The sequence below is a fragment of the Streptomyces lavendulae subsp. lavendulae genome (genome assembly GCF_002803845.1).
Lineage (GTDB): Bacteria > Actinomycetota > Actinomycetes > Streptomycetales > Streptomycetaceae > Streptomyces > Streptomyces lavendulae.
Genome location: NZ_CP024985.1, coordinates 1 through 922,746 on the forward strand (window position 1 = coordinate 1; position 922,746 = coordinate 922,746).

The 922,746-nt window shown below is 72.0% G+C and carries 755 protein-coding genes, 2 tRNA genes, 59 pseudogenes and 1 riboswitch; of the genes and pseudogenes, 369 read left to right on the forward strand and 447 right to left on the reverse strand.

What is annotated here, in order from left to right; all coding sequences use genetic code 11:
- Positions 1–349: 349 nt before the first annotated feature.
- The 6 genes from SLAV_RS00005 to SLAV_RS00030 form a co-directional block, all read right to left on the reverse strand.
- Entirely contained in the window at positions 350–1,048 is a 699-nt protein-coding gene (locus SLAV_RS00005; protein WP_030242270.1) for a PP2C family protein-serine/threonine phosphatase, read from the reverse strand.
- 71 nt (positions 1,049–1,119) lie between these two features.
- Positions 1,120–2,124, reverse strand: coding sequence for a DUF932 domain-containing protein (locus SLAV_RS00010; RefSeq protein ID WP_030242267.1), 1,005 nt, complete (start codon positions 2,122–2,124; stop codon positions 1,120–1,122).
- 71 nt (positions 2,125–2,195) lie between these two features.
- The gene (locus SLAV_RS00015) at positions 2,196–2,762 is read right to left on the reverse strand and encodes a hypothetical protein (protein WP_051841596.1); all 567 of its coding nucleotides are present in this window, start codon (positions 2,760–2,762) and stop codon (positions 2,196–2,198) included.
- Between the two features lie 121 nt (positions 2,763–2,883).
- On the reverse strand, positions 2,884–3,330 hold the full coding sequence (locus SLAV_RS00020) for a hypothetical protein (RefSeq protein ID WP_100660722.1): 447 nt from the start codon (positions 3,328–3,330) through the stop codon (positions 2,884–2,886).
- 123 nt (positions 3,331–3,453) lie between these two features.
- Positions 3,454–3,849, reverse strand: coding sequence for a DUF3846 domain-containing protein (locus tag SLAV_RS00025; protein WP_030242260.1), 396 nt, complete (start codon positions 3,847–3,849; stop codon positions 3,454–3,456).
- Between the two features lie 680 nt (positions 3,850–4,529).
- On the reverse strand, positions 4,530–5,165 hold the full coding sequence (locus SLAV_RS00030) for a hypothetical protein (RefSeq protein ID WP_051841418.1): 636 nt from the start codon (positions 5,163–5,165) through the stop codon (positions 4,530–4,532).
- A gap of 867 nt (positions 5,166–6,032) precedes the next feature.
- Between SLAV_RS00030 and SLAV_RS00035 the strand changes: the two genes are divergently transcribed.
- Entirely contained in the window at positions 6,033–6,680 is a 648-nt protein-coding gene (locus SLAV_RS00035) for a hypothetical protein (RefSeq protein ID WP_030239769.1), read from the forward strand.
- Between the two features lie 225 nt (positions 6,681–6,905).
- Here SLAV_RS00035 and SLAV_RS00040 read toward each other — a convergent pair whose 3' ends face one another.
- Positions 6,906–7,151: a hypothetical protein gene (locus tag SLAV_RS00040; RefSeq protein ID WP_030239770.1), complete on the reverse strand. Its 246-nt coding sequence runs from the start codon at positions 7,149–7,151 to the stop codon at positions 6,906–6,908.
- A gap of 1,133 nt (positions 7,152–8,284) precedes the next feature.
- Between SLAV_RS00040 and SLAV_RS00045 the strand changes: the two genes are divergently transcribed.
- Positions 8,285–8,713, forward strand: a complete 429-nt coding sequence (locus SLAV_RS00045) for a DUF4265 domain-containing protein (RefSeq protein WP_158740915.1) — start codon at positions 8,285–8,287, stop codon at positions 8,711–8,713.
- Positions 8,714–8,729: 16 nt separating this feature from the next.
- On the opposite strand, the gene SLAV_RS00050 is transcribed toward SLAV_RS00045, so the two are convergent.
- The 4 genes from SLAV_RS00050 to SLAV_RS00065 form a co-directional block, all read right to left on the reverse strand.
- The gene (locus tag SLAV_RS00050) at positions 8,730–9,692 is read right to left on the reverse strand and encodes a transposase (RefSeq protein WP_159038043.1); all 963 of its coding nucleotides are present in this window, start codon (positions 9,690–9,692) and stop codon (positions 8,730–8,732) included.
- 454 nt (positions 9,693–10,146) lie between these two features.
- Complete coding sequence (locus SLAV_RS00055) at positions 10,147–11,256, reverse strand: glycosyltransferase family 4 protein (protein WP_030239776.1); 1,110 nt, start codon at positions 11,254–11,256, stop codon at positions 10,147–10,149.
- 84 nt (positions 11,257–11,340) lie between these two features.
- Positions 11,341–12,702: a hypothetical protein gene (locus tag SLAV_RS00060; protein WP_159038044.1), complete on the reverse strand. Its 1,362-nt coding sequence runs from the start codon at positions 12,700–12,702 to the stop codon at positions 11,341–11,343.
- On the reverse strand, positions 12,686–13,939 hold the full coding sequence (locus SLAV_RS00065; RefSeq protein ID WP_030239781.1) for a nucleotide sugar dehydrogenase: 1,254 nt from the start codon (positions 13,937–13,939) through the stop codon (positions 12,686–12,688). The genes SLAV_RS00060 and SLAV_RS00065 overlap by 17 nt, the downstream gene beginning before the upstream one ends.
- 64 nt (positions 13,940–14,003) lie before the next feature.
- Between SLAV_RS00065 and SLAV_RS00070 the strand changes: the two genes are divergently transcribed.
- Positions 14,004–14,777, forward strand: a complete 774-nt coding sequence (locus SLAV_RS00070; RefSeq protein WP_030239783.1) for a glycosyltransferase family 2 protein — start codon at positions 14,004–14,006, stop codon at positions 14,775–14,777.
- Between the two features lie 97 nt (positions 14,778–14,874).
- Here SLAV_RS00070 and SLAV_RS00075 read toward each other — a convergent pair whose 3' ends face one another.
- The 8 genes and pseudogenes from SLAV_RS00075 to SLAV_RS00105 all read right to left on the reverse strand — a co-directional run bounded on the left by SLAV_RS00075 (position 14,875) and on the right by SLAV_RS00105 (position 19,819).
- Positions 14,875–15,774: a TauD/TfdA family dioxygenase gene (locus SLAV_RS00075; RefSeq protein ID WP_030239786.1), complete on the reverse strand. Its 900-nt coding sequence runs from the start codon at positions 15,772–15,774 to the stop codon at positions 14,875–14,877.
- A 110-nt stretch (positions 15,775–15,884) separates the two neighbouring features.
- A complete protein-coding gene (locus SLAV_RS00080) occupies positions 15,885–16,361 on the reverse strand; it encodes an NUDIX domain-containing protein (protein ID WP_051841421.1) in 477 nt (158 codons plus the stop codon).
- 116 nt (positions 16,362–16,477) lie between these two features.
- Entirely contained in the window at positions 16,478–17,047 is a 570-nt protein-coding gene (locus tag SLAV_RS00085; RefSeq protein ID WP_030239790.1) for a hypothetical protein, read from the reverse strand.
- Positions 17,048–17,138: 91 nt separating this feature from the next.
- The gene (locus SLAV_RS00090; protein ID WP_030239791.1) at positions 17,139–17,777 is read right to left on the reverse strand and encodes a hypothetical protein; all 639 of its coding nucleotides are present in this window, start codon (positions 17,775–17,777) and stop codon (positions 17,139–17,141) included.
- A gap of 125 nt (positions 17,778–17,902) precedes the next feature.
- Entirely contained in the window at positions 17,903–18,385 is a 483-nt protein-coding gene (locus SLAV_RS00095) for a hypothetical protein (RefSeq protein WP_158740918.1), read from the reverse strand.
- 194 nt (positions 18,386–18,579) lie between these two features.
- A complete protein-coding gene (locus tag SLAV_RS00100) occupies positions 18,580–18,789 on the reverse strand; it encodes a DUF5999 family protein (RefSeq protein ID WP_030239796.1) in 210 nt (69 codons plus the stop codon).
- A 143-nt stretch (positions 18,790–18,932) separates the two neighbouring features.
- Positions 18,933–19,268 (reverse strand): annotated as a pseudogene (locus SLAV_RS43480) (hypothetical protein); the annotation flags it as partial.
- A gap of 56 nt (positions 19,269–19,324) precedes the next feature.
- Positions 19,325–19,819, reverse strand: a complete 495-nt coding sequence (locus SLAV_RS00105; RefSeq protein WP_051841423.1) for an ATP-binding protein — start codon at positions 19,817–19,819, stop codon at positions 19,325–19,327.
- 155 nt (positions 19,820–19,974) lie between these two features.
- Between SLAV_RS00105 and SLAV_RS00110 the strand changes: the two genes are divergently transcribed.
- Positions 19,975–21,216 carry a helix-turn-helix domain-containing protein gene (locus tag SLAV_RS00110; protein WP_030239801.1) on the forward strand — a complete coding sequence of 414 codons (1,242 nt, stop codon included), beginning with the start codon at positions 19,975–19,977 and terminating at the stop codon, positions 21,214–21,216.
- Between the two features lie 32 nt (positions 21,217–21,248).
- Here the strand turns inward: SLAV_RS00110 and cutA are convergent, their stop codons facing one another.
- On the reverse strand, positions 21,249–21,575 hold the full coding sequence (cutA, locus tag SLAV_RS00115; protein WP_030239803.1) for a divalent-cation tolerance protein CutA: 327 nt from the start codon (positions 21,573–21,575) through the stop codon (positions 21,249–21,251).
- A gap of 669 nt (positions 21,576–22,244) precedes the next feature.
- The gene (locus tag SLAV_RS00120) at positions 22,245–22,790 is read right to left on the reverse strand and encodes a hypothetical protein (RefSeq protein WP_030239806.1); all 546 of its coding nucleotides are present in this window, start codon (positions 22,788–22,790) and stop codon (positions 22,245–22,247) included.
- A gap of 502 nt (positions 22,791–23,292) precedes the next feature.
- On the opposite strand from SLAV_RS00120, the gene SLAV_RS00125 reads away from it, so the two are divergent.
- From SLAV_RS00125 to SLAV_RS00235, 23 genes are all read left to right on the forward strand, one after another.
- Positions 23,293–24,372 (forward strand): conjugal transfer protein, encoded by a 1,080-nt coding sequence (locus SLAV_RS00125; RefSeq protein ID WP_100660723.1) that lies wholly within the window; start codon positions 23,293–23,295, stop codon positions 24,370–24,372.
- Positions 24,369–24,677 (forward strand): hypothetical protein, encoded by a 309-nt coding sequence (locus SLAV_RS00130; RefSeq protein WP_051841425.1) that lies wholly within the window; start codon positions 24,369–24,371, stop codon positions 24,675–24,677. Before SLAV_RS00125 ends, SLAV_RS00130 begins: the two co-directional genes overlap by 4 nt.
- Positions 24,674–25,219: a hypothetical protein gene (locus SLAV_RS00135; RefSeq protein WP_051841426.1), complete on the forward strand. Its 546-nt coding sequence runs from the start codon at positions 24,674–24,676 to the stop codon at positions 25,217–25,219. The genes SLAV_RS00130 and SLAV_RS00135 overlap by 4 nt, the downstream gene beginning before the upstream one ends.
- Entirely contained in the window at positions 25,219–27,795 is a 2,577-nt protein-coding gene (locus SLAV_RS00140; RefSeq protein WP_030239814.1) for an ATP-binding protein, read from the forward strand. Before SLAV_RS00135 ends, SLAV_RS00140 begins: the two co-directional genes overlap by 1 nt.
- Positions 27,792–28,025, forward strand: a complete 234-nt coding sequence (locus tag SLAV_RS00145) for a hypothetical protein (protein ID WP_030239817.1) — start codon at positions 27,792–27,794, stop codon at positions 28,023–28,025. The genes SLAV_RS00140 and SLAV_RS00145 overlap by 4 nt, the downstream gene beginning before the upstream one ends.
- Positions 28,022–30,724, forward strand: a complete 2,703-nt coding sequence (locus SLAV_RS00150; RefSeq protein WP_051841427.1) for a hypothetical protein — start codon at positions 28,022–28,024, stop codon at positions 30,722–30,724. Before SLAV_RS00145 ends, SLAV_RS00150 begins: the two co-directional genes overlap by 4 nt.
- A complete protein-coding gene (locus tag SLAV_RS00155) occupies positions 30,721–31,839 on the forward strand; it encodes a C40 family peptidase (protein ID WP_030239821.1) in 1,119 nt (372 codons plus the stop codon). Before SLAV_RS00150 ends, SLAV_RS00155 begins: the two co-directional genes overlap by 4 nt.
- Before the next feature lie 260 nt (positions 31,840–32,099).
- Positions 32,100–32,465: a hypothetical protein gene (locus tag SLAV_RS00160; protein WP_051841428.1), complete on the forward strand. Its 366-nt coding sequence runs from the start codon at positions 32,100–32,102 to the stop codon at positions 32,463–32,465.
- Positions 32,447–35,032 (forward strand): type IV secretory system conjugative DNA transfer family protein, encoded by a 2,586-nt coding sequence (locus tag SLAV_RS00165; protein WP_063760375.1) that lies wholly within the window; start codon positions 32,447–32,449, stop codon positions 35,030–35,032. The genes SLAV_RS00160 and SLAV_RS00165 overlap by 19 nt, the downstream gene beginning before the upstream one ends.
- Positions 35,029–35,937, forward strand: coding sequence for a replication-relaxation family protein (locus tag SLAV_RS00170; RefSeq protein WP_030239829.1), 909 nt, complete (start codon positions 35,029–35,031; stop codon positions 35,935–35,937). Before SLAV_RS00165 ends, SLAV_RS00170 begins: the two co-directional genes overlap by 4 nt.
- A 472-nt stretch (positions 35,938–36,409) precedes the next feature.
- A complete protein-coding gene (locus SLAV_RS00175; protein ID WP_158740920.1) occupies positions 36,410–37,015 on the forward strand; it encodes a hypothetical protein in 606 nt (201 codons plus the stop codon).
- A gap of 695 nt (positions 37,016–37,710) precedes the next feature.
- On the forward strand, positions 37,711–37,911 hold the full coding sequence (locus SLAV_RS41935; protein WP_234333888.1) for a hypothetical protein: 201 nt from the start codon (positions 37,711–37,713) through the stop codon (positions 37,909–37,911).
- A gap of 50 nt (positions 37,912–37,961) precedes the next feature.
- Positions 37,962–38,690, forward strand: a complete 729-nt coding sequence (locus SLAV_RS00185) for an SAF domain-containing protein (RefSeq protein WP_234333889.1) — start codon at positions 37,962–37,964, stop codon at positions 38,688–38,690.
- On the forward strand, positions 38,690–39,505 hold the full coding sequence (locus SLAV_RS00190) for a CpaE/TadZ family protein (protein ID WP_030239839.1): 816 nt from the start codon (positions 38,690–38,692) through the stop codon (positions 39,503–39,505). The genes SLAV_RS00185 and SLAV_RS00190 overlap by 1 nt, the downstream gene beginning before the upstream one ends.
- A complete protein-coding gene (locus SLAV_RS00195; protein WP_030239842.1) occupies positions 39,495–41,054 on the forward strand; it encodes a TadA family conjugal transfer-associated ATPase in 1,560 nt (519 codons plus the stop codon). The genes SLAV_RS00190 and SLAV_RS00195 overlap by 11 nt, the downstream gene beginning before the upstream one ends.
- Positions 41,054–42,004: a type II secretion system F family protein gene (locus SLAV_RS00200; RefSeq protein WP_030239844.1), complete on the forward strand. Its 951-nt coding sequence runs from the start codon at positions 41,054–41,056 to the stop codon at positions 42,002–42,004. Before SLAV_RS00195 ends, SLAV_RS00200 begins: the two co-directional genes overlap by 1 nt.
- Entirely contained in the window at positions 42,004–42,885 is an 882-nt protein-coding gene (locus SLAV_RS00205; RefSeq protein ID WP_030239847.1) for a type II secretion system F family protein, read from the forward strand. Before SLAV_RS00200 ends, SLAV_RS00205 begins: the two co-directional genes overlap by 1 nt.
- Positions 42,886–42,907: 22 nt before the next feature.
- Positions 42,908–43,114 carry a hypothetical protein gene (locus tag SLAV_RS00210; RefSeq protein ID WP_030239849.1) on the forward strand — a complete coding sequence of 69 codons (207 nt, stop codon included), beginning with the start codon at positions 42,908–42,910 and terminating at the stop codon, positions 43,112–43,114.
- Between the two features lie 146 nt (positions 43,115–43,260).
- Entirely contained in the window at positions 43,261–43,611 is a 351-nt protein-coding gene (locus SLAV_RS00215) for a TadE family protein (protein WP_267884277.1), read from the forward strand.
- Entirely contained in the window at positions 43,608–44,072 is a 465-nt protein-coding gene (locus SLAV_RS00220) for a TadE/TadG family type IV pilus assembly protein (protein ID WP_030239853.1), read from the forward strand. Before SLAV_RS00215 ends, SLAV_RS00220 begins: the two co-directional genes overlap by 4 nt.
- Positions 44,073–44,076: 4 nt before the next feature.
- Positions 44,077–44,574 (forward strand): pilus assembly protein TadG-related protein, encoded by a 498-nt coding sequence (locus tag SLAV_RS00225; RefSeq protein ID WP_234333891.1) that lies wholly within the window; start codon positions 44,077–44,079, stop codon positions 44,572–44,574.
- A 32-nt stretch (positions 44,575–44,606) separates the two neighbouring features.
- Positions 44,607–48,008 (forward strand): LysM peptidoglycan-binding domain-containing protein, encoded by a 3,402-nt coding sequence (locus SLAV_RS43020; RefSeq protein WP_100660726.1) that lies wholly within the window; start codon positions 44,607–44,609, stop codon positions 48,006–48,008.
- A 349-nt stretch (positions 48,009–48,357) separates the two neighbouring features.
- Entirely contained in the window at positions 48,358–48,774 is a 417-nt protein-coding gene (locus tag SLAV_RS00235) for a hypothetical protein (protein WP_158740922.1), read from the forward strand.
- 118 nt (positions 48,775–48,892) lie between these two features.
- On the opposite strand, the gene SLAV_RS00240 is transcribed toward SLAV_RS00235, so the two are convergent.
- Positions 48,893–49,327, reverse strand: coding sequence for a hypothetical protein (locus SLAV_RS00240; protein ID WP_030239864.1), 435 nt, complete (start codon positions 49,325–49,327; stop codon positions 48,893–48,895).
- Positions 49,328–49,686: 359 nt separating this feature from the next.
- On the opposite strand from SLAV_RS00240, the gene SLAV_RS00245 reads away from it, so the two are divergent.
- The 5 genes and pseudogenes from SLAV_RS00245 (at position 49,687) to SLAV_RS00255 (ending at position 53,674) form a co-directional block, all read left to right on the forward strand.
- On the forward strand, positions 49,687–50,448 hold the full coding sequence (locus tag SLAV_RS00245; protein WP_158740924.1) for a GntR family transcriptional regulator: 762 nt from the start codon (positions 49,687–49,689) through the stop codon (positions 50,446–50,448).
- Between the two features lie 321 nt (positions 50,449–50,769).
- Positions 50,770–50,958, forward strand: a pseudogene (locus SLAV_RS43485) (helix-turn-helix domain-containing protein); the annotation flags it as partial.
- A 774-nt stretch (positions 50,959–51,732) separates the two neighbouring features.
- Positions 51,733–52,248 carry a hypothetical protein gene (locus SLAV_RS40695; RefSeq protein WP_158740926.1) on the forward strand — a complete coding sequence of 172 codons (516 nt, stop codon included), beginning with the start codon at positions 51,733–51,735 and terminating at the stop codon, positions 52,246–52,248.
- A 411-nt stretch (positions 52,249–52,659) separates the two neighbouring features.
- On the forward strand, positions 52,660–52,878 hold the full coding sequence (locus SLAV_RS00250; RefSeq protein ID WP_030239868.1) for a hypothetical protein: 219 nt from the start codon (positions 52,660–52,662) through the stop codon (positions 52,876–52,878).
- A gap of 76 nt (positions 52,879–52,954) precedes the next feature.
- The gene (locus SLAV_RS00255; protein WP_030239871.1) at positions 52,955–53,674 is read left to right on the forward strand and encodes an HNH endonuclease family protein; all 720 of its coding nucleotides are present in this window, start codon (positions 52,955–52,957) and stop codon (positions 53,672–53,674) included.
- 168 nt (positions 53,675–53,842) lie between these two features.
- On the opposite strand, the pseudogene SLAV_RS00260 reads toward SLAV_RS00255, so the two are convergent.
- Positions 53,843–54,082 (reverse strand): annotated as a pseudogene (locus tag SLAV_RS00260) (transposase family protein); the annotation flags it as partial.
- Positions 54,083–54,217: 135 nt separating this feature from the next.
- Between SLAV_RS00260 and SLAV_RS00265 the strand changes: the two are divergent.
- From SLAV_RS00265 to SLAV_RS00280, 5 genes are all read left to right on the forward strand, one after another.
- Positions 54,218–54,571: a D-alanine--D-alanine ligase family protein gene (locus SLAV_RS00265; RefSeq protein ID WP_158740928.1), complete on the forward strand. Its 354-nt coding sequence runs from the start codon at positions 54,218–54,220 to the stop codon at positions 54,569–54,571.
- An 18-nt stretch (positions 54,572–54,589) separates the two neighbouring features.
- A complete protein-coding gene (locus tag SLAV_RS00270) occupies positions 54,590–55,213 on the forward strand; it encodes a cysteine peptidase family C39 domain-containing protein (protein WP_030239872.1) in 624 nt (207 codons plus the stop codon).
- A 7-nt stretch (positions 55,214–55,220) separates the two neighbouring features.
- A complete protein-coding gene (locus tag SLAV_RS00275) occupies positions 55,221–56,225 on the forward strand; it encodes a UDP-N-acetylmuramoyl-tripeptide--D-alanyl-D-alanine ligase (RefSeq protein ID WP_051841430.1) in 1,005 nt (334 codons plus the stop codon).
- A 47-nt stretch (positions 56,226–56,272) separates the two neighbouring features.
- Positions 56,273–56,602: a glutamate ligase domain-containing protein gene (locus SLAV_RS41950; RefSeq protein ID WP_234333902.1), complete on the forward strand. Its 330-nt coding sequence runs from the start codon at positions 56,273–56,275 to the stop codon at positions 56,600–56,602.
- A gap of 324 nt (positions 56,603–56,926) precedes the next feature.
- Positions 56,927–57,280, forward strand: coding sequence for a VOC family protein (locus SLAV_RS00280; protein ID WP_244225225.1), 354 nt, complete (start codon positions 56,927–56,929; stop codon positions 57,278–57,280).
- 9 nt (positions 57,281–57,289) lie between these two features.
- On the opposite strand, the gene SLAV_RS00285 is transcribed toward SLAV_RS00280, so the two are convergent.
- The 4 genes and pseudogenes from SLAV_RS00285 to SLAV_RS00295 all read right to left on the reverse strand — a co-directional run bounded on the left by SLAV_RS00285 (position 57,290) and on the right by SLAV_RS00295 (position 61,459).
- A complete protein-coding gene (locus SLAV_RS00285; protein WP_030239877.1) occupies positions 57,290–58,003 on the reverse strand; it encodes a hypothetical protein in 714 nt (237 codons plus the stop codon).
- Between the two features lie 1,385 nt (positions 58,004–59,388).
- Positions 59,389–60,600 (reverse strand): IS110 family transposase, encoded by a 1,212-nt coding sequence (locus SLAV_RS43490; RefSeq protein WP_425276230.1) that lies wholly within the window; start codon positions 60,598–60,600, stop codon positions 59,389–59,391.
- Positions 60,601–60,610: 10 nt separating this feature from the next.
- Positions 60,611–60,751, reverse strand: a pseudogene (locus SLAV_RS41960) (IS110 family transposase); the annotation flags it as partial.
- A gap of 555 nt (positions 60,752–61,306) precedes the next feature.
- Positions 61,307–61,459, reverse strand: a complete 153-nt coding sequence (locus SLAV_RS00295; RefSeq protein WP_159038045.1) for a hypothetical protein — start codon at positions 61,457–61,459, stop codon at positions 61,307–61,309.
- Between the two features lie 1,180 nt (positions 61,460–62,639).
- On the opposite strand from SLAV_RS00295, the gene SLAV_RS00300 reads away from it, so the two are divergent.
- On the forward strand, positions 62,640–63,038 hold the full coding sequence (locus SLAV_RS00300) for an Imm32 family immunity protein (protein WP_030239879.1): 399 nt from the start codon (positions 62,640–62,642) through the stop codon (positions 63,036–63,038).
- Here SLAV_RS00300 and SLAV_RS00305 read toward each other — a convergent pair.
- On the reverse strand, positions 62,988–64,244 hold the full coding sequence (locus tag SLAV_RS00305; RefSeq protein ID WP_100660728.1) for an IS110 family RNA-guided transposase: 1,257 nt from the start codon (positions 64,242–64,244) through the stop codon (positions 62,988–62,990). The genes SLAV_RS00300 and SLAV_RS00305 overlap by 51 nt on opposite strands.
- Before the next feature lie 1,384 nt (positions 64,245–65,628).
- Positions 65,629–65,943: a hypothetical protein gene (locus SLAV_RS40700; RefSeq protein ID WP_158740930.1), complete on the reverse strand. Its 315-nt coding sequence runs from the start codon at positions 65,941–65,943 to the stop codon at positions 65,629–65,631.
- Positions 65,944–67,812: 1,869 nt separating this feature from the next.
- Between SLAV_RS40700 and SLAV_RS00310 the strand changes: the two genes are divergently transcribed.
- From SLAV_RS00310 to SLAV_RS41680, 12 genes and pseudogenes are all read left to right on the forward strand, one after another.
- Positions 67,813–70,086 (forward strand): CRISPR-associated endonuclease Cas3'', encoded by a 2,274-nt coding sequence (locus SLAV_RS00310; protein ID WP_078950658.1) that lies wholly within the window; start codon positions 67,813–67,815, stop codon positions 70,084–70,086.
- 440 nt (positions 70,087–70,526) lie between these two features.
- Complete coding sequence (cas5c, locus tag SLAV_RS00315) at positions 70,527–71,219, forward strand: type I-C CRISPR-associated protein Cas5c (RefSeq protein ID WP_037688829.1); 693 nt, start codon at positions 70,527–70,529, stop codon at positions 71,217–71,219.
- A gap of 4 nt (positions 71,220–71,223) precedes the next feature.
- Complete coding sequence (gene cas8c / locus SLAV_RS00320) at positions 71,224–72,993, forward strand: type I-C CRISPR-associated protein Cas8c/Csd1 (protein ID WP_078950659.1); 1,770 nt, start codon at positions 71,224–71,226, stop codon at positions 72,991–72,993.
- 65 nt (positions 72,994–73,058) lie between these two features.
- On the forward strand, positions 73,059–73,955 hold the full coding sequence (gene cas7c, locus SLAV_RS00325) for a type I-C CRISPR-associated protein Cas7/Csd2 (RefSeq protein ID WP_030239890.1): 897 nt from the start codon (positions 73,059–73,061) through the stop codon (positions 73,953–73,955).
- Between the two features lie 97 nt (positions 73,956–74,052).
- A complete protein-coding gene (locus tag SLAV_RS00330) occupies positions 74,053–74,469 on the forward strand; it encodes a hypothetical protein (protein ID WP_030239892.1) in 417 nt (138 codons plus the stop codon).
- A complete protein-coding gene (locus SLAV_RS43025; protein ID WP_267884276.1) occupies positions 74,466–74,591 on the forward strand; it encodes a hypothetical protein in 126 nt (41 codons plus the stop codon). The genes SLAV_RS00330 and SLAV_RS43025 overlap by 4 nt, the downstream gene beginning before the upstream one ends.
- A 192-nt stretch (positions 74,592–74,783) precedes the next feature.
- On the forward strand, positions 74,784–75,332 hold the full coding sequence (locus tag SLAV_RS00335) for an AAA family ATPase (protein ID WP_030239895.1): 549 nt from the start codon (positions 74,784–74,786) through the stop codon (positions 75,330–75,332).
- Positions 75,333–75,352: 20 nt separating this feature from the next.
- Entirely contained in the window at positions 75,353–76,312 is a 960-nt protein-coding gene (gene hemC / locus SLAV_RS00340) for a hydroxymethylbilane synthase (RefSeq protein ID WP_030239897.1), read from the forward strand.
- A gap of 100 nt (positions 76,313–76,412) precedes the next feature.
- Positions 76,413–76,475 (forward strand): annotated as a pseudogene (locus tag SLAV_RS41965) (hypothetical protein); the annotation flags it as partial.
- Between the two features lie 344 nt (positions 76,476–76,819).
- Positions 76,820–76,963: a hypothetical protein gene (locus SLAV_RS41970; protein WP_234333907.1), complete on the forward strand. Its 144-nt coding sequence runs from the start codon at positions 76,820–76,822 to the stop codon at positions 76,961–76,963.
- A 93-nt stretch (positions 76,964–77,056) separates the two neighbouring features.
- Positions 77,057–77,602, forward strand: a complete 546-nt coding sequence (locus tag SLAV_RS00350; protein WP_335341817.1) for a PIG-L deacetylase family protein — start codon at positions 77,057–77,059, stop codon at positions 77,600–77,602.
- A 555-nt stretch (positions 77,603–78,157) separates the two neighbouring features.
- A complete protein-coding gene (locus SLAV_RS41680) occupies positions 78,158–78,448 on the forward strand; it encodes a hypothetical protein (RefSeq protein WP_051841432.1) in 291 nt (96 codons plus the stop codon).
- Between the two features lie 24 nt (positions 78,449–78,472).
- On the opposite strand, the pseudogene SLAV_RS43495 reads toward SLAV_RS41680, so the two are convergent.
- A pseudogene (locus tag SLAV_RS43495) lies at positions 78,473–78,559 on the reverse strand (glycosyltransferase family 2 protein); the annotation flags it as partial.
- 99 nt (positions 78,560–78,658) lie between these two features.
- On the opposite strand from SLAV_RS43495, the pseudogene SLAV_RS41685 reads away from it, so the two are divergent.
- From SLAV_RS41685 to SLAV_RS40595, 3 genes and pseudogenes are all read left to right on the forward strand, one after another.
- Positions 78,659–78,742, forward strand: a pseudogene (locus SLAV_RS41685) (IS5/IS1182 family transposase); the annotation flags it as partial.
- 369 nt (positions 78,743–79,111) lie between these two features.
- A complete protein-coding gene (locus SLAV_RS00370; RefSeq protein ID WP_030239899.1) occupies positions 79,112–79,327 on the forward strand; it encodes a DUF397 domain-containing protein in 216 nt (71 codons plus the stop codon).
- Between the two features lie 123 nt (positions 79,328–79,450).
- A pseudogene (locus SLAV_RS40595) lies at positions 79,451–80,365 on the forward strand (helix-turn-helix domain-containing protein); the annotation flags it as partial.
- Positions 80,366–80,449: 84 nt separating this feature from the next.
- Here SLAV_RS40595 and SLAV_RS41975 read toward each other — a convergent pair.
- The 3 genes from SLAV_RS41975 to SLAV_RS40705 form a co-directional block, all read right to left on the reverse strand.
- Entirely contained in the window at positions 80,450–81,247 is a 798-nt protein-coding gene (locus SLAV_RS41975; RefSeq protein WP_158740932.1) for an SAM-dependent methyltransferase, read from the reverse strand.
- A 211-nt stretch (positions 81,248–81,458) separates the two neighbouring features.
- Positions 81,459–81,965 (reverse strand): hypothetical protein, encoded by a 507-nt coding sequence (locus tag SLAV_RS00380; RefSeq protein ID WP_030239906.1) that lies wholly within the window; start codon positions 81,963–81,965, stop codon positions 81,459–81,461.
- Positions 81,966–82,186: 221 nt separating this feature from the next.
- The gene (locus tag SLAV_RS40705; RefSeq protein ID WP_158740934.1) at positions 82,187–82,333 is read right to left on the reverse strand and encodes a hypothetical protein; all 147 of its coding nucleotides are present in this window, start codon (positions 82,331–82,333) and stop codon (positions 82,187–82,189) included.
- A gap of 650 nt (positions 82,334–82,983) precedes the next feature.
- On the opposite strand from SLAV_RS40705, the gene SLAV_RS41980 reads away from it, so the two are divergent.
- Positions 82,984–83,223 (forward strand): tetratricopeptide repeat protein, encoded by a 240-nt coding sequence (locus SLAV_RS41980; RefSeq protein ID WP_234333903.1) that lies wholly within the window; start codon positions 82,984–82,986, stop codon positions 83,221–83,223.
- A 674-nt stretch (positions 83,224–83,897) separates the two neighbouring features.
- On the opposite strand, the gene SLAV_RS00395 is transcribed toward SLAV_RS41980, so the two are convergent.
- Positions 83,898–84,113 carry a hypothetical protein gene (locus SLAV_RS00395; RefSeq protein WP_030239913.1) on the reverse strand — a complete coding sequence of 72 codons (216 nt, stop codon included), beginning with the start codon at positions 84,111–84,113 and terminating at the stop codon, positions 83,898–83,900.
- 247 nt (positions 84,114–84,360) lie between these two features.
- Positions 84,361–85,230 (reverse strand): IS5 family transposase, encoded by an 870-nt coding sequence (locus SLAV_RS00400; protein ID WP_078950674.1) that lies wholly within the window; start codon positions 85,228–85,230, stop codon positions 84,361–84,363.
- 510 nt (positions 85,231–85,740) lie between these two features.
- Between SLAV_RS00400 and SLAV_RS00405 the strand changes: the two genes are divergently transcribed.
- Positions 85,741–86,229: a DUF6882 domain-containing protein gene (locus SLAV_RS00405; RefSeq protein ID WP_030239923.1), complete on the forward strand. Its 489-nt coding sequence runs from the start codon at positions 85,741–85,743 to the stop codon at positions 86,227–86,229.
- Between the two features lie 130 nt (positions 86,230–86,359).
- Here SLAV_RS00405 and SLAV_RS00410 read toward each other — a convergent pair whose 3' ends face one another.
- Positions 86,360–86,560: a hypothetical protein gene (locus SLAV_RS00410; protein ID WP_030239925.1), complete on the reverse strand. Its 201-nt coding sequence runs from the start codon at positions 86,558–86,560 to the stop codon at positions 86,360–86,362.
- A gap of 90 nt (positions 86,561–86,650) precedes the next feature.
- Here SLAV_RS00410 and SLAV_RS00415 point away from each other — a divergent pair, with 90 nt between their 5' ends.
- Positions 86,651–89,578, forward strand: a complete 2,928-nt coding sequence (locus SLAV_RS00415) for a tetratricopeptide repeat protein (RefSeq protein WP_100661225.1) — start codon at positions 86,651–86,653, stop codon at positions 89,576–89,578.
- A gap of 356 nt (positions 89,579–89,934) precedes the next feature.
- Here the strand turns inward: SLAV_RS00415 and SLAV_RS00420 are convergent, their stop codons facing one another.
- The gene (locus SLAV_RS00420) at positions 89,935–91,014 is read right to left on the reverse strand and encodes a hypothetical protein (protein WP_030239928.1); all 1,080 of its coding nucleotides are present in this window, start codon (positions 91,012–91,014) and stop codon (positions 89,935–89,937) included.
- 1,142 nt (positions 91,015–92,156) lie between these two features.
- Here SLAV_RS00420 and SLAV_RS00430 point away from each other — a divergent pair.
- From SLAV_RS00430 to SLAV_RS00440, 3 genes are all read left to right on the forward strand, one after another.
- On the forward strand, positions 92,157–92,594 hold the full coding sequence (locus tag SLAV_RS00430) for a hypothetical protein (RefSeq protein ID WP_100661224.1): 438 nt from the start codon (positions 92,157–92,159) through the stop codon (positions 92,592–92,594).
- 140 nt (positions 92,595–92,734) lie between these two features.
- Positions 92,735–94,789, forward strand: a complete 2,055-nt coding sequence (locus tag SLAV_RS00435; protein ID WP_030239937.1) for a hypothetical protein — start codon at positions 92,735–92,737, stop codon at positions 94,787–94,789.
- 1 nt (position 94,790) lies between these two features.
- Positions 94,791–95,555 (forward strand): hypothetical protein, encoded by a 765-nt coding sequence (locus SLAV_RS00440; RefSeq protein WP_030239940.1) that lies wholly within the window; start codon positions 94,791–94,793, stop codon positions 95,553–95,555.
- An 800-nt stretch (positions 95,556–96,355) separates the two neighbouring features.
- On the opposite strand, the gene SLAV_RS00450 is transcribed toward SLAV_RS00440, so the two are convergent.
- Both SLAV_RS00450 and SLAV_RS41985 read right to left on the reverse strand, forming a co-directional pair.
- Complete coding sequence (locus SLAV_RS00450; RefSeq protein WP_051841434.1) at positions 96,356–97,504, reverse strand: hypothetical protein; 1,149 nt, start codon at positions 97,502–97,504, stop codon at positions 96,356–96,358.
- A gap of 68 nt (positions 97,505–97,572) precedes the next feature.
- Positions 97,573–98,214, reverse strand: coding sequence for a hypothetical protein (locus SLAV_RS41985; protein WP_234333894.1), 642 nt, complete (start codon positions 98,212–98,214; stop codon positions 97,573–97,575).
- Positions 98,215–98,771: 557 nt separating this feature from the next.
- On the opposite strand from SLAV_RS41985, the gene SLAV_RS41690 reads away from it, so the two are divergent.
- Positions 98,772–99,560 (forward strand): hypothetical protein, encoded by a 789-nt coding sequence (locus tag SLAV_RS41690; RefSeq protein WP_208754730.1) that lies wholly within the window; start codon positions 98,772–98,774, stop codon positions 99,558–99,560.
- A gap of 121 nt (positions 99,561–99,681) precedes the next feature.
- On the opposite strand, the gene SLAV_RS00465 is transcribed toward SLAV_RS41690, so the two are convergent.
- From SLAV_RS00465 to SLAV_RS00480, 4 genes are all read right to left on the reverse strand, one after another.
- Positions 99,682–101,079: a replication-relaxation family protein gene (locus SLAV_RS00465; protein ID WP_037688880.1), complete on the reverse strand. Its 1,398-nt coding sequence runs from the start codon at positions 101,077–101,079 to the stop codon at positions 99,682–99,684.
- A 377-nt stretch (positions 101,080–101,456) separates the two neighbouring features.
- Complete coding sequence (locus SLAV_RS00470; RefSeq protein ID WP_051841435.1) at positions 101,457–102,290, reverse strand: transposase family protein; 834 nt, start codon at positions 102,288–102,290, stop codon at positions 101,457–101,459.
- A 73-nt stretch (positions 102,291–102,363) separates the two neighbouring features.
- Positions 102,364–102,846 carry a hypothetical protein gene (locus tag SLAV_RS00475; protein ID WP_051841436.1) on the reverse strand — a complete coding sequence of 161 codons (483 nt, stop codon included), beginning with the start codon at positions 102,844–102,846 and terminating at the stop codon, positions 102,364–102,366.
- Between the two features lie 478 nt (positions 102,847–103,324).
- Complete coding sequence (locus tag SLAV_RS00480; RefSeq protein WP_159038046.1) at positions 103,325–104,185, reverse strand: hypothetical protein; 861 nt, start codon at positions 104,183–104,185, stop codon at positions 103,325–103,327.
- Positions 104,186–104,617: 432 nt separating this feature from the next.
- On the opposite strand from SLAV_RS00480, the gene SLAV_RS00485 reads away from it, so the two are divergent.
- Positions 104,618–105,028 carry a site-specific integrase gene (locus SLAV_RS00485; RefSeq protein WP_051841437.1) on the forward strand — a complete coding sequence of 137 codons (411 nt, stop codon included), beginning with the start codon at positions 104,618–104,620 and terminating at the stop codon, positions 105,026–105,028.
- 74 nt (positions 105,029–105,102) lie between these two features.
- On the opposite strand, the gene SLAV_RS00490 is transcribed toward SLAV_RS00485, so the two are convergent.
- From SLAV_RS00490 to SLAV_RS00500, 3 genes are all read right to left on the reverse strand, one after another.
- Positions 105,103–105,681: a suppressor of fused domain protein gene (locus tag SLAV_RS00490; RefSeq protein WP_030239961.1), complete on the reverse strand. Its 579-nt coding sequence runs from the start codon at positions 105,679–105,681 to the stop codon at positions 105,103–105,105.
- Positions 105,682–105,867: 186 nt separating this feature from the next.
- The gene (locus SLAV_RS00495) at positions 105,868–106,383 is read right to left on the reverse strand and encodes a hypothetical protein (protein ID WP_078950666.1); all 516 of its coding nucleotides are present in this window, start codon (positions 106,381–106,383) and stop codon (positions 105,868–105,870) included.
- Between the two features lie 43 nt (positions 106,384–106,426).
- A complete protein-coding gene (locus SLAV_RS00500) occupies positions 106,427–107,464 on the reverse strand; it encodes a site-specific integrase (RefSeq protein ID WP_051841438.1) in 1,038 nt (345 codons plus the stop codon).
- A gap of 437 nt (positions 107,465–107,901) precedes the next feature.
- Here SLAV_RS00500 and SLAV_RS00505 point away from each other — a divergent pair, with 437 nt between their 5' ends.
- The 5 genes and pseudogenes from SLAV_RS00505 to SLAV_RS43500 all read left to right on the forward strand — a co-directional run.
- Positions 107,902–108,147, forward strand: a complete 246-nt coding sequence (locus SLAV_RS00505; protein WP_030239966.1) for a hypothetical protein — start codon at positions 107,902–107,904, stop codon at positions 108,145–108,147.
- A gap of 508 nt (positions 108,148–108,655) precedes the next feature.
- The gene (locus SLAV_RS00510) at positions 108,656–108,886 is read left to right on the forward strand and encodes a hypothetical protein (RefSeq protein ID WP_051841439.1); all 231 of its coding nucleotides are present in this window, start codon (positions 108,656–108,658) and stop codon (positions 108,884–108,886) included.
- Between the two features lie 33 nt (positions 108,887–108,919).
- Positions 108,920–109,816, forward strand: a pseudogene (locus SLAV_RS00515) (S8 family serine peptidase); the annotation flags it as partial.
- Between the two features lie 1,266 nt (positions 109,817–111,082).
- The gene (locus SLAV_RS41990) at positions 111,083–111,259 is read left to right on the forward strand and encodes a DUF6233 domain-containing protein (RefSeq protein WP_267884278.1); all 177 of its coding nucleotides are present in this window, start codon (positions 111,083–111,085) and stop codon (positions 111,257–111,259) included.
- Between the two features lie 409 nt (positions 111,260–111,668).
- A pseudogene (locus SLAV_RS43500) lies at positions 111,669–111,803 on the forward strand (IS630 family transposase); the annotation flags it as partial.
- Positions 111,804–111,884: 81 nt separating this feature from the next.
- On the opposite strand, the gene SLAV_RS00525 reads toward SLAV_RS43500, so the two are convergent.
- From SLAV_RS00525 to SLAV_RS00545, 4 genes and pseudogenes are all read right to left on the reverse strand, one after another.
- On the reverse strand, positions 111,885–113,273 hold the full coding sequence (locus tag SLAV_RS00525) for a hypothetical protein (RefSeq protein WP_030239970.1): 1,389 nt from the start codon (positions 113,271–113,273) through the stop codon (positions 111,885–111,887).
- Positions 113,270–113,959, reverse strand: a complete 690-nt coding sequence (locus tag SLAV_RS00530; protein ID WP_158740940.1) for a hypothetical protein — start codon at positions 113,957–113,959, stop codon at positions 113,270–113,272. Before SLAV_RS00530 ends, SLAV_RS00525 begins: the two co-directional genes overlap by 4 nt.
- A gap of 227 nt (positions 113,960–114,186) precedes the next feature.
- Positions 114,187–115,271 (reverse strand): IS630 family transposase gene (locus SLAV_RS43505; RefSeq protein ID WP_425276215.1). Its coding sequence is split into 2 segments (ribosomal slippage): positions 114,187–114,822 and positions 114,825–115,271, totalling 1,083 coding nucleotides; the frame shifts between segments, so codons are not numbered across the junction.
- An 859-nt stretch (positions 115,272–116,130) separates the two neighbouring features.
- Positions 116,131–116,394, reverse strand: a pseudogene (locus SLAV_RS00545) (transposase); the annotation flags it as partial.
- Between the two features lie 76 nt (positions 116,395–116,470).
- Here SLAV_RS00545 and SLAV_RS00550 point away from each other — a divergent pair.
- Both SLAV_RS00550 and SLAV_RS43330 read left to right on the forward strand, forming a co-directional pair.
- Entirely contained in the window at positions 116,471–116,791 is a 321-nt protein-coding gene (locus SLAV_RS00550; protein ID WP_030239978.1) for a hypothetical protein, read from the forward strand.
- A 274-nt stretch (positions 116,792–117,065) separates the two neighbouring features.
- Positions 117,066–117,245, forward strand: coding sequence for a hypothetical protein (locus SLAV_RS43330; RefSeq protein ID WP_335341818.1), 180 nt, complete (start codon positions 117,066–117,068; stop codon positions 117,243–117,245).
- A gap of 288 nt (positions 117,246–117,533) precedes the next feature.
- On the opposite strand, the gene SLAV_RS00560 is transcribed toward SLAV_RS43330, so the two are convergent.
- The 11 genes from SLAV_RS00560 to SLAV_RS00610 all read right to left on the reverse strand — a co-directional run bounded on the left by SLAV_RS00560 (position 117,534) and on the right by SLAV_RS00610 (position 136,946).
- Entirely contained in the window at positions 117,534–118,364 is an 831-nt protein-coding gene (locus tag SLAV_RS00560) for an SDR family oxidoreductase (RefSeq protein ID WP_030239980.1), read from the reverse strand.
- Positions 118,361–119,089 carry a thioesterase II family protein gene (locus tag SLAV_RS00565; protein WP_030239982.1) on the reverse strand — a complete coding sequence of 243 codons (729 nt, stop codon included), beginning with the start codon at positions 119,087–119,089 and terminating at the stop codon, positions 118,361–118,363. Before SLAV_RS00565 ends, SLAV_RS00560 begins: the two co-directional genes overlap by 4 nt.
- 41 nt (positions 119,090–119,130) lie before the next feature.
- Positions 119,131–120,261, reverse strand: coding sequence for a cytochrome P450 family protein (locus SLAV_RS00570; protein ID WP_030239984.1), 1,131 nt, complete (start codon positions 120,259–120,261; stop codon positions 119,131–119,133).
- Positions 120,258–121,535 carry an MFS transporter gene (locus SLAV_RS00575; RefSeq protein ID WP_030239987.1) on the reverse strand — a complete coding sequence of 426 codons (1,278 nt, stop codon included), beginning with the start codon at positions 121,533–121,535 and terminating at the stop codon, positions 120,258–120,260. The genes SLAV_RS00570 and SLAV_RS00575 overlap by 4 nt, the downstream gene beginning before the upstream one ends.
- A gap of 17 nt (positions 121,536–121,552) precedes the next feature.
- Complete coding sequence (locus SLAV_RS00580; protein ID WP_063760376.1) at positions 121,553–122,590, reverse strand: amino acid--tRNA ligase-related protein; 1,038 nt, start codon at positions 122,588–122,590, stop codon at positions 121,553–121,555.
- Positions 122,591–122,592: 2 nt separating this feature from the next.
- Positions 122,593–123,993: an FAD-binding oxidoreductase gene (locus SLAV_RS00585; protein WP_037688838.1), complete on the reverse strand. Its 1,401-nt coding sequence runs from the start codon at positions 123,991–123,993 to the stop codon at positions 122,593–122,595.
- Positions 123,994–123,998: 5 nt separating this feature from the next.
- The gene (locus SLAV_RS00590; RefSeq protein WP_051841441.1) at positions 123,999–131,570 is read right to left on the reverse strand and encodes a non-ribosomal peptide synthetase; all 7,572 of its coding nucleotides are present in this window, start codon (positions 131,568–131,570) and stop codon (positions 123,999–124,001) included.
- 55 nt (positions 131,571–131,625) lie between these two features.
- Positions 131,626–132,894: a condensation domain-containing protein gene (locus tag SLAV_RS00595; protein WP_030239996.1), complete on the reverse strand. Its 1,269-nt coding sequence runs from the start codon at positions 132,892–132,894 to the stop codon at positions 131,626–131,628.
- A gap of 6 nt (positions 132,895–132,900) precedes the next feature.
- Entirely contained in the window at positions 132,901–135,552 is a 2,652-nt protein-coding gene (locus tag SLAV_RS00600; RefSeq protein WP_051841442.1) for an amino acid adenylation domain-containing protein, read from the reverse strand.
- A gap of 1 nt (position 135,553) precedes the next feature.
- Positions 135,554–136,567 (reverse strand): class I SAM-dependent methyltransferase, encoded by a 1,014-nt coding sequence (locus SLAV_RS00605; protein ID WP_030240002.1) that lies wholly within the window; start codon positions 136,565–136,567, stop codon positions 135,554–135,556.
- Positions 136,568–136,640: 73 nt separating this feature from the next.
- Positions 136,641–136,946: an MbtH family protein gene (locus SLAV_RS00610; RefSeq protein WP_394298635.1), complete on the reverse strand. Its 306-nt coding sequence runs from the start codon at positions 136,944–136,946 to the stop codon at positions 136,641–136,643.
- Positions 136,947–137,319: 373 nt separating this feature from the next.
- Here SLAV_RS00610 and SLAV_RS00615 point away from each other — a divergent pair, with 373 nt between their 5' ends.
- The 3 genes from SLAV_RS00615 to SLAV_RS00625 all read left to right on the forward strand — a co-directional run bounded on the left by SLAV_RS00615 (position 137,320) and on the right by SLAV_RS00625 (position 142,657).
- Positions 137,320–140,190 carry a non-ribosomal peptide synthetase gene (locus SLAV_RS00615; RefSeq protein WP_051841443.1) on the forward strand — a complete coding sequence of 957 codons (2,871 nt, stop codon included), beginning with the start codon at positions 137,320–137,322 and terminating at the stop codon, positions 140,188–140,190.
- A gap of 16 nt (positions 140,191–140,206) precedes the next feature.
- The gene (locus SLAV_RS00620) at positions 140,207–141,199 is read left to right on the forward strand and encodes an aspartyl/asparaginyl beta-hydroxylase domain-containing protein (RefSeq protein WP_051841444.1); all 993 of its coding nucleotides are present in this window, start codon (positions 140,207–140,209) and stop codon (positions 141,197–141,199) included.
- Positions 141,200–141,313: 114 nt separating this feature from the next.
- Positions 141,314–142,657 (forward strand): ATP-grasp domain-containing protein, encoded by a 1,344-nt coding sequence (locus SLAV_RS00625; protein ID WP_030240010.1) that lies wholly within the window; start codon positions 141,314–141,316, stop codon positions 142,655–142,657.
- A 52-nt stretch (positions 142,658–142,709) separates the two neighbouring features.
- Here the strand turns inward: SLAV_RS00625 and SLAV_RS40715 are convergent, their stop codons facing one another.
- Complete coding sequence (locus SLAV_RS40715; protein ID WP_159038047.1) at positions 142,710–143,051, reverse strand: hypothetical protein; 342 nt, start codon at positions 143,049–143,051, stop codon at positions 142,710–142,712.
- Between the two features lie 183 nt (positions 143,052–143,234).
- On the opposite strand from SLAV_RS40715, the gene SLAV_RS00635 reads away from it, so the two are divergent.
- Entirely contained in the window at positions 143,235–143,867 is a 633-nt protein-coding gene (locus tag SLAV_RS00635; protein ID WP_158740944.1) for a DUF4241 domain-containing protein, read from the forward strand.
- A 123-nt stretch (positions 143,868–143,990) separates the two neighbouring features.
- Here the strand turns inward: SLAV_RS00635 and SLAV_RS00640 are convergent, their stop codons facing one another.
- A complete protein-coding gene (locus SLAV_RS00640) occupies positions 143,991–145,583 on the reverse strand; it encodes an ISL3 family transposase (protein WP_234333896.1) in 1,593 nt (530 codons plus the stop codon).
- Positions 145,584–146,405: 822 nt separating this feature from the next.
- Between SLAV_RS00640 and SLAV_RS00645 the strand changes: the two genes are divergently transcribed.
- On the forward strand, positions 146,406–146,684 hold the full coding sequence (locus SLAV_RS00645) for a hypothetical protein (protein WP_158740946.1): 279 nt from the start codon (positions 146,406–146,408) through the stop codon (positions 146,682–146,684).
- A gap of 530 nt (positions 146,685–147,214) precedes the next feature.
- Here SLAV_RS00645 and SLAV_RS00655 read toward each other — a convergent pair.
- Complete coding sequence (locus SLAV_RS00655; RefSeq protein ID WP_234333898.1) at positions 147,215–148,102, reverse strand: IS5 family transposase; 888 nt, start codon at positions 148,100–148,102, stop codon at positions 147,215–147,217.
- Positions 148,103–148,580: 478 nt separating this feature from the next.
- Between SLAV_RS00655 and SLAV_RS00660 the strand changes: the two genes are divergently transcribed.
- Together SLAV_RS00660 and SLAV_RS41995 are read left to right on the forward strand one after the other, a co-directional pair.
- Positions 148,581–150,068, forward strand: coding sequence for an ATP-binding protein (locus SLAV_RS00660; RefSeq protein ID WP_051841446.1), 1,488 nt, complete (start codon positions 148,581–148,583; stop codon positions 150,066–150,068).
- Entirely contained in the window at positions 150,065–150,748 is a 684-nt protein-coding gene (locus tag SLAV_RS41995) for a response regulator transcription factor (protein WP_030240022.1), read from the forward strand. Before SLAV_RS00660 ends, SLAV_RS41995 begins: the two co-directional genes overlap by 4 nt.
- A gap of 96 nt (positions 150,749–150,844) precedes the next feature.
- Here SLAV_RS41995 and SLAV_RS42000 read toward each other — a convergent pair.
- Positions 150,845–151,438, reverse strand: a pseudogene (locus tag SLAV_RS42000) (phosphatase PAP2 family protein); the annotation flags it as partial.
- Between the two features lie 910 nt (positions 151,439–152,348).
- Here SLAV_RS42000 and SLAV_RS00680 point away from each other — a divergent pair.
- On the forward strand, positions 152,349–152,561 hold the full coding sequence (locus tag SLAV_RS00680) for a DUF6207 family protein (RefSeq protein ID WP_030240024.1): 213 nt from the start codon (positions 152,349–152,351) through the stop codon (positions 152,559–152,561).
- Between the two features lie 66 nt (positions 152,562–152,627).
- Here SLAV_RS00680 and SLAV_RS00685 read toward each other — a convergent pair whose 3' ends face one another.
- Positions 152,628–153,110 carry a hypothetical protein gene (locus SLAV_RS00685; RefSeq protein ID WP_037688841.1) on the reverse strand — a complete coding sequence of 161 codons (483 nt, stop codon included), beginning with the start codon at positions 153,108–153,110 and terminating at the stop codon, positions 152,628–152,630.
- A 342-nt stretch (positions 153,111–153,452) separates the two neighbouring features.
- Positions 153,453–153,722 (reverse strand): hypothetical protein, encoded by a 270-nt coding sequence (locus SLAV_RS00690; RefSeq protein ID WP_234333899.1) that lies wholly within the window; start codon positions 153,720–153,722, stop codon positions 153,453–153,455.
- A gap of 33 nt (positions 153,723–153,755) precedes the next feature.
- Here SLAV_RS00690 and SLAV_RS42005 point away from each other — a divergent pair, with 33 nt between their 5' ends.
- Positions 153,756–154,013 carry a hypothetical protein gene (locus SLAV_RS42005; RefSeq protein WP_234333900.1) on the forward strand — a complete coding sequence of 86 codons (258 nt, stop codon included), beginning with the start codon at positions 153,756–153,758 and terminating at the stop codon, positions 154,011–154,013.
- A gap of 611 nt (positions 154,014–154,624) precedes the next feature.
- Positions 154,625–156,022: an outer membrane protein assembly factor BamB family protein gene (locus SLAV_RS00700; RefSeq protein ID WP_158740948.1), complete on the forward strand. Its 1,398-nt coding sequence runs from the start codon at positions 154,625–154,627 to the stop codon at positions 156,020–156,022.
- A 194-nt stretch (positions 156,023–156,216) separates the two neighbouring features.
- Here SLAV_RS00700 and SLAV_RS00705 read toward each other — a convergent pair whose 3' ends face one another.
- From SLAV_RS00705 to SLAV_RS40600, 6 genes and pseudogenes are all read right to left on the reverse strand, one after another.
- The gene (locus SLAV_RS00705; RefSeq protein ID WP_030240035.1) at positions 156,217–156,543 is read right to left on the reverse strand and encodes a hypothetical protein; all 327 of its coding nucleotides are present in this window, start codon (positions 156,541–156,543) and stop codon (positions 156,217–156,219) included.
- Positions 156,540–157,651, reverse strand: a pseudogene (locus tag SLAV_RS00710) (relaxase domain-containing protein); the annotation flags it as partial. The pseudogene SLAV_RS00710 and the gene SLAV_RS00705, both read right to left, overlap by 4 nt.
- Positions 157,652–159,090: 1,439 nt before the next feature.
- Positions 159,091–159,402: a hypothetical protein gene (locus tag SLAV_RS00720; protein ID WP_030240039.1), complete on the reverse strand. Its 312-nt coding sequence runs from the start codon at positions 159,400–159,402 to the stop codon at positions 159,091–159,093.
- A gap of 198 nt (positions 159,403–159,600) precedes the next feature.
- Positions 159,601–160,329, reverse strand: a complete 729-nt coding sequence (locus SLAV_RS40720) for a hypothetical protein (RefSeq protein WP_158740950.1) — start codon at positions 160,327–160,329, stop codon at positions 159,601–159,603.
- Positions 160,326–160,979: a hypothetical protein gene (locus tag SLAV_RS00725; protein ID WP_030240041.1), complete on the reverse strand. Its 654-nt coding sequence runs from the start codon at positions 160,977–160,979 to the stop codon at positions 160,326–160,328. The genes SLAV_RS40720 and SLAV_RS00725 overlap by 4 nt, the downstream gene beginning before the upstream one ends.
- Before the next feature lie 18 nt (positions 160,980–160,997).
- A complete protein-coding gene (locus SLAV_RS40600; RefSeq protein WP_106979792.1) occupies positions 160,998–161,444 on the reverse strand; it encodes a PadR family transcriptional regulator in 447 nt (148 codons plus the stop codon).
- 169 nt (positions 161,445–161,613) lie between these two features.
- On the opposite strand from SLAV_RS40600, the pseudogene SLAV_RS00735 reads away from it, so the two are divergent.
- A pseudogene (locus tag SLAV_RS00735) lies at positions 161,614–162,051 on the forward strand (IS5/IS1182 family transposase); the annotation flags it as partial.
- A gap of 305 nt (positions 162,052–162,356) precedes the next feature.
- On the opposite strand, the gene SLAV_RS00740 reads toward SLAV_RS00735, so the two are convergent.
- Positions 162,357–163,091, reverse strand: coding sequence for a helix-turn-helix domain-containing protein (locus SLAV_RS00740; protein WP_158740952.1), 735 nt, complete (start codon positions 163,089–163,091; stop codon positions 162,357–162,359).
- A gap of 342 nt (positions 163,092–163,433) precedes the next feature.
- Here SLAV_RS00740 and SLAV_RS00745 point away from each other — a divergent pair, with 342 nt between their 5' ends.
- Positions 163,434–163,634, forward strand: coding sequence for a hypothetical protein (locus tag SLAV_RS00745; protein ID WP_159038048.1), 201 nt, complete (start codon positions 163,434–163,436; stop codon positions 163,632–163,634).
- Between the two features lie 624 nt (positions 163,635–164,258).
- On the forward strand, positions 164,259–164,621 hold the full coding sequence (locus tag SLAV_RS00750) for a hypothetical protein (RefSeq protein ID WP_030240054.1): 363 nt from the start codon (positions 164,259–164,261) through the stop codon (positions 164,619–164,621).
- A gap of 733 nt (positions 164,622–165,354) precedes the next feature.
- Here SLAV_RS00750 and SLAV_RS00755 read toward each other — a convergent pair.
- A complete protein-coding gene (locus SLAV_RS00755; protein ID WP_158740956.1) occupies positions 165,355–166,023 on the reverse strand; it encodes a hypothetical protein in 669 nt (222 codons plus the stop codon).
- Between the two features lie 183 nt (positions 166,024–166,206).
- On the opposite strand from SLAV_RS00755, the pseudogene SLAV_RS00760 reads away from it, so the two are divergent.
- Positions 166,207–167,456: pseudogene (locus SLAV_RS00760) on the forward strand (IS256 family transposase).
- Between the two features lie 91 nt (positions 167,457–167,547).
- Here SLAV_RS00760 and SLAV_RS00765 read toward each other — a convergent pair.
- Genes SLAV_RS00765 through SLAV_RS00775 form a run of 3 tightly spaced genes read right to left on the reverse strand, consistent with a single transcriptional unit; the run spans position 167,548 to position 170,111 of the window.
- On the reverse strand, positions 167,548–168,198 hold the full coding sequence (locus SLAV_RS00765) for a hypothetical protein (RefSeq protein WP_234333906.1): 651 nt from the start codon (positions 168,196–168,198) through the stop codon (positions 167,548–167,550).
- Positions 168,199–168,240: 42 nt separating this feature from the next.
- Positions 168,241–168,918 (reverse strand): response regulator, encoded by a 678-nt coding sequence (locus tag SLAV_RS00770; protein WP_030240062.1) that lies wholly within the window; start codon positions 168,916–168,918, stop codon positions 168,241–168,243.
- Positions 168,915–170,111 (reverse strand): sensor histidine kinase, encoded by a 1,197-nt coding sequence (locus SLAV_RS00775; RefSeq protein WP_199922235.1) that lies wholly within the window; start codon positions 170,109–170,111, stop codon positions 168,915–168,917. Before SLAV_RS00775 ends, SLAV_RS00770 begins: the two co-directional genes overlap by 4 nt.
- 142 nt (positions 170,112–170,253) lie before the next feature.
- On the opposite strand from SLAV_RS00775, the gene SLAV_RS00780 reads away from it, so the two are divergent.
- Complete coding sequence (locus tag SLAV_RS00780) at positions 170,254–171,459, forward strand: alpha/beta hydrolase family protein (RefSeq protein ID WP_030240065.1); 1,206 nt, start codon at positions 170,254–170,256, stop codon at positions 171,457–171,459.
- Here the strand turns inward: SLAV_RS00780 and SLAV_RS00785 are convergent.
- Positions 171,456–172,378, reverse strand: a protein-coding gene (locus tag SLAV_RS00785; protein WP_425276216.1) for an IS5 family transposase whose coding sequence is annotated in 2 segments (ribosomal slippage) — positions 171,456–172,003 and positions 172,003–172,378 — 924 coding nt in all. Because the reading frame shifts where the segments join, the coding sequence is not laid out codon by codon here. The two genes, SLAV_RS00780 and SLAV_RS00785, sit on opposite strands and share 4 nt — an antisense overlap.
- Before the next feature lie 81 nt (positions 172,379–172,459).
- Between SLAV_RS00785 and SLAV_RS00790 the strand changes: the two genes are divergently transcribed.
- A complete protein-coding gene (locus SLAV_RS00790; RefSeq protein WP_234333991.1) occupies positions 172,460–173,299 on the forward strand; it encodes a pentapeptide repeat-containing protein in 840 nt (279 codons plus the stop codon).
- Between the two features lie 67 nt (positions 173,300–173,366).
- Here the strand turns inward: SLAV_RS00790 and SLAV_RS00795 are convergent.
- A pseudogene (locus SLAV_RS00795) lies at positions 173,367–173,702 on the reverse strand (transposase); the annotation flags it as partial.
- A gap of 1,440 nt (positions 173,703–175,142) precedes the next feature.
- On the opposite strand from SLAV_RS00795, the gene SLAV_RS00800 reads away from it, so the two are divergent.
- A complete protein-coding gene (locus tag SLAV_RS00800; RefSeq protein ID WP_063760394.1) occupies positions 175,143–176,687 on the forward strand; it encodes an ISL3 family transposase in 1,545 nt (514 codons plus the stop codon).
- 116 nt (positions 176,688–176,803) lie between these two features.
- Here the strand turns inward: SLAV_RS00800 and SLAV_RS00805 are convergent, their stop codons facing one another.
- The gene (locus SLAV_RS00805) at positions 176,804–177,898 is read right to left on the reverse strand and encodes a hypothetical protein (protein ID WP_030242091.1); all 1,095 of its coding nucleotides are present in this window, start codon (positions 177,896–177,898) and stop codon (positions 176,804–176,806) included.
- A 158-nt stretch (positions 177,899–178,056) separates the two neighbouring features.
- On the opposite strand from SLAV_RS00805, the pseudogene SLAV_RS00810 reads away from it, so the two are divergent.
- Positions 178,057–178,938 (forward strand): annotated as a pseudogene (locus tag SLAV_RS00810) (IS5 family transposase).
- 193 nt (positions 178,939–179,131) lie between these two features.
- Here the strand turns inward: SLAV_RS00810 and SLAV_RS43335 are convergent.
- The gene (locus tag SLAV_RS43335; protein ID WP_335341824.1) at positions 179,132–179,377 is read right to left on the reverse strand and encodes a DUF6461 domain-containing protein; all 246 of its coding nucleotides are present in this window, start codon (positions 179,375–179,377) and stop codon (positions 179,132–179,134) included.
- Between the two features lie 200 nt (positions 179,378–179,577).
- On the opposite strand from SLAV_RS43335, the gene SLAV_RS00815 reads away from it, so the two are divergent.
- Complete coding sequence (locus tag SLAV_RS00815) at positions 179,578–180,273, forward strand: helix-turn-helix domain-containing protein (RefSeq protein WP_158741079.1); 696 nt, start codon at positions 179,578–179,580, stop codon at positions 180,271–180,273.
- 173 nt (positions 180,274–180,446) lie between these two features.
- A complete protein-coding gene (locus SLAV_RS43510) occupies positions 180,447–180,707 on the forward strand; it encodes a hypothetical protein (RefSeq protein WP_030242204.1) in 261 nt (86 codons plus the stop codon).
- Positions 180,708–180,725: 18 nt separating this feature from the next.
- Here the strand turns inward: SLAV_RS43510 and SLAV_RS00825 are convergent, their stop codons facing one another.
- The 3 genes and pseudogenes from SLAV_RS00825 to SLAV_RS00835 all read right to left on the reverse strand — a co-directional run bounded on the left by SLAV_RS00825 (position 180,726) and on the right by SLAV_RS00835 (position 182,218).
- Entirely contained in the window at positions 180,726–181,046 is a 321-nt protein-coding gene (locus tag SLAV_RS00825) for a GYD domain-containing protein (RefSeq protein ID WP_030242206.1), read from the reverse strand.
- A gap of 344 nt (positions 181,047–181,390) precedes the next feature.
- Positions 181,391–181,762, reverse strand: a pseudogene (locus SLAV_RS00830) (helix-turn-helix domain-containing protein); the annotation flags it as partial.
- Between the two features lie 78 nt (positions 181,763–181,840).
- Entirely contained in the window at positions 181,841–182,218 is a 378-nt protein-coding gene (locus SLAV_RS00835; protein WP_158741081.1) for a hypothetical protein, read from the reverse strand.
- A 736-nt stretch (positions 182,219–182,954) separates the two neighbouring features.
- Between SLAV_RS00835 and SLAV_RS00840 the strand changes: the two genes are divergently transcribed.
- A complete protein-coding gene (locus SLAV_RS00840) occupies positions 182,955–185,528 on the forward strand; it encodes a ricin-type beta-trefoil lectin domain protein (RefSeq protein WP_051841591.1) in 2,574 nt (857 codons plus the stop codon).
- Positions 185,529–185,547: 19 nt separating this feature from the next.
- Here the strand turns inward: SLAV_RS00840 and SLAV_RS43515 are convergent.
- Positions 185,548–186,611, reverse strand: a protein-coding gene (locus tag SLAV_RS43515) for an IS630 family transposase (RefSeq protein WP_425276217.1) whose coding sequence is annotated in 2 segments (ribosomal slippage) — positions 185,548–186,165 and positions 186,168–186,611 — 1,062 coding nt in all. Because the reading frame shifts where the segments join, the coding sequence is not laid out codon by codon here.
- Between the two features lie 185 nt (positions 186,612–186,796).
- Here SLAV_RS43515 and SLAV_RS00855 point away from each other — a divergent pair.
- Positions 186,797–188,449 carry a nucleic acid/nucleotide deaminase domain-containing protein gene (locus SLAV_RS00855; RefSeq protein ID WP_167456779.1) on the forward strand — a complete coding sequence of 551 codons (1,653 nt, stop codon included), beginning with the start codon at positions 186,797–186,799 and terminating at the stop codon, positions 188,447–188,449.
- Positions 188,450–189,506: 1,057 nt separating this feature from the next.
- A pseudogene (locus tag SLAV_RS43520) lies at positions 189,507–189,842 on the forward strand (IS5 family transposase); the annotation flags it as partial.
- 19 nt (positions 189,843–189,861) lie between these two features.
- Here the strand turns inward: SLAV_RS43520 and SLAV_RS00865 are convergent.
- Positions 189,862–191,065 (reverse strand): annotated as a pseudogene (locus SLAV_RS00865) (IS110 family RNA-guided transposase).
- Positions 191,066–191,195: 130 nt separating this feature from the next.
- Here SLAV_RS00865 and SLAV_RS00870 point away from each other — a divergent pair.
- Both SLAV_RS00870 and SLAV_RS00875 read left to right on the forward strand, forming a co-directional pair.
- Positions 191,196–191,798: an IS5 family transposase gene (locus tag SLAV_RS00870; RefSeq protein WP_159038049.1), complete on the forward strand. Its 603-nt coding sequence runs from the start codon at positions 191,196–191,198 to the stop codon at positions 191,796–191,798.
- 264 nt (positions 191,799–192,062) lie between these two features.
- Positions 192,063–192,902, forward strand: a complete 840-nt coding sequence (locus SLAV_RS00875) for an IS5 family transposase (protein WP_100660736.1) — start codon at positions 192,063–192,065, stop codon at positions 192,900–192,902.
- 51 nt (positions 192,903–192,953) lie between these two features.
- Here the strand turns inward: SLAV_RS00875 and SLAV_RS00880 are convergent, their stop codons facing one another.
- Together SLAV_RS00880 and SLAV_RS00885 are read right to left on the reverse strand one after the other, a co-directional pair.
- Positions 192,954–193,454, reverse strand: coding sequence for a hypothetical protein (locus SLAV_RS00880; protein WP_100660737.1), 501 nt, complete (start codon positions 193,452–193,454; stop codon positions 192,954–192,956).
- Positions 193,455–193,618: 164 nt separating this feature from the next.
- A complete protein-coding gene (locus tag SLAV_RS00885; RefSeq protein WP_199922250.1) occupies positions 193,619–194,608 on the reverse strand; it encodes a LacI family DNA-binding transcriptional regulator in 990 nt (329 codons plus the stop codon).
- Between the two features lie 274 nt (positions 194,609–194,882).
- Between SLAV_RS00885 and SLAV_RS00890 the strand changes: the two genes are divergently transcribed.
- From SLAV_RS00890 to SLAV_RS00930, 9 genes are all read left to right on the forward strand, one after another.
- Complete coding sequence (locus tag SLAV_RS00890; protein ID WP_037689285.1) at positions 194,883–196,178, forward strand: ABC transporter substrate-binding protein; 1,296 nt, start codon at positions 194,883–194,885, stop codon at positions 196,176–196,178.
- A 277-nt stretch (positions 196,179–196,455) separates the two neighbouring features.
- Positions 196,456–197,274 carry a carbohydrate ABC transporter permease gene (locus SLAV_RS00895; RefSeq protein ID WP_100661228.1) on the forward strand — a complete coding sequence of 273 codons (819 nt, stop codon included), beginning with the start codon at positions 196,456–196,458 and terminating at the stop codon, positions 197,272–197,274.
- A complete protein-coding gene (locus SLAV_RS00900) occupies positions 197,271–198,170 on the forward strand; it encodes a carbohydrate ABC transporter permease (RefSeq protein WP_051841549.1) in 900 nt (299 codons plus the stop codon). The genes SLAV_RS00895 and SLAV_RS00900 overlap by 4 nt, the downstream gene beginning before the upstream one ends.
- On the forward strand, positions 198,167–200,020 hold the full coding sequence (locus SLAV_RS00905) for a glycoside hydrolase family 35 protein (protein WP_078950761.1): 1,854 nt from the start codon (positions 198,167–198,169) through the stop codon (positions 200,018–200,020). Before SLAV_RS00900 ends, SLAV_RS00905 begins: the two co-directional genes overlap by 4 nt.
- A gap of 77 nt (positions 200,021–200,097) precedes the next feature.
- On the forward strand, positions 200,098–201,060 hold the full coding sequence (locus tag SLAV_RS00910) for an SIS domain-containing protein (protein WP_030241673.1): 963 nt from the start codon (positions 200,098–200,100) through the stop codon (positions 201,058–201,060).
- Positions 201,053–202,042 carry an ROK family protein gene (locus tag SLAV_RS00915; RefSeq protein WP_051841548.1) on the forward strand — a complete coding sequence of 330 codons (990 nt, stop codon included), beginning with the start codon at positions 201,053–201,055 and terminating at the stop codon, positions 202,040–202,042. Before SLAV_RS00910 ends, SLAV_RS00915 begins: the two co-directional genes overlap by 8 nt.
- Positions 202,039–202,977, forward strand: a complete 939-nt coding sequence (locus SLAV_RS00920) for a 1-phosphofructokinase family hexose kinase (protein ID WP_030241670.1) — start codon at positions 202,039–202,041, stop codon at positions 202,975–202,977. The genes SLAV_RS00915 and SLAV_RS00920 overlap by 4 nt, the downstream gene beginning before the upstream one ends.
- Positions 202,958–203,794, forward strand: a complete 837-nt coding sequence (locus SLAV_RS00925; RefSeq protein WP_030241667.1) for a class II fructose-bisphosphate aldolase — start codon at positions 202,958–202,960, stop codon at positions 203,792–203,794. Before SLAV_RS00920 ends, SLAV_RS00925 begins: the two co-directional genes overlap by 20 nt.
- 165 nt (positions 203,795–203,959) lie before the next feature.
- On the forward strand, positions 203,960–206,458 hold the full coding sequence (locus tag SLAV_RS00930; RefSeq protein WP_030241660.1) for an RICIN domain-containing protein: 2,499 nt from the start codon (positions 203,960–203,962) through the stop codon (positions 206,456–206,458).
- Between the two features lie 340 nt (positions 206,459–206,798).
- Here the strand turns inward: SLAV_RS00930 and SLAV_RS00935 are convergent, their stop codons facing one another.
- Both SLAV_RS00935 and SLAV_RS00940 read right to left on the reverse strand, forming a co-directional pair.
- Positions 206,799–207,059 (reverse strand): hypothetical protein, encoded by a 261-nt coding sequence (locus SLAV_RS00935; RefSeq protein WP_030241655.1) that lies wholly within the window; start codon positions 207,057–207,059, stop codon positions 206,799–206,801.
- A complete protein-coding gene (locus tag SLAV_RS00940) occupies positions 207,056–207,361 on the reverse strand; it encodes a DUF6247 family protein (RefSeq protein ID WP_030241652.1) in 306 nt (101 codons plus the stop codon). The genes SLAV_RS00935 and SLAV_RS00940 overlap by 4 nt, the downstream gene beginning before the upstream one ends.
- A gap of 249 nt (positions 207,362–207,610) precedes the next feature.
- Here SLAV_RS00940 and SLAV_RS00945 point away from each other — a divergent pair.
- Positions 207,611–208,730 (forward strand): annotated as a pseudogene (locus tag SLAV_RS00945) (IS256 family transposase).
- A gap of 89 nt (positions 208,731–208,819) precedes the next feature.
- Here SLAV_RS00945 and SLAV_RS00950 read toward each other — a convergent pair.
- Positions 208,820–209,326, reverse strand: a pseudogene (locus SLAV_RS00950) (NF041680 family putative transposase); the annotation flags it as partial.
- A gap of 109 nt (positions 209,327–209,435) precedes the next feature.
- On the opposite strand from SLAV_RS00950, the gene SLAV_RS43525 reads away from it, so the two are divergent.
- A protein-coding gene (locus SLAV_RS43525) for an IS630 family transposase (RefSeq protein ID WP_425276218.1) occupies positions 209,436–210,547 on the forward strand; the annotation gives its coding sequence in 2 pieces (ribosomal slippage) (positions 209,436–209,879 and positions 209,882–210,547; 1,110 coding nt in all).
- A 53-nt stretch (positions 210,548–210,600) separates the two neighbouring features.
- On the opposite strand, the gene SLAV_RS00965 is transcribed toward SLAV_RS43525, so the two are convergent.
- From SLAV_RS00965 to SLAV_RS00980, 4 genes are all read right to left on the reverse strand, one after another.
- On the reverse strand, positions 210,601–211,149 hold the full coding sequence (locus SLAV_RS00965; protein ID WP_030241640.1) for a GNAT family N-acetyltransferase: 549 nt from the start codon (positions 211,147–211,149) through the stop codon (positions 210,601–210,603).
- Positions 211,150–211,369: 220 nt separating this feature from the next.
- Positions 211,370–213,529 carry a protein kinase domain-containing protein gene (locus tag SLAV_RS00970; protein WP_158741022.1) on the reverse strand — a complete coding sequence of 720 codons (2,160 nt, stop codon included), beginning with the start codon at positions 213,527–213,529 and terminating at the stop codon, positions 211,370–211,372.
- Between the two features lie 34 nt (positions 213,530–213,563).
- The gene (locus SLAV_RS00975) at positions 213,564–215,255 is read right to left on the reverse strand and encodes a PQQ-binding-like beta-propeller repeat protein (RefSeq protein WP_159038050.1); all 1,692 of its coding nucleotides are present in this window, start codon (positions 215,253–215,255) and stop codon (positions 213,564–213,566) included.
- Between the two features lie 644 nt (positions 215,256–215,899).
- Positions 215,900–218,158, reverse strand: coding sequence for a protein kinase domain-containing protein (locus SLAV_RS00980; protein ID WP_159038051.1), 2,259 nt, complete (start codon positions 218,156–218,158; stop codon positions 215,900–215,902).
- A 384-nt stretch (positions 218,159–218,542) separates the two neighbouring features.
- On the opposite strand from SLAV_RS00980, the gene SLAV_RS00985 reads away from it, so the two are divergent.
- From SLAV_RS00985 to SLAV_RS01000, 4 genes are all read left to right on the forward strand, one after another.
- The gene (locus SLAV_RS00985) at positions 218,543–219,502 is read left to right on the forward strand and encodes a hypothetical protein (RefSeq protein WP_030241633.1); all 960 of its coding nucleotides are present in this window, start codon (positions 218,543–218,545) and stop codon (positions 219,500–219,502) included.
- A gap of 776 nt (positions 219,503–220,278) precedes the next feature.
- Positions 220,279–220,752, forward strand: a complete 474-nt coding sequence (locus SLAV_RS00990; protein WP_158741016.1) for a hypothetical protein — start codon at positions 220,279–220,281, stop codon at positions 220,750–220,752.
- 832 nt (positions 220,753–221,584) lie between these two features.
- The gene (locus SLAV_RS43530; RefSeq protein WP_078950757.1) at positions 221,585–221,851 is read left to right on the forward strand and encodes a cold-shock protein; all 267 of its coding nucleotides are present in this window, start codon (positions 221,585–221,587) and stop codon (positions 221,849–221,851) included.
- Between the two features lie 63 nt (positions 221,852–221,914).
- Positions 221,915–222,837 (forward strand): IS5 family transposase gene (locus SLAV_RS01000; RefSeq protein ID WP_425276219.1). Its coding sequence is split into 2 segments (ribosomal slippage): positions 221,915–222,290 and positions 222,290–222,837, totalling 924 coding nucleotides; the frame shifts between segments, so codons are not numbered across the junction.
- Between the two features lie 103 nt (positions 222,838–222,940).
- Here SLAV_RS01000 and SLAV_RS40725 read toward each other — a convergent pair.
- Positions 222,941–223,495, reverse strand: a complete 555-nt coding sequence (locus SLAV_RS40725) for a hypothetical protein (RefSeq protein ID WP_158741061.1) — start codon at positions 223,493–223,495, stop codon at positions 222,941–222,943.
- Positions 223,496–224,770: 1,275 nt separating this feature from the next.
- Here SLAV_RS40725 and SLAV_RS01015 point away from each other — a divergent pair.
- Positions 224,771–225,178, forward strand: a complete 408-nt coding sequence (locus SLAV_RS01015; RefSeq protein WP_158741063.1) for an expansin C-terminal domain-related protein — start codon at positions 224,771–224,773, stop codon at positions 225,176–225,178.
- Positions 225,179–225,684: 506 nt separating this feature from the next.
- The gene (locus tag SLAV_RS01020; RefSeq protein WP_159038052.1) at positions 225,685–226,029 is read left to right on the forward strand and encodes a transposase; all 345 of its coding nucleotides are present in this window, start codon (positions 225,685–225,687) and stop codon (positions 226,027–226,029) included.
- Positions 226,030–226,094: 65 nt separating this feature from the next.
- Here the strand turns inward: SLAV_RS01020 and SLAV_RS01025 are convergent, their stop codons facing one another.
- Positions 226,095–226,304 (reverse strand): hypothetical protein, encoded by a 210-nt coding sequence (locus SLAV_RS01025; protein ID WP_100661219.1) that lies wholly within the window; start codon positions 226,302–226,304, stop codon positions 226,095–226,097.
- A 690-nt stretch (positions 226,305–226,994) separates the two neighbouring features.
- On the opposite strand from SLAV_RS01025, the pseudogene SLAV_RS42020 reads away from it, so the two are divergent.
- Positions 226,995–227,158, forward strand: a pseudogene (locus SLAV_RS42020) (polyphosphate kinase 2); the annotation flags it as partial.
- A 57-nt stretch (positions 227,159–227,215) separates the two neighbouring features.
- Positions 227,216–227,289, forward strand: a tRNA-Met gene (locus tag SLAV_RS01035).
- A 66-nt stretch (positions 227,290–227,355) separates the two neighbouring features.
- On the opposite strand, the gene SLAV_RS40730 is transcribed toward SLAV_RS01035, so the two are convergent.
- Positions 227,356–229,182 (reverse strand): hypothetical protein, encoded by a 1,827-nt coding sequence (locus SLAV_RS40730; protein WP_158741067.1) that lies wholly within the window; start codon positions 229,180–229,182, stop codon positions 227,356–227,358.
- A gap of 150 nt (positions 229,183–229,332) precedes the next feature.
- Here SLAV_RS40730 and SLAV_RS01055 point away from each other — a divergent pair, with 150 nt between their 5' ends.
- Entirely contained in the window at positions 229,333–232,239 is a 2,907-nt protein-coding gene (locus SLAV_RS01055; RefSeq protein ID WP_100660740.1) for a DNA/RNA non-specific endonuclease, read from the forward strand.
- A gap of 823 nt (positions 232,240–233,062) precedes the next feature.
- Entirely contained in the window at positions 233,063–233,947 is an 885-nt protein-coding gene (locus SLAV_RS01070) for a PQQ-like beta-propeller repeat protein (RefSeq protein WP_158741069.1), read from the forward strand.
- A 112-nt stretch (positions 233,948–234,059) separates the two neighbouring features.
- Here the strand turns inward: SLAV_RS01070 and SLAV_RS01075 are convergent, their stop codons facing one another.
- The gene (locus SLAV_RS01075; protein WP_158741071.1) at positions 234,060–234,371 is read right to left on the reverse strand and encodes a hypothetical protein; all 312 of its coding nucleotides are present in this window, start codon (positions 234,369–234,371) and stop codon (positions 234,060–234,062) included.
- 171 nt (positions 234,372–234,542) lie between these two features.
- Between SLAV_RS01075 and SLAV_RS41695 the strand changes: the two genes are divergently transcribed.
- Positions 234,543–234,842 carry an SDR family NAD(P)-dependent oxidoreductase gene (locus tag SLAV_RS41695; protein ID WP_391471547.1) on the forward strand — a complete coding sequence of 100 codons (300 nt, stop codon included), beginning with the start codon at positions 234,543–234,545 and terminating at the stop codon, positions 234,840–234,842.
- 638 nt (positions 234,843–235,480) lie between these two features.
- Complete coding sequence (locus tag SLAV_RS01085) at positions 235,481–235,870, forward strand: hypothetical protein (RefSeq protein WP_030242126.1); 390 nt, start codon at positions 235,481–235,483, stop codon at positions 235,868–235,870.
- Between the two features lie 181 nt (positions 235,871–236,051).
- On the opposite strand, the gene SLAV_RS01090 is transcribed toward SLAV_RS01085, so the two are convergent.
- Both SLAV_RS01090 and SLAV_RS01095 read right to left on the reverse strand, forming a co-directional pair.
- The gene (locus tag SLAV_RS01090; protein WP_030242128.1) at positions 236,052–236,255 is read right to left on the reverse strand and encodes a cold-shock protein; all 204 of its coding nucleotides are present in this window, start codon (positions 236,253–236,255) and stop codon (positions 236,052–236,054) included.
- A 238-nt stretch (positions 236,256–236,493) separates the two neighbouring features.
- Positions 236,494–236,775 carry a MerR family transcriptional regulator gene (locus SLAV_RS01095; protein WP_100660743.1) on the reverse strand — a complete coding sequence of 94 codons (282 nt, stop codon included), beginning with the start codon at positions 236,773–236,775 and terminating at the stop codon, positions 236,494–236,496.
- Between the two features lie 975 nt (positions 236,776–237,750).
- On the opposite strand from SLAV_RS01095, the gene SLAV_RS42025 reads away from it, so the two are divergent.
- From SLAV_RS42025 to SLAV_RS01115, 4 genes and pseudogenes are all read left to right on the forward strand, one after another.
- Positions 237,751–237,882: an ATP-binding protein gene (locus tag SLAV_RS42025; RefSeq protein ID WP_394298644.1), complete on the forward strand. Its 132-nt coding sequence runs from the start codon at positions 237,751–237,753 to the stop codon at positions 237,880–237,882.
- Positions 237,883–238,102: 220 nt separating this feature from the next.
- Positions 238,103–238,821 (forward strand): annotated as a pseudogene (locus SLAV_RS01105) (IS5 family transposase).
- Between the two features lie 116 nt (positions 238,822–238,937).
- Positions 238,938–239,744, forward strand: coding sequence for a class I SAM-dependent methyltransferase (locus SLAV_RS01110; protein ID WP_244225227.1), 807 nt, complete (start codon positions 238,938–238,940; stop codon positions 239,742–239,744).
- Between the two features lie 440 nt (positions 239,745–240,184).
- Complete coding sequence (locus SLAV_RS01115; protein ID WP_234333952.1) at positions 240,185–241,399, forward strand: hypothetical protein; 1,215 nt, start codon at positions 240,185–240,187, stop codon at positions 241,397–241,399.
- Here SLAV_RS01115 and SLAV_RS01120 read toward each other — a convergent pair.
- The 3 genes from SLAV_RS01120 to SLAV_RS01130 form a co-directional block, all read right to left on the reverse strand.
- Positions 241,377–243,197, reverse strand: coding sequence for an asparagine synthase-related protein (locus tag SLAV_RS01120; RefSeq protein WP_030241094.1), 1,821 nt, complete (start codon positions 243,195–243,197; stop codon positions 241,377–241,379). The genes SLAV_RS01115 and SLAV_RS01120 overlap by 23 nt on opposite strands.
- Position 243,198: 1 nt before the next feature.
- Complete coding sequence (locus SLAV_RS40605) at positions 243,199–243,825, reverse strand: lasso peptide biosynthesis B2 protein (protein ID WP_030241091.1); 627 nt, start codon at positions 243,823–243,825, stop codon at positions 243,199–243,201.
- Positions 243,826–244,377: 552 nt separating this feature from the next.
- Positions 244,378–245,460 carry an MBL fold metallo-hydrolase gene (locus tag SLAV_RS01130; protein ID WP_030241089.1) on the reverse strand — a complete coding sequence of 361 codons (1,083 nt, stop codon included), beginning with the start codon at positions 245,458–245,460 and terminating at the stop codon, positions 244,378–244,380.
- Between the two features lie 253 nt (positions 245,461–245,713).
- Between SLAV_RS01130 and SLAV_RS01135 the strand changes: the two genes are divergently transcribed.
- From SLAV_RS01135 to SLAV_RS01145, 3 genes are all read left to right on the forward strand, one after another.
- Positions 245,714–246,715: a DUF2278 family protein gene (locus SLAV_RS01135; RefSeq protein ID WP_030241086.1), complete on the forward strand. Its 1,002-nt coding sequence runs from the start codon at positions 245,714–245,716 to the stop codon at positions 246,713–246,715.
- A 189-nt stretch (positions 246,716–246,904) separates the two neighbouring features.
- Positions 246,905–248,566 (forward strand): hypothetical protein, encoded by a 1,662-nt coding sequence (locus SLAV_RS01140; RefSeq protein ID WP_051841515.1) that lies wholly within the window; start codon positions 246,905–246,907, stop codon positions 248,564–248,566.
- A 102-nt stretch (positions 248,567–248,668) separates the two neighbouring features.
- Positions 248,669–249,817: a DUF8225 domain-containing protein gene (locus SLAV_RS01145; RefSeq protein WP_030241080.1), complete on the forward strand. Its 1,149-nt coding sequence runs from the start codon at positions 248,669–248,671 to the stop codon at positions 249,815–249,817.
- Between the two features lie 55 nt (positions 249,818–249,872).
- Here SLAV_RS01145 and SLAV_RS01150 read toward each other — a convergent pair whose 3' ends face one another.
- The 8 genes from SLAV_RS01150 to SLAV_RS01185 all read right to left on the reverse strand — a co-directional run bounded on the left by SLAV_RS01150 (position 249,873) and on the right by SLAV_RS01185 (position 261,006).
- Complete coding sequence (locus SLAV_RS01150) at positions 249,873–252,959, reverse strand: patatin-like phospholipase family protein (protein ID WP_078950731.1); 3,087 nt, start codon at positions 252,957–252,959, stop codon at positions 249,873–249,875.
- 132 nt (positions 252,960–253,091) lie between these two features.
- The gene (locus SLAV_RS01155; protein ID WP_078950730.1) at positions 253,092–254,954 is read right to left on the reverse strand and encodes a peroxidase family protein; all 1,863 of its coding nucleotides are present in this window, start codon (positions 254,952–254,954) and stop codon (positions 253,092–253,094) included.
- Between the two features lie 36 nt (positions 254,955–254,990).
- Positions 254,991–255,371 (reverse strand): hypothetical protein, encoded by a 381-nt coding sequence (locus SLAV_RS01160; RefSeq protein ID WP_030241072.1) that lies wholly within the window; start codon positions 255,369–255,371, stop codon positions 254,991–254,993.
- A 141-nt stretch (positions 255,372–255,512) separates the two neighbouring features.
- Complete coding sequence (locus SLAV_RS01165; RefSeq protein ID WP_030241070.1) at positions 255,513–256,910, reverse strand: Dyp-type peroxidase; 1,398 nt, start codon at positions 256,908–256,910, stop codon at positions 255,513–255,515.
- Positions 256,911–256,928: 18 nt separating this feature from the next.
- Positions 256,929–258,557: a hypothetical protein gene (locus tag SLAV_RS01170; RefSeq protein WP_234333949.1), complete on the reverse strand. Its 1,629-nt coding sequence runs from the start codon at positions 258,555–258,557 to the stop codon at positions 256,929–256,931.
- A 164-nt stretch (positions 258,558–258,721) separates the two neighbouring features.
- Positions 258,722–259,024 (reverse strand): protealysin inhibitor emfourin, encoded by a 303-nt coding sequence (locus tag SLAV_RS01175; protein ID WP_030241064.1) that lies wholly within the window; start codon positions 259,022–259,024, stop codon positions 258,722–258,724.
- A 35-nt stretch (positions 259,025–259,059) separates the two neighbouring features.
- Entirely contained in the window at positions 259,060–260,277 is a 1,218-nt protein-coding gene (locus SLAV_RS01180; RefSeq protein WP_030241062.1) for a M4 family metallopeptidase, read from the reverse strand.
- A gap of 381 nt (positions 260,278–260,658) precedes the next feature.
- Positions 260,659–261,006 (reverse strand): hypothetical protein, encoded by a 348-nt coding sequence (locus SLAV_RS01185; RefSeq protein ID WP_051841513.1) that lies wholly within the window; start codon positions 261,004–261,006, stop codon positions 260,659–260,661.
- A 93-nt stretch (positions 261,007–261,099) separates the two neighbouring features.
- On the opposite strand from SLAV_RS01185, the gene SLAV_RS40735 reads away from it, so the two are divergent.
- Positions 261,100–261,411 carry a transposase gene (locus SLAV_RS40735; protein WP_030241047.1) on the forward strand — a complete coding sequence of 104 codons (312 nt, stop codon included), beginning with the start codon at positions 261,100–261,102 and terminating at the stop codon, positions 261,409–261,411.
- On the forward strand, positions 261,408–262,133 hold the full coding sequence (locus tag SLAV_RS01195) for an IS3 family transposase (protein WP_078950729.1): 726 nt from the start codon (positions 261,408–261,410) through the stop codon (positions 262,131–262,133). The genes SLAV_RS40735 and SLAV_RS01195 overlap by 4 nt, the downstream gene beginning before the upstream one ends.
- On the opposite strand, the gene SLAV_RS01200 is transcribed toward SLAV_RS01195, so the two are convergent.
- The gene (locus tag SLAV_RS01200; RefSeq protein ID WP_100660745.1) at positions 262,130–263,086 is read right to left on the reverse strand and encodes an IS481 family transposase; all 957 of its coding nucleotides are present in this window, start codon (positions 263,084–263,086) and stop codon (positions 262,130–262,132) included. The genes SLAV_RS01195 and SLAV_RS01200 overlap by 4 nt on opposite strands.
- A gap of 155 nt (positions 263,087–263,241) precedes the next feature.
- Here SLAV_RS01200 and SLAV_RS01205 point away from each other — a divergent pair.
- Positions 263,242–263,607 (forward strand): annotated as a pseudogene (locus SLAV_RS01205) (IS5 family transposase); the annotation flags it as partial.
- Positions 263,608–263,930: 323 nt separating this feature from the next.
- Here the strand turns inward: SLAV_RS01205 and SLAV_RS01215 are convergent.
- Both SLAV_RS01215 and SLAV_RS43535 read right to left on the reverse strand, forming a co-directional pair.
- Positions 263,931–267,605: a WD40 repeat domain-containing serine/threonine protein kinase gene (locus tag SLAV_RS01215; RefSeq protein WP_051840443.1), complete on the reverse strand. Its 3,675-nt coding sequence runs from the start codon at positions 267,603–267,605 to the stop codon at positions 263,931–263,933.
- On the reverse strand, positions 267,488–268,195 hold the full coding sequence (locus SLAV_RS43535) for an ATP-binding protein (RefSeq protein ID WP_078950167.1): 708 nt from the start codon (positions 268,193–268,195) through the stop codon (positions 267,488–267,490). The genes SLAV_RS01215 and SLAV_RS43535 overlap by 118 nt, the downstream gene beginning before the upstream one ends.
- A 1,230-nt stretch (positions 268,196–269,425) precedes the next feature.
- On the opposite strand from SLAV_RS43535, the gene SLAV_RS01235 reads away from it, so the two are divergent.
- A complete protein-coding gene (locus SLAV_RS01235) occupies positions 269,426–269,914 on the forward strand; it encodes a hypothetical protein (protein ID WP_051840441.1) in 489 nt (162 codons plus the stop codon).
- Positions 269,915–270,027: 113 nt separating this feature from the next.
- Here the strand turns inward: SLAV_RS01235 and SLAV_RS01240 are convergent, their stop codons facing one another.
- Positions 270,028–270,921 (reverse strand): Vgb family protein, encoded by an 894-nt coding sequence (locus SLAV_RS01240; protein WP_030226887.1) that lies wholly within the window; start codon positions 270,919–270,921, stop codon positions 270,028–270,030.
- A 798-nt stretch (positions 270,922–271,719) separates the two neighbouring features.
- On the opposite strand from SLAV_RS01240, the gene SLAV_RS40740 reads away from it, so the two are divergent.
- The gene (locus SLAV_RS40740) at positions 271,720–271,920 is read left to right on the forward strand and encodes a hypothetical protein (RefSeq protein ID WP_030226882.1); all 201 of its coding nucleotides are present in this window, start codon (positions 271,720–271,722) and stop codon (positions 271,918–271,920) included.
- 93 nt (positions 271,921–272,013) lie between these two features.
- On the opposite strand, the gene SLAV_RS40745 is transcribed toward SLAV_RS40740, so the two are convergent.
- The gene (locus SLAV_RS40745) at positions 272,014–272,709 is read right to left on the reverse strand and encodes an nSTAND1 domain-containing NTPase (protein ID WP_158740529.1); all 696 of its coding nucleotides are present in this window, start codon (positions 272,707–272,709) and stop codon (positions 272,014–272,016) included.
- A gap of 183 nt (positions 272,710–272,892) precedes the next feature.
- A complete protein-coding gene (locus tag SLAV_RS01255; protein WP_234333459.1) occupies positions 272,893–273,162 on the reverse strand; it encodes a CU044_2847 family protein in 270 nt (89 codons plus the stop codon).
- A gap of 587 nt (positions 273,163–273,749) precedes the next feature.
- Between SLAV_RS01255 and SLAV_RS01260 the strand changes: the two genes are divergently transcribed.
- Positions 273,750–274,640, forward strand: coding sequence for a hypothetical protein (locus SLAV_RS01260; protein ID WP_051840437.1), 891 nt, complete (start codon positions 273,750–273,752; stop codon positions 274,638–274,640).
- Between the two features lie 52 nt (positions 274,641–274,692).
- Positions 274,693–274,911 carry a hypothetical protein gene (locus SLAV_RS01265; RefSeq protein ID WP_030226872.1) on the forward strand — a complete coding sequence of 73 codons (219 nt, stop codon included), beginning with the start codon at positions 274,693–274,695 and terminating at the stop codon, positions 274,909–274,911.
- 753 nt (positions 274,912–275,664) lie between these two features.
- Here SLAV_RS01265 and SLAV_RS01270 read toward each other — a convergent pair.
- The 4 genes from SLAV_RS01270 to SLAV_RS43035 all read right to left on the reverse strand — a co-directional run bounded on the left by SLAV_RS01270 (position 275,665) and on the right by SLAV_RS43035 (position 280,214).
- Positions 275,665–276,090, reverse strand: a complete 426-nt coding sequence (locus tag SLAV_RS01270; RefSeq protein ID WP_030226870.1) for a hypothetical protein — start codon at positions 276,088–276,090, stop codon at positions 275,665–275,667.
- A 52-nt stretch (positions 276,091–276,142) separates the two neighbouring features.
- On the reverse strand, positions 276,143–276,370 hold the full coding sequence (locus tag SLAV_RS43835; protein WP_078950158.1) for a hypothetical protein: 228 nt from the start codon (positions 276,368–276,370) through the stop codon (positions 276,143–276,145).
- Between the two features lie 179 nt (positions 276,371–276,549).
- A complete protein-coding gene (locus tag SLAV_RS40750) occupies positions 276,550–277,029 on the reverse strand; it encodes a ricin-type beta-trefoil lectin domain protein (RefSeq protein ID WP_037686436.1) in 480 nt (159 codons plus the stop codon).
- Between the two features lie 545 nt (positions 277,030–277,574).
- Complete coding sequence (locus tag SLAV_RS43035) at positions 277,575–280,214, reverse strand: NPCBM/NEW2 domain-containing protein (RefSeq protein ID WP_158740527.1); 2,640 nt, start codon at positions 280,212–280,214, stop codon at positions 277,575–277,577.
- Between the two features lie 996 nt (positions 280,215–281,210).
- Here SLAV_RS43035 and SLAV_RS01290 point away from each other — a divergent pair.
- Positions 281,211–281,535, forward strand: a pseudogene (locus tag SLAV_RS01290) (transposase); the annotation flags it as partial.
- Positions 281,536–281,589: 54 nt separating this feature from the next.
- Here the strand turns inward: SLAV_RS01290 and SLAV_RS01295 are convergent.
- A pseudogene (locus tag SLAV_RS01295) lies at positions 281,590–281,817 on the reverse strand (NUDIX hydrolase); the annotation flags it as partial.
- Positions 281,810–282,184: pseudogene (locus SLAV_RS01300) on the reverse strand (transposase); the annotation flags it as partial. The pseudogenes SLAV_RS01295 and SLAV_RS01300, both read right to left, overlap by 8 nt.
- Positions 282,185–282,378: 194 nt before the next feature.
- On the opposite strand from SLAV_RS01300, the gene SLAV_RS01305 reads away from it, so the two are divergent.
- Positions 282,379–282,897, forward strand: a complete 519-nt coding sequence (locus SLAV_RS01305; RefSeq protein WP_030226862.1) for a hypothetical protein — start codon at positions 282,379–282,381, stop codon at positions 282,895–282,897.
- Between the two features lie 581 nt (positions 282,898–283,478).
- Here SLAV_RS01305 and SLAV_RS40755 read toward each other — a convergent pair.
- Both SLAV_RS40755 and SLAV_RS01320 read right to left on the reverse strand, forming a co-directional pair.
- A complete protein-coding gene (locus tag SLAV_RS40755; protein ID WP_030226859.1) occupies positions 283,479–284,084 on the reverse strand; it encodes a hypothetical protein in 606 nt (201 codons plus the stop codon).
- Between the two features lie 82 nt (positions 284,085–284,166).
- Complete coding sequence (locus tag SLAV_RS01320; protein WP_158740525.1) at positions 284,167–284,487, reverse strand: hypothetical protein; 321 nt, start codon at positions 284,485–284,487, stop codon at positions 284,167–284,169.
- An 856-nt stretch (positions 284,488–285,343) separates the two neighbouring features.
- Between SLAV_RS01320 and SLAV_RS01330 the strand changes: the two genes are divergently transcribed.
- Positions 285,344–285,706, forward strand: a complete 363-nt coding sequence (locus SLAV_RS01330; RefSeq protein ID WP_030226853.1) for a hypothetical protein — start codon at positions 285,344–285,346, stop codon at positions 285,704–285,706.
- Between the two features lie 230 nt (positions 285,707–285,936).
- Here the strand turns inward: SLAV_RS01330 and SLAV_RS40760 are convergent, their stop codons facing one another.
- The gene (locus SLAV_RS40760) at positions 285,937–286,086 is read right to left on the reverse strand and encodes a hypothetical protein (RefSeq protein WP_158740523.1); all 150 of its coding nucleotides are present in this window, start codon (positions 286,084–286,086) and stop codon (positions 285,937–285,939) included.
- 801 nt (positions 286,087–286,887) lie between these two features.
- On the opposite strand from SLAV_RS40760, the gene SLAV_RS01340 reads away from it, so the two are divergent.
- Complete coding sequence (locus SLAV_RS01340) at positions 286,888–287,301, forward strand: hypothetical protein (protein WP_234333458.1); 414 nt, start codon at positions 286,888–286,890, stop codon at positions 287,299–287,301.
- Between the two features lie 660 nt (positions 287,302–287,961).
- On the opposite strand, the gene SLAV_RS01345 is transcribed toward SLAV_RS01340, so the two are convergent.
- Positions 287,962–288,558 carry a hypothetical protein gene (locus SLAV_RS01345; protein ID WP_030226845.1) on the reverse strand — a complete coding sequence of 199 codons (597 nt, stop codon included), beginning with the start codon at positions 288,556–288,558 and terminating at the stop codon, positions 287,962–287,964.
- Positions 288,559–288,871: 313 nt separating this feature from the next.
- Positions 288,872–289,531 (reverse strand): hypothetical protein, encoded by a 660-nt coding sequence (locus tag SLAV_RS01350; RefSeq protein WP_030226843.1) that lies wholly within the window; start codon positions 289,529–289,531, stop codon positions 288,872–288,874.
- Between the two features lie 129 nt (positions 289,532–289,660).
- Here SLAV_RS01350 and SLAV_RS01355 point away from each other — a divergent pair, with 129 nt between their 5' ends.
- The 3 genes from SLAV_RS01355 (at position 289,661) to SLAV_RS01365 (ending at position 291,118) form a co-directional block, all read left to right on the forward strand.
- Positions 289,661–290,095: an Hsp20/alpha crystallin family protein gene (locus SLAV_RS01355; RefSeq protein WP_030226840.1), complete on the forward strand. Its 435-nt coding sequence runs from the start codon at positions 289,661–289,663 to the stop codon at positions 290,093–290,095.
- Between the two features lie 112 nt (positions 290,096–290,207).
- Complete coding sequence (locus SLAV_RS01360) at positions 290,208–290,603, forward strand: DUF2267 domain-containing protein (protein ID WP_030226839.1); 396 nt, start codon at positions 290,208–290,210, stop codon at positions 290,601–290,603.
- A 68-nt stretch (positions 290,604–290,671) separates the two neighbouring features.
- Positions 290,672–291,118, forward strand: coding sequence for a DUF2267 domain-containing protein (locus SLAV_RS01365; RefSeq protein ID WP_030226836.1), 447 nt, complete (start codon positions 290,672–290,674; stop codon positions 291,116–291,118).
- 73 nt (positions 291,119–291,191) lie between these two features.
- On the opposite strand, the gene SLAV_RS01370 is transcribed toward SLAV_RS01365, so the two are convergent.
- Together SLAV_RS01370 and SLAV_RS01375 are read right to left on the reverse strand one after the other, a co-directional pair.
- On the reverse strand, positions 291,192–291,365 hold the full coding sequence (locus tag SLAV_RS01370; RefSeq protein ID WP_078950155.1) for a CsbD family protein: 174 nt from the start codon (positions 291,363–291,365) through the stop codon (positions 291,192–291,194).
- A 6-nt stretch (positions 291,366–291,371) separates the two neighbouring features.
- Positions 291,372–291,866 (reverse strand): ATP-binding protein, encoded by a 495-nt coding sequence (locus tag SLAV_RS01375; RefSeq protein WP_063760252.1) that lies wholly within the window; start codon positions 291,864–291,866, stop codon positions 291,372–291,374.
- Positions 291,867–292,726: 860 nt separating this feature from the next.
- On the opposite strand from SLAV_RS01375, the gene SLAV_RS01385 reads away from it, so the two are divergent.
- Entirely contained in the window at positions 292,727–293,065 is a 339-nt protein-coding gene (locus SLAV_RS01385) for a MerR family transcriptional regulator (RefSeq protein WP_100660751.1), read from the forward strand.
- 117 nt (positions 293,066–293,182) lie between these two features.
- Here SLAV_RS01385 and SLAV_RS01390 read toward each other — a convergent pair whose 3' ends face one another.
- On the reverse strand, positions 293,183–294,169 hold the full coding sequence (locus SLAV_RS01390; protein ID WP_030226832.1) for an aldo/keto reductase: 987 nt from the start codon (positions 294,167–294,169) through the stop codon (positions 293,183–293,185).
- Positions 294,170–294,929: 760 nt separating this feature from the next.
- Between SLAV_RS01390 and SLAV_RS01400 the strand changes: the two are divergent.
- A pseudogene (locus tag SLAV_RS01400) lies at positions 294,930–295,052 on the forward strand (IS21-like element helper ATPase IstB); the annotation flags it as partial.
- Positions 295,053–295,344: 292 nt separating this feature from the next.
- Here SLAV_RS01400 and SLAV_RS01405 read toward each other — a convergent pair.
- Positions 295,345–295,896, reverse strand: coding sequence for a CBS domain-containing protein (locus SLAV_RS01405; RefSeq protein ID WP_078950152.1), 552 nt, complete (start codon positions 295,894–295,896; stop codon positions 295,345–295,347).
- A gap of 404 nt (positions 295,897–296,300) precedes the next feature.
- Here SLAV_RS01405 and SLAV_RS01410 point away from each other — a divergent pair, with 404 nt between their 5' ends.
- On the forward strand, positions 296,301–297,668 hold the full coding sequence (locus tag SLAV_RS01410; RefSeq protein ID WP_051840433.1) for a phosphoribosyltransferase family protein: 1,368 nt from the start codon (positions 296,301–296,303) through the stop codon (positions 297,666–297,668).
- A gap of 84 nt (positions 297,669–297,752) precedes the next feature.
- Here the strand turns inward: SLAV_RS01410 and SLAV_RS01415 are convergent, their stop codons facing one another.
- Entirely contained in the window at positions 297,753–298,301 is a 549-nt protein-coding gene (locus SLAV_RS01415) for a potassium channel family protein (protein WP_051840427.1), read from the reverse strand.
- Positions 298,302–298,636: 335 nt separating this feature from the next.
- Positions 298,637–298,915: an isoamylase early set domain-containing protein gene (locus SLAV_RS01420; protein WP_030226821.1), complete on the reverse strand. Its 279-nt coding sequence runs from the start codon at positions 298,913–298,915 to the stop codon at positions 298,637–298,639.
- Between the two features lie 575 nt (positions 298,916–299,490).
- Here SLAV_RS01420 and SLAV_RS42045 point away from each other — a divergent pair.
- A pseudogene (locus SLAV_RS42045) lies at positions 299,491–300,348 on the forward strand (CapA family protein); the annotation flags it as partial.
- Positions 300,349–300,611: 263 nt separating this feature from the next.
- Here SLAV_RS42045 and SLAV_RS01430 read toward each other — a convergent pair.
- Entirely contained in the window at positions 300,612–301,844 is a 1,233-nt protein-coding gene (locus SLAV_RS01430; protein WP_051840426.1) for an MFS transporter, read from the reverse strand.
- Positions 301,729–302,832 carry a RimK family alpha-L-glutamate ligase gene (locus tag SLAV_RS01435; protein WP_234333457.1) on the reverse strand — a complete coding sequence of 368 codons (1,104 nt, stop codon included), beginning with the start codon at positions 302,830–302,832 and terminating at the stop codon, positions 301,729–301,731. Before SLAV_RS01435 ends, SLAV_RS01430 begins: the two co-directional genes overlap by 116 nt.
- Positions 302,833–303,419: 587 nt before the next feature.
- Here SLAV_RS01435 and SLAV_RS01440 point away from each other — a divergent pair.
- A complete protein-coding gene (locus tag SLAV_RS01440) occupies positions 303,420–304,205 on the forward strand; it encodes a hypothetical protein (protein ID WP_159038053.1) in 786 nt (261 codons plus the stop codon).
- Between the two features lie 19 nt (positions 304,206–304,224).
- Here SLAV_RS01440 and SLAV_RS01445 read toward each other — a convergent pair.
- Positions 304,225–305,226, reverse strand: a pseudogene (locus SLAV_RS01445) (IS5 family transposase).
- A 210-nt stretch (positions 305,227–305,436) separates the two neighbouring features.
- Between SLAV_RS01445 and SLAV_RS01450 the strand changes: the two are divergent.
- Positions 305,437–307,770, forward strand: a complete 2,334-nt coding sequence (locus tag SLAV_RS01450) for an Orn/Lys/Arg family decarboxylase (protein ID WP_030226812.1) — start codon at positions 305,437–305,439, stop codon at positions 307,768–307,770.
- A 388-nt stretch (positions 307,771–308,158) separates the two neighbouring features.
- Here the strand turns inward: SLAV_RS01450 and SLAV_RS40765 are convergent, their stop codons facing one another.
- The 3 genes from SLAV_RS40765 to SLAV_RS01470 form a co-directional block, all read right to left on the reverse strand.
- Positions 308,159–308,515: a hypothetical protein gene (locus SLAV_RS40765; RefSeq protein WP_158740519.1), complete on the reverse strand. Its 357-nt coding sequence runs from the start codon at positions 308,513–308,515 to the stop codon at positions 308,159–308,161.
- A 467-nt stretch (positions 308,516–308,982) separates the two neighbouring features.
- Positions 308,983–309,348, reverse strand: a complete 366-nt coding sequence (locus SLAV_RS01465) for a hypothetical protein (protein WP_030226805.1) — start codon at positions 309,346–309,348, stop codon at positions 308,983–308,985.
- A gap of 197 nt (positions 309,349–309,545) precedes the next feature.
- Complete coding sequence (locus SLAV_RS01470) at positions 309,546–310,253, reverse strand: restriction endonuclease (RefSeq protein WP_078950164.1); 708 nt, start codon at positions 310,251–310,253, stop codon at positions 309,546–309,548.
- A gap of 468 nt (positions 310,254–310,721) precedes the next feature.
- Here SLAV_RS01470 and SLAV_RS01480 point away from each other — a divergent pair, with 468 nt between their 5' ends.
- The 6 genes from SLAV_RS01480 (at position 310,722) to SLAV_RS01510 (ending at position 317,079) form a co-directional block, all read left to right on the forward strand.
- Positions 310,722–312,374 (forward strand): FMN-binding glutamate synthase family protein, encoded by a 1,653-nt coding sequence (locus SLAV_RS01480; protein WP_051840461.1) that lies wholly within the window; start codon positions 310,722–310,724, stop codon positions 312,372–312,374.
- 34 nt (positions 312,375–312,408) lie between these two features.
- Positions 312,409–314,136: a thiamine pyrophosphate-dependent enzyme gene (locus SLAV_RS01485; protein ID WP_030226797.1), complete on the forward strand. Its 1,728-nt coding sequence runs from the start codon at positions 312,409–312,411 to the stop codon at positions 314,134–314,136.
- A 168-nt stretch (positions 314,137–314,304) separates the two neighbouring features.
- On the forward strand, positions 314,305–314,673 hold the full coding sequence (locus tag SLAV_RS01490; RefSeq protein ID WP_030226795.1) for a PRC-barrel domain-containing protein: 369 nt from the start codon (positions 314,305–314,307) through the stop codon (positions 314,671–314,673).
- Between the two features lie 407 nt (positions 314,674–315,080).
- Positions 315,081–316,127, forward strand: a complete 1,047-nt coding sequence (locus SLAV_RS01500; RefSeq protein ID WP_030226792.1) for a YihY/virulence factor BrkB family protein — start codon at positions 315,081–315,083, stop codon at positions 316,125–316,127.
- Between the two features lie 314 nt (positions 316,128–316,441).
- Positions 316,442–316,816, forward strand: coding sequence for a DUF3618 domain-containing protein (locus SLAV_RS01505; protein WP_030226789.1), 375 nt, complete (start codon positions 316,442–316,444; stop codon positions 316,814–316,816).
- Positions 316,813–317,079, forward strand: a complete 267-nt coding sequence (locus SLAV_RS01510) for a DUF4235 domain-containing protein (protein ID WP_030226787.1) — start codon at positions 316,813–316,815, stop codon at positions 317,077–317,079. Before SLAV_RS01505 ends, SLAV_RS01510 begins: the two co-directional genes overlap by 4 nt.
- Before the next feature lie 266 nt (positions 317,080–317,345).
- Here the strand turns inward: SLAV_RS01510 and SLAV_RS01515 are convergent, their stop codons facing one another.
- From SLAV_RS01515 to SLAV_RS01540, 6 genes and pseudogenes are all read right to left on the reverse strand, one after another.
- The gene (locus SLAV_RS01515; protein ID WP_234333456.1) at positions 317,346–317,513 is read right to left on the reverse strand and encodes a hypothetical protein; all 168 of its coding nucleotides are present in this window, start codon (positions 317,511–317,513) and stop codon (positions 317,346–317,348) included.
- Between the two features lie 234 nt (positions 317,514–317,747).
- Positions 317,748–318,140 (reverse strand): VOC family protein, encoded by a 393-nt coding sequence (locus SLAV_RS01520; RefSeq protein WP_030226785.1) that lies wholly within the window; start codon positions 318,138–318,140, stop codon positions 317,748–317,750.
- Between the two features lie 62 nt (positions 318,141–318,202).
- Positions 318,203–318,574, reverse strand: a complete 372-nt coding sequence (locus tag SLAV_RS01525; protein WP_030226783.1) for a hypothetical protein — start codon at positions 318,572–318,574, stop codon at positions 318,203–318,205.
- Positions 318,575–318,741: 167 nt separating this feature from the next.
- Positions 318,742–319,833 (reverse strand): mechanosensitive ion channel family protein, encoded by a 1,092-nt coding sequence (locus SLAV_RS01530; RefSeq protein ID WP_078950150.1) that lies wholly within the window; start codon positions 319,831–319,833, stop codon positions 318,742–318,744.
- Between the two features lie 674 nt (positions 319,834–320,507).
- Positions 320,508–320,774: a protealysin inhibitor emfourin gene (locus tag SLAV_RS01535; RefSeq protein WP_030226776.1), complete on the reverse strand. Its 267-nt coding sequence runs from the start codon at positions 320,772–320,774 to the stop codon at positions 320,508–320,510.
- A 575-nt stretch (positions 320,775–321,349) separates the two neighbouring features.
- Positions 321,350–322,193, reverse strand: a pseudogene (locus tag SLAV_RS01540) (Orn/Lys/Arg family decarboxylase); the annotation flags it as partial.
- A gap of 506 nt (positions 322,194–322,699) precedes the next feature.
- On the opposite strand from SLAV_RS01540, the gene SLAV_RS01545 reads away from it, so the two are divergent.
- Positions 322,700–323,050, forward strand: a complete 351-nt coding sequence (locus tag SLAV_RS01545; protein ID WP_030226775.1) for a PRC-barrel domain-containing protein — start codon at positions 322,700–322,702, stop codon at positions 323,048–323,050.
- A gap of 302 nt (positions 323,051–323,352) precedes the next feature.
- On the forward strand, positions 323,353–323,628 hold the full coding sequence (locus SLAV_RS01550; protein ID WP_030226773.1) for an isoamylase early set domain-containing protein: 276 nt from the start codon (positions 323,353–323,355) through the stop codon (positions 323,626–323,628).
- On the opposite strand, the gene SLAV_RS01555 is transcribed toward SLAV_RS01550, so the two are convergent.
- On the reverse strand, positions 323,595–323,933 hold the full coding sequence (locus SLAV_RS01555) for a DUF5133 domain-containing protein (RefSeq protein ID WP_341869038.1): 339 nt from the start codon (positions 323,931–323,933) through the stop codon (positions 323,595–323,597). The two genes, SLAV_RS01550 and SLAV_RS01555, sit on opposite strands and share 34 nt — an antisense overlap.
- Positions 323,934–324,459: 526 nt before the next feature.
- On the opposite strand from SLAV_RS01555, the gene SLAV_RS01560 reads away from it, so the two are divergent.
- Complete coding sequence (locus SLAV_RS01560) at positions 324,460–325,368, forward strand: alpha/beta fold hydrolase (RefSeq protein WP_244225228.1); 909 nt, start codon at positions 324,460–324,462, stop codon at positions 325,366–325,368.
- 237 nt (positions 325,369–325,605) lie between these two features.
- Here the strand turns inward: SLAV_RS01560 and SLAV_RS01565 are convergent, their stop codons facing one another.
- Positions 325,606–326,115 carry a hypothetical protein gene (locus SLAV_RS01565; RefSeq protein WP_030226769.1) on the reverse strand — a complete coding sequence of 170 codons (510 nt, stop codon included), beginning with the start codon at positions 326,113–326,115 and terminating at the stop codon, positions 325,606–325,608.
- 260 nt (positions 326,116–326,375) lie between these two features.
- Positions 326,376–327,359 (reverse strand): aldo/keto reductase, encoded by a 984-nt coding sequence (locus SLAV_RS01570; RefSeq protein WP_030226766.1) that lies wholly within the window; start codon positions 327,357–327,359, stop codon positions 326,376–326,378.
- Between the two features lie 122 nt (positions 327,360–327,481).
- Here SLAV_RS01570 and SLAV_RS01575 point away from each other — a divergent pair, with 122 nt between their 5' ends.
- A complete protein-coding gene (locus tag SLAV_RS01575) occupies positions 327,482–328,063 on the forward strand; it encodes a TetR family transcriptional regulator (RefSeq protein ID WP_030226765.1) in 582 nt (193 codons plus the stop codon).
- Between the two features lie 79 nt (positions 328,064–328,142).
- Positions 328,143–329,360: an FUSC family protein gene (locus tag SLAV_RS01580; protein WP_051840417.1), complete on the forward strand. Its 1,218-nt coding sequence runs from the start codon at positions 328,143–328,145 to the stop codon at positions 329,358–329,360.
- A 471-nt stretch (positions 329,361–329,831) separates the two neighbouring features.
- On the opposite strand, the gene SLAV_RS01585 is transcribed toward SLAV_RS01580, so the two are convergent.
- The 6 genes and pseudogenes from SLAV_RS01585 to SLAV_RS01615 all read right to left on the reverse strand — a co-directional run.
- Positions 329,832–330,284 (reverse strand): hypothetical protein, encoded by a 453-nt coding sequence (locus SLAV_RS01585; RefSeq protein ID WP_030226762.1) that lies wholly within the window; start codon positions 330,282–330,284, stop codon positions 329,832–329,834.
- Positions 330,285–330,442: 158 nt separating this feature from the next.
- Positions 330,443–330,874, reverse strand: a complete 432-nt coding sequence (locus SLAV_RS01590; RefSeq protein WP_037686428.1) for an ATP-binding protein — start codon at positions 330,872–330,874, stop codon at positions 330,443–330,445.
- A gap of 462 nt (positions 330,875–331,336) precedes the next feature.
- A complete protein-coding gene (locus tag SLAV_RS42055; protein ID WP_234333453.1) occupies positions 331,337–331,561 on the reverse strand; it encodes a GNAT family N-acetyltransferase in 225 nt (74 codons plus the stop codon).
- Positions 331,536–333,307 (reverse strand): annotated as a pseudogene (locus tag SLAV_RS43540) (nSTAND1 domain-containing NTPase). The gene SLAV_RS42055 and the pseudogene SLAV_RS43540 overlap by 26 nt, the downstream one beginning before the upstream one ends.
- 555 nt (positions 333,308–333,862) lie before the next feature.
- On the reverse strand, positions 333,863–334,132 hold the full coding sequence (locus SLAV_RS43545; protein WP_425276231.1) for a DUF7489 domain-containing protein: 270 nt from the start codon (positions 334,130–334,132) through the stop codon (positions 333,863–333,865).
- Positions 334,133–334,246: 114 nt separating this feature from the next.
- Positions 334,247–334,552: pseudogene (locus SLAV_RS01615) on the reverse strand (IS110 family transposase); the annotation flags it as partial.
- A 669-nt stretch (positions 334,553–335,221) separates the two neighbouring features.
- Here SLAV_RS01615 and SLAV_RS01625 point away from each other — a divergent pair.
- The 3 genes and pseudogenes from SLAV_RS01625 (at position 335,222) to SLAV_RS01635 (ending at position 338,746) form a co-directional block, all read left to right on the forward strand.
- Entirely contained in the window at positions 335,222–336,823 is a 1,602-nt protein-coding gene (locus tag SLAV_RS01625; RefSeq protein WP_030226749.1) for an alpha/beta hydrolase, read from the forward strand.
- A 507-nt stretch (positions 336,824–337,330) separates the two neighbouring features.
- Positions 337,331–337,693, forward strand: a complete 363-nt coding sequence (locus tag SLAV_RS01630) for a DUF1330 domain-containing protein (protein WP_030226747.1) — start codon at positions 337,331–337,333, stop codon at positions 337,691–337,693.
- A 74-nt stretch (positions 337,694–337,767) separates the two neighbouring features.
- Positions 337,768–338,746, forward strand: a pseudogene (locus tag SLAV_RS01635) (IS5 family transposase).
- Between the two features lie 519 nt (positions 338,747–339,265).
- On the opposite strand, the pseudogene SLAV_RS42060 reads toward SLAV_RS01635, so the two are convergent.
- Positions 339,266–339,388, reverse strand: a pseudogene (locus tag SLAV_RS42060) (IS5/IS1182 family transposase); the annotation flags it as partial.
- A gap of 72 nt (positions 339,389–339,460) precedes the next feature.
- Between SLAV_RS42060 and SLAV_RS01650 the strand changes: the two are divergent.
- The gene (locus SLAV_RS01650) at positions 339,461–339,955 is read left to right on the forward strand and encodes a hypothetical protein (protein ID WP_158740513.1); all 495 of its coding nucleotides are present in this window, start codon (positions 339,461–339,463) and stop codon (positions 339,953–339,955) included.
- Between the two features lie 1,991 nt (positions 339,956–341,946).
- On the opposite strand, the gene SLAV_RS01655 is transcribed toward SLAV_RS01650, so the two are convergent.
- The 4 genes and pseudogenes from SLAV_RS01655 to SLAV_RS43550 all read right to left on the reverse strand — a co-directional run.
- On the reverse strand, positions 341,947–342,237 hold the full coding sequence (locus tag SLAV_RS01655; RefSeq protein ID WP_030226739.1) for a YciI family protein: 291 nt from the start codon (positions 342,235–342,237) through the stop codon (positions 341,947–341,949).
- Between the two features lie 315 nt (positions 342,238–342,552).
- A complete protein-coding gene (locus SLAV_RS01660) occupies positions 342,553–343,149 on the reverse strand; it encodes a LysE family translocator (RefSeq protein WP_234333452.1) in 597 nt (198 codons plus the stop codon).
- 489 nt (positions 343,150–343,638) lie between these two features.
- A complete protein-coding gene (locus SLAV_RS40770) occupies positions 343,639–343,848 on the reverse strand; it encodes a bestrophin-like domain (protein ID WP_158740511.1) in 210 nt (69 codons plus the stop codon).
- A 1,268-nt stretch (positions 343,849–345,116) separates the two neighbouring features.
- Positions 345,117–345,224 (reverse strand): annotated as a pseudogene (locus SLAV_RS43550) (transposase); the annotation flags it as partial.
- A 645-nt stretch (positions 345,225–345,869) separates the two neighbouring features.
- Here SLAV_RS43550 and SLAV_RS42065 point away from each other — a divergent pair.
- Positions 345,870–346,105, forward strand: a pseudogene (locus SLAV_RS42065) (IS5 family transposase); the annotation flags it as partial.
- Between the two features lie 502 nt (positions 346,106–346,607).
- On the opposite strand, the gene SLAV_RS01685 reads toward SLAV_RS42065, so the two are convergent.
- Entirely contained in the window at positions 346,608–346,907 is a 300-nt protein-coding gene (locus tag SLAV_RS01685; RefSeq protein ID WP_030226736.1) for an HPF/RaiA family ribosome-associated protein, read from the reverse strand.
- Between the two features lie 341 nt (positions 346,908–347,248).
- Between SLAV_RS01685 and SLAV_RS43555 the strand changes: the two genes are divergently transcribed.
- Positions 347,249–347,665 carry a helicase associated domain-containing protein gene (locus SLAV_RS43555; protein WP_106979756.1) on the forward strand — a complete coding sequence of 139 codons (417 nt, stop codon included), beginning with the start codon at positions 347,249–347,251 and terminating at the stop codon, positions 347,663–347,665.
- Between the two features lie 611 nt (positions 347,666–348,276).
- On the opposite strand, the gene SLAV_RS01695 is transcribed toward SLAV_RS43555, so the two are convergent.
- The 12 genes from SLAV_RS01695 to SLAV_RS01745 form a co-directional block, all read right to left on the reverse strand.
- Positions 348,277–349,665: a HAMP domain-containing sensor histidine kinase gene (locus tag SLAV_RS01695; protein WP_030226730.1), complete on the reverse strand. Its 1,389-nt coding sequence runs from the start codon at positions 349,663–349,665 to the stop codon at positions 348,277–348,279.
- Positions 349,662–350,390 carry a response regulator transcription factor gene (locus tag SLAV_RS01700; RefSeq protein ID WP_030226727.1) on the reverse strand — a complete coding sequence of 243 codons (729 nt, stop codon included), beginning with the start codon at positions 350,388–350,390 and terminating at the stop codon, positions 349,662–349,664. Before SLAV_RS01700 ends, SLAV_RS01695 begins: the two co-directional genes overlap by 4 nt.
- A 38-nt stretch (positions 350,391–350,428) precedes the next feature.
- Positions 350,429–351,013, reverse strand: a complete 585-nt coding sequence (locus SLAV_RS01705; RefSeq protein ID WP_030226726.1) for a hypothetical protein — start codon at positions 351,011–351,013, stop codon at positions 350,429–350,431.
- A 159-nt stretch (positions 351,014–351,172) separates the two neighbouring features.
- Entirely contained in the window at positions 351,173–352,012 is an 840-nt protein-coding gene (locus tag SLAV_RS01710; RefSeq protein WP_078950146.1) for a cytochrome c biogenesis CcdA family protein, read from the reverse strand.
- On the reverse strand, positions 352,009–352,650 hold the full coding sequence (locus tag SLAV_RS01715) for a TlpA family protein disulfide reductase (protein ID WP_234333449.1): 642 nt from the start codon (positions 352,648–352,650) through the stop codon (positions 352,009–352,011). The genes SLAV_RS01710 and SLAV_RS01715 overlap by 4 nt, the downstream gene beginning before the upstream one ends.
- A complete protein-coding gene (locus SLAV_RS01720; RefSeq protein ID WP_051840409.1) occupies positions 352,647–353,498 on the reverse strand; it encodes a thioredoxin family protein in 852 nt (283 codons plus the stop codon). Before SLAV_RS01720 ends, SLAV_RS01715 begins: the two co-directional genes overlap by 4 nt.
- A gap of 378 nt (positions 353,499–353,876) precedes the next feature.
- The gene (locus SLAV_RS42070) at positions 353,877–354,449 is read right to left on the reverse strand and encodes a hypothetical protein (protein WP_234333448.1); all 573 of its coding nucleotides are present in this window, start codon (positions 354,447–354,449) and stop codon (positions 353,877–353,879) included.
- A 251-nt stretch (positions 354,450–354,700) separates the two neighbouring features.
- Entirely contained in the window at positions 354,701–355,618 is a 918-nt protein-coding gene (locus tag SLAV_RS01730; RefSeq protein ID WP_030226715.1) for a CAP domain-containing protein, read from the reverse strand.
- A gap of 88 nt (positions 355,619–355,706) precedes the next feature.
- Positions 355,707–356,291: an ATP-binding protein gene (locus SLAV_RS43040; RefSeq protein WP_199922131.1), complete on the reverse strand. Its 585-nt coding sequence runs from the start codon at positions 356,289–356,291 to the stop codon at positions 355,707–355,709.
- The gene (locus tag SLAV_RS42080; protein WP_030226714.1) at positions 356,230–356,463 is read right to left on the reverse strand and encodes a hypothetical protein; all 234 of its coding nucleotides are present in this window, start codon (positions 356,461–356,463) and stop codon (positions 356,230–356,232) included. Before SLAV_RS42080 ends, SLAV_RS43040 begins: the two co-directional genes overlap by 62 nt.
- 21 nt (positions 356,464–356,484) lie before the next feature.
- Positions 356,485–356,904, reverse strand: a complete 420-nt coding sequence (locus SLAV_RS42085; RefSeq protein ID WP_030226713.1) for a Mu transposase domain-containing protein — start codon at positions 356,902–356,904, stop codon at positions 356,485–356,487.
- 96 nt (positions 356,905–357,000) lie between these two features.
- A complete protein-coding gene (locus SLAV_RS01745; RefSeq protein ID WP_078950145.1) occupies positions 357,001–358,227 on the reverse strand; it encodes a D-alanyl-D-alanine carboxypeptidase family protein in 1,227 nt (408 codons plus the stop codon).
- Between the two features lie 945 nt (positions 358,228–359,172).
- Between SLAV_RS01745 and SLAV_RS01755 the strand changes: the two genes are divergently transcribed.
- Positions 359,173–359,586, forward strand: a complete 414-nt coding sequence (locus SLAV_RS01755; RefSeq protein ID WP_158740509.1) for a hypothetical protein — start codon at positions 359,173–359,175, stop codon at positions 359,584–359,586.
- A 175-nt stretch (positions 359,587–359,761) separates the two neighbouring features.
- On the opposite strand, the gene SLAV_RS01760 is transcribed toward SLAV_RS01755, so the two are convergent.
- A complete protein-coding gene (locus SLAV_RS01760; protein WP_051840407.1) occupies positions 359,762–360,733 on the reverse strand; it encodes a helix-turn-helix transcriptional regulator in 972 nt (323 codons plus the stop codon).
- A gap of 98 nt (positions 360,734–360,831) precedes the next feature.
- Between SLAV_RS01760 and SLAV_RS01765 the strand changes: the two genes are divergently transcribed.
- Positions 360,832–361,506 (forward strand): TIGR03086 family metal-binding protein, encoded by a 675-nt coding sequence (locus SLAV_RS01765; RefSeq protein WP_078950144.1) that lies wholly within the window; start codon positions 360,832–360,834, stop codon positions 361,504–361,506.
- A 79-nt stretch (positions 361,507–361,585) separates the two neighbouring features.
- Here the strand turns inward: SLAV_RS01765 and SLAV_RS01770 are convergent, their stop codons facing one another.
- Positions 361,586–362,290 carry a CDP-diacylglycerol diphosphatase gene (locus SLAV_RS01770; protein WP_030226707.1) on the reverse strand — a complete coding sequence of 235 codons (705 nt, stop codon included), beginning with the start codon at positions 362,288–362,290 and terminating at the stop codon, positions 361,586–361,588.
- 608 nt (positions 362,291–362,898) lie between these two features.
- Here SLAV_RS01770 and SLAV_RS01775 point away from each other — a divergent pair.
- From SLAV_RS01775 to SLAV_RS01795, 5 genes are all read left to right on the forward strand, one after another.
- Positions 362,899–363,723 carry an SDR family oxidoreductase gene (locus SLAV_RS01775; RefSeq protein WP_030226706.1) on the forward strand — a complete coding sequence of 275 codons (825 nt, stop codon included), beginning with the start codon at positions 362,899–362,901 and terminating at the stop codon, positions 363,721–363,723.
- A 390-nt stretch (positions 363,724–364,113) separates the two neighbouring features.
- Positions 364,114–365,358, forward strand: coding sequence for a cytochrome P450 (locus SLAV_RS01780; RefSeq protein WP_051840405.1), 1,245 nt, complete (start codon positions 364,114–364,116; stop codon positions 365,356–365,358).
- A gap of 78 nt (positions 365,359–365,436) precedes the next feature.
- Complete coding sequence (locus tag SLAV_RS01785) at positions 365,437–367,407, forward strand: acyl-CoA dehydrogenase family protein (RefSeq protein WP_030226700.1); 1,971 nt, start codon at positions 365,437–365,439, stop codon at positions 367,405–367,407.
- 359 nt (positions 367,408–367,766) lie between these two features.
- Positions 367,767–368,456 carry a DUF4232 domain-containing protein gene (locus tag SLAV_RS01790; RefSeq protein ID WP_030226699.1) on the forward strand — a complete coding sequence of 230 codons (690 nt, stop codon included), beginning with the start codon at positions 367,767–367,769 and terminating at the stop codon, positions 368,454–368,456.
- A 247-nt stretch (positions 368,457–368,703) separates the two neighbouring features.
- Positions 368,704–369,495 carry an SDR family NAD(P)-dependent oxidoreductase gene (locus SLAV_RS01795; protein WP_030226697.1) on the forward strand — a complete coding sequence of 264 codons (792 nt, stop codon included), beginning with the start codon at positions 368,704–368,706 and terminating at the stop codon, positions 369,493–369,495.
- 23 nt (positions 369,496–369,518) lie between these two features.
- Here SLAV_RS01795 and SLAV_RS01800 read toward each other — a convergent pair whose 3' ends face one another.
- From SLAV_RS01800 to SLAV_RS01815, 4 genes are all read right to left on the reverse strand, one after another.
- Complete coding sequence (locus tag SLAV_RS01800) at positions 369,519–370,046, reverse strand: P-loop NTPase family protein (RefSeq protein WP_030226696.1); 528 nt, start codon at positions 370,044–370,046, stop codon at positions 369,519–369,521.
- A gap of 34 nt (positions 370,047–370,080) precedes the next feature.
- Positions 370,081–370,329 (reverse strand): hypothetical protein, encoded by a 249-nt coding sequence (locus tag SLAV_RS01805; protein WP_158740507.1) that lies wholly within the window; start codon positions 370,327–370,329, stop codon positions 370,081–370,083.
- Positions 370,330–370,499: 170 nt separating this feature from the next.
- A complete protein-coding gene (locus SLAV_RS43345) occupies positions 370,500–371,252 on the reverse strand; it encodes an ASCH domain-containing protein (RefSeq protein ID WP_037686422.1) in 753 nt (250 codons plus the stop codon).
- A gap of 388 nt (positions 371,253–371,640) precedes the next feature.
- Positions 371,641–371,880 carry a hypothetical protein gene (locus SLAV_RS01815; protein WP_030226689.1) on the reverse strand — a complete coding sequence of 80 codons (240 nt, stop codon included), beginning with the start codon at positions 371,878–371,880 and terminating at the stop codon, positions 371,641–371,643.
- 365 nt (positions 371,881–372,245) lie between these two features.
- Between SLAV_RS01815 and SLAV_RS01820 the strand changes: the two genes are divergently transcribed.
- Positions 372,246–372,734: a hypothetical protein gene (locus tag SLAV_RS01820; RefSeq protein WP_234333446.1), complete on the forward strand. Its 489-nt coding sequence runs from the start codon at positions 372,246–372,248 to the stop codon at positions 372,732–372,734.
- 394 nt (positions 372,735–373,128) lie between these two features.
- On the opposite strand, the pseudogene SLAV_RS01825 reads toward SLAV_RS01820, so the two are convergent.
- From SLAV_RS01825 to SLAV_RS41440, 5 genes and pseudogenes are all read right to left on the reverse strand, one after another.
- Positions 373,129–373,278: pseudogene (locus tag SLAV_RS01825) on the reverse strand (HNH endonuclease); the annotation flags it as partial.
- A 98-nt stretch (positions 373,279–373,376) separates the two neighbouring features.
- Entirely contained in the window at positions 373,377–374,330 is a 954-nt protein-coding gene (locus SLAV_RS01830; RefSeq protein ID WP_030226687.1) for a sigma-70 family RNA polymerase sigma factor, read from the reverse strand.
- 19 nt (positions 374,331–374,349) lie between these two features.
- Positions 374,350–375,555: pseudogene (locus SLAV_RS01835) on the reverse strand (NAD(P)/FAD-dependent oxidoreductase).
- A gap of 239 nt (positions 375,556–375,794) precedes the next feature.
- Positions 375,795–376,463: a hypothetical protein gene (locus SLAV_RS01840; RefSeq protein ID WP_234333444.1), complete on the reverse strand. Its 669-nt coding sequence runs from the start codon at positions 376,461–376,463 to the stop codon at positions 375,795–375,797.
- Positions 376,454–377,164: an APC family permease gene (locus SLAV_RS41440; protein WP_030226683.1), complete on the reverse strand. Its 711-nt coding sequence runs from the start codon at positions 377,162–377,164 to the stop codon at positions 376,454–376,456. Before SLAV_RS41440 ends, SLAV_RS01840 begins: the two co-directional genes overlap by 10 nt.
- A gap of 6 nt (positions 377,165–377,170) precedes the next feature.
- On the opposite strand from SLAV_RS41440, the pseudogene SLAV_RS42100 reads away from it, so the two are divergent.
- Positions 377,171–377,332 (forward strand): annotated as a pseudogene (locus SLAV_RS42100) (HoxN/HupN/NixA family nickel/cobalt transporter); the annotation flags it as partial.
- A gap of 80 nt (positions 377,333–377,412) precedes the next feature.
- Here the strand turns inward: SLAV_RS42100 and SLAV_RS01850 are convergent.
- Together SLAV_RS01850 and SLAV_RS01855 are read right to left on the reverse strand one after the other, a co-directional pair.
- Entirely contained in the window at positions 377,413–377,793 is a 381-nt protein-coding gene (locus SLAV_RS01850) for an acyl-CoA thioesterase (RefSeq protein WP_234333460.1), read from the reverse strand.
- Between the two features lie 147 nt (positions 377,794–377,940).
- A riboswitch (cobalamin riboswitch) is annotated at positions 377,941–378,163 on the reverse strand.
- A 251-nt stretch (positions 378,164–378,414) separates the two neighbouring features.
- A complete protein-coding gene (locus SLAV_RS01855) occupies positions 378,415–380,151 on the reverse strand; it encodes an amidase (RefSeq protein WP_030226680.1) in 1,737 nt (578 codons plus the stop codon).
- Between the two features lie 169 nt (positions 380,152–380,320).
- On the opposite strand from SLAV_RS01855, the gene SLAV_RS01860 reads away from it, so the two are divergent.
- Both SLAV_RS01860 and SLAV_RS42105 read left to right on the forward strand, forming a co-directional pair.
- A complete protein-coding gene (locus tag SLAV_RS01860) occupies positions 380,321–381,106 on the forward strand; it encodes a TetR/AcrR family transcriptional regulator (protein WP_078950141.1) in 786 nt (261 codons plus the stop codon).
- 681 nt (positions 381,107–381,787) lie between these two features.
- Positions 381,788–381,952: a hypothetical protein gene (locus SLAV_RS42105; protein WP_159038054.1), complete on the forward strand. Its 165-nt coding sequence runs from the start codon at positions 381,788–381,790 to the stop codon at positions 381,950–381,952.
- Here the strand turns inward: SLAV_RS42105 and SLAV_RS01865 are convergent.
- From SLAV_RS01865 to SLAV_RS01880, 4 genes and pseudogenes are all read right to left on the reverse strand, one after another.
- A pseudogene (locus SLAV_RS01865) lies at positions 381,915–382,184 on the reverse strand (aldo/keto reductase); the annotation flags it as partial. The gene SLAV_RS42105 and the pseudogene SLAV_RS01865 sit on opposite strands and share 38 nt — an antisense overlap.
- A gap of 87 nt (positions 382,185–382,271) precedes the next feature.
- Positions 382,272–382,604, reverse strand: a complete 333-nt coding sequence (locus tag SLAV_RS01870; RefSeq protein WP_030226673.1) for a hypothetical protein — start codon at positions 382,602–382,604, stop codon at positions 382,272–382,274.
- On the reverse strand, positions 382,601–383,530 hold the full coding sequence (locus SLAV_RS01875) for a MerR family transcriptional regulator (RefSeq protein WP_030226671.1): 930 nt from the start codon (positions 383,528–383,530) through the stop codon (positions 382,601–382,603). The genes SLAV_RS01870 and SLAV_RS01875 overlap by 4 nt, the downstream gene beginning before the upstream one ends.
- 466 nt (positions 383,531–383,996) lie before the next feature.
- The gene (locus SLAV_RS01880) at positions 383,997–384,695 is read right to left on the reverse strand and encodes an HNH endonuclease family protein (protein WP_063760249.1); all 699 of its coding nucleotides are present in this window, start codon (positions 384,693–384,695) and stop codon (positions 383,997–383,999) included.
- A gap of 412 nt (positions 384,696–385,107) precedes the next feature.
- Here SLAV_RS01880 and SLAV_RS01885 point away from each other — a divergent pair, with 412 nt between their 5' ends.
- Complete coding sequence (locus SLAV_RS01885) at positions 385,108–385,743, forward strand: VOC family protein (RefSeq protein ID WP_030226668.1); 636 nt, start codon at positions 385,108–385,110, stop codon at positions 385,741–385,743.
- A gap of 174 nt (positions 385,744–385,917) precedes the next feature.
- Here the strand turns inward: SLAV_RS01885 and SLAV_RS40780 are convergent, their stop codons facing one another.
- The 5 genes from SLAV_RS40780 to SLAV_RS01915 form a co-directional block, all read right to left on the reverse strand.
- Positions 385,918–386,397 carry a hypothetical protein gene (locus SLAV_RS40780; protein ID WP_158740503.1) on the reverse strand — a complete coding sequence of 160 codons (480 nt, stop codon included), beginning with the start codon at positions 386,395–386,397 and terminating at the stop codon, positions 385,918–385,920.
- A 719-nt stretch (positions 386,398–387,116) separates the two neighbouring features.
- Positions 387,117–387,845, reverse strand: a complete 729-nt coding sequence (locus SLAV_RS01895; RefSeq protein WP_030226665.1) for an SDR family oxidoreductase — start codon at positions 387,843–387,845, stop codon at positions 387,117–387,119.
- A 143-nt stretch (positions 387,846–387,988) separates the two neighbouring features.
- Positions 387,989–389,611, reverse strand: a complete 1,623-nt coding sequence (locus tag SLAV_RS01900) for an MFS transporter (RefSeq protein WP_030226663.1) — start codon at positions 389,609–389,611, stop codon at positions 387,989–387,991.
- A 733-nt stretch (positions 389,612–390,344) separates the two neighbouring features.
- Positions 390,345–391,118: a tetratricopeptide repeat-containing protein gene (locus SLAV_RS01910; RefSeq protein WP_335341785.1), complete on the reverse strand. Its 774-nt coding sequence runs from the start codon at positions 391,116–391,118 to the stop codon at positions 390,345–390,347.
- 275 nt (positions 391,119–391,393) lie between these two features.
- Positions 391,394–391,834, reverse strand: a complete 441-nt coding sequence (locus SLAV_RS01915) for a hypothetical protein (RefSeq protein ID WP_051840397.1) — start codon at positions 391,832–391,834, stop codon at positions 391,394–391,396.
- A gap of 617 nt (positions 391,835–392,451) precedes the next feature.
- Here SLAV_RS01915 and SLAV_RS01920 point away from each other — a divergent pair.
- Entirely contained in the window at positions 392,452–392,715 is a 264-nt protein-coding gene (locus SLAV_RS01920; RefSeq protein WP_030226657.1) for a hypothetical protein, read from the forward strand.
- A 692-nt stretch (positions 392,716–393,407) separates the two neighbouring features.
- Here SLAV_RS01920 and SLAV_RS01925 read toward each other — a convergent pair.
- Positions 393,408–393,484, reverse strand: a tRNA-Met gene (locus tag SLAV_RS01925).
- 637 nt (positions 393,485–394,121) lie between these two features.
- Here SLAV_RS01925 and SLAV_RS40785 point away from each other — a divergent pair.
- The 7 genes and pseudogenes from SLAV_RS40785 to SLAV_RS01965 all read left to right on the forward strand — a co-directional run bounded on the left by SLAV_RS40785 (position 394,122) and on the right by SLAV_RS01965 (position 397,951).
- The gene (locus SLAV_RS40785) at positions 394,122–394,283 is read left to right on the forward strand and encodes a hypothetical protein (RefSeq protein ID WP_158740501.1); all 162 of its coding nucleotides are present in this window, start codon (positions 394,122–394,124) and stop codon (positions 394,281–394,283) included.
- Between the two features lie 66 nt (positions 394,284–394,349).
- A pseudogene (locus SLAV_RS43350) lies at positions 394,350–394,488 on the forward strand (IS630 family transposase); the annotation flags it as partial.
- Between the two features lie 442 nt (positions 394,489–394,930).
- A complete protein-coding gene (locus SLAV_RS01940; RefSeq protein WP_030226654.1) occupies positions 394,931–395,299 on the forward strand; it encodes a PRC-barrel domain-containing protein in 369 nt (122 codons plus the stop codon).
- A 643-nt stretch (positions 395,300–395,942) separates the two neighbouring features.
- A complete protein-coding gene (locus tag SLAV_RS01950; protein ID WP_158740499.1) occupies positions 395,943–396,527 on the forward strand; it encodes a hypothetical protein in 585 nt (194 codons plus the stop codon).
- 129 nt (positions 396,528–396,656) lie between these two features.
- The gene (locus SLAV_RS01955) at positions 396,657–396,995 is read left to right on the forward strand and encodes a PRC-barrel domain-containing protein (RefSeq protein ID WP_100661235.1); all 339 of its coding nucleotides are present in this window, start codon (positions 396,657–396,659) and stop codon (positions 396,993–396,995) included.
- Positions 396,996–397,240: 245 nt separating this feature from the next.
- Positions 397,241–397,537, forward strand: a complete 297-nt coding sequence (locus SLAV_RS01960; RefSeq protein WP_030226647.1) for a hypothetical protein — start codon at positions 397,241–397,243, stop codon at positions 397,535–397,537.
- Between the two features lie 237 nt (positions 397,538–397,774).
- Positions 397,775–397,951 carry a hypothetical protein gene (locus SLAV_RS01965; RefSeq protein WP_234333442.1) on the forward strand — a complete coding sequence of 59 codons (177 nt, stop codon included), beginning with the start codon at positions 397,775–397,777 and terminating at the stop codon, positions 397,949–397,951.
- Between the two features lie 51 nt (positions 397,952–398,002).
- On the opposite strand, the gene SLAV_RS01970 is transcribed toward SLAV_RS01965, so the two are convergent.
- Positions 398,003–398,191 (reverse strand): DUF6381 family protein, encoded by a 189-nt coding sequence (locus SLAV_RS01970; RefSeq protein ID WP_030226645.1) that lies wholly within the window; start codon positions 398,189–398,191, stop codon positions 398,003–398,005.
- An 88-nt stretch (positions 398,192–398,279) separates the two neighbouring features.
- Positions 398,280–399,116 (reverse strand): YihY/virulence factor BrkB family protein, encoded by an 837-nt coding sequence (locus tag SLAV_RS01975; RefSeq protein ID WP_030226642.1) that lies wholly within the window; start codon positions 399,114–399,116, stop codon positions 398,280–398,282.
- Positions 399,117–399,363: 247 nt separating this feature from the next.
- On the opposite strand from SLAV_RS01975, the gene SLAV_RS43560 reads away from it, so the two are divergent.
- Positions 399,364–399,795 (forward strand): VOC family protein, encoded by a 432-nt coding sequence (locus SLAV_RS43560; RefSeq protein ID WP_394298612.1) that lies wholly within the window; start codon positions 399,364–399,366, stop codon positions 399,793–399,795.
- Here the strand turns inward: SLAV_RS43560 and SLAV_RS01985 are convergent.
- Together SLAV_RS01985 and SLAV_RS01990 are read right to left on the reverse strand one after the other, a co-directional pair.
- Positions 399,741–400,100 carry a nuclear transport factor 2 family protein gene (locus tag SLAV_RS01985; RefSeq protein WP_030226639.1) on the reverse strand — a complete coding sequence of 120 codons (360 nt, stop codon included), beginning with the start codon at positions 400,098–400,100 and terminating at the stop codon, positions 399,741–399,743. The genes SLAV_RS43560 and SLAV_RS01985 overlap by 55 nt on opposite strands.
- 24 nt (positions 400,101–400,124) lie before the next feature.
- Positions 400,125–400,910, reverse strand: a complete 786-nt coding sequence (locus tag SLAV_RS01990; protein WP_030226632.1) for an SDR family oxidoreductase — start codon at positions 400,908–400,910, stop codon at positions 400,125–400,127.
- A gap of 96 nt (positions 400,911–401,006) precedes the next feature.
- Here SLAV_RS01990 and SLAV_RS01995 point away from each other — a divergent pair, with 96 nt between their 5' ends.
- Positions 401,007–401,534 (forward strand): winged helix-turn-helix transcriptional regulator, encoded by a 528-nt coding sequence (locus SLAV_RS01995; protein WP_199922130.1) that lies wholly within the window; start codon positions 401,007–401,009, stop codon positions 401,532–401,534.
- Positions 401,535–401,585: 51 nt separating this feature from the next.
- Here SLAV_RS01995 and SLAV_RS42110 read toward each other — a convergent pair whose 3' ends face one another.
- The 3 genes and pseudogenes from SLAV_RS42110 to SLAV_RS02010 form a co-directional block, all read right to left on the reverse strand.
- On the reverse strand, positions 401,586–401,741 hold the full coding sequence (locus SLAV_RS42110) for a hypothetical protein (RefSeq protein ID WP_234333465.1): 156 nt from the start codon (positions 401,739–401,741) through the stop codon (positions 401,586–401,588).
- Between the two features lie 77 nt (positions 401,742–401,818).
- A pseudogene (locus SLAV_RS42115) lies at positions 401,819–401,911 on the reverse strand (NADP-dependent oxidoreductase); the annotation flags it as partial.
- A gap of 51 nt (positions 401,912–401,962) precedes the next feature.
- Complete coding sequence (locus SLAV_RS02010) at positions 401,963–402,892, reverse strand: GlxA family transcriptional regulator (RefSeq protein WP_335341784.1); 930 nt, start codon at positions 402,890–402,892, stop codon at positions 401,963–401,965.
- Positions 402,893–403,076: 184 nt separating this feature from the next.
- Between SLAV_RS02010 and SLAV_RS02015 the strand changes: the two genes are divergently transcribed.
- Positions 403,077–404,174 carry an HD domain-containing protein gene (locus SLAV_RS02015; protein ID WP_051840396.1) on the forward strand — a complete coding sequence of 366 codons (1,098 nt, stop codon included), beginning with the start codon at positions 403,077–403,079 and terminating at the stop codon, positions 404,172–404,174.
- A gap of 268 nt (positions 404,175–404,442) precedes the next feature.
- Here SLAV_RS02015 and SLAV_RS02020 read toward each other — a convergent pair whose 3' ends face one another.
- From SLAV_RS02020 to SLAV_RS02030, 3 genes are all read right to left on the reverse strand, one after another.
- On the reverse strand, positions 404,443–405,099 hold the full coding sequence (locus tag SLAV_RS02020) for an NADPH-dependent F420 reductase (RefSeq protein ID WP_030226625.1): 657 nt from the start codon (positions 405,097–405,099) through the stop codon (positions 404,443–404,445).
- Positions 405,100–405,326: 227 nt separating this feature from the next.
- A complete protein-coding gene (locus tag SLAV_RS02025) occupies positions 405,327–405,989 on the reverse strand; it encodes an SDR family NAD(P)-dependent oxidoreductase (RefSeq protein ID WP_234333439.1) in 663 nt (220 codons plus the stop codon).
- Between the two features lie 136 nt (positions 405,990–406,125).
- Positions 406,126–406,698: a YceI family protein gene (locus SLAV_RS02030; protein ID WP_030226621.1), complete on the reverse strand. Its 573-nt coding sequence runs from the start codon at positions 406,696–406,698 to the stop codon at positions 406,126–406,128.
- Positions 406,699–407,069: 371 nt separating this feature from the next.
- On the opposite strand from SLAV_RS02030, the gene SLAV_RS42120 reads away from it, so the two are divergent.
- Entirely contained in the window at positions 407,070–407,177 is a 108-nt protein-coding gene (locus SLAV_RS42120; RefSeq protein ID WP_244225229.1) for a streptamidine-related RiPP repeat protein, read from the forward strand.
- A 376-nt stretch (positions 407,178–407,553) separates the two neighbouring features.
- The gene (locus SLAV_RS02035) at positions 407,554–408,300 is read left to right on the forward strand and encodes an ABC transporter substrate-binding protein (protein ID WP_158740497.1); all 747 of its coding nucleotides are present in this window, start codon (positions 407,554–407,556) and stop codon (positions 408,298–408,300) included.
- A gap of 91 nt (positions 408,301–408,391) precedes the next feature.
- On the opposite strand, the gene SLAV_RS02040 is transcribed toward SLAV_RS02035, so the two are convergent.
- Together SLAV_RS02040 and SLAV_RS02045 are read right to left on the reverse strand one after the other, a co-directional pair.
- On the reverse strand, positions 408,392–409,036 hold the full coding sequence (locus tag SLAV_RS02040) for an NADPH-dependent F420 reductase (protein WP_030226617.1): 645 nt from the start codon (positions 409,034–409,036) through the stop codon (positions 408,392–408,394).
- Positions 409,037–409,084: 48 nt separating this feature from the next.
- Positions 409,085–409,897 carry an inositol monophosphatase family protein gene (locus tag SLAV_RS02045; RefSeq protein WP_030226615.1) on the reverse strand — a complete coding sequence of 271 codons (813 nt, stop codon included), beginning with the start codon at positions 409,895–409,897 and terminating at the stop codon, positions 409,085–409,087.
- Between the two features lie 115 nt (positions 409,898–410,012).
- On the opposite strand from SLAV_RS02045, the gene SLAV_RS02050 reads away from it, so the two are divergent.
- Complete coding sequence (locus tag SLAV_RS02050; protein WP_030226613.1) at positions 410,013–410,957, forward strand: LysR family transcriptional regulator; 945 nt, start codon at positions 410,013–410,015, stop codon at positions 410,955–410,957.
- Between the two features lie 61 nt (positions 410,958–411,018).
- Here SLAV_RS02050 and SLAV_RS02055 read toward each other — a convergent pair whose 3' ends face one another.
- Positions 411,019–411,486, reverse strand: coding sequence for an SDR family NAD(P)-dependent oxidoreductase (locus tag SLAV_RS02055; RefSeq protein ID WP_234333438.1), 468 nt, complete (start codon positions 411,484–411,486; stop codon positions 411,019–411,021).
- Between SLAV_RS02055 and SLAV_RS42125 the strand changes: the two are divergent.
- Positions 411,452–411,589 (forward strand): annotated as a pseudogene (locus SLAV_RS42125) (MerR family transcriptional regulator); the annotation flags it as partial. The gene SLAV_RS02055 and the pseudogene SLAV_RS42125 overlap by 35 nt on opposite strands.
- A 111-nt stretch (positions 411,590–411,700) precedes the next feature.
- Here SLAV_RS42125 and SLAV_RS02060 read toward each other — a convergent pair.
- Positions 411,701–413,245: an FAD-dependent monooxygenase gene (locus SLAV_RS02060; RefSeq protein ID WP_037686415.1), complete on the reverse strand. Its 1,545-nt coding sequence runs from the start codon at positions 413,243–413,245 to the stop codon at positions 411,701–411,703.
- 311 nt (positions 413,246–413,556) lie between these two features.
- Between SLAV_RS02060 and SLAV_RS02065 the strand changes: the two genes are divergently transcribed.
- The 3 genes from SLAV_RS02065 (at position 413,557) to SLAV_RS02075 (ending at position 415,585) form a co-directional block, all read left to right on the forward strand.
- Complete coding sequence (locus SLAV_RS02065; RefSeq protein WP_030226608.1) at positions 413,557–414,675, forward strand: C40 family peptidase; 1,119 nt, start codon at positions 413,557–413,559, stop codon at positions 414,673–414,675.
- A 189-nt stretch (positions 414,676–414,864) separates the two neighbouring features.
- Positions 414,865–415,050, forward strand: coding sequence for a hydrophobic protein (locus tag SLAV_RS02070; RefSeq protein WP_199922134.1), 186 nt, complete (start codon positions 414,865–414,867; stop codon positions 415,048–415,050).
- Positions 415,051–415,216: 166 nt separating this feature from the next.
- The gene (locus SLAV_RS02075) at positions 415,217–415,585 is read left to right on the forward strand and encodes a PRC-barrel domain-containing protein (protein WP_030226604.1); all 369 of its coding nucleotides are present in this window, start codon (positions 415,217–415,219) and stop codon (positions 415,583–415,585) included.
- Between the two features lie 177 nt (positions 415,586–415,762).
- Here SLAV_RS02075 and SLAV_RS02080 read toward each other — a convergent pair whose 3' ends face one another.
- From SLAV_RS02080 to SLAV_RS02105, 8 genes are all read right to left on the reverse strand, one after another.
- Positions 415,763–416,884: a glutamate--cysteine ligase gene (locus SLAV_RS02080; RefSeq protein ID WP_030226598.1), complete on the reverse strand. Its 1,122-nt coding sequence runs from the start codon at positions 416,882–416,884 to the stop codon at positions 415,763–415,765.
- Positions 416,872–417,156: a hypothetical protein gene (locus SLAV_RS42130; RefSeq protein ID WP_234333437.1), complete on the reverse strand. Its 285-nt coding sequence runs from the start codon at positions 417,154–417,156 to the stop codon at positions 416,872–416,874. Before SLAV_RS42130 ends, SLAV_RS02080 begins: the two co-directional genes overlap by 13 nt.
- Positions 417,051–417,401 (reverse strand): hypothetical protein, encoded by a 351-nt coding sequence (locus SLAV_RS41450; protein WP_030226596.1) that lies wholly within the window; start codon positions 417,399–417,401, stop codon positions 417,051–417,053. The genes SLAV_RS42130 and SLAV_RS41450 overlap by 106 nt, the downstream gene beginning before the upstream one ends.
- A 111-nt stretch (positions 417,402–417,512) precedes the next feature.
- Positions 417,513–418,730 (reverse strand): HTTM domain-containing protein, encoded by a 1,218-nt coding sequence (locus tag SLAV_RS02085; protein WP_030226595.1) that lies wholly within the window; start codon positions 418,728–418,730, stop codon positions 417,513–417,515.
- Positions 418,720–419,466 (reverse strand): DUF5819 family protein, encoded by a 747-nt coding sequence (locus tag SLAV_RS02090; protein WP_078950138.1) that lies wholly within the window; start codon positions 419,464–419,466, stop codon positions 418,720–418,722. The genes SLAV_RS02085 and SLAV_RS02090 overlap by 11 nt, the downstream gene beginning before the upstream one ends.
- A 112-nt stretch (positions 419,467–419,578) precedes the next feature.
- Positions 419,579–420,907: an ice-binding family protein gene (locus tag SLAV_RS02095; protein WP_030226584.1), complete on the reverse strand. Its 1,329-nt coding sequence runs from the start codon at positions 420,905–420,907 to the stop codon at positions 419,579–419,581.
- Between the two features lie 695 nt (positions 420,908–421,602).
- Complete coding sequence (locus SLAV_RS02100) at positions 421,603–421,926, reverse strand: hypothetical protein (RefSeq protein ID WP_030226582.1); 324 nt, start codon at positions 421,924–421,926, stop codon at positions 421,603–421,605.
- Positions 421,927–422,510: 584 nt separating this feature from the next.
- Positions 422,511–422,900, reverse strand: coding sequence for an STAS domain-containing protein (locus tag SLAV_RS02105; RefSeq protein ID WP_051840394.1), 390 nt, complete (start codon positions 422,898–422,900; stop codon positions 422,511–422,513).
- A 125-nt stretch (positions 422,901–423,025) separates the two neighbouring features.
- On the opposite strand from SLAV_RS02105, the gene SLAV_RS02110 reads away from it, so the two are divergent.
- The 3 genes from SLAV_RS02110 to SLAV_RS02120 all read left to right on the forward strand — a co-directional run bounded on the left by SLAV_RS02110 (position 423,026) and on the right by SLAV_RS02120 (position 424,849).
- The gene (locus SLAV_RS02110) at positions 423,026–423,367 is read left to right on the forward strand and encodes a helix-turn-helix transcriptional regulator (protein ID WP_051840393.1); all 342 of its coding nucleotides are present in this window, start codon (positions 423,026–423,028) and stop codon (positions 423,365–423,367) included.
- A gap of 226 nt (positions 423,368–423,593) precedes the next feature.
- Positions 423,594–423,977, forward strand: a complete 384-nt coding sequence (locus tag SLAV_RS02115) for a VOC family protein (protein ID WP_030226578.1) — start codon at positions 423,594–423,596, stop codon at positions 423,975–423,977.
- Positions 423,974–424,849 (forward strand): sigma-70 family RNA polymerase sigma factor, encoded by an 876-nt coding sequence (locus SLAV_RS02120; protein ID WP_030226576.1) that lies wholly within the window; start codon positions 423,974–423,976, stop codon positions 424,847–424,849. Before SLAV_RS02115 ends, SLAV_RS02120 begins: the two co-directional genes overlap by 4 nt.
- A 738-nt stretch (positions 424,850–425,587) precedes the next feature.
- On the opposite strand, the gene SLAV_RS02125 is transcribed toward SLAV_RS02120, so the two are convergent.
- The gene (locus SLAV_RS02125; protein ID WP_030226574.1) at positions 425,588–426,052 is read right to left on the reverse strand and encodes a lamin tail domain-containing protein; all 465 of its coding nucleotides are present in this window, start codon (positions 426,050–426,052) and stop codon (positions 425,588–425,590) included.
- 1,763 nt (positions 426,053–427,815) lie between these two features.
- On the opposite strand from SLAV_RS02125, the gene SLAV_RS02130 reads away from it, so the two are divergent.
- The 4 genes from SLAV_RS02130 to SLAV_RS02145 all read left to right on the forward strand — a co-directional run bounded on the left by SLAV_RS02130 (position 427,816) and on the right by SLAV_RS02145 (position 430,611).
- Entirely contained in the window at positions 427,816–428,112 is a 297-nt protein-coding gene (locus tag SLAV_RS02130; protein WP_030226572.1) for a DUF2188 domain-containing protein, read from the forward strand.
- A 710-nt stretch (positions 428,113–428,822) separates the two neighbouring features.
- On the forward strand, positions 428,823–429,446 hold the full coding sequence (locus tag SLAV_RS02135) for a TetR/AcrR family transcriptional regulator (protein ID WP_030226570.1): 624 nt from the start codon (positions 428,823–428,825) through the stop codon (positions 429,444–429,446).
- Between the two features lie 185 nt (positions 429,447–429,631).
- The gene (locus SLAV_RS02140; RefSeq protein ID WP_030226568.1) at positions 429,632–430,207 is read left to right on the forward strand and encodes an NADPH-dependent FMN reductase; all 576 of its coding nucleotides are present in this window, start codon (positions 429,632–429,634) and stop codon (positions 430,205–430,207) included.
- A gap of 29 nt (positions 430,208–430,236) precedes the next feature.
- Positions 430,237–430,611, forward strand: a complete 375-nt coding sequence (locus SLAV_RS02145) for a nuclear transport factor 2 family protein (RefSeq protein WP_030226566.1) — start codon at positions 430,237–430,239, stop codon at positions 430,609–430,611.
- A 72-nt stretch (positions 430,612–430,683) separates the two neighbouring features.
- Here SLAV_RS02145 and SLAV_RS02150 read toward each other — a convergent pair whose 3' ends face one another.
- The gene (locus tag SLAV_RS02150) at positions 430,684–430,935 is read right to left on the reverse strand and encodes a hypothetical protein (protein ID WP_030226564.1); all 252 of its coding nucleotides are present in this window, start codon (positions 430,933–430,935) and stop codon (positions 430,684–430,686) included.
- 486 nt (positions 430,936–431,421) lie between these two features.
- Between SLAV_RS02150 and SLAV_RS41705 the strand changes: the two genes are divergently transcribed.
- Positions 431,422–431,595 (forward strand): hypothetical protein, encoded by a 174-nt coding sequence (locus tag SLAV_RS41705; protein WP_199922129.1) that lies wholly within the window; start codon positions 431,422–431,424, stop codon positions 431,593–431,595.
- Here SLAV_RS41705 and SLAV_RS02160 read toward each other — a convergent pair.
- Complete coding sequence (locus tag SLAV_RS02160; RefSeq protein ID WP_051840392.1) at positions 431,590–432,225, reverse strand: TetR/AcrR family transcriptional regulator; 636 nt, start codon at positions 432,223–432,225, stop codon at positions 431,590–431,592. The two genes, SLAV_RS41705 and SLAV_RS02160, sit on opposite strands and share 6 nt — an antisense overlap.
- 127 nt (positions 432,226–432,352) lie before the next feature.
- Here SLAV_RS02160 and SLAV_RS41710 point away from each other — a divergent pair, with 127 nt between their 5' ends.
- The 3 genes from SLAV_RS41710 to SLAV_RS02170 are packed head-to-tail and all read left to right on the forward strand — an operon-like array spanning position 432,353 to position 433,347.
- Positions 432,353–432,661, forward strand: a complete 309-nt coding sequence (locus SLAV_RS41710; RefSeq protein WP_030226561.1) for an alpha/beta hydrolase — start codon at positions 432,353–432,355, stop codon at positions 432,659–432,661.
- 10 nt (positions 432,662–432,671) lie between these two features.
- Entirely contained in the window at positions 432,672–432,896 is a 225-nt protein-coding gene (locus SLAV_RS41715; RefSeq protein WP_030226560.1) for an alpha/beta fold hydrolase, read from the forward strand.
- Entirely contained in the window at positions 432,883–433,347 is a 465-nt protein-coding gene (locus SLAV_RS02170) for a DUF1569 domain-containing protein (RefSeq protein ID WP_030226554.1), read from the forward strand. Before SLAV_RS41715 ends, SLAV_RS02170 begins: the two co-directional genes overlap by 14 nt.
- Positions 433,348–433,369: 22 nt before the next feature.
- Here SLAV_RS02170 and SLAV_RS02175 read toward each other — a convergent pair whose 3' ends face one another.
- Positions 433,370–434,533 (reverse strand): ROK family transcriptional regulator, encoded by a 1,164-nt coding sequence (locus tag SLAV_RS02175; RefSeq protein WP_030226553.1) that lies wholly within the window; start codon positions 434,531–434,533, stop codon positions 433,370–433,372.
- A gap of 276 nt (positions 434,534–434,809) precedes the next feature.
- Between SLAV_RS02175 and SLAV_RS02180 the strand changes: the two genes are divergently transcribed.
- Positions 434,810–436,276, forward strand: coding sequence for an APC family permease (locus tag SLAV_RS02180; RefSeq protein ID WP_030226551.1), 1,467 nt, complete (start codon positions 434,810–434,812; stop codon positions 436,274–436,276).
- Between the two features lie 693 nt (positions 436,277–436,969).
- On the opposite strand, the pseudogene SLAV_RS43565 reads toward SLAV_RS02180, so the two are convergent.
- Positions 436,970–437,272: pseudogene (locus SLAV_RS43565) on the reverse strand (phosphopantetheine-binding protein); the annotation flags it as partial.
- Positions 437,273–437,292: 20 nt separating this feature from the next.
- On the opposite strand from SLAV_RS43565, the gene SLAV_RS02195 reads away from it, so the two are divergent.
- Together SLAV_RS02195 and SLAV_RS02200 are read left to right on the forward strand one after the other, a co-directional pair.
- Entirely contained in the window at positions 437,293–437,655 is a 363-nt protein-coding gene (locus tag SLAV_RS02195; RefSeq protein WP_030226544.1) for a DUF1304 domain-containing protein, read from the forward strand.
- 5 nt (positions 437,656–437,660) lie between these two features.
- Positions 437,661–438,227, forward strand: coding sequence for a TetR/AcrR family transcriptional regulator (locus SLAV_RS02200; RefSeq protein WP_199922128.1), 567 nt, complete (start codon positions 437,661–437,663; stop codon positions 438,225–438,227).
- Here the strand turns inward: SLAV_RS02200 and SLAV_RS02205 are convergent.
- Entirely contained in the window at positions 438,190–439,125 is a 936-nt protein-coding gene (locus SLAV_RS02205) for an aldo/keto reductase (protein ID WP_078950137.1), read from the reverse strand. The two genes, SLAV_RS02200 and SLAV_RS02205, sit on opposite strands and share 38 nt — an antisense overlap.
- Positions 439,126–439,280: 155 nt before the next feature.
- Between SLAV_RS02205 and SLAV_RS02210 the strand changes: the two genes are divergently transcribed.
- Together SLAV_RS02210 and SLAV_RS02215 are read left to right on the forward strand one after the other, a co-directional pair.
- Positions 439,281–440,171, forward strand: coding sequence for an SDR family NAD(P)-dependent oxidoreductase (locus SLAV_RS02210; protein ID WP_030226538.1), 891 nt, complete (start codon positions 439,281–439,283; stop codon positions 440,169–440,171).
- A 70-nt stretch (positions 440,172–440,241) separates the two neighbouring features.
- Complete coding sequence (locus SLAV_RS02215; RefSeq protein WP_030226536.1) at positions 440,242–440,826, forward strand: TetR/AcrR family transcriptional regulator; 585 nt, start codon at positions 440,242–440,244, stop codon at positions 440,824–440,826.
- Between the two features lie 240 nt (positions 440,827–441,066).
- Here the strand turns inward: SLAV_RS02215 and SLAV_RS02220 are convergent.
- Positions 441,067–441,237 (reverse strand): annotated as a pseudogene (locus SLAV_RS02220) (winged helix-turn-helix transcriptional regulator); the annotation flags it as partial.
- 3 nt (positions 441,238–441,240) lie between these two features.
- On the opposite strand from SLAV_RS02220, the gene SLAV_RS43570 reads away from it, so the two are divergent.
- Positions 441,241–441,615 (forward strand): three-helix bundle dimerization domain-containing protein, encoded by a 375-nt coding sequence (locus SLAV_RS43570; protein ID WP_425276232.1) that lies wholly within the window; start codon positions 441,241–441,243, stop codon positions 441,613–441,615.
- 79 nt (positions 441,616–441,694) lie between these two features.
- Positions 441,695–441,973, forward strand: a complete 279-nt coding sequence (locus tag SLAV_RS02225) for a hypothetical protein (RefSeq protein ID WP_030226533.1) — start codon at positions 441,695–441,697, stop codon at positions 441,971–441,973.
- Between the two features lie 23 nt (positions 441,974–441,996).
- Here SLAV_RS02225 and SLAV_RS02230 read toward each other — a convergent pair whose 3' ends face one another.
- Complete coding sequence (locus tag SLAV_RS02230) at positions 441,997–444,756, reverse strand: ATP-binding protein (protein WP_030226532.1); 2,760 nt, start codon at positions 444,754–444,756, stop codon at positions 441,997–441,999.
- A 183-nt stretch (positions 444,757–444,939) separates the two neighbouring features.
- Here SLAV_RS02230 and SLAV_RS02235 point away from each other — a divergent pair, with 183 nt between their 5' ends.
- The 5 genes from SLAV_RS02235 to SLAV_RS02255 all read left to right on the forward strand — a co-directional run bounded on the left by SLAV_RS02235 (position 444,940) and on the right by SLAV_RS02255 (position 451,111).
- Positions 444,940–446,604, forward strand: a complete 1,665-nt coding sequence (locus SLAV_RS02235; RefSeq protein WP_267884251.1) for an XRE family transcriptional regulator — start codon at positions 444,940–444,942, stop codon at positions 446,602–446,604.
- Positions 446,523–447,221 carry an alpha/beta fold hydrolase gene (locus tag SLAV_RS02240; protein ID WP_030226528.1) on the forward strand — a complete coding sequence of 233 codons (699 nt, stop codon included), beginning with the start codon at positions 446,523–446,525 and terminating at the stop codon, positions 447,219–447,221. The genes SLAV_RS02235 and SLAV_RS02240 overlap by 82 nt, the downstream gene beginning before the upstream one ends.
- A gap of 251 nt (positions 447,222–447,472) precedes the next feature.
- Positions 447,473–448,768: an FAD-dependent monooxygenase gene (locus tag SLAV_RS02245; protein ID WP_030226527.1), complete on the forward strand. Its 1,296-nt coding sequence runs from the start codon at positions 447,473–447,475 to the stop codon at positions 448,766–448,768.
- 33 nt (positions 448,769–448,801) lie between these two features.
- The gene (locus SLAV_RS02250; RefSeq protein WP_051840388.1) at positions 448,802–449,785 is read left to right on the forward strand and encodes a MerR family transcriptional regulator; all 984 of its coding nucleotides are present in this window, start codon (positions 448,802–448,804) and stop codon (positions 449,783–449,785) included.
- A 105-nt stretch (positions 449,786–449,890) separates the two neighbouring features.
- The gene (locus tag SLAV_RS02255; RefSeq protein ID WP_030226523.1) at positions 449,891–451,111 is read left to right on the forward strand and encodes an alpha/beta hydrolase family protein; all 1,221 of its coding nucleotides are present in this window, start codon (positions 449,891–449,893) and stop codon (positions 451,109–451,111) included.
- Positions 451,112–451,186: 75 nt separating this feature from the next.
- On the opposite strand, the gene SLAV_RS43355 is transcribed toward SLAV_RS02255, so the two are convergent.
- Positions 451,187–451,885, reverse strand: a complete 699-nt coding sequence (locus SLAV_RS43355) for a DUF6247 family protein (protein WP_341869040.1) — start codon at positions 451,883–451,885, stop codon at positions 451,187–451,189.
- A 139-nt stretch (positions 451,886–452,024) separates the two neighbouring features.
- Here SLAV_RS43355 and SLAV_RS02265 point away from each other — a divergent pair, with 139 nt between their 5' ends.
- The 3 genes from SLAV_RS02265 (at position 452,025) to SLAV_RS42135 (ending at position 457,359) form a co-directional block, all read left to right on the forward strand.
- A complete protein-coding gene (locus tag SLAV_RS02265; protein WP_234333435.1) occupies positions 452,025–454,502 on the forward strand; it encodes a SpoIIE family protein phosphatase in 2,478 nt (825 codons plus the stop codon).
- 148 nt (positions 454,503–454,650) lie between these two features.
- Positions 454,651–456,252, forward strand: coding sequence for an alpha/beta hydrolase (locus SLAV_RS02270; RefSeq protein ID WP_030226515.1), 1,602 nt, complete (start codon positions 454,651–454,653; stop codon positions 456,250–456,252).
- Between the two features lie 132 nt (positions 456,253–456,384).
- Complete coding sequence (locus SLAV_RS42135) at positions 456,385–457,359, forward strand: hypothetical protein (protein ID WP_234333434.1); 975 nt, start codon at positions 456,385–456,387, stop codon at positions 457,357–457,359.
- 58 nt (positions 457,360–457,417) lie between these two features.
- Here the strand turns inward: SLAV_RS42135 and SLAV_RS02280 are convergent, their stop codons facing one another.
- A complete protein-coding gene (locus SLAV_RS02280; RefSeq protein ID WP_030226514.1) occupies positions 457,418–458,263 on the reverse strand; it encodes a MurR/RpiR family transcriptional regulator in 846 nt (281 codons plus the stop codon).
- Positions 458,264–458,315: 52 nt separating this feature from the next.
- Between SLAV_RS02280 and SLAV_RS02285 the strand changes: the two genes are divergently transcribed.
- Positions 458,316–459,194 (forward strand): EamA family transporter, encoded by an 879-nt coding sequence (locus SLAV_RS02285; protein WP_234333432.1) that lies wholly within the window; start codon positions 458,316–458,318, stop codon positions 459,192–459,194.
- Between the two features lie 57 nt (positions 459,195–459,251).
- On the opposite strand, the gene SLAV_RS02290 is transcribed toward SLAV_RS02285, so the two are convergent.
- Positions 459,252–459,431 (reverse strand): DUF6480 family protein, encoded by a 180-nt coding sequence (locus SLAV_RS02290; RefSeq protein ID WP_030226512.1) that lies wholly within the window; start codon positions 459,429–459,431, stop codon positions 459,252–459,254.
- Between the two features lie 604 nt (positions 459,432–460,035).
- Here SLAV_RS02290 and SLAV_RS42140 point away from each other — a divergent pair.
- Entirely contained in the window at positions 460,036–460,272 is a 237-nt protein-coding gene (locus SLAV_RS42140) for a hypothetical protein (RefSeq protein ID WP_234333430.1), read from the forward strand.
- Positions 460,273–460,793: 521 nt separating this feature from the next.
- Here SLAV_RS42140 and SLAV_RS41455 read toward each other — a convergent pair.
- Together SLAV_RS41455 and SLAV_RS02305 are read right to left on the reverse strand one after the other, a co-directional pair.
- A complete protein-coding gene (locus SLAV_RS41455; protein WP_167456772.1) occupies positions 460,794–461,138 on the reverse strand; it encodes a hypothetical protein in 345 nt (114 codons plus the stop codon).
- Entirely contained in the window at positions 461,135–461,638 is a 504-nt protein-coding gene (locus SLAV_RS02305) for a GNAT family N-acetyltransferase (protein WP_030226510.1), read from the reverse strand. The genes SLAV_RS41455 and SLAV_RS02305 overlap by 4 nt, the downstream gene beginning before the upstream one ends.
- A 445-nt stretch (positions 461,639–462,083) precedes the next feature.
- Between SLAV_RS02305 and SLAV_RS02310 the strand changes: the two are divergent.
- Positions 462,084–463,274 (forward strand): annotated as a pseudogene (locus SLAV_RS02310) (SMI1/KNR4 family protein); the annotation flags it as partial.
- Between the two features lie 295 nt (positions 463,275–463,569).
- Positions 463,570–464,118, forward strand: a complete 549-nt coding sequence (locus SLAV_RS02315; protein WP_030226506.1) for a DUF4262 domain-containing protein — start codon at positions 463,570–463,572, stop codon at positions 464,116–464,118.
- Positions 464,119–464,173: 55 nt separating this feature from the next.
- Here SLAV_RS02315 and SLAV_RS02320 read toward each other — a convergent pair whose 3' ends face one another.
- Positions 464,174–464,938 (reverse strand): DUF4232 domain-containing protein, encoded by a 765-nt coding sequence (locus SLAV_RS02320; RefSeq protein WP_335341782.1) that lies wholly within the window; start codon positions 464,936–464,938, stop codon positions 464,174–464,176.
- Positions 464,939–465,469: 531 nt separating this feature from the next.
- Here SLAV_RS02320 and SLAV_RS43575 point away from each other — a divergent pair.
- Positions 465,470–465,973: pseudogene (locus SLAV_RS43575) on the forward strand (DUF998 domain-containing protein); the annotation flags it as partial.
- Between the two features lie 67 nt (positions 465,974–466,040).
- Here SLAV_RS43575 and SLAV_RS41725 read toward each other — a convergent pair.
- Entirely contained in the window at positions 466,041–466,664 is a 624-nt protein-coding gene (locus tag SLAV_RS41725; protein ID WP_234333428.1) for an SMI1/KNR4 family protein, read from the reverse strand.
- A 161-nt stretch (positions 466,665–466,825) separates the two neighbouring features.
- Here SLAV_RS41725 and SLAV_RS02330 point away from each other — a divergent pair, with 161 nt between their 5' ends.
- Together SLAV_RS02330 and SLAV_RS02335 are read left to right on the forward strand one after the other, a co-directional pair.
- Positions 466,826–467,299 (forward strand): hypothetical protein, encoded by a 474-nt coding sequence (locus SLAV_RS02330; RefSeq protein WP_030226497.1) that lies wholly within the window; start codon positions 466,826–466,828, stop codon positions 467,297–467,299.
- Positions 467,300–467,606: 307 nt separating this feature from the next.
- The gene (locus SLAV_RS02335) at positions 467,607–467,822 is read left to right on the forward strand and encodes a three-helix bundle dimerization domain-containing protein (protein WP_037686408.1); all 216 of its coding nucleotides are present in this window, start codon (positions 467,607–467,609) and stop codon (positions 467,820–467,822) included.
- 168 nt (positions 467,823–467,990) lie between these two features.
- Here SLAV_RS02335 and SLAV_RS02340 read toward each other — a convergent pair whose 3' ends face one another.
- Positions 467,991–468,788 carry an MFS transporter gene (locus tag SLAV_RS02340; protein WP_435846442.1) on the reverse strand — a complete coding sequence of 266 codons (798 nt, stop codon included), beginning with the start codon at positions 468,786–468,788 and terminating at the stop codon, positions 467,991–467,993.
- Positions 468,789–468,921: 133 nt separating this feature from the next.
- The gene (locus tag SLAV_RS02345) at positions 468,922–473,400 is read right to left on the reverse strand and encodes a CHAT domain-containing protein (RefSeq protein WP_051840381.1); all 4,479 of its coding nucleotides are present in this window, start codon (positions 473,398–473,400) and stop codon (positions 468,922–468,924) included.
- A 90-nt stretch (positions 473,401–473,490) separates the two neighbouring features.
- Here SLAV_RS02345 and SLAV_RS02350 point away from each other — a divergent pair, with 90 nt between their 5' ends.
- The 3 genes from SLAV_RS02350 (at position 473,491) to SLAV_RS02360 (ending at position 475,294) form a co-directional block, all read left to right on the forward strand.
- Positions 473,491–473,910, forward strand: a complete 420-nt coding sequence (locus SLAV_RS02350; protein WP_158740490.1) for a hypothetical protein — start codon at positions 473,491–473,493, stop codon at positions 473,908–473,910.
- 5 nt (positions 473,911–473,915) lie between these two features.
- Entirely contained in the window at positions 473,916–474,728 is an 813-nt protein-coding gene (locus SLAV_RS02355) for a hypothetical protein (protein ID WP_051840379.1), read from the forward strand.
- Between the two features lie 119 nt (positions 474,729–474,847).
- Positions 474,848–475,294 (forward strand): hypothetical protein, encoded by a 447-nt coding sequence (locus SLAV_RS02360; protein WP_158740488.1) that lies wholly within the window; start codon positions 474,848–474,850, stop codon positions 475,292–475,294.
- Positions 475,295–475,307: 13 nt separating this feature from the next.
- On the opposite strand, the gene SLAV_RS02365 is transcribed toward SLAV_RS02360, so the two are convergent.
- The 3 genes from SLAV_RS02365 to SLAV_RS02380 form a co-directional block, all read right to left on the reverse strand.
- Positions 475,308–475,814: an allene oxide cyclase barrel-like domain-containing protein gene (locus SLAV_RS02365; protein WP_100660758.1), complete on the reverse strand. Its 507-nt coding sequence runs from the start codon at positions 475,812–475,814 to the stop codon at positions 475,308–475,310.
- A 403-nt stretch (positions 475,815–476,217) separates the two neighbouring features.
- Entirely contained in the window at positions 476,218–477,864 is a 1,647-nt protein-coding gene (locus SLAV_RS02375; protein WP_158740486.1) for a hypothetical protein, read from the reverse strand.
- Positions 477,865–478,089: 225 nt separating this feature from the next.
- Positions 478,090–478,536: an Lrp/AsnC family transcriptional regulator gene (locus SLAV_RS02380; RefSeq protein WP_030226483.1), complete on the reverse strand. Its 447-nt coding sequence runs from the start codon at positions 478,534–478,536 to the stop codon at positions 478,090–478,092.
- Positions 478,537–478,629: 93 nt separating this feature from the next.
- On the opposite strand from SLAV_RS02380, the gene SLAV_RS02385 reads away from it, so the two are divergent.
- The 3 genes and pseudogenes from SLAV_RS02385 (at position 478,630) to SLAV_RS02395 (ending at position 480,843) form a co-directional block, all read left to right on the forward strand.
- Positions 478,630–479,448 carry an LLM class flavin-dependent oxidoreductase gene (locus SLAV_RS02385; RefSeq protein WP_030226481.1) on the forward strand — a complete coding sequence of 273 codons (819 nt, stop codon included), beginning with the start codon at positions 478,630–478,632 and terminating at the stop codon, positions 479,446–479,448.
- Positions 479,445–479,882, forward strand: a complete 438-nt coding sequence (locus SLAV_RS02390; protein WP_030226479.1) for a nucleoside deaminase — start codon at positions 479,445–479,447, stop codon at positions 479,880–479,882. Before SLAV_RS02385 ends, SLAV_RS02390 begins: the two co-directional genes overlap by 4 nt.
- Positions 479,883–480,132: 250 nt before the next feature.
- Positions 480,133–480,843 (forward strand): annotated as a pseudogene (locus tag SLAV_RS02395) (transposase).
- Between the two features lie 35 nt (positions 480,844–480,878).
- Here SLAV_RS02395 and SLAV_RS02400 read toward each other — a convergent pair.
- From SLAV_RS02400 to SLAV_RS02410, 3 genes and pseudogenes are all read right to left on the reverse strand, one after another.
- The gene (locus SLAV_RS02400) at positions 480,879–483,731 is read right to left on the reverse strand and encodes a M48 family metalloprotease (protein ID WP_051840377.1); all 2,853 of its coding nucleotides are present in this window, start codon (positions 483,729–483,731) and stop codon (positions 480,879–480,881) included.
- 3 nt (positions 483,732–483,734) lie between these two features.
- The gene (locus SLAV_RS41730; RefSeq protein ID WP_063760247.1) at positions 483,735–484,247 is read right to left on the reverse strand and encodes a hypothetical protein; all 513 of its coding nucleotides are present in this window, start codon (positions 484,245–484,247) and stop codon (positions 483,735–483,737) included.
- A gap of 296 nt (positions 484,248–484,543) precedes the next feature.
- A pseudogene (locus tag SLAV_RS02410) lies at positions 484,544–484,915 on the reverse strand (transposase family protein); the annotation flags it as partial.
- A gap of 315 nt (positions 484,916–485,230) precedes the next feature.
- On the opposite strand from SLAV_RS02410, the gene SLAV_RS02415 reads away from it, so the two are divergent.
- Positions 485,231–485,770 carry an SMI1/KNR4 family protein gene (locus SLAV_RS02415; RefSeq protein WP_279638203.1) on the forward strand — a complete coding sequence of 180 codons (540 nt, stop codon included), beginning with the start codon at positions 485,231–485,233 and terminating at the stop codon, positions 485,768–485,770.
- 354 nt (positions 485,771–486,124) lie between these two features.
- Here SLAV_RS02415 and SLAV_RS42150 read toward each other — a convergent pair whose 3' ends face one another.
- Entirely contained in the window at positions 486,125–486,775 is a 651-nt protein-coding gene (locus tag SLAV_RS42150) for a helix-turn-helix domain-containing protein (RefSeq protein ID WP_234333426.1), read from the reverse strand.
- Positions 486,776–486,950: 175 nt separating this feature from the next.
- Here SLAV_RS42150 and SLAV_RS02425 point away from each other — a divergent pair, with 175 nt between their 5' ends.
- The 5 genes and pseudogenes from SLAV_RS02425 to SLAV_RS43045 form a co-directional block, all read left to right on the forward strand.
- Entirely contained in the window at positions 486,951–487,424 is a 474-nt protein-coding gene (locus tag SLAV_RS02425; protein ID WP_158740484.1) for a CAP domain-containing protein, read from the forward strand.
- 191 nt (positions 487,425–487,615) lie between these two features.
- Positions 487,616–488,011: pseudogene (locus SLAV_RS43580) on the forward strand (ATP-binding protein); the annotation flags it as partial.
- 1,636 nt (positions 488,012–489,647) lie between these two features.
- Complete coding sequence (locus SLAV_RS02435) at positions 489,648–489,911, forward strand: helix-turn-helix domain-containing protein (RefSeq protein ID WP_030226466.1); 264 nt, start codon at positions 489,648–489,650, stop codon at positions 489,909–489,911.
- A gap of 113 nt (positions 489,912–490,024) precedes the next feature.
- Positions 490,025–490,315 (forward strand): hypothetical protein, encoded by a 291-nt coding sequence (locus tag SLAV_RS41465; RefSeq protein ID WP_030226465.1) that lies wholly within the window; start codon positions 490,025–490,027, stop codon positions 490,313–490,315.
- Positions 490,316–490,444: 129 nt separating this feature from the next.
- A pseudogene (locus SLAV_RS43045) lies at positions 490,445–490,843 on the forward strand (Fic family protein); the annotation flags it as partial.
- A gap of 520 nt (positions 490,844–491,363) precedes the next feature.
- Here the strand turns inward: SLAV_RS43045 and SLAV_RS02450 are convergent.
- On the reverse strand, positions 491,364–492,236 hold the full coding sequence (locus SLAV_RS02450; protein WP_030226460.1) for a LysR family transcriptional regulator: 873 nt from the start codon (positions 492,234–492,236) through the stop codon (positions 491,364–491,366).
- Positions 492,237–492,316: 80 nt separating this feature from the next.
- On the opposite strand from SLAV_RS02450, the gene SLAV_RS02455 reads away from it, so the two are divergent.
- Positions 492,317–492,835, forward strand: a complete 519-nt coding sequence (locus SLAV_RS02455; RefSeq protein ID WP_037686406.1) for a cupin domain-containing protein — start codon at positions 492,317–492,319, stop codon at positions 492,833–492,835.
- Entirely contained in the window at positions 492,832–493,194 is a 363-nt protein-coding gene (locus tag SLAV_RS02460; RefSeq protein WP_030226454.1) for a DoxX family protein, read from the forward strand. The genes SLAV_RS02455 and SLAV_RS02460 overlap by 4 nt, the downstream gene beginning before the upstream one ends.
- Before the next feature lie 42 nt (positions 493,195–493,236).
- Here SLAV_RS02460 and SLAV_RS02465 read toward each other — a convergent pair whose 3' ends face one another.
- The gene (locus SLAV_RS02465; RefSeq protein ID WP_030226452.1) at positions 493,237–494,442 is read right to left on the reverse strand and encodes a cytochrome P450; all 1,206 of its coding nucleotides are present in this window, start codon (positions 494,440–494,442) and stop codon (positions 493,237–493,239) included.
- A gap of 353 nt (positions 494,443–494,795) precedes the next feature.
- Between SLAV_RS02465 and SLAV_RS02470 the strand changes: the two genes are divergently transcribed.
- From SLAV_RS02470 to SLAV_RS02480, 3 genes are all read left to right on the forward strand, one after another.
- Positions 494,796–495,068, forward strand: a complete 273-nt coding sequence (locus SLAV_RS02470; protein ID WP_051840374.1) for a DUF8686 domain-containing protein — start codon at positions 494,796–494,798, stop codon at positions 495,066–495,068.
- A 142-nt stretch (positions 495,069–495,210) separates the two neighbouring features.
- Entirely contained in the window at positions 495,211–497,910 is a 2,700-nt protein-coding gene (locus SLAV_RS02475; protein ID WP_037686442.1) for an AAA family ATPase, read from the forward strand.
- 95 nt (positions 497,911–498,005) lie between these two features.
- Positions 498,006–499,007 carry an AraC-like ligand-binding domain-containing protein gene (locus tag SLAV_RS02480; RefSeq protein WP_030226447.1) on the forward strand — a complete coding sequence of 334 codons (1,002 nt, stop codon included), beginning with the start codon at positions 498,006–498,008 and terminating at the stop codon, positions 499,005–499,007.
- Positions 499,008–499,037: 30 nt separating this feature from the next.
- Here SLAV_RS02480 and SLAV_RS02485 read toward each other — a convergent pair whose 3' ends face one another.
- The 7 genes from SLAV_RS02485 to SLAV_RS02515 all read right to left on the reverse strand — a co-directional run bounded on the left by SLAV_RS02485 (position 499,038) and on the right by SLAV_RS02515 (position 505,823).
- The gene (locus SLAV_RS02485) at positions 499,038–499,757 is read right to left on the reverse strand and encodes a GPR1/FUN34/YaaH family transporter (protein ID WP_030226445.1); all 720 of its coding nucleotides are present in this window, start codon (positions 499,755–499,757) and stop codon (positions 499,038–499,040) included.
- Positions 499,758–499,774: 17 nt separating this feature from the next.
- The gene (locus SLAV_RS02490; protein ID WP_037686405.1) at positions 499,775–501,670 is read right to left on the reverse strand and encodes an amidohydrolase; all 1,896 of its coding nucleotides are present in this window, start codon (positions 501,668–501,670) and stop codon (positions 499,775–499,777) included.
- Positions 501,667–502,620: an alpha/beta hydrolase gene (locus SLAV_RS02495; protein ID WP_030226441.1), complete on the reverse strand. Its 954-nt coding sequence runs from the start codon at positions 502,618–502,620 to the stop codon at positions 501,667–501,669. The genes SLAV_RS02490 and SLAV_RS02495 overlap by 4 nt, the downstream gene beginning before the upstream one ends.
- 121 nt (positions 502,621–502,741) lie before the next feature.
- On the reverse strand, positions 502,742–503,572 hold the full coding sequence (locus SLAV_RS02500; RefSeq protein ID WP_030226439.1) for an alpha/beta fold hydrolase: 831 nt from the start codon (positions 503,570–503,572) through the stop codon (positions 502,742–502,744).
- A 48-nt stretch (positions 503,573–503,620) separates the two neighbouring features.
- Positions 503,621–504,112, reverse strand: a complete 492-nt coding sequence (locus SLAV_RS02505) for a DoxX family protein (RefSeq protein WP_030226438.1) — start codon at positions 504,110–504,112, stop codon at positions 503,621–503,623.
- A gap of 5 nt (positions 504,113–504,117) precedes the next feature.
- Complete coding sequence (locus SLAV_RS02510) at positions 504,118–504,780, reverse strand: hydrolase (protein WP_030226436.1); 663 nt, start codon at positions 504,778–504,780, stop codon at positions 504,118–504,120.
- Positions 504,781–504,965: 185 nt separating this feature from the next.
- Positions 504,966–505,823, reverse strand: a complete 858-nt coding sequence (locus SLAV_RS02515; RefSeq protein ID WP_030226434.1) for a helix-turn-helix transcriptional regulator — start codon at positions 505,821–505,823, stop codon at positions 504,966–504,968.
- Between the two features lie 174 nt (positions 505,824–505,997).
- On the opposite strand from SLAV_RS02515, the gene SLAV_RS02520 reads away from it, so the two are divergent.
- Positions 505,998–506,741 (forward strand): SDR family oxidoreductase, encoded by a 744-nt coding sequence (locus SLAV_RS02520; RefSeq protein WP_030226432.1) that lies wholly within the window; start codon positions 505,998–506,000, stop codon positions 506,739–506,741.
- Positions 506,738–506,875: a hypothetical protein gene (locus SLAV_RS40795; protein ID WP_158740480.1), complete on the forward strand. Its 138-nt coding sequence runs from the start codon at positions 506,738–506,740 to the stop codon at positions 506,873–506,875. The genes SLAV_RS02520 and SLAV_RS40795 overlap by 4 nt, the downstream gene beginning before the upstream one ends.
- A gap of 44 nt (positions 506,876–506,919) precedes the next feature.
- Here SLAV_RS40795 and SLAV_RS02525 read toward each other — a convergent pair whose 3' ends face one another.
- The 7 genes and pseudogenes from SLAV_RS02525 to SLAV_RS02555 all read right to left on the reverse strand — a co-directional run.
- The gene (locus tag SLAV_RS02525) at positions 506,920–507,732 is read right to left on the reverse strand and encodes a hypothetical protein (protein ID WP_051840370.1); all 813 of its coding nucleotides are present in this window, start codon (positions 507,730–507,732) and stop codon (positions 506,920–506,922) included.
- A 137-nt stretch (positions 507,733–507,869) separates the two neighbouring features.
- Positions 507,870–508,379, reverse strand: a complete 510-nt coding sequence (locus SLAV_RS02530; protein WP_234333425.1) for a RidA family protein — start codon at positions 508,377–508,379, stop codon at positions 507,870–507,872.
- Positions 508,380–508,578: 199 nt separating this feature from the next.
- Positions 508,579–509,364: a dienelactone hydrolase family protein gene (locus SLAV_RS02535; protein WP_051840368.1), complete on the reverse strand. Its 786-nt coding sequence runs from the start codon at positions 509,362–509,364 to the stop codon at positions 508,579–508,581.
- Positions 509,365–509,588: 224 nt separating this feature from the next.
- Positions 509,589–510,332, reverse strand: coding sequence for a helix-turn-helix transcriptional regulator (locus SLAV_RS02540; protein WP_037686402.1), 744 nt, complete (start codon positions 510,330–510,332; stop codon positions 509,589–509,591).
- A 10-nt stretch (positions 510,333–510,342) separates the two neighbouring features.
- On the reverse strand, positions 510,343–511,281 hold the full coding sequence (locus SLAV_RS02545) for an alpha/beta hydrolase (protein WP_030226422.1): 939 nt from the start codon (positions 511,279–511,281) through the stop codon (positions 510,343–510,345).
- Positions 511,282–511,373: 92 nt separating this feature from the next.
- A complete protein-coding gene (locus SLAV_RS02550; RefSeq protein ID WP_037686400.1) occupies positions 511,374–512,846 on the reverse strand; it encodes a sialidase family protein in 1,473 nt (490 codons plus the stop codon).
- Positions 512,847–513,399: 553 nt separating this feature from the next.
- Positions 513,400–513,673 (reverse strand): annotated as a pseudogene (locus SLAV_RS02555) (cytosine permease); the annotation flags it as partial.
- Positions 513,674–513,874: 201 nt separating this feature from the next.
- On the opposite strand from SLAV_RS02555, the gene SLAV_RS02560 reads away from it, so the two are divergent.
- From SLAV_RS02560 to SLAV_RS02580, 5 genes and pseudogenes are all read left to right on the forward strand, one after another.
- Entirely contained in the window at positions 513,875–514,708 is an 834-nt protein-coding gene (locus SLAV_RS02560; protein WP_030226416.1) for a hypothetical protein, read from the forward strand.
- 106 nt (positions 514,709–514,814) lie between these two features.
- Positions 514,815–515,771: an IS481 family transposase gene (locus SLAV_RS02565; protein WP_100660760.1), complete on the forward strand. Its 957-nt coding sequence runs from the start codon at positions 514,815–514,817 to the stop codon at positions 515,769–515,771.
- A gap of 405 nt (positions 515,772–516,176) precedes the next feature.
- The gene (locus SLAV_RS02570) at positions 516,177–516,713 is read left to right on the forward strand and encodes a hypothetical protein (protein WP_030236934.1); all 537 of its coding nucleotides are present in this window, start codon (positions 516,177–516,179) and stop codon (positions 516,711–516,713) included.
- Between the two features lie 335 nt (positions 516,714–517,048).
- Positions 517,049–517,243 (forward strand): annotated as a pseudogene (locus SLAV_RS02575) (integrase core domain-containing protein); the annotation flags it as partial.
- Positions 517,244–517,440: 197 nt separating this feature from the next.
- Positions 517,441–518,865, forward strand: coding sequence for an FAD-binding oxidoreductase (locus SLAV_RS02580; RefSeq protein WP_199922214.1), 1,425 nt, complete (start codon positions 517,441–517,443; stop codon positions 518,863–518,865).
- 65 nt (positions 518,866–518,930) lie between these two features.
- Here the strand turns inward: SLAV_RS02580 and SLAV_RS02585 are convergent, their stop codons facing one another.
- From SLAV_RS02585 to SLAV_RS02615, 7 genes are all read right to left on the reverse strand, one after another.
- Positions 518,931–519,359: a nuclear transport factor 2 family protein gene (locus SLAV_RS02585; protein ID WP_037688101.1), complete on the reverse strand. Its 429-nt coding sequence runs from the start codon at positions 519,357–519,359 to the stop codon at positions 518,931–518,933.
- 91 nt (positions 519,360–519,450) lie between these two features.
- Positions 519,451–521,205 (reverse strand): glycoside hydrolase family 35 protein, encoded by a 1,755-nt coding sequence (locus SLAV_RS02590; RefSeq protein WP_030236946.1) that lies wholly within the window; start codon positions 521,203–521,205, stop codon positions 519,451–519,453.
- Positions 521,206–521,265: 60 nt separating this feature from the next.
- Positions 521,266–523,266 (reverse strand): glycoside hydrolase family 5 protein, encoded by a 2,001-nt coding sequence (locus SLAV_RS02595; RefSeq protein WP_234333802.1) that lies wholly within the window; start codon positions 523,264–523,266, stop codon positions 521,266–521,268.
- Between the two features lie 78 nt (positions 523,267–523,344).
- Entirely contained in the window at positions 523,345–524,190 is an 846-nt protein-coding gene (locus SLAV_RS02600; RefSeq protein WP_030236951.1) for a carbohydrate ABC transporter permease, read from the reverse strand.
- A gap of 7 nt (positions 524,191–524,197) precedes the next feature.
- Positions 524,198–525,196, reverse strand: a complete 999-nt coding sequence (locus tag SLAV_RS02605; protein ID WP_030236954.1) for a carbohydrate ABC transporter permease — start codon at positions 525,194–525,196, stop codon at positions 524,198–524,200.
- Positions 525,196–526,473 carry an ABC transporter substrate-binding protein gene (locus SLAV_RS02610; RefSeq protein ID WP_030236974.1) on the reverse strand — a complete coding sequence of 426 codons (1,278 nt, stop codon included), beginning with the start codon at positions 526,471–526,473 and terminating at the stop codon, positions 525,196–525,198. The genes SLAV_RS02605 and SLAV_RS02610 overlap by 1 nt, the downstream gene beginning before the upstream one ends.
- A gap of 113 nt (positions 526,474–526,586) precedes the next feature.
- A complete protein-coding gene (locus SLAV_RS02615) occupies positions 526,587–527,747 on the reverse strand; it encodes an ROK family transcriptional regulator (protein WP_199922215.1) in 1,161 nt (386 codons plus the stop codon).
- 174 nt (positions 527,748–527,921) lie between these two features.
- Between SLAV_RS02615 and SLAV_RS02620 the strand changes: the two genes are divergently transcribed.
- Together SLAV_RS02620 and SLAV_RS02625 are read left to right on the forward strand one after the other, a co-directional pair.
- Entirely contained in the window at positions 527,922–530,051 is a 2,130-nt protein-coding gene (locus SLAV_RS02620) for an alpha-galactosidase (RefSeq protein WP_030236980.1), read from the forward strand.
- A 46-nt stretch (positions 530,052–530,097) separates the two neighbouring features.
- On the forward strand, positions 530,098–530,949 hold the full coding sequence (locus SLAV_RS02625; RefSeq protein WP_030236982.1) for an alkaline phosphatase family protein: 852 nt from the start codon (positions 530,098–530,100) through the stop codon (positions 530,947–530,949).
- 46 nt (positions 530,950–530,995) lie between these two features.
- Here SLAV_RS02625 and galK read toward each other — a convergent pair whose 3' ends face one another.
- The 7 genes from galK to SLAV_RS02660 all read right to left on the reverse strand — a co-directional run bounded on the left by galK (position 530,996) and on the right by SLAV_RS02660 (position 539,242).
- Positions 530,996–532,195, reverse strand: a complete 1,200-nt coding sequence (galK, locus tag SLAV_RS02630; RefSeq protein ID WP_037688104.1) for a galactokinase — start codon at positions 532,193–532,195, stop codon at positions 530,996–530,998.
- Positions 532,192–533,241, reverse strand: coding sequence for a galactose-1-phosphate uridylyltransferase (gene galT, locus SLAV_RS02635; protein WP_030236988.1), 1,050 nt, complete (start codon positions 533,239–533,241; stop codon positions 532,192–532,194). Before galT ends, galK begins: the two co-directional genes overlap by 4 nt.
- Before the next feature lie 110 nt (positions 533,242–533,351).
- Positions 533,352–534,365, reverse strand: a complete 1,014-nt coding sequence (locus SLAV_RS02640; protein ID WP_030236992.1) for a LacI family DNA-binding transcriptional regulator — start codon at positions 534,363–534,365, stop codon at positions 533,352–533,354.
- Positions 534,362–536,146: a glycoside hydrolase family 36 protein gene (locus SLAV_RS02645; protein ID WP_078950554.1), complete on the reverse strand. Its 1,785-nt coding sequence runs from the start codon at positions 536,144–536,146 to the stop codon at positions 534,362–534,364. Before SLAV_RS02645 ends, SLAV_RS02640 begins: the two co-directional genes overlap by 4 nt.
- Positions 536,147–536,148: 2 nt before the next feature.
- Positions 536,149–536,979: a carbohydrate ABC transporter permease gene (locus SLAV_RS02650; protein ID WP_030236997.1), complete on the reverse strand. Its 831-nt coding sequence runs from the start codon at positions 536,977–536,979 to the stop codon at positions 536,149–536,151.
- Positions 536,976–537,899, reverse strand: a complete 924-nt coding sequence (locus SLAV_RS02655; RefSeq protein ID WP_037688107.1) for a carbohydrate ABC transporter permease — start codon at positions 537,897–537,899, stop codon at positions 536,976–536,978. Before SLAV_RS02655 ends, SLAV_RS02650 begins: the two co-directional genes overlap by 4 nt.
- The gene (locus SLAV_RS02660) at positions 537,896–539,242 is read right to left on the reverse strand and encodes an ABC transporter substrate-binding protein (protein WP_030237002.1); all 1,347 of its coding nucleotides are present in this window, start codon (positions 539,240–539,242) and stop codon (positions 537,896–537,898) included. Before SLAV_RS02660 ends, SLAV_RS02655 begins: the two co-directional genes overlap by 4 nt.
- A 216-nt stretch (positions 539,243–539,458) precedes the next feature.
- Here SLAV_RS02660 and SLAV_RS02665 point away from each other — a divergent pair, with 216 nt between their 5' ends.
- The 4 genes from SLAV_RS02665 (at position 539,459) to SLAV_RS02680 (ending at position 545,179) form a co-directional block, all read left to right on the forward strand.
- Entirely contained in the window at positions 539,459–541,453 is a 1,995-nt protein-coding gene (locus SLAV_RS02665) for a carbohydrate-binding protein (protein WP_030237005.1), read from the forward strand.
- 131 nt (positions 541,454–541,584) lie between these two features.
- Positions 541,585–543,111 carry an alpha/beta fold hydrolase gene (locus SLAV_RS02670; protein ID WP_030237008.1) on the forward strand — a complete coding sequence of 509 codons (1,527 nt, stop codon included), beginning with the start codon at positions 541,585–541,587 and terminating at the stop codon, positions 543,109–543,111.
- Positions 543,112–543,155: 44 nt separating this feature from the next.
- Complete coding sequence (locus SLAV_RS02675; RefSeq protein ID WP_030237010.1) at positions 543,156–543,863, forward strand: response regulator transcription factor; 708 nt, start codon at positions 543,156–543,158, stop codon at positions 543,861–543,863.
- Entirely contained in the window at positions 543,863–545,179 is a 1,317-nt protein-coding gene (locus SLAV_RS02680) for a HAMP domain-containing sensor histidine kinase (RefSeq protein ID WP_051841280.1), read from the forward strand. Before SLAV_RS02675 ends, SLAV_RS02680 begins: the two co-directional genes overlap by 1 nt.
- A 26-nt stretch (positions 545,180–545,205) precedes the next feature.
- Here SLAV_RS02680 and SLAV_RS02685 read toward each other — a convergent pair whose 3' ends face one another.
- A complete protein-coding gene (locus tag SLAV_RS02685) occupies positions 545,206–546,093 on the reverse strand; it encodes a hypothetical protein (RefSeq protein WP_030237015.1) in 888 nt (295 codons plus the stop codon).
- A gap of 69 nt (positions 546,094–546,162) precedes the next feature.
- A complete protein-coding gene (locus SLAV_RS02690; RefSeq protein WP_030237018.1) occupies positions 546,163–547,734 on the reverse strand; it encodes an AMP-binding protein in 1,572 nt (523 codons plus the stop codon).
- Between the two features lie 527 nt (positions 547,735–548,261).
- On the opposite strand from SLAV_RS02690, the gene SLAV_RS02695 reads away from it, so the two are divergent.
- The 3 genes from SLAV_RS02695 to SLAV_RS02705 all read left to right on the forward strand — a co-directional run bounded on the left by SLAV_RS02695 (position 548,262) and on the right by SLAV_RS02705 (position 550,958).
- Positions 548,262–548,915 carry a helix-turn-helix domain-containing protein gene (locus SLAV_RS02695; RefSeq protein WP_158740807.1) on the forward strand — a complete coding sequence of 218 codons (654 nt, stop codon included), beginning with the start codon at positions 548,262–548,264 and terminating at the stop codon, positions 548,913–548,915.
- 260 nt (positions 548,916–549,175) lie between these two features.
- Positions 549,176–549,751 carry an ImmA/IrrE family metallo-endopeptidase gene (locus SLAV_RS02700; protein WP_158740809.1) on the forward strand — a complete coding sequence of 192 codons (576 nt, stop codon included), beginning with the start codon at positions 549,176–549,178 and terminating at the stop codon, positions 549,749–549,751.
- Positions 549,744–550,958: a DUF6545 domain-containing protein gene (locus SLAV_RS02705; RefSeq protein WP_030237025.1), complete on the forward strand. Its 1,215-nt coding sequence runs from the start codon at positions 549,744–549,746 to the stop codon at positions 550,956–550,958. Before SLAV_RS02700 ends, SLAV_RS02705 begins: the two co-directional genes overlap by 8 nt.
- A gap of 161 nt (positions 550,959–551,119) precedes the next feature.
- Here SLAV_RS02705 and SLAV_RS02710 read toward each other — a convergent pair whose 3' ends face one another.
- Entirely contained in the window at positions 551,120–552,433 is a 1,314-nt protein-coding gene (locus tag SLAV_RS02710) for an FAD-dependent oxidoreductase (RefSeq protein ID WP_030237027.1), read from the reverse strand.
- Between the two features lie 259 nt (positions 552,434–552,692).
- Between SLAV_RS02710 and SLAV_RS02715 the strand changes: the two genes are divergently transcribed.
- Positions 552,693–552,938, forward strand: coding sequence for a hypothetical protein (locus SLAV_RS02715; RefSeq protein WP_030237030.1), 246 nt, complete (start codon positions 552,693–552,695; stop codon positions 552,936–552,938).
- Between the two features lie 32 nt (positions 552,939–552,970).
- On the forward strand, positions 552,971–553,423 hold the full coding sequence (locus tag SLAV_RS02720; protein WP_030237033.1) for a hypothetical protein: 453 nt from the start codon (positions 552,971–552,973) through the stop codon (positions 553,421–553,423).
- Between the two features lie 51 nt (positions 553,424–553,474).
- On the opposite strand, the gene SLAV_RS02725 is transcribed toward SLAV_RS02720, so the two are convergent.
- The 3 genes from SLAV_RS02725 to SLAV_RS02735 all read right to left on the reverse strand — a co-directional run bounded on the left by SLAV_RS02725 (position 553,475) and on the right by SLAV_RS02735 (position 554,903).
- Positions 553,475–553,759 (reverse strand): hypothetical protein, encoded by a 285-nt coding sequence (locus SLAV_RS02725; protein ID WP_030237035.1) that lies wholly within the window; start codon positions 553,757–553,759, stop codon positions 553,475–553,477.
- On the reverse strand, positions 553,756–554,310 hold the full coding sequence (locus tag SLAV_RS02730; RefSeq protein ID WP_030237038.1) for an RNA polymerase sigma factor: 555 nt from the start codon (positions 554,308–554,310) through the stop codon (positions 553,756–553,758). Before SLAV_RS02730 ends, SLAV_RS02725 begins: the two co-directional genes overlap by 4 nt.
- A 218-nt stretch (positions 554,311–554,528) precedes the next feature.
- A complete protein-coding gene (locus SLAV_RS02735) occupies positions 554,529–554,903 on the reverse strand; it encodes a hypothetical protein (protein ID WP_051841281.1) in 375 nt (124 codons plus the stop codon).
- Between the two features lie 180 nt (positions 554,904–555,083).
- Between SLAV_RS02735 and SLAV_RS02740 the strand changes: the two genes are divergently transcribed.
- Complete coding sequence (locus tag SLAV_RS02740; protein WP_037688111.1) at positions 555,084–556,598, forward strand: immunity 49 family protein; 1,515 nt, start codon at positions 555,084–555,086, stop codon at positions 556,596–556,598.
- Positions 556,599–556,640: 42 nt separating this feature from the next.
- Here the strand turns inward: SLAV_RS02740 and SLAV_RS02745 are convergent, their stop codons facing one another.
- The 4 genes from SLAV_RS02745 to lanL form a co-directional block, all read right to left on the reverse strand.
- Positions 556,641–557,522, reverse strand: coding sequence for an ABC transporter permease (locus SLAV_RS02745; RefSeq protein WP_394298629.1), 882 nt, complete (start codon positions 557,520–557,522; stop codon positions 556,641–556,643).
- On the reverse strand, positions 557,519–558,631 hold the full coding sequence (locus SLAV_RS02750) for a daunorubicin resistance protein DrrA family ABC transporter ATP-binding protein (protein ID WP_030237049.1): 1,113 nt from the start codon (positions 558,629–558,631) through the stop codon (positions 557,519–557,521). Before SLAV_RS02750 ends, SLAV_RS02745 begins: the two co-directional genes overlap by 4 nt.
- Before the next feature lie 317 nt (positions 558,632–558,948).
- Positions 558,949–559,104 carry a VenA family class IV lanthipeptide gene (locus tag SLAV_RS41470; protein WP_167456780.1) on the reverse strand — a complete coding sequence of 52 codons (156 nt, stop codon included), beginning with the start codon at positions 559,102–559,104 and terminating at the stop codon, positions 558,949–558,951.
- Between the two features lie 44 nt (positions 559,105–559,148).
- Entirely contained in the window at positions 559,149–561,818 is a 2,670-nt protein-coding gene (lanL, locus tag SLAV_RS02755) for a class IV lanthionine synthetase LanL (RefSeq protein WP_030237052.1), read from the reverse strand.
- Between the two features lie 856 nt (positions 561,819–562,674).
- On the opposite strand from lanL, the gene SLAV_RS02760 reads away from it, so the two are divergent.
- Positions 562,675–563,514, forward strand: coding sequence for a patatin-like phospholipase family protein (locus tag SLAV_RS02760; RefSeq protein WP_030237053.1), 840 nt, complete (start codon positions 562,675–562,677; stop codon positions 563,512–563,514).
- A gap of 254 nt (positions 563,515–563,768) precedes the next feature.
- Here SLAV_RS02760 and SLAV_RS02765 read toward each other — a convergent pair whose 3' ends face one another.
- The 3 genes from SLAV_RS02765 to SLAV_RS02775 form a co-directional block, all read right to left on the reverse strand.
- Positions 563,769–564,635 (reverse strand): SDR family oxidoreductase, encoded by an 867-nt coding sequence (locus tag SLAV_RS02765; protein ID WP_030237056.1) that lies wholly within the window; start codon positions 564,633–564,635, stop codon positions 563,769–563,771.
- Positions 564,636–564,686: 51 nt separating this feature from the next.
- Positions 564,687–565,163, reverse strand: a complete 477-nt coding sequence (locus SLAV_RS02770; RefSeq protein WP_030237058.1) for a hypothetical protein — start codon at positions 565,161–565,163, stop codon at positions 564,687–564,689.
- Between the two features lie 101 nt (positions 565,164–565,264).
- Positions 565,265–565,783, reverse strand: a complete 519-nt coding sequence (locus SLAV_RS02775; RefSeq protein WP_030237061.1) for a MarR family winged helix-turn-helix transcriptional regulator — start codon at positions 565,781–565,783, stop codon at positions 565,265–565,267.
- Between the two features lie 116 nt (positions 565,784–565,899).
- Here SLAV_RS02775 and SLAV_RS02780 point away from each other — a divergent pair, with 116 nt between their 5' ends.
- Positions 565,900–566,442 carry an NUDIX domain-containing protein gene (locus tag SLAV_RS02780; protein ID WP_030237064.1) on the forward strand — a complete coding sequence of 181 codons (543 nt, stop codon included), beginning with the start codon at positions 565,900–565,902 and terminating at the stop codon, positions 566,440–566,442.
- 356 nt (positions 566,443–566,798) lie between these two features.
- Positions 566,799–567,971, forward strand: a complete 1,173-nt coding sequence (locus tag SLAV_RS02785; RefSeq protein ID WP_030237066.1) for a UDP-N-acetylglucosamine--N-acetylmuramyl-(pentapeptide) pyrophosphoryl-undecaprenol N-acetylglucosamine transferase — start codon at positions 566,799–566,801, stop codon at positions 567,969–567,971.
- 69 nt (positions 567,972–568,040) lie between these two features.
- Here the strand turns inward: SLAV_RS02785 and SLAV_RS02790 are convergent, their stop codons facing one another.
- Positions 568,041–568,661: an RICIN domain-containing protein gene (locus SLAV_RS02790; protein ID WP_030237067.1), complete on the reverse strand. Its 621-nt coding sequence runs from the start codon at positions 568,659–568,661 to the stop codon at positions 568,041–568,043.
- A 267-nt stretch (positions 568,662–568,928) separates the two neighbouring features.
- On the opposite strand from SLAV_RS02790, the gene SLAV_RS02795 reads away from it, so the two are divergent.
- The gene (locus tag SLAV_RS02795; RefSeq protein ID WP_037688130.1) at positions 568,929–569,807 is read left to right on the forward strand and encodes a MurR/RpiR family transcriptional regulator; all 879 of its coding nucleotides are present in this window, start codon (positions 568,929–568,931) and stop codon (positions 569,805–569,807) included.
- 47 nt (positions 569,808–569,854) lie between these two features.
- Complete coding sequence (locus SLAV_RS02800; protein ID WP_030237070.1) at positions 569,855–570,799, forward strand: N-acetylglucosamine kinase; 945 nt, start codon at positions 569,855–569,857, stop codon at positions 570,797–570,799.
- Positions 570,800–570,855: 56 nt separating this feature from the next.
- On the opposite strand, the gene SLAV_RS02805 is transcribed toward SLAV_RS02800, so the two are convergent.
- Positions 570,856–571,968, reverse strand: coding sequence for an ABC transporter substrate-binding protein (locus tag SLAV_RS02805; RefSeq protein ID WP_030237072.1), 1,113 nt, complete (start codon positions 571,966–571,968; stop codon positions 570,856–570,858).
- Positions 571,969–572,148: 180 nt separating this feature from the next.
- Here SLAV_RS02805 and SLAV_RS02810 point away from each other — a divergent pair, with 180 nt between their 5' ends.
- Together SLAV_RS02810 and SLAV_RS40800 are read left to right on the forward strand one after the other, a co-directional pair.
- Complete coding sequence (locus SLAV_RS02810; RefSeq protein WP_030237073.1) at positions 572,149–572,688, forward strand: GNAT family N-acetyltransferase; 540 nt, start codon at positions 572,149–572,151, stop codon at positions 572,686–572,688.
- A gap of 358 nt (positions 572,689–573,046) precedes the next feature.
- A complete protein-coding gene (locus SLAV_RS40800) occupies positions 573,047–573,709 on the forward strand; it encodes a hypothetical protein (RefSeq protein WP_158740811.1) in 663 nt (220 codons plus the stop codon).
- A 142-nt stretch (positions 573,710–573,851) separates the two neighbouring features.
- Here SLAV_RS40800 and SLAV_RS02820 read toward each other — a convergent pair whose 3' ends face one another.
- The 13 genes from SLAV_RS02820 to SLAV_RS02880 all read right to left on the reverse strand — a co-directional run bounded on the left by SLAV_RS02820 (position 573,852) and on the right by SLAV_RS02880 (position 658,837).
- Positions 573,852–574,349, reverse strand: a complete 498-nt coding sequence (locus SLAV_RS02820) for a hypothetical protein (protein WP_051841282.1) — start codon at positions 574,347–574,349, stop codon at positions 573,852–573,854.
- Between the two features lie 52 nt (positions 574,350–574,401).
- The gene (locus SLAV_RS02825; RefSeq protein WP_030237077.1) at positions 574,402–575,181 is read right to left on the reverse strand and encodes a thioesterase II family protein; all 780 of its coding nucleotides are present in this window, start codon (positions 575,179–575,181) and stop codon (positions 574,402–574,404) included.
- Positions 575,182–575,246: 65 nt separating this feature from the next.
- Entirely contained in the window at positions 575,247–585,404 is a 10,158-nt protein-coding gene (locus tag SLAV_RS02830) for a type I polyketide synthase (protein ID WP_100660762.1), read from the reverse strand.
- Positions 585,405–585,485: 81 nt separating this feature from the next.
- Positions 585,486–596,720 carry a type I polyketide synthase gene (locus SLAV_RS02835; protein ID WP_100660763.1) on the reverse strand — a complete coding sequence of 3,745 codons (11,235 nt, stop codon included), beginning with the start codon at positions 596,718–596,720 and terminating at the stop codon, positions 585,486–585,488.
- 26 nt (positions 596,721–596,746) lie between these two features.
- A complete protein-coding gene (locus SLAV_RS02840) occupies positions 596,747–612,004 on the reverse strand; it encodes a type I polyketide synthase (protein WP_100660764.1) in 15,258 nt (5,085 codons plus the stop codon).
- Positions 612,005–612,047: 43 nt separating this feature from the next.
- On the reverse strand, positions 612,048–622,934 hold the full coding sequence (locus SLAV_RS02845; protein WP_425276234.1) for a type I polyketide synthase: 10,887 nt from the start codon (positions 622,932–622,934) through the stop codon (positions 612,048–612,050).
- 129 nt (positions 622,935–623,063) lie between these two features.
- Complete coding sequence (locus SLAV_RS02850; protein ID WP_167456781.1) at positions 623,064–646,472, reverse strand: type I polyketide synthase; 23,409 nt, start codon at positions 646,470–646,472, stop codon at positions 623,064–623,066.
- Between the two features lie 136 nt (positions 646,473–646,608).
- On the reverse strand, positions 646,609–648,210 hold the full coding sequence (locus SLAV_RS02855) for a GMC oxidoreductase (protein WP_030241021.1): 1,602 nt from the start codon (positions 648,208–648,210) through the stop codon (positions 646,609–646,611).
- Between the two features lie 133 nt (positions 648,211–648,343).
- Positions 648,344–648,586, reverse strand: a complete 243-nt coding sequence (locus SLAV_RS02860) for a ferredoxin (RefSeq protein WP_051841512.1) — start codon at positions 648,584–648,586, stop codon at positions 648,344–648,346.
- 11 nt (positions 648,587–648,597) lie between these two features.
- A complete protein-coding gene (locus SLAV_RS02865) occupies positions 648,598–649,731 on the reverse strand; it encodes a cytochrome P450 (protein WP_234333948.1) in 1,134 nt (377 codons plus the stop codon).
- Between the two features lie 371 nt (positions 649,732–650,102).
- Positions 650,103–652,889: an AAA family ATPase gene (locus SLAV_RS02870; protein WP_030241028.1), complete on the reverse strand. Its 2,787-nt coding sequence runs from the start codon at positions 652,887–652,889 to the stop codon at positions 650,103–650,105.
- Between the two features lie 47 nt (positions 652,890–652,936).
- Positions 652,937–655,903, reverse strand: coding sequence for a helix-turn-helix transcriptional regulator (locus SLAV_RS02875; RefSeq protein WP_078950727.1), 2,967 nt, complete (start codon positions 655,901–655,903; stop codon positions 652,937–652,939).
- A gap of 90 nt (positions 655,904–655,993) precedes the next feature.
- Complete coding sequence (locus SLAV_RS02880; protein ID WP_051841509.1) at positions 655,994–658,837, reverse strand: helix-turn-helix transcriptional regulator; 2,844 nt, start codon at positions 658,835–658,837, stop codon at positions 655,994–655,996.
- Positions 658,838–659,296: 459 nt separating this feature from the next.
- Here SLAV_RS02880 and SLAV_RS02890 point away from each other — a divergent pair, with 459 nt between their 5' ends.
- From SLAV_RS02890 to SLAV_RS02910, 5 genes are all read left to right on the forward strand, one after another.
- Positions 659,297–659,722 carry a 4'-phosphopantetheinyl transferase family protein gene (locus tag SLAV_RS02890; protein ID WP_158740996.1) on the forward strand — a complete coding sequence of 142 codons (426 nt, stop codon included), beginning with the start codon at positions 659,297–659,299 and terminating at the stop codon, positions 659,720–659,722.
- 557 nt (positions 659,723–660,279) lie between these two features.
- A complete protein-coding gene (locus SLAV_RS02895) occupies positions 660,280–660,798 on the forward strand; it encodes a histidine kinase (protein ID WP_030241034.1) in 519 nt (172 codons plus the stop codon).
- Positions 660,799–660,922: 124 nt separating this feature from the next.
- Entirely contained in the window at positions 660,923–661,765 is an 843-nt protein-coding gene (locus SLAV_RS02900; protein ID WP_030241036.1) for a DUF4097 family beta strand repeat-containing protein, read from the forward strand.
- Between the two features lie 117 nt (positions 661,766–661,882).
- Positions 661,883–662,869 carry an ATP-binding cassette domain-containing protein gene (locus SLAV_RS02905; protein ID WP_244225231.1) on the forward strand — a complete coding sequence of 329 codons (987 nt, stop codon included), beginning with the start codon at positions 661,883–661,885 and terminating at the stop codon, positions 662,867–662,869.
- The gene (locus SLAV_RS02910) at positions 662,866–663,657 is read left to right on the forward strand and encodes an ABC transporter permease (protein ID WP_030242446.1); all 792 of its coding nucleotides are present in this window, start codon (positions 662,866–662,868) and stop codon (positions 663,655–663,657) included. Before SLAV_RS02905 ends, SLAV_RS02910 begins: the two co-directional genes overlap by 4 nt.
- Here the strand turns inward: SLAV_RS02910 and SLAV_RS02915 are convergent.
- A complete protein-coding gene (locus tag SLAV_RS02915; protein ID WP_078950267.1) occupies positions 663,638–664,366 on the reverse strand; it encodes a MerR family transcriptional regulator in 729 nt (242 codons plus the stop codon). The two genes, SLAV_RS02910 and SLAV_RS02915, sit on opposite strands and share 20 nt — an antisense overlap.
- A gap of 144 nt (positions 664,367–664,510) precedes the next feature.
- On the opposite strand from SLAV_RS02915, the gene SLAV_RS02920 reads away from it, so the two are divergent.
- Both SLAV_RS02920 and SLAV_RS02925 read left to right on the forward strand, forming a co-directional pair.
- On the forward strand, positions 664,511–665,839 hold the full coding sequence (locus tag SLAV_RS02920) for a YhgE/Pip domain-containing protein (RefSeq protein WP_030229343.1): 1,329 nt from the start codon (positions 664,511–664,513) through the stop codon (positions 665,837–665,839).
- Positions 665,840–666,012: 173 nt separating this feature from the next.
- Positions 666,013–666,714: a 2-phosphosulfolactate phosphatase gene (locus SLAV_RS02925; RefSeq protein WP_078950279.1), complete on the forward strand. Its 702-nt coding sequence runs from the start codon at positions 666,013–666,015 to the stop codon at positions 666,712–666,714.
- A gap of 17 nt (positions 666,715–666,731) precedes the next feature.
- Here the strand turns inward: SLAV_RS02925 and SLAV_RS02930 are convergent, their stop codons facing one another.
- Both SLAV_RS02930 and SLAV_RS02935 read right to left on the reverse strand, forming a co-directional pair.
- Positions 666,732–667,550: a hypothetical protein gene (locus SLAV_RS02930; RefSeq protein WP_030229339.1), complete on the reverse strand. Its 819-nt coding sequence runs from the start codon at positions 667,548–667,550 to the stop codon at positions 666,732–666,734.
- An 18-nt stretch (positions 667,551–667,568) separates the two neighbouring features.
- Positions 667,569–668,168 (reverse strand): hypothetical protein, encoded by a 600-nt coding sequence (locus SLAV_RS02935; protein WP_037686969.1) that lies wholly within the window; start codon positions 668,166–668,168, stop codon positions 667,569–667,571.
- A 172-nt stretch (positions 668,169–668,340) separates the two neighbouring features.
- Between SLAV_RS02935 and SLAV_RS02940 the strand changes: the two genes are divergently transcribed.
- On the forward strand, positions 668,341–668,919 hold the full coding sequence (locus tag SLAV_RS02940) for a TetR/AcrR family transcriptional regulator (protein ID WP_030229335.1): 579 nt from the start codon (positions 668,341–668,343) through the stop codon (positions 668,917–668,919).
- Between the two features lie 88 nt (positions 668,920–669,007).
- The gene (locus SLAV_RS02945; protein ID WP_030229332.1) at positions 669,008–669,790 is read left to right on the forward strand and encodes an oxidoreductase; all 783 of its coding nucleotides are present in this window, start codon (positions 669,008–669,010) and stop codon (positions 669,788–669,790) included.
- Positions 669,791–669,830: 40 nt separating this feature from the next.
- Here SLAV_RS02945 and SLAV_RS02950 read toward each other — a convergent pair whose 3' ends face one another.
- Positions 669,831–670,799, reverse strand: coding sequence for a GlxA family transcriptional regulator (locus SLAV_RS02950; RefSeq protein WP_030229330.1), 969 nt, complete (start codon positions 670,797–670,799; stop codon positions 669,831–669,833).
- Positions 670,800–670,851: 52 nt separating this feature from the next.
- Between SLAV_RS02950 and SLAV_RS02955 the strand changes: the two genes are divergently transcribed.
- Both SLAV_RS02955 and SLAV_RS02960 read left to right on the forward strand, forming a co-directional pair.
- On the forward strand, positions 670,852–671,247 hold the full coding sequence (locus SLAV_RS02955) for a cupin domain-containing protein (protein ID WP_030229327.1): 396 nt from the start codon (positions 670,852–670,854) through the stop codon (positions 671,245–671,247).
- A gap of 147 nt (positions 671,248–671,394) precedes the next feature.
- On the forward strand, positions 671,395–671,631 hold the full coding sequence (locus tag SLAV_RS02960; RefSeq protein ID WP_158740627.1) for a hypothetical protein: 237 nt from the start codon (positions 671,395–671,397) through the stop codon (positions 671,629–671,631).
- A 53-nt stretch (positions 671,632–671,684) separates the two neighbouring features.
- Here the strand turns inward: SLAV_RS02960 and SLAV_RS02965 are convergent, their stop codons facing one another.
- From SLAV_RS02965 to SLAV_RS02990, 6 genes are all read right to left on the reverse strand, one after another.
- Positions 671,685–672,668: an ABC transporter substrate-binding protein gene (locus SLAV_RS02965; protein WP_051840752.1), complete on the reverse strand. Its 984-nt coding sequence runs from the start codon at positions 672,666–672,668 to the stop codon at positions 671,685–671,687.
- 1 nt (position 672,669) lies between these two features.
- The gene (locus SLAV_RS02970) at positions 672,670–674,556 is read right to left on the reverse strand and encodes an ABC transporter permease subunit (protein ID WP_078950278.1); all 1,887 of its coding nucleotides are present in this window, start codon (positions 674,554–674,556) and stop codon (positions 672,670–672,672) included.
- 226 nt (positions 674,557–674,782) lie between these two features.
- Positions 674,783–675,859, reverse strand: coding sequence for a quaternary amine ABC transporter ATP-binding protein (locus tag SLAV_RS02975; protein WP_030229318.1), 1,077 nt, complete (start codon positions 675,857–675,859; stop codon positions 674,783–674,785).
- On the reverse strand, positions 675,856–677,469 hold the full coding sequence (locus SLAV_RS02980; protein ID WP_100660768.1) for a GMC family oxidoreductase: 1,614 nt from the start codon (positions 677,467–677,469) through the stop codon (positions 675,856–675,858). The genes SLAV_RS02975 and SLAV_RS02980 overlap by 4 nt, the downstream gene beginning before the upstream one ends.
- A 15-nt stretch (positions 677,470–677,484) precedes the next feature.
- Positions 677,485–678,969, reverse strand: coding sequence for an aldehyde dehydrogenase family protein (locus tag SLAV_RS02985; protein WP_030229314.1), 1,485 nt, complete (start codon positions 678,967–678,969; stop codon positions 677,485–677,487).
- A gap of 258 nt (positions 678,970–679,227) precedes the next feature.
- Positions 679,228–679,800: a TetR/AcrR family transcriptional regulator gene (locus SLAV_RS02990; protein ID WP_030229312.1), complete on the reverse strand. Its 573-nt coding sequence runs from the start codon at positions 679,798–679,800 to the stop codon at positions 679,228–679,230.
- Between the two features lie 139 nt (positions 679,801–679,939).
- On the opposite strand from SLAV_RS02990, the gene SLAV_RS02995 reads away from it, so the two are divergent.
- Positions 679,940–680,731 (forward strand): SDR family NAD(P)-dependent oxidoreductase, encoded by a 792-nt coding sequence (locus SLAV_RS02995; protein ID WP_030229310.1) that lies wholly within the window; start codon positions 679,940–679,942, stop codon positions 680,729–680,731.
- 77 nt (positions 680,732–680,808) lie between these two features.
- On the opposite strand, the gene SLAV_RS03000 is transcribed toward SLAV_RS02995, so the two are convergent.
- Positions 680,809–681,588 (reverse strand): ArsR/SmtB family transcription factor, encoded by a 780-nt coding sequence (locus tag SLAV_RS03000; protein WP_051840748.1) that lies wholly within the window; start codon positions 681,586–681,588, stop codon positions 680,809–680,811.
- Positions 681,589–681,652: 64 nt separating this feature from the next.
- On the opposite strand from SLAV_RS03000, the gene SLAV_RS03005 reads away from it, so the two are divergent.
- Entirely contained in the window at positions 681,653–683,134 is a 1,482-nt protein-coding gene (locus SLAV_RS03005; RefSeq protein WP_078950266.1) for an MFS transporter, read from the forward strand.
- Positions 683,135–683,187: 53 nt separating this feature from the next.
- On the opposite strand, the gene SLAV_RS03010 is transcribed toward SLAV_RS03005, so the two are convergent.
- Positions 683,188–684,243: an MBL fold metallo-hydrolase gene (locus SLAV_RS03010; RefSeq protein ID WP_030229303.1), complete on the reverse strand. Its 1,056-nt coding sequence runs from the start codon at positions 684,241–684,243 to the stop codon at positions 683,188–683,190.
- Between the two features lie 139 nt (positions 684,244–684,382).
- The gene (locus SLAV_RS03015; protein ID WP_030229301.1) at positions 684,383–684,823 is read right to left on the reverse strand and encodes a nuclear transport factor 2 family protein; all 441 of its coding nucleotides are present in this window, start codon (positions 684,821–684,823) and stop codon (positions 684,383–684,385) included.
- Positions 684,824–684,950: 127 nt separating this feature from the next.
- On the opposite strand from SLAV_RS03015, the gene SLAV_RS03020 reads away from it, so the two are divergent.
- Both SLAV_RS03020 and SLAV_RS03025 read left to right on the forward strand, forming a co-directional pair.
- A complete protein-coding gene (locus tag SLAV_RS03020) occupies positions 684,951–685,523 on the forward strand; it encodes a TetR/AcrR family transcriptional regulator (protein WP_030229298.1) in 573 nt (190 codons plus the stop codon).
- A gap of 105 nt (positions 685,524–685,628) precedes the next feature.
- Positions 685,629–685,904 (forward strand): hypothetical protein, encoded by a 276-nt coding sequence (locus SLAV_RS03025; RefSeq protein ID WP_158740626.1) that lies wholly within the window; start codon positions 685,629–685,631, stop codon positions 685,902–685,904.
- A gap of 24 nt (positions 685,905–685,928) precedes the next feature.
- Here the strand turns inward: SLAV_RS03025 and SLAV_RS03030 are convergent, their stop codons facing one another.
- A complete protein-coding gene (locus SLAV_RS03030) occupies positions 685,929–686,144 on the reverse strand; it encodes a hypothetical protein (protein ID WP_030229295.1) in 216 nt (71 codons plus the stop codon).
- Positions 686,145–686,217: 73 nt separating this feature from the next.
- Positions 686,218–686,400 carry a hypothetical protein gene (locus tag SLAV_RS41745; protein WP_199922148.1) on the reverse strand — a complete coding sequence of 61 codons (183 nt, stop codon included), beginning with the start codon at positions 686,398–686,400 and terminating at the stop codon, positions 686,218–686,220.
- A 127-nt stretch (positions 686,401–686,527) separates the two neighbouring features.
- Between SLAV_RS41745 and SLAV_RS03040 the strand changes: the two genes are divergently transcribed.
- Positions 686,528–687,022 carry a nuclear transport factor 2 family protein gene (locus SLAV_RS03040; RefSeq protein ID WP_030229290.1) on the forward strand — a complete coding sequence of 165 codons (495 nt, stop codon included), beginning with the start codon at positions 686,528–686,530 and terminating at the stop codon, positions 687,020–687,022.
- Here SLAV_RS03040 and SLAV_RS03045 read toward each other — a convergent pair.
- A complete protein-coding gene (locus tag SLAV_RS03045) occupies positions 687,019–687,561 on the reverse strand; it encodes a MarR family winged helix-turn-helix transcriptional regulator (protein ID WP_051840746.1) in 543 nt (180 codons plus the stop codon). The two genes, SLAV_RS03040 and SLAV_RS03045, sit on opposite strands and share 4 nt — an antisense overlap.
- A gap of 150 nt (positions 687,562–687,711) precedes the next feature.
- Here SLAV_RS03045 and SLAV_RS03050 point away from each other — a divergent pair, with 150 nt between their 5' ends.
- The gene (locus SLAV_RS03050) at positions 687,712–688,776 is read left to right on the forward strand and encodes an alkene reductase (RefSeq protein WP_030229286.1); all 1,065 of its coding nucleotides are present in this window, start codon (positions 687,712–687,714) and stop codon (positions 688,774–688,776) included.
- A 63-nt stretch (positions 688,777–688,839) separates the two neighbouring features.
- On the opposite strand, the gene SLAV_RS03055 is transcribed toward SLAV_RS03050, so the two are convergent.
- Positions 688,840–690,300 carry an MFS transporter gene (locus SLAV_RS03055; protein ID WP_030229283.1) on the reverse strand — a complete coding sequence of 487 codons (1,461 nt, stop codon included), beginning with the start codon at positions 690,298–690,300 and terminating at the stop codon, positions 688,840–688,842.
- 134 nt (positions 690,301–690,434) lie between these two features.
- On the opposite strand from SLAV_RS03055, the gene SLAV_RS03060 reads away from it, so the two are divergent.
- Positions 690,435–691,052, forward strand: a complete 618-nt coding sequence (locus SLAV_RS03060) for a TetR/AcrR family transcriptional regulator (protein WP_030229281.1) — start codon at positions 690,435–690,437, stop codon at positions 691,050–691,052.
- Between the two features lie 161 nt (positions 691,053–691,213).
- On the opposite strand, the gene SLAV_RS03065 is transcribed toward SLAV_RS03060, so the two are convergent.
- The 4 genes from SLAV_RS03065 to SLAV_RS03080 all read right to left on the reverse strand — a co-directional run bounded on the left by SLAV_RS03065 (position 691,214) and on the right by SLAV_RS03080 (position 693,832).
- Positions 691,214–692,359: an RNA polymerase sigma factor gene (locus tag SLAV_RS03065; protein WP_030229279.1), complete on the reverse strand. Its 1,146-nt coding sequence runs from the start codon at positions 692,357–692,359 to the stop codon at positions 691,214–691,216.
- 8 nt (positions 692,360–692,367) lie between these two features.
- Positions 692,368–692,775, reverse strand: a complete 408-nt coding sequence (locus SLAV_RS03070; RefSeq protein ID WP_030229277.1) for a YciI family protein — start codon at positions 692,773–692,775, stop codon at positions 692,368–692,370.
- 183 nt (positions 692,776–692,958) lie between these two features.
- A complete protein-coding gene (locus SLAV_RS03075) occupies positions 692,959–693,366 on the reverse strand; it encodes a MerR family transcriptional regulator (RefSeq protein ID WP_051840744.1) in 408 nt (135 codons plus the stop codon).
- 76 nt (positions 693,367–693,442) lie between these two features.
- Positions 693,443–693,832 carry a cupin domain-containing protein gene (locus tag SLAV_RS03080; protein ID WP_234333542.1) on the reverse strand — a complete coding sequence of 130 codons (390 nt, stop codon included), beginning with the start codon at positions 693,830–693,832 and terminating at the stop codon, positions 693,443–693,445.
- Positions 693,833–693,891: 59 nt separating this feature from the next.
- On the opposite strand from SLAV_RS03080, the gene SLAV_RS03085 reads away from it, so the two are divergent.
- The 5 genes from SLAV_RS03085 (at position 693,892) to SLAV_RS03105 (ending at position 699,511) form a co-directional block, all read left to right on the forward strand.
- A complete protein-coding gene (locus tag SLAV_RS03085) occupies positions 693,892–694,416 on the forward strand; it encodes a YbaK/EbsC family protein (protein WP_037687065.1) in 525 nt (174 codons plus the stop codon).
- 55 nt (positions 694,417–694,471) lie between these two features.
- Positions 694,472–695,686 carry a serine hydrolase domain-containing protein gene (locus SLAV_RS03090; RefSeq protein ID WP_100660769.1) on the forward strand — a complete coding sequence of 405 codons (1,215 nt, stop codon included), beginning with the start codon at positions 694,472–694,474 and terminating at the stop codon, positions 695,684–695,686.
- Positions 695,687–695,842: 156 nt separating this feature from the next.
- Positions 695,843–697,435, forward strand: coding sequence for an alpha/beta fold hydrolase (locus SLAV_RS03095; RefSeq protein ID WP_063760281.1), 1,593 nt, complete (start codon positions 695,843–695,845; stop codon positions 697,433–697,435).
- Between the two features lie 12 nt (positions 697,436–697,447).
- Positions 697,448–699,061 (forward strand): alpha/beta fold hydrolase, encoded by a 1,614-nt coding sequence (locus tag SLAV_RS03100; protein ID WP_030229266.1) that lies wholly within the window; start codon positions 697,448–697,450, stop codon positions 699,059–699,061.
- 114 nt (positions 699,062–699,175) lie between these two features.
- A complete protein-coding gene (locus SLAV_RS03105) occupies positions 699,176–699,511 on the forward strand; it encodes a hypothetical protein (RefSeq protein ID WP_030229264.1) in 336 nt (111 codons plus the stop codon).
- A 124-nt stretch (positions 699,512–699,635) separates the two neighbouring features.
- Here SLAV_RS03105 and SLAV_RS03110 read toward each other — a convergent pair whose 3' ends face one another.
- Positions 699,636–699,908, reverse strand: a complete 273-nt coding sequence (locus tag SLAV_RS03110; RefSeq protein ID WP_030229262.1) for a hypothetical protein — start codon at positions 699,906–699,908, stop codon at positions 699,636–699,638.
- Positions 699,909–700,230: 322 nt separating this feature from the next.
- Here SLAV_RS03110 and SLAV_RS03115 point away from each other — a divergent pair, with 322 nt between their 5' ends.
- Positions 700,231–700,443 (forward strand): hypothetical protein, encoded by a 213-nt coding sequence (locus tag SLAV_RS03115; protein WP_030229251.1) that lies wholly within the window; start codon positions 700,231–700,233, stop codon positions 700,441–700,443.
- Positions 700,444–700,477: 34 nt separating this feature from the next.
- Here SLAV_RS03115 and SLAV_RS03120 read toward each other — a convergent pair whose 3' ends face one another.
- Complete coding sequence (locus tag SLAV_RS03120) at positions 700,478–700,969, reverse strand: hypothetical protein (protein ID WP_030229249.1); 492 nt, start codon at positions 700,967–700,969, stop codon at positions 700,478–700,480.
- A 102-nt stretch (positions 700,970–701,071) separates the two neighbouring features.
- Between SLAV_RS03120 and SLAV_RS03125 the strand changes: the two genes are divergently transcribed.
- Positions 701,072–701,545, forward strand: coding sequence for a ribosomal maturation YjgA family protein (locus SLAV_RS03125; protein WP_078950265.1), 474 nt, complete (start codon positions 701,072–701,074; stop codon positions 701,543–701,545).
- Here the strand turns inward: SLAV_RS03125 and SLAV_RS03130 are convergent.
- Both SLAV_RS03130 and SLAV_RS03135 read right to left on the reverse strand, forming a co-directional pair.
- On the reverse strand, positions 701,529–702,749 hold the full coding sequence (locus SLAV_RS03130; protein WP_030229246.1) for a cytochrome P450 family protein: 1,221 nt from the start codon (positions 702,747–702,749) through the stop codon (positions 701,529–701,531). The two genes, SLAV_RS03125 and SLAV_RS03130, sit on opposite strands and share 17 nt — an antisense overlap.
- A 108-nt stretch (positions 702,750–702,857) precedes the next feature.
- The gene (locus SLAV_RS03135; protein WP_051840739.1) at positions 702,858–703,391 is read right to left on the reverse strand and encodes a DoxX family protein; all 534 of its coding nucleotides are present in this window, start codon (positions 703,389–703,391) and stop codon (positions 702,858–702,860) included.
- Between the two features lie 341 nt (positions 703,392–703,732).
- On the opposite strand from SLAV_RS03135, the gene SLAV_RS03140 reads away from it, so the two are divergent.
- On the forward strand, positions 703,733–704,161 hold the full coding sequence (locus SLAV_RS03140) for a VOC family protein (protein WP_030229241.1): 429 nt from the start codon (positions 703,733–703,735) through the stop codon (positions 704,159–704,161).
- A gap of 29 nt (positions 704,162–704,190) precedes the next feature.
- On the opposite strand, the gene SLAV_RS03145 is transcribed toward SLAV_RS03140, so the two are convergent.
- From SLAV_RS03145 to SLAV_RS03170, 6 genes and pseudogenes are all read right to left on the reverse strand, one after another.
- The gene (locus SLAV_RS03145) at positions 704,191–705,447 is read right to left on the reverse strand and encodes an SUKH-4 family immunity protein (protein ID WP_030229240.1); all 1,257 of its coding nucleotides are present in this window, start codon (positions 705,445–705,447) and stop codon (positions 704,191–704,193) included.
- A gap of 43 nt (positions 705,448–705,490) precedes the next feature.
- Positions 705,491–708,145 (reverse strand): DUF7824 domain-containing protein, encoded by a 2,655-nt coding sequence (locus SLAV_RS03150; RefSeq protein WP_051840737.1) that lies wholly within the window; start codon positions 708,143–708,145, stop codon positions 705,491–705,493.
- A 47-nt stretch (positions 708,146–708,192) separates the two neighbouring features.
- A complete protein-coding gene (locus tag SLAV_RS03155) occupies positions 708,193–709,605 on the reverse strand; it encodes an SWIM zinc finger family protein (RefSeq protein ID WP_051840735.1) in 1,413 nt (470 codons plus the stop codon).
- Between the two features lie 94 nt (positions 709,606–709,699).
- A pseudogene (locus tag SLAV_RS03160) lies at positions 709,700–710,256 on the reverse strand (alpha/beta fold hydrolase).
- Between the two features lie 33 nt (positions 710,257–710,289).
- Positions 710,290–710,694 (reverse strand): pyridoxamine 5'-phosphate oxidase family protein, encoded by a 405-nt coding sequence (locus tag SLAV_RS03165; protein WP_051840731.1) that lies wholly within the window; start codon positions 710,692–710,694, stop codon positions 710,290–710,292.
- A complete protein-coding gene (locus SLAV_RS03170; protein ID WP_030229231.1) occupies positions 710,691–711,383 on the reverse strand; it encodes an NAD(P)-dependent oxidoreductase in 693 nt (230 codons plus the stop codon). The genes SLAV_RS03165 and SLAV_RS03170 overlap by 4 nt, the downstream gene beginning before the upstream one ends.
- A 76-nt stretch (positions 711,384–711,459) precedes the next feature.
- Between SLAV_RS03170 and SLAV_RS03175 the strand changes: the two genes are divergently transcribed.
- Positions 711,460–712,095, forward strand: coding sequence for a TetR/AcrR family transcriptional regulator (locus tag SLAV_RS03175; RefSeq protein WP_030229229.1), 636 nt, complete (start codon positions 711,460–711,462; stop codon positions 712,093–712,095).
- Between the two features lie 25 nt (positions 712,096–712,120).
- On the opposite strand, the gene SLAV_RS03180 is transcribed toward SLAV_RS03175, so the two are convergent.
- Positions 712,121–712,561: an ATP-binding protein gene (locus tag SLAV_RS03180; protein WP_051840729.1), complete on the reverse strand. Its 441-nt coding sequence runs from the start codon at positions 712,559–712,561 to the stop codon at positions 712,121–712,123.
- 67 nt (positions 712,562–712,628) lie between these two features.
- On the opposite strand from SLAV_RS03180, the gene SLAV_RS43050 reads away from it, so the two are divergent.
- A complete protein-coding gene (locus tag SLAV_RS43050; RefSeq protein WP_267884258.1) occupies positions 712,629–713,459 on the forward strand; it encodes a prolyl oligopeptidase family serine peptidase in 831 nt (276 codons plus the stop codon).
- 147 nt (positions 713,460–713,606) lie between these two features.
- Here the strand turns inward: SLAV_RS43050 and SLAV_RS03190 are convergent, their stop codons facing one another.
- Together SLAV_RS03190 and SLAV_RS03195 are read right to left on the reverse strand one after the other, a co-directional pair.
- Entirely contained in the window at positions 713,607–714,134 is a 528-nt protein-coding gene (locus SLAV_RS03190; protein WP_051840725.1) for a CAP domain-containing protein, read from the reverse strand.
- A 242-nt stretch (positions 714,135–714,376) separates the two neighbouring features.
- Positions 714,377–715,387, reverse strand: coding sequence for a LacI family DNA-binding transcriptional regulator (locus SLAV_RS03195; protein WP_030229220.1), 1,011 nt, complete (start codon positions 715,385–715,387; stop codon positions 714,377–714,379).
- 505 nt (positions 715,388–715,892) lie between these two features.
- Between SLAV_RS03195 and SLAV_RS03200 the strand changes: the two genes are divergently transcribed.
- A complete protein-coding gene (locus tag SLAV_RS03200) occupies positions 715,893–716,507 on the forward strand; it encodes a 5'/3'-nucleotidase SurE (RefSeq protein WP_051840724.1) in 615 nt (204 codons plus the stop codon).
- A 77-nt stretch (positions 716,508–716,584) separates the two neighbouring features.
- Here SLAV_RS03200 and SLAV_RS03205 read toward each other — a convergent pair whose 3' ends face one another.
- Positions 716,585–717,850, reverse strand: coding sequence for an SLC13 family permease (locus SLAV_RS03205; RefSeq protein ID WP_391283257.1), 1,266 nt, complete (start codon positions 717,848–717,850; stop codon positions 716,585–716,587).
- Positions 717,851–718,162: 312 nt separating this feature from the next.
- On the opposite strand from SLAV_RS03205, the gene SLAV_RS03210 reads away from it, so the two are divergent.
- The gene (locus SLAV_RS03210) at positions 718,163–720,859 is read left to right on the forward strand and encodes a glycoside hydrolase family 2 protein (protein WP_030229213.1); all 2,697 of its coding nucleotides are present in this window, start codon (positions 718,163–718,165) and stop codon (positions 720,857–720,859) included.
- A gap of 69 nt (positions 720,860–720,928) precedes the next feature.
- On the opposite strand, the gene SLAV_RS03215 is transcribed toward SLAV_RS03210, so the two are convergent.
- Both SLAV_RS03215 and SLAV_RS03220 read right to left on the reverse strand, forming a co-directional pair.
- Positions 720,929–722,965 carry a DUF11 domain-containing protein gene (locus SLAV_RS03215; RefSeq protein ID WP_030229211.1) on the reverse strand — a complete coding sequence of 679 codons (2,037 nt, stop codon included), beginning with the start codon at positions 722,963–722,965 and terminating at the stop codon, positions 720,929–720,931.
- Between the two features lie 157 nt (positions 722,966–723,122).
- Complete coding sequence (locus SLAV_RS03220) at positions 723,123–724,727, reverse strand: FAD-dependent monooxygenase (RefSeq protein WP_030229210.1); 1,605 nt, start codon at positions 724,725–724,727, stop codon at positions 723,123–723,125.
- Between the two features lie 192 nt (positions 724,728–724,919).
- Between SLAV_RS03220 and SLAV_RS03225 the strand changes: the two genes are divergently transcribed.
- From SLAV_RS03225 to SLAV_RS03235, 3 genes are all read left to right on the forward strand, one after another.
- Positions 724,920–725,495 carry a PadR family transcriptional regulator gene (locus SLAV_RS03225; protein WP_030229209.1) on the forward strand — a complete coding sequence of 192 codons (576 nt, stop codon included), beginning with the start codon at positions 724,920–724,922 and terminating at the stop codon, positions 725,493–725,495.
- 36 nt (positions 725,496–725,531) lie between these two features.
- Positions 725,532–726,521 (forward strand): hypothetical protein, encoded by a 990-nt coding sequence (locus SLAV_RS03230; protein ID WP_030229202.1) that lies wholly within the window; start codon positions 725,532–725,534, stop codon positions 726,519–726,521.
- Between the two features lie 423 nt (positions 726,522–726,944).
- Positions 726,945–727,745 carry a CAP domain-containing protein gene (locus tag SLAV_RS03235; RefSeq protein WP_100660770.1) on the forward strand — a complete coding sequence of 267 codons (801 nt, stop codon included), beginning with the start codon at positions 726,945–726,947 and terminating at the stop codon, positions 727,743–727,745.
- A gap of 232 nt (positions 727,746–727,977) precedes the next feature.
- Here SLAV_RS03235 and SLAV_RS03240 read toward each other — a convergent pair whose 3' ends face one another.
- The 13 genes from SLAV_RS03240 to SLAV_RS03300 form a co-directional block, all read right to left on the reverse strand.
- Positions 727,978–729,198, reverse strand: coding sequence for a serine hydrolase domain-containing protein (locus SLAV_RS03240; protein ID WP_051840722.1), 1,221 nt, complete (start codon positions 729,196–729,198; stop codon positions 727,978–727,980).
- A gap of 289 nt (positions 729,199–729,487) precedes the next feature.
- A complete protein-coding gene (locus tag SLAV_RS03245; protein ID WP_030229195.1) occupies positions 729,488–730,354 on the reverse strand; it encodes a DMT family transporter in 867 nt (288 codons plus the stop codon).
- A gap of 118 nt (positions 730,355–730,472) precedes the next feature.
- On the reverse strand, positions 730,473–732,533 hold the full coding sequence (gene ligA, locus SLAV_RS03250) for an NAD-dependent DNA ligase LigA (protein ID WP_030229193.1): 2,061 nt from the start codon (positions 732,531–732,533) through the stop codon (positions 730,473–730,475).
- 65 nt (positions 732,534–732,598) lie between these two features.
- Positions 732,599–733,120, reverse strand: a complete 522-nt coding sequence (locus SLAV_RS03255) for a hypothetical protein (RefSeq protein WP_030229190.1) — start codon at positions 733,118–733,120, stop codon at positions 732,599–732,601.
- Between the two features lie 65 nt (positions 733,121–733,185).
- On the reverse strand, positions 733,186–733,965 hold the full coding sequence (locus SLAV_RS03260) for a PIG-L deacetylase family protein (protein WP_030229188.1): 780 nt from the start codon (positions 733,963–733,965) through the stop codon (positions 733,186–733,188).
- On the reverse strand, positions 733,962–734,366 hold the full coding sequence (locus SLAV_RS03265) for a MazG-like family protein (RefSeq protein ID WP_234333541.1): 405 nt from the start codon (positions 734,364–734,366) through the stop codon (positions 733,962–733,964). The genes SLAV_RS03260 and SLAV_RS03265 overlap by 4 nt, the downstream gene beginning before the upstream one ends.
- 58 nt (positions 734,367–734,424) lie before the next feature.
- Positions 734,425–735,411 (reverse strand): aldo/keto reductase, encoded by a 987-nt coding sequence (locus tag SLAV_RS03270; RefSeq protein ID WP_030229185.1) that lies wholly within the window; start codon positions 735,409–735,411, stop codon positions 734,425–734,427.
- A 63-nt stretch (positions 735,412–735,474) separates the two neighbouring features.
- Positions 735,475–736,374 (reverse strand): hypothetical protein, encoded by a 900-nt coding sequence (locus SLAV_RS03275; protein WP_051840720.1) that lies wholly within the window; start codon positions 736,372–736,374, stop codon positions 735,475–735,477.
- A gap of 43 nt (positions 736,375–736,417) precedes the next feature.
- Positions 736,418–736,927 (reverse strand): hypothetical protein, encoded by a 510-nt coding sequence (locus tag SLAV_RS03280; RefSeq protein ID WP_030229182.1) that lies wholly within the window; start codon positions 736,925–736,927, stop codon positions 736,418–736,420.
- Positions 736,928–736,929: 2 nt separating this feature from the next.
- Positions 736,930–737,430, reverse strand: coding sequence for a hypothetical protein (locus tag SLAV_RS03285; protein ID WP_030229180.1), 501 nt, complete (start codon positions 737,428–737,430; stop codon positions 736,930–736,932).
- A gap of 29 nt (positions 737,431–737,459) precedes the next feature.
- On the reverse strand, positions 737,460–738,788 hold the full coding sequence (locus tag SLAV_RS03290; protein WP_051840718.1) for a hypothetical protein: 1,329 nt from the start codon (positions 738,786–738,788) through the stop codon (positions 737,460–737,462).
- An 11-nt stretch (positions 738,789–738,799) separates the two neighbouring features.
- Positions 738,800–739,243, reverse strand: a complete 444-nt coding sequence (locus SLAV_RS03295) for a hypothetical protein (protein WP_037686964.1) — start codon at positions 739,241–739,243, stop codon at positions 738,800–738,802.
- A 96-nt stretch (positions 739,244–739,339) separates the two neighbouring features.
- Positions 739,340–740,302, reverse strand: coding sequence for an alpha/beta fold hydrolase (locus SLAV_RS03300; protein WP_078950263.1), 963 nt, complete (start codon positions 740,300–740,302; stop codon positions 739,340–739,342).
- A gap of 90 nt (positions 740,303–740,392) precedes the next feature.
- On the opposite strand from SLAV_RS03300, the gene SLAV_RS03305 reads away from it, so the two are divergent.
- Positions 740,393–741,004: a hypothetical protein gene (locus SLAV_RS03305; RefSeq protein WP_030229173.1), complete on the forward strand. Its 612-nt coding sequence runs from the start codon at positions 740,393–740,395 to the stop codon at positions 741,002–741,004.
- A 9-nt stretch (positions 741,005–741,013) separates the two neighbouring features.
- On the opposite strand, the pseudogene SLAV_RS03310 reads toward SLAV_RS03305, so the two are convergent.
- The 3 genes and pseudogenes from SLAV_RS03310 to SLAV_RS03320 form a co-directional block, all read right to left on the reverse strand.
- Positions 741,014–741,388: pseudogene (locus SLAV_RS03310) on the reverse strand (SDR family NAD(P)-dependent oxidoreductase); the annotation flags it as partial.
- Positions 741,389–741,527: 139 nt separating this feature from the next.
- Entirely contained in the window at positions 741,528–743,246 is a 1,719-nt protein-coding gene (locus tag SLAV_RS03315) for an acyl-CoA dehydrogenase family protein (RefSeq protein ID WP_030229169.1), read from the reverse strand.
- A gap of 81 nt (positions 743,247–743,327) precedes the next feature.
- Positions 743,328–743,891, reverse strand: coding sequence for a PadR family transcriptional regulator (locus SLAV_RS03320; protein WP_030229166.1), 564 nt, complete (start codon positions 743,889–743,891; stop codon positions 743,328–743,330).
- A gap of 311 nt (positions 743,892–744,202) precedes the next feature.
- On the opposite strand from SLAV_RS03320, the gene SLAV_RS03325 reads away from it, so the two are divergent.
- Positions 744,203–745,354 carry an aminotransferase class V-fold PLP-dependent enzyme gene (locus tag SLAV_RS03325; protein ID WP_199922147.1) on the forward strand — a complete coding sequence of 384 codons (1,152 nt, stop codon included), beginning with the start codon at positions 744,203–744,205 and terminating at the stop codon, positions 745,352–745,354.
- Positions 745,355–745,554: 200 nt separating this feature from the next.
- Here SLAV_RS03325 and SLAV_RS03330 read toward each other — a convergent pair whose 3' ends face one another.
- Positions 745,555–745,815 (reverse strand): DUF6225 family protein, encoded by a 261-nt coding sequence (locus SLAV_RS03330; protein WP_030229162.1) that lies wholly within the window; start codon positions 745,813–745,815, stop codon positions 745,555–745,557.
- 221 nt (positions 745,816–746,036) lie between these two features.
- Here SLAV_RS03330 and SLAV_RS40825 point away from each other — a divergent pair, with 221 nt between their 5' ends.
- Positions 746,037–746,927 carry a hypothetical protein gene (locus tag SLAV_RS40825; protein WP_030229160.1) on the forward strand — a complete coding sequence of 297 codons (891 nt, stop codon included), beginning with the start codon at positions 746,037–746,039 and terminating at the stop codon, positions 746,925–746,927.
- Positions 746,928–747,158: 231 nt separating this feature from the next.
- The gene (locus tag SLAV_RS03340; RefSeq protein ID WP_030229157.1) at positions 747,159–747,482 is read left to right on the forward strand and encodes a putative quinol monooxygenase; all 324 of its coding nucleotides are present in this window, start codon (positions 747,159–747,161) and stop codon (positions 747,480–747,482) included.
- Positions 747,483–747,485: 3 nt separating this feature from the next.
- Here the strand turns inward: SLAV_RS03340 and SLAV_RS03345 are convergent, their stop codons facing one another.
- From SLAV_RS03345 to SLAV_RS03355, 3 genes are all read right to left on the reverse strand, one after another.
- Entirely contained in the window at positions 747,486–748,751 is a 1,266-nt protein-coding gene (locus SLAV_RS03345) for an MFS transporter (protein WP_051840716.1), read from the reverse strand.
- Between the two features lie 142 nt (positions 748,752–748,893).
- Positions 748,894–749,226, reverse strand: coding sequence for a hypothetical protein (locus SLAV_RS03350; RefSeq protein ID WP_030229153.1), 333 nt, complete (start codon positions 749,224–749,226; stop codon positions 748,894–748,896).
- 71 nt (positions 749,227–749,297) lie between these two features.
- Positions 749,298–749,918: a GOLPH3/VPS74 family protein gene (locus SLAV_RS03355; protein ID WP_030229151.1), complete on the reverse strand. Its 621-nt coding sequence runs from the start codon at positions 749,916–749,918 to the stop codon at positions 749,298–749,300.
- 217 nt (positions 749,919–750,135) lie between these two features.
- Here SLAV_RS03355 and SLAV_RS03360 point away from each other — a divergent pair, with 217 nt between their 5' ends.
- Complete coding sequence (locus tag SLAV_RS03360; protein ID WP_030229149.1) at positions 750,136–751,203, forward strand: DUF8094 domain-containing protein; 1,068 nt, start codon at positions 750,136–750,138, stop codon at positions 751,201–751,203.
- 8 nt (positions 751,204–751,211) lie between these two features.
- On the opposite strand, the gene SLAV_RS03365 is transcribed toward SLAV_RS03360, so the two are convergent.
- The gene (locus tag SLAV_RS03365) at positions 751,212–752,141 is read right to left on the reverse strand and encodes a LysR family transcriptional regulator (RefSeq protein ID WP_030229147.1); all 930 of its coding nucleotides are present in this window, start codon (positions 752,139–752,141) and stop codon (positions 751,212–751,214) included.
- A 188-nt stretch (positions 752,142–752,329) separates the two neighbouring features.
- Here SLAV_RS03365 and SLAV_RS03370 point away from each other — a divergent pair, with 188 nt between their 5' ends.
- The 3 genes from SLAV_RS03370 to SLAV_RS03380 all read left to right on the forward strand — a co-directional run bounded on the left by SLAV_RS03370 (position 752,330) and on the right by SLAV_RS03380 (position 753,839).
- Entirely contained in the window at positions 752,330–752,884 is a 555-nt protein-coding gene (locus tag SLAV_RS03370; RefSeq protein ID WP_030229145.1) for a DUF6817 domain-containing protein, read from the forward strand.
- Positions 752,885–752,974: 90 nt separating this feature from the next.
- The gene (locus SLAV_RS03375; RefSeq protein WP_030229142.1) at positions 752,975–753,421 is read left to right on the forward strand and encodes a helix-turn-helix domain-containing protein; all 447 of its coding nucleotides are present in this window, start codon (positions 752,975–752,977) and stop codon (positions 753,419–753,421) included.
- A 43-nt stretch (positions 753,422–753,464) separates the two neighbouring features.
- Complete coding sequence (locus SLAV_RS03380) at positions 753,465–753,839, forward strand: DUF4180 domain-containing protein (RefSeq protein WP_030229139.1); 375 nt, start codon at positions 753,465–753,467, stop codon at positions 753,837–753,839.
- A 141-nt stretch (positions 753,840–753,980) separates the two neighbouring features.
- Here the strand turns inward: SLAV_RS03380 and bla are convergent, their stop codons facing one another.
- The 4 genes from bla to SLAV_RS40830 form a co-directional block, all read right to left on the reverse strand.
- A complete protein-coding gene (bla, locus tag SLAV_RS03385; RefSeq protein WP_030229137.1) occupies positions 753,981–754,898 on the reverse strand; it encodes a class A beta-lactamase in 918 nt (305 codons plus the stop codon).
- A gap of 95 nt (positions 754,899–754,993) precedes the next feature.
- On the reverse strand, positions 754,994–755,857 hold the full coding sequence (locus tag SLAV_RS03390; RefSeq protein ID WP_078950262.1) for a S1 family peptidase: 864 nt from the start codon (positions 755,855–755,857) through the stop codon (positions 754,994–754,996).
- A gap of 237 nt (positions 755,858–756,094) precedes the next feature.
- The gene (locus tag SLAV_RS03395) at positions 756,095–756,571 is read right to left on the reverse strand and encodes a hypothetical protein (protein WP_030229132.1); all 477 of its coding nucleotides are present in this window, start codon (positions 756,569–756,571) and stop codon (positions 756,095–756,097) included.
- Positions 756,572–756,696: 125 nt separating this feature from the next.
- Positions 756,697–756,870 (reverse strand): hypothetical protein, encoded by a 174-nt coding sequence (locus SLAV_RS40830; protein ID WP_158740624.1) that lies wholly within the window; start codon positions 756,868–756,870, stop codon positions 756,697–756,699.
- Positions 756,871–757,025: 155 nt separating this feature from the next.
- Here SLAV_RS40830 and SLAV_RS40835 point away from each other — a divergent pair, with 155 nt between their 5' ends.
- On the forward strand, positions 757,026–757,442 hold the full coding sequence (locus tag SLAV_RS40835) for a hypothetical protein (RefSeq protein WP_158740622.1): 417 nt from the start codon (positions 757,026–757,028) through the stop codon (positions 757,440–757,442).
- A 108-nt stretch (positions 757,443–757,550) separates the two neighbouring features.
- Positions 757,551–757,892 (forward strand): avidin-fold protein, encoded by a 342-nt coding sequence (locus SLAV_RS03410; protein WP_030229126.1) that lies wholly within the window; start codon positions 757,551–757,553, stop codon positions 757,890–757,892.
- 48 nt (positions 757,893–757,940) lie between these two features.
- On the opposite strand, the gene SLAV_RS03415 is transcribed toward SLAV_RS03410, so the two are convergent.
- The gene (locus tag SLAV_RS03415; RefSeq protein WP_030229125.1) at positions 757,941–759,173 is read right to left on the reverse strand and encodes a PP2C family protein-serine/threonine phosphatase; all 1,233 of its coding nucleotides are present in this window, start codon (positions 759,171–759,173) and stop codon (positions 757,941–757,943) included.
- A 462-nt stretch (positions 759,174–759,635) separates the two neighbouring features.
- Here SLAV_RS03415 and SLAV_RS03420 point away from each other — a divergent pair, with 462 nt between their 5' ends.
- Entirely contained in the window at positions 759,636–761,495 is a 1,860-nt protein-coding gene (locus tag SLAV_RS03420; protein WP_030229123.1) for a M1 family aminopeptidase, read from the forward strand.
- A gap of 160 nt (positions 761,496–761,655) precedes the next feature.
- The gene (locus SLAV_RS03425) at positions 761,656–762,375 is read left to right on the forward strand and encodes a hypothetical protein (protein ID WP_030229120.1); all 720 of its coding nucleotides are present in this window, start codon (positions 761,656–761,658) and stop codon (positions 762,373–762,375) included.
- Between the two features lies 1 nt (position 762,376).
- On the opposite strand, the gene SLAV_RS03430 is transcribed toward SLAV_RS03425, so the two are convergent.
- The 7 genes from SLAV_RS03430 to SLAV_RS03460 form a co-directional block, all read right to left on the reverse strand.
- A complete protein-coding gene (locus SLAV_RS03430) occupies positions 762,377–762,913 on the reverse strand; it encodes a GNAT family N-acetyltransferase (protein WP_051840714.1) in 537 nt (178 codons plus the stop codon).
- Between the two features lie 131 nt (positions 762,914–763,044).
- Positions 763,045–764,448, reverse strand: coding sequence for a glycoside hydrolase family 16 protein (locus SLAV_RS03435; RefSeq protein WP_244225232.1), 1,404 nt, complete (start codon positions 764,446–764,448; stop codon positions 763,045–763,047).
- A gap of 148 nt (positions 764,449–764,596) precedes the next feature.
- Positions 764,597–765,997, reverse strand: a complete 1,401-nt coding sequence (locus tag SLAV_RS03440) for a GH1 family beta-glucosidase (RefSeq protein WP_030229113.1) — start codon at positions 765,995–765,997, stop codon at positions 764,597–764,599.
- Positions 765,998–766,087: 90 nt separating this feature from the next.
- Entirely contained in the window at positions 766,088–766,990 is a 903-nt protein-coding gene (locus SLAV_RS03445; RefSeq protein WP_030229110.1) for a carbohydrate ABC transporter permease, read from the reverse strand.
- A complete protein-coding gene (locus tag SLAV_RS03450; RefSeq protein ID WP_030229107.1) occupies positions 766,987–767,943 on the reverse strand; it encodes a carbohydrate ABC transporter permease in 957 nt (318 codons plus the stop codon). The genes SLAV_RS03445 and SLAV_RS03450 overlap by 4 nt, the downstream gene beginning before the upstream one ends.
- A gap of 120 nt (positions 767,944–768,063) precedes the next feature.
- Positions 768,064–769,413, reverse strand: coding sequence for an ABC transporter substrate-binding protein (locus SLAV_RS03455; protein WP_051840713.1), 1,350 nt, complete (start codon positions 769,411–769,413; stop codon positions 768,064–768,066).
- Between the two features lie 199 nt (positions 769,414–769,612).
- A complete protein-coding gene (locus tag SLAV_RS03460; protein ID WP_030229103.1) occupies positions 769,613–770,656 on the reverse strand; it encodes a LacI family DNA-binding transcriptional regulator in 1,044 nt (347 codons plus the stop codon).
- Between the two features lie 228 nt (positions 770,657–770,884).
- On the opposite strand from SLAV_RS03460, the gene SLAV_RS03465 reads away from it, so the two are divergent.
- Complete coding sequence (locus tag SLAV_RS03465; protein ID WP_030229099.1) at positions 770,885–771,256, forward strand: VOC family protein; 372 nt, start codon at positions 770,885–770,887, stop codon at positions 771,254–771,256.
- A gap of 83 nt (positions 771,257–771,339) precedes the next feature.
- Here the strand turns inward: SLAV_RS03465 and SLAV_RS03470 are convergent, their stop codons facing one another.
- Positions 771,340–771,765, reverse strand: a complete 426-nt coding sequence (locus SLAV_RS03470; RefSeq protein WP_030229097.1) for a guanyl-specific ribonuclease Sa3 — start codon at positions 771,763–771,765, stop codon at positions 771,340–771,342.
- A gap of 196 nt (positions 771,766–771,961) precedes the next feature.
- Between SLAV_RS03470 and SLAV_RS03475 the strand changes: the two genes are divergently transcribed.
- Complete coding sequence (locus SLAV_RS03475) at positions 771,962–772,216, forward strand: hypothetical protein (RefSeq protein ID WP_030229091.1); 255 nt, start codon at positions 771,962–771,964, stop codon at positions 772,214–772,216.
- Positions 772,217–772,286: 70 nt separating this feature from the next.
- On the opposite strand, the gene SLAV_RS03480 is transcribed toward SLAV_RS03475, so the two are convergent.
- Both SLAV_RS03480 and SLAV_RS40840 read right to left on the reverse strand, forming a co-directional pair.
- Complete coding sequence (locus tag SLAV_RS03480; protein ID WP_030229088.1) at positions 772,287–773,003, reverse strand: hypothetical protein; 717 nt, start codon at positions 773,001–773,003, stop codon at positions 772,287–772,289.
- 114 nt (positions 773,004–773,117) lie between these two features.
- Positions 773,118–773,285: a hypothetical protein gene (locus SLAV_RS40840; RefSeq protein ID WP_158740620.1), complete on the reverse strand. Its 168-nt coding sequence runs from the start codon at positions 773,283–773,285 to the stop codon at positions 773,118–773,120.
- A gap of 150 nt (positions 773,286–773,435) precedes the next feature.
- Here SLAV_RS40840 and SLAV_RS03485 point away from each other — a divergent pair, with 150 nt between their 5' ends.
- Together SLAV_RS03485 and SLAV_RS03490 are read left to right on the forward strand one after the other, a co-directional pair.
- Positions 773,436–774,173, forward strand: a complete 738-nt coding sequence (locus tag SLAV_RS03485) for a ribonuclease H family protein (protein ID WP_030229087.1) — start codon at positions 773,436–773,438, stop codon at positions 774,171–774,173.
- A 117-nt stretch (positions 774,174–774,290) separates the two neighbouring features.
- Positions 774,291–774,839: a DUF4232 domain-containing protein gene (locus SLAV_RS03490; RefSeq protein WP_078950261.1), complete on the forward strand. Its 549-nt coding sequence runs from the start codon at positions 774,291–774,293 to the stop codon at positions 774,837–774,839.
- A 92-nt stretch (positions 774,840–774,931) separates the two neighbouring features.
- On the opposite strand, the gene SLAV_RS03495 is transcribed toward SLAV_RS03490, so the two are convergent.
- From SLAV_RS03495 to SLAV_RS03510, 4 genes are all read right to left on the reverse strand, one after another.
- On the reverse strand, positions 774,932–775,543 hold the full coding sequence (locus SLAV_RS03495; RefSeq protein ID WP_030229081.1) for a nucleoside/nucleotide kinase family protein: 612 nt from the start codon (positions 775,541–775,543) through the stop codon (positions 774,932–774,934).
- A gap of 74 nt (positions 775,544–775,617) precedes the next feature.
- Positions 775,618–776,682, reverse strand: coding sequence for an NAD(P)-dependent oxidoreductase (locus SLAV_RS03500; RefSeq protein ID WP_030229079.1), 1,065 nt, complete (start codon positions 776,680–776,682; stop codon positions 775,618–775,620).
- Between the two features lie 81 nt (positions 776,683–776,763).
- Positions 776,764–780,375 (reverse strand): hypothetical protein, encoded by a 3,612-nt coding sequence (locus SLAV_RS03505; protein ID WP_158740618.1) that lies wholly within the window; start codon positions 780,373–780,375, stop codon positions 776,764–776,766.
- Between the two features lie 51 nt (positions 780,376–780,426).
- Positions 780,427–781,263 carry an aminoglycoside phosphotransferase family protein gene (locus SLAV_RS03510; RefSeq protein WP_234333538.1) on the reverse strand — a complete coding sequence of 279 codons (837 nt, stop codon included), beginning with the start codon at positions 781,261–781,263 and terminating at the stop codon, positions 780,427–780,429.
- A gap of 372 nt (positions 781,264–781,635) precedes the next feature.
- Between SLAV_RS03510 and SLAV_RS03515 the strand changes: the two genes are divergently transcribed.
- Complete coding sequence (locus tag SLAV_RS03515) at positions 781,636–782,745, forward strand: mechanosensitive ion channel family protein (RefSeq protein WP_030229075.1); 1,110 nt, start codon at positions 781,636–781,638, stop codon at positions 782,743–782,745.
- Positions 782,746–782,865: 120 nt separating this feature from the next.
- On the opposite strand, the gene SLAV_RS03520 is transcribed toward SLAV_RS03515, so the two are convergent.
- Positions 782,866–783,297: a VOC family protein gene (locus SLAV_RS03520; RefSeq protein WP_030229072.1), complete on the reverse strand. Its 432-nt coding sequence runs from the start codon at positions 783,295–783,297 to the stop codon at positions 782,866–782,868.
- Positions 783,298–783,532: 235 nt separating this feature from the next.
- Between SLAV_RS03520 and SLAV_RS03525 the strand changes: the two genes are divergently transcribed.
- The 3 genes and pseudogenes from SLAV_RS03525 to SLAV_RS03535 all read left to right on the forward strand — a co-directional run bounded on the left by SLAV_RS03525 (position 783,533) and on the right by SLAV_RS03535 (position 786,195).
- Positions 783,533–784,060, forward strand: coding sequence for a hypothetical protein (locus SLAV_RS03525; RefSeq protein WP_051840709.1), 528 nt, complete (start codon positions 783,533–783,535; stop codon positions 784,058–784,060).
- A gap of 130 nt (positions 784,061–784,190) precedes the next feature.
- A pseudogene (locus SLAV_RS03530) lies at positions 784,191–784,493 on the forward strand (M15 family metallopeptidase); the annotation flags it as partial.
- Positions 784,494–784,686: 193 nt separating this feature from the next.
- Positions 784,687–786,195: a glutamate synthase subunit beta gene (locus tag SLAV_RS03535; protein ID WP_030229065.1), complete on the forward strand. Its 1,509-nt coding sequence runs from the start codon at positions 784,687–784,689 to the stop codon at positions 786,193–786,195.
- 21 nt (positions 786,196–786,216) lie between these two features.
- Here SLAV_RS03535 and SLAV_RS03540 read toward each other — a convergent pair whose 3' ends face one another.
- The gene (locus tag SLAV_RS03540; RefSeq protein ID WP_234333536.1) at positions 786,217–786,729 is read right to left on the reverse strand and encodes a cupin domain-containing protein; all 513 of its coding nucleotides are present in this window, start codon (positions 786,727–786,729) and stop codon (positions 786,217–786,219) included.
- 88 nt (positions 786,730–786,817) lie between these two features.
- Here SLAV_RS03540 and SLAV_RS03545 point away from each other — a divergent pair, with 88 nt between their 5' ends.
- On the forward strand, positions 786,818–787,426 hold the full coding sequence (locus tag SLAV_RS03545) for a TetR/AcrR family transcriptional regulator (RefSeq protein WP_030229061.1): 609 nt from the start codon (positions 786,818–786,820) through the stop codon (positions 787,424–787,426).
- Between the two features lie 33 nt (positions 787,427–787,459).
- Here the strand turns inward: SLAV_RS03545 and SLAV_RS03550 are convergent, their stop codons facing one another.
- The 4 genes from SLAV_RS03550 to SLAV_RS03565 all read right to left on the reverse strand — a co-directional run bounded on the left by SLAV_RS03550 (position 787,460) and on the right by SLAV_RS03565 (position 791,615).
- Positions 787,460–787,960: a hypothetical protein gene (locus SLAV_RS03550; RefSeq protein WP_030229058.1), complete on the reverse strand. Its 501-nt coding sequence runs from the start codon at positions 787,958–787,960 to the stop codon at positions 787,460–787,462.
- Between the two features lie 91 nt (positions 787,961–788,051).
- Complete coding sequence (locus SLAV_RS03555) at positions 788,052–789,299, reverse strand: phosphodiester glycosidase family protein (RefSeq protein ID WP_030229056.1); 1,248 nt, start codon at positions 789,297–789,299, stop codon at positions 788,052–788,054.
- Positions 789,300–789,387: 88 nt separating this feature from the next.
- Positions 789,388–790,278 (reverse strand): PhzF family phenazine biosynthesis protein, encoded by an 891-nt coding sequence (locus SLAV_RS03560; RefSeq protein ID WP_030229054.1) that lies wholly within the window; start codon positions 790,276–790,278, stop codon positions 789,388–789,390.
- Positions 790,279–790,307: 29 nt separating this feature from the next.
- A complete protein-coding gene (locus SLAV_RS03565) occupies positions 790,308–791,615 on the reverse strand; it encodes an MFS transporter (protein WP_078950276.1) in 1,308 nt (435 codons plus the stop codon).
- Between the two features lie 99 nt (positions 791,616–791,714).
- Here SLAV_RS03565 and SLAV_RS03570 point away from each other — a divergent pair, with 99 nt between their 5' ends.
- Together SLAV_RS03570 and SLAV_RS03575 are read left to right on the forward strand one after the other, a co-directional pair.
- A complete protein-coding gene (locus tag SLAV_RS03570; RefSeq protein ID WP_030229050.1) occupies positions 791,715–792,641 on the forward strand; it encodes an ArsR/SmtB family transcription factor in 927 nt (308 codons plus the stop codon).
- Between the two features lie 433 nt (positions 792,642–793,074).
- Positions 793,075–793,464 (forward strand): response regulator, encoded by a 390-nt coding sequence (locus SLAV_RS03575; RefSeq protein ID WP_051840703.1) that lies wholly within the window; start codon positions 793,075–793,077, stop codon positions 793,462–793,464.
- A gap of 13 nt (positions 793,465–793,477) precedes the next feature.
- Here SLAV_RS03575 and SLAV_RS03580 read toward each other — a convergent pair whose 3' ends face one another.
- A complete protein-coding gene (locus tag SLAV_RS03580) occupies positions 793,478–795,817 on the reverse strand; it encodes a family 20 glycosylhydrolase (RefSeq protein ID WP_051840700.1) in 2,340 nt (779 codons plus the stop codon).
- A 223-nt stretch (positions 795,818–796,040) separates the two neighbouring features.
- Between SLAV_RS03580 and SLAV_RS03585 the strand changes: the two genes are divergently transcribed.
- Complete coding sequence (locus SLAV_RS03585; RefSeq protein ID WP_030229043.1) at positions 796,041–796,946, forward strand: alpha/beta hydrolase; 906 nt, start codon at positions 796,041–796,043, stop codon at positions 796,944–796,946.
- A 19-nt stretch (positions 796,947–796,965) separates the two neighbouring features.
- Here SLAV_RS03585 and SLAV_RS03590 read toward each other — a convergent pair whose 3' ends face one another.
- The 3 genes from SLAV_RS03590 to SLAV_RS03600 all read right to left on the reverse strand — a co-directional run bounded on the left by SLAV_RS03590 (position 796,966) and on the right by SLAV_RS03600 (position 800,208).
- Positions 796,966–797,364 carry a Cif family virulence factor gene (locus SLAV_RS03590; RefSeq protein ID WP_030229041.1) on the reverse strand — a complete coding sequence of 133 codons (399 nt, stop codon included), beginning with the start codon at positions 797,362–797,364 and terminating at the stop codon, positions 796,966–796,968.
- A 26-nt stretch (positions 797,365–797,390) separates the two neighbouring features.
- Entirely contained in the window at positions 797,391–798,632 is a 1,242-nt protein-coding gene (locus SLAV_RS03595; protein ID WP_030229038.1) for a cation diffusion facilitator family transporter, read from the reverse strand.
- 109 nt (positions 798,633–798,741) lie between these two features.
- The gene (locus tag SLAV_RS03600; protein WP_078950258.1) at positions 798,742–800,208 is read right to left on the reverse strand and encodes an MFS transporter; all 1,467 of its coding nucleotides are present in this window, start codon (positions 800,206–800,208) and stop codon (positions 798,742–798,744) included.
- A 101-nt stretch (positions 800,209–800,309) separates the two neighbouring features.
- Here SLAV_RS03600 and SLAV_RS03605 point away from each other — a divergent pair, with 101 nt between their 5' ends.
- From SLAV_RS03605 to SLAV_RS03635, 7 genes are all read left to right on the forward strand, one after another.
- Positions 800,310–801,197, forward strand: a complete 888-nt coding sequence (locus SLAV_RS03605) for an MmyB family transcriptional regulator (RefSeq protein WP_030229034.1) — start codon at positions 800,310–800,312, stop codon at positions 801,195–801,197.
- Positions 801,198–801,335: 138 nt separating this feature from the next.
- Entirely contained in the window at positions 801,336–802,358 is a 1,023-nt protein-coding gene (locus tag SLAV_RS03610) for a methyltransferase (protein WP_030229032.1), read from the forward strand.
- Between the two features lie 53 nt (positions 802,359–802,411).
- Complete coding sequence (locus SLAV_RS03615; protein ID WP_030229031.1) at positions 802,412–802,966, forward strand: YbaK/EbsC family protein; 555 nt, start codon at positions 802,412–802,414, stop codon at positions 802,964–802,966.
- Positions 802,967–803,107: 141 nt separating this feature from the next.
- Entirely contained in the window at positions 803,108–803,770 is a 663-nt protein-coding gene (locus SLAV_RS03620) for a hypothetical protein (protein ID WP_030229028.1), read from the forward strand.
- A gap of 125 nt (positions 803,771–803,895) precedes the next feature.
- The gene (locus SLAV_RS03625; protein WP_051840698.1) at positions 803,896–804,333 is read left to right on the forward strand and encodes a DUF6463 family protein; all 438 of its coding nucleotides are present in this window, start codon (positions 803,896–803,898) and stop codon (positions 804,331–804,333) included.
- A gap of 41 nt (positions 804,334–804,374) precedes the next feature.
- Complete coding sequence (locus SLAV_RS03630) at positions 804,375–804,920, forward strand: heme-binding beta-barrel domain-containing protein (RefSeq protein ID WP_030229023.1); 546 nt, start codon at positions 804,375–804,377, stop codon at positions 804,918–804,920.
- A gap of 122 nt (positions 804,921–805,042) precedes the next feature.
- Complete coding sequence (locus SLAV_RS03635) at positions 805,043–806,587, forward strand: alpha/beta hydrolase (RefSeq protein WP_234333534.1); 1,545 nt, start codon at positions 805,043–805,045, stop codon at positions 806,585–806,587.
- 68 nt (positions 806,588–806,655) lie between these two features.
- On the opposite strand, the gene SLAV_RS03640 is transcribed toward SLAV_RS03635, so the two are convergent.
- On the reverse strand, positions 806,656–807,417 hold the full coding sequence (locus SLAV_RS03640) for an SDR family NAD(P)-dependent oxidoreductase (protein WP_030229019.1): 762 nt from the start codon (positions 807,415–807,417) through the stop codon (positions 806,656–806,658).
- A gap of 123 nt (positions 807,418–807,540) precedes the next feature.
- A complete protein-coding gene (locus tag SLAV_RS03645) occupies positions 807,541–808,125 on the reverse strand; it encodes a TetR/AcrR family transcriptional regulator (protein ID WP_030229017.1) in 585 nt (194 codons plus the stop codon).
- A 159-nt stretch (positions 808,126–808,284) separates the two neighbouring features.
- On the opposite strand from SLAV_RS03645, the gene SLAV_RS03650 reads away from it, so the two are divergent.
- The gene (locus SLAV_RS03650; protein ID WP_030229014.1) at positions 808,285–808,719 is read left to right on the forward strand and encodes a CBS domain-containing protein; all 435 of its coding nucleotides are present in this window, start codon (positions 808,285–808,287) and stop codon (positions 808,717–808,719) included.
- Between the two features lie 364 nt (positions 808,720–809,083).
- On the opposite strand, the gene SLAV_RS03655 is transcribed toward SLAV_RS03650, so the two are convergent.
- From SLAV_RS03655 to SLAV_RS03675, 5 genes are all read right to left on the reverse strand, one after another.
- Positions 809,084–809,326 (reverse strand): hypothetical protein, encoded by a 243-nt coding sequence (locus SLAV_RS03655; RefSeq protein ID WP_030229012.1) that lies wholly within the window; start codon positions 809,324–809,326, stop codon positions 809,084–809,086.
- A gap of 352 nt (positions 809,327–809,678) precedes the next feature.
- Positions 809,679–810,359: a DUF2278 family protein gene (locus SLAV_RS03660; RefSeq protein WP_030229010.1), complete on the reverse strand. Its 681-nt coding sequence runs from the start codon at positions 810,357–810,359 to the stop codon at positions 809,679–809,681.
- Positions 810,360–810,578: 219 nt separating this feature from the next.
- Entirely contained in the window at positions 810,579–812,093 is a 1,515-nt protein-coding gene (locus SLAV_RS03665; protein ID WP_030229008.1) for an alpha/beta hydrolase, read from the reverse strand.
- 81 nt (positions 812,094–812,174) lie between these two features.
- Positions 812,175–815,450: an amidohydrolase family protein gene (locus SLAV_RS03670; protein ID WP_425276220.1), complete on the reverse strand. Its 3,276-nt coding sequence runs from the start codon at positions 815,448–815,450 to the stop codon at positions 812,175–812,177.
- A gap of 92 nt (positions 815,451–815,542) precedes the next feature.
- Positions 815,543–817,015, reverse strand: a complete 1,473-nt coding sequence (locus tag SLAV_RS03675) for a multicopper oxidase family protein (protein WP_030229004.1) — start codon at positions 817,013–817,015, stop codon at positions 815,543–815,545.
- A gap of 353 nt (positions 817,016–817,368) precedes the next feature.
- Here SLAV_RS03675 and SLAV_RS03680 point away from each other — a divergent pair, with 353 nt between their 5' ends.
- Positions 817,369–819,252 (forward strand): glycoside hydrolase family 15 protein, encoded by a 1,884-nt coding sequence (locus SLAV_RS03680; protein ID WP_051840696.1) that lies wholly within the window; start codon positions 817,369–817,371, stop codon positions 819,250–819,252.
- Here the strand turns inward: SLAV_RS03680 and SLAV_RS03685 are convergent.
- Genes SLAV_RS03685 through SLAV_RS40850 form a run of 3 tightly spaced genes read right to left on the reverse strand, consistent with a single transcriptional unit; the run spans position 819,200 to position 823,229 of the window.
- Entirely contained in the window at positions 819,200–820,450 is a 1,251-nt protein-coding gene (locus SLAV_RS03685) for an anhydro-N-acetylmuramic acid kinase (RefSeq protein ID WP_078950256.1), read from the reverse strand. The two genes, SLAV_RS03680 and SLAV_RS03685, sit on opposite strands and share 53 nt — an antisense overlap.
- The gene (locus SLAV_RS40845) at positions 820,447–821,787 is read right to left on the reverse strand and encodes an MFS transporter (RefSeq protein ID WP_051840693.1); all 1,341 of its coding nucleotides are present in this window, start codon (positions 821,785–821,787) and stop codon (positions 820,447–820,449) included. Before SLAV_RS40845 ends, SLAV_RS03685 begins: the two co-directional genes overlap by 4 nt.
- The gene (locus SLAV_RS40850; RefSeq protein WP_234333531.1) at positions 821,784–823,229 is read right to left on the reverse strand and encodes a L,D-transpeptidase; all 1,446 of its coding nucleotides are present in this window, start codon (positions 823,227–823,229) and stop codon (positions 821,784–821,786) included. Before SLAV_RS40850 ends, SLAV_RS40845 begins: the two co-directional genes overlap by 4 nt.
- Positions 823,230–823,493: 264 nt before the next feature.
- Between SLAV_RS40850 and SLAV_RS03695 the strand changes: the two genes are divergently transcribed.
- From SLAV_RS03695 to SLAV_RS03750, 11 genes are all read left to right on the forward strand, one after another.
- On the forward strand, positions 823,494–824,114 hold the full coding sequence (locus tag SLAV_RS03695) for an L-threonylcarbamoyladenylate synthase (protein WP_030228994.1): 621 nt from the start codon (positions 823,494–823,496) through the stop codon (positions 824,112–824,114).
- Between the two features lie 568 nt (positions 824,115–824,682).
- On the forward strand, positions 824,683–826,398 hold the full coding sequence (locus SLAV_RS03700) for an AfsR/SARP family transcriptional regulator (protein WP_349775287.1): 1,716 nt from the start codon (positions 824,683–824,685) through the stop codon (positions 826,396–826,398).
- Between the two features lie 303 nt (positions 826,399–826,701).
- Positions 826,702–828,897, forward strand: a complete 2,196-nt coding sequence (locus SLAV_RS03710; protein ID WP_030228988.1) for a TOMM precursor leader peptide-binding protein — start codon at positions 826,702–826,704, stop codon at positions 828,895–828,897.
- On the forward strand, positions 828,887–830,815 hold the full coding sequence (locus SLAV_RS03715; protein ID WP_158740616.1) for a TOMM precursor leader peptide-binding protein: 1,929 nt from the start codon (positions 828,887–828,889) through the stop codon (positions 830,813–830,815). The genes SLAV_RS03710 and SLAV_RS03715 overlap by 11 nt, the downstream gene beginning before the upstream one ends.
- Positions 830,816–830,863: 48 nt before the next feature.
- Entirely contained in the window at positions 830,864–832,432 is a 1,569-nt protein-coding gene (locus SLAV_RS03720) for a SagB family peptide dehydrogenase (protein ID WP_030228984.1), read from the forward strand.
- 41 nt (positions 832,433–832,473) lie between these two features.
- Positions 832,474–835,350, forward strand: coding sequence for a lantibiotic dehydratase (locus tag SLAV_RS03725; protein ID WP_078950255.1), 2,877 nt, complete (start codon positions 832,474–832,476; stop codon positions 835,348–835,350).
- Positions 835,338–836,417: a lantibiotic dehydratase C-terminal domain-containing protein gene (locus tag SLAV_RS03730; RefSeq protein WP_051840688.1), complete on the forward strand. Its 1,080-nt coding sequence runs from the start codon at positions 835,338–835,340 to the stop codon at positions 836,415–836,417. The genes SLAV_RS03725 and SLAV_RS03730 overlap by 13 nt, the downstream gene beginning before the upstream one ends.
- Positions 836,418–836,431: 14 nt before the next feature.
- Entirely contained in the window at positions 836,432–837,520 is a 1,089-nt protein-coding gene (locus SLAV_RS03735) for a M50 family metallopeptidase (protein ID WP_030228977.1), read from the forward strand.
- Between the two features lie 54 nt (positions 837,521–837,574).
- Complete coding sequence (locus SLAV_RS03740; RefSeq protein WP_030228975.1) at positions 837,575–838,561, forward strand: ABC transporter ATP-binding protein; 987 nt, start codon at positions 837,575–837,577, stop codon at positions 838,559–838,561.
- Entirely contained in the window at positions 838,558–839,313 is a 756-nt protein-coding gene (locus SLAV_RS03745; protein ID WP_030228974.1) for an ABC transporter permease, read from the forward strand. Before SLAV_RS03740 ends, SLAV_RS03745 begins: the two co-directional genes overlap by 4 nt.
- A complete protein-coding gene (locus SLAV_RS03750) occupies positions 839,310–841,259 on the forward strand; it encodes a TOMM precursor leader peptide-binding protein (RefSeq protein WP_030228973.1) in 1,950 nt (649 codons plus the stop codon). The genes SLAV_RS03745 and SLAV_RS03750 overlap by 4 nt, the downstream gene beginning before the upstream one ends.
- 85 nt (positions 841,260–841,344) lie before the next feature.
- On the opposite strand, the gene SLAV_RS03755 is transcribed toward SLAV_RS03750, so the two are convergent.
- Positions 841,345–841,518: a thiazolylpeptide-type bacteriocin gene (locus SLAV_RS03755; RefSeq protein ID WP_007268044.1), complete on the reverse strand. Its 174-nt coding sequence runs from the start codon at positions 841,516–841,518 to the stop codon at positions 841,345–841,347.
- A gap of 175 nt (positions 841,519–841,693) precedes the next feature.
- Between SLAV_RS03755 and SLAV_RS03760 the strand changes: the two genes are divergently transcribed.
- Complete coding sequence (locus SLAV_RS03760; protein WP_078950254.1) at positions 841,694–843,022, forward strand: amidohydrolase; 1,329 nt, start codon at positions 841,694–841,696, stop codon at positions 843,020–843,022.
- A gap of 30 nt (positions 843,023–843,052) precedes the next feature.
- Here SLAV_RS03760 and cynS read toward each other — a convergent pair whose 3' ends face one another.
- Both cynS and SLAV_RS03770 read right to left on the reverse strand, forming a co-directional pair.
- Positions 843,053–843,523, reverse strand: a complete 471-nt coding sequence (gene cynS, locus SLAV_RS03765) for a cyanase (protein ID WP_030228968.1) — start codon at positions 843,521–843,523, stop codon at positions 843,053–843,055.
- Positions 843,524–843,584: 61 nt separating this feature from the next.
- Positions 843,585–844,190: a carbonic anhydrase gene (locus SLAV_RS03770; RefSeq protein ID WP_030228965.1), complete on the reverse strand. Its 606-nt coding sequence runs from the start codon at positions 844,188–844,190 to the stop codon at positions 843,585–843,587.
- A gap of 121 nt (positions 844,191–844,311) precedes the next feature.
- Here SLAV_RS03770 and cynR point away from each other — a divergent pair, with 121 nt between their 5' ends.
- Positions 844,312–845,259 (forward strand): transcriptional regulator CynR, encoded by a 948-nt coding sequence (cynR, locus tag SLAV_RS03775; RefSeq protein WP_051840685.1) that lies wholly within the window; start codon positions 844,312–844,314, stop codon positions 845,257–845,259.
- On the opposite strand, the gene SLAV_RS03780 is transcribed toward cynR, so the two are convergent.
- Positions 845,244–845,888 carry a MerR family transcriptional regulator gene (locus tag SLAV_RS03780; protein WP_030228962.1) on the reverse strand — a complete coding sequence of 215 codons (645 nt, stop codon included), beginning with the start codon at positions 845,886–845,888 and terminating at the stop codon, positions 845,244–845,246. The genes cynR and SLAV_RS03780 overlap by 16 nt on opposite strands.
- A gap of 123 nt (positions 845,889–846,011) precedes the next feature.
- On the opposite strand from SLAV_RS03780, the gene SLAV_RS03785 reads away from it, so the two are divergent.
- Positions 846,012–846,245: a DUF6296 family protein gene (locus SLAV_RS03785; protein WP_030228958.1), complete on the forward strand. Its 234-nt coding sequence runs from the start codon at positions 846,012–846,014 to the stop codon at positions 846,243–846,245.
- 40 nt (positions 846,246–846,285) lie between these two features.
- Here the strand turns inward: SLAV_RS03785 and SLAV_RS03790 are convergent, their stop codons facing one another.
- The 7 genes from SLAV_RS03790 to SLAV_RS03820 form a co-directional block, all read right to left on the reverse strand.
- Positions 846,286–846,645 (reverse strand): DUF6204 family protein, encoded by a 360-nt coding sequence (locus SLAV_RS03790; protein ID WP_030228957.1) that lies wholly within the window; start codon positions 846,643–846,645, stop codon positions 846,286–846,288.
- 90 nt (positions 846,646–846,735) lie between these two features.
- Entirely contained in the window at positions 846,736–847,587 is an 852-nt protein-coding gene (locus tag SLAV_RS03795; RefSeq protein ID WP_037686960.1) for an ATP-binding cassette domain-containing protein, read from the reverse strand.
- On the reverse strand, positions 847,584–848,606 hold the full coding sequence (locus tag SLAV_RS03800) for an ABC transporter ATP-binding protein (protein WP_051840683.1): 1,023 nt from the start codon (positions 848,604–848,606) through the stop codon (positions 847,584–847,586). The genes SLAV_RS03795 and SLAV_RS03800 overlap by 4 nt, the downstream gene beginning before the upstream one ends.
- Positions 848,603–849,484 (reverse strand): ABC transporter permease, encoded by an 882-nt coding sequence (locus SLAV_RS03805; RefSeq protein ID WP_030228950.1) that lies wholly within the window; start codon positions 849,482–849,484, stop codon positions 848,603–848,605. Before SLAV_RS03805 ends, SLAV_RS03800 begins: the two co-directional genes overlap by 4 nt.
- Positions 849,481–850,533 carry an ABC transporter permease gene (locus SLAV_RS03810; RefSeq protein WP_167456782.1) on the reverse strand — a complete coding sequence of 351 codons (1,053 nt, stop codon included), beginning with the start codon at positions 850,531–850,533 and terminating at the stop codon, positions 849,481–849,483. Before SLAV_RS03810 ends, SLAV_RS03805 begins: the two co-directional genes overlap by 4 nt.
- A complete protein-coding gene (locus SLAV_RS03815) occupies positions 850,530–852,170 on the reverse strand; it encodes an ABC transporter substrate-binding protein (RefSeq protein ID WP_037686957.1) in 1,641 nt (546 codons plus the stop codon). The genes SLAV_RS03810 and SLAV_RS03815 overlap by 4 nt, the downstream gene beginning before the upstream one ends.
- Before the next feature lie 188 nt (positions 852,171–852,358).
- Positions 852,359–854,074, reverse strand: coding sequence for an amidohydrolase (locus SLAV_RS03820; RefSeq protein WP_030228937.1), 1,716 nt, complete (start codon positions 854,072–854,074; stop codon positions 852,359–852,361).
- Between the two features lie 129 nt (positions 854,075–854,203).
- Between SLAV_RS03820 and SLAV_RS03825 the strand changes: the two genes are divergently transcribed.
- Positions 854,204–854,899: a TetR/AcrR family transcriptional regulator gene (locus SLAV_RS03825; RefSeq protein WP_030228935.1), complete on the forward strand. Its 696-nt coding sequence runs from the start codon at positions 854,204–854,206 to the stop codon at positions 854,897–854,899.
- A 60-nt stretch (positions 854,900–854,959) separates the two neighbouring features.
- On the opposite strand, the gene SLAV_RS03830 is transcribed toward SLAV_RS03825, so the two are convergent.
- From SLAV_RS03830 to SLAV_RS03860, 7 genes and pseudogenes are all read right to left on the reverse strand, one after another.
- Positions 854,960–856,183: an FAD-dependent monooxygenase gene (locus tag SLAV_RS03830; protein WP_030228933.1), complete on the reverse strand. Its 1,224-nt coding sequence runs from the start codon at positions 856,181–856,183 to the stop codon at positions 854,960–854,962.
- Between the two features lie 4 nt (positions 856,184–856,187).
- Complete coding sequence (locus SLAV_RS03835; RefSeq protein WP_037686994.1) at positions 856,188–863,393, reverse strand: non-ribosomal peptide synthetase; 7,206 nt, start codon at positions 863,391–863,393, stop codon at positions 856,188–856,190.
- Between the two features lie 213 nt (positions 863,394–863,606).
- Entirely contained in the window at positions 863,607–864,050 is a 444-nt protein-coding gene (locus SLAV_RS42180; RefSeq protein ID WP_234333530.1) for a hypothetical protein, read from the reverse strand.
- A 432-nt stretch (positions 864,051–864,482) separates the two neighbouring features.
- Positions 864,483–864,602, reverse strand: a complete 120-nt coding sequence (locus tag SLAV_RS43585; protein WP_391383514.1) for a sigma factor — start codon at positions 864,600–864,602, stop codon at positions 864,483–864,485.
- An 88-nt stretch (positions 864,603–864,690) separates the two neighbouring features.
- Positions 864,691–865,448, reverse strand: a pseudogene (locus SLAV_RS03850) (carbonic anhydrase).
- Positions 865,449–865,552: 104 nt separating this feature from the next.
- Positions 865,553–866,152 carry a HutD/Ves family protein gene (locus SLAV_RS03855; protein WP_030228929.1) on the reverse strand — a complete coding sequence of 200 codons (600 nt, stop codon included), beginning with the start codon at positions 866,150–866,152 and terminating at the stop codon, positions 865,553–865,555.
- 105 nt (positions 866,153–866,257) lie between these two features.
- Positions 866,258–866,677 (reverse strand): hypothetical protein, encoded by a 420-nt coding sequence (locus SLAV_RS03860; protein WP_030228928.1) that lies wholly within the window; start codon positions 866,675–866,677, stop codon positions 866,258–866,260.
- Between the two features lie 190 nt (positions 866,678–866,867).
- Here SLAV_RS03860 and SLAV_RS03865 point away from each other — a divergent pair, with 190 nt between their 5' ends.
- Complete coding sequence (locus SLAV_RS03865) at positions 866,868–867,599, forward strand: SDR family NAD(P)-dependent oxidoreductase (protein ID WP_030228926.1); 732 nt, start codon at positions 866,868–866,870, stop codon at positions 867,597–867,599.
- Between the two features lie 48 nt (positions 867,600–867,647).
- Here SLAV_RS03865 and SLAV_RS03870 read toward each other — a convergent pair whose 3' ends face one another.
- The 4 genes from SLAV_RS03870 to SLAV_RS03885 form a co-directional block, all read right to left on the reverse strand.
- Positions 867,648–869,375, reverse strand: a complete 1,728-nt coding sequence (locus SLAV_RS03870) for a carbohydrate binding domain-containing protein (RefSeq protein WP_030228924.1) — start codon at positions 869,373–869,375, stop codon at positions 867,648–867,650.
- Between the two features lie 151 nt (positions 869,376–869,526).
- Entirely contained in the window at positions 869,527–870,966 is a 1,440-nt protein-coding gene (locus SLAV_RS03875) for a VWA domain-containing protein (RefSeq protein ID WP_063760278.1), read from the reverse strand.
- 230 nt (positions 870,967–871,196) lie between these two features.
- The gene (locus tag SLAV_RS03880) at positions 871,197–871,400 is read right to left on the reverse strand and encodes a cold-shock protein (protein ID WP_030228921.1); all 204 of its coding nucleotides are present in this window, start codon (positions 871,398–871,400) and stop codon (positions 871,197–871,199) included.
- Positions 871,401–871,621: 221 nt separating this feature from the next.
- The gene (locus tag SLAV_RS03885) at positions 871,622–872,284 is read right to left on the reverse strand and encodes an NADPH-dependent F420 reductase (RefSeq protein WP_030228920.1); all 663 of its coding nucleotides are present in this window, start codon (positions 872,282–872,284) and stop codon (positions 871,622–871,624) included.
- A gap of 222 nt (positions 872,285–872,506) precedes the next feature.
- On the opposite strand from SLAV_RS03885, the gene SLAV_RS03890 reads away from it, so the two are divergent.
- Entirely contained in the window at positions 872,507–872,968 is a 462-nt protein-coding gene (locus SLAV_RS03890; protein WP_030228918.1) for a hypothetical protein, read from the forward strand.
- 74 nt (positions 872,969–873,042) lie between these two features.
- Here the strand turns inward: SLAV_RS03890 and SLAV_RS03895 are convergent, their stop codons facing one another.
- Positions 873,043–874,404, reverse strand: coding sequence for an FAD-dependent oxidoreductase (locus SLAV_RS03895; protein ID WP_030228914.1), 1,362 nt, complete (start codon positions 874,402–874,404; stop codon positions 873,043–873,045).
- A 139-nt stretch (positions 874,405–874,543) separates the two neighbouring features.
- Positions 874,544–875,242, reverse strand: a complete 699-nt coding sequence (locus tag SLAV_RS03900; protein WP_030228912.1) for a MerR family transcriptional regulator — start codon at positions 875,240–875,242, stop codon at positions 874,544–874,546.
- A gap of 89 nt (positions 875,243–875,331) precedes the next feature.
- On the opposite strand from SLAV_RS03900, the gene SLAV_RS03905 reads away from it, so the two are divergent.
- Entirely contained in the window at positions 875,332–876,519 is a 1,188-nt protein-coding gene (locus SLAV_RS03905; RefSeq protein ID WP_030228910.1) for an erythromycin esterase family protein, read from the forward strand.
- 237 nt (positions 876,520–876,756) lie between these two features.
- Here SLAV_RS03905 and SLAV_RS03910 read toward each other — a convergent pair whose 3' ends face one another.
- From SLAV_RS03910 to SLAV_RS03920, 3 genes are all read right to left on the reverse strand, one after another.
- Complete coding sequence (locus SLAV_RS03910; RefSeq protein WP_030228907.1) at positions 876,757–877,290, reverse strand: GNAT family N-acetyltransferase; 534 nt, start codon at positions 877,288–877,290, stop codon at positions 876,757–876,759.
- A gap of 69 nt (positions 877,291–877,359) precedes the next feature.
- Positions 877,360–878,325, reverse strand: coding sequence for an isopenicillin N synthase family dioxygenase (locus SLAV_RS03915; protein WP_030228905.1), 966 nt, complete (start codon positions 878,323–878,325; stop codon positions 877,360–877,362).
- A gap of 64 nt (positions 878,326–878,389) precedes the next feature.
- On the reverse strand, positions 878,390–881,263 hold the full coding sequence (locus SLAV_RS03920; RefSeq protein ID WP_051840678.1) for an nSTAND1 domain-containing NTPase: 2,874 nt from the start codon (positions 881,261–881,263) through the stop codon (positions 878,390–878,392).
- A 340-nt stretch (positions 881,264–881,603) separates the two neighbouring features.
- On the opposite strand from SLAV_RS03920, the gene SLAV_RS03925 reads away from it, so the two are divergent.
- Positions 881,604–882,578, forward strand: a complete 975-nt coding sequence (locus SLAV_RS03925; protein WP_063760277.1) for a hypothetical protein — start codon at positions 881,604–881,606, stop codon at positions 882,576–882,578.
- Positions 882,571–882,984, forward strand: a complete 414-nt coding sequence (locus SLAV_RS03930) for a peptidase inhibitor family I36 protein (protein WP_078950251.1) — start codon at positions 882,571–882,573, stop codon at positions 882,982–882,984. The genes SLAV_RS03925 and SLAV_RS03930 overlap by 8 nt, the downstream gene beginning before the upstream one ends.
- A gap of 96 nt (positions 882,985–883,080) precedes the next feature.
- On the opposite strand, the gene SLAV_RS03935 is transcribed toward SLAV_RS03930, so the two are convergent.
- The 4 genes from SLAV_RS03935 to SLAV_RS03950 all read right to left on the reverse strand — a co-directional run bounded on the left by SLAV_RS03935 (position 883,081) and on the right by SLAV_RS03950 (position 885,632).
- Positions 883,081–884,145 (reverse strand): GNAT family N-acetyltransferase, encoded by a 1,065-nt coding sequence (locus SLAV_RS03935; protein WP_051840673.1) that lies wholly within the window; start codon positions 884,143–884,145, stop codon positions 883,081–883,083.
- Between the two features lie 2 nt (positions 884,146–884,147).
- Positions 884,148–884,591 carry a hypothetical protein gene (locus SLAV_RS03940; protein WP_030228887.1) on the reverse strand — a complete coding sequence of 148 codons (444 nt, stop codon included), beginning with the start codon at positions 884,589–884,591 and terminating at the stop codon, positions 884,148–884,150.
- On the reverse strand, positions 884,588–885,022 hold the full coding sequence (locus tag SLAV_RS03945; protein ID WP_030228885.1) for a MarR family winged helix-turn-helix transcriptional regulator: 435 nt from the start codon (positions 885,020–885,022) through the stop codon (positions 884,588–884,590). The genes SLAV_RS03940 and SLAV_RS03945 overlap by 4 nt, the downstream gene beginning before the upstream one ends.
- Before the next feature lie 91 nt (positions 885,023–885,113).
- A complete protein-coding gene (locus tag SLAV_RS03950; RefSeq protein ID WP_030228884.1) occupies positions 885,114–885,632 on the reverse strand; it encodes a hypothetical protein in 519 nt (172 codons plus the stop codon).
- A 266-nt stretch (positions 885,633–885,898) separates the two neighbouring features.
- Here SLAV_RS03950 and SLAV_RS03955 point away from each other — a divergent pair, with 266 nt between their 5' ends.
- The 3 genes from SLAV_RS03955 (at position 885,899) to SLAV_RS03965 (ending at position 888,421) form a co-directional block, all read left to right on the forward strand.
- The gene (locus SLAV_RS03955; protein WP_030228881.1) at positions 885,899–886,441 is read left to right on the forward strand and encodes an HPP family protein; all 543 of its coding nucleotides are present in this window, start codon (positions 885,899–885,901) and stop codon (positions 886,439–886,441) included.
- Positions 886,442–886,549: 108 nt separating this feature from the next.
- Entirely contained in the window at positions 886,550–887,281 is a 732-nt protein-coding gene (locus SLAV_RS03960) for a VOC family protein (RefSeq protein WP_037686987.1), read from the forward strand.
- Between the two features lie 111 nt (positions 887,282–887,392).
- Positions 887,393–888,421, forward strand: coding sequence for a PHP domain-containing protein (locus tag SLAV_RS03965; protein WP_030228875.1), 1,029 nt, complete (start codon positions 887,393–887,395; stop codon positions 888,419–888,421).
- A gap of 6 nt (positions 888,422–888,427) precedes the next feature.
- Here SLAV_RS03965 and SLAV_RS03970 read toward each other — a convergent pair whose 3' ends face one another.
- A complete protein-coding gene (locus SLAV_RS03970; RefSeq protein ID WP_234333529.1) occupies positions 888,428–889,360 on the reverse strand; it encodes a UbiA family prenyltransferase in 933 nt (310 codons plus the stop codon).
- Between the two features lie 88 nt (positions 889,361–889,448).
- Here SLAV_RS03970 and SLAV_RS03975 point away from each other — a divergent pair, with 88 nt between their 5' ends.
- Genes SLAV_RS03975 through SLAV_RS03985 form a run of 3 tightly spaced genes read left to right on the forward strand, consistent with a single transcriptional unit; the run spans position 889,449 to position 892,130 of the window.
- Positions 889,449–890,510 carry a type III polyketide synthase gene (locus SLAV_RS03975; RefSeq protein ID WP_030228871.1) on the forward strand — a complete coding sequence of 354 codons (1,062 nt, stop codon included), beginning with the start codon at positions 889,449–889,451 and terminating at the stop codon, positions 890,508–890,510.
- Between the two features lie 7 nt (positions 890,511–890,517).
- Positions 890,518–891,099: an isoprenylcysteine carboxyl methyltransferase family protein gene (locus SLAV_RS03980; RefSeq protein ID WP_078950250.1), complete on the forward strand. Its 582-nt coding sequence runs from the start codon at positions 890,518–890,520 to the stop codon at positions 891,097–891,099.
- Positions 891,096–892,130 (forward strand): NAD(P)/FAD-dependent oxidoreductase, encoded by a 1,035-nt coding sequence (locus tag SLAV_RS03985; RefSeq protein ID WP_030228857.1) that lies wholly within the window; start codon positions 891,096–891,098, stop codon positions 892,128–892,130. The genes SLAV_RS03980 and SLAV_RS03985 overlap by 4 nt, the downstream gene beginning before the upstream one ends.
- Before the next feature lie 51 nt (positions 892,131–892,181).
- On the opposite strand, the gene SLAV_RS40855 is transcribed toward SLAV_RS03985, so the two are convergent.
- Positions 892,182–893,279, reverse strand: a complete 1,098-nt coding sequence (locus tag SLAV_RS40855) for a hypothetical protein (RefSeq protein WP_051840671.1) — start codon at positions 893,277–893,279, stop codon at positions 892,182–892,184.
- 241 nt (positions 893,280–893,520) lie between these two features.
- Here SLAV_RS40855 and SLAV_RS03995 point away from each other — a divergent pair, with 241 nt between their 5' ends.
- Positions 893,521–895,182: a carboxylesterase/lipase family protein gene (locus SLAV_RS03995; protein ID WP_234333528.1), complete on the forward strand. Its 1,662-nt coding sequence runs from the start codon at positions 893,521–893,523 to the stop codon at positions 895,180–895,182.
- Between the two features lie 4 nt (positions 895,183–895,186).
- Positions 895,187–896,350 carry a serine hydrolase domain-containing protein gene (locus SLAV_RS04000; RefSeq protein ID WP_030228850.1) on the forward strand — a complete coding sequence of 388 codons (1,164 nt, stop codon included), beginning with the start codon at positions 895,187–895,189 and terminating at the stop codon, positions 896,348–896,350.
- A gap of 10 nt (positions 896,351–896,360) precedes the next feature.
- Here the strand turns inward: SLAV_RS04000 and SLAV_RS04005 are convergent, their stop codons facing one another.
- On the reverse strand, positions 896,361–897,803 hold the full coding sequence (locus SLAV_RS04005; RefSeq protein ID WP_158740614.1) for a hypothetical protein: 1,443 nt from the start codon (positions 897,801–897,803) through the stop codon (positions 896,361–896,363).
- 82 nt (positions 897,804–897,885) lie between these two features.
- A complete protein-coding gene (locus SLAV_RS04010; RefSeq protein ID WP_030228846.1) occupies positions 897,886–899,229 on the reverse strand; it encodes a M64 family metallopeptidase in 1,344 nt (447 codons plus the stop codon).
- Between the two features lie 177 nt (positions 899,230–899,406).
- Here SLAV_RS04010 and SLAV_RS04015 point away from each other — a divergent pair, with 177 nt between their 5' ends.
- A complete protein-coding gene (locus tag SLAV_RS04015; RefSeq protein WP_051840668.1) occupies positions 899,407–900,807 on the forward strand; it encodes a helix-turn-helix transcriptional regulator in 1,401 nt (466 codons plus the stop codon).
- A 66-nt stretch (positions 900,808–900,873) separates the two neighbouring features.
- On the opposite strand, the gene SLAV_RS04020 is transcribed toward SLAV_RS04015, so the two are convergent.
- Together SLAV_RS04020 and SLAV_RS04025 are read right to left on the reverse strand one after the other, a co-directional pair.
- Positions 900,874–902,397 carry an MFS transporter gene (locus SLAV_RS04020; protein WP_030228842.1) on the reverse strand — a complete coding sequence of 508 codons (1,524 nt, stop codon included), beginning with the start codon at positions 902,395–902,397 and terminating at the stop codon, positions 900,874–900,876.
- A 66-nt stretch (positions 902,398–902,463) separates the two neighbouring features.
- Positions 902,464–903,021 (reverse strand): TetR/AcrR family transcriptional regulator, encoded by a 558-nt coding sequence (locus SLAV_RS04025; RefSeq protein ID WP_030228840.1) that lies wholly within the window; start codon positions 903,019–903,021, stop codon positions 902,464–902,466.
- A 144-nt stretch (positions 903,022–903,165) separates the two neighbouring features.
- On the opposite strand from SLAV_RS04025, the gene rpmG reads away from it, so the two are divergent.
- Positions 903,166–903,330 (forward strand): 50S ribosomal protein L33, encoded by a 165-nt coding sequence (gene rpmG, locus SLAV_RS04030; RefSeq protein WP_030228839.1) that lies wholly within the window; start codon positions 903,166–903,168, stop codon positions 903,328–903,330.
- 131 nt (positions 903,331–903,461) lie between these two features.
- Here rpmG and SLAV_RS04035 read toward each other — a convergent pair whose 3' ends face one another.
- Both SLAV_RS04035 and SLAV_RS04040 read right to left on the reverse strand, forming a co-directional pair.
- Positions 903,462–903,710, reverse strand: a complete 249-nt coding sequence (locus tag SLAV_RS04035) for a DUF6158 family protein (protein WP_030228837.1) — start codon at positions 903,708–903,710, stop codon at positions 903,462–903,464.
- Between the two features lie 52 nt (positions 903,711–903,762).
- Positions 903,763–904,809 (reverse strand): AI-2E family transporter, encoded by a 1,047-nt coding sequence (locus tag SLAV_RS04040; RefSeq protein ID WP_037686952.1) that lies wholly within the window; start codon positions 904,807–904,809, stop codon positions 903,763–903,765.
- Positions 904,810–904,922: 113 nt separating this feature from the next.
- On the opposite strand from SLAV_RS04040, the gene SLAV_RS04045 reads away from it, so the two are divergent.
- Positions 904,923–906,236 (forward strand): MFS transporter, encoded by a 1,314-nt coding sequence (locus SLAV_RS04045; protein ID WP_030228834.1) that lies wholly within the window; start codon positions 904,923–904,925, stop codon positions 906,234–906,236.
- 67 nt (positions 906,237–906,303) lie between these two features.
- Complete coding sequence (locus SLAV_RS04050) at positions 906,304–907,041, forward strand: hypothetical protein (protein WP_030228832.1); 738 nt, start codon at positions 906,304–906,306, stop codon at positions 907,039–907,041.
- 49 nt (positions 907,042–907,090) lie between these two features.
- Here SLAV_RS04050 and SLAV_RS04055 read toward each other — a convergent pair whose 3' ends face one another.
- Positions 907,091–907,441, reverse strand: a complete 351-nt coding sequence (locus SLAV_RS04055) for a hypothetical protein (RefSeq protein ID WP_030228829.1) — start codon at positions 907,439–907,441, stop codon at positions 907,091–907,093.
- A gap of 149 nt (positions 907,442–907,590) precedes the next feature.
- Between SLAV_RS04055 and SLAV_RS04060 the strand changes: the two genes are divergently transcribed.
- Positions 907,591–908,670: an alpha/beta hydrolase gene (locus tag SLAV_RS04060; RefSeq protein WP_234333527.1), complete on the forward strand. Its 1,080-nt coding sequence runs from the start codon at positions 907,591–907,593 to the stop codon at positions 908,668–908,670.
- A gap of 56 nt (positions 908,671–908,726) precedes the next feature.
- Positions 908,727–908,939, forward strand: a complete 213-nt coding sequence (locus SLAV_RS04065; RefSeq protein ID WP_030228825.1) for a hypothetical protein — start codon at positions 908,727–908,729, stop codon at positions 908,937–908,939.
- Here SLAV_RS04065 and SLAV_RS04070 read toward each other — a convergent pair.
- From SLAV_RS04070 to SLAV_RS04080, 3 genes are all read right to left on the reverse strand, one after another.
- Positions 908,908–909,147, reverse strand: coding sequence for a hypothetical protein (locus SLAV_RS04070; protein WP_030228823.1), 240 nt, complete (start codon positions 909,145–909,147; stop codon positions 908,908–908,910). The genes SLAV_RS04065 and SLAV_RS04070 overlap by 32 nt on opposite strands.
- Positions 909,148–909,289: 142 nt before the next feature.
- Positions 909,290–909,961 carry a response regulator gene (locus SLAV_RS04075; RefSeq protein ID WP_030228821.1) on the reverse strand — a complete coding sequence of 224 codons (672 nt, stop codon included), beginning with the start codon at positions 909,959–909,961 and terminating at the stop codon, positions 909,290–909,292.
- Positions 909,958–911,142 (reverse strand): sensor histidine kinase, encoded by a 1,185-nt coding sequence (locus tag SLAV_RS04080; protein WP_051840665.1) that lies wholly within the window; start codon positions 911,140–911,142, stop codon positions 909,958–909,960. Before SLAV_RS04080 ends, SLAV_RS04075 begins: the two co-directional genes overlap by 4 nt.
- 301 nt (positions 911,143–911,443) lie before the next feature.
- Here SLAV_RS04080 and SLAV_RS04085 point away from each other — a divergent pair, with 301 nt between their 5' ends.
- Positions 911,444–913,600: an MMPL family transporter gene (locus SLAV_RS04085; protein ID WP_234333525.1), complete on the forward strand. Its 2,157-nt coding sequence runs from the start codon at positions 911,444–911,446 to the stop codon at positions 913,598–913,600.
- 88 nt (positions 913,601–913,688) lie between these two features.
- Here the strand turns inward: SLAV_RS04085 and SLAV_RS04090 are convergent, their stop codons facing one another.
- From SLAV_RS04090 to SLAV_RS04100, 3 genes are all read right to left on the reverse strand, one after another.
- Positions 913,689–915,479 (reverse strand): ABC transporter permease/substrate binding protein, encoded by a 1,791-nt coding sequence (locus SLAV_RS04090; RefSeq protein ID WP_030228813.1) that lies wholly within the window; start codon positions 915,477–915,479, stop codon positions 913,689–913,691.
- On the reverse strand, positions 915,479–916,558 hold the full coding sequence (locus SLAV_RS04095; protein WP_037686948.1) for a quaternary amine ABC transporter ATP-binding protein: 1,080 nt from the start codon (positions 916,556–916,558) through the stop codon (positions 915,479–915,481). The genes SLAV_RS04090 and SLAV_RS04095 overlap by 1 nt, the downstream gene beginning before the upstream one ends.
- A 201-nt stretch (positions 916,559–916,759) precedes the next feature.
- Positions 916,760–917,719 carry an RNA polymerase sigma factor SigF gene (locus tag SLAV_RS04100; RefSeq protein ID WP_078950248.1) on the reverse strand — a complete coding sequence of 320 codons (960 nt, stop codon included), beginning with the start codon at positions 917,717–917,719 and terminating at the stop codon, positions 916,760–916,762.
- A gap of 144 nt (positions 917,720–917,863) precedes the next feature.
- On the opposite strand from SLAV_RS04100, the gene SLAV_RS43590 reads away from it, so the two are divergent.
- Positions 917,864–918,487, forward strand: coding sequence for a helix-turn-helix transcriptional regulator (locus tag SLAV_RS43590; protein WP_394298614.1), 624 nt, complete (start codon positions 917,864–917,866; stop codon positions 918,485–918,487).
- On the opposite strand, the gene SLAV_RS04110 is transcribed toward SLAV_RS43590, so the two are convergent.
- Together SLAV_RS04110 and SLAV_RS04115 are read right to left on the reverse strand one after the other, a co-directional pair.
- Entirely contained in the window at positions 918,480–919,289 is an 810-nt protein-coding gene (locus SLAV_RS04110) for a GntR family transcriptional regulator (RefSeq protein ID WP_030228804.1), read from the reverse strand. The two genes, SLAV_RS43590 and SLAV_RS04110, sit on opposite strands and share 8 nt — an antisense overlap.
- A gap of 134 nt (positions 919,290–919,423) precedes the next feature.
- Entirely contained in the window at positions 919,424–920,968 is a 1,545-nt protein-coding gene (locus tag SLAV_RS04115) for an IucA/IucC family protein (RefSeq protein WP_030228803.1), read from the reverse strand.
- A gap of 232 nt (positions 920,969–921,200) precedes the next feature.
- On the opposite strand from SLAV_RS04115, the gene SLAV_RS04120 reads away from it, so the two are divergent.
- Positions 921,201–922,667: an IucA/IucC family protein gene (locus SLAV_RS04120; RefSeq protein WP_051840664.1), complete on the forward strand. Its 1,467-nt coding sequence runs from the start codon at positions 921,201–921,203 to the stop codon at positions 922,665–922,667.
- The last annotated feature ends 79 nt before the right edge of the window (positions 922,668–922,746 follow it).

Here is a 922,746-nt window from a genome sequence, read left to right on the forward strand (position 1 = left end):
CCCGCGGAGCGGGACCCCCAGCGCTGCGCGCTGGGGAAGGGAGCCGCCTCGCTGCGCTCGGCGGGCTCCGCTGCGCGGAGCCCCGGCCGGCCCTTCGGGCCGGTGTCCTGCGCTTCGCTCCGGACTGGTTCAGGGCTTCGCCCTGAACGGCCCGCTTCGCGGGCCTTGGTGACCCCGTTTCACGGGGTCCGGGGCTTCGCCCTGTTGGGCGGGGTCGCTCCGCTTCCCCGCCCGGGGTCCTTCCGGCTTCGCCTCCAGGACCAGCCCGCTTCGCGGGCGGCCAGCAGCAAGGGCCCCGCTGGTGGGGCGGGATGCACGCTCCCTGCATCCCGCCCCACTCGGGCTGTGCTCAACCGAGGTCGGCTACAAGGGCGGTGGCGTTGTCGGCTCGCTGTCCGCCGTGAGTGACGGCTGCTTCGACCAAGGTTCGGGCGGCCTTCTGGGGTCGTCCGGTCAGGTAGTCGCTGATCTCGATGTCCGCGTCTTCAAGCGGTTCGTAGGCTCCGTCACTGGCCAGAATCAGCCTGCCGGTGGCGGTCGCGGTGGCCGATCCCAGGGGGGCGGTTACGGCCGTGTCCCCGAGGTACGACGTGACCCGGTTGCGGGAGTAAGGGCCCGGCTTCAGGTCCATGTCGATGAGCACCTGGCGCATGTTGTGATCGGTGGTCAGGCGCCGGGCGGGGCTGGTGGGTGCTGGCAGGAGGTAGGCGCGGGCGTCGCCACACCAGGCGATCTGGAGCGGCTGGCCGGGCTCGGTGACGGCGACGACGGCAACCGCCATGGGCAGGTCCGGCCCGTACGGGCCCTGTTCGGCGACCTCTTCCGCGCGGGCGGCGTGGATCTGCTGCAAGCCCTTCAGGGCCCCGTTGCGGGCGGCGGCGCGGGCCAGTCGCCGCGCGGTGGTTCGCGTCCAGCTCTGAACGTCTTCGTCGCTGCCGATCCCGTCGAGGAGGACGTAGGCGCGGCGGCCCTCGTGGGTGTAGGTGGCGGTGGCGTCGCACTGGTGGGAGCGTCCGCCGATGAGCTGGGCCGTGCTGTGGGTCGTCATGGTGCCTCCGGTCTGGGTAGAGGGGGCGGAAGGGTTCCCTCCCGCCCCCCTTTGTTCGTGCTGGCGGGCGGTCAGACGGTCATGAGGCTGAAGGCGCGTTCCATTACGTCATCGGCGGCGCCGGAGATGACGCGCTCGGCGCGGGCGGCGCTCTTCAGGTCGGGGATGGTTCCGCGTACCGGAGCCAGGTGGTTGGCGTACTCGGTGATCGCGTTGTAACCCGCCCACGCCGTGCCCCTGACGGCGGCCTGGGTGTCGGCCTGCTCGAACAGGTTGCGGATCGTGTTCCAGCGGGTGCGCTGGTTGGTCTTCTTCCGGTCGGTGTCGGCGTTGCTGACCGGCCACAGCTGCTCGACCACCGTTCGGAGCATCGGGGTCGTCATCTTCGCTTCGATCATGCGCTGGGCGGCCTTCTCGAAGTCCTCGGCGTACTTGAACGTCAGTCCCAGGGCCTGGCGGGCCTGCGCGATGCGGCTACGGGCTCCGGAGGTGTGACGGACGGTGTACTTGCTCTTCGCTGCGCTGAGGCCCGCTCGCAAGGTGTTCGCGCAGACGACCCGCACGGGCGTGACCACGATCCGGAACGCACTGGATCCGTCGTGGCTGTTGAAGGCTGCGATGTACAGCTCGACGGTGTCGCTCTGGCCGATGGTCATCGTCTGGGGGAGCTTCATCGTCAGGAAGACGGTGCGGCCGTTGCGGAGGGATCCGGCGGTCTCGAAGTGCGCTCCGGACTCGTCCACGAGGTAGTTGAGGAACTCGGCGTGTTCCTCGTTCTGGACCGGAACGTAGTCGGTGCCGACGACGCCGAGGGCTTCGGGGTGCCCGGTCTTGGGGTGGGTGCGTACGGTCGCCCGGTGGTTGGGAATGTCCAGCAGGGCCGGACCGTCGGGCGTCGGCTCGGTCGCGTTCAGGCCAACGAGACGGACGTTCCAGTTGTCGAGGGCGGCAAGCTGCATGGCTTCCTGGGCGGTCATGGCGCTGGTGGTGACGGTCCCCAGGCGGTGCCACGCGTCCTGGTGGGCGCTGACGAACGCGGCGGTGCCGTCGCTGAACTGCTCGATTTCGTGTGCCACGGAGGGTTCTCCTTGTCAGTGTTCTGCGGACGCGGCGGGGGTGCCACTCCCCCGCCGCCGGAGTGCTGCGGTCAGTTCTGCGGGCTACGGGTGTAGGCGGGGATCACGGCACGGACCTTGTCCGCGTCGATGCACCCGGGGTGCCGGTACGGGGAGGGCGGGTTGCCGTTGCGGCCGCGCAGGTGCGACCAGTAGCGGTTGCCCTCCCAGCCGCACAGCTGGCAGCGGACCGGCCAGGGATTGTCAGAGCCGGGGTATCCGGCGAGCGGCGCCCACCTGTAGGCGTCGAGGCCCGCCACCGCCGTACGGGCTGCGCTGCGGGTGCGGTCGTTGTCGCGCATGCCGGGGTGCAGGAGGGGTACGGCGTCGTCCCTGGCCTGAGGCTGGCTGGGGGTTTCCGGCTGGGGGGTGATGCGCCCGGCCTGGTACTCGGCGAACAGGTACCGGGCGGCGGACTCGCTGCCGTCTCCCCCGTCTCCCTGGCGGGTTGCGTCGGTCGCTCCGGCGGGCAGGGCGAACCATGCTCCGTGCCAACGGAAGATCCGGCCGATCTGCTCACCGTCGCTGGTGAGCACCGCCCACCGGCAGTCTCGGTCGGCCTCGCCGATCCGGTAGCCGCTGCTGTCGTTCTGAATCACGGTGGTACTCCTGTGGGCAGGCCGATATGGCCGCCCGGCTGGTAGGGGTGTGCGGTGGCTTGGCGGGCTGTGGGCCCAAACGGCCGGCCGCCGGGTCTGACCGGCGGCCGACCGCCGCCAGCTAGGCCAGGGAGGGGGCATCCACGAACGTCACGCCCGAGACCGGGTCCGTGAGGTCTCGGTCCGCGCTGATGCAGTACGCGATCACGCTCTGGTCCGCCGTGGCGGGGTAGGCGATCAGGTCGTGCACCATCCAGGACATGAACCGCACCTCTCCCTGTTCGTTCAGGGTCTGCGCGATCAACATGGCGGAGCCCCCGAAGGCGGTTGTGCCCAGCAGGTAGGCCACCTTCGCCACCGGGTCGTCCGGCCCGTCGCTCTCTTCCGGGACGGCGGGACCCACGATGAGGCAGTCGGCTTCGGCAATGCGGCCGTCCGGGATCGGCTGGGTAACGCTGAGGTGGTGGACGCCGTCCCCGGCGGCCAGTGCCAGGGCCCGCACCATGTTCATGCTGCGGCGGGCGAGCAGACGCGCGAAGTCGCGGGCGGGCATGGAAGAGTCGGTCACGAACGTGCCCTTTCATGGGTGTCTTGCGGGTTCTTCGGTCCGCCGTACGGGGCCGGGTGCCACTCCCGGCCCCGTACGGCGGGGCGGTCGGCCAAAGACGGCCGGGCGCCCCTCTCAGAGGCTCTAGCGGGTGCGCTGGCGCTGCTGGGGGATCGTGATGGCGGTCCGGGTCAGGTACTGCTCGATGAGCGCGAGGGCCTGGTTCTGGGTCAGGCCGTCGGCTCCGCACGCCGCGAGGTGGTCGGTACGGCCGGTGAACAGGACCGGGCCGAAGTAGGGGGCGCGCGCGGCACCCAGCGTCCGCAGGATCCGCGTGGCCGGAACGTTGACCGGCAGGCTGTGAACCAGGGCTTCCTGGTCGACCCACAGCGTGATGTTCCGGGTGATGGTGACGGGGTGGGCCAGGTCGCAGCTGAGGGCGGCGGCCGCCGTCGTGGGCGGGCTCCAGTCCGCGAGTTCGAACCATCCGTCGGTCTGGATCACCAGAGCGAAGGGCTCAACGGCTTTGGTGGAGGGCATAGTTCTCCCTTTGATCGGGATGGGGATTCTTGCGCTGGTGGGCTTGCCGCTTCTCCCACCGACAAGAGAACTCTACCGCAATCAAGGTTCACCGGGGGGTGGAAACCGCCTCTCCAGCCGACCCGAAAGAGTGATGTATCCCCAGGTCAGATGGGGTTACGGCCCGGTGGGGGGCGGGCATTGCGGGTCCGGTGCCGGCCAGCCCCGGAGCGCGCAGCGCGGAGGGCAAGGGGTGGGGAGGGGGGCGGGGAATGCGGGGGCATACTGCGCGCGCAGCGCGTGCCCCCGCATTCCCCGCCCCCCTCCCCACCCCGCAGCGCGTGCCGCCAGAGAGTGCACGGCCGGTGGAGCAACGCGGAACCGGCCGGGCGCTCTGCGCAGCGAAGCGGAGCGACGGAGCGCAGCGGAGTGCGGCACGCGGCCCCCGTGGGGCTGGCGGGGCGGGTCCCGCGGGAGGCGTGAGAGCGCGCAGCGCTCGGTCCGGACGCAGCGCAGCGGAGTCCGGCACGCCTTCCGCGGGACCCGCCCCGCCAGCCCCACGGGGTGGGGTGGACGGCGCAGCGCAGCGGAGCCGTCCACCCCACCGGCACCGGACCCGCAACGCCCGCCCCCCACCGGGCCGAGAAACGCCTTGAGGGGGCCTTGGCCTGGCGGCCCGGCCCCCTCGGGTGGGATAGGTGTCAGTGGCTTTCGTGGAGCTGCTGGGCGGCCTTCACGGCGATCCGGCGGAGTGCCGGAGGGTAGCCCAGCCGGTCCGCGGCCTCTTCGGCACCGATCGCGTCGGTGCGCATCCGTGCGGCGATGCGGGCCGCCCGCTCTCGCTGGAGGTGTTTCTGCGCGGTGGCCGTGGCGATGCCGAGGACGTCGACGGCGTGAGCAGCCGTCACCGCGGGGTCGGCGTCAAGGAGGCCGGCGATGCGCCCGGGAAGCAGGTCCCGGGGGACCATGTCGCCCGATCCCGTCGGCCGGCCGTTGGGCGCCGACATGGTGCCCCGGGCGGCGCCGAAGGCGCGCACCACGTTGCGGGGCCAGTGCTCGACGCCGGCCACCACGACGACGTGGTCGGCGAGGCCGGGATCGGTCTTGTAGCTGTCGATGCTCCGCGGCTTCACGTTCAGCACCAGGGCCGCTTCGCGGCGGTCGAGCAGGTCCCCGTCGTCCTCGGCCTCCGGGAGGAACGGCTGCGGCTTGCCGCTGCGGTAGGCCTCGACCTGCTCCAGGTCCCACAGCAACGTATGAGCCCCCTCGGAGCTGACCGGTGCGGGGAACTCCGGTGCGTCGTGCGGCTTGAGCCGGCGGAAGGTCGGCCACGTCATGCCGAGGGCATCGGCAAGCTCTCGGCGGCCCACGGCGGTTCGTCCAGCGCGGATCATAGAACCTGCTCCTCCAGAGGACGGGGCGCGCCGGCGCGCACCACGGTGTGCGGGACCGACAGGCGGCTCCACAGGCAGAAAATGCTACCGCATTCAAGGAGCGCCGTAAGGCGCACCCAGCACCTTTGACGCTATGCTCGCCCCGATGATGCATCGGGTTCTCTCGCGTGTGTTCTTCGGTAGGCCGGCGCCCTTGCCACCCGCCAACGGCGGAAGTGGGCGTCGGCCGCTTTCATCTCACCTCCCACCTCTCCCTCGGACCCCGCCTGTTCTGGGCACCTCCACCCCGCCCTCAGCTTGAACCGCCACTCCAGCCGGCCCAGCTCTCCCTTGCGTCAGCGGCACCAACTGCATCCACCTGGCCATCCCTTTGACGCCCCTCTGCTCCCGACTGTCGCCTGATCCAGGAACAAGCCCACACGCCAACTCCCCTTCTCCGCCCTCCCCACCATCTCTCCACCCCACCACCAGCGGTCCCAGGGGAAAGTCCGGCTGCTCACCACTCACCAAAGGGCACCTGACCAGCGCACATCGCAGCCTCGCTCCGATACCGCTTCCCCCCTTGTCTCCCCCTCCAACGTCCCCCGATATTTCCCCCGCCACTGTCCCCCCATGATTCCCCCCATGTGCGACATGGCCGCCTGCCCGGGCGGTCCAAGCGGTCAACGGACGGGCCGACCGCCGATCTGAGGAGCCGTGGTGGTGGAAGAGGCTAGGCGCAGCTAGTCGCGGAGGAGCACTGTAGGGCGGAGGCTCTGAAGTTGCTCAACTGGCGGACCTCTCGGCCGAGGCGGAGGCACGCTGCAGGGCATGAACATCAGCGGGATGGACTGGGGAACTCTCCCTGCGTGGGTCAGCGCGGCTGGATCGAGCGCTGCCCTTCTGGCCACCACGTACATCATCGGGCGGGACCGGGGTGACAAGCATCGGGCCGACGCCAATCGCGTCTCATGCTGGATGTTCCCTCCCACCCCGCAGGAGACGCGCATTGCCGGTCGGAATGGGGAAGATCTCGTCATCATTGTGCAGGTCAAGAACGTCTCTGACCGGCCCGTGTTCGACGTGGAGTGTCTGACGTGGGCGCCCTATCCCGAGCGCATGGGCGACCGGCCGCTGCTCGTAGCGGATGTCCTGAAGACCAGCGACGGGCACAACGAGGCCAACGTCGAAGTGCCCTACTCCAGCGACGCTGCGGTGCCTGCGCCGGCCGCTGTCATCTTCCGAGATGCCGACGGACGCCGGTGGCTCCGTGATCTGACCACCCGGGAGTTGCACCGCATTCGCGAGCACCGCACCCGACGCGGGCTTGTCCGACGACTGAGAATTCGACGGCAAATGATGCGCACCATCGGGCTCAAGACGCTTCGCCCCGGCTACGTTCGCAGGTCTGCCTTCGACAAACGGCCGTGGCAATCCCGGCGCAACCGTCGTGACCCGCGCCGTATGGGCCTCTGGTAGACAGCAGGTCGAGCGCGGCCCGGCAGCCACCGAGGCGTTCACCTCTCTCGGTGGGGGCCATCCTGCCGCGCAACGCCCGCAGGGCACTGCGAGGCACACCGGTCATCCCGGTATCCGGCATCCGGGCGGTCCGCGGGGTGGGCCGGCCGCCTCTCCGGCGGCCGGCCCACCACACAACGCGCTGACCAGGGCTGGGGAGTGAAGCGGTGACTACAGAACCGGCACTCACCGGCGCCGGAGCAGCATCACCGCGGCCGGCGCGTACAGGCCGCCCGTCCCGAGGGCGACCTGCAGGGGATCGGCCCAGCCCGGCGCCCACCGCACCAGCGCGGCCGCGCCGAGCATGAGGACGGCGCCGAGCGCCAGGACGAACAGGTTCCGCTGGCGCCGGAGCCGGCCCAGTTCCTGCTGGAGCTGCGCGGCGGAGTCGGGGGTCGTGGTGATCGCGGGCGTCGTGGTCGTCGTGGTCATGATTCGTCCTTTCGGTGTTCCGAGGCCGGTCCTCGGTGAGTTGTGGAGCGTGGGGAATTCCCACTCCTTGCGTCTCGGGGTGGCGGCGGGACAGCACGATGTGGGGAGACGGGGTCGGGCGTGCAACGGCGGCCGGACGGAGCGTCTCTCCGACGGCGGCCGGGGGCGGCAGTTGTGCCCCAACCGGCCCGTGTCGCCCCCTTCACGAGAGTGCGTCAGTAAAGCGGCAGCTCAACGGGCTGAATGAATGCCGCGCCAGGCGGGAGGCCGGGCACGCAAAGAGGGGCGCCAACCGGCGCCCCTCACCCTTAGATATACCCGTCCCCAAGGTTCTTTCAGGACACCAGGCAGGTCGTGACATCAGTCACAGTCGGCCGGGCCAGGTCCCCAACCCGCCATCGCCTACCAGGGGTCTGTCGGTCAATCAGGCTCCGAAGCCCCGAGCGGAGCCAGGAACGAGCCTGTGCGCCCGGTCCGCGCTCCCAGCCCTGCCTGGTCCGGTGCACCGGCGATGCCGTCGGGCTCCGGCTGCCGGTTCTCGCCCAGGGCCAGGCGGCCAGCCCGCCGCCGGGCAGACCCCGGTCAGCGAACAGCCGGCGGTGGGGCGACACTGGGACGATGACCGAGCGCCGCCCGCCGGGTCCGGCTCGCCGCCGAGGGACCCGAAGCGCCCGGTCCTTCTTCCGCCGCGGGCAGCGACTGCGAGCACATCGGCCGGGGGCGGCGAGCCCTCGGCCGCGGCATCACCACGGACGGCGAGTAACCTCCCGCCGGTGGGCAACCTTCCTGCTCACCCACCAGTCTTCTCGCCGGTGACTCCCCCACCCCGAGCCCGGGCGCCAGCCCGGCTACCCAGCATCCGACCCGTCGGTCAGACAGCGGCGGGCAGCACCGGATGGTCGACATGGTGATGCTCGACCTCGACGCCGTACTCAACTGATGGCGATATCTGAATCTGGCTCTGACCGGAGTTCCGTGAAAAGTCGGCTGCCGCTGCTCATGAGGACCCCTCTGACAGTGGTGTGAGACGGCCACGGCATCATGGGGCCGAAGGGCCGTTGGGAGGTACCACATGACAGTTTTCATCGTCCATGACGATCCGGTCGGTCGGGGGCAGCGCAACTACATCGCCCATGCCGACCTGGCCCCATTCGGGTTGGACGGGCAGATGGAACAGCTGTGGCTGGAGCCTCTCCGACGGGACCTACTCCATCGCCTGCATCCCCTTCCGCACGTACGGACTTGCCCTTGGCGACCAGGTACGTCTGTCGGAAGATGACGAGGTCAGCGAGGTTGTTGGACTCTCCTCGCATCGTGTTCTGCGCATGCTCCTGATGCCCGACTCGGTCCCCGAGTGGCTTGGGGCAACGACGGATCGGATCAAGGCCGAGATTGATGCCGCGGGTTTGCTGAGCGAGTGGAGCGGTGACCGTCACGTCGCCGTTGATATCCCGGCCCCTGCGAATCCTTCGAAGCTGTTTGAAGTCATGGAGCGCGAGGTGTCCGCGGGCCGCGCCTTCTGGGAATGGGCAGACGCCATGCCGTTTTCTGCGAAACCCTGATCTTGGCGCTTCGCCCTCATGCCTTCGTAAGGACTCGGGTTCTGAGGAGGGTGAAGGATGCCCGCCCGTACATGACCCTCTTGAGCGTTTTGACCCGGTTGACATGGCCTTCGATGACGCCTGAGCTCCAGTGCAAGGTGAGTCCGGCGGTTACAGCGTCGAGGTCGCCGCGCAGAAAGCCGGCGAATCCGCTGATCGGCTTTGGCGCGTCCTGCTCGGCCTGGCGGATCCACTCGGTCAACAGGAAGCCGCGCCGGTTCCGGAGAAGTTCAGCGAAGGCCCGGGCCAGGTCACAGGCCCGGGCGATGTCCGGGCAGGCGATCCGCACGTCCAGCAAACGGCGGGCGAGGTCAGGCGGAAGTGTGTCCTGAGGTCGCATGATCCAGCCGGTGATCTTGCGAGGACTCGGGATGTCGGCCCGGACGGGTTCGGCGTTGCCGGCGCGGAGGCCCGCGAGGTGTTTGCGGACGACCTGGCGGCTGCCGCGGTAGCCGCGTTCGCGGATCTCCAGGAACAGCCGACTGCCGCTGACCTGGCCAAGGCTCTCGGTGAAGGGCGTGTTCAAGTACGGCTTGAACGGCTCCAGCACTCCTGCCGGACGGCGTTCGTGGGCGGAGACCAGCAGCTGGTCGAGGTCGGTGTCGCGGAACCGTCGGACCGTCTTGCGGTCGAGGTTGAGGCGGCGTGCGATGGCGCTGACCGTCCAGTCTGCCGCGAGGAGTTTGTGCACGTCAGAGTGACGTTGGCGGGTCCGCTCGATGATTTGTGTCCGTGGCAGTTCGTGCAGCGGGAGCTGTATCAGCGGGGGCACCCCCACCATGAGGACGGCGCCGAGCGCCAGGACGAACAGGTTCCGTTGCCGGCGCAGCCGGCCCAGTTCGCGCTGGAGCTGCGCGTCGGAGTCGGCGGGCGCGGGCGTCGAGATGCAGTTGGCGCTGCAGCGCATCGTCCAGCAGGCCGCGCCCGACCTGACCCACATCGAAGCCACGATGGCCGACCACGCACGCAGAATATCGGCACGATCCCGCTCCAGGCGCCGGACCAGGAGTAGCAGCCGCCCTACCTCAGCCCTTCCCCGCCGGCAGTACCAGCGCCGAAGGGACGGCCGTACCGGGTTGCCGCGACCGTCGGGCGGGCGGGGCGGGAGGCCGGCGACAGGATGGTCGAGCGGGGCAGGTTCTCCGCCAGGCACGCCATGACCACGACGTCGCCCGGGTCCGGGGACCGGCCGGGGCGGGCGGCCTCTCTCCTCCCGAGCCGTGGACGAGGGGAACGCCGTCCAGTCGTGGCGGCCGCGGCCATGCCCGGCCCGGTCGGCGAACCAGCCAACGGCACCGCGACACTGGGCCAATGAACGAACGTCGCGTGCTGGGCACCGGCCCCCGCCCCGCTTCTCCCCCGGCCCCACCCTCAGGCGGCTTGCGTCACGGCGTTCAGAAGGCGACGCGGAGCGTCAGCTCGCGCAGCCGGCGGCCGGTGGTGGAGATGTCATATCGGCGAGCGTTCTTGAGTGCCGCGCTGGTCAGTGCCTCACGTAGGTGCGCGTCCCGGCCCATCTCGTCCAGGGCCACGGCCAGCGAACGCGGGTCGCCCGGGGTATAGGGAACGCCGGTGGTGCCGAGGACTTCCCTCACCTCGGGAACGTCGGAGTAGGCCACTGGCAGTCCGTGGGCTTGGGCTTCGATCAGGACAAGTCCGAATGCCTCAAGGCCCGCGGTCGTTCCCACGAAGGCGTCGAAGTGTGGCAGGCGGCGCCACAGCTCGGCGCGTGGCAGGAATGGCTCGAACCGGACACGATCTCGTACCCCGAGTTCGAGGGCCTGCTGTTCGAGGTGCTCCCGCAGGACTCCGTGGCCGATTACGGTCAGGTGGTGCGGCTGCTCGGTCAGGGCGAGGGCTTCGACGGCCGTGGCCGTGGACTTGTTCTCGTCGAGGCGGCCAGCGTGCACCAGGGCCAAGGGCCCTTCTTCGGTCGGCGGGTGAGCGCGCACCCGAGCCTCGCTCAGACGGATACCCCACGGGATGACGCTGAGCCTGTTGGTGAACTCGCGTCCGGTGAGGCGGTCGATGCGGTCCGCGAGGGCGGCCGTCGGGGCGACGATCGCGGCACTGGCTGCAGCGACTTCGTACATGCCTTCGCGCTCCCACGCGCTGCGCTCGGCCACCATCACATCGGGGCCGTGGGCAATGGCGATGATCGGGATGTTGCCGGCGGTGCGGGAGAAGGCCTGGCTCAGGGCGAACCCGACGTACTGGGCGTGGATGGCGTGCGGCTGGATCTTCTCGATGAGCGCACCGACCTCACGCGTCAGCTCGTCCACGTACGAGTCGAAGTGAGGGCCATGGGGGCGTTTGACCGTGGAGAGGGCAGTCAGCTCGCCGAACGCAGCCTGCCAGGCCGGATCGACCGGTTCTCTGCCGAGGAAGGTCGTGCGGGTCTCAGGCATCGCGCTGTAAAGGTCGCGGACGAGGATCATGCTTCCCGAAGACGGTGCGGAGGGGCGGTTGATCCCAGTCAGGATTTTCAGGAATTTCTCGGTCATGCGGAACCCCGATCTGCGGTATCCGTTGGTTGGAATTGAAGATCGCGCCTCATGGTTAAATCGAGGCAAAAGCTATTCGTGTGCCTAAATCGCGTCCTGGCGGGGAGGTGCCCACCAGGACGCCAGGTGTGGCGTGACGACTGCCTTGATCTCCTCGACCGGATGTAAGCAGCCCCGCCCGTCTTGCTCTGCGACCCAGACTCTGACCGTTGATCGGGGGTAGACGGGGTGGATTCCAATCTCTCCCTTGGGAAGGAGTCCATTGAATGGTGTGGGGATTCCTTCGCCGTTCCAGTATTCCCATGCCTCAAGAGCTTTTGATTTCTCGAAACAGTGGTACAGCTGGCTGTAGCGGGTCATATATCGGATTCTGCGGAATACCATCTGGCCGATCAGCCCAGGTGCGGCTTTCCTGAGCCGATCGAGCTCAGCGTCCTGGAACGTGACGGCTGCCGCGTCCTGGGACGGGTCGAGTGCAGTCCTGGCGAGCAGGTGGGACAGCCGTCGCCGGACGTACTCGGCAACTCCCGGAGCGAGATCGGCTTCCAGGCCTTCGAAGAGCTGGACGAGCCGGTGGTGGCGCGGATTGAAGCGGGCCAGGTCGAACAGCTGGTCCATGCCGTCCACGGCAGCGAAGGCGAGTCGCTTGTAGAGCCAGTTGTTCAGCTCCCCCTCCGCGGCGTAGGCCTTGCTCTCCGGCGTGACCGAGTGGAGCATCAGGTATTCGGACAGGACCTCGAAGTACAGGTAGCCGAGGACCGGCACGTGGGGGACGGCGTCGGCGAGAGCGTCGACGAACTCGGCTGCCGGTGTGGTGGCGTGGCCGGTGGCGTTGCGCAGGGCGACGTCGAGGAAGGGGGCCGCGGCGCGCAGGCCGGCGAGGACGGCACGGTCGAGCTGGTCGGTCTCAGCAGGGGTGAGGAGGTTCTGGTAGCGCAGGTAGGTGCGCAGGTGGATGGCGCCGAGATGCAGGTAGTCGATGCCCTTGGGGCGGACCGGGGCATCCGCGGTGACTTCGAAGACCAGGGGGGTGGTGGACGGCTTCGTCTGCATCAGGTAGGCGCCGAGGTTGTGGGGGCGCAGGCGCTCACCCTGAGGGGTGAGGGGCGAGCAGTACAGCGCCCCGACGAGACATCCGGCGGAGACGTGCACCTGCCCGCTGGTGCGGATGGCTTCGATTCCCCGGGTGACGTGCAGCAGGTGCAGCGGTTGGCCGCTGATGAGCGCTTCGGTCATGGCGCTGTTCCTGATCAGCCAGCCGTTGGGGGTCGAGTGTTCCAGGTAGTCGCGCCAGTCGGCCTCGCTGTCGGTCAGCGAGGCCGGGCTGCGGCGCTGCGCGGGCAGGGTGTAGTCCGTGTGGGCGTGTTCCCATTCGTCGCGCACGGGGAACTCCTCGGTGGGGTCGGGGCGGGTCAGGGGGAGGGCAGCGCTAGAGGACTTCGACATTCGCCCCGGCCATGCGGTTGCGGCAGTCGAGAACCCAGGCCGCGTGCTGCTGGATCATCGGGAGGTCGAAGCGTGCGTGGTCCATGAGCAGCACTACGGTGTCGGCGGCCGCAACCTCCTCCGGTGTCGCGTCCACCCGGCGCACCGCCCCGGTGTCGGCGCCATCTGGGATGTTGGGCTCCGCGCCGCGGACGTCGGCGCCGAGGCTGGTCAGGAGTTCGGCGACACGTGCCGACGGCGAGTTGCGGAGGTCTGTTGCGTTGATCTTGTAGGTCAGGCCGAGCAGCAGAACCCGAGCCCCTCCAACGGCCACGCCGCGTGCTTCGAGTGCCTCAACGATGCGCTGGACGACGTAGTCGGGCATGCGTCGGTTCACGTCGGCTGCAAGTTCCACGAACCGGAAGGGCACGCCGAGCTCTTCGCGGATCTTCCAGGCGAGGAACAGCGGGTCGACGGGCAGGCAGTGCCCGCCGACTCCGGGCCCCGGGGTGAACCGGGTGAAGCCGAAGGGCTTGGTGCCGGCGGCGTCGATCGCTTCCCAGATGTTGACGCCGAGGCGTTCGGTCAGCGTTGCCAGTTCGTTGATCATGGAGATGTTGACGAGCCGGAAGGTGTTCTCGATCAGCTTGGCCAGCTCGGCGATCCTGGGCGCGGACACCGGCACCGTGGTGTCGAAGGTGGTGTCGTAGAACGCCTTGATCACTTCGAGTGAGGTGGCGTCGATACCCGACACTACTTTCGGCGTCCCCTCGAAGGACCATCTCTTGCTGCCGGGGGCGATCCGCTCGGGACTGAATCCGACGCTGAAGTCCGATCCGCCTTTGAGGCCCGAGGCCTTCTCCAGGGTCGGCACCAGCAGTTCCTCGGTGGTGCCGGGATAGGTCGTGGACTCCAGGACCACGGTCGCGCCGGGGCGCAGGTGCTCGCCCAGGGTCTGGGCGCAGGCCTCGATGTGGCTCAGATCGGGCACGCCGTCGCGCAGCGGGGTCGGCACGGTGATCACCGCGAGGTCGAAGCCGGCCAGGGCGGCCGCGTCGGCAGTCGCCGCGTAGGCACCCGTGTCCAGCACGGCGCGCAGCAGCGAGGAGGGCACGTCCTCCACGTAGGAGTCGCCGGCGGTCAGACGCCGGATGCGGTCTGGGTCGACGTCGTAGCCGACGACGTGGTGGCCGGCCTGGGCGGCGCGTACGGCCAGGGGGAGGCCTACGTAGCCCTGACCAGCGACAACGATCTGCATGGCGGCTCCTGCTCGGTTGTGGTGCTTGAATGGGGGTCGGTCTGGTCTGGCGAGGAGAAGTGCTGTGCCCCTGGTGTCTGTCGTGATGCCCGTCTACAACTCGGCGGCGACCCTGGGGTCGGCCGTCCGATCGGTGCTCACCCAGACCCACAGCGATCTGGAGCTGCTGGTCACCGACGACCAGTCCTGCGACGGCTCGATGGATCTGCTCCGCGAGTTCGCCCGGCAGGACGAGCGCGTCCTGCCGGAGCGGGCACCCGAACAGGGCGGTGCCGGCCGGGCCCGCAACCTCGCGATCGAGCGGGCCCGTGGGGACTACGTAGCCTTCCTCGACAGCGACGACATGTGGCTGCCAGAGAAGACCGAGAAGCAGCTCGTCTTTGCCGCGCAGGCCACCGCGCCGCTGACGTTCACCTCGTACTTCAAGATGGACGCCGACTATGCCGGCGAGAGCACTGACTGGGTCCCCAACGGGCGCGTGGTCCGTGCGCGCGAGCACGTGGACTACCACGCGATGCTCGTCCGTGACCACATCGGTGCTCTCACGGCCATGTACGACCGTGGTGTCCTGGGCACGAGGCTCATGCCTGAGATGCGCAAGCGCCAGGACTACGCTCTGTGGCTGTCAATCATGCGGGACGGCGCCGACGCCCGGGGCCTGGCCGAGCCGCTCGCGGTGTACCGGGCCCACCAGGCGGGGTCCCTGTCTTCCAACAAGCTCTCGCTCGTGCAGTACAACTGGTCGCTGTACCGCGAGCACGAGCACCTGTCGGTCCCGCGGGCGACACGGGCGCTGGCCGGCGCCGTGTGGCAGTCGCTGCGCAACTCCCGCATCTAGCCCGGCCGGGCCCCGCCCCGTGGCAGCGCCGCGTGATCGGAGGCGGGCCCCTGCTGGGGGCGGGAATCCGGCGGGTCTCCGGGGCGCGAGCTGCGGGCTATGCGGCAGAACCGGTGCCGGATGCCGCGCGCAGGAACAGCTGGAGCAGCAGTCGGCGGTCTTCGGCCGGGATGTCCGCCTGGCCGCTCTGAAGAGCCTCACGGCCGTGCAAGAAGCGGCGCTGGTTCACGATGAGGTAGTCCCCGGCCTGGAGCATGAAGGACACCTGCCCCCGTACGAGCTCCTCGGCCAGCGCACGAGCGGCGTCGGCGTGCTCCTGGCCGAGTTCGGACCTCTCCAGCATCTTGGCGGTGAAGCGGACGAAGCCCTCGCCCCGGTCGCCGTCCAGGATCGGGAAGGGCTTGTACTCCTCGCCGACCGAGTGCAGGTCGTAGAAGGTCCCGTAGTGGTAGCCCGACTCGGCCAGCAGCGCGCGGTGGTCCTCCGAAAGCCGGGCCACGGCCGCGTGGGCGTCGGACAGGATGCTGGGGCCGCCGCCGAGCGGGTCGGGGCGGACACACAGCAGCGTGGTGTAGTCCGGGGGCAGGGTCCCGTTGACCAGGTCCATGTGGAAGGCGTTGTAGCCGATGCCGCTGGACTTCCCGGGGTCCTTGTCCACCTTGACCCCGATGTCCTTCCAGAGGGGCCACCGCGGGAACGGCGAGAAGGGGACGGCCACCTCGGCCGCGAATCCCGTCGCCAGCCGCAGGAAACTGTCGTCGTCGGCCCCCAGCGCCTTGGCCAGGCGTCCCAGACGCAGCACAGCGTATCCGCCGTCCTTCGCCGTCAGTGCCCGGCGCAGAGTCGTGGCGGTCTCCGCGAACTGCGGGCAGGAGGCCAGCTCGGTCCGGTACTCCTCCATGGTGGACGCCGCCAAGGCCGGCCCGTCCAGCTTCCACGTCGGCAGGGTGAGGTCGATCAGAGCAGATTCGAGTTCGCTCGTGATGTCGATGAACACGGGGAGCTTCCTGTCTCTCGGGGTTTTCGGAGTGTTGTTCGTTCGCTGCTGCTCGTCCGGGCAACAGCGGTCGGGACAGCGGCATCTGGAGTACGGCGCCGCGCTCAGAGTCAGCGGGCCACGAGGCGCACGGACTCGCCCCGCTGGGCGGCCAGGGCGGCCTCAAGCCAGGCACCACGCTTGGCGTCGAGGAGCGTCATGGCCTCGGCCATGCGAACCCATCGGGCTTCAGACAGCTCGCTGGTCTGGAGGCGAACCGAGGTGCTGGCCGGGACCCGGCCTCCGTCAAAGAGGAACTGAACGACTGCCCGGCCGCCGGTCGACTCCTTCGGGATGTGCCACATGACTGCGAGCAGGCCGGCGGCCTGACAGGTCAGACCCGTCTCTTCCGCAAGCTCGCGCTCGGCACACACCGTCGGGTACTCCCCGAGGTCGAGCATGCCCCCCGGGAACTGCCACGTGGCCGATCCGTAGTTCGCCTTCACGAGGAGCATGAGGCCGTCTTCGTCGGTGACGAGCATCGCGCCGACGGCAACCACCTGAGGCAGACTGGCCAGCCATTCAGCCGTCGGCAGCAGGTCTGTCATCCGCCACTCGCATTCTGTAGTGGTGAAGGTGATCCAGGGAGCGTGTGGAGCGTGCAGTGCGCGGCCCCGGCCGTTGCGGCACCTGTTCGGCGGCGCCCGCCGCCGGGCCGGCGCCCTCACTGCGCCCCCTCGGGAACGGTCACCGCGGCGAGCTCACCCTCACTGCGGATGAGGGCCCCGATCTCGATGCACTCGGGCACGGCCTCCAACAGATAGCGCGGCCGCTCCCAGCCGCGTGCCACCGAACCCACGCAGCGCCAGCCGCACTGCTGCTCCAGGTACTCGGCGAGCTTGAGATCCCGGACGGTGCAGCGGGGCCAGGCCCGCCCGTCGGCGGCCCGAGCGGCGTAGTCCCGGAGCCACGGAGTGATGATCTTGAAGCGCGCCCTCTCCCCCGGGTGGGTGTAGGCGTGCGAGACCAGGAGGCTCGGCCCGCCGCGGCCCCACTCGCTCCATCCGGTCCCCTGTTCCGCGCGCTGGAGCACGAACGCTGCGACGAGGTTGTTGTCGTCCCACATCCCGACGGGCCGCAGCTCGGGGTCGGGCTCCAGGCGGACAAGGTCGATGAGGGCTGAGCCCTCGCTGCCGATGGCCTGCCTGCGCTTGAGCTGGTTCTCCTGCCGGACCTGGATCAGCTGGTTGAGGTCCGGCAGGTACTTGGGGGTGATGGGCCTCATCACGAGCACGACGCCACCTCCCCAGCCGCAGAGGGGGCGTCCAGGACCAGCCGGACGGACGGGCAGACCACGATCGCGCCCGCGGAAGGAACCTGCGCGCTCACGTCAGCCTCCGGGTCAGGGCCTCGGCCTGCTTCACGGTGAGGCTGAGAACCAGTTCGCTCTCCGCGTGCCGGCAGTCGGGGACCGTCTCCACCTTCACCTGGGAGCCCACGGTCACGGACAACACCGCCTGCAACCCCTTTCCGAACTGGTGCTGCCCGGTGTGCTGGGCCAGGGCCGCGCCGTCGCCTACCAGCCGGTGGGCATCCAGTGCGGCCGCCAGAGCAGCCGCCGACGCCCCTTCGATGGAGACGACCGTCGCTCTGACGGTGTCCAGGCCGATGCTGTCCACCGTCGCGGTCACGTCCCGCGTCACGAGAGCCTCCTCCAGCCGGGTAGCGGCTTCCCGGCCCGGAGCACTCAGGGCGCGCAGCAGGTCGGCCATCTTCCGTGCGGACGCGGGGTCGGCGTACTCGACCACGGTGTGCAGGCCCTTGGTCGAGGCGACGGCTGCGATTCCCTGGTCGGTCAGCCACGTCTGGACAGCCGTCGGCCCCATCCGGGAGAAGAGCCCGCCGATGGAGTACCAGAGCGTGGAGGGCAGGCCACTCTCAGGGCAAGTGACCTGCGCGCCCCCGGCCTGATACACCCCTTGAGCGAGGTCGAAGTACAGGTCCTTATGCTCACCGGTGATCATGGTGGTCCTTCCTGAGCGGGCGCAGTGCGGTGTCGGCCGCGGCGCCGCGGAGTTCGAGCAGGAGATAGCGGGCCAGGACGAACGACAGCCGGGCGGTGTCGGTGAAGAGGACGAGCTCATCGGGCTCACCCCGGCAAGCCGTCCGGGGAGTAGACGCTGCCGAGGACGCCGATCCGCTCGGCCTCCGGGGCACGGACCGCGAGGTGCCCGCGGCGCAGGGTCGCGCAGCGCTCCAGCGCGAGCTCGGCGTGAGGGAGGCAGATCGGTGGTGTGATCGTCCGTATGCTGGCCGGCCACGTGTGGGTGGCGGTGTCCGTCTGGAGCAGCCACAGCATGCCCTCCGGCGTACGGCCCGCGGGCCTGTGGCAGTACGCGCAGAGCAGCCGGTCGGCGGCCTCCCGCTGTACCTCCGGGTCGAGCACACCGTAGAAAGGGGTGCCGGTCGCGGGCCCGGACCACTGCTCCCACAGCACGCCGAGGTCGAGGTCGGCCTGATCGCTTCGGCGGCCGCCCTCGAACCGGATACCGACGGCGTCGGTGATGACCACCGGGTGATCGGGGGCGCGGTCGGCCCGCAGTGTGACGGCGGGCGCTTCGAGGAGTTTCACGAACACGGGCTCCAGCTCAGGACAGGCGGGTAAGGAAGTCGGTCGGGCAACCGGCGGGATGCCGCTGCGGTTCGAAACGTCGGCGGGATCACGTACGGCAGGCGCGAAGCCGCGCCCGCGAACGGGCGGCTACCGGCAGCTGCTGAGGACGACGAGGAGAGCCATGGCCACGATCAGCCCCAGGCCGATCCCCATCACCGCTCGTCGGCCTGACGGGTGTCCGGGCCGGCCTTCGCCAAGGGGGCAATGCCCGCTTGGTCCGGCAGGAGCTCGCCACCGTCCTCGAAGGGGATGACGCTGTTGCAGAGCAAGTTGCACCCCTGGTCGGAGTGGCTGGCGACGGGACGGGCTTCGCCGCGGTTGCCGTCGGCGGCCGCCGGGCACGGCGGTACGTGGGTACACATGGTCGTCCTTGCAAAAGTCGTCTACAGAAGGTCAGGGGCGGCGGGAGCGGGGGCACGTTGCAACCCCTGCTAGACCGCGTTGCGGGCGACGGGCCGGCACGGACGTCGGGGGGAGGCAACGCGGCGCAGCTGTCAAGCAGGCTGAGGCAGGCAAGGGCCATGCGGCGCAGGTGAATCCGGATGCCCACGTCGTCGCCCGGCACTTCCCGGTCGAGCAGGGCCCGAGCCACGATCACGTCTCTGGGCTCGTAGGTCCGGTCGGCGCCAAGTACCAGCAGGAGATGGCCCCGCATCCGGAGGGTGAGGTCCGGGACCTCTTCGTCCGTCGCTACGTAGTCGGGGCCGAAAACGTCGTTGAGGTCGTCAAAAATCGACTCCAGCGACGCCTCAAAGACGCGCTCGGCCGCCGGAACGCTGAGCGCCGTAAGAACGCGGAAGGCTGCGCTTTCGCTGGCGTCGAAAACACGGACCGGGAGCATGTGCACGGCTTCCTCCGAGGGAACACGGGCAGCGGGTGGTCAAAGGGGCCGGGCTCCTACGACAAGGGCGGGGTGATGGGGAGGTCGACCCACAGGGTGCGTTTGTCCGGGTCGAATCCCCAGGTCCCGCCCAACTCGTCGGTCAGGGCGTTCACGAGGGTCAGTCCGCGGCCGCGCTCATCGTCCGGGCCAGGGTTGCGCGGCTGCGGTCGCCCACGGCCGCTGTCGGTCACCTCGAACCGAAGGCTGCTGCTGAGCTGCTGCACGAACGTCACCGAGCCGCCGCCGAGGCCGCCGACGTGTTCGACGGCGTTGGTCACGATCTCGCTGACAATCACCAGCACCGTGTCCTTCAAGGCCGAAAGGCCGAACATCCCGAGCCGGAAGGCCAGGATCGAGCGAATCCCGCCGACCTGCTGCGCATCGACGGACGTCACCTCGCCCAGACCACGGCCCTCGACCACAAAGGAAACCTCCCAGACGTCCCAGCTGCGCGCGGGACGCGGAAGCCCCGCGGGCAAGGGCCATCGCGAAGGAGTCATCTGCGCCATGTCACACCCCCTTTCGGCTGTTCATGAACACATCCCACACGCGCGGAGATCGGCATCCCAGGGGAATTGCGAGGGGGAAAAATCTGTCAAGGGGGAACCTGGAGGGGGAAACAGGGGCCACCATGGGGGAACACCGACCGACAGGGGCCACACTCGTGTCAAGCAACGCATTCGGTCAGCTGCTGCTCCGGCTTCGCCTGGAGGCGGGCCGCACCCAGGAGCAACAGGCAGAAGCCATCAACACCGTCTCTGGTCGGGAGACCATGACCCGCCGGGAGATCAGCCGCTACGAGAACGGGGAGAACATCCCGACCAGCCACACGGTCGCCCATATCGCAGTGGCCTGTGGCCTGTCCCCGGACCAGCTCAAGAGGGAAGCCGCGTCAGCACGTGCACAACGCAGGAAGTCGCCGGTGAAACAGGAGCTTGACGACATGAAACGTCGAACTATGTTGGGGGCGGGCCCGCTCATTGGCGCGGCACTCGCCAGCGAGCCGTGGGGCCGGCTGACCCATGCCCTCAACAGGGGCAGCCAGCTCGACTCCCGTTCTGCCGAGACTCTTGCCGAACGCGCTGGTGCCCTGCACATCAGCGAGAATCACCTCACGGCTCAGCAGCTACAGCGCAATGTCGTCGTGCACCTTGATGCGATCACCACCGCGCTCGCGCAGTCCAGGGCGCACGAGAAGGAACTGAGCATCGCCGCAGGGGAGACGGCAGCTCTTGCAGGCTGGCTTGCCTGGGACCTCGGCGATCAACCGAGCGCCCGTTGCTACTACCAGGTGGCCGCCGACTGCGCCCGGGTCGCAGGGCACCCTCCGCTCCGAGCGCTCACCCTGGCCTACGCAAGCTACGGGGCCTCCACTCCCGCACGGAGAATCGAACTGCTCGCCGACGCCGCCAAGCACGTGCGCGGTCCCGGCAATGCCACAGCGGCTGCCTGGGTCCACGGGCGCCATGCCGAGGAGCTGGCCGCGGCGGGGGAGACAACCCCTGCCCTGCGAGCGCTCGACCGTGCCCGCACGGCGTATGACTACGCTGACCCAACCGCCGAACAGACCTGGGTCCGCTTCATGTCACCAGCCCGGATGGATTCCCTCGCGTTGTCCGTTCTGGGGGAACTGGCGCACCCCGAGCTCAATGAAGCGGCCACGGCAGCAACCCAGCGCCTGGGCAGTGACTTGCCCGACGCCGGCGTCGTCATCCTCGGCGATCTGGCCGCTGCCCTTTTGAAGGGCAGCGACACCGAGCACGGCGTGCACGTCGTCCGAAAGTTCGTCGCAGCGGCCACAGCTCGCCCCAACACCATGGGTCGCGCCCGTGCACTGGCGATCGCTGGCCAGCTGCCCGACCGAGAACGTGATCTCGCCGCACAGCTACGTGTCCTTGCCGCGTAGTTAGCTTCGTTTCGCTGGGCGACCAGGGAGATCTACGCAGGGGTCGTCTCGTTGACGACCCACGCGAGATAGGCGTCAGAGACATCGGCCACGGTGAGCACGATCCACTCGGGCACGTCGTAGCTGTGCTCCTGTCCCACCCACTCCGCGAGTTCCGCCAGCCGACTCTTCGTGGTTTTGAACGACACCCGCCACTCCGCAGCCGTCTCGATGTTCTCATTCCACCGGTAGACCGCGGTGAGAGGAGCATCGATGTGCGCGCACGCGGCGAGCCGCGCCGCTACCGCGCCGTGAGCCAGCTTCTTCGCACTCTCCTCATCGCCAAGCGTGGTCTGCGCGATCACAATCTCGGTCGTCACTACGTTCCTCCCACATCATTTGCCAAGGCGCTAGGCACCCAGAGTCGGCATGTTTCCCTCGTGCCGGCGGCCTGAGGGCCGCCCCTTCGCGGTCGTATGGCAACGACACCACACTTCCTCGGGACTGCGTTCCCCCTTTGCGGATCACGCACGCTCCTTACAGATCCTGCATACTCGCTGTGCGCGTCCGGTCACCGCTCATAGGGTGGGGTGACAGCCCCGCGTGCACTCCGGACGTAGAGCGGCTGATGAGCACGGCCAGCACTGGACCACCCACCACGTCCCAGCTGGGACTCGTCACGGCCCGGCATCCCGGCGGCCTGATCCCGTCCATCCGTGAGGCCCTCGGCTGACGCCAGACCGATCTCGGCGCGGCCCTTCGGCGCTCTGCCTCGACAGTCTCCCGCCGCGAACAACGCAGCCTCGCCCGCACCGGTTGATGTCCGGTCCGCGGCAGACTCAGAAACCTGCGGAACAACGGTCAGGCCCGGTCCGCCTCCCGGGCCCTGGCGACGGCGCCGTGCGCGGCGCCGCCGTACAACGGGACCTCGGAGAGCGGGTCGCGGGTTCCGCGGCCGTGCCGCCGGTCGTAATGGGTGTCGGCGGTATGCGACGCCTCGTCCCACCGCCCCGCGCGACACCCGGCTCCTCATGCGGCCGCCCGGATCGTCAGACCGTCGGTGAGCCCTTGTAATCGTGGCCCCGGTAGCCGCGGCCGTCCTTGTGCCAGTCGAGGTACAGGACCGCGTTCCCGTACGCGCCGCTCCCAGCCAGGTGGCTAATCGCTGGCGTGCGGTAGTGCCCGTCACGGTCCCCGCCGGACGTCGCTTTCTCCAGCCGGTCTTTGATCTCGAACTCGCGCTCGACGACCACGGGGTCGGTGCCCTGGCGGGACTTCATGATCTGGAGCCGGACCTTGGCTCCGTCGAAGATCGTCGCGTCCTTGGCGGCGTAGAAGGCGGGCCCGTCCCAGGTGATGTCGGCGTAGGTGTGGACGGTGGATCCGGAGCGCGCCACACACACCTGGATTTTGATGTCCCAGTTATCTGGGGCGGGGCCGCTGTATCCGGCGTCGTCGATCGTCTGCGTGCTCGTAGAGCAACGGTAGCTGAGCGTGGCGGCTGCCGGGGCAGCGGCAGCGGCAGCGGCAGTAGGGGCGGTAGCAACAGCGAGCGCGGCCGCGGCGGCCAGCAAGGTCTCGGTGGTGGTGTTCATTCCCGTTCAAGGCCGGTCAGAGCTCGCACGACACGGGCCCGGCCGGAAGTCACTACGCACGAGGGACGCCGACCGGCATCTCCCCCATCGCCTGCACAAGCCCGTCAGGGTGGCGACTGTGCCCAGCTCTCCGGACCAGCACCCCGCCACTCGAAGAGGCCCGTCTCTTCCTCGCCGAGCACTCCGCAGGCGGCACTGGACCTGCGAGCGCTGCAGCGCCGACAACTTCGCCACGTTGGGCGCCTCCACCTGCAGATACCTCCGCGAGTGGACGAACTAGAGGTGGTGAGTTCGCTGGTGGTGAGGTCTCCGCGCATCCAGTGAGTTGGGGGTCTCTGGGGCTGTGACCTGCGGTGGGGAGGCGGTGGGGAGTCACCGGTGACTCCCCACCAAAAGCGTGGCCCAGCCGTGACGGCGCGGGGCTTGCCGTGGTGAGCGGAGCGGTGAGGGCGTAGCCGTTCTCTGGGGCAAGCAACTCCACTTCCCCTCGAAAGGCGTCCTCATGACACGTCGTCGCACTGTCCCTCCCGGCCGGGAGCGGCCCGCCAGCTGGGCCGCGGTCTCGAAGCCGCTGCGGGCTCCGCGGCCGGAGACCGTCCCCGTCGGCCGTCCCGTATCTCACGGTCCCCGGCTGGCCCGGATCGGTGTCTGGACCGCCCTCGCGGCTGGCCCCCTCGCCCTGGCCGTCGCCTTGGCGGCCCCGGCCGGGAGTGCCGCGCAGGCCGCCCCGGCTCCGACGCCGAGCAGCAGTCGGGTTCAGGCTGATCCGGCGGGGACGGCCGCTTACTTCGTGGAGCTGTGGCTGCGCGCCGACGCGTCCGCCGCCGACAGCCTGGTGGGGGCGGCGGTGCGGAGGATGGCGCCGCAGGCCGAACTCCCCTCCCGTTCCGGCGAGGCCGGCAGCCCTGCCTCGGTGCTGGTGACCCCGCTACGCACGGTCTTTCTCCCGGGTGGCGGGTGGACGGTGACAGTCGCCGCCGTCACCGACGAGCGGCGCGCACCGTCGCCCGGCGGCTCGGACCAGGCGGTCGTGCAGCCCGTGGCCCGGTACTTCGCCGTCAACGGCACCGGAGGCCAGGACGACGGGCCGTTGGTCGTCACCGGTTCGCCCGCTGAGGTTGCCGCTCCTGAGGCGGCCCAGACCAGCCCGTCCGTCTTCGGCCGCGCCGTCCCTTCCACCGGTTCCCTGGCTGTCTCGCTGACCGAGTTCCTGCGGACCTACCTCGCGGGCCCCGACGGGCAGGGGGCGGGCGTGGAGCGGTACCTGTCGCCCGGGGTGCGCCTGTCTGCGCCGACGGCAGCCGTCTACACGCGGGTTGAGGTCAAGGACGTCGCCGCCGATGCGGAGGCGGCCGCCGGGACGGCTGTTCCGGCCGACGGGAGCCGGGCGCGTGTCCGCGTGCGCGTCGAGGGATCGGACGCGGCCGGTACGCGCTGGCCGCTGGAGTACCGCCTGACCGTCACGGCCCGCGCCGGCCGCTGGGAGATCAGTGCCCTGGAGACCGGTTCGCCCGCCCCGGCGTCGGTAGGCGCCGCATCCCCCACCGCCCCGTCCACCGTCACCTCAGGAGGTACCCGATGAGCAGCATGTTCCTCGCGAGTCAGCTTGACGACCTGGGCAACGGAGTCTTCGACATGCTGGGCAAGTGGGCCGACCGCGGTCTCAAGGTCGCTCTCGTGGTGATCGTCCTGGTGGTCATCTGCCGCCAGTTCTCCCTCAAGGCCGGTATCGGGGCGCTGCTCGCCATGGCGCTGGCGCTGGGCATCTACAACGCCCGCGACACCCTGGCCGGGCTCTTCTCCGAGAAGATCAAGAGTCCCTCGACCGGGTCCGCCCCGTTCAAGCCGCAGGCTCCGAAGGCCCGCACGGACGGGAAGGTCCTGTGAGCGCGGGGGCGCGTGCTCGGGTCGCGCGTGTCTACACCGGTGCGCGCCGCCACCCGTGGGTGCTGGGCAAGCTCGGTGACTGGATCATCTGGTTCGGCCCGTACACGCCCGCGCAGCTGGTCGTTCTCGGTGGTGGGGCGTTCGCGCTGGTCAAGGGCTACGACTGGTGGTCGTGGGCGGGGCCGGTGCCGGTCGTGCTGTGGCTGGTGGCGGTGTGGGCGGTGCGCGGTGCGCAGATCGCCGGTCAGAACCCGTTCACCGCCGTGGCTGGCGTGCTGTCGCTGCTGCTGCGGCATCCGGCGGGGCGGATCGGTGGGCGGATCGCCCGTGAGCGCCGGTCCTGCTGCCTGCGCGGCAGGTTCGTCATCCAGCCTGCCCCCAGCTCCGTGCTGCCCGGTGCCCCTTCGGACGCCGTGAGCCGGGCAAGCGGGGCGGCCGGAGCGGGCGGCGCCGTCGTACGGCTGCCCGCTGTGTCGGGGCGTGCGGCGGCGGGGTCGGGCTTGGACTCGCTCCTGACGGGCTCCGCAAGGAGGGCGGCGTGATGCGTACTCCTCCGTTCCGGCATGTTGCCGGTCATCTGCTGTGGTCGGCTTCTGCCCGTGTCTGGGCGGTGTGGCGGGTGACGCCGCTGGCGGGCGGCTATCTTCCCGCCCGCGTGCGTCAGGACCTGCTGGACCGGGTCACTTCCCTGGTGCGGTCGATGCCTGCGATGGAGCCGAGGCTGTTCGTTCTGGCGGCGCGGACCGACCCGGGCGAGATCGCCGAGCGGATGGTGGCCGGCCTGGACTGGCAGCGCCTGCCCGCCTGGGCGGAAACCTGCGCGGCGGCTGTCGACCTGCTGGCCGGGCAGGAGATGCACGAGCGGACCCTGTGGCTGGCTGTGGCGCTCCCGCGCCGGTCGGGGACTGCGGCCTCTTCCTTCAACACCCTGTACGGGGAGGTGTCCGCCGTACTGGACCTGCCGCCCGTACCGGTGCCGGAGGCGGAGGTGACCGCCGCGTTCGCGGAGGCCGAGCGGATCCAGACGTCCCTGGGTGGCGGACTCGGGCTGCGGCCGGCGTCCCCGGCGGAGATCGTGTGGATGGTGCAGCACGCCGTGCACCGCGGTCTCGACCAGGAGCCGTTGCTGTCGGACGCTGAGCACAGCTCGCTCTACGGCAGCCGCGTCCGTGAGGGCCGGCTCTCCTCTCCCTCGTACGCGGATCTGGGGCAGATCCGTCTCGCCGAAGGCGGGCAGGACACCCGGATCCCGGGCAGGGCGAAGGCCGCCGACCGGCCGTGGTGGCGTAAGGCCGGCACCGCGTCCCCTCTGGGCCGCCGGTGGCTGCAGGTCGAATCCGAGGCCGGTACCGGCTATCAGTCCCACCTCGTGCTCGCCGAGCTTCCGCCCGCCGTGGCAGTCGACAGCGCGGACGTCCTGGCGCAGCTGGAGCAGCTGCATTTCCCGGTCGATGTGTGTGTGGATCTGCGGATCGTCCCGGCGAAGAAGGCCCGAGCCCAGGTCCAGCGCAAGAAGCGCGAGCTCCTGGACCAGGCGGGCCAGTACGGGGCGCAGCCGACCGGGATGCCGCATTCGCTGCCGGAGGCGGCGGGGGATCTTGCCGAGCAGGACGCGCGGATGGCGCGGACGTCGGTGGAGGTCGAGGTCCAGTCGGTGACGGTGCTGTCCGTGTGGGGGCCGGACGCGGCTACGTGTGATGCGCGGGCTCGGGAGCTGTCGGCGGCTCTGTCGGGGGGTGACTACCGGGTGGAGCGCCCCTATGGGATGCAGGAAGACCTGTTCGCTCTGTCCCTGCCTGGCACTGCCCGTCCGGCGAAGCTGGGCCAGTTCACCCAGCACCAGTTGTCGGAGGACTGGGCCGCCGCGGGGGCGTTCACGTTGTCGGGGGTGGGGGACCCGGGCGGGATGCTGGTCGGTCACGATCTGGACAGCGGCACTATTCGCCCTGTGCTGCTGAACCCGGCCGATGCGCCGCAGGTGAACGCGTCCGCTTCGCTGGCGGTGGTCGGGGATCTCGGCGCCGGTAAGAGCGTCCTGGAGAAGCTGGTCACCGCGGCGGTCGTGGACCAGGGCGGGCGGGCCATCGTTATCGACCGGACTCCGATCCGGGAGTGGGCGAGCTTCGGGCGGGCCGCGTTGGGCGAGCGGTGTGAGGTCATTGACGCTGCTCGCGCGGAGGTGTCCATCGACCCGCTGCGCGTGTTCGGCGGGGCCGTCGGCGCCCACTACGCGCTGTCGTACCTGACGTTGCAGCTGGGTGTCGGCGCGATGACCGCCGCTGGGGCGGTGCTGCATCACGCGGTCCAGGAGGTATGCGCGGGTGCGGATCCGTCCATGGGCCAGGTTCTGGACGTCCTCGACGGCCTGGGCAAGACGGGCAGCGCGACCACGCGTGCCGACGCCGCGGCCACCTTGGCGGACCTGCTGCGGATTGTGCGCGACAACCCGCTCGCGGCCATGGTCTTCGACGCGGACCTGCCACCGGTCACGCTGGACGGGGACCTGGGCGCCGATCTGGTGGTGGTCACCACCACCGGCCTGACCTTGCCGCCTCGGGAGGCCTTCGCCGACGCCGAGGTCCTGCGCCAGCAGCCGCTGGAAGCCCTCATTGGGCGGGCCGTCCTCTACCTGATCGCCGCGATCGCCCGGCAGGCGGCTTTCACCGACCCGGAGCGGTTCTGTCTGGTGTCGATGGACGAGGTGTACTGGCTGACCTCCTCGGCGGAGGGCTCCGCGCTGGTCCACGAGATCCTCCACGACGGCCGCAAGCACGGCGCCGGCTGCTTCCTCGGCGCCCACGACAAGGCCGAACTCGGAGCCGACGCGGCCCTGATCGCCTACCGGTTCCTCGCCCGCACCAGCGACCGTGTCCGCGCCGCCGAGGGGCTGCGCTTCCTCGGCCTGGACGGCGACGACGAGGACCTGGTGCGGATGGTCACCACGGGCTTGTCACCCGTGGGACAGAGCGGCCGTGAGGGCGAGATGTTCCTGCGTGATCCGCGGATGCAGGTCGGCCGGATCAAGGTCGTCGTCCCGCCCGTGCCCCGCCTCAAAGAGTCGATCTTCACCACACCTGGCCGGACGGCGAAAGCCCCGGCCTCCAGGGGGAACTCATGACCCGCACCACCCCGGCCGGCGTGCGCCCGCTGCTTCTGGCTGCCGTTGCCCTGCTGCTGCTCACCTGCACCGCGGCCGCCTGGGCCATCCCGTGCAGGATGCCGGGCCCGGCGGCGCAGGCCGTGGTCTGGCCCGGCGGGCTCAACAGCCGTACCGCCCTCCTGCTGTTCTCCACCGCCGCCGTGGCAGCCGCCATCGGGCTTGTGAGCAGCGCTGGGCGTCGGCTGTGAGGGCCCGTTTCCCTTTCGACCGGGGGACGGTGCGGGCGGCCGGGTTCGTCGCGCTGCTCACCGTGGTGTTCCTGGTGACGAACACCGCGGTCGCGGTCGCAGCCGACGGGGGCGACGCCTCCGGGGGCGGGCTGCTGAGCCCGCTGGACATTTACACCCGTGAGGGTGCGCTGCTCAGCGGCTACCAGCTGGAGGCCGTGGCCGGCGCGCCGGACGGGGTTCCGGCGGTCAAGCTGATCGAGAACGGCGGGGTGCCGGACCTTGATGTGGCGGGCGAGCTCCAGCGCCTGGTGCTGTCCGGCCTGTTCACGCTGGTGCGGCTGCTCGTGGGGCTGTGCTGCTGGCTGCTCGACTTCGTGTTCAAGTTCCCCTTGCTGAGCTTGCTGACGAATCCGGCGCAGCGTCTCGCCGACGCGTACCAGCGGCATGTCGTGGGCGCGCTCGGGCTCTCGGGGCTGCTGCTGGCATGGGCTTTCGTTTTCGGGCTGATCCTGTTTGTGCGCGGCAAGGTCGGCACGGGGCTGGGAGAGATCGTGATGACCCTGGTGATTGCAGCCCTGGCCACCAGTGCGTTCATCCGGCCCGACTACCTGCTGGGAAGGGACGGGCCCCTCGCCCAGACGCACCAGGCCGCCATCGAGGTCGCGGCCATCACCACCGGCTCCTACTTCGACACCCCTGCCCGGGGGGCGCGCCCGTGTGACAGTGCGGTCGGCCCGGCCCACGAGGCGTGTGTGACGGAGCGGGCTGAGGCAAAGACCGTGACCGGACCAATCCAGAACGCGCTCACGGACGCCCTGGTCGTCAAGCCCTACATGCTGCTCCAGTACGGCCGGATCCTCGACCCGAAGGTCCCTGGTGACGCCGCCGCTTACAAGGCTCACGTGAAGTGGGTCAAGAGCGGTCAGGACGAGCAGAAGCGGAGCGGCGCCGACCTCTCGAAGTGCGCGGGGGTGGTCGGGCCGGTCAAACAGGAGTGCGAGCGAAGCGTCGCCGAGTCCGGCGGCCAGGCGGCCAATGCGGACTGCAAGCTGCTGTTCGGGTCGGCCAAGGAGACGTGTGAGCGCCAGGGGGCCGAGAGTCAGGCCAACCCTTGCGGGAAGCTGGACAAGCCGGCCCGTGACTATTGCGAAAACGGCACCGGAACCGGCAGAGCCGACAAGGACTCTGCGTTCTCGACGCTCGTGAAGGAGCTGGACAAGGCGGGTCCGGTCGGATCGGCCTGCGCCGACTATGCGGTGAAGCCCTCCTGGGACCGGGTGTGGGCGGTCATTGCCCTCCTCGTCGCCGTCATCGTCGTCACCTTGATGATCGTCTCGATGGCGGTGGTGATGCTCGGTGCGCAGGCATCCGATGCCGCGACTGCTGCGGCAGGCCCCGTGGCCTGGGTGTGGGCGATGCTTCCCGGGCCCTCCCGGATGGTGCTGTGGCGGTGGCTTGGCGTGTTCATCGTCTCTGCCCTGGTCTCCTTCATGGCTGCGATGGCTCTGCCGCTCTTCGGGATCGGCGTGGATGCCCTGCTGTCCGACAGCGGTCCCGACCTGATTGTGGAACGGCTGCTGCTCGTCGACGCCCTCGCCGTGGCGTTTCTGATCATGCACCGCCGGATCCTGGCCGCGACCGCCAGTTTTGGGCAGCGCATGGCGACCCGGATGCGGTACTCAAAGATCGGCGGCACCCACCTGCGCGGCGACAGCTCCGAACTTGGCGCCGCCCTCGCCATGAACGGCCCCGCAGGCGGCGGCGGTGGGGGTCTGGGACGCTACGGGGGGCCGTCGGCCGCGCACAGCGCGTTCGGGGCGCGGCTGCGGTCCCTGGGCAGCCTCGCGTCGCTGGCCGACGGCAGCGGGATGCCGATGGCGTCGGGCCGGCTGCTCGGTGACGCTCTGGCCGAAGGACGGCGCGGGATCGCCCCGCTGGCGATGGCGCTGCGCGGCACGCACATGGCGTGGCGCGGCGCGCACACCGCTCTGATCGGCCCCAGGCCCGCCAGGCACCCTGCGGCCGCACGGCTGCACCACGCCGCAAACGGCTGGCACGGAGGCAACCGGCCGGGGGCCGGGGGCGCCATGGTGGTGGACCAGTGGACCGGTGAGGTTCTCCACGCTCCCGATACCGACCCTCCTCTGCTCGGATCACGCGTCCACGCCCGTGCCTCCCGGTTGCGCGGTTACCGCATTGCCTCCCGCAGCGCCCGCCTCGCCTACGGCGCGACCCTGGGCCTGCCCCGCAACATCGGCCGTGCCAACGGCGCGGCATCGCGGTTCACCGAGGACGCCCGGACACAGCTGCGGGTGGCTGCTCTCCAGGTCCGTGAGGACGGCGGGCGGTGGGCGGACGGCGTCGACCACACGGGGCAGGCCCTTGCCACCGCGTGGCAGGTCCACGACCCCATGGGCTCCGTCCGTGACGCCGCCATCGCAGCGGCCATCCACGCCGCCCCGCTCCACAGCGGCCGCGCAGGCGGGCCGCGGACCACGATCAGCCGTCTGGACACAGCCGCAGCGGCCGGCGCGGCACCTGCCCGCGCGTCTGCACCGCCCTCAGGCCGCCGTCAGCAGTCACCGGGCCAGCCCCGCCTGGCCGGCGCACGGGGCGAAAGCCACGGCCCGGCCTCGACGGACCGCGACCGGCTGCTGGCCCTCCTTCAGGCTCCGCGTGCTGCCGGACGCCACCCGCGTGAGGACGGCGGCCAGTGAAGAGGTGGAAGAAGCTGGGATGTCTGGGCGTGCTGCTGGCCGTGGCGGCCGTGTGCTGCACCGGGCCCGTCCTCCTCGCCGCCGCAACGGCTAAAAACCGGACCGGTCGCGGGGGCACGGTCAGCGCGGCGGCGGCCGGGATCCCTGAGCGGATGCTCGCGGGCTACCTCACCGGCGCCCCCCAGGTCACCCGGTACGTCAGCGGGTGCAAGGGCATGCGCTGGCAGATCCTCGCCGGGATCGCCCGCGTCGAATCCGACCACGCCTCCGGCCACCTGGTCGGCGCGGGCGGGGACATCCAGCCGGTCATCGTGGGCCCGCGCCTGGACGGCTCCGGGGCCGGCGGAAACACCACCCCCATCCGCGACACCGACGGCGGCGCCTGGGACAACGACAGCGAATACGAGCGGGCCGTCGGCCCGTTCCAGTTCCTGCCCGAAACCTTCCGCGCCTACGGCAAAGACGGGAACGGGGACGGGGTCATCAGCCCGCACAACGTGGACGACGCCGCCCTGGCGGCGGCCGTCTACCTGTGCGGCAACGGCCGCGACCTCGGCAACCGAGACCAGCTCCGCGCAGCGATCCACACCTACAACCTGTCCTGGGCGTACGTGGACGACGTCATGTCGGGCATCGACCGCTACGACGCCCTCGGCCGCGTCCCTACCCTCCCGTCTGGAAACGTCGGCGCGGTCATCCAGGCCGCCCTCGCCCAGCAGGGACAGCCCTACTCCTGGGGCGGCGGCGGCCCCTCCGGCCCGACCACCGGGATCTGCTGCTCCCCCGACGGGCAGGACGGCAGCATCGTCAGCGGCTTCGACTGCTCCGGTCTGACCCAGTACGCCTACGCCAAGGCCGGTATCAACCTCCCCCGCACCGCAGCCGAACAGGCGCGTGCCGGCCGCCGGATCCCCGCCTCAGCCGGATACAACGCCCTGGTCCCCGGCGACCTCATCTTCTACGGCTACAGCCCCACCTCCGACTCCACCATCCACCACGTCGGGATCTACCTCGGCGACGGAAAAATGATCAACGCACCCCGGCCGGGCAAGCAGGTGCAGATCGACCCGGTAACCGCGATGCCCGACTACGCGGGAGGGGCACGCCTCCTGTGACCACCGCCCCCTGGACAGGCGGGCGCCTGATCACCGCCGCCACTGTCCTCACCGCCGCCGGAATCTGTCTGCTCTACGCGGGAGTGCACAGCGGGGGAAATCCTCCGTCCGCCATGCAGCCCCCGCCCGCGACGATTCCGGTCCGGAGCGCGCACCCGGCCAACTCCCCACTGCTGCCGCCCGTACGTTCGTCTGCCTCACCGTCCGCCTCGCCGGTACCGCAGGCCGGAACAGCCACCGCGGCATCGCCGTCTGCCCACGTGCCGACATCTTCCGGCAGCGGCGGCACAACCGCTCACTTTCAGCAGCTTCCGCCGCCCGGATCCGGGCCCGCGGCCGACCCGCTCATCCAGCAGGCCCTCAACCAGGCCAGCACCCCGGACCTCCCGGCCGCAGACGAACGGCTGCTGCTCGAACTGGGCCGTACGGCCTGGCTGGCCGAGACCTCCAGCTACAGCCAGGTCCGCATCCAGGCCGCCACCGCCCGCCAGGACGGCGCCCCCTCCCGCGCGGTGGTCCGGCTGGTCTGGGCGGGCGCCGACCGGGCCGGGACCCTCCTCGACGGCCGCCCCGCCGCCGTCCACTTCACCCAGAACGGAGACGGATCATGGAACCGCACTATCTGACGGCCTCCGGGGCCCTCAGCCGAGGCACTGACCTCTTTGACCCCCTCGCGGCCGTCACCGACTGGACGCTGGTCAACCTCTGGTGGCTTGCCCTGATCGCGGCCGCGGCGCTGGCCGGCTGGGAAGCCCTGCAACAGCGCCTGGCCGCCGAGGCCCTCAGCCGCCGGACATACATGGAACTCGTCCCCACAACCCAGTTCGATCCGAGCGCGGAGCAGATCTGGCGTCAGGGCATGCAGCTGGTCCGCGCCGCCGGCTCCGGCCCGTGGTGGACGCCGCGGCGGGCCCGGACGCTGCGGCTGCGGCTGCGCGCCGACGGCCACAGGTCCCTCGCCTACCGCATCGAAGCCCCCGCCTCCGCCCGCGCGCTGCTCGCCCAGACCCCCTACGGGGCCCGCGTCCAGGTCAAGGCCGCATATCCGGTCGCCGACAAACGACGCGAGCACACAGTGCGGGCGGTACTGACCCTGCACGGAGAACCCGGATCCCGTCTGCGCGAGGTCCCTCTGGATCCCGATCCTCTCCAGCCGCTGCTCGATGCGGTCGCCGACCTGAACGCCGATCTGGGCGACCTCGCCGAGGTATGCCTCGACCTGGCCCCCGCCTCACGCTGGCGCCTGGCCGTATACCGCTTCCACACCGTGCAGCGGGCCCGGGAGAAGTCCCGCCGTGCAGCGCAGCGCGAAGCACGCTGGCTCGTCCGTCAGCCCGCCGAGAGTCTGCCCGCCTCCGTGGGCCAGCTGCTGGACCCTGCCGAATGGCGCGGTACGCCCCGCGGCCAGATGGTGATGTCGCCCCAGCCCCGGCGCGTCGACCGCGACGCAGTCCTGGGCAAGCTCGCCCACTCCCCCGGGCTGGTGCGTGTGCAGGTCCTGGTGCGGTGCGCGTCCGACGCGGCCGGGCGAGCGGAGCAGCGTCTGGCCCGGATCGAGGCGGCCATGGACGTGTACGCGGGAGCGTCCCGGCTGGCCGGGCAGGGCTGGGCACTGGGCCCGCTGCGGATCGGTCCGGACCGGTGGCCGTGGCGCGACCGCTTCGATGCCCGGTGGGCGAGCGGTCTGCTGCGGCCGACGCGAGGGGGGTGGGCTCATATCGAGGAGCTGGCGGGGCTCCTGAAGCCGCCCACCGTCACCTCGCGGGTGAGTCTGCTGGAAAGCGACATGCCGACCTATGAACCCGGTGCGGACCTGCTGCCCCAGGGCTGGTACCGGGGGCCGGACGGCCGCGAGCGGCTGCTGGCCACCCACGAGGACGACACCCTCTTCGAGATCCAGTCCGGCAAGGCCGGATGGGGCAAGACGATGCGCGCCCAGGTCCACGCCGTCGCCAGCGCCCACAACGGGCGGGGGCTCGCGTTCGTGGACCCGCACGGCGACTCCTTCGCCGACGTCGCCCGCTACCTCGCCCACGGCAACCTCATCGACCGGGTGGCACTGTTCGACCTGACCATCCGCGCCGACACGGACCTCCTGTCCTGCTGGAACCTCCTGGACATGAGCAACGGGCAGCCGCCGCACGAGGTGACCGCCGCCGTCGTCGGGGCCTTCGCCGGCGCACTGGGCTGGGGGGACATCACCGCGCCCCGCGCGCTCACCATCATGACGAAGGCAATCGAGGCACTCGTCGCCGTCAACACCGGGGCCGTCGCCGCCCGGCAGTCCAAGCGGCAGGCAACGGTCTTCCAGGTCCGGGCACTGCTTACCGACCCGGCATTCCGCCAACTCGTGGTGGGCGTACTGGATGCCGAAGCGAGGAAGTGGTGGACCGGAAGCTTCCCCGACCTCCCTCGCGATGCCCTCGCCACCGTGCTCAACCCGCTGGAGCGGCTGGGCGCGAACCCGGTGGTACGGGCCTTCCTCGGATGCCCGGTCAGCGCCTACGACATCCGCCGGGCCATGGACGAGGGCCAGGTCGTCTGGATCTGCCCGCCCGGCACCGGGCCCACCAACTCGCTGCTCATTTCTTTGATCGTTCACGACTTCCTGCGCGCCGGGCTCTCCCGCCGCGACCTGCCCGAGAAGCGGCGGCGGCCTTTCCGGTTCTACCTGGACGAGATGATCTCCCTCGACCACGGCGAATCGGACGTCCTCGCGCAGATCACCGAGCAGCTGCGCAAGTTCGGCTGCCGACTGCACGGCATGACACAGCTCATGCACCGCCTCAGCCCCTCCACCCGCGCCGCCCTGATGCAGAACGCCTCCTGCCTGTCCACGACGGCAGGGTCCGTGGAGGCCATCACACAGATCACCGCCCAGTGGCCGGACACCATCACCCCCCGCGACATCGCGTCGCTGCCCAGGTGGCGGCACTACGCCAGCTTCACCGTCGCCGGCAGGCGGATCGGACCCGTCCCGGTCCGGGGCCCCGAACTGCGGGAAGTTTTCGGCGACCGCGCCCGGCCTGCCCACATCGGGGCGCTGCGCACAGCCGCGCACACCGTTACATCAGCACTGCCTCTCGGGGAACGGACCGCGCTCGCCCTCGCCCAGGAAGACGCCGTCCGCGCCTACCTCACCGGCACCACACCGACCGACCGCAAGACCATCACCGGAGCGCCGTACGCATGACCACCGCGAACAGAATCCAGCCCTCCACTGAAGACACCCACACGCACCGGGCCCTCGCCCTGCTCGCCCAGCACCGGCTGCTGACCACCACCCAGATCCACCAGATGCTCACCCCCCGCTCACCGTCACGCAAGATCCACCGCGTCCTCGTACCGCTCCGTGAGCAGGGCCTGATCACCCACACCACCCTGGGATCCAGCAGCCGCCTCCAGGCCCACTTCCTCACCCCCGAAGGCTTCTCAACGGTCGCGGACTGGCCTGAGCTGCGCGGACGCACCGCCACGCCCATCGGCTCGGCGGCCGCCGCCTCACTGCGCGCCGCACACACTCTCACCGGCGTCCGCGCCCACCTCGCCTTCCTCACCGACGCCCGCGCCCGCGGTGACGAATACGAACCCCTGGACTGGATGCCCGAAGTCACCCACCGCCTCCCCGACACCGGGGGTGAGGACCGGCTCATCGCCGACGCCGTTTTCCACTACACCGCCACCAGTCCCCGCCGCCTGCAGTACCGGGCCTTCGTGGAAATCGACCGCACCACCATGAGCAGCGAACGCCTGGCCCGCAAACTCATCAGCTACGCCCGCTTCCACGACTACACCCCCCAGACGGTTGGACGCTGGCGCACCGTCGCCGACCAGGGATCCCTGCTCGCCTGGCAGCGCCTCTACCCCCGCTTCCCCCGGATCCTGTTCATCCTCACCGGCGCCTCCCGCACCACCCTCACCGCCCGAATCCAGGACCTGCGCAACATGACCGCCGACCACGAACTCGTCACCCGCCTCGCCGCCCACGTCCCCCTCGGCGCCGCCGTCCTCGAAGACATTGAGGAGCACGGACCGCAGGCCAACGTCTGGACCCCACTGGCCGGTGACGCCGCCCCCCGCAGCTGGACCCAGCTGTGAGCGCCGATGCCACCTTCCCCGGCCGAAGGCGGCAGGTAGCTTCACGGAGCCCCACCCCGCACTCGGTGAGTGGTGGCTGAGTGACAGAAAGGTAGTTGTTGTCGGCTGCAGCAGGTCGTGGTGACCGAACCAGTGAACAGCGCCACAAAGAATCACTACAGCAAAGAACCAGCCAGAGTCACACAATCCGGCCACGACCTCGGCACGCTCTGCCGAAGCGGCCTCCATCCGGCAGCGAAGACGAAGGGTGCACTTCAGAGGGCTTTCTGCATATGACATTTCGACAATTGCAAGCAAGCGCGACAGTCGTTCACCTGAACCACAAGAACCCCATAGGAGCTTTGCCGTTGTCATCGTAGGGTGCCGACTGCAACGCACCGCGAGGACGCAAACACGTTGCACCAGCGACGAGGCAGCTCGGGTGGGCCGCTCTGCACGCCCGCCCACCGAGGTGACAACCGGGGAGATCTCCGTGACAACGGCACGACAACACCAGACCCGCACCGCCCAACGCCGACTGCTCGCGGCCGCCGCCGTCACCGCGACACTCGCAGGCCTCACAGCCGGCTGCGGCGGCGACGGCGGTGACAACAAGGCGGCCCCGGCAAGTCCGAGTTCCGCACCCGTCACTTCGTCTTCGCCGAGTCCTTCGGGCAGCCCGGTGGACAACGACAAAGCAGAAGTGCAGACGGCCTACGACCGGTACTGGCGCGTCCTCACTGAGGCCTACGCGAAGTCGGACTCGGCAGGCACGGGCTTGAAGGATGTTGCGAGCGGTTCCGCGTACGCCCAGACGGAGGCCGGTCTTGCGGGGCTCCGCAGCGCAGGGCAGGTCGTCACCGGTAAGGCAAAGCACTCTGGAACCTCTGTCATTTTCAAGGACGGCCGGAAGCTGAAGACTGCTGTGATCACCGACTGTGTCGATGTCGCACAGTGGAAGCCTGTCGATAAGCAGACCGGCAATGAGGCCCCGCTCCCCCAGACGCGTCTCGTGCGGTATGTCACTGAGCTCACCGCCGAAAAATGGCCCACTGGCTGGGTCGTCATCGAGGAGAAGATCCCGGGACAGGCATGCTGAGAGGTGGTGTCGGTACCGTGCTTGGCGCTCTCATCCTTGCTGTCGGCGTGGTGCCCGCAGGCCTCGCGGACACCGGCGTGGACAGGTGCGCCGACAACAGGTTCTGCGTGGAAGCCGGAGTGCCGGCTTTACCCGGAGGCGGCGTTGGAAGGGGCCCTTCGGACGGTGGGAACAGCGAGGCCGGGGGGAGCAGGCCATCAGCTGGGCACATCAGCGACTGGACGGACGATCCGAGCTGCGCAGTTCGTCGGTTAGTACCGCAGCCCCCCGCAGGCAGCGCTCTATGGCAAGAGCACAGTCCAGGAGACGGTGCGATCTACGTCAACCCATGCCTGGGCGCCGGTCCTGACGGCATCAAGAGCATGGACATCGCGGGATCAGCATTCTGGTCGCAGAACGCCCCGGCCCCGGCTGCCGATCCGGCTGTCCTGGCGCAACGGGCGGTCGACAGCATGCTCTTGGAAGGTCCGGCGGTCGTCAGCCCGACGGCCGCGGGCACCTACATGGTAGGCGTGCCGGTGTGGATGTGGGTAAGGCAGGGCCAGACGACGTGGGGGCCGAACTCTGCGTCTGCTTCGGCGGGTGGAATCACCGTGAGGGCGACGGCGACGGTGTCGCGGGTGGTGTGGAGCATGGGGGACGGGTCGAGCGTGACCTGCACGGGCCCTGGCACGCCGTATACGGCCTCGCGCGGTATGGCGGATTCGCCCGACTGCGGCCACCGCTTCAAGGCGACGTCGGCCGGCGGTCCCGGCGGCCGGTATCAGGGGACGGCGACGTCCAAGTGGGACATCGACTGGGCCGTGACCGGCAGCGGGCAGACCGGGCAGCTGACCGAGGTCCGTCAGTCGGCGTTCACCGTGGCCGTGGGCGAGATCCAGGTCGTCGGCCAATAGCAGACCCAGCATCCGCACTCTTCTTCCTTCTCTCTCTGGAGGCACTGCACGTGAGCACCACCACCACGCCCGCGCCCGGCCGGGCTGCCGATCTGGGGACCGGAGGGGCCTGCGGGCCGGGGAAACCGGCGGCCGCGCCGCGCGTCGTGCGTCAGCGGCGCCGCCGGCCGGGCCTGATCGCCTTATCCGTCGCGCTGATCGCGGCCGGGGGACTGTCGGGCGCCCTGCTGTTCACCGCGTCCGGGCAGCGGTCCGGCGTTCTGGTGGTGGCCCGGGATGTGCCGGTGGGCACCGCTATCACCGACGCCGACCTGGCTCCCGCGTCCCTGGCGCTGGATCCGGCGGTCAAAGCCGTGTCCGCCGCGCGGAAGGGTGAGATGGTCGGTCAGCACGCGGCCGTCGCTCTAACGGCTGGCTCCCTTCTCTCCCCCGCGCAGGTCAGCTCGTCTTCGCTGGTCAAGGCGGGTGAGCAGTTGGTGGGTGTGGCGTTGAAGCCGTCGCAGTTTCCCGCGAGCCGGCTGAGTCCAGGGCAGAAGGTGCTGATCGTGTCGACGCCGGATCCGGTGCAGGCGGCCGCTGCGGCCGGGGGCAAGCCGGGTGAGCCGGCCGGGGCGCCGAAGACGCTGGCGGCGACGGTGGTTGCCGTTGGTGAGGCGGCTCCGGCGACGGGGGTGGTGACGGTGGACGTGGCGGTGCCCGCCGCGGACGGGCCGACGCTGGCCGCGCGCGTGGCGACCGGCGCGGTCGCGTTGATCGTCGCGGCGCAGGGGGGCAGCTGATGACGGTGATCGCGCTTGCGGGCGGGCTTGGTGCGCCGGGGGTGACCACGGCTGCGATGGCGCTGCTGATGACGTGGCCGCTGCCGGAAGGGCAGCGGATGATCCTGGCGGAGGCGGACCCGGACGGCGGTGCGATCCTGCCTGGCGCGTTGCAGGGCACCCTCGACAACAGCCACGGCTTGCGGAACTTGGCGGTGGCGGGGCGTCGGGGGCGGCTCGGGGAGGCGTTCTGGCGGCAGCTGGTGGATATCACTGACGCGGGGACCCGCGACCGGCTGGTGCTGCCCGGTCTCTACGATCCCGCGCACGCTTCCGCAATGGAAACAGTCTGGAAGCCCCTGGCGGGCCTGTTCGCGGGGATCGAGGAGCACAGGCACGACGTGCTGATCGACCTCGGCCGGCGGGGTGCGTTCGGACCGTCGGCCGTCCTCGCGCAGCGTGCCGACACCGTCGTCCTGGTCGCCCGGAACACGCTGCGCGGGTTGCAGAGCGCCCAAGTCCGCCTGGACGCGCTGCGCGAGCAGCGCGTCCAGGCGGAGATCGGCATGCTTCTCGTGGACAACGGGCCGTTCTCGAAGGAGGAGGTCCGCAAGAGCCTCGGCATCACGGTCACCGCCGTGCTGCCGTGGCGGCCGAAAGAGGCCGCGGTGCTATCCGACGGGGCGGAGCAGCCACGCCGGTTCGAGTCGGGCGAGCTGATGCGCGCGGCGCGGTCGGCCGCTGTGCGGGTGCAGGAACTGGTGGCGGTCCGTCGTTCCCGCCTGGCCCCGTCGCCCGCATCCGCTCTGGGACGGATGGTGAGCGGTGCGCGCTAACCCCCTTCACAGCAACCCCGAGGTATCACTGGAGTCGCGGCTCACGGCTCCGCGCGGTCTCGCCCCGCACCGTGGTGCGCAGCCTCCCGGACGCCCTCCGGTGCCCGGTGGAAGCGGTCCGGCGGATCCCCGCGCAAGTCTTCTGTCGCAGGCCGTGGCCGTCACCGCTGCGCCGGCCGCGGTGGACTATGCGGCGGTACGGCTGATCAAAAAGGCGGTTGGGGAGCGGCTGACCGAGATGCTGCGCGCCCGGCCGGGCATGAGCCCGGCCGCGCAGGAGCAGCAGGGACGTCATCTGATCAATGAGCAGGTCGCGGTGTGGTCGGACGCGGAGGCCATCAAGCGGGGCTTCGCGACATCGGCCGGTGAAGACGCGGCGACCGCCCAGGCTGTTTTCGATCTCCAGTTCCGTGCTGGCCGTCTCCAGCAGCATCTCGACAACCCGCGGGTGGAGAACATCTTCATCAACGGGTACGCGCGGACGTCGCTGGACTTCACCGACGGGCGGCGGGTGGACGTCGCGCCGGTGGCGGACTCCGACGAGGAGCTGCGGGAACTCCTGCGGGATCTCGCTCGGCGGACGACCGGTCAGAACGAGCGCTCTCTGTCGACCGCTGATCCGTTCCTGGCGCTGCGTCTGGCGGACGGATCCCGTCTCCAGGCGGTCACAGACGTCACCCCGGGCACGTTCGTGACGATCCGCCGGCACACGATGCGGCACGCGGACCTGCCCGAGCTGGTGGGCCGCGGGATGCTGGACAGCACTCTGGAGTCGTTCCTGCGGGCGTGCGTCCGCGCGGAGAAGAACGTCATGATCGTCGGCGGTCAGGCCGCGGGGAAGACGACACTGTTGCGGGCGCTCCTGCGGGAGATCGACCCCGACGAGCGGTTCGCGACGCTGGAGACCGAGTTCGAGCTGTTCGCCCACGAGAACGGCTATCACCGCCAGGTCGTGCCGATGGAGGCCCGCGAGTCCAACGGCGAGATGGTCGCCGGTCAGGCCGCCGGCGCGATCTCCCTCATGGACCTGATGTACCGGGCGCTGCGCATGACGCTGACCCGGATCGTGGTCGGTGAAGTCCGAGGCCCGGAGATTGTCGCGATGCTTCAGGCGATGACGAACGGTGCGGGCGGCAACCTGTGCACCCTGCATGCCATCCGCCCGTCTGTGGTGTTCGACCGGATCGCCGAGCTGTATCTGCTCGCGCAGGCCAACATGTCGGAGGCGCTGGCCTACCGGCAGGCCGCGAACGGACTGCACTTCATCGTGTTCGTGTCCTCAATCGACGAGACGAAGATCGGGGGGCACCGTCACCGGTTCGTCTCCCACGTCCTGGAGGTCACCGGGATCGGTGAAGGCGGCCGCCCGGACACCAACACGATTTTCGGGCCGCGCCCGGAGTGGGGCGAGCACCGTGCGGTGCCGCTCATGCTCCCCCGCTGCGTCGATGACCTGCGGCGCGTCGGCTTTGACGCCTCCCTGCTTTCCGAGGCCGGCGGGGCCTGGACCGCCGCTCTGCCTTTGATGATCACGGAGGGCGCCACGTGATGACGCTGCTGCTGTGGGTGGTGGCCGGTCTCGCTGCCACCGGCGGTCTGGTCGGGCTGGTCGCCGGATGCGTCGGCACCACCGCCCCCAAGGGCCTTGGCCTGGCCGCCCGGATAAGGGCCGGCAGGCAACTGGCGAGCCGCGACGAGCAGATGGCCCGCCGTACCCGGCTGGTCGTCGGCGCGGTTGCCGGGATCGTGCTGTGGCTGGTCACAGGCGTGTTCGTGGCGGGAGCGATGCTGTTCCTGGCCGTTATTGGCGTGCCGTGGCTGCTGTCGCCTACGAAGTCCGCGACCGCGCGGATCGCGAAGCTGGAGTCGCTTGGAGACTGGACGCAGCGCCTGGCCAACGTGCTCCGCCTCGGGCGGGGCCTGGACGAGGCCCTGCACATCTCCCGCAAGGGCTGCCCGGGAGCCATCGCCGAGGAGGTCGGCGACCTGGTCGACCGTCTCCAGGTGGGATGGCGGCCGACGGACGCCCTGCGCGAGTTCGGTGACGCCCTGAACGATGTGACCGCGGACAAGGTGGTGGCCGCGCTGATCCTGTCGGCCGCCGACCGCGGCCCCGGCCTCGCCCAGGCCTTGGACGACCTCGCCGAGTCCGTCCACGAGGAAGTCGCCCGCAGGCGTGCGATTGAGGCCGACCGGGCCAAGCCGCGCACGACGATGCGGTGGATGACGATCATCACCCTCGGCGTCATCGGTGCCGGATTCCTCATCCCCTCCTACACCGCCCCCTACGGCACCCTGCTGGGCCAGCTGGTCCTGGCGGTCCTGCTGGCCGGGTTCGTGGGCGTCCTGGCGATGATGCGGCAGATCGCCGACACCAAGCCCGTTCCCCGGTTCCTGATCACCGACCCCCGCAGCGCCGTCGCCCCCGCCCCCCTGCCCGACGACGAACCCTCACCCGGCGCCCAGGCCGGGGCTACGAGTGCGGAGGTGACCGCGTGATGCCGGTAGCCGCGATCCTGTCCGGCGCGGCCATCGGAGCCGGCTGCGCACTCCTGGTCCGCGAAGTCCTGCGCCCCGCGCCCGCGCTCGGGCCCGCGCTGCGCCGCCTCAACCAGCCTGCACCGCCCCCGCGCTCCGACGGCGAGAACGCCGACCGTGACGAGCGGTGGGGGCAGTGGCTGGTCGAGCGGATGGCGGACGTACCCGGCGTACGGATCCCCCATAAGGACCTCGCCCTGACCGGCACCACCCCAGCCCGGTTCATGCTGACCAAGGTCGCCCTGGCCGGCGGAGGGCTGCTGCTGCCGCCGCTGTCCACGCTCCCACTGCTGCTCCTCGGCGTGCCGCTCTACCTGCCCGCGATTGTCGGGATCCTGGCCGCGATCGTGCTCTGGTTCGCCCCCGACCTCGCCACCCGGGACAAGGCCAAACGCGCCCGCAGCGAGTTCGCGCACGCCATGGCCGCCTACCTCGACCTCGTCGCGCTGCGCCGGGCCGGGAATGTCTCCGCCGAGCAGGCCATGGAGCAGGCCGCCCAGGTCGGCGAGGGCTGGGCGTTCCAGCGGATCCGGGGAGCGCTGGCGCAGTCACGGGTCGACAAGGCCGCGCACTGGGAGTCCCTGGCCCGCCTGACTGCCGAACTGGACCTGCCTGTCCTGGACGACCTCGCCGCGATCATGCGGCAGTCCGCCGACGACGGCGCTTCCGTCTACGCCACCCTCCGCTCCCGTGCGAAGAACCTGCGCACCGAGCTCCTGGCGGATCAGGCAGCCGAAGCGAACGCCAACAGCGAGAAGATGACCGCCCCCGGCGCGCTCCTCGCCGTCCTGGTGATGCTCCTGATCGCCTTCCCCGCCGTCATCCGCATGCTCACCACCTGACCCACCCAAGGGAGACCCCCGTATGAACAAGCTGGTCATCCGCCTGTCTCTGGCCGCGAAGGCGCACTGGGAGAAGATCCAGGCGTACAGCCGCGGCGATATGGACCGGGGCGACATCTCCATCACGACGATCATCATCTGGACTGCCGCCGTCGCCGGTGCTCTCGCCATCGCCGGGACGATCGCGGTCGTCGTCGTCAAGTACCAGGTCAAGCTCAGCGGAATCTGAGGGTCCGACACAAGGAAGCAGGCGGCATTGGGGGTGCGGTGAAGAGCACGGCGAGCGACGACTCGCGGCGGTCAGAAGCAGGGCAGGCAGAATCAGGGCGGTCCGAAGACCAGCTCTGTCGCCCCTGGGACAGGGGGGAGGCATCGATCCAGATGGCGATCGTGTTCCCGTTCGTCATCCTGGTCACTGTCGCGGTAGTCCAGGCGGCCATGTGGTTCTTTGCCCGGAACATCGCGCTCACCGCCGCCCGTGAAGGGGTCGCCGCGGCCCGCACCTACCAGGCTCCGGAAGGAGCAGGCGCGGCTCGGGCCCGGGAAACCCTGGGCCGGATCGCTGGCGACAGCCTTGGGCAGGCCTCCGTCAGCACCTCGGGCAGCAGCGCCACCGAGGTCCGCGTCACCGTCACCGGACAAGCCCCCTCCCTGATCCCGGGCTTGTCAGGGCTGAGCGTGTCCCAGTCGGCCGGTGCCCCACGCGAACGGTGGACCACCCCATGACCCCCACCCCCACCAGGTGGAGTCGCCTGGGAGTACGGCTGCGCGAGGACCGGGGCAGCGAGTCCATCGCGGCCGCGATCGTCACCCCGCTGCTGCTGATGATGCTGTGCCTGGCCATCGCGGGCGGCCGCATCGTCACCTCCGGCGCGAAGATCGACGCTGCCGCCGAGGACGCCGCCCGCGCCGCCTCCATCTCTCGCACCTACTCCGGCGCCCAAGCCGAAGCATCCGGAGCCGCCGCGCGCTCCCTCGCCGACCAGGGCATCCACTGCGCCTCGACCCACACCAGCGTCGACGCCTCCGGCTTGGCCGTCCCGCTCGGCAATGTCGGGACCGTGACGGTCACCATCTCCTGCACCGTGCCCCTGTCCGACCTGCTGATCCCCGGCATCCCCGGGTCCAAGACACTGACCAGCACTTTCACCTCGGTAGTGGACGCCTACCGCTCCCGGGAGGGATAACCACATGCCCGCACCGGACCCCGCCACCGCCCCGCCCGCCCCCGGCCTGTCCCCTGCGCCCGCCGCACCGCGGCGGGTACGGCGGAGCCTGCGCGACGACGAAGGCGGCGTTGCGATTTATACCGCGATCGTCACCGTGGCTCTGCTGGGCATCATCGGACTGGCCATCGACGGCAGCGGGAAACTCCGCGCCACCGAACGCGCCGACGCCATCGCCATGGAGGCCGCCCGCGCCGCAGGGCAGGCCATCGACCCCGCCACCGCCATCACCGGCGGGCAGGTCCGCGCCGACCCCGCGGCCGCCCAGGCCGCAGCCCAGGCCTACCTCGCACGCGCCGGCACCCACGGCAGCACCGCCCTGTCCGGAGACGGAACCAAGCTCACCGTGACCGTCCACGACACCTACGCCACGAAATTCCTCGCGGTCGCCGGGATCGGGTCCATGAACGTGACCGGCCACGGCACCGGCCGCCTCCTGCACGGCATCACCCAACCCCAGTAGCCCGCTACCACACGCGCACGAAGGACCCGCTCATGAGCCAGCCCACCCCCGGCCGCCCCTCCCGGCCCCGCCTTGGGCGCGGGGGCGCCCAGACGGCGGCCGCCCTCGTACGCGGCCTGCTCTCACTGGCCGTCCTTGCGGCTCTGCTGGCCGGCCTCCCGATCCTGCTGTGGTGGGCAACCGCCCAGGTCGGGCCGCCCGGCATCACTGCCCTGGCGAACCTGCTGACCACCGACGACTCCGGGCAGGTGTTCCTGCTGCTCCTGGCCGTCACAGGATGGATCAGCTGGGCCCAGTTCGCCCTCGCGGTCCTGCTGGAGATCCCCGCGCAGCTGCGCGGGCGCAGCGCCCCGCAGATCCGGGGCCTGGTGGGACAGCGGGCTGCCGCGGCACTGGTCGGCGCTGTCCTGCTGGCCCTGCCCGCCGGAACCGCCCTCGCCGCCCCCACCTCCCCGGCCGCAGCCGCGCCGGTGAGTGTGAGCGCTACCGCCGTACCCGGCCCGGATACGGCCGCCAGCGCCCGTGCGAATACGGGAGCAGTCCAGGAGGCCGGGACCGGGTTGGTGACGCACACGGTGCGGGATGTACGGCCGGCCGAGAGCCTGTGGTCGATCGCCGAAACCACCCTCGGTGATGCCCACCGGTGGGAGGAAATCGCCGCCCTCAACGAGGGCCACTCCATGACGGACGGCGCGGTCTTCCGTGCCGACCAGCCCATCCAGCCCGGATGGGTGCTCACCCTCCCCAGCGACGCGCACCCTGCCCCGAGCGCGGGACTCAAAACCCAGGCCGGGCGCGGCAACGCCGCCGAAGCGCTGAGCGGGCAGGCGCAGTACAGCGTCCGCGAGGGAGACAGCCTCTCCTTCATCTCGCGCGTGCAGCTGGGCGACGCCGACCGGTACCCGGAAATTTTCGAGCAGAACAAGGGCACTCCCCTGCCGGACGGCGCCAGGACGTTCACCGACCCGAACCTGATTTACCCCGGGCAGCAGCTCACCCTCCCCGCCGCCTCCACCCCCAGCCCCAGCCCCAGGACGATGCCCCCGTCGCAGGCCCGGCCCGGCAACGACACCACCACACCCGCGGCGAAGCCTTCGCCCGCCGCCCCAGCCCCAGCCGCCCCCACGGCGAAGCCCACCCCCGCCCCGACCGCACCCCCTGTGCCGTCGAGCCCGACGGCCCCGGCCGCCGTATCGCCCTCGCCGTCCGCGTCCACCGCCCAGTCGGCGCCAGCCGCGACCACGCCCGCAGCCCAGGTCCCCCAGCAGAGCACCCCGCCAGCCGCAAACAGCCCAGCCGCCTCCCCGCTCCAGGCCTCGCCGGCAGTAAGCACCCCACAGGTCCTGGCCGCCGCGAACGGCGTCAACTGGGCACTGATCGCCGGGATCGGCACCCTGCTGGCCGCCTCACTCGCCGGAGCTCTCGGCGTGCGGCGGATCCTGCAACAGCGGGCCCGACGCGCGGGCGAGACCATCGCCCAGGACAACGACCCCACCACCGTCGAACAGGTCCTGCACGCGGTCGCCGAACCCGCGGGCGTCGAACTCCTCGACCACGTGTTGCGCGCCCTCGCCCACTATGCCGCCACCGACAACGAGAGCAGCAACAGCAACAAGGCACTGCCAGCGCTGCGCGGGGCGCGCCTCGCCGCCAACGGGATCACGCTGCTGTTGGACGAACCCGCCGATCCGATCGCTCCGTTCACCGCCGGCTCTGACACCCGCACCTGGGTACTTGACGAGCAGGCCGTGCTCCCGGGCGCCGACGATCTCGCCGACGTCCACGCCCCCTACCCGGGGCTGGTCACGCTCGGCGCCGACGGCGACGGTCTTGTCCTGGCCGACCTCACCACATGCCGCGTCCTGCTGCTGAACGGCGACGCCGACGAGGTCCTCGAAGTGGCCCGTGCCCTCGCCCTGGAACTGGGCACGAGCGGGTGGACCGACTACGCCGAGATCCTGACCGCCGGCCTCGGCAGCCGACTGTCCGGACTCCTCCCGCAGGGCCGCATCCGCACCATGGCCCACCTTCCGGCCGTCGCCGCCGACCTCGGCGAACTCCTGCTCGAAGCCCACCAGTCAGGCGAGCAGGTTCTGCCCTGGCTGATGATCGGCGCCGGAGACCACAGCGAGAACGACGTCGACCTCCTCGCCGACGCCCTCGCCTCAGCCCGCCCCCTGACGACCGCCGTGGTGTTGCCCGCGAGCCCAGAGGCCCGCCGTGCGTTCCCGCACGCGGAGATCCTCGACGTCGCCCGCGACCAGGACACCGTCCTGGCCCCGCTGGAGACCCCGGTGCGACTCCAGCGCGTCAGCGACGAGCAATACCGGCAGTACGTCCACGCCCTCCAAGTCTCCGTCCAGGAGGCCAAGCCAGCAGCCGGGGCGTGGGAATTCACCGAGAGCCACCAGCAGCCGGCCGCCTCCGGCATGCCCCTGGCCGTGCGAATCACCAGCGAGGCAGCCCAAGACCCGGGCAACCCCTTCCCCGCGCTCCTCGCCGGATTCAACCCCACCCCCACCAGCCCCGCCACCCAGGCCCCCGAAGCAGGCGCCGACACCACGCAGGAACACGACATCGACCAGGCTCCGGCCACACGAGCCGCCGGGCAGGCCCCGCTCCCCCACCAGGCCAACGGCAGCCAACCCGCCCCGGCCCCGAAGGCCAGCCCCACCAGCACCAGCCCCGTGGAGCGCACGGTCCGCATCGACATGCTCGGCGCGCTGCGCATCACCGGCGGAACCGGATCAGCCCACGCGCCCCGCACCACCGCCGTCGCAGCACTCATCCACCTCCGCCCCGGACGCAGCGCCGAGTACCTGTGCAGGGCAGTAGACCCCGTGAAACCGTGGTCGACCCGCACCCTGCACTCCCGGCTCTCCGAGCTGCGCGCCGAGATCGGCGTTGCCACGGACGGGGCTCCGCTCCTTCCCCGGCCCAAGGACGGCGGATACTCCTTCCACCGGGCGGTCACATCCGACTGGGAAGAGTTCCGCGCCTTGGCGTCGAGCGGTCTCGCGGCCGGCCCGAAGGCCGGGATCACCGACCTCGAAGCCGCAATGGCTCTCGTACGCGGAAAGCCTTTCGACGGCCGCACCCTGCCGTGGGCCGATGCCGTCATTCAGGAAATGCTGTCCCGGATCACCGACACCGCACACACCCTCGCGTGCTGGCACACCGACAGCGACACCCCCGACCTCGACGCCGCCCGCCGCACCGTCCTCCAGGCCCTCGACGTCGAAGAAACCTCCGAGGTCCTCTACCGCGACCTCCTGACCATCGACCGGGCCGCCGGCAACACCAGCGCAGTCCGCAAAACGGTCGCCCGAATCCAGCAGATGGCCCGCACCTACGACATCACCCTCGACGACATCACCGAGGACACGATCAACCACGCCCTGTCGACAGCCCCTCCTCACCTCACCAACAACTGACGTCACGGCGGGGGTACGCACAAGCCGGTCCGACCCCCGCCCCGTCGGCACCACACCGCGCCGCCAGTCTGTGCTCTCCGGATGCGGCCAGAGGCCGGCCCCGGCCTCGCTCATCTCCCGATCAGACGAAATGGACTGCACATGAAGAAGGCAACCGCCGCCCTCGCGACGCTCCTGATCCTCACCACCGCGGGCTGCACCAGCAGCGCGCAAAACGGCAAGACCCAGGCCCCGCTGTGGGCACAGGGCACAGGGCCGGCAAAAGCCACAGAACGAAGCAGGCGTCGTCGGCCAGGAAGGACGAAAAGTCGGTGAGACCGTCACCCTCCGGGACGAGGACGGCCACAGGATGCGGGTGACTTTGACCGGCGTCGCCTACCGCGACGCCCTCGCCAAGGACAAGACCCTTCCCCTGACCGGCAAATACGCCCTGGCCGTCGCACTCACCCTGGAGTCCGAGAACGGCGGGACCTTCAAGGGGTACGGGAAAGACAACCTCATCAAGTGGAGTTACGGGCCCGAGATGAACAAGGCCAGCCGCTACTACGACGCTCCATGGGACGGGTGCATCGACTCCTACACCCCGTGGGGAAAGGTAGCGGCAGGCCAGCCCTACCTGGCGATCAGCTCCATGAACATCTCCAGGCGCGGCGGAAACCTGCTGATGGAGGACTCATACGGAAGCATCGCCCGATGGGACCTTCCTCAAGAAGACACGGGCACCGGCACCGAGCCGGCAACGAAGTACGCCACCACCGACTGCTGACCCTCCGCCTCGGACCCGCACCCCACAGCAGCGCCGATCTCTTCGGAGCGGTCCGGCCCTCACAACAAGCCCGGACCGCACCGAACCCGAGTTCAGTCAACACCCGCTTCAAGCCGCGTCAGGCGAGCGCCGCTACCGAATGTCTGGCTGCGGCCAGCATCTCCGCGCGGGCCGGACCCTCCCCCGCCGGCGGCCGGGTCACCCACTCCTGGCGCACCTCGGCAACCGCCGCGCACACCGCGCGCACCTCACCGGCAACACCATCACCCAAGGCGGACCACTCAGGTCCCGTCACCAGCACCGGCCCATAAAAGCCATAAGGGATCTCCACCCCACGCCACTGCGAAGCCAGCACCCAGGCCGCGAGGTTCACAGGGAGGCCCTCGGCCGCCCCATTGCCGTGCACATGAAGGTGCGCCTGCCGGTGGTAGACCGCCCGGTCAGCAGGGCCACCCACCGCGCCCCTCACCTGAGCCCCGCGCGCCACTTCGTCATCAGGCCACGGCAGCACAACGAGCGCACCATCCACATCGATCCGCAGGACGAACTCCACGCTGCCCCTCCAAGTCACCCAGCACAAGAGGCCTGCCACCGGCAACGGGTGACGGCTCGCCGCCCATGCTGGCCCAGGGCTGGATCACCGCCCTTCTAAGTCACCAGGATTGACACCAACGGGTGACGTTTCGTGTGGCGGCGAGGCGCGCTGGAAGCCCGGAGCAGGGCCGGTGGGCAGTGCGAGGGTGGTCTGAACTTGCCCGTGCGCACAGGGAAGGTCCTGACTGGCCCTGCTGGCGCAGATGCCCACGGGGGCCCTTCTTGAGTGTTTGCCTGGCTCGGGCATTGTTTGCCCCTCCCTGAACAACCATGGTTGTTGTGGTGTACTGGCTGCATCAGGTGACAGGAGGTATGCACATGCCGTTGCAGCAATGGCGCGAGTTGGCCGACCGCTTGGCGGAGCGCATCGAGTCGGGTGAGTTTCCGCCCGGTTCGAAGATGCCGACCACCGTGGAGCTGATGGCCGAGGGGGAATCGAAGCCATCCATTGAGCGGGCTTACCGGGAACTTGTCGACCGGGGTCTCGTTGTCCGCAAGCCGCGCGTCGGGACGGTTGTCCGCAGCCGCTCGCGCGTGCGAATCCCGTTGAGTCGCTATGGTCTCGTTCTACAGCCGGGCGGAGACAAGGGGCCCTGGGAGACGGCAACGGCCGCAGTGGGGCTGGGCGGGAGCATCGCTGCCGTGTCAGTAGAGCGCCTTCCCGCTCCGGACACGATCGCCGTGCTGCTCGGGCTGGAGCCCGGAGCTCCTGTGGTCCGCCGCAGCCGGCACGCCCTGATCGACGGGGATGTCGTACAGGTCCAGGAGGCCTTCTATCCGGCCGAACTGGCTGACGCCACCGGGCTGGGTGAACCGGGCCGAATCGCCGGTGGCGTGCTCAGGGCCATGACCGCATCGGGGCTGGCGCCTGAAACCGCCAGCGAGACCGTTACAGCACGACTTCCCACGAAGGCCGAGGCATCAGAGCTCGGCATCGGCGCACGCGTGCCGGTCCTGTGCATTGAGCGAGTGGTGCACGACCGTGACGGCCGCGCCCTTGAAGCACTTCGGACAGTAGGAGCCGCCGACCGTCTGGAGCTGCACTACGGGAACCTGCCCATGACCGGCGGAATCCCTTAGCCGCCACGGCTGCTCACCGGTGACTCACCAACTGCGCCGAAGCCCAGCTGTGATCCCGCACAGGGTACGCCGGCGATCAGAGCGGTGATCTTGGCATCGTTCTGTAGGGCATGCCGAATCACCCAAACCACACGGGCCCCGCCACAAGTGGCGAGGCCCGCAGGTCCCCGCACAGGCCTGGACCGCCTGCGAGGGGAAGAGCACCCAGCTGCATGAACCGAGAGGTGCGCTCAGCCATGAGCTTATGCGGATCCATCCCCAGGCCGCCACACGCCCCCTCCCACAAGACCGGCACCCCCACCCCGAAGGTGGTGGAGCACCATGGCACTTGAGCCAATCCTGTGGGCCCTGCACGACAGCCCGGTCAACAGCACAACCGACCGGATGCTGCTCGCCGGCCTGGCGGAGAAAGCAGACCCAGACGGCACCAACGCCTTCCCCTCACGGCGGACGCTGGCCCGGATCGCGCTCTGCGACGTCAAGACGGTACAGCGGCGCCTGGCCGCCCTCACCGAACGCGGCGTCATCACCCTGGGAAACCAGGAAGCCGCCCGCTATATCCCGGCACACGCCCGCCCCAAGGTCTACGACCTGCAGATCCCCGCATCCTGGTACGGCCCGCAACGGCTGGCACGGGTGAACGAGGACCGGGCACACCGAGGCCTGCCCCCACTGACAACCGGCTCCCGCCCCCTGCTTGCTCCCGCCCCGCCCCGCACAGAGCGCAGCGACAAAGGCAGGCCACGACACCCGGCAGGGGACTCTCAGTCCCCTCCCCCACAACATGCCGAACCGGACGGCAGGGGGGACTCTCAGTCCCGGGGCAGGGGGGACTGCCAGTACCCGGAGGGGGGACTGCCAGTCCCCCAACCCTCTCCATTAACCCTCCCCTCTCAAGAAACCCCTGCAGCGCCTGCGGCGCGAAGCGCCGATGACGCCCGCAGGGCTACTACAGGTAGTAGCGCGCATGCCACCGGCGGCTGCGCCGCGCCCACAGGCGCCAAGGCGCCCGCACCCCCAGCCGAGCCGAGCCGGAGGAACCGCGAGCGGGTCCCGGCAGGACAGGCCGAGGCGGTCAAAGCGGTGGAAGCAGGATGGCCACGAGAGCTGAGCCTTCTGCTGCCGCCCCACCGGCCAGCCGTACTGCGTGAGGCGATCCTGCAAGCCCTGGACCAAGGACGGACCCCCCAGCAGCTGACCGAACGGATCGGGCAGCGATGGTGGGCCCACGGCTACGCCCGCGCCCTCGCCGAAGGGCAGCTGGCCTCCCCCGTAGGAGTCGCAGTGGCACTCGTGCGCCCGTCCACAGACTGCCCCGACCCCATGTGCGAGGACGGCATCACCCTGCACCTGGGGCACCCATGCCCCAAGTGCACCGAACGCCGGGCCGACCGGCGCCGCGGCCGGGTACCCGCGCAACGCAACAACGGCCCCACGCTCCAGTGGTGGGAATGCCAGGGCAACGACTGCTCAGCAGCCGGCAGAGGACGACCGCCCGAAGGCAGCCTGTGCCAGCACTGCCAAGCCCGGGAAGAACACAAGAAGATCCAGAACGCAACGGCACACCTGCTGGCCGAAACCCAGACAGCCCAGGAAGCAGAACGGCTACGCCACTCAATCCGATGGGAACGCATGCTCAACGACGCCTACACCCAGCACGCCGAATACACCCGAACAGAACAAAACCAGGAAGAAACCAAACAACGCGCCGCCGCCACAGCCGCAGAAACACACCGCCTACGCCAGCAAATCCTGCGCCAACACCCCGAACTCGCCCCCTACACCCAGCACCAGCCATGACCAGCCCCACCCACAACACATCCATGACCAGCATGCCGGGCATGCCCGGCACGGGCAGGTGCTCCGAGCTCCGGACACCGTCCCGTCCCGCAAGGGACCAAGAGATTACGGCCGAGCTGGAGACCGGCAGCCCACGCACCCATGAGGAGGCCACCGCACATCCCCTGGCCAAGGTCCCCGAGACCACGAAGAGACCCTCGCCACGAACACCCGCCGGGGCCTCACCGCGGCCAAGATCGCAGAGACCACCCACACCCATGAGGTCGTGGCGGCCGCATCGGCAGCACGGGGCACCGCAGTACCACCTCCTCCGGCACGTGGCGCTCGTGAACGCTCAAAGGTGTGGTCCCTGGCGCTGGCCGAAACTTGAGGCTCGCTTGCGCGGTTCGTCCGGTCAAGAGCGACGAGAACGTGATCACGATCGAGATCCGGGGCCACGAGAAGGCCGTGCTCGAAGCAGCGCACCGGATCTCGGCCTTGTTTCTGTCCAGCGGACCGTGCCAGCTCCGGCGCACGCCCGGAGAGAACGAAGTGCAGGTCCTCGTCCACGCGGACATCAGCCGGGGTACCGGAGACAGCGGCTACCTCGACCCTGACGAGGCGGAGAGCGCAGGCTCGTTTCTGCGGTGAATCCGGTCACCCGCACGGGTGAGTTGTCCTCCACGTCCCTGGTTGGGCAGGGGAACGGCCCGATAGACCCGCCGGTATGATCAAGAACCTGATGTTTCGCGGTCTGCCCGCACTCGCCCTCTGCGCCCTCCCTATCCTCGCAGCTCCGACTGCCCACTCGGCTACCGCCGAGACAGCACCACTGGCCGCGACCGGAGTGACCGGCCCAGCCGGGGTGCGGGCGCCACTGCCGCTGTTCGAGGCGATCGACCGGCTCCCTGTGGCCGCCGAGCACCGCGACGGCTACAAGCGGGACCTGTACAAGCACTGGAACCGTGGCCTGAACGCGACGGACGGCTGCGACACCCGCAAGGAAGTCATCCTCGCCGAAGCCGTAACGGCGCCACAGGTCGCGGCCGGCTGCAAGCTGACCAGCGGATCCTGGCTCAGCGCTTACGACAATGTCGTTGTCTCCGACGCAGCCCGCCTAGACGTAGACCACTTCGTCCCGCTCGCCGAGGTCTACGACTCCGAACGAGCTCCGTGGTCGGCGGCGCGGCGGGAGGCGTACGCCAACGACCAGGCTTCCCCGGACACGCTGATCGCGGTCTCCGCCGCCTCCAACCGCAGCAAGGCCGACAAGGATCCGGCGGAGTGGCTGCCGTCGGACGACTCCTACCACTGCACGTACGCTGCTTCCTGGGTCGGCACGAAGCTGCGCTGGGACCTGGCCGTCGATGAAAGCGAACGCCATGCCCTCCTCGGACTCGCCGAGGACTGCCCCGCCACCACCGTCGTTTACGAATCAGCTCCCTAACCCGTTTGGCCTCCGGGGCACCGTGTCCACGCAGCTCGCGCGCCTGGCGTTTCCGGCACATCGGTACGAAACCCATGCTGCAGTGGGGTGGGTGAAGCCCTACGGGCTGTCCCGGGAATGATCTTTGGTGCGGTGTGCACGTGACTGTTCACTGTGCGGCCCGCTCGCCTATCCGGCGAGGGCCAGGTTGTGCAGGCGGGCGATGCCGCGCGTGGCGTGGTGGACACGGTCGCCCTTGAGTCGGCAGTCGCGGAGGATCTTCCAGGTCATGCGGGCGAAGACACGCTCGACGCGGGCGCGGACCTGCCTGTGGAACGTGTTGCGCTCCCACTTCCAGCCGGGCAGGTCTTCACCTTTGCGCCGGCGGTAGGGCATGACGAGTCCGGTGCCGGGATAGCCGCCGTCGGCATCAGCCGCAGCGCGGAGGAACTCGCTGAGCTGCTGCGGGCGCGGCGTAATCAGCCGTACGCCGAGTACATGGTCGAGCAGTAAATTAACGGCGTCCCGTGCACGGTCGGCATCCTCCACCAAGGCGGGCCCGTCGTGCTGCCGCTGCTGGCCTGTGAGACAGATCGCGCGTTCTATGACTACGAGGCGAAGCACGACCAGGGGCTTCGCCGCGAAACATGTCCGGCCGCCCTGCCCGAGGACGTGGAGCAGCGTGTGATGGAGACCGCGCTGCGGGTGCACCGGCTGATCGGCGCGCACGGGGTGAGTCGGGTGGACTTCCTCGTCTGCTCGGACGGCCGGAGCCTGGTCCTGGAAGTGAACACGGTGCCTGGCCTCTCGGAGCACGGGAATCTCGCGACGATGGCGGCTGCGGCGGGCGTGTCGTACGTCGAGCTGATCAAGCGGGTGCTCGACACCGCGTTCACCAAGGTCTCGTACGTGCCGTGACGGCGGCAGAGTAGGGGCATGACTACTGCTACCACCCACCATGTCCCGTATTTCTCGCAGTGGGAGTCCGCCTCCCTGGTGCCCGAGTTCGTCTCGGGCACCACGGCCGCAGCTGCTGATCCGCTTTGGGCGTCCTCCGGTGCCGACACGGCCGAGGAGTACGCATTCTGGGCGCCGCGGATGTGCGGCATGGCGTGCCTGCGGATGGCGCTGGGGTACTTCGGGCACCCCGTGCCCGCGTCAGTGCCACTGGTCCGTGAGGCGTTGGCCGCCGGAGCGTACGTGCGCGACGGCGATCAGGTCCAAGGACTGATCTACGCCCCGTTCGCCGCGTGGGTCGCCACGCGGTGGGGCCTGTTCGCCGAGTCCCGGCCTCAGCTGTCGGTGGAGCAGGTAGACGCCGAGGTTGCCCGCGGGCGGCTGGTGCTTCTGTCAGTGCACAGGAGCATCCGCACCCTCGACCTTGAGCCGGCCCAGCGGGGCGGGCACCTCGTCCTCGCCGTGGGGTCCAACGCCAACCACATTGCAATCCACAACCCCTCCGGGTTTCCGGAGATCTCACAGCAGTTCCACCAGGTGCCACGGGCGGATCTCGGGCGGTTCTTCGCCGGCCGGGGGGTCGTTCTGGGCCACGCACAGTAGGAGCATCATGATCCCTCTCTCCCTGCAGGATGCCGCGCTTGCCGCCGGCGGACAGCTCACCGGCGTTGACGATCCCGCACGGCTGATCACCGGTCCGTTGGTGTTCGACTCCCGCGATATCACCCCCGGCAGCCTGTTCTGCTGCCTTAGCGGCAAGTCTGTAGACGGACACGACTTTGCCAGGGAGGCGGTGAAGGCTGGCTCGGTCGCCGTGCTGGCGGACCGGAGCGTGGACGCGGCTGCCATCGTGGTGCCCGACGTTCTGGGAGCGATGGCGCAGATCGCTGCGCGTGTCGCCTCCCTCTTCACCGGCACGGTGATCGGACTGACCGGATCGGCTGGCAAGACCAGCACGAAGGACCTGTTGAAGTCCATCCTGGAGCTGGACGGCCCTACCGTGGCGACACCCCGGTCGTTCAACAACGAGATCGGCTTCCCAGTCACCGTCTCCGGGGTCAAGAACAGCAGCCGGTACCTCCTGCTGGAGATGGGCGCCCGCGGCCTCGGACACATCGATACTCTGTGCGGCATCGCCCGCCCTACGATCGCCACAGTCCTCGGGGTGGGATCCGCACACATCGGCGAATTCGGATCCCGGGAAGTGATCGCCCGGGCGAAGGCAGAGATCGTCCGGGCGCTGCCCGCACACGGCACCGCTGTCCTCAACGGTGATGACCCACTGGTGGCGGCCATGGCTGGTGATACCAACGCAACGGTGATCACCTTCGGCTTCGGTGAAGGCTGCGACATTCGAGCGGAGCAGGTCGTCGTGCAGCATGACGGACGACCGCACTTCGTTCTCGTCCACAGCGCCGGCCGACGACACATCGACCTGCGCGTCCACGGCCGCCACAATGTGCTGAACGCCCTGGCCGCTGCCGCCACAGCCATCGCTGCCGGCGTCCCCACGGACCGCATCGCCCAGGGACTACGCGAAGCCGAAATCTCCAGCGGCGGCCGTATGGAGGTCACCACCCGCGCAGACGGGGTCACCGTCATCAACGACGCCTAAACGCCAGCCCCGAATCCGTACTCGCTGCTCTGGCTGCGCTCAGCGACATCGCCGATCCGACCCGCCGGAAGATCGCGGTGCTCGGCGAGATGGCGGAGCTGGGTGATGAAGCAGCTGCCTGGCACGACCGGGTGGCCGAGCAGGTCATCCGCCTCGGACCGGCCAAGGTGATCGGGATCGGAAGCGGGCACATGGACCGCATGCTCACAACCATCACCGCCGCCGGCCTCACCGCCGCCAAGGCATCGGAGGGCGTCCCCCTCATCGAGGAGATCACGCGCGTGCTGAAACCCGGCGACGTGGTCCTGGTCAAGGGCGCCAACGCCCTCGGGCTCGAAGCAGTCGCCCGCGAGCTGGCCGGCATGCCTACCCCATAGGGTCGGAAAAATATTTGGCAAGCAAGCCCCGTTCGCCCCACCGGCAGCGGGGCTAAGCCATGTCTGGCTGCGTAGGTCACAAGCAGGAACGATTGTCGCTGCATTCCGAGAACGACCAGGAGCTGACAGCCCTGAAGATGTTGGCGAGAAGTAGGAACAGGGGGAGCCCCTGTCTCGCGGTCTGGGCTTCGGGTTCCCGAAGCGCCGGAGGCTGTCCCTGAGCTTGTCGTTTGACGTCCAGCGTCGAGGCGTCTCAAACGCGCCTGGCGGCTTCGTGGCTTGCCGGACGCCGAGACGACCTTCGCAGGTACGTAGGAAGGTGTGATGATGTCGACCATGGCTATTGATTCAGTGGTCGTGCGACAGCGTGTCGAGGATCTGGATGCGGCTGTGCCCTTCTACGAGAAGTTGACCGGAAGCACCGCATCGCGGTTCGCCTTTGCTGGGGTCACCCTGGCAAGCGTCGGTCCCTTCCTCCTGTTCGCCGGACCTGACGAGGCGGTGCAGCGAGTCGCGGGGGTGGCGGCGACTCTCACCGTCGCCGACTTGGACGCCGCGGTCGATGAGGCAGGGGCGGGGGGAGCCGAAATCGTGATGCCTATTCAGACCACCCCGAACGGCCGCCGCGCGGTGCTGCGGCACCCGCACGGCGGGGTCTTCGAGTACGTCGGCCCCTGACCCTGTTGTTCAGGCAAGTTCAGTGACTGCTGGTCCGCCTCGGCTCACCTGGCCGCCTGTTCGGCGCGGGCACGGGTGGTGGCGAGGCGGTAGGAGTCGGTGCCGGTCTCGATGATGGACCTTCCCGGTCGGCACCCCGCCCAGCACGTTGAGAGCGTGGACGTGGCCCTCGAAGAACGCCTCCTGCCCGGCCGAGGCGAAGATGCGGTGGACGGCCTTGCCCGAGTACGACAACCGGAACCCGAACAAGTAGCAGGTCACCAGCTCGCCGGCCAGCTTGACCGTGACGTCCCCGAAGTCGACCTCGGCCTCGGCACCGGGCTTGTGGGTCTGCGGGACGAACGCGTCCACGACTCCTCGGCCGGTCTGCAGGCGGATCTCCTCACGGCGGGCGGCCACGTATCCGCGGACCATCTGATAGGAGATGCCGGCGGCGTCGTGCTCGTCCAGCAGCCGGTCGTAGATCCGCTTGACGGTGTGGCGCTGCTTCCGCGGCGCGGTCAGATCCGCGGTGAGGATGGCGTCGATCACCGGCTTGAAAGAGTCCAGCCGCGTCTCCCGCGGGCTCATCTTCTTCCGCGGCTCCGGCAACGCCGACACCAGAGCCCGCTGCACGGTCTCGTAGCCGACGCCGTACTTCCGCATGAGCGCCCGCAGCGACATGCCCGTCCTGGCGTCACGGCGGATCGCCGCGTACAGATCGACCTTGGACTTCGGCAGCACCCCGGGCCCCCTCGTCGTGCAGAGCACAACCAGGGTCCCGAATCAAGCACCGACGTGTTCTCAAAACTCGGCGACATCACTCTCACGTGGAACCAGGCGATCCCAGCGCTGAGCAACAGACGTTCTCGGAACTCGCCTACAAAGCCACCATGTCCGACATTGGCTGGAATATGCGCTGGAGTCGGATGAAAGTCCGGGGATGCCGTCCAGAGAGTGATGGGCGTGTACGGCAAAAAACTCGTGCAATGGCACCTCCCACTCCTGGGGCGACTCACTGGATGGGGCTACGAACGCCGCACTTGTCGTGCTGGCCCTGAGTACGCCTCAACGACACCGATTCCTTCGTAAGCGTGCTGGCCGACAAACCGAGCCGTTTTCTCGTCCCGGTGCGGCCTGCCCTGGTCGACGCCGAAGTGGTGGCTCTGCTCTACGCCCGCGGGCAGAAACGGGCAGAAGAGGAAACGTGCAGTGGACTGTCTGCTTCGGGACCTACAACATGGTTCGCGGGCACAGTGAACCCCAAGAAGGCCGGGCCATCCCCAAGAAAGGATCACCACTCGAAGTCGTACTACCGGCCATCGACACTCCTGGCATTGGGGGATCGTCGGTCGTCCCGAAAGACGGCCACCACGTGGAGAGGCTACGAGCGCCATACGCCGTGCGGTAGCTCGCCGTCAGGGCCTGCCGGTTGCGATCCTGGGTCACCCCGGGGCCGACCGCCACCAGGCGGACAGCGCCGTCTTGTCCTCGATGCAGTCGATTTGCGGTCCTCGGCCGTCCCGAAGGGCGACCGCCACGTCAGCTCCACAGGCTCGGGTGTCCCTAGGTCCACGTCGTTGCGATCCTCGGTCGTCCCGAAGGGCGACGGCCACCCGTCCAGCATGCTCCGTCCGATCGGGAAACCGGCGTTCGCCCTGAAAGGCAACGGTCACCTCACCGTCGACATCTACGCCATCGTCGCCTTCAAGTTGCGATCCTCGCTCGTCCCAAGGGCAGCCGCCACCACCGACCACCCGCGGATTGCCACAGCCGCTCGCGGTTGCGATCCTCGGTCGCCCCGAAGAGCGACCGCCACCTTCAGCCCGTCGCGCGGCGTGGTCGGGGCTCTTGGTGTTGCGATCCTCGGTCGTCCCGAAGGACGACCGCCACGGTCGTCCTGGTTCTGCTCGTCGCCGGTCTCCTCTGGTTGCGATCCTCGGTCGTCCCGAAGGACGACCGCCACCCGACGTCCGCCGGGCCCTCGAAAAGCACGTCATCGAGGTTGCGATCCTCGGTCGTTCCCAAGGGCGACCGCCACTCGGCAAGGGAGTCGACGTCACCGCCGCCACCAGGGAGTTGCGATCCTCGGTCGTCCCGAAGGGCGACCGCCACGAAGGCGGGGACGATCAGCTTCTTCCACTTGAAGAGGTTGCAATCCTCGGTCCCCCCGAGGGGCGACCGCCACTCGCGCCGTCGCCAGGCACAGCAGGCCCTGAGCCTGGTGTTGCGATCCTCGGTCCCCCCGAGGGGCGACCGCCACGCTGCGCTCCCAGCACCGTCACCAGAAGCGGAGGCAGTTGCGATCCTCGGTCCCCCCGAGGGGCGACCGCCACCCGCGGCGAGGGCCGCGAACACCACGAACGACGAGGCCGTTGCGATCCTCGGTCCCCCCGAGGGGCGACCGCCACGGTAGCTGAGGTGCATGATTCAGCGTACCTAGGCCGTGCAAAGGGCCGACAGCGAGGCCCAAATAGTGCCGAACTGGCTGTTCTTGCTTCGGAGTGGGTAGCGTGTTTCGTGTGCACTTGGGGTTCCGAAGCACCACTCTCATGCACGTGAACCGGATTGTCAGTGCTGCCTCCGGGTGGGGGGTGGCCGCTACCCGGCGTAGGCTGCATGGTTGCGACCCTCGGCCGCCCCGAAGGACGACCGCCACGTGCGAGGTCTACCCCGTCGTCTGTGGAGAACCGCAGTTGCGATCCTCGGCCGTCCCGAACAGCGACCGCCACGTCGCCTTCGCGGTGCACACCGCGCTGCAGCTGGCCGGCTGTCTCGGTCCCGACTCCGGGCAGGGCGACGAGGCTGGGAGCGGCTCGTCTCACGAGGGGAGCGAGGTCCGCGTCGGCCTCTTTGATCTCCTGCTGCAGGACCTGGTAGCGCCGGGCGAGGCAGCGAAGTGCCGTCTTGGTCGCGCAGGCCGGGTCCGTGAGATCACCGGTGGGCCGGGTGCGGGCGAGGGTGTCGATCAGCAGGCCGGTGGGCAGTCCCCGAAGCTTGTCCCGCAGGGCGGAGGGAGCGGTGACCATCAGAGAGCGGATCTGGTTGATGGTCTGCGTCCGTGCCTTGACGGCGCTCTTGCGGACCACACGCAGAGCGCGGATCGCTTCCACGATCCCGTTCCGGCTCTTGGGTGTTCCGCTCGCGCGACCGGACAGGACGGCGGTGGCCGCCGCGTAGGCGTCGATCGGATCGGACTTGCCGCGGGCCCGCCTGGCCTTTCGGTCCGGGCGGTCGACCTCGACGACCGTGATGCCGCTGGCGGTGAGGAACCGGGCGAGTTCGGCGCCGTAGGCCCCCTGTGCCCTCCATCCCGACCGCGATGACGTCGCCCTGGGCACGCAGCCAGGCCAGCAGCTGCTCGTAGCCGGCCGAGTTCGTCTCGAACGGCTGCGTGTCCAGGTGGCGGCCAATCGAGTCGATCACTGCGGCCTGGTGGACGTCCGTATGGGTGTCGATTCCGCCGATCACCGCTATCTCGGGCGCTGTCATGCTCGGCTCTGCCGTCCTTCCGTATGGGTACCGGAGCAGCGTGTGCTGCCCAGGCTGACGGACAAGACAGTGATGAGGCTGGTGGCCAAGCTCCTACGAGGTCACGGACACCCGCGAGCACACGCGGTGGCGTCGTTCGGCGGCCGACAATTCAACAGACGGACAGCCGAAACGTCAGTCAGACCCAGAGTCAGACCCCCGAACGACGCCAAGGACATCCTCACTGTCAGACCCCGGGTGAACTGGTGGTTGCGATCCTCGGTCGTCCCGAAGGGCGACCGCCACGACCTCGGCACCGTCGTGACCGCCCTTTCCGAGGCGGAGTTGCGATCCTCGGTCACCCTGAATGGCGACCGCCACAATCGGCCCAGATGATGGCCGACTCGTGGGGCCGGCCGTTGCGATCCTCAGTCACCTTGAAGGGTAACCGCCATCCGCCACGGGGCCGCCCGCTGTACGTTCGGCCAGTCGTTGCGATCCACGGACGCCCCGCGGGGCGACCGCCACGCCGACGAGTCCGCCCACAAGCGCGCGACGGCCAAGTCGTTACGATCCTCAATCGCCCTGAAGGGCGGCCGCCACCAGCGGAACGCCACGCTTGCTGAACGTGTCCGCCTCGTTGCGATCCTCGGTCGCCCCGGAGGGCCACCGCCGCACCCCTGGCAGGGTCCGCGTGTCGTACTGCACATAGTTGCGATCCTCGGTCATCCCGAAGGGCAACCGCCACGACGCACGCACTCGTCGGCCGCGCGTGGGTGGAGGAGTTGCGATCCTCGGTCGCCCCGAAGGGCGACCGCCGCCACGGGTTCCGGTGAGACGATCGAGTACCCGGTGAAGTTGCGAACCTCGGTCGTCCCAAAGGACGACCGCCACGCCCGCGCGCGGGTCCCGATCGAAGAGGACACCCTCGTTGCGATCCTCGGTCGTCCCAAAGGGCGACCGCCACGAGCTGGCCGGAGTCATTCTCAAGCCGGTCCGTGCGGTTGCGATCCTCGGTCACCTCGAAAGGCAACCGCAACCCGGTGCGCTCGATCGGGCGGGTACAGCACCCGACGTTGCGATCCTCGGTCGCCCCGAAGGGCGACCGCCACTCGTGTTGGTAGTCTCCTCGTCCTCCCACTTGGTGTTGCGATCCTCGGTCATCCCGAAGGGCGACCACCACCAGCTTCCCCGGCGCCTGTCGCTTCCCACTGTGGGGTTGCGATCCTCGGTCATCCCGAAGGGCAACCGCCACCCGGACGGCCCCGGCAAGGTTGGCGCCGTTGTCAGGTTGCGATCCTCGGTCGTCCCGAAGGGCGACCGCCACGTCAGCTCCACAGGCTCGGGTGTCCCTAGGTCCGTCGTTGCGATCCTCGGTCGTCCCGAAGGACGACCACCACGACCCGACAAGGGGGACCGTCAGCCGCGGGTGACGGTTGTTGCGATCCTCGTCGTCCCGAAGGGCGGCCGCCACCCCTTGCTGACGACGTACCGGGGCAACCCCATCGACTCGTTGCGATCCTCGGTCGTCCCGACGGACGACCGCCACGTCGTGCGTCCAGTACAGGCGCTTGTCCGTGCCGAGGTTGCGATCCTCGGTCACTCGAATGGCAACCGCCATTCCGGCTCCGCGGAGCGATCTCCGCCCACCCCGAGGTTGCGAACCTCGGTCACCCCGAAGGGCAACCGCCACCCGGTCCGGGCCGCCCGCTGTGCGTTCGGCCAGTCGTTGCGATCCTCGGTCGTCCCGAAGGGCGACCGCCACGCGGGGGGGGGTGCCCCTATGGGTTTCGTCAAGCGGTGGGTAATGTCCGTGACGGCTGGCCTTGAGCCGGGGAAGCCCGGTTGACCAGGGGCAACGGCTCTGGTCGTTGAGTCTGGCGTTGTGGAACCGAAGGGGTTGTGGCGGATGAGGGTTCTGTTCTTTCCCGATGAGGATGGGGTGGACGTCTCGGGCGGTGCGGCGGAACTCGCCGTCCTGGCCTTCGCCCTCGCCGCGGGGAAGGGTGGCACGGAAACCACCGCCTCGGCTGAACCGAGCTTCGGGGGCACTGAACTGGCTTCAGTCGAGGTGGTGAGCACCAGCGGCCCGGGTGTCCGTATCCGAGTTGACTCGGAGCGCAGCGCTCTACTCATCGAGGGTGACCGGCTGGGCTTGACGGCTCTTGCTGACGAAGTTCAGTCGATTGCGGAGATGGACGACGGCGGGCACCAGCACATCGAGTACTTCCCGGATCACTACTACCTTGTCGCTGGGTCACTGGCCATGGTCGTAAACAGTCCTCATGGCGGCATGCCGACTCGATGAACGACTGATGGCAGTGGCTGGCCGGGGTTCGTAGAAGGTTCCGTCGCGGAGCATGGCGAAGAGGACGTCGGCTCGTCGTCGGGCGAGGCAGAGCAGGGCCTGGGTGTGGTGCTTTCCCTGGCTGATCTTCTTGTCGTAGTAGGCCCGCGATGCAGGGTCCCCGAGGGCGGCAAACGCGGAGAGGAAGAAGGCCCGTTTGAGCTGCTTGTTCCCCCTTCGGGAGGGCTGTTCGCCGCGGATCGACGACCCTGAACTGCGGGTCGCGGGAGCAAGGCCCGCGTAGGCGGCGAGGTGGCCGGCGGTCGGGAAGGTACTGCCATCGCCGACCTCGATCAGGATCCGTGCTCCGGTCCTGACGCCGACTCCGGGCATTGAGGTCAGGACCTTCGAAAGAGGGTGGGCCTCCAGCAGTTCCTCGATCCGCCCGGCCAGCAGCTTGCGCTGGCCAAGCACAGCGGTCAGCGATCCGGCCAGGCTCGGGACGATCAGCGCGGCCGCCTCGGTCCCCGGAACGGTGACGGTCTGCTCGTCCAGGGCGGCGAAGATCTCCTCGACCAGCCGCTCGGCCATCCTCGGAGCCTTCGGGCGTAACAGGGTGACCAGCCGTCGCCGTCCGGCCTTGCGGATCTGGGCCGGGGACCCGAACCGTTCCAGCAGCATCAGGACGGCCGGATGCTGCAACCGGGGCCCCAGTACTCGCTCCAGCGACGGATGGATCTGGGTCAGCAGGCCGTGAAGCCGGTTGGCGACCCGGGTTGCCTCGCCGGCCAGGTCGTCATCGGAGCCGACGATCATCTCCAGCTCGGCGATCGTCTCGTCCTCGCCGTCGACCGCCCGCAGCGTGTGAGGCATCGCGCGAGCGGCGTCCGCGATGATGAACGCGTCCTTCGCGTCGGTCTTCGCCTCGCCCGGGTAGAGGTCGGCGATCCGCCGCATCGTCAGCCCCGGCAGGTAGGCGATCGGGCAGCCCATGTTGCGGGCGACCGCCAGCGGCAGAGCACCGATCGAGGCGGGCTGATCGACCACGACCAGCACCGTCCCGTGCTTGGCCTGCAGCTTGGCGAAGAGCTCGCGGAGCTTGGGTTCGGTGTTGGGCAGGCGCTTGTCGAAGGCCTTCTTGCCTGCCGGGGTGACGGCGGTGGCGTGGTGTTCGCCCTTGCCGACATCCAGGCCGAGGAAGACGTCGATGTCGCTGGTGTCGATCACGTGCGAGCCCCTCCGCTCACGCTTTCGTCCGGCCTTGCCTCGGCACCGAGCTGCCACACCCACGTTACGGAGAGTTCCTCCGGCTCGGGTAAGCCGGTGCTCAAGCCCCTCATCAGCGGTCCGTCGATGCCTCCGGGCCCGGTGACACCACCCCCCGGATCATCAACCGCAACAAGGGGGGGGAAGTCATGCCGGACCCGAAGGCCGGTAGCCCCATTGCGGAGCCAGGAAGAAGGTAACGGGGGGGCTGAGGCATCTGGCCCCCTCTCGGTCAGTTGCGATCCTCGGTCGCCCGAAGCGCGACCGCCACTCAGGACGGACTTGCTGACGGAAACTTCGTCCAGGTGTTGCGATCCTCGGTCCCTCCGCAGGACGACCGCCACCAGGCGGACAGCGCCGTCTTGTCCTCGATGCAGTCGATGTTGCGATCCTCGGTCGCCCCGCAGGACGACCGCCACCTGCGGTGGCGCCCTTGCTGGACCCGCCGACCCCGGCGTTGCGATTCTCGGTCGCCCCAAAAAGGCGACCGCCACGGCCCGGCCTGCGGCCGCCGTCCCGGCGCAGGCGAAGTTGCCATCCGCGGTCGTCCCGAAGGGCGACCGACACCTGCAGCCGGTGCCAGGACCACACACAACCTTACGTTCCGATCCTCTGTCGCCCGGAAGGGCGACCGCCACATCGGACCCGCTGCCGGTGTTCGTGAAGTACTCGGTGTTGCGATCCCCAGTCGCCCCGAAAGGCAACCGCCCCGGCAGCTGGCCGTCGCCCCCACCGTGCCGGAAGCATTGCAATCCTCGGTCGTCCCGAAGGGCGACCGTCACGTACCGCCTCAACGAGCAGATGGCCTCGAACGCGAAGTTGCGATCCTCGGTCATCCCAAAGGACGACCGCCACCACCGCCCCTGCCAGGGCGGATCACCTTGGTTCCCGAAGTTGCGATCCCCGGTCGTCCCGAGGGCGACCGCCACGCCGGCCCGCATCCGGCTGAGTGCGACGTGGAAGAGGTTGCGATCCTCGGCCGTTCCGAAGGGCGACCGCCACCATCGTCGTACAGGTCCACCGCGCGCGCTCGACGTTTCGTTCCTCAGTCGTGCGGGAGGACGACTACGACCCCAGCAGCCGACGCGGCTCGCGTACCGGGCCAGCCTGGCTGCGATCCACCGTCGCCCCGAAGGGCTACCACCACCTGCTCGTCCAGGCCGAGAGCATCGGCAATCTGGTTGTTGCGATCCTCGGTCGTCCCGAACGGCGACCGCCACCCGCACTCCCCCACACGACAGGCCCCGCCGACACCCTGTTGCGATCCTCAGTCACCCCTGAGGGCAACCGCCACAGTAGTCCGTATCGATCGGGTTGTCCGTGTGCTGGTGGTTGCGATCCTCAGTCACCCCGAAGGACAACTTCCACCCGCCGCGCGCTGTTGCTCTGCGGCCTGGTCGTGGTCGTTGCGATCCTCGGTCGCCCCGAAGGGCGACCGCCGCGCGGCGGACGGCCGGGGCTCCACCGGTCTGGTCTGGTTGCGATCCTTGGTCGTCCCGAAGGGCGACCGCCACTCAACGGCATGGGCGCCGGAATCAGCACCGCCGTGCAGTTGCGATCCTCGGTCGTCCCGAAAGGCGACCGCCCCTACGGCCGTGTCTGCGCCCAGCTTGGACGCGTCGATGTTGCGATCCTCGGTCACCCGAATGGCAACCGCCATGCCGGCTCCGCAGAGCGATCTCCGCCCACCCCGAGGTTGCGAACCTCGGTCACCCCGAGGGGCAACCGCCACCCGCACCGGGTCGCCCGCTGTACGTTCGGCCAGTCGTTGCGATCCTCGATCGTCCCGAAGGACGACCGCCACCACAGCCATGGCGTCACCTCCGAATCTGTAACTCCGGTTGCGATCCTCGGTCGTCCCGAAGCAGACGACCGCCACCATCGTCGTACAGGTCCACCACGCGCGCTCGACATTTCGTTCCCTCAGTCGCGTGGGAGGACGACCGCCACCGTCGGCGAACTCGCCTTCCGGATCGCGGAGTACGCGTTGCGATCCTCGGTCGCCCCGAAGGACGACCGCCACGAGGGCTCGGCGCACTCGGCTGTCGAGCGTTCCGGCGTTGCGATCCTCGGTCGTCCCGAAGGACGACCGCCACCCCGACTCCGCCCACTTCCGCCAGACGGAGGAGCGTGTTGCGATTCTCGGTCGCCCCGAAGGGAGACCGCCACCCCGGCGTGCCGGCCGACGTGCCTGTCGTGCCGCTGGTGTTGCGATCCTCGGTCGTCCTGAAGGGCAACCGCCAAGCCCGCGCCGCCGAGCTGTACGACGAGCAGGAAGCGGGTTGCGATCCTCGATCGTCCCGAAGGACGACCGCCACCGGACCAGTCGAGACCGAGGAGCGAGGCGATTCCGACGTACGATCCTCGGTCGTCCCGAAGGACAACCGCCACCAGCCCGCGCTTCTTCATCTCCTTCACGAGCGCGCCGTTGCGATCCTCGGTCGTAGCGAGGGACCGCCACTCCGAATCTGATCATCACGGGGGGTCCCCGGTTCGGGGTTGCGATCCTCGGTCGTCCCAAAGGACGACCGCCACACCGATGCCGTAGAGCTCCCCGACCAGCCGGTGGTGCAGGTTGCGATCCTCGGTCAGCTCGAAGGGCGACCGCCACCTCCAGGCCAGGCGTCGCGAGGCTGATGCCGCGCTGGTTGCGATCCTCGGTCGTCCCGAAGCGCGACCGCCACCCGCCCGGCGCTGCCCGCCCCTGCCCACGCGGAAGGTGTTGCGATCCTCGGTCGCCCCGAAGGACGACCGCCACAGCACTTCGTCGGTGATCCGGGCCAGGGCCGCGGCGTTGCGATCCTCGGTCGTCCCGAAGGACGACCGCCACTCCCGTCCCTGATGGCGGCCGTGACCTGCTGGGTTGTTGCGATCCTCGGTCGTCCCGAAAGACGACCGCCACCGTGGCGGATGCTCCGGCGGACGTCTCGCAGTCAGGTTGCGATCCTCGGTCGTCCCGAAGGACGACCGCCACTTCGCGACCGGTGTCCTCGCCCACTTCGGCCTGTGGTTGCGATCCTCGGTCGTCCCGAAGGACGACCGCCACCGCCACCCTTCCCGTTCTGGCCCCGGGCGGGCTTGGGGTTGCGATCCTCGGTCGTCCCGAAGGACGACCGCCACACCAGCACCCAGGACAGCTGCTCGATGCGGGTGCGCTGTTGCGATCCTCGGTCGTCCCGAAGGACGACCGCCACCACGTACGGCACGCACCAGGCCACGGCGCCGATGGCGTTGCGATCCTCGGCCGTCCCGAAGGACGACCGCCACCCGCCTCCGCCGACTCCTTCGCTGCCCAGAACGTCAGGTTGCGATCCTCGGTCGTCCCGAAGGACGACCGCCACGGCGGCTGAACTGCATGATTCAGAGTACCTAGGTCGATCAAAGGTCCGACGCCGAGGACCAAATGGGGCCGAACCGGTTGGTCTTACCTCGGAGCAAGTCGCGTGTCTCGTGTGCACTTGGGGTTCCGAAGCACCCTTCTCATGCACGTGAACCGGATTGTCAGTGCTGCCTCATAGGCTGCCTGACCATGTCGAGCCTATCGGTGGAACCCGGAGACAGCGAAGACCCTGGCGAGCCGCTGTGGGCCCACAGTCGTAGCGACGTCAGCGGCTTACGGCACACGGTGCAGGATCACTTACGGGGATCTGCTTCGCTGGCGTGTGTCTTCGGAGGTGCCTTCGGGATGGGGCCTTCCGCGGAGTACCTCGCCCTCGTGCATGACGTGGGGAAGGGGAGTTGTGCGTGGCAGGTTGCTCTGGAGCGGGCTGAGCGTCTTGGGGGCAGGGTAGGGGTTCCGCACAAGGGTGCGGGTGCGCTTCTGGCGGCGGAGGTGTTGGGTCGGCCCTTTGCTGCGCCGGTGCTTGGTCATCATGGTGGTATGCCTTCCTTGCAGGAGTTGGGGGCTGTGCTGGCTGAGCTTGCGGGCACGGGCGTGGAGGGGCAGGCGGCCAGGGAGGCGACCGTGAGGGTCGCTGGGGTCGTTCCCGAGATTCTGCGGAGTGGACGGATTCCGCCGCCGCCCTGGCTGACCGACTTGCAGATCCCGGCGCGTGAACTACGGCTGCGGATGGATCTGCTGGTGCGGATGCTGTTCAGTTGCCTGGTTGATGCTGACTTCCTTGATACAGAGGCGCACTTCGCCGGGAGGCCTGTGCGGCTGAGTCGGCTGGCTGATCTGGCTGTGTTGGCAGCGCGGTTTGAGGCGCGCCGGCACGAGATGCTTGCCAGGCGTGAGAAGTCACCTGTGGATGAGGTGCGGGGCGCCGTGTATGAGCAGGCATTGGCTGCTGCTGCTGGGCCGCCTGGGATGTATGTGCTGCATGTGCCGACGGGTGGAGGGAAGACTCTGTCGGCTGGTGGGTTCGCTCTGCATCATGCTGCCGCTTATGGCATGCGTCGGGTTGTGGTGGTGGTGCCTTTCATCAGCATCACGCAGCAGAATGCCCAGGTCTACCGGGACATGCTGGATCCGCGGTCGGAGGCGGAAGGCGAGCCTGTGGTGCTGGAGCACCACAGTTCCGTGGAGCTGGATGATGAGGGGAACGGCGTCTGGTCACGCCTGGCAGCGGAGAACTGGGATGCCCCCTTCGTCGTGACGACGACCGTGCAGTTGTTCCAGTCGCTGTTCGACCGCAAGCCGTCGGCGATGCGCAAGCTGCACCGGCTGGCTGGGAGTGTGATCGTCCTGGATGAGGTCCAGGCGCTGCCTGACAGGCTTCTGCTCCCGATCCTGAGCGTTCTGCGGGGGCTGGTGGAGCATTTCGGGGTGTCGGTCGTACTGGTTTCGGCGACTCAGCCCGAGTTCTGGTCTATGCCTCGGCTTGAGGGGCTTGAGCGCCGCGGGGTGGTGAGCGATGTCGCCCGGCTGTTCCGGGAGCTGCACAGGGTGCGCTACGAGTGGCGGATGGATGTGGGCGTTACGTGGGAAAGCATCGCGGAGGAGATCGCGGATGCGGGTGAGCAGGTGTTGGCCATCGTGAACACCACGCGGGATGCGGCTCTCTTGCATCGCATGCTCACGGAGAGGTGCGAGGGGCGTGTCCGGCACTTGTCGACGCGTATGACGGCCGGACACCGGCAGGAGGGCATCACATCGATTCGGAAGGATTTGAAGGAGGGGCTGCCGGTTCGTGTGGTGTCGACTTCCTTGATCGAAGCTGGTGTGGATGTGGACTTCCCCTGGGTCTACCGGGCATGGGCGCCGGCCGAGTCCTTGCAGCAGGCAGCCGGCCGCTGCAACCGTGACGGGCGTCTCCCGGAAGGCGTCACGGTGGTTTTCCGGGCCCAGGACGGGGGCCAGCCCAAGGATCCCTCCTACACCGCCGCGCTGGAGGCGACATCCGAGTTTTTCGGCCCTGGACTGGCCTTTCCCGACGATCTTGATGCTCTGGCCTCCTACTACAGGCAGCGGTACGCCTACCAGGTGGTGGGAGGGGAGGGCATGGGCAGTCACATCGAGGCGTCTCGGCAGGCACTGGATTTCCCGCAGGTCGCCAAGGACTTCCAGATGATTGCCGACCAGTACTCGCAGCCCGTGGTGGTGGTCCGGTGTGAGGAGGACAGGGCAGCGATGGAGGCGGATGTCGCGGCCCTGCGCCGCCCGTATCCGTGCGGTCCGGAGGTTCTTCGTCGGCTGCAGCCGCACATGGCCGCTCTGCCTCGTCATGAGGTCCACGCGGCTCTGTCGTGCGGGCTGGCGGAACCGGTAGTCGGTGATCTCGTCCTGTGGTGTGGCAGCTACGACGAGGAGAGGGGCCTGGACCCCTTCGAGCCGGAGGATCGTGCGGGATATCTCTTCTGAGGCGCGAGCGGGTGGCTACCCTGTCGCGAGGTGCCCTGCAGGTACCGAGCGGCAGTTCGCCTGGGCGGGCTGAGGGTAGAAACAGTGTGATCGAGGCGAGTTCGCTCGGTCCATTCACCAATCGGGCGTGGCCACAGACGAGCGGCATGTGGTCACGCCTGAAGCATTTTCAGTCATGACGGCACGGCCACGGGCTGGCGCTGCCATAGTGGATCCGCACCTAACGAGACGCTTCGATATCACTGAACAAGCCTTCATTTCAAGGCAGTTGGCTTCAGCGCGCGTTGTCAGTGGGGGCTCGTAGGGTGCGGGAAACCGACGCGGTGGGAACGCCGCGGGGCGGGTTCGGTCCGCATGCCTGGCATGAAGGTGAGGTAACACAGTTGCGTACGTTGGCTTCGGAGGAGCGCAGGGCCGCGGGGCGTGGTAACGGGGGCTGGGTGTTCCCCGATCTGGTGGTCGAGACCTGGGGGGAGCTGGCCTGCTTCACGCGGCCGGAACTGAAGGCCGAGCGGGTGAGCTACCCGGTGATGACCCCCTCGGCGGCCCGGGGCCTCCTGGAGGCGATCTTCTGGAAACCGGAGTTCAGCTATGTGATCACCAAGATCGAGGTGCTGTCGCCTATTCAGTGGGTGCAGGTGCGACGCAACGAGGTCAAGTCCACGATCAATGCGGCCACGGTGCGGGATCTGCGTGCGGACTCCAGCCGGCGCTACGACGTTGAGGCAGACCGGGACCAGCGCAGCACGATGGCATTGCAGGACGTCCGGTATCGCATCGGGGCCCAGGTGGTCACCGCTGCGCACGCGGGTGCTCCGCAGGAGAAGTTCCGTGAGCAGTTGCGGCGCCGGGTGGAGCGCGGGGCTAGCTTCTCTCAGCCGTTTTTCGGTTGCCGGGAGTTCACCGCGTTCTTCGGTCCCGCGGACTCCTCGAAGGCGGTCGGCCCCATCGCTCGTACCGAGGAGCTGGGCGTGATGCTGCACTCCATCGCGTACACGCCGCAGGGCGAGCGGTATCGCTGGTTCAGGGCCAGCCTCGTCGACGGAGTGCTGAACGTCCCCCTGCAGCCGCTGCCCGACGACGCGGTCGCGATGCCGCAGGCTCCGTGGCGTGCGACCGGAGCGGGGGCATGAGCGCATGCTGCTGGCACGTCTGACCGAATACTCCGAGCAGCTGGGCGGTTCGCTGCCGCCTGAGTTTTACCGGCCTAAGCAGATCCACTGGATTCTGCACGTCAAAGAGGACGGGAGTGGAGCGGGCCTAGTATCCCGGCGGCCGCCGCCCAAGGCTCGGGACCAGGCACTGATCACGCCCGTCCCGTACGTGCAGCGTTCCGGGACCAAGGTGCCTCCCTACCTGCTGGTGGATACCGCCGAGTTCGTGCTCGGTCGGGCCAAGAACGCTACTCACCCCGACGGCCCCTCACCGAAGGACGAGGAAGAGGCCCAGCGCCGGCATGCCGCCTACCGGGACCTCGCCCTGCGCTGGGCACAGGGCGAGCCGGACAATCCCTCCGCCATCGCCCTGCGCGCCTTCCTCGCCGCCGGCGGCCTCCCGAAGCAGCAGCACCCCGAAGATCTTGACGCCAAGGACACCGTGGCCATCATGGTCGGGACACACTGGCTCCACGAAGACCCCTCAGTCCAACGGGTGTGGTCCCAGGTGGCGCGCGAACGCAAGGGAGGAGCGGGCCAGCGGGGACTGTGCTTGATCTGCGGCACCCTGGGTGACCTGCTGGCCACCATCCCCGAACCCGTGAAGAAGGGCGCGATCCCCACCACTGGCGGGAGCAACGAAGGCCAGCTCATCAGCATCAACACCTCCGCCCAGGGCCGCGACGGCGCCACACAGTTGGCCAACACCCCCGTCTGCGACCGATGCGGCCAGCAGGCGATGTCCACCCTCAACCACCTCCTGGCCAGCGACACCAACCGCCGGCGCTTCCCGGACAGCGTGATGGTCTGGTGGACCCGCACCTCAGCCGACGACTCGCCGATGGCACTGCTGTACCAGGACCAGCCCGACCCCGCAGCGGTCAGCCACCTCATCGAAGCATTTCGCCAGCGCCCCAGCTCCGCGGCAGCCGACCGTGTGGACCCCAACGACTTCTACGCCCTGACCCTGGGCCTGAACAACGCCCGCATCGTCGTCCGCGAGTGGCTTGAGGTCCCCCTTGAGGATCTGAAGGTGAACGTGGGCGCGTGGTACCTGGACCACGGCGTCCATGACGGATGGACCGGCCAGTCCCGGTACGTGCCGCTGTGGCTCCTCGCCCTGTCGGCCGGCCGTCACGACGGGGACCGCTACGTCAAGGACAGTGCGCCTCACGGCCTCGAAGCTGACCTCGCTCGCTGCGCGCTGCGCCGCACACCACCACCGGCCAGGCTGTTGCCCTCGCTCCTGCAGCGCATCCGAGCCGACCATCACATCGACGCGCCCCGCGTCGCTCTGCTCCGGCTCATCCTCAATCGATCCGCCGACCCCAAGGACCACCTGATGCCCACCTTGGACCTCTCCAGCGGTGACCCCGCCTACCTGTGCGGGCGCGCCTTCGCCGTCCTCGAAGCCGTCCAGCGCACCGCAATGCGCGATGTGAACACCACCATCAGGGACAAGCACTTCAGCGCCGCGGTCACCGCCCCCGGAGTCGTCCTGACCCAACTGCGCATCGGAGCAAACGCCCACCTCAAACGCCTGCGCAGGGACCGCCCAGCCGCAGGATCAGCACTGGAGAGCCGGCTCAGCGAGGTCTTCAGCGCCTTCCGCGACGACATCCCCCTGCACCTGACGCCCCGCGAGCAGGGCCGGTTCGTCATCGGCTACGAACAGCAGCGCGCCGCGGACCGGGCCGCCGCCAAATCCCACAGCACCCCCGGGAAGAGCACCGACCCCGACCCCGAGCCGTAACTCTTCCCCCCAGCTGCTGCATCCGCAGCCCACACCGGCTGACGGCCTCTCAAGAACGGACCATCATGACGCAGGCACACCTCGACCCGACCCGCAAGCACGACTTCGTCTTCCTCATCGACGCCACCGACAGCAACCCCAACGGGGACCCGGACAACGGCGGCATCCCCCGCACCGACCCGGTCACGGGCCAAGGCCTGATCACCGACGTCGCCATCAAGCGCAAGATCCGCAACACCATCGCACTGATCAACCGAACGGAGAACAAGCCCGGCTACGAGATCTACGTCGAAGCCGGCGTCGCCCTCAACGCCCAGCACGAGCGGGCATACACCCCCGAGAGCGGGGCGACCAACCAGAGCGAAGCCCGAGCCTGGATGTGCCGCAACTTCTTCGACGTCCGCATGTTCGGCGCCGTCATGTCCACCGGCAAAAAGGACAAGCAGGCCGGCCGCGTCCAGGGACCCATGCAAATCTCCTTCTCCCGCTCCATCGACCCCATCACCCCCTTCGACATCGGCGTCACCCGGGTCACTCCGACCAAGCAGGAAGACATCGACGCCTGGCACAACCCTGAGGAGGGCAAGAAGGGCAAGGAGACCGAGATGGGCTCCAAGCACATCGTCCCCTACGGCCTCTACCGCGGCGCCGGACACTTCAGCGCCCCACTCGCCGCCAAGACCGGCGTCACCAGCGACGACCTCGCAGCCTTCTGGCGAGCCTTCACCCTCATGCTCGACCACGACCGGGCAGCAGCCCGAGGCGCCCTCGCCCTGCGCGGCCTGTACGTCTTCACACACGACGATGCCTTCGGTCGGGCCCCCGCCCACACCCTCCTCGACCGAATCCACATCAAGCCCCTCGGCGACGTAAGCGCCCGCAGCTTCACCGACTACGGAACCGTCGAGATCCGGGACACCGACCTGCCCGCCGGCATCACATTGACCCGAGTCATCGGGTGAACAACCAGAGCTACGACTCGCCACCCGACACGCCACGTCGGCGGTCGTGGGCCGCTCCCCTACCGGATACCCGGCGAATCGCAACCCCCGCCCGACCGTGCCCCGGGCTCTGCGGGCGGCGGTCGCGCAGGCGGAGGTTGTCGCCGGGCTGGAGGTAGCCAGCCATCTCCAGGCGGGCCCGGTCTGGGACGCGTTCCTCGCGGTGCGGCGGGAGGAACTGATGCCGCAGGCGTACGTGCGGCGCAGCGGGCCGGAGGAGACCCCGCCGCGCTGGGACCTGCTCGGCTGGTCCGCGCCCGCGCACCAGGAGAAGTTGCTCGGGCTGCTGTACAGCAGGGAGGGGAGCGTGCCGGTCCAGCACCGCGGCGAGCTGGTCCCGGCCGTCCACCGAGGCCGCGATCGGGCGGGTCGATGCCTGCCATATCCAGCACGGCTGGCATGCCCGTCGCGTTCCAGCAACGCCTGGGCCTGCTGCCAGGCCTTCCAGTGGCCGGGAACTCCCCCGCATGCATGATCACCGAACGCCTCGAACAGGACGGGCCGGGTGGGGCGCCCACGTGGGAGTTCCGCGTCCAGGGATTCGGGCCCGACGGCAAGTCCGCCGCCGACACCCTGGCCGACGCCGTCCGTACCTAGGACCCGGAACTGAGCGACCGCGCCAGCCCCGTGCTGACGTTCCTGCCCGCGGACACATCAGGCCCCGTTGTGCCCGTCGGGGGACGTCGTCGACAAGCCGCTGGGGCGCATCGCGGTCACCTGGACGGGACGTGACCGGCACGTCGGCCCGCGCGTTGAACGGAACGCGGGAGGGGACGGAGGGACAGAGCGGTGATCATCTGGATCAACGGGGCGTTCGGGGCCGGTAAATCGACCCTGGACGCCGGGCTCCGCGAAGCGCTGCCCGGCTCGGTGGTCGCGGACCCGGAGGACGTCGGCAGCCTCCTGCGCAGCAGCATGCGCGGCCACCCCCATGCGGTGCGGAACTACCAGGAGTATCCGGCCTGGCGCCGTCTGACCGTCCGGCTTGTCACCGAGCTCCACCACCTGGCCGGTGGCACCGTCATCGTGCCCATGACCGTCCTGCACCAGCCTTACGCACGGGACATGCTGGAGCCCCTCGCCGCTCTCGGTGTTCCCGTCCACCACCTGGGGCTCCATACGGATCCCTCACCTCTGCGGGCCCGCATCGACGCCTCCCTTGAGTACCCGCACGACGAGGCGCGCAGCGAGGCCGTTCGGGCGCACCGGCGGCGCGGCATCAACGACTACGAGCAGGCGTTCAAGGCGTGGCTGAACACCGCGCGGGTGATCGACACCGGCAGCCTCACCCCCGGCCAGGTCCTCGAAGCCGCGCTCGCCCAGCTCGCCCGCACCTGAGAACCCGGAGGATCCATCCCGTGACCACTCTCGCTCCCCAGGCCGTCGTCCGGCTCGGGACCCGGCCCAGCCCCATGGCCATGGAGCAGACCGGACGCTTCGCCCAGGCGTTCCACGCCTGCCACCCGCAGCTCACACTCGACATCCGCAAGATCACCTCGGAGGGCGATGCGCACCGCGGTCCCTTGTCCCAGATCGGTGGCAAGGGCGCATTCACCCGCCGCGCGGACACCCATCTCCTCGACGGCCGCGTCGACGCCACCATCGCCTGTGCCAAGGACCTTCCCGGCTCCCACGACCGGGCCCCCGGGACGGCCGTCGCCGCGGTCCTGCCCCGCGAGGACGTCCGTGACGTCCTCGTCCTGCCCGTCGGCCACCAGCCCGTCACCCTCGCCGAGCTGCCCCCCGGCACACGGGTCGGCACCAGCGCTCCCCGCAGGGCAGCTCTCCTGGCCTCTCTCTTCCCCCAGCTCGTCCCCGTTCCGATCCGCGGAAACGCCGACAGCCGCCTGGACCGCCTCGATCACGGCCGGCTCGGCGCCGACGTGATGATCGCGGCGCTCGCAGGCCTGCGGCGCCTTGGCTTCGCGGACCGGGCCGGGGAAGTTCTCGACCCCACCCTGTGGCTGCCCGCCACCGGCGCCGGGATCATCGTCGTCGAGCACCGCGCCGACGACACCGTCACCGGCGGACTGCTCGCGCCGCTCACGCACCCCGCCACCCGGATCCTCCTCGACGCGGAGCGGGCCGTCCTCGCCGAACTGGCAGGGGGCTGCCTCACCGCGGCTTCCGCACACGCCACCCTCGACGACACCGGCCGCGTCATCGTCCGAGCAGCCGTCCTTGACCCGGCCGGCGGCCCGAGCGTGCGCGCCGAAGCCTCCGGCTCCACTGAACACGCCGCCGAGATCGGCAGGAGGACGGCCCGAGCTCTCCTGAACGCCGGTGCGCTCCGGCTCCTCGCCGTCACACACGAGTAGGCGGACCACATCCCTCGGGCCCCGTCGCCCGCCTCCTGCCTTCAGCCAGGCGCCTCCTCGGCATCCTGCCGGGAAAGTCCCCGACCGCGGAGCTCACCCCATGCGAAAACCCCGCCTCATCGCCATCAGCGGCCCTCCCGGGTCCGGGAAGTCCACCCTAGCCCGGGCCCTTGCGGCCGAACTGGGCTGTCCCTCCATCCTCCGGGACGAAATCAAGCAGGGCATGGCGGACACAGCCTCCGGCCTGTTCCGAAGGACATCGAAGACCTCAACGTCCCCGTCACGGACACGTTCTTCGCCACCCTCGACGTCCTGCTCCGCGCCCAGGTCACCGTCGTCGCCAAGGCCGCCTACCAGGACCGGCTCTGGCGGCCCGGCCTGCAACCCCTGGCGGACATCGCCGACCTGTGGGTCATCCGCTGCCACGCCCCCGCCCCTACCCTCACGGACCGGATCAGGGAACGGGCCGCCCTGGATCCGCACCGTGCGGCGCACGCCGACGAGCAGTTGCTCAGCGACATCGCCGCCGGCGCCTACGACCCGGAGGCCTTCGCCGAGATCTCTCTTGGCGCACGTGTCCTGCGTGTGGACACGTCCGACGGATACCGGCCTACCCTGGCCGAGATCACCGCACGCGTCCAGGCCGCATGATCACCATGCTGCTCAAGCAGCCCCGCGCAGTCACAGCCGGGCCAGGCGCGGCCCCGGCGGCTCCCGCCTGCAACGCTCCCGAAGGGCTCACCCGTGACACGCTCCTCGTTGCCGTCCTTGCTGGCCGTATTCGCACACCCAGACAATGAAGCGCTCGCCGCCGGCGGAGTCCTCACCCAGCACGCAGCCGCCGGAGCGCGCACAGCAGTCGTCACCACCACCTGGGCTCCAGACACCCGGCGTGCCGCCGAACTCGCAGACGCCCTTCACCTTCTCGGCGCGGGCAAGCCCCGCATGCTCGGGTACGCCGACCTGCGCGTATCCAAGTCCTCTCCCGGCCGGGCCCGTCTCTGCGACGCCATCCAGGAAGAAGCAGTGAATCGTCTCATCGCCCACATCCGTGCAGTGCAGCCTCAGGTGATCGTGACCCACGACGCATTCGGGTCCGGTCACCCCGACCATGTCCGAACCCACGAGGTCGTCCGCCAAGCCGCACTGGCCGCGGGCATCGAGGGCGTCCGCCCGGCAGCGGGCCGTCCGTGGAGGGCCGGCGCTGTCTACGGCGCCGCGTACCCCCGCTCGGAGAGCGCGGTGCTGGACGCGCTGTTGGCTCGGCCGGAAGGCGCCTGCGCACAGTGACGGACGACATGGCGCACGTAGCCGTCGACGTCCGGCCCTGGCTGGACCGGAAGAACGCGGCAATCATGGCTCACCGCAGCGAGACGAAGCGGGCGAGGTCCCTCCCAAGGCTCCTGGCCCGACTTCCGGCGTCGGAACGGAACGCGGTCATGGCTACCGAGTACTTCACACGGCTCGATCCCAGGTACCTACCGGGCCCCGAACGGCTCGAAGGCCTGACCGTCTGAACCCCGGCTCTCCTACGCGCGGAACCATGGGAGTCCGTCAAGCCCTCGTGACTGCCTGAACGGCCACTCCGAGAGCCCGCCGGAGCGCCTCCCGGCCCGTCGAAGCCGAGTCCATCGTGACCGCAGCCGTGGGTGCGGTGCGCCGCAAGCCACCACCCAGGGTCGAGGCCCTCGTCCACGCCCGGCGGGCCCGCGCTTGCTCGCACCTCGACGAAGCACGCTACTGGGCCGACCTCGCCGAACAGAGCCGGGACGCAAATGAGCCGGAGGGGGCGTACGGACGACCCTCGCCGAGTCCCAGGGCTCACACGCCTCCACCCAGCTCGACATGAACCGTCCCGGCGACGCGGAACCCACCTTCGCGGCCGCCGCCCGCGCCTTCGACGGCGGCGCGGTCCGCACCCACGCCCTCTACCGCGCCCGTCAGGCCGATGCGCAAGGGCGTGATGGCCATCACGAGCAGGCATGCGGCACCGCGCACCAGGCCCTGGACCTCACCGACCAGATCAGCTCCCAGCGCATGGCCAGGCCTCTTCAGGACCTCGTCGCCACCATGACCTCCCACCAGACCCTGTCGGCCGTAAGCGAGTTTCGCGACCGGATCGCCACCACCGGCTGACCCCACCCGGCTGGCCCGGGAAGGTCAGATGATCGGCGGGCGCCCGGCACGTGTCAGGCGCCACGCGGTACGCCACGACATCGCACGGCGCTCTCCCGCGTCCCCGCGCACGAAGGCCGAAGCGGTCACCGGCAGGATCCGGGTCCCGGGGCCAGGCCCGGTGCTGGCCCATCAACACGCCGCCACCAAAGGGGACTCGAATAACGCGGCCTTGGACGCTCCCGCGGCGGACTGACCAGCAAAATCCACCTGGCGTGCGACGGCCGGAGCAGCCCGCTTGCCTTCCTCGTCACTGAGCAGCGTCCGTGGACGGTCTGGAGTGAGGCTCGCCGCTCCCGACCCTCGCCGCCGTTCGGGGCGTCGTCGGGAACCTCGGCGGGTGTGGGTCATGCCAGAGGCTTATCTGCGGCGAATTTTCCAGTTGTCCGGAACTCGCTTTCCAGTTTTCCCTTGAGCTGATGATCCGATGGGAAAATTGCCCCTTTAGAGGGACAGGCCACAGCGGGCATGCGGCGCTAACCTCGTCGCCACACCCCCGAACCATCAGGGTCTTTCCGCGTTTTCCACGTTTTCCTGCGCCTGGGATGGCTCCGGTTTTCGGTGTGCGCGGGATCGGGGGCGTAAAGAAGATCACTACGGTGTGAAGGAGCTGGTGTGGACGGGATGGGTGATGCGGTGCCGGTGGGGGTGGCGTGGCAGAAGTCGGCCGCGTGCAACGGGTATGAGGACTGTGTCGAGGTGGCCCGGCTGGCGAACGGGAACGTGGGGGTTCGGAACTCGCGTTTACCGGACGGGCCGATGGTGCAGTTCACCAGCGCTGAGCTGGCCGCGTTCCTGGACGGGGTCGGCAAGGGCGAGTTCGACTGGATGACCAGCTGATACGAGGATCCGGTTGCGGAGGGCCACGCGAGGAACTCAGACTGCGACGGTGGTGAGAGTTCACCACCGTCTGCAAGGGAGATTCGCGTGGCCGATCGGCCGTCCCACCCGCTCGCCCGGCTGGTGGACCCGGAGGGGCTCGACAGGCACCAGTCCGGGACGACTCTGGCTCGCCGCCTGTGGGGCCTTGAGCTGCGGGAAGCGCGCGACAACCTCGGGTGGACAGGCGCCGAGGCCGTCCAGCGGGGTGCGGTGAGCTCAACCACTGTCCTGAGCCGACTGGAACAGGGGAAGCTCAGGGCCAAGGTCACTACCTCGGTGGCGGAGGCGCTGGTGAGGGCCTACGGGGTCGATGAGGTGACCGCGGTGTCGTGGCGGAGCCAGGCTGCTGCGATCGAGAACGAGCGGTCCCGGCCCGGCGGGGAGGTTGCCGTTGTGGACGGTGATTTCTCGGCGTCGCCGGCGTTCGAGGACATTCTGCGCCTGGAACGGCGTGCCTCGGAGATCATCTCGTTCGCGGGAGTGTTCGTGCCGGGGCGGGTGCAGACCCGGCAGTACAGCAGGGTGGTGATGGAGCGCGCGTGCGATGGGCGGCCCGAGCTGCTGGTGCGGGTTCCCGAGCGTCTGCGGCAGCGTCATCAACGGCAGGAGCTGCTGGAGTGGGGCACCGCGCTGCACTATTCGATGATCATCGACGAGCACGTGCTCACGACGCCGATCCCGGGTGAGGCTCCAATGCTGGAGCAGTTGCTGGAGCTGCAGAAGCTGGCCAGGAGCCGGGAGTGGATCCATCTGCGGGTGCTGCCCCGCAGCCAGTGGGCGCACGAGCTGCCGAAGGCGATGACGATGTCTCTCTTCCGGTTTCCCGCGGAGCAGGCGGAGTCCGGTGAGGCTGCGGCGCCTCCGGCGATTCTCTACCTGGAGGGCAGCAGTCCAGAGGTGAGCCGTCTGTACACGGATCAGGCCAGGGTCGACCAGCATGACGCGAACCTGAACATGCTGTCCAACCTGTCGCTGGACGCGGAGGACAGTCTCGGGTTCATCCAGGAACAGGTCAGCCGGTTCGAGGCGAAGCTGCGGGGCGGTGCCGCGGTCCGTCATGGCTGCACGGGAGCGGGGCTGTCACGGTACGCGGGCCACTCCCCCGTACTGGACCCAGCCGGCGGGGGCGCCGGACTCGGGCTGGGGGGGATGACCCGGGTTCCAGCGGGCCACGTCGCCGGGGGCGTTCTGTCCCAGCATGGTGAGGCCGGCGAAGAAGCGGGCGACGTCGTCGCGGGGACGGATGTTGCCCCAGTGCCGACCCAGCGTGTGCCTTAGGAAGTCGCCGATCTCGGCCCGGATGTCGGGGTCGTCGTGGGTGAGATGCGAGATGACGAGGTAGCTGCCGCTGGGCAGCCGCCCTGTCAGGCCGCGGATCAGGGACCAGGGGTCCTCGCGGTCGGGGATGCATTCCAGGACCCAGCCGAAGAGGACGGCGACGGGCAGGCCGGCTTCGAGGAGGCGGGCGACACGGGGATGGCGCAGGATCCGGGCGGTGTCGCGGATATCGGCGCACAGGACGGTCGCGGCGGTGGCGTCCTCGGCCAGGATCAAGCGGCTCTGGCCCAGGGCGACGGGGTCGTTGTCGACGTAGACGACGTGGGTGTCGGGGCGGGCTTCGCGGGCGATCTCGTGGACGTGGGGGCGGCGGGGGATGCCCGAGCCGAGGTCGAGGTAGCGCCGGACCTCGTGCTGGGCGGCAAGGTGGCGCACCGCGCGGCCGAGGAAGGCCCGGTTGATGGTTGCGAGTTCGCGAAGGCGCGGTGCCAGGCCCAGCAGGTCCGCGCAGGCACGACGGTCGGACGCGTAGCCGCCCTGTCCCCCGAGGAGGTGGTCGTACATGCGGGCCAGACTAGGTTTGGTGACGTCGATGGGCACAGGCTCCCCCTGGGGCACGGCGGCCTGCCCCGCTGGCGGGTAGCGGGGTTGGCGGGTTCGTGGGCGGAAAAGCGTTCATCATAGGGGGCGAGCCCCTTGTGAAAATACCTGCCCACGCCGCGGGGTGGATTCGTTCTTCGGAAAACCGGCGAGATCTCTTCGGGTGTGTATTCGTGCTGGTAGGGCGCACGCGAGTGCGCCGGTCCCGTGATCAGCGGTCAAATATGCCGGAGGGATTTCCGCTGCCGGGGCGGGGCACGACACTGCGGTAGAGCGATTCGAACGCGGCCGGTTCCATACCCATCGCCTCGGCCGCCCGGTCCGCTTCCAGGCCCACGCAGTGCCGCAGTAGGAAGGCGTCGGCTGCCGGCCGCGGGAGTTTGTCGAGCGGGGAGGGGGGCCTGGCCGGGCTGGCGTGGACAGCACGGGAGAGCAGTGTCCAGGCGCCGCCCGCCGGCGAGGGACACCGCAGCAGGCCTGCCCAGCCCAGCTCGATCTGCTTCCACACCGCCTCGACGACGTCCCCCGCGTCATCGTCTCCGAGGCGCACGGCCGCGTACTGGCGGTAGGCGGAATCGAATCGGGCCTTGAACGCCGTGCGGGCTGTCTGCTCGGCGGCCCGGACATCCTTGCGCCCCGTTCGAGCGGCCGCCCCGGTCCCGCATGCCTCCAGGACCGGGGAAGCATGGGGAACGCGGCCGGAAAATGCCGTGATCATGGAAAGTCCTTGCTCGGGTGCCAAGGGATGGTCCGGTTGGCGGACCGTGGACTTGGCCGGATCTGATGCCGCTGGATGGGTGCAGGTACAGGCCGGCACTCGGGCCGGAACGAGTCGGGGCCGAAGGGGCTACGGAAGAAAAGGGCCGGGGCCGCTGGCAGCGGCCCCGGCCCCGCACTTCAGCGCGACACGCCCCACAAGACGAGGCGGCGGCCGGGACATCAGCGGCGCAGCGCCACCCTGAACAGCAGGGCCGTCCGGTCGCTGAGGACCAGCGGGGTGGCTGCCAGTACCGCGGACTCGTCCAGCTGCCCGGTCACCACCCCGACGACAAGCAGCGTCGTCAGCAGCGACGACCAACGCACCACACCGGAAAAGAAGGCGCGGAAATGTGTTTCGAGCGGGGGCGGGACCGGAATGCTAAATCGGGGGATCACCGGCCGCAAGGGCCTACTTGCACGTTCGATCATGTCGTTCCTTTTGACGGGGTACGCGATGGTCGAACCCCCGCGGGACTTCGGGGCATGCCCGCCCCGGAGTCCCGCACACCGGGGGATCAGGCTCAGCGAAACACGCCTCCCCCGGCCGTCCTAGCTCTTTCATCAGACGGCATCGCCGCACCGTATATCGCGCCCGGACGCGCCCGGAGCCGTCGGCGACGACAAGACAGAACAGATTTCTAGCAATTCCGCTCACACTGGAACATCAACCAGACCGAGCTGGGCGGAAAACGACTGTCATGGCCGGGAATCCATGCGGATCACCCGAACAGACGTCACACTCACGGGTGAACCAATTTCCCTAAAATCACGTCGCGCCCCAGATTTCCGCCCCCCAACCCGCGCCCCACGGCACGGCACTGTTCCCTCGCCGGAACTCCATCCGCCAAGGGCATTGGCTGGGCACTCGCTCGGGAAGGAGTCTCGGTCACGGCAGAAACCGACACCCCTTCGGGTACCCCGGATGCCAGCCCCGGTCCCTGAGGCCCTTGAGCTGGCCGGCGGCCTTCTTGATCTGCTTGCGGATCGGGGCGAGGGCCTCCAGCCGCAGCGACCTCGCCTACGCCCTGAACGCCCTCGGGCGACACCAGGAAGCGGCGGACCTCAACGCCACCACGCTCGCCGCCCGCGAAAGTATGCTCGGCCCCGACCACCCCGACACCCTCACCAGCCGCAACAACCTGGCCGCCGCGCAGCAGCACCAGCAGGCCGGGACACGGCGTGGTCGCAGGTGGCGGGGACGTCGTGATCGTCCGTGAACTGTCGTGGGGCAGCCGGTCGGAGGCTCCGGGATGGCGCATGCGGTAGACCTCCCGACGACGGTCGGCAACAGCGGTTCGAGCTGACCGACGCTGTCCCTTTTGACGGCACGGATGCGGCGGACCTCTCGACGAGTACTGGTGACGCGGGCCGTTTTCGAGGGTGCCGTAACTGCACCAGGGCCGACGTCCAGAGGGTCGCGATGTGGCCGCCTCCTGGCCGGAGCCCGGACAGCCATTCGGGCGAGATGTGGTCGACGGAGAACGTGGCCAGGACGACGTCGTAGGGGGCGCCCGGCCGCCATCCGTCGGCGCCCGGCCGACCCTCTTCAGGTTCTCCTGCGCGCCGGCGGCGAGGTCGGGACGAAATCGACCGTGGTGGCCTGCTCCTCCCCCGCCAGGATGCACAGCAGTCCCGCGTTGAAGCTGGTCCCCGCTCCCAGAGGCCCCCTGGCCGTCCACCCACGTCACCCGCCTGGAGGTGGCGCCGCCGCCCGCGTACCGGCCCCCGCCGTGGTCTCCGACCTGACCGCTGGCGAACCCCGCAAACTGTCGTCCACGCCCGGCCGACGAACCCCAGAATCCTGCTGGGGTACCGCCGGACGTGGCGCCGCCCCGGTACAGCGGCGGCGCGCTGCACCGGGGCGGAGGCCAGTCCGTGAGCTACACGGAGCTCACGCCCCATTGATGAGGAGCTTGGCGAGGTTCGCGGGGTCTTTGCTGAGTGCGTAAGTCGGAATGGTCCGCCCGCTGGGACGGACGGCCGGCGCGGTCACGGCGCCCGTGTACGACGCGACGACCCGGCCGGACTGGTCCACGACCATGAGCTGTGCCGGGATGGCGTCCCCGCCGCTGACGACGAGCACGGGTGCGCCGTCGGTGTAACGCACGCTCAGCAGACCGTCTTCAGGCGTGACCTGGGTCTGCGGGATCGCGCCGAGGTCGGTGATGTCCGACGTAGGGATTGCCCCCCAGGTCGGTTACCTCGGGCGTGACCTGCTCTTCGGACATGGCTGTATCCCTTCCCGGCCAACTCCCTGTTGACCGCTGTGGATCGTCCCTACGCCGCCTGCCGCCACACCCCCACCGATCGGAGTTGACTTATTCCCGATTAAGAGGTCGTTTTCGTCCGATGTTTCATCCCGGGACGGGCCGTTTGGTGGACCTTTTCGGGTCGCGCCAGGAGACGGTGTTCTCGCCGGTGAGGCGGCGGGCCATGAGGTCAGCCATGGCGAGGTTGATCAGGGCTTCGGAGCGAGTGGGCAGGGTTTCGTAGTCACGGGCCAGGCGGCGGTGGAGCATGAGCCAGCCATAGGTCCTCTCGACCGCCCACCGCTTCGGGATCGGAGTGAAACCCCTTGTCCCGGGCTTGCGGGCGGTGATCTCCATGTCGATGCCCAGGGTCGCGGCGTGCTCGACGAGGTGCTGGCGGTAGCCGCCGTCGACCCAGACTTTGCGGACGGTGGGGTGCTCGGCAGCGACCTGGTCCAGGAGCCGGGTGCCAGCGACCGAGTCCTGCACGCGGGCCGCGGTGACCAGCACGGCCAGCAGGAGACCGAGCGTGTCGGTGACGATGCTCCGCTTACGTCCGACGATCTTCTTACCCGCGTCGATACCCTGGTCGGCGGCGTGAACGCTGGTGGAGGTCTTGACGCTCTGGGCGTCGATCACACAGGCCGACGGTTCGCCGCCCCGCCCTTCCTTCTCCCGCAGCAGCTGCCTGAGTAGGCCGTTGAGCTGGGCGAACACGCCCTCGTCGGCCCATTTGGCGAAGTACCCGTAGACCGTGTTCCAGGGCGGGAAGTCGTGCGGGAGGTAACGCCACTGCACGCCGGTGCGGTCCACGTACAAGATCGCGTCCATGATGTCCCGCAGGTCATGCTCGGGCGGCCGGCCGAAGTCCAGTGCCCGGCCACGGCGTTCGAACCGCCAGGCTGAGAGCACCGGCTCTATCAACTCCCAGCGGGCATCGGACAGATCACTCGGGTAAGGGCGCCGTTTCGCCATGCTTCCGGCGTACCGCGACAGACCGAGTGCGCCCAGGCGCACACCCACGACGGTGGAAGCACACGACCGCCAAGGCCAGACATCCTGGGATGAGACAGGAACAGGTCGTCTTCCATCCCATCGGCCACCTCACACGCCCCAAAGACATCGACCGCCTCCACGACGTCACCGGCATCACGATCCGGCACCCCGGGAATCTGCACATATAAGGCCAGTGCAGGTGAAAATGACCTCTAAGGACCCACCGCTCGGTACGCGGCTGCCCTGAGGCGACCCGAGCCACCGCCCGGGTCGAAGAACCGCCATACAGCACCCCGCCACGACGTTGGCAGAGTCCTAGCCACAGGGGAGGCATACGCCCGGCCCGCGCATCACCAGAAGGGAACCAAGCCCGACGGACCGGATGAACGACGCGTGGTCCGTCCGGACACTGGCAAGTCCAGGCCCGGGGGCCCTGGCCCCAGGCCGGGGTGGCATGATCGTGCCAACAGTTATGCACGAGGAGGCAACGTGGACGACCGCTCGAAGCATGACCACTCCAGCTGGGAGGCGGTCGTGCTCGCGGCTCGGGAGCGTGCCCGCTCGCGACAGGCGCTCATGGCCGAGCGCTTCGGCCTGTCAGGAGACGTGCAATACGACTGGTCGATGGACGACGCGCAGATCACGTGGTCGCGCGACGGCAAGGTGTTCCTCACCGGCCGGCTCACAGTGATCGGCAGCGTCAGCGTTTCCCAGCAGACCTGGCTGTGGTCCTGGGCGAACGAGTCACTCCCGCACGCCGCCCTGGGCGACATGGAGAGGGTGCGGCAGTTCGGCGAGGAGAACGACTACCCCGTCCTTCCATGGCCAGACTTCACGTACGACCCCGAACTCGTTGCTGAGGCTCGGATGGTCGCGGCCTCCGTGCTCGACGCCGAGGGACTGTGGGCGGAGTCGATGGACGACGTGCAACTCCACTTCATGATCCATGACCTGGCGCTCGCTGCCGAGCGACAGTGACGGTTGCACGGATTCCCAGGCTGCTGATGCTGGCCGGACGTTAAACGGCAAACTCGGCCCACCTGCAAGCGTACGAAGAAGCGGCAGGGGCATGTGCCCCTGCCGCTTCTTCGGCTACCGAGGGGGCTGGTCAGACCATCACCGCGGCCAGCGCAGCGGTGATAGCGGCGGCGAGGGTGAGAACTGCGGCGAACGCGGCAGCCGCGCGTAGGCACGCTGCGGGATAGGTGGCTCCGTCAAGCCGAGCAAGCTTGCCTGCGGCTGCCGCGACGATGACCGCAAAGACCATGACGAGGCAGATGGTGAGCAGCAGCGTGGTAAGACCGGACATGTTGGACTCCCAAGAAGTAGGTCGCTTGATGCCGTTGACCGTCTCGGATCTGCTGTTCGCCGGGGTTCGGGTGGGTGAAGATGAACATCCTTGAACAGGGACGTGTGCAGGGGGCCGGGCGCGATGGGCACAACAGAGAAGAAGCAGGACACGTCAAGCGGGTGCCAGCAGGCGCTGCGCGAGTTGCAGGCGCGGTTCACGGATGCTCTGGCGGCTTCGGGGCTGACGGTGACGTTGCTGGCCCGCAACGCGGGACTGGGGCGCACGACGGTGAGTAACGCTCTGAATCGGCCGGTGGCGCCGAAGGCCCGGACCATTGCAGAGATCGCCAGGGTTTTGAAGCTCAATCCAGTCGAGTTGCAGCAACTGCGTCGGCAGGCCGAAGGCACGGATACCCCGCAGGCCACATCACATGCCGCACGGAAAAGCCTGGCCGGCGAATCGGCCTCTGCGCAGGCCGGGCGGCAGGGACTGCTCGTGGGAGCGCTACCCTTGCGAGCGTCAGCGTTCCAGTCTCGCCCGGAGCTGCGGGAGCGAATCGACGCTGTACGTATGGGTGGCGGGGTCGTACTGACGCAGGCCCGGCCAGCGTCCGCGCAGGTGTTGTCGGGAATGGGCGGGGTCGGCAAATCCCAGCTCGCGACGCAGTATGCGCACCAGGCTGTCGCCGAGGGGACCGGGCTGGTGCTGTGGGTTCCGGCCAGCGAAGCACAGCAGATCGTCACCATCTACAGCCAGGCCGCCTTACGTGTCGGGGCGGCGGGCGCTACCGGGGAGGATCCTGAGTACGACGCCCGGGCGTTGCTGGAGTGGCTTGCGACGACTTCGTCCTCGTGGCTCGTGGTCCTGGACGACATCAGTGACCCCGTCGCTGTCGGCCCATGGTGGCCACCGGTACGGCCGGGGGTGGGGTGGACACTGGCAACAACCCGACTGCACGATCCGCGGCTGACCGGCGGCGGCCGAACCCGCATCGACGTCGGCGTCTACACTCACAACGAGGCAGTCGCCTTCCTGGAGGAGCGGCTGGCCAGCGACGGCGGCGGTCACCTGCTCGACGGGCGCCAGGCTGAACTCGCCGCCATGCTGGGACACCTCCCCCTGGCCCTCGGGCATGCGGCCGCCTATTTGCTGGCCGAGGAGTTAGCCTGCGGGGCGTACCTAGCCCGCCTTGATGATCAGGCGCTGGTCCTGGATGACGTCCTACCCGACTGGGCGGACACCGAGCTCTACGGCCAGCACATCACAGCCGCGCTCCTCCTGTCCCTGGCCGCCGCCCAACAAGCCGGCCCGGTCGGACTCGTCGAGCCCCTCCTGCGTCTGCTGGCGCTTCTCGACCCCGACGGTCACCCCGAAGCCATCTGGACTACCCAGGCCGTTACCGACTTCCTCAACACGACACGAGGGGATGGCAGCACGGCAACCGCTACCGAAGAGATCATCCGAGCACTGCGGGTCCTCCGCCGGTACGCACTCATCACCTCCGACCCGCACACCCCGCTTCGCCAGATCCGCATGCACGCCCTCACCGCCCGCGCCGTCCGCGAAACCACCCCATGCCACCATCGGCCGCAGCTTGCCGTGACCGTCGCCCACGCATTGACTGAGATCTGGAAGCCCGGCCGTCACATCCATCGCGATCTCGCGCAAGTTCTACGTGCCAACACCGCAGTCCTGCGGCGCAACGCAGAGGAGCACCTCTGGCAGAACGAAATCCACGTGGTGATCTTCATGGGTGGCCTGAGTCTCCTGGCGAGCGGATTGCACCGTGATGCTCTGGACTACTGGGCCCCCTTCACCCAACAGGCATTCAAGGTCCTCGGCCCAGACCATCCGGACACCATACGCGCCCGCGCCGCCCTCGCCGGCTGCTACCGAGAGCTCGGCCGATACCAAGACGCCCTCACACTCGCCGAACAGGTCCTCACCGACTGCGAAAGACTCCTCGAACCTGACCACCCTGGCACCATCCGCGCCCGCGCCAACCTCGCCAGCGCCTACAACGATCTCGGCCGATACCAAGACGCCCTCACACTCGCCGAACAGGTCCTCACCGACCGCGAACGAGTCCTCAGGGACGACCACCCAGACACCATCCGCGCCCGCGCCAACCTCGCCATCATTTACAACGGCCTTGGCCGATATCAAGACGCCCTCACACTCGCTGAACAGGTCCTCACCGACCGCGAACGACACCTCGAACCCGACCACCCCCACACCATCCTCGCCCGCGCCAACCTCGCCACCACTTATCGATACCTAGGCCGGCACCAAGACGCCCTCACACTCGCCGAACAGGTCCTCACCGATCGCGAACGAGTCCTCGGAGACGACCACCCAGACACCCTCCTCGCCCGCTCCAGCCTCGCCACCACCTACAGCGACCTCGGCCGACACCAAGACGCCCTCACACTCGCCGAACAGGTCCTCACCGACCACGAACGAGTCCTCGGGGAGGACCATTTCGACACCATCCGCGCCCGCGCCAACCTAGCCAGCGCCTACAACGACGTTGGCCGACACCAAGACGCCCTCACACTCGCCGAACAGGTCCTCACCGACCGCGAACGACACCTCGAACCCGACCACCCCCACACCTTCGGCGCCCGCGCCAATCTCGCCACCACTTATCGATACCTACGCCGACACCAAGACGCCCTCACACTCACAGAACGGATGGTCGCCGACTGCGCACGAGTCCTCGGAGACGACCACCCAGACACCCTCCTCGCCCGCTCCTGCGTCATCGCCACCTACAGCGACCTCGGCCGACACCAAGACGCCCTCACACTCGCAGAACGGGTGGTCGCCGACTACGAACGAGTCCTCGGAGACGACCACCCAGACACCCTCCTCGCCCGCTCCTGCGTCATCGCCACCTACAGCGACCTCGGCCGACACCAAGACGCCCTCACACTCGCAGAACGGGTGGTCGCCGACTACGAACGAGTCCTCGGAGACGACCACCCCGACACCCTCCTCGCCCGCTCCAACCTCGCCACCGCCCATCGAGGGTGAGCCAGAGCCCCTGAGTGGACTGCGCTGCGACGGGCAATAGGCCCCGGCCTAACCGCCGCCCCGGCAGCCAGGTTCGAAGCACCGGCAGGCCGGAATTACTCGATGTCGCGTACCGCGTGTCGTTTGCGGGTGGGCAGGCCTTCAGGGTGGAATGCGGATCGGTCTCAAGGAGACCGTGCCCTGACGTCCGCCCGACCTTGAGGACGCCCCAGCAAGGGCAGAAGTGGGCTCCGCCCACGCCGGATGACTGCAATTCTTTCCAGCCCGTGACCCGCCGCGAGCCGAAGCCGGGACGGTTCCACGGCCGAGCTACGCTCGTCCCCGGACCGGTGCTCGCCAGGGCCTGGTGTGCGGTCTCAGCGAGGGGCACTGACAGCCGTTCCGGTTGCGCCCGCAGTTGGCGGCCGGACGGACTCAAGCCAGCGGTTCACGGTGGCGGGCAAGGAGTGGGTGAGTTTCTTCTGGACGGCATAGAGGGCTGGCCGGTCCTGCTGAATGCGCCTCAGGCGGTCACCGCGGCGGTGGATCGTGCGCACTTCCAGCGCCCCCGGCCGCTCCGGCCGTACGGAGGCGATGGTGGTGGTGCACTGGTCGGTGTATCCGGGCGGCAGGTCGCAGTTGCAGTGCTCGTCCACAATGGTGACGGGCAGGCCCCGGTCCGGTGCTGACAGCAGCGCGGCCAGCCGACGGTGGCCGGCGGGGCCGTGGCCTTCAGCGAAGGTGGGATCGATGATCCAGCGCTCACCCCCGCCGCGTTCACGGCAGTTGAGCCAGCCGGTCACCACCAGCGGGACACCCAGGGAACGGATCAGGCCGGCCCGACGCAGCAGACCGCTGAGCAACCAGTCGGACGCTGCGGTGCCCCTGCGGCCCGGCCGCCGGTAGGGGCGCTCGACCGGGTGCAGGCTGTCAGGCCGCCCCTGGTGGCACGGTGTCATCCCCCAGGTCCTCATCTCCAGGTCCTGGGTCTCGACCGCCCGCCGCCATTCCTCGGGGTCCAGGCCCAGCAGTACGACGGAGGCAGTCGTGCCTGGCAGGCGCAGCACCACTCTCCCGTCCTTGATGTGGGTGCGAGCCCCGGGCACCCCCATGATCTGGTCGTATTCGTCGGCGCGCGGCAGCAGGGCCTTGGCCAGATCTAGTTCCTGGGTCGCCTCGGCGTTGCGCCGCCCGGCCACGTCGGGCTCGAAACAGATCAGCAGGCGGTCGGAGCGCGGGTCGACGTACTCAATGCCCCACGGGTGGAGCGTGGTGATCTGCCGCCAGGCCAGAGCGGCCATCACACGCGCTTCCAGCACCAGCTGGCCGGCATCCGGCTCCGGGATGAGCAGGGAGCCGGGCGCAGCAGCCTCGACCCGCGCCAGGGCGGTTTTCCAGGGCAGCCCGGCGTATAGGCGCAGCAGTTCGGCACGGCGTTCGACGACGGTGGCCTTCATGACTCGGAGCCCCTCACAGCGCTCAGCTGTCCCGACACAGCGCGCGCGGCACGAGGTCCACGAGATCGTACGGAGCATGTGGCGGTGCCAGCCGAGTTGGCTCTCCCACGGTGTGCTCGATGTCGGGTCGCGCACAGGGACTGGGGCCCCGCCGGGCCCGCCGCTGCGGATTCAACCACACCGATGGGGAGACGGAACCTGGCCACCGTGATGCTGAACCGCAGTCTCACCCGAACGCCGCACTGACTACTGGCGTACTCACCGAGCACTCAAAGGAGTGCACCTGACGCGCCCGCGGAACTCGTGGTGCGGCCGCCGGGTTGCCGAGGCCACGAGCGACGGAGCGTCATCACGATCGAGATCCGAGGTCATGAGGCGGCCGCGCGCGAAGCAGCCCACCGGATCTCGAACCTCTTCCTGTCCAGCGGAGCATGCCGGCTCCGGCGTACGCCGGGTGAGGACAGACCGTCCTCCATGGCCCAGCCGTACGCGATGCCGCTGTAATCCCGCGTTGCCGTCACGTACGGGCGGCCGGGTGCCTTCGCCTGCTCCGTGATGCCGACCGAAGCGATTCTGGGTGAGGTGAACACCGCGTGCGGTCCTCACGGGGGTGCAGATCGGTCACCGTGCGCTCCGGTCGCTCCACATCTGCCGCTCATGTGACAGCCGCACGTACCTCAACGGCGTTCTCCTGCCGAGTTGGGGTGGCGCGGCTTCGTGCCCGAATCGGCTTGACGTAGGGCCCGCTGGGGCTGCCGCCCGACAGGTACGAAAGACAGAAAGGCGCCCCCCCCGTAATTCGATCTGATGTGATGACACGCGGAGAATAGTCAACTGTTTCGATTATGTAGGCGGATCTGCTACATGCTGGCGTTGGCCAGAGGTTGGCGGTCGGGAAGTCGTTCAGGCCATTCATTTCTACCGCCGCCTATGGCCGATAATGCCCCGTTTAACGGCCCACCGACCCCCGCCTACTGCCTTTTCCATGATCGTCTCTGGGTGATCACCCTCACATCTCGGCTTAAATCTCTCGGCAGCTTCATCATTGATTTTCGGACGACGGTGCATTTCTGATTGCAGGCAAAGGGAAGTGATCGCACTCTGGGCCATCAAATCCACGATTGGGTTATCAGGGGGAGAGTGTGTCCGAGCTCATGAGTGCGGGGGATCTAGCGGCCATGGGGGCTGCGGCGCTGGTTTCGGAGATGGCGAGGTCCACCTGGCAGGGCGTGCGTGATGTCCTGGCCCGGTTTTTCGGAAGCAGGGACGAGGAGGGGGCTCCGGGGCAGGTGCTACAGCTCGATGCGGGCTACGAGCTGCTGAGCCGGACCGATGATGCGAATCAGCCGGCTGTGGAGAGCGCCCTGCGCACCACGCTGGGGATCCAGCTGGAGTCGTTCTTGCGGAACCACCCGGACGCTGCCGCCGAGTTCCAAGCCCTGATCGAAAAGACTACCGGGGCGTCCGGTCCGGCAGACGGCACGCTGACCGTTCGGGGCAACACCAACAGTCAGATCGTCGTCTCACGCGGGTCCATCATCGGCAACACCCTCCACTACCGTCCGGAGGCCCAGCAGTGACCGAGGAGAACCACCGCGGCGGCTTTCCGGAAGAGCCGGATAGGTTCGGGGTGCCGTCCACGCCGGGGAACTCGCCGTCCTCAACGCCTCCCTTCGGCCCGCCGACGGCTGCCGCACCCGAGCATCCGCCGACCGCCGATTTGCCGGATCCGGTCGGCGAGCCGGATCCGGCGCCCGACGCCGAGCCGAAGCCGCCTGGCGTCGAGATCAGCGACAACAGGAACTCCCAGATCGTCGTCGCCGGACGCGACGTGACCATGCACAGCAAGCCGCCGCTGACGGTGACGCCCATCCCGTCCGCGGAGGTCGAAGCTGTCGGTCTGGCCTGGGTGGATGCGGGACCCGAGCACGAGCGGGTGACCACTGCCGAGGACGCCAGAGTGCTGCTGGCGGGGCCGGGGCCGGCTCTCGCTGTGGTCGCGGGCGCTCCGGGCATGGGCAAGCGGACCGCCGGCATCCGCGCCCTGTGGCAGATGTCCGACGCACGCCGGCGCTCGGGTGCCAACCCGCTGGACCTGCAGGAGGTGCACCCCGACTGGGAGCGCCCCGAGAGCCCGGACATCGAACTCATGCCAACGCAGGAGGCGACCGGGTATCTCCTCGATGTGGCATCCGAGATCGATGCCTGGAAAGCCCCCGGTGACGTGGCTAAGCAGCTCTTGGCCCATGCCGAGAAGCTGCGTGAGGTCGGCTCGTACCTGGTGGTCATCGCCAACGAGGACGGGTGGCCCGGCGAGCAGTCCGGTGCGTTCGACCGTGTGCAGGTCACTGCCAGGGTCAGGCCGTCCGCCCACGAGATCGCCATTGCGCACCTGAAGGCGCTGTACGGGAAGCCGGTGTGCGCCGACTGGCTGCAGCGGCCCACCGTGGGCAGCCCCGGCCCGGCCGCGATGCTCCTGAACGCGGGCTCGACTCCTGCGGACGCGGTGCGGCTGGCCGCGACACTGGCCGGTGTCGAGGAGTCCCTCAAGGGGCTGGAGACGGCGAAGTCGGCGTTCCAGGAATGGCGCACGGACGTCAAGAACGTGTTCACGGCCACGGAGGACAAGCCCGAGGACCGGGCCCTGCTGATCGCCGCCCTGTTCCTCGATGGCGAGGACGCCCTGACGGTCCAGGACGCGGCCCGCGCACTCCTGAAGGACAACAGCGTCGGAACCGTCAGGGAGATCCTCACCGGCCCCGACCTGACGAGCCGCCTGAACAAGGTCGGGGTCGAAGTTGTAACCCGCAAGGTCAGCCTCGACCACAAGGCGGGCTACGCCCGCGCAGTGCTGGTCCACCTGTGGCACCAGCGAGCCGATATCCACAAGCCCCTGCTGGACTGGCTCGATGAGCTCATCACCGCCGAGGCCGGCCCCAGCAGGCTGCAGACGATCAGTGACCTGCTGGTGGAACTCGCGATCGCCGAGAACGACTTCAGGGCGATCACCACCATCAAGGAGTGGATCGGGAAGGACAGCCGGGCCGAGCACCTGGACCTGATCGCCCGGGTCCTCACGCGGGCCGCCGAGGCCCCCGCTCTTGGACCCCAGGTCCGCTCCAAACTCCTGGACTGGGCCCAGGAACCCTCCGAGCCGGTGGCCCGCGTGGTGGCTCTGGTCTGCCAGGGAGAGTTCGCCGAGCACTACCCGAGCCAGGCCCTGGTCCGCCTCAAGCACGTCCTGGGCCGCTCCGACCGCGACAAGGCCGTCCAGACCGCCGAAGCCGCCCTGTGTGCGACTGCCCGGGCCCAAGGCCAGCTGCCCCGGTTCTGGGCGGCACTCGGGAAATGGTCGGCGGAGGGCCGGAGCCTGGCTGCCCACCGCGCTTTCCTCGCGCTCGTGGACCCGCGCAAGGACCCTTGGATCCTCCAGGTCATGCTGTCATCCGCCGAGCAGCACCCCGACGTCAAGGAAGCGCTCATCGACAAGTGGAGTGCCGCCCTCGGAAACTCCAAGGTCGACGCTGAGTCCCGTCAGGTCCTCCACAACTGGGCACACGCCTTCGCCGACGGACATGTCGAATTGCCCATGATCAAGGACATCCTCGACGAGGTCATCCAGCGCCACCTGGGCAGCTCACCCATTTCCGACCTCATGTTCGGGGCACCCGGAGTCGCCTACGACGAGGCAGTCGTCTCGCTGCGCAAGGCCCTTCGCATGCCCTCCCAGCTCCAGCCCTGGCACAGGCGCGGCTCCGGCCACGCGGGGTCGTGACATGGCGTTGTTCAAAAGCAGGCGCTCGGGGATCTCCCGCAAGGACCTGAACAGCGAACTCGCCCACATCGAAGCGCGCCTGGCCAGCAAGCACGAAGGCATCGCCTTCCACGTGGTGATCACCGCGACCGTGAACAGTGACCCGCCGGACGGTATGGACGCCGCCCATGCCATCGCCGCTATCCGGGACGTACTGCGCCATGCCGCGGCGGACGCGCTTCGGGTCCGTGATGCGTTCGACCTCGCCACGGTCCAGGACGTGTGCGCGGCCGAACTGGGACGGGAACGGTCCCTGGCGGCCGTCCCTCGCCTGCTGTTCACCGCGAAGGCCAACGTGGGCCTGCTCGCCGAGGACCGCGCCGCCGTATCGGCCCTTTTGGAGGCACAGCGCAAGCAGACCATCGCCGATGAACTGCGCCGCCAGAGGACCGAGGCGCTTGCCGTTCATCTCTCACAACCTGCGACGCTCCTCGCGCACTGGCTCGAAGAAAGAAACAGCGACTGGACCAAAGCACCTACTGTCACGGTCACCGAGGAACTCGCCCAGCGCCTGGCCGAGCACCGCCCCGTCGAGCACCTCGGTGTGGAGTACGCGCTGGTAGACGTCGTGCGCCAGTTCCTCAGTACCTTTCCCGAGCCCGCCCAGAAGATGATGATCCACACCATTCTGGCCGGTGGCATGCGCGCCTTGGACCGGCACGACCACGCAGACCGCGTGGAGGCGCTCGCCGGCAGTCTCGAACCGGCTCCGGCAGGTGGCTCGTGAACAGACGGCTAGCCTCACCTCCAGACGGCCGGTGGTGCCCGTGAGTACGACGTTGTGGCGGTGGTTGCTGTCGCCGCGGACCAGCTGGCACGCCTGGCGCGCGGTACGGGCCTCTGGCGGGGACGTTTCCTTCGACGTGGCCTGGCGCCAGACCCGGGTACAGCTTCATCCCGACGAAGCCGACTACCGGGCAGCAGGCCACCGGCCCGACAGGGCCATGCGGGCGAATATCACCCCGGAGCAGCCCTCTCCGATCAAGCCGGACGGGCCATAGCCCCCCGAGAAGGAACAGCCCCAGTAGTCCCTCCAGGACGGCCTCCGAGACCCTTTCCGGCCCCGGAGGCCCCCGACACGACAGGTACATGTCTTGGTCCTGCTGTGCCGACGGAGCTCTGCCTGAACGCCGGGAAGAAGATCCGTTTCCCCGGTGAATCAACCCGCCCGGCCGGGCGAGTTGCCCCGACACCCCCTTCCAGACCCACAGCAGATCCGGCTACAAGCCGAAGCATGATCAACAAACTGCTCCGCAACGGCCTGCCCGCGCTCGCCCTCGCAGTCCTGCCCATCCTCCCCACCGCGCCCCCGGCCGTCGCCAACACCCCGGCCGTGTTGTAGCAATCGACCGCCCCGGGCAGGAGGGACGAGCCCCATCGCGAAGCGGCCGTCCCGCTGTCACTGACACTGCGTCCGCCTGACGCAGGACACAGAACCGCGGGCGCTCCGCTCTGGGGTCGCTGGACCCGTACGACAGCGGGGGCTGCGGCAGATCGTGGGGCCGGTTTCCGGGGGGGGTGCCGGTGTCAGAGTCCCCCACCGCCAGCGGCGTACCAGATGGTCTCGTGGGTGACGCGACCGGTGAAGGTGAATTTGATGGTGTCGCCGCTGCTGACATAGATGGTGGCACTCTGATCGGGTCCGAGTTCGGTGCGCCTCATCTTGTCGGATTTGCCGACTTCGATGTTCAGCATGCCGTCGCTGCCGTCGCCGCCGATGTTGTGGCCGACCAGGAGTCCGGCGGAGGGCGCCACCCTCTCGTAGGGAACGTTGGTCGTGATGACACTCGCCCGGCTAAACAGGGAACTGTCCGCATCGGGACGCAGACTGCCGGAGACGGATTTGGCGTAGACGGACCCGACGCGTAGGGGGCCGAGGACCTCGCCGTGCACGGTGAGGTTGCCGATTTCCAGGTCGGGTTTGTTGACGGTGACCTGGGCGGAGACGATCCGGACGACGGGGTTGGTGGCGTCGCCTGCGGTGGCGCGGAGGTAGAAGGTGGTGTCCGATTTGATGCCCTCGACATTGTGGGTGCTTCGGTCGGTGACACAGATGTTGACGTCGCCGTAGAGGAGTTCGTAGGTGGCGTTGGCGGAGCGTTCCCAAGTGAGGCGCACGTCGCCGCCGTTTTGGATGACGGAGGGTTCGCACAGGAAGTTGCGCAGGTAGAAGTCGGCGGGGAATTTGCCGAGGTTGAAGACGGTGGGCCGGTTCTGGGGCGCGGCGTTTCCGGTGTGGGAGCGTTCGGTGATGGTGATGGGCGCGGTGCCGACGGTGCGGTTCATGGGGATGCCGGAGAGCTGGATGGTGAATCCGTCATCCGGACCGATGGGTGCGGTGCTGCGGGGTGTGAAGACGAATTCCTTGGCTGCGGCGTCCAGGCGCGAGGTCCAGCCGTCGAGGCTGATCCGGTAGGTGATCTTGTTGAGGTCGGTGGCGAGGTCGGGTGCCCTGTCCCCGGCCGGTACCTTCACCTTGATCCACTCGACGTTGGCCGGGGTGCCGCTCTGCCGGGCCACCGCGATGATCACCTCCCCCGTCTCCTCGGGGTAGTCCTCGTTCTCCGGTGATGCCTTCAGCGGGCTCGGCGTGGTGGTGATGCTGTAGGACAGCAACGGATCATCGACCGCGGCGGCGGTGGTCTCCACGCTCTGGGTCTGCACGACCACACTCATGTAGGGCTCCTTCGGGTGCGGGCCCGCCCCGCCCCGGGGCGGGGTTGGACGGGGCCGGACGGGGGGGGTCAGTGGTGGCTGCGGGTGTGGGCGACGGCGTTGTCGAGACTGAGGAAGCCGGAGCGGACCTCCGGTTCGGCCGGCGGCAGGTCGTACTGGTCGGGGCTGAGGATGGGCAGGTTCTGCCACGTGTCGCCGTGGGGCTCGGTCCAGGTCCAGGTGCCGAGTCCACTGGCCGGGGTCGGCATGAGGATGGTCTCTTCGCTCTCTCCCTGGTCGCCGCGCAGGTGGGTGGTGGCGGCCAGGAGCGGGCCGGTACGGAAATTGACCGTCATCCGGGTGATCGCCTGGTCGGTGAACTGCTGGGGCACGAAGACCTTCTTCGTGGCGAGGATGTCGGTGGTGGCGTGGACGGCGGCGCGCGCGTCCAGGAGCACCGTGGCGACGGCGGTGTTGTGCATGCCGAAGTCCAGTTCGAGGCCCGGGTTGTTGCCGATGGGCCGCAGGTAGTCGCCTGCGCCCGGTGCGGGGGCGACGATGGTCTCGAAATGGTCGTAGTCGTCGTCCAGGACGTAGCCGACGAGGCCGTCATCGCTCTGCTGGGCTTCGCCGAGGCGGATCGCCCACGGATAGGTGGGCAGCTCGGAGGCCGGCGGCTCGAACAGGTTCTGCCAGCTCACATCGGTGCGCAGGGGTCCGCGCAGGTCCATGGTGAGGCGGGTGCGGACCAGGGCGAGGGGGCGGCCGAGGAGGAAGCCGAGGCCAGCGCCTTCGGAGGCGACCTTCCCCGCGCCCAGGCCGCCCTCGCCAGGCGATCGGCAAGGCGGCTGTCGAGGCCGGCGTGGAAGCAGCGCCTGAACACGCAATAGCCACCGCGGGACCGGACAAGGTAATCCTGTCCGGCCCCGCCGTCGTCAGCCGAAGTCGAGCGTCTCCTGTACGAAGTCGGCCAGGGCCGGGCTGGGTGGGGCGGCCCCCGGCGCCGAGCCGCACGAGCTCGGCCATCGACGCGGGCGCCGTCGAGGATCGGGTCCCAAGATCCTCGGGCAGCTGATGGCGTCGGAGGGTGACTTGTCTCGCGCCGCTTCTCATCCGCTTTTTCCCTCCCGCTTGCAAACCGGCGGTCTTTAGCCTGAGGACATGCCGCAGCCTGAGTTCCGCGACGACGACTTCATCAACCCCGAGGCCCCTGAGGACGAGCGCCACCTCAGGCCCCCCCCCCCGCGTCCGAGACCTCTCCTACGAGCGCTCGCGAGGCAGGCAGGCAATGGATCTGTGGAAGGGGTCCCTCATCGCCACTGTGACGGAGCCGTGGGACGCCTACCCTGACCTCTCAGAGATCCCCGAGGGCGCCGTGCCCGGCCCTTCCATGACCCTGTTCGTCAAGGAGCGGCCGCGCGGGGCGGGGTACGTAGCCGACTTCCTCTACAAGGCAACCGACCTGCCCGTCACCGTGCACGGCGTCCTGGTGAACCAGGGGGCCGGCCTCGGTGTGATCGAGCTCGAGCTGTGGCGCCCGGACTGGGGGTACTGGGACGACTTCGGAGACTTCGTCGGACCTGCCGGCGAAGAAGCTTCGACAGCCGTTGCCGTGCCGATCACGGGCGACGTCCTGCGGCGCATCCCACTGGGTCAGATCGTCGCCCGGGCCCAAGCCGAACTGGCCAGCCATTCCTGGAAGGACGAGGGCGTAACCACTATCGGGATCGCGCCTGCTGCAGACCGTCAGCCAGGCGACCTCGCCCCGGCGTCCGTGCGGGCCCTGGAAAACGCAGGAGCCCTCGCGCAGCCGGCAAAGCGCGGCCGGCCCCCGTTGGAGGGAGCCCTCCTTCACGAGCTGGCCCACGCCTACCTCCGCGAGGCCGGTAACGGGCCTGGACTCCACCGGCGCCTGGCGGATCTCTTCGAACGCCCGGAGCCCACCATCGCGGACTGGATCAAAGCAGCCCGCGAACGGGGGTACCTCTCCCCCGCGGTCCCGGGCCGCAGGGCAGCCGGCCCAGGGCCCCTTCTCAGGTATCGGACGGAGGGAAGCCCGCCGCCTCCCTCGGCTTGAGCTCGACCGGAGGGACCCGGCGCTGCAACACTGCCAAACCGGCTTGCCCAGGGTCACCTAAGGCTTGCCCACGCTGTCAGCGGGAGGCTTGCCCAGGGCGCCAAGGGGCTTGCCCGGGGCGTCAGGGGGCTTGCCCAGGGCGGAAGCGGGCGCGCCAGCCGCGGGCCTTCTCGGCCGTCTCGGCGATGGCGGCCTCCTGCTCCGGGCGGTCGCGTTCGGCCTGGTCCTCTGCCGCGACCGTTTTGGCCTCGCACGGCTCGCACAGCGTCGGGTGCCACCGGTGGCCCGGCTCCGGGGAGAGGCGGGTGTTCTCCCATCGGTCGTTGTCGAACTTCGTCCCGCAGCCGGCGCAGACGGGGCGGCCGGCCTCATGCTCGGCCCTCTTCTGCTCGGCCGCGCGGCGCAGCTGCTCCTGGTACTCGGCGTGCTGCACCAGGGCCCGCTCCGCCCGGAGCGCGAGGACCGCATCGCGGCGCGGGTTGCCGATCGCGTCGCGCAGCGGCTGCATGTGGGTGCGGCCGAATCGAAGGAAGAGCGGGCCGTTGGGGCCGTGCTCGCACAGGTTGCGCAGGCCGGTCGCGATGATCGGGATCTTGCGGTCGTAGCTGCTGAACCCGTCGGCCGGCTCGCCCGCCCACAGCGGCCGGGTCAGCTCCTGCAGCCGCGGGACAGTGCGGTTGGGGTCGCGGGCGCCGATGTGGTTGAAGACGATCAGTACGGGTGGGTGCGGGGCCTCGCCTCGCTCGGCGACGCGGGCCATCCAGCGGGTGCGCCACATCGGTTTGTCCTTGCCGTCGGTGTCCTTCATCTGCCGCTTGAAGAACCTGGCGTACTTCAGCAGCTTGGCCGCGATCTCCTCGGCGGTCTCGTGGCAGTTGTCGACCTCGATGAACAACAGCGGGATCCCGTCCTGGGGGGCGGTGAGCACGATGTCGGCCTGGGCGCCGCCCTTGCCCGGCGCACCCCACGTCCCGGTGGCGGGCAGCGGGACCTCCGTCGCGTACGAGGCGATCGTGCCGACACCGGCCGGGGCGTCGACGGCGGCCTGCGCGGCCGCCTTGGCTTCGGCCGGCTCGGCGGTGAGCAGCCGGAGGTCGGGCTTGGGGCGGAGCAGCGCGATGACGGTCTCGTTGACGGCCATGGGGTGTGTGGCCCCGCTGGAGCCCGCACCGCGAGCGGTAGAGCCCATCTCCGTCAGCGGGCGCCCGAGCTCGTAGGAGGCGGCTTCCAGGCCCTTGGTGGTCAGGTTGCGCAGCGACTCCCCCGCCCGGGTGGTGCCGCCGTTCTCGGCGAGACCGTGCTTGCGCAGATCGGAGAGCGCGCCCGCGTGCGAGGCGGTACGGGCGGTCTTCCGCTCGGAGGCGGTCGGCTTCGTGGTGTGCCGGTAGGTCAGGTGCGGTGAGGCGATCCGCTGGATCTGGTCGGCCGTGGCCACCTTCAGCACACCGAGCACCCGCAGCACATCCCCGCGCAGATCGTTCGAAGAACCCGCCGGATTCGTCAGCCGCCTGCCCGCCATCAGCTCCACCCCTTCGCCACTCGCGACCAGCTACACGGGTCGGCTGCGAGCCGGACCAGTCCAGTCGTGGAGGGCGCCGGGCCCCCTGGAACCCGATGATCTCCTCCCATACGGACAACAAGAGGGGGAGAAGAGGGGTGTGACGGCGCGGATTTCACGCCGATTCGCACGCTGACCTGCATGTTTCCCACCCTGGCAGGTGCCGGGCACCCAAGTGGGTACCGAAGGAGACTCCGAAGTGCCCCCTCAAGGAGCCCACTTCGGCTTGCCCAACTGAGATCGTTTCATCCTGAATTCGCAGGTCACGGGGCTGGCGTGGGCCGGGAGTGACGTGCTCGTGCCGGTCAGGAGGGTGATCGTTGCGGGGAGATCGTCGGTCACCTCTGGACTTCGGTGTTGGTGAGGACCAGGAGGGCCCGCAGGAGGGTGGTCGCGTGGCGGGCGTTCATGCGGACCTTGGTGAGGATGCGCCAGGACTTGAGGTTGGCGAAGCCGTGCTCGACGGCGGCGCGTTCGCGGTTGAGCAGGCGGTTCGCTTCCTTCTCCGCGTCGGTGAGCTTGTGGTTCTTCGTGGCCTTGCGGCCGGTGATGATTACCGGGTCGGTCTCGGGCTGGTCGTCCAGGCCAACGAAGCCGAGGTCGGCCAGGGCGCCGAGTCCGGCCTCGCGGAGGCGGGCGGTGATCTTGTCGTGGCGGGCAGCGGTGATCTCGCTGGAGCGTCCGGGCCGGGCCGGGGAGATCCAGATCAGGTTGCCCTTGACGTCGGTCAGCGCGAGGAACAGCAGGCCGTGGGCCTTGTGTTTCCCGCTGTAGTTCATCCTGTTGTCTCTCCCGGTGCGGCGGCGGGTGCGGACCAGGGTTCCGTCCAGGAGGACGACCACCCCGCCCTTCTTGGCGATCTTCTTCAGGGTGCGGTCCAGGCGCGGAGCCCGCGCGGAGAGCAGGTTGACCGCTTCCTCGACCCAGCGGCGCACGGTGGGGGCCGAGACGGCGTTGCCGCCGGCCATGTCCACGAGCCGCTGGTCGTGACGCAGGACGGCCAGGACGACGATCGCCTGGCTGCCGGGATCGAGCTTGCGCCATCGGGTGCCGAGCCGGTTGCGGCGCTGCCGTATGAGACCGGCGACAAGATCGATGGTCGACTTCGACAACGGGAGCCGGACCTGGTAGACAGCATCGCGAGAGCCCTCGGCGGGCTGGTTTGTCTTCACACACGACCCAACTCCCGCCGGGGGCGCTCGCGTTACGGAAAAAGAATCGGTCCTTCCGCTCTGCTCCGGCAGGTCAGCGTGGCAAGTACCGGCCCGCTCCGGTCCGTGACAGCCACCCCCGGTCGGCGAGTTTGCGCAGCTGGCCCCGGACCGGCTCGACCTTCGCCGGGGTGAGTTCGCGGCCCAGCGCACGCGCGACGTCCTTGGCCATCACTGGACCGTCTGCGTCGGCGACGATCTCCATGATCCGTCGATAGTCCGAGGTCAGAACCTCCATCCCCATCCCGTCCACACGCTCGGGGACCAGCCGCATCCCGGCCGCACCCGGCGTCACCGCCACAGGCTCCGGGTCCGGGTCCGGGTCCGGGTCCGGGTCCACGATGCCCGAAGACCTCCGTCCGCCGTCCGTCGCCTCGGCCCACTCCCCGAAAACCGCCTCGGCGGCCTCAAGCCGAACCAGTCTCCCCTCGACCTCGGCCAGCTCCTTGCGCAACACCTCTGCACGTTCCTCCAGCTCAAGCCGCTGCTGAACCGTCCACGTCAGCACATCTGCCATGCCGCGGAACCTACGCGGCCGGCCGCCGAGCCCGCCCCGGAACGCCAGACCTCACCCGTGACGGACGATCACGTGCTAACGATCTCGCCCCCCGGCCAGCCCGAGCTCGCCAGCCACAGCCCACGCCAGGCCCGTGACCTGCGACTTCAGAATGAAACTTGATCATTGAGGCCGCCGCCATCTGAGGAGAGCAAGGTCGGGCAGCGCGAGCCCAACGGGCCCGGGCGTTTCGTTTCGAGCAGACAGCCCGGTGGGACACCGACGGAAGTCGCTGATGAGCGGTGACAGAGCTGGTACAGCTAGGGCCATCCCACGTTGGTGGAGATCGTTTCCCACGTTCCTGGCGTACTGCGTGGTGCTTACGGCGTAGCTTCGGGGCAGTCGGCTGGGACCCATGTGGCGGTGGAGGCCACGGATCGAGGGCGGCATGACCGCACACCGACACCCGGCCAGGCCCGAGACCTCAGCACCGGATGGCTTACCGCTGCCGCGTAAGGATGTACCGCTCACCCGAATCCGGCTCGCCGATCCAGGTGAAGACCGTCGGGTGTTCCTCCGTACCGCCGATGTCCCAGCCGAAGGACAGGCTCTCGCAGTCCGCGATGCTGAGCTCGAACGGCCGGCCGACACCCTCGTTCTCGGTCAGCTGCCATTTCCCGGTGCAGTTGGAGGCACCGGACTGCTCACCTGTGGCCTCGTACTCCTTGACGCCCTTTGCCGTCACCGTGCCACCCGCCTCGAAGCGGAGGCTTCCGCCGCCGCCGTCCGTCCAGGTGCCGACCATGTCGGCTTCAGTGAGCCGGGGCGGTTCGTAGATCTTGAGGATCCCCGAGCTGTACGCCGCGACCCCGACCGCAAGCGTCACCGCGAGCAGCCCCAGACCGCCCAGCGCCACGCCCCCGAGCACCCGCCATCGGGCCCCGGGCTTTCCGGGATTCCCCGCCGCCCGGGCGCACAGGGTCGCGGGTACCAGCCCGACGATGAGGCTGAGGGCAAGGACGGGATAAACGAGCAGGCCGCCGAAGCCGACCAGAAGCGTGCAGGAGCCGATGAGTAGCGCCAGAGTGACGGCAACGACCGCCACAGTGGCCAGGGTGAGCTGCCAGCTGTCGCGCCGACCCGTACGGCGGGCCACCGCACGCCCGAGGAGGACGAGAGGCAGCACCGCCATCGCCGAACCGGCCAGCCCTGCGATCACCGACATGACTGCCAACAGCACGAGCGCGAATACGGTGCCGAACAGCCATCCGAGGCCGCCTTCGCCTCCGTGGGACTCGAACTGCAAGATGATCAGGACGGCGACCAGCGCGGCGATCACGGCCTCGGCCCCGATTGCCACAGCCCCGACGGTGAACACCGCACCGTTCCCGCCGTCCGGGGGCCGCACGGGCATGAACCCCTGCGGCGGCACACCCGGATTCCCAGGAGCCCCCGGCGATGTCAGCCCCCATCTCGGCGGCGTGGTCTGCGTCATGCGTCCCCCCATGTCCAGGCACATCATGCACCTAGCCACACCGGAGTGATCAGGGGGGGGGAGGCAAAGCGCTCACGCCACCGCCAGCTCCGACTCCGCTCCCAGGCCGCATGCTCCTGGAACTGCACTCAAATCCCCCAGCGAGCCCTCCTCGTCCTCGCCAACACCGAAGTCCAGAGGTGACCGATGATCTCCCCGCAACGATCACGCTCCTGACCGGTGCGAGCCCGTCACTCCCGGCCCACACCAGCCCTGTGACCTGCGGAATCAGGATGGAACGATCTCAATGACGACTCCTTGCCCCTGCGTGCCAGGGTCGCCGCCGCGCTCGTTCTCCTCTATGCGCAACCCGTCAGCCGCATCGGCCGCCTCACAATCAACGACGTCACCGACGACCAGACCACCGTCACCGTCCAGTTAGGAGACCCACCGTCCCCGCTGCCGGAGCCCGTCGCCGAGCTGATGCGGGCGTACATCCTGTCCCGCCAGCATCTGCCCTACGCCAGCAGCAGAAGCTCCCACTGGCTCTTCCCCGGCCGCCAACCCGGACAGCCGATGAACCCGGTCAGCCTCCAAACCCATCTGCGTGAGATCGGCGTCCCGCCACAGCGCGGCAGAGCCTCCGCGATCCGTCAGCTCGTCCTGCAGGCCCCGGCCCCGTCATCGCGAAGGCACTCGGCTATCACGACAAGACCGCCACCCGGCTGATCACCGAAGCTGGCGGAACCTGGAGCCGATACGCCCCTGGCGACCACAATCGGTGACCGCCGGCGGATGGAAACTCAGGCAACCGACGCCCTGAAAGGATCGGTGGGGATGATCTCTGCCTCGTCGAAGAGCTGCTCCAACGCCTCGTGCCCGTGACGCCTGCGGAACTCGATCTCGGCTGTCGTCAGGGGCAGGGTCCACAGGATGCGGGCGTGGCCCCCGGGAACGGGGCAGTGTTCAAGGTCTGGTCCGTGGAGATAGGGCAGGCTGATCAGCAGGTGATCGCAGGCTGACCCCGGCACCCACGGTTCCCCGATCGGCATGCTGTGCTCCAGGTCGAGCTGATGTCCTCCGCAGTGGCAGTAGGCGATCATCGCCATGAGTTCGATGAACCGCTGGTCGCGGACGTGGGCGGTCATGACGAACTCAAGGCCGTGACCGTCCTTCTCCATCGCGACCCAGCACCCGGCGGTCACATAGGCCCAGCTGTCGCTGCGGGGACCGGGCCCCACAACGAGAACTCGCAGCTCGGGCACCACCTCTCGCCGTTCCGGCCCGAGGTCGTAGTCGACGACCTCCACGGAGTGCCCTTCGAAGAACGCCCGGACATGTGACTCAACGGCCTCCGCGGCCAACACCCTCGCATCACTCACCACGCGATCATCCCACCGCGATCGGCAGCCCCTGACGGCTCACTCAGCGTCATGGGGCTGACGACGTCAGCTACGAATACGCGACACCTCAACATGCGAGCCCACCAGTCCCAAGGCCGGAGAGCCCCGTGGGTTCAGGGAAACTGAAGCCTGTTCAGTGGGAACTCGCGGGTCGGTCCGTGTGCATCAGGTGGGGATGTCCGTGGGTTCGGCGGGAACGCAGGGGTGGACTGTGGCGAGGCGGCGGGCTTCGGCTGTGACCTCAGCATCGATCTGCGCTACTGCTTTGTCGTCGCCGTATTCGAGGAAGGCGTACTCGTCATCGAGTGCGGCGAGCCGTGCTGTCAGGGGCAGCTCATGCCCGTAACGCTGGTTGATCCGGAAAGTGAGCTCCCAAGGTTTCAGCTCGCCGGCCAGCATGCGTCGTGCGAGCGCTCGCGCGGCGGCTTCTTGGCCGGCCTCGCTGGCGGCTGGATAGAAGATGAGGCCGAGCTCATCGAGCGCTTCGGGGAGCAAGTCGTGCACGTCGTAGTCCGCCTCGGCGCGTGTGCAGGCTGCCAGCACCCGAAGTCCGGGGCTGTCTAGGCCAGCGACGAGCGCGTCACAGGCCGCGCTGACGACATCGCTTGCGGGGATCTCGCCCACGCTCCAGAGAGTGGCGCGGTCCTGTAGTTCGCTGGCTGCTGCTTCGGTCGACGGCATCCGCCCATGTTCGCTTCAATCTCGGGTCCCGGTCGAACAGGTTTCACTGGTGCTTCTGCTCGGCAGCTTGCTCCAGCAGCGCCCGCGCGGAGTCTGCATAACGCATTGCGGTCTTCTCATCCAGCCCGAACACCTGGGCGAGGTGGAGCGGATCGGGCCCGTGGGTGAGGGCCTCTTCGAGTTGCCGGTCGACGCGGAGACGCTCCAGCGTCGCGCCCTGCCCGCGCATCGCGGTGCTGATCCAGTGGTTACTGGCACGGCCAGTCTTCGTGGCGGTCTGGTTGTTGATCAGTAAATGGAGGTTCGCCGTGTTGGGCCACCGGCTGCGCCTGTGCTCCAGCCAGTCCAGCAGCAGTTTCAGGGTGAGGTCGTCGAGCGGGCGTGCTCGTCCTGCGATTGTCATTCGGCAGTTGCCGATGTCGAGGTCGTCGAGCATGAGGGTGCCGATCTGAGCCACCCTGGCGGCGTGAACCGCGGAGAGAGCGAGGATGAGCCGTGCCGCTGGGGTGGTGGCTGCCGCGACGGACCGGCCAATCTGGGCGGGGAGGAGCGGTTGAAGCACGCCGTACTCGTACTGACCGACCTTGATCCGGCTCGTGGGGTTGCGGAAGATGAGACCTGCCCGTTTGGCCCAGGCGAACAGTGAGCGAAGGGCGACGAGCTGGTCGCTGCGATGGTGGCCATGCAGCGTTCTGGTGTGAGCGAGGACATCGTCGCGAGTGACTTCTCGCAGGTGGTCGTAGCGGTTCGACCACTCCAGAAGTGCTGGGCGGACATGGTTGAGGTAGAGCCAAACCGTGCCTTGCCGCCGGGGCAGGCTGCGGGGGCCACCGTCGCGGAGGGTCCGGGTCCAGCGCTCGGCCTCCGCGCTGATGCCTGGCGAAAGTCCTTCCAGGCGCTCGGTGAGCCAGTTCTCGAAGGAGGGCTCTTTGTCGTCCAGGAAGATCCCCATCTCCTCCAGGACCGTGACGGTATGCCCGACTGGCAGGTCGCGGGCCCGGAGCGGGGTGAAGATCTCGCTGTGACGGATGACATCGCCCTCGACGTGCTCGGTGAGGACCAGGGCCAGGCCGCGGTTCACGGCAAAGCGGATGTTGCGCCCCCATCCCCGCGCCTCGGCGATCTGGTGGGCGAGGTACTTCGCCCAGGCCAGCCACGGGCTGGCCAGGTCGACGGCTGTCGGGTCGAGGCGGCTGTAATCACGCGGGATTTGCTCGAACAGCGGCAGCTGACTCCAGTCGGCACTGGGCCGCCAGGCCGGCGCGGGCGGCGGCTTGCGTGGCGGTCCCCGTCGTCCTCCGCGCTGTGCAGGGGGCGGGTGCCGGGCCGTTGCGATGGTGCAGGCCGACGAAGAACTTTCATTCTGGTGTTCGTGCAGCCGGCCTCATCGCCTGCACCGGTATCGGTCTGGTCGTCCGGCACGGACCAAAGCTGATCACCGCACCCGGCCCTCAGGCTGTAGTGCCCGGGCTCCTCTCTGGCTTGATGGCGTTCGCAGTGTGGCATGGGCAAGCACCTGTGGCCGACTACTACTTCGCCGGCCCATATGACCGCCATGACCGGGAGTACGCGAACGGATGCCTCGCCGCCAGCCCCTACCGGCACGACACCGTTCAGGCCACGGCCGACGACGGTGTCCTGACCGTCACCCCGGTGGCCGGCGGGGCGACGCTGCGCCTGGGCCCAGCCGAGGACGGCAGCACCCATCCGCTGCGCCCGCTTGACAAGGCGACCCAGGCAGTGCTCGCCGAGTACGGGTGCTGAACCGCCCGTACCGCCGCTGGATGTCGCCAAGGGCAACATGGTCCGGGGGATCACCTTCCGCAGCACCAGGAGCTGTGGGGCGGTGGCTCCGGTGCTTGCGGCGGTGCGCGGCAAGGCACACGGCCTTGCTCAGGGCTCATGCCGCGCCCGACCACTGCGGCGCCCACGCGTCCACCGCCATCTGCCCTGCTTCGACGGCCAGTTCCACGGCCGCCTGGACCGCCCAGCGCCGGACGGTACGAAAACGCGGCCACCTCCTCCAGACGGAGGGGATGGCCGCACTTTCGAACGCCGAGGGGTAAGCCCCGCAGGCCGTCCGGAAGAATGTCTGAGGCTCGGCCCGGTAGCCCCTTCTGCTTCTGTCTGTGCCGGAGTTCACGGAAGGTCAGGTGCTGTCCTGGACGGACAGTGTGATGGGGTGGGTCCGTGCGAGATTGCAGCGCATGGACACAAAAGGGGGCAGAAATTGCAGGGCACCATACGTCGGCATGGGTCGTGGCGGTGGGCGGTGGGCGTGATCGTCGCGGCGTGGGCGGTCAGCGCGGGCACGGTGCTGCCAGCGGCCGCCGATACTGACCCGCGGGGCTATCTCACGAAGATGAAGGCCCGCGAGATGTGGAAGGTCGCGGACGGCAGCGGCGTCACGGTGGCCGTCATCGACAGCGGCGTCAAAGACGTTCCAGGGCTGGAAGGGAGAGTCCTTCCAGGCATTTCGTTCATGGAACCGCCTTTCGAGTAACCGGATCATTCCTACCCGCCGCACGAGGATTTCGTCGGGCACGGAACCACGATGACCGCAGCGATCGTCGGCGACGGCTCGGCAGGCGGCCCGCAGGGCCTGGCTCCCGGCGCCAAGGTCCTGCCGATCCGCACCAGCATCGGCACACCCATGGCCTTTGCCGTAGGCGGGGAAATGGCCAAGGGGCTTCGGTACGCGGCCGACCACGGAGCCAAGATCATCAACCTGTCCCTCGGTGTTTGGGAAGGGCCGGACATGAAGCTGGTCAGGCCGGCTGTCGAGTACGCCCAGAGCAAGGGTGTACTTATCTTCACGGCCATGGGAAATGAAGCGGAGGAGGCTCACAACTTGAACAACCCCATCGCTGCCTTGCCTGGAGTCATCGGTGTGGGGGCCGTCGACGACGACGCTGCCCCCATGGGGTTCTCCTCCTACGGGCCTGACACGGACGTTTCCTCCGTCGGCAACACAGTCGTGAAGCGCTGCACCAACAACACCGGCTGGTGTGAGGGAGACGGAGGAACCTCGTACGCCACCGCTCTGGCCTCCGCCTCAGCCGCGCTCATCTGGTCTGCTCACCCTGACTGGACCGCAAACCAGGTGGCCCGAGTTCTCATCCAGACCGCCGGCGCCCCCCTCGACGGCTCCAAGCGCACCGACAAGATCGGCTACGGAGTCGTCCGCCCCCGCAAGGTGCTACTCGATCACGAGGGAAACCCAGGCGCCCCTGACATTGACCCCCTGGCCAGCCCAGCTCCCGTGAAGGCCCCCGCCCCCAGCGCTGCACAAACAGCTACGGCACCACGCCGGGCCGAATCCGCGGCTGCGGAATCCGGGACAATCCCCTGGAAGTGGCCGGCACTCGGAGCCGTCGCCGCCGTGAGCATGGGCCTCGGCATCACGGTGCTCGTCAAGCGCCGTCGCCGTTGACCCGGCCAGGCCACCCCAGCCGAGCGACGAGCCCTGTAGTCCGGCCGCGCACCCGCTCCAGAAGGCGGGCGCAGGCGCCCAGAGACGACAGCCCCGCCCTCCCTCAGGAGGTCGGCAGTCCGTCGCGACTGGCCATTCGCTGATCGTCCGGGGCCAGAAGACGGCAGCGCGGCCAGCTCTGGTGGCCTCGTTGGTTGCGGCGGGTCCGGCGGCGAGGGCCAGCACAAGGGCCCGTTGGCCGACGCGGTAAGCGCGGGCGGCAAGGTAGGTCTCGGCGAAGGTTTAGGTCACTGTGGCCTCGCGGGCGGGTGCCGCGGCGCGGTAGTCCTCGGCAGCGCGGGCGAGGAGTTCGGCGGCGGTAGCGTCGGCGTCCTCGATCATGACGCCTCCCGGATGGCGGCGCGGAGCCGGAGCGCGTACTCGCCGCGGGTGATCGGTTCGGTCACCGGCGGGGCCAGGGAGCGCACCAAGTTCAATCAGCCCGGCGGCGAGCCGGCGTATGCGTAGAGACAGTTGCCGTCGGCGTCCTGGCCTACGAATACGTATACGCCGAACCCGCCGCCTCCAGGCGCCAAAGCGACAGCAATTAGGGCACACCCACCAAACAGGACGGGAGGGGAATTGTCTTCGCTGTCCCGGGTGAGTGACGTGCAGTCTTTCTGGAGATGCTCGGCGAGGCCGCTCAGGCCGCCTCGTTCCGGGTAGCGCTTGCAGAATGGACACGCGTCTTTATTTTCTGTCACATCGGGCATGGCGACACGCTTTCCATCATCCGAGATAGTCACAGTCATGCCCCCCGAGTAAGACCCCCGATAAACATGATTCCGCGCGCATCCTGGTGCGGCAACCGCAGGTCGACAGCCGATTGAGCTGGCGAAACACCACCAAAGCGCGCCCAGGCGGTCCTCGGGCCCGACGATGCCATCGAGTTCGTGCGCCGGGCGGGCCGGCCCGATCCGGACTCGTGGCCGCCCTGGATGGAGTGGAAGGGCCGCGGTCCCACCGTGTGGAGCCCGGAGCCGCCCGCCTGACCTGCGTGGCTGGCGCGGCCGCCGTCTGGTTGGCTCGGTTGGTTGTAGAGAGGGCTGGAGAGATAGACTCGAACATGTGTCCGATCTATCCGCTGCGCGTCTTGAGCTGCTCCAGTTCCTAGAGAAAGTGCAGCTACGCGACCTGGAGCGGACCCGCGGGTGAACCGCCGAAGAAGAGCAGCGCCTCGCCCTGGAGGAAGCCCGGCGCCCCCCGCCGCCTGCCCCGGACTGGCTCATCGAAGGCGGCATCGGTACCGGCAGGCCCCAGGTCCGCGTGCACGTCGGCGGCTGCTGGGACACCCGGACCCGCTGCAGGCCTGCCTCTGCGGATCAGGCCCGGCGGGCACTCGCCGAGGGCATCGAGGCCTGCACCCACTGTCGGCCCGATACCGCGCTCGGGGTGCTGGACTGACCGCAGCGCCGCAATCGCCACGTCGCCGATGATCGAATGGCGGGGCGGTGGGCCCGACACCTGGCCGGCGCCGTGGGGCATGGAGACGCCGTAACGCTGCCCGGCCCGGGGCGGTTACCTCCGGCGCGCTGCTCGGCGACGCGCAGTTCGGCCTCGCTCACGCTGAGGACGCTGCGGCCGGCTCGGTCGAGGAGGTGGGTGATGCTCGCTCGGCGGGCGGTGCAGCCGCTTGTGTCGACGGCGCGCGGGGCGGGCCGCTGGGTCATGGCTGGCTCCCGAGGATCTGGCGGGCTACGGAGAGGGCGCTCTCGATGAACTGATTCGGCCAGGTGAGGACATCCGCGTTACTGAGGTTTTCAGGTTGTCGTCGGGTAGTGACGGTTGATGATCCCTGCGGTATGCCGGTGAGGTGAGGTATCCAGAGGGTGGGGGCCTGACTGCTGAGCGTCGGACGTTTCGTGAGGGGATCCGGCTTCAGGCCGGCGAGCGGTTCGCGGCGGGTGAGAAGACCGCGGTGATCGCGAGGGACCTGCGGGTGAGTGTCACGGCTCATGGCCGAGGACCCACTGGATGACGAGTAGCACCAGGATCGGACAGCCGGGGAGACAGCCGCACAGGCTGCTTCCTATGAGCGTGGCTCCCAGCCCTGTTCGACGGTGCGCTGGGACATTCGCTTGGACACAAGAAGGGCGGCCTTGGCGGCGCGCGGGCGGCCGACCGAACGCAGTTCCTGCGCGAGTGCTTTCCAATACGGGGGATGCTCCGGATGGAGGGTGAGCGCCTGCCGTAGGGCATCGCCCTTCAGTGGCCGGGCCCAGCTGCCCCGCGGAAGGGGGCCTGCTGGGTCCGGCCCAGCAAGTAGTTCGTCGACGAAGCTGTGGCATGACTTCCAGGGGAGTGCGATCCGCCAGCTGGGTTCGCCCCAGTCTGGTGGAAGTTTGTCGGAGGATCCGTAGATGGGTAGGGGAAGTAGGAGCCGCTCCCGCCGGAATCTCCGTCCGGACGTATCTCCTCGGTTCAGGAAACGCTTCTCGAGGTCGCGTTGGTAGCTGAGGAACTGTGGGAGGCCAGCGTTGCCCTCAAGGCCGACCTCCATGTCGACCGTGGCAGCAGAGATGTCCGCTGACATCTCCTCGAACTGGGACACAACCGCACGCAAAGCAGTGGACGGGTTCGCCACAGCCATCGCCACGCTGTGCATGACCAGCGTAAGCAATCCCTGCAACGCGGCCACAGAGGACAGCCACTCGTCGAGACTGCTCGCTGCGCGTGTCTTCTCGACCTGGCTCCAGCCACGTACGACGAGCGACTCAACAGCCGCGCGTCCGTCCGCCGTGAGGCGGACAGGCTCGGCATTCTCCAGAGTGGGATAGAAGACCAGCCATTCGCCCGGCTTCCTCGGCAGCCTTCCCTCCATGAGAGAGGCCACTAGTTCCTGAGGGGAGTTGGTGCGCGCGCTGACGATGATCAGTTGGGCGACCACCATGATCGCGGAGAACACGCTCGCCACCTGCCCGGTCTCCACCAGGTCGGCCACATAGTCCACAGCGGCGCGCAGCCCGGATTCGTGGCAGATCCAAAGGGTGGACCGGAGCACGCGAAAGTACTCGCCCTCCCGGGCGGAGTCGTCGTCCGGAACCAGATTCCAGTGAACGAGGAATGTACTCAGCCAGGTGAAGGGTGACAGCTTGGAGGGTACGGTGACGTGACCGGCCAACGGGCATCCAGGCGGCCAGGTCGCGCCGACATGGCGGTAAGGAATCTGTGCTGCGGCGTCCGTGAACTGCAGACCGATAGTGTCTTCCAAGACCGCTGTGACCTTGAGGAAGGGAATCTCACGGGCCTCGCAGTAATACCGCACACGGGAATGCTGCTTACCGCCGTCGAAGTCCCACTCGTCGGTCCGGCACATCCGCCCGAAGAGCATTGCCTCCTGGAAGTAGGCGTTCACCAGATCCAGCAGCGGTTCGGCCTCGCCTGCTAGGTCGGCCGTCAGGAGCCTGGTGACGTTCACAGAGCCAACCCCACGACACTGACGATGTCCCCACTGTGCTCTGCAACCAGTCGGAAGCTGGTGATCAGCCACTCCTGCATCGATGTTCCCCGCGTCTTGTCGTACTCGATGCGCTCTTTGAGCAACGCAACGCAGAGCCGGTCCAGCGCTCCCTTGGCGTCCGTCGGGTTGGCCTCGTGTGCGGCCAGGGCGAAGACCTTGCGCAGGAGGACGCGTACCTCGTGTTGTTCCGTGGCCGTGTTCAACGGCACGTATACGGCGCCGGCGTGGCTCGCCCAGTCGTGGTGGAAGAACAGCACACCGGGCAGGGGAGGAACGTACGTGCCTTCGAAGAGCGTGCGCACCATCTGGTAAGCCGGGTGGACACCCTTTCCCAGGTGAAGCCATGAGGAGAAGGACCGGTCGTCGACGGCCACGGGGGTCGGCGCGGGCTCATCGAGGGTGAACAAGGCGAGGACGTCCGGTCCGCTGTCGTCGGCGAGCGTGCCAGACCGCACGTAGTCGGCGACCGCGGTATCGGCCACCGGGTGGAAAGCCAGGAATGCGAAGACCTTGGCGACCTCCTGCAACGCGGCAAGGTTCTCCGGCTTCAGGAGCTCCTGGATGTCTTTGACGTTGCCCTCAAGATGCTTGTTCTTGTCCGAGGCGGCCTCTTCGAGGATGGTCGCGAGTGACAGCGTCAGCATGCACGTCCCTTTCGAAGCCGTCAGGGCCAAAACGATGACATGCGAGGCCCACTCCGGCGTCACGGCACACCCGGCGCGCTCCGCAGTCGCCGACACTTTCGCCAGTCCAGCCGTACGCGCTTGTCGACGCTTCAGGTCTGCGACCGCCTCAATCCCGGCTGTCCCAGAGGGCAGCCTCGCACTCGCCCCGGGTTCATACGGCGAAGCAGTCGGTGCCCTTCCCTGAGTTACGGAGGTGTGCAGGGTGGGGTTGGCGATGTGAGGGTCAGGCCGGTGGCGGTGAGGCAGCCGTCGATCAGGTGGGGCCGGAGTTGGATCCTGCGAAACTCACGGCGGAGCTTGTGGTCGAGATCATCGGGTGCGTCGAAGGCAGTGTTGGCCATGGCCCTGCGCACGAGTGACCAGATGGCCTCGACGGGGTTCAGGTCGGGTGCATAGGGCGACAACCGGACAGTGGTGAGCCAGTCGTGGTCGGCCTCGTACTGCTTCAGCCCGGCGGTCAGATGGGTGTTGAGATTGTCACAGACCACCACGATTGGGCCGCCGAGCTGGATGTGGGCACGAACGAGCAGGTCGCGGTAGTCCTTCCAGGAGAAGCTCCTGCGGGCGCCCTTGAGCAGGAGATGGGTGCGGGGCCGGTGGATGAGACGGCTCCTTTCGCCGGGTTTGTAGCAGCACAGGGCCGCAATCGAGGTGCGACGGCGGGGCCTGCCTCTCACCCTGATTTCGGGGGTGTTTCCGCGCCGGCCCCAAGTGCGGGCGCGGGGCGGCGTCATGGAAAATCCGGCTTCGTCCTCGAAGACGATCCAGCTGCCATACGCCGCCGCGAGCCTTTTACCTGGGGCCACACCTCCTGCTTCCACCGCTCTACCGCGTGCTCGTCGCGTTCGAGGGCTCTGCGGGCAGGTGCCTGCCACGACCAGCCGTGCCGTTCCAGCAGCCGCCACACCGTCGCCACCGACAGGGTCAGCCTCAGTCGGCGGCGGATCACCGTCTGGACCCGAACCAGAGTCCAGCGTTCATCGTCGATGCCATGCGCTGACGGACCCTTGCCGAGTTCCTCCTCGAGCACGGCGAACTGGGCATCGGTGACGGTTGGGGAGTTCGCCGGACCCGTCGAGCGCAGGGCCGCCATGCCACCGTCGCGCCAGGCGCGGCGCCATCGTTCCACCGACCGCGCACTCACCCGCAGGTCCCTCGCGATCACCGCGGTCTCTTCACCCGCCGCGAACCGCTCGCCGGCCTGAAGCCGGATCCCCTCACGAAACGCCCGACGCTCAGCAGTCAGGCCCCCACCCTCTGGATACCTCACCTCACCGGCATACCGCAGGGATCATCAACCGTCACTACCCGACGACAACCTGAAAACCTCAGTACAAAGCCAAACGTCTGATGCGAGGCGGGTTGTGGTGCCGTGGGTGCCGTCGAGGAGCTGGCAGCGGGTGGTTGGCGACCTTGCCCGGCGTGTCGGGGGTGACCGGCGGCTCCGGAATGGGGTGTCTTCGTGGCCGGCCTCGGTGTGCTCGGGTATGAGATCGGCGACGGCCGCGCGGACAGCGGCGGCCTTCTCCGGCTTGATGGCCGGACGGCGAAGGGGCAGCTCACCGTGCGGGAAGCCTGGAGGAAGCAGCAGGCGGCGATCAGGTTGCTGGCGGCGAAGGCGGGGAGAACGCCGGGGTGACGGCGCCCGCCCGGCGCAGGGCGGGGGAAGCGAGGCCAGCGTCCAGGGGCTCGGCCCGAGGGGTCAGGAACAGGGCAACCGCGGCGGCCAGGAAGGCGATCAGGGCCCACGTGTAGAGGTGCAGGCCAAACAGGGCCCCGGCGTAGCCGGGATCGGGGGCACGATGTGCATCAGGACCTGGGTGGCGGAGACGGTGCTGTCGATCAGCGCGGCCGACATGGCCCAGCCCAGCCGGCCGCCCACGCCCAAGCGGCGACCTCACCCTTGGGGGACCGGGCGGTGATCCAGGCGGTGTCCAGCGTGACGGGTAGCAAGAACATCCGCTGAAGCAGGCACACGGGGCCAACGAGAACACGAACAGACTCCTGCGCGCGTGCTTCCCCGAAGTACACCGGCCTCGCCCGCTACACCCCTCGTGCAAGGCGAACGCGAGCTCAACGAACGCCCCGCCTCACCCTCGGAGACCGGACACGATCACTCGAAACCGCCAGGTGTCGGCGTCCGGCCGCAGCCACGGGGAGACGTCTGCCGCCAGCGCAAGCCGACCGCCGCCGGCTCGGGGAAGCGGGACACTGGTCAGCGCCCGCCGTAGCCGGGCGAAGTCGATCCGGCCGCGGTTGATCCCAGAGTACAACGCTCCGTGCCCGCGCCTATGCTCAGGAGCCAGCGCCAGGTCCACGAGGGTCCGCACCGGACCGTCGGTGCACAACGGCGCGTCGTGCAACTCGAACAGGACATCGCTCCGCGCAGGCAGGCAGGCCTATAACTCCGACGGGAACTCCGCCACCACCGTGAACGCGTCTCCTTGAACCTCATGCTCGACCATTCCCATGATCCGGGGCAGGATCGAGATGGCCCTGTTGCGCCGGGCCCTGGCCCTTCTGGTGGACGCCGGACAGTGGCGAGTGGACGACCCGCCCATCCTGGTCGTGCTGGACGCGGGCCATGGCGCGCCCCGCATTTCCCACCCCTTGGCCGACCTGCCCGTGGAGGTTCTGGGGGCGGCGGCGACCGCGCAGGCGTGGGACCGGCTCCACCCCTGGCTGAATCGGCGAGCCGCACGGGGTGACCACGAGGGCCCGTTGCCGGTCACTGAGGGCACCGTGATCCGGTTGACGGTCGAGAGGCTGCCCAGCAGCGGAGCAGAGTGAACGACCGCTCGAAGCACGACCACTCCGTATGGGAGGGAGTCGTGCTCGCGGCCCGCGAGCGTGGCAGCACTCTCCGGCCCCTGATGGTCGAACGCCTCGGACTGTCGGGCGACGTGCAGTACGACTGGTCACTGGACGACGCGCGGATCAGCTGGTCACGTGAGGGAAAGGTGTTCCTCACCGGTCAGCTCGCCATGATCGGCAGCGCCTCGCCCAGCAGTCCCGGCTGTGATCCTGGACGAACGAGTCACTGCCGCACGCAGCCCTGGGCGACATCGACCAGGTCCGGCAGTTCGGCGAGAAGAACGACCACCCCGTCCTTCCGTGGCCAGGCTTCGACCACCACCCCGAACTCGTCGCCGAAGCCCACCGAGCCCCTGTGGACAGACTCCATAGACGACGTGCAACTCCACTTCCTGGTCCACGACCTGGATCTCATCACTGCATGGCGTGACGGGACCCTCGCGCCCGAGCTGCTGAATGCTGCCCGTCGGACGTCAAACGTCAGCTTCAACTGCGCGGCGCGCACCAGGGACGCACCGCTGACGCCGCCCGCCTGCTCCTACAGCGAATCAGCCACTCCATAGACCTGCTCGACCAGCCCCTGTGGGAAGGAGCAAACTCGGCAAACCAGAGAAAACACCAGCCCACCGCCCCAGCCCCAAGCCCGCCAGGCCCCCGCGCCACCGCTTGACCCACCACACCGGCACCTGGCCCCGTGCCTACCTCACCCATCTCGGACTCAGTAGGCGGTGAAGCCCCCGTCCACTGTCACCACACTGCCGGTGACGCGGCGAGATTCGTCCGCGGCCAGCCACAGAGCGGCCGAGGCGACGTCCTCCGGTTCCATCAGGGCGTTCATCGGCTGGGAACCGACGAAGATCTCCTCGTGTTCCGCGACCGGTACGTCGAGGGAGCGTGCGATCTCGGCCAGCATGCGCCCTTCGGCGTGATCGTCGTCCCGGACCGAGCCCGGGCAGACGGCGTTGACCCGCACCTTGTGCGGGGCATAGTCCAGGGCTGCCGCCTTCGTCAGACCCACCAGGCCGTGCTTGGCGGCAACATACCCCGCGAAGTGGCGGTATCCGACCAGGCCGGCGGTGGAGGCTATGTTGATGATGCTGCCCGATTTCTGGCGGACCATGTGGCCGCCGACGGCGCGGATCAACCGCCACGCGCCCGTCAGGTCCACATCCAGCATCAGCTGCCATTCCGGCTCGTCGATCTCGTGGACGGGGCGTCCCGACGGTGCGGCGATTCCCGCGTTGTTGACCAGCACGTCGATCTGTCCGAACCGGTCGAGCGCGGTACGGACCGCGGCCTCGACCTCGGTACTGTGCCGGACATCGGCCTCAGCCACCAGCACGGCCGCTCCGGCTTCCCTGCACAGCGCTGCCGTGTGGTCCAGCTGACTGGCCGAGCCGAGTGGATACGGGACGCCGGCCAGGTCGGACGCCACGTCGAGAAGGATCAGGTCGGCTCCCTCCCTCGCGAAGGCAACGGCCGTGGCGCGGCCGAGGCCGCGTGCCGCGCCGGTGATCAAGGCGGTCCTGCCTGCCAGGCGGCCGGTCATCGTGCCGTCACCGGACCTTCCAGGAGGGCCTCGGTGACGATCCGGAGCACGTCCCCCGCGCTCTCGGTGAGATACATGTGGCCGCCCGGGAGCTCGGTGCTGACGAAGCCGCCGGTCGTGGCCTCCACCCACTGGGCACATTCCATTGCACTGACCAGATCGTCGTCGGCGCCGCGCAGCGCCGTGATGGGCGCGTTCAGGGGGTCCTGGTACGAGGGGCGGTAGTTCTCATGCATCTCCACGTCGGCTCGGAGCAACGGGACCAGCAGTTCGAGCATCTCTTCGTCCTGCATGGCTTGGTGCGTGTATCCGGCGAAGCCCTGCACGCGGGTCAGGAACTGCTCGTCGCTCAGCCCGGTGGCACGGCGGGCCCGGGGCTTCCACGGGCCCGCCGATCCGCTGACCACGAGCCGCTCCACCGGCAGCCCGCCCAGGTCGCCGATCCGGTGCGCCAGTTCGTACGCGAGGACTGCGCCGAGGCTGTGGCCGAAGACCACGATGCGCTCCGCGCCGTCCAGCTGGGGCTCCAGCCACGCCCAGGCCTCGTCCATCGCCGAGGAGGCGTCGGTGTGGGTCTCGTCGAGGAACCGTTCCTCGCGGCCGGGCAGCTGGACGGCGGCTATGCGCAGACCATCAGCGGCGAGAGGCTGCCACTTGCGGAAGAAGGAAGCTCCGGCTCCGGCGAACGGGAGACAGACCAGGACGGTGGGCTCGATGGATTGCATGGGTACCTCTGCTTGGGGTCCGGGTGGGGAGGGGGCGGCTGCTACCGGGAGGCGCCGTCGAGGTCGAGCACCAGACGGTCGAATCCGCGGAAGGTCCGGTTCTTGCGCCAGGCGACCTCCTTCACCGTCGCGTCGGGGAACCGCCTGGCAAACCCGGTGAGGAGCTGGGCGACCGTGATCCGGGCGAGGGGAGCTCCGACGCAGTAGTGCATGCCGAAACCGAAGGCGACGTGGTCGGAACGGTCCGCTCCCTGGTGATGCGTGGTGGGGGCGGTCGGCAGCTGCGGTGTGTCGAAGAGGTCACGGCCGGTGAGGGACACCAGTACGAGGTCTCCCTCCATGACGGTCCTGCCGCCCAGTTCAGTGGTGGACGTGGCGATGCGGGCGACGTGGCCGAGCGGTGCATAGACCTCCAGGGCCCGCTCGACCACTTCCTTCGCCGCTTCGTCAGTGTCCGCTGCGGCGATCCGGGGGGCCAGGCCGTTGCCCAGCATGTGCCAGAGGGAGAAGCCGATCAGGCCGACCGTGGTCTCGAGCCCCCCGAACATCACCATGGAGGAGGTAGCCAGACGGTCCCATTCGCTGCCGCTGGCCCGGCTCCAGATGCTGTCCTCGTCGGGGGCGTTCTTGATGAACTCCCCCATCTCCCGGAGCGCGTCCTGGGCGCCGACGGCGCAGTCCCGGCGGTAGGAAGTGCCGAGGAAGTCCGTGAGCGCCTTGGCCCAGCGGTGCAGGCTCAGGTGGTCGCTCCCGGGCAGGCCGAGCAGCAGGCCGATGGTCCGGGCCGAGATCCGGTCGGCGAGTTCGGCAACGGCGTCGTGACTCTCCGAGGCTGCGTACGCGTCGAGTTCCTCGTCGACGATGACCTCGATGGTCTCCTCCAGCCTGCGGATGCGGCGCGGGGAGAAGAGCGGCTGGACCGCACGGCGGGCGGTGGTGTGCCGGCTGCCGTCGAGCAGGACGAACCACCGGCGCATCGTCTCGATGAGATGCGAGCACTCCTCGTGCATGTCGGTTGGCAGGTAGCTGAGATTGGCAGCCTCAAGGGTCTCCGAGGAGAGGTGGGGGTCCTCCAGAGCGGCCTGGGCCGCCTGCCGGCCCCACACCACCCAGCATCCGAGTTCGTCGTAGTACTGGACCGTGGAAGCGGTGGAGGTGTCGTCTGTCGTCACGTTCTGTCCTTCTCTGGGATACCGGCGGACCGATGGCTGGTGGGGAGGTCGCGCTGCCGCCTCATCGGACCGAAGGCCAGGATGACCCAGCAGGGTGCCAGGAGTCCCGTCATGATCCACATGGCGGCGCGCGGCCCGAGTGCGTCGCCGATGAATCCGCCGAGCAGCGAGCCGAGGGGGATGGTGCTGTGATTGAGCACCATGGTGGTGGCCACGACACGTCCCAGCAGCCCGGGCGGGCAGTACGTCTGGCGGAAGCTGCCGAGGACGACGTTGCACGACGTAATCCCGACGCCGATCACGAACGCTCCGCCCGCGTAGAGGACCAGGCCGGCCCCTTCGGTGGCCAGGGGCATCAGCAGCGCGAAGGGGCAGGTGAGGAGTTGCATCAGCAGCATGCCGCGACCGGTGCCGAAGCGGCGTCCGACGGCTTCGGCGACGACGGCCCCCACGATGCCGCCGATGCTCCCGGAGGTCAGCAGCATTCCGACGGTGGCGGAGTTGACCCCCACCGTGCGTACCAGGAAGACCACTTGGACCGCCTGGTAGCCCATCAGGGCCAGGTTGACCAGGGCGCCGTATATGACCATGGGACGCAGATAGCGGTCACGGAGGACGAACCGCAGCCCCTCACCGATCCTGCTCCGCAGGCTCTCCGCCGGGGCATCAGGCGCCGGCGGCGGCTCCGTGGCCCGGATCGAGGTGAGACACAGCGTGGAGACCAGAAAGGTGAACGCGTCGAGGAGCAGTCCGGCGACCGCACCGATGAACTGGGTGATCAGGCCGGCGAGTCCGGGGCCCGCCACGTTGGTCGCCGACTCACTCGCCTGAAGCTTGGAGTTGCCTTCGAGCAGATCTCCCTCCGTCAGGACGGTGGGCAGGTAGGCGTGGTTGGCGGTGTTGAAGAACACCGCGCTGGTGCCCAGGGCCAGCGCGACGATCAGCAGCTGCGCGAAGGTCAGGGCGTCCAGCCAGGCCGCGAGCGGGACACTGGCGCAGAGCACCGCGGACACCGTGTTGCAGACGATCATCACGGGGCGTCGGCGCATGCGGTCCACCCAGGCGCCTACCGGCAGGCCGATCAGCAACCAGGGCAACCAGACCACAGCCGCCAGGGCGCCCACCGCCGTGGCACCTGTGTCCAGCACCGTGACCGCGATCAACGGCAGGGTCACGGAGGTCACGCTGTTTCCGAGCGTCCTGGCGGTCTCACCGAACCACAGGAGCCGGTAGTCCCGTATTCGCAGCACCGAGCCACGCAATGTCGTGTTCATGAACCTATCTTGTGCCGTTAGGGACGGATCACCGCGGCCGGGAAGGCAGGGGTCTCGCCGATCCGGTCGATCAGGGGGATATCGCGGATGTCGCCGTGGCCGAGCACCCACATCAGGAAGCGCTCCACGCCCATGCCGAATCCCGCAGTACGCATGGGGAACTGCTCGCGCATGCTCACGTACCAGGCGTACTCCTGCTCGTTGACATCGTGCATGACCATGGACTTCCGCAGGAGTTCCACGTCAGAGTGACGCTCTCCGCCCCCCACGATCTCGCCCAGGCCGAAGAACAGGTCGGCGTTTCGGGCGGTCTGCCCGTTCTCGTCCCCGAAGGCCTGGTAGAACGGAACCGCCAGGGAGTCGAAGTGGTGCACCCACACGAACTCGCTGACCCGTTCCATCAGCAGCCGCTCGCCCTTGCGGGTGAGGCTTCGCCAGGTACCCGCGTCGTGTACGCACCCTTCGGTGTCACCGACGATGCGGACGGCCTCGGCGAAGGTGAGCTGCTCGAACGGGGCGCCGTGGCCGGCCATGCGTTCCAGGTGGGAGACGTTGCCGCGGGCGGTGGCCAGACGATCGCCGTGCTGGTCCAGGACGGCGGCGGCGAGGGCCTTCACGTAGCCGTCGACGTAGTCGGTCATCTCCTCAAGGCCGCCGGGTATCTCGGCCTCGCTGTGCGTGTACTGGTTCAGGTGGGTTTCGTCGGGCGTCTCGCCCCGGTAGGAGGGCTGGATGTCCCAGCAGCCGCCGGGGGCAAGTCGGCAGCCGTACTCGAGCGCGAACTGCATGGAGTCGGGCAGATAGGTGTCGACGCCGAGGACGGAGACGGGGACCGGCTCGGAGTCGCTGCCGAGAGCCGTGGGGCAGGTGACGGTCCGGGTGGTCAGCGGGAAGGGAAGGTTGCGCAGGCCCCTGCCGTTCGCGTAGTCGGCGGTCGCGGTGCGCACGGTGTGGAACAGATCGGCGACCAGGGCGTACCACGGAGAGCGCAGTGCGCGCACGAAAGCGTCCGGCTCGTTGCTGCCGTGGATGGACGGCGGCTGCAGGATCGACATGTTCAGGACTCCTTGCTGCGGTTGTGCTGTTCGTCCGCCGTCGGCGGGATGTTCTGATTGCGGTGCAACACGTTGCCGGGGTCGTAGGTGTTCTTCACCGCCGCGAGGCGGGCGTGGCGGGCCGCGCCGTACACCTCGCGCACCCGGCCGGCGTGCTCGTCTTGGAGGTAGTTCACGTACGCCCCGCCGGTGCTGAGGGGAGCGAGGCGCTCGATGGCGCGGCGCGGCCAGTCCGTGTTCACGGCGTCCTGGCCCGGGTCGGTCCACTGTGAGGAGACCGTGCAGATGTACGGGGCTTCCCGGCTGGGGAAGGCCGATTCCTCGTCGGGAACGTCGGTGATCGCTCCGCGGAGGTACTCGAAGTCGACGGAGGACAGGCGGGAGGGCATGTCGAGCGCGATCCCCGCGAACTCCTCCGCTTCCTTCGGGGAGAGCTCGGCGAGGTAGCAGGACTTGGTGAAGTACCGGTTGCCGTGCGGCTCACCGTGATCGCCAAGGGCCTGGAGCTCCGCGTAGGACAACAGACGGGTGAGTTCGGCCGCGGGCCGGACGTCAGCGAACAGGGAAGCGGTGCGGGACGGCCCCTCGGCCGGGTCACCGAACCAGGTCGCCGTCAGGAAGAGGGCGCGCTCACCGCGTAGTGCGACGGGGATCCACTCCTGGTCGCCGGCGAACTTCAGGCATCCGACGGCGTGCAGGTCGGGCCCTTGCCGCTCGGCGAACCCGCGGTAGGCGGCCAGCGCCTGCACGGCCTGGTCCAGCGGGTAGACACCGACATGGTGGTGCACCGGGCCCACCGGCCTGAGCCGGAGCGTGAACCGCGTGACGATGCCGAAGTTCCCGCCGCCGCCCCGGAGGGCCCACAGCAGCTCGGGGTGGTTGTCCTCGTCGGTCTCGACGACCGTCCCGTCGGCCAGGACCACCTCGGCGGCCAGGATGTGGTCGCAGGTCAGTCCCCACTTGCGGGCGAGCCAGCCGTATCCTCCGCCGAGGGCGAGCCCGCCCAGGCCGGTGTGCGAGACGACGCCCGCAGGGCAGGCCAGCCCGTACGGGGTGGTCGCGGCGTCCACGTCGCGCAGCAGAGCTCCGCCCCCCGCCAGGGCGATCCCGGCAACGGGGTCCACTTCGACGTCCGACAGGGGGCCGAGGTCGATCAGCACGGCACCGTCCGCGAGCGCGGTCCCGGCCACGTTGTGGCCCCCGCCCCGGACGGTGACGTCCAGGCCCGTCACGGCCGCGTGGCGCAGGGCCAGGGAGACCTCGCCCGTGTCACGACAGCGTGCGATGAGAGCCGGACGCCTGTCGTGCATGCCGTTCCAGATGCGGCGCGCCTCGTCGTAGCCGGGGTCCTCAGGGGCCAGCCAGTGGCCGGGTAGGGAGGTGGGAAGGGTTTCCGTGTGCATGGGTGTCACTTGGCTCCTTGCGTGTCTACGTCTGTACCCCTGGGTGCGGGGGCGGCGGCTTCGAGGAAGTCGATGAGGGTCTGTGCGATCACCGCGCGAGGCTGGTCCGCCATGGCCTCCTCGTGGGCACAGGCAAGCGGGATCGTGTCCAGCCGGGAGACGTGCGGCAGCCATGTCTCGGGGGTGGGGCCGTCGGCGTCGCGGCCCTCGGTGGCGGTGAAGAACAGGGCCGTACCATCGAAGGTCTCGGGGTCCCAGGCGGCTGCGAGCCTGCTGCTGTTGACGCCGATGTCGACCATGCGGTCGAACTGCTCACGCGGCATCGGCAGGCGGCCGGCGGCGTCCTCGTGCAGGTCTGCGAGCCAGCTGCCGAAGTCGTCGCTGTGGCCCGCCGGATCCAGGGCTTCTCCGGCGAGGGTGGCCAGCAGGGCGTACGCGTCCCACTGGGCCTCGTCGGCGTAGTCCGGGTAGGGCCAGGCCTGCCCGGGGTAGGAGTCGACGAGCGCGAGCAGTTCGACCGTGTCGCCGGACGCCCGGAAGCGGGCGGCAAGGGCCTGGGCGATGTTGCCGCCCAGGGACCAGCCGAGCAGCCGGTAGGGGCCTTCGGGCTGTACGGTGCGGATCTGCCGGGCGATCAGGTCGATGAGCGTGGCGAAGTCCTCCGGTACGGGCGCGCCGGCGGTGAGTCCGGGTGCCTGGATGCCGTACACGGGCAGTTCCTCGGGCAGGTCCCGGGCGAGCGGCGCGTAGCTCCATGCCAGTCCGGTGGCGGGGTGCACGCAGAACAGCGGGCGTTCACCGCCGTTCGTGGCGCGGGCCGGGGTGTGCAGCGGCAGCAGGACCTCGTAGTCGGATGCTTCGCCGCCCTGGGCTTCGAGGAGCCGGCCCGGGGTGGGGTGGCGGAACAGGTCGCTCACGGCGAGGCGGGTGCCGAGCTCCGTGCGGACCCGGGACACCAGCCGCATGGCGAGCATGGAGTGGCCGCCGAGGGCGAAGAAGTCGTCGTCGACCCCGACCTCGGGCAGCCCGAGCACCTCGGCGAACAGGGCGCACAGGGCTTCCTCGCGCGGGGTGCGCGGAGCGCCGGCCGAGGTGGTGACAGCGGTCTGCGGGGTGGGAAGGGCCTTGCGGTCGAGCTTGCCGTTGACGGTGAGCGGCATCTCATCCAGGACAACGAAGGAGGAGGGGACCATGTACTCGGGGAGGGCGGCCGCCACGTGGGCGCGCACAGCCGCCGGATCGGCGCCGGTGGCCGGGGTGGCGGGCACGACGTAGGCCACGAGCCGCTTGTCGCCGGGCCTGTCCTCTCGTACGAGCACGGCGGCCTGCCCCACGGTGTCGTGGGCCTCGATCACTGCCTGGACCTCGCCGGGCTCCACGCGGAAGCCGCGGATCTTCGTCTGGTGGTCGACGCGGCCGAGGAACTCCAGTTCGCCGGCGGCGTTCCAGCGAGCCAGGTCGCCGGTGCGGTACATGCGGGTGCCCGGCTCCCCGTACGGGTCGGCGACGAAGCGTTCCGCCGTCAGCGCGGGCCGCTGCGCGTAGCCGCGGGCGAGGCCGGCTCCGGCGACGTACAGCTCACCGGGGACGCCGACTGGGACGGTCTCCAGCCGTGCGTCCAGTACGTACGCCCGGGTGTTCCACAGGAGCCGACCGATGGGGGCGCGGCCGCCTGAGGGCAGGGATTCGGGACGGATGACCGAGATGGACACGTCGTCGGAGCACTCGGCGGGACCGTAGACGTTGGCGAGCGGGACGTCGGGGAACCGCTTGTACCAGCGGGTGACGAGGTCCGGCGGGAGTTCCTCTCCGTGGACGAGCATCCAGCGCAGCCCGGCGCAGTGCTCGGCGGTGCGGTCGTCGGCGTCCCACAGGTCGAGGATGGCGCGCAGGACGGCCGGCACGATCTGGATGACGGTCACTCCGTGGGCCGCCACCGCCTCGACCATGGCCTGCGGGTCGCGGGCGGTGTCCTCGTCGAAGACGTGTACTCGGCCGCCGGCGAGGAGCAGGGTGAGCGTCTGCCAGATGGAGACGTCGAAGGTCAGCGGGGCGTTGAAGGCGATGGTGTCGGCCTCGTCGAGTCCGTAGAGGTCGATCACCGCGCGCAGGTGGTTGGAGAGTCCGCGGTGGGGGACCAGTACGCCCTTGGGGCGGCCGGTGGAGCCGGAGGTGAACACCGAGTAGGCGATGGCCTCGGGAGAGGGGACCGGGGCGGCGACCGGGGCAGCGGCCGGGGCCGGCGCCATGTCGGGCAGGACCACGGTGACCGGCGCTCCGGCGCAGGCGGCCGCGATCTCCCGGGCGCGATCGGCGAGTGCGGGCGCGGCCAGCAGGTAGCGCACCTCGGCGTCGGCGAGCATCTGGGCGGCGCGGCGAACGGGCGTGCCGGGATCGAGCGGCATGTAGCCGCCCGCGGTGCCCAGGGCGCCGACCACCGCGGTGACGAACCATGGGCTGCGTTCGGACAGGACCGCGGTGAGCTCGTCCGGTCCCGCGCCTGCGGCGGCGAGGGCCGCCGTCACGGCGGCGGCATCGCGGGCGAGCTCGGCGTAGCTGCTGCTGCCGTGCGCGTCGGAGACGGCGGGCGCGTCCGGCCGCTCGGCGGCCAGGGTCCGGATGCGGGCGGGCAGGTCGATGGGACTCTCGGCGACGGCGGGGCCGTTCCAGTCGGTCAGCAGGCGCTGCCGTTCCTGCGCGGACAGCAGGTCCAGTTGGCCGATCGGGCGGTGCGGGTCGGCGACGGCTGCCTCGAGCAGGCGGACCAGGCGCTGTCCGAGTGCGACGACGGTGGCGTGGTCGAACAGTTCCGTGGCGTATTCGAGTACGGTCCGCAGCCCGGCCGGGCGGCCGGTCCCGTCGCGCCGGTCCTCGAAGTCCACCGACAGGTCGAACTTGGCGGTGTCGGTGCCAAGGGGCTGCATACGCACACGGGCGCCGGGGAAGCGGAGGTCTCCTCCGAGGAATCCGTCGTCGAGGGCCACCAGTACCTGGAACAGCGGGTGCCAGGCGAGCGAGCGCTCGGGGTTGACTTCTTCCACCAGGCGGTCGAAGGAGACGTCCTGGTGTGCGTACGCGGCCAGGTCGGCTTCGCGTACCCGTGCCAGCAGATCGGCGAAGCCAGGGTTGCCGGAGGTGTCGGTGCGCAGCACGAGGGTGTTGACGAAGAACCCAACCACGTCGTCGAGGCTCTCCTCGGCGCGCCCGGCGACGACGGTACCGAGCGGGATGTCCTCGCCGGCGCCCGAGCGGGTCAGGACGGCGGCGACGGCGGCCTGCAGGACCATGAAAAGAGTGGATCCGGTGGTCCGGGCCAGATCCAGGACCTGCTGGTGGAGCTCCGCGGGCAGGTCGAGCTCGACGGTGGCACCGAGGTGTCCGGCGACGGCCGGGCGGGGGCGGTCCCACGGCAGCTCGATTTGCGGGGGCAGCCCGTCCAGGGCCCGGCGCCAGTGGGCGAGCGAGCGCTCGTGGGCCTCGCGGCCCGGCCCCTCCTGGGTGCGCCGCTGCCACAGGGCGTAGTCGGCGTACTGGACGGGCAGGAGGGTGAACGCGGGGGCGGCGCCGGCCAGCCGGGCCTCATAGGCGAGGGTGAGGTCGCGCAGGAGCGGGCGCATCGACAGGCCGTCGCCGGCGATGTGGTGGAGCAGGATGAGCAGCACGTACTCGCCCGTGCCCTCTTGCCCATCGGTGCCGGCAGCCTCGAACAGCCAGGCGCGCAGCGGGATCTCGGTGGTCACGTCGAAGCTGTGGCGGGCGGCTCGGGCGACCTCTTCGTCGAGCGCGGCTGCGGGCACCCGGAGTTCGACCAGGGAGGGCTCGGCCTGCCCGGCGGGCAGAATCAGCTGGTGGGGCTCGCCGTCGGGTGCGGGGAAAAGGGTCCGCAGTGCCTCGTGGCGGCCGAGTACGTCACCCAGCGCAGCCCGCAGTGCGGAGGCGTCGACACGGCCGGTGAGCCGCAGCGCGAGGGGGATGTTGTACGTGGGGCTGGGGCCGTCGACCTGGCCGAGGAACCACAGCCGCTGCTGTGCGTACGACAGCGGGATGTGCTCCGGCCGGTCCGCGACGGCCGTCGGGGGGCCGGCGGGGGTGGTGGTGCCGTCGTCCGCGGCGAGGAGCGCGGCCAGCGCGGATGCGGTGGGCGCCTGGAAGAGGTCGCCGATGCTGATGCGGACCCCGAGCGCCGTGCGGGCGCGGGAGACCAGTCGCATGGCGAGCATGGAGTGGCCGCCGAGGCCGAAGAAGTCGTCGTCGGCACCGACCCGGGAAAGGTCCAGGACCTCGGCGAACAGCGCGCACAGGATTTCTTCGCGGGCGGTGCGGGGAGCGCCCGCGGAGGCGGTGGCGGCATGCGGGGCGGGCAGGGCCTTGCGGTCGAGCTTGCCGTTGACGGTGAGCGGGAGGGAGTCCAGCACGATGACGGACGAGGGCACCATGTAGTCCGGCAGGGTGCGCCGGGCGAGGTCGGTGAGGGCGGCGGGGTCCACGCTCCGGCCGCGTTCGGCGGGGACTACGTAGGCGACGAGGCGCTTGTCCCCGGGGCGGTCCTCGCGGACGACGGCGGCGGCTTCGGCGACCGAGGGGTGCTCGGCCAGTACGGCCCGTACCTCACCGGGTTCGATGCGCAGGCCGCGGATCTTGACCTGGTCGTCGGTCCGTCCTACGCATTCGAGTTCTCCGGCAGTGTTCCAGCGGGCGAGGTCACCGGTGCGGTACATGCGGCTGCCGGGCGGGCCGTAGGGGTCGGCGACGAACCGCTCGGCGGTGGCCGCGGGCATGCCGAGGTAGCCGCGGGCGACCCCGGGCCCCGCCAGGTACAGTTCGCCGGTCGCGCCGTGGGGTGCCGGCTTCAGGCGGGGGTCGAGGACCATGGCGCGCATGCCGTCGAGCGGGCCGCCGATGGGCAGCGGTTCGGGGACGGGGCCGTCGGCGGGTACCGCGAACCGGGTGGCGAAGGTGGTGGTCTCGGTGGGGCCGTAGCCGTTGACGACCCGTACGCCGGGGTGAGCGTCGCGGAGCCGGCGTACGGCAGTGGCGGAGACTGCCTCGCCGCCCGCCCAGATCTCCTTGAGCGAGCCGAGGGCGTCGGGGGCCGCTTCCACCATGTGGTGGAAGAGGGCGGCGGTGAGCCAGGCGGCTTCCACCCGGTGGCCGGTGAGGGCGGCGGCGAGCGTTTCGGTGTCGAGGTCCCCAGGGGGCGCGAGGACGCAGCAGCCACCGTTCAGCAGTGGCACCCACAGCTCGTAGGTGGCGGCGTCGAAGGCCGGTGAGGAGTGGAGCAGGACCCGCCGGTGGGCTGCTGCGGCGAAGGCGCTGTCGGCGGCGAGCGCGGTGATGCCGGCGTGGGTGGCCATGACGCCCTTGGGCGTACCGGTGGAGCCGGAGGTGAACATGATGTACGCGAGCCGGTCGGGGTGCGCGGTCACCGGCGGAAGGGGCCCGTCCAGGACGGGGACCGGTCCGTCGGCGGCGTCGGCGCGGACCACGCGGATGCGGGGGTCGAGGCCGAGGGCGGCCACATCGCCGCGGTCGGTCAGCAGGAACCGGGCCCCGGTCGCGGCGGTGATCGCCTCGATCCGCGAGGGCGGGTAGCGGCGGTCGAGGGGCACGTAGGCCGCGCCGGCCTTCAGTACGGCCAATTCGGCAACGACGAGTTCCACGGAGCGGTCCATCAGGATCGCCACGGGGGCTTCCGCAGCGATCCCGTCCTGGCCGACGAGCCGGGCGGCCAGGGCGTCGGCCCGCGCGTCGAGTTCGCGGTAGGTGACCTCACGCTGCCCGCAGACCAGGGCGACCGCCTCCGGGGTCGCTGCGGCCTGGCGGGCGAACAGCTCCGGTACCGAGGGTGCGGCGGGGGCGGTAGGGGCGCCGACGCCCCGCTCGGGCAGGGAGTCAGGGGTGCCCGCAGGCAGCAGTTCGAGCTCGCTCAGGCGCAGGCCGGAGCCATCGGGCAGCTGCTCCAGCACCCGCAGCAGCGAGGCGACGAGCCGCTCCACGGTGGACCGGTCGAACAGGTCGGTGGCGAACTCGGCGAAGCCGGCAAGGCCCTGGGGTTCGCCTTCGGCCGCCTCCAGCTCGCGGATGTTGAAGCCCAGCTCGAACTTGGAGACGGAGGTCGGGACCTCGTGAATGCGGGCGCCGGGCAGGGAGGGCAGGTCGCCGGCGGCAACGGCGCTGCCGTTGAACGCGAGGGACACCTGGAACAGGGGGCTCCAGGCGAGCGAGCGCTCGGGGTTGAGGGCCTCGACCACCCGGTCGAAGAGCACGTCCTGGTGGGCGTACGCGGCGAGGGCGCCGGCTCTCACCCGGTCGAGCAGCGCGGTGAACGCCGGGTCCCCGGAGGTGTCGGTGCGCAGCACCAGGGTGTTGACGAAGAAGCCGACCACGTCGTCGAGGCTCTCTTCGGCGCGGCCCGCGACCGGGGTGCCGATGGGGATGTCCTCTCCGGCGCCGTACCGGGTGAGCACGGTGGCCAGGGCTGCCTGGAGCACCATGAACAGGGTGCTGCCGGTTGCTCGGGCCAAGCCGGCGAGCCGGGCGTGGAGGTCGGCGTCGATGGCGAAGTCGACGCCTGCGCCGCGGAACGAGCGGGTGGCGGGGCGTGGCCGGTCGAAGGGCAACGGCAGCTGCTCCGGGGCGCCGGCGAGGGCCTGGCGCCAGAACTCCAGCTGGGCGTCGGGCGTGGCGTCCGCACCGGATCCGTCGGTGGCCGCGGTGGCGGCGACGTCGTGCTGCTGCACGCTGTACTGCGCGTAGCGTACGGCGAGGGGCGTGAAACCGGGTTCTGCTCCGGCCAGGCGAGCCTCGTAGGCCTCGGCCAGGTCGCGCAGCAGGGGGCGCAGGGACCAGCCGTCGCCGGCGATGTGGTGCATGAGGATCAGCAGCACGTGCTCGGTGCCGCCGGACTCCTCGGTGGTGAAGAGCCAGGCACGCAGCGGGGCATCGGTGGTGATGTCGAAGGAGAGGCTGACGGCCGCCTCCGACAGGGTCCGGTCCAGGTCCTCGCGGCGGACGGCGGCTGTGGTGAGAGCCGCATGGGCGTCGGCGGGGTCCAGCACCCGCTGGTACGGGATGCCGTCGTCCTCGGGGAAGACAGTCCGCAGGGGTTCGTGGCGGGTCACCACGTCGGCGAGGGCCGCTTCCAGGGCCGCAGGGTCGACCGGGCCGTGCAGGCGGACGCCCAGCGGCATGTTGTAGCGAGGGTTGGGGCCTTCGACCTGGGCGACGAGCCACAGCCGCCGCTGGGCGGGCGACAGCGGGATCCGGTCGGGGACCACCACGTCCTGCAGGGCCACGGTGGTCGGGGCTGCGGTGGTGGGCTGGTCGGCCTGTTCCAGGGTTCGGGCCAGACCGGCGACGGTGGGGCTCTCGAACAGCTTGCGGATGTGGATGCGGGTTCCGAAGACGGCCCGGATGCGGCTGATCAGCCGCATCGCCAGGAGCGAGTCGCCGCCCTCCTCGAAGAAGTTTCCGTCGACGCCGATCCTCGGTACCCCCAGGAGCTCGGCGAACAGGCCGCACAGGATCTCTTCCCGCGGGGTGCGGGGCGCGGAGCCCGTGGAGGCTGAGGAAGACACAGGAATCCCCTTCGTCGCGAACGGTGCGAAAAGCGTGTGCTGGTGCGGTCTTGGATCAGGTGCGGTCGGCGTCGAGAAGCCGACGCAGGGTGCTTTGGAAGCCCTGCCGAAGGTGCTGCGCGTCCGCCTCGGTGAAGGCGTCGGCCGAGGCCCGCAGGGTGCCGTGGATGTTGCCGACGCTCCCCCAGCCGAATTCCCACAGGGCCGGGAAATTGGCCCAGCGCGGCGGGATCGGCACCGTCGAAGTCCGCAGGCCCGGCAGCGGCAGCCGCGGGACCTCGGTGTCGATGTTGACGAGGTGGAGGAAGAGCGGGTCGCCGCCGGGGAGCCGCTGGATTCCGGCTGCGCGCAGGATCCGCGAGTACGGCAGCTCCTTGTGCGCCAGGCTCTCTTCGATCGCCTCGGCGTGGCGGAGCACCACGGCCGCCGGGGACATCGGGTCGGTCCAAGTGGTACGTACTGGCAGGGTGTTGAGGAGCGGACCCATGGCGGCCTGGAGTTCCTCGGTGTCGCGCCGCGCGGCGGGCATGCCGACGGTGGTGTCGTACGGCGGGCCGCCTGCGGCCACGGCGGCGCTCACTGCGGTGAACAGCACCACGGCCGGGGAGACCCGGGTCGAACGGGCGAGTCCGCGGATGCCCTGGGTCTCTGCGGCGCCGAGGCCCAGGGGCAGCGCCAGGAACGCTCCGCGTTCATCTTCGCAGGGCGGGGTGCGGCGCGGGTAGGGCTGCGGCTGTACGCCCGCCAGCCGGCCACGCCACCAGGCGTTGTCGCGGTCGTGGTCGCGGTCCTGTTCGGCCGCGGCGTCGGCGAAGAAGCCCGAAGCCTCGTCGGCGGGCCCGGCCGGGCCGCCCCGTGCCAGCGCGGCGTAGGCGAGACCGATCTCCCGCACCATCAGGGACAGGGACCAGCTGTCGCCCGCCACATGGTGCACGGCCAGGGCGAACCAGTGCTCCGTGGCGGAGCGGGATATGACACCCGCACGCACGGGTGGCTCCTCGTACAGGTCGAAGGGGACCTCCCAGAGCTCGGCGAGCTCTGCCGGCATGTGCGCGTCGCCGGGGCCGCCGCTGCCGTCCGTCGCCGTGCGCAGCGCCGGCAGTGGTGCGGTCGACGGGAGCGGTACGGCATGGGCGTCGTCGTAGGTGGCGCACAGCACGGGGTGGCGCCGGATGACGTGGTGCAGGGCCTGCTCCAGCCGTCCGGTGTCGAGCTCCCCGGTGATGCGGAAGCAGAGCGGCATGGCATACATGGGCCGGTCGCCGAGCGCCTCGTGGACGAGCATGGACTGCTGCATGTCGGAGAGGGGCAGGATGGGGTCCATGGCCGGTTACCCCTTTCCGGCGGCCGCGCCGGGCTGCGAGATCGCCGCGACCCAGGCCGCGAAGCTCGGCGCGCGCAGGCAGGAGCCGGGCGAGACCTCGGTGCCGACGAGCCTGCGGGTCCGGGCGCTGACGCGCAGGGCCAGCAGCGAGTGGCCTCCGAGGCTGACGAAGTCGTCGTCGTCCATGACCTCATCGACGGCGAGGACCTCCCGCCAGATCTCGCGCATTCGCTCGACGGCGGTGTCGGCGCCGTCACCGTCCGCGGTGCCGGCCGTTCCCGTGACGGTCGGCGGCGCAGGGAGCTCGCGGCGGGCCAGCTTGCCGTTGGGCAGCCGGGGCAGTTCCTCCACGAAGACGAACTGGCTGGGCTGCATGGCTGCGGGCAGCCGCTCGGCGGCGTGCCGGCGCAGCTCGCGGGCGGTCAGCACGATCCGGTCGGGCTCGGCGGCCGGGGCTGTCGCGGGCTCGGCGGCCCCAGCGGTGTCGCGGGTGGCGTACACGTAGGTGACGTCGGCTTCGGTACCGACGCTCCAGTCCTCGACGGAGTGCACGGTGAAGCCCGCGCCTTCGAGGATGCTACGGATCTCGGCACCGACGACGCTGCTGCGTTCGACCTCGAGACAGACCTGGCGGATGCTCTTCCAGTGGTCGGGGCGGATGCCGCGCAGGACGCTCAGCTCGGCACCCTCGGTGTTGATCTTGAGGAGGTCGACCCGGTCGATCTCCATGCGGTCCAGCAGGCTGGACAGGTCCGTGGTGTCGACCTCGTGGAGGCTGGCCCGGAGCCGTTCCTCGGCGTCGTGGAGCAGGCTGGCGGTCTCCTCCTCGGTACCGGCTCCCGCGCCGCCCGACTGGCGGTAGTGGGACTGGACCAGCTCCACCGCCTCGTCCTGACGGTGCTTCCCGAGCCCGGACAGGTAGCTGAGCCGGGGGAAGGAGGTCAGCGTCTCGGATCCGACGCGGTCCGTGACGGCCGCGGGGACGACGTCTGCGGTCACACCACCCAGTTCGAGGTTCACTCGCAGGTAGGGAAGGGTGTCCGGGTTGGGCTCGACGGCGACCAGGCGGATGCCCGGGGCCTGGCGGTGCGCCCAGAGGCCGAACAGCCCGATGTTCGCTCCGATGTCGACGACCACGTCGTCCTTGCCGAGGCACACGCCGAAGCGCGCGTACTCGTCCTGCTCGAAGATCTGCCGGTGGAGGAAGAGCGCCTCGTCCGGAGAAGCGGTGGCGACCGCGATGCCCTGGGGCAGCTGGATCCTCTGGAGGCCGTCGACGACGGGCGCGTGGGCGCGCTTGGCTGCGATGTACGCGACGAGCCGTACTCCGTCCGCCTCGTCGGGGACTGCGATCACGGAGGCGTCCTGGACCATCGGGTGGCCGCGCAGGACACTGTCGACCTCGCCGGGTTCGACGCGGACTCCGCGCACCTTGACCTGGTCGTCCAGGCGGCCCCGGAACTCCAGGCTGCCGGTGTCGAGGAGCCGGACGAGGTCGCCGGTGCGGTAGATGCGGCCGGTGCCGGTGAAGGGGTCGGGCCGGAAGCGCTCGGCGGTGAGCGGGGCGTCGTCGAGGTAGCCGCCGCCCACGGCGACACCGCCGATCCACAGTTCGCCGGTCTCCCCGGCCGGCACGGGCTGCATCGTCTCGTCGAGTACGTGGCAGTCGACGCCGTCGATGGGCCGGCCGATGGGGGCGATGTCGCCGTCGAACGGTTCGTCGCAGTCCCAGTAGGTGGCGTTCACCGAGGTCTCGGTGGGTCCGTACTGGTTGTAGAGGGAGGCGGGCAGCAGGGCGCGGAACCGTCGCACCAGGGTCATGTCCAGGGCTTCGCCGCCGCAGAACACCCGCCGCAGCGAGGTACACCAGGCGAGCTCTTCCTCGTCGATGACATAGCGCAGAACCGAGGGGACGAAGTGCGCGGTGGTGACTTCCGTCTCCTGGATGAGCCGCACCAGGCCCAGACTGTCGAACTGCAGCCCGGGCGGGGCGATGACGAGGGTGCCCCCGGAGATGAGCGGGGAGAAGATCTCGTGGATGGCGGCGTCGAAGGCTGAGGAAGCCTTGTGCAGAACCCGGTCGGTCGCGTCGAAGCCGTAGCGGCGGTGTCCCCACTCAAGCCGGTTGACCAGGCCCGCGTGGTGCAGGCGGACGCCCTTGGGCCGACCGGTCGAGCCTGAGGTGAACAGCATCATCGCGGTCAGCTCGGCGGAGTCGGCGGTACTGATGCGCAGCGTCTCAAGCTCGGCCGCCGGGACCGGCCGAGTGTCGGGAACCAGCCACAGGGCCGTGTCGGAGCCGTCGGTACCGCGCAGTTCAGGGGCGCCTGCACCCTCGTGCAGGATCACCCGGGGGCGGGCTGCCGAGACGACCTGGAGGCGCCGCTCCGCGGGGAACTCGGGGTCGAGGGGGATCGCGACGGCGCCGATCGCCATCGTCGCGATGAGCGCGCTGACGTAGGCCGCCGACCGGGGAAGGTGCAGTGCCACGTGATCGCCGGGGCGGATCCCGGCCGTGTGCAGTTGGGCCGCCACCGCGGCGACGCGCTCCCACAGTTCGCGGTAGGACAGTTCGCCGTCGGGGCCGAGCACGGCCGGGCTGTCGGCGTACGGGCCGGTGGCCGTCTGCAGCAGGTCGGGTACAAGGGTCGACGCCATCTCAGACCGCCTTCCGGGCCAGGGCCACGATCGCGACCCGCGGCACCTCGGCCGCGAATCCACCGTCGACTTCACGGACTACCGGGCGCACCGGGCACTCGGGAGGTGAGGAAAGCCGTTCAAGATAGGCCGAGTGGTCGAAGAAATCGGAGAGAAGGTCCCAGGCCTGGGCGGGAGTTCGCTGACCGGAGAAGTAGGTCCGAATACCGTACATGTCGGCGACGTAATCGCACATCCGGTCGCGCGCGTCCTCGGCGGTGGCGCCGCGGACAATCAGCGGGTCGTAGACGTCCACGACGCGGACCGATACCGGAAGACCTGCGAAGATGTCCGTCAGCTCCTCCCGGCTGAAGTGCCGGTAGTCGTGGCCGGTAGGCGAATGGGTGTGGACGGCCTCGGTGAAGAACCGTGCCATGGGGCTGGTCTCATCGAAGTCGTGCAGGACGACCCGGCCTCCGGGCCTCACGACCCGGACGGCCTCGGCGGCGGCCCTGCCCCGGTCCGCGGGGGCGATGTGGTGGGTGCCGTACGCGAGAAGGGCCGCGTCGACGGATCCGTCACGCAGGAGCAGCGCCTCGGCTGCCTGACGCACTGCGGGCAGACCGTGCTCCAGCGCCTGGGCGACCATCCGGCCCGAGATGTCACCGGTGACGATGTTCAGCTTGGCGACGTCGCTGTGGGCGCGCCCGGCGACGGCCCGGGCGATGGTGCCGTCTCCGCCGAGTACGTCGAGGACGGTCACGTCTCCGTCCGCGTCCCCCGGGGTTGCCAGGGCGAGCAGCTGGGCGGCACCCGTCCAGCGGACGTACACGTCCTGCTGCGCGCGCCGGTAGGAGTCTCCGCGTCCGGTCTCGTCGGAGTCGAACTCGTTGGTGAGGAGCTCCAGAGCCGACAGGATGTCAGTCGATCGGGCGCGATCGAGGTCGAGCAGAGTGTGGAGCCGCGGATGCTCCGCCGCTACGGTGCGGATGTATTCGTCGAACGGGACGGAAGGCAGATATGCGCCTTCGGACACGGTGAACCGACCCCCTGCCGGTGGTTTGCACTGAAGAACTGGAATACGGCCGGGCCGTCAGACGCGACCGAAGTCAGCCGTTCTGGGCGTTGGCTAGCGCTGCCGGCCTCATATCGGTCCACCGGCTCTCGATATGGGCGAGGCAGTCTCCCCTCGACCCTTCTGCGACAGACTTCCAGCCAGACGGAATTTCAACCCACGACGGCCACAGAGAATACTGATCCTCGGAATTTACCAGTACGTGGAATGTCCCTGAAGCTTCGGCCTCAAAGGGATTAAGGGGCATCATTTTCCCATCTCTTTGTGGTCCACGGCAGTTCGCCGCGACGACGCCAGGACTGCAGATCTTCGGCAAAGCGCCGCTGAAGTGCAGCTTCATCCTGCCCAGAGCCTCGCTCGAAGATCAATGTAGCCTAGGTCACACTCGACGTACCGCCCGGTATGTCGGGCTTGAATCCGAGATAAAGAAAGCGCCATCCGGATGGCCGGGTTCCCCGTGGAGAGAATTTCAGCCACATCGAAACCAGCCGATCCGAGCCCTTGACGTCAGCCGGAAATCCTCTTGATAATCAACCGGCCCCGACCTTGATCACTTCTGGAGTTCGGTCGTGCCTGCTCATCGAAGCTCCCAGCTGCCACCGGCCGGGGAGCACTTCTCAGTCCACAGCCACTCGTTGCACGTGACGCTTCCCCACGACGCTGGTGCGAACGACCTGACCCCACTGCTCCCAGCGGGACTCTGGAGAGAGGACGTGCCACACCCGTGGGGCGCGCCCCCTGCCCGCCGCCGTCTCCAGGCCGAACTGGCCCGCCCGGTTGACCCGACCGCCGCACAGCCGCGCGCCGTGCTGCTGTGCCACACCGACGGGCCGACCGAACTCGTCCTGTCCGCACACCGGTCGAGGCTGGATGCCCGCGCACTGCGCCTCATCGCCGACGAGGTGGTCGGGGCGACGGCCCGGGAGGACGGACCAGAAGGCGGATCGACCGCCGCGCGAAGCGCGGTACGGCGGCAGCTGCGGCATCAGGACGCCCTCCTGCCGCCGCCGGCCGGCCCCGGCTCCGCCATCTGGGACGTCTGGAGCTCCGCGGAGCTCTCCCAGCGCCCCGGCTGGGCCTCACCCGGTATCCCCCTCCCGGCCGACGCGACCGACGCCGTGGCCCGTACCGCAGTGCTGAGCGTCCCCCTCCAGACGACTCCGCCCGGGCCGAGGACGGCAGGGTCCTCCACCGTCTCGGCGATCCTGGCCGTAGCTGCCGCCCTTGTGCTCGGCCGCTACGAGGGCCAGGAGCGGCCCCTGCTGGCAGCGGTCGCACCCGATCCCGGCCGCCTGCCGCGGGCCCTCGGTGCCCACGACTTCACCACACTGGTCGCACCCGCCCTCTCGGGGGCCGAGGACGTGCCCGGCCTGGTCGGTTCCGTCCGGCAGCAGTTGCGCGACCCGTCCCTGCGCTGCGACGCCGCCGTCTACACCGCCCTGACCCGCGAGGCAGGCGGCCGGGTCCTGGTCGGTCTCCTGCCCGAGACGGACGAGGGGCAGGTTCCCTGCCACAGCGCACCCTTCCCCCTCACCCTGGTACCCCGCCGCGGTGCCGACGCCGGCTTGTGGCTGGAAACCCACTACCACCGCACCGAGATCGACGCGGACTCCGCACGGCGCTTCTCCGAGCACGTCGCCCGCACGTACGAGGCCGTCGCCACTGCCGCGCCCGGCACGCTCCCCCAGCACATCGACCCCGTGGGTCCTGATGAGCGGCGCTCGCTCACCGCACCGGGTGGAACGGCGGACGGCGCTCCGCGGTCACCACACCGCGAGGTGCGGATCGACACCCTCTTCACGGAGCGGGCCACGGCCGCCCCCGACGCCGTCGCCGTGACCTACGAGGAGGAACGGCTCACTTACGGCGAACTGCTCGCCCGTGCCCGGCGGCTCGCGGCCGGCCTGGTCTCCCGGGGCGTCCGACCCGGCGACCACGTCGGCGTCTGCCTGGAACGGTCCGCCGAACTCGTCGTGACCCTGCTCGCAGTGCTGCTCGCCGACGCCGTGTACGTACCCATGGATCCGGCCTATCCGGCCGCCCGGCTCGCCGCCACCGCGCATGACGCCGGCCTGGACTTGATCATCACCGAGCTACCGGCCATACCGGGCGCTGAAGACCGCCGCCTGCTGGCACCCGCAGCGCTCGCGGCTGCCGGAGCCGACGCGCCCGCCCCGCCGGACCCCGTCCGGGGACCGGACACCGCCGCGTACATCATCTACACCTCCGGGTCCACCGGCCGCCCCAAAGGCGTCGTCATCCCGCACCACAACGTGACCGCCCTGCTCGACGCCACCCGCGACGGGTTCCGGCTCGGCCCCGATGACGTCTGGACCCTCTTCCATTCCAGTGCCTTCGACTTCTCGGTCTGGGAGATGTGGGGCGCACTGCTCACTGGTGCCCGGCTGGTCGTCGTTCCGTACTGGGTGAGCCGTACTCCGGACGACTTCCGCGCGCTCCTGGTGCGAGAAGGCGTGACGGTGCTCAGCCAGACCCCCTCCGCATTCGGCCAGCTGGCCGAGGCGGACCTCCGGCATCGGGCGGAACTGCCGCTGCGTCTCGTCGTCTTCGGTGGTGAGCCCCTCGACACCGCCCCGCTCCCCCGCTGGTTCGACCGGTACCCTGAGACCCGCTGTCGCCTGGTCAACATGTTCGGGATCACTGAGACCACGGTCCACGTCACCGCCCACGAGGTGCACCGCAGGGACGCCCTCACCGGATCCCGTTCGGTCGGGCGGCCCCTGCCCGGCTGGCGGGTGTACGTGCTCGACCCGAGCGGACGACCGCTGCCGTACGGGGCACCCGGTGAGATCCACGTGGCCGGGGCCGGGGTGGCACTCGGCTACTGGAACCGGCCCGAACTGACCAGTGAGCGTTTCGTGCCCGACCCCTACCATGGGGGGCTCATGTACCGCAGTGGGGACCTCGGCCGACTCCGCCCGGACGGAACCCTCGAACACCTGGGCCGGCTGGACAGCCAGGTGAAACTGCGCGGCTTCCGGATCGAACTGGACGAGATCCGCTCAGTCCTGCTCAACGACCCTGACGTGGGCGCTGCCGTCGTGGTCCTGAACGGCGACCGGCCAGGCGGCGCCGCCGCCGACGTGCGCATCGACGCCTACGTGGTGGCTGCGGAGGGCGCCTCCCTGGACCCGTCCGCCGTCCGCCGACGGGCGACCCGGTCCCTGCCGGAGTTCATGCTGCCGACAGGGGTCACCGTGTTGTCGACCCTGCCCCTCACGGTCAACGGCAAGGTCGACATGCGTGCGCTGCCTGCGCCCGAGACAGCCCCGGTTCCGTCGTCGCCTTCCGCCGCCTGCCCGCCCGGACCGTCGACTCGGGAACACCCCGCCGCAGATCTCGCGACCGCGCTCGCTCAGGTGTGGGAGCAGGTACTCGGCGTGCCCGTCGGTCCGGACGACAACTTCTTCGAGCTGGGTGGCAACTCACTGCAGGCGGTACGCGCAGCTGCGGTGGTCCGGGAACAGGGACTGCCCCCCGTACCGATGCGAGAGCTGTACCGCACACCGACCGCGAAAGCCCTGGCCGCCGTACTCGCCCCCGGTCCCGCCACCGAACAGTGAAGGACGAACCCTCTCCATGACCAACAGCACCGCCCACGCCACCCTCCCCGATGTCGTCAGGCTGCTCCCCGGCGCAGACCCCGAACGGCTCCAGCAGGAGCTGTTCTCCCTCGGCGCCCGGTTCAGCCCGCAAGCCACCTTCGACGCCGGCACGATCATCGAGGACGAGTACAAGGGATGGCGGGTGCTCTCGCTGCGCGGCCCCGACGGCGACCCCGCCCGGACCGACGCAGGTGGCCCCGGCCTCGCCGACTATGCCGACACCCCGTTCATGGCGAGGGTCCCCTACACGGCGTCCGTGCTGTCCGGTCTCGGCCTGACACTGCGCGCTGTTCGGTACATGTCCCTCGAACCGGGGGCCTCGGTCGGGGAGCACACCGACTATCCCTACGGCCTGCCCGTTGGCTGGGCCCGGCTGCACATGCCCATCACGACCAACGACGAAGCCGTGCTCGTCGTCAACGGAGCCGAGCAGCGCTGGCAGCCCGGTGAGCTGTGGTACGCGAACTTCGGACGACCCCACCACCTCTACAACAACGGCGACCGGCCGCGGGTCCACCTCGTCATCGACTGCTTCTGCGACCCCGCGCTCCTGGAACTCTTCCCCGCCGAGCAGCATGCGCTCCTGGACATCTCGGAAGTGATGCACCGGGCAGCGGCCGTACCGGCCGCCCCTGAGGACCTGGCGCGCCTCACCGGTCCGCTGTCCGTTCCGGCCGCCTTCCTCCTTCCGTACGCCGACCCGCCGAGCAGCGCCGAATGGGCCGACCCGAGCCGACCCGACGCGGTCGGCGAACTCGTCATCCGGGAAGGAAAGCTGGTCCTGGTCGCCGAGGGCGAGCCGGACGCCGTCCTGGAACACATCGGGGGAGACGAGTTTCGCTACCAGTGCTGGAGCGAGGAGCGGACCGTGGCGTTCGCCTTCCGTGACGGAGTCCGGCATGCCGAGTTCCGGTACCGCCACGGCAGCTACCGCACCCAGGTCACCCGTGCCACAGTCCCCGCATGATCCGGCGGCCGATCAAGGCCCTCCAGGTCCCTCAAGGCCTGTGAGGACCACCACGACCCAGAGCACCACATCCTCACGCCTCCCGCACACCGCGCAGTCTGGAGAAGCACCGCCATGCCCGAACGGCAGGACACCTCGATACTCAACCTCGGCGTCGACCGGTACGTGCTGCGTGCCTGTCAGCGGCACGCCGCGGAGACCGTCGCCCTGTGCGCCCCCGAGCCCTGGGACTTCGGCCCGACGGTCCCGGAGGAAGGGGTCCGGATCCTGAGGGCGGACGACACGGGCAACGCCGAATCCGTCCTCGGTACCCTCTACCGGGCAGGACTCGGCGAGCACCGCTTCAGCGCCGTGCACTCCGGCGAGGAATTCGGCCTCGTCACCGCCGGCCTGATCGCGCGGCAGCTCGGTTGCTCCGGCATCGATCCGGTGGTCGCCCTCCACTTCCGGGACAAGGCCCTGCAGAAGTCCCGGGTCCGGGAGGCCGGTCTGTCCACTGCGGCCACCATCGTCATCGACGACATCCACGACGTCGGCCACCTCGCCGACACGCCGTTCGCGCGTTCCGTGCTCAAGCCCCTTTCCTACGGCGGCACCGGCTACACGGCCACCGTCTCCGACCATGCGGGCCTGGAGGAGCTCAGCCGCGAGTTCCGGTCCGGGCAGCTGGACCGGCGTACCTTCCTCCTGGAGGAGTACATGGAGGGAGAGGAATGGATCGCCGACGGCGTGGTGTTCGACGGCGAAGTGCTCTTCTTCGCTTTGGGCAAGTACGGCGAACCCTGCCTCGACGCGATGCGCGGACAGCGGCCGCTGTGGGTGCGCGCCATGGACCCGCAGGCCGAGAGCTGGGCGTACGACCTGGCGGGTCCGATGGTGCGGGGCGCTGTGGAGGCACTCGGCATGACCTCGGGCGTGTTCCACATGGAGCTGTTCCACGACGCGGCCAAGGGGACGTTGAGCTTCGGTGAGTGCGCGGCCCGACGCGGCGGTGGCCTCACCGAGGAGCAGGTGCTGTACAAGTTCAACGTCGACCTGGCCGAATGCGGCGTGTTGTGCGCCCTCGGCAAGCGGCCGGAACTCGACGTCAAGGTACGGCCGGGGGCCATCGGCCACACCCACGTGGTTGGCCGCCCCGGCACCATCCTCGGCTATCCGTCGGTCGAAGAGCTCGAGGAGCTGCCGGGTGTCGAGTACGCCCGGTACGAGCACCCGATCGGCAGCTCGCTGCCGGAATCGTTCCAGTTCCATGGGCAGAGCCTCGGCCTGATGCTGGTGAGCGGGAACGACGACATGGAACTCGCGGACCGAATTGAGGAGTTGCGCCGATACGTGGACGAACGACTGGTGGTGGCCACGCCCAGAATGACGTTCCGCGAACACCGCCGCTGGTACGAGAGCCAGTGGCCGCACCACGCCGTCCTGGGCGGTGGGGTCTACGCCCCGCCGCAGCGGTAGCAGGCGGCCCGGCCCTGTCGGTTCGTGCCCGGGCCGGGGGCCGTCCCCGCGGTCAGGGCACGAGGCGTATCGCGCGAACGCGCTGTTCGACGCCCACCGTGAGGACCCGGAGTTCGGCTACCGCTTCCTGGCCGATGAGGCCCGCAGCACCGGGGCCGCCATGGCGGACCGGACCGCGTGGCGGATCTGCCGGGACAACCACTGGTGGAGCGTGTTCGGGAAGAAGCGCGGCCGGACCAAGAAGGCCGGCCCGCCGGTGCATGACGATCTCGTGCGTCGTGACTTCACCGCGGCCGGCCCGAACCGGTTGTGGCTCGCTGACATCACCGAACACGCCACCGGTGGCTGCGTAGGTGAGACCAGGGTTCTGGCACAGATCTTGGGGAGCGATCACGGATCGCGACGATGCAAGAAGTGCCGATGTCAGCGGGCCCACGTAGCTTTCGGTTGACTGCCCGGCCGGGTGGCGAGGAGGGAGTGAGACATGGAGTGGGTCAGGGACGCGCGGTTGGCAGCCGGGCCTGAGGCCACCTGGTACTTGGAGGCGGCTTTCACGCCCGGTGCTCACCTTGGGACGGTGTACGACGATCCGATGACGCCGGTAGTCGTGACGGGCATCGAGGAGCTGACGACGATCCGCGTACCGAGCGGCCGGCTTGTCGTCGATGCGCCATGGCACGACGACCAGGTCTGGGAGTACCAGAGGGGGCTGCCGACCAGGCCCCCGCGGGAGCTGGCGGTGCGCATTCCCCCGGGCGTCTACCGGGTAGAGATCGCGTGGACGGCAGGCCCGTACGAGTTCATGGGCGAGCACGTCGACGGTGTTGAGTGTGCCGCGACGCGCCTGTGCATCAGCGACGACCCTGTCGTCGGATGGGAGATGGGCCTGAGTGTCGAGGACGACATCGCCCGGCTGAAGCCGGGCGAGGAGCCCCGCTTCTTCTCCGATGCTAATGTCGGCTGCTTCGCCGATGCAGGCGCGTGGACGACCTTGTCCGCACCGTTTCGCACGTTCATAGACGGGGTCCCTGCCCCGCGCGATTCTGAGCAGCTGGCCGACGGGTACGAACGGGTACGCGATGAGTCGCAGCAAGCCGATCTGGTCACGTTCGGGGCCGAGTCGGGCGGCGTCGTCTGGTTGGGCCGCACGAAGACCGGCGACGTGGCGGCGATCGTCGTCACCAGCGGCATGCCCGATGCCAAAGCATGACATCGCTGCCGCCTCTCCCTGTCCTGCAAGTCGCGCAGCCGGACGTGGCTGCCCGCTTTCACTGGGAGGAATAGCCTGAGGAAAGGTATCGGGAGTCGCACCTCGAATAGCCACTGCGAGGCGCTACCGCAGCAGGATCATCTTCCGGAGCAGGTGGAAGCCAGCTCGGCCGTAGAGCTGTCTCTTGATCTTCTTGATGCGGTTCACGGCTCCCTCGACGCTGCCCGAGCTCCAGTCCAGGGTGAGGCCGGCGATCACGGCGTCGAGGTCTCGCCGCAGGTGGAGCGCGAAGCCAGTGAGCCCGGGCAGCCGGCTGGCTTCGACTGCGTCGATCCAGGCAGGGAGCGTGGCGCCGAGGCGGTCGGTGAGCATCTCGCCGAAGTCGCGGACATGTCCGGCAGCCGTGTCCAGTTCCGGACAACGGGTCAAAAGGTCCTTGAGGCCGATGCGGTCCTCCTCACTCAGCGTGGCGGGGTGGCGGGTGAGCCAGCCGGTCACCTGCCGTACGGTCGCTGGCCGTGGCGGTGCGGCGGACGGGTCCCTGCGCAAGGTGGCGATGTGGGCTCGGACCATGCCGTAGGTGACGGGAGCCTGCTCGGCGACCAGTTCGCCGTGGAGTTGGGTGACGCTGGTGCATCCCTCGGTGAATCGTCGTTCGAGGTAGGGCTTGTAGGGATCGAGTCTGCTGGGCCGGGGTCGGTTCTCGCGGATGGTGTCCTGCCAGCGTGAGGCGTTCGCGTACCGGAGGACGGTGTTGAGGCCCCAGCCCAGATGCCGGGCGATCGCCCGGCGCGAGTGCCCCTGGGCGAGCATCTCGTCGACCAGGGCGTGTGCGGCCTTCTTTCGCGCGGCCCGCCGGCCGACGGGCTCCGCGTCGTCTTGCGATCCCCCTGAAGTCGGTCGGGTGGCCTCCGTCAGCGTGCCGCTGGGCGCCGGCGTGCGCAGACAGTCGCGGTGGGCAGCGACGCAGGTCTCCACGGCGCGGCCGAGGCCCTGCCACAGATGGAACCGGTCGGCGACCTGCAAAGCGTCGGGTGCACCGCGCCGCGCGCCCTCGGCGTAGGCACCCGCCCGGTCCCGGCAGATGATCTCCACGCCGGGATGGCAGTCCAGCCAAGCTGCCAGCGGCCCGGCTTCACGGGTCGGGAGCACGTCGACCACGCGATGGTCTTCGACGCTGGTCAAGACGGTGGAGTAGGTCTGGCCGCGACGGATCGCAAAGTCGTCCACGCCCAGCACGCGTGGAGTACTGAATCGCGGATCGGGCAACGCCATGACCCTGCGTAACAAGGTCATCCGTCCCGCACCGAAGCCGAGCTGGGCCGCCAGTCGAGCGCCGGCTCGTCCCGCCAAGGCGAGCCCCACCCGCTCCAGGGCGCGGTTCAGCCGCGTGGTGAACCGCGGGTACGGCGCGGCCAGCCGGGAGAACGGCTCGGCGAACGTTCGGCGCGGACAGTCCGCCGACCCGCAGATGAATCGCCGGACCATCAGCCGGATCACAAAGCCCTGCTCAGCGAGCGGAAGGTCCTTCAGCCTGCGCTGGTAACGGTCGTGGACCCGGTCCGCGAAGCGGCCGCAGTCCGGACACGCCGCCCCCGCCATGCGGCCTCTTGCTACCACCTCGACCGTGCCGAACGCGACCGTAACCGCCTCGACCCCCACATCGTCGATCCCGTCGAACACCAGCGAATCCCAGAACGGTGCATCGGTCTGCATGACCAGCACCATCACTGTTCACAGCCAGCCAGAGCAGCCAGCGGAATGCACCTGAGGGAGCGTCACTTCCGGCCTTCAGACGCCAAGGCGTGCGCCGTCTCGCACGAGTCAGTCACTCGCAATCGAACACCGAGGTCACGCTCCGCGATGGTTCCCCAAGATCGGTGTCAGAACCCGGTTCTCGTGAACAGAACCACCGGGCCATCGGGCTCAGGACCACTCCGACCGAAACCGCCTTCTCGACTACGTTCCGTGGTGCTCGTAGGCGCGCGGGAGATCGACTTTTAATGTGTCACGCTCCGCCCGCGAAACCGGGCTGAGGGCCCCTCCAGGCTCCGAGAAACGGACATACGGGGACGGATTCCAGGCAGCGTGACACTTTCCTGAGGGAGCGTGACAGCAGGTGTCACACTCACGGTCCGTCAGCGTGACACGGTCGGGCACAGCCGCGGCTGGTTGTTCAGGAGAGGCCCGCGTCAGTTGTCCCGACCCGGGCAGTTTGGTCCCCGTCTCAAGCGATCTGGTCCGATTCGCTTGGCGTCTCAGATGATCTGGTCTGGGCCAGCGGCGCCTGTCTGCCCCCGAGGCAGAGCCTGGTCCTCAGCGACGCTGCGGACTGGCATCAAGCTCTGCAACGGTGGGCTTCTGGCCCGGTTGTTCCGCCACTTCGCCAGGGCTGACCAGGACAGCTACTGGGGATCGGCCCAGGCGATACTTTCACCCATGATTGTCAGATGCTTGGAGATCATCCATCCCGACGGCGATTACCCCGTCGCAGAGTTTGATGGGATCCGGGTGGGCGGTGTCTACCCGGTTCTGGAGATGGTCACAGACGACGACCACTGCTACATCCGTGTGCTCGGCCCCGACTCACCCGACCCCGGACTGGAATGGGACCCCGTCTCCTTCGAGACAGTGGACACCCGGATACCGCCCGGCTGGACCCTCGCCATCGCCGGCGGCCGCACCCGCCTCGCGGATGCCCGCTGGCAGCGTCCCGGCTTCTGGACCGACTACTACCGCGGCGACCCGCAGGCCCGGGCCGACTACGACCACGTGAAGAGCGAACTCCTCGCAGCCGCCCCACCGCGCGAGAACTGACCCCCGCGCCCGGGTGCTCTCTCCCGTATCCAAACCATCAGGTCAGCAGCCCGACGGTCAGCGCGAAGAAGCCGGGAGAGCTCTCCAATCGCGGGGGGCCCAGGCCTGCCAGCGACGGACCAGATCAACTTAGAACCCGTTGTTGTTCCGAACTTGATGGCTGCGTTTTCGCTGGTGGGAGTGGGTGCTGTTCAGCCGAGGCAGGGATGAGGCGTCCTGTTTCTCGTTGAGCGTGCGGGGTGGCTGATGGTGTCGGTGCTGGGTCTTCTGGAGGCGAAGGAGTCGGCTGCGCGGGAGGTCATCGAGCGGCTGCGTGATGAGGCCGATCGGATCCTGGCTGAGCTCGTGGAGGCGGAAGGCAGTCTGGAGCGGCTGGTCATCGCGCGGGAGACGGTGGCAGAGGTTCTCAACGGCCCGGCCGTTGCGGCCAAGGAGGCTGCGGTGAAGGACGTGGATGAGGCCCCGGCTGGGGTGATGGTGGTGCCGCGTCGTCGTGAGGGCCTCTCGGTTCGTGTGCTGCCGGAGGAGTATCAGCGGGTCATGGCCGTGGTGGGGGCCAGGGACGGAGTGCGGGCCAGGGACCTGACCGTCGCCCTGGGGCGGGAGGCGGTGCCCGCGAAGATCGAGTGTGTGCGGTCGATGGCCAAGCGGCTGGTCGCGCGTGGGTGGGCGGTGGAGGAGACACCCGGCGTGTTCACCCCCGCAGCCGGGTCACGTGGGCCTGCCGCTGCCGGGTGACCCGGTCGCCGTGCGAGGCGGCGTCCCATGACCATGGTCATGGACCACATCACCATCGCCTCGTGGGTGGCGGGCAGGCGTTCGTAGTCCCGGACCAAGCGGCGGCGGTGCATCAGCCAGGCCAGTGTCCGCTCGACGACCCAACGGCGGGGCAGGACCACGAATCCCTTCTGGTCATCGCTTCGTTTGACGATCGTGAGCGCCAGGCCGAGAACGTCCCTGGCCCAGTCGACGAGCCAGCCTGCATAGCCTCCGTCGGCCCACGCGAGTGTGATCTTGCGGCGGAGTTCGCGGAGCCGGTTCAAGACCGGCACGGCCGCATCACGGTCCTGGACGGACGCCGGGGTGACGTGGACGACCAGGAGAAGGCCTGCAGTGTCCACCGCCAGGTGGCGCTTGCGGCCGCCGGCTTTCTTGCCTTTGTCCCAGCCGCGTGATCCGGCGGCGCCGGTGTCGGCCGCCCGCAGGGACTGCGAGTCCACGATCGCGGCCGTCGGCTCCGCTCTTCGTCCCTCCGTTTCCCGCACCCGGGCTCGGAGCCGGTGGTGGAACTCGGCGATCAGGCCCTGGAGGCGCCAGCGGCGGAAGAACGCATAGACACGGTCCCAGGCGGGGAAGTCGGCCGGGACCGCCCGCCACTTGACGCCGTTGTCGAGGAGGTAGCGGACTGCGTCGAGCATGACGCGGTGGCAGTAGCCTTCCGGCTGCCCCGCCCCGGCCCTCCAGCCAGGCCGGCACCGGCAGCAGCGGACGGACGGCCGCCCATTCCGCATCGGTCATGTCCGACGGATACCTGCGTGCTCGCTCGCCGTGATCGGCGGCATTGCCGTACGTGTGCGCGATGCAGTCACACGATGGGGCAGCGGGGTTGGACGCAGCGAGCTCGGACACGCAAAGCTGTGACAACAGGGTCTCCTGGAACTGCCCGAATAGGGTCGCACCCCCGAGCTGACCAAGAGGCCCTGTCTTCATGCCCGGACCACCGAAACATCACCCGACCCAGAACCCCGTTCGAACCCAAACGCTCCCACGATCGATAGAACAACGGGTTCTGATCCGGCCTGCTCGGCAAGGGCATGAGATCCCGGGCTCGCGGTAGTGGACTTTCGGCGGTGCCGCGGGGCGGCGGAGTTCCGTAGGGTCGTGTCCGTGAGAACGATGATCATCTCCCGGGTGCCGGCACCGGTACTGTCCGCAGGCCTCTTCATCGGCGCGATGGCGGCCGTTGGCACCGGTGTCGCCACCCTGTGGTGGGGCATACCTGCGGCGGTCTGCGCCTTCCTCGCGGGCTGGCAGCCGGGGCGGAACCGGAGCACGGGGGCTGCCTTGGTCGGAGTGCTCGCGGCCGCCGTGGTGGCTGTGCTCCTGGTGCCGGCGTGGCTGGGGTGGGCGAGCCAGTTCGTGGGGTTGCTGCTCGTGGCTGCGATGCTGCCGTGGTTCGCGGGCCGGTTCCTGCGCCAGTACCGCGAACTGGTCCGGGCCGGATGGGAGCGGGCCGCGCGGCTGGAGCGGGAACAGCATCTGGTCGCCGAACAGGCCCGGTTGCGCGAGCGGACCCGGATCGCGCAGGACATGCATGACCTCCTCGGCCACGACCTCAGCCTCATCGCCCTGTCCGCGGGGGCACTGAAGCTGGCCCCTGGTCTGTCCGAGGACCACCGGGCCACCGCCCGGGACATCCGCGCCAGGGCAGGAGCCGCCGTCGACCGGCTCGGCCAGGTGATCGGTGTCCTGCGCGAGCCGTCGGATCCGGCTCCGGGGTCCGAGCCCGGCGCCGGAATCACCGAACTCAAAGGCCTGGTGGACCGGGCGGCCGCGGCGGGGCTCGACGTCCGGTTGCGTGTGGAGGGCGAAGCGGCGGCCGGCGACGCGCTGCCGGTCATCGAGCGGGCCGTGCAGCGCGTCGTCCAGGAGGCGCTGACGAACGTTGCCAAGCACGCGCCCGGGCACCAGGCGACCGTCGTCGTCCGGCACGCGGAAGGACGGACCGAGGTCAGTGTGACGAACGAGCCGGTGCCCAGCGCGTCTGCGGCCCACCATGGCCGTGCCGCCCGTACCGCACCAGAGCCCCGCGCCTCGGCACCTGGCGACGGCCACCACTTCGGGCTCATCGGCCTGGACGAACGCGTACGACTGGCCGGTGGCACCTTCACATCGGGTCCCGAGGGCGACGGGTTCGCCGTCCGGGCCACGCTCCCGCACCGTCCCGGGTCCGTGCCCCCGCCACGTGGCGCCGAGCCCGGCGATCCAGGTGCCGTACTACCTCCTGAGCACCGCAGTGCCCGTCGCCGGCTGGGCCGTACCGCCGCTGCGGCCGTCCTGGTGCCGCTGTGCACCTCCGCGTTGCTCATCGGCGGGGTGCGGGTGTGGGACACCATGACGGCACGGCAGGCGGTACTCGCCCCGCAGGACTACGCCCGGCTGCACGTCGGTCAGCCACGCGCGGACATGGCGCGGTATCTGCCCGAGCGCCAGACCACGCGCCGCCCGGCCGCGCCCACGCCCGCACCGCAGGATGCGGCCTGCGAGTTCTACGTACAGACCGCCGACCCGTTCGACGACCGCTCGGGGGACATCTACCGTCTCTGCTTCCGGGCCGGACGCCTGGTCTCCACCGACAACTACACCGGGAAGGACGTCCGATGATCCGGATCCTGATCGCCGACGACGAGCCCATGATCCGCGCGGGTGTCCGCGCAGTCCTTGGCACCGATCCCGGCGTCACCGTCGTCGCCGAGGCGGCCGATGGCCACCAGGCGGTGGAACTCGTGCAGCGCCACCGCCCGCAGGTGGCCGTTCTCGACATCCGGATGCCCGGAACCGGCGGCATCGAGGCCGCCGCCGAGATACGAAGGACCGTCCCCGAAACGGGGGTTGTGATGCTGACGACCTTTGGCGAGGACGAGTACATCCTGCGCGCCCTGAGTGAAGGCGCCACCGGCTTCCTGATCAAGTCCGGTGAGCCGGAGGAACTGATCGCCGGTGTCCGGGCAGTTGCCGACGGTGCCGCCTATCTGTCACCGAAGGTCACGGCCCGCGTCGTCGCGCATCTCGCCTCTGGCGGTGTGGGAGCCCAAGCCAACCGCCGTTCCGCGGCCCGCGCCCGCGTCGAGGCCCTGACCGGGCGGGAGCGGGAGGTGCTCGGCTTCCTCGGCAGCGGGTTCTCCAACGGGCAGATCGCGCGCCGCCTGCGCCTGGCGGAGGGGACGGTGAAGGCCCACGTCAGCTCGATCCTCGCCCGCCTCGGCGTCGACAACCGGGCCGCGGCGGCGGTGGTCGCGCACGAGGCCGGCGTGGTCCCGGTGCCGTCCGACCGGCTGCCGTAGGTGGACGGCTGACACCGCCCGCAGGGCAATCGGCCGTACGAGGAGCCACACCGTCATCACGGCCGTCGCGCCGAGCGCCGCGCCCGCCAGGACGTCGTGCGGATAGTGCACCCCGACCAGCACCCGCAACAGAGCGGCCGCCCCGGCCACCGGCAAGGCCAGAGCCGCCAGCCGTGGCCGTATCAGGACCACACCGACGGCCAGCGCGACGGCGAGGGTGGCGTGGTTGCTGGGGAACGACCAGTCGCCTGGCGCGGGACACTGCGCAAGGGCCGCGACCCCTGGCAGGGCCCGGCACGGACGTTCCTCGTCGACGAGGAGTTTGAGCGCCTCACTGACGGCATAGGCGACGACGGTCCCGGCGGCGGCCACGGCCACCCCGGCCAGCACCGCCGCATCCCTGCGGCGCAGGGCGCGCCAGCCGACCCAGGCCAACAGCAGGCCCAGGAACAGCAAAGTGCCCTCACTCGCCCCTTCCAGGACGGTCTCAGCCCACGACGGCCCGTCCGCCACGCTCCCAGTCAGCGCCCGGTAGGCCCGCACCGAGAAACCCGCAGTGCCGTGCGCCGGCTCGTTCGTCCCCAGCACACCGCCGGGCGCCAGCCTGACCACGGCCGCTGCCCCTACCCCGGCCGACGCGACCGCCATCAATAGCCGTCGGCCCCATCCATATCGCTTGATCGAATCCATGCTGCCGACGGTAGGAACACTGCAGGCGGGGCGCCCTGGCCGAATGGCAGCCCGGTACCCCGACGATCGTCAGGGTTGACCGGTACAGGCTGAAGGGACGGGACTAGCCTCGGAGACCCATAGGCCCTCACGAGGACGTGATCGCCATGCGGCAGCGGCTGCCATGGGCGGTGGTTCGGCTGAGTAGCTCGCCTCCTCGCCCGTCGGAGGCGAGCCGTGTAGATGTCGGCAAGCTGCTGGCTGGAAACGCTGCCGTTCCATACGACGAACGCGCCTCCGTCGAGAGGCGCCGCTCTGGCGGGTTCGCAGGCCCTGCTCTGGCCTCCCAACATCCCGGCGAGTTCTGCCCGGTCCAACGGTCAAGACCACAAACGATCTCAAGGTGACAAGAACGACGCACCTTCGGTGACAGCAATCCTGCTCACGCCGCCTTGGAGGGCGGGGCAGTTGTCGGGTGACAAGTTCCGTGCTCAGGCACACCCTCCGGCCGACGCCTCGCCACTCCACGAAGTCGGGGTCGGTGAGGTCCACGTCGTCGGCGTTCTCCAGCCCGGCGGCCGCGAAGAAGACCCGGATGTCGGCCGGTCGGTGCGCGACCCCGATGGCGACGCCGTCGTAGCGCACCCGGCGCCAGCCCTGCTCGTCGGGCGGGTAGACGATCAGCTTCGCGGACATGCGCCCAGCCTGTTCCCGTCGCACCCCACCGGCACCCGGCCGCGCGCGAACGGGTGAGGTAGCAGAGCCTGGCCCCCTGCGGACAGCCCGCACCGGTGTCCTCGGCCCCGGAGTACGTTCGGATGTACGGGGTGCGGCCCTGGCCGCCGGGGCCGCGACCTGAGCCGGTTCCCCCGTGCGGGTGGACCCGGGGCCGCCGGCGAACCGGTCCGGTCCCACCGCCGTCGCAGGGCTCATGAAACCGAACGAGCAGCACATCGCGGAGCCCGGCCTGGTGGTCCTGAACATCACCGGCGGGGACGAGGACACCGTCCGGGCCGTCATGGCCGCGCTGGAAGAGCGCTGGGCCACATCAGGCGTCGGCCCGGTGCGCCGGGATCCCGGCGAGCCCGGCGTCCGGGCCCGGATCTACGCCGACGTCCTGCGCCCGGGACGGGAAGCCCCATAGCCACAGCCCCTGGGCAAGCCTCCTCGCGGGGGCTTGCCCAGGGTCGCCTGGGGCTTGCCCAGGTACTCAGGCTTGCCCGGCCGCCGGAGCCCACAGGGGGTGTCCGCGGCCGGTGCCGTGGCAGTGGGAGCACAGTCCGCGGCCGGGCGTGCTGTGCGCGTCGATGGTGGTGACGGCGTCGCGCAGGAGCTGGGTGAGGCCGTGGACGTGGGCTGGGTGCAGCGTGAGTTCGTCACGGGTGCCCACCACGATCTCCAGCGTCTCCCCGGGAAGCGCACGGCGCTCGTCCGTTTCCAGGGCGGCAGGGATCAGATTCGCTACCAGGTTGTACAGGTCGGCCATGGTCTCTCCGCCGGCCAGCTCCACCCGAACCCTCCAGAGGAGGTCCGACCGTGTGAGAGACAGCAGCACGTCCGGCGTCAGATGGGGAAGGATGCGGTCGGGCGGTTCGGGGTGGGATGCGTGAAGGCGGGTGAGGGCGTGCCACATGTCGTCCGGATCGTGGCGCTGGAGTCCGTCCATGTCCTCTTGCAGCGTGTTTCGTGTCATGGCTCCGGTCTACGGCCAGCGAGGGACGTCAGCCGGCTTCTAGCCGCCGCGTCCCGGGCGGTGGCGCCACGACCTCGGGAGCCGTCCCGTCACGTGGTCCGGACGCTGGGCAAGCCCTCCGTGGCGAGGGCTTGCCCAGCGGAAGCCGTGACCGATCGGCGGCCCGGGCGTGACCGCAACTCCAACCCGAGGCGGTGACCGCTCATCGGTCACCGTCATCAGCCGGGGCCTCACCGGAAGCCCTGGGATGCCCGTGACCGAATCCGGCTAGCGGGCCGAGGTGGGCAAGCCGGTGCTCGGGGGTGGATTGCCCAGGCTCCCCTTGGGCTTGCCCGGCGCCGGTCAGCGGCCGACGGCTTCGGGGTAGCGGGCGCGGCGCTCGTGCGGGTCGTCGACGCCGATCTCGTACCAGAGCTCGCCGCGCTGGAGCCGGGGCAGGGTGTTGGCCCACACCGCGATGGTGATGCCCTGCACGGCGGCGGTGAGCGCTTGGAGGCAGTTGTCGAGGAGGTGTTCGGCCTTGCCTGCCAGGACGACGTGCAGCCGGGGGAAGGTGGTGGAGCGGGTGTAGCGGTGGCGCTGCCAGAACGGTCGACCGGCGACGAGGGGCACCCGCAAACAGTAGACCTGTTGCTGGACCGTGGGGTGGACATCAACGCGGTGATGAAGCACAAGACCGCCCTGGACTGGGCGGTCGGGTTCGGGCAGGAAGAGATGGTGCACCGCCTGCTCGGCCGCAGTGCCATCCCCTCGGCCGCGACCCTGGCCGCCGCGCGTGAGTATCTCGTACGTCATCCGGAGTGTCGGCGGAAGACCGAACGCATCGCCGTCGCCCTCCTTGCTGTAGATGTCGTGCCGGGCACGGACCAGGAGCCCGGGACGGGCGCCGGGAATCTGGCGTAGCGATCGCCCAGGGGGCACCAACCCGGCCCAACTTCGCTGTCACAGAACCACCGGTCGTCCGACTTCAGTGGCAAACGAGCCAGCTTCGATGGCACGGGACAACCCCGTCATAGGTCAGCCGCGACCTCACCGGGAAGCCAGGAGTGGGCCGTGACCGACTCCGCCGGCCGACCGAGGTGGGCAAGCCGGTGGTCGGGGGCGGTTGCCCAGACTCCCCTTGGGCTTGCCCAGCGTGCGTTGTGGTCAGCTGCGACGGCGGAAGAAGCCGCGGTCGGGCCTGCCGGGCTCCCGAACCTCCTCCGGGGTCCACTTTGGTTGCGATTGGGCGTCTGCTGGGTTGTCACCCACTCCTGCTGGAATCATGGACATGACTAATCATTCTCCGGGGGGCACGTGCAATGAGCGGTTTAGAGGACCTCGCGTCCGGGGCGGTTGATCTGATGGCCGCTGCTTCCACGGCTGCTGCGACGGGCATGGGCAGCACGGCTGCGACTGCGGTCGCGGACATCGTCCGAAGCCGGCTCAGAGGAGCCGGGCATGACGCGACTGTGGCGCAGTTCGACGCGGCTCCTCAGGAGCCCGGGTCCCAGACCGCCCTCCGCTGCGCTCTCATGGCTATCCTCACGGCTGATCAGGCCTTGATCGTGCAGCTCACCGATGCCCTTTCGGCAGCGGCCGAGGCAACCGACACGGTTCCCCCGCCACCGGTGTACGTCGCCTCCGGTGGAGGAGTCACCGTGCAGGGGACGGGCAACAGGCTTCGGGGCGACTTCGCCGGCCGGGACCAGATCATCCACAACATCCGCCACGGCGACGCCAGGACCCTCGTGGTCCTGGCCGTGGTCGCCATCGTTCTCGCCTTCGCCGTGTACGGCGGCGTCCAGGCCGTCGGAGGCCTGAATTCCGGTGGGGCGAGCGGACAACCCGGAATCGGTGCGTCTCCCAGGGGTGCGACCGACCGGCAGGGCGGGACCGGCACATCGCCATCGGCTCCGAAGAACACCGTGCTGTGGACGGTCCCCAAGAGGCCGTGGCCCTTCTCCCCGCCCGTGGTCAGTGGCGGCAGGGTCTACTACCTCGTCTCCAACGAACCTGCTGGCATCGAACTCATGGTCGTCGACGCCTCAACAGGCGCGGTGGTGCCCGAGTTCACCGCGAGACTCGACCCCAACTCCCTACCCGGGCCCCTGACGGTCGCCGACGGGCGCTTCTACCTCGTCGACGACAACGGCGTTCTGTACGCCGGCGACGACAAGCGGATTCTGTGGAGATACTCCACAGGCGCCAAGATCCTGAGCCCCCCGAAGCCGACGGTCGCCGACGGCACGGTCTACTTCGGTGGAAGTGGAGTGAGCCACGAACTGCACGCAGTGGACGCCACCGCCGGAACGGAACGCTGGACGTTCACCGCGAAGTCACGCATCTCCACGGCGCCGGCCGTCAGCGGCGGAGTGGTCTATGCCGGAACCGACGACGGTGACCTCTACGCGCTGGACGCCGTGACCGGAAAGCCTCTGTGGACGTTCCCAGGAGGCGAAGGCTTCTTTCACGGCGCTCCCGTCGTAGCCGAGGACACGGTCTACATCGCTGGGGACAAGGGGACCATGTTCGCGGTGGACAAGACACGTGGCACGAAGGTCTGGACGTTCCACGCTGAGGGCGACGCAGAAGGTCTCTCAAGGTATCCCTTGATCTTCGGCAACACGGTCTACTTCGGTGGCGACAACAAAGTGTTCTATGCCCTCGCCGCGGACACCGGGACCAAACGCTGGTCGGTGACGACCGGCGGATCCCTTGCCCGGTCACCCGTCCTCGCTGACGGCATCGTCTACTTCGGCATGTGGTTCGGCAAGCTGTACGCCTTCGACGCGGTCACCGGCAAGGAAGTCTGGTCCCACACAACCGAGGGCGAGTTGCCGCAGGACCCCGCGATCGGCGAGGGCACCATCATCATCGCCACACGGAATGAGAACAAAACCGAGGGACACCTGTACGCCCTGCGCCGCTGAAACTGCGGAACCGGCAGACCCTGCGCCGCAGTCGCCTCTCGTGGTCGACGGTCGCGATACGTCCGGCCGGGAACGGATCAGGTCCACGGTGCGCTTGTCCGCGTCCGAGGGCAGCGCCCGGCCCCACCCGGCACAGCTTGTGCACCAGGTCGAACATCGTGCGGTCCAGTCGATGGACGATGCCCCCGGCATCGTCACCACAGCCAGGCGTTCGAGTGCCGCATCCGGGACAGGGCGCGGGCGTCGCGGCGGCCGGCGGCGCTGCCGATGCGGTTCTGTCGGGGCCGGGGCCGGCGCGCCTGGGCACCGTAGAACCGTCGGACACCGGCCGCCTTGAGCCGCTTGCGCTGCTTGGCCAGCTCCTCCTTCTTCGCCTTGATGGACTTCGGTTTCCGGGGCCGCTTCCAGATCGGCTGCCAGGCTGGCGGCGGCGCGTACGCCTCGGCGCGCTTCTGGGCGGCCTCCTTCAGCCGGGCAGCGACGGCTTCGATCCTCGGGTCCGCAGGCGGCGTGGTGGTCATGCGACTCCTCCGGTGGGTGGTGTCCGGCCCGGCGCGGGCTGGACAGGCTGCTGGGGGCGCGGCGGCGGGGCCGTCGCCGGGGCGGGCTGTGGTGCAGGGCGGCGGGCGGCGGCTCGCTCCCGGATCCCGGCCTGGAGCCGGGCGGTCATCTCGGCGGCGGCCTCCAGCGTCCGGCTGGTCTGCTCCACCGCGACGAGGTCCGTCATCGGCTCCAGGTCCCGGCTATCCCTTCGCCCCGGGCGCAAGCTCGGGCGAGGGCTCGGAGTGGTCGGCACGGTGACGGTGCGCGGCCGGGGCCGGGAATTCAGGCGGTCCGCGCGGCGTAGCGCGTGGACGCGGGCGGTCAGCGCCCCGGCGGCGAGACGGGCCCGCTCGTACGGGGCGGCGGACCGCTTGCGGGTCAGCGCGCGGAGCACGGCCTGGTCCTCGGTGTCGTGCGGGTACAGGGCGCGCAGGTCAGCGGTCAGCATCCGCCGGCTGGCCGGGCGGGTGTAGCCGTCGATGGCCGCCTGGACTATCTCCTCGTCCAGGCCGGACCGGTGAGGTCGGCCTCGCAAGACGTAGGCCAGGTGACGGCGGGCTTCGGCGAGGAGGTGGTGGTGCTTGAAGGCGCCGCGCATCACGTACACCACGGCGGCGACGTTGACCGCCGCCAGCGCGACGTCGACGACCGGGCGCACCCGCGCCCATATCGCCGCGGCCGCTGCTCGGGCGCGCTCCGCCAGCCCGGCGACGACGTCGGCTCCGTACGCCCGGCTCGCCGACTCCCGCCAGGCGGCGCGCAGCTGAGAGAGCGAGCGCAGTTCCTTGCGCTTGGGTGAGCGGGTCTGGTCGGCGGCCTGGCAGGCCAGCGCGTAGGCGGCTGCTCCCCCGGCGCATGCCCCTGCTGCTCCTCGTACTCGGCCGTGAGGAATGGCAGCGCGTCCTCGATCTGCTGGCGGCGGGTCGACTGCCAGCCGATGAGCCGCTGGTCGATCCCGACGATCTCCATGACCGGGCGGCGGTCGGGCGTCACCTCGCGCGGCTCCCACGCCCACCCGAGCCGGGCGGACACCTCCTCCATGAAGTACAGGGTGTAGAGGGTGTCGGCTTGTGCACGCTCGGTCATTGACCGGGTAGCTGTACGGTCCGCGGATGTTGAGACAAGGGGCCTGGTCAGTCCACTACAGCTCGCGGGATCTGCCGCAGCCTGAGCCGCAGCCCTGGCACCTGCAGCTTTCCCCGGATGACTGGGAGTTGCGGCTCGATGACCTGGGCATTCCTGACGGCACGCCGTACCTGTTGTCGCCGTGTTTCGTCTACGACACGGATCTGAACTCGTACTTCCATCAGGTGAATCTGATGGAGGGCCCGCTCTTGCCGGTCTACCTAGCCAGATAACCCGCACGCAGTCGTTGACATCTACTCTGCGCACCGCAGACGGCACCTCCGCGCTTCCACTGACACCCACGCTGCGCCTACCAGCAGAGCCACATGTTGCGACGCCATCAGTGCAGATGGGGACCTGTTTCCCGCCCCACTGTCGGGCGACACGAGAAGGTCAGTGGTCGGCGACATGGCGTGTGTCAGTGCTGTGCCGCTTCTGGATCTTCGTGCTGTCGCGAATGTGGTGCCGACCGTCCCCGCATGGCCCCTGCGGTGAGGGCGGGGCCGTATCCGCGCCCACGGCTGACAACCACGCTGGTAGTTACGCGATTACGAGCCAGGAGCCCGCTCATGCCTACGCCGTAGCCACGGAATCCGAATGCGTCGGCCCCACAGCAGTGGCTCTCCACCCGGCCGAGCGAGAACGCCACCGCGTCCTGGAGTTCCGCAAAACCACAACGTGGCGCTGTTCCCTACGAGGTGCCAGCGGAGGTTGAGAGCCACTACGGACTGCACGAAGACCAACCCGGAGTCAGATGGTCGGAGCTGCACCACTGGGCCTCCCATACCTGGCGCCAGGACGGTGACCGGGTACGACTGCCACGGCCAACGGCGCAGCCTGTAGCGCATGCGTACTGCGTTGAACACCCAGCACGCCCCGAACAGCAGCGCGCTGAGGCTCACGACCCAGAGACCGGCAATGACGGAGCCAACCCATTTCGCGCCCGCTTCGTCAGCGGTGATCCCGATCCACGGGCTAACGACGGTCCCGACCGCACCACCGCCCAGCCAAAGCCACGCAAAGCACCAGTACCGCTTAAAGCTCGTCCGCGTCTCCTCGTGCTTCCAGGCAACCGTCTCCATGCGGACTCCCCGGTCCCCCGAACTCGATGCCCTGTGCCGTCTGCTGCCCATTCCGTCCCCGGTCAGTGTGGCCCCGCCGCGGATCACTCGTACCACCTCAACGCAAACCGCGCAGGCGAACGATTCTGGTGACCATCGTCAAACTACACCGCGACGCGGGACATGATTTCTGGCAGGTGCATACAAGGTTGGCCAGAGGCTTCGTGAACACCCCGGCCATAGGGAAGGCAGGCTCTGCGTGATGAGGAAACAGGCGCGGACCGAGTGGTGGGAGCAGTTGCCGGTGGGGATCCGGGAAGAGATCGGCGGGTACGTCCTTTAGGACGCCATGTTCGCGACGGTCAGGCTCGTGGTCGACGTCGGCCTGGCCCGGGAGCGCCCGACGGGTACACCGCCGCCCCGCGGCTCGACATCCTCCGGCCCGACCAGGCCGGCGCCGTCACCGGCCGGACGAAGCCGCACGCATCCGTCCGCGGCCCGATCCAGCCCCTCGAAGCAGAGGTTCTCCTGCGGGTCTGGATCGGCGGCGGAATCGCCCCCGGCGACGCCGCCCAGCGGCAGGCCCTCGAAGACCTCGCCACCGCCGATATGGTCACGCGCGGCGACATCATCGACGTCCTGCCCGATCACGTCGCGTACAGCCTCCGGATGCTCTCCGAGCCGTCACCGACTACTGACGCACCTCATGTCGCCGACCACTGACATCTCGTGTCGTCTCTCGCTGACGTTCTGACGTCGTCCGACACACCCGACACCCGCCAATCTGGAGGTACCCTCATGGACCACAAGATCACAAATAGAAGTACTCCCGGTATCTCCGATACGTGATCATGGTTCGCTCGGCGGACGAACTACAGCAAAAGGGGGCGGGCCGGGGTGGGGTACGCGACGCCGATCCGCGCGCCTGAGCAGGTCGAGTACCGGCTCGCCGAGAACTGCGGCTGCGACCAGAGCGTCGATTCCCAGGTCGAGTACCGACTCGCCGCCGCGAACGACCTGCGTTGGATCGGCAGCTGGCGGCCGCGGCCTGGCCGGAGTCGGCGTCCTGGTCATCGACGAGGCCGCAATGGTCGACGACCCGTCTACCCGGCCACCGTCGTCAAGACCCTCGCCGACTACCGTGCCGCCCTGCCCGCGTTCCGGGAGCGCCTGGAGAAGGCCGACACCGAGCGGTGCGCGTACCTGACCCAGCAGGCCGAAGCCCAGCGCGGCAAGCAGGCCAAGGCCATGCAGAAGGCCAGCGGACTGCGCGAGGAAGCCGTCACGCGGTCCGGCCTCACCGACGCGCAGAAGGCCACCGAGATCAAGCAGCGCACCGACGCTGCCCGACAAGCCCGCGCCACCCAGGCCCAGGCCGCCGAGGCCGCCCGCCAGGCCCAGCGGTACGAGGACACGAACCGTGCCTACCACCCGCCGACACCCGACCAGGGACGCGGCAGCCGTTTCGGGCTCCGAACAGTCATCGCCACGGATGGAGGCCGGGAAGACAAAGAAGAGGTGCCGGGAGTCATGTCCCAGCACCTCGCAATATCGGAAAGAACCGCGATCGACCGTCACCTGCGCTGGCGCCACCGGAGTCGGAGGGACAGCAGGCAGATGCACCCGAGGCTCAGGCTGATCCCCGCACCCATCGCGATGCGCGTGAGAACGGACATGGGCATGTCGATCATCGCGGTGACGCCCGCTCCGACACCCGCCGTCAAGAGCAGGATGACCGCCACCTTGAACCCGTCAAAGCGGATCAGTGCGGCGATGGCCTTCATCGCTCGGACCGTCACGGGAGGGCGCTCAGTGAAGATCTGGTCGGCAAGGCGGGAGCCTTTCACGGCCAGGGACAGTGCGAAGGTGACGGCCTCCGCATACCTACGGAAACGCGACGCCCAGGTCGGCGTAGGCCCCTCCATGATCTTCTCCACGTCCGGACACCAGTCCTCGGTGTAGGACCGTTCCCAATCCTCGCGCTGCATGAAGAGTCGGGCTCCGTAGAGGATGAGCACCGGAAGGCGGCCGGCCTTCCGATAGGTTTTCGCCCTGATCCACTTAAAGACAATCCCGGCCACGAGGAGGGCGACGCCGACCACGACGGCGGCAACCCAGGCGGGCCGGTCCACGCCGAGGAGCGTGTCACTCATCTTCTCGACCATGGTCATCTGCGTGTGGGCCATGGAGGCGGAGGTGGGGGCCACCTCGGCATGGAACGGCACCATGTGTGTCTCCTTAGATGATCAGCCGGTTGCGCCGGCTGTGTATCCGGGGATCGGCGGGATCGCCGACGCCTTGCGCCGCTGGTCGGCACCGCGGAGAGCTGCCTCATGGCGCAGCTCCGTCATCGCGATCTGGGCTCCCCGGATCCCCTCCGGGGTGATCTTGAAGCTGCGGCGGCGGCTCCTTCCTGCCTTCTGCGGGTCGATCGGTTCCGGCGCCGCGGTCAACCACCCCGCACGCTCGAACCTGTAGATCACCGGGTACGTAGTCCCGGAGCTCAGGCCCGTGATCTTCATCAGTTCCAGGCCGTACCGCGGCCGCTCGGGGTCTTGGAGGAAGGCGTCGAGGATGGAGCATGCCTGGCTCGTGATCACAAAGCGGCTGCTTTCACCCTTAGGCGCCACGGATGCGACACCGACCGCGGGGGCCGTGCGGTGACGCTGCTTCTGGCTGGTCGTTTTAGTCATGTACGGGTCCTTTCGAATGGCTTAAGGTCGCTTGCGGTATCTATTGCGGGATACCCGGAAATCGACCTCTGTTTCGAAGTGTGCGCCGTGCATGCCTGTGGCGGAAGAGGAGGCTGAGGATGAGATTCCGGAACGGTAGGCGTTGACATCGCGGGTTTGGGCCTCTGGCATCGTCACCGACACACTCGGCCTTCTCCTCGCAGTGTTGGTCACCGCGGCGAGTGTGCAGGACTCCGTTGCCGGCACCTCACTGCTCGACCAGGTCGCCGCCGAACACCCCCGGATCCGCAAGGTGTGGGTCGACGGCGGTTACCGCCAGCACCTCGTTGAGCATGCCGCCAGACTCGGCATCGACATGGAGATCACCGCCCGCAAGCCCGGGACCAGGGGATTCAGCCCCATACCCAAACGGTGGGCGGTCGAGCGGACCTACGGCTGGCTCATGCTCCACCGCCGCCTGGCCCGCGACTACGAAACCCTGCCCACCCGCTCCGAAGCCGTCATCCACATTGCCATGACCGACCTCATGGCCCGCCGGCTCACCGGCGAGAACACCATCTCCTGGCGCGACCCGAAGAAGACCACAGAACACCCGATTCCGGGATGAAATATCGGGTGAAAACGACCTCTTAGCGCAAGGCGCGCCGCGAGTACGAGAACCGCGTCACCGAACGAGGGCGGCGGCGACCCTGGCCCGCAGGGGCAAGGAGTCGTCATTGAGGACCCGGCGGAGCATTGCGAGTTGGGGGTGCCGTCGAAGGGCTGGCAGCGTGCACGGTAGACCGCGGGCACGGCGCTACCGCGCAGCATGTAGCCCTGGACGCGTCATACGCTCACGCGCGGTCGATCGCTGTTCGGCTGTGCACCTTGAACTCCGCACGGGCCGACCTCCTGGGCCGCTGGGTGGCAGCTTCAGTGACAGAAGACATTGGCCAGCCGTCCGTCGATAGGAGCATTGCCTCGGGAAACGGCACTCTCTGCGAGAACGCAAAGCTGTGCGGGGGTGAGTCCCACCAGGTCGCGGAAGTCACGGTTCATGTGCGCCTGGTCGTAGTAGCCACACAGAGTCGCCCGGTCAGCCAGTGATCGGCAGGCTTCGGGCGGCAAGGTGAGCGCCCGTTGAAATCGCAGGATCCGGCTGACGGATTGCGGTGGCAGTCCGATCTGCTCGCGGAAGAGCACCTGCAGCCGCCGGCTGCCGCGGCCCGTGGTGGCAGCCAGATCTTTGGCCGAGAGCTGCCCGTGACAGGCGCGCAGCTGGCTCCATGCCTCGGCAACGACTGGCGAGGGCGGCGGAGCGTCCACCATCCGCCGCGCAAGGGCGTTCTCGATGACAGCCCAGCGCCCTTCCCAGTCCGGCGTCGCAATGAGCTGCTCAGTGAGCCTGGCTGACCAGCCGGTACCCAACACTTCATCCGGGTGTACGTGGTCGTTGGCCAGGTGGTGCAGCGGCAACCCCAGGCACATGTACGCGCCGAGCGGAGTGAATTCCACCTCAACCGCCTCCGCTACCCCCGGGTAGCCACCCTTCACGGACGAGGTCCGCAGACCGGCGAGCATCGCATGCCACGTCGCACGCGACTCCGGAGCGCTCCGGGCCTCGTGGAACAACTGCAGGGGATCTCCCCAGCCCAGGATCAACGTCACGGTGGCCGAGGGAAGAGTGAGCCTGACCGGTCCCCGCCCTGCAGTGCGATGACCTCTGTACATCACGACCTGAGCCCGTAATCGCTCCGAGGCGCGACGCTCCACATACTCGCCCCTGTTCGTCGACTCCATGGACGTTTCAACCTCCGTCTGCGACCAGTGCCGGTGCGCGCGTCAGTCGACTCTCTTGAAGGAGTGCGCCTTTGTACAAGGCCACCGCCCGAGCTCCAGAGCAATCTGGACACACGCCGCCCTCGCCGAGGGCACATGAAAGGAGCAGCTATGCGTATCGGACGTATCCTGGCTGGCACTGTCCTTGGGGCGATGCTTGCGGTTGGGACCGTGGCACCCGCCCAGGCGGTCACGACAAGTACGCCCAAGGCGGCATCCGCCAGCGTCATGGGCGAGATGGTGTTCTATGACGACTTCTGGACGCAGTCCGAGTGCGTGGCGGTGGGGAAGCAGGGGCAGTCGGCCAGGATGTGGAAGATATACAGCTGCCAGCCGTCGCTCTGGGACTGGGACCTGTACGTCGGGTACTAATCTCGATCTTTCGTGACGGGCCCGTCGGCATCCGGCGGGCCGTTGCGGTTCCGTATCACCGAGGCCAGGCACCTCCGGTCTGCAAGATCATCCCGTGGCGGGTTTCTGGCGTATCTGGGTCATGCCCCTACCGGAGGCGAGCCGAGCACCGACGGCGGAACCGGGGCACTGGGGAGCTGCGCGGGGACGGCTGGGTGCGCACCGAGGAAGACGAGCAGCTGCTCACCCCGGCCACGCGGTACAGCACGCTGACCTTCGGCAGGCGGCCACGGCATGCTGGCGCGGCCAGGTGGAGACCACCCGGACCCGGGCCCGGCTGATGACCGAGGCCGGACTGCTGCACCGCTCCGCGGAGGCCCCGTGGGCGGGCACCACCGTGTGGACCAGCGAGCACGGAGTCCGGCATGCCGCCACCACGCTGAGGGCGCCGCGCTGGCCCGGGGAGCGGCTGCTGCACCGCCTGGCCGTCGCGGACGTCGGGCTCGCCCTGGAGGCGAAGGGGCACACCGTGCTCACCGAGCGGGAGATCCGCAGCGCGGAGGCCGTTGACGGCGGCGCCCAGGAGCTCCTGGAGGACCTGGGCCTGCCCGTGGCCCCTGGACCCGGCGCGGGGAGACGTTCGCGGTGCCGGTCGGCCCCCGGGCGCTGCACTGGCCGGACCTGGTCCTGGTACTGCCCGGCGGCACCCTGGGCGCCGTCGAGGTGGAGCTCACCGCGAAGACCCCGAGCGCGATCCGGCGGATCCTGCGGGCGTACGGACAGGCGCGGCGCCGTGTGCTGTACCTGGGCACCGAGCCGGTCGTCCGCCAGCTGCAGGGCCGCCCCGGCCCGGACGGGCGATGGGCCGACGGCGTCGCCCAGGACGTCGGACTGCTCCCGCCTGGAGGACCCGACCCGGGCACCGGCGGACTCCTGCGCGTCCAGCCGTTCACCGCCGGCGACCCCGCCGTCGACCGCCAGGCCGCGCGATACGCGAAGCGCCGCTGACAACTCCGGCGGCGGCCGCTGGATATCGGGCGTTGCCAGGGTGGATACGGCAGTGGATACGCATATCCACCCGCAGGATCGGCGCTCGCAGAAGCCGAACAGCGGTGTGCGGGACGGATGACGGGCGGGCGGAGGGCAGCGGGCGAAGCGGGTACCCCGGGTACCCGATGTGATGATCGTTCTCCCCGGGAGACGGCTGTCCGGCCGCCGGTGGGACCTCCCGCGGCTGCTGAACCGCGTGTCCGGGAAGGGGTAGACCTGTTAGCCCCAACAGGGTCAACCGCTGCTGAGCGGCGTTCTCCGGGCCTGTGATCAGGACCCGGGACCGACTCCGAGGATGCATCGGGCAGACACGGCCCCGGGATCCGCAGGCGGAGCGGACCGCTGCTGGAGAGTCTCCTCAGCGGCCCGCTCAGCGGCGGTGCGCCCGCGGACCGCACGCTCCTCCTGGACGTCGTTGCGAGGGACCGGCCCGTGCCCGAGAGGGCGGCGCATGATGCTCATCGGCGCAGTCTCGCAGCACCCTCAGGCGAGGGCACGCCCGACGCCAGCGCTGAGATGGAGGCAAACTGGGGGCCGCCAGAAGTGGGGCCAGGTGCCCAGGGGAGCATCCCTGACCTACAGGAGATCCGCGCCTCCGGCCGCATCCCGAGTCAGCCCACCACCGGCTGACCGCTCCCGCTACTGGTCGTTCTGATCTTCCCCGTAGGGGGGAGAGACGAGCCTGATCGCATCAAGGAGTCGTCTGCCCCTCCGTCACGCCGGCCTTGCTGCACTGGCGGCCGACCGCGAACAGCTTCGGGTCCTGACGGTAGTAGGGAAGGGGGCCGCTGCAATAGATACCTCCCACGTAGAGCACCTGGTACTGCTCGTACGGAAGCCGGGATGTCACCTTGAACGGTCGGCCAGCGTCGTCCGCAGTAACGGTGGTCGTCTTCGTGCCTACGCGGACGTGGAAGAGGACTCTGAACTCGCAAGCCTGGTTCTTCGTGGTGGTCTCGATCACGAAGGTTTGCTGTTCGCCCTTCTTCAGTTTGTACTCCTTTTTTGCGAAGGCCTTCGGGGAGACGACGGGTTTGTCGAGGTCGAAACGGACATTGGGAATGGGGCTTCCCCCTCCTCCCCCGGGGCTCTCGAAGAGAGTGCCCCGTAGCGCCGGCTCGCAGTGCTTGTCGACTAGCTCCGCGCCGGTCACGCTCGCCTCGTTCTTCTCGTCGTAGCCGCCCAACGTGATCACGAGCGACTGGATGTCTGCCAAGCCGACCGCACCGGTCTCCTGTACCCACGACTTGAAGTTCTGTCGCTCCGACAGCTGGCTGATGGTTTCGGCAGACGGCGTCATCGCGCCTCTGAAAGCGACGCTCTTCGACTCATCCCCTGGTTGGACGTATGCATCGTCCAAGCGCACCGCCGGGCCCCGAGCGTTCTGCCAATCCTGATACCGATCGACTGCGATGAACCCCAGGAGAGCAATGCTCGGAACCTGTGGATCGGCGAGGGAACGCGAAGGGCGTACCTTCCCGAATGATCCTTTGATGGTCTCCGAATAGGCCCGCGTTGCAGCGCGGGTTGGGAAGGCACGCGCGTGCTCAGCGTAGTCACCGACGACGGCTCGACCCAGTCCGGCTCCCTGATCGACGAAATCGTCCGTGAGGGCGCCCGCCGGATGCTCGCCGCCGCGCTGGAGGAGGAAGTCAACCAGTACATAGCCGAGTTGGCTGCCGAGACCGATTCTGCCGGCCGACGTCTCGTGGTCCGCAACGGCCACCATCAGATCCGGACCGTGGTCACCGCGGCCGGCCCGGTCGCGGTCAGGGCACCGCGGGTGAACGACCGCCGCGTCGATGAAGTGACGGGCGAGCGCAAGCGGTTCTCCTCGAAGATCCTGGCTCCGTGGTGCCGCAAGTCGCCGAAGATCTCCGAGGTCCTGCCGCTGCTCTACCTGCACGGATTGTCGTCCGGGGACTTCGTGCCCGCTCTGGAGCAGTTTCTCGGCGGCACCGCCGGCCTGTCGCCCGCCACCGTGACACGGCTGACCAGGCAGTGGAGCGACGATCACGCCGCCTTCCAGGCCCGGGACCTGTCCGACCGCGACTTCGTCTACGTGTGGGCCGACGGCGTGCACCCCAAGGTCCGCCTCGGCCAGGCGCACTCGTGCGTCCTGGTCCTGCTCGGGGTCCGTTTGGACGGCACCAAGGAACTCATCGCCCTGGCCGAGGGCCTGCGGGAGTCCACCGAGTCGTGGGCCGACCTGCTGCGAGACTGCCGCCGACGCGGCATGCGTGACCCCGAGCTGGTGGTCGGCGACGGCGCGATGGGCCTGTGGCGGGCGCTCGCCGAAGTGTTCCCGGCCGCACGGCCGCAGAGGTGCTGGGTCCACAAATCCCGCAACGTCACGAACTGCCTGCCCAAGTCCGCGCAGCCCGGGGCGACGAAGGCGATGCAGGAGATCTACAACGCGGAGGACCGCGGCCACGCGGAGAAGGCGATCGAGGCGTTCGCGAAGACCTACGGCGCCAAGTTCCCCAAGGCCGTCGCGAAAATACCGGCGACCGGGAGGAACTCCTGGTGTTCTACGACTTCCCGGCCGAGCATTGGATCCACCTGCGGACTACGAACCCGATCGAGTCGACGTTCTCGACGGTCAAGCTCCGGACCAAGGTCACGCGAGGTGCGGGCAGCCCGGCGGCCGCGCTCGCGATGGTGTTCAAGCTGGTCGAGTCAGCTCAGGCTCGATGGCGTGCGATCACCGGTGCCCATCTGGTGCCCCTGGTCCGCGCCGGGGCACGGTTCGAGAACGGCGTCCTCGTCGAACGCGAGGAGCAGGCAGCCTGATTGGCTGAAGGAGCCACCAGCCGACCCATGGCTGAGCTGGCCTATCCTCAGTCAGGCTGATTTGGGGCGGCGAGAGCTTGGCGCGACTGGACTACCGCGCCCAGCGTCCCATGGCCGGCGCGGTGCCGATCAGGCACTCGATGTCGGCCGGGAAGCCGGCGAGGGCGTAGGCGGTCAGGCGCAGGTGGCCCTCAAGGCAGACCAGGTTGTCCTGCCTCTCTCCGACGAGGATGAGCGGAGGAAATCGTTCACCTCTGATGAACGCGTGGGCCGCGTCGACGAACGGTTCGTTGGGCACGTCGAACGCCCGTAGCCCTGCCTTGATGCGTGCGGCCGCGTCGGCCGGCCGGCGGCTGCCACCCGACAGTTCGACCCAGTAGGGATTGTCGAGGTACCGCACGTCGGCCGCCTCGTCGGTGGACAGGAGTGCCCTGGTCCACGTGACGTGAGCGGGGAAGTTCTCGAACAGGTCACGGTTCTCGCCGTATCCGCGCGTCGCGGCCAGCAGAGCGCGACGTGCGAAGTTCGCTCCAGCGTCGGAGAGGTCCGGATGCGTCAGCAACTGCTCTGCCTGCCCGGCTACCGCCAGATGGGACCGGAGGTTCTGGCCGAACCTCTGGCTAGACAGCTCGCCGCTCAAGAAGCAGGCGACCATCTCGTCCTCATTGCTCACACCCAGTACCTGCACGACCGTCAGCATAGGATCGAACTCGGTGGGTGCCGCAGCCTGCTCGCACGTCATCTCGTTCACAGGTCTTGACTATTGCTCTTTCTCCACCCTGCCCTACCGTCTGCCCGGCGTGAGTCCGTTCTCGTAGGCGATGATCGCCAGGTGGACGCGGTCCCGGGCCTCGAGCTTGGCGAACAGACGCGCGACATGGGTCTTCGCCGTCGCCGCGCTGATCACCAACCGCTCGGCTATCTCACCGTTCGACAGTCCCTGTCCGACCAGTGCCAGCACCTCGCGCTCCCGGTCGGTGATCCCAGCGACGAGACTTGAGTCCGCGGCGGGCTCGGTGGCCGGTGCGGGGGTGGCGGAGGTTCCGGCGAAGTCGGCGATCAGCCGTCGGGTGACGCTCGGCGCGAGCAACGCGTCACCGGCCGCCACCACGCGGATCGCGTCCAGGATCGCGTCCAGGGCCATGCTCTTGAGCAGGAATCCGCTGGCGCCGGCGCGCAGTGCGCCGTAGACGTACTCGTCGTCGTCGAAGGTCGTCAGCACCAGCACCTTGGGCGGGTCCGGCTCGGCGGTCGCCTGCCGGGTCGCCTCGATCCCGTCCATGCCCGGCATCCGGATGTCCATCACCACGACGTCCGGCCGCAGCTCGCGCACCAGGCGCACAGCCTCGACGCCGTCGCCGGCCTCCCCGACCACCTCCAGGTCGGCGGTGTCGCCGATCAGGATCCCGAGCCCGACCAGCATCAGCGGCTGGTCATCGACCAGCAGTACTCGCACGCTCATGCCGGGAGCCTCGCAGCCACCCGGAATCCGCCCTCCGGACGTCGGCCCGCGCTGAACTGGCCGGACAGCAACGTCACCCGCTCGCGCATGCCGAGCAGGCCGAAGCCGCTCCCGCCGGCCGTTGCCGAGGGCCTCGGACGGCCGGGCCCGGGACTGTCGTCCCCGTCGTCCACCACCTCGATCCTCAATCCTGTCGGCTCGTATCCCACCGCGACCCGGCACGTCCGCGCACCGGAATGCCGCACCACGTTCGTCACCGACTCCTGGACGATCCGAAACGCCGACAGCTCGATCTCCGGCGGCAGCGGACGCCGCTCGCCCCGCCAGGCCACGTGGACCCGCACCCCGGCGTCGGCCGTGCGTTCGGCGAGCCGCGGGATATCCGCCAGGCTGCCGGCCGGCGCCAGCGGAGCGGCCCCCGGCATGGCGTCGTCCGGCTCGGCGCGGCGTAGCGCTCCGAGCATGCGCTGCAGCTCGAGCAGCGTCTGGCGGCTGGTGGACTCGATGCCGGTCAGAGCCTGCCGCGTCTGCTCGGGCTTGGTCTCCACGACCCGAGCCGCCGCTCCCGACAGCACCGTGATGATCCCGATGCTGTGCGCGACGCTGTCGTGCAGTTCGCGGGCGATCCGCAGCCGCTCGGCCATGACGGCGCGGGCCGCCCTCTGCTCATGCAAGGCTCCGAGGTACTCACGGCGTTTGCGATACACCCCCCCGAAGACCCACGCGACCGCGAACCACAACGCGAACTGCCCGGCCCACTGGGCCGCGTCGCTGACGGTCTCCCCGGGGTAGACGTGGATGTTCTCGACGAACGCGGCCGCGACGGCCGCGACGGAGCCGACGGCGGCAGCCTTCGGCCGCCGGACGGCGAGGTGCCCGCCCAAGAAGACGAGCAGGACGAACACGATCAAGGGCCGCACGCCGAAGAGGTCGCCGAGGACCGATTCGCCCAGGATCGCCGCGAAGACCGCCGCCGGCAGACGGCGCATCAGCAGAACCGGAAGGGCGAGCACGACGCACAGACCCATCATCTGGAAGGGCCCGAGGCCGGGAAACCGGAACAGGCCGGGACCACGACGGATCGACCAGCAGAGCATCAGCGCGTAGAAGCAGGCGGTGGCCAGTACCACGGCCCGGTCCGTCAGCCAGGTCACGCGCTTCGATGTCGAGAGACGCTGGAGAAGCTCTTCCATACGGAGATCGTATTCAGCGGCGTCGGCTCCGCGCGTCGCCCCGGGGATGTACGCGGGGTACACCCCCGGGCCGACGGCCTGGGGAACGGTGACATCCACCGGCCGACGCGACGGAGGAGCTGCGGAACCTAGCGTCGATCCCATGAAACGCAATCGCCGTATCAGCGCTGTCGCGGCGCTGGCGCTCGCCGCCCTCGTCACCGGAACCGGCACCGGGTTCGCCGCCACGACCACACCGTCGGCCACACCGGTGGCCACGCACGCGTTCGACACCGCACCGGCCACGGCCACCGCGCCCACACGGTCCTTCCAAGGCACCCTCCCCGCGCCGACCGGCCCCTACGCCGCCGGCAAGGAGGTCATCCACCTCACCGACGCGAACCGTCCCGACCCGTGGGTGCCATCATCCGGCCCCCGCCAACTGACCGTCACGATGATCTACCCGGCCGTCCCCGGGACCGGGACTCCGGCCCCTTACATGACCCTCGGCGAGGCAGCCGGAATCCTCCAGCGCCAGAAGACGCCGGCGAGCTCCGGCGTCACCCCGCAGACCCTTTCCAGCGTCACCACCCACGCCTTCGACGGCGCGCGGCCGCAGAGGGGCAAGTATCCGCTGGTGGTCCTCTCAGCCGCGCACGAGAACCCGCGCATGACGCTCACCGCGCTCGCGACCGACCTGGCCAGCCACGGCTACGTCGTCGCGCTCGTCGGCCACACCAACGAGGACAGCGGCGAGACGCTGGCGAACGGCCAGACGCCGCCGTGCGCGATCTGCGACAACCCGGCGCTCAACCTCGACTCCGTCGTCGCCAGCCGCGCGACGGACGTGTCCTTCGTGATCGACCAGTTGACGCACGGCAATACCGCGTGGCGCCTGGCACACCTCATCGACAAGCACCAGATCGGCATGGCCGGACACTCCCTCGGCGGAGCGTCGGCCGCCGCCACGATGATCGCCGACCCGCGAGTACGGGCCGGAGTGAACATGGACGGCACCTTCCACCCGACCCCGATGCCAGGCCAGATCAACCGGCCGTTCCTCATGCTGGGCACGGCCGAAAACCACTCGGCCGGCGGCCACAACACCACGTGGGAGCAGGCATGGGCCGCCCTCGGCGGCTACAAGGAGTGGCTGACGGTCACCGACGCCGACCACTTCAACTTCAGCGACCTGGACCTGCTTAAGAAGCAGGCCGGGTTCCCGACGCAGGGCCTCTCCCCGGAACGCGGGCTGGTGATCACCCGCGAGTACGTGACAGCGTTCTTCGACCAGACGCTGAAGGGGATCCACAGTCCGCTGCTGGACGGCCCCTCGCCGAACAATCCGGAAGTACTCTTCCAGCACTAGGCAGTGTCTGATGGCTCTTTGGTGAGGTCGCGGAGCCAGATCACGATGGCTGCGGTGGCCAGGGTGCCGTGGAAGATGTAGTCGCGTTTGTCGTACCGAGTCGCGACGTCCCGGTGCTGTTTCAGCTTGCTGATGCAGCGTTCGACGGTGTTGCGCCGGCGGTACTGCTCACGGTCGAAGGCCGGTGGGCGGCCGCCGGCCCGACCAAGGCGGCGGCGGTTCGCACGCTGGTCGTCCGGCTGGGCGATGGTTGCTTTGATCCCGCGTTTGCGCAGGTAGACGCGGTTGGCGCGGCTTGAGTAGGCCTTGTCGCCGCGGGCCCGGTCCGGCCGGGTCCGCGGACGTCCTGGCCCGGTGCGGGCCACGTTCAGGGCCTGCATGAGCGGGATGAACATCGGGCTGTCCCCACGCTGACCGGGCGAGGTCAGCCAGGCCAGGGGCCGGCAGCGGTCATCCGTCAGCAGGTGGACCTTGCTGGTCAGCCCGCCCCGGGAGCGTCCCAGGGCCTCACGGCCATCTCCGTCCACACGCGCGCCACCCCCTTTTCAGGATGGTCGGCCGGAGGAGCGTGCCGGGCTCCGGCTGCGTGCTGGTGGGCCCGGCAGGTGGTGGAGTCGGCGTTGACTGCCCACGAGCCGTCCGCGTCCTGGGCGGTGGAGTCGGCGCTGGCCTGCAGAGCGCGCAGGATCTTCGACCAGGTGCCGTCGGCCGACCACCGGCGGTGGCGTTCGTAGACCGTCTGCCAGGTTCCGTAGCGTTCAGGCAGGTCACGCCACGGAATCCCTGTCCGCGTCCGGTAGAACACACCGTTGACCACGGTACGGTGATCAGCCCACCGCCCACCCGGGTTCCCGGTCTCCGGCAGCAGCGGAGCTATGCGCTCCCACTGAGCATTCGTCAGTTCATGCCGACGCACCATGCCAGACCCCTGCCCAGAACAGGGATAGATCCACCATCCCAGGCAAGAGCCATCAGACACTGCCTAGCCGGGGTCCACGCCATGGCCGGGCTCGCCGACGATTGGACCGAACGCCGACAAACCTGTATCGACGTTCTCTGCGCCTACCTGCGCATGCCCTACCCAGGAATCCTCGCAGAGGGCACACCAGCCGACGGAGATTCCAACGGCCAAGCCAACCGCGAAGTCCGCCTCACTGTCATCCGGACAATCCGTGACCACCTCCTAACCGCCACCCCACAAGAGACGTCCTGGAGCGGATACGACCTCGACTTCACCGGCGCCGTGTTCGATGGCGGCGACTTCTCCAACGCCACGTTCTCCGGTGACAAGGTGCGCTTCACCGGAGCCACTTTCTCCAGCGGCCTGGTGAGCTTCTACGGTGCCACCTTCTCCGGCGGTTCGCTGGGCTTCTACGGTTCCACGTTCTCCGGCAGCGAGGTGCTCTTCCGTGGAGCCACCTTCTCCGGCGGCTCGGTGAACTTCCGTGGAGCCACCTTCTCCGGCGGCTCGGTGAACTTCCGTGAAGCCACCTTCTCCAGCGACGTGGTGAACTTCGACCGCGCCAAGTTCTCCGGCAGCGAGGTGGGCTTCTACGGCGCCACGTTCTCCAGCGGGAAGGTGAGCTTCTACGGAGCCAAGTTCTCCAGCGGTACCGTGAACTTCGACCGCGCCAAGTTCTCCAGCGGCGCCGTGAACTTCGACCGCGCCAAGTTCTCCGGTGCCACGGTGACATTCCGTACGGCACAGTTCGATGGCGGTGTCGTCGACCTGAGAGACGCGGCAACCTGGTCGCGGCCTCCATCCCTCGACGACGGCCTCCTAACCGCCCTACCCGCAGGACTGCTCCTGCCGGGCCAGCTGCCCAGGCCGAATCCTTGAAGCCTGGTGACACGTTCGTTAATGGCACGCCTACTTCGGCAATCTCGGCATGTGGGAAGACAGACCCGGCGGCCGGCCGCAGCCACGGCGACACGTCCACCGCGAGCACCAGGCGCCCGTCGGCGGCCCGGGGCAACGGGACCCCGACCAAGGCACGGCGGAGTCGGGCGACGTCGATCCGGCCTTGGTTCAGCCCGGCGTAGAGGGCGCCGTGTCCCCGACGGTGCTCGGGTGCGAGGGCCAGGTCCACGAGCGTGCGGACCGGGCCGTCGGTGCACAACAGGGGATCGCACAGCTCGAAGAGGGCGTCCCCCCGGGCGAGAAGAGACGTGTACAGCTCGGTACGGAACGCTGTCACCGTCCTGAACGCGTCTCGTTGAACCTCGTGCTCGACCTGTTCCACGATGCGGCCTCCATGCCGCGCCGACCTCTCCTCGCAGGATCAGCCTCCAGCCCTGCGGACACGCCATGAACAGGGCAAACCCCGAACAAGTTCGAGCCCCGTTCGGGGGCGGACCAAAAACGTCAAGCTCAGAGGTAGGGCTCTTGCTGCGCGGTGAGCTTCCTGGCCTGCTTGGAGCGCGCGGAGTGGGGTTCGCCGGGTGTGAGGCACCAGGCGCCGGCCTCCTGACCGCAGTGGGGCAGGGCACGTCGTACGCCAGCCACACGGTCCGGACCGCCTCGTGCTTCTTCTGCTGTTCCTGGAGTTCGGCGATGACGGGCCGCAGCCGGTCGACGTGCGGTAGTTGCCGTACGCGGCCGGCATGCGGTCCCCCGTCGACCACGCACTGCTGGCCGCGGTCAGCCCCGCACTGGGAGCACGGCCTCGTGGTCCAGTACGCGCGGCCGACCTGCTGGTGCAGCGGCACACGTTCTTGCGGCTTGAACGGCTTGGCCAGCCGGGGCGGAAAGGGCAGACACCGAAGGCGCGTACTCCACAGGATGAGCTGAGTCTGCCGGTGCTCCCCGAGCTTGCCGGCCTCGGCGGCTACCTGGAGTAACTGCTCGACCTTGGACCGCAGACGCCGCGGATCCTCATTCGCCGGAAGACGGCTGATGTCCTCCAGGAGCGTGTCCAGGCGCGCGAGCTTGGCCGCCTCGAGCGCGGCCAGGTAGGCGGCGGCCTCGCGGACCGTGCGTTCTTCCTCCTCGGTTCGGCGGCCCCGGGTGCCCGCCTTGATCTCCGCCAGGAGCGCCTTGATGCTCCCGGTCTTCTGAGCGGCCACGGCCTGATTCAGACGGGCGAACAGCTCCCGACGGGCCTCCGTCTCCTTCTCCACCGAGGCCAGGGCGCTGCGCCGGGCGGCGTCCAGCCGGCGCTGAAGCTGCGGGCTCACCCCGGCCAACTCGGTGATCTCGCGGCACACCTCTTCCGTCAGGTCGGTGGACACGGTCCGGCGGGCGTACAGCAGCCGGCGCCTCGGCTCGTGCGCCTGCACGTCCTGCGCCGACTCCTCCTGCTTCTTGCCCGGAGTCCACCGGGTGGAAGGGGGCGCGCTCCTGGCCTGGACGATCCGCTCGACCGCCGGGGTGGACAGGCCCCGGTCGGTGATCTCGCATTCGTCCAGGGCGAACCACTCGGTGGGCCGGGCGAACGCCTCAGTGCCGATCCGGACCCGGCGGGCGGTGCCTTCGCTGTCCAAGCGGATGCGGTGCACATACCAGCGGTCAATCAGGGTGTCGGAGTCCACCGTGGCTTTGTTCATGAGAACGGGTTCTGGCTCAACTTCTGGGCTCTGTCGCTAATTTGGGGGAAGTTGGGCAACTATCCGATGTGACGGGTGGGGTTCAGGTCTCGGATCTTCTTCTGCCGGGTATCGCGGTGGAGGTCGACCAGCTGGTGATGACGGATGCGGAGGTCCGGGTCGCCGTGCGGTCAGGGGCCGTGGCCGCGGCCTGTTCCGGATGCGGGCGAAGATCTTCGAGAGTGCACTGCTACTACCAGCGGACTCTGGCAGATCGTCCGGTCGCTGGTCGGCGTGTGCGGATCGAGCTACGAGTGCGTCGACTCGTGTGCGGGAACGAGCACTGTCCCCGTCGGACGTTTGCCGAACAGATACCGGCCCTGACGCATCGCCATGCACGCCGCACGGACGCTCTCACCGCCCAGCTCACCGACGTGGCCCTGTTCCTGGGCGGCCGGCCAGGAACTCGCCTGGTCCAGCGCATGACCATCGACACCTGCAAGGACACTGTGCTCCGGCTGATCCGAGCTCTTCCGCTCCCCTCATCGGGACCAGTGCCGCATCTCGGCGTCGACGAGTTCGCCGTTCGAAGGGGACGGACCTACGCGACGATCCTCATCGACATGGCAACCCACCGCCCGATCGACGTCCTGGCCGACCGGGCCGCAGCCACCTTCGCGTCCTGGCTGCGCAACCATCCTGAGGTCCGGATCATCTGCCGCGACCGTGCCGGCTCCTACCGCGACGGGGCCCAGACCGGCGCCCCGCAGGCCAGGCAGGTAGCCGATGCCTGGCACCTCCTGAACAACCTGGCACAAGCAGTCGAACGCGTCATCGGGCGGCATCGCTCCGACCTGCGACAACCCCTCACCTCCCACGACGACCGGAGCGACGAGGGCCCGGCCTCTGAAGGCCGCGACCGCGCAGAGCTGGACATCCACGGACGGCCACGGCCTCTGGTCGCCCGCACCCGCGAACGCCACCAACAGATCCACGAACGCATCGAACGCGGCGACAGCCTTCGCGCCATCGCACGCGACCTCCAGCTCAGCCGCGGCACGGTCAACCGCTTCGCACGCACCGCAGAAGTAGATGAACTTCTCCTCGCAGCCATCCACCGACCCACCCTGATCGACGACTACCGCCTCTACCTGCACCATCGCTGGATGGAAGGCTGCACCAGCGCTTCCGCGCTCGCCCGGGAAATCCAGCGGCTGGGCTACCGCGGCGACGTCAACACCGTCCGCCGGCACCTGAAGCCCTACCGCAACGGCGCGATCCCGACCACCGCCCCCTTGCCCCACCTGACCGTCCGCAGGGTCACCGACTGGATCATGCGACGCCCCGAGCACCTCACCGATGCTGAGCGAAAGGGTCTCGACGAGCTGTGCGAGCGGAACCACGTGCTGGCGACGACCGTCGAGTACGCACGCCGCCTGGCACTCATGGTCCGCGACCGCCACAGCGAACACCTCGCCCTCGATGTCTGGATCGCCGATGTCCGCCTCGACGGGCAACAAGAGCTCCGAACTCTGGCCAACGGCATGCGACGCGACCGCGCGGCCATCCAGGCCGTCCTCACCACGACCTACACGTCCGGAGCAGTCGAGGGCAACGTCACCCGGATCAAGCTACTGAAGAGACAGATGTACGGCCGCGCCAACTTCGATCTCCTACGGCGCCGCATCCTGCTCTCACCATGATCAAGAGGCCGCTACCCCCAAATTAGCGACAGAGCCCAAAAGTTGAGCCAGAACCGCCACTTCGGGAGGCACCGCTGTCCGGCGCTGTTCGATCGGTACTGGCACCTGTCACTCCGCTAAAGGAGGCCGGTGCGCATGTGCTGCGTGAGGTTGTCGTGGATCTGGCGTAGCCACGGGGCGCGGACGGCCGGCAGCCGGGCCAGGGTTCGTTGGAAGACTCCCCAGTCGATCCGGAACATGTCATGGACGTTTGGCGTGGGCGGGTCGTCGCGAAGGACGCCGTCGGGTATTGGACCCGATGAGGGGACGGGCAGTTGCGGCTCGGGGAAGACCAGCCGGAGCCACACCCCGAACGGCAACGGGACCAAGCGCGCCGGAGTGGCAGGGGTCCATGCCTTCCCGGTCTGCGGGTGGGACGGCACGAGGAGGATGTCGGCGCCGTCGTGGGCCGGCTGTCCCGGTCCGGCCAGGACGGCGCGCCGCCTCGGCCCGCCGGCCGGCAGCAGGGTGTCGAGGGCGCGTTGGAACATCTTGGCGGTCAGGCCGTCCGGCACGGCTACCGCCCGGCCGTCGGAGGCCACCAGGAGGTGGGCGAGCGCCTGCCCGGCCGCCGCCACCCACTGGGGGCTCCAGTGCCATCGGTCGCTCGCCCGGAACGGCTCTCCCCACGGGGGGATTGGCTCGGACGGGGGCACGCCATCCCCCTCCGCGAGCAGGTCCGCCCAGGACAGCGGTCCGGGGTCGGCGCCTTCGACGGGAAGGCGGCGCACGGCGTTCGGGGCGAGCCACACGGCCTGCCAGAGCGAGCAGTCGTCGATCCTGCTCGCCACGGGAAGACTGCAGGCCGCGCAGGCCATGTTGGGGCCGTCACCCCCGTCGAAGCCGCAGCAGGCGCCGCCGCGCTTCTCCGGGATCAGCACGGCGCCGCGGGTGTCTCCCGGTGCGATGACAACCGCGCCGGACACGCCGTCGGACAGGGCGTGGACCGGCGCGTAGATGCCGCGGGCAGCCGCCTCGTCCGGATCGATCTCCTCCCACCTTCGCCACGGCGGCCCCCAGGGCTCCAGTTCCACGGCGAACGTCCCCGATTCCATGAGCACCGGGAGCTGAAGCCCGTTCCCGTACTTCTGGCGAGCGTGGGCCGGCAGGGCGACCTGGGACAACGGGGCGGTCAGCTTGGAGCCACACCGCACACACACGAAAACGAACAAACGTCCTCCCCTCGGGAAACAGGGGCATCGTCGCAGCTCCGTGGCAGACCGGCCAACGTGTTTTCAATTCGCTGTGGGGCCGAAGCACAGCCACGACGCTGAGCATCACCGTTCGAATCCTCGGCGCGCTCTAGGGTCCGTCTTCAAAAGATCGTTCGATGGTGGATCATGTTTTCGTGATTCGTCGCCATGAACTGACTGATGTCGAGTGGGAGTTGCTGGCTCCGCTGATACCGAGTGCGGGCAGGGGCCGGCCTCGGGCGGAGGACCGTCGGGTGATCAACGGGATGGTCTACAAGATCCGGACCGGGGTTTCCTGGCGTGACCTGCCGGAACGTTACGGCCCGTGGAAGTCGGTCTACACGCGCTTCCGCCGCTATGCCATCGACGGTGTGTTCACCCGGGCACTGCAGCAGATCCAGGCCCAGGCCGACGCAGCCGGTGACATCGATTGGCTGGTCCAGATCGACTCCACCATTGTCCGCGCCCACCAGCACGCCGCCGCCACCGGCCGAAAAAGGGGGAAGCACCGGACGGACGAACCGGACGATCACGCCCTCGGCCGATCCCGAGGAGGCCTGACTGCCGAAATCCCTCTCGCCTGCGACGGCCGCGGTCGGCCCCTGGCCGTCCTGCTGACCCCGGGGCAACGGCATGACGGCGTCTGCGTGAGGCCTCTGCCCGGACGCATCCGAGTACCCCGCACCGGCCCCGGCCGGCCCCGCTGCCGACCGGACCACGTCATCGCCGACAAGGCCTACAGCTCACGCGGCTTCCGCGCCTAACTGCGACGACGCGGCATCGGACACACCATCCCGGAGAAGAACGACCAGAAGATGCACCGCCGCAACCGAGGCCGCCGAGGTGGCCGACCGACAGCATTCGACAGCAGGATCCACCGCCGCCGCAACACCGTCGAACGCTGCTTCAGCCAACTCAAAGGCTTCCGCGGCATCGCCACCCGCTACGAGAAAACCGCCACCTCCTACGAAGCAGCGGTCACACTCGCATCACTTCTGCTCTGGGCAAGATCAATTTGAAGACGGACCCTAGTCCGCGGACAAAAGACGCGCCCTCCCGGGCTGCGATACGGATCGCGCATCCGAACATGAGCGCGGCGTTCTGGACGCCGTCCGACATCGCGGGCGCCGACTGTCTGCGGACAGAAACATCGGGCGGGCTGATCTCATCACGCCTGTACGGATGTCCGGTCACCGTGGGCGTTCCGTGACGTCAGTGGTGACGCTCTCTCACTCCTTGGCGGGTTCCTCTCCGGGACTCCCCCTGGTACTCGTCCTCCGCCAGTAGCTTCTCGGTCACCCCTACGCCTGTGAGGCGCTCTGCCAGAGCGAGGACCGCTGCCTCGGTATCGACGCCAGGATCTCCGTCCCTTAAGCCTGATGCCGATCCCGAATTTTGGCTCTGCCCGAAGTTTCGTGATTCCCAGGTCAGGGTTCGCGTGCGGGAACGTTTCGGCAGGGCATGTCTGGCTGGTGAGGGTCCGCTCGCTGGATGATGTGCTGTTCCCGGACGTCGATGTGCGCTCGGAGGCCGTGGAGTTCACGGCGGAGGCCTTGGTCGTGGTGGCAGCCGCGTACGGTCCGCCGCCCAGATGCCCGGAGTGCCGTGCCTGGGCCGGGAGGGTCCACTCCTGCTAGAGCGACGCCGCCGAGCGACCCTTGACGGGGAAGAAGCTGCTGGTCAGGCCGCGGGTCCGGCGGCTCTTGTGTGACCGGCCCACGTGTCGGCGGCGGACGTTCGTCGAGCAGGTCAGCGGGCTGAGCAAGCGGTATCGCCGTTCGAGCCTTGGGCTGAAGGGCTGGCTGCGGCAGGTCGGGGTTGAGCTCGGCGGCCGGGCTGGCGAACGGCTGTGCCGCCGGATGCACCTCGTCGCGGCCCGGACCCGGATGTTGGAACTCCTGGGTCCTGCGACGGCGCCGGAGCGGTCGCCGCGGGCCCTCGGTGTCGACGAGTTCGCCTTCCGCAAGGGCCGCACCTATGGAACTCTCCTGGTCAAGGCCGACCGGGCCGTGGACGTCCTGCCCGACCGGACCTCGGAGACCTTCGCCGCCTGCCTGCGTGAACGCGCTGACGAAGAGACCGCAGGGATATCCGAGGCGCCCACGCTGATGCAGCTCCCGCTGCATCAGCTGCCGCGGACACAGATCCTCGAACGGACCTGCCAACGCCACGCCGACGTGCACAAACTCGTCGCGGCCGGCTGGACGATCAGTGCGATCGCCCGTCGGCTGAACCTCGACCGCAAGACCGTCCGACGGTTCCGCGACACCGACCTCGACCAGCTCCTGGCTTCCGCCCACGAACGCCGCCCGGCAGGAGTGCTGGAGCCGTTCAAGCCGTACCTGAACACATGATTCACCGAGAGCCTCGGCCAGGTCAGCGGCAGTCGCCTCTTCCTGAAGATCCGTCAACGGGGTACCAAGGAAGCCGCCAAGTCGTCCGCAAACACCTCGCCGCCCTCCGCGTCGGCACCGCCGAACCCGTCCGAGCCGACATCCCCAGCCCACGCAGGATCACCAGCTGGATCATGCGACCACAGGGCTCCCGCACCCGTCCGCTCTCCTTGCGCGAGCACATGCTGGCCGCGGGACGCCGGGGCCGGGCCGTGACCTGGCGCAAGGGCTCCAGAGCGGCGATGAGCTCGCACTTCGTGCTGCTGCGGGTCCGCCTCGCGGGGCGGCGTCCCCAACCCGCCTGCGACGGCACGATCCCGCTGGTCTGGCTGATCGCGCAGTGGCCCGAAGACCAGGGAGAATACCGATTCGTTGTGCGGCCCGGGGCGGCGTAGCCCCGGCCTGGAAGCGGGTCAGGTACCGGGCGCCCGGAAGTCGACCGTCAGCCGGGCCGCCGTGTCGATCTGCTCTGGGGTGAGCAGCCGCACCACGCTGGACTGCAGGGCGCCGCTGGCCCGGACTGTCATCGAGACGCCCGCCATCGACTCATCGTCCGGCAGCTCGATCACGCAGTACAGGTCCGTCTCACCGAAGGCGAAAGCCAGCCACTCCAGAGTGCCACCACAGGAGGCGACCACCCTACGGACCGCCTCCACCCGGCCTGTGCCCCCGTCGGAGAGCAATCCCCCAGCGCCCTGAGCGGTGTAGCTGGCCTGGACCAGGTACTTCGGCATCTCGGTCTCCCGTCTTGCGAAAGCGTCGCGGGCACGGCGCCATCCCTACGATCTGGCAGCGCGCACCGCGCCGACCACCGGGAGACGCCCAAACGGCCGCACAGACCTGCCCTCGCCGGGCCGCACCACCCGCCTCGGAGTCCACGATCATCGCATACCGTCTCGACAGGCTGCCCCGCAAGCTGTGACTGCCGGCTACCAAGTGGCGGGTTTCTCGCGTATCTCCTCCGGCCTCCTCATTCATCGGATGGCACCGCCACGTCACCCTCGTCACCGCCACCCACCTGTTCCTGACCGAACAGCGGAGCTGCCAAAAAGCCCCTGTGGAAACACCGCGGCGGCGCTCGGGAGATGCCCGACAGCGTCATGGACTCGTGGAACCTGCGGCCGATCAGGGTTTTGATCCTGGCCAGCGTCCACCGCTGGTCCGGCCAGCCGTGCGCGACCGGGCCCTTGGCAAGCTCCTCCTCAAGCACGGCGAACAGGGTCTCGCTCAGCTTCGGCCGGGACGCCGGGCCTCGGGAACGAACCCCGTCCCGGCCGGCCGCCCTCCAGGCCTGCCGCCACCGCTGGACCGACCGGACGCTGACCCCTAACTCCTTTGCAACCTCGCCGCTGCCCCGCCCCGCGGCGAACATCGCGACCGCTTCCATCCGGACCCGCTCGCGGAACGCTTGCCTCTCCGCGGTCAGACCCCCACCCTGCGGATACCTCATACACCTGGCATACCGCGACGATCACCGATCGTCAGCCCCCCACGACAACCCGACTTCAAAGTCAGTAACAAAGCACTACTACTTGCTGTCCCACGCTTCCGCGAGCGGGACCACGTGGTCGATGTCCAGTGCCCCGGCCGGGGTCATCTCCCGCTCGCCGTAGTACGACCACCACACCCCGCCCGCCAGCGTGCACCCCGGACCGACCCCCGGCGTCACCACCGCCTCAGCGATCAGCACCTCGGCACGGGTGTTGCAGCCGTCCGTGGGGTTCGCGCCCACGTTCCAGTGCTTGAAGCTCGTACGCTGATAGCCCGTCCGGTCCTCAACAGCGAGCGGGAGCGCGCCGACCGCGACCCCTATCGGCAGCAACTGCGGCACCGCGGCCGGCTGTTCGACCGCGTACACAGCGGAGGCGGGAAACGAGAAGGCGAGAGCCGCGGCGGCCAAGGTCACAGCCCGCATCATGATCATCGCGAGGCCGGTTTTACCGACCCCCACCCACCAAGCGACAGGCCTCAGGCACGAGGTTCACCCGGACGGGAAGCGACATTCACTGGCGAAACGCCACTGCACACCATCACTGGCATGGGCTGGGTGTGCACCCACCGCGCTTTGCCCGGTGAGAAGTTCAGCAACAGGAAATCCAGCAGCCGAAGCAGGCCATGACCTCCTACCAAGATCCCGCACATCTGTCCGAATAAGCGTGGCCCAGCCACGTTAACCGTGGGTAGGGTGATCACCACATGGGTGGCAGCCCCAACCGGGATGCACCCTCGCGTGTGTCAGTGGCGGCCGGGGGGCCAGTGCCGCTATGGGGGACTGATTCGTTGTACGGCTGTGCCGATCATCGGGCGCGCGCCGGTTCGGTTTGCTGCCATCTGGGCCTCAGGTCCAGCGTGCTGACTCGGGCACCTCCTCGCGCCTCGTGCTTCCCGCTTCCGCCTTCATTCGTCCATGAAGGAAGGAAATCGTGCACTTAAAACATGGCGTTTTATCCAGAAGATCACGTAGATCCCGGCTCCTGACCCCTGCCGTGACATCCGTCGTCGCGATCGCGGTCCTGGGCGGTCTGGCCATCCAGCCGGCAGTGCTCGACCGTAGTGCAGCGTTGCGTGCTGATCCGGCGGCGGACGCGTACGACTGGCTTTACGACACCTCCGCGGAGCAGTGGCGCCAGGATCAGTGCCTGATGACCGATGTGCTGCGTCTGGGCGGTCCGTCCATGGCGCAGACGGCGCAGGACGCGCTCAACCAGCCTCAGGACAAGCTCCATGCGCTGGCTGACCGTGCCCGTTGGCAGCAGACTCCGCTCGCGACCGCGTACCAGAAGGACCGGGACGCGGCGTGGAGCTCGCTGCAGGCCATCAACTCTCTGAGGGACGGCTGGAAGAAGCCTCTGGAAGGGCTGACGAATCCCCCCGGAGGCATGAACACCGCCGACTTCCACTGGCCTCCGGGTTCGCCCGGCGATGGGAAGCAGGACTTCTACACGCAGACCGGGCTGAGCAAGTGGGTAGCCGAAAGGTTCTGGACTGAGGAAGGAAGCTTCTATCAGGACCCCACCCCCAAGGCCTATGACCAGGCCAAGGGGATGGTCAAGTACCTGGGGACTCCCCTCTACGGCAAGGACCCCGACGCTCACGCTCCCGGGGGCGACTGGAACCGTGACCTCGCGGAGCACGAGGCGTTCCAGCACCTGACGGACTGGTCCCCGGAGCCTATGGGCGCGGACAACGCCCGTCTGTTCATGGCCTCGGGAGGGTTCCCCCGCAGCGCTCCGCAGCCGGGGACGGCGGAGTACCGCATCGCGGTCGAGGACCTGAAAGCCCGGTTCGCCGGCTGCGCGTGGCGTGACCCGATCGACCCGAACAGGGTGCTCGACGGCATCACCACCACCGCGGCCGGCGAGTGGCAGCAGGAGATCGTCTCCCAGCAGGCGCAGCGCAACCAGATTCTCGCTGCGAATGCCGAGGCGACCACGGCGCTCGCGGCGGGGGCGAAGGCCTTGGGCGAGATGCTGGGGCACTCGTGGGTGGCCGACCACGCGACCCGCTGGCAGGACTACTGGTCGCCTGGCGGAATCGGCGCGGTCGGTGACAAGCCCGCGGTGATCGAGCTTCATGCCGTGGGAGGCAAGTGCCTTGATGTGGAGAACAGCGGCACCAACGACGGCGCGCCGGTCCAGGTCTACTGGTGCAACGGCACCTCCGCGCAGCAGTGGCAGATGTTCGGTGATGACCACGGCCTGCATCTGAGGAACGTGGTGTCGCAAAAGTGCCTGGATGTGTCGAACAACGACCCGGCCAACGGCACGCGGATTCAAATCTGGACGTGCAACAGTTCCCCGGCGCAGACCTGGGAGTACAACCTTCGGGCCACTACCGCCATCAAGAACGTCGGCACGGGCAAGTGCCTGGACCTGCACACCTACGAGCCCGGGTACGACTCCTGGCTGTGGGACTGCAACGGCACCGGCCCTCAGCAGTTCGACATCAAGCCGTCCGGCAACGGCGCCGTTCCGGCGCAGAGTGAGTTCACCAAAGCCAAGGCGGCCGTCACCGGAGCGCAGGCGGGCGCGAAGAAGCAGCTCGACGTCCTCAAGGTCCAGGCCGCAGCGGCCAAGAAGGCGTCGACGACGACCGACACCGCCGCGCAGGCCGCGTACACGATCGCGGACGCCAACGGTGCCCCGCGGGGCCGTGGCCTGCTGGTCGGCCAGCAGAAGGCCCAGGTCACCAAGGGTGCGGTGGCCGCGCTGGACGCGATGGTGAAGGCCGGCGAGACCGCCGAGGCAGCCACGCGTGCCTCGGGCGCGGACAGCGAGACCATCGCTCAGCGTGCTCTGGCGCAGGCCGCCCAGGCCAAGGCCGAGTTCCGCAGGGAGGCGGCCCACACGGCCGAGCTTCAGGCAAAGGCCTCCGCGGACGCGGCCAAGTCTCATCGGGACAACGCGAAGAAGGACGCGGAAACGGCAAAAGCCAAGCTCGGCGACGCGGTGAAGGTAGAGAGCGACGCCAAGGTAGCGGCAGCCACCGCTCACGCGAAGCGGCTGGCCGCCGAGGCGGAAGAGGCCAACGCGAAGAAGGAGAAGGGAACCGCGGCCGCCAAGCAGGCCGAGGCGGCCCAGCACCGCAACAACGCACAGGCCGAAGCCACGAAGGCGCAGGACGCCAGGACCAAAGCCGAAGCGGCCGAGACCGCTGCGGTCGACCGGAAGAACGACGCGGTCAAGGCACGCGACAACGCCAAGGCCAAGCGGGACGACGCCTGGGACGCTGAGCAGAAGGCCGAGGCCGAGCGTGCCAAGGCCAGTGCTAAAGCCGCTTACGCGGCTTCACTCGACGCTGGCACGGAAGCGGACGCGGCACGCACATCAGCCGATCAGGCTGATCAGAACGCCAAGGATGCCGAGACGGCCGCAGGCAGGGCACGGGGTGAGGCGAACGCCGCGACAACGGCGGCCGAGGAGGCGGACGCAGCGGCCACACGCGCCGAAGCTGCCGCCAAGCGCTCCCGCGCCGACGCGGACGGCGCTCAGGCCGCGAAGCTGAAGGCGGAGGCTGCGGTGAAGACGGCGACCAGTGCCGCCGCTGACGCCATCGCCGCTTCACAGCACGCCGCATCCGAAGCACGCAGCGCCGTCGCCATGGCCGACGAGGCAGACGGCCAGGCCAAGACGGCCAAGACCCAGGCTGACCTGGCGAACCAGGAAGCCCTCAAGGCGGTGACGGCCTCGGCCAAGGCAGCCGGCTTCGCCTACTGAGGTTTTTGGCGTGGTGTCGTCAGGGTCTGAGTCCGGTGGCAGCGAGGCAGCCGTCGACGATGTGGCTGCGGTACTGGATCTTCTTGAGGCCGGTCCTGAGGGCTCGGACAAGGTCCTCGGGAGTGGCGAAGACCGTGTTGGCATGGGCGGTGCGCCTGAGGACCGACCAGATGCCTTCGACCGGGTTGAGGTCAGGAGTGTAGGCGGGCAGGTGGTAGACGGTCAGCCAGTCGGTGACCTCGATGAACTCGCGCATGCCCTTGGTGCGGTGGGTGTTGAGGTTGTCCCAGATGAGGATGATCGGGGCGCCGAGACGGCCGTGGGCGTAGACCAGCAGCCAGCGGAAGTCCCTCCAGTCGTAGCTGCGACGCTCGCCCTTGGCAGGTCGCCGGTTGTGGACATGCAGTTTGTAGAACAGCCGTGAGCGTTCGCCGGGTTTGTAGCAGCACAGTCCGGCGAGGGTGACGCGGCAGCGGGTCCAGCCACGCATCCGGATCGTGGGGGTGAGGGCGCGACGGGCCCATGTTCCGCGGGACGGCGGCGTCATCGAGAAACCTGCCTCGTCCTCGAAGACGATCCAGGCCCCGAGCGCCGCCGCAGTCATTCCACGTGCGGCCACGTGTCCTTCATCCAGCTGGCCACCGCGGCATCGTCCCGTTCCAGGGCGCGCCTGGCCGGAGCCTGCCGGCTCCAGCCTCCACGCCGCATGGTCTGGTAGACCGCCGCGATGCTCAGGCTCACACGCAACCGGCGGCGGATGACCGCCTGGATCCTGGCCAGCGTCCAGGTCTGGTCCGGCCAGCCATGAGCGATGGGGCCTTTGTCGAGCTCTGCTTCCAGCACTGCGAACTGTTCGGGGCCGATCTTCGGCCGGCACATCGGCCCGCTCGAACGCAGTGCCCGGCGGCCGCCCTCACGCCAGGTCCGGCGCCAGCGCTGCACCGACCGCTCACTGACCCGTAATCGCTTCGCGATCACCTGATTCGTCAGCCCTTCAGCGAACCAGCCTGCCGCCTCCAGGCGAAGAGCCTCCCGGAAAGCCTGACGCTCCGACGTCAGACCCCCACCCTGCGGATACCTCATACAACCGGCATACCGCGACGATCAGCAGCCGTCAGCCCCCGACACAACGTAAAAATCCTCAGTATGTCACCGCGCAGGCCGCGGCCGATGCCGGCAGGTCTGCGTTTCGTGTATCCGATCCGGCGAACGACGCCATCCAGCTCGGCTCCCCGTACGTCACCACGGACTCGACCGCGACGCTGATCGTGCTCACCGGGCAGGCATCGAAGACAATCGCCGAACAGCAGAAGGCCATAGCCGAAGCACACGCCAAGAACGCCCAAGAAGAAGCCGCCAACGCCAAGGCCCTTGCCAACCAGGCGCAGGAAGACACCAAGGCCGCCTACCAGCACTCCGCCAACGCGGCCGGTTACGCCGCTGACGCCCGCGGCTACGCCAAGGAAGCCCTTGGCTACTCAGCCGAGGCCGCCACGTCCGCGTCCCTGGCCGCGGCCTCCCTGGCCCGCACCACCGAATTCGGCCGCCAGGCGGCAGAAGACGCCGTCGCAGCAGACCAGGCCGCAGACCGCTCCGAAGGCCACGCCAAGGACGCACGCAACTCCGCCGACCAGGCAGCCCTCGACGCCACCGCCGCCCGCAACGCGGCAGCCCAGGCCGAACAGGACGCCAAGGCAGCCCGCACAGCGGCCGACCGCGCCGCCACCGAAGCCGAACAAGCGGCGAAGGACGCCGACAAGTACGCCAAGGAAGCCCAGGAATCAGCCGACCGCGCCGAGAAGGCCGCCAAGGCGAAACAGATCAACGCCGGAACCGTCGTCGACCAGACCGGTGGCTCCATCGGCAACATGTTCTACGCCGTCAAGCGCATCGACAAAATCGGGGATCCCCAGACGGTAAAGAAGACCGAAGCCTGCGACAGCTGGATCGACAAGCTCGCCTACAGGGGCGGCTGCACCGTCACGGTGAAGATCCGGTACAAGGCACTCCTCGACCTGTACCTGTGTAACGCGCCGGTCCTGGACCCATCGAAGTCCACGTGTCCCGCTGATGCGACGACCTATCTGGGCGAGTACCCGACTGCGGAACTGTCCCAAGAGCTCACGCACACCATCACGATGGCCGAATACCAGGCGACCGTAGACCCAGTCGACATCCTCTTCGGCAGCTGGATCAAGTGCGTTCAGAAAATCGTACCCGGCGGCGAGAACGGAAGCTGGGGCGGATGCGCCTGGGCCGGGGTGGACGTCGCCCTCCTGTTCTCAGGGAAAATCCTCAGGCCGATCGCTGACGCCGTCAGGGCGGCTGATGCCGCCGCCAGGACCGGTATCGGCGTCGCGGACGCCTACAAGGCCCTGCGCACGCTTGGCCTGACCGAGACCGCTATCGAGGGTATCGGCGCCAGAGCACTGAGCGGATTCGCCGAAATGTGCGCCACCAAACCAAGGGCCAAGGCTCTTCGTGTGGCAGCCGCGCAGAGCGACGACCCTTGCATGGGGATGATTCCCTATTACAGCACGGAACTCAGCCGAATGGCATACACGGCCAGAAAAGCAGCAGGATTCACCTCTGGTCGCAATGTTGCGGTAGCGAGGGTTCCCGGCTGGAATAATCCGAAGACTGGCGATCTCGTGGTCGGCTTCAGTAAGGGGGATGGATATCACTCAGAGGATCACATCCTCGACCAGCTGAAGGCGAAGAACTTCAAGCCGTCTCAGATCACCGAGCTTTACAGCGAGCGGAGCCCCTGCCCCGAGTGCAAGCCCAAGTTGGCGGCAGTACTAGAGCCCGGGACCCCGATCTCGTGGTCCGTTCCCGACGGCGCAGGTTCAAGCGACTGGCTCTACGCCATGATCCAGGCGCTAGAGAGGCCGTCCTTCAAACAGTCCGCTGAACAATAAGATCAAGGTGCGGTGGGCCTCCCCGCCCTGCCGCCCACCACACCTGGCCACAAGAAGGAGGAAAAACTCTTGACAGAGTATGGGTTCATCCGCGCTTCCGATGAGGTTCTATCCATCCGAAATAAACTAGCGGACCAGGTCATCCAGGCTCTCCAGCGCGCCGGCTTGCCTGCTTTTCGTGAAGGAGAATCCGGATTCCAGGACCAGGCTGGCGCGGTGGTCCATGTCGAACCAGACGCCGAGACAATGTCAGCATCGGTATCCGTGGGATGGCGATGCAGCGCCGGTCAACTGCAGTCCGCTTTGGAGGATCTCACCTCGGGACTAACTGACACTCCTGCCACCCGCTACCCTGGCACGGTTGGTCTACATATGCAGATACCACTCATCAAGATTCTACTGTCGGCGGGGATCATCGCCACCCCCAATAATGACAATATGAATCCGAGTCATGTCCTAATTTTCGGGCGGACATCTGACCTACCACCCGAACTGAGGCCCACGTTCCTTCCACCAGGAACGTAACCAAAGGAAATTCCTGAACGGTCCGTCGGTTTCCATCGACGGGCCGTTCCGGCCGTCCCAGCCGAACCTCGGCATCTTCGCATCGGGAAGCCGCCATCACATGCGACAGCACACAGTCAGCGGCCCCCGCCGGCAGCACCATCGCAGGCTGCTCGGCCGCGTAGACAGCAGTGGCGGGAAGCGACAGAGTCAGAGCCGCGGCGGCCGTGGTCACGGCCCACATCATGAGGCCGCTCGTACCGTCCACTCACGCAACGGCCCTCTGGCGAACACAACCCTCACCCGGCTTGAGCCACCGGGCTCAGAACTTGGCAGCACCGGCTGGCGGCGAAAGCACAGCGACGGCGATAGACGGCTCTCGTACTGTCATGCGGCACTAACCTTGGTGCGCCGCAGTGATGTTCCAGGGGGGAGCTACCCACCGTGCAACCTTTGCAAGAGCAGGAACCCGAGCAGGTCGCCGACTACCGGCCTCTTGGCCGCCTAGGGTCTGCCGTCAAAGTGATCTTGCGTTGTGGATCATGGTCGGGTGATACGTCGCCATGAACTGTCGGACGCTGAGTGGGAACTCGTGCAGCCGTTGCTGCCGCAGCCTGCGCTGGGGCGGCCGCGGCTGGACGACCGGACGGTCCTGAACGGGATCGTGTGGAAGTTCCGGACCGGGGTCGCCTGGCGGGACGTGCCCGACCGGTACGGGTCGTGGGCCAGCCTCCACACCCGTTTCCGCCGGTGGGCGGCGGACGGAACATTCGAGCGGATGCTCCAGGCCGCGCAGGCGCAAGCGGACGCGGCAGGCGACATCGAGTGGCTGGTGTCGGTGGACTCCACCGTTGTCCGTGCCCACCAGCACGCGTCCGGGGCCCGAAAAGGTGCCTCTATGGCCTTCGTCAAGCCGTAGCCGGTATGGGCGGCTGGGTAGAAGGTGCCGTCTCGGAGCATGGCGAAGAGGACGTCGATGCGGCGTCGGGCGAGCGCGATGAGGGCTGCGATGTGGTGTTTTCCCTCGCGGCGTTTGCGGTCGTAGTAGGCGCGTGACTCCGGTTGGGACAAGGAGGCGAACGCGGCGAGGTAGAAGGCTCGTTTGAGCTGTTTGTTGCCTCGCCGGGAAGGATGTTCGCCGCGGATGGAGGAGCCGGAACTGCGGGTCACGGGTGCCAGGCCGGCGTAGGCGGCGAGGTGGCCGGCGGTGGCGAAACCGCTGCCGTCACCGACGTCGATCAGGATGCGGGCCGCGGTCCTGATCCCGATGCCGGGCATCGAGATCAGGACCTGGGAAAGAGGGTGGGCCTCCAGGAGTTCCTCGATCCGGGTGGCGAGGAGTTTTCGCTGGTCAAGGACGGATTGGAGGGAGCTGGCGAGGCTGGGGACGATCAGCGCGGCGGCGTCAGTGCCCGGGACGACGACGGTCTGTTCGTCGAGTGCGGTGAAGATGTCCTCGACCAGCTGCTCGGCCATCCGCGGTGCCTTGGGACGTATCAGGGTCGCCAGGCGGCGGCGTCCGGCCTTGCGGATCCGGGCCGGGGAGCCGAACTGGTCCAGCAGTTTCAGCACGGCCGGGTGCTGGATCCGCGGGCCCAGGACACGTTCCAGAGAGGGGTGGATCTGGGTGATCAGGCCGCGGAGCCGGTTGGCGATCCGGGTGGACTCGCCCGCGAGATCGTCGTCAAACCCGGCGATCATCGCGAGCTCGGCAACCGTTTCGTTCGCGAGATCGATCGTCCGCCGGGTGTGGGGCATCGCTCTGGCGGCGTCCGCGATGATGAACGCGTCGCGGGCGTCGGTTTTCGCCTCGCCAGGATAGAGATCGGCGATCCGCCGCATCGTCAGTCCCGGCAGATAGGCGACCTGGCAGCCTGTGTCCCGGGCGACCGCCAGCGGCAGGGCTCCGATGGAAGCAGGCTGGTCGACGACCACCAGCACCGTTCCGTGCTTGGCCTGGAGCTTGTCGAACAGCTCCCGCAGTTTCGGTTCGCTGTTGGGCAGAGGCTTGTCGAACACCCTCTTCCCCGCCCGGTTCAGGGCAGTGGCATGGTGATCGCCCTTGCCGACGTCCAGGCCCAGATAGACGTCGATGCCACTCTCGTGCGACATGCCCTTCGCTCCCGTGCTCGCCCGTTCCCCGGCCTCACCTGCGGCATCAGCGTGCCGGCATCCACGTTACGAAGAGATGCCTCGCCCATCCACGGGTCCGGCGCTCGTGCCTCTAATCAGCGGTCTGCCAATGCCTCCGACACCGGCGACACCACCTTTTCGATCATCATCGACTGGGGGCTCAAGTCATACCGGGGCCGAAGGCCGGGAGCCTCATTACGAGGCCACGAAGACGGTAACGGGGCTCCGCAGCCCGGCCCTCGGCCGGTCCCGCAGCGGGCTGACCAGCAAGATTCACCTGGCCCGCGACGGGACGGGCCGACCCCTCGCGTTCGTCCTGACCAGCGGGAACATCAACGACTGTACCCAGTTCACCGCCGTGATGGACGCGATACGGGTGCCCCGGATCGGGCCGGGCAGACCGCGCATCAGGCCCGACCACGTCATAGGCGACAAGGGCTACAGCTCGAAGGCCATCCGTTCTTGGCTGCGACGCCGCGGCATCACGCACACGATCCCGGAACGATCCGACCAGGTCCGCAACCGAACCCAGCGAGGCAGCCGGGGCGGCCGACCGCTGGCTTTCAACAAGCAGGTCTACAAGCACCGCAACGTCGTGGAACGGTGCTTCAACCGCCTCAAGCAATGGCGCGGCATCGCGACCAGGTACGACAAGACCGCCCAGTCCTACCAAGCAGCTGTCACCCTCGCGTCGCTCCTGATGTGGGCGTGACACTTTGACGACAACTCCTAGCCCGCACAGGTGATACGAAACAGGCAGTCAGAGGGCGTTTAGCTCATAATTTTGGTTTTTTGAGCCGGTATGGGCTTGCGGCCGGTCGGGGCTGCTGGGGTTGGTGTGGTTCATGGTGCGAAAGTGGCTGCCAGACGGGCTTCTTGGGCTGCCTCCTCCTGTTTCATCCCAAGCCGCCGGGTTTCACGCCGTGTGCTTCGGGCGCCGGTCCGCGCGCCTGGGCCACCTGGGTAGCCCGGAATCATGCCTGAACGCCGCCGATACCCAAGCGATCTGTCCGATGCCCGGTGGGAGCTGGTCGAGCCGGTCCTGACCGCCTGGCGGTCCGAGCGCCGCGGCCGAGGCCTGGACATCGGCCGGCCTCCGGACCACGATCTGCGGAGCCTGCTGGACGCAGTCCTCTACGTGAACCGGACGGGCATCCCGTGGCGCTACCTTCCGCACGACTACCCGCACTGGAACACCATCTACGCCTACTTCGCCCGCTGGCAGGAAGAGGGTGTCTTCGACCAGCTCAATACCCTCCTGCGACGTCAAGTCCGCAGGCAGGAGGGCCGCGAGGAGGAACCGACCGCCTGCGTCATCGACTCCCAGAGCATCAAAACCTCTACCAACGTGCCCGCCTGCGAGCAGGGCATCGACGCCGGAAAGAAGATTGTCGGACGCAAGCGGAGCATCGTCATCGACACCGTCGGACTCCTCCTGGCCGTCGTGGTCACCGCCGCGAGCGTGCAGGACTCAATCGCCGGGCAGACCCTCATCGAACGGGTCGCATCCGAGCATCCCACCATCCGCAAGACCTGGGTCGACGGCGGCTACCGCCAGCACCTCGTCGAGTACGCCGCCACCCTCGGCATCGACATGCACATCGTCCGCCGCGACCCCACCACCAGGGGATTTACCGTCCTGCCCCGCCGTTGGACCGTCGAAAGAACCCTCGGCTGGCTTATGAACCACCGCCGTCTCACGCGCGACTACGAAGCCTGCCCCCACCGCTCCGAAGCCATGATCCACCTCGCGATGATCAACCTCATGACCCGCAGACTCACCGTCGAATCCACCCCCACATGGCGCGGCGCATGAACCACTATCAACCCGGCAATCCGGGATGAAACAACAGGAGGAAACGCCCTCTCACGGTGGGGTGGCCAACAGCGTCCACACGCCGTGGGACAGATCGAGCACGCCCTCGATCATCCGGCTGGCCGCCAGGGCCAGCGGCATCCGGACGGCGTTCTGGAAGTACACCGACCGCGGCGTGAGATGGGCCGGCACGCGGCGCGCGTACAGCGAGAGCGCGGGCCGCCCTGCGTACCGGAACAGGCCCGGCCGATCCGCAGGCGACGTCGTGTCCGCGGGCACGGGCGCGCCGAGCACGATCCGCGCCGCAGTGACCACGAGGGTCCCGGTGTGCGCGATGTCCAGGACGATCGCGCCACCGCGCACCACGGCCGCGCTGCTCGTACCCGGCACCGGCAAGTCGATGCGGTGGGCCTCGAAGTCCGCCGCGGCGGCGGTGCACGGGGCGTCGGAGGGCTCCGGGCCCCGGCCGGACAGCCCGAGGGCGACCTCGTGGCACGCGGTGGCCGAGGCGCCATGAACAGGACACCACGACCAGAACCGTGCTGTGGGCACAGTCACCGGCGTGGCGCATGTGCCCGGCGCACAGTGCCGCGTTGTGCACCGCTCCACCACTCGAGATCACGCCGTGAGCCGGCTCCCTCCGCCTGCACCTGCACCCGTGTCCGACGACTTCAACGCCCGGCAGCCCGGCGTCCGCACCCTCAAGGCATCAGGGCTCAGCGACCGGGCGCGGTCGTCGTGCTGGAACGTACGACGAGGCGCGGTTCGACCGAGCGCGGCTCGGGGACGGGGCCGGGGGCGTCGATCTGGCGGAGCAGATGGGTCACCGCGAGGGCGCCCATGTGCTGGAACGGCTGGGCGATGGTGGTGAGGGAGGGTGAGCAGTACTCGGCGAGCTCGATGTCGTCGAATCCGACAACCGAGATGTCGTCCGGTACGCGCCGCCCCGCCTCGTGCAGGGCCCTGATCACCCCGAAGGCCATCTCGTCGCTCGCGACGAAAACGGCGGTGACGTCCGGGATCCGCGCGAGCACCAGGCCGTTCCGGTAGCCCGAGGCGGGTGACCAGTCCCCCTCCAGCGGTGGCGGCACCGCACAGCCCGCGCTTTCGAGGGCGGATTGCCAGCCGTCGCGGCGGTGGGCTGATTCCAGCCACTCCACGGGGCCGGTGATGTGCCACACCGTCTCGTGTCCGAGGTCCAGCAGGTGCTGGGTGGCGATGCGAGCGGCCTGGACCTGGTCGATCGCGAGGACCTCGGTCGCGTCGGTGCGCGAGCCGTCGATGGTGACGGTGGGCGTGGAGCGGGTGAGCTGCTCGATCCTGCTGCTGGTATGAATGAGCGGCACCGAGAGGATGATCCCTTCGACGTCCTGGTCAGCGAGCCGGGAGAGCGCGTTCTCGATGGCGGAGGTGTCCAGCGAGGCGGTGGTGGCGGCGCTGACGGCGTAGCCGGCCTCATGGGCAGCCTTCTCGATGCCGGAGGTTACGGCTGCCCTGGAGTAGAAGCTCGTCTGGAGGGTCACGACGCCGATGCTCCGGCTCCGGCCCGACGAGAGCATCCGCGCGGCGTTGTTGCGGCGGTAGCCGAGCTGGTCGACCGCCGCCAAGACCTTCGCGCGCGTCTTCTCCTGCACGTTGGGGTGGCCGGCGAGCGCGCGCGAGACGGTCTGCGCGGACACGCCCGCAACCCGGGCAACGTCCACCATGCCCGGGGGGCGCGCTCCGCTGTGGGTGTCACCGCTCTTCGCCATGGGATCCCTTTCTTCTGTCCGACCTGGTCAATGATATCGCTCGCATGGCTGTTCACGTGCAGTTTCACTGGCCAGGACACCAACCGCTACCACCTATTGGCATCGATAACATTCTCTGCCATAGTTTCGGCCAGCACACCGGGCGGACGACACCGTCGGTGTGCCCCGTCGGACAGGCGGCCCCCGTGCAGGACGTCTCCGTTGCCTGCCACGGCACTCAGGAGGAGCTGTGAAGCGTAGTTTCATCCGTTTTGTGGGAGCGGCGGGAGTCCTCACCCTCGCCTTTGCGGCCACCGGCTGCTCGGGGTCGGCGTCCGGCACCCCATCGACCCCCGGAAAGGCATCGATAACATTCTGGGGATGGGCTCCCGGCTACGAGGACGCCGTCAACGCCTTCAACGCAGGCCACCCGGACATCAAGGTCACCTACCAAACGGTGCAGCCCGGGGCGAAGGGTGGCTACCAGAAGATGCTGAACGCCGTGAAGGCGGGCAACGCACCCTGCCTGGCCCAGGTGGGGTACGAGACGATGCCCAGCTTCGCCGCCCAGGGCGCCCTCCAGAACGTGTCGAAGCACGCCGGCTCCGCCAAGCAGGAGTACCAGAGCGCCGCCTGGAACGCGGTGAGTCTCGGCAAGGCCGTCTACGGAGCTCCGGTGGACACCGGCCCCATGGCCCTCTTCTACAACAAGAAGCTGTTCGACTCGCTCGGTCTGAAGCCCCCGACCACCTGGGCCGAGTATCGCGCCGCGGGGGAGAAGATCCACGCCTCCGACCCCAAGCGGTTCATCTCCTCGCCCTACCTCGACTACGACTACGCCGGGCTCGCCTGGCAGGCCGGCGCCGACTGGTTCGGCGTCGACAAGGACGCCTGGAAGGTCAACATGGCCTCCGCGGAGAACAAGAAGGTCGCGGACTACTGGCAGGGCCTCGCGAACGACGGCCTGATCAGCAGCGCCCCCATGTACGACCAGGCGTGGTACACGGGGCTGGGCAACGGCGACATCGCCACGGTCGTGGGGGCGGTGTGGCAGGCGGGAGTCATCAAGGGCGGCGCCAAGGACGGGGACGGGCAGTGGGCCGTCGCCCCCATGCCGCAGTGGCAGGAGGGCGACAAGAAGGTCGGCAACGCGGGCGGATCGGCCACGGCCGTGCTCAAGGGCTGCGAGAACACCGCGGCTGCATGGGAGTTCGCCCACTGGCTGGGAACCGACAAGCAGGCGTTCGGCACGCTGGTCGAGAAGGCTTCGCTCTATCCCGCAGCGAACGATCTGCTCCACCTGCCGCAGCTGAAGGCCGACCCCTACTTCGGCGGCCAGCAGATCTACGACGTCTTCGCCGCGGCCGCGCCCGACGTCGACCCCGGGTGGACCTGGGGCCCGCTGATGACCTCCACGGTCGCGGACCTCAATGACGGCCTCGGCAAGGCGTGGACCGGAAAGGGAACCATCGCGCAGGCCCTGGGCCACGCTCAGGACTCGACCCTGGCCGAAATGCGCAAGCAGGGCCTGGCGGTCGCGCAGTAGCACTGTCGCCGGGGCGGGGACGCGACAGGGATCCTTCTCGCCCCCGCCGCGCCATCAGCAAGTGCAAGCAGTCGCCCCGCCGTTGACTCGCCGGCCGGCGGGGCGAACCACAGTGAGGACCCCGTTCGTGACCCAAGCCTCCCCTTCGGTACGCGCAACCGGACGGCGCCCGGCGGCCGCCGCTCCGTCCCGGCCCGCACGCGGAGCCCTCTCCGGGCGCCCGCGGCCTCTGAGCCCGTTGCTCTTCTGCGCCCCGTTCGTCGCCCTGTTCGTGGCCATGTACATCGCACCGATCCTGTACGCGGCCTACAACAGTCTTTTCACCGTCCGCCGGTCGGGTCTGGGCCTGACCGCCCCGACGGAGGTCTTCGCCCCTCTGGACAACTACGTGCGCGCCGTGCACGACGGATCGTTCACGGCCTCGCTCGGCCGCGTGGCCCTGTTCGGCGTCGTACAGGTGCCGCTCATGCTGGCAGTGGCACTGGTGCTGGCCCTGCTCATCGACTCCAAGTCGGCGCGGGGCCGGGGCTTCTTCCGACTGACGAGCTTCATCCCCTACGCGATCCCCGGCGTCAGTGCCGCACTCGTGTGGTCGTTCATGTACTCCTCGACGTCCAGCCCGCTCAACCGGCTGCTCGAACCGTTCTCCGTCACCATCCCGTTCTTCGACGACGACATCGTGCTGTGGTCGGTGGCCAACATCGTCACCTGGAGCTGGGCCGGCTACAACATGATCATCATCTATGCGGCCCTGCAGTCCATCCCCGCCGAGGTCCTGGAAGCCGCCCGGATGGACGGAGCCTCCGCCCTGCGGATCGCCTGGAGCATCAAGATCCCCGCGGTACGGGGCGCGCTGGTGCTCACCACGGTGTTCTCGATCATCGGATCGGCCCAGCTGTTCAACGAGCCGACCGTGCTGCAGCCGGTCTCCGGCGGTTCGATCTCCTCCGCCTTCACGCCTCTGATGTCGGCACAGAGCGCGGTCGCAGCGGGCAACTACCCGTACGCGGCAGCCCAGTCGGTCCTGCTCGCGGTCGCCGTGGGCCTGGTGTCACTCATCTTCTTCAAGCTGACCCGCCGAGGAGACCAGGCATGACCACGGTGATCCCTGCCCCCGTTCCCGCCCCCTCGCCGGCGCCCAAGCGGATCGGACCCCGCCGCGAGACGCGCCCGGCCGGCCGCGTCACCGTACTCGCCCTGCTGGGACTGTCCGCGTTCTACTTCCTCTTCCCGCTGTGGTGGCTGCTGGTGTCTGCGACCAAACCCTTCGGGGAGCAGTTCAGTGGCAGCGGCCTGTGGTTCGACGGCTTCGGCCTGTTCGACAACGTCGCCCGGCTCAGCAGCCAGGACGACGGCATCTTCTGGCGCTGGATGCTCAACAGCGTTCTGTACTGCGGCGTCGGCGCGCTCATCGGCACCGTCTTCTCCGCCCTGACCGGGTACGCCCTGGCCAAGTACGACTTCCCCGGCCGCGGAACTCTGTTCTCCCTGGTCCTGGCAGCCGTCCTCGTGCCCAAGGTGCTGTTCACTCTGCCGCTGTACCTGATGTTCTCGGGCGTTCACCTGATCGACAACCCTCTGGCGGTCCTGCTGCCGAGCGTCATCAGCCCTTTCGGCGTCTACCTGGCGCGCGTCTTCGCCGAGCAGAGCGTGCCCGACGAGGTCCTCGAAGCCGGCCGTCTCGACGGCGCGGGTGAATTCCGCATCTTCCGCACGATCGGGGTGCGGATGATGCTCCCTGCCCTCGTCACGATCTTCCTGTTCCAGTTCGTCGAGATCTGGAACAACTACCTGCTGCCCGCCATGGTCCTGGGAGACGACCGGCTGCAGCCGGTCACGGTCGGTCTCGTCGCCTGGAACGCCAGCCACGTCGCCGTACCACCGCCCCTCGTCGTCATCGGGTCCCTGGTCTCCATCACCCCGCTTCTGATCGCCTTCCTCGCGCTCCAGCGCTTCTGGCGCGCGGGCATGACCGCCGGAGCCGTCAAATGACCCCTCCCGCCCTCACCACCGAGTCCGCCGGCACCGCCCGCCCCGCCCCCGTCACCGACGCGCTCGTCACGCAGCCCGTGCTGAGCTGGGCCGACGGCGCCTTCCTGCGCCACGGGCAGCCCCACCGGGTCCTGTCCGGCTCCCTGCACTACTTCCGCGTCCACCCGCAGCAATGGGCCGACCGCCTCCGGCGCGTCGCCGCACTCGGCCTCAACACCGTGGACACCTACGTGCCGTGGAACTTCCACGAGCGCAGACGCGGTGACATCCGCTTCGACGGCTGGCGTGACCTGCCGCGGTTCCTCCGGCTCGCCGAGGAAACCGGCCTCGACGTCATCGTCCGCCCCGGCCCGTACATCTGCGCCGAATGGGACAACGGCGGCCTGCCCGCCTGGCTGACCGGACGGCCCGGCATGCGGCCCAGGAGCAGCCACCGCGAGTTCCTCGACGAGGTCGGACGCTGGTTCGACGCATTGATCCCGCTCGTCGCCGACCACCAGGCGGCACACGACGGCCCGGTCGTGGCCGTGCAGATCGAGAACGAGTACGGCAGCTACGGCGACGACCACACCTACATGCGCTGGCTGCGCGACGCCCTGGCAACACGCGGCGTCCGCGAGCTCCTGTTCACCGCGGACGGGCCCACACCGCTGATGCTCGACGGCGGCACCCTTCCCGGCGAACTCGCGGCCGCCACGTTCGGGTCACGCCCCGACCAGGCTGCCGGGCTGCTGCGTTCACGCCGCGCCGACGAGCCCTTCCTCTGCGCCGAGTTCTGGAACGGCTGGTTCGACCACTGGGGCGAGAAGCACCACGTCCGATCCCCTTCGAACGCCGCCGACGACGTCGACGGCATCCTGGCCCAAGGCGGGTCGCTGAGCCTGTACATGGCACACGGCGGCACCAACTTCGGGCTGTGGGCCGGCGCGAACCACGACGGCACGGCCCTCCAGCCGACCATCACCAGCTACGACTCCGACGCCCCAGTGGCCGAACACGGCGCGCTCACCAGCAAGTTCTACGCGCTGCGCGACAAGCTCGCCCCCCACAGCACACGGCCCGTCCCCGAGCCGCCGGACGACCCGCCCCTGTTGGAGCCCGCCACCCTCCCCGTACACCGCGGATCCGCGCTGCCGGCTGCACTGAGGTCGGTGTCGACGCCCGTGCACGCCGCCAACCCGCTGAGTTTCGAGGAGCTCGGCCAAGCTTCCGGCCTCGTGCTCTACACCGCGCACCCGGTCGTACCGCCCGGCACCCACGAGGTGACGGTCACCGGCCTCCACGACCGCGCACAGGTCTTCGTCGACGGCTCCCTCGTCACCGTCCTGGACCGGCCGACAGCGTCCTTCGGCGTCACCGGCACGGGCGCGGCGATCCAACTCGACCTGCTGGTGGAGAACCAGGGACGCATCAACTACGGCCCCCTGCTGGGACAGGGGAAGGGCATTCTGGGCGGGGTCCGCGTGGAGCGGCGGCTCGTCCACGGATGGTCCATGTGCCCCCTGCCGCTCGACGAGTGGACCGCCGAGGAACTCACGCGCGCCGGCACGGCCGCCGAGTCCGCCGACAGCCGCGGCATCGCCACCGCACGCCTGCACGTCGATGAGCCCGCCGACACCTTCCTGAGCCTGCCCGGCTTCGGCAAGGGCTTCGTCTGGGTCAACGACACCCTGCTCGGCCGCTACTGGGACGTGGGCCCGCAGACGACCCTGTACCTTCCCCGTCCGCTGCTGCGCACGGGGGACAACCTCCTGACGATCCTGGAACTCGACCGCTTCGGCCACCATGTCGACCTCGTGGACGCGCCCGACCTCGGGCCCTGCGAGGAGTACATCGAGACGTTCGACTGAGCGCCGACGCCGCTCCCCCACACCCCTCGCACGGTCGATTCAGCAACCGCGCAACACCTCGAAGGAATCCAGCACCGATGTCCACTCCCCCGGGCTCCGCGCACACCTCCCACACCTCACGCGAGATCGCCTCCCAGCCGGACTGCTGGCGCATGGCGGCCGCCTCGGTCACCGACCACCAGGACGTCCTGCCCCGGCTCGGTGAGCGCGTGGCCGTCGTCGGCTGCGGAACCTCCTGGTTCATGGCCCTGGCCTACGCCGAACTGCGCGAGCGGGCCGGTCAAGGCGAGACGGACTCCTTCGCCGCCTCCCGGTTCCCCGCGGGCCGCCGCTACGACCGCATCGTGGCGCTGACCCGCTCGGGCACCACCACCGAAGTCCTGGACCTCCTGGCCAGGCTGCGCGGGCAGGCGCCGGTCACCGCCGTCACCGCCGACGCAGGCACCCCGGTGGCCGACGTTGCCGACGGCGTCATCGAACTCGCCTACGCCGACGAGAAGTCGGTCGTGCAGACCAGGTTCGCCACGACGACATTCGTCCTTCTGCGTGCCCACCTGGAGAGCGGCGGCCCGCTGCCCCGGGGAGTGCGTACGATCGCGCAGGCCGCCGCGGACGCCGAACGGGCCGTGGCCGCACCGCTGCCCGAGGTGATGTGCGCAGCGGAGCAGATCACCTTCCTGGGCGATGGCTGGGCCTACGGCCTTGCGCTGGAGGCGGGGCTGAAGATGCGGGAGGCGGCCGGCGCCTGGACGGAGGCATACCCGGCGATGGAGTACCGCCACGGCCCCATCAGCATCGCCCGCCCCGGCCGCGGCACCTGGGTCTTCGGCCCCGCACCGCACGGCCTCGCGGACGACGTCGCCCGTACCGGCGTCGCCTACGTCGCCGAATCCGGCGACGCGGCCGGCGATCTGGACCCGCTGTCCGACCTCGTACGAGCCCAGCGCCTGGCCGTCCACCTGGCCGGCGCACGGGGGCTCGACCCGGACCGGCCCCGTGCTCTGAGCCGCTCCGTGGTGCTGGCCGGCGCGCATGCCTGAGCATGCCGGCAGCCGCACCTGCGTGATCGCTCTGGACGTCGGCGGCACGTCGATGAAGGGCGCGCTCCTCGACCGCACCATGCGGCCGCTGGCGACCCTGCGCAGCTCGACCCCGCGGCGCCAAGGCCATGAAGCCACGGTGGACGCGATCACCTGGTTGCTGCGCGACCTGGCGGGGGCGGCGGTCGGCATCGGCGTGGAACCCGTCGCCGCGGGCATCGTGGTCCCGGGCATCGTCGACGAGCCCACGCAGCGCGCGGTGCACTCGGTCAACCTCGGCTGGTACGACCTGCCCCTGGCCGCGGTACTCACGGACGCGACGGGACTCCCGGTCCGGATCGGCCACGACGTCCGCGCCGGCGGCACGGCGGAGAGCAGGCTCGGCGCAGCCCGCGGCTTCGACGACGCCCTCTTCGTGGCCATCGGCACGGGAATCTCCGCCGCCCTCCTGGTCGAAGGCCGTCCGCTCCGTGCGTGCGGATACGCCGGAGAAATCGGACACCTGACGGTCGCCCCCGGAGCCGAGCAGTGCGCGTGCGGCATGAGGGGCTGCCTGGAGGCGGTGGCCTCGGCCCGCGCGATCGCCGCCGTCTACGCCGCCCGGTCTGGGCATGAGGTCGAGGGGGCCGAGGAGGTCGCGGCTCTCGTGGCGCGTGCCGATCCGGTGGCGTGCCGTGTGTGGGAGCGCGCCGTCGAGGCGCTGGCGGAAGCATTCGCCGCGTGCGCCGCGGTCCTCGCTCCGGAAGTGATCGTGGTCGGCGGGGGCCTGTCCCAGGCCGGCGGCCTCCTGATCGACCCCCTGCGCATCGCGCTCGACCGCCGCCTGAGCTGTCACCGGCGACCGAAGCTGGTCCGGGCGGCTCTCGGGGAGCAGGCCGGCTGCCTCGGAGCCGGCCTGCTCGGCTGGGAAGCCGCCGACGCCGACCCAGCGGCCGGCAGGCCGGTCGAGCTGGTGGCCGACCCGGCCGGAGGAGCACTGTGATCCTCACGGTCACCCTGAACGCCGCCCTGGACGTCACCTACTTCGTCGACGAGGTGACCCCCCATGCCTCCCACCGCGTCACGCAGCCCGTCGAGCGGGCCGGCGGCAAGGGCATCAACGTGACGCGGGTCCTGGCGGCACTGCGCCACCCGGTGCTCGCCACGGGTCTGGTGGGAGGGACGACCGGCCGGATCCTCCGCGAGGACCTGCGGGCGTCCGGCCTCAAGGACGCACTGGTCCCCGTACGGGGTGAATCCCGCAAGACCATCACCGTCGTCTCCGAACGCAACGGGGACGCCACCGTGTTCAACCCGCCCGGGCCGCACGTCGACCCGCAGTCATGGCGGGCCTTCACACGGCGGTTCGCCGAACTCGCCGCCCGGGCCGACGTCGTCGTTCTTGCCGGCAGCCTCCCGCCGGGTCTGCCGTGCGACAGTTACGCCGGACTGCTGGCGACGGCCCGTGACGCCGGGGCCGTGACCGTCCTCGACACCAGCGGCGCCGCCCTGCTCGCCGCGCTGGACGCCGGCCCGGACGTGATCAAGCCGAACGCGGCGGAGATCCGCGAAGTCACCGGACGGTCCGATGTCGCCGACGCGGCCGCGGAACTCCAGGCGCGCGGCGCTCGGACGGTCGTCGCCTCCGACGGCCCCCAGGGCCTGCACGCCGTCACCCCGGAGGGGCGCTACCGCACCCTTCCGCCCGCCCAGCTGCGCGGCAACCCGACCGGCGCGGGTGACGCCTGCGTCGCCGCGCTCGCAGCCGGTCTCGCGACGGGCCTGCCCTGGCCGGACCTCCTGCGGGACGCCGTCGCGCTGTCCGCGGCCGCCGTCTCGGCACCCCTCGCGGGCGACTTCCGCCGCGACCTCTACGACCAGTTCCGTACGACCGCAACCGTGAGTGTGGAGAGGCCCCATGCCGCTGACAGCCACTGACGACATCATCGGCCCCGCGTACGCCCTGAACCGGGGGGTCGGAGCGTTCAACGTCGTCCAGCTCGAGCACGCCGAGGCCATCGTGGACGGAGCACACCGGGCGAACCTGCCCGTGATCCTCCAGATCAGCGAGAACACCATCCGCTACCACGGCTCCCTCGCACCGATCGGCCGCGCCGCACTCGCCCTGGCCGAGCAGGCGACGGTGCCCGTGGCCGTGCATCTGGACCACGCCGAGTCCGAGGACCTGGTGCACGAAGCCGTTCGGCTCGGCTTCACCTCCGTGATGTTCGACGCCTCCAAGCTGCCGTACGGGCAGAACGTCGCGGCCACCCGGGCGGTCACCGAGTACGGGCACCGGGCCGACGTTCTCGTCGAGGCGGAGCTGGGCGAGGTAGGCGGCAAGAACGGCGCCCACGCCCCCGGTGTCCGCACCGACCCCGCGGAGGCCCGGGAGTTCGCCGCGGCGACCGCGGTGGACTGCCTGGCAGTGGCGGTCGGCAGCTCCCACGCGATGGCCACTCGCGACGCCGTACTGGACTTCGACCTGATCGCGCGGCTGCGCAGCGCCACCCGCGTGCCGCTGGTCCTCCACGGTTCGTCGGGCGTCTCGGACGCGGACCTCGCCAAAGCCGTGTCGGCGGGGATGACGAAGGTCAACATCTCCACCCACCTCAACGGCATCTTCTCCGCGACCGTCCGGCGGGAACTCCACCGTCAGCCCGCGGTCAGCGACTCCCGCAAGTACCTCGGCCCGGCCCGTGAGGAGGTCGCGGCGGAAGTCGCGCGCCTCCTGAACGTTCTGGCGGGCGTCTGAGGACCCGCCCCCCACACTGCTCCGCGCCCCGTGTCGTCCTGCCCCGGGGCGCGGAGCACCCCACTCGGGCCGCCTCGCAGCAGTCCCGAGCACAACCGCCGTCCCCAAGGACGACGGACCGTCAAGGGAGCCGCCCCACTAGGCTCCTCCCATCAGGGAGTACCCGTGATCACTCCTCGAAGCAGACTGGCCGGCGCACTCGCCGCCGCCGCGCTGGTCATCTCCGGCGGCAGCACGCTGATGATGCCCTCGGCATCCGCAGCGTCGACCGCCCCTGTCCCCGCCCCCGCCACCTACTCCGTCACCGTTGGCGCCAAGGGCTCCTGGACACACCCTGACGACACCCCCGCCGGCACCTACGTCGACAAGGACGGCACGTTCTACTTCCAGCAGGCCCACGCGCTCTACGGCGCCGACGATCCCCGCAAGTGGACGTTCTTCACCGGGACGAACCTGGACACCGCCACCCGGTCCGTCGCCATCAGCGACGCGGTCAACCCGGCCAACTCCAACGACCGCAACAACGACACCACCTGGCGCTGCAACAACAGCCCCACCGGGCTCGAAGCGACACCCGCCCCGGCGGGTTCGAGCTACGCACACCGGAACTACTGTGACCTCGCCGGCGTCTGGGTCGACCCGGACACCGGCGACTGGTACGGACTCGTGCACAACGAGTTCACCCCACAGCCGTTCACCGACGGCCTGCACTACGACGGCATCGACTACGCGGTCTCCAAGGACCAGGGCCGCACGTGGACCATCAAGGACCACGTCATCACCTCGCACTACAGCACCGAGCGCGGGGACGACGCCGCCTTCCCGCAGCAGACCTTCCACTACGGCACCGGTGACCAGCGGCTGTTCGTCGACACCGGGTCCGGTTACTTCTACGCCTTCTACGGCTCCCGGATCGTGAACAAGGGCGGCGGCTGGGCCGCGTTCTACGGGCACGTCGCCCGCGCTCCGATATCGGCGAAGCTGGCGCCCGGCTCCTGGCAGAAGTGGTACGACGGCGCCTGGTCCGAGCCCGGCCTGGGCGGCCGCGAGAGCAACATGGTGCCCGTCGGCTCCGGCAGCGCGACCGGATACACCCCGCCGTCGAAGGAGTACGACCCGGCCAACAGCGGCTCCGTGAGCCAGCAGGTCGCCGCCGGCCTGATGCCCCCGACGTCCCCGCTGTTCGTCATGGACATCACCTACAACGCCCACCTCGGCCTGTACATCGGCCAGCCCCAGGCGGTCGACCAGAGCGGCAACGCCTCCCAGGAGATCTACGCCACCGCTGACTTGACCACCCAGAAGTGGTTCCGTCTCGGCGACACGGGCAGCTACAAGAACGCCTCCTGGTACCGCTGGTTCCTCGACAGCGGCAACAAGACCAGCTCCACCATCGTGGGCAAGAACTTCCGCTCGTACTGCTCCTTCGGCTGCTCCAACGGAGCCAGTAGCGAGTACGTCAACCTCGCGATCGACACGACCGAGCCCGCCGCGCCGGTCGACACCTCCAAGGCCTACCGCATCGGCAGCGCGGGCGGCCGGGTCCTGGCCCAGGTTTCCGGCAGCTCGGCCACCACGTCGAGCGCCGCCGCCACCGGCTCCGGCCTCGAGTCGTGGACTTTCGCCTCGAACGGCGACGGCTCGTACCGCATCGCCAACTCCGGCACCGGTCAGCTCCTCGGGGTGGGCGCTGCCTCGACGGCGACCCGCGCCTGGGGCACCAAGCCCACCGTCACCGCGGCGGGAACCGGCGGACCCACGGTCGGCCAGCAGTGGTTCGTCATACGCGGCACCTCGCCCGCCGATGGCGCCTCCACCGGCACGTACAAGATCGTCAATCGGTACAGCGGCCTCGTCATCGGCCTCTCCGCGGACTCCACCCGCCTTGCCGAAACCACCCCCACCCGCAGCTGGACCAACACCACCGGCAACGCGGTCGGCGGCACCCGCACGGCCGGCGAGCAGACCCTGACACTGATCCCGATCGCCCAAGTCCCCGAAACGGTGATGGTCACCAACCCGGGCAACCAGGCCGGCACCGTGAACAAGGCCGTCTCCCTCCAGGCCGTGGCAACCGACTCCCTCGGCAAGCCCCTGACCTTCACGGCGACCGGCCTGCCGACCGGGTTGAGCATCAGCTCCAGCGGCCTGATCACCGGCACTCCCACCGCCGCCGGCGCCTCGACCGTGACGGTCACCGCAGCCTCCGGCACCGCCGGGGGCACGGCCACGTTCACCTGGGCGGTCACAGCCTCCCTCGACGGAGTCCACACCCTCACCGCCGGGGGCAAGGCACTCGACAACCCAGGCCACAGCACTACCCCCGGCACCCAGCTCATCACCTGGTCACCCAACGGCGGTGCCAACCAGAGCTGGACGTTCACTCAACAGACCGATGGCACGTACCAGCTCAAGAACAGCGAGTCCGGCCTCTGCGCCGACGTCGAAGGAGGCTCCACCAGCCCCGGCGCGAAGATCGTCCAGTGGACCTGCAGCAACGGCGCCAACCAGCGCTGGAACATCACGCGACAGGCGAACGGCACCCACACCGTCGCCTCCGCCTGGAGCGGACTGCTCCTGACCACCGCCTCCTCCGCCAATGGCGCACTGGTCACCCAGCAGCCCGACACCGGCACCACGCTCCAGCAGTGGACCGTCAACTGATGCCACTACGGCCGCCGCGGCCTTGACCGGCCTGCCGGGGTCCCGGCCCCCACCCGGAACCCCGGCAGGTCTTCCCAAGCACACGGCGACTGACGGCCGCGGCTGGAGCCACGTCACCCAGCTCCCGGCCCGCCCCGCTCAGGCGCTCTGCCACCGGCAGGGAACGAGTAACGACCGTCAGCCGGGACTCGGCCAGCAGGCGCGCGGCGGCCGTGGACGAGCAGATCGCCATTACAGGACGGTGCCGTGCAGGGCACGGCTGATAAAGCCGTGCCTACGATGGAGAACGCTCCAGCCCCGACAGTTGCGATGCCCGCGCCGAGGCGTTGTCACCGGGTGGCTATCCGAGCCAAACGATGTTCAGCACGGTCAGGCGGTGCAGGGGTCTGTTGACCCAGTAGGTGAGGGACAGCCTGCCGACCGACGCGTAGCGCACGTCCTCGCCTTCAGGGTCGTCGGCGTTCCACTGCCCGAACCCCCATGGGTTGACCGCGGCGGCGTCCAAGACGTCCCACACGGTGTCCTCTGCGTGCTCGGGCAGGGTGTCGAGAACCTTCGCAGCCGGCGCGGAGAAGCGGACCGCGTGCGGTTGCCCGGTCACCGGCGCCTTCCCCGCAGCTCTGCCATGTCAATCGTCTCGCCGTCGTCGTAGCCGGAGGCGACGAACGCGTCGACCGCCGGGGCATGGGCGAGGCGGCCCTGCCAGTCCTGGACGACCTCGTACAGACCGGCGAGGGAGAACGTCCGGCGCGACTCCTCCAGCGCTGCCGTCCACTCCCGCTCGAAGGCCGGCACCCACTGCGGCGCACGCCGGTCGGCACGCAGCTGGGCGAGGAGTTCAGCCGGGGCACCGGGCGAGGGCGCATACGACGGGATGGGCGTGTGCTCAGGCTGAGCGCTCATGATCGTCCTCCAGGAAGTCCTGTCGCCCCACGCTAGTACTGCCGCTGCCATCAGGGTCCCAATTCAGGTGCGGCTGTTACATCACTGTGCCGCCGGATTCGGCGTACGCCACCGGGTCCGTGAGCAGTTTCCGCCGGTGACGCTCCTGATGCTCTGCACCCCTCGGTGGATTCGCTCTGGCGAGGGAACCCGGGTGCCAGTGGGACTGTAAATCGTTCGATGTAACTCCCGATCAAGGAAGATGCATCGATGACCAGTGAGAACGTGACCGAGGCCGAGACCGTCGAGCCGTCTGAGCCGAAGCCGTCGAAGGCGGTGGATGACCGGCTGATCGACGAGTTGGTGTCCCGGGCTCAGGCTGAGGGCTTGCAGCTGGCCGGTGAGGGCGGTCTGCTGCAGCAGCTGACGAAGCGGCTGCTGGAGTCCGCCCTGGAGGGCGAGATCACCGACCACCTCGGCTATGACAAGCACGATCCGGCCGGGAAGAACGGCGGCAACTCCCGTAACGGAACACGAGGCAAGACCGTGCTGACGGACGTCGGTCCGGTGGAGATATCCGTGCCCCGGGACCGTGACGGATCGTTTGAGCCGAGGATCGTCAAGAAGCGGCAGAAGCGCCTGTCCGGGGTGGACGAGACGGTGATCTCGCTGTCCGCGAAGGGTCTGACGACCGGCGAGGTCCAGGCCCACCTGGCCGAGGTCTATGGCGCCGAAGTCTCCCGCCAGACGATTTCGACCATTACCGACAAGGTCATGGACGGGATGGCCGAGTGGCAGAACCGGCCCCTGGACCCGGTCTATCCGGTGGTCTTCATCGACGCGATCCACGTGAAGATCCGCGACGGCGCCGGCGCGAACCGGCCGATCTACGTCGCCCTGGCCGTCACTGTCGAGGGCCGGCGGGACATCCTGGGTCTGTGGGCCGGCGACGGCGGTGAGGGGGCCAAGCACTGGATGCACATCCTCACCGAGATCAAGAACCGCGGTGTGAACGACGTCCTCATGCTCGTCTGCGACGGCCTGAAGGGCCTGCCGGACGCCGTCGAGACGGTCTGGCCCCGCACGACCGTCCAGACCTGCGTGGTCCATCTGCTGCGGAACTCCTTCCGCTATGCCGCCCGGCAGGACTGGGACAAGATCGCAAAGCTCCACCAACGCGATCGAGTCAGTGAACGCCCGCATCCGGCGGGCGGTCAAGGCCCGCGGGCACTTCCCGAACGAGACCGCCGCCCTGAAGTGCGTCTACATGGCGATCATGTCCCTGGACCCCACCGGCCGAGGTCAGGCCCGCTGGACCATGCGCTGGAAGACCGCACTGAACGCCTTCGACAGCACCTTCGACGGCCGACTCTCCGCAGCCCGGCAGTAACCCCAACCACCCTCGTTACACCGTTCGATTGACAGACCCCCCGGAGGCATAGGGCGCCGTAGAGGGTGCTACCTAAGCTTGTTCTTTATCTACCAAGATCTGCCAGGTTTACCGATGGCTTTGAGGGTCTCGGGGCGTTTGACGGTTTTGCCGACGTCGTAGCGGGTGGCGGGTCGCCGGTTCTTCGAGCCGAGGGGGCGTCCGGGCCCGGTTCCGGTCGGTTGAGGAACACGGGCCGGGCAGAGCAGGTGGGCGCGGATGTTCCTGAACCCGCGGCGGACCCGGGCCGGGGTGAGGCTGTCGGGCTTGGCCGGCTTCTCCCAGGGCCGGCGCAGATCGGTGGCCAGCGGCCGGGCGAGGCGAAGTTGGGTGTGGGCGACGACCAGGACCCAGGTCCAGCGGTCCGCCGCCTCGGGAGTACGAACCTTCGGGGTGGTCCAGCCGAGCGTCTGTTTCCCGAAACGGAACGTGTGCTCCAGATCGAATCTCCTGAGGAACACCTGCCACCACAGGTCCACGTCCGCCGGGGCGGCGCCGGTCTTCGAGGACCACAACCACACCGGCGGGGCCTCTCGTTCCTTCGAGAGGTGCGAGATGCAGGTTAATGGCGCTTCTCATGTGCTTGGGCGGGCTGGAAGATACTGACTTTGAAGTCGGGTTGTCGTAGGGGCTGACGGTTGCTGATCGTCGCGGTATGCCGGATGTATGAGGTATCCGCAGGGTGGGGGTCTGACCGCGGAGAGGCAAGCATTCCGCGAGCGGGTCCGGATGGAAGCGGTCGCGATGTTCGCCGTCGGGCGGGGCAGTGGCGAGGTCGCGAAGGAGTTACGGGTCAGCGTCCGGTCGGTCCAGCGGTGGCGGCAGGCCTGGAGTGCGGCCGGTCAGGACGCGGTCCGTTCCCGCGGCCCGGCGTGTCGTCCCAAGCTGAGCGACGCGCTGTTCGCCGTGCTTGAGGAGGAGCTTGCCAAGGGCCCGGTCGCGCACGGCTGGCCGGACCAGCGGTGGACGCTGGCCAGGATCAAAACCCTGATCGGCCGCAGGTTCCACAAGTCCATGACGCTGTCGGGCATCTCCCAGATGCTGCGGCGGCACGGCTGGAGCCACCAGGTGCCGGCCCGTCGGGCCGTCGAGCGTGACGAGGCGGCGGTGGACGGCTGGGTGAAGGACGTGTGGCCGCACGTGGAAACACCGCGGCGGCGCTCGAAGTCTGGATCGTCTTCGAAGACGAAGCCGGATTCTCGATGACGCCGCCGACCTCACGCACCTGGAGCCGACGCGGCACCACACCCGTCATCCGGGTCCGCGGACGCTCCCAGCGCCGCTTCTCCAGCGCCGCCCTGTGCTGCCACAAACCCGGCGAACGCTCCCGCCTCATCTACCGGCTCAAACGGCATACCGATCACAAAAGCGGAGGCCGCAAGTGCTTCGCCTGGACCGAGTACCGCGACCTCCTCATCGCCGCCCACCAGCAACTCGGCGGACCAATCATCCTCATCTGGGACAACTTGAACGTCCACAAAGAGCGCCGAATGAAGGCCTTCATTGACGCGCAGGACTGGCTCACCGCCTACCACCTGCCGTCCTACGCACCCGACCTCAACCCCGTGGAAGGCATCTGGTCAATCCTCCGCCGCACCAGCCAGGCCAACACCGCTTTCACCGACCCGAGCCACCTCATGCGCCGACTCCGACACGGTCTCCGCCAGATCCAATACCGCAGCGACATCATCAACGGATGCCTCACCGCTACCGGCCTCATCCTCAGGTCCGGCTCCGACGGGCCATACTGCGAGCCGCCGCAGCATGCGCTCCTGTGAAGCCGCGCTCAAGGAACCGGATCTGGAACCCCGCTCATTGGCCGAGTACGCGCTCAGCCAGACCACGGGACCGAGGACCACACGCCGAACCACTGCTCGGCGTCGAACTCCTCGAACCGCTCCATCTCGGTGAACCCCAGTTTCTCCGCGACACGTACCGAGCGGTCGTTGGCCACCTGGGTGCAGAGCACCACCGGCTCACCGGGAAACACGTCGGCGAACCAGCCGAGCGCCGCCGAACATGCCTCAAGAGCGTACCCACGTCCCCACGCCTCCGGCAGGAGCATGTAGCTGAGCTCGGCCTCCCCGGCATCAGGACGGACGTGCCCCGGACGCTCCGCGCCCCGCCGGTCAAGCGTGACGATGCCGATCATCGCCCCGTCGTGATCGACCACGAATACGCCTGGGCGCCGCCCGGGCACTTCAGGCACTGCATTCTCAAGCTCAGCACGCGGTCGGGGGCCACCGAGGTACGTCCGCACCTCTGACGAAGCGAACAGGTCAACGAACGCCGCACGGTCTCGGGCCTCGGGCTCGCGGAGCACGAGCCGCTCGGTCCGCAACGGGGCGGGCGGCCAGACAACGGGTCCAAGCTCAGCCATGACAGGTAACCTACCGACTTTCCCCCATGGCGGGAGCACCAGGCCCCGACATCACGCCTTCAACCTCAGTAACCGACTCCATGCGGCGTGCTGTCGCCGTCGTGGCTGGGCAAGAGCCGGAACCGACGGCGGATGGGCGGGCGTCCAGTCCTAACAGCAGGCATGAAGGCTGCGAGCCCGTCCGGAAGCGGGCCGGAAAGCCGGCCCGCCAACCGTTCGATCACCGGCGCGTGTCGATCCGCACCGCCGTAAGGCGTTGGTATGCCTGCAAGTAGAGCCGGTCGTCCCGGTGGGTCAGGTCACTGGGCCCGTCGGGCATGCCGGCCGCCTGTGCCGACAGGGTCCACGAGGCGCGGCGCTGTGCCAGGTCCACCGCGACGACCGCCTGACCCCCGCCGCTGACCGCCGCGTACAGTTCGCCTCGAAAGGGCCCCGGGACGGCGATTCGCTGGAAGGAGGGGCCGGGCTCGTAGGTCCAGAGTTTCCTGCCGGTCGACTCCTCGAACGCCGTGAAGGCATGCGAGGCGATGTGGACGGTGCCCTGTACGCACACCGGGGAGGTCAACAGGGTCTGATCGCGTTCGGGTTTGAGCGTCCAGGTGGGGGCGCCGGTCAGCAGGTCGACAGCTGTGATGACCTGGCTGACGTCGAAGACGTGGTGTTCCGAGACGACCGGCGGATAGACGCCTCCGGATGCCCCCGGAGCGGCTGCTTCCGCGTCGCTGCGCAACCTGGTGACCCACAGGAAGCGGCCGTCACGAACGTCGACCGCGAAGACGCGGGTGGCGTCGGAGCCGATCAGGCGCCCGTTCGCGACGACGGCGCGGAAGTACAGCGCCTCCGTCCGATCGGTGTATCCCCATGCGACGCGGGTACGCCAGCGCAGCCGGTGCGCGGCCAAGTCGTAGGCCAGCAGCCATGGTTCCGCACGGTCCTTGTCGGCCTCGTAGTAGGCCCTGATGTAGAGGGTGTCCGCGTCGGCGTTCAGAACCTCGCTGTACAGGCTCAGAGCGCCCAGTTCGTGTGGGCCGGCCGCGTCCGGCATGAGGCGGCCGGAGAGCGGGTCGAGATACCCCGCTGCAGGCGTGAGCTCCTCGTCGAAGGCGAGGGCGGCGAGGCGGCGGCCCGAGGCGGCGACCCGCAGCCTCGTGCTCGGCACCTCCCAGAGCATGCCGCCGCTCGTCGGCGACAGGCCGCGTACCGTCTCCCCGGGGAGGAGGACCAGTTCCTCGGTGGCGACCGGCGGACCGTAGACGGCGGACACGGGAACCGACCACTGCTGACGGGGAGAGCCGCCGGGAAGACCGCCGCTCGGGGACGGTACCGGCCCCGGCGCCCCCGATCCCCCTCCGAAGCCCGGTGACCTGCCCGTCAACCACAGTGCCGAAGCGCCGCCGGCCGCCACGGCCGCGGCGCCGGCGAGCAGCACGCGACGGGAGGGGTACGAGGGGCGCAGGGGCGGGGAATCCTCCCGTAGGGGCGTCCCGCCCAGCGACGCCAGTTCGTCCACGCGCCGCGACATGTCGGCGAGGACCTCACCCGGTAGCGACTCGGAGAACCGGGCGGCCTCGTAGGGGCCCCAGTGCGCAGCCAGCTCGTCGAGGGTGGGGCGGTCTCGGGGATCGGGTGACAGAGCGGACCGGATCACCTCCCGCAACGTGTCCGGCACCCCCGTCAGTTCCGGGGGCGCCCCGTCGCGCAGCAGCCGCAAGGCGTCGCGGCCCGGCCCTCCGTCGTACGGACCGTGCCCCGAGGATGCGAACACCAGCACGGCGGCCAACGCGAAGACGTCCCCCGGCGGACCGTGTTCCTCCCCTCGGACCAGCTCCGGTGACATGTACGAGGGCGTGCCGGCCGGCTCGCCCGCCGCGGTGAGCGGAGGGCCGCCGAGCGCCCGGGCCAGACCGAAGTCGATCAGCTTCGGGCCCTGGGCAGATATCAGCAGGTTGGCCGGCTTGAGGTCGCGGTGGACGAGCCCGGCACGGTGCAGGGTGGTCAGGGTGTCCGCCACTGCTGCACCGAGCATGACCACGGCCGCGACCGGCAGGGGGCCGGCGACGGCGACCGCCTCCGACAACGACGGTCCGATGAGGTACCCCGTCGCCAGCCAGGGAAGGGAGGCCTCGGCGTCCACCGCGAGGAACGCGGCCGTGTGGGAGGAGCCGAGCAGCCGTACGGCTTCCGCTTCGAGCAGGAGACGGTCACGGAAGCCCGGCCTGTCCTTGAGTTCGGTGCGGACGGTCTTCACGGCGGCCAGGCGGCCGCTTCCCGTCCGTGCCAGATAGACCGTCCCCATGCCGCCACCGCCGACGCGGCCCATCAGCGTGTAGGTGCCCACCCGAGCGGGATCGTCGGGGAGGAGGGGGAGAACCAAGGGCACGGGGCACCATCACTTTCCTTGGGGGCTGCCATCGCTAGACAGCCGGCAGGGCGAAGACCACACTCGGCTGGGCGACGATCAGGACGTCCGGCGTCGCCAACAGCTGGAGGGGGCTGGGGTCCTCCCGGCCGACGAAGGCCATCTGCCACAGCCGTTCACCCGACCGCAGGTCCAGCGCCGCAAGCTGCCGTCTGGTGGGGACGAACAGGGTGCGGCCCGAAGCACTCGTCGCCATGGTCCCCAGCAGGAACCACTGAAGGGGCTCGTCCAGCCGTTGCTGCCACACCGTGCGTCCGGTGTCCCTGTCCAGGGCGACGACTCCGTTGACCGGATCCGTCTCGCACAGCAGGGTGCCGGTCAGCAGGAGCGGGCTGTGCTGGCCGCCGAAGCGCAGGGTGGACTCCCACAACTGACTCCCGGGGGTGGCGTCGTACGCGCGGGCCCGGCCGGTGGAGAGGACGTAGAACCGGCCCGTTTCGTCAACGGCGGAGGCCGGACCGCTGTACACGCCCTCGTACGTGCGCTGCCAGAGGGACCTGCCGGTGGTGCGGTCGAAGCAGGCCAGGGGCACTTTGCGCGTCCCATAGGGATCCCGGTGGGGGTCGACTTCGGGGAGCACTTCCACGAGGAGCCCGGCCGGCGTGGGCGTGAGGGACAGCTCGTAAACGAAGTCCGCGGGCAACTCGCTGCGCCAGAGCTCCCTGCGCGCCGCAAGATCGAACGCGGCGAGGGCGTGGGTCGTGGCGGAGGCGCCGGCGGCAGGACCCATGTGCAGCCAGACGGTGTCGCCTTCGACTGCGAGTAATTCCAGGACGGTCGTGTTCTGTGTGTGGAACGTTCGGTCGATCCAGTGCGTCCGGCCGTCGCCCAGCGAGCACAGCACGAGGGCGTCGCGGGTCTGCACCAGGATGCGGCCCCCGCCGACGAGGAGTACAGGGTTGGCACGGCCGAAGGCGATCGGCCGCTCCCAGACTTCCTTTCCGCTGCGGACCTCATGGGCATGGAGGGTCTCGCCCCGGGTGACGAGGTAGCGCCCGGCACCCGCCACCCGTAGCAGGGTGGTCCTCGCGGTCACGTCGTCGAAGCGCCAGAGTGCGGTGGGCGGCAGTCCTGGCAGCGGGGCCGTCGCGAGGGGGCGGTCCGGTAAGGACCGGTCGGCCGGCTCCCGGGTCGCCGTCCAGGCAAGGGACGTACCCGCGCCCAGTACGGCGCCCGCCACGCCCGTGGCCAGCCGGGACAGGAGCGCTCGCCGTGTGAGCGGGCCAGCTGGGGAAGTCTGTCCGGTGGCGGAGGAGCGCGTCGGACCGTCCGCGGCACGGTGGAGGGGCCGAGTCGCGACATCCGTCCGGCGCGGGAGATCGCGGTCCGCGCCCTCCCCGAGATCCGCCGTCTCCTGCGCCTGGGCCGCGAGTGCGATGATCACCTTCCCGGGGGCGGGACCGTCCGCCACCGGGGTCGTCCTTGTGAGAGCGGACGTCTGCGACAGCTCGGCTGCGGTGGGACGGTCGCCCGGCACGGGGGCCAGAGCGGCGGCCACGGCTTCCGCGAGATCCGCCGGGAGCCCGTGTAACTCGGCCTTCCCATGGGACGCCCGGTAGGCCAGGACCTCAGGTGGACCTTCACCGAACGGAAACCGTCCCGTCGTCGCGTGCGCCAGCAGCACGCCCAGGGCGTAGATGTCGGCGGCCTGCGACGACACCCGGCCGCCGACTGTCTCAGGTGCCATGAAAGGGGCTGGCAGGGCCGACGGGGGAACGATCTCCTCGTCGCGCCGCCCCCGTTCGGCAGTCGGGCTTGTCCGGCAGGAGGACAAGGCCATCAGCAGAGGGCGCCCCGTCGTGAGCCAGACACCCGAGGGGACCAATGCGCCGTAGCTGACACCCTGCTGGTGCAGACCGGCCAGGGTCTCGCAGAGTGCGCCGCCCAGTGCACGGATGCGGTCCGCCGGCTGCGGTTCGAGTGTTCCGGTCGTGGAGCCGGCGACGGCGGCGAGGGTGACGGCAGGTATGTGGGCCAGGGAGGCCCACGGCGGCTCGTCCGCGGTGTGAAGCTCCAGTACCTCGGGAACGCCTGGCACCGAAACGCCGGCCAGGAGCTCGGCCGCCGCGCATGCGGCGCGAGGAAGCATGCAGATCAGGGCGTGAACATGCGCGCGGTCACGGCCCAGGTACATGGCCGGCGATGTGGCGGGCCGGGATGGGCGACCGCGTGCGGCGGGCCCCTGTTCCGCTCTCGGCTCAGGCCCGGAGCGCGCCGCTCCCGGGCTCGGCCATCGGGCGAGCACCCGGTACGGTCCGACGGACCTCGGGTCGCCGTCGAGCAGCCTCTCCATTACCCGTCCCCCTCATCGGCGGCCCTCACGGGGCCGTTTCACATGGCCGGAATCGCACTGACGCTCGAACCGCGCTGCCAGACCACCCTGCCTGCGACCGCGGCCCCCTGCCAGGGGGCCGCGGAGGCGATCGCCGGAGCGAACACGTACTGGGCCGCTGCCCGTCCGGTATGCACGGCAAGGACGCCCAGTTCGGGATTGGCGAGGGCGGCGTGGACGCTGGCGCCAGCCACCAGCGGCCCCGGGCGCGGGGCGAGTTCGGCGCCCGCGGCCACCGTCCAGGCCGCCTTGCCCGTCACCGCGTCGACGGCCCTGAGCTGAGCCCCGTCCCGCACGTACAGCTTGTCGCCCGTCGCCGTCGGCTCCCCGAAGCCCGCTCGCTCGTCGGCGGCCAGCTGCCACAGGCGGCCTCCCCCTCTCGGCGCCAGGGCGGTGAGCGCGGCTCCGCCCCCCAGCACCACGGCCTCGCTGGACATGGCGGGCCGGCACGCTTCGGTGTCGGGCGCCGGCCTGTCGGCGCCGCTGATGTCATAGCGCCACATCCGTGCACCGTCCGCCGCGGACAGGGCTACCACGGCCCCCGTGGCGGACACCACGGTCACCAGACCGTGCCCGCCGGCCGCCGCGACCGGGCCGGGTACGGGCAGCTTGCCGTGCCAGCGCTGGGTACCGTCAGCCGACCGCAAGGCGCGTATCTCGCCCGAATGGTCCAGGACGTACACGGTTTCACGGTCGACCGCCAGCAGACGGTCGGCGTCTGCCTTGATCCTCTTGAGAACCGCACCGCTGGCCGCGGCCAGGAACAACACGGCCCCGTCGGTGTCCAGCGCGACGGGACGGCTCCCGCCCAGCACCTCTCGTACGGCGGGGCCGCGCCAACGCCGTCGGCCCGAGACGATGTCGTAGGCGGCGAGCCCGCCGCCGCGCTCCTCGAAGTACGCCGCGCCGCCGATGTCCCCCGGCGGATAGCGTGGCGTGACCGCCGCGCCTTCAAGCGACCACAGCACCGGCGGCACCTCGCCGGGCTCACCGGACCAGCGGGGCGCGGGATCGTGCCCGGACGGCGACTCCGAAGAAGACCGGCCCCAGACCAGAGCCCCTACGGACGCGCCCCCGAGGACGACGGTGGCCGCCCCTGCCGACAACACGTTGCGCCGAGTGATCAGCCCGGCGCGGCCGGCCAGCGCGGTCGCGGCTCGTTCGATCTCCGCGGCGTCGGCGACGACGCTGGGCGGGAGCCAGCGTTTCGCCGCGCCCGCGCCGACCCCTCTCGGGTCCAGTTCGGCCGCGATCTCTGAGGCGGTGGGCCGATCGGCAGGCCGTTTCTCCATGCAGCCGCGTACCACCCGGGCCAAGGTGCCCGGTACGTCTTTGAGATCGGGTTCCTCGTGGACGATCCGGAAGTCGGCTCCGGCCTGATCACCGTTGTAGAACGCGTGCCGTCCCGTCGCGGCGAAGACGAGCAGCGCTCCGGCGCAGAACACGTCGCTGGCCGGTCCGAGCTGTTCCTGCATCACCTGCTCCGGTGACATGTATCCCGCTGTCCCTGGACGCTGTCCGGCGCTGGTGAGGGTGTGGTCCCCTGCCATGCGCGCGATACCGAAATCAACCACTCTAGGGCGGTTCAGGGCCATCAATACATTGGACGGCTTGAGGTCCCGGTGGACGACGCCCGCTGATTCCAGCGCCGTCAGCGCTCGCCCCAGCGCTCCGGCCAGGGCGCACACCGCGGGCACGGACAGCGGCCCGTGACGGCGTACGGCCTGTTCGAGGGTGGACGCCGCGACGAACTCCGAAGCCAGCCATGGCACTGCGGCCAAAGGCGCGGAACGAAGCACGGCAGCCACATAACGACCGCGCACCGAGGCCGCGGCGGCCACTTCCCGGGCAAAGCGGTCTCGCAGCGCCTGGTCGTTCAGCAACTCGGGACGGATCGTCTTCAGAGCCGCCCGCCGGCCGTGGCCCTTGGCCAGATATACCGTCCCCATGCCGCCTGCGCCCAGGATTCCCAGAATCCTGTAGCCGCCGAGCTCCGCGGGCACTCCGCTGGGCAGTGAGGCGATCACTGGCGTCATGGTCCCGCATACTAGATGCCCTACTGGCGTGGGCACCAGGCAGGCGCAGCGGGGCACAGCCGGCAAGGGCCGTAGGCACGGGCCTGTGCCGGCAGCGCCGAAAGCTATACCCGACGTGCCCATGGCATCACGAGGAGCGGGGGTGGAGATCACCGAGATGTTCCAGCCCAGGCCGACGAAGGCCCCTGCATCGACGCCTACACCACCGGTGATCCGGTCCACGCCGGCGACCTGACCGCGCACGAGGACAACTGGCCCACCTTCGCCCCCCCTCGCCCTGGCCGCCGGCTACAGCGCGGCCCACAGCCTGCCCCTGCGAGTCCCGTGCCCAGCATCGGGCGCCCTCAACCTCCTCGCCCACAGCCCCACCCCGCCTCACCACGGACGACACCCGCCGGCACCCGCCCCGCCTACGGCTCCGTGCGGGCGCGCTTCTCGGAGCGGGGGGGAGCGGCCCTGGGCAGACGACGCCTACGGCTTCGTCTCCGGTGTCGAAGCCAGCGTCGTAAAAGTGCCGGGTCCGCGTATTGCCACGGCCCCCTCGACCACCCGCACCACCTGGGGCCACCGTCGGCTCTCCAGGTCGTGGCACCACATGGGGGGTAAATGGACATCAGCAGCTTCATATCCGAGGACTTCGGCTCGGTCGTGGCTGGGGGAGCGGCCTTGCTGGCGGTTCCCGGCGTCATCGTCGCGGGAGCCATTCAGGGCAAGCGGGCATTGCAGGGGGCGCAGGCGCAGGCCGAGGCCGCCCTGCGGGCCGCACATGAGCAGGCTGCGAAAGCACTTGAGGCCGCGCAGGCCCAAGCCCAGGCGACGCTTGAGACCGGGCGGCTCCAGGCACAGGCCACTTTGGAGGGAGTCCGGGAGATGTCCCGCGAAGCTCACGCCCAGTGGCAGCGCGACCGGTGCGAGGATATCTGGGCCGCGTTCGTCGCGGAGCTTGACCTGCTGAAGGCGAAGGAACAGGCAACGAGCCACGAGTCGGAGGTGGCCGACTTGTTGAAGGCCTACGCCATGGTGGAGCTGATGAGTCCGCCCGTCGTCTTGGAGCAAGCGAGCCGAGCGAGGAACAAGGCAATCGAAGTCGACCTCATGCTGTTCACCCTGCGTATGCAGGCCAGGGACATGGAGCAGCTGGAACTTGCCAAGCAGCGGCTGAGGTCGGACGTGACACAGGGGTCGGGCATCGCCGATACCCGTGGGCTACTGGCTGAGCTTGTACCCGGGCCGGACGGGGACGACATGGTCGATTCGCCGGGATCACCCGAAGAGTACGAGGACATGCGGGAGCGCTTCGAGAGATGCAGAGCAGCCAGTGATGCCCTCGAAGCCTTGGCGGCGGTCGAGCGTGCGCAGGGTGTCCAGGATGCCGGAGAACGGGCGCGTCAAACCCTTCTTGCTGCCGGGTTCAGGGAAACGCAGGCCAGCTCGCTCGTGTTCACCGCGCAGCTCGACCGGGACGAGCAGCAGCAGATCCTGGCTGCCGACAAGAGGGAGCTGACCCGGCTGCGCAACGTCTTCGTGAAGGAGGCCCGCAAGGAGCTGGACGCCCTCGGCGCATAGACCAGCACGCCCCCTCCTTTCACAACGGTGCGGGACGGTCAACGGTGGAGGCCACGGGGACCCGATACGGGTGGGTCGTCTCACCCTGGCTCCCCGGCGTGGTGCGTGGCCGGCACCACTGCGGCCATCGCTGCCCGCCGTGCTGCTCGGTGCTGCGCCAGGGGACCGGCCCCGAGATGCCGGCTCGCCGAGGGCGACGTCCGAACTGACCAATCCTCCGTTTCCACAGTGAGCGCAGAGACACCCTTCGGAACTCGCGCTGGTATCCGAGACGAAAGCGCGGCGGTCGCGGCGGCGCGAAGCGGACACACGCTGGAAAGCTTGAGGTTCGCTGCAACGCGAACAACCCATTCGTACGACACGGCCCGCGAAAGGATGCAAGTTCGTGGCTGCAGCAACAGCCGGGGCAAGTCGATCCGCTACTCTGCTGGGGCGGCAGCCCACGCCTGCCAGAATTCCGCCCGGATCAGCTCCCACGCCCCGGACACGGACAAGGGTCCCGGACTCGCGTTCAGTCGTTCAAGCCGTTGCCGGCCTTACTGCGGCATGGGCGTGGGCATGCGGCGTGAGGAAGACCATGACGCAGGACAAGAAGCGCAAGGCGGCCGCGCGTGCGATGCAGCAGGCGGCCGGTGTGCGGTACACGACGGCTCAGCGACTGGAGGCTGCCTCCAGGAACGCGAGCGGACACTCCGACAGGGATGAAACAACCATGCCCGCGGGCTTGGTCGCGGGACTCAACGCGAGCGCCTACGAAGCCGTCCGAGACCTGACCGATGCCTTGGAGTACAGCCAAAAACGGCAATCCCTTCAACGTCCCGCGGATGGTCCTCTACCGCTTGGGCGACGCCATCGACACCCTGTCCCAGATCACCCGGGTGGTCACGCAGGTCTACCGCGAGAACGGACGCGCCGAGCACGACCTCAACTCCTATCGCCAGCCGCTCCAGGAGCGCTCCCGTACAGACAGCCTCGACGACAGCGACCACCACTACCTCGCGGGACTCCTGGGACGTCCTCTTCCTGCGGACAACGGGTCGGCGACCGGGCTCTACGACTGGGGTCGTTCGGAGGCCGAGCACCCGGACCTCCCCGAGGTGGTCAACACCCGGGCGTGCCTGTACGCACTTCGCGCGAGCGGCTCGGAGGAACCTGAGACGGTCTTCGCCTCACTCAACGAACCCACCCGTGCCGTGGCACGAGCTGTGGCACAACATCTGCTGCCCCCATGCGACGATGACCTGCCCTAACGTCCACGCGGACGTCGGCAGGGGGGCCGGTGAGGGCGGCTACCTCGACCCTGCCGAGGCGGAGGAAGCAGGCGCGTTTCTGCAGTGAATCCCACCGCCCGCACGAGTGAGTTGTCCGCCGAGGGCCTGTCGGAGCGGGGGTCTGTACCGCTAGACCGCCTGTTCAGGGGAGGGTTTGTAGACGACGGTGGTGGGGCAGTCCGGGGCGAGCCACAGGAGTGCCCGGCCTGCCGCTCGGCCCCGCCGGGCGGGCGGCCGCACCCACAGGCCGCGCGTGCGTAGCCGGGACCTTCGTCCTCGGGGTGGTTGGGCGGCCCGGTGCTACTGCCACCAGAGCGCTCTGGTCACCGGGCCTCGCCCGCGCACGCCCTGTCGACGCGGACTGAACCGACCATAACCACACCCGGCCACCACCCGGCATCACAAGCACTGCGTTCGGCATCCCGCGTGACAAGCGGAGGCGAGAGTTGACGCCCGCCGCTGACACCGGCCACTCCCCCGCCGCAGCTCTCCATCTTCTCGCATCCCCGTACCGTCCACCGGCAAAGAGTCCGGATGCCGCAGCGGACGAGCCCCCGGCCGTCAGCCGGTCGAAAGTACGCCGGAGCCATGGCCCACCAGCGCGGAACCAGGCGGATCGCCAGCACCGCCCGTCTGCTCCCGGGCAGGCGGGCGGTGCTGGCATGCCCCCGCAGCCCACCGCGCAAGGGGCGCCCGCCGGCTGCAGCCACGCCGGAGTCCGCTGCATCGCGCCCCTGATCACGCCCTCCCCTCCGTCCGAGAGCAGGCGGACAGTATCGGCTTCCAGATCCGGCCAATGAAAGGGCAGAGCATGTCACCCTGCGGAGTCGTGAAGTGGTTCGACCCTGACCGGGGTACCGGTCTCATCAGCCAGGACGGGACCGGACCGGACATCCGGGCCGAAGCCCGGGCCATCCACGGAAAGGGCCCCTGTCTGCGACCCGGCGACAGAGTCCTCTTCGACCTCACCCACGACAGCGCCGGCCTGCGTGCCGACAACATCCACCGTCCGGAGGATGCCCTCAGCCAGGACGGACCAGGGCAACAGACGGACAGACGCGGCAATAGCCGGCTCTAGGCAGTGTCTGATGGCTCTTGCCTGGGATGGTGGATCTATCACTGTTCTGGGCAGGGGTCTGGCATGGTGCGTCGGCATGAACTGACGAATGCTCAGTGGGAGCGCATAGCTCCGCTGCTGCCGGAGACCGGGAACCCAGGTGGGCGGTGGGCTGATCACCGTACCGTGGTCAACGGTGTGTTCTACCGGACGCGGACAGGGATTCCGTGGCGTGACCTGCCTGAACGCTACGGAACCTGGCAGACGGTCTACGAACGCCACCGCCGGTGGTCGGCCGACGGCACCTGGTCGAAGATCCTGCGCGCTCTGCAGGCCAGCGCCGACTCCACCGCCCAGGACGCGGACGGCTCGTGGGCAGTCAACGCCGACTCCACCACCTGCCGGGCCCACCAGCACGCAGCCGGAGCCCGGCACGCTCCTCCGGCCGACCATCCTGAAAAGGGGGTGGCGCGCGTGTGGACGGAGATGGCCGTGAGGCCCTGGGACGCTCCCGGGGCGGGCTGACCAGCAAGGTCCACCTGCTGACGGATGACCGCTGCCGGCCCCTGGCCTGGCTGACCTCGCCCGGTCAGCGTGGGGACAGCCCGATGTTCATCCCGCTCATGCAGGCCCTGAACGTGGCCCGCACCGGGCCAGGACGTCCGCGGACCCGGCCGGACCGGGCCCGCGGCGACAAGGCCTACTCAAGCCGCGCCAACCGCGTCTACCTGCGCAAACGCGGGATCAAAGCAACCATCGCCCAGCCGGACGACCAGCGTGCGAACCGCCGCCGCCTTGGTCGGGCCGGCGGCCGCCCACCGGCCTTCGACCGTGAGCAGTACCGCCGGCGCAACACCGTCGAACGCTGCATCAGCAAGCTGAAACAGCACCGGGCCGTCGCGACTCGGTACGACAAACGCGACTACATCTTCCACGGCACCCTGGCCACCGCAGCCATCGTGATCTGGCTCCGCGACCTCACCAAAGAGCCATCAGACACTGCCTAGCCACGGCCACCTCGGGCTCCATGGGGCGTGCAGGATTCCGTCGGCCTACGGATATGCCGTCGAGCCGATCAATGGCCGAACCTCGCTGCTGTGCCGGGGCAGGTCAGTAGCGCTTGACCAGAACCGAGTTGGAGACCTTGCGTGCACCGTTCGGGAGTTTCAGGAGCGATCCGTCCGGGTTCCGGTTGTCGCTCAGCTGTCGGTAGGAAAAGTCGTCCGTGAGAACGACGTAGATCGTGCGGGCAGAACCGGGCACGGCCTGGGACAGGTGGACATCGAAGGTGTACGGGCCGGGCCGCCCCAGATCATCCTTGTGATAGTAGTTCGTGTGCGGCACGGGCTTGCCAACGCCGTCGATCTGCACTATCCAGCTCAGATGCAATCCGGCCCCGAGGGTGCAGTTGACTTCAGCGGTGAGGGACCCGTCCGATGCGACCGTCAGCTGCTTGGGCTCGACGGTCACATCCAGTCCCGGCTTGCCGCCGCAAGCGGGCAGGACCTGTCCCGGGCCGGCACCGCCGGAGGAAGGACCTGCCTGTGATGCCGAAGGGGCGGGTTTCGGATCGTCGCGGTCGTCCTTGCCGCTGAACACGCCAGACCACAGTCCCAGACACCCCACGATGATCGAGCCCGCCACAGTGAGGATCGCGGCCCTCATGGTCACAGGCTCACCAACTGCCGATCCAGCTCATACAGCCCCCTCGATCCCCCGGCACCGAAGCCCTCGCCTACCGCAGCGACTTCGGCGCACCCCCGCCACAGGCGGGACGATTTCTCTCCCCCTGAAGACGATAACAACTTTCTGTAATCGAGTAGATACAAGAATGTACTGGTCGGGGTCCAGAGCAGCACCCCTTTCGCCGCCCGCCCCTCCGCGAGCCCGCCGTACAGCAGCCCCCTGGACCGCAGCACCGAGATCCGCGAGTCCTGGGGCCCAGCCGAGGCGGACACCTCTCCCTTCGCAGTTCTGTCCAGCAGCCCGGCTTCAGCCGGTCGCGCAGGCCCTGCTCGCCTTCGGGGCCGCGGGCGACGTCGGCCATGCGGGCCGCGAACAGGGGCCAGGCCCGGGTACTGACCAACAAGGGCCGTCTCCCGCTCAGGGCCGATCCAGTCCTGCGCACTGGTCACCAGCCGGCTGTTCGTCGCCGCGCCGACGCCTAGCTGTTGAAGGGCGGCAGGCCGGTCGGACAGGTCCAGATCGTTGGGAACGCTCAACCTCTCGGTCAGCCGGCTCCCACATCGCGCGGGCGTCCGCCCGCCACCGTCCCCGGGGCCGGCCCCGGGGACGGGGCCGGATCAGGAACGGGAGCAGGAGCAGGACCAGAGGCGGCTTCTGGTGCGGCAGGCGCCGCGTACGGATCGGGATTCGGGGCGAGGGCGGACCGCGCGGCGGGCACCACGGCCGCGGGTCCGGCCTCTGGCACGGCGACGCCCGGCCCGGCAAGGAGGAAGGCGACGGCCTGGTCGACACCGACACAGCCGGGGAGCCCGGGGCCCTTCATTCCAAAATGGAGGCACTGGACAATGCCGTACAGGGTCCGGCGGTCACCGGGGACGGCGCAGCGGCGGCACGCGAGACCGTGTCCGAGGTACTCCCCCATCCGCTCACGTCCGGTCACCCGGGCACACGACGTCAGCATGCACAGGCACATCGTCCCAGACGCCCGAACCAGCACCCATCCACCTGACCAAAGAGATAGGGGCCCCCCCCGGGGGCCTTCGTCTTGCCCCAGGGGGTCTGCAGCCCCGTGTCGGTGACGCTGGGTCATCACTCCGGTGGCTGGTGAGGTTGCGGGTGCGGGAATCGGAAGTGAAGTTCTCGGTGAGAGAGCCGATCCGTGCCTCTCGTCTTCCGACTGATCCAGGAGCTTTCATGGAGCGATCGAGGCGATATGAGGGTCCGCGCTGGGCTCGTTCGGCACTCCGTTTGGCTGTGGCGGGCGTCGGGGTCGCTGCCGCGATCACGATGGTGGCTGCGGGGCCGGCCGCGCATGCGACGCCCGCCGGGGGTGCCGTGCCGCAAGTGGCTCCAAAGGCCGGGGAAACCCCGGCTCTGGACTGCTTCCACGTCGAAATCGGCAGCAACGCGACCTTTTTCGCGGTCCGGCCCCTGCTCGACGTGGTCGGGGTCGCCGGGCTCGAACTGCGGGAGCAGGGGAGTACCACCTGGACGCGGATGCGCGAGACGTGGGGCGACGTCTTCCGGCTTGACAGCAACCGTCCACTGCGGGCCCCGTTCAGTCTGCGCTTGACGAACGAACTCGGTGTGACCACCACCTACATCAACATCATCCCCGCGAACTGGACGCCCGAACAGTCCTACTGCGGCACCGGCACCTGACACACAGCCGTAGTGCGAGGGAGCGGCCGGCGTCTGGGTGCGCGGATCGCGCCCGGCTGGTCGTTTTGCCCCTCGTCCGCCAAGGCAGTCCCGGACTAGGGCGGCCAACTGGCCGGGGGCAAGCTGGCCGCGATTGCCCGGCCGGAAGTCGCAGCTGGGGCAGCGCTCGGCCATCTCCCGGACTCGGCCCGTAGAGGGATCCGCCACGGACCAGTGGTAGCCCGGCCCGACCGCGGGACAGCGCAGCGCGCCGTCAGAAGCCTTGGCAGAGCGCGCCCACCCCGCCCCCGCCCCCTTGGACCTTGGGGGCTGCCGGGCTGCCGCAGTCACCCCTGATGCGTGTCCGCAGTGTCCGGTTCAGTTGAGCTTGAGCAGGTTCAAGAGGCATGACCCGCGCCTTCTGCAGCCCCTTGCCCAGCGACCGACCCAGTCGCGAGCGCGCAGCAGAAACGTCCACCCACGCTGACTGGGGCGTGTCGGTCCGCGGGGAGAGCCGTTGTCATGGTGTGAGCGAATGCGACGACCTCGACGACGGGGAATGGGCCGTGATCCGCGCGCTGTTGCCGCGCTGCGGGCCGGGCGGGCCGGATTACCGGGCCGTCGTCAACGGCATCCTGTGGCAGCAGCGAGGCGGCCGGCGCTGGCACGACCTGCCCGCCCGCTACGGGCCCTGGCACCGCTGCGCCGAACGTCTGCGCCTGTGGCAGACGGACGGCACCTGGCACAACGTCCTCACCTCTCTCGCCGCCAGCCGCCCGCTCCCCCGCCGCACGGAGCAGACCCGCGACACGCCGAAATCTTCCCTCGCGCGGGAGGAGATCGACGACTGGAACAGCCCCTGGCTGCCATGACCGCCACCGTGATCAGGCCGCCGTTGGCTCTTCTCGCCGTGTCTGCGGTCAGCGCCGGCCCACCCTCACCACGTCCTCGTCGCGCTCCACCAGATGCCGCGGGCGCTCACCCTCGCGGCCCCGCCCGCACCGCACAGCCGCTCACGCAGCCGTATCAGGTGGGAAAGGCCCGCCACTTCCTTGAACCGGTCGAGAAGAAGGCCAATACGGCGGTCATCGCCCGCCCGCACGGCGACAGCAATGGCGTCGACAAGCTCATCGGGGTCCTCAGGCATGCGGAGAGTCTTCACCGATGCCAACCGATCCATCCCTGTCGCGACCAACAGACACCCGGCGCGCCCATGCAGGATGGCCCCCAGCGCACATCTTCCCCGCTATAGAGCCGCCCCATGGGGATTGCACCCACGCCACTCTAAAACGGCCCCGCACGCCCACAGAGCCAGCGGGCCGGTCTAGCAGGTGCCGTCGGCCGTGGCTGCGTGACGGCGACGTGTGACGGCGGCCGGTGCCCGGCCGACAGCACCCTAAAGGGGAAGAAGCCGACGCGGCGCCCTGCCCATCCCACCCGATCCGGCGTTCACGCACACGCCCGACCCGCCCCACGCCTCCCACAACCACCCGCACAGACCCCGATACCGCCCCCGGCGGGCCGGCACAGTGAGTGCAGAACCGCAGACCTGCCAAAACGGGGACACCAAAGCGTCCGGGCGCTGAATCAAAGGAAGGCCCGCTCCCCCGTTCAGCCGAGTGAGCCAGCAGGCATTCGGATGCGGGTACACACGTGCGGGCGATCCGGAGGAGCGCGGACAGGCGCACCCCGCATCGGGCGGTGTACGGCCGCCGGAGCAGCGAGGGCTCTGCCGGATCCTCGCCAGGTGCACCGAGCCGGACCACCCCGGCGCGTCGGAGGTGACCAACCTCGCCACCGCCGACTCGGTCGAGGAAGCCGCGGTGAAGGTGCGCCGACCGACACCGGCGCCGCGCCATGGACGGTGGTGATCAGCAGCGACACGCGGCGCGGCTGGCTGGAGGCGATCCGCAGCCTCAGTGGCACATCGACTACGACGGGAAGGACGAAGCGGTGGTGGGCCGCCCCGACCCCCTCATCGTTGGCGCCGCAGGACGCCTGCGCAAGTCATAGCTCGTCAGGAGCGGTCCGGCGGTGCCGTAAGGTGGGGTTCACCGACGCGGGGTGGAGCAGCTCGGTAGCTCGCTGGGCTCATAACCCAGAGGTCGCAGGTTCAAATCCTGTCCCCGCTACTGAAATGAGAAGGCCCCGGATCCTCAAGGATCCGGGGCCTTCTGCCTTGTCCGCCGTGGGTTGGATCAGCCGACACGGTGGAAGGTGAATGAGCGGAAGAAACCGCCGTCATCCGCCCATTCCACGTGGAGGGTGTTGCCCTGGGATTGCGTGACAAGGCGGGTGGGGGTCTGGGTGCAAAAGCGCTGTGGTTCGGACGACGTGACCGTCTCGGGGCTGAAGGTCAGAGCGTCGCCGATGGAAGCAAGTACGGAGAAGCCTTCGCAATGGTGGGCGTCGCCGTCCCAGACGAATTCGGCCCGGGCGTGGCCGGGTGTTCCTTGGTTGATTGTCATGCGCACGGATGAGGTGGTGTCGTTTCCGTCCTGGGCGCGCCATGTTCCGATGAAGGGGGCGGGGATCGTCTGGTTTTGTGGCGCGGTGCGGTGGAGGGTGGCTGTGGTTCCTTCTGATTTCCAGGTGAGGTCGGTGTCTCCTTGGCGTCGGAGGGTGATGTCTGCGTTGGTGGTGCAGAGATGGCTGGGGATTCCTGAGGTCGGGTTTGTTGTGAGGACGAGCAGTGTGCCGGCCGAGATGAGGGTTCCTTTTGACTGGCAGAGGGAGCTGGCGGTCGACGTCAGGATGTCCGCGGTCTCTGCGCCCACCGCGCCCTTGCGGATCTCGATGCGGCGCAAGGTAGGGGCTTTGTCTCCGGGCTTGGTGAATTCGCCTTGCCATGTGCCCAGGTAGTCGTCGGGGACCGCCGTCACACTGGTCTCAGTCGAGCGGGTCGGGTTCGGGGGCGAAGTTGGGTCGATCAGGTCCGGGCTCGGGGACGGCGTGGGCGATGCCGGAGGTGAAGGGCTCAATGTCGGGGGCGGCAGGGAAGCCGCAGGGGCCGGTGTGGGCCGGTTCGCCTGTTCCAGGGGGGGGTGCTGCCCGTTTCGCACGAGGGTGACGGCGGCCACCGCTGAGAGGGAGGCGGCGAGCGTCACGGCAACGGCCATCATGACGATCTGGCGTCGGCGGCGCGACCGGTCAGAGGGTGGCGAGACCGCGGTGGGGCTGCGGGGCGGGGAGGTGAGGGCCAGAGCTCCGCGGGGGGTGTTCTGTACAGCTGTCGGCTCGATGGCGTGCACACCCGCTGCCCGGGCGCTGAGTAGCCGGGCTGCGGCGTACTGCTCAACCAGTGCGGCGCGGGAGACGATCAGGATGGCGGAGGCTTCGCGTGAGGCTGCCGTGTAGGGCACAGGAAGATGTTCATCGTTACCGCTCCGGCCGGCGTCGTCGGCACGGGATGCGGCATCTGCTGCGCCGGATGGGTCGTCGTGTGCGGTGGCTTCGTCACGCACGCGGCGTACAGCGTCTTGGACCAGGCGGACTTGGTCCAGTCGGTGGTGTGCTTCACGTAGATCAGTGGCTGCCTGATCGGCGGCGGAAGCCAGTCCAGCCGCGTCGGCGCCCGGTGCCGTGCCGTGTTGTGAGGGCATCTGGAGGCCGGCGATGACGCCGAGGAGGATGTGGACCAGGCGCTCCGCGTCCTGCAGAGCCGCAGTTGCCTGCGCTGCCGCCTGTGCCGCCGTCACTCCCTCCATGGCGGTGTTCGGCTCGTCAGGGCCAAGAGGCTGCTGTGCGGTGGTTGCCTGCTCGTGGAGGCGCTGGGCCAGCGCCCATCTCGCGGCGCGCGCTCGCTCATCTCGCACCAGGTCATGCACGAGGCGTTTGAGCAGGTGCAGGTGGATCGTCTTGGTCCCGGAGCGGTACTCGCCCCAGCTCGTCTTGCTGATCTTGTACCGCTCCGCGAGCTCGCGGACCGTGAAGTCCTGGGTCAGATCTCGCAGGAACACCGCGAGCTCGTTGGCTTCATCGGTTTCCCCCTTGGGCCCGCCCTGTGGACGGCCGGCCTTCACCACAGCGGCACTCCCCCGGTTGGTTGTCCGCGTTGTCCGCTCTTCCGTGTCGCCTGAACTGCGTTAACGGACAACATCTATTGATGGACAATCAGACCAGGTCGGACCGTGGGGCTCCAGCACTTCCCAGACAAATTCCCTGGAGCGTCTCCTGTGGCCCACCTCCTTTCCCGTAACCGAACGAAGCCCGGACCCGGCACGCCACCGGCGCGCCTGCGGCGCATCGGTGTCCTGCTCGCCGGCGCGATCACGGCCGGCCTGCTCTCGGCCGCCCCCGCCTCCGCGGACCCCGCCCCGGCCGCCCCCATCACCCTGGTGTCGGTGACGGCGACCGCTGACGACCAGCTGTACGCGCTCGCCGCCGACCACACTGCCGTCTACCGCTGGAACGGAAAGGGCACCGACTGGACCAAGGTCGGCGGACCCGCCCAAGACCTCTACGTCGGCGGAGCGGGACTCTTCGCCACCAGCCTCGGCAGCGGAGCACTGAACAAGTACAACGGGCAGCCCGGCGACTGGTCTCAGATCGGCGGGGCGGGCGCCGACTTCGCCGTCACCGGCGACCACCTCTACGGCCTGAACCCCGACCGCAGCGCCGTCTACGAATGGAACGGCACCGGCACCGACTGGACCAGGATCGGCGGACCCGCCCAAGACCTCGAAGCCGGCGGAGCAGGGCTCTTCGCCACCAGCCCCGACGGCAAGCTGCACAAGTACAACGGGCAGCCGGACACCTGGAGCGAGATCGGCGGGGCGGGCGCCGACTTCGCCGTCACCAGCGACCACCTCTACGGCCTGAACCCCGACCGCACCGCCGTCTACGAATGGAACGGGAAGGGCACCGACTGGACCAAAGTCGGCGGACCCGCCCAAGATCTCCACGCCGGCGGAGCAGGGCTCTTCGCCACCAGCCCCGACGACAAACTCCACAAATACGACAGGCGGGCCGATACCTGGACCGAGATCGGAAACGCGGGCAAGGCGTTCGCCGTCGGCAGCACTCGCCTCTACGGTCTCGCATCCGATGGCAACAGCGTCCACCGATGGAGCGGCCAGGGCGCGGACTGGACGGCCCTCGGCGCGCCATCGGCCCCCGGCGCGCCGGTGCCTCAAGCGGCGGACCCCAGCCCGGAGCCGCAGTCTGCGCCGCCGGGAATGGGGTCAGAAGCGCAGGACGGAGCAGAGGCTGAATCCGTGCCGGAAGCGGGATCTCCAAGCTCCGTACGGGGGGCTCTATCTGACATCGCCGGTCCTGAACTGTCCGTGACAGCCAAGGGCGATCTCTACGCGCTCGCGCCTGATCACGGCAGCGTATGGAAGCACGAGGGTGACAACCACTGGACGAAGATCGGCGGACCCGCAGAGTCCGTGCACGCAGGGCGGCTCGGAGTCTTCGCTCGCCATCCTGATACCGGCGCCATCTATCGCTACGACGGCGAAATCGGCCGTTGGAGTCAGATCGGAGACGCCTCCGCCGATCTCGAGGTTACGGGTGATCACCTCTATCGCCTGTCCTCCGACCGCTCGGCGGTCTTCGAATGGAGCGGTCAAGGCACCGACTGGACGAAGATCGGCGGACCCGCCGATCAGCTGTACGCCGGCGGCGCCGGTCTGTTCGCCACCCGCCCCGACACCGGCCACCTCTACCAGTACAACGGCACACCCGACCACTGGACCGAGATCGGCACCCCCGGCGCCGCCTTCGCCGTCAGCGACGAACACCTCTACGGCCTGTCCCCCGACCGCTCGGCGGTCTTCGAATGGAGCGGTCAAGGCACCGACTGGACGAAGATCGGCGGACCCGCCGATCAGCTGTACGCCGGCGGAGCCGGTCTGTTCGCCACCCGCCCCGACACCGGCCACCTCTACCAGTACAACGGCACACCCGACCACTGGACCGAGATCGGCACCCCCGGCGCCGCCTTCGCCGTCAGCGGCGAACACCTCTACGGCCTGTCCCCCGACCGCTCGGCGGTCTTCGAACGGACCAGCGGAGACAACTGGCAGTACCGGGGCGGCCCGTCCGAGGCCCTGCAGGCGGTGAGGGACGAGGACACCCTGCGGGAGTTGCGCGGTGACGACTATGTTCGGCAATACCGTCAGGCCAGCATCCTGGCCGACACGAAGCTCATGGAATGGCTCGCGCAGAACGGGGCGGGAATCCTCCTCGAACTCCTCGGCGTCAAGGACATCGAAAAGTGCCTCAGCGCACCCGGAAAGGAAAAAATAAAGCCGTGCCTGCTGGCGGCCGCCAACTTCAGCACCGTCATCACTGCCGTTCGCAAGGCGGACAAGGTGCAAGACGCCATCAAGACGGTGGCCGTAGGTCTTCCCAGGTTTCGCAGCGAGGTCGTCGCCGCCCGCAACGTCGTGGTCCAGGCGCGTGAAATCTTGGACCGGAACGCGAAGGACCTGGCTGACGATTTCACGGTGAACAAGCCCGACCGGGCTGACTGCCGGCGAAACGGCGCAGGCTGGCTCGACCTCGGTACGCGCGACGTCGCACACGGATCCCGCGCCACGGCCATGAACGCCTGCCTCGACACGGCCTACCTGACGGCCCACGCGCAGCGGGGCAGCCCGACGACGGCAGCGGTCAGGCCTCCGGGCTACAACTGGGCAACGGCCACTGCCGGCTACCTTCGCATAAAGGACATTCCCCAGCGCATCAACAATTGCCACCTGCTCGGCAAGCAGCTCACCGGCAGTGGCGAAGATCTGGACAATCTAGTCACCTGCAGCCGAGCCGCCAATGCCCAGGTCAAGGGCGACGAAGGATTCGCCAACGACATGAAGGCCCTGGAAGGCGAGGTCAAGAAAGCCGTGGACGCCGGGCAGGTCGTGCGCTACCAGGTGACCCCCGTCTATTCGGGCCCCCGTACCGTCCCCGTGAAGCTGGAGATCTCCGCAGTCGGCATGTACCCGGACGGCCGCCCAGGCGGCGTTCTCATCAAGCGGGCCGTCGAGAACAAGCTCTTTCAACCGCAGACCCAGAAATGGCACAACCTCGGTCTGTGGGTCATGAACGGCAAAGCAGTCCCCACCGGCAACACGCCCTGAACTCAACCGGCCCCACCTTCCGCTTGCTGCTCATCGAGGACCTCCTGCGCGCGATGAACTCCAGCTTCAGCGGCGGGTCCACACACAGGGAGGCGGGAGGTGCGCGCGGCGAAGCCCACCTGCCGCTCCACATGCGGTGTCCCATCGCGATGCATCACGACGAGAACTACCGCAGTATGGGGACTGTGCAACTCCCTTGCAACTAAGTGAATTTGGGGAACACATGGCTCTGACCGCTCTTGTCTTTCTAGCTGTTCCGTGGCTGTTACTTGCCCTGATCCCCATGCGGAACCCGTCCGCGCGACGCCTTTGGCTCGGGATCGTGCTGTGCGTCTCGATCCTGACCGTCGCGTTCGCGGCCTACTACGGAGTACAGCACACGGGAGACTACGCATCGGATGACGAGCGGCCCTCAGGGGTCATGACAAGCGACGCCGCCGAGGCGTACAGGAACAATGATGCGATCTCACCTCGGTGGATGCCCGTCGTCTTTGCGGCTATGGCCGTGGGACCTGGGGCTGTCGCCGCCCTGCTGCGGCTGGCGCTGTCCAGGCCCGATCGAACGCCCCACTATCCGCCACCGCCGAGCTACCCCCCGGCCCCGTGACCGCATGACACAGCAAGCGTTTCCCCGCCCCCATGGCGCGAAAGACACGCAGGGCAGCCTGAAACGCCGCTCCAGTCCGCACCATCGGCACCACGACGTTCTGCGGCCGGAAAAGGCATCCGGCCACCTGGAGCGGGAAGGCGCCGGAATCCACCCTCAAGGGTCCTGCCAAGGGCCGAGCGGCGAGACAAGGCCGCAAAACGACGGAGGAAGTGAATGTTGTTTTCATTAAGCAAGCCGGGCGTGCCGTGGCGAACGGGGCTGCGCTCCGCCGCCGTGGTATCGCTGTTGGCCATGGGTGCCACCGCCTGTGGCGCAGGAGGATCATCGGACAATCCCCAAGCCGGACAGGCGCCGCAGTCCACCCAGGCAACCTCGACGCCGGACGGAAAGAAGACGCTGGACGCGCCAGTCGCCAAGGGCCTCGGCTCACTCACCAGCGGCAACCTCACCCTGCTGGCCTTCTACGATCCGTCGACGGGCAAGGAGACCTTCAGTACGACGCTGCCGCAGTACTCCGAGAAGAACCCGTGGAAGCGCTACAGCTTCTCGCCGGACTGGAAGCGGCACGCCTGGGTCAAGGACGGCGACCTGTTCGTGGGCAGCTTCACCGGCTCTACGATCACCTCTGCGTACGACGAGACCCCAGGCGTGAAGATCGGCGGCAAGCCCACCTTCAACGGCGGTAAGCGCGCCTACCGCCAGCCCCGCTTCAGTGCTGACGGCAAGAGGATCTTCGCCCTGGCCAATGACGAGAAGGTGTACTCGGCCGATCCCTCGTCACCCGACCAGCTCACCGAGGAAGCGACCCTGGACCAGGGAAGTTTCTTCGGCGGCAGAAGCGAACTCCTGTGGGACCTCACAGCCGACGGCAAGGTCGTCAAGCGGCCCGCCCCTGTGCACCCTGAGCGAGGCGGGCAGGCGACCAGCCCAGACGGAACCAAGACGCTGATCTACAACGGCAGCGGCTGGTTCCTCAAGGCGAACGGCGCAACCGGCGAACCGCAGCTCGCTTTCGAAACACTCACCGACGACACAGACAAGCCTGTGGGAAGCGGCCCGAACCCTGGCATGGACGTGGACATCATCGGCTGGTACTGAGCCGGCCACACACTACGGAAAGCCTCGCATCACGGGTCGATGATGCCAGCGCCCCTGCCGGAGCAGACACTGCCGCTCCGGCAGGGACGCGAGGCCAACGAGCGCCCTTCAACTACCAGCAACCGCCGCACTGCCACCGGCAGTGCACCGCACGGTCGGTGCCCAGCGTCCGCAGCAGGGTGCTCTGGGGTCTCAGCATCACGGTGCGCTCAGCGGCCAGCCTCTCGCCCGTGGTGCAGGCGGGGCTGATGGGGTTGATGCGCCCGCTGGTCATCCTCGCGCACCGGGTGCGGTGCGGGGGCTCCTCCTGGTGGGCGTACAGCTGTCTGAGCGCGCGGCCTCGATCGACCATCTCGGTGACGGAGTCCGTGAAGTGCCGCATCTGCTCGGCGGTGCAGCACCGGACCATCACTGTCTCTCCCACCGCGGTTCCGAACCCGAGAGACCGAACTTGGGTCTGGCCGCTGTGCGACAGGCCGTCGCCGCGTGGAGGCCAGCTCGCCGGGCACGGTGCGGCCGTGGCGCTGGTGGCCCGGCGCGAGACCGTCTGGACAGCACCGCCGCCGAGATCGAGAAGGCTGGCGGCACCGCGACGGTGGTGGAAGCCGACATCACCGACCGCATCCAAGCCGAGGCTGCAGTGGAGCAGACTGTCGAGCGCTTCGGCCGGCTGGACACTCCGGTGAACAATCCCGGCCTGATGCTGCTGGGTCCCGTCGTCGGCGCGGACGCCGAGGAGTGGGAGCGCATGATCGCCGTTAATGTCCAGGGCCTGCTCTACACCACCCGCGTCGCCCTCCCGCACCTGCTCAAGGCCGCGGAGGACGGGCCGCGCCGGGTCGCCGACATCAGCTGTGTCACTGGCCGCGTCGCGATGAACGGCCTCGGCGTCTAAAACCTCACCAAGTTCGGGGTGAACGGCTTCGCCGAGTCCCTGAGCCAGGAAGTCACCCAGCGGCACGTCCGCGTCGGTGTCCTGGAGCCCGGTGGTGTGCACACCGAACTGGCCCTGCACAACAGGCCCGTGATCCAGGACGAGATGATTACTCCTCTCCTCGGGGTGGTCGAGTTCCTCGCCCCCGAGGACATCGCCAACGGCGTCGCGTACAGGGTCACGCGGCCCCGCCACGCCTCCATCGGCGAGCTGTGGATCAGGCCCACCGAACAAGCCTGGTGGCCTCCGGCCCGCCCGATCCTCCCCGGTCGACCGCTCGGCCGGCCGCCGGAACGGGCACGACGCATCATCACCGCACACACCGAATGGACCACGGCACCTGAAAGGCACCCGCCCCGGCCCGACGTCCGCTCGCCCCGGCGGCCTCACCTTCTCAGACCCGGACCGCCATATCTGAGCGCTACCACCACGGGTTGCGCCACGTCCAGGACCAGCTCACCACCTAGCCCCACCGCCCGGTGTGCCAGCCCCTCCACCTGGACAGTGGTCGTAGCCGGCCCGACTCCCGCCTCGGATACCGTGTTCCACTACGGGGTGCCATAACGGATGTGACGCCCCCCACCGGAGGTAGTTACCGTATGAGTTCAAAGCGCAGCAAGAATCCAGCCCTGCCCGTACTTGACGACGCATTCCGACTCGCGTCGGTCAAGGACGCCGAAGAGTCCACCCGGGACTTGGCCGCGCGGCTGGCCACCACCGAGCTGCGCCGCGTTTCCCACCCGGGCCGGGTCACCTGGGAGCCCACCGATCAGGCCGAGCCCGTACCGGTCCCGCCGACTGTGGTCGACGGTGAAGGGGACCTGTGGCTGCGGGACCGGGGCACTGGCACCTGGACCATGCCCGAGTTCAACCCGAAGGAGTTCCCGGCCCGCTGTGGCGAGGTTCTGACGTGGAACCAGCTTGCCCGCGAGTTCGGCCCGCTGACCGCACTCGCCGACGACCGCCGCATCGGCGGCAGGCGGCGCTGACCGCGCAGCCTTCTGGGGTGACCGCGCCCCTGAAGCGCCCGTTATCAGGTAGCTGAGAGCTCCAGCCACCCGCCAAGCTCGACGATCGCGGCGAGCAGGTGAGCGTGAGCCGATGACTCTGCGGGGGGTTGCCGGCAATGGCCGCACGGAGTCCTCCGTGCGGCCATTGCCGTATCCGGGGTCAGGCGGGGGTGATGTTCTCCGCCTGGGGGCCCTTCTGGCCCTGGGTGACGTCGAACGTCACGGCCTGGCCCTCCTGCAGCTCGCGGAAGCCCGAGGAGTTGATCGCGGAATAGTGGGCGAAGACGTCGGGGCCGCCGCCGTCCTGGGCGATGAAGCCAAAGCCCTTCTCCGCGTTGAACCACTTCACAGTTCCCGTAGCCATGTCTCATGCCTTCCAGTCGATGAACGCCTTCCACGACATGCGGAAAGCGGAGGTGATCGCCCTGGTTCCTGCGGCACAGCACAGCAAAACGCCCACGCCGAGGCGTGGGCAAAGGGAACTTCCGAACCACGACAGCTGACGCAGACGGTACACGTCCGCACATGCTGTCACCACAGCAAAGCTGTACACGTCGCGGCTTGGCCAGTTGCGCGCATATCCGCTGAAGGCCGGAAGGCGCTCAGGCTGCGGCCGTCGGATTCGCTGATTCGGCGGCGCGGCGGTATCCGACGTTGAGGTGCTGGGCTTCTTCGAGCTGGTCTTCGAGGATGACGATGCGGCAGGCGGCCTCGACGGGGGTGCCCTGGTCGACGAGTTCCCGGGCGCGGGCGGCGATGCGCAGCTGGTAGCGGGAGTAGCGGCGGTGTCCGCCGGCGGATCGGAGCGGGGTGATGAGGCAGGCCTCTCCGATGGCGCGGAGGAAGCCTTGGGTGGTGCCGAGCATTTCTGCGGCCCGGCCCATGGTGTAGGCGGGGTAGTCGTCGTCATCGAGACGGCCGTACGTGTCGCTGCTGTCATTGCAGCTCTCTGTGGAACGCGTGGAGGGGCCCGGGTGCCGTACTGGCACCCGGGCCCCGAAGGAACTGCTACACCATCTGCCGGCCCTGATGCTGCGCCGGCCTTCTGTTTCCGCCTACCCGACCTGGATGCTGTCGGGGGTGCGGGGATCGCGGATGCGTGACCGGAGACCACCTCACTATCGATGTCCTGCGGTACCCGGGCTCCGTACTGCTCGCCCGGGCGATCCTGATGGCGCTCGGCTCCTCCGTTCTTCCCTCTGGATCAATCACTTACCAAACGGGAACTGCGTACTGCTGATACTGCGAACTGCTGGTACTGCCGCTACTGCGAACCGCTTTGTACTGCTGGTGGCCTCTCACAGCGCCACTTCGGCAGCCAGCCCCGTCGCCCATCCTGCATCTGCTCTGGCTTAGAACCCCACCGCCGAACCTCCCGGTGCGCGCGCCCGCAGCCGACGCCTTCACCGAGGTACCACTCACTGATCTCACTGCTGGGTACTGCCAACTGCACCTACTACGGGTACTGCAACTGCGGTACTGCTCACGGCGGCCCCTGATCACTGCGGGCCACCCGGTCCGGTCACCAGTCCCGTCGCCGTCCTGCAACAACCCTGGCTTCGAAACTCCGTCACCGCACCGTCCTGCGAACTGCAACTGCGTGTACTGCTGCCCGGCAGTTCGTCTCTGCCAGGCCCTGCGGTCCTTCTTGGCTACGGGAGAAACCATAACCACACCACCACCCAATGTCTACTCCGGCCGACACAGATTTCCATGCGCTCGCCGATCAGGTAATCGGCCTCGAACAACGACCCGGACAGGCGCCGTGGGGCCGTCACTGGATTACCCGCCACAGCCCAAGGCGCAAGCACCACGCGGGCTCCAGCGGGCATTGCCGATCCAGCCCGCAGACGCCGCGGATGTGCACCCCCGATCTGAACGGCGGCACCGGGGGTTTCGGCTGGCCCACGGTCAACCGCCTCGCCCGTGCCACGTCGGTCACCCGCTGGCCGTCCGGCGGCAAGACCATACGCGCCGTCCTGCCCCGGTGAGACCCGCCCAGCTTTCCCCCGCATGGCGGCATTGCCGCACTGAGCCGGCGTCGTTGAAACGGGCGTATCCCTCGCGAGGCCGTTCCCGAGCCGGCCCCGCCCCGGTCCTGGTTTCCCCCGAAGCCAGGACCAACTGCCCTCACACACCACCCGCGCAAGCCACCGAACGAACTAGGGTGCGTCTTCGAAAGATCGTTCGTTGGTGGATCATGTTTTCGTGATTCGTCGCCATGAACTGACTGATGTCGAGTGGGAGTTGCTGGCTCCGCTGATACCGAGTGCGGGCAGGGGCCGGCCTCGGGCGGAGGACCGTCGGGTGATCAACGGGATGGTCTACAAGATCCGGACCGGGGTTTCCTGGCGTGACCTGCCGGAACGTTACGGCCCGTGGAAGTCGGTCTACACGCGCTTCCGCCGCTATGCCATCGACGGTGTGTTCACCCGGGCACTGCAGCAGATCCAGGCCCAGGCCGACGCAGCCGGTGACATCGATTGGCTGGTCCAGATCGACTCCACCATTGTCCGCGCCCACCAGCACGCCGCCGCCACCGGCCGAAAAAGGGGGAAGCACCGGACGGACGAACCGGACGATCACGCCCTCGGCCGATCCCGAGGAGGCCTGACTGCCAAAATCCATCTCGCCTGCGACGGCCGCGGTCGGCCCCTGGCCGTCCTGCTGACCCCGGGGCAACGGCATGACGGCGTCTGCGCGAGGCCTCTGCCCGAACGCATCCGAGTACCCCGCACCGGCCCCCGCCGGCCCCGCTGCCGACCGGACCATGTCATAGCAAGATCTACCGCCGCCGCAACACCGTCGAACGCTGCTTCAACCAACTCAAAGGCTTCCGCGGCATCGCCACCCGCTACGAGAAAACCGCCGCCTCCTACGAAGCAGCGGTCACACTCGCATCACTTCTGCTCTGGGCAAGATCAATTTGAAGACGGACCCTAGTGCCGCGTCAGAGAATCTTTGCCCTGTTTGGTCGTCAGGCGGGGCAAGCTCCAGGGCACGGCGGCGCGGCGGGGAAGAGGTTTTCTAACGCGACGCTACTGTTATGAGGGTGGCGGGAATCAATGCCGACCGACGGTGGTCCGAGTCCATGCCGGCGGCCTATGAGCAGTACCTCGTGCCGGTGGTCTTCCAGCCTTTCGCCGGGGACCTGGCTGCCAGGGCGGCGGCACTCCGCCCTCGGCGAATCCTCGAACTGGCTGCAGGGACTGGAGTCTTTACGTCTGCCCTGCTCGTGGCGGCACCGTCCGCCAAGGTGACGGCCACCGACCTGAACGAGGCCATGGTCGCTTTCGGGTCGGCTCGATCACCGGGCGCAGTATGGCGGCAGGCCGACGCGCAGCGGCTGCCGTTCCCGGACGGGGGCTTTGACCTGGTGGCCTGCCAGTTTGGTGTGATGTTCTTTCCTGACCGCATCGGGGCCTTCGCCGAGGTCCGCCGGGTCCTCGCTCCGGGCGGCCGGTTCCTGTTCAACACCTGGGGCTCGCTTGGGGCGCACGCCTTCGAATTCGCGCTGCAGGCCGGGCTGGAGCGGGCCTTTCCGGTCGACCCACCGCAGTTCTTCCGGACGGTTCCGCACGGCTACGCCGACCCCGCTGTCGTGGCCGCTGATCTGGCAGCCGCCGGGTTCGCCGTCGAGGAGGAGCAGGAGCTGACACTTCAGGGCTGGGCCGCGTCGACCGCCGACCTCGCCACCGGATACCTCACCGGAACACCGGTGCGCGCGGCCGTCGAGGAACGCGGCGACGGACCGGCCGTCCGCGCCACCGTCACCGAGGAGATGACGGCCCGGCTGGGCCCGGGGCCGGTCACCGCCCCGATGACGGCGTTTGTCTTCCGCGCCGCGGCCTGAACCGCAGCCCGCGCCCTTGCAAAGGATGGGAGTGAGTCGTTCTCGACGGGGTGCGTCCCACCGAGGCCATGCTCATCAGGCGACGTTGGCCCTGGCCACGACATTGCGTAGCCGTTCATCGGCTGCATGCTTGCATCCGAATGGTGATCCCACGGATCGGCACGGACGATGATGCTCGAACCCTCTGAGCAGCGCCGGACCGCTTGGAACGGCGCGGGAGGGCGACACCGTACCGGTCTCAGTCACCATCGAAGCATCCGGAGCACCACGAATACCCTGCAGTCTCGGGAAGTGATCACATGAGCACTCCGCCCAAGTCCAGACCTGGCTCGCGCCTGCAGGTGCGACAGGTGAGGACTCCACCCAGGTCCGGAACCAGCTCACGCCTGCGGGCGCGACGGGTATCGAGGAGAACCCAGCAGTCACAGACCACCGCGGTATTGATCCTGCCGGTCCTCCTCCTGACGGCGTTCTACCTGGGTCTGTTCGGCTTCGAGGACCTCGACGAGGCCCTGACCTTCGTGGGTCGCATCACGGGCGCCGGCCTCATCGCGGCCTCGGCCATCTCACTCCTGGGCAGCGCCGCGGTCATGGACCACTGGTTCTGGAAGATCTTCCCCTACTCCGGAATGGTTGCGCTGGTCGGAACGGTCGCAGCATTGCTGACCAATGCCATGGTCCTATTCGAGATCTCGAACTCGGACTCTCTGTTCTACAAGACCCTGTTTGGCCTGCTCACGGCGGGCTCCGCATGGACCGTCTTCGCGGTGTGGCGGACATTGAGCAAGATCCCGGCTCCGAAGCGGGTGGCCACGGCAGTCATCGCCTCCTCCGTATTCGCGATCGCCAATTTCGGCTATCAAAACCTCTATCAGCCATCCCAGCACGGCGCCAGGCCTGCCATCAAGTTGACCATGGGGCAGCCCGAATTGAACATGGACGGCAAGTCATTCGCCGTACCGGTCGACATTACGCTCGAAAACCACAGCGAGGTGGGCTTCTACATCATGGGCGCCGAGTTCCACGCCATGGGGCAAAAGGTGAAGGTGATCGAGCATGACCGGCTCCGGCAGAAATGGCGTGATGACGCCCAGAAGTGGAAGGAGTACCAAGAGAGAAGCCCGCTCTCCCGCAGGGAAGAACATCAGGACGGCCAACTGTTGGCGGCGCAGCCCTGGATGGCCCCTGGAGGCTACATCGAGGCGAGCGACTCGGTCGCCATTCGAACGCTCGTGCGACTTCCTATCGACACGCAGTACGACCAAGTGGCCTTTTACGCCACCGCGAGCCTCGCGCGCAAAGATCGACTCGGCCTGGATTCAGTTGCTTTTAAAAGCTACTCCTGGAAGGGTGGCAACGTGCCCCAGTGGGTGAAGAGGCAGAAGGAATTCGACTCCCTCATTTACGTCGGCAGGGTGCATCAAAACAATTCAATCGACGAACGTACGATGGATCCCCGCTCCGTATCCATCTATTGGAAATTCGGCACGCACGGCGCAGAAGTGTCCGCATCCATCACAAAGAAGGGCGACGAAAATCGTGAACCCCGCGAAGCGGAAGTCCGCGCGGTAAGAGACCGATACGGCCTCGTCGATGCCCTGACGGGCCCGATCCAGCGATCACTGTGGGACATCAAGAGCAAGAGCCGTCAATGACCGGCGCACCGGGCGCGCGGGGGCGTGGGGCCGCCAATCCGTCCAGCCACGCCACCAGGGCAAGTGAGCTGTTCATGCGATCCCAGGATTCTGCGTTCCCCACGCCGAGCTGTGCCTCCCTCACTGCCCGGCACAGCACCTCGACGTCGAACATCTCCTCGACCAGCGGATGCCTCGCGGAGCGGCAGAGGTCGATGAGTTCATCGCCGTGTTTCCTCAAGCCGCGGGCGTAGAGCTGGTCGAAGGGCACCTTCACGGCTCGGTCGCGGATCCGGGAGGGGAGCAGATCTTCCATGGCCTCGCGCAGAACGGCCTTCGGACGGCCCGGATGGAACGTGGCTGCAACGGGGAGGCTGCGCATCGTGGCGGTGACCTCCCGGTCGAGGAAGGGGTGCGAGAGGAAGAATCCGTCCTGCCGTGCCCGGTGCCAGGACACGGAGTCGGGAGCGGCAAGGTAATTGGCCGCGTCGAGGAACGACTGTTCCGGCCTGCGTCCGAACACGAAGCGGCTCTCCGCGATACTTGCCTCACGGTAGCCGTGGGCCGCTGCGAATCCCGATCGCAGCCAACGGGGGCGGGCGAAGCTTCCGAGGCCACCCAGCACGGTTCCGCGGTGGACGAGTGCTGTGATTCGCTCCGCTGCCAGCGGGAGGGATGGCCGCATGACGTAGTCGTAGACGACGTCGCGCACGCCGCGCTCGGTTCCCGCGGCCCAGGCGCGTGCCTGCTTCGTCATCTGCCGGAGCTGCCCTGTGCGGGCCAGTTTGTGCAGGTGGAGGGGGTTGGCGTCCACGATCGGGTCGGCCCCGCAGCCGGTCATGAGGATGTCACAGCCGAGTTCCGCCGCGGCGCCGTGGAGCCTGCTCCAGAACGGGGCGCGAAAGGCGTGCGCATGAGGCTCGTCCGCGTCTCCGGCGTGGTGTTCGAAGTCGTCGAAGTCAGCCACGTCGCCGGCGTCCACCATCACCGGGCGGGCTGCAGGTGCATGACGGCGAATCTCCTTCATGGCCTCTTCGAGGTACGACCGCTCCCCGGCCAGCTCCCCTGTGTCGAAGCGCCCGGCCAACAGGGCGAGGTCCTCACCGCGGCCCTGCCCCCTACCCAGCAGGCGTGCTGCGAGCAACGCGATGCTGGTGGAGTCGGTGCCGCCCGAGACATGACATACCGTCATTCGGCCCACTCGCCGCCCGACGGCGCTCTCCAGTGCGAGGCGCAGGTTCTTCCCGGCCCCGCTGAGACGGAGCCCGTCCGCCGTCGATTCCCGCAGGGCGTCGGCTTCACCGACGCGTCCGCGCACCCGACCGCGCATCTGCCCCGTGACCGAAAGTTCCACGACCTCGCCGCCGAGAATCCGGTGCACACCGGAGAACGGGGTGAGTCCCGAATGCGGTTGCGCCAGGTTCCCGGTCAGGTACCGGCAGAAGTAGCCGTGTTCCAGCCTTTCGAAGTCGCCCAGACAGCGCGCCGACGTACTCACCGCGCTCACACGCCCACCGGACTCCCTGAAGAACAGGGGAATGCGCGCATGACAGTCGCGCATCAGCACGATGCGATCGGGGTACACCAGGACAGCCGCGTAGTCGCCGATCGGCAGACGGGGTGTGGCTCCCGGTCGCCCAACTGCGTCCAGGAGCCCGCGTGCGCCCGCCACACGGTCACGGGCCGAGCCGACCCAGCCGACGACCACGGCGGTGCCGGCCCGTGAGGAGACCGTCGTCACCAGTCCGTGCCGCGCCATGGCCTCGGCCGCCCGGAGCCTGGGTGCGCCCCCGGCCCAGTCAAGGCGGAGTGCTTGCATGTCACCGGCCGCCACAACTGATCGAGAGAACCGGCGTGAACCCGTGTCCGCGCGGATCTGCATCAGGGATGCACACGCCCGCCGAGGAGCTCCAGGCATGCAGGGCGAACGGGTGCTCGCGGACACCGACGTGAAGCACGGCATCGAGGCCGCACCGCCGCAGAAGGACGAACGCGGTCACGGCCTCGGCCTTGCAGTCGTCGTTGACGAACCAGCTTCTGCGGCCATGTGTGCGCAGTGCTCGTTTCAGCCGCGCCACCTCCTCCGCTGAAGGGAGGTCTGCACGTGCGCACACCGGGGCCGCCAAGGACAGGAGCCGAAGGACGCGCCCGAACCCGACGGTCCGGATCGAGAGATGCACTCCGCGCAGCCAGAGCCCGACCTCGGCGTCCGAGTACGCCTTTCGGCAAGCCGTCGCGCATCCGGTGCGGATGAGATCGGTGACGAGCTCGGCGCGCTCCTCAGCGCTTCCCACGATGAACTTCTCGACGTCCGTCGCCGTCATGCCGAGAAAACGCGTCCGCCGCCTCCAGTCGGAAATCAGAGCACCGTTGGACATCCCGGTGACACGGCAGTGCGGTGACAGCATCCGCGTCATGGCCTCCAGGGCATCGGTCTCTTCTGTCACCTCACACCCCAAACTCGGCCTGCCGCAGGTACTCTGCAGCAGGCCGAGTTCGACGTGGCGGGCTGTGTCAGGACTGGTACCCGTGACCGTCGTAGAGTTCCCCGCTGAAGCCTCGAATCAAGCGGCCGTTGCCAAACAAAACAAGCCGATGCGGTATACGGCGCCGCAGTCGTCGAAGGTACATCGCCTACCTCCAGAATCAAGCAGCGTTGAACACTTCCGACGCTACTCTGCACCGCATGCCTCGCAACCGGACTGCGGGGCAGGGCCGTGGGGAGCGCAGCCACAGGCGGGGACGGCGCGGCCACGGCGAGGAAACGGGCTCGGTACACCGGGCACCATCTTTCGATGACGGTAGACGTGGACTGCGGCCAGCGGAACACGGTCCGGGGGCGGAGCCGCGGCGACATCCCGCGGGAGCGGCCGGACGGCGCAGCGGATCAACACCCACGGCGCGCGGCTGTTCGGGCGCCCTCATGCAGGATGGCGGTCGTGGCCGCTGCCAGCGCTGCGCCCCTCACCGCACCTCGGCGGCGAGGTCGCGGTGAAGTGTCACGCCGTCGCCGGTAATTCAAGGACCGCGCCGGTCTCCGGGTCCGCGGGGAAGCGCGCGGAGTACCCGTATCGCTCGCACAGCTCCGGATCAGCCCACCGGGCGGTGCGCTGCGTCCGGTAGTTGAACCACAGCGTCGGGCCGTCCGGTGCGGACAATACGACGCGGGCGAGTGCCTCGTCATCGGGATGGTGGTAGGTGTCACCGTTGGTGGATACGAGGTAGTGCCGGGCAGGAGCGACTTCGAGCAGGGCCTCGGTCACGTTCCGCCGGCTGGCGTGGTGGGGAAGTTTGAAGGCGTCCACCTCCAAGGCCCGCAGGCCGCGGTGGTCGGCCACCCCTTTCAGGCCTCCCCCGAGCACGGCGCCGAACGCGTCGGCCCCGAGCACGGCGCGGGCGCCATGGTGCTCGATCAGCAGCGCGATGCTGCTCCCGTTCGGAGCCGTCGTGTCATCGGTCGTCTCGTGGGCGGCGACGGCGGCCAGATCACCGAGGGGCTCCAGGACGTCGGGCCTCATGTCGGCCTGCCAGCCACGCCGGGCATGGTCGATGGTTTCGGACCACTCGCGCTCCAGCATCACCAGGCGCTCGTTGGTCGGTGAGAGCACGGTGATGTGCGGCCCGTCCGGGACCGGCACCTCGATGAACCCGAACTCGTCCCCGGTGTCGATGGGACCGCCGCCGAACGCTCGGTTCCACGGGAGTACGGGGCCGGCGGATACCCCGAGCAACGCCGCCACCAGGCTCTCCCCCTGGGCAACGCTGCCCTCCACCCTGCCCTCTGCGGGCAGGTGCGGGGGGCCGTTGAACCAGTAGTCGCCGACGTCTTCGGCGTACTCGCTCCGCAGGAACGGGAGCATGCCGCCTATGTGGTCGCTGTCGATGTGGGTCACCACCGCGACGTCAATGTGCCGCTCGTCGGGTTCGAGCCGGCTCAGCCTCTTTTCGAGCCGGGGCCAGGTGCCCGGAGGGCCGCCGTCGACGAGCATGCGCCAAGGCGGCCCGCTGCCGCGCGCGCACTCCACGAGCAGACAGTCGCCCAATCGCGCGGGCAGTACCTCGATGCGGATGGCTGTGTCCATGGGATCGTCTCCCTCCAGCCGGGCGCACCACCAAATCTACGCTTGTCAGCCGGGCGCCGCAGCGCTGCGGGGAGGTACCGGCCCGTTCGTCGGCCGCAGGGCAGGCGGGTGAACATTGGGTGATTCGGTGTCCCGCCGGGGCGTGGTCGGGGGATAACGGCGAGGAGGATGAGCAGTCGGCAGGGCTGCCCCGGCTCGCCCAACGCCCACACCCCGGCCGCGCCGCTCCACACCGGAATCCAGAGGATGACCCATGCCGCTAAAAGGTTATGGTGTCCTGGCCGCCCGCGCCGTCGACCGGCGCCGGGAGGGATCCAGAGATACTCCGCACTACCAGATCCACCTCACCGACAACGCCGGCACCCACTACCGGGCCGCCGTCAACGTGGAGTCACAGCAGGCGCCCTCCGAGCTCCTGTACCTGGCCGACGACGATTTCCGCCATCCCGTGACCGAGCTGCTCCCGCCGGCAGGCAGCGGATGGACGGCCCTCGTGTCACAAGCGGGCAAGGCCAGCCTGGACTTCATCCGCGGCAACCTGTTCGACCCCGCCGCGATGCGCATGCTCCCGCCCGATGTCGAGGGCGCCGACAACGACCTGGCCGACCTGCTCGACCACTACGTGCAGCGTGCCATCGCCGACCCGACCGCCGCCGTCTACGTCTTCGGTCAGCGGTTCGGCCCCGAGAAGAACATCCCGGACAAGGTGTTCGGCTTCCGGCCCGGCAACGGCGTACACGACATCCACATGAACCAGGGCAACAGCGGCCGGTTCCACTCCGACAACGGCGTCTGGCAGGACGGCGCCTTGTTCGTGCACCTCCCCGCCGAAAACCGCTGGATCGCGATCTTCCTGGCCTTCCAGTCCCAGGCCTGGCACACCGCCGACCAAACCGGTCACCCCCTCGACACCGCACCGCTCCGCTCCGGCGACCGCGACGAGCCCCTGCGGATCATGGCCGCACTGGTCCATCCCTCCGGCCCCGCGCCCGAAGCCGTCACCGTGCTGAACGTCTCGCCGACGCCGGTCGACCTTCAAGGTTGGCGGCTCACCGACCTCAACCAGCACACCCTGCCGCTCCCCGCCGGCACGCTCCAGCCCGGCGGCACCCTCACCGTCCCAGGCGGCAACGGATTCCATCTCGACAACCAGGGCGGCACCATCACCCTCGTCAACCCGGACGGCATCAAAGTCCACGGCGTCGCCTACACCGCGAGAGAAGGCGCGCGCGAGGGACGGACCATCACGTTCTGAACACCACCCGCACCAGGCCCCACAGCACCCTCGTCGGCCGCCTGACCGGCAGGCGAGGGTGTTCTTGAGTACGGCCATGGGAGTGGATCTGCGGCTGCCGCCGGAATGGGGCGGCATGCCCGGGTACGTATGTGCACATTGGCTTTTGGTGCCACTGGAAGCATGACACCTTGTGGGAGCGGACTGGCCATGCCCGACCACGCACAACTGCGGCGGGCGACCGCCTGGATGAGCGGAACTGCCGTCGAGGAGGGCGACGCCGCCCGCGTCTCGGTTGCCTTGCCCGATTCATCCGGTCACTTCCCGCCGGAGCCTGACATCGCCGATGGCGCCTGCGGACCAGGTTCCACCGCGCTGGAGCCAGGCCGGCTGTACCGCAGGATCAGCGGCCGTGACGATCGGGCTCGGCCCGTCAGGGATGAGGAACTGGCGGAGTTGGGCGACCCGATGGCGGTTACGTTCTTCCGCGCGGGCAGGTTTCCGACCACCGTGCAGGAACTGCTGTCCGAACTCCCCGCCACGGCAGCCGCCTCACGCAAGGTGTACCTGGTCAGTGAGGCCGGGCAAATCTCACCGGGTGCCCTCGGCGAGCGCGACATGCGGTTCGCGATGACCACCGCCGTGGAAGGCAATCAGGTGGACCTTCTGGTCAGCACCCAGGCCGGCGGCGACCCCGAGCGAGGATTTCTCCAGGTCGCGGGGTGGGATTCCGCAGCAAAGGTCTTCAATTTCTATGCCCGTTTCGAATCGAGCTGGGTGTGGGCGGGCAACTCCTGGCACTCGCTGGAGCCCGACTCCCGGGGCAAGGGCTGCTTCGACAGCCATGTCAACGGCAGCGCCGTGATGAAGGAACTGAGGATCCCCTGGCTCAACTGGCAGTCGGAGCGGGCCACGATCCGGCTCGCCGAGGATGACCCTCTCCGCCAAGACCAGCTGTTCCAACAAGTCATCGGAGCCGAGCGGCTGGAACTCACCGTCCGGTTTCTCGTCACCCGGTGGACGGCTGCCCGCCTAGCCGCGGTGACCGCGAACGGCGTGGTGGACCACCCCGACCGGCTGCTGCGCCACCTGTTCACCAACACCACGGTCAACCTCACCAGTACAGACCGGCAGAGCAGCACCATCACTGCGGACAGTGGCGAGCTGACGCTGCCCTCGGGGTTCTGGCTGAACCAGGACCTCCTGTTCGACGACCTTCGACTGTTCACGCAGGCTGCTCCGCCCAGGGCACCGGCCGCCGCGTACCTGGCCGGCCTGACGCGGTTCGGTTTCGGGCTGGAGGAGAAGTTCAGCGGCTTCTCCCAGCCAGGTGACACGTTTTTCGCCTTCGTTGTCCCCGAGGCCGCCCACGAGGACAACGAGGTGGTCCGGCAGATGGTCCGCAAGGGACTCATCTCCGCCAGGTTCGCCGCCTGCGCGCTGATGGTGGACTTTCCCAACCCGGTCTTCAGTCCAGCCCGCAGTCTCCTCATGCGGTACGTGCCGACCACTCCCACCAAGGCCGCGGAGTTGGGTGAAGAGGTCACCCGGGCCATCTTGGACGCCGCGCGCACACGGAACCTGCCCGCCGACAGTCCCGAAGCCCGCTTCGCCGCGCACTGGCAAGTACCCGAAGACGCCTGGCCATCAGTGTTCGGACAACGGGTCGACGCCTATCTGCGCAAGGTCACCCAACGGGTCCAGACCGCATCCGGATTCGACGACTACGTCCGGTTGGCCGAGTCGCGGCGTCGGCAGTTTCGCCGCATGAAACTGCATGAGTTCGAGCTCACCATGCCGGTCACCAACATTCCCCCCGGTGCGCCACCACTGGCGATGCGCGAGGACGGCACCGTCACGGAGCTGACCTGAAGCCGCCCCGCCCCCATCAGCCGGAACGGCATCGGCTTCAGCGGCGCCAGCGACCGCATTGTTCCGCCCTTTCCGCCTTCACCAGCAAGGAGAACGAGCGCCATGGCCACACTCGATGCGTACGGGCCTCCCGGCAACCTCGACGATCTGGATGACTTCGGCCGCAAGGCCTGGAACAAGTTCATCTCCGACACGGTCGACGAGGCCATTCAGGGCCCCGATCCCCGTCAGGTACTGAACGACAGCCCGAGACCGCAGTTCTACAACCTGACCGGCACGGACACGGCCTCGGACGTGCAGCGCGTCTCCATCACGTGGACCTCCTTCCCCCGCATCATCAAGATCACTTCTGTTGGCGATCTCCAGCGATGGCAGCGCGCCGACGCCAGCCGCGACGTCCAGGACGAATACTGCGAGTGGAGCGTCACCCGCGACGGCTCGGGAAAGATCACCCGGGTGACGTTCACCTGTGAAGGCCCCGAGTATTGGGAAGTCCTGGCCCACACGAACCCGGACAAGGTGGTCGACCTCTACCGCGCCTTCATCAGTCCGGACGTGCGGAAGGAGGATCTGTTCTCGCCCAGCGGCAGGTACCAGCCGCGCAACAAGTGGAACGACTCCACGAGCCACGGCGCCATGCACCTGATTCAGGCGAACAACACTCTGGGCGCGGAGATCGAGCTGGCTGCCGCAGCCACCATCCGACGCGTCGTCAACGGCCAGGAGTTGAGCACGGAGCAGGAGCTCGTCAATTGCAGCAAGTACGGGGCCGCGGAGCGCAACAGTGATCCCCACATCGGCGCGGGAGTCAACGCCCTGGCCCGTCAGAGGGCCGACATCAGCCTCGCGGACCCGGTGGGACTGTACTTCGACGACCTGTCGACGGACGGCTGGGAGACCCCGGACGGCTCCGATCCCCGGAGCTACTGGACCTATGTGAGGGGCGACTCGGAACACCGTGTCCGCGCCGTCTACGAAGTGCCCCAGGACAAGGGTTTCGCCGTCGGGGACATCACCATCGGCGGGAGGCCGATCGAGTTCGGAGCCCAGATCGCGGACTTCATCACCATCAGGCTCACGGGCCTCGCCTGCCGGTTCGACGGTTCCACCGCCCAGCCGCAGACCGCCTGCAAGGAGTTCCCCGCCGTCGACGTGCGGCCGGAGGGGTTCGGCGCCTCCGCGTTCTCCACCTCCGGCCGCTTCTTGGATCCCCGGCCCACCCTCTCCTACCGCTCCTCCCGCGCCACCTGACCCGTTCCGCCGGGGAGCGGCCGGCGGGCCCGAACCCTGGACGGGATCTCGCCCGTCACCCGGCAGAAATCGCTTCCTTGGCCTGGGTGCCGATGTAGTGTCCAAGCTCCCGGTAGGCGTCGAACTGGGCATGGTCGAACCACTGGTCAAAGGTGGCCTGGCGGGGGAAGGCCTTCTCCCTGAGGGCGTAACTGAGCAGCTCGTACGGCATCTCGCGGGTCAGACTGGCCTTCACGAAGACGATCGTCCCCTTCGTGTCGGCGGGCGTGCCGGGCGAGAACTCGACCGGCTCGGGGTACTCGATCGTGCCGCGCACCACGCAGCTGGCGGAGAACCGGGCGTTCAGCGCGGCCATCGGCGTCTCGGGCGGAAGCGGTCTGGCGCTGCCGGGTACCAGGTCCAGCAGGTTCTGCCCCTCCTCCTCGAAAGTGATCTTCACTCCGAGGTCTTCGTAGGCGAGCGTGACCGCCTGCGCGAGGGTGGTGGCCAGCGGTGGCGTGTCCCCCGAGGAGTCGATGACGTAGATCGTCCGGCAGCGGAGCCGGAGCGTTTCGACCAGACCGAGATTGTCGAAGTGCCCGCCGTCCGTGCACAGGAGCAAGGGAGTGGTGTCCGAGTACCAGCCCACCAGTTCCTGGAGCTGGTAGCGCAGCCGGCGTACCCGTGGCAGTCGCGGCATGATCCGGCAGGGCCCGTACTTCGCCAGTTCCGCGAGGTAGAGCGGGTTGGGGACCCAGGTGCCCAGCCGCACGTTGGAAAGGGCGAGCAGCCGCTCCATGAACATCGTCTGAGTGCCCATCGCGGAGGCGAAGGCCGCTCCTGACACGGCGATGGCCGACTGCACGGTCAGATCGCGTCCGATCAGCGCGGGGGCCGTGTTCTGCAGGGTGTCGGTGCGGACCCAGCCCGTGTCGGGGCCGCCGCAGTAGTCGGAGGCGAAGGTGAAGGGCACGGCGGGGCGCCCGGGGGCGGTGCGGTTGCGCAGCGAAATCGCGGCCGAGGCGGCGAAGACGACCTGGGGGAAGCCCGCCACTCGCTGCGCGTAGGGGTGCAGCGGGGTCGGCTCGTGGTTGTAGTCGTACGGCAGGGCGCCCACCGAGCCGTCCTTCAACACCGCGCGCCGGACGGCGAAGGCACCCGCGAGCCGCTGTCGGTAGAAGGGGTGCAGGCTGAAGGTGGTCTGGTCGATCACGAACGCCAGCACGATCAGGGCGATGGGGATTCCGGCCTTCCACCAGATGTCCCAGCTGTCGGCGTACACGGCGGCCCAGGACATGAGGGCGAGGTAGAAGAACGCGACCAGGAGCAGCACCAGCCAGCACACCACGACCTTCATCCAGCCGGTGCCGACCTGAACGACGAGGGACGGCCCGCTCTTGCCGAACAAGCCGGCCTTTTCCCCGTCCGGCCTCACCTCCTTCACGGTCTTGTGGACGACGGTGAACCAGGTACCGACCGCAGTCGCCACCGCCGTGAGCGCGGCGAGCGCCGACAGTCCGCTGCCGTCGTTCTGCACCACCCCCTGTTCGAGCGCCAGCCAGGCGAAGAACCAGATCACCGCCGGAAGGACGACGGCGATGAGGGCGACCACCAGGGCCATGGCCACGATCGTGTTCACGATGCTGCGCAGCCAGGCGGGGCGGGACTTCATCGTCCCCGCCCCGACGAAGGCGGCCCCCACGGACACCAGGCCCGCCAGGCCGAACAGGGCGAGAACCGGGTGCCAGGCGTTCGGATACCACTCAAGGGACGGCAGGAACATCTGGGTGGACCCGGGACACTTCGGGACGTCCGGAACCTCACACGTCGGCGCGAACGCCTTCGCCTGCGGCATGAAGCGGCGCAGGTCGGTCAGCGGAAGGTGAGAGTAGAACACGTTCAGGAACTGGCCCGCCACGGCGAAGAGCAGCGCCAGCATGCCGAAGGAAACGGCCATGCCCCGCAGCACCGCCCCCACGGCGTGCATCCTCTCCTTGGGCGTGTCGGCCAGGTACTTGGCGTGGCGGCGGATGTGGTCCTCCTCCTGGCTGCCCGGCAAGAACGCGTCGGCGGGCTCCGCAAGACCGGGCCGCACCGAAGGGTTCCCGTCCGCGTCCCTGAGTCGGGCACCGGTCAGGGCCAGCTGAAGGGCGCCGGCCGTGTACCCACCGCCGGACACCGCCACCAGATAGTCCGCCTGGAGTAGCTGCCCGCGCAGCGCCTGGAGCGCGCCCAGGGTGATCGAGGCCGACCGGATACCGCCGCCGGAAACGCAGAAGCCAACCTCGGCAGGCTGTCGACCGGGCGGCTGGTAGGCACGCGTGCGCCAGCGGGTGGCCGTCTTGTCGGCGGGGTCCTGCGCCTGGGCCTGGTGCGGTTTTGCCGGGTCCGGGGCGGTCCACTCGGGTCGGGGCTCCCAGTCGTGGGGCGCGGCGGGCGGAAGGATCACGTCGGGGTGGCTGCGCTGGCTCTCCGTCTCGCCGGCGGGCCGATTGGTGTGGGCCACGACGGGGCGGGGATGGTCCTCCCGGCCGCTCTGCAGGAGGGAGGGGTCCTGCACACGGCGGCAGTAGAGGGTGACGACGACCACCGCGGCCGCCGCCACCAGCGGGATGACGAGTGCCCACTTCACCTGGGCGAAGTAGGTCGCCCACTGCAGATTCCGCTCCAGATCACGCTCCGAGGCCGTCGGCAGGACGCCGGCCCAGGGCAGTACGGGACCGTCCGGGTCGGCCTTGATCCGGTCCAGCGCCTTCCAGAGGAAGATGTTCTCCACGCAGTCCGCCGCCACCACCACAGGGGTGAGAAAGAGCGCGCGCCGGGCCCACAGGCGCGTGGACTTCCGGTAGAGGAACAGGTACCCGAGTCCGAAAGCCCCGGCGAGAGCCGCTCCGTACCCGGGAATGAACCAGCGCCAGTCCAGCACCAGGCCGTCCTGGAAGAGCTTGGACCCGCCTGCCTCCTTCACGATGGCGCGGGCCGTATCCGCGTTCGTCGGGAACTGCAGCAGCAGTTCGCCATCCTGCGAGGGTCTGGCGCGGAAGGGTGGATCCGCCGCATACCAGAGGATCATGAAGAGCCCGGCGGCAAGCCCGAACAGGCACAACCACACTGCCCAGCCCGGCACGTCTCGCAGCTTCACCCTCGCCTGAGCATTCGCCATGCAGGCAAAGTAGTCACCTGAACACGATTCGTAATGATGCGCGCCCTACACGAGGCTGCGCAGGACCCACTCAGCGCACCCGCCTTGGCCGCGGACCCACCGTTCCCAGCCTGAAGTGTGCCTATATGGCGATCACGTCACTGGATGCAGCGTGTTCCAGGGGGTGAAGGCGTTGTCCACGGCCCGCATGGGCGAGCGCAGTTCCGGAAAATGGCGCAGCATCACGCTGGTCATGCCGTTGTTCTCGATCCAGTCCAGGCCGGCCTGCGTGTACACCTGTGGTGTGTAGTCCCTCGTCAGGAACCGGTCGCTGTTGAGCCGGCGCGAGGCCATCAGGACGAAGATCCGGAAGGCCGTGTCGCTGAAGGCGAAGCCCTTGGGCCGGGGCTCTGCGTACATTCCCACCATCAGGTCGACACCTTCGATGTCGTCGTCGTAGATCCGGCGCATCTCCTCGGCCCAGACCGGGTTGTCCGTCAGTGTGGCGAAGTCGGCAGCGGGCTCCAGGTGGAGCCGGCGCCGGAACTCGTTGTACCTGGGCACGCCCATCTCGCGGATCCGCAGCACGTCGACGGCCGCCAGGTCCATGAGTTTCTCGTCCGGACGCTGGTACTCCTGGAGGAACTTCGGGTAGTTGTGCAAGGTCACCAGGCCGGGGTGCGAGGTACCGAAGGAGTAGAACAGGTCCGGCAGGCCGTGGTTGGCGAACACCTCGTACGCGCGCCGGCCGGTCAGCTCCCTGAAATTGGTCTCCTGAAGCAGCGAGTCGTCCGCGGCCGAGCGGAAGCTCCAGTCGTCGGGCACCAGCGGATGCATGCGGTAGACCGCCACGAACTCTTCGGTGAGGGAGTAAGGGACGCCGAAGTGCTCGGTGTTGCCGCCCACGATGCCGCTGAGCAGCTCGTTCCCGCTGATCCGGCCGAGTAGCCGTTGCACTCGTTCGCCGAGCAGGCCGTACCAGTTGGCGCGCAGTGCGGTGACGGTCGTCGGGTGGCTGATGACGGCGGGGGTCCACTCCACGGTGTGGATCTTGGCGATGAGCGCGGCGTTGATCAGGCGCGCCCGCTGAAAGAACTGTTCGTCCGACCAGGCGGGGAACTCACGGCTCAGCCGGTCGCAGATGGCGTTGTGCTCCAGGGCGAACACGTGGTGCATCATCAGCAGGCCCAGCCAGAAACCCGGAGTGTTCGCGGGATCCAGCTCCGGGGCGTCCGCGAACAGCATGCCGTCGCGGGGCGCTTTGAGTTTGCCCTTCTCGCCCGAGCGCATCCGCCGTTGGGTCGCGAGGTCGCTCCCGTAGAGCTGGGAGGCGTCCCACCAGTGCGAGTTCTCGTTGATGTACGTCGGCGGCAGGCCGTCCCCGTCTTCGGTGCGGGTGGTGTCAGGCAGGGTCCGGGGTACGAGCATCGGCTGGGTCGGCCAGGGGTCGCCGTCCTCCAGTTCGATCCGCCAGGGGTCGTCGATGGCACCCTGTCCGTGGCTGACCCAGTCGCGGATCATGAACTGGAGCCATGCGGCGACCAGGGCGTTGACGGACGTGGCCGGGATGAACTCGTCCCGGGTGAGGAGCGTACGGCTGACCTCACGCGGGCTCGGAGTGAGAATCTGCGGCTCCGGCTCGGGAAAGGTCACGTCCGGCGGGACGTTGCGGCCGAAGCGGGAGTGCGCCATGCCCATGCGCGGGTTGTCGAGGTCGTTGTAGGAGCCGTCGGCGGTGCGCTCGGTGAGGTGCCGCGCGGCCGGCGGCTCGATGTCGGGCACTCCCTGTGCGGGGTACCCGTTGGTGTCGTGCAGGTTCTTGCGGCGCAGGTTGTCGCGCAGGCCCATGAGGGTCAGCAGGCCGAGCGGCGTCGGCAGATGCTGCCAGCCGAGTTTGCGGTCGACGGCCAGCGCCACGTTGTCGTGCAGGCGTACGAACGGCGAGCAGGCGCCCTTGCCCTCGGCATGAGCCGAGGGGTGCGTGCGGGTCCGGGCATGGAAGGGGGCTTTTCGCATCGCGGAGTTCCTTTCGGCGCCACTCGGTCGAAGGGGTCAACCCGTGCCCCGCCGCGGCCAATCGGCCACCAGCGTGAGGGCGACGTTCACAGTGGAGATCGCCGTCGCGGTCGCCGCCGCCCGCGGCGCGAGCATGCCGCACCGGCCGGCTGCGGCGGCCGACAATGCGTCGCTGGTGTGGATGACCGTGCCGACGTGCAAGGCCCTGGCGATCCGGGCAGGGTCCTGGAGAAACAACAGTTCGGCGCCGATGAACGCGGTCCGCACACCGAACATCCGCAGGACGTGGGAGAGGGCCGGCTGCATACCGTCCGCCCCCAGCCGGCGGGCCACCACCTGCGGGGCCAGGAGCGCCGCCACACCGTTCACCAGCCGGATTCCGGCCAGGCTGTACCGCGCAAAGGAGCGCGCGTTCATGGCCATTACCCCTTCCAAGGAGATATAGGGGGAATAGACGGTGTGGGAGCTCGGGCGTCCTATACGATCATAGTGGGGATCGTATGTCTTCGCGCGCCGTGCGGCAGTCGTGCCGGGATCCGTGTGCCCGGGGGGTCCACGTCAGCCCTCGCAGAGGTAGCGCAGCGCCTGGAGGCCCGGCAGGAAGAAGTAGGCGCCGCCCCGGATGGAGACGAACTGCGGCAGGCCGCGGTAGCGGGTGCGGACGGGCACCGCTTGGACGGTGAACGTCGCATCATGGTTCTGGCGGGGCGCGACGACCGGGTCCGGACCGTCGTACAGCCCGTTGAAGTGGGCATTGTTCAGCCAGGTGTGCTGGACGAACTCGAACTGGCGGGAGATGTTCGCTCCCAAACACAGGAAGTGCAAGCCCGTCTCCCCGTCGCCGTCGGCCTCGCCGTCGCCGCCGTAGGCACGGCCGCGGCGCAGGAGCCGGTGGCGTCGGCCGATCGCGACCGACTGCGGCGAGCCGGGCTCGGGGTCCAGCGAGTCGCGGGGGTTGGCCCGGCGCACGTGGGCGCCGAGGGGGCACCTCAGGCCGTCCGGATCGGTGGCGAAGTAGCCGAAGTCGTTGTCCGAGCCGAGGCTGGGGTCGTCCCGCAACGGTGCGTGTACCAGTGGCGCGCCGCTGGGCCAGCGGCCCACCATACGTGCCCCGAGCGCCTCGCCGGCTTCGGGATCGGCGGAGCCGTCGGGGCGCCGCGTCGCCTCTTCGAGGTACCGGTGGAAGCCCGCCACGTTCTGACGGAGCTGCCGGAACACCAGGTAGCTTCCGTTGCGGCCGAAATCGGCGGCGCTGCCTGCGTCCGGCGCGCGGGGCAGCAGACCGGTGGTGTCGTACCCAGCGGGCAGCAGCGGCCGGTCGGTGAGCAGACCGTACTCGTTGGCGTAGCCGAGAACGAACTCCCCCGCCTTGACCGCGTCGTCGCCGACGGCGACCTTGGAGAGCCCCTCGACCAGGGGCTGGGAGATGCCGTCGCGGAAGCCGAAGGGTTCACGGTCGGTCAGCGGGGACGTGCCCAGACGGGCGGCCACGGTGAGCCAGCCGCCCCCGAGGGCGTCCTGGCGAACCTGCGCCTCCAGCCGGCCCAGGAGCTCTTCGTCCCGGGCGTACAACAGTGCCAGGGCGTCCACGGGCGGGCAGTCCGGACCACCCCAGTGCCAGCCGTTCGGCGCGTTCTCCCCCACGTCACCCAGCAGACGGGAGCGACTGGGGTCGGTCATGCCGGAGACGAACTCCTGTGAGAATCCGTCGAGTTCGCGGGTGTCCAGTCCGAGGCGGCGCAGACCGTCCGAGGTGAAGGCCAGGTTCAGGGCCGACTCGGGCGACTGTGCGCCGCCGTTCGTCACCAGCCGGGCCAGCCGCCCCAGTGCGGGGCGCGCGGCCGTCGGGTCCTCCACCGTGATCAGCAGGAAACAGGCCGACTTCAGGTCGTTGTAGCCGCGTATGACGAGGCCCTGGATGTCGTCCAGCTCCAAGGGCGCAGCAGTCTCCGCCATCACCGTCACACCCCTTCTCTAGAACAAGGCGAGCCAGGCCCTGGTCTCGGCCGGGCCGAGTTCCGCGAAGAGGCCCGCGCGGATGGAGGCGTTGGTTTCGAGGTTCCGGGTGGTCAGCGCGTCATACGCGGAGTACCACACCTGCGTCGGCAACTGGTGGCAGCGCAGGTAGTGCTTGAAGGCCAGTTCGTCCTCGGCGCCGTCCCACAGGAGCCACCTGGTGCGCGGATAGCCGTGGCCGTTGCTGAAGACGGCGTTGAGGCCCCAGGCGACCTTGTCGATGAAGTCGTCCATGTAGCTTTCGAGGCTGCCGTCGTAGTTGCTCGCGAAAATGACGCGCCGTTTGTCGTCCAGGAACAGCCAGCGGGCGAAGTGGATGGTCTTGACCCCGGCCAGGCTGCCCCGGTTGAAGAAGTGGCGCACGCCGTAGTCGACGGCGAACAGCACCCCGGTCAGCGTGGCCCGCCGGAACCGACCGGACTTGACGAGGCCCACCGCCGTGAACGGATTCTGCGTGGCGAAGTCCTCGCAGGCCGCCAGCCTGGCCACGTGGTCACGTGAGGGGTGCTCCTGGCTGGGGACGTCACCCCGCTCGCGCCAGCGCAGCACCACGGCCCAGACCGGCAGTGCGATCAGGATGACGGGCAGCAGCGCGAGCGCGATCAGCGGTACGCCCGCGAGGTGCACCGCCTCCCGGATCTGCCACCGCAGCGCGGGCGGGGTGGGGCCTGACCGCGCCCAGGCCAGGTCGGGGCGACCGGCGACGTACCGCTGGATGGCGGCCCGTACCTCCGCCGGATCCGCGGTGGCCTGCTCGGCGCCGCGCCGGTCCAGGAACTCCTGGATCGCCTCGCGCAGCCGGGCTTCCTGCTGGATCTGGTGCAGGCTCCGGCCGACCGTATTGACGTAGAAGGCGTCGCTGGACACGCAGTGGGCCCGCAGCCACGCAACCCGCGCGGCATCCGGTGCGCCGTCGGGTGGATAGTTGCGGCAGTGCCCGAACACCTTTCCCAGGCCGCTGCCTGCCTTGGCGACGAGGTCGGCGAGGTGCGCGTCCAGCGGTGCGTCGGCCTCGCTCATGTAGACGATGCTCGCCGGCATCGTCTGCCCGGTGTGGTCCGTCTCCTCGGGAACGAGGACCAGTCGCGCGAAGTGGACGCCCGCCATCTCGGCGAAGTGGATGAACTCGCCTCCGGCGTGGCGGCGGTTGGCCTCGGCCAATACCTCTTGCACTTCGGCCACCCGGTCCGGGGGCACGGTGGCCCGGACGGTGACGGCGATCTGCTGCGACGCGCGTCGAGACGAAGCTGATGCGGGCGAACCAGGAGAGGACAGGGCGAAATTGAGGATCTTGCGCCGCCCCCAATAGACGATGCCGAGATGGACGCCGGGCGCGACCTCCCGGATCTCGTCGCGGATCCAATGCGCGAGGGCGGACGTCCGGGAGTAGTCCAGCACGGTGCACTCCCCGCCGTCGAGCCGGCTGGCGCCGCGATACACCTTTGCCCGTATCGCGCGCACTCCGAACGGCGTGACTTTGTTGCGCAGTTCGCCCCGGTCGGCGTCGAACACCTTGCCCTTCCACGCGATGAGCCGCACCAGCCGGGCCACCACCGTCGACAGCGCCGCCCCACGCGCCACCAGCACGGTGCCGCGTTCATCCCCGACGGGTACCTCTCCTGGGGGGCTCGTACGGAACAACTCATCGAGAGCGGGGCGGGAAAGGGTTATCAGCCGAGCGACATCCGCCCCCTTGGCACGGCTCATCGCACACCTCCGTGTGCCATACCACCAGGGTGTTTCACCAGGCGTTACTGCTGCTCCAGGTATTCCTGCAGCCGTGCGAGCAACGCCGCGAACGCGGGGGTCATGGCGGCGTCCGACTGCTTGAGGACCGTCGATCGGCCGCCGTCCTCCACCGTTATGGTGTAGCTCATCGCGTCCCTGGCCCGGCTGGGCTGGTCCGCCACGGGCGATACGACGGCCGCCGCCACCAGCCGGGCCAGCTCCGAAGCGGCGTTCTCCGCCAGGGTGTCCGTATCCAGCACCTTGGGCGGGAGGCGGAGATTGACCGTCGCCGCCAGCCCGCCGTGTGTCGCCAGAGTCACCTTCATTGCGCGCACCCTCGTATCGGCGGCAATTCCTGGTGTCAGCCGGTCCCCTTCAACGCGGCCACGTCCTTGGCCAGTCTCGTCATCTGGGCGCTCAGTTCCCCGACCTGCCTGGTCAGGGCTGCGACGCCGTCCTGTCGGCTCAGGCCACCGTTCCCGTCGACGGTCCGGCTCCGCCCCCGGGCGACTCCGGCCGGGACGCCGCTGATGGGGATTTCCACCCCTTGCCACGCCGCCAGCACGGCCGACTGCTCGGCGCTGCCGACACCGAAGAGTTCCCCGGCCTTCTGGAACGTGGTGTCCGCGAAGTCCTGGAACTGGGTCTCGGAGCTGGACGCCTTCAGCGATTCGTACCAGATGGGCCCGGCACCCTCCCATGCGAATCCGCCGATGCCAACGGCCGCCAGGAAGAACGCCTTGTTCGGGATGCCCGAGTTGAAGTGCACCCCGCCGGAGTCCCCTTCCTCGGTGTCGGGAAGGTGAATGAACTTACTCATGCGGTCAGGCTGAGGGTCCTTTCCGAACAGTGCGTTGTCGTACGCGTGTCCCGGGGCCTTCATCGAACGCAGGGCGTCGGCATCGATCCCCGGAGTCCACACGTCGGCCCCTATCAGCCAGTCCGCCTCGTCGACCGACTGCTTCAGCGACCACTGCTTCACCAGCGACCCGAAAACATCCGACATCGACTCGTTCAGGGCCCCGGACTGGTTGTGGTACACGAGTCCGGCGGTGTGTTCGGTGACTCCGTGCGTCAACTCGTGCGCAATCACGTCGAGGGATCTGGTGAGGTCACCCAGCATCTTTCCGTCGCCGTCGCCGAAGACCATCTGGCGGCCGTCCCAGAACGCATTGTTGAACTTCACACTGAAGTGAACGTACCCGTCCAGGCGCATTCCGTGGCCGTCGATCGAGTCGCGCTGGAACACCTCCTTGTAGAAATCGCGTGTCAGGCCGAGTCCGCCGAACGCCCGGTTCGCGGACTCGTCCGCGGACTCCGGTCCGTCCTCGGACCTGGCCATGACAGCGGATGCGAGGAAGCTCCCTTGGTCGCAGTCGAAGACGGTGCGCCGACCGTTGCCGGTGGCGGTTGCGGCCGGGCCGGCGAAGGACGCCCGGACCGCTCGTTCGCCCCGCAGGCGAGCGGTGGTCAGCATGGTGTCCAAGGCGGCCTGGCGCACGTCGCTGTCCTGGCTCTCCAGAAGCCTCTTCAGAAGGTGCGGGGGGATGATGCAGTTGAGTCGGGAGGTCTTGCTCATGGGACACCTCCTGGGAAGGAAAAGCAACGGGCAAGCAGGCACCGGGGCGGGGAGGGTTTGCGGCGTTCGATGCGGCAGCACACAGCCTTGCCGCGCCTCTTGGAGAGGGTCTCGTGGACGAACTGCAAGATGGAGTGCAGGAGCCCACTGGGCGCGGCAACAGTGGAAGAAGCATCGGCGCCGGCCAGCCCGGTTTCCAGAGGCGGGGCCATGCTCATATCACCAGTCTCCGGCGCCCCCTGGCGACTGGCAAACGCAACCCGAGCGCACATGGGATGAACCCGGGCTCAGAGCCCCGGGGCGGGCCCCGGACGCGCGGGTGCCGCGGTTGCCTGCGGAAACGCGGCACCCGCCCGGCGGCACGGGCCGCCGGTCGTCAGCTCAGGAGCCGTCGCCCGGGGGCGGGTCCGTGCACGCGTACTGCGCGTCGATCTCCTGCGCCGTCCTGGGTCCCTTCCGGGTCCAGTACGTACCCGCGGGCAGCTGCGCCGCGGCCACCTCGGCGGTGTCTAAGACCTCGCCCCGTCCTCCGCGTTCGGCGCCCGCCACGGAGACCGCGGGCAGCTTCGGCCGCACGGCGGGCTGCTGCCCCCCGGTGGCCCTCCCGAACTGCTCCGGCCTCCTGCGCGTGACGTCGCCACGCACGCCCTCGGGCGTGAGCGGGCCGGTCGCCTGCCACAGCAGCTCCTCGGTCTGCGAGTCGTGCACCCGCACCTCGTCGGCCTTCATGTACGGGCACAGCGGCCCCTTGACTGTGAAGCTTCCCCTTGATCATGGGCACCTGGAGACTTGGACATTAGGCTCCAGAGGAAGTAGCACCCGGTGGTAAGCAAGTACACGAAGCGGTACTCGGTGGAGTACAAGCGGGACGCGATCGCGCTCGTCCACTCCTCCGGCAGGACTGTGACCGAGGTCGCCCGGGAGCTCGTGATCAGTTCGGAGTCCCTGCGGGGCTGGGTGAAGAAGGACCGTGCCGCCCAGGCGACGGCAGCTGGGTCGGTGCGGCCGGGGCAGCGGGGCGACGATCGGGACGAAGAGCTGAAGCGGCTGCGCAAGCTGACGGCCGAGCAGGCCAAGGCGATCGAGATCCTGAAAAAAGCGACGGCCCTCTTCGCGAAGGAGAGCGACCGGTGAGCACGATATGCCGGTTCATTCACGTGGAGAAGGCAAACTGCCCCGTCACGCTGCTGTGCAAGGCCATGAAGACTGCCCGGTCCACGTACTACGCCTGGGCGGCCGGCATCGAGGCCCGCGAGGCCAGGCGGCGGGCCGATAAGGCCCTGGCCCACGCGATCACGGTGATCCACCTCGCGTCCCGGCAGAACTACGGCGTCCCCCGCATCACGGCTGAACTGCGACGGCAGGGCCGGAGGGGCAACCACGAGCGCGTCGCGCGGATCATGCGCGAGCACGGCATCGCCGGAAACAGCCGACGCACCGGGCGCCGCAGCCTCACCAAGGCCGACAGCAAGGCAGCCCCATCGCCGGACCTGATCGGCCGGGACTTCACCGCTGCCCGCCCCGGCGCGAAGATCGTCGGGAACATCACCTACATCCCCACCGCCGGGGGCCGGCTCTACCTCGCCTCATGGCTGGACCTGGCCACCCGCGAAGTGATCGGCTACTCGATGGCCGACCACCACCGCGCTGACCTCGTCGTCGATGTCCTGGACATGGCCACCGCGCTGGGACGGCTGGAGCCCGGCTGCGTGATCCACAGCGATCGCGGCTCGGAAGGTGGATTCAACCGGCCGTCGCAACACCCTGACCTCGGAGGTGTGCGACGTGGCCACGGCGGACTGGAGTTTGAAGACCAGCGATGTTCCGGAGGGGCGGCGTCGGCAGTGGCGCGCTAGGTGTATTGACCCGCAGGGTTGTTTACGCGGCTGATGGGCGGGTGTCCGCCCAGGGCGGTGTGGCAGCGGTGGTGGTTGTAGGTGTGGAGGAAGTCTGCCAGGGCTGCTGTCCGCTCGTCGTTTGAGGTGTAGGGCCGCAGGTAGGCCCATTCGTCGAGCAGGGTGCGGTTGAAGCGTTCGACTTTGCCGTTGGTCTGGGGCCGGTAGGCGCGGGTGAGTTTGCCGCTCGCGCCGAGGTGGGCCAGGACGGTCTTCCAGGCCAGGCCCTTGCGGTAGGCCCAGGCGTTGTCGGTCAGGACCCGTTCGATGCGGGTGATGCCGTGGTGGTGGAAGAACGCGGCCGCGCGGGTGAGGAACCCCGCGCAGGTCGCGACCTTCTCGTCGGGGTGGATCTCGCTGTAGGCCAGGCGGGAGTGGTCGTCGACCGCGGAATGGACGTAGTCGAAGCCCATCCCGTTGCGGGTGGCACGGCCGGCCTGCCGGCCCAGGGCCTTGTGGCCGCCGCCGTCGGGGATCCGGCCGAGCTTCTTCACATCGACATGGATCAGCTCGCCGGGCTTCTCGCGTTCGTAGCGGCGGATCAGGGTGCCGGTGGGACGGTCCATGAACGAGAGCCGGTTCAGACCGTGCCGGGTCAGGATTCGGTGGACGGTCGAGGCGGGCAGGCCAAGGACCGGGCCGATCCGGGCGGGGCCCAGCTTGCGGGCCCGCCGCAGGTCGCAGACCCTCGCTTCGACCTCGGCCGAGGTCCGGTGCGGGGTCGTGCGAGGTCGGCTGGAGCGGTCGTGCAACCCGGCCGGGCCGTTGTCCCGCCACCGGCGCACCCACTTGTGTGCGGTGGCCCGAGATATGCCCATCTCGGCGGCCACGTGCGCGACCGGGCGGCCCGAAGCGACCCGCTCGACCAGCAGGCGCCTACCGAAGACGGTCAGCCGGGCATTACGGTGGGACACGAAGACCTCCGTTGTGCAATGGGTTCCTAGACAGCTCCCACCACACCGGAGGTCTTCGTCATGTTCAAGACCCACCGAGTGTCAACAACGCTCGTGATCAATACAGCTAGGCAGTGTCTGATGGCTCCTGCCCGGGTGGTGGATCTACCGCTGTTCTGGGCAAGAAGTCGTCATGGCGCGCTCGGCATGAACTGACGAATGCTCAGTGGGATCGCATAGCCCCGTTGCTGCCGGAGACCGGTAGCCCGGGTGGTCGGTGGGCCGATCACCGGACGGTGGTCAACAGGGTGTTCTACCGGACTCGGACGGGGATTCCCTGGCGTGACCTGCCCGAACGTTACGGATCCTGGCAGACCGTTTACGAACGTCACCGCCGCTGGTCGGCCGACGGCACCTGGTCGAGGATCCTGCGGGCGTTGCAGGCCGACGCCGATGCCACCGCCCCGGACGCGGACGGCTCGTGGGCGGTGAACGTCGACTCCACCACCTGCCGGGCCCATCAGCACGCGGCCGGAGCCCGGCACGCACCCCCGGCCGACCACCCCGAAAAGGCGCCTCTATGGCTTTCGTCAAGCTGTTAGAACGGGCCCTCCTCACGCCTGGCTGGAGGAGTACAGCCGACGGGTCGGGGACGATCCCGCGCCCAGGACCCGCCTGCCCCTGCAAACCCTTGCTGTGGCCGCCCTCGCCGTCCAGGTGCACGGCTGGGAGCTCGGCGTGCGCTCCCGCTGTCTGCCCCCGCCGCTGCTGGGCGTTCCGGACGCGCGGCCGGACAGCGGCCCGGCCCTCTGAGACACCCGGTGGGCGTCCGTGGCCGGGGGGCCTCGCCGTCGTCGGTGGAAGGTCAGCAGAGGGGGTGGCGGGGGACGTCCGGCAGGTAGGTTGACCACTCCAGGGCCGTCAGGTCGCGTCCGGCGCGTCGGCAGACGCGTTCGGCCAGGCGGGCCGGGGTCAGGTCCAGGGACCGGGCGCGGGTGCCGGCGGCGGCCCATAGGGTGTCACCGTCGAAGGCCAGGGCCTCGACGCCCCGGCCGGGCAGCAGGAGGGGGTCTCCCAGGGCATAGTGCCTGTCGGTGTCCCAGAGCTGGACGCTGTCGCCGTCGACCACCGCGGCCAGCAGCCGGCCGTCCGGGGAGAAGGTGAACTCGCCGAGGTCCTGGCCGCCCCTCCCGCCGCCGCGCGAGACGCTGCTGGACATCGTCGCGATCCGTTGCGTGACCTGCCCGTTCCACAGTTCGACCAGCCCGGTCTCCCGGAAGGCCGCCACCAGGCGTCCGTCCGAGGAGTAGGCCACGTTCCGAACACCGCCGCTGAAAGTGGCCTCCTTCCTCTCGGTGCCGGTCTTGAGGTCCAGCAGCGTGCCGTCGGTGGTCAGGAAGTAGCGGCCATCCGGGCTGAAGGCGCCACGGGCCTGCGTCCCTGAGACGGAGCGGACCTCCTTGCGCGTGCGGACGTCGAGGATCTTCAGAGTGTCCCCCTCTCCGGTGGGGACGCCCCCTTCCTGTTGAAGGGCAGCGATGTGGGCCCCGTCAGGAGCCAGGTCCACCCAGGCCGGTCCGCTGCCCTCCGCGGCCGCCCAGTGCAGTACGTCGCGGCCGGTGCCGACCTCCCGCAGGGTGATGCCGTACCGGTCGTCCGCCCCGCCCTGGGTGAACGCAATCAGCCGGCCGTCGTCGCTGATGTCACCGAGTGCGGTGCGGGGCAGGTCCTGGGCGACCCACAGGTTCTGGCGGAACGCCGGTACCACGTCCTTGCCGGTGCGCGTGTCGACCACCCTGCCCTGGAAGCGGTCCGAACGGCCGCTGAGGTCCGGGGAGAACCTCTCGGTGACCAGGGCCGTGCGTCCCCCGCCGGAGACCGCCCTGGTCGTCACGTAGGTCCGGACGGGGGGTCCCGGGGCCAGCGCCCCGGACACGTCGAGACGGTGGACGGTGTCGCCGGTCCACTGCAGGAGGCTCTCGGTCTCTTCGTCCAGGGCCAGGTCCCAGACCGGGATGCGAGCGCTCGTGAGGTTGTTGAGACCGGCCGCGGGAACCCGTGCGACGGGCAGGCTTCCCCCGTCCGCGCTCCAGACCTCGGTCCCGTTGGTGGTGTTCGTGGACACGAGGTAGTTCCCCCGGGAGCTGAACCGCGGTTCGGGGCCCAGCCCGGCGGCCTCACCCACGACGCGCCGGGCCGCCAGGTCGTACACGACAACGTCGCAGGAGTTCCCGGAGGCGGACAAGCTGATCGCGCCGAGCCGGCCGCCGTCCGGACTGAACAGGAATTTCCTGTGGCAGGTGGGCTCCTGGGAGCCGGGAGGGCGGGGCACCAGGACGCCCGGCCCTCCGTCCACGGGCCGCACGGTGACCCCAGCCGTCGAGCAGGAGACGATGTGGCGACCGTCCGGCGCGACGGACGCGTCTTCGGGAACGCTCGTGATCGTGCTGCCCCCCGGTGAGACGAGTTCCGTGCCGCCCGTGGGCGAGCCGAGGACCAGTTCACCCCGGTTGGTCACGCCGGACACCTGGCGTCCGTTCAAGGGCAGCGGCGGGGCCAGCGCCTTGCCGTCGCGGGTCGAGACGACCTGCAGCGTCCCGCCGTCGGGAGCCGTGGCCACGACGAGGGAGCCGTCCTCGCTGAGGTGTGATGACCCCAGGAGACCCGTCTTGGTGCCGGGGGGCAGGAGCGTACGCGCGCGGCCCCTGTCCGCGCCGGTCAGGACGACCGCGCGCAAGCCCTCGGGAGACACTTGGAACGCCTCCCGTCCGGTGCCCGACAGCATGCGCTCACTGTTCTCGCCGTAGGTGAACGCGGGTGTGGTCGTCGCCTGGATCTCGCGCTGGGAGGCGGCGGCGATGAGGGCTGCCCGGGATTCGGGCACCTCCGCCACCCGCCAGGACGCCAGTCCCAGCAGCATCGCCGCGACCGGGTCGGTGCCGCGCAGGGTCTCGGCGGACTGGGCGGTCGTCCGCGCCGTGGCCTCGGCCCGTCTGCGGTCGATCTCGCGGGACTGGAGCCATGCCGCCCCGCCGGCCAGCAGCGCCAGCACGGTGACGACGGACAGCCCCGCCCGGAACCGCCGATGGCGGCGCACGGTACGGCGGGCGAGGGCAGACGCCGCGTTCGCGCAGGCGGATTCCAAGGGGTTGGGACGCAGGTGGAGCGGCGCCGTGGGCAACCAGGCCGCGCACCTCTCCCATGCGCTGCCGTGCGGCAGGTCCTCGCTGCGGCGGCCGTTGCCCTCCCAGGCCAGTGCCGTGGTGGTGAGCCAGAGGCGGACGGTCGTTCCGGCGCGGTCCGTCTCGATCCAGCCGCGCAGGCGGGGCCAGGCGGGGATGAGTGCGGGCGCAGGGCGGATCCCGCCGTCGGGAAGCACGAGCAGCGCCCCGCCCGTGGTAAGGGCGGCGACGGCAGCGGTCATGGCGTGCCGTTCCGTGTCCGGCCGGCCGGCGAGGAGTTCGGCCGGGGACGCGGAGCGCACCGTGTCCTCGGAGCCGTCCGGCAACGAGCCGGGCACGACCAGGCGGAGCATGAGTTCGTGGGCGAGGGGCCGTACCCGTTCGGGCAGTACAGCCCAGGTCTCCTCGGCCCGCTCGCCCAGAGTGGGGGCCTGGTCGCCGGCGTCGGATGCCGCGGGGCCGGCGCGGCGTGCGCCGACCTGCATCAGGGCGATCCGGGGGTCGACGGCAGGGCTTTCGGGAGGGCTTTCGGCGGGTCCCGCCCCGGTCCGGGTTCCGGACGCGGGCGCGTCGGCCGGGTCGCCCAGCAGGGACAGCAGGATCTCCGTGGCGGCCGGGCGGAGGTCGGGATCCTGCGACAGGGCGCGGTCCACCAGGGCGCGCAAGGAGGGCGGCACGGTGGACAGGTCGGGGCGGTGGCGTACGGTCCGGTAGGCGGTCTCGACCATGGTTTCGCCACGGAACGGTTCCTCGCCCGAAGCCGCGTAGAGAACGGTGGCGCCCCAGGCGAAGACGTCGGCGGCCGGTCCGGCCCGCTTCCCCGAAAGCACCTCGGGCGCCATGTAGCCGAGCGTTCCCATGATCACGCCGCTGGCAGTCTGCGACATGTCGAGGGACCGGGCGATGCCGAAGTCGATGATGCGTGGACCGTCCGGGCCGAGCAACACGTTCCCCGGCTTGAGGTCCCGGTGCACGACCCCTGCCCGATGGATCGCCGCCAGGCCGGTGGCGATCCCGATCGCCAGCCGGACCACCTCGTCCGCCGCCAGCCGCCCGCCGTCGCGGACGCGGACGCCGAGCGAGGGGCCCGGCACGTATTCCCCTACGAGGTAAGGCTCGTCGGATCCGGATGACACCTCCAGCACCCGGGCGGTGCAGAAACCGGCCACGCGCTGTGCGGCCTGCGCCTCGCGGCGGAACAGCCGGCGGACGGCCTCGTCGGCGGAACGGCGCAGTAGTTTCACCGCCACCCGGTTCCCGGCCCGGTCGTACGCCTCGTACACGACCCCCTGGGCCCCCTCGCCGAGCCGTGAGGCCGGCCAGTACGCGCCGATCCGCTCCGGATCGTCCGGTAACAACGGACTCCCCACCGCTTCCACCCCCCTTGGTTCGCCCCATGGGGGGCGGTTTGTCGCGCCATGATCGGTGACCGGGGTCGGAAGGTCAACGGGGCGGCGTGCGGGCCGTCCCCGCACGGCCGGGGCCCGACGGCGGAGGGTTCTCGGGGGGGCTCGTTACCGGCGTGGGGGGTGCGGAGCAGTCGGACCGGCCGACCATGGCGTGCTCTATGGATGCCGACCAGCGCCCACCGTGTCCTGACGGCTAGCCACGCGGGTGGGCGACGGATCAGCGGCCATCCCCACCCGCGCACGCTTCCGTTCGGGTCCGGAACGCGGGGGCGCGAGCAGTGGGGGTTGGCGTCGGTGACGTCGATCTCGATACCGCCCTGCGCCCAGCCCAGGTCCAGGGTGCAAGGCCCGCAGGTGTGGCGCAGTGCGTTGACCACCAGTTCGCTGACGACCACCAGCACCGCGTCCTGCACGGCCTGCGGCACCAGATGCCCGCAGGCCAGGACGTCGTCAAGGTAGTGGCGCAGTTCCTCGCGGGCGCGGGCCGCCGCTCCGCTGCCTTCGAACGGGCAGTGCCGTTCGGCAGGGTCTGCCATCATCCCCTCCTGGAGCCGGCCGCCGAGTCCACCGCAGCCGAGCAGACCTCAACCAGAGACTCCGCACCTTCCGCGAATCCGTACGGGAGGCAGCGGCAAGCCTCATGCCCACCTGGCGACGCGCTGCCCGGCGGGCCGCAGCACACCGCCGGCCTCAGCGTCAGGGAGCCGGGCCGGTGGGATGAGACCCCGGCCCCCATCGGGGAAACCGGCCACGGCAGCCGCTGGGAGGACACCCCGCCCGCCCCGCTCGACGGCCTGGACCGCCCCCCTGGCCGCAGGCGGGACCGAGCTGTGGACCGGGGTGACGGTGGAAGGCGGTGAGTCGTTCGAGGACCTGCAGCTGTGGCTGGCCACGTCCCTGGACGGCTTCTGCCGGTTGGACGGGTATCCGAACCGCCCGGGCCCGGTGCGGCTGCCGAAGAGGTCCGGCGCCGAAGCCATCATCGTCAACCGCTCACTGGGCTGCCTGATGGTGGAGAAGCGCGAGCACGACGAAGCCACCGGCACCTCCGTATGGGAGTTCGGGGTCCAGGCCTTCGGGGAGGACGGCAAGGCCGCCGCGGACACCATGGCCACGGCCGTGCACACCTGGAACCGGGAACTGCGCGGCCGGGCCACACCCCGGCTGACGGTCCTGCCGGCGGGCACCCCGGACTCCCGCCTCCCCGCTGGGAACGTCGTCGAGAAGGGCGGCTGCCGCATGGTCGTCAGCCGGCCTGGCCCTGCTGCGCCGTACCCTGCGCGGCCACGCCGCCTCCATGCGGGACTATCAGGACTATCCGGCCTGGCGGAGACTGACCGTCGCCTACGTCAGCGAGGTCGCCCGGCACGCGGGCGGCCACGTCCTCGTGCCCATGACGGTCCTGAATGCCGCCTACGCAGCAGAAATCTTCGATGCCCTGGACACAGGGCCCGGTCTCGTCCAGCTCGTGCTCCACGCCGATCCGCACACGCTCGGGCCCGGATCGCGGCAAGCGAGGAGTTCCCCGGCGACGAGACCCGCAGCGAGGCCGTACGTGCCCACCGGCGACGCCGCGCCTCGGACTACACCCAGACCGCCGAAGCCTGGATGCACGCCGCCGGCCACGTCATCGACACCAGCCCGCTCACCGCTGACGAGGTCCTCCACGCCGCCCTCGATCACCTACCCGCCGCGGCGTCCGTACCGATCACCTCACGCGGCCACTCATACGTCTTCTCGCTGTCTGCGGGAAGCTCCAGCTCGGCGCGGTGGAGCCGGAGGCCGAGGACGGCGCGGGCGTCGAGGGCGCACGGGTCCTCCTGTTGCCGCCGTCCCCGGACGGACGCGGCGCCTTCGCGCCGGCCGTCACGGACACGGCGACCACCGTCTGGCAGGTGGCCGGGGGTTCCGGGGGCGCCTCCGGGCTGCTGCTGATCCGCTCGGACGCGCCCGGCGAACCGCGCCTCGGCTGGGGGGTGCTGGGCAGTTCCCTGCCAGTCCGCTTGCCGCAGTACCTGCGGCCGGCGGACGCGCACCCGTTCGCGGTCCAGCCGGGCCAGGCCCTGATGCCGGAGACCTGCGGGGTCGCGCTGCGCGTGGGCGGGGCGGGTTCGCCCTGTGACGCCCCGCCGACCGGCACGTCTTCCGGCTCGGCTCCCCGGCGGGCTGGCTCGGTGGCACGGGCCTCTGGAGCCGGGAGGGCCGTCTGCACCTCCCGTACGCGACCCCCGAAGTGCCGTGCGGGATGCTGGGGATGAACCTCCCGGTTTCCCCTCCCCCGCCGGTCCGGCTGACCCCTCCGACGCCTCCGGCCGCCCGGCCGGTCCCGCTCCAGCAGGCCCCGCTGCGCTGAGCCCGGCCCGCGGCCGTCCTACCGTACGACCGCCACCCCCACCAGCGACTTGAACTGGCCTCCCGAAGCGACCACCTTCTGGGCGCCCGTCACCGGGTCGACGCGGAACAGGAAGCGGTCGGTGCCCCCGGGGTCGCTGTCGGTGACCAACAGGCTGCCGTCCGCCTCGATCGCGATCGAGCCGGGGGCGACGAAGCCGCCGCCGGAGGACACCGTGGTCTGGGCGCCCGTCGCCGGGTCCACCTTGATCACCCCGCCTCCGAAGCCGGGGAACGCGTTGGCGTCGGCGATCAGGATGTGGCCTGCCGAATCCACCACCACGCCGCAGGGGCTGCGGAGTTCGCCGCCCGAGGTGACCGTCGTGCGGGCGCCACTGACGCGGTCGACGCGGACCAGCCGGGACGAGAGGTCCTCGCCGCCGATCATGTTCTGCTCGACCACGAGGATGGAGCCGTCCGGAGCCACGCACAGCCCCGCCGCCCGCACCGCCGGATCGCCGGTCCCGTCGCCCTGCGACAGGACGGTCTGCTTGCCGGTCGTGCGGTTGACACGGATCACGGCGCCGAAACCGCCCGTGGCGACGTCCGCGACGAGGATGTTCCCGTCCGCCTCGACGGCCACGTCGATCGGGGCGGTGAACTTCCCGCCGGACGTGACCTCGGACTGCGCCCCGGTCCGCCCGTCGAGGCGGAGCAGGATGCCGGTCCCGGGAAAGCTCCGGTCCTTGCTCACCACGATGTTGCCGTCCGACTCGATGGCGATGCCGGTCGCCCCCTGGAGTTCGCCGCCTAGGGCGAACTGCCCCACCTCGCCGGTCACCGGGTCGACGCGGAACACCATTCCGGCACAGCCCAGGGCCTGGGAGTCGGCGAGCAGGATCGTACCGGCGGGGAGGTGTTGATGAACGGTCATGGCTGACTGCTCCTCTGAGGGGGGAGGGGACGGCCCCACCACTCAACCGCAGCCCCTCCGCCGCCTGTCGCCCCGCCACCCGCCACGCCGACCCCGCCCGCGACGAACCGCCCGTTCGGCCTCCGGCCAGCCGTCGTAGCGGCGGACCTGGTAGTCGTCCGGGCCGCATTCCCGCTTCGCGCTACGTCTCGACCGCAGCGTCGGCATCCCTACCGCCAAGATTTTGGAACCGGGGGCGGTCCGGGAACTGCTGCGGACCCTACGCTATTCCAACATCATCATTCCAACATCATCTCCGGTCTCTTCTACGACGGTGTCGTTCTCTGTGAGTCCGAGGGGGACTGCCAGTTCTACGCGGCAAGTTTCGACGACACCAAGGAGCCCTCGCAGCCCGAGAACATCCACTTCCTCCATACCAACGGCAAGCCGCGCCGGGCTCGCACGGCCAACAGCCTGTGACAGTGCGGAACCCCCACAGCCGTCATCGCCGACCTCAACCGCCTCAACAACAGCGCCGCCGTCCGCTCGGCCGTCAACGTCCTGAACGGCTCATGGGAGGACGTCGCCGCCGACGTCAAAACGCTGAACGAACACGCCAACGGGATGCGTAGTGCCGTCACGGTCGCCGAGTTCCGCAAGGCGACGAACGAGGCTCTCGGACGGGCCCGTGACAGGTGACCCAGTGCCAGCCGAAACTGCACGCAGGCTCGGCGAACTCGCAAAGGCGCAACCGAGTGGAAGCACCTCAAGAAGGCCGGTCTCACCGCCCTGAACGGCACCCTCGCCTACCCTCCAGCCATGCGCCTGACGGCCGCCTTGGCGCGCCTGGGTGTCTTCGTCGTGCCTGTTGGTGAACTCGAATCCCGGGTCCCCTCCATCCCCTCGGGCGACAAAGCCAAATGGCTCACCCAAGTCTTCGAGGAGGGCCATCACCTACGCCCGAACGACCACCTCAAAACACTCTGTACCCAGATCCGCACCTACCTTCAGAACTGCTGACGGCTTTCACCGAGCACGGGCCGCTGCAGGCCGCCCCGGGCGCTGCCCGGGGCGGCCCACCCAGATGCCGCTGGTCGGCATCGCCCGCAGCGGTCATCCCCTCTTCGACGGGCGGATCGACGCCCGCCGTTTCGCCGCAGCCGACCACATCGGCATATCCCGGCTCGGCAAGCGCCTCGGGCCCCTCGTCAGAACCCCTCCGATACGTCGGTATGCCTCGTGGCTGAGGAAACCGTCCTTCCGCCTGCGCCACAGCTGGTCGAGCGTCAACTCCAGCAGAGGCAGCACGGTGACCGGAGCCCGGAGGGTCTCCTTCCCATCGGGGCTGCTCGCCAGGACATCGCTGACGATCTGCTCGGGCAGACCCGGCTGGAAGTGGAGTCCTACGACCCGGGCGGGCTCCACGATGATGTCGTGGAGGTCCGTGGTCAGCTCGCCGGTCACGTTGAGCAGACCGGGCGTCGCCGCTGCCGGCAGCTTCGGAACAAGAGCTGCCAGTCGGTGGTGGAAGTCGTCGCGCATGACCAGGATCACGCTGAGCGGGCCGTGCTCGCCGGCTGCCGTGGTGATGTCGTCGAGCAGGGCCGGGAAGTCCTGCGGCCGGCCGTCGCCGCCCTGCACCAGGAGCTCTTCGAACTGGTCGATGACCAGGAGGACCCGCTGGTGGTGGGGCTCGCTCGCCAGCTTGCGGGCGACCGCAGCAGCAATTCCTCCACTCGTCGCCCCCGGCAGTCCGGCACGCTCGAACTCGGTCGGCAGATCCTGCGTGTCCCTCCAGCCCGTCCACACCGGCCACATGAGGGAAGGTCGCCCACACCGGATCCGGCCGCCCGAACCACGTGCGCACACGTGACCGGAACGTCCTCGGCCACCAGGAAGCCCGCACCCGCCACCCGCCCGTCCGCGCCGAGGATCTGCGCCACCGCTGCGTGCAGGTCGGACGGCGAGCCGCCCTCCGCCCCTTTCCCGGTGCTAGCCATCGTCGTTCTGCCAGGACGCCGACACCTGCGGATGACAGTTCGCCCTGCTCTTGGTGATCACCGCGCCGGCTTCGACGGCGAGGTCCACGCCGAACTCGATGGTGATCTGGTCGGGCCGGGCCTTGCGCAGCTGGTCGAGGGCCACCTGCGCGACCCGGGTGACCGGCTCCAGAGCTTCCTGCAAGGTCTGTGGTACCTCACGCACGGCGTCCCCGATGCGGCCTGCTTTCACCGGCCCCTCGATGCCGGCTGTCGTCTCCACCAGTACAGAGCCCCCGCCATCCAGTGGAATCCGTGCCGGTGTCACCGTGCCTCCTCGGTCACTCGCGGGCAGATCAGGGGTCGCACCCAGCATCCGGTGTCCGGGCACGGTCCGCAGCGCGGTATGGGCCGTACGAGGAGCCAGGACCGCTGCGGGCGAACGGGTTCGGAGCGCCGGCTCTGCCATGAAGTCTCGCCCTGGGGGCCCGCCTGCCCGGCCTCCTTTCGAACGGGTGCCGGGCAGGTGGGCCGAGCCAGACGGCACTTTGACGGCCGCAATGGCGCCACACCGCGCCGTGGGGGCCGCGATGACAGCCGAGTCGGCATCACCCTGCCGGGACTATTCGCCCGCCCGGGCCGCGACAGCCCGCGGCGGTGTGGCGGGCGGGGGCGGCAACCCGGTACGGGCTCGCCTGCGTGAGCGGACCGCTTTTCGTAAACCGCCATTCGACTGGAATCTCCCCGCGTCCGGGCGTGTGCGCGCATCATCGGGCCGCCGCTCTGTGAAGCTCGACGAAACTGGCGGCCGTGGGGAGCCAGAGTGGTTCCAAGCCGCCGCTGTCCCGAAACGGAAGGTCAGCCGCGACCATGCTCATCAACCAGCTCGCGCTCGTGTCCGAGACCAAGATCAACAAGATCAACCCCTCACAGATCACCCGGGTCGCCGCCGCGCTCCAGAAACAGGCGACTCGCGACTTCGCACCACTGTGGCAAGTGAACGCGACGGTGGACGCCTTCGACAGGCTGGAGGACGTTCCCGTCGGGTACTGGCCGCTGATCGTGGTCGACGACGTACCCGACGCGGCGGGGTACCACACGGACGAGAACGGCCAGCCCTTCTCCCTGATCGAGTTCAGCGACAGCTGGTCGCTGACCGCGAGCCACGAGATGCTGGAAATGCTGGCCGACCCGTTCGGGAACCGCCTGGTGTCCGGCAAGTCTCCCCACCCCGATCAGGGACAGGCCCGGTTCCTCGTCGAGGTCGCCGACCCCTCGGAGGCCGATGAGTTCGGCTACACCGTCAACGGGCTGCTCGTCTCCGACTTCTTCACCCCGCACTTCTACGATCCCGTCACCGTCCCGGGCACGCGCTACAGCTTCGGCGGACACATCACGGCGCCCCGGACGATCCTGCGCGGCGGATACCTCAGCTGGGAGGACACGGCCACGGGCGAGTGGTGGCAGCAGACCTGGTTCGAGGGCAACAAGCCGACGTTCCGCAGACTCGGCAAACTGTCGGGCAGCGGCAGCATCCGCGAGGCCATCGACGCCCAGACCAAGACCGTCAGCCGCCTGGCCGCCAGCGGCCCTTCCTCCAAGTCCTTCCTGGCCGCGCGTACCCTCACGGCCCACGTCAAGGAATCCACCGGCGCCCGGGCCGACGATTGGCGGGCCCAGATCGAGCGGCTGAAGGGGGCGAACCCGGCGGCGAAGGCCTTCAAGGCCAAGGACAAGGCCAAGGGGAAGAAGGCGAAGTGAGGAGGACGATCGTTCCCCGACGGCCCTCGGCCAGCCTGCCAGGGAGGCCGTCGTGAGTGAGGACGCCCAGCAACGCAAGGAGCGCGCGGATCGCCTGCGCCAGATGATCCAGCGGCCCGGGGCCAAGCCCGAGCCTCCGGAGCAGGAGAGCCTGAAGGAAGGCGTCGAGCGTCGCATGCGAGAGCTCGACGAGGCCGATCGCGAGAATCGCCGGAATCACCAGGACGATCAAAGCAGCCCGGAAACCGGGGGCGAAGACGGCGAACCCTGAGAGCACCGGGACGTTCAACGGCGAAGCGGGACCCTGTCCGAGGTCGGGATGCGCTGGTCCTGATGATGGCCGTCGTCGTCACCGCGGACGCAGGTGGAGGTACGGCGGCCGCGAGGTCCCACCGGCCGGGACGCCACCGCGTCGAACGCCTCCGCGCGCACCGACCGGTCCCCCGCGGTGCGGGCCTGCGCCCCGGGGCGTACAGGCTGTAACCAGCGCCTCGTCGGCGTCCGCGACGACCCGCAGCGCCAGTTCGCTCCGCACCCGGCCCGACCGGTGCACGTCACGCCGCGCGACAGTCCGGCCCGCCTCGAAACCGCACACCGCATCCTCCGCCGCTCCCGGGGCCGCGCTGTCCGGCCCGGCTTGCCCACCATGTCAGCCCATCGCGGGCGGGGTGGGCAGGCCGCCGTGCGAGGGCCGCTTGCCCGGGCCCCCGCCTTCTCAGGAGTCGGGGCCGGCCACGGCCGGTACGGCACGCGTCTGCGATCGTCACCGATTCCGGGAGCGGGACGGCGCTCGCCTCGACCCGGACGGTGTGGCCGTCCCCGTCCCGCTCGCAGTCGGACGCCTGTTCATCCCCCGCCACCTCCAGGCGTTCTCCCTCGATCAGCTCCCAGCCGAGACGGCGCTCCGGGCCCGTCCAGCCGCACGATCGCTCCACGTGCAGCAGGGACGCCCGCGGGGTGCGCCGCCGGAAGCCGGCGACCGCCCGCATAGGCGGCAGCCCGGGGACCCGGCGCCGAACACTCCCTAGCTGACCGCGCCGGCCCGGCCCGCGCGCGGCGTGACGAGCCGCCGGGCTCCGCGGGCCAGGGCGTACGTGCCCAGGGCCGCCGCCGGGACGGCGGTGACGGCGACGGTGGCCCACTCGCGCGCGTAGTGCGCGGCCTGGGTGGGGGTGCGCTCGAAGGTGATCATCGGACCCCACGTGTAGTAGCCCCAGACCATGATCAGCTGGGAGAGCACGGCGCGCAGGACGGCGTGCACCGCCGTCGGTGCCGTGGCCGAGACCAGCAGTACGACGGCCGCGTACGGCACGTACCCGGAGGCGAAGCGACTGGCCTCGGTCACGTTCAGCCCGTCCCCGTCGCCCGCGACCGCGATCCAGGCGGACAGGGCCCCGGCCGCCAGGCCGACGGCCCCGGTGACGGCCGCGCGCCGCGCACCCTTGTTCATCTCGTTCTCCTCACCTGCCGCGTGCGTACCGGTCTCCCCCACCCTCCGCGGCCTACGTGCGCGGAGAATGACGGGAATGCGACCGTTTCGTCACGGGGTGGGTGTGGAGAGCGGCTCCCTCCCAGAAGACCCGGTGCCCGGCGTAGCGCTCGTAGTCCCAGACTTCCTTGGCGAGGCGAGCCTGGCACATGGTGCCGTTGTCGAGCTCGAAGGGGCGGACCTCGCCGGCCCTGGCCTTCGGTCGGCGTGGCAGCTCACTACCGTCGGCCCGAGTCCGCACCGTCGTCGTCGGCGCACAGACATCGGTCCGGCGCTGCTCGCACGGAATCCCTGGCCGCGGCCGGCTCCATCAGCGCCCCGTACTCCGGCCCGTTCCGGAAACCGGAACGGGCCGAGCAGGCCGCGGCTCCCAGCCACTGCGCAGCGGGAACCCTCGCTGCGGTCGCCTCAGTGGTGTGATCAGACGGCGGCGAGGCTGATCTCGTCGTTGAAGATCACCCAACGCTGGCCGCGGTCGGCGGTGTCGCAGGGCTTGGTCGACAGGTTCGGGGTGTTCCACGTGTTGGCGAAGCAGTAGGCCGGTGCGTAGGTGAGGGTGATCTGCTGGCCCGAGACGTTCCAGTACTGCCCCTGGTCCTTGGGGTCGCACGGCTTCGTGGAGACGTCGGCGGTGTTCCACGTGTTCGCGAGGCAGTAGGCCGGTGCGTTGCGGAGGGAAATCTGGTGGCCCGAGACGGTCCAGTGCTGGCCGCGGTCGGCGGTGTCGCACGGCTTCGTGGAGATCTTCGGGGTGTCCCACGTGTTGGCCAGGCAGTAGATGCCGGGTGCGCGCAGGGAAGGTGCCATGGCACTGGTGGCTTCCGCGCCGGACGTCGGCAGGAAGGAGGCGGTCAAGGCCAGGGTCGCGAGGGCGAGCGTCTTGCGGATGGCGATTGCCATGGGATGGATCCGTTCTTGCTGTGGGCGTGGGACTCGCCAATGGATGCGGAAGAATCCCCAACTCGGTTTCGAGCGCTGGACAATTGATAGCAGCGCCCCCGAACTGGCCAACGGTTTCTGCGTGCTCCGTTCATTCCTGCGCGCCGCAATATGTGATGATCCAACATCCAGCACTCCGTCGCGCTGGGCCGTTTCCTTCAGATCATCGGATCTTTGGTTGACGTGTGTCGTTGACTGACGGACCGGACACCGAAGCGGGGTGGCCGCTGGCGGGCCACCGCCGGGTGATGGGCGATGGGCCGCTCGGAGTACCGCCACGGGAACCATTGCGGGCCGAACGGGATCCAGCCATCCGATTCCATCCGCTCGTGTCCAAAAGAAGACGCCCTCACCCCACGCCGAGATCACCACGACGGGGGGCAAGGGCATCCGGCCACGTTCGAAGCACGGCCCAGGGCGGGACCCGCGCCCGACTGCGGAGTTGCTCGTACCCTGGCCCCGAGCCGACGGTCACCTGGAGGGTTCCCGTGGGCCGGGGGTCGGTGCTACCGCACCAGCTTGGCGCCGGCCCAGTCGGCGTGGTCGCTGTTGATGCCGTCACCCGCGTCCGTCATCTTCAGCACCAGCGACTTCACACCGGCAACGCTGACGTCGACGGACTGCGTAGCGCTCGACGGCGTCATCACCGACGGGCTCTCGTACAGTTTGACTCCATCACCCCACACCTCGAACTTGACCGTCGCGTTCGCCCCGACCTCGTCATCGACACCGATGTCCGACCGGAACCGCGAGTAGCCACCGTTCAGGGAGTAGGTGATCGTGCTGTTCGCGTGCGTGCCAATGCCCTTCGCGTACGCGGTGCCGTTCAGCTTGATGGGGTGCGAGTCGACGCTCTTGTCCTTCTGAACGGTACCGAAGTCGCTTCGCGCGTCGCTCCAGGTGAGATCGCTCAGATCGGCCGTCTGTCCGTTTCCGCTCGTGGCGGTGGTGACGTCAACGGCGCTTCCGGCCCCGGAGGAGTTCCCGGCAGCGTCGACCGCCTTCACCGTGAAGGTGTAGGGCGTCGAGGCCGACAGCCCCGTCGCGGTGAAGCTCGTACCCGTCGACGAGCCGGCGAGCGTGGTGCCGCGGTAGATGTTGTAGCCGGTCACGCCGACGTTGTCGGTCGAGGCCGTCCACTTCAGGTCCACGCTGTTCGACGTCACGTTGCTCGATGCGAGGTCGGCCGGCGCCGTGGGGGCCTCGGTGTCGACTTCCGAGGTCCCGGCGGTCGCGGTCACCGTCGCACCCCCGGCCACCGGCACGGTCACGTAGGACACGGTCTTGCCGTACAGCGACTTGGTCTGCGGCGTGTACGCGGTGCCGTTCACGGTGATGCTGGCGGGGGTTCCGTAGAACTGGGCTTCCCAGTTGACGGTGCCACCGGAGTTGTTGGTCAGCGTGGAACCGGTCGTACCGGTGTGCTTGAGCTTCAGGTCGTTGTCACCGACCTTGATGTGGTCGATCTCCGCCCACGGCGTCTCGGACGTCAGCCGCGAGATGGTGGCCACCTTGTCCTTCGGGGCGTCCGGCTGCACTCCCATCATGCCGTCGATGACGCTGCTGACCGCCAGGAACGAGATCTCCGGGTAGGTGTTCTTGCCGGTCATGAGCTTCTTGAGCCACGCCCAGCCCTCCGCGGACCGGTTGTACTGGTAGTACATCTCCGGCAGGTAGGAGGTCGCCTCGACGTTGAGATCGTCATCGTTGGCGGCGATGAAGTCGAGGTAGCTCTCGGTCCTGGGGCCGTGGTCGCCCAGCCCGGTCAGCATCATCAGGAAGCTGGCCTCGTGCCCCCAACTGCTGTACCCCGTGCCGGCGGCGTCCTTGCCGCGTATGTAGCGGTTGTTCGAGGCGTCCCACCAATTCTTCTCGAACTGGTCACGCACCCGCTGCGCACGTTCGGCCCACTTCGTGCTGTTGGCGTCGTCACCCTTCGTCTTCAGGATCTCCGAGTAGGCCAGCATCGACTGGTACTGGTACCCGAGTGAATCGCCCGCGGAGACGAGGTTCTCGTTCGGGAACTCGAAGTAGGTCGCCGTGTACTCCCCCGGCTGCTTCTTCGAAACCGGCTGCTCGCCGGCCGGGTTGGCGTCGTTCCACTTCACCTCGTGGCCGTCCAGGAAGGACCCCATCGTCGAATCGTAGTACGCCGAAAGCGTCGGATCGTTGATCCAGTCCGAGTTCCCGGTCCACTGGTACTGCTTGTAAGCCTTGGCCATCAGGTTGAACGGCGACGGCAGTTCGCGGAATCCGGTGCCATCGATGTAGTACATGGCTCCGTAGGGGCTGTGCGCCCACAGCGGCCAGCCGTTCTGACCCGGAGCGGCGGCATCGGCGGCGAACGTCTTCACCATGTTGAACGTCTCGGCGTCCAGGCCGAGCGCGTGCGCGCCGTCCGACTGGTGGGAGATGTCGCGGTTGTAGTAGGACTCCCGGTTGGTGTAAGCGCCCCAGTAGCCGGGCTGCACGGTCGTGTGCGTGGAATTCTTGAGGCGCCACCACTCGGGTTCGTGCCCCATCATCGGGTTTCCCGGGTAGAACGTCATGCCCAGGGCCCGGTCCTTGCCCCATGTGAAGCCGTCGTTCAGTGTCGCGTTCGGGGAATTCAGGGTCAGGGTGCTGGTGGGCGCCCCCACGTATCTCTGGACCGTGATCCTGTCGACGCGCGGCACCTCGCCGGTGGACGTGGCCGTCAGCTCGATGGTGTCACCGGCCTTGAGCGCCACTTTGCTCGACGTACGCGTGTCGATGCTCATCGGGTCGGTGTAGTCACGGCCGTACCGCTGGGACGTGGCCCAGGAATCCACGGGGTTGGCGTTCACGGAGAGCTTGTAGGTCACTCCGTTCGCCACATTGCCGTTGTAGCGTGTGATGAGGTCGTAGTCTCCGTCGGCGCCATTGAAGGTTGTTCTCGCGGTGCTCGTCTGCCCTGAGGCGCCCCGGGCGTAGGTGACGTTGTCGACCGACGTGCCGTTCCACGTGTGGTTGACGGTCTCTGTCGCGAAATTGGTCAGCGACATGTTCTCGATCTCGAACACGTAGGGCCCTGCCGACGGCCCCGCCATCGCGGGAGTGCTGGGGATGGCGATCGCGGTGCCGGCTGTTGCGAGCACGGCGGACAGTACACAGGCGAGTCGACGCATGTGTGATTGGTCCTCTCCAGTGGGGGGTGTTTCGTTCGGGGGCGGGCAGTGTCGACCGCCCGTCCGTGGCGGCGTGGAACGTGCCGGGACAGAGCGGTCCCGGCGGTTGTCGGCGGTCCGGACCACGCGCTTCCGCGCATGCTGCCGATCACGTCGTCCCGGAAGTCACCCGACCGGGCGGCGGGGCGCCTCCGGACCCCTGTCAGCGTGAGTGCGGTGCGACCGCCTCCGATCGCTTCCATGCCGAGGCGCGGCCGGGGTGCCTCTGGCCGGACGAGGTCACCTGAGCCGTGGACGCGGGCGCTCGCGTTCTGCCGCAGCTGCTTCGCGTCCGCCATCGCGGGGCCGGAAGGATCGAGACGACGAGCATCACCGGCATCGAGGGGGTTCCTCACGGCCCTCGGGTTGCCTGTGCGAAGGGGCGCGGGAGAGGGAACAGCGACCGCGACGGACTCCGCGGCGGAACGGAGGTGACTCCTTTCATCTTTCATCGAACGGCATGTTGGAAGAAGTTGAACTGTGTTGCCTCTTGGTGAGTGATGTCAATGGTTGTGTCGAGGCCGATCGCGTCGGCCTCGCCCGCGCGCCGGCCGGGCATCCCGGTCGGCGCGCGTCGCCTCGACGGCCCCGGACCCGATGGCGTCGGCCTCGGCGACCGCCGTACCTACAGGTCAGCGGCTGGAATCACCCGGATGGCATCTGCTCCTCCGGGCCGGCCGGGGCGGAGCGACCGCACCTGCCGCAGTGCGAGCAGTCTCGAACCAACTGTCGGCTTGCAGCTGGTGAATGACGTAGTTTCAGAAAATTTTCGCAGCCGTATTGCATGCTCTGACAAGCATGGGTAGCTTCTGGCCCGCAAGGCTCGTCGGCTCGTCTACGCACCCGTCAGGAGAAGCCCACGTCCGCTCCCTCCTCCCTCGCCCCGCCCGGGAAGCCGCCTCGGCCGGCGGAACCTGGTCGATGAGTGGCCGCCCTTCGCCACCGTCAGCCCGCTTGGAGTCGTGGGCCGGGCTGCTGCGGGACTGGCGAGACGGGGCATGCGGGCGCCCGTACCTGCGGTCGGCGGCGGCGCGCTGGGCTTCCTGGAGGCTCCGCGTGAGGTCTTCTCCGACACCCGTGAGCAGAGGTGCTGGCTTCATGAGACGGCCGATGTCCTGGACGCGATGCCGAAGTCGGCCCGGCCCGCGGCGAAGAAGGTGGTTCAGGACATCTACGACGCTGAGGACGCGAACACGCCGGTCAGGCCATCAAGGCCTTCGCCGGGCCCGACGGCGCCAAGCTCCCCAAAGCCGTCACGAAGATCACCGACGACCAGGACGTCAGCATGTGCTCCGAGCCGGACCGGGTGCCCGGAGCAGGGCCGGGGCCGCGGTTGTCAGTGGGCGCCGGCCGTGGCGGCGAAGGGCCCGTGCAGGGCCGTCCGTTGCAGGAGCATGATGGTCTTGCCGTCGGCGATGCGTCCGTCGCGGATCATGGCGAGGGCGTCGGTGAAGGGCCGTTCGAGTATGTCGATGTCCTCGCCGTCCTCCTCAAGCCCGCCGCCGCTACCGGTTCGGCCGGCTGGGGTGTATCGGGCGGCGTAGAAGTGCAGGCGCTCTGTGACGGGCTTCGTCCCCCCTTGAGGCGGGGGCCGGCGGCGGGGCGGTGCGGGCGCCGGCCGCATGCTGATGCGCGCGGACCGAGATGTCCCAGTCGATCTCACCTGCGGCGTCGGCCGCGGCCTGGACCTGCTGGAGTCGACGCTCCCATTTGCCGTCCGCTGACCACAGCCGGTGCCGTTCGTAGACCGCCATCCACGGACCGAACCGCTCTGGCAGCAGGTCACGCCACTGCACACCGGTTCGGACCCGGTGCAGAATCCCGTCGATCACCTGCCGGTGATCACGCCACCGGCCACAACGCCGGTTGCTGACCGACAGGAACGGCCTCGGCCGTTCCCACTCGGCATCACTCGGATCACCCCGCCCCATGCCTACATCAACGGCCCGGACACGGAGCAGTCACACGATCAAGCGGGGCGCTCACCGGTGGCCGCCCTTGGCGCAGCGCTTCATCAGCATCTGCATGTCGGTGACGACGGTGCTGCGGAGGGGGCCTGTGGCGGGTGTCGCGGCGGTGGGCGTGGTCCTGGCACTTGGCGCACCTCAGCTGAGAGTCGAGCGGCATGAGGGGGAAGAGGTCCAGCGCTTCGCGGCGGGCGCTGCAGGCACGGGCCAGGCCGAGGCGGTCCGCGGACGACCTGCTGAAGGAGTTCCGGCCCAAGTGGGAGAAGGAAGCGGCGCAGCAGCAACTGACCGGCGAGGCCCTGGCCGCGTTCAGGCAGCAGATCCTGGACTCGGACATCCCGCAGGTCTACTGCGACACGGACGGCCTCTTCAACCTCCGCTACCACATCCACCTCAACAAAGCCGCTGTCGAGGCGATCTCCTGGAACACCGACGTTGTCCTTGAGGCGCTGGAGTGGGCTGCGGTCGGCGTCCTGATGACCGATGAGCTGCTGTCCCCGCTGGAAGCGTTCATCATGGCCGAGGTCTCGGTGATCCAGGCGACCGGCCGCGCCAACAGCAACGGCCAGGCCCGGCTCGTAGGGGTGTTTCCCATCCCGATCCCGATCGTGGAGTCTGACGACGACTGGGACACCGCGGGCAAGATCGGAGACATCATCCACCACATGGGCGGATAGGCCGGATGAACTCCCGGGCGTCGCCAGCCGTCTACGCTCGCGCAGCACCCGGCGACGGCCTCGGGCAGTCCGCCCGGAGCCCTCCTGCCGGGCCGGCGCCGACCCGGGAGGCTGGACGGTAAGGCGCCCGCCTCACGCGCGGCATGACGCCGCACTTCCTCGCCTCGCACGGGAAGGCGGCGGCGCCCCCGGCAGGTTCCACGTCGAGCACCTCCCGGACGGGACCGCCCCCCTCGACCGTGCACAGGCAAGTCCGCAGCGTCGATGTGCGCAGTCGCGAGCTGATCAGCGCGCTCGAAGTGAGACACCCGGTGTGCTCGGCGGGCGGCAGGTGCCGCACGCCCGCGTGGTGCCGCCGACCGCCCCATCACGGCCGGTAGCCGCGGCCGGACCCCAGCCTGCACCCCGGATGCGACGAACCCCGCTGTCATTCAGGCCACGAGCCTCCAACCGCAGCGGGGTTGACGACTGGAACCGCGAGTACGTCTGGGCCTCCACCACACCTACCAGCACAACCGCAACCCGTTCATCGACCACGTGGAGTGGGTCGACTCCATCTCATAGGCGGCGGCGGCAGCGGGCTACTTCACGTAGATCTCGTCGAGGGTGTCGATGACCCCTTCCGCGTTCAGGTGGTAGCGAAAGGGGAGGCCCTTGTCCGGGTGGGTGTCCAGCCAGGAGGTCAGCTCGCTGGTGGAGATGGGCTTGCCCATAACCTCCGAGGGGAGGATCGGCGCCGTCGCGGTGATCTTGGCCTTCTCCGAGATCGGGATGTACGTCCACGCGCCCGACGCTTCGAAGCGCCCGGGGCAGCGGTACGTGCCGTGCTGGACGATGAGGCTGGTCATGCCGCCCTCGGGCGTGTAGCGGTGCACAGCGATCGTGTCGGGCGAGACCGGCATCCTGTGGTCGGCGCCGCAGGCTGGCGCGGAGGGCGGGGCGGAGGGCGGGGCCGGGGCGGGGACATTCTTCCCCGCCGGGGTGGTGGTCGCCGAGGGCTTGGGCGCCGTGCCGGTCTTCGAGGGGGCCGGCACGGCGGTGGTGGCGGTGGGCGCCGCCGGTGCGGCCGCATTGGGCTTCGCGTCCGGTGCGGCGGCCTGGTCGTCGCCATTCTGACAGGCGCTCAGCACCAGCATCCCGCACACCGCGAGGACGGCCATGGCCGCCTGCTCCCGTACCGCTCTCATGGTTTTCTCCCTCTGCGGGTTCCGCCGTCGCGCAGACCGTAGCGCCCGGGATCCGGCCGGGGCGATGGCCGGATGTGATTCGTCACCGGGCCGGGATCGGCTTGTTGCGGAGTACTGACCTCCGGCCCGTACGGCGGGCGTCCGTGCCAGCCACCGGGGCGGGGAAGTCGTCGTTTCGGCGGTACCAGTTCACGACCGCGGCCCGGCCCACCCTGGCCATCCGCGCCACCTCCGTCAGGAACACCCGGTCACCGCCCGGGGCGACCGGTTCGAGGGCGGTGAGCTGGGAGCAGCGACCCGCGCGTCGGGCGACGGCCACCTGGTCCGGGTGGGCGCCAAGGAACTCGGCGTCGCCGCCGAGGCAGAGCAGCAGGCCGGCGCCGACCAGGTGGCCAGCCGCCACAGCGGTCGCCCTCGGCCGGAGGATCGGCAGCGGCACCCCAGGGGCCTCCGAGCCGGTCCTCCGCCACCCCGGCACCGATCACACCTGGCAGCGCCGCACGCACCCGCTCGGGGACACAGGTCTCCATCACCGCCCGCAACCACGGGCCCGGACCCAGGTCGGTACCGGGGTCGGACCCGAGCCACCGCCCGCTGCCAAGCCTCCACCGGCACCCGCAACCGGCCCGCCGCCGCGTACTCGTCGTACTCCAATCGCACACGGCGGCCCGAGTACCGGACCGCGCTCGCCCTGGACGAGCGGGGCCGGCGCATCTTCGATGCGACCGGCTCGTTCGAGCCTGCATTCACTGGGTCGCACCCGCGACGGCCGGCGCAACCGCTGCGTCATCGACCCCGGAGCCCGCTTCCGACGACCCGGCGGAAGCCGACCACGAGATCGCCGGGCTGCTCACCTGCCTCGCCGTCCCGCTGGCCGCCCCCCTGCCACCCGTGGACGGACCGGCGGCAGGCGCGTCCGCCGCTCGCAAACCGCCGGGAACCGGCGTGTGTCGATCCGCCGATCCGGGGCAAGCGAGCCGCATGGTGACCCACCCCCCGGGCGCAAGCCGCCCACGCTACCCGTCCGGATCCGGCACAATCCCGCGGCAACTGCGCCGACTCCTGTCCGCGTTGCCCCGGCCGTCCGATCCGGCCGTCAGCGGGCCCGCCGCCGTCGCCCCGCACGCGGCGCGGCCGAAACCCGGCCCCTGCACCCGCACGGCCGGCCTCCCCCGCCCCGCCCTGCCGGCCGTCGCGGCCGGCCTGCTCGGCCTGGGCGTCCGCATACTGACCCACCACCGAGAAGGGAACCCGCGCCCGTGAACGACAACATCTGGGCCTACCACCTGACCGTCGCCCACTTCGAGGACAGGGACCTCACCGACTACAAGGTGGAGGCCCTCGACGGCACCATCGGCAAGGTCGACAAGCACTCGTACGAGACCGACGCCTCCTGGATCGTCGTCGACACCGGCCCCTGGATCTTCGGCAGGGAAGTGCTCCTGCCCGCCGGCACGATCACCCGTGTCGACACCACCGGGGAAAAGGTCTACGTCGACCGGACCAAGGAACAGATCAAGGACGCCCCGGACTTCGTCAGGGACGAGCACCTCGATGACGCCGCCTACCACCGGGAGGTCGGCGGCTACTGGGGCGACACAGTGCGCCGCCAGCAGCAGTGACGGCACCACGCGGCGGCGGGGCGCGATGCCGTCAGGCACCCTCGCCGAGCACGCCGCGGATCAGTTCCGACCACCAGGCCATCGACGGTGATGCGGTAGTGGTAGCCGTCCGCCGTGGACGCGACGGCCCGGTGCGCCAGCCCCTCCCACCGCGGGGCGTCCCGTCGGCCCGTGGTGCCGACTGCTCACTCCGCCGAGGAGCCCGGGGCGGTCAGGATTCCGCTCACCAGTCATGCCGGCAGGGTGCCCGACACCGACACGGCCGCGCCGCCCGAACGGGCCTTCCCGGTCAGTGCCGCGCAGCGCAGGCCGCCGCCGGGGTGCCACTCCACCACCGGACCGGCTGCGTCGCCGTGCTCGGCGCACCACCCGACCCGCACGAGACCGCCGTACGCCTGACACCGGCAGACTCGGGCCTCACCCGGCACCGAGTACGGCACTGCGTGGCGGATGACGCCGCCTGTCGGCTGCGGTGAGGCCGCACCCCGCAGACCGGCAAGCCACGCCAGGGTCACGTGCAGGCCACCCGCCCCGTGCGCACCCACACCCCGCCGGACCCGGCGCCCGTCAGGGCGACGACCACGCCAGGACAGCAGCCCGGTCGAACTCCGGGTGCACGTCACTCCCACCTACGGGGGCGGGGAAGTCGCCGTAGCGGCGGCGCCACTGCACCACCGCGTCCCGCCCCACCTGGGCGAACGGCAAGAACCAGTACCACGACGACCTCGCGGCCAGGCGCGCCGCCCACTTCAAGCGAAAGAACAGGTCAACCACCAGCTGGCCCGTGCCGGCCCACCCCTCCACGGTCCGGGACGAAGGCCGCCCACCGTGTCGTTCGACCGGGGCAGGGTGCCGCAGGCGCGGGCGGCCGCACGGCACCGCGACGCCTGGAACCAGAACGGGAGCTCCTTGAGGTCGGAGACGACCGGACCACCGTCGAAGACCAGGCCCTACCGCAACTGCCGCTCGGCGGCCGCTGCCAGGTCAGCCGGCGAACCGGCACACACCCGAGGCGACAAGACCGGCTGACAGTGCACTGCCGGGCCGTGGCCGCCGCGGATTGCGGGGTCCGGCAGGCTGTGTCAGCGTGGTTAGCCGGAAGCTCGGGGATGTCAGGGGCGGGGACGACCCGAGGAATCCCGGACGAGGGGAAACCCATGAGGCCCATTCCGAGTACTGCCGTGAGCGCGGCCGCAGCGCTGGTCCTGTCCGTCGGCGGAGCTTCCGCTGCCTTCGCGGCCGATCCGAGCCCCAACCCGAGTGCGGCGGCTGCGCAGTTGTGCACCGACCTGAACAAACTCCGTTCGGACGCGACGGCACTGTCCGGACTGAGCCCGTCGTCGACGAAGGACCAGGCCAAGAACGCGTACAACAGCGTCAAGGACGGCTGGGACACAGTCTCGAAGTCCACGGCGACATGGAGTGCGGCGCAGAAGGAGGCCGTGAAGTCCGCGGCAGACGGGCTGAAGAAGACCTGGGACGACCTGCCGGGCGACGCTACCGGCACCGAAGCCGCCGCCAAGCTGAAGCCGCAGGCCCAGATGCTGGACAGCGCGGTGAAGTCCGCCCGGACCGGCCTGAAGTGCCCGGGCTGATGACCGCACTCGGACCGTGACGGTGATCCCCGCGGCGTGTGACCACGCCGCGGGGATCACCCGGCCGTCCGGGCCTGAGGAGCCGTACAGCCCCCGCTGATGTGTCCCACGCGGACGGCGTCCTCGTGCCGCTCCGCGACGCCGTCGACCGGGCCGCCGCTGCACGTCCGAGGCAGTACTCATTGCCTTCCGCGCAGTGCACGCCTTTCGCCGATGCTCAGAATCGGCCTGGTGGGCGGCCCCGCGCGCAAGCCGGCCCACACGCTCGTGCCGAGCAGTGCAACCCGTGCCTCGACCGTGGGTCCCCTCGGCGCGAAGGGATCAGCGCAGTATCAGAGCTCCGGGCACTTGTCGGTGGAGGATCTCCACCAGCCAGTCGAAGACCGTCTGGCCCGCGCCGGCACGCACCGCGGAAAGGACCGTGTGCGCCCAGGACCACGGCGTCGGGCTCGAATCGAGGGCTCTGTACCAGGACCATGTACGGGAGCGATCGCCTAGTGGCGACGGGTAGGTTGCATCCCTTCGTGCCGGCGAGGGCCGCGGGGCACGCAACGGTCTGCTCATCTGGGATGGGTGCATATATGCCCCCTCGCAACGTCGACGGCATGCCGTCCCGCCTCGTTCGTACGCAGCTGGTGTCCGTGCGGCTGTCGGCAGGGCTCAGTGGGTTCGGTACCAGTGGTGGATGCTCATCACGTAAGGAGCCAGGGTGCGAGCCCGGCGCAGCACTCCGTAGAGCTGCTGGGCGGGGCGCTGCTGCTCTGCGTGGAGGGCATTGAGGACGATCAGCCCGCATGTCAGAGCGGGTACGGCCCACTGTACGTAGGACAGGTGGCGCTCGGCCTGCCTGATGTCGGCGGGGAGCCGTTCGGCCTTCTCCGCGTCCTGCGGGGTCCCGGACGACGCGAGCTCGATCTTCTTGCCGAGGACGCGGCCGTACACGGTGGCGGCCAGCGCGGCCCCGGTGAGCGCGGTCTTGGCCAGGGTGGAGGCGGCGACGCCCTGCTGGGTGAGGACGCGCGCGGCGTTCGCGCCGAGCAGGCCGCCGGAGCCGACGAGGTGCGCACCGATCGCGACCGCACCCACAGGGGCCCACAGGGACCAGCCCGCGCTCGCGATCCTGGCACCCTGCTGCCAGTCAGCCCCCTCTCTCTTCGCGGCGCCGTTGAGGCCGACCGCGCCCATCAAGGATCCGCCGAACCATGCGGCAAGGCCGACGTCGTGAAGGCTCCGCAGGACGGTATGGCGCTCGGACATGGCATGGCTCCTCGGGCGGGGGTACGGCGGGAGCGCCGGCAAGCCGCCGGCGCTCCCGCCACCGTCACCCCGACAACCGGTGCCCGCCATTGCGACTGGTCCGAACGGACTGCGGGACGAGGTGCCGGAGCGTGCCGTCCGGCAAGGTGCGCGCTCCGGCCCCCTGACGCTTATACGACTGAGCCAGGTCACGTCTCGTTCCGTGCACCCGCAGAAGACGATGCCTCCGAGGACCACCCTGACCTGCGATGCCCGCCCCCGGAGGCACTGTGCCCCGGGCACCGGCTGCGCTGACCTTGTCGTCCGGAAAGTGTCAGCCGCTGCGCTGGTCGTGGCTGTCCTGGCGGAGCCGGTCGGCATGGCACGCCAGGGCGTCGAGGTGATCGGCGAGGGCCGAGTCCTCGGGGCGCAGGTAGGGCCGGGTGTCGGCCAGGGGCCGGAGGAGGCGGGCTGCGTCGTTGTCGGCGAGGGCCTGGTTCAGGTCGCTGACGGCGTCTTGGGCGCTGGTGGGGAGGTTGGTGAGGGAGGTGATCTGGCCGGCGAGGCGGCGGAGGTCGGCGGCGTTGTCGCGGGCCCAGGCGGTGACGGTGCGGTCGGCGGCGCGGGTGTCGCGGGTGGCCTGGACACGTTCTTCGCCGGTGGAGCCGGGGGTGCCGGGGCGCAGGCGGAGGTAGCGGCGTTCGGCGGCCTGGCGGCTGGCGACTCCGAGGGGGCCGGCGAGCTCGGCCCAACTGGCACCTTCGCTCCGGGCGGTTTCGATCAGGCCGCTCTCCCAGCCCGCGAGCTGCTCACGGACTTCGCGCAGCGTCAGCAGTGCGGCCAGGGCCGGGTGCGGGCCGGAGTCCGCCGCTTCGGCCGTCGGGGTTCCCGCGGAGGGTCGCTGCGCGTCCTTGACGGCCTGGTTGATGGCCTCCAGTGCCGCGGCGGCAGCGAGGAAGGGGACTGGTGTGGTGGGCTCGGCGGCCTCGTCCATTGCACTCTCCGTGACTCTGTCATCCTCCAGATGACTCCATGCTTGTCATCGTTTCGATGACATGTTACAACAGGAGCACGTTGAAGCGCATTGGCAGTTTCTGCCTGAACCAACTGGAGGTGTTTCGCAATGTTGATGCGCACTGACCCGTTCCGCGAGATGGACCGGATCGTTCAGCAGCTCTCGGGTGCGTCGGGCACGTGGTCGAAGCCGTCCGTGATGCCGATGGACGCCTACCGCCAGGGCGACGTATACGTGATCGCCTTCGACCTCCCCGGCGTGAGCACCGAGGCGATCGACATCGACGTCGAGCGGAACATGCTGACGGTGAAGGCCGAGCGCAGGCCCGCGGAGAAGTCCGACGGCGTGCAGATGGAACTCTCCGAGCGGCCCCTCGGTGTCTTCTCCCGCCAGATCATGCTGGCCGACACCCTCGACACCGAGCGCATCGAAGCCGACTACGACGCGGGTGTCCTGACCCTGCGGATCCCGATCGCCGAGCGCGCCAAGCCGCGGAAGATCAGCATCGGCGGCGAGTCGGGCCGCAAGCAGATCTCCGGCTGAACCCCCGCATCAGCCGGCCGCGGAGGGCGGGAAGAGCCGATTCCCCCACCGGCAGGCACCCCGCCCTCCGCACCCCTCTCGGACCCCTTCACCCCTTTCTGGAGGTGATGTGATGTCGATGCGCAGGGAGTCGTTCCTGGCTCACGTCCAGGAACGCGGCGAGTACGAGACCGCGGAAGACGCCGACCGCGTGGCCCGCGTCGTCCTGGCCCTGCTGGGCGCACACCTGGTGGGCAGCGTGCGGGCCGAGCTCGCCGCCCGCCTCCCCGAGACGTACGCTCTGATCCTCCTCAATCCGCTCCAGGCCGCGGAGCCGCTCTCGCCGGAGCGGTTCGTGCGTGCGACCGCGGCCTGGATCGAGGGCGCCACCGAGAAGACGGCCCTGTGGGACATCGGCGCGGTCCTGTCCACCACGGCCGCCGCCGCGGGTGACGTCCTCACCCGTGAGGTTCTGCTTCAGCTCCCGCACGGCTACGACCTCCTCTTCGGCCACCCCCAGCCCACCTGACAACCCCAGACCCCTGACCTCCGCCGGCCGAAGGCCGGATCCTTCGCAGAGAAAGGGAAACCGCACCCATGTACGACCAGCCTCGACCGAACCGGGCCACCCCCGCCATGACGTTCGACCAGATGCTGGAACGCGTGCGCTACGAAGGCGCCTACCCCACCCGCGAACGCGCCGAGGCAGCCGTCCGTACCGTCCTGGCCGCCCTCGGCCGTCAGCTCACCGGCGACGAACGCGTCGACCTCGCCCAGTGCCTGCCCGTCGAGGCCGCCCTCACCCTGACCGCCCAGATCCCCGACACCCAGCACCTCACCGGCTGGGGCTTCGTCAAAGACCTCGCCGCACGCACCGGCGTGAGCCCGGCTGTCGCCCGCTGGGACACCGGCGCCGTCCTCGCCGTCGTCACCCGCCTCGCCGGCCCCGACCTCCTCGCCCGGATCCTGCGTCGGCTTCCCGGCGGCTACGCCCTCCTGTTCGGCCAGGCGGAACTGCGCCGGCCAGAGCCCGCCGCCGCCTGACCCGCACCGATAGTGCGCGGCCACACGTCGGGGCCGGGACCACTCCTGTGGTCCCGGCCCCGACGTATGACGATCAGCGCTTGAAGACGTCCTTGACCTTCTCCTTGGCCTCACGGGCGTCGCCCGCGGCCTGCTCCGCACGGCCCTCGGCAGTCAGCCGCTCGTTGTCTGTCAGGCGGCCAGCGGTCTCCTTGATCTTGCCCTTGACCTGCTCGCCCTTCGCCTCGGCCTTCTGCTCCCCAGACACAGCTGATCACTCCCTCTCCGGTGGAAACGCCATACGAAACCCCGTATGGCCGCTGGGAGCTGTCGTAAACGGGCCGGCGGCGACAGGGCCGCGCCACGGCGGCGCACTACCGGGGGAGGAAAGCGCGGTCCGTCTCTTGCCGCCGTTGGACCCGGGCGTGACGACGGGGGCGAGGGCCAGGTCGTTGATCATGTGCCAGCCGGATCCACCCGTCCCGTCGACGAGGTCGGGGGTCCGCATCCGCGGCATCCGCGGGCTGGGTTCCTCGACGGCGACCTCGATGCAGCTGGGGTGTGCGGTCAGGCGGAGGGTGTAGGCGCCACCACCGTGGCGCAGGGCGTTCGTCACCACCTCGGAGACGACCGGAACGACCGTGTCGGCCTGCGCCCGACAGATGGCCGGTCGGCCGAGGGCTTCGAGGAACGCCCGGGTGGCCCGGCGCGCCCCGTCGACGGCGGACAGACAGTGAAGGGCTGTGCGCCCGGCGCTCATCGTGGTCATCGCGCGCTCCGGGTCTGTGATCGGTGTCCCGCCCTGCCTGCACGGTCGCCGTGCCCCCGACCACCGTCGCCCAACCCGACAGCACCCGATTACCTCAGGGATACACACAGGAAAATCTATGTCGGCCAGAGTAGACATTGGCTCGTGGCGTCGTTATGGTTTCTCTCGTAGCCCAGTCAAGAAGGGTCTGGCAGAGACGAACTGCCAGACAGCAGTACCCGCAGTTGCTGGACGGTGCGGTGGTGGAGTTTCGAAGCCAGAGCGGTTGCAGGACGGCGACGGGACTGACGGCCGGACCGGGTGGCCCGCGGTCATCAGGGGCCGCCAAGGCAGTACCGCATGTACGCAGTGATAGCAGTACCCAGCAGTGAAGTCAGTGAGCAGCACCTCGGTGAAGGCGTCGGCTGCGGACGCGCGCACCGGGAGGTTCGGCAGTGGGGTTCCAAGCCAGAGCAGATGCAGGACGGGCGACGGGGCTGGCTGCCGGAGCGTGGCGCTCGGACAGGCCACGAGCGGTACCAGTAGTACAGAGTGATGCAGTACACGCAGTTCGCAGTACCCAGCAGTTCGCAGTTCCCCGCTTGGTAAGCAGTTGATCATCCGAGGGATGAACGGAGGGATTGGGCGCCATCAGGATCGCCCGGGCGGAAGTCTGAGCCCGGGTACCGCAGGACATCGATGGTGAGGTGGTCTCCGGTCAAGCAACCGCGATCCCCGCACTCCCGGCAGCATGTCGGCCGGGTCGGCGGAAACACAGGGTCGGCGCAGTATCAGGGCCGACAGATGGTGTAGCAGTTCCTTCGGGGCCCTGGTGCCGTACGGCACCAGGGCCCCTCCACGCGTTCCACGAGAGAGGTTCAATGACAGCAGACGACTCGTTCGGCCGCCTCGACGACGACGACTACCCCGCCTACACCATGGGCCGGGCCGCCGAGATACTCGGCACCACCCAGGCCTTCCTCCGCGCCATCGGAGAGGCCCGCCTCATCACCCCGCTCCGATCCGCCGGCGGACACCGCCGCTACTCCCGCTACCAGCTGCGCATCGCCGCCCGCGCCCGGGAACTCGTCGACCAGGGCACCCCCATCGATGCCGCCTGCCGCATCATCATCCTTGAGGACCAGCTCGAAGAAGCCCAGCGCATCAACGCCGAATACCGCCGCGCCGCCGAATCGACCGGCCCGACAACCGCAGCCTGAGCGGCAAGGACCGGACACCCTCCCGGGGTCTCGCGGGCGAGGTCCGGAAGAGTTGCCCACCGGAGGCTGATCCACAAACCCCAGCGGGGACGTACTCCGTGGCGGTGTTCGGCGGGGTCAGCGGTCGACGGCGGCCATGTTCGCCTCGTCGTGGCGCTCGCCCGCGGCGGGGGTGAGGCTGTTCAGCCGCTCCAGCTGGGCCGGGGTGAGCTCGATGCCGTCTGCGGCGGTGTTCTCCTCGACGCGGGCGACCCGCCGGGTTCCGGGGATGGGGGCGATGTCGTCGCCGCGGGTGAGGATCCACGCCAGCGCGGTCTGCGCCGGCGTGGCGCCGATCTCGGCGCCGATCGCCTGCACCTCGTCGACGATGGCCAGGTTGCGCTGGAAGTTCTCGCCGGTGAACCGCGGGTTGGTCTTGCGCCAGTCATCGTCGGGGAAGTCGTCGACGGAGCGGATCTGCCCGGTCAGCAGACCGTGCCCGAGCGGCGAGTAGGGGACGAAGCCGATGCCGAGTTCACGCAGCAGCGGGAGGATCTCGTCCTCGACGTCGCGGGTCCACAGCGAGTACTCGGTCTGCAGGGCTGCGACCGGGTGCACGACGTGGGCGCGGCGGATCGTTGCAGGGCTGGCCTCGGAGAGCCCGATGTGGCGGATCTTGCCCTCGGCGACGAGCTCGGCCAGTGCGCCGACGGTCTCCTCGATGGGCGTGTTCGGATCGACGCGGTGCTGGTAGTACAGGTCGATATGGTCGGTGCCGAGACGCTTCAGGGAGCCCTCGACGGCAACCTTCACGTTGGCGGCGGTACTGTCGGGGACGCCCGGGGCCGGGCTGTCGCCGGAGTGGGTGACCAGTCCGAACTTGGTGGCCACGACGACCTGGTCGCGGCGGCCCTTGATGGCCTTGCCGACGACTTCTTCGCTGTGGAAGGGGCCATAGATCTCGGCCGTGTCGATGTGTGTGACGCCGAGGTCGAGTGCCCGGTGGATGGTGCGGATCGACTCGCTGTCGTCGAGCCCTCCGCCGGTGGTGTAGGTGCCGGCCATGGTCATGGCGCCCAGGCCGATGCGCGAGACGTCCAGGCCGCCCAGCGATACGTGCTTCATCAGTACTCCCTACTTCCTGGTGGTGCGGTGTGCGGTGCAGCACAGCAGGCCCGCTATCCAGCCAACCACCCGCCGACCCGCCGCGGAGGCCCGTACAGGGGCCCGTTCGTCCAGGGGTCCAGCAGTACCCCTTTCGCTGCTCGGCAGGTCCACGGGCGCGCCGTACGCGCCGCCTGACGCCGCACCCTCCCCGTCCGCTCCCTCGTCCGTCTCGTCCTCGCTGCTGGCGACCAGGTCCTCCGGGCGCGAGCGTTTCGCGTGTGGAATCCGCTTAACCTTGCTACGGCAACAGGACCTTCACCGATGATCGTTCCGGCGCTCACTGAGCCGTCGTCGTCCCGGGAGTCGTGCCGCCATCGGGGGAATACCGCACACTTCGAATACCGCTCTCCGCCAGCTGAACGGGCACCTGGTCCGCGGCGCGGCGTGAGGCGTACGCGAACGACCAGAACAGCCCGGACACGCTGATCGCTGTCTCTGCGAGGGTGATGGCCACTGCGGTCGTCCACGCGGCGGCTGCCTCCCACAGCGGTGGGCGGCCGTGGGGGAACAGGCCCGGCATGTGTGCGGGTTTCTCCAGGGCCAGGAGCAGGTCGTGAGCCATTGCGGTATCGCTCGCCGTACCCGGGCCCGGGTGGAGGGTGATCCGGCCGGCCGGGGGGTGTTGGGCGGCCAGCGCGCTGTGCGTGAAGGCGGCGTCCCCGGAGTCGAAGACAAGCGCCAGAACCGGCTGGACGGTGGTGGGCGGGGTCGTGCGAGGCGGCGCGGCTTCCTCGCCGGGCTGCTGATGGCCGAGTGTGATGACCGGGCCCGCCGCAGGTCAGAGAGGAGGATCAAGGCAGCCGGCTTTCCCAGGGAGAAGTCGCTGCGGAGCCTCCGCTTCCTGACAGGGGCCGACCGGTCCCGATTCCTGTCCCGGTCGGCCGCTTCGGCTCACCACTGCCGGTGCAGGTCGATCAGCCGAACAGTTCGCGGATCCGGATGGTGATCACAGGCCTCCCCCGTGGTGGGGCGCTGCGCCGTGTCGGCGGCAGACCGGCGGACTGTTCACGTGTGGGCAGCGGACCGCTCGGCCCGCTGCCGTCGGCGGGTTCCTGCCGGCGCTTGCGGCCCGACCTGTGCACGGCCGCGCGGGCGCTCCTCCTGGTCATCTCGCCCTCATTCCGTGGTGCCGCTCAGGGGACGGGGGTCACCCGGTCATCCCGGCGGGGCCCGAGTCCCGGGGTCAGCGGGGACGGTCCGATGGATCTCCCCTGCGCGGTCCGGGGCCCGGGAGCCGGGGGGCGCGCGAGGGCGGCGACGATGTCGGAGGCTGTCAGCAGGCCGACAAGCCTTCCGTCGCCGCCGAGTACCGCAAGGGCGTCGCAGCCGTTGTCCGTCATGGCGACAGCTGCCTTCCGTACGCTTTCCGCCGCCCGGACGGCCACCCGCCTGTGCCCGCTCAGCAGGGTGTCGACGTCCAGTGCCGACAGCACTACGGCCGGCGCGGAACACGCGACCGCGACATCGGCGCGGTCGAGCAGTCCGGAGCACCGGCCGTCCGGGAGCAGGACGGGAAGGTGGTGAGCACCGGTCCTCTCCAGCAGTTCCCACGCCATGAGCACGGTCTCGCCGGCTGCAACGGCCACCACGTCCGTCCGCATGACCTCAGCGACGGTCCAGGTCATCACCGACGTGTCCGGCCCGGCAGGTGGGGGCCACGCCTGCGCGTGTCTCTCCGATCCCATGCCGGACTCCTCTCGCCGCGTGTGAGGGCTTGTCCCGAACACCTCCAGCGTGACCCTGACCGGCGCCTCGCGCACGTGCCGGTCGGGCCCCTCGACGGGGGCCGGGGGCCCATGGCCGTCCGGCTGCCGACGCGCGCTCGGTACAGATCCCTCCAGATCTCGCCCGGACCCTGTCCGGATGCGGACTTCGTGCACCGGTACGACCCTGGAGTCAGGGGGTTCTGTCGCGTGCCTGCCGGCAGCTCATGCGGAGGTGGCCGGGCATTCCGGGGCCGAAGGCCGCACCAATGCGGCCTGCCGCCGAGCCGACGGCATCCGCCGTTCCGTCCTTGCGGCCGCCTCCCCTGCGAACGCCTCCCCTGTGGACGCCTGCCGCCGGATCGGGCCGTGAAAGGAGGCACCCCATGTTCTTCTCCGATCGGACCTCCGCCGGGAGACGGCTGGCCTGTGAGGTGTCCCGGCTCGGCCTGGCCGAACCGGTGGTGGTCGCGCTCCCCCGCGGCGGCGTACCCGTGGCCGCGGAGGTGGCACGCGCCCTGGACGCACCGCTGGACGTGATCATGGTCCGCAAACTCGGGGTGCCCTTCCAGCCCGAGGTGGCGTTCGGCGCCATCGGCGAGGGCGGCGTACGACTGATCAACGGAGCGACGGTCCGTGCCGCCGGCCTCGGAGAACGGGACTGCGCCAGGGTCGAGGAAACCGAACGGGCCGAACTTCAGCGGCGTCTGACGAGCTACCGGCACGGTCGGGAGCGCATTGCGCTCGCCGGACGCACGGTGGTCATCGTGGATGACGGAATCGCCACCGGATCGACCGCGTCCGTGGCCTGCCAGGCAGCGCGCGAGCACGGAGCGGCGCAGGTGATCCTGGCCGTCCCCGTGGCGGCTCCCCAGGCACTGGCACAGCTCCGGCGTGAGGCCGACGATGTCGTGTGCCTGTCCACGCCCCGTCATTTCTCCGCGGTCGGCCAGTGGTACGAGGACTTCTCCCAGGTGGGAGATGAAGAGGTCGCCGCGCTGTTGGCCGAGGGGGCGCGGGCACGCCCGGCAGCGCCTGCACAGGCCTCGGGTCAGGGACCGACACCGGCGGGTGAAGTCGTGGTGGGCGCGGGAGGCACGGCGTTGCCCGGGCTGTTGAACGTACCCGAGGGCGCTGCGGGCGTCGTCGTCTTCGCGCACGGCAGCGGCAGCAGCCGCCTCAGCCCCCGCAACCGCCACGTGGCCGAGGTCCTCAACCGTGCGGGGCTGGCGACGCTGCTCTTCGACCTCCTCACCCCGTCCGAGGCGCGGGACCGGGCGAAGGTCTTCGACATACCTCTGCTCGCTCTGCGCCTGACACAGGCCACAGGATGGCTCCGGGCACAGCTCGACGTGCGCATCTGCTACTTCGGCGCCAGCACGGGCGCCGCGGCCGCACTCGTGGCCGCCGCCGAGCCACGGTCCGACATCGCCGCGATCGTCTCCCGGGGCGGCCGCCCCGACCTCGCGGTCTCCCGGCTCGCAGCCGTACGTGCTCCGACCTTGTTGATCGTCGGCGGAGCCGATGACCAGGTACTGGACCTCAACCGCCAGGCCGCGGCGCGCATGCGCTGCGAGCACCGGATCGGCGTGGTTCCCGGTGCCACCCACCTCTTCGAGGAGCCCGGCGCGCTGGACGCCGTGGCCGACGCCGCGCTGGACTGGTTCACCCGTCACCTTTCCCATCTCGGCGCAGTTCCCGCGAGCCCGACGAAAGGCGACGGCGGTGAAGGCCACGCGCCCGGCCGTGCCTGATGTCCCGGCCGGGGGCGTCGGTCCCCGAACGCAGCGTCCGTGCCGTCCTCAGGACGAGCGCGTTCCGCTCGCCACTCCCAAAGGTCAGGGGGCTCCGGGCACGGCGCTGCCGTCGCCTTCCGCGGCTGTCCGGTCCCGCTTGTGTCTGGTTTCCTGGACGGCGTGCACCATGAGCCGGGCGGCCACACCGATCAGCAGGAGATTGACCGTCATCTGCACCGTGGCGAGCAGCCGGGCAGGCTGGCTGCGCGCGGTGATGTCTCCGAACCCGACCGTGCTGAAGACGGTCATCGAGAAATACATCCCGTCAGTCCGCGACAGCCCTTCGCTGAAGTTGTCCGGTGCACTGTTGTCCATCAGACAATAGGCGGTTGCGAACATCAGCACGGCGAGCGGGACGGTCACCGCAAGTGCCTCGATGGCCCGCAGTCCGGGGAACGGTGACCGTGTGATCTGGCGGATCTGCCAGGCCAGGAACAGTGCCACCACCGCGATGCCACCGACGAGCCCGACAACGGTGGTTGCGGTGAATGCCGAATCCAGCGGCAGCAGAAAGTAGCCGGCCACGAGAAGCGCCGCCGACACCAGCGCACGTACGGAGGCGACCAGCGCTTGTCGGCGCCCAGTGCCCATCCTGTTCAAGGTTCCCCCGATCGCCCCCGGTGGGCGCCCTGGCCGACCTCTGTCACTTCCGTTGCGACACCAGCCTGCCGGGCGATCCGGGTGCAGCACGGAAGGCGCACCACCAGGTCACCGACTTGGCAGCGCCGCGGCGGATCGCGGTCCGGCAGCGCACCGCCGAGCCCGGGGTCCGCCGGACCTTACGCCTTCCAGTGACGAGAAGTACTGGCCTCGGGCGCTCGCACCTCTGCTCAACGGCGTCGTGATCTCGGCACATCGGGTGCCCGCCCCGCCTTTCGAGCGGTCCGCCCCGCTACATCGTCCGCCGTGCCGCTCTCGCATCCGGATCAGGTGTGCAGGCGGCTGTTCGGGCCGTCCTGATAGCCGACGTTTTCGTCGTTGAACCAGTAGTCCCCGGCGGCCAGGTACCGGAAGGAATGGGTGCTCTCGATGGGCAGCTCGACCGTGACGGACCGCTTGCCGTCCTTGCGCGGACGCAGGGCGTGGATGCCGGGCTGCCAGTCGTTGAAGTCGCCCACCACGCTGACCGGTCCGGGCGGGATGTCCGCGGGAAGGACGAAGGTGACGGCCTCGGTGTGGTGGTTGCGCAGCGTGCGTTCCAGCATGGGCTCTGCTCCTGACGGCGCGGGCGGGTCGGATCGCGCCCATCCTCGGTTCTGGAGCGACGGACCGCACTCCGGCGTTTCCGCACAGCCGCCTGCGTCACCCGCCCGCCGCTCTCGACCACGCATATCGCGCGGACAGCGACTCCACGTGTCAGCGTGGGTCGGAGGAATTCGTCACCCCGTGCAGCAAGGAGCCGCCACCGTGGGCGGTACGCAGGACGAGCAGCAGCCGGGCAGGGGCCGCGAGGAGCAGCGGCTCCCCCAGCGGCCGGGCCCGGGCCCGGCCCCGAGCCCGGCACCACCGCCCGCAGGGCCGAGGACCGCGGACTCCTTCGCCACGGGGCGTGCGCCCCGGGAGCCGACGTTCTCCAGGACGCAGGCGCAGCGGGACCCGTGCGGCGGGGCGTGCACGTTGCCCGTACGGAACCTCGACGGCGACGCCGGCACGGGGACCGGCACCTCGGGTTCGTCCGCCTCCGCGCCGATGGATGGACCGCGCTCCGGCCGATCTGCCCCGTACTCAGGGGTCCGAACGGCGTACGCCGCTGGAACGGGGCCGGGCCTACTGTGGAGGAGTGGGAGCGAGCGGCAGCCCTGCGACGGACCGCGAGATCACTGTCTGCCTCGCCGGCGACGTGATGCTCGGCCGGGGCATCGACCAAGTGCTGCCGCACCCGGGCGACCCACGGCTCGCCGAGCCATGGGTGACGGACGCACGAGCGTACGTCGAGATGGCCGAGGCCGCGAACGGCCCCATACCCCGGCCCGTTGCCTACGATCGGCCGTGGGGCGACCTGCTGGAGGAACTTCGGGCCATCGAGCCGGACGCCTGGGTGCTGAACCTGGAGACCAGCGTGACGCGGGCGGCCGGCTTCGCCCCAGGGAAGAGCGTCCACTACCGCATGAATCCGGCGAACCTGCCGTGCCTGGCCGCTGCCCGGCCCGACGTGTGCGTACTGGCCAACAACCACGTCCTCGACTTCGGCCGCGCCGGGCTGGCCGAGACCCTCGACAGCCTCCGCGCAGCCGGGCTGCGTACCGCCGGTGCAGGCGGCGATGCCGCCGAGGCATGGCGGCCGGCACGGGTGACACAGCGGCCTCCTCCGTCCCGCCGGGGGTCCGCGTCCCGTCACGGGCCGCGCCTCCTCGTGTTCTCGGTCGGACTCCCCTCGCGCGGCATCCCGCTCGACTGGGCGGCCACCGCGGACCGCAGTGGGATCGCCCTCGCCTCCGCCTCGTCGCCGGCCACCGCGGCCGGGCTGGTCGCCCGTGTACGGGGTGCCCGCCGGGCCGGCGACCTGGTAGCAGTATCGATCCACTGGGGTTCCAACTGGGGCTACCGGGTCCCGCCCGAGCACGTTCGATTCGCCCACGCCCTGGTCGACGGCGGCGCCGACCTCGTCCACGGCCACTCCTCGCACCACCCCCGCCCACCGCCCTCGGTGGCTCCGCATTGGTACTCCCGGCCTTCGGGCCCGGCACGACATCCCCCTTGTCGACCACGTCGAGAAGCGCCATTCCGGCCCGGGACCTGCGTACCCGCACAGGCGTTCGCGTTCCTCTTCGCCCCTGCCCTCGGCCCCGGCACGGCGGACCTGTTCTCCACCCACCCCCAGCCTGGAACACCGCCCGGCCGCACTCGAAGAGGTCACCACCGAGCTGACGGCCGGGCGGATAAGCGGTCGAGGCGGCCTGTTCAGCTGAAGTGTGACGGGTGGGTGGCGACCGGTTGAGGTCTGGCCTCGGGGCGTGCGGGCAGGCGTGGGTAGAGCAGTCCGATGGTGATCGCAGCGGCGGCGGACACGGTGCCGCCCAGGGCGAGGGCGGTGCGGGGGCCGGCGCTCTGGGCGATCCATCCGATGGCGGGGGCGATCAGGGGTGTGGTGCCCAGGGTGGCGAGCAGGTAGAGGCTCATGATCCGTCCGCGTATCCCGTCGCCGACGCCGAGCTGGAGGCGGGCCTTGGCGGCGGTGAGGAAGACCAGCAGGGCGGTTCCCGTCGGAACGAGCAGTACGAGGAAGGTGAGAGGGCCGGGCATCAGGGCGCACGCGGCCTCCAGCGTTCCGAAGGCGAGGGCGGCGGCCGCCAGTCGGCGGCCGGTCATTCGCGGGTGGCGGGCGGCCAGGAGTGAGCCGATCACGGAGCCGACGGCCAGGGCGGTGTTGCCGAGCCCGAACGCGGCGGGCGGGGCCTGGTAGACGCGGGTGATCATCAGCGCGGTGGTGATCTGGAAGTTCATGCCGAACGCGGCGACGACGGCGACGAGGAGCAGGGTGAGTGCGAGGTCGCGGTGGTCGCGGACATAGCGCAGTCCCGCTCGTACTTGCTGTTTCGCGCGGGGAACCGGCGTGGCCGGGCAGCCCGCCAGGGGGTCCATGCGCAGCAGGCAAGCGATCACGGCCAGGTAGGAGAGGGTGTTGGCGAGGAAGGCGGGACCCGGGCCGAAGAGGACGATGAGGGGGCCGGCGAGCGCGGGACCGACCATGCGGGCGAGGTTGAGGACGGCGCTGTTGAAGGCAAGGGCGCTGACGAGCTCCCCGGGGGCGACGGACTCCCCGATGAAGGCCTGCAGGGCGGGCTTCTCGACGACCATGGTGAGCCCGAGGGCGAGGGCCAGGACGTAGAGCGCGTCCAGACGCGCCGTTCCAGTCGCGACGAGCAGGGCGGGAATCAGGGCGAGGACGGCCATGACCGTCTGGGAGGCGAGCAGGATCCGCCGCGTGAAGTGCCGGTCGACGAGGACGCCGCCGTAGGGGCCCAGTAGCAGGAGGGGAAGGAACTGCAGGGCTGTAGTGATGCCCAGGACCGTGCCGTTACCGTGCGACAGCTCCAGGGCCAGCCAGTCCTGGGCCACCTTCTGTATCCACGTCCCCGTGTTGGAAAACGTCTGCCCGAGGGCGAAGAGCCGGAAATCCGGGCTCTTCAGCAACGGCCAGCGGTTCAACAGGGGCGGGGACACGTGCACGGATGGACTCCTCGGCTTGTCTTGCGGACGGTGCGGGCCGGCCCGCACCGTCCGCGAGACGGGTCCGGCAGGCGGCCGCAAGAGCGGGGGCGATGTCCTTCATCCCGGGCTGCCAGCCGGCATTGGCGTTGACCTCGCAGACCGTGAACCCGCCGTCCGCGGCGAACAGAAGGTCCACACCCGCGACACCGAGCCCCATGACGGCAGCGGCCCGGACCGCGAGATCCTCCCCCCGCGGGTAACGGCCCGTGCACGGCGTAAGGGTCGCGCCCAGAGCCAGATTGGAACGGAACTCCCCTCCAGCGGCGGTACGCACCACCGCCCCGGCAGCACGCCCGTCGACGACCACCACCCGCAGGTCACGGCCATGGGAGTGCTCGACGTACTCCTGGAACAAACAGGCGGTGTCCCGGCCGAGGCCTCCGTGGACGACCCGGAGGACCGTGGCATCGGGCGCTAAGAACACCTGCTCGCCACGGTGCCCCCGCGCCGCCTTCACCACACACGGCTGCGGCACCCCGGCACCGATCACCTCATCCAGTGACGCACCCGCGGCCATGCCCGTCTCGGGCACCGAAATCCCCGCCAGCGCGAGCCGCTGCATCTGCCAGAACTTGTCGAGACAGGCCAGCATTGCATCCGCCGGGTTCAACAGGACCGTGCCCATCCCCTCCAAATGCCGCAGCAGCGTAATCTCCCGGTCCACACTCGCCCCAGGAGTCCACACCCGCCCGTACGCCACCCTGGGCGCCGCCACCTCATCCCCGTCCAAAGCGCGCAGCGTCAGACCGCCACGCCCCGCACCCATCAACACCTCCCCGCTGCCCACAACAGCGAACCTGTCGCCGAACTCCAGGGTCAGAGCATCCGCGATCAGGCCCGTCACCGGCCGTTCCGACAGACCGGCACCCAGCACCAGCCACACATCGGCGCCGCGATCCACCAGATCCATACGGCTCCCCCCGCCGCCAGCCACGAACACCAGGACTCCTCCCGATCACCAGGCCGCAGGACAGTCCGCCACCCTTACGAAGCCCTGCCCATATCAGGCGATGACAGGCAGAACGCCTCTGGTCTCACCCAGATGGCGCAGGCCGGGATCCGGGTTGAGTTCTCCACGAGGGGCGTCGCTCTTTGTGGTGAGGTGCAGGGGGACGCGACTTCACCCGGGCGCACCGTGTCCGGCGCGAGCCGTCATTCGCTCGGCCTTAGGCCGCGTATGTGGTTGTGATCAAGGGCAGGTCCATGTGAGGTCTTTGATCCAGCACGAATCACGGCGCGGCCCTGGTTGATCCGGACCCGGTCGCGCCAGAGACCGCCAGCACGTAGCCAACGCTGCGGGACTCAACCGGTCCGCAGACCGGGGTCTTGATCGTAGACTTCGTCGCCGATCGTCGTGACACAGGGTGATGGTCTCGGTGGCGGGCGGAGGCGGGGCGGGTGAGCATGGCTGCGGAGGGGGTGATTGGCGCCTGAGAACCGCTCTGCTGGGAGGCCGTCGTGAATGCCAATTCTTCTGATGGGGAACCGCGGACGGGGGTGGAATCGGGCAACGGGAAGAAGCGTTTCTGGAAGCGGCCTTTGACGTGGGTGGTGACGGTCCTACTGGGGGCCTTGGCGGCGGTTCTCGGCGGTGCTCTGCAGGACTTGTTCAAGACGGCGGGCAGTAAGGTTGTGAACGAGTTCGGGAAGGAGCGGGCCCCTTTTACTGTGGCATTCCAAGACGACTCATGTCCGGCCGTCTGGACGCATTTCCCCGACGAGCTGCAGAAGGCCGTGATCGGCAAGCCGGAGAACGAGGGGCGCACCATCCTGGTGAAGAACAGGGAGGCCGACGGCGGGGTGACCGATCTCACGGTCACGCTCCAGGGGAGGACGCAGAGTGCGGTGGTCATCACCGGGGCCCGGGCGGTGATGTCCGGTCCGTCCCAGTCTCCGCCGGCTTCGGTATTCGGTACAGGAGGGTGCGGTGCCGCAGTGCCGACACGGTCCTTCGCCATCGATCTCGACAGTAAATCGCCTACCGCTACAGCACTGAATCCGGACGAGTTCTCCGGGCCCTCGCCGGCGATCGTAAATTTCCCCTACAAGATCTCCGCGACCGACCCAGAGGTGTTCCATTTCTCAGTGCGGACTGCCGGGTGCGACTGCACCTGGTACCTGGAAATCGAGTGGAACAGCAACGGCAAAGTTGGCGCTTACCAGCTGGACAATGGGGGGAAGCCGTTTCGCACGCTAGCGCTGAAAAGCGATACCTGGCAGCCGGTCGGACTCTACGTGGGCAAGGACGGGAGGGTCACCGGCCTCTCTCGGACCTCCTACTAGGGCCTATGTGATGTTGTGATCAGGCGGTGACCTCCAGGAGGTCGTCGATCCAGATCATTGCGGCGCGGAGGTGGAGACCGGCGAGGTAGCTTTCGGGCGCCTTATCGTAGCGGGTGGCGATCCCACGCGAGGCCTTCAGCTTGTTGATCAGGCGCTCGACGGTGTTGCGTTCCTTAGAGGTCGGCGTCATGGCTGACGGGTCGGCCGCCCCTGGCGCCCCTCTTCTTCCGGTTGGCGGCCTGATCCTTCTTCTCCGGGATGACTGCCTTGATGCCGTGTCTGCGCAGGTAGGCGCGGTTGCCGCGGGACGAGTAGGCCTTGTCCCCGGCGACCGCACCGGGCGGGGTGCGGGGGCGGCCGACGGGCCCGCGAACCCGTACCTTCTTGAGTACAGGGATGAACTGCGGGCTGTCCCCGGCCTGCCCCGTGGTCAGCACCATCGCGAGTGGGCGGCACTTGCCGTCGGCGGCGAGGTGGACCTTGGCGGTCTGCCCGCCCCTCGAACGTCCGAGCAGGGCGGCCTTCAACCGCAGTCTGTGCCGACGCCGGATACGTCGTCGCTCTTCCCGCTCCGGGTCATTTCCGGCGTCCCGCCCGTCTTGTCCTTCCGAGGTGCCCCCTTTCGCCGGGCCTTCTCCTCCTCGGCAGCGGCCTTCTCCAGGGCGGTGATGACGTCCTGGCCGAGGTGCATCCCGGCAGCGTCCTGGTGGGCCCGCACGCTAGTGGAGTCCACGCTGACCAGGGACAAGTCCACCTCACCGCGCTTCGCGGCTTCCGCGATCAGGCCCTCCAGGAGGGCTTCGAAGACCCCGGCGTCCCGCCACTGCCGGAAGCGGTTGTGGACGGTCTACCAGGCGCCGAACTCCTGCGGCATCTCCCGCCACTGCCCGCCCGTCCGGAACCGCCAGATCACGCCCTCGAACTGCTGCCGCAGCCGCTCGGGGTACGGCCCGTACTCGCCGACCGGCAGGTACGGGCCGATGAACTCCCACTCCACATCAGTCAGTTGCATCCGCGTCACGCAAGACGATCTACCGGATCAGGCCCAGCCGCGTGAGCCAATCCCCCAAATTGATCACAACCAAATACGCGCCCTAGGTCTGCGGAACGCGGGGTGCCCTGTCGTGCGCCCCCGCCGAACGGGTGAGGGTCGCCGGATTTCGACCCGGTCCGTGGTGTTTGAACTCGATGCTTGGCAGGTCGGGATGGGTTGACGCACGTGGAGAGTGTCATGGCGAACGGTAGTGTCCTGCTGGCTTTGCGCGAGGACCCCCTGGGCCGGGGTGTCGGTGGTGACCAACTACGCAGGATCGGCAAGGAGTTGGAGAATCGCGGCCTGGAGGTGCGGTGGGCGCGGACCGTCGAGGCGGCCTGTGCCGCCCTGCGTACGGAGGCGGGCCTGTCGGCCGCGGTCGTCGCCTGGGACCTGCCGTCCGAGACCGGCGAGGACAGCGACGGCCGGGGAGCGGCCGTCTTGCGCCAGATCACCCGCCGGTTCACGGCCTTGCCCGTCTTCGTCGTCATGAGCGAGGAATCGGACCACGGCCTGGACCGCCTCCCCCTGTGGGTGGCGGAGACCGCCGTCGGATACATCTGGCCTCTGGAAGACACGCCGTCCTTCATCGCGGGCCGGGTCTTCAACGCCGCCCGGGAGTACGGCGACTCCGTCCTGTCGCCGTTCTTCAAAGCGCTGCGACGGTTCGACGACGCCCACGAGTACTCCTGGCACACCCCGGCGCACTCGGGCGGCGTGGCCTTCTTGAAGTCGCCCGTCGGCCGGGCCTTCTTCGACTACTACGGTGAGCGGCTCTTCCGCACCGACCTGTCGATCTCGGTGGAGGAACTGGGTTCCCTCTTCGAGCACAGCGGCCCCATCGGGGAAGCCGAGCGCAACGCCGCCCGCATCTTCGGCGCCGACCGTACGTACTTCGTGCTCCACGGCGACTCCACCGCGGACCGTATGGTCGGCCACTACTGCGTCACGGCCGACGAGATCGCCCTGGTTGACCGCAACTGCCACAAGTCGGTGCTGCACGGGCTGGTGATCTCGGGTGCGCGCCCGGTCTACCTCATCCCGACCCGCAACGGATACGGGCTGGCCGGACCGCTCCCGGCGCGTGAGACGGCGCCTGCCGCGGTGGCCGCCAGGATCGCCGCCCATCCGCTGACGCCTGGCGCGGTATCGCCCCAGGCGCAGTACGCGGTGATCACGAACTCGACGTACGACGGCCTGTGTTACGACACCGTGGAGACGGCGCGCACACTGGCACCCAGTACTCCCCGGCTGCACTTCGACGAGGCCTGGTTCGCCTACGCGCGCTTCCATCCCCTGTACACCGGCCGGTACGGCATGGCCGTCGGGCCGGAAACCTTCGAGGGTGACGAGCGTCCCACCGTCTTCGCCACGCAGTCGACGCACAAGCTGCTGGCCGCCCTGTCGCAGAGCGCGATGGTGCACGTGAAGTCCTCACCCCGGGCACCGGTCGAGCACCACCGGTTCAACGAGGCGTTCATGATGCACGGCACCACCTCGGCGCTGTACCCGGTGATCGCCTCGCTGGACGTGGCCGCGGCGATGATGGACGGCCCGCAGGGCGAGTGGCTGGTGAACGAGGCGGTGACCGAGGCCGTGCGGTTCCGGCAGGCCCTCGTCCGTACCGGGCGCCGGATCGCGGAGGCCGGGGACCGGCTGCCCTGGTTCTTCGGCGTCTGGCAGCCCGACACAGTCACCGACCCGGCCGACGGGACCACGGTGGCCTTCGCAGACGCCTCCCCGGCACTCCTGGCCTCCGATCCCCGCTGCTGGGAGCTCGTCCCGGAGGCGGACTGGCACGGCTTCAAGGGACTCAGTGAGGGCCAGTGCCTGCTGGACCCCATCAAGGTGACGCTGACCTGCCCCGGCGTGAATGCGCGCGGCGAGGCGGACTCCTGGGGCATCCCCGCCCGCATCCTCACCGCGTACCTGGCCGGCCGCGGCATCGTCGTGGAGAAGACCGACACCTACACCACCCTCATCCTGTTCTCCATGGGCATCACCAAGGGGAAGTGGGGCACCCTGATGGACGCACTCATGGACTTCAAGGCCCTCCATGACGCCGACACCCCGCTGCGCCAGGTACTGCCGGATCTCGTCGAGCGCTACCCGCAGCGCTACAGCGGCACGACCCTGCGCGGTCTTTGCCAGGACATGCACGAACACCTCACCCGGGCGGAGCTGATCGACGCCCTGGACACCGCCTTCCAGCAGCTGCCGGAACCCGTCGTCCCGCCCCAGGCGTGCTACCGGCAGCTCATCCGCGGCGGCACGGAACGGCTCCCCCTCGCCCAGGCCGCCGGCAGGGTGGCCGCGGCCATGGTGACCGTGACTCCCCCGGGGATCCCGGTCCTGATGCCCGGAGAAGCGCTCGGCGCGCCCAACGGTCCCGTCCTGCGCTACCTGTGTGCGCTGGAGGCGTTCGACCGGGCCTTCCCCGGATTCCACAGCGAGGCCCACGGTGTCACCATCGATGCCGACACCGGGGACTACCTCATCGAATGCGTGCGCCTGGGAATCCAGATGACGTGAGCCCCACGTCGCGTCGTCTTCTGGCCCGGGCAGTTCGAGTAGCGCTCTCCGCCGGCCGGCGGAGTCACCGGCCACTGTCGAAGCCATCAACGAGATCCGGGCCTGACCACACACCCGGCCCTGGTCCCCCCTTCCGGGCGTTCCCGGTGCCCCGGCGGCGCTCGCCGCCGGGGCACCGGGAACGCGGGCCCGCCCTACCACCTGGACGTGGCGATGCCGGGACTGCGCGGCCCCGGGCTTCTCAGTCGCCGGGGTCTTGCCACCGGACAGACGGGTACCGAACCGCAGGTGCGTGGCGTGGCGAGCTTCAGGGCCCAGTACACCCGGGCCCGATCGATCCAAGCCCCGGGCCACGGCCTGGGCGGAGGGGCCTTCCACGCCAAGACGGTCAGCTCGCCTTCCACACTCTCTCCAGTTCCTCCCGGCCCTGACGCCTTCCTGCGCGGGGGTGGTGATCTGGGTGCGGAGGTGTTCCAGGGTGTGGGGGGGCGTGGGTGAGGTGGGGTTCGACGGCGGCCCAGCCCGGTGTTCCCTCGGGGCCCGGCAGGGCGATGATGTGGTGGTCGGTGCGGCCGGCGAGCAGGCTCGGGTACTCGCGTTGCAGGGTCGGGGTGAACGCCTCGCCTTCCGTGCCGGCCAGGACCGCGGGATGCCCGTCGGCCAGGAGGGCGCAGGTGGCGTCGACCGCGCGGATGAGCGGCAGACGACGGCCCCGACGTGACTCTTCGCGGCACCAGCCACTCAACCAGGACTCCCCCGACGCGCACGGGTGGAGTCAGAACTCGGGTCTGGCACAGATCTTGGGGGCGATCGCGGAGGGTGATGGCCTTGTTCGAGTAGGGCGTCGTGCGCCGGGGTGGACCGTCACGGTGACGCGCCTGCCCGCGAGTGAATGACGCTCCATCAGCTAAGGGTGCGGGTCGTGACGGACGGGGCCATGCGCGCGGACGGTCGGGCATGGACCTCGAAGACTCCTGCTCGGCCTCGCTCGTGTTCGCCGGCCTCGACGGCGAACTCGTTGTCAGAGCGGTCCGGTCGCCCCTGGGGTTGGTGTGCATCACGGGACGGGGCAGGGGCGCCGAATGGGTAGTGCCCGGACTGTGGGCGGTGCGGGCGAGCGTGTCCACGACCGTTATCACCGGCGGGTGCTCTCGCGTCTGACCCCGATCGCGCCCCGCAAACGTGAGCCGCGCAGGCAGGTCGGGAATCCGGTCAGGCGGGCGGGACACCGAACGGCATACCAGAGAGGTAGTGCGTGCCCAAGGCCTCGCGACGGTCCGCCTTCCCGAGGTGCTCGTCCCGACGGAACTCCGGAGCGGCCTTGATCTGATCCTTCGTACGGTCCACGTAGACCTTCTCCGCAGCGTGGTCGATGCGGGTCACCAGACCCGCCGGCAGCAGGACCTCCCTGCCGAGGATCCATACGCCGGTGTCGACGACCAGGTAGGCGTCGGTGACCTCGTCGGAGTGCGTGTCGATCTTGCCGATGCTTCCGTCGAGCGCCTCGACCCCGTAGCCGGTGAGGTCGGCCGCGAGGTAGTCAACGCCGATGCGGTAGGCCCAGACGTTCTCCGTCATGCGAAACAACTCCTTCGATCGGAACTGTGGCCCCTCCATCCCGGTGTCCCCGGGTATGGAGGGATCTCCGTCGACGGCGCGCCTGCCCAAAGGCCCGCGCTTCCACTCCCCTCCCCTGTGTGCGGGACCACCCGCTCACTCCGAGAAAAAACTGTGCTCCGACGGTTTGGGCCGACGGAGACCGGTCATAAGCCTGGTCACGGGAGTCCGCGACGGTGAGCGGCGCGGGTTTCCCCAGCGGACCCGGGCCGCGTGGTGGCATCCCCCCGCCACCACGCGGCCCGGGCTCCTGCGTACCCCGGGCTCCTTACCAGGACGATCCCCACGTCGGCGTCGTGGATCGCGAAACACATCCCGCCGAAACGCTGCAGCTCCTGGGAGCCGACCCGGTTGTCCTCGGCGTAGTGCTTGCACTGCACTATGACGCGCAGCCCTTCCGGGGTCGTGGCGATCACGTCGGCGCCCAGGTCGCCCGCGCCGCCCACCACTTCCACCGGGGTGCAGCGGTCCCGTACGCAAAGCGCGGCGATGGAGTGCTCGAAGCCGTCGGCATCGACCGTGGCATGGTCCAGCGCGTCGGCTCCCATATCCGGTGGATCCGTCGAGGGGCGCACACCTGCTGACGGCCGCACGCCCTTCGCGGTGCGCACGCCCGGGCCGGGCTGTGCCGTGGGGCGACGCCTGACGGGGGAAATGCTCCATCCGGCGAACGCCACGCCGATCAGCAGTACCACCGCCGCGGCCACGGGCAGGACCGGCATCCGCGTCCCGGCCGCCGCGGTGACCTTGGCGAAGACGGCCAGCCCGCCCACTGCGCTCCCGGCGAGCCCCACGGCGAGCAGCAGATCGCGCCGGAGCGGTGCGCCGCGTTGCCGGACCCCGCTCCTGCCCTTCCGCGATGCCACGGGTCAGCGCCTACGGCCCCGGCCGCGTCCGCGGGCCGCCCACCCGTGGCCGATGCCGGTACACGGTCGTCGTCGCGGGTGAGTGGGGGGTGGTCGAGGACATCACCCTCACCTTCCTGCGCGACAAGGCCGAGGAGATCCTGCACAACAGCAAGGAGTGGGACGGCCGCGGCTGGGACCTCGCCGTCACCGAGACGACGCCGTCCACCATCGTGGTGCGGGTCATCGTCACGGCCAAGGGCCCCGACGACCTGTGGACGGTGTGCTGCGCCGTACGGGAGCAACTGGGCGCCTGGCTCGCGGAGAAGCACCCCGGATGCCCTGCCCCGCATCCTGCTGGATCCGGCAGCGGGAGCGGCACCCGCTCCGGACGCCCCTGGAGCCTCCGCAGCCGCCCGCGGCCGGCAGGAGGCGCCGGCGGCGCGGGCCACAGCAGCTGTGCGCGGGCTCGACGCCGGCGCTCCAGGAATGCTTGGCGGGCGGCCTTCGGGACACAAGCGGGGCGTGCTGAAGACACTCACCCTGATCCTGCCCGGCGCCGCGGCGGCGCTCGCCGCGGTCGCCGCCGTCCTCGTCTCGCCCTGGTGGTGGGCCCTCGCCGGCCCGTTGCTGCTGCTCGTCCTGGTGGCCTCGTACGACGTCCTGCAACGCCGGCATTCCGTCCTGCGCAACTACCCCCTGCTCGGGCACCTCCGGTTCGCCCTGGAGGCGCTGCGGCCGGAGATCCAGCAGTACTTCATCGAGCGGAACGTCGACGGCCGCCCCTTCGACCGCGACACCCGCAGTATCGTCTACGAGCGGGCCAAGGGCACCGACGCCGAGGAGCCGTTCGGCACCGAGCTCGACCTCCACCGGCCCGGCAGCGAATATCTCATCCCCTCCATGGCCCCACATCCGGTACGGGCCGACCCGCCCCGGATACGGGTCGGCGGGCCCGACTGCACAGAGCCGTACGACATGGCCCTGCTCAACGTCTCGGCGATGAGCTTCGGCTCCCTCTCCGCCAACGCCGTCCTCGCCCTCAACACCGGGGCACGGCTGGGCGGTTTCGCCCACGACACCGGCGAGGGCGGCCTGTCCGACTACCACCTGCGCCCGGGCGGGGACCTCGTGTGGGAGATCGGCACCGGATACTTCGGGTGCCGCACCGACAACGGGGACTTCGACGAGCGGCAGTTCGCCGAGAAGGCCGCACACCCGCAGGTCAAGTGCGTATCGCTGAAGATCAGTCAGGGTGCCAAACCGGGCATCGGCGGCGTCCTGCCCGGCGCCAAGGTGAACGCGGAGATCGCGCAGGTACGCGGTGTGCCGCAGGGGGAGACCGTCGTCTCGCCCCCGTTCCACCGCGTGTACTCCACCCCGCGCGAGCTGGTTCGCTTCCTGGCCCGCATGCGCGACCTCGCCGGCGGCAAGCCCGTCGGGTTCAAGCTGTGCGTCGGCTCGCGCCGCGAGTTCCTCGCCGTGTGCAAAGCCATGCGCGAGGAGGACGCCACACCCGACTTCATCCTCGTCGACGGGGCGGAGGGCGGCACGGGGGCGGCGCCCCTGGAGTTCGCAGACAACGTCGGCCTGCCACTCGGCGACGGCCTGATGACCGTCCACAACGCCCTCGTCGGCTCCGGGCTGCGCGATCGCATCCGGATCGGAGCCTCCGGCAAGGTCGCCACCGGCAGCGACCTCGTCAAACGCCTCATCCAGGGCGCCGACTACACCAACTCGGCCCGCGCCATGATGTTCGCGATCGGCTGCATCCAGGCCCAGCGCTGCCACACCAACACCTGCCCCGTCGGGGTCGCCACCCAGGACGAGCGGCGCGCCCGCGCCCTGGACGTCGAGGAAAAGGCGCAGCGCGTACGGCGCTACCAGGAGGCGACGGTCAAGAGTGCGCTGCAGATCATGGCGGCCATGGGCGTCGACGACCCGAGCGGACTGCACCCCCACATGCTGCTCCAGCGAGTGGACCCGCACACCGTCCGCTCGTACGCCGAACTCCACGCCTGGCTCGCCCCCGGACAACTGCTCGCATCCCCGCCCGAAAGCTGGGCAGCTGACTGGAACGCGGCCGACCCCGACCGCTTCACCCATTTCGCCCAGTGGACCAGCCGCCGAACCGACCACTGAGCGACCGCTGAACCGGCAATCGAAGGGCACTCCCATGGCACGCACCGTCGCCCACGTCATCGTCGACGCACTTGAGGAACTCGGCGTCCAGCACGTCTTCGGCGTCGTCGGAGACGCATTGAACCCGCTGACCGACGCCATCCGCACATCCGCCGGCCTGAACTGGGTCGGCTGCCGGCACGAGGAGGCCGCGGCCTTCGCCGCCTCGGCGCAGTCCCAGCTCTCCGGGACCCTCGGCGTGTGCATGGGCACGGTGGGGCCCGGCTCCGTGCACCTGCTCAACGGCCTCTACGACGCCGCCAAGAGCCGCACCCCCATCCTGGCCATCTGCGGCCAGGTCCCCCTCGCGGAGATCGGCAGCGACTACTTCCAGGAGGTCGACAACGACCTGCTCTTCCGCGACGTCGCCGTCCACCGGGCCACCGTCACCTCCCCGGACCAGATGCCGCGACTGCTCGAATCGGCCGTACGCGCCGCCGTGACCCGGGGCGGAGTGGCCGTCCTGACCGTCCCCGGCGACCTGGGCGACCAGGAACTGAGTGGCGACAGGCCCACGCGGTTCGCCCTGGACCGAGCCGTCACCCGGCCCGACGACCCGGCCCTCGCCCGGGCCGCCGAGCTGCTGAACGCCGCGTCCCGGGTGACCCTCCTCGTCGGCCAGGGCGCTCGGGGGGCTCGTACCGAGGTTTTGCGGACCGCCGAGCAGCTGGCGGCGCCCATGGTGCTCACGCTGAAGGCCAAGGAGGGGTTCGAGGACGACAACGCCTTCCAGGTGGGCCAGACCGGCCTCATCGGCAACCCCGCCGCCGCCCACGCGCTCGACAGCGGGGACGTGCTCCTCATGCTGGGGACCGACTTCCCGTACCGGGAGTGGTACCCGAAGGACGCCAAGGTGGTCCAGGTAGACGTCCGCGAGGACCACCTTGGACGCCGTACCCCCGTGGACGTGGGCCTGGCCGGCGACGTCGGCGCCACGCTGCGGGCCCTGCTGCCGCTGTTGAAGGCGGCCCCGGACCGTGCGCACCTCGACGATGCCCGGGAGCGTTTTGCCCGCTGGCAGGAGGGACAGCAGCGGCTGGCCGACCCCGCCCACGAGCACCGCTGGACCGGGAAGCTGCGGGCCGCCGTGGACAACCGCGAGCACGCCATCCGCCCCGAGGCGCTGGCCGCGGCGGTCGACGCGTACGCCGCCGCCGACGCCGTCTTCACCTCGGACACCGGCATGGCCACCGTCTGGCTCTCCCGGTTCGTCACCATGCGCGGCGACCGTCGCCTGATCGGCTCGTACAACCTCGGCTCGATGGCCAACGCCATGCCCCAGGCTCTCGGTGCCCAGCTGTGGGCGCCCGACCGGCAGGTCGTCGCGCTGTGCGGGGACGGCGGGCTGAGCATGCTGCTTGGCGACCTCATGACCATCAGGACGTACCGGCTGCCGGTGAAGCTCGTCGTCTTCGACAACCGCCGCCTGGGCATGGTCAAGCTGGAACAGGAGCAGGCGGGGCTGCCCGAGTTCGGCACGGAACTCGACAACCCCGACTTTGCCGCGGTCGCCACGGCCCTCGGCCTGACGGGGATCCGGGTTACCGAGCCGGCCGATCTCCACGAAGCCGTACGCCGCGCCTTCGAGACGCCGGGGCCGGTCCTGCTGGACGTGCTCACCAACCCGGAGGAAGTGGCCGTGCCCGGCAAACCGACCGTGGCCCAGGCCTGGGGCTTCGCCGTGGCCAAGGCCAAGGAGCTCCTGCCGGGAGGTGAGGGCTGACGGTCACCGCACGACGCCGGCCGACCACGAAACGCCCGCGAACAACCTGTCCGCCCCCTCCCGTAGCGCAGTTGAAGGGAAATTCGTACGTGCACAACGGGAAAGCCGGGGCAGACGCCGTTCAAGAGGTTGGTTGATCTTCATTCACACCGGAGGAGTTGTTTTCACATGACCGAGCACGTGTGGAGTTACAAGTCGACGGCGGGCCACCTGGCCGGTACCGATCTCACCGGCTACAAGGTCGAGGCGGTCGACGGCAGCATCGGCAAGGTCGACAAGCACTCCGACGAGGTCGGTGACTCCTACCTGGTTGTCGACACAGGGGTGTGGATCTTCGGCAAGGAAGTGCTCCTCCCGGCCGGCACCGTGATCTCGATCGACCCGGAGCAGCGGACGATCCACGTGGAGCGCACCAAGGAGCAGATCAAGGACTCCCCGGAGTTCCACCGGGACAAGCACCTCGGCGACGCGGTCTACCGCGAGCAGCTGGGTCTCTACTACGGCCCCGCGGGCCCCTTCGGCGGCCCGTTCGCCTGAGCGGTAGGGGGGAGGGGCCCGGACTGTAACCGCGTCCGGGCCCCTCCCCGTGCGTGGCAACCGGCAACAGCAAGGCGGCGTGATGTGCGGGACACTGCCGTGGGGCCTCGGCCCAGGCCGCGGGATGCGCTCCGACGGCCTGCCGGTAGGCCACGTGCCCGCCCGGCGCGCCGGTGACGGCTACGGCAGCCAGCCCGCCCAGCGACCACAGCCCGCCCTTCGCGGAACGGCCGCGGAGCCGCGCGGTCAGGGACGCGGCGAAACAGGTCACCGCGGCCACGTTGGAGACCGCGTGGGCCGGCCCGACAGCTCTGGAAGACCGGATCCGGGAGCTACGACCGGCGCGAGGAACCCGCTCCGGATCGCTGTACGGGCATGACTGGCGCCGCTGTGGAAAGCCGCTGGGTATGACACCCCTACCGGACCGAGGCCAGGGCAGCAGCCGTGAGCGTGCCGAAACCGAGCGGAACGCCGTTGCGGGTCCGAGCGAGCTGGTCGAGGAGCGGGCCCCGGATCAGCCCTCAGAGCTGCCCGCGCGCTCCTGGAAAGCAGTCCTGCGCGGCACGGTCGAGGAGTTCCGAAACGACGAGCTGGCTGATCGCGCCGCGGCCTTGACCTACTACGGGGTGCTGGCGCTGTTCCCTGCCCTCCTGGTCCTCGTGTCCCTGCTGGGTCTGGCCGGGGAGTCGACGGCTGCGCGGCTGTTGGACAACCTGCAGCAGCTGACGCCCGGCTCCGCGCGGGACGTGATCACAGACGCGGTTGAGCAGCTGCAGGGCCGTAGCGGCGTCGGGTCGCTGATGGCGGTCGTCGGCGTCGTCGTGGCGCTGTGGTCCGCCTCCGGTTACGTGGCCGCGTTCATCCGCTCCGCGAACGCCGTCTACGACGTACCAGAAGGCCGCCCGGTGTGGAAGGTGCTTCCGCTGCGCCTGGCGCTCACCGTCACATTGATGGTCCTCGCCTGCGCCAGCGCCCTCATCGTCGTCTTCACCGACGGCTTGGCGCGGCGCGTGGGCACGGACCTGGGGATCGGCGACAGCGCCCTGACGGTGTGGTCGATCGCGAAATGGCCGGCCCTGGTGCTGCTCGTCACCATCATGACCGCGCTCCTGTACTGGGCTGCGCCGAACGTCACGGGCCTCGGATTCCGGTGGGTGACACCGGGCAGCTTCCTGGCCCTGGTGATTTGGATGATCGCCTCGGCCGGCTTTGCGTTCTACGCCGCGAACTTCGCCTCCTACAACAAGACCTACGGCACGGTCGCTGGTGTGATCGTCTTCCTGGTCTGGCTGTGGATCACCAACCTCGCGATCCTCCTCGGGCTCGAGTTCGACGCGGTACTGGCGCGCCAGCGGGCGATAGCCGGCGGACTGCCTGAAGACGAGGAACCGTATGTCCGGCCCCGCGAAACCCGCGCCTGGAGCGACGAGGACCGCCGCCGTATGGAGAAGTGATCGCGTGTGGACGCTCCGTCGGCAGGAGCGAATGGCTGGAGCATCCCGCCCGTTCTGCTCTTGCGCCGGTGCAGGCGCAGAAACATCTCCGCGTGGCGTGGTGCTCGTTCGTTTACCGGGTAGGCGCCACGACAACGGCCTGAGCATCGTAAGAGGGGAGACTCCGCATGAACACGATGGAGCGGCGGACCCACAGCACCGACGAATCCGTGAGTGTGCTGGTCTCACGCGCTTCTCGGCCGGCGCCCCTGCCCGGAACAGACCATCGACAGCATCCAGGCCGACCTGGCCCAGATCAAGGAGAAGGCGCAGCGATGACCAACGGACCCCGAACCAATATCGGCACGCCCGCCCCCGACGAGCTGCACGAACAGGTCGAGCGCACCCGCGACGAACTCGGGCAGACCATCGAGGCGCTGGCGGGCAAGGCCGACGTCAAGGCACAGGCGAAAGAGAAGACGGTCGCCGTAAAGGAACAGGCCGCCGAGAAGACCGCCGTGGTCGCCGACCAGATCCGTGCGAAGGCCCGGCATGTGGCGCAGCTGGTGAAGGACACGACGCCAGAGCCGGTTCTGGACAACGCGGGCCAGGTCGCGACCGTGGCACGCGCCAACCGGAAGCCGCTTCTCGTAGCCGGCATCGCTCTGCTCGTCCTCCTGATGGTGCGGCGCAGCCGCCGAAGCCGATGAAAGCGTCCAAGCTTGCCTACAAACCGGTCGGGCTGGCCCTCGGTGCCGTCAGCGGCATGATCGCGGGAGCAGCGTTCAAGCAGGTCTGGAAGATCGTCGAAGGCGAAAACGATGCTCCCAGCGCCACGGACGAAAACCGTTCCTGGAAACAGGTCCTGGTCGCCGCCGCCATCCAGGGCGCGATCTTCGCTGTGGTCAAGGCCGCTGTCGACCGGTCGGGGGCGGTGGTCACCCGTCGCGTGACCGGGACCTGGCCCGGCTGACCCGCCGCGATCGCCTCGAAGTTGACGGAGTAGCTGTTCCAGCGGGTGCGGAGCTCCGGGGGCGGGGGCCGCCCGTCAGCGCGGTGTATCTGCGGCCGGGAGCGCCTGGGTGACGTGATGAGCGGTCAGGTCCGAGCCACAGCCGCCGACGGGCTCGGCTCGCACGGTCCGGACAGAAGCGGATCACGGAGCGCCCGGGGGGGGCAGCCGGGTCTGCATGGGGTCCAAAAACGGTCCGCGAGCGTCCGACTGCCAGGTCCAACGCGTCACCACCGATGCGGGCCGGTAGTCGGCGGACCGTGGTCTCCGCGGGCAGGACCCTGGGGCAGCAGCGGATCGGGGCGTACGCCGCCCTGCTCCAGCACGTGCGCCGGGGCCTCGGTGATCCACTCGCCGATGGCCAGCGGCGAGTGGATCGCGCCAGCACGGCACATGCGGTGATCGCGAGCACGACCGGCAACGGCAACGCCCGCGATCCCATTTGCCGCCCGCTGAGGAAGCCGCAGGACCCTTCCGGGGCCAGCCCCTCTCCGGGAGGTGCACGAGACCCGCCAATCGCGTAGCCGACCGAGCACCACCGGGTCGTGGCGTGTCGGGGTCTTCCCGGCCCTCATCGTGCCCGTGTCCCCGCTCTGCGCCGCCGACGGGTCACGGTGGAAGGGACGGGATCAGCCGGCGCAGACCACGAACGCGTGGCCCGCCGGATCCGCGTAGCGGCGCAGCGTGGTGCGGTTGTCGGGCCGGGTCCCGTCGTCCTCGGCGGCCACGGGCCTGGCGCCGAGCGACACGGCCTCGCGTTCCGTCGCGTCGAGGTGCTCGGGCCGTACCAGGATCCGCAGGTGGGCCTGTTGGGAGCCTTCGGGCAGCGGCCAGCTCGGCGGGACGTGGCCGGGGTCGCGCCGAACACCGAGTACGGTGCCGGTGTCCCCCGTCACGAGGAGGAGGTCCACGTCGTTCGGGGCCGGTCGTGTGGTCGCGCCGAGCAGGTCGGCGTAGAACCGTGCCAGGCGTTCGGGCTCGGCGGTGTCGAGAACGACGACGGGTGTCTTGGGTATGGTCATGCGGCGCGCCTGCCCGGCGTCGCCGCCCCTACACGGGTCGGGTTTCGGCCATGCCCGGCGGCTCAGGCGGAGCTCAGGCGGAGTCCGATCTCCTGCTCCTGATCGCCCGATACGCTCCCCGCGTCCTCGACGGCGAAGTGCCCGGCGAGGGCGACCCGTACGCGTTCCACGGCCCGCGGGCCGCCCTGGAGGGTGAGGCCGACGGTGTTGGCCAGGGTGACAGCGGCCGGCTGGTCCCGCGCCGGCTCGGCCGCGTCGAGAGTCGTGACCCAGACGGTCGCGCCGTGGCCCTCCGCGGTGGCGCGGTCCGTGCCGGGGTTCTGGGGGAAGAGGCGTTCGAGCAGGGCGAGCACGGCCCGTGCGTCCGCCTCCGAGCAGCCCGCCACCGTCACCCCCACCTCGGCGACGGGGGTGTCACTGTCCCGGCTCTCCATGGTCGTCCTCTTCCTCTCGTACCGGGTCGTGCGGGTCGGACCGCCGTTCGACTGCGCCGTCCGGTCCGCCGGGGGCGGGGAACGGTCCGCAGGGAAGCGTGCGTCCCGACCGCGCGACGAGTGTCTCCACACTCACACGGGTGCCCGTCGCGCGCATCACGGGCCGCTCAGCCGCCGTACGGGGGGCGTGCTCCGGGAGAGGTCCCTCCACCGGCGCGGTCCCGGTCGCCGGCGCCTTCGAGGACCAGGCGCGGGAGGGCGTGCGGGTGCTTCTCCGAGAGCCAGCCGATCAGCTGCTCCCGTACCGCGCAGCGCACGGTCCACAGGCAGTCGGGGTCCTTGGCCGTGACGACGGCGCGCACGACCATGGTGGAGGGCGTCGTCTCGGTGACGGCGACGTCCCAGCCCCGGCCGTCCCACTGCGGGCAGTGGTCCAGGATCTCGCGCACCTTGTCGCGTATGAGGTCCACGGGGGCGCTGTGGTCGCAATGGAGGAACACGGTGCCGGTCATCTGCGCGCCGCCGCGCGACCAGTTCTCGAAGGGGCGGGTGGTGAAGTAGGAGACGGGCATCGTGATGCGGCGCTCGTCCCAGGTCCGCACCGCGAGGAAGGTCAGGGTGATCTCCTCGACCACTCCCCATTCATTGGCGACCACGACGGTGTCCCCGATGCGCACCATGTCGCCGAAGGCGATCTGGAACCCGGCGAAGAGGTTGCCCAGCGTCGACTGGGCGGCGACGCCGGCGACGATCCCGATGATCCCGGCGGAGGCCAGCACGGAGGTACCGAGCGCACGGAAGCTGGGGAAGGTCAGGAGCATCGCCGCGACCGCGACGACGCCGACGACGGCGGTCACGACCCGCATGATCAGGGTCACCTGGGTGCGGACCCTGCGGACCCGGGCCGGGTCCCGGGTGCCGGTCGCGTAGCGGGCGTAGCCGGATTCGACGGTGGCGGAGGTCATGCCCACGATGAGCCAGGCTCCCGCGCCGATCAGGGCCAGGGACAGGGCTCGGCCCACGGCCTCCTCGTGGTCCTGGAGGGGCCTCCACACCGTCTGCCGGTACGCCGCCCTGAGCAGCGCTGCGAGCAGCACGATCTGCAGGGCGGTCCGGCAGCGGCGCAGGGAGTTCCACAGGGGTGTTTCGGGGTGCCGCGCGTCGGCGCGGCGCAGCAGCACGTCGATGACCCATCCGACGACGGCGGTGAGCAGGATGGAGCCCCCGAGTACGGTCAGCAGGCGAAGGGCGCTGTTCATATCTCCTCGGTGGATGCAGACGGCACGGACCTCACCCGCCTGCCCCGATGGGCTGTTCCGACACGGGGTGGTGGTGTGCGTTCGCGGCGACGCGCGGTGCGATGGCCGAAGCGGTCGGGGCCGGCGGCCGCAGGTCGCGGGCGCGGCTTGCGGGAGGGGGCGAAAGGAGTCGGCCGCACGTCACCCGTGTGTCCCCGCAGCGGGGTGGGCCGTCCGCGTGCGGCGCCGCTGCGAGAAGTCGGCGGGACCCGTGGCGCCGGTGGCCGTCCGTACTCACCGCCGCGGGAGCGGGGGTTCGCCCTCAGGGCCGACGGCCCATCGGCGATCGCGCAGGGCGCGGAGAACTGCCCCTGCGCGGATGTGTCTAGTGGTGTCGCCTGAGGCTCGTGAGGAGGATGCCGACCGCGAACGCGATCAGGAGCAGGTGCAGCCAGACCGGGCCGGGCGGGGCGCCGGTGGGGGATGCGAGGGGTAAGGACGTTTCGATGTGCCGAATCGGTTCCATGACGGGCGTATGCCCGCGAACCGCTTCTCGATGCGGGCCGGTTCCGGTTCCCTGTCCCCCGCGGTCTCACCGGGCTTGCGGGTGGGCGGACACGGCGGTGCGGGGCCGCTTCGGGAAACGGCCCCGCACCGGGCGTCGTCGGAGGGTGCGCGCAGGGGGCGCGCAGGGGTCAGGCCCCTTCGCCGAGCACCGCCTCGATCAACCGGCGCTGTTCATCGGTCAGGTCGGGATCGCGTAACTCGATCACCTTGCCGTCGATGTGGACGGAGTAGAAAAAGCCATCGGCCACAGGGCGCCCCGCCGACGGCGCTTCGGCGCTCAGCGCCCGTTCGGCCAGGCGCTCCAACTCGGCTCCGTCGGGTCGGCAGTGCGTGTCGGCGGACCCTGTGCGCTCCCTGCCGGCGAACCCGCCGGTCCGGGTGATGACGATCAGCATGGTGGGACCTCCTGGAGGAGTGCGCCCCCTCCCGTACGGGTGGGGAAGGCTGCGCATCGAGTAGATCGACACCTCTCGCCTTCCCCCGAAACGCGCGGGCTTGCCTCCTGTACGCGGCGCCGGCTCAAGACGGCCGAAAACGGCCGTCGCCCCGGCACGCTACGGATCACGAGTACCCGGATCGGTCGCGTCGAGGGCGGGACCTACGGCCGGCGGCCGGGCGGGCCCGGCCGCTCCGACGGTGGTTTGGGCGCGGGCTCGTCAGGGCGCGGTGAGAGCATCGGCGAGCCGGGCGAACGCGGTGCGCCGCCGGTCGGTCCGGCATCCCGCCCGGCGTGGTGAGCCCACCCGGGCACTCGGCCGGCGGGCGTCACCCCGGGTGCCGGGCACGCCGGGGTGTCGTCATAGGCTCTGGGCGGGGAGGACCACCAGCACGTACGGCGGGTTCACCACGATCGGGTCGAAGCGTCGGCCGACGGTACGCCCTGAAGTCGCCGTGCAGGACGCGCGGGGGAAGCCGATGGAGCAGGGCGTTCACGCACGCCGATACGACGGCCGGCCAGGAGACGTCGACCACGCTCGCCGGGCAGGGCTGCCGGGATACCCGGCGGGTACGGGGCCGGCGTTTCGGCTGTGATCCGGCCGTCCGCCTTCTGCGAAGGCACCTGCTCCGTTCGGCCGAAGAAGGCAGCACGGGGCAGCGCCGCCTGCTCCGACCTCAGCGTCGCCGGCGGCGGGACTTCCACGGGCTGTCCCGTACGAAGCTCCGCGGCGTGCGCAGCCAGGTCGGTGAGGGCCGTCAGAAGCACCTCGGCCGTGTCGCTGTCGTCGGCGTGGGTGAGCGGTTGATGCGGTGCTCGTCCCGAAGTCGGTCGGCAGCGCGGTAGCCGGTGACCTCCCACGCGCTGATGCCGATGATGATCTGGAGGGGGTCCATGTCCGCCGCCCGGCCCGGCGCACAGAAGTCGTCGCGGCCGTGCACGTGCGTGCCGTCGATTCGGGAGATCCGCTCGCGGGTCTTTTGAGCGAGGGCGAGCGCGTGGCCGTAGAGGGCCCCGCCCTGCTGGACCATCTGGCGGCGCCCTCTACGGCCGTCCAGCGCCGCGACGAGCGACGCGGAGGTGGTGGTCCCCAGCAGTTCCTCACGGCTCTTGCGCACCTCCGATTGGACCAGGTCCGCCGGGAGGTGGAACACGGAACTCTGCCCAGGCCGGAGCCCATCTTGGGCACGGAGGTGACGCACACGTCGGCCCCGGCGTCCATGGCCCGGGTCGGTAGGTCCGGGTGGAAGGGCAGGTGGGCGCCCCATGCCTCGGCGACGATCAGGGGCCGGTGCCGGCGGTGGCAGACCTCCGCGATGGCGGCCAGGTCCGAGCAAGTGCCGTAGGGCGTGGGTGTGGTCACCAGCGCCCCGCGGGCTCCCTGCGTATGACCGCGCATCCCGCGTACCGTCCAGCCCTCACCGCGGGCCCGGGCCGCGTTCCACGTCCGGCACACGGCGGGACGTCATCCCCCGGGCTCCCTCACCGTCTTCTTGACGCCCGCCCAGGAGATCGACCACCTGATCCAGAACTTTGCCGAAGTCCTTCCACGGCCCCCTCCGGGTCACACTGTCGGCGGAAGGGCCCGTACCACTCAGGCTCGACGACGCGGTCGGCGTCATGGGCCGCCTCGCTGTCCTGGTCGGCCCTCGTGCAGGCCGGTCGCACGCGCCGCGGGCGGCGTACGGAGGGTCTTCCCCGGTATCGGGGGTCCATGCGATCACCACGGTCCCGCCCCCCGGCCGGGCGACCGGGACCCGGCAACCGCGGGGCCGTTGGGATGACAGTCGCGTGGCGCCCGACGTAGAACCCGTCACAGGTCTGCCCGAGCGGGCAGGGATGGTGCGCTTCCCGTCCGGTCCCAGCAGCAAAATGGAGCATCCCGTGAGTGCAGACATGTGGAGCTACAACTCCGAGTCGAACTACACGCCGGGCACCCGCCTGATCGGCTTCAAGGTCGAAGCCAGTGACGGCCATATCGGCAAGGTCGACGAGCACACCGAGGACGTCGACGCCTCGTACATCGTCGTGGACACCGGACCGTGGATCTTCGGTAAGCACGTCCTGATCCCTGCCGGCACCGTCGTCCGGGTCGACGTGAACGACGAGAAGATCCACATCAACCTCACCAAGGACCAGATCAAGGACTCCCCCGAATACGACAGGGAAAAGCACCGCGGCGACGCCGCTTACCGCGGTCGGCTCGACCAGTACTACGACCAAGACCACAGCTGACCCCGGCCGGTCGCCGACTTCTGCTGCGGCTCCCGCTCCGCAGGAGAGCCGCAGCACCCGTGCCGGACCGGGGGCGGGTGGCCTAGGGGGTTCGTGCAGGCGGATGCACGCGGCCGCGCCCGAGCAGGCGGGGGCGCGGGGCAGCGCCTTCAGGACGCCGACCGCAGGCCTGGCGGCGGGCAGCGCGCGCGGCCACCCGGGTGACCTGCGCCCGGCCCACGGCCCCGTACCGCCATGCACACGCGCGGCAACGCAAGGATGCACGGGCCGGTTCCCCCCTTTCTCGTGACTGGAGTCTTTCAGTGCTCGAACGCAAGCAGCTCAAGGGCCGTACCCAGGTCACTTTCATCCTTCCCGAGGACGCTCCGGGCGGACCCGTCAGCGTCGTCGGAGACTTCAACCAATGGAACCCCGCCGCCCACCCCTTGGCACCCCGCGGAGACGGAACCCGCGCCGCAATCGTCGTCCTCCCCGCGAAGAGCGCTCATTCCTTCCGCTACCTCGCGGTCGGCGACCACTGGTTCGACGACGAACAGGCCGACAGTCACGACGGCGTCAACGGCCGCCTGCACACCTGACCTTCGGCAACCGGCCCGACCGGGGCCGGTACGGCACGGGTGGACCGTCCCGCCGCACCGTTCAAGGTCCGACCTCCTCGTGCCGTCGCCCCGTCACCCGGTTCACCGGGCCATCCGCTACGCAGCCGCTCCCGCGCCGCGGCCAGCGCGGCTTCGATGTCACGCGTCCCGGTCGACACGCACAGCGTGTAGACCACATCCTCCATCTGCTGCCGCACCGGTCCGTGGGGGCCTGCGGCCCGGAGCTCCGACTCCATCTCGTACTCCTCCACCAGACGTGCCAGCAAAGCGGGGTGAGTCATCATCACGATCTCGCTCCTTCACAAGCGTCGCCGTCGCGGGCGGCCGGCTGCCCCCGACGCGTCGCCTGCCCGGGCTCGGGCATCCCATGCGCCACGGGCGTCGCTGCAATTCCCCTGCGGCCCACACGGTCGCGGTGGGTGGGTGGGAGGGTGGGAGGGTTGCGGCCGGCGCTCCTTAAGCTGTCGCTCCCTCTGCGCCAGGATCGGCCGGCGGGAGCCCGGCCAAGGCTGCGGGCCGCCGGGTCGGCTGCGGGACGGCACCGAGCCCTACCCGCCCATGGCCGGGAGGGAACAGATCAAGGACGCTCCCGAGTTCCACCGCGACAAGCACCTCGGCGACCCGTCCAGGTAGCGCTCCAGGTAGGCCTTCTCGCGGGTGTAGGCGGCCCCCGGACGACCGTGGGCGGGCCAGGACTCGTCGACGGGGCGTGCCGACGTCCCCACTCCCCGGCGCGCCGGGGCGGCCTTCGCCCGGGGCCGGGCGGATGCGCGATGGGCCCGGTGAGGCGAGGTGACGATGGCTGAACGCATGGTTGACGTGGATGGTGCCGAACTGTGCACCGAGACCTTCGGAGACCGGTCGGACCCTCCGGTCCTGCTCATCATGGGCACCGGCGCTTCAATGCTCTGGTGGGAGGAGGGCTTCTGCCGGATGCTCGCCGAGGGCGGGCGGTTCGTGATCCGCTACGACCACCGCGACACCGGTCGATCGGTCACCCGCAAGCGCGGCAGCTCCGGATACACCGGCTTGGATCTGGCCGGCGACGCCGTCGGTGTGCTCGACGCCTACGGGATCCCGGCCGCACACGTGGTGGGCGTCTCCGCCGGTGGGGCGCTCGCCCAGCTGATCGCACTCGGCCGCCCCGACCGGATCCTCTCGCTCGTTCTGATCAGCACGTCCCGCGCCGTGCCCGGCGACCGGGAGCTGCCCCCGCCGACCGAGGAATTCATGCGCTTCGCATCGTCCGCGGAGGCCGATTGGTCGCACACCGCCTCGGTGATCGATTACCTGGTCGAGTACGCGCGCGTGCTCGCGGGAAGCCGGCGACAGTTCGACGAGACCGCCGTTCGCGACCTCGTCCGTCGGGACGTCGAGCGTGCCCACCGCTTCGCCGCGGTGCGGAACCACGACTCACTGCCCGAGGGCGAGCGACCCCGGCGGCCCCTGTCGTCGATCTCCGTGCCCACGCTGGTGATCCACGGGACGGCGGACCCGATGTTTCCCTTCGGGCACGGCGAGGCGCTCTCCGAAGCGATCCCCGGCGCCGGGCTGTTGGCGCTGGAAGGTGCGGGCCACGGGGTCGACCGGGCCGACTGGGAGACGATCGTCCGCGCGATCATCGCGCACACCGCTGTGGACGGCCCTGTCCGCGCGCCTCGCCGGAACGCGGGTCCGCGACGCACGGATGTGGGGTGCGACCCGGACACGGGTGCTTGAGGGCCGTACACCGGGCGCGCGGTAGGTCACCGCTTCGTCATGACCGGGGGCCTCGTCGGCCTCGGCCACGCGGTGCAGACGCGCACGGCTGCCGCGCCGTACGGGCCCGGGGATTCGGGCTGCCGGCGACACGGAGTCGGCTGGGGTGGGCCGGGCCCCGAGCGAGGCCTGGTGGATCCGCCCCGGGGGCCGGGGGTGGCCGACGCCCGCGCCGTCGGCCACCGTTGCCGTCCGGGCTCAGCAGCCTCCGCAGTTGTAGTAGAGGACGTCCCAGTGGTTGCCCTCGTCCGCGTAGACGTTGCCCGAGCCGGACTGCCACATGGGAGCTCCGTCGCCGCGGAGGCCGATGTAGGAGAAGGTGTTCTTGACGTAGCTGGTGAGGCACGAGGCCTTCGCGTAGTCGAGCTTGTAGCCGTTCCAGTGGGAGTACGTGCCGCTCGCGTGGCCGGTCTCGGTGCCGCCGGTGATGGTCAGGGCGCAGCCGGTGGCGCTCTTCAGCGTCTGGGCGCCCTGGGCCGTGGCGAGGTTGAGCTGGTCGAAGGACGTGCAGGTCGGGTTGTTGCGGTCCGAGCAGTTGCCCGACGAGGACCATGCGATCCCGGCCTGGCGGAACATCGAGGTCGCCGTCGCATGGCTGATCTTGGTCGCCGCGTGCGCCTGCGTCGTGCCTGCCAATGCTCCGAAGCCCGGTACGAACAGCGCGCCGAGGACGAGTAGGAGTGCGGTGACGACGGATCGGGTCTTCACGTGGGAAGCCTCCTGCTGGGTGGACACGAGCGGTGGGGGCCGTGCCCGTGCGGGTCGGGCACCGCGATGGTGCCCGACCGGGCCGCCGTTGCGCCAGAGGGCCGCCTCCCGTGGAGTCCGGCCCTCCCCCCTCCCGGCCCTTCCCTGCCGCTACGGATGCCCGCGCCGCCCGGCCGCGGGCCCCGCCGCACGCCCCGCCGCGCGGGGCGGCCAGGTCCCTGAGGGCGCCTTCGTACGGCGCGGCAGGGCCGGGGTGTCCATCAGCCGTTGAGGTTGCGCATGTACTCCGCGGCGTAACGGTCGCCGGAGGCGATGCCGCGGGGGGCGACGGCTTCGATCGCGGCGATGTCCTCATCGGTGATCGTCACGCCGGTGGCGGCGATGTTCTCCTCCAGATAGCCGCGCCGCTTCGTCCCCGGGATCGGCACCGCGCCCCGACGCAGCACCCAGGCGAGGGCCAGCTGGGAGGGGGTGACCTTCTTGGCCTCCGCGAGGCGCCGGACGGCGTCGACGACCGCGAGGTTGCTGGCGAAGTTCTCCCCCTGGAAGCGGGGGTCCGTCCGGCGGAAGTCGTCCTCGGCGAAGTCGTCGGGGCTGGTGATGGCGCCGGACAGGAAGCCGCGGCCCAGCGGGGAGTAAGCGACCAGTCCGATGCCGAGTTCGTCGAGCGTGGCCTGCACGCCGTTGTCCTCCAGACCCCGCTCGAACAGGGAGTACTCGGTCTGCACGGCCGTCAGGGGGTGGACGGCGTGCGCGCGCCGGATGGTGGCGGCGGCGGCCTCGCTGATGCCGAGGTAGCGGACCTTGCCCGCCGTGACCAGCTCCGCCATGGCGCCGATGCTCTCCTCGATCGGCACGTCCGGGTCGACGCGGTGCAGGTAGTACAGGTCGATGTGGTCGGTGCCCAGGTGGCGCAGCGAGCGGTCGGCGGCACGGTGGATGTAGGAGCGGCGGCCGTTGTGGCCCCGGACGGCGCCGTCGTCGTCGATCTCGATGCCGGTCTTGGTGGCGATGACCACCTGGTCGCGGCGACCGGCGATGGCCTTGCCGACCAGCTGCTCGTTGACGAAGGGGCCGTAGCCCTCGGCGGTGTCCAGCAGGGTGACGCCCAGCTCCAGCGCACGGTCGATGGTGGCGAGCGATTCGGTTTCGTCGGTGGCCCCGTAGAAGGCGCTCATGCCCATGCAGCCGAGGCCTTCGGCGCCGACCTGCAGACCCTGGGAGCCGAGTGCACGCAGTTCCATGGTGTTCTCCTTGAGGGGAAGTGACGGGTCCAGCCAGGAAGTAACTAACTGGTTATCTACACGATGCACGAGCCCCGGCCTTCATGTCAATAACCAGATAGTTACTTGCTAGCCTGGGGGTCATGGCACGTGATTCCAGCGCAACGAAGGCCCGTATCCTCGCGGCCGCCTTCGACGAGTTCGCCGAGTACGGTATCGCCGGGGCCCGGGTCGACCGCATCGCCGACGCGGCCGGGGCGAACAAGCGGATGATCTACGTCTACTACGGCAACAAGGAAGGCCTGTTCGACCAGGTGCTCCGCCAGGCCGTGGAGCAGGGCGCGGAATCGGTCCCCTTCGACGCGGGGAACCTGCCCCGCTACGCCGGCGCCATTTTCGACCACCTCGCGGCCGACCCGCGGCTCGTGCGGCTGATGATGTGGAAGCGACTGGAGCGCCCGGAGGCCACCGCCCTGGAGGCGGAGGCGTACGCACGCAAGGCGGCCTCCCTGGCCGCGGCCCAGCGCGACGGGCGGGTCGACCCCACACACGACCCTGCCGACCTGCTCATCCTGGTCCTCGGCCTGGCTCAGGCCTGGTACACCACGACCAGTGGTGGCGGGAGCACCGAAGAGCACCGCTCCGGCCACCGCGCGGCCGTGGTCGACGCCGTTGCCCGCCTGGTCGAGGCGCGCGACCGCGCCCCGGGCAACCCGGCCGCCTGACACGGGGGCAACCCGCCCGGGCGGGGAGCCGGCGCCCTCGGGGTGTGATCGCGGCCGCCGACGGGGAACAGGCGAGGGTATGCCGCACGTCGCACATACCCCCGCCCCTCCACTCCCCCGCCTCCTGCGTCAGCTGCTGTCCAGGTGGCGGGACCCCGTAGTCGTGCAGAGCGTACGGTCCACCGGGGCCGCGGTGGTGTCGTACGTCATCGCGCTCCGGCTCAGCGACGAGCCCGCTCCGCTGACGGCCCCGCTCACAGCCCTCCTGGTGGTCCAGGTCACCCTGTACTCCACGCTCACCACCGGGGTGCGCCGGGTGAACTCGGTCGTGGCCGGGGTCCTGGTCGCGATCGGCTTCAGCGCGCTCGTGGGCCTGACCTGGTGGAGCCTGGGGCTCGTCATCCTGGCCTCACTGGTGGTCGGGCACCTGGTCCGGGTGGACGAGTTCGTCCCGGAGGTGGCCATCAGCGCGATGCTGGTCCTCGGCGTCACCCGGGTGGCCGACACCGCCTGGGACAGAGTGCTGGAGACGCTGATCGGCGCAGTGGTCGGACTGGCCTTCAACCTGCTGTTCGCCCCGCCCGTCTGGGTGGAACCCGCCAGCCGGGCGATCGACGACCTCGCGGCCCGCATGGCCACGCTGATGACCGCAATGGCCGACGGGCTCACCGGGCACGCCACCGTCGCAGGAGCCGTGACCCAGCTGCACGAGGCACGCCGGCTCGACAACGACATCGCCGGGGTCGACGCCGCACTGCGCCAGGCGGAGGACAGCCTGCGCATGAACCCCCGCGTACGGGAAGGGCTGATGTTCCGGCTGGTCCTGCGCACGGGCCTGGACACCCTGGAGATCTGCGCCGTCGTACTGCGCGTCTCGGCCCGGGCGCTCACGGACCTGGCGAAGGCGCGCGAGGACGAGCCGCTGTTCTCACCGGCGGTGACCCGGGCCCTTCGGGACCTGTTCGGGCACATGGCGCTGGCCGTCCACAGCTTCTCCCGGCTGATCACTGCACAAGTCACCACGAACGCCGAGGAGCAGGAGGAACGGCTCACGCGGGAGCTGGGCATGGCACGGGAATCCCGGGACCTGCTGGCGAGCCTGCTGCTGGAGCAGCTGCGCACCGCGCCCGCGCAATGGCAGCTGCACGGCGCCCTGCTCGCCGATGTGGACCGCGTGCTGGACGAACTCGACGTGGACAAGCGGTCCCACCGGCTCATGGAGGAACTGGACCGCCACTCCCGGCTCCGGCGAGGGCGCGGCGGCCGGCTCCCCGGTGTGCTGCGCCGCCGCGGGTGACCCGAGCCGCATCCCGCCGACGCCACACGCCTGGCGCTGCCCCGCCCCACCGGCCCCTTCGCCGTCGGCCGGGATACCCTCCACCTCGTCGACGGCAACCGCAAGGACCCCTGGGTCCCGGCCGCCGACCGCGAGCTGATGGTGTCCCTCTACTACCCCGCCATCGCGGACACCGGCATCCCGGCCCCGTACGCGCCCCTCGGCGAGGCCCGCGCGCTGCTCACCTACCGGGGTGAGCTCTCCCGCCACACCAACGCCGAACAGGTGGCCGCCGTCCGCACCCACGCCCGTGAGGGCGCGCTGCCGCGTACCGGGCACGGACGCTACCCGCTGATCGTCCTCTCGCCCGGGTTCACTCCGCCCTGCTCCTCGGCCGACTCCGCTTCCCGAACGGCCCGGGCGTCAAAACGGCGCACACGCCGTCGGGAACTCCGCCGACGTGTGCGCCGCAGCACCTTGGCACAGGCCTGCTCAGCAGGCGATCGTGACCTCGTGGACGACCGGCTTGGCCGGCCAGGGGAAGGAGGCCACGCCGAAGGTGGCGCGCACGGTCGAACCGCACGGGACGATGCCGGCCGTACCGCGCACCTGAACGGCCGATGAGGCGAAGATGACCGACCTCGTCTGCGTGACGGGCGGGTTGGTCCCGACGACCTCGGTGGACAGAGTCGTGAAGAGCTCCTTCGGCGCGGGCGCCGGGCTGCCGGGCGAGGGCGGGCCGGCAAGTCCGACCGCGCCGTAGAACTCGACGGTGGTGCCGGTGACATCGGCGCACACCCTGGTGGCCAGACCTGCCTGAAGACCCGAACTCCCGCAGGAGGTGACGGTCTCGGCGGCAGCCGCGGGGGCGGCGGCGAAGGCGGGGCCAACCGAAAGGACGGTGAGGCCTGCGGCGCCGACCGCCAGAAGGGTCAAACGGTTCATCGGAATTCTCCTCGTCATCGGGGATCGCCGCCCGGGGCCCGCAGGCGGGTTCGTATGTCATGTGATATTTCACATGACATACGAATGGGAGATGGTCAGGAGTTGAACCGTTTCCGCCCGGGCCGTGACACCTTCACTGTGAGCGGCTGACGCCTCGCTCACGACCCCCGGGCCTCGCGCGCGAGCGGGGAGGGCTCATCCGGCGGATGAAAGCAGGCCGTGATCGTCTTGCCGCCGTGGAAGGCGTGGGCGTCCCACCCGTCGGCGACGGCGTCGACGATGGCCAGGCCCCGGCCGGAGCTGGCCCGGGTGGAGGCCGGCCTGGGCGCGGGCAGCTCCGGGTCGTCGTCCGCCACGCTGACGTGCAGACAGCAGCCGTCCCAGGTCAGGACGAGCCGGGCACTGCTGTGGGCGTGTACGTGCGCATTGGTGACCAGCTCCGACACCGTGAGCAGGACGGAGTGGACGGTGTCGGGGGCGCCGCCGGTCCACGGCAGGGTCTCCAGATGTGCCAGACACCACCGACGGGCTTCACGGACACCCAGGCTGACGGGAAACGACCGGGCCCAACCCACCGCTCGTACCGGCACGTCCCCTCCTCACCCTCGCTCGACGCGATCGGGCATCAGCCGCGGCCGGCCCGGTGGCGGGGACGGTGCCCGTCCCCTCGGGTAACCAGCAGCAGGGCCAGCAGCATCGGTGCGATCAGCAGAACCATGATCCCCACGGCGATCAGTCTCCTCACGATCGGTACCTCTTCGACGTGTTCGACCTCTTCGCGTGTTTCCGCCGCGCCCCGGACGAAACCCCCGGCCGGCCGTCCGGCCCGGATTCGTGGTCCGGAGCGCTCAAGAACGTCAGGCGGTCACGGGGTGCGGTCGCGCGGACTCGTCGGCGAGCATGCCGATCATCACGACGTCGTGGTGCTGACCGGAGAGGTACACGAGCTCACGCAGTAGCGAAGCAGCAGGACCGCGGTTTCTGCCGCGTAGCCCTGCCGACGGTGCTCGGCACCGATCGTGACGCCGTACTCGAACCAGCCCGTACGCGTGTCAGCCCGGGGGAGCCGACGGCCCCGCCGTTTCCCGTGTGCCGACCGCTTCGACTGCCAGCTGGAGGCGGTCGGCATCGGGCGCGGCAGTCGCCTGTTCCTTGGCCCAGACGCGGTATCCCTCGGCGGACCGGGGCGGGCTGACCAGGTCCCCCAGGCCCTCCTCGTCCGCCGCGAAACCCATGAACGCCGTGGCGTCATCAGGCTCGATACCGCGCAGTTGCACCCGCTCGCCCACCCAAAACGATGTCATCCTGTATTGATCGTTCCGGGCGGGGGAATGTCACCGGCGCCAACCCCAGCAGTGGCGGCCGCTGCGGATCGCGCAGGTCCCACAACGCGACCTGGTGGTCCAGACCGCCCGCGGCGAGGGTATGCCCGTCCGGGCTGAGGACCACCGCCTGTACGACGCCACGGAACGCGAGGATCCGGGTCACGGCAGGCAGCGCCGAGGAGTCCATCAGCGCCTCCCGGGCCTCTGCCGTGGGAGCCGTACAGGACGCCACCAGACCGATTGGCGCGGAGAGGGCGAGGTCGCGGCCCCGCAGCCGTTCGGCGCACGCCGCCACCAGCCGGGACAGCGCGACGGCCTGCTGTCTCTCCGCGTCACGGCGCAGGAGCACGGCGCCACCGGTGAGCAGGCCCGGGAGGACGACCAGCAGCGAGAGCGGGACGAGGAGCCGGCGCAACCGCCGGGCGCCGCCGGCCCGGTCGGCGTCGATCCAGCCGCGCAGCCTCGGCCAGGCGGTGAGCAGTGCCTCGTGGGTGATCGTGGTGCCATCGCCGTCAAGCGTGACCAGGCGGCGGTCGACGAAGCGCTCCAGCACCGAGTACACCTCGCCGGCCCGGTCCAGGTGTCCTGTGGGCGGGGCAGCGGCATCGGCAGCGGCAGCAGCCCGCGCGCGTCGGGCACGCCGTCCCCCACCGCCACCATGCGCAGCAACAGCCGCCGCGCGAGTACGCACTCGGCCTCCGCCAGTCCCGGCGTAGACCTCTTCCGCCGTCTCGGAGACAGCCGCGGACATCCCGCCTCCCGCCCGGTAGTCCGCGATGGTCAGGGCGGTGCCGCGCCCGCGTCCCCAGGTAGACAGCAGCGTGTGCGACAGCAGGGCAGGGCCCCGGGGCCGGAGCCCCGTAGGTCGGCGAGGAGTACGTCGACGAACCCTTCGTCCAGGACGAGACCGGCCTTGGCGGCGGGGCCGCCGGCCACGGCACAGATCTCGTCCTCGCCGAGCGCGCCCACGACGGTCCGGCCCTTCTGCAGGGCTGTCGCGAGGGGGCGCTGGTCGAGCGCCTGGCCGTAGAAGTCCCCGCGCAGGCAGCCCGTGACGCGCACGTCGAGGGACGGGAGGTCCGCGCGGCACCGCAGGAACCGCTCCCGTCCAGCGGGGTCGGGGCATGCGGTGAACACCTCCTCCAGCTGGTCGACCGCCACGACGACGCGTACGCTCTCCCGCTGGGCCAACGTCTTCACGTGTGCGGCGAGTTCGACGGCATCGTCCGCCTCGTCCGCCCACTGCGCCCTGTGCACAGCGTTCCACTGTGCGGACAGGGCGGACGTCAAGGCGCCCATCGGATCGCGGCCGGGTGTGAGCTGCAACGGCAGGAAGCCGTACTCACCCCGGAGAACGGGCAGCACCTCTGCCCGCAGAAGGGAGGACTTCCCGGAACCTGAGGCCCCGACGAGCAGTTGGGGTACGTCGGCACCCTCGGAGAGGATCCGGTCCACGGCGACCGCCCGCAGGCGCTCCCGGCCGAAGACCAGTCGGCGTGGCGTTCCTCGAAGCCCGCGAGTCCCCGGTAGGGCGACACGCCTCCCGCGACGCGCAGAAGCCGGGACCGTCTCATCTCGGCGAGCCGTTCCAGCCGGCGCTCGATCTCGGCCGCGTCGGTCACCCCGCAGACGTGCAGCACCCGGCGAAACAGGGGCAGGGACCCATCGACGGCAGGTTCTGGCCGGCGAGCCAGCCACCCATGATGCTGTGTGCGCCCGGCGCGTCGACGCGTGCGGCGACGGCCCGGACGGTCAGGTCGGCCTTCCCCCGCAGACGCGTCAGGTCGGCCGCGAACTCCGCTCGCGATAAAGGGGGTTGGGAGAGGAAAAGGGGGTGGGGTCCATGGGGCCTCCGTGGTCCGATTCCGCTGCGGCGGTGATGCGGTGGACCACCCTTCCCGCGCCCATCCGGCCGCGTGGCCGAAACGCCTGGAAGCGGTCCCTTTCTGCGCCGCCCCACCGGCGTTTTCCGGCCACTCGCCATCGTCTCCACACCCTCAGGCGCCCCGCCACTTCCCGACGCCGTCCGCCGCTCCTGGGGCTCCCGGGCTCCTGGCTCCGCGAGCGAGTGGGCCCGCTCCGGGGCACCGTCAGCTGGTGCAGCGACGACCCGTGATTGCACCCTCGCGGCCGTCGTGGCCGCAGCCCTACTGGTTGCCCGGTGGGTCGCTGATGACAGCGGCCTCTCTGCGCCGGCGGGGGCCGGACCGGGCCCGGGTCGTCAGTACGGTGATCGCGCAGGGAGGCGCGGGATCATGACCGGAACGGTTCGGACTCGGGCCGCTTGGCGATCCGGTCGCCGACCGCCAGCGACTTCCACAGTCGGCGGCTGATCCGGACCTTCATCGATCGTCCATCGGCGAGGCGTACGTCGACGAAGTGGTACATGTTCGAGCCATCGAGCACGCCTCGCGACTTGGCGGAAACGACGCCCTCCCAGGCGCCATCAGGCCCATCTTTGTCTGCTTTCGTCATGCTCTGGAGTCTACGGAGCCGAGCAGGCGCTCCGGCAGGGCCGTCCATCCCGTCCGGGACCGTACGAATGTCATGCCGGGCTCCTGGTGCCCTCCCCCGGCTGCGGCTCACCCGGCACTGTGTTCCGCGACCGCCCGGTCCGGCGGACCGTCGGGGGTGCCCGGCCAGCAGTTCGCGCTGGTCAAAGACGATGGTGAGGGAGCCAGCCAGGCTCGGGACGATCAGCACGGCCGCCTCGGCGCCCGCAACGGTGACGGTGTGCGCTTCCAGAGCAGTGAAGATGCCTTCGACCAGCCGCTCGGCCATCCTCGGGGCCTTCGACCGTGACAGGGTGACCAGGCGGCGCCGTCCGGCCTTGCGGATCCGAGCGGGTGACCCGAACCGCTCCGGCAGGGGCAGGGCGGCCGGGTGCTGAGACCGCGGTCCCGGCACTCGCTCCGGAGACGGATGGGGGCGGGTCAGCAGGCCTGTATTGACCCGCAGCAAGTCCCCGCACACGCTCGACCTGCACCGCGGCCAGCTGCGGCAGCAGATCCCCCACCTCACGACACACAGCCAGCCTGCCACCGCCAACCAGCCGACGCCACCAACACGTTGCAGCGATCAACGCCTACGAAAATCTTGTAAGAGCCCTTCGATTGACAGACCCGTACACGGTGGTTCCGACGCTCCGGCTGGTGCTGCCGGCATCCGAGGACCGGCGCGATCCGGGTCTCCTCAAGACGGGTCACCACGCCCCGCGCGGTACTGCCCTCCCTCAGCAGGAACCGGACGCGTCGGATCTTGAGGGAGGCGACGACGCCGATCACCCACCCGGCGGCGGTGAAGACCGATGCGAAGAGCAAGAGGATCTGGGCAGCAGACACAGGGTCGTCTCGGTTCTGGAGCCGAAGAACTCCTTACAGCATGCCAGTGCGGCGATCTCCCCTGACGGCAGGCGCATGGCCGGGACGGCCCTCAGCGCAGCCCCGCCGACGGTCTCCTCCCGGAGGAGGAGACCGGACCGGGCCGCAGGTCCCGGACCAGGGGTGGACGGGACCGGGGTCCTCGTGCCCTTGGGTGATGTGCCGTACCAGGGCGGGTTCCTAGCCTCGGGGCATGCGATCACACGAAGCGGACGATGCTCAAGGAGACCCCGTGACCACTGTCAGCCCCGCCGCACGCCGCGGCTTGGCCGTGGGCCTCACCCTCGCCGCCTGCCTCACGTCCTCCCCCGTCCTGGCCACGGCCGCCGAGCCCCCCGCACACGACAGCTCCGGGGCCGGACTGGACCGGTACTACCGCCAGCACCTCGACTGGGGCAGCTGCATCAAGGGCCCCGACGACACCACGGGCCGCGATCTGGACCAGGCAGGCGTGCAGTGCGCGGACGTGACCGTGCCCCTGGACTACGCCGTCCCCCGCGGGCGCACGATCACCGTGGCGATCTCCCGGCTCAAGGCCACCGACACCCGCCACCGCATCGGCGCGATCCTCCTCAACAACGGCGGTCCGGGCGGTCCCGCGCTCCAGTCCCCGCCGCAGGCCCGTGCGTCGATGAAGGAGGTCGGCGCGCGCTACGACATCGTCGGCTTCGACCCGCGCTTCATCGGGCGCAGCACCGCGCTGGACTGCGGCTTGCCCGTCGGCATGACCTGGCTGTCCGCCGGCGGCAGCCGGGCCGGCTTCGACCGCCAGGTCGCCCTGCAGAAGAGCCTGGCCGACAAGTGCCGGGCCGCCGACGCCGCGGTGCTCCCGCACATCACCACCCGCAACACGGCCCGTGACATGGACGTCATCCGCGGCACGCTCGGCGAGCGGAAGATCTCCTTCCTGGGCTACTCGTACGGCACCTACCTGGGCACGGTCTACACGCAGATGTTCCCCGGCCGCCACGACCGGATGGTGCTGGACGGGGCGATCAACCCGAGCGACTACCGCCCCCGGCTTCTGAAGGGCACCGAGCGCGAGAACGAGAAGGCGCTGTCCGACTGGGCCGCCTGGGCAGCGGAGCACCACGACACCTACGACCTCGGCCGCAGCCGCGCCGAGGTGCTCGCCGCCGTCGACCGCATCGTCGCGGCAGCCGCGCGCGGTCCGCTGACCATCGGCGTCGGCGCCGATGCCTTCCGGATCGACGACAGCCAGGTGCCGCTCCTCCTCTTCTCGGGCATCGCGGACGACACCGCCCCGGCGCGGGCGTCGTTCGGCGAGCTGCTTTCCGTACTGGCCAAAGCCGCGGAGGGCCGGTCGACGACGGTGCCGGCGATGCTCGTCCCGGAACTCCGGTACGTGCTGCGCGGTGAGGGCGAGCCCACCGGCGCGCAGTCCGCCGTCCTCTGCGGGGACGTGGCCGCCGCGCGCGATCCCGAACTCTACTGGCGGGACATCGAGCGCAACCGCACCGCGCACCCGCTGTTCGGCGCTCTGACCAACAACATCAACCCGTGCGCCTTCTGGGACTCGCCGCGCGAAGAGCCCACCCGGGTCCGGCGCGATGCCCCTGCACTGATCGTCGCCGCCACCGGTGACCCGCGTACGACGTACAAGGGGAGCGTCGAGCTGCACAAGCAGCTGCCGAGCTCCAGGCTGGTCACCCTTGAGGGCGCCAACCGGCATGCCCTCTTCGGGCGCTACGGCAACGCGTGCGTGGACGACCAGGTCAACCGGTACCTGGCCACCGGCAAGCTGCCGGCGAGGGACCGGACCTGCGTCAAGCAGGCGGGTGGGATGCGTTCAGATAACGGCCAGGCTGCCTGAACGCCCACTCGACACAGGCGAGTGTGTCAGCAACAGCACCAGGCCACATCCGCTCATCCTCGACGCGGCGGACAGCTGTTCGAGTCCTCGTGGAAGCTTTCCGGATCCGCCGAACTGCAACGTGTCTGCGAGGCCGCCACCGCTCGGCACGGACGGCCTTCGGGCGCCTACGCGGCATCGCCCTTTCTGATCAACATGCCGTCATCCTGCCACAAATACAGCCGATATCGCCCAGATAATCGGGTCACCGCCATGCGAGGGCGCTCCTGCTTCTCGCCAACAGCCATGCGCTCAACGGTCACTGCGTGATGCCGAAAACCACCAACAAATGCTCTCGCTTGAAGGTTCTGGCACATATTCCGTGAGAGACAGGCCGTTGGTGCGTGCGGCGGCCCCTGAGCGTCTTCCCCGACCTCGCGGCAATTACCTCTGGGGTAATCGCACTACCCAACCGACCTCAGCTACGTTCGCGGTCATCACCCACCCCCTGAACGAAGGAGCCCCGTGATGCCCGCTTACGGCTTCGCTCACCTCAACAGCCGGCGAAATCACTCCGACGTCATCCAGTACCTGGAGCACATTCAGGCGACCCTCGACCCCTTCGCAGGCCGCTTCGTCATCCACGGTCCGCCGGCCGAAGTCGTAGAAGGCAGTTGGCCCGGCAGCATGGTGCTCATCGAGTTCCCCAGCCTTGCCGAAGCCCGTGCCTGGTACGACTCCCCGGCCTACCAGACCATCCTGCACCTGCGCACCGACCACATCAAAGGCGACCTACTGCTGATCGAAGGTGTCGGCCCGAACTACCACCCGGCCGAACGAGCTCACAAGCTGCAAGCAGAAGCCGTCCGAGCGAGCCAGCCAACCGATTAGGGCCTGTGTGATGTTGTGATCAATCCCCGGGTTCTGCCCCTGTTCCGGGGCAGAATCCGGTAGGAATGTTGGCTGTGACGCGCAGGCAACTCGCCGACGAGCAGTGGAGTTTGATCGAGCCCTACCTGCCGATCGGCAGGTTCGGGCCCTATCCTGAACGGCTTCGTGACCAGTTCGAGGGAGTGATCTGGCGGTTCCGTTCCAGCGCCCAGTGGCGGGAGATGCCTGACGAGTTCGGCCCCTGGTCCACGGTCTTCGGCCGGTTCCGGGTCTGGCGGGACGCCGGCGTGTTCAGCGCCCTGCTCGAAGGGCTGATCGCCGAGGCCGCCCGCGAGGGGAGAACGGACCTGTCGCTGGTCAGCGTCGACTCCACGACCGTCCGCGCCCACCACGACGCCGCCGGGATGCTCGTGGACGAAGAGCTCATGCAGGCCTTGGAGGAGGCCGCGCGCGAGCAGGGGGCGGCCCGACAAAAAGGGGCGAGTCGCAGAACAGAACGGACAGGACGAGCGCAGACGGGTCCGATCGCGACGCAAGCTCCGTCTGAAGCAGGCCCTGCTCGGCAGGTCACGGGGTGGGCTGAGCAGCAAGGTCCACCTCGCCGCCGACCGCGGGTGCCGTCCGCTGGCGCTCGTCCTGACCGCGGGACAGGCCGGCGACAGCCCGCAGTTCGTCCCCGTCCTCTCCAAAGTGCGTGTGCGCCTGACCGTCGGCCGGCCTCGCACCCGGCCCGGCGCGGTCGCCGCGGACAAGGCCTACTCGTCCCGCGCCAACCGCGCCTACCTGCGCAAACGCGGGATCAAGGCCGTCATCCCGGAGAAGAAGGACCAGGCTGCCAGGCGGAAACGGAAGGGCAGCAGGGGCGGGCGACCCGTCGACCACGACACCGAACTCTACAAAGAGCGGAACACCATCGAGCGCCTGATCAACAAGCTGAAGGCCTGGCGGGGCATCGCCACCCGCTTCGACAAGACGCCCGAGAGCTACCTCGCAGGCCTTCACCTCCGCGCCTCGATGATCTGGATAGACGACCTCGTGCGACCGCTCGGCTGATCACAACATCACACAGGCCCTAGTGCAGCAACCCCAGACGATGCAATGTCATCGAATGTAGAACCCCGTTGCTCGTCCTCACGGAATGTGTGCCAGAACCCGTTCACGCCCCGCCTCCTTCAGACGGGCGGCCGCATCCGCGCTCGCCGCCCGCGCCGACTCCAGCCGCTCCCCCGCAGCCCGCACATCGCCCTCAGCCGCCGCCACGCCCCTACTGGCGCGGTCCGCCACCTCCTGCGCTGCGGCCCGCGCCGCCTCCAGACAGTCCGCCTCCGCCTCGGCTGCCTCCGCCCGCGCCACTCGGGCACGCTCACGGCGCGCGTTCCACCCGCCCTCCGGCATCCGCTTCCTGCGGCTGTACCTGGCCCGCGGCAGGTCCGGCGGGCCGAGCCGCCTGCGCGCTGCCGGGTGGAACCGCTCCCGGCTGCGGTTCCAGACCGGCGAAGCCCATCGCGGCGTCCAGGGCAGACCCTTCTACGTGTCCCCACTGCAACCGTCGTCTCGGTCGGCACGTCCGCCCCAGGTCACACCCCTGCGCAAGACGATCCCGCGCAAAGCCGCACGGTCATCCCGACAACGCACCGGATGTCGTCGACGTCGCGGCGACAGAGGAGGCAGTAGCGGGGCGACACGTTCCCACAGGTCATCAGAGACAAATCAAAATCATCCGAGACCCGCAGAGCTCTGTCGCCCCGCCGCCCAACCGAGTCCTTATTGCTGCTGCTGTTGCTGTTGCTGCTGCTGCTGTTGCTGCTGCTGCTGCTGTTGCTGTTGTTGCTGCTGCTGTTGCTGCTGCTGCTGCTGTTGCTGCTGCTGTTGCTGCTGTTGTTGTTGTTGCTGTTGCTGCTGCGGGTTCTGCTGTTGCTGTTGCTGTTGCTGTTGCTGTTGCTGTTGCTGTTGCTGTTGCTGTTGCTGTTGCTGTTGCTGTTGCTGTTGTTGCTGTTGTTGTTGCTGCTGTTGCTGTTGCTGTTGCTGTTGCTGCTGCTGCTGTTGCTGTTGCTGCGGGTTCTGCTGCGGGTTCTGCTGCTGTTGTTGCTGCTGTTGCTGCTGTTGCTGGTTAATTTGATTGATGATTTGGACTATGACCGGTTGCGCAATGCCGAGGCGTTTCCCCGCGGCTTCTGTCGCTGCTCTGGCCTCTGCCTTCACCACCTGCGGGGGGGCGCCTCTCTGCACCGCCGCTTGCGCTGCAGCCGTTCCTGCCCTTAGGACTGCGGCTGCCTGCGCCGAGGACACTGCCGGCCCGATGCAAGCCACAGAACCTACGGAGAACGGGCCCTGGCCCGTAACAGTGACCGGTCCGATGTGACCGTTAGAAGAGGAGCGCACAGACTTTCCGCCAGGCGAGATAGTGAACGTCTTACTGGCAGCGAAGCCATCCCCCGTCAGAGTGCTTCCGTTCACCCGACACTTCGGGGCGGAAACGGCGGAAGCTGAGGTGACGGTGGCTCCTACCGTTCCGCCTCCCAGCGCGACAATCACGGCGACACTCAATGCGATCTTGCCTTTCACGGACCTTCTCCTCTCGACACTGCACCGTCACCCAACCGTCAGGTAGGAAAGGAATTGAGACCCCTTCAGGAAGTCGACGACATAGCCTACCCGGCTGGAACTCGCCTGGTCTGAGCCTCAGCACCGGGGTGCCCTCGCCGGGAATTCTCCACCCCGCATTGATGGGTTCAAGTAGCACTAGACCTACTCGGCGCCTACTCAGGTCACTTTGCCAGACGGTTGAGCAGCTGTTGATGTTGCACGGAAAGTTGACGGGGCCCTTCGAAAGCGGGATCTCCCAGTACGCCCAGTACGCCGTATTTCCGTGGAGGTGGCACCTTCTTCTTGTTGCCTAGAGGCGGGGCAGTTGCGGCGCTGTGTTACAGTCCGGTTCTCCCTTTATGGTCTGATAGCTGCGCATCCGCCGACTACCGCCACGACCAGCAAGGCCCCAGAGCGGCATCATCTCGTGCCAGCTGGAGGGCAGCGCATACCTCTCTTCCACCATGCCCGCCATCCCGTTGAATCGCATCCCGAGTGCGAGGGTGCTGGGGGTGGCGGTCGCCCGGTCCACGGCTTCGGCCGAGCCGAGATCGTGGCGGCCCGCTGGTGGACCGTCGCTGTCGTAGCGCCGACCTCGGTCGCGGCCTTCGTCGTCGCCGTCCCGGCCCGCAGGTACTCCAGAAACCGCCGGCGCGGCTCCGGCGTGAAACGGGAAACTGCGCGCCCTCCGCTTCACGGGCGCGGCGGCCACCGCGTCGCACGCGGTGGCGAAAGCCGACTTCTCACTGCGCCACGTCTGGGCCCGGCCGCCGCCGTCGCGTTCGGGTCGTGGGCGCTGTGGCCGGTCTACGACCCATCGTGCGTCGTCTACTCCGGGTCCTACGTCCCCATGAATGCGCCGAAGGCCGAAGTCGACGCCGCCGCGCAGCGGCGCTACGACAAGGCCCTCGCCGACGGCGCGTGCGGTCCCAAGCGGGCGTGCTTCCACAACTGGACTCGGTGAGGCCGGTCCTGGCGTCACCTGGCGTGGTCGCCAGGGACGTATCGGGCCCGGATTCCTTCGACTTCGGTGATCAGGCGGGTGGCTGCCTTGTCGTGGTAACCGAGTGCCGAGCGCTTTGGTCTCCACGACCAGGTGGCCATCGGTGAGGAGGCGGTCGCCGACGCGGAGTCCGGTAGGTGGGACGTCCACCGGTACCCGGCCCGCCCACGCCGCCGCCGGGGTCCGCCTGGGGGCGGCCGGCCGCGCGCCGAGGCGCTTCGCCCTCGACGGTCCGGGCGATCCACTCGCACCCGGAGGCCTTTTCCGCGAGGCGCAGGACCAGCGGGGAGGGATAGACGCCGACAACCTCGCGTCGCCGTCGGCCTGGCGGCCGTGGTCGGCCAGCGCGCAGCGCTTCGTCAGCACCTGCATGTCGGTGACGAGCGTGCTGTGGAGGGGGCCGGTGGGCGTATCGCGGCGGCGGGCGCAGCCTGGCAGCGGGGCAGTCCGGGGAGGGTGACAGGAGAGGGGGCGAGAACAGCTTGAAAACCTCGCGGCGGATGCCTTTGCTGTCGGTGTTCTCTGGCATGGGGGTCCTTTTCGGCAGGCTGGCGTACCCATACTTTTGGCCCGAATAAAGGCCCCGGGCACGCGCCTCACCGCGTTTACGCGAGTGTTTGGATTTCGCTCCAGGACCGGAGGACGGGGTCACAGGGGCAGCCCGTCACTGGCCCTTGAGGTCCTCCAGACCGGCGGCGACCATCAGTGGAGTAAATTCCACGACACTGTGTGTGGCAACGTCGTTGAGGACGTAGGGATCGGTGGCAAGGAGACGGCTGAGGTCTTCGGTTGACATCTCGGAGGCGAGGTAGACGCCACCGGTCAGGGGTATCTGGCGCCCTGCTACAAGAAGCAACCGTTGTGAAATGAGCTGCTTCAGCCAGTCGCCATGGGCTGGCCTGAACCGATCCACCACGTCGACGGATGCCGTGTAAGTCACTGTGACCATGAACATGCCACAACCGTAGTGGTAGAGCATCGGGGCTGGCCAGTGATCATACTTCCCTGCACAGACAGCAGGCGTCACGCAATTTCCGCCGCAACCGGTCCGACGAACAGGACGGACTCGTGCCGGGGTCCTGCGCTTCGCTCCGGACGGGTTCGGGGCCGCCGTGGCGGGACGGCCATGCCAAGGCGTAGACCCCGGGCCGCAGTACGGCCAACGGCGGCCCGGGGGGGGGTGCCGCGGTCGCCGTCACGGCGAACCCGCTCCGAACCGGGGGACATCCTCGGCCGTCACTTCCAGGCGCAACCGCTTGGCCTAAACCGGCTACGCGACCGCGGTCCGCAGTCCGAGGGCGATGAGCACGGCACCGCTCACGCGGGCAAGGAGGCTGCGGAAGCGGGGGGCCCGGAAGGTCGTGCGGGCAGTCGCCACGATCGACGCCAGGGCCAGCAGCCAGGTCAGGACCACGGCGACGTGGGCGGCCGCCAGGACGGCGATCTGCGGCGCGACGGGGTCTTGAGCGCTGAGGAACTGCGGGACGAGCGTGAGATAGACCGAGGCCGCCTTGGGGTTGAGGACGTTCGACCACAAACCCTGCCCGAATCCGCCGAGCCCACCCCAGGGCGCATGCCAGACCCGGTGGCCGGTGGGCGGCGCCTCGGCCTTCGCGGAACGCCAAGTGCTGACCCCCAGCCAGACCAGGTAGACGGCGCCCAGCAGCTTCACCACGGTCATGGCCTTGGCCGAGGCCATGGCCAGGGCCGAAAGGCCGACCGCGGCGAAGGCCGCGTGCACCAGCAGTCCGCAGACGGTACCGAGCGCGACCCGGGCGCCATCACGCCGTGAACCCGCGATCACGTTCCGGCTCACCAGCACGAAGCTGGTGCCGGGGATCAGCACCAACGGCGTGACCGCAGCCACGAAACCGATCACCTGATGTGAATACACCCCGCGACACTACCCCCAACACCTCAACGCTGAAGGTGAGTTGCCCGCAGCACGACAGTGACGACCTTCAGACTGGACTGCCCTTCGAGCGCTCCAGCAGGCCGGCTTCCAGAAGCCGTAGTCTCGGCCGGCGGTCTCGGTCTCGGACCAGTCTTCTCCGCCTGGCCCCGGGCCTCTGGGCCCGCCCACGGCTCTCACACCTGTTGGTTCCTCTTCACGTGCCGCTCGCACACGCAGTCCTCGCCGGAAGCACGCCACATACCGGGGATCACTGAAACTACGCACTGCTCAACCAACCTGCGCAGTCCCACCCAGGCCGACGAACACCGCAGGTCAGACACCTAACGAGCCCAGACACTGCGCATATTCAGTGAGCCAACACAGCCACCGACACGCTCAGCCAACCTGCAATGCTCCGGGTCAGGAATATGACGCCTACGCAGATTCACTGACCAGCGACAGTCACGGCGGCGTCCTCGCGCCCTTCCCGCAGGAGCCACTCCACTGCCGCTCGACCACGGCGTGGGCGTAGTCGCGCACGCAGCCGTGCATGGCTGCGCGGGTGGTGGGAGGGAAGGTCTCGGCGTCGCGGGCGATCTGCGAAACCGCGCTGGCCTCCGCCGCCCACATGCCACTCCAGCACCAGCCCGGCCGCATCCCCGGGCTCCGCACACCACGATCTGAGGACCACACCGCCACAGTCGTACCGCACACACACGCGCACTCCCGGCCCGTCCCCACGTACGGAACCCCGTGGCGCACCACGCCACCCACCGGCCTGTCCGAGGCGGTGCCGCGCAGGCAAGTCGGCGACGCAAGGGTGACGGGCGGGCCGCCCGCTCCCGTACGCACCCGGTCTGGCCACCTGAAGAGCTGCGACCGATCCTGGCAGCCATCTATGGGTGCCTGCCCTCCTCACCTCCCCATGACGACTGCCTCAGGCAGGCCGACTGGTGGCGAGCCCAGCGATCACAAGTACGAAGCTGAGAGAGCACACGATGCGCTGCTGACGGGACCACATGTCCCACCCGCGTTCCAGCTTGCTCCCCACCATGATCCCGACCACGCCAACGGTAAATACGATGAATCCCAACACGGGCATGCAGCTATCCGATCCGTTAAGGGACGGACTCGTCAAGAGACCTACAGGGGCAAGACCCTTCGGCTCACCGGTTGCATGGTGGGCGGCCTCGTCGTGCGAACCTCCACGCGGCCGTCAGACCAGAACGCTTAAAGCAACTGCACTGGCCGGGTTGCGGCCCTCGGCCGCCCAGCTGCACCACCCTCTGGACGAGGGGGCGGCAGACCCGCGCCGTACGCTCCGCTGCGGCGAGGCGGCCGGTGGTCAGCACCCGGTCCCCCACGCGCAGGCCGTTGAGCGGGATGTCCACCACGAACTGCCCGGCGGAATCCGCACCCCGTCACCGTCCGCGTCCCGGACAGCCGGCTGCGGACCGGTCTGCGCGCAAACCACGGTCCGGGCAACCCACTGGAACCCCGCCGCATCCGAGAGACGCACCACCAGCGGCGAGGGTAGAGACCGACGACGCCGCCGTGCGCCTGGCGGTCACGGTCGAACACCTTCTGCCCGACCGTGAAACGGCGGGCCAACCATTCCCAAAGGGTGTCCGGAAAAGGCGGTCCGCTTGCGGACCGCCAGGGCCCGGAGGGCGGCTACGGAACGTCGCCCCGCCACACGAACCGGCCCACGTCACCGGAGCCCCCTTCGGCCGACCCGTAGTCGGACCGTCCACCCGGACCACACGAACCGTGATCGGACATCAACAACGTACCGTCCACCACCGCCTGCACAGGCCAACCGGCGACGTCGAGCAGTAACCCGTCCAGGGGTCACCCACCAGCAGCACGTACGCATGACCCAGCCTCGGCCCCGGCACCGCCCATACGGCCCGCCCGGCACCGTCAGCCGGCGCAACGTCGCGCCGAACTCCCGGCTCGAAACCGCCCTCACGGTTCCGTGGAACCTGGACGGTCACCGGACCGACGTCGGTGATGACGGTCTTGGCCCGCTTGCCGTTGCGGGAGTTCCGGGGGGGCTTCCCTGCCCGATCGTGCCGGTCATGGCCGAAAGGAACGCTCATTTCGTGCAGCCGCTTCGTGAGCTGCTGGAGCAGACCGCCCTCGCCCGTCAGCTGCAGCCGGCACCGCAAGTTCAAGAAGAACCTGCTGACTGATACGAGGTGATGCACGATCCCGTTACAGGAGCATCAATCCGTTCAGTCGACTTCGGCGTTTTCCGGCGCCGGAGGAATGCGGGTCGGAATATCGAACTCCGGATACAGCTGAAAAGTTCCCTGACATGCGGTCAGCAACCACTTTCCGTCCTCTTTTGACATCACGTAGAGCGGCGAGTTGTGCCCGAGCTCGTCGGCACAGACGACCGTCGCCCCGTCGGGCGGGTCGGTGTAGAGACCGATGATCCGCGTCCTTTTCCCTCGAAATCGCGGTCATTCGACCTCACCCGGGAACGGGTCCGGCGCCAGCGCACACCCTCCGCCAGCAGGATCCGGCGGACCTGGGATCTTCCCACCACGATCCCGGGCTGCCGGGCGGCGTCCGCCAGAGCCTCAAGCGTCCACTGAGATGTCCCCGCCGCGTCGTCCGCGGCCGGTTCACCATCCTCGCCCCTGGTCAGACGAGCCGGAGGGATTTGTCTGACCAGCGCAACAAGCGAACACGCTGCCACCCTCGGCATCGACATGCACATCGTCCGCCGCGGCCCCACCACCAGGGGATTCTCCGTCCGCCCCGTCGATGGACCGTCGGCTGGCTCATGAACCACCGCCGCCTGGCCCAAGACTACGAGGCCCACCCGCACCACTCCGAAGCCATGATCCACCCCGCGATGATCAACCTCGTCACCCGAAGAATCACCACCGAAACCACCCCCACACGGCGTGGCCTATGAATCGCACTCAACCCGGCAATCCGGGATGAAACAACGCGTTCAAACGCCCTCTGACACCAACCACCGACATGAATACGGCGCATCGCACCTAAAGGACAACACCCAGCTCCACGGCTGAACGTGCCCAGGGTGGTGGGGGCTCGTTCCGTGCGGCTTCGGTGAGTCGGTCCGGGCGCTCGATCTCCGCGATGCAGCTGCGGATCAATTCCAGGAGCACCCCGACACCACCGCTCCAGCGTTCGCAGTCGCTCGACGACGGGCGGGAGGGGTCAGTCGATGACGCGTCCGGCGGGCGTGGCCTACGCCCTGTCTGCTACCTCTGCCAAGAGTCGCCCGCCCAGGGTGGTCCGGGGTGACGGTGCGGCGAGGCGCCCGCGCCCGGTTCCCGCCCCTCGTATGTTCGATCGGCGCCGGCCGCGCCGGGAGCCCCGGTGCGCGCGTCAGACCCCTCCCCGGCCCTCCGCCGCGCGGGGCAAGCGGGGCGGGCCCGCCCGGGCGTCGGCTACTTGGGGCGCCCGTACATCCGCTGCGTGTGCCTCCTGAGCTGGGCCGACAACTTGTCGACCAACCGGTTCACAGCCACGTGAACGTCGGGGCCAACGGCGGGCACGGCACTGAGCTCCACGCCGTCCACCCAAAGGATGCCCAAGGCGTGGTGCTCCGAGCCTTCGGCCTTCAACGTCACCTGGGCGCTGAGGGTGTCGGTGGCCAGCCCCGCGTTGAGCGTGTCCAGCTTCTCGCCGACCCATGCGCGGAGCGCGTCGGTGATCTCGACGTTCTCCCCATCGAGTGTGTAGTCCATCGTCTGCCTCTCGGTTGTCTGACAAGGTCCTCGCTGGTCAGGCTAGGGCCTGTCGTCAAATCTCCGTGCCACCGAGGGCCTGGACGGCACCGGGCCGGGACGGGTCGGCCGTCCTGATGCCCGGAGCATTCTCACCTCGAAATCCTACGGGCCACTGATTCGGGCACTGAATGGGCTCCGGGCCACGATGAACGCGCCGTGGAAATGCCCGCATTTCCCCAGGAACCAGAAACGCATCGTGCAGCCGTCGCCGCTGATCGGCAAAGCACCCGCCGACGGCGAGGACGAGAACCGGCTCCTCCTCCACTGCGCAGCCCCCGCGGCCCAGCCCTGATCGCGAAGTGGATCAGCTACCAGGTCTCCAACGCCGAAGGGCAGGACTGGCGCCGCGGCATCGAAGCCGCCTTCCGCTACCGGGAACGCGAGGGCCACCCCCAGGTCCCTACGAGCACACCGAAGGCCCCTACCCGCTCGGGCGGTGGCTCTCCGACCAGCGCCACACCTGCCGCACCGCAACCATGACCGGCGAGCGGGCCGCCGAGCTGGAGGAGCTCGGGGTCGTCTGGGACACCGCCGACCATGCCTTCGACCAGGGCCTCGCCGCCGCACGCGCCTACCACCGCCTGCACGGCACCCTGGCCGCCCCCGGGGCGCGGCCATCCTCAGCGTCCAGATCGGGCAGCGGCTCACCAACGTCCGCCGGCCCGAGGACATCGGCCGGTGGCTCGCCACCCACCAACGGAAGTGGAACCGGCTGAACACCGAACAGCAGGCCCGGCTCGGTGCGCTCGGGATCACCCCAGCGCGGGTCGTACGAACCCGCCAGGCACCCGCGAAGATCCACGTCCGGGCGGGCAGCGGAAGCCTTCCACAAGGGCGTGACGGCCCTCGCGCAGTACCTCGCCATAGAGCGCCTGCGCCCACACATCAAGATCGTCGAACATGAGTCACGCTCCGAGTGATCGGATCCCCCTCCCCCCGAGGGGGAAGCGAAGACCTTCACTCAGCCGCTGGACGCGGCCCCACCTGGGACGAATAGGCGGGGGGCGGGTGTGGTCGTCCCTACGTCTCACATGACGTGTTGGCCAGGACAGGAGTTCCCGTCCTGTAGTCGAACTTCGCAACGGACAGGTCGAGTTGCCTTCGCTGATGACGGTCGAGGCGGTCGTGATCAGCCACCGCGCTCGGCCTCCACCTCTGCGCGGCCGGGCCGCTCGCCGCCCCTCGGGGTGGAGTGGGCCGGCTCCTGCCTGCCCGCCCCGTCCCCGGCCGCCGAGATGCCCGCCAGGCCGGGGACGGGCCTCGGATGCTGTGTACGGTCCCGGCTCCGGGCGGGCCGGGGAGCGGGACGCCGGCGCCCGCCCGGGGGTCAGCGTCTGCGGCGGCGGGCGAAGCGGGTGCGGTGTCCCGACGGGGCGGCGGCGGCCAGGGCGAAGGTCACGGTGATGTGCGCCCCTCCGAGCGGGCCGCGCGTGACGCGTACCGTACCGCCCGTGGCGGTCGCGGCGCGGCGCGCGATGTCGAGGCCCAGGCCGGTGGAGCCGGTGCTGGCTCCGCGGGACAGCGCGCGGTCCGGTTCCGGGATGCCCGGTCCACCGTCCTCGACGACGAGTTCCACGGCCTGGGCCGTGCGTGCGACGGCGACGGCGAACGCGGTCCCCTCCGGGGTGTGGCGGAAGACGTTGCCGATGAGGGCGTCCACCACGGCGGCCACGTCGTCGTCGGAGAGGGCGACGGCCGTGGGCTCCTGGGTGATGTCCAGGGAGCACGAACGGTTCTGCTGCTCCGCGAGGACCGCCCAGAAGGCGGTCCGGCGGCGGACGACCTCCGCCGCCTCGCTGCGCGGGCCCGCGCCCGCCGCGGGAGCGGAGCCGTGTCCCGGGGGCCGTTCCGTGGCGAGCAGGCCCTGACCCATGGGGCCGATGGCGAGCGGGGTGCGGGCCGCGGCGATGATGGCCTGCAGCTCGGTCTCCAGCTCGCAGACGGCCGCCTCGACCCTGGCCGACTCCGGCGTGCCCGCCATCCGTTCCGATGCCAGGTGGAGTGCGGTCAGCGGGGTGCGCAGGCGGTGCGAGAGGTCGGCGACGAGTTCGCGTTCGACGGCGAGGAGTTCGTTCATGCGCTGGGCCATCGCGTTGAAGGCGACGCCCGCGTCGTGCAGTTCCCGGGGGCCCATGGGTTCCACACGGGCGTCCAGGTCGCCCAGTCCGAGCGCGCGCGAGGCCTGGGCGAGCCGTTTGGAGGAGCGGACGACCTTGGCTCCGAGCCGGTCGGCGACCAGTACCGAGCCCGCGATCAGCCCGACGGCGAGGAAGCACATAACGGCCCACGACTGCGCCACCCCACGCGTGAGTTCCGCCTCGGGCACGAAGTTCTCGATGACGGCGACCTCGTCCCGCGGCAGCACCACGGGCTGCAGGCAGACCCACCCGCCGGGGACTTCCTGGGAGATCGACTCCCGCCCGCGCCGGGCCCGTTCGAGCAGGTCGGCGGGGGCCTTGGACCGCCCCAGGGAGCCGGTCCCCGGCAGGTGGACGACCAGGTGGTCGGCCGCGTCCAGGCCGGCCGCGGCCTCGCGCAGGGCGTCCGGGTCCGTGGTGAGGGCGAGTACCGGCGCGAGGGCTGCGCCGCGTTGCTGAGCGGCCGTCACGCCCTGTTCCTTGACCAGCGACATCACCAGGGCGCCCAGCGGTATGAGGAAGGAGAGGGCGACCATGGAGGTCACGGCGAGGGCCACACCGGCCAGGGAGCGCCTCAACGCGGTGCCACCAGCTTGATGCCGACCCCGCGCACGGTCAGCAGGTAGCGCGGGGCTGACGCCCGTTCGCCGAGTTTGCGGCGCAGGGAGGACAGGTGCACGTCGACGGTCTGGTCGTCCACGTACGGTTCGCGCCACACCTCGGTCAGCAGGCGGCGCTTCGAGACGACCTGGCCGGCGTGGTGGGCGAGGAAGGCCAGCAGGTCGAACTCGCGGCGGGTCAGGCGCAGCTCCTGTCCCGCCAGGTGCACGGTGCGCGCGCCCGGGTCCACCGCCAGCGCGCCGACGACGGTGGGCCGCAGGGGCTCACCGGCCTGCGCGGGCGCCGCGCCGATGGTGCCGCCGGCGGAGGCGGGGGGCGCGCCGCCGGTACGCCGCAGGACGGCGGAGAGGCGGGCGAGGAGCTGGCCCCCGGAGAAGGGTTTGACCAGGTAGTCGTCGGCGCCGGCGTTCAGGATGTTGATGATCTCGGACTCGTCGTCGCGGGCGGTGGCCACGAGCACCGGTACGGAGGAGATGCCGCGGATCATGCGCAGGGCGTCGCCTCCGTCGAGGTCGGGCAGTCCGAGGTCGAGGACGATCGCGTCCACGGGCGCCTGCGTGACCTCGCGGAGCGCGCCGAAGCCGTCGGCGGCGCTGCGCACGGCGTACCCCTGCTCGGCCAGGACTTCTATCAGTGACTGACGGATGCTGGGGTCGTCTTCCACGACCAGGACGCTCGGCATGCGGACACCTTAGAGGCTCGTTCCGGTGGTGGCCTCGGTCAGGGCGTGACGAAGGCCGGGACCCCGTCGGTGACGCGGAGCCGTACGGGGTGGTCGGACACCGGGATGGTGCAGCCGTCCCGCGTGCTGCAACTCGCGTAGCCGATCAGCACCGTCGCGCCGTCGCCGCTGCCGTCGCCGCGGCCTGACGCGCGGACGGGGAGGGTGGTGGTGACCGGGCCGTCGGGGTAGACGGGCACCGGCGAGTCGACCCCCGGGACCCGGATCGGCCGTACGGGCTGTGCCGCCGTCAGCGGGCCGTCGGCGGCGAGGGTCCCGGTGACGGCCACCGCGGTCGGCCGGCCGACGCCCTCGATGCCGGTGGGCGGCAGGGCAGCGCTGTAGAGGTGGAATCCGGCGGCCTCGGGCGCGAAGACGGCGGTGAGGGTGCCGGTCCGCTTCGAGGGCTGCCAGTCGGAGACGGAGAGCGCGACGGTGACTCCGTTCTCGGAGAAGCGCGCGGTGGTCGGGGGTCCGTCGGCCGAGGCTCCGGCGGGCTTCCCGCCGCAGGCCACGAGGAGGGCCAGCGGGACGAGGGCGCCCGTGGCGCGGAGCAGGCGCCGGGGCTGCGGGGAGGGGGTCATCGGGGGCCTTCTCGTTTCGTGGGGCGGCGGCGTGGGCTGCGAGGAGTGGCTCGGGGCGGATGGGCGGGGAGGGCGGAGGGCAGCCGGGGAGGCGGTGGGGGTGGCCGGGGCGGTGGGGGTGGCCGACGGGACGTTGCGTGCCTCGCCGTTCGGAGGGCCTCACAGGGACGCCGTGAAGCTCGTGCTCCACAGCCGCATGCGGTGGACGAGGTCGCTCCACACTCCGGTGGCCAGCGGCACGCCGACGGTCACGAGCATGCGGCCGCCCGTCCGCAGGACCCCTGCGCAGTGGCGTTTCACCAGGCCGAACGCGCCCAGTGCCGGCCGGAAGGCGAGCGCGGCCAGGACGAACGGGAGGCCCGGTCCGAGGCAGTAGGCGGCCATCAGCAGGGCGCCGCGGGCGGCGCTCGCCCCGTTCCGGGCGGGGGCCTGGACGGCGGCGAGAGTCGGGCCGACGCACGGCGTCCAGCCGACGGCGAAGACCGCGCCCAGCGGGGGAGCTCCGGCGAGGGCCGGCGCGGGGCGCAGGTGGCTGCGGAACTCCCGCTGCGCGAAGCCCGGGAGGAGGCCCGTGAAGGCGAGCCCCATGAGGACCGTGAGGAGGCCGAGCACCAGGGTGTCCTCCCCCCGATGGGCCAGCAGGCTCCGCCCGACGTAGCCGAACAGGCCCCCGCCTGATACGAGGACGGCCGTGAAGCCGAGGACGGACAGGACGGTGCCCGTCACCATCCGGCCGCGCCGATCGCCCCGTGCGTAGGCGAGGTCGGCGACGGACGGGCTGGTGACATAGCCGAGGTAGCCGGGTACGAGGGGCAGCACGCACGGCGAGAGTAAGGAGACGAGCCCGGCGGCGAAGGCGACCGGGGCCGCGACCAGGACCGTTCCTTCGATGAGCGAGGCGGCGCCCGTGGCGGTGGCGGCGACGGCGGCCGTCGCCGCGTCCGTGGCCGTGGCCGCGAGCGAGGTGGCGGCCGGCTGCCGGTACGCGTACGCCGTCATCCTTCCGCCGCCACGCGGTCGATCAGCGGCTTCAGCCGCCCGGCACTGACGGCGCCGCCGATGGCCACGGCGACGCGGCCCTCGCGGTCGACTACGAGGGTCGAGGGGATCGTCTGCGGGTTGAGCACCTCCGGCGGGAACCGCAGCAGGAGGGCTCCGGTGGGGTCGTGGAGGCTGGGGAAGTCCAGGCCGTGGGCGCGTACGAAGGACCGGGCCGCGTCCCGGTCCCGGTCGCGGGTGTTGATGCCGAGGAAGCGGACCCCGGCGCCCCGGACCTCGCCGCTGAGCAGGGCGAGGTCGTCGGCCTCGGCGCGGCAGGGCGCGCACCAGGAACCCCAGACGTTGAGTACGACGACCTCCCCGCGGAAGGCGGCGAGCGAGATCGGGTTCCCGTCCAGGTCGGTCCAGGTCAGCACGAGCGCGGGCCGGCGGGCCCGCGGGGCCGCGACCGTGGCGCCGGACGCGGATGTGACGGCGACGGTGCGGGCGGCCGCCCCGGTGCCGGAGGTGTGGGCGGAGGCGGTCCGGGGGCAGGAGGCGGAGCTGTCCGTCACTGTGCCGATCAGCAGCAGGGCCGCCGCCACCGCCAGACCGGCGCCGACCGGGAGGACGGCGGCCCTGCGTACTGGCCCTCTCACGGGGCCCACTTGCGCAGGAAGGAGCCGATACCGTCCGCCGTCAGGGACGGGTTGCCGCTGACGTGGGTGTCGACCCGCGTGGTGCCGGACGGCGATACGACCACCAGTACGGGCATCGTGTACGTCCCGCCGGAGGGGCTGTACTTGCGCAGCAGCGCGGAGTTGGCGGAGCTGTCGCCGCCGATGTCGACCTTGACGAGGTGGTAGTCGTCCGCGAGGAGCGCCGAGGTCGCCGGCTGGGCGAACACCTTGTCGGCGGCCTTGCAGTTCCCGCACCAGTTGGCCCCGAAGTCGAGCAGGACCATCCGGCCGTCGGACTTCGCCGAGCGCAGGGCCGCGTCGATCAGTGCCTGGGCGTCGGCCGAACTGTCGTAGCCGGGACCGGGGACCTTGGCCGGGGCCGGTGCGGGGAGGGCGGCCGACGTCGGCTTGGCGCCGCCCGTACCGGAAGCAGTACCGGAACCGGAACCGGACCCCGATCCGGAGCCGGCTGCGCCGACGCCCTTGCCCGCGCTGCCCGATGCGGAACCGGTGGCGGCGCCGGGCTGCGAGGCCAGGACGGACGCGGAGGCCGAGGCGGAGGCGGAGGCCGGGGGCAGCACCGAGGCGGTGGCGGACACTGCGGGGGACGCGTCCTGGGACGTCCGGTCGGCGGCCGGCGCCGATGCCGGCTCCTGGGCGCCGGGCGGCGCGGCGGATCCGGCGGGGGTGGAGGAGGGCCCGCACGCGGTGGCCAGCCCGGCCACGACCACGGCAGCGGCGACCATCCGCAGGCGCCGGGCGAGGGAGGGACGGGAGGGCGCCGGGCGGCGTCCGGAGCGGACGGACCGGAGCAGGCGAGAGCTCATGGCGAAGACCCCTGGGGCAGGTTCGGACGGCGGGACGGGCGAGGCGCGTCCCGGCTCGGTGAAACCGGGGCCGTCGGTGCACGGGGGTTCGTGCCCCGGTGCCGACGGCCGCTCGGCTGACGCGAGCATAGGGCCGGCGGGGGCCCGTGGAACCGGCTCGGGGCGATCTTGAGGTTGCCCTGAGGAACTGCTCACCTTCCCGTTCGCCGCGCCCCGTCCCCCGGGGGCAGGAGCGTCGTGAACGGGGCGGAACGGACGGGGCGCCCGAGCGGCACGGACCGGGCGGCCTGGGGACGCGACGGCCGGGCGACGCAGCGGCCGGGCGGCCGGGCGACGCGGTCGTCAAGCGGGCCGTTGTGCAGGCGGCCTGCCGTGCCGTCAGAAGGAAGTCTCGCGGACGCTCGCCTTGGCCGACGGGGTGATCGTGGCCGTGATCACCGACCGGTGGTCGTCACCGCTGAAGGTGACGGTGAGGGTGTCGTCGGAGTCCTGCGAGGTGGTCGTCCGGAAGCCGAGGCCGGGAACCGCGGAGATCAGGCAGACGCCCCGGCTCCCGTAACGCACCGTGACCTTGCCGCCCTGTGAGGGGACGGTGTGCAGCCCCGCCCCGCCCTGTTCGCAGTCGACGCCGGGCCGGGGCGCGCTGGTCCGGGGGGCCTCCGGAGGGGCCTTGGCGGGGGTGGGGCTGGGAGAGGGGGGCGCCGACGAAGGCTGCTGCGTCACGGTCGGCGAAGGGCTGACCGAGGCGCTCGCGGTCGGGGAGGCCTGTGGCGGTCCGGGACTGCCCGCCTGCCAGGCGGGGGGCGTGTCGATGACGACCGGGGCGGAACGCGCGACGGGGGGCTTGTGGCTGGTCGACCCGACCACGAACTGGACCGTGGCGAGCACGGCGGTCACGCTGGCGGCCGTGCACGACAGCCATATGAGCAGGTAGCGCGGAAGTCGGGGCACGGGCCCATAGTGGCCGACGGGCGCAGGTGCGCGTACACCGGTGCCCCCGGCCGAACCGGAACCCGTCGTCGGCCGGTTGCGCACGGGGGTGCAACCGGGTGGTCCGGACTGCTCCGGACTGCTCCGGGTCAACGCGGACGTCCCCCTGGCCGCCGGGCCAGGGGGACATGGCCGTCCGCGAACCTGCGTGCAGGTGTGCGGGGGCCGCCCTGTGGGGGGGTGTGGGGGCGCGCCGGAAGGAGATCGAGGGGTTACCTCGGGGTGCCGAAGTCCTGGGTCCACCAGGGGCCGCCGTCGCCCTTGTGGACGCCTATCCCGATCTCCTTGAAGGAGCAGTTGAGGATGTTGGCACGGTGGCCGGGGCTGTTCATCCAGGCCGACATGACCGCGGCGGCGTCGCTCTGCCCGCGGGCTATGTTCTCGCCGAGGCCGGACCACTTGTAGCCAGCCCCCTCCACACGGCTCGTCATGGTGGACCCGTCGGGCCCGGTGTGCGACATGACGCCGCTGCGGGCCATCGTGTCGCTGTACGCCCGCGCCGCCGCGCTCAGCTTCGCATTGACCGTCAGGGGGCCGCAGCCGGCGGTGGCGCGCTCCTTGTTGACGAGGGTGAGCACGGTGGACTCGGCGTCCCCGTTGACGGTTCCGGAGCCCGAGCCGGAACCAGAACCGGAACCCGAGCCGGAGCCGGAGGAGCCGCCGGAGCCGGTGCCCTTCGTGGAGGTGGAGCCCTGGGCCGGCTTGGCGGGCCGGCCGACGCCCGAGGTGTCCGGCGCGCTGTCGGGCCGCGTGGCGTCCTCGTCGGGGGCTGCGGCTCCCTTCGCGTCGCCGGAGCCGGGCTGCGTGCCGGGCGTCCCCGACGGGCCGGCACTCGCGGACGCGCTCGTGCTCGCACTCGTACTCGGGCTCGCACTCGCGCTCGCCGACGCCGGGGCGGCCGGGAGCGCCCCGGTGGTGTCCGTCGCCGCCTTCGACGACCCGGCGTCGGAGGCGGCGGCTCCGGCTGCCTGCCGGTCCGTACGGTCACCACCTCCCGAGTCGGCCACCGCGACCCCGACCGCCACCAGCGCGGCGGCCGCGGTGGCGGACAGCACGATGCGCGTACGCGTCGCCTTCTTCCGGCGGGCATTGGCGCGGGACGGGGTCGCGGGGGTTCGGCTGCGGCTCATGCCGGTAACACCTCACTGGAGAGGGGACGGGAAGTACGGCCGAGCCTAGGCCTGTGACCAGGGCACATCGCCCCGTGGAGGGGCTTCTTCAGGTTGCCCTAAGGAAGCCCGCAGGATCGACACAGGGATGATCCGGAACATTGCCCCCAACTCCGGCGGCCCTCCTCAGTTCGTCGCGGCGATGTCCGTCCGCCGTTCGCGATCGCTGGCCGTGCTGCGCACCGGGCCGTGCGGTCGGCGCGCACCAGTTGGCGCCTGTCCGGGCACGGGGGCCCAGTGCGGTGACGGCGGCGGTGGTGAAGTAGACGCGGTGGCCAGCCTCGACGGCGGCCCGACCGAGCGCGACCGACAGCATCGTCTTGCCGACGCCGGGCGGCCCGACGAACAGCACGTTGCTCGCGTCATCCAGGAACCGCAAGGTCGCAAGCCCGCGGATCAGCTGCTCGTCGACGCCGGGCTGGGCGGCGAAGTCGCAATCGACATCCGCTCGGTGCGGACCTGGTCCAGCACCCGGTTCAGTGCTTCGGCAGCGTCGTGCGGCTTCAGGTAGGACAGGTGCCCTTTCAGCTGCTGGAAGCGTCTGGCCTCGCTCATCTGCATCGGTGGTGTGCTCACTCCACGTGGTCCTCCTCGGGCGTCGGGGCGGTCCACAGCCGGTCGGCCACAGCTGCATGGTGGGAGAGATCGATGACCACCCGCGCCGCGGTCGCGGAGCAGCTCGTGCCGGTCCCGCGCAGGCGCTCGGCCTCGGCCAGCGCGTCCTCCGACGGCGGTCGGCGGACCTTGCTCTTGCAGGGCGCCCGGTCGGAGAACGAGGCCAGCACCGCGCGCTCCAGCGCGATCACGTGCCCGGCGTCGCGGACGGTCTACCCGGATCCGCTCGGGGCCCGGCGGTGCTTGGCGACCACGGCCCGGCCGACGGTCAGGATGTGGAGGTAGTCCTCGCCGAGGCGGTGCAGGACTTTGACCTGGGCGCCGGGCAGGCCCGGCGGGACGGAGTACGGGTTGCCGTCGAAGCAGACCAGGCCCTGCGGGCTGACGGTGCGCTCGACTTCCGGCTCGGCGGGGAACGGACGGGTCGGGACGTCCAGCAGGGGCTCGGCCGCCGCGAGATCGGCCGCCGTCACCGACGCGCCCTCGATCAGGCGGCGCCGCTCGTCCATCCGCAGGTCCCGGAGCCTTCGCGCCCGCTCGTCGTCCCGGGCGGGCGCGCTGCGGTGGGCGGGGGCCGGGTGGCCGCGCAGGCTGGTGGCGGCGTACCCGGGGTGGACCGCGTGCGCCGTCACGCGGATCCGGTCTGCGTCAGCCGTCTCTGGAGCTCGTGGGTGAAGAGCAGCATCCCCGCCTCAGGCGGGCCGGGCGGGGCGTCCGGCCCGGGGGCTTCAGGGCGTCGGCCCGGGGCCGGCGGTCCGCGACGGCGGAGCCGGGCGCGGCCGTCGGCGCCGGAGGTGGTGCCAGGCCGCCGCGGCTGCGCCGGTGCCGGCGAGGAGGCCGGCCGGCCAGGCGTAGGCGGTTCCGGTGCCGGCGGCGGACGCCGGGGGCGGCGGGGCGGCGGGCGGGGCGGGCGTTCCGGCTCGTTGGGGCCGGGGCGGCGGTAGGAGCGAGCCGACGGGCTCCACCCGGCCGGTGGCGGCGAAGCCCCAGTCCAGCAGGGCCCGCGTCTCCTCGTACACCGCGAAGGCGCCGCCCTGCTGGGGGTTCATGACGGTGACGAGGAGGGTGCGGCCGTCCCGTCGAGCGGCCGTGACCAGGGTGTATCCGGCTTCGGAGGTGTAGCCGTTCTTGACGCCGACGACGCCCGGGTAGACGCCGACGCCGTCCTCGCCGGTCAATAGCCGGTTGGTGTTCTCGATGCCGTACGTCCAGGCCGGCCGCCCCTCGGCGTCCGTGTCCCCGGGGAACTGCGCGTCGGTGAGGGCGGCGTAGCGGGCGAAGTCGGGGTCGGCGAGCCCGGCCCGGCCGAAGACGGCGAGGTCGTAGGCGGAGGACACCTGGCCATCGGCGTCGTAGCCGTCCGGGGAGACGACGTGGGTGTCGGTCGCGCCCAAGGCGCGGGCCCGGGCTTGCATCTGGGCGGCCGTCTGCGTCCAGCCGCCGTTCATGGAGGCCAGGACGTGGACGGCGTCGTTGCCGGAGCTGAGGAAGACGCCCCGCCACAGGTCGGGGATCCGGTAGGTCAGGCCGGCGTCGAGCCCGACGAGGCTGCTGCCCTCGCCCACGTCGGCGAGTTCGGCGTCGGTGACGGTGTGGGTGCCGCCGCGCGGCAGGTGGGGCAGGGCCGTGAGCGCGAAGAGGGTCTTCATGGTGCTGGCGGGCGGCAGTCCCAGGTGGGCGTTGTGGGCGGCGAGCACCTCCCCGCTTCCGGAGTCGGCCACCAGCCAGGACAGTGAGGACAGGTCGTCGGGCAGGGCAGGGGCGCCCGGGCGGGGCCGGACCTGGACCCCGGGGCGGTGCAGCAGGGCGGGGTCCGGCGGGGCCTCGGCGCGCGGCGGAGCGGGCTCGGCCCGCGCCGCGGCGCCGGTGAGCGGGGGCATGAGGACGACGCTCGCGCCGGCTGCCAGAGCGGTCGCCCGGGCGAGGAGCCTGCGTGCTGACGGACTGAGGGCCATCCGGCCACGGTAGGGAGGCTCAAGGGGGTTCGCAGCCCGGCATGGGCCGAGCGGAGCAGCGCCCTGGGCCGGGTGGGGCACCGTCATCGATCGTGCCGGTGTTCCCCGTGCGGGCGTCTCGCGGCCTGCCGCGTTGTGCGTACGTCCTCGCGGCGGTCCTGCCGCGTCGACCTGACGAGCGCCGGCCCCCAGGTCGAGCCACGTGCTGGGCTCCGGCACTCCGCCGACGAGGACGACAGCCGGCCCATGGTGGATGGCCTCAGGATCGCCGGGCGTAACTCCGCGGCCGAACCGCCGGCCGCCAGGGCGGCTGGAACGCGAGGTGCGCTGAACGGCGAGGTACGCACGGGCGTGGCGGTCACCTCCGACGAGGGGCCCGCGCGTACGCCCGGCAGACCGGCGGACACAGCGCTTCCTCGCCGCGCCGTGTGACCGCTGTGCGTGGGCAGGCGTGCGTCCCGGCCCACGGACCCCTACGCCCACGAACCTCGGACACGCGCTCACGCGCAGCGCTCACCCCCGAGCATCAGCCGATCAGAGGTGCCGGGGTGGCACGCACGTCCCGACCACCGCGCAGCTCCGCCGTGCCGACGGAGCCGCCGTCGTCGTAGCCGGACACGTCCGACGGGACTCCTCCGGTTCTGCCATCCACTCCCGCTCGAAAGCCGGCACCCACCGCTCCGCACGCAGGTCGGCGCGCAACCGGGCCAGGAGTTTCGGCCGGCGCGCCGGCTGCGGGCGTGTGGGCACGGCCGCGCCGGCCGGGTGTGTGCCCGGGCTGGGCGCTCGCGGGCTCCTCCATACGGGGTCTCCTCAGGCCCGGGACCGGCACGTACCGTCCCGTCCGACGGCCGGGCCGGAGCCACTTGGAATCCCCGAAGTCCGGTTGAACGCGAAGGCCGAGGGCAGAGTCCCGTGGGTGTTCGTCTATCGAGGGGTGGGGCTGTGTCCGACATGAGCGTGGCGACGTTGGCTCTCTACTACCGCGGCGAGGGGCCCGTACTCGTGGCACTGGGCGGGACCTCGATCCCCGCGAGGCTCGACGTCGTCGATCCGTCCGGCCGGGTCGTGGCCGTGTACGAGGTGGACGCGCCGTCCCCCGCCTCCGACTCCGACTCCGATTGCGCAGGCACCTTCGGCGCGGACGATGTGATCGAGGTGTCCGGAGGGGCCGACATCAGGTTCATCGCGCTGGAGCGCGACTCCGACGGACGGTACTTCGTCAGAGCGGCGGTCGGCGGTCGCGAGCGGCTGTTCTCGGCGACGGTGAACTCCGCCACCGGGAAGGTGCTCTACGACGCCGGCGGCCCACCGGCGGTCCGCCCCACCCCGGCGAGCGGCGTCGTCACCGTTCTGTGAGGCGGTGAGACAGCGAAGGACCCCGGCCTCTGTGAGGAGGACGGGGCCCTTGATCGAGCGCTGGGCAGGCCTTGCACCTGCATTCCCCCACGGGAAGTGGGGTGTCTTTCCTTGGACCACCAACGCGAGCCCCGCGACCGGGAGTCCCGGCTGCGAGCACAAGATCGAATATACCCTACGGGCCGGGTGGAGCGGGCGGGTCCTCCCCCGGGTAGGTGTCCGTGAGTTCGGCGCCGATCCGGGCCAGCCACTGCCGTACCTCGGGCGGCTCCAACACCTCGACCCCCGCCCCCAGTCCGGCCAGGTGGCCCGCCAGGGCCTTGGCGGCCGGGCCGGCCACCCAGACCTCGGTCCAGCCGTCGGGCAGCGGACCGCCGACGCGCACACGGCCGCCGAGGAACCGTTGCAGCAGGCCCAGCGTGTCGGGGCGGACGCGGGCCCGGGCGGTCACCGCGTACATGCCGTCCTGGAAGGCCTCGGACAGGGCCCGCCACGCCGTGCCGAGGTCGAAGTCGGGCGGCCGTACCACCGGTTCGCCGGTCGGCTCGACGGAGGTGACCCGGCTGAGCCGAAAGGTACGCAGGCCGCTCTCCGTACCGGCGACCAGGTAGTCCACCCCCGCCTTGGCCACGAGCCCGAGCGGGTCGACAGTACGCTCACCGGCCGGTTTGCCGGGGCCCGCGTACCCGAGGCGGACTCGGATCCCGTCCACGACGGCGGCCTGGAGCGCGGAACGGTGGACGGCATCGGCGGTGACGGCGTTGCGGGACCAGTCCGTGGCGTCGACGACCCCCGCGCGCGTCGCGGCCTCGGCCTGCGGCCTCAGGGTCGACGGCAGGGCCCGGACCAGCTTGCGCAGGGCGGTGCGCAGTTCGGGGGTGGCCGACAGGGGGCCGGTGATCAGGAAGAGCGCCCGGATCTCCTCGGCCGTCAGCCCGGTGAGGTTGGTACGGGCCCCGCCGACGAGGGACCAGCCGCCGCCGCGGCCGCGTTGCGAGTAGACGGGGATGCCCGACGCGGCCAGGGCCTCCAGGTCACGGCGCGCGGTGCGTTGGGACACCTCCAGTTCGGCGGCCACTTCGGGGACGGTGACGCGGCCGCGTTCCTGGAGGAAGAGCAGGGTCGCCACCAGCCGGTCGGCTCTCATGCGTTCTTTCCTCCTGCGTGGGCGGGCTCGTCGTCGTTTTCGCATTGTCCGCGGAAAACTGGCCGGAGGATGGCCACTTTTGCTTCCAGGATGGACGTATGAACAACACCGAGCAGCTCATCAAGATCCCGTCCGACTCCACCGGTACCGCCGCCGTCCCCTCCGACCCCGCCTCCGCCTCCGCCTCTGCCCCTTCCCCTTCTTCCTTCGATCCGCGGGCCGACCTCGCCGCGGCCGTCGAGCTGGCGGGCCGTACGCTGGCCGCCGTCCGGCCCGAGCAGTACGACGCCCCGACCCCTTGCGAGGAGTTCGATGTGCGGCGGCTGTCCAGCCACCTCGTCGCCGTCGTCCGCCGGATCTCGGTGATCGGGCGCGGCGAGGACCCGTTCGGCGTGCCGTCCTTCGCCGACGAGATCCCCGACGGCGGATGGGCGGCGGCCTGGGAGCCGGGTGCCCGCGAGGTCGCGGAGGTGTGGGCGGATCCGGGCGTCCTGGGGCGGCAGCTGCGCCTGCCGATGGGCGTCCTGCCGGGTGCGGCCGCCGCGGCCGTCTACACCCACGAGCTCACGGTGCACACCTGGGACCTGGCCAGGGCGACCGGACAGGACCCGGAGTGGGACCAGGCCCTGATCGAGCGGGTGATCGACGTCGTACGTCGCGCACTGCCGGCCGAGACCCGTGGCGGGCGGATCCCCTTCGCCGAGGTGGTCGCCGTGGACGCCGGTGCCCCGGCCATCGACCGGCTGGTGGCCTGGGCCGGACGCCGCCCCTGAGGGGCCTCGGGGCGGCGGACGAGGTGCGGGCCGTCGTACGCGGGCGACGGCCCGGCCGCCGGGCGCCCGCGGACCGGCGTCAGTACACGAGCAGGCGGTCGCAGGTGACGGTGCCGCTGGGGAGCGAGGCGTCGCTGTTGAGGATGTAGAAGGCGCCGTCGAAGGCGGTCGGGGTCATCCTCGGCACGACGATCAGCGTCTGGCCCGCCATCTGGAGTCCGAACCGCCGCACCACGTTCGTGTTCAGCAGGGCGAACAGGTTCGTCGTCAACGCAGGGAGCCGCAGGATCCGGTAGGTGCGGTCCCCTCCCGTTCCCGTCACCGGCGCCTGGTACTGGGTGTCCCCCCACTGCGACGGGTGCGTCGCGACCCGTCCCGCAGCGTCCAGGGCCTGCAACCGCAGCTGCGTGCTGTCCCGGACCCCGGCCATGTGGATGTGCAGCTGGTTGAGCTGCCGGGCGGACTGCGAGTTGATCCCCAGCCCGATGTAGCGGTACTCCACGGGAACGTCGCCGCCCCTGCGGGCGTTCTCCCAGGCCTCGTGCCAGTAGTTCGCGACGTTGGGGTTCAGCAGGAACGGGCACTCGATGCCTGTGATCCGGCAGGCCGGGACGGTCAGGTAGTTGTGCTTCGACATGGGCTCGCCGTGCAGCACCACGTAATTGGGGGCGGTCTTGAGGCAGTCCGCCTTGTGCCCGCTGGGCGGGACGATCCCCTGCGTGCAGTACTGCACGTCCTGCCACAGCGGGTCGGTGTCCGCGGGACTGCCGCAGAGGGGCTGCATCTGGGCCGGCGGGCACGGGCTCGGGCCGCCCGGAGGGGGCGGTTCCGTCGGGCAGGGACAGCCTGGCGTAGCGCCGGAGCCGGGCGGCGGACACACCGCCGCGGACGCGCTGCCGGCCGCCCCGGCCAGCAGGGCGCCCGCCCCCAGGGCACCGGAAAGCGCCACGAACTGACGCCGGGGCATGCCGTTCGGCGTGCCGGTCTCATTCATGCAAGGACTCCGATGGTCGACGAACGCTGCTTCGGCCGACCAACCTAGGCGCCGGAACGCCCGCCTCCCGGGAAGGGGCGGGGGGAGCGCCCAGGATTGCGCCGGAAGGCCGAACAGCACCGGCCCGGTACCCGTGCGGTCGCCGAGCAGCCCCGGCGGTCCTGCGCCGCTGACCCCCGCCCCGCGTGTATCCCGTACGCGCCCACGGGATACACGTGCCGGCCGACCGACCATCGAGCAGGCACCTCCGGGGTGTTGCGCCGACGGGGCCGGGCCCCGTACGACGGGTCCGTCCCCGTGCCGGAGTCGCCTTCGAGTCCACTCGATGGTGTTGGCTGGTGGGGAAACACCGCGACGTGCTGACCATACGGATGACGAGTCTCCTCAAGGAGCACACCATGACGCAGAAGATCTGGTTCATCACCGGTGCCTCACGCGGCTTCGGCAGGGAGTGGGCCATCGCCGCCCTCGAACGCGGCGATTCGGTGGCCGCGACCGCGCGCGACCTCTCCACGCTGGGCGACCTCCGCGACACGTACGGGGAGCGACTGCTGCCCCTGCGCCTCGACGTGACGGACCGTGACGCGGACTTCGCCGCCGTGCGGCAGGCGCACGAGCGGTTCGGGCGCCTCGACGTGGTGGTCAACAACGCCGGTTACGGCCACTTCGGCATGATCGAGGAACTCACCGAGGCCGAGGCACGCGCGCAGCTGGAGACCAACCTGTTCGGTGCCCTGTGGGTCACGCAGGCGGCGCTGCCGTTCCTGCGCGAGCAGGGCAGCGGCCACATCCTCCAGGTCTCCTCCATCGGGGGCATCAGCGCCTTCCCGCTGGTCGGGATCTACCACGCGTCGAAGTGGGCGCTCGAAGGCATGAGCCAGGCGCTGGCCCAGGAGGTGGCGCCGTTCGGCATCAAGGTCACGCTGATCGAGCCCGGCGGGTTCGCCACCGACTGGGCGGGTTCCTCGTCCAGCACGTCCGAGCCGCTGCCCGCGTACGCCGACCTCCACCAGGAGGTGCAGGAGCAGCGCCGCAAGCGCGTCGGTGCGCCGGGCGATCCGACCGCGTCCGCCGCGGCCGTGCTGAAGATCGTCGATGCCGACGAGCCGCCGCTGCGCTGCTTCTTCGGTTCGGCGCCGCTCGGCATCGCCAAGGCCGACTACGAGCAGCGTCTCGCGGTGTGGGAGAAGTGGCAGCCCGTGGCCGACCTCGCTCAGGGCTGAGCCGGCGGGGGCGCTGGGCCCGGGCGCAACCCGGCGCACGAAGCGGGCGGCCGAGCGCGCAAGCCCGAGCAGCGATCTCCGGGGCGGAGGCCGGTGGCAGTGGTCTCCGCCCCGTCGGGATCACTTTTCCCCAAGCCCTTTCGACGCGATTCCGAGCGGGCGTGAAATGCGACTCCCGTTTCCCGCGTTCCTGCCGACTCCGCAGGTCACCGAGGGGATGGTGAGGTCTCAGGGACGGTGGTGTCCAGCGCGTCGCCGGGGAATTCGGCGTGGGTGTCGAGACCCTGGCCACGGCGGGCAGTGTGGTGTTTCCTTTCAGAAAGAGGCCGGGTGCCACCGCGCCGACGGTGTCGGCGCGACGGAAGCCAAGCTGACGGGGGGGAGAATCCCATGACCGCCGCGCGCGACGTCCCCGACATCCCTGACGTCCCCGACATCCTGTCGCAGGAGTTCGCCGACGACCCGTACCCCACCTACCGGGCCCTGCGCGAGAGCGCGCCCCTCGTCTGGCACGCGCCGACGCAGAGCTACCTCATCTCCCGCTACGAGGACGTCGCGCTGGCCTTCAGGGACAAGGATTCGCTCTTCACCACGGACAACTACGCCTGGCAGGCCGAGCCCGTCCACGGCAAGACCCTCCTCCAGATGAGCGGCCGCGAGCACGCCACCCGGCGCGCGCTGGTGGCTCCGGCCTTCCGCGGCAACGAGCTGCGGGAGAAGGTCGTTCCGCTCATCGAGCGCAACGCCCGGGAGCTGATCGACGCCTTCCGCGACGCCGGCTCGGTGGACCTGGTGAGCGGCTTCGCCTCCCACTTCCCCATCACCGTCATCGCCGACATGTTCGGACTGGACCGCTCCGGCCAGGAACGCATCAGCGGCTGGTACCGGGCCTTCGTGGCGTTCACCGGCAACCTGGCCGGGGATCCCGAGTGCGCGGCGGCCGGGGCGCGGGCCCAGGCCGAGTTCGCCGCGTACATGCTGCCGGTCATCAGGGACCGGCGCGAACACCTCGGTGACGACCTGCTGTCGGCGCTCTGCACCGCCGAGGTCGACGGGGTTCGCATGAGCGACGAGGACATCAAGGCGTTCTGCAGCCTGCTGCTGACGGCCGGCGCCGAGACCACGGACAAGGCCATCGCAGGACTCTTCTCGAACCTGCTCGCCGATCCGCGGCAGCTCGCGGCCGTCCGGCAGGACCGGACGCTGATCGACCGGGCCTTCGCGGAGACGCTGCGCCACAGCCCGCCCGTACACATGATCATGCGTCAGGCCGCCGTCGACGTCACGCTGAGCGGTGGCACCGTCCCGGCCGGCGCCACCGTCACCTGCCTCATCGGCGCGGCCAACCGCGACCCCGCGCACTACAAGGATCCGGACCGCTTCGACGTCTTCCGGGACGACCTGACGGCGACCACGGCCTTCTCCGCGGCCGCGGACCACCTGGCGTTCGCCCTCGGACGGCACTTCTGCGTCGGCGCCCTGCTGGCCAGGGCCGAGGTCGAGATCGCCACGAACCAGCTCCTGGACGCCATGCCGGACCTGCGGCCGGCCTCCGGCTACGACCCGGCCGAACAGGGCGTCTTCACCCGCGGCCCCAGGTCCCTCCTCGTGGACTTCACCCCGCCCACGACCTGAGCGGCGGCGTTGCGCCCTCCCGGGGCCGCCGCTCGTCCGCCCCTGGTTGAGCACCCTTCGGCGGGGTAGCGGATCGGCATGGCACTCGAGAACTCCTCCGCACCCGCGACCGCTTACGCACAGCCCGAGATCGATGTCCCTGCGCTGACGGCCGTCCTCGACGGGGAGTACGCCGGGATCCGCGACCTGGTCCGCGGGAACCTGACTACGTACTCCTCCATCCTCGACGAGGCCGACGAACTCGGCATCGACGCCTATCGCGAGCGGGTGCGGGAGGTCGTCGTCAAGATGGCCGCGACCGGCCAGACCGGCATGGGCTTCCCCGTCGAGTACGGCGGGGGCGGGGACGTCGGGGCATCGATCGCCGCGTTCGAGACCCTGGCCTTCGGCGATCTCTCCGTCCTGGTGAAGGTGGGCGTCCAGTTCGGCCTCTTCGGCGGCGCGATCCTGCACCTGGGGACCGGGCGCCACCACGAGGCGTACCTCCCGGGCCTGATCACCGGCGAGCTCATGGGCAGCTTCGCGATGACCGAGACCGGCCACGGCTCCAACGTCCAGGCGCTCGGCACGGTCGCGACGTACGACAGCGCGACCGGGGAGTTCGTCATCACCACCCCCGACGACGACGCCCGCAAGGACTACATCGGCAACGCGGCCCGCCATGCCGAACTGGCGGTCGTCTTCGCCCAGCTGGAGGTCGACGGCAGGTCGCAGGGCGTGCACGCCTTCGTCGTACCGTTGCGGACCGGTGGCAGGACGGCGCCCGGCATCCGGATCGAGGACGACGGCCGCAAGATGGGGCTCAACGGCGTGGACAACGGCCGCATCTGGTTCGACGGCGTACGGGTACCGCGCGAGGCGCTGCTCAACAGGTTCGCCGACGTCACGCCGGAGGGCCGCTACGAGAGCGCGATCGACGATCCCAACCGGCGCTTCTTCACCATGCTCGGCACCCTGGTGCAGGGCCGGGTCAGTGTCGCCGGCGCCGGGACCAGCGTCGCCAAGGTGGCGCTGACGGTCGCCACGAAGTACGCGGCGCGGCGCCGGCAGTTCGGGGCGGGTCAGGGCTCCGAGGAGCAGGTTCTCCTCGACTACGGGCTCCACCAGCGCCGCCTGCTGCCGCTGATCGCCCGGACCTACGCCCTGCACGCGGCGCAGGACGTCGTGCGCACCCAGCTGCACGAGGTCTTCTCCGGCCTCTCCGGCATCGAGGGCGACGCGCGGGCGCGACGCCGGCTGGAGGCACGGGCGGCGGGCATGAAGGCACTCAGCACCTGGCACGCCACCCGCGTCGTCCAGGAGTGCCGCGAGGCGTGCGGCGGTGCCGGCTATCTCGCAGTCAACCGGTTCGCCGCGCTGAAGGGCGACAGCGACGTCTTCACCACCTTCGAAGGCGACAACCACGTCCTGCTGCAGCTCGTGGCCAAGGGGCTGCTCACCGATCACGCGAGCGAGTTCGAGGGACTCGACCAGCTCGGCATGGTCCGCTACGTCACCGGCCTGGCCGTCGAAACGGTCATCGAGCGGACCTCGGCGCACAAACTGCTCGAACGGGTACGCGATCTGCTGCCCGGCGGCGACGACTGGGACCGAGAAGCCGGCCTGCTCGACCCGGAGTACCAGTTGGCCATGTTCCGCTTCCGTGAGGAGCACCTGCTCGCCGGGCTGGCCCGGCGGATCAAGCGCGGAATCGACCAGGAGCGCGCGGCGGGCGCCGTGTTCTCGCAGGTCCAGGACCACGTCATCGCACTCGCCCGCTCGCATGTCGAGCGGCTGGTCGCGGAGGCCTTCGTGGACCAGGTGCGCGCCCTGCCCGAGGGGGGCGGGAAGGCCGCCCTGGGCCTGCTGTGCGACCTGTTCGCCCTGTCGGCGATCGAGGCTGACCGGGCTTGGTTCATGGAGCACGGGCGGCTGACCGTCCAGCGTTCCAAGGCGATCAGCCGTGAGGTGAACGACCTCTGCCGCAAGGTGCGTCCGCTCGCCGTCGACCTCGTCGACGCCTGGGGCGTTCCGTCCGCCGTACTCCGGGCGCCGGACCTCGTGGGCTGACCCGGCCTCCTGAGGTCGCACGTCGCGCCACATGGAGGACTTGAGGGAGGCATGCCAGCCCCTGTGGTCAAGATCCGCCACGTCACGGGTCCGTCCCAGCGGCCAGGTGGCCGGTAACCGGTGGGTAACCGTGGCTCGATCCCGGCGTGGCGGCTGGTCGGCGACGCGTCGTGACGAGCTGGTGGCGCCTTTGCGTGTCACAGGAAGGTACTGGGGGGTGGTCGAGCGGAACGGCTCACCGGTCCGGACGGGTCCTGGTGATCAGAAACGTTCGCTCGTACCGACCCGTACCGACCCGCACCGTCGACTCCGTGCGGTTCCGAGCGGCCGCCCTGCCAACCGATTCCGAGGAAGCACCTATGCGCCTTCACAAGCTCACCTTCGCCGCCGTGGCCGTTGCCGCCGGCCTCACGCTCACGGCGTGCCAGAACGGCGAGGACGGGGCGGCACAAGGCTCCGCGCCCGCCGCACCCGCCGCTTCCACCCCGTCCACCCCGTCCACCCCCTCCTCGTCGGGCGGCGGTTCGAGCGCGGGCAGTGCGAACCAGGGCAGCGGACAGGGTTCCGCCGGGACGAGCTCCAACGGCAAGGGCACGGCCGCCGGGGCCGGCTCCGGAGGCAGCGCCAAGGGCGGCAAGTGCCGCACCGACGACCTGGAGATCACGGCGAGCGACAGCACCGTCGGCGGCGACGCCGAGGGCACCGTCGCGGTGCAGCTGAAGAACCGCGGGAGCGGGGACTGCACGCTCTCCGAGTACGCGGGCGTCGACGTGAAGACCAGCGCGGGATCGCTGTCCGCGAAGCGCACCGGCGAGCACCCCGGCCCGGCCGTCCTCAAGAAGGGCACGTCCGTCTACTTCGGCGTCAACTACCCGCTCAACACGTCGGGCGGCTCCGGCGTCCGCATCACCGGGCTGGTCGTGACCCCGCCGGACGAGACGAAGCCGGTCACCCTCGCCTGGCCGGGCGCCGCCACCCTGCCCGTCACGGACGGCTCCGGCTCCCCGATCAAGGTCGGCCCGATCGGCAGCGCCGGCCAGGGCGGCTGACCGGGCGGGGCCTTCTCCACGCCGCGACCCCGGGCGGGTGCGCCCGCCCCGGTCCGCAGCGGGCCGGCCTCGCCCCGTACCCGGTCACCCGCCACCGGGCCCTCGGCCGCCGCCAGGGAACTCCGTCCCGTCCGGGCCTCGGACCTCGGGGCACTTGCAGTACGCCCAGGTGTCATCCGGGCAGCAGGCGGGAAGTCGCACTCAGGACGACGTCCAACCACACGGCAGACGGGCAGGGGCAGGCAGCGTGCGCATCGATCTTTCCGGGAAGACGGCCCTGGTCACCGGTTCCACCCAGGGCATCGGCGCCGCCATCGCCGCCGGGCTGGCGGCGGCCGGCGCGCGGGTCGCCGTCAACGGCCGGGGCAAGGAGTCCGTCGACGCGGCGGTGGCGCGGCTGGGCTCGGGGAGCGGCGGCGCGTTCTTCGCCGCGCCCGGCGACATCGCGACGGACGAGGGCGCGGAGGCCGTCTTCGCGGCGGTACCTGCCGTGGACATCCTGGTCAACAGCCTCGGGATCTTCGGCGCGCGTCCGGCTCTGGAGATCGACGACGCGGAGTGGCGGCGCTACTTCGACACGAACGTGCTGACGGCCGTACGGATGACCCGGCACTACCTGCCGGGCATGATCGAGCGTTCCTGGGGCCGCGTCCAGAACATCGCCAGCGACTCGGCCGTGGCGATCCCGGCCGAGATGATCCACTACGGCATGTCGAAGACCGCCCTCCTCGCCGTGTCCCGCGGCTTCGCCAAGGAGGCCGCCGGGACAGGCGTGACCGTGAACTCGGTGATCGCCGGCCCGACGCACACCGGTGGCGTGGAGGACTTCGTCTACGAGCTGGTGGACCGGGACCTGCCCTGGGACCAGGCGCAGCGCGCCTTCATGCGCGTACACCGGCCCCAGTCGCTGCTCCAACGGCTGATCGAGCCCGAGGAGATCGCGAACATGGTGGTCTACCTGAGCTCACCGCTGGCCTCGGCCACCACGGGCGGGGCCGTACGGGTCGACGGCGGCTACGTCGACTCGATCCTGCCCTGAGCGGGATCGGAACGGGGATCGGGTCAGGGACCGGTCCGGCCGTTCAGCCAGGCCTCTGCCTCTCGCGGGCTGCTCAGGCGGACGACGCGTACCGGGGCGAACCGCGGGTCGGTGGCGCGCCGGCCGATCTCGGCCCGTCGCTCGGCGTGCCGGGACCAGGCCCACCACACCGGATGGTCGCCGCGCAGCCACTCGCGCCACCGCTCGCGATTCCCTCCGAACAGGCGCTCCCGGAGCAGGCTCCGGCGCAGTGAGCGCCGCAGGACCCGCAGCATCACCACGCGCCGCGGGAAGTCGAGCCAGACCACGGCGTCGGCCCGCTCCCACATGAGGTCCCGGACCGCCTCCGGCCCCTGCCCGTCCAGCAACCACCGCTCCCCCGCCGCGATGCGGGCCGTGTCCTCGGCGAACGTGGCGCTCACCTGCCACCTGGGTCCGGCGAAGTGCAGGACGTCCAGCTCGTGGAAGGGCAGGCCAAGCCTCCGCCCCAGCGCACGCGCCAGGGTGGACTTGCCGGCTCCGGTGATCCCGAGGACCAGGACACGCTCCACGCCCGCATCCTCGCACGGTCGGCCGTGGCTGTGGCTACAACGTCTGCAGCAGCACGCCCCGGGCCGGTGCCGAGAAGTCATCCGCCAGCGCAGCCATGATCACGCCGACCGTCGGCGGAGTGCACTCGAAGATGATCGTGCTCTCCTCCACATGGCCATCGAGGGTGTAGCCGATCATGTCCTGGTTTGTCTCAGCGGTGATGATCGCCTCGATCAGAAGGGGCACATGCTCCGCGGAGTCACCGCAGCCGCACTTCAGCGACGCCCAATCGACGCGTCGCATTCTGCGCGTACCAGTTCACCGACCAGCACTGCGGACCCCCCTCAAGGCTTGCCGGGCCCCCAGGCCCGGGCGCTAGCGATCAAGCATGAGCCAACCATCGGTCCCACCGCCGTCGTGGTGTCACGAAATATCCGCCATAGCCGTTTCCAAGAATCGCCATCAGCCGCGGTTCAAGCAGCGCCTGTCTTGTCGTTGACCTGGAAGGTGATTACGTCGACTTCGTCGGTTCCCGCCAGATCTGGGTAGTGGCCCTTGAGGCCTTCCCGGAGTTCGGTTGCGGTCGTCAGTCCCTCGGCTTGGGCGTCCTGGTCGGTGAGGTCGCTGACCAGGCAGTGCCTGATGCCGGTCACCTCTGCCGGCAGGACGACTTCAGGGTCGCTTTCAAACACCAGCCGCGCCGGCCCGAGCCGGGCCGGATCCCGGAAGCGGGTGGTCTTGGTCTTGGCGCCAGAGCGGACGGCTTCAAGGTAGCGGGGGTTGAACCGGATGATCGGGGGACCGGCCGTCTCGGGGTCTTGGTAGAGCGATGGGTCGAGACCGTTCATGCCTTCCGGGGTCCATCGCTGAGTCAGCGGCATCAGGTCGGCGGCGAGAACGGACCTGGGCCCCGCTGGCGTGGGCACGATGACGCGCATGGTGGGGTAGTAGTCCACGAAGACCTGCCGATCGCGCCCGCACGGGCCGATGACCCCCCGCCCGTGGTTTCCCACGGCAACGATGCAGCGCATCTGGCGGGCGCCCTGGGCTCGTGCGGCTCCCAGAGCCACGAGTTCGGCGCAGGGCCCGCCGGTGAAGTGGTAGAGGTTCACGCCGGCGAACATCCGGTAGTCGGCGGCCATGACCGCGGCGCCCATCGTGTGGATCCCGTCTTCGTCGGGCCCGGCGTCGGTATGCGCGTCTATGGTGCGGCGTGCCAGCTCCACGAGCTCACGCTCGTCATTGTCGAGAGCTCGTGCAGATGACGGTATGTACACGTTTTCAGCCTTCCCTTTCGTCAGCAGTCGCCGAAGATCATTCCACGCCACGCAGGTGGGCTCCACGGGATTTCGGCTTGCCTTGACTGGGCCCCTATGGGAGTGATCCAGGCACGGGCGGCGAGCAGCGTGATCGTGTATGGATGCCAGGGTCCGTGATCCGCCTCAAGGTCCAGCTCCAGGCGGTGAGCGAGGGTCTCGGCTGTGGCCAGGTCACCGGCCGCGTGCGCAGCCCAGACCAGGGAACACGCCCCGATGGCCCCAGCGGCTGTACGCGGAGGGATTTGCCTGGCGCACCGCACAGCCGCGCGGCCGGCGCGACGCGCCAGGCGTGGTCCTACCTCCCCGAGTGGTCGATGACGTTGCCGTTGGAGCAGTTGTTGGTGTGGTCTCCCACCCAGTCGCCGAGGACGGGTACGACGGCGACTTCCTGAAGGCATACCGCGGCGGCGGTGAAGTTCCAGTTGTTGGCGGCGTTCACCCCACCGCCGAAATTGGAGTCGTTGTCGGCGTGCGCCGGGGCAGCCAATCCAATGGTGGCGAGGGCGAGAGCAGCAGCAGTGATGATCTTCTTCATGACCGGGCAACGATCGACCCGCCGCGGCGACACGGCCGGTCACACCCCTGGACGGCGCCCGCCACAACCTCCGGCGGCCCTCGTTCCGCGCCATGGACCGACGGCGCTGGGACGGCCGACACCAGCCGACGCGTGGCAAGCCCCGGCACGCTACGCGCCACGCGGTCACACCGCAGGCCCCCTCCCCCAGTCGGCCAACGCCTCGGCACCGGCTGCCACCACCCCTCCAGACACGTGATCCGTCCCTTGGGCATCGCCGGCCAGGAGGCGCAGCGGGTCGTCGAGCCGCACCGTCCGGGGTGCGTCCACTCGCGCCCGGGACACGTGCCCTGGCCGCCGGCGAGGTGGGGGACGGGGAGTTTGGTGTGTGCGACATCGACCTCAGCAGCGTCGCGGCGTGGACGACCACCAGCGGGCGGACCTCGTCGCCCTCGTCCTGCACCGGCCCCATCAGGGCGCCGACCGCGTCGTTCCACGCGGCCACCAGGCGCTGGATGTCGTCGGGCAGAGTGCCTGCCAGGGCCACGCTGCGTCTTCACCGGACACTCGGCGCAACCGTCGGCGCGCTCCTCCTGGCCCTGGCCGTACCGACCTCCGCCCACGCGACAACCGGCGACTTCCTCTACAAGACCAGCACGGGTCAAGACGCCGGCCTGTCCGACGCGAACAGCGGCATCCGTATCAACCTGCCGGGCACCACCGCGCAAGAGCCGGGACACTCGCCCCAGAACTTCACCGTCTCCACCGCGACCGTCTTCGCCGAACAGGACGGCGAAGGCGACACTTGCACCGCCATGAATCCCGGCACCAAGCTCGGTGAAGAGCGCGAGGTCGGGTCCGTCATCTTCTCCTGACACACCCAGCAGCCCGACCGCCGTGGAGAGGCCACGGCCGGTACACCGCCCGCCCGACCGCGTACCGGCGGGTGGCCACCGGCAGCCGGCCCGCGCGCAGCGCTTCATCAGCACCTGCATGTCCGTGACGACGGCCCCCAGCCACGTGCGCGGCGAGTCAGTCACGCTGCTGTCCCTCTCCTGAGTCGTTCGTGGTGCGGACAGGGGGCCGCGTCCGCCGGCGGCCACGGACAACGCGAACGGAGCGGGGGTGACCTCCAAGTCCGTACCACCGCGGCCCGCCGCGATGTCCCGCACCCGGTCCCGGTCCCGGTCCCGGTCCCGCTCCAGCTCATCCACCGCCCAGACCCCACCGCAGCCTCGTCGCCGTCTACTCCGCCCCGTACCGTCACAACGCATCCGCCGACGGCGGCAGCCACTCGGCCGGATCCTGGTCGGCCTTGGTCCGTTTCGAACGCGCGGTCACCGCGACCAGCGAGGACGCCTGCCCGAGGTCGTTGGCGTACGCCTCCCGCCGCGCCGCCGTCCACCCCGGCGCCCCAGCCGACGGGAGCGTCATGCACACCGTCCGATATTCCGCTTGGCGCTCGTTGGCAAGCGGCTCGAACCCGGTGCGTCTACTGGAGTGGCCCTGGCGTCGCATCACCACTGGGTGATGAGCGGGGCTCCCGGTTCATGCTGCCGCCAGGACTCGGTGAGGCGGACGAGGCGGCTGGGGGCGGCGATGCCACGCACAGTGGCGATCTTGCCGCCTGCGATGTCGAACGTCACTGCGCCGACGACCTTGCCGTCGGGTACGAAGAGGAGGGCGGGGGCGCCGTTGACGAGCGCGAAGTGGACCTCGGAGACCCCTCCGGCGAGTCGCTGCTTCGCGGGCGTGGCCTTGAAGCCGGCCCGAGCGATGGCGGCGATGCGCTCCGGAGTGTCGTACCGCAGCAGCTTCTTGGTGAGGCCGGCGCCGTCGGAGATCGCGGTGGCGTCGTCGGTGAGCAACGCGACCAGCCGTTCGGTGCGGCCCGAGGAGGCGGCGGCGAGGAATTCCTCGACGACCTTGCGGGCGGCTGCCGGGTCGAGTTCGCCGCCGCTGCGCCGCGCTGTGGTGATGCGGTGCCGGGCCCGGTGGAGGTGCTGCTGGCTCGCGGACTCGGTGACTTCGAGGATCTCGGCGATCTCGGCGTGGCTGTAGGAGAAGGCTTCGCGCAGGACGTAGACGGCCCTCTCGACGGGTGACAGACGTTCCATGAGAGTGAGCACGGCCAGGGAGACCGATTCGCGCTGTTCGAACGTGTCGGCCGGGCCGAGCATGGGGTCGCCGTCGAGGAGGGGTTCGGGCAGCCAGGCGCCGGCGGTGCGTTCGCGGCGGGCTTGTGCCGAGCGGAGCTTGTCGAGGCACAGGTTGGTGGTGACCTTGGTCAGCCATGCTTCCGGCACCTTGATCCGCTGCCGGTCGGCGGCCTGCCAGTGCAAGAACGAATCCTGCACGGCGTCTTCGGCGTCGGCGGCGGAGCCCAGCAGCCGGTAGGCGAGCGAGGCCAGCCGGTTGCGGCTGGCCTCGAACCGGCTGGTGTCGAAGTGGTCAATGGCGTTGCTGTCCACGGGGGTTAACCTATGCGGGCTACGCGGCCACCCGTGCGGCGGCCCCGTTCTGCGCGGCGGCCAAGTGGTGCTTGCGCTTGGGCAGGCCGAAGGTCGGGTGCGAGGTGGTCCACAGCGACATCCTGACGATGCCCGCCTTGATCCGCGCCGCCTTCCGGCCGCCCACGTACTTCGGCTTGGCCTGCGCTTCCTGGTCGACCATCTGCAGGATCCCGTCCCGTCGGCCGAGGCTGATGTGGTTGCCCGGGTAGCTCAGCTTGACGTTCGCTGTCTTGCTGCCGGTCAGGCTTCCCACGATGGCCTTCATGGCCTGCATGCCGGTGAAGCCTGCCGAAGCGCAGGACATCGGCAGCGGGCGGCCGTTGTCGCCGATGGTGTAGACGCTGTCGCCGGCGGCGTAGACGTTCGGGTGCGAGAGCGAGCGCATGGTGCGGTCGACGACGATCCGACCGTCATCGGTGACCTGCAGTCCGGCTGCGGTGGCGATGGGGTTGACCGCGAACCCGGCTGTCTACACGGTCGCGTCGGCTGCCAGGGCGGTGCCGTCGGCGCACAGCGCCCGTGTCGCTTCGACGGCTTCGACGCTGGTGTGCTCCCGGACGCTGATGTCCAGTCGGTGGCAGGCCTGGCGCAGGTGGCTGCGGGCTCCGGCGGAGAGCGGGGCGCCCAGCTCTCCGCGGGCGACCAGCGTCACCGACAGGCCGGGCCGGGATTCGGCGATCTCTGTGGCGGTCTCGATGCCGGTCAGCCCGTCACCGACGACCAGCACGCTCCCGCCGCCCTCCCGCCCGCTCAGGCTGTCCAGGCGCTCGCGCAGGCGAAGTGCCGCCGGACGGCTGGTGACGTGGAAGGCGTGCTCGGCGACGCCGGGGACGCCGTGGTCGGCGACGTGGCTGCCGAGCGCGTAGAGAAGCGTGTCGTAGCCGAGCTCGCCGGCGACGTCGCCGTCGGCGTCGGCCACGGCGACCACTTGGCGCTCGGGGTCGACGGCGGTGACACGGGCCACGCGCAGCCGTATCGCCGTGCCCGCGAAGACATCGGCGAGCTTCGGAGCCTCGATCTCCTGGCCGGCCGCGAGCTGGTGCAGCCGTAGCCGCTGGACGAAGTCCGGCTCGGCGTTGACGACCGTGATCTCGGTGTCCGCCGGGGACAGCCGGCGGGCCAGGGTCCCGGCCACGTATGCCCCGGCATAGCCGGCGCCGAGGACGACGATGCGGTGCTTCATGTGATGCTCCTGTCAGTTCGCTTGGCTCTCGATGACCTGAGCGGAACAGCACCCCGATCCTGACAGGAACTGTGTGTGGCGTGGGTCACAGATCGGCGGAGGTGCCGTCCAACTGGCTCTGTCCACGAGTCCTGGTACCACCTACGCAGCCACCCTTCGGCCGCAGTACGCCGACCGGCCTGAGGCGCACGGCCGGTCCGCGGGCAAGCACAGCATTCACCCGGTCTGAGCCGTCGGGCTCAGCCGATGTAGGGGTTGTAGCGGCCCAGGCGTGCCAGTTCGCTGCGTGCCGCGCTCTCGGTGAGGCCGAGTGCGGCGCCGGCCTGACCGGGGGTGAGGTCGTGGAGGGTGCTGCGGGCGGCCCAGTAGCCGACGCGCCCGGCGGCGATCTCCATGCGGCGGGCGGCGCGTACCGCGGCGATCGGTGAGGTCTTCGCCAGCTTGTCGATCTCCTCCTCCAGCTGTTCCAGGAGCATGGTGATGGTGTCGGGGAGGGGGATCGTGGAGGTTTCGACGGTGGCGGTGTGCACGTCCCAGGCCCGCTCGCACGCGTCGGCCTGGCCGTCGCCGGCCTCGGCGAGATCCTGCTGGCCGATCACCTCCCAGTCCAGCTTCTGCTCGGGGCCCTTCCAACCGCAGGAGCACACCGCGCGCAGCGCCGCCGCCCGCGGGACCCGTGGGCGGCCGTCATAGACACTCCACTGCGACACCCGGTGACCGGCGGTTGCGGAGCCGGAGTCGAAGTACGCCGGCGCCGGGACGGTGCCGTCGGCCAGGAGGACCTCGACCGCACCCGCGTGCGACGCGCCGAACTCCTCCGTCATCCACGTCTCCCGCTCACCCATGACGCCCTCCCGCAACCAGCCGGTGAACCATCGCGCCCGCATCGAGCACTCGGCTACGACCATCCCGCAACCCGACCCGCACACGAGCCCAAACCCACGGATGAGCGAACGGACACCGCCCATGGTTGCTTTCCGCCCGGCACGGGGCTGGAGGGCCGTGCGGACTGTCGCGGGGCGGGAGGCGGGGGCGGGCACTGCCGGGTCAGGTCGGTGCGTTCGGTCGGGATCGGGGTCTGCGTCCGCGGGCTGACCCGTCGCATCAGCCGATGGGCCGGGAAACGCCCGTCGCGCGCCATCGCGGAAACGAGGCGCGCGCACGCCGTCAGGGTCACGATCCCGGCGCCGAAGAACGCGAACGTGATGGCGACCAGCAGCGCCCGCTCCATGACCGGACCGAGCTGGTCCCGCATGATGGCCGCGACCGGTGATCCGCTGGCGGGGATAAGCGGGATGTCCTTGATCGCGACGGTGAGCGCGATCAGGAACAACATGCCCAGGACTGCGGCCGCCACGACCGATCCCACGATCGCGCGCGGAACGGTGCGGTGCGCGTCCTTGGCCTCCTCGGCCAGGTTCGCCGCGGAGTCGAAGCCGACCAGCATGGCCAGGCCCATGATCATCGCGAGCATCAGACCACCGCCGACGGCGAAGTGGTCGGGAGCGTGCGCGGCGATCCCGCGTGAGGTGAGGTTGTCGGCCGCGCCGTCGCCGGTGACGAGAACAGCGACGGTGAGCGCGATCGACACCACCACGACCAGGGCCACTTCGGTGGCTTCGGCACCGCCACCGGGATCGCCCTGCCGGTGCTGGCCGGGACGGGCGCGGCCTCGGGGCTGCGCTGGCACGCGATCCTGTGCCTGCCCGTCCTCTTCGCGGCGGGCATCTCGCTGCTGGACACCATCGACGGCTCGTTCATGAACTTCGCCTACGGGTAGGCCTCCTGGGGCGGAATCCTGAGTCGCCGGGTCCGCACCCCGTTCTCGGGGTGCGGACCCGATGGGATCGTGCCTGGCTAGGAGGCGGCGGGGCCGTCGGCCGGATCGGCAGCGGTTTCGAGGGCCAGGACGGGGCGCGGCCGGCCTTCGGCGTCTATGGCGACGAAGGTCAGGCGCGCGGTGGCTACTTCGCTGGTGGGGCCCGAAGCGTTCCAGCGCTCGGCCCGGACGCGCACGCCGACCGTCATCGAGGTCCGGCCCGCTCGTTCCAGTTCGGCGTCGACGCTGAGGAGGTCCCCGGCGCGGACCGGGGCGAGGAAGGACATGCTGTCCACGGCCACGGTCACCGCGGGCCCGTCGGCGTGGCGGCCGGCCGCGGCGGCGGCCGCGTCGTCGATGAGCTTCATCACCACGCCGCCGTGGATGGTGCCGTAGAGGTTGGTGTCGTGCTCGCTCATGATGTGGGCGAGCGTGACCCGGGAGTCGTCTGGCTGCTTGGAGGTTCGTCGTTCTGCGGTGATGGTCGGTTCGGTCACGTCAACTCTCCTTCGCGAGTTGCGGCAGGACGGGCCTCGGCGCGGTCGCCGACGCCCCCGCATGCCGTTTCGGCGTGCGGGCAGCGGGCAGGTCTTCGGACTCGCGGGCACGCCTGCCGGTCTCCCGGCGGGCACCTACTGGCCGTCGCTTCCCAGACCCGTCCGGGTCCAGTGCGTATGACGGCGGTCGTTCCCGCTCACCGCTGCGGGGCAGTCCCGGATTCCCACCGGGTTCCCTCTTACGACGCATCCCGCCTGGCGGACGGGGCGAACCAGCTGCGCGCCCAGCCTACTCGCGCCCGCAACTGGCCTGACCAGGGGCATCCGCGCGCCCTCGCAACGGCGACAGGCCCGGCTCCACCGCGCCTACGAGCTGAGCGACCCGCGAGCCAGGTGCCCGGCGTGTCGGGGAAGGCCGAGGCGACGGCGGCCGGGACGGAGGAAGGGCCCCTCCCCGAACAGGGAAGGGGCCCCACCACGGCTCCACGGGCTGACCGTTTCCGGTGCCGGCTGTTGCCATCTGCCGCGGAGGCCTCCGTCAGGTCACTCCGCCGACAGCCGCGGCGTACGCGGCGGCACCGTGCGCCGGCTGCCGGTCTTCTCGAAGGCCGCGGCGAAGGCGAGGAGGATGTTGTCGTCGTAGGCGCGGCCTGCGAAGGTCAGGCCGACGGGCATGCCGGTGTCGGTCATGGTGCCCATGGGCACGGTCACCGTCGGGATGCCGAGGTGACGGGGGACCAGGTTGCCGTTCGCGACCCAGACGCCGTTGCGCCAGCCGAGGTCGGCTGAGGCGACGACGACGTCCATGTCGGCGGGGCCGACGTCGGCGACGGCGGGGAACACCACCGCGTCCAGGCCCAGTCCGTCCATCCACAGCTCCAGGTCGACCCGGCGCGTCTCCTCCAGCCCGCGCAGTCCCTGCTCCAGGTGCGGCATGTCGGTGAGCGACGCGTACGGGCGCTCGCGCACGAAGCGCGGGTAGTCGCCGATCGTGTCGTCGAAACCGTCGTACCGGTCGGGCAGTTCGCCCTCCCCCTTGGGCCAGATGGCGGTGCCGTCGACCGCGGCAAGGGTGGAGAGCGCCGGGTCGCCGTTGGCACGCAGGAAGTCGTCCCAGGCCCAGGCGGACAGGTCCTCGATCTCGAAGGTGAGGAAGTCACGGCTGACCAGCCCGCGGGTGAACAGCGAGGGCGCCCCGGGGCGGTCGGACTCGTAGTTGGTCACCACGGGGAAGTCGACCTCGACCACCTCGGCGCCGGCGGCCTGGAGGTCGCGGCGCGCGGCTTCCCACAGCGCGATCACCGAGGGGCGCGTGTCGATGCGCTGCCCGGTCTGCCCGCCGATGCCTCCGTCGGGGTTCGTTCCGGCGCCGGGGTCGGCGTTGATGTACATCCTGGGCACGCCGACGCGCTTGCCGGCGAGCGTTTCGGACGCGGCCGAGACGTCGGCGGGCGCGAGGGCCGGGTAGGAGGCGGGCCGTACCTGCGAGGCGGAGGGCAGCGCCACCCAGGGCTGTGCGCGCCACAGGTCCCCGCGCGTGTGCGGGTCGTCGGCGACGATGACGTCGAGCAGTTCGAGCAGGTCGGCCATGGTGCGGGTGTGCGGGACGACGACGTCCATGGTCGGTACGAGCGGCCAGTTGCCGCGGACCGAGATCACGCCGCGGCTGGGGGTGTAGGCGCACAGCGCGTTGTTCGACGCGGGGGCGCGGCCCGAGGACCAGGTCTCCTCGCCGAGGCCGAACGCGCCGAACGACGCCGCCGTCGCGGTGCCGGAGCCGTTGGAGGAGCCGGAGCCGTAGGCGCTGGTGAGCCAGTCGGCGCTGTACGGGCTTTCCGCGCGGCCGTACACGCCGCGCTGCATGCCGCCGTTCGCCATCGGGGGCATGTTGGTCAGGCCGATGAGGACGGCCCCGCCCGCGCGGAGCCGCTCGATGGCGAACGCGTCGCGCTGCGCGACGAGGTGCTCGAAGGCGGGGGAGCCGGAAGCGGCCGTCAGGCCCTTCGCGAGGTAGCTGTCCTTCGCGGTGTACGGGATGCCGTCCAGCGGGCCGAGGCACTCGCCGCGTGCACGGCGGGCGTCGGAGGCCTCCGCTTCCGCCCGGGCATCCGGGTTCATCACGACCATCGCGTTGAGAGCGGTGGCCGTACCGGGCCGGTCGTAGGCGTCGATCCGCGCGAGGTAGGCGTCGAGCAGGGCGACCGAGGTGGTCTCACCCTTCTCCAGCGCGGCGCGCAGGTCGGCGATACAGGTCTCCACGACATCGAATCCGCGCGTCATGAGGGTGTCTCCAGGGTGGTGGGTCGTACAGGACGGGCCGCCGGCCGTCGGGGCGGCTGCGCACATCGCCGCCTCCTCACGTCCTGACTAGATTTTCAGTCTAGACTAGGGTTCTAGATTTCCGGAACCTAGACTTGGGGTCTGGATTTCCGGACCCGAGAGTGAGCCCATGCCGACGTCAGAGACCGAGCGCACGCCGACCGACCGCGCGCCGAGCGACCGCGCCGTCCCGGTAGAAGGCGTGATCGGGACGGCGGACGCCGAGGCGGGCGCCGCCTACCGGTCCGCTGACCGGTCCGCTGACCGGTCCGCTGGCGGATCCGCCGACCGGTCCGCCGACCTGCCCCTGGTCGACAGGAAGCGTCAGCGCAGCGGCGACGAGGCGCGGGGGCGGGCGATGCGGGCCGCCATCAGCGTCATCGCCGAGAAGGGGACGGCGGCCCTGCGAATGTCGGACATCGCCGAGCGGGCCGGCATGAGCACCGGGCACATCCTGTACCACTTCGGCAAGAAGGACCGGCTCCTACTCGAAGTCCTCGCTTGGAGCCAAGCGGACCTCTGGACCCGCTACCAGGAGGCCGCCGACCAGGCCGGATCCCCTGCCGAGAAACTGGACCTCTTCGTCCGCTTCTACCTGCCCCGCCACCAGGGCGACGAACGCTACGCGCTGTGGACGCAGGTACTGACCCAACACCACGACGAAGCGGGCCGGCGCATCCTCACCGCTCTGCTGGACGGCTGGGACGAGCGCCTGGAGGCCGTGGTCCGCGAGGGCCGGGAGCTGGGGCAGTTCGCCGACGTAGACCTTCCCGAGTTCACCATCCGGGCCGTGGCCATGCTGAGCGGGCTCTCCGAAGACGTGATGTTCGGACGCTCTCGTTGGCAGCACACGTCTGTACACGCGTTCGCCCTGTCCGCCCTCGAACGCGACCTTCGGCCTACCAGCCGGCCGTGACGAGCCGGAAACCCGCTGATCCTTCCGAGCTCACGGGCGAAGGCAGACGTGCCGCGCCTCGTGGTGAGGGAGTCGATCCCGCCCATGCAGCGAGGGCAGCCGGGAGTGGGTGCGTGAGCGCCTGACCGAGGTGGATGCGTTCTGCGCCGAAGACGACGGGCGCCAGATCATCCTGGGGCTTACGGCGAGGCCGCAGTGGCGGGACGCCGTCGAGGCGGGGATGATCGCCCCCGACGCCCCGGCAGCCGAGGTCGCGCTGCTGACGCTCGTCACGGACAGGTACATTGACGCACCCGACAGTGACGGCTGGAGCGTATCTCTCGGGTCTGGCCGTGAGTCCGTCAGCAGTGGCCGCGCCCACTCCGTTGATGGGAGGGGGTCGCCCAGGGTGACGGTCACAGTGCCGCGAGCGCCTGAAGCGGGGACCGTCACGGCGAAGGCAAGGACGAGGGCGCTTGCGGCGGTGACGAACGAGAGTCCGGCCCCGCGGCCGAAGGGCGGACGGGGCATGGAGACCTCCAAGGCGCGCTGCGAAAGCGTGATGCGCCTGATCAGAGGCCCGACTACCGCCCCGCCGAGCGCAACGCCCGGCACCTCGCGGGCGGCAGGTCTGCATAACGTGGATGCTCGTGTACGACACCGATGCCGAGGTTGGCACGTTCAACTCCCCGCAAGGGCTCTATGTTCGACACCGAAGACGTGGGCGTGTTCCTCGGCCTGGACGTCGGCAAGACGACCCACCACGGCCACGGACTCACCCCTGTTCCCCCCCGCGCGCCGGGCGGGCCTGCGGCCGCCCTGCGGCTGGACCCCGACGCCGGTGGCGACAGCCGACCTTCGTGGTGATGACCGGCCCGTCCGCGTAGGGGTACAAGGCCTCCGCGAGCAGCTCCTCGTTGGCTCCCCAGCCGTACATGTGGGCGGTATCGATCAGGGTGACGCCCAGCTCGACGGCCCGCCGGGCGACCGCGAGAGAGCCTTCTCGGCCGGTACCCGGCTCACTCTGCAGCCGCATGGCTCCGAACCCGAGGCGCCATACACCCAGATCCCCGCCGATGCGAAACATGGTCGATGCCATGCCGTCTGCGCCCCCTCGATCAAGTCCCGAAAGCCAACAGCGCGGTTGGCCCCGGAGCGAAGCGTGCGCCACAACACGCAGCCCAGTTCAGAGAGCCGTCCACGGCACACGGCAGGTGTGTGGAGCTGCCCCCTCCGGGCACAGGGCCGCGATCACCGCCTTGCGGAGGAGCCTCCGCGTCCGAAGCGAACACACCAAGCGCACGCGAAACTCCGTCACCTGCCGGGCGCCACTGCTGCGGGCAGGATGTTCCACGGCCCACTGCTGTGCCAGGAAGTCATACGCGTCGACGGGCGACGTCTCGCTCACGCCCACGATGCGGGCGCTGCGGGCGGACACGGCGTTCTTGACGAGCGCCCTGGCCCAGGCCAGCCCTTCCGCGTCCGCGTACAAGCCGAACGTCAGGTCGCGCGTCCTCATGCCGCCGCCCCGGCGAACCAGGAGTGAACGGGCGCGAGTGTGGATGACGGAGGCCATCCGTTGACCGTCGCCAGAAGCCGCCAGTAGCGCTCCACGAGCGGTTCCGCTCCCGTTCGCAGGCGTGCGAGGAGCCAGCGGCGCAAATCGCTCTCCTCGGCACTCTCGAACGCGCGGGCGTAGAGCTCTCCCAGCAAGCCGGCCAGGGAGGCGTCCCCTGCGGGGGCCGAGAGCAGACCGGCGAACACGGCCTCGTCGATCCGTTCGCGCATCGCCAGGTCGAGGGCCCCTTGCAGCGCGATGACATCCCTCCGAGAGAGCTCTTCCACCTGGTTCCCGGCCGTCCGCTGCATCGCGGCACGAAAGTCCGTCCTCTGGCAGAGTCCGGCGAGTTCCACCCAGGCGTCGATCTGTTCAGGCGTGGGGTCTTCAGGTAGTTCGGGCAGTGCGGATCGCACCAGGCTCACGAACTCGGGGTTGGTGTGGTGGAGGCCCGCGGAAGCGGCGTCGATGAAATCTGCCACGAGTCGGTGGCGTTCGGCCCGGGAAAGCGTGGCAAGTCGGTGCATCAGGTTCATCTCCAAAGGGGTGGGGCAGCCGCTTCCGGCGACCGCCCGAAGGAGGCCGCGGCGCAGGCACAGAGTGCGGATCTGCACGTCCAACGCGTCGGCGTGCGCTTGCGCGACCTCCGACAAGGAGGCCTCCCGGTCGAGCACCTGACGCACCGTGGCCAAGTCGAGCCCCAGTTCACGCAGTGTGCGGACCAGGTCGAGGCGGGCGAGCGCGTCGGGACCGTAGAGCCGGTATCCCGCCGGGCTCCGGTCGGTCGGCGGCACGATGCCCCGGTCCGAGTAGAACCGGATCGTCTTCACCGTCAGTCCGGTCCGACGGGATAGCTCGCCGATGGAATAGAGCGTGTCGCTGTCCATGCCCCCCAGCCTCCAACCTCCCCCTACGGGAGACTCAACCGGGGCCGACGCCTGGCGCTGCTGCAAACCGCGCTCCTGGAGCACGCCGCGGCGTACAGCCACCAGAAGAGCGGGGTGCTACGCCCGCCCCGCCCCCTGCGCGTCCTGTGCGCGTACGGCCTTCTCGAAGGCCGTACGCGCACAGGAACGTCTTCCTACCAAATATCATCCGCGCATACTGCATCACCGTCTGATCCGGTGAAGACGCGGCCGGGGGCGGTGTCTGACGGGACCCGGCCGAGACGTACGGGAGGACGGCCAAGGTCGCACGAGACGGGCCCGCCTTCGCTGAGACCGGCGGCTACCTGTTGCGCAGCGACTCCACCGTCGATGACGTTGCCGTTCGAGCAATTGCTGGCGGGCGTTGGCACCGCCACCGAAGTTCGAGTCGTTGTCGGCGGGCGCCAACGCCTCAACCAGGCCGGCCTCAGTCGCAGGTGTCGAGCATGACGTTCAGCTGGTCACGCTCGGCCGCGGTGATGTTCAGCCGGTACACGTGCTTGATGTGGGTCCACGCCCGGGAGTACGTGCACCAGTAGGCGCGCGACGGGGGGCTCCACTGGTCCGGGGACTGGTCTCCCTTCGACCGGTTCGACGCCGCGGACACCGCGATCAGCTGCGGGTTTTCGAGGTCGTTCGCGAACGCCTTGCGGGTGGGGGTGTCCCATGTGTCCGCGCCCGACCGCCATGCGTTGGCGAGGGGCACGATGTGGTCGATGTCGACCTGAGAAGCCGCGGTGAGCGTCCTGTCGTCGTACGGGGAGAACCAGGCGCCGGACACCGCGCGGCACTGCTCGTCACGGACCACGTCCTGGCCATCCCGGGCCAGGACGATTTCCCGGGTGTCGCACTGCTGGCCCTGCTGGGCCCAGTGCGGGAACCTCGCCCGCGAATACCCGGCCATCGAGTGCGGGGCGTCAACGGTGAGCGCGGCGAGCTCGGTCCGGGCGACCGACGCCGGCGGTGCTTCCGGCAGATCCCGCCGGGCGGCAACCTCAGCGGGAACGAAGACAGGGCCCGCGGACGGTCGGTGCGCGGCAGCGTGGGAGGCGGGAGCGGTGGTGAGCAGGGGCAGGGCGGCGAGGACGAGCGCGGGCAAAGCCCGCGACATCAGGTTCTTGATCACTGCCCGGTGATACCGTCCGGGACGCCACAGCCGAGGGAGCCCGGGGCCGGGGCTCACTCCGCCAGGTCAGCGGATTCACCGGTAGGAACGCAGCGCCTCATCCGCCGGGGCTGGTGAACTTCTCGGCCTTCCGGGCTGCCGTCTGCGCCCCGCGTGAGCATCCCAGTCCTACGGATTCCGATCGGCGGCGATCAAGCGGAGCTCGTACACCGGGAGCGAGCGGGGCTGCTCCCGAGCCTCGCGCAAACAGCGGCGCCCTCTTCAAACGCAAGGTGATCACGGAGAACGGCGACCACGACCGGGGCTCCGGCCGGTTGGGGATCCACGGCCGTGACGGACGCGGCCGGGGCGGCGGGCGCGACTGCAGGCGTGGCGTCAGGATTTGTGCTGGTTGTCGGGTGATGATGGCGACGTGCGACTTGATCACGTTTCCTACGCGGTGGCCCGCGACAGCTTCGTCTCGACCGTCCAGTGGATTGGATCGGCCCTCGGCGCCGGGTTTGTCGACGGGGGCGTGCACCCGCGATTCGGCACGCGCAATTTCATTCTCCCGCTGAGCGGCGGCACGTACGTCGAGGTCGTCACCACACTCGACCACCCCGCCGCCGACCGCGCGCCCTTCGGCCAGGCGGTCGCGCGCCGCGCTGCCGAGGGCGGCGGCTGGCTCGGTTGGGTGGTCTCCGTCGACGACATCTCCCCGGTCGAGACCCGCCTCGGCCGCACCTCGGCCGAGGGCCACCGTGTCCGCCCTGACGGGTTCGACCTGCGGTGGAAGCAGATCGGCCTGCTGGAACTACTGGAGGACCCGGAACTGCCGTACTTCCTGCAATGGTTGGTCCCCAACGAGGAGCGCCCCAGCGCCGACCCGCGCACCTCCACCACCATCCACGGGGTCTCCATCGCCGGCGACGCCGCCTCCATCGCCGATTTCCTCGGCGAACCGGCCGACCACCCACTCGACCAGATCGACGTCACCTGGGTCGAGGATGAGGAACCGGGCCTGATCTCGGTCGAGTTCGCCACCGCCCACGGCCCGGTCACCATCTGACCAGGGCCTCGGGACTGGCGACGTCCGACGTCGCACGTACAGGTGTCGCGCATTCCTCATGAGGACGGCCTGGGTGTCACCCCTGCGCGGCCCCCGCCAGTCGGGGCCTTCGGACTGGCTTCGTGCTCCTGGCCCATGCCGAGGGAATCCCGGCAGCGCAAGCTCAGCGACTGGTCAGCAGGAGCTGGGGTCCGGCGCGCCGTTGCCTCCGGTGGCATAGTCGTGAACGGATCCACCGGCAGCGTAGCGACAGGTGCGACCGTTCTCGTCGTAGACGTCGGCGTATGCGAACCACATGTCAGGCTTGGCGGCGTGAATGTCGATTCCGCCGGAGAAGACGTCCTGTGAGACGAACGCGTTCTGGTCGACGGAGCGGTCGGTGATGGCCGGATAGTTCTGCCAGGACATGGCCATGACCACGACATGGGCGTTCCGGTGGGCGTTGCGATACGCGCTCGACCACTGCCAGTGAGCCATGACCTGGCCGTTGCAGGTGTTGTACTCCTGCTCGACCTGGCCCGCGTATGACCCCCCAAGGGTGTAGTTGCCGGGGGAGCCAATGTTGATCCAGCCGCATGAAGCCGATCCGACGGCAGCGTGAGCGGTGCCGGCGACCGCGGTCCCGGCGGTAAGGGCTAGCACGGCTGCAGCCACGGCGACTGGCCTGAGCACGCGACGAAATACGGACACGGTCCCCCCTGTCGTGGTGATGAAGAGCGCTGGCGATCGGTCAAAAGCCTAGGGTCGGCCGTCTCTGCCGTACAGGCACCCGAGTGGACAACGTTGGTTACCAACGCCGTTGAATGGAAGGGGTGTTGAGAGTAAAGGCAGTCTCAGCAGGTGGCGACGCACCCCGGCTGTACGGCTTGACAGAGCCATGGGAAACAAATGGCCCTTGGGATGCGGAGAGTCAGGCCCCGTTTCGGTGGGCGCGAGGGTGCCCCCGGCTGTGGTCGGTGGTGGCCTGGCCGATGGCCCTGTGCGCCGAGACCTTCCCTCGCAGCGACGGGCCGTGACCGTGCGCTGGTGAACGGCCCTCACCCTCAACGACCGGGGCCGGCGCACCTTCGATGCGGCCGGATCGTACGGGCAGACCTCCGTCCGCCGTTGCCTCGTGGCGGCTGCACGTGCGGGACCGCAGCCTGAGACCGGGCATCGCCGGTGGCGGTGATCGTCGCCCGCCCGGTCCGGCGACGACCGCTGGCGCGGCGCGTCGTTGGGCCACGCCTGGTACAGGTGCGGATACGGAGCAGCCGCACGGGAGCGGCCGCCTGCCAGCCAGTCCCCCGGGCCGGTGACGGTCCCGGGAGCGCCTGTCGGCTGTCTGGATCGCCGGCGTCTGGCCGACCTGGAAGGCGGAGGGCGCGAGCGGTTCAGGCGAGCCAGTCGGCATAGCGGGTGGGGGCGAGGTGGGCGTCCTTGTCTGTGAGGACGTCACCCTTGACGACGGCGAACATTCCGGCGGCGGGGTCGGTGACGACGGTGCGGCTGTCGGACTTGTGGGACAGGGTGAGCCGGCCCAACTCGTCCAGGGAGAAGACCTCCGGTCCGGCGATGTTGCGAATGCCTCCCAGCGGGGTGCCGGCAGCGACTGCCGCCACCGCGGCGGCCACGTCCTTGGAGGCGATCGGCTGGATCGGCGTGGCGGGCAGCCGCACGGTGTCGCCGTCGGCGGTCCAGGACAGGATGGCGTCGATGAATTCCATGAACTGCGTCGCGCGGACGATCGAGTAGGGGATCGGTCCGGCCGTGAGGATGTCCTCCTGGAGCACCTTGGCCCGGTAGTAGTCCAGCTCCGGCACCTGGTCCGCGCCGACGATCGAGAGAATGACGAAGTGCCGGACGCCGCCCTCCCGGCCTGCGGCCAGAAGGTTGTCCATCGAGGTCTGGAAGAAGGCCAGGGAGGCTTCGTCGAAGGTCGGGGAGTTCGTCAGGTTGACGATGACGTCGGCCCCCGCCACCGCCTCGTCCAAGCCCTGGCCGCTGATGACGTCGATTCCGGTGGACTGCGAGTGCGGCACCGCCTCGTGCCCGGCGGCGTTCAGATCCGTGACGACCTGCGACCCGATCAGCCCGGTACCGCCGATGACCGCGAGCTTCATGACATGCCTTCCGTCGGCAGGTGTGTCTGGAATATGAGATATGACCCCTATGTTGCCTTTGATATCAGGCCTGGGCCGGATATCCAGCCAACGTGTTGCTTGACCGGCTTCCCCAAGGAGAGGCCCGGCGACCGGCTGATCTCTCAGGCTCCCGGTCCGCTCGGCCTCTCCGTGGCGGCGGAGGCGGAGTCCTCGGTGTAGTAACGCAGCAGGAGTTCCCGCTCGGCGTCGCGGTGCGGGAACATGAAGAAGATCAGCAGCGCGCCCAGGGCGATCGCGGCCAGGCCGACGGTGTACGCGCGGTCGTCGCCGTGGAGGAACGACTGGCGTGCTGCCGCGACGATCTGGTCGGCATACTGGGGGTGCTGCTGGGCGACTTGCCCGGCGGAGGCGAACGACTTCGTCAGCTCGCTCTGGACCTGGTCCGACACCTTCTCGCTTTCGGGGGAAGCGGCGATCGCCGCGCTGAATGCCGACGCATAGCCGGCTGTGAGGAGCACGCCCATGACGGACTGCATGACGGCCCCACCGAGGTCCCGTTGCAGGTCGGCGGTGCCTGAGGCCATGCCGGCCCGTCGCACGGGCACCGATCCGGTCAGCGAGTGGGATGCGGGCGTCCCTGCGAAGCCGGCGCCGATGCCGATGAGCACGTAGGCGAGGCCGATCTGCCAGTAGCGGCTGTTCTCGCCCCAGAACAGCAGCATCCAGGCGAAGGCGAGGAAGAGGAACGCGTAACCGAGCAGCAGGGTCGTGCGGGCGCCGCGCGCCTCGACCAGCTTCGCGGACTGCGGTGCCACGAGCACGATCATCACGACGAGGGGGAGGATGGCGGCGCCGGCTTCGACGGGGTTGTATTCGAGCACGTTCTGCAGGTACTGCTGGCTGATGAAGGCCGAGCCCATCATGGAGCCGTACACGATGATTCCCGCGCATGCGGCGACCCAGAACGTGCGCCGGGCGGCGATGTGGAGGTCGTACAACGGGTTGGGAGCCCGGCGCTGACGCCAGAAGAATGCCGCTCCGGCAGCCAGGGCGATCACGACGAGGCCTACTACCAGTGGCCCCTGGCCGGGGAGGGCGGCGAAGTTGATCGCCAGCACCAGACCTGCGATCAGGAGGACGGACAGGATGCCGCCGAGGTTGTCCACCGGTTCGGTCGACTCGTTGGCGTGCGCGGGAACGAACAGCAGGGCCATGACCAGCGCGACCGCGGCGAGGGGCAGGGTGACCAGGAACACCGATCCCCAGTAGAAGCGTTCGAGCAGCGCGCCGGCGATCACCGGTCCGAGCAAGGAGATGCCGCCGCCCAGGGCCGACCACAGCGCGATCGACTTCGTCCGCCCCGGCCCCGACCACAGGGCGGTGATCAGCGCCAGGGTGGTCGGGTAGGCCATCCCGGCCGAGAGCCCGCCGAGGATCCGGGCCAGCACCAGGACGGTGTCGCTCGGCGCGTACGCGGCGAGCAGGCACGCGGGGACGGACAGGGCGAGGCCGAGGAGCAGCAGCAGCTTGCGCCCGTGACGGTCGCCGACCGCCCCCAGGTAGAGCACCGACGCGGCCAGGCCGAGGGAGTACCCCACGGCGATCAGGTTCAGCGTGGCCTGGGAGGAATCGAAGGCCTTCCCGATCGCCGGCAGCGCCACGTTGGCCACCGACAGGTTCAGGTTGGCCACCGCGGCGACGATGATCAGGGACGCCAGAACAAGCGACGCCCGCGCCGGGGCCTCACTCGGAACGTCGATGCGAGGTGCGCCGCTTTTCGACATGGAACCTCCGGGGCGAAGTTGGGCTTCGCGAGAGTCATACCTGATCCGCCGTGCCGCACATCACCTTCTCGGGATGACACGCCCACCGTCCCGGAGGCCTGGTCCCGGGTTCGCAGCAGGTACATGGAGTCGCTGATGTCCTCGTAGGCGTCCGGGTCCAGGCCAGGGTCTCCCTGGACCAGTCCTTTCTCGAAGAGCGCGAGGAGGGGTACCCAGGGTCCGGCATCGGCGAAGCAGCCGGTGGCGCCGTCGGTCTTGAAACCGGAGATCTGGTTCTCGATGAACAGCCGGAGTCGCCGTCGGGCCTGAGTGCCATCTCCCAGGTCACGGCGGGGGCCTTGCTGACGAGCAGGCGGACGGCCGTGGTGTCGGTGTGCGTGACCTCGCTCCCCTCCCACTCACAGTGGTAGGTGTGTCGGGCCTGCGCCTCCTCTGTCATCTCGGGGTGGTATCCGTACGTCACCCGCACCCCGGGCCGGAACAGTTCACCGATCGGTTGCCCGCTGCCCGGTACACCACCACGGACGGAAGCCCCCTGCATCCCGCTCAGGGCCTCTTCCACGGATATCGGCCGCCAGGGGACGCGGGTCTCCGGATCCCACGCCTGCGCGTACCCCACCTCGACCACCATGGCCGCTGCCCGCTCGCGTACGTTACGAGCTGCAACATAGCCGCCACCTGTGACAACTCTCCGGCTGTCCGGGCAGAACGGCGAACCGGGCGAACGGCGAGCTCAAACGCCGTCGATGCGGGCGAGCAACGCCTCGGCCTCGGCGGTGCGGCGGTGGTCCGGGCCGAAGGCGGCCCGGCAGGCGTCCTGGGCGGCCGTACCCAGCCGGCGGCCCTCGGCGTCACGCCCCAGGCCGTGGAGGGCGGTGGCCATGGCCAGCTCGACGGCGCCGATTTCCGGGCGGTGCTGCTCCTGGGGCAAACGACGGCGCAGCTCGTCGGCGCGCTCCGCCTCGGCGAGAGCCTCCTCGTGGCGGTCCTGGCCGTTGAGGCTGCGGACCAGAGCGAGACGCAAGACCAAGGTGAAGCGGTCCGGTACGCGATGAGCGGCAAGGGCCTCGCGCGCCAGCGCCTCCGCCTCCGGGTGGCGGCCCAGCGCCGTAAGGGCGTAGATCTGCCCATTGCGCGCAGCCGTTGCTATGAGCGGCATGTCCGGCCCTGTGCCGCGTGCTGCGACCCGGGCGACTGCCGCGCACTCTGCCTCGCATTCGGCGTACCGGGCGAGTGAGCTCAGCGCTTGGGCGCGGTCCGAGCGCAGTTTCAGGGTCTGCGGTTGTTCGGCGCCGAAGATCCTTCCGAAGACGGGCAGCAGTGCATCGTACGTGGTGACGGCATCGGCATGGCGGCCCTGAGCGCCCGCAGCGAGTGCGGCGATGCCCAGTGCCAGCGGCGCGTACGTGTCGTCGCGCTGCCCGGAGCGGGCCGCAGCCACGGAGCGCGCCTCGGCCTCGGCCTCGGCATAGCGCCCCGCCTGGTACAGGGCCGTGGCCTGGGCCAAAGGGGTTCTCGTCGTCTGACCGGGTTCACCTCGGCCACGCCACCGAAAGAGTTTCATGCCCAGAGCATACGAAGGCTGCGAACACCCACTCGGCAAGGGTTGATGTGTGGGTCCCCGAGCCCACCGAGGGGGCTCAACTCGGGCGCTCAAGCGGGCCACATGGGACAGTCGCGGGTCGGCCAAGTTGCCCACCTCGGTCGACCACCTCTCCCGAAGCCGTCGACCGGCCCCGGGAGAGGTCCGCGCCCCGCCGCCGGCCGCCCGTTCGCCGGGGATCAGGGACCGGTGACCCTGACGAGCTCCAAAGTCACCGGTCCGTCCACGTCCGGATGCAGGTACACCTTCCTCGGGCTCGCCGTGTAGAGCTGGATGTCGCCCATGTCCCGGCCGCCCCCGACCTCGTCGGGCTCCAGGTACACGAAGTTCGAGGGGGTGGCACTCCAGGTGCCGCCGAAGTCGACGGGGGCGGCACTCCCGCGCCCCCTGACGTCGCTCTTCGAGATGCCCACGGCGGAAAACCGGCCGCCGACGTGCAGCCGAATCTCCCCGCCCGTCTCGCCGTCGCGGTACACCCCGGGCAGGGCGTCCGGATCGACGTTGGCCGCGCCTGGACTCCAACACCCCGAAACGAACACCGCCACGAACGCGACCAACACGGCGACGAACCCGCTTCCGCCCGTCCCCCTCGTCCTCACGGTTCGGCCCCCCATGTCCACACGCCCTCTCTCCCACGACGGAACGGCAGGTCTGCCGCCACGCGCCGCTATTTGAACACGCTCAAAATTTGAGCCGTTCCCCGGGCCTTCGGCCGAGCACCACCTCACCCCTATGAGCACGGGGACCCTCGCCCCACACCGGGTCCGCTACCCCGACGAATGGGCACAGCTCGCCGCCGCCCAAGTCCGAAGTGCTGCCAGCGAAGCGGTTCGGGGACGCCGGGTGGACCGTCCCCGGCAGGACCACAGCCTGCGGGAAGGTGCGAGGCATCGGCCGAACTGCAAGGATCCGTGTTCTGATGTCCTGCCCTCGCACCGGCTGCCGCTGGACCTCTACTGGACCGTCAGATGCCTTCCCGGGGCCCGTTGCTGTCGTTCATGCGTGGACATTAAGGGCGTCGGCCCTCCCACGACCTGCCTGCACGTCCGCGCTCCCCCATGCGGCAGGCCGGCCCTCCACCGCCGCCAGTACGCGGCCCGAACACACCCACCCGCCCGGGTACGCGATGATGACCCCGAAGTGGTCTGGCGTTCCCCTGTCGGCCGTCCACCGGAAGTGGAGTACAGGGATTCATGCTCGGGCAGTGGACCCGGGACGGGAGAGGGCAGGCGGCGGGATGAGCACGACGGATGACCGGGTGTACTGCGGCGACGAAGGCCACGTGGTCCGGCCCGCCCCGGGCCGGGTGTACGTGAGGCTGGCGGGTGGCCCCCTGGACGGTCACCTCCTCGACGTGACCAGCCTGTCCCTGCGGGAGTGGGCGGAGGGCGTACTCCTGATCACCGACCGCGGACTGTACGGGCCCGGCGGCCGAGCCCTGTACAGCCCCTCCGAAGCCGACCCGGGAGGCCCCTTCCGCTGGGAAGGCGACACACCCTGAACCGGCGGGGCCGGGATGGCAAGCCTGGCCTGGTACGGCATGTGCTCGAAGCCGCCGAAACGGTCCGGCTACTGCTCGACGACCCCGGGTCGTGGGGCAACCCGCCGGGCCGGCGCAACCGCGGGGTTGCGGCTGGCGGCCAGCACGCTGCAACTCTGGGGCAAGGGACCGCATTCCTCAGATCATCCGCGCGAGCGGGGCCGAGCCGGAAGTCTGTACGGCCTGCCCGGTCGAGTGCACCGCCAGCGCCTCCGCACTGAGCCGACCGAAGGGGTCGCCGACTTCAGGGTGCAGACGAGTCGGAGCTTTGCAGAGTGGATCACCTGGAACGGCAACCGCCGGCCAAGTGGGCGTTCGATAAGCCTCGTCAGTCGGGGATGGATTCCTTCCACTTCAGGCAATGGCGACCGAGATGGAAGAAAGCTGCCACCTCCCCCTCAGGCGCCACCGGCAAGACGGCGGCAGCCCAACGCCGCCGCACTGCTCTGCACGCTGTACGTCGGCGGCTTGCGCGACTGGAACAACGGCGGATGGTTGCGCATCACCAGCGGGGGAAAAGGGTGGTACGGACTTCAACTGCGGGGGAGACCGTTCACGAAGCCCTGCAACAATCCTGCCGGCCCGTCCGCAAACCGACGAGTCCAGCCAGACATGCTGCCGGCCCCCTCGACAGGTCGAGGGGGCCGGTGCGTTGGTAGCGGGGACAGGATTTGAACCTGCGACCTCTGGGTTATGAGCCCAGCGAGCTACCGAGCTGCTCCACCCCGCGTCGGTACGGCAAGCCTACGGCATGATCCCGACGCTGCCCGCCATGTCCCGCGGGCCGACAGATGCTGGCGGCAGAGCCGCAGTCAGTGGCGGGTACGACCCTTCGGTCTGTGGGCGGCAAAGGAGCGGCGGTCGCGAAGGGCAGCAGGTCGGTCAGAGTTTCGAGGTTGAGCGGCCTGGTCACCGGTGTCGAGGACACCTGGATGCAAAACCACTCCGAAGGCCGTTACCCAGCCGCTACAACCTGGCCGGCCGTGACCTGAGGAGGTTCGGGCAGCAGTGACGCGAGGTTGTCCCGCACGAAGTCAGCCGCCCTCTTGATCGATGCTTCGGCCCCGGCTTGGTCTTCGAAGACGCTCATGGAAAGCATCACTCCACCCCCTGCGTCAACCCAGTAGTAGGCCACGAATCCGGGTACTTGGCGGAGGAGAGGCACGAATCCCTCGTCCACTCGGCGTCCCGCCTCGGCAGGATCGCTGACCCGTTCGTACCGTCGAACCACCGCGTACATCGCTGATCTCCTCATGGATCCCGAGGTCACCTGGCGCGAAACGACATACCCCCACCGCGCGTCCGTCCCTCGCGGGATGTCCGGATGGCACTCGGGTAGACGCATCGGCGATCGAGACCGGCATCCGGTGGGGGGCGACCACGGGCTTGCCTGGGACGACACCGCCTGGTGGGCACTGGACCTCCTCCACGGAATCGACCTTCCCGCAGACGAGAGCGGCGCCTACCTGCACGACGACGAGCAGCTGCGTGCATGGCTCGCCGAGCTGAGGAAGCGCCGGACTGTGTGACATGCACATAGCTGCCGTCCCGGCTCTGGTCACTGCCAGGCTGTGCACATGGCCTAACGGGTACGGGTGCGGGAGATCGATGACGACGAGGGTCGACGACCACTGCGGATCATCCGCAGAGGCACCGGCTCAGTCGTGACGTGGCGGCGCACGCAGCTGGTCCTTGTCCGCGCAGGGCATGCCCGTGGCGGCGAAGATCGCCAAGAAGGCCCGGGGCGAACACCTCTACACCGCCGCATCAACTGGCTGAACGGGCACGCCCAGGAGAAGTACATGGGTGATGTCGTCAACAGGCGAACGTTGCCTGATGCGGCACTGGCTGCCCCGGTCACCCCCAGACCCCCAGGGTCCGGGACGTACGTCCGCGCCCCGCAGGAGCGGCTGCAGACCCGGTTTGAAGACCCTGCGTGCGCGCACCCTGCACGAGTTCCCGGACGCCGCGCAGTGGACGCAGCAGGGGCTTGCCCAGCTCCAGCGACGGCCGCCTCGGTCCCACGTCCGATCCGGGTGCGTGAAGACTGAAAGCCGGGGCAAACGAGTTCCAGGCGGGGCGCAGTTCACCCGCTGAGCACGACGCACGGAACAAGGAGGACCGGCGGGCAGTCCTTTCCCCGCCGACCTCCGTTGACCGGAGGAGTTGTCTTCGCGTGACTGACAATGTGTGGAATTACCAGCCGACCTCGGGCCTGCCGGCCGGTACGGACCTGACCGGGTACAAGGTCGAGGCGGCAGATGGCAGCATCGGCAAGGTCGACAAGCACTCCGACGAGGTGGGTGACGCCTACCTGGTGGTCGACACCGGTGTGTGGATCTTCGGCAAGGAGGTCCTGCTGCCGGCCCGTACGGTCGTCAGGATCGACCCCGAGGACAAGAAGATCTTCGTCGACCGCACCAGGGAACAGATCAAGAACGCCCCCGAGTTCCACCGCGACAAGCACCTCGGCGACACCGGGTACCGGGAGGAACTCGGCACGTACTACGGTACCGGCGCCCCCTTCGGTGGCGGCCCCATGTGATCGCCTTCCCACTGTGACGATGGTCCCGGCGCCCTTGACGGGTGCCGGGACCGTCGTCGTGGGTGGCCCTCGTCCACATCCTGCGCAGGTTGGCCTGCCGCCCCGTCAGCATGCGCGCGAGCAGGCTGCTGTTCGGCTCGTACAACGATCGGCCCGACGGCCGACGCCGCCATGCCACAGGCCTTCGGCTCCAGCGCCGTACACCCGACACCGCCGGCCCCTTTGACGCGGTCGCCACCGCGCTCGGTCCCACGGGCCTCAGTGTCATCAAAGTCATCGGACTGGCTGAGACACACCTCAGGGCCGTGCCCGGGACACCGGCCGGGGGTGGGGGCGGGGCTTCGCCCGTCCAAAAGCAAGGAGGAGTGCGTAGGGCCCGGCCGGTCCGCCGGGCCCGGCGCCCTGCCGCCATTCGGGCCCGCGATCGGCCTCAGCCGGGTGAGTGCTCGGATCGGCACTCGACCGACACCAGGGCAGCTGTGCGAACTTCGTTCGTGGCTGCGAGGCAGCCGCCGGATCCGACCTGTCCCGGCCCCTCACGCACTCTCCGCGGGAGGGCGACGCCCGGACGCGGGTGGGTGCGGCATCTCTGGAGGCAGGTCCGCCTGCGGCGGCCGGCCCGCTCCGACGTTGGAGGAACGGCATGAAGACCCGCATCTGGGCAGCACGAAGCGTCGCGACAGTATCGGGGGTGGTGCTCGCAGGGGCGCTCCTGGCCCCGTCCGCGGTCGCCCACTCCGGACCGGACCCCAAGGGACCCGGCAAGCACACCAGTGGCAAGAAAACACCCGCCAAGAAGACGCCGGCCAAGCAGGCTCCGGCCAAGCCGGTCGTCGACGGGGCGCAGCAGGGGCAGGTGGGCGGCCGGAAGTGCGTCACGAGCCGTGACGTCGCCTCCGCGGTGGTCGACTACTCCGGATCCGGACTGTTCGAGACGGTGTTCCGCTCCGCGACCGACGAGCAGGGCCACGCCTTCCTCAACGACAGCCGCAACCCCGGCGTCTGGATCAACCTCGCCCTGGTCCCCGGCGCCCCGAAGTGCGTCTACGACACCGCCCTCGCCGTGACCGAGGAAGACCCCGGGCACCTCTACATCACCCTCCTGGCCAGCAACGGCACCCTCCACCAAGCCACCTGCACCTCCACCAGCAGCTCCCCCTTCTCCCCCGCCAACCTGGCCACCGCCTGCGCGCCCGGCTTCACGGAACTCGCCGACACCCCCGTCTGACCCGGCAACAGTCCAGGGCGGGACCGTGTCGTAGCCCGGCCCCGCCCCTGGGCGCGCCTCTTCGCACCGACATGCCGCTCCCGCGGCGCCATACAGCAGAAGGACGAGGAGTCACCTGTGACCGCTGACATGTGGAGCTATAGCCCGGAGTCGCGCTACAAGCCCGGCACGCGCCTGATCGGGTTCAAGGTCGAGGCCAGCGACGGCCACATCGGCAAGGTCGACGAGCACACCGAGGACGTCGACGCCTCCTACGTCGTCGTCGACACCGGCCCCTGGATCTTCGGCAAGCACGTCCTGATCCCCGCCGGCACCGTCGTCCGCATCGACATGAAGGAGGAGAAGATCAACGTCAACCTCACCAAAGAACAGATCAAGGACTCCCCCGAGTACGACAAGGACAAGCAACGCGGTGATGCCGCCTACCGCGACCAGCTCGGCCAGTACTACGGCCGCAGCCACATGTAACGACGGTGACTGCGTGATGTCGGTGATGTGCGCCCGGCAGAACCCGCTGCCGATGGGGTGAGGGTGCAGACGGGGTCGGCGGGGGTGCAGGATGGCGTCGTACCCATTCAGCCGCGTGAACAGGATGTTCCCTATGTGGCACCGCAGGGAGCGCACGTGATTGCTGACGCCACTGTGGGCCCACACACCGTGCGTGCCAGAGTGACCTTCCTTCCGGCTCTGCCGGGGGGAGGGCCACGCCTGCAATGAGCGGGATTCGGCCGGTTCTTCGGCTCGGCGAAGTCCTGACCTCGTGCGTCGTCCGGTCGGCAGAGGGCATCGAGTCCTTCCAGCCGGAACGCGCATACGACGTCGACATCGAGATCGTCTTCTGGCAGGAGTACGGGAACCTGTTCAGTCCGGAGGCTCCCGTGAGGTTGTACGACGGCTCACGACTGATCGCTACCTGCGAGTACCTTCCCCTGCTGAAGACTGACGTCGCAGCCGGCGGTGCTTCACCGAACCGCAGCCCCGTTTCGGCGAAGCAGCCATCGATCACCTGAGGCCTGCCCGGCGGCGAGGTCGCCCAGGTCGCGCCTCACCAGTGACCAGATGCCCTCGGTCGGGTCGCGGGCGGTGCCGTACAGGCAGGCCCGGTGGCCGGCACCGGCCCCGGTCGGCGTGCCGCGCGCGTCGGAGCCCCGTCCCTCGGGGTTTGTGCCGGGTGTCCGCGGGCACGCGTCAACCGGATGCGGGCTGCAGGAAGACCCGTTCCACGAAACGTGTGAGGAGCAGCCGCCATGAAGGGTATGGAACACAAGCGCCAAACGCCCGGCATCGGGCGCGAGGAACAGGTGCAGGAGCACCCCGGCCCGGACCCGGTACATCCCGAGGCCAGCAAGCCGGTGCGGGGCAAGACGCCCGAGGACCTGCGGCGGCGGCAGGAGCGGGCTGTGACCCCTGAGGACGGCGACTGAGGACGACGACGCGCATTGACGCCGGCGTCCCCGCACCGCCCGGCCCGTTGCCTACATGGGGTCCATGGTGCCGCTGCCCCGGCCGTTCTGCTGCTCGCTCTTCTCACGGATGCGCAGGGCCTTGTCCCTCAGCCGCTGCCGCTCCGCGGGATCCGTCGCCCGCTGGGCCGCCTGCTCAAGCTCCTGGGCCTTGTCGCGCATCTCCCGGGCTCGTTCGCTCGGCCCGCTGTCGTTGCTCATGGCTCGTCCTCGGGTAGGGGAGGTGTGGTCCCAAGCCAAACAGGACCGGGCCCCGCCCGCCACCGTAGCCCGGCCGAACAGGGAAGTTTCAACCATCCCGGTCCGCGGCGCTCCTCTGGAGCAGCAGCTCATCGTGGAGCAGCCTGCCGACGAGCGCGCCCCCGAACACGACCACGCCGATGCCGACGAGCCAGGACTGGACGACGAGGACCGCGCCGAAGGGACCGTAGGTGACGGCGCTGGACGCGATCAGCGGTGAGAAGACAAGGCGGGAGAAGATCCGCAGGCCCAGCAGGCCGAGCACCGTGGCCACTGCGCCGGGCAGCAGGGCCGTCCACGGAATCCGGCCGGCCAGCAGCAGGCGCTGGGACCACCAGAAGAACAGGGTGCCGATCGCGACCGTGACGAACCCGCGGACGGGGGAATCACGCCAGGGCGAGGAGACCGCCGACAGGTAGAGCACTCCGATCAGGACGCCGAGCCACAGTGCGTGCCGCCACCTGGCCCACCAGCCTGACGGAGGCAGGTCCCAGATGCTCTCGTAGCCGCTCTGCAGAACGGTGCCGAAGGACAGGCCGAACACGGCCAGCAGCGCCAGGCCGAACGCCGTCGTTGTCCGCCAGGCCTGGCCGGGCAGGGCGAAGAGCCCCTCGATCTCCAGCCGGGCGGGCGCCGACACACCGAGCCAGTCCCCGAGCCACTGCGCGAAGCCCTGCCCGTTGGCGGTGTCCGCCGCCGAGACGACGATCAGCAGCGGCACCAGCGTCAGGAACCCGAGGGCGGCGAACCCGAGCGAGCGCTGCCACAGCGCCAGTTCCCGCACACGCACCCAGCGACGCCCCGCCCGGGTACGGCGGACCACGCTGCGTACCCGCCCAAGGGGCGCCAGCCACCGGGGACCCCCATGGCCGCTCGGGCTGCTCATGCCTGGCGACTGTCCCGGACCAGCCTTCCCAAACCCTGCGGACCCCGTGCGCCCGACCCGCACGCCGCCCGGGGCCCGGTCCGCACCGGGCTGATCGGCAGCCCCACCCCGGTGGTACCGAGCGGCCCGGAGGCGCTTCTCCTACGAGGAGGGCCATGTGGTGCGGGAGCACGTCCTGCCCGGGCCACCCCGCAGCCCCCGGCATGACACCACGTGTGCGGACGGCAGCACAGGGCACCCGCGGTTCATGACCGTACCCAAGACAAGCGTTCTCGTACTGGACTGCGCGGATCCCCCATCATCGGCCCGCTTCTACGCCACTCTGCTGGGCGCCGAGATCGGGCCGGCCGAGGGCGACGCCGACCTCCTTCTCCTCGCCGGCCCCTCGGGCATCGTCCTCGGGAGCCGCCGGTATCCGGATCGGGTGCCGCCCAGCTGGCCGATGGCCGCACTCCGTTCCGGGGGGACGGAAAACGGAGTGCGGCCACCGCTCTCGGGTGATGCCACACCGCTCAAAGGGGCAACACACCGACCCCCCGCGTGTGTCCCCTCCCAGCGGATTCAAACGCACAAGGCCTATAGGGATCTGATCCTGAAGGGCCGGAAGGAGCACGCCCAGGCGGATCAGGGCTCGATGATCAGGCGCTCGATCAGGTCGTCGCGGAGGCTGAACCGATAGCGCAGGTCGACACTGCCTCCGGGGAAGTTGCCTTCGAGGTGATGTGTGACGACGTAGTGGGTCGGATCGGTCTGCTGCGCATCGGTGAGTTCGATGGTGAAGGTGAATTCGGTGGCCGAGCGCTTCAGCCACTGTTCGATGGCAGTGGCGCCCTGATACGTATTGCCGTCGTCGGTCACCGTGGCATCGCCGGTGAAGGCGGTGACTGCGGTCGCGGTGTCACGGTCTCGGTGGGCCCGCAGGTAGCGGGTGATCGTCTGGGGCAAGTCGCTCGGGGCGATGGTGTGGGGCGGATGCATCGACATGACCGTCCTCCTGACTGCGGGGGCTCAGATGGTGGGGGTGGTCCCGCCGTCGATGACGTGTTCGGCGCCGACGATGGCCGAGGCGCGGTCGGAGACGAGGAACGCGACGAGTTCGGCGACTTCCTCCGGCCGGTTGGGGCGGCCGAGGGGAATACCGCCGAGCGAGTCCATGAGCCGGGCCAGAGCGGCTTCCCGGGTGACTCCGGCTGCCTGGGCGATCCTGGCGACCAGGTCGTCGGCGGCGGTGGTCTGGATGAAGCCCGGCGAGACGGTGTTGACGCGCACTCCGTACGGAGCGACCTCATTGGCCAGGCCCTTGCTGTAGGTGGTCAGCGCCGCTTTGGCCGCCGCGTAGGCCAGCGTTCCGTTCCACAGCGGCATGCGGCGCTGGATCGAGGTGACGTGCAGGATCACGCCTCTTCCGCTCGTGATCATGCCGGGCAGGAGGCCGCGGTCCAGCCTGACCGCGGCCAGCAGGTTCACGTTGAGTTCCTTGGCCCAGTCCTCCTCGCCGAGCGCCGCGAATCCACCGGCCGGTGCCTCGGAGCCGCCGAGGGTGTGGACCATGACGTCGACACCTCCCAGGCGTGCCTCCACTTCCGCGATCGCCCGGTCGGTGCCATCGGCGTTCGACAGGTCGGCGGCGATGAAGGTCTCTTCCTCGACCTCCTCGGGGCGGCTACGGCCGGTGACGAGCACGGCGGCGCCGGCTGCGGCGAGCCGTCGGGCGATGGCGGCTCCGGTGCCCTTGGTGCCGCCGGTGACCAGGGCACGGCGGCCTTCGAGCGATTCGCTGACGGGGCTGGTCATGGCGCCCTCCGATCCCTCGTGCGCGTGCGACGGCGTGGCATTCGGTTACTGCTAAAATAGAAGCCGCCAACTTCGACTTTAGCAGTAACTGAGGGGATGGTCATCGTGGCGAGCCGCATCAGGCTGGAGGACCGCGAGTGCCCGCTGTCCACGACGGTGGAGCACGTCGGTGAGTGGTGGACGCTGCTGATCCTCCACGACGCCTTCGACGGCTACACCCGCTTCGATCAGTTCCAGGAAAACCTGGGCATCTCGTCGAGCATGCTCACGACCCGCCTGAAAACCCTCGTGACGGACGGGTTGCTGGAGCGTCGGCCCTACCGGACCAACCCGGTCCGCCACGAGTACGTACTCACCGATCTCGGGCGCTCCCTGCGCCCGGTGATCGTCGCCCTGGCCGCTTGGGGCAATTCCCGGCTGGAGCCGCACGAACGCAGCATGATCCTCGTCGACGCGGAAAGCGGCGTTGAGGTCGAGCCCGTGGTGGTCGACGCCGGGACCGGCCGCCGGCTCGACGACAGCCGCGCCTACGTCTTCGCAGCAGGCCCTGCGGCCGGCGACGCCATGCGCGGCCGCTACGCCCACCGGCGACCACTGCCAGTGGCCCCGACGGAGGGTGCGTAAGCGGGCCACCACGAAGGGCCGGTCGCCGCACCCCGCGCCATCGGACGGCTGCTACGGCCTGAGGACGCTCTTGCCGTGGGTGTGGCGGCGTTCGAGCTCGGTGTAGGCCTCGCGGACTTGCGCGAGCGGGCTCCGATCGGTCTCGACGCCGAGGGCGAGGGCGGGCTCGACGTACCCGTCGCCGAAGGTGTCGACGAAGGCGTCCACGCCGCTGGGCGCGGCGGCCCCGATGCGGTCCGCGACACCCGGTCGCCGACCTCCTCGATGACCCCGGCGGGGTCGCTGCCCTGCCCGGACGGGAACGTCGACGGGAACAGCTCCGCCAACGCCCCGGTGAGGATGACCGCCTCGCTGGGGTTGATGCCTGCTGCTTTCACCCGTTCGAGGACCTGCCCGTGCGGTGACGGCGAACCCGGGTCGGCCGGACATCAAGCCCCTCCCGACGGAGCCGAGTTGAACGTCGCGCGGTACACGCGGGGCGATACTCCGACGTGGGCTTTGAACAGGGTCCGGAAATTGGCCGGCGTGCCCAGGCCGCAGCGTCGCGCGACCGCCTCCACGGTCAGGTCGCTCGATTCCAGGAGCTCCCGTCCGAGGCCCAGCCTTGCGTCAAGCAGCCAACGCATGGGCGGGCGGCCGGTGTCGGCGTGGAATCGGCGGATGAGGGTGCGACGGGACATCCCGGCCCGGCGCGCCAACTGGTCGACCGTGAGCGGCTGGTGCAGGTTGTGCAGGGCCCACTCGTACACCGGCGCCGGTCTGCCGTCCGGGTCGGGGGACACCGGCAGGTCCATGAACTGGGCCTGACCGCCCGCGCGGTGGGACGCGGTGACCATCAGACGTGCTCGCTGGTTCGCCAGTCGGCTGCCGTGATCGCGGCGGATGAGGTGCAGGCACAGGTCGAGGCCGGCGGTGACGCCGCCGGAGGTCAGTACGTGGCCTTCGTCGATGTACAGGGCCTCCGGCTGCACCGTCACCTGTGGGTACTGCTTCGCCAGTGCTGCTGCGTACTGCCAGTGCGTCGTGGCCCGTCGGCCGTCGAGCAGGCCGGCGGCGGCGAGGGCGAACGCGCCCAGGCAGACGGACACCATGCGACTGCCCTGAGCCGCCGCCTCCGCGAGCGCTGCACCGACCTCGGCGGAGGGCCTGTCGGGCTCCAGGTACCCCGGGACGATCACGGTGTCCGCGGTGGCCAGGGCTTCCAGGCCGGCGGCGACCGACAACACGGGGCCACCGTGCATCGTGACGGGTCCGGGGCGTTCCGCACACACCGTCAGCGCGTAGGGCCCGTCCGGCCAGCTCCCGAAGACCTGCACGGGGATCCCGATGTCGAGTGCGAGGACGTTATCGAGAGCCACCACGACCACCTGGTGCTTTCCGCCTGGCATTCCCACCTCCCACACCCATTCCGATGGCACGATTCTATCGCTGGATGGCATCCGTGCCACTGACTCCTTCGCCCGGATCGCACCTAGGTTCACCTCATGACGGATGGGGCGCACGCCCCGCTTCGGTCGCACGGTCCAAACGAAAGGGCACACCATGTCCACCGACGCCCACCTGCCCGTCTTCGAGCAGCTCCGCCTCCCCGACACGGGCCTCGCCCGGGACGCGTACGCGTACGTGGCCGGGGCCACGGCGGACTTCGTCTTCCATCACAGCGTGCGCAGCTACGTCTTCGCCCGGGCCCATGCCCAGAACCAGGGCTTGAACGCCGGTACCGACTACGACGACGAGCTGCTGTTCCTCAGCTGCGTCCTGCACGACATCGGGGTGAGCGAGGAGGGCAACGGCGACCAGCGGTTCGAAGTCGACGGCGCCGACACCGCTGCAGCCTTCCTCCGCGAACGCGGCGTCGAGGAACGGCGCATCGCCATCGCCTGGGACGCGATCGCCCTGCACACCTCGGAGGGCATCGCCGGGCGGAAGGGCACGGAGGTGGCACTGGCGCATGCCGGCATCGGCACCGACATCCTCGGATTCCGGCGCGAGGACCTTCCGCCCGGCCTCGCCGACGAAGTGCACGCCCTGCTCCCCCGTATGGACCTGGCCTACGCGCTCAGCGACGCCATCGTCACCCAGGCCAAGGCCAAGCCCCACAAGGCATCCCCGATGAGCTTCCCGGGCGCCCTGCTCCGCCGTCATCTGCCGTACGGCGCCCAACCCGACTGGTACGACCTGATCGCCGCGGCAGGCTGGGGCGACAAGCCCGTGGGCACCGCGGCCCGGCACCGCGCCGAGACGCCCGAGCAGGTGGGAGCCATGTTCATGGAGTACCTGGAGGCGGGTGACATCGAGGGCCTGGTGTCCCTGTACGAGCCGAACGCCCACTTCGTCCCCACCCCCGGAACCCACCTCGTGGGCACCGTGCCCATCCGGAAGGGCCTGCAAGAGCTGATCGACACGGGCGCCCGCCGCAAGCTCGAACTGCGAGACATCCGGCAGGTGGACGACATCGCCCTGGTATCGAACACCGCCACCCTCACCGGCGTCGGCCCCGAGCCGGTCATCTCCACCACCACGGAGGTCCTCCGACGCCAGCCGCACGGCGGCTGGGCCCACGTGGTGGACGACCCCTTCTTCGGGCACCACCGTCCGGGTGGTGATGTCGCGTCAGCCCAGGGTGCGGTCGATGGGTGAAGGCCTGGGGACGTTGCCGTGGTGCCGTGCGGGAGCGGAGACCTGTCTGCTTCGAGGAGGAAGCCGGCCGGGGCCTGAGGCCGCGCCGAACGAACCTCATGGCGGCTCTGATCTGCGTCAAGGCCGGTCACCGGCTCCGGCTGATCCACCGCATCCACCTCGACCGAGGTCGAGCCTCCCGTCGGCGCCGAGATGACGGTCGCTCGCCGCCGTGCGGAACGTCCCGAGCGGCGGCCAGGTCATGCCGGTCGATCAGGAACTCACCGCCTCAGTGGCCGGCGTCGTGCACAGCAGCGGTCGCCTGGGCGAGGTCGGCGACCTCGCCGCCGGAGCCGTACTGATCCAGGTCACCGCCGGGCGACTCGATGCGTCCGGCGTCGGCCAGGCCGCCGGCCTTCACGGGGTCGAACCCGGCCGTGCGGATCAGCCGCTCGGCCGCCGCCGCGGCGCCCCCGTCGTCCGTGGCGTAGAACAGCGCCGCCCGTCGCGGCGTACGGTTCGCGCTCGCTGCGAGCACCTCCGCGGCGAGGGTGCCGAACGCCTTGACGTAGTGGGCGTTCTCGGGCAGCAGGGCGGCGGCCACCGACCCGGCCGACTCTCCTTCGGGCAGCGAACGCATCATCTGGCCCTTTTCGTCGAAGGCGATCGGGTTCGACGGGTCGATCACGACCTTGTGCTCCAGCAGGGGCGCGACCTGCGGGATCAGCACTCTCATGGTGTCCAGCCAGACGGCGAACACGACCGCGTCCGCATCGGTGATCGCGTCCTGCACGGTGGCGGCGCGGGCGAGCGGACCGAGCTCGTCCGCGATCTCCGCAGCGCGCGCGGGGCCCTTTCCCGCCAGGACGACGCTCTCGCCCCCGGCCACCAGGTTCCGGGCGAGCGCGGCTCCGATGTTGCCGACGCCTACGATGGCGGTGGTCATCTCCGGCCGTCCTCTCCATTGACGTGGAATCGGTTCACGCTAGACGTTCGGGACATCGCGGATGTCGCACGCGTCCGGGATGTCGCCCGACAGCAGCCCGAATGCCTGATGGCCCCGGTCGACCGGCGAGGTCGGCGGCCCATCCGGCAACCTGGATGCCGGGTTCGCTTCCTACGTGATCCACGTACGGGAGTCCCCCGGCGGGGTTCGCGCCCCGCCCGTCCCCGTCAACGCATCACCAGGCCGCCGTCGACGGTCAGTACCTGGCCCGTCAGCGCGCCGGCACCCTCTCCGACGAGCATCGCCACCACAGCTGCGGTGTCGTCGGGAGTGAGCGGCCGGGACAGCGCCTGGCGCGCCGCGACCTCCTCGAACTCCTCCGCCGGCACGACGCCGGTAGCGCGAGTGCGGGTCAGCCCCGGGGCCACCGCCGTGACCGCGATCCCGTCGCCGCCGAGCCCGACGGCGAGGGCGTGGGTCATACCGATCAGCGCCCCTTTGGACGCCACGTACGCGAGCATGTGCGCGCCCGGTGGACGCCAGAACGTGTTGGAAACGATGAAGACCACCCTGCCGAAGCCCCGCTCACGCATCCCCGGAGCGAAGGCCTGGGTGAGCAGCAGCGCCGACTCGACGTTCACTGCCTGGACCTGACGCCACATATCGAGTTCGAAGTCCTCGAACGGTCCGAAGGCGACCATGGCGGCCGAGTGGACCAGGACATCGCACCTGCCATAGCGGTCCGGCACCAGCTGCGCGGCCCGGCGCACATCGGCCGGATCACCCAGATCGACCGGGACGTCGCCCGTGCGGTCGAGTACGACCACGGTGTGATCAGCCATGAGCCGCGAGGCGATCGCACCGCCGATCGTACCGGCGCCGCCGGTCACGACCGCGATCCGACGGCCCCCGGCGGTCTCAGTAGACGCCGTAGACACTGCTCAGCGCTCCTCTCACTGCCGGATCCGCTGTCGTCCAAGACCTGCTGGTGGCTTCAGCGATAACCGCCGCCCGAGCCGGTCGTGCTCAGGCGGCCGTTTCGATGGGTTCGAGGACCGCCTCGACGTCGACCGTCACATCGACCATGGAACTGACGACCACTCCGCCACGGTCGACCACGTCGTTCCAACTCACGCCGAAATCATGCCGGTTGATGCGTGTCCTGGCGGTGAATCCGGCGCGGCGCCTGGGCCCGAGGTCCCGCCCCTCCTCCCACCAAGGGGTGTCCCACTGTCCCAGGTAGGTGACGTCGAAAGTCACGAGGCGCGTCACGCCGCGCACCATGAGTTCCCCGGTCACCTCGAACTCGATTCCGCTCGCCTGATGGATGCGCGACCCGACGAACGTCCACGTCGGGTGGTGCTCGACATCGAAGAAATCGGCACTGCGGAGGTGGGCGTCGCGCTGGGGCTGACCGGTGTACACCTGGGTCGCGTCGACCGTCGCCTCGACCCGCGCCTTCTCCGGCTCGTCGGGATCGACCTCCAGAAGGCCGTGCACGTTCTTGAGCTGCCCCCGCACGTAGGTGACCATCATGTGCCGGGCACGGAACTCCGCCGCGGTATGGCCGGGCTCGAAGAACCATTTGGTCATGACCATGTGCACCCCTGACCTGGCCCCTTGATCCGGGACGGATCCAACGGGTGAGTGGCGGCGGCGAACTGCTGCAGCCTCTCGGCGGCGGTCTCGTCCGCGCCGAATTCCGCGATCCCGGAGTTCAGGGAGAGCGCGCCGGCCGTGAGCCTGAGCGGAAGTTGCCGTACTGCGGAACACCGTGCCCGACCGGATGCCATGCCGAGCCTCCCAACATTGACCCTTGGTACCACCCTGCCATCCGTTCGAAGCATGTCAAACGGGGACGGTTCCCCTGTCCGGATTTCTGGCGGGGGCTTGCACAGCGCAGCCGTTGTGCCCAACCTCTGGGGCGCCGACTGCAACAACAACCGTTTTCGTTTACTGATGGAGGACGCATGCGGTCGCTCGCTTTCGAGGAGCTCCAGGCCGACGGTTCGCTGGCCGCCCCGCAGGGCCCCGGCACCAACGCCCTCGTGCACAACCCGTTCGCCTGGACTGCCTGAGCGGTCGCTGAGCGGGCAGCGCCGGCCACCGGTGCCTGACCCGCGCGACGCCGCCGCCCGTGGCCCGGCCACGGGCGGCGGCACCCATCGACGGAACGGCACGTCACCACCGAGGAAGGCACTCCGCATGGACCGCATCACCCCCGGGCACCACCTGTACCCTTGCCCCGACGGAAGCCGGCGGCACAGCTCGCCGGACGGGCACTACACCCGCATCCCCGCACGAGTTGCTGTCCGCCGCCCGGAAGCACGCCTACGGTGCCGCCGATCCGGCCGTGCTCGACGCGAACGGCCGCGCCCTACTTGAGGCGCTCCACGCACGCGGCGTACTCACCACCGCCGCCGATGGACCGGCCGGCGACACGGGCAGCGCGCCGTGGAACGTTCACATCGAAGGCGACAACCCCTCGGCGCGGCGGCCGCGCTCGCCGCCCTGCTCACCGCGTGCGGCTCGCCCGCCCCCGCCGGATCCGGCAAGCCCGCCGCAGCGGTGGCGGACGCCGGGAACCGTACGACGTACCCGACGCAGGCCGAGAACTGCGGCCGCACGGTCAAGGTCGACCGCGCACCCGAGCGCATCGTGTCGTTCTTCGCCTCCCACACCGAACTGCTGCTGGAACTCGGCCTGAAGGACCGCGTCGCCGGCCAGACGTGGACCAACCAGTCCCCGCCCAAGCCCGCCTACGCCGATGCGTACAAGTCGCTCAGGATCCTCGCGCCCGGGGAAATCTCCCGAGAGGACCTGCTCGCCGCCCGGCCCGACTTCATCCTGGCCGACGGCGAGTACCAGTTCGACGGGAGGAAGCTCCCCACCATCGACGAGCTGGCCAGGCTGGGCACCCCCACCGCCGTCACGCTCGACGCCCTCAGCTACGCGGCCGCCGCGCTCCTCCTGACCCGGCTCCCGCTCGCTGTCGCCGACCGCACCGCAGCCGACGACCGGCCCCCCGCACGCCGCGCCCTCGTGGGCCCCGGCTCCAGCAGAGCGTGCCCGCCGGCTGGATCACCCTCGGCGGACTCGCCGCGAACGCGCCGACGCGGTGGGCCTACGGACCGCCCTGCTGCTCGCCTGCCTGGCCGCGCTCACCTCGCTGGCGGCAGGCCTGACCACGCAGCTACGTAGAAAGGCCCTGCTCGCGATCGGGTAAGCCGTCGGCCCGTAGGGCAGGCGTCACCGTACCCGGCAGTCCTCCACCGGCAACCGCCTTGGCGGGTCAGCGGGCAAGGGAGACGGCGAAGGGCTGGAAGCCGTGTCGGCGCAGGATGTGGGGGACGATCAGGATCATGGCTTCAGTGGCGCGGGCCGTGGTGATGTCGCCGAGGTCCTCGATCCGTTCGGGCTTCCAGCCCAGGTCGCCGAGCAGGCCGGTGACGGTCCTCTTCGCGTTCTCGTCGTCGCCCGAGAGATAGGCGGTCGGTGGCGTGGCCAGGGTTTCAGGGGCGGTCATGACCATGAACAGCATGGTGTTGAGGGTCTTGACCACTTGGGTGTCGGGGAGGGCGGCCTGGAGCTTCTCGGCGAGGCTGCTGCCGGGATGGCACAGGTCGCCGGGCATGCCGTCGGCGGTGTCGCGCGTGGCGTTGGAGACGTCGATGAGGATCTTGCCGGAGAGCTCGGCGCGCAGGCCGGTGAGACGCTCCAGGGAGCCGTCGCCGGGCGTCGCGTTGATCACGATGTCCGTGGTGCGGGCGGTCGTGCGATGGTCGGCGAAGGCGATCCGCGGGTCGAGTCCGGCGGTGCGGGCGAAGGTGTCTCCGGGGTTCCGCGTGCCGAGGGTGACATGGTGTCCGGCTGCGGAGAGCTCGCCGGCGAGGTTGGTTCCGACGCGGCCCGCGCCCAGGATGCCGATGGTGGTCATGTGGTGATGCTCCTTGCGGTATCGGGTGGGAAGGGTGGGGACGTCCGGTCAGGCGATCGGGGCGAGGACCTTGAGGGCCGCGGCGTGGAGGCCGGGGGCGGCGGCCAGGAAGTCGCGGCTGGCGGTGTTCCAGGGTTCGCCGGCCAGGTCGGTGACGGTGCCTCCGGCCTCGGAGACCAGCAGGGCGCCGGCGACCAGGCCGGAGCGGACGTCGGAGAACTGCCAGAAGGCGTCCATGCGTCCGGCGGCGACGTGGATGAGCTGCATCGTCGCGGGAACGGACACGCGTACGACCAGGCCGTTGACGAGCATGGCGGTGACGGAGTCACCGATCCGCCGGAAGGTGCGCTCGTCCTCGCCGGGCTTGGCCTGGCCGGTGCCGATGAGGGCGGCGCCCAGGTCGGTCTTGGCGGACACCTTCAGGGGCCGGTCGTTGAGACGGGCGCCGCCGCCGGCGACCGCGGTGTAGGTGTCGCCGGTCAGCGGCAGGTGGACGACGGTGAGCACCGGCCGGTTGTCGCTGACCAGGGTGGCGGTGACGGCCCAGTCGTCCATGCCGTGGACGTGGTTGATGTTGCCCTCGGCGGGGTCGACGACCCACCACTCCCCCGGCGGGAGCGCGCCGCCGGCCAGCTCGTCCTCGGCCCACTGCGACTCGCGCCGGGCGCGCATCAGGGGTTCCCGCAACACGTCCAGCACCGCGTCGTCGTTGGCGTGGATCTCGGCGACGACCTCGTCCAGACTCACCCCCCGGGCGTGCGGGGTGTAGCGGTCGCGCAGCGTGGTGCCGGCGGCCTTCACCGCGGCGGTCACGTCGGACAGCAGCGTCGTACCGGCGTCGAAAGGCATGGCTGTGCTCATGGCGGGCTCCCTGGAATCTGTAGAAGCGGGGCGGTCGTCTCGCCCCCGCACTTCGAAAGTAGGCCGCCCGACCATTAACAACAAGTGCATGCTTGTCACTTGTAGAGTTACTCCCATGCAACTGGATCTGAACCTGCTCACGGCCCTGGACGCCCTGCTGGAAGAGGGGAGCGTCGCCGGCGCGGCAGCCCGGCTCCACGTCTCCCCACCGGCGATGAGCCGCTCGCTGGGCCGCATCCGCAAGGCGACCGGTGATCAGATCCTGGTCCGCACCGGGCGCACCATGGTCCCCACCACCCGGGCGCTGGCCATGCGCGCCCAGGTCCACACCCTCGTGCAGCAGGCCCACCAACTCCTCTCCGCACAGCAGGAACTCGACCTCGCGGCACTCGACCGGGTGTTCACCGTGCGCTGGCACGACGCCCTGACCGCGTCCTCCGGCACCGCCCTGATAGCCGCCGTCCGCCGCCAGGCCCCCGGCGTCCGGCTGCGCCTGTCCGCCGAACCGGGAACGGACGACACCGAGCTGCGCCGGGGTGAGGTCGACCTCGAATCGAGCTCCGGCACTCCGGCGCTCCCCGACATCCGCCATCGCCTCGTCGGCAGGGACCGGCTCGTCGTCACCGTCCGACCGGGCCACCCGCTGACGGAAGGCCCGCTGAGCCTCAAACGCTACGCAGCCGCCGAACACCTCACCGTTTCGCGACGTGGAATCCTGCGCGACCCGATCGACGACGCCCTGACCACACACGGCCTCGAACGACGCGTCGCCGCCGCCGGGCCCACCGCCGCCTTCGCCCTGCAACTCGCCCTCGACACCGACCTGGTCGTCACCCTCCCCGACGCGGTCACCCGCAGAGCCCGGGAACAACTCGGCCTGGCAACCCTGCCGCTGCCCGTACCGCTGCCCGACGTCCCCCTGTACCTGCTGTGGCACCAGCGCTACGACAACGACCCTGCCCACGCCTGGCTGCGGGACCTGGCCACCGAAACCATCCAGGCGCTGTTCACACCACCGACCACCCCTCACCAGCCCCTCGCCGACCACACCGGGCCCTAACGGATCCGGCTCGTCCCCCGGCGCCTGATCGGACAACCGTGTTCGAACGCGGGACGGCTTCTCACAGTCCGGTGGAGAGGGCTACGTGGCGCCAGCGGTCGAGTTCGCTTCGCACCAGATCCGGCTTCGCCTCGACGCGCTCGATCGCGTCCGCACCCAGCTGCAGGCGCGGCGGCGATTCGGCAACCTCGGTGATGTCGACGATGGCTTTCGCCGCCTTCACCGGATCGCCCGGCTGATGGCCGTCGTTCTTGGCCAGCGCCTCGCGGACGGGCCCGGCGCCGTCGGCGTAGTCGGCGATGGAGGCCGGTTCGACCTGCATGCTCAGGCTGCTGAGGAAGTCGGTGCGAAACCCGCCCGGCTCCACGATCGTGACGCGGACGCCGAGCGGGGCCGGCTCACCGTGCAGCGCCTCGGAGACACCTTCGAGTGCGCACTTCGACGCGCCGTACAGGCCCGCCGCCGGGGCGGTGGCGAAGCCGCCGACGGAGCCGATGTTCAGGACGTGCCCGGAGCGCTCGGCGCGCAACGTCCGCAGGGTCGCCCGCAGCGGACTGAGCGTGCACGCGCTGCGGTTCCACGAGCGGGAAGGTCTGTTCGCCAACCCCGTGCGCCGCCTGTCCAACGGCCGCCTGTCCAACGGCCGCCTGTCCAACGGCCGCCGGGTCTATCACGGAGAAGAGCGGTGAAGCCGACCGGCTCTGGAATCCGTCGTACTCGGACGCCGCACAGGCCGGCCCCCCTCAGGAGGACCGTCCACCGGCAGAGACGTGATGCGGAGAACCGAACCATCGGGCAGCGGCCTGCTCGAAGGCCTCCCGGTCAGGGTGGCGGTCACCGGCCCAGGCGACCACGCCGTCGGGCCGCACCAGTACCGCACCCGACCCGAGGTCGTCCCGCGCCGCGCCGGCCACGTACCGTATCGGGCCCTCCCAGCCCGTCGCCGAACCGTGCAGGAGCCGGTCGGTGGTGAAGTCGAGCACGACACCCCGTCCGTCCTCCATGAGATCGCCCAGTCGCGTGCCGTCCTCAAGGCAGAAGTCAGGGGCGCTGCGGCCGACCAGCGGATGTTCGCTGCCGAGGTCGTAGCGGATCCACGATCCCGACAGCCGCTCGAACACGTAGGTCGCTCCGTCACGGGTCCCGATGAGATCGCGAACCACTGCCTGGATCGCCTGGGCGTACGGGTCCGGCCTCATGGTCGCCACCTGGGCGCGCGACCAGTCGAGCACTGCCGCACCGATCGGATGGCGCTCGTCGGCGTAGGTGTCGAGGAGCCCGTCCGGCGCGTGCCCGTGCACGGTCGCCGCGAGCTTCCATCCCAGGTTCACGGCGTCGCCGATGCCGGTGTTCAGCCCCTGGCCGCCCAGGGGGGAGTGGATGTGGGCGGCGTCGCCCGCGAGCAGGACGCGTCCGCGGCGGTAGGCCGTGGTCTGCATCGCCCGGTCGGTGAAGCTCGAAGCGATGCGGACCTCGCCGATGGTCACGTCGGTGCCGGACACGCTGCGCAGGACCGCCTGGAGGTGGTCGCGCGTCGGCGGCTGCGAGCGATCGAACGCGCCGCCGTCGAAGTCCACCATGGCGACGTATCCGGCGTCGGGCATCCGGATGTACATGCCCGTCGGCGTCAGGTGGAACCCGGGGCGCAGCTGCTCGGGGTCGGCGAGGGTGGTGTGCATGGTGTAGCCGGTGAACTGCGGCTCGGTACCGACGAATTCGAAGCCCGCGAGCCTGCGCACCGTGCTGCGTCCGCCGTCGCAGCCGACGAGCCAGCGCGCCTCGTAGGCGTCCGCGCCGGCTTGTGCGACCACGCTCTCGCCGTTCTGGGAGACGGCGGAGACCGTGACGCCGCGCCTGATGTCCACGCCGAGCCTGGACGCCTGCTCGGTCAGCACCGTCTCGACCGCTTCGAGGTCCGTCATCACGAATTCCAGTGCCTGGCCGGGAAGCCGGAACGGCAGGGCGGCGACGTCGACCTGGGTCCCGTCGAGCATCATGCCGGCGAAGTGGCCACCGAACCGAGGGCGTGCCGGCGCGCCCTCCTCCGGGGCCTCGCCGAACACCTCTTGGACGCCTGAGGCCTTCAGCAGCGGTTCCAGCATTCCGCGCCGGTAGAACGTCTCGACCGAGGCGGCGGACAGCCCTCGCCTCCCGAGCGGGGCGGCTCGTAACGGGGAGCCGAGCGCCGGCTCCCGTTCGAGCACCAGTACGGAACAGCCTGCGAGGCCGAGCTCGCAGGCGAGGGCCAGACCGACCGGACCGGCTCCTACGACCATCACGTCATGCACGAGAGATCTCCTCTTCGAACTCCAAGCCGGATGAGTACCCGGCGGGACCTCTCGAACGGTGTCAGCGGCCGCCGACAACCCACCGACAGCCCCGACAAGCCACCGACACCACCGGCCGGCACCGTGTCGGCCGCAGTAGCCGACAGACCGCTGTCAGCGCCCGGCCCAGACCGGCCAGCACGGGTCGCTCCCCTGGCCGCTGCCCGGTCCTGGAACCCTCACGCACCGCTCGTCACCCCGGGCGTAAGCGACGCAGCCGCCGGAATCCGGTTCTCCGTGTCGGCCGGCCTCGCCCTGGACAGGATCGACACATGTACTCCGTGAAGACCGTCCTGACGGCCACGGCCACCGCCGCCGTGCTCCTCGCCCTCACCACTCCGGCCGCTGCGGTCCCCGCGGCTCCCACCACCCCGGCCCGCCCCTCCGTGTCCGCCGTGCCACGTCCCTGCGACGGCGCCGCGACCTGCTACGTCAACGTGACGGTCGCTCAGGTCTGGGTGAGCCCGGAACAGGTCCGGCCCGTGGATGCTGCGGCGACCGCCAATCCCGCGGACATCCGCGGCTGGTTGGCCACCATGTCCCTGGACGAGCGGCGTGAGGTCGCCGGGGAGACGCAGGCCCTCCACGGCGTCACGGTGAGCGTCGACCGCACCGAGTGGCACGGCGGTCTGCTCTGGGACCACGTATGGGTGCACGGCCAGCCCACCCCCAGGGACCAGGAGGGACGGGGCGCCTACCCGGGCTGGATTCCCGACCGGCAACTGACCTCGGAGCACCGGCGCCCGCCCGGGGGTACGCACGAGGAACGCGTTGCCCGCCCCACGGCCCGGGGCTTCGCCACCGCCCGGGCCGCGCTCACCGGCAGCCCGTCCGGGCAGGTGGGCGAGTACTCGTACAACACCTCCTTCCCGGTGAAGACCGGTCCGTTGCCCGGGGTCGTCGCCGCCTACTCCCCCAGTGGCGGCCGGCTGTTCTTCCGGGCTGACGACCTGGCGAGGGTGCCGGTCGCACCGAGCGGCGCGGACGTGGTCGCCGCCGCACGGGCCTTCCTGGGTCTGCCCTACCTGTGGTCGGGCACCTCCGGGTTCGGCTACGACTGCTCCGGGCTCACCGGCCAGGTCTACTCCGCCCTCGGCGTGACGATCCCCCGGGACGCCCAGCCGCAGTTCGAGGCGGGCGGCGGGCAGGTACCCGCCGGCTCGGCCGCGGGGGTGCGGATCACCGGTACGCAGGACCTCAAGCTCGGGGACATCGTCGCCTTCCGCCCCGCGACCGGGACCGATGTCACCCACGTCGGCATCTATTCGGGGACGAGGAACGGCGAACCCATGATGATCAACTCGCCTCGGACCGGTGACCCTGTCAGGGAGGAGCCCATCGGTTCCACCGGCCGCGTCTACGTGGGCGCCACCCGCTTCCTCACCCGCTGACGCGAGCCGGTCCGGGCGGCCGGCGGGCGCGCGGACACCTGGCCCGACGGCGTACAGGACTTCCACGGGCAGGGGAATTCTCTTGCCCAGCCAGCTGGATAAGAAACAAATAAAAATCGGATGCATGCCTCTGATGCGTTCGGGCAGATGACGTTTGCGTTCGGGCAGATGACGTTTGCGTTCGGGCAGATGACGTTTCGGAGGTTGATAATCATGGTTCCCCTGCTTCTCGTTCTTCTCCTGGTCTTGATCCTCTTCGGCGCTGGTTTCGCGCTGAAGATTCTCTGGTGGATCGCGATCGCCGTATTGGTTCTATGGCTGATCGGGTTCATCGCCCGCCCGAAGGCCGGCTCCGGTCGCTGGTATCGCTGGTAGGAGCGCCACAGCACCCGTCCGGGCGCGTGAAAACATGTAGGCCGGGCAGATGGAAAAAGGCAGAAGAACGCAACACACCCGCCGAGTGCGAGGTACGGAGCAAGGAGGGTCGGGCGGGGAATCCATTCCCGGCCGTCCTCCGCTGACCAGAGGAGTTGCATTTCGCGTGACCGAGCATGTGTGGAGTTACCAGCCGACCGCGGGCCACCTGACCGGTACGGACCTGACCGGCTACAAGGTCGAGGCGACCGACGGCACCATCGGCAAGGTCGACAAGCACTCCGACGAGGCCGGCGACGCGTACCTGGTCGTCGACACCGGCGTATGGATCTTCGGCAAGGAGGTCCTGCTCCCGGCGAGCACGGTCGTCAGGATCGACACGGAGGACGAGAAGATCTTCGTCAACCGCCGCAAGGAACAGATCAAGAACGCCCCCGAATTCCACCGCGACAAGCACCTCGGCGACGTCGGCTACCGCGAGGAGCTCAGCGCCTACTACGTCACCGGTGTCCCCTTCGGCGGCTCTCACTCCTGATCGCCTTCCCTCGCGTGACCCCGGTCCCGGCACCCTCCCCTGGGTGCCGGGACCGGTCTGCCCGCCTGCCGCCGGGCCGGCTCCACCTCGATGGCGACGCCATCACAGCGGCCGGGTGGCCATCAACCCGGCGAACACCGGCCCCAACCTGGCCGGCATCGACGCACCGCATCCGGCTCAGATGGCGACGCCGGCGGTGATCTCCGCGCAGCGGGTGGCCACGGCGCCGAGCGTGCCCTCCGCTCGCAGCAGCCCGCGCTGGACACGCGCCCCGTTGCCATGCTCCAGGAGGCGGCCGATGCCGTCACGGACGAGTTCGTCGTCGCCGTGGTCGGCCAGCGCTTCGCGTACATGGGCGTAGAGCGCTTCGACGGCCGCGGCGGGTGGTGTCTCGCGCATCGTACGGGGATCGAGGAGCGGGCCGTCCAGCCCCGAGCGGGCGGCGCGCCAGGTCGCGAGCCGCAGCAGTCCCGTGCCGATCCCGGCCGGCGGCTGCCCGTCCTGCCAGGCGCGGGCGGCGGTCTCGACCAGGCCTCGTACCAGGGCCGCGAGGAGGACCGGGGTCGACGCCTCCAGGCAGACGTCTGCGACCCTGACCTCCACCGTCGGATAGGCGGCGGACAGCCGGGCGTCGAAGTAGATCATCCCTTCGTCGTGTAGCACGCCGGTGTCGAGCATGGCGCGCACCTGCTGGTGGTAGCGGTCGGCGGACCCGAAGACGTCCGTGGGCCCGGCCGACGGCAACCGGTTCCACACCCGGCTGCGGTAGCTGCCGTACCCGCTGTCCTCGCCCTGCCAGAACGGCGAGTTCGCGCTCATCGCGGTGAGGACGGGCAGCCAGGGCCGGATCCGGTCCAGGACGGCGACGCCCTCCTCGTCCGATTCGACCGACACGTGGACATGGCAGCCGCAGGTCAGCTGCTCCTGCGCGGTCAGGCCGAACTGCTCGCCGAGCCACTCGTACCGCTTACCCGTGTTCAACGAGGGCCGGACGGTCAGCGGGGAGGTGCCCAGGGCCGCGACCAGCGCGCCGGCGGACGCGGCGTGCCGGGCGGCCTCCGCCCGCCAGCGGGTGATCTCCTCCTGGAGCTCGCCCATCTCCGACACGGGTTTGGTGGCGAACTCCAGCTGCTCCTTCTGCAGCTCCTTCTCGAAGGTGTGCCCCTGCGGTTCGCCGTGCTCCGTCCGCTGTCCACCCGACCGGTCCGCGGCCGCCAGCACGGCCCCCGACAGGGCCAGTGGCTCACCGCTGTGGGCGTCCACCAGCAACAGCTCCTCTTCCACGCCTACGCTTCGCATGCCGCCGCCCATCGGTCCGCTGTCCGTGTCACCTCGCGCCTGCCCTGCCCACCCCGGCCGTGCGGATACTCACCAGGGCGGGCGGCAGGCAGGCGGCATCCTGCGTGCCGGGGCGCCGGGAGCGGGGCAGGCGCGCCGTCGACGGCGGCGTTGCCCACCCCCCGGCTCACGGGTGGAGCGCCGGCTCCTGGCCGCCGCCGCTCGGCAGCACGCGCACCTTCCTCGCGGTCGCTGATCTCGACCCTGACGATGCCGGTGTCGTCGGCGTACACGGGGTGGCCGCCGCCGGACCCTGCTGGTCGGACGCGGCCACCACCACGATGTCCTGCCCCGACTCGGGACGACGGTCCGACGTCCGCTTCGCCGTGCTCCGCGGCGGAACCTTCGACGACGACACCGGTGCCTCGCCCCTCGTGAGCTTGATCGTGACCTGGTCATCGCCCACGCACACCCCTCGCCGGCCGAAGTGCAGTTCCTCGGCGACGGTGACGAAGTACCTCAGCTGCCGCAGTGCCATCTGCCGGCTGTAACCGTCAAGGCCGAAGGGTCATCCATTCGTGCAAGCCTCCAAGTCGAAGCGCCCGGAGGGACTCCTCCGGAGCATGGGGCGAGCGGTCCGCTCGGCTGCTCAGCTCTGCCCGGATACGAGCCCGGTGGCCGGCGTGGTGTCCTTCTGTGCAGGAACGGCTCGTTGTCCGGAGCCGGGTACGCCGGGCCTGCCCTGCGAAGGGACGCCGGATCCTGCCGTTCGGCCGGGCGCCGGGCGGCACATCCCCGTGCGCTGTGCTGCGCGTCGCCACAGGTGAGGCAGGAAGGCGTAGAAGCGGTCGGGAAGAAACACGGCGTCCGCGACGATCATCGCGCCGGAGAAGAGGGGCAGTCCCAGGAGTACTGCGATCCCGATGTGCATGCCCAGTAGCACGGTCAGAACGGGATACTTGAGTCTGCCGAAGAGCACGAACGGGAAGGCGACCTGCAAGAGCACCGTCACGTAGCTGGCGATCGCGATCACCATCGGAAACTGGTCCACGAGGTGGGAGAGCGCGGGCCACGGCTGGAAGAGTTCGAGATTCAGCGCGTAGTGGAGAGCGGTACCCCCGCCCCAGGTAGGGCCCTGGATCTTGTACAAGCCGGCTGATCCGTAGAGGAAGCAGACTTGTGCCGCGATGACAAGGATGCCGCAGTTGTGCATCACCGTGGTCAAGGTGACGCGTGCATCGTGGAATTGTTGGCTTTGGAAGCTCCTCACCGGCTCTGGCGCGTTGCCCGATCGAGCTGCCTTGAGTCGGTTTCGACGTGCGTCCAGGGACCAGCGCCGGCCGCAGGCGGTGAGGACGAGGTAGAGGGCCATCAGCAGGATCAGGTTGTCGCCCCCATCCGTCATGAAGATCGCTCTTGCGTGGAACGAGGTCACGACGACGGCGAAGAGGACGGACATGACGCGGGTCCGCCAGCCCAGCATGAACAGCGTGGACGTGAGGACGGCCATCAGGTAGCAGAGTTCGAAGTAGGGACGGCTGTCCGACAGGATCAGGACGCTGCTCCAGCCAGTCTGATCGAAGAGCTCTCGTGCCAGCGCCGGTGTCCAGGGCGATCCGGGGCCCCAGATCTCGTCGCGGTGCGGGAACTCGCGGATCAGGAAGATCAGGTAGAGCAGTCCGTAGCCGATGCGCAAAACCGATGCGGCGTAGAGGGAAATCGGCCGGTGGGTGCAAAGCGCCCACAGACCGCCGATCCGGTCGAGGAACCACGTGTGGGCCGTGCCGACGATGGAAGCCTCGTGGCCCGCAGACCGGTACGGCGCGGCTGACCCGGACGGGGGCTGGGGGGTCTGCTCATTTCCCATGGGAGGTGACCTTCCACCAGGGCAGGAGCCGGGTCTCGGTGGGTGTCGGCGGGCGGTTCCCCGTCGCTGTGCCGGGCGCGGGTACGGGCACGGTGACGACCCGGAGCTGAATGAAGTCGAAAGTGACGCCGGCGTTGCGGGCGGCGACGCGGTCTGCGGCGATGTTGCGCAGGTACTGCTGCAACATCACGGCTCGTTCCGAGCGTGCCGTGTCGCTTCCTCCGTGCGTCTCGACATAAGAGGTCCAGGCGCGGCGCAGGAGGTTCTGGGATGTGTGGCTCGGAAACACATCGTGGTCGACTGCGGCATTGTCCACGGCAGCCAGATCGAGCCAGGGGCTCACCCGCACCGATCCTTTGGAATCGGTGTACGCGGTTCTCGCCAGGATCTGCCGGTTGAAGGAGTCAGGGTCCGGGGCGAAGAGTCGCCAGTTCTGTTCGAAGAGCGGGTAAACCCATGCGTTGACCTGTGAACTGTAGCGCCTCGATACGGGATTGGAGGGGGCTACATGCAGGAACACCAGGACGATGTGGACCAGAGCCGTCACCAGACAGAGCGCTACGACGGTGTGCACCCCTGCTTTCAGCGCACGAACACCCAGGGGCGGCTCCTGCGGTCCGACCGGCCCGACCGCTTCGTCGGGATGCTGCTCGACGGGTGGATCGGAGTAGGACTGATGGAGTTCCTTCACGCCGGCAGATTCCCGGATCGACACATCCCACCCTGGCTTTCCCATGTCTGCTGTTCGTCTGAGGTCTCTGTGATTCTCACCGACGGCGCGCGGCGGATTCGACGAGAATTCCGCCGCGCGCAGTCATCCGGTGAACGGAAATCGTGCAGCCTGCCGCCTATTCCTGGTGGCCCTCGTGGCCCTCGTGGCCTTCGTGGCCCTCGTGGCCCTCGTGGCCTTCGTGGCCCTCGTGGCCCTCGTGGCCCTCGTGGCCCTCGTGGCCTTCGTGGCCCTCGGGCTTGTCGCCGTAGCCGTAGTGCTCGCCGGGCTTCCCGTCGTGCCCGTGGCCGTGGTCCGGCTTACCGGGTCCCTCGTCATGCCCATTGCCCGACCAGCCGTGCTCGTCTCCCGGCTTGCCGCCGTGGTCCGGGCCCCCGGGCCGACCGCCGTGCCCGCCGGTGGCGTTGCCCCCGGAAATGGCACCGCCGGTCGTGTTGCCCGCGGTGTTCCCTGAGGTGTTGCCCGCGGTGTTCCCGGCGATGTTCCCCGAGGTGCCGCCGGAGACGAGGTCGACGATCGGGCCGCCCAGGAGGCCACCGCCGATCAGACCCACGGTCGTGCCGGTCGTCGATCCGGCGGTCGGGGTTCCCGCGGTCGTGCCGGTCGTCGTACCGGCAGTCGGCGTTCCCGCGGTCGTACCGGTCGTCGTACCGGCAGTCGGCGTTCCCGCGGTCGTACCGGAGGTCGTTCCACCGGTGGCGCAGCCGCCGAGGAAGATCCGGTTGTTGTTGAGCGTCACCTCGCCGTTACGAGCCAGCGCCCGGCCCTCGATGTTCGCCCCCTGGTTCACGAAGATGGAGGTCAGCGCCATGATGGTGCCCACGAAGGTGGAGGTGGTGCCGAGGGTCGCCGAACTCCCGATCTGCCAGTACACGTTGCACGGCGAAGCACCGTTCGTGAGGAGAATCCGGCTGTTGGATGCCGTGGTCAGGGCTTCGGGAATCTGGAACACCCAGACCGAATTGGGGTTTCCCCCGGCGTTCAGGACGAGGTCACCGGTGAGTCCGACACCGGATGTGGCCCTGTGGACGCCAGGAAGCAGTTCCTGGCCCCCGCCGATTCCAGCCGCCAGCGGGAAGTCCGGTGCCTGGCCGGTCAATTGGCCGGCCGCATTGTTGTACGCCACGATCAGATCGCTCTTGGCCTGAGCGGCCGCCGGGTCCGCGGGGTGCACGGCACCGAGCACCAGCCCGGGCGGGAACCCGGTGATGGCCGGGTTGGGGTGCGTCCCGAGGTCGTGGTCGAGCACCGAGTTGCCGGTGTTGGTGACGCCCTGACCTGCCAGAACGGAGTAGCTGGCGGTGGTGCCCAGCGGCACGGGTGTCGCGATGGCCAGTGCCTGCGTCGGCAATCCGGCGACCATTACAGCGGCAACCGTTACGGCTACGGCCGAGGCCATCCAGCCGGACAGAGTGCGGCGCTGAACCGCTTGGATTCTCAGCTTCATCAAGAGGCCATTTCCTGTTTGGGGCCGTGGCGTACCGGGCCCTACCGTTCGCCCGGGAAGCCCTGGTGTGTCGCCGCCGCATATTACGCGGAACTATTCACGCACCACTCACGGATGAGACGCGGAGGGGGGTTGATACAAACACACCCGACGACGGAATTGGCCATGACAATAATCAAACTCACATTGTCGATCATCCGACTTGCCACCCGGATGGGCAGGGGTCGGCTCACCCACAAGAGGCAGTCCCGCACACATGCCCAATTGGATCCACCCGCGTACACGGAGATGCACCCGCCGGTCAGGCGATTTCGCGGGCCGTGCAGGACGGGCGTGGCGGAAGTGCATCGTCAATGCACCGCACCCCAAGTCACATACCTGGGTTCCGCCATGGAGTGAAGGCGAGAGGTCCGTGCCGCCGACGGACCCCGGCGCCCCCCTGTGCCCAACACGTGCACACATCGGACATCGGACCCAGGCGGACGGACCATGGCCCCGAGGTCGCCGTGTTCGACAGCTCGTCGCTCCACGGCCTCCATGACCTCGGCCCCGTACTTCCGGTGCCCGCGCGAGACCGTCCAGGCCGTCGGGGTGGGTGAGGTGGGCCGGGGCGGCATGCCCCGAGTCCGGGCAGAAGACGCAGATGTCGGACTCGGTCACGGCAGAGCCCGTCCCTCACATGCACCCCGGCCGGTTCAGTGGCCGAGAGCGCGCTTCAGTTCTGCCTTGTCCATCTTCGAACGGCCCTCGATGCCCTTCTGCTTCGCCTCGTTGTACAGCTGCTCCTTGGTGGGGCCCTGCGCACCGCTGTGGGAGCGCAGCCCACCACGCCTGGACGGCGAGATGTCCTCCAGTGAGGACCGGCTCGCGGTTTTCGACTCGCCGGAGCGGGCTCGTTCCTTGTTCACGGTGCGGGCCGCGATTTCCTCGGCACGCTTCGTGCTCTCGCCGCGCCGCTCGGCGCTCTCCTTGATGTGCTCGTACTGGCGTTCCCTCTTGGGACTGGAACCACGAGGCATGACGATCCCTCCTTTTCTCGTCCTGCGTTCTCCGTACGGTGTGGTGATGCCGCCAGGCGCGCCGTGCGCCTGCCCGCCCAGAGCCGCCTCATTCCGCCGGCCCCCGCGCGACTTCCGCGGAATCCGCCGACCGGGCACCCCCCGCCTTCCGGTCCTTCTCCTCCTGGCGGGCACGTTCGACACGGTCCGGGTCGACGGGCGGCCCGCCGCCCGTACCCGTCCGGGAAGGAACTCCCGCGGGCCGGCCGTGTTCGTCCACAGCAGCACCCAGATCGGGCAGAAGCTCCGGGCGTAGATCCTTCTTCCTGGCGTTCATGATCCACCGCCTCTGGCTGTGGGCTGGACGCCGGCCCGGCTGGTCGGACCCGGCGGACACGGGGACAGCCCTTTGGGTACTGGAACAGGCTCGGGCCGGGCGTAGCCGCGGCGGGCAGGATGCGCCCCGCCCCGCGGGCGGGACGAGGTCGTTGCCATCGGCGCGCCCACATGCCCCGCAAGCGTGCGCTCGGGTGGTGGGGGTATGTCGGGGGCGTGGCGGGCTGTCCGAGGATCGGCGGCGAACGAGGTGGACGCGGTCATGGAGATCACTTGCTTTCCGGCGGGCATCGTGAGGCGAGCAGGAAGCCCGTGGCGGTGAGGTGGAGGAGCCGCTCGACGGGGCGGCTCGCGGCGGTGATGCGCACGCCTCGGCCGATTCGCAGGGCGGCGAGGCGGGTCGACAGGAGGGCGTTGAGTCCCGCGCAATCACAGAAGGTGACCCGGCTCAGGTCCACGCTCAGATCCACAAGAGGGGTGTCCCGTTGGGAGGCGAGAGCGGTCAGGAGGTCTTCGCGGAGGATCGCGGCGTTGCCGAAGTCGACCTCGCCGCTCACGCGGACGTGGGCCGTCCCCGGAGGTGGGCTGGGGGTCACCGAGACCTCCAGGCCGACGGTCTGGGATACGTCCGGGCGGTCGTGGCGCGCGATCGCGGTCATGGCTGCCTCCCCACGCGTTCCAGGGCTGTTTCTCCTTCCATCAGCATCGTCGGCACCCGACCGACGTACGTCAAGAATTACACGAAAAACAGGACATATATCCAAAGAACGGGCATTCTGGAGTTATGGCTGATGAAGTGCCTCCCAGAGGCTCCTGGACGTTCCTGACGAGCCACGCACGCGTGCTCCTCGCCCTGGCCAAGGACCCCGGAGCCCGTCTACGGGAAGTCGCCTCGACCTGCGTACTGACCGAGCGGAGCGTGCAGTCGATCGTCGCCGACCTGGAGCAGGAGGGATACCTCACCCGAGTACGCGAAGGACGCCGTAACCACTACCGGATCACCCCCGGAGCCAAGTTCCGACACCCCGCCGAAGCCGACCGCGACATCGCCGGCCTGCTCGCCCTCTTCTCCGCATTCCCGCCCACGACCACGACGCACACGGGCCACCACGGAGAGTCGTCGTAGGTGTGGTTCGCGTGAGTCGGGCCCTCGGACGGGGTCCCGCTGTTTGCCTGCCAGGGAAGGTGACCCCGATCAATGGCCGGTCCTGACCTGTGGGTGATGCCGATCTCGCATTCCGGGTGTCCGTCCGGACCGACCAGACCTGTTACCTTCGCCCGTCGGCATTCGTCATAGGTGTGACGGCCCCGTACGAACGGTCGCCGCACCAACGAGTGGAATCGGGAACCGGATGCTGACCAACATCATGTACGTGACGATCTACGTCACTGATCAGGACCGCGCGCTGGAGTTCTACACCGACGGACTCGGCCTGGAAAAGCGGCTCGACGTCCCGGGGCCCGACGGACGCTTCCTCACTGTCGGCGTGCCCGACAGCCCCGTGCAGATCATCCTGTGGCCGCATGCGCCGGCCGCGGGACAGCCTGGCGGCATGGGCGCGCCCGGTCCGCTCATCCTCGAATCCGAGGACTTGCGAAAGGATTTCGAGATCATGCGCCGACGCGGCGTCACCTTCGAAGAGTCCGAGCCCGTGGAATATCCGTTCGGTGTCCGCGTCGAGGCGGTGGACCCGGACGGTAACCGGGTCTCCCTCCGTCAGCCGCGAAAGCCGTGACCGCCGACCCGTCCGTCCTCGTGTCCGAGGCGTTCGAAGCCCAGCGAGACCGGCTGCGCGCCGTCGCCTACCGGGTATTGGGCTCGCACGCCGATGCCGAGGACGTGGTCCAGGAAGCCTGGATGCGCCTCGTCCGCCAGGATGAGGCGACCATCGGCAATCTGGCCGGCTGGCTGACCACCGTAGTCGGCCGAATCAGCCTGGATCTCCTGAGAGCCCGTCAGGCCCACCCCGAAACCGCCTACGAGCAAGAGTTCGCGGACCTCGTGGTGACACCCGACGATGACCCCGCGCCGGACGAACAGGTGGCGCTGGCCGATTCAGTAGGCCTTGCCCTGCTGGTCGTGCTCGACTCGCTCACCCCGAGCGAACGACTGGCGTTCGTCCTGCACGACATGTTCGCGGTCCCGTTCCAGGAAATCGGCCAGATCCTGGGCAAATCCACTGACGCCACCAAGATGGTCGCCAGCCGCGCCCGCCGTAAGGTCCGAACCACGGACCGGCCGGCGGGCCGCGGCCGCGAGCACCGAGCGGTCGTCCAGGCATTCGGCGCCGCCGCCCTGAGCGGCGACTTCGAAGCGCTCCTGCGTGTCCTCGACCCGAACGTGAAACTGACCGTCGACACCCCCGACGGCCTGGTCGTCACCCTCGGCTCCACCAAGGTCGCCACCGGCGCCCGCATGTTCTCCGGTGAGGTCGCCCGCCATCGACCCGTGCTGGTCAACGGCATCCCCGGTCACATGTCCTGGGGCCCCGACGGAAGCCCTCTCTCCATCATCGCCTTCACCGTCACCGAAGGCCGGATCACCAGCATCCACATCGTCGTCGACCCGGCCAAACTCGCCTCGGTCCATCTGCCCACCCCGGACTGAGCCGGTGCCGTCGGCGTCTTCCCGCATACGTGCAAGTCATCCCGGCCGACCGAGCCGACCGTGCACGGCATCCTCGCCAACGAGGCTTCGGGCTCAGCCGGATCGAACTCGCGCTCTCGCGCCCAGGCTGGGGGTACTGGGACGACTACGGAGACTTCATCGGCCCCGGAAGACGGTGCGTCGGCGCCCGGCCGACAGGTTCGGCGGCCCCGAAACCGACCATCAAGAACGGGATCGCGGCAGCCCGCGGGCACGGCCTCTCTGTGGTCCAGGGAACGGAATGCCGGAACGGCAGCGAACCGGCCAGCCGGACGCCCGATCAGTCAGACGGCGGCAGCGGCAGCATCCACCGCGAAGCTGAACTGGTCCTTCGCCCCTATCGAGGCGCCGCCACCCGGCGGAGCGCGAGGACATCGGGGAAGCCGGGCCCGGGCCACCGGGGCCTGCGGGCCGCGGTAGGAGGGGTTCGAGGTGTTCGAGAGCCGTCTGGTGGGCCCGAGCCGGCACGTGCTGCTCGGGGTGGCCGACAGCGGCAACCGGCCAGGGCCGTTGCCGAAAACTCGCCTGACAGGGCCGCACTTCTCCGTGCTGCCCACGCCAAGCCAATGCCTGCAGGACACAGGCACGTGTACGCCTGGCCGTGAGAACTCTCAAGGCCAGGCGTACACGTGCCTACTGTCCAGTGCTGGTGTGTCCGAGGGCGCGGGCTGTTGCCGGTGGCAGCCCGGCTTTCAGGGATCAGTGGCGGCGGCCCCAGGTCTCGGTGTCGACGACGCGGTTGTGGTCGTCGCGCAGGGTGGCGGTGTCGGCCCGGTTGCCCCAGATGTACTCGCGGCGGTTCTGGAACAGGTCGGTGCGGGTGTTGTGGCCGGTTCCGGTGTGGATGCGGATGGTGGCGTGGCTGTTGATGCGGACGTTGTCGAAGCGGTAGCGGTTGCCGTCGTCGTCGCGCAGGGTCCAGCCGCGGAGGTTCATGGCGTCACGCGTGGTGTTGGTGATCTCCACCCACTCGTTGTTCAGGGACCGGTTGGAGTGGTCGTCGCGTCCGGGGCTGTCGGCCTGGACCTGGCTGATCTCCACCCGCGGGTGCTGGCGGCGGTCGTGGTCCTGCGCGCCGGCCGGCAGCGCGGCGGCACCGACAACGGCTCCGGCGGCCAGGACGGTCGCAGCGATACGGCGGACGGAGGAAGAAACGGACGACATGGGTGACGCTCCCTCAAGCAGCATGCCCCACCAGCCGAAACAGGTGGTGACGGCGGTGCGGTTTCCCGGCCCGGAGTGAGCCGAGGGCCACACTCTCGACCCGGCACCCACCCCGGTGCAGCACCAACCGAGCCCGGTTACCAGAAGCGGATGTTCCCGTCACACTCGCGTGCACACCGCACGCACATCGGCCAGGCGCGACCCTGACAACCGATGCTCCCTGCACCCACCCGCCCTCCCCATCGGCACGGCGGTCCATGCGCACCGGCGCACCACCCGGCGCACTCAGAAAGCCCACCACCCAAACGGAGTAGCACATTCCGTAACAGCCGTTCGCCGAATTTCCTCGCACATTCGTATTGAATTCGAACGTATCTCCATGCCGTTGACCGCAGACCGAGCCCGGCACCTCCGGGGTGGACGGCCGAGCAGCAGAGGTAGCGCGCCTATCCGGCTTCCGCGGTTCTCGCAGGCAGCCCCGGCGGCTTCCGATGACGCGCGCATACCTTGGCCGAGCCACCGGCCGGCCGAAGCCCCAGCCGGCGGGAAGCGCCGTTCGGGCCGTGCGGTCCTGGGGCCGACGTCGCTGAACCACGACCAGCTCGCCCAGGCGCCCTTGCGGGCTGGGTCACTGCACGAGGTCGGTATGCGGGTGGCCCGTGCCCGCGAACGCCGGGCAGCCGTACAGCTGCAGGTGATTGGCGTCGGACCCGAGGGGCCCAGCCGCCGATCTTCCAACCGGGGGCGTGGGAGAGGTCGACGTCGTACAACTCCTGCGGCGCCTCGCGGAAATTGCCCAAGTCGACGCCGGCAGCCTCCCAGAGGTCCGGAACCAACAGCTGACGCCGCAATTCCTCGGGCAACTCCAGGAAATCGGGGTACTCGATGACCTCTTCCGGCGCGAGCACGCACGGCTGCGGCACGTAGAAGTCCTCATCCGCGTCGTACGGCTGGGGCGGCGCGGTCAGCACGTCGGTGCCGTCCGCGGCGGTCCGCCAGAACAGCTTGACCGGAGGCTTGTACTCCGGCGGGTGCTCCGAGGGGCACCACAGGATTTGGAGCAGATCGGTCCGCCCGGGCGGTCGCAACAGGGGCACGTCGCGTACGTACAGCTGGGCGGTTCGGTACGGCGCATGCACCACCAGCCGAAGCCGCAGGTGGGCGACGTACATCGGACGGGCCGCCCGACCCTGAAGAGCCAAGGCACACGCGCTCCTGCGGCGTCTTGGGGGCCGCATGCGAATGCCAATCGCCCGCCGAGCCTGGCTCTGCCTGGCGGCCGCTGCCGCCGTCGCACTGGCGACGACCGTGACTCGTCCGGCATCGGCCGCCTCCGGCGAGGTCCAGGTGGTGCTCGGAACCCCCGAAGGCGGGTCCGCGCTGACCGCACCGGCGTGGAAGGCGTCGCGGCGCCGTCCGAGTACGGCGACGCCGGCAGGGCCTCCAGGCCCCCGGCGGCGGGCCGAGACGCTCAAGCTCAGCTCCGTCGTCTTCCCCTGGCAGAGCGACAGCCGAATCGGGAGCCACGCCCTGACCGCCCTCACCCCGCCACATCCTCCGCGTCACCAGGCACGGACCGTGGGTGACCGGATTCCCGCCGAGGGCGCTGCCCCGGCGGTCCCCGGAGGAGCCTGCCCGCAGGGACGGTGCCGGGGTCTGGTTCGGGGCTGCCGGTACGGGCAGAAGCCATCCAGGCGGACACCAACAGGCGGCGTGCGGCCCCACGCCCGTCAGAGTCCGCCTGCCGGCCGAGGAGAGCGATCATGGCAGGGAAACAGACCATCTACCACGTCTCACCATCCGGCGAGCGTGCGGCGGCAGCCGGCGTGAAGTGGCAGGTCGAGGGCAGAGAAGGACGCCGGCTCCTGCACGAGCCGCACCGCACCCAGCAGGACGCGATCGACGCCGCCCGCCGCCACGCCAGGCAGCACCAGCCCGCCCAGGTCATCGTCCATGCCCTGGACGGACACATCCGCAGCGCCTACACCTACGGCGAGACTCCCGCCATGCCCCCCGGCGAGCGTGGCCGCAAGGCCGGAGAACAGGGAGGCATCTCCTGAAGCACGACCACCACACTGCGGGCCCGGAGGTGTCCGGGGCGAGCTCCTGGGGCGGCGACCGGAGGCGCTCTGCAGGCGCCGTCAGCGGTGGCAGGCACGGGGCCGCTCCAGCGGGCTCAGGGCAGCAGGTACCGAACCACCGCTCCTGGATCACACCTGACCCGGGGCGCAGGCGTGCGGGCGACGGAGAAGGCAGTTCCGCCGACTGCGAGCCACCGCCCCGTGGCGCCCGGGCCGTCGAACCCTCTGGACGAGGTGAGGGGCGGGCGGCTGGTCGGCGGATCGCCGTGGACAGGTCGGCAGGGCCCGCTGGGCCCGGATCAGGCTCAGCGGCCGACCTCGCTCAGGGCAGCGGCCGCCTGGGCGAGGTCTACGAGCTCGCTGTCGGGGCCGAACTGGTGCAGGTCGCCCCCGGGCGACTCGATGCGTCCGGCATCGGCCAGGCCGCCGGCCTTGAGGGGGGCGAACCCGGGCCGTGCGGTCGAGTCGCTCGGCCGTCGCCACGGCGCCCTCGTCGTCGGTGGCGCGGCATACGGTTCGCGCTCACGGCGAGCACCTCTGCAGCGAGGGTGCCGAACGCCTTGATGGTGTCCGGGACCAAACGGCGAACACGACCGCGTCCGACTCGGTGATCGCATCCCGCACACCGGAACATCACCCTCGTGGGCATGCACTTGACATAGAAGTCAAGCAGTCGCTTGACTTCTAGCGTGAGCCCAGACAAGACGGACCTTCGCCGCGAGGCAGGTCAGCGAACCCGGAACGATCTGCTGACAGCCGCCTTGGAGCTGCTCGCGCAACGGGGGCAGGAGGGGGTGACCCTCCGCGAGATCACCCAGAACGCCGGGGCCAACGTGGCCGCGGTGAGCTATCACTTCGGGTCGCTGAAGGCCTTGTGCGACGTGGCGATCGAGCACGCGCTGGAGCACTACCTGGACGCACAGATCCGGGAGCTCGACGCCCTGACGGGGACTGCCACCCTGAGCGAGCTGGCCGAGGCCTTCGCCCGGCCGATGATGAGCGCACTCACGGCCGGGGGGCGGGACCTGGCCGTGATACGGACCGTGGCCCGGGTCGGGATCGACCCACCCGAAGGGTGGGACCGGCTGGCCGGGAAGTTCGAGCAGGCGCGGCGGCAGGCGGTGCGGATCCTGGCCGCGCATCTCCCCGGGACCGACGAGCACGAGCTCGTCTTCCGCGTCCGCTGCGCGGCCGGGATGCTGAACTGGCTGGCAGTGGCGCCCATCGGCGCCGAGCTGGCGGCCGAACCCGCCGAGCGGGTGGAACGGATGCTCGTCCCCGTGGTGACCGGCGCGTTCCGGGGTACCCCGTAAGCGCCTGAAGCCGCCGAAAGACCTTTCCGTGCCGGCGTCACGATGAATTCAATCGCTTGCTTGACAGCGACACCACCTGCCGCCCACACTTTTAATCAAACGTTTGAATGGATTCTCTCGGACGGACCGTCCAGACCGTGCGCGGCCCGCAGACGCGAAGCACGACGACAAGGCAGGCACGCATCATGCCCACCATCGGCATCATCCTCGGAAGCACCCGGCCCCACCGCGTCGGCGACCAGGTGGCCCGCTGGGTCCTCGACCGCGCCTCGCGCCGGACCGACGCCGGCTTCGATCTGCTCGACCTTCGCGACCACCCACTCCCCCACCTCGACGAACCGATGCCACCCTCGCTCGGGCAGTACCGGAACGAGCACACCCGGCGCTGGGCCCAGACCATCGCCGCGTACGACGGATTCGTCATCGTCACCCCCGAGTACAACCACGGCATCCCCGGCGTACTCAAGAACGCCCTGGACTACCTGTACGCCGAGTGGAACAACAAGGCCCTCGGCCTGGTCTCCTACGGCGCCTCCGGCGGTGTGCGGTCCGCCGAGCACCTGCGTCTGGTCGCGGGCGAACTCCAGATGGCCGATGTGCGCCAGCAGGTCGCGCTCTCCCTGATCACCGAGTTCGAGAACTTCAGCGTCTTCCGGCCCGGCGACCACAACGTGCGCGCGCTCGACACGATGCTCAACCAGGTGCTCGCCTGGACCACGGCCCTCGCACCCCTCCGAACGGCCCCGGCCGTCGCGACCTGACCCACCCGGCCCACACGAACGGACTCACCATGACCGGATCCCCCGCCGATCTGATGCGGGTCAACCTGCTCGAAGTCTTCGGCGAACCCGACGCGGACCGCCGGGCCGCGGTCATCGCCGAGAACTACGCCGAAGACGTGGTGTGGCACGAACCGGACCGCGTCAACCACGGGCGCACGGAGTTCGTACGCCGTGCCGCCGAGCTGCTCGCCGAGACCCCGGGCTGGGTCTTCCGGCCCACGGGCCCCGCGTCAGGGCTCGACGACATCGGCCACCTCGGCTTCCACTACGGCCCGGCCGACGGCCAACCGCCGGTGGTCAGCGGGATGGACATCGCCCGCACACGGGACGGTGTCATCATCGAGCTCTACACGATCATCACGGGAACGAGCCGGCCGTCCTAGGCAGCCCTCGGCAGGCCTCGCCAGCCCGGAGCGCGGTGGCCTCGCCCCGGTGGCGGGCGCCCAGCTCCCCCTCTACCCGTCCTGACCGGTCCCGGCGGCAGGCGTGACCTGAGCGGTCCAAGTCCAGGGCTCCTGAGGCGGGTCCCAGCTCACCTCGACGGCGATGTCGTGGAAGTCGCGCGCGAGTTCCGTCACCATCCGGCCCGCCGCGGCCCGCGCGTCTTGTGGATCGGTGTCGATCGGCACGTTCAGGTGCCCGCAGAGCATGCCGCCTTCCATGGTGAGGATGCTGTGGCGCCAGCCCTCCGGCCTCGCCAACAGCACGACCGCCTTCGGAACGCCCCACTCGGGTCTGTACTCCGGTCTGGGCCACTCGGACTTCCTGGAGCAGTTCGGCGTACGCCTTGTCCGGATCCGTCTCCGGCACGGCATGACGGTGCGGCTCCGCGAGCGATCGCAGTACAGGCCTCTTGGTGGTCACGGCCATGGCGGTGCCCCTTCCAGTGGGAACGTGGGGGTGAGAGGAGCTTGCGGCCCCCGTCCATCCGAGCCGGGCGAGGGCGGCAGTAGCGGAGGCTCACGTACGGGGGCGGTGTGGTCCGACGGTCATCGGGCATCCCTTGTCGGCTGAGCCACGGCCATCAGGGCCTCGCCTCCTCATCGAACTTCTGGTGAAGTCCCGGTGAACGGAGGAACGGCGGGGCCGCGGGCTCGGTTCATGCCGCCCCGCGCGGCAGGCGGCACTTCGTCACCTCTGAGGCCGGGAAGTGGCCCGGGCAGCCCCGGGCGGCGGGGCCCGGGACCCGGCCGGTGCGCGAAGGTGAGCAACTGCGCTACGAGTCCGCCGAGCTCCTGAGGCTGCCCGGCGCCGGTCGGCCGTCGGCACCGGCCCGGATGCGGTGCCGCAAGGAGGCGTGCCTCAAGGGCACCGGGACCGGCCTCACCCTCGGGCTCGCCGACCCCCGTGCCGGCTATCGGCTATGAGGACGGTTCGTCCGCGCCCCGGCCGTCCGGGCGGTCCGCTCGGATCAGCGTGGACACCGCCTCGGTCAGCCGGACCCGTGCCGATTCCGGGGACTCCAGGTAGCCGGCGGCCATCGCGCCGTCGCGGAGCATGAGGAGCAGCGCCGCGCCGGCGGGCGGGTCCGGGTGGCCGGCCCGGGAGAGGAGGTCGGCCAGCAGCTCCCGGAGCCAGGCTCGGTGGCCCGCCACCGCGACGCGTACCGGGTTCCCGGGGTCGGGATATTCGGCGGCGGCGTTGAGGAACAGGCAGCCGCGGAAGCCCGGACGGCAGATCTCGGCCGCCACGCCCGCGACGAGCGCGTGCAGCAGGTCCAGGGGCGTGGCGATGGTCTCGGCGGCTTCCGCGGCGGTCGCCCGGACTTCGGCGTCCCGCCGTTCCACGTACGCCAGGACCAAGGACTCCTTGCCGGGGAAGTGCCGGTAGAAGGTCGCACGGGTCACCCCGGCTTCCTCGATCACCCGGTCCACGGGCGTGGCGTGGATGCCCTCCGCGTAGAACACCCGGCCGGCGGCGGCCAGTAGCCGCTCACGCGCCGGGGACGGGGAAGAGGGGCGCTCGGGGGCCTTGCGCGGCGTGGTGGCGGAGGGCATGCGGCCACCGTAGCAGCAGCGAAACAGAACGGTCTGTCTTGCGCTGGCTTGACTTGGACACCGCAAGAGGTAGAACGTTCTGTCTCGCAGCTGTGAGCCCTGATCCCCCTGGAAGGAACTCTTCGCCGTGCCCCCTCCGCCTGTCCTGTTCATCCACGGCGCCTGGATGACTCCCGACTGCTGGGCCTCGTTCCGCTCCTTCTTCGAGGCCCGGGGATACCGCAGCCACGCTCCCGCCTGGCCCGGCAAGGAGGGCGGCGCCGAGGCCGTCCGCAGTGACCCGGACGTCCTGGCGGGGCTCGGCGGAAAGCGGATCATCGACCATTACGCCGGGGCGATCGCGGCGCTGCCGGAACCGTCGGTGCTCGTCGGCCACTCCTTCGGCGGGCTCTTCGTGCAGGTCCTGCTGGACCGCGGTCTGGGGGCGGCGGCGTAGCCCCTTCGCGGTGGATTTCGCCAAGGCCGACCGCGCACCGCTGCTCCTGGTCGGGGGCGGGCTCGACCGGATCGTGCCCGCGTCCCTCAACCGGGCCAACCACCGCCGCTACCGCTCCGGGACCGTCGACTACACCGAGTTCGCGGAGCGCACCCACTGGACCATCGCGCAGGACGGCTGGGAAGACATCGCCGCGCACATCACAGGATGGATCGAACGCCATGTCCGGCCCTGAGTCACGCCCCGGCCTCGAAGAGCTCGTCCGGCGGTTGCGGTGCGCGGCGGAGGACGGGCGCCTCGACGAGCGTCTGCTCGCCCCCGGTGCCGCGTGGAACCTCTCCCTGACGCTCCAGCACTGCGCCCAGAGCGTGGGCTACTCCATGACCGGCTACCCGCTCCTGCGGCCCGGGTTCTTCCGGCTGACGGCCGGACGCCTCGCCAAGGCCGTGTTCCTGCGACGGGGTGTGATGCGCCATCCGCTCGACGCCGGGATCGACGGGGCGCCTCCCGCCGACCCGGAACTGCCGCCCGGGGCCGCCCTCGCGGCTCTGGTGGAGGTGGTGGCCGGCTTTCTGGAGCACGGCGGACCGCATCCGCCCCACCCGGCGTACGGTCCTTGCACGCACGGGGAGTACGCGGCGCTGCACGCGATGCACGTCGCCGAGCACCTGCCGGGACTGCGGTGACGGGTCCTCGTCTCCGGGCTGGTCAGCGCCGCCGGAAGGCCATGTCGCGGGCGGCGTCCAGGGCGGTCGCGACGGCGCCCATGAGGACCGCGTCCTCGGCCAGCGCTCCGGCGACGATCTTGGGTCGCAGCGGCGTGCGCGTGCGCAGCGAGCGGCGGATGACGGGCAGGAGGAGATCGGCGCTCTGGCCGACGCCTCCGCCGAGGACGACGAGGTCGGGGTCGAGGACCGCGGCGGCCGCGGCCACGATCAGGGCGAGGTGTTCCCCCTCGGTCTCCACCGCCTTCAGCGCGGCGGGGACCCGGGCGCGGGCGGCGTCGAAGACGTCCGAGGCGGTGAGCGGTCCGGTCATCCCGTACTCGCGGGCCGTGGCGACCACGGCCTCCGCGCACACCACGGCTTCGGCGTCGGGGCGTTGTGCGCGGCCGGGCCACGGGAGGAAGCCGATCTCCCCCGCGCCGCCATGGGCACCGGTGAAGAGCCGGCCCTCGCTGACGACTCCCATGCCGAGGCCGGTGCCGACCATCAGGTAGAGGAAGAGCCTGCTGGACGCGCCGACACCGAAGGCGTATTCGCCGAGCGCGGCCAGGTTGGCGTCGTTGTGCAGGGTGATGGGCATGCCGAGCCCGTCGCCGAGCCGGTCGGCGAGACCGGGGCGCCCCCATCCCGGCAGGTTCCGGGCGTAACGGACGCGCCGGGACTCCTCGTCGAAAACACCGGGGGTACCGACCACGGCGTGGGTGACCTTGGCCTGGTCCACTCCCGACTGCTCCATCAGGGCGCGGGCCGCGCCGACGACGAGATCGGCCAGGACTCCGGAGGTGCGGGCGGTGTTGCGCACGGCGGAGCGGGCCACCACGGTCGCGTCCAGGTCCGCGAGGGCGACCCGCACCCACCCGCGGCCGATGTCGATGCCGAGTGCGTATCCGGCCGTCGGATCCGGCGCGTAGAGCACGGCGGACCGGCCCCGTTCGAGGGAGAGCGTGCCCACCTCGTGCACCAGCCCGGCCTGTTCCAGTACCGCGAGGGCACTGGAGACGGTCGGCTTGGACAAGCCGCTGTCGCGGGAGAGCTGTGCCCGGGAGGCCGGCCCGCCGGTGCGCAGACGCTCCAGCAGCAGCCGCTCGTTGGCGCTGCGCTGGCGTTGCGGATTCCAGGGCTGCTCGGCGCCCCCGTCACTGCCCATCACGCAAACATTCTCGCATCACTCCTGGTGGGCCGGTGTTTCCCGGCGGATCTCCCGGAGTAGGGACTCCGGCCGCCCGTGCGTCATGACGCCTCCGCACGGTGGGTGCCTCACCCGGCCGCGGCTCGGCGCATCCGCACGTGCCGCGCCCGCAACTCTTGACGCACATAAGTAAAGGTTCCTAACTTGAGCGCCCGAGAGCCCGTACTGCGCCTCAACAGGCCCTGCGGTGCTCCGTCCTGCCTTCCGAACCACCACCCGCTCAGGGAGCCCCCCATGTCCGGATCCCCGCCCGCGAACGGCGGCTTCACCCGCCGGATCGGCCTGTTCCAGGCGACCGCCATCAACATGAGCCAGATGTGCGGCATCGGCCCCTTCGTCACGATCCCGCTGATGGTCGCCGCCTTCGGTGGTCCCCAGGCCGTCGTCGGCTTCCTGGCGGGCGCGGTCCTGGCCCTCGCCGACGGACTCGTCTGGGCCGAGCTCGGGGCATCGCTGCCCGGCTCCGGCGGCAGCTACGTCTACCTCCGCCAGGCCTTCCAGTACCGAACGGGCCGCCTCGTGCCGTTCCTGTTCGTCTGGACGGCCATGCTCTTCATTCCGCTGATCATGTCGACGGGGGTCGTCGGCTTCGTCCAGTACCTCGGCTACCTCGCGCCCGGCCTGGGGCAGACCGCCGGGGACCTGACCGGGCTCGGTGTCATCGCGCTCGTCGTCCTGCTGCTGTGGCGGGGCGTCTCCCACATCGCGCGCATCACCACCGTCATGTGGGTCGTGATGATCGCTGCGGTGACCCTCGTCATCATCGCCGCCGTCACCCACTTCAGCCCCGGGCGCGCCTTCGACTACCCCGCGGGCGCCTTCGACTTCACCTCCACGACGTTCTGGGCCGGCTTCGCCGCCGGGCTGACCATCGGCATCTACGACTACCTCGGCTACAACACCACCGCCTACATGGGCGCCGAGATCAAGGATCCCGGCCGCACCCTGCCGCGCGCCACGGTCTGGTCCATCCTCGGCATCATGGCCATCTACCTGCTCCTCCAGGTCGGCGCGCTCGGCGTGATCGACTGGCAGCGGATGCTCGACCCGAAGGACGTCGCCGCCACCTCGGTCGCCTCCGCCGTGCTGGAGGAGACCTGGGGCCGGGGCGCGGCCCAGGTGGTCACCGTACTGATCCTGGTCACCGCCTTCGCCTCCGTCTTCACCGGGCTGCTCGGCGGCTCCCGGGTGCCCTTCGACGCCGCACGCGACCGGGTGTTCTTCCGCGCGTACGCGAAGATGCACCCCAGGCACCAGTTCCCCGTACTGGGTCTGGCCACCATGGGCGCCATCACGGCCGTCGGCTTCCTCATCGGCCGGCACACGGACCTGGTCACCCTGATCCAGCTGCTGACCACGGTGATGGTGCTGGTCCAGGCGCTCGCGCAGATCGCCGCCCTGACCGTGCTGCGCAAGCGGCAGCCCGCACTGCCGCGCCCGTACCGCATGTGGCTGTACCCGCTTCCGTCGGTGGTCGCGCTCGTCGGCTGGCTGGTGATCTACGGGTACGCGGACCACAACGCGCCGGGCCGCCACCCGATCGAGTGGTCCCTGGCCTGGCTCGGCCTCGGCTGCGTCGCCTTCGTCGTGTGGGCCCGGTTCGAGAAGGTCTGGCCGTTCGGCTCCCGCGAGGTCCGCGAGGAGTACCTGGAAGCGGCACGGTCCCCGGAGGCGGGGCCCGTGCCCGCCTCCGGCAGCTGAGGTACCGGGGGCGCCCGGCGGACCAGGTCCGCCGGGCGCCCCCGCGGTTCCGTGGCCCTCGCCAGGCGGGGAGCGGCGGCAGGAACCCGGTGCCCGCGAGGTAGCGGACGCAGACCCCGAGGAGTGCCGCGTCGACCGGCGGGCACTCAATGCCGGAACCGGCCAGTGTGCTGAGCGTGCTGGACTGGTCGTACCGGACGTCCACCGCGGAGCGGCCCGGGTTGCGGTCGCTGAGGAGCATCGCCGCCACCAGCGCGCCGTCACCGGCGGAGACGGCCTCTTCCGTCGCGGCGGCCGGCCGGTCGCGCCACACGTCCGGGCGCAGGCCCTCGATCCGGTACCCGGCTTCCCGCAGTGCCTCCTCCAGCGCCCGGACGGGGAGCAGTTCGGTCCGGTTCCGGTGGTGGGCCCGGCCCTGCGCGTCGGGGTTCGGCGACAGCCGGACGATGGCGGCGGCGACGTAGTCGACGGGCACGATGTCGACGGCCGGCTCCGGCTCCCCCGGATCCGGCCCGGTCCGGGGCCGCTCCGATGGCGGCCATCGCCCGGCCCGGCGACGTACCCGTTGCCGGACACCTCGGCCGGGTCGAGCCGCCGGTCCTCCGTGATCACGTCGGGGTTGTCGCCGGTGGCACGGTCGGCGTCCGCCGCCGGGCCGGTGCCGGGCCGCGGGGCGAGGGGCGCCAGCGCGGCGACCGTCGGGGTCTCGAACAGACGGCGCGGGGACAGATCGGCCCCGGTGGCGGCACGCATCCGGCCGATGTGCCGGATGGACAGCAGGGAGTGGCCGCCCGGCTCGAAGAAGTTGTCGTCCACGCCGCCCTGCGGCAGCCCGAGGACTTCGGCGAACAGGGTGCACAGCAGCTCCTCCCGCTCGTTCGCGGGTGCGCGCCCGGCAGCCGCGGCCTTGCGCTCCTGACGGGCGGGCGGCCACGTGGGGGGGGAAGGTAGTTCATGGACAGCCGTCCATGTATTCTGGACATCTGTCCATGACATCTCAGGGAGGGGCTACACCCATGGAGACGACCGCGACCGTACTGGTCGGCCTGGTGGCCGCACTGCACGCGTATTTCCTGGTGCTGGAGATGTTCCTGTGGGAGCGGGCCCCCGGCCGCAAGCTCTCCGGGTTCAACGCGGAACTCGCCCGCGCCACCGCTCCGCTCGCCGCGAACCAGGGCCTGTACAACGGATTCCTGGCCGCCGGCCTGCTCTGGGGCCTGTTCGCCGCCGACCCGACCGGGTTCCAGGTCCGGGTGTTCTTCCTCGGCTGCGTACTGGTCGCCGGGGTGTACGGGGGCCTCACCGCCAACCGGCGCATCCTGCTCGCCCAGGCGCTGCCCGGCGCACTCGCGCTCGGCGCCGTCCTGCTGGCCGGGTGAGCGGCGTGCCGGAAGACCCCCGTACGGAACGGACCCGGGCCAAGCTGCGCACAGCCCTGCTGGAGGAGTGCGCGAGCCGCCCGCTGGAGGCGGTCAGCGTCGCGGCCCTGGTGCGCCGGGCCGGGGTCGGCCGGGCCACGTTCTACCTCCACTACGCCGACCTGGAGGCGCTGTCCGTCGACGCCTGCGCCGAGATCGTCCGTGCGGCCGTGGACGCCCTGCACGCCTGGCGCGGCGTCCCCGACCCCGCCGCCCCACCGCCGGCCCTGACCGCCTTCTTCGACTCGCTCCCCCAACACGCCGGGCTCTACCGCGAGTTGCTGCGCCCGGGCGGCGGCGGGCCGCTCGGCCTCGTCCTCCACCAGGACCTGCGCGCCCGCAGTCGCGCCGAGCGCGCCCTGGCCGGCGCCCCGGAGCCCGACCTGATCGCCTCCGCCGTGGCCGCGACCTTCGCCGGGATCCTCGCCGACTGGCTCCACGGCCTGATCGAGGCCACCCCGGCCGAGATCGCGGGACGGGTCTGGCGCCTGCTGATCACCCTCCACCGGGCCCCCGGCCCCGACTGGGGCTGACCAGCCCCGACATCCGGCGGGCGATGCGCCGCCAGCGGGAGGGCCTGCCACCGAGCCGGGGCGGGTCGGACGTCTCGGGGGCGGGGCCGAGCCGGCGGCCCGAGTCGAGCCCGCCCAGCGCGGCCAGGTCGGACGCGTCCAGTTCGAAGCCGAAGACGTCCAGGTTCTCGCGGATCCGGGCGGGGGTGACCGACTTGGGGATGGCGATCACGCCCTGCTGGAGGTGCCAGCGCAGCACGACCTGGGCGGCACTGCGGCCGTGCCTGCCTGCGACGGCGAGCACTGCGGGCTCCGCCAGCAGGTCCTTGCCCTGGCCGGGCGGGGCCCAGGCCTCGGTCGCGATGCCGTGGGCGGCGTGGGCTTCGCGCAGTTCCCGCTGCCGGAAGTACGGGTGCAGTTCGACCTGGTTGACGGCCGGAACGAGCGGGCTCTCGGCGTGCAGCCGCGCCAACTGGGCAGGGCCGAAGTTCGAGACGCCGACGACCTTGGCCCGCCCGCTCCCGGCGATCTCCTCGAAGGTCCGCCAGATGGCCGGGTACTCCTCGTGCATCGGGCGCGGCCAGTGGATCAGGTACAGGTCCACGTGATCGAGGCCCAGCCGGTCGAGGGAGGCGTCGAACGCGCGCAGCACGTTGTCCCGGCTCCATGTTTCGTCGCGGTCGTTCCACAGCTTGGTGGTGACGAAGAGCTCCCCGCGCGGCACCCCCGAGGCGGAGATCGCCCGGCCCGCGCCCCTCTCGTTCGCGTACACGGCGGCCGTGTCGATGCTGCGGTATCCCGCTTCGAGGGCGGTCGCGACGGCGGCCTGCGCCCCGGTGTCCGGCACGCGCCACAGCCCGAAGCCCAGTTGGGGCATGCGGGTGCCGTTGTCGAGGGTGACGAAGGGGACTTGATTCACGTGACGACCGTCCTCTGATCCGTGCGTCCTGTGCGACCGGCACCGCTCGTGGCGCCCCTGTGGCGCCACATGAAACGGATAGGCAATCCGCATACATGGTACGGTCGAGCGAACCGGATAGATCATCCGGATGATTGTCTGGAGGTGGACGCCTCATGAAGAGGACAGCCGTGGTCACGGCCGGAACGGCCGGTATCGGCCTGGAGACGGCCCTGGGGCTGGCAGCTGCCGGGTTCTCGGTCACAGTGGTCGGGCGGGACGCCGAGCGGGGCGCCCGGGCGGTCGACCGGATCAACGCGACGGGTCCGGCCCGTCCCTCCCGGTTCCTGTCCGCCGACCTCGCCTCTCTGGACGACGTACGCACCCTCGCCGGCCGGATCAGCGCCGACCACGCCGCCTCGGGCCAACCGCTCACCGTACTGGTCAACAACGTCGGGGCGATGTTCCCGGAGCGGCGGGACCTGGGCGGAGTCGAGGCCTCGTTCGTCGTCAACCACCTCTCGCCGTACCTGTTGACCGAGCTCCTGCTGCCGACGCTGACCGCCGGCGCGCCGAGCAGGATCGTGAACGTGACCTCGGGCGCGGTCGGGGTCGCCAAGCGGGGGTTCGACGCCGTCGAACCGCCGGGCGGCTACTACGGCTTCCACTGGTACGGCCGCGCCAAACTCGCCAACCTCACCTACACGCTCGACCTGGCGGCACGGCTCGACGGCACGGGCGTATCGGTCTTCGCCGCCGACCCCGGCGGCGCCGCGACCGACATGACAGACGGCACCCTGACCGACCCGAAGATCGTCTCACCCGCCCTGCGACTGCTGTGGCCACTGGTGCGCCGCCGGTTCGCCCGGTCCACTTCGGGTCCGGCGTCGGTCGCGGCCCGGCCTTCTATCGCCGCCGCCACGGACGAAACCCTGACGGGACGGACCGGCGTCGTCATCGGCCCCCGGGCCCGACCGGTGGCCCCGCTCCGCCATGCGGCCGACCCCCGCGCCGCCGAGGCCGTACGCCGCCTCAGCGAGCGGCACGCACCCCTCACGCCGCCCTGACCCGGCCCGACCGGCCATCCGGGCACGGGCACACGGCTATCCGGATCAGCCATCCGGATAGCATGTCCCCATGACGACGACGCCACTGCGCAAGGACGCGGCCCGCAACTGGGAGCGGATCGTCGCCGTCGCCCGCGCTCTGGTCGACGAGGGCACACCGTTGCAGCTCAACGACGTCGCCCGCCGCGCCGGACTCGGAGTCGGCACCGTCTACCGGCACTTCGCCACGCCCGAGGCGCTGCTGGAGACGGTCGCCGCCCCCGGTCTGGAAGCCCTGGCCGTCCACGGCGAGCGGGCGCTGGCCGAAGCCGACGCCTGGCGCGCGCTGGAAGGCTTCCTGACCCGCACCGTCGAAGCGCAGGTCACCGACGCCTCCCTGGCTCCCGTCACCGCCGCGCCGACGCACGCCCTGCCGCGCACCACGGAACTCACGCGCTCCTTGTGGTCGGCCGGCACCGCGCTCCTCGACCGGGCCCGCACCGCCGGGGCGGTCCGCCCCGACCTGGCCCCCGCCGACCTGGTTCCGCTCATGTGCGGCATCGCACACGCCGTGCACATCCACGGCGGCGCCACCCCCGCCGACCGGATCGACACCGCCCACCGCTACCTGACCGCCCTGCTCGAAGGCCTGCGTTCCACACCGCCGACCGCGTAGGGAAGGGCACCACGCAGGCGTGGCGCCCTCGGGATTTTGACCACTGTTCATCCGGCCGGGGTGCTGATGGTCGAACCGGAGGACGCACCGGACGCACCGGACGCCGACGGTGGCCCGGGTGACGGCGGTGGCATCTCGGAGGCCGGAGCTCCCGCCGGGGCAGCGGCGGCCGGGAAGCGGGTGACGAGAACACGGGCAACAGTGGCGAGAGCAACGACGACTGAATGGCGGGCATCCGAGGAGGTTCTGGGTGAGCATCTTGTGGCTGATGCCTTCGATCTCGTTCCGCAGCTCGCCGAACCGCAGGGTGTCCCCTCCGAGGGCCTCGATGATCAGGAGCGCCCATTTGTTCGCGACGCCCGAGAAGGTCTCCCGTCCGAGAGAATCCGCGCGCCGCAGATCATGCCCCAGCTGATGTACCTGAAGGGCGGAGCACCGGCAGAGGGCGGGCAGCTTGCTGCCGACCTGTGCCACCACCGGCCGCGCACGGCGGCGAAAGATCGACTTCCGGGCCGGAACCGACTCCGCGACACTGTGGAAAAGGCGATCCCCGAGGAAGGACCGAGGTACGTGATCGCGGAATCGGACGATGCCCTCACCAGCCGCCATGTAGCCGAGCGCCTGATCAAGAGCCACCCCGCACTCGACGTCGACCTGGTACAGAAGTCGGCACAAACGGCGTACGAAGAGCTCAGGTACGCACGCGTGCGCGCCTACCTGCCGGTCCTCATGGAGCGCAGGGCCAAGGACCTGCTGTCCTCCGACGCGCTGCCCGCAGGCGATACCTGAGGTTCGACGGGCTGCGGGAAGGCACGGTGGCTACCCTGGGAGTGGGGCCGAGGCCAGGGATCCGGTGGGAGGCGCGCCGATGAGACGACGTCATCACTTCCACATCGAGTACGCCGGGCACTCGGTCAGCGCCACCGTCCAGACGGGCCGCACCCCTGTGGTGTGGGTCCTCGTGGACGGCAAGGAGACGGGGCACGGGACGACCCGCGGCGACCAGCCCGTCACCTTGGACGTGGAGCTGCCGTCCGATCCGCCGGTCGAGGTCGCCGTGCGCGCGACGCCCGGCCCAGGTACGCCGCAGTGCGTACTTCTGGCAGACGGTGTGGAAGACCAGGTCATGGCGCCACGTCCGTTCTGACGGCGAGGCACGGGTGTGGCCGCTCAGGGGTGGTCCAGCCGCTCCAGCGCATCGCGCAGTGCGGCCCTGCTGGCGATGCCCAGTTTCGGGAAGAGCTGGTGGAGGTGCGTCGAGACGGTGCGCGGCGAAAGCCCCAGCTTCTCGGCGATCTGTTTGTTGGTCAGGCCCGTTGCGGCCAGGCGGGCGGTCTCCCGCTGCTGCGGTGTCAGAGCGGAGGCTCCGGGCCGGGGCACCGGGGTGCCGCAGGCGCGCAGCTCCTGGTGGGCCCGCTCCGTCCACGGGTGCGCGCCGAGGCGCCCGAGCGCTTCCGCCGCGGCGCTCAGGTGCGTCCGCGCCCGGGCCGGTGCCTTGGCGCGGCGGAGGCGCTCGCCGAGGTAGAGGTGAACGCGGGCGTGGTCGAAGGGCCAGCCTTCGGCGCCCTCGACGGCCAGGGCGGCGTCCAGGCCCCGTACGGCCTCGGCGTCGCGCTCCGACGCCAGCGCCGCCGACGCGAGCAGCACCATGGCCAGCCGCGGGGACACTGCTGCGAGGCCCGCCTCGCGGGCCGCCCTGACGTGTTCGGCGGCCTGCGCGCGTCGGCCCGTACGCACCGCGGCCTCGACCTGGTCCATGATCGCCCACACGGCGTGCCCGGCGAAGGGTGAGAAGGTTCCGGTCGGCGTGATCCTGGCGGTCTGGCGGTGGGCTCCTTCGAAGTCGCCTCGTGACAGGGCGATCAGTGCGCGGGCGTGGGCGGCGTAGCAGCCGACGGCGTGGCCCCGGCGGGACCCGGCCCACTGGTCCATCTGGTCGGCCAGGGCGCCGGCGGCCGCGTAGTCACCGCAGACGGTGTGGACGCACGCCAGCACGAACTTTCCGGTCCAGGAGCGCAGCGGGTAATCGAGCTCCTCGCACCAGCGCAGCCCTTGCCCGGCCACCTGCCGCAACTCCGGCCAGCGGCCGCTGAACCAGGCGTGGCTGCTCCACAGGAACGAGGCCTGGATGGCGGGGAAGATGTTCTGCCCGCCGAGTCCGCCGCGGGCCGTGAGCCGGAGCGGTTCTTCCATCGCGCCGAGTCGGTCCGCGTAGGCGCCGGCGGTGGCGATCCGTACGATCCGCACCGGATCCGGGGTGCCGGGGAGCGCCCGGATGGCGCAGTCGAGCCGTTCCCAGTCGGCCGGGCGGGCCCGGGCCGGGTCGGCGAAGGTGGCCCGCAGCAGTTCCAGGGTGTCGGGGACGGAGGTGCACTTGGACAGTGCCGCATCGAAGTCCGACCACAACTCGGGGCGGCCCGCGTGGACGCACACCATGAACAGGGTGGACATCGCCTCGGACAGGGTGGCGTCGGTCAGGTCGTACGGTTCGGGCTGCAGGGCGATCGCGCCGGACAGCAGACGGTGGGCCGTGTCGATGTCCCCGTAGCTGTTGAGCAGGTACATGGCTGCGGCCACCGCGGCGGCCGGGGAGTCGGCGTCGGGGCCGGCCCGGCGGGCTTCGTCCAGCAACCGCGGAACGTGGCGTACGTCGCCGGTGAGGTTCGCGCCCACGTACGCCGCCTTGGCCAGCCGTCGGGCGTACGCGTTCGGCGCCGGGCTGAGTTCGGCGGCGCGGACGAGCGCCGACACCGCGTCCGGTCCGTCGCCGCGGCGGGCGCCGATGTCGGCGGCTTCCTCCAGCAGCGCGGCGATCTGTTCGTCCGGCTCCTCCGCGGCCTGCGCCAGGTGCCGGGCCCGCTGTTCGGGGACCTCCGTCCAGGCCTCCGCGAGCGCCCGGTGGACGTTGCGCCGTTGGTCACTGGTCGACAGTTCCACCACCGCGGAGCGGACGAGCGAGTGCCGGAAGGCCAGCCGTCCGGTCGCGTCGTCGACCCGGACGAGTCCCGTGCGCTCGGCTGGAGCCAAGTGTCCGAGGTCGCACCGCCCGGCTACCGCGCGGCGCACGACCAGCATGTTTCCGCTGCCCTCCAGCGCGGCGACGAGCAGCAGGTGCCGGGTGGCCGGTGGCAGGTCCTCGATGCGGGAGCCGAACGTCGACTGGAGCCGCCGGGTCAACGGGATACGGCCCGGCAGGGCGCGGGAGGCGGTGCGCTGGGACTCGGTGAGGGCGGCGGGGAGTTCCAGCAGGGCGAGGGGATTGCCCTCGGCTTCGGCGATCAGACGCCGCCGGACCCTCGGGGCGAGCGCGGGGAAGCGGCGGCGGAGCAACGCGTCGGAGGCGGCCTGGCCGAGCGGACCCAACTCGTGAAGGGGGAGCCCGTTGTGGTCGAAGAAGCCCTGCTCCCCCGGCCTGACCGTGCACACCAGACCCGTTCCCGTCCCCGGGAGCCGGCGCGCCACCTGCCCGAGGACCACGGCGCTCGGCCGGTCCAGCCACTGTGCGTCGTCCAGTACCAGGAGTGCGGGCACCTCACGGGAGGAGTCCGCCATCAACGCCACCACGGCTTCGGTGACCACGTCGTGGCCGGGGGCCGCGTCCGGCTCGGATCCCAGGACCCCGGCGAGCGCCGGCATCCGCTCCGCCCTGGACCGGGTCCCGGGTAAGGAGGTGAGGAGCTGTTGCAGGGCGCCGTAGCCGACCTGTGTCCGGTACTGCACGCCGGTGGCTCGCAGCACGGGCGTTCCCGTGGCTTCGGCCCTCCCGGTCAGGGCGGTGAGCAGTGCCGTCTTCCCGATTCCCGGCTCGCCGGCCAGCACGAGCGATCCGCCGTGGCGCGGTGGACCGGCCAGGAAGACGCCCAACCGTTCCAGTTCGTCCTCGCGGCCGATCAGGGAGCCGTCCTGTTCCGCCCCGGACCCGTCGGTCACGTTCGCTCCCTCCCCCGCCCGGAGCGGGCTGCACGACAGGCCGACCGGGCCTACGTCAGATGACGGAAGCGACGGCGTCCGCCCGGATTCTAATGTCCTTCGTGTGATTCGTCCGCCCGTCGGGCCACACCGTGCAGCGGAGAGGAAGTGTGCTCCATTTCTGGACGTCCCGGTTTCGCAGAGGTGCTGCGCGGTCATCGGCACGCGGCACGGATGACGTTGGAACGGCTGGCCGAGCTGTCGGGGGTCAGCGCCCGGGCCCTGTCGGACATGGAGCGCGGGCGGAGCAGGGGACCCCAGCACGGGACCGTGGCCGCTCTGGCGGACGCCCTCTCGTTGGAAGGGGACGTCCGGGAGCGGTTCGTCGGTCTGGCCCGTGACGGACGGTTACGCGGCCACAGGGAACGCCCCGGCAGCCCCTGCGAACTGCCCTGCTCGGTAACGGACTTCACCGGTCGCACGGCCGAACGGGTCTGGCTGAGCCGGCTCGTGTACGAGGAGAGCGCTCCCGGTACCGGTGTGGTGGGGCTGATCACCGGTACCGCGGGGCTGGGAAAGACCGCGCTCGCGGTCCGTGCCGCCCATGCCGTCCGGCCGAGCTTCCCCGACGGGGTGCTCTTCCTGGACCTGTGCGGCATGTCCCGGCAGCCGCTGTCCGCCGGCGACGCGCTGCGCTCGCTCCTCCGCGCCCTGGGTGTCGCGGAGCGCCAGATCCCGGACGGCGTACCGGGGCGCGCCTCCCTGTACCGGTCGCTGCTGCGCGACCGGCGTGCGCTGGTGGTCCTCGACAACGCCACGTCCGAGGAACAGGTGCGGGCTCTGATGCCGGGAGGGGGCGCGAGCCGGGTCTTGATCACCACGCGCCGCCTGCTCGCGGGGCTGGAAGGCGTACGCAGGCTCGCGCTCGGGCCCCTGTCGCTTCCGGAGTCCGCACAACTGCTGAGCGGAATCCTGGGCGGAGGAGCCGTATCCGACCGGCAACCGGCCCTCACCCGGCTCGCCGAGCTGTGCGGCGGTCTGCCACTGGCCCTGCGGATCATCGGGAACAGGCTGCTCAGCCGCCCCGGGTGGGACGCCGACGAGCTGGCCGCACGGCTGGCGAACGAGGGGTGCCGGCTGGATCAGTTCACGGCCGGCGATCTCAAGATCGCCCATGCGTTCGGGATGTCGTACGCGCAACTCTCCGATTCCTCCAGGCGGATGTTCCGGCGGCTGGCCGGGCTACCGGGACAGGATTTCGACGCCGACCTGGCCGCGGTCGCCGCAGGGGTGTCGGTCGAGGACGCCTGGGCCGCTCTCGACGACCTCGTCGACCTCGGCCTGCTCCACGACGGCGCCGCGGGCCGCTTCCGCTTCCACGACCTGGTCCGCCTGTTCGCCCGCGACCGGCTCCACAGGGAGGAGCCCCTGGCCGAGCGGGAGGCACTGTCCGCGAGGGTGACGTCATGGCTGCGACGCTCCGTGGCCCGGCATGGCCGTCCCGGTCGGCCTGCCGCCGGTCCCGTCGCTCCGTCCGACGCGGAAGCGGCCGCTGCTCCCGGCGACGCGGCGCGGCGGGCGCCCCGTACGAGCCCTGCTCCGGCCCTGCTCCCTTCGGAACCACCCGGCGACCCCGGGGGCGGGCGGGGCAGGAGGCCGACACGGCCCTGCCAGGTCCCGCCCGTACTTCTGCGTGCTGTTCCGCATGGTCCGTCCTCCTCACCACGGCTTGACTCTCGTGCACCGGGACAGACGGCATGGCCTGTCCCTCCAGCTCAGGAGCGACCATGGCAACCATCAGGAACATCGTGCTCGTGCACGGTGGCTTCGTGGACGGATCGGGCTGGCAGGGGGTCTACGACCACCTGACCGCCGACGGCTACCGGGTGGCCGTCGTACAGAACCCGACCCTGTCGCTGGCCGGTGACGTCGCCGCCACCCGACAGGTCCTCGACGGCCTCGACGGGCCGGCCGTGCTGGTCGGCCACTCCTACGGCGGTGTCGTCGTCACCGAAGCCGGCGCCCACCCGAACGTGGCGGCCCTCGCCTACATCGCCGCGTTCGCGCCCGACGAGGGCGAGTCCGTCAGCACCCTGATCGCCGACCCGCCGCCCGGGGCACCGGTACCCCCGATCCTGCCGCCCCAGGACGGGTTCCTGTTCCTCGACCGGGACCGCTTCGCGGCCTCCTTCGCCGCCGACGTGCCCGAGAAGACGGCGGCGTTCATGGCCGACTCCCAGGTCCCCTGGGGCGTCGAGGCGCTCGAAGGGGCGGTCTCCGAGCCGGCCTGGCGGACCAAGCCGTCCTGGTACCTGGTCGCCACCGACGACCGCATGATCCCGCCGCCCGCCCAGCGCGCCATGTCCGACCGGGCGAAGGCCGTCGTCACCGAGACCCCCGGCAGCCACGCCGTCTACGTCTCCCGCCCGGCCGTCGTGGCGGCCGTCATCGCCCAGGCCGCCCAGGGGGCGGGCGGCCAGGCGTAGGCCGTCCCCCGCACCAGGACGTCTCGCCCGGCCAAGCGCCGGGCGAGACCCGTTCACGCTGCCGTCCACCGGGAAGAAGTCACACCATGGGTTCTGCCCCCACCCGCCGCCAGGTGCTCGCCACCGGCGCCGCCCAGCGCGCCGGATACCCGACCGCCGCCGAAGCCACCGACTGACCGGTCCTCGTCCACGGCCGGGTCTCCCGCCGACGAGCCCGGCCGGCACGACCGACGAAAGGCAGGAACACAGCGATGAGGGTCAGTATCGTGGGCGGCGGAATAGCGGGGTTGACCTGCGCGCTGAGCCTGCACGCCGCCGGCTTCCGGCCCCGGGTGCACGAGGCCGCGCGGACCATCGAGCCGGTCGGTGTGGGGATCAACCTGCTGCCCCACGCCGTCCGCGAACTCGCCGAACTCGGCCTGGCCGGGGAACTGGCCTCGATCGCACTGCCCCCGCACCGACTCGGCTACCACGACCGGTCGGGCGCTCCGGTGTGGGAGGAGGAGCTCGGACTGGCGGCCGGCTATCACTGGCCGCAGTACTCGGTGCACCGCGGCCGTCTCCACGTCATGCTGCTGGCCGCGGTGCACGACCGCTTGGGGCCGGACTCCCTCCACACCGGCCGGCTGTTCCAGCGCTTCGAGCAGACGGGGACCGGCGTCCGGGCCCACTTCACCGACCGCACGACCGGTACCCCGGTGGTGGAGGACGCCGACGTACTGATCGGCTCCGACGGCATCGACTCCGCCGTGCGCGCACAGCTCCACCCCGACGAGGGCCCCGCCCACTGGAACGGTGTGCACATGTGGCGCGGGGTCGCTCGCTCCCCGCAGCTCCTCGACGGCCGTTCCATCGTGGTGGCCGGCGGCACCCCCGGGGCGAAATTCGTCGCCTACCCGATCGAGGACCCGCAGACCGAGGGCGGCGAGGCCCTGCTGAACTGGGTGCTGGAGGTACGGCGCGCAGAGCCGGCCGGCTCGCGGGCCCGGTCGAGCCGCCGTGTCGCTCCGGAAGAGGCCCGCGCCGGCCTGGCGGACTGGAACCTGCCGTGGATCGACCTGGAGACGCTCGCCGAACGCTCCCCGGCCGTCTTCGAGTACCCGATGCTCGACCGCGACCCGTTGCCCCGCTGGAGCTTCGGGCGCGTCACCCTGCTCGGCGACGCCGCCCACCCCATGTTCCCGATGGGCATGAACGGCGGATCACAGTCCATCGTCGACGCCCGCGTCCTGGCCTGGTGCCTGGCGCACGGACCCGACCCGGCGGCGGCGCTCCACCGCTACGACGGCATCCGCCGCCCGACCGTCGACGCGGTCGTCCTGGCCAACCGGGACCTGGGACCGGAAGAGATCATCGCGCGCGCCGCGGAGCAGGACGGAACGCTGCCCGCCGGCCGGGCGGAAGCGATCGCGAACCGCTACAGGAACCTGGCCGGAGCCACGGTGGCCGAGGTCAACACCCACCCGTCGTGGACGGTTCCTGACCCTGCCACCGCCCTGACGCGCCGGCAGGCCGCCGGGAGCGCCCCGCCTTCGTCGGGGCCTTGAGTCTCCAGTGACTGGAGACAGCAGAGTGGGGGCATGGACGATACGACCCTCTACTCGATCGGGGAGCTTTCCCGGCGGACCGGCTTGTCCGTGAGGACCATCCGGTTCTACTCCGACTCGGGGGTGGTAGCGCCGACCACCCGAAGTCCCGCCGGCTACCGGCTCTACGACCTCGACGCACTGCTCCGTCTGGAGCTCCTCCGCACACTGCGTGAGCTGGGCATGGACCTGGCCACGATTCAACGGGTACTGGACCGCGAGCTCTCCGTGGCCGAAGTCGCCGCGGCGCAGGCCGACGCGATCGGGGTCCAGATCCGGGTGCTGCAACTGCGTCGGAGCGTTCTGCAGGCCGTGGCCAGATGCGGGTCCGGTCCCGAGGAGACCAAGCTCATGCACAGGCTCACGCAGTTGTCCGGCGGGGAACGCCGCCGTCTGATCGACGACTTCATCAACGAAACCTTCCACACCACGGATGCCGACCCGGCCGCGGCGGCCATGGTTCGCGCCGCCACACCCGACCTCCCCGATGATCCGTCCAGCGAGCAGGTCGCCGCATGGGTGGAACTCGTCGAGCTGGTCGGCGACGAGGACTTCCGGGCCCGGATGCGGCGGACGGCCGGTTGTCAGGCCGCTGGGCGCACGCTCGGCATCGAGAACGAGGCCGGCGAGGAACTGATGGACTACACCCGCCAGAAGGTATCCGGTGCGATGGGGTCGGGCGTCGACCCGCTCGGCGACGAGGGCGCAGCCGTCGCCGACGACCTCGTGCACCGCTTCGCCGAGGCGCTCGCGCGCACCCCTGACACCGAGTTCCGGGACTGGATGGCCCAGCAGTTCGAGGAAGCGCACGACCCCCGGGTGGACCGGTACTGGCGGCTGGTGTGGATCGTCAACGGATGGCAGGTGGTACCGGACCTGATCCCGGTGCACCCCTGGCTCGTCCAGGCCCTGCGACATCGCCTGCGGACGGAAGCGGACCGCAGCGGCGGCGCCGATCACATCAACCCCGGGGTGTAAGCCCGTGGGCCGATGCCGCGAGGGAGGGGGACATGACAGGTTTCAGCTGTGCCCACGGACTGGCCGTCGCGGCACGGTTGACGATCCGCCACCACGGCAGGGCCCATGACCACCACGCCGTCCACCAGCCGGAAGGGCATGACGCGCCGCGGAATGCTGGGAGCCGCGCTGGTTGCCGGGGCCGCCGTGCCCCTTGCCTCCGTTGCCGGTCCCGCGTGGGCCGACCCCGTTACGGCCGCCCCTGCCGCGACGCGGCTCACGCTGCCCGCACCGACCGGGCCGTACCCGGTCGGCACGGTCCAGCTGCACCTCGTCGACCGGTCGCGTCCGGACGACATCGCGGGCCCCGGGCACTTCCGCGAGCTGATGGCGAGCGTCTGGTACCCCGCCCGCGACGCCCAGCGGTACCCGGTGGCGCCCTGGATGCCGTCCGGCGCGTTTCAGGCGTTCCTCGCCGATGTCGGGTTCAGCGATCTGGCTTCTCTGGGGCCGCTCACTGCCGGTCACGTGGGTGCTCCGGTGCGGCGATCGGGCCAACGCCTGCCCGTCGTCCTGTTCTCGCACGGCGCTCGCAGTCACCAGGGCGACCACACCGTCATGGTCCAAGAGCTCGCGAGCCACGGGCACGCGGTCGTGACGATAGCTCACCAGTACGACACGTACACCGAGTTCCCCGACGGCCGGATCGCCGTCCCGCTCCGCGACCGGCCGGCGCCGACGATGCCCGGGGACTTCGCCGCCGACCTGCGCTTCGTCCTCGACTGCGTCGAGCAGCTCGCCGCCGGGTGCAATCCCGACGTCGACCGCAGGGAGCTGTCGGCCGGGCTGCTCGGCTCCCTCGACCTGCGGCGCATCGGCGCGCTCGGCTGGTCGAAGGGTGGGACGGCCACCGCGTGCGCCACGCTCGCGGACAAGCGGATCCGGGCGGGGCTGAGCCTCGACGGCCCGATGCAGATGAACCCGCCGCTGGCCGGCGACCTGGACCGACCGTTCATGATGATGTCCGCCGCTTTCACCCGGGCCACGGACCCCGAGGCCGCCGCATTCTGGTCACACCTGAGGGGCTGGCGGCTGGACATCCAGGCCCAGGGCGCCGCCCACATCTCGTACGGCGACAATGAGGCCCTGTACCCACAGGTGGCGAAGCTGTACGGATGGAGCGCGCAGCGGCTCCAGGGCGCGATCGGCACGCTCGATCCCGACCAGGCGGTGAAGATCCAGCAGGCGTACCCGCTCGCGTTCTTCGACGAGCACCTGCGCCACCACCCGGGGCGCCCGCTCGACGGGCCGTCCCCGGCCTTCCCGGCAGTGACCTTCCTCCCCTGACCACCCCGGACCGCAGTACGGCGGTTCCTCTCGTGCGTCAGCCCCAGGGGGAGCGCAGCGCCCATGGCTGACCGGTCAGCGGCGGGAGCCGAGGACGTCGTCCAGGTCCACGAAACCGGTCTCGTCACGGCCGGAGTCCATGTACGCGTCGACAGCCGGGGCAGCGGCGACGCGCAGCTGCCAGCCGCGTACGACGTCGTGCAGCGGGGTGAGGCTGTAACTGTGGCGGGAGTCCTCCAGGGCCTTGGCCCAGTCCCGTTCGAAGGCCGGCACCCAGGTGTCGGCGCGCCGGTCGGCGCGCAGGCGGGCGAGCAGTCGGGCCGCGGCAGCCGGGGCCGGCGGGGCGGGGGCTTCTTCAGGCTGCGCGCTCACGGGCTCCTCCATACGGGTCGTACCGCCACGGTAGCCGCAGCCGGGGTACGGGGAGAGAGGTTCGGCCGTCCTCACGCGGGTGAGCACCCATGCGAGGATCGTGGTTCCACCTCGGACGAAGTGGAGTTGCACGCCGTCCATCGACTCCGCCCACAGTCCCTCGGCGTCGAGCACGGAGGCCGCGACCAGCCGGGCCTCAGCGACGAGTTCAGGGTCGCACTTGAAGGCCGGCCAAGGTAGGACGGGGTAGCCGTTCTCCTCGCCGAACTGCCGCACCCTACGGAACTGTCGGGTAGATCCTGCCCCCGCTCCGGCCGGCCGATTCCGCTGGTCAGGGACTGCGGCCAGGGATCCGTCCAGGCTCGGGAGCCGCTCCGGAGACGGACTCGGCTGCGTCAGCAGCCCTCATCAGCGGTCCGTCGAGCCTGCGGACACCAGTCTCCGGAAACGGTTACGGGGGCTGCGGTCTGCGAGCCGCTCGTCACCCTGGGTTGCCGATACGGCCGGGCCGGCCCGGGTTGGACCTGCGCACACTGGAAGCATGCACGGAATGACCGTCGGCGAGACGGCGGAGCGTGAGGATCTCCTCGCTGCAGCCGTCGTCGAAGCCGTCGAGGGAACCATCGCGTACTCGGGAAGCGTCTTTCTCCGCTCCCGCGATCGCCGGTCGGTCGTGCTGGCCGCGACGTGTGGGGTGCCGCCCTCCCTGCTCGGTGGCTGGCGCCTCATTCCGGTGAGCAGTCCCATCCCGATCGCCGTGGCGTACGGCTCGGGCCGCACCGTCCACCTGGCCGACGCGGAGGAGACGATGCGCCGGTATCCCCAGCTCGCGGTGGCTCTCCCGTACGCCTTCGGCTCCTGCTCCGTGCCCGTGGGCACAGGCGGGGAGACCTTCGGGTCCCTGGCGATCGTCTGGGCGGCATCCCCGGGTGGCGAAGGGCTGCCCAAGGCACAGCGCCGCCGCCTGCGGAGCGTCGCCGACCGGCTGGGCGACGCCCTGTCCGCACTCCGCGCCCGTACCGGCGATCCCGTGGAATGCGACCCGGGAACGGTGCCCGTCGAGACCCCGGCTCCCTCGACGGCGGCCGTGCGGGTCGGCTTGTTCCAATGGGACTCCGCCTCCGGCGCCTTCACCGCGGACGACGAGCTCTGCGCGATCTTCGGTCTCGACCCGCGTGCTTTCGACGGACGAGCCGAAACGCTCGCTTCCCGCCTCCACCCCGGCGATCTCGCCGCTTTCCGGTCCTGCGCCCGGGAGGCGGCCGTGAAGGGCTCGACCACCACCCGACGCCTGCGGTTGCCGGACCACGAGCACGGCGGCGAGGGGTACCGCACCGTCGAGTTGTGGGTCCGCGTACCCGAGGCCGACGACATGCGGGCACGTGCCCACCTCGTCGGCGCGGTCGTGGACGCCCGCGCCGGCCAGGTGGCCGTCGCGGCGGTCGAGCGGCTGCGGGACGGACTGTTCTCCCTCTCCCCCGACGGACGGGTCACCTACGCCAACCGCAGCGCCCTGCGGCTGCTGGGGGTTTCCGCCGACGAATTGACGGGCCGTCTGCTCTGGGACGGACTGCTGCCGTGGCTGTCCGATCCCGACATCGAGTACCGGCACCGCTCCGCGATGATCTCCCAGGCGCCGGCCTCCTTCACGGCCTGCCGCTCCCCCGACCGGTGGCTCGCCTTCTCCCTCCACCCGGAGGCGGACGGGGTGACCGTCCGGGTCGTGCCCGTCGGGCAGCCGCCCCCGGCATCCGCACCATCCGCCTCCCCGCCCGCGACGGCGACGGCGACCGCCACCGCGCCGGCGCGTCTGGGCGTCATGTATCACGTCCTGCAGCTGGGCAGCGCACTGACCGAGGCGGTCACCGCCCAGCAGGTCTGTGAAGTCGTGGCCGACCAGCTCCTGCCCGCCTTCGGAGGCCAGCGGCTGGCCATCTACGTGGTCCGCGACGCGACGATGCACCTGCTCTTCCACACCGGCGGCCACGAAGACTTCCTCGAATGGCTGGAGGGCGTACCGCTGCACGCCCGCCTGCCCGGTACGGAGACCCTCACGTCCGGCACCCCGCTCTTCATCGAGTCGCAGCAGGCCCTTTCCCGGGGTTACCCGGGCATCCCCACGGACGCGGTGAGTTCCTGGGCGTATCTGCCGCTGATCGCCTCCAGCCACCCCGTCGGCACCTGCGTCCTCGGCTTCGACGAGATCCATCCGTTCACGGAGAAGGACCGCGGCGTCCTTACCGCGCTCGCCGGGCTGATCGCCCAGGCTCTGGAACGAGCGCGGCTCTACGACTCGGAGTTCGCCCTCGCGCGCGGCCTGCAACAGGCGCTCCTGCCGCACCGGCTCCCGAAGGTCCCGGGCATCCGCACCGTGGTGCGGTACCTGCCCGGCACCAGCGGAATGGACATCGGCGGCGACTGGTACGACGTCATCCCCACCGACAGCGGGGTCTGTCTCGTCATCGGAGACGTGGAGGGGCACAGCATCGCCGCCGCGGCCACCATGGCGCAGTTGCGCAGCGCGGTCCGGGCCTTCGCGGCCGTCGGGCACACGCCCGGCGATGCGATGGCGGGCGTCAACCGAACCCTGTTCGACCTCGACGCCGGGCTGCTGGCCAGTTGCTGCTACATCCACCTCGGAGCACACGGCCACCGCGCCTGCGCCGTCACCGCCGGCCACCCCCCACCGCTGCTCCGCAGGCCCGACGGGACGACCGATGCCCTCGACCTGGACGTCGGACCGGTCCTCGGCGTGGAGCGCGCGAGCACCTATCCCGAGACCCGGATCGACCTCCCGCCGGGGTCCGTCCTCGCCCTCTACACCGACGGCCTGGTCGAGGAGCCCGGAACCGACATCGACGTGGGCATCGACCGCCTGCGAGCAACCCTGGCCCACGCCCGTGCGGACTCACTGGACGAACTCGCCGACCGGCTCCTGCACAACGCCCGCGGCTCCTCCTACCGGGCCGACGACATCGCCCTGCTGCTCACCGCGATCCGGTCACCACGCCCCGCATGACACGACGGGCCGATCCAGCCATCGGGGATCTCGGCTGGCGGGCGCCGGCGAACCGCGGTTTCGTGGTGGCATAGGCGTGTGTACCGATGCGGCGGCATCGACATCGACCGCCGGACCGCGCCCTCGCCGTGACGGAGGAGGGCGGATCATGTCCGTACCAGGTCCCGTGGCCGGCCGCCGGCTCCGCGCTGCGGTCCTCTCCGCTGCGCTGGTCTGCTCGGCGCTGCTCACCGGGCCCGGAGCCGGTCACGCCGCCGCACACGGCGCGCCCCCGTCACCGACGCCCTCCTCGCCGTCGCCTTCGGTGACCGTGCCGCGACTGGACTGGACTGCCTGCACACCGGGCAGCCCGTGGGACTGCGCCACGGCGAAGGTGCCGCTCGACCACGCCGCCCCCGCGGGCCGCACCATCGACCTGGCGGTCGTCCGCCGGCAGGCAACCGATCCCGGCCGGCGCATCGGCACCCTGTTCGTGAACCCCGGCGGTCCCGGGGGCCCCGGGACCGTACAGGTGCCTCAGAACTATGACGCCTTCCCGAAGGCACTGCGGGAACGGTTCGACATCGTCAGCTGGGACCCGCGCGGGATCGGCAACAGCACGGCCGTGAACTGCTTCGCCACCGCCGATGAGGCCAAGGCCTGGGCCGCCCGCCCACCCGCCGGCTTCCCGGTGGGCGCGCAGGAGCGCAAGGCGTGGATCGACGCCTACGAGGACCTCGGCCGGCGCTGCGAGAAGCGCGACCCGGACCTGCTGCGCCACGTGTCGACCGCCGACACCGCCCGGGACCTCGACCTGCTCCGCCGGTCGGTGGGCGACCCGCAGCTGAACTACCTCGGTGTCTCGTACGGCACGATCCTCGGCGCCACCTACGCCAATCTCTTCCCCGGCACGGTCCGTGCCATGGTCCTCGACAGCAACATCGCCCCCGGGGCCTGGACCGACGGCTCCGCGCGGGGAGAGCCGCGTAGCACGACCTTCCTGCGCATGGGCTCGGACCGCACCGCCGCGGCCACCCTGGACCGGTTCCTCACGCTGTGCGGATCGGCGCCCGTGGCCCGCTGCGCGTTCTCGGCGGGCAGCCCCGAGGCCACCCGCGAGAAGTTCGACCGGCTGATGCAGCGGCTGCGGGAGCGTCCGATCGGCCCGTGGACGTACGCCAGGACGGTCGCCGACACGGTGACCGGCCTCTACATCGTCGACCCCGGCTGGACGGCTCTCGCGGGCAGGCTCCAGGCGCTGTCGCAGGGCCGTGCCCCCGAGCCGCAGGCGTTCCCGCCGCCGCCCCCGGTGGACCGGCCGAACCCGTACCTGGGGGACGAACAGGCGGCGGCCGTGTGGTGCTCCGACAGCCCCAACCCGCGCGACCCCGCCGCGTACCACGGTCTGGAGGAGGACAGCGCCCGGCGGGCCGGGGACGCGGGACGCTTCTGGACATGGGCGGCGGAGGGCTGTGCCACCTGGCCGGCCCGGTCCGCAGCCGGTTACGACGGGCCGTGGAACAGGCCCACCGCCCGTCCCGTCCTGGTGATCGGGACCCGGTACGACCCCTCCACGCCCTACACGGGCGCGCAGGCCATGGCCCGTGAGCTGGCGGACGCCCGCCTGCTCACGAACGACGGGTACGGGCACACCGCGCTGTTCAACAACGGCAGCAGCTGCATCAGCGCGCACGAGAGCCGCTACTTCGTCGACGGGACGCTCCCGCCCTCCGGCACGGCGTGCCGCCCGGACAGGGTTCCCTTCACCTGACGGGTGCCGTGCTCTTGATCATCGGTCGTTAGACTCCGGGGTTCGGAGGGTGGCAGTGGAGCGGAAGGCCGAGCCATGGACGATGACCGCTGGGATCGGTGGCCGGAGCCGTGGGTGGGCACGGATGACGACATGCGGACGGTCGTGAGCGCGATCCCACGAGAGGTCAGGGACGGTTTCCGGTACGACCAGGTCCCTTGGCAGCGGTACCCGCACTTCTACGGCCCGGGCGAGGAGGTCCCCGGTCTCCTCGCGAAGCTCGCCTCCGGGGACGCGGAAGCCGCCCGCCGGGCCCTGGGGACGCTGTGGGAGGGCCTCCACCACCAGGGCAGCACGATCGCGGTGGCGGCACTGGCGGTCCCGTTCCTGCTCCGGATCGCTGCCACCGGGTCGCCCGCGCTCCGCGCGTCAACCCTTCGTCTGGTCGCCGAGATCGCACGGTGCCAGCACTTCGGGGACGGCAGCCGCGAAGGCCTCCTCCAGGTCGCCGAGGACCCGGATGATGCGGAGGGCACCACGCTCTGCCCGGTGGACTGGACGATCCAGGCCGCTCGCACCGCCATCAGCGCCGACCTGCACCTCCTGTTCCCGTTTCTCCCCGACCCCGATCCCGAGGTCCGCTCCGCCACCGCCTTCGTCCTGGCGACGGCGACCGGCGGGACACCGCGCATCTCCTCCGCCCTGCACAGCAGGCTGGCCGTGGAGGATGATCCGGCGGTCCGGGTGAGCCTGATCCTGGCGATCGCCCAACTGGCCCGCGAAGACCGGGTCGAACAGGACGAACAGGACGAGCAGGACGAGGACGAACGGGCTGCCGAGGACGGACAGGCTCCCGAGGACGAACAGGCTCCCGCGTGGGCCCGGGCCCTGTGGTCGGACGCCGCCCAACCGCCGGAGACCCGCGTCGGCGCCGCCCTCGCCTGGCTGTGCCTGGTCGACGGCCCCGTTCCCGACGAACTCCGCACCCTCCTCACCGACCCCCGCACCGACCGGCTCGGCGAGCTGTTCCAGCAGGTGCCATGGATCCCCCCGGTCGACTACGGGAACGGACTGCGCCGCTGCATCCACGAGATGCTCACCCCGGACGTCCCCTGGAACAGCGCCTGACGGTCTGCCCTTCGCCGAGGGCGGGGCACGATCACGTGGGAGCCGGTGCGGGCCGCCGTCAGTAGGAGTGGTCGACCGTGACGTCGGCGGCCAGCCTGAGTGCGGCTTCGGCCGTTTCCCCGCGCAGCCCCAGCAAGGTGAGGGCAAGGGCATCGACCACCGTGAGGTGGGCCAGTCGGCTGGCGACGGTTTCGAGTCCGAAGACCAGGTCCTGGCCGCCCGCGACCAGTGTGCAGGTGCTGGACTCGGTCAGGGGCGAGCAGGCATAGCTGGTGAGTGCGACGACCGGGGTCCCGGCTTGCCGCGCGCGCCGGGCGGCGTCCACCGTGCTGCGTGTGGCTCCCGTATGGCTGATGGCCAGGCACACGTCAGCGGGGGTCAGCTGCGCGGCGGCGAGCTGCGCGGTCAGCGGGTCGGCCGGGGCATCGACCGCGCAGCCGAGTGCGCGCAGCCGGTACGCGGTGTCCAGTGCGACCGCGCCGGACAGTCCCGCGCCGACCACCAGGACCCGGTCGGCCGCGTCGACCATTCGGGCGGCCGCGCGCAGCTGGTCCGGGCTCACGGTTGCCGCCACCCCGTCGAGTGCCTCTCGGGCGGCGCGGACCGTGTCGGTCAGGGCGCGGGCGGCCGGGTCCTGGTCCCGGGAGGGTTCGGGGGCCGGCGCCTGCCGGGCCGCGGCGATCTTCAGCTCCTGGTACCCGCGGAACCCCAGCCGCTGGCAGGCCCGGACGACGGAGGACGGCGCGGTGCCGGCCAGCGTCGCGACGTCGCTGACGCTGAGGTGCACCAGCTCCGCGCCCTTGTCCAGGACCACCTGTGCGACACGTGCCTCGGTGTCACGAAGCTCCGACAGGTGGGCCCGGATGTGGGCGGCGAGCCCGCCCTTCACGGAATGAATTTCCATGTGCGTCTCCTACCAAGGAATCCCATTCCACCATCCGTCGTGGGGAGCCCACGTGCCCACAGCCCTGCCGTCCGTGAGCGGCGCCGCTGCCGTCCCCGTCGTCGTCCTCGCCTCCGCGCTGCTGCACGCCGTCTGGAACGGCCTCACCCACGGCCTGCGTGACAAGCTGGCCGGCTTCACGCTCATCAGCCTCGCCTCCGCCGGATGCGGAGCCGTCCTCGTGTGCCTCGCCCCGGTGCCCGACGCGGCGGCCTGGCCGTACATCGCCGCCTCCGCCGCACTGCAGGTCGCGTACCAGCTCCTGCTGCTGCGCGCCTACCAGCTCGGCGACTTCGGCCAGATGTACCCGACCGCCCGGGGCACCTCACCCGTCGTGGTGGCCCTGGTCTCCACCACCCTCCTCGGCCACGCCCTGCCCGTCGGCCAGGCCCTCGGCATCGGGGTGATCGCCTGCGGCCTGGTCGGCCTCGCCGTCGCCGACGGCCTTCCCGGCCGCGCCCACCTGCCCGCGCTGGCCGCCGCGCTCGGCACGGGCGTGATGATCGCCTCGTACACCCTGGTCGACGGCACCGGCGTCCGCGCCGCGGGCAGCGTCATCGGCTACATCGCCTGGCTCTTCCTCTGCCAGGGGCTCGTCCTGCCCCTCATCGCATGGGCCCGTCGGGGCCCCGCCCTGCTCACCGCGCTGCGCCCGCTGTACGGCCGCGGGCTGGCCGGCGGGCTGCTCTCACTCCTCGCGTACGGGCTCGTGGTCTGGGCTCAGTCCCGCGGGGACCTCTCCACCATCGCCGCCCTTCGGGAGACCAGCATCGTCTTCGGCGCCCTGATCGGCGCGGTCGTGTTCCGCGAACGCCTCGGCCACCGACGCATCGCCGCCAGCGTCGCCGTCCTGGCGGGCATCGCCATACTCCAGTTCACCGGCAGCCCCTGAGCCGCCCGCCACGGCCGCACCCTTCTCCGGCCGAGGCCCGGCCGCGTCCAGGTGGCCCTACAGGCCCCAGATCCGGGCGATGAAGAAGCCGGCGACCATCAGCGCGCCCGCCAGGATCAGGAAGACGAACACGCCCGGGTGCTCCCAGAGGCCTCCGTCCGCGCGCTCGCGGTGAGCGGACGCGGTCGAGCCTTCTGCCGGAGGCGTCTCACCGGGCGGCACTCTGGATGTAGTCATGCGATCCTCCAAGAATGCTTGACGGGGCATTCCGGCGCGCCCTCGGACTCCGCGCGCACGGCCCCGAGAACAAGCCTCGCCGCAAACGAGGGGCGCGCAAAGCCGCATCGTTTCTGCAGCGCCTGCACATCGCGGCGGACTTCCCGGCCACTCTCACTCCCCCGCCTCGTACGGTCCTGACCGGTCCGGCACAATCCCGGTATCGGGTGCGGGCAGCGGTGAGGGGTGGGAACGTGGGGCGTTTTGGCTTCCGAGGCCGGCGCAAGGGCATACCGAACGAGCCGGAGCTCCTGGCTGCGGCTGCCGAGAATCCCGGTGGCAGCGTCGCAGAGATCGACCCGGCGTACATCGACGACCCGAACGGCTACGTACCTCCCGAAGCCATCCGCGGCGCGTGGTTGGTGGACAGCAGCAGAAAACTGACCGGTGAGTACCAGAAGAATCCCCGTCACGGGGTACCCCAGGACGACTTCAGCCATCTCACCGATCCTGATCACTGGCTTGGCTGGCTCGGCGACGATCCCGCGACCGCGAGTGGGTCAAGATCCTCGAAACACCCCGCTTCCTCACCGCTGGGCGTCTACGTTCTGATGACGAACAGATCATGTTGGTCACCCGCGCGGCACTCGCCGCACCGTTCGCATTGTCCGTCCGCACAACGCAGTACGGGCGCAACACCCTCCTGGGGGTGTTCTCCTGGGCGGCGGTGAACTTGTTACCTCCCCGAACCCGCAAGGATCGGCACTGGTTTGACCTGGGCGTCGGTCTGGACTGGGCCGATGAACGGCTTCGAGAGCGGATCTACGAGATCGACGCTGAGGGCGGCACCGCCGAGCGGTAGAGCGGCCGTGCCACTCGTGGCGCAAGGACGCGGAGTACATGTCAGTGAGGCAGAGGGCTTGGCCAGTGGCGCCCCCGCAGGTCAGCTGCTCCAGCGGGCCACGATGGCGTGATCGACGCGGAAGAGGGCGTCGCACTCCGCGCAGTACGCACTGCCGAAGACGACGATGGAAGCGGCCAGGAGCCCACGCCTGATTCTCCGGGTCGGGCCCAGCTGCCCTGAGGAGGCCGGGCACGTCTTCGGCAGCGCCGTAGGCATGGGTGAGCCGGGACCATTGCGTCATGGCATAGATCAAAGCAGACGCTTCCAACGTCAAACACCGCACCCTGGTGTCGGGAGACACCGGAGTGGGTCCTGACGCTGATCTTGCGGCCTGGAGCGTGTGTGCCTCAGAAGCTGCCGTCTCTCCGGGTGTGATGGGCGTGTTTCCGCTGGTTGCGGACAGGTGCGGCAGACCCGTGGGAGCAGTGGCCTGTCAGGTCGTCGTTCCCCGGCGGTCTCGAATGCCCACAGTCGTGGGACTACTGGAACAGCACGAGCTTGCTGCTCGGCGTCGGGTCGATGACCTGCGTGAGGAGGCCGACCGTATCCAGGCCGAGTCGGCCGCTGCCGAGGAGGAACGGCAGGAGCGGGTGATCGCCCGGCAGCGGGTCGATACGGTTCTGGCTCCGGACAGCGCCGCTGACGCCAGCCCCCGGGGCCGCCGCCGAGCCGCGGGAGGCGGACAGGCAGCCGGCGTGGCCATCGGCACGCAAGACTGCGACACGAGGGCCTCCTGATGCTCGGTGATTCGACACCGGCGAGCTGTTCAGGCGGCCCTCCTCGCACCCGACGAGCTCCCGATCGAGACGGCCGTTCGAGCTCACGCGTTCGGATGCTCCGGCAGGGCGAGCCAGTCCGACCAGGAGATCTCTCGGCCGAGGAAGCGCGGCTGCTCGAAGGGCCAGTCGGCGGCGATCCACTGCGGCACCAGCTCGTCGAGGGCCTGCTCGACCTTGCTGTCCACCAGCTCGTCCACCACCCACCAGGAGATCTCGCCGTCCGCGCCGGCCCTCTCCGGTGGGTCGATGTAGACACAGCCGAGGAGAGCTGTCTCCGCCACGTCCAACAGCGCGTAGTTGAAGGACTGGTGTGCGGCGATCTCCTTCTCGTGCCGCAACAGGTCGGCCTGGTCGGCCTCGTAGGTCATGGTGGCCGCGGGCCAGCCCCAGGCTGGGCCGAAGATGGTCCACAGCCGCTCGCGCGAACCCATCACGGCCGGATAGTCGAGCGGGGTGTCCGCCTCCCGGATCGGCCGCAGGTGATGACCACTGCCCGGCAGCGGTACCAGAACGGGATGGACGAAGTCATCGGGGAGCCAGCTCATAGCGCCCGACCGTAGCAGTGCGCGGCCGTCCGCTCCCCTGGATTTTCCCCCGTATACCGCCAGGCCCTGCTCTCATGCCGGGCCGTGCCCGCGATCACCCGATTGAGACTCCCGTTCGCTCGACAGACTCCATGATCGGTATGGCAACGGCCTCTCACCCGTGCTGTCCGTCGTTGGAACACAGCCGGTACCTCGTGGTGGAGCTCCGCCGAGCGAAAGTCACTCCATGGACCACATCATCGACCTCGACCGAGCGGCCGCCGAGACCTGGCGGGACGATGCTCTCCTCTGGCCTCAGCGGCTGGAGACCGACCGGCCCGCGTCTCCGCCCCGGATTCGCTGGGCGTACGCCTATTGGGCACCGGTCGGCGGACGTGGGCGCCGGTGCTCCGGTGCGCGCTCTGAGTGCCGGAGCGCTGTCAGTGGGCGCTGGCAGCATCGGGGTATGCCTCGGATCACTGCATGGGACTGGCGGACCTTCCTGCTCAAGTGGAGCGGGGAGTGGGCGGATTGCCCGGCGGATGGCGAAGTGCTGGGCGAGGACGACGTGGCGGCCCGGCGGGCGCGGTGGCTGGGGGGAGCTCCGGCGGGCGAGGAGCGGATCGCGGCCATGGAGCGGCGCCTGGGTCGGCGGATGCCGCCGTCGTACAGGGAGTTCCTGGAGGTCAGCGACGGATGGCAGCATGCGGGCGGGTTCGTGACACTGCTGGCGGGAACCGCGGACGCTCACTGGCACGACGACGCGTCCGGGCTCGCGGACATGTTCGAGGAGTACCTCGACGAGGACTCCGGGCCCGAGCAGCGGCGGGAGGCGGACATCTGGCGGCGCGGGCTGCAGCTCGACGTGGAGTCCGATGCGACGTACGTCCTCATGGACCCCGAGGACGTGGGCGAGGACGGTGACTGGGCCGTGTACACGTGGGCGGGCTGGCGGGCCGCACCGCCCAGACGGTACGCGAACTTCGCCGAGTTCATGCGGGACATGCACCGGGAGTTCCACAGTCTGCGGGCGTATCCGGATGCCGGGGAGCCGGAATTCGTCAACGACACGACGCGGGCGCTGGACGCGCTGGTGGACGAGGCGCGGCGGGAGGCACTGTCCGGCGGGTGGGAACGGGCCCTGGCGGCACTGGACGAGGCGAAGGGGTACGGCAGGCCACGTGCCGCCGGACTGGGCGACCAGATTCGGCGCCTGCTCGGGGAGACGCACATGGTGTATTTCGAGAGCCTGGCGACGGACCCCCGGTACGCGCCCGAGCTGCTGCCGGTGTTGGCCGCCGACCACGCGGCGCACTCCTGGGACTTCCCTCCGCGAGGCGCCGACGGGGACTCGGCGAAGGCGGCCAACGCCACCCTGGCACAGGTGCGCGCCGGCACGTACCGGCACACGGCGGACGGGGCGTTCGGGGAGGCGGTCGAGCGGGCGCGGGAGCTGGCGCGGCGGCGGGAGGTCGACGCGGCGTGGCGGACGCTGCTGGAGGCCCTGCCCCGGTGGGAGCCGCTGGGAGCGGATCACCTGGCGCCGCTGGGCTGGCTGGCCGACCCCCTGCTCGGGCCGCTGCTGACCCCGGAACGGGGACGCGAGCTCCTGTCCACCCCCCGTGGCGGGCAGGCGGGTGAGACTCCGACGTCGGCGGCCGGTCGCCCCTGAGCCTCGGAGACGTCGAGACGCCGGGCGCGCCCCGTACGCCCGAAAGCGGTTCGCCTGCCCGGCCGTGAAGTACGGCGACCCCGCAGGCCGCCGGCGCGATGGCGTGGCTCTCGAACCTGCGCGACACCGTTTCTTCCGGAAGAAAGCACCCCCGCTCTCGCAACTCGGGGCTGGCACGGATCTTGGGGAGCAATCACGGATCGCGACGAATTCCTACGATCGCAACGGTGCCGACGAGTGTCGATTGTGCGACCCAAACCTCACCCCATAGCCTCCGCACATGACTGATGGTCCGTTCCAGTGCCACTGCATCCTCTGCCATGACTACGGCGACCGAGACGAAGCAGACCGGGTTGATCTGACGATCACCGAGAACGTGCAGCGGCACGGTTGGCACGTCGTCATGGTTCCCGAGGACGAGATCGGTCCTGGTTTCGCCTACACGATCGGCCTCTCACACACGCACGGCGTATCCGAACTCGCCATGTTCGGGCTCGATGTCCACGTTATGCACCGCATTCTCAACAGGATCGGAGAGAAGAGCGCTGCAGGCACCGTACTGATTGATGGTCAGAGACTCTCTGACGTTGTCGACGGCGGCCACGTCGCGCTCAGACAGGTCCATCTCCGCTGGTACCGGACCTTCTTCGGGCAGGCGATCAGATTCTACCGACGGCCCCCTTTTCCCGTGCTGCAAGTCGCGTGGCCGGACGTGGATGGCCGCCTTCACTGGGAAGAGCAGGCTGAGGAAAAGCATCGGGAGTCGCAGCCCCTGTTGTGGCTGCCGCCAAGTGAGCACCCTGTCGGGATCTGGACGGCCGACCTCTGATCACAAGAGCGGCCGACCAGCTATGACCAGGGCCTCGGCAGTCTGGATGTGCTTCCTACTTGGACGGGCGCGTCCAGGGGCGGACGGCCAGCTTGCCGGTGGTGCCGAGATCGAGCTGGGGGGTTACGGTCACCGGATCAGCGCCCTGCTTGGCCTGCACTCTGACGTAGGGGATGTTGGCGGTGGGGCCGGACTCCGTGGTGTTGCGCCACATCAGGCCCGAAAGGGCGCTTTCGCCGGGCTTCAGTACCAGCGGGCGGGCGGGCTCGTCGAAGCCGGTGCCGGTGCTGATGCCTCCGCTTCCCTGGACGATGCTGATGCCTTGGACGGGCGACAGATCCTTGTCCAGTAGTTCCAGGAGCGGGTAGCCGTCGACCGAGTAGTCCTGCTTCCCGCAGTTCTCCAGGTGGATGCCCACCACACGCAGCCCCATCGCGGCGTCACCGTCATCCGTGGTGAGGCGGATTCCGGAGGGTGGGCATTCGCCCGACGCGGGCGGCGCCTCGGAGGCCGGCACCTTGGTGACGCGGGAGATTTTGACGCGGGTCACCCGGGAGGCCCCTGGGCCTGGCGCCCCCAGTCGGACCGTGCCGTGCACGGTCGCACCGGGGCCGACCGAGCGGACGGTTTCGCGTCTGTTGTCCATCACCTCACCGGCGTCGGTGGTGAAGTCGAACAGCACTGTGTAGGTCAGCGCTTTCGTCGTGGTGTTGGTGACGGTGTAGGCAGCCGAGATCCCGGAATGAGCGGCAGGAAGGGGGTCAGCGTGGACGGAGAACCCATCGGGACTGGAGGTGGGCGTAGAGGAGGGGACGGTCACTGACGTGATCCGGACTCCGTCCGTGGGCGGGGCGGTTACAGCCGAACCGGAGGCGAGGGAGGGTGTGGCAGGGGTACCCGCCCGCTCGGACCCGCATGCCGTGAGCAGCAGGAGTGCGGCGAGGGCCGGACAAAGTGAGGTGACTTTGCGCATCAGGTCACTTCATCAGGGGCACACTGCCCATGCCGTGTCGGAAGCCACAATTCCGGTCACAGGCGTGTCACGGGAGGCCGGGGGCAGTTACTGAGCCCCGTTGATGCTCAGGACCGTGTCGCATGCGCTGAAGATGAGCACGAAAGCTACGTGCCGGCTGCCGATGCCTTTCTCCTCCGTGAAGGCGGCGATGAGGTACTGCTGGGCAGCAACGGCTGTGGCTCCGCCGCGGTAGGGCCTGCCCCACCTCCTGTCAGGGGGCTCGTCGGAGTGTCCCGGTCCCGCACCGCATGATCGACTGTCCGCACGGGATTCCGTGTGACGGAAGGTGGACAGGTGAGAATCCGGATCGGGTACTCGGCATGGATCGTGGGCGTGGTGCAGTTCTTCGCCGTCCACGGGATCGCCGAGTCGGCTTGGGCCAGACCGTACAGCTGGGCGCGGAACAACATCAGCGACCTGGGCAACGCGCACTGCGCCCTGCAGTCAGAGCCTGAGCCTCGGTACATCTGCTCTCCCGAGCATGGCCTGATGAATGTTTCATTCGTCGCTCTGGGGGTGCTGCTCGTTCTCGGCTCCGTCCTGACCGGTGGTTTCCTGTGGCGCGGGGGCCGGGCCGCTGCCATCGCCCGCCTGCTGCTCGCCGGCGCCGGCGTGGGATTCGTACTGGCCGGTCTGGCTCCCGCGGACGTCAACGAGAACCAGCATGTCCTGGGTGCCCTCCTCATCATGGCAGCGGGCAACATCGGTCTCGTTCTGGCGGGGGTCGGCCTGGCAGAACACGTACCGGCGCCTCTGCGGCGGGGCACCAGCCTGCTGGGAGCCACAGCGGTCACCGCCTTCGGACTGTTCCTCTCCCACCACTACCTCGGTCTCGGCATGGGAGGGATGGAACGGGTCGCCGCTTTTCCCCTCCTGCTCTGGGTGCTGGCTGTCGGCGTTCGAGGCCTCATCCGCCGTCCACCTGCGGTGCGCGTTCACCGGTCTGGGCTTCGCCGCCGAGGGCCACGACCTCGGGGCGCACACGGGGAAGCCCCCAGGGTTCAAGGGCTCCGGAGATCAGGTCTGCTGTGAACTGGACCGCTCCGGCGTTGTAGTGCCACCAATCGCCGCTGCGGGAGGCGACAGTGACCTTCCACGCCTCGGGGCCGGTGCCCTCAGTGGTCCACAGGAAGGTGTCGCCCTGGTTCGAGCTGCCCCAGGTCAGCAGGCCCCCGGGGGCCGGGTATGCAGCCAGCACGGCACCGAGGTCCGCGAGATCGATCAGGTCCGCCACGTCCTCCTCTTCCTCGGCGGCCGCCCCGGCCCACGCTTCTTCTTCACCCGGCCACGGGGTGTGAAGGGACATGTAGTCGCCGAAGTGCAGATCCGGATACACCTCTGCGAGCAGTTTGAAGTCCCCCGGCAACAAGGCCCCCAGGCGTGCCTCGGCTGCCGCCCAGTCGACGCGTGCCGGCTCGGCCCTACGAAGCTCAGCCAGCCCGGGCACCGCTTCTTCAAGGGCTGCGAGCGCCTCGTACGGGTCGGTCAGCCGGACCACCGGCGTCTGTGCAGCCATCACGTCACCATTCACAGCCGCAGCATCCCACGGGCCTGCCACGGGGGCTTGGAGCCGGTATGGCGCAGTGATCAGTTACCGTCGCGATGTGCTGAGCCGGCCGGACTGTCCTGGTTGACAGAGGGCGTGCCTCGGGCGGACTGGCAACCGGCAGATCGGGGCGGGGAGGAGAGGGCGTGACGATGTCCGGCAATCACGATCGGACGGGGTTCCGGTTCGGCTGGCGCGGCAGTCATTTCCCTGGCATGACCGTTGATGACCAGTGGTTGGCGGTCGGCGAAGGTCCCGTCGGTGCCTGGTACTTCGACGCGTACTTCATCGGACGCACCACACTGAGCGGTGGCGCACCACGGGCAGTCGCGTTCGCCCAGTGGCTGCTGGCCTCGCCGCCCGAAGGCCGGTACGAGAAGGAGTTCGTGCTGGTCGACGGCGAACCACAGAGCGGATCGCGGCGGCTCACGGACGGCACTCGACTCACCGTCGAAATCCTTTTGGGCCGTGAGGAAGCGGGGAGACCCGAGTACCTGCAGGTGCTCCTGTCCGGCGAGATTCGCAACCTCCCCTTTGAGGTGTGCGCACCGCTCGAATGCCAGCAGGTGATCCGCCCTGAACTCGAAGCCGCCGCGGCCCGGTTCCTCTCTCTCGGTTGAGGCCCGTGCGAACCACCATCGGCTACACCCTCGAAAGCATTGGCTACGTCGTACGAGCCCAGGGGCTTGTCAGCTTGCGGAAGACGCGCGAGCGCCAGGAGGTCGTCTCCTGATCCTCGCTTGCAGGCGGTAGGGGAGCCCGATTGGAGGCGGGCGTCGGGGTAGAGCCCGCACGTAGCGTTGTGCAGACTGTCGGCGGCTCGGGCTAGGGGTTCGGCCACGTGCAGGCAGGCGCAAGATCGGCTTTCGGGCTGACGGCCGCTCCGTGAGACTGGGGGAAGTCGTATCCGACGGAAGGCTGAGGTGCGTGGGATCGGAGTCCGAGGATGAACTCGTCATCCGCCTCGTCGTCGAGCGGCTGATGCAGGCGCACCCCCGACTGGCCGCCGGCCTGGTGAAGGCCGCCGTGGCAACGGCGTACGAGGAGCTCCGGTACGCGCGTGTCCGTACGTATTTGCCCGTGCTGATGGAGCGCCGCGCCAGAGACCTGCTGCCCTTCGACGAGCAGCCGCCATCCCCCTGACCAGCTGACTACTACCTCGGCGGATCGTCCGGTCGTCGGTGGCGGTCAGGTGGCAGGCCGCAGGCCGGCTGGGAGACGGTGCCGTTCAGGGCGTCGACGCCCCACGGGGACCTGGGAGTCGGCCATGCGCTCGCTGGGTGGATTCGGCGAACTTGTTCCGGTCGGGGCTCAGGAAGTACTGGTGCGGGGGCAGGGCGGCGGGACCGGGGCGCCTGGGGGCATCGCACACGCCCTGCCGGCCCGAGCCGTCCGCGAATCCGGGCTGTGGCAGCTACGGGGTGACGGTCGGCCGAGGCGAGCAGCGCGGGCAGGGTGCGGGTGAGGGCGTAGCCCGTCAGCCCTGCGGCCGGCAGGAGATGGGCGAGGGCGAGTGCGACGGGCGTGGTGAGCCGGGTCGCACAGGGCGGTGGCCAGGACGTTCAGCAGGGCTCGGTCGCGCAACGGTCGTACGGCGGTGCCGTCCTGGTCCGCTCCGGGTGGTTCGGGACGGTCGCGGGGCAGGGCCAGGTGGATCAGCAGTGCGCAGGCCAGGCAGGTGGCGGCGTCGGTGACGAAGAGCCGGCGCAGGTCCCAGCGGCCGAGGACGGCGGCGAGGAGCCGGGCGCCCATGGCGCCCGCTGCGAGCGCGGCGCCGAACAGGCTGAACGCGCGCACCCGGTGCCGCTCCGGCACGGACTCGCCGATGATCGCCTGGCTCGGGGGCTCGTAGAGGTCGAAGCCCAGCCGGAGCAGCACCGCTCCGGCGACCGCCCAGGCGAGCGAGGCGGAGGCCGCGATCGCCGGCTGGGCGACGGCGCATCCGCAGAGCCCGAGCACGAGGGTCGGGCGCCGGCCGATCCGGTCGGCCAGGTGTCCCCCGGCCGGCCGCGCGGGGATCGTCGCGAGCCCGAAGGCGGCGCTGACCAGCCCCACGGCCGTCAGGGTCGTGCCGTGGTCGGTGCTGATCAGCGCGGTGAGAAAGGGCAGTGATTAGGCCCCGAGTCGGTTGACGACCCGGGCGATCAACAGCAGGCGTACGGTGCGGGGCAGTGGTTCGGAGCGCGGCACAGCGCCCCCTCTGTGAGCTGATGTCCGTTTCGCCCTCGGGCGACCTGTGAGTTCAGGCACCCGCGTGGACGTAGGCCGCCCAGACGTGCGGCCGTTCGGGAATCCGCTCCCGTAACTCCCGTACGGCGTGGTGCAGGGCCAGTGCCGGGGTGTCGGCGTCGTCCGCCACCGCGCGGCGGTAGAAGGCCCGCGTGACCTGGTCCGCGTGCGTGCTGTCGATCTCCCAGAGCGTGCCGACCGCGGCGGGGAAGCCTGCGAGCAGGAAGGCGCTGGTGACGTGGATGGCCTCGTCGGTGAGCCGCTCCGACGTACGTGCGGTGCTGCAGGCCGTGAGGAAGGCGAGCCGCGCCGCACGCGGCCGCGCACGACAGATTTCGAGGACGGACAGCGGCTCGCCGCTCGGCAGGTGGAGCAGGGCGGCGGACGGCTCCGCTGGGTCGGTGGCCGCGTGGCAGCCGAAGTGTGCCCAGGGCGTGGTGCCGAGCTCGGCGAGTACGGCCTCGCGCGTCGCGGCGGCACCGACCAGCGGCTCGGACGCGCCGAGCAGCCCCGCCGCGTAGCGCGCCGCCGACGCGACCCCGGGCAGATCGTCTTCGGGCGAGGCGACCAGCAGGGCGCTTCCGACGCCGGTGGTGTCGCGCTGCCCGGCCCGGGCACGCGCGTAGGCGAGGGTCTGGAACCCGGGCACGTACGAGGAGACCACGGTGTCCAGCGCGGCGCCGCAGCCGTCGTACTCGCAGTCGGGCCGCGTGCACTGCGCCGCGTGCAGCGGCAGCGCGTTGAAGGCGCCGGTGGGCACCCACCAGATGCGCGGCCACGGGGCCGCGCCGTCCGTGGGCGCAGCCGCCCCCGCGAGGTCCAGGACCGGACGCACGATCTTGTGCCAGGTCCAGGAGAGCGTCCGGCGGACCGCAGCCCCGGCGGCGACGAGCTCCGCCGGGGTACGCCTGGACGAGCCCTGCGCGTTGATGGCCTCGACGGCCTCGCGCAGTTGCCGCGCCGCTTCGGTGACCTCGGCCGCCCCGATGTCCAGGTGCCATGCGGTGATCGACCGGGCCGTCACGACGAGGGCGTGGCAGTGGTCCGACGCGTGGTTGAGCACGATGACCGGGCCGTCGGCCGCGAGGGCGCGCAGCTTCTCGGCGGTCGGCGGGCGCAGGAAGTCCTCGAACCCGGGCTCGGTGCGGATGCGTGCGACCAGCTCGTCGAGGGCGCGCGAGGCACGGAGTCCGGCGAGCCGGGCCCGCTCCGCGCCGCCGGGGGTGCCCGCGGCGGGTTCGGCCGGTTCTGCCGTGAGTACGTCGGTCAGCTGCTCGAACTCGCGCGCCAGACCGGGGTGCGCGGACCGCAGTTCGCCGAGGTCGGCGCGGGCCTCGATCCGCCGGGACAGCAGGAATCCGCGGCCGCGCTCCAGCAGCTCGGCCGCGCGCTCGACGTCGGGACCGGCCGCGCTGCGCAGGGCGGAGTCCAGATCGGGCAGTGCTTCCGGCAGGCGCTGCTCCGCCGCGGCCTCTTCGAGGAGCCGGACCAGGGACGCCAGCCGGTCCTTCAGCCGGGCCGGACCGTCGCGGAGCTGGACCGCCATGAGGACCAACTGGACGATCTTGCGTATGGACCCTTCGAACGATGTCAGCCCGAATTCGGCGGACTGCTGGTCGCTGCCCCGGTCGGTGATGCCGTGCATGGTCTCGACGGCCGCCTCCAGATGGGACAGGGCCAGGTCGATCCGCGGCCGGCGCGACCCCAGCGCGCCGGCCGCGGACGCGATCTCCGTGTTCGCCCGGATCCACGCCGGGAGCCCGGGGTCGCTCGGTGCGGAGGGGGCGACACCTGCCAGGCGGTCCCGGACCATTCCCATCAGGGTGTCGAAGAGGTGCGAAGGCTTCGCCGGACTCGGGGCAGGGTCCGAGTCCGAGTCCCGGTCCGGGTCCGGGTCCAGGTTCGGGTCCGGGGACGCGGGCTGCGGCGCGGGCGTCGGCTCCGAAGACACCGGAGGCAGGTACCGGCCCGTGGTGCCGAGGCCGACCAGGGCCATGAAGGTGCGCGCCTGCTCGGGCCAGCCGGAGGGTGCGTCGGCCTCGACCTCGTCGAGCACCCGGCCGGCCTCGCCCACGAGCAGCTCCGCCCGCTCCGGGTCCTCGCCGCGGATCTCCAGGGCGTGCAGGGCCAGTACCCGCATGAGCGTCATCGCGGTGAAGATCCGCATCCCGTGGCCGGGCGGGCACGCCGCGAACCGTAGGCGGCACCCTTCGATCTGTTCCTCGGTGATACCGGCCACCACGCCGCCGCCCGGCCCCAGGGTGGCCAGCAGATCTTCGTAGGCGTCGGCCATCACGTCGAGGCCCGGCAGCTGCTCCCCCGCCGCGGACGCCGCCCGGGCGAGCTCCCTGAACTCCCCGGCGATCTCACGGGCCTGGCCGAGCCGGCCCGGCTCGTGGCCCGAGAGGAAGATCTGCACCGCGTTGTGCAATCGGGTGTGGGCCGAAACGACCGCCTGGTTGATGTCCCCCGGCTGTACTTCGGCAGCCGACGCGGCCAGCAGGAACGCCCCCTCGCGCGCCGCTTCCGGATCGAGGGTCATGGCGGCCTGGATCGTGAGCGAACGGGCGAGGATCTCGTCCATCCCCGGCGCGAGTTCGGACGTGTGCGAGCGCGCGTCCCGCAGCAGTTCGACGATCTCTTCGAGGGAGTCGGGATGGCCGGACGAGCTGCCGCGGGCGGACAGCGCGACCCCGAGCGCGGCGGACAGATGTGCCCGCGAGGTGGGGTCCTCGTCCTGGGCGCTGTCCGCGAGCAGTTCCCTGATCACCGCGATGTCGGAGTCGAGGTTCTCGGGATCGTCGAGGCGGATGTCGGCAACCCGGGCCACGCGCGAGACAATCGAGGCCGTCTCCGGATCCGTCGCGCCGTCCGGTCCGCCGCTGCCGGCCGTCACCGCGGCGACCGGCAGTGCCAACTCGTACCTGCCCTTGCGCAGCAGACCGAGCACCGGAAGGCCCGCCGGGGCCGTCGCCGCCGCCTGTTCGGTCAGGGCCCGGGCCTCCGCTTCGAGCCGGGCCGCCCTGGAGGGCTCGGTCTCCCGCAGCTCGCCGGCCCGTGCTCCCGCCAGGGCCGCCAGCAGGGCGACGTAGCCGTAGCGGTCCGGGGCGTCGGAGGGCACTGCGGCCAGGGCGGCGCGGTACCGGTCGATCTGCTGGTCGGATACGAAGCCGGCGCTCGTGCCGGTGCCGGTGCCGGTGCCGGTGGCGGTGGCGGTGGCGGTGCCGGTGCCGGTGCCGGTGCCGGTGGCGGTGCCGGTGCCGGTGGCGATCGAGGCCACGATGGCGAGGGTTTCCAGGTCGATGTCCGCAGGGGCGCCGCGCCGTGCGGCGCGCGCTCGCAGCCGGTCGACGAGTTCGGTCACCGCCGGTCCGGCGTTTTGCGGATCGTCGCCGTCCGCCAGCTCCTGCAACCGCTCGTACAGGGCGAGCTCCTCGGCGTCGTCGAGGACACCCGCCCCGCCGACGGAGGCGAGCAGTTCGGCCGCCTCGCTCGCCGCCCCGGCGTCGCCCCGCTCCCGGCCCAGGGCTTCGAGCGCCTGCCCCAGCGCGGCGGTGGCCGCGCCGTGCGCCGGATGGCCGGCCGGGGTGTCGGCGAGGGCCGCGCGCAGACGGCGTACCGCGCAGGCGATGCGTCCCGCGTCGTGCGCCCCCATCCCTGCCTCGGCAAGGGTCGCTCCGACGCGCAGGTCCCGCTCACCCGGCCATGTGGTGGGTTCGGCTTCCAGCTCGCGCAGGAAGCGCAGCCCCGCCGCCGCTTCGGGTGTGATCGCCCCCGCCGGGGCCGCCACGAAGGCCGCTTCGACCTCGGCGAGGGTGGGCTCACCCAGCAGCTGGGCCGCCTCCAGCACGACGCCGAGGGCGAGTTCGGCCGCCTCGGCCCCCACCGGTCCGACGGAGCCCGATGCAGCGGAGGCCAGCCTCTCGCACACCTCCCGGCCGTGGCGCGCCGCGGCGAGCAGCGCCTCGGGATCCGCCGTCAGCTGGAACCGCAGCACTTCGATCCCGAGGGCCTGGAAGACCAGTTCCACGTAACCCTCGTGGTCCTCGGGGAGGAGCTCCCGTGCCGTGCCGGACCAGGCGAACGCGCGGTCCAGCGCGTCCTGCCGGTCGTCCTCGGCCAGGTCCGGCGCCTGGAGCAACTCGGCGTGGGCCGCGCAGACCAGGTACGAGAAGCGCGCGTCGTGGATCGGGTCGGCGGGGTCGAAGGACTCCCGGAGGGGCTCGGGGAACGGAACCTGTTCCGGAACGCGCGGCTCCAGAAAGCCGAAGGTGGCGCCCACGACCATCATGTTCCGCTGCGCGTCGGGGTCCTCGGGGCCCTCGTGGCGGAACCAGAAGGTCCAGAAGACGGCCGCCACCGCGTCGAGGTCGATGGCCTCAGCCGGCGACGGAGTGCACAGGCGCAGCAGGGCGATCGCGTCGTCGGCGGCGTCCGGCTCGCGCAGCGGCGCGGGATCGCGGGCGTTCTGGGCTGCCAGCAGACGTGCCACGACTCGTTCCCTGAGTGCGTTCATCACGCACTACAGTAGTTTGATTTCACGTCAGAACACAGTGATCAAGCGGGAGTTGGGGAGGCCTCGGTGGGGGACGGAGCAAAGGCACGCAGGGTGTACGAGGAGGCCGTCGAATACCTGTGCCGCAATCTGGACGCGCTGCGCGAGCTGATCGGCCCCGCGCTCTGGGAGGCGCCCTTCGCGGCCGTCCGGGACGGCGACCCCGCCTCCGACGACTGGCGCGCCGCCGTACGCGCACTGCACGAGGCCGCCGAGGCGGCCGGGATACCGGGCGGGCTCGGTCTGTCGGCCACGATGGGCGTGGGCGGCTGGCCGTCCGGACCGACGCCGCGGTCGGTCGGGTGGGTCTGCCCCACGGGCCGCTGTGCCCGCGTGGACCTGCGCGAGGACCCGGTGCCGCCGACGGCGGTGCCGGATCCGGTGCCGGTGCCGGTGCCGCCGGCGTGTGTCCTGGCCGGGCGGCCGATGCGTCTGGTGGGTGACTGAGGCCGGTGGGACTGCTCGTAGAACTGCAGAAGCGCATACCCGACCGCTGGTTCCTGCGGCGGTTCCTCCCCGCCGGGCTGTTCGTGGCCCTCGCCCTCGTCGGTGGCGGACAGCTCGGGCAGCGCCACTGGAACGACCTCGGGCTCGCCCGGGAGCGGATCGCCGCCGCACTGCGGTTGAGCCGGGGCACGACCGCGGACGGCGCCGCGGTGCTCGTCCTCGTCGCCGTGGCGGTGGTGGCGGCCGCGTTCGCGGTGCCCTTCGCGGCGGGCGCGATCGGGGCGCTGGCCTCCGGGAGCTGGCCGTGGTGGCTGGCGCCGCTGGGCCGGCGGCTGACCGCGTGGCGGGTACGGCGCTGGGCGCCCCCCGGGGACATCGCGCGGGAGGCCGTTCGGGCACGCGCCGCCGGACGGGAGCTGCGCGCCGATCGGCTGGACGCGCGCCGGGCCCGCAGCGCGCCGGTCGCACCCTGCTGTCCCACCTGGTCCGGAGACCGGTTCCGGGCTGCCGAGGCGGAGGTCAGGACGCGGACGGGACTGGACGTGGGCGACGCGTGGACCGGACTGCTGCTCACGGTGCCCGACACCTCCCGCACCACGTTGAGCGAGGCCCGGGAGGGCTACGACGCAGCGTGCGAGGGCCTCGCCTGGAGCATCGCGGTCACCTTCGTCGGCGTCTGGTGGTGGCCCGCGGCACTGCTGGGAGTCGTCCTGTGGCTGGCCTTCCGGCAGGCCCTGCGGCGCGCGGTGGAGGTCCTGTGCCGGACCACGGCGGCGGTGTTCGCCCTGCAGCACGACGACGGGGCCGTACCTCCCTGAGCCCGTACGGGGTCCGGTCGGGCAGTGCCGGTGCCGCCTGCAACCTTCGACCGTGGTCCGGCGTCGAACACTTCATGATCGTTCTACTGGTGATCGGGGTTCCCGTCCTCACTGCGGCCATGACCGGCGCGACGTTCGTCCGCGTGGGCGTCACGGTCCGCAGCCGCTCGCTACGCCCGCTGCTGAGGACACTCGCGTGCTTCCAGCTGTCGCTGGCCGCCTTCGGTATCGCAACCCTGGCCTTCGGGTGGGGACACTTGACCGGCTTCAGCGTCCCCGACCCCTATGCCCAATGCAACGGAGCGGGGTTCGACCGGACCGTCCCGCAGCGGCACCTGGTGACGAAGTCGGTGTTCCCCGTGTCCATCGTCTGCTCCGACTACCCGGACGGCAGGGACGGGGACGAGCAGGTGCCGGACTGGGTCAACCCGACCGTCTTCGCGGCCTCCGGGGTGGGCATCGCGGCTCTGGTCGCGATCCCCTTCACGGCCCGGGAACGGCGCCGCCGTACGGGAGCCGGTCCGACCCGCCGAGAGCAGCCGGACGCAGCACCGACGGGCGGCTGATGCCCCGGAGGAGTCAGCGGTCGAGGTCGATCGTGAAGCGCCTGGTGCCCGTACCGATCGTGTCGGCGTGGACCGAGCCGCGAGCCCGGTCGTACTTCCCGGTGCCGCCGGTGATCGCGTTGTCGAACGAAGGGGGAGGGCCCGGGACGAGATTGCCGAAGACCATCCCCTGCACGGCGAGCTGGCCGCCCGGGAGGGTGTAGGTCACGACGCACTCCTCCGCGCCGCCGTTGTCGACCCGGGTGGTGGTGCAGGTGCCGTCGGTCTCGCCGACCTCCTTGCCCTCCTGGTCGAAGAGGACGGAGCGGAAGACGGTCCGATCGCCCTGAGCGGCGGCGCCGCCGGGGTTGACGGGGAAGCGGGTCTGCTGCGCGAGCCGGCCGATGAGTGTGATGACCCGGTCTTTGTCCTTGTCGTGCCCGGAATCGCCGCCCGTCGCGGCGGACGCGACAGGGGCGCAGGCGAGGAGGGCGACCAGCGCGGTGGCCGTGCCCAGACAGGCTGCTCTGATGGGACGCATCGTGCGGCTCCTGAGGTTGATGCTCATGGATGGTGAGGCGACGAACCCGTCATGCGATGTCCTTCATAGCCTCGGCTCTGCCACCCTCCGGAGCGTCACGGCGCGACCCACCGGCAGATCCGACCGATCAGACCAACCCCGGCACGGCCTCACCGTGGCTGGACCACGAAGAACGGCGTACTCACGTTCACCGCCATCAGCATGGCGAACTCCTCCTCGGTGACCTGCCCGAGCTGATACCGGCGTTGTTGACCAGGATGTCCAGGCCCTTCGCACCGTGTTCCGCCAGCCCGCGGGCCAGCCCCTCGAACACCCGGTCCACCGCTCCGGCCTCCCCGAACCGGGCCCGCACGCGGTTCCGCCGGGCCCGTGAGCCCGGCGGGACCGTCGGCGTGCCGTGGCGTCAGCTGTCGGAGCGGAATGCCCCGTGGACCCGGAGGTCTCCCTGGATGGATACCTTCCCGTCGTTCGTGTGCATGATCCATTCATGTCCGTTGCGGACCGACAGATGCGCGTTCGCGTTCATCTTTCCGTTGAAGCGGGACTCCCCCTGGACACGCAGGATGCCGAGGGTGGAGAGGTCTCCGTTGACGGTGAGCGTCCGGTGGGCCTGGACTTCGCCCTCGGCGTCGAGACGGCCGTGGACGATCAGGCGCGGCGGGCCGTCCTGCGTCTCCAGCACGTTGTCGACGCTCAGCCCGCCGTGGAGGGTGAGGCGCTCCTTGACCTGGGCCCTCTGGGTGACCACGTCGTTGAGGTCCGCCTTGTCGGCCGCGATGGTCCCCCACTGACGGCTCCCGGCGCCCTGGAACACGTTCACCCCGGAGGGTGGGAACTCGATCCATCCGTCGGCGGCCGTGCGGCCCTGTACCCACTTGGTGTTGATGCCGTTCAGGTCGGCCGTGTCGGCGGCGACGGTTCCCCAGTCCTGACCGCCGTCCTTGCGCACGTTCACTCCCGACCGCGGGAACTCGACCCATCCCTTGCCCGCGTCGCGGTCGCCCACCCACTGGGTGTTGATGCCGTTCACGCTCAGCTTGTCGGCCGTGACGGTTCCCAGGTCCTCTCCCCCGCCGCGGCCCACCCTGATTCCGTCGGACGGGAACCGGATCCACCCGGCGTCGCTCTCGCGTCCCCGGACCCATGTCGCGGTCACCGTCTCGGTGTCGGTCCTGGCGGCGGAGAGGGTGCCGAGGACGTCGCCGGCGTCACGTATCTGGGCACCCTGCGTGGTGAAGGTGATCCGGCCCTTGTCCGTCGTGCCCTCGACCCACGGGCTGTGGACTCCGCCGGTCGCCGTGACGCTCTCGAACTCGGGGCTGCGCAGGTGGACGGTGGTGGTGAGGAAGTACCCGGGCTGCTGCCCACCCGGGGAGGTCGCCATCAGGGTGTACGTGGCGTCCCGCTTCGGCTCCCGGCCCGCCGCCGGCGACCACTGCCAGCCGCCCGTTCCCTGCTTCGGCGTGACCGTCTCCGGGGAGCCGTCCGGGCCCTGGATCCAGTACGTGAGGGTGTCGGGACCGTCCCACTGCAGGACGACGTCCTGGCCCGCGACCACCAGGGACTCCCTGGGGCGGAAGTTGCGCGGAACCGTGGGCAGCCGCTTCAGCAGGCTCAGGGTCACCGGGTTCTTCTGCACCCTGGCGCCGTTCGCCGCCCTCTCCGTCACGCTCAGCAGCACCAGGCCCGCCGCGCCGGAGACGGGGAATCCGTCCAGGACCAGGGCCATGGAGCCGGCCTCCCGGAACAGCGCGTTGGGGCGGGCGGTCACGGTGAGGACGCCCGTGCTGTCGTCCCAGGCGACGACCGGCTCCTCCCCCGGCTTCGTCGCCGTGTTCCGCTCGACCCGCGCCGTGATCGTCTTCGGGTCTGCCGTCAGATCGCCGTCCGCCTGGCCACAGGGCACTCGCACCTCGATGGAGTACCAGATCACCTCGTCCATGGTCGGATTGGAGACGACGATGTAGACCGTTCCCTGGTGCTCCTCACCGGCGTCCGACACCTGCAACGAAGTCGGTTCGGTGAGGATTTCGTAGTGCAGAGAAGCCATCGCTGAAGACCCCCTGTTTACGCTGTCCGGTTACTTGCCCCCGACGGGCACAGCCCCCTCAGCACAGCATTCACCGGACATTCCGACGACCCGATCCGCCCTGACCGGCGCGAAATAGACCTGCACTGGCCGAATCGGGAATCTCCCGATTTCTTGGATGATGAGGCCCCGGCGGACGTCTTGGTCCGCCCGGCCACGCGCGGGGGCGGCCACCGGATGCGGCGGTCAAGGGCGGCCGGGGCCGCGGTAGGGCAGGGTCCGGCTGTAGACGACGCTGGTGGTCGTGCTGCCGAAGCCGGCCAGTTCGTCCATGAGGGTCTCCAGGTGCTCCATGGAGGTCGCGGCCACCTTCAGGGTGTAGCAGTCGTCGCCGGTGGTGCGCAGGCACTCCAGGATCTCGTGCCGCTCGGTGAGCAGCCGGTGCAGCGGCTGGTGGCGGTTTCCCGGGTACTTCAGCCGGACGACGGCGAGCACGGGATAGCCGACCTTGGCCAGGTCCACGGTTGCGTGATAGCCGGTGATGACGCCCAGGGACTCCAGGTTCCGCACCCGTTCCGTGGTGGCGGAGGAGCTCAGTTTCACGCGCCGACCGAGCTCGCTGAGGGAGATGCGGGCCTCCCGTTGCAGCTGCCCGATGATCTCCCAGTCGATCCCGTCAAGGTTCACTGTCATACGGCGAATCTACCGGCAGAACCACGGAAGAACGCGGCCCCTACAGGGAATTGGATGTTCCGCATGCCGTGATCGCCGCGATAGCCTCCGATCATGAAACTTGGCGTCAACGTACCGAACTTCGGGCCGGGTACGGATACCGGCGTGCTCCGCGACTGGGCTCGGATCTCGGAGGGGCTCGGCTACGACCTGCTCATGGTCTCCGATCACGTGACCGTCACCCCGGACGTGGCCGAGCGGTACCCGGAGCCGTTCTACGAGCCGTTCACCACGCTGTCCTGGCTGGCCGGAGTCACCACCGGAGTGCGGCTGGGCACGACCGTGCTGGTCCTCCCGTACCGGCATCCGTTGCTGGTGGCACGGATGGCCGCCAACCTCAGCCGGCTCAGCGGCGGCCGGTTCGTGCTCGGCGTGGGCGTCGGCTGGGCCCGTCAGGAGTTCGACGCGCTCGGCGTGCCGTTCACCGCGCGCGGCCGGCTGACCGACGACTACCTGGCCACCCTGCGGGACACCTGGCGCACGGGCAGCGGGGACGGCGCGCCCCCGATCCCCGTCTGGGTGGGCGGCCACAGTGCGGCGGCGCTCCGGCGTGCCGCCAGGTTCGGGGACGCCTGGCACCCGCTGCGGCTCTCCCTCGCCCGGATGCGCACGGTCCTGACGGAGCATCCGGTACCGGCGTTCACACCCCGCATCGCCCTGCGCCTGACCGAGACGCCGGTCACCGACCCCGAGCGGATCGCCGGCGTCGGCACCGTCGAGCAGGTCCTCGACGATCTCGACCAGCTGCGCCTGCTCGGCGCCGACACCGTCGTGCTCGACCCCTACCACGGCGATCCGGAAGAGACCCGCCGGCCCCACACGGCCTGGCGGGCCCTCACCGAGGTGGCCGCCCACTGGAGGACTGCTTCATGATCACCGCTGCCGACGAGACGCTCCTGCGCCGCGCGATCGACATCGCGGCCGCCGCCGTCGCCGGGGGCGACGCACCGTACGGTTCCCTGCTGGCCGGCCCGGACGGCACGGTCCTCGCCGAGGCCCACAACACGGTCCGTCGCGACAACGACATCAGCGCCCACCCCGAGCTGAAGCTGGCCCGTTGGGCGGCCCGCGAACTCGACGCCGAGACGGCCGCACGCACCACCCTGTACACCAGCTGCCAGCCGTGCGGGATGTGCGGCGGCGGCATCGTCCGCTCCGGTATCGGCCGGGTCGTCTACGCGCTCTCGACCGAGCAGCTCATGGAACTCAACCCGCAGTCGGGCGAGTGGCCGGCGGTGGCGCAGGAGGGCCCGGCCCTGCTCGAAGAGGCACGCACCCCCATCGAGGCCTACTACGGGCCGAGGTGACGACGCCCCACGGCGTGGCGCCCGCCCCGGTACGGCCTGACGGCGGCTGCCGCCCGGGGCACGGCCGGGGAACAGGACCGGGGTCCCGACGCTGTTCAGAACCAGCGCTGGTTGTTGCCGCCGTTGCAGCGCATGGAGCATTTTCAGCTTGTCCACTGATCGGGTGATGGGAGAGTGGCCGTGGAACGGGCGGAGCCCCAGGGCTGTTGAGCAAGGTGTCTAAGCTCAACTCATCAGCCTTGGGGCTCCGTTGGTTCCCTATCGTGCCGTACTCGATGTCCCGCATGCACTCGTGGAGTGGGTCACGATGCTGATCGTCACCCGGAGGGCGACCGGTGGTGCAAGCTTCCGCCTTCGAGCCGGGCGATGGCTGCCCTGGTGTACTTACGGAAGAACGACACCCTGGCCCAGATCGCGGCCGGGTTCGGTATCAGCGTGGGCACCGCCCACGCATACATCCACACCATCGTGGCACTCCTGGCCGCCCGGGCACCGGGCCTGACCGCAGCGTTGAAAGAGGCGGACGCCAAATACGTCCTGCTCGACGGCACACTCGTCGAATGCGACCGGGTCGGTGACGGTCGCGCCGACTACTCGGGCAAACACCGCCTTCACGGGGTGAACGTGCAGGTCATCGCGGCTCCCGACGGGACGCCGGTGTGGATCTCACCCGCTCTGGCGGGCCGTGCCCACGATCTGACGGCGGCCCGTCAGCATTCTGGCGGACAGGGCCTACCAGGGAGCCGGCGCCGGTGTCGCCGTCCCGAGCCGGCGCCCGCCCGGCAAGGACCTCACCACCAAACAGAAGTCCGTCAACCGAGCCCACTCCCGCCTCAGGTGGTCCGTCGAGAGAGCCATCGCCCGGATCAAGACCTGGCGCATCCTCCGCAAAGCCTGGCTCAGCCCCAACACACTCACGTCAATCACCAAAGCCATCCTCACCCTGGAGACTCGCCGCTGAAAATGCTCACTGATGTCAGCCGGTCGACACGCGGCTCATGTTTCCTGCTTAGTGACGATCTCCGCAAGCTTCGACATGGCGTCCATGGCGGTTCTCACCCCGTCTTCCATCTCGTCAAGCGACGTGTCGAAGAGGCGGACCCGCTCGTCGTGTGTCAGGGGTTTCGCACCCCTGCTCGTACTCAACGCGTCCTTGCAGTCCTGGCTCCCGTGCTGGAGTCGGCGCAGTCCCTGGGAGTAGGTCTGCTGTATGTCCCTGAGGGGAATCGGGAAGAACTTCTGCATCGTGGAGATCTGCTGATCGAGGTCCCCGCAAAGCTGGTGGATCTGCTCGTCCGTACTGGTTTTGCTGGTCAGGGCGTCGCCGATTGCGCCGAAGGCGTGGCCGATGGCCTCATCGCGGTCCAGGCCGCCCATGGTGAGCCATGCCCTCGCCTGCCATCGCTGTATCTCGGCACTCGTCCGTGCCGGAGGGGGCGTTTGAAGTCCGGCAGGACTGTCGGCTGGTGTGGGGATGCTGCGCGGCGGGTCGAGGATGTCCGTCTGGGCCACGATGCCCAGGAGAGCGCCGGGAAGGCCCAGGGCGAGCACAGCGCTTCGCCTCAGCAGCGGACGCCAGGTCCGCCTGCCCGGCGGAGGGGGCACCTGGGACGGCGAGGGATGCGGCGGAGCTGCTGATGCGGGTCGCGGCACGGCGGACGGTCGTACTCTCAGACGTAGTCTCCGAATTGCCCGGCCAAGGCCGGCACCGGCCAGGGCCGCGAACGCGGAGAGGAAGACAGTAACGGCGAGCGACTGAGTGGCCATCAGTTTCACGGCAGTCAAGCCGTTGGCTGGGATCCAATGGCACTGGTTTCCGTACATGTTCGACGGGCCGAGGCAACCGTCCGCGGAACCCAGGAGGTACAAGGCGGCGTATGCCGTGTACTGCAGCACCTGGGTGGCGAGAAGCGCACGCAGCAGCCAGTAACTTCGGGAAACCCCTGCGACCATGGCTGCCGTGATCGCACAGGCCCCGCAGAGGGCCAGCATCTGCCCCCACATGAGGACGGTTCCGTACGCGCCCGCTCGCTCCATGATGGCCGCAGGTCTCCGTGAACGCAGCGCAAAGGCCACCGCGAGGAAGCCCAACGCGCAGAGGAGCCCGCCCGCGAATCCTGTCGCAAGCATCCTCCGCAGGCGAAGGCCGACCCTCCTGCCGCGCACATAAGGCAGCAGGGGGACGAGTGACATCATGAGCGCCGCGATCCCGGGAACGGTCTCGTGCGGCAGCAGCACGATGTGCCACAGAGTGTCGATCGCCGATAACTCGTGCGAGAAGTCCTGCCACGGGCCCGTGAATGTGTCATTGATCCACTCAGCCACCCTTCTGTCGTTGTCTGCGTAGCCCAATGACAGCAGAGAACCGTTCTTCTCCCACCAGAGCAGGCCGGCCCACAGCTGGAACAGCGTGGCAAGGAAGTTCAGGGCTATCGCTACGGCGCGTGGTCCCGCCCCTTTCAAGGTGAGCGTCATCCGGTGAAACTGCGCCGACCAGACCGCGGGTACCACGGCAACAAGTACCAGCCACACCATGTACTGCGGCTGACCGACCAGCCATACAGAGGCGGTGTTGCCACCGACGACAAAGACGCCGACCGCCAGGCCCACACCCAGCCATAGTCCGGCGCGGACGCCGGGCCCAGAGCCCTGTCGGGTGGACCTGGCAGGAACGAGGACCAGGGCGGGTGCGGCCAACAGCGCAGTGAGAAGTGACGGGATGGCTGATCCGCCAAGGCCGGGTGCCGCATTGAGCTGCCGGACAAGGAGCCACGCCGCCACTCCGACGAGCAACATCTCAAGGGAGCCAGGGTCCGACATCCGCCCGGGCCGTGCCAGGACGCGCCGACGCTCGGCCCAGTCCGGATGGGTGCGCAGCAGCGTGGTGAGGCGCCGTAGCGGGGCCGCCACCGGCCCCGAAGGATCGGGGTGGTCCCAGGCCGCCGGGTTTGCTCCCCAGCTGACCGCTTGCAGATCGGCGTGGAGTTCCCGGCGGCGCAGGAGGTTCGCGCGGGCCAGGTGCACTATCGCCACGAGCAGGAGTCCGGAGAGAAGGTACCGGGCGACGTTGGAGACCAGCGCAGGCCGGAAGGCGGATGCATCGGCCGACAAGGGTGAGCTTCCTGTGTCCAGCAGGCTGATGACCAGGAGGCCCCCCTCTCGGAGAAGGTAGGGAAGCAGGGCGACCACCACGCAGGCGCGCCACAGGGCGGTACTGCCGTATGCGAAGTCCACGTCGTGGTTGCGGATGTGGGCGAGTTCGTGCAGGACGACGGCTCGGAAGCCGTCCGGATCACTGGCTCGGCGCACGATCAGGCCTGTGTGGAGGCATACGGTGTAACGGCCGGCCCGGCCGTAGGCCACCGCGCCCGCGGTCGTGCGGGTCGGGTCCTCTCTGAAGCGCACACCCGGGCCGACTTCGCTGAGGACACTCAGTTCGGCGAGTTCGGCCGCAAGAGTCGCATCGTCCACCGGCCGGGTACGCGCATCCCGAAAGCGTGGCAGCAGCCAGACGTAGACGACAACCGCGGCGACCACCAACCCGAGGACCGCGATGACAAGGCCCGCAGCGTTTACCCGCGACGGCGGCACCCGAGAGAGACACTCGTCCAGGGCGGAGGAATAGCGGCGCCCGGCAAGAGTCAGATTCTCCAGATCAACCCTGCTCGGGTCCATCCCAGCGGCCAGAAAACAGCCGAGACTGCTGTCAGAGAGGCGGTCGCTGCTCGACTTCAGCATGACGTTGAGCATGGCGACGCTCGACGCGACGGCGAGGGTGATGAGGAGGACGAAACGCAGTCCTGTATCGATGACACCGGAGCGCAGGAGTCGGGGCAGCCGCGTCAGCACGGATCAGGTGGGGTCGGCGGAGTCGGGGTCGGCGTCCGGTCCTGAGCCTGTCTGCGAACCTGTCGTAAGCGGCTCCGTCACCAGCTGGGCTATCACCGCGTCCGCCAGTGCTTCCGCCTCGGTCTGGCTCATGCCCCGCGACACCGCACGCTCCAGGATGCGCTGCCGTATGCCGGTCAGTTGAACGGCGTCCAGTTCCCTCAGCTCGGCGGGCGGTGCGCCCGCCCCTCTTCGTAAGAGCCTCCGTAGCAATCGTCGGCACCGGGCGGCCGCACTTTCGGTGACGAGATCGACGCCATGCCGCGCAACCTGGTCGAGCGCCAGCCAGACGATGGGGGTGACCAGCGCGGAAGCTTCAGCAAGGCCAAATCCGAGCGGCTCCTTGCGTCGCCCCCGACCGGCGAGGATCCGCACTGCTCTTTCGTCGTCGAAGCGAAGCATGCCCTCTACGAGGGGCAGTTCGTGCGGCGCATGCTCCGCCACCACCGCACACACCACATCACGCACGCTGACCATGGTTCCGTCCCCCTCTCCTGCGGCGCCTCCGTCCCCCGTGCCAGCCGCAGAGTGATGAGAGTATGCAACGCCGGTCTTGCCGTGAGAAGACGCCTCGCAGCTGGGTGCCGACGGCGACAGCGGCTTTCGGACACCGGGGCTCCGCCCAGGGCATGTCCGGTCGGTTCAGGCGCCGACTCGGTGCCCCTGGCCGGTGTACACGGCCGCTCCGCTGCCAGTCGCTGCCCGGTAGCCTGCTCGTATCTGGGAAACTGCGGATGGCCGAGGCGCCAGCAGCGTCGTCCGCATCCCGTGTTCGAGAGGGTCTCCCATCGTCCCCAGCACGGGGTGCGGACCGTGCCGCCGACACCTCGGTTCCCCTTGTCGGCCCAGTACGGGATGCCGGCCTCGGTGAGGGCGTCGACGATGCCGTGTTCGCGGGCCGCGCGGACATCGTGGACGGCGCCGGGCAGAGCCGGTGATGCCCACAGCAGCCGGCTGAAGGGGTCGGCGATGACCTGCACGTTCATCCCGTGTCCCTTGTACTTGCCGGAGTAGAACGGCCGGTCCGCGGCGGTGCGGTCGATCGGCGGGAGTGTGCCGTCCAGGAGCATGTACGCCTTCGTCGGGGCGGCGCGGACGGCGTCGGCCAGGGTGGGTGCGAGGGCTGCCAGGAGGTCGACGGTCTCAGTGAGCGTTTTCAGCTTCGCCACTCCAGGGTGACACCGTGGCCCTCGTTTGAGCCCTGGAAGCTCCGAGGCTGGGCCCGCCGGGCACGGTCGGTTGTCTGTGAAAAGTTGAGGGCGGTCACTTCGCTGAGGGGACGGCCCTGCGCTTCGTGGCGGAAGATGATCACGGAGAGGGCTAGAACGCATGCTCGAAGTACCATCCCTGCAAGGTTCTCCGGCCGGTCTTCCCAACCTCCGCAGTGGCGTAGTCGGACGGAGACATCCCTGTGGAGAGGGCAGAGGGCGATGAGTGTGGCTGAGAGTTGGTCGCGTGTGATGAGTCTTCTTCGGGAGCACGCGCCGGCCGATCACGCGGATCTGCCGGGGCCCGCTACGGAGCAGATGCTCGCGGCAGCCGAGGAACGGATGGGGATCTCCCTTTATGGGGACCTGCGGACGTGGCTGTTGCAGAACAGTCTGGATCTGCCGGAGGAAGACGTCGACGACGACGTGATGTGCTGCGGCTTCGACGGGTTCCCCGACGAGGGAAGCTTCTTTCTGGGCATCCGGGCGATTGAGAGGCTCTACGCGAACCGCTCCGTGTCCGGTGGATTCGACCCTCCGGACCAGCCGGACTACCCGTTCTGGCGTAACGAGTGGATCCCGTTCCTGTCGGACGAGGACGGCTGGATGGGAAAGTTCGTCGATGTGCGGGACGGGCGCGTCGGTAGATGGTTCGTGGGGGAGCCCACGGTCACGGACGAGTACGAATCGATGGCCCAGTATTTCGACTCCGTAGCGGAGAGGCTGACGAGGATCGCCGAAGGAAGCTCCCCGGTCTGCCGGTTCACCGAAGGTCGACTTGCCTGGTCGTGAGACGGCTCCTGACTGGATGGCGGCCATTGCCGATCCGTCCTCGCCCTGGAACGGCGATGAGATTCTTCAGCGCTGACGTTCCAGGGTGAGGATGACAGCGGCGACGGCGGTCATGCGGTTGGGACTGCAGCGGGCTCTAGGAAGAAGAAGATCGGCACAGCGTGCGTTCCGCGCAGTACCGGTTGACGATCAGCGCAGTTGCCGGGCCGCCGGCGGATGCACCGGGGAGCCAGGGTGCACCGGGCCACACGGGCAGCGCTCGTACGCTCCCGACTGCGGGCTCCCGCGGGAGTGGCAGCCGGTCCCGGCCGATGCCCCGAAGTCCGGGCAGAAGCCGACTGGATGCGCATGCGGTCAGCCTGTAGGCAGGCCGATCCGGTCGCGTTCGCACGCGGAGCGGAGCTCCGAGAGGATCTGCGCGGCGGCCAGTCCCGAGGGGCCGCCGAGGGTGTCTGCGGTCAGTTCGGCCAGCGTTTCGGTGAAGGTCGCCTCCGCCGTCTCGACGGGTTGCCGGCCGTCATCGGTCAGGTCCGGCAGTGATGAGCGGCGATCCGATGGATCGAACCGCCGCCTGACCCATGCCTGCTGCTCCAGGCCGTCGATGCCCTTGCCGGTCGCACCGATCGATCCCGATGACGAATTCGGCGGCGAGGTCCGCCACCCGGGCCCCGGGGTGGTCGTGCAGGAAGCGCAGGAACTCGAACTGTGAGGTGACGATGCCGTGCCGCCCGCGAAGACGGCGTTCAGCGCGTTGTAGAGGCGCGTCTCGCAGCGGACGAGGTCGGCGAGGCACTGGAGCGTGCCGCTCTCTTTCTCGGCGAATACGGCCGCAAGCTGAGGAGCTGCGACAGCAGTTCGAGGGCACCAGAAGCCGGCCGGGGGCCGCGTAGGGGCTGCCGCCGCTCCCGGTTTCCGGTGTACCAGCGGTGGAACCGTCCGTTCTGCCGCCCCGGTCGCCGCCCCCGTCACCCGGACATACGCTGGCCGTAGGGGACCAACGGCCATGGGCCGTCCTTACAAGAGTCCGCGTCGCCGATGAGTCGGTCACCATCGCGCACGCCGACCGCAGCGCCCCCACCCCATCACGGTTGGCGGTCGTGCACCGCCCCGGAACTCTCCGCTGTTTCCGTGCGACCAGGGAGTCGCGATGACACACCATTCTCGCGCAAGCCGTCGGGTCATGACCATCGCGGCAACGCTGATGGCCGGAGGAATGCTGCTGGGGGCGGGCTCCACGGCGTCCGCCGCCGGCCGGGCCGCCTTCCCCGCCGAGGTCAGCCCGGGTGACCAGACGGCGATAGTGAACGACACCAATGCGATACGTCAGACGGAAGGCGCTCCGGACATCGCCTGGGACGCGGCTCTCGCCTCGGGAGCGCAGTCGTGGGCCGACAACCCCGGGTCCCACGCCGGTGGCCTCAAGCACGACACGAGCTTCAACAACGGCGCCGAGAACATGTCGAGCGCCGGACCGTCCTCGGCGGTGTCGCAGTGGGCCGGGGAGAAGGCCGCCTACGACGCGGCGGGCCCGAACTGGGACACGAACTCCCCCGGCTACAGGAACTGGGGCCACTACTGGAACATGGTCCAGAAGAACTACACGAAGATGGGCTGCGGTGCGGCGTCCGGCGTCACGGTCTGCCGCTACGCCTGAGCGGACCGGCACCGGACGTCAGGCCGAAGTCATCGAGCGCGGCACGGATTTGCTCCCCGTGCCGCGCTCGGTCCGAGCTGTGGCGGGCCACGGTGGGGGCGCCGTTTCACGGCTCTTGTCCCTTGTCACGTTCTGGTGAAGATCGTTGGCATTTCCGCAGTCGCCCTCCGGGGGGTGCGGAGGGGGCAGCTGTGTCAGAAGCACCGGCATTGGCGGGGCGGCGGCAGGAGACCGCCGCGCTCACCCGGGCCGTCGAGGAGCTCAGCGCCGGCAGGGGCACGGTCCTTGAGGTCGCCGGGGACCCCGGCATCGGAAAGACCGCCCTGCTGAACCTGCTCGCCCGGCTCGCCGCCGAACGGGGCGCAACCGTGCTCCGGGCCCGGGCACGCTCCGGTGAGGCCAAGCCGTACCAGGTCTTCCGCGACGCCTGGAAACGGTCCGTGCCCCCGGCGGCCGGCCCCCGTCCGCCCGCCGCCGAGGCCGGGCCCCCGTGGGACGCGGGATCGGATCACGAGCTGGTACGCGCCCTGCTCGACGGCTGCGCGCGCCGGGACGGCGGCCGCGGGAGCGTGCTCGTGCTGGACGACCTCCACCACGCGGATCCCGCCTCGGCCCGGCTGCTGGAAGCCCTCGCCGAGGACTGCGCCGCGCACCCGCTGGTCCTGGCTTTCGCCCTGCGGCCCCGGCAGACGCCGCCCGCCCTGCTCGCCGCCCTGGACGACGCCTCGCACACGGGGCACCTGGTCCGCGTGGAACCCGCTCCGCTGGACGCGGCGGCCATCGCCTCCCTGGCAGGCCGCGGGACCGCCGAACAGCTGGCCACAGGCTCCCTCGGCAACCCGCGCGCCCTGCGCGTCCTGCTGGCGGCGGGCCACGACCCCGGCCAGTGGCCGGCGCGGTCGGACGCGGCAGGCCCGCTGCTGCGCGCCGCGGCGCCGGTGCTCGCCGAACTGGAGGCCCTCCCGGGCGACTGCGCCGAGGTGCTGGCCGCCGCCGCAGTCCTCGGGGAGCCCTTTCGCCCCGGTGACGCCGCGCACGTGGCCGGGTACCCCGGCGACCGTACCGCCGCCGCCCTCGGCGCCCTGGCCGGCGCCGACCTGATCCGCTCCGGTCCCCCGGCCGGCACCCTGGTCTTCCGCCACCCCGTACTGGGACACCTCCTGCACCACCGGATGAACCCCGGCCTGCGGCACGACGCCCACCACCGCGCCCTCGGCCTGCTCGACGCCCGCGGCGCCGGGTCCGCCGTCCGGGCCCGGCACGCCGAACACGCACTGCCGGCGGCCGCCGACCCCGCCGCGGCCACGCGTGCTCGCCGAAGGCGCCGCCTAGGTCCTCGCCCGACACCGTGGCCGGACGCGCCCCCGAGGTGCTGGCCCTGCTGGGCTGTGCCGAACTGTTCGTGGAGCGGTTCGCCGACGCCCGCCGCCACCTCTCGCGGGGCCTGGCGACCGCGGGCGGGGGCGCGCACAAGCACATCGCGGTCAACCAGCTGCTCGGGCTGTCGATCCTCGACCAGTGGGCGGGCCGTCTCGACGCGGCGCAGCAGCACGCCCGCGAGGCCGAGCGGCTCGCCGGGGAGATCGGTGCCCCGGACGCGGCGGGACTCGCCGTCGCGCTGCGCGCCTCGGCACTGTTGTGGGCCGCCCCGCGCGCGCCGGACCGCCGAGGCGGTGGAGCCGGCCGGGGCGGGGCTGCGGGCCACCGTTCCCGGCACCGGCTGGTGGGCGGGCTCCGCCCCGGGCCTGCTCGCGGTGGCCAGGCTGATGGGCGGCGACCCGGCCGCTTGCCTGCGCACCCTGATGGAGGGCGGCGGCGAGGACCTCACGCTGCTCCAACCTCCCTCCCGGCCTTCTCTGTTCGCGCTGATGACCACCGCGGCGGCCCAGTGCGGCGACCTCGCCTCGGCCGCCCGCGCCGCCCGTGCGGCCGACGCCGCTGCCGGGCGGCTCGGCAGGCCGCCGTTCCAGCAGGCGCAGGCGGACCGGGCGGGAGCCGCGCTCGCCCTCGCGCAGGGCGATCCCGCCCGTGCGGCGGCCCTCTCCCTGGACGCCGCACGGGCCTTCGAGGTCTTGCGGATGCCGGTCCTGCAGGCGTGGACGCTGATCGCCGCGACCCCCCGCCCTGGCTGCCGCGCACGGCCACGCGGCGGCCCTCGGACCGCTCGACGGGGCCCTGGAGGCCGCGCGGCGGTGCGGGGCGCTGCGCCTGTACGAGGACGGTGTGCGGGCCCGGGCCGCGCTCACGGCCACCGCCACCGCCCCCGTCTCCGTCTCCCGGCCGGGCGGCGGCCCGCTCGCCACGCTCAGCGTCCGGGAGCAGGAGGTGGCCGAGCTCGCCGCCGCCGGGCTGTCCTCGCGGCAGGTCGCCGAGCGCCTCGTCCTGAGCACCCGGACCGTCGACACCCACCTCGGCAATGCCTACCGCAAGCTCGGCGTCTCCTCGCGGGTGGCGCTGGCCCGGCTCCTGGGGCCGCCGGTTGCGTAGGTGCCTTGCGTAGACCTACGGATGTCCGCCGCCGCGGCGGCCGCCAGACTCCTCCGCGACGGGGCGTGCGCAGCGCACACCCCGACCCCCAACTCACCTCCCGTGGAGAGACCGTGCGGCCCAAGACCGCGCTGGGTACCGTCGCACTCGGCGTCACCGTCCTCACCGCCGCGCCCGCCCTGGTGGCTCCGCAGGCGGCGTTCGCCGCCGACTGCTACACGAGCTGCGACCCCTGGGACAACGTCAACGATCCCATCATCGTCATCGGGCACACTCCGCCCGAGTCGGACCACAGCGGCCAGCCCTGGTACGGGAGCGGCGGCGGGAGCGGCTCGCACACCACCGCCATCGTGATCAGCGAGGGCGCGAAGCGGGAGGAGGCGATCGACGACCAGTTCAAGTAGGCCCGCGACCGCGCGCACGAGGCGCTGGCCGCGCTCGGCTCGGCCGCCGCCGCGCACCTCGGCAATCCCGACCTCTTCCACCGCCCCCGCACCCGGCTGCACCTGCGGCACGTGGACCCCGCCGATCCGGTGCTGCTCGCCGAGCGGATCGCCGACGCCGCCGAGGGCCGCACCGCGGCGGGTCTGCTCGCCGTCGCCTCCGTACGCGAGGAACTGCGCGAACGGCCCGGCCGACGGCCCTGCTTCACCCCGGACGCGCTCGCGGAACTGCACCGGATGCTCGTGGCCGCCGACCCGAACATCCCCGGCCCGGGCGGCTTGCGGCGCACCCCCGCACGGGTCACCTGGCCCGACGGGCAGCGCTTCGCCATCGCCGTCGCTCCGGGCCGGGCCCTGCACGGCCACGTCGAGCGCTGGTGCCGCTGGGCCGTGCGGACGGCCTCGCCGGCGCTGGACGCCGCCGCGTTCGGGATGCTGCGGCTGTTCACCGTCCACCCGTTCCCCGACGGCAACGGCCGCACCGCCCGCCTGCTCGCCCAGTGCGACCTCGTGGGCGCCGGTCTGGTGCCCGGCCTGCTGCTCGATGTCGAGGGCTGGGTCGACGCCCATCGCGCGGAGCACGACGAGGCCGTCGTCGCCGGGGCCGAGGGGGACTGGGAACGCTGGGGCGCCCTGTTCGCCCGGGTGGTCACCGAAACGGCCCGGCAGCGCGCCGCCACCGTCACCGCGTACGGGAACCTCCTCGACGCGGAGCTCGACGTGGTCGCGGGCGACCCGGCCGCGGCCGAGGTGCTGCGGCACTTCCGCTCCGGCCCGGCCGTGTCGGCCGAGTGGCTGCGCGGACGGACCGCGCACGCCCCCGGGCCGGCGCTGGCCCGGCTGCGGGAGGCGCGGATCCTCGTCGCGCACCCCCGCCTGGCGGACGCGCTGGTCCACCCGGGCCTGCTGGCCCTGCTCGACGCGCCGTACGAGCGGCAGGGGTCCCCGGGAGAGGGGGTGAGCGGCGCGGCCCGGGCGGGGAACCCGGACGGCCCCCGGCCCTGCCGTGTTACCGGTCGTCGCCGTCCGGGGCGCGGTAGGCGGGGACCGCGATGCGGACGAACGAGCGGATCAGGGGATTCGTGTCGCCCTCGTGCCACGCCACCACCACGCGGCTCGGGGGCATGTCCCTCAACGGCACCACGGTGAGTCCTTCCCCGGGCGCGTGCCCGACGGGGGTGAGGCCGACCGTGCCGTTCCAGAGGACGGCCTGTACGCACTCCTGCACGGCGCGGACCACCGGCCCCCGGCGGCGTTCGCCGCCGTTCCAGTACGCCTGCCAGAGGGGGTCGGTGCCCTCCGGGAACCGGAACCAGTGGCGGTCGGCCAGATCGGCCAGCTCCAGGCTGTCGCGGCGGGCCAGCGGATCGTCGGAGCGCAGCAGCGCCCCCACCGGATCGGCGCGCAGCTCGTGCACGGTCAGTCCGGTCGCGTCGAACGGCCCGCGGGTCAGGGCGATGTCGACCAGCCCGGCGTGCAGCCCGCAGGTGGGATCGGTCAGGTCGGTCTCGCGGATGCGGACCTCGACGTGCGGGTGGCGGCGGTGGTGGGCGCGGGCCAGCCGGGTCGCGCCCGGGTCGGTGGTGTCCCCCAGGAAGCCGACGGTGAGGGTCGTCGCGGCGCCGGCCGCCGCGGCCACGCGTACGCGGGCCCGGTCGGCCTGGTCGAGCAGGGCGCGCGCCTCGTCGAGCAGGACCGTTCCCGCGGGAGTGAGCGCGACACCGGCGGAGGAGCGGACGAGCAGCGTGAGACCGAGCTCGGTCTCCAGCCGCTTGATCGCCCGGCTCAGCGGCGGCTGGCTCATGTGCAGTCGGGCGGCGGCCCGGCCGAAGTGGAGTTCTTCGGCGACCGCCACGAAGTAGCGCAGCGTGCGTAGCTCCATGCTGCGACGATACCCGCAAGGTATCGAGGTTCCGGAACAGGTCTTGGACAGTCCGGGGGCGCGGGCCGTGGAATCGGTGCATGGCCGAAGAACCGAAGAACACCGCACCGACCGACTGTCCCACCGTATCCGTGGTCCGTCCCGGCGAGGGCGAGACGATCGTCCTGGGCACCACGCGGATGCGGGTCCTGGAGAACGGCAGCACCACGGGACACCGCCTCGGCATCGCCGAGTCCTTCATCGCGCCGCACACGCCCGGACCACCACAGCACCGTCACGCACGGCACGACGAGGGCTTCTACATCGTCTCCGGCACGGTGCGGTTCACGGTGGGGGACGAGGAGCACGACGCGACCGCGGGCACGCTCGTGATGGTCCCGCCCGGAGCCCCGCACACCTTCGCCAATACGACGGACCAGCCGGCCGTCATGCTCAGCACGTTCACGCCGGACCTGTACGTGCAGTACTTCCGGGACCTTCAGGACCTGTTCGCGGGCGGCCGGGTACCGACCCCGCAGGCGAACGTCGAGGTGATGGACCGGCACGCGACCGAGCCCGCCACCGGCTACGCCCGGCCCCGCAGCGGAGGGGACTCGTGAGCGCCGTCTACGGGATCCTCGCGGGCCCGCTCGCCCTCTTCTACCTCTACGGGGGCGGGGTGAAGATCGCCCGGAGCCGGGAGCGGCTCCGGCCGATGATGGCCTGGGTGGACAGCACGCCGATGCCGGCCGTCCGGGCCATCGGTGTGATCGAAGTGCTCGGCGCGTTCGGGCTGGTCCTCCCGCTGGTGACCGGCTCCGCGCCCTGGCCGGCCCTGGCCGCGGCCATCGGGTTCGTGGCCCTGCAGATCGGCGCGACCGGGGTCCACCTGCGCATGGGAGACCGCCGGATCGCCCTCAACCTCACGCTCATGCTCGTGGCCGCCGTCACCGCCTGGCTCGCGACCACCGGACCGTGACGGCGGGGGACCCGTGGTCGCCGGCTTCGCGGGCCAGCGGTCTCACCAGGTCGCGTACAGGGTCTGCGGTGAACGGTGGATGAGGGTCGGACGCATCGACGGCGGCGGACGGCGTCCGTCCAGCCGCAGGTCCGGCAGCAGGCGGGCGAACAGTTCCAGCGTCACGCGCAGTTGCGCGCGTGCCAGGCGGGCGCCCGGGCAGGTGTGCGGGCCGTGGCCGAAGGCGAGGTGGCGCCGGTCCACGGGGCGCCGGATGTCGAAGCGGTCCGCGTCCGCGTGGCGCTGCTCGTCGCGGTTGGCCGAGGCGTAGGCCACGAGCACGGCGGCTCCCGCGGGCAGCCGCGTACCGGCCAGCGTCACAGGCCGCGTCGTGACCCGTCTGAAGGCCTGGATCGCCGTGTCGAAGCGGGCGCATTCCTCCACGGCGGCCTCGGCCAGCAGCGGGTCCGCGCACAGCAGCGACCACTGCTCCCGGTCGCCCAGCAGGTGCAGCAGCGCGGTGGAGATCAGCGCGCTCGTCGTCAGGAAGCCCGCGATCAGCAGGTTCTGCAGGTTGGCGACCAGCTCGTGGCGCTGTTCGAGCGTCAGCTCCCCTTCCCCGGGGGCGAGGGCCGCCACCAGGTCCGAGCAGAGGTCCTCGCGGGGGCGGGCGCGGCGGTCGCGCACGTAGCCGTCGAGCAGGACCTGGAGTGCGACGACGTCCTCGGCGGCGGCTGCCTGTCCGGACGGGGACAGGGGCCGGAACAGCAGCTCCTCCGCCCGGTAGCCCCCGTGCACGGCAGTGGGGACGTCGGCCGGATCCAGTCCGATGAGCCGCCCGATGACCACACCGGGCAGCCGCCGGGCGTACGCCCCCACCAGCTCGGCGGAGCCGTCGGAGGCGAAGGCGTCCACCAGCTCGCGCGCCTGCTCGCGGGCGTACGGCAGCACCGCTTCGACCCGGCCTGGGTTCAGCCCTTGGTTCAGCGGGGTCCGATAGCGCCGGTGGGCGGCGCCGTCGGAGGAGACCACGGTCGGGCGCGGCCCGAAACCCCGGGCGAGGACCACGAGGGCGGCCTCGGACACGGGGACGTCCGGCAGCAGGGCGTTGGCGGAGGAGAAGTCCTCGGCACGGCGCAACACTTCCCGTACGTCGCCGTCCCGTGCGACCAGCCAGGCCTCTGCCTCGGGTATCCAGGTCAGCCCGTCGGCGCGGCGGGCGCGTGCGTAGTGCGGGTACGGATCGCGGTAGAAGGCGTCCCGGAGCATCCCCTGGTCCCCTGCTGACACACAGCCTCCCTCTCGGTGCCGGCCCCCCGGGAGGAACGCCCCGGTGCGACGGGCATCCTGCCCGACCCGCGGCCCGGCCGGAAGGGGGCCTGCACCGCCCTCTGCCACCGCTCCCATGCCGGTCGCCACCGACACACCCGCCCGGTTGCGGTGGATCGCCGGTGCGGTCGACGAGGATCGCAGTGCGGCCGTCCTCCGCCGGGTGGAGGTGGAGGCCACCGTCCAACGCGTCGACGCCGCGGCCAGGGAGCTGGTGCTGCGGGCCCGGGTCACCCCGCGCGGGTCCCTCGGCGAGGAGGAGGGGCCCGCCCCCGTGGCCGATCTCAACCGTGATGTGGGCGCTGGCGGCGTCCGTTCTCATCGGCGCCTGGTACCTGACCACCCGCAGCGAGGGCCTGGTGTGGCCCGCCCTGGCCTGGATGGCCGCCACGCTGTTCGCCCTCGCGGCGTTCCGCAACACCGCCCCCTGCACGCCCCCGATCGGCTGCGTGGTGGACTGGTTCGCCTTCCTGTGGGCCGAGACCGTCATCGCCCTCTCGCTGATCGCCGTGGTCATCACGAGCGTCCGCACCGCCCTCCACCAGGACGACGCCCTCAGTACTTGAGGGTGGCCGGGTTCCACCTGCGTCCCGGAAGATCTGCCGTGCCGTGCGCGTCCGGCCGACGATCCTCGCGAATTCGTCAATGGACCGGCGCCGACTATGCTCCGGCCGTACTTCCGCACAAAAGGGTTCCAGGAGTTCAGTGGTGATCGGACGTCAGGACGAACGGGCGTTCATCGCCGAAGCCCTCTCATCGCGCACGGTGTCGTCGGTGCTGCTCCTCGGGGAGCCCGGGGTGGGCAAGACCCTGCTCCTGGACACCGCCGTCGAGGAGGCCGCCCGGGCGGGCGCCCAGGTGCTGCGCGTACGGGGCAACGCCGCCGAGGCCGAACTCGCCTTCGCCGGCCTGCACCAGTTGCTGCTGCCCGTCCTGGGCGGCGTCGACGGGTTGCCGCCCCGTCAGCGGGCCGCGCTGCTGGCGGCGTTCGGCCTCGGCGACGATCCGACCCCGCCCGACCTGATGATGATGAGCCTGGCCGTGCTCACCCTCACCTCCCAGACCGCCTCCACCGCCCGGCTGCTGCTGGCCGTGGACGACGCCCAGTGGCTCGACCCCGGCAGCTGCCAGGTGCTCGGCTTCCTCGCCCGGCGCCTGGACGGCGAGTCGATCGGCCTGATCGTCGCCGCCCGCGGCTGCCGCCCCTACTGGCTCGACGCGGCCGTCCCGCAGCTGGTCGTGCCCCCGCTCCCGCCCGCGGAGGCGGAGGAACTCCTCGCCGCCCAGCCCGACGCACCCGTCGGCCCGGCCCGCCGCCATCTCCTCGACGCGGCCGCCGGCAACCCGCTGGCCCTGGTCGAGCTGGCGCGTACCGCCGCCCGCGACGGCGGGCTGCCCGCCACGGGACCCGTACCGGTCACCGATCTGCTGGAGCGGACCTTCGCCGCCCAGGTCGACGAACTGCCGGCAGCCACCCGCGCGGCGCTGGTGATCGCCGCCGCCGCCGAGGGCGCCGCCCTCGCCGATGTCCTCGCCGCGCTGCCGTCCGGCCCCGACACGGACGTGTGGCTGCCCGCCGAGCGCGCCGGGCTGGTGCGCCTCCAGGCCGACCGGATCAGCTTCCGCCACCCCCTGATCCGTTCCGCCATCTACGGCTCCGCCCCGTTCGCCGAGCGGCGCCGCGCCCACCTGGCGCTGGCGGCCGTCCTCGGAGCCGATCCCGACCGGCGGGCCTGGCAGCTGTCCGCCGCCACGGTCGCCCCCGACCCGGCGGTCTCGGGCGAGCTGGAGGGCACCGCCATGCGCGCCCTCAACCGGGGCGCCGTCGCCGAGACCGTGGCCGGACTCGTACGCTCCGCGCAGCTGAACCCCGTCGCGACCGAGCGGACCCGGCTGCTGTCGACCGCGGCCTACGCGGCCGTCGTCGCGGGTGACACCGACCGGGCCGAGGTCCTCGCCGCCGAGGCCTCCCGCCTCGAAGTGGGCCCGGACGCGCTGCGCTGGATATCGGCGCTCAGCGGCCTCGTCTCGATGCTGACCCTGCGGATGGAACGCGCCTTCGCGCTGGTGGTGCCCGACGAACTGCCCGGCTCGGCGCAGATCGACGCGGGCGTGTCCACGATCGCCACCGGTATCGCCTACCACTCGGGGATCCCCGCCCAGCGGGAGCGGATCCGGCCCATGCTCGCGGCGCGCGCCGACGACGACGGAATGGCGGCCCACCCCTTCCACCTGTGGGACACCGGGTGCACGGACCCGTTCGTCCACGGCGGGGCGATCCGCGCCCTGCTGCCCGCCGTCACCGCCGCCCCCGGCCTGCTCCCCACCGAACGGCACACGCTGGGCGTCCTGTGCCTGCTGCTCGACGAGACGGAGACGGCCGTCGGTCTGCTGGGCGAACTGGTCAATCCGCAGTGGGAGGACTCGGCCGACTTCCACGCCGGCACCACCGCCGCCGACCTGGCCTTCGCGAACCTCGACGCCGGCCGGTGGGCCGACGCCCGCCTCGGTGTCGAGCGGCTCGCCGACCGGTTCCTCGCGGGCCGGCACACCCTCGGGCCCGCCCGCGCCCTGGCCGCGCTCGCCACCGTGTGCGCCCTCACCGGTACGCCCGAGACGGCCCTGCGCCACGCGGCGGCCGTCCTCGCGGTCACCGGGCCGGCCTGCGCGCTCGCCACCGTCGCCCGCGCCCACCGGGCCGCCGGGCTGGCGGCCACCGCCCTCGGCGACCACGTCGCGGCCCACCGCCACCTGCGGTCCCTGTACGACGGATCGGGGGCGCCGCTGCACTACCACCTGTCCTGCTACGGAGTCGGCGACCTCGTGGCCGCCGCCGTGCTCACCGGCCAGGCCGAGGAGGCCCGTACCGTGCTCGCCCGCGTCCATGCCGAGGTCGGGGACGGGGCCTCGGCGCGGTTGCGCCAGATCCTGCTGCGCGCCTCGGCGCTGCTCGCCGGACCGGCCGACGCCGGGCCGTACTTCCGGGAGGCGCTGGAGGACCACGCGGGCGGGCGCTGGCCCTTCGAGCGCGGCCAGGTGTGGCTGGAGTACGGCGAATGGCTGCGCAGGCAGCGGCAGATCGCCGACGCCCGTGCGGCGCTGACGAAGGCCCGCGAGATCTTCGAGGGGCTCGGGGCCGGGTCCTGGGCGGCCCGCGCCGAGGCCGAACTGCGGGCGGCGGGCGTCGCCGTGGAGTCGGCCCGGCACAGCGCCCTGCGCTCCTTGACCCCGCAGCGGCAGCGGATCGTCCGCCTCGCCGCCCAGGGTCTGACCAACCGGGAGATCGGTGAGCGGCTGTTCCTCTCGCCGCGCACCGTGGGTACCCACCTCTACCAGGCCTTCCCCGTCCTCGGCGTGTCCGCGCGCAGCCAGCTGCGCGACGTCGTCGAGCAGGAACCGGGCGACTGAGGCGTCGACGACGTACGTCATGTGACGGATGGCCACGTCGGCGGCCGGCCCGAGAGTGGGAGCGGAACGACCGCACCGCAATCGGAGCCCCTCACATGTCCGTCGTACAGTCCATCCTGCCGCTGGCGCCCGGCGAACGCGCCGACTACTGGCACGACCTGGTGTCCGGTACCTTCGTCCCGCTCGACGTCCGCCTGCACGAGCCGGTGCCCTCGGCCGGGACGATCACCAGCCGGTGGCTCGGCCCGCTCCAGATCTCCGTGGTGGAGGCCGGGCCGCAGACGGTGGACCGCAGTACGCGCCGGATCGCCCAGGGCGGCGGGGAGTACGTGACCGTCACCCTCCAGCACCGGGGAAGCGCCCGGCTCACCCAGGACGGCCGGCAGGCCCTGGTCCGGCCGGGGTCCTTCACCTGCTCGGACGCCGGACGGCCCTACCTGCGCGAGCAGCCGGAGGCCTTCCGCTTCACCGCCTTCCGGGTGCCCAAGCAGGCCCTGGGCGTCTCGGACGGTGATCTGCGGGCGGCCACCGGCACCCTGTTCAGCGGGACGTCGGGAACGTCCGCGCTGGTGGCCGGGTTCCTGCACCGGCTCGCCGAGCAGGCCGCCGGGCTCGACCCGTACACCGCCCACCAGCTCGCCCTGACCACCACCGACCTGCTGGCCGTACTGGTCCGCGAGCGGCGGGGCCGGTTGGATCCGCAGGCGCCGGAGCACGTACGGGGCATGCTGGCCCGCGTCCGGGAGTACGTCCTGCGGCACCTGGGCGACCCCGCTCTGTGCCCGGAGCGGATCGCGGCGGACCACCACGTGTCGGTGCGCTACCTGCACAAGCTCTTCCGCGCCGAGGGCACGACGGTGGGGCGCTGGATCCTGCGCGAACGGCTGGAGCGCTGCCGCCGGGAGCTGGCCCGTCCGGCCCCGGCGGCTCCGACGGTCGCGGCCGTCGCCCAGCGCTGGGGGTTCGTCAGTCCCTCGCACTTCAGCCGTGCCTTCCGCGCCGCCTACGGCATGGCGCCGCGCGACTGGCAGGCCGCCGCCGGCCTCCGGCAGGCCGGGGCCGCCGGGGGCGGCGCGGCCGGCCAGGACCTCGCCTGACCGGCCGGGACCCGGTCGGGGCGCGGCGGGTCACAGGGTGCGGCGTACGCCCGCCTGCCGCTCGATGTTGCGCAGTTGCACGGCGAGGTCGCCCTCCACGGCGTGGTGTGCCGGTCCGCTGCGGCCGATCGGCAGCACCTCCTCGCCGCGCATGTCCTCCAGCATCAGCGCGAACGCCGCGTACGTGGCTACGAGCGCCACCACGATCCCCAGGGCCCCCGCCGTGTGCGTCAGCCATGCGGCGCCGGTGAGACCGCCCAGGCCGGTGGCCGCCCAGCGGGGCAGGGAGACCACCAGGACCAGCCACAGGGCCCGCTTGGGCCGCGTCACGGCCGCCATGAGCGCCCCGAAACACAGGAACGCCAGGTTGAACACGCCGAGCACCCGGGGCCCGCCGTGCGCGCCGCTGCCCATCACGAGGGCGTACGCGAGCCAGCTGCCGGCGAAGGTGCCCATCAGGGTGGCCGCGATCACGTCACGGGCCCCGAAGGCCAGTGCGCTGACGAGGAGTTGCAGGGCGAAGGCGGGCAGGACGCACAGTGCCACGGCCCGCCGGTCGGCGGGCCCCAGGAGGCCCAGTTGCAGGCAGCCCGTCATCACGGAGGCGATGGCCACCGTGAAGAAGCCCAGGGGCATCGGCGAGGCGATGGGCCGCAGGGTGATCCGGGTCATCGCCCGCAGGTCCGGCTCGAAGCGGCGCCCCGCCCCGGGAGCGGGTCCGGGGGCGTCGGCGGCGGGGTCGGTGCTCATCTGCTCGTCCTCCTCGTTCAGTGCGACAGGCACGGGTCGACGGGGTACGCCGGACCCGGCGCGGGCCCGGCACCGGATCGGGCGGCCCGCCAGGCGCGGTGCCGTTCGGACTCGGCCACGAACTCGGCCACGGCGTCGGCCTGACCGGCGCCGTCGCTGCGGGCGTATCCGCCGAAGTGGGCCACCGGGCTCCACGCCGGGGAGACCGGCGGTGCGGCCTCCTCCAGGCCCGCGTACTCGGCCGCGGCGTGCACGATGCGCCCGCCGACCACCGTGAGCACCGATTCGATGTCCGGGATGACCTCCTCGGGCACGGTGAGGTAGTCCTGTGAGAGCACGGCGAGGTCCGCGTAACAGCCCTCGCGCAGTACGCCCTTGACGTCCTCCTCGCCGGTCAGCCGGGCCCCGCCCCGGGTGTACAGGCCGAGCGCCTCCTGCCGGTCGAGCAGCTCCGCGGGCGGGCGCAGCGCCGTCCCGCCGACCGTGCGCCCGGTCACCAGCCAGTGCAGCGCCACCCACGGGTTGTACGAGGACACCCGCGTGGCGTCCGTCCCCGCGGCCACCGTCAGCCCCCGGTCGAGCATGGCGCGCACCGGCGGCGTACGGGAGGCGGCCGCGGCGCCGTAGCGGTCGAGGAAGACGCCGCCCTGGAAGGACATCCGGTTCTGTACGGACAGCGAGCCGCCGAGGGCGGCGATCCGGTCGAGGCTGTCGTCGCGTACCGTCTCGGCGTGGTCGAAGAGCCAGCGGTTCCCGGCGGGGAAGAGTCCCTCGGCGGCGAGCTTCTCGAAGACCGCCAGATCACGGCGGATGGTCTCGTCGTAGGTGGCGTGCAGCCGAAAGCCCCAGCCGTTCTCCATCAGCAGCCGCACCGCCTGCTCGAACTCGGCCTCGTAGTCGTCGGCGAGATCGGGCCGCGGCTCGGCGAAGTTCTCGAAGTCGGCTGCCGCCCAGGTGAGGTTCTCGCCCGCGCCGGCCAGGCGCAGCCACTCGTCCCCGTCTCCGGGCCGGACGGTCTGCGTCCAGCGGCGCAGGTCGGCCAGCTCCTGGCCGGCCGTCTGCGGGAAGAGGTAGTAGGAGATGCGCAGGGACAGTTCGCCGGTGCGGGCCAGGTCGACGACGGTGGCGTAGTCCTCGGGGAAGTTCTGGAAGCCGCCGGCGGCGTCGAGCGCCGAGGTGAGGCCGAACCGGTTGAGCTCCCGCAGGAAGTGGACGGTCGAGGTGCGCCGGTCGGCCTCGTCCAGCCGCGGGGCCCGTGCGAGGGTGGAGTAGAGCACGAGGGCGCCGGGCGCCGCCAGCAGCACCCCGGTCGGTTCCCCGTCCCGGCCGCGGACGATCTGCCCGCCGCGCGGGTCGGGGGTGTCCCGGGTGAACCCGGCGGCGCGGACGGCGGCCCGGTTCATGAGGGCCGACTGGTACAGGTGCAGGACGAAGACCGGGGTGTCGGGGGCCGCCGCGTTCAGCTCGGCGACCGTCGGCATGCGGCGCTCGGCGAACTGTTCGGGGGTCCAGCCGCCGACGACGCGGATCCACTGCCCCTTGGGCGTGCGGCCGGCCTGCTCGCGCAGCATGGCCAGGGCGCGGCGCAGGCTGCGGACCCCGTCCCAGCGCAGTTCCAGCACGTAGTTCAGGCCGCCGCGGATGACGTGCAGGTGCGAGTCGTTCAGGCCGGGGACCACCCGGCGGCCGAGCGCGTCGACCACGCGGGTGGCGGGGCCGACGAGCCCGGCGAGGTCGTGGTCGTCCCCCAGGGCCAGGATCCGGCCGTCGCGGACGGCCACGGCCCCGGCCGCGGGGCGGCCGGGGTCCCCGGTGAACACCTTGGCGTTGCGGACCACGAGGTCCGCGGTGCCAGGGTGCTGCTCCGGGGACGAGGCTATGCCGGCCACCGGCATGCCGGCGGTGGCCCTCATGCCAGGGCCTCCCGCAGGGTGTCGGTGGCGAGCCGCAGGGCCAGGCGGGCGGCCCGGGTGTCGCGCAGCGCGTCGAGCATCACGAAGTCGTGGATGGTGCCCAGGGCGCGCAGTGCGGTGACCGGGACGCCGGCCTCCCGGAGGCGGGCGGCGTACGCCTCGCCCTCGTCGCGCAGGACGTCGGCCTCGGCGGTGATGACGAGCGCGGGCGGCAGGCCGGTGAGCTGTTCGGTGGTGGCGCGCAGCGGTGAGGCGGTGACCTGGGCGCGCTCGGTCTCGTCGGTCGTGTACTGGTCCCAGAACCAGCGCATGGCGTCGCGGCGCAGGAAGTAGCCCTCGGCGAAGTCCTCGTAGGAGGCGGTGTCGAAGGAGGCGTCGGTGACGGGGTAGAAGAGCACCTGCGCGAGCAGACGCACGTCGCCGCGTTCCTTGGCCATCAGGGTCAGTGCGGCGCTCATGTTGCCGCCGACGGAGTCACCGGCGACGGCGATCCGGGCGGGGTCGAGGTCGTGGGCCGCGCCCTCGGCGGTGATCCAGCGGGCGACCGCGTAGCTCTGTTCGATGGCGACGGGGTAGCGGGCCTCGGGCGAGCGGTCGTACTCGGGGAAGACCACGGCGGCGTGCGCGCCGACGGCGAGTTCGCGCACCAGGCGGTCGTGGGTGTGGGCGTCGCCGAACACCCAGCCGGCGCCGTGGATGTAGAGGATCACGGGCAGCGTTCCGGTGGCGCCGCGCGGGCGGACGATCCGGGTGCGGACCTCGCCGGTGGGGCCGCCGGGTACGACGGTCCACTCGTCGTCCACGGGCGGCAGGGCGAAGCCCTCCCCGCTCTGTACGCCGTCCACGGCCTTGCGGCCTTCGGCGACGGGGATCTCGTAGAGGAAGGGCGGCTTCGCGGTGGCGTCGGCGAAGGCCTGGGCGGCGCCTTCCAGCACCGGTCGGTTCGGCATGGGGACTCCTTCGTTCGTCATCGGGTGGGATGGGATGAGGTGAGCGGACGGGGCCCAGGATCGTGCCGGTGGCCGCTCCCGGGCGGGAGAGGGCCACCGGCACGCCGGGGCAGGGGCCCGCTCAGCCCAGGAAGGCGAGCAGGGCGGAGTTGACCTCGGCGGCGTGCGTCCACAGCAGGCCGTGCGGGCCGCCGGGGATCACCTTCAGCTCGGCGCCGGAGATCAGCCGCGCGAGCGGGATCGCGGTGGAGTCGATGGGCAGGGTGCGGTCGGCGTCGCCGTGCACGATGAGCGTGGGCACGTCGATGCGGGGCAGGTCCTCGCGGAAGTCCGTCAGCCAGGCCCGGACGCAGTCGAGGGTGCCCTTGGCGGAGGCGCCGACGGCGACGTTCCAGCTCGCCTGCACCGCCTGCGCGCTGATCCGGTCGCCGCCGAGGACGTCCACGTTGTAGAAGTCGGCGAGGAAGTCGGTCATGAACGCGAACCGGTCGGCGCGGATGGCCTCCTCGATGCCCTTGAATACCACGCCGTCGACACCGGCCGGGTTGTCGTCGGTCTTCAGGAGGAAGGGCGGGACCACACCGATCATGACGGCCTTGGCAATCCGCTCGGAGCCGTGGGTGCCGAGGTAGCGGGTCACCTCGCCCGTGCCCATGGAGAAGCCGACCAGGACGGCGTCGCGCAGGTCGAGGGTGGTCAGCAGCTGGTTCAGGTCGGCGGCGAAGGTGTCGTAGTCGTAGCCGTCGGACGGCTGGTCGGAGCGGCCGAAGCCGCGCCGGTCGTAGGTGATGACCCGGTTCCCGGCGGCGAGCAGCGCGGCCGTCTGCTTCTCCCAGGACGCGCCGTTGAGCGGCCAGCCGTGGATCAGCACGACGGGCCGGCCGGTGCCGTGGTCCTCGTAGTAGAGCTCGACGGGCGCGGAGTTGCCCTCGGCGACCTTGATGTACGGCATGTGTGTACTCCTGTTGGTGAAGGGTCGTGCGTTTGTGAGGCGGGCCGGTCAGGCGGCCGGGGCGCGGTGCAGGGCGAGCCGGGCGAGGAGCCCGCTGCCGAGGCCGGCGGCGAGCACGGGGGCCGTCCACCACACGGGGTGGGGGGTCAGGCCCAGCGCCCGGTCGAGGGACCAGGCCCCGGGGCCGGTCGCGGTGAGGGCGGCGGCGGTGCCGATCAGCACGAGGGGGTACTCGTAGCCGTCGTTCTGCACCCACAGCCCGTTCGGCCACTTCACGGTGAGGGCCACCGTCATGACCCCGATGGCCCCGGTCGCGGCGAGCGGGGTCAGCAGTCCGGCGGCCAGCAGCAGTCCGGAGCCGATCTGGCCGCCGCCGGCGGCGAGGGCGGTCAGGGCCCCGCCGCGGAACCCGTCGGCCCGGAACTCCCGGGTGCCCCCGTCGAGGCCCTTGCCGCCGAGGTGCGTGCTGATCTTCTGTACTCCGTGGCCGGCGATGAGCAGGCCCACCAGCAGCCGCAGGATGAGGAGTCCGGCGTCCAAGGAGGTCAGCCGGCCGCGTGCGCGCCGATGACGGACTGCGCGTACACCACGCCGAGGCCGTAGGCCCCCGCGTGCTCCTTGACGATGTCCATGACGGCGCCGTAGGTCTCCTGGCGGGCCCAGTCGCGCTGGAGCTCCAGCAGGACCTGCACCCAGGTGACCGGCACCGCGCCGGCGGCGATCATCCGCTGGAGGGCGTGCTCGTGGGCGGCGGGGCTCACGCCGCCGGAGGCGTCGGTGACGACGTACACCTCGTAGCCCTGTTCCAGGGCGGACAGGGCGGGCAGGACGAGGCAGACCTCGGTCCACAGGCCGGACAGGACGATCTTCCGGCGGCCGGTGGCACGGACCGCCTCGACCAGCGCATCGTCCTCCCAGGCGTTCATGCTGGTGCGGTCCACGGGCTTCTGCTCCGGGAACACGGCGGCGAGCCGGGGCAGGAGGGGGCCGGAGAAGGACTCGGCGGCGACCGTGGTCAGGACGGCGGGCACGTCGAAGGCCCGGGCCGCCTTGGCGAGGCCGACCGTGCTGTTGATGATGGCGCCGCGGTCACCGCTGCCGGTGCCGAAGAACATCTGCGGCTGGTGGTCGATGAAGAGCATGACGCAGTTGTCGGGGGTGAGCAGGTCGGCGCTGGGGGCGGCGTGCACCTGGGTGATGTCGAACACGGGAACGTCCTCTCGCTGAACGGGGTGGAGGGACCGCAACGGTCGTGGGGTCCGGCCACCCGGCCGGGGTGACCGGCACTCCTCGAACGTAGATCCGTCCGGCCGGGGCGAGTTGACCCAGCGCGCCCGGCCCCTTGCCCCCGCGTGCACCGCCCGGTCGGGCCGTCCCGTGCGGGCCGTCCGGCTCAGGTCAGCGGTGCCCCGGTGCGCGGCGGCGCGTGGCCTGTGCGTGTGGCGTGGAGGCTGCCGAGCAGGGCGAGGCCCCGGTCGCTGGGACTGTCCGGTTCCGCGTGGTAGATCACGAGCTGCTGGCCCGGGGCTCCGCGTACGTCGAAGGACTGGTACGCGAGCGAGAGGGGGCCGACCTCGGGGTGGACGAGCTCCTTCGCCTCGTGGGTCTTGCCGCCGACGGTATGCGCCGGCCACAGCGCGGCGAACTCCTCGCTCTCCGCGAGCAGGACGTCCAGCACCTCGCGCAGGCGCGGGTAGTGCGGTTCGAGACCGGCCGCGTGGCGCAGCTCGGCGGCGACCGCCCCGGCCGCCCGGTGCCATCGCGCGTGGAAGGCGCGCCCGGCGGGATCGAGGAAGGTCATGAGGGCGAGGTTGTCGGCGGTCCGGAACGGCGAGAAGAGCGCCTCGGCGAGGGCGTTGGCGGCCAGCAGGTCCAGCGCCGGGTTGAGGACGAACGCGGGGGTGTGCGGGCAGCCGTCCAGCAGGCGGCGCAGCTGGGGCGCGACCGTCTCCCGCGGCCGTGCCCGGTCGCGCCGCGGCCCGCCGTCCGCCAGCCGGTACAGGTGGGCGAGCCCCTCGCGGTCCAGGCGCAGGGCGGCCCCGATCGCGTCGAGGATCTGCGCCGAGGGGCCGCGCTCGCGGCCCTGTTCCAGGCGGGCGTAGTAGTCGCCGTTCATCCCGGCGAGGACCGCCACCTCCTCCCGGCGCAGCCCCGCCACCCTGCGGCGGCCGTGGGAGGGGAGCCCCACGTCACCCGGCGTCAGCCGTGCGCGGCGGGCCCGGAGGAAGTCACCGAGGTCGTTGCTGCTCATCTCCCCAGGCTAGACCGGGCCCGTGCGGCGAGCCTGGGTGCGCCGTACCCCGGCACGGACCGTCCTGGCCCGGCCCCCGGCCGCCGCAGCAGACTCCGGGAACACGACCCCGTACGAGCCCTCCGGCCCCTCGACTCCGTTGCTCCGTACGGGACTTATCCGGAAGGAACAGGAATGACAGACACCACCACCGTCACCCGGGCCGTGGCCGTCACCGGCGCCAGCAGTGGCATCGGCGAAGCCGTCGCACGCCGTCTGGCAGCGGACGGGTACCGCGTCCTGCTCGGCGCGCGCCGGACGGACCGGCTCGAACGGATTGCGGCGGAGATCACCGAGGCGGGCGGGGAGGCCTCGTTCCGCAGGCTGGACGTCACGGACGCGGAGGACACCCGCGCCTTCGTGGACGCGGCGCTCGGCTCCTACGGCCGCCTCGACGCCCTGGTGAACAACGCGGGCCTGATGCCGCTGTCCCCGCTCGGCGCACTGCGGACCGAGGACTGGGACCGCATGCTCGACGTGAACGTCCGGGGCGTCCTGCACGGCATCGCCGCCGCCCTGCCCCCGATGCGCGCCCGGGGCGGCGGGCACATCGTGAACATCGCCTCCGTGGGCGCCTACGAGGTCTCCCCCACCGCCGCCGTGTACTGCGCCACCAAGTTCGCCGTCCGCGCGATCTCCGAAGGCCTGCGTCAGGAGTCCGCGGGCGGCATCCGGGTCACCCTCGTGTCCCCGGGCGTCACCGAGTCCGAGCTCGCCGACACCATCACCGACCCCGTGGCCCGGGAGGCGATGAAGGCCTACCGCGCCGTGGCGCTGCCCGCCTCGGCGATCGCGGGGGCCGTCGCCTACGCCCTGGCCCAGCCCTCGGAGGTCGACGTGAACGAGATCGTCGTGCGCCCCGCCGCGAGCCCCCGTTGACCGGCCCCGACGCGCTCGGCCTCGACCGGCGGCTACGGGAGCTGGAGGACAAGGAGGCGCTGCTGGTCCGTCAGCGGCTCGGGGTCGCCTGGACCTCCGGCGGGGACGCCCTGGGTACCCCCGGCGACCGGTGATCCCGCAGGTCCGCACCGTGTGAACGGCCGGCCCCGGCAGGGGGCTACGGGAGGGTGAGGGTGCGGTCGGGGTGGTCGGCGTCGCGGGCCTCCAGGGTCGGGTAGAGGCGCCATTGCCCGTCGCGGAGCGCCGCGACCGGGCAGGACCAGTTCTCGTGCGGTTCGGGGTCCAGGACGTGGGTGGTGGCCGTGGCGGCGTCGTGGATCACCAGCGAGAGGACCGCGATCGCCCCCATGCCGACGTGTCCCTGGAGGGGGTGGTCGTCCGGGGCGGCCATCTCCGTGACGTAGAAGCGGTCGTCCACCCAGTAGCCGGTCTCGTCGAGGAAGTTAGGCGCCTCCACCCTGATCCCGTCCACCCACAGCATCACCGTGGACCACTGTCCTTGGACGGTCACCGCCAGGTGGCGGTCGTCGGCGGTGAAGGCGGCACGTACCGCGAACGGGCTGTAGCAGTCCCAGAAGCCGCTGCAGGCGCCGGCCACCGGGCCGTGGCGCCGGATCCGGTCCCCGCTCGCGGGCGGCGGGGCCGGGTCCTGTGAGCAGGTCCGGGGCTCCCGGCAGGCGCGGTCGATGCGGCGGGTGCAGCCGAAGCCCAGCGCCGCGAAGTCCCGTGGCGACAGCCGGGAGAGCAGTTCGCCCAGCCGCTCGCCGTAGCCGTCCTCGCCGAGCCGCTCGGTCTGCTCGGCGGCGTCCGCCCACCACTGCCGGACGGCGCGTGCCTCGCAGGAGCGGTTCAGCCGGTCCTGCCACGGGTCCGTCTCCGGTTCCCACTCCGGCGCCTGCGGGCGGGCCGGTCGAAAGCCGGGCTCCGTCTCGGCGGTCGCCCGGTTCCTTCGCCTGCGCCACGGCCACATCGCGTGTCACCACCCCCGGCGACCGATCGTAGGCCCCGGAGCGGTGGTGCGGCGTCATCGGGCGGGCGGCGCCGGAGCGGTCGCACCGCCGCGACGCGCTGAGCGGCCGCGCGGCGGTAGCCGCGCGGCCCGCTCGGTCAGGAGCGCGGCGACACCAGTGCGACGGCCTCGATCTCCACCAGCTGGTCGGGGAACGCGAGGTCCGTGACGCCGAGGATGGTGTCGGTCGTGCGGTGGTTGCCGTTGTACTCCTTGTGCAGCCGCGCGGCCGTGTCGAAGTTCTTGCGCAGGTCCTTGGTGTAGATCTTCATGCTGACGATCTGGCTGCGCGGGATCCGGTAGTGCGCGAGCACCTTGTCCAGGTTGTCGAACGACGTGCGCACCTGCTTCTCGAAGTCGCCGACGCCCACCAGGTTCCCGGCCGCGTCGTGCGACAGCTGGCCCGAGATGTAGACCGTGTCCCCGGCTCTGATCGCCTGCGAGTAGCCGTAGGACCCCTCCCACGGCACGCCGAACCCGAAGTGGTCCCAGCCACGCCGCCCTTGGTCCTGTGCGCTGGCTCCCTGCAGCCCCGTGAAAGTGATCATCGCGGCGACGACCGCGCCCACCACGGCGGTGATGCCGAACCTGCGCCCTGACTTGGTCATTTCCCTTTGTCCTTTCGTCCCCAGTGGAGCCTGGAGCCCCGACATTGGCAGGGCACGAGCGAGAACTCCTCGAACGGGAATCGACCGGCCGTGGAACGGCGGCTGTTGCGCGGCCGCGGCCCGCCCGGACAGGGCCCGTTTCATCGCGGCCTCCTCGGCGTCCGCGGACGATCCGGCGTCCGCCGTCAGGCGTCAGGCGTCAGGCGTCAGGCGTGACGGCATCGCCCCGGCGGCGGGCCGCCGACACGTGCTCAGCGCCGGTCAGTGTGCGGTCGAGGAGGGTGAGCAGACGGTCCCAGTGGCGCTCCAGAGCGGCCGGGTCGAAGGCGTCGGTGTCGGACATGGTGAACCCGTGCACGGTGCCGGGGTAGATCTCGGAGGTGTGGTCGACGCCCGCCGCGTCCAGGGCCCGGTTGAGCTCGCCGAGGGACTCGGGCGTCAGGTCGCTCGCGGCGTGGCCGAAGTACACCTGGGCCGTGATCGCCGCGAGGGAGTCGGGCCCGTCCGCCCCCACGGGGGCGTGGAACGCGGCGACGGCGGCCACCTGGCCGGGGTGGGCCGCGGCGGTCCGCGTCGCCAGAAGGCCGCCGATGCAGTAGCCGGTCACCGCCACCGGTCCGGCGGCGACCTCGGGCCGGGTGGTGAGGAACCCGAGGTAGGCGTCGGCGTCTTTCAGGGCACGCTCCGCGGTGTGCTCCTCGATCAGGGGCATCAGCCGGGCGAAGACGGCGGGCCGGTCCTCTTCTCCGATGTACTCGGGAAGCTCGATCACCGGGGCCGGGCCGTGCCGGTAGAAGGGGTTGGGGACGAGCACGTAGTAGCCGTGCCCTGCCAGTTCGCGGGCCATCTCCCGCACCACGGGCCGGATGCCGAAGCCGTCCGGGTACATCAGAACCCCTGGGTGCCGCTCGCCACGGTCGGGAAAGGCGACGAAGGCGTCGGCCTGGCCGTCGGCGGTGGGAACGTGCAGCATCTTGGTGGGCATGTGTTCTCCTGTCGTGGTTGACGTATCGAGCGGTGGTCAACACGACAGGAGGCGGAGCCCGCGCGGCAGCGCCGGATCCGCGGTCCGACTGTGGGCCGGCACCGGCCCGTACGGCGCTCAGAGCAGCGCCGGGTCACCGATCCGTGTGTGGCGCAGGGCCGTCCCGGTAGTCATAGCCGCATAACGTAGCCGACGGGACAGGATCGGTGCCAGTACCCCACGGGTCACCGGGGTGACGGCCGCGGTTGACCGGGGCGGGGTGCGAGGGGGGCCAGTGCGGTGGGGCGCTCCGCGTCGGATGCGGCCGAGCCGCGGAGCAGTTCGGTCAGGTCGTGGGGCTGGGCCGGCTCGGTGGTGGCGGCCGCTGCCGTGATGCGGTCCAGCCGGAAGCCCCGGCCGGCCCGTCGTGTGCGGCACCAGGCGATGAGGTACCACCGGCCCTCGGCGGTGAGCAGTCCGGCCGGTTCCACCGTGCGCTCGCTCCCGCGGCCCGCCGCGTCCGTGTAGGACAGCCGCAGGACCGTGTCCGTGGTGAGGGCCCGTTCCACCGCGGCGCGGACCGTGGAGTCGGCCGGCGCGGGCTGCGCCACGATCCGTGCGGCGAGCCGCTGCGCCGCCGCCGAGGCGGGACCGGTCATCGAGGCCGCGATCTTCTGGGCTGCCGTACGGGCCGCACCGGCGTACGGGGCGCCGGCATCGGCCGCGGCGAGGGCCACGGCCAGTGCCGAGGCCTCGTCGGCGGTGAAGTGGATCGGGGGCAGGGTCATCTCCCGGTCGATCGACCAGCCCCCGCCCCGCCCGGTGGTGGTGCGTACCGGGACGCCGGTCTCCATCAGCGCCTGCAGGTCGCGCTGGACCGTGCGCGTGCTCACCTCGAACCGCGCGGCGAGCGCAGCGACCGTCAGCGGTCGCGGCGCCACCGCGCGCAGTTCCTCCACCAGGGCGTAGAGCCGGACCGTGCGGTTCATACCCACGACGCTACCGTCCCGCGGCGGCCAGGAAGTCCTGCTCGCGGCGCAGTTGGCGCTCGGTGACGGTCAGCGGGAACAGGGTGAAGCCGTGCATGGCGCCCGCGACGACTTCGAGTCGCGCGGGCGCGCCCGCCGCCCGCCACCGCCCGGCCAGGAACACCGAGTCGTCCATGAGCGGATCCTCGGTGCCGACGACGAACCGGGCCGGCGGCAGGCCGGTGAGGTCGGCGTACATCGGCGAGACCTCGGGATCGCGGCGCTGCTCCGCCGCCATGCCGGGCGTGCACTGCTCGTAGGTCCACCGCAGCGTGTCGGTGTTGCTCAGCAACGCCCTGGAGCCGAAGGACCGCTGGCTCGGTGTCATCGACAGGTCGTAGGGGCCGAACAGCAGGTGGGCCGCCCGGAACGCGCCGGTGATGCCGTGGCGGTCGCGCAGGCGCAGCAGCGTGACCACGCTGAGGTGGGCGCCGGCCGACTCGCCGCCGATCAGGAGCCGTTCGGTGCCGAACTCGGCCGCGGCGTGCTCCACCAGCCATCGGGCGGCCGCTTCGCAGTCGTCGGGCCCCGCTGGGAAGGGGTGTTCGGGTGCGAGGCGGTACTCCACGCTCACCACGGCCAGCCGTGCCCGCTCGGCGAGCCGCCACAGCCTCTCGTCCTGCCCGTCCGCGGAGCCGAACATCCAGCCTCCGCCGTGGATGTGGAGGTAGACGCCGTCGATGTGGTCCGGCCTGAAGACCCGTACCTTCACCTCGCAGTCGAGGATGCGGTCCTGGCCCTGCGGCAGTCTCACCGGCGGCGTGTCGCCGCCGAGGCGGTTGCGCCGCAGGCCGGCCAGCAGGGTCGCATCGGGTGTTCCGGCGCGCTGCGGCCGGCTCGCGGCGGTGGTCTCGAACCGCTCGTTGAACGCCAGGGTCTCGGTGCGGAGGTCCTCGTCTGTGATCATCATGTCGCCCATGCTCACAGCCGTGTGCGACAGCGTGGTGTCACCCTTTTCCGGAGAGCTGCGTCACACTCCTGGCGCCGCGCCGCCGCGCCCGGTCACGAGGTGCGGAAGGTGCCGGTGTACACGTCCGTGCGGTTCTGTGGTGCGTCGGAGTGGGTCTCGGTCAGCACCGCCCGGACTCCCTTGCCGTCGGCGACCAGGCCCTGGTAGTCGCCGAGGAAGTAGCCCCCGGCGAACGGGGCCTGCAGCCAGTCGAAGATCCGCGAGATACGGCGTTCGCTGCGCAGCCCCGGGTCTCCGTGCGGCAGTGTGGCCAGTTGGTAGGCGGTGGGCAGGGTGGTGGTGTCGCCGGGCTTGAGGAAGCGCAGGTCGTAGTAGGTGAGCGCGACCGTGCCCCGCTCGTCGACGGCGATCGACGGGGAGAAGCCGGGCACGCCCTCCGGGCTGATCTGCTCCGGGCTCCCCCAGGTGCGGCCGCCGTCGGTGGAGCGCACCAGCTGGACGGAGTCGAAGCTGCCGCCGGAGAAGTCCGCGCCCTCGTAGGCCATGTACAGGGCGCCCGTCCTCGGGTCGATGGCCGGGCTGGGCAGGGTGGATCCGGCGCGCAGCATCTTGGCGGGGTCGTTCGGGTCGACCTCCGGTACGGAGGTGTCGCGGGCCACCGTGACCGGGGCGCTCCAGGTCCTCCCGGCGTCGGTCGAGGTGACCATCTCGTAGCGGGCTTCGGCGACGGTGCTCAGGTCGTCGGTGTAGGTGATCCGGTCGAAGAAGTCGTACAGGGTGCCGGTGTGCCGGTCGACGACGATCTGGTGGCCGATGGTCTGGGTGTTGGGCACGCCGCTGGTCTCGACGAACGGCCGGGCCTCGCTCCAGGTGCGGCCGCCGTCGCGGGTGAGGGAGATGTAGCCCGGACCGTCGAGGGAACCCGGGCCGGGCGGGTCGTTGTCGAGGCGGTTCCAGACCTGGTAGGCGGTGCCCTTGCGGATCGGGTCGGCCGTGAGGGTGGGCTTGTCGTTGAAGAAGGGCTGCGCGTCGACGTGCGTGGTGGTGAGGTTCTGCCAGGTGCGGCCGCCGTCGCGGGAGGTCGCGGCGAGGAGGGCGGTGCGCGTGCTCTTCGTGAAGTCGACGCCCTCCCCGCCGGCGTAGACCGTGCCGTCCGGTCCGGTGCTCACCCAGGGGTCCGTTGCCCGTTCGTAGTCCGCGCCGCCCGGGGCGCACAGGCTGAACGGCAGGGTGCTGGTGTGGAAGGTGCGGCCGTCCGTGGACCAGGAGGCGACCAGGCCACGGGCGCCGCCGTCGTTCCAGCGGTCCTGCTGGAACACGGTGACCACGCGCTTCGGGTCGCGGGGGTCGACGGACAGGTAGGGCTCGACCTCGGTGCCCGGGTAGACGACGCTGTCGGGGGACTGCGCGCCGATGGTGCAGTCCGCGTACGGGTCGCCGCCGGACACCTTGGTCAGGGGTCCGCCGTCGGGGCTGTGGTCTGCTGCGGCGGGGGTCGCGCCGGTGACCGTGGTGAGCAGGATCGCGGCGGTGGCGACGGCGGTCAGGGGCAGGGGGACGCGCATGCGGGATCTCCTCCGGGCCTCGGCGGCCGGGGTTCGCGGGACCGCCGTCGGCGGGGCGGCGTGGGGGCGCGGGGCGTACCGGAAGGCGGGGGTGGGACGACTCCGCTTGATCCTCTTCGGCGTCGCGGCCGGCCTCCTTGATGGGCCGGACGGCGGAGTGCTCCCCCGGCGAAACGGCGAGCGGCCGTGTGCGAGCGGCGGCACGCCGGAGCGTGCCGGGCTTCACTCCGGAGCGGATCCCCGTGCCGAGCGGTCCGGCGCGCGCCGTTCCCCCGGTTCGAGGCCGACGCCCGTGACGGCTACGCCGTCGGGGCGAGGGCCCGGGCCGTGCGTACGGTGGGCGAGTTGCGCATGGTGACGGCGTACAGGGTGGCCGACACCGCCATGCCGACGGGCAGGGAGAGGTCCGCGCCGCCCAGGAGGCCCGCGACGGGGCCCGTGTAGAGGGTGTCGACGCAGAGGGCCGCCGCGCCCGCCCCCGCGCAGAGGGCGAGGGCCCCCGCCGGGTTGACGCCCGCGGTGTACCGGTAGGGGCTGTGGGCGGTCTCGTCTTGCCGAGGACGCCGTACATCGCCCGGGTGATCACCTCGCTGGGGGTGCCGGAGGCCGGGCCCGAGATGGCCAGCAGCCCGGTGAGCAGCCAGAAGAGGTTGCCCACCACGGTCACGGCGATGGCCTGCCAGAGGCCGAGTCCCATGAGGACGAGGGCGCCGCCGACGACCAGGCTGAGGTGGTTCACGTTCGCCGCGGCCCAGACGGCGAAGAGGTCGCGGGGGCGGCCGTGGCGTCTCCGCGTCGGGGATGTGATCGATGCCGTGGGCCTCGATGGGCGCCCGCGCGCTCCGGGGCGGGCCGGGCGGCCCCGGAGCTGCTCACGACACCCGGCCACCGAACTCCCCGACCTGCCGGTGCTGCTCACCGTCCTCGACGGCCGCCGCGGCCCGGTCCAGGATGCACTATTATCGTCGGAGAGACGATAATAGTGCGCGGGTACGCCTGTCACACATGACACCTTCCGGAGAGCTCAATTGATCACGCGTCAGCGCCTGAACGCGCACGCCGCCTCCGTACCCAGTCCCATAGCGGCGGCCCGGGCGCTCGCCGGCCCCTACCGCCCGGACCGCATCGAGGACCCGGTCATCGCCTGGATGCAGCGCGGCCGCACGGTCCTGGGGCTGGTGGCCGTGGCATGGCTGCTGCTGGCCTATCCCCTGCGAGAGGGGCGCCAGGACTTCGTGCTCGGCAAGCTGGAGGAACTGCTGATCGGCTGCGCCATCGTCGTGGTGGCCGGCGCCCTCGGCGTCGGCCTGTGCATCGCGCTGGCCCGCGCACCCCTGGGGCGCGTCTACGCGCGCCGGCTGGGCGGCCCACTGCTGGCGCTCGGAGCGCCGGCCCTCGGGGTCGGCGTGATCTGGCTGATGACGGCGGCCCTGGGCGGCGACATCGTCTCGCCCTCGGACGTGGGCCCGCACGACATCACCTTCGGGCTCTTCGGCAGCTTCCTGGGCCGCGTCTTCACCGGCCTGCTGATCTTCCTGCTCTTCGTCGTCGCGACGCTCGTCTGCGCCGTCCTTCTCGTCGCGGCCGTGCTCTTCACCCTGGCCGCCCTGGTCATCGGACTGAACGGCTGCTTCCGCACGGGGGACGTGCACGAGCTGATGCCGGCGCTGCTGTCCCCGCTGCTGGTGTGGTCCCTCTTCGGCTTCCAGCTCTTCGACGGCCCGGACGTGTCCGCGCCGCCCGAGGTGCTCTGGGCGTTCATGCTCGGCGGCCCGGTGTCGGTCACCGCGCTGTCCCTGTGGGAGGTACGGCGGCTGCGCAGCCGGTACGGCATCACACTGGGCTCGCTCCTCGGCCGCTAGATGTATTGATCACGAGCGTTGTTGACACTCGGTGGGTCTTGAACATGACGAAGACCTCCGGTGTGGTGGGAGCTGTCTAGGAACCCATTGCACAACGGAGGTCTTCGTGTCCCACCGTAATGCCCGGCTGACCGTCTTCGGTAGGCGCCTGCTGGTCGAGCGGGTCGCTTCGGGCCGCCCGGTCGCGCACGTGGCCGCCGAGATGGGCATATCTCGGGCCACCGCACACAAGTGGGTGCGCCGGTGGCGGGACGACGGCCCGGCCGGGTTGCACGACCGCTCCAGCCGACCTCGCACGACCCCGCACCGGACCTCGGCCGAGGTCGAAGCGAGGGTCTGCGACCTGCGGCGGGCCCGCAAGCTGGGCCCCGCCCGGATCGGCCCGGTCCTTGGCCTGCCCGCCTCGACCGTCCACCGAATCCTGACCCGGCACGGTCTGAACCGGCTCTCGTTCATGGACCGTCCCACCGGCACCCTGATCCGCCGCTACGAACGCGAGAAGCCCGGCGAGCTGATCCATGTCGATGTGAAGAAGCTCGGCCGAATCCCCGACGGCGGCGGCCACAAGGCCCTGGGCCGGCAGGCCGGCCGTGCCACCCGCAACGGGATGGGCTTCGACTACGTCCATTCCGCGGTCGACGACCACTCCCGCCTGGCCTACAGCGAGATCCACCCCGACGAGAAGGTCGCGACCTGCGCGGGGTTCCTCACCCGCGCGGCCGCGTTCTTCCACCACCACGGCATCACCCGCATCGAACGGGTCCTGACCGACAACGCCTGGGCCTACCGCAAGGGCCTGGCCTGGAAAACCGTCCTGGCCCACCTCGGCGCGAGCGGCAAACTCACCCGCGCCTACCGGCCCCAGACCAACGGCAAAGTCGAACGCTTCAACCGCACCCTGCTCGACGAATGGGCCTACCTGCGGCCCTACACCTCAAACGACGAGCGGACAGCAGCCCTGGCAGACTTCCTCCACACCTACAACCACCACCGCTGCCACACCGCCCTGGGCGGACACCCGCCCATCAGCCGCGTAAACAACCCTGCGGGTCAATACAGCTAGAGCGTGTTCGACGGCGCGAGCTCTCGGCGTACCGACGGGCGGCCCCTGGCCCGGGAGGACCGGGCCTGGAGGGACCACGAGCCCGAGCACGACAGCATCGCCTTCTTCCGCCCGACTACGTGGCACGAGGCGCGGAGGGCGCAGTGCCCCGGCGGGCAGCCGCGGGACTGCGCTTCGCCGTCAACGGCCGGCTGACGCGCCGGAACCCCGACGCGGTCGCGGTCGCGGTGGTGCCGGGACTCTGACGCGGGGCCGCCCGCCAGGCGGACGTGTCCACCGGTCGATGGACAACCGGTCCATCGACCGGTTGTCCAGGTCCACCCCTCTCGATCCCTAGCGTTGGAGTGGAAGATCCGGGAGAGCCTCGAAGCGCCCCCGCCACTCATCGAAACGAGGGGTTGCCCCATGAGCCCGTTCCTGACCGCCTTGATCGCCAGCGGGGTGATCCTGGTCATCATCCTGTCCACCGACCTGGGTACCCGTCAGATCACCAACATGCGGCTGCTGCGCTCGATCATCGCGATCGCCGTCGTGCTCGCGCTCTTCGTCCATTCGCTCCCCCTGGACGGGAACGACCCCTGGCTCCAGCTCGCCGGAATCGGCGCGGGAATCCTCTGCGGCCTGATCGCCGTACCGTTGCTGCCCGCCCACCGGGGCTCCGACGGCAACGTCTACACGCGGGGCGGCGCCGCCTACGCGATCCTGTGGACCTTGGTCTCCGCCTCCCGCGTGCTGTTCGCCTACGGTTCCGAGCACTGGTTCGGGCAGGACGTCATCACGTTCAGCATCGAGAACAAGCTGAGCGGGCAGGACGTCTACTCGAACGCCTTCGTGTTCATGGCCCTGGCCATGGTCCTCACGCGCACCGGCGTGCTGCTCGTCAAGCGCCGTCGGCTGCAGGGCGCCCCGGCCTCGACGAACGAGAACTTCGTCGAGGCGTAGAACCGTTCCGCGGCGGCGGCCTTCCGCACCCGGCCGGCCCGCGGACCGGCGGAACAGCAGAACAGCGGAATGCAATGCGGCGGCGGCGCCGATGTCCAGGGCTTGACGGGCATCGGCGCCGCCGCCGCGCTGCCGACGACCTCGGAGAGCGCCTGGGCCCGGCGAGGTCGGACAGCGTAGAGCGGCAAGGCAGGACGCGTGCGGAACTCGGCGGGTCCCCGGTCGGGCGCTTCCCGGCGTACGCCGCGATGACCGCCCTCCACTGGTCGCCCTCCACCGGGGCCATGGCCCCGGTGTCCGGCTGCGCGCCGGTACCGCTCGCGGCCGCGGGCGGCAACGGCAAAGTCGAACGCTTCAACCGCACCCTGCTCGACGAATGGGCCTACCAGCGGCCCTACACCTCGCACAACGAACGGACAGGGGCCCGGGCAGACCTCCTCCACACCTACGACCACCACCGCTGCCACACCGCACTGGGCGGACACCCTCCCCTCACCCGCGTCAACAACCCTGCGGGTCAATACACCTAGGCCGTTCCCTCTCCCCCGAGCCTTGTGCGCGGTGTCCGGCTGACCTAGCCTCCAGGGGTTGCCGCTCGTCCGTCCGGGACAACCGAAGGCTCCGCGCCCGAAACCCGCCCACCGGGAATCGGAGCTTCCGTGACCAGTCATCACATGCCCGTACTCTCAGCCCGTTTACCGGGCGCTCCGCGACCGGGGCCGTCGCGGTGAGCGTGCCGGTCCGTCCGTCGGACGGCATCGTCGGGCCGTTGCGGTCCGCGCTCGGAGCGGCGGTGCACGCGCCCGGGACCGCCGGGTACGAGAACGCCCTGGCCCGCGTCTTCTTCCCCGATGCCGCCCGGCGGCGGCCCGCGTGCGTCGTGGCGCCCCGCACGGCCGCCGACGTCGCGACCGTGCTGAAGGCCGCCGCGGAGGCGGGAGTCCGGGTGACGGTGCGGGGCGGTGGTCTGAGCTCGAACTGTGTCGCCGACGGGGCCGTCGTGCTGGACCTCTCGGAACACGGGAACTCCGCCCGTCCGGACGGAGACCGGGTGGTCGTCGGCGGTGGGGCGACCATGGCCACCATGCTCGGGGTCCTCGGCCCGGCGGGCCGTACGGTGCCGGTCGGCGTGTCCGGCCACACCGGGCTGGGGATGGCCACCCGAGGCGGCATCGGCTACCTGACGAGGTCCCTGGGGCTCACCGTCGACCATCTCGTGGGGGCCGAGCTGGTCCTCCCCTCCGGTGACGTGGTGCGTCTGTCGGAGCGGAGCGCCGGTGAGGAGGCCGACCTGTGGTGGGCGGTCCGGGGCGGCGCGCCGTACGTCGGCGTGGTGACCTCCGGGGTGTTCCGCACGCACGAGAGCGCCCCCGTCTGGGTCGACCGCGCGGTGGTGGGCCTGGACGCCCTCGCCACGTACTTCCGGGTCGCCCCCGAGCTTCCGCGGGACACCAGCATGAGCGCGGTCCTCGGCTACACCCCCCTCTCCCCGGACGAGCCGGTCCTGTTCGTCTACACCGCCTGCGCGAGCGGGGACGACAGCGCCGTCGGGCGGGCCAGGGCGGCGGCCTCCGCCGTCGTCGCCGGCGCGGGCCCGCCGCCGCTCTACCGCTCGGAGGGTTCCGGCCGCTGCCTGGCCGGGCTGCCCGAGTTCGCCGTCCCGGGTGCCGGCGGCGCCGAGCCCGGACCGATCCGGCTGCCCCGGCCGGGTGACGGTCCGCGCGGGTCGTTCTCCGGCAAAGCGGTCTTCACCGGTCCCACCCTCGACGCCGCGGTCGCCGGCGCCCTCGCGGACCGGATCCGCGCCGCGCCCACGAAGGCCTGCCGCATCGACTTCCAGCACACCGGCGGGGCTCTGGCCGACGTCGACGACACCGCCACCGCGTTCTGGGGCCGGACCGCCGAATGGAGCATCCCGCTGAACGCGATCTGGGACGACCCCGCCGATACCGGGGCCTGCGGGTCGTGGGCCCGCGGCACGCTGGGCGCCCTGGCCGCGCACACGGTCGGGGTCTACAACGTGGAACTGCGCCCGGGCCTCCCCGAAACGGCCGCCGAGACACGGGCGGCCTACGGCGGCAACCTGGCCCGCCTCCGGGCACTGCGGCACCGCTACGACGGTGCGGGACTCCTCTCGCCGCTCCTCGCCTGACCCGACCGGCTCCGCCCGCCCGACGCACGGACGGGCGGGCGGAGCCGGGGGCGGGCCGGGAAGGGTCAGGCGAGGCGGTCGGGCAGCGGAGCGAGGGTGAAGTTGTCCCAGATGAAGTTGTCCATCTGGTGCTGGTCACCGCTCAGGTTGACGACGCGGTCGACCTGGCCGTCGGCGTTGAAGTGCCACACCAGGGCCCAGGTCGTGTCGACCTTGCCGGTGCCGGCGGTCGTCCAGCCGCGGTGGATGTCGACGACGTACTCGTCGTTGCTGCCGAAGAAGATCGGGTCGGCCTGGAAGCCGGCCTTGCCGAGCTGGTCGAAGAAGCTGCGGACTTCGGCGACCCCGTGCTTGGTCCCGGACAGCGGATGCCGCCCGGGGATCGTCCACCGGATGTCCGGCGCCAGGACCGCACTCATGCCTTCGACGTCCCCTGCCGCGTAGGCGGCGAAGAACTTCTCGACCGCCTCGACCTTCGGATCCTTCTGGTTCATGAACTCATCTTCCGTGTAGGTGCGTTGGGGCTCCATCCTCGCAAGGGCCGCGCTGCGGCCACCAGCACTTTCTGCATCGTGAGACCCCGCCTCACTCCTCGGTCGGGCCGAGGTCGGGGCGGTCACGCAGCTCGACCGTGCGGGTGGCCGAGGCGTGCAGTTCGAGGACGGTGATCTCGTTGCGCCCGGCCCTGAGCACCGGGCCCGGGACGTACAGCGTTGCCTGGGCGCCGCGGGACCAGTAGCGGCCCAGCGCGAACCCGTTGACCCAGACGTTGCCCTTGGTCCAGCCCTCCAGGGCGAGGAAGGTGTCGGCGGGCCGCTCGACCTCGACGTGGCCGCGGTGGAAGGCGGGTCCCACCGGGGGTGACTGCGGGTCGAAGGAGGTGAAGGGCAGCGCGGCGAGATCGTCGAGGGGCAGGGCGCGGCTGGACCACGTCGCCGGTTCCCGGCCGCCCACCAGGGTGCGGCCGAGGAGTCCCTTGCGGTCGTGGACGCCCGGCCCGTAGTTGACCCTGCCCTGGTTCTCCACCAGCACCGTCAGCCGGGCTCCGGGACGGGGGACGGTGAAGGCGAGGGCGTGCTCGCGGCCCTCTCGTTCGAGTACGCCGACCGGTTGTCCGTCCACGAAGACCTGCGCGCGGTCGCGTACGTCCTCGGCCCGCAGGACGACCGGCCCCCGGTCCGGCAGCCGGGTCTCGTACAGGACGAAGCCGAAGTCCTGGCCGAGTTCCTCCATCGTGAGCGGGCGGGCCGCCTCCACGGCGCCGCCGAGGAGGTCCGCGCGGTCCAGCAGGGGCGCGCAGTGGGTGAGTGGGACCGGCCCGAGGCCGAGCTTGGGCGCGGGGGCGGGCACCGGCTCGTCGGGGACCGGAACGTGCTTCGCGAGGACCTCCCGGAAGGCGGTGTACTTGGGCGTGGGATCGCCCGCCTCGTCCAGCGGTGCGTCGTAGTCGTACGAGGTGACGGTGGGGCGGTAGGTGCCCTTGTCGTTGGCCCCGTTGGTGAAGCCGAAGTTCGTGCCGCCGTGGAACATGTAGACGTTCACGGAGGCACCGGCCGCGAGCAGCCGGTCGAGTTCGGCGGCGGCGTCGTCGGCGCCCCGGACGGCGTGGGTCCCGCCCCACCGGTCGAACCAGCCGATCCAGAACTCCGAGCACATCAGGGGCCCGGCGGGCTGGTGCTCGCGCAGCGCGGCAAGGCCGCTCTCGGCCCTGCTGCCGAAGTTGACGGTGCGCAGCACCCCTTCGAGGCCGCCGCGCCCGAGGTCCGAGGGCTGGTCGCAGGTGAACAGGGGGACGTCCACTCCGTGGCGGCGGAGCAGAGCGGCCAGGTCGGCGAGGTATGCGGCGTCGTCCCCGTAGGCCCCGTACTCGTTCTCCAGCTGGACGGCGAGCACCGGCCCGCCGCGGCTCCCGAGCGAGGGCAGCAGGGGTGGCAGGAGGGCTCCGAGGTACTCGTCCACGGCCCGCAGGAAGCGCGGGTCGCGGCTGCGCAGCGCGATGCCTTCCTCGGCGAGGAGCCAGGAGGGCAGGCCGCCGCCCTCCCATTCCGCGCAGATGTACGGTCCGGGGCGCAGCAGCACGTGCAGGCCCTCGGCGGCGGCGAGCCGGAGGAACCGGGGCAGGTCGAGGCCCGCGTCGAGCCGGAACTCTCCGCGCCGGCGGGCGTGGAGGTTCCACGGGACGTAGGTCTCGACCGTGTTGAGGCCCAGCAGGCGCGCCTTGTGGAGCCGGTCGGCCCATTGCTCCGGGTGGACGCGGAAGTAGTGCAGTGCACCGGAGACGATGCGGAACGGGCGGTCGTCGAGACGGAAGCCGTCTGCGGCGATCTCCAGTCGGGGCATGCCGTGCGCTCCTCGGGATGCGGGGAAGGGGGAGGCGGGGGAAGGGGAAGAGGGGACCCGTCAGTTCAGGGGGCGGCACAGCAGTGCGTCGGGGACGCCGCCGTGGTTCCACCGCCAGGTGAAGGCGACTCCGGCGATGTATTCGGTGTCGGCGCACTGGCCCTTGTAGTAGCCGGGCGCCCAGTCGCTGCCGGTCGAGCCCCCGGTGGCCGGGCGGTTGTCGCCGTGGTCGAACCAGAGGGTCCGTCCGGTGACGGGCAGTGGGGCGGCGGCGGGAGCGCAGAGCAGGGCGGACATGGCGTTGGCGCGCACGCTGTAGCCGACGGCGAAGGAGTTCTCGGGGCACTGGAGCTTGTTGTAGCCGTCCGCCCAGTCGCCCCGGGTGACGTAGCGCTCGTCCGTGACCACGGTCCAGGGGCCGTCCGCCTTGCGGGGGCCGCCGGCGTCGGTGCACAGGCCCCGGCTGTCGCTGCGGGCCAGGCCGGTCAGCCGCTGGCTGTCGGGGCAGTTGCCCTTGCGGTTGCCCGGTGACCAGTCCGGCCGTGCCGACATCGTGGCGGAGACGTCGTAGTCGGTGTGGTCGAGGTCGAGCATGTTCCAGTGGCCGACCTGGGGTACCTGGCCGGTGCGGCCGGGGGCGGAGACCAGTTTGTTCCAGTCGTCGGCGCGCCAGTCGCCGCCGTCCTCGATGCCCTGGCGGACGCCGGTCGCGCTGTAGGACAGCAGTGACCAGTTGTCCATCGGGGCGCCGGCCGCGTCGGTCCAGCCGACCAGGGGCCAGATCGCGAAGTCGGTGTCGTTGGCCGTGAGGATGTCGGTGAAGTTGTGCAGCCAGGCCCGTTCCTTGGCGTCGTCGGAGCCGCGGCCGCCGGCGCCGAACTCGCTGATCCACACCGGGGCGGTGAAGTGCTGGCCGGCTTCGGTGACGAACAGTGCCTCCTGGTTGACCACCTGGGCGAGCTGCTGCGGGGTGAAGTCCTGGTAGCGGGGGTCGCTCGTGGAGCCGGGGCCGCTGCCGGCGCCGGTGTTGGCGGGGCCGGTGTAGGCGTAGAAGTGGGCGGCGTAGACGAGCTTGCCCGACTCGATCAGGGTGTGGGAGAGGTTGGCGACCGGGGTCAGCATCGGCCGCCCGTGCGGGAGTCCGGCGAGGGGGACGCCGTACCAGTTGATGCCCTCCATGACGACGAGCATGTCGGGGTCGGCCCGCAGGATCCGGTTTCCGGCCTCTTCGAAGGCGGCGTAGGCGTCGTGGTCGTCGTACCAGCCCCAGTTGGGGTCGTCCCAGGTGTCGCGGCGGACCTCGTTGCGCAGGTCCGCGCCGACCACGCGCTTGTCGGCCTTGTAGCGGTTCACCATGAACAGCCAGTCGTCCACCCACTGCTGGGTGCTCTGGCTGCTGTTCCAGCGTTCGTTGCCGTCCAGGCCGCAGCAGAAACGGGCGGTGGTCGTGTGGTTGTTGAGGATCACCGCGAAGCCGTCGGCGGTGAGGGCGGCGATGACGGCGTCGAGGACCTGGAGGGGGGTCTTGCCCTTGAGCTGCGGATTGGCGGCGACCGCGGAGTCCGGGACGGGCGTGGTGTCGTGGACGAGGGCGTTGGAGAACGGCAGCCGGATGCTGTTGAGTCCCAGGCCGTGGAAGTCGGCCAGGATGGCGGCCATGGGGGCCCGGTCCAGGCCGAGCGGCATGCTGTGGGCCGGTTCGCCGTGCATGTGACTGGCGGGGTCGTTGATGTCCCCGCTCCCGGTCCACGTCCCCTGGGCTCCCGCCCAGTTGCCGGCCTTCAGCTTGAAGCGGTTGCCGCCGGCGTCGACGATCCAGCGGCCCCGGGTGCTGAGGGGTCCGGTCCAGGAGGCGGCCAGCTGGGGGCCGGTCAGGGCCGTGGGCGGGGCCGGGGTGCCGGTCGCGGCGGCGGTCGCGGTGGCGGTCGCGGCGGATCCGTCCGGGGCGGATCCGTCCGGGGCGGATGCCGCCGCGCCGGCGGTCGTACTCGTGCCGAGGAGCAGCGCGGACAGCACGGCGAGTGCCGCGGTCGCGCGTCGGAGCAGTGGGGTGCCTGTCACGTGGGCCCCTTCCGGGGGTGGAGGATGTGCCGTGCTCTTGGCGTGCGGGCGGCCGGTGGGGGGCGGGCCGCCCCGCGGTCAGCCCTTGAGGCCGCTGGTGGCGATGCCCTCGACGATGTAGCGCTGGGCGACCAGGAACATGACGACCAGGGGGGCGATCGTCACGACGGCTCCCGCGAACAGCCCGGGCAGGTTGACGGTCTGTGAGGTGAGGAACGTCGACAGGGCGATCTGCGCGGTCCAGGCCGACGGGTCCTGGCCGATGACCAGGGGCCACAGGAAGGAGTTCCAGCTGTCGATGAACGCCAGTGCTCCGAGCGAGGCGAGCATGGCGCCCGAGTTCGGCAGGGCGATCCGGCGGTAGAGGCCGAACCAGCCCAGCCCGTCGAGCCGTCCGGCCTCCTCGATCTCGGCCGGGAACCGGAGGTAGAAGTTGCGGAACAGCAGGACGGCGAAGGGGTTGAACAGGCCGGGCGCGATGATGCCCCACAGGGTGTTCACCCCGCCCATCGATCCGACCACGACGAACGTCGGTACGAAGGTGACCGAGCCCGGGATCATCAGGGTGGCGACCACCAGGGCGAGCAGGACGCCGCGTCCGGGTACGGGTATCCGTGCAAAGGCGTAGCCGGCGGCGGAGGCCAGGAGGGTGGAGACGGGGGCGGTGACGAGGGCGATCAGGGCCGAGTTCGCCAGTGCCCTGCCCATGGACAGGGCCGGGTCGTCGAAGAGCGCGCTGAAGTTCTCGAAGTGCATCGGGGACGGCCACCACGTCCACTGCGGCGAGGTCACGCCCGGGGTGTCCATCAGGGCGCCGCGCAGCATCAGGTAGAAGGGCGTCAGGAAGGCAGTCGTCAGCAGGCCCACCAGCAGTCCCCGCGCCGTGAGGCGCAGGGCTCCGGAGAGCCTGGGCACGGTGCTCATGTGCGGCTCATCCTTCCTTCCTCCCGAATCCCGTGAAGCGCCCCTGGATCAGGGTCACTCCGACGATGAGGGCGGTGAGCACGAAGGCCCCGGCCGATCCGAGGCCGTAGTCCTGGCTGCCCATCGCGGTGTTGTACAGGTGGACCAGCGGGGTCTGCACGGGGGCCGCTCCGGTGCCGGAGAGCCCGCTGTTGAACAGGTTGTAGAACTCGTCGAAGGCCTGGAAGGCCGCGATGAAGAGCAGCATCAGCACGGCGACGGAGGTGTTGCGCAGCATCGGCAAGGTGATGCTGCGCAACAGCCGCAGGCCCTTCGCCCCGTCGAGCGCGGCGGCCTCGTAGAGGTCCTGGGGGATGCCCTGGAGTCCGGCGAGGAAGAGCACCATGTAGAAGCCGACCTGGAGCCAGAGGCGGAGGGTGACCAGGACGACCCAGTACAGCGGTGGTGAAGTGGTCTGCAGCCAGGGGACCGCTTCCATGCCGAACCATCCGGCGACGGTGTTGGCGATGCCGGTGGGCAGCCCGTTGAACAGGGACATCTTCCACAGGAGCGAGGCGGCCACGTAGGACACGGCGGCCGGGATGAGGAAGGCGGTGCGCAGTACGGCCCGCCCGCGCCGGATCCGGTGCACCAGCAGGGCGAGCCCGAGGGAGGCGGCGAAGGTGACGGGCACGATGAAGGCGGTGAACAGGAGGATCTGGCCGAGGGAGGCGCGGAACGTCCGGTCGGAGAGCAGCGTCAGGTAGTTGTCCAGGCCGACCCACCGGCCGGGGGCGATGGTGCCGCGGGCGTCGCTGAGGCTGAGCAGGAAGCTCCAGCCGATGGCGACGTACTTGAAGGCGCCGAGCCCGATGAGCGTCGGCGCGGTGAGCAGCGCGAAGGCGGCCCAGGCCGAGCGCCCGGCGCGGGGGCGCCGGCCGGCGCGGGCTGGGCCCCGGCCGGAGGGGCGGGCGGGCCCGGACCGCCGCCGGGTGCGGGGCGGGCCGGTGTGCGGTGCCGCGACCATCAGCCGCGCTGCTTGTCGACGACCGTCTGGGCCCGGTCCACCGCTTCCGCCATGATCTGCGCGGGGTCCCCCTGCCCGCCGACGATCTTCGCGGCGGCCGCCCTGAAGGCGTCGCTCACGGCGGTGTCCCAGGTGCCGGGGTTGGGCTTGCCGTACTTGGCGGCGAGTTCCACGGTCTCCCGGGCGGGGCCGCCGGAGAGCTTCTCGGCGCCCGCCGCCACGGACTTGCGGGGCGGTACGTGGAACCCGTAGCTCTCGGCCCAGTCCTTCTGCAGGCCGCTCTCCTGGATCCACAGCCACTGGACGTACTTCTTGGCGGCGTCCACGTGCCGGCCCTTGGCGTTGACGCAGCTGGTCCAGCCGCCGACGCGTACGGCGGGGCTCCCGCCGGCCTTGAAGGCGGGCCACGGCAGGACGCCGAAGTCGTCGCCGAGCGCGGTCTTGACCGCGGGCATCGCCCACAGGCCGCACCACTGCATGGGCACGACGTCCTGGGTGAGGGCGGACGGGTCCCACCAGTCGGTGGTGTAGCCGAGGAGCAGGGACTTGTCCTCGTGCAGGCGCCTGAGGCCGGTCAGGGCTTCGAGGGCCTGCGGGGAGCCGAAGGCGACCTTGCCGTCGGCCACCAGGTCTGCGCCGTTGGAGCGGACCGCGAGGATGGGGCTGTCGCCCAGGCCGTCGTTGCCGAGGAACAGGCCCTTGCCGGTCTTGGTGGTGAGGGCCTTCGCCGCCGCGACGAGTTCGTCGAACGTGGTGGGCGGGGTGATTCCGGCCTCGGTCAGCCTGCTCTTGCGAAAGTACAGCATCATGACGTCGTCGATCATCTTGACGCCGTAGAGCTTGCCGTCGACCGTCACGCCGGCGATGGCGTTGTCGTTGAAGTCGGACCTGGCGCTGCCGTAGAGGTCGTCCAGCGCGGCGATCTGGCCGCGGCGGGCCAGGGCGTCGCTGAAGTCGCCGATCTCGAAGACGTCCGGGGCGGCGTCGGTGAGCAGCGTCGCGTTGATCTTGGCGGTGTAGTCGCCGGGGACCCAGGTGACCTTGACGGCGATGTCCGGGTGGGCTTTGGTGAAGGCGGTGGCGTAGCGCAGCGCGGCCTGCTGGGCGCCGGCCTCGCCGTAGGCGTGGTACCAGACGTTCAGGGTGGTCCTGGCCGAGGACGAGGCGTCCGCGCCCGGGTTCGTGCTGCAGGCGGTGGTCACCACGCCTCCTGCGACGATCATCAGCGATCCGCCGAGGAAACGCCTTCGGCTAAGCTCGGTTCTGTGTGCGCTCATGTCGCATCCTTCCGTGAAGGCAGACGTGATGTGGGTGTGTTCGGCCCGGCCGGTGCCCTTCGTCAGTGCTTGCCGGCAGAGAAGGGCGCCGGGCGGGTGGGCCGTGTGCGGTGCTACGGGAACAGCGCCTGTACGGCGACCGCCGCGGCACCGCGGGCCCATTCCTCCCAGGGGAGGGGGCGCAGCGACAGCGGGCACCGGCCCGCCGCCCCGAAGGTGTGGGACGCGTAGGCGTCCTTGATGTGCTGTCCGAAGAGGTCGTAGGTGTCGGTCCCCTCGCCGCTCACGACGACGCGTTCCGGGCCGACGAGATTGACGAGCGTGGCGATGGCGACGCCGATCGCGCGTCCGGCGCGGGCGAACGCCTCGCGGGCCACGGGGTTCCCCTCGCGGGCCATCTCCACGGCCTGCTCGAACGCGAGCCCTCGGAGGCCGGTGCCCCGGCGGACCGCTTCGAGGATCGCGCCGCTCGACGCGATCGCCTCGACGCAGCCGGCCGATCCGCAGCGGCAGCGGGGGCCGGCCGGGTCGACGCAGATGTGCCCCATCTCCCCGGCCACTCCGTAGGCGCCCTTCACCAGCTGTCCGTTGACGACGATGGCGGAGCCGATGCCGGCGCCGATCGTGACCAGCGCGAAGTAGCCGGTGCCGACTCCCTCCCCGAACCACCAGTGTTCGGCGATCGTGAGGGCCTTGACGTCGTTCTCGACGGTGACGGTGAGGCCGGTGGAGGCGCTCACCATCGCGGCGAGCGGGACGTCGCTCCAGCCGAGGCGGCCGGAGAAGCGGACCCGGCCGCTCGCGCGGTCCACGTCGCCCGAGACCGCGATGCCCAGGTGCCGGGTCCGTTCGCGGAACGCGGGTTCGGCGTCGAGCAGTTCGCCGACCAGTTCGGTCAGGAGCCCGCTCACCGCCTCGGGCCGGCAGTCGCCGAGTGTCCGGCCCGCTGTCGCCCGGACCCGGGCCCGCAGGTCGCACACCACGCCGAACAGCCGGTCGTCGCTGATCTTCACGCCGACGAAGAACTCCCGGTCCGGCGTGACCGCCAGCGGGTTGACGGGCCGTCCGGCCCCTGGAGCGGTGCGTTCCGGGGCGAGTTCGTGCAGGTAGCCGTCGTCGATGAGCGGTCTCGCGGCCTTGGTGATGGCCGTCGAGGACAGCCCCGTCCGGCGCGCGAGTTCGACCCGGCTGAGCGGGCCCTCGGCCAGGAGCAGGGCGAGGACCGCGGTTTCGGCCGGTGCGGTGACCAGTGGTCGGGAGTCGTTTCGAAACACGGGTGCAACGTAGAGCAAATAAATAACTTCGTCCAGTATTGATTTCCCACCCGTCCCCGCCCTAACCTCTGGCCCAACTCGCGGACAGTACACGGGCGTTCGGCCCGGAGGGGTTCTCGCTCGCAGCACCCTGCGTACGGCCGTGGTCCTTTCCGCATCCTTGGAGACCCCTTCGTGCCTGCCGCGCTCCCGCTCGCCGCCTTCGACCCCGGCTCCGACGTCGCCCTCCTCCGCACGCCGAACAGCGTGTACGCCCTGCGCATCGGCCCCGACGGGAGCCCGCGGCACCTGTACTGGGGCGCGCCGCTCGACGCCCCGGACCTCTCCCGGCTGCCGGACCCGGCCTCGCCCGCCGCCAGCAGCTTCGAAGCCGACGCCGCCGCCGACGAACTCGCTCCGCAGACCGGTGCCCGGTTCGGCCCGGCGGGCCTCCAGGTCCGGTTCGCCGACGGGACGAGCGGCGCCCAGTGGCGGTTCACCGGACACACCGTCGACGGCGGCGAGCTGCGCCTGCGCCTCTCTGACCGCCGCTATCCCCTGCGCGCCGAGCTGTGCTACCGCGTGCGCCCCGGCAGTGACGTCATCGAACGCTGGGTGGAGCTCACCCACACCGGGACGGCGGACGAGGACGGGGCCGGGCCCATCACCGTCGACCGGCTGGACTCGGCCTCCTGGACGGCCCCCGCGCTGGCCGACTACCGGCTCAGCCACCTCACGGGCGGCTGGAACAGCGAGTTCCAGCTCCACCGGGACCGGCTCCCCGTCGCCGAGACGGTCCTCACGAGCCGCCGGGGGCTCACCGGCCACCACGCCGGCCCCTGGCTGGCGCTCGACGACGGCACCGCGTCGGAGGACCGGGGCGAGGTGTGGAGCACCGCCCTGGCCTGGAGCGGGAGCTGGCGCATCACGCTCCACCGCGACCCGGTCGGCCGCACCACCTGGACCGGCGGATTCGGGCACGAGGGCCTGCGCTGGACGCTCCGGCCGGGCGAGAGCCTGCACACCCCCGTGTTCGCCGGCCTCTACACCCCGCACGGATTCGGCGCGGCCAGCCACGCCTGGCACGGTCACATCCTGGACCACGTGCTGCCCGACCCCGGCCGGGACCTGCCCGTCCTCTACAACTCCTGGGAGGCCACCGGCTTCGGCGTCGACCAGCCGGGACAGGTCCGGCTGGCCCGGCTGGCCGCCCGGACCGGCGCCGAACTCTTCGTACTGGACGACGGCTGGTTCGGCGCGCGGCGCAGTGACGAAGCGGGGCTCGGCGACTGGGTACCGCGCCAGGACGCCTTCCCGGACGGCCTGCGCCCCCTCGCCGACGAGGTCCACCGCCTCGGCATGGAGTTCGGCCTGTGGGTGGAGCCCGAGATGGTCAACCGCGACAGCGACCTGTACCGCGCCCACCCGGACTGGGTCCTCCACTCCCCCACCCGCGAGGCGACCGAGCTGCGCAACCAGCTCGTACTGAACTTCGCCCGGCCCGAGGTGGAGGCCTGGGCCCACCACACCCTCGACGCCCTGGTCCGCGACCACCGGGTCGACTGGCTCAAGTGGGACGCCAACCGCGCCTTCACCGAGGCCGGCTGGGCCGGGCATCCCGATCCGGACCGGCTCTGGATCGACCACACCCGGGCCGTCTACCGCGTCATGGACCGGCTCCGGGCCGGCCACCCGGGCCTGCGCATCGAGGCGTGCGCCGGTGGCGGCGGACGGGTCGACCTCGGCATCCTCGCCCGCACCGACCAGGCCTGGACCTCCGACAACACCGATCCCGTCGACCGGATCGCGATCCAGGACGGCTTCAGCCAGCTCTTCCCCGCCCGGGTGATGGCCGCGTGGGTCACCGACAGCCCCAACGTCACCACCGGACGGCTCACCCCGCTGCGGTTCCGCTTCCACGTGGCCATGTCCGGCGCGCTGGGTCTCGGCGGCGACCTGACGGCCTGGTCCGAGGAGGAACTCGACGAGGCCGCCGGGCTCGTGGCCGAGTACAAGCGGATCCGTCCGCTGGTGCAGTACGGCCGCCGGCACCGCGTCAGGGGGGCGGAGGGGGTGAGCGCCGTCCACTACGCCGCCGAGGACGGCGGTGAACACGCCGTGCTCGCCTGGCGTCCCTCGGCCCGGTTCGGCCACCGTCCCGCCCCCGTCAGACTGCCCGCGCTCGACTCCGGCGCCCACTACCTGGACCCGGAGCTGGAGCACGTGCACAGCGGCGCCGTCCTGGTCCAGCGCGGACTCGACCTGCGGCTGCCCGCGGGCGACCACGCGAGCCGGCTGATCCGGCTGGTCCGCGTCACGCCCTGACCGCACCCCGACCGCAATACCCGCCCACGGACACCCTGGACCCGCCATGGACAACCGCCACGTTCTGGTCGTCGGCATCGACGGCGTACGGCTCGACCTGCTGCCGGAGCTGGACACCCCCCATCTCGACGAAGTGGCCCGCGCGGGCTTCCTGGCGCCCGTCGAGATCGACGACGCCACGCCGACCATGTCCGGTCCGTGCTGGACCACCGTCGTGACCGGGGTCGGCGTCGCCAAACACGGGGTGTGGGGCAACCGGCTCGACGGCAACCGGCTGGACGTCTTCCCCGACTTCACCACCCGCCTGGCCCTCGAATGCGGACGGCGCACCTTCGCCGTCGGCGGCTGGGCACCCCTGTTCCTCGCCCGACAGGGCGGGCCGCTCTTCACCGCCCCCAGCCGGCTGAGTTTCATCGCCCCCCGCGAGGACACCCCCGCGGCCTGGGAGGAGGCCGACGAGGCGGTGGCGGCCGAGGCCGCCCGCGTACTGGGCTCCGGGGAGGAGCTCCACGCCTCCTTCGTCTACCTCGGCGCCGTCGACGAGACCGCCCACTTCCTCGGCTGCGGCCAGGAGTACCGCCGCTCGATCGAGACGGCGGACCGCCGCCTGGGACGGATCGTCGAGGCCGTGCGCGAGCGCCCCGGCCGCGCCGGGGAGCGGTGGACGTTCATCGTGGTCACCGACCACGGCCACCGCGAGGAGGGGGGCCACGGAGGCCGCAGCGAGCGGGAGCGCACCGCCTGGGTGGCCGCGTGCGGCCCCGGCCTGCCGGCCGTCCCGGCCGGCGCGACCGTGCCGGCGGTCCGGCACGCCGACGTCGCCGCGCACGTCTACGCCGCGCTCGGCATCGTCCAGGATCCCCACTGGACCCTGGACGGCGCCGCGTTCACCGCCTGACCACCGTCGGCTCCACGGCCCTCGCGGCCCGCCCCGGTCCGGTGGCCTACCGCGTCCCGCCGCCGGGTGCGAGGCGGCGGGCCCCGGCCGACGGGGTCGCGGCGAACAGGCGCGGGGGGCGGTGGCCGGCCGCTTCGAAGGCGGCCGTGACGGCCCCGCCCACCGCGTCCTCCCGCTCCGCCTCCACCAGCGCGATGACGGAGCCGCCGAAGCCGCCCCCCGTCATCCGGGCGCCGAGCGCCCCGGCGTCCAGCGCGGCGCTCACGGCGAGGTCGGTCTCCGGGCACGAGACCCGGTAGTCGTCCCGCAGCGAGGCGTGTCCCGCGGTGAGGATCGGGCCGAGGGCCGCCGGATCGCCCTCCCGCAGCCGGGAGACGGCCTCCGTGACCCGGGCGTTCTCGGTCACCACGTGGCGCACCAGGGGCGCGAGTTCCGTCGGCAGGGCCTCCACGGCCTCGGGCAGTCCCCCGGCGTCCAGGTCGCGCAGGGCGGGCAGCCCGAGCAGCGCGGCCGCGCGTTCACAGCCCGCGCGCAGGGCGGCGTACGCCCCGTCGCCGAGGTCGTGGGCGACCCGGGTGTCCATCACCAGCAGCCCCAGCCCCCGGCCCCGGAGGTCGAGCGGGACCTGCCGGTGGTCCTGCGGGGTACGGGCGTCGAGATGGAGGGCGGCCTCGGCGGTGCAGCAGACCGAGGCCATCTGGTCCATGATCCCGCAGGGGACGCCCGCGAAGGCGTTCTCCGCGCGCTGGGCGGTCCGGGCGAGTTCGGGCCCGGACAGCCCCAGCCCGTGCAGCGCGTCGTAGGCGACGGCGACCGCGCACTCCAGCGCCGCCGAGGAGGAGAGGCCGGCGCCGGTGGGCACCGTGCTGTCGAAGTGCAGGTCCGCTCCCCCGACGGCGTGGCCCGCCTCCGTGAGCGCCCAGACCACTCCGGCCGGGTACGCGGCCCAGCCGGTCACCGCGCCCGGGGCCAGTGCGGCCACGGCCAGTTCGACGGTCCGCCCCCCGCCCTGCGCGCTGTGCAGCCGCAGCCGTCCGTCCGTACGCGCCCGGGCGGCGAGCAGGGTGTTCTGCGGGAGGGCGATGGGCAGGGCGAACCCGTCGTTGTAGTCGGTGTGTTCACCGATGAGGTTCACCCGCCCCGGCGCCGCCCAGACCCCGTCCGGGGGCCCTCCGTAGAGCCTCGCGAAGGCGTCCGCGACACCGTCGGCCCGGCTGTCCTCGTCCCACCGGTCGCCACGGTTCACGCCAGGGCCTCCCGCAGTCGTCGCGCGGCCTCCTCGGGGGCCACGTCGTTGATGAAGGCCTCCGTCCCGGACTCCGTCCCGGCGAGGAACTTGAGCTTGTCGGGGGTCCGCCGCACGGTGAACAGCTCCAGGTGCAGGGCCAGTTCCTCGCCCCCGGTGCGCGGGGCCTGGTGCCAGGCCGAGATGTACGGGGTGGGGGCCGGTCCCTGCGGCCGCCCCGGTACGGGGAACAGCCGGTCGAACCGGCGCAGCAGGTCCAGGTAGAGCTCCGGGAACTCGGCCCGCTCGGCCTCGTTGAGGCGGGTCAGATCGGGGACCCGGCGGTGCGGGTGGAGGTGGACCTCGTACGGCCAGCGGGCGGCGTAGGGCACGAAGGCGGTCCAGTGCTCCCCGGCCGTCACCACCCGGTCGGTGGCGGCGCGGGCGTCCGACAGCAGGTCCTCGAAGAGGTTGCGTCCGGTGGCGGCGCGGTGTGCGGTCGCGGCGGCCGTCATCTTGGCGGTGCGGGGCGTGACGAAGGGGAAGGCGTAGATCTGGCCGTGCGGGTGGGCGAGGGTCACCCCGATCTCGGCCCCCCGGTTCTCGAAGCAGTACACCTGCTCCACTCCCGGGAGGGCCGAGAGCTCCGCGGTGCGGTCGGTCCACGCGTCCAGGACCAGGCGGGCGGCGGCCGGGGTGAGGTCGGCGAAACCGGCCGCGTGCTCCGGGGTGAAGCACACCACCTCGCAGCGTCCGGTCCCGCCCGCCAGGGAGGGGAAGCGGTTCTCGAAGACGGCCACCTCGTAGTCGGCGGCCGGGATCTCGCTGAGCCGGCCGTCCCGCGAGGGGCAGAGCGGGCATTCGCCGGCGGGCGGGTGGTAGGTGCGGTCCTGGCGGTGGGAGGCGATGGTGATCCAGTCGCCGGTCGCCGCGTCCCGCCTCAGTTGCGGGTGACTGCTCACCCGGTCCAGCGGGCGCAGATCGGGCGCGTCGCGCACGGCGCCTTCGTCGGTGTCGAAGTAGATCAGTTCGCGGCCGTCCGCGAGTTTCGCGAGAGTCTTCTTCACCCGCCAAGACTAAACAGATTCCAAAGCAAATCAACAGTTCTGTGCGGCGAACTCTACTGAATCCAACACCGCTCGCTGTCGCCCTGTTGCTTTCCGGCCGGAACGCCGGGTCAGGCTCCGGGAGGGGGCTCCGCGGGCGCCGGCCCGGTGGTCGCCCGGATGACCAGCTCGGGGTCGAACAGCAGCTCCCCCGTCGGCACGTCCCTGTTGCTCACCAGCGCCAGTACGCTGCGGCCCACCTCCAGCGCCAGCCGGTCGGCGGGCTGGCGCACCGTGGTCAGGGGCGGGTCCGTGAACTCGGTGATGGCCGAGCCGTCGTAGCCCACCACCGATACGTCCCCGGGCACCGAACGTCCCTGCCGCCGCACGCCCCGGATCGCCCCGAGGGCCATGTAGTCGCTGGCGGCGACGATCGCGGTGGCGCCCAGGGCCAGCAGCGGGCCGACGGCGGCCTGGCCGCCCTCCACCGTGTAGGACTGCCGGATGACCCAGCGCTGCGGGTCCTCGATGCCCCGCCTGGCCATGGCGTCCAGGAAGCCGCGCACCCGGCGGTCGGCGGGCTGGTTGCCGGCCGGTCCCGAGGCCATCCCGATCCGGCGGTGGCCCAGCCGGTGGAGGTGGTCGACGGCCAGTTCGGCGGCGAGGGCGTCGTCGGTGGAGAAGACCGGGGTGGGCACCCCGTCCGCGAACTCGCCGTTGATCCCGACGTAGGGGACGCGGCGCTGGCGCAGCAGTTCGTACGTCTCGGTGTCGGCGCCGTCGACGGTGTTGGACGCGGACAGGAACACCACGGCCGCGACCCCCTTGTCCACGAGCGCGGAGATGAAGTCCCGCTCCTGTACCCCGCCGGGGAAGGCGGGGCACAGGATCGTCTTGAGTCCGTGCGGGGCGAGGGCCGACTCGATGCGCTCGGCGACATCGGCGAAGAACGGGTTGGAGACGAACTCGGTGATCACCGCGACCAGTTGGCCCTGGACCTGCCGCTCGTACCCGAGCTCCGTCATGGCCTGCTCGACCGCGTCCCGGGTCTTCTTCGACACGCCCTGGCGTCGGTTGATCACCCGGCTGACGGTCGCCTCGCTGACCTGAGCGCGTGCTGCGACCTCGGTGATCCCGACCTTCATCGCGGTCCTTCCGTGATCGTGAGCGATGCCATACCGCCGCGCGGCACGGCCAGCGAGCGCGCTCCCTCCGGCAGATACGTCGGCGGGTCGTCCATGATACGGCCGTCGGGCCCGTGGACCACGCCCCGCACCCGGCCCCCTGCGCCCAGTACCTCGACCATCACCCGGTCCCGGTCCGAGCCGTTGACCACGTGGAAGTGCCGGTACGCGGAGAGGTCCAGCGGGACGACCCGGTCGCCGTGGACGCTCAGCAGGCAGTGCTCCCCGGAGCCCGCCCGCACCAGCGGGTACAGCTCGTCGGGCCGGCCCGGTTCCACCTCCCCGTCGAGCAGCAGCTCCCGGTGCTGCCGCCACCGCCCCAGCCAGAAGCCGATCGCCTCCCGGTGCGCGGCGGGCACCCGGTCCAGGCGTACGGAGATCTGCGGCACCGAGTGCAGGGCCCCGATCAGCTGCCGGGCCACCGTGGTCACGGGCGCGTCGGCCGACCACAGGAGCATGTCGGAGTGGACGGCCCCGCCGACGGCGAGCAGTGCCGTGTCCAGGGTGCGGACCCGGTTGGCGGTGGCGTCGGCCGGGCAGTCGAAGGAGCGCAGCATGTTGCCGAAGGGGGCCATGCCGGGTCCGGTGTAGGGCTGGCGCAGTTCCAGCAGTACGCCCGGCCGGACGGATTCCAGGGCCGCGCGCAGCTGCGCCAGCAGGGTCACCATGGCGCGGCCGACGTCCCCCGCGCCGTCGCCCGCGTACACCATGGCCTGGTCGAGGAAGTCGAGCTTCAGTCCGTCGAGCCCGTGGGCGCGGACCAGCCGGACGCAGAGCCCGACGACGTGCTCGCGCACCTCGGGGCGGCGGGGGTCGAGCACGTGCGCGCCGGGCACGGTGGCGGGGGCGGGCGCGTACTCCGCCAGGCGGCCGTGGCAGGCGGCCTGGGGGCCGAGCAGCAGGGGCGCGACCCAGGCGAGGTAGCTCAGTCCGTGGGCGCGGACCCGGGCGACGTGGCCCGCGAAGTCGGGGAACTTGGCCCGGTCGGGCTCCCAGTCCCCGCAGCCGGCGTAGCCGCGCCCGTGGCCCAGTTCCTGCCAGCCGTCGTCGAGGATCAGCGCTCCGCAGCCGAGTCCGGAGGCCAGTGCGGCCTGGGTTTCGACGGCGGCCGCGTCGACGTCCTGGTTGAAGGCGTACCAGGTGGAGTAGACGGGGGTGCGGGCCTCTTCGGGGGCCGGCGGGAGCGGGGTCGCGGCGGCGAACCAGGCGCGCAGGGCCCGCATGGCCCGTGCCACCGAGGGTGAGCGGGGGACGAGCAGGATCCGGTGGGCCCGCGGCGAGGCGGGCAGGTGGAGGTGGACGACGTGGGTGTCGTTCTCCTCGGAGACCCCGAAGCGCAGGGTGGCCTCGGGCACCGGGTCGGCGGCGGCGAAGGTGAGCAGGGTGGCGCCCGTGTGGTCGTAGAGGCATCCGGCGGCGTGTCCGTCGACCAGCGAGACCCGGGAGCGGCCCTCCCAGTCGGCGAGGAGGGTGCGCCGCCAGCCGCCCTGCGGGTGCCAGTATCCGGCGGCGTCGCCGAGGGGCACGGAGAAGCGGATCTCGACGGGGGCGCCGTCGGCCCGTACCTCCAGCACGCGCAGGCCCCCGGGGAGTTCGCCGAGGGTCCAGCGGGGGTCGGTGCCGGGGGCGTGGGCGAGTACGGCGATCGCGACCCCGTCGAGCAGCGGCTCGTCCCGGGCGGGGGTCAGTCCCGCCGTGGTCACGGCCCCGGAGCCGTCGGACGGGGCGGTGGTGGTGTGCACGGTCACTCCTTCACGGCGCCGGCGAGCAGGCCGGACACGAAGTGGCGCTGCAGCGCCAGGAACACGAGGGCCATCGGGATCGCCGCGGCGGCCGTTCCGGCGAGGATCGCGCCGTAGTCGGTTTCGTCGAGGCCCTGCAGGGATGCCAGGGCCACGGGGATGGTGAACGTGGCGCTGTCGCGCAGGACGATGAGCGGCCAGATGAAGTCGTTCCACTGGTAGAGGAAGAGGAAGATCGCCAGGGCGGCCAGCGCCGGTTTCATGGGCGGGAGGACCACTTTCCGGAACAGCCGCAGTTCGCCGCAGCCGTCCATGCGCCCCGAGTCGAGGAGTTCGTCGGGGAGCGCGGCCATGGACTGGCGCATGAGGAAGATGCCGAAGGGCAGGGCCAGGTTGGGCATGATCACGGCCTGGTAGGTGCCCAGCCACCGGAGCTCGGCCATCATCTGGAAGAGCGGTACGAGGGTGACCTGGGCGGGGACCACGAGCCCGAGCATGAGCAGTGCGAACAGGGCCTCGCGGCCGCGGAAGCGGTACTTGGCGAAGCCGTACCCGGCCAGGGTGCAGACGGCTCCCGCGCACAGGGTGTAGATCACCGCGATGAGCAGGGAGTTGAGGACGACCCGGCCGAACCGCGCGGTGTCCTGAAGGCTGTGCAGGTTGGCCGCCAGGTGGCCGCCGGGCAGCAGCGGCGGCGGGCTGCCGAAGATCTCCCCCGAGCTGTGCGTGGCCCCGACGACGAGCCAGTAGAAGGGGATCAGGACGGCGGCGAGGACGATGGCGAGTCCGGAGGTGAGCAGGATGCTCCTGCCGCGGTGGCGGGCGGCGGTCATGACTTCTCCCCCAGGAGACGGAACTGGATCACGCCGAGGATGCCGATGAGGACGGCCAGGGCGTAGGCGATGGCGGAGGCGTATCCGAAGTCGAAGTACTTGAAGGCGTTCTGGTACAGGTACACGCCGATGGTCAGGGTGGCGTTGTCCGGGCCGCCCCCGGTGAGCACGTAGGGCTCGTCGAAGATCTGCAGGGTGCCGATGGTGGAGAGCACCGTGGTGAGCAGCAGCGCGGGGCGCAGGCCCGGCAGGGTGACGTGGCGGAAGGAGGTCCAGGCACCGGCTCCGTCCACGGCCGCCGCGTCGTAGAGCTCGGCGGGGACGGACTGCAGGCGGGCGAGCAGGATCACGGCGTTGTATCCGGTGTAGTGCCAGGTGAGCGCGAGGCCGAGGGAGACCTTCGCCCACAGGGGGTCGGTCAGCCACGGCACCGGGTCCAGTCCGGTGAGCCCCAGCAGCCAGTTGACGAGGCCGTATTCCTTGCCCAGCAGGATGGAGAAGACGATCCCGTACGCGACCAGACCGGTGACCATGGGCAGGAAGAAGCCCAGCCGGAACAGCGCGCGGCCGCGCAGCAGGGTGGAGTTCAGGGCCACGGCGAGGCCGGTGGCGAGGGCCAGCATGACCGGCACCTGGACGACGAGGATCACCGCGGTGTTCCTCAGGGCGGTCCAGAACAGCGAATCGTGCATCAGGCGCGTGTAGTTGTCGGCGCCGACGAACCGCTCGGTCCCGCCGACGCTCTTGTGCAGGCTGATCACGAAGGACCGGCCGATGGGGTAGATCTTGAAGACGGCGAAGAGGAGCAGCGCGGGCAGGACGAAGAGGTACGGTGCCACGCGCCGGCGCGGCCGGGGCCGCGGGGCCGTCCCCCGCCGGGCGACGGCCCGGCGTTCGCCGCCGGTGAGGGTGACGGTCATCGGGAGACCTTGCGTCCGGTCTGCCGGCCGAGCTGGTCGGCCGCCTCCTTGAGCACCTTCGCCGGGTCGGCGCCCGCGAGCAGCACCTTGGACTGGGCATCGGTGACGAGCTTGAGGGCGCGGGCGTAGTCGGCGGTGTAGTTGAAGGCGGACGAGGGGGCCTTGAGGGCCTCCAGGAAGACCTCGCCCTTCTTCTCACCGCCGAAGAAGGGCGACGGCTCGTGGAAGACCGCGTCGTCGTACGCCTTCATCAGGGCGGGGGCGATGCCCTTGCCCTTGTAGATCTGCACCTGGGAGGCCGGACGGGTGAGGACGAACTCGACGAAGGACCAGGCCGCGGCCTGGTGCTTGCTGGAGCCCGAGACGGCGAGGTGGGTGGAGTTGACGGTGGCCGCGGTGGAGCCGCCCCGGCGGACGGCCGGGGGAAGCCTGACCTTCCACTTCCCCGCTTCCTCGGGGACCTGTTCCTGGATGATGCCGCCGAACCAGGTGGGCATGGGCAGGACGGCCGCGGTCCCCTGCTTCAGGGAGCTCATCAGGGTGTTCCAGCCTCCCGCGAGATCGCTGACCAGGCCGGCGTCGTTCATCGTCTTGATGAGGGTCATGGCCTTCACGGCTTCCGGGGAGTCGAGCGTGATCTCGCCGGAGAGGCTGAAGTAGAAGGAGCCCTGCAGTTGGAGCAGCATCTGGAAGAAGTTGGCGGCGTCGGCCTGTGAGGCGGGCTTGTCGATGCCCAGCAGGTGGGCGCCGGTCTTCTGCTTGATCTCCTTGCCGGCCTCGATGGTCTCCTCCCAGGTCTGGAGGGCGCCGGCGTCCACCCCGGCCTTCTCGAAGAGGTCGGCGCGGTAGTAGAAGCCCGCCGAGTTCGCCTCCCACGGCAGGGCGTTGACGCGCTTGCCGTCGGGGGAGACCGTCTGCCACATGCCCTGGGCGAAGGCATCCCGGTAGGCGTTCGCGCCCAGCGGGCCGAGGTCGGCGAGGCCGCCGGGGAACTTCTCCACGTAGCCCGGCAGGTAGTCGACGCCGATGTGCAGGACGTCGGCGAGGCCCTGGCCGTGGGCGGCGAGGCCGGTGGTTATCTTGTCCCAGATCGCCGGGTTGCCGATGTCCTCGACCGTGACCTCGATCCCGGGGTACTTCTTGTTGAACTCGGGGACGAGGGCCTTCATTTCGGCGGCCGGGCCCTGCCAGGACCAGACCGAGATCCTGGCCTCGTCCTTGTTTCCGGCGGCCCCGTCCTGACCCGTGGCGCCCGTTCCGGAACAGCCGGTCAGGCCGGTCAGCCCGGCCCCCGCGGCGACCGCGCCGCCGATCCGCAGCACTCTCCGACGTTCCAGTTCCATGCCTGACCCACCCCTTGCTCGCACCGTTGCGGAAGCCGATGGGCCAGGACTGTAACGAGGCGCCTCCCGGCTTGCAAGAGATCGATGAAATCTTTCAGTCCGATCAGGCAGGCAGTTTTGACAAGTTCATTGCAAACCTTCAGAGGAGGTTGCTAGCGTGCCGCCCGCCCCGCGCCGTGCAGACCGGCCGGCCCCACCACAACCCGGGAGAACCCGATGACGCGTTCCCGTGTGTCGCTCCTGTCCGCCCTCGCCCTGCTGCTCCCGCTCACCCCGCTCGCCCTCGGGGGCCAGGCCTCGGCGGCGGCGCCGGGTCCGGCCGCGGGGCGGGCCGTACCGCCCGCGCCCGCCCCGCTCGCCGTCGTCAACCCGGGCTTCGAACAGGGCGCCGCGGGATGGCGGTTCACCCCCGGCACCGGAGTCGCCACGAACTACCCGCACGGCGCGTCCCGCCTCGCCTACCTGGACGCCGGGCCGGGGATGAAGGTGTCCCAGACCGTGACGGCCACCGGCCGCGGGACGTACGACATATCCGCCTGGATCGCGACGGGCGGACCGAACGGCCGGTACGTCGCCCGCGTCAACGGCACGGTCGCCGCCGCGCTGACCCTGCCGAGCGCCACGAACTACCGGCGCTACACGCTGAGCCGGATCACCCTCGCCCCCGGTGACATCCTGGAGATCGCCTTCGAGTCGGGGGACGGCTGGGTCAACGCCGACGACGTGATGGTCTCCCCCGCCTCCCCCGCGGACCCGAGGATCAGCTCCTCCGACCCCAAGATCGTCGAGATGTTCGACTGGTCCAAGCGCAAGGCCAACAGCTGGGTGCACCTGCCGGGCACCCAGGGCCCGCTCAACGTCGACGAGAACCACACCGGCGGCAGCGGCACCGGCACCTACGCCGCCTCCTACTGGGCCGGCTACGCCAACCGCAGCGGCTACTACTCGCGCGACACGGCCCACCAGCTGGCCGGCGCCGGGGTGCTCGCCCTGAACGCCGAGAACCGGACGATGCTCCGCTCCTTCGCCGCCTCCGCCACCCCCGAGCACAAGTACTACCCGGCCTGGGCCCTCAACTTCGACGCGAAGACCTACCTCTCGATCGACTACCGGGGCCCGGAGAACTTCGTCCGCGAGGTGCCCGCCACCTTCGAGCTGGTGCAGAAGGCCGAGGAGGCGTACCGCTGGAGCGGTGACCGCTCCTACCTCGACGACCCGGTCCTGTGGAACTTCTACCGGCACGCCACCGACGAGTTCGTCACCCTGCACGACGGGCTCAAGGACAACGGCGCGGTCAAGGTGGCCGAAGGCACCGGCCACGGCATCTTCCAGGGCACCGCCAGCTACAACGAGCAGAGCGGCGAGCCGCTCGCCGAGGCCGGCGACGCCATCGGCTCCCAGTACCAGGCCTACCTGGCGATGGCCTCGCTCGCCCGCGCCAAGGGGGACCGCGCGCTCGCCGACCGTTACGGGGCCAAGGCCCGGGACCTGAAGGCCTACTTCAACTCGACCTGGAGCGGGACCGGCTCGGGCGCGGACATGGTGCGCGGGTACACCACGGACGGGCGCGCCCTGACCGGCTGGGGCAAGGAGAACAGCTGGTTCATGCCGATGAAGCAGATCCTCGACCCGGGTCCGCGCCGCGAGGCCTACCTCGACTACATCGACCAGCAGGCCTCGGGCCCGGGCCGGCCCGACAACATCGAGGCCCTCACCTACCTGCCGGACACCTTCTTCCGGAACGACCGGGCCGACACCGGCTGGAAGTGGATGAAGGACGTCTACGACCACAAGGACATCCAGCACGTCAACACCAAGCAGGGAACCAACGGGGACTACCCCGAGGTCTCCTTCACCCTGCTCGGCCAGACCGTCGAAGGGCTGCTGGGAGTCGCCCCCGACGCGCCCGCGCACGCCCTGAGCACCCTGTCCCGGCTCCCCTCGGGGATGGACTGGCTGCAGATCGACGACCTCCGGATCGGCGACTCGGCCTTCTCCCTGCGCCACGACGGGAAGACCAGGTCCTCGCTCACGCACACCTCGGGCACCTGCTCCTACGCCTGGGAGGCCCGCTTCCCCGGCACGTATCCCACGCTGAAGGTCGACGGAGTGGCCCGGCCGGCCCGCACCAAGGTGATCGACGGGGTGACGTACACCTACGTGACCCCGGTCGTCGCCCCGGGCCGCACGGTCACGGTCGAGACCGGCTGAGCCCCGGGGCCGCACCCGGCCCCGGCACCGCCCGTTCCCCGCGCTCTTACACGCCTTTGCCGCCGCTCTTCCCCGGCCCTGTCACGGACCCGGCAAGGTCGTTCCCACACCGGAGGACGGAAGGGACGGACATGAGGACTTTCACGGGCGGGGCACGGCGGGCGGGACTGGCCGCGGGCACGCTGGCGCTGCTGCTCTCGGCACTGCCGCCGGCGAACGCCGCCGACCTGGCCGGGGGCGGCCCGCGGTGGTGCCCCACCGTGGCGGGGCACCGGGTCGACTGCGGCTCGCTGGAGCGCCCCCTGGTGGCGGGCGAGCCGGAACTCGGCACGATCGAGGTGGCCTACGCGGTCGTGCGCCACCGGGGGCCGGGCGCCGCCAGGGGGACCGTCGCGGTGAACCCCGGGGGCCCCGGCGAGGTGGCCATCGGCAAGGCCGCGGAGTTCGCCGCCGGGTTGGAGGGACTGCTGGAGGACCACGACCTGCTGCTCGTCGACCCCCGGGGCACCGGGAAGTCCGAGCACCTGCCGTGCGGGGTCACCGACGCCGAGTACCGCTTCGGCACGCGCCAGGAGCAGCGCGACGCCGTCGCACGCTGTGCCCGCGCCCTCGGCCCGCGCGCCCGGGGCTACACCACCGCGGCCACCGCCGACGACATCGACGCCGTCCGGGCCCGGCTCGGCGTGCGGCAGCTCACCCTCTACGGCCTCTCGTACGGCACCTATCTGATGCCGGTGTACGCGAGCCGCCACCCCGAGAGCGTGCGCGCCGTCGTGCTGTCCGGGGCCTACCCGCACGACTTCGACCCTCTCGTGCGGCCCAGTGCGCAGGCCGTCTCCCTGGCCCTGCGCCGGGTGTGCGAGCGTTCCGTGCCGAAGGCGTGCGACGGGGAGAAGGCCGTACGGGACCTCGCCACCACGGCCGCGCGGCTGCGGGAGCGGCCCCTCACCGTGCCGATCACGGCCGGGGGGAAGACGTACCGCGAGCGGTTCACCGAGGGCAAGCTCGCCAACCTCATGTTCGAGGCCGCGAGCCGGGGCGTGGGCATGGACCCGGCCGGACCCTCCCTGCTGGGGAGCGCGCCGTGGGCCCTCGACCGCTTCGTCAAGGGCGACACGGGACCGCTGCGCCGCCTGGTGCAGGAGGAGGGATCCTCCGGCGGCTCCGAGGACCAGGCCCCGTACATCGCGGTGGTCTGCAACGACTACCGCAAGGCATGGGCGACGGACGCCCCGCTGACCGTGCGGTGGCAGCAGTACCGCAAGGCCCTCGCGGGCGCCGGGCAGGGCGGGTTCGGCGCCTTCAGCGGCCAGGGGTTCAACGAGGGTCCCACGGACGGCGGGGACGTGTGCATGTCCTGGCCGCGCGGGAACACCGCGCGCCCGCAGCCCACCGACCTCGAACTGCCCGGCGTGCCGGTCCTCGTGCTCTCCGGGGACCTGGACGCCAACACCCCCGACGCCAACGGCCGCCTGGCGGCGGCGAGGTTCCGGGGCAGCGCCTTCTTCTCCGTGCGCAACGCGGGGCACGTGCCCGAGCTGGAGCCCACCGGCTGCGTCACGGGCGTCACCAGCCGCTTCATCCGCACCGGCACCCCCGGTGACACCTCCTGCCTGCAGGGACTGGCGCCGATCGCCGTCACTCCCGTGGGCCGCTGAGGGCCGACGTCGTGACCACGTCCGGCGGCGGCGAAGATGATCACATGACTGAGGTGAACGAGACCCGCCGGACGGTGTTGGTCGTCGAGGACGACCCCGGGGTGCGCAGCACCTTGGACCAGTTGCTGCGCTTCGAGGGGTACCGCGTCCTGCTGGCCTCCGACGGGCTCGAAGCCCTCGCCGTGCTCGAACGGGAGTCCCCCGATCTCGCGGTGGTGGACGTGGTCATGCCCGGTCTGGACGGGCTGGCGCTGTGCCGGATGCTGCGGCGCCGCGGCGACCGGCTGCCCGTACTTGTCCTGACGGCCCGCCACCAGATCGGTGACCGGGTGGCCGGTCTGGACGCGGGCGCCGACGACTACCTGTCCAAGCCGTTCGCCACGGAGGAACTGTTCGCCCGCATCCGCGCGCTGCTGCGCCGCACCGCGGACCCGCGGGACGTGGCGGACACCGGTGTGCTGGCCGTCGCGGACCTCACCCTCGACCCCGGTTCGCGGCGGGCGCACCGGGGATCGCGGATGCTGGACCTGACCAAGACCGAGTTCGACGTGCTGGAGCTGTTGCTGCACCACCAGGGCGCGGTCCTCACCCGGACCCGGATCTACGAGCGCATCTGGGGCTACGACTTCGACACCACCTCGCGTTCCCTCGACGTCTACGTCGGCTACCTGCGCCGCAAGACCGAGCAGGACGGCGCGCCACGGCTGATCCACACCGTGCGCAACGTCGGCTACACCGTCCGGGCCGAGTGATGCTGCGCGCCAAGATCACCCTGGTGGTCGTCGCGGCCGCCGCGCTCGCCATGACGCTCGCCGCCACCCTGTCGTACCGGGGCGTCAGCGATGTCGTGGCCGAGCAGTTCGACCGCGCGCTCCAGGACCGTGCCGTGACGGTCGTCGCCCTGCTCGGCGTCTCCCGTACTCCCCCGGTCCGGCCGGACACGACCGAGCAGGTGGTGGAGGCCGGGGGTGCCGTGCGCCCGTTGGATCCCGGCCGCGTGGCGCTGCCGGCTCCGGAGTCGGCCCTCGGCGTGGCCCGGGGGGAGCGGGACTCCGCCCGCGAGGACATCACCGTCGACGGTGCGGAGTACGGCGTCCTGACCGTGCCGCTGCCCGGTGGCGGCGCCCTGATGGTCGCCCAGCACTACGCGGGCGCCGAGCGCATCGACCACGCGTTCCTGTGGCGCGTCCCCTGGACGACCGTCGCCGCCACCGCCCTGTCGGCGCTGCTGAGCTGGCTCGCCCTGGACCGCATCCTGCGCCCGGTGCGCCGCCTGGCCCGCGTCACCCGGGACATCACCACCACCCAGGACCTCACCACCCCGCTGCCGTCTGCCGGACGGGACGAGATCGGCCAGCTGACCCGCAGCTTCGCCAGCATGCTCGCCGCCCTGCGCCGCTCCCGCGCACAGCAGCAGCGACTGGTCCAGGACGCCAGCCACGAGCTGCGCACCCCGCTGACCTCGGTGCGCGGCAGCGCGGAGCTGCTCCAGCGGGGGCGCGGCAGGCTCGCTCCCGAGGACGAGGAGCAGATCCTCACCACCCTGGTCACGGAGGCGGCCGCCCTCGACACGCTGGTCCGCGAGCTCGTCGACCTGGCCACGGACCGCTCCACCGAGGAGGAGCCGGGCGAGGTCGACCTGACCGCCGCGGCCGAGGAGGCCGCGCACCGCCACCGGCGGCGCACGGGCCGGACCGTCACGGTCACGGTCCACGGCCCGGTGCCGGTGCGGGCCCGACCGCGGGCGGTGCGGCGCTGCGTCGACAACCTGCTGAGCAACGCGCTGAAGTTCAGCCCCGAGGACACTCCCGTCACCGTCCACGTCGAGGGCGCCCGGCTGTCCGTGCGCGACCACGGTCCCGGTATCGCGCCGGACGAACGGTCGGCCGTCTTCGGCCGCTTCTACCGCGGCCCGCGCACCCAGGCGGTGCCGGGCTCCGGCCTCGGGCTCGCGATCGTGCACGACCTCGTCACCGCCGACGAGGGCACCGTCTTCGCCACCGCCGCCCCGGACGGCGGCGCCGAGGTCGGCTTCCGGCTCCCGCCCCACGCCCCGGCGGCCCGCTGAGGGAGCGCCGGGGCACAGGGCGCGCGTCAGATCTGCAGGGCTCCGGGGAACGGTCCGTGCCCGACGCCGGGCGCGGTCACGGCCAGCCAGCCGTGACCGCGCATGGGGGTGCTCTCGTCGATCGTCTCCGGGTCGACGGTCACCGTTTCCGCCACGCCGTTGGCGTTCGCCTCGCAGGAGGCGTTCGGCTCGTACAGGCCGGGTTCCCAGTACTCGTCTTCCGTCTGGGGGGTCTCCCAGGGCAGCGGGTCGCCCGTCCACGCCGGCTCGCGGTAGGTCCGGTAGGAGCGGATCACGCGGCCCTGCTCGGCGACGGCCCAGCCGTGGTCGTCGTCGTAGGCGTCCCGGAAGTAGAAGTGGGCCTGCCCGCAGTACGCGCTGACCCGGGCCAGGACCTCCTCCTCGGCGCACCCGGCCGCCGGGCCCCCGAACACCATCCGCCAGCCGTCGAACTCGGGCGTGACGAAGGCCCGCTGAACGGTCCTGCGCTCGCCGTCGGGGCCGGTCGTCACGGCCGTGTCGTGCTCCACCGCCGACATCCCCATGGCCATGGTGGCGGGGATGCGGTCGTGCAGCCCCAGGGCGTCGAAGACCCCCTCGTACGTGGCCGCCGGCACGGCGATCCACACGAACGGGCAGTGGTCGTCCAGCGGCCGGTCGGTCAGCAGCTTGATCCGCACGAGGCGCTCCAGCGCCCGCCGGTCCCGGGCGTCCAGCCCGTCCCCGGCACCGATCATCGCCAGCGCGTGCAGCGCGTGACGGCGCAGTGCGCCCGGCCCGTTCCGCCGTATCTCCAACAGGCCGCCGATCCCTTCGGATCCGAGCGCCTCCAGGTCCTTCTCCACCTGCCGCAGGGCGTCCCGTCGGGCGATCTGCAGCAGGAGTGACTCAAGTGTCGGGGTGTGCGTACTCATGGCGCCGACCCTAGAACAGGCGGGGAGGGGGCGGGGAGTTCACCGGCCGTCGCGTTCGCGCGGCCGGGGTCAGGGGGACGGGGCCGGCTCGGCCGCGCGGCTGCGGAGCAGCTTCTTGTCCGGCTTGCCCGCGTCGGTCAGGGGCAGCGCGTCGACGAAGACGATGCTCGCGGGCTCGTACATGGCGCCCTTCCTCTCCCGCACCACGGCGCGCAGTTCCTCCTCGCCGACGTCGGCGCCCGGAGCGCGCACGACCACCGCGTGGACGCGCTCCATGAGGTTGGCGTCGGGGACTCCGAGGACCGCGCTCTGCAGGACCTGCGGATGAGAGTTCAGCACGTCCTCCAGCTCGACCGTGTACACGTGGCCGCCCACCACCACGATCATGTCCTTGAGCCGGTCCACGATGGTGACGTAGCCGTCCCGGTCGACGAAGCCGATGTCACCGGTGCGGAGCCAGCCGTCGCGCAGCACCTCCGCGGTGAGCTCGGGCTGCTTCCAGTAGCCCTTCATCACGTGCCGGGAGCGTACGCAGATCTCGCCGTGCTCACCGGCGGGCAGGTCCCGTCCGTCGGCGTCGCGGACGGCGACCTCGACGCCTTCCATGATCTTCCCGGCGGTGCGCAGCAGCTCCGGGCGCCGTGGATCGTGGTCCTGGGGGGAGAGGATGCTGATCCCGCCGGCCTCGTTCTGGCCGTAGAACTGGTTCAGCACCGGGCCGAAGCGCCGGACCGCCGCCGCGAGGCGGGCCGGGGAGGAGGCGCAGCCCCCGTAGGTGAGCATCCGCAGGCTGGAGGTGTCGGTACGGTCGACCTCGGGGTGGTCCGTCAACTGGTAGAGCAGCGGCGGCAGCAGGAAGGTGTGGGAGATGCGCTCGCGCTCGATGGCGGCGAGCACGGCGCCGGCCTCGAACCCGTCCAGCAGGACCACGGTGCCCCCGCGGTGCAGCGTGCTGTCCGCCATGAGACCCGCCGCATGCGCGAGGGTGGTGCAAGCCAGGGCCCTGACCTGTCCCTCCTCGGACCAGTCCGGTCCGATCGACACCCACTGCTCGAAGGTCGTGCAGATGGCCTTGGGATGACCGGTGGTCCCACCGGTGTGGCGGATGGTGCAGATGTCCTGCGGACGCGCGGAGCCCGGTAACACCTCGGTGGACTCTTCAGCGGCGAGCCGCACCAGGTCCGGGCCCGGTCCGTCGGCTTCTCCTTCGCCTTCGCCTGCGCCTTCGCCTGCGCCGAGGACCAGCACCCGTTCCAGCGGCACCCGGCGGGCCAGGTCGGCGGCGCGTTCGCGGTGGGCGGGATCGACGATCAGCGCGCGGGTCTCGACGTCCCGCAGGATGTCGGCGTGCACGTCGGCCGAAAGTCCCGCGTAGAGGTGGTTCACGGCGCAGCCGAGCAGGCCGGCGGCGTAGCGGGCGGCGATCGTCTCGGGCAGGTTGCCGGAGAGGAGGGTGACCGTCTGCCCGCGGCTCACCCCTTGGGATCGCAGCGCGCGGGCCATGCCGTAGACCAGAGCGCGCAGTTCACCCGCGCTCACCCGTCGGTCGTGGTGTACCAGGGCCTCATGGTCCGGTTCCTTGGCCAGGGCTTCGAGTATCTCTTCCACGTGGCTGTGGAAAGTTTCGGCGGTGTCGTCCATACCGGTCCCCATTGGTTGACTTGAGCAACTAGCGGGAGGTTAACGGCCACTGATCCACAGGCCCAAGCGGAACGCCGACATCCAGCCAACACCGCCCTGCGCTCCCACCGCCGACGGGACGGGGGCCTGCGGCATCACCGCGAAAGCGGGCCGGAACGGGCGGAATCGGGGGACGGGAACCCTCACCGTCGCCACCGCGCGGCCCGCGGAGGAGAAAGAGCTGCCGTGCGCCGCCCTCGGGCGTCGGATCGGGGCCCGAACGGGCTGCCCGACCCGGGTTGCGACCCTCCCCCGTGGGGATCGCTGCCTTCGGGCGGCGCAAACGACCAGCCATGAAGACCCCTCCCGCATCGGGAGGAGCCCGGCCAGCTGGCGGCATGGACAAGATCCTGCTGCACCCTCCGCCCGGTGTCAACAATAGTTTGCACATGACGCCAACTTGGGCGCGGTTCGCGGCCCTTGACCATCGGTTCGAGGCCGGAATCGACCGCTGCCGTGGCTTGCCGGTTAGACTTGATGCGGTCGGCATGCAGTTCGAGTACCGTGCGGCCGGACGGGCCGCCACGGCGACGGTCACTTGGACGGCAGGAAAGGGATCGATGAGCGGCACGGGCGACCAGCGGGCGCTGCTGATCTCGGAGCGCCTCGACTTCCTGTTCACGCACATCTTCCCGAGGGGCTCCGAGCCCCAGTCGAACGCCGCCGTCAGCCACACCACGGGCGTACCGCTCGACGTCCTGCAGGCCCTGCGAGCCGGCGACCCCGCGTGGGAGGCCGTCGAGGGCGACCCGTTCATCGGCCGGCTCGGGCACCTGCTGAAGACCCGGACGACCGACGAGGGCAGGCCGCACACGCAGACGGACGTGGCCCGGGCGTGCGGAAAGTCGCGGATGTGGCTCTACAACCTCCTGGAGGGCAAGAGCAAGCCCAGCCTCGAATCCACCAAACTGCTTTGCAAGATCTTCAAGGTGGATCCGTCCTTCTTCACGGACGACCCCCTGGAGGCCCTGGCCCGACACTTCGGCATCGAAGCCGGCCCCGCGTTCTTCACCCTCCCCGACACCGACGCCCTGGTGCAGGAGACCAAGGACCAAGTGGAGCTCGTGGCACTGCTGCGCGAAGCCGGTGCCCCGGCCGTCCTCAGCCGCTACCTCGGGACGCTGCCCGAATCCCGGGACTGAAGGGTTCCCGCCCGGCGCGGCGAGTTCGTCCGGTTCACCCCTGCTTGCCCCTCCCCCGGGGCCTTCCGATTCAGGAAGTACGCCGACCGCGGGCCCGTCCCACTTGATCTCCCTCGCGGTGAACGTACAAGCTACTGACTGTGACTCTCCAGACGTGGGCGGTCCATGGACGCCGGACCACCTGCGAGTAGTCCGGCGGATTCACGAAGGAACCGCGGCACGCGTCCCATGTGCCGTGGTGTTCGCAGAAGGGATGGACCGTGGCGGGAATCCGGGAGACCCTGGGAATCGTCTCAGAGACGCTCCGGGAGATCCGCACCCTTCGCAGACTGCGCAACACCTTCTGCTCGCAACTCGGGCTGCCGGCGCACCCGACCATCGACGAGGTCGTATCGGCCGTCTCCGACCGCTGCGGAGTGCCGATCCGAATCCTCTACCTGCCGTTGAAGTACCCGCTCACAGGGGGACTCCTGCAGGGACCCGGAGAGCTCGTCATCGTGGTCGACAAGGACTCGCAGAGCATCCTGCAGAACTTCGTCATCGCCCACGAACTGGCACACGCCTTCCTCGGGCACGATCCGGAGACGGCGGGACACGACCTGCAGGACGAACTGCTCGCCAGCCTGGCCCCCGCCCTCAATCCCAAGATCAGCCGGATGATGCTGGCCCGCACCTACTTCGACGGGCCCGAGACGGCACCGTCCTGCGGGCAGACTCCGCCCGAGCGGGAAGCCGAGACCCTGGGGCGGCTGATCGTGAGCATGATCACCAACATCAGCGGAGACGCCACCACATCGGTGAGCTCCGCCCTGCGTCACAGGGGGACCGGTGTCTGAGGACACTGCCGACATCGTCTACCTCACCGTCGCCGCGATCGCCTCGTGCACCACCTTCGCGAAGTTCGTCGCCTGGCAGCGGGAACGCTCGCCCGCACTGCGCCTGATCGCCCTGTGCTCCGCCCTGGGGGTGGCCGCCTTCGTGTTCGCGACTCCCGTGGTCTACCGCGGCGTGGCGGACCTGACGGGCAGGCAGAACCTGGCCGAGCTGCTGGTCTTCCTCTGCATCCTCGGTTTCTTCGCCCATACGCACGTGATGTCGCTGCTGTGGCGCCCTTCCCCGTCGGGCGCGACCCGCAACCCGCTGACCCGGCCGCTCGTCGTCTACGGTCTCGTCGCGGCCGCCCTGATCGCCGGATTCCTCGTCGCCGGTCTCGACGACGCACCCCACCCGCTGGACTTCAACATCACCTACGGCCGGGACCCCGGCGCCCTGGTCATGCTGGGCGCGTTCCAGCTGGGCCTCGGCTACGCCTCGGTCTCCACCGCCCTGCGGTTCCGCCACAACGCCCTCTCCTCGCACGACGATCCGAGGCTGCGCCGGGCCCTTCAGCACATCGCGTTCGCCACCTGGTTCATCGCCGGGTACGTGGCGTGCGTCGGGCCGGCCACCGTGGCCGGCGCCATGGGATGGCGCGGCCTGGACCCCCTGCACAGCCTCGGCCCGGTCTCCGGCACGATCGGAGCCATCATCATCAACTGGGGGTTCTCCGGAGCCGCCATCGCCACGTGGCGCGCCGACCGCCGGGACTACCTGGCGCTGGCCCCCCTGTGGCAGCTGACGCGCCGCGCCGACCCGCGGATCACGCTGACCGAGCCCAATCCGGTGGCTCAGCTCGGCCTGATCTACGTACGGGACTGGCACCTGATCACACGGATGGCCGACATCCTCAGCGGCATCCGCAGCCTGCACCCCTACTTCGGCAGCGCCCCCGTCGACCGGGTGCGCGAGGCGGCCGCCGGCGCCGGCTGGTCGAAGGACGACGAGCGGGCCGCGGCCGCGGCGGCCGTCCTCCTCGGGGCGGTGGCGCGCGCCGAGGACGGAGCGGCCCGGGTGAGCGGCAGGGGCGTCCCGCTGCCGGGCTCCGAGCTGGAAGCGGCCGCCCAGCGCGCCCACCTGGTCCGCATGGCCCGCCTGCTCGGCCACCCGGCGGTTCTGGCCGCGGCCGGTGTGGACGAGGACGGACGGCTGGTCCCCAGCACCTAGGACAGCTCCTGGGACCGCCGGCCGGAGCTGTCGCCGTGCCTCCTCGGTCGCGCGCGGGCACATCAGGTATCCCGTCCAGCATCCGGTGGTCCGGGGCCGGGCCGCAGCCCGGAGTGGGCCGTACGCGGGCCGGGACCCGTCCGGTCCGCGCGGTGTCACCGCTACCGCCGGGCGCGGGCCATCGCCACGCGCCACCAGAACCGTGGCGTCTGCAGATCGGCGGGACGCCTGCGCATGTTGACGACGTCGAGGAACCTCTCGTTCACCCACGCGTCCGTCGTGGAGGCCTCCTCCATCCACTCCGCCATCTTCCTGGCCAGTGGGTAGCCGCGGGGGTAAGGGCCCGTGACGTGCGGCTGTGCCAGGTCGGACAGGGTCGAGAGCTCCCATGCCGCGTTGACGACGACCCTGACGTGGTGGAAGTAGGCATGCGCCGGCGCACGGAGGTCCGCTCCCCTGCGCAGGTACGCGGCAAGGCACGATGCGTGCAGCAGGGCACTGGTCATGCCCTGCCCGTAGACCGGGTTGAACGAGGCCACGGCATCGCCCACGACGAAGAGGCCTCCGGGAAGACGCTCCACCTCCCACCACCGCCTCCGCAACGAGTGCGCCATGCCGTACGTCTCGACCTCGCCGATCAGCTCGCAGCGGTCCGCGACGACCCCGAAGGGGCCGGCGTCCATCTCCTTCATGCGCCTGCGGAAGTCGGCGGGGTCCCGGGTCGGGCGCATGCCGGCGTACGCCGCGATGACCGCCATCCACTGGTCGCCCTCCACCGCGGCCATGGCCCCGGTGTCCGGCTGCGCGCCGGTACCGCTCGCGGCGGCGGGCAGCTGGTGCGCCACGCGCACGTCGGGGAGTTCGTGTCCCCTGCGAAAGCGCGCGGTGGCGTAGCCCAGATCGATCCGCATGCGGTCGACGGGGGGCTGCGGCCAGCCCTCCTCCCGGAGCCAGGAGGCCAGCCGGCTCGACCGGCCCGTGGCGTCGACCACCGCGTCGGCCGGCACCAGGTGGACCTCGTCCGAGTCGGCGGCGCGGACGCGGACTGCGGCCACCCGCATGTCCCGGACGACCAGGCCGCACGCCTTGCCCGCCCTCACGGACACCCCGTCGTCCAGGAGGGTCCGGCGGCGGATGTGCTCTTCCAGGAGGCCGCGGCTCACTCCGATCAGCTCGTTCCCCGGGACGGAGACCTTGCGCCGGCCCCGGGAGAAGAGCTGGATCTCGCTGCCCGACCCGAGGACCGCGCCCTCGGCCACCAGGTCCTTCGACAACCCGGGAAACCAGCGTTCGGCCTGTGTGCGTCCCATGTCGAGCAGCGCATGGAGCTGCCCGCTCTGCGGCACGCCGTCCCTCGCCGCCGTCGCTGCGAGTCCATCGGGCTCGACGACGGTGACCCGTTTGCCGAGGCTCCGCAGGGCCCGTGCCGCGGCCATCCCCGCGATGCTGCCCCCCAGGACGACTACATGCTGCACGTGCTCCCCCTCCGTGATCGACTGGCCCCACCGTCCGAACCCGCGCGCGGCCCCGGCACAGCACACTAGGCCCGTTCCGATCAACGACCAATGCGGGCTGGGGGCTTCGTTGGCGAAAAGCCCTCAGGGGGTCCGGTCTGGACCGATGAGGTGGAGCTGTACCCCGGATGGCGGCGGGGACGGTGGCCGCGGTGGCAGGCGGTCGGATCGTGCCCGAGGCTCGGGGGCGGGGACGGGTACGAGGGAAAGGCGGTGGCCGATGCCGGAAGCCGAGGAGGAAGGCCTCACCGCGCGCCCGGTCGGTGCGGTGGATCAGGACCGGAGCAGGGCCGAACGTCTGAGGGGTGCGATCACGCGCACCCATCTGCTTCCCGCGTTCCTGGTCCTCACGGTCATGATGGTGGCCCTGTGGCTCATGGGCATGCCGTTTCTGCAGGCCCTGACGATTTCCACCGGGGTGAAGATCGTGGTGGCCCTGCTCGAACTCCGCCGGGTGCCCGGGTAGCCTCGGCGGCATCGGGGGAAGGGGAGGACGCGATGCGGAACGCCGGTGCCGAGGTCTTCTCCTGTGCCGTGTGCGGCGCCCGGTTGTCCGTGCCGGTGCGCGAGGTGCGACCGCCGGCTGAGGACGAGGCCTGGACGCCGCTCGACTCTCCCGTGGACCCCTGCCCGCCCAGGATGGCGCCGGGCTCCTTCGCCCGCGATCCGGAGCCGGGGCGCATCGCCTGGGGCCCGGCTCCCAAGAGGTGGCGTGCGCCCCGGGCGGGGCACGGGCCGGGGGTGGACCTGCTGTTGAGCCCGGGTGACCTGGTCGGCACCACGAAGATCCGCGGCCGGTGGGGCGGTTGCTGCGGGCCCGGCGGGCACGAGGGGCCGAATCTGGCGTGCGCGGGGTGCGGAGCCGAGGTCGGGCTGTGGACCGGTGACTGTTACACCTGGCTGGAGGTCGTCCTGAACGGGCGCCTGGTCAGCCGTTCCCCGGCGGTCTGAGCTCCTTCCCTTCGGCCGGGGGGCGTGAACGGCATCTGCGGGTTCCGTGGGTCAGCGGTGCCCGCCCGTCGTGGTCAGGGTGCACCGGCCGTCCTCGCAGGAGCGCTGGAGGCGGCCCCGCGAAATGGTCTGCATCAGGCCGATGGCCCAGCACATCGGGCAGCCGCGCAGTGCCAGTACGCCGACCGGCAGGAGCAGCAGGCTGACCGGGCCCGTGACCGGGAGGAGCGCGAGCGCGGCGATCAGGCTGCCGAACCCGATCAGGCCGCGGACCAGGTGGCGGGGCAGGGACGCGCTCGCGAAGTCGGGGCCGTCGGCTCCGGTGGTCGGCTTCACGGTGTGTCTCCGGTCGTGGGGCGGGGTGTGGCGCGCAGGGACTGCTGGACGGAGGCGCGGGCCCGGTGCAGGCGCGATTTCATCGCCGCGGTGCTGAGGCCGAGCTCCTGTGCGGTCGTCCGTCCGCTGTGGCCCTGGATGTCCCGCATGATCAGCACGCGCCGCTGCTCGGCCGGCAGAGCGGCGACGGCGGCCGCGACCCGGCCCGCTTCGATGCGCTCCAGGACCACGTCCTCGGCCGAGCTCACGGCGGTGTCCGGCAGGGGTGCGTGGGGCCGCATCGTCCGCGCGCGCCGCAGGCACTCGTTGCGGACGATGCGGAACATCCACGAGGCCAGCGCGCCGGAGGCCCGCAGCGTCCCGATCTTCCGGTAGAGGATGATCAGGGCTTCCTGCGCGGCGTCCTCGGCGTCCTCGGGTGTGGCGCAGAGCGAGCGGGCGAATCTCCGTACGTTCGGGTGCGATCCCTCGACCAGCGCGGTGATCGAGGCGACGTCGCCGCGCTGGGCGTCGGCGACGAGCTGTTCGGCGGGCCAGGTCGTGTCAGCCACGGGCGTGCTTCCGCTTGCGCGTGACGACGTAGGCGCACGTGCAGAGCAGCACGGCTCCGGCGGCGATGGCGATTCCGATGAGCATGTGGACCTCCTGATGCGCGTTCCGACGTTTGTCGGCACACATATAGGAGGCCCGGGCCCGCCGAAAGGATTCGGTCCGTCACCGGAAACTTCGATCACGCCGTGCCGGGGCGTCGCCCCGCTGTCGTCCGGCCTCAGGCGGACCGGCGGCGCAGGGCCCGGCGGACCAGGTACAGGACCACGAACAGCACGATGACGACGAGCACGACGATCATCAGCTTCTTGAAGAGCCCGCCCTTCTTCTTGCTCTTCTTGCTCTTCTTGTTCTTCTTGTTGTCGGTGACGGCCTGGACCCGGGACGAGGTCGGGGCGCGGAGAGCGGCTGCCACACCGGCTCCGGCCGGGTGGGAGTGCTGCGCCGGCGCGGTCGCCGCGGGGGCCTGCCGGGCCGCCGGTACGGCCGCCTCCGCGGCTGCCGTCGGCCCCAGCAGCAACCCGGCGAGTATGAAGAGCGGTACGAGTGCCGCCGCCGCTGCCGGACGCTTCTTCGGAATGCTGTTCTTCGTCACTTTCTCCCCTGTTCTCCAACGCCCCGACCGGCCCGGTGGAATCCGGACGGCCCGGGTACTGGAGCATCGTCGACGAGTTGGACCGCCACGGCAAGGACATGGGATGCGCAACCCCGTCGAGCGCTCGCGCCCGGCCGCCCCGGCGTCGTGTTGTCACACCCTGCTCGTAGGGTCGCAGGGGTGAACCGAGACGACGCCCTTGAACCGACGGACGCCGCCGAGCTGCTGCGCGGTGTCCACGCCCGGCTGCTGCCCCTGGCCGCGCTGACTCCCGAGCTCTCCGGGGCCATGCGCTACGCGCGCGTGGTGGCCGACGGGCTCGTCTTCGCGTACGCCCTCGACGGACCGACCAGTGTGCGGATCCTCACCGACAGGGACGTCGAGGTCGCCGGGCTCCAGGAACTGGGGCGGGCGGCGTACGCGAACCTGATGCGCGTGCCCGCCGAGTACGCGGAGGTGGTCACCGAGGAGGGGGCGCGGCTGCACTCCGTCTACGGCGACTCCCACTTCGTCGCCGCCAAGGCCCTGTTCCTGTCCGAGGCGGCCCGGCAGGTCACCGGTGAGCCGCTCCCGGACGCCGGCGCCCTCGTCGTCGTGCCCAGTCGGCACAACCTGGTGTTCCACCCGATCGGCGACGGATCCGTGGCCGACGCGGTCAACGCCCTCGCCGCCTACGCGTTGGGCGCTCACGAGGACTCGGGGCGGGGCGCCCTGTCTCCGCAGGTCTACTGGTGGCACGCCGGCGCACTGACGTCGCTCACGGTCTTCGACGAGCAGACCCGCACCTTCTCCCTGCGACCGCCACCGCAGCTCCTCGCCATGATGAAGGGCCTGGTCCGGCTCGACGGCGCCGGCCGGATCGCCACCCGCACCGCGGACAAGGCTCCCGACCTCGGCGAACTCGCCTCATCCATAGCCGAGTCGGCGGGACGGTGCGACCGGGACCCGGCGGCGCTGGGCGGTGCGTTCGGCGCCGCCGTCGCGCTCGCCCACGCGCGCTGCGCCGAAGACCCCGACGCGGCGGGCATCGACACGTGGGACGCCTGGGCCACCGCGGTACAGCTCGGCTCCGCGCTGTTCGTCGGTGCGCAGCCGCAGCAGTGTCACCTGGGCGGGGAGCGGACCGCGCAGCTGCCCGCGACTCCCGCCGACCCGCCCGCGGACGCCCGCGCCTGGCTCGACGCCCTGTACCTCGCGGTCGTGTGCCGCCAGACGGACCGGATCGACCGGCTGTGCCGGGTGCCGCCGGCGCGGCTGCGGGAGGACGACTCCGTCGACGCGTACGTCCTGCACTGGGTCGACACCCTGCAGACCTACTTCTCCCGGCGGTCCATGGACGAGGTGGTGGAGAAGCTGCTGGCCACCATGGAGTCGTCCATGCCCGAGGGCCTGACCCACGCGCCGAAGGACTTCGTGAACCGGATCGACTACCAGCCCGTCGCCCTCTTCCACCGGCTCGTCTCGGGTGACCCCAACGCCTTCGCCGAGACCCTGACGGAAGCCCTCGCGGAACACTCCGGGTACTGGTCCGGGTCGGCGGCGCCGCGTGCCCGTCTCGCCCTCGGGCCGCTCGCGATGGCGAGCATGGCCTACGAACGCGGTTTCCCCGTCGACGCGGAGCACCCCTGTCTGCCCGCCCATCTGCTCGACGGGAAGCGGATCGAGGACATACCCGAGTCCGGGGACCCCGCGTAGCCGTGCCGTGTGGGGGTACGGGCCCGGGCCGAAGGGCGTCGGTCATTCGGGGCGGTTGAAGCGGTGGGCGGCCCAGAGCAGGGCCGCGGTCCCGGTCGCCAGGAGGGCCGCGGCTTCGAGGAGCAGCGGGGGCTGTCGGCCGAACCATTCGAGGCCCGCCACGGCCGCCTGGTCCGGTACCCGGAGCGTGATGCCGCGCCGGAGCAGGTCCACTCCGTAGGCGAGCGGGTTGAGGGCGGCCAGTGAGCGGGCCCAGCCCGGCAGGCTCTCCAGCGGGAAGAAGCCGCCGGAGAGGAACAGCAGCGGCATCATCACCAGGCCGAGCAGCATGTGGAAGACCTCGGGGCGGCCGAGGGTCACGGCCAGGGCCAGGGAGAGGGCCGTGATGGTGAAGGAGGCCAGGACCATGCCGGCGAGGAGCAGCGCCAGGAGGAGCGGGTCGTAGGGCAGGCCGACCGCGCCGGCCAGGGCGAGCAGGACGGCGCCCTGGACCGCGGCGACGGTGGTGCCCCCGGCGCAGCTGCCCAGGAGGAGGGTGGAGCGCCTTACCGGGGCCATCAGCAGTTCGCGCAGGTAGCCGCTCTGGCGGTCGGTGATCAGGCGGATGCCGACCATGATGGCCGGGGTCTGGACGGTCATCATCAGCACGCCGGGGAACAGGTAGGTCTGGTAGCCCACGCCCAGTGTGGAGTTGGGGATCAGCGCGGCCAGGCCGCCTCCGAGGATGAAGAGGTAGAGCACCGGCTGGATCAGCATCAGAGCGGTGTGGGTGCGCTGGGTGGACAGGCGCAGCAGGTCGCGGTGGACCAGCGCGTGGACCGCGCGCAGTTCGCGGCGCAGGCGGGACGGCGGCGCGGGGGCGGCGGGGTCGGGGCTGCCGGGAGTGTCCGGGACTCCGGCTGTCTTGAGAGCGGATGTGGTCACGGGCCCCCCTCGGTCGTCGCCGTGGTTGCGGTCGGCTGGGTGGTGGTGGGCGTCGGTGCGGGGCGTGCGGTGTGGATGCTGCGGCCGGTGTGGTGGAAGAAGACGTCGTCGAGCGTCGGCGGGGTCGCGGAGGCGGACCGGACGGGGATGCCGTGGGCTTCGAGGGCCGCGCACAGGCGGGGGATCCAGGAGCTGCCGTTGGGCACGCGCAGGCTGATCCCCTCGGTGTCCAGAGCCGTGACGGTGCCCGGTGGCGCGGTCCGGCGTACGACCTGGTGGGCCGACGGGTCGTCGCTGGTGCGCAGTACCACCCGGTCGTCGCCGATCGCGTCCTTGAGCGCGAAGGGGGTGCCCTGTGCCACGAGGCGGCCGCCGTCGATGATGGCGAGGCGGTCGCAGTTCTCCGCCTCTTCGAGGTAGTGGGTGGTGACGAAGAGGGTGGTGCCCTGCCGGTCGCGCAGTGCGCGCAGGTGTTCCCACACCTGGGCCCGGGCGTGGGGGTCGAGTCCGGTGGTCGGCTCGTCGAGGAACAGGATCCGGGGTGCGTGCAGCAGGCCGCGGGCGAGCTCCAGGCGTCGGCGCATGCCGCCGGAGAGGGTGCGTACCGGGGATCGGCGCCGGTCGGTCAGTCCTACGGCTTCGAGCGTCTCGGTGGCGCGGCGGCGGGCGTCGCGGCGGCTCATCCCGTAGAGGCGTGCGTGGATGTGCAGGTTCTGTTCGGCCGTCAGGTCGGTGTCCAGGGCGCTGTGCTGGAAGAGCATCCCGACCTGGCGCCGCACCTGGTCCGGCTCGCCGAGTACGTCGGCGCCGGCCACCGTGGCCCGTCCGGCGGTGGGGCGGGCCAGGGCGCACAGCAGGGCGATGGTGGTGGACTTCCCGGCGCCGTTGGGGCCGAGGAAGGCGAAGGTTTCGCCTTGACCTACGTCCAGGTCCAGGCCGCGTACGGCGTGGGTGGTGGTGCCGTCCGGGCCGGGGTAGCTCTTGACCAGACCGCGCGTGCTGATGGCGTACGCCGGCTCGGGGGCGGACTCCGCGGCGTGCGGGCCCGTGCGGGCGGCCGTCGGGAGGGTTGCCTGGGTGGGGGCGTCGTCACCGGCGCGTGGCTGCATGGTCGGGTCCTCGTCTGCGGGGTGTCGTCTGCGGACTCGGGCGTGGTGCGGTTCGGGGGGAGCCGGTGCGGGCGGGGCCTTCCCCGCGTGCGGCTCCCCGTTGGAGGGGGCGGGGCCTCGCGCTCCGGCCGGCGGCGCCGTGGGGCAGCCGCCGGCCGGAGGTTCGTGGGGCCCGTTCCGTCTTGTCCCGTTCGGGTGTCGACCAGGGAACACGGGGTGCTCCCTCCCGGCGGGGCCGGTGTTCAGCGCCTGGGCGACGAGACCGCCGTCGTCTCGGCTGCTGGGCGGTACCGGAGGCGAAGGGGCCTGGTGCCGGGTCAGTTACAGCTGATGCCCACGCAGACGGTGTTGAGGAGCGTCAGCAGGCCGACGCAGTCGCAGGTGTTGGCGAACGCCACACCGTCGGCGCCGACCGGGTCGGTCTCCGGAAGGGCGTGCAGGTGAGCCAGCAGTTCGAAGTCGCGGTTCTCCATGGCTTTCTCCTTCTCTGTGAGATGGGCGGCAGGTTCCCTGCCGCTCAACCCGGCTGCTGGATCATCCAGAGCCGGGAGTCCGTGTGGCGGGTCCGCAGGAGGAACGCGAGGATTCCCGCGGATCCGTCGCTCCAGCCCGTCGAGACGTCCCCGTACTCGTTGGGGAAGACGACGTGGCGGTCGCGGTGGGCCCGTTCGGCGACGATGAAGCGGGCCAGGTCCTCGGCCGACGTGCGGTAGGCGGGGTCCCCCGTGGCCGTGGCCATGTCGAGGAGGAAGTCGCCGTTGCCCGCCAGTCCGTGGCATTGGGTGAGGGGGGCGCGGGACGCCCGCTCCACGACGGCGCGCGCGGCGCGGCGGGCGAGGTCGCCGAACCGGTCGTCCCCGGTGGTCTGCCAGAGCCGCACCAGGAAGGAGCCGATTCCCGCCGAACCGTGGCACCAGTACGGGGCCGTGGGCACGTCTCCGGCCTGCGCCGGCCACTGGGCCGTCTCGCCGACCGTCAAGGCCGTGGCCACGAGCTCCTCCCCCGCCGCCAGGGCCAGGTCCAGGTGTTCCCGGCGGTCGGTGACGGCCGCGGCGGCGAGGAGGAAGCATCCGATGCCGGACGTTCCGTGGGCGAAGCCGAGGTAGCGTTTGCCGGCTTCCTTGGCTACGGCTTCCGCGGGGACCGGCCAGCTCACGCCGGTCGGCTCGGGTCGTGCGGCGGCGGCCAGCCGGTCGGCCGCGTCGGCGACGAGCGCGGCGAGGCGCGGGTCGCCGGTGCGGTGCCACAGGTGGGCGGCGGCGAGTCCGCTGCCCGCGGAGCCGTGGGTGACGTCGTGGCTGGGCGTCGGCTCCTGCGGAGCCAGGGCCAGGGCGAGCGCGTGGTCCATGAGGGCGCGGTCGTCGAGGGCGCGTCCGGCGTCGTACAGGGCCCAGGCGGTCCCCCGTCCGCCGAAGTGCAGGCCGGGGCGCGTGGAGCGGGTGTCCGTCCGGGCCGCGATCCAGTGGCCCGCGGTGGAGATCCGTTCCGGCAGGCGCGGATCGCCGGTGAGCTCGTAGTACCGGGTCAGCACCGCCAGGACACCGGCCGCGCCCTGCTGGACGGTACAGGGGTCGGTCTCCCCCGCCATGGTGGAGACGGGCCACAGCCGCCGCTCGTCGCGGGGGGTCATCGACTCGACGAGGTGGTCCACGATCCCCGCCACCGAGGCCGCCGTCGCGTCGCCCGGGTCCTTGCCCGTGGGGCCGGCGGCGGGGTGCCCGGGGAGCGGACTCCCGGTGCGGCGCAGGGCCGTACGTGCTCTGGCCGGGTCCCAGCGCTCGGCCGGATCGTCCTTCATCAGCCCGAGGATCATCCCGGGCAGGCCGTCGGGCAGGGGGAGCGTGCCTTCGCAGGCGGTCAGCCACTCGGCGAGCCGCTGCTCCGCGGATCTGGCGGCGGGCTCCTCCGGCAGCAGGTGGGGGACCTTCCCGGCGAGGACGAAGCACACGGTGGCGCCGAGGCTGTAGTAGTCGGCCGTCGGGGAGACGGGCGCGCCGGCCAGCCGCTCGGGGGCGCTGAAGCCCGGGGTTCCCACCGTGGTCGGGAGGGCGGCGTCGTCCTTCAGGACGGCGAGCTCCAGGTCGATGAGGCGCAGTTCGCCGTCGGGCCTGACCATGATGTTGCCGGGGGTGAAGTCCCGCAGGACGCAGCCGCAGGCGTGCGCCGCGGCGAGGAGGTCGACCAGGCGCCCGGCCTGGGCCAGGGCGTCGGCGCGGTAGCGCTCGCTGCCGACGTCGCGGAAGTGCTCGGCGACCCAGTTCCGCAGGGGTACGCCGGGTATTTCCTCCTGGGCCAGGAACAGGTGTCCGCCGTGCTCGAACATCGCGACGGGTTCCGGGGCCAGGCCGGTGCCGGCGAGGTTCTCCAGGGTCCGGGCCTCGGCGCGCAGCCAGTCGCGTACGTCGCTGCCGGACGCGTCGGCCTCCACGTGCGGCCGTGCCTCCTTGATGACGACGGGTGCGCCCGTGATGGCGTCCGTCCCCCGGTAGACGCCGCCCTTGTTCGTGTGGCGTATCGCCTCCCGGACCGAGAAGCGGCCGCCGAGCAGCACCGGGCCGGTCGGCGCCTCCTCGGTGCGCGGCGGGGCCGGTACCGATGCGGGGAAGGGGCTGACCGCCCAGGAGGGAGGGGAGTACCGCCCGGTGCGCACGTCCTCGACGGGGTTGCCGTCGGGGTCCTCGTAGAACCACACCAGGAGTCCCTGGTCCGACAGCCGCTGCCGGGCGACGAAGGCGCCGTAGCGGTAGTGCACCAGGCTGTTCACGGCGTAGGGCTGGTCCGAGAGGATCCGGGGGCCGGCCAGCCCGGTCGTGGCCCGGTGCAGTTCCAGCGCGATCCGGGCCGCGTCGGTGTCGGAGCGGGGGTAGACGGTGATGAACTTGCCCGAGCTCCCCCGGGGCGTGGCCCGGGAGTTGAGCGCGCTCACCTGTTCCAGGGACCGGGCGAACTTGAACGCCGAGCCCTCGCGCAGCAGTACGTCCAGGGCCTTCGCGAGGACTGCCGGTGCGGAGGCGGAGGTCGCGGACACGTGCAGTTTCCAGCCCTGCGCCCGCTGCGTCGTGGACAGGGGCGTGAGGCGGCACCACATCTCGTCCGCGTCGGTGCTCCAACGCGCGCCCTCGCCGGTGGCTTCAAGCGCCCGGCGGAGCAGGTCTTCGAGGTCGACTTCGGTTGCGTGGCTCGTCATGCCCGTCCCTCTCAACGGTGAGGACCGCTGGTTGGAATATGCCTTCGGTAAGCAGAACGTATAGGCGTGGCCCGACGGACGTCAGTCGGTCCGGCGAGCGCACGGTGTTGTTGCGCTGCCTGGTGTCGTCAACCGGCGCAGAAAGGAAGCTCGCGGGAGCGTTATGGGGTGGTAATACCCCAGCACCTCCCGGCGGGACACAGAAAACAGCTCCGGATCCGGAGAATGAAAGCGTTCCGAATAAATCGGCCCCAAATCCAGCTCGGTCTACGCATATGAATTCCGGGCCAACCCCAAACGAACGGATCGCCTCCGGCGTCACCGTCGAGGTGTTCACCCCCGGCGGCGGACGGCGCCGCTCCTGGCCCCGTCACCAGCCATTCCTCAGGTTCGATTCGGTCTCCGCATTCGATACGAGGATTTCTCCCGGTCGCGGTGAACGCTATCGGCGCATCGCTTACGCCGTACAGCCTTCCTCCCACCTCGCCCGCAGTAAAGGTCCGATCGCGCCACGACGCCAACCTGCCGTGCGACACGATTCGGCCCGACTTCACATTCCACGATCACGCCCCTGAGCTGCACCCGGCCATGAATGTTTAAAGATTAACGACTACCGAACGACTGCTCGGAATCGGCTCAAAAGCAAACTGGGGTTCCCTCGGCCCCGGGAAAACGTGAGCCCAGGGAATGAAGTGCCGGGTGGGGAGCGAGCACACGGGGCGGCGCACGACGGAGTACCGGCGTGGCGGACGGGATCCGGGCGGCAAAACGGGGAGCATTCCCCGCTACGCGTGCTACTGTCGACCCATCAACCGGGGAACACTCCCCGGTTTACGCTCCGGGAAGGACGCGGACGATGGCGGACACGGCTCTGGTGCTGGGCGGCGGCGGAACGATCGGGCTCGCCTGGACGGTCGGGATACTGGCGGGCCTGGCCGAAGCGGGCCTGGACCTCTCCGGTGCCGACGTGACGATCGGCACCTCGGCGGGCTCGGTGATCGGCTCCCGGCTCGCCTCGGGGGTGACGGCCGAGGAGATGTACGAGGAGAACCTCGCCGGGGCCGGTGAGCTCGACGTCAAGGTCACCGCGGGCCAGACCGCCCGCTTCCTGTGGGCCGCGCTCGGATCCCGTGACCCGGAGCGCTCCGTCCGGCGCCTCGGCCGGGCCGCGCTGGCCTCCCGCACCGCCCCCGAATCGGCCGTCCACGGCGCGGTGGCCACGCTCCTGGCCGGCGTACGGGAATGGCCCGGCCGCGCCCTGCGCCTGACTGCCGTCGACGCCCGGTCAGGAGCCCTGGAGGTCTTCGACGCCGCCTCGGGCGTGAGCCTCCCCGAGGCTGTGGCGGCGAGCTGCGCGGTACCGGTGGTCTGGCCGCCCGTATCGGTGGCCGGCCGTCGCTGGATGGACGGTGGCAGCCGCTCGACGGCCAACGTCCAGCTCGCCCGCGGCCATCGGCGGGTCGTCGCCATCGCCCCGATCCCGAAGGCGGTCGGTCCGCACCCGAGCGCGACCCAACAGGGCGCGGACCTCGCCGCGGGCGGGGCCTCGGTGGCCGTCCTCACCCCCGACCGCCCTTCCCTCAAGGCGTTCGGCCGCAACATGCTCGACCAGAGCCGCCGGGCCGCCGCCGCCAGGGCGGGCCGCGTCCAGGCGGCTTCGTGCGTGGACACCGTGCGAGCGGTCTGGACGGCCTGACCCGACGGTCCGCCCGGCACGGCGGCGTCACCGCGGCCCCCACCCCACAGCCATCGGCACCACGCCGACGAGGCGCGCACGCCCGGCGGATACAAGCCGCGCCTGATGAAGCGCGGCGGCACACGGCAGGAACTGCTCCGGGCCGCCAAACCCGCCGCCGACTCCCCCGCAGGCGCCGGGGAGTCGGCGGCGGCGGTTTACAGGTAGTCGCCGGGGATGAGGCCATGCGTGGCGGGTTCACGACGGTCAGGGCGTCAGCGGCGGAAGTGGGCGCGGTGTTCCCGGAGGAAGGCGTCGAGGGTGCGGGGCGGGCGGCCGAGGATGTCGGCGACGGTAGTGGTGGGGGCTTCGGGACGGCTCGCGGCGAGCTGCTGGATCTCCGTCACGTGCTCGGCGAGCCAGGCGGGCATGTGGGCGTGGCGGATGAGGTCGTCCCGCAGCTCGTCCGGGGTGAGGTCGACGTAGCGGATCCGACGGCCGGTCAGAGCGGTGAGTTTCGAGGCGAGTTCGGAGTGGGTGACGGCTTCGGGTCCGGTCAGGACGTAGGTGCCGCCCGCGACCTCAGGCCGGGTGAGGGCGGCTGCGGCGACGTCGGCGATGTCGCGGCAGTCGATGTGGTTGTAGGGGGCGTCGCCCGTCGCGCCGAGGATGACGCCCCGGTCGACGGCGGGGGCCAGGCGCAGGAGGTTCTGCATGAACGCGTAGGGGCGCAGGACGGTGTGGGTGAGACCGCTGCCGCGCAGGTGTTCCTCGATGGCGTGGTGGCCGCGGGACACGGCGACCGGGGAGTCGCGTTCGGCGGCGGGTGCGGAGATCTTGACGAGGTGTCCGATGCCGGCCCGGGTGGCGATGTCGATGACGCGGGTTTCGAGTTCCACCTGTGCGGGGCCGTTGGCCATGGCGAGGAAGAGCCGGTCGGCGCCCTCGAAAGCGGTGTGCAGGGAACGGGGATCGGCGGCGTCGGCGTACCGGACCTCGACGGGCGGCCGGCGGGGGTCGGTCAGGCCGGGTATCGCCCGGTGCGGGGTGCGGGTCAGCGCGCGGACGGGTGCGCCGAGTGCGAGGAGGCGGTGGAGGAGGGCGTTCCCGGTCGCTCCGGTGGCTCCCATGACGACGATCATCGTGTGCTCATTCCTGGGTGACTTCCCGGCGGCGGGTGCCGCCGGGGTGGGTTATGCCGGGGAGGGCGTGGTGGCGGCGGCGCGCCAGCGCAGGGTGACGATGGTGGTGGCGAGTGCCGCGGAGAGGGGCAGGTCGATGCGCAGCCGCTCCAGCCACGGGCCGGCGGGGACGGGGGTGTGCGCGGGCAGCCATGGAACGGCGAACCATCCCAGCAGGGCCGCCGAACCGGCGGCCGCGATGACGAGCGCCACCGTCAGGACGACGCGCGGCAGGGCGCCGACCCACGGTCTGGGCCGCCCTCCGCGCCGCAGCCACGCGCCGACCAGGAAGGCGACGACGGCGGAGGTGCCGGCGATGGAGGTGCAGGCGGCCACGGCCAAGTCCCGCTGCCCGGTGAGGACCCCGGCGGTACCGGCGGTGAGCGCAGGGGCGGCGTAGGCGGTCAGCACCTCTCGCCACAGGGTGAACGGCCGGGCCTGCCGGGAGGCCGCCCGGTTCCGGCGGGATCCGTCTTTCGTTGCGGGCATGACGCCTTCTCTCTCGTTCGGGCAATATAATTAGGCAGCTAACCATGACCCCGCAAAAGGGGCCCCGCCCGAGGACGGGGCCCAGCCTGACGGGAGACGGGTCAGTCCGCGGCCAGGGCCGCGCTGCCCCGCACGACGCGGGCGAGCAGATCCAGGAACACCGCGCGCTCCTCGACGGAAAGCCCGTCGACCATCGCTTCGAGCCGTCCGAAATGTTCGGCCGCCATGTCGCGCAGGCGCTGCGCCCCGCGCGCGGTCAGGACGGCCACCGTGCCGCGCCCGTCCTCCGTGGACGGGCGGCGGGCGATCAGGCCCTCGCGCTCAAGGCCGTCCAGCAGGCCGGTGACCGTGGCCCGGGAGACGCCGAGGTCGGCCGCGAGGTGCGAGGGGGTCTTCTCCCCTCCGTGATCCTCAAGGTCGGCGAGCAGCCGGTAGCGTCCCGTCGACAGGCCGAACCGGGCGAAGTGCGCCTCGGCCGCCCGGCCGACCCTCGCACCCGCCGAGATCAGCCGCACCGCGACCAGCACCGCCTGCGGATCGACCTCCAGGCCGTAGCGCTCGACCTGCTGCCTGGCCTGGTCCAGCGTGGGCGCCTCGGCGTCGGTTCCGTCCCTCGTCATGAAAGTAATATGGCGCCTAACCACTCGGCCTGTCAAGGAATCCCCTCGGCGGGACGCCCGGATTCGCGGGGCTACCAGCGCTCGACGACGACCGAGGGGCCGCGATACTGGCCCCCATGACCGACACGCCCGACAGTCCCGCGACCCCCTTCTCCCGGATCAAGGTCCGCGCCGGGGCCGTCGTCTTCTGCGGCGACGACGTCGCGCTCATCCGGCGGGAGCGCGCCGGCTCCGTCCACTACACCCCTCCCGGCGGCAACGTCGAGGACGGCGAGGACTTCCGGCAGGCCCTTCGCCGGGAACTCGGCGAAGAGCTCGCACTCGACGTGGACCAGGCGGACGGCGGTGACCTCATGTGGGTCGTCGACCAGCGCGTCACCCGCCCGGGCCCCACCCCGTCACCGCGCAAGATCCACTTGATCTACCGCCTCCACATCACCCCGGAGGTCCGCGCCCGCCTGGCCACGCAGGAGCTGGACGAACTCCCGGACGGCAGCCACGAGGTCGGCTTCATCGAGTGGGTCCCGTACCGCGACGCCGCCCGGCTGCCGGTCTTCCCGCCCATCGGGGCGGCCCTCGCGGCCCTGGACCACCCCCGCGCGCCGGTCGCCGACCCCGCCCTCGACGCCGTCACGGACGCGAACTACACCTGGGTCTGATCCGCGGGCGGCCGCCGGGCTGCGAACCCGAGCGGAGGCCCAGGGCACTGTGCTGGACGACCCCGGCGGGGACGTCCTCGCGGCCCGCCGTCATGGGGTACAGTGGATCTTGAGCTCGCCGCCGCGGACAGCAGTGGTCGGCCCGGCGTTGGTGGTCCAAGGAAAGACACCCCACTTCCCGTGGGGGAATGCAGGTGCAAGGCCTGCCCAGCGCTCGATCGAGGCCCCGGATTCCCTGTGGAATCCGGGGCCTTCGTGTTGCGGTCCCGTCCTGCCCGAGACCACGACCATGGGCCGTGACCACGGTCGCGACCCCCGGTCGTGGTCATCGGCCGTCGAACAGTAGGGTGAGCCGGGTGGATACTCCCTCGCTCCCGCGTTCTTTCCGGCTGCTCGTGACGGGTGGCGGCACCGGCGGTCATACCTATCCGGCCCTGACTGCGGTCCGGACCCTGCAGGGTCGGCTCGCAGCTGCGGGCGGCACCCTGGACGTCCTGTGGATCGGCACCCAGGACGGTCTTGAGGCGCGCGTCGCCCCGGCGGAGGGCATCGCCTTCAAGACGGTGGCCACGGGGAAGATCCGCCGCTCGTCGAACCCGCTGAAGATGCTGTCGGCCGCGAACGTCAAGGACATGGCCCGGGTGCCGCTCGGTGTGGCACAGGCCCGTGCGATCGTCTCCGAGTTCCAGCCGGACGTCGTCCTGGCGACGGGCGGGTACGTCGCGGTTCCGGCCGGTCTGGCCGCGCGGCTCAACCGGCGTCCGCTGGTCCTGCACGAGCAGACCGTCCGGCTGGGCCTGGCCAACCGGAAGCTCGCGAGTTCGGCCACCCGGATCGCGGTGTCCTCGGAGTCGTCGCTGGCCCTGCTGCCCGCCGATGTCCGGGACCGCGCGGTCGTCACCGGCAACCCGGTGCGGCCCGAGGTGCTGTCCGGTCACCCGGACAAGGCGGTCGAGGCGCTGGCCCTGTACGGGTTCGACCGGCGGCTGCCGACGGTCTACGTGACCGGTGGCGCGCAGGGTGCCCAGCAGATCAACGGCGTCGTGCGGGACCTGCTGCCCTGGCTGCTGAGCCACGCGAACGTGATCCACCAGTGCGGCCCGGCGAACGTGGAGGAACTCCGCAGCGCCGCCGCCACCCTGGACCCGGTCCTCGCCGGGCGGTACCACCTGACCGGTTTCGTCGGGCCGGAGCTGCCCGACGTGCTGGCGCTGGCCGATGTCGTGCTGTCGCGCAGCGGGGCCGGGACGCTGGCGGAGCTGACCGCGCTGGGCAAGCCGGCCGTGTTCGTTCCGCTGGCCACCTCCGCGGGCAACGAGCAGGCCCACAACGCCCAGCACCTGGCCGACGCGGGCGCGGCGGTCGCCCTGCTGGGCGAGGTCACGGCGCACGCCCTCGGGGACGCTCTGGGCCCGCTGCTGACCGACCCCGGTCGGCGTATGGCGATGGCCGAGCGGGCACGTGCGTACGGCAGGCCGGACGCCGCGGACCGGCTCGTGGACGTGATCCTGGCCGCGGCGAACGGCTGACCGGTGGGGGGGCGGTGCCGGCCGGCACCGCCCCCCACCCCCTCTTGCCGGGGAACGGGTGGCCGGGGTCTAGGCGACCTGCCACCAGTGGTCGTCGCCGTAGCTGGTGCTGCAGGTGTAGACGCCGACCCGGAGGTCGTTGGCGCCGTCCGCCAGGCCCGCGACGTCCAGGCACACGGGGCGGCCGGCCTGGGAGGACTTGGCGTTCACGAGCTGGAACGCCTTGCCCGACGAGTCCCAGGCCTGGTACCAGAGCTGGTTGTCGGCGGTGGTGTTCTGGCAGGGGTAGAACCCGACCGGCGAGTTTCCGGGCACGCCGGTGCCGGGCAGGTCCAGGCACAGGCCGCCGTTCTTGACGTTGCGGATCAGGAATCCGTCGACGCCGTCGGTGAGGTCCCACATCTGGTTGTCCCCGGCGCCCCGGATGCAGTCGTGCTGCTGCACGATGCTCCCCATGTTCGGCGCACCGAGGTCGGGCACGTCGAGGCATTTGTGCGTCGTGTAGTTGAACAGCAGGGTGTTGTACACCGACTCCGCGCGGGCCTGCGAGGGGCCGGCGGTCAGCAGGTTGAGGGCCAGCGCGGACAGGACCGCGAGGACCGCGGCCGCGGCGCGTAAGCGGTACGGGCGGTGCGGTGAGGTGCGCCGCGTGACGTCGGTACGTGCGGGCAGGGCGGTGTTCTGGTGCATGCGGTTCCTTCCCGGGTGCGGACCGGCGGTAGCGGTCCGTCAGGTGGTGGCCGCGCCGAGGGGCGGGCTCCGAAGGGCTGTTGCGCCGTACAGAACGCTCTGTGGGACCGGTACCGAAGGCCGTCCGTCGTCCGTCGCGTCGCGGGGAACGGCCGCGGCCCGCGACGAAGAAGAATTCTCCGTCGAGGGCAACACTTTCGGCGCCGGGAGCCGGAACGGTCAAGGTTCTTGACGGGCGCGCGTCAAGTTGGCGGATAATTGTTCTTCATGGACCAGATACTCGACCGCGTCCGCGCGCTCCGGGGCGAACTCCCCGACGCGCAGCGGGCCCTCGCCGTCTTCATCCTCGACGACCCGGCCGGCGCCTCCGCCCGGACGATCCTCGAACTGGCCGCCGCCGTGGGCGTGTCCACCGGGAGCATCACCAGGCTCTGCCGCGCCCTCGGACTCGCGGGCTACTCCCAGCTGCGCCTCGCGCTCGCCGCCGACCAGGGCGCCCGGGACGCCCGGGGCACCACCTGGCGCGAGGACATCGGCACCGACATCGGCGCGCACGACTCCGTCGAGCAGGTCGCCGCGGCCGTGGCGGCGACGGTCTCGGGCGTGGTGACCCGCACCGTCGAGGGCCTCGACCTCGCGGTGCTGGAAGAGGCCGCCGACCGGATCGCGGCCGCCCGCCGGATCGAACTCTTCGGGGTCGGCGGCAGCGGCACCATGGCCGTGGAGTTCCAGCAGCGGCTGTACCGGATCGGCCTGCCCGTCTGGTCCTGGAGCGACACCCATGTGGCGCTGACGGGCGCCGCCGTCCTCGGCCGCGACGACGTGGCCCTCGTCCTCTCGCACAGCGGCGGCACCCGCGAGCCCCGTGACGTCCTGGCGGAGGCCGCTTCCCGGGGCGCCACCACGATCGCCGTGACCGACGTCCCCGCGTCGCCGCTCGCCGCGCACGCGGATCTGATCCTCGCCACCCGGGTGCGCGCCACCGGTCTCAGGTCGGAGGCCGTCCTGGCCCGCCACGCGCAGATGGCCGTCCTCGACGTGCTCTACGTGGCCGTGGCCCAGCGTACGTACGACAGCACGACCGTGGCGATGGCGGCCACGCAGGAGGCGGTCCGGCCCTACCGTGGCGACGGCGGCGGGAACTGACGGCCCGGGAGGCCGCCCGCGCGCCCTGGACGAGTGGGAGGCGGGACATGACGCTGGTGCTGGGGATCGACGGCGGGGGCTCCACCCTGCGCGCGGCGGTCGCGGACGCCCGTGGCGGGCCGCCTCTGGCCATGTCGGCGGCGGGGGCGGGCAACGCCCGGAGCGTGCCGGAGACGGTGCTCGCGGAGCGGCTGGCGCAGGTCGTCGCGGAGGCGGTGCCCCCGGGGCGGGCGGCGGACGTGCGCTGCGTCGTCGCCGGGTTCGCCGGGTCCGGGGTGCCCGGGCGGGCGGGCGACCGCGGGCAGGGCGTGGCCGGGCGGGCGCTGTCGGCCGCCCTGCTCCGCAACGGGGTGACCGGAGCCCGTGTGCGCGTCGCCGCCGACTCCGAGATCGCCTTCGCCGGGGCCCCGGGCACTCCGCCGGACGGCCTCGTGGTCATCTCGGGCACGGGCGCGGCCGCCGCCCGGATGCGGGACCACCGCCTCGCCGCGACCGCGGACGGCTGCGGCTGGCTGACCGGCGACGACGGGAGCGGCTTCTGGATCGCCCGTGAGGGCGTACGCCGCGCCCTGCGCGCGGCCGACGGGCGCGGGCCCGCGACGCTGCTGGTCGACCGGTTGGCCGAGGCGTTCGACGCACCTGCCGCGGACCCGGTGTCGGTGCGGTTCGCCCTCGTCGACGGCGCCCTCGCCGCGTCCGGACCCGCCTTGGCACGGTACTGCCCCGTGGTGGTCGGGGCGGCCGTCGACGGGGACGCGGTGGCGGGCCGGATCCTCGACGAAGCCGCCGACCTGCTCGCCGAGAGCGCGCGGGCCCTGCGGCCGCGACACGGCGAACCCCTGGTCACGGCGGGAGGGCTGCTGGGACGGCGGGGCCCGCTGCTGGAGCGCTTCACCCGCCGCGCGTCCCGGTGGGAGCTGGTCCCGCATCCGGTGCGGGACGGGCTCGCGGGGGCGGTGGCGCTCGCCCGGACGTTGCCCCTCCAGCCGTAGGGCGGTTGCCGTTCCCCGTACGGGGGGCGGCCGGGCCGGGAGGGACCGGGGGTGGTTCAGCCGGTGTGGCGGATCCGGAAGCGGGCGGGGTCCGACGGATCCCGGTCGACGACCTGGACCGGCGCCCAGGCCCACTGCCAGACGCCGATGCCCGGGGTACGGGAGAACCGGATCCGCCCGCGGGTGCCTTCGACCCTGACGTGCGGCCAGGACGCGGCGATGCCCGCCCGGTCCGGGCCGTGGGAACGCAGCACGCCGGCGAGGACGGTGACCGTGTCGTAGCCCTCGAAGGCGACGAAGGAGGGCTCTTCGGCCAGCCGCTCGCGCAGAGCCTTCCCGACCCGTGTGCCGAGCGGGCCGAAGCGCTCGGGCAGGTAGCGCAGGAACGGGACCCCGGCGCCGAGGGGGCCCAGCAGCTGCGCCCATTGCGGGAACTCCGGCTGCCCGGCCGGAGCGCCGATCAGGACCCCGTCGAGGCGCCGGTCCCGGCGGACGTGCTCGACGATCGGTACGGCCGGCTCCGGATGGCCGGCCAGCAGGAGGAGGGCCGTCGCCCGGTGGTCGACGAGTGCCTCGCACACGGCCCCGGGGTCGAGCTCACGCACGTCGAGTTCGATGACGGTGGCACCGTGGGGCGCGAGGTGCTCCCGCAGGACGCGGGTCCCAGACGCCCAGTAGACGCTCGGATCGACCGCCACGGCGATGCGGCGGTGACCGGCTGCGAGGAGGAAGTCGGCGTAGATCCGCCAGCCGTGGGACTGTGCCGGTGCGAGGCGCGCGACCCAGGGCGTCGGCCGTTCGGTGAGCGCGTCGAGGACCGCCGACGAGCAGAGGAACGGCAGGCCGAGGGCGTCCGCCCGGGCGGCGGCCGTCCGGGCGACGACGCTGTGGTACTCCCCCACCACGGCGGCCACGCCCAGCCGGTGCAGGTCCTCGACGGCCGCCGCGGCCCGCTGCGGATCGGCCGCGGTGTCCCGGACCACCAGCTCCAGGGGGCTTCCCGAGATCCCACCGGCGTCGTTGACCTCGCGCACGGCCAGATCGACTCCGGCGAGCAGGTGCCGCCCCGCTTCGACCCAGCCGGGCCGGGTCAGCGGAACGAGGGCGCCGATGCGGAGGGGGGATCCCTCGGTCCGTACCGCCGCGGAAGACGAAGGGGGTGTGTTCATGCGGTGGCGTCTCCCGTGTGGCGATCCGGCCGGGGTGTGCTCCGGCGACCGTGCGGGACATTGCATCCACCCCTTGACCGGGCCGCAACCGATTATCCGTTCGCCGGGCCGTGGGCGGCGGGACCGTCGACGGTGAAAACCGGTCGACACGGCTGCCGTGCGGGGCGTTTGCTGGCCGGCATGTCAGAGCTGCGTACCGACCGTCTTCTGCTCCGCCGGTGGCGGGATCACGATCTCGGACCTTGGGCGGCCATGAACGCCGACCCCGAGGTGCGGGAACATCTGGGGGAACCGCTCACGCGGAAGCAGAGCGATGACGAGGTGGCGCGCATGCGCGCGGAGTTCGACGCGCGGGGCTTCGGCTGGTGGGCACTCGAATCACGGGGCACCGGTGAGTTCCTCGGGCGCGCCGGGCTGGACGCGGTGGACGGTGGTATGCCGTTCGCGGGGGTGGATGTCGGGTGGCGATTGGTACGTTCGGCGTGGGGACACGGCTACGCCACCGAGGCCGGCCTCGCCTGCCTGGCCTTCGGCTTCGAGTCCCTCGGACTGCCGGAGATCCTCGCCTCGACGACCGTCGGCAACCTCCGTTCCCAGGCGGTGATGCGCCGCATCGGGATGACCCGCAACCCGGCTGACGACTTCGAGGACCCGAGCGTGCCGGAGGGGCCGCTCCGCCGTTGTGTGCTGTACCGGGCCCGTGCGGGAAGCAGACGCTGACGCGCATCACGACGGGGCCGGTGCGACCCCGCCGCCGAAGTCCACCGCCTCCGCACCGGGCCGTCCGGGCGAGGCCGAGGGCAGGGCCCGTCCGGTACTCCGGCTCGACGACGGCCGCGGCCGGCTCGTGGCGGTCTTCGAGACCTCCCGGCCGCGGACGGAGGTGGTCCTCGCCCCCGGCAGGGCGGTGTGTACGTGGACGACAAGGCCCGCGTGACGTACTGGAACAGCAGCGCGGAGGCCGCCGTGTCGCCGCTGTCCGCCCACTGACGGGGCCGCGTGGGCGCGAACGCGCACGAGGGCCCGCTCCAGGGGGCCGGTCCCCGGCGGGGCGGGCGCCGACGCTAGCGTGATCACCATGTACGAGATCAAGGGCGTGAGAGCCACGCCGGGCGGACGTATCAGCGTCCGGTTCCACCAGCACGGCTACGTCGAAAGACCGGACCGGCGCGCCGGCCGCGTCGCCGAGACACTCTTCGGTGAGGGAGCCGGGTGCCTCACCGCACTGGTGCTGCTCGCATCGGTGGGCCTGTTCACCCTGCTCCGCAAGAACGGGGCGCCGGAGGCGGCCGTCACGGCCTGCATGTGGGTGTTCGTCGTGGCGGTCTGCTACGGCGCGGTCATCGCCCTGTTGCACTGGGCCTCCGGGGTCGCCGACGTCCTGTTGATCGCGGTGACGTTCCCGGCGCTGCTGATCCCGGGCTACCGGCGCATGCTGCTGCGCCGCTGGCGCGGCGGTGCTCCGGAGAGCGAGCCGGGGTGGGTTCCGGGGGCCGCTCTCTCCGGGGTGTGGCACCAGGTGGACCCGCAGGGCGGCGCCGTGGTGACGGTCCAGCGGACCGACGGATCCGTCACCGCGTACGTTCCCCCGGCCGACAAGGCCCGCAACCTGCACGACCACTTCGACACACTGCTGCGCCAGGGCCGCCCGGCCCCGGCCCCGTATCAGCAGCCGGCCTACGGCGCTCCGGGGTACCCGCCCCAGCCCTGGCAGGGGAACCCGGGCCACCGGCACGACTGACCCGGCCCCACCCAGCCACCCGCTACGCGGCCCGCTCCGGCGGCGGGCCGCTCGGCCGGTCACGAGAATCCTGATCACGATCACGCCGACCGTGGGCGCGCGTGCGGTATGCCCGGCCGTGGAGTTCGGCGCAGGACCGTGGTCAGAAGGGTGGGGAGTCCGTCGTCAGGGCGGCGAGCCAGGTGGTGTACTCGGCCCGGCGGGGGCAGGTGGCGGTGGCGCGGGGGGTGGCCCGGCAGGCGCCCGGTCGGCAGTCCTCGGGGCTGCGGTCGCCGTGGAATGGGGTGCTGCCGAGGGGCGCCGCGCCCTGACGCGGCGTGAGGTCGGCGTCCCCGAGCGCGGGCAGCAGCAGGAGCAGGCGGGTGTCGGGATCGGTGGTGGTTCCGCCGGGCAGGCCGTTGTCCGCGGCGCCGATCAGCTCGGGCCAGGACAGGCCCGGTCCCCTCCAGTGGCCGTCGTCCCGGGCGAGGAACTCGGCGTGCTCCCAGTCGGGGTGGGTGATCAGGTAGTGGACGCCCGCGTCGTCCCCGGCGTTCTCGGAGGACGTGCAGGCCCAGTCCGTCCGCCACCGGAACGGTGAACACGGGCCGGTCGCGGGTGATGGCTCGGGCGTGGGTGCACGTCCGCCATGATCGCCCAAGCGTCCGCGGTGGCGCCGGGCGGGAACGCGGAGTTCCCGCCCGCGGACGGGGTCAGGGGGTCACGGGCGTGCGGAGGTGGTCCGTCATGGTGCGGATCACCTCGGCCTGGTCGCGTACCAGGTAGAAGTGCCCCCGGGAGAAGACCTTCAGGGTGAACGGGCCTTCGGTGTGCGCGGCCCAGGCCGCCGCCTCCTGCGGCGTCACCTTCGGGTCCTCGCTGCCGATCATGGCGACCAGGGGGCAGTGCAACGGCTCCCCCGGCTCGGGGGCGTAGGTTTCGGCGGCCCGGTAGTCGGCGCGGATGGCCGGGAGGATCATCCGGAGCACCTCCTCGTCCCCGAGCAGCTGTGTGTCGGTGCCGCTGAGGCTCTTGACCTCCTCGATCAGACCGCGCTCGTCGCGCAGGTGAACGGTCTCGTGGCGGGGCGCCGACGGGGCCCGGCGTCCCGAGGCGAAGAGCGCCGCCGCGACGATGCCCTTCTCGCGTTCGAAACGGCGCGCGACCTCGTAGGCCACCGAGGCGCCCATGCTGTGGCCGAAGAACGCCAACGGCCGGTCCGCCCAGGGCAGCAGTGCGGTGAACACCCGGTCGGCGAGTTCCGGGACGCTGTCGATCAGGGGCTCGGCTCGGCGGTCCTGGCGGCCGGGGTACTGGACGCACAGGACGTCGGCGAAGTCCGGCATGGTCCGGGCCATGGGCAGGTAAAAGCTCGCGGAGCCGCCGGCGTGCGGCAGGCAGACCAGTCGCACGGCGGCGTCCGGCCTCGGCTGGAACCGGCGTGTCCACAGGCCGTTGTCGGTGGAGACGGGGGCGGGGGTCGGGGTGCTCATGGTGTCGGGTGGTTCCCTTCGGTGAAACGGGCGGAGCGGGGGGGAACGGGTGCGGTGTCGGCGGGTCAGGGCAGCTTGAGGACCCACTCGTCGACCGCGGTCGCCGTGGTCCGTGCGTGACGTTCCATCAGCGTGTAGTGGTCGCCGGGTACTTCGGTGACCTGCTGGGCGTGTTCGGGCGCCGGCGGCCGGTCGTCGGTCCCCTCCGCGCCGTCCGCCATCCGCTCCTCGGCGCGGACGACCAGGGTGGGGGCCTCGGCAACGGGGGCGTCCCAGTCCTCGAAGACGGCGAGGTAGCCGCCCATCGCGGTGAGCTGGGTGCCGGGTGCCGAGATGAAGTCGAAGCGCTCCGACTGTTCCCGTACGACCGCGGACTGGAACCGGTCGGCCATGCCCTCTTCGCGGGTGAAGCTGTCGAGCATCACGATGCCTTCGACGGGCCGCCCCAGCTCCTCCAGCCGACAGGCCACGGCGTGCGCCACCCAGCCTCCCGAGGAGTAGCCGACGAGCACCACGGGCTCCTCGCCGGCGCAGTCGGCGACGGCCCGGACGTGCACCTCGACGAGGGCCGCGACGTCCTGCGGCAGCGCCTCCCCCGGGCCGAAGCCCGGCTCGGGCAGGGCCCAGACGGTGCGCCGGCCGCCGAAGGCGGCGGCGAAGCGCGCGTACTGGTGCACCCCGGAGGGGGCCATGTAGGGGCCGAAGCAGATCAGTGGGGGCCCTTCGTCCCCGTGGGCCAGCCGGACCGGGACCGGCCTGTGGTCGGCGGCCGACGCGGCGTCGAAGACCGGTCGCAGCCGGGCCGCGGCGGTGAGCATCCCGATGCCCTCGGAGAGCCTGCCCAGTTCACCGGCCCGGCGGTAGAGGCCGACGAGCAGGTCGTCCTGCCCGTCGCGCGGGGCCGGTCCGGCCCCGTGGGGCCCGCCGGAGGCCTCCGCCAGGAGGGCCAGGAGCCGGGTGGCCACCGCCTCGGGGGTGGGGTGGTCGAAGACCAGGGTGCTGGGCAGTTTGAGGCCGGTGGCCCCGCCGAGGCGCTTGGCGAGCCGGACGGCGGTCAGCGAGTCGAAGCCGAGTTCCAGGAAGACGTCCCGTTCCCGTACGGCTTCGGCGGAGAGGTGGCCGAGTACGGCGGCGGCTTCGGAGCGTACGAAGTCCAGCACGGCCGCGTCGCGTTCGGTGGCGGGCAGGCCCGTCAGCCGGCGTACGAGGAGGGGTTCGCCGCCGGACTCCGCGTCCGCGCCCGTCTCCTCGGCGGCCAGCAGGAGGACCACCTCGGGCAGGCCGCCGAGCAGCGGGCTCGGCCGGGCGGCGGTGAAGCCGGGCAGGAAGCGCTTCCAGTCCACGTCGGCGACGATCACCGAGGTGTCCCCGTGATCGACCGCGCGGCGCAGGGCCAGTACGGCGAGTCCGGGGTCCATCGGGTCCAGGCCGCGCAGCCTCAGCCGTTCCTCGGCGGCCCGGTCGACCATGCCGCCGCCGCCCCAGGCGCCCCAGGCGATGGAGGTGGCGGCCAGGCCGCGCGCCCGCCGGTGTTCGGCGAGGGCGTCGAGGGAGGCGTTCGCCGCCGCGTAGGCGGACTGGGCGCCGCTGCCCCAGGCGGCGGCGCCGGAGGAGAACAGGACGAAGGCGTCCAGTGCGCGGTCTCCGAGCAGGGCGTCGAGGTGGGCCGCGCCGGCCGCCTTCGCGCCCATGACCTCGGCGGTCTCGGCCACGGTGGTGTCGGCGAGCAGGGCGGGCGTGCCGATGCCGGCGGCGTGGACCACGGCGCTCAGCGGCGGCAGGCCGGCGAGGGACTCCAGGAGCGCGCTCACCGCCGTCCGGTCGGCCATGTCGCAGGCGGCGAGCGTGACGCGGGCGCCCAGCGCCTCCAGTTCGGCGCGCAGCTCTTCGGCGCCTTCGGCGGCGGGGCCTCGTCGGCTGGTCAGCACCAGGTGTTCGGCTCCGGCGGCCGCCAGCCAGTGGGCGACCCGGCTCCCGATGAAGCCGGTGCCCCCGGTGACCAGTACGGTGCCGCGCGGCTGCCAGCCGGGCCCGGCGGGACTGTCGGTGTCGGTGGCGGTGTCGGTGGCGCGGACCATGCGGCGGGCGTGGGCGCCGTCGGCGCGAAGGGCGATCTGATCCTCCCCGGTGGCTCCGGAGAGGGCGGCGGCCAGTCGGCGTCCGGTCCAAGTGGCGGTGGCCCCTACGTCGGCGGGCAGGTCGACGAGGCCGCCCCAGCGTCCCGGGTGCTCCAGGGCCACGACGCGGCCCAGCGCGGCCACCGTCGCCTGGGGTACGGCGTGGACGGGGTCGGCGGGGCGGGTGGACACGGCGCCCCGGGTCACGCACCACAGGGGCGCGTCGACGTCGGCGTCGCCGAGGGCCTGCACGAGGAGCAGGGTGGTGGCGAGGCCGAGCGGGACGGCCGGGTGGTCGGGGTGGGCGTGGTCCGCGAGCGCGAGCAGGGACAGGACCCCGCGTACGCCGGGGCCCGCTTCCCGCAGCCTGTCGGCGAGGGTCTGGCGGTCCTCGTCACCGGTGACGGCCAGCCGGACGGTGTCGGCTCCGTGCGCGGCGAGGGCGTCGAGCGCCAGCTCCGCGGCCGGGTCCTCGAACCGGTCCCGGGGGACGACCGCGAGCCAGCGCCCGGTGAGGGAAGGCTGCGCCGTGTCGGGGACCGGCTTCCAGTCGATCCGGTAGCGCCAGGCCCGGGTGGCGGCCTCGTCGCGGCGGCCGCGGTGCCAGGCGTGCAGTGCGGGCAGCGCGGCGGCGAGGGTGGTGTCCTCGTCGAAGCGCAGTTCCTCGGTGAGGGAGGCCAGGTCCTCGCGTTCCACGGCTGCCCAGAACTCGGCGTCCGCGGCGGACTGCGGCGCCGGGGCCGTCCCGGCCGCCGCGTCGGGCGCGTCGAGCCAGTACCGCTGCCGCTGGAAGGGGTACGTGGGCAGTTCCGCGGGCGTACCCGTGGGGCCGCCGAACACCGCCGGCCAGTCGACCGGGACGCCGTGCGCGTGCGCCTCTCCGAGGGAGGCGAGGAAGCGCCGGGCGTCGCCGGCGGAGCGGGTCAGGGTCGGCACGACGGCTTCGGCGGCGCCGTCCGTGCGCGCGTCGTCGAGGGTGTCCTGGAGTCCGTACACCAGCACCGGGTGGGGGCTGATCTCGATGAAGACCCGGTGCCCGTCCGCGCGCAGGCGCCGGACGGCCTGCTCGAAGCGTACGGTCCGGCGCAGGTTGCGGTACCAGTACGCGGCGTCGGGCGCCGTGTCGAGCAGGTCGCCCGTCACGGTCGAGCAGAACGGGATCCGCGGCGCGTTCGGGACGAGCGGGGCGAGTTCCGCGGCGAGTTCCTCCCGCACCTCCTCGACCTGGGCGCAGTGCGAGGCCAGGTCCACCCTGACGCGCTTGGCCTGTACGCCGTCGGCCGCGCAGGCGTCGACGAGTTCGGCGAGGGCCTGCGGGTCGCCTGCGACGACGACGGTGCGCGGCCCGTTGACGGCGGCCACGGCGAGGCGGCCGTCCCAGGCGGAGATGCGCTCGGTGACCTCGGCCTCGGACCGCGGGACCGACACCATGCCGCCGCGTCCGGCCAGCCGGGCGAGCAGGGCGCTGCGGCGTGCCACGAGCCGGGCGCCGTCCTCCAGGGTCAGTGCCCCGGCGACGACGGCGGCCGCTATCTCGCCCTGCGAGTGGCCGACGACGGCGGCCGGGCGGACCCCGCACGCCTGCCAGAGTTCGGCGAGGGCCACCATCACCGCCCACAGCACCGGCTGGATCACTTCGGGGCCCTCCAGCGCGGGGGCTCCGTCCGCGCCCCGCAGGACGTCGTCGAGGGACCAGTCCACGTAGGGGGCGAGCGCTTCGCCGCAGGCGGTGATCCGGTCGCGGAAGACGGGCGAGGTGTCGAGGAGCCCGGTGGCCATGCCCGCCCACTGGGAACCCTGGCCGGGGAAGACGAACACCGGCTGGGCGGGGGATCCGGCCGAACCGCGGACCGCGAGCTCGTGGGAGCCGCCGGAGGCGAGCGCCTCCAGGGCCGCGACCATCTCCTCGCGGTCCCCGCCGACCACCACGGCGCGTTCGTCGAACAGCGTACGGGTGGTGGCGAGGGCGTACCCGATGTCGCGCGGCCGGGTACCGTCCTCGCGCAGCAGCGCGGCGAGGCGCCCCGCCTGCTGCTCCAGTGCCGCTCCCGTGCGGGCGGACAGCGGCAGGGGTACGGCCGCCGCTCCGGCCGGGGGCCGGGGGGCGGGCTCCTCGGGACCCGGCTGCGGTGCTTCCGGTGCCTCCCCTGCCTCCGGGGCTTCTTCGATGATGACGTGGGCGTTGGTCCCGCTCATCCCGAAGGAGGAGACCGCGGCCCGGCGGGGGTGCTCGGCGGGGTCCCAGGCGATGGGCTCGGTCAGCAGCCGGACGGCGCCCGCGCTCCAGTCGACGTGCGGGGTCGGTTCGCCGGCGTGCAGGGTCCTGGGGAGCGTTCCGTGCCGCAGGGCCTGCACCATCTTGATGATGCCGCCCGCTCCGGCGGCGGCCTGGGTGTGCCCGATGTTGGACTTGAGGGAGCCCAGCCACAGCGGCCGGTCAGCGGGGCGGTCCTGGCCGTACGTGGCCAGCAGCGCCGAGGCCTCGATGGGGTCTCCGAGCCGGGTGCCCGTGCCGTGTCCCTCGACCGCGTCGACGTCGGCGGCGGACAGTCCGGCGTTGGCGAGGGCCTGGCGGATGACGAGTTGCTGGGCGCGGCCGCTGGGGGCGGTGAGGCCGTTGGAGGCGCCGTCCTGGTTGACGGCGCTGCCGCGGACGACGGCGAGGACGCGGTGTCCGTTGCGGCGGGCGTCGGACAGCCGCTCCACCAGCAGCATGCCGACGCCTTCGCCCCAGCCCGTGCCGTCGGCGTCGGCGGAGTACGCCTTGCAGCGGCCGTCGGCGGAGAGGGCGCGCTGGCGGCTGAACTCGACGAACGCTCCGGAGCTGGACATGACCGTCACCCCGCCGGCCAGCGCGAGTTCGCACTCGCCCTGCCGCAGGGCCTGGGCCGCCATGTGGAGGGCCACGAGGGAGGAGGAGCAGGCCGTGTCGACGGTGACGGCGGGTCCTTCGAGGCCGAGCGTGTAGGCGATCCGCCCGGAGGCGACGCTGGCGGCGTTGCCGGTGCCCAGGTAGCCCTCGACGTCCTCGGGGACGGCGATGCCGCGCCGGATGTAGTCCTGGTAGCCGGAGCCGACGAACACGCCGGTGCGGCTGCCGCGCACGCTCGCCGGATCGATGCCGGCCCGCTCGAAGGCTTCCCAGGACGTCTCCAGGAGGAGTCGCTGCTGGGGGTCCATGGCGGTCGCCTCGCGCGGCGAGATGCCGAAGAAGGCGGCGTCGAAGTCGGCGAGGTCGTAGAGGAATCCGCCGGCGCGGGCGTAGGTGGTGCCCGGGTGGTCGGGGTCCGGGTGGTAGAGGGCGTCCAGGTCCCAGCCGCGGTTGTCGGGGAAGACCGACATGGCGTCCGTGCCCTCGTCCACCAGCCGCCACAGCTCTTCGGGCGAGCGGACCCCTCCCGGGTAGCGGCAGCTCATGGCGACGATGGCGATCGGCTCGTCGTCGGCGCGTACGGGCGCGGCGGCGCTCCCGGCGGTGTCGGCGGTGCCGAGCAGTTCGACGAGCAGTGCGCCCGCGAGGTCGAGGACCGACGGGTAGTCGAACACCATGGTGGTGGGCAGCCGCAGTCCGGTGGCCTTGACGAGGCGGTTGCGCAGTTCGACGGCGGTCAGGGAGTCGAAGCCGAGGTCGCGGAAGGCCCGGCCCGGCTCGACGGCCTCGGGGCCCGGGTGTCCGAGCACGGACGCGGCCTCGGCCCGTACGAGTTCCACGAGGGTGCGGTCGCGTTCGGCCGGGTCGGCCCGGTCGAGGGCCCGGCGCAGGGCGTCGGTGGTGTCGGCCGCGCCGTCGGGGTGGCCGGGTCGTGCGACGGCCGCCTCGCGGACTTCGGGCAGGTCGGCGAGCAGGGGGCTGGGCCGGCCGACGGTGAAGGCGGGGGCGAAGCGCGCCCAGTCCACGTCGGCGACGGTCACGGCGGTCGCGTTGCGGGCGACGGCGCGTTCCAGCACGGTGAGGGCGGACGCGGCCGCCAGGGGGTCGAGGCCGCGCCGGCGGAGGTTCTCGGCGATCCCGGGACCGGCGGCCATGCCCGCGTCGGCCCAGGGTCCCCAGGCCAGGGCGGTGGCCGGCAGGCCGCGGGCCCGGCGGGCGGCGGCGAGCGCGTCCAGGTGGGCGTTGGCCGCGCTGTACGCGGCCTGGCCGCCCGCGCCCCACACTCCGGCGATGGAGGAGAACAGGACGAACGCGTCCAGTTCGGCGGGGCCGCCGGGGAGGGCGTCGAGGAGTTCGTCGAGGTGGACGGCGGCGGCGGCCTTCGCGGCCAGGACGCCGGCGAAGGCGGCCGGGTCGGTGTCGGCCAGCAGGGCGGTGGTGTCCACGCCCGCCGTGTGCACCACCGCGGTCAGGGGGCCGTCCGTGCCCGCCGGGTCCGTCAGGCCGGTGAGCAGCCGGGACAGCGCGTCACGGTCCGAGACGTCGCAGGCGGCCAGGGTCACGCGGGCGCCCAGCGCCTCCAGTTCGGCGCGCAGTTCCCCGGCGCCGTCGGCCGCGGGGCCGCGGCGGCTGGTGAGTACCAGGTGTTCGGCGCCCCGGGCGGCGAGCAGCCGGGCGACGTGCCCGCCCAGCGCGCCGGTCCCGCCGGTGATCAGCACGGTGCCGCGGGGGCGCCACTCCCCGGCGGTCCGGACGTCGTTCCGGCCGGCACGGGAGAGCCGGCGGGCGAACACCCCGTCGGCGCGGACGGCGAGCTGGTCTTCCGGGCCACCGGCGGTGAGGGCGGCGAGGATCCGGTCGGGTACGGGGCCGTCGCGGTGCGGGGGCAGGTCGAGGAGGCCGCCCCAGCGGCCGGGGTGCTCCAGGGCGGCCACCCGGCCGAGGCCCCAGATCTGGGCCTGGCCGGGGGCGGTCACCGGGTGGTCGTCGGGCGAGGTGGACACGGCTCCGCGCGTGGCGCACCACAGCGGCGCCCCGACGCCCGCGTCGCCGAGCGCCTGGAGCAGGGTCAGGGTGGCGGCGACGCCGCCGGTCAGGGCGGCCAGGCCCTCGACGGGGCGTTCGTCCAGTCCGAGCAACGAGACGACGGCACGCGGGGGCGTGGCGTCCGTGGCCCCGCGCAGCCGTGCGGTGAGCGTCTCCCGGTCCTCGGCGGCGTCGACGGTGAGGGAGGTGACGGCGCAGCCGTGTGCCGCGAGCGCGTCCCGGAGTCCGGCCGCGTCGCGTTCGGTGGCGCCGTCGTGGTCCGTGCCCGCGGGCAGGACCAGCAGCCAGTGGCCGTCGGCGGTCACGGTCGCGGGGTCGGTCGCCGGGTCGGGCAGGCGCTGCCAGGTGACCTCGTACTGCCAGTCCTCGATCGTGGACTGGCGGCCACCGGCGGCCGGGGCCGTTTCGAGCCAGTACTGCTCGCGCTGGAAGGCGTACGTGGGCAGGTCGACGCGGCGGGCGCCCCGTCCGGCGAGGAGGGCGGTCCAGTCGACGGGGATGCCGTGGACGTGGAGCCGGGCGAGGGCGGTGGTGACGGCCAGGCCCTCGGGGCGGTCGGCACGCAGTACGGGGATGACGGCGGCATCGGCGTCTTCGAGGACCGCCTGGGCCATGGCGGTGAGGACACCGCCCGGCCCGATCTCCAGGAAGGTGCCCACGCCTTCGTCGGCGAGGGAGGTGACGGCGTCGGCGAAGCGGACGGCCTCGCGGACGTGGCGCATCCAGTAGCCGACCGAGCAGAACTCCTCGGCCGATACCCGACCGCCGGTGAGGGTGGAGACGATCGGTACGCGCGGGGCCTCGAAGGTGACCGTTTCCAGGATCTGGCGGAAGTCGTCGAGCATCGGGTCCATCAGGGGCGAGTGGAAGGCGTGGGAGACGGTCAGCGCCTTCGTCTTGCGGCCGTCGGCCGAGAGACGGTCGACCAGTGCGGCCACCGCTTCCCCGGCGCCCGAAACCACCACTGCGGAAGGGCCGTTGACCGCGGCGATACCCGCACGGTCCTCGTACCCGGCGAGCAGGTCCCGTACCTCGGCCTCCGAGGCCTGCACCGCCACCATCACGCCCCCCGCCGGGAGCGCCTGCATCAGCCGGCCACGGGCGGCCACCAGCCGTGCCGCGTCGTCGAGCGAGAGCACTCCCGCCACGTGCGCTGCGGCGAACTCGCCCACCGAATGCCCGGCCAGGAAGTCCGGCCGGACGCCCCAGGACTCCACCAGCCGGAACAGCGCCACTTCGACGGCGAACAGCGCGGGCTGCGCGTAGGCGGTCCGGTCGAGCAGTCCGGGGTCCTCGCCGAACACGACGCCCTTCAGAGGACGTTCGAGGTGCGGGTCCAGTGCGGAGCAGACCGTGTCGAAGGCGTCGGCGAACACGGGAAAGGAGGCGTGCAGTTCGCTTCCGGTCCCGAGCCGCTGGCTCCCCTGTCCCGAGAAGAGGAACGCGGTGTCGCCGTCGCGGCCGCCGGTGCCCTCGACCACCTGCGCGGCGGCGGTCCCCTCGGCCAGGGCCCGCACCCCGGCAACGAGTGCGGGCAGGTCCGTGCCGACCACTGCGGCGCGGTGTTCCAGTGCGGCGCGCGAGGTCGCCAGGGAATGGGCCACGTCCACCGGGCTGACGTCGCCGAGGCCGAGGACGTGCGTCAGCAGCCGCTCCGCCTGCTCGCGCAGGGCCGCGCCGTTGCGTCCCGAGAGGGTCCACGCCACGGGTGCGGGGCCGGTGAGCGGATCGGTCCGGTCCTGCCCCGAGGGGGGTTCTTCGGCTTCGGGGGCCGGCGGGGCCTCTTCGATGATGGTGTGGGCGTTGGTCCCGCTGACGCCGAAGGAGGAGACCGCCGCCCGGCGGGGGCGGCCGTCCTCTCCCCAGGCGACGGGTTCGGTGAGCAGGCGTACCGTCCCGTCCGACCAGTCCACGTGCGGCGAGGGCTCCTCCGCGTGCAGGGTCCTGGGCAGGACGCCGTGGCGCATCGCCATGACCATCTTGATGATCCCGCCCACCCCGGCCGCCGCCTGGGTGTGCCCGATGTTCGACTTGAGCGACCCCAGCCACAAAGGCCGCTCGGCCGAACGCCCCCGCCCGTACGTCGCCAGCAACGCCTGCGCCTCGATCGGATCACCCAGCCGCGTCCCCGTCCCGTGCGCCTCCACCACATCCACATCGGCTGGAGACAGTCCGGCACCGGCGAGGGCCTGTTCGATCACCCGCTGCTGCGCCGGACCGTTCGGAGCCGTCAGACCATTCGAAGCACCGTCCTGATTGACCGCACTCCCCCGCACCACCGCAAGCACCGGATGCCCCAGACGCCGCGCATCCGACAGACGCTCCACCAACAGCATCCCGACACCCTCGCCCCAGCCCGTGCCGTCGGCCCCGGCGGCGAAGGACTTGCAGCGGCCGTCCACGGCGAGGCCCTGCTGGCGGCTGAACTCGGTGAACATGCCGGTGGCGGCCATGACGGCGGCCCCGCCGGCGAGCGCCATCGTGCACTCGCCCTGCCGCAGGGCCTGGACCGCAAGGTGCAGGGCGACCAGGGAGGAGGAGCATGCGGTGTCGACGGTCAGCGAAGGGCCTTCGAGGCCGAAGGTGTACGACACCCGGCCGGAGGCGACGCTGGGTGCGGTGCCGGTGAGCAGGAAGCCCTCCAGCTCTTCCCGGGTGTCGCCGCTGCCCGCGTAGCCCTGGTAGGCGAGGCCGACGAAGACGCCGGTCCGGGATCCCTTGACGGAGGTGGGGGCGATGCCCGCGCGTTCGAACGCCTCCCAGGCCACTTCGAGGAGCAGCCGCTGCTGCGGGTCGGTGGCGAGGGCCTCGCGGGGTGACATGCCGAAGAAGCCGGGGTCGAAGCGGCCCGCTTCGTGCAGGAACCCGCCCTCGCGAGTGTAGCACTTGCCGGGCGTGCCCGGATCCGGGTCGTACAGGCCATCGAGGTCCCAGCCCCGGTCGGTGGGGAAGCCGGTGACGGCGTCCGAGCCGCTCTCGACCAGTCGCCAGAGCGCTTCGGGGCTGTCCACCTGTCCGGGGTAGCGGCAGCTCATCGCCACGATGGCGATCGGCTCCTGGTCCTTCGCCTCCACCTCGTGGAGGCGGCGCCGGGTCTGCTTGAGGTCCGCCGTCACCCGCTTGAGGTAGTCCAGCAGTTTCTGTTCGTTCTCGTTCTGGCCGCTGAGGTCGTCGTGCTGGTTCTGCATGTGTCGTTCACCCGCCGGGAGTGTCAGTGAGGTGGTGCGGTGGTGCGGGCCGCGGAAGTGTGCACCGTGTGGTCCGGGTGCTCAGGCGCCGTCCAGCTCCTGGTCGATGAGGGCGAAGATGTCGTCGACGGTGGCGCTGCGCAGCCGTTCGTCGGACGCCTCGTCGGGCGAGGAGCCGCCGCCCGACCCGTCGGCCGCGGTGCCCTCGCCGAGGGCGGCGAGCACGCCGTGCAGGCGGGCCCTGATCCGGGACCGGACCAGGTCGTCGTCGGCGCCTACGGCGGCGAGGGCCGTCTCCAGCCGGTCGAGTTCGCCGAAGACCGCGAGGGCGGACGCGCCGGGCGCCGGGTCCGGCACGAGGTCGAGCCGGATCCGCTCGGCGAGCGCGACGGGCGTCGGGTTGTCGAACACGAGGGTGGCCGGCAGCCGGAGTCCGGTGGCGGCATTGAGCCGGTTGCGCAGCTCCACCGAGGTGAGCGAGTCGAAGCCGAGCTGCTTGAACTCCCGGTTGCGGTCGACGTCGCGCGGGCCGCCGATGCCGAGCACCGCCGCCACCTGGGTGCGTACCAGGTCGAGGAGGACGCCGTCCCGTTCGGGGTCGGACAGGGCGCCGAGCCGTTCGCGCAGCGCGTCGGCGCCTTCGGCCGCCACGGCTTCCCGGGCGGTGCGCCGGACGGTCCGGCGGACGAGGCCGCGCAGGACCGCCGGGACCTCCCCGGCGGGGTCCGGGCCGGTGGCGGGCGCGGTGGTGTCGAAGCGGACGGGTACCGCGACGGCGTCTTCGCCCGTCCGGGCCGCGTCGAAGAGCGCCAGGCCCTCCTCGGCGCGGAAGGACACCAGTCCGGAACGGGCCATCCGCCCGCGTCCCCGCTCGTCCATCCCGGAGGCCATGCCGCTGTCGGCCCAGGGGCCCCAGGCGATGGCGGTGGCGGGCAGGCCGGCCGCCGCGCGGCGCTGGGCCAAGGCGTCCAGGAACGCGTTGGCGGCGGCGTAGTTGCCCTGCCCGGCGCTGCCCAGGGTCGCGGCGACGGAGGAGAACAGGACGAACTCCGACAGGTCCAGGCCCCGGGTCAGCTCGTGGAGGTTGAGCGCGGCGTCCGCCTTGGGGCGCAGTACGGCGTCCAGCCGGTCCCCGGTGAGCGTGGCGACCAGGCCGTCGTCGAGCACCCCGGCCGCGTGGACCACCGCAGTCAGCGGCCGGTCCGCGGGGATCCCGGCCAGCAGTGCGGCGAGCGCGTCGCGGTCGGCGGCGTCGCACGCCGCCAGCGTGACGGTCTCGGCGCCCCGCGCGAGCAGGTCGTCGCGCAGGGCGGCCGCTCCCTCGGCGGCCGGGCCGCGCCGGCCGGCGAGCAGCAGGTGGCGTGCGCCGTGGCGGGTCACCAGGTGGCGGGCCACGAGCCCGCCGAGGGCACCGGTGGCGCCGGTGACGAGTACGGTGCCGCCGGGGTCGGGTGCGGCGGGGACGGTGAGGACGAGCTTGCCGACGTGCCGGGCCTGGCTCAGGTGGCGCAGCGCGTCGGGTGCCCGGCGTACGTCCCAGCAGGTGACGGGGAGCGGCCGCAGCGCCCCGGTCTCGAACAGCGCCACCAGTTCGCGGAGCATGGCGCCGATGCGTTCGGGTCCGGCCTCGATGGTGTCGAAGGCGGTGTACGCGGCCCCCCGGTGTTCGGCCGCGGTCCGTTCGGGGTCGCGGACGTCCGTCTTGCCCATCTCCAGGAAGCGGCCGCCGTCGGTCAGCGTGCGCAGGGAGGCGTCCACGTAGGCGCCGGCGAGGGAGTTGAGCACGACGTCCACGCCGCGGCCCCCGGTGGCGGCGAGGAACCGCTGTTCGAAGCCGAGGTCGCGGGACGAGGCGAGGTGCTCCTCGTCGAGGCCGTCCGCCCGCAGGGCCGCCCATTTGCCGGGTCCCGCGGTGCCGTAGACCTCGGCACCGAGGTGCCGGGCCAGCTGGGTCGCGGCCATGCCGACGCCGCCCGCCGCGGAGTGCACCAGCAGCGACTGCCCGGCCTTCAGGCCGGCCAGGTCGACGAGGGCGTAGTAGGCGGTCAGGAACACGATCGGCACCGACGCGGCCTCGGTGAACGTCCAGCCCTGCGGGATCCGCGCGACCATCCGGTGGTCGGCGACGGCGAGCGGGCCGAACGCCTCGGGGACCATGCCGAACACCCGGTCCCCCACCGCCAGTCCGGTGACCCCGGGGCCGGTCTCGGCGACGACGCCGGCGGCCTCGCTGCCCAGGGTGGCGGCCCCCGGATACATGCCGAGCGCGATGAGGGCGTCACGGAAGTTGACGCCGGCGGCGCGCACGGCGATCCGGACCTGGCCCCGGCCGAGCGGGGCGGTGGCCGCGGGGTTCTCCGTCAGGGCCAGGTCGTCGAGGGTGCCGGTGGCGCCGGTGGTCAGGCGCCAGGCGGTGGCGCCGGGGGCGGGCCGCAGGCCGTCGCCGGGTGAGCGGCGGGCGAGCCGGGGGACGTACGCGGCGCCGTCGCGCAGCGCGAACTGGGCTTCGCCGGTGGCGAGCGCGGCGTGCAGGGCCCGTCCGGACGGGCCGTGGCCGTCGGGGTCGTCGGTGTCGACGAGGACCAGGCGTCCGGGGTTCTCCGACTGGGCGGACCGTACCAGACCCCACAGGGCGCTCTGCGCCGGGTCGGTGACCGTGGTTCCGGGTACGGGGGCGACGGCCCCCCGGGTGAGCAGGACCAGCCGGGCGTGTGCGGTGCGGTCGTCGCCGAGCCAGGTCCGCAGCAGTTCGAGGCCGTGCTGGGTCACCTCCCGTACGTCCTGCGCCGTAGCGTCGCCGGGCGCGTGCGGGGCGGGTATGAGGACGGTGTCCGGGAGCGCGGGGAGTCCGTCGGCGCCGCCGGGGGCGGCCAGGAGCGCGAGGAGACCCGTGTGGTCCGCCACCCGGGTGGGGTCGGGGGTGGAGCCGGGTTCTCCCAGGGGGAGTGCGGGCCAGTCCATCCGGTACAGGGTGTCCTGGTGCTCGACCCGCCGCGCGGTGGCCGGCTGGTCGGCGGTCACCGCCCGCAGCACGAGGGACTCCACGGAGGCGACCGGACGGCCCGTGGCGTCGGCGACGAGGAGGGACACCGTGTCCGGGGCGGGCGAGGTGAGCCGCACGCGCAGGCCGGTGGCCCCGGTCGCGTCGAGGCGTACCCCGCTCCACGCGAACGGGATCCGTCCCTGCCCGGTGTCCGGGAGCAGGCCGCCCAGGCCGACGGCGTGCAGGGCGGAGTCGAGCAGCGCCGGGTGGAGGCCGAAGCCGTCGGCGGTGGTGTCCTGCGGCAGGGCGACCTCCGCGAACACCTCCCCGTCGCGCTGCCACAGGGCGCGCAGGCCCTGGAACACCGGTCCGTAGCCGAAGCCGAGTTCCGCCAGCCGCTCGTAGTACCCCTCGGTGGGTACGGGCCGCGCGGCGGCGGGCGGCCACTGCGACAGGTCCGCCGCGGGATCGGGCCGTGCGGGTGCGGCCGCCTCCGGCGCGTGCGTGGCGAGTACGCCGACGGCGTGCGTCGACCAGGGTTCGTCGGGGCCCGCACCGTCCGGCCGGGAGTGGACCCGCACGGTCCGGCGCCCGGTGTCGTCGGGTCCGGCGACGGTGACCTGGAGCTGGACGCCGCCCCGGGAGGGCAGGACGAGCGGGGCCTGGAGGGTGAGTTCGTCGACCCGGTCGCAGCCGGCCTCGTCGGCGGCGCGGATCGCGAGGTCGACCAGGGCCGTGCCGGGTAGCAGCACCGCTCCCATGACCTGGTGTTCCGCCAGCCAGGGGTGTGCCGCCGTCGACAGCCGCCCGGTGAGGACGACGCCCTCGCCGTCGGCGAGCGCCACGGCGGCGCCGAGGAGCGCGTGGTCCGCCGTGCGCAGGCCGGCACTCGCGAGGTCCCCGGCCGCGGGGCGGGTGTCGAGCCAGTAGCGGCTGCGCTGGAAGGCGTAGGTGGGCAGGTCGACGCGTCGGGCGCCGCGTCCGGCGAGGACGGCCGACCAGTCGACGGGCGTGCCGTGGACGTGGAGGTGGGCGAGGGCGGTGGTGACGGCCAGGCCCTCGGGGCGGTCGGTGCGCAAGAGGGGGCTGGTGACGGCGTCCTCGTCGAGGGAGTCCTGGGCCATGGCGGTCAGGACCCCGCCCGGACCGACCTCCAGGAAGGTACGGACGCCCAGATCGGCGAGGGCTGTGACGGCGTCGGCGAAGCGGACGGCCTCGCGGACGTGGCGCACCCAGTACTCGGCGGAGCAGAACTCCTCCGCGGGCACGGGGGCGCCGGTGAGGGTGGAGACGACCGGAAGGGTCGGGGCTCCGAAGGCGACCGTTTCCACCGTCTTGAGGAAGTCGTCGAGCATCGGGTCCATGAGCGGGGAGTGGAAGGCGTGCGAGACGGACAGCCTCTTCGTCCTGCGGCCGTCGGCCGAGAGCCGGTCGACCACCTTCGTCACGGCGTCCTCCGCGCCCGAAACCACCACGGCGGAGGGGCCGTTGACCGCGGCGATACCCGCACGGCCCTCGAACCCGGACAGCAGGTCCCGTACCTCATCCTCCGAGGCCTGCACCGCCACCATCACGCCCCCGGCCGGGAGCGCCTCCATCAGACGCCCGCGCGCCGCCACCAGGGCCGCCGCGTCCTCCAGTGAGAACACCCCGGCCACATGGGCGGCCGCGAACTCGCCCACCGAGTGACCCGCCAGGAAGTCCGGCCGGACACCCCACGACTCCACCAGCCGGAACAACGCCACCTCGACCGCGAACAGCGCGGGCTGCGCGTACGCCGTCCGGTCCAGCAGGGCGGCGTCCTCACCGAACACCACACCCGCCAGCGGACGTTCGAGGTACTGGTCCACATGCGCGCACACCGCGTCGAAGGCGTCCGCGAACACCGGGAAGGCCGCATACAGCTCACGCCCCATCCCCAGCCGCTGGCTCCCCTGCCCCGGGAACAGGAACGCCGTACGACGGTCCGTGGCGGCGGTGCCACGCAGTGCCGGGTCCGCCGGTCCGGTCGTGTCGCGCGCCGCCAGTGCGCGCAGCGCCGGCAGGAACTCCCCACGGTCGGTGCCGAGCGCCACCGCCCGGTGCTCCAGGGCGGCCCGGGTCGTGGCCAGCGACAGGGCCACGTCGACGGGTTCGAGTTCCGGGTGGCCCTCGATGTGGGCGAGGAGGCGTTCGGCCTGGTCCCGGAGGGCCGCCGGGCTGGTTCCGGAGACGAGCCACGGCACGACGCCCGGCGCGGGGCGCGTCCCGGTGGGCGCCGCGGGCTGCGGCGGGGCCTGCTCGATGATGACGTGGGCGTTGGTGCCGCTCACGCCGAAGGAGGAGATTCCGGCGCGCCGGCCGTGTTCGCCGTCGGCCGTCCAGTCGACGGCCGAGGTCAGGAGCCGGACCGAACCCGTCGACCAGTCGACGTGCGGGGTCGGCGCGTCCACGTGCAGGGTCCCGGGGAGGATGCCGTGGTGCATGGCCTGCACCATCTTGATGATCCCGCCCACTCCGGCGGCGGCCTGGGTGTGGCCGATGTTGGACTTCAGGGAGCCCAGCCACAGCGGCCGGCCCTCCGGCCGGTCCTGGCCGTACGTGGCCAGCAGCGCCTGCGCCTCGATCGGGTCCCCGAGCCGGGTGCCGGTGCCGTGCGCCTCCACCACGTCCACGTCCGCCGCGGCCAGTCCGGCGTCGGCGAGGGCCTGCCTGATCACGCGCTGCTGCGCCGGACCGTTGGGCGCGGTCAGGCCGTTGGAGGCGCCGTCCTGGTTGACGGCCGATCCGCGGACCACCGCCAGTACCCGGTGGCCGTTGCGGCGGGCGTCGGAGAGCCGCTCCACCAGCAGGAGGCCGACGCCCTCGCCCCAGCCCGTGCCGTCGGCCGCGGCCGCGAAGGACTTGCAGCGGCCGTCGGCGGCCAGGCCGCGCTGGCGGCTGAACTCGATGAAGGCGTTCGGGCTCGACATCACGGTCACGCCGCCGGCCAGGGCCAGGTCGCACTCTCCGCGCCGCAGGGCCTGGGTGGCCAGGTGCAGGGCGACCAGCGAGGAGGAGCACGCCGTGTCCACCGTCAGTGTCGGCCCTTCGAGGCCGAGGGAGTAGGCGATCCGGCCGGAGACGACGCTGCCGGAGCTTCCGGTCCCGATGTAGCCCTCCAGGTCCTGCGGGACGCTCAGCAGGCGCGCCGCGTAGTCCTGGTAGCCGGAGCCGATGAAGACGCCGGTGCTGGTGCCCCGTAGCGAGGTGGGGTCGAGTCCGGCCCGTTCGAAGGCCTCCCAGGAGGTTTCCAGGAGGAGTCGCTGCTGGGGGTCCATGGCGAGGGCCTCGCGGGGCGAGATCCCGAAGAACTGCGGGTCGAAGTCGGCGGCGTCGTAGAGGAAGCCGCCGTCCTTGGCGTAGGTGGTGCCGGGCCGGTCGGGGTCGGGGTCGTAGAGCGACTCCAGGTCCCAGCCCCGGTCGGCGGGGAAGCCGCCGATCGCGTCACGGCCCTCGGCGACCAGGCGCCAGAGGTCCTCGGGGGTGCGTACGTCGCCCGGGTAGCGGCAGCTCATGGCGACGATCGCGACGGGCTCGTCGTCCCCGGAGGTACGGGCCGCGGCCGTTGCCCGGGCGGCGCCGGAGCTCTCGCCGGTGTCGGCCGTCGTCAGTTCGGTCAGCAGGTGTGCGGCGAGCACGGCCGGGGACGGGTGGTCGAAGACGAGGGTGGCGGGGAGGTGGACGCCGGTGGCCTTGTTCAGCCGGTTGCGCAGTTCGACGGCGGTCAGGGAGTCGAAGCCCAGTTCGCGGAAGGCGCGGTCGGCGGCGACCGCGTCCGTGTCCTGGTGGCCGAGCACGGCCGCCGCCTCGCCGCGTACGAGCGCGAGGACCGCTCGGGCCCGCTCGGGCCCGGTCAGGGTGCGGGTCCGGCGGACGAACTCGGTCGCCTCGCCCCGGCCCGCCCCTCCCGGAGCCGGATCCGCCGCCGCTGCCGTCAGGGCGGCGGCGGCCTCGGGGACCTCCGCGATCAGCGGGCTGGGCCGCAGGAGGGTGAAGGAGGGTGCGAACCGCTCCCAGGCGACGTCGGCGACCGTCACGGCCGTCTCGTCACGGTCCAGGGCTCCGCGCAGCGCCGCGAGCGCCGACGCCGGGTCGAGGGCGGGGAGGCCGCGCTTGCGCAGCCGTTCCTCGGCGTCGCCGTCCTCGACCATTCCGCCGCCCGCCCACGGCCCCCAGGCGACGGCGGTGGCGGTGAGCCCGCGCGACCGGCGGTGCTCGGCGAGCGCGTCGAGGGAGGCGTTCGCCACCGCGTACGCGGCCTGCCCGGCCGCGCCCCACACTCCGGAGATGGAGGAGAAGAGGACGAAGGCGTCCAGCGGGCGGTCGCCGAGCAGCTCGTCCAGATGGCGGGCACCGGCCGCCTTGGCGGCGAGGACGTCCGCGAACCGCTCCGGCGTCGTCTCGGCCAGCATGCCGGGCGTGCCCACTCCGGCGGCGTGTACGACGGCGGTCAGCGGGTGGTCCCCGGGCAGGCCGTCGAGCAGCCGGGCAACCGCTGTCCGGTCGGCGATGTCGCAGGCCTCGATGGTGACCTCCGCCCCGCGTTCCTCCAGTTCGGCGCGGAGGGCGTCGGCGCCCGCGGCCGCTTCCCCGCGCCGGCTGGTCAGGACCAGGTGCGCCGCGCCGGCGTCCGCCAGCCAGCGGGCCACGTGAGCGCCGAGGGCTCCGGTGCCTCCGGTGATGAGCACGGTCCCGCGCGGCCGCCACCCGGTGGTCGTGCCGTCCGGACCGGCCGCCGCCCGCGGCGCGCGCCGCAGTCGTCGTACGAGGACTCCCGCGGCCCGGACCGCCAGCTGGTCCTCGGCCGCGTGGGCCCCGGCGAGCGCCCCGGCGAACCGGCGTGCCGCCCGGTCGTCCAGTTCGCCGGGCAGGTCCAGCAGGCCGCCCCAGCGGTCGGAGTGCTCCAGCGCCGCCGTGCGGCCGAGTGCCCACACCTGTGCCTGGAGCGGGCTGCGCAGCGGGTCCGAGGGGCCCGTGGACACGGCACCCCGGGTCACGCACCACAGGGAGGCGCCGGGGGCGGCGTCGCCGAGGGCTTGGACGAGCGCCAGGGTCGCGGCGAGCCCTTCGGGGAGCGCGGTGTGCACGGGGTGCGGCCGCTCGTCGACGGCGAGCAGCGAGAGGACTCCGCCGGCGGTGGTGCCGTCCAGTGCGGTCCGCAGCCGGTCGGCGAGGTCCGTCCGCCCGGTGCCCGGCTCCACGGGTACGGTGCGCACCTCGGCGCCGTGGTCGCGCAGGGCCCGTAGCGCGGACGCCACCCAGGGGTCTTCGTCCGTCGGGTGCCCGGCGGGCACCGCGACGAGCCAGGTGCCGGGTAACCGGATCTCGGTGGCCGCGGTCGCGGCGGGCTTCCAGACGGTGTGGTAGCGCAGGCCGTCCAGGGTGGACCGTTCGCGGTTCCTGCGCCGCCACATGGTGAGGGCGGGGAGCACCGAGCTGAGCGGCGCGTCGTCGGCCACGTCGAGCCGCCGCGCGAACGCTTCGAGGTCGGCGCTCTCCACGGCCTGCCAGAATCCGTCCTCCGCCGGGTCCGCGGCCCCGGTCTCGGTCCGCTGTCCGGAGAAGGCCGTCCCCTCCAGCCAGTACCGGCGGCGCTGGAACGCGTAGGTGGGCAGGTCGGGGAGTACGGGGCCCGGGGCGCCGAGCAGGGCGTTCCAGTCGGGCGTGACGCCGTGGACGTGCAGCCGGGCCAGCGCGGAGGCCACCGCGAGGTCCTCGGGACGGTCCGGGCGCAGGACCGGCAGGGTCACCGCCGGCTGCTCGTCGAGCAGTGCCTGGGCCAGGGCCGTCAGTACGCCGCCGGGGCCGATCTCCAGGAACACGGAGGCACCGGCGTCCGACAGGGCGGCGACCGTGTCCGCGAAGCGCACGGCCCGGACGACCTGACGCACCCAGTACCCGGCGTCGGCCGGCTCCGCGGCGGTGATCGGGCGGCCCGTGACCGTGGACACGAGTGCGATGTCCGGCTCGGAGAAGGTCACGCCCTCGGCGACCTTGCGGAACGCGTCGAGCATCGGGTCCATGAGGGGTGAGTGGAAGGCGTGGGAGACGGTCAGCCTCTTCGTCTTGCGGCCGTCGGCCGACAGCCGGTCGACGACCTCCGCCACCGCTTCCTCGGCGCCCGAAACCACCACCGCGGACGGGCCGTTGACAGCGGCGATGGCCACCCGGTCCTCGTACCCGGCCAGCAGGCCCCGTACCTCTTCCTCCGAGGCCTCCACGGCCACCATCACGCCCCCGGCCGGGAGCGCCTGCATCAGCCGTCCCCGAGCGGCCACCAGGGCCGCCGCGTCATCGAGCGAGAACACCCCGGCCACATGGGCGGCGGCGAACTCGCCCACCGAATGCCCGGCCAGGAGGTCCGGCCGGACGCCCCAGGACTCCACCAGCCGGAACAGGGCCACCTCGACCGCGAACAGGGCGGCCTGGGCGTAACCGGTCCGGTTCAGCAGCTCGGCGTCGTCACCGAACACCACCTCCCGCAGGGGCCGTTCCAGGTGCGCGTCCAGTGCGGAGCAGACCGCGTCGAAGGCCTCGGTGAACACCGGGAGGGCCGCGTACAGTTCACGCCCCATCCCCAGCCGCTGGCTCCCCTGTCCGGAGAACAGGAACGCCGCCTTCTTCTTCCGGGCCGCCGTGCCCTCGAAGGCGTGGCCCGTCGCCTCGTGGCGGGCGAAGGACGCCAGGGCGGTGACCAGTTCGTCGTGGTCCCGGCCCACCACGGCGGCACGGTGCGGCAGTCCGGCCCGCGTCGTCGCCAGCGCACGGGCGATGTCGGCCGCCGGGATCCGCGGGTGCTCCCGCACGTACGCGAGGAGTCGGCGGGCCTGTTCGGGCAGCGCCTCGGCGCTGCGGGCCGAGAGCGGCCACAGCAGGGGCGTCCGGGAGTCCGGTACGGGGGCGGGGGCCGCAGCCCCTTCCGTATCGGGGGCGGCCTGTTCCAGGACGACGTGGGCGTTGGTACCGCTGACCCCGAAGGAGGACACCCCGGCGCGGCGCGGCCCCTCCCCCTCGGGCCAGTCGACCGGCTCCGTCAGCAGCCGGACGGCGCCGGCCGACCAGTCCACGTGCGGCGAGGGCTCGTCGAGGTGCAGGGTGCCCGGGAGCACCCCGTGGCGCATGGCCATGACCATCTTGATGACGCCCGCGACGCCCGCGGCGGCCTGGGTGTGGCCGATGTTCGACTTGAGCGCGCCGAGGAGCAGCGGCCGCCCGGCCGGCCGGTCCCGGCCGTACGTGGCGAGGAGCGCCTGGGCTTCGATCGGGTCGCCGAGCGAGGTGCCGGTGCCGTGCGCCTCGACGGCGTCCACGTCCGCCCCGGTCAGGCCGGCGTTGGCCAGTGCCTGGCGGATGACCTTCTGCTGCGCGGGTCCGCTGGGGGCCGTCAGGCCGTTGGAGGCGCCGTCCTGGTTGACGGCGCTGCCCCGGACCACGGCCAGGACGCGATGGCCGTTGCGGCGGGCGTCCGAGAGCCGCTCCACGAGCAGCATGCCGACGCCCTCGGACCAGCCCGTGCCGTCGGCGGCGGCCGAGAACGGCTTGCACCGGCCGTCGGCGGCCAGCCCGCGCTGCCGGCTGAACTCCATGAACGCGCCGGGGGTGGACATGACCGTCACACCGCTGACCAGGGCCAGCGAGCATTCGTCCTTGCGGAGCGCCTGGGCGGCGAGGTGCAGGGCGACGAGCGAGGACGAGCACGCCGTGTCGACGGTGACGGCGGGTCCCTCGAAGCCGAAGGTGTAGGCGAGGCGTCCGGAGATGACGGCGGCGGCGTTGCCCGTGCCCAGGTATCCGTCGAAGTCCTCCGGGGAGGTGGACAGCCGGGCGTAGTCCTGGCCGTTGGTGCCCGCGAAGACTCCGGTGCGGCTGCCGCGCAGTGCGGCCGGGTCGATGCCTGCCCGTTCGAACGCCTCCCAGGCGGTCTCCAGGAGCAGCCGCTGCTGCGGGTCCATCATCAGCGCCTCGCGCGGCGAGATGCCGAAGAACCCGGCGTCGAACTCGCCGACGCCGTCGAGGAAGCCGCCGTGCCGGACGTAGCAGGTGCCCGCGTGGTCCGGGTCGGGGTCGTACAGGGCGTCCAGGTCCCAGCCGCGGTCGGCGGGGAAGCCGGATATCGCGTCGCCGCCGTCCGCCACCAGCTGCCACAGTTCCTCGGGCGAGGTCACCCCGCCGGGGAAGCGGCAGCTCATCGCCACGATGGCGATGGGTTCGTGGGAGTCGGACGTCAGTTTCCGGTTCTGCCGGCGCAGCCGCTCGGTCTCCTGAAGGGAGGCCCGCAGTGCCTGAACGATCTTCTCGTTCGATGTGGTCATCATGTGCTCCGTACTCAGGCCGTTGATCAGGCTTCGCTGTCGCCAAGCGCCAGTTCGATGAGGTTTTCGAGGTCCATCTCCGCGATCGCGGAGTCGGCGTCGCCATCGGTGCCGGTGTCGGTGGCGACGCCGCCGGGCGCGCCCGGCGCCAGGGCCAGCAGGGCGTCCATCAGCCCGGCTTCCCTGAGGCGGGACAGCGGGATCGACGCGAGGGTCTGCCGTACGCGGGCTTCGTCCGGGCCCGCGTCGGGGTGGGGTCCGTCCGCTCCTCCGGGAAACAGGTCGCCGAGCAGGCGGTCGGTGAGCGCGGTGGGGGTGGGATGGTCGAAGACCATCGTCATCGGGAGCCGCAGCCCCGTCGCGGTCCCGATCCGGTTGCGGAGTTCGACGGCGGTGAGCGAGTCGAAGCCGAGGTCCCGGAAGGCGCGGTCGGGTTCGACGGCGTCCGTGCGCGGGTGTCCGAGTACGGCCGCGGCCTCCTTCCGGACCAGTTCCAGCAGCAGCTCGTGGCGGTCCTCCGGGGCGCCGGCGGGGAGCCTCCGTACGAGGTCGGAGGCGGCGCCCTCGCCCCGGTCGCCGCCGGGGCCGCCGTCGGCCCCACCGCTGTCGAGGGCCGCCCGGGCCTCGGGGAGGGCGGCGAGCAGCGCGCTCGGCCGGCCGATGGTGAAGGACGGTGCGAACCTCGGCCAGTCGACGTCCGCCACGACCACGGTGGTCTCGTCGCGGTCCATGGCGAGTTGGAGTGCCGAGACCGCGAGGGCCGGGGGCAGCGAGGGCAGTCCGCTGCGCCGCAGGTACTCCTCGGCTCCCCCGTCGGCGGCCATCCCGCCTTCGGCCCAGGGGCCCCAGGCGACGGCGGTCCCGGCCAGTCCCCTGGCCCGGCGGTGCTGGGCGAGCGCGTCGAGGAAGGCGTTGCCCGCGGAGTAGGCGGCCTGGCTGCCGCTGCCCCACACGCCGGAGACGGACGAGAAGAGGACGAAGGCGTCCAGCTCGCGGTCGGCGAGCAGTTCGTCCAGGTGGACCGCACCGGCGACCTTGGCGGATACGACGGCGGCGAGTTCCGTCAGGCTCGTGTCGGCGACGGGGCTGAACTGCGGGAGTCCCGCGGCGTGTACGACGGCGGTCAGCGGTGCCGGGTCGTCGGCGAGCCCGTCCAGCAGGGCCGCGAGGGCCGCGCGGTCCGCGACGTCGCACGCCGCGATCGTGGTCCTGGCCCCCAGCGCCCCGAGTTCGGCGGCGAGTTCGAGCGCCCCCTCGGCCGCCTCGCCGCGCCTGCTGGTGAGCACCAGGTGCTCGGCGCCGCCCCGGGCCAGCCAGCGGGCGGTGTGCCCGCCGAGCGAGCCCGTGCCGCCGGTGATCAGTACGGTTCCGCGGGGCTTCCAGGCGCCGTCGGTACCGCCCGTGGCGCGGGGCATCCGGGCCAGCCTGCGTACCAGGACCCCGGAGGCGCGCACCGCGAGCTGGTCTTCGCCGGCGGCGTCGGCGAGTACGTCGGCCAGCCGGGCGAGCGCCCGCCCGTCGGGCGCCGTGGGGAGGTCGACCAGGCCGCCCCAGCGCTGCGGGGTCTCCAGCGCCACGGCGCGCCCGAGGCCCCACACGAGGCTCTGGAGCGGCCTGGTGACGGGCTGGGCGCCGCTCACCGACACCGCACCGGCGGTGACGCACCACAGCGGGGCGTCCGGCTCCAGCTCCCCCAGGGCCTGTACGAGCGCGACGGTGGCCGTCAGGCCGGCCGGCAGGCCGGGGTGGGTGGGGTGGCTCCGCTCGTCGAGCGCCAGCAGGGACAGGACGCCGCTGACGGGTCCCGAGTGCTCGGCCACCGCGTCGCGCAACAGCTCGACGAGCGCCGAGCGGTCGGCCGCCGGGTCGGCGACGGTGACGCACAGCGGCTCGGCGCCCCGGTCGCGCAGGGTGCGGGCGTAGGGCTCGGCGGCCCCGGCGTCGGGAGCCACGACCAGCCAGCTGCCCGGCAGGGGGCCGGAGGACGGGTCGGCGAGCGGCTGCCACACCGTGTGGTAGCGCCAGCCGTCGAGCGTGGAACGGTTGCGGCTCTCCTCCCGCCAGGTGGCGAGCGCGTCGAACACCGAGTCCAGCGGGGCCCCTTCCGCCAGGCCCAGCCGTTCGGCGAGGGCCTCGGGCCGCCCGTTCTCGACCGCCTCCCAGAACTCCGTTTCCGCCGGGTTGTCGGATCCGGACGGCTGGTGGGCCGGCGCGGCGGGGGCGATGGCCGTTTCGAGCCAGTAGTGCTCGCGCTGGAAGGCGTAGGTGGGCAGGTCGACGCGGCGGGCGCCGCGTCCGGCGAGGACGGCCGACCAGTCGACGGGCGTGCCGTGGACGTGGAGCCGGGCGAGGGCGGTGGTGACGGCCACCTCCTCGGGACGGTCTGCACGCAGGACCGGGACCACGGCGGGGCCGTCTTCGAGGGCGGCCTGGGCCATGGCGGTCAGGACACCGCCCGGCCCGATCTCCAGGAAGGTACGGACGCCCAGATCGGCGAGGGAGGTGACGGCGTCGGCGAAGCGGACGGCCTCGCGGACGTGGCGCACCCAGTACTCGGCGGAGCAGAACTCCTCCGCGGGCACGGGGGCGCCGGTGAGGGTGGAGACGACCGGAAGGGTCGGGACTCCGAAGGAGACGCCCTCGGCGACCTTGCGGAAGTCGTCGAGCATGGGATCCATCAGCGGGGAGTGGAAGGCGTGCGAGACGGACAGCGCCTTCGTCTTGCGGCCGTCGGCGGCGAGCCGGTCGGCGACCTTCGTCACGGCGTCCTGCGCACCGGAAACCACCACGGCGGAGGGGCCGTTGACCGCGGCGATACCCGCACGGTCCTCGAACCCGGACAGCAGGTCCCGTACCTCACCCTCCGAGGCCTGCACCGCCACCATCACGCCCCCGGCCGGGAGCGCCTCCATCAGACGCCCGCGCGCCGCCACCAGGGCCGCCGCGTCCTCCAGTGAGAACACCCCGGCCACATGGGCGGCCGCGAACTCGCCCACCGAGTGACCCGCGAGGGCGTCCGGCCGGACACCCCAGGACTCCACCAGCCGGAACAACGCCACCTCGACCGCGAACAACGCGGGCTGCGCGTACCCCGTCCGGTCCAGCAGGGCGGCGTCCTCACCGAACACCACACCCGCCAGCGGACGTTCGAGGTACTGGTCCACATGCGCGCACACCGCGTCGAAGGCGTCCGCGAACACCGGGAAGGCCGCATACAGCTCACGCCCCATCCCCAGCCGCTGGCTCCCCTGCCCCGGGAACAGGAACGCCGTACGACGGTCCGCCGGGCGGGCGACGCCCCGTACCAGGTCTGTCGCCGTCTCCCCCTTGCTCAGGGCCTCCAGGCCGGCCGCGAGTTCGGCCGTGGTCCGGCCGAGCACCACCGCGCGGTGCGTCATGGCCGTGCGGGACTCCGCGAGGGAGAGGGCGAGGTCCGCCGGGGCGAGGTTCGGGTGGTCCGAGGTGTGGGCCAGGAGGTTGCGTGCCTGGGCCCGCAGGGACGCTTCGTCCTTGCCGGACAGCGTCCACGGCAGGCAGTGCCCCGCCGCAGGCGTCCCGTGCTCCCCCTCTTCGGTGGGCACCGTGGCCGGGGCCTCCTCGATGACGGTGTGGGCGTTGGTGCCGCTCACCCCGAAGGAGGAGACCGCCGCCCGGCGCGGGCGGCCGTTCCCCGTCCAGGTCACGGGTTCGGTGAGCAGGCGTACCGCGCCCGCCGACCAGTCGACGTGCGGCGAGGGCTCGTCCACGTGCAGGGTCTTCGGCAGCATGCCGTGCCGGAGCGCCATCACGGTCTTGATCACGCTCGCCACGCCGGAGGCGGCCTGGGTGTGGCCGATGTTCGACTTGAGGGAACCCAGCCACAGCGGCCGGTCGTCCGGCCGGTCCTGCCCGTACGTGGCCAGCAGCGCCTGCGCCTCGATCGGGTCGCCGAGCGCGGTGCCGGTGCCGTGGGCCTCGACCGCGTCCACGTCGGCGGTCGACAGACCCGCGTTCGCGAGCGCCTGCCGGATCACGCGCTGCTGCGCCGGGCCGTTCGGGGCGGTGAGGCCGTTCGAGGCGCCGTCCTGGTTGACGGCGCTGCCCCGTACGACCGCGAGTACCGGGTGGCCGTTGCGCTGTGCGTCCGAGAGCCGCTCGACCAGCAGCATGCCGACGCCCTCGCCCCAGCCGGTGCCGTCGGCCGCGGCCGCGAACGGCTTGCAGCGGCCGTCCGCGGCCAGGCCGCGCTGGCGGCTGAACTCGACGAAGGCGCTGGGGCTCGACATCACGGCCGCGCCGCCGACCAGCGCCAGCTCGCACTCGCCCTGGCGCAGGGCCTGCGTGGCCAGGTGCAGGGCGACCAGCGAGGAGGAGCAGGCGGTGTCCACCGTCATGGCGGGCCCCTCCAGGCCGAGCGCGTAGGAGATGCGGCCGGACATGACGCTGCTGGAGGCGCCGGTGAGCAGGTGCCCCTCGACCCCGTCGGGCAGGTCGCCGGGGCCCGCGCCGTATCCCTGGTAGCCGGAGCCGATGAAGACGCCGGTGCGGGTGCCGCGTACGGACGAGGGCGCGAGCCGGGCCCGCTCCAGGGCTTCCCAGGCCGCTTCCAGGAGCAGTCGCTGCTGCGGGTCCATGGCGAGGGCCTCACGCGGGGAGATCCCGAAGAACGTGGAGTCGAAGTGGCCGGCGTCGTAGAGGAACGCGCCCTCGTTGACGTAGGTGGTGCCGGGGTGTTCGGGGTCCGGGTCGTAGAGGGTGTCGAGGTTCCAGCCGCGGTCGGCGGGGAACGCGGACACGGTGTCCACGCCGTCCACGAGCAGCTGCCACAGCTGTTCGGGCGAGTGCGCGCCGCCCGGGAAGCGGCAGCTCATGGCGACGATCGCGATGGGTTCGTCGGGGGTCGCCGCCGGGCGCTCCCCCGGGGTGGCGGCATCGGCGCGGACGGTGGCGGCGCCGTGGCCGGGGAGCTCCGAGGTGAGGTGGTCGGCGAGGGCGTCGGCGTTGGGGTGGTCGAAGACCAGGGTGGTCGGCAGCCGTAGCCCGGTGGCCGCGTTCAGCCGGTTTCGGAGTTCGACGGCGGTGAGCGAGTCGAAGCCGAGGTCCTTGAAGGACCGGTCGGATGCCACCGCGTCCCGGCCCGGGTGTCCGAGCGCCCTGGCCACCTCGGTCCTGACGAGGTCGAGCAGGGCCCGGCGGCGTTCCGGTTCGGCGAGGGCCGCGAGTCCGGCGCCGAGGGAGGGCGCCGTGGTGTCGGGCCGACCGTCGCCGCCCGTGGCCGACCCGGTTCCGGCGAGGGCCTGGCGGGCCTCCGGCAGGTCGGCGAGGAGTGGGGCCGGGCGGGCGATGGTGAAGGCGGGTGCGAACCGGTCCCAGTCGACGTCGGCGACGACGACGGTGGTCTCGTCGTGGTTCAGGGCCCGCTGGAGCGCGGCGATCGCGGTGTCCGGGGACATCGGCGGCAGTCCGCGCCGGCGCAGGTGGGCTTCCGCTTCGTCGTCGTCCGCCATGCCGCCGTCGGCCCAGGGTCCCCAGGCCACCGATGTGGCGGCGAGGCCGTCGGCGCGGCGGCGCTCGGCGAGTCCGTCGAGGAAGGCGTTGGCGGCCGCGTAGGCGGCCTGTCGGCCGCTGCCCCACACTCCGGCCACCGACGAGAAGAGGACGAAGGCGTCCAGCGGCCGGTCGCCGAGCAGTTCGTCGAGGTGGCTGGCGCCCGCCACCTTGGCGGAGACCACCTCCGCGAAGTCGCCGAGGTCCAGGCTGTCGGTGGGGGCGAACTGCGGCATCCCTGCCGCGTGGACGACCGCCGTCAGCGGATGCCGGTCCTCGGGCACAGACCGGAGCAGGGCGGCGACCTCCTCGCGGTCGGACACGTCGCAGGCCACGAGGGTGACCTCGGCCCCCAGTGCCTCGATCTCTTCGGCGATCTGCGCCGCGCCGGGGGCGTCGGGGCCCCGCCGTCCGGTCAGTACGACGTGTTCGGCGCCGCGTGCGGCCAGGTACCGCGCCACCCGTGCGCCCAGCGCGCCGGTGCCTCCGGTGATCAGTACGGTGCCGCGCGGCTGCCAGGCCCCGTCGGCCGGTACGGCGCCGGTGAGGGCGCGCGCCAGACGTCGCACGAAGATCCCGGACGGCCGGATGGCGATCTGGTCATCGGCAGGAGCGGCGGATGCGTGTGCGGGTGCGGACAGTACGGACGCCAAGCGGCGGGCCGTCCGTTCGTCGGGCGCACCGGCCAGGTCGACCAGTCCGCCCCAGCGCTCCGGGAACTCCAGGGCCACCGAGCGGCCGAGGCCCCAGACCATGCCCTGGCCGGGGCTGGTCAGCGGGTCCGACCGGCCGACCGTAACGGCTCCCGTGGTGACGCACCAGAGCGGTGCGGAGATCTCGGCGTCGCCCAGCGCCTGGACGAGCAGGGTGGTCTGGGCGAGGCCGGTGGGCAGCTCCTTGTGTACGGGGTGCGGCTCCTCGGCGAGGGCGAGCAGCGACAGGACCCCGGCCGGCGCGGTGTCACCGGGCTGCGCGCGCAGGCGCGCGGCCAGCGCCGCGCGGTCCTCGTCGGCCCGTACGACCAGCGGTACGGGTTCGGCGCCTTGGCGGGACAGGGCGGCCGTGACGGCGGCGACGGTCGGGGCGTCCTCGGCGCCCGCCGGGACGGCGAGCAGCCAGGCACCGGTCAGCTCGGCCGCCTCACGGCCGGTGAGCGGCTTCCACGAGGTCCGGTAGCGCAGTGCGTCGACGACGGAAGCGTCCCGCTGCCGGCGCCGCCACCGGGACAGTGCCGGGAGTACGGAGCTCAGCGGGGAGTCCCCGTCGAGGTCCAACTGCTCGGTGAGCGAGGCCAGGTCCTGGCTCTCCACGGCTTCCCAGAACCCGGCGTCCGCCGGGTCGGCCGAGAGGGGTCCGGTCTCCTGCGGGTCGGCGGGGAGCAACCAGTAGGGCGTGCGCCGGAAGGCGTAGGTGGGGAGGTCCGTGCGGCGGGCGCCGCGCCCGGCGAAGACGCCCGTCCAGTCGACGGGGACGCCGTGGACGTGGAGGCGGGCGAGGGCGGTGGTGACGGCCAGGTCCTCGGCGCGGTCGGTCCGCAGGAGCGGAACGCTGACGGCGTGCTCGTCCAGGGAGTCCTGGGCCATGGAGGTGAGCGCTCCGCCGGGGCCGACCTCCAGGAAGGTGCGGACGCCCAGATCGGCGAGGGAGGTGACGGCGTCGGCGAAGCGGACGGCCTCGCGGACGTGGCGCACCCAGTAGTCGGCGGAGCAGAACTCCTCCGCGGGCACGGGGGCGCCGGTGAGGGTGGAGACGAGCGGAACGGTCGGGTCTCCGAAGGAGACGCCCTCGGCGACCTTGCGGAAGTCGTCGAGCATCGGGTCCATCAGGGGCGAGTGGAAGGCGTGGGAGACGGTCAGCCTCTTCGTCTTGCGGCCGTCGGCAGAGAGACGGTCGACCAGTGCGGCCACCGCTTCCTCGGCGCCCGAAACCACCACAGAAGAGGGCCCGTTGACGGCGGCGACGCCCGCGCGGTCCTCGTACCCGGACAGCAGTTCCCGTACTTCTTCCTCCGAGGCCTGCACCGCGACCATCACGCCCCCGGACGGGAGCGCCTGCATCAGCCGGCCACGGGCCGCGACCAGGGCCGCCGCGTCCTCCAGCGAGAACACACCCGCCACATGGGCAGCCGCGAACTCGCCCACCGAATGACCGGCCAGGAAGTCCGGCCGGACACCCCACGACTCCACCAGGCGGAACAACGCCACCTCGACGGCGAACAAGGCGGGCTGCGCGAAACCGGTCTGGTTCAGCAGCCCGGCGTCGCCCCCGAACACCACTTCCTTCAGCGGCCGTTCGAGGTGCGCGTCCAGCGCGGCGCACACGGCGTCGAAAGCCCCGGCGAACACCGGGAAGGCCGCATACAGTTCACGCCCCATCCCCGGCCGCTGGCTCCCCTGCCCCGAGAACAGGAACGCGGTCCGGCTGCCGCTCGCGGTCGCCGTTCCCCGCACCGTCTCCGTGCCGGAGGGCTCGCCGTGTGCCAGGGCGGTCAGCCCCTGGACCAGCAGTTCGCGGTCCGCCCCGATGACCGCCGCGCGGTGCGGGAAGGCGGCGCGCGTGGTCGCCAGGGAGAAGGCGATGTCGGTCTCGTCGGTGCCATGGGCTTCCGACCGGACGTGCCCGAGCAGGCGTTCCGCCTGGGCCCGCAGGCCGGTTTCGTCCTTCGCGGAGATCAGCCAGGGGACCGCCGGCCGCGGCCCCGTCTCCTCCCCCGGACCGTGGTTCGTGCCGTCGGCCCCTTCGGCGGGCGCCTGCTCGATGATGACGTGCGCGTTGGTGCCGCTGACGCCGAAGGAGGACACGCCCGCCCGGCGCGGACGCCCGTGCTCCGCCCACTCCACCGGCTCGGTCAGCAGCCGCACCGCACCCGCCGACCAGTCGACGTGCGGCGACGGCTCGTCCACGTGCAGCGTCCGGGGCAGGACGCCGTGGCGCATCGCCATCACCATCTTGATCACGCCCGCGACGCCGGCCGCGGCCTGGGTGTGACCGATGTTGGACTTGACCGTGCCCAGCCACAGCGGGCGGTCGGCCGGGCGGTCGTTGCCGTAGGACTTCAGCAGGGCCTGCGCCTCGATCGGGTCGCCGAGCGTCGTTCCCGTTCCGTGGGCCTCGACCGCGTCGACGTCGGCGGCCGTCAGGCCCGCGTCCGTCAGGGCCTGACGGACGACGCGCTGCTGCGCGGGCCCGTTCGGGGCGGTCAGGCCGTTGGACGCGCCGTCCTGGTTGATCGCCGAACCCCGTACCACGGCCAGCACCCGGTGCCCGTTGCGGCGGGCGTCCGAGAGGCGTTCCACCAGCAGCATGCCCGCGCCCTCGGCCAGACCGGTGCCGTCGGCCGCGGCCGAGAAGGCGCGGCAGCGGGCGTCGTGGGAGAGCCCGCGCTGGCGGCTGAAGCCGATCAGTGCGCCCGGGGTCGACATGACGGTGACGCCGCCGGCCAGGGCCAGGTCGCACTCGCCCCGGCGCAGGGACTGCGCGGCCAGGTGCAGGGCGACGAGGGAGGAGGAGCACGCGGTGTCCACCGTCACCGCCGGCCCCTCCAGACCGAAGGTGTAGGAGAGCCGGCCCGAGACGACGGAGGCGGAGTTGGCGGTCAGGAGGTGGCCCTCCATGTCCTCGGTCCGGTGCTGGGAGAGGCCGACGGCGTAGTCCTGGCCGTTGGTGCCCGCGAAGACTCCGGTGCGGCTGCCGCGCAGTGCGGCCGGGTCGATGCCTGCCCGCTCGAACGCCTCCCAGGCGGTCTCCAGGAGGAGCCGCTGCTGCGGGTCCATGGAGAGGGCCTCGCGCGGGGAGATCCCGAAGAATTCCGGGTCGAAGTCGCCCGCGTCGTGCAAGAACCCGCCTTCGCGGACGTAGCTGGTGCCGGGGTGGTCGGGGTCCGGGTCGTACAGCGCGTCGAGGTCCCAGCCTCGGTTGACGGGCAGGCCGGTGATGGCGTCGGTGCCGTTGGCCACGAGGTCCCAGAGGTCCTCGGGGCCGCGGACCTCGCCGGGCAGCCGGCAGCTCATCGCGACGATGGCGATGGGCTCGTCGGTGTCCGTACCGGGGAGGCGGCCGGGGGTGGTGGAGGCGTCGGGCGCGGCCGTGACGAGGGCCGTGCCGGGGTGGCCGCCGGGGATCTCGTCCAGGAGGTGGCCGGCGAGGGCCGCGGGGGTGGGGTGGTCGAAGACGGCGGTGGCGGGCAGCCGCACTCCGGTGGCGGTGGCGAGCCGGTTGCGGAGTTCCATCGCGGCCAGGGAGTCGAAACCCAGTTCGCGGAAGGCCCGGCCGGGGTCGATGGCCTCGGGGGCCGAGTGGCCGAGTACGGCGGCGACCTGGTTGCGTACGAGGGCGAGGACGGTGTCCCGCCGTTCGGCGGGCGGCAGCGCGGCCAGCCGGGAGAGTTCCGCGGAGTGGCCGCCGGGCCCGGGGGCGGTCTCCGCGGAACGCCGGGCGGGGGTGCGGATCAGGCCGCGCAGCAGGTGCGGTACCGGGTGCGCCGCGGCCTGGGCGCGCATGGCGGCCAGGTCGAGGCGTACGGGGGCCAGGGCCGCGTCGTCCAGGGTCCGGGCGGTGTCGAGGAGTCGCAGGCCTTCTTCCGCGCCGAGCGGGACGAGTCCTGCGCGGGCCATCCGGCGCAGGTCGCCCGTCTCCAGGCGGGTCTGGTCGCCGCGCTCGTCCCAGACGCCCCAGGCGAGGGAGGAGGCGGGGAGGCCCTGGGCCCGGCGCTGGTGGGCGAGGGCGTCCAGGAAGGCGTTGCCCGCCGCGTAGGCGGCCTGTCCGGCGCCGCCGAGGGTACCGGCGAAGGAGGAGAAGAGGACGAAGGCCGAGAGGTCCAGGTCGCGGGTGAGGGCGTGGAGGTTGAGTGCGGCGTCGACCTTGGGCCGCAGGACCTGGTGGAGTTCTTCCGGGGTGAGGGTGTCGACGAGTCCCCCGGCCACCACGGCCGCAGCGTGGACGACGGCGGTGAGCGGCCGGTCGGCGGGGAGGGTGGCGAGGAGGGCCGCCAGGGCCTCGCGGTCGGCGGCGTCACAGGCGGCGATGGTGACGGTGGCGCCGAGCGCGGCGAGTTCCTCGCGCAGTGCGTCGGCCCCGTCGGCGTCGGGGCCCCGCCGACCCGTGAGGACGATGTTGCGGACGCCGTGGGCGGTGACGAGGTGCGCGGCGACGAGCCGGCCGAGCGCGCCGGTGCCTCCGGTGATCAGTGCGGTGCCATGGGGGTCCAGGGCGCGGGCGGGGGCGGTTCCGGCGGTGACGGGTACCCGGGCCAGCCGGGGTACGGACATCCGGCCCTCGCGCAGGGCCAGTTGGGGTTCTCCGGTGGCGACGGCGGCGGCGAGGCGGCGCAGGGATTCGGGCTCGCCGTCGGTGTCGGCCAGGACCAGGCGGTCCGCGTGCTCGGACTGGGCGGAGCGGATCAGGCCCCAGACGGGGGCGTGCGCGGGCCGTGTCCGCGGTACGCGGTCCTCGGCTCCGGACGGGACCGGGACGGCGTCCCGGGTGAGGACGACCAGCCGGGAGGAGACGAACCGCTCGTCGGCCAGCCAGGCCTGGACAAGGGCGAGGGTGGCCCGCGCGGTGGCCCGGACCGTGTCGGCGTCGGAGGCGTCGGAGGCGTCGGAAGCGGCGACGGGAACGACGGCGGCCACGGTCCGGGGCACCGGGGCGCCCTCCGTGATCGCCGCGGCGAGGGCGGCCAGGTCCGGGTGGACGTCAGGCCGCGGGCCCGCGCCGCGCAGGGCGTCGGCGACCGCGTCGGCGTCCGCCCGCGGGGTGACGCCGACGACGGCCCAGTGGGTGCTGTCGTCGGGCGCGGTGCCCGCCGGCGGCAGGGTGGGCCAGTCCACGCGGTAGAGGGACTCGTGGTGGTCGGTGAGCGCGGCCCGCAGGTGTTCCTCGCGGACCTCGCGGAAGGTGAGCGCGGCGACGGTGGCCACGGCCCGGCCGCTGTCGTCCGTGGCGGTGACGGCCACGGCCTCGGCGCCGACCGGTGTCAGCCGGATCCGCAGCCGGGTGGCTCCGGTGGCGTACAGGCGTACGTCCTCCCAGGAGAAGGCCATGCGCCCGGTCCCCATGTCCCCGAGCGGGCCGAAGCCCACCCCGTGGAGGGCAGCGTCGAGCAGGGCCGGGTGCAGCCCGTACCTCGCGGCGTCGGACGGGGCGGAGGCGTCCGGGGGCAGGACGGCCTCGGCGAAGACCTCGTCGCCGAGGCGCCAGGCGGCGCGCAGGCCCTGGAAGGCGGGGCCGTAGGCGAAGGAGCGGGCGGCGAGCTCCTGGTAGAAGCCGCCGAGGTCGACGGGGGCCGCGCCGGCGGGAGGCCAGGCGGCCGGGGCCGGTACGGGGGGCCGGTCCTCGGCGGCCGAGGTCAGCACGCCGGTGCCGTGGCAGGTCCAGCCGTCCTCGGGCGCCGCGGTGTCGGGGCGCGAGTGGATGGTGAAGGTCCGCTCGCCCGTTCCCTCGGCCGGGCCGACCGCGACCTGGACGACGACGCCGCCCCGCTCGGGCAGGACCAGCGGCGCCTGGAGGGTGAGTTCGGCGAGGCGGTCGCAGCCGACGTGGTCGCCCGCGCGGACCGCGAGTTCCACGAAGGCCGTACCCGGCAGGACAACCGCGCCCAGCACGACGTGGTCGGCGAGCCATGGGTGGGTGTGCGCTGCCAGCCGGCCGGTCAGGAGCAGTCCGTCGGAGTCGGCGAGGCTGACGACGGCGCCCAGCAGCGGGTGGTCGGAGGAGGCCAGGCCGAGGCCCGTGGCGTCCGCGGCGGCGGGCGGGGCGTCGAGCCAGTACCGCTCGTGCTGGAACGCGTAGGTGGGCAGTGCGACCCGGCGGGCGCCGGTGCCGGAGAGGACGGCCGCCCAGTCGACGGCGACGCCGTGGGCGTGGGCCTCGGCGGCGGAGCGCAGGAAGCGGCCGGGGCCGCCCTCGCCGCGGCGCAGGGTGCCGAGGGTGACGGCCCCGGCGCCGAGGTCGTCGAGGGTTTCCTGGATGCCGATGGTCAGTACGGGGTGCGCGCTGACCTCGATGAGGGCGTCGTGCCCGTCCCGTACGAGGGCGCGGGTGGCCTCCTCGAACCGGACGGTCCGGCGCAGGCTGCGGTACCAGTACTCGGCGTCGAGCCCGTCGGTCTCCACGACCGTACCGGTGACCGTGGAGTAGAACGGCACGTCGCACGCCTGCGGGGTGATGCCGGCGAGCGCGTCGAGGACGCGTTCGCGGACCGCCTCGACGTGCGCGGAGTGGGAGGCGTAGTCGACGGCGATCAGCCGGGCCCGGACGTCGTCGGCGTGCAGGGCGTCGCGCAGTTCGGTCAGGGCGTCGCGGTCGCCCGAGACGACGATCGACGTCGGGCTGTTCACGGCGGCGACGGACAGCCGCTCGCCCCAGTGCGCCATCCGGGGTGTGAGGTCCTCCAGCGGGAGGGCGACGGACAGCATCCCGCCCCGCCCGGAGAGCGCGGTCAGTGCCTGGCTGCGCAGCGCCACCACCTTCGCGGCGTCCGCCAGGGAGAGCGCGCCGACGACGCACGCGGCGGCGATCTCGCCCTGGCTGTGGCCGGCGACCGCCGAGGGGTGGACGCCGTGGGAGCGCCACAGTTCGGCCAGCGAGACCATGACGGCGAACAGCACGGGCTGGACGACGTCGACCCGGTCGAAGCCGGGGGCGCCGGGCGCGCCGCGCAGGACCTCGGTCGGCGACCAGTCGACGTGGGGTGCGAGGGCCTCCTCGCACTGGCGGAAGCGCTCGCGGAAGACCGGTGCGGCGTCGAGGAGTTCGACGGCCATGCCGGCCCATTGGGAGCCCTGGCCGGGGAACACGAAGGCGACCTGCCGGGTGGCGTCGGAGGTGCCGCGCACGAGGGCGGCGCCGGCGGCGTCGGGTTCCCCGTCGGCGAGGGCGTCCAGGGCCCGGTCGAGCCCGGCCCGGTCCGGGGCGAGGAGCACGGCGCGGTGGGGGAAGGCGGTACGGGTGGTGGCGAGGGAGTACGCGATGTCGAGGGCGTCGGGGTCGGCGGCCGGACCGGCGTCGGGGTCGGCGGCCGGACCCGCGGCGGGGTAGGCGGCCGGACCCGCGGCGGGGTAGGCGGCCGGACCCGCGGCGGGGTAGGCGGCCGGACCCGCGGCGGGGTAGGCGGCCGGACCGGCCGCGGGGTCCGTCGCCGGGTCCGGGCCGGGGCGCGGGGCGGCGAGGTGGGAGCGGAGCCGGGCGGCCTGTGCCGTGAGGGCGGCGGCGGTCTTGCCGGAGAGGGTCCAGGGGACGAGGGGGAGCCCGTTCCCGTCCGCCGTCGCCGTGCCGGGCGCGCCGGATGGCCCGTCGGCGGCCGGAGCCGCCACGGACGGCGCGTCGGGCCCCGCGTCGTCCATGGCCGCGGCTTCGGGCCGGGCCGCGGGCGCGAGGTGCTGTTCGACGACGATGTGGGCGTTGGTGCCGCTGACGCCGAAGGCGGAGACCCCGGCCCGCCGGGGCCTGCCGGTGTCGGGCCAGGCGGCGTTCTCGGTGACCAGCGAGACGGCCCCGGCGGACCAGTCCACGTGCGGGGTCGGCTCTTCGGCGTGCAGGGTCTTCGGCAGCACGCCGTGGCGCAGCGCCTGCACCATCTTGATGATCCCGGCGACGCCGGCCGCCGCCTGGGTGTGTCCCAGGTTGGACTTGACGGAGCCGAGCCACAGCGGCCGGTCCGCCGGGCGGTCCTGGCCGTACGTCGCGAGGAGCGCCTGGGCTTCGATCGGGTCGCCGAGGGTGGTGCCGGTGCCGTGGGCCTCGACGATGTCCACGTCGGACGGGGACAGCAGGGCGTTGGCCAGGGCCTGGTGGATGACGCGCTGCTGGGAGGGGCCGTTGGGCGCGGTCAGGCCGTTGCTGGCGCCGTCCTGGTTGACGGCGGAGCCCCGGACGACGGCCAGCACCGGGTGGCCGAGGCGGACCGCGTCGGAGAGCCGTTCGACGAGCAGCATGCCGACGCCCTCGGACCAGCCGGTGCCCTCGGCCGACGCGGAGAACGCCCGGCACCGGCCGTCGGGCGACAGGCCGCGCTGGCGGCTGAACTCGACGAACGTCGTCGGACCGGCCATCACGGTCACGCCACCCGCGAGGGCCAGGTCGCATTCGCCCTGGCGCAGGGCCTGGACGGCGAGGTGGAGTGCCACGAGGGAGGAGGAGCAGGCGGTGTCGATGGTCACGGCGGGGCCTTCGAGCCCCAGGGTGTAGGCGATGCGGCCGGACACCACGCTGCCGGTGTTGCCGGTGCTGACGTATCCCTCGATGCCTTCGGGCATCGCCGGGAGCCGGGAGACGTAGTCGTGGTACATGACTCCGGCGAACACCCCGGTGCGGCTGCCGCGCAGGGACAGCGGGTCCAGTTCGGCGCGTTCCACCGCCTCCCAGGAGGCCTCCAGGACCAGGCGCTGCTGCGGGTCCATGGCGAGGGCCTCGCGGGGGCCGATCCCGAAGAAGGCGGGGTCGAACTCGGCGGCGTCGTAGAGGAATCCGCCTTCCTTGGCGTAGCTGGTACCCGGGTTCTCGGGGTCCGGGTCGTAGAGCGCGTCGAGGTCCCAGCCCCGGTCGGTGGGGAAGCCCGATATCGCGTCGCGGCCCGAGGCGACCAGGTCCCACAGGTCCTCGGGGGAGCGGACGCCGCCGGGGAAGCGGCAGCTCATGCCCACGATCGCGATCGGTTCGCGGTTCTTGCCCTCGGCCTCGCGCAGCCGCCGGTGCGCGTGACGCAGATCGACGGTGGCACGCTTGAGGTAGTCGCGGAGTTTGTTCACATCTGTCGTCATCTGGGTTCTGTTCCTCAACGCGAAGGGATGTCGTGCTGCTCGATCAGTGGGTGCCGAGCTCGCCGTCGAGCAGTTCGAAGAGCTCCTCGTCGGAGGCCTCCTCGACCTCGGTCCCGGAGTCGTCGTCCCCGGGCCCGTGGCCGGTGTCGTGGGCGGCCTCGCGCCACTTGGCGAGCAGTACCTCCAGCCGCAGGGCCGCGGTGGCCCGTGTTCCCCGGTCGTACGGGGAGCGTGCGAACGCGGCTTCCAGGCGGTCGATCTCGGAGAGCAGCGAGGGGGCCGGCTCCGCTCCGCCGGGTCCTGCCGCGGGCAGCGCGGCGGACAGGTGTCCGGCGAGGTCGGCCGGGGTCGGGTAGTCGAACAGCAGGCTCGCCGGAAGGCGCAGCCCGGTGATCGCGCCGAGGTGGTTGCGCAGTTCGACGGCGGTGAGCGAGTCGAAGCCGAGGTCGCGGAAGGCCTGTGCGGCGCCGATCGCCTCGGAGGAGGCGTGCCCCAGCACGGTGGCGACCTGGGTCCGGACCACGCCGAGGAGGATCCGCCGGCGCTTCTCTTCCGATGCCCCGGCCAATTGCCCGGCGAGGGCGGCCGTCCCGGGCGTGGGTTCCCGGGCCGGGCGGGCCGGGGCCCGGACCAGGCCGTGCAGCAGGGCGTGGACCGGCTCGGTCGTGGCGCGTCGGCGCAGGGCGGGCAGGTTCAGCCGTACCGGCAGGAGCACGGCGTCCGGTGCGGTGCCGGGGGTGTCGGCGGCGGTCCCGGCGGTCGGGGTTTCCGCGGTGGGGGGCGCGCTCGCCGTGTCGAAGAGGGCGAGGCCCTCCTCCGGGGAGAGCGGCGACACCCCGGCGCGCGCCATCCGCGCGAGGGCTCCCGCTCCGGCCCCGCCGAGCATGCCCCGCATCCCCCCGGCCTCCGCCCAGGGGCCCCAGGCCAGCGAGACGGCGGGGAGTCCGGCGGCCCGGCGCGACTGCGCGAGGGCGTCGAGGAAGGCGTTGGCGGCGCCGTAGTTGGCCTGGCCCGCGTTGCCGAACGTGCCCGCGAGCGAGGAGAACAGGACGAACGCCGCGAGGTCCGCGTCCCGGGTCAGTTCGTGCAGATGGAGGGCCGCGTCCGCCTTGGGTCCGAGGACGTCGTCGAGCCGGCGGGCGGTCAGCGAGCCGACGGGCGCGTCGTCGAGCACACCGGCGGCGTGCACCACCGCGGTCAGCGGGTGGGCGGCCGGGATGCCGTGGAGCACGGCGGCGAGCGCGTCGCGGTCCGCCGCGTCGCAGGCGAGCGTGGCCACTTCGGCGCCCAGCGCCGCCAGTTCGGCGGCGAAGGCGCCCGCGCCGTCGGCGTCGGGTCCCCGGCGGCTGGTCAGCACCAGGTGCCGTACGCCGTGCGCCGCCACCAGGTGCCGCGCGACGAGCCGGCCCAGGGCGCCCGTCGCACCGGTCACCAGGACCGTGCCCGCCGGGTCCAGCCCGAGGGACGGGGTCGGCCCGGGGGCCCCGGCGCCGGTCGCGCGGGCCAGCCTCGGCACGAACGCCCGGCCGTTGCGGAGGGCGGACTGCGGCTCGCCGGTGGCGAGCACGGCCGTCAGCCCTTCCGGCTGCGCCCGGTCCGCGTGGTCGGCGTCCACCAGGACGAAGCGTTCGGGGTGCTCGGCCTGGACGGACCTGACCAGCCCCCACACGGCGGCCTGTGCCGGGTCCAGCCGCGCCGCGTCCCCGGCGGTCGCGGCGACCGCGTTGCGGGTGACGATGACGAGCCCCCGCGCGTCCGTACCCGTATCGGCGTCGGCTTCGGCTTCGGCGTCCGCCAGCCATTCCTGTACGAGGGCCAGGGCGCGGCCGGCCACGGACCGTACGGCCCCGGCCTCCGACGGGCCGTCCGTCGCGAACAGCACCACCCGATCGCCGGCGGGCGGCGCGTCCGGTGTCCGGGGCAGGGGCAGCGGGGTCCAGTCGACCCGGAACAGCGAGTCCCGGGACCCGCCCGCCCGGGCGGCGGCGAGCTGTTCGGCGGAGACCGGGCGCAGGACGAGCGAGTCGACGGAGGTCCGGATCCGGCCGGTCGGGTCGGCGGCCAGCAGCGAGACCGTGTCAGGACCGGCGGGGGTCAGCCGGATCCGCAGGGCCTCCACCGCTCCCGCCGACGGCGCGGGGTGCGCCGTCACCCCGCTCCAGGAGAACGGGATCCGGGCCCGGTCACCGGCATCGGCGTCGGGGCCGAGCAGGCCGGGGTCGAGGGCGACGGTGTGCAGGGCCGCGTCGAGCAGGGCCGGGTGCAACCCGAAGCCGGACACGTCGGTCCCCTCGGGGAGTTCCACCTCGGCGAAGAGCGCGTCCTCCCGCGTCCACGCGGCGCGCACCCCCCGGAACACGGGGCCGTAGTCGAGCCCCAGGCCGGCCATCCGCCCGTACAGGGAGTCCAGCGCCTCCTCGGGGACGGCGACCGCCTCCGACGGGGGCCAGTCGGCCAGGGCGGCCGCATCGGCGGTGGCGTCGGCGGTGGCCTCGGCGGTCGACAGCGTTCCGGCGGCGTGGCGCGTCCACGGCTCGTCGGCAGGGGCGTCCTCGGTGCGGGAGTGGATCTCCAGCGGGCGGCGGCCGGCCCCGTCGGGGGACCCGACGCGCACCTGGATCCTTACCGCGGTGTCGTCCGGCAGGACGAGCGGGGCCCCGAGCGTCAGCTCGTCCAGCCGGTCGCACCCGACGGCCTCGTCGAGGGCCGCGCGCCGGGCGAGGTCGACCAGGGCGGTGCCCGGGAGCAGCACGGCGCCCATCACGGCGTGGTCGGCGAGCCACGGGTGGGTCGCGGGCGACAGCCGCCCGGTCAGGACCAGCCCGTCGCCGTCGGCGAGCGGAACGGCGGCCCCGAGCAGGGCGTGGCCCGCCTCGGCCAGTCCGGCGGCGGCGACGTTCCCGGATGCCGGGGCGGATTCGAGCCAGTAGCGGGTGCGTTGGAAGGGGTAGGTGGGAAGGTCCACGCGCCGGAGGCCGTGTCCGGCGAAGACGGCGGTCCAGTCGACGGGCGTCCCGTGGGCGTGCAGGTGGGCGAGGGCGGTGGTGACGGCCAGGCCCTCGGGCCGGTCGGTCCGCAGCAGGGGGACGGTGACGGCGTGCTCGTCCAGGGAGTCCTGGGCCATCGCGGTCAGGACCCCGCCCGGACCGATCTCCAGGAAGGTACCCACGCCCACGTCGGCGAGGGCGGAGACGGCGTCGGCGAAGCGGACGGCCTCGCGGACGTGGCGCACCCAGTAGCCGACCGAGCAGAACTCCTCGGCCGGCACCAGGGCGCCGGTGAGGGTGGAGACGACCGGCAGGCGCGGGGCGGCGAAGGTGACCGTCTCCACCACCTGGCGGAAGTCGTCGAGCATCGGGTCCATCAGGGGCGAGTGGAACGCGTGGGAGACGGACAGCGGCTTCGTCTTGCGACCTTGCGCCTCCAACCGTTCGACGACCGCGGAAACCGCGTCCCGCGTACCGGAAACCACCATGGAGGAAGGCCCGTTGACGGCGGCGACGTCGGCCTGCTCCGGGTGGCCGGCCAGCAGTTCCCGCACCTCCTCCTCGGAGGCCTGTACCGCGGCCATCACGCCGCCGAAGGGGAGCGCCTGCATCAGCCGGCCGCGAGCCGCGACCAGAGCCGCCGCGTCCTCCAGCGAGAGCGCGCCCGCCACATGGGCTGCGGCGAACTCGCCCACCGAATGACCCGCGAGCAGGTCCGGCCGGACGCCCCAGGACTCCACCAGCCGGTACGCCGCGACCTCGACCGCGAAGAGCGCCGGCTGGGCGTGGTCCGTCCGGTCGAGGAGCTCCGCGTCGTCTCCGAACACCACGGTGCGCAGAGGGTGTTCGAGATGCGGGTCCAGTGCGGCACAGGCCTCGTCGAAGGCCTCGGCGAACACCGGGAAGGCGGCGTGCAGTTCGCGTCCCATCCCGAGCCGCTGGCTCCCCTGCCCGGAGAAGAGGAACGCCCTCTTCCTGCCGGGCTCGGCGACGGCCCGCACCACCGATCGTGCCGGGTCGCCGTGGGCGAGGGCTGCCAGCCCCTCCAGGACGCCGGCCGTGTCCGGTGCCACGACGGCGGCGCGGTGTTCCAGGGCGGTGCGGCTCGTGGCCAGGGAGTAGGCGATTTCGGCCGCCTCGCGGTCGCCGTCGCGTTCCGGTACGTGTTCCCGCGCGTGCTCCAGGAGCCGCCGCGCCTGCTCGCGCAAGGCCTCCGGGCTCTTCGCGGACAGCAGCCAGGGCGCCGTGAACGGGGGTGCGGGCTTCGTTCGCGCAGCGGGCGCGGTCCGGGAGACGGCAGGCGCCTGTTCGAGGACGACGTGGGCGTTGGTCCCGCTGAAGCCGAAGGAGGAGACCGCCGCCCGGCGGGGGCGGCCGTCCTCTCCCCAGGCGACGGGTTCGGTGAGCAGGCGTACCGTCCCGTCCGACCAGTCCACGTGCGGCGAGGGCTCCTCCGCGTGCAGGGTCCTGGGCAGGACGCCGTGGCGCATCGCCTCGACCATCTTGATGATCCCGCCCACCCCGGCCGCCGCCTGGGTGTGCCCGATGTTCGACTTCAACGACCCCAGCCACAAAGGCCGCTCGGCCGAACGCCCCCGCCCGTACGTCGCCAGCAACGCCTGCGCCTCGATCGGATCACCCAGCCGCGTCCCCGTCCCGTGCGCCTCCACCACATCCACATCGGCTGGAGACAGTCCGGCACCCGCAAGGGCCTGTTCGATCACCCGCTGCTGCGCCGGACCGTTCGGAGCCGTCAGACCATTCGAAGCACCGTCCTGATTGACCGCACTCCCCCGCACCACCGCAAGCACCGGATGCCCCAGACGCCGCGCATCCGACAGACGCTCCACCAACAGCATCCCGACACCTTCCGCCCACCCGGTGCCGTCCGCGTTCGCGGAGAACGCCTTGCAGCGGCCGTCGGCGGCCAGCCCGCGCTGGCGGCTGAACTCCACGAAGGCTCCCGGGCCTGCCATGACGGTCACACCACCCGCCAGGGCCAGTTCGCACTCGCCCTGCCGCAGGGCCTGGACCGCCAGGTGCAGGGCGACCAGGGAGGAGGAGCATGCGGTGTCGACGGTCACCGCGGGGCCTTCGAGGCCGAAGGTGTAGGAGAGGCGGCCGGAGATGACGCTCCCGGAGTTGCCGGTGCCGAGGAAGCCCTCGACCCCCTCGGGCACCGACCGCAGGGCGGAGGCGTAGTCGTGGTACATCACGCCCGTGAAGACCCCCGTACGGGAGCCGCGCAGCGTGGCGGGGTCGATCCCGGCCCGCTCGAACGCCTCCCACGAGGTCTCCAGGAGCAGCCGCTGCTGCGGGTCCATGGCGAGGGCCTCACGCGGCGAGATCCCGAAGAACGCGGCGTCGAACTCCCCGGCGTCGTAGAGGAATCCGCCCCGGCGGGTGGTGCTGGAGCCGGTGGCGCCGTCTGCGGCGAGGAGGTCGAGGTCCCAGCCCCGGTCGACGGGGAAGTCGGAGATGGCGTCGGTGCCCGTGGCGAGCAGCCGCCACAGGTCCTCGGGGGACCGCACGCCGCCCGGGTAGCGGCAGCTCATGGCGACGATGGCGAGGGGCTCGTCGGAGTCGGCGGCGCCCCCGGCCCGGGTGGCCGCCCGGACGGTGCCGGCCGGTCGGGCTCCGTCGAGTTGACCGAGCAGATGGCGGGCGAGCGCGTCCGGGGTCGGGTAGTCGAAGACCAGCCCGGCCGGCAGCCGGGCGCCGGTCGCCGAGACGAGTCGGTTGCGCAGTTCCACGGCCGTGAGCGAGTCGAAGCCGAGCTCCCGGAAGGCCTGGGTCGCCTGGACGGTTGCGGGCCGGTCGTGGCCCAGTACGGCGGCCGCGTGGCCACGCACGAGGTCGACGAGCAGATCGGTCCGCGCCGCCTCCGTCAGCCCCCGCAGCCGCTCCGACAGCGCGGAGCGGGCCGCGTCGGCGGAACCGGCCGCGGCCGCCTCGGTACGGCGTACGGGGGCGGGGACCAGGTCCCTCAGCAGCGGGTGCGGGGCCCCCGTGCGCGCCTGTTCGCGCAGCACGGTCAGGTCCCAGCGGACGGGGACGAGCAGCGGCTCCGGGGAGCCCAGGGCGCGGTCGAGGAGTCCGAGTCCTTCCTCCGTCTCCAGCGCGACGAGCCCGGAACGGCCGATGCGCCGGTGGTCGGCCTCGGCCAGGCCGGCGGTCATCGTGCCCGTGCTCGCCCACAGGCCCCAGGCCAGCGAGAGGCCGGGCAGGCCCGCGGCGCGGCGGGTGTGGGCCAGCGCGTCGAGGGCGGCGTTCGCGGCGGCGTAGTTGCCCTGGCCCGCGTTGCCGAAGACCCCGGCGGCCGAGGAGAACAGCACGAAGGCCGACAGGTCCAGGCCGCGGGTCAGCTCGTCCAGGTGCAGGGCGCCCGCCACCTTCGGGTCGAACACCCTCCGCACCCGCTCGGGGGTCAGGGACGGCACCACGCCGTCGTCGGTCACGCCCGCCGCGTGGACCACGCCCGTCAGCGGGTGTGCGTCCGGCAGCGAGTCCAGCAGCCGGACCAGCGCCTCCCGGTCGGCCACGTCGCAGGCGACGGTCTCCACCGCGGCGCCCAGTGCGCCCAGCTCGGCCGCGAACTCCCGGGCGCCGTCGGCGGCGGGGCCGCGGCGGCTCGCCAGCACCAGCCGGCGGACACCGTGCCGGGTCACCAGGTGCCGGGCCACCACCCGCCCCAACGCCCCGGATGCGCCGGTGACCAGGACCGTTCCCGACGGGGCGAACACCGCGGGGCCGGGGGCCCCGCCGCCCGCCGGCGCGTCGGCCGCCCGGACCAGCCGGGGCGCGAACAGCGCCTTCCCGCGTACGGCCACCTGCGGCTCGCCCGTCGCGGCCGCGGCGGCGAGCGCCGCCGGGTCCTCCTCGCCCGGGTCCTCGTCGAGGTCGAGGAGGACGAGGCGGCCGGGGTTCTCCGACTGCGCCGCACGCACGAGGCCCCAGACCGCGGCCTGCGCCGGGTCGGCGGCCGAGGACGGATCGACGGCCACGGCGCCCCGGGTGAGGACCACCAGGCGCGACGCGGCCCACCGCTCGTCCGCGAGCCAGTCCTGTACGAGGGCCAGCGCGGCCTGCGCGGCCACGGCCGGGCGGGCCGCTGCGTCGGCGCCCGTGGGGTCCGGCAGCCGGACCGCCACCACGTCCGGGACGGGAGTGCCCTCGGCGGCCGGCGGCCGGGGAAGGGCGTCGAGGACGGCGACGGGTAACTCCCCGGCCGGGGCGGTCAGGAGGTCCCCGGCCGGCTTCCACTCCAGCCGGAACAGCCCGCCGGCGCCGCTTCCGCCGGCCGCGAGTTGCTCCGCCGCCACCGGGCGCAGGTCCAGGGAGTCGACCGAGAGCACCGCGCTGCCCGTGGCGTCCGCGAGGGACAGCGAGACCGCTCCCTCCCCGGCCGCCGTGGCGGACGAAGGCGCGGGCGCGAGACGCAGGCGCAGCGCGGTGGCGCCGGTCGCGTGGAGGGTCACCCCGCTCCACGCGAACGGGATCCGGGGCCCGTCGGCCGGGGCCGCCGGATCACCGAGGCCGACCGTGTGGAGGGCGGCGTCGAACAGCGCGGGGTGCAGGCCGAATCCGGTGACGTCGGTTCCGTCGGGCAGGGCGATCTCGGCGAAGAGTTCCTCCCCGCGCCGCCACCCGGCCCGGACTCCACGGAAGACCGGGCCGTACTCCAGGCCCAGCCCGGCCATCCGGTCGTACAGGGCGCCGGCGTCGAGCGGCTCGGCCCCGGCCGGGGGCCACTCGGCGAGCCCGGGGGCCGCGCCGGTGCCGGCCGACAGGAGGCCCGAGGCGTGGCAGGTCCAGGCGTCGGCCTCCATGGCGTCGTCGTGCCGTGCGTACACGCGCACGGCCCGCGCGCCGTTCGTGTCGGGGCCGTCGACGACCACCTGGAGCTGTGCGCCGCCCTGCTCGGGCAGGAGGAGGGGGGCTTCCAGGGTGAGTTCCTCGATCCGGCCGTACCCCACCTGGTCCCCGGCCCGGAGCGCCAGCTCGACGAGCGCGGTTCCGGGCAGCAGTGCCGCACCCAGCACCACGTGGTCGGCGAGCCAGGGGTGCGTGGCGAGCGACACCCTGCCGGTCAGCAGCACGCCCTCGCCGTCGGCCAGGGTGACGACGGCACCGAGCAGGGCGTGATCGGCCGGCCGGAGACCGGTCCGGGTGAGGTCACCCGCGGCGGGCCGCGTCTCCAGCCTGTAGTGCTCGCGCTGGAAGGCGTACGTGGGCAGGTCGACGCGTCGGGCGCCGCGTCCGGCGAGGACGGCGGTCCAGTCGACGGGGATGCCGTGGACGTGGAGCCGGGCCAGGGCGGTGGTGACGGCCACCTCCTCGGCGTCCCTGTCGGCACGCAGGACGGGGATGACGGCGGCATCGGCGTCTTCGAGGACCGTCTGGGCCATGGCGGTCAGGACACCGCCCGGACCGATCTCCAGGAAGGTGCTCACCCCTTCCCCGGCGAGGGCGGTGACCGCGTCGGCGAAACGGACGGCCTCGCGGACGTGGCGCACCCAGTAGTCGACGGAGCAGAACTCCTCCCCCGACACCGGAGCGCCGGTGAGCGTCGAGACGACCGGAACGGTCGGGGCTTTGAAGGAAACACCCTCGGCTACCTTGCGGAAGCCGTCGAGCATCGGGTCCATCAGCGGGGAGTGGAAGGCGTGCGAGACGGAGAGCCTCTTCGTCCTGCGGCCGTCCGCCGCGAGCCGGTCGACGACCGCCGCCACCGCATCCGAAGCGCCCGAAACCACCACCGCCGAGGGCCCGTTGACCGCCGCGATCCCCGCGCGGTCCTCGAACCCGGCCAGCAGGTCCCGTACCTCCTCCTCCGAGGCCTCCACGGCGACCATCACGCCCGCGGGCGGCAGCTCCTGCATCAGCCGGCCGCGCGCCGCCACCAGGGCCGCCGCGTCTTCGAGCGAGAACACGCCCGCCACATGGGCGGCCGCGAACTCGCCCACCGAGTGACCCGCGAGCAGGTCCGGCCGGACGCCCCAGGACTCCACCAGCCGGAACAGCGCCACCTCGACCGCGAACAGGGCGGGCTGCGTGTAACCGGTCTGGTTCAGCAGCTCGGCATCATCCCCGAACACCACGTCCTTGACCGGCCGTTCGAGGTGCGGTGCCAGCGCGGCGCAGACGTCGTCGAAGGCCTCCGCGAACACCGTGAAGGCCGCGTACAGTTCACGCCCCATGCCCGGCCGCTGGCTCCCCTGTCCCGAGAACAGGAAGGCCACCGTCTGCCGGGGTGCGACGACCCCCGTCACCAGGCCGCCGCTCCCGGCACCGGCCGTGGGGGCGTCCTGCGCGAGCCGTTCCAGTGCGCGGCGCAGGTCCTCACGGTCCGATGCGACGATCGCCGCGCGGTGGTCCAGGGCCGCCCGGGTCGTCGCCGTCGACAGGCCCAGGTCGGCCAGGGACTGGTCGGGGTGCTCCTCCGTGTGGCGCAACAGCCGTGCGGCCTGGCCGCGCAGGGCGGCCTCGTTCTTCGCGGAGAGCAGTACGGGCGTCGCGCGTGCCGGGTCCTGCGCCGGGGCGCTCTCTCCGTCGGCCGGCCCGGGCTCCGGCCGCGGGGGCTGCTCGATGACGACGTGGGCGTTGGTGCCGCTGAAGCCGAACGAGGAGACCGCCGCGCGCCGGGGCCGGTCGCCGTGTTCCGCCCACTCCACGGGCTCGGTCAGGAGGCGGACGGTCGTGGACGACCAGTCGACGTGCGGGGTCGGCGCGTCCACGTGGAGGGTCCTGGGCAGGACGCCGTGCCGCATCGCCTCGACCATCTTGATGATCCCGCCCACCCCGGCCGCCGCCTGGGTGTGCCCGATGTTCGACTTGAGCGACCCCAGCCACAAAGGCCGCTCGGCCGAACGCCCCCGCCCGTACGTCGCCAGCAACGCCTGCGCCTCGATCGGATCACCCAGCCGCGTCCCCGTGCCGTGTGCCTCCACCGCGTCGACTTCGGTGGCGGACAGGCCGGCGTCCGTGAGTGCCCGGCGGATCACGCGTTGCTGCGAGGGGCCGTTCGGGGCGGTGAGGCCGTTCGAGGCGCCGTCCTGGTTCACGGCGCTGCCGCGGACCACCGCGAGCACCGGGTGCCCGTTGCGGCGGGCGTCGGACAGCCGCTCCACCAGCAGCATGCCCAGCCCTTCGCTCCAGCCGGTGCCGTCGGCGGCGGCCGCGAAGGGCTTGCAGCGGCCGTCGGCGGCCAGTCCGCGCTGGCGGCTGAAGTCGACGAAGGAGGTCGGGGTGAGCATGGCGGTGACGCCGCCCGCGAGCGCCAGGTCGCATTCGCTCCGCCGGAGCGCCTGCACGGCGAGGTGCAGGGCGACGAGGGAGGAGGAGCAGGCGGTGTCGACGGTCACGGCCGGCCCTTCCAGGCCGAAGGTGTACGACACCCGTCCGGAGACGACGCTCGCCGCGCTGCCCGTGCCGATGTAGCCGTCGACGTCCTCCACGGCCTGCTGGAGCACCGATGTGTGGTCGTGGTACATCACGCCCGTGAACACGCCGGTGCGGCTGCCCTTGAGGGAGGTGGGGTCGATTCCCGCCCGCTCGAACGTCTCCCAGCAGGATTCCAGCAGGATGCGCTGCTGGGGGTCCATGGTGAGTGCCTCGCGCGGGGATATCTCGAAGAGGCCCGCGTCGAAGAGGTCGATCCCGTCGAGGAATCCGCCTTCCCGGACGTGGCTGGTGCCGCGGGTGTCCGGGTCGGGGTCGTAGAGGGATTCGAGGTCCCAGCCGCGGTCGGCGGGGAATTCCGTGATGGCGTCGCCGCCGTCCGTCAGGAACTGCCACAGGCCCTCGGGTGAGGTGATCCCGCCGGGGAAGCGGCAGCTCATCGCGACGATGGCGATCGGCTCGTGCTGTGCCGCGTCGAGGTCGCGCAGCCGCTCGCGGGCCTCGTGGAGGTCCGCCGATACCCGCTTGAGGAAGTAGCGCAGCTTTTCCTCGTTGTTGTTCGCCTGGAGGTCAGACACCTGGTTCACCTTTTACGTCGAGTTGCGTCGAGCCGGTGGGGCCGGAAGTCGGCAGATGGGCTGTGCGTGGCGGGTGGCCGCCAACTCCGCGGTTCAGGAGATTCCGAATTCCTTGCCGATGAAGTCGAACATCTCGTCGTCCGTGGCGGCGTGGAGTCCGTCCGCCACGTCCGCGGGACCGGTGGCGCCGGAGGTCCCCGACGCCTCCGGCGCCGTGCCTCCGTCGGCCGCGCCGGTGGTCGTGGCCCACTGGTCGAGCAGGTCCCGCAGGCGCGAGGCGATGGCCTCGCCGCCTTCCCCGCCGGCCGCCGCCGTGTTCCGCAGCGCCGTTTCGATCCGGTCGAGTTCGGCGAGCATCCCGGCGACGCCCGGGGCGGGCGGGGCCGCCTCGGCCTGGAGGTACTCGACCAGTTCGGCCGGGGTCGGGTGGTCGAAGACGAGCGTGGGGGGCAGCCGCAGCCCGGTGTCCTTGCCCAGCCGGTTGCGGAACTCGACCGCGGTCAGGGAGTCGAACCCGAGGTCGCGCAGGGCCTGACCGGGCCGGACCGCCCGGGGCGAGGCGAGGTCGAGGACCGCGGCGACGTGCTCGCAGACCAGGTCGAGCAGCAGCTTGCGCTGTTCGGCCTCGGCGAGACCGGCGAGGCGCGCCGACAGCTCCCGCCGCTCGGTCCCCTCCGCCCCGGCCCCCGTAGCGGCGCCCGAGGCTGCGTACCCGGCCTCGTCCGCGGCCGGCCGGCGGGCCGGGACCCGGACGAGCGAGGTGAGCAGGGCCGGCAGTGAGCCGGCCGCGGCGCGGCCGCGGAGTGCCGCCTGGTTCAGCCGTACGGGCACCACCGTGCCCTGCGGCCGGGCCGTCGCGGCGTCGAAGAGGCCGAGGGCCTCGTCGGTGGCCAGGGGCAGCACCCCGCTGCGGGCCATGCGGCCGCGGTCCGCGTCGCTGAGCGCGCCGGTGATCCCGCTGCTCTCGGCCCAGAGCCCCCAGGCCAGCGATACGGCGGGCAGTCCGGCCGCCCGGCGCTGCTGGGCGAGGGCGTCCAGGAAGGAGTTCGCGGCGGCGTAGTTGCCCTGGCCCGCCGCGCCGAAGACCCCGGCGGCGGAGGAGAAGAGGACGAACGCGGACAGTTCCATGTCGCGGGTGAGTTCGTCCAGGTGCAGGGCCGCGTCGACTTTCGGCCGGAACACCCGGTCGATCCGTTCCGCGGTCAGACCGGTGACGATGCCGTCGTCGGTCACTCCGGCCACGTGCACCACCCCGGTCAGGGGGTGTTCGGCGGGTACCTCCGCCAACAGCCGGGCCAGCGCGTCGCGGTCGGCCACGTCGCAGGCGGCGACGGTGACCCGGGCCCCCCGTTCGGCGAGTTCCGCCTCCAGTTCGGCCATGCCCGCCGCGAGGGCGCCGCTCCGGCTGACGAGCAGCAGGTCGCGCACGCCGTGCCCGGTGACCAGGTGCCGTGCGACGTGGCGCCCCAGCAGGCCCGAGGCGCCGGTGACCAGCACCGTACCGCCGGCCGTGAACGCGGGGCTCGGGTCGTCGAGGGAGGCCGGGGTCTCGGCCCGCGCCAGCCGCGGTACGAGCACCGATCCGCCCCGTACGGCGAACTGTTCCTCGCCCGAGGCCAGCAGCGCGGGCAGCGCCCGTACGGAGGCGGCGTCTCGGTCCAGGTCGACCAGGACAAACCGGCCGGGGTTCTCCGACTGCGCCGAACGCACCAGGCCCCAGATCGCGGCCTGCGCCGGGTCGACCTCCTTGTCGTGGTCCTCTTGGTCCCTGTCCTTGGCGACGACGGCGTTGGCGGTCAGGACGACCAGCCGGGTGTCGGCGTTCCGCTCGTCGGAGAGCCAGTGCTGGAGCAGTTCCAGCGTCCGGTGCGCGCTCTCGTGGGCGTGTGCCACCGGGTGGTCGCCGTCCGGGTGTACGTCGACGGCCGCGAGCACGACTCCCCCCAGCGCCGCCGCACCGTCCGGACCCGGCCGGTACGAGACGCTCGCGCCGGAGTCCTCCAGGGCGGCGCGCAGACCGTCGTCTCCGCCGATGAGGGTCCACTGCCCGGCCGGTTCGCTCACAGAAGCCTCCGAGGTGAGGGGAAGGGCGGTCCAGTCGACGCGGTAGAGGGAGTCGTACGGTCCGTGCTCGCGGCCCGCCCGGTCGAGCTGCTCCGCGGAGACGGGGCGCAGCACCAGGGAGTCGACCGAGGCGACGGGCCGGCCCGCCGTGTCGGTCGCCAGCAGGGCCACGGCGTCCGCTCCGGCCGGGGTGATCCTGACCCGCAGGGCGGTGGCGCCGGTGGCGTGTACCGTCACCCCGCTCCAGGCGAAGGGGATCCGTCCGTGTCCGGCGTCGGGCAGCAGGCCACCGAGGCCGATCGCGTGGAGCGCGGAGTCGAGGAGCGCCGGGTGGATCCCGAAGCCGCCCGTTTCCGTGCCGTCGGGGAGCCGTACCTCGGCGAACACCTCGTCGCCGCGCCGCCACAGGGCGTGCAGGCCCTGGAACACCGGTCCGTAGCCGAAGCCGAGGCCGGCCAGCCGCTCGTAGGCTCCGCCGGTGTCCAGGCGGTCGGCCCCGGGGGCGGGCCAGACCGCGAGGTCGTGCGGCTGCCCTCCCCCGGCGTCCCGGCGCGGGTCCACGGACACGACACCGGTGGCGTGGCAGGTCCACGGCTCGGCGACGTCGGCGCTCTCGGGACGCGAGTAGACGTTGACGGTACGGTGCCCGGTCGCGTCCGGGCCGCCGACGACGGCCTGGAGGCGTAAGGCCGCTCGCTCGCGCAGGACGAGCGGGGCGCCGAGGGTCAGCTCGTCCACACGGTCGCAGCCCACCTCCTCGGCGGCCCGCAGGGCGAGGTCGACCAGGGCGGTGCCCGGCAGCAGGACCGTGCCCATGACCGTGTGGTCGGTGAGCCACGGGTGCGTAGCGGGCGACAGCCGTCCGGTGAGCAGGGCGCCCTCACCGTCCGCGAGGGCGACGGCGGCACCCAGCAGGGGGTGCTCGGCCGCCACGAGCCCGGCGGAGGCGACGTCTCCGGCCGGGGAACCCGGGGCGAGCCAGTAGCGGCGGCGGTGGAAGGCGTAGGTGGGCAGGTCGACCTGCCGCGGCGTGCCGTGTCCGGCGAAGACGGCCGACCAGTCGACCGATGTCCCGTGGGCGTGGAGGTGGGCGAGGGCGGTGGTGACGGCCAGGTCCTCGGCGCGGTCGGTCCGCAGGAGGGGGACGGCGACCGCGTGCTCGTCCAGGGAGTCCTGGGCCATGGCGGTCAGGACCCCGCCCGGGCCCATCTCCAGGAAGGTGCCCGCACCCTCGTCGGCGAGGGCGGTGACGGCGTCGGCGAAGCGGACGGCCTCGCGGACGTGGCGCACCCAGTGGTCGACGGAGCAGAACTCCTCGGCCGACACCAGGGCGCCGGTGAGGGTGGAGACGACCGGCAGCTGCGGGGCGGCGAAGGTGACCGTCTCCACCACCTTGCGGAACTCGTCGAGCATCGGGTCCATCAGGGGCGAGTGGAACGCGTGGGAGACGGACAGCGCCTTCGTCTTGCGGCCGTCGGCCGAGAGACGGTCGACCAGTGCGGCCACCGCTTCCTCGGCGCCCGAAACCACCACAGAAGAGGGCCCGTTGACGGCGGCGACGCCCGCGCGGTCCTCGTACCCGGACAGCAGTTCCCGTACTTCTTCCTCCGAGGCCTGCACCGCGACCATCACGCCCCCGGACGGGAGCGCCTGCATCAGCCGGCCACGGGCCGCGACCAGGGCCGCCGCGTCCTCCAGCGAGAACACACCCGCCACATGGGCAGCCGCGAACTCGCCCACCGAATGACCGGCCAGGAAGTCCGGCCGGACACCCCACGACTCCACCAGCCGGAACAGCGCCACCTCGACGGCGAACAAGGCGGGCTGCGCGAAACCGGTCTGGTTCAGCAGCCCGGCGTCGCCCCCGAACACCACGTCCTTCAGCGGCCGTTCGAGGTGCGCGTCCAGCGCGGCGCACACGGCGTCGAAAGCCCCGGCGAACACCGGGAAGGCCGCGTACAGTTCACGCCCCATCCCCGGCCGCTGGCTCCCCTGCCCCGAGAACAGGAACGCGGTCCGGCTGCCGCCGGGCTCCGGTTCGCCGTGTACGACCCCGGCTGCCGGTCGGCCTGCGGCAAGGGCCGTCAGGCCCTCCAGCAGCTCCTCGCGCCGGGTGCCGACGACCGCCGCGCGCACCTCCATCGCCGCACGCGAGGTGGCGAGCGACCGGCCGACCTCGGCGACGCCCAGGGCCGGGTGCGCGTCGAGATGGGCGGCGATGCGCTGTGCCTGGGCGCGCAAGGACACCTCGTCCTTGGCCGAGAGCACCCACGGGACGGCGACCGGCGCCGGTGCGTCCTCGACCGCCGTGGCCTGCTCCGTGCCCGGTACGTGTTCCAGTACGACGTGCGCGTTGGTGCCGCTGACGCCGAAGGAGGAGACGGCGGACCGCCGGGGGCGTCCGGACTGCGCCCATTCCCGCGCCTCGGTGAGCAGCTCGACCGCTCCGGCCGACCAGTCGATGTGGGGTGAGGGCTCGTCGGCGTGGAGCGTCCTGGGCAGGACGCCGTGCCGCATCGCCTCGACCATCTTGATGACTCCCGCGACGCCTGCGGCGGCCTGGGTGTGCCCGATGTTGGACTTGAGGGAGCCCAGCCACAGCGGCCGGCCCTCCGGCCGGTCCTGGCCGTACGTGGCCAGCAGCGCCTGCGCCTCGATCGGGTCGCCGAGGGCGGTTCCCGTACCGTGCGCCTCCACGGCGTCCACCTCGGAAGCGGACAGGCCGGCCTGGGCGAGGGCCTGGCGGATCACCCGCTGCTGCGCGGGACCGTTGGGAGCCGTGAGGCCGTTCGAGGCGCCGTCCTGGTTCACCGCGCTGCCCCGGACCACCGCCAGTACCCGGTGTCCGTTGCGTCGGGCGTCGGAGAGGCGCTCCACCAGGAGCATGCCCACGCCCTCGCTCCAGCCGGTGCCGTCGGCCGCGGCCGAGAAGGCCTTGCAGCGGCCGTCGGCGGCCAGCCCGCGCTGGCGGCTGAACTCGACGAAGGTGTTCGGGGTGGCCATGACGGTCACACCGCCGACCAGGGCCATCGAGCACTCGCCCTGCCGCAGCGACTGCGCCGCCAGGTGCAGGGCGACCAGGGACGAGGAGCAGGCGGTGTCCACCGTCACCGCCGGCCCCTCCAGGCCGAAGGTGTAGGAGAGCCGGCCCGAGGCGACGCTGCCGGAGGTGCCCATGCCGAGGTGTCCTTCGAGCCCTTCGGGTACGGCCCCGCCGGACTGTGATCCGTAGTCGTGGTACATGACGCCCGCGAAGACTCCGGTGCGCGAACCGCGCAGCGAGGCGGGATCGATCCCGGCCCGCTCGAACACCTCCCACGAGGTCTCCAGCAGCAACCGCTGCTGCGGATCCATGGCAAGGGCCTCACGCGGCGAGATCCCGAAGAAGCCGGCATCGAACTCCGCCGCGTCGTAAAGGAACCCACCCTCCCGCGCATAACTCGTCCCCACGTGATCCGGATCCGGGTGATACAGCGAATCCAGCGCCCACCCACGGTCCACCGGGAAACCACCCACCGCGTCACCCCCCTCCGCGACCAGCCGCCACAGATCCTCCGGAGACCTCACCCCACCCGGATAACGGCAGCTCATCCCCACGATCGCGATCGGCTCGTCGACGGAGACGACCGCGGCCGGGGCGTGTTCCGGGGTTCCGGACCGTGTGCCCACGAGTTCGGTGAGCAGGTGGCGGGTGAGTGCCTCGGGTGTGGGGTGGTCGAAGACGAGGGTGGCGGGCAGCCGAAGGCCGGTGGCCGTGTTGAGGGAGTTGCGGAGTTCGACGGCGTTGAGCGAGTCGAAGCCGAGGTCCCTGAACTGCCGGTCCACCGCGACCGACCGGACGGATTCGTGGCCGAGCACCGTGGCCGCCTGGGTCCGGACGAGGGCGAGGAGGGCGTCGTACCGGTCGGCGGGCGGCAGGGCCGCGATCCGGTCGGCCGGCGAGGACCCCGTGGCGTTCTGCGGCGCGCCGTGAAGCGCGCGCCGTACGGAGCCCCGTACCAGTTGCCGGAACAGCGGGGGCAGGGCGCCTGCGCGGGCGTGTGCCCGGAGCGCGGTGGTGTCCAGGCGGACCGGAACCACCGTGGCGAGGGCGGAGCGGCAGGCGGCGTCGAAGAGCGCCAGGCCCTCCTGGGCCTCCAGCGCGACCAGCCCCGACCGGCTGATCCTGCGCCGGTCCGCGGCGGCCAGGTCGGCCGTGAGCGCGCTGGTCTCCGCCCACAGCCCCCAGGCGATGGACACCGCGGGCAGGCCGGCGGCCCGCCGGGTTTCGGCGAGGGCGTCGAGGTAGGCGTTCGCAGCGGCGTAGTTGGCCTGTCCCGCGCTGCCGAGGGTGCCGGCGGCGGAGGAGAAGAGGACGAAGGCGGTGAGGTCGGCGTCGCGGGTGAGTTCGTGCAGGTTGAGGGCGGCGTCGGCCTTGGGGCGAAAGACGTGGTCGACGCGCTCGGGGGTGAGTGCGGAAACGATTCCGTCGTCGGTGACTCCCGCCGCGTGGACCACTCCGGTCAGCGGCCGGTCCGCCGGTACCGCCGCGAGCAGCCCGGCCAGCGCCGTACGGTCCGCCACGTCGCAGCGTACGGCCCGTACCTCGGCGCCCAGGGCCCCCAGCTCCTCGGCGAACTCCGGCGCGCCCTCGGCGTCCGGGCCCCGCCGGCTCGCCAGCAGCAGGTGCCGCACCCCGTGCTCGGTCACCAAGTGCCGTGCGACGAGGCGCCCCAGCACACCGGAGGCGCCGGTCACCAGGACCGTCCCCCCGGCCGAGAAGGCGGGACGCAGGCCCGTGGTGTCGGCGTCGGCGTCGGCGGGGCGTTCGGTGGACGTGGCGTCGATCCGTGTCAGCCGCGGGGCGAGCAGCGCGCCGTCCCGGACCGCCACCTGCGGCTCGCCCGAGGCCACCGCGGCCGCGAGGGGGGCCTCGGCGAGGGTCTCGGCGCCGTCCGCGAGGTCCACCAGCACGAACCGGCCGGGGTTCTCCGACTGCGCGGAGCGCACCAGTCCCCATACCGAAGCCTGTGCCGGGTCCACGCCGGCGACGTCGGCGGCGGTGCCGGTGTTCACCGCACCTCGGGTCACGATGACCAGGCGGGACTCGGCGAAGCGCGGCTCCGCCAGCCACTCCTGGATCAGTGCCAGCACGCGCTGCGCGGTCGCGGCGGCCGAGGTGTCCGCACTGCCGTGGGCGTTCCCCGGCACCGTGACGGCCACGGTGTGCGGGGCCGGAGCCTGAGTCGCCTGAGCGTCAGGCAGGCCCTCGCACACCAGCACGCCCACGTGCTCCGCTCCCGGGGCCGGATCGCACGGCTCCCAGTCCACCCGGAAGAGGGAGTCCCGGAGCGTGGAAGCCGCCTGCCCGCCGCCTTCTCCGGCGAGTTGCCCGGGTGTCACCGCCCGCAGCGTCAGCGAGTCCACCGATGCCACGGGCCGGCCCAGGCCGTCGGTGATCGCCAGCGACACCGAGTCCGCCGCGGAGTCGGCCCGGGTCAGACGGACCCGCAGCGTCTCGGCGCCGGTTCCGTGGACGCTCACACCGCTCCAGGCGAACGGCAGCAGTCCCTCGTGCCCGATCGCCGGGACGTCGCCCACGACCATGGCGTGGAGCGCCGCGTCGAGGAGGGCGGGGTGCACGGCGAACCCGTCGACGGAGGTGCCGTCGGGCAGCCCGACCTCGGCGAAGAGCTCGTCCTCTCCCCGCCGCCACACCGCACGCAGGCCCTGGAACGCGGGCCCGTACGCGAAGCCGGCGTCGGCCAGCCGCCCGTAGCAGTCGTGGACGTCGACGGGGGTGGAGCCGGCCGGCGGCCAGGCCTCGGCCGTCCCGGACGGGCCCGGGACGTCGGGCGCGTGCGCCGCGCCGGTGTCGGGGACGAGGAAGCCGGTGGCGTGACGGGTCCAGGGCAGCTCCGTGGCGGCCTCGTCGTTGGCATCGGTGCGCGAGTAGATCCGCACCGTACGCCGGTCGGCTTCGTCGGCGGCTCCGACCACCACCCGTATCTGGACCGCACCGTGTTCCGGGAGCACCAGGGGCGCGGCGAGGGTGAGTTCGTCGACGCGACCGCAGTCCAGCTCGTCTCCGGCCCGAACGGCCATCTCCAGGAAGGCGGTTCCCGGCAGCAGGGTCAGGCCGGAGATCGCGTGGTCCGCCAGCCAGGGGTGGGTGGCCAGCGACAGCCGGCCGGTCAGCAGCGACCCAGCACCGTCCGGCAGCAGGGCCGCCGCGCCGAACAGGGCGTGTCCGGCAGCGGCCAGGCCGGCCGCGGCGACATCGCCGGGGGCGGTCGGCACGTCGAGCCAGTAGTGCTCGTACTGAAAGGCGTACGTGGGCAGGTCGACGCGTCGGGCGCCGGATCCGGTGAAGAACGTCGTCCAGTCGACGGGTACCCCGTGGACGTGGAGGTGGGCGAGGGCGGTGGTGACGGCCAGGTCCTCGGCGCGGTCGGTGCGCAGGAGCGGAACGGTGACGGCGTGCTCGTCGAGGGAGTCCTGGGCCATGGCGGTCAGGACCCCGCCCGGACCGACCTCCAGGAAGGTACGGACGCCCAGGTGGGCGAGGGAGGTGACGGCGTCGGCGAAGCGGACGGCCTCGCGGACGTGGCGCACCCAGTAGTCGGCCGAGGAGAGCTCTTCCACAGTGGCCGGAGCACCGGTGAGGGTCGAGACGAGCGGCAGGCGCGGCGCTCCGAAGGTGACTCCGCCCACGACGGCCCGGAAGTCGTCGAGCATCGGGTCCATCAGGGGTGAGTGGAAGGCGTGGGAGACGGTCAACGCCTTCGTCTTGCGGCCGTCGGCCGCGAGCCGGTCGACGACCGCCGCCACGGCGTCCTCTGCGCCGGAAACCACCACGGCGGAGGGGCCGTTGACCGCGGCGATACCCGCACGGTCCTCGAACCCGGACAGCAGGTCCCGTACCTCGGCCTCCGAGGCCTGCACCGCCACCATCACCCCGCCAGAGGGGAGCGCCTCCATCAGACGCCCGCGCGCCGCCACCAGAGCCGCGGCGTCTTCGAGCGAGAGCACGCCCGCCACGTGGGCCGCCGCGAACTCGCCCACCGAATGGCCCGCCAGGAAGTCCGGCCGGACGCCCCACGACTCCACGAGCCGGAACAGGGCCACTTCGAGGGCGAACAGGGCCGGCTGGGCGTGGGCGGTCCGGTGCAGCAGTTCGGGGTTCTCACCGAACACCACGTCCCTGACCGGCCGTTCGAGGTGTGCGTCCAAGGCGGCGCAGGCCGCGTCGAAGGCCTCGGCGAAGACCGGGAAGGCCGCGTACAGTTCACGTCCCGCTCCGAGGCGCTGGCTCCCCTGCCCCGAGAACAGGAACGCGGTCCGGCCGCCGCCCGCGGGCGTGCCGGTCGAGGTCTCATCCCGTGCGAGCGCGCCGGGCGCCGGGCGGCCCTCGGCGAGGGCGCCCAGGGCGGCCATCAGCTCCTCGCGGCCGGTGCCGACGGCCGCGGACCGCAGGTCCAGCGCGGCCCTGGAGGCCGCCAGGGACAGGCCGATGTCGGCCGTGCCGAGGTCCGGGTGTTCCATCAGGTGCGTCAGCAGGCGTGCGGCCTGCTCGCGCAGGGCCGCCGGGTCCTTGGCGGACAGCGGCCACGCGACGGCTGTGGCGGTGGCCGTACCCGCGGTCGGCGTGTTCGTCGGCCCGTCGGCCCGCGGCTGCCGCTCCGACTGCTCCGGCTGCTCCGGCTGTTCGATGACCACGTGCGCGTTGGTGCCGCTGACGCCGAAGGAGGACACGCCCGCCCGGCGCGGACGCCCGGACTGCGCCCATTCCCGCGCCTCGGTGAGCAGCTCGACCGCTCCGGCCGACCAGTCGATGTGGGGTGAGGGCTCGTCGGCGTGCAGGGTCCTGGGCAGGACGCCGTGCCGCATCGCCTCGACCATCTTGATGACGCCCGCGACGCCTGCGGCGGCCTGGGTGTGGCCGATGTTGGACTTCAGGGAGCCCAGCCACAGCGGCCGGCCCTCCGGCCGGTCCTGGCCGTACGTGGCCAGCAGCGCCTGCGCCTCGATCGGGTCCCCGAGCCGGGTGCCGGTGCCGTGCGCCTCCACCACGTCGACGTCGGTGGCCGACAGGCCCGCGTTGGCGAGCGCCTGCCGGATGACCCGCTGCTGCGCGGGACCGTTCGGGGCGGTGAGGCCGTTGGACGCGCCGTCCTGGTTGATCGCCGAACCCCGTACGACGGCCAGCACCCGGTGCCCGTTGCGGCGGGCGTCCGAGAGGCGTTCGAGGAGGAGCATGCCGGTGCCCTCGCCCCAGCCGGTGCCGTCGGCCGCGGCCGAGAAGGCCTTGCAGCGGCCGTCGGCGGCCAGCCCGCGCTGGCGGCTGAACTCGACGAAGGTGTTCGGGGTGGCCATGACGGTCACACCGCCGACCAGGGCCATCGAGCACTCGCCCTGCCGCAGCGACTGCGCCGCGAGGTGCAGGGCGACCAGGGACGAGGAGCAGGCGGTGTCCACCGTCACCGCCGGCCCCTCCAGACCGAAGGTGTAAGCCACCCGGCCCGAGGCGATGCTGCCCGCGCTCCCGTTGACCAGGTATCCCTCGAACCCGTCGGGTACGGCGGACAGGCGCGAGCCGTAGTCGTGGTACATGACGCCCGCGAAGACTCCGGTGCGCGAACCGCGCAGCGAGGCGGGATCGATCCCGGCCCGCTCGAACACCTCCCACGAGGTCTCCAGCAGCAACCGCTGCTGCGGATCCATGGCAAGGGCCTCACGCGGCGAGATCCCGAAGAAGCCGGCATCGAACTCCGCCGCGTCGTACAGGAACCCACCCTCCCGCGCATAACTCGTCCCCACGTGATCCGGATCCGGGTGATACAGCGAATCCAGCGCCCACCCACGGTCCACCGGGAAACCACCCACCGCGTCACCCCCCTCCGCGACCAACCGCCACAGATCCTCCGGAGACCTCACCCCACCCGGATAACGGCAGCTCATCCCCACGATCGCGATCGGTTCGTCGACGGAGACGGACGGGACACCGCCCGGCGGGCCGGCGTCGGCCTCGCCGCCGAGGATCTCGCCGCGCAGGAAGCGGGTGAGCGCCAGCGGTGTGGGGTGGTCGAAGACCAGGGTGGCGGGCAGTCGGGTGCCGGTGACGGAGCCCAGGAGGTTGCGCAGTTCGACCGCGGTGAGCGAGTCGAAGCCGAGGTCCCTGAACTGGCGCTCGGGTTCGATCCGCTCCGGCGAGGCGTGGCCGAGCACTGTGGCGATCTGGAGGCGTACCAGGTCACCGAGGACGCGTTCCTGCTCCGCCGCGGGAAGCCCGTGCAGGCTCGCGGCCAGGGCGGTGGCGCGGTCGGCCGCCCCCGTGGCCGTCGCGTCGCCCGCGGCCCGGGCCTTGCGGACCGGGGCCTTGACGAGTCCGCGCAGCAGTGCGGGCACCTTGTCGCCGGCAGCCTGGACCCGCAGTCCCGCGTGGTCCAGCGGGACCGGGAAGAGAACGTCGTCCCCGGCGGCGCACGCGGCGTCGAACAGGGCGAGGCCCGTGGCCGAGTCCATGGCGGCCAGGCCCATGCGGCGGATGCGCGCCAGGTCGGCCGAGTCCAGCTTGCCGGTCATCCCGCTGCCCTCGGCCCACAGCCCCCAGGCCATGGACACGGCGGGCAGACCGGCCGCGCGGCGCAGCTGGGCCAGGGCGTCGAGGAAGGAGTTCGCGGCGGCGTAGTTGGCCTGTCCGGCGCCGCCGAGGGTCGCGGACACCGAGGAGAAGAGGATGAACGCGGACAGGTCCGCGTCCCGGGTGAGTTCGTGCAGGTTCAGTGCGGCGTCCACCTTCGGGCGGAGCACGTGGTCGACGCGTTCCGGGGTGAGCGCGGGGACGATGCCGTCGTCGGTGACGCCCGCCGCGTGCACCACCGCCGTCAGCGGGTGCGCAGCGGGGATCGTGGCGAGCAGTGCGGCGAGGGCCTCGCGGTCGGCGACGTCGCAGGCGGCGGTGACGACGCGGGCGCCGAGGGCGGTCAGTTCGGCCTCGAAGCCGGCCGCTCCTTCGGCGCCGGGGCCCCGGCGTCCGGTGAGCACGAGGTGCCGGACGCCGTGCCGGGTGACGAGGTGCCGGGCGACGAGGCGGCCCAGCGTGCCGGTCGCCCCCGTGACGAGGACGGTCCCTCCGTCCGGGAAGGTCCGGCCGGGGCCGGACCCCGCGCCGCCCTCCTCCGCGGCGCTGCTCGTCCGCGTGAGGCGGGGCACCAGAATCGCTTCAGCGCGCACCGCGAGCTGCGGTTCGCCCGTGCTCACGGCGGCCCGTACGGCCGCGCGGCCGAGGTCGCCGTCCGGATCCAGGTCCGGGTCCAGGTCGAGGAGGACGAAGCGTCCCGGGTTCTCCGACTGCGCCGAGCGGACCATGCCCCAGACGGCGGCCTGGGCCGGGTCGAGCGCCCCGCGTTCCGCCGCGTCGGTCGCGACGGCGTGCCGGGTGACCAGGACGAGCGGCGCCGGGTCGGCGGCGTCGTCGGCGATCCGTTGCTGGATCAGGCGCAGTGCCCGGTGGCTCGTGGTGCGCACGCGGGCTGCCGTGTCGTCCGCCGGGTCGTCGGCTCCGGTGTCCGGACGGCCGGGCGTCGCCACGTCGAACTCGGGGACGGGTCCGTCCGCCGGCGCGTGGGCCGGGGTCCAGTCGAGCCGGTAGAGGGAGTCGTGGCGGGGCTCCGCGGCCAGCCGCAGCCGGTCGGCGGAGACCGGGCGCAGGACGAGTGCGCCGATCGTCGCGAGCGGGCGGCCCGTACCGTCGGCGACGAGGACCGACACCGCGTCCGTCCCGGCGGCGGCCAGCTTGATCCGTACCGCGGTCGCGCCGGCGGCGTGGAGGTGCACGGCGCTCCAGGAGAACGGCAGCAGACCGTTGCCGGTCTCGGAGCCGGACAGCAGGCCGAGCCACGAGGCGTGCAGCCCGGCGTCGAGGAGGGCCGGGTGCAGTCCGTACGCGCCCGCGTCCGGCGCCGACTCCTCGGGGAGGGCGGCGGCCGCGTACAGGGTGTCGCCGTGGCGCCAGGCCTCCGTGAGGCCGCGGAAGACCGGGCCGTAGCCGAAGCCGAGGTCGTCGAGGTGGTCGTACAGGTCGTCGGTGGCGACCCGTTCGGCACCCTGCGGCGGCCAGGCGACGAGTTCGGAGGATGCGGGCGCCGGCGGCCCGGCGGAGAGGGTGCCGGCCGCGTGTCGGGTCCAGTCCCGTGTCCCGGGGGCGTCCTCCGGCCGGGAGTACAGCTCCAGCGCGCAGCGTCCGGAGGCGTCCCGGGTCCCGACCGTGAGGCGGAGCTGGACCCCGCCGTGCTCGGGCAGGACGAGCGGGGCCTCCAGGGTCAGCTCCTCGATCTGCTCGCAGCCGGCTTCCCGGCCGGCCCGCAGCGCGAGCTCCACGAAGGCCGTGCCGGGGACGAGCACGACGCCGGAGACCGCGTGGTCCGCGATCCAGGGATGCGTGGCGAGCGACAGCCGGCCCGTCAGCACGATCGCGCCGTCCGGGAGCAGGACGGTGGCTCCCAGCACGGGGTGTTCGGTGTCGGCGACCCCGATCGCGGTGACGTCGGCGGTGGCGGGGACGTGGAGCCAGTAGTGCTCGCGCTGAAAGGCGTACGTGGGCAGGTCGACGCGTCGGGCGCCGGATCCGGTGAAGAACGTCGTCCAGTCGACGGGTACCCCGTGGACGTGGAGGTGGGCGAGGGCGGTGGTGACGGCCGTTCCCTCGGCACGGTCGGCGCGCAGGAGGGGGACGGCGACGGCGTGCCCGTCGAGGGAGTCCTGGGCCATGGCGGTCAGGACCCCGCCCGGACCGACCTCCAGGAAGGTACGGACGCCCAGGTCGGCGAGGGAGGTGACGGCATCGGCGAAGCGGACGGCCTCGCGGACGTGGCGCACCCAGTAGTCGGCCGAGGAGAGCTCTTCCGCAGTGGCCGGAGCACCGGTGAGGGTCGAGACGAGCGGCAGGCGCGGCGCTCCGAAGGTGACTCCGCCCACGACGGCCCGGAAGTCGTCGAGCATCGGGTCCATCAGGGGTGAGTGGAAGGCGTGGGAGACGGTCAACGCCTTCGTCTTGCGGCCGTCGGCCGCGAGCCGGTCGACGACCGCCGCCACGGCGTCCTGCGCACCGGAAACCACCACGGCGGAGGGGCCGTTGACCGCGGCGATACCCGCACGGTCCTCGAACCCGGACAGCAGGTCCCGTACCTCGGCCTCCGAGGCCTGCACCGCCACCATCACCCCGCCAGAGGGGAGCGCCTGCATCAGCCGGCCGCGCGCCGCCACCAGGGCCGCCGCGTCCTCCAGTGAGAACACCCCGGCCACATGGGCGGCCGCGAACTCGCCCACCGAGTGACCCGCCAGGAAGTCCGGCTGGACACCCCAGGACTCCACCAGCCGGAACAATGCCACCTCGACCGCGAACAGCGCGGGCTGCGCGTACGCCGTCCGGTCCAGCAGGGCGGCGTCCTCACCGAACACCACACCCGCCAGCGGACGTTCGAGGTACTGGTCCACATGCGCGCACACCGCGTCGAAGGCGTCCGCGAACACCGGGAAGGCCGCATACAGCTCACGCCCCATCCCCAGCCGCTGGCTCCCCTGCCCCGAGAACAGGAACGCCGTACGGCTGCCCTCGTCGTCGCCTCCGGAGTCGGTGGCGCCGGTGATGACGTGGGACGAGGACCCGGCGGGGCCTGCGTCGGCGAGGGCTGCCAGTCCGCGGAGCAGCTCGTCGCGGTCGGTGCCCACGACGGCGGCGCGCCGCTGGAGGGCCGACCGGCCCGTGGCGAGCGAGAGGCCGATGTCGGCGGGGGCGGCCTCCGGGTGGTCGGCCAGGTGGGAGCGCAGCCGGTCGGCCTGTACGCGCAGGGCGGTGGCGTCCTTCGCGGAGAGCAGCCAGGGGACGGCCGCCACCGGGGTGGCCGGGGTGGCCGCGGTGGCGGTGTCTTCGGGCTCCGGGTCCGGTTCGGGGGCTTCCTCGACGATGACGTGGGCGTTGGTGCCGCTCACGCCGAAGGCCGAGACGCCGCCCCGGCGGACGTGTTCGTGATCGTCGGGCCAGGTCACGGGTTCGGTCAGGAGCTCGACCGCGCCCGTGGTCCAGTCGACGTGCGGGGTCGGCGCGTCCACGTGCAGGGTCCTGGGAACCGTCCCGTGCTGGAGGGACAGCACCAGCTTCATGACGCCCGCGACGCCTGCGGCGGCCTGGGTGTGGCCGATGTTGGACTTCAGGGAGCCCAGCCACAGCGGCCGGCCCTCCGGCCGGTCCTGGCCGTACGTGGCCAGCAGCGCCTGCGCCTCGATCGGGTCCCCGAGCCGGGTGCCGGTGCCGTGCGCCTCCACCACGTCGACGTCGGTGGCCGACAGGCCCGCGTTGGCGAGCGCCTGCCGGATGACCCGCTGCTGCGCGGGACCGTTCGGGGCGGTGAGGCCGTTGGACGCGCCGTCCTGGTTGATCGCCGAACCCCGTACGACGGCCAGCACCCGGTGCCCGTTGCGGCGGGCGTCCGAGAGGCGTTCGAGGAGGAGCATGCCGGTGCCCTCGCCCCAGCCGGTGCCGTCGGCGGCCGCGGCGAACGCCTTGCAGCGGCCGTCGGCGGCCAGTCCGCGCTGGCGGCTGAACTCGACGAAGATGCCGGGGTTGGCCATGACGGTGACCCCGCCGGCGAGGGCCAGTTCGCATTCGCCCAGGCGCAGCGACTGGACGGCCAGGTGGAGGGCGACCAGGGAGGAGGAGCAGGCGGTGTCGACGGTCAGCGCCGGGCCTTCGAGGCCGAAGGTGTAGGCGAGGCGGCCGGAGACGACGCTGGCGGCCCGGCCGGTGAGCAGGTAGCCCTCCACGCCTTCGGGGGCCTTGCGCAGGCCGGAGGCGTAGTCCTGTCCGTTGGAGCCGATGAAGACTCCGGACCGGGTGCCCTTGAGGGTGGCGGGGTCGATGCCCGCGCGTTCGAAGGCCTCCCAGGTGACTTCGAGCAGCAGCCGCTGCTGGGGGTCCATGGCGAGGGCCTCGCGCGGGGAGATCCCGAAGAACCCGGCGTCGAAGTCGCCCGCGTCGTAGAGGAAGCCGCCTTCGCGGGCGTAGGTGGTCCCGGGGTTCTGGGGGTCGGGGTGGTAGAGGGATTCGAGCGGCCAGCCGCGGTTCTCGGGGAATCCGGAGAGGACGTCCCGGCCCTCGTGGAGGATCTCCCACAGCTCTTCGGGGGAGGTGACCCCTCCGGGGAAGCGGCAGCTCATCGCGACGATGGCGATCGGCTCGTCGTCGGCGGGCGGGGCGAGCGGTGTACCGGGGTGGCCGTCGTCGTGGCCGGCGGCCCCCGGGCTTCCCGCTATCCGGTCGTGCAGGTATCCGGCGAGTTCCGTCGGGTTGGGGTAGTCGAAGACGACGGTGGTGGGCAGGCGCATCCCGGTGGCGCCGGCGAGCCGGTTGCGCAGCTCGATCGCGGTGAGGGAGTCGAACCCGGTGTCGCGGAAGGCCCGCCGGGGCGGGACGGCCTCGACGCCGGAGTGTCCGAGGACGGTGGCGGCCTGGGTGCGGACGAGTTCGACGACGGCCCGGAGCCGTTCGGTGCCGGACAGGCCGGTCAGCCGCTGGGCCAGTACCGGGCCGCCCGCGCCGCCGGCGGCACCGGTGGCGGGGGTCGCGGCGGCGTCCAGGATGCGCCGGGCCTCGGGGAGACGGCGCAGCAGCGGGTAGTCGCCGCTGATGGCGAAGGCGGGGACGAAACGGTCCCAGTCGATGTCGGCGAGGGTGACGGCCGTGTCGTGGTGTTCCATGGCGCGGCGCAGGGCCGCGATGCCGAGGTCGGCGGGCATGGGGAGGATGCCGCGCCGGGTGAGGTGCTGTTCGGCGAGGTCTCCCATCATGCGGCCGCTGCCCCAGGAGCCCCAGGCGATGGCGGTGGCCGGGAGCCCCTGGGCGCGGCGCTGGTGGGCGAGGGCGTCCAGGAAGGCGTTGCCGGCGGCGTACCCGCCCTGGCCGCCGTTGCCGACGACGCCGGCGATGGAGGAGAAGAGGACGAAGAAGTCCAGGTCGAGGCCGGCCGTGAGCTCGTGCAGGTGGAGCGCGGCGTCGACCTTGGGGAGCAGGACGTGTTCGAGGCGCTCGGTGGTCATGGCGTCGAGGACGCCGTCGTCGAGGACGCCCGCGGCGTGGATGACTCCGGTGAGGGGGTGTTCGCCGGGCAGCGAGTCCAGGAGCCGGCCGAGGTCTTCGCGGTCGGTGACGTCGCAGGCGGCGATGGTGGTACGGGTGCCGAGGGCGGCGAGTTCGTCGCGGAGTTCGGCGGCGCCGGGGGCGGCCGGGCCGCTGCGGCTGGTGAGGACGAGGTGGGCGGCTCCGGAGCGGGCGAGCCAGCGGGCGACGTGGGCGCCGAGGGTGCCGGTGCCGCCGGTGATCAGGACGGTGCCGTGCGGGCGGGCCAGGACGTGGTCGGGTGTGGCGGCGGTGGTGGGCGCGGTCGTGTCCGTGTCCGCGCGGACGAGGCGGCGGGCGAGGGTGCCGGTGGCGCGCACGGCGATCTCTTCCTCGCCGTCGGGGTCGGCGAGGAGTGCGGTGAGGTGTTCGAGGGTGCGCTCGTCCAGGGTTTCGGGGAGGTCGACGAGGCCGCCCCAGCGCTGGGGGGACTCCGCGCCGACGACCCGGCCGAGGCCCCACAGCTGGGCCTGCTCGGGCCTGCGCGGCGGGTCGGCGGGCCCGGTGGCGACGGCGCCGGAGGTGGCGCACCAGAGGGGGGCGCCGATGCCGGTGTCGCCGAGGGCCTGGACGAGGGCGAGGGTGGCGGCGAGGGCGGGCAGGACCCGGGGGGCGGGCGGGGTGCCGGGCACGGCGTCCCCGGCCCTCCCCGTGGCGGCGCCGGTACCGGCGAGGAGGGAGAGCACCCCGCTGACGCCGTCGGGCTCCAGTCCGGCCCCGCCGAGGCCGTCGGTCAGGAGCCGGGCGACGGTCTCCCGGTCGCTGTCGGCGGCCGGGTCGAGGACGACCCGTTCGACGCGGGCGCCGCGGGCGGTGAGGGCCTCGTGGACGGCGGCGGTGGCGGCGTGGGCGCCGCCGTGCCGGTCGACGGGGGTGACGAGCAGCCAGGTGCCGCTCAGCGGGGTGCGGTTGCCGCGCCGGGCCTGGGTGGCGGTGGGCGTCCAGGTGACGCGGTAGCGCCAGCCGTCGATGAGCGCGCTCTCGGTGGTGCGGCGCCGCCAGTGCGCGAGCCGGTTGACCATGCTGTCGAGGGAGGCGTCGGGGGCCAGGTCCAGCGAGCTGGTCAGGGCCCTTACGTCGGCGTTCTCGACGGCTTCCCAGAAGCGGGCCTCCTCCTCGCTGTGCCCGGCGGCGGCGCCCGCCTGGGCGGTCGGGGCGCCGGCGTCGAGCCAGAACCGGCGGCGCTGGAAGGGGTAGGTGGGCAGGGCGACGGTACGGGGGCGCAGTCCGGCGAAGGCGGCGGACCAGTCGGTGGGCACGCCGTGGACGTACGCGTCCGCGAGCGAGGTCAGGAAGCGGGCCGGGCCGCCGTCGCCGCGGCGCAGCGAGGGCACGACGTCGGCGGTGACGCCGGCCGACTCGGCGGTCTCCTGGAGGCCGACGGCGAGCACGGGGTGCGGGCTGCATTCGACGAAGACGTCGTGGCCGGACTCCAGCAGGCGGCGCACGGCGGGCTCGAAGCGGACGGTGGTGCGGAGGTTGGTGTACCAGTACTCGGCGCCGAGGTCCGCGGAGTCGACGACCTCGCCGGTGACGGTGGAGCAGAAGGGGATCCGCGGGGGCCGCGGGGTGATGCCGGCGAGCGCCTCGGCGAGTTCGGCCTCGATGATCTCGACGTGGGCGGAGTGCGAGGCGTAGTCGACGGGGACCCGCTTGGCCCGGACCCCGTCGGCGGTGCAGGCGGCGAGGAGTTCGTCGAGGGCGTCCGCGTCGCCGGAGACGACGATGGAGCGGGGTCCGTTGACGGCGGCGATGCCGAGCCGGTCGTCCCACGCCTCCAGGCGCCGGGTGACGTCGGCCAGGGGTTCGGGTACGGACACCATGCCTCCGAGTCCGGCGAGCCGGCTCAGCAGGCGGCTGCGGAGGGCGACGACGCGCGCGGCGTCGTCGAGGCCGAGGGCACCGGACACGGCGGCGGCGGCGATCTCGCCCTGGGAGTGGCCGATGACGGCCGCGGGTTCGACGCCGAAGGAGCGCCACAGTTCGGCGAGGGAGACCATGACGGCCCACAGGGCGGGCTGGACGACGTCGTCGGCGCTGTCGAGGGCGGGCGCGCCGGGTGCCCCGCGCAGGACGTCTTCGAGGGACCAGTCCACGTACGGGGCCAGGGCCTCGCCGCAGGCGCGCAGCCGCTCGCGGAAGACGGCCGACCCGTCGAGGAGTTCGACGGCCATGCCGGCCCATTGGGAGCCCTGGCCGGGGAAGACGAACACGACGCGGCGGCCCACGGTTGCGGTGCCCTGGACGGCGCGGGGCGTGGAGCCGCCCTCCGCCAGCGCCCTCAGTCCTTCGGTCAGTTCCGCTTCGGTGCTGCCGACGACGACGGCGCGGTGCTCGAACGCCGCGCGGGTGGTGGCGAGCGAGTGGCCGGTGTCGGCGGGGGCCGTGCCGGGGTGGGTCAGGGTGTGCGCGAGGAGGGTGCGGGCCTGGGCGGCGAGCGCCTCGGCGGTACGGGCCGACAGCGGCCACGGCACGGGGGTCGCGTCGGCGGCGGGGGTGCCTGCGGCCGGGGCGGTCGGGGCGTCGGCGGTCGGGGCGTCGGCGGCCTCGTGGGCGTCCGGGGCCTCTTCGAGGATGGCGTGCGCGTTGGTGCCGCTGATCCCGAACGAGGACACGCCGGAGCGGCGCGGGCGGCCGGTGTCGGGCCAGTCGGCCGCCTCGCCGAGCAGCCGTACCCGGCCGTCGGCCCAGTCGATGTGCGGGGACGGCACGTCCGCGTGCAGGGTCTTGGGCAGGACGCCGTGCTGCAGGGCCAGGACCATCTTCAGCACGCCCGCGATGCCGGCGGCGGCCTGGGTGTGCCCGATGTTCGACTTCAGCGAGCCCAGCCACAGCGGCCGGTCCTCGGTCCGGTCCCGGCCGTACGTGGCGAGGATCGCCTGCGCTTCGATCGGGTCGCCGAGTCGGGTGCCGGTGCCGTGCGCCTCCACCGCGTCCACGTCGGCCGCCGACAGGCCCGCGTTGGCGAGCGCCTGCCGGATGACCCGCTGCTGCGCGGGACCGCTGGGCGCGGTGAGGCCGTTGGAGGCGCCGTCCTGGTTGATCGCCGAACCCCGTACGACGGCCAGCACCCGGTGCCCGTTGCGGCGGGCGTCCGAGAGCCGCTCCAGCAGGACCATGCCGGTGCCCTCGGCGAGGCCGAACCCGTCGGCGTCGGAGGAGAAGGCCTTGGAGCGCCCGTCCGGGGCCAGTGCCCGCTGCTTGCTGAACTCGATGAACGACCCGGCCGACGGCAGGACGGTGACGCCCCCCGCCAGCGCCAGCGAGCACTCGCCGGTGCGCAGCGACTGGACGGCCAGGTGCAGGGCGACCAGCGAGGAGGAGCAGGCGGTGTCCACCGTGACGGCGGGACCCTCGAACCCGAAGGTGTAGGCGAGGCGGCCGGAGGCGACGCTGGCGGTGTTGCCGGTCAGCAGGTAGCCGCTGACGCCCTCGGGTGCCTCGTACAGCCGGGGCCCGTAGTCCTGGGTCATGGCTCCGACGAAGGTGCCGGTACGGGTGCCGCGCAGCGTGCCGGGGTCGATGCCCGCGCGCTCCAGCACCTCCCAGCCGGTCTCCAGGAGGAGCCGCTGCTGCGGGTCCATGGCGAGGGCCTCGCGCGGGGAGATCCCGAAGAACTCCGGGTCGAAGTCGGCGGCCCCGTGGAGCAGCGCCGCCTCGCGCTGGTAGTACCGGCCGGGGCGGCCGGGCTCCGGGTCGTAGAGGCCTTCGACGTCCCAGCCGCGGTCGGCGGGCAGGGCGGACACGGCGTCGCCGCCCTCGGTGAGCACGTGCCAGAGGGCTTCGGGGGTGTCGATGCCGCCGGGCAGCCGGCAGCTCATGGCCACGATGGCGACGGGTTCGTCCCAGGCGGCCGTGGTGGTGTCGTCGGCGGCCTCGTCCCGGGTGCCGAGGGCGTCCGCGACGATGCGGCCGGTCAGCGACCGCGGGGTGGGGTGGTCGAAGACGACCGTGTGCGGCAGCGCGAGTCCGGTCGCCTCGTTCAGCCGGTTGCGCAGTTCGATGGCGGTGACAGAGTCCAGGCCCAGGTCGCGGAAGGCGTGTCCGGCGCCGACCCCGGCCGGGTCGGACAGGCCGAGCAGTGCGGCGGTGACGGAGCGGACGAGTGCGCCGACGGTGCGCTCGCGTTCGGCCTCGGGCAGGGCGCGGAGCCGCTCGGACAGCGCCGGACCGTCGGCGGCGGCGGTCCGCCGGAAGGGGTACGTCGGCAGCGGCGGCCGGGCGGCCGGGGCGCCGGGGAACGCCCGCTCCCAGTCGATGTGCACGCCCTGCACGTAGGCCTCGGCGAGGGCGGTGCGGAAGCGGCGCGGGCCGCCCTGGTCGCGGCGGAGGGTGGTGACGGTGACGGGCTGCCGTCCGGCGGCGGAGGCCGTCTCCTGCATCGCCGCGGTGAGGGACGCGTGGGGGTTGACCTCGATGAGGGCCTGGTGGCCGTCGGCGAGGAGCGCGTGCGTGGTCTGTTCGAACCGTACCGGGCGGCGCAGGGCCTCGAACCAGAAGGCGGCGTCCAGGGTGCGGCCGTCGACGATGCCGCCGGTGGCGGAGGAGTAGAGCGGGGTGTGGGTGGCGCGGGGGGCTATGGAGGCGAGTTCGGCGGTCATCCGGTCGCGGAGGTCCTCGACGTGGGACGAGTGCGCGGCGGCTCCGACGGCGACGCCCCGGCAGCGGACGCCGTCCGCCTCCAGCGCCGCGCGCAGTTCGCGCACGGCATCGGTGTCGCCGGAGACCACGACGGATTCGGGGCCGTTGTACGCGGCGACGTCGAGCCGGCCCTCCCAGGGCCGCAGGCGGTCGGCCAGCCGGTGGCCGGGCAGGGTCACCGCGAGCATGTCGCCGCCGCGGGCCGCGAGCCGTGCCAGGCCGTCGCCCCAGGAGGTGATGACCCGGGCGGCGTCCCGCAGGGTCAGCGCGCCGGACAGGTGGGCGGCCGCGATGTCGCCGATGCTGTGTCCCGCGAACGCGGCGGGGCAAACTCCGTAGGCCTGCCAGGTCCGGGCGAGGGCGACCTGGACGGCGAAGGTGGCGGGCATGCTGACGTCGGGGGTGTCGAGGGCGGGGGCGCCCGGCTCCCCGCGCAGGACGTCGGTGAGCAGCCAGCCGGTGAGCGGGGCCAGGGCCTCCTGGCATTCGAGGGCCGCGGCGTGGAACTGCGGTGAGGAGTCGAGGAGTTCGACGGCCATGCCGGGCCACTGCGAGCCGATGCCGGGGAAGACGAACGCGGTGGGGCCGGTGGCGGCGGGGCCGGCGCTGCCTCGGACGATCTCGGCGGCGAAGCCGCCCCGGGCCAGGGTGGCCAGGGCGTCGAGGAGCTGTGCGGTGTCCTCGCCGAGGACGACGGCGCGGTGCGGGAAGCGGTGCCGGGTCACGGCGAGGGCGCGGCCCACGGCGGCGGGGTCGAGGCCGGGGTGGGCGCTGAGGTGGGCGTGCAGCCGCTCGGCCTGGGCGCGCAGCGCCTCGGGGCCGGCGGCGGAGAGGATCCAGGGCAGGGGGTGTTCGACGGGGCCGGCCCCGGAACCGGCCGGGCCGGCGTCCGCGGTGAGGTCTGCCCCGGAACCGGCCGGACCGGTGTCCTCGGTGAGGTCGGCCCCGGGGGCGGTGAGCCGTCCGTCGGCGGAGAGCACGGCCCGTACGCGGTCGCCGTCGGCGAGGGCCCGCGCAAGGGTCTTGAGCACTACGGCCCCGTACCCCCCGACGCAACCACCCGCGCCCGGGTCGGCCCCGGCGGGCTCGGACCCAGCGGCCTCCGGCCCGGCGGCCCCGGACCCGGCAGCCCCGGACGGGAAGTCCGCGGGCGCGGGGTCCGTATCGGGGAGGCGGATGTCCCGGCCCGCGGCCAGGGCCAGGGTGGTTTCGCCGCGGCGGAGGCGCTCGTGGGCTGCCCGCAGGGCGTCGGTGCCCGAGGGGGTGCTCAGGACCTCCGGGTCGGCGCCGGGGGCGGTCCGCAGGACGGCGCGGACGGCGGCGGCCGGGTCGCCGTCCTGCGGGAGCGCGTCCGCGTCCGGTGCGGCCAGGAAGACGGCGGTGCCCGCAGCCGGCTCCGCCGCCAGGACGACGCCCGCGTCCTCCAGGGCCTGCCACCACACCTCCGCCGCGGCGGGACCGTGGGGCAGCGCCCCGGTGAGGCGGGGGTCCGACGGGCCTGCGGTGGCATCCGCGAGGAACTCCGCGTCGAACGCCGGGTCGGCTTCGGGCCCGCCCGGCGGGCGGTGCGCCGATCCGGTCACCACGATCACGTCGTGCGTGCTGGTCCCGGATTCTTCCGGCACCGAAACAGACTCGCCCATAATGTGCTCCATCGACCCGTTGAACTCATGCCAATTTGCTGGTTCCGCAGCGCATTTCGGCGTGCGGGCATACCGGGGAAACCCCGTGACGATTCGCGCTGTGATGAACCCGGACGGGCCGGTCCCGGTGCCGGGTTTACGACGCCTTGATGTCCTGCTGGATGACGCGCTCGATGTTCCGTTCCGCGAGCGCGGTGATGGTGACGAACGGATTCACGCCGATGGAGCCGGGAATGAGGGCGCCGTCCGTCACGTAGAGGTTCTTGTATCCGGACACCCGGCCGTAGTCATCGGTCGCCTTGCCCAGCACGCAGCCGCCGAGCGGGTGGTAGCAGAAGTCGTCCGAGAACGCCTTCAGCTGCTTGCCGAAGAGGTCGTAGCGGTACATCGTCGTGTTCGCCCTGTTCACCCGGTCGAACAGCGACTTCGCGGCATTGACGGCGGGGGTGTTCTGGTCCCGGGTCCAGCGCAGGTTCGCCCGGTCGTTCGCGGCGTCGTAGACGAAGGCGCCGCGCTCGGGGTTCTTGGTGATCGCCAGGTAGAGGCTGACCCAGGTCTCCACACCGGCCGGCATCGGGGCGATCTCGGCGAAGACGGGGGCCGCGGGGTTGTCCCAGTCGTCGATGCCCAGTGCGGGGATGGACGACTGGCTGGCGCCGGTCGGGTTCCACACGTGGTTGGCGCGGGCGGTCATGATGTTGCCGTTCGGGCCCCAGCCCGCGCCGATCTCGGAGCTGAGGTCGGGCAGCGTGCCGGTCTCCCGGGCGCGCAGCAGCAGTTCGGTGGAGCCGAGGCTGCCGGCCCCGAGGAACAGGTGGCGGCAGGAGATCTCCCTGGTGGCGAGCAGCCTGCCGTCGGCGTCCTTCTGCTCGACGGTCAGCAGGTAGGTCCCGTCCTTCTGCTGCCGGATGGTCCTGGCCTGGTGGAGGGTCTCGATGGTGACCTTGCCGGTGCCCAGGGCGGCGGCCAGGTAGGTCTTGTCCAGGCTCTGCTTGCCGTGGTTGTTGCCGTAGATCACCTCTGCGGCCAGCGCGGACTTGGGGACCTCGCCGTTCGCCTCGCGGCGCATGTAGTCGAAGTCGTAGACGTTGGGGACGTGCACGGTGCCCAGGCCGGCCTTCTGGGCCTGGTCGCGGGAGACGCGGGCGAACTTGTACCAGTCGGTGCCCTCGAACCACCCGTTGTCGATGTGGTTGACGCGGAGCATGGAGTTGGCGCGCGGGAAGTAGCGGTCGTACATCGCGGCGGAGTCGACGCGCGGGAGCACCTCCTCGAAGTACGAGCGCTTCGGGGCCACCGCCATGCCGCCGTTGACGAGGGAGCCGCCGCCGACGCCGCGGCCCACGTACACGGACATCTGGTCGTAGTTGACCCGGTCCAGGACACCGGCGTAGGGGTCGATGTCCCGGTTGGCGAGGTCGAGCCAGAGGAAGCTGCCGAGCGGCGCCTCGGTGCGGGTCTTGAACCAGCTGGAGCGCTTGTCGGGCTTGAGCATGCCCGAGAAGACGTTGCCGTCGGGGCCCTGCTGGTTCCACAGCTGGCCCATTTCGAGCATGACGGTGCGGACGCCGGCCTCACCGAGCCGCAGGGCGGTGACGGCCGCGCCGTAGCCCGTCCCGATGACGACGGCGGGGACGAAGGCCGGGGTCCCGGCGCGGTCGGCGGCCAGGGCCCGGGTGGCGCCGATGGTGGTGCTGCCCGCCATGGCGGCGGCGCCGAGGGCCGCGAGTCCGAGCATGCGGCGACGTGAAAGGTGCTGTTCCACGGTGTGTACCTGGCTTTCGGGAAGGGGTGTGAGCTGTGGTGCGGGGGGGGAGGGCGGGTCGCGCGGCGCGGCGGGCGGGGCGGGACCTCAGGGGGTCTTGGGGACCTCAGGGGGTCTCGGGGACCTCGGGGACCTCGGGGACCTCGGGCATCGGGGAGGGCTTGTGCAGGGTGATCGCCGCGCAGGGGCACTGGTCGGCGGCCTCGCGGACGGCGGCGCGCAGGGCGGCGGGCGGACGGGCGTCGAGCAGCAGCACGACGCCTTCGTCGCTCTGGTCGAAGACCTCGGGGGCGAGCAGGGTGCACATGCCGGCGCCGCGGCACAGGTCCCGGCTGACCTCGATCCTCAGCGGGTCGCCGGTCACCAGGCGACGGGCAGTTCGTACACGCCGTAGACCTGCATGTCGTGGCGGAGCCTGATCTCCTCGGGCGGGCAGGCCAGGCGCAGTGCCGGGAAGCGCTCCAGCAGGGCGGTGAAGCCGACGCGCAGTTCGATGCGGGCCAGCTGCTGTCCGAGGCACTGGTGGATGCCGTGCCCGAAGCCGAGGTGGCCGCCGGCGCGCCGGCTCACGTCGAAGGCCTCGGGGTCGGGGAACCGTTCGGGGTCGCGGTTGGCCGCGGCGAGGGAGACCATCACGACCTCGCCCTCCTTGATGAGGACCCCGTCGATCTCGACGTCCTCCAGGGCGGCCCGCGTGGGGCCGTGGTGGACGATGCTCAGGTAGCGCAGGCTCTCCTCGACGGCGCCCTCGATCAGGGAGGGGTCGGCGCGCAGCGCGGCGAGCTGTTCGGGGTGGCGCAGCAGCGCGAAGGTGCCGAGGGCGAGCTGGTTCGCGGTGGTCTCGTGGCCTGCGACGAGCAGCAGGAAGGCGATCGAGGTCAGTTCCTCGTCGGTGAGGTCGGGGTCGGCGGCGATCAGCCCGCTGAGGATGTCGTCGGTGGGCTCGGCGCGCTTGAGCCGCACCAGGCCCTGCAGGTAGGTGCCCAGCGAGAGGAAGGCCGCGGTCACGACCTCGGTGGACTCCCCGAAGCTGCTCCAGACGTGCGTGTCGTGCTGGAAACCCGCACGGTCGGCGTAGGGCACGCCGAGCAGTTCGCAGATGACCAGGGACGGGATGGGCAGCGCGAAGTGCTCGAAGAGGTCGGCCTCCGATCCGAGGCGTTCCATGGCGTCGAGGCGTTCCGCGACGATGCCCTCGATCCATTCGGTGAGCATCCGCATCCGGCGGACGGTGAACTGCCCGACGAGGAGCTTGCGGTAGCGCTGGTGCTCGGGGGCGTCGTGCTGGATGAACATGCCGGGCGGGGCGGCCGGGGCCTCCTCCAGGGTCGCGGCGCGCGGTACGGGGGGATGCTTGAGTTCCCCCCGGGCGCTGAACCGGTTGTCGGCGAGGACGGCCCGCGCGGCGGAGTATCCGGTGACGAGCCAGCCGAGGTGCCCGTCGGCGAATTCCATCCGGGCAATGGGTTCGGTCCGGCGCAGCGACTGCGTCATCGGGGGCGGATTGAAGTATCCGTCTCGGACCGTGGAAAAAATCACCGGTGCACCCTGGCTCATTTCCGCCCTTTCCTGTCCTGCGTGCATTTATTGACCGTGGCGGGTTCCGCTGGGGCCCGAGGGGAATTGGGCATCGAAATCCGGCCTCACGACGGCCTCAATTCGGCCTCGGCCCTCGCAGTTCGATCACCGCCAAAAGGAAGGTATGAAGACGCGGTGAAGGGTGTCAACGAAATCAATCCCTGGTGCACTAACCCTGTGGGCGGGGAACGGAGGGTACGGTTACCGCCGGTACCGCAGGTGTTTCGGTTCGGTTCGGTTCGGTTCGGTGCCTCCCCGACGCCGGGGCACCACGCCCGCCCGGAGCGCTACGGGTGCACCGGGCCCGCCCCGTCGGAGAGCAGCCGGGCCATCGCGGCGAGTCCGGTACGGCCGTCGACCCGCAGTTTGCGGTAGACGTGGGTGAGGTGCTTCTCGACCGCGCGCGAACTCACCTCCAGCCGCTCGGCGATGGCCTTGTTGGAGGCACCGCGGGAGGCGAGCGCGGCGACCCGGCGCTCCGTGCGCGTCAGCGTCGCCGCCACGTCCTCGCCCCGGGAACCGGCGATGCCCTGGAGCGCCCTGACCGCCCGCTCGACCATCCAGGGCGCGCCGCAGTCGAGGGCTTCGGTACGGGCGCGGGTCAGCCGGTCCTCGGCCTCGGCCTGGCGTCCCTGGGCGAGCAGCCGGCGGCCGAGGAGGAGCGAGGTACGGGCCCGTTCCAGGGCGTTGGCCGATCCCTCCAGCGTGAGCGCGGACTCCCGCAGCAGCGCGATGCCGCGCACGCCCTCGGTGATGGCGCCCTTGCCGCGCTGGGCCCGGCCGATGGCCACCGGGCTGCCCCAGCTCAGGGCGCGCGCGTACTCCTCCTCCATCAGGTCGTGGGCCCGGTCGGGCCGGCCCATCCGGTAGTGCAGCGCGGACGCCCAGGTGCGCCAGGGCACGATGGCCGGGTTGCGCCAGTGGGCGCGTTCGGCCGCGCGGCCCCATTCGAGGAAGCAGTCCAGGGCGGTGGGGAGGTCGTCGCGCAGGACCGCGGCGGAGCCGTGGATGAGCCGGCGCAGGGAGGGCCGGTGGCTCGGGGCGGCTTCCTCCCTGCGGCCGGACAGCAGCCGTTCGCACAGGGCGGTGTCCCGGGCCTCCAGTGCGGCCAGCACGACGGGCGCCAGGGTCTGGAGCGTGGCCCAGTCGGTGGCGTCCTGGGCGAGCGCCTCCGCGGCGTGCGCCGCGGCTCCCGTCAGGTCGCCGCGCGCCAGGGCGAGGCGGGTGAGTTCGACGGCGATGAGGGCGCGCGGTACGTCGGCGTTCTCCCTGCGGGCCCGTTCGTACGCGGTGTCCAGCCAGGGGCCGATGGTGGCGAGGGAGTCGGCGGCGACCAGGACGTCGGTCAGCAGTGGCAGGGCGGTGTGCACGTGGTCGGTGGCGGCGGGCTCGTGCTGGAGCAGCCGCTCCGCGAGCGCCACGGCCTCCGCGGCGTTGACCGTCTGGGCCAGGGCGGCTCCGTGCAGCAGTACGGTGACGAGTTCGCGTTCGGCGGCCGTGTCCAGGCTGGGGGCGGGGCCCAGGGCCCGCAGCCTGGCGCCGCAGGCGGCCGGTTCCTCGGGGCCGGCCAGCGCCGGGTGCCGCAGCCGTGCTTCCAGGCGCAGCGCGTGCCCGCGGGCGGTGCCCGTGAGCGTCGCGGGCTCCCCCAGTTCCGCCGCGGTCCTGACCACGGTGTCGACGGTGGTGGAGGGGGCGCCGTCGAGGAGGAACGGCGGGATCCGGCCCGCCACCGGGGCCCGCTGGTCGGTCTCCGGGAACAGGAACAGGGCCTGGGCGAGGTGCCGCAGCGCCGCGCGGGGTGCGAAATCCCGTTCGACCATGGCCAGTTCCACCAGCAGCTCGGCGCGGTCCGGGCCTTCGGGCGAGCTGCCGAGCAGGGCGCGGCGCAGATAGCGGGCCGCGGTGTCCGGGGCCGAGCGCCGCAGGGCCGAGGCCGCCGCCGCCCGCAGTACGTCGCTCTCCCAGTCCTCGTGGCAGGAGGAGGCGGCGAGGAGCTGGGCGGCGGCCCGTTCCGCCGGGTGGCCGCCCAGGTGCAGCAGCAGGGCGGCGTGCACCCGGATGCTCTCCGCCTCGGCCGGGGTCATGGCCTCTTCGACGGCTTCGCCGACCACCGGGTGGACGAAGCGGAGCGCGGGGCCCTCGCAGACCAGGCCGAGGCGTCGGAGCACTCTGAGGGCTTCGATGCGGCCGGTGCCGTCGAGGCCGGCGAGTCTGCCGATCAGTTCCTCCTCCGCGCCGTCGCCGAGGACCGCGAGGGCCGTGGCGAACTCCCGCACCGGCGCGGGCTGGTCGCGCAGGACGACGGCGAACCGTTCGTACAGGGCCGCCGGGCGCACCGCGTGGACGGCCCGGACGTCGTCCGCGGACCCCGGCCCTTCCCCGGGCCCGGAGAGCGCGTCGAGGACGGCGGTGAGCAGCAACGGCCGTCCGCCGGTCACCTCGTGGCAGGCCCGGGCGTACGCCGGGTCGACGGGGCGTCCCGTCAGGGCGCCGATCAGGTCGGCGGTGCCCTCGGGGGGCAGCGGGCCCAGCCGCAGGACGCGGGAGGCCCCTTCGACGAGCTGCTGGAGGCGGGGGTCGTCCTCGCCGGGGTCGCCTTCGCGCAGGGTGACGACGAGGGTGACGCGCAGCCCGGCCACGCGCCCGGCCAGCAGGCCCAGCCAGCGCAGGGAGGCGGCGTCGGCCCACTGGAGGTCGTCGACCAGCATGAGCAGCGGTGTGTGCGCGCCGTACTCGGCCACCAGCGCGAGGAGGCCGTCGTCCTGGAGGGGCCCTGCCGACGGGCCCGCGCAGTCGCCGGGCGGCGCGACGGGGGTGCCCGGCAGCAGGGGGGCCAGCAGCTGGCCGAGTACGCCCGCCTCGAAGTCGCGTTCGAACGCGGCTCCGCTGGCGGTGACGACGCGCAGGCCGCGGCGCTCCGCCCGTACCGGCAGGGCCCGCAGCAGGGCGGTCTTGCCGGTGCCCAGGCCGCCGGTGACGACCACCAGCGAGCCGCCGCCGGAGCCGTGGCGGGCCGCGTCCATCGCGCCGGTGATCAGGTCGAGTTCCTTCTGGCGGTGCAACAGGGGCCTCATCGTTCCTCCGTGTGTTCTCGGACGGCCCGGGGAGGGCCGGGTGTGGCTCACGCGCCGGGAGCCCCGCCCGCCGTGCGCCGCAGGGCGGCGGCCAGCTGGGGCCGTCCCCGGATGCCGAGCTTGCGGTAGACCTTGGTCAGGTGGAGCTCTACGGTCCGGGGGGTGACGGCCAGTTCCTCGGCGACCGCCCGGTTGCCCAGGCCGCCGGCGGCGAGTGCCGCCACGCGCTGCTCGGCGCGGGTCAGCGGTCCCCCACCCCTCGCGGTCCGGCCCGGGGCCCCGCCGCCCGCGGGCGTCCGTACGGACGCGGGCGGCGGCGGGGAGACCGACGGGAACCGGGACGGCGGCAGGGGCCCGGACGCGGAACGGGAATCGGACCCGGACGCGGACCCTGACGCCGAACGGGACGGAAGCGGGAGTGCGGGGGTCGCGGGCCTCGGGGCCGCCGCTGCCCCCCGGTCGCTGCCGAGCAGGGAGTCGACGGTGAGGTGGCCGGAGGACGGGGCCGTGCCGAGGGCGACCAGCGCCTGCCGGTACTGCCAGCTGACCGGCCTCCCCCGGCCCGGGGCGGGGGTCCCCCCGGCCCCGGCGGCCGCGGCCCCCTCCCCCAGCGCCGCGGCCATGGCGGCGGGCGAACCCCACAGCAGGGCCCGTCGGCGTTCCTCCGCGAGCAGCGCCGCGGCCAGCGGGTCTCCGGGTTCGCGGGCCCGCGCCGCGGCCGAACGCCACGGCAGCACGGCCGGGTTGACCGCCTGCCGGGCCAGCAGCTGCCGCCCGCACTCCAGCAGGTCGGCGAAGGCCTGTTCGCGCGTTCCGCCGGCCAGCGCGACCCGGCCCCGGGCGTACAGCAGGTAGGCCCAGGGCAGCCCGCCCTCGGCGCCGGGCGGCAGTTCGGCCGCGAGGGCCCGCTCGGCCGCCGTCCGGTCGCCCCGCCGCAGGTGCAGCAGGGCCCGTAGCGCGAGGGGACCGGGAGCCATCAGCGGATGCCAGCAGCGGCCCGGCATGATCCCCTCGCACCGGTCCAGGGCCTCGGCCGCGGCGGTGTCGCGGCCGGCCCGCAGCTCGGCGAGGCAGGTGACGAGCAGGGCGAGGCCCGCGACCGCGCGTGCGTCGCTGCGTTCGGCTTGCACCAGGACCTCGTCGAGCGCACGGCGCGCCTCCGCGGTGTCCCCGGTGAGGACGAGCGCGTGCGCGGCCGCCGCCCGGACGGTGAGCGGAACGTGCTCGCGGACCTGCGGGGCCAGTGCCGTCCGGGCGAGCCGCCGGGCCCGGTCGATGTTGCGGCCGCGCTGCGCGGTGCGCCAGGCTGCGACGGCCGCCTCGGCGGACCGTTCCAGCGGACAGGAGTCGGGCAGGAGCGGCTCGACGCCGTCCGCCGGGTCCGGCCGGCTGTACTCGGTGATCCAGTGCAGGGCCCGCAGGCCCGACCGCTCCGCGCTGCCCGGGCGGACGGCGTCGGCGGCCCGGGCGATGCGGGGACGGGGGGTGTCGACGTCGCCGCGGGCCACGAGGAGTTCCGCGGCGCGCAGCAGGGCGCGGCCCGTCTCGGCGTCGGCGGCGGTGTCGGCGACGGCCGCGGACCCGTCTGCGGGGGTCTGCAGGGCGCGGTACAGATGGCGGCTCGCGGCCTCGGGTTCGGTGGGCAGCACGGCCGCGCTCAGGTCGGTCAGGAGCCGGATCCGCAGGGCGGGCGGCACCGGCTCGCGCAGCGCCCGTTCGAGGAGCCGGGCGGCGCGGCCGGGCCGGCCCGTGGCCCGGCACTCCTCGGCCTCGCGGCGCAGGGCCTGAACCGCCCAGGTGGCCCCGATCCGGCGGGCGTCCAGCAGCATCCGGGCCAGCGCGCGGTCAGGCAGGGCCGCGCGGTGGGCCCAGTCGGCGGCCCGGGCGTGGAGTTCCTCGCGGTGTTCGCTGCCGAGTTCGGCGAGGACGGCCCGGGCCGCGGCGGCGGTCCGCAACGCGGGCCGGGGCCCGGGTGCGAGCAGGCCGGTGCCGCGCAGCAGGGCCAGGGCCCGGGAGGTACCGAGGGCCCGCGGGCCGGCCAGCGCGTCGATCAGGCCGGGGGTGCAGTCGGGCCCGGCGACCGCGATGGCGCGCAGGACCCCGAGGAGTTCGTCGGGCAGCAGGGCCAGGGTCCGTACGGTGCGCTCCCGCACCGCCTCCGCCGCGCTCTCCTCCAGCCGGCCCGCGGGGCCGGTGCCGGGCGTCCAGCCGTGCCGGACGAACCGTCCGACGATCGAGCGCATCAGGGCCGGGCTGCCCTCGGCGTGCCGGACCGCATCGGCGAGGAAAGGCTCGTCGACCGGGGCCCGCCAGGTCCCGGCGAGGAACTCGCCGACGGCGCCGTCCGGCAGCGGTCCCAGGGTCAGCGCGTGGTGGACCACGGCGTCCTCACCGGCCAGGGCGCAGACGTCGATCCGTTCGTCCGCGGTGGCCGGGACGGCGCTGTTGCGGGAGGTGAGGAGCATGAGGGGCACCCCCGTCATCCTGCGGGCCAGTGACCGCAGCCCGCGCAGCGACTGCGGGTCGGCCCACTGGACGTCGTCGACGACGAGCAGCAGGGGGCCGCCGGCGGCGGCCTCCAGGACCCCGGCGCACAGGTCCGCCGTCCGACGGGGCCGTACTCCGTCGGCGCGCCCGGCTCCGGGTCGTGCGGTGCCGTACGGCACGGGGCCGGTCCGGGCGGGCGCCTCGGGCAGTCGTGCCAGAAGCCGCCCGGCCACGCCGTGGGGCAGCCCGGCCTCCTCCGCCGTCGCCCGGACAGCGGCGACCCGTACGCCCGTGCCGTGGGCCAGGGCCGCCGTGTGGTCGAGCAGGGCGCTGCGTCCGATGCCGGGCGGCCCGTGCACCTCGACGAGTGCCGGCCGTCCCGTGCGCAGCTGCCCCAGCAGGCCGTGCAGCAGGCCGGCCTCGGTGTCCCGCCCGACGAGCGCGGCCGGTTCCCCCGCCCCGCCCGGCCTTGCGCGGTGCACCGGTGGTGTGGCGCGAACCGGATGTGCCGCCGTCGTCCGCTCCATGACTGTCCGTCCTCCAGGGGTGTCGGGTCGATCGGGGCTCCCCCGGCTGCCGCCTGGGAGCGCTCCCGGCTGTGTGACGTCCCCCGGGGATCAGGACGTGGCGGAGAGGCCGTCCGCCGGTCTGGGGGCGCCGGGGTGGCGGCCGAGGCCGCGCGGCAGATCGGCGCGGCCGCGCACGTCGAGCTTCCGGTAGACGTTGGTCAGGTGCATCTCCACCGTGCGCGGGGTGATGAACAGCGCTTCCGCGATCCCCTTGTTGCTGTGGCCGCGCTCGGCGAGCGTCGCGATCCGGCGCTCGCTGTGGGTGAGGGAGTCGAGGGGGACGGTCGCGAGCTGCGGCATCCGTCCTCCCGCGGTCACCAGCGCGTCGCGGGCGACGGCGGCGAGCACGCGGTAGCCGCAGCGGGTGGCGAGGCCGATGGCCCGGCGCAGATGGCCCCGGGCGCCGCGGGCGTCGCCGAGGGCGAGCAGTTCACGGCCGAGCTGGTATTCGGCCTTGGCGAGCTCCAGCCGGGCCGGGGACTCGGACAGCAGGTCGACCGCCCGGGCGAGCAGTCCCGTACGGTCGCGGCCTTCGACGACCGCGGCCTGCGCGACCAGGCCCAGGCCCAGGGCGCGCGGCGTGCCCCAGCGGCGGGCGCGTTCCCGGGCGGCCGCGACGATGCCGGCGGCCTCGGCGCCCCGGCCCAGGCCGCCGAGCGTGGTGGCGGTGGGCAGCCACCAGGGGGCGAGCACCGGGTTGGCGATGCCCGCCTCCTCCTCGCTCCTGCCGCAGCGGCGCCACAGTTCCAGGGCGCCTTCCGGATCGCCGAGTTCCCGCAGGATCCGGCCCTTCGTGTACAGGTAGTGCTGCCATTCCCAGACGCTCCGGTCCAGGTCCGGTGCGGAACGGGCGAGCGCGTCGAGCACGGCGGCCGCCTGCCGGGCCTCGCCCTGGGAGAGGAGTACGGAGCTCAGCGCGATCCGCGCGAACGGTGGGGCCCCGGCCGGTCCGACGACCTCGACGGCGGCCCAGGCGTCCCGTGCTGCGCCGGGTACGTCACCGGTGCCGTGGCGGATCAGGGACCGGCCCGCCAGCGCGGCGCGGCGCGGCCACAGGGGCGGCTGGGTCTCGGCCGGGGACAGCGCCTGGTCCAGCGCCGTCAGCGCTTCGTCGACGGAGTCGGCGAGTGCGAGGACGGCCGAGCAGCAGAAGACGCCCCAGCCCGCGGTGCCCGGCTCGTCGGCGCGCAGGGCCTGCCGGGCGAGCGCGGCCGCCCGGCCCGCGGATCCGCCGTCCAGGGCGGCGAAGGCGCTGAGGGCCGCGAGCAGCCGCCGGTCGGCCGGACTGTGGCCGCTGGGCACGGGCAGGGCGGCGGCCCTGGCGCGGGCCGCGGGCAGGGCGCTCCGGTCGTTCACCGCGGTGGCCAGCAGGGCGGATTCGACGGTGACGCGCACTTCGCGGTCGGCGGGCCCGGGGCCGGCACCCGTACCGGAGCACAGGTCGCCCAGCACCCGCTCCAGTAATCGCAGTGCCTCGGGGGCCCGGCGGGTGCCGAGCGCCATCATGGCGTACTGCACCGCGACGGGCGCCCGGTCCCGCGGGTGGGGCAGCAGGGCGAGGGCCTGGCGCAGGTGCCACAGCGCGTCCGCGGGCGCGACGATGGTGCGGGCGGCCGCGCGGGCCAGTTCGACGTGCAGGTCCGCGCGTTCTGCGGTGGTGAGCCGACGGCCCGGGGCGCCGCGCAGCCAGCGGCCGGCGGCCGCGACGGTCGCACGGGTCGGCGCTTCGGCGAGGGCTTCGCGCAGGACCGCGAACATCCACGGTTCGTCGATCCGCTCCAGCAGGGCGAGCTGCTCGGCGACCTCGGCCGCGGGACGCCCGGCGTCGCTGAGGACCCGGGCGGCCCGCACGCGCAGTCCCCGCAGCTCTTCGCAGTCCAGGGCGGCGAGGACCGCCGTACGGATCCCCTCGCGCATCCGCGGCGGGGAGTCGGCCGGTACGGCCTCGATGTGGCGCAGCCGGCCCAGGGCGGACTCCACGTGCCGGGCGCTCAGCCCGCTGAGCGCGGCGAGCGGGTCGACGGCGGCGCGGCCGAGCACGGCGAGGGCGGTGGCCACCTGCCGGACGGGGCCGGGGCCGGCGGCGAGGAACTCGGGTACCAGGGAGGCCAGTACGGTCTGGTGGACGGTGCTCAGCTGGTGCAGGGCGTCGGCGCCGGGTGGGATGCCCACGGTGCTCAGGGTGTGGAGCAGTCGGTCGAGGAGCAGCGGGTTGCCGCCGGTGATCTCCGTGCAGCGCCGGACGAACGCCGGGTCGGCCGGGGCTCCGAGGACACGGGTGATCATTCGCTGGGTGTCGCGCTCGTCCAGCGGTCCGAGTTCCAGGAGGGCGCAGCGGTCCTGGGCGAGGATCTCGGTGAGCACCCGGGTCCCGGGGCCCGGGACGCCGGTGCGCTGGGCCAGGACGATCAGCAGGGGCTGGTCGGCGGACCGGCGCAGGATGAAGTCCGCGCAGCGCAGCGAGGCTTCGTCGCACCACTGGGCGTCGTCGACGACCAGGGCCGTGGGACCGTCGGCGAGCAGGTCCAGGGCACGCCGGTGCAGCCGGCGCCAGTCGCGGTGCGTGTCCCGCGGCTCGTGGGCGCCGCCCGGTCGCGCGCAGGGGCCCTCGGGGGGCGGTTCGAGCAGGGCGTCGACCGCGCGGATCCGGGAGGCACCTCCCGGAAGGCCCGCGACGCTTCGTACGGCCATGCCCTCGGCCCCGAGGCGCTCGCTCGCGACGGCCAGCAGACGGCTCCTGCCGATCCCGGAGGGCCCTCTGAGGAGCACGGCGCGCGCGGTGCCCGCCCTGGCTCCCGCGGCGTGGCGCAGCAGGTCGTCCAGTGCGGCGGTGTGGGTGTCCAGGCTCCGGCCCGGGCCGTGGGCCCGGGCAGTGCCGACGGTGACCACCACAGTATTTCCCTCTTCCCCTGAACCGTTCCCGGCGTCCGGTGTCCCCGACGCCATAACCCCCCGCACAAACAAGATCGTAGGCGACACCAAGGGAGAACTCGGAAGAGATCCGGCAGATTTGAGCCAGAATGCACTGATCCTTGGCCAAGGCGCGCCGCGCGCCTCCAGTGGGCCGCCGTAAAGGACGCATCATTTCGGCCGTTCCGCTCGGCCGAATTCCCGGACCCCCGAAGAAACGGCGGGATCCGTACGACCCCGGACGGCGGGGACGGGCCGATATCCGGCCATCAATTCCTTCTTTATGCCCTGCGCTATCGTGCCCGAACAACCGTCCGCCGATGCCGAGAGACCGGAGGGTCCCGTGCAGTCCTCCCTGGAGCTCGCCTGCCCGCCACCGGGCTGGGCCGTCTCGGACTGGCCCACGACGCGTCCCCCGCCGGACGAGGGATCGCTGGACCTGTGGCTGCTGCACGTCTCCGACGCGGGGCTGCGCTCCGCCGTCCTGACCGGTCCCCCCTGGACGCGGAGGAACGCGCGCGGGTCGCGGCCTTCGTCCACCCCGCCGACCGCGACCGCTACGTGGCCGCGCACCTGACCCTGCGCCGGGTGCTCTCCGCCCACCGGGGCGTCGCCCCGGCGGAGCTGAGGTTCGCGCGCCGTGCCTGCCCGTGCTGCGTTGGACCGCACGGCCGTCCCGTCCTGGCCGGATCCGGCACTCCGCACTTCTCGATGTCCCACACCGGCGGTCTGGTACTGATCGCCGTGGCCGGACGGCCCGTCGGCGTCGACGTCGAGCGGCTTCCCGCGCCACACAAGGCCACCACGGGCCCCGAGCTCGCGGTCCACTCCCACTTCCTGGGATCACTCGGCCGGAACTCGGCCTGACGCCGGGCGGACCCCGACCGGAACGGATTTCACCCGAACCCTTCCCGCACAAGACACCTCCGCGAAAAGCCGAATGACCGGGGGTGAACTCGCGGACTTCCGGATCCGGCCCGGAAGCTCCTTCACCCCCGATGCGGCCCGGTCCGAAGCCTTTTCGGCTTCCGATCCGGCCCGCGGGGATCAGCGGATCGGGTCGGCCGGAAAGGCCGAATCGAATACGGTTTTCCGCCCGCGCGACTTCGGTGGCCGAAGACGGCGAAAGGCCGCCCTCCCCCGAAGCGGCCGGTCTCCGGGGCAGCACGGGCCCCGACACACCCGTCCCCTTCCGGCCTCTGGCCGACCACACCCCCGCAGGCCCGCGTGGCGCCATCCGGCGCCACATGGCACCACATGGCGCCATCCGGCACACCGGCAGCCCATGGACGCGGATGGCACCACGCGACACCCCCTGAACACCATCACGTTTTCCCAGGTCAGAGGGTCATCACTCAGAAGCCCTCCCAGAAACACCCCCACCCCCCTTGCGCATGGCACCACTATGGCCCCATGATGGCGCCATGGACCTCACTCCGTATGTCGACACCCTCCGCCGCGAACTGGCGGTGGCCGCCGAAGCCGGCGGCGACGAAGCCCGAGAGCTGGCCGAGAGACTCACCGCTCCCCTGGAATCGGCGACCCGGCTGACCATGCTCCACGTGCTCTCCGCCGCGATGGACGAGATCACCCGCGAACTCGCCCCCGGCTCGGTCGACGTACGACTGCGCGGCCTGGACCCCGACTTCGTGGTGACGCTGCCGCCCGCCGACACCGGCGCCTCGGAGGCGGCCTCCGCGCCCGTCGAACCGGTCGGCGCCCAGGTGCCCGCCGAGGGCGACGAGACCGGAACCGCCCGCGTCAACCTGCGCCTGCCCGCCCACCTCAAGGCCCGGGCCGAGGAGGCCGCGGGCCGCGAGGGCCTGTCGGTAAACGCGTGGCTGGTGCGGGCCGTGTCGGCGGCCGTCGAGGGCGGCACCCGGCCGCACACCACGCAGAAGTCCCAGACCGTCGGACAGAGCTTCACGGGCTGGGTCCGCTAGCCGCGCCCACCCTCCGCGCCTCCACCCACTCCACTTCACTCCGCTCCACTCCACCCGCACCACCTCACCCACACCGCGTCCCACCTGCCGGGACGTCCAGAAGAGCCAAGAGGACGGGACAGCCATGCCTTCTTTCGACACTCCCGAACCGATCGCGGTCACCGCACGCGTGGAGGCCGGTTCCATCCAGTTCACCGCGGGCGACCGCCCCGACACGGTCGTCGAGGTGCGGCCCCGCGACCCGAAGCGGGACCTGGACGTCCGGACCGCCGACCAGACGGAGGTCACGTACACCGGCGGCGTGCTGACCATCAGGACACCCAAGTCCAACCTCCTCGGCCGTACCGGAACCGTCGATCTGACGGTCGAACTCCCCACGGGCTCGCGCATCGACACGACGGGGGCCTGGACCCAGGTGGTCGGCGAGGGCCGGCTCGGTGAGGTCCGCGTGAAGACCTCGTCGGGCGACGTGCGCCTCGACACGACCGGACCACTGAAGCTGACCGCCTCGCACGGCTCGATCACCGTGGACCGGATCGAGGGCACGGCCGAGATCACCACCAGCTCCGGCAGCCTGCGCGTCGGCGTCGTCGACGGCCCCGCCGTCCTGAAGAACTCGCACGGCACCACGACCGTCGGCGCCGCCACCGGCGAGATCCGGGTGAGCGGCGCCAACGGCGACATCGAGATCCGCCGGGCCGAGGGCCCGGTCACCGCCACCACCGCCCACGGCACCCTGCGCTTGGGTGAAGTGACGCGCGGCACCGTCCAGCTGGAGACCTCCTACGGCGCCATCGAGGTCGGCGTCCGCGAGGGCACGGCCGCCTGGCTCGACGTCAACTCGGGCCACGGCCAGGTGCGCAACTCGCTCACCGCGTCCGAGACCCCCGGGGAGGCCGAGGACACCGTGAAGATCCGCGCCCGCACCCGGTACGGCAACATCGACGTCCGCCGCGCCAAGGCCTGACACCAGGACCTGACGCCCGGAGCGCGGGCCCCGGCACACGGCTCACGTCTCACGTCTCACCCGCCCCTCCATCCATTCCGGCTCTCGAAACGGGAGGGCACCATGCCTTCTTCTGTCATGCCCACCTCAAACCACAACGACGGTCACCCGTCACAGGTCGCCATCTCCGCCGCCGGGCTGCGCAAGTCCTACGGCGACAAGACCGTCCTGGACGGCATCGACCTGAACATCCCGGCCGGGTCGGTGTTCGCCCTGCTCGGGCCGAACGGCGCGGGCAAGACCACCGCCGTGAAGATCCTCTCCACCCTCATCACCGCCGACGCCGGGCAGGCCCGGGTCGGGGGCCACGGCCTGACCACCAACCCCCAGGCCGTCCGCGCCGCCATCGGTGTCACCGGCCAGTTCTCCGCCGTCGACGGGCTGATCACCGGCGAGGAGAACATGCTCCTCATGGCGGACCTCCACCACCTGCCCAAGCCCGAGGGCCGGCGGGTCGCCGCCGAGCTCCTGGAACGCTTCGACCTCACCGCCGCCGCGAAGAAGCCCGCCTCCACCTACTCAGGCGGCATGAAACGCCGCCTGGACATCGCCATGACCCTGGTCGGCAGCCCCCGCATCATCTTCCTCGACGAACCCACCACCGGCCTCGACCCCCGCTCCCGCCACACCATGTGGCAGATCATCCGCGAACTCGTCACCGGCGGCGTCACCGTCTTCCTCACCACCCAGTACCTCGAAGAAGCCGACCAGCTCGCCGACCGCATCGCCGTCCTCAACAACGGCAAGATCGCCGCCGAAGGCACCGCCGAGCAGCTCAAACGCCTCGTCCCCGGCGGACACGTACGCCTGCGCTTCACCGACCCCACCGCCTACCGCACCGCCACCCACACCCTGCCCACCGCCACCGGGGACAACGAGTCCCTCACCCTCCAGATCCCCAGCGGCGCCACCCAGCACGAACTGCGCACCCTCCTCGACCACCTCCACACCACCGGCATCGAAGCCGACGAACTCACCGTCCACACCCCCGACCTCGACGACGTCTTCTTCGCCCTCACCGACACCGCGCACATCCCCCACCAGCCGACGGAGGCCACCCGATGAGCACCCTCACCCTCGCCCTGCGCGACTCCTCCACCATGCTGCGCCGCAACCTCCTGCACGCCCGCCGCTACCCCTCCCTCACCCTCAACCTCCTCCTCACCCCCGTCATGCTGCTCCTGCTCTTCGTCTACATCCTGGGCGACACCATGAGCGCCGGCATCGGCGGCGGCACCCCCGACCGCTCCGCCTACATCGCCTACGTCGTCCCCGGCCTGCTCCTGATGACCATCGGCAGCACCACCATCGGCACCGCCGTCTCCGTCTCCAACGACATGACCGAAGGGATCATCGCCCGCTTCCGCACCATGGCCATCCACCGCCCCTCCGTCCTCGTCGGACACGTCCTCGGCAGCGTCCTGCAATGCGTCACCAGCGTGGTCCTCGTCGGGGCCGTCGCCCTCGCCATCGGCTTCCGCTCCACCCACGCCACCGCCCTGGAATGGCTCGCGGCCTTCGCCCTCCTCGTGCTCTTCGCCACCGCCCTCACCTGGATCGCCGTCGGCATGGGCCTGGCCAGCCCCAACGCCGAGGCCGCCAGCAACTCCGCCATGCCGCTGATCCTGCTGCCCCTGCTCTCCAGCGCCTTCACCCCGGTCCACTCCATGCCCGGCTGGTTCCAGCCCATCGCCCAGTACCAGCCCTTCACCCCCGCCATCGAAACCCTCCGCGGCCTCCTCCTCGGCACCGGGATCGGCAACAACGCCTGGCTCGCCGTCGCCTGGTGCGTCGGCCTCACCGCCCTCGGCTACCTCTGGTCGACCGCCAGGTTCAACACCGACCCGAAGTAGCGGGCGGGGAACCGTCCGCGAGCCCGGGGGCCGCCGGCCCCCGGCCCGTCCCGAAGGCCGTCCCCTCGGCCGCGACCCGGCGTCGGACCTGGTCCTCCTGGGCGAGACGCCGCAGCAGCTCGAACACCGGGGCGCAGATCGCGAAGACGATGACCGCCCGCTCGGCCAGCGCCACCGGGTCGTCGAGGCCCGCCGCCCGCTCCAGGTCCAGCCGGGCCACCGACTCCGCCAGCCTCGCGTAGGCAGCGAGCTCGCCCGGTGCGTACCCCGCGTCCAGCCGGCGCAGCTCCTTCAGCGCCACAGCGAGCCCCTCCACGTGTGGCGAGGTGTCCGGCGCCCGCCAGTCCAGGGCCGCGAGCAGCTCCGACACCTCGGCCGCGGCCGTCGCCGCGGCCTCGGCCTCCGCCTCGTCGGCCGCGGCGCTCTGTGCGGCCACCGGCACCGGCAGGGCATAGCTGACCGCGCCGAGGGCGCCCTCGGTGGTGTCGGCCTGGTCGAGGGCCCCGAGCACGTCCCGGGTGGCGGCGATGGAGAGGCCGCCGAGCGTGGTCAGCGCCTTGATCAGGCGCAGTCGCTGCGCGTGCTCCTCCCCGTACTCGGCGAGGGTCGCGGCGGTCGCCCGCCCCGCGGGCAGCAGGCCCTGGCGCAGGAAGTACTTGATGCTGGCGACCGGTACGCCGGTCCGCCGACTGAGCTCCGAGATCTTCATACGGCCTCCCTGCCGGTCATGCGGTCCCCGTCCGGTGCGTGCCGTCGGCGATTGGACACCACAACAAGATACTGCCACTATCCAGTAGCTGGATACTTCAAGTATCCAGCCTCAGGAACGCAGCCGCACCGCACCGGAGAATCGATGCCTCAACCCACGCCCCCCTCCGTTCTACGCCGACCTCGGCTGTGGATCGGGACGGGACTCATCGCCGCAGTGGTCTCGATGCTGTTCGCCCTGCTCTACGTGGGCGGCAACGTCAACCCCAAGGGGAACCTGCGCGACCTGCCCGTGGCACTGGTCAACGCCGACAGCGGCGCCGACGCGGGCGGCCGCCACGTCAACCTGGGCGACCAGGTCGTCGCGGGGATCCAGAAGGCCGCCGAGGGCGACAAGAGCTTCGACTGGCAGGTCGTCAGCCGCGAGGAGGCCGACAAGCGGCTCGGCCGGGGCAAGGTCTTCGGCGCCCTCGTGATACCCAAGGACTTCTCCGCCACGGTGACCGCGCTCGCCTCCCCGCAGCCCGCGCCCCAGGGCAAGGCCGCCACCCCGCCCACCCTGACCGTGCTGACCAACCAGTCGGCCGGCAGCATCGGCTCCTCCATGTCCTCCCAGGCCGCCCAGAAGGCCGCCCACGCCGCCTCCGCCCAGATCGGCCAGGAACTCCTCAAGCAGGCCGCGGCCCAGAAGGCCCCGCTCCCGACGGCCGCCCAGCTCAAGCTGGCCGACCCGGTGACCGTCACGGTCGCCGACGGCCACCCCGTCGGCTCCCGCAGCGCCTTGGGTCTGAGCGCCTTCTACTACGCGCTGGTCCTGGTCGTCTGCGGCATGCTCGGCGCCAACCTGGTCAACTCCCAGGTCGACACCGCGCTCGGCTACCTGCACACCGACTACGGCCCGGTCCGCAAGCGCGAGCCCGTCCAGCACACCAGCCGCGTCCGCACCCTGGCCGTCGGCATGGCGCTGATGCTCGGCATGGCGCTCGTCATGGGCACCCTGGTCGAGGTCGCCACCGTCGGGATCCTCGACATGGACGCCTCCCACCTCGGCCTGCTGTGGCTCTACTCGGTCGCCACCATCGCCGTCGTCGGCATCGGCAGCCTCGCCCTGTTCGCCGCCTTCGGCACCCCGGGCATGCTGCTGGCCACCATCGTCTTCGTCGCGATGGCCGTCCCGTCCTCCGGCGCGACCGTGCCGCTCCAGGCGCTGCCCGGGTTCTTCCGGACCCTGTCCGAATTCGAGCCGCTGCGCCAGATCACCGAGGGCATGCGCGCCATCCTCTACTACGGCGCCCAGGCCGACGCGGGTCTGACCCGCGCGTGGGCCTCGATGGGCATCGCCCTGGTCGCCGCGCTGGTCTTCGGCTTCGCCGTCACCCGCCTGTACGACCGCAAGGGGCTGCACCGCATCCCCTCCCCCGCCGACGTTTCCGAGACCGCGGCCCCCGAAGCCACGGCACCGGCCGCCGGCTGAGCCACGGCTCGCGGGGCGCCCGATCGCCTCGTACGCGACGCACCCGACCCGGCCGAGGGCCGGCCCACCCCGTGGGCCGGCCCTCGGCCGTACCCGCCCCCCTCCGGGACCGCGGACGTGATGCGCGTCACCGTACGAGGACTTCGGGGCGGGGGTACGTGATCATGACCGGCATGGACGCTCGATTCCTCGGCATACCCGATCTGGCCGAAACCCCTTCCGTGGCGGTCGTCGTCGACGTCATGCGCGCGTACACCGTGGCCGCCTGGGCCTTCGCCCGGGGTGCGGAGAAGATCGTGCTGGCCGGGTCGCTGGACGACGCGCTGGAGCTCAAGGCCCGGCACCCGGACTGGGTGGCGCTGAAGGACGGGCCGGCCGCGCCCGGGTTCGACCTGGTCAACTCGCCGGGCCTGCTGCGCACCGTCGACCTGGGCGGACGGACCGTGGTGCAGAAGACCACGGCGGGCACGGTCGGCGCCCTCGCGGTCAAGGACGCCTCGCTGGTGCTGTGCGCCGGCTTCGTGGTGGCGGAGGCGACGGCCCGGCTCCTGCGGGCACGCGGGTGTGACGGCGTCACGTACGTGGTCACCGGCGAGGACGGCCGGGCCGACGAGGACCTCGCCTGCGCCCAGTACATCGCCGGGAGGGCCGCCGGGTCCGGAACGGACCCGGCCGGGTTCCTCCGCCGCGCCGCCACGTCACGCGCCGCCGCCGAGCTGGCGGGGGGCGTGCGCGAGGGGGTCCATCCGGACGACGTCGCGCTCTGTCTCGATCTCGACCGCTTCCCCTTCGCCATGGTGGCCACCCCGGAGGACTCCCTCATGGTCCTCCGCCCGTGCGCCGTGCCCCCGGCGGCCGAGGGGGCCGCGCTCTGACCGCCGCTGTCCGCGCCCTATGAACCGGTCCTCGGGCGGCCCTGCGGCTGGTCGACGTCCGGCCCGCCGGTGTGCGGCACCGGTGCGTAGCCTTCGGCCGGCGCGGGCAGCGCCTCGACGCAGGCCGTGGAGCAGGCGTTGACCAGCAGGGGCAGGACGTCGGCACCCGACGTCCGCAACGAGATCCAGACCTGGCGGAGTTCCGCGGGTCCGACGGGCCCGTCGCAGACGCTGCACGAGCGGATCCTCGACGGCCCCCGCACACCGGGGTCGAGGTCTTCGAGGTCGGCGCCCCGGCCTCCCGTCGCCGCGGCCGGCAGCGCCGGAAACGGCGGCCGTCCCTTGTGGTTGCCGTAGAGGGCACGGGTGCTCACCGTGCTGTACCTCAGGGCGGGGCACCGGGTGATCTCGTACGGGAACCAGTGCAGGCGGTAGGAGGTGTACGGGGTGAACTCCTCCAGGCTCTTCATCGCCCCGATCTCGGGCGGGACCCGCACCAGGTTGCTGCCGTACAGCGCGAGGTGTTTCACCGAGGTGAGCCGGGTGATGGCCGGTGGCAGCGTGATGACCTGCCGCCGCTGTTCCGAGGTGAGTTCCACCAGCGGCTCGAAGACCTCGCGCCCGTCGGCGGCAGCCTCCTCGACCAGTTCGAGCAGGCGTATCCAGCCCGGTGCACTGGTGTCCTGGCGTTCGGGGTGGAACCGGGTCGGCCGCTGCCGCCCCGCCCCGGTCTGCCCGATGCACCCGCACAGATCGCGGGACGCGGCCCGGCCGCCGGGCCCGGCGGCGTCGGCCCAGCGGTTCGGGAACACCTGCGGTGTCGAATCGTCACTCATCCGGCCACGGTAAACGGATCACCCCGCGGGCGTGCGCGCTTGGCCCTTCCCGGCGCGGGCCCGGTCGCGCAACCATGCGACGCCTCCGACCAGCACGGCCGCCGCGACGCCGTAGAGGGGCAGCCACAGGGTCGTCGTGGCGGCCAGGCAGTCGGCGACGGCCTTCCCGCTCTGGTTCGCCTGCGCGTACGCCAGGGCGGCGCCGTCACGGCCGGCCAGGTCCGCCAACGCGGCCTCCGTCAGGAGGGATTCGTACCGGCCCATCGCCGGGCAGCCGCTCCGCGTGCCCGGCATGGGGAACAGCCAGGCCCAGCGCTGGAGCATGGGGGCCAGCGCGATCGCCACGCACAGACCGACGACCAGCGAGTACGCGACCAGGTTGCGCATGTAAGCGGTCCTGAGACCGGGCGTCCAGGCCGGCCGTCCCTGGAAGGCGAGGATCACCGCGAGGAGCGTCACTCCGATGAAGGTGGCGAACCACTGCCAGGAGCCCTGCGCGAGCGCGAACGTCAGCACGGCGGCGAGCCCGATGCCGACGACCCCGGCCGGCCCGGCGGCCTCACGGCCCGCCCCGCCGGATGCCGGGGGTCGGGCTCCCCGGGAGCCGGACTCGTTCACAGACCCCTCCTGCATGGTCGGGGACACCAGCCTCCTCCCCACGGCGCCGCGGTGGCGGATGCCATGCCGGTCGGGGACGGCACGGCTCCCGGATGGCGCAGCCACCGGGCGCGGGCGCCGTGGAGCCACGACTATTTGACCCCAAGGTCAAAAACACTGCTACGGTGGCCTCATGGGCAGGCCGAAGCAGTTCGATCCGGACGTGGCGGTGGAGCGCGCGATGGGCGTGTTCTGGCGCAAGGGGTACGCGGCGACGACACCCCAGGACCTCGTGGACGAGATCGGCATCGGCAAGGGCAGCCTGTACAACGCCTTCGGCAGCAAGCACGCCCTGTTCGAACTGGCCCTCGCACGCTACCGGGACTCGCAGGCCGCATGGCTGGAGGCACTCCTCGACCATCCCGGATCGGCGAGGGACCGGCTGCGGGGGGCACTGGAGGCGCTGGTCGCACTCGACCTGGGCGACCCGGACCGGCGCGGATGCATGGCGGTCAACACCGCCGCCGAGTCCGCCCCCTCGGACACCGGGACGGCCGACACCGTACGCATGATGTTCGCGCGCACGGAGAGCGCGTTCCGGGCGACCGTCGAGGCGGGCCAGCGGGCCGGCGAGATCGACGGCGGGCGCGACGCGGCGGCGGTGGCCGCCTGGCTGCTCGCCACGGTGATCGGCATGCGGGTGCTGGCGAAGACCGACCGGGACGGCACGCAGTTGCGGCGGGTCGTGGACGCGGCGATGGGGGCCCTGTAGCCGGGCGGCTCCCACCGCCCGCCCGCCCTTTTTTATGGGCTTGTTTTGTACCTGTGATTCAAAAACATTCGAGGAAAAGGAGTCCGGCATGGAACTCGATCTCGCCGGCAAGACCGCCGTCGTCACCGGGGCGAGCCGGGGCGTCGGCCTCGCGATCACCCGGCAGCTCGTCGCCGAGGGGGTCCGCGTCGCCGGTGCGGCCCGCACGATCACGGCCGCGCTGGAGGGGACCGGAGCCCATCCGGTCGCGGTCGACCTGAGCACACCGGAAGGCGCCGAGGAACTGGCGGCGCGGTCGCTCGCCCTGCTCGGCGGCGTTGACATCCTCGTCAACAATCTTGGCGGGGGCGACGAGTTCACCCTGAACGGGTTCCTCGCGACGGACGACGCCCTGTGGGCACAGAGCTTCGAGGTCAATCTGTTCGGGACGGTCCGCGTCACCCGGCGGCTGCTGCCGAGCATCCTGGAACGCCGTGGTTCGGTGGTGAACATCTCGTCGATGAGCGCCCGCATGCCGGGCACGGGTCCGATCGAGTACGGGGTCGCGAAGGCGGGCCTCAACGCGTTCGGCAAGGCCCTGTCCGAGGAGTTCGGCCCCAGGGGCGTCCGCGTGAACACGGTATCCCCGGGACCGACACGGACCGGCATGTGGGAGGACGCCGACGGCTTCGGCGCCCGCCTCGCCGAGGCGAACGGCGTCGGGCACCGGGACTTCCTCTCCGGGGTGCCCGCGGCGATGGGCATGACCACCGGCCGCATGGTCGAACCCGACGAGGTCGCCTCCGTCGTCGCCTTCCTCGTCTCGGACCGCGCGGCGAGCGTGACCGGCGCCGACTACCACGTCGAGGGCGGAGGCATCAAAACGGTGTGAGCCGTCCGGCACCCCCGCCCGACGCCCGGGCGGCCCGGCGTCAGTTGGGCCCGGTCCCGAAGCGGCGCCGGTACGCCGACGGAGTGACTCCGGTCTCGCGGCGCATCAGGGCGCGCAGGTTGGCGGCGGTGCCGAGCCCGCTGCGCCGCGCGACCACCTCGAAGCGGGACTCGCCCCGCTCGATCAGCCGGCACGCGAGGGCGAGCCGCTCCCCCGTGAGCCACGACAGCGGCGTCGTCCCCAGCTGGGCCCGGAAGCGGCGGTGCAGCGTCGCCGGACTGACCGCCGCCCGCGCCGCGAGGTCGGACACGGTCAGCACCGTGTCCAGCCGCTCCTGGGCCCAGACCAGGAGGGGTGCCAGGGACTCGTCCGGCAGGTCGGGGACGGGGCGCTCCACGAACTGGCGCTGCCCGCCGTCGCGGTGCGCCGCGAAGACCAGGCGCCGGCTCACGGAGTTGGCGACCTCCGCGCCGTGGTCGCGGCGGACCACGTGCAGGCCGAGGTCGAGCGCGGCGGCGCTCCCGGCGGCGGTGAGGATGTCACCGTCGTCCACGAACAGCACGTCCGGTTCGAGGTGCACGGAGGGGAAGCGGTCCCGGAAGGAATCCGCCCACTGCCAGTGCGCGGTGGCCCGGCGCCCGTCGAGGACTCCGGCCTCGGCCAGCGTGAAGGCGCCGCTGCAGAAGCCGATCAGGCGTGCGCCGCGCGCGTGCGCCCGCCGGACGGCGTCGAGCACGGCGGGGCGGCGGGGCACCTCGACGTCGGGGCGGTTGGGGACGATCAGGGTGTCGGCCCCGTCGGCCGCCTCCAGACCGGCCACTGCGGTGAGGGTGAAGAACCCGTCCCGCATCGAGGTGCGGGGCTCGGGAGAGCAGAGCCCGAAGTCGTAGAGGTCCCGGCCGAGCTCGGGTCTGCGCAGCCCGAAGACTTCGATCGCGCAGCTCAGTTCGAACGGGTTCGAGTTCTCGTCCACGATCACCACGACCCGGTGCGAGGATTCTTTCGCCATGTGCGATTCCTAGCACTCACACCGACCGTGCGGAACGGCCCAGGATGAGCCCGTGAGCAACGAACCCATTTCCCTCAGCACGGCACTGGCCTCCTTCGACGCCCTGTGGAGCCCCCGCATCGTCACGCGGGTCAACGACTACGACGTCCGCATCGCCAAGGTCGCGGGCGAGCACGTCTGGCACGTCCACGACGACACCGACGAGTTCTTCCTGGTCCTGGAGGGGGAGCTGCGCATCTCCCTGCGCGAGTCCGCCGGAGAGCGTACGGTCCTGCTCCCGCGCGGGTCGGTCTTCACCGTGCCGCGCGGTACGGAGCACAAGCCGCACGCTCCGTCCGGCGCCGCCATCCTGCTGTTCGAGCCCACCGGGACGCCGACCGTGGGCGACCGGCACGAGGAGGTCCCCGCCCACGTGGACGCGACGACCGGCCACCCGCTCGGCACCTGAACCGGCCACGGACCCGGCCGGTGCTCCGCTGCTCCGCGGACGGGCGCGCGGTGTGGCCGCGTTCGGGGGGACCCGTGGTGGCGCCTCCCCTGCGGCGCCGCGGGCGTCCGGTGAGGCTTGCGCTCCGGACCGCGGATCGGTGAGCGGATGAGCGCAGAGGTGTGGGGGCGGGTCCGCCGCGATCTGCCCGGCCCGGCCGCCGCCGCGGTCCGTGCCGTGGACGTGGCCCTGGCCGGTGGCGACGCCCGGGCCGCGGTCGCGGCCGCCCGGAGCGTCTTCGCCGCGTACGCGGTCGCCGTGCCCCTGCCGGTGACGGTGGCCTTGCGGCGGCCCTTCCACAGGCTGCCGGACGAGCTGGACGCCCCGTCACGGCCTGCCGCCTGACGGTCCGCACGGCGGCGGGTGCGCGCGGGTGCGGGGCGGCGGGTGCGGGGACGTCAGGTCAGCCAGGGCTTCCAGACGTTCTCGTTGCGCTCCACCCACTTCTTCGCCGCCTGCTGGGGCGAGAGCTTCTCCTCGGCGATCATCAGGGACACCTCGTTCTGCTGTTCCTTGGTCCAGTGGAACTTCTTCAGGAAGCCGGCCGCCTTGCCGCCCGACTCCGCGAAGCGCGTGTTCAGGTACTTCCGCAGCGGTGTGTGCGGGTAGGCGCAGGCCACCTTCTGCGGATCGTCGGCGCAGCCCTCGGTGTACTCGGGGAGTTTCACCTCGGTCATCGGGACGCGTTGGAAGAGCCACTGGGGCTCGTACCAGTACGTCAGGAAGGGCTTGTGCTCCTTGGCGAACTGTTTGATCTGGGTGATCTGGGCCGCCTCGGAGCCGGCGAAGACGACTTCGAGGTCCAGGCCGAGGTTCTTCACCAGCGCCTTGTCGTTCGTGACGTAGGACGGGGAGCCGTCCATCAGCTGCCCCTTGCCCCGGCTCTCGGGGGTGCGCAGCAGGTCGGCGTACTTGTCGAGGTTCTTCCAGTCGGTGACGTCGGGGTGCTCCTCGGCGAACCAGGTGGGGACGAACCAGCCGATGTGGCCCGTCACCCCCAGTTCTCCGCCGGGGGTGATGGTCTTCTTCCCGCGGACGTACCGCTCCTCCTGCTCGGGGTGGCCCCAGTCCTCCAGGATCGCGTCGACGCGGCCCTGGCTGAGGGCGTCCCACGCGGGGACCTCGTCGACCTGGACGGTGTCCACGCGGTAGCCCAGCTCGTGTTCGAGGAGGTAGGAGGCGACGGCGGTGTTCGCCTGGGCGCCGACCCACGACTGGACGGAGAGGGTGACGGTCTTGGCACCCTGTGCCGCGGCGTACGGGGAGGACTGGCGGGTCATGTCGGCCGCCCCGCAGCCGGTGAGGGCGGCGAGGGCGGTCGTGGCGGCGAGCAGGGTCGCGCCGTGGCGGCCGAGGGGGCGCCGGGGGTGTGCGTCGCGCATGTCAGTCCTCCTTCGCGGGCTGGGTGACGCGGTCGAGCAGCAGGCCGAGGCAGACGATCGCGGCGCCGGCCACCAGGCCGGTGGCGAGGTCGCCCTGGGCGAGGCCGAGGACGACGTCGTAGCCGAGCGCGCCGCCGCCGACCAGTCCGCCGATGATGACGACGGCGAGGACGAGGACCACGGCCTGGTTGACGGCCAGCAGCAGCGCGGGCCGGGCCAGGGGGAGTTGGACCTGCCGGAGCAGTTGCGAGCGGCTCGCGCCGAGCGAGCGGACGGATTCCACGACCGCCGGGTCCACCTCGCGCAGACCCTGGGTGGTGATCCGTACGACGGCCGGCAGCGCGTACACCACGGCGGCCGCGGCGGCCGGTGCGCGGCCGACGCCGAACAGCGCGACCACGGGGATGAGGTAGACGAACTGCGGGAGGGTCTGGCAGACGTCGAGGACGGGCCGCAGCAGCCGTTCGGCCCGGGCGCTGCGGGCGGCGCCCACGGCGATCGCGAAACCGAGCACGAGCGTGACCGCGACGGCGGCCAGGACCTGGGAGAGGGTGTCCAGGGAGGCTTCCCACACGCCGAGCGCTCCGATGGCGCCCAGGGCGAGGACGGCGGTGAGCGCGGTGCGCCAGGTGCCCGCGAGCAGGCCGAGCGCGCAGGCCAGCAGGAGGAGCAGCCACCAGGGTGCGGCCTGGAGTCCGGAGCGCAGCGGGTCGAGGATCCAGCCGGTGAAGCGGGCGGCCCAGTCGGCGGTGCCGCCGACGACGGGGACGCCCGAGTAGAGGTGGCCGGTCATCCAGGCGACGGCCGAGTTCACCGGGTCGGCCAGGGGGACGGTCCAGGAGCCGGGCCACAGGGAGCTCCCGGCGACGCGCCCCGCGACGGCGGCGGCCACCGCCACGAGGAAGGTGAGCAGGCGGCCGTACCAGCCGCAGAACACCCGTCGCAGCAGGTGCTGTTCGCGGGCGGGGACGGGGGTGGCGCCGATCCGGCGGCCCGCGGCGTCGGCGGTGCGGTCCAGTACGACGGCGAGCAGCACGATCGGGATTCCGGCGGCCAGGGCCGCACCGACGTCCACGGAGGCGAGGGCCTGGTAGACGCGGTCGCCGAGGCCGCCCGCGCCGATCACGGAGGCGATGACGGCCATGGACAGGCCTGTCATGATGGCCTGGTTGACGCCGAGCAGGAGCTGTCGGCGTGCGAGCGGGAGGCGGGCGGTCAGCAGTCGCTGGCGTCCGGTGGCGCCGAGCGAGGCGGCGGCCTCCATCACGCCCGCGTCGGCCCCGCGCAGGCCGAGGGCGGTGAGGCGGGCCATGGGCGGGGCGGCGTAGACGACGGTGGCGAGGACGGCGGCGGGCACGCCGATGCCGAAGACGAGCACCATCGGCAGCAGGTACGCGAAGGCCGGCAGGATCTGCATGGTGTCGAGTACGGGGCGCAGGACGCGGTCGGCGCGCGGGGAGAGCCCCGCGGCGAGGCCGAGCAGGGCGCCCAGTACGACGGAGGCCGCGACGGCGACGGCCATCAGGGCGAGGGTCTGCATGGTCGGCACCCACATGCCGAGCAGGCCGCAGGCGACGAAGGCGGCGGCGCAGGTCAGGGCGAGGCGGATGCCGGCGAGGCGCCAGGCGACCAGGGCGGCCAGGGCGGTGACCCCGGTCCAGCCCGCGGCGAGCAGAAGGACGTACACGGCGCGGACGGACACCACGACGGCGTTGCTGATGTGGCCGAAGAAGTAGAGGAACAGGGGGTGGCTGTCGCGGTGGTCGATGATCCAGTCGCCGGCGCGGCCGAGCGGGCCGGACAGGTCGGCGGTGAGGGCCGCGGGCCAGCTCCCGGCGCCCGGGAAGACCACGGCGAGCGGGATCAGCAGGGCGACGGCGACGCCCATCGGGACGAGGAAGGCGCGGCGCGCGGCGAGGGCGGCCAGGGGTCTGCGGGGGCGGTCCTGGGCGGCGGCGGTGTGGGCGGTCCTCGGACCGGCGGGCCGGTCGACGGACTGCCGGCCCCGCGCAGGGCCGGCGGGGCGGGTGCCGGGCGGGGTGTGGGTCCGGGTCGCGGTCACACGCACCACCTCCGTTCATCGGGGGCGGGGGCCGTGGGGCGGGCCGGGCGGGTCATGCCGCCACCCCCCGTCCGGGGGTGGCCGGGAGTCCGGCGACCACGGCGAGCAGCCCGGCGTCGTCGACCACGCCCAGGCAGCGGCCGTGGTCGACGACGCGGGCCGGTCCGCCGCTGCGGGCGACGGCCTCGATGGCCTCGACCACGGTGGTGGCGGGGGCCAGTGCCGGCCCCCGCTCCGCCTCGCCCGCGGCGGCGGGGCGCATCGCGGTGCGGACGGTGAGGACCTGTTCGCGGGGGACGTCGCGGACGAAGTCCCGTACGTAGTCGTCGGCGGGCGAGCCGACGATCTCCTCGGGCGTGCCGAGCTGCACGATACGGCCGTCGCGCATCAGCGCGATCCGGTCGCCCAGGCGCAGGGCCTCGGCGAGGTCGTGGGTGATGAAGACCATGGTGCGGCCCTCCTCGTGGTGGAGCCGGGCCACCTCCTCCTGCATCTCGCGCCGGATGAGGGGGTCGAGTGCGCTGAACGGCTCGTCGAACAGCAGGACTTCGGGGTCGGCGGCGAGGGCGCGGGCCAGGCCCACGCGCTGCTGCTGGCCGCCGGACAGCTGGCCGGGACGACGTTCCTCCAGTCCTTCGAGGCCGACCTTGGCGACGAGTTCGGCGGCCCGGTCCCGGCGGTCGCCGCGGCCGACGCCCTGGATCTCCAGTCCGTACGCCACGTTGTCGAGGACGGTGCGGTGCGGGAGCAGGCCGAAGTGCTGGAAGACCATGGCGGCTCGGTGGCGGCGCAGGGCGCGCAGCCGTCCGGCGTCCATGGCGAGGACGTCCTCGCCGTCGATGGACAGGCTTCCGGCGGTGGGTTCGATGAGCCGGGTGAGGCAGCGCACGAGGGTGGACTTGCCGGATCCGGACAGGCCCATCACCACGAAGACCTCGCCCTTGCGGACGTCGAAGGTGACGTCGCGGACGGCCGCGGTGCAGCCGGTGCGCTCGCGCAGTTCGGTGGCGGACAGGCCGGTGGCGTCGGCGGAGCCGGGGACCCGGGCGGCGGCCTTCTCGGGGCCGAAGACCTTCCAGAGGCCGTCCACGGCGAAGACGGGCGCCTCGGCGGGAGTGGTGGTGTTCATCGGGTACCGCCTTCCCGGGCCAGCAGCTCGGCCGCCTTCTCGCCGACCATGAGCACTCCGATCATCGGGTTGACGGCGGGCATCGTGGGGAAGACGGAGGCGTCCGCGATGCGGATGCCTTCGAGTCCGCGGATCTTCAGGTCCGGGCCCACCACGGCGCCGGGGTCGTCGACGGCACCCATCCGGCAGGTTCCGGCCGGGTGGTAGACGGTGTGGGCGACGGAGCGGGCGTAGGCGCTCAGTTCCTCGTCGCCGGTGATCTCCGGGCCGGGGCACACCTCGCGCTTCAGCCAGCCGGCCAGCGGCCGGGTCGCGGCGATCTCGCGGGCGAGCTTGATGCCGTCCACCAGGGTCCGGGCGTCGTAGTCGTCCTCGTCGGTGAAGTAGCGGAAGTCCAGGGCCGGTTTGACCTCGGGGTCGGCGCTGGTCAGGTAGAGGCGGCCGCGGCTGCGGGGCTTGGGGATGTTCGGGGTCATCGACACCCCGTGCGCGGGGCGTTCGTAGCCGATGCGCTCCGGGTTGTCGGTGAAGGGGACCTGGTAGAAGTGGAACATCAGGTCGGGCCCGGCGGAGTCGGGGTCGCGCCGGACGAACAGCCCGGCGTCGCTGTCCATCGCGGAGTTCTCGGGTATCGGGCCGTCGGTCTCCCAGACGATCACCGATTCGGAGTGGTCGAGCAGGTTCTCCCCGACGCCGGGCAGGTCGTGCAGCGGGGGGATGCCGAGGGCTTCGAGATCGGCGCGCGGGCCGATGCCCGAGTGCAGCAGCAGCCGCGGGGTGTCGACGGCGCCGGCGCACACCAGGACCTCACGGCGTGCGGTGATCAGGGACTCCGTCCCGTCGGCGGCCCGTACGCGGACGCCGCGCGCGCGGGTGCCGTCCAGTTCGAGGCGGTGGGCCCAGGTCTCCAGGAGGATCCGGAGGTTGGGGCGTTCGTCCATGACGGGGTGGAGGTAGGCCACCGACGCCGAGGAGCGCTTGTTGTCCTCGGGGTGGTAGGCGAGGTCGAAGAAGCCGGCGCCCTCGTGGAAGGGCTTCTCGTTGAACCCCTCGACGCACGGGACGCCCAGGGCGGTCTGCGCGGAGTCGACGAAGTCGCGGGCGATGGCGTTGCGGTCCTTCTCGGCCACCGGGACGATGTTGTTCAGGAGCCTGTCGAAGTACGGGTCCATGGCGGCGGCGTGCCAGCCCTCGGCTCCCGACCGTTCCCACTCGTCCCAGTCGGACGGGAGCGGCTTGAAGGCGATGAGGGTGTTGTGGGAGGAGCAGCCGCCGAGGACGCGGGCGCGGCTGTGGCGGATGTGCGAGTTGCCGCGGGGCTGCTCGGTGGTGGGGTAGTCGTAGTCGAGCTCGCCGCCGAGCAGCCCCATCCAGCGCCGCAGGGTGAGCACTTCGGGGCGGTCGACGTCGCTGGGGCCGCCCTCGATGACGGCGACGGTGACGTCGGGGTCCTCGGTCAGGCGGGAGGCGATCACCGAACCGGCGGTGCCGCCGCCGACGACGACGTAGTCGTACGCCTGCTCCGACGGGGCGTGCGCGGGGGTGTTGGCGGGGGTGTTCGTGGGGGTGTTGGCGGGGGTGTTCGTCGGGGTGTTGGCGGGGGTGGTCATGGCTCTGTTCCTCCTTCAGCCCGCGAACCAGCGCACGGGGTGGGGGGCGAGGTTCTGGTACACGTGCTTGGTCTCGCGGTACTCGGCCAGGCCCGAGGGGCCCAGCTCGCGCCCGGTGCCGGACTTGCCGAAGCCGCCCCACTCGGCCTGCGGGAGGTAGGGGTGGAAGTCGTTGATCCAGACGGTGCCGTGGCGCAGCCGGCCCGCCACGCGGCGGCCGCGGCCCGGGTCGGAGGTCCACACCGCGCCGGCGAGGCCGTACTCGGTGTCGTTGGCCAGCGCGACGGCCTCCGCCTCGGTACGGAAGGTCTCCACGGTCAGGACCGGCCCGAAGACCTCCTCCCGTACGACGCGCATCCCGCGGTGGCAGCGGTCCAGCACGGTCGGCCGGTAGAAGTAGCCGGGCCCGTCCGGGCGGTGTCCGCCCGCGCGGAGCACGGCGCCCTCGGCGAGGGCGGAGGCCACGTACTCCTCGGTGCGCTCGCGCTGGGCGGCGGAGACCAGCGGTCCGCACTCCACGCCCGGGTCGGTGCCGCGGCCGAGGCGGATCCGGTCGGCCCGGCGGGCGAGTTCGGCGACGAAGCGGTCGGCGACGCCCTCCTCGACGATCAGGCGGGAGCCGGCGGAGCAGACCTGGCCGCTGTGCATGAAGGCGGCGTTGAGGGCCTGGTCGACGGCGGTGTCGAAGCCCCCTTCGGTGGCGCAGGCGTCGGCGAAGACCACGTTGGGGTTCTTGCCGCCGAGTTCGAGGGCGACCTTCTTGACGGAGTCGGCGGCCGCGCGCATCACCTTCGTACCGCTGGCGAGCCCCCCGGTGAAGGAGACGAGGTCCACGTCGGGGTGGGCGGCGAGGCGCGCGCCGACGGGGTCGCCGGGTCCGGTGACCAGGTTGGCGACACCGGCCGGCAGGCCGGCCTCCACCAGCAGGCCGATGAGGGCCGCGGTGGACAGCGGGGTGATCTCACTGGGCTTGAGCACGAAGGTGTTGCCTGCGGCGAGGGCGGGGGCGATCTTCCAGGAGGCCTGGAGGAGCGGGTAGTTCCAGGGGGTGATCAGGGCGCACACCCCGACCGGCTCGTGGACGACGACGCTGTGGACGTCGGGGGTCCCGGCGTCCACCACGCGGCCCGCGCTCTCGCCGGCGACCAGGTCGGCGAAGTAGCGGAAGGCGGCGGCGACGCAGTCCACGTCCGTACGGCCCTCTTCCAGGGTCTTGCCCGCGTCACGGCTCTCCAGCAGCCCGAGGCGTTCGCGGTCGCGGTCGAGCAGGTCGGCGGTGCGGCGCAGCAGTGCGGCCCGCTCCGGGACGGGGGTCCGTGGCCACTGTCCGCTGTCGAAGGCGGCGCGGGCCGCGCCGACGGCCGCGTCGGTGTCCGCGGCGCCCGCCTCGGCGACGACGGCGAGGACCGTGGCGTCGGCCGGGTCGAGGACCTCTCGGGTGGCTCCTGATACCGCGGAACGCCAGGTCCCGGCGATGTGGATGGTCGTCTGCTCGGACACGACGCGCTGTACCTCCGATTCCGGCACCGCGGACTGCCCGCGGTGGCGATGTTCGGGCCCGCCTGCCCCGGTCCTACGGGGGCATGTCCCATCGGTCACGGGAAGTGACGGGAGTCACTCGCCGCCACCAAGGGGAGGTAACGGATGATTCAGCACATATCGCCCGGCCTGGAGGTGTCGAAGCGACCCTTCACGGGCGGGCGGTACGGGGTGGCGGAGCGGATCGGGTGCCCCCGCGGTCGGCTCACCCGTCGGCGGTCACGGAATCCGCGGCGCGGCGCACCGCGTCAGGATCAGCAGGGTGTCGACGAGTTCCTCCGCGGGGGCGCCGGTGGCCAGGCGGCGCAGCTGCTGCCCGAAGACCAGGGCGACGGCCACGCCCGCCAGGCGTTCGGGGTCGGGCACGCCGAGCTGGTTCAGGATCCGGGTGGCCAGCAGGTCGTAGGCGGCGAAGCACTCGGTGGCGGCGGCGCGCAGCCGCTCGTCGCGCCCGGCCTGGACGTACAGCTCGAAGGGGGCGATGTGGCGGCTGTCGAAGGCGTTGCCGCCGGCCACCCGTGCCACCGTCTCGGCCGCCTGCCCGATGTCGAAGCGCTCGTCGGTGCAGGCGCCCGCGAGCGCACTGAAGTGCCGGGTCTCCTCGGCCACGAAGTACAGCAGGCTCTCGCGCAGCAGCTCGTGCTGGGTGGCGAAGTGGTAGGTGACGGAACCGAGCGAGACCCCGGCCTCCTTGGCGATCCGCCGGTTGGTGACGGCCGCGACGCCGTCCTGCCCGATGATCCGCAGTACGGCGTCGATGATGCTCTGGCGGGTGTCGGAGGCATGGGGCATGTCGGCATTCTGCCCCATCGACCTGCCCCGACGCCCTTGCGGGGGGCGGGAGTTGGGGGGACCGGGTGTGGACACGGGGCGGAGCGGTCCCTACTGTTCGTTCGAACGAACAGTTGAAGGACGTCACACAGGAGTCGTTGTGGACATTTCCGGATCGAACGTTCTGCTCACCGGGGCCACCGGGGGCATCGGCTCCACCCTGGCCGCACGCCTGAGCGCGCGGGGGGCCCGCCTCACGGTCACCGGGCGGCGGCCGGAGGCCCTCAAGGCCACGGCGGACGCCTGCGGCGCCCGCACCGTCGTCGCCGACCTCGCCGTCAGGTCCGACGTCGTCCGCCTTGCCGGGGCCTGCGCCGAGACGGACCTGCTCGTCGCGAACGCCGCGCTGCCCGCCAGCGGCGAACTCCTGGACTACACCGAGGAGCAGCTCGACCGCGCCCTCGACGTCAACCTGCGTGCGCCCCTCCTGCTGTCCCGGCTGCTCGCGGAGCACATGGTGGCCCGCGGCCGCGGCCACATCGTGCTGGTCGGATCCATCTCCGGCAAGGCGGCGTCGAGGTCGACCTCGCTGTACAACGCGACCAAGTTCGGGCTGCGCGGGTTCGCCCTCGCCCTGCGCCAGGAGCTCCGGGGCACGGGGGTGGGGGTGTCCCTGATCCAGCCCGGTTTCGTCCGGGACGCCGGGATGTTCGCGGACACCGGCGCCGAGACGCCGAACGGCATCAGGACCGTCACGCCCGGCCAGGTCGCCGACGCCGTGGTACGGGCCGTCCGCCGCGACCTCTGCGAGGTCAACGTGGCCCCGCTGGAGCTGCGGCTGCTGAGCGCCATCGCCGGACAGTTCCCCGGGTTCGCCGAGCGGATCCAGGCGCGGACGGACGTCGACGGCACCGTACGGCAGATGGTCGAGTCCCAGCGCGCGCGCCGTTAGGCGGCGCCGTCGTCCACCGGGTCGGTCCACCGGCGTCAGTCCTCCGGGGTCGGTCCGCCGGGGTCAGTCCTCCGGGGTCAGCCCTCCGGGCGCAGCCCGAGCCAGTCGGCGATGCCGTCGGCCCCGGTGTCGGTGAGGTGGACGACGCGCGGGCTCGCTCCGTGGCGCAGCCAGCCGAGGCGGAACAGCCTCGCGGTGACGGCCGCCCCCACTCCCCCGGCCAGGTGGTGCTGCTGTTCGCTCCAGTCCACGCAGTAGCGGACCAGCGGCCGCCGGGCGGGCAGGGCGGCCACGTCGATGCCGAAGCGCCCCAGCGCGTCCCGGCCGGCCGGGGTGAGCCGGTAGTCGTGGTCGTGTCCGTAGCCGCGTGCCCGGTCGCGCACCGCCTCCCCCTGGCGGTGGGTGCCGTCGTGTCCGGCCAGGATGCCGTGGGCGAGGAGGCCGCCCATCAACGCGACTCCGAGCCGGCCCGCCAGGTGGTCGTAGCACGTGCGGGACCGGCGCAGGGCGTTCGCGGTGCCGCTCTCCCGCAGGGTCGTGACGGGGAGCGGGGGTGCGATCAGCGCGAGGGCCTCCAGTGCCAGGCTGACTTCGGGGCCGGCCAGCCGGTAGTAGCGGCTGCGCCCCGCGCTCTCCACGGTGATCAGGCCGGCCTCGACGAGCCTGGCCAGGTGGGCACTTGCCGTCGGAGCGCCGATCCCCGCCTCCGCGGCGAGCGCCTTGGCCGACAGTGCGCGGCCGTCGCCCAGCGACTTCAGCATGCTCGCCCGGGAGGCGTCCGCGATCAGGGCGGCGGCGCGGGCGATGTCGGGCTGCCTGTTCGGCCGGTCGCCGCGGGATGGGTTTCGGGTGGGCACGGCCCCATCGTAGGCAGTCCATGGTTCGCCCGTCGGCGAAGCGTTCCGCGTCGAGACTGGCGGCATGAGTTCCACGGACTTCCCCGCCCCGTCCCTTGCCGTTCCCGATGGATCCGACGCCCCCTCCCGGCAGGGCGGCGCGGCTCCGCGCGAGCGCCCGAAGCTGCGGCTGCCGCCGCTCGTCGCCCTGAGCCTCGGTCACTTCCTCGTCATGCTGGACGTCACCGTCGTCAACGTGGCGGTACCGGGCATCCAGGGGTCGCTGCACGTCGGCGCTTCCGGCCTGCAGTGGATCGTCGACGGGTACAGCACCCTCTTCGCGGGCCTGTTGCTCCTCGGAGGCGGGCTCGGCGACCGCTTCGGGCACCGGCGCCTCTATCTCCTCGGGCTGGCCGTGTTCACCCTGGCCTCGACCGGCTGCGCCCTCGCCCCGTCGGCCGTCTGGCTGATCGGGTGCCGGCTCGCCCAGGGAGCCGGGGCGGCCTTCCTCGTACCGACCTCCTCCGCCCTGTTGCGGGCGTCCTACCCGGACCGTGACCGGCTGGCGCGGGCGGTGGGCATCTGGGGGCTGGTGTCGGCCGTGGCCTTCGGGGCCGGGCCGGTGATCGGGGGCCTGCTCGTCTCGGGGCTGGACTGGAGGTGGGTGTTCTGGGTGAACCTGCCGGTGGCCGCGCTCGCCTGCGTGCTGACGCTGCGCCACGTCCGGGTACCGGAACGGTCGCGGGAGACCGGCCGGATGGATCCGGTGGGCGCGCTGCTCGGCGTCATCGGTCTCGTCGCGGTGGCCGGCGCGCTCAACGAGGCCGGCCCGGCCGGCTGGACCTCCGGCCGGGTACTCGCCGCCTTCGCGGTGGGGGCGGCGGCCCTGACCGGCTTCGTCCTGGTGCAACGGCGTCTGGAGCGGGCCCTCGTGGCGCGGCCGGACGGCAGGAGGCCGCTGCTGCCGCCGTCCCTGCTGCGCGACCGCCGGGTCGCCACGACGAACGCCGTCGGGCTGCTGCTCAGCCTGGGCTACTACGGGATGCTCTTCGTCGCGACCCTGTACTTCCAGCGGGAGCGCGGCTTCAGCGCGCTGGAGACCGGGCTGGCCCTGCTGCCGTCGGTCTGCATGGGCTTCCTCGCCGCGCCGCTGTCGAGCCGGGCCGCCGCCCGCACCGGACCCTACGTGCCCATGGCCGGAGCGCTGCTCCTGGGAGCGGCGGGCTTCCTGGGCTGGCTCGCCGCGGGACCGCACACCCCGTACCCCGTACTGCTCTTCGCCCTCATGACGACGGGACTCGCGACCCCGCTGACCGTCGTGGCGGCGACGGTGGCGGTCATGGAGGCGGCCCCCGCCGGGCACGCGGGCGTGGCCTCCGCCTCCTTCAACGTCGCGCGTCAGGCGGGCCATGCGATCGGGGTGGCACTGTTCGGCACGCTCGTCGGCGGCGCGGGCCGCGTCCCGGGTCTGCACGCGTCGGCGCTCATCGCGGCGGGATGCTTCCTCCTGGGATTCCTCCTCGTCGGCCTGACGGTGCGGGGAGCCGGCTCCCGGAGCGAGCGCTGACCCCGGGTCCGTCGGGGCGGCGCGACCGCCCGACGGCCGGGTACGGGGGCGGGTCAGCCGTCCGGCGGGGCCGGGTTGCGCAGCGGGGGCCGGGACCAGGGTGCGTCGTCGGCGCCGCCGGACTCCGGCCGCAGCCCCAGCTCCCGGAGCTGGTTGACGGCCATCATGGCGGTGAACATGGCGTTCGGGTTGGCGCCGCCGACGCCGAGTTCGGTGGCGCTGCGCGCGTACCCGGCGGTGAACGCCCCGGGCCGGGCCCGCCCGCTCTCCCCGGTCAGCCCGAGGGCGGCCTCCTGGAGCGCGGTGGCCTGCTCCAGGAGCCCGTCCAGGAAGGACACCGCCTCGGCGCCCCGGCGCACGGTGAAGGTGTGCCCGTCGGTGAGGAGTGCGGCCTGCCCCTCCTCGAAGAGGCGGGCGGCCTGGCCGAGCACGGTCTGGATCTTGAGCTGGTCGGCGTCGGCCATCGCACCGCAGGCTCCGTTGCCCTCGTCGGACAGGTGCAGGACACCGCAGTCCCTCAGGTGCACGACCACGTGTCCGGCGCAGTGACCCTGGCTGCGCAGCACGCGCACCGCGCCGTCGGCGAAGGTCCAGCCGGTGAACCGGAGCGAGCCGATGCGGATCCGTTCCAGCGGCAGTTCCTCGTAGGTCCGGGTCGTCGCGCCGAAGGGCCGCAACGGCCGGAAGATCGAGATCAGCCCCTCGGCGGCCCGCGCGGGCGGCGGGCCCTGCGCCGGCCCGGGGATGCGCTCGAAGGCCCGCACCCAGTACCCCACCGGGTCCCGCATCTGGTCGAGGTCCCGGGCGGGCACGAAGTGCTCGACCGGTACGCCCAGCTCGTCGGCCAGATCGTTGTTGCCGATGTGGTCCGGATGGCCGTGCGTGGTCAGCACCAGCGCCCTCGACCAGGGTCCGACGCGGTCGGCGGCCCCGCGCAGTGCCGCGCGGAAGGCATCCGTCACACCGGTGTCGACGAGCACCAGGGTGTCGCCGGTCCGGTGGACGAGGGCGTTGCCGACGTCCGGCTGCCCGTGCTCGACGTCGAGTTCCTGGCCCAGGACCAGCACGGTCGAGGCATCGATCTCGATCAGGTCACCGAGTGTGGTCACACGTCCTCCCGCGGTCCCGTCCCGTTGGGTCCGGACCCGGTTCGCCGCGCGGCCGTCGGCGGGCGGACGACGACGGGCCCGGTCACGAGCGTACGCCGCACCGGGTGCGGCGGCCCCCCGGACGTCCGGCGGGGGCGCGTTACTCGTCTTCCAGGGCCGCCACCAGCGCGGGCAGGTTGCCGCCGGCCACGGCGAGGGCGAGGTGGTCGTGGTAGTCGCGGCTGCTGACGATCAGGCCGTCACGGACCCGCAGCACCTGGATGTTGGCGGCCTCGAAGGTCCGCCCGGTGTCGCGGTGGAGCACGTGGTAGTCGAACTCGGCGACGACCACCTCCGCGTCGTCGGTCTCCCGCACGACCACGTTCGCCGGGGTCAGTTCCAGCGGCGAGCTCGCGGCGACCTGGGCGAACCGCTCCCCGAGCACGGCCCGCCCCACGAACCGGCGCGGACCGACCGGCGCGAAGACGGTCTCCACCACGGCGTCCTCGGCATAGAGCTCGGCGAGCTCCGTGTACCGTCCCGCCCCGATGCCCTCGATCAGCTTCTGGAAGACCTCGCGCGGTGACAGGGCTTCGGGCATGACGAACCTCCGGTGGGATCCACGGCTAGAATCGGACTGGCAACTCCGTTTTCACGATACGGACTGGACACTCCGGTTGTCCAGGGTTCTCGGGATCACGCCGTCGACGGCGAAGGGTGGGACAGGGATGGGTGGCGCGCAGGAGCGCCCGTTGCGGGCGGACGCGGCCCGCAACCGGGCCAGGCTGCTGGACGTGGCCACGGAGGTGTTCACCACCCGTGGCGTCGGCGTGCCGACCGAGGAGATCGCCCGCATCGCGGGGGTCGGGGTGGGCACGCTCTTCCGGCACTTCCCGACCAAAGAGGCGCTGCTGGAGGCGGTGATGGTGCGCAGGCTGGAGGAAATGGCCGCCCGGACCGCACAGTTGGCCGCGGGGGCGGATCCTGCCGAAGCCTTCTTCGCCTGCTTCCGCCTGCTGGTGGAGCAGTCCGAGGGGAAGAACGAGCTCGCCGGGGCCCTCGCCGCGGCCGGGGTGGACGTCCACGCCTCCCTGCAGGGGCCGACCATGGAGATCCAGGGCAGGCTGGGCGACCTGCTGGCCGGGGCGCAGCGGGCCGGGGCGGTCCGGCCGGAGCTGGGGCTGCCGGAGTTCGTCGCCCTCCTGGCCGGCACCGGCAGGGCCCTGGAGCAGCTGGGAGCGGATCCGGCGCCCCGGGAGCGGATCTTCGAGGTGGTCTTCGACGGCATGCGGCCGCACTGAGGCGCCATGCGGCCCGGGTCGGGCCCCGGCGACGGACGGAGGTGACCGACGGACGGCCCCGGATTCGCCCTCACCGCCCTGCGGGCCGGTGCGCCCGTGGTACCCGTGGCCGTCGTGGGGGCCGAGGAGGCCGTCCCCGGGTTCGGCGAGATCCCCTTCCTGGCGAGGCTCCTGGACCTGCCCCGCTTCCCGTTGGCCCCGTTCTTCCCCTTCCCCGCGAAGTGGACGGTCACCATCGGCGAGCCGATCCCCGCGCCGGTCGGGCCCGAGACCCTCGCGCAGCGCGCCGACGCGGCCGGCGGGCTGTGCGCGCGGACCCGGGCCGCGCTCCAGGACCTGCTGGACCGCGAACTCGGCCGAAGGGACAACCTCTTCTGGTAGCCCCGGCCGGCGGCGACCCCGGCCTCACACCGACGGCAGCGATCCGCCCCGGCGGCGACGGACCCCCATCACCACGGCCGCGGCCACCAACAGCCCGAACCCGAGCAGCATGCCCGGCGCCCCCAGCACCCCCGTGAGGGTGACGAGCGCGACCAGGGGGAGGCCCGCGACGAGCACCGCGGAGGCCGTGCGCAGCGGGGCGAACGCCGGGCGACCGGCCGGCAGCAGCCCGCCCGCCACCGATACGACGGCGAACAGCGCGCCGAGCGGGGACGGCCGCGGCCGGTCAGGGCCGCCACGGCGCCCAGGAGCGTCACGACGCCCGACGCGCCCACCAGGAGCACGGGCCCGCCCCGCCGTTCCCGGAGGCCGCGCGCAGGGACGAGACCGTCAGCCTGGCCCAGAACATCGCGTCCAGGCCCGCCAGGACCCGCGGGGCGTCGGCGATGGCGGTGAGGATGAGCAGGGTCGGCTCTCGCAGAGGTTGATCATTCACAATGATCACGACAGCTCGGCAGCCGACATATGTCGATTGCCGACCTATACCTTCGGCCGCACACGCTCGGACGGACCCGGACGACGGGCCTTGACCTCAAGCACGCTTGAGGAAGGAGTCTTCCGTCATGGACACCGAAGAGATGCAGCGGCAGCTGCAGGCCCTGACCGACCGCGCCGAGATCACCGACCTGATGGACCGTTACCTGCGCTCACTGGACGACGGGATCTTCGACGAGGAGTGGGCGCGCGCGTTCCACACCGAAGACGTCACCGCGGAGATGCCCATCGGCACCGTCCACGGCCGCGACGCCCTCACGGCCCACGTCCGGCGCGCAATGGCGCTGTTCGACCGGACCGTGCACCTGGGCACCAACACCGGCATCGAGATCGACGGCGCCCGGGCCACCGCCCGTGGCGCCCAACTGAGCACCCACGTCCTGGCGGACGGCTCGGGCGATGTCTTCATCTCCGCCGGCCACACGCAGGCCCACCTGGTCAGGACGGCCGACGGCTGGCGGATCTCCGATTCGGCACTGCGGGTGGTGTGGACCCAGGGCCCTCCCCCGCTGCTGCCGGACGACTTCACCCCCGCCCCGCACGATCGGCCGGACCGCCCCTAGCAGGGATCCGGCTCCCCGGACGCGGCCCCGCAATCGGCCCCGCCTCCCCGGGCGAGCTCCGTCCACAGCGCGGTCTCGACCTTGCCCAGGAGGCGGGCCAGCTCCGCGCACTCGGCAGCTTCCAGGCCCTCCAGGGTCTGGCGCTCCAGCTCGCCCCAGGCCCTGCGCACCTCGACCAGCAGACCGCGGCTGGCGTCCGTCGCCTCCACCAGGGAGGCCCGCCGGTCCGACGGGTCGGGGCGGCGGCGCACGTGGCCGGCGTGCTCCAGGCGCTGGAGCATCTTGGTCACCGTGGAGGGGTCGAGACCCACCGCCTTGATCAGCTCGGACTGGCGCACCGCACCGCTGTCCCAGAGGTGCATCATCAGGAACTCCTGCCCGGGATGGAGCCCGAGTTCGCGCAGGACCCGGCCCGCCGCGATCCGGTGCAGGCGGGAGACCCGGCTGATCGCATGGCTCACCGGCCCGTCCAGCACGGCACTGGGCGCCGCCGCGCACCCTGACGCGGCGCGCGACTCCTGAACGGGTTCCGCAGTCATCGGGGCGCTCCTCCTGGAGGGGTGTGTCGTTTCCGGCCGTCGTCAGGTGAATCCTACCGGCGACCCCTATTTGATTGGTCGGCCAAGCAATGGGGTACGCTGCATCCACAGCCAATCATTGGCCGACCAACTATCTTTTGTGAGGCGAAGATGACCAGCGCGTTCGAACCCGTGCACCTCCCCGGCGCCACCCTTGCCAACCGGATCGCCCTGGCTCCCATGACCCGCAGCCGCGCGGGCGAAGGCGGTGTCGCGACGGCCCTCGTCAGCGAGTACTACACCCAGCGCGCCTCGGCGGGCCTGCTCATCAGCGAGGGGATCCAGCCCTCCGCCGTGGGTCAGGGCTACCCCTTCACCCCCGGGCTGCACAGCGCCGAGCAGGTGGCGGCCTGGCGCCAGGTCACCGACTCCGTGCACGCGGTCGGCGGCCGGATCTTCGCCCAGCTGATGCACTCCGGCCGGATCGGCCACCCGTCGCTGCTGCCCGACGGTCTCGTACCCGTGGCCCCGTCCGCGGTGGCCGCCCAGGGGCAGCTGTTCACGGGCGACGGCATGAAGGACTTCGTGACCCCGCACGAGCTGACCGGGGCCGAGGTGCGGGAAACCGTCGCCGACTACGCCCGGGCGGCCCGCAACGCGGTGGAGGCCGGCTTCGACGGGGTGGAGCTGCACGGGGCCAACGGTTACCTGATCCACCAGTTCCTGGCCCCCGGCTCGAACCTGCGCACCGACGAGTGGGGCGGCCCGGTGGAGAACCGCATCCGCTTCGCCGTGGAGGTGGTCCGGGCCGTGGCCGCCGCGATCGGCGCCGAACGCACCGCCCTGCGCGTGTCGCCCGGGAACACGTACAACGACATCTCCGAGCCCGACCCCCAGCCCGCGTACGAGGCGCTGGTCAAGGAGCTCGACGGGCTCGGCCTCGCCTACCTCCACGTCCTGGAGAACGGCCCCGCGGCCCGGGAGACCACCCTCGCGCTGCGCAAGCAGTTCTCCGGGCCGCTCGTACTGAACCCGGCGACCGAGGGGCCCACCGACCACCGCGCCCTCACCCTGATCGAGGACGGCACCGCCGACCTGATCGCCTTCGGCGCGCTCTTCCTGGCCAACCCCGACCTGCCCGAGCGCCTGCGTACCGAGGGCCCGTACAACGCGCCGGACCCCTCCACGTTCTTCGGGGGCGACGCCCGCGGCTACACGGACTACCCGGCCCTCTGACCGGGAACCGCCCTCCGTCCGGTAGGGGTTCCGGGGCCCGCCGCGAGCGGGCCCCGGAAGCCGTCACGCGCTCGCGGCCGCTCCGGCGGTCTCCGTCGCCGGACCCTGCGTACCGGTCGGGACGGGCCGCTCCGCCCGGGGGGCGGGGATGAGGGCGGCGACGGCCGCGGAGACCAGCGCGAGGGCGCCGCCCAGCAGCAGCCCGGTGCGGAAGCCGCTCTCGGAGGTGAAGGTGAACCCCCCGGCGGTGGTGGTCATCCGGGCCAGGACCACGCCGACGACGGCGGCTCCGGTCGAGGTGCCGAGCGAGCGCATCAGCGTGTTGAAGCCGTTGGCGGCGCCGGTCTCCGCGAGGGGCACCGCGCCCATGATCAGGGCCGGCATGGCCCCGTAGGCGAGGGCGACCCCGCTGTTGATCACCATGGCGGCGACCATCAGGCCCGGCGCCGTGCCCGCCAGCAGGAGGGCCACGCCGTATCCGGCGGCGAGTACGACGGCTCCGCAGACGAGCGTGACCTTGGGGCCGCGGGCGTTGGTGAGACGGCCCCCGAGGGGGGACACGACCATCATCATCAGGCCGCCGGGCAGCATCCACAGGCCCGCGGCCAGCATCGACTGGCCCAGGCCGTAGCCGGTGGCCTCGGGGTACTGGAGCAGCTGCGGGACGACCAGCATGCTCGCGTACATGCCGAAGCCGATGAAGACCGAGGCGAGGTTCGTCAGCAGGACGCGCGGGCGGACGGTGGTGCGCAGGTCCACCAGCGGGTCGGTGGTGCGCCACTCGAACCACCCCCAGGCCGCCAGGACCACGGCGGCACCCGCGAACAGGGCGACGGTGGTGGCCGAACCCCACCCCCAGTCGGCCCCCTTGGACACCGCCAGCAGCAGGCACACCAGACCCACGGCCAGGCCCAGCGCGCCGACGAAGTCGAAGCGCTGCCCCTTGGCACCGGCCGGGACGTCGGGGACGAAGGCCAGGATCATGCCGGCGACGGCCGCGGCGAGCGCCGCCGCGCCCCAGAACAGGAAGCGCCAGTCGGCGTACTGCGCGACCGCCGCGGAGAGCGGGAGTCCGATGCCCCCGCCGATGCCCATGGAGGCGCTGACCAGGGCGATGGAGGAGCTGAGCTTCTCGGCGGGCACGACGTCGCGGAGCAGGGCTATGCCCAGGGGGATCATGCCCATCCCGATGCCCTGCAGACCGCGCCCGACGATCATCGCGACGACGCCGTCGGACAGCGCGCAGACCACCGACCCGATGATCAGCGGCACCGCGCACGCCAGCAGCATGCGGCGCTTGCCGACCATGTCCCCGAGGCGCCCGCTGATGGGCACGCACACACCGGCGACGAGGAGGGTGGCGGTGACGACCCACGCGGAGTTGGAGGAGGAGGTGTGGAGGAGCGTCGGCAGGTCGGCCAGGAGCGGTGTGACCAGGGTCTGCATGACGGCCGCCGTGACGCCCGCCAGTGCGAGCGTGGCGATCACTCTGCCGGTGTGCGGAGCCGTGGGCGGCTGGGGCATGACGGGATCCCTAGGGGCGCGGTTCTGGGTACGGGGAGGTCGAGCAGACTCTATTCAGTAGTCAACTATCACTTCACGGCTCGCGGGGTGTCAACTCGAACTGACGACCGGTCCCCGGTTGTTAGGCTTGGGCCGTGCCCCCCGATACCCCCCGGCCCCTACGCGCCGACGCCGCGCGCAACGTCGAGAAGATCGTCCGGGCGGCCCGCGACGTGTACGCCGAGCAGGGGCCCGAAGCGCCGCTCGACGAGATCGCCCGGCGGGCCGGCGTGGGTATCGCGACCCTGTTCCGCCGGTTCCCCGACAAGGCGGCCCTGCTGCGGGCCGTGCTCGACCAGCAGTTCACCCAGGACGTCCTGCCCGTCATCGACCGCGCCCTCGTCGACGAGGACGCCCGCCGCGGGCTCACCACCGTGATCGAAGCCGCCCTGACCTCGGCGGCCGACGAGCACCACGTGCTCACCGCCGCGCGGAACGCCGGGGTCTTCACGGCGGAGACGAGCGCGCGCTTCTTCGACGCGCTCGACCCGCTGGTGGTCCGGGGCCAGCGGGACGGGGTGATCCGCGCGGACCTCGTGCCCGACGACGTGCAGCGGGTCATGGGCATGCTCGTGAGCGTGCTGTGGACCATGGATCCGGCCGAGGGCGGCTGGCGCCGCTACGTGGCCCTGGTCCTGGACGGTCTGTCCCCCGCCGCGGCCAGTCCCCTGCCGAACCCCGCGCCCCCGCTGCTGCGCAGGCAGCAGGCCTGAGCCCGCCGGAGTCGGCCCGACTCGGTCCGACTCGGCCCGTCCGGCCGAGGGGCCTACGCTGGAATCGACGGCCGATTCGGCGAGCGGCCTCCGGCCGTCACCCGTGGGCACCTGCCCCTCCCCCTCCGCGCAGGTGCCCACACCCCCGCGCCGTCAGGGCCTCAGCGGTCCTTCTGCGCGTTGAGCCGGGCCGCCTGGCGGGTGAGGTGGTCGCGTTCGGCCAGGTTGGACGCCTTGCGGGCCGCCTCGGCGTACAGGCGCGCCGCCGTTGCCGGGTCGCCGTCGCGTTCGTGGAGGTAGGCCGCCACGGCGGTGTGCCGGGGCAGGGACTCGTCCAGGGCGGCCAGGGCCGTCAGACCGGCGCGCGGGCCGTCGGCCTCGCCGACGGCCACCGCGCGGTTGAGCCGGACGACCGGGCTGTCGGTCAGCCGGGCGAGCTCGTCGTACCACTCGACGATTTGGACCCAGTCGGTTTCCGCGGCGGTCGGCGCGTCCGCGTGGAGCGCCGCGATCGCGGCCTGGGCCTGGTACTCGCCCAGCCGGTCGCGGGCGAGGGCCGTCTGCAGGATCCGCACGCCCTCGGCGATCGCCCGCGTGTCCCACCGGCGCCGGTCCTGCTCGGCGAGCGGGACCAGGCTGCCGTCGGGCGCGGTCCGCGCGGCCCGGCGGGCGTGGTGGAGCAGCATGAGGGCGAGCAGACCCGCGACCTCTGGGTGGTCGACCGCGTCCGCGAGCTGCCGGGTGAGGCGGATGGCCTCGGCGGCGAGGTCGAGGTCGCCGGAGTAGCCCTCGTTGAAGACCAGGTAGAGCACGCGCAGCACGGTGGAGACGTCGCCGGGCCGGTCCAGCCGCACGCCCGAGACGGTGCGCTTGGCCCGGCTGATCCGCTGCGCCATGGTCGCCTCGGGCACCAGGTAGGCCCCGGCGATCTGGCGGGTGGTGAGCCCGCCGACGGCGCGCAGCGTGAGGGCGACCGCCGATGACGGGGTCAGCGCGGGGTGGGCGCACAGGAAGTAGAGCCACAGGGTGTCGTCCGCCCCGGGTGCGGGCCCGGGCGGCGGCTCCCGGTCCACGCGCTCCTCGCGCCGCCGGCGCGTGGTGTCGGCCCTGGCGGCGTCGAGGAAGCGGCGCCAGGCGACGGTGACCAGCCAGCCCTTCGGGTCGCGCGGCGGGTCCGCCGGCCAGACGCGCACCGCCTCGACCAGGGCGTCCTGTACGGCGTCCTCGGCCGCCGCGAAGTCGGCTCCGCGGCGGACGAGGACGGCGAGCACGCCGGGCGTGAGGCTCCGGAGCCGGGCCTCGTCCATGGCAGGGGTCACTCCGTGATGGTGGGCGGGCAGACCAGGAAGGGGCGCAGTTCGAGCCACTCGTGGATGGGCTTGCCGCCCGCCCCGGGAGCGGCCGAGAGTTCCCCGGCCAGCTCGACGGCCCGTTCGTAGCTGTCGACGTCGATGATCATCCAGCCCGCGATGAGGTCCTTGGTCTCGGCGAAGGGGCCGTCGGTGACGGGCGGGCGGCCTTCGCCGTCGTAGCGGACGAAGGTGCCCTCGGGGGCGAGCGCCTGGCCGTCGACGAACTCGCCGGTCCCTTCGAGCCGGGCCGCGAAGTCGTTCATGTACCGCATGTGGTCCGAGATCTCCTCCGGGGTCCACTGGTCCATCGGTACGTCGTTGACCGGGGCCGGGGCGCCGCGGTAGTGCTTGAGCAGCAGGTACTTGGCCATGATGGCTCTCCTCCGTGCGGTGCGGGTGCGACCCATTGTGGTCGCGTTCACTGCGGGGACGGAGCGGGGCACGGGTTCTCGACATCGCGGGCGGAATTTTTTTCCGGGCCCTGCCGGACGGTCCCCGGAGCGCGGTGCGCACCTGCGCCTCGGCGCCCTCCCGACGGCCGGGACCGGTCTCCTTCAGGCGCTGCCCGTCGGTGCCGCCACAGCGCGGCCCGCTGGGGCGTCCGCGCCGTGCGAGGCCGTGTCGATCACTTCGTCCAGGACGTCGCGGGAGCGGACCAGGTCGGCGATGAGGCGGTTGATCCGGTCGCGCTCCGCGGTAAGCTCGTCGACGAGCTGCGGGGTGGCGACCTCGCTCGGGCGGCCGTCCGTGTCCCGCATGCAGGGCAGCAGCTGGGCGATCTTCCTGCTGTTCAGGCCCGCGGCGTAGAGGGTCTGGATGCGGACGACGCGGTCGACCGCCCACTCGCCGTAGTCCCGGTGGCCGCCGGGAGTGCGCTCCGCGCGCAGCAGTTCCTGCGTCTCGTAGTAGCGCAGGGAACGCTCGCTCACCCCGCTGCGCCGTGCCAGTTCACCGATCCGCATTCCCCACCCCGAAACCCCGAACGGCGCGACTCGAACCTGCCCTTGACGTCAACTTCTACCATGCCGCCACGAGTCGCTACGAGACGGCCGGGCGGGGGTAGCGGACCACGAGGAGGGCGTCCACGTCCTCCTCCGCCGCGCGGTACAGGTGTGGTACGTCGGCCGCCCAGTGGGCGTGTCCGCCCGGCCCGACCCGCCGGGGCGGCCCCGCGCGCTCGCCCACCCAGGCCGTTCCCCCCAGGACGACGATGCGCTCCGTCGCCCCGGCCGTGTGGCCGGCGGACTCCTGGACCGCTCCGGCGCGGATGCGGATCCGGTAGGTCTCCGTGACCGCCGCGGCGTCCTCGAAGCGCTCGGTGAGGACCGCGTGCACCGCCGCGCCCGACAGCTCCGCGGGCAGTCCCGTCGTGTGCAGCGCCGTGCTGAGCGGGAGCTCCAGGGCGGTCGTGAGGGCGTATCGCCGCACCCTATCGTTCCACATACAGAACGTTCTCTATGCGGAACATCCCGTCGGAGGAGCCCCCCGTGCAGCCCGAGCACCCCACCCCCGCCCTGCCCTCCCTGCCCGCCCGGTCCGCGCAGGTGGCCCGCGCCCTCGCCGAAGCCGGCGTCCCGGGCCGGGTGCGCCAACTCGACCGGTCCGCCCGCACGGCCGCCGAAGCCGCCGAGGCGCTGGGGTGCGACATCGGGGCCATCGCCAACAGCCTGGTGTTCCTCTCGGGGGACGAGCCCGTCCTCGTCCTCACCAGCGGGCGGCACCGGGTCGACACCACCGCCCTCGCCGCCCGCTGGGGGCGCCCGGAACTCCGCCGCGCCACCGCCGAGCAGGTCCGCGAGGCCACGGGGCAGGCCATCGGAGGCGTCGCCCCCGTCGGACACCCGCGGGCCCTGCCCACCGTCGTCGACGAAGCGCTCACCGGCCACGCCCGGATCTGGGCGGCTGCGGGGACCCCGCACACGGTGTTCCCCACCACCGCCGACGAGTTGCTGCGGCTCACCGGCGGCCGCCTGCTGCCGGTCGGCCCGGGGACGGGCGCCGAACCGGCCTGACCGCGGCCGCCGCGCACCGCGCGCGCCGCCCCAAGGGGCCGCCCATACTGAGGGGATGAGGCGGACCCGTACGATGCTGCTGTGCGTCGCCGGCCTGCTGGGCACGGTCTTGCCGGCCGGGGCCGCCACAGGCCCGTCATCCGTCGCGCCCGCACCACCGGCGGCCTGCACCGCATCGCCGGGCCCGGCCCGGGGCGACGCGCTGAAGGTGCTCGCGACGGCCCGGCAGGCCCAGCGGGAGCTGGGGCTGAACTCCGTGGTGCTGCGGGTCTCCTCCGGCGGCCGGGAGGTGCTCACCACCGCGCTCGGGCAGTCGATGACGGGCGTACCGGCCGAACCGTCGATGCACTTCCGTACGGGGTCCGTCGCCATCGTCTACATGGGCATCGTCCTGCTCCAGCTCGTCGAGGAGGGCAGGGCCTCGCTCGACGACCCGGTGTCCCGCTGGCTGCCCGACGTACCGCACGGCTCGGAGATCACCCTGCGGATGCTCGGCAGCTCGACCTCCGGACTGCACGACTACGTGACCGACCCCGCCTTCCTCGCCGAGATCAAGGCCCGGCCGTTCCGCCAGTGGACGCCGGCCGAGGTCATCGGGATCGCGACGAAGCAGCCCCTCCTGTACCGGCCGGGGACCAACTGGAACTACTCGCACGCCAATTTCGCGATCCTCGGCGCCGCCCTGGAGAAGATCGGCGGGCTCCCGCTGGACCGCCTGCTCGCCCAGCGCGTGATGCGGCCGCTCGGGCTGGACCAGACCTCCAACCAGTACACACCGCAGATCCCGGAACCCGTCCTGCACGCCTTCACCTCCGAGCGCGGCACCTACGAGGAATCCACCTTCTGGAACCCGTCCTGGACCACGGCCCGCGGCGCGGTGCTGACACAGGACATCTGCGACCTCGACCGGTCCGCGCGCGCCGTCGGGACCGGGGAGCTGCTGTCCGCCGGGTCCTTCCGGACGCAGCTCGATCCGGGGACCGTCGGCCTGGGCCACGCCACGCCTTCCTGCCCGCCCGGTGTCTGCCTGCTGACCAACACCGCGGCCCGGCACTTCGGCCTGGGCGTGATCGTTGTCGACGGCTGGATCCTGACGAACCCGTCGTTCTCGGGCTACGCGGCCATCCAGGCCTATCTGCCGGCGCGCGGACTGGCGATCTCCGTGTCCGTGACGAAGGGTCCCGGGAGCCCCGAGGGGAACTCGGCCCAGACCATCGCCGAGCGCATCTCCGCGGTGCTGGCCCCCGGGCAGGCCCTCAGCATGCCGTGAGACGCCCGCACGAGCCCCGGCGCCGACCCCACCAGGCGTTCCGCCGGCCCGTGTGCGCCCGTTCGAGGCAGCCGGTATCGTCCGATATGTGCGATCCACCCGATCCGCGGCCCTGCCGGTCGGGCAGCCGTGGATGTCGGCGGAGGACGCGATCACATGGCCCATCACAGGATCAGCCCGAGGGGCACCCCTCCCAAGCGCCTCAAGGACCCGCACTCCACCGTGTCCACCGCGGTGAACACGGTGGCCGTGGCCGCCCTGGTCCTCCTGGCGGGCGCAGGCGGCGCGACACCGGCCGGCGCCACGTCCCGGGCCGCGGCCCCCGCCGCGCGGTTCGTGCCCGGTCCCTGCCCTGCGACGCCCGAAGCCGTCGCCGCACTGGACGGCGCGAAGTGCGGTTTCCTGGAGGTCCCCGAGAACCGTTCGCGACCCTCCGCGCGCACCATCCGGCTCGCCGTCGCGGTCATTCCCGCCGCCTCCCCGAAGCCCGCCCAGGACCCGATCGTGTACATGGCAGGCGGTCCGGGAGGGGACGCGTTCGACGACATCTCCCTCCTCGTCGACGCCGGGGTCAACCGTGACCGCGACCTGATCGTCATGGCCCAGCGCGGGAACCTCCACTCGCAGCCGAACCTCGCCTGCCCGGAGATCGACCGGGCCTCCGCCCGGGCCGTGGGCCTGCGCTACGACGACCCGTCGGCGCGGCGGCTCCTGGTGGGCGCGGCGAAGCAGTGCCGTGACCGCCTCGCCGCCGACGGCACCGACCTCGGCGCCTACAACACCGGCGAGAACGCGGCCGACTTCGCCGACCTGCGCACGGCGCTCGGCGTCCGCCAGTGGAACGTCTACTCCTACTCCTACGGCAGCGACCTCGCCCTCACCTACCTGCGCGAACACCCGCGGGGAATCCGCTCGGTGGCGCTCGACTCCGTCACGCCTCCGCAGGCCGTGAACCTGCCGTGGACGTGGAGCAGCGCCCGGGAGGGCGTCGACGCCGTCCTCGGCGCCTGCCGCGCGGAGCCCCGCTGCCAGGGCCGATACCCGGACGTGGCCCGTACGCTCACGGAGCAGGTCCGCAAGCTGGAGGCGCACCCCCTGACGCTCCACGCCGCTCCGCCGAGCGGCGGGAAGCCCGTGAAGGTCGTCCTCGACGGCGGGGCGCTGGTGAACCTGATCGTCGGCAACGGCGTGCGGCCGGCCGACCTCCCGGCGGCCCTCGACGAACTCGCCCGCGGGAATCCGCAACGCTTCGCGCGGGCCCGCGCGGCCGACGCGTACCCCGCCGTCGGCCGGACCGCACACGGCCTGACGGAGTCGGTGGCGTGCGGCGAATGGGCGCCGGGGTACACGCAGTCCCAGGTGCTGGACGCGGGGCGCGAGGCCTTCCCCGGCATGCCGGACACCGTACTGGCGCAGGCGCCGCAACTCCCCTTCCAGCGGGAGGTGTGCCGCGTCTGGAACGTTCCCGACCGGACCGCCGCCCAGCGGGTGGCCACGGTCAGCGCGGTGCCGGCGCTCGTCCTCTCGGGGACGTTCGACACGAAGACAGGGGCGAGTTGGGGCGCGCGCACCGCACGTGACCTGTCGCGCTCGACCGCCGTGCGGATCCCCGGGGTCGGGCACTTCGTCGTTCCCCAGTCGCCCTGCGCGCAGACCGTGCTGGCCTCGTTCTTCGCCCGCCCCACCGCACCCGACACCGGGTGCGTGGCCGGCCTCGCACCGAAGCCGTTCACGATCGCCCCGAAGTGACCGGGAGGCCTGATGGGACCCACCGAAGCGCCCCGCCGCCGTCGCACGGGACGGCGTCTGCGTGCCGTACCGGCCGGGCTGGCGACCGGCATCCTCGTCACCGGCCTGGTGGCGGCTCCCGCCCACGGCACCGGAGCCGGCCCGGGTCCGGGCTCCGGTACGGCGATCGGCACGACCCCGCGCACGGTCGGCGACGCCCACTACGAGCCGGGCCCCTGTCCGAAGACGCCGGAGCCGATCGCCGCCCTGAAGGGCGCCCGCTGCGGCACCCTGACCGTGCCCGAGAACCGTGCCGAACCCGGCGGCCGGAAGATCAGCCTCGGAGTTGCCGTCGTACCCGCGGTCTCGCAGCGGCCGAAGCCCGACCCGGTGGTGTGGCTGGCCGGTGGCCCCGGCGACGATGCCGTCGGCGAGGCCCAGCTGGCGGTCGACGGCGGGATCAACCGCGACCGGGACCTCATCCTGATGTCGCAGCGCGGCACGTACTCGGCCGACCCGGTGCTGACCTGCGCCAACATCGACGAGTTCGCCGCACGCTCGGTCGGCCTGGTCTACGACGCCCCGTCCACCGAGCGCCTGCACGTCGACGCCACGCGCACCTGCCGCGAGCAGTCGGTCGCCCGCGGCGCCGAACTCGGCGCCTACGACAGCACCGAGAGCGCCACCGACTACGCGGACCTGCGCCTCGCGCTGGGCCTGCCGCAGTGGAACGTGTTCGGCATCTCCTACGGCACCGACCTGGCCCTCATCTACCTGCGTGACCACCCCGAGGGGATCCGGTCCGTCGGCATCGACGGCGTCCTGCCGCCGTCCACCGCCGGCTCCGCCCTGACCTGGAGCAGCGCCCGCCAGGGCTTCGACGGCCTGTTCCGGGCCTGCGCGCAGCAGCCCGCCTGCGCCCGCCGCTACCCGGACCTCCCGGCCACCTTCGACCACCTGGTCCGCCAACTCGAAGCCGAGCCGGTCACCACCACCGTCAAGGTGCCGGGCCGTGCCCAGCCGGTGAAGGTCGTGCTCGACGGCGGGGCGCTGGTCAACTGGATGACCTCCGCCACCCACGTCGCGGCCGGCGTGCCCCTTTCCCTCGACGAGCTGGCCCACGGCAACCCGCGGCGGATCGCCGAGCAGTGGGCGGGCGCCAAATTCAGTCCCCAGGCGATCGGGCGGATCGCGCACGGGCTGGCGTTCGGGGTGTTCTGCCGGGAGTGGGTGCCCTTCGAGACCGAGGCCGACACCCTGCGGGCCGGACGGGCGGCGTTCCCGACCTTCCCCCGCTCGGTCCAGGCCCAGGCTCCCCAGCTCACGTTCCTCCACGCCGACTGCGACGCCTGGAAGGTTCCCGCCGCACCGCGCTCGGTCCGCGACGTCACGCGCAGCGACGTCCCCACCCTCGTGCTGTCGGGCGGGTTCGACTCACAGACCGGGGCCCGCAGCGGGGAGGTGGCCGCCCGCACCCTGAGCCGCGCCACGGTCGTCACCATCCCGTACGTCGCCCACGTGACGTACGCGTCGTCCCCGTGCGCGCAGGAGATCACGCTCTCGTTCCTGGACGCCCCGACGGCGCCGAAGACCGGGTGCGTCAGCGGCGTCCGGCCGCCCGCGTTCGACACGGGACCGCGCACCTGACCTCCCGTGAACACCGTTGCCGGGAGGCGGATTTGGCCCGTCCCCGGCCGCGCGGCATGCTGATCCGGACTGCCGGGTCCGATCCGCGCAGCGGCCGGGGCGGGAGGGATCACGTTGATCGTCTGGGCGAACGGTGCGTTCGGCAGCGGAAAGACCACGCTGGTCGCGGAGTTGAGCGGGCGCTGGCCCGAGGCCCTGGTCTACGACCCGGAGATGGTCGGCTTCGCGGTCCCGCGGGAGACGTTGGAGCAGCGGATCGACGGCTGGACCTTCTTCCCCGACGATCCCGAGCGGGAGCAGCGGGTCCGGCACTGGGCCAAGGGCAGGATCGAGGCGTGCGCGGCCGCGGCCGGCACCCTGCCCGGCGACACCGTGCTCCTGGACGGCTCCCTGGCTCCGGGGGAGTTGGCCGACCGGGTACTGGCCCGGGTCCGGCCGGGCGGGGCGTGAGCGCGACCGGCCGGGTGCGAGGTAGCCGTGGTCCGTGTGCCGCTCGCCCATGGCGCCGTTCTGGCAGAGCGGGGGCATGGCGCCCCGGGTCGTGGCCGGAGGCCGGAGGCCGTGGAGCGGGGGTCTAGTCGGGGGCCACCTTGCATGCGCTCACGGCCGTGCCGTTGGTCACGCCGCCGGCCGTGAGGCCGCTGACGCAGTGCGCGTGGTCGCCGGTCAGCCCGACGTAACACGCCATCCGGACGGAGTCCGGGGCCTCGCCGCCGTGGAGCTCCCGCTCGACCTGGTTGATGCAGGCCGTGACGTCCGCGTGGGCGGCGGGGGCGATGAAGGCAGCGCCGCCGAGTGCGAGGGTCAGGCCGGTGAGGACGCTCGCGATACGGGTGTACGTGCGCATGGGACGTACCTGCTCTCCGGGGTCGTCGCGTGGCCCGGCGCCTGGGTGTGCCGGATCCGCCGGGGAATGGCGCCGAGCACGCGGCCGGCGCACGGCCGCCGGGCCCGGACCCCGTACCGGACCGGCTCGGCGGGGCTTCCCTCCTCTTCCGACGCTAGAGCAGCCTCATGCCGCCCGCACCCGGTGGCCCACGCGCACCGGGCACGGCATTCGGGTGGTGGCGTGCCGTGTCGGGCGGCCGGGACCGGCCGGGTTCGCCATCCTGGGCCGGGCGCGGCACCGCGGTGGGCGCCGCACCTCCCCCATCGAGAAGGAGTACGCCATGGCGAAGGACGCGGTCGGACGGTTCCTCGCGGCTTTGGACCCGCAGCACCGGGAGGCCGTCGCCGGCAGACCGCGCGAGGAGCAGGAACGGCTCGCGGGCGCGTGGGAGCAGGAGCTGGAGTCGGACGACGAGCTCGACACCCTCGACGAGCTGTCCCCGCCCGCGGCCGAGGCCGAGGCGGCCCGGCGCGTCATGGCGCGCGAGGGCTGACCCGCCGTCGGGGCCGGGCCCGGCGGGCCGGGAGTCACTGCTCTTGCGCCGGGCGTCCTTCCCCGGCCATGAAGCGCCAGACGAGGGCGTGGCCCAGGACGATCAGCGCGATCAGCATGAGGGCTTCGGCCTGGATGGGGCGCAGGCCGATGTGGCCGGCGAGTTCGGGGAAGGCGCCGACGACGGCGATCAGCAGGTAGAGCAGGGCTGCGCCGGCCTGCTGCCAGGTGACGAAGTGGTCGCCCCGGGCACCGGCGCGGGTGAGCAGCCTCAGGGTGCACAGGCAGCCGACCACGGCGAGGGCGATGAAGGCGACCCGCCAGATCTGCGGCTGCTCCGTGCCTCCGACCTGGGCGAAGAGTCCCATCAGGGCGGGCAGCAGGAAGGAGAGGTAGATCCCGCCCACGATCCTGCGCAGGGGTGGTTCGCGCATCCATTCCGGGTGGCTCTGCACCACGTTCCACCACAGGCCGACCAGGGTGAAGCAGGTGGCGGAGAAGAGGGCGTAGAAGGTGCTGACATCCATGGGTGACGAGCGTGGCAGCGATGTCCGCCCGGGCGGACGGTACACGCCCTGCGCGCCGGGCCCACCGCCGGTACGGACTACACCGTCGGGCAGGATGGTCGGATGGACCCCATCCCCACGATCCGCGCCCGCACTTCGGCTCCGGCACCGGCACCGGCACCGGCCGCCACCCTGCGGACACGTCTCGTGGCCGCCGGGGCCGCGGTGGCGACGGTGGGCGCGGGGCTGGGGCTCAGGGCGGTGGCGGCGGGGAGCGTGGCCAAGTACGGCGGGGACGCGCTCTACACCGTCCTGGTCCTCGCGCTGGTCGTCCTGCTCGCGCCCCGGCTGACGCCCCTGCGGGCCGCGGGGACGGCCCTGGCCATCAGCTGGGCGGTCGAGTTCCTTCAGCTCGGCCCCTGGCCGGCGGAGCTCGCCCGACACAGCCCCGTCGCCCGCCTGGTACTCGGGTCCACCTTCAACGCACCGGATCTGTTCTGGTACGCGGCCGGCGCGGCGGCGGGCTGCCTCGTGCACCGGGCCGTGCGCCCGGGCCGCCGCGGCGCCGGGCGCGTTCCCCTCAGCCGCCGGGGGTGAAGGTCACCGGCAGGGCCTCGGGCCCGCGCAGACCGCCCGGCCGCCACGGGAGTTCGTCCGGCGCGACGGCGAGGGCGAGTCCGGGAAGCCGGCGCAGGGCGGTCCCGATGGCGATCTGGCCCTCCAGGCGGGCCAGGGGTGCGCCGAGGCAGTAGTGGATGCCGTGTCCGAACGCGAGGTGGGCGTTGTCCTGCCGGGTGATGTCCAGCCGTTCGGGAGCGGCGAAGCGTGCCGGGTCGCGGTCGGCGATGGCCGAGGCGATCAGTACGGTGGCGCCGCGCGGGACGGTCACTCCCGCGATCTCCGCGTCCTCGCGCGCGAACCGGGCGATGCCGGGGTTGACGGGGCCGTCGTAGCGGAGGAACTCCTCGACGGCGCCGGGCAGCAGTCCGGGATCCGAGCGCAGCAGGTCGAGTTGGTCGGGGTGGGCGAGCAGCATGGCGATGCCGCCACCGATCAGATTGACGGTGGTGATGTAGCCGGCGACCAGGAGCAGGAAGACCATGGCGATCAGCTCGTCCTCGGTCAGCCGCTGTTCCTCGTCGCGGGCGGTCACGAGGGCGCCGAGCAGGTCGTCCCCGGGGTCCTGCCGTTTGGCGCCGATGAGCTCGGTGACGTAGGCGCGCATGTGCTGCCAGGCCTCGTTCACCACGGCCGGGTCCGGCAGTTCCGGCCCCCGCGTGATCATGCGGTCGGTCCATCGCTGGAAGTCGTGACGGTCGTCGACCGGCACGCCGAGCAGTTCGCTGATCACGGTGACGGGGAGGGGGAGCGCGAAGTCCGCGATCAGGTCGGCGTGGCCGGACTCGACGACGGCGTCGAGCAGGCGGTCGGTGACGTCCTGGATCCGGGGCCGCATGGCGGCGACGCGGCGGGCAGTGAACGCCTTGGAGACCAGCCGGCGCAGCCGGGTGTGGTCGGGCGGGTCGCTGCGGAGCATGTTGCTGAGCATCGACTCGCGTTCGGTTTCGGGGAGCTGCTGCAGGAGGCGGGTGTCCGAGGCGTCGCGCACGTCGCTGCTGAGGCGGTGGTCGGACAGTGCGGCGAGCGCGTCCTCGTAGCGGGTGACGAGCCAGGCCTCCAGGCCGCCCCCGATGAGGACATGGCGTACGGGTCCGTCCTCGCGCAGCTTCGCGTACAGGGGGAAGGGGTCCGCGACGAAGGCCGGGTCGGTGTAGGGCAGAAGGACCGGCCGCTCACTCATGTTGCCTCCAGGAGTACGTCGCCCGCGCTGTGGAGAGCGAGGATACATATCCCGTATTCCCCGAATGCCGGTTTTCGGTCACGCTCGTACCGGTCACGCCCGTGCCGGTCAGTCCCGTACCAGCAGCACGCAGGCCGCCAGCACCACCGCCAGGGCCAGGGCCAGGACTCCGTAGACCGCCCGGTGGTCGCGGAGCACGGGCAGGAAACGGTCGAGGGCGAAGCGGCCCGGGCCCGTGAGGGCCAGGGTGACGGCGGCGGCGATGATCAGGGACTCGAACTCCACGCCCTCCTGGCCGATCACGGCCCCGGTCCACTTGACCGTGACGGCGTTGATCATCACGCCGACGATCGCCGCGGCGGACAGCGGGGTGAGGAGGCCGAGTACCAGGCCCAGACCGCCCAGCGTCTCGGTCAGACCGGCGATCACCGCCATGGCCTCGCCCGCCGGGTAGCCGGCCTTCTCGAAGAAGCGGCCGGTGGGACCCGGGCCGGGGCCGTCGAACCAGCGGAACAGCTTCTGGGTCCCGTGCACGGCCATGATCACGCCGAGTACGAGGCGCAGTACGGGCAGGCCGACGTCGTAGGGGGTGGTGTTACCGGTCGAGGTGCGGCGGGCGGAGGGGAATCGCATCGTGGCCATGGTGGCGCTTTCCGTCGGGGGCGTGCGGAAGGAGGAGGTCCCAGGTGGTGGTGATGGTCCGGGAGCCGTCCACCGGAAGTGCGGGGCGGGTGGCCCTCCGGTGGCGTCGTCTGGGCCCAGAGTGGCGAAAACCGAGCCGGAATGCGCGGTAGGCGCGTGCGCGCGTCGGCCGTTCACGAACGTGCGTTCGGGCGGACATGGTGTCCGTTCGACCGGCACGCCCGGCCCTTCGGCCGGGCCCGCTTCCGGGGCCGACACCGGGCGGTACGGCCGCCCTCACACCAACAGGCCTTCCCATGGCCGGAGATGAGCGGCCGGATGGCCCCTGCTATGGTGCGCCGATGTCAACGATCAAGCAGTTCCAGGTCACCTTCGACTGTGCGGAACCCGAGCGTGTCGCCCGCTTCTGGTGCGAAGTGCTGGGATACGTCATCACTCCGCCGAGGGGGTTCGCCACCTGGGAGGAGTACGAAGACTCCCGGTCCCCCGAGGACCGGGGTTCGTGGTGCGCCTGCGTCGATCCCTCGGGCGTGGGTCCGCGCCTGTACTTCCAGCGCGTCCCCGAGGGCAAGGCCGTCAAGAACCGGGTGCATCTCGACGTGCGGGTCGGCACCGGGCTCGTGGGTGAGGAGCGCCTCGCCGTACTCGAAGCCGAGTGCACCCGGCTGATGGCGCTCGGCGCGGTGCGCGTACGGCTGCTGTACGACGGCGGCGATGACTCCTGCATCGCGATGCAGGACGTCGAGGGCAACGAGTTCTGCGTCGACTGAGCGTCCCGCGCCCGCGGTCGTCGCCGGGGTCAGTAGCCCCACACGCCGAGCTCGGTGATGGCGGCGAACAGGTGCCCCCACACTCGTCCACCGGGCGTGTCGGTGTCCGCGGTGACCGGATCCAGGGCGGCCGCCTCGCGCAGGAAGTCCCCGGTGCCGTCCTCACCCGGGTACGGGCTCCAGCACGCTCCCATGAAGCGGCACACGGCCTCCAGCAGCCGTACGAAGGTCTCGGTGTCCCGGGCGAAGGGGAAGGGCCCCTCGGCGTTGCGGACCATCCACACCGCGCCCGTGTCCGGGTGGACGAACACCCGGCCGCGGTCGGCGTAGCCCAGGTCGAAGGCGCCCAGCCGCAGCAGGCCGTTCTCCCCGGGCTCCTCCTGACGGGCCCCCTCCGCGGTCCACCCCAGGGTGAACGAGGCCACCCCCGCCGCCCAGTACCCCGGCAGGCCCGCCCCGGCGATCAGCTCCCGCGTGGGGGCGTGGGTCAGCGTCGGCGGCTGGTGCGCCGGGGGCAGTCGCAGCACCCCGCCCGAGCCGAACGCCGCCTCCAGGCGGGCCGTGTCCAGCGGGGCCTCCGCGGGCGTCGGGCCCGCGAACCACGGTTCGCCCGTACCCGGTGAGGCGGTGTCGGAGCCGACGGCCGACCGGTCGGCCCGCGCGTCGGCGTTCCGCTCGATGACGACGAGGCCGCGCGGCTCGACCAGCAGGATCCGGCCCCCGCCCAACGCGACGGGTTCCTCCCAGGCTTCGAGGCGGTGGAGGTCCTCGTCGTCCCCGTCCGGGTCGAAGAGGATCGGACCGTCCTCGACCGGAGCGTCGAACGGCCGCGCGGTGAACTCCCCGTCCGCCGGCGCCAGGAGCTCCTCCCCGGTGGCCGGGGACAGCCAGCGCTCACCGGCCAGCGCGGCCCAGAGCTTGAACAGCACCTGGCCGTCAGGCCCCTCGTGGACCTCCACACCGGCGTCCCCGCTCAGGTTGGGCTGGGCCCGGTAGGCGCCCACCGGCCGCCACCAGGCCCAGACCGTGCGCCACGGCATCTCCGGCTCGGCCCCGGCGACCAGGGTGGCGTAGGCGTCGTGGCCCAGTACCTTCGCGGCGAAGTGCAGCCACGAGGCGAACTCCACCCGTGACACCTCGGCGCCGTCGAGCACCGCGACGGCCTGGGAGTAGACCTCCCGGCCGGGTCCGCCGCCCGTGACGGGAAGGTCCCGGAAGGCCTCGGGTCCGGCCGTCAACAGGGCCGAGGGGGAGGCGAACAGGGCGTCAAGGTCGTCGTGGGGCATGGGGACATGATGCCAACCCCACGCACCGCACCGCGTCCACGGATCACGGCCGTGGCACCGCCCGGGCGTCGGCCGCCCGACGGTTGCGGCGGAGGGCCTCGTGCAGGCGGGCGGACTGGGTGACCAGCCGGGAGCGGCCGGTGCCGGCCGCCGCGACGGCGAGGCCGGCCGGTTCCGGTGAGGCCGCTCCGGACTGTTCCACGCAGTCGGCGGCCAGCGCGAGCAGTTCCCCGGTGCCCACGCCCGTACCGGTGCCGGTGCCGGTGAGCAGCGCGGGCAGTGCGGCGGCCAGTACGGCCCACGTGGTCGCGTGGGCGCCCGTGGCGGCGGCCGTGCGCAGCGAGTCCGCGAGCCGGTTGGACTTGACCGTGCCCAGGCCGAGCAGCTCGGCCAGGTCGGTGCCCAGGCGTACGCCGTCCAGTTCCCCGCGGGCGGCGAGGGTGAGCAGCGCGTCCACCGCGGTCAGCCGGTCCTCGGGGTGCCTGGCCCCGAGCCCGACGGCGATCACGAGGTGCAGGGCCGGGCCCGCGGGCCCGCCGGCGGCGGCGAGCCGGGGCAGTACCGCCACCCCTCCGCGTCCTCCGTGGACCGCGCATGCCGTGAGGGCCGGGAGCCACCACGCCGACAGGGTCTCCCGGTCCTCGGGCAGGACGGCGATCAGCGCGAGGTCGTCCCCCGAGTCCCAGCAGCGCCCGCCCGCGTCGCGCGGCCGGGCCAGTTCGCGGAAGGGGTTCGGGAAGTCCCGCAGCACCTCCGGCCGCGCCCCGGTGTCCAGGACGATCCGCTCGGGCTCCTCGGTGTACCTGTACCCCATGGCCGGCGCGACGCGGCGGGTGACGGGAGCCCCCTCGCCGCCCCCGCCGAGCCAGGCCGCCAGCCGGTCACCCTCCGGCGTGCCCAGGGCGGCCGCCCCGGGGACCGCGGCCGGGTCGCGGCGGACGCGCAGCAGGGCCTGCGCGAAGTCCGCCGGGGCCGGGCTCTCCCCGAGGCGGTGGTACTCGGCGAGGCGCGCGACGAGGACCTCGGGATCCAGGGAGCCGGTCTGCGCGGTGGGCGTGGCGAGGAGGAAGGGCAACGGCCGGTCCGTGATGCGCCGTGCGGCCTCGGTCAGGCGCGCGTGGTGGGCGAGGCGGAGCCCGGTGTGGTGGCAGTCGCTCCGCCGGCTCACGTGCGGCGGATGCACTTCGCGGGCCGGCCGCGCCCCCAGGACGGCGGCGGCGACCTGTTCCAGGCCGGGCAGCTGTACCGAGGTGGTGTAGTACCGGGAGTCCTCGGGGTCGAGCCACCAGCGGCCGGCCAGCGCGGGCCCCAGCGCCTCGGCGAGGGCGGCGCGGTCCCGATGGGAGTGCCGGACCAGCCCGTCCAGGGCGCGTTCGAACTCGTCGAGGTTCACGGTACGGGAGTTGACGAGCGCGGCGACGAGTTCCACGGTCTCCGCGACCGTTTCCGGCGCGGGGGCGACCGGGACCGGGAGCGGGGGCGGCGGCAGGATCTCCCGGTAGGGCTCGGTGTCCTCGGCTCCGGTGGCGGACGCTCCGAAGAGCTCCGCCGCCCGGCCCCGGTGGGCGGGGCTCAGCAGCGGGGCCTGGTCGGCGAGTGCGGCCCGCAGCGCGGGGTCGTCGGTGAGGTGGGCGGCGGCCAGGTTCAGTGCCCGCTCCTGGATGTCGGTGTCCGGGTGTCCGAAGGCGTCGCCGAGTACCGGGAGCAGTTCGGGGGCGGCTGACGGGTCCCGTCGCAGTTCCTTGCCGAGGAGGACCAGTTGGGCCCGGACGAGCTTCTTCTCGGGGCGGAAGAGGGCGGCGGCCGACATTTCGGCGAGCAGACGGGGGGTGAGGCGGCCCGCCGCCGCGAGCCGGGCCAGTGTCTGCTGGGCCTGCCCGGCCACGGGTGACGGGGCGTCCGCGGTCAGCGCGATCCAGTCGGCGGCGCGCTCCGCCTCCTCGGCCCCGGTCGGGCGCAGGCCCTGGAGGACTGCCTGGTAGGGCTTCAGCTGGGCGGGTTTGCCGCCGCGCAGCAGGCGGGCGGTGCATCCGTCCAGGAGGGCGGCCCGGTCCACGTGCCCGTCCTCGGCGAGGGCTGCCAGCGCGGCGGGCCAGTGGTGGGGATGGTCCGGGTCGCAGCGCCCGGCGAGGGCGCGGACCGGTTCTGCGGTCTCGAAGAGGCGCGGGACGAGCGCGGTGGCGTACGGGTCCTCGCGCAGGGCGGTCGCCAGCGGGGTGCCGGACGCGCCCACCGCCGCCGCCCAGCCCTCGACGCAGCCGTCGGTCGTGGGCATCGGGCACCCGGCGAGCCGGACGAGTGCGCTGATCAGCGCGTAGTCCTGCTCGGCGGTGGCGGACCGGGCGGCCAGCCGGTGGGCGAGGTCGCCGAGCCACTTCGGGTCGCGGTCCGCCAGTACGTCGAGGAGGAGGTCGGTGGGGAGCTGCCGCCAGGAGCGCAGGTCGCGCGCACCGAGCCAGGCGGCGGCCGCCGCCGCGCCGGTGTGGCAGCCGGCTCCGGCGACGAGCAGGGCGGGGTTCATCAGGTCCCGTTCCTGCCAGCGGGCCCAGCCCGCTGCGCGCAGTTCGCCGCGCAGTTCCTTCAGTCCGGCGAGCAGGGCCTTGCGCCGGTCGCGGTCCAGTGGCCCCAGGAGCGCGGGGAGTTCGGCGGTGCGGCCCTCGCGGACGGCGGCGAGGAGGTCGTCGTGGGTGGTGTTCATCGTGCGGCTCCGGTCGGGGCGGGGAAAGGGCTGGGGGTGGTGGACGCTCAGACGGCGGCGGACGCGGAGGCCGGGGGCGCGGGCGTGGGCGTGGCCGTGACGGCCCGCAGGGCCATCCGGGTGGCGAGGGCGTGCTTGCAGGGGCCGCGACGACCCCGGTAGTCGGCCCACCACTGGCAGGTGCAGCTGAGCGCTCCGCCGGACTCGCGCACCTGGTACCGGCGTTCGCCGGAGGCAACGACGGCGCCGCGGGGAGGGTCCAGGGTGACGGCGCCCGCGGCCAGGAGTGCGTGCGCCGCGACCAGCCGGGGGTTGTGGCGCTCGGCGCGCCGGGCGTCGTAGGGCAGTTCGCGGTGGAAGTACGCGGCTTCGGCGATGTCGTAGCCGACCCGGCCCGCCGTGCCTAGGCGGGTGAGGGCGGCCCGTACCCGTTCCGCGGGGAGCCCCGACTGGTCGGCGAGGTCGGCCGGATCGATACGGGGTTCCCAGGCCAGCAGTACGGAGATCAGCTCGGCGTCCTCGGCCGCCGTGTCGGTGGCGAGGGCCTCCAGGACTCCGCCCTCCCCGGAGAATCCGCGGTCGGGCTCCGGGGAGAGGGTCAGGGTGAGCCGCATGCCCGGCAGGCCCAGTTCCCAGGCGGAGGCGGTGGGTTCGGTGCCGTGCGCCGCGGGTCCGTACACGCGCAGGCCGGTGGCGTGCCGCAGCACCCGCTGGAGGGCGGCGAGGCGTTCGGGTCCCGGCAGGCAGACCGCGCCGGGGACGGGCCGGGTGGTGGGGCGCAGCGTCCGGCCCGCGGGCACCACCCACAGCGCCGCGCCGGCGGCGGTGCCGCCCCCGGGGGTGCGCGGGAGGGAGCGCAGGAAGCGGGCCGTCTCGGTGGCGGTCAGTTCGGCGCGCAGGTCGAAGCCGGTGGTGATGGCCTGCGACTCGGCGAAGCCGCGCAGCCAGCGGTCGGGCAGCGGCACCTTCTTCTCGACGACCGGACCGTCGAGGGTGGTCACCGCCATCTCGTCGGGCCCGACCCGCAGGTGCAGCGGATCGTCTCCGGTGAGGCGGGACAGTGCTTCGCGCAGCGGGTTGTTGACGTCGACGTTGGTGGTGCCGTGGCCGGTCTCGGCGCCGCGCAGGCCTTCGGGCAGTACGTCGAGGCGGGCGTAGACCCCGCAGCACCCGGAGAAGGACTCGAAGCGCAGCCTGTCGCCGTTCCCCGTGACCACCGGGTCCAGGGAGGCCTGAAGGGTGCGCCGGTAGTAGCGGGCGGCGGCCACGTCCGCGACCGCGAGCAGGGCCCGCGCGGCGGCCTGGGGCGCGCCCAGGAACCCGGCGAAGAAGCGGGGGTGGGCCTCGGCCCCGGAGGGGGTCAGACCCCCCGCGGTCTCCAGGCCGAGGGCCTGGCCCGTCCCGGCGGCGGTCAGCGCGGAGGGGCGCGCGTAGGCGAAGGTGTGTGCGGTTCGCGTCATGTCCGGAACGCTAGGCGGAGCCACTGACAACGCCCCCGCGCACTACCGCGGGCAGCCGTGGCATGCTGTCAACTGCCGTTGCCCGTAAGCGACTTCACGTGTGACGGTGGATCGCCGGCGTCGCGCAGGGGGCGGTCGGGCGGTGTCGGACCCGCCGGCCGGGTCGTGCCAGCCCGTGGCGGTCGGCCCAGGAGCTGATGGCCGCGGCCAGTTCCCCGGGCCGGTCCTCGGGGGAATGGTGGCCGGCGAGCCCGTGGTGGGACACCTCCAGGCCCGCCATGTTCTCCTCGCACCAGGCCACCGCCGCCCGGTCGGTCATCGCGCCCGGGCCCGGCTCGAACGCCGCGAGCAGCTTGGGGACGTGGGGGCTGGAGGCCAGCCAGGACCCGTAGTGCTCGACGCGGGCCAGCTGCCGGCCGGCGGCCGGGAACTCGTCACCGGCCAGCGGTTTGACGATCGTCTGCCCGAGTCGCCCATGCCGATGAGGTCGGGGGCCAGCAGGCGGCGGCCGGGCGCGGCCACGCCGGGCAGTACGTTGCGCCACAGGTGGGAGGAGGTGGGGTTGCCGTGGAGGAAGACGAACGGCCGCCCGTCGGGGTCGCCTGCCTCGCGGTGGTGGAGGGTGGATCCGAGGACGGGGACGGTGGGCATCGTGGTGGGGCTCCGCTTTCTGCTCGGGAAGGCTCAGAGGTTGAGGCTCAGGACCCGGTCGACGGCGATCTCGACGACGACCAGGTCCGGCGGGGTGGGCGGCGGGGTGCCGTAGCGGGCGGTGTAGCGCCGCACCGCTTCGGCCAGCCGCCCGGGGTCGTCGGTGACGCGGGCCCGGCCTTCGAGGGTGATCCAGCGGAAGCCGTCCGCCTGGCAGAGCGCGACACGCGCCGCCGGGCCGCCCGCCACCACGTTCCGGGCCTTGCGCGCCCCAGCCCTCGTGGTCACCCGGACGAGGCCGTCGGTGGCTTCGAGGGTGAAGCGGACGGGGGCGGCGTGCGGGGTGCCGTCACCGCGGAGGGTGGTGAGGACGCCCGTGTCGGGGCGGGTGAGGAACTCGGTTGCCCGGAGCGGGAGTTGCAGGGCAGAGCGGCTCACTTCCGCTTCACGCCCTCGTTCCAGACGAGCTTGGCGACGTTCGGCTTCACGGCCGTGGTGATGACGCCCATGGCCGTACGGACGTAGCGCCGCTCCCCCAGTTCGCGCAGCATGCTCGCGGCGAGGTCGGTACGGGCGGTGAACACGCCGTCGGCGCTGTGCTCGGCCGTCCGGTAGTCCGTGACGACGGGGTGCTCGAAGAGGCCCGAGGGCCGGACGAGGGTCCAGTCCAGGTCCGTCCCGCGGACGGCGGCCTCCATCCGGCGCATGTCCTCGTGCACGGGGCGGGCGAGCCGGCGGTTCACCAGCGGGTCGAAGACGTGGTTGAAGAAGTGCGCGCCGGTGGGGCGCCAGTCCGGGTCGGCGACGCTGGACGTGATGGCCAGCAGGCGGCGGATGCCGTGGCGGGCCATGGCCGAGGTGATTGCGGCGGCGCTCGCCGAGTAGGTGGTGACGGTCCCTCCGCCGGGCCGTGTGCCGAGCGCGGAGAGCACGGCGTCCGTCCCTTCGATCGCGGCGCCCACCGCCGCCGGGTTGGTGGCGTCGGCGACGGCGACGGTGAGACCGGGCCGCGCGGGAAGGGAACCGGGGCGGCGGGTCACGGCGACGACCTCGTGGCCGGCGGCGAGGGCCTGGCCGGTGAGGTGGCGGCCGGTCGGACCGTTCGCGCCGAAGACGGCGATGCGCATCATGTCGGGAAGTCCCTTCGTGTGGTCGGTGGAACGCCCTTGACTGTGCCGATCACGAAACGCAGGCTCAACGGCGATGAATAACGACGTCGCCGCCCCCGCCCGCCCCCGGGGCCGCCCCCGGGGCAATCCGCCGACCCGCGAATCGATCGTCGCGTCGGCCCGTTCGCTGTTCCTGGAGCACGGCTACCGCGGCACCACCCTGCGCGCGGTGGCCGCGGCCGCCGGGGTGGATCCGGCCCTGATCGCGTACCACTTCGGCTCGAAGAAGGGCCTGTTCGCGGACGTGATGCAGTTCCAGTGCGCCACCGCGCTGACGGTGGACGAGGTCCTCGGCGGAGACCCGGCCACCCTCCCCGGCCGCCTGATCGACGCGGTGACGGGCCTGTGGGAGGACGCCGACTTCCGCCGGCTCACCGCGCGGGGCGACGAGGCCGCGGAGGCGATCCGCGAGTACCTGGAACACGAGCTGCTGGCCCGGCTCGTTGAATTCCTCGGCGGCCGGGACGCGACGGCACGGGCGACGGCCGTGGTGACGATCCTCGGCGGTCTCGTCTACACCCGCTACCTCAACCCCCTCCCCACCCCGGCGGCGCTCACCCCCGCCGAGGCCCGGCACGTCCTCACCCCGGCACTGCGCGCGGCGCTGTCCCCGGGACCCCGGGGCCGCACCCCGCGGCCCGCACCGGGACGGACCGCCGGGGCGCGCTGACCGGCCGATCGGGGGGCGCCCCCGTTCAGGCCACGGGGACGCGCACCCGCACCGATTTTCCGGACTCGTCGGCCGCGACGACGAGTTCACCGCCCGCCTCGGCGGCCAGCAGCTGGACGAGCAGCAGTCCGCGCCCGTCCTCGGCGTCCCGGGTGACCGCGGCGGCGGGTCCGGGCAGCCGCGGCAGGGCGCTCGCGCCGTCGGCGACCTCCAGGCGCAGCCATCCACGGTCGCAGGAAAGGCGGACGTACATCCGTCCGGTGGCGTCGGCGGCGTGCCGTACGACGTTGCCCACGAGCTCGCTGACGGCCAGCAGCAGGGTGTCGGCGAGGTCGGCGGCTATCCGCCAGCCTTCGAGCACGGCGCGGACGCGGCCGCGGACCAGCGGAACGCTCGCCGCGGTGGGCGCGGCGACCGAGTGGACGAACGTCCCGACGGGCGCGGGGCGGGTGGCTGCGGTGAGCATGGGGCGCTCCCAGAGAAGTTGCGCGACGGAGCCGTCCGACGGAGCGGCGACTCGTGCAACCGTTCCGATGGCCGGACGGGCGGAGGGCTTGTCGCCATGGGAAACGCGTCGCTACAGTCGCGATTACACGTGTAACACGCTACCTCCCCCCGGGCTCCGCGCACAAGCATTCCGGACAAACCACCCCGGAGCCCGGGCCCGGCAGAAGGGCCGCAATGACGCAATCCCACCCGGCCGACGCCTGCCCGGCGGAGCCCGGCCCGGCCGACACGGCCAGGCCTGCGCCGCCCTACCGGCCCCCGGTGCCCGCCGTGACGGACGAACACGGAGTGCGCCGCTTCGAGGGGGCCTCGGCATCGACCCCGGCCGGCCGGCCGTGTGGGGGGAGTCCTCGGGCGGCCACCTGGCGGCGCTGGCGGGCCTCGTCGGCCCCGGCAGCGCGGACGCCGACGCCCTGGAGGGCGCGCACGAAGTCGGCGCGGGAGACACCGGGGTGCGGGCCGTCGTCGACTGGTACGGGGTCTGCGACCTGGTCGCCCTCGCCGGGCACCCCGTACCCGCGCAGGCGGCCGGCCCCGGACTCCCCGACCCGTACGCCGCCCTCCTCGGCGGCACCGAGGCGCAGCGGCCGGCGCCGGCGCGGGCCGCGAGCCCGGTGACGTACGCGACGGGCCCGAAGCCGCCGCCGTTCCTCCTGGTGCACGGCACCCGGGACGGCCTGGTCCCGTTCAGCCAGAGCGAGGCGCTCGCCGGTGCCCTGGCGGACGCGGGTGGCGAGGTCCGCCTGCGCCCCGTCGAGGGCGCCGACCACATCTTCCTCGGCTCCCCGGACGTCCCGGCGATCGTCGCGGAGAGCGTGGCGTTCCTGGCCCGCCACCTGGAGGCGGCGGGGGCCTGATCCTTCCCGCGTCCGACCGGGGATCCGTCGGCGACCACCGGGGGGCGGCCGCGGGCGCCCGGTCCGCGCGCCTCGCGGGCTCCCCGGTCCGGCGGGCCCGCGAGGCGTACTCGTACGGCACACGACGCGCGCCGGTGGTGCCCGCCGCTACCGCGACTGCACGGCGAACAGTTCCACGGCGTACTCGCCGCTCGTCCCGATCCCGGTCTCCTTGTACGTGCAGTTCAAGATGGCGGCGCGGTGGCCCCGGGTGCTGGCCATCCAGCCGTCGACGTGGGACTTCGAGGAGTGGTGTCCCGGCCCGGAGACGTTCTCGGAGGAGGGCCCGGCGGGTGAGTAGCCCGCCCGTTCCATTCGCGTCAGGTCGCTGGAACCGTCGGAGCCGGTGTGTGCGGTGAGGTGGTTCGCGGCCATGTCGTCGGCGTGGGCCTGGGCGGCCTGCATGAGGCGCGCGTCCTCCTTGAGGGGCTCGCAACCGGCCTTGGCCCGTTCGGCGTTGACCAGGGCGAGGATCTCGCTCGCGGAGGACTGCTGCACGGCGCGGGTGACGGCGGCCGGAGCCGCCGCCGTCGCCGCCGGGGTGGCACTGGCGGTGAGGGCACCGCCGAGCACGAGCAGCGGGGCCGTACAGGCGACGGCGCACGCGCGACGGATCCTGCTGTTCTTGCTGCGCATGGGAAATCCCCTTCGTAGGGGGTCGGGGGAGCCGCCGGAGGCACCCTGCCTCGGCGGCGGCCGCTCTCGGGCGGCCGCGGTGGAGCGGGGCGGGCGCACGGCCCTTGGCCGGGCGCGCACCGCGGCGGGGCGATGCCGCCACGGGCCCTCCTCCTGGCATTCCACCCTACGGGCCGGGGCACGGACCCGCCGTCCGGAGGCCGCGCGCGTCAGCGGCGCCCGGGCCGGCCGGGCCGACCGGGTCAGGAGGACCGGCGGTGCACGAGGACGGCCTCCATCGCGGGGACGGGCGCGGCCCCGCCGGTCTCGATCAGTTCGTGCACGGCGTCCGCGATCCGGGCCGGAGCGGGCAGTTCCAGGCGGATCGTGGTGAGCGCGGGCTGCTGGAGCCCGGAGAGGACCAGATCGTCCGATCCGACGATCGCCACCTCGTCCGGCACCGCGACGCCCTCGGCCCGCAGCGCGTGCAGGAGCAGCGCGGCGTACTCGTCGTTGTAGGCGAAGACGGAGTCCAGGTCCAGGCCCCTCCAGCGCCGGGCGAGCCCGGTCGCGGACTCCCGGGTGTAGGCCAGTTCCACCGGGGTGACGGTGGCCGTGTGGCGGGCGGCGACCGACTCGACCCCCGCGAGGCGCGGCCGGGCGAGGGCGCCGAGGCCGCGCTCGCGGGGCAGGACGACCCCGATCCGGGTCCGGCCGCGGGCGATGAGGTGCTCGGTGGCGGCGGCGCCGATCCGGGCGTGGTCGAAGCCGACGGTGTGGACGCCCTCGACGGGGCCCGAGGCGAAGGCCAGCACCCCGCGGACCCCGGCGCGGCGCAGCAGGTCTGCCGCCCCGGCGGTGAGGCGGTCGCCGTCGAGGGCGATGACCGCCGCCGGGCGCAGTTCGGCCCAGGCCCGGGCGGCGTCTACGGGGTCGGCGAACCGGCCCGCGTGCAGGACCGCCGTGTAGCCGTGACGTTCGAGTTCGCCGTACAGGTCGTCGACCCATTCGCTCACGAGGCGGCCGATCGCGGAGACCGACGCCGGCATGAGGACGAGGTTGCTGCGTCCGGCGCGCAGGGACCGGGCGGCGGCGTGCGGAACGTACCCGAGCCGGCGGGCCGCGTCGAGGACGCGGGCGCGCGTGGGTTCGCCGACCCGGTGGCCCGGGGTGCCGTTGAGGACGAAGGAGACGGTGGCGCGCGACACCCCTGCGAGGCGTGCCACGTCGGCGCTGGTGACCGGGGCGGGGGCGGGGGTCTCTTCTTCGGCCATGACGTCGCTCGACGTTCCTCGCGCTGGGTTCGTGCCTGCCTGCGTCCGAGGTTACACGCGTCAGGCAACGGCGGTGCCGCCCCGCACGACGACGGTGTCCGGACCCTGGCGGGGCCCCGGAATGGGTGCTGCACAGTTCCCAGCACTCCGGATGACACGTGTAACCACGAGGGTCGTCCGCGGCCCGCGGCAGTCCGCCGCGGTACCCGCCCCGCGCACCGTCCCACCCTGACGGTGCGCCGACCGATGCGCGAGCCGCCCTGCCTCCCCCGGCCCCGGGGTGTCGCCGCCGCACCTGCCCCCGCGCACCCCGCCTCCGTTCCTCCCTTTTCCCAAGGAGCCCTCTGTGAGCCGCAAGCGAGTCCTTCCGCCCGCCCTGCTGATCCTGTGCACCACGGCCCTCTCGGGTACCGCGCCCGCGGTCGCCTCACCGCGGCCGCACCCGTGACCGCGACCGCGCTGCGGATCCTGCTCACCGACGGGTGGAGCACGCCGAACCGAAGGTGTGGCCGTCGACGGCACTCCGGGCGACTCGGTGGCCTTCGGCCTCTCCGAGGTCTTCGGGGGACGCGCGCCCGACCTGGTGGTGTCCGGTACCGACTACGGCCCGAACGTGGCCGGCCTCGCCACCCACTCCGGTACGGTCGGCGGCGCGGTCGCGGCACTGGAGTCCGGCGTACCGGCGATCGTGTTGAGCACCGGCGGCCTCGCGGCACCCGATCCGGTCACCACCGTGAACGCGAGGGACCCGACGGTGGACTTCGCCGTCCGACTGATCGACCGGCTGCGGGTGCGCGCGGGGTCCGGGCCGCTGCTGCCCGAGGGGGTCGGCCCGAACGTGAACCACCCCGTGGTCGGTGCCGACGGCAGGGGCGCCGCCTCCGGTGTGGCCGTCACGTTCCAGGACCCGCAGCCGGTCCTCGCGGCGGACTTCACCGACTCCGGCGACGGCACCTGGAAGGTGGAGGTGAGACCCGGTCTCCGGCCGGGGGCGAGGGGCGGGGACGTGGAGGCCGTCGGCGCGGGCCGGATCGCGGTCAGCCCGATGAACGCCGACTGGAACACCGGGCCGGGGGAACGTGCCATGACCTCGGCCCTGATCGCCGGTCTCCGGCCGTGACGGCCGCCGCGCCGCCGCGCGGGCGTCCACCACGGGCGGCGGACCGCGGCCGTGCCGTCTGACGGACCCGGCCGGGCTCAGGTGCCGATCAGCCGCAGGGCGGTCCAGAGCCCGGCCACCGCGACCGCGAGGGCCGCCGGGGTGGTCAGCAGCCCCAGGCGGCTGAACTCGCCGAGGGCCACCCGGTCGTCGTGTTCGTGGACGATGCGCCGCCACAGCAGGGTGGCAAGCGAGCCGACGTAGGTCAGGTTGGGGCCGATGTTCACGCCGATCAGCACGGCGAGGACGGGGCCGGGCCCGGCCGGGGCGGCCAGCGGGAGCAGGGCCAGGACGGCCGGCAGGTTGTTGATCAGGTTCGCCAGGAGCGCGGCGACCGCGGCCGTGGCCAGCAGGGCGGGGAAGGAGTCGCCCGCGGGAAGGACACCGGCGAGTGCGTCGCCGAGGCCGTGGTCGACCACCGCCCGTACGACGACGCCCAGGGCCAGCACGAACAGGCAGAAGGCGGGTGCGGCGGAGGCGACGAGCCGGCGCGCGGTCGTACGGCGCCGGACCAGCGCGCGGGCCGCCAGGACGAGGGTGCCCGCGAGGGCGGCCCAGGCGGGCCCGGCACCCGCGAACGAGGCCAGCGCGAATCCCGCCAGCGTCAGCGCGAGAACCACCAGCGTGAACCGGGGCACCGGCGCGGCCGCCTCCCCGGTGCTCGGCACGTCCGCGGGTACGGCGGCCAGGTCGGCCCGGAAGAAGCGGCGGAAGGCCCCGTACTCGACGGCGATCGCGGCCAGCCAGGGCAGGGTCATCAGAGCGGCGAAGCGGGTGAAGGACAGACCGCTGGCGGTGAAGGCCAGCAGGTTGGTCAGGTTGGAGACGGGCAGGAGCAGGGAGGCGGAGTTCGCCAGGTGCGCGGTCGCGTAGACGTGCGGCCGGGGCCGGGCGCCGATGCGGGCGGCCGTCGCGAACACGACCGGGGTGAGCAGCACCACGGTCGCGTCCAGGCTCAGTGCCGCGGTGATCAGCGCGGCGACCGCGAAGACCCCGCCCAGCAGGGTCTTCGGACTGCTCCCGCACCTGCGGGCCACCGCGTCACCGGCCGCCCGGAACAGCCCTTCGTCGGCGCAGAGCCGGGCGAGCGCGAGGATCACCGCCAGGAAGCCGACCACCGGCAGCAGCTCGCGGGTCTGCTCCCACGCGGCCTGGGGGGAGACCACCCCGAACCCGATCAGCGCGGCGGCTGCCGGTACGGCGGCGGCGGCCTCCGGCAGCCCGCGCGGGCGTACGACGGCGAAGGCCAGCACACCCAGCAACAGGGCGAGCGACAGCGACTCGGCTATGACGGTGTTCAGCACGTACTCCCGGCCGAAGAAAACCAACCCGGCCGAACAGCGGCCACGAGACAACACCCCAGGATGCCACGCCGGGCCCGGGGGCCCGGAAGTACCGGGGGGCCAGGGGCCCGGTAGCCCGGTGCCACGGCGGGCCGGGGGCTCAGGGCACTGGGGGCCGCCCGTGCCCGGGTGGGCGGGGGCCCGGGGCGGCCCTCCCCGTGCCGGCGTATCGACGGGTGCGGCCTGCGGGCTGTCGCCGCCGTGCTCGGGCACGGCCGTGGCAGACTCGGCGCCGCGCGGAATTCCGGCCCCGTCCCCCGCGGGAGGACCCCCTTGTTCCACCGCCGCACCCCCCTCGTCCTGGCCGTCGTCGCCCTGTTCCTGACCCTCACCGCCGGCACCTCCCGCGTGCCGCCCGCGCCGCGGCCCGCGGCGACGGCGGTCGGCTCGCTGCCGGGCAGCCGGACCGTGCTGTCCGGGTACGCGATCCGGTCGGCCGCCGAGGTCCCGGACCCGGGGGCCGTCGTCTCCAGGCCGGGCTATCCGACGGCCGGCTGGTATCCGGCCGGCTCCCGCTCCACCGTCCTCGCGGCCCTGCTCGCGGCCGGTGCGCACCCCGACCCCTTCTACTCCACCAACCTGAAGCGGGTCCCGGCCGCGGACTTCGCCGTGCCCTGGTGGTACCGGTCCGACTTCGTCGTCACCGACCCCGCCGTCCGTACGTACCTGGACTTCAGCGGGGTGATCTCCGCCGCCGATGTCTTCGTCAACGGCCGCCTCGTCGCCCCGGCGGACACCGTCGCGGGCGCGTACACCCGGCACGAGCTCGACGTGACCGACCTGATCGCGGCGGGCACCAACACCGTCGCCTTCCGGGTCCGGCCCAACGATCCGCGCAAGCGGCTCACGATGGGCTGGCTCGACTGGCTGCAACCACCGCCCGACGCGAACATGGGCCTGGTCCGTGACGTATCGGTCCGCCGCGGCGGACCGGTCGCCCTGCGCGACGCGCACGTGGTGACTTCCCTGGCCCTGCCGTCGATGTCCTCCGCCGACCTGACCGTCAAGGCCCTGGTGCGCAACGACTCGCCGGCCACCGTCACCACCACGGTGTCCGGCACCGCGGGTCCGGCCGCCGTCAGCCGGAGTGTGACGCTGGCGCCCCACGAGACCAGGACCCTGGTCTTCTCCCCCGCCGACCACCCCGCGCTCCGGCTGCGCGCGCCCCGCGTGTGGTGGCCCGCCGCGATGGGCGGGCAGCCGCTGTACGCCCTCGACCTGACCGCGACCGTGGACGGCGCACCCTCCGACACCGCGCACGAGTCCTTCGGGATCCGCGAGGTGCGGGCCCCGCTGAACGCCGGCGGCGCCCGGCAGTACGAGGTGAACGGCCGCCCGCTGTTGATCAAGGGGGGCGGCTGGTCCCCCGACGAGTTCCTGCGCTGGGACCCGGCGTACGTCGAGGACCGGCTGCGGTACGCCCTCGACCTCGGACTGAACACCCTGCGGCTGGAAGGGCACATCGAGCCCGACGAGTTCTTCGACCTCGCCGACCGGTACGGGATCCTGACCCTTCCCGGCTGGGAGTGCTGCGGCAAATGGGAGGGGGAGGTCAACGGCAACGAGGCCGGCGAGCGGTGGGAGGCCGCCGACTACCCGGTCGCCAAGGCCTCCATGGCCGCCGAAGCGGCCCGGCTGCGCCACCACCCCAGCGTCGCCTCCTTCCTGATCGGCAGCGATTTCGCACCGGACCGGACCATCGAGAAGGGCTACCTCGACGCACTGCGGGCCGCCGACTGGACGGCCCCGGTGATCCCCGCGGCCTCCAACGCCTCCGCGCCGGTCAGCGGGAACTCCGGGATGAAGATGACCGGCCCCTACGACTGGGTCCCGCCTTCGTACTGGTACGAGAAGCGCGAGGGCGGTGCCACCGGCTTCAACTCCGAGACCAGCGCCGGACCGGACGTCCCGACCCTCGACACCCTGCGCCGCATGATGTCGCCGGCCGAGCTGGAGACCCTCTGGAAGGATCCGTCCGCCGCCCAGTACCACCGCTCCCCCTCGGCGACCTTCTCGACCCTCCGGCTGTTCGGCGCCGCGCTGTCGCAGCGCTACGGTCCGCCCACCGGCCTGGAGGACTACGTGCGCAAGGCGCAGCTGGCGCAGTACGAGAACGTGCGCGCGCAGTTCGAGGCGTACGCCCGCAACGCGAAGGACACCTCCGAGCCGTCCACCGGGGTCGTCTACTGGATGTTCAACAGCGGCTGGACCTCGCTGCACTGGCAGTTGGTGGACCGTTACCTGGACCAGGGCGGTGCCTACTTCGGGGCGAAGAAGGCGAACGAGCCCCTGCACGTCCAGTACGGCTACGACAACCGCGCGGTGAGCGTCGTCAACAACCGGACGGCCGGGGTCTTCGGGCTGACGGCGCGCGTCACGCTGTTCGGCACCGACGGCGAGCCGGCGTACGACCGGACGGTGAGCGGGCTCGCCGTCGCGGGCGGCGGGGCGAGCACGACGGCGCTCACCGTCCCCGCGTCGGTCCCCGGCCTGTCCACCACCTACTTGGCGCGGCTGCTGCTGACGGACGGCGCCGGACGGGAGGTGAGCCGCAACGTCTACTGGCTGTCCACCGAACCGGACGTGCTCGACTACCCGGAAACCGACTGGTACCACACGCCCACCACCTCCTACGCCGATCTGACGGGGCTGGAGACGATGGCGCGGACGGCCGTCACCGCGACGGGCTCGACGACGCGTGACGAGGGTTCCGGGACGTCCACGACGAGGGTGACCGTGCGCCACACGGGCAGGGGGAAGACGCCCGCCCTGCTCACCGACGTCCATCTGGTGGGCGTCGGGGGCGCGCCCGTCCTGCCCGTGCGGTGGAGCGACAACCAGATCAGCCTGTGGCCGGGTGAGTCGGCGACGCTGACGGCCACCTACCGGACCGGCGACCTGCGCGGGGCCGCGCCGCGGCTGCGGGTCTCCGGGTGGAACACCCCGACGGTGACGGTTCCGGCGGGCTGATCGCGGCGGGACGCGCGCGTGCCGCCGCCGCGGGGGCGGCGACGGCACGGCGGGGGGGCGGGCCCTGGGTCAGGGGCAGCTGATCCGGGTGTCTCCGGGGTCGGTGGTGCAGGTGTCGGTGCCGCTGCCGCCGTTGGCGGTGTCGTTGCCCGCGACGCCGTCGGTGGTGATGAGGCGGTCGTTGCCGTAGTAGCCGGTCAGGGTGTCGGTGCCGGGTCCGCCGTCGAGGGTGTCGTCGCCGAAGCCGCCGTCGATGTTGTCGTTGCCGTAGCCGCCGTAGACGGTGTCGTTGCCGTAGCTCGCGCGCACGGTGTCGTTGCCGCCGAGCGCGCAGATCACGTCGTTGGCGTAGCCGCCGTTCAGGGTGTCGGCCCCGCTGGTGCCGATGACCGTGCAGCCGCGGGCGTTGTTCACCGTGGTGGTGGAGGTGGCCGTGTTGTCGGAGGCGTTCGGGTCGGGCTGGGTGGCGGTGGCCCTGGCGGTGCCGGTGAGCGTGCCGGTGGCCCGCGGTTCGGCCGTGACCGTGACCGTCGCGCTCGCACCCGGGGCCAGGGTGCCGAGGGCGCAGGTGGCCGCCGTCGCGGTGGTCGTGCAGGTGCCCTGGGAGGCGGTGGCCGAGGTGAGGGTCACGCCGGCCCCGGAGAGCGTGTCGGACAGGGTGACGCCTGTCGCGGTGGCGGTGGAGGCCGCGGAGTTGGAGACCCGCACCGTGTACGAGGCCCGGTCTCCGATGCTGACGGTGGCCGCCGTGGTCCTCGTCACGGACAGGTCGGCGCCCGGTGGCGGCGGGGGCGTGCCGTCGCCTCCCTCGTAGCGGGCGAGGGCGAAGGCGGAGCCGGCCGTGTAGCCCGCTGCGACGATCTTCCCGTCCGGCTGTACGAGCACTCCGCGGGCCGCGTCGAAGTCCCCGAAGCCGGTGACCACGAAGCCGTCGCCGCCGAAGCCGGTGTCCACCGTGCCGTCGGTGTTGAAGCGGGCCACGCCGAAGTCGTTGGCCTCGGAGCTGTTGGGGTCGTCGGCCTGCCCGGCGATGACGATCTTGCCGTTCGGCTGGAGCGCCAGGGCGGACGCGCCCCCGCCGTCGCCGGGGAAGGCGACGGAGCGGCGTCCGCCGGTGCCGAATCCGGTGTCGGGGCTGCCGTCGGCGTTGTAGCGCAGCAGGGCGATGCCCGCGCCTCCGTCACCCGCGGCGACGACCTTGCCGTCCGGCTGCACCGCCACGGCGTTGCCGAACTCGGTGCCGCCGAAGTCCGCGGTGACCATGCCGTCGCCGCTGAAGGTGGTGTCGAGGGTGCCGTTGGTGTTGTAGCGGGCGACGCCGATGTCGAAGGCGGTGTTGCCCACGTATCCGACCAGGAGGACCTTGCCGTCCGGCTGGAGGGCCATGCCGCGGGCGGTGCCGCCGGCGTCCTGGGGCGAGGCCGGGGTGAAGCCCGCGACCACCGCTCCGTCCCCGCCGAGGCTCGGGTCGAGGCTGCCGCCCGTGGTCAGGCGGACCAGGGCGAAGCCGCCACCGGCGCCCTTGCCCGCCGCGATGATCCTGCCGTCGGGCTGCACCGCCACGTCCGCACCGTCGGCGGACCCGCCGAACTCGTCGACGCGTACGAGGCCGCCGTTGCCGAAACCGGCGTCCAGGCTGCCGTCGGTGTTGTAGCGGGCCACGGAGAAGAAGCAGCAGCCGCCTTCCTCCCCGGGCACCTCGGTGGTGCCCGCCACGACGATCTTCCCGTCGGAGGGCTGCACCGCCACCGCGTTGGCCACGTGGGCGCCACCGCCGAAGTCGCTCGTCACCCGTCCGTCACCGTCGAAGGTGGTGTCGAGGGTGCCGTTGGTGTTGTAGCGGGCGAGCGCGAAGCCGTCCTGGCTCAGGCCCGTCACGACGAGCTTGCCGTCGGCCTGCCGTGCGACGTCGTGGCCTTCCGCGTACCCGGGGAAGACGGTCGTCACCCGGCCGTCGGGGCCGAAGGAAGGGTCCAGGTCACCGGGGGCGGCCAGCGCGGTGCCGGGCAGCAGGAGTACGAGGACCAGGCCGAGCGCGGCCGGCAGACCGGCCCTCCCGCCGGGTCCGCGGCGCGGCCGCACCGGTCTCGGGTGTGCGTGGGGCATGGGAATGGGGACCTCCGGTCGTCGCGCGTCCTACGGGAAGCAGCGCACAGCTTGGTGCCGGGCACCGCCCGCACCCCGCGGAACGTGCCGTACCGCGCCCACCGGAGCACCGGGAACCACCCCGGCGGAGGAGCGCGCGGGGTGCGCGCGCAGGCCCTCAGGGGCGGGGCGCGGAGGTGATCGTGGCAAGGGCGTCGTGGAGGGCGGAGGCGCCCGGCGGGCGTCCGTGCCAGCGGGCGCCGATGTGGCCGTCGGGGCGGACGAGGAGCGCTCCGTGCGGGGTGAGGCCGCAGTGCCACGCGTGCTCCCCGGTGAGGCGCTCCACGCGCAGCGGCCAGGATCCGGCGCTCTGGCACGCCCAGAGGGCGGGGTCCGCGGTGAGCAGGGTGAACCACGTGCCGAACGCGTCGAGCGTGGAGCGGTCGCGGGTGAGCCAGAGGTGCGGCATACGGTGGCCCGGCTCGGCGGTGGGGACGTAATCGGTGTCGTCCCTGTCGTCCGTGTCGTCCGTGTCGCCGGTGTCCGCGTCGGGCGCCGGGCCGGCGCCGCCGAGTACGGCGCCGGAGCGGTAGCCGACACCGAGTACCAGGCCGAGCTGCGCGAAGAACCCCTCCGACCACGGCAGTTCGACCTCTTCGGCGCGCAGCTCCGGCCCACCGGACGCACACTGCTCGCGCCGCCGCCCCTGCACGTCGAGCGCGCGCCGGGTGTTGGCCACCGTTCGGCGGAGCGTCCGCCCGGCCACCGGCAGCCGCTCCGGCTCGTAGCTGTCGAGTACTCCGGGACCCGCCCAGCCCTGGAGGACGCCGGCCAGTTTCCAGCACAGGTTGTGCACGTCGGCGAGGCCGGCGTTCATGCCCATGCCGCCGAAGACGGGGACGGCGTGGGCCGCGTCGCCCGCCAGCAGGATCCGGCCGCGGCGCAGGCGTTCGGCGACCAAGGCGTTCATCACCCAGTGCTGGACCCGCAGCACGTCGGCGCGTACCCCGTCGCCGTCGCCGAGGGCGCGTGCGAGGAGAGCGGGCCAGTCGGCGTCCGCCGGGTCCTCGGGGGTGGGCCCGAACCAGGCCCAGCCCCCTTCGGGGTACAGGGGGGCGAAGGAGCCGTGCGCGGTGAAGTAGACGCCGGCCGGGCGGTCGGCGCACCACCGCCCGAGGTCGGCGTCGAAGACGACGGCGCTGAAGTCGCCCAGCGCGCCGGGGCCGGTGGTCCCGATCCCCATCCGTCGCCGTACGGACGAATTCGCTCCGTCGGCGGCGAGGACGTAACGGGCGCGGACGTGCGTGCGCGCCGCACCGCGGCGGTGGTCGACGAGCGTGGCCACGACGTCCTGCGCCCCTTCGGCCAGGCCGACGAGCTCGACGCCGAACCGCACCGGCGCCCCCGCGGCGGCGAGCAGGGCCGGCTCCAGCCGGTCCTGCGAGGTGACCACGCCGATCACCGGGCTCTCCGGGATCGGCGCGTTGACCCCGGCCACCGGTGCGGAGGCGAATTCGGCGCCGGTGAGGGTGTCGCGGAACCGGATGTGGCCGAACTCCGGCGCGAACGCGCGGGCCCCGATGCCTTCGGCGAGGCCGAGCTGGCGGTAGATCTCCATCGAGCGCGCGTTGACCAGCCGGGAGCGGGGGAAGGGCGACAGCCCCCGGTGTTTCTCCACCAGCAGGGTCGGTACGCCCCAGCGCTCCAGCAGCGCCCGCGCGGTGAGCCCGACCGGCCCTCCCCCGACGATCAGGACGTCGACCTCGGTGTCCGCCATGGGCATGTGGGGCTCCTCCTGCTCGCCTCGGGCCGCCGGGGTGCCGCGCGGTCCTCTTGCGCGCCGCCCCGGGTGGGACCGTCACGGCCATCAAGCACCACCCTCCGCGCCGTTCGCCCGCGCCTCGCCCGCCCTTCGCCACCGGCTGAGTTCTCTCCCCCCGTCGCAATAGTCTATTTGGACTGATAGATTTCGACCATGCCTCGTCGAGCTCTGGACAACCCGATCGTGCTGGCCGTGCTGGGCCTCCTCCTGGAGCGGCCCGCGCACCCCTACCAGATACTGTCCGAGCTGCGGGAACGCAGCGACAGCCATGCCGCGGCGATCACGCGCGGCACCCTCTACAACACGGTCGCCGCGATGGCCGAGGCGGACTGGGTGAGCGCCCTCGGCCAGCAGCGCTCGGGCAACCGCCCCGAGCGGACCGTCTACGAGCTGACGCCCGCGGGCCGTGCGGAACTCGTACGGCGGCTGGACTCCCAGATCCGCAACCCGGAGCGGGAGTTCTCCCGCTTCCTGGGGGCCGTCACCTACCTGGGCGCCCTGGGACCCGACGGCGCCGCCGGGGCACTGGCCGAACGCGCCGGGCGCCTGCGGGAGCGCACGGCGGCCGACGAGGGCCGCCTCGCCGAGGCCCTCGCGGCCGGCGCGCCACGGCTGTTCGTCATCGAGGCCGAGTACGCGCTCTGCCTCGCCCGCGCCGAGACGGCGTGGATCGACGCCGTCCTCGACGACATCCACACCGGTGCACTGACCTGGCCTCCGGCCGGCTGACGCCGGAACCGGACACGACGAAGGGAGAACACAGACATGACAGCGACGACGCCCGGAGGATTACTCTTCGGGATCTACCCCGGCGGACTCACCGGCGACGACAGCGGCGGCCTGACCACCGGACCGCCCGACGACCCCGCCCGCGTGAGCGCGGCCCTCGACCGGCTGCAGGGCCGGGCGGACCGCCCGTTCCTCGTACGCGCCTACGTGGGCTTCGACGACGCCACCCGGCCCGGCGGCCCGCACCCGACGGCCACACCGGCCGACGCCGCACGCTACGCCGTCCGGGGCCGACGCCTCGACCTGGTGGCCCAGTACAGGTCCTCCTCCGGGGACGTGGACGGCTACTGCGAGTTCCTCCGGGAACTGGTCGTCCAGTACGGCGCGGTCACGCGCACGCTCCAGGTGACGGAGGAACCGAACGTCACGTCCAACCCCCTGCTGGACGGCCACTACCCGCGGGTGCGCGAGGCGATCGTGCGCGGAGTGTCCGCGGTCAGGGCGCAGGCCCGCGCGCTCGGGCTCACCCGGCTGCTCACCGGCTTCAACACCACCCCGCTCTTCGGGCCGGACACCTCCTTCGTCGGCGACCTGACCGACCTCGGCGGCGCACGCTTCGTCGCCGACCTCGACTACGTGGGGCTGGACTTCTTCCCCGACGTCTTCCGGCCCGTGGCCGCCGCCGCTCTCGCCTCCGCCACAGAAGGGCTGCTACGGCACCACCGGGACGCGGTACTGACCCCGGCCGGGCTGGGGCAGCTGCCCCTGCACATCACCGAGCACGGCTGGCCCACCGGCCCGGACCGGCCCGCGCACCGCCAGGCCGAGGTCGTCGAGACCGTGCTCGGCGTCGTCGCGGCGCACGCGGGGGAACTCGGCATCGGCAGGTACACGCACTTCGCACTCCGCGACGCCGACAGCTCGGGCCCGGACCTCTTCCACCGGTTCGGCCTCACCACCGACGACTACACCCCCAAGCCCGCCTTCGAGACCCTGAGGAGGCTGGTGGAACGGTTCAGCGTCTGACGGCCCCGGTGTCACCGGCGACCCGGCGATCCGGTTCCTTCCCGAACGCGTGACATGCGTCACGCACCGCTCGGCGGCCAGGGAGCTCCCGAAGGGGCCATACCTTCGTCGACATTTCGACTTTTGTACCGATTTGGCGTGGACATTCCGGCCTCTGCCGGAAACGGAATCAGAGCCTCCTGTCCTGTTCGGGGCAACGCGGCTGGTGGCGAGGGGTCCTAGTGGCGCGTCAGGTGCGTGCCGGATCGGCCGCGGCGGGGGCATGCACGATCTTCCGGCCGATTCAAGCCGCGCGCCCGCGCCCCCCGCCGGAGCGGGGGGCGCGGCTTGCCAGGCCGCTGCCGGGTTTCTAAGAATGGCGGCTCCTCCGGCGTCCTCGCGGTCCGGCGCCGGAAGGTTCGCGATCACCGAGTGAGGTCAGGCATGCGGAAGCACCGTAAGAAGACGCACCATCGGAAAATAATCGTCGCCCTCGGGGCCCTGGCCGTCGTGGGTGTGCCCTCCGCCGCCATGGCGTGCCTGGACCCGCAGGGCTCCGGCCACGCGCCCGTCGCCGCCCGGCACGACGGCCGGTCCTGGGACGACGCACCCTCCTTCGGGGGCCCGGGCGCGCAGCCGCCCGTGGCGGCCCCGGTCCAGGCGGCCGCCCCCGCGGCCCCGGCCGAGCCCGTGGCCGAGCCGGCCTCCGAGCCGCCGGCGGAGCCCGCGGACGAGGGCGCTCCGGCCGACGGGCAGCCGCAGGCGCCGCAGCCCGTGCAGCCCGTGCAGCCGCCGGCCGAGACGGCCGCCCCCGCCGCCCCCGCCGCTCCCGCCGCATCCCCGGCCCCCGAGGCCTCCGCGGCGCCCTCCGGCGCCGTGGCCGAGGTCGTCGCGCTCGTCAACAAGGAGCGTGCGGCGGTCGGGTGCCCCGCGGTCACCGTCAACGGCGAGCTCACCAAGGCCGCGCAGGACCACAGTGCCGACATGGCCGCCCACGCCACCATGTCCCACACCGGCTCCGACGGCTCCGACCCGGGGCAGCGCATCACCGCCGCCGGCTACACGTGGAGGACGTACGGCGAGAACGTCGCCTACGGCTACCCCACGCCCGCGAAGGTCATGGAGGGCTGGATGAACAGCCCCGGCCACAAGCGGAACATCCTCGACTGCTCCTTCAAGGAGATCGGGGTGGGTCTCGCCCAGCCGGGCCAGTACTGGACGCAGGACTTCGGCGCGGCCCGCTGACCCGCGCCGCCACCTCGGCGAACGCATAGAAAGGCCCCGGCTTCCCTGAGGAGGCCGGGGCCTTTCGGTCGAGCGCTGGGCAGGCCTTGCACCTGCATTCCCCCACGGGAAGTGGGGTGTCTTTCCTTGGACCACCAACGCCGGTCCCACCACCGTGTTTCCACGGCCGCGAGAACAAGATCAGCATAGCGCACGGATCCGGCCCCGCGCACCGGCCCCGCGCGCCGGGCCGTCAGCGGCCCGTGGACACGGACGGCTTGTGCCCGGGGTAGACGTGGCCGGGGGTGACCACGCTCGTGATCGCCTCGCCGAAGAGGGTGCTGGGTTCCTGGCCGCCCACCGTGACGTCGGTGTTCATCAGCAGGACCATCGTCGCCTTCTCCTGCGGCAGGTAGACCGTCAGCGTCTCGTACCCGGGGATCGACCCGTTGTGTCCGATCCAGCCCTGCACGTCGAAGATGCCCAGGCCGTAGCCGGCGCCGGGGATGCCGATGGACCGGGTCTTGAGGCGTTCGGCCTGGGTGGCGGGCGTCAGCAGGGTGCCGGTGGCGACGGTCTTCGCCCAGCTGCGCAGGTCCTGGAGTTCGGAGATCATCGCTCCGGCCGACCAGGCCCAGGAGGGGTTCCAGTCGGTGGAGTCCTCGATCTTCCCGCCGGCGGTCTGGTTGGTGTAGCCGTGTGCGTGCGGTTCCGGGAACTCCGCGCCGGTCGGGAAGAGGGTGCGGTGCAGCCCCGCGGGCTTCAGGACGTCCTGGGCGATGACCTCGCCGATCGGGCGGCCGGTGATCTTCTCCACCACCAGGCCGAGCAGGATCAGGTTGGTGTTGGAGTACTCGAACCTGGCGTCCGGGGCGAACTGCACCGGGTGCCTGAAGGAGTAGCCGAGCAACTCCTGCGGGGTGAAGGGCCGGTCGGGGTCGGTGACGAGCGCCTTGTCGAAGGCCGGGTCCTCGCTGTAGTTGAAGAGCCCGCTGCGCATGCCCGCGAGCTGGCGCAGGGTGATGCGGTCACCGTTCGGCACCCCGGGGACGTACCGCCCGATGGGGTCGTCCAGGCCGACCTTCTTCCGGTCGACGAGCCGGAGCAGGGCGGTGACCGTGAACGTCTTGGTCTCGCTGCCGATGCGGACCTTGAGGCCAGGCGTCATCGGGGCGGAAGTCGCCTTGTCGGCCACGCCGAAGGCCTTCACGTAGCTGCCCTTGCCCGGTGCCCACAGGCCGACGATCACACCCGGGACCTTGGTTTCGCGCAGGGTCCGCTGCACGGCCGCGTCGAGCTCCGCCGCGACGGCCGGGGTGAGCACCGGGAAGCCGGTGCCGGCCGACGGGGAAGGCGCCGCGCCGGCCGGCGCGGGCGCCCCGTGCGCGGAGCCCGCGGCGACCGGGGCGAGGAGTACACCTGCGGCGGCAACGGCCGCACAGGCCCGGCGCAGCCCAACGCGTATCGGCTTCACGGCACGGCCTCCTGCCGCCGGGAGCGGGACGACATCACCACCGTAGGGCCGCACCACCCCGCCCGCGCGGCGAGCCACCGACGGACGCCCGCTCTGCGGGTCACATTTCGCCGGGGCGCCGCCCCGGAGCGCGGGGGTCGCCGTGGACGAGTGCGGCGTAGTGGCCGCGCCGGTGGAGGGGGATCACCCCGAGGGCGGTCTCCGCCGTTCTCATGGGCTGGTCGCCCTCCGTAGACCCGCCGGGGCGCGGCCTGACGCTACGGGGCCGCGCGGCGGCGCCCGCCCGGCGTCACGGCGCGGAGGGCCCGTCCCCCTCCCCGGACCTGGCCAGGGCGAGCACCCCCGCGCAGATCAGGGTCAGGCCCAGCAGCTGGGGGACCAGCCACCAGTGGGTGCGCAGGTGCTCCTCGTACAGCACCACCCCCAGCGCGACGCCGACGGCCGCGTCGCCGAGGGTCAGGGCGGGCTGGGAGGCGACCAGCGGCCCGCCCTGCATGGCGTGTTCGAGGAGCAGCACGGCGCAGATGCCGCTCGCGGCGAAGCCGTAGGTCTCCCAGGTCGTCAGGAACGCCCCGAGGCCGCCCTCGCCGAGCGCGTGGACCGCCGTCTTCATCAGGGCCGCCGTGAGGGCGTAGCAGACGGCGGTGGCCGCGCCGAGGCATCCTGCCCGCAGCCGGCCCGGCGGCCGGCGCAGTCCGGCGGCCGCCAGCACGGCCGCCGCCGCGGCGCACGCCGGCAGTGCCAGCACCCAGCGGTCGGGCGGGACGTGCGTGCGGTTGCCCGTCGGCGAGGCGGCCACCAGTACGGTCCCCAGGCCCGCCACCACCGCGGCCACTGCGAGCCAGAGCACCCCCGGCAGCCGTTTGCGTGCCACCAGCGAGGCGATCAGCAGGGCGAGCGGCAGCTCCAGCACGAACAGCGGCTGCACGAGGGACAGCGCGCCCGTGGCCAGCGCGGCGGCCTGGCCCACACCGGCCGCGATCACCGCGAGGATCCCGCAGATCCACACGGGGCGGCGCAGCAGGTCGAGGACGAGCCCGAAGCGGAAGCCGTCGCTCTGCGGCACCGTGAGCGAGGCCCTCCGCTGGAGGACCGTCGCGAGCGCGTTGCTGAAGGCCGCGAACAGTGCGAAGAGGACCGGCAGTACGAAGCCCATGCACCGATCCTCACCGCGCCCGTGGCGGCGCGGCGCCATGACACCGCGCGGTACGCGCCCGGCCGCGCCCTTTCCCCCGTCCGGGTCCACGGACGGGGTGCGCCCGCACGGCCCCGGGTCAGCCCAGGTGGTCCGCGACGAGCTCGGCGAAGGCCTCCGGGGTGAGGACGGTGACGCCCAGTTCCTCGGCCTTGACCGCCTTCGAGCTCGGCTTTCCGCTCGGGGACGGGGCGCAGACCAGGTAGGCGGTCCTGGAGTTGACGCCGCTGCCCGCCTTGCCGCCGGCCCTTTCGATCAGGGCGTTCATCTCCGAGCGTCCCAGGGTCTCCAGCGGGCCGCTCATCCTGCCGGTGACGACTACGGTGCGCCCGGCCAGGGGACCCTCCGCGACAGGGCGCGGTTCCCGCGGCTCCTTCATGTTCACACCGGCTTCGGCCAGCTTGTCGATGACGGGCGCCAGCAGGGCTACCTGCTCGACGATGACCGGGGCCTTCTCCCCGCCGATGCCGTCGACTTCCTGGAGGGCGGCGGCGTCGGCCGCCCGGATCGCGTCCATGGTCCCGAAGTGCGCGGCGATGCGGCGGGACATGCTCCGCCCGGTGCCGAGCACGCCCAGGGCGCAGAAGACGCGGTTGAGCGGGCGGGACTTGGCGGTCTCGATCTGCCCGGCGAGTCTGGCCCCGCGCTTGGCGCTGCCGGAGGCGGCGGTGAGCTGCTCCTCGGTGAGGGTGAAGAGGTCGGCGACGTCGGCGACGTCACCGGAGTCGATCAGGGCCCTGACGTACGTCTTGCCGAGGCCGTCGATGTCGAGCATGTCGCGTCCGGCGGCGTACTCGATCAGGGCGGGCAGGGCGCAGGCGCTGCCCTGGGCGCAGCGCCACCGCTCCTGGTCCTTGTTGATCCCGCCGCCGCAGTTCGGGCATGCCGTGGGCAGCGGCACCTCGCGCGCGCCGGAGGGGCGCAGGGCGGTCACCGCTGCCTGGACGCGGGGGATGATGTCGCCGGCCTTGTGGACCGTCACGGTGTCCCCGAGGTGGAGGTCGCGGCGGCGGATGTCGGCCGGGTTGTGCAGGGTGGCGCGGGTGACGGTGGACCCGTCGATGTCCACCGGTTCGAGTATCGCCGTCGGGGCGAGGACACCGGTGCGGCCCACGTCCCAGACCACGTCCTTCAGTACGGTCTGCCGCTCGACGGCCGGGAGCTTGAAGGCCGTCGCCCAGTGCGGGAACCGGCTGCCGGACCCGGCCGCGGCCTGCTCGGCCGCGTCGTTCGCCTTGATCACGACCCCGTCGATGCCGAACGGGAGGACGGGGCGCAGCGCGGCTATCTCGTCGACCTTCCGCTGGGCTTCGGTGAGGGTGGCGACGACGTGCAGACCGGCGGGAGTTCCGGCGGTGGTCTGCACCCCGGCTTCGGCGACGGCGGCCAGGACCTCGGCGTGCGTGGCGGCGGCGGGGGCGAAAGAGACGCCGTCCAGCTCGACGGCACCGTAGGCCCAGAAGGTCATCGCGAGCCGGTACGGGCGGTCCTTGGCGCGCAGGGTGCCGGCCGTGCCGTTGCGCGGGTTCGCGAAGACCTGCGCGCCGTGCGCGGCACGGATCTCGTTCGCGGTCTCGAACTGCTGCCGGGTGAAGAGGACTTCGCCCCGCACCTCGAAGGTGAGCGGCACGGGCAGCCGCTCGGGCAGGCCCTCGATGGTGCCGATGACGTGACTGACGTCCTCGCCGTGGGTGCCGTCGCCCCGGGTGACGATCCGTTCCAGCCGGCCGGCGCGGTAGCGGGCGGCGACGGCCGCGCCGTCCATCTTGGGCTCGACGGTGAACCCGCCGACGGGCTCGTGGCCGAGGCGGCGCTGCAGGGAGACGCCCCAGGCCACGAGGCCGGCCGGGTCGAAGACGTTGTCGAGGCTGAGCAGTCGGGTGGTGTGCGCGACGTCGCCGGCCGGGGCGGCGCCGTCCCCGACCAGGCCGGTCGGGGAATCCGGGGCGACCTCTGCGGGGTGCGCCCGCTCCCAGGCCAGGACGGCGAGGCGGAGCCGGTCGTAGGTGGCGTCGTCGACAGGGCTGTCGCCCTCGCCGTAGTACGCCCGCGACGCATCGCGCAGGCGGCCGAGAGCGGCTTCGTAGTCGTCGCGGCCGGACATGCCGGCCGGCGCCTCATCGGCGTAAAGGCTCTTCATGTCCCTGATCCTGCACCACGGGTCTGACAACGCCCCGGGGCCGGTGAACGACCCCGCGGCGGCCGTCATCCCGGCAGCGCGGACGACTCCCCGAACGCGGCGAGCAACTGGAGCGGCCACTCGGGATCGGCCTGACCAACGGCCAGGCCGACCCAGCGGTCGGACCCGTCCGGGCGCCACACCCACACCTCGGAGGTCACACCGGAGAGGAACCCGACCGGCTCCGGTTCCTCGGCATCGAAGCCGAGGTCGGTGTCCGCATCCGTACGCGTACCGGTAGCCGTACCGGTTCCGTCGGAGTCCTGAAAAGGGTTGAGGTCCATCGCGGCCGGTGCGCCCCAGCGCCGGGTGAGGAGCTGGGCCAGGGCGGCACGGTCGGCCTCCACCCCCTGCTCGGCCTCCTCCACGAGTTCGGTGGCACGGTCCTCCCAGAAGTCCTGGCTCTCCACCAGCACGACCAGATGGTGGCCGGGTCCACCCCATCGGTCCCCCGCCCGCTCCTCCTGCTGGGGGAAGGGCAGCGCGTGCAGGTACTCGACGGTGTGGAACAACTCCTCGGCGGAGCGCGTCCTGTGGCGGGGCGGCATGCGCACAGCGTAGTGCGCGGGAATCGCGGATTCCGTCCGGGCGAAGCCGGCCGACGGTCAGGCGGTCAGGCGGTCAGGGCGTCCTCGCGGCCCGGTGCGGGGCGCGGGGTGAGCCGGGTGTACCACTCCGTGGCGAGGATCCGGTCCCGGTCCTCGGCCGGGAGCCGGGAGAGGAGTCCCGGCAACGGGCGTTCACGTTTCGCTTCGCTCCGGTGGGCGGCGATGGCGGACCACTTCCGGTCCAGCCACGGACGTACGTCGACCGTGGCCGTGACGTGCTCGTCGGGGACGCTGAGCACGGTCTTTCCCACGCCGCGCAGCAGGGCGCCGAGCTCGCCGACGCCCGAGTGGGGGTGGGTGGCCAGGTAGAGGGCGCCTGGCTGCCAGGGCTCCCCCGCCTCGGGATGGAGGTGCTCCAGGCCCGCGGCGTGGACGGCCAGCAGGGTCGCCCGGTGGGTGCGGACGTGGTCGGGGTGGCCGGTCAGCTGGCCGTACCCGTCATGGGTGACGACGACATCGGCCCGGAGCTCGCGCACGTGGCGCACGAGCCGCGCCACCACCTCGTCCAGTGGTGCGTCGAGCAACCGCGCCCGGCCGGGCGCCGAGCCGGGCACGCGGGCGTCGGCGTACCCCAGCATCCTCGGCGTGCCGGCGCCCAGGATGCCCAGGGCTTCGGCGAGTTCGGGAGCGCGGTGGCTGTCCGGCGCCCAGGTCGCGGTGACGACGGCCGTGTGCGCGCCCGCGGCGGCGTGGCGGGCGAGGACGCCGCCCGCGAGGAGGGACTCGTCGTCGGGGTGGGCGAAGACGCCGAGCAGGCTCGGTGCGGGGGCGGGGTGGCCCGTCACCGGTGGACCGGCGGGTCGGGGCGCTCGTCGGGGGACGGCCGGTTCGGGCCGGGCAGGAACCTCTCGGACTTGGCGCGGAGATGACGCGCGAGGTAGTCGGCCGCGTCGTCCGGCCGCATCCGGGCGAGCGCGACCAGGGCCGTGATGGCGGTGTCCGCGACCTCCGCCTGGACGTCCGGCCAGCCGTGGCTGTACCCCTTCCTCGGGTTGGTGCCGCGGGCTCCGATCACGGCCTGCGCCGCCTCCCCGAACTCCTCGCCGATCTTGAGGACTTGCAGGGTCCACTGTTCCTCCGCGGACACCCCGCGCTCGTCGTCGCGGCGCGCGAAGGACTCGGCGAGCCGCTCGATGAGGGGCCAGAGGTCCTGCGTACGCGTCCCGGTCACGGGCAATTCGCTCACAGAGGGCTCCATTCGGGATTCGGCCCGACCCGGCGGGGGCCGGGCCGGGCCACGGGGCTCAGTGGTTGACGAAGGTGAGGCTGGTCGCGTCGTAGCGGGTGCCCGCGATCCGCTCCGGCGACGCTGCGGCCTCGATGGCGGCCAGGTCCTCGGGAGACAGTTCGACGGCCAGCGCGGCGAGGTTCTCCTGAAGGTAGCGCTGCCGCCGGGTGCCGGGGATCGGCACCACGTCGGTGCCCCGGCCCTGCACCCAGGCCAGGGCGAGCTGGCCCGTGGTGACGCCCTTGGCCTCGGCCAGCTCGTTCAGCTTCTCGACGATCGCGAGGTTGCGTTCGAGGTTGCCGTCGGCGAAGCGCGGCTGCGTCCGCCGCACGTCGTTCTCGGACAGCCCTTCCACCGACTGGTACTGCCCCGTCAGGAAGCCGCGCCCGAGCGGGGAGAACGGGACCAGGCCGATGCCGAGTTCGCGGCAGACGGGCGCGATCTCCGGCTCCAGGTCGCGGGTCCACAGCGACCACTCGCTCTGCAGTGCGGCGATCGGATGCACCGCGTGGGCCCGCCGGATGGTCTGCGCGCCGGCCTCGGACAGTCCGAGGTGGCGGACCTTGCCCTCCTGGACGAGCTCGGCCATCGTGCCGACCGTCTCCTCGATCGGCACCTGCGGGTCGACCCGGTGCTGGTAGTAGAGGTCGATGTGGTCGACCCCGAGGCGCCGCAGCGAAGCCTCGCACGCCTGCCGGACGTAGGCGGCGTCACCGCGGACCCGGGTGGGCTCGCCCAGGCGGTTGACGAAGCCGAACTTCGTGGCCAGCACCACCTCGTCGCGGCGTCCCGCCACGGCCCGGCCGATCAGCTCCTCGTTGTGTCCGGCGCCGTAGAAGTCGGCGGTGTCCAGGAGGGTCACCCCGAGGTCGAGGGCACGGTGCAGGGTGGCGATCGACTGGGCGTCGTCCGAGGTGCCGTAGCCGTGGCTCATGCCCATGCAGCCGAGTCCCTGTGCGGAGACGGCCAGTTCGCCCAGGTAACGGGTGGGAAGGTGGGTCATGCTGATGCCTCCTGAGATCGGGTTCGTCTGCTCAGGACGCTAGGCGTTGGAGTGCACTCCATGTCAACCGTTCGACGGCCGCGGCGGCGTTCGGGGCGGGTGGAGGGCGATCGTCCAGGTGTGCACGGTGTACCGGTTCGGCTGTCCGGGGCGCGGCTCGGCGATGACCGCGGTGACGTTCCCGCCCTCGCGCCGCAGGGACACCGTCCGGCGGGGGTCCTCTTCGGCGGTGGCGGGCAGGAGCTCCGCGAGCACGGTGGCACCGAGCCGACGGTCGACGGCACGCAGCACCCCCGCGTCGAGGACGAGGATGGTGCCGTCCTCCAGGACCACGGGCCGCGCGGCCGACGGTCCGCTCAGGCGGGGACCGCGTTCGATCACGCCGCCGGGCAGCAGGCGTACGACGCGGCTGCCGGCCGGAAGGCCGCGGTCGGTCTCGACGACGCGGATGCCGGTGCCGATGACGTAATGGCCGTAGCTGCGCCAGGAGTCGACGAGGGACGCGTCGCGGTCGTACTGCCGGGTGTCGAAGGCGTCGTACCCCTCCAGGCCGAGCAGGAAGCGGCCGCCGCCGACGGCGGCGCCGCGCTTCCCGCGCAGTTCGGCGATCCGGGCGCCGTCCGCCAGGTCGAGGAGGAGGGCGGGGCCGAGATGGCCCCACGGGGTGTAGTCGAGGGAGTCCGTGGTGACCAGGACCCGGTCTCCGCTGACATGGGCGGCGTTGGGCCGGCCGGTGCAGCGGTGGGTCCAGAGGGTGTGGCCCGCGCCGTCCGCGCAGGTGACCCGGCCGACCGCGCCGTGGATGTGCAGGCCGTCCCGCGACGAGGCGAGCGGCCGGGCCTTCCCCGCGCGGCGGCGCTCGTACGGCGGAAGGCCGGTCGCCTGCCGGTACTCGACGACGCCGACGCGCCAGGGCGCGGAGGGCGTGTCCTGCGCCCGGCCGCTCTGCTCGGGGTTCGCCATGCCCGCGATGGTAGCCGCCCCGGCCGCCCCCCGGGGTCCACCGTCAGAGCCTGCGCGTTCCGCGCCAGGTCCAGCCGGCCGCGAGGACGGTGTCGCGCAGGGGGTGCTTCATGTCCCGGGTGTCCAGGCGGAACGACTCGACCTTCTGCCGCCGGCCGTCGGCCCCCTTCTCGAAGGTCCATTCCCTCTGCACGTGGCGGATGGGGCCGCGGCCGTGTTCGCGCTGCACGGTCCGCCCGGGCGGGTTCCCGGCCCGGGTCACCGCCCACTGCTCGTCCATGGCCCGCACCTCGCGCTCCTCGGGCAGCAGCCGCATCCAGACCTTGAAGGTCCGCTCCACCTGCCGCCGGGTCACGCCGGAACCGGTGGCGGGTTCCACGACCCGCCACTCCGCCACGAGGTGCGCCCCTTCGCCGGACGCCTCGCGCACGCCGAACGGCACGTCCGTGCCGGTCAGCGCGAGCAGTGCCGCGCGCAGTTCGGTCGCGGGCGCCGCCGGGACGTCGCCGTCCGGGCGCATCGTGCCCATGTACCGGTCCCAGAGACGGCCCATGGTCAGGACCCTTCGCCTTCGCCCGAGTCCGGCCGGACGCTGCGCACGAACGACCGGAAGTCGGCGACGACGGCGTCGTGCTGGGCCGCGGTGGCGGTCAGGGCGAGCCGGAGCACGGCCCGGCGGCCGGGGTCCGAGGTGTCGACGAGGGCCAGGAACACCTGGGACTGGACCAGGTCGCGCCGGACGTCCCCGGCGACGGCGGAGAAGGTGACCCGCTGGGTGAGGGCGGGGGAATCCGCGGGCCCGGCCTGTCGGCGCTGGACCACCTGGACGGACTCGGCGACCTCGCGCAGCCGCTGCACCGAGTCGTCGGCGAGGTCGACGAGGGTCGCGCCCTCGGGCGGGAATCCGCCGTCGATGGTGATGTTGGCGGCGAAGCCGGCGTCCGGCCGCGGGTGGACCGCGGCGAAGGCGACACCGGGGTCGAACGCCTCCCGGTGGGCCGGGAGCCAGCCGTCGGGCAGGTGGAACTCGATCGGGACGGGCAGGGTGGTGGGCATCTGGGGCCCTCCTTCCAGGGGGGAGTACATCAGTCGAACCAGTCGGTGACGGTGTCCTTGACGTCGCCGGCGGTGTCACCCACGAAGTCGGCCACGTCTCCGGCGGCCTTGGTCACCTTGCCCGGGTCCACGGTGATTTCGAGGCCTACGGCGCCACCGAGGCCGGGGGCGATCCCGGCCTTGCCGCCGAGCTTCCACGCACCGGTGTCCTTGTCCTTGCGCAGGCCCCAGGAGGCTTCCGCGCCCGCGCCGGCCCAGCCCTCGCCGGTCACGCCGACGCCGATGCCGCCCGCTTCCACGCCTGCGGCGCCGGATGCCTTCGCTCCGGCGAAGGCCTTCGCGCCGACTCCGACCTCCGTCTTGGTGACCTTCGCGGTGGCCGAGGCCTCGGCGCCGGCGAATCCCTCGACGCGCCCGTAGCCGCCCACCTGTCCGTACTCGGCGCGGCCCTCGACGAGGGACCTGATGCCCGCCGAGGCCTCGGCCTTTCCGGAGACGCCCTGGTCGGTGAAGCCCCAGTTGGCGCTGGCGCGGGCGCCGGCGTACATGTCGTCGACGCCGGAGAGCGTCCAGCGTCCGTCGGTCATGGAGCCCTTGGCGGTGGCGTGGAAGAGGTCGGCGTAGGCCTTGACCGAGCCCTCCTTGCCGTACTTGGTGCCGCTGATGGAGAAGCCCGCGGCGGGCCCGGTGACCGTGGTGGGGTCGTGCTTGTCCTGCGGGGCGGTGTCCGCCGGCAGGGTCTTGGGAGCCTTGGACAGGTCGCCCTCGGGGTGGGCGTTGAACCCGTTGAACGTTTCGTCGGCGCCCTTGCCGAAGCCGTCCTTGTTGCTGTCGACGACGGCGGCGCTGAGCGCCGCCCTGACGTTCTGGTCGAGCTCGGACACGGCCCGCACCCGGTCGTCGATGTGCTGCTGCCACTTGCCGACGGCGTCGGTGACGGCCTTCTGCCCGTCGGGGTCGTGGTGGTAGGCGCTTCGCTCGGCCGGGGTGAGTCTGGCGTAGTCGAAGGCGACGCGTCCCTGTTCGGAGACGGTCATACCGGCGGCCACCGCGTCGTCGCGGGCGCTCTCCAGCTTCTTCTTGAGGTCGGTGAAGCCCTCGTGGGCGTCGCGCAGGAGGCTGGCGATGGCCTTGGCCTGCGTCTGCGCGGCGGCGTACTCGTAGCGGGTCGCCGTAAAACCGGAGTGGGCGGTACCGGCGCTGACGCCGGTCCAGTTCGGCCCCGTGGTGATCTTCTGGACGGATTCGCCGTAGCGGGTCTCGACCTTCTTCAGCTCGCCCGCCATCGAGTCCCACTTCGCGGCCGCCGTCGTGAGCAGGCCCAGGTCCGTGGTCATGACCTCGTAGTAGTTCAGCACCGCGGCTCCCCCTACAGGCCGTTCAGCTTGGAGCCGGAGGCCGCCGTGCGGAGCTGGTCGCCCACGCCCGTGTCGTTGCCGGTGATGAGGCTGCTCGCGCCGCGCAGCGCGGTCTTCTCCCCCGCCAGCCGGCCCATGAGGGTCTTCACCTGCTGGTCCCACGTATCGGCCACCGTCTTGAGGCCGATGGCCGTCTCCCAGCCGTCGAAACCCTTGCCCGCGGCGCCGGTCGCCTCGTCGGCGTGCTCGGTGGCCTTCTTGGTGTTCGGCTGGAGTTCGGTCTCGATGGTGTTGGCGGCGGCCTTCTTCTCCGCCGGGGTCGAGGCGAAGTCCGGTCCGGCGCCCGGGGCGAACGGCCCCATCGGGCCCGGTGCCCCGTTCAGCCGCGTGCCCACCCGCCGGTCCGCACCGCCCCCGCTCCCACCACTCCACAACTGGCCGGATTCGTCTGGCATATCGATTCTCCCCGTTGGCAGGCCACCGATCCTATGCATGACAATCGGACAGGTCCCCGGCCCCCCTGGGCTCCACGGAAAACCCTTGCCAGATCCTTACGAAGCCGGTCCGGACGGGGTGTCGACACGTATGGCCGACTCCTCCGGGAGAAGGGGGAAGCGGCCGGTTCCGGGCTGATTTCCCTCGGTACCGGACCGGTCGGTGTGGCCGGGAACCGCCGCAGGCGCGTCGAGGAACTCCGCCACGGTCGCCACGAAGCGGGCGGGGTCGTCGATCCACGGGTAGTGGCCCGCTCCGGGCTGCACGACGAGCGTGGCGTCGGGAAAGAGCTCCGCGAATCCGGCGACCATCCCGGGCGGGCTGTTCAGGTCGAACTCCCCGGCGAGCAGCAGGACCGGGCCCTCGAAGGCGCCGAGCGCCTCCCGGGTGGCCTCGGGGTCGAACGCGCCGTCGGCGGCGAAATGGGCGACCGCGTCCGGGTTGCGCGGCTGTCCGGACTCGTGGTGCTCGCGCGCCGCGGCGTCCCACCGGCCGCAGAAGAAGGGTGCGAGGGCCGCCCGTTCGGCCGGCCCGCCGGCGCCCCTGGAGACCGCCTCCAGGGCGGCGAAGGCCTCGGGGAACCACGGCTCGTCCTTCCGCAGCAGGGCGAGCTCGCGTCGCGCGGCACCGCCGGCGTCGATGCCGACGGCGCGGGCACCGGGACCGATGAGGGCGAGCCTGCCGGTCCTCTCCGGGTACCGGGCCACGTACCGGGCCGCGAGGTTCGCGCCGCCGGAGTGGGCGAGCAGATCGGTCCGGGCGAGCCCGAGGTGTGCGCGCAGGGCCTCGACGTCGTCGACGAGGCGGTCGCACCGGTAGGAGGCGGTGTCCTCGGGGACGGCGGAACGGCCGGTGCCGCGCGGGTCGGGCAGGACCAGCCGGCGGTGGCGGGCCAGACCGCCGAGGTCGCCGAGGTAGCGGGAGTCCGTGGGGCCGCCGGGGAGGCAGAGCAGGGGGTCGCCGTCGCCGATGGTGCGGTAGGCGAGGAGGGTTCCGTCGGGTGCGGTGAAAGTGGGCATGGGACGGATCCTGCCACCCACAACCCGGTTGTACAACCTGGTTATACAACCGGGTTATGAACGCCGCCGCCCCCGGTGTATAACCGAGTCATGACAGGTACGACGGACATGGCGGGCCACTCCGGGGCGCTGAGCGAGGAGCAGGCGGGGCGGATCCTCGCCGAGATGAACGAGGTCATCCGGGCGGGCGAGGAGATGCGCGCGCTCCGCTCCGAGATGATCAGGGTGCTGGTGGGTCTGGGCTGGACCCAGGAGCGGATCGCCCGGCTCACGGACATGAGCCAGCCGGCGGTGTCCAAGCAGGTGGTGAAGTACCGGACGGAGGACCCCGCGCCGTCCCCGATGGAACTCTCCCTCCACCAGCACGACGCGCCCTGGCTCGAAGGACGCCTGTGGGGTCTCGCCGAGGAGATCTCCGAGACCCTCGGCGCCACGGCCCGCTGCGCCCGTCACGTCGACGCGTTCGCCCGCGGCCGCAGACACTTCACCCCGCGGACGGTGGACGAGCTGCGGCGGCTGGTGGAGGAGGACCTGCGGCTGCGCCGGGACGAGCTGCCCGGAGCCCACCGGGAGGCGTACGACGAGATCAGCCGCGGCCTCGACGTCCCCGCCCAGCCCCTCGCGGCCGCCACCGGGACGGCCTCCGTACGGCGTGCGCTGGCCCACCGCATCCAGCGCGACCGGCTCGGGGGTACGGCCTGAACCGGGTGGTCACTCCCCCCGCAGGGCGCCCCGCAGACCGGACTGGCTGATGAGGATGCCCCCGTCCACGGGGAGGGTCACCCCGGTGATCCAGGCGGCGTCGCGGGACGCCAGGAAGGCCACGGCCGCCGCGATGTCCTCGGGCAGGCCGACCCTGCCGAGCGGGTAGTGCCCGGCGGCGGCTTCCAGCCCGGCCTCGCGCCCCGCCCAGCCGTCGGTGTGGACCGTACCGGGGGCGACCAGGTTCACGCGGACACCCCGGGGGGCCGCATGGCCGGCGAGCGTCCGGGTCAGTCCGGCGAGGCCCGCCTTGGCCGCGCTGTAGGCGTGGTTGCCGAAGTCCTGCTCGCCGTTGACCGAGCCGATGCTGACGATCGCGCCCCGGCGGTCGGGGGGCCGCCTCGACCGCGGTACGGTCGGCCACGTCGCAGGCCAACGACTCGACTCCCCGAACCGGGAGTCCCCCGCACCGCAGGGGCCGCCCGCTTGCGCGAGCGGCCCGTGGCCGGGGGCCGGTGGTGGGTTACGGAGCCATCTCGTACGAGCCCGACAGGGCCTCGACGCGCTCCCATACGCGGGCCGAGCGGGCGGCGTCCACGACCGGGCGGCGGACCGCGCCGAGTGCCCAGGCCTGCTGCTGCCCGGTGGCGGAGTCCTTGCCGTGCAGTTCCACCGCGTGCGCGGAGAAGTCGCGCACCAGGACCGCGAACAGCTCGTCCAGCACGTCCTCGTCGAGGCCGGTCAGGCGGGCCTGCTCCAGGATGAGCTGGCCGTGGACCACGAGCGCGAACAGCTGGCCGACGGCGAGCAGGAGGTCGAGGTCGCGGCTCTGCTCCTCGTCCGGCGCGGCGGTGGCGACGAACTCGCACAGCGCGTCGGCCTGCTCGCGGAAGCGGGCGACGTTCGGCACGGCGGCGTAGGCGTCGTAGGCGGGGCGCCAGTCGTGGAAGCGTACGGAGCCCAGGCCGCGGGCGGGCCCCTGGCGGAAGAGGAAGGCGTCGTCGGCCGCGTCGTGGCGGGTCGGTACGGGGGCGTACTCGACCGGCTCCAGGAGGTGGTTGCGCATGAACTTGAGGATCAGCGCGAGGTTGACGTGGACGGTGCCTTCGAGCTTGGGCAGGCCCCGGATCTCGACCGCGGCGTTGGCGAAGTAGGTGTCCTTCTCGAAGCCCTTCGCCGCGATGACGTCCCACATCAGGTCGATGACCTTCTCGCCCTCGGTGGTCACCTTCATCTTCGTCATCGGGTTGAAGAGCAGGTAGCGGCGGTCCTCGGGGCCGGCCGAGCGGAAGTAGTCCACGGCGCGGTCGCTGAAGAGCTTCATGCCGACGAGGCGGACGTAGGCGTCGGCCAGCTCCCGGCGCACGTGCGGGAACGCGGTGACCGGGCGGCCGTAGAGGACGCGGTTGTGCGCGTGCGTGACGGCCTCGTACATGGCGTGCTCGCAGATGCCGATGGACGCGGTGCAGAGGTTGAACTTGCCGACGTTGACGGTGTTCAGGGCGGCGTCGAAGGCGGCGCGGCCGGTGTGCAGGACGTCTTCGGCACCGACCGGGTAGTCCTCCAGGCGGAACTCGCTGACGTACTTGGAGGAGTCCACGACGTTCTTCACCAGGTGGTACGCCGGGTGGCGGCTGTCGGCGGCGAAGAAGACGTACCCGTCCGGGCCTTCGACGTCGGTGCGACGGCCGAAGACGGAGACGAGCCCGGCGGCGTTCCCGTTGCCGATGTAGTACTTGGAGCCGGTGGCGCGGAAACCGCCGTCGCCGTCGGGCTCCAGCAGCATGTCCGTGGAGTAGATGTCGGCGCCGTGGGTCTTCTCGGACAGGCCGAAGGCGAACACCTCGCCCTGGGCGAGGAGTTCCGCCGCGCGGGCGCGGGCGGCGGCGTTGTCGCTCTGCCAGACCGGGCCGAGGCCGAGGATGGTGACCTGCCAGGCGTACCAGTAGTCGAGGCCGTAGAAGCCGAAGATCTCGTTGAGCGCGGCGATCCGGGCGGTGTCCCAGCGCTGGTCCTCCTGCCCGGCAGCGGAGGCCGGGGTGAGGAAGGTGGCGAACAGGTTCTCCTTGGCGGCGAACGCGAGGAAGTCCCCGAGCCAGGCGCGGTTGCGGTAGTCCTCGATCAGCCGGCGCTTGCCCCGGGTCTCGAACCAGTCGACGGTGGCACGCAGCAGCCGGCGCGTCTCGGGGTCGAAGTGCGCCGGGTCGTACGTGTGCGGGTTGAACAGCAGGGCGTCGGCCATGGAGGTTCGCCTTCCTGAGGTTGCGGATGAGGGGTACGGAACGAGCGGTGCGCGGATGCGGATCGGGGCGGGCGGTGCGGCTCAGGCGGGCGGGGGCCCGCCGAGCCGGTGGAGGGTGGCGAGGACGTCATCGAGCCAGGCGATGGTCATCCGTTCGTACGCGATCCCTCCGCGCAGCACGACGTGCTGGAGCTCCCGGCCCTGGTCGAGCGGTACCGGAGCGTCGGGCCCGGTGAAGTCGCGGCGCTCTCCCGCGAGGTAGTGCGCGAGCCGGCCGCTGTGCACGGCGTGGTGCCGCTCCACCTCGCGGATCAGCGCGGCCGGGTCGTCGAAGGCCGCGCCACGGATCTTCACGGCGAGGTCGTGGCGCATGCTCTCGGGTTCGATCGGCTCGTGGAGCCAGCGGGAGAGGGCGGCGCTGCCGGGCGCGGCGACGGAGTACTCCTTCTTGTCCGGCCGGCCCTGTTGTGCCACCTCGCGGACGGCGAGCATGCCGTCGCCCTCCATCCGCTTGAGCACGCGGTAGATCTGCTGGTGGGTGGCCGTCCAGAAGTAGCCGATGGAACGTTCGAACCGCCGGGCCAGCTCATAGCCGGAACCCGGCTTCTCCAGCAGGGAGACGAGGATCGCGTGTTCGAGCGCCATGCCCCGATCTTTCTATGCAACTCGTTGCATAGACAAGCGCCGGCGCCCCGGTGAGACGCGGCTCACCCACGACCCGTCCGCGACTCACCCGCGGCCGGCCGTGACCCGGCCCGGGGTGAATCGTTTCTGTCTACGTCGCAGATACACACCCGCGTCCCCCCGCGGCATCAGCGGCACGAGGGTCCGGGGACCTCCATCACTCCCCGGGCCCTCGCTCCCCCGCCGCGCCCGCCACCGCCGACGCCGTCGCGGCCCCTAGGGTTGGGCGCGGACGGCCGGCGGGCCGCACCGGGCGGGCGTACGAGGAGGGCGTGGACATCGTGGCGGCCAACGGCGACGGCACGGGCGGGCGGGAGCTCTTCGAAGTCCCCCGGGAGGTGTCGTACTTCAACACCGCCGGCATCGCCCCCACCCTGACGGCGTCCCTGGAAGCGGGCGGGGCCGCCCTGGCGTGGCGGGCCAGGCCCTGGAAGATCCGTACCGACGACTGGTTCGACGGCGCCGAGCGCCGCCGGGCCCTCTTCGCCTCCCTCGTCGGCGCCACCGCCGCGGACATCGCCCTCATCCCCGCGACCAGCTACGGATGCGCCACCGCCGCCGCCAACGTGGCCGTCGGGCCCGGCCGGCAGGTGGTCGTCCTGGACGGCGAGTACCCGTCGGGCATCTACACCTGGCGCCGCTGCGCGGCCGAGCGCGGGGCGGAGCTGCGCACCGTGTCCCGCGCGCCGGGGCAGGGGTGGACCGAGGCCGTGCTGGAGGCGATCGGCGAGCGGACCGCCGTGGTGTCGGTACCGCAGGTCCACTGGACGGACGGGGCCTCGCTCGACCTGGTGGCGGTCTCCCGGGCGGCCCGCGCGGCCGGGGCGGCACTGGTGGTCGACGCCAGCCAGTCCGCCGGGGCCGTACCCCTCGACGTCCGCGAGGTCCGGCCCGACTTCCTCTTCGCGGTCGGCTACAAGTGGCTGCTCGGACCCTTCGGACTGGGCTACCTCTACGTCGACCCCGCCCATCACGGCGGCCGGCCGCTGGAGGAGAACTGGATCGTGCGCCGGGACGCGCGCGACTTCAGCCGGCTCGTCGACTACCGCGACGCCTACCAGGACGGCGCCCGCCGCTTCGACGTGGGACAGCGCACCGCGTTCGAGCTCACGCCCATGGCCGTGGCCGCGCTGGAGCAGATGAACGCGTGGACCCCGTCCGGGGTCGCCCGGGCCCTCGCCCGGCACACCGCCCGCATCGGCGAGGCCGCCCTGGCGGCGGGCTGGACGGTACCCGAGCCGCGCGGCCCCCACATGCTCGGCGTCCACCTGCCCGCGGGTGTGAGGCCGCGTCTCCTGGAGTACCTGGAGGCACGGGGCATCCACACCGCCGCGCGCGGTGACGCCCTGCGGATCAGTCCGCACATGCACACCACCGACGAGGACGTCGACCGGCTCACCGCCGCGTTCCGCCGCCACCACTGATCCGGAGAACGGAAAGGCCCCGGCCTCCCTGAGGAGGCCGGGGCCCGATCGAGCGCTGGGCAGGCCTTGCACCTGCATCCCCCCACGGGAAGTGGGGTGTCTTTCCTTGGACCACCAACGCCTGTCCCACCACCGCGTTCCGCAGGGGCGAGCTCTAGATCAACTCTACCGCACCGATCCGGCCCCGGCGGACACCCCCGTCAGTCGACGTCGAGGTGGTAGGCACCGGCCCGGGCGTCGGCGAAGAGGGTGAACTGCACCTGCTCACCACCGGGGTCGTCACCGCTGTCCACCTCCACCGGTTCGGCGTCCACCAGGACGTACTCCCCGTACCCTTCGAAGTCTCCCGGCCCGTCGGCCACACCGATGTGGATCGGCGTCTCGTCGGGCAGGTCTGCGAGTGCCGCGCGCAGTCGCGCCGCGGTCCACACCTGTGGGGCGTGGTCGAACATGTCAGCCATGCCCCGAGGTTAGGGCCGTTGCCCGTACGCGCCTCCGCGCCGCGCCGCGCACGCGCGGCGGTGGCGGCATACGGGTGGAACCACCGGGGGACGACGGCGCGACTTCGGCTTTCTCCGGAACGCAAGAGTGCGGCGGATCTTCACGGAAGGGCAGTTGCGCCCGCGTGTTGGCGGGTAGCATCCGGCAGCAACACCGTGAGGTATGAGGAGAGTGAGCCGCTATGGCGAACGAGTCGGACACCACACCCATCCACAACGTGTACGCACAGCGGTTCGCCGCCGATCTGGAGACCAACCGCAAGGAGCAGGAGCTCGTCTCCGTCCAGATCACGGAACTCGAAGTGCGACTGGCGCAGTTGAAGTCGGACGAGAACTGGCTGCTCGGCATCCAGGGCACCCTGCCCTCGGAAGCGGAGAAGGAGCGGGCGGCCGCCGCCCCCGCGACCGCCCCCGCCGATGACACCCGGGACGCACCGGAGGCGCCCGTCACGCCCGCGGCGTCCGCGACGGGCCCAGCCTCCGGTGGCGTGCCCAAGCCCCGGCAGGCCAGGAAGGCGACGGGAACGACCTCCCGCGCCAGGACGGCCACACCCGCCAAAAAGGCCTCCTCCGCCGCGCCGGCCGGCACGAAAGCCGACGTCAAGGCCGAATCGAAGGCCGGCGCGAAGACCTCGCCCAAGGCCGTGACGAAGGCGCGGGCCACCACGCGCAAGTCCGCCGCCCCGAAGCCCCCGGTGGCCGCCACTGTCCCCGAGCCGAAGGCCGACAAGGCCGGTAAGACCGGCAGGGCCGCGGAACCGCCGCTGCGCGAGCTGGTACTGGCCCTCCTGGTCGGAGCCGCGGAGCCCCGCCTGGTCAGCGAGGTCGCCTCCGCCCTGATCGAGGCCCACCCCGGCCGGCCGACCTCCACCCAGGTGGTGCGCAACGCCCTCGAAGCCCTCGCCAAGAAGGGCTCCATCGAGAAGGAGCACAAGCAGGGCTCGGTGATGTACACCGCGCCCCGGCCCGCCGCTCCCGAACCGGCCCCGGCCCCGGCCCCGGCCCCGGCCGCGGCCGCGGAACCCGTCGCGGAGCCCGTCGCCGCCCCGGAGACCGTGGCCGCGGAGGTCTGACCGCCCGGGACGACAGAAGGCCCCGCCCTCCGTGAGGAGGACGGGGCCTGGTCCGAGCGCTGGGCAGGCCTTGCACCTGCATCCCCCCACGGGAAGTGGGGTGTCTTTCCTTGGACCACCAACGCGAGTCCCACCGCCGCTTGCGCGGCCGTAAGAACAAGATCAATGTAGCACGACGTCACCCGGGGCCCAAAGAGGAGCGCCGGACGGCGCCGTGCCTACAATGGCGGAATGATCTTCATTGTGGTGAAATTCGCCGTCAAGCCCGAATACGTCGACCAGTGGCCCGAGAAGGTCGCGGAGTTCACCCGCGCCACCCGGGCGGAGCCGGGCAACCTGTGGTTCGAGTGGTCGCGCAGCCTGGAGGAACCCGACACCTACGTGCTGGTCGAGGCCTTCCAGGACGACGCGGCGGAGGCACACGTGACCTCCGATCACTTCCGCGCCGCCCTGGAGACGATGCGTCCGCTGGTCGCCCGGACCCCCGACATCGTCAGCACCACCATCCAGGGCGCCACCGGCTGGAGCCGGATGGGTGAGCTCCAGGTCGACTGAGCGTCACCTCCGGTTCCGCGCCCGGGCCCCGTCGGCCCATTCGTCGGCGGTGGCGCGGGCGCGGGCCACGTAAGGCCGGGAGGCCAGGGTGACGGCGGCCGAGAGCAGGGCGACGACGGTGATCGTGACACCGGGGGCGAGGTACTGGGCGGCGCCGCCGGCGATCGCGGCGCCGAGGCCCTGACAGGTCATCCGGCCGGCGGACTCGACCCCCTGGACCTGCCCGCGGACCGCCTCGGGGGTCAGTTCGAGGAGGGCCTCCTGCAGGGGCAGGGTGGCGGCGAATCCGATGCCGGACACGAACACGGCCGCCGCGACGACCGCGACGGGCGGGGAGAAGGCGAACAGCAGGTACGGGACGGCCAGCAGCAGCCGCAGGGCGAAGGCGTGGCGCCGCCGCCGCTCGGCCGTGAGCAGGCGCCCGACGGCCAGGTCCCCGAGGAGCATGCCGGCCGACCCGGCGGCCAGCAGGGTACCGGCGTCCCGGGGCGCGTAGGAGATGAACAGGGCCTCGCAGCCGACGATCAGCCCGTTGGGCACCCAGAGGTTCAGCAGCAGCGCGCGTCGGCCCGGGTGGGAGAAGAGCGCGGCGTTCGTCGTCCAGGTCTGACGCAGTCCGGGGCGGCGGGTCAGCCGGATGGTGCGTTCCCGGACGGTGGTCGCGACCACCACCAGGGAGAGCGCGGCCAGGGCCGAGGCGACGCCGATGAGCCCGCGCGGGCTCGTGTACCGGAGCGCCAGCGCCCCGACGGCGTAGCCGAGGATCGCCGTGCCGCCGGAGGTGATGTTGATCAGGGAGCGGGCCAGTGCGTACGCGGAGACGGGCACCACTTCGGCGAGCAGCCCCATGCGGGTACCGGTCCCCAGGGACTGGAAGAACCCGAGCAGCAGGAGCAGGGCGAACCTGACGGTCAGCGGGATCCCCGGGACCGCCTGCGCGGCCACTCCGGCGAGCGTGAGGCACTGGAGCGCGACGAGGGTGCGGCGGGGGCGGCGGCCGTCCGCGACCGACATCAGGGTCAGCGCTCCGAGCACCGTGGCGAAGGTCGCGCCGTACATGGTGACGGCGGTGAGGAAGGGCGAACCTGTCTGCCGGTCGACGATCGTGCCGAGGGCGAAGCCCGACAGGGTGGCGGCGGCGGCCGTCAGGGTGAATCCGGCGTAGAGGCCGGCGAATTCGCGGGACCGGAGCAGGGCCCGGTATCCGGCGGGGGCGGCTGCGGGGCCGCCGGTGGCGGGGGCGTGGGAAACGGAGTGGTCGGAAGGCATGAAAAAAGCCTCCGAACGTGCGCACCGGGTGCGCCGCCGAAGGCCAACTCCCGGATCATAGCAGGCCGGTGGGCCGTGATCGGCACCCAGGCCGGGCCGCCCCTGCACGAGGCCGGCCCGGCCCGGCTGCCGGTCCGGGTTCCTAGGGTCCGAACGGGCCCGGCGGGGGGCCGCCGGCCGGGAGCGAGGCCTCCCTGAGTGCCGCGATCGCGTAGAGGGTGCCGTCGGTACGGCCCGCGAGCATGCCGCGGGGCGTGTGGACGCTCCACAGGTCCTCGGAGCCGGGTTCGGCCCTGCCGACGGGGAACGGGCGGGTGATGTCGGTGACGTCCCAGATGACGACGGCGCCGCCGGAGCGGGCCGCGCTGTAGACGCGGCCCATGCACTTGAAGACCCACGGATTCGAAGTGATCTCGCCGAGTCCCAGGGCGTGCACGCCCTGATCGGGCTTGGCGCCGGGAACCAGACCCAGCATTACGCCTCCATTACACAGTGTGTCTGCCTGGAATCCCATGGTAGTCACAATGCGGGGGTGCGAACCTCCCGTCAGCCGCCGCCTCCTCGCCAGATGTTGTCGAAGGCCGCGTCCTCGATGGCCTTGCGCTGGCGGACGGCTCCCAGTTCCACCACCGCGTCGTTGACGGCGGCCAGCACCGTGGCCACCGAGTCGTCGGTGACGTCCGGGACGTCCTGCGCGTCCGCATGGCGGCGGCCCGGGACCCCCACGGCCTCCGCGAGCAGGACGAGTACGGGGTCCTCCGATGCCCAGCGGTCGGCGGCCCGGCGGCGGGCGGGGGAATCGGCCGGTACCAGCGGTCCGGCCCGGAAGGACATACCGCGACGCTGCTCCCGCACGAGCAGCCCGTCGGCCTCCAGCGCGGCCCGGTAGGTGCCGGACAGGTCCCGGCCCCTGCGCCACAGCCATTCCTCGACCGGTTCGTAGGGCGCCTCCCGGACGAGCGCGGCGGCGGCCTCCCCCAGCAGGCGGTCGTCAGGCGCCGCTCCCCCGCCGGGCACGATGCGGTCGCCGTCGAGGGCGACGGCCCCGGTGGCGAGGAGGTCGACCAGCTCGGCGCCGGCGAGCGCGAGCGACAGGTCGCCCTGTCCGGCGGGCGGTCCGGACGCCCTGTCCATGGTGACGATCAGCAAGTCCCGTGGTGTGGTCATGAAGTGCTCCACGTCCTCTCCTGGACCCGGGCGGGGCAGGCCGCGCCGTCGCCCCGTCGGGTGCGTCCGCGGGCCCTCGTCCGGGCACGCGCGTGCCCGAGCTTACGGAGCGGGGGCGGCCACGGCATGCGTCCCGGGCCTCGCGGCACCCCCGGACGGGCGTGTCGGGGGCATAGTGCATGATCAGGGGCCTGTTCACGCTCCTCGGGGGATTTCCATGAGACGTTTCGCACCCACCACCCTGGCCGTCCTGCTGGCCCTCGGCGCGACGGCGGGGTGCGGCGGGAAGCCCGCACGGCCGGTCTCCGGCCCGGCCGCGTCCGCGACGGCGTCGCCCGCGGGCCCCTCCGCCGCACCGGTCAAGGCCCCGCCGCTCACCGAGGAGGAGGCGCGGAAGGTCGTCAAGGACCTGAGCGCGAAGGTCGAGGCCGACAGTTTCGACGCCGAGTACTGGAAGGGAGTCGCCGAGGGCCCGCTGCTGGAGCAGCAGCTCGCCGTCGTGGAGACCGCCCGGAAGTACGGGACCGACCGGCAGCCCGGGCCCACCAACACCCCGGAGACCGACCCGGCCGTGCACACGTGGACCACCGGCCAGGACGACGGCGGCGACCGCTGGATCCTCGGCGCCCACGAGCTGTCCGGCCACACCGTGGGTGACGCCCGGAACGAGACCGTGCTGCGCTGGTCCCTGTTCCACCAGCAGCGGACGGGCTCCCCCTGGCACGCGAGCTTCGTGGCGCGCGCCGAGGACGCGAAGGACCTGCCGCAGATCGCCGTAGGCGCCGACGGGCGGGCCGCCACCGGCGGGGACACGTCGGGACTCGCCGCGAACCCGGCGGACGTCTGCGGGCGCTACGGCGACTACCTGCACACCGACGCCGGCGAGGGCGGTGTGAAGTGGAGCAAGGAGGTCGTCTCCCGGCGCGAGGCATTCGCCGACGGCCTCAAGGCCGAGCGCAAGAGCCTCGGCGACCCGGTCAGGCTCGAAGCCGGGGCCGATACCGTCCGCACCCCGCACGGCCCCGTCTGGCGGACCACCGACGGCGGCGCGCTCGTCGCCTGCACGACCGTCAGCAAGCTGTACACGGAGATGGGCCCGGGGCGCTCGACGAAGTTCAGCAGCAGCGGCTGGGCGGGTACGACGGGCATCCCCTGGGCCTCGTACACCGAGCGGATCATGGGGCTGACCGTGCTCAAGGTCCCGGCGGGCGCCGCCGGTGAGGTCTCCGTCGCGGCGCAGTCGCACCTGCCGTACTCCTTCGAGGGCACCAAGTACACCGGCTGACGGTGCCGTCAGCCGCGGTCCGCTCCCGGGCTCCCGTGGGCGGCCGCGGGCCGTCGCGCGCAGTGGCGGGCGACGGTGTCGGCGAAGGTGCGCGCCAGGGGGGAGAGGGCGTCCCAGCGGCGGACGGCCCAGCCGGCTCCCAGGGGCGGGAGGGCGGGGAGCGGGACCAGGCGCAGGCCCGCGTGACCGGGGCCGAGCCAGCCGGGGAGGGCGGGCACCAGGGCGCAGCCCAGTCCCAGCTCGGCCAGCAGGATCGCGGTGTCCCAGTCGGCGACGCTGGTGTCGAAGACGGCGCGGATGCCCGATTCCCTCAGCCAGTGGTCGAGGTGGGAGCGGGAGGTCGAGTTCCCGGGCAGTCCGACGATGCGGATGCCCTCCAGGTCGGCGGGGGCGATGGACGGGTTCGCGGCCAGGGGGTGGTCGGCGCTGACGGCCAGGACCCAGGGCAGTTCGACGACGGGCCGCTGTTCGATGCCGCGCACCGGCTCGCCCATCGTGATCCAGGCGAGGTCGACCCGGCCCGCGGCCACCGCCCCGCAGCAGCCCCGGCTGGAGTTCTCCGTCTCGAACTCCAGGCTGACCTGCGGGAACCGGCGCCGGAAGTCGACGACGGCGTCGGACATGAAGTGACGGACCGTCGTGGCACCGGTGGTGATCCGGACGGAGCCGCCGTCGCCGCGTACGAGGTCGTCGATGTCGCGCAGGGCGCGGTCGATGCTGCCGAGGCCTTCGTCGACGGCCATCCACAGGAGGTGTCCGGCCTGGGTGGGGACCACCCCGCGGGGGTGGCGCTCCAGGAGGCTGAGGCCGAGCTCGCGTTCGAGGCGTTTCACGTGCTGGCTGACGGCCGACTGGGTGCAGTCCATGTCGCGGGCCACGGCGCTGAGCGAACCCGCCTTGCACACCGCCGAGAAGAAGCGAAGATCATCAAGGGTCACTCCCCCAAGCTATCCCTTGGGTGACTGGAACCAAACCCTAGGATTGACTTGGATATTGGGCCTTGCCATGATCTTTCCCGGGCCCAGGGCGGCAACCCGGCAGGGGCCTGAGCACCGGTCCGGACCACCGCTCAGGCCCCTGCCGGGTGTCGACCCGACCTCACCCCACCCGGGAAGGAACGATCCAGATGCCACGATCGGCCGACCGCGTATCCGCCGCCTTTCGCCTCCTTGAGGAGCTCGGCGCCTCCACCGCCGACCATCCCGGCGGCACCCTCGGCGCACATCTGCAACGGGTCCGGGAGCAGCTCGAACGCTGGGACGCCCGCCCCGCCCTCCAGCTCGCCGGACTGTGTCACGCCTTCTACGGGACCGACGGCTTCGCCACCGCGCCCCTGCCGCTCGGGCAGCGTTCCCGGCTGGCGGAGGTGATCGGCGCCGAAGCCGAATCGCTCGTCTACTTCTACGCGAGCTGCGACCGCGACGCGTCCTACCCCACGCTGGCCGACGCCGGCTCGCCCTTCCGCGACCGGTTCACCGGCGCCCGGTTCGTCCCCACCCTGCGCCGGCGCAGTGACTTCGTGGAACTGACCGCCGCCAACGAGGTGGACATCGCCCGCGTCGACGGCGACTTCCGCGCGCGGTGGGGAGCCGACCTCCTGTCCATGTTCACCCGGCTGCGGCCGCTGCTGAGCCCGCCGGCCTGGCAGGACTGCGTGACGGTGCTCGCACCCTCCCCTTAGTTACGCAAACTTCCCTCGCTCATGTACTTTGAGGGAAGTTAAGGTCCCCACCGTGGGTGGACGCGGGGCGGGGAGCGGAGTGGCGACGGGATGGACGGCGTGGCGCGGCAGCAGCTCTACTACTCGGTGGAACAGGTGGCGGACCTGCTGGGGCTGCACGTACGGACCGTCCGGGGGTACGTCCGGGAGGGCCGCCTGAAGGCGGCCCTCGTCGGCCGGCAGTACCGGATCACCCACGAGGACCTGGAGGCCTTCACCGGCCTCCCCGCTCCCTCGCCCGCGCGCGCCGCCCGCCCCGCGCGGCACACCGAGGTGTCGGGCATCGTGCAGATCGACGCGATCGGCCCCGGTTCCGTCGACCGCCTGACCAATCTGCTGATGGCCGCCGTCGCGGGCCGCCACGGCGACGACCGGCTGCGCGTGGAGAGCGTCCACGACAGGGAACGCGCCACCCTCAAGATCATCGTCTTGGGCGGCCTGGACGCCACGGCCGAACTCCTGCGGCTCATCGACTCGGTGATCGAGGACCTGGAATGATCCGGCGACCGCCGGACCGCCCCACGACGAAAGGGACGCCCCCGTGGCCGACACCATCGAGGAACTCGCCGGCACCTCCGTACTCTTCCGCTCGGGCGACGGGGCTCCCGTCCGTGACGAACGGGACGCGACCGACCTGATCGGCGAGAGCATGTTCCGCGGCGCACGGTGGGTCGTGCTGCCGGCCGAGTGCCTGCCGGAGGACTTCTTCCGGCTGCGCACTCGTCTCGCGGGCACCGTCGTGCAGAAGTTCGCCAACTACCGGATGGGGCTGGCGGTCATCGGCGACATCAACCACCACGTCGAAGCCAGCGACTCCCTGCGGGACTTCGTCCGGGAGAGCAACCGCGGCACCCAGCTGTGGTTCCTGTCCGACACGGAGGCCTTCCGCACCCGGCTGGCCGGCCTCCGGGGCTGAGGGACCAGAGGGAGCGGTGGCCCGCCCCGGGGAACGGAGGGCCCGGGGCGGGGGGTGCACCCGCTACCTCAACGAGCGACCGAAGAATCGGTTCCGCACACCCACCGAACCGGCATGCCGAACCGGGCAGCCGGCGGCCCCTCAGCCGAGGGCCGACGCCAGCAGCGCTGCCGTCTTGGCCACGAGCGGGTTGTCGGCGACCGCGTCCGGCCGGTCGTGGGTCGTCAGGACGACCATCACCACCGGCGGGCGGTGCGGGGGCCAGGTGACGCCGGCGTCGTTGTTCGTGCCGTACGCGCCGCCGCCGGTCTTGTCGCCCAGGGTCCAGTCGGCGGGCAGGCCCTTGCGGAAGCGTTCGGTGCTCGTCGTGTTCGCCAGGAGCCAGCCGGTGAGCCGCTCGCGGTCCCGCGGGGCGAGCGCGTCGCCGAGGACGAGTTCGCCGTAGGTCCGCCCGATGGCGCGCGGGGTGGTGGTGTCGGTGAGCCGGCCGGGCTCGGCGGAGTTCAGTTCGGGCTCCCAGCGGTCCAGCCGGGTGGTCCGGTCCCCCACCGACCGGCAGAAACGGGTGACCGCCTCCGGGCCGCCCAGCTCCCGGAGCAGCAGGTTCGCCGCGGCGTTGTCGCTCTGGCAGATGGCGGCGGCGCACAGCCGCTCGACGGTCATGCCGGCCGCGAGGTTCTCGGGCAGGCCGGTGACCGGCCCGAACCCGGAGTCCTTCACTTCCTGTTCGGTGTAGAAGAGGCGTGTGGCCAGGAACTCGCCGTCCCGGTCGAGGTCGCGCAGGACGGCGGCGACGGCGAGGGTCTTGAAGACCGAGCACATCGGAAAGCGCTCCTCCGCGCGGTGGAGGACGGTCCGGCCGGTGGCCGTGTCCCGGGCGTACACGCCCAGGCGGGCGGAGTGTTCCTGTTCGAGGGCGCGCAGCTGCCGCAGGACGTCCGGGTTCCCCCGCGGGGCCGCGAAGGCCGTGGACCCGCCCAGGGGGATCCCCGCCACCGCCGCCCCCGCGGCGGCGGTCAGTACGGCACGACGGCTCGGACGGGCTCCTGTGGTCCCCACGATGCGCTCTCCCCTACGGCTCTTGCGGTCCCCGTACTCCCTTCAGAACGCACCGGGCGGCCCGCCGGTTCCCTCGCGCACCACCGGTCGGCCGTTCAGCCGTTCAGCGTCGCTTCGATCCATCCCCGGTAGGCGGGCACCGAGGTCCAGATCCCGGGGCCGTTGCCGCACTTGGGGTCCACGGCGTGGTCGCCGTCGCCGGAGGTGGCGCCGACGAGCCTCCACCGGCCGCCGGCCCGCTGGATCTGCGGTCCGCCGGAGTCTCCGTAGCAGGCCATCGCGCCGGGCTCCCGGCTGGTCGTGCACAGCTCGGTGGCGGCCTTCAGTCCGAGGCACACGCTCGGGGCGGCGCTGCGGGTGTCCAGCTCCTGCAGCCGCTCGGACAGCACCCACTCCTCGGCGGTCTGTACGTCGGCCAGGGCTCCGAAGCCGAGGATGCGGGTGTCGGCGCCCACCCGGGGTGCGCGTGCGGCGATCTCGATCGGCTGCTGCGGGACCGGACGGTCCAGTCTGAGCAGGGCGATGTCGTCGTGCGAGCGGCCGTCCCGCCCGTCGTAGCCGGGGTGGACGACCTTCTCGACGATCGTGCGGACCGTGCCGCCCGTGTGCCGCCGCTCGCTGCCGACCCTGACGGTGCCGGTCGGGTGGGAGGTCGGCGTGTCCTCGGCGCAGTGGGCGGCGGTGACCACCCAGTCGCGTGCGATCAGCGATCCGCCGCACACCCCGGCGATCCGCCCGCTGCCGTAGGCGTAGGTCATCGGGATGGACACCATGAACGGGTAGGGCCCGACGGCGTCGTGCCCGTTGACGATGGCGTGGGCCCCGCCGCCCGTCACGGTCGCGCACAGCGCGGCGACCGCCCCGATCACGGCGACCCGGACCGGTGCACGGCGCGGCGGACGGGTGCGGGCGGCGGCCCGGGGCGGGGCCGGCGGGGTGGCAGGGGTGGCAGGGGACATGGCAGCGCCCTTCGCTAGGCCGCCCCGCTGGGGAACGGCCACCTTGCCACCGTAGGCGGATCCCGGCCCCGTCGGCCACGCGGGCGGCCGGTTCGGACCGCTCGGCCGGATCCGGGCGTGACCCCGGCCCCGGACGCTCGTTGAACGGGGCGGTCAGCGAAGTGCACGGAGCCCCGGGCTGGTGTCCCGGGGCTCCGTGGTGGGTGCGGGGCCGCCGGGGTGCGCATCCGGGCGGGGTCAGTAGACGAGCTTGTACGTCACGTCCTTCGCGACCGGCGCCGGCGCGGTGTCCGGGTAGACGAGCCGGATCTTGGTGAAGCGCCGCAGGTCGGGGGCGGTGGGCCATTGGTCCGGCTCACTCAGGGTCACCTTCACCGGGTAGCCGCGGAAGCGGCCCTCCGCGCAGTTGGGGCGGCATTCGTTCACCATGTCGGTTCCGGTGGCCGTCGCGGTCCGCCGGCCCCAGCTGTCCCAGTGCAGCCGGACGAGGCGGTTGTTGCCGTCACCGCAGGCCAGCACGAAGTCGTCGGGGCGCACCTGCGCCTGCTCGAAGCAGTCGACGAGCACCACGGGTTCCTGTTCCGGTGGGGCCGCGGGCCGCGCGGCGGCCGGAACGGCCGCCACGGCCAGGGCGGCGGCCGCGCACAGCACGGTGGTCGTACGCAGCCCGCGCCGGGGCGTGCGGATGAGCCGTTGGTCTCCTGAAGCGTCCACGAGGCCTCCCTCGCCCGTCCGGACTGCTGTCGGCACTGAGGCCAAGCCCAGCTTCCCCCACTCGGGGGAACCCCGCACCCGCTGGGACCCCGGCAGCCGTGCCGGGACGCCCTGGACGATCTTCCTCAGGCCCCGCCCCGTGCGCGGCCGCGGCCCCCTCGCCGGCGGCCGGGAAAGCCCGCGACCTTCGCCGCGCCGTGGGCGCCGCTGCTGCCCGCGAGGAGCAGCGGGGTGGCGTCGGGGGGCCGGCGGCCGAGCGGTGCGTCGTTGACGGCGGAGAACTCCTGGGATCCGGGCACGGCGAACTCCGCGGCACCCGGCGGCAGTTGACCGATTCTCCCCGTCGTCCGGGACGGTTTGCGGTGGGCGGCGGTGGCGTTCGGTGTGCGGATTCAGGTGAAATGGGCGGTGTCCTTTGTCCGTTCGCCGGTCCTGCACCGTTCCGGGGGAGCCCGTGTACCAGCATCGTCCTCGCCGTCCCGCTCATTCGTTACGCGCAGAGGCGGCGTTCCACACCCGCCTCGCCGACGCCGGGGCGCAGCTCCTCGAACCCGTCTGGCTCGGCAACGCCACCCCGCACCGCATCCGTTGCGCGGCCGGCCATCTGTGCGCCCCGCGGCCGTCGAACGTGCAGCAGGGGCAGGGCCTGTGCCGGACCTGTGCGCGCAAGGACCCGGCCGCCGCCTCGGCCGCCTTCCTGGAACGCCTGGCGGCCGTAGGCGCGGTCCTCCTCGAACCCCTGTGGCTCGGCGTCCACACCCCTCACCTCATCCGTTGCGCCACGGGCCACATCAGCCACCGGCGTCCGTCCGCGGTGCGCCGCAGCGGCCGGGTCTGCCGCGCCTGCCGGGGGCCCCGACGGCCGGGGTAGTGTCGGCCGGGGATCGCCTCGTGCCCGCGATCGGCGTGGTGCCCGCGCACGGCCGTACGGAGGGCCGCGGCCCCGGCCCGCTTCGCACTCTGCACCCAGGAGCCACTCATGGCGCGCTCGCTCGACGGTCTCGTCTTCGTCCCGGTGGCCGATCAGGCACCCGGTCAGGTCGGCCGCCGGACCCGTTTCGAGTACCACGAGCAGGACGGCCACGTCTGGGCCGAGTACCGGGGCGGGGACGTCGTCAGGGGGCACCTCGTCGGTACCCGGTCCGGTGACACCGTCGACTTCCGCTACGTCCAGCTCCGGCTCGACGGCACGACGGCGTCCGGGCACTGCGTCTCGCTCGTGCGGGCCCTCGCCGACGGCCGCCTGCGCCTGGAGGAGACCTGGACGTGGGAGTCCCAGGAGGGGAGCGGCACCAGCGTCGTCGAGCAGCCGCCGGTCTGAGCCCCGGCGTCCGCGGCCGGGCGGTCGTCCCCGCCGGCCGCCGGGTGGTCACAGGCGCAGGACGACCAGGGCGGTGTCGTCGGTGATGCCGGCGGGCGGGACCAGGTCGGTCAGGAGGGCGTCGGCCAGGCTCTCGGGGTCGGCGGCGCGGTGGCGGACGACGGAGTCGGCGAGCCGGCGCAGGCCGATGTCGATGTCCTCGTGGCGGCGCTCGACGAGTCCGTCGGTGTAGAGGACGAGGGTGGAGCCCTCCGTGAAGCCGGCCCGGCTCTGGGGGCGGGTGACGTGTTCGGGGCGGGCGCCCAGCGGGGGGTCGGTCGCCAGGTCGAGGAAGGTCACGGTGCCGTCCGGGGCGCAGAGCACCGGCGGGGGGTGGCCGGCGCTGCTGTAGGTGAGGGTGTGGCCGGACCAGTCGATGAAAACCGACACGGCGGTGGTGGACTCGGCGCCCTTGACGAAGCGGGCGTACAGGCCGAGCACCTCCAGGGCCTGGGCGGGGCCCGCCGCGACCCGGGACGCGGCGGACAGGGCGCTGCGGAGCTGGCCCATGACACCGGCGGCCCGCAGTCCGTGGCCGACGACGTCACCGACGGCGACCGCGGTGTACCGGCGGCCGGGCAGGTCGAACAGGTCGTACCAGTCGCCGCACACGTTGAGGGATCCGGTGGCGGGCCGGTAGCGCACCGCGGCGCTGTGGTGACCCAGCGGGTCGGGCTCGGGCAGCATCGCCTCCTGGAGGTGGAGCGCGACCTCGCGTTCGCGGGCGTGGGCGTCGCGCAGGCGCTGGTTGAGCTCCTGGAGTTCCCGGGCGCGGGTGTAGAGCTCTGCCTCCAGGACCCGGGCGCGCTCACCGCCGCTGCGGGTGCCGCGGGCCCGGATGAGTTCCGTGACTTCCTCCACCCGGTGCAGCACGAGCGCCACGGAACCGTCCGGGCCGAACACCGGTACGTTCACGGGGCTCCAGTAGCGCTCCTCCCAGGTCCCGGGCCGGTCGGGGTCCTCCACGTCGTAGCGCTGCAGGGCCATGCTGTCGGCTTCCCCGGAGGCGGCGACCCGGCACAGGGAGGCGTGCAGGTTGCGCATGCCGCTGGCGGCCGGGTCGTCGGGGTTGTCGGGGAAGACGTCGAAGAGGTAGCGGCCCAGGACCTCCTCGCGCGTGCGGCCCGACAGCCGCAGGTAGGCCTCGTTGGCCTCGGCGAAGACGAGGTCCTTGCTCAGCAGGGCGACCGCACCCGGCAGGGCCCGGAAAACCGCTTCGAAATCGATCCCGGTAGCGCCCACACTCCACCTGCCCGCGTGAGACCGTTCGGTCCTGCCCTCCTCTCACCATAGGCAGGAAGGGCGGATCCGACCCGGTGGCGCGGTCGGGTGACAGCACGGGGTCACCGGCGGCCGCACGGCGTAGAGGGGGGTGGGTGCCGGTGCGTCCCGTGGCGGGGCACTCGTACCGGGCGCTCGTACGGGCACGCGTACGGACACTCGCACGGGGCACGTCCGATCCGCCGGCACAGGGGTCGGCAAAGGAGGGGCTCGCCAACACTTTACCCACCCCTGATGGCATGCCCGCGTCAAATCTGCCAGGCTTCCGGCAGTTGTCGCCCCGACCCGGGCGGCACCGCACCCATCTCACCACCGCGGTCGCGCGAGCGATGCGCACAGCCCCCGGCCGCCCTCCGGCGCACCCTCGCCGTCCGGGCGGTCACCGAGCAGGCCGGGATCCCGGCCGCCTCAAAGGAGTTCCGCGTGAGATCCACCCCCCACAAGGCCCTCGCGACGACCGCGCTGGCCGTCGCCGCGCTGGCCGCCGCCTCGGTCACCGCCACCCCGGCCGCCGCCGCACCGGTCCCCGCCCCGCGGGCCGCCGCCTGCACGCCGGCCCAGGTCGTCGCCAACGGCGGTTTCGAGAGCGACACTTCGCCCTGGACCCAGTCCCAGGCGAGCGTCATCACCAGCCGCGCCGGACAGAGCGCCCACGGAGGCTCCTCCTTCGCCTGGCTGAACGGCGTCGGCAGCACGCACACCGACACGCTCTCCCAGAGCGTCACGATCCCCTCCGGATGCAGCAGCGCCACCCTCACCTTCTGGCTGCACATCGACACCGCCGAGACCACCACGTCCACGAAGTACGACAAGCTGACGGCGAAGATCGGCAGCACGACGCTCGCGACGTACTCGAACCTGGACAAGAACACCGGCTACGTCCAGAAGTCCTTCGACGTGTCGGCGTTCGCGGGCCAGACCGTGAGCGTCGGCTTCACCGGAACCGAGGACTCCAGCCTCCAGACGAGCTTCGTGGTCGACGACGTGGCCCTTGACACCTCCGGCGGCACCACCCCGCCCGGGGACTCCACCCGGACCCCGTCCGCCCCCTCCTACACCGTGAACCTCAGCAGCAACACCGCCGGGACCGTCTGGAGCGGGCACGAGAGCGCCACCTTCACCAACGCCTCCGCCACCGCGCTCAGCGAGGTGTACCTGCGGCTGTGGGACAACTACCACGGCACCTGCTCCGCCATGCCGATCACGGTCACCAACGTCACCGGGGGCACCGCGGGCGCGCTCAGCGTCGGCTGCACGGCCCTCAAGATCGACCTGCCCGCCCCGCTGACCCAGGGCCAGAGCGCCACCATCGGCTTCGACCTCGGCATCACCGTGCCCAGCGGCGCCGACCGCTTCGGCTACGACGGGGCCTTCAGCATGCTCGGCAACGCCCTGCCCGTGCTCGCGGTCCGGGACGCGGCGGGCTGGCACCTGGACCCGTACACCAACAACGGGGAGTCCTTCTACTCCCTGGCCTCCGACTTCAAGGTGACCCTGGACCACCCGAGCACCCTGCTCGTACCGGCCACCGGCGCCTCCGTCGACACCCCCGGGACCAGCGGGCGCACGATCACCACCGCCACCGCCACCAAGGTCCGCGACTTCGCTTGGGCGGCCGGTCCGTTCAGCAAGATCTCCGGCACCTCGGCCGCCGGCACCCCCGTCAACATCTACTCCGTGTCGGGCATCAGCTCGTCCGACGCCCAGTCGATGCTCAGCACCGCCACGTCCGCCGTGGACGCCCACTCGGCCCGCTTCGGGGCGTATCCGTACGGCGAGCTGGACGCGGTGATCGACAACAACTACTGGTTCGGCGGGATGGAGTACCCCGGGTTCGTCCTGGACCTGGTCAGCACGACGGCGCTCACCCACGAGATCGCGCACCAGTGGTGGTACGGCATCGTCGGCGACGACGAGTACAACAACCCGTGGCTGGACGAGGCCTTCACCGACTACGCCACCGACCTGGCGCAGAACAAGACCGGCAGCGGCTGCTGGAACAGCGTCTCCTGGGCCTCTTCGGCCGAGAAGATCACCAACTCCATGGGCTACTGGGACGCCCACTCCTCCCGGTACTCCACCGTCGTCTACGGCTACGGCAAGTGCGCCCTGCACGACCTGCGGCGCGTGCTCGGTGACACCGCCATGGCCAAGGTCCTCAAGGACTACGCCACTTCGCACTGGTACGGGGTCTCGACCACGGCCGAGTTCAAGGCGGCCGCCCAGGCCGCCACGACCACGGACCTGACCTCCTTCTGGACCCAGCACCGCATCGACGGCTGACGCTCCGTCCCGGTCCGCCGCGGTGGGCGCCCACTCGGGCGTCACCCGCGGCGGACCGGTGGCGGGCGTGAGGGCGGGCGTGAGGGCGGGTGACGGGCCCGCGAACGGCCCGTGTGACCATGGCGCGTCGGCACAACCGCACCTCACGGGGGACCCAGCCATGCGCACGCGCACCACCACCGCCACGACCCGCCTGGCCGCCGCGCTCACCGCGCTGCTCGTCCTGACGGGCTGCAGCTCGTCGGGCGGGGAACCGCACGGCAAGGCGGGTTCGGCCGCGTCCGGCCCGGCGGCCGCACCGGCGCAGGGCGGTACGGGCGGGTTCGAGGGGCCCCGGCCGCAGGACCAGAACCTCCTCGCCTGGACCGGCGACCCCAACGACGCCGGGCACGTCACCGCCCAGTCGGCCGCGGGGGTCGGCGGGCGCGTCACCCTGGTACGGATCGTGCTGCGCGAGCAGATCACGTGGTCGAACATCTGGCTGGGCCTGGCCGGCATCGACCCGGGCGCCCAGCTCTCCAACTGCTACCTGGGCGTCTACGACGACAAGGGCACCCTGCTCTCGGCCACCGCGGACATCTCCCCGCAGCTGATGACGGACGCGGTCGCCAAGCCGCTGCCCCTGGCCAAGCCGTTCACCGCCGCCCCCGGGACCTACTTCATCGCCCTCCTGCTCAACGGCAACTGGGCCACCAACGCCCTCACCCTGAAGTCCACGGGCGCCGGAATCTCGGTCAACGCCGGCCTGACCCCGCCCAGGCTCCGCTACAGCACCGTCCTGACCGGCCAGACCTCGCTGCCGGCCACCGTGAACCTCGCCGAGCAGGCCACGAGCACCATCAACACCGGCTGGGCCAGCCAGTGGTACGCCGTCTCCTAGGTCAAGGTCCGGCAGGTCTGCCGCCCGGCCGGCCGTGGCCGTGGCCGCCGGTCCAGGCGATCTCGAAGTACGTGACGCGTTCGTCCTCCCCCACGGGCCGCATGCCGGCCGCCGTCATGACGTGGTGGGACGCGATGTTCTCGTGGTCGACGTCGCCCCGCACGCACGTGACGCCGTGGACCCGCGCGCACACGAGCAGCGCGCGCAGGGCTTCGGAGGCGTATCCCCGGCCCCGCGCCGAGGGGACGAGGCCGTAGCCGATCGTGACGCGGCCGTCCTCGTCCGCGGGTCCGTGGAAACCCGCGCCGCCGACCGCGGCGCCGTCCTCGCGGAGGCGGATCTCATAGCTGCCGAACGGCCCGGGGTCCCCGGTGTCCGCGAGGGTGCGCAAGAGGCGCTCGGCGGCGACGACGTCGCCGTCGGTGGGGTATCCGGGCGCCCATCGGACGCCGTGGGGCGGCTCGCCGGCCACCAGCCGCCCGGCCTCGTCGCCGGTCATCGGATGGAGCACGAGCCGGGCCGTCACCAGATCTCCCATGGCAGGAGGAGTATCACGCGGGGCGCCCGGCGCGCACGGGAACCGTCCGGCCGGGACGGCGGGAACGCCCCCGAGCGGGCTCCGGGTGACGGTCCGTCCGGCCCGGTCGGCCGGGCCGGACGGACCGGCCGTCAGTGGCCGAAGTCGAACCAGTTGACGTTCACGAAGTCGGCCGGCTGGCCGCTGGTGAAGGTCAGGTAGACGTCGTGGACGCCGGTGACGCCCGAGATGTTCGCCGGGACGGTCCGCCAGCTCTGCCAGCCACCGGTGTCGGCGATGGCGAAGCTGCCGACCGGCGGGTTGGTGCGGCTGTCCAGGCGTACCTCGACCAGTCCGCTGACCCCGCCCGCCGCGCCGCTCGCGACCCGGGCCCGGAACTGGGTCGCCGCCGTGGTGCCGAAGTCGACCCCCTGGTAGCGGGCCCAGTCGCCGTGGGCGGCCGAGCCGACGTTGCGGCCGCCGCCGGTATCGGTGGTGGTCTCGGTGGTCAGGCCCGCCTGGCCGTCGTACGACTCCGCCTGGATCGCCGCGTAGGCGTCACGGCCGCCGGCCGGCGGGGTGGGGGTCGGTGTGGGCGTCGGGGTGGGCGGGGTGGTGGTGCCCCCGCCGCTCTGCCAGACCGCGACGTAGTCCACCGTCATGGGGTGACCGGGCTGGGTGCCGGCGTCGGGGCCGCCGCCGAAGGCCCCGGGGAACGCACCGCCCATGGCGACGTTCAGGATGAGGAAGAAGCCGTGGCCGGTCGCCGCGTTCCAGGTGGCGGCGTCCATCTGGTCCGCGCGGACGGTGTGGAAGTTGACGCCGTCGAGGTAGAAGCGGACCTGTTCGGGGCTGGTGCCGCGGTCCCATTCGGCGGCGTAGGTGTGGAAGCCGCCCTGGCAGCTGGTGGGTGAGCAGACGCGCTGGCCGCCGATGCCGGTGGTCTCGTTGCACGGTCCGCCGGGGCTGGTGCCGCAGTGCATCGTGGCCCACTCGTTGTTGATGCCCTGGACGTTCTCCATGATGTCGATCTCACCGATGCCGGGCCAGTTCCACCAGTTGCCCCGGTAGGGGGCGCCGAGCATCCAGAAGGCGGGCCAGTAGCCCTTGGCCGCCGCGCCCGTGACGTTCGGCATCTGAATGCGGGCCTCGACGCGCAGCCTGCCGCCGGCGGGCGGCTGGAAGTCGGAGCGCCTGGTCTCGACGCGGCCCGAGGTCCAGTTGCCGCCGCCGTCGCGCAGCGGGGTGATGCGCAGGTTGCCGGCGCCGTCGAGGGAGACGTTGGACGGGTCGACGGTCATCGTCTCGATCTCGCCCGTGCCGAAGCCGGCCGGGCCGCCCGGGTAGCTCGTCCCGGTCGTGTACAGCCAGTCGGCGCCGTTGATCCCGGATCCCGCCGGACCGTTGAAGTCGTCCCTGAAGACCGAGGTCCACCCGGGCGGGTCGGCGGGCACGGAGGCACCCGCCGGCACGGCGACGAGCACGGCGGCGGCGGGTACGAGCAGGGCGGCGACGGCGAGGGCCGCTCGCCTCAGGAATCCTCGCGGTGGGGGCATGACTCTCATGGGAACCCTCTCTGGGGGCTGGCCGGGTGGGGGGATGAGAGCGCTCTCAAACAAGGGGTGCGCCGCTACTGTGCCCCTCCGCCCCACGGGTGGGCAAGAGGTGAACACGTAAAACCCGGGCGCGATCCGGAGTCTTCACTTACTGAACGAAGCCGCCGCGCGCGATGACGTCGGCGTACCAGCGGGCGCTGTCCTTCGGTGTCCGCCGCTGGGACGCGAAGTCGACGTGGACGATGCCGAACCGCTTGCCGTAGCCGTGTGCCCACTCGAAGTTGTCCAGCAGCGACCACAGGAAGTACCCGCGCACGTCGGCGCCCCGCTCGATGGCCCGGTGCACCGCGGCCAGGTGGGCCCGCAGGTAGGCGATCCGTTCCGGGTCGCGGACGCGGCCGGCCGGGTCGGCGTAGTCGTCGTACGCCGCCCCGTTCTCGGTGACCAGCAGCGGTACGCCGGGCAGTTCCTCGTGCAGCGCGGTGAGCAGCCCGTAGAGCCCCTCGGCGTCGACCGGCCAGTCCATGGCGGTCCGGTGACCGGGGAGGCGCGGGAAGCCCACGTGCCCTCCGGCGGCGGGCCAGGGCGAGGGCGTGGGGTGGCCGCCCGCCGCGACGAGGGTCGGGGCGTAGTAGTTGACGCCGAGGGAGTCGATCGGGGCGGAGGCGGTCCGCAGGTCGCCGTCGCGCACGAAGGACCAGTCGGTGAGCGCTGCCGTGTCGCGGACCAGGTCCTGCGGGAGCCGTGCGTGGAAGACGGGGTCGAGGAAGACGCGGTTGCCGAGGGCGTCGATCCTGCGGGCCGCGTCGCGGTCGGCCGCGGAGTCCGTCAGCGGGCGCACCGCGTGCAGGTTGAGGGTCAGGGAGACCTCGGCCGAGGGCGCCGCGGAGGCGCGCAGCGCCTGGACCGCACGCCCGTGGGCGAGGTTGAGGTGGTGGGCCGCGCGCAGGGCGGCGGCCGGGTCGGTGCGGCCCGGGGCGTGCTCCCCGGAGGCGTAGCCGAGGAAGGCGGCGCACCAGGGCTCGTTGAGGGTCGTCCAGGTCGCCACCCGGTCGCCGAGGGCCCCGGCGGTGAGGGAGGCGTACTCGGCGAAGCGCTCGGCCGTCTCCCGCCGGGGCCAGCCCCCGGCGTCCTCCAGTTCCTGGGGCAGGTCCCAGTGGTAGAGGGTGGCGACCGGGCGGATCCCGGCGTCGAGCAGCGTGTCGGTGAGCCGCCGGTAGAAGTCCAGGCCCTGCGGTGAACCGGGGCCGCTGCCGGTCGGCTGGACCCGGGGCCAGGAGACGGAGAAGCGGTAGTCGCTCACCCCGAGGCGTTTCATGAGGGCGACGTCCTCGCGCATGCGGTGGTAGTGGTCGGCGGCGACGTCTCCGGTGTCGCCGTTGCGGACCTTGCCGGGGGTGTGGCTGAAGGTGTCCCAGATGGACGGGGTGCGGCCGTCCTCGGTGGCCGCGCCCTCGATCTGGTAGGCGGCGGTGGCCGTGCCCCAGCGGAATCCGTGGGGGAAGCGCAGGAGGGGCGTGGTGCCGGGGCGTGCGTCGACGTCGGTCATCGGAGGGGAACTCCCGGGGTGCGAGGGCGGAACGGGACGGGACGGGCGGGGCGTCGGGCGGGTGCGGGTGCGGATACGGGTGCGCGGAGGTCAGCCCTTGACCGCGCCCTGCATGATGCCGCCGACGATCTGACGGCCGAGGAGGCCGAAGACCAGCAGTACGGGAAGGGTGCCGAGCAGGGTGCCCGCCATGATCACGGACTGGTCGTGGACGTAGCCGCCGCCCAGCTGGCGGAGCGCGACCTGCACGGTCGGTTCCTGCGAGGAGAGCGCGACGACGGGCCAGAAGAAGTCGTTCCACGCCGTCATGAAGGTGAGCAGGCCGAGCACGGCCATGCCGGGCCGGGCGATCGGCAGCACGACGGACCGGAAGATCCGGGCCGTGGAGGCGCCGTCGACGCGGGCCGCTTCGATCAGTTCGTCGGGCAGGGACTGGACGAGGACCTGCCGCATGAAGAACACCCCGAAGGCCGAGACGAGTCCGGGCAGGACGACGGCCTGGAGCTGGTTGACCCAGTGGAGCCGGGCGATCAGCATGAAGAGCGGGATCACCGCGAGCTGCGGCGGGATCATCATCGTGGACACGGTGAGGGTGAGCAGCAGCCCCCGGCCGCGGAAGCGCAGTTTGGCGAAGGCGAAGCCGGCGAGGGTGGAGCACAGGACGGTGCCCACGGTGATCGAGCCGGAGACGATGAGGGAGTTGAGCAGGGCCTTGCCGATGTCGGCCTCCTCCAGGACCTGCCGGAGGTTGTGCATCAGGTTCGGGCCGGGCAGCAGCGAGGGCGGGGCCTTCGCGAGGTCCGCGTTGGAGCGGCTGGCCGCGACGATCGTCCAGTAGAACGGGAACGCCGAGACCAGCACGGCCGCGGTCAGGACCGCGTACGTGAGCCGGCCGCCGCGCCGCGGCCCGCCGGACCGGCCGCGCCGGCGGACGGGCAGGGCGGGGTCTGCGGCGGCCGCCCGGCGCGAGGGCGGGGCTGTGAGGGCGGTCATCGGACGGCCTCCTTGCGGGAACGGCTCCGTACGAGGAAGGCGTTGGCGCCGACCAGTATCAGGATGAGCAGGAACATCACCCAGGCGATCGCGGCCGCGCGGCCCAGGTGGAAGAAGCCCCAGCCCTGTTCGTACAGGTAGAGGCCGAGGGTCTGGTACTGGTGCGAGATGCCGCCCGAGACGGAGCCCTCGAAGAGCAGCGGTTCGCCGAAGAGCTGGGTGGCGCCGATGGTCGAGACGACGGTGGTGAAGACGATCGTGGGGCGCAGTCCGGGCAGGGTGACGTGGACGAACTGCCGCCAGCCCGAGGCCCCGTCCAGCTCTGCGGCCTCGTAGAGCTCCGACGGGATGCTCTGCATGCCGGCCAGGTAGATCAGGGCGTTGTAGCCGGTCCAGCGCCACACCACGATCGAGGAGACCGCGAGCTGGGAGGCGACGGTGCCGGTCTGCCAGTCCACCGGGCCGATGCCGGCGAGGGCGAGGAGTTGGTTGACGATGCCGAAGTCGCGGCCGAAGAGCTGCGCGAAGACGAGGGTGGCGGCGGCGACGGAGGTGGCGTACGGGAGCAGCACGGCGGTGCGGAAGAAGGTGCGGGCGCGCAGGCGGCGGTTGAGCAGGTGGGCGAGGCCGAGGGCCATGGCGAGCTGGGGGACGGTGGAGAGGACCCCGATGGTGAAGGTGTTGCGCAGCGCGGTCCAGAAGTAGCTGTCGGAGAAGAGCGCCGTGTAGTTGTCCAGGCCCCTCCACTCCATCACCCCGGGCGTCTGGAGTTCGACGCGGTGGAGGGAGACGAAGGCGGTGTAGAGGAGGGGGAAGAGGCCGAAGGCGGCGAAGAGGGTGAAGAACGGGGCGACGTAGGCGTACGGGGCGAGGGACCGCCGGACCCGTCGGGCGGCGGGCGGGGGTCCGGTGCCTGTGCCTGCGGCGGCGGTGGCGGGTGCTGGGCGGGTCATCGGCGGGCCCTTCGGGGGCGGTGTCGGCGGCGGGGAGCGGTGTCGGCGGCGGGGAGCGGTGTCGGCGGCGCGGGGACGGGAGCGGTCGGCGGGCTGGCGGCCGGAGCGGTGTAGGCGGTGTCAGCCGGTGGCGTTCCGTACGCCCTTCCTGGCGTTCTCCCACGCCTTGTCCGAAGCGGTGCCCTTGCGCTCGACCTCGCTCAGCGCGTTCGTGATCTGGTCGGCGATGGTCTTGTCGGCGGCTCCGAGCACCTGGACGGGTGCGGCTTTGGCGGCGTCGCCGAAGATCCGGCCGGTGGGGGCGTCCGAGAAGTAGGAGTCCTTGACGTCGGCGACCTTGGCGATCGCGCCGGTGGAGGAGGGGAAGGAGCCCTGCTTCTCGAAGAGCCGGGCCTGCTGTTCGGGGGCGGTGAGCCACTGGATGAGCGCGTAGGCCTCCTTCTTGTGCTTCGCGGCGCGCGGGACCGCGAGGTAGGAACCGCCCCAGTTCCCGGCGCCGCCCGGCAGCGCGGCGACGTCCCACTTGCCCGCCCCGGCGTCGCCCGCCTGGCCCTTGATGTAGCCGAGCATCCAGGCGGGGCACGGGAGGGTGGCGAAGGAGCCGGCGGCGAAGGCCTGGTTCCACGGCGCGGACCACTGGTCGAGCTTGGCGCTCAGCCCGTCCTGGGCGGCGCGCACGGAGGTGTTCCAGGCCGTTCTGACGGCCGGGTTGGTCTCGTACACCAGTGCGCCGGCGGCGTCGTAGTAGCGCTCCTTCTCCTGGCCGGTCATGACGGCGTAGAGGCTGCCGACGCTGTCCAGCCAGGCGCTCTTGTCGGGGGCGTGGTCGCGGTAGCGCCGGCCCAGCTCCAGGTAGCCTTCCCAGGTGGACCACTGGGCGGCAAGTTCCTCGCGGCCGGTGGGCAGTCCGGCCTTCTCGAACAGGTCGCGGCGGTAGCACATGGCCTCGGGTCCCACGTCGGTGCCCAGGCCCAGCACCTTGCCGTCCTTGGTGGTGGCCGCCGACCACTTGGCGTCGGCGAAGGAGCTGCGCAGCGCGCCCGCCCCGTAGGCGTTGAGGTCCTCGAACCTGTCCGCCTGCTGCTGGGTCACCGCGGCGATCCGGCCGACCTCGATGCCCTGGACGTCGGCGAGGCCTCCGCCGCCCGCGAGCCTGGTCTGCAGGGACTTCCAGTAGTCCTGTTCGTCCTCGGTGTCCGTCTGCTTGACCGTGACGCCCGGGTGCAGCTTCTCGTACTCCGCGTAGAGCCCGGCCTCCTTGTAGCCGAAGGAGCCGAAGAGGTCGACGGTGACGGTGACCTTGGCCCCGGCGCCGGCCGCGGCGTCCTCCGGCTGCGCGCCGGATCCGCAGGCGGTCAGCAGGGCTCCGGCGAGGGCCACCGCGCCGAGGCGGAGGGCGACGCCGCGGGCGAGGGCGGTGGGGGTGCCGGCGCGGATGCCGGTGGTGGCGGCGGCTCGGGCTGTGGGCATGGGTGGTCTCCCCTGGGCTTCGGCGTAGGTGGATGAGAGCGCTCTCAAGCGCTGCGTCTGGAGCGTGCCCCGCCCGGATCTTCCCGTCAAGACCTGAACGCGTAACGGCTTTGCGGCCAGGCGTGGTTGACGGCCCGGAGGCGGTTTCGGGGAGGCGGTCACGGGGCGGACGTCCAGGCCGCAGACCTCCCGCGCCGGGTCAGGCCGAGTCGCGGCGCACCAGCCTGGTCGGGGTGATCAGGGAGGTCGGGGCGAGGATCCCGCCGCGGTCCCGGTCCAGGGCGCCCAGCAGCAGCCGGGCCATCATCCGGCCCATGCCCTCGATGTCCTGGTGGACGGTGGTCAGCGGCGGATCGGCGCACTCGGCCACCGACCGCATGTCGTCGAAGCCGACCAGGGCCACGTCCTGAGGCACCCGGCGGGCCCGCTCCCGCAGGACGCGCAGCGCGCCCACCGCCATCTGGTCGCTGGCGGCGAAGACGGCGTCGAGTTCCGGATGCCGCTCCAGCAGGTCCGCCATGGCCCGCGCCCCGCCCTCCACCGTGTAGTCCCCCTCGGCCACCATCGGCGGGCAGGCGGGCGGCAGGGCGTCCCGGTAGCCGTCGAGGCGGTCGGTCGCCGAGGTCATGTCGCCGGGGCCCGCGATGTGCGCGATGCGGGTGCGGCCACGGTCCGCGAGGTGACGTACGGCCAGCCGCGCCCCGCCCCGGTTGTCGGCGTCCACGTACGTCACCCCGGCGGGTCCGCCCGGGGCCGGGGTCCACGCGGGCCGGCCGCCGTACACGGTGGGCAGCCCGATGCGGGTCGCGATCGCGGGGAGCGGGTCGTCCGCGTGCAGGGAGAAGGCCAGCGCGCCGTCGACGTGGCCGCCGGCCAGGTACCGGGCGATCCGCTCGTAGTCCTCCGGGCCTTCCACCAGCAGGAGCACCAACTGGGTGTCGTGGGCGTTGAGTTCCTTGCTGATGCCGCGGACCTGCTGGGAGAAGAAGGGGTCCGAGAAGATGCGGACCTCCGGCTCGGCGATGATGACCGCCACCGCACCGGTGCGCCGGGTGACCAGGGTCCGGGCCGCCGGGTTGGGTACGTAGCCCAGCTCGGCCACGGCTTCGCGCACCTTGTCCGCGACGAGCTGCCGCACCCCGGCCCCGCCGTTGACCACACGCGAGACCGTCGCCCGGGACACCCCGGCGCGCGCCGCGACCGCTTCCAGAGTGGGTCGGTGTCCGGTGGGGTGCTCAGGCACGGCGGGCTCCTCTTCTGTCGCGGTCGGCAGCAGAGCGGCTGCGTCGGGATCTGCAGGGTATCCGGTGCCCCGCGGCCCGGAGAGCGCTCCCGCAACAACGGCCAGGACGCGTGCTTTCGGGGGAATCGGTGGCGCGCGCCGGTGCGGAGCCACCGGACGCGCGTGGCCGGGCCGACACTCGTGGCAGCCGGCCGTCGGCCGGCGGGACGGACACCGGGAGGACGGCACGTGTTCAGCGACACCAGGGCATTCAGCGGTTTCGCCGTGGACGACATCCAGCGGGCGAAGGAGTTCTACGGCGAGACCCTCGGACTGCGGGTGACCGAGGAGAACGGCCTGCTCACCCTGCACATCGCGGGCGGCGCGGAGATCCTCGTGTACCCGAAGGAGGATCACGTCCCGGCCGGTTTCACGCTGCTCAACTTCCCCGTCGAGGACATCGACGCGGCCGTCGACGGGCTGACCGGGCGCGGCATCCGCTTCGAGCGGTACCCCGGGTTCGAGCAGGACGAGAAGGGCGTCGTCCGCGAGGGGGGTCCGCTGATCGCCTGGTTCACCGATCCCGCGGGCAACATCCTCTCCGTCCTCCAGCCCTCGTAGCGGCCGCGGCGCACGGACGAGGGCCGCCGTCCCGCCCCGGACGGGGGGGGGGACGGCGGCGTGGGTGGGGGGCTGAGCCGGGATCAGCAGGCGAAGTCGACCCGGCGGAAGGAGGCGTAGTGGTCGGCGGTGTAGTAGTCCTCCTGCCACTGCTGACCGGTGATGATCCGGCGGGCGCCGCGCGTGGGCGAGCCGGGGGTGATGACGGTGTACTCGTGGTAGTAGCCCGTGCTGTGGGCGGGCAGCAGGCCCTCGCGGTTCTGGAAGACGACGCCGTCCTGGGAGTACGGGAACGGTCCGCCCTCGTCTATGAGGTCGAGGGTGTCGTGCGCCTGGGAGGGCAGCGCCGAGTAACAGACCCTGCCCACCGCCTTCACCGATGCGGAGGCGGCGGAGGAGGCTGCGACGGCGTGGGAGGCGGGAGCCGCGGCGGCGACGGGTCCCGCGATGAGGGTGGCGGCGACGGCTGCGGCGCCCGCGAGGGCGACGAGGCGAGGGGGGATTCTCATGCCGTCATGATGACGCGCGTAGAGCTGCGGCCGTCAACGTCAACTACGTTGATTTTCTTGCCTGTTCACGGCCCGGGCACCTACCGGAACGCGGGCGCCTCCGGGCCGTAACCCCTGCGACACCCGGGATCCGGCCCGGGGCCCGCACGGCCGCGCCCGGGATGCCCGGGTGGCGGGTCTCGGGCAGGCTGGGGCCATGGAGCATGCGCCGATCGTCGTACACCGGATCGCACCGTCGGGTGGCCGACGGGTGACCATCCGGGTGCAGGGCCACGAGACCGCCCTGGGGGTCGCCCACGCGGATTCCGACGTGATCGAGTTCCTGCGGAGGATCGAGGTGCCCGATCCGGACGAGCTGGTCCTGGGCGACGCGCGGGTGATCGAGTGGCAGGGGGACGCCCCGCACCAGTACGAGGCCGAGACCGGTCCGCCGCCCCCGGACCTCCCGTAGCCGCGACCGCGGGCGGCGCGCGACCGTTCACCCGTTCGCGCGCGGTCGCGGTCGCGGTCGCGGGTCGCGGTCAGTGCAGGATGCTCACGGCCCGGGCGATGACGAGGAGGGAGGTCAGCAGGGCCGCGACGGACTCGACGGCCATCATGAGCTTCGCCCGCGGGGACAGCGGCATGGTGTCGGTCGGACTGAAGGCCGTGGAGTTCGTGAGGGACACGTAGAGGTAGTCGACCAGGGTGGGGACCCAGTCGGAGGTCCCGCTCGCACCGGCCGCGACCTCGCCGACGGCGTCGTCGTTCTCGTCCTGGGAGAACCGGAAGTCCGCCAGCGGCAGCTCTTCGCGCGGGAGTTGGGTGCGGTTGACCGGGCCGCCCCGGTCCATCTCCCAGAAGGCGAGCCCGAAGGCGATGACGTTGGTGAGCCAGACCTGGAAGGCGGCCACCAGCAGGGAGCGCCCGTCGGCGACCTGGGCGTGGAGCAGCTCGTGGACGAGGATGCCCAGCGCCACGAGGTTGCCGGCGACGATGACGAGGACCAGCGCCAGGGACAGGAAGCGGAAGGTCGCGGTCTGGCGGGTCAGCCGTCGCGGATTGATGGCGATGAGCGGCAGCAGGAGCAACATCTCCAGCGCGGGCACCAGGTACCGCGGGGTGATCAGCAACTGCTGGGGCAAGGCCAGGTACAGGGCCATCGCGGCGAGCGTCGCCAGCACGGCGGGCCATCGCGCCTCGCCCCGGCGCTCGTGGCGGGGGTGCAGGGTGTGCGCTTCGGCTCGGGTTCGCGGCATCGGTCCCCGTCCTCCTCGTCACTCGGAGCGGCGCCCCGTGGGGCGCGCGGTGCGCTCAGTGTGACGGTCGAGGGGCCGCGCGGCCCGGCGCGGCGCGGCCCTCGCGAGGACGGTTCAGTACTGGGTGCGGTGCCGGCCCTCACGGGGCGCGGGGACGGTGGTCAGGCGGGTGCGGGTGCGCCGGACGGAGGGGTTGCGCCTCGCCGGGACGTCGGGGCCGACGGCGATCAGGGCGATGACCACGACGACCAGACCGATGATGAGAACCGCGAACAGGGACATGGTCCTGCCTTCCGTCGGATTCTGATGACTTGTCACTACTTCGTGTCACCAAAATCGCGCGCGGTAAACACGGCGGGTGAGGAAACGCCTGTACGTCGCCCCACCCGTACCGCGGCCGGAGCCGCCCCGCGCGTGGGGCATGATCAGGGCATGTCTGATCGCATCATTGCCGCCTGCGACGGGGCGGCGAAGGGTAATCCCGGGCCGGCCGGATGGGCGTGGGTCGTCGCGGACGCCCAGGGGCGCCCGGAGCGCTGGGAAGCCGGTCCACTGGGCCGGGCCACCAACAACGTCGGCGAACTCACCGCACTGCAGAGACTGTTGGAGGCCCTTGCGCCCGGAACCGCCGTCGAGGTGCGGATGGACTCCCAGTACGCCATGAAGGCGGTGACGCAGTGGCTCCCCGCGTGGAAGCGCAACGGGTGGAAGACCGCGGCCGGGAAGCCGGTGGCCAACCGGGAGCTCGTCGAAAGCATCGACGGGCTGCTGGGCGAGCGGGACGTGGAATTCCGCTACGTTCCCGCCCACCGCGAAGACGGTGACCACCTCAACGCCATCGCCGACCAGGCGGCCAGCGACGCCGCGGTCACCCAGCAGGCCGCCGGTACCGCCCTCGGCAACGCGGACCTGCCGGTCCCGGCCCCCGCGCGCAGCGCCCCGGCCCGCAGTGCCCCGGCGCGCGGCGGATCGGCCCGCCGAGCCCCCTCCGGCACGGCGAAGGGTGCCCCGGCTCCCCGCGGCGGGGGCGGCGCGGCCCGGGGGCGGGCCTCGGTCAAGGCGAAGTTCCCGGGGAGCTGCCCGTGCGGGCAGCCGTACGCCGCCGGGGAGACGATCGTGAAGCTGGCCTCGCGCTGGGGCCACCCCGGCTGCGCCGGATCGGAGGACTGAGGCGGCGGCCGGTCCGGGGGCCCCGGCGGAGACCCCGTGGGATAGTGGAACGGGGTCGAACCGACATCGAACGGGGTGGCCGGATCCTGGCGCCCCCTGTCGGGGGGTGGAGCACCCATGAAGGGCACGAGGAGAAGCTGCGCGGCCGAGGCCCCGCTCGCGTTGCTCGCGACGGGCCTGCTCGCCGCGGGTCTGCTGGCCGGCGCCGGTACGGCGACGGCCTCGACCGCGGCCCCGACGGGGGTCCGGGCCCCGGCCGCGGCCTGCACCAGCGGGCAGCTCACGGCCGACAGCGCGCAGCGGACGGGGTCCAACGGGGTGCGGGTGACCGTCACCAACAAGGGCCCCAAGCCGTGCACGCTGAAGGCCTTCCCGACCGTGGGCCTCGCGGGCCAGGGCTCGCCCGGCAGCAACAAGGGGCTGAGCGTGGTCCGCCAAGGCCAGGCGCGCACCGTGCAGTTGCCGGTGGGCGGCACGGCCACGACCACGCTGACCTTCACCCCGGTCCTCGGCGAGGCCGACGGCTACTGCGCGTCCGGCGGGACCCCGACCGTCGCCCCCACGATCGTCGTGGGTGTCGCGGGCGGGGGCATCCAGCTGGCGCCGGACGACGGCGGCGACTTCGCCCTGTGCGGCAACAGCGTGCGCGCCACGGCGTTCCGCTGACGCCGTCGGCCGGGTCCGTCGGGCGGCGGCCCCGGCCTGTGCGGTGACACGGCCGGTGCGGTGACACCGCCGGTGCGCCCGCACCCGGTGCGTCAGTCCACCACCAGGTCGGCCCGGTGGCGCCCGGCCTCGATCAGCCGGGCGTTGGCCTCGTCCGAACGGGAGACCCACCGGGCCGCGTCCGCCTCGCTGCGGCCGTGCCGCACGTGCCGGGCGACGAGGCGGCGTACGCGCAGGCCCTCGTCGGGAGCCAGGTACCAGGTCTCGTCCAGCAGGGGGCGCAGCCCCGCCCACTCCCCCGTCTCGTACAGCAGGTAGTTGCCCTCGGTGATCACCAGCGGTACTCCGGGAGGCACCGCGATGCTGCCCGCGACGGGCTCCTCCAGTGCGCGGTCGAAGGCCGGGGCGTAGACCACCTCGGGGGCCGCCGCGCGCAGGCGCCCGAGCAGGGCCCGGTATCCGGCGGCGTCGAAGGTGTCCGGTGCCCCCTTGCGGTCCGTGCGCCCCAGCCGGACCAGTTCGGCCTGGGCGAGGTGGTACCCGTCCATCGGTACGACGACGGCCCGTTCGGGGCCCAGCGCCCGCGCGAGCCGGGCGGCCAGGGTCGACTTCCCCGCTCCCGGCGGTCCCGCGATGCCGAGGATCCGCCGTCCGCCCGTGGCCGCCAGGGCCCGGGCCCGGTCTTCCAGTTCCGCCCACTCCATCCGCGTATCGTGCCATCGCGGGGCGGGTGGCGGGGAGCCCCGGGGCGGCCCTTGGCCGGGCGCGCTTCACGCCGTCACGCGCTCACCACGGGGACGCCCTCCGGGCGGCCGACGAGGAGGGCTGCGATGTGGTCGGCGCAGTGCAGGGCGGCGGTGCTCATGGCGCTCCGGGTCATCCCGGCGACGTGCGGGGTCAGCAGGGCGTTCGGCAGGCCGAACAGCGGGGACGCGAAGGCCGCGTGCTCACGGGCGAAGGTGTCGACCGCCGTGGCCGCCAGGGGGTGCCCGGGGTCGCGCAGGGCGTCGGCCAGGGCCTGTTCGTCCACGATCCCGCCGCGGGCGGTGTTCAGCAGGATCGAGCCGGGGCGCATCGAGGCCAGCTCCGCCCGCCCGATCATCCCCCGGGTCTCCGCCGTGAGCGGCAGGTGCAGGGAGACCACGTCGCTGGTCGTGAGCAGGGCCGTGAGGGAGCGGACCGGGCGGGCCGGTGGTGTCCCGGCCCGGTGCTGCCGGGAGAGGCCCTGGACGTCCATGCCCAGGGCCGCCGCCCGCTCGGCCAGCGCCGAGCCGGTGCGGCCCAGGCCGGCGATGCCCAGGGTCAGCTCCGAGAGCTGCGCGGCCGGAGCCGCCGGGGCGCGCCAGACGCCGCGGTGCGCGGTCGCGTTGTGGGCCGGCAGGTCGCGGGTCAGGGCGAGGAGCTGGGCCAGCGCGAACTCGGCGACGGCGCCCGCGTTGGACCCGGGGGTGTGGGTGACGGTGACTCCGTGCCGGGCGGCGGCGGGCAGTTCGACGTGGTCGAAGCCCGCCCCGGCCCGCCCGATCACGCGCAGTGGGCGGGCCAGCGCCGGATCGGTGGCGGCGGCCAGGAACCGGGCGCGCAGGGGCACTCCGGCGCGGGACTTGAGGGCGTCGTAGCCCTCTCCCCCGCGGACGGTCGCGGCGGTCAGGGCGGACTCGTCGAAGGCGTCGAAGTCGGTGAACTCCATCCGGTCGCCCCAGGCCTCGCGGGTGCCCGTGTGGTCGGTGACCCTGCGGAGGTTCAGCGTGATCTCCAGCCCGTGTCCGAGCAGGCGGTCGAGCTCGCGCGCCATCAGCTCGCCGGGCGCCGCGTCGAGCAGCAGGATCCGTGCCTTGTGCATGTACGTTTCCCCTTCCCCGTCCGCCTGCCCTACGGCGGCCGCACCCCCGCGGGAGGGGCCGCCGGCCCGGTCGGCCCCGGCTCAGCCCAGCAGGGCGGCCACCGGTGACAGGGGCTCCCACTGCGGGTCCCGGCCCGTGAGCCGGTCGGTGACGCGCCGCCAGGCCTGCGGGTCGTTGCCGAGGCGGGTGGCCACGAGGCGGGTGAGGGCCGTCAGGGCCGCGTGTGCCTGCTCGGGGGCGTCCGTACGGCGGGCCGCGCCGCCGAGGTAGGCCAGCATCAGCGCCGCCGGGGCCGCCACGTGCAGCAGGTCGACGCCGGTGAGCATGCCGGAGGCGAGCAGTCCGTCGAGCTGGGTCGGCAGCGGGCAGTGGTACATCCCGCCCAGCCCGTACCGGGCGCGGGCCCGGGTGAGCTCCGCGCCGTCGGGCAGGCCGTCCGGGCCCGGCTCCCGTACCAGGGCGGCGTGGCGCAGGCGCAGTCCGGCCGGGGCGGAGGCGCTGTTGACGACCCACTCCCAGTTCGGGAGCGGCTCCTCGGCGTGGGCGGCCTCCACGGCCTCCCAGTCGATGCCGCCGGGCACGGTGGCCGCCCCGCCCGGGGCATGCCAGGCGGGACGGTCGCGCCGCAGCCGCGTGATGAACTTCGCCGGGGCCAGTTCCCGGGCGGCCCGGGCCCGGAGCACGGCCGCCGGGTCCGCGGAGGCCAGCGCCTTCGCGCACAGGGTGGCCGCCGCCTGGCCGAGCAGATCGCGCCGGACGAAGGCCGCCAGCCGGTCGGCGCCGCCGTGTTCGAGCAGGTTCACACAGCCGAGGACCTGCTGGAGGAGGCTCAGGTCGCGGTCCCTGACGAAGACCTCCTCGATCAGGTCGGGTTCGGTCGAGTGCAGCCAGAGGGCGCCGCCGAACAGTCGGCCGGACGGGTCCTTGCGTGCCTCGGCCAGCACGAGCGCGCCGACCGACGCGGTCCGCTCGCCGGACGTGCCCCGGGGGCGGGAGCGGGCCACGATGCGCCGGCCCGTCGGTGTGGTGCTGCCGTAGCGCAGGAGGGTGAGGTCCACCTCGGGGTCGTCGAGGTCGGCGAGCAGTACGTCCGCGCCGGCCTCCAGTCGGCGGGTGCGGGCGGCGAGGACGCGCAGGGCGTGCGGATCGCGTCCGGCCAGCAGTCGGCGGAAGGCGGTACGGGGGGTCCGCTCGTGGCGCGTCAGGTACGCGGCGAGCAGCCAGGGCCCGTCGGGGCCGAGCCGGGGCAGGACGGCGTCGACGGTGTCGGCGTCGGCCAGGCAGAGCAGGGTGCCGATCGGCCAGGTCCAGCGGTGGTTGCCCACCCCCACGAGGTGGATGGCCTCCTCCGGGGTGGTGGGGCGGGGGGTGGCGGACTTCGGGTCCTCCAGCGGCCGGTACGCGGGGTTCTCCGTGAGGGCGTCGGCCGGTCCTGCGGAGAGTTCCAGCAGCTCCGCCCAGGTGGGTCCGTCGGCCGACCGGGGATCGGCCGAGCCGGCGGCGGCCGACGCGGTCTCGGCCAGCCGCAGCCAGGCGTCGGGGTCGGTGCCGAGGGCCGGGCGCAGCAGGCGTCCGACCGCGGCCGGCCAGGCCGCGGCGAAGGCGAAGCGGCGCCAGTCGTGGGGGAGGCTGAGCAGGCGGCGGGCCGGCAGCAGGTTGGGGAGTTCCTCGGCCGGGAGGAGCCCCTGGGTGTAGGCCATGTCGATGGGTGCGGCGGTGGAGCCCCAGCTCTGGGGGAGTTCCGCCCGGACCTCGGCGGGGTCTGGCGCGGTGTACCAGGAGCCGTCGTGGGGCGACTCGACTCCCTGCTCCGCGCAGGCACGGACGAGCCATCGGGGGGTGGTGAGACCGGGGGCCTCGTCCTGCCAGTGGTGGGCCAGGAACCGGAGCACGCCGGGGTCGGTGGGGTCCGGGACCTCGTCGGGGGCGGCGGCGAGGGAGCGCAGCAGGTCGAGGGCCGCGAGCGCGGCCCGCTCCTCCCGCCGCTGCGGCACGGCGGGCGGTTCGGCGCCCGGGGCCGCTGGCCGGGCGGTCCCGGACTGCGCCCCGGACCCCGTTCCGGCCCCGGCCGTGGCCGTGTACTGCGGGTCGTCCTCCGGGGCGGGAGCGGCGGGCGGTGTGGCGCCCGCCTCGGTGATCAGGGCCTGGAGGGTGCCCTGGTGGGCCGGGAGCAGGGTGTCCAGGGCGGCCCAGGCCTCGGGGCGCTCGCCGAGGTGGGTTGCGGCCAGCTCGCGCAGGGCCGCCGGTGCCGCGTCGCCGAGCCGTCCCCGGCCGGCCAGCCGGGTCAGCGCGGCGAGGGCGTGCACGGCGGGGTGTGCGGTGCGGACCAGTTCGACCGGGTCCAGCAGCCCGGCGGTGACCATGCCGTCCGCCCAGATGGCGGCGTGGGCGTCCAGCGGTTCGCGGGCGAGCCGCAGCTCGGGCGGGTGCGTGTTCCCGGACCGGCGGCCGCCCGCGCGCCAGGGCTCGTTGAGGACGCTGAGCCGGAACGAGAGGCGCTGCTCGTCGCTCGCGTCCTCGTGGCGGGCCAGTTCCTCGCACGCCTTGGGCATGAACGGGGTGGCCGCGTGGGCCCCGGCCAGGGCGGGCAGGTCGTGCGCGTACGGCTCGGCGAGCAGGTCGCGCAGGGTGCTGGTGCCGCGGGCGGTGGCCAGCAGGGCCGGGAGCCGCGAGGGGTCCCCGTAGGGCTCGCACCCCTCGCGCAGGCGGCGCAGCGCGACGCCGTCGTCCGCCGCGGCTTCGGCGGCGAGCGCCTTCTCGACGGCCGCGACGACGGGGATGCTCAGGCGCCACGCGATGGACCGCTCGTCGAGGATGGCGCGCACCGCCGCCGGTCCGGCGCATTCCCACACGCGGACGAGCGCGTACCGCTGGACGACCCCCCGCCCGTCGACGAGCAGCAGGGCGCGGGCGGTCAGCTGCGGGTCACCGGAGCCGAGCAGGGGCGTCAGCCAGGTGGCCGGCGGGTGTCCCTCGGGGTCGGTCAGGTCGGCCCGCAGGTCCGCGTCCATCGGGACCCGGTCGAGGCCGTGGGCGAGGGTGCGGCGCAGGGACTGGGTGCAGCGCGGGTTGCGGTAGACGACCGCGCCGAGCCGGGAGTCGCCCACCGCGAGCAGCCGCCCGAGCACCCGGGGGTCGATCCGGCTGTGGCGGCCCAGGGCGGTACGGGTCCGGAGGTCCCCGTGCTCGGTGACGGCGGCGGTGAGGCCCGGACCCGGGAGCGAACCGGTGGAGAGCAGCGCCTCGACCGTCCGGTCGGGCAGGGCCGTCAGCGCGGCGGCCGCCTCCTCGGGGGCGGCGTGCTCCAGCAGCAGGGCCAGGGTGGCGTGGACGCTGCGGGGCACGGGCGGGCGGACCCCGCCCGGTCCGTCCGCCGGTGCGGGGCCGGGTACGTCCGCCAGCAGGCCCGGGAGGGTGCCCCGGTGGGCGGCCAGCGCGTCGTGGAGGCCGCGCCAGCGGTCGGGGCGGCCCGCGAGGTGTGCGCGTATCAGCTCCCGCAGACGGAGGGCGACTTCGCCGTCCGGCCCGCCCGCCGCGGCGACGCCCGCGCCGACCGTACGCGCGGGGCGTGCTTCCTCGACCACCCGGAGCGCGGCGCCGCCCGGGGGCACGGGCGCGGGGGTGGTCGCGGTGGGGGGCGCGAGGAGGCCCCGTACCACGTCGGCGGTCGAACTTTTCTGCGAGTTGCTCATGATCGCCATGCTAGGACGGGGGTCCGACAACGGGTCTGCGCCGACGACCGCTCAGCCGATGAGCGCCTGGGTGATCTGACGGGTGGTCTGGGCGGCGATCCGGGGGCTGGTGGCGGCGTAGGCGGTGTGGGCGTTCAGACCGGTGGCCAGGGCCCAGCCGCGGCCCCGGGCCCAAGTGGCGTCGTCGACGCCGAGCGCGGTGCGGAAGGCGTGCCGGCTGCGGGGCGACATCAGCGTGAAGGCGATGGTGAGGTCGGGGGCGGGGTCTCCGGTCCCGAGGCCGCCGAAGTCGATGACGGCACCGATGCGGCCGCCGTTGGTCAGGAGGTTGCCGGTGTGGAAGTCGCCGTGGAACCAGACGGCGGGGCGGTCCCAGCCGGGGGCCTCGATCGCGGCTTCCCACAGACGGGTCATCGCCCTCGCACCGAACCGGTCGCCGGTCGCGGCGATGGCCTCCCGCGTGTCCCGGTCGCGATCGCCGAGGGGTTCTCCGGTGAGGTCCGCCCGGCCGTCGGCCTCGGACGCGTCCGGCGGGGCGCAGCTCTGGAGGGCCCGGAGGAACCCGGCGAGGCGGACGGCCGTCTCCGTCGAATCGCCGAGGGCTTCGACCGTCGCCACCTCGCCGTCGATCCAGCGGGACACCGCCCACGGCCACGGGTACCCGAAGGCGGGTTCACCGACGGCGACGGGCGTCGGGACGGTCAGCGGCAGGTGCGGGGCGAGCCGGGGCAGCCACTCGGCCTCCTTGTGCGCCTGTCCGGCGGCTCCCTCGTGGCGGGGCAGGCGGACCGACAGTCCGTCGCCGAGCCGGAAGATCACGTGGTCGGAGCCGGCCGGCCCGACGGGCCGCAGGGGCAGCCGCGCCCACCGGGGGAACCGGCGGTCCACGAGGCGCCTGGCCAGCGTGGCGTCGATCTCGGGAATCCCCGTACTCCTGTTCTGTGGGGTGGTGTTCCACGGCGGCCCCGCCTCCCGCGGGGCCCGTACGGGACATCACACTGCGGGGCGGCCACGCGTGTCGAACGGTTTACCGGCAGGTGGCGGCGGGGCCGGGGCGGCAGGGCGCGCGCGTCCCCCGGCCCACCTGCGGAGTCTTCGGTTCCATGAGGCAGGATGGCAGCTCGCCCCGGATGCGCACACCGTTGCGAACGGGGTCGGCACGCAACACGACCTGACAGGTGACATCGTGACGACACAACACATACGGCGAGCGGCGGCCACGGCGCCGGCTGCGGACGCGCGAGGCCCGGAGGACGTCCGTTGACCCGTGACCTCGTCCTGCACGACTGGGTGGTCGCCGCCATCGCCCTGGCCTCGGGCGGCGTGGCGGGGCTGCTGGTGCGCGCCCTGCTGAAGTGGCTGGCCAAGCACGCCCTGCGCACCAAGTGGACCGGGGACGACCTGATCGTCGACTCGCTGCGCACCCTCGCGCCGTGGGCCGCGGTCATCGCGGGCGTGGCCGTGGCGGTGTCGGCGCTGCCGCTCACCGCCCGGATCGGGGGGCTGGTGAACCAGTCCCTGACCGCCGTGCTCATCCTCATCGCGACGGTCACCGCGGCCCGGGTCGTCGCGGGTCTCGTGCAGTCGGTGGCGCAGTCCCGGACGGGGGTCGCGGCCTCCGCGTCCATCTTCGTGAACATCACGCGGATCGTGGTGCTGACGATGGGCGTGCTCGTGGCCCTGGAGACCGTCGGAGTGTCCATCGCCCCGCTGGTCACGGCCCTCGGCGTCGGCGGCCTCGCGGTCGCCCTGGCCCTGCAGGACACCCTCGCCAACCTCTTCGCCGGTGTGCACATCCTCGCCTCGAAGACCGTCCAGCCCGGTGACTACATCCGGCTCAGCAGCGGGGAGGAGGGGTACGTCGTCGACATCAACTGGCGCAACAGCGTGGTGCGCAACCTGTCGAACAACCTGGTCATCATCCCCAACGGGCGCCTGGCGCGGACCAACATGACCAACTACACGCAGCCCGAGCAGAAGCTGTCGATCCTCGTGCAGGTCGGGGTGGGCTACGAGAGCAACCTGGAGCACGTCGAGGCGATCACGCTCGACGTCGTGGACAGCGTGATGGCCGACATCACCGGCGGCGTTCCGGACCACGAGGCGGCGGTGCGGTTCCACACGTTCGCCGACTCCAGGATCAACTTCACGGTGATCCTGGGCGTGGGCGAGTTCAGCGACCAGTACCGGATCAAGCACGAGTTCATCAAGCGCCTGCACCAGCGGTACCGGGCCGAGGGCATCTCGATCCCCGCCCCCGCGCGGACGGTGTCGCTCCGCCAGGACGGCCCCCAGGTGGCACCCTCCGGGCCGCCCTCGCTCCCGCACCAGCGCGAGGCCTCGTCGGACGCGTTCCTGGCAGACCGGTAGCCGCAGCGGTGTGCGCGACGCCCGGCCCCGGGGGGTGCTCCCCCGGGGCCGGCGTCCGTTGCGGGGCCGGAGCGGCGCGGCGGTGCGGTCCGGGCAGGCGGTCCGGGACGAGGGCGCGATTCAGCGCTGCGAGAGCTCCGAGGGCGCTTCCTGGACCGTCCAGCCGTTGCCGTCCGGGTCCTCGAACGACATGAAGGAGTTCCAGGTCTCCCCCTTGCCGTCCGCCCAGCCCGTCGCGCCGATGTGGCGGACCGGGGACACGTCCACGCCCCGGGCCACGAGCTCCGCGCGGGCCGCCTCGATGTCCGTGACGCAGAGCTGGAGCCCCTGGAGCGTGCCGGGGGCCATCGCCTTCGTGCCGGGGGCGGCGGGCATGCCCTGGAGCATGGCGATCGAACAGCGGGAGCCGGGCGGGGTGAGCTGGATGACGCGCACGCCGGGTGCCACCTCGCTGTCGAGGTCGACGGTGAAGCCGACCTGGTCGGCGTAGAACTCCTTCGCGCGGTCCAGGTCGGTCACGGGGACCGGGACCACTTCCAGCGTCCAGTTCACGGGGATCTCCTCACACGCGTGCGTCGGTCGGCGGTGTCGCCGGGGCCACGTCGGGTCCAGCCTCGCGCAGCGGGTGGCGGACCCGCACGCCGCAACGCCCTTGCGCGGGAGGGAAGGAGGGGTATCGGCACCGGTGGTCACGATTGGGTGGAGACCGCCACAGAACCGGATGCCCGTTCCTATGATGTTGCTCCTTTAACCAAATCCACGCGATCAACTTCAGGTGGGGGCACGGATGTACAGCGCGAAGAGCGGCCGGGACAGAGCCACGGCGACGGCGAACGGCCGCGGGGCGGGGCGGCGGGCCGGGCGGATCCGGCTCGTGTTCGTCGGCCTGTTGGCGGCGGGCGTCGCCGTCGCCTGCGGACCCGCGGAGGGCGGCGGTCCCGCCGTACCGCCGCCCCTCGCCTCGGCGTCCCCGACGGCGACCCCCTCCCCCACCGCGTCCCCGACGCCGACTCCGACGCCGACAGCGCTGCCGAGCCCGTCCGCCACCACCGCCGCCCCGGACGCGAAGGCCCCCGACTCCCCCGCCCCGACCCGGGCCGCCACCCAGCCCGCGCCGAAGCCGACGACGAAAGCGCCGACCACGGCGCCGGAGCAGCCCGCGAAGGCCGACTGCGAGATCGTCTCCAACGCGGGCAACTGCTACAACGCGGGCCAGTTCTGCCGCAAGGCGGACGTGGGACGCTCCACGCACGCCGGGAACGGCCGCATGATCTCCTGCCGGCAGGACGGCGGCCAGCCGCGCTGGGGCTACTGAGCCCGGCCCCGGCGGCGGTCCGGATCCCGGACCGCCGCCGGGACGACGCCCCGTCGGAGCGGCCCGTTCGCCCCGGGGGATCCGGGGGATCCGGGGCCGGGCCCGCGGCGCCCCGGGGGATGATCGACCCATGAACGAAATCATCCTGATGTCCGACCCCAGGGTCTCGGCCGTGCCCGTGGCCGAATGCGGTGAACCGCTGGTGGACGTGCGCGCCGGGGGCTCCTTACTGGTCGATTCCCGGAAGCAGGACCCCGCAGGGGCCTTCGCCATGCTCCGCGAGGGCGTCCTCGACCGCCTCCTGGCGGCCCAGCGCGCCCTGCCCGCGGGAACCCGGCTGCTGTTCGTCGAGGGGTACCGGCCCCCCTCGCTCCAGCGCCGGTACTTCGAGGAGTACGCCGCCGCCCTGAGGGCGGAGCACCCCGACTGGGCCCTGGCCACGGGCGCCGCCTCGGCCCCCTACGGCCCCCACGGGGCGGCGTAGGGGGCCGAGACGGGCGGATGCCGTCCCGAGCGGGTTCCGAATCGCCTGGACGGCGTAATCTGGTCGAAAGGTTGCATACGGCGCGCGCCAGGCGCGCCGTACCGCGCCTCGTACCCGCTCGCACGGGCCAGGGAGGCGGCGCGTGACCGATCCGTTCGGCTTCCTCAGGATCCCCCGCAAGGCCGTCGCGGCGCGGCCCGTCGAGGAGCGGCTCGGGGACTGGCGCGAGGTGTACGCGGGCCAGGCGCTGCTGCCGCTTGTCCGCGAGCAGGCCGACCGCTGCATGGACTGCGGCATCCCCTTCTGCCACACCGGCTGCCCCCTGGGAAACCTCATCCCCGAGTGGAACGCCTACGCAGCGCACGGGGACTGGAGCGCCGCGTACGAGCGGCTGCACGCCACGAACAACTTCCCGGAGTTCACCGGCCGGCTCTGCCCGGCGCCCTGCGAGGACGCCTGCGTCCTGACGATCAACGCCGATCCGGTGACCATCAAGAACGTCGAGCAGACGATCGCCGACGAGGGACTGAGGCGCGGCTACATGACCCCCCGCCCGCCGGAGCGGCACGGCGGGAAGTCCGTGGGCGTGATCGGCTCCGGGCCTGCGGGGCTCGCCGCGGCGCAGCAGCTGACCCGGGCCGGACACCGGGTCGTCGTGCACGAGCGGGCCGACCGGATCGGGGGCCTGCTCCGCTACGGCATACCCGAGTTCAAGATGGAGAAGGCCCACCTCGACCGCCGGATCGAACAGATGCGGGCCGAGGGGACCGCGTTCGTGACCGGAGCGGACGTCGGCGGCGCCGAGCGGGCGGACGAGCTGCGCGGGCGCTTCGACGCCCTCGTCGTCGCGGTCGGCGCCGGGGAGCGCAGGGAGCTGCCGGTCCCGGGGCGCGGGCTGCTCGGCATCCATCAGGCGATGGACTACCTGACCTGCGCCAACCGGGTGCGCGAGGGCGACTGCGCGGTGTCCCCGGTGACGGCGGACGGGGCCCACGTCGTGATCGTCGGCGGTGGCGACACCGGCTCGGACTGTCTCGGCACGGCCCTGCGGCAGGGAGCGCTCTCGGTGGTCCAGCTCGACATCAATCCGGAGCCGGGGCCCGCCCGCCGTGACGGGGAGCCGTGGCCGGTGTACCCGAAGGTCTACCGGATCTCCCACGCCCACGAGGAGGCCCGTGGGCAGGCCGGGAGCGACCCCCGGCTCTTCTCCTGCGCCACCCTGCGGTTCGAGGGGGACGCCGACGGCCGGGTACGGGCGCTGCGCCTGACCGCCGTCGAACCCGAGGCGCGGCGGCCCATGACCGGGACCGAGCGGGTGATCCCGGCCGGGCTCGTCCTGCTGGCGTTGGGATTCTCCGGCCCCGAGCGGGCGGGCGGGCTGAGCGAGCAGCTGGGGCTGGAGTTCGACGGGCGCGGGAACTTCGCCCGGGACGCGGGATTCGCCGCCGCCGGCGGGCGGGCTCCGGGGGTGTTCGTCGCCGGGGACGCGGGGCGGGGCCAGTCGCTGGTGGTCTGGGCCATCGCCGAGGGCCGGTCGGCGGCCTCGGCGGTGGACCGCTACCTGACCGGCTCGACGGCGCTGCCCGCGCCGGTGGCCGCGCACGACCAGCCCATGACGGCCCTGGGCCGGATGCGGTACGGGGACCTGTAGGCCCCGCGGGACCGTCGGCGCTCAGGGCCGGGTCTCGTACTCGATGTGGTGCCGGGCGGCGATGGGGTTGATCTTCACGGGATCCAGTTCCCCGTCGGTGAGCACGGCGGGGCCCGCCTCGATCAGGTCCTCGACGTAGCACTCCCAGCCACCGGGCGAGGAGATCTGCAGGACGCGCGGGGGCGGGTCGGAGGCCCGGCGCAGGGCGTGCGGGACGCCCCGGGGCAGCAGGGCGAAGGTGCCCGGCGGGGCCGAGTGGGTCCGGTCGTCGAACTCGATGTCGAGGGTTCCCTCCAGTACGTAGACGCACTCGTCGGCCCGGTGGTGGGTGTGCCGCGGGATGTCCCTGGCGAGGGTCACCTCCAGCAGCGACAGCCGCCCCCCGGTGTCGGCCGTCGTGGCCTTGACGGCGAAGGCCGGGGGCAGCGGTACGCGGCCCGGCCGGGCGGCGCCGGGCCCCAGCAGGACGAAACGCTCTGCTCCGGATGCCCCTCGTGCGGACGTGACCTGCTCCGGCATGTCTTCTCCGTGCATGACGCGGACCCTCCTCGCGTGGCACAATGTGAACCGGAATCCGGTTCCGTTTAATGACGGGCCCAATGTACGCGGAGGAGTGGTCGGCTTGTCAACGCCCCCGCCACCGAACGGCGGCCGCAGGCCGCGCGCCGACGCGGAGCGCAACCGCGCCCTGGTGCTGGCCGCCGCCCGCGCCCTGTTCGAGGAGCACGGCGAGGAGGTCCAGATGCCGGAGGTGGCCCGGGCAGCCGGGGTCGGCATCGGCACCCTCTACCGGCACTTCCCCTCCAAGCAGGCCCTCGTGGAGGCGGCGGCGGAACAGCGGTTCGCCGAGATCCTCCGGCTCGCCCTGACCGACTGCCTGAGCGAACCCGAGGAGGGCCGGGGGCTGGCCCGGTACCTGCGCCACGTCGGGGGGATCCTCGCCGAGGGCCGGGGCCTGACGGCCTCCGTCGCGGCCGCCGTGGGCTCCTCGGCACCCGGAGGGGAGACGCTGCGGCACCTGGAGGACGCCGTCTCGGCCCTGATCGAGCAGGGGCGGACCGCCGGCACCCTCCGGGACGACCTCACCGTCGCCGATGTGTACATGATCGTCGGCGGACTGTCCGGGATCATCCGGACGGGGAGCGGGGACTGGCACCGCTTCCTCGACCTCGCCTTCGACGGCCTGCGCCCGCGCGGGGCCGGGCCGACGGGCCGCGACGGCTCCCGCTGACGCGGGTTCCCGCCGGGGCGCGCCGGGCGGGTCTCAGCGGGCGGTCGGGGAGCCCGCCGAGGGGGTCGCCGGGGCCTGGGGCTTCGAGTGGGCGCCGTCGCAGAGCAGGGTGATGACGACCTGCGCGGTGGGGAACTCCGCCGCGGCGGAGCCGGTGAGCTCGGTGGTCGCGGTCCAGTTGGCCTTGCGGAGGCCGAGCATGCCCTCCGCGGGGGCCTGGGATTCCTTCCAGCCGTGGCCGGAGCGGGCGCGGGCGAACCCGGACCGCAGGGCCGCGTCCGCCGTCGCCGAGGGGTACTCGGCCCCCAGGGTCTCGTGGCACTCGATCGGGCTCATGTTCTGCGGCATCCGACGCACCGTCACCCCCTCCTCGGCCATCGCCGCCGTCAGGTCGGCCACGGCCTCGTCCGCGGCCAGCGGCGGGCCCGAATACCTCGGGGGCAACGGCCCCAGGTCCTGGAGGGGGGCGCCGCAGGCCGTCGCCGCCGCCATCACCAGCACCGCGGGCACCCAGCGCCCTCGCCCCCGTCGCACGTTCCCGCCCGTCCTCTCCCCGCCGTCCCGGCCGCCCAGTCTCGCACCAGCCCGCCTCCCCCGCCCCACCGGGTCCCCCGGCCGGGGGCGTTCACCTTCCGGCGGTGATCGCGATGCCGTTCGGGACGCGCCGTTCCTGGCCCTGCTGGAGGTGGTTGCGGACGGCGACCGTCCCGGTCGCGCGGTCGCGGACGGCGAGGGTGGAGGAGGCGCCGCCGTCCATGTAGAGGCCCTCGACGCAGCCGAGCGAGCGCAGTACGTCGGCGAGTTCACGCACGGTCAGGCCGGTGGAGGTGCCCTCCCGGCCGTCGGTGACCAGCAGGAACAGCGCGTCCCCGCCCTCGCCGATGCCCACCGCCGAACGGGGCTCCGCGGTCCTCGCGTCCAGGCCCGGCAACGGCCGGTGGCCGCGCAGCACGGTGTGGGCGCCCAGGGCGAAGCGGAAGGGGGCTCCGGGGCCGGAGTCGAGGTCGTAGGAGATCCGGACGCGCGTACCGGGCACCAGGTCGCGGAGCGCCTCCGCGCCCGCCTCCCGGCCCAGCAGGATCTGGGTGTCGGCGTCGACGGGCCCGCTGCCGGGGGTGTCGGAACCGGAGACCACCTCACCCCGGCGGACGGTGACCTCGTAGACCTCCTCCGAACAGGGGGCCGAGCGGCTCTTGTCGGTGCCGCACACCGCCCGTGCCCGGGAGGCGGAGCCCCACTGCGAGGTGAACAGCCCGACGGAACCGACGGGCAGGGCGTACTGGTTGTACCCGCCCAGGGCGAGCCGCCCCGCCGGGGTCTCCACGCGCCCGACCAGCTTCAGCCGGCCGCTGCGCGCCTTGCCGTCGGTGCCCACGCCGACCACGTCCCGCGCGCTGTCCCCCGCCGGGGGCTTCCAGCCGAACCGCTGCCCTTCGGGCACGGCGGCCTTGAGCGCGCGACCGTCCTTCACCTCGGGGCCGGAGGGGGAGCCGGTGGCGGCGATTCCGGGGTGCTGGCTCTCCACCATGTGGAAGAAGTCCCCGTTCATCGCGGCCACGGCTCCCTGCCGCCGCGCCATCTGCGACACCGGCGCCCGGCCGCTGACGGAGCCGGGGTAGAGCAGGTCGGCCCGTACCCCTGGCGTGCGCAGGTCGACTTCGACGAGATGGACGCGGGCGCTGCCGTGCGAGGTGGGGACGGTGAACTCCCGGTAGCCCACCCCGGGCGCCGGCTCCTCGGGGCGGCTCGCCCCGGGCCGGGGCTCCTGCGGGCGGGCGGTCTCGGGGCGGGCCGCCGCCGGGCGGGCCGGGACGGCGGCGAGGCTGACGGCGGCCAGGACCGCGACGGCGGCGAGGCGGGGGAACCTCTTCATCGCGTCATCGTGGGTGATGGTCCGTGAGCAGGCCCGCAGACCCGCCGGGCTCGGGCCCGGTTCACACCGATGTGTAAGGGCGCGGGGGTCAGGGGAGTTCGGCGAGCCGCCCTTCGCCGACGATCACGACGCCGCCGCCGACGCGCACCGTACGGACGTCCGTCCCCTGACCACGGGCGCTGACCGCCATCTCGCCGGGCCGGCCGGTGAAACGCCCCTGCCGCAGCACGGCCCGCTCCCCGTCGCCGAGCCGGCCGTGGCGACGCAGGTACGCCGCCGCGCAGCCCGCCCCGCTGCCGGTGGCCGTGTCCTCCAGGAGGCCGTCGTTGGTCCAGTGCCGCCCTTCCAGCGCCGTGGCGTCCAGGAGGTAGGCGTACGCGGCCCCCAGACGGGCCAGGGGCGCGTCGAGCGGGGTGGCCACGCGGGCCCGGGCCAGCGCGTCGCCCCGGACCGGGACGACCAGGTAGCGCAGCCCGGTGGACACCGTCTCGGGCGGCAGCTCCGGGTCGAGGTCGTCGGCGTCGAGGGAGAACCAGGAGGCGATGGCGGCCCAGGTGGCCGGGTCCGGGCCGTACGGGCGGCGGGGGAACCTGGCGGGGCCCTGGTCCAGGGTGCTCTCGTAGCGGCCCGGTCCCCTGCGGCGGGTGACGGCCTCCACCGTGCGGGACCGCAGCCGCAGGTTCCAGCTGACGCCGTCCGCGGGGGCGGCGTCGGGGGCGTACAGGGCGTGCAGGACGGCCGCGGCGCCGATCAGGGGGTGGCCCGCGAAGTCGAGTTCCCCCGCGAGGTCGAAGACCCGGGCCCGGTGGGTGCGCGGGCGTGCGGGATCCCGTGCGAGGAAGACCGATTCGAAGTGGCGCAGTTCCCTGGTGATGCTCAGCATCCGGGCCGCACCGAGGCCCCAGGCCTCGGGGAAGACGGCGAGGCTGTTCCCGCTGTAGGGGCGGTCGGTGAAGACGTCGACGTGGGTGTAGCGCACGAGGTGCTCCTTGAGGGATGCGGGTGGTGTCAGGGGCGTGCGGCGGGTTCGGGGACGGGCGCGGACCGGCCCGCGCCAGACGGCAGTTCGCGGGCCGTGCGCAGCGGCGAGAGGAGGAGGGGGAGTACGGCGAGGAGCTCGCCCAGTGCCCCGGTCCACAGGGCCGGCCGGGCTCCGAAGTGCTGGCCCAACAGCCCTCCGACGAGCGCGCCGACCGGCATGGACCCCCAGACCACGAAGCGGAAGGTCGCGGTCATCCGGCCCAGGAGCGGTTCGGGGCACAGCCGCTGCCGGTAGGCGACCGAGACCACCTTGAAGGTCATGAAGGCGGTCCAGCCCAGCCCCTGGAGGGCCACGGCCACGGCGAACCGCCAGTCGGCCCGGTAAAAGGGCAGCGCGAGCAGCCACAGCAGACCGCTGACGACCACCGACGCGCACATCGCGCGTCCCTGGCCCCAGCGGGTGGCGATCCGGCCGGTGAGCAGGCTGCCGATCAGGCCGCCCACGGCTTCGGCGGTGAACACCGCGCCGCACAGCAGCGGGGACATCCCGAGGTCCCCGGCGAGGAGCACCAGGAGCATGGAGGCCCCGATGGTCCCGCACAGATTGGAGACGGCGGCGGCGAGGGTCAGTGCCCGCAGGGCCGGGTTCCCGAAGACGAAGCGGAGTCCTTCCGCGATCTCGGCGCGCAGTGTCGTGCCGGGCCGCTCCCCGTCCCGCCGGCCGAGGGGCCGCACCCGCACGAGGAACAGCGCCGAGAGGCCGTAGCTGAGGGCGTCGGCGGCGAGGGCGACGGGCGCGGTGAGGGCGCCGACGAGCGCACCGGCCAGGCCGGGTCCCCCGACCTGGGTGATGTTGCGGCTCGCTTCGAGCCGGACGTTCGCCCGCACCAGCCCGGCCCCGCCCACCAGGCGCGGCAGCGCGCTCTGGGCGGCCACGTCGAAGAAGACCGTGCACACCGACATCCCGAAGGCGACGGCGTACAGCTGGGGGAGCGTCAGCGCGTCCCACCACGCCGCGACCGGGACGGAGAGGAGCAGGGCGGCGCGGCCGAGGTCGCCCGCGATCATCACGGGGCGCAGCGGCAGCCGGTCCACCCAGGCGCCGGCGGGCAGGCCGATGAGCAGGAAGGCCAGGTACTCGGACACGACGAGCATGCCGACCTCGAACGGTGTGGCGCCGAGGGTGCCGATGGCCACGAGGGGCAGCCCGAGCAGGGTCACGGCGGATCCGCACTGGCTCACGGTGTCGGCGATCCAGAGCGGGCGGAAGCCGGAGCCGGGGGCCGGAGCGAAGCGGCGGGGGCGCGGGGCGGCGCCGGGGCGGGGGTGCGTCATGGAGGCGAAGATCACCGGCGCGGGGGCGGCGCGGCCATTGTTTTAGTCTGGGCGGAAAGGTGGCGGCGATCGGGCGTACCGCCGGACGGGGGGCGGGACATGGGCGAGGTGCGGTTCGGAGTGCGGGACGTCGCGGGCGTCAGGTTCGCGATCTCACCGTTGTGGGAGACCGTCACCAGCTTCCGGGCCGTGGCGGATCCGGGGCGCTACGCCGTCCACCTGCCGTGGCTCACCTCGGTACGGGCGCTGCGGGCGGACCGGGCCCTCGCCGCGCGGACCGCCCCCTTGCGGGTGCTGACCGCCGCGGACGGTCCCGGGGAGCGTCCGGCGGCGGACGCGGCGGACTTCCTGACGCCCCCTCCGCGCTGCCCGCTGGCCGAGTTCGAGGAGGAGCTCGCGCTGCTGACGGTCCCCTCGGACGGGGTGCGCGGGACGACCCCGCCAGACCCGGCGGACGCCCTGCGCGCCTGGTGGGAGGCGGCGGTCCGGCCGTACTGGCCGCGCGTCCGGGCCGTCCTGGAGGCGGACATCGCCTACCGCACCCGGCAGCTGGCGGAGGACGGCATCCAGGAGGTGCTCTCCCGGCTCCATCCGGCGCTGCGCTGGACGGGCGACCGCCTGGTCTCCCCGGAGCTGGGCCCGGCGGTCCTCGACCTGGACGGCAGGGGGATCACCCTGGCCCCGAGCGCCTTCGCGGTCCGCTGCCACCTGCTGACCGGGCCCGGACCGACACCGCCGGCCGTCGTCTACCCGGCGCGGGCCGTGGGCACGCTGTGGGAGCGGCGCGGCGCCTCCGGGGAGGGGCTGGCCCGCCTGCTGGGGCGCAGCCGGGCCCTGCTCCTCGCGTACACGAGCTCGCCCGCCACCACGACCCAGCTGGCGGCCCGGACGGGGCTCAGCCTCGGCGCGGTCTCGCAGCACCTCGGGGTGCTGCGGGACGCCGGTCTCGTCACGAGCCACCGCTACCGGCGCGAGGTGCACTACGCGACCAGCGAGCTCGGCGACGCCCTGCTGGCGCGGGCATAGGGTCCTCCCCCGTCCCGGGCGGTGGTCGGCGCCGCGCCCGCCACGGGCGGAGGGCCTCCGGCACCGGCAGGCAGGCAGGCAGGCAGGCGATCGACCGGTGTCCGGGCGAAGACCGGCACGAACAGCAGCATGGCGGCGGTCAGCGCCAGGTGCCCCGTGGTCCAGACCGGGCCGGGGCCGTGGTCCGGGTCGGTGAGCCGGGTCGGTGAGCCGGATGACGCCGTAGGCGAGGATGAGGAGCGGCGCCGTCACGAAGGCGGCCCGTGTCAGAGCCGTCCGGGCGGAACCCCGGGATCGATGAGTCATGAGTCGATCTTGTCCGTGGGGCCGGACCACCGGCATCGGGCAAAACCCCGACCCCACCCCGAAACGGCCCCGAGCCCGCTCGGGGCTCACGCCTCAGGGCTCAGCGCCCGGAGCGGAAGGAAGCACCATGAGCGGCGACACCCCCGCCAAGATCCTCCTGATCGCGACGGACCGCAGGCTCTGGGGGCTGCTCGAACGGCTCCTCGTCGCCGCCGGGTACGTGGTCGTCGACGGCGGGAGCGGCCGGGAGACGGTGGCTCTGCTGGAGCGCGAGGGGCCGGTGGGGCTGGTGGTCTGCGAGCGCACCGGTCCGGGGCTCGACGAGGTGGCGCTGTTCGAGGAGATCCGGCGCGATCCCGGGCACGGGCGGGTCCCGATCCTCGCCCTGCCCCCGGCCGACCCGGAGTGCACCGTACAGGCGCTGAAGGCGGGGGTGGACGAGGTGCTCGCGAAGCCCTTCCATCCGAACGACCTCCTCGACCGCGTGCACCGCCTCGCCGGGAGCGGGCGCGCCTGATCCCGCACCGGGCTCAGACGATCCGCCAGCTCTGGAACGCCGACCCGGCGGTGGCCTGCTGGGTGACGGCGGCTCCGTCCGTGGCGGAGGCCGTGGTCAGCAGGAGCCCGCTCTTCGCGTTCGTCACCGAGGAGCCGCCGTCCGGCAGTCCCGCGATCCGCCAGCGCTGGCCGTCCCCGCCGGTGCAGACCGCCTGGACGACGGCCGCGCCGGCCGCGGCCGAGCCGCCCTCGGTGTCGGCGCACAGCCCGGAGGCCGCGTTGACCAGGGTGTGGGTGCCGTCGGCGGCGGGGGTGAGCCGCCACTGCTGGTTGGGGCCGCCGTGGGGGGTCCAGGTGATCAGCCGGGTGCCGGGGGCGGTGGAGCCCGCCGGGTCGTCCAAGGCCTTTCCGGCGGCCGTGAGGGTGCGGGGGGCCGTCGACGGGGCCTCGTAGACCTCGAACTCGTGGAGGGAGTAGCCGTATCCGGTGCCCCGCCGGGTGCCGAGGACGCGGATGTAGCGGCCGGTTCCGGTCAGGCCGGTGAGGTCCTGGACTCCCCCGGTGCCGGTGGTGGTGGAGTGGATGGTGCGCCAGGTGGCGGCGTCGTCGGAGAGCTGGATCTGGAAGGACCTCGCGTACGCCGCCTCCCAGCGCAGGACGACGCGGCCGACGTCGCGGGCGGCGCCGAGGTCCACCTGGAGCCACTGCGGGTCGGCGTAGGCGCTGGACCAGCGGGTGCCGGGGTCGCCGTCGGTGGCAGCGGCCGCGGGAAAGTCCGGGGTCTCGGTGCTGGAGGCCGTGGTCGGGCGGCCCAGGGCGAGGTTGCCGGGCTGCGCGATCCCGGGCCAGGCCGGGTTGTGGCCGACGGCCGCCACGATCGGGGTGAAGGCGGCGTACGTGGGCACCGGCTTCGGGGAGCCCCAGGTCTGCTGGGCCAGGGCGCGCAGCGGGTACATGATCCCCGCCGCGATCTGCTCCTCGGTCTCGGCGGTGGGGTTGTCGCACCAGACGTGGAGCAGCGATCCGGGGTTCCCGGCGGGGTCGGCGAGGGTGGCGCCGCCCTCGAAGCGGTCGGCGGTCCAGGTCTCGTACATCCACTTGGTGTCGGGTTTGGCTCCGCCGAGGACGTAGTAGGTGGGCGTCCAGGACGCGTTGGCGACGGTGTGCCCGGCGGCGGCGAGCTGCTGCGGGGTGAGGCCGTAGGTGTACCAGTACTCGACGAGGATGCCGGGGTGCGGGGTGAGGGTGCCGTCGCCGGACTTGATGCCGTCGTTCCACATCCTGGTGGTCTTGCCGGCCGCCCGGACCAGGTCGTCCGCCCAGTTGACGAACCCGTAGTAGGTGTCCTTGGCGGTGGCGCCCGCGCCGTAGTGGGCGCGGGCGTAGGCGAGGAGCTGGGGGTACTTGGCGTAGTCGGTGACGTACTCGTCCGCGCCGATGTGCCAGTAGGGGGCCGGGAACAGCGGCAGGTACTCGGTGACGAGGTCCTTGACCAGAGCGTACGAGGCGGGCAGCGAGAGGTCGATGAAGTCGGGGCTGAAGACTCCGGAGGCGCTCTTGAGCCTGAGTTCGGGATGGGCTGCGAGGACTGCGTTCATGTGGCCCGGGGTGTCGATCTCCGGGACGATCGTGACGTGGTACTTGCGGCCCAGGGCGACGAGGTCGGCGATGTCCTGCTTGGAGTAGTGGTCGGTGGAGACGATCTCCGGGTGGGTGGAGCTCTCCAGGCGGAAGCCGTAGGTGTCCGACAGGTGGAAGTGGAAGTAGTTGAGTTTGAGGTAGGCCAGTTCCCTGATGTGCCGCCGCAGCCATTCGACGGTGAAGAACTTGCGCCCCTGGTCGACCATGAGCCCGCGCTCGGCCTTGTCCGGCCAGTCGACGGCGGTGCCGGCGGGCACGGTGGTGGACTGGTGGAGCAGTTGCAGGACGGTGCGGGTCGCGTTGAAGGCTCCGGTGGCGGTGGCGGCCCGCAGGGTGAGGGCCGGTCCGACGGTCATCCGGTAGCCCTCCGGCGGCAGGGCGGTGTCGACCGGGCCGATCCCGATGTCCCCGGCGGCCGGGGTGCCGGTGACCACGGGGACCTCGTGTCCGGTCAGCGCCGTGAGGTCCTCGGCGAAGGTGGCGGCCTCGCCGGAGAGCAGGCCGGCCGCGGCGGGGTCGACGACGATCCGGGCGGCGGCGGTGAAGGCGTAGCCGCCGGTGGCGGACGGGGTCCACTGCCGCAGCGCGGGAACGGTCTGCGGGGCCGCCGCGGCGACCGCGCGGGCGGCGGCGGGACGCGCGTCCGCGGAGGCCCCGTGGGCCGTGGCGGCGGGGGCTGTCAGTACGGACACCGCGCACGCGGTGGCGACCAGGAGTCCGAGCAGGCGCATGGCTGCCTCCAGCCGGGTGGGGCCGCGGAAGACGGGTGCCCAGTGCAGCGTAGCGTCGCGTACGTGTCAAGAGATGCTCGGAACGGCACGGAATCGAGCAGTCTCGCGCAATTCCCGCGGACCGCGCGGATCCGGCCGGCCCGGACGGGCGCGCGCACCGCGCCGGGAAACGTCGGGATCCGTCTTCGGCCGGGGCGGCCACGCGCCGTTCTATGGTGGGCCCATGACGGAACAGAAGGCGTTCGGCGTGGGCCCCTCGAAGATCGAGATCGCGTACGAGCGTTTCGGTGATCCGCACGATCCGGCGGTGCTGCTGGTGATGGGCATCGCCCTGCAGATGCTGGGCTGGCCCGAGGGGTTCTGCGCCGAGCTCGCCTCGCGCGGGGTGCAGGTGATCCGGTTCGACAACCGCGACGTCGGGCTGTCCTCGCACTTCCCGCACGCACCCGTCCCGGACGTCCGCGCGGCGCTCGCCGGAGACCTGTCCTCGGCCTCGTACACCCTGTCCGACATGGCGGCCGACAGCGTCGGCCTGCTCGACGCACTGGACGTCGACGGTGCGCACGTCGTCGGCCTGTCCATGGGCGGTGCGATCGCCCAGACGATGGCGCTCGAACATCCGGGCCGGGTGCGGTCGCTCACCTCGTTGATGTCCACGACGGGCGACCTCTCCGTCGGGCGGCCGAAGCCCGAGGCGCTGGGGGCGCTGGCGGCGCCGGTCGCCACGGCGCGCGAGGAGGTCGTCGAGCGGATGGTGCGGACCGTACGGGTCCTCGGGTCGCCCGGTTTCCCGTTCGACGAGGCCGCGGTCCGCGACCGCGCGGCCCGCTCCTACGACCGGTCCCACGACCCCCTCGGCGTCGCCCGCCAGGCGGTGGCCTCGATCGCGGCCGGGGACCGTACGGAGCGGCTGCGCGCGCTGACGGTGCCCACCCTGGTCATCCACGGCGCCGACGACCCGATGTGCGACGTCAGCGGCGGGCGGGCCACCGCCGACGCCGTCCCCGGCGCCGAGTTCGTGACCTTCGAGGGGATGGGCCACGACCTGCCGCGCGCGCTGTGGCCGGAGATCGCCTCGCTGATCACCGGGCTCGTCCGGCGCGCGGAGGCGGTCGCACCCGTCCGCTGAGGGGACGGGGGCGGCCGGGTCAGGGCCGGTCGTACCAGGAGAAGGCGGCGATCCGCCAGCCCTGCGGGGTGCGGACGAACTGGATGGTCTTGGTGCCGCCGCCCTCGAAGGGCTCGCCGTCCAGGGTCCCGGACTTGCGGTACTCGCCGAAGCGTGACGCGATGTCACCCTCGATCTCCGTCCGCTCCGAGACCTCCCACTCGCTGAACCCGACCAGCCGGCCGTCCTTCAGCAGCCGCTCGCGGGGCTCGATGAACTCCTCCAGGGTGTACGCCGTGAACTCCGGTCCGGTCTTCACGATCACACCGCCGGGCAGCACCAGCCGGCGGAGCCGGGCCACGTCGGCGCCCCCGCCGTCCCGGTTGTCGAAGGCGGCGAAGAACTCGGCGGTCAGCGCGTCTATTTCGGTCTTGGACATGGGCGCGACGGTAACACCGCCGGGTCTCAGTCGTGGCCGGGGTGGTGGGCGAGGGCGGCGTGGGGGTCGTGGCCGCCGGGGTGGACGTGGTCCGTGTGGACCGTCGCCGCCGTCAGCCTCGGGACCGCGTGGATCAGGGCGTGCTCGGCGGCGACCGCCAGGTGGTGGGCCTGGACGACGGTCAGGTCGGGGCCGACCACGATGTCGGCCTCGGCCCGCAGGGCGTGCCCGATCCACCGCATGCGCAACTGGCCCACGTCCAGAACCCCTTCGACGCGGCGCAGCGCGCGCTCGGCGGAGTCGACGAGGGCGGGGTCCACGGCGTCCATCAGCCGACGGCCGACCTGGCGGGCGGAGTCGGCCAGGACCAGCAGGATCGCGAGGGTGATCAGGAGACCGACGACCGGGTCGGCGCCGCGCCGGCCGAGGGCGGAGCCACCCGCGCCGAGGAGGACGGCCAGCGAGGTGAAACCGTCGGTGCGGGCGTGCAGCCCGTCGGCGACCAGTGCGGCGGAGCCGATCCTGCGGCCGGTGCGGATGCGGTGGCGGGCCACCCATTCGTTGCCGGCGAACCCGGCCAGCGCCGCCGCGGCGACGGCCCAGAGGTGGCTGACGTCGCGGGGGTGCAGCAGCCGGTCGACGGCCGCCCAGGCCGCGAAGGCGGCGGAGGTGGCGATGGTGAGGACGATCAGCACGCCCGCCAGGTCCTCGGCCCGGCCGTAACCGTAGGTGTAACGGCGGTTGGCCGCCCGGCGGCCGAGGACGAAGGCGATGCCCAGGGGGACGGCGGTCAGGGCGTCGGCGGCGTTGTGCACGGTGTCGCCGAGGAGGGCCACCGACCCGGACAGGACCACGATCACGGCCTGGACGGCGGTGGTGGCGCCGAGGACGGTGAGGGAGGTCCACAGGGTGCGCATCCCCTCGCGGGAGGTCTCCATCGCCGCGTCGACCTTGTCCGCGGCCTCGTGGCCGTGCGGGGTGAGCAGGTGGGCCAGCCGGTGGCGGAGGCCGCCGGCGCGGCCGTGGCCGGCGCCGTGGTGGTGGCCGGGGCCGTGGTGGTGGCCGGGGCCGTCGCCGTGTGCGTGGCCGGGGCCGTGTGCGTGGCCGGGGCCGTGGTGGTCGCCAGGGCCGTGGTGGTCGCCGGGGCCGTCGCCGTGTGCGTGGCCGCCGTCGTGGCCCGGGCCGTGGTGGTCGCCGTGGCCGGGGCCGTGGTGGTCGCCGTGAGTGTGTGCCGGGGTGTGGGTGTGGCTGCTCTCGTTGGCCTCCATGGGTTCACCGTGGCACACGGAGCCGATTGCGGCTACGGCCGTCGTACGCCCCGTGACCAGGTGCGACGCCCTCGCAACTGCACCCGGTGGGACGGACGGCGGGGCGCGCTCAGCGCAGCACGCGCGGCAGGCGGAGGCTGAGGAGCACGGTGAGCGCGATCATGCCCAGCTGGACGAGCAGGGTCACGGTCAGGGCCGACCGCATGCCCGCCCCGGGGACCAGGGCGAGGAAGAGGCTGCCCAGGGTCGCCACGCCGAGGGCGAGCGCCGACTGCTGGGCCGTGATCATGACCCCGCCGCCCACTCCGGCGCGGTCGGCCGGGACGTCCGACAGCATCATCCGCATCAGGACGGGCAGTTGCAGGCCCTGGCCGAGGCCCGCCACGGCGACCGCGGGAGCGAGGCCGGCGAGCCCGAGGTCCGGCCAGTCGGAGCGGACGGTCAGCAGGAACAGGCCGATGCCCAGGCCCTGGAACAGCCCGCCCGCGGTGACGACCCGGCTGCCGAAGCGGCCGACCAGCCGCGGGCCGGCCAGGGACGCGGCGAAGAAGGCCACGGCCATCGGCACCAGCGCGAGCCCGGCGGCCACCGGCCCCATCCGCAGGCCCTGCTGCAGGGCGACGGCCACGACGAACATGAACCCGCTGAAGCCCAGCGAGAGGGGAACCATCAGCACCAGGCCGCTCCGCAGCGACTCCAGCCGCAGCAGGCTCGGCGGCACGAGCGGGGTACGCCCCGAGCGGTCCGCGCGCCGCTCCGTGAGGTAGAAGGCCGCGGCCGCGAACGGGAACACGGCCAGCGAGAGCCAGGTCCACAGCGGCCAGCCGGTCGCCCTGCCCTCGGTCAGCGGCAGCAGCAGGGACACCAGCGACAGGGCGAGCAGCAGCGTGCCCGGTACGTCGACCGAGGCCGGGCGGTCCGAGCGGGTCTCGGGGACGGCCCGCACCGCGAGCACCAGACCGAGGACCACGACCGGCACGTTCACCAGGAACACCGAACGCCAGCCGGACCCGGCCACGTCGGCGGCGACCAGCACCCCGCCGAGGATCTGCCCGGCGACCATGGACAGCCCGGCGGTGGCCCCGTAGAGGCTCATCGCGCGGGCCCGGCGCGGCCCCTGGGTGGTGGCCTGGATGGTGGCGAGCACCTGCGGCAGCATCAGTGCCGCGGCCGCTCCCTGGGCCACCCGGGCGCCGACCAGGGTCCAGGCCGTGGGGGCCAGGCCGCAGGCCAGCGAGGTGATGCCGAAGGCGGCCATGCCGATGAGGAAGAGCCGGCGCCGTCCGGCGGTGTCGCCGAGCCGGCCACCGAGCACGAGCAGGACGGCGTAGGCGACGCCGTAGCCGCCGACGATCAGTTCCAGCATCGCGGGGCCGGCGTCCAGGTCGCTGTCGATGGCCGGCAGCGCCACGTTGACGATGAAGAAGTCGATCAGGGGCAGGGCCGCACCCACCAGTACGGTGAACAGGCCCAGCGGGGTCAGTGCCGCGCCCGTTCCGGCGGCCCGGTCCGTGGGGCGGGAGTCCGTGGGGCGGGAGGGGGACGGATGGTTCGTACGTACGGTCGTTTCGCTCACACCCGGGACGATCCTCCAGCGCCCAGTCTGGTACCAGAGTCTCCTTATCCTGGTACCGGCACTACCTGGCACCCGGATGCCGGCTGCGGCACCCTGGAGCCATGAGCACTGTGGCCCCCGAGAGCGACGTACGCCGGCACGAGCTGGCCGATTTCCTGCGCAGCCGCCGCGAGCGGATCACGCCCGAGCAGGTCGGGCTGGTGCGCGGCCGCCGGCGGCGCACGCCGGGGCTGCGCCGCGAGGAGGTGGCCCAGCTCTCGGCGGTGGGCGTCACCTGGTACACCTGGCTGGAGCAGGCCCGTGCGATCCAGGTGTCGCCGCAGGTGCTGGACGCCCTGGCGCGCGCCCTGCTGCTGGACGCCAGCGAGCGCGCGCACCTGTTCGCGCTGGCCGACAGCACCGATCCGGCGTCGCACACGCCCTGCACCAGTGTGACCCCGGCCCTGCGCGCGATGCTCGACCAGCTGGATCCGATCCCGGCCTGCGTCCAGAACAGCCGGTACGACATCCTCGCGTACAACACCACGTACGGGCGGCTGTTGTGCGATCTGGACAGGCTGGAGCCCGAGGAGCGCAACTGCATGTGGCTCGCCTTCACGAACCCGGACTGGCGGGCGGCCGTCGTCGACCTGCCCGAGTCGAACCGGACGATGGCGGCCAAGTTCCGGGCTTCGATGGCGGAACACCTGGCCGAGCCGACGTGGAAGGCGCTGCTGGCCAGACTGGAGGCGGCCTCGGCCGAGTTCCGGGAGATCTGGGCGCGGCACGAGGTGGTCGGGCCGGGCGGGAAGGCGAAGTACATCCTCAACGCCCGGGTGGGGCTGCTCCACCTGGAGCACACCAACCTGTGGCTGGGTCCGGCGGCCGGGCCGCGGCTGGTGACGTACGTCCCGCTGGACGAGGAGAGCCGCGAGCGCCTCGTACGCCTGCGCGACCTCGGGTCCGCGGCGACCGCCGCCCCGGCCGTGGACGGCGCCCTCGCGTCCTGAGACGTCCTGAGGCGTCCCGGCGCGTCCTGCCCTGAAGTCGACTTGACGGCGGACGGCTGCGGCGAAAGCGGCCCGCCCCGCGGTGCGGCGGGGCGACCATGGCCGTGCGGCAGTCCCCGACACGACAGGAGCGCGACCGTGGCCCGTCCCGGCGACCTCTTCGACCCCTACGCACCGTCCGTACTGCACGACGTGATGTTCGGGCACGTTCACGCCGCGGCCCTGCGGGCCGTGGCCGTCCACCGGATCCCCGACCACCTCGCCGACGGCCCCCGCACGGCCGAGGAACTCGCCGCCCGGACCGGCACCGACGCCGCGGCCCTGCGGCGGCTCCTGCGCCTGCTCGCGGTCCGCGGGCTGTTCCGCGAGGACGAGCGGGGGGCCTTCCGGCTGGAGGAGAGCGGGCGCCCGCTGCGCACCGACGTGCCGGACTCGCAGCACGCCGGGGTGCTCATGATCACCGATCCGATGTTCGGGCGCTCCGCGGCCGAGCTCCCCGGGACGCTGCGCACCGGGGCGTCCTCCTTCGAACTGGCCCACGGCCTCCCCTTCTTCGAGCACCTCCTCAAGTCCCCCGCCGACCGGGCCGTCTTCGACGCCGGGATGGCCTCGCTCTCCGGCCCCGCCGACGAACCGGTTGCGGGGAGCTACGCGTTCCCCGAGGGCTCCCGCGTGATCGACGTCGGCGGCGGGCGGGGCGGGCTGCTGCGGGCCGTGCTCGACCGGGGACCCTCGCTGGAGGGCGTCCTCTTCGACCGGCCCGCCACGGTGGCCGAACACCTGCTGGACCACCCCGGGATCGCGGGACGGTGGCGGGTCGAGGGCGGGGACTTCTTCACGGCCGTGCCGTCCGGCGGTGACTTCTACGTCCTCAAGCACGTCCTGCACGACTGGGCCGACGAGGACGTTCTGCGCATCCTCGGCTCCGTCCGCCGCGCGGCGGCACCCGGGGCCCGGCTGCTGGTGGTGGACGCGGTGCTGCCCGGGAGCGGCGTTCCCCATCCGGCGGTGGAGCTGGACATCGTCATGCTGATGGTGGTCCGGGGGCGCGAGCGCACCGCCGCCGAGTTCGAGTCGCTGCTGGGGCGGTCCGGGTTCCGGCTGCACCGGATCCTGCCGACGCCCGCGCTGCCCTCGGTGATCGAGGCCGTCGCGGTGTGAGGGCGCGGGCGCCGTCGGCGTTGCCTGCGTGCGGGCGCTGTTACGGTGCGGGCATGCGCGCTCCCATCGGTTCCTTCGACCTCGCCCGGCCCGCCCCCGACTGCCTCGCCGAACTCGTCCCGCCCGTGGCGGCGGCGCTCCGCGCCCTCGCGGGAGAACTGCCCGTCGAGCGGATCGTCTACGTCGACACGGATCCGGCGGTCGCCGACACCGCCGCCTTCGTGGAGCACTACGGGCGCGACCTGCTGGACCGGTCGGCGAACTGCGTGGTGGTGGCCGCGCGGCGCGGGGGCGGGACCTCGCTCGCGGCGTGCCTGGTGCCCTCGGCGGCCCGGGCCGACGTCAACGGCGTGGTCCGGCGGCACCTGGGGGCCCGGAAGGTGTCCTTCGCGCCGATGGACACGGCTGTGGAGCTGACCGGGATGGAGTACGGGGGCATCACCCCGCTGGGTCTCCCGGCCGGCTGGCCGCTGCTGGTGGACCCCGCCGTGGTGGACATGCCGTACTGCCTGGTGGGGAGCGGCAGTCGGCGCGGCAAGCTGATCGCGCCGGGCGGGCTCTTCGCCCGGCTGCCCGGCGCCGAGGTGATCGAGGGCCTCGCGGGCTGACGGGCGCGGCGCCGAACGCCACCGTCCGCCATCGGCCGTTCGGGGCGCCACCGCCACCCGCGCCGCCGCGCCGCTCCTAGGATGGGGCGCGCCGCGGCCCCCAGTGCCGCGTTCACGCGTCCACAGGTGGGGAGCAGAGAGATGAAGCGGTTACGGGTGCTGGTGGCGATCGGCGTCCTGGCACTGGGTCCGGCGAGTGCGGGGACCGCCCGGGCCACTCCGGTGTCCGGGGCCGCCGACTGTCCGACGGCCGAGGTCTTCGCCACGAACAACACGGCGGTCATCACGGATCCCGCCGACCCCCGGCTGCGGACGCGTCTGACCCGCTTCGACCGCGAGGTGCGCGGCATCGTCCTGGCGCACGGCGCGCGGACGGCCGGTTCGACCCTCCTGGACGGGGTGTTCTGGTCCGGCGAGCAGAAGCAGGCCACGTACGAGCGGTCGCGGGAGTTCGACGTCGAGGGCGTGGGGCGGGAGGGTCTGCACCACATCGCCGACGTCATCCGCAAGCAGTACGACCAGGAGTCGGTGCTGACGTTCCGCTGCCTGCCGCGCACGGCGCCGGAGACCGACGCGGTGGAGGTCCGGGCCTTCGGGGTCAGCCCCGCCCGGCTGCGCGAGGCGCTGCTCGCCGACCCCGAGGCCCGTGAGCGGCTCGGCGGCGGCTCGGTCACCCTGGACGGGCGGTTGGTCCTCATCGCCCCGGTGGCCGACCTGCCGCTGGCCCGCAGGTTCACGGCCGCCCTCGGGGTCGACTGGAACCGTGCGGAAGTCCGTTACGGCGACGAGGAGTTCGTGGCCTGACCCGTAGCCCCCTCCCCTGGCGTCACGGCCGCGGCGGCCACGACGGCGAGGGCGGGGGCCAGGGACGGGGAGGGCGCCCGGCCCAGGAGGAACACCCAGGCGAAGGCGGTGCCGAGGAGCGCCGCGTGGACCAGCGCGTGGGCTCCCTGACCGTCTGGGCGGGGCGCAGCACCGTCGCCATCGGCGCCGCGCACCTCGTGTACTTCTCGCTCAAGACCCGGTCCCACTGGGGCGGCTGGGCCGGCGGGGCCCTGCACGGCAGGGCCGCGATCGACGACCCCGCCAACGCCGCTTCGGTCGGCGGGTTCTGGTCCCTGCCCGGCAGCTTCGCCGTGCCGCTGATCCTCCTCGGGCTGCTCGTCTCGCGGATGGCGCGCACCGGTCAGGAACCCCCCGGGTACCTGGCGTGGACGCCGGCGGCCCGGGTCCTGCTCTGCACGGCGGTCCTCGAACCGTCCGGATTCCCGCTCGGCATCGTCCCGGTGGCCCTGCTGCTGCTCGCCCGGCGGCACCGCGGGTCCGCCACCCGGACGGCTCCCGGAACGGCGGCCGCGTCCGGCTAGGCTGCGCGCCGCGGGGGAATCCACAGACAGGCAAGGTGAACATGTTCGAGTCGGTCCAGGACAATCCGTACCCCGACACCCACGTCCTCGGCGAGGGCCCCGAGCCGCACCCGCTGCTGCGGCCGGTGCTGCCGCTGATCGGGCGCTGGCACGGGCGCGGGGAGGGCGAGTACCCGACGCTGGAGCAGGACTTCCGGTACGAGCAGGAACTCACCTTCAGCCACGACGGCCGCCCCTTCCTGCGCTACGAGGCGCGCGCCTGGCTGATCGACGGGTCCGGAGCGCCGGTGCGGCCGGCGGGGCGGGAGGCAGGGTGGTGGCGGGTGACCCCCGACGCCACCCTGGAGGTGGTGCTCGCACACCCGACCGGCATCGTCGAGACCTACGTCGGCCGGGTCTCCGGGAACGAGGTGGAGATCGAGACCGGGGAGGTGGCACTGACCCCCCTGGCCAAGGAGGTCACCGCCACCCGCCGTCACTACACGCTCGACGGCGACCGGATGACGGTCGTCCACGACATGGCGGCCGTGGGACGGCCCCTGCAGCACCACCTCACCGCACACCTGCGCCGCCGCCCCTCCTCCTGACCGGCACGTGCCCGGGGGTGGCACCAGCACCACCCCCGGGTCGGATGCCAGGGGGATCGCCGCGGGACCCCCGTTCGAAGAGGGTGGAGTCACCGATCCACTCCACCGGGGGGAACCCGACCGTGCACCTCTTCCGCAAGCCCGTGCGCTGGGCCGCAACCGCCGCGTGCGGGCTGCTCGCCCTCGCCGCACTGCCCGCCCCGACCGCCGCCGCCGCGCCGGGCGGCGCGCCCGCCGTCCCCGGGCGGTATGCCCACCAGCGGCTCGACTGGCGGCCCTGCCCGTCCGGTTCGCTCGAATGCGCCTCCATGACCGTGCCGCGCGACTGGTACCACCCCGGCGCGGGCGCGGACCTCACGGTCGCGGTGTCCCGTCACCGGGCCGCCGATCCGGCCGCCCGGCGCGGTGTGCTGATGATGGCCGCGGGCGGTCCCGGCGCCTCGGGGCTGGGGCGGCCCGAGGGGCTGGCCTCGTACGCCCCGAAGCTGGCGGCCGCGTACGACATCGTCGGCTTCGACCAGCGCGGGGTCGGGGCCAGCACCAACGTGGTCTGCTCGGACCAGGACACCGTCGACGCGATGTTCGGCGGCGGCGACCTGCGCGACCGGTCGCCGGAGGCGGTGGACGGCACGCTGGAGCGGGCGCGGAAGTTCGTCCGGGACTGCCGCGCCAACTCGGGCGGCCTGCTGCCCTTCATCACCACCGATCAGGCCGTGCGTGACATGGACCTGTACCGCTCGCTGCTGGGCACCGAGCGCATCTCCTTCTACGGCCCGTCGTACGCCACCTTCCTCGGCGCCCAGTACGCGCGGACGTTCCCGCGCCGGGTCGACCGGATGGTCCTGGACAGCGCCATCGACGCCGTCGGCGGCTGGGAGGAGTTCATGACGGGGCAGCCGCTGAGCTTCCAGCGGCGCTTCGAGGAGGACTTCCTGCCGTGGCTGGCCCTCCACGACGACGTGTACCACCTGGGGCGGACCGCGCAGGAGGCCAAGGACGGCTACGAGCGGCTGCGCGCCTCGCTGCGCGACCGTCCGCTGGACCTGGAGGGGACGCCGGTCACCCCCGACCGCCTCGACGCGGCGGCGACGTCGATCATCTACAGCGGCAGCCGCTTCCCCGACCTCGCGGCCGTGCTCGGCCTGCTCCGCGACCCCGACGCCGCGCCGCCCGCCGCCCGGCAGGCCCTCGCCGCCAAGCTCAGGCATCCGCTGGGCGCGGCGTTCGCCGCGGACTTCTTCTCGGTCGTCTGCCAGGACACCCCGTGGACCCGTGACCTCGGCCGCTGGGTGGCGCGCAGCGAGGCCGACTCGCGCACCCACCCCATGATCGGGGCCCGGGAACTGTCCTACGCGGCGGTCTGTGCCCAGTGGCCGCGCTCGCGGGCGCCCGAGCCGGCGGGGAACGGCCGGGAGCTCCCGCCCGTCCTGATGCTGGGCTCCACGCACGACCCGGCGACCTACTACGAGGGCGCGGTACGGGCCCACCAGCGGCTGGCGGGCTCCCGCCTGATCACCGTGCACGGCGGCGACCACGGCGTGTACCAGGCGGGGAACGCCTGCGTCGACGGGTACGTGGAGGGCTTCCTGGCCGACGGCCGGATGCCCGCCGCGGACGCCTCCTGCGAGGGGAATCCGCTCCCGGTCCCCGCGGCGGCCCGGGGCTGATCCGGCGCGCGGCCCACGGGTACCGGCCCGGCACGTGCCCGGCCCGGCCGGTACACCCGGGCCGGGCCTCAGGCCGAGGAGCCGCTGTCCACGACGAGGTCGGCGCCGACGACCGCGCCCGCGGCGGGCGAGGCGAGGTAGAGGACGGCGGCGGCCACCTCCTCGGCCTCCGCGGCCCGCCCGAGGGGGGTCTGCGTCTTCATCCGCTCGGTGCGCTCCGCCTCCGTCTCGCCCGGCAGCAGCGACATGGGCGCGGCGGAGGCCCCAGGGCTGACGGCGTTGATGCGGACGCCCTCCTGGACGTGGTCCAGGGCGGCGGCGCGGGTGAGGGCGGAGACTGCGGCCTTCGAGGTGATGTACGCGGCGGCGCCGGGGATGCGGCGGTGGGCGCCGAGGTTGGAGGAGATGTTGACGATGGCGCCGCCGCCGTTCGCCCTCATGTGCGCGATCTCGTGCTTCATCGCGAGCCAGACGCCGGTGACGTTGGTGCGCAGCACCGCGTCCCAGTCCTCCTCGTCCACGTCGGCGACGGGGCCCGTGCCGCGCAGTATTCCCGCGTTGTTGACGGCGACGTCCAGGCCGCCGAATCGGGTGACGCTCGCGTGGACGAGGTCGCGCAGGCTGTCGGAGTCGGTGACGTCGGCGGTGACCGCTGCCGCGGCGCCGCCGGCCGCCCCGATGAGGGCGACCGTCTCCTCCAGCGGGGCCGCGGTGCGGCCCGCGGCGACCACGGACGCGCCCTCGGCGGCGAAGGCGAGGGCGATCGCCCGGCCCAGGCCGGAGCCCGCGCCGGTCACCAGGACGGTCTTGCCGGTGAAGCGGTGCTGCATGTCGATGACTCCTTCAGGGGAGGGGCACCAGGCCCTTATTTGACTGATCGGTTCAGAATTCGGTCCCGCGGAAGGGGAGCCCGAAGGCTCCCCTTCCGCGGGGTCTTCAGTCCAGCGGGGTCTTCACTCCAGCAGGGTCAGGGCCTGCTCGGCGGCGTCCCGGACCCTGGCGGGGTCGCCGCAGGCCTTGCCCACGATCCGTACGCCCTGCAGCAGCACCAGCAGCATGCGGGACAGTGCGCGGGGGTCGCGGTCCGGGGCCAGCTCACCCTGCCCCTGGGCCCGCACGAGGGCGGAGTGGAGCAGGGTCTCCAGACGGTCCCAGCCGGCCTCGACCCGGCGGGCCGCGGCCGCGTCGTGCGAGGCCAGCTCGGCGGCGGTGTTGGTGACGAAGCAGCCGTTCAGCCGCTCCTGCGGCGCGCCGGCCTCGGCGGCGAAGCGGCGCACCACCGCCCTGACCGCGGGCAGCGCGGGCCCCGGGCGCGACAGCTCCGCGAGGAGCATCAGGTCACGGGACTCGGCGTAGCGGTCCAGGGCCTTCAGGTAGAGGTCGTGCTTGCTGCCGAAGGTCGCGTAGATGCTCGCGCGGCCGATGCCGAGGTGCTCGACGAGGTCACTCACCGACGTCGCCTCGTAGCCGCGCCGCCAGAACAGGTCGAGGGCCGACTGCAGCGCGGCGTCCGGATCGAATTCCTTGGTCCTGGCCATGCCCAAGATCATAGAATGTTCTGGAACGAACAGTCAACAATCCGGAGCGGGGGCTCCTCATCCCGCCCCGGCGCGCCCCGGCGCCCCATCCGTGCTGTGCTCGTAGAGGAGGGACCGAGGAGGAGGAAGGCACGCAGTCACCGACCCAGAGGAGGAACCATGACGAGGAACCTGCGGGCCCGGGACATCATGACCGGGGACGTGCAGTGCGTACGGGAGGACCAGTCCCTGCTGGACGCGTCGCGCATGATGCGCGACCTGAACGTCGGCGCCCTGCCCATCTGCGGGAACGACGGGCGCCTCCAGGGAATGATCACCGACCGCGACATCGTGGTGAAGTGCTGCGCCGAGGGCCGGGAGCCGGCCGGGGTCCGGGCCGGCGATCTGGCCGGAGTCCTGCACTGGGTGGACGGCGACACCACCGCCCAGGAGGCCCTGGACACCATGGAGGTCCACCAGATCAAGCGGCTGCCCGTGATCGACACGGCCGGGGGCCACCGGCTGGTCGGCATGATCACCGAGGCGAATCTCGCGAAGAACCTCTCCGACGCGGACATCGCGGAGTTCGCGGTCCGCGTCTACGCCGCCAACTGACGGCCGACGGCTACCGGCTACCAGGCAGGGCTCCATCTCGCGGCCATCTTGATCCGCTGAACGTGACTGGGCGGGCGCTGCCCATGTGATCGAGGGACAGCGGGATGATCAGGTCACAAGTGGCGCGACCATCGTTCCCTGTCCCAGGTCTGCCAGGCATCCGCGCGGGCCTCCCCGTTGGCCGAGCCCTCCGGGCGGGGTTCGCGTGCCTCCAGTTCGGCGTTCGCGTTCACGTATGAGTCGGGGTGTGGAAAGGGCAGGGGCAGCGGCTCCGCCCGACGGTGCATGGTGTAGAGCCTGGAGTTGACCGAGCCGGCGACGTCCGCCGCCGGCAGGATCTCGGCCTGGCGAGGACGACTCCGCCCTATCGGACCCGGCGCCTGTCCTCGCCGGTGGCCTTCGACTCCCGGCCCCACATCCAAGCGCCCCCGGCGAGGACGGCCAGCACTCCCAGCACTCCCATGCCAGCGGTCCAGCCCACGCCCTCCAGGACGGCGACGATCAGCCCCACCAGCCCTTCCCCACCGGGGTTCTCCCCCGGGGCCGGTGGCTCACCGTCCGCCAGCATGCCGAACACCGCGCTGTGCGCTACCTGGCTTACCGCCATCTCCCTCTCCGTTCCCTGGGGAGCCCCGCCCGGCGGACCCTCACAGCCGGCCGGGCGCTCCCCCGTGTGTGATCACTCCGCACGGAGCGTCAAGTGTGCGTGCTGACGTGGACAACTGCCTACCGGGTCTCCAGTGCTGTGAGACCGAAAAGGTCGGCCGGGTTGAGGACGCTGGGCCCCTCTGTGCCGGATGAGGGGGGCCACGACGAGCACAGCAGCGAGTCCCGTACCGCTCCCGTGAACTGCGATGACGTCGGGTCCGCGATGGGACCGACGGTCTTGTTCAGGGTTCTTCCATCCAGGAACCGTTTCTCGGGGACAAGGTCTACCGTTCCCTCAATCGTCTTGGCGTTCAGGAATCTGCCGACTCCGAGCGGGGATGGCCGTCCGGGCCGGTGTGGTCCGCCTGGCTGGTGAACTTGTTGAGGAAGACGTCGTAGAGGCCGTCGGCACGGCGGGTGAAGGTGGCACCGTCCTGCCAGGTGCCGTTGTCGGGCCACCACTGGCTGCCGTACGGATCGCCCTGATTCTGGTGGATGTTGTGCATGCCCAGGCCGCCGTGGTCGAAGGGCTGGCCGAGGATCAGGATCGGACGGCCGGGAACGAGGATCGGCTCCAGGGCCCCCGCGGCGTCGAGGTTCGAGCCGGAGATCCACGGGCGGGGCGGGTTCAGCCGGTCCAGGAGGTTCTGGATCCAGGCGGGCGGGCGGCGCACGAAGAGGCAGCCGGGGCGGTCCACGAAGGCCGGGTGGCGCAGGTAGTCGACGGCGCCCGAGCCGGACGACATCGACAGGTCGTGGTAGCCGGCGGCCAGGGCGGGCAGCGGGTCGAGCTGCGAGGCGGACAGGGTGAAGGTCTTCCACTGGACGCCGGTGGCCGACTCCTTGCTGTCCACGTCTACGGCGCAGCGGTAGCGCCCGGCGGGTGCGTCGACCTCCAGGTTGACGTGGAACCAGTGCCCCTGGGTGTCGGGCTGGTCGCGGAAGTGGCTGTGCAGCGTCCCTGACAGCACGCCGTAGGAGTCGAGCGGCATGACCGCCAGTCAACCACCTCCGGCCCGTGGGCGGGGGTGACGCGCTCGGGTACCGCCGCCCGTGGCCCCGGGCGGCGCCGCCCGGTCACCCGGCCGGGCGCGCCCGGTCCGCCAGGGCCCGGGAGACCGCCTCCCAGGTGGGCTCGACCGGTCGGGTGGACCGTTTCGGGTGTCATGTACGGCGATTCTTCCCCAGGGGCCACCGGGCCGTCACGGCCCTCAGTTCGCGCAGGCGGTGTCGTGGGCCGGGCGCCGGCCGGTGGTGAGGAAGGTGGTGACGGTGCGGTCCGCGCAGGCGTTGCCGTTGCCGAGGTAGAGGCCGTGCCCGCCCTGCTCGACGGTGACGAGGACCGCGCGGTCACCCAGCGCCTCGCGCATCTTCAGGCCCTTGGAGTGGGGCGTGGAGGGGTCACGGCGGCTCTGGACCATGAGGATGTCGGACGGACCGTTCGCGGTGATCCGGGTCGGCTTCTGCTCCGGGGCGTCCTTCCAGTAGGCGCAGGGCAGCACGTTGACGGGCATGCCCGCGGTGAGGGGGTGGCGGGCCCGGTCCTCGTCGACGGCGCGCTGGCCCGCGGCGGTGCCCTCGCGCGGCCAGGCCACGTCGTTGCAGAGCACGGCGACCAGCTGGGCGGCGTCCTCGTCGCGCAGCGGCTGGGCCAGCTCCGGCGGGAGGACGGGGGTGGCCGCCGGGTCCCTCAGGGAGACGAGGAGCTTGGCGAGGGCGGGGAAGGCGGAGTCCCCGTACAGGGCGTTCTGGACGGCCTGGCGCAGGCCGTTGCCGGTCAGGGGCACGCCCGGGGTGGTCGAGGGCTGCGGCGCGCGGTCCAGGGAGGCGGCGAGGGCGAGCAGTTGCGGCTCCACGTCCCGGGGGTCGGCGGCCAGCCGCAGGCCGTCGCGGTCCCGGTCGGGGTGGGCCGCCCAGGCGGCGAAGTCGGGGAAGCGGTCGTCGGCTCCCTGGCCCATGTTGGCCAGCCAGCCCCGGGCGAGGCGGGTGGGGTCGGGGTCGCCGCTGCTGTCCAGGACCCAGCGGTCGGTGCGCTCCGGGTGCTTCTGCGCGTACACGGCGCCGACGTAGGTCCCGTAGGAGACGCCCCAGGCGGAGATCTTGCGTTCGCCGAGGGCCTCGCGGAGCCGGTCCATGTCGGCGACCTCGTTGGCGGTGGTGAAACTGCGCAGTACGGGGCCGCCGTTGCGGGCGCAGGCCTCGGCGATGCGTTCGGAGCGGGCGACGTTCTCGGAGATGTCCCCGTTGGGGGCGGGCCAGGCGCGCAGGCTGGTGAGGTAGCGGTCGCCGGCGGCCAGGCCGCAGGAGGCGGTGGTGCTGCCGCCGACGCCGCGGGGGTCGAAGGCGACGAGGTCGTAGGCGCCGGCGAGCTGCTTCTGGAGCGCGGCGCCCTTCTGCGTGAGGCGCTGGACGCCCGAGCCGCCGGGGCCTCCGGGGATGACGACCAGGGTGCCGCGGCGGGCCTCGGGGCGGTCGCTGCGCACGCGGGAGACGGCGACGGTGATCTGCGGGCCGTGCGGGTTCGCGTAGTCGAGCGGGACGGGCAGGTCGGCGCACTCCTGGGTGGCGGGGCCGCCCGGCTTCGCGCAGGGGTGCCAGGCGAGCTTGGGAAGCGGCGCTCCCGCCCCGGGCGCCGTGGCCGCCGCCGGGACGACGGCGCTCAGGGTGGTGGCGGCGGTGGCGGCGCAGAGGGCGAGGAGGAGGGCCTTGTTCCTGGAATTCGTCATGGGGCAAGCCTCGTTGTCGGCGGCCCGGACCCCCATCCGGCAGCCCGGTCGCCCCGGGGTGGGGATAACCCCCCTGGTGCGTCAGCCGTGGTGGCCGTGGGGCCGGTGGGTGCAGCAGCCGTCCCTGAGCATCTGGTGCAGGACCGGCTGCCAGTCGTGGCCGGGCCCGGCGCCGCGGGGGCGGGCGGCTTCGAGAGCGGCGCGTTCGTGGAGGGTTCCGGCGCGCACGGCCGCCCGGACGCGGACGAGGTCGGCGAAGTCGGTGAAGGGGTCGCCGTCGACGAGGGTGAGGTCGGCGAGCTTTCCCGGTTCGACGGTGCCGAGGTGCTCGGCGACGCCGAAGACGCGGGCCGGGGTGCGGGTGGCGGTGGTGAGGGCCTCGGCCGGGGAGAAGCCGTACCGGTGCAGGGCGCGCAGGGCGAGGTGGAGGTGGAGGCCGACCGGGGTGAGGGGTGCGTCGGTGCCGAGGGCGACCCGGCCGCCGCCCGCGAGGATCCGCCGGTAGACGCCGGTCTCCCGTTCCAGGGCGCCGAGTTGTTCGGCGGTCGGCGGCAGGGCGGCGGCGGCGCGGACGGCGCTCACGTCCCAGGGCGGCATCAGGGCGGTGACGCGGGGGTCGTCGGCGAGGGACGGGTCGGCGCCGATCAGCGGCAGGGCCGTGAAGGGGGTGGCGATGAGGTCGAAGCCGCCGTGGGTGTAGAGCGCGAGGGTGTCCTCGTAGGTGTGGCCGGCCGGGGTGGCGCCGTGGCCGTGTTCGGCGCGTTCGGTGGCCACGAGGTGGGTGGTGAGGTCCTGGCCGGAGGCGATGCCCTGGGCGCAGAGGTGGGAGCCGGCCCGGACGCCGAGCCGCTCGTGCGCGAAGCGGGCGGCCTGCTCCATGAAGGCGTACGGGGCGCGGACGTAGGTCTTGACGAAGTCCCAGTCGAGCTGCTGCGCCCGGGTCAGGGAGCGGGCGAGGCCCTCGGCGGTGCGGTGGGCGCGGCCCATGGCGTAGGCCACGCGGGAGCCGTCGAGGAGTTCGCCGCCGGCCAGCAGCCGGGGGGCGGTGAGCCGGCCGGTGCGGATGTCGTCGCGCAGCCGGGCCTGTTCGTGGGCGGATCCGCCGAGGGAGACGGTGGTGGTGACGCCGTAGGCGAGGTGCAGGAGGCCCTGGCGGGCGCCGTAGGTGTACGCGTACGGGTGTACGTGGGCGTCCCACAGCCCCGGCAGGACGGTGCCCCGGGAGGCGTCGACGGTGCGGGCGGCGCGGCGGCCGGGCCGGTGCGGCTCGACGGCGGTGACGCGGCCACCGCTGATCAGGACGTCGACGTCGGCGCGGGGCGGGGTTCCGGTGCCGTCCCAGAGCAGGCCGGCGTGCACGACGGTGTCGACGGGGGCGGGGCGGCGGTGGGTCAGCGCGACCGGGACGGTGCGGGGCCGCCGGGCGGGGGCTCCGTGGGCGTCGAGGACGAGCAGGCGCAGCCGGTCGCCCGACTGGTAGAGCAGGGTGCGGGAGTCGGCGGCCCAGGAGGGGTGGTCGGCGCTCTCGTCGGTGAGGCGGCGGGCGGGTCCGGTGGGGGTGCCGTCGGGGGTCACGGGCAGCAGCCACAGGGCGGATTCGGCGACGCAGGCGAGGAAGCGGCCGTCGGGCGACCAGACGGGGCCGCTGGCGTAGCCGTCGGAGAGGGAGGTGTGCGGGGCGAGGGCGTGCAGGCGGGCGGCGCCGGTGGCGGTGTCGACGATCCGGATGAGGTGGTGGCCCTCGCGGAAGCGGTGGCTGATCCGGTTGCGGTCGCAGAGGGCGATGTGGCGGCCGTCGGACGACCAGCTGGGCGGGCTCGGCAGTCCGCCGCCGCCGAGGGCCGCCACGAGGGGGGTCTCGACGGAGGTGGCGAGGTCGCGCACGAGGAGGCGGCCGGCGAGGTCGAGGCAGGCGAGGCGGGTGCCGTCCGGCGAGAGCGAGCCGTAGACGCGGCCGCCGTCGGCGAGGACGCTCTCGTGTCCGCCGTCGAGTTCGCGGCGCCGGACGGCGTTCAGCCCGTCGCGGTCGTCGGTGTGGATCAGTGCCCGGCCGTCCGGGGTCCACACCGGTCCCTGGACGTAGGCGGTCGTCGGGGCCTGGGCGATCCTGCGCGGGGCTCCCCCGGCGACGGGGACGGTCCACAGGGCGTTGAGGGCGGCGAAGGCGACGGTGCGGCCGTCGGGCGAGAGGCAGGGCTGGTGGACCGTGTGTACGGGGCGTCCCGGATCGGCCTCCAGGGCGTACTCCTTGACGCGGTAGCGGGGGCGGGGCACTTCGAGGGTGGCGTCGAGGGGAATCTCGCGGCCGGTGGTGTCGCGGTGCGGGCGGATCACCCGGAAGCGGCCGTCGAGGGTGACGAGCAGGCGGTCGTCGCCGATCCAGCGCGGGGGCGCGGGGGCGAGGTCGCCTTCGAGGGGGACGGGGCGGCCGTCGGCGTGGAGGGTCAGGTACCGGACCTTGCGGGGCCCGGGGGCGGCGGACAGCCAGGCGGTGCGGCCGGCCGGGGAGAGGGCGGGGGTCAGCAGGCTGCCGTCGGCGACGGTGTGGTCGACGCGGACGGGGCCGCGTCCGTCGGCGGCGACGGAGGCGAGGGTGCGGGCGATCAGGGTCTCCCCGTCGACGGTGGCGCGGACGAAGAGCACGCGGGCGCCGTCCGGGGTCCAGACGGGGTCGAAGTCCTCCCAGGCGCCTTCCTGTCCGGGTCCCGGCTGTCCGGGGAGTCCGGTGAGGGGGACGGGGCGGCCGCCCGTGAGGGGGACGGTCCAGATCCGGTACGGGCCGCCGTTGACGGGGTCCCCGCCGCGCTCGGAGCAGAAGGCGAGGTGGCGGCCGTCGGGCGACCAGGCGGGCGCCCGGTGGTCGAAGGGGCCGTCGGTGAGCCTGCGCAGGCGCGATCCGCCGGCGTCCATGACCCAGATGTGGAAGGCGCCGCCCCGGTAGGCGCTCATGGCGATCCGCCGGCCGTCCGGGGAGAACACCGGGCGGCCCGGCTCCAGGTCGGGCGGGGTGAGGCGGGTGGCGGGGGCTCCGTCGGGGGGCAGCGACCACAGGACTCCCTGGGCCTCGGCGACGACGCGGTCCCCGGTGGCGGTGGCGGTGGCCGCGCCGTTGGTGGCGCGGGTGAGGCGGACCCGGGCCGTCTCCCCGGCCGCGTACGCACCCGCCACGGCCGGGCCGGTCGCGGCCGCGGGGGCGGCGCCCGCGCCGGTGCCGTCCGGGCCTGCCGGGCCCGTGGCCGCCGCGGCCGCCGGCGGGTGGCCGGCCAGCGCGGCCAGCGCCGCCACCGGGGCCGCCCGTAGAACCGTCCTGCGCGCCACCCGCACCCCGACCACCCGTCCCGTCGTCCGTCCGACCACCCGTCAGGGGAGCAAACGATCAAGACGGGGTTCCGGCAACGGCCTCGCCCCGGCGGGCCGTACGTCTGCCGGGGCGAGGAATCGGTGGTGCGTCAGGAGATGCGCATGTTCGCCATCATGCCCATGGCCCCGTGGTCGAACAGGTGGCAGTGGTAGACGTAGGTGCCACGGTAGCCGGTGAAGGTGGCCTGGACCTTCACCGTTTCGCCCGGCTTGAGCGGGACGGTGTCCTTCAGGCCGGTCTCCGGGCCGGAGGTGACCGGCTGCCCGTTCCGCTCCAGCACCCTGAACTGCACGAGGTGCATGTGGAAGTTGTGCGGGGCGAACTGGTTGGAGTTCTTCACGGTCCAGATCTCGGTGGCACCGTAGGCGATCTCGGTGTCGATCCGGTCCATGTCGTACGTCTTGCCGTTGATGTACGCCTGGCTGCCCGGGCTGCCGGTCTCGTCCATCTTCATGTCGACGCTGCGGTTGACGCTCGCGGCGGGCAGCGGCGGGAGGGTCCGCAGGGTGTCCGGGACCACGCTGTCGTCGTGCGCGGTGCGGGTGACCCGGAACTGGATCACCTTGCCGACCAGGTCGGCCGATTCGAAGGGCGCGACGTCCTTGTTGACCAGCTCGATGGTGGTGCCGACCGGGTAGCGCGAGAAATCGATGACGACGTCGGCGCGCTCGCCGGGGCTGATCGCGACGGTGTCGGTGCGGTACGGGGAGGGGAGCAGGCCGCCGTCCGTGCCGATCTGGACGAGCTCGGAGCCGTCGGCGAGGCGGAGGGCGAAGAACCGCTGGTTGGCCGTGTTGGTGAGGCGGAAGCGGTACTTGCGGGCCGCGACCTCGAAGTACGGCCAGGACTTGCCGTTGGCGAGGATGACGTTGCGCTTGCGGAAGTCGCCCATCTCGTAGATGAGTTCGCCGTTCTGCGCGAAGCGGGCGTCGCGCAGCGAGACCGGGATGTCGTAGGCGCCGGAGGGCAGGCGCAGGCGGCGCTCGATGTCGTCGGTGAGGACGTAGGTGCCCGTCATGCCGCGGAAGACGTTCTCCGACTCCATGTGGTGGGCGTGGTCGTGGAACCACAGGTTCGCGTGCGGCTGGGTGTTGGGGTACGTGTACGTCTTGGTGCCGCCGTCCGGCTCGATGAGGTCCATCGGCGAGCCGTCGCTGTCCTGCGGCACGTGGGCGCCGTGCAGGTGGATCGAGGTGGGGACGGAGAGGGAGTTGGTCTGGCGGACCACGACCCGGCGGCCGGACTCGGCCTTGATGACGGGGCCGGGGAAGGATCCGTTGAAGGTGCGCAGCCGGGTGGTCAGGCCGGGCACGATCTCCTTGGAGGCTTCCTTCAGGTTCATCCGGTAGTAACTGGTGGTGCTCGTCGTCAGGTACGGCTGGAGGACCGGCGCGAGCGGCATCCGCTGGGTGAACTTGGCTATGCCGACGGGGTCGAGCTCGGCCGCGGGGGCGGGGGGCTCGGTGGCGACGGCGTTCACGACGGGCAGCAGCATCCCGCCGGTGCCGACGATGCTGGTGGCCGCCACGCCTGCTCTGAGTGCGGTCCGTCGAGTGATCACTGTTCCCCCGTGGGTGGTTGCCCGGCGGCTCACTGCCGCGCGGCCGGTCGCGTGGGTACGCGGTTGTGGACGCGGGAAGTCTGTTCGATCACGGTTGTGCCGCGCTCGTGCGGCCGTGGGGCCGCCGCCCTGTTCCGCTGGAGCGGCGCGGCGTACCGCCGGGCGGGCCGGGTGCGGGGGCGGCCGGGCCACGGACCGTTGGGCCGTTCGGGCGACAGTGCGGGTGTCCTGCGCGGCGGGAGCGGTAGCGTCCACGCCGTGGCGCCCCGACCGGGTCATATTGACTGAACGGCGCGCCGAGTGCGTTCCGCGAACTGCTTCATGACGCTTCATCACTGTGGAGGCCATGCGTGATGCGTATCCGGTCCGTCCTGTTGGCCACCGCCCTGCTGGCGACCCTGTCGCCCGCCGCGTACGGGCGGGACGCCGCGGGGCGGCCCCCCTCCTTCGACGGGCAGCCGGCGCACGACGTGGCCCTGTACGGGATCGCCGGATCCGGGACGACGGGGCACGCGGGGGCCCAGGAGTTCGTCTCCGACGGCTCCCGGCTGACCCGGGTGAGCCTGTACCTGAGCAGCCGTGCCGGGTCGGGGAAGGTGGACGTGCAGGTCCGCGGCGTCCGCGACGACCCCGCGTCAGCGGTCGCGGCGGCCCGGGTCGAACTCAAGGGGCTCGGCGGGCCGGGCGCCGGCTGGGTGGAGGTCCCGCTGGGCGCCGCGCTGCGGCCGGGGGTCACGTACTACCTCTACGCGCAGGCCGCCACGGCCGGGGAGCAGCAGGTCGTCTGGCACGGCACCCGTGCGGCCTCGCCGGGCTCACCGGCCGCCGCACAGTACGACGAGGAGCTGGGCGGCTGGCAGGAGGCCCGGGGGCGGCTCGCGTTCTACGTCAACCCGGAGGGCGGCGAGCGGTGCGGGGAGACCGAGACCTGCTACGTGCCGGACACGGTGCGGATCGCGCGGACCGCCGGGCTGCTCACCGACGGGAGGTCGGTGGAGGCCGTCGACCCGGCCTTCGCGGTCGGTGCCCGCTACGTGGAGGGCAGCAACGTGCTGGCGCTGCCGTCGGGCCGGTGGCGTTACCTCCCGTCGGGCGCGGCGAAGTCGCGCGTCGTGGCGGCGGACGACCCCGGCGCCCTGGCCCAGATCGCCGAGTCCCGGCGCTGGCTGGCCTCCGGCAGGGTCCCGGGTTCGGCCGGGGCGCGGCGGGCGGGCGCGGAGCGGGCGCTGCTGTCGATGCGGGCGCTGCTGCGTCCCAACGGGGCCTTCGCGGCGGCCTGGTACCCCTTCTGGGACTTCTCCTGGCCGCGCGACTCGGCCTTCGCCGCGGCCGCCTTCGCGCACACCGGCCACGACGAGGAGGCGTACCGGATCCTGCGGTACAACGCGGCCACGCAGCGGGCGGACGGCACCTGGGAGGCCCGTACCCGCCTGGACGGCTCCGGACCGCCCGACACCCGGACCTGGCAGCTCGACGCCAACGGCTGGGTGCCCTGGGCCACCTGGCAGTGGTACCGGGCGGCTCCCGCCGCCGACCGCGAGGAGCGGCTGCGGGCGCTGTACCCGGCGATCGCCAGGGCCGCCGACCACACGTCCGGGTCGCTGGATGCGGAGGGGCTGCCGCCGGCCTCCCCCGACTACTGGGAACTGCCCACCGGCACCGCCAACATCGGCACGGCCGCCCCCCTGCTGGCGGGTCTGAACGCCGCGGCCGACCTGGCGGCCGGGCTCGGGCGGGCGGATGACGCGCGACGGTGGGCGCAGGCCGCCGGGCGGCTGGAGGCGGGGATCGCGAAGCGGTTCGCGCCGCTGGGCTACCCGCGCACCGTCGACGGGCTCCACGGCCGTGACAGCGCCGCCGCGTTCATGGCCCCGCCCTTCAACACCGCTCCCGCCGGGCTGTCCGCCGCGCTCGACGACACCTACCGGGCGCTGCTGCGCCCCAACGGCGGTCTGATCCCGGGGAACGACCCCGACGCGCCGTGGGGGAACGTCTCCTGGACGGCGAGCACCTCGTTCTTCGCCCTCGCCTGGTCGGCGACGGGCCGGCGGGACGAGGGCGGCGCGGTGCTGGACTGGGTGCTGTCCCGGCGCAACCTGCTCGGCGAGCTGCCCGAGACGGTGGACGAGCAGGGTCTGCCGAAGGCCGTGGTGCCGCTGGGCTGGACGGACGCGCTGGTCCTGCTCACCCTCCTGCAGCAGGACGGTACGACGCTGCCGACGCCGCCGCGGCGCTGACGCAGCGGCCGTCGCCCGCGCTGCGGTCCCCGATGACGAGGACGCCCGGCGGGCGGGTCGGGGCGGGCGGGAGCGTCAGGGGGCGGCGGCCGGGGGTGAGGGAGCCGAGGACGCGGGGGCCGCGGGCGCCGGTGCAGTCGGGTGCGTTGCCGGGGAGGCCGTGGACGGTGAGGAAGCCGAGGACGGCGAAGGCGTACGCCTCCTTCGCGGCGGCGGGCAGACCGAGCGCGTCGGAGGTGAGCAGGGCGGTGCCCGGGGGCAGTTCCTCGCGCAGGGCCGCCATGAGGGCGGGGTTGCGGGTGCCGCCGCCGGAGGCGATGACCTCGGTGGCGCGCAGGGGCCGCAGGGCGTCGGCGACGGTCCGGGCGGTGAGCCGGGTGAGGGTGGCGAGGACGTCCTGCGGTGCGAGGCCGGGGTGGGGGGCCAGGGCGGCGCGCAGGTGGCCGGGGTGGAAGAGCTCCTTGCCGGTGGTCTTGGGGGCGGGCAGCCGGTAGTACGGCTCGTCGAGGAGCCGGCGCAGGAGGGGCGGGTGGACGCGGCCCGCGGCGGCGAGGGCTCCGTCGGCGTCGTGGTCGAGCCGCCCGGCGGTGAGTTCGCGTACGGCGGCGTCCAGGAGGGCGTTGCCGGGGCCGGTGTCGAAGGCCAGGGGCGGGCCGGTCGCCGGGAGGACGGTGAGGTTGGCGATCCCGCCGATGTTCAGGGCGGCGGGGACGCCGGGGCGGCCGCGCAGCAGCATCAGGTCGACGAGGCTGACCAGCGGGGCACCCTGGCCGCCGGCGGCCACGTCGCGGGGCCGGAAGTCGCTGACGACGGGGCGGCCGGTGGCCTCGGCGATCCAGGCGGGGCTGCCGATCTGCAGGGTGCCGTGCACCCGGCCGGCGTCCGCCCAGTGGAAGACGGTCTGCCCGTGCGAGGCCATCAGCTCGGCGCGTCCGGCGCACAGTTCGCGGTCGGCGCGGACGGCGAGGGCGGCGAAGGCCTGGCCGATGCGGGTGTCGAGGCGGCACACGTCGCCCAGGGTGGTGGGGGCGGGCGGCAGGGCGGCGGCGAGGGCGGCCCGCAGGGTGTCCTCGTAGGGGGCGCTGACCATGCCGAGCGGGACCAGGCGCAGGGTGCCGTCCTCGTCGAGGGTGAGGTCCGCGGCGGCGGCGTCGACGGCGTCGTAGGAGGTTCCGGACATCAGCCCGACGACCCTCACCGCAGCGGTCCCCGGTGGTCGTCGCCGCGCAGGCCGGCCAGGGCGAGGGCGCTGAGGGCGCAGAGGCCCCCGGCGTAGTAGGCGGGGACGTCGGGGTCGCCCGTGGCCGCGGTCAGGGCGGTGACGATCAGGCCCGCGCAGCCGGAGAAGACGGCGTTGGCGAGGGCGTAGGCGAGTCCGAGTCCGGTGCAGCGCACGGAGGAGGGGAACATCTCGGCGAGCATGGCGGGGCCGGGGCCGGCGAGCAGCCCGACCGTGGCTCCCGCGGCGAGCAGGGCGGCCGCCTTGGCGGGTGCGGCGGCGTCCGGGTCCCGCAGGAGGTGGAGGAACGGGAGGGCGCACAGGGCCACGGCGAGGGCGCCCGCGAGCATGACGGGGCGGCGGCCCACGCGGTCGCTGAGCCGGCCGGCGGGGAGGATCGAGGCGGCGAAGCCGAGGTTGGCGAGGGTGGTGGCGATCAGTGCCTCCCGGAAGGACGCGCCGAGCGTGGACTGGAGGTAGGACGGCAGGACGACGAGGAAGGTGTACCCGGCCGCCGACCAGCCCATGATCCGCCCGACGCCGAGGACGACGGCCCGCACCGTACCGAGCCCGGGGGCGGGGGCGGGGGCGGGTTCCGGGGAGGGCGTACGGGTGGGGGGTCCGGGGAGGGCGGTGCGCAGGCCGAGGGCGGTCAGGCCGAGCGGGAGGGCCAGCAGGAACGGGATCCGCCAGCCCCACCCGGACAGGGCCGCCGGGGAGAGCAGCGAGGCCGTCAGGGCGGCGGCCGCGGCTCCGGCGAGCAGGCCCAGGGCGACGGTGAAGGACTGCCACGCCCCGTAACGGCCGCGCCGCCCCGGGGGCGCGTGCTCGGTCATCAGCGCCACCGCGCCGCCGAACTCCCCTCCGGCGCACAGGCCTTGTACCGCGCGCAGCAGGACGAGCAGCCAGGGGGCGGCGGCGCCCGCCGTCGCCCGGTCCGGGAGCAGGCCGATCAGGGTGGTGGCGAGGGTCATCAGGGCGATCACGAGGACCAGCGCGGGGCGGCGCCCGGCCCGGTCGGCGAGGCGGCCGAAGAGGAGGGCTCCGGCGGGCCGGAAGAAGAAGGCGACGGCGAAGGAGGCGTAGGCGGCCAGGAGCGGCGCGGCCGGGTCCGGGCCCGCCGCGGCGGGGGTGAAGAAGCGCTCGGCGATGACGGTGGCGAAGCAGCCGTACACGCCGAACTCGTACCACTCGACGAAGTTCCCGGCCGCGCCCGCCAGCAGCGCCCGGCGCGGGGGGACGGCACGGTGGGCGGGCCCGGTGGCGGGGGGAGCGGCGGACGGGCCGGGCGCGGCCGCTCCCGGCGGCCCGCTCACGTCGTCGGGTGCAGCCGGGAGGGGGTGTGTCCGGCGAGGGGTTCCGGCCGGGCGGCGGCGGGGGTCAGGGCGCTGCCCGACAGCCAGGTGCGCCAGTCCATGTTCCAGTCGCCGAAGCCGTTGTCGAAGGGGGCCATGGGCGCGCCGCCGCTGTTGACCACCTCGACGATGTCGCCCTCGCGGACCGTCTCGAAGAACCAGGCGGCGTCCTCGGTGGACATGCCGGTGCAGCCGTGGCTGACGTTCTCCTCGCCCTGGGCCTCGACCGACCAGGGCGCGGCGTGGACGTACTCGCCGCTCCAGGTGACCCGGGTCGCGTAGAGGACGGGGAGGTCGTAGAACTCCTTGGTGCCCTTCTGGATGCCGACGGTGTCCCCGCGCATGCGGACCTTGGCCTCCTTGCCGAGGACGACCTTGATGCCGCTGCGGGTCAGGAAGCCCGCCTTGCCGGTGGTGACGGGGATGGTCCGGATGACCCGGCCGTTGCGGCGTACGGTCATCTCGTGGGCGGCGGAGTCGGTGACGGCCTCGATCCGGTCGGCGACGGTGAACTCCAGGGGCTCGGACGGGCCTCCGTACCCGTGGCCGCCGAGCTCGACCCCGTCGAGGCCGCTGCGGACGCGGACCACGGTGTGGGCGGGCCAGTAGGTGCGGGGCCGGAAGTGCAAGGTGGTGTCGTCGACCCAGTGCCAGGCGCCCTCGACGTGGGGCTCCGAGGTGACCTGGAGGCCCTGTTCGACGCGGGCCCGTGCGTCGGCGTCCTCGGCGGGGACCGGGCTGCTCAGGACGGCCGTCACGATCTCCCCGGCCCCGTACGTGCCCGGGCGGGGTCCGAACTCGGCGGTGAGCCTGCCCCCGTCGGCCGGGGGCGCGGTCCGGAAGGCCATGGTGACGCCGACCGGGGTGCCGTCCCCGTCCTGGGCGCCGACCCGCACGGTGTAGGTCTCCCCCGCCCGCAGGGGTTCGGTGTTGCGCCAGCGGCCGCCGCCCGGGGCGAGGGCGCCGGCCAGGTGGCGGCCGTGGCCGTCGTGGACGGTGACGTCGGTGAGGCCGCCGGCCTGCGAGCGGGCCAGGGCGATCTCCAGAGGCCCGCCCGCGTCCGTGGGGAGCGCTTCGGGGCGGCGGAACGCCGGGTCGGGCAGGACGGACGCGGCTCCGTGGGCGGTGGCCAGAATCCGCTGTTCCCGCCAGGCGCCGCACGGCCCGCCCCGGAAGGCTCCGGCCTCGCACCAGCCGGCGGTGACGGGGCCGCGGTCGCCGTCCTCCCCGTCGACGGCGCGGCCGACCAGCAGGGTGACCGCCGCGTCCCGGGCCGCGCCGGCGGCCGCCCGGTCCAAGGGGCCGCTCCCTCCCGCCGGTTGGCCGGGGGCGGCGGCGACGGCCAGCAGGGCGCCCGTCACCGCTGCCGCCGCACTCCACGCTTGAGTCCGTGACTTCGCCACGCAGCCCTCCCAGGTCGCACACGCCGGATGGCAGCATCAAAACGACCGGAGCACGAAACGATGATCATAAACTCGGCCCTGGGGCCGAACGGGCGCGCCAAGAGAACCCGGACGGAGCAGAGCGCGCCGTCCGCCGCGTACCACGGCCCGCCCGGCCCGTCGGTCCGGACAACGGTTTCCGGACACCCCCTAGGGGGTCGCGGGAGGCCGTCCTGGGGTTCGCAGGTGGCGGAGGGCACCGGTCCGGTCCCGTACGCTCGACGGATGGCGAAGTATTTCGACGTGCACCCGGAGAATCCCCAGCGGCGCACCATCAGCGGCGTGGCCGACAGCATCCGTTCGGGGGCGCTCATCGCGTACCCGACGGACTCGTGTTTCGCGTTGGGGTGCCAACTCGGCAACCGCGACGGCCTCGCGCGGATCCGTGCGATCCGCGACCTCGACGACCGTCACCACTTCACCCTGGTGTGCCAGAACTTCGCCCAGCTGGGGCAGTTCGTACAGGTCGACAACGACGTCTTCCGCGCGATCAAGGCGGCGACCCCCGGCCCGTACACCTTCATCCTGAAGGCCACCTCGGAGGTGCCGCGCCAGCTGATGCACCCCAAGAAGAAGACGGTCGGCGTCCGGATCCCCGACCACCTGGTCACCCAGGCCCTCCTCGCCGAGCTGGGCGAGCCCCTGGTGTCCAGCACGCTGCTCCTGCCGGACGAGGAGGAGCCGCTGACGCAGGGCTGGGAGATCAAGGAGCGGCTCGACCACGTGGTGGACGCCGTGCTCGACTCCGGGGACTGCGGGACCCGGCCGACCACGGTCATCGACTTCTCCGGCGGCGAGGCCGAAATCATTCGCCGCGGCGCGGGCGACACGGACCGTTTCGAGTAGCAGCGCGGGACACCCCTTCTCACACGAGGGCGGATTCCGTTCCAGGAAACGGAATCCGCCATCCCGGGCGACTGGATCCGGCCACTCAGAGGATCTCGCCCCATCCGGTTTCGATCCGCGGGTAATGCGCGCTCAATTCAGACTCCAGCGAGCCGCCCATCGGGGCTCGTTTACTCGTGAACAGCATTGACGCTCCGACAGTAACTCCACGGGACGTCCGGGTGACGGAGAGGAGAAGGCGGGCCGGTACGCCGGAAATGTTGCGGTCGACGCCTCGACTTTCGCAAGATCCGTTATGTAGGGTTCCAGATATTCACCGCCCGACGGGGAGCGGCGAGCATCCTCAGGCTATGGTCCGGACTATTTCCGGAGTGTGTCCGGCACGGAAGCTCCGCAGACCACCGCACCCGTCACACCCGTCTGCGAAACACGTGACCCGACACGGGGGACCATCATGCGGTTCCAGCTATTGGGGCCCCTGAGTATTGCGCACGGCCCCGAGACAGTGGTTCTCAAACCGTCCAAACCCACCAGTCTGCTCGCGGCGCTTCTCCTCCATCCCGGCGCCGTGGTTTCCACCGGCTATCTCCTGCGCGCCGTTTGGGACGAGGAGCCTCCCGCCACCGCGCGGGCCGCTCTCCAGACGTGCGTACTGCGCCTGCGCAGGTTATTCGCGAAATACGGCATATCCGCGACGACCATAGAGGCCGTACCGGGCGGGTACCGGATGCGCAACGACACCGAGACCCTGGACCTGGTCCTGTTCCGGTTGCTGACGGCGCAGGCCCGCGCCGCCGCCGGCACGGACGGGGAGCTGTACCGGCTGCGCGAGGCGCTCTCGCTCTGGCACGGCCAGCCTCTGGCCAACGTGGCCTCGCGGATGCTCCAGCGGGACGCGGTGCCCGCGCTCGAACAGGAGCGGCTGCGGGTGCTGGAGCGGATCTGCGACCTCGAACTCGCCGCCGGGAACTGCCATCAGGTACTGGTCGACCTCTACGAGAGCGCCCGCCGGCATCCGGTGCGCGAGCGGTTCACCGAGCAGCTGATCGAAGCCCTCTACCGCACCGGCCGCCAGGCCGAGGCGCTGGCCGAGTACCGCACGGTGCGCGACCGGCTGCGCGAGGAGCTCGGCGTGGACCCGGGACCGGGACTGCGGCGCCTGGAGCTCGCGATCCTGCGCGCCGAGGAGCTGGGACCCGCCGTCCGCGGCGAGGGGACCACCGAACTCCCCTCCCGGCAGGAGCCGTCGGCCGTCACCGGCCCCGTCCCGCCCGGGGGCTCCGGCCCGGGCCCGGACTCCGGTTCGGGCGCCGCGCATCCCGGCCGCACGGGCGCCCCGGCCGGCGGCGTGGCACCGGTCGGCGGCATCGCACCGGTGCGCGGCTTCGCCGGGCGCGAGGCGGACCTGCGGGCGATGGCCCTGCGGCTCACCGACGCGGACGGGCCCCGGCTCGTGGTCGTCTCCGGAGCGCCCGGCATCGGCAAGTCGGCGCTGGCGCGGCAGAGCGCGTACGAGGTCCGGGACGCCTTTCCCGGCGGGGTTTGCGTCGTCGACCTGGCCCGCCCGGACGGCAGTGCCCTCGACGTGGAGGAGGCCCGCGAGCTGCTGCCCGGGCCGGACGGCGGCGGACGGCGGCTGCTGCTCCTGGACAACGCGGCCGGCGCCGGACAGGTGCTCCCGCTGCTGTCCGCGACGGGCGACGCCTCGGTGCTGGTGACCAGCCGGCGCGGGCTCGCCGCGGTCGTCGCCACCCACGGCGGGGCCGTCCACCGGCTCGACGTGCTCGGGCCGGGCGAGGCCCACCGGCTGCTCGCCGGACTGGTCGGGGCCGAGCGGATCGGCGCCGAGGAGGCCGCGGTGCGGGAACTGGCCGCGGTGTGCGGGCACTTCCCGCTCGCGCTGAGGATCGCCGCCGGACGGCTGCTGACCCGGCCGGGCCAGTCGGTCGCGGACTGCGCGGCCTGGCTCGCGGAGGATCCGCCCGCCCGGCTGGCGCTCGCCGAGGACCCCCGGATGTCGGTGCCGGAGGTGTTCGGGCAGGCAGTGAGCGTGCTCCCGCCCCCGTTGCGCGAAACGTTTCTGCGGGTGGGCTCGCTCGATCCCGCCGAGGGGCTGTGCGCGGCCGGGAGCGAAACCGTCCTCGAACAGCTCGTGGAGGCCGGGATGCTGGAGGACGGACCCCCCGGCCAGCCGTACCGGATCCACGCCTTCCTCCGGGTCTACGCGCGGTGGCTGGCCCGGGACGGCGAGGTCGCGGCGGCGAAGACGTCCCTCACGCGCTGATCCACCGCACCGGGCGGGCCGGCGCTCCGTCCCGTCCCGTCCGTCCCGTCCGTCCCGTCCGTCCCGTCCGCCTCGCCGCGCCCGTCCCGTCCTATCCGCCCCGTCTGCCTCGCCGCGCCCGCCCCGTCCGCCCACCCCCGCGCACGCGCGCCCTCCCGTACGGCCACCCGACCACCCGCGACCCGCACCTCCCCGGCCCCGTCCGCCCCGGCGGCGGGCGCCGGGCGCACACCCCCCACGGTTCGCTCCGGCATTTCCCACCTCACGTCTCCGACCCCACCAGACCGCAAGCAGAGGTGTTCCATGTCCCAAGCCAGCTTCGACGACGTCGCCGCCACCCGGCCCCGGATCCGCCGGGACGTGCTCTTCACCGAGACCCCGGACGGCGTGCTGTTCCACAACTCCGACGGCGGGTTCCGCCTCACCGCCCGCGCGGCGTACCGCTTCGCGACGCTGATCGTCCCCCACCTGACCGGCGAGCACTCCGTGTCCGAGCTCTGTCAGGGGCTGGGCGCACCCCAGCGCGCGATGGTCGGCGAACTCGTCAGAACCCTGTACGAGCGGGACTTCGCCCGTCCCGTGGCCGGGCCGCAGTCCCCTCCCCCGGCCGCGGTCCCCGAACCCGACGTCGCCCGGCGGTACGCGCCGCAGATCGCCTACGCCGACCACTACGCCGACGACGCCGAGGCCCGCTTCCTGCGCTTCCGCGGCACCCGGGTGGCCGTCCTCGGCGAGGACGCCGTCGCCCGCTGGTGCGCGACCGCCCTGGTGCGCAACGGCTGCGCGGCCGTGGCGCTGCTGCCGGGGCCGGCGGTGGCCGAGGTGGAGGCCGAGGCCGCGGAGGCGGTCGCGGACGGCTGCCCGGTGGAGGTCCGCACGCTGCCCTCCCTCCCTTCGACGTGGGAGGAACTGGCGGACTACGACTTCGTGGTGGTGACCGGCGGGACCGACGCCCCCGCCCGGCTGCTCCCGCTGCTGCGCGCCGGTATACCCGAGGGCCGCTCGCTGCTGCCCGCCTGGACGTACGGCGGCGACGCGGTCGTCGGCCCCCTGATGACGCACGCCGCCGTCGGCTGCTGGTCCTGCGCGGCGCTGCGGCTGGGCGCGGCGCGCGGGGGCGCGGGCGCGGCCGAGCTGTGGAGCGCGCTGGCGCTGCCGGGGTGCCCCCCGGCCGCGGGGCCGGTGCCGGGGCGGCCGCTGGCCGCGATGCTCGGCAACCTGCTGGGGTACGAGGTGTTCCGCGCGACCTCGGGAACCCTGCCGGCCGAGACCGCCGGACGGCTGCTCGTCCAGGACATGGCCTCGCTGGACGTGACGGCCGAGCCGCTGTTCCCGCACCCGCGCTGCCCGTTGTGCGCGCAGGAGGACCCCGCCGCGCCGTCCGTGGACCTGGCCGCCGCCGGCCGCTCGGGCACGCCCGCGCTGCCCACGCTGGAGACCGCCCGGGAGGCGGAGGAGCTCGTCGAGGAACTGAACCGGCGTTCGACGGTGGTGCGGCCGTACGCGGGGGTGTTCACCCGGTACGCGGACGAGGGGCTGACGCAGATCCCGCTCAAGCTGGGCGTGGTCGAGCTGGGCATCGGGCACGCCGGGCCGCGCGCGGTGACCGCCTTCGACATCCACCACGTGGCCGGGGCCCGGATGCGGGCGCTGGACGCGGCGGCGCTGGTGTACGCGGAACACGTGGTCCCGGCGCGCGGGCTGACCGCGGGCGGCTGGGGCGACGCGGTGACGGCGGCCCGGCTGACGACGGCCTCCGGGATACCGGGCGAGGTGTCCGCGTACCAGCGGGCGGTGTCCCTGCTGACGAAGGAGCCGGCGCTGGTCCCGGCGGGAGCGGTGCGGCCGTTCGGCCCGCACAACGCCGACCGGCTCTTCGAGCGCACCCGTGCCGGGGCGGGGGCCGGCCCCTCCCCCGCCGACGCGGCCGCCGCGGGCCTGCTGTCGGTGCTCGGGCACGCCGCGCTGCTGCGGGCCGTGCGGGGCGCCGCGGCGGTCCCGGTGGCGCTGCCGGATCCGCAGGAGGGGGAGGACGCCGAACTCGTCTTCCTCGTGCGGTCGGCGGAGCGGCTCGGGCTGGAGCCGGAGCTGCTGGACCTGGGCGAGGGTGCCCGCAGCGGGGTCGAGGTACTGCTGGCCCGGTCCGGGGAGCACTGGGCGCTGGGCGAGGGCCTGGACCGGCGTACGGCCGCGGTCGCGGCCCTGCGGGAGCTGCTGGGCGCGGTCCAGTACGCCGCCGATCCGGCGGCCGGGGGCCGGGCCGACACCGGCGATCCGCTGCTGCGGGACCTGGACCCGCGGGCGCTGACGGTCTCGGATGCGGCCGCCGTGGCGACGGCGGCCCCGGGGACCTCGTGGGAGGCGGTGCTGGAGCGGCTGGGCGCCGAAGGGCGGGACGCGTACGTGGTGGCGACCGGGGCGCCGGAGCTGGCGGACACCGGGATCCACACCGTGCGGGTGCTGCTCACGGCGGAGCGGGAGCCCGGCGATGACGCGTGACGCCCCCGCCCGCCGGGTGACGGCCGCCGCCACGGTCGCCGAGGGGCTCGGCCGGGAGGCCGCCGAACGGTTCACGGCCCTGCTGGAGCGCGCCCTGACGGCCCTGGACGGTCCGTCCGTGGCCCTGACGGCCCTCGGCCTGCGCGACGCCTTCCACGCCCCGGCCCCGGCGGCGCCCGGCGGGGCCGGGGTGCCGGTGGGCCTCTACGGACACCAGGCCGTCGTCGGGCCCGTGCCCCTGGCGGGGCCGGGGTGCGCGCGGTGCCTGGAGCGGCGCTGGCAGGCCGTCCGGTCCGTCGCGCTGCGGGACGCGCTGGAGCTGGGGACGGGGACCCGGGCGGTCGGCGGGTGGCCGTACGCGCTCCCCTTCGCCGCCGACACCCTGGCCGCGCTGGTGGTCTCGGCCGCCGGGGCCGGTCCGGCGGCGGGCCCGTTCCCCGAGGTGCGGTCGCTGGACCTGCGCACCGGCACGGTCCGGCGCTACCCGCTGGTGCCCGATCCCGAGTGCCCGGTCTGCGCCACGCCCGTCGTGGACGGACCGGCTCCGCTGGACCTGGCGCCCGCGCCCAAGTACCGGCCGGGGGCCTTCCGCACCCGGCCCGTGGAGGCGTACGCCATCGAGGTGGCGGCCTTCGCCAATCCGCTGTGCGGGGCGCTGGGGCCCTCCCTGGTGCAGGACGTGTCCTCGACGTCCACCTCGGCCACCATCGGCTGCTTCTCGATGCGTTCGGGGGAATACCTGCGCGAGACCTTCTGGGGCGGGCACACCGACACCTTCGACCGCAGCGCGCGCGTCGGGGTGCTGGAGGGGCTGGAGCGGTACGCGGGGATGCGCGCCCGCGCGCGTACGACCAGCGTCACGGGCTCGCTCCGCTCGTTCGGCTCCGGGGCCGTGGACCCGCGGGAGGTCGGGCTGTACGGGGAGCGGTTCCACCGGGACAACCCCCGGGTGCGGCCCTTCGACCCGGACCGGGAGATCCCCTGGGTGTGGGGCTGGTCCCTGCGCGACCGCGAGCCGCGGCTGGTGCCCGAGGTCCTGACGTACTACCACGCGCCCGGACTGGAGAACCGGTTCGTCCAGGAGAGCTCGAACGGCTGCGCCTCCGGCGGGAGCCTGGCCGAGGCCTGCTACTTCGGGCTGATGGAGGTCGTGGAGCGGGACGCCTTCCTGCTCGCCTGGTACGGGCGCCAGCCGCTGCCGGAGATCGATCCGGCGACCAGCTCCCGGGCCTCCACCCGGGCGATGGTGGACCGGCTGGCCCTGTACGGGTACCGGGCGCGGTTCTTCGACACCCGGATCAGCTTCCCGATCCCGGTGGTGACGGCCGTCGCGGAGCGCTTCGACGGCGGCACGGGCCGGATGTGCTTCGGGGCGGGGGCCGGGCTGGACCCGGAGTCCGCGCTGGACTCGGCACTGTGCGAGATCGCCACGGACGCGGTGAACCTGCCCGGCCGCACCGAGCGGGACGCCGATCGGCTGCGGGCGATGGCGGCCGACTTCGACCTGGTCACCGCCCTGCACGACCACCCGCTGGTGTACGGGGTGCCGGAGATGGGACGGCACGCCGACTTCCTGCTGCGCGCGCCCTCCCCCGGGCCGCTGCGTCCGGTGTCGGCGCTGCTGGGCCCCGAGGGGGTGGCGGACGACGTCCGCGAGGACCTGGCGCGGTGCGTCGACGCCGTCGCCGCCCGCGGGTTCGACGTGGTGGTCGTCGACCAGACGATGCCCGAGCAGCGGGCGCTGGGCCTGCACACCGTGAGCGTGCTGGTACCCGGGCTGCTGCCGATCGACTTCGGCTGGTCCCGGCAGCGCGCCCTGGGCATGCCGCGGCTGCGGACCGCCCTGCGCGCGGCCGGACTGCGCGAGCGGGACCTGGAGGACTCCGACCTCAACCCGGCCCCGCACCCCTTCCCCTGACCCGGCCGCCGGCACGCTCCGGCACGACCGACCGACCGAGGAGGACCCGTGGGCTACGCCCATGACTACGCCAGCGCCATCATGTACCGGGGCCGGATCCCCATGGAGCCCGTGGACTTCGTGCCCGACTGGGCCGACCGCCCCCGCAAGGCCAAGTTCTACCCGGACGCGGAGACCCTGCCGCTGCCGGATCCGGCGGGCGGGCCGCGGCCCGCGGCGGGGTTCACCCTGCCGCTGCTCTCCGGGATGCTCCAGGACTCGTACGGGCTGACCGGCCGGCGCCTGGGGGTGCAGGCCAACACCGACCTGGCGGCGCTCCCCCACTACACGCAGGCCAACTGGTCCCGGGGCACGGCCTCCGGCGGCGGGCTCTATCCCGTCGGCGTGTACTGGGCCGCCGGGGCGGGCGGGCCACTCGCCCCGGGGGTGTACCACTACGCCCCGCACCAGCACGGGCTGCGCCGGCTGCTGACCGGCGACGTGACCGGTGAGGTGCGCGCGGCGCTCGGGGCGGGCCCGGACGGCTGCACCCAGTACCTGGTGCTGGGCGTCAAGTACTGGCAGAACTCCTTCAAGTACAACAGCTTCTCCTTCCACGCGGTGAGCATGGACGTGGGCGCGCTGATCCAGACCTGGCGGCTGTGGGCCCGGGCGTACGGGCTGCGGATCGCGCCCGCGCTGTGGTTCGACGAGGAGCGGCTGGCCCGGCTGCTCGGCGTGGTCCCCGAGGAGGAGGGGATCTTCGCGGTGCTCCCGCTGGAGTGGGAGGGCGACGGCTCCCGGACGCTCGCCGCACCCCCCGCCGCGCCCTCCACGGCGCCCCTCGCGGCACCGCCCGCCGTCCGGCTCCGGGACAGCGAGCGCTCCCGCACCGTGCTCGGCTTCGAGACGCTGCACCGGATCCACGCCGCCACCCTGGGCCGGGCGGACGAACGTCCGGCTCCCGGCGCGCTGGACGCGGCCGCCGCGTACCCGCCCCGGGGGGGTCAGGGGATCCCGCTGCCCCCGCCGGACGTCGCCCCGCTGGAGCCCGCGGCGGCGCTGCGGGCACGGCGCAGCAGCTTCGGCCGGTTCGACGCCGGCCGGCCGGTGACGCCGGGGCAGCTGGCGGCCGCGCTGGCCGACTGCGCCGCCACCCGGGTGGGCAGCGAGGCGGAACGGCCCGAAGGGCCGCCGCTCACCTCCCTGTACGCCTTCGTCAACCACGTCGAGGGGATCGCGCCGGGCAGTTACGCCTACGACCCGGCGGCCCACGCGCTGCGCCTGGTGGTGGCGGGGCCGCCCGGCTCCTTCCTCCAGGAGAACTACTTCCTGTCCAACTACAACCTGGAGCAGGCGGCGGCCGTGCTCGTGCCGACCGTACGGACCACCGCGGTCCTCGACGCGGTCGGCGACCGCGGCTACCGCCTCGTCGGCGCGGCCGTCGGCGCCGTCGCGCAGACCTTCTACGCCACCGCCGCCGCCCACGGGCTCGGCGCGGGCGTGGCGCTCGGCTTCGACAACGTCTCGTACGCCGAGCGGCTGGGGCTGGAGGACACCGACGAGGCGCCGCTGCTGATCATGCTGCTCGGTCACGAGCGGCCGCGGCCCGCCGACTTCCGCCACGAGATCGCCTGACCGGACGCGAAGTGCCCACCGAGAGAAGCGGAACGATCAGGATGAACACCACCACCCAATGGCGAGCGGGCGACCGCTTCATGCTGCGCGTGGCCGGCCTGCCCCTGACCGCGGCCGACGCGCTGCGCTGCGCGGACACCCGCCGCTGGGCGGCCGACGTGCTCACGGCCGAGGACGGGCTGCGGGCGGACGCCCAGTGGCTGAGCGAGGTGCTGCACCGGGCGGTCGGCGAGACCGACCCGGATCCGGGCGGACCGGACGCGGCCGGACGCCGCGCGCTGCTGCGGCTGCGACGGCAGATCCACAACGGCCGGCCGCCCGCCGACCCCGAGGGCGCCCTGCGCATCCTCGCCGAGTTCGGCGGTCCGGGGGCGGACGCCGCCGTGGAGCGGCTCGGCGGCTGGCTGCGGCGCGCGGACGAACTGGCGAAGCTGCTGGCCGAGGGCGAGGCCCTGCTGGCCGCCGATCTGGGCCGGGGCCGGGCCGCGCTGCGCGACCTGCTGGCGGACGAACGGCTGCGGCACGGACTGCTGCTGGCCTCCCCGGTCCTGGAGGGGCAGCTCGACGCGTACGCGCGGGCCACCGCGGACGGCTCGGTGCCGCAGGGCCGGGCCCGCAAGGCCGAGCGCTCGGTGCTCTCGTACCTCTTCCGCACCGCGTGCAAGACCAGTCCCTTCAGCACCTTCACCGGGGTGGCGACCGGCCGGTTCACGGAGCAGGAGGCACCGGAGGGGGCCGGGCCGCAGGGGATCCGGGTGGCGGACCACTGGAGCAGCCACGTGCGGCTGAACGTGGTGGTCCTGGCCCGGCTCGCCGAGCTGGTCCTGGCCGATCCGGTGCGCCGCCGGGACCTGCCGCTGCGCCCGGCGCCGGGCTGGGGGCGCGAGGAGGACCGTATCCGCTACGTGCGCCGCTCGGTGACGGCGGGCGACGACTCGGCCGCGGTCACCTTCGACGCGGTCAAGGACCGGCTGTTCTTCCTGCGCCGCAGCGGCACCCTCGACCGGCTGCTCGCCCTCTTCGCGGAGCGTGAGGAGGTGTCCGGGCGGCCGGAGCTGCGCCACCGGGAGCTGGCCGACTGGCTGGCGGCGGAGCACGGGGCGCCGCCGCAGGAGTGCGAGGCGTACATCGCCGCCCTGCTGGAGCTCGGCATGGTGCGCGTGCCGTGCCTGGACACCCAGGTGCACAGCGGGGATCCCGTACGGTCCTTCCAGGATGCGCTGCGCGCGCTGGAGCGGCCCTGGGCGCAGGAGCTCGCCGGGCTGCTGGAGGAGCCGGCCCGGGTACTGGAGCGCTATCCGCACGCGGACCGGGCCGAGCGCGCGGAGCTGCTGCGCGCCCTGCGCACCGGACTGCGCCAGGCACAGCGGGAGCTGGGCGCGCCCGCGGACGCGCCGCTGCCACAGACCCTGGTATACGAGGACGTCAGCGCGGGCCGTGAGCTGCCCGCTCCGGCGCCGGGGTGGGCGCGGGAGGGGTCGGACGGGGGCGCCCTGCGGTCGGTGGAGCGGATCCTGCCGGCCTTCGACCTGACGCTCGCCCAGCGGATCACCTTCGAGGGCTTCTTCACCGCCCGCTACGGGCGCGGCGGGCGCTGCGAGGACCTGCTGGGCCTGGTGCACGACTTCCACGAGGACTTCTTCGACCAGTACCTGTCCTTCACCGCGCGGCGCACCCCCTTCGACGCGCGCGGCGAGTACGTGCCGGAGGAGAACTGGCTCGGCCTGCCCGGCATCCGGGCCCTGGACGCGGCCCGGCGCGCCTTCACCGGCCGGATGCGGGAGCACTGGGCGGCGTACGAGGAGCGGGGCGGCGGCGCCGAGCTGCGCCTGACGGAGGACGACGTCGCGGCCGTGGCGGAGGAACTGGAGCCGGTGGTGCCGGGCTTCGCGCCGCGCTGCCACCACGTGCAGCTGGCCCGCGACCCGGCCACGGGCGGGGAGCTGACCGTGCTGAACCGCTCCTACGGCGGCCTGTCCTTCCCCTTCAGCCGCTTCACCCACGTCTACGGGGAGCGGGACGGGCAGCCGTCCCTCGACGGGCAGTCGCGCGCCACGGCCGCCGCGGTCACCCCGCCGGGCGCGGTGTTCGCCGAGGTCACCGGTGGGCCGGTGACCACCAACCTGAACCTGCACGGGCGGCTCACCGAGTACGAGATCGTCTGTCCGGGCGAGAGCGGCACCCTGCCGGAGGAGCGGCTGCTGCGCCTGGACGACCTGTACGCGCAGCACGTGCCGGAGACCGGCCGGGTGGTACTGCGCTCGCGCCGCCTGGGCGTGGAGGTGATCCCGGTGTACCTCGGGTACCTGGTGCCTCTCGCGCTGCCCGCCGTACCGCGGACGCTGCTGCTGCTCTCGCCGTCCTCGATGTCCCCGCTGGACGTGTGGGCGGGGGTGGCGGAGGCGGTCCCGCACGGCGGGGTGAGCGCGCGTCCGCGGGTGGTGCACGGGGACGTGGTGCTGAGCCGGCGCAGCTGGACCACCACGGCGGGGGAACTGCCGGCGCACGGGGCGCGGGAGGCCGCGCACTTCCTGGAGTGGCAGCGCTGGCGGCGGGCGCACGGGCTGCCGGAGCGGGTGTTCGCGACGGTGTCGACGGGTCCTTCGGCGCTGGGGGCGAAACCGCAGTACGTGGACTTCGCGAGCCTGCTGTCGCTGGCGGCCTTCGAGCCGCTGCTGCGCGAGGGCGGCCACCGGGTGGTCTTCCGCGAGATGCTCCCGGACCCCGGTTCGCTGCACACCCTCTCGGAGCGCGGGGCGCACGTCGCCGAACTCGCCGTCGAGACCTTCGCCACGACCGTCCCGTCAGACCCGCGATCCCCGGAATCCCCGGAATCCCAGAACTCCCCGAACTCCCCGGACTCCCCGAACTCCCCGAACTCCCCCGACCCGGAAGGCGTTTCCAGATGTCAGAGCTGACCCCGACGCGTGGCGCGTGGCAGGCCGTGCACATCTTCTACGCCGCCAACCCGCAGCCCCTGCTGGTGCGGTGCGTGCGTCCGCTGATCGCCTCGCTGGAGGAGGACGGGCTGCTGGCGGGCCACTTCTTCATCAACTACTGGCTGGAGGGGCCGCACGTACGGCTGCGGCTGCGCCCGGTGACCCCGGCGGCGGAGGCCGAGGTGCGGCGGCGCACCGAGGAGGCGGTGGCCGCCTTCCTGCGGTCCCGGCCGGCGCTGTACGAGGTGGACTCCGGGTTCCTCAACGAGTTCTACAACACGCTCTTCGACATCGAGTTCCCCGAGGGGGACCGGGCGGCCTTCATGGGCGCCGACGGCCGGATGAACCTGCGTCCCAACAACTCCTTCTCCTGGGAGCCGTACGAGCCGGAGTTCGGCAAGTACGGCGGTCCGGCGGGGGTCGAGCTCGCCGAGTGGCACTTCGCCCGTTCCAGCGATCTGGTCATGGACGCCCTGGGCTCGATGAACCTGCACCTGCGGACGGTGCTGCTGGGCACGTCGGCGCAGCTGATGATGGTGATGGCGGGCGTGTTCCTGCCCGACCGGGAGGAGCTGGGCGGCTACCTGGACCGCTACTACGAGTTCTGGCACCGGGCCTTCCCCGGCACCGGTTTCATCGGCTCCTCCGAGTACGACCGCACGTACGAACAGACCGCCCCCGGGCTCGCGCGGCGCTTCTCGGGGGTGCGGGCGGCGCTCGGCTCCGGGGAGACCGGCCGGCTGCCCGCCTTCCTCGCCGGGTGGGCCGAGCACTGCCGGGAGCTGCGGCGGCGGGCCGAGGCGCTGGCCGTCGGCGGGGAGCTGGTGTTCCGCTCCTGGGACGGCACCCGCGACGAGCGGGTGACGGATCCGGCGGTGGCGCTGCCGCTGCTGCTCTCCCCCTACATGCACATGACGAACAACCGGCTGCACGTGACCATCCGGGACGAGGCCTACCTCGCGCACCTGCTGGGCCGGGTGCTGCGGGAGGGCGCGCCGGGGGACGCCGCGGCGGACCCGGCCGGGGCGGGGGTGGTCGGGCCGTGAGCACGCCCTCGGGGATGCTGGAGCACCGGCCCGCGCTGCGGCCGGGGATCCTGCTGTCGCCGCCGCTGCTGAACGGCCCCACCGTGGTGCACCTGGTGAAGGACCCGGTGTCCGGGTCCTCCTTCGAGATCGGGCCGAAGGAGTACTTCCTGGTCTCGCGGCTGGACGGCTCGCGCAGCCTCGCCGAGATCGGCGAGGCCTACGGCCGGGCCTTCGGGCGCCGGCTGGGCGAGCGGAACTGGCAGCAGCTGCTCGGGCTGCTGGGGAGCCGGCGGCTGCTGGCGGGCGGTCCGCCCCCGGAGCCCGCGGCCGGACCGGGGCCGCAGCGCACCGGGACCCTGCTGCGCGGGACCCTGCGGCTGGTCGCGGACGCCGACGCGACGACGGCGCGGCTGCACCGGTTCCTGCGGCCGGTCCTGCGGCCGGTGGCGGTGGGTGCGCTGATCCTCGTCTGCCTGGGCATGGAAGGGGTGTTGGCGTTCGCGTCCGGGGAACTCCTGGAGGACCTGTGGTGGTTGCTGTCGCACCCGGTGCCGCTGCTGGCGGTGGCCACGCTGCTGTGGCTGAGCACCGCCCTGCACGAGTTCGCGCACGGGATCGCCGCCCGGCACGTCGGCGGTACGGTCGGGGAGATCGGGCTGCGCTGGCGGCTGCCGGTCGCGATCATGTACTGCACCGTCGACAACTACCGCTACCTGCCCCGGCGTCGCCAGCAGCTGGCGGTGGCCGGGGCGGGCGCCTTCGCCAACCTGCTGTTCCTGCTGCCCTTCTTCGGCTGGTGGGCCGCCCTGCCCGCCGAAGACGCCACCGGGCGGGTACTGGGCGCGCTGCTGCTGCTCGGCAGCGCCCAGGCCCTGGTCAACCTGGTCCCGCTGCCGCCGCTCGACGGCTACACGCTGCTCGGGCACGCCCTGCGCGTGACCCGGCTGGCGCCCGCCAGTTCGGCCTACCTGCGGCTGCGGATGCGCGACCGCGCGGCCGCGGAGGCGTACCCGCGCCGGGCCCGGCGGCTCTACCTCGGCTACGGGATCGGCTCGGCCGTGCTGGTCCTGCTCCTGGCCGGGGCCGCGGCGGCCGCCGTCGTCCTCACCGTCCGCGCCTGACCCCCTGTTCTTCCCACCCGCTCCGTCTCCGATACCGAGGGAACCGCACCGCCCATGACAACTGACCGCACCCCACCGCCCGGGGCACCCCTCACGGGCCCCGTAGCCGTCTCCGTCCAGGAGGTCCGCAAGCGCTACGGCGACCGCCAGGCCGTGGACGGCATCTCCCTCGACGTGCAGCGCGGCGAGTTCTTCGGCCTGCTCGGCCCCAACGGCGCGGGCAAGACCACCCTCATCGAGATCGTCGAGGGCCTGCGCCAGGCGGACTCCGGCACGGTCGAGGTGCTGGGCGAACGCCCCTGGCCCCGCAACACCGCGCTGCTGCCGCGGATCGGCGTACAGACCCAGGCCTCGGCCTTCTTCGTGCGCCAGACCGCGCGCGAGCACCTGGCGACCGTCGCCGGGCTGTACCGCAAGGACGCGGCCGCCGCGGACCGCACGCTGGAGACGGTCGCGCTGACCGAACAGCGCGACGTCCTCGTCGAGAACCTCTCCGGCGGCCAGCGCCAGCGGCTCGCCATCGCCTCGGCGCTGGTCCACGACCCGGAACTGATCTTCCTGGACGAGCCGACGGCCGCGCTGGACCCGCAGGCCCGCCGCGACCTGTGGGAGGTGCTGCGCGCTCTCAAGGGCGAGGGCCGCACCATCGTCTACACCACCCACCACCTGGACGAGGCCGAGGCCCTGTGCGACCGGGTGGCCATCCTCGTCGCGGGCAGGATCGCCGCCCTCGACTCCCCGCACCGGCTGGTCGCCGCCGCCGGGGCCCCGGCCCGGCTGCTGGTGCCGGCCGGGCGGATCGGCGTCGCGCAGGCCGCCGCCCTGGACGGGGTGGACCGGGTGAGCGAGCAGGGCGGCTCCCTGGTGCTGGAGACCGCGGCCCCCGGCCGGGTCCTGCAGGCCGTCGACGCCCTCACCGGACTCGACGGGGTGATGACCCGGACGGCGACCCTGGAGGACGTCTACCTGGAACTCACCGGCCACCACCACGGGCCGGACGCCGGCCGCACCCCCGCACACACCACGGAGTCCCCGGCATGAGCGCATACACGGCACTGACCTCGGCGGGCTACCGGGCCCAGGTCCGGGACAAGGCCACCCTCTTCTTCACCTTCGCCTTCCCGCTCCTCTTCCTGGTCGTCTTCGGCCTGATCTTCAGCGGCCAGGACGTGGAGGAGAGCGGGCGCCCCTACATCTCCTACATCGCACCCGGGGTGATGTCCTGGGGCGTCGCCAACGCCGCCGTCTTCGGGATCGCCTTCACCCTGATGCAGTGGCGGCGCGACGACCTGCTGCGGCTGGTCCGGCTCACGCCGACGCCGCTGACCACCGTGCTGGCCTCGCGCTACGTCCTGGCCCTGGTCGTGGGCGTCGTGCAGGCGGCGGTGTTCATAGCCGTGGCCATGCTGCCCGGATTCGGTCTGGCCCTCGACGGCCGCTGGCCGCTGGTGCTGCCGGCGCTGGTGGCCGGGATCACCGCCTTCATGGCGATCGGCGTGATCGTCGGGAACTTCGCCCACACCCCCGAGGCCGTCGCCGCGATCGCCAACTGCCTGATGGTGCCGATGGCGTTCCTGTCCGGGTCCTTCCTGCCGCTCGACATGATGCCGGGCTGGCTGCGGTCGGTCTCCCGGGTCCTGCCGCTGCGCTACCTCAACGACGCGGCCACCGGCGCGCTGACCGGTTCGGGCTCGCTCGCCACCATCGGGATCGGGTGCGCCGCACTGTGCGGGTTCGCCCTGCTGTTCGGCGGGATCGGGCTCAAGACCTTCCGCTGGAGCAACCAGTCATGACCGCGACGAGAGCCGTACGGGCCGGGGCCCCGGCGGGAACCCCGATGGAGCCGGCCCGGCGCGCCCTGGAGCAGGCCCTCGGCGGCGCGGGCACCGGGCCCGCCGTCGTCACCCTGGGGGTGCACGACGCCCTCGGACCGCGTGCCGCCGACCCGTTCGCGACGGTCCGGCCGGGCGCGACCGTCCACCTCAGCGCCCGGGCCGTACTGATCGGCCCCTGGGGCGGCGACGCCAGCGCGCCCGCCTGCGGGCAGTGCCTGGCGATGCGCTGGCAGCGGCTGCGCAGCCGCAGCGAACGGGACGCGCTGGAGACCGGCACCGGGCCGGTCACCACCGCCGCGGCGCACTGGCCGCGGCTGTCCCCCTGGGTGCTCGACGCGGTCGCCGCCCTGCACGCGGCCGTGGCGGGCGGGGAGGCGGGCGCGCCCGGCCGGTCGGCGGCCGACCGGGCCCTGCCCCAGGTCTCCCGGCTGGACCTGGAGACCCTCCAGGTGCGCACGTACCCGCTGGCCGCCGACCCGCTCTGCCCGGACTGCGGCCCGCGCGGCACCGACGCCCCGCGGCCCTTCACCCCCCGCTCGCTGCCCAAACCCCACCCGGGGGCGCAGCGGCTGCGCGCGGCGTCCTCGTACCCGGTGCCGCACGAGGCGCTGGCGAACCCGGTGACGGGGGTGCTGGGCGCGGGCACCTGGACCAACGTGACCTCGCCGACCACCGCCCCCGTCGCGGGCAGCGTCTTCATGCGCGGCTACGCCGGGCTGACGGACGTCACCTGGAGCGGGCAGGCCAACAGCTTCTCCGCCAGCCGCGACCTGGCCTTCCTGGAGGGCCTGGAGCGGTACGCGGGCACGCACCGGCGCACCGGCTCCACCGAGGTGCTCACCGCCGCGTACGCGGAACTCGGCGATCGGGCGCTGGACCCGGCGCTCTGCGGGTTCTACCCGGAGGCTACCTACCGCGACGATCCGCTGGTCTCCCCCTTCGACCCGGAGCGGCCGATCCCCTGGGTGTACGGGCATTCGCTGCGCGACGACCGCCCGGTGCTGGTGCCGGCCCGGCTGGCGTACTACAGCGCGGGCCTCGCGGCCGACAACTTCGTCTTCGAGTGCTCCAACGGCTGCGCGATCGGCGGCTCCCCCGAGGAGGCCCTGCTCGGGGCGCTGCTGGAGCTGATCGAGCGGGACGCCTTCCTGCTCGCCTGGTACGGCGGCCTGCGGCTGACGGAGATCGACCTGGCCTCCGTGCCGGGGCCGGCGGTACGGACGATGGTGGACCGGGCCGCGCTGCAGGGGTACGACGTGCACGCCTTCGACAACCGGATCGACCTGGCGGTGCCGGTGGTGACGGGTCTCGCGGTGCGCCGCGACGGCGGGCCGGGGCTGTACTCCTTCGGCGCGGGCGCCGCGCTGGATCCGGCGGCGGCGGTGGAGGCCGCCCTGTCGGAGGTGCTCACCTACATCCCGCACCTGCCCGGCCAAGTGGCGGAGCGGCAGGCCGAACTGGAGGCGATGACCCGGGACTTCTCCCTGGTCAAGCACCTCAAGGACCATGCGCAGCTGTACGGGCTGCCCGCGATGTCCCCGTACGTACGCCCGTACCGGGAGCCGCTCGCCGTGCGGCCGATGGAGGGTCTCTACGCGGAGTGGGAGGAGCGGGGGCGCCCCCGGACGGGCGATCTGCGCGACGACCTGATGCTGTGCGTGGACGAACTCACCGCCGCCGGGCACGACGTGATCGTCGTAACCCAGACGACCCCGGAGCAGCGCCGGGCGGGGCTGAGCACCGTGTGCGCGATCGTCCCGGGGCTGCTGCCGATCGACTTCGGCTGGTCGCGCCAGCGGGCCCCGTACATGCCGAGGATGCGGACGGCGGCCGTGCGCGCCGGGCTGCGCCGGGAGCCGCTGACGGACGCGGAGGTCCGGCTGGTGCCGCACCCCTTCCCCTGAGCGGGCGGGCGCCGCGCGCCGGATGCCCCGGCCCCCTCCGGAGAGGGGGCCGGGGCATCCGTGTGCACGGCCTGCTGAGCTCGGGTCAGGCGCTGCAGGAGGTGGTGCTGGTGGTGGAGGAACAGGTCGAGGTGGAGCTGCAGCTCGTGGAACCGGCGAGCACGACCTCGCTGGCGTCCGAGTAGTCCGAGATCTCGAAGGTCTCCGACTCCAGCTCCAGGATCTCGTCGGCGAGCGAGGCGAGCGGCGACTTCTCCATGGGGACTCCTTCAGTTGGTGCGGTCACTGGGTGCGCGACCACGGGACGGCCGTCTCCGTGCGGTGCCCCTCCAGGAGAACCGCTCCCGCCGTCATGTCACGTGTCCTCCTTCTGACATTCCGCTGACAGAAGGTGTCAGCGGCCTGACAGACCGGGCCGGATCCGGTGGCCGACCATGGGCTTCATGACCGCGACCGTCCCGGCCTCCGCCTCCGTCCCCGCCCCCTCCCCCGGCCCCTCCCCCGGACCCACCTCCGCCGTGCTCGCGGCGCTGCCCCCGCTGCTGCGGCCGCTGACCACCCTCTACCTGGATCTGCACCGGCACCCGGAGCCGTCCGGCGGGGAACGGCGCACGGCGGGCCGCTTCGCCGACTGGCTGGAGTCCGCCGGGTACGCGACCACGCGCGGGATCGGCGGGCACGGGGTGGCCGGGGTGCTGCGCCGGGGCGAGGGCCCGACCGTGGTACTGCGCGCCGAACTGGACGCGCTGCCGGTCCGGGAGACCACCGGGCTGGCGTACGCGAGCGAGGGGCCGGTGTCGCACGCCTGCGGGCACGACCTGCACCTGGCCGCGGCCGCCGGGGCCGCCTCCGTGCTGGCGGGCGCCGCCCCGGAGGCCTGGCGGGGGACGCTGGTGGTGGTGGGACAGCCCGCGGAGGAGACCCTCGAAGGGGCCCGTGCGATGCTCGCCGACGGGCTGTACGAACGGGTCGGGCGGCCGGACACGGTCCTGGCGCAGCACGGCGCACCGCTCCCGGCCGGGATGGTGGCGCACGGGTACGGGCCGATGACGGCGGGCAGCGTCACCTTCAGGGTCGTGGTGCACGGCCGGGGCGGGCACGCGGGCGCCCCCCACCTGACGGTGGACCCGGTGGTGACGGCGGCCCACGTGGTGACCCGGCTGCAGACGGTGGTGGCGCGGGAGGCCGCGCCCTCGGAACAGGTGGCCGTCTCCGTGGGCTCGTTCCGGGCGGGCGAGCGCGCCAACGTGGTGCCGGAGCGGGCCGAACTGGGGATCACCGTACGGGCCGCGGGCGGGGCGGCGCTCGCGCGGGCCGCGGCCGGTGTCGAGCGGATCGTCCGCGCGGAGTGCGCGGCGTCCGGGTGCCCCCGTGAACCGGAGATCGTCCGCGAGTGCGAGTCTCCCGTCACCCACCCCGATCCGGTGACGACGGGCGTGGTGCGGGAGGCGCACGCGGCGCACTTCGGGGCGGAGCGGGTGGCGATGTGGCCGCCGTCGCTCGCCACGGAGGACTTCGGGCTGTTCGGCGACGCGGGACGGGCCGTGCACGGGGCGGAGGGGGTGCGGCTCGCCTACTGGATGCTGGGGGTGGTCGGCCCCGCCGCGTGGGCGGCGGCGCCCGGGGAGGGCGCCGCCGCCAAGCTGGCCGCGCTCCCGGCCAATCACGCGCCGGACTTCGCGCCCGACGTGCGCACCGCCCTCCCGGCGGGGGTGGGCGCGCTCACGGCGGCGGCGCTGGCCTGCCTGGACCCGCGCCGCTGAGCCGGCCGGCGGACGGGCCGGTGGCCGGGGTCAGAAGGGCCTGGTCGGGAGGTACTTGCCGTCGAGGGTGATGACGGCGCGCTCGCCGCCGTCGGGGTCGGCGACCTTCCGCACGTCGAGGCGGAAGTTGATGGCGCTGATGATGCCGTCGCCGAACTCCTCGTGGACCAGGGCCTTGAGGGTGGTGCCGTAGACCTGGAGCATTTCGTGGAAGCGGTAGATCGTCGGGTCGGTGGGGACCGAGCCGGGGATCGAGCCGCGAGTGGGGATGGTCTGCAGCCACATCGCGGCGTCCTCGTCGAGTTCGAGGAGCTCGGCGACGGCCTTGGCGGCGGGCTCGGGCAGCGGGTGCTGGCCGAGGACCGCGGCGGTGACGAAGGCCACGGACAGGCCGGTGACGTCGGCGATCTGGCGCCAGGTCAGGTTCTTGCGGACCTTGGCCTCGACGGCGGCGTCGGCGATCCGCTCACGGACGGCGGGGGCGAACTGGGCGTGCACCATGGGAAGGGTGTCCTTTCGGAAGGGGAGAAGGGGGAAGGGGTTCGGGGCGGGGAGCGGCGGATCAGGCCGCGAGGGCGACGGGGCCGCCGGTGCGCTCGATCTCCTCGACGGCGCCGGAGGGGATGTCGTAGACCCAGCCGCGCAGGACCAGCGACCGGGCGGCGAGGGCGCGGGCCACCGAGGGGTGGGTGGCGAGGTTCGCCAGCTGGGCCCGTACGTTCTCCCGTACCAGCGCGTCCAGGGGGTACCGGCCGCCGTCGGCCGGGGCGGTGCGGGCGAGGGCGGCGTCCGCGTGGCGGAGCCAGTCGGCCACCGCCGGGACGGGGCCGAGGTCGTGGCCCTCGGCGAGCGCGGTCATCGCGCCGCAGGCGGAGTGGCCGCAGACCACGATGTCGGTGACGCCGAGGACGGCGACGGCGTACTCGACGCCGGCCGCCACCCCGTCCGGTCCCGGGGTGTGGGCGGGGACGAGGTTGCCCGCGGTCCGGATGACGAACAGCTCGCCCGGCTCGCTCTGGGTGATCAGTTCGGGAACCACGCGGGCGTCGGAGCAGCTGATGAACAGGGTCCGCGGGCGGTGGTTCGCGGCGAGCTCGGCGAAGAGCTCGGCCTTGGCGGGGAAGACGTCGTGGCGGAACCGCTCGACGCCCTCGGTGAGGTCGTGCATGGTCACTCCCGTTCTGGGATCCACCCCGTGGGGCTGACGTGTTCCACCATGCATGACCTGCGGTCATAGTGTCCAAGAGCGGTATTCGATACCCCCCATCGATGTCATCTATAGTCCCTGCATGGCCTTGGAACTGCGTCACCTGCGCTATCTGCTCGCGGTCGCCGGACACGGCAGCTTCACGCGCGCCGCCGAGGAGCTGCGGATCTCCCAGCCCACCCTGTCCCAGCAGGTCAAACAGCTGGAGCGGACGGTGGGCGTACAGCTCCTGGACCGGAGCGGGCGCGCGGTGCGGCTCACGGACGCCGGAGCGGTCTACGCGGAGCACGCCCGCCGGGCGCTGCGGGACCTCGCGGCGGCCGAGCGGGCCGTCCACGACCTCGCCGACCTCAGCCGCGGCCACCTGCGGCTGGCCCTGACCCCCACCTTCACGGCCTACCTCCTCGGCCCGCTGCTCGCCGCCTTCCACACGGCGCATCCGGGCATCACGGTGGAGGTGCGGGAGCTGCCCCAGGACCGCATCGAGGCCGCGCTGCTGGCCGACGGGACCGACCTCGGCATCGCCTTCCTGGGCGTCCACCCGCCGGGGATCGCCGCGACCGGGCTGTTCACCGAGACCCTGGGCCTGGTGGTCGGCGGTCCCGGTACGGCCCCCGCGGCGCCGGAGCCGGATCCGCTGCCGGTATCGGCCCTGGCGGACCGCCGGATGGCGCTGCTGAGCGGGGACTTCGCGACCCGGGAGCACATCGACGCCTACCTCGCCGCGCACGGGGTCAGGCCGCGCGTCGTGGTGGAGGCCGGATCCGTCCAGGCGCTGACCGAGCTCGTGCAGCGGACCGGGCTGGCCACCGTCCTGCCCGACGCCGTCACGGACGACCATCCGCAGCTGTCACCCGTCCGGCTGCACCCGCCCCTGCCGCCGCGCACGGTGTGCCTGCTGCGGCGCGAGGGCGCGTACCGGAGCGCCGCCTCCCGGGCCTTCACCGCGCTGGCCCGGGAGGTGACCGCCGCCCGGGGGTACGCCCCGCCGGGGGGAACGCGGACCGTCCGGGGTCAGGAGAGCCCGTAGCGACGGGCCGACTCCTCCTCCTGCGCCAGCCGGTGCATGGCCTTGAGCACCGGCTCGAAGAGGACGGCGGAGGCGACCGCCGCCTCCACCCGCTCCGCCTCCGAGGGGTATTCCTCCATGTTGTCGAGGTCGTGGACGGCGACCTGGTGCATCAGCCGGGCGTAGGGCGCCAGCAGCCGCGCGTCCCAGCGGTAGCCGAGGCGGATGAGCGAGGCCACCGCCACCACCAGGGAGCGGTGGTCCGGGGAAAGGGGGGCCAGTTCCCGGGCGGTCGACCAGCCCAGCTCCTCCAGCAGCCGGTCCACTTCGGCGCGGGCCGTCACCACGGCGTCGTCCTCCGCCTCCGGCTCCGGCAGGCGCGGCAGCGCCCACAGGGCGGCTCCCGCGCGGATCGTCCGGCCCAGCGACTCGTCGTCGACGTGCCGGAGCACCTCGCGGGCCTTCGCCACGGGCACCCCGCCCACCTGGATCAGCGTGCGCACCAGGCGCAGCCGGCGCAGATGCGTGTCGTCGTAGTCGGCCGTCGTCGCGCCGATCCGGCGTCCGGGCGGCAAGAGGCCTTCGCGCAGGTAGTACTTGATGGTCGCGGTGGAGACACCGCTGCGCTCGCTCAGCTCCGCCAGCCGCATCCCTGTGTGCCTTTCCTTGGAGAGCGCCACTATCTCATCAGGGAAGCGCTCGCCGGGCGGGCCGGGCCGGGTCGGCCCAGGATGGGAGGGTGGAGGGGGTCGGGTACCGACGGGAGTGTGTACATGAGCGGCAGGCGGTACGAGCTGGTCTTCCCCTCCGACGACGGGACGGGCGAGGACGTCGTGGTCGTGGACCGCACCGACACCTCGGGGCCGGGCGGCCACCCGGTGTACGCCGACGCCAGCGGCATCGTCCGCGCGGAGATCAGTGACCGGGGCGAGGTGCGCATGCTCCCCTCGGGCGGCCACCAGGTCCCCGCACACCCGCTGGCGGCCCGCCCGCTGCCGGACGGGTGACCCCGGTCCGCCGGTGCATGCGGGCGACGGGAGCGGGTGCTCAGGCAGTGGTGCGGGCCGCCGCCTGGCGTTGGCGCTTGCTCTGCTTGGCGAGCGAGAGGTCCTCGGCGCTGGAGCGCAGCCGCTTGAATCCGTAGCCGCGTTCCGTCATCCAGCTCTCGGCGGCCAGCTCGGCGCGGGCGGTGGCTTCGAGGATGTCCTCCTCCGCCTCCCCCGAGTCGAGGAAGCGGAAGGTGAAGGAGTTGCGGGCGGCCAGCTCGTAGGAGAGGTTGCCCTCGGTGGTGAACGAGGCGCGCAGTACGTCGTGTTCGGGGGCCGCGGCCGTCAGCTCGGCGTGCTGTTCGGCGGTGAGGCCGTCGAAGAAGCCGCGGACGGTGACGCGGAAGGTGCGGGTGCTCATCGTGTCACCGTAGACCGGGCCGCCCGCGCGGCGCACCGCATTTTCGGCGGTCGCCGGGGGCGGCCCGGACGGCTTCGCGTGCGGCCGGGTTCACGGGCCGGCGGGGGCTCCCAGGGGGTCGAGGGCGCGGCGCCGGCGGCTGATGGAGTCGGGGTCCCAGCCCGGCCGGGGGACGGAGGCCAGGAGCAGCCGGGTGTACGGATGGTCCGGGGCGGTGAGCAGTTCGGCGACGGGCCGGTGTTCCATGGTCCGGCCCCGGTACATGACGAGGGCCTCGTCGCAGACGTAGCGGACCACGGCCAGGTCGTGGCTGACGAAGACCAGCCCGATGCCGGTGTCGCGGCGGATGTCGGCGAGCAGGTTGAGGACCTGGGCCTGCACCGACACGTCGAGGGCGGACACGGCCTCGTCGAGGACGAGCACGGCCGGTTCGACGGCGAGGGCGCGGGCGATCGCGGCGCGCTGGCGCTGGCCGCCGGAGAGGTGGCGGGGCAGGGCGGCCGCCTCCCGGTCGCCGAGTCCGACCCGGGCCAGCAGCGTCCGGACGCGGGCGGCGCGCTCCGCCGGGTCGCGGGTTCCGTGCAGCCGGAGCACCCCGTCGAGGGTGGCTGCGACGGTGATCCGGGCGTCGAGCGAGAGGTAGGGGTCCTGGAAGACGATCTGGACGGCCTTGGCGCGCGCCAGCCGGGCCGCCCTTCCGCGTACGGACGCGGCCAGCGGGCGGCCCTGTACGTGGATCTCGCCGGAGTCGGGGCGTTCGAGGCCGATCAGCATCCGGGCGGTGGTGGTCTTCCCCGAGCCGGACTCGCCGACGATGCCGAGGGCGCCGCCGGGGCGCAGCGTGAAGGACAGGCCGTCGACGGCGACGACCTCGGCGGCGCCGGTCCGGTAGGTCTTGCGCAGGCCTTCGACCCGCAGGAGCGGGGGCTGGTCGGTGGTCACCTGACCTCCTGGTTCCGGTGGGGGTGGTGGTCGCCGGGCCGGTCGCGGTGCGGCGTGAGGGTGAGTTCGCCGGCCAGGTGGCACGCGACCCGGGCCGGGCCGTGGTCGCTCAGCGGGGGCGGCGCCTGGTCGCAGCGGCCGGGTTCGGCGAAGCGGCAGCGGGGGGCGAAGGCGCAGCCGGGGGCGGATTCGAGCAGGCCCATGGGCGCGCCGGGGATGGGGACGAGCCGCTCGGGGGCCTTTGCGTCCAGTGGCGGGGAGGAGCCGAGCAGCCCGGCGGTGTACGGGTGCCGGGGCGTGGTGAAGAGGTCCCCCACGGGGGCGGTCTCGACGATGCGGCCCGCGTACATCACGTAGATCCGGTCGGTGACGGAGGCGGCGAGTTCGATGTCGTGGGTGATCAGGAGCAGGCCCAGGCCGCGTTCGCGGCGCAGTCGGCCGAGGACGGCGAGGATCTCCGCCTGGGTGCTGACGTCGAGGGCGGTGGTCGGCTCGTCGCACAGCAGCAGGCGGGGTTCGGCGGTCAGGGCGGCGGCGATCACGACGCGCTGGAGCATGCCGCCGGAGAGTTCGTGCGGGTACTGGTCCAGGTGGCGGACGGGGTCCGGGAGTCCGACCGCGTCGAGCAGTTCGGCGGCCCGGCCGCGGGCCCGGTCCCGGGTCCAGCCGTGGACCAGGCGCAGGGACTCGGTGAGGAAGTCCCCGACGCGGCGGACGGGGTTGATCGCGGCGCGGGGGTCCTGGTAGATCATCGCCGCGGTGGCGGTGCGCACCCGGCGCAGGCTCGCGGCGTCGGCCCCGACGAGGTCGGTGCCGTCCACGCGGACCCGGCCGGTGGTCCGGGCGCCCTCGGGGAAGAGGCCGAGGGCGGCGCGGGCGGTGACGGACTTGCCGGAGCCGGATTCGCCGACGAGGGCGACGGCCTCCCCGGCCCCGACGGTGAGGCCGATGCCGTCGAGGACGGGGCGGGCCGTGCCGGGCAGGGTGATGCTGAGGTCTTCGTACCGGAGCAGGGTCATCGGGGGTCCCTTCCCGCGATCGTGTCGGAGAGGCTCTCCCCGACGACGGTGAAGGCGACGACCACGACGACGACCGCCACGGCCGGGACGATCGCGGACAGCGGCTGTCCCTGGAGGACGGCGGCCTGTCCTTGGTTGATCATGGCGCCCCAGTCGGGTGTCGGCGGCTGGACGCCGAGGCCGAGGAAGGAGAGGGCGGCGAGGTCGAGCAGGGCGTAGCCGAAGTTGACCGTCGCCTGGGCGAGCAGTGTCGGGGCGATGTTGGGGAGCATCCGGCGGACCGTCACGAACAGGGCGGAGTGGCCCTGGACGGTGTAGGCGGCGATGTAGGGGCGGGCCTTCTCCTGGAGGGCGAGGCCGCGCACGAGGCGTGCGGTGTACGGCATGTAGGCGATGGCCATGGCGAGTACGGGGGCGGTCATGCCCTTGCCGAAGAGGGCGACCGCGAGGATCGCGAGCAGCAGGGCGGGGAAGGCGAACAGCACGTCGAGCACGCGTCCGGCGAGGGCGTCGGTCCGGCCGCCGCGCCACGCGGTGAACAGGCCCACGGCGATGCCGGTGACGGTGGAGAACACCACGACGGCGAGCGGCCCGACCAGACTGGTCCGGGTGCCGACGAGGAGCGCCGACAGGGTGTCGTGGCCGCCCTGGTCGGTGCCGAGCCAGTGCCCGGCGCCGGGCCCGAGGAGGGTGTCCCCGAGGCTGCCGAAGGTGGGGTCCTGCGGTGCGATCCAGGGGGCCGCGGCGGCGGCCAGGACGAACAGGGCCAGGAGGAGCAGGCAGGTCCGCTGGAGCGGGCTGCCGCCGAGGGCCCGTAGCCGGGTGAGGCGGGCGGGGCGTCCGAGGCGGGCGGCGGCGGCCCGGGTGTCGGGGGTCATCGGGCGCTCCCTCCGGCCGCGGTGCGCGGGTCGATCAGCGGTTGCAGGAGGTCCACGAGGGCGTTGACCACGACGAACGCGGCCACGACCAGCAGCACGATCGCCTGGACGACCTGGAAGTCGAGCTGGTCGACGCTCTGGACGAGCAGGGAGCCCACGCCCGACATGCCGAAGGCGGTCTCGACGATGGCGGTGCTGACGAGCATCCCCGAGACGAGGAGCGCGGAGACGGTGACGATGGGGCCCAGCGCGTTGCGCAGGACGTGGCGCCGGATCACGGTCCGCCGGGGGGTGCCCCGGCTGAGCGCGACCTCGACGTGTTCGCGGCGCAGTTCGTCGAGCATCGCAGAGCGGGTCACCCGCGTCACCAGCGCCGTGAAGGTCACGGCCAGGGCGATCGCCGGCAGGACGACGTGGTGCAGCCGGTCGAGCACCCCGCTGCCGTTGCCGATGGTCGGGAACCAGCCCAGGCGGACTCCGAGGAGGGAGCGCAGGAGCAGGGCGACGACGAAGGCGGGTGCGGCCGCGCCGATCGTGACCAGCAGCATCAGGGTCCGGTCGGTACGGGTGCCGCGGCGCAGCGCTCCGACGATCCCGGCGCCGACGCCCACGACGGCGATGATCAGGGCCGCGGTGGTGACGAGGAGCAGGGAGGAGGGCAGCCGGGACCAGATGACCGCGGAGACGTCCTGGTGGAAGAGGTGGGAGCGGCCGAAGTCCCCCTGGACGACGCCTTCGAGCCAGTGCCAGTAGCGCAGCAGGAAGGGCTGGTCGAATCCGTACTGGTGGCGTAGTTCGGCGAGTTGTTCGGGGCCGGGGCTGCGCCCGCGCACCAGGAAGGAGACCGGGTCGCCGGGTGCGAGGTAGAGGGAGGAGAACACCAGGAAGGAGGTGACCAGGAGGGTCGCGGCCATTGCGGCGAGCCGGCGCAGGACCCGCCCGGCCCGGGCGAGGACCGCCGGGGCCTGGGCGGGGGCGGCCTGGGCGGGGCCGGCCGGTACGGGGCCGGCCGGGGCGGGCGGCGCCGTGCCCGCGGGTGCTTCGGTCATCCCCTGGCTCCGATCTCGGCGGCCCACGGGTAGTAGAGGTAGGCGATGGAGGGCTGGACGCCGGTGATCCGCTTGCCCAGGAAGACGCTCACGGGCTGGGTGTACAGGGGCAGCCAGGGCAGTTCGCGCAGGGCGATGCGCTGGGCCTCGGCGTTGGCCGCCGCGTGGCCGGCCGGGTCGTAGGTGTCGACGGCGCGGTCGACGGCCGCGTCGTAGGCGGGGTCGGACCAGCCGCCGTAGTTGCTGAACGCGCCGGTGCGCAGGGAGGCGTACATGTCCAGCGGATCGGTGATGGAGGTGTACCAGAAGGTGAGGAAGAGGTCGACGCCCTCGCGGGCGGCGGGGTCGGTGAACAGGGCGGTGTACTTCTCGGCGGAGACGCTGTCGATCTGCGGCTTGAGTCCGATGGCCGTGGCGGCCTGGGCGACGGCCTGGGTGATGATCGTGGTCTGCGAGTCCAGGGGGCTGGTCGCGATCACGACCTTCTGTCCCGCCACTCCGGCCTCGGCGGCGAGCGCCTTGGCCGCGGCCGGGTCGTAGGGGTACTTCGGCAGGTCCTTCAGGAGGGCCTCGCGGGTGGCGGCGGGCGCGTCGCTCCACAGGTTGTCGGTGACGAGGGAGTCGGCGACCTCTCCGGCGCCGCCCGCTCCGGCCTTGACGATGCCCTTGCGGTCGATGGCCATGAGCAGGGCCCGGCGTACGCGGGCGTCGCCGAGGGGGCCCTTGAGGTTGCCGACGACCTCGTCGGCGACCGTGGTGTTGCGGCCGAAGTAGAGGCTTCCGGCCTGGGTGGAGCGCAGTTGGGCGTACGCGTTGGGCGGGACCATCCAGCCGCCGTCGACCTCGCCGGACTGGAAGGCGTTGACCCGGGTGGTGGCGTCGGCGAGGAAGACGAACTTCACCTCGCCGGACCTGGCCTTGAGTTCGGGGTTCCAGTAGGCGTCGTTGCGCTTGAGGGTGAGGGACTGGCCGGAGGTCCAGGAGCCGAAGGAGAAGGGGCCGGTGCAGTTGACGCCGGTCTGCGGGTTCCCGTAGTCCTTGCCCGCCTTGGCGAGGGTGGCGGCGGACTCCACGGTGCCGGGGGCGGCGGCGAGGTACTTGTTGAAGGTGGAGTCGGGCTGGGTCAGCGTGACGGTGACCTCCATGTCCCCGCTGCGCTCGACCGACTTGACGTTCTTGAAGGGGTACGCCCAGACGCTGGCCACGGCCGGGTCGAGGTTGCGGCGCAGCGAGGCGACCACGTCGTCGGCGGTGAGCGGGGTCCCGTCGTGGAACCGCACCCCGGGCCGGATCCGGTAGACCCAGGTGGTGGGGGTGGGGTTGCTGAACGAGGCCGCGAGGTTGGGGGAGGTCGTGAGGTCGGGGTTCCAGCGCAGCAGGCTCTCGCAGACGTTAGCGAGGATCTGGTTGGGCGGGTAGTCGAAGGACTGGGCGTAGTCGATGGAGGCGGGCTCGGCGAAGGTGGACCAGGTGAAGGAGTCCAGGTCGCCGGCCGGGGCGGGGGTGCGGTCGGTGACCGTGTAGGCGGCGGCCCCGTCCTTCGCCGGGTGGGCCGTGCCGCTGCACCCGCCGGTGAGGAACACGGCGGTGGCGGCGAGCCCGCCGACCGCGGCGCGCCGGAGGCGGGCGGCGCGCAAGGAGCGGGGGGTGAGGGGGGTGTGGGAGGTGAGGGGGGTACGGCTGGTGGTCTGCGTGCGTGTCGCTCTCGATCGGGCTGATGGCATCGTCTGCCTCCGTGAGGGGTGGGCTTCCTGAGGTGCGGGGTGCTGTCCGGCCGCGGGCGGACCGGCCGGGGGTGCGGTGCGTCGCCGGTGGGGGCCGGCGCTCAGTCCTTCGCGGCGAAGACCTGTTCGCCGTCGAGGTAGGTGCGGCGCACCCGGGTGCCGGCGATCTCGCCGGGGGGCAGCTCGAAGGGGTTGCGGTCGAGCACGACGAGGTCGGCGTACTTGCCCTCCTCGACGGTGCCGGTGACCCCGTCGAGGTGGTTCGCCCAGGCGCTGCCGGCGGTGTAGGCGGTCAGGGCCTGGGAGAGGGTCAGGGCCTGTTCCGGGAAGAAGGGCGCGACCGGCTCGCGGGGGCCGTCGGGGCCGTGGGCCGCGTCGGGGGTTCCGGCGGCCTCGTCGGGGACGGTCCGGTTGACGGCGACGTGGATGCCCCAGAGCGGGTTGGGGCTGCTCACCGACCAGTCGCTGCCGGCGACCAGGCGGGCTCCGGCCCGCCGGAGGTCTGCGAACGGGTACTGGAGGGCGGCGCGTTCGGGGCCCAGGAAGGGGATCGTCAGCTCGTCCATCTGCGGTTCGTGGGCGGCCCACAGCGCCTGGATGTTGGCGGCCGCCCCCACCCGGGCGAAGCGGGCGATGTCGTCGGGGTGGACGACCTGGAGGTGGGCGAGGTGGTGGCGGTTGTCGTTGGCGCCGTTGGCCGCGCGGGCCGCTTCCAGGGCGTCGAGGACCTCCCGTACCGCGCGGTCCCCGAGCGCGTGGAAGTGGAGCTGGAAGCCCGAGCGGTCGAGGAGGCGTACGGCTTCGGTGAGGAGCTCGGGATCGATGAAGCTGAGGCCGGAGTTCCCGGTGGCGCAGCCGCAGCCGTCGAGGTAGGGCTCCAGCATTCCGGCCGTGAAGTTCTCGGCGATGCCGTCCTGCATGATCTTGACGCTGGTGGCGTTGAAGCGGCCCACCCGTCCGGTGCGGCGGCGCTCTTCGATCTCGGGTATCTGTTCCAGCCCGCGCTCGCGGTCCCACCACAGAGCGCCGACCACCCGGGCGCGCAGCGATCCCTCGCGGGCGGCGCGCAGGTAGACGTCGTAGTTGTCGGGGTTGCCGGGGAAGGCGCCGATCATGGCGTCCTGCCAGCTGGTCACGCCGAGGGAGAAGAGGTGCTCCTGGGCGGCGAGGAGGCCGGCGTGTGCCTCGTCGGCGGTGGCGATCGGCACGTGGCGGGCGACCAGGTCCACGGCCCCCTCCTGGAGGGTGCCGGCCGGGAACCCGTCCGGTTCCCGCTCGATCCGGCCGTCCACGGGGTCGGGAGTGCCCGCGTCGACTCCCGCGAGGCGCAGGGCGGGGGTGTTGACCCAGGCGCCGTGTCCGTCGCGGTTGCCGAGCAGGACGGGCCGGTCGGGCACCACGGCGTCGAGCATGGCGCGGGTGGGGGTGCCGCCGGGGAAGACGTCCATCGACCAGCCGCCGCCGCGGATCCACGGCGCTTCGGGGTGCGCGGCGGCGTACGCGGCGACCACGGCCAGGTAGCCGTCGACCGAGTGCTCCCCGCTGAGGTCGCAGCCGAGCATCTGGACGCCGGCCACGACCGGGTGGACGTGGGCGTCCTGGAAGCCGGGGACGAGCAGCCCGCCCGCGAGGTCCACCACCTCGGTGCCCGCGTCGGCGAGCGAGCGCACCGCGCTCTCGTCGGCGACGGCGAGGATCCGGCCCGCGCCGACGGCCACGGCCGCGTCGACCGGTGTCCCGTGGGTCCCGGTGAACACCTGTCCTCCCACGAAGACGGTGTCCGCCCGCTGCCTGCCGTACTGCCTGTTCCGGTCCATCGACGCTTCCTCCGGCTCGGCGGGCGGGGCCCGCACGGCGTGTTCGTTGAGGAGGAGTGAACGGGAGCGCAACATTGTTGTCAACGGTGTTGCGCCGCCTCTGCTCCGCATCGTTACACTGGCCGCACCATGCCGAAGTCATCCGAGACACCCACCCGGTCCAAGCGCGCCGGAAGCCAGCTCACGCCCGACGCCATCATCGAAGCGAGCCTGCGCATCGCGGCGCGGGGCAGCGCGGACGCCTTCACCGTGCGCCGCCTCGGCGAGGAGCTCGGCGCCGACCCGACGGCGGTCTACCGGCACTTCCGCGACAAGGACGACCTGCTGCTGTCGGTGGCGGACCGCACCCTGGGCGAGGTCCTCGACAGCATCCCGGGGGGCCTCGACTGGAAGGACCGGCTGCGGGCCCTGGCCGCGGGCTCCCTGGAGGTGGCCCTCAAGTACCCGGTCGTCGGCTCGACCATGGCCAGCCGGACCACCCGCAGGCCCAACGAGTTCCGGGTGGTGGAGCTGATCCTCGGCGCCGTCACGGAGGCCGGGCTCGAAGGCGCCGAGGCCGCCGTGCACTACCGGATGGTCGGCGACTCCCTCCTGGCCTACGTCGGCCAGCGCGCCGCCTACATGCTCTTCGACCCGGACGTCCGCGCGGCCGACGAGTCCTCCTGGAGCCGGGAGTACCGGCTGGTCGACCCCCAGGGCTTCCCGCACATCACCGGGCTGAGCGCCGAGCTCGCCGGGGTGACGGAGGAACAGATCTTCGAGGTCAGGGTCGAGGCGCTGATCACCGCGATCGAGACGCGGGTACTGACCCTGCGCGCGGGCTGAACCCCCGCCGCCCCGGTCCGGCCGGGGCGGCGGGGGCGGCGGGGGCGGCGGGGGCGGGTCCTACGGGAGCCCGTGGCCGCCGGGGTTGCCCGGCACGAGGAATCCGGGCACCGCGACGGCGGGGAAGGTCAGCGCCTCCTCGTTCCGGCGGGCGAGTTCCTCGTGCGGCGTCAGCTGGAAGTAGTCGTCGCGGACCCGGCGGTGTTCGGGGGTGTCGGCCTGTTCGAGATCGCTCATCGCCCGGGAGGCGGCGACCATGGCCCTGGTCCGCTCACGGCGGATGTCCTCGTACGTCCGCAGGGCGAGCGGCAGGTCCTCGCGGGCCTGCGGACCGGCCAGGGTGTGGGCCAGGACCACGGCGTCCTCGATCGCCATGGCGGAGCCCTGGCCGAGGGTGGTCAGCATGGGGTGCGCCGCGTCACCGAGGAGGGTGACGGGGCCCTCTCCCCACCGTTCCAGGAACGGACGGTCGTGGGAGGGCGTGGCGAGGATGTCCCCGGGCGGCGTGGCCCCGATCACCGACCGCACCTCCTCGGCCCACCCCTCGAAGGCCCGGACGACGTCCTCCTTGGTGCCGTCCCAGGCGCGCGAGCGGTCTTCGGGCATGTTCCGGGTGCCCCACCAGTAGTAGCGCCCGTGGCCGATGTCGATGAGACCGAAGCGCTGTCCGCTGCCCCAGTAGTGGCGCACTGCGCCCGGGGCGAGCGCGGGGTGGCGGAAGGGGACGATGCCGAGCCAGCAGACGTAGCCGCTGTCCTGGGAGGGCTCCGGTCCCACGAGCCGGCCGCGCACGGCCGAGTGGAACCCGTCGGCACCGACGAGGAGGTCGCCGCGCGCCGAACTCCCGTCGCCGAAGCGGACGACGACGCCCCGGTCGTCGGTCTCGAAGCCGGTCGCGGTGGCGCCCAGGTGGACGGGGCAGTCCCCGGCCGCCTCCAGCAGGGCCTTCTGGAGGTCCGAGCGGCTCAGGCAGACGCTGGGCGCGCCGACCTTCTCGCAGATCTCCTTGAAGGGCAGGTCCCTGATGAGACGTCCGCCGTGGTCCGTGACGGTGAAGGACTCGACGACCCGGCCGCGGTCCTCCAGGCCCAGGTCGATGCCCAGTGTGGCGAGGGCGCTGATGGCGTTGCTCATGACCGACAGGCCGGAACCGGCGGCGCGCAGTTCGGTGGCCCGTTCGTACACCTCCACGTCGATCCCGACCCGGCGCAGGGCGACCGCGCAGGTCAGCCCGCCGATTCCGGCTCCGATGACGATGGCCTTCAGGGGGCGGTCCGTCGTCATGTCGTCAGTTCCCCTCGTCGGAGCGGGCGGTGTCGGCGGTGTCGGCGGTGTCGGACCTGATCAGGTCCGCGACGGTCCTGGCCATGTGTTCCACGTACGGTTCCTCCATGATCGTGAGGTGGTCGCCGGGCACGGCGATGACCCGGAGCGGGCCGCCGGTGATGTCCCGCCAGCCGTTGGATTCGTCCTCGTGGCGGCTTCCGGCCGCGCCGTGCATCGCGGCGAGGACCTCCGGCAGCGGCTCCATCGCGCGGATCAGGGTGAGCCCCCGGTAGCCGCCCTCGGGGCGGTACTCCAGCGCCGCCTGCCAGTTCGCCCGGTAGACGCCGAAGAGCCGGCGGATGACGGCTCCCGAGCTGCCGGCCGGCAGGACGCCCTCGTCGGCCGCGAGGCGGGCGATGAACTCGAACTTCTCGTCCAGGCCTTCCAGTCCGTCGGGGATGACCTCCATCGGCGAGTCCCCGCCGCGCCCCAGCCAGAGCAGTTCCCAGAAGAACCACCCCAGCAGTGCGTCGTCGTCGTGCCGGTGGCGCTCGCTCCGGCTCAGCGCGGTGGTGTCCAGGAGCACGAGGTGGGCCACCTCCTCGCCCGCGTCCCGCAGGCGGCGGGCGATCTCGAAGGCGACGAAGCCGCCGTAGGACCATCCGCCGACGCTGTACGGGCCGTGCGGCTGCACGGTACGCAGTGCGGCGATGTAGCTGTCCGCGAGCTCCTCGACGGTGCCGAGCGGTGTGGTGCCCGGGTCCGAGCCGCACGCCTGGAGCGCGTAGAGCGGCTGGTCCTCGGGAAGGTGCCGGGCGAAGGGTACGTAACAGAGCACGTTGCCGCCCATGGGGTGGACCATGAACAGCGGCGGGCGGGTGCCCTGCGGGCGGATGGGGACCAGGGGGTCGAAGGCGGGGGCGGCGCCGCCCTCGCGCAGCCGTGCCGCGAGCCCGGCCGCGGTGGGAGCGGCGATGAACTGTGACAGCGGGATGCCGACGCCGTAGCGCTGTTCGATCCGGACCGTCAGCCGCATGGCGGTGAGCGAGGTGCCGCCCAGGTCGAAGAGGCTGTCGTGGATGCCGACGGCGGGCAGGTCCAGCAGCTCGGCCAGTATCTCGCACAGTGCGCGTTCGTGGGCGTCGCGGGGCCCGGTGGTCCCGGCTTCGACGGCGGTGGCGAGCGGCATCCGGCGCAGGGCGGCGTCGTCCCGCTTCCCGCTGGGGGTCAGCGGCAGGTGCGTCACCCACTGCAGGTGGGAGGGGACGAGGTGTTCGGGCAGCTCGGTGCGCAAGCGCTCGCGGATGGCCGTGAGGTCCTCGCCGGTGCCCTCGCCCACGAGGAAGGCCGTGAGGAGGCATTCGCCGTTCTCCTGCCGGGCCACCACGGCGGCGTCGCGCAGGCACGGGTACGGCCCGGTGAGGGCGGTGACGGCCAGTTCCACCTCGGCGGGTTCGACGCGGTGGCCGCGCACCTTGACCTGGGCGTCGGCCCGGCCGGTGTACACGAGCGTGCCGTCGGGCAGCACCATCCCGAGGTCCCCGGTGTCGTACAGCATGCGGTCCTCGCCCGCGAAGGGATGCCGGACGAAGCGCTCCTTGGTCAGGTCCGGGCGGCCCTCGTAGCCGTCGGCCAGGCAGGTGCCGCCGAGGTGGACGGTGCCGCGCACCCCGGCGGGCACCGGGCGCATCCGGGCGTCCAGCACATGGGCCTCGGCGCCGTCGACGGGGCGTCCGATCGGGGGCAGCGCGGGGAAGGCGGCGGGGTCCCCGGTCATGGTGAAGGCGGTGGCCACGTGGGTCTCCGTCGGCCCGTACTGGTTCTCCAGCACGGCTCCGGGCAGGGCGGCGCACAGGGCGCGGATCTCCCGGGTGACGCGCAGCTGCTCGCCCGAGGACACCAGTACGCGCAGGGCGCGAGGGGTGATGCCCAGCGTCTGCGCGGTCTCCGCCAGCTGCTGGAGCGCCACGTAGGGCAGGAAGACGCGCTCGATGCCCGCGCGGTCGATCAGCCGCAGCAGCTCCGGCATGTCGCGCCGCCGGGCGTCGGCGATCAGGTGCAGCGTGCCGCCGGAGCAGAGCGTGGAGAAGACCTCCTGGAAGGAGACATCGAAGCTCATCGGCGCGTACTGGAGGGTGGCACCGCCCGCGGCGCCGCTCGGCGCCCGGGTCTGCCAGGCGACCAGGCCCGCCAGGGAACGGTGCGGCATGGCCACGCCCTTGGGCCAGCCCGTGGAGCCGGAGGTGAACAGGACGTAGGCGGTGGCGTCGGCGGGGATCGTCGCTGGGGGCTCCGCCACGGGCCCGGCGGACGGCTCGGTCACCGACTCGGCGGGCAGCAGCAGCGCCGGGTCACGGACGAGGCCGGCGTGGGCTGTGTGGGCGATGACCCTGAAGGGCTTGGCCTGTTCCTGCATCTCGGCCAGCCGCTTCGCGGGGTAGCCGACGTCCAGCGGCACCACGGCGCAGCCTGCCCGCAGTACGCCGAGGAGCACGGCGACGGTCTGCGGCAAGCGGTCCATGGCGATCCCGATCCGGGCCCCGAGGGGGGCGCCGAGTCCGCGGAGCCTGCGGGCCACCTGGCCGGCCGTCGCGTCCAGCCGTGCGTAGTCCCAGCGCTCCTCCCCCATCACCAGGGCGGTCGCCTCCGGGGTGCGGGCGGCCTGCCGTGCGAAGCGTTCGACGACGGTGGGGTGGTGCACGGCAGGGGCCGGGGCCGGGCGGTCCCCGAGGAACGCGAAGTCGGGTTCGGCGTGGGGGTCCTGCACCATGCTCCGCAGGATCCCGCGGTACCCGTCGGCGAAGAGGGCGGCCTGGTCGGCGCAGAATCCGGTGCCGTCGTGATCGATGCGCATCCACACCCGTCCGCCGTCGGGCTCGGTCACCACGTTCACCAGGAGGCCGAAGTCGGTCTCCTCCCAGGTGCTTACGTCGCGCAGGCGCACCTCCGGCAGGCCGAGGACCCGGGACAGCTGGTGGAAGTGCACGTAGTTGAAGGCGGTGTCCAGGACGGGGCCGCCGTGGTCCTCCCGGATGGCGCTCAGCGGGTAGCGGCGGTGGGGGTGGCCGTCCTGTTCCTGCCGGAAGGCCTCGCGCGCCACGTCCAGCCACCGGTCCCGGGCGACGTCCAGGCGCAGGGGTACCGTGTTCAGGAAGAGCCCGGCCGTGCGTTCGGCGCCGGCGAGCTCGGGCCGTCCGTGGGTGATCAGTCCGGTGGTCACATCGCCGGTGCCGGCGAACATGGCCAGGGTCAGGCAGTGCGCCGCGAAGAACACGGACTTGACCGGAAGGTGCTGCGCGGCGGCGAACTCGCGTACCTGTACGAGGAGTTCCGGATCGAGGTCGGCGCGGTGCGCCGACGGCCCCCCGTCGGCGGCGGGCAGGTGCGTACGGAACGCCTCGATCTGCAGGGGTTCGGCGCCGGCCAGCTTCTGCCTCCAGTACCGCCGTGACTCCTCGGCCCCCAGGGCCGCGAGCTCCTCCCGCGCGTAGGCCGCCGCAGAGGGCGCTGGGGTGTCGTCCACGGGGCCGATGGCCAGGCCCAGGCCGTGCGCGTAGTCCTGGAGCAGTTCCTGGAGGAGGGTGGCCACGCTGCCGCCGTCGAGCAGCGCGTGGTGGAAGCTGAGGACCAGGTCGACGGCTTCGGGCCGGACGTGCGCGCGGAAGAGGTACAGCGGCGCCCGGTCGAAGTCGTAGGGGTGCAGGCGCCGGGCCTCGATGTGGGCGCGGACCTCGGCTTCGGCCGCCTCGCCGTCGAGCGGGCGCAGGTCGACGACGTCGAGGCCGCCGGGGGCCTGCGGGCGGACGATCTGCAAGGGCTCGGAGAAGCCGCCGAGGTCGAAGGCGGAGCGCAGCACCGGGTGGCGTGCCACCAGCCCGCCGAAGGCCTGCCGGAACGTTCCTTCGTCCCAGGGAAGTTCGAGGGTGTAGCGGAAGACGTCCTTGTACGTGGCGGAGGTCTCGCGCCTGCGGCTGTGGTAGAGCAAGCCGAGCTGGAGCCGGGTGAGCGGCCAGGCGTCCTCGGTGCCTTCCAGCCGGGCCCGGTCCACACGGGAGACGAGGGCGAACGGTGCGGGGGCGCCGCCGCCCTCCGGGGCGGTCACCTCTTCGGCCCGTACGGCCAGCCCCGCCACCGTCGGGTTCCGGATGAGGTCGGTGAGGGAGAAGCGCAGGCCCCGGGCCTGGGCCCTGGCACGCACGCTGAGCATGAGGATGGAGTCCCCGCCGAGTGCGAAGTAGTCGTCGTGGACGCCGACGTGCTCCCAGCCCAGCACCTCGGCCCAGATCTCGGCGAGGACTGCCTCGGCGCGGCTGCGCGGCGGGTGGCCGCCGTCCGGGTCCGCGGCGTTGCGGGGCTCGGGCAGCGCGCCGCGGTCGGCCTTCCCGTTGGGGGTCAGGGGAACGGCGTCGATCCGCAGGAAGTGGGCCGGGACCATGAACGCCGGCAGGGTCCGCGCGAGCCCCTCGCGCAGCCGTGCGTCGTCCAGGTCGGCGTCGGCGGCGTAGTAGCCGACGAGGTGGGTGCCGCGCTCGGCGGTGCTGCGGTCCACGACGACGGCGTCGCGGACGCCGGGGAGCGAGCGCAGGGCGTCGGCGACCTCGCCCGGCTCCACGCGGTTGCCCCGGATCTTGACCTGGCCGTCGATCCGCCCCAGGTACTCCAGGGTCCCGTCCGCCAGCCAGCGTGCGAGGTCGCCGGTGCGGTAGAGGCGTCCGCCGGGCGTGAAGGGGTCGTCGGTGAACTTCTCGGCGGTCGGTTCGGGCCGGTCCAGGTAGCCCCGGGCGACGCCCACGCCGCCTATGCAGAGCTCTCCGGCGACGCCGGCCGGCTGGGGCAGGCCGGCGGGGTCCAGCACGTACAGCCGGGTGTTGTCGATCGGCCGTCCGATCGGGACCCGGGTCACCTTCCCGTCGGGGTCCGCGGGGCAGTCGTGGTACGAGACGTCGACCGTGGCCTCGGTCGGCCCGTACAGGTTGACGAGCCGTACGGAACGCTCCGCCCCGGAGGCCGCGAAGACGCGGTTGAACCGCTCGACGGCCGCCGGCGGCAGGGCCTCGCCGCTGCAGAAGACGTACCGCAGGGAGTCCAGGCCCGCGCGGGCCTCGGGCAGGGGCAGGCCCTCCAGCAGGTCGAGGAAGGGGCCGAGCATCGAGGGCACGAAGTGCAGGGCGCTGACCCCCCGCTCGCGCACGGCCCGCAGGATCTCCTGCGGATCCTGCTGGCCACCGGGCGGCAGCAGGGCCACGGCGGCGCCCTCGACGGCCCACCAGAACAGCTCCCACACCGATACGTCGAAGGAGACGGGCGTCTTCTGCAGCAGGACGTCGCCGTCGCCGAGCGGGTAGCTGCGCTGCATCCAGGCGAGGCGGTTGACGACGCTGTGGTGCTCCACCATCACGCCCTTGGGGCGGCCGGTCGACCCGGAGGTGTAGATGACGTACGCCAGATCGCGGGCGCCGGAGACCGGCGCGAGCGGGGCGCCACCGCCCTGCGACAGCTCCTCGACCCGCCGCGCCTTCGCCCCGTCGGGCAGGTCCGCGGCGGGGCCGGAGCCGTCCACGATCACCACCTTGGCACGGCTGTCCTCCAGCAGGAACCGCACGCGCTCGGCGGGGTAGCCGGGATCCACCGGCACGTAGGCGCCACCGGACTTCAGGACGCCGAGGAGCGCCGCCATCAGCTGCGGACCGCGCTCCAGCATCACCGCGACGCGGTCGTCCGCGCCGATGCCCTCCTCGCGCAGGGACCGGGCGATCCGGTTGGCCCGCTCGTCGAGTTCGGCGTAGGTCAGCGTCTCGCCCGCCGCCCCGATGACGGCGGTCTGCCGGGGACGGCGGGCGGCCTGTGCCTCGAACAGCCCGTGCAGCGTGGCCCCGTCGGCGTACGGCACCCGCGGACCGTGGCTGCGTACCTCCGTGAGGTCCGCGTGTTCGGCGGGCGTCAGCATCGGGACGGCCGACGCGGGCGCGTCCAGCATGGTCACGCCGTGTTCGAGCATGGTCCGCAGGTGGCCCGCGACCGACGCGATGGGCAGGTCCTCGTCGAAGACGTCCAGGGCGTAGTCCAGGTCGACGCGCATGTCGGCGGTGCCGTCGAAGGCCGACACGATGACGCCCAGGGCGTCCTGGTCGTGCGAGGGGGCCATCATGGCCGTCTGCCGTTCGACGCCGGTGACCGGCCCCGGCGGCGGCCAGTGCAGGTAGGAGAGGGTCACGTCGAAGAGCCGGCGCGGGCCGTCGGCCGAGGCGGGCAGTTCGCGCAGGACGTCGCCCAGGGAGAGCCGTTCGTGGCGCCGCAGCGCGCGGGTCGCGGCCTGGGTCTCGCCGACCAGTTCCCGTACCGTCCGTCCGCCGGGCGCCGGGAACCGCAGCGGCAGGGTGTTGGCGAACTGGCCGAGGACGTCCTTGTGGTGGGCCTCAGGCCGGTTCAGGAAGGGGATGCCCAGGACCGCTTCCCCGCTGCGGTGCACGCGGGTCAGCCAGGTCCCGAACACGGCGGTGACGTAGGCGAACGGAGAGAAGCCCGCGGCGCGGACCCGGTCGACGAGGCTCCCCTCGACGACGAACGAATGGCGCCCGCGCGCGTGCTCGTCGGCGGTGCGCGTGAAGAGCGCGGGCGTCACACCGGTCAGGGCCGCCCGGTGGAAGGCGCGGTCCCGGTCGGCCTGGGGACCGGCGCGGTAGGCGGCCTCCTCCTCGACGAACGCGAGGTAGGAGGAGGTCCCGTCGGGGCGGGCGGCCTCACCGGGGGTCGCGTTGTCCCGCTCGTACTCCTCGAAGATCTCGTGGCTGAGCCGGTGGACGGTCCAGCCGTCGGCGAGGATGTGGTGCACCTTGACGTGCAGGTGCGTGAGGTCCGGGCCCCCCAGGAGCAGCGTGGCCTCGACCAGGGCGCCGCCTTCCGTGAGGGGCAGTGCCGTGTCCATCGAGCGCCGCGCCCACTCGGCGCACGCCGCGTCCGGTTCGGGCTCCCGGGTGAGGTCCACCGTGGTGAGGCGGATGTCCTCGCCCGCCGCCCACTGGAAGGGCCTCCCCCCGTCCTCGCCGAAGCGCAGCCGGAAGGTCCCGTGGCGCCTTAACGCGTTCTCGACGCACCGGGTGAGCGCGTCACGGTCGACGCGGCCCCGCAGCCTCTCGTGGAGGACACCGTTGAACTGTGGTGACCGGGGAGCCTGGGAGGCGGCGGCCCAGACGTCCCGTTGATACGACGTCAGCGGGTGCCGTTCGATCTCGTTCACTGCATGAGTACCTGTCTGCCACTGAAGGCCGCTCCGGTCGCCGCCTTCGCCGTGATCGACATGATGTCGAGCCGCAAGTGGAGATTCGGGACACAGGTACGAATTGCCGGAATTCGCCTGAACAGCCTTAAGGCGGCCGTAAGCACACCGGGTGGCTGCGCCCCCGTCGCGAGGGAGCGCCGCCACCCGGAAGGGCGGCTGCCGTCAGGCCCTGCCCTTGAGGGACGACACCAGCTGCTTCGCCAGCTTGGTCCCGCCCGCGGCGCCGTTGTCGGTGCCGCTGCTGACGAGCACGGTCACCACCGAGGTGCCGACCCGCGCGGCCACCAGCGTGGTGCCGCCCTGCCAGGCGGAGCTCGTCTCGGTGATGACCCAGGCGCCGTCGCCCACGCCCGCCAGGGGCTTCTCGGCGATCGTCACCTTGGCGTGGGTGGCGCCGTCGGTGTAGCTCGGGCAGGCCATGGAGATCTTGCCCAGCGCATCGAGCACGGTCGTGGCGGTCGTGTCCCGGTAGACGTCGATCTCCTGGGCGAACTCCTCGGAGGAGTCCTTGTTCACGTACGCGTCCTGCGCGAAGGAGACGCCGGTGATCCCGGTGATCTCCGTCCACGAGGTCCCGCCGAGCTTGGTGAAGTCGGGGGTGGGCACGTCGGCGGTGGCCGGCAGCTGGTAGGTGTCGCCGGTGTCGCGCGCGAGCTCCGGGTCGGCGGTGAAACCGGGGGCGAAGAAGGACGCGGGCGCGAGCAGCGCCTTGAGCTGCCTGCCGGTCAGCAGGCCCTTGTTGGGCCCGCCGGCCGCAGCGGCGGCCGACGGCGCCGCGGCGGCCGCCTTCGAGCCCGCGGCCTTCGGGGCGACCTTCGGGGTGGCCTTCGCGGCGGTGAAGGAGCAGGCGGTCAGCGCCAGTCCTGCTATGTACGCAGGCCGGACAGCTTGTCGGGGTCTCGGGGAGCCGGGGGCCGACGTACTCCTCGCGCGTGGCGCGGGCGGAAGTGAGGCGGTTGAGCGAGAGGTTGGTCACCGTGCGGACGAGGTAGGCCTTGGGGTGACGGACCTCGGACCGGCGGCCTTGCTCCAGGCCAGTCAGGTGTCCTGGACGATGTCCTCCGCGTCGCCGACGGTGCCGAGCATGCGGTAGGCGGTGGCGAACAGGAGCCTTCGGTGGGCGTCGAAGGGGGCCGCTTCGGGTTCGGTCGTGATCACTGTTCGATCCTGCACGGCGGTCCGCGCCCCGGACCGGTCGCGGGGCCGGGCCCGCCGCCCGGCCCCGGGTGGTCCGGGGTGGTGTCCTTCAGGTGAGCGTGCGCACCCTCTGGTCCGTCAGTTCGTAGCGGGCGGCGGCCACGGCCAGCTTCCCTGCGGATATGGCGCGGGCCAGGTCGGGTTCGGCGGCGAGCCGGTCGCGGGTGCGGCGGGCATGGGCGTCGATGGTGGCGCTGACGCGGGCCTCGCCCTGCCGGCTCCGGTCGATCGCCGGGCGTATCTGGTCGGCCAGGTACTGGATGTGGGCAGCCGGTCGCCGGTCTCGTCGGCGTGGACCGCCGCGCCGACGGCCCCGCAGGACTGGTGCCCGAGGACGAGCACCAGGGGGATCGAGAGTTCGAGGACCCCGTAGGCGATGCTGCCGAGCACCGCCTCGTCGAGCACCTCGCCCGCCGAGCGGACGGTCAGCAGGTCGCCGAGCCCCTGGTCGAAGACGAGCTCCGGCGGGACGCGGGAGTCCACGCAGCCCAGCACGATGGCGAAGGGCTGCTGCCCCTTGGCCAGCCGGAGCCGGGTCGACGGGGACTCGTTCGGGTGCTCCTGACGGTACGTGCGCCAGCGCCGGTTGCCGGCCGCCAGCTCGCGCAGGGCCTGCTCCGGGGTGGCCGGCCTGGCTCCGGCCGGAGGGCCGGCCGGTGCGGCGGTGGCGGGGAAGGCGGAGCCGAGGGCGAGGACGGACCCGGCGGCCGCCGTCCCGGCCGCGGCGGTGCGCAGGAGGGTGCGCCGGCTGGTCGAACCACCCTTCGGCTGGAGGGTGTTGGAGGTCCCGAGACGTGAAGCACGCATGTTCGTAGGCTGTCCGTTCGAAAACATGCGCGACGGTATCCCGCTTTACCTCCTCTTGACCAAGCCTTGGGGCGGGATTTGGCGCGATAGCGCCCCTCGGCGACTCAAACCGCGCGCAGCGTGACGACGGCCGCCCGGCCGGGGGTGCGCAGGACCACGGTGGCGGGGCCCTGGAGCAAGGCCGCGTCGTACGGGCCGAGTTCGACGGCCGGACCGGGGGCCGCGGCCTGTTCCGCCGGCTCCAGCACGGCCGGGCCGTCGAGGGCGCAGACCAGCAGGGTCTCCCCGGGCAGGGCGGCCAGGGTCGGTTCGCCGCGTACGACGGCGGTCCGGGCCAGCGTGCTCGCGCGCCGGTACATCACGTTGAAGTTGACGACGGGACCGCCCAAGAGCCGGCACCCGGTCGGCCGGTCTCCGGGGAAGTGCCGCGGCGCGTAGCGCTCGTCGACGAGCCGGGGCTCGCCGCCGACGGTGAGGTCCATGCCGGCTCCCTCGGCCAGCGTGAGCGTCCGGTCGACACCGGGGAACTCCGAGAACGGGCCGTCGGCGTCCACTTCGGCGAGGCTGATCCGCCAGTCGAAGGCGTCCGTGCCCGCGCCCTCGGGCCGGGCGGCGATCTCGCGGGTGACTCCCCCGCCGTTCTTCCACGGCACGGCCGTGCGTACGGCGGCGCGCAGGATCCGGATGTCGGCGGGGCCGGGCATGCGGCTGTTCCTTCCCTCGGGTCCGTACCGTCCCGCGGGACGGTACGGACCCGCGCGGCGGGCCCGAGCCTATCGGGGGCCCGCGCGGGGAGCGGCGGAGGGCGGTCAGCTCACGGTCACGACGACGGTCGGCGAAACCGTCTTGTCGTCGCCCATGATCCGCAGCTGTTCCTTGCCCTTGGTGTTGAGCTTGCCCGGCAGGGTGTAGCTGCTGCCGTTCTTGACCGTGGTGCCCGACTGCAGGGTCGTCCACTTGCCGTTGTTCAGGTGTTGGAGCACCAGCTTGCTGCCGACCTTCAGCCCCTTGGTCCGTCCGATGAAGATCACCTGGTCACCGGCCTTCACCGCGACCTTGTCGGGCTTGACGGTGATCGACTTGTCGGCTGCGGGACTCGCGGCCGGTGAGGACGGCGGCTTGGGGCCGGCGGCGGCGAAGGCGTCCACGGCTCCGCCGGTCAGCAGTGCGGCGGACAGCAGGCCTGCGGCGACGCTCCGGGCGCAACGGCTGCGCGATATGGACTTCACGGTGGCTCCCGTCTCGGGTGTGCCCCCCTCGTGTGAACCTCTGCGAGGCTATCCACCACCCGGAGGATCAGCGACCGGACGGGTGCGCGCGAGGGCCGGCGGGAGGTCGAACGCGAGGTCGGATTACCGCCAGCACCGCACACCGGCAGCGCCTTTCATTGAAACCGCAACCAATCACGAGGAGCGGCAGATGAACGGCAAGACGGTTCTGGTCACGGGCGGCAGCCGGGGCATCGGCGCGGCCACCGCGCTGCGCCTGGCCGAGGCGGGCGCCGATGTGGCGATCACCTACACCGCCGACGAGGCGGCGGCGCGGGAGGTGACCGACAGGATCCGGGCCCTGGGCCGCCGGGCCGTCGCGGCCCGCGCGGACGCCGGGGACGCGGGCGACGCGGCGGGCGCCGCGGACTGGGCGGCCGGCGCCCTGGGCGGGCTCGACGTACTCGTCAACAACGCGGGCGTCGGGGTGCTCGGCCCGCTGGGGGAACTCACCCTGGCCCAGGTCGACCGCGTCCTCGCGGTCAACGTCCGCGGGGCGTTCCTGACCGCGCAGGCCGCGGCCGACCGGATGGGCCCGGGAGGGCGGATCATCACCATCGGCACGTGCATGACCCAGCGCGTGCCGGGCCCCGGCGGGACCCTGTACGCGATGAGCAAGTCGGCGCTCACCGGCCTCACCAAGGCCCTGGCCCGTGAGCTCGGCGGACGCGGCATCACCGCGAACATCGTCCACCCGGGCCCGGTCGACACCGACATGAACCCGGCTGACGGCCCCTACGCGTCGGCGCAGACGGCGCTGACCGCCCTCGGCCGGTTCGGCCGCCCGCGGGAGGTCGCGGACATGGTCGCGTTCCTGGCCGGGGACGGGGCCGCGTACGTCACGGGCGCCGAGTTCTCCGTGGACGGCGGACACGCGGCATGAGGCGCACCCCCGTCCCCGCCGTCGGCAGAGCGGGGACGGGGGCGCGGGTCAGCTCACGGCGAAGTCGTCGCCGTGGACGGCGCCCTGGCCGTACCAGCCGTGCAGGTAGACGGTGACCGTGCCGGAGGCGCCGGTGGTGAAGGGCACCGTCAGCCTGGTCCAGGCGGCCGAGCTGGTCCACGTACTGGCGTTCGCGCCGCCCCGGACGCCGAGGTAGGCGTAGCTGCCCTGGACCCAGCCGCTGAGGATGTAGGCGGTGTTCGGGGCGAGGGTGAGGGTCTGCGCGCACTCGCCGGTGCGGTCACCGGCGGGGGTCCCCTGGACGGCGTACGCTCCCCCGTGCACGGGGGAGCTCACCACGGCGCCGCCGCTCTCACAGGTCCACGGCGCCAGCGAACCGCTCTCGAAGCCGCCGTTGACGAGGGCCCCGCTGCCGCCGCCCGGCCCGGACACGGTGAGCGTGAACGCGGCCGTACGGGTGAACGCGGTCCCGGCGCCGGTCACGGTGAGCGCGTAGGTCCCGGGCGGTGCCGACGCCGAGGCTGCGACCGTGAGCCGGGCCGTGCCGCCCGCGGTGACGGAGCCGGGGTCGACCGTGGCCGTCACGCCGGGCGGGGCGCCGGCGACCGTCAGCGCGACGGCCTGCGCGGTGCCCGCGGTGACCCGGGTGGCGACGGTGGCGGTGGTGCTGCCGCCGGGGGCGACCGAGGCGGAGCCGGGGGTGACGGAAACCGAGAAGTCGTCGGCGACCGGCCCGGCGTCCCGGGTGAAGGGCGCGAAGGTGTGGGTGAAGTACCAGGGGTCCTGGGCGATGCCGGAGCAGGTGTCGGACCCCCCGGTGCCGGGGCAGCCGCCGTTGTCGCGCTGGAGCGCCCAGAAGGAGAGGGTGTTGATGCCCTTGGCGACGGCCCAGTCGTAGACGGCGGTGGCGTCGGCGGTGCTGAAGGTCTCGGCGGGCCCGTAGTCGTCGATTCCGGGCATCTCGGTGACACCGACCATGCCCCACAGTTCGGTCGGCGTCTTGGCCGGGTAGAGCGTGGCGAGCTGCCCGTAGAGGCCGGTGGCGGCGCTGCGGGTGTCCGCCGCCATGTCGTGGGCGGCGCCGTCGTAGTAGTCGAAGGTCATCAGGTTGACGACGTCGACCCGGGCACCGGCCGTCTTCGCGCTCTTGAGGACCGCCAGCCCGCTGCTCGCGAGTCCGCTCGTGGTGGTCGGGAGGGTGTAGGAGACCTGGAGGGGGCGGCCGTTGGCGGCGGCCCAGTCCTGCACCTTCTTGATGGCCTGGTTGCGGCGGTCGATCCCGGCCTTGTTGGTCAGGGAGTTGTCCTCGATGTCCATGTCCAGGCGGGTGACGTCGTAGGTGGTGATCACCTTCTGGTAGGCGGCGGCGATCGAGTCGACGCTGGTGCAGCTGTCCGCGATCTCGGTGCCGCCGTTGTCGGCCGCGTAGCCGCCGAAGGAGGGGATGACGTCACCGCCGCGCGAGCGCAGGGTCGTGAAGTCGGCGCCGAAGACGGAGGAGGCGATGGGCTGGGCCGTCGAGCCGTTCCAGTACGGGGTGCAGGAGCCCTTGGCCTCGGTCTGGACGAAGGCCATGGTCAGGTACTTGGCGCCGGACTTCTGCGCGAGGTCGACCGGGCTGTCGGAGGAGTAGGCCTCGAAGTAGGGCGCGAAGACGTGCGCGGGCAGTGGGGTCGGCGCGGCCTGCGCGGGACCCGCGCCCACCGCGACGAGTAGTCCGGCACATGCGGCGAGGGTGGCGAACGCCGCCGTCAACGGGCGGACGGAACGCGAAGGGTGTCTCAACGTAGCTCCCGGTGGGGCGCGAGCGAACGGACGGACGCCCCATGATTGGTCTGGACCAACCATGGGGTCAAGGGTCCGGACACCCCCGGATCCGTCCGGTCGCCGTGCGGCGCACGGGAGTTCAGCGCAGGATGCCCGCCCGCCGGGCCTCCCCCAGCCAGGAGGGGAACTCCGAGAGCAGCCGGTCGTAGAGCTCGGCGTCCGAGAGCCGGTCGATGTCGTCGACGGCGAAGAAGCCGACGTTGTCCACCCGGCGCCCCGGCATGGTGTCGAAGCGCTCCAGCACCCCGAACCCGGCCCGGCCCAGACCCACGAACTGCCAGAACACCGGCTCCTCCACGGCCTCGCGCAGTTCCCGCTCGATCTCGGCGTTGCGGTAGACACCGCCGTCGGAGAAGAACAGCACCAGGGTCGGCGCGGCCGCCGGGTGGTCGCGTACGTAGGCGCGCACCTCGGCGATCACCTTCTGCTCCTCGTTCTGGAAGCCGACCTGCCGCATGTCGACCTGTCCGGGGAGCAGGCCGCGGGGCGCCTTCCTGCGGCCGAAGAGGCTCATCTGGCCGACGCGCACGTGCAGTCGCAGCCATTCCGGGAGGTCGCCGACGGCGAGGTCCGGCAGCCGGGCCGGGTTGGTCGCGAAGGTCCAGGCCTGCATCTCGCCGTCGTCGTCAAGCTGCGCCGCGACGGCCGCCATCCGTTCCACCACCGAGGCGACGGTACCGCGGGAGTAGAGCGCGCTCATCGAACCCGAGGCGTCGAGGACGAGGACCACCCGGGCGGTCACGCCCGCCGCGCCGTTCTTGCCGAGGCTGACGGCGACCTGCTGCTTGCGCAGGGAGAGACGGCCGCGCATGTCCTCCGGCAGCCGCTCCTCCCCCTTGACCATCCGGACGGCGGGAGCAGGCGCGGGGACGGGAGCCGGCACGGCGGCGGGAGTCGGCACGGCGACGGGAGCCGGCACGGCGGCGGGAGCGGGCACGGTCGCCGGAGCGGGCACGGTCGCGGGGGCGGGGACAGGAGCGGGCACGGTCGCCGCCGGCGCCGGTGCGTCGTCGACGGTGATCCCGAAGTCCGTGGCCAGTCCGGCGAGCCCGCTCGCGTACCCCTGACCCACCGCCCGGAACTTCCAGACGCCGGCCCGCCGGTAGAGCTCACCGCTCACGAAGGCCGTCTCGGGCCCGGCGGTCATCTCGAAGCGGACGAGTTCGACCCCGGACCCCGCGTCGAGGAGCAGCAGGTGCAGCCCGGGGACCCGGCCGAAGGTGCCGCCGTCCGCGGAGGCGCAGAGCGCGACCCGTTCGACGCCCGGCTCCAGGGCCGCCAGGTTCACCTCCAGCGCGTCCGCGCCCGGCCGCTTGCCGAGGTGGCGTACGGCGCCGGAGGCGTGGACCGGCTGGTTGTAGAACACGAAGTCACCGTCGGAACGGACCCGCCCGCCGCCCGCGAGCAGCAGGGCGGACGCGTCCAGGTCCGGCACGCCGGGCCCCGGCCGCCAGCCGAGCACCACTCTCACGGAGGCCGCCTCGACCTGGAGGTTGGCGCCTTTGCTCAGTGTCGTCACGACGCACAGTCTGCCCGCTGGGCCGCCGCTCCCGGTAGGAGTACGGGACAACGGCGCCGGTCGTTCAGGAGGCCCGGCGGGTGCGGTGCGGGAGGGACGAGGCTGCGGGGCGCCGGCGATGCGCAGTTCCGCCGGGCCCCACCGGCCGGTGCGCGACAGGAGTGGAAGCGGGAACGGGGCCGGGGCCCGCACCGTCGGTGCGGACCCCGGCTCTCGGCTGCGCGTCGGCGTCAGGCGGGCACGATGTTCTCGGCCTGCGGGCCCTTCTGACCCTGGGTGACGTCGAAGTTCACCTTCTGGCCCTCCTGGAGCTCACGGAAGCCCTGGGTGGCGATGTTCGAGTAGTGGGCGAACACGTCGGCGCCGCCGCCGTCCTGCTCGATGAAGCCGAAACCCTTTTCCGCGTTGAACCACTTCACGGTGCCGGATGCCATATGGATTCTCCTTCGGGGCTGTACCCGGGGCCGCACTGTGCGACACCGGCGTCGCCGTGTTGATTGACCCTGTCCGAAAGCATCCGGAAATTAAGAAGTGCACCGGTCGGAAAATCCGACGGGGGTGCTTGAAATCTTTGGGAACCACACCTGCAACTGAACGGCACAGTAGCACAGAGAAACGGTTCGACCTCGAAGAGTTACTGCATGCGGGGTGCCGGTCAGCCCCGAAATTCCTCCGTCCGGACGGGCGAGGCCTCGGCCAGGGCGCGGGTGACCGCCTCCACTCCCGCCCGCAGCCCGTAGACGGGGGTGTCGGGCTGCTGGCGCCAGGAGTCGTCGATGCCGCCCGCGTCGACGGTGTCGAAGCCGAGCTCGTCGACGAGGGCGCGAACGGTCTTCTTGGCGGACTCGTCGTCGCCCGCCACCGGGATGGCCATGCGGTCCGGGTCGCCGGCCGGACGCGGCCGGTCCAGGATGTCGGCGGCGTAGGTGCCGTTGAAGGCCTTGATCACCGGGTGGCCGAGGTGGCGTTCGGTCCAGCGGCTCTCGGTCAGGCCCTCGTCCTCGATGGCGGCGATGCGGCCGTCGCGCTGGCGCGGGTAGTAGTTGCCGGTGTCGATGACGGCGAAGCCCTCGACGGCCCCGTCGAAGAGCCCGGAGGGCAGGTCGGGGACGTTCTTGAGGGGAACGGTGACCACGACGACCTCCGCGCCCCGGGCCGCCTCCGCGACGGTGACGGCGGTGGCCCCGGTCTCCTCCACGAGGTCGGTCAGGGTCTGCGGGCCGCGGGAGTTCGCGACGGAGACCTGGTGTCCGAGGGCGGTGAGCCGGCGGGTGAGGTTGCCGCCGATGTTCCCGGCGCCGATGATGCCGATCTTCATGAGCTCTCCAGTGCGTACGGAGTCGGATATCGCGTCTGTCCGAACCCCCGGCAGCCCGTCGGCATTCCTCCGGACGGCGGCCGGATTTCCGGAATCCTCCGTACGAGCTAATTCCGGCCATTTCCCGGACGCCGAGAACCGCTTGACGGTGCCTCACGTCATGGAGGGCAGTCGCCGGGGACCGTACCGGCACGCATTCAGAACGGGGAAGGGTACCCACCTGTGTTCACGTTCCCGAGCAAGCGCGCCACGTCCGTCGCCCTGGCGGCCACCGCCGGCGCCGCGGCGCTCTCCTTCGCCCTCGTCACCGGCACGTCCGCCACCGCCGCCCCGCCGCAGTCCGTGTCCGGCAGCCCGGAGGGCGCCTTCAGCCGGATCGCCGACTTCTACGGCTCCTACGTCGACGCCGTCTACGACGGCGACGGCAGCACCGCCGACCGGCTGCGCTCCTTCTACCTCTCCCCGCCGCTCCGGCAGGAGCTGGCGCGGTGGGAGGAGGCCAACCACGCGAACGGCGTGCTGCGCGCCCAGAACGTGCCCCTGCAGTGGAAGGTGACGTCCACCGGCAGCGGGACGGGCAAGACCAACGCCACGGTCACCCTGACCTGGGGAGGCGGCGACACCACCCAGGTCCACGTGCAGGCCGACCTGAAGACGAAGAAGATCACCTCCATTACCGGCTGATCCGGGTGCCCGGGGACACCCGGGGCCCGGACACACGGGTGGGGCCCGCCTTCCGGCGGGCCCCACCCGATCGTTCACGCGCCGCTGGCGTCGAGCATCTCCTCGCGCTCCACGATCTTCACGCGCTCGCGGCCCTGCGGCTCGCCCAGCGCCTTCTCGGCGGCGTCCAGCTTGTACCAGCCCTCCCAGGTGGTGAAACGGACCTGCCGCTCGGCGAGGAAGGCCTCGACCGCCTCCGGCTCGGGGGTGGCCGGCGTGAGCAGGCGGCCCCCGGCGTGGTCGGCGAGCAGGTTGGCGACGGTCTCGTTCGCGTCGCCCTTGGTGTGGCCGATCAGGCCGATCGGGCCGCGCCGGATCCACCCGGTCACGTACGTCGAGGCCAGGTGCTCGCCGTTCTCGATGACGCGGCCGCCCTCGTCGGGAACCGTGCCGGACTCCACGTCCCAGGGGAGCTTGGGCAGTTCGTCGGAGAGGTAGCCCACGGCCCGGTAGACGGACTGGACGTCCCAGGTGGTGAACTCGCCGGTGCCCTTGACGTTGCCCGTGCCGTCGAGCTCGGTGCGCTCGGTGCGCAGGCCGACGACCTTGCCGTCCTCGCCGAGGATCTCGGCCGGGGACTCGAAGAAGTGCAGGAACAGCTTGTGGGGGCGGTCGCCGGTGTCGCGGATCGCCCAGTTCTCCAGGGTCTTGGCGACCATGTCCGCCTGCTTGTTGGAGCGGCGGGTGGTGATCGAGCCCTCGTCGTAGTCGATGTCCTCGGGGTTGACGATGACCTCGATGTTGGGCGAGTGGTCGAGCTCGCGCAGCTCCATCGGGCTGAACTTGGCCTGCGCCGGGCCGCGGCGGCCGAAGACGTGGACCTCCAGGGCCTTGTTGGCCTTCAGACCGTCGTAGACGTTCGCCGGGATCTCGGTCGGCAGCAGCTCGTCGGCCGTCTTGGCGAGGATGCGGGCCACGTCGAGGGCGACGTTGCCGACACCGAGCACGGCCACCTTCTCCGCTTCCAGCGGCCAGGTGCGCGGCACGTCGGGGTGGCCGTCGTACCAGGAGACGAAGTCGGCGGCGCCGTAGGAGCCGTCGAGCTCGACGCCCGGGATGCTCAGGGCGCGGTCCGCGGTGGCGCCCGTGGAGAAGATCACGGCGTCGTAGAACGCGTGCAGCTCGTCGAGGGAGATGTCGTTCGGGTAGTCGACGTTCCCGAACAGGCGAACCTGGGGCTTGTCGAGCACCTGGTGCAGGGCGGTGATGATGCCCTTGATGCGGGGGTGGTCGGGGGCGACCCCGTACCGGATCAGACCGAACGGGGCGGGCATCCGCTCGAAGATGTCGATGGACACACCGGGAGCGACGGCCGCCTCGGACTTCAGCAGCGCGTCGGCCGCGTAGATACCGGCGGGGCCGGCACCGACGATTGCTACCCGCAGAGGGCGAGGCATGACTTGGGTTCCCTTCGACCGACAATCTGACTGATCAAGAGAACCCTAAACTAAGGCGACCCTTACCCGGCACCCGCCCCCCGGTTATGACCCCATAACCCAGACTTATGACTTACCAAAGCCTGACTTTTGGCTGACGCTACGGGAAGCGCCGGTAGCTGTCGAGGGCGGCCGCGCCCGCCAGCATCGCCAGGCCCCGCGCCGTCAGCCGGTCGCGCCACTCCCGCAGCGTCGCGCCCAGCGGCCCGGCCCCGCCCGCCGCCCGGACCCGCTCCAGCACCCGCGCGATCCGCTCCAGGCCGTACCCGCCCCGCCGCAGCTGGTGGGCCAGCAGAACGTCGCGCACGTCGGCGGGGGTGTAGACGCGGTAGCCGGTGCGCGGATCCCGCCGGGGCACGACCAGCCCGGCCCGCTCCCACGTGCGCAGCGTCGCCGGGCGGATGCCGAGCCGGTGCGCCAGCGGCCCGATGAACGTCACGCCCTCCACCGGCTCGGGCGGCCGTTCTCCCCCGGGCGTCAGGCCGCGCAGGGCCTCCTCCACCTCTTCCAGCGTGCGCCGGTCGTCGGCCAGTTGCGCGTGGCTCCCGTCGATCAGCCGCAGGGCCTCCTCGACCTCGCCCCCGTTCACGGCCCGCATGATCGCGCCCGCGGTCGCGTGACCGTGGGCGGGGGCCAGCGCCAGGAAGGCCCGCAGGGCCGCCGCGTGGCGCGGGGCGTAGAGCCGGTACCCGCTCGGCGAGCGCCCGGCCGGCGGCAGGATCCCCGCCTCCTCGTAGTTGCGCACCGCCTGCGTGGACAGGCCGTGCTCGCGCGCCAGATCGATGGGACGCAATCGCATTTTGAGGGTTGGTCCTCCCTGCTCCGGCTGTTTTCCGTGGAAAGTGCGGCCAAAGTTTACACCGGGGCTTCAGCGATACGGTTGAGGTCATGACGGCAACGATCCGGGACGCCGCCCGTCCCTTCAGCGGCGGCGCCCTCACCGCCCTCCTGTCCCCCGCCCCCCGCCTGCTCGCCCTCGGCGAACCCACCCACGGCGTGGAGGCCTTCCCCGAACTGCGCAACGAGCTCTTCCGCCACCTCGTGGAACACGAGGGCTACCGCTCGATCGCCATCGAGAGCGACTGTCTGGCCGCCCTGGTCGCCGACGCGTACGTCGGCGACGGCACCGGGACCCTCGACGGGGCGATGGACCTCGGCTTCAGCCACGGCTTCGGCGCCTCACCCGCCAACCGCGAACTCCTGCGCTGGATGCGCGCGTACAACGAGAGGCGTCCCGCCCCCGAACGGCTGCGCTTCTACGGCTGCGACGCGCCCCTGGAGATGACCGGCGCCGCCTCCCCCCGCGAGGCCCTGACCCGGGTCCACGAGTACCTCACCGCCGCCCGGCTCGACCTGCCCTGGAGCCCCGCGGACCTCGACGCCCTGCTCGGCCCCGACGAGCGCTGGACCGACCCGTGCACCCTGATGGATCCCGCCCGGTCCGTCGGCCGGACCCCCGAGGCCGGGCGGCTGCGCCTGATCGCCGACGACCTGGGCGTGCTCCTCGACGCGCACGCCCCCGACCTGACGGAGGCCACCTCCCCCGACGCGTTCTGGCGCGCGTCCCTGCACGCCAGGACCGCCACCGGACTGCTGCGCTACCACGCCGCCCTGGCCGACGCGGCGCCCGGCCGGCTGGGCGCGCTCGTGTCCCTGCGCGACGTGCTGATGGCCGACCACCTCGACGCCGTCGCGCGCCGCGAGGCCCGCCGCGGCCCCACCCTGGTCTTCGCCCACAACGGGCACCTCCAGCGCGACCCGAGCCACATGGAGTTCGCCGGCCGGCGGCTGCGCTGGTGGAGCGCGGGCGCCCTGGTCTCGGCCCGCCTCGGCGACCGGTACGCCTTCGCCGCCGCCGCCTTCGGCAGCCGCGGCGCCGACGTGCCCGGCCCCGACACCCTCGAAGGGCTCCTGTCGGCCCTCCCGCACGACCGCTGCGTCGTCGATCCCGGCCGGCTCGCCGCGGCCCTGGACCGGACGCCGCCGCCCCGCGTCCCCGCCGACCACACCTATGCCGCCTTCGACCCGGCCGCCACCGGCCGGACCGACGCCCTGGTCTTCGTCAGGGAGGTCTGAGGGCCGTCACAGGACCGCGATGCCCAGCGGGCGGCTGCCCGCCGGGAGCCGGCGCGCCTCACCCGTGGCCGCCCGCTCCCCGGCCCCGGTCCCGGTCCCGGTCCCATGGTGGTGGCCGCTCCCCGGCCGGACCGTCGGCCCGGTGGCGGGTGGCTCCGGGCGGTCCGGTGGACCCGGGGGTCGTCCGATCGGCCGATGCGGAGGGTCGGGTCCCGTGCCCGGTCGAGGCCGTACCCGTCAGGCCTCGTACTCGGTGAGGTCGATGCTGTGGAGGGAGAGCAGGGCTCCGGAATCCGGGTCGCTCGCGTTGCCGTCCTGCTTCATGCCGAGCTTGCGGATCACGTTCTCCGACTCCTCGTTGCCCGACCGGTTGACGGCGACGACCCGGTCCAGGCCCCGGTCCTGGAGGGCGAACTCCAGGGTGGCGTGTGCGGCTTCGGAGGCGTAGCCCTGGCCCCAGAACGGCCGTCCCAGCCGCCAGCAGATCCCCACGGCGTGCTCCACCTCGGCCGGGCCCTCGGGGACGGTCAGGCCCACGGCACCGATCAGCTCGCCGGAGGCGAGGAGTTCGACGGCGAAGACGCCGAAGCCCTCGTCGTCCCATTCCTCCTCCCAGCGCTCGATGGCCTCCGCCGTCTCGTCCAGGTCGAGGACGGAGCCGTCGCCGATCCAGCGCATCACCTCCGGGTCGGCGTGGATCTCCGACAGGGGGACGAGGTCGTCGTCGGTCCAGCGGCGCAGGATGAGGCGGGGGGTACGGATCTCGGTCATGCCCTCATCCTGCCGAACGCGGCCGACCAGGGGTAATCGGGTCCCCTCCGCGCCTTCGGGCGGCCGGTCTCAGGACACGCTGATCGCGTCCAGCTTGGCCCGCAGATAGGTGTGCGAGTCGACCGGCTCGTGCACCACACGGCCCAGCGGGGCGGGCAGGGACTCGACCCGGGTGTGGGGGTCGCACTCGTAGAAGTAGACGAGGGAGAGGAGTTCCTCGGCCGGGGCGTGCGCGGGCGGCGGGAGGACCCGGTGGCGGCCCGCCCGCCAGCGGTCGCCGGTCCAGCGGGCCAGCAGGTCGCCGATGTTCACGGTGAGCGCGGCCGGGTCGTACGGGGCGTCCTGCCAGCCCTCGGCGTCGGTGTGGATCTGGAGCCCGCCGGCGCCGGGTTCCCGGTCCAGGACCGTCACGGTGCCGAAGTCGGTGTGCGGGCCGATGCGGAACTGGCCGGGCAGGGGCGGGCCGACGGTGGCGGCGCCCGGGTACCAGTTGACGTTGAACCCCCAGGTGGGGTGGCCGGTGTGCCGGGTGAAGTGGTCCTCGGGCAGGGTCAGGGCCACCGCGAGCAGCTCCAGCAGTTCGTCGCAGAGGGCCCGCATCGCCGCGAGGTATCCCGTCACCGGCGGTCGCAGCTGCGGCACCTCGGCGGGCCAGGCGTTGGGCCGGAACCACTCGACGTCCACCGAGGGCACGCCGGTGGGGTCCTCGGCCGCCCAGGACCAGGATTCCTTCAGGTCGGGCGGGGAGGCCGTCCCCTCGGCGTAGCTGTTGGCCTCGGCGCCGGGGCCGAGCCAGCCGCGCCCGCCGACGCTGACGGCGTAGGGCCGCTTCGCCTCCGGCGGCAGCCGGAAGAAGGACCGGGCCGCTTCGCGGATCCGGGCGGGCAGCGCCGGGTCCACGCCGTGGCCGGTGACCAGCAGGAAGCCCGCGGCCTGGAGGGCCTCGTCGACGCGGGCCGCGGTGCGGGCCCGCGCGGCGGGGTCACCGGACCGCCACGGTCCGAGGTCGATGACGGGTACCTGGGAGCTCACCATGCGGGTCCTGCCTTCCGGAAGTCGGGAGCCGTCCGCCGGTCGGCCCGGCGGACGGGGGTGGGGCTCAGGGGCGTTCGAGGCCGCTGCACGGCGGCGCGTAGTCCAGGTAGGGCATGTACGAGGACCACTGCGCGCGCGTGATCCGGGGCCCGGTGCGCGCGCAGGCCCCCGCGAGGGCCCGGTCGAGATCGGTGTCGGCCAGCCGCAGGGTGGTGTCGAAGCCCCCGGAGGCCAGTGCCGTGCCGTCGGGGCTGAAGGCGACCGAGCCGACGGCGGTGGTGTGCCCGGTCAGGACCGCCAGCGCGGCGGGGCGGCCGCGGCGGGGCAGGCTCCACAGCCGGACGGTGCGGTCGTCGCTCGCCGTGGCCAGGCTGCGCCCGTCGGGGCTGAAGGCGACCGCGCCGACCACGTCGGTGTGCCCCGTGAGGGCGGCGCGCGCGGCGGGGGCGCGCGGGTCGGAGACGTCCCACAGCCGGACCGGGGCGCGGCCGCCGGACGCGGTGGCGAGGGTGTGGCCGTCGGGGGCGAAGGCGACGGAGAACACGGCGGTCTCGTGGCCGGTGACGACGGCGAGCCCGGCGGGCCGGGTCCGGTCGGTGACGTCCGTCAGGCGCACGGTCGCGTCCTCCCCGGCGGTGGCCAGGACGTGCCCGTCCGGGCTGAACGCGACCGCGCGCACGGTGTCACGGTGCCCGGTGAGCAGCGCGGTCCGCGAGGGCGTCCGCCGGGCGGGATCGTCCACGTCCCACAGCCGTACGCCGCCGCCCGCCCCGGCGGTGGCCAGGGTCCGGCCGTCGGGGGCGAAGGCGAGGGCGCGTACGTCGCCGCCGTCCGCGGGCAGTTCGGCCGCCACCGCCGGGCGGGCGGGGTCGGCCACGTCCCACAGCCGCACGGTGCCGTCGGCGCAGGCGGTGGCCAGGAGGCGGCCGTCCGGCCGGTAGGCCACGGCGCGCAGGTCGTCGTCGTGGCCGGCGAGGGTGGCCACCAGGGTGGGCCGGTCGGTGCCGCGGGTGCGCCACAGCCGGGCGGTGTGGTCCCCGCTGGCGGTGGCGAGCTGGCGCCCGTCGGGACGGTAGGCGAGGGCGACGACCTCCTTGTCGTGCGCGGGCAGCGAGGTCATCAGGGTGGACAGCAGGCTGTCGCGGGTCCGGGCGGTGGGCGAGAGGCGGTGGGCGGTCAGGCTCAGCTGGACGGCGAGGCCCGCCTGGGTGGCGGCGACGTCGGTGGCGGTGTCGGCGAGGTTCTGCGCGACGGCGTCGTTGCGCTGGCGGGTGACCTCCCCCTCGGCCCGTACGGCGTTGCCGGTGGCGACGGCGGCCACCACGACGAGCACGGCGAGCGCGCCGACCAGGCAGCGCAGCCTGCGGGTGCGGCGGCGGGCGGCGTGGCCCGCGGCGGCCTCGGCGGCGGTACTGGCGTCGAGGAACTCCCTTTCCCCGGCGGAGAGTCCGAGGGCGGGCGGGGCGAGGGTCTCGTGGGCCAGGGCGAGCCGGGTGCCGCGCAGCAGCGCACCGGGGTCGCGTCCCACGCCCTCCCAGGCCCGTGCGGCCTCGGCGACCTGGCGGTGGCGGCGCAGCCGTTCGCGGTCGTCGCCGATCCAGCCGCGCAGCCGGGGCCAGGCCCGGATCAGGGCCTCGTGGGTGAGCTCGACCACTCCCTGGTCCAGGGTCAGCAGGCGCAGCGCGGCGGCGCGGGCGAGGACGGTCCGGGTGTCGGCGTCCTGGCCGAGTTCCTCGCGCGCGACGGGCCGTTTGGTGTCCTCGGTGCCCTCGCCGAGGGCGATGAGGTGGACGAACACCTGTCGGGCGAGGGTCTGCTGGTGGGCGGAGAGGGAGGCGTGGAGGGCTTCCGCGGACTGGGCGAGGGCCCCTTCGAAGCCGCCCGCGGCGTGGAAGCCGTCCAGGGTGAGGGCCGCACCGCGGCGGCGCCTCCAGGTCTCCAGCAGGGCGTGGGAGAGCAGGGGCAGTACGCCGACCTGGCCGTGGGCGTGCGCGACGAGGGTGGCCTGGAGGCTGCCCTCGACGGTCAGGCCGGCCCGCCGGGCGGGTTCGACCACGGCGCGGCGCAGTTCGGCGGCGCTCATCGGGCCGACCACGATCTGGGCCTCGTGGAGCACCTCGACGAGTTCGGGGTGGCGGGTGCAGTGCGCGTAGAAGTCGGCGCGCACGCCGAGGACCACGCGGCAGCCCGAGCCCGGGCGCCGGGCGGCCCCGACGAGCGCGGAGACGAACCGGGCGCGTTCGGCGGCGTCGGAGCAGACGGTGAAGACCTCCTCGAACTGGTCGACGATCAGCACCCGTTCGGCCGCGTCGGGCTCCTCGTGGCCGTCGAGGGCCCGCCGGGCCCGGTCGAGGGGGTGGGGTCCGGGGGTGAACACGCTGACGGTGGGGGCGGGGACGTCGGCGCGCAGCCGGGGCAGCAGTCCGGCGTGCAGGAGGGAGGACTTGCCGGCTCCGGACGCGCCGACGAGGGCCACGACGCGGTGGCGGGTCAGGGCGGTGAAGAGGTCCCCGACGAGGCGTTCGCGGCCGAAGAACAGCCCGGCGTCCTCGGCGCGGAACGCGGCGAGCCCGACGTACGGGAGCCCGTCCGGGCCGTCCTGCCGCGCGGGCCCGCCCGCCCCCGCGGCCTCCGCCGCGTCCCCGGATCCGGCGGGCGCGGCGGATCCGACGGCGAGTTCCACGGCGACGGCGTGCCAGCGGCGCTCCCACTCCCCCGGGTCGCCGCCGCAGGCGCGCACGTAGGACAGGGTCACGTCCAGGCTGGGCAGCCGGCGGCCGGCGGCGGCTCCGGAGAGGGTGGCCACCGAGTAGTGGGCGCGGGCGGACAGGTCGCGGTACGGCGGGGATCCGGCCTCGTGGCGCAGGCGGCGCAGGGCGGTGGCGAACTCCAGCAGAGCCCCGTCCCCGCCTTCCAGCGGACGTTCCTTGCGTGCCATGCGCCGCTCCTTCCACCCCGGCCCCTTTTCTGCGGTCCGGGGTGGATTGTTCAGCAATTGTTTGTTCGCTGCCAGAGCCCCGACGGCGAACAACGCGGGGCGGCTACACCTGGGTCCGGACGGCGGCGGCCGGAATACGGACGCGTCGGCACCCGGACGCGTGGCCCGCCGGGGCACGGGGGTGACCCGGACGGGACCACGGCGGGGACGGCGGGGACGGCGGGGACGGCGGGGACGGCGGGGACGGCGGGGACGGCGGGGACGGCGGGGATGGCGGGGACGGCGGACGGAACGGCGGACGGAACGGCCGCGGAACGCACCGGAGAGGAGGACCGGACGGATGAGGCGAGCACGAGGGGGCCCGGTGGCCGCCCTGGCCGCGGCGGTGGCGCTGGCGGCACTCACGGGCTGCGGGGCGGGCGGAGGTCCCGCGCGGCCGGATCCGGGCCCGGCCCCCGGGCCGCGCTCCACGGCGGCGGCCCCGGAGCCGGACGCCGGTGCGTCCCGGCTGCTGGCCCGGGCCGAGCAGGTCCTGATCAGCCGCTGCATGGCGGAGCGCGGGTTCGCGTACGCCGTCACCGAGCCTCCGGCGCCGGAGCGGCGCTCCTTCCCGTACGGGGTGGACGACGTGGAGTGGGCCCGGGTCAACGGCTACGGCGGCCGGGCCGCCCGCGAGGACGAGCGGGCCCGGGCGGCCGATCCCAACCAGCGCTGGTTCCACCGGCTGTCGGCGCGCGAGCGGGCGGCCGCCCGTACCGCGCTGATGGGCGCCTCGCCGGTGGGGCTCTCCGCCAGGACCCCCACCGGCATGACCCTCACGGCGAGCACGCAGGGGTGCCTGGCGCAGGCGCAGCGCGCGCTCTACGGGGACCTGGCCGCCTGGTTCCGCGTCAAGGTCGTCACGATGAACCTCCGCCCCGCGCAGGAGGAACGGGTCCGCCGGGACCCGCGGTACACGGAGGCGGTCGGGCAGTGGGCGGCCTGCATGCGGGCGGCCGGCCGCCCGTACGACTCCCCCGACGCCTCCCGGAGCGCGGCGGCCGCACTGGCCGACGACCTGCCGGCGCAGCGGGCCGACGCGGCCGAGACCGCCCTGGCGGTCACCGAGGCGACCTGTGCGACCGGCACCCCGCTGAGCCGGGTCTCCAGAGCTCTGGACCACACCTACGGCGACGAAGTCCGCGCGCTCCACCGGGACGAGATCGACCTCAGGCGAAGGCTCCAGAACGACGCGCTCCCCAGGGCGGAGCGCGTCGTGTCACCACCCGACCGAAGCACCGATGCCACGACACGATCCGGAGGATCCCATGCGTAAGTTCCGTACGACCATGCTGGCCTGCGCGCTCGCCCTTCCGCTGCTCGCGCTCCCCACGACCCTCACCACCGCCTCGGCGGCCCCGGCCGACGCCTCCGGCGTGGCGGCCGACGGCAACTACTGGGTCTGGGCGGACACCAACCGGGGCGGCCCGGCCTGCGGCTGGAGCGGCAACGACTCCGACTGGCGCACCTGTGGCGCCGGGAACAACTACGACATGAACGACCGGGCCTCGTCCTGGTGGAACAACGGCTACGCGGGCTCGCTCGGCGACGTCCGGGTCTACGAGAACATCGGCTACGGCGGCGCCTCCACCTGCGCCCCCAACGGCTCCTCGGGCAACATCCCGTGGGAGTGGAACGACCGGATCTCCTCGCACAAGTGGGTCACGAACTGCGGTTTCTGATCCGCTGTCGCAAGACCGTCGCGAACGGCCTCCCGGGACCCGAACCCGGGAGGCCTCTCGCCTTCCGCCTTCCGCCTCCCGCCTCCCGCCCTCCCCTCAGCGCCCGGCGGCGCGCAGGACGTACCGGCCGGCTCCCCGGTGCTCGAACCCGGCCCGGAGGAGCGCGGCCCGCGAGGGCCCGTCCGCCCCGTCGGCGGTGGCGCACAGCTCGTGCGCTCCGGGCTGGGCGAGCGCCCAGCGGGCCAGCGCGCGCAGGGCCTCGGTGGCGTGTCCGCACCCGCGGGCGGAGGGGACCAGCTCGCAGCCGGTCTCCGCGCGGCCTTCGGCGTCGGGGGCGGCGTGGAAGCCGATCCGGCCGACCGCGCGGCGGTCGCGGGCGCGCACGATCGCGTACGGGCCCCAGCCCGGCCGGTAGGCGCCCCGGTCCCGGGCCCGGAGCAGCAGCGCGGCGGCGGCGCGCGTCCCCTCGGGGGGTCCGTCGGCCGTCCAGGTGAAGCCGCCGGTGCCGCCGTCGGCCAAGTCCCGTGCGAGCGACGGGGAGATCTCGCAGAGCACGACGCCCGTGCCCACGACGGGGTCCCCGTACCAGCGCCAGGTCCTCCGGCGGGGCAGGCCGGGGAAGGCGGCCCGGCCGGTGGCCGCCAGCAGGGTCTCCCAGGGGGCGTCCGGCCCGGAGCGCGGCACGTGCGGGAAGAGCCGGTCGAGGACCAGGGCCGCGGCGGGGTCCTCGCCGCGCCAGTGGGTGACGCCGAGGCCGTGGAGGACGTCGTGGGTGTGGAGCAGCAGTTCTGCGGTGCCCATCGCGGCGAAGCCGCCGGGGCCCGCGGAGCCGGCCGGGTGCCAGGCCCGGTCGTCGGGGCGGACGGCCCGGACGGCTGCGGCCAGCAGGAGCCCGCTCGCCCCGACGAGGTCGACGAGGGCGCCGGGCGGGGTGCCGGGGGCGGCGCCGACCGCGAGGGGGAGGTAGGAGCCGGTGACCCGGCCCGCGAGCTGCGCGGCGAATCCGGTCAGGTCCCCGGCCAGGTGGACGGCCGTCTCGCGGCAGCTCCACTCCAGTCCCGCCGCCGGGGCGGACCAGTCCAGGTGGGCGACGGCGCGCAGCGCGCGGACGGTGGCGGACACGGCGGCGGCCAGTCCGCCCGCGGGGTCCTCCCCCGTCACGGCTACCTGCTCACCGTGCGGAAGGGGGCGAGGTCCGGTTCGACCCAGCCGGCCCGGGCCCGCGGGGAGTCGAGCGTTTCCGGACGGTAGAAGCGGGCCGGCAGCTCCTTGTCGAGCAGCTGGGGGTGGCGGTCGAGGAAGCGGGCGAAGTCGTCCGCGTCCGGCCCGGCCGCGTGCCGGCCGACGAGTTCCACCCAGGCCCGGGTGAGGGTGGCGTGGAACTTCTCGGGCACGCCCGCGCGGAGCGTGATGCCGCGGATGCCGTCGCCGATCAGGTCGGCCGCGGCGGGGACGCCGAGCCGGCGCACGGCCAGCCAGGTCAGGTGGACGTGCTCGCGGTGGCCGAAACGGCCGGTGGCCTCCTTCACCTCGGCGAACAGCGAGGCGAAGTCGGTGGCGGGTACGGGGGCGGAAACGGAGACGGGGACGGGCGTGGGGGCGGTCATGAGGGCACCTCGGTGAGAGCGTTCAGGGCGGCGCGCAGGGCGGCGAGCGCTTCGTCGGGCAGCCCGGCGAGGGCGCGGCGCTCCAGGTCGGTGACGGCCTGCCGGATCGTGGTGGCGGCGCGCAGTCCGGAGGGGGTGAGTTCGACGAGGACCGCGCGGCGGTCTCCCGGGCGGGTGCCCCGGGTGATGTGGCCGCGCCGTTCCAGGCGGTCGAGCACGCTGGTCAGCGTGGTGGGGCGGGTGCCCGCGGCCGCGCCGAGTTCGGACACGGTCCGGCCGCGGCCGTCGGCGAGGTTGGCCAGCGCGTTGATCTCGGAGGGGGTCAGGTCGAGGTCGGCCAGCTCCGCGGCGAGCACCTGGAGGGTGGCGTGGGTGGCCCGCTGGAGCGCGAGGAGGGCGGACCAGTCGGACGACACGGATTCGGACTTCACGATTCCGGACTATACGATTTCGTACTAACGGGCGCCAGTCGAGCGCCCCCGGACCCGCCGTCCCGGCACCTGCCGCGGATCGCCGGTGGGCTCAGTCGGGGAGCCCCGCACCGCACCGGGAGCAGTAGCGGGCGTCGGACCCGGTGGCGAGGCGCCCGCAGTCGGAACAGACACGGTGCAGCAGGCAGGCGGACTCGCCGCCCCCGCCTCCGGCCCGGAGCCCGGCGGCCGGTGACGCGGCGGGACCGGCTCCGATACCGAGGCCGGGGCGCCGGGTGTGCACCGTCAGGTAGGTCATCCCGTGTGGGCCCGCGGTCAGGGAGCGCCGCGCACCGCGCGCGAGCAGGACGGCCGAGTGCGGGCGCAGCCGGTGGGAGCCGTCCTCGGTGTCGATCCGCCCGGCGCCGTCCACGACCACGAGCAGGACGTCGAGGACCGGCTCGGCGTGCTCCGCGATGACGGCGTCGGGGCGCAGCCGGACCAGGTTGGCGTCCAGCCCCCGCGCCGCGCCGGTCAGCCGCCACAGTGCGCCGGTGGCCCCCTCGGGGGCGTTCGCGATCACCGCGTCGAGGTCGGCCAGAACCCCGGTGGGGTCCGGGAGCGTCGTCATGCCGGTCCTTCCTTCCGTCCGCGCGTGCCCCCGCAGTCATACACGATCGGGACCGGCGGCCCGGGGCTCTTGCGCCCATCGCGCGGCTGCCGGGGTCACCCCCGCCACCGCCCTCGCACGGCTGACCGATAAAGTCGTGGCCGGATCGCGTCGGCCGTACACGGAACGGACGCACGGCCCGGCCCGAGGTCGATCACCGGGCCGCGGCCCGGCTCCCCGCGCTGTTCCCCGCCGCCCTGTCCTCCTGCCCCGGAACCCGCCCTGCCATGAACCCCGGTACCGCCACCGCCACCCCGTCCGTCACCGCCCCCGATCCCCGTCCGGCCCCGCCCCGGGCCCCGGCCCGGCCGAGCGCGGCCGCCGCCGTCCACAGCGTCAGCGCGGCGACGACGGTGCTGCTGGCCCTCGTCGCGATCGGCGCGATGATCCACGAGCCGGTGCTCATCCCGCCGCTGGCCGCGAGCGCCGCCCTGATCCACAGCGCCCCCACACTCCCGCTGGCGCAGCCGCGCGGGGTGGTCGTCGGCCATATGATCGGCGCCGCGGCGGGCTACGCGGTCCTCGCGGCGGCGGGCAGCAGCGCCTGGGCGGCGGCCCTGGCGGCCGGGCTGACCCTCGCCCTGCTCACCCTCGCCCGCACCCCGCACTCCCCGGCCGTGGCCACGGCCGTGGTGACCGTCCTGCAGACCCCGGCGCCCGCCCGGTTCGTCCCGCTGCTGTTCGGATCCACCGTGCTCCTCGTCCTCACCGGTTACGCCGGCTCACGCGTCCGCCGCAAGGCGCCGAGGTACCCCGCCTACTGGTGGTGATGACCCGCTGGCGCGCCTGCACGGCCCCGGGGGGCGGCGGGCGCTACTTCTTGTGCTGTGGAAATTTCTGCGAAGGACGTCTTCGGCGCCCCCTGCTGGGTGAGCCTGATGGCCCGCGACCTGGAAGCCTCCCAGCGTTTCTACGGCGCGGTCATCGGCTGGACCTTCCGCCCCGCGCGGCTCGGCGAGGGGTTCTCGGTGGCCATGCTGGACGGGGTCCCGGTCGCCGGCATCGGCGCCCTGGCCGCCGACCTGGCCGTGCCGGTGGCCTGGACCCCCTACTTCGCCGTCGACGACGCCGACGTGGCCGCGAGCCGGGTCCGCGAGCGCAGCGGGACGGTCGCGGTCGGGCCGGTCTCCTTCCCCTCCGGCGGCCGGGCGGCCCTGGTCGCCGACCTGGACGGCGCGGTCTTCGGGATCTGGGCCGGGCCGGTCTCCGCCGGCTGGCGCGTGGGCAAGGGACCGGCCCCGGCCTGGCTGGAGCTGCGCACCCGCAACGCCTTCGACGCCGCGCTCTTCTACGGCGAGGTGCTGGAGTGGGCCACGGGCCGCCCCGGCTGCTGCGAGGTCTCCTACGAGCAGGAGCAGGTCGTCCTGCGGCACGACGGCGATCCGGTCGCCCGGCTGGACAGCGGCCCGGTGGAGCCCGGCGCCTACAACCCGTACACCCGGCCCCGCTGGCACGTCCACTTCCGCGTCCCGGAACTGGACGCGGCCGTGGAGGCGGCCCTCGACCTCGGCGGACGCACCGTCTCGGTGGTCACCACGACCGGGACGGAACGCTCCATCGCCCTCCGCGACCCCGACGGGGCCCTGTTCACCCTCACCTCCGGCGGCTGAGCCGGCCGCGGGAGCCGGCCCCGGCCGCAGACCGTCGCCGGTCGCCCGTCGCCGGTCGCCGGTCGCGGGGCGGACGGCCCGTTGCGACACTGGCCCGGGAGGTGGTGCGCCATGGACCCGGTGGCGGCGCTGGACCGGATCGCCTTCCTGCTGGAGCGCGCGCAGGCCCCCACCTACCGGGTGCGGGCATTCCGTACCGCGGCCGCCGCCCTGACCCGCATGGGCGGGCGGGAGACGGCCGAGCGGGCCGCGGCCGGCTCCCTCGAATCGGTGAAGGGCATCGGACCGAAGACGGCCCGGGTCGTGACCGAGGCACTGGCCGGTGACGTCCCGGAGTACCTGCGCGCCCTGGAGGACGAGGCCGCCGCGATGCCCGGGGGACCACCGCCCACGCCCGCCGCCGCGGCCCTGCGCGCGGCCCTGCGCGGGGACTGCCACGTGCACTCGGACTGGTCGGACGGCGGTAGCCCGATCGAGGCCATGGGCCGGGCCGCCGCCGCCCTCGGACACGACTGGGCGGTGTTGACGGACCACTCGCCGCACCTGACGGTCGCCCGGGGCCTGACGGCCGAACGGCTGCGCGAACAGCTGCGGGCCGTGGCGGAGCTGAACGCGGCGTGGGCGCCGTTCCGGCTGCTCACCGGCATCGAGTGCGACATCCTGCCCGACGGCTCCCTCGACCAGGAGCCGGAGCTGCTGGACGAGCTCGACCTGGTGGTGGGATCGGTGCACTCGAAGCTGCGGATGGACTCCCCGGCCATGACGCGCCGGCTCCTGACGGCGGTGCGCAACCCGCTCATGGACGTGCTCGGGCACTGCACGGGACGCCTCGTCACGGGCCGCACCCGCCCCGAGTCCGAGTTCGACGCCGCGCGGGTGTTCGCGGCGTGCGCGGAGTCCGGCACCGCGGTGGAGATCAACAGCCGGCCCGAGCGGCTGGACCCGCCCCGGCGGCTGTTGCGCCTGGCCGTGGCGGCGGGCACCTTCTTCGCCCTCGACACCGACGCGCACGCCCCGGGCCAGCTGGACTGGCAGATCGTCGGCTGCGAGCGGGCCGTGGAGTGCGGGGTGCCCCCCGGCCGGGTGGTCAACACCTGGTCCGCGGAGCGGCTGCGGGAGTGGACCCGTACCCGCGTCTGACGCGGATCAGCCCAGGCCCGCACCGAGGACCAGGAGCAGCAGCACGTCGGCCCCGGCGACCCCCATCGTGGCCAGGAACGGCATCCGGCCGCCCGCCCGCGCCGCGGCGCACAGCAGCACGCACGTCAGCGCGAGCAGGCCCCGGGCGTACGGGCCGCTCCGCCCCGGCGGCCCGAGGAGCAGGCAGGCCGTGGAGGCGAGGACCAGCCCGGCGGCGACCGCGGCCGAGCGGCGGGCGCCGAGGCGCTGGGGCAGGCCGCGCACCCCGGTGGCGAGGTCGTCGGCGATGTCCGGGAGCACGTTGGCGAAGTGCGCGCCCGCGCCGAGCAGGGCGGCGGCGCCGGTCAGCCAGAGCGGCGGCCAGGGCCGCCCGGGCAGGGCGAGCGTCACGAAGGCCGGGAGCAGCCCGAAGGCGAGGGCGTACGGGGCCCAGGACGCGGCCGTGGCCTTGAGCCGCAGGTTGTAGGCCCAGGCGGCGCCGACCCCCACGAGGTGCGCGGTGCCCGCGAGCGGCCCCGCGGCCAGCGACAGCGGCACGCACAGCAGCAGGGCGCCCACCGCGGCGCGGGTCACGGCGACGGCCGGCAGGGCGCCCGCCGCCAGGGGCTTGTCGCGCCGGCCGGTGGCGCGGTCGCGCCGCAGGTCGGCCCGGTCGTTGGACCAGCCCACCGACAGCTGCCCGGCCGCCACCGCGGCGGCCGTCAGGGCGGTGCCGGCGGCCCCGCGCCCGGCCGCGGCGGCCAGCGCGCCCGCGAAGAGGGTGACACCGGCTGCCGGAACGGGGTGACACGCCCGCACCAGCCCGCCCACGAGGCCGACGGATCCGACCCGCGGCCCGGAGGCCGGATCCGGGCCGGGGCCGGGGACGGGGACGGGGCCCAGGGCGGGGAGGGGACCGGAGGCGGGGCCGAGGTCGGGTACGGGGCCGGGGGTGGGCACGGGGTCACGCTACGCCGTGACGGCATGCCCGTCGCGCACCCTTCGCGCCGTTCGCCCGATGACGCCCGTTCTTCCCTATGTTGGGCCAATGACACGTGTCCTGGCAGTGAGCAGCGTGTTCCCGCCCCACCAGTACCCCCAGCCGCAGATCACGGAGGCGCTCGCCCGCTGTCTGCCGCCCGGCACCGACCCCGCCCTGCTGCGCCGCGTGCACGCCTCGGTGCGGGTCGCCACCCGTCACCTCGCGCTCCCGCTGGAACGCTACGGTCCGGGCACCGACTTCGGCGCCTCCAACGCCCTCTTCGTCCGGTGCGCCCTGGACCTCGGCGCCGAGGCCGTGGAACGCGCCCTGGCCGGGGCCGCGCTGACGGCCGGGGAGATCGACCTGGTGCTGTCCACGACCGTCACCGGGCTGGCCACCCCCTCCCTGGAGGCCCGGCTGGTGGCGCGCACCGGGATGCGCCCCGACGTGCGCCGGATGCCGCTCTTCGGCCTCGGCTGCGCGGGCGGCGCGGCCGGACTCGGGCTGCTGCACGAACAGCTGACGGGCCGTCCCGGGCTGGCGGCCCTGCTGCTGTCCACCGAGCTCTGCTCCCTCACCCTCCAGCCCGCCGACACCTCGATGGCCAACCTGGTGGCCGGGGCGCTCTTCGGGGACGGCGCCGGGGCCCTGCTGGCGGTGGGGCCCGGCCATCCCCTGTACGACACCGGCGCCGGGCCGGTGGTGGTGGCGGCGCGCAGCCGCCTCTACCCGGGCACCGAGCACCTCCTCGGCTGGGACATCGGCCACTGGGGCTTCCGGATGGTGCTGGGCCGCGAGGTGCCGGAGCTGGTACGGCTGCACGTGGTGGAGGAGGTCGAGTCCTTCCTCGCCGCGCACGACCTCAAGCCCGCGGACGTCGACGCCTGGATCTGCCACCCCGGCGGCCCGAAGATCCTCGACGTGCTGGCCGGGGCCCTGGGACTGCCGGAGCACGCCTTCGCGCACAGCCGCCGCTCCCTGGCCGAGGCGGGAAACCTCTCCTCGGCGTCCGTCCTGCACATCCTCGGCTCCGTCGGGGCGGCCGGTCCGCCGCCGCCGGGATCGGTCGGGCTGATGCTGGCCTTCGGCCCGGGCTTCTCCTCCGAACTCGTCCTGCTGCGCTGGTGAGGCCCTGATGCCGACGACGACCCCCTACCTCCTGCTCCTGGCCCTGGTGGCGGCCGAGCGGATCGCCGAGCTGGTCACCGCCCGCCGCAACGCCGTGCGGAGCCTGGCGCTCGGCGCCCGGGAGTACGGCCGCGGCCACTACCCGGCCATGGTCGCGCTGCACACCGCCCTCCTCGCGGGCTGCGCGCTGGAAGCCCCGTACCGGCCGTTCCTGCCCGCCCTCGGCTGGACGGCGCTCGGCCTCGCGGTGGCGGCGCAGGGCCTGCGCTGGTGGTGCGTCGCCACGCTCGGGCCGCGCTGGAACACCCGGGTGCTCGTGGTCCCCGGGCTGCCGCTGGTCACGGGCGGGCCCTACCGGTGGCTGCGGCATCCCAACTACGTGGCGGTGGTGGCCGAGGGGCTCGCGCTGCCCCTGGTGCACTCGGCGTGGCTGACGGCGACCGCGTTCACGGTGCTCAACGCCCTGCTGCTGCGGGTCCGGATCACCTGCGAGGACCGGGCCCTGACCACCTGCGGCGGGACGGCGACCCCCGCCGCCGCTGCCGCCGGAGGTCCGGCCATCCCGAGTACCCCGGGGGTCGCGCCGTGATCGACCTGCTGGTCGCGGGCGGCGGCCCGGCGGGACTGGCGACCGCGATCCACGGCGCGCTGGCCGGGCTGGAGGTGGTCGTCCTCGAACCAAGGCCCACCCCGATCGACAAGGCCTGCGGAGAGGGCCTGATGCCGGGCGCCGTCCGCCGGTTCGAGGAGCTGGGCGTGACGGTGCCCGGCCGGCCCTTCCACGGGATCCGCTACGTGGACGGGGTCACGGGCCGCAGCGCGGAGGGCCTGTTCGGCGCCGGTCCCGGGCGCGGCACCCGCCGTACCGAGCTCCAGGCGGCGCTCGCGCGGCGGGCCGCGGAGCTGGGCGTACGCGTCCTCCCCCGGCGGGCCGACGAGGTGCGCCAGGACGGGCAGCGGGTCGGCGCGGGCGGCCTGACGGCCCGGTACCTGGTGGCGGCGGACGGACTGCACTCGCCGGTGCGGCGCGCCCTGGGTCTGGCGGTGGCGGCCCCGGCGGGACGGCCCGCGCGGTACGGACTGCGCCGGCACTACCCCGTGGCGCCCTGGAGCGACCTGGTGGAGGTGCACTGGGCGCACGACTGCGAGGCCTACGTGACCCCGCTGGGACCGGACCGGACCGGGGTGGCGGTGCTGACCTCGCGGCAGGCGCCCTTCGACGTCCAGCTGGCCGACCGCTTCCCGGAGCTGGCCGCACGGCTGCCGCCCCCGGCCCCGGGCGCCGGGGTGCGCGGCGCCGGGCCGCTGCGCCAGCGGGCGCGGACGAGGGTGTCGGGACGGGTGCTGTTCGTCGGGGACGCGGCCGGGTACGTGGACGCGCTGACCGGGGAGGGGCTGACCCTGGCGGTCGCGGCGGCGGGTGAGGCCGTACGGTGCGTGCGAGCTGACCGGCCGCAGGAGTACGAGCGCGCCTGGCGGGAGCTGTCGCGGGCGTACCGCGTCCTGACCTCGGCCCTGCTGTGGGCGCGCGGGCGGCCGGTGCTGGCCGGGCGGGTGGTCCCGCTGGCCGCGCGCCTGCCCGGGGTGTTCACGGGTGCCGTGAACCTGCTGGCACGGTGAGAGGGGCCCCGGCCGCGCAGTAAGCGGCCGGGGCCCCTCGTCCGGGTGGGGTCAGGCGGTGCCGCCCGTCCCCGTGTGGGGCGGCCGGTGCATCAGCGCCAGGCCGGCCAGGACCGCTCCGGCGCCGGAGCAGAGCACCGCCGTGACGCCGGCCCACGGGTACGCCCCGCCGAGCGCGCCCAGGAGCGGGTCGAAGAACACGACACCGCCCACGACGTGCAGGGTGACCACCGCGAGGGCGGCCACGGCCGAGACCCGCCAGACCACGGCGGTGTCCCGTACGGCCAGCAGCGCGCCGACGAGGAGGCACAGCAGGGCCGCGGCCGGAGCCGTCCACCGGGCGGGGTCCCCGGCGGGCAGGGCCGCGGCCAGGTCCTGCGGCAGGTGCAGGGCCCCGCACAGCAGCAGCGCGGCGGCCGTGGGCCAGCGCAGGACGTGGCGCAGCGCGCCCCGGTCCCGGGCCGGGACGGTCACCGGCCCGGGGGGCGCCGCGGGCACGGGCCGTCGCTCCGGGGGCGGCGGCGGTGCCAGGGGCGGCCGGGTGGGCCGGAGCGCGGCCGGAGCCCCGCCGCAGGGCCCGCCGGGGAGCCCGTCCGAGGGCCCGCCGGGGAGTCCTCCGGGAGGGCCTTCGGGGAGCCCGTCGGCAGCATTTTCGGGCCCCAGGATGCTCGCCAGGAGGGCGACGTCCTCGATGGAGCGGCCGACCGCCGCCGCCCGCAGGGTGATGTCGGCTTCGGCCTCCTCCTGGGGCTGCTCGGCCAGCAGGGCGACCATCCGCCGGACCTCGTGGACGGGTCGGGCGACGGCGGCCGCGCGCAGCGCGTCGTGGCCGGGGCTGGCGGGTTGGCCGGTCTGCTTCAGGAGGCTCACCAGGGCGGTGACCTCCTCGACGGGGCGGCAGGTGGCGGCCGTCTCCAGCAGGGTGCGCATCGGTTCGCTGTGGGGTTCGGGGTGGTTTCCGGCGCCGGGCCCGGGCTCCGGCGGCGGTGGCATCGGGGCGGGTGGGGCGGCCGGGGCGGTGACCGGCGGGGCGCCGGCGGCGGGGTCCCGGGTGCCGTCGGAGGCGCCGGCCGAGGTGGGGTCCGGGGTGAGGGGTGGACCGTCGCGGTCGTCGTGTGCGGTGGCCGCGAGGGTGCTGGGGTCATTCATGGAAAGCTCCGTTCGCCGACACGCGGGTCTACACGTCGCGCGCCGGTCATCGTGCGTCATGGGAATCGCACGCTTCGTTACATTCAGCGCCACGGACGGGCACTGCGCCATTCGGGGCGGGCAAACGGGTCTGTGCCCCCGCCCGTACGGGGCCGCGGGCCGGACACGCCCGGGCCGTCGCCCCTCGGGGGCGGCGCGCGGGGGAGAGTGGGCCGGTCCCGTCGCCGAGGAGGACGCCGCCGTGCCGGATGCCCGCCCCGCCCGCCGCCCGGCCCTCGCGCGGCTGCTCCCGGGCGCCGTGCTGTCCGCGCTGTTCCTGCTGGGCGCCGCCGCCGTTCCGGGAGCGCCCGCCGTGGGGACCGCTGCCGCGCCGCGCCCGGTCGTGGCCACCGCCGAGGGGCCCGTACGGGGGCGCGCGCACGGCCCGTACGCGACCTTCGAGGGCCTCCCCTACGCCGCCCCGCCCACCGGGCCCCTGCGCTGGCGGCCGCCGCGCGCCGCCCCGCACCGGACGGGGGTGCTCGACGCGGGGGCGCCGGGGGCCCGCTGCGTCCAGCTGCCCGCGCTCGGACCGGGCGGGGCCCGCGGCTCGGAGGACTGCCTGTACCTGAACGTCACCGCTCCCGCGGGGCCGGGCCGGGGGCGGCCCGTGATGGTGTGGTTCCACGGCGGCGGCTTCCGCAACGGCGCCGGGGACCCCTACCGGCCGGAGCCACTGGTGGTGCGGGGCGGCGTGGTGGTCGTCACGGTCAACTACCGGCTCGGCGTCTTCGGCTTCTTCGGACATCCGGAGCTGGGCGGCGCCCCCGACTTCGGGCTCGCGGACCAGCAGGCGGCGCTGCGCTGGGTCCGGGCGAACGCGGCCGCCTTCGGCGGGGACCCGGACCGGGTCACCCTCTTCGGGGAGTCGGCGGGCGGGCTCAGCGTGTGCGCGCACCTGGTGTCCCCCGCGTCGGCGGGACTGTTCCGGCGGGCGATCGCCCAGAGCGGGTCCTGCTCGACCGCGATGCCGCCGTACGCCCTGCTGCCGACCCTCGGCGCCTACGAGCCCTTCGTGCCCGAGGAGCGCACGGTCGCGGCCGGAGTCGCGGCGGCGGCCCGGCTCGGCTGCGGCGACCGGCCGTCCGGAGCGGTCCTGGAGTGCCTGCGCGGCCTGGACGCGGGCCGGCTGGCGACGACCGCGCTGATGGACGGCTTCTCAGGGGTCTCCTACGGCAACGCCCTGCTGCCCCTGGAGCCGCGCCGGGCCCTGGAGGCCGGACGCTTCCACCGGGTTCCGGTGGTGCAGGGCACCACGCTGGACGAGATGCGGCTCTTCGTCGCGCAGACCCTGGCCGCGTACCCGGTGGACGGTGAACGGGGCTACCGGGAGCGGCTGTCGGCCTCCTTCGGCGGCTCGGCCCCGGCCGTCGCGGCCGCGTACCCGTCCGCCGCCTTCCCGACGGCGGCGCTGGCCTGGGCGACCGCCCTCTCCGACGCCTCCTTCACCTGCCCCGCGCTGCGCGACGGCCGGGCGCTGGCCCGGCACGTGCCCACGTACGGGTACCTGTTCGGGGACCGGGACGCGCCGAACGCCACCGGGCTGCCGGAGCCGGCGGGGTTCCCGTACGGGGCGGCGCACGGCTTCGAACTGCCCTACCTCTTCGAGCAGGTGCCGCTGGCGGCGCCGCAGCGCGGCCTGTCCCGGGCGATGACCGGCTACTGGACGCGCTTCGCCCGCACCGGCTCACCGAACGGGCCGGGCGCCGCCGAGTGGCCGCGCATCGCCCCCCGTGCCGCCTCCGTGCTGATACTGGCTCCGGGGCCGGGCGGGATCCGTCCGGTCGGCGCGGCCTCCGCACACCACTGCGACCTGTGGGACGCGCTCCCGGCGCCCGCCCCCACCCCGTCCTCCGGAAGGTGAAGCCATGAGCGCTCTGCACGAGGTCCTGGAACCGTACGTGGGCGGCGCGGGGGCGCCCGGGGCGGTGGCCCTGGTCGCGCGCGGCGACCGGGTCGAGTCCGTGGCCCTCGGGTACGCGCGGGCGGGCGGGGACACCCCGATGGCTCCGGACTCGCTCTTCCGGGTGGCGTCGCTGACCAAGCCGGTCACCGCCGCCGCGGTGCTGATGCTGGCCGAGGAGGGGCTGCTGACCCTGGACGCGCCGGTGGCCCCCTGGCTGCCGGAGCTGGCCTCGCCGGTGGTCGTCCGCCGGCCCGACGGGCCCGTCGACGACGTGGTGCCGGCCCGGCGGCCCGTCACCGTCGAGGACCTGCTGACCTTCCGGGCCGGCTGGGGCTTCCCGTCCGACTTCGGCCACCCGGCCGTCGGGCTGCTGTTCAGCGAGCTCCGGCAGGGGCCCCCGCAGCCGCAGGGGGTCGCACCGCCCGACGAGTGGATGGCGGCCCTGTCCCGGATCCCGCTACTGCACCAGCCCGGCGAGGCGTGGCTGTACAACACCTGCTCCGACGTCCTCGGCGTGCTGATCGCCCGGGTGTCGGGGCGGACGCTGCCCGGGTTCCTGGCGGAGCGGATCTTCGGGCCGCTGGGGATGGCCGATACCGCGTTCTCGGTCCCGGAGGGCGTGCTGGGCCGGTTCACGGGCTGCTACCGCGCCGGTCCCGAGGGGGGTGCGCCGGAGCTGGTGGACGCCCCCGACGGCCAGTGGAGCCACCCGCCCGCCTTCCCCTCGGGCGCGGGCGGTCTGGTCTCCACCGCCCCCGACCTGTACGCCTTCGCCCGGATGCTGCTCGCCGGAGGGCGCGCCGAGGACGGGCGGGTGCTGCTGAGGCCCTCCTCCGTACGGCAGATGACGACCGACTGGCTTTCGCCGGCCCAGCGCAGGGGCGGCGAACTGTTCCTGGAGGGGCAGGGCTGGGGTTTCGGCGGTTCCGTGGACGTCACGGTCCGGGATCCGTGGAACGTCCCCGGCCGCTACGGCTGGGTGGGCGGTACGGGCACGGCCGCGCACATCGTGCCGTCCACCGGGACGGCCGCCGTCCTGCTGACCCAGCTGGAGATGAGCGGCCCGACCCCGCCCCCGGTCATGCGCGACTTCTGGACCTACGCGGCCGGGCCGGGACGCCCCTGAACCGGCGCGGTCACCCGGCCGGCCGGTCCGGGTGGGCCCCGGTCGCCGCGGCCAGGAGTTCGGGCAGGGTGCCGGGGTGGTGCCGCAGCAGCGGAAGGAGGGCCGCCCAGCGCCCGGCGGGGACGTGGCCCGAGGCCCAACGGGCCACCAGGGCGGCCGTTTCCACGTGGAGGGCCGCCCGTCCGCTCCAGGCAGCGTTCGACACCGCCCCCCAGCCGGAGCCCTGCCCGACCCAGGAGGTGAGCACGCTCGCCGGGCGGACGAGCGGGACCGCCTCGGCCGCCGTCAGCAGCCCCCGCTCGATCGCCGCGCCGAGCTGGTCGAGGGTGACGGCGGCGGCGTCGTCCCGGGTGTCGTAGGCGACGCGCAGGGTCCCCAGCGCCCGGCGCGCCGAAGCGGCGCTCTCCCCCAACGGGCCGGTGTCGCCCGGTGGTTTCCACTCGGGTACCCAGGGGGTGCGGTGCGGCCGGTGCGGCTCCGCGGCGGCCGGCGCCGGTGCGGGCGGCGGCAGCGGGCGGCCGGGCCGGGCGGGACGTCCGGTGCGCAGGACGACGGCCACCGCGGGCGGGCAGTCGGGGCGCTCGGCGAGCAGGACGGCGGCGCTCCGCGGGATCCGGCGGCCCAGCCGGGCGGCCGCGAGCAGACCCCAGTCGAGGCGGTAGGGCTCCTTCAGGATCAGGTACACGGCCCGCCGGGCCTGCTGTTGCCCCCGGTCGGCGTGGTGTTCGGCCCGCAGTCTGCGCAACAGGGCCCCGGTGCCGAGCCGGCGTTCGAGCACGGTGTCGAGGAAGGGTTCCGGGTCTTCCTCGGCGCAGGCCGCGAGGACGTCGGCGCCGACGGGGTCCTCGTCGACGCAGGGCAGGCGGGCCGCGACCGCGCGCACCCGAGCCACCCCGCCGGCCGCCCGTACGGTGTCCCAGGCGGCGGCGCGCGTGGTGATCCAGAACCCTCCGCCGCCCCGCTCGGCCCGCCCGGTGCCGTGGCGCGGGTCGAGGAGGGCGGCCGCCGCGAGGTCGGGGTCGGTGGACAGCAGGTCGCGCCGGTGGTCGTACGGGTTGTACGCGCGGCCCGCGGCCGTGGCGGCGGGGTCCCGCAGCCGCAGCACGCGCATGCTCTCCGGGCCCAGCAGGTGGTTCTCGCGCAACGCGGTGTCGATCGCCGGGACCTCCAGGCCGAGCAGGGCCAGTTGGGTCCGCTCGCTCCTGGCCGCGCGGGCGAGTGCGGTCCGCAGCCGGTCGCCGCCCAGGCGCAGGACGGCTTCGGTGACCGGGGCGGGCGGGTCGAAGCCCATGTGGAACAGGGCGCGGTCCACGTCGAGCCAGGCGTCCAGGGCCGCGCAGCGCTGGTGGTAGGGGATCAGGGTGGCGAGGCAGGTGAGGTGGAAGCTGCGCGTCATGCGCTCGGAGGCGGACAGTGCCTCCGCGGGCCGCGCGTCCCGCTGTCGCTCCGGCACCGGCGCCACCCCTCCCCCAGGTGTGCCGGTTCCTCCCCGGCACACCCGCCGCACCCTACAAGACCGTTCGCCGGCGCCCCGGTCAGAGCCGGACGGTCCAGGCCGCCTCCGAGGTGAGGGTGCGCGCCACGGCGGGATCGCGGACGGCGGGGGTGCGGTCCTCGGCGGTCACCGTCAGCCGGTGGGCGCGCAGGTCGAGCAGCCACAGGTCGGCCACGCGCACCTCGCGCCGGCCCTCGAACCGCTTGAGTTCCCGTCCGTCGAGGTACCAGCGCACCACCAACTGGCGTCCGTCCGCGCCGGCCAGACGCGGAACGGCCGCCTTCGCGGTGTGCCGCAGCCGCAGGACGCGGTCGGTGGGGGTGAGCGGGGTGACGAGGTTGGCGTGACGGTGGAACCCGCCGATCATCGCCTCGACCCCCGGGAGGTTGAAGGGCTTCCCGAGCACCCGCATGATCGAGTTGTCGGTGGGGCGGTAGAGGCCTGTGACGTAGTAGCCGCCGCCCTCGTACGCGCCGACGGTCCCGCCGTCGGGGGACGGTTCGCCCAGCCAGCGGTACCACTTGGCCCGCTGGGCCGCCATCCGGTCGGCGTCCAGGGTGGAGGTGTTGGAGTCGGCGGGCTCGGGGCCGGTGTACTTCTCGTAGTCGGGGACGCCCGGGTAGAAGTACTCGTCGGCGAGCTTGCCGAGGGAGTGCCCGGTCTCGTGGATGGCCACCTGACCGGATTTGGGGTGTCCGGCGGAGGCGGTGGAGATCCCCTCGTAACCGAGGGTGGGGCTGGGCTCGTTGTACCCGGCCCCGCCGTACTTGGCGCTGTTGGCGAGGACGATGACCAGGTCGGCGGCGGGCGCCTTGGCGACGTACGCGTCCACCTTGGGCTGGTCCACGCACAGCAGCCGCTCGATGGACTCGCACCAGAAGTACGAGCCGAGCGCGGTGTCGCGGACGCTGTCCGGGCCGGGGTCGCCGGAGACGCCGGACTGGGCGGAGACGGCGTCCACGGTCCAGACGTTGAAGAGGTCGCGGTAGGTCGTGTAGGGCTCGACGGCCGTGACCTCGGCCCACTTGGCCCGGGCGTCGGCGTGGAACTGCCCGAGCTGGTCGGCGGTGTAGCCGTCGCCGATCACGACCACGTCCAGCCGGTCGGCGGTGGGGCCGTTGTCGATCATCTTGGTGACCTGGCCGTCGGCCTCCCGGGCGGCCCCCGAGAGCCGGGCGGCGGCCTTGGCGGCGCCGGTGGCCGGTACCCGGACGTGCCCGGAGCCGGCTTCCCCGCCGTGCTCCGGCCCGGGTATCTCGACCTCGACGGCGCTGCGCCGGGGCGGGTCGGCCGCCGCCACGGGCGCGGTCGCGGTCAGGAGTGCGGCGCTCGCGCAGAGCACGGCGAGGGCCGCGCGCAGGGCCGGCCGGACGGCTGGTGTCATCAAATCCTCCGCCTGGAGCAGGAGTGGGGGTGGGGGGCCGGAGAAGCGGAATTAAGCAGCCACTTAAGTCAGCTGAACCGGCTGCTTAAATTAGGCGGCGCGCGGGGCGTGCGCAATGGGTGACTCCCGCTCGATACTGGGGAGTTGGAGCCAGCGGCAGCACAGCGAGGGGCAGTCATGGACGAACCGGCCGAGATCGGGCGCAGGGTGCAGCGACTGCGCGGGGAACGGGGCCTGACCCAGCGGCAGTTGGCGCAGCCCGACTACACGCCCGCCTACGTGTCCACCCTGGAGGCGGGCAAGGTGCGGCCGTCGGAGACCGCCCTGCGCTTCCTCGCCGGACGGCTCGGGATCTCGTTCGAGGAGCTGGCCACGGGACGCCCGGCCGGCCTGGCCACCGCACTGCGCCTGGACCTGACCGACGCCCAGAACACCCTCGCCACCGGCACGGCGCGGGAGGCGGCCCGGCACTTCGGCCGGCTGCTCGCCGAGGCGGAACGCCTGGACCTCACCGACGAGCGGGCCGAGGCCCTGCTCGGACTCGGCGAATGCGCCCTGGAGTCCGGGGCGCTCACCGAGGCCGCCGGGCACTTCGGGGCGGCGGAACTGCTGCTGTCCGGGGAGCCGCTGCCGCGGCGGGCGCGGGCCGTGCGCGGCCGCGCGGTCGTGCACCTGCTCGCCGGTGAACTGCGCTACGCCTGCTACCTGCTGGAGTCCGCGATCGACGCGCTGAACGCGGGCGGCCTCGGGGACCCGGAGGCGCTGGTGCTGCTCTACACCGCGGTGATCGGCCCGTACCTGGACATGGGCGCACGGACCCGGGCGGCGCAGGCGGCCGAACTCGCGCTGGCCCTGGCCCCGCAGGTCGGGGACCCGGCGCTGGTGGCGGGCATGCACCGGCAGGTGGCGCGGACGTTCCTCGCCGAGGGGCGGACGGCCGACGCCGACGCCGCCCTGGCCAAGGCCCAGGCGGTGTACGGGCAGCTGCGGCTGCGCAAGGACCTCGCGCTCTGCCACTGGATGCGCGGCTACGTCCGGGCGCAGCACGGGGAGCTGGACGCGGCCGAGCGGGAGCTGCGGTGCGCGCGGGAGATGCTGGCGGCCCGGCGGGCGGCGCTGTACACCGCGCAGGTGGAGGTGGAGCTGGCCGACGTGCTGCGGCGGCTCGGCCGCCACGACGAGGCGGTGGAGCTGGTCTCGGGACTGCTGGAGCCGGACGCGGCCGACGGGGGCGTGGACGCGGGGGCCGTGCACGCGGGGGGCGCGCACCGGCTGCTCGGGCTGATCGCGCAGGAGCGCGGGGAGCCGGAGGCGGCCGAGGAGCACTACGTACGGGCGATGTCGCTGCTGGAGCGCAGCGGGGCAGACGGCGATCTGGCGGACGTGTGCCGGCTGCTCGGGGACCTGCTGCGACGGGCGGGCCGCACGGAGGCGGCGATGGACGCCTACCGCACCGGGCTCGGGCACCGCGCGGCGGCCCCGGGCACGACCACGCTGGGCCCGGCCCCGGCATCCCCGCACCCGGCCGCGGTGCGGGCCGGGGGCCCGGAGACGAGGCCGCTCCCGGCGCCGCGGTGAGGGCGGCGCCGGGAGCGGCGAACGGGGGGCCGTACTGCCGGGAGCACGGCCGGGACGGCGGACCGGTCAGTGGTCCTCGGTGGGCCGGAGGTCGTGCGGGATCAGCGCCCAGGTGGTGGCCGCGGCGGCGACCGCGAGGGCTCCGGCCAGCAGGAACGCCGGGGTGATCGCCAGGGTGTAGGCCTGCGAGGCCGTCTCCAGCAGGGCCTGGCCGACGGCTCCGCCCAGCTGCTGCGCGGTGTGCGCGGCCTCGCCCACGGAGTCCCGGACGGCGCCGGCGGCCGGGCCGTCCAGGTCGAGCACCGGCAGGTTGCCCCGGTAGAGGGCCGCGGCGGTGCTGCCGAGGACGGCGACTCCCATCGCGGACCCCAGCTCGTAGCAGGTCTCCTCGATGGCGGCGGCGCTGGAGACCTCGTCGGCGGGCGAGGCCGAGATCAGGGTCACGGATGCCACGGTGGTGGCGAGGCCCGCGCCGAGGCCCATGACCGTCAGGGCCGCCGCGAAGGCCGGGTAGCCGAGATCGGTGAACTGCTGGAGGGTCCAGGGCAGGGCCATGCCGGCGGCGAGGACGACCAGTCCGGCGCCGAGGACGTGCCGGATCGGGAAGCGCTGCATCAGCGTGGGCGCGACCATCGAGGCGCAGATCAGGGCCAGTGGGGCGGGCAGCAGGCGCAGTCCGGCCTCCAGCGGGGTGTAGCCCTGGCCGTACTGGAACCACTGGGTGACGAGGAAGAGGATCGCGCCCATCCCCATCATCGGCAGGAAGATCGCGGTGGCGGCGACGCTGAAGGCGGGCTTGGTGAACAGCCGTACCTGGAGCAGCGGGTTGTCCACGCGCAGCTGGCGGCGGACGAACACGGTGAGCGCGACGAGGGCCACGGCCAGCAGGGCCCAGGGCAGCGGGTCGCCGGCTCCGGCCTTGCCGAGTTCCTTGATTCCGCCCGCGAGGGCGAGCATGCCGACGATCGACTGGGCGACACCGGCCCAGTCCCAGCGGCCGGTGCTGCGCGGGTTGCGGGATTCGGGCAGGTAGCGCAGGCCGGCCGCGACGATCACGGCGGCGACGGGGAGGTTGAGGAGGAAGGCGGAGTGCCAGCCGTAGTCCTGGACCAGGAGGCCGCCGACGACCGGGCCGAAGGCCATGCCGCCGCCGAAGACGGCGGCCCACACGGCGAGCGCGAAGGCGCGCTCCTTGGCGTCGGTGAAGACGGTGCGCAGGATCGACAGGGTGGACGGCATGATGGCCGCGCCGCCGATGCCGAGCAGGGCGCGGGCCGCGATCAGGTGCCAGGCCTCGGTGGAGAACACGGCGATCAGCGAGGCCGCCGAGAAGATCGCGAAGCCGGTCATCAGGAGCCGCTTGCGGCCCCAGCGGTCACCGAGGGCGCCGGCGGTGACCAGCAGGCCGGACAGGGCGAGCGCGTAGACGTCGATGATCCACAGCTGCTGCACGGCGCCCGGCTGGAGGTCGGCGACGAGCGAGGGGAAGGCCACGTTGAGGATCGTGGTGTCCATCGAGATGAGCAGGAGACTGCCGGAGAGGATCGCCAGGACGATCCAGCGGCGCGGGTCCCGCGTGGGGGTGTGCATGGGATTCCGTTCTGGTGTGTGCACGGGGTACCGCCCGGGGGCGGCCGATCAGGCGGTGGGGGCGGGCTACGGCCCGGGGGGACGCGCTCCCGTGAGGAAGGAGGTCAGGACGAGGCGGCCGATCTCGCGGCGGGCGAGGTGGCCGTCGCGCACTCCTTCGGCGGCGGCGTCGAGCAGGCCCCAGAGGGAGTACCAGATCCAGTACGGCGGCAGGTCGACGCGCAGCCGTCCGAGCCGCTGGCCGAGGGCGAGGAAGGCGAGGGCCCGCCGGTCCTGGCGCTCGATCCCGGCGCGGAAGGCGGGGTCGGCGAGGACGGTGGCGTCGCGCGAGGTGAACTCGTACAGGTGGGCGGCGGGCAGCAGGGCGACGACCAGTTCCTCCAGCGCCGCGTCGAAGGACGCGGCGTCGGCGCTGTCCGGGTGCAGGCCGGCGGGGGCGAGGCAGCCGTCGACCACCTCGATCGACCGGGCGGCGACCGCCTTGATCAGCGCCTCGCGCGTGGCGTAGCGGCGGCTGAGCGTGGCGCGGCTGGTGCCGACGCCGGAGGCGATCTGCAGCATCGAGGCGCTGTGATCGCTCGCGAGGACGCGCGCCACGGCGTCGAGCAGTTCTTCGTCACGCATGAATCTGATCCTCCTTCGCCTCGAACGATACATATTTGTCTCAGTCGATGCAAAAGATTCTCAGTCGATAAGCGATCGCCTCCCACGCGCGCACCCATCAGGGCTCACTATTGAAAATGGGAGCCATTCCCATATACTGCTCGCATGGCACGCAACGATGTACGCCCGATCGTCCGGCTCCGCTCCACCGCGGGCACCGGCCACACCTACGTCACCCGCAAGAACCGCCGCAACGACCCCGACCGGATGGTGCTGCGCAAGTTCGACCCCGTCCTGCGCCGACACGTCGACTTCCGCGAGGAACGCTGACCCCCGGCCCCGGCCCCTGCCCGTCGCCGACTGAGCCCGCAAGGGCTACGCCGTCCGGGTTTCGCCGGGGCCGCGCCGGGCAGAAGGCGTGTGCCGCCCCGCGCATTCGCGGGGCGGACCAGGTTCCGGCGTCAGTCCTCGGCCCCGGTACGGGCACGGGCTCCCGTACGGGTACGGCCGGCGGCGGTGGCGCGCCGCGGGTGGCGGCGGAGGTACTCCTCCTCCAGCTCCTTGAGCCGCTGGGTGTGCGTGGCCAGCGCGTCGTCCGACCCGTGCAGCAGGGTCTCGTGGCGCGTGCGGTGGATGGTCTCCAGCTCCTTGAGCAACCGGCCGTCCTCCAGCTCGCCCGCCGCCGTTCCACGGGCCGTGTGCTCCGCCATGGCAACCGCCTTCCACGTCGCCCCCACGTTCCACGGTAAGGGGACCGCGCCGTCACGGCGGCCCGGGAGCGGGCGTGCGCAGGGCGCAGCGGACCGACCAGACCACCGAGACCAGCGGGACGGCCACCACCGCGCCGACCACGCCGGCCGCGATGGCACCCGCGACCACCGACACCGCCACCACCAGCGGGTGCAGCCGTACCGCCCAGCTCATCACCAGCGGGTGCAGCAGGTGCCCCTCGATCTGGCCGATGACCACGATCAGGGCGACCACGACGCCCGCGATCAGCGGCCCCTTCGCCGCCAGGGCCACCACCGCGGCCACCGCGAGGGCGACCGGCGACCCGATGAGCGGCACGAAGGCGGCGACGAACTCCAGCAGGGCCAGCGGGACGGCCAGCGGGACGCCGAGGAAGAAGAGGGCGACCCCGACCAGGACGGCGTTCGTCGCCGCGACGAGCACGATCCCGTGGGTGTAGCCGTTGAAGGTCCGCCAGGCCGCACGCCCGCCGATGGCCACCCGCCTGCGCACCCAGTCCGGGAACTGCTCGCAGAACCAGACCCACTGGCGGTCGCCGCCGTACAGGAAGAACACCGAGGAGAACACCGCGAGCGCCAGCGTGGTGAACACCTGCACGAGCTGCCCGGCCCCGGTGACGGCCGTGTTCAGCAGCGTCGCGCGGTGGCTGGAGACGTAGTCCCCGAACTTCGACTGCAGGGCGGACAGGGCGTGCGGGTCCAGCCGGAAGGGGGGTCTCGCCAGCCACCGTTCGATGCTGCCCAGGCCGTCGCGGAACTCCCTGACCAGGGTCCCGCTCTCCCCCGCCACCGCCTCGCCGACCAGGGCGAGCACGCCCAGCAGCAGCACGGCGCTGCCGACCAGGCTCACGGCGACGGCGACGGAGCGGGGCATCCAGCGGGCCAGGATCCGGGCGGGCGGGCCCAGCAGGGCCGTGATGACCAGGCCGAGGAAGAGGGCCACGGTGATCTCGTGGAACCGGCCCAGGACGACGAAGACCGCGTACACGGCGGCGCCCACGACCAGCAGGCGCCACGCGTAGGACGCGGCCGTGCGCAGGAACGGGGACACCGGCGGCATGCACCATGGGTGCCACGGCGGGAGGCCGATGCCACGCGCGGAGCCGCGTATTCGCCCGTCCGGGGAGAAAATGCGTTGCCGTGACGGGTGGGGGCCGCGCACGATGGCCCGTCGTGAGCAGCTCCCGTTTGTCCTCCGTACTGCCCGATCTGTCCCCTTGGCGCTCCAGCCGTGACTTCCGGCTGCTCTTCTTCCAGGGGACGGTCACCTTCTTCGGCTCGTTCATGGCGATGATCGCCCTGCCCCTCCAGATCAAGCACCTGACGGATTCGCCGCTGGCGGTCGGGGCCATGGGCGCGGTGGAGCTGGTCCCGCTGCTGGTCTGCGGGCTCTACGGGGGCGCCCTCGCCGACGCCGTCGACCGGCGGCGGCTGATCCTGCTGACCGAGGCCGGGCTCGGGGTCCTCGCGCTGGTGCTGCTGGTGAACGCGCTGCTGCCGCATCCGCTGCTGTGGCCGCTGTACGTGGTCGCGGCCGGGGTGTCCGCGCTGACCGGGCTGCAACGGCCCGCGCTGGACTCGCTGATGGCGCGGATCGTGCCGCACGACCAGCTGAGCGCCGCGGCCGCGCTCAACGGGCTGCGCTACCAGTTCGGGGCGCTCGCCGGCCCGGCGCTGGCCGGCGTGGTCGTCGCGTACGCCGGGTACGCCCCCGCGTACTGCGTCACCGTCGCGGGGTTCCTCGTCTCGGTGCTCCTGTGCACGCGGCTCAGCCCGGCGCCCCCGGTCGGCGGCGCGGCGCGCCCCTCGCTGCGGGGGATCGCCGAGGGGGCGCGGTACGCGTGGAGCCGGCCCGTGCTGCTGGGCACGTACGCCGTCGACCTGGCGGCGATGTTCTTCGCCTTCCCGAACGCCATCCTGCCCTTCCTCGCCGACGAACTCGACGCGGTGTGGGCGCTCGGCCTGATGTACGCGGCGGGCGCGGTGGGGTCCCTGGTGCTGGGGCTGACCAGCGGCTGGGTGTCGCGGGTCCGGCGGCACGGGCTGCTGGTGGTCTGCGGGGCGGCCGTATGGGGTCTGGCGATCGCGGCGGCGGGCTGGTCCTCCGGGATCTGGGTCGTCCTGCTGTGCCTCGCGGTGGCCGGCGCGGGCGACATGCTGAGCGGTCTGGGACGGGCCACGATCTGGAACCAGACGATCCCGGAGGGGCTGCGCGGGCGGCTGGCGGGCATCGAGGTGCTCTCGTACAGCTGCGGTCCGCAGCTCGGCCAGGTCCGGGCGGGCACCATGGCCGGATGGACCGGTACCCGTCCGGCGTTCTGGAGCGGCGGACTCGCGTGCGTGGCCTCGGTGGCACTGCTGGCCGCGCTGCTGCCGAAGCTGATCTCCTACGACGCCGACACCGACGAGGACGCGGCCCTGCGCCGCGCCGCCCGGGAGGCGGAGCAGGCGGGCCCGCCGCCGCGCGAGGAGGCCGCAACGGCCTGACGGACCGTGGGGCCCGAACGGCGGTCCCCGCGGTGCGCGGCCCGGCCGGGGCCGGGAGGGTGACGGCATGGGCGCATGGTGGTACCGCAACATCCTGGAGCCGGGCAAACTTCCGCTGCTCCTCGCGCTGTCCGCGTTCGTGGTCACCTTCGCCGTCACCCGGGTCATCACCCGGATGATCCGGGCCGGGAAGGGCCCGTTCCGCAACGTCACACCGGGCGGGCTGCACGTCCACCACGCCGTGCCCGGGGTCGTGCTGATGACCGTGGGCGGGTTCACGGCGATCGCGGGAGGCCGGACGGGGTGGGGCTCCTGCATCGCGGCCGTGCTGTTCGGCATGGGCACCGGCCTCGTACTGGACGAGTTCGCGCTGATCCTGCACCTGAGCGACGTCTACTGGAGCAAGGAGGGCACCATCAGCATCGAGGTGGTCATCATGACCTCGGCGCTCGCGGCCCTGCTGCTGTGCGGGTTCCTGCCGCTCGGTGTGGACGGGCTGACCCCGGACGAGGAGCACGACCGGCTGACCGCGGTGGGGACGGTGGTGGTCAACCTGCTGCTGGCCGTCGTCGCCCTCTTCAAGGGGAAGCCGCGGATGGCCGTGCTCGGGGCGATCGTCCCGCTCATCGCGCTCGTCGCCGCGCTGCGGCTGGCCCGGCCGGTCTCCCCGTGGGCGCGCCGCTTCTACCGGGGGCGGCCGAGGGCGCGGGCGCGGGCCCTCAAGCGGGCCTACCACCACGACCTGCGCTGGAGCGGTCTGCGGCGCCGGGTCGACTACCTGATCGGCGGCGCGCCCAGCCGGTAGGGGCGGCCGCGGCTCCCCGGACGGCGCCGCCCGGGGAGCCGGGGGCCGCTCAGGCCTCGGCGGGCACGGCCGGGGCGGCTTCGAGCTGCCAGGCGTGGCGCTTGAACTCGCGGCGGAAGTCGGCGTGGTCCTCCCACTGACGGGCGATTCCGCGCAGCACGTCCCAGTGGTGTTCCACCGACTGGTCGATGACGTTGCGCATCCGCTGGTCGGCGCTCTCCCGCTGCTCGAAGAGCCCCTTCACCGCCGACGCCTCCAGCACGCTGTTGCGCAGCGCGCGCAGGGCCCGGGAGGTGTCGTCCATCGCGAAACCGCGCTCACTTCCGGTCTCCGCCTCGAACAGCGGGGTCAGCCGCGCCTCGATGAACGCGGTGATCCGCTCGAAGTGCTGCACGTCCATCAGGGGTCTCCCTTTCCCGCCGTGCGCGCGCCCGGGGCGCGGCACGGCCCTTCGAAACTGCTCGGGGCCGAGCTCCGTTGCAGGATACGAGGTCCGCACGACCGGCCTGCCACAGGTCCGCTTCCGGCGGAAAGGGACATACTGCTGCCGTGAACGACACGGTCGGTGCGGGACGGCACCGCGGGCGCCCACGGCGGCGCCGGTTGATCGGGGCGGTGCTGGCGGTGGCCGTCGCGGGGGTCCTGGTGACGGGTGCGCTCATCCGGGACGACGCGTTCTCGGACACGGGCGACACCGTACGGCTCGACGAGGGCGGGGGGCGGGCGCGGGGCGCGCCCGTGGACGCCCTGACCCAACTGCCCACGGGCCCGGCGCCGGAGCTGAGGATCGCCGCGACGATCCCGGAGGACGGCAGCAAGGTGCTGGTGACCACCCTCGCGGGGAAGAAGTCGGGGTTCACGGGCAAGGTCTGGCTGTGGCTGCCGCCCCAGTACAAGGAGGCGCGGTACGCGCACAGCGGCTTCCCGGTGATGATCGCGCTGCCGGGCGGGCCGGGATTCCCCGTCAACTACTGGATGGACCGCAACCTCAAGCTGGAGGCGAGCATCTCCGCCTGGTCCAAGGACGGCAGCAGCCTGCCGTTCATCCTGGCCATGCCGGTGCTCAACCCCCGGACGGACGGGAAGGAAGGCCTCTACTGGGACGGGAGCGACATCCCGGGGCAGCCGAAGATGGGAACCTGGCTGACCGAGGACGTGCCCGATCTGGTGCGGTCGGCCTTCCGGACCATCAAGTCCCGGGACGGATGGGCCTTCATGGGGAGCTCGACCGGTGGTTTCGCGGGGCTCAAGGCGGTGCTGCAGAAGCCCGACCGGTTCAAGGCCGTCATCGCCGGGGGGCCCGACATCCTGCCCGACTCCCGCCTGTGGCGCGGGTACCCCCGGGAGAAGCTGGAGAACAGTCCGCCTGAGCTGGCCCGGCGGCTCATCGACCGCAACGGGCCCGAGGTCTACCTCGCCTTCCAGGTCGGCACGAAGGGCAGCGACGTGCGCTGCCGGCCGCAGGTCGAGAACTTCATCCGGCGGTACGGGACGGGACCCGTGAAGACGAGGTTCCACGTCGACGAGGGCGGCGGGCACAACGCGCGCACGTACGTCCCCGGCATGCACGACGGGGAGCTGATCCAGTGGGTCAGCGCGCACATGCGCGGTCCGGTCCCCGGCGGCTGACCCGCGGCGGGGGAATCCCCTGGCCGCGGGGGTCCGGTCCGGGGTTCAATGCGGCCATGGAGAACCCGCTCGCCCCGGTCTGGGAGACGCTGCCCGAGGACGTACGCGCTCACGTGGACGGCCTGTTGCTGCTGGACCGCCGCATCATGGCGGTGAAGGCCGTCCGCGACGCCTCCCCGGAGCCCGCGCCGGGCATCCGGGCGTGCGTCGACATGCTGGAGGAGCGCCGCGCGGTGCTCATCGCCCGGGGTACGGCGCCGGCGGGGTGACGGCCAGGACCGGCGGGGCCGGGGAGGCGTGGCGGTGGCCGCAGGGCTCGAAGACCAGGAGCACCGGCTCGCCGGGGCGTTGGCGCCAGGAGATCCGTTCCGGTACCCCGGTGCACACCGGGCAGGAGGGCAGCGGGCCCGGCCGCCCCGCCCCGAACTCGGGCGCGAGCACGCGCGTCGGCGGCGGCACGGTCTGCGGATCACGCACGGCGGCTCCCTGGTCGGGCGGTGTCACTCCCCGCACTGTGCCATGACCGGAGTCCGCCGCGCACGGGCGAATCCTCCAGTGTTCCGGCTGGTCAGGGGGAGGTCCACCGGTCCGCACCGGGTGCTCTGCGGACACTTGGTGATCAAGCGGGCTTCCGTTCGGCCTCGACCAGTCCGGATTCGTAGGCGGCGATGACCGCCTGGGCCCGGTCGCGGACGCCGAGCTTGCCGAAGACGCCGGTGATGTGGTTCTTGACCGTGGAGACGCTGATGTCCAGCTCCGCGGCGATCTCGGCGTTGTCGAAGCCGCCGGCCAGCAGCCGCCAGATCTCCAGCTCGCGCGGGGTCATTCCGGTGGGCGACGCGGGCACGGCGGGCCGGGGTTCGCGCGGGGCGGCCCGTACGTAGGTGGAGATCAGCCGGGTCAGCAGGCGGGGCGCGACGGCGGCCTCTCCGGCGTGGACCGTGCGGACGGCCGCGATCAGTTCCTCGGGGGAGACGTCCTTGGGCAGGAAGCCGTAGGCGCCCGCGCGCAGGGCGGCGACCACGTACTCGTCCATGTCGAAGGTGCTCAGGGCCAGCACCCGGGACCCGGGCCGGGTGCGGGCCAGTTCGGCGGTGGCCCGGACCCCGTCGAGGACGGGCATCCGGATGTCCATGACCACCACGTCGGGGCTGAGCCGGCCGGCCAGTTCCACGGCCTCCGCCCCGTCGCCGGCCTCGCCGACCACCTCGACGTCCGGGTGGGGGGCGAGGATCAGGGCCAGGCCGCGCCGGACCAGTGGCTGGTCGTCGGCTATGAGCACGCGGATCATCGGCGGGCTTCCTCTCCCTCGGGGGCGCCGGCGCCCGGTGCCACCGGGAGGCGGGCCGCGACCCGGAACCCGCCCGCGTCCTGCGGGGCGGCCTCCAGGGTGCCGCCCTGCAGGGCGACGCGTTCACGCATTCCGATCAGACCGTACCCGCCGCGGCCGGGCGGCCGTACGGGGGCCGCTCCGGTTCCGGATCCGCCGCCCGGCCCGTCGTCGCTCACCTCCACCGTCACCTCGTCCGGGCGGTACGTCAGCCGGACGCGGGCCCGGGTGTCCCCGGCGTGCTTGCGGGCGTTGGTCAGGGCCTCCTGCACCACCCGGAACACCGTCAGGCCGACGGTGGGCGGGAGCGGGCGGACCGGGCCCCGTACGGTGAACTCCGTCTCCATCCCGGCGAGCCGGGACTCGGTGACGATCCGGTCCAGGTCCCCGGCCCCGGGCTGGGGTGCGGGCGGGGCCGTCTCCGGCTCCTCCCCGGCCCGCAGCACGTCCAGCAGCTGCCGCATCTCCGAGAGCGCCAGCCGGCCGGAGCCCTCCAGGGTCACCAGGGCCTCGCGGGCCGCTTCCGGATCGTGCGCCAGATTGGCCCGGGCCCCGCCCGCCATCAGCTGCATGGTGGTGATGTGGTGGGCCACGATGTCGTGCAGCTCCCGGGCGATCCTGCGGCGTTCCTCGGCCACCGCGCGGTCGGCGAGCAGGATCCGGTTGGCCTCGGTCTCGCGCTGCCAGCGCTTGGCCAGGAGGCCGGTGACGACGACGAGGACGGTGGCCGCCACGTTGGCGAGTACGCCGTAGCCGGACTCGAACGGCAGGCCGCCCTGGCCCAGGCAGCTCAACGGCGCCGTCAGGAGGGCGGCCACGGCCACCACCGCGGGGCCGCGGGCCACCGCGACCGAGTACAGGGCGACGGACGGGGCGAGACCGAAGTGCGGGGACACCGAGGTGACCAGGTTCACCACCACGCCCAGGACCAGCACCACCGCCAGCGTCGCCACCGGGTGGCGGCGCCTGGCGACCAGGGACAGTCCCGCGGCCACCACCAGGGCCCCCGTGGTGACCCCCAGCGGGGCATCCTCGAACTGGGTGTCGAAGGCGAAGCCGGTGAGGTCCACGGCCGTGGCGCCGACGGCCACCAGTGCGTCGTTGCGCGTCCACGTCAGCCGGTCGGCGCGCGTCGTGCTCATCGGTGTCGGTCCTCCCCCACGGACCGCCGTCCCGGCTGCCCTCGTCCGTCCATTCTCGCACCGGCCCGCGCCCCGGTCGCCGTCCCCGGGGACCGCTGCGGACCAGGACCACAGTCCTGGTCCGGGCCCGTCCCCGGACCCTGGTACCGGCCGGGAACTCCTCCTTGACCAGGACGTTTTCCCGCCCGGCCGGTGATGGTCTGGATACGTGCCGGGCACCCCGGCGCAGTCGCAACGGACCGACCGGAGGAGAACAGTGATCCGCGCCCTGACGGGATGCTCGACGAGGAACGCATGGAAGGTGATCGCCCTCTGGGCGGTCCTGGGCATCGGGCTGACCATCCTGGGCCAGGTGTTCGTCTTCCGCGCCACCCAGCCCGGCAACGACGGCTTCCTGCCCGCCACCTACGATTCGGCGGCCGCGCTGCGGATCTCCGAGGACCACTTCGGCGCACGGCCCGACAGCGATCCGGTCACCGTGCTGGTGGCCCGTACGGACGGCGGCGCGCTCGGCGCCGCCGACGAACGCAGGATCGGGGAGGTGTCGGCGCGCCTGGCGGCACGGAAGATCGTCATGCCGAGGACCAAGGACGACCCGCCCTTCACCCAGGACCACTCCCAGATCCCCCGGATCGGCGCCGGGATGACGGCCCCGGACCGTTCCTTCCGGCTGCTGTCCGTGGAGCTCAAGGGCAATCCGCAGGACCCCGGGGTGCAGTCCACCTACCGGGAGTTCCGGGAGCAGACCCGGACGGCGTTCCGCGAGGCGGGGCTGCGCACGGGGTTCACGGGCGGGCTGGCCGCGACGGTGGACACCGCCGACGCGGAGAAGACCCGGTCGACGGTGGTCGGCGCGGTGGTCATGGGCCTGATCGTGCTGCTCCACGTACTCGTCTTCCGCAGTGTGCTCGCGGCGCTGCTGCCGCTGCTCGCGATGGCAGTGATCGGGGGCGCGGCGGCCGGGTCGGTGATCCTGGCGTCGATGGCGACCGGCATCCGGCTGGCCCCCTCCACCCCCTCGCTGATCAACGTGGTGCTGATGGGCATCGGCATCGACTACTTCCTCTTCCTGCTGTTCCGTTTCCGCGAACGGCTGCGGCTGCACCCCGGGGAGACGGGCCGCAAGGCCGCCGCGGAGGTCGCGGGCCGGGTGGGGACGGCCGTCACCTCGGCCGCGCTGACGATCGTCGCCGCGTTCGCCACGCTCGGGATCGCCTCCTTCGGCCAGTTCCGGGTGCTGGGCCCGGCGATCGCGGTGTCCGTGCTGGTGATGCTGCTGGGCAGCCTGACGCTGATGCCGGCACTGCTGGCCGTGAGCGGCCGCAAGATGTTCTGGCCCTCGCGCGCCCTGCGGCGGGAGCCGCGCGCGGGCCTGGCGGGGCGGCTCGGCGAGCTGACGGCCCGGCGTCCGGTGGCGCTGGTCCTCGCCTCGGTGGTGCTGCTCGGCGCGCTGACGGCGGGTCTGGCCGGCATCCGCGTGGACTACGGGCAGTCCGGCGGGGACGGGGAGCGGACCGGCGCCGTGCTGACGGCCGAGGAGATCTCCCGCTCGCTGCCCGCCGGGGTCTCGGACCCGACGAGCGTGCTCGTCGCCGCCCGGGACGGCGCGCCGCTCGGCGCGGAGCGGGTGGCCGGACTGGCCGGGGCGCTCGCCCGGGTGCCCGGAGTGGGCCGGGTGGCTCCGACCGTGCTCAGCGAGGACGGGAAGGCGGCCCGCATCGACCTGCTGCTGACGGTGGAGTCCGCCGGGCAGGAGGCCCGCGACCTCGTCTCCGGGCCGGTCCGCACGACGGTCCGCGCGAACATGCCCGCCGGGACCGAGGCCCATGTCGGCGGAACGGCGTCGGTGTTCGCCGACATCGCGGTGGCCGTCGACAAGGACCTGAAGGTCATCTTCCCGGTGGCCGCGGTGCTGATCGCCGTCATCCTGCTGGTCCTGCTGCGCAGCGTGCTCGCGCCGCTGGCGCTGATGCTCGCGGTCGGACTCGGCTTCGCCGCCACCCTGGGGGCCTCGACGCTGGTCTTCCAGCACGGGCTGGGTCGGCCCGGCGTGGACTTCACGCTCCCGCTGGTGCTGTTCCTGTTCGTGGTGGCGCTGGGCACCGACTACAACATCCTGATCAGCGACCGGATCCGGGAGGAGATGGAGCGGCCGGGACCGGCCCGGGCGGCGGTGGCCCGTGCCGTACGGCAGACCGCGCCGGCGATCGCCACCGCCGGGCTGGTGCTCGCCGCGTCCTTCGGGAGCCTGGCCGTCAGCCCGCATCCCGGTACGCAGCAGACCGGTTTCGCGACGGCGGTCGGGATCCTGCTCTCCGCCTTCGTCCTGTCGATCGTGCTGGTGCCCGCGCTGGCCGCGCTGCTGGGCCGGTCGCTGTGGTGGCCGCTGCGACCGCGGCCCGGCGCTGGTGAGCACCGGGCGGCCCGGCCGGAGGCCGAGCGGGTGCCGGTGGGCTGAACCGGCCGTACCGGGAACGCCGCGGCGCGCGGGACCACGACGGTCCCGCGCGCCGCGGCGTACGGACGGTCCGGGCGGCGGGGCCCGGTCAGGTGAGCCGGTCCACCTCGGGGTGGTCCTTCAGCCAGGCGCGCACGGCCTGCTGCTCCTGCCCCTTGCCGGTCTCCTGGATCTTCCCCTCCAGGCCGGTGAGCTGGGCCTCGGTGAGCTTGAAGGAGCGCAGCCACTCGGCCACCTTCGGCTCGTCGTCGGAGAAGCCCTTGCGCGCCAGGGTGTGGATGCCGTCACCCTTGCCCCAGGCGCCCTTGGGGTCCTCCAGCTTGGTGAGCTCGTACGCGGAGTAGGCCCAGTGCGGGGACCAGAGGACGACCGCGACGGGCTCCTTCTTCTCGTAGGCCCGCTTCAGCTCGGCGAGCATGCCCGGCGTGGATCCGTCGACCACCTTGTACTCGCCGTCGAGGCCGTACTCCCCCAGCACCTTGTCCTTGAGGATGGACATCTCTCCGGCACTCGGCTCGATGCCGATGATCCGGCCCTTGAACTCGCCGGACCTGCCCTTGAGGTCGGCCAGCGAGCGGACGTCCTTCATGTACGAGGGGACGGCCAGCTCCAGCGAGGTGGGTCCGTACCAGGAGCCGAGGTCCTCCAGCTTGTTCCCGTACTTCTTCCAGTACTGGGCGTGCGTGACGGGCAGCCAGGAGTCGGTCTGGAAATCGATCTGGCCTCCGGCGAGGCCGGTGTAGAGCGCGCCGGCCTCCAGCTGGCGGGCGTCGACCTTGAAGCCGCGGCGCTCCAGCAGCTCCTTCCAGAGGAAGGTCGAGGCGATGCCCTCGTCCCAGGGGATGTAGCCGAGCGAGACCTTGCGGCCCTTGCCGATGTCGGCGGCGCCGGCCGGGCCCTGCTCCTCGTGGGCGCCGAAGGTGCTCATGCCTCCGGCGACGAGGGCCAGGACGACGGCGCCGGTGACGGCGTACGCGGGCTGCGGCCGGTGGCTCCAGAGCCGGGCCGCCCCGCTCGCGGCGGCCCGGGTCTTCTCCAGGGCGCGGCGGCCGAGCGGGGAGACCTGGCGGCCCAGCGCCCCGGTCATCCGGTCCAGGTACATGGCGAGGATGACGATGGAGACGCCCGCCTCGAAGCCGAGGCCGATGTCGACGTTGCCGATGGCGCGGTAGACGGCGCCGCCGAGTCCGCCGCCACCGACCATGCCGGCGATGACGACCATGGACAGGCCCAGCATGATGACCTGGTTGACGCCCGCCATGATCGTGGGCAGGGCCAGCGGGAGCTGGACGCGCACGAGCGTGTCGCGCGGGGTGGTGCCGAAGGCCTCCGCGGCCTCGACCAGTTCCGCGTCGACCTGGCGGATGCCGAGCTCGGTCATCCGTACGCCCGGCGGCAGCGAGAAGATGATCGTGGCGATGATGCCGGGGACCACGCCCACGCCGAAGAAGATGATGCCGGGGATCAGGTAGACCATGGCGGGCATGGTCTGCATGAAGTCCAGGACGGGCCGCAGGGTGGCGCTGACCCGGTCCGAACGGGACGCCCAGACGCCGAGCGGCAGGGCGAACACGAGCGTGACGAGGGTCGCCACGAGGACCAGCGACAGCGTGGACATGGCTTCGTCCCACAGCGCCACCGAGTCCACGAGCGCGAATCCGGCGAAGGCCAGCAGGCCGGCGAGCAGCCCGCGCAGCCACCAGGCGGCGACCGCGAGGATGCCCGCGAAGAGCAGCGGGGCAGGTGCGGAGAGCACCGCGTCGATGCCGTCGTAGAGGCCGGTCACGACGGTGCTGATGGCGTCGAAGAGCCAGGACAGGTGGCGCTGGAGGAAGTCGACGGTGCTGTCGGCCCAGGCGCCGAGGTGCAGGCGGGGCATCAGGCGGCCACCTCCGCGCAGGCGCAGGCCATCGGGGGCCGCTGCTCGTCACCGATGAAGGCGACGAGCCGGTCCTGCGGGACGGAGCCGACGACGGCCCCCTCCGCGTCGGTGACGTTCACCGCGTGCGGGACCCGGGCGCTGACGGCGCACAGGTCGGCGAGCGGGGTGTCGGCGCTGACGGTGGGGCAGGTGCAGCCGTCCGCGCCGTCGGGGACGTCCTCGGGGGCGTCGTCCATGACGGCGTCGGCGGTGAGCACGCGCGAGCGGTCGACGTCCTGCACGAAGGAGGCGACGTAGTCGTCGGCGGGACGGGTGAGGATGTCCTCGGCCGTGCCCTGCTGGACGATGCGTCCGTCGCGCATGACGGCGATGGAGTCGCCGAGTCTCATGGCCTCGTTGAGGTCGTGGGTGATGAAGACGATGGTCTTCTTCAGCGTCCGCTGGAGTTCGAGGAGCTGGTCCTGCATGTCGCGGCGGATCAGCGGGTCGAGGGCGCTGAAGGACTCGTCCATCAGGAGCAGGTCGGCGTCGGTGGCCAGGGCGCGGGCGAGGCCGACGCGCTGCTGCATGCCGCCGGACAGCTCGTCGGGCCAGGACTTCTCCCAGCCGCCGAGCCCGCACAGCGTCAGCGCCTCGGCGGCGCGCCGTTCGCGCTCGGCCCGGGGGACGCCCTGGACCTCCAGACCGTAGGCGGCGTTCGCCAGCACGTCGCGGTGGGGGAAGAGCGCGAAGTGCTGGAACACCATGGAGATCCTGGTGGAGCGTACGTGGCGCATCTCACGCGCCCCGAGCGCGGTGAGGTCCTCGCCGTCGAAGAGGATGCGGCCCGCCGTGGGCTCCAGCAGACCGTTGAGCATCCGCAGGAGGGTGGACTTGCCGGAGCCCGAGAGCCCCATGACGACGAAGATCTCGCCGGGCTCGACGCGGAAGGAGGCGTCGATGACGGCCGCCGTCGTGCCGTCGGCGCGCAGCTCGTCGCGGTCGGCGCCGCGTTCGAGGGCCCGGACGGCGGCCGCCCTGTCGCCGGGTCGCCTTGCGAACACCTTGTAGACGTGTTCGGCCTGGAGCGTGGACACATGCACCTCGTGGGTCGTACCGGGTCCGGAGCACCGCTGGCGGCGGTGGCCGGGGAGCGGGGCGGGATCGGCCCGCGCGGTCCGCGCCCGCGGCCCGATCGGCCGGAGGGCGTGGTTCCGCTCCAGTGGCCCGCTTGCCCCGGCCCGGTCCCGGCAAACGGCCGGGTGACGCGGCTCACGGTGTGCGCCCGCGATTCCGGGTCAGGCGGTGCGTGTGCAGGCGCGGTCGGGCTCGGGGCCGGGGTCGGCCAGCATCGAGGCCCGCAGGTGGGCGAGCAGCCGGGTGAGCAGGCGGGAGACCTGCATCTGCGAGATCCCGAGCTCGGCGCCGATCTGGGCCTGGGTCAGCTCCTCGCCGAAGCGCATCCGCAGCATGGCGCGTTCCCGGTCGCTGAGGCGTTCCAGCAGCGGGGCCAGGGTCTGGATGTCCTCGACGAGCTCCATGGCCGGCTCCTCCTCGCCCATGACGTCGGCGAGGGTGTGGCCTTCGGCGGGGCCGTCGCCGTGCTCGCCCTGCGGGGCGTCGAGGGAGCCGCTGGTGTGGCCGTTCGCGGCGACCAGCCCCTCGATGACCTGCTCGTCGGTGAGGTCGAGGTGTGCGGCGAGGTCGGCGACGGTCGGCGAGCGGTCGAGCTTGACGGTCAGCTCCTCCTTCGCCTTGGCGATGTCGATGCGCAGCTCCTGGAGCCGGCGCGGGACGCGGACCGCCCAGGTGGTGTCGCGGAAGTGGCGCTTGATCTCGCCTGTGATGTACGGCATGGCGAGGGTGGAGAACTCGTTCTCGCGGTCCGGGTCGAAGCGGTCGATGGCCTTGATGAGGCCGATGGTGCCGACCTGGACGATGTCCTCGATGTCGCCGTTCTCACCCCGGCCGCGGAAGCGGCGCACGGCGTACTGGACGAGTGAGGCGTTCATCTCGATGAGGGTGTTGCGGACGTACTGGTACTCCGGGGTGCCTTCTTCGAGGGCGCGCAGGCGCCGGAAGAAGACCTTGGAGAGCTCGCGGGCGTCGGCCGGGGCCATCTCGCGGGGTTCGTCGATCCGGGGCAGGCCCGCGGTGCGGGCGGCCTCGGCGGTGCGGCGGGGGCACGGGAGCACGGCGGCTTCGGCGGTGGGGGTGCCGGGGGTGGCGGTGGAACTGGTGCTGGCGGAAACCGGCATGGGTTCGCTCCTTGGGCTGGTCGGCTTGCGGCGCGGGACCTTGACTGCCGTAGATGCTGGCCTTCTTCTTCTCGTACGTCAAGAATTACCGGAAACTCGTTTCGCGTCTTGCGTGACATGAATCATGTGTCGCATGATGACCACATGGGGAGCATGACGCGTCGGCAGAACTGGACATTCCTGACAAATCACGCCCGCGTCCTGGTGACCATCGCCCGGGATCCGGCCGTGCGTTTGCGGGATGTGGCCGCGACGTGTGCGCTCACCGAGCGCACCGTGCAGACGATCGTGGCGGACCTGGAATCCGACGGGTACCTCCAGCGGGTGCGTGACGGACGTCGCAACCGGTACGAGATCTCGGCGGGTGCCGTGTTCAGGCACCCCGCCGAGGCCGGAGTCCAGGTGGCCGGCCTCCTGGCCCTCCTCACGGACGCCCCGGCCGCCCCCGATCCCCTCACCCCGGACCCGGACCCGGACCCGGACACCGAGCCCGACCCGATCGGCCCGGTCCCTCCTGTTCCCGTGACCGCGACGGACTTCCCGGCTTCCCCGGATACCACGGACTTCCCGGCCTACCCGGTCCCAGCGCTCGGCGCGGCCGGCACGCTTCCGCCGGTCGGCTCGGACTTCCCGGTCGGCCGGGCCGCCCCCGTTTCCCCGGGAGGCTCGGCCTCCCCGGTCGCGGCCGGGCCGGTCGGCTCGGCCGCGACCGGGGAGGTCCTCGCGGACGGGCCCGGCCGCGGACCCGTTCCGGCAAGGCCTAGCTGACGCGGAATCCGATGGCCTCCGGGTGGCGGTGGAACGTGAGCCGGTCCCAGGTCGGGAAGGCCAGGTCGGTGACGGCGACCAGCCGGCCGGAGGCGTCGTGCAGCAGGCGGCGTACGGACAGGCCGCAGGCGGCGGCCGGCGCCTCGGGCCGGCTGGTGCGGGTCATCGTGATGGTCTCGGCGGTCCGGCCCCGGGCGGCGGCCCGCTCCAGCCACCGGTGCAACGGCCTCAGGTCCTCGTCCCGGGCGACGGCCGACCGGTCCAGGTAGGGCGCCAGTTCCGGGGTCCGGGCGGCGGTGCGCGGGCAGATGTACGTCACGGCGTGCTGGAGCGCCTCGCCGCGCGGGCCGTGGACGCGCCGGTGGTGGACCAGGGTGCGCGCCCCGCCGCTCATGCCGAGGAGCGCGGCGAGCGAGGGCGGCACGGTGACCAGGGTGAGCCGGGTCACGGTCCCCCCGGCCCGCGCGCCCGCCGCTGCCGCGTGCGGGGCCGGACCGTCCGGGGTCCCGGCCGGGTGCCGGTGGACTCCCGGGGCGGCCGGTGCGAACGGTGCGGCGGCCTGGATCCCGACCGCCCGCGTGCCCCGGCGGCCGGTGACGATCAGCCCGTCGGCGCGCAGCTCCCGGAGCGCGGCGCGGACGGTCTGCCGGTTGACCCCGTACCGGGCGGCGAGGTCGCGCTCGGACGGCAGCCGGCCGCCGGAACCGTGGGCGCAGCGGTCGAGTTCGGCCCGCAGCTCTGCGGCGATCCGCTGGTACTTGGGCATGGCGGCCGGGCCGCCGCCCCGCGAAGGGGAGGGCATGGCTTCTCCTCTGACGGGTGGTCAAGGACTGCGCGGTCTGCCCGCCCAACCTAGCATTGGTCTATACCTTTCGGTACGGGGTCGCCCCGGCCCGGACCACCTTGGCCAAATCCCACTCCCGGACGCCGCGCCCCCTACCCCCGCAGCGGGTTGGGCAGCGGCAGGTAACGGGCGTCGGCGCCGTCCGCACGCGTCCACCGCAGCAGCAGGTTCGTCTTGGCCGGGAGCGCGGGGGCCGTCAGGAGGTCCGCGATCTCCGGGAGGCCGTGCGCGGCGTCGAAGCGCCGCAGTTCCTCGGCGACGGCCGGCCACAGCTCCGCGGCCCGCTCCGGCCGGTGCCCGGCCAGCGTCGCCGCCACCTCCGCCAGGTGGTTGACGACCAGGCAGTACACGAGCCGCTCCCAGGCGGCCGCACGCGGAATGTCCCCGGGGAGTTTCACCCCCTCCGCGTCGCGGAAGAGGGCCTGTACCGGCAGGCCGTCGGCGCCGACCGCGACGAGGCAGTTCTGCAGGTGGGCCTCCAGCACGATCCCGTGTCGGGCGAACAGGTACAGCACCGGAGGCACTACGTGACGCAGGTACGCCCGCCACCAGGCCACGGGGTCGGCCGCCGCCGCGAGCGGGCTTCCGGGGAAGTCCTCGGCGAGCGCGGCGGCCAGCAGCGGGGTCGCCCCCTCGGCCACCCGCGTCCGCAGCCCGTCGCGCACCAGCACGGCGAGCTCCTCGAAGGCGAAGGCCGCGGTACGGTACCCGCGGTCGGCGAGCCAGACCGCGCCGGATCCCGTACGCCCGCGCAGATCGGCGAACCCTGCCTCGACGGCGGCATCGGTGCGGCGCAGTTTCAGCAGGTCGTGGCGCCACAGCCGGCGCACGTCGTTCGTGATCCGCACGTCGAGGCTGAACTTCGCGAACAGGTCGGTGTCCGCACCGGGGGCGTGCACGGTACGGATCGAGGCGGTCGGCCACACCGGCAGCCGGGTCGGGCCGAGCCGCAGCAGCCGCCCGTCGGCGAAGGCCTCGCGCAACCCCGGCCGTCCGGCGAGCAGTTCGAGCTGCCAGGGGTGGGCGGGCAGGGACCGGTACCCCGCGGGCGGGCGCGGGCCGTCGAGGATCCCGGCCAGCGCGTCGACCGCGTCGGCGGCGGCCCGGCCGCCCTCCTCGGCCACCTGGTCCTCGCGCAGGCCCAGCATGACGAGCGGGAAGCGGGCGTGGGCCTCCGGCGCGTAGGGGAGCCAGCTCGCCGCGGGCGCGCCGCCGCGCGCCTTGGGCGCGGGGTGGTACGGATGCCCCATGACCAGGGCCTGCTCGGACCGCAGGTACGGATCCTCCGGGGCCTCGGCGGCGGCCCGCGCGGTCAGCAGCGCGGCGACGGCGTCCCGGCTGTCGGCGATCTCGGAGGGCAGCTCGTCGTTGGAGACGCCGGTGTACTGGCGCAGCTCGTCGGAGGTGAGTTTGACGAGTTCGGTGTGGCTGAGCCGATGCCAGCCGTCCGCCGTGCGCAGGGCGGGGTCGGAGGGCCGGCGTCCGCCGCTCACCCTCAGGAGCCGGCCGCTTCCGCGCAGCCGGTGGACGCCCGCGCCCTCGGCGTCGGCCACCTCCCGCAGCAGGCAGTTCAGGAGCGGGGCGGCCGCGCAGGCGTCGGCGGCGGTGTTGAGGTCCACTGGTTCCATTCGGTCCATCCGGTGTGCCGGGGTTCCGCGGAAGGGAACCGTCGGCCGTGATCTTCAGTATCCGTGATGATGAAGTGATCAACCGGCGAAGCGAAGCGATACGAAGCGATACGAAAGGACCGGAGCCCTGCACCGCAGCACGCACGTCCCCGACCCCGACCGCACCACCGCCGCCCCGGCCGCGGCCGGCGCCCCGGCGAGCGCGGCCGCCGGCGGCGCCGAGGAGGCAGTCCGCACCGCGCTGGCCGGCGTACGGCCCTCGCTCTCGGCGGCGTACGAGACCTCCCTGGACGGCGCCCGGTCGGCCGTGCTCACCCGGCTGTGGCGGGCGCTGGCCTTCGAGCCGCTGCCGTGGGTGGCGCGCCGGGAGCGGCGGCCGGACTCGCTCACGCTGCTGCTGGCCGGGGGCGGGCGGCTGGAGGGCCCGCCGGCGGACCCGTACGCCACCGGCGACCTCGTCACCGGGCTGCGGCTCGACGGGCGGACCCACCGGCGGGCCGCGGGGCTGGTGGAGGCGCTCGGAGTGCCCCACGGGGCCGCCTTCGCCGCCGAGCTGGACGACAGCACCGCCTCCCTCGCCCTGTCCCGGGCCGGACGGCGGCCCGGCCCGGGCGAGGAGCCGCGCACCGGCTGGGAGTGGGAGCAGACGGTGGTCGACGGACATCCGTACCACCCCGGCTGCCGCTCCCGCCCGGGGTTCTCGGTGGCCGAACAGCTGGCGTACGCGCCGGAACACCGGCCGCTGGTCGAGCTCGGGCTGGTCCCCGTACCGGCCCGGGAGTGCCTGGTCACCGGGGACTGGCCGGAGCACCTGCGCGACGGGGACCGGATCCTGGTGCCGGTGCACCCGTGGCAGGCGGAGCACGTCCTGAAGGGCGAGGAGGTCCGGGAGGGCGCCCTCGCGGCACATCCGCTGATGGCGCTGCGCACGCTGGCCCCGGCGGCGGGCGGCCCGCACGTGAAGACGGCCCTGAGCACCCGGCTGACCTCCTCCGTCCGGGACATCTCGGAGTACTCCGTCGAGACGGCGGCCGTGGTGTCCGCGTTCGCGCATGCCCTGACGGAGCGGCTCGACGGGCGCCTGCACATCACCCGGACCCTCGGCGCGGCCACCGCGCACAGCCCGGACCTGGCCGCGGTGCTCCGCGAGGCCCCGGAGGCGTACGCGGGGCCCGGCGAGCGGGTGGTGCCGGTGGCGGCGCTGGCCGGCACGGAGCCGGCCCGCTCCGCCGCCTGGCAGGCCGCGTTCGCCCGCCTCGCGGTGTCGGTGTGCCTGGAGGTGCTCGACCTCGGGGTGGCGCTGGAGGCCCACGGCCAGAACCTGCTGCTGGTCATGGGCCCCGACGGGGAGCCGCGGCGGCTCGTCTACCGCGACCTCGCCGACATCCGGATCAGCCCGGCCCGGCTGGCCCGGCACGGGCTGGCGGTGCCCCCGCTGTCGGGCCGGCTCGTCACGGACGACGAGACGGTGCTGCGGCGCAAACTGTTCGGCTCCCTGGCGGCCGGGGCCCTCGCCGCCACGGCGGGCTCGTCGGCCGCTCTCGGCGAGGCCCTGGCCGCGGCCCTGGACGGTCTGGCGCCGACGGCGGACTCGGAGCTGCTGCGGAGCAGGCCGCTGCCCGTGAAGGCGCTGACCCTGATGCGGCTGAGCCCGGGGGTGCCGGGGGACCAGTGGGCCGAGCTCCCGAATCCGCTGGCCGGCGGCTGACGGGCGGTTGACGGGCGGTGGAACAGGTCCGGTCGACGGCCGGTCGGCGGCTTCCTGGGGGTGAGACCCGTCCCCGGGC

Bases quoted from the DNA above. Each gene is read 5' to 3' on its own strand.
- SLAV_RS00005 (WP_030242270.1), bottom strand. From the start codon at position 1,048: ATGACGACCCACAGCACGGCCCAGCTCATCGGCGGACGCTCCCACCAG.
- SLAV_RS00025 (WP_030242260.1), bottom strand. From the start codon at position 3,849: ATGCCCTCCACCAAAGCCGTTGAGCCCTTCGCTCTGGTGATCCAGACC.
- SLAV_RS00030 (WP_051841418.1), bottom strand. From the start codon at position 5,165: ATGACGTGGCCGACCTTCCGCCGGCTCAAGCCGCACGACGCACCGGAG.
- SLAV_RS00035 (WP_030239769.1), top strand. From the start codon at position 6,033: ATGAACATCAGCGGGATGGACTGGGGAACTCTCCCTGCGTGGGTCAGC.
- SLAV_RS00040 (WP_030239770.1), bottom strand. From the start codon at position 7,151: ATGACCACGACGACCACGACGCCCGCGATCACCACGACCCCCGACTCC.
- SLAV_RS00045 (WP_158740915.1), top strand. From the start codon at position 8,285: ATGCCGACCTGGCCCCATTCGGGTTGGACGGGCAGATGGAACAGCTGT.
- SLAV_RS00050 (WP_159038043.1), bottom strand. From the start codon at position 9,692: ATGTGGGTCAGGTCGGGCGCGGCCTGCTGGACGATGCGCTGCAGCGCC.
- SLAV_RS00055 (WP_030239776.1), bottom strand. From the start codon at position 11,256: ATGACCGAGAAATTCCTGAAAATCCTGACTGGGATCAACCGCCCCTCC.
- SLAV_RS00060 (WP_159038044.1), bottom strand. From the start codon at position 12,702: ATGTCGAAGTCCTCTAGCGCTGCCCTCCCCCTGACCCGCCCCGACCCC.
- SLAV_RS00065 (WP_030239781.1), bottom strand. From the start codon at position 13,939: ATGCAGATCGTTGTCGCTGGTCAGGGCTACGTAGGCCTCCCCCTGGCC.
- SLAV_RS00080 (WP_051841421.1), bottom strand. From the start codon at position 16,361: ATGACAGACCTGCTGCCGACGGCTGAATGGCTGGCCAGTCTGCCTCAG.
- SLAV_RS00090 (WP_030239791.1), bottom strand. From the start codon at position 17,777: ATGATCACCGGTGAGCATAAGGACCTGTACTTCGACCTCGCTCAAGGG.
- SLAV_RS00100 (WP_030239796.1), bottom strand. From the start codon at position 18,789: ATGTGTACCCACGTACCGCCGTGCCCGGCGGCCGCCGACGGCAACCGC.
- SLAV_RS00105 (WP_051841423.1), bottom strand. From the start codon at position 19,819: ATGGCGCAGATGACTCCTTCGCGATGGCCCTTGCCCGCGGGGCTTCCG.
- SLAV_RS00120 (WP_030239806.1), bottom strand. From the start codon at position 22,790: ATGAACACCACCACCGAGACCTTGCTGGCCGCCGCGGCCGCGCTCGCT.
- SLAV_RS00125 (WP_100660723.1), top strand. From the start codon at position 23,293: ATGACACGTCGTCGCACTGTCCCTCCCGGCCGGGAGCGGCCCGCCAGC.
- SLAV_RS00130 (WP_051841425.1), top strand. From the start codon at position 24,369: ATGAGCAGCATGTTCCTCGCGAGTCAGCTTGACGACCTGGGCAACGGA.
- SLAV_RS00140 (WP_030239814.1), top strand. From the start codon at position 25,219: ATGCGTACTCCTCCGTTCCGGCATGTTGCCGGTCATCTGCTGTGGTCG.
- SLAV_RS00145 (WP_030239817.1), top strand. From the start codon at position 27,792: ATGACCCGCACCACCCCGGCCGGCGTGCGCCCGCTGCTTCTGGCTGCC.
- SLAV_RS00165 (WP_063760375.1), top strand. From the start codon at position 32,447: ATGGAACCGCACTATCTGACGGCCTCCGGGGCCCTCAGCCGAGGCACT.
- SLAV_RS00170 (WP_030239829.1), top strand. From the start codon at position 35,029: ATGACCACCGCGAACAGAATCCAGCCCTCCACTGAAGACACCCACACG.
- SLAV_RS41935 (WP_234333888.1), top strand. From the start codon at position 37,711: ATGGCGGATTCGCCCGACTGCGGCCACCGCTTCAAGGCGACGTCGGCC.
- SLAV_RS00190 (WP_030239839.1), top strand. From the start codon at position 38,690: ATGACGGTGATCGCGCTTGCGGGCGGGCTTGGTGCGCCGGGGGTGACC.
- SLAV_RS00200 (WP_030239844.1), top strand. From the start codon at position 41,054: ATGACGCTGCTGCTGTGGGTGGTGGCCGGTCTCGCTGCCACCGGCGGT.
- SLAV_RS00205 (WP_030239847.1), top strand. From the start codon at position 42,004: ATGCCGGTAGCCGCGATCCTGTCCGGCGCGGCCATCGGAGCCGGCTGC.
- SLAV_RS00210 (WP_030239849.1), top strand. From the start codon at position 42,908: ATGAACAAGCTGGTCATCCGCCTGTCTCTGGCCGCGAAGGCGCACTGG.
- SLAV_RS00220 (WP_030239853.1), top strand. From the start codon at position 43,608: ATGACCCCCACCCCCACCAGGTGGAGTCGCCTGGGAGTACGGCTGCGC.
- SLAV_RS00225 (WP_234333891.1), top strand. From the start codon at position 44,077: ATGCCCGCACCGGACCCCGCCACCGCCCCGCCCGCCCCCGGCCTGTCC.
- SLAV_RS43020 (WP_100660726.1), top strand. From the start codon at position 44,607: ATGAGCCAGCCCACCCCCGGCCGCCCCTCCCGGCCCCGCCTTGGGCGC.
- SLAV_RS00235 (WP_158740922.1), top strand. From the start codon at position 48,358: ATGCGGGTGACTTTGACCGGCGTCGCCTACCGCGACGCCCTCGCCAAG.
- SLAV_RS00245 (WP_158740924.1), top strand. From the start codon at position 49,687: ATGCCGTTGCAGCAATGGCGCGAGTTGGCCGACCGCTTGGCGGAGCGC.
- SLAV_RS00255 (WP_030239871.1), top strand. From the start codon at position 52,955: ATGATCAAGAACCTGATGTTTCGCGGTCTGCCCGCACTCGCCCTCTGC.
- SLAV_RS00270 (WP_030239872.1), top strand. From the start codon at position 54,590: ATGACTACTGCTACCACCCACCATGTCCCGTATTTCTCGCAGTGGGAG.
- SLAV_RS00275 (WP_051841430.1), top strand. From the start codon at position 55,221: ATGATCCCTCTCTCCCTGCAGGATGCCGCGCTTGCCGCCGGCGGACAG.
- SLAV_RS00280 (WP_244225225.1), top strand. From the start codon at position 56,927: ATGATGTCGACCATGGCTATTGATTCAGTGGTCGTGCGACAGCGTGTC.
- SLAV_RS00295 (WP_159038045.1), bottom strand. From the start codon at position 61,459: ATGACCGAGGATCGCAACTATGTGCAGTACGACACGCGGACCCTGCCA.
- SLAV_RS00300 (WP_030239879.1), top strand. From the start codon at position 62,640: ATGAGGGTTCTGTTCTTTCCCGATGAGGATGGGGTGGACGTCTCGGGC.
- SLAV_RS40700 (WP_158740930.1), bottom strand. From the start codon at position 65,943: ATGGCGGTTGCCATTCGGGTGACCGAGGATCGCAACATCGACGCGTCC.
- SLAV_RS00310 (WP_078950658.1), top strand. From the start codon at position 67,813: ATGTCGAGCCTATCGGTGGAACCCGGAGACAGCGAAGACCCTGGCGAG.
- cas8c (WP_078950659.1), top strand. From the start codon at position 71,224: ATGCTGCTGGCACGTCTGACCGAATACTCCGAGCAGCTGGGCGGTTCG.
- cas7c (WP_030239890.1), top strand. From the start codon at position 73,059: ATGACGCAGGCACACCTCGACCCGACCCGCAAGCACGACTTCGTCTTC.
- SLAV_RS43025 (WP_267884276.1), top strand. From the start codon at position 74,466: ATGATCACCGAACGCCTCGAACAGGACGGGCCGGGTGGGGCGCCCACG.
- SLAV_RS41680 (WP_051841432.1), top strand. From the start codon at position 78,158: ATGAACCGTCCCGGCGACGCGGAACCCACCTTCGCGGCCGCCGCCCGC.
- SLAV_RS00370 (WP_030239899.1), top strand. From the start codon at position 79,112: ATGGGTGATGCGGTGCCGGTGGGGGTGGCGTGGCAGAAGTCGGCCGCG.
- SLAV_RS00380 (WP_030239906.1), bottom strand. From the start codon at position 81,965: ATGATCACGGCATTTTCCGGCCGCGTTCCCCATGCTTCCCCGGTCCTG.
- SLAV_RS00400 (WP_078950674.1), bottom strand. From the start codon at position 85,230: ATGGCGAAACGGCGCCCTTACCCGAGTGATCTGTCCGATGCCCGCTGG.
- SLAV_RS00410 (WP_030239925.1), bottom strand. From the start codon at position 86,560: ATGTCCGGTCTTACCACGCTGCTGCTCACCATCTGCCTCGTCATGGTC.
- SLAV_RS00420 (WP_030239928.1), bottom strand. From the start codon at position 91,014: ATGAAGGCCACCGTCGTCGAACGCCGTGCCGAACTGCTGCGCCTATAC.
- SLAV_RS00440 (WP_030239940.1), top strand. From the start codon at position 94,791: ATGGCGTTGTTCAAAAGCAGGCGCTCGGGGATCTCCCGCAAGGACCTG.
- SLAV_RS00450 (WP_051841434.1), bottom strand. From the start codon at position 97,504: ATGAGTGTGGTCGTGCAGACCCAGAGCGTGGAGACCACCGCCGCCGCG.
- SLAV_RS41985 (WP_234333894.1), bottom strand. From the start codon at position 98,214: ATGGACCTGCGCGGACCCCTGCGCACCGATGTGAGCTGGCAGAACCTG.
- SLAV_RS41690 (WP_208754730.1), top strand. From the start codon at position 98,772: ATGGATCTGTGGAAGGGGTCCCTCATCGCCACTGTGACGGAGCCGTGG.
- SLAV_RS00465 (WP_037688880.1), bottom strand. From the start codon at position 101,079: ATGGCGGGCAGGCGGCTGACGAATCCGGCGGGTTCTTCGAACGATCTG.
- SLAV_RS00475 (WP_051841436.1), bottom strand. From the start codon at position 102,846: ATGGCAGATGTGCTGACGTGGACGGTTCAGCAGCGGCTTGAGCTGGAG.
- SLAV_RS00495 (WP_078950666.1), bottom strand. From the start codon at position 106,383: ATGCCGTCGACCGAAGCAGCAGCCAGCGAACTACAGGACCGCGCCACT.
- SLAV_RS00530 (WP_158740940.1), bottom strand. From the start codon at position 113,959: ATGCTGACGCTGTCACTCGCGACCATCCTCGAAGAGGCCGCCTCGGAC.
- SLAV_RS00550 (WP_030239978.1), top strand. From the start codon at position 116,471: ATGATCCGGGGCAGGATCGAGATGGCCCTGTTGCGCCGGGCCCTGGCC.
- SLAV_RS00560 (WP_030239980.1), bottom strand. From the start codon at position 118,364: ATGACCGGCCGCCTGGCAGGCAGGACCGCCTTGATCACCGGCGCGGCA.
- SLAV_RS00565 (WP_030239982.1), bottom strand. From the start codon at position 119,089: ATGCAATCCATCGAGCCCACCGTCCTGGTCTGTCTCCCGTTCGCCGGA.
- SLAV_RS00575 (WP_030239987.1), bottom strand. From the start codon at position 121,535: ATGAACACGACATTGCGTGGCTCGGTGCTGCGAATACGGGACTACCGG.
- SLAV_RS00580 (WP_063760376.1), bottom strand. From the start codon at position 122,590: ATGTCGATCCTGCAGCCGCCGTCCATCCACGGCAGCAACGAGCCGGAC.
- SLAV_RS00585 (WP_037688838.1), bottom strand. From the start codon at position 123,993: ATGCACACGGAAACCCTTCCCACCTCCCTACCCGGCCACTGGCTGGCC.
- SLAV_RS00595 (WP_030239996.1), bottom strand. From the start codon at position 132,894: ATGGACCCCATCCTGCCCCTCTCCGACATGCAGCAGTCCATGCTCGTC.
- SLAV_RS00600 (WP_051841442.1), bottom strand. From the start codon at position 135,552: ATGGCGTCGACCCTTGTACCCGACCTGCTGCAGACGGCCACCGGCCCG.
- SLAV_RS00610 (WP_394298635.1), bottom strand. From the start codon at position 136,946: ATGAAGCTGCACTTCAGCGGCGCTTTGCCGAAGATCTGCAGTCCTGGC.
- SLAV_RS00620 (WP_051841444.1), top strand. From the start codon at position 140,207: ATGACCAACAGCACCGCCCACGCCACCCTCCCCGATGTCGTCAGGCTG.
- SLAV_RS00625 (WP_030240010.1), top strand. From the start codon at position 141,314: ATGCCCGAACGGCAGGACACCTCGATACTCAACCTCGGCGTCGACCGG.
- SLAV_RS00640 (WP_234333896.1), bottom strand. From the start codon at position 145,583: ATGCAGACCGATGCACCGTTCTGGGATTCGCTGGTGTTCGACGGGATC.
- SLAV_RS00645 (WP_158740946.1), top strand. From the start codon at position 146,406: ATGGTCACAGACGACGACCACTGCTACATCCGTGTGCTCGGCCCCGAC.
- SLAV_RS00655 (WP_234333898.1), bottom strand. From the start codon at position 148,102: ATGCTCGACGCAGTCCGCTACCTCCTCGACAACGGCGTCAAGTGGCGG.
- SLAV_RS00660 (WP_051841446.1), top strand. From the start codon at position 148,581: ATGATCATCTCCCGGGTGCCGGCACCGGTACTGTCCGCAGGCCTCTTC.
- SLAV_RS41995 (WP_030240022.1), top strand. From the start codon at position 150,065: ATGATCCGGATCCTGATCGCCGACGACGAGCCCATGATCCGCGCGGGT.
- SLAV_RS00680 (WP_030240024.1), top strand. From the start codon at position 152,349: ATGAAACCGAACGAGCAGCACATCGCGGAGCCCGGCCTGGTGGTCCTG.
- SLAV_RS00685 (WP_037688841.1), bottom strand. From the start codon at position 153,110: ATGACACGAAACACGCTGCAAGAGGACATGGACGGACTCCAGCGCCAC.
- SLAV_RS00700 (WP_158740948.1), top strand. From the start codon at position 154,625: ATGGCTATCCTCACGGCTGATCAGGCCTTGATCGTGCAGCTCACCGAT.
- SLAV_RS00705 (WP_030240035.1), bottom strand. From the start codon at position 156,543: ATGACCACCACGCCGCCTGCGGACCCGAGGATCGAAGCCGTCGCTGCC.
- SLAV_RS00725 (WP_030240041.1), bottom strand. From the start codon at position 160,979: ATGGTGCCGTTCCATGCCGAGGTGGCCCCCACCTCCGCCTCCATGGCC.
- SLAV_RS40600 (WP_106979792.1), bottom strand. From the start codon at position 161,444: ATGACTAAAACGACCAGCCAGAAGCAGCGTCACCGCACGGCCCCCGCG.
- SLAV_RS00765 (WP_234333906.1), bottom strand. From the start codon at position 168,198: ATGACGTGCGAGCAGGCTGCGGCACCCACCGAGTTCGATCCTATGCTG.
- SLAV_RS00770 (WP_030240062.1), bottom strand. From the start codon at position 168,918: ATGAGCGTGCGAGTACTGCTGGTCGATGACCAGCCGCTGATGCTGGTC.
- SLAV_RS00775 (WP_199922235.1), bottom strand. From the start codon at position 170,111: ATGGAAGAGCTTCTCCAGCGTCTCTCGACATCGAAGCGCGTGACCTGG.
- SLAV_RS00780 (WP_030240065.1), top strand. From the start codon at position 170,254: ATGAAACGCAATCGCCGTATCAGCGCTGTCGCGGCGCTGGCGCTCGCC.
- SLAV_RS00790 (WP_234333991.1), top strand. From the start codon at position 172,460: ATGGCCGGGCTCGCCGACGATTGGACCGAACGCCGACAAACCTGTATC.
- SLAV_RS00800 (WP_063760394.1), top strand. From the start codon at position 175,143: ATGACGGATGCGGAGGTCCGGGTCGCCGTGCGGTCAGGGGCCGTGGCC.
- SLAV_RS43510 (WP_030242204.1), top strand. From the start codon at position 180,447: ATGCGACCACAGGGCTCCCGCACCCGTCCGCTCTCCTTGCGCGAGCAC.
- SLAV_RS00825 (WP_030242206.1), bottom strand. From the start codon at position 181,046: ATGCCGAAGTACCTGGTCCAGGCCAGCTACACCGCTCAGGGCGCTGGG.
- SLAV_RS00840 (WP_051841591.1), top strand. From the start codon at position 182,955: ATGACCGATGTGCTGCGTCTGGGCGGTCCGTCCATGGCGCAGACGGCG.
- SLAV_RS00870 (WP_159038049.1), top strand. From the start codon at position 191,196: ATGCCTCCGACACCGGCGACACCACCTTTTCGATCATCATCGACTGGG.
- SLAV_RS00875 (WP_100660736.1), top strand. From the start codon at position 192,063: ATGCCTGAACGCCGCCGATACCCAAGCGATCTGTCCGATGCCCGGTGG.
- SLAV_RS00885 (WP_199922250.1), bottom strand. From the start codon at position 194,608: ATGGTGGACGTTGCCCGGGTTGCGGGCGTGTCCGCGCAGACCGTCTCG.
- SLAV_RS00895 (WP_100661228.1), top strand. From the start codon at position 196,456: ATGTACATCGCACCGATCCTGTACGCGGCCTACAACAGTCTTTTCACC.
- SLAV_RS00900 (WP_051841549.1), top strand. From the start codon at position 197,271: ATGACCACGGTGATCCCTGCCCCCGTTCCCGCCCCCTCGCCGGCGCCC.
- SLAV_RS00905 (WP_078950761.1), top strand. From the start codon at position 198,167: ATGACCCCTCCCGCCCTCACCACCGAGTCCGCCGGCACCGCCCGCCCC.
- SLAV_RS00910 (WP_030241673.1), top strand. From the start codon at position 200,098: ATGTCCACTCCCCCGGGCTCCGCGCACACCTCCCACACCTCACGCGAG.
- SLAV_RS00915 (WP_051841548.1), top strand. From the start codon at position 201,053: ATGCCTGAGCATGCCGGCAGCCGCACCTGCGTGATCGCTCTGGACGTC.
- SLAV_RS00925 (WP_030241667.1), top strand. From the start codon at position 202,958: ATGCCGCTGACAGCCACTGACGACATCATCGGCCCCGCGTACGCCCTG.
- SLAV_RS00940 (WP_030241652.1), bottom strand. From the start codon at position 207,361: ATGAGCGCTCAGCCTGAGCACACGCCCATCCCGTCGTATGCGCCCTCG.
- SLAV_RS00965 (WP_030241640.1), bottom strand. From the start codon at position 211,149: ATGGCTGAGCTTGGACCCGTTGTCTGGCCGCCCGCCCCGTTGCGGACC.
- SLAV_RS00975 (WP_159038050.1), bottom strand. From the start codon at position 215,255: ATGGCACCTGAGACAGTCGGCGGCCGGGTGTCGTCGCAGGCCGCCGAC.
- SLAV_RS00985 (WP_030241633.1), top strand. From the start codon at position 218,543: ATGGACATCAGCAGCTTCATATCCGAGGACTTCGGCTCGGTCGTGGCT.
- SLAV_RS00990 (WP_158741016.1), top strand. From the start codon at position 220,279: ATGCCTTGGAGTACAGCCAAAAACGGCAATCCCTTCAACGTCCCGCGG.
- SLAV_RS43530 (WP_078950757.1), top strand. From the start codon at position 221,585: ATGTCACCCTGCGGAGTCGTGAAGTGGTTCGACCCTGACCGGGGTACC.
- SLAV_RS40725 (WP_158741061.1), bottom strand. From the start codon at position 223,495: ATGAGGGCCGCGATCCTCACTGTGGCGGGCTCGATCATCGTGGGGTGT.
- SLAV_RS01025 (WP_100661219.1), bottom strand. From the start codon at position 226,304: ATGCCTGAGGACCCCGATGAGCTTGTCGACGCCATTGCTGTCGCCGTG.
- SLAV_RS01070 (WP_158741069.1), top strand. From the start codon at position 233,063: ATGTTGTTTTCATTAAGCAAGCCGGGCGTGCCGTGGCGAACGGGGCTG.
- SLAV_RS01085 (WP_030242126.1), top strand. From the start codon at position 235,481: ATGAGTTCAAAGCGCAGCAAGAATCCAGCCCTGCCCGTACTTGACGAC.
- SLAV_RS01090 (WP_030242128.1), bottom strand. From the start codon at position 236,255: ATGGCTACGGGAACTGTGAAGTGGTTCAACGCGGAGAAGGGCTTTGGC.
- SLAV_RS01095 (WP_100660743.1), bottom strand. From the start codon at position 236,775: ATGGGCCGGGCCGCAGAAATGCTCGGCACCACCCAAGGCTTCCTCCGC.
- SLAV_RS42025 (WP_394298644.1), top strand. From the start codon at position 237,751: ATGTGCACCCCCGATCTGAACGGCGGCACCGGGGGTTTCGGCTGGCCC.
- SLAV_RS01110 (WP_244225227.1), top strand. From the start codon at position 238,938: ATGAGGGTGGCGGGAATCAATGCCGACCGACGGTGGTCCGAGTCCATG.
- SLAV_RS01120 (WP_030241094.1), bottom strand. From the start codon at position 243,197: ATGCAAGCACTCCGCCTTGACTGGGCCGGGGGCGCACCCAGGCTCCGG.
- SLAV_RS01130 (WP_030241089.1), bottom strand. From the start codon at position 245,460: ATGGACACAGCCATCCGCATCGAGGTACTGCCCGCGCGATTGGGCGAC.
- SLAV_RS01135 (WP_030241086.1), top strand. From the start codon at position 245,714: ATGCCGCTAAAAGGTTATGGTGTCCTGGCCGCCCGCGCCGTCGACCGG.
- SLAV_RS01140 (WP_051841515.1), top strand. From the start codon at position 246,905: ATGCCCGACCACGCACAACTGCGGCGGGCGACCGCCTGGATGAGCGGA.
- SLAV_RS01145 (WP_030241080.1), top strand. From the start codon at position 248,669: ATGGCCACACTCGATGCGTACGGGCCTCCCGGCAACCTCGACGATCTG.
- SLAV_RS01150 (WP_078950731.1), bottom strand. From the start codon at position 252,959: ATGGCGAATGCTCAGGCGAGGGTGAAGCTGCGAGACGTGCCGGGCTGG.
- SLAV_RS01155 (WP_078950730.1), bottom strand. From the start codon at position 254,954: ATGCGAAAAGCCCCCTTCCATGCCCGGACCCGCACGCACCCCTCGGCT.
- SLAV_RS01160 (WP_030241072.1), bottom strand. From the start codon at position 255,371: ATGAACGCGCGCTCCTTTGCGCGGTACAGCCTGGCCGGAATCCGGCTG.
- SLAV_RS01165 (WP_030241070.1), bottom strand. From the start codon at position 256,910: ATGGCGGAGACTGCTGCGCCCTTGGAGCTGGACGACATCCAGGGCCTC.
- SLAV_RS01175 (WP_030241064.1), bottom strand. From the start codon at position 259,024: ATGAAGGTGACTCTGGCGACACACGGCGGGCTGGCGGCGACGGTCAAT.
- SLAV_RS01180 (WP_030241062.1), bottom strand. From the start codon at position 260,277: ATGAGCAAGACCTCCCGACTCAACTGCATCATCCCCCCGCACCTTCTG.
- SLAV_RS01185 (WP_051841513.1), bottom strand. From the start codon at position 261,006: ATGAAGGCCGACGAGGTGCGGGTGCACGACTCGCAGACCGAGGAGCTG.
- SLAV_RS43535 (WP_078950167.1), bottom strand. From the start codon at position 268,195: ATGATGGCAGACCCTGCCGAACGGCACTGCCCGTTCGAAGGCAGCGGA.
- SLAV_RS01240 (WP_030226887.1), bottom strand. From the start codon at position 270,921: ATGACCGTTCATCAACACCTCCCCGCCGGTACGATCCTGCTCGCCGAC.
- SLAV_RS40740 (WP_030226882.1), top strand. From the start codon at position 271,720: ATGCGCCTGACGGCCGCCTTGGCGCGCCTGGGTGTCTTCGTCGTGCCT.
- SLAV_RS01260 (WP_051840437.1), top strand. From the start codon at position 273,750: ATGCTCATCAACCAGCTCGCGCTCGTGTCCGAGACCAAGATCAACAAG.
- SLAV_RS01270 (WP_030226870.1), bottom strand. From the start codon at position 276,090: ATGAACAAGGGTGCGCGGCGCGCGGCCGTCACCGGGGCCGTCGGCCTG.
- SLAV_RS40750 (WP_037686436.1), bottom strand. From the start codon at position 277,029: ATGGCAATCGCCATCCGCAAGACGCTCGCCCTCGCGACCCTGGCCTTG.
- SLAV_RS43035 (WP_158740527.1), bottom strand. From the start codon at position 280,214: ATGCGTCGACTCGCCTGTGTACTGTCCGCCGTGCTCGCAACAGCCGGC.
- SLAV_RS01305 (WP_030226862.1), top strand. From the start codon at position 282,379: ATGAGGGGGAAGAGGTCCAGCGCTTCGCGGCGGGCGCTGCAGGCACGG.
- SLAV_RS40755 (WP_030226859.1), bottom strand. From the start codon at position 284,084: ATGAGAGCGGTACGGGAGCAGGCGGCCATGGCCGTCCTCGCGGTGTGC.
- SLAV_RS01345 (WP_030226845.1), bottom strand. From the start codon at position 288,558: ATGTCCGAGCGCCATACCGTCCTGCGGAGCCTTCACGACGTCGGCCTT.
- SLAV_RS01350 (WP_030226843.1), bottom strand. From the start codon at position 289,531: ATGGACGAGGCCGCCGAGCCCACCACACCAGTCCCCTTCCTCGCTGCC.
- SLAV_RS01355 (WP_030226840.1), top strand. From the start codon at position 289,661: ATGTTGATGCGCACTGACCCGTTCCGCGAGATGGACCGGATCGTTCAG.
- SLAV_RS01360 (WP_030226839.1), top strand. From the start codon at position 290,208: ATGTCGATGCGCAGGGAGTCGTTCCTGGCTCACGTCCAGGAACGCGGC.
- SLAV_RS01365 (WP_030226836.1), top strand. From the start codon at position 290,672: ATGTACGACCAGCCTCGACCGAACCGGGCCACCCCCGCCATGACGTTC.
- SLAV_RS01375 (WP_063760252.1), bottom strand. From the start codon at position 291,866: ATGACCACGATGAGCGCCGGGCGCACAGCCCTTCACTGTCTGTCCGCC.
- SLAV_RS01385 (WP_100660751.1), top strand. From the start codon at position 292,727: ATGACAGCAGACGACTCGTTCGGCCGCCTCGACGACGACGACTACCCC.
- SLAV_RS01390 (WP_030226832.1), bottom strand. From the start codon at position 294,169: ATGAAGCACGTATCGCTGGGCGGCCTGGACGTCTCGCGCATCGGCCTG.
- SLAV_RS01405 (WP_078950152.1), bottom strand. From the start codon at position 295,896: ATGGGATCGGAGAGACACGCGCAGGCGTGGCCCCCACCTGCCGGGCCG.
- SLAV_RS01410 (WP_051840433.1), top strand. From the start codon at position 296,301: ATGTTCTTCTCCGATCGGACCTCCGCCGGGAGACGGCTGGCCTGTGAG.
- SLAV_RS01415 (WP_051840427.1), bottom strand. From the start codon at position 298,301: ATGGGCACTGGGCGCCGACAAGCGCTGGTCGCCTCCGTACGTGCGCTG.
- SLAV_RS01420 (WP_030226821.1), bottom strand. From the start codon at position 298,915: ATGCTGGAACGCACGCTGCGCAACCACCACACCGAGGCCGTCACCTTC.
- SLAV_RS01435 (WP_234333457.1), bottom strand. From the start codon at position 302,832: ATGGATCTGGTGGATCGCGGCGCCGATGTGTGGCTGGTGCTGGGTGCC.
- SLAV_RS01450 (WP_030226812.1), top strand. From the start codon at position 305,437: ATGGCGAACGGTAGTGTCCTGCTGGCTTTGCGCGAGGACCCCCTGGGC.
- SLAV_RS01465 (WP_030226805.1), bottom strand. From the start codon at position 309,348: ATGACGGAGAACGTCTGGGCCTACCGCATCGGCGTTGACTACCTCGCG.
- SLAV_RS01480 (WP_051840461.1), top strand. From the start codon at position 310,722: ATGCTTGGCGGGCGGCCTTCGGGACACAAGCGGGGCGTGCTGAAGACA.
- SLAV_RS01485 (WP_030226797.1), top strand. From the start codon at position 312,409: ATGGCACGCACCGTCGCCCACGTCATCGTCGACGCACTTGAGGAACTC.
- SLAV_RS01490 (WP_030226795.1), top strand. From the start codon at position 314,305: ATGACCGAGCACGTGTGGAGTTACAAGTCGACGGCGGGCCACCTGGCC.
- SLAV_RS01500 (WP_030226792.1), top strand. From the start codon at position 315,081: ATGACACCCCTACCGGACCGAGGCCAGGGCAGCAGCCGTGAGCGTGCC.
- SLAV_RS01505 (WP_030226789.1), top strand. From the start codon at position 316,442: ATGACCAACGGACCCCGAACCAATATCGGCACGCCCGCCCCCGACGAG.
- SLAV_RS01510 (WP_030226787.1), top strand. From the start codon at position 316,813: ATGAAAGCGTCCAAGCTTGCCTACAAACCGGTCGGGCTGGCCCTCGGT.
- SLAV_RS01515 (WP_234333456.1), bottom strand. From the start codon at position 317,513: ATGTGCCGTGCTGGCGCGATCCACTCGCCGCTGGCCATCGGCGAGTGG.
- SLAV_RS01520 (WP_030226785.1), bottom strand. From the start codon at position 318,140: ATGACCATACCCAAGACACCCGTCGTCGTTCTCGACACCGCCGAGCCC.
- SLAV_RS01525 (WP_030226783.1), bottom strand. From the start codon at position 318,574: ATGGAGAGCCGGGACAGTGACACCCCCGTCGCCGAGGTGGGGGTGACG.
- SLAV_RS01530 (WP_078950150.1), bottom strand. From the start codon at position 319,833: ATGAACAGCGCCCTTCGCCTGCTGACCGTACTCGGGGGCTCCATCCTG.
- SLAV_RS01535 (WP_030226776.1), bottom strand. From the start codon at position 320,774: ATGCTGATCGTCATCACCCGGACCGGCGGGTTCGCCGGCAGGGAGCGC.
- SLAV_RS01555 (WP_341869038.1), bottom strand. From the start codon at position 323,933: ATGATGACTCACCCCGCTTTGCTGGCACGTCTGGTGGAGGAGTACGAG.
- SLAV_RS01560 (WP_244225228.1), top strand. From the start codon at position 324,460: ATGGTTGACGTGGATGGTGCCGAACTGTGCACCGAGACCTTCGGAGAC.
- SLAV_RS01570 (WP_030226766.1), bottom strand. From the start codon at position 327,359: ATGGAACTGCGTGCACTCGGCTCCCAGGGTCTGCAGGTCGGCGCCGAA.
- SLAV_RS01575 (WP_030226765.1), top strand. From the start codon at position 327,482: ATGGCACGTGATTCCAGCGCAACGAAGGCCCGTATCCTCGCGGCCGCC.
- SLAV_RS01580 (WP_051840417.1), top strand. From the start codon at position 328,143: ATGCCGCACGTCGCACATACCCCCGCCCCTCCACTCCCCCGCCTCCTG.
- SLAV_RS01585 (WP_030226762.1), bottom strand. From the start codon at position 330,284: ATGAACCGTTTGACCCTTCTGGCGGTCGGCGCCGCAGGCCTCACCGTC.
- SLAV_RS43545 (WP_425276231.1), bottom strand. From the start codon at position 334,132: ATGGACGGCCCTGCCGGAGCGCCTGCTCGGCTCCGTAGACTCCAGAGC.
- SLAV_RS01630 (WP_030226747.1), top strand. From the start codon at position 337,331: ATGCCCGCTTACGGCTTCGCTCACCTCAACAGCCGGCGAAATCACTCC.
- SLAV_RS01655 (WP_030226739.1), bottom strand. From the start codon at position 342,237: ATGTTCATGGTCACAGTGACTTACACGGCATCCGTCGACGTGGTGGAT.
- SLAV_RS01685 (WP_030226736.1), bottom strand. From the start codon at position 346,907: ATGGACTACACACTCGATGGGGAGAACGTCGAGATCACCGACGCGCTC.
- SLAV_RS01700 (WP_030226727.1), bottom strand. From the start codon at position 350,390: ATGCCGAGCGTCCTGGTCGTGGAAGACGACCCCAGCATCCGTCAGTCA.
- SLAV_RS01705 (WP_030226726.1), bottom strand. From the start codon at position 351,013: ATGACCCCCTCCCCGCAGCCCCGGCGCCTGCTCCGCGCCACGGGCGCC.
- SLAV_RS01710 (WP_078950146.1), bottom strand. From the start codon at position 352,012: ATGACGGCGTACGCGTACCGGCAGCCGGCCGCCACCTCGCTCGCGGCC.
- SLAV_RS01720 (WP_051840409.1), bottom strand. From the start codon at position 353,498: ATGAGCTCTCGCCTGCTCCGGTCCGTCCGCTCCGGACGCCGCCCGGCG.
- SLAV_RS01730 (WP_030226715.1), bottom strand. From the start codon at position 355,618: ATGAGCCGCAGCCGAACCCCCGCGACCCCGTCCCGCGCCAATGCCCGC.
- SLAV_RS43040 (WP_199922131.1), bottom strand. From the start codon at position 356,291: ATGCAGCTGTGGCCGACCGGCTGTGGACCGCCCCGACGCCCGAGGAGG.
- SLAV_RS01745 (WP_078950145.1), bottom strand. From the start codon at position 358,227: ATGGCCCTCAGTCCGTCAGCACGCAGGCTCCTCGCCCGGGCGACCGCT.
- SLAV_RS01760 (WP_051840407.1), bottom strand. From the start codon at position 360,733: ATGAGAGCCGACCGGCTGGTGGCGACCCTGCTCTTCCTCCAGGAACGC.
- SLAV_RS01765 (WP_078950144.1), top strand. From the start codon at position 360,832: ATGAACAACACCGAGCAGCTCATCAAGATCCCGTCCGACTCCACCGGT.
- SLAV_RS01770 (WP_030226707.1), bottom strand. From the start codon at position 362,290: ATGCAGCCCCTCTGCGGCAGTCCCGCGGACACCGACCCGCTGTGGCAG.
- SLAV_RS01775 (WP_030226706.1), top strand. From the start codon at position 362,899: ATGACGCAGAAGATCTGGTTCATCACCGGTGCCTCACGCGGCTTCGGC.
- SLAV_RS01780 (WP_051840405.1), top strand. From the start codon at position 364,114: ATGACCGCCGCGCGCGACGTCCCCGACATCCCTGACGTCCCCGACATC.
- SLAV_RS01785 (WP_030226700.1), top strand. From the start codon at position 365,437: ATGGCACTCGAGAACTCCTCCGCACCCGCGACCGCTTACGCACAGCCC.
- SLAV_RS01790 (WP_030226699.1), top strand. From the start codon at position 367,767: ATGCGCCTTCACAAGCTCACCTTCGCCGCCGTGGCCGTTGCCGCCGGC.
- SLAV_RS01805 (WP_158740507.1), bottom strand. From the start codon at position 370,329: ATGCGACGCGTCGATTGGGCGTCGCTGAAGTGCGGCTGCGGTGACTCC.
- SLAV_RS01815 (WP_030226689.1), bottom strand. From the start codon at position 371,880: ATGAAGAAGATCATCACTGCTGCTGCTCTCGCCCTCGCCACCATTGGA.
- SLAV_RS01840 (WP_234333444.1), bottom strand. From the start codon at position 376,463: ATGGTCGTAGCCGAGTGCTCGATGCGGGCGCGATGGTTCACCGGCTGG.
- SLAV_RS01850 (WP_234333460.1), bottom strand. From the start codon at position 377,793: ATGAGCGAGCACGACACCAACCTCTACGGCACCATCCACGGCGGCGTG.
- SLAV_RS01855 (WP_030226680.1), bottom strand. From the start codon at position 380,151: ATGACGCGCGGATTCGATGTCGTGGAGACCTGTATCGCCGACCTGCGC.
- SLAV_RS01860 (WP_078950141.1), top strand. From the start codon at position 380,321: ATGCCGACGTCAGAGACCGAGCGCACGCCGACCGACCGCGCGCCGAGC.
- SLAV_RS42105 (WP_159038054.1), top strand. From the start codon at position 381,788: ATGTTCGACACCGAAGACGTGGGCGTGTTCCTCGGCCTGGACGTCGGC.
- SLAV_RS01870 (WP_030226673.1), bottom strand. From the start codon at position 382,604: ATGAGGACGCGCGACCTGACGTTCGGCTTGTACGCGGACGCGGAAGGG.
- SLAV_RS01875 (WP_030226671.1), bottom strand. From the start codon at position 383,530: ATGGACAGCGACACGCTCTATTCCATCGGCGAGCTATCCCGTCGGACC.
- SLAV_RS01895 (WP_030226665.1), bottom strand. From the start codon at position 387,845: ATGAAGCTCGCGGTCATCGGCGGTACCGGGCTGATCGGGTCGCAGGTC.
- SLAV_RS01900 (WP_030226663.1), bottom strand. From the start codon at position 389,611: ATGTCGAAAAGCGGCGCACCTCGCATCGACGTTCCGAGTGAGGCCCCG.
- SLAV_RS01920 (WP_030226657.1), top strand. From the start codon at position 392,452: ATGAGCACGACGGATGACCGGGTGTACTGCGGCGACGAAGGCCACGTG.
- SLAV_RS01950 (WP_158740499.1), top strand. From the start codon at position 395,943: ATGAAGACCCGCATCTGGGCAGCACGAAGCGTCGCGACAGTATCGGGG.
- SLAV_RS01955 (WP_100661235.1), top strand. From the start codon at position 396,657: ATGTGGAGCTATAGCCCGGAGTCGCGCTACAAGCCCGGCACGCGCCTG.
- SLAV_RS01960 (WP_030226647.1), top strand. From the start codon at position 397,241: ATGAGCGGGATTCGGCCGGTTCTTCGGCTCGGCGAAGTCCTGACCTCG.
- SLAV_RS01965 (WP_234333442.1), top strand. From the start codon at position 397,775: ATGAAGGGTATGGAACACAAGCGCCAAACGCCCGGCATCGGGCGCGAG.
- SLAV_RS01970 (WP_030226645.1), bottom strand. From the start codon at position 398,191: ATGAGCAACGACAGCGGGCCGAGCGAACGAGCCCGGGAGATGCGCGAC.
- SLAV_RS01975 (WP_030226642.1), bottom strand. From the start codon at position 399,116: ATGAGCAGCCCGAGCGGCCATGGGGGTCCCCGGTGGCTGGCGCCCCTT.
- SLAV_RS43560 (WP_394298612.1), top strand. From the start codon at position 399,364: ATGACCGTACCCAAGACAAGCGTTCTCGTACTGGACTGCGCGGATCCC.
- SLAV_RS01985 (WP_030226639.1), bottom strand. From the start codon at position 400,100: ATGTCGATGCATCCGCCCCACACCATCGCCCCGAGCGACTTGCCCCAG.
- SLAV_RS01990 (WP_030226632.1), bottom strand. From the start codon at position 400,910: ATGACCAGCCCCGTCAGCGAATCGCTCGAAGGCCGCCGTGCCCTGGTC.
- SLAV_RS01995 (WP_199922130.1), top strand. From the start codon at position 401,007: ATGGTCATCGTGGCGAGCCGCATCAGGCTGGAGGACCGCGAGTGCCCG.
- SLAV_RS02015 (WP_051840396.1), top strand. From the start codon at position 403,077: ATGTCCACCGACGCCCACCTGCCCGTCTTCGAGCAGCTCCGCCTCCCC.
- SLAV_RS02020 (WP_030226625.1), bottom strand. From the start codon at position 405,099: ATGACCACCGCCATCGTAGGCGTCGGCAACATCGGAGCCGCGCTCGCC.
- SLAV_RS02030 (WP_030226621.1), bottom strand. From the start codon at position 406,698: ATGGTCATGACCAAATGGTTCTTCGAGCCCGGCCATACCGCGGCGGAG.
- SLAV_RS42120 (WP_244225229.1), top strand. From the start codon at position 407,070: ATGCGGTCGCTCGCTTTCGAGGAGCTCCAGGCCGACGGTTCGCTGGCC.
- SLAV_RS02040 (WP_030226617.1), bottom strand. From the start codon at position 409,036: ATGACCACCATCGGCATCCTGGGCGCGGGCCGCGTCGGAACCAACCTC.
- SLAV_RS02045 (WP_030226615.1), bottom strand. From the start codon at position 409,897: ATGAGCACAGCCATGCCTTTCGACGCCGGTACGACGCTGCTGTCCGAC.
- SLAV_RS02050 (WP_030226613.1), top strand. From the start codon at position 410,013: ATGCAACTGGATCTGAACCTGCTCACGGCCCTGGACGCCCTGCTGGAA.
- SLAV_RS02065 (WP_030226608.1), top strand. From the start codon at position 413,557: ATGTACTCCGTGAAGACCGTCCTGACGGCCACGGCCACCGCCGCCGTG.
- SLAV_RS02070 (WP_199922134.1), top strand. From the start codon at position 414,865: ATGACGTTTCGGAGGTTGATAATCATGGTTCCCCTGCTTCTCGTTCTT.
- SLAV_RS02080 (WP_030226598.1), bottom strand. From the start codon at position 416,884: ATGCGAAGCGTAGGCGTGGAAGAGGAGCTGTTGCTGGTGGACGCCCAC.
- SLAV_RS41450 (WP_030226596.1), bottom strand. From the start codon at position 417,401: ATGGCACTGCGGCAGCTGAGGTACTTCGTCACCGTCGCCGAGGAACTG.
- SLAV_RS02085 (WP_030226595.1), bottom strand. From the start codon at position 418,730: ATGGGAAATGAGCAGACCCCCCAGCCCCCGTCCGGGTCAGCCGCGCCG.
- SLAV_RS02090 (WP_078950138.1), bottom strand. From the start codon at position 419,466: ATGGGAAAGCCAGGGTGGGATGTGTCGATCCGGGAATCTGCCGGCGTG.
- SLAV_RS02095 (WP_030226584.1), bottom strand. From the start codon at position 420,907: ATGAAGCTGAGAATCCAAGCGGTTCAGCGCCGCACTCTGTCCGGCTGG.
- SLAV_RS02100 (WP_030226582.1), bottom strand. From the start codon at position 421,926: ATGCCTCGTGGTTCCAGTCCCAAGAGGGAACGCCAGTACGAGCACATC.
- SLAV_RS02105 (WP_051840394.1), bottom strand. From the start codon at position 422,900: ATGACCGCGATCGCGCGCCACGACCGCCCGGACGTATCCCAGACCGTC.
- SLAV_RS02110 (WP_051840393.1), top strand. From the start codon at position 423,026: ATGGCTGATGAAGTGCCTCCCAGAGGCTCCTGGACGTTCCTGACGAGC.
- SLAV_RS02115 (WP_030226578.1), top strand. From the start codon at position 423,594: ATGCTGACCAACATCATGTACGTGACGATCTACGTCACTGATCAGGAC.
- SLAV_RS02125 (WP_030226574.1), bottom strand. From the start codon at position 426,052: ATGTCGTCCGTTTCTTCCTCCGTCCGCCGTATCGCTGCGACCGTCCTG.
- SLAV_RS02130 (WP_030226572.1), top strand. From the start codon at position 427,816: ATGGCAGGGAAACAGACCATCTACCACGTCTCACCATCCGGCGAGCGT.
- SLAV_RS02140 (WP_030226568.1), top strand. From the start codon at position 429,632: ATGCCCACCATCGGCATCATCCTCGGAAGCACCCGGCCCCACCGCGTC.
- SLAV_RS02145 (WP_030226566.1), top strand. From the start codon at position 430,237: ATGACCGGATCCCCCGCCGATCTGATGCGGGTCAACCTGCTCGAAGTC.
- SLAV_RS02160 (WP_051840392.1), bottom strand. From the start codon at position 432,225: ATGCCCTCCGCCACCACGCCGCGCAAGGCCCCCGAGCGCCCCTCTTCC.
- SLAV_RS02170 (WP_030226554.1), top strand. From the start codon at position 432,883: ATGTCCGGCCCTGAGTCACGCCCCGGCCTCGAAGAGCTCGTCCGGCGG.
- SLAV_RS02175 (WP_030226553.1), bottom strand. From the start codon at position 434,533: ATGGGCAGTGACGGGGGCGCCGAGCAGCCCTGGAATCCGCAACGCCAG.
- SLAV_RS02180 (WP_030226551.1), top strand. From the start codon at position 434,810: ATGTCCGGATCCCCGCCCGCGAACGGCGGCTTCACCCGCCGGATCGGC.
- SLAV_RS02195 (WP_030226544.1), top strand. From the start codon at position 437,293: ATGGAGACGACCGCGACCGTACTGGTCGGCCTGGTGGCCGCACTGCAC.
- SLAV_RS02210 (WP_030226538.1), top strand. From the start codon at position 439,281: ATGAAGAGGACAGCCGTGGTCACGGCCGGAACGGCCGGTATCGGCCTG.
- SLAV_RS02215 (WP_030226536.1), top strand. From the start codon at position 440,242: ATGACGACGACGCCACTGCGCAAGGACGCGGCCCGCAACTGGGAGCGG.
- SLAV_RS43570 (WP_425276232.1), top strand. From the start codon at position 441,241: ATGTACCTGAAGGGCGGAGCACCGGCAGAGGGCGGGCAGCTTGCTGCC.
- SLAV_RS02225 (WP_030226533.1), top strand. From the start codon at position 441,695: ATGAGACGACGTCATCACTTCCACATCGAGTACGCCGGGCACTCGGTC.
- SLAV_RS02240 (WP_030226528.1), top strand. From the start codon at position 446,523: ATGGCAACCATCAGGAACATCGTGCTCGTGCACGGTGGCTTCGTGGAC.
- SLAV_RS02245 (WP_030226527.1), top strand. From the start codon at position 447,473: ATGAGGGTCAGTATCGTGGGCGGCGGAATAGCGGGGTTGACCTGCGCG.
- SLAV_RS02250 (WP_051840388.1), top strand. From the start codon at position 448,802: ATGGACGATACGACCCTCTACTCGATCGGGGAGCTTTCCCGGCGGACC.
- SLAV_RS02255 (WP_030226523.1), top strand. From the start codon at position 449,891: ATGACCACCACGCCGTCCACCAGCCGGAAGGGCATGACGCGCCGCGGA.
- SLAV_RS02265 (WP_234333435.1), top strand. From the start codon at position 452,025: ATGCACGGAATGACCGTCGGCGAGACGGCGGAGCGTGAGGATCTCCTC.
- SLAV_RS02270 (WP_030226515.1), top strand. From the start codon at position 454,651: ATGTCCGTACCAGGTCCCGTGGCCGGCCGCCGGCTCCGCGCTGCGGTC.
- SLAV_RS42135 (WP_234333434.1), top strand. From the start codon at position 456,385: ATGCGGACGGTCGTGAGCGCGATCCCACGAGAGGTCAGGGACGGTTTC.
- SLAV_RS02280 (WP_030226514.1), bottom strand. From the start codon at position 458,263: ATGGAAATTCATTCCGTGAAGGGCGGGCTCGCCGCCCACATCCGGGCC.
- SLAV_RS02290 (WP_030226512.1), bottom strand. From the start codon at position 459,431: ATGACTACATCCAGAGTGCCGCCCGGTGAGACGCCTCCGGCAGAAGGC.
- SLAV_RS42140 (WP_234333430.1), top strand. From the start codon at position 460,036: ATGTTGGTCACCCGCGCGGCACTCGCCGCACCGTTCGCATTGTCCGTC.
- SLAV_RS02305 (WP_030226510.1), bottom strand. From the start codon at position 461,638: ATGAGCTGGCTCCCCGATGACTTCGTCCATCCCGTTCTGGTACCGCTG.
- SLAV_RS02315 (WP_030226506.1), top strand. From the start codon at position 463,570: ATGACTGATGGTCCGTTCCAGTGCCACTGCATCCTCTGCCATGACTAC.
- SLAV_RS02360 (WP_158740488.1), top strand. From the start codon at position 474,848: ATGACCGGCGCGACGTTCGTCCGCGTGGGCGTCACGGTCCGCAGCCGC.
- SLAV_RS02365 (WP_100660758.1), bottom strand. From the start codon at position 475,814: ATGCGTCCCATCAGAGCAGCCTGTCTGGGCACGGCCACCGCGCTGGTC.
- SLAV_RS02375 (WP_158740486.1), bottom strand. From the start codon at position 477,864: ATGGCTTCTCTGCACTACGAAATCCTCACCGAACCGACTTCGTTGCAG.
- SLAV_RS02380 (WP_030226483.1), bottom strand. From the start codon at position 478,536: ATGACAGTGAACCTTGACGGGATCGACTGGGAGATCATCGGGCAGCTG.
- SLAV_RS02385 (WP_030226481.1), top strand. From the start codon at position 478,630: ATGAAACTTGGCGTCAACGTACCGAACTTCGGGCCGGGTACGGATACC.
- SLAV_RS02390 (WP_030226479.1), top strand. From the start codon at position 479,445: ATGATCACCGCTGCCGACGAGACGCTCCTGCGCCGCGCGATCGACATC.
- SLAV_RS41730 (WP_063760247.1), bottom strand. From the start codon at position 484,247: ATGGTCAGCGTGCGTGATGTGGTGTGTGCGGTGGTGGCGGAGCATGCG.
- SLAV_RS02415 (WP_279638203.1), top strand. From the start codon at position 485,231: ATGAGTCTTCTTCGGGAGCACGCGCCGGCCGATCACGCGGATCTGCCG.
- SLAV_RS42150 (WP_234333426.1), bottom strand. From the start codon at position 486,775: ATGGCCGTTGGTCCCCTACGGCCAGCGTATGTCCGGGTGACGGGGGCG.
- SLAV_RS02425 (WP_158740484.1), top strand. From the start codon at position 486,951: ATGACCATCGCGGCAACGCTGATGGCCGGAGGAATGCTGCTGGGGGCG.
- SLAV_RS02450 (WP_030226460.1), bottom strand. From the start codon at position 492,236: ATGGAGCTACGCACGCTGCGCTACTTCGTGGCGGTCGCCGAAGAACTC.
- SLAV_RS02455 (WP_037686406.1), top strand. From the start codon at position 492,317: ATGGCCGAAGAACCGAAGAACACCGCACCGACCGACTGTCCCACCGTA.
- SLAV_RS02465 (WP_030226452.1), bottom strand. From the start codon at position 494,442: ATGCTCCGGGACGCCTTCTACCGCGATCCGTACCCGCACTACGCACGC.
- SLAV_RS02470 (WP_051840374.1), top strand. From the start codon at position 494,796: ATGTGGGCGCTGGCGGCGTCCGTTCTCATCGGCGCCTGGTACCTGACC.
- SLAV_RS02480 (WP_030226447.1), top strand. From the start codon at position 498,006: ATGTCCGTCGTACAGTCCATCCTGCCGCTGGCGCCCGGCGAACGCGCC.
- SLAV_RS02485 (WP_030226445.1), bottom strand. From the start codon at position 499,757: ATGAGCACCGACCCCGCCGCCGACGCCCCCGGACCCGCTCCCGGGGCG.
- SLAV_RS02490 (WP_037686405.1), bottom strand. From the start codon at position 501,670: ATGAGGGCCACCGCCGGCATGCCGGTGGCCGGCATAGCCTCGTCCCCG.
- SLAV_RS02495 (WP_030226441.1), bottom strand. From the start codon at position 502,620: ATGCCGAACCGACCGGTGCTGGAAGGCGCCGCCCAGGCCTTCGCCGAC.
- SLAV_RS02500 (WP_030226439.1), bottom strand. From the start codon at position 503,572: ATGCCGTACATCAAGGTCGCCGAGGGCAACTCCGCGCCCGTCGAGCTC.
- SLAV_RS02515 (WP_030226434.1), bottom strand. From the start codon at position 505,823: ATGAGCAGCAACGACCTCGGTGACTTCCTCCGGGCCCGCCGCGCACGG.
- SLAV_RS02520 (WP_030226432.1), top strand. From the start codon at position 505,998: ATGACAGACACCACCACCGTCACCCGGGCCGTGGCCGTCACCGGCGCC.
- SLAV_RS02525 (WP_051840370.1), bottom strand. From the start codon at position 507,732: ATGTGGCCGTGGCGCAGGCGAAGGAACCGGGCGACCGCCGAGACGGAG.
- SLAV_RS02530 (WP_234333425.1), bottom strand. From the start codon at position 508,379: ATGACCAAGTCAGGGCGCAGGTTCGGCATCACCGCCGTGGTGGGCGCG.
- SLAV_RS02535 (WP_051840368.1), bottom strand. From the start codon at position 509,364: ATGCCCACCAAGATGCTGCACGTTCCCACCGCCGACGGCCAGGCCGAC.
- SLAV_RS02540 (WP_037686402.1), bottom strand. From the start codon at position 510,332: ATGAACCGCACGGTCCGGCTCTACGCCCTGGTGGAGGAACTGCGCGCG.
- SLAV_RS02545 (WP_030226422.1), bottom strand. From the start codon at position 511,281: ATGATGATCACAGACGAGGACCTCCGCACCGAGACCCTGGCGTTCAAC.
- SLAV_RS02550 (WP_037686400.1), bottom strand. From the start codon at position 512,846: ATGCGCGTCCCCCTGCCCCTGACCGCCGTCGCCACCGCCGCGATCCTG.
- SLAV_RS02570 (WP_030236934.1), top strand. From the start codon at position 516,177: ATGAGCCCGTTCCTGACCGCCTTGATCGCCAGCGGGGTGATCCTGGTC.
- SLAV_RS02585 (WP_037688101.1), bottom strand. From the start codon at position 519,359: ATGAACCAGAAGGATCCGAAGGTCGAGGCGGTCGAGAAGTTCTTCGCC.
- SLAV_RS02590 (WP_030236946.1), bottom strand. From the start codon at position 521,205: ATGCCCCGACTGGAGATCGCCGCAGACGGCTTCCGTCTCGACGACCGC.
- SLAV_RS02600 (WP_030236951.1), bottom strand. From the start codon at position 524,190: ATGAGCACCGTGCCCAGGCTCTCCGGAGCCCTGCGCCTCACGGCGCGG.
- SLAV_RS02605 (WP_030236954.1), bottom strand. From the start codon at position 525,196: ATGGTCGCGGCACCGCACACCGGCCCGCCCCGCACCCGGCGGCGGTCC.
- SLAV_RS02610 (WP_030236974.1), bottom strand. From the start codon at position 526,473: ATGAGCGCACACAGAACCGAGCTTAGCCGAAGGCGTTTCCTCGGCGGA.
- SLAV_RS02625 (WP_030236982.1), top strand. From the start codon at position 530,098: ATGGACAACCGCCACGTTCTGGTCGTCGGCATCGACGGCGTACGGCTC.
- SLAV_RS02640 (WP_030236992.1), bottom strand. From the start codon at position 534,365: ATGAAGGTCGGGATCACCGAGGTCGCAGCACGCGCTCAGGTCAGCGAG.
- SLAV_RS02650 (WP_030236997.1), bottom strand. From the start codon at position 536,979: ATGACCGCCGCCCGCCACCGCGGCAGGAGCATCCTGCTCACCTCCGGA.
- SLAV_RS02655 (WP_037688107.1), bottom strand. From the start codon at position 537,899: ATGACCGTCACCCTCACCGGCGGCGAACGCCGGGCCGTCGCCCGGCGG.
- SLAV_RS02660 (WP_030237002.1), bottom strand. From the start codon at position 539,242: ATGGAACTGGAACGTCGGAGAGTGCTGCGGATCGGCGGCGCGGTCGCC.
- SLAV_RS02665 (WP_030237005.1), top strand. From the start codon at position 539,459: ATGACGCGTTCCCGTGTGTCGCTCCTGTCCGCCCTCGCCCTGCTGCTC.
- SLAV_RS02670 (WP_030237008.1), top strand. From the start codon at position 541,585: ATGAGGACTTTCACGGGCGGGGCACGGCGGGCGGGACTGGCCGCGGGC.
- SLAV_RS02675 (WP_030237010.1), top strand. From the start codon at position 543,156: ATGACTGAGGTGAACGAGACCCGCCGGACGGTGTTGGTCGTCGAGGAC.
- SLAV_RS02680 (WP_051841280.1), top strand. From the start codon at position 543,863: ATGCTGCGCGCCAAGATCACCCTGGTGGTCGTCGCGGCCGCCGCGCTC.
- SLAV_RS02685 (WP_030237015.1), bottom strand. From the start codon at position 546,093: ATGAGTACGCACACCCCGACACTTGAGTCACTCCTGCTGCAGATCGCC.
- SLAV_RS02690 (WP_030237018.1), bottom strand. From the start codon at position 547,734: ATGGACGACACCGCCGAAACTTTCCACAGCCACGTGGAAGAGATACTC.
- SLAV_RS02695 (WP_158740807.1), top strand. From the start codon at position 548,262: ATGCAGTTCGAGTACCGTGCGGCCGGACGGGCCGCCACGGCGACGGTC.
- SLAV_RS02715 (WP_030237030.1), top strand. From the start codon at position 552,693: ATGCCGGAAGCCGAGGAGGAAGGCCTCACCGCGCGCCCGGTCGGTGCG.
- SLAV_RS02720 (WP_030237033.1), top strand. From the start codon at position 552,971: ATGCGGAACGCCGGTGCCGAGGTCTTCTCCTGTGCCGTGTGCGGCGCC.
- SLAV_RS02750 (WP_030237049.1), bottom strand. From the start codon at position 558,631: ATGCAGCCACGCGCCGGTGACGACGCCCCCACCCAGGCAACCCTCCCG.
- SLAV_RS41470 (WP_167456780.1), bottom strand. From the start codon at position 559,104: ATGGAGAACCGCGACTTCGAACTGCTGGCTCACCTGCACGCCCTTCCG.
- lanL (WP_030237052.1), bottom strand. From the start codon at position 561,818: ATGACGAGCCACGCAACCGAAGTCGACCTCGAAGACCTGCTCCGCCGG.
- SLAV_RS02760 (WP_030237053.1), top strand. From the start codon at position 562,675: ATGGCGGACACGGCTCTGGTGCTGGGCGGCGGCGGAACGATCGGGCTC.
- SLAV_RS02765 (WP_030237056.1), bottom strand. From the start codon at position 564,635: ATGATCGTCGTCATGGGAGCCACCGGAGCGACCGGGAACGCCCTCCTC.
- SLAV_RS02770 (WP_030237058.1), bottom strand. From the start codon at position 565,163: ATGCCCGCAACGAAAGACGGATCCCGCCGGAACCGGGCGGCCTCCCGG.
- SLAV_RS02775 (WP_030237061.1), bottom strand. From the start codon at position 565,783: ATGACGAGGGACGGAACCGACGCCGAGGCGCCCACGCTGGACCAGGCC.
- SLAV_RS02780 (WP_030237064.1), top strand. From the start codon at position 565,900: ATGACCGACACGCCCGACAGTCCCGCGACCCCCTTCTCCCGGATCAAG.
- SLAV_RS02790 (WP_030237067.1), bottom strand. From the start codon at position 568,661: ATGCACCAGAACACCGCCCTGCCCGCACGTACCGACGTCACGCGGCGC.
- SLAV_RS02795 (WP_037688130.1), top strand. From the start codon at position 568,929: ATGGACCAGATACTCGACCGCGTCCGCGCGCTCCGGGGCGAACTCCCC.
- SLAV_RS02800 (WP_030237070.1), top strand. From the start codon at position 569,855: ATGACGCTGGTGCTGGGGATCGACGGCGGGGGCTCCACCCTGCGCGCG.
- SLAV_RS02805 (WP_030237072.1), bottom strand. From the start codon at position 571,968: ATGAACACACCCCCTTCGTCTTCCGCGGCGGTACGGACCGAGGGATCC.
- SLAV_RS02810 (WP_030237073.1), top strand. From the start codon at position 572,149: ATGTCAGAGCTGCGTACCGACCGTCTTCTGCTCCGCCGGTGGCGGGAT.
- SLAV_RS40800 (WP_158740811.1), top strand. From the start codon at position 573,047: ATGTACGAGATCAAGGGCGTGAGAGCCACGCCGGGCGGACGTATCAGC.
- SLAV_RS02825 (WP_030237077.1), bottom strand. From the start codon at position 575,181: ATGAGCACCCCGACCCCCGCCCCCGTCTCCACCGACAACGGCCTGTGG.
- SLAV_RS02830 (WP_100660762.1), bottom strand. From the start codon at position 585,404: ATGCAGAACCAGCACGACGACCTCAGCGGCCAGAACGAGAACGAACAG.
- SLAV_RS02835 (WP_100660763.1), bottom strand. From the start codon at position 596,720: ATGACCACATCGAACGAGAAGATCGTTCAGGCACTGCGGGCCTCCCTT.
- SLAV_RS02840 (WP_100660764.1), bottom strand. From the start codon at position 612,004: ATGACGACAGATGTGAACAAACTCCGCGACTACCTCAAGCGTGCCACC.
- SLAV_RS02850 (WP_167456781.1), bottom strand. From the start codon at position 646,472: ATGGGCGAGTCTGTTTCGGTGCCGGAAGAATCCGGGACCAGCACGCAC.
- SLAV_RS02855 (WP_030241021.1), bottom strand. From the start codon at position 648,210: ATGCTCGGACTCGCGGCCCTCGGCGCCGCCGCCATGGCGGGCAGCACC.
- SLAV_RS02865 (WP_234333948.1), bottom strand. From the start codon at position 649,731: ATGACGCAGTCGCTGCGCCGGACCGAACCCATTGCCCGGATGGAATTC.
- SLAV_RS02870 (WP_030241028.1), bottom strand. From the start codon at position 652,889: ATGAGGCCCCTGTTGCACCGCCAGAAGGAACTCGACCTGATCACCGGC.
- SLAV_RS02875 (WP_078950727.1), bottom strand. From the start codon at position 655,903: ATGGAGCGGACGACGGCGGCACATCCGGTTCGCGCCACACCACCGGTG.
- SLAV_RS02895 (WP_030241034.1), top strand. From the start codon at position 660,280: ATGGACCTCACTCCGTATGTCGACACCCTCCGCCGCGAACTGGCGGTG.
- SLAV_RS02900 (WP_030241036.1), top strand. From the start codon at position 660,923: ATGCCTTCTTTCGACACTCCCGAACCGATCGCGGTCACCGCACGCGTG.
- SLAV_RS02905 (WP_244225231.1), top strand. From the start codon at position 661,883: ATGCCCACCTCAAACCACAACGACGGTCACCCGTCACAGGTCGCCATC.
- SLAV_RS02910 (WP_030242446.1), top strand. From the start codon at position 662,866: ATGAGCACCCTCACCCTCGCCCTGCGCGACTCCTCCACCATGCTGCGC.
- SLAV_RS02915 (WP_078950267.1), bottom strand. From the start codon at position 664,366: ATGAAGATCTCGGAGCTCAGTCGGCGGACCGGCGTACCGGTCGCCAGC.
- SLAV_RS02920 (WP_030229343.1), top strand. From the start codon at position 664,511: ATGCCTCAACCCACGCCCCCCTCCGTTCTACGCCGACCTCGGCTGTGG.
- SLAV_RS02925 (WP_078950279.1), top strand. From the start codon at position 666,013: ATGGACGCTCGATTCCTCGGCATACCCGATCTGGCCGAAACCCCTTCC.
- SLAV_RS02930 (WP_030229339.1), bottom strand. From the start codon at position 667,550: ATGAGTGACGATTCGACACCGCAGGTGTTCCCGAACCGCTGGGCCGAC.
- SLAV_RS02940 (WP_030229335.1), top strand. From the start codon at position 668,341: ATGGGCAGGCCGAAGCAGTTCGATCCGGACGTGGCGGTGGAGCGCGCG.
- SLAV_RS02945 (WP_030229332.1), top strand. From the start codon at position 669,008: ATGGAACTCGATCTCGCCGGCAAGACCGCCGTCGTCACCGGGGCGAGC.
- SLAV_RS02950 (WP_030229330.1), bottom strand. From the start codon at position 670,799: ATGGCGAAAGAATCCTCGCACCGGGTCGTGGTGATCGTGGACGAGAAC.
- SLAV_RS02960 (WP_158740627.1), top strand. From the start codon at position 671,395: ATGAGCGCAGAGGTGTGGGGGCGGGTCCGCCGCGATCTGCCCGGCCCG.
- SLAV_RS02965 (WP_051840752.1), bottom strand. From the start codon at position 672,668: ATGCGCGACGCACACCCCCGGCGCCCCCTCGGCCGCCACGGCGCGACC.
- SLAV_RS02970 (WP_078950278.1), bottom strand. From the start codon at position 674,556: ATGGGCGTCGCCGTCGCCCTGCTGATCCCGCTCGCCGTGGTCTTCCCG.
- SLAV_RS02975 (WP_030229318.1), bottom strand. From the start codon at position 675,859: ATGAACACCACCACTCCCGCCGAGGCGCCCGTCTTCGCCGTGGACGGC.
- SLAV_RS02980 (WP_100660768.1), bottom strand. From the start codon at position 677,469: ATGACCACCCCCGCCAACACCCCGACGAACACCCCCGCCAACACCCCC.
- SLAV_RS02990 (WP_030229312.1), bottom strand. From the start codon at position 679,800: ATGCCCCATGCCTCCGACACCCGCCAGAGCATCATCGACGCCGTACTG.
- SLAV_RS03005 (WP_078950266.1), top strand. From the start codon at position 681,653: ATGAGTTCCACGGACTTCCCCGCCCCGTCCCTTGCCGTTCCCGATGGA.
- SLAV_RS03015 (WP_030229301.1), bottom strand. From the start codon at position 684,823: ATGCCCGAAGCCCTGTCACCGCGCGAGGTCTTCCAGAAGCTGATCGAG.
- SLAV_RS03020 (WP_030229298.1), top strand. From the start codon at position 684,951: ATGGGTGGCGCGCAGGAGCGCCCGTTGCGGGCGGACGCGGCCCGCAAC.
- SLAV_RS03040 (WP_030229290.1), top strand. From the start codon at position 686,528: ATGGACACCGAAGAGATGCAGCGGCAGCTGCAGGCCCTGACCGACCGC.
- SLAV_RS03045 (WP_051840746.1), bottom strand. From the start codon at position 687,561: ATGACTGCGGAACCCGTTCAGGAGTCGCGCGCCGCGTCAGGGTGCGCG.
- SLAV_RS03050 (WP_030229286.1), top strand. From the start codon at position 687,712: ATGACCAGCGCGTTCGAACCCGTGCACCTCCCCGGCGCCACCCTTGCC.
- SLAV_RS03055 (WP_030229283.1), bottom strand. From the start codon at position 690,300: ATGCCCCAGCCGCCCACGGCTCCGCACACCGGCAGAGTGATCGCCACG.
- SLAV_RS03065 (WP_030229279.1), bottom strand. From the start codon at position 692,359: ATGGACGAGGCCCGGCTCCGGAGCCTCACGCCCGGCGTGCTCGCCGTC.
- SLAV_RS03070 (WP_030229277.1), bottom strand. From the start codon at position 692,775: ATGGCCAAGTACCTGCTGCTCAAGCACTACCGCGGCGCCCCGGCCCCG.
- SLAV_RS03075 (WP_051840744.1), bottom strand. From the start codon at position 693,366: ATGCGGATCGGTGAACTGGCACGGCGCAGCGGGGTGAGCGAGCGTTCC.
- SLAV_RS03090 (WP_100660769.1), top strand. From the start codon at position 694,472: ATGAGGCGGACCCGTACGATGCTGCTGTGCGTCGCCGGCCTGCTGGGC.
- SLAV_RS03095 (WP_063760281.1), top strand. From the start codon at position 695,843: ATGGCCCATCACAGGATCAGCCCGAGGGGCACCCCTCCCAAGCGCCTC.
- SLAV_RS03100 (WP_030229266.1), top strand. From the start codon at position 697,448: ATGGGACCCACCGAAGCGCCCCGCCGCCGTCGCACGGGACGGCGTCTG.
- SLAV_RS03110 (WP_030229262.1), bottom strand. From the start codon at position 699,908: ATGCGCACGTACACCCGTATCGCGAGCGTCCTCACCGGCCTGACCCTC.
- SLAV_RS03115 (WP_030229251.1), top strand. From the start codon at position 700,231: ATGGCGAAGGACGCGGTCGGACGGTTCCTCGCGGCTTTGGACCCGCAG.
- SLAV_RS03120 (WP_030229249.1), bottom strand. From the start codon at position 700,969: ATGGATGTCAGCACCTTCTACGCCCTCTTCTCCGCCACCTGCTTCACC.
- SLAV_RS03125 (WP_078950265.1), top strand. From the start codon at position 701,072: ATGGACCCCATCCCCACGATCCGCGCCCGCACTTCGGCTCCGGCACCG.
- SLAV_RS03130 (WP_030229246.1), bottom strand. From the start codon at position 702,749: ATGAGTGAGCGGCCGGTCCTTCTGCCCTACACCGACCCGGCCTTCGTC.
- SLAV_RS03135 (WP_051840739.1), bottom strand. From the start codon at position 703,391: ATGGCCACGATGCGATTCCCCTCCGCCCGCCGCACCTCGACCGGTAAC.
- SLAV_RS03140 (WP_030229241.1), top strand. From the start codon at position 703,733: ATGTCAACGATCAAGCAGTTCCAGGTCACCTTCGACTGTGCGGAACCC.
- SLAV_RS03145 (WP_030229240.1), bottom strand. From the start codon at position 705,447: ATGCCCCACGACGACCTTGACGCCCTGTTCGCCTCCCCCTCGGCCCTG.
- SLAV_RS03150 (WP_051840737.1), bottom strand. From the start codon at position 708,145: ATGAACACCACCCACGACGACCTCCTCGCCGCCGTCCGCGAGGGCCGC.
- SLAV_RS03155 (WP_051840735.1), bottom strand. From the start codon at position 709,605: ATGACGCGAACCGCACACACCTTCGCCTACGCGCGCCCCTCCGCGCTG.
- SLAV_RS03170 (WP_030229231.1), bottom strand. From the start codon at position 711,383: ATGCGCATCGCCGTCTTCGGCGCGAACGGTCCGACCGGCCGCCACCTC.
- SLAV_RS03175 (WP_030229229.1), top strand. From the start codon at position 711,460: ATGAATAACGACGTCGCCGCCCCCGCCCGCCCCCGGGGCCGCCCCCGG.
- SLAV_RS03180 (WP_051840729.1), bottom strand. From the start codon at position 712,561: ATGCTCACCGCAGCCACCCGCCCCGCGCCCGTCGGGACGTTCGTCCAC.
- SLAV_RS43050 (WP_267884258.1), top strand. From the start codon at position 712,629: ATGGCCGGACGGGCGGAGGGCTTGTCGCCATGGGAAACGCGTCGCTAC.
- SLAV_RS03190 (WP_051840725.1), bottom strand. From the start codon at position 714,134: ATGCGCAGCAAGAACAGCAGGATCCGTCGCGCGTGCGCCGTCGCCTGT.
- SLAV_RS03195 (WP_030229220.1), bottom strand. From the start codon at position 715,387: ATGGCCGAAGAAGAGACCCCCGCCCCCGCCCCGGTCACCAGCGCCGAC.
- SLAV_RS03215 (WP_030229211.1), bottom strand. From the start codon at position 722,965: ATGCCCCACGCACACCCGAGACCGGTGCGGCCGCGCCGCGGACCCGGC.
- SLAV_RS03220 (WP_030229210.1), bottom strand. From the start codon at position 724,727: ATGCCCATGGCGGACACCGAGGTCGACGTCCTGATCGTCGGGGGAGGG.
- SLAV_RS03225 (WP_030229209.1), top strand. From the start codon at position 724,920: ATGCCTCGTCGAGCTCTGGACAACCCGATCGTGCTGGCCGTGCTGGGC.
- SLAV_RS03230 (WP_030229202.1), top strand. From the start codon at position 725,532: ATGACAGCGACGACGCCCGGAGGATTACTCTTCGGGATCTACCCCGGC.
- SLAV_RS03235 (WP_100660770.1), top strand. From the start codon at position 726,945: ATGCGGAAGCACCGTAAGAAGACGCACCATCGGAAAATAATCGTCGCC.
- SLAV_RS03245 (WP_030229195.1), bottom strand. From the start codon at position 730,354: ATGGGCTTCGTACTGCCGGTCCTCTTCGCACTGTTCGCGGCCTTCAGC.
- ligA (WP_030229193.1), bottom strand. From the start codon at position 732,533: ATGAAGAGCCTTTACGCCGATGAGGCGCCGGCCGGCATGTCCGGCCGC.
- SLAV_RS03255 (WP_030229190.1), bottom strand. From the start codon at position 733,120: ATGCCGCCCCGCCACAGGACGCGCTCCGCCGAGGAGTTGTTCCACACC.
- SLAV_RS03270 (WP_030229185.1), bottom strand. From the start codon at position 735,411: ATGACCCACCTTCCCACCCGTTACCTGGGCGAACTGGCCGTCTCCGCA.
- SLAV_RS03275 (WP_051840720.1), bottom strand. From the start codon at position 736,374: ATGGCGAACCCCGAGCAGAGCGGCCGGGCGCAGGACACGCCCTCCGCG.
- SLAV_RS03280 (WP_030229182.1), bottom strand. From the start codon at position 736,927: ATGGGCCGTCTCTGGGACCGGTACATGGGCACGATGCGCCCGGACGGC.
- SLAV_RS03285 (WP_030229180.1), bottom strand. From the start codon at position 737,430: ATGCCCACCACCCTGCCCGTCCCGATCGAGTTCCACCTGCCCGACGGC.
- SLAV_RS03295 (WP_037686964.1), bottom strand. From the start codon at position 739,243: ATGCCAGACGAATCCGGCCAGTTGTGGAGTGGTGGGAGCGGGGGCGGT.
- SLAV_RS03300 (WP_078950263.1), bottom strand. From the start codon at position 740,302: ATGCCCACTTTCACCGCACCCGACGGAACCCTCCTCGCCTACCGCACC.
- SLAV_RS03305 (WP_030229173.1), top strand. From the start codon at position 740,393: ATGACAGGTACGACGGACATGGCGGGCCACTCCGGGGCGCTGAGCGAG.
- SLAV_RS03315 (WP_030229169.1), bottom strand. From the start codon at position 743,246: ATGGCCGACGCCCTGCTGTTCAACCCGCACACGTACGACCCGGCGCAC.
- SLAV_RS03320 (WP_030229166.1), bottom strand. From the start codon at position 743,891: ATGGCGCTCGAACACGCGATCCTCGTCTCCCTGCTGGAGAAGCCGGGT.
- SLAV_RS03330 (WP_030229162.1), bottom strand. From the start codon at position 745,815: ATGGCTGACATGTTCGACCACGCCCCACAGGTGTGGACCGCGGCGCGA.
- SLAV_RS40825 (WP_030229160.1), top strand. From the start codon at position 746,037: ATGGCGAACGAGTCGGACACCACACCCATCCACAACGTGTACGCACAG.
- SLAV_RS03340 (WP_030229157.1), top strand. From the start codon at position 747,159: ATGATCTTCATTGTGGTGAAATTCGCCGTCAAGCCCGAATACGTCGAC.
- SLAV_RS03345 (WP_051840716.1), bottom strand. From the start codon at position 748,751: ATGCCTTCCGACCACTCCGTTTCCCACGCCCCCGCCACCGGCGGCCCC.
- SLAV_RS03350 (WP_030229153.1), bottom strand. From the start codon at position 749,226: ATGCTGGGTCTGGTTCCCGGCGCCAAGCCCGATCAGGGCGTGCACGCC.
- SLAV_RS03355 (WP_030229151.1), bottom strand. From the start codon at position 749,918: ATGACCACACCACGGGACTTGCTGATCGTCACCATGGACAGGGCGTCC.
- SLAV_RS03360 (WP_030229149.1), top strand. From the start codon at position 750,136: ATGAGACGTTTCGCACCCACCACCCTGGCCGTCCTGCTGGCCCTCGGC.
- SLAV_RS03370 (WP_030229145.1), top strand. From the start codon at position 752,330: ATGCCACGATCGGCCGACCGCGTATCCGCCGCCTTTCGCCTCCTTGAG.
- SLAV_RS03375 (WP_030229142.1), top strand. From the start codon at position 752,975: ATGGACGGCGTGGCGCGGCAGCAGCTCTACTACTCGGTGGAACAGGTG.
- SLAV_RS03390 (WP_078950262.1), bottom strand. From the start codon at position 755,857: ATGTCCCCTGCCACCCCTGCCACCCCGCCGGCCCCGCCCCGGGCCGCC.
- SLAV_RS03410 (WP_030229126.1), top strand. From the start codon at position 757,551: ATGGCGCGCTCGCTCGACGGTCTCGTCTTCGTCCCGGTGGCCGATCAG.
- SLAV_RS03425 (WP_030229120.1), top strand. From the start codon at position 761,656: ATGCGCACGCGCACCACCACCGCCACGACCCGCCTGGCCGCCGCGCTC.
- SLAV_RS03430 (WP_051840714.1), bottom strand. From the start codon at position 762,913: ATGGGAGATCTGGTGACGGCCCGGCTCGTGCTCCATCCGATGACCGGC.
- SLAV_RS03435 (WP_244225232.1), bottom strand. From the start codon at position 764,448: ATGCCCCCACCGCGAGGATTCCTGAGGCGAGCGGCCCTCGCCGTCGCC.
- SLAV_RS03440 (WP_030229113.1), bottom strand. From the start codon at position 765,997: ATGACCGACGTCGACGCACGCCCCGGCACCACGCCCCTCCTGCGCTTC.
- SLAV_RS03445 (WP_030229110.1), bottom strand. From the start codon at position 766,990: ATGACCGCCCTCACAGCCCCGCCCTCGCGCCGGGCGGCCGCCGCAGAC.
- SLAV_RS03450 (WP_030229107.1), bottom strand. From the start codon at position 767,943: ATGACCCGCCCAGCACCCGCCACCGCCGCCGCAGGCACAGGCACCGGA.
- SLAV_RS03455 (WP_051840713.1), bottom strand. From the start codon at position 769,413: ATGCCCACAGCCCGAGCCGCCGCCACCACCGGCATCCGCGCCGGCACC.
- SLAV_RS03470 (WP_030229097.1), bottom strand. From the start codon at position 771,765: ATGAGAATCCCCCCTCGCCTCGTCGCCCTCGCGGGCGCCGCAGCCGTC.
- SLAV_RS03475 (WP_030229091.1), top strand. From the start codon at position 771,962: ATGGAGCATGCGCCGATCGTCGTACACCGGATCGCACCGTCGGGTGGC.
- SLAV_RS03480 (WP_030229088.1), bottom strand. From the start codon at position 773,003: ATGCCGCGAACCCGAGCCGAAGCGCACACCCTGCACCCCCGCCACGAG.
- SLAV_RS40840 (WP_158740620.1), bottom strand. From the start codon at position 773,285: ATGTCCCTGTTCGCGGTTCTCATCATCGGTCTGGTCGTCGTGGTCATC.
- SLAV_RS03485 (WP_030229087.1), top strand. From the start codon at position 773,436: ATGTCTGATCGCATCATTGCCGCCTGCGACGGGGCGGCGAAGGGTAAT.
- SLAV_RS03490 (WP_078950261.1), top strand. From the start codon at position 774,291: ATGAAGGGCACGAGGAGAAGCTGCGCGGCCGAGGCCCCGCTCGCGTTG.
- SLAV_RS03495 (WP_030229081.1), bottom strand. From the start codon at position 775,543: ATGGAGTGGGCGGAACTGGAAGACCGGGCCCGGGCCCTGGCGGCCACG.
- SLAV_RS03500 (WP_030229079.1), bottom strand. From the start codon at position 776,682: ATGCACAAGGCACGGATCCTGCTGCTCGACGCGGCGCCCGGCGAGCTG.
- SLAV_RS03505 (WP_158740618.1), bottom strand. From the start codon at position 780,375: ATGAGCAACTCGCAGAAAAGTTCGACCGCCGACGTGGTACGGGGCCTC.
- SLAV_RS03525 (WP_051840709.1), top strand. From the start codon at position 783,533: ATGTACAGCGCGAAGAGCGGCCGGGACAGAGCCACGGCGACGGCGAAC.
- SLAV_RS03540 (WP_234333536.1), bottom strand. From the start codon at position 786,729: ATGCACGGAGAAGACATGCCGGAGCAGGTCACGTCCGCACGAGGGGCA.
- SLAV_RS03555 (WP_030229056.1), bottom strand. From the start codon at position 789,299: ATGAAGAGGTTCCCCCGCCTCGCCGCCGTCGCGGTCCTGGCCGCCGTC.
- SLAV_RS03565 (WP_078950276.1), bottom strand. From the start codon at position 791,615: ATGACGCACCCCCGCCCCGGCGCCGCCCCGCGCCCCCGCCGCTTCGCT.
- SLAV_RS03570 (WP_030229050.1), top strand. From the start codon at position 791,715: ATGGGCGAGGTGCGGTTCGGAGTGCGGGACGTCGCGGGCGTCAGGTTC.
- SLAV_RS03575 (WP_051840703.1), top strand. From the start codon at position 793,075: ATGAGCGGCGACACCCCCGCCAAGATCCTCCTGATCGCGACGGACCGC.
- SLAV_RS03580 (WP_051840700.1), bottom strand. From the start codon at position 795,817: ATGCGCCTGCTCGGACTCCTGGTCGCCACCGCGTGCGCGGTGTCCGTA.
- SLAV_RS03585 (WP_030229043.1), top strand. From the start codon at position 796,041: ATGACGGAACAGAAGGCGTTCGGCGTGGGCCCCTCGAAGATCGAGATC.
- SLAV_RS03590 (WP_030229041.1), bottom strand. From the start codon at position 797,364: ATGTCCAAGACCGAAATAGACGCGCTGACCGCCGAGTTCTTCGCCGCC.
- SLAV_RS03595 (WP_030229038.1), bottom strand. From the start codon at position 798,632: ATGGAGGCCAACGAGAGCAGCCACACCCACACCCCGGCACACACTCAC.
- SLAV_RS03605 (WP_030229034.1), top strand. From the start codon at position 800,310: ATGAGCACTGTGGCCCCCGAGAGCGACGTACGCCGGCACGAGCTGGCC.
- SLAV_RS03615 (WP_030229031.1), top strand. From the start codon at position 802,412: ATGCGCGCTCCCATCGGTTCCTTCGACCTCGCCCGGCCCGCCCCCGAC.
- SLAV_RS03620 (WP_030229028.1), top strand. From the start codon at position 803,108: ATGAAGCGGTTACGGGTGCTGGTGGCGATCGGCGTCCTGGCACTGGGT.
- SLAV_RS03630 (WP_030229023.1), top strand. From the start codon at position 804,375: ATGTTCGAGTCGGTCCAGGACAATCCGTACCCCGACACCCACGTCCTC.
- SLAV_RS03640 (WP_030229019.1), bottom strand. From the start codon at position 807,417: ATGCAGCACCGCTTCACCGGCAAGACCGTCCTGGTGACCGGCGCGGGC.
- SLAV_RS03645 (WP_030229017.1), bottom strand. From the start codon at position 808,125: ATGGCCAGGACCAAGGAATTCGATCCGGACGCCGCGCTGCAGTCGGCC.
- SLAV_RS03650 (WP_030229014.1), top strand. From the start codon at position 808,285: ATGACGAGGAACCTGCGGGCCCGGGACATCATGACCGGGGACGTGCAG.
- SLAV_RS03655 (WP_030229012.1), bottom strand. From the start codon at position 809,326: ATGGCGGTAAGCCAGGTAGCGCACAGCGCGGTGTTCGGCATGCTGGCG.
- SLAV_RS03660 (WP_030229010.1), bottom strand. From the start codon at position 810,359: ATGCCGCTCGACTCCTACGGCGTGCTGTCAGGGACGCTGCACAGCCAC.
- SLAV_RS03665 (WP_030229008.1), bottom strand. From the start codon at position 812,093: ATGACGAATTCCAGGAACAAGGCCCTCCTCCTCGCCCTCTGCGCCGCC.
- SLAV_RS03680 (WP_051840696.1), top strand. From the start codon at position 817,369: ATGCGTATCCGGTCCGTCCTGTTGGCCACCGCCCTGCTGGCGACCCTG.
- SLAV_RS03695 (WP_030228994.1), top strand. From the start codon at position 823,494: ATGGCGAAGTATTTCGACGTGCACCCGGAGAATCCCCAGCGGCGCACC.
- SLAV_RS03710 (WP_030228988.1), top strand. From the start codon at position 826,702: ATGTCCCAAGCCAGCTTCGACGACGTCGCCGCCACCCGGCCCCGGATC.
- SLAV_RS03715 (WP_158740616.1), top strand. From the start codon at position 828,887: ATGACGCGTGACGCCCCCGCCCGCCGGGTGACGGCCGCCGCCACGGTC.
- SLAV_RS03725 (WP_078950255.1), top strand. From the start codon at position 832,474: ATGAACACCACCACCCAATGGCGAGCGGGCGACCGCTTCATGCTGCGC.
- SLAV_RS03730 (WP_051840688.1), top strand. From the start codon at position 835,338: ATGTCAGAGCTGACCCCGACGCGTGGCGCGTGGCAGGCCGTGCACATC.
- SLAV_RS03735 (WP_030228977.1), top strand. From the start codon at position 836,432: ATGCTGGAGCACCGGCCCGCGCTGCGGCCGGGGATCCTGCTGTCGCCG.
- SLAV_RS03740 (WP_030228975.1), top strand. From the start codon at position 837,575: ATGACAACTGACCGCACCCCACCGCCCGGGGCACCCCTCACGGGCCCC.
- SLAV_RS03745 (WP_030228974.1), top strand. From the start codon at position 838,558: ATGAGCGCATACACGGCACTGACCTCGGCGGGCTACCGGGCCCAGGTC.
- SLAV_RS03750 (WP_030228973.1), top strand. From the start codon at position 839,310: ATGACCGCGACGAGAGCCGTACGGGCCGGGGCCCCGGCGGGAACCCCG.
- SLAV_RS03755 (WP_007268044.1), bottom strand. From the start codon at position 841,518: ATGGAGAAGTCGCCGCTCGCCTCGCTCGCCGACGAGATCCTGGAGCTG.
- SLAV_RS03760 (WP_078950254.1), top strand. From the start codon at position 841,694: ATGGGCTTCATGACCGCGACCGTCCCGGCCTCCGCCTCCGTCCCCGCC.
- cynS (WP_030228968.1), bottom strand. From the start codon at position 843,523: ATGGTGCACGCCCAGTTCGCCCCCGCCGTCCGTGAGCGGATCGCCGAC.
- SLAV_RS03770 (WP_030228965.1), bottom strand. From the start codon at position 844,190: ATGCACGACCTCACCGAGGGCGTCGAGCGGTTCCGCCACGACGTCTTC.
- cynR (WP_051840685.1), top strand. From the start codon at position 844,312: ATGGCCTTGGAACTGCGTCACCTGCGCTATCTGCTCGCGGTCGCCGGA.
- SLAV_RS03780 (WP_030228962.1), bottom strand. From the start codon at position 845,888: ATGCGGCTGGCGGAGCTGAGCGAGCGCAGCGGTGTCTCCACCGCGACC.
- SLAV_RS03785 (WP_030228958.1), top strand. From the start codon at position 846,012: ATGAGCGGCAGGCGGTACGAGCTGGTCTTCCCCTCCGACGACGGGACG.
- SLAV_RS03790 (WP_030228957.1), bottom strand. From the start codon at position 846,645: ATGAGCACCCGCACCTTCCGCGTCACCGTCCGCGGCTTCTTCGACGGC.
- SLAV_RS03800 (WP_051840683.1), bottom strand. From the start codon at position 848,606: ATGACCCTGCTCCGGTACGAAGACCTCAGCATCACCCTGCCCGGCACG.
- SLAV_RS03805 (WP_030228950.1), bottom strand. From the start codon at position 849,484: ATGACCCCCGACACCCGGGCCGCCGCCGCCCGCCTCGGACGCCCCGCC.
- SLAV_RS03810 (WP_167456782.1), bottom strand. From the start codon at position 850,533: ATGACCGAAGCACCCGCGGGCACGGCGCCGCCCGCCCCGGCCGGCCCC.
- SLAV_RS03820 (WP_030228937.1), bottom strand. From the start codon at position 854,074: ATGGACCGGAACAGGCAGTACGGCAGGCAGCGGGCGGACACCGTCTTC.
- SLAV_RS03825 (WP_030228935.1), top strand. From the start codon at position 854,204: ATGCCGAAGTCATCCGAGACACCCACCCGGTCCAAGCGCGCCGGAAGC.
- SLAV_RS03830 (WP_030228933.1), bottom strand. From the start codon at position 856,183: ATGACGACGGACCGCCCCCTGAAGGCCATCGTCATCGGAGCCGGAATC.
- SLAV_RS03855 (WP_030228929.1), bottom strand. From the start codon at position 866,152: ATGCCCGGCCCCGCCGACATCCGGATCCTGCGCGCCGCCGTACGCACG.
- SLAV_RS03865 (WP_030228926.1), top strand. From the start codon at position 866,868: ATGAACGGCAAGACGGTTCTGGTCACGGGCGGCAGCCGGGGCATCGGC.
- SLAV_RS03880 (WP_030228921.1), bottom strand. From the start codon at position 871,400: ATGGCATCCGGCACCGTGAAGTGGTTCAACGCGGAAAAGGGTTTCGGC.
- SLAV_RS03885 (WP_030228920.1), bottom strand. From the start codon at position 872,284: ATGAAGATCGGCATCATCGGCGCCGGGAACATCGGCGGCAACCTCACC.
- SLAV_RS03895 (WP_030228914.1), bottom strand. From the start codon at position 874,404: ATGCCTCGCCCTCTGCGGGTAGCAATCGTCGGTGCCGGCCCCGCCGGT.
- SLAV_RS03900 (WP_030228912.1), bottom strand. From the start codon at position 875,242: ATGCGATTGCGTCCCATCGATCTGGCGCGCGAGCACGGCCTGTCCACG.
- SLAV_RS03905 (WP_030228910.1), top strand. From the start codon at position 875,332: ATGACGGCAACGATCCGGGACGCCGCCCGTCCCTTCAGCGGCGGCGCC.
- SLAV_RS03910 (WP_030228907.1), bottom strand. From the start codon at position 877,290: ATGACCGAGATCCGTACCCCCCGCCTCATCCTGCGCCGCTGGACCGAC.
- SLAV_RS03915 (WP_030228905.1), bottom strand. From the start codon at position 878,325: ATGGTGAGCTCCCAGGTACCCGTCATCGACCTCGGACCGTGGCGGTCC.
- SLAV_RS03920 (WP_051840678.1), bottom strand. From the start codon at position 881,263: ATGGCACGCAAGGAACGTCCGCTGGAAGGCGGGGACGGGGCTCTGCTG.
- SLAV_RS03925 (WP_063760277.1), top strand. From the start codon at position 881,604: ATGAGGCGAGCACGAGGGGGCCCGGTGGCCGCCCTGGCCGCGGCGGTG.
- SLAV_RS03930 (WP_078950251.1), top strand. From the start codon at position 882,571: ATGCGTAAGTTCCGTACGACCATGCTGGCCTGCGCGCTCGCCCTTCCG.
- SLAV_RS03940 (WP_030228887.1), bottom strand. From the start codon at position 884,591: ATGACCGCCCCCACGCCCGTCCCCGTCTCCGTTTCCGCCCCCGTACCC.
- SLAV_RS03950 (WP_030228884.1), bottom strand. From the start codon at position 885,632: ATGACGACGCTCCCGGACCCCACCGGGGTTCTGGCCGACCTCGACGCG.
- SLAV_RS03955 (WP_030228881.1), top strand. From the start codon at position 885,899: ATGAACCCCGGTACCGCCACCGCCACCCCGTCCGTCACCGCCCCCGAT.
- SLAV_RS03960 (WP_037686987.1), top strand. From the start codon at position 886,550: ATGGCCCGCGACCTGGAAGCCTCCCAGCGTTTCTACGGCGCGGTCATC.
- SLAV_RS03965 (WP_030228875.1), top strand. From the start codon at position 887,393: ATGGACCCGGTGGCGGCGCTGGACCGGATCGCCTTCCTGCTGGAGCGC.
- SLAV_RS03975 (WP_030228871.1), top strand. From the start codon at position 889,449: ATGACACGTGTCCTGGCAGTGAGCAGCGTGTTCCCGCCCCACCAGTAC.
- SLAV_RS03980 (WP_078950250.1), top strand. From the start codon at position 890,518: ATGCCGACGACGACCCCCTACCTCCTGCTCCTGGCCCTGGTGGCGGCC.
- SLAV_RS40855 (WP_051840671.1), bottom strand. From the start codon at position 893,279: ATGAATGACCCCAGCACCCTCGCGGCCACCGCACACGACGACCGCGAC.
- SLAV_RS04000 (WP_030228850.1), top strand. From the start codon at position 895,187: ATGAGCGCTCTGCACGAGGTCCTGGAACCGTACGTGGGCGGCGCGGGG.
- SLAV_RS04010 (WP_030228846.1), bottom strand. From the start codon at position 899,229: ATGACACCAGCCGTCCGGCCGGCCCTGCGCGCGGCCCTCGCCGTGCTC.
- SLAV_RS04015 (WP_051840668.1), top strand. From the start codon at position 899,407: ATGGACGAACCGGCCGAGATCGGGCGCAGGGTGCAGCGACTGCGCGGG.
- SLAV_RS04020 (WP_030228842.1), bottom strand. From the start codon at position 902,397: ATGCACACCCCCACGCGGGACCCGCGCCGCTGGATCGTCCTGGCGATC.
- SLAV_RS04025 (WP_030228840.1), bottom strand. From the start codon at position 903,021: ATGCGTGACGAAGAACTGCTCGACGCCGTGGCGCGCGTCCTCGCGAGC.
- rpmG (WP_030228839.1), top strand. From the start codon at position 903,166: ATGGCACGCAACGATGTACGCCCGATCGTCCGGCTCCGCTCCACCGCG.
- SLAV_RS04035 (WP_030228837.1), bottom strand. From the start codon at position 903,710: ATGGCGGAGCACACGGCCCGTGGAACGGCGGCGGGCGAGCTGGAGGAC.
- SLAV_RS04040 (WP_037686952.1), bottom strand. From the start codon at position 904,809: ATGCCGCCGGTGTCCCCGTTCCTGCGCACGGCCGCGTCCTACGCGTGG.
- SLAV_RS04050 (WP_030228832.1), top strand. From the start codon at position 906,304: ATGGGCGCATGGTGGTACCGCAACATCCTGGAGCCGGGCAAACTTCCG.
- SLAV_RS04055 (WP_030228829.1), bottom strand. From the start codon at position 907,441: ATGGACGTGCAGCACTTCGAGCGGATCACCGCGTTCATCGAGGCGCGG.
- SLAV_RS04065 (WP_030228825.1), top strand. From the start codon at position 908,727: ATGGAGAACCCGCTCGCCCCGGTCTGGGAGACGCTGCCCGAGGACGTA.
- SLAV_RS04075 (WP_030228821.1), bottom strand. From the start codon at position 909,961: ATGATCCGCGTGCTCATAGCCGACGACCAGCCACTGGTCCGGCGCGGC.
- SLAV_RS04080 (WP_051840665.1), bottom strand. From the start codon at position 911,142: ATGAGCACGACGCGCGCCGACCGGCTGACGTGGACGCGCAACGACGCA.
- SLAV_RS04090 (WP_030228813.1), bottom strand. From the start codon at position 915,479: ATGCCCCGCCTGCACCTCGGCGCCTGGGCCGACAGCACCGTCGACTTC.
- SLAV_RS04100 (WP_078950248.1), bottom strand. From the start codon at position 917,719: ATGCCGGTTTCCGCCAGCACCAGTTCCACCGCCACCCCCGGCACCCCC.
- SLAV_RS43590 (WP_394298614.1), top strand. From the start codon at position 917,864: ATGGGGAGCATGACGCGTCGGCAGAACTGGACATTCCTGACAAATCAC.
- SLAV_RS04110 (WP_030228804.1), bottom strand. From the start codon at position 919,289: ATGCCCTCCCCTTCGCGGGGCGGCGGCCCGGCCGCCATGCCCAAGTAC.
- SLAV_RS04115 (WP_030228803.1), bottom strand. From the start codon at position 920,968: ATGGACCGAATGGAACCAGTGGACCTCAACACCGCCGCCGACGCCTGC.